The organism is Streptomyces sp. NBC_01476 (assembly GCF_036227265.1).
GTDB lineage: Bacteria > Actinomycetota > Actinomycetes > Streptomycetales > Streptomycetaceae > Actinacidiphila.
This window is the reverse complement of record NZ_CP109446.1, coordinates 5,179,316-6,102,061: the sequence shown is the minus strand read 5'-3', so window position 1 is coordinate 6,102,061 and position 922,746 is coordinate 5,179,316. Positions and strand designations below refer to the sequence as shown.

General features: G+C 71.5%; 798 protein-coding genes, 6 tRNA genes, 13 pseudogenes and 2 riboswitches (2 of these 819 only partly in view). Of the genes and pseudogenes, 324 read left to right on the top strand and 493 right to left on the bottom strand.

Annotated elements, in window-relative coordinates:
* Positions 1-41, bottom strand: the beginning of a protein-coding gene (locus OG552_RS26790; protein WP_329141160.1) for an ATP-binding protein. Its footprint begins 2,089 nt before the window's first position; the window shows 41 of its 2,130 coding nt (coding positions 1-41); its start codon is at positions 39-41; the stop codon falls past the left edge of the window.
* A gap of 322 nt (positions 42-363) precedes the next feature.
* On the opposite strand from OG552_RS26790, the gene gabT reads away from it, so the two are divergent.
* Both gabT and OG552_RS26780 read left to right on the top strand, forming a co-directional pair.
* Positions 364-1,695, top strand: coding sequence for a 4-aminobutyrate--2-oxoglutarate transaminase (gabT, locus tag OG552_RS26785; protein WP_329137157.1), 1,332 nt, complete (start codon positions 364-366; stop codon positions 1,693-1,695).
* A gap of 462 nt (positions 1,696-2,157) precedes the next feature.
* A complete protein-coding gene (locus tag OG552_RS26780; RefSeq protein ID WP_329137155.1) occupies positions 2,158-2,862 on the top strand; it encodes a phosphatase PAP2 family protein in 705 nt (234 codons plus the stop codon).
* Here OG552_RS26780 and OG552_RS26775 read toward each other — a convergent pair.
* From OG552_RS26775 to OG552_RS26740, 8 genes are all read right to left on the bottom strand, one after another.
* On the bottom strand, positions 2,834-4,333 hold the full coding sequence (locus OG552_RS26775) for a CoA-acylating methylmalonate-semialdehyde dehydrogenase (RefSeq protein ID WP_329137153.1): 1,500 nt from the start codon (positions 4,331-4,333) through the stop codon (positions 2,834-2,836). The genes OG552_RS26780 and OG552_RS26775 overlap by 29 nt on opposite strands.
* A 115-nt stretch (positions 4,334-4,448) precedes the next feature.
* Positions 4,449-4,898: a hypothetical protein gene (locus OG552_RS26770; protein WP_329137152.1), complete on the bottom strand. Its 450-nt coding sequence runs from the start codon at positions 4,896-4,898 to the stop codon at positions 4,449-4,451.
* Positions 4,899-5,048: 150 nt separating this feature from the next.
* Complete coding sequence (locus tag OG552_RS26765; RefSeq protein WP_329137150.1) at positions 5,049-6,443, bottom strand: NAD(P)/FAD-dependent oxidoreductase; 1,395 nt, start codon at positions 6,441-6,443, stop codon at positions 5,049-5,051.
* Between the two features lie 42 nt (positions 6,444-6,485).
* Entirely contained in the window at positions 6,486-7,289 is an 804-nt protein-coding gene (locus tag OG552_RS26760) for an ABC transporter permease (RefSeq protein ID WP_329137148.1), read from the bottom strand.
* Positions 7,289-8,233 carry an ABC transporter permease gene (locus OG552_RS26755; RefSeq protein WP_329137145.1) on the bottom strand — a complete coding sequence of 315 codons (945 nt, stop codon included), beginning with the start codon at positions 8,231-8,233 and terminating at the stop codon, positions 7,289-7,291. The genes OG552_RS26760 and OG552_RS26755 overlap by 1 nt, the downstream gene beginning before the upstream one ends.
* The gene (locus tag OG552_RS26750) at positions 8,230-9,459 is read right to left on the bottom strand and encodes an ABC transporter ATP-binding protein (protein ID WP_329137143.1); all 1,230 of its coding nucleotides are present in this window, start codon (positions 9,457-9,459) and stop codon (positions 8,230-8,232) included. The genes OG552_RS26755 and OG552_RS26750 overlap by 4 nt, the downstream gene beginning before the upstream one ends.
* Before the next feature lie 50 nt (positions 9,460-9,509).
* Positions 9,510-10,742: a polyamine ABC transporter substrate-binding protein gene (locus tag OG552_RS26745; protein ID WP_329137141.1), complete on the bottom strand. Its 1,233-nt coding sequence runs from the start codon at positions 10,740-10,742 to the stop codon at positions 9,510-9,512.
* A 91-nt stretch (positions 10,743-10,833) separates the two neighbouring features.
* The gene (locus OG552_RS26740) at positions 10,834-12,354 is read right to left on the bottom strand and encodes a gamma-aminobutyraldehyde dehydrogenase (protein ID WP_329137139.1); all 1,521 of its coding nucleotides are present in this window, start codon (positions 12,352-12,354) and stop codon (positions 10,834-10,836) included.
* A 250-nt stretch (positions 12,355-12,604) separates the two neighbouring features.
* Between OG552_RS26740 and OG552_RS26735 the strand changes: the two genes are divergently transcribed.
* Positions 12,605-13,669 carry an adenosine deaminase gene (locus OG552_RS26735; RefSeq protein WP_329137137.1) on the top strand — a complete coding sequence of 355 codons (1,065 nt, stop codon included), beginning with the start codon at positions 12,605-12,607 and terminating at the stop codon, positions 13,667-13,669.
* Positions 13,666-14,349, top strand: coding sequence for a glycerophosphodiester phosphodiesterase (locus tag OG552_RS26730; RefSeq protein WP_329137135.1), 684 nt, complete (start codon positions 13,666-13,668; stop codon positions 14,347-14,349). Before OG552_RS26735 ends, OG552_RS26730 begins: the two co-directional genes overlap by 4 nt.
* Before the next feature lie 125 nt (positions 14,350-14,474).
* On the opposite strand, the gene OG552_RS26725 is transcribed toward OG552_RS26730, so the two are convergent.
* On the bottom strand, positions 14,475-15,911 hold the full coding sequence (locus OG552_RS26725; protein WP_329137133.1) for a gamma-aminobutyraldehyde dehydrogenase: 1,437 nt from the start codon (positions 15,909-15,911) through the stop codon (positions 14,475-14,477).
* Positions 15,912-16,103: 192 nt separating this feature from the next.
* Here OG552_RS26725 and OG552_RS26720 point away from each other — a divergent pair, with 192 nt between their 5' ends.
* From OG552_RS26720 to OG552_RS26700, 5 genes are all read left to right on the top strand, one after another.
* A complete protein-coding gene (locus tag OG552_RS26720) occupies positions 16,104-16,580 on the top strand; it encodes an Lrp/AsnC family transcriptional regulator (protein WP_329137131.1) in 477 nt (158 codons plus the stop codon).
* A complete protein-coding gene (locus OG552_RS26715) occupies positions 16,565-17,953 on the top strand; it encodes an aspartate aminotransferase family protein (RefSeq protein ID WP_329141158.1) in 1,389 nt (462 codons plus the stop codon). The genes OG552_RS26720 and OG552_RS26715 overlap by 16 nt, the downstream gene beginning before the upstream one ends.
* A 210-nt stretch (positions 17,954-18,163) precedes the next feature.
* Positions 18,164-18,886 carry an ABC transporter ATP-binding protein gene (locus OG552_RS26710; protein ID WP_329137128.1) on the top strand — a complete coding sequence of 241 codons (723 nt, stop codon included), beginning with the start codon at positions 18,164-18,166 and terminating at the stop codon, positions 18,884-18,886.
* Between the two features lie 58 nt (positions 18,887-18,944).
* Complete coding sequence (locus tag OG552_RS26705; protein ID WP_329137127.1) at positions 18,945-20,066, top strand: hypothetical protein; 1,122 nt, start codon at positions 18,945-18,947, stop codon at positions 20,064-20,066.
* Positions 20,067-20,194: 128 nt separating this feature from the next.
* On the top strand, positions 20,195-21,361 hold the full coding sequence (locus OG552_RS26700) for an LOG family protein (RefSeq protein ID WP_329137125.1): 1,167 nt from the start codon (positions 20,195-20,197) through the stop codon (positions 21,359-21,361).
* A 128-nt stretch (positions 21,362-21,489) separates the two neighbouring features.
* Here OG552_RS26700 and OG552_RS26695 read toward each other — a convergent pair whose 3' ends face one another.
* The 10 genes from OG552_RS26695 to rpsB form a co-directional block, all read right to left on the bottom strand.
* Entirely contained in the window at positions 21,490-21,966 is a 477-nt protein-coding gene (locus tag OG552_RS26695; RefSeq protein WP_329137122.1) for a VOC family protein, read from the bottom strand.
* Positions 21,967-22,148: 182 nt separating this feature from the next.
* Positions 22,149-23,165, bottom strand: coding sequence for an ABC transporter ATP-binding protein (locus OG552_RS26690; RefSeq protein ID WP_329141156.1), 1,017 nt, complete (start codon positions 23,163-23,165; stop codon positions 22,149-22,151).
* A 6-nt stretch (positions 23,166-23,171) separates the two neighbouring features.
* A complete protein-coding gene (locus OG552_RS26685; RefSeq protein ID WP_329141155.1) occupies positions 23,172-24,788 on the bottom strand; it encodes an ABC transporter permease in 1,617 nt (538 codons plus the stop codon).
* A 116-nt stretch (positions 24,789-24,904) separates the two neighbouring features.
* The gene (locus OG552_RS26680; RefSeq protein ID WP_329137121.1) at positions 24,905-26,014 is read right to left on the bottom strand and encodes a thiamine ABC transporter substrate-binding protein; all 1,110 of its coding nucleotides are present in this window, start codon (positions 26,012-26,014) and stop codon (positions 24,905-24,907) included.
* A riboswitch (TPP riboswitch) is annotated at positions 26,007-26,118 on the bottom strand. It overlaps the preceding gene by 8 nt.
* Before the next feature lie 83 nt (positions 26,119-26,201).
* Positions 26,202-27,308: a 23S rRNA (adenine(2503)-C(2))-methyltransferase RlmN gene (gene rlmN, locus OG552_RS26675; RefSeq protein WP_329137119.1), complete on the bottom strand. Its 1,107-nt coding sequence runs from the start codon at positions 27,306-27,308 to the stop codon at positions 26,202-26,204.
* Between the two features lie 122 nt (positions 27,309-27,430).
* Entirely contained in the window at positions 27,431-28,423 is a 993-nt protein-coding gene (locus OG552_RS26670) for a phosphatidate cytidylyltransferase (protein WP_329137117.1), read from the bottom strand.
* Positions 28,424-28,519: 96 nt separating this feature from the next.
* Complete coding sequence (gene frr, locus OG552_RS26665; RefSeq protein WP_329141153.1) at positions 28,520-29,077, bottom strand: ribosome recycling factor; 558 nt, start codon at positions 29,075-29,077, stop codon at positions 28,520-28,522.
* A gap of 148 nt (positions 29,078-29,225) precedes the next feature.
* Positions 29,226-30,047 carry a UMP kinase gene (pyrH, locus tag OG552_RS26660; protein ID WP_329137114.1) on the bottom strand — a complete coding sequence of 274 codons (822 nt, stop codon included), beginning with the start codon at positions 30,045-30,047 and terminating at the stop codon, positions 29,226-29,228.
* A 186-nt stretch (positions 30,048-30,233) separates the two neighbouring features.
* The gene (gene tsf / locus OG552_RS26655; RefSeq protein ID WP_329137112.1) at positions 30,234-31,070 is read right to left on the bottom strand and encodes a translation elongation factor Ts; all 837 of its coding nucleotides are present in this window, start codon (positions 31,068-31,070) and stop codon (positions 30,234-30,236) included.
* 146 nt (positions 31,071-31,216) lie between these two features.
* The gene (gene rpsB / locus OG552_RS26650; RefSeq protein ID WP_329137110.1) at positions 31,217-32,173 is read right to left on the bottom strand and encodes a 30S ribosomal protein S2; all 957 of its coding nucleotides are present in this window, start codon (positions 32,171-32,173) and stop codon (positions 31,217-31,219) included.
* A 267-nt stretch (positions 32,174-32,440) separates the two neighbouring features.
* On the opposite strand from rpsB, the gene OG552_RS26645 reads away from it, so the two are divergent.
* Positions 32,441-33,058, top strand: coding sequence for a M23 family metallopeptidase (locus OG552_RS26645; protein WP_329137108.1), 618 nt, complete (start codon positions 32,441-32,443; stop codon positions 33,056-33,058).
* Here OG552_RS26645 and OG552_RS26640 read toward each other — a convergent pair.
* The 18 genes from OG552_RS26640 to proS form a co-directional block, all read right to left on the bottom strand.
* A complete protein-coding gene (locus tag OG552_RS26640) occupies positions 33,000-33,584 on the bottom strand; it encodes a TetR/AcrR family transcriptional regulator (protein WP_329141151.1) in 585 nt (194 codons plus the stop codon). The two genes, OG552_RS26645 and OG552_RS26640, sit on opposite strands and share 59 nt — an antisense overlap.
* Before the next feature lie 53 nt (positions 33,585-33,637).
* A complete protein-coding gene (whiG, locus tag OG552_RS26635) occupies positions 33,638-34,474 on the bottom strand; it encodes an RNA polymerase sigma factor WhiG (RefSeq protein ID WP_329137106.1) in 837 nt (278 codons plus the stop codon).
* Positions 34,475-34,780: 306 nt separating this feature from the next.
* A complete protein-coding gene (locus OG552_RS26630; protein ID WP_329137104.1) occupies positions 34,781-35,920 on the bottom strand; it encodes a DNA-processing protein DprA in 1,140 nt (379 codons plus the stop codon).
* A 146-nt stretch (positions 35,921-36,066) separates the two neighbouring features.
* Entirely contained in the window at positions 36,067-37,728 is a 1,662-nt protein-coding gene (locus OG552_RS26625) for a YifB family Mg chelatase-like AAA ATPase (protein ID WP_329137101.1), read from the bottom strand.
* Positions 37,728-38,090 (bottom strand): YraN family protein, encoded by a 363-nt coding sequence (locus OG552_RS26620; RefSeq protein WP_329137099.1) that lies wholly within the window; start codon positions 38,088-38,090, stop codon positions 37,728-37,730. The genes OG552_RS26625 and OG552_RS26620 overlap by 1 nt, the downstream gene beginning before the upstream one ends.
* A 215-nt stretch (positions 38,091-38,305) precedes the next feature.
* A complete protein-coding gene (locus OG552_RS26615; protein WP_093737653.1) occupies positions 38,306-38,632 on the bottom strand; it encodes a DUF2469 domain-containing protein in 327 nt (108 codons plus the stop codon).
* Positions 38,633-38,670: 38 nt separating this feature from the next.
* Entirely contained in the window at positions 38,671-39,093 is a 423-nt protein-coding gene (locus OG552_RS26610) for an NUDIX hydrolase (protein WP_443071200.1), read from the bottom strand.
* Between the two features lie 80 nt (positions 39,094-39,173).
* Positions 39,174-39,923 carry a signal peptidase I gene (gene lepB, locus OG552_RS26605; protein ID WP_329137094.1) on the bottom strand — a complete coding sequence of 250 codons (750 nt, stop codon included), beginning with the start codon at positions 39,921-39,923 and terminating at the stop codon, positions 39,174-39,176.
* 33 nt (positions 39,924-39,956) lie between these two features.
* On the bottom strand, positions 39,957-40,868 hold the full coding sequence (gene lepB, locus OG552_RS26600) for a signal peptidase I (RefSeq protein ID WP_443071039.1): 912 nt from the start codon (positions 40,866-40,868) through the stop codon (positions 39,957-39,959).
* Complete coding sequence (lepB, locus tag OG552_RS26595; RefSeq protein WP_443071038.1) at positions 40,759-41,982, bottom strand: signal peptidase I; 1,224 nt, start codon at positions 41,980-41,982, stop codon at positions 40,759-40,761. Before lepB (OG552_RS26595) ends, lepB (OG552_RS26600) begins: the two co-directional genes overlap by 110 nt.
* A gap of 31 nt (positions 41,983-42,013) precedes the next feature.
* The gene (gene lepB, locus OG552_RS26590) at positions 42,014-42,712 is read right to left on the bottom strand and encodes a signal peptidase I (protein ID WP_329137087.1); all 699 of its coding nucleotides are present in this window, start codon (positions 42,710-42,712) and stop codon (positions 42,014-42,016) included.
* A gap of 95 nt (positions 42,713-42,807) precedes the next feature.
* Positions 42,808-43,158 carry a 50S ribosomal protein L19 gene (gene rplS, locus OG552_RS26585; RefSeq protein ID WP_329137085.1) on the bottom strand — a complete coding sequence of 117 codons (351 nt, stop codon included), beginning with the start codon at positions 43,156-43,158 and terminating at the stop codon, positions 42,808-42,810.
* Between the two features lie 157 nt (positions 43,159-43,315).
* Entirely contained in the window at positions 43,316-44,137 is an 822-nt protein-coding gene (gene trmD, locus OG552_RS26580) for a tRNA (guanosine(37)-N1)-methyltransferase TrmD (protein ID WP_329137083.1), read from the bottom strand.
* Position 44,138: 1 nt separating this feature from the next.
* Positions 44,139-44,681, bottom strand: coding sequence for a ribosome maturation factor RimM (gene rimM, locus OG552_RS26575; protein WP_329137081.1), 543 nt, complete (start codon positions 44,679-44,681; stop codon positions 44,139-44,141).
* Between the two features lie 94 nt (positions 44,682-44,775).
* Positions 44,776-45,015 carry an RNA-binding protein gene (locus tag OG552_RS26570; RefSeq protein ID WP_329137078.1) on the bottom strand — a complete coding sequence of 80 codons (240 nt, stop codon included), beginning with the start codon at positions 45,013-45,015 and terminating at the stop codon, positions 44,776-44,778.
* Between the two features lie 2 nt (positions 45,016-45,017).
* Positions 45,018-45,467, bottom strand: a complete 450-nt coding sequence (gene rpsP, locus OG552_RS26565; protein ID WP_329137076.1) for a 30S ribosomal protein S16 — start codon at positions 45,465-45,467, stop codon at positions 45,018-45,020.
* Between the two features lie 200 nt (positions 45,468-45,667).
* Entirely contained in the window at positions 45,668-46,258 is a 591-nt protein-coding gene (locus OG552_RS26560) for a hypothetical protein (RefSeq protein WP_329137074.1), read from the bottom strand.
* A 221-nt stretch (positions 46,259-46,479) separates the two neighbouring features.
* Positions 46,480-47,892: a proline--tRNA ligase gene (gene proS / locus OG552_RS26555; protein WP_329137072.1), complete on the bottom strand. Its 1,413-nt coding sequence runs from the start codon at positions 47,890-47,892 to the stop codon at positions 46,480-46,482.
* Positions 47,893-48,090: 198 nt separating this feature from the next.
* Between proS and OG552_RS26550 the strand changes: the two genes are divergently transcribed.
* A complete protein-coding gene (locus tag OG552_RS26550; protein ID WP_329137070.1) occupies positions 48,091-48,903 on the top strand; it encodes a class I SAM-dependent methyltransferase in 813 nt (270 codons plus the stop codon).
* 123 nt (positions 48,904-49,026) lie between these two features.
* Positions 49,027-49,485, top strand: coding sequence for a DUF402 domain-containing protein (locus OG552_RS26545; RefSeq protein ID WP_329141150.1), 459 nt, complete (start codon positions 49,027-49,029; stop codon positions 49,483-49,485).
* Here the strand turns inward: OG552_RS26545 and OG552_RS26540 are convergent.
* The 6 genes from OG552_RS26540 to nsdA all read right to left on the bottom strand — a co-directional run bounded on the left by OG552_RS26540 (position 49,482) and on the right by nsdA (position 57,504).
* Complete coding sequence (locus tag OG552_RS26540; RefSeq protein WP_329137068.1) at positions 49,482-50,003, bottom strand: GNAT family N-acetyltransferase; 522 nt, start codon at positions 50,001-50,003, stop codon at positions 49,482-49,484. The genes OG552_RS26545 and OG552_RS26540 overlap by 4 nt on opposite strands.
* Positions 50,003-51,565, bottom strand: a complete 1,563-nt coding sequence (gene ffh, locus OG552_RS26535; RefSeq protein ID WP_329137066.1) for a signal recognition particle protein — start codon at positions 51,563-51,565, stop codon at positions 50,003-50,005. Before ffh ends, OG552_RS26540 begins: the two co-directional genes overlap by 1 nt.
* Positions 51,566-51,679: 114 nt before the next feature.
* Positions 51,680-54,109: a [protein-PII] uridylyltransferase gene (locus OG552_RS26530; protein WP_329137064.1), complete on the bottom strand. Its 2,430-nt coding sequence runs from the start codon at positions 54,107-54,109 to the stop codon at positions 51,680-51,682.
* A 29-nt stretch (positions 54,110-54,138) separates the two neighbouring features.
* On the bottom strand, positions 54,139-54,477 hold the full coding sequence (locus tag OG552_RS26525) for a P-II family nitrogen regulator (protein ID WP_329137061.1): 339 nt from the start codon (positions 54,475-54,477) through the stop codon (positions 54,139-54,141).
* Entirely contained in the window at positions 54,474-55,808 is a 1,335-nt protein-coding gene (locus tag OG552_RS26520) for an ammonium transporter (RefSeq protein WP_329137059.1), read from the bottom strand. The genes OG552_RS26525 and OG552_RS26520 overlap by 4 nt, the downstream gene beginning before the upstream one ends.
* A 229-nt stretch (positions 55,809-56,037) precedes the next feature.
* On the bottom strand, positions 56,038-57,504 hold the full coding sequence (gene nsdA, locus OG552_RS26515) for a transcriptional repressor NsdA (RefSeq protein WP_329137057.1): 1,467 nt from the start codon (positions 57,502-57,504) through the stop codon (positions 56,038-56,040).
* Positions 57,505-57,830: 326 nt separating this feature from the next.
* On the opposite strand from nsdA, the gene OG552_RS26510 reads away from it, so the two are divergent.
* Entirely contained in the window at positions 57,831-58,553 is a 723-nt protein-coding gene (locus OG552_RS26510) for a bifunctional DNA primase/polymerase (protein ID WP_329137055.1), read from the top strand.
* Positions 58,554-58,636: 83 nt separating this feature from the next.
* On the opposite strand, the gene ftsY is transcribed toward OG552_RS26510, so the two are convergent.
* The 5 genes from ftsY to OG552_RS26485 all read right to left on the bottom strand — a co-directional run bounded on the left by ftsY (position 58,637) and on the right by OG552_RS26485 (position 66,176).
* Positions 58,637-59,842, bottom strand: coding sequence for a signal recognition particle-docking protein FtsY (ftsY, locus tag OG552_RS26505; RefSeq protein WP_329137053.1), 1,206 nt, complete (start codon positions 59,840-59,842; stop codon positions 58,637-58,639).
* Positions 59,843-59,916: 74 nt separating this feature from the next.
* Entirely contained in the window at positions 59,917-61,332 is a 1,416-nt protein-coding gene (locus OG552_RS26500) for a sugar porter family MFS transporter (protein WP_329137052.1), read from the bottom strand.
* A gap of 258 nt (positions 61,333-61,590) precedes the next feature.
* On the bottom strand, positions 61,591-65,166 hold the full coding sequence (gene smc, locus OG552_RS26495) for a chromosome segregation protein SMC (RefSeq protein ID WP_329137050.1): 3,576 nt from the start codon (positions 65,164-65,166) through the stop codon (positions 61,591-61,593).
* 217 nt (positions 65,167-65,383) lie between these two features.
* A complete protein-coding gene (locus OG552_RS26490; RefSeq protein WP_329137048.1) occupies positions 65,384-65,587 on the bottom strand; it encodes a hypothetical protein in 204 nt (67 codons plus the stop codon).
* Between the two features lie 307 nt (positions 65,588-65,894).
* Positions 65,895-66,176 carry an acylphosphatase gene (locus OG552_RS26485; protein WP_329137046.1) on the bottom strand — a complete coding sequence of 94 codons (282 nt, stop codon included), beginning with the start codon at positions 66,174-66,176 and terminating at the stop codon, positions 65,895-65,897.
* A gap of 159 nt (positions 66,177-66,335) precedes the next feature.
* Between OG552_RS26485 and OG552_RS26480 the strand changes: the two genes are divergently transcribed.
* Positions 66,336-67,220, top strand: a complete 885-nt coding sequence (locus OG552_RS26480) for a CAP domain-containing protein (protein WP_329137044.1) — start codon at positions 66,336-66,338, stop codon at positions 67,218-67,220.
* An 82-nt stretch (positions 67,221-67,302) separates the two neighbouring features.
* Here OG552_RS26480 and mutM read toward each other — a convergent pair whose 3' ends face one another.
* The 9 genes from mutM to OG552_RS26435 form a co-directional block, all read right to left on the bottom strand.
* Positions 67,303-68,175, bottom strand: a complete 873-nt coding sequence (gene mutM, locus OG552_RS26475) for a bifunctional DNA-formamidopyrimidine glycosylase/DNA-(apurinic or apyrimidinic site) lyase (protein ID WP_329137043.1) — start codon at positions 68,173-68,175, stop codon at positions 67,303-67,305.
* Between the two features lie 213 nt (positions 68,176-68,388).
* Positions 68,389-69,150, bottom strand: a complete 762-nt coding sequence (rnc, locus tag OG552_RS26470; protein WP_443071037.1) for a ribonuclease III — start codon at positions 69,148-69,150, stop codon at positions 68,389-68,391.
* Positions 69,151-69,157: 7 nt separating this feature from the next.
* Complete coding sequence (gene rpmF / locus OG552_RS26465) at positions 69,158-69,331, bottom strand: 50S ribosomal protein L32 (protein WP_329137039.1); 174 nt, start codon at positions 69,329-69,331, stop codon at positions 69,158-69,160.
* A 2-nt stretch (positions 69,332-69,333) separates the two neighbouring features.
* Positions 69,334-69,978, bottom strand: a complete 645-nt coding sequence (locus OG552_RS26460) for a YceD family protein (protein WP_329137038.1) — start codon at positions 69,976-69,978, stop codon at positions 69,334-69,336.
* Positions 69,979-70,101: 123 nt separating this feature from the next.
* Complete coding sequence (locus tag OG552_RS26455) at positions 70,102-71,283, bottom strand: ATP synthase F0 subunit B (protein WP_329137035.1); 1,182 nt, start codon at positions 71,281-71,283, stop codon at positions 70,102-70,104.
* A gap of 10 nt (positions 71,284-71,293) precedes the next feature.
* On the bottom strand, positions 71,294-71,773 hold the full coding sequence (gene coaD, locus OG552_RS26450; RefSeq protein ID WP_329137034.1) for a pantetheine-phosphate adenylyltransferase: 480 nt from the start codon (positions 71,771-71,773) through the stop codon (positions 71,294-71,296).
* A 38-nt stretch (positions 71,774-71,811) separates the two neighbouring features.
* Positions 71,812-72,393, bottom strand: a complete 582-nt coding sequence (gene rsmD / locus OG552_RS26445; RefSeq protein WP_329137033.1) for a 16S rRNA (guanine(966)-N(2))-methyltransferase RsmD — start codon at positions 72,391-72,393, stop codon at positions 71,812-71,814.
* 39 nt (positions 72,394-72,432) lie between these two features.
* The gene (gene recG / locus OG552_RS26440) at positions 72,433-74,619 is read right to left on the bottom strand and encodes an ATP-dependent DNA helicase RecG (protein WP_329137031.1); all 2,187 of its coding nucleotides are present in this window, start codon (positions 74,617-74,619) and stop codon (positions 72,433-72,435) included.
* Positions 74,620-75,065: 446 nt separating this feature from the next.
* Entirely contained in the window at positions 75,066-76,826 is a 1,761-nt protein-coding gene (locus tag OG552_RS26435) for a DAK2 domain-containing protein (protein ID WP_329137030.1), read from the bottom strand.
* A gap of 309 nt (positions 76,827-77,135) precedes the next feature.
* On the opposite strand from OG552_RS26435, the gene rpmB reads away from it, so the two are divergent.
* On the top strand, positions 77,136-77,321 hold the full coding sequence (gene rpmB, locus OG552_RS26430) for a 50S ribosomal protein L28 (RefSeq protein WP_033173090.1): 186 nt from the start codon (positions 77,136-77,138) through the stop codon (positions 77,319-77,321).
* Positions 77,322-77,456: 135 nt separating this feature from the next.
* On the opposite strand, the gene thiD is transcribed toward rpmB, so the two are convergent.
* Both thiD and OG552_RS26420 read right to left on the bottom strand, forming a co-directional pair.
* Positions 77,457-78,287 carry a bifunctional hydroxymethylpyrimidine kinase/phosphomethylpyrimidine kinase gene (gene thiD / locus OG552_RS26425; protein WP_329137027.1) on the bottom strand — a complete coding sequence of 277 codons (831 nt, stop codon included), beginning with the start codon at positions 78,285-78,287 and terminating at the stop codon, positions 77,457-77,459.
* Complete coding sequence (locus OG552_RS26420; protein WP_329137025.1) at positions 78,284-79,249, bottom strand: thiamine-phosphate kinase; 966 nt, start codon at positions 79,247-79,249, stop codon at positions 78,284-78,286. Before OG552_RS26420 ends, thiD begins: the two co-directional genes overlap by 4 nt.
* A gap of 179 nt (positions 79,250-79,428) precedes the next feature.
* Here OG552_RS26420 and OG552_RS26415 point away from each other — a divergent pair, with 179 nt between their 5' ends.
* Complete coding sequence (locus OG552_RS26415; RefSeq protein ID WP_329137024.1) at positions 79,429-79,662, top strand: Lrp/AsnC ligand binding domain-containing protein; 234 nt, start codon at positions 79,429-79,431, stop codon at positions 79,660-79,662.
* Between the two features lie 44 nt (positions 79,663-79,706).
* Entirely contained in the window at positions 79,707-80,201 is a 495-nt protein-coding gene (locus OG552_RS26410; protein ID WP_329137022.1) for a DUF3515 domain-containing protein, read from the top strand.
* A 24-nt stretch (positions 80,202-80,225) separates the two neighbouring features.
* On the opposite strand, the gene OG552_RS26405 is transcribed toward OG552_RS26410, so the two are convergent.
* From OG552_RS26405 to OG552_RS26395, 3 genes are read right to left on the bottom strand one after another with little or no spacing between them, the layout of a single operon-like run.
* On the bottom strand, positions 80,226-81,362 hold the full coding sequence (locus OG552_RS26405; protein ID WP_329137020.1) for a D-alanine--D-alanine ligase family protein: 1,137 nt from the start codon (positions 81,360-81,362) through the stop codon (positions 80,226-80,228).
* A 12-nt stretch (positions 81,363-81,374) separates the two neighbouring features.
* A complete protein-coding gene (locus tag OG552_RS26400; protein ID WP_329137019.1) occupies positions 81,375-82,376 on the bottom strand; it encodes an NAD(P)H-dependent glycerol-3-phosphate dehydrogenase in 1,002 nt (333 codons plus the stop codon).
* Positions 82,373-83,101 (bottom strand): lysophospholipid acyltransferase family protein, encoded by a 729-nt coding sequence (locus tag OG552_RS26395; protein ID WP_329137017.1) that lies wholly within the window; start codon positions 83,099-83,101, stop codon positions 82,373-82,375. Before OG552_RS26395 ends, OG552_RS26400 begins: the two co-directional genes overlap by 4 nt.
* A gap of 153 nt (positions 83,102-83,254) precedes the next feature.
* Between OG552_RS26395 and cofC the strand changes: the two are divergent.
* A pseudogene (gene cofC / locus OG552_RS26390) lies at positions 83,255-83,884 on the top strand (2-phospho-L-lactate guanylyltransferase); the annotation flags it as partial.
* 361 nt (positions 83,885-84,245) lie between these two features.
* On the opposite strand, the gene OG552_RS26385 reads toward cofC, so the two are convergent.
* From OG552_RS26385 to leuC, 4 genes are all read right to left on the bottom strand, one after another.
* Positions 84,246-84,854: an HU family DNA-binding protein gene (locus tag OG552_RS26385; RefSeq protein ID WP_329137016.1), complete on the bottom strand. Its 609-nt coding sequence runs from the start codon at positions 84,852-84,854 to the stop codon at positions 84,246-84,248.
* Positions 84,855-84,988: 134 nt separating this feature from the next.
* Positions 84,989-85,213 carry a hypothetical protein gene (locus tag OG552_RS26380; RefSeq protein ID WP_329137015.1) on the bottom strand — a complete coding sequence of 75 codons (225 nt, stop codon included), beginning with the start codon at positions 85,211-85,213 and terminating at the stop codon, positions 84,989-84,991.
* A gap of 201 nt (positions 85,214-85,414) precedes the next feature.
* Positions 85,415-86,011 carry a 3-isopropylmalate dehydratase small subunit gene (gene leuD, locus OG552_RS26375; protein ID WP_329137013.1) on the bottom strand — a complete coding sequence of 199 codons (597 nt, stop codon included), beginning with the start codon at positions 86,009-86,011 and terminating at the stop codon, positions 85,415-85,417.
* 7 nt (positions 86,012-86,018) lie between these two features.
* Entirely contained in the window at positions 86,019-87,443 is a 1,425-nt protein-coding gene (gene leuC, locus OG552_RS26370) for a 3-isopropylmalate dehydratase large subunit (protein WP_329137012.1), read from the bottom strand.
* Between the two features lie 144 nt (positions 87,444-87,587).
* Between leuC and ndgR the strand changes: the two genes are divergently transcribed.
* Complete coding sequence (gene ndgR, locus OG552_RS26365) at positions 87,588-88,304, top strand: IclR family transcriptional regulator NdgR (protein WP_327288530.1); 717 nt, start codon at positions 87,588-87,590, stop codon at positions 88,302-88,304.
* Between the two features lie 111 nt (positions 88,305-88,415).
* On the opposite strand, the gene OG552_RS26360 is transcribed toward ndgR, so the two are convergent.
* From OG552_RS26360 to OG552_RS26330, 7 genes are all read right to left on the bottom strand, one after another.
* Positions 88,416-88,488: transfer RNA gene (locus OG552_RS26360), tRNA-Glu, on the bottom strand.
* Between the two features lie 63 nt (positions 88,489-88,551).
* Positions 88,552-88,624, bottom strand: a tRNA-Glu gene (locus tag OG552_RS26355).
* 29 nt (positions 88,625-88,653) lie between these two features.
* Positions 88,654-88,725, bottom strand: a tRNA-Gln gene (locus OG552_RS26350).
* Positions 88,726-88,810: 85 nt separating this feature from the next.
* The gene (locus OG552_RS26345; RefSeq protein WP_329141148.1) at positions 88,811-89,530 is read right to left on the bottom strand and encodes an HAD family hydrolase; all 720 of its coding nucleotides are present in this window, start codon (positions 89,528-89,530) and stop codon (positions 88,811-88,813) included.
* A gap of 87 nt (positions 89,531-89,617) precedes the next feature.
* A complete protein-coding gene (gene gltX, locus OG552_RS26340) occupies positions 89,618-91,111 on the bottom strand; it encodes a glutamate--tRNA ligase (RefSeq protein WP_329137007.1) in 1,494 nt (497 codons plus the stop codon).
* Positions 91,104-91,892, bottom strand: coding sequence for a fumarylacetoacetate hydrolase family protein (locus tag OG552_RS26335; protein ID WP_329137005.1), 789 nt, complete (start codon positions 91,890-91,892; stop codon positions 91,104-91,106). The genes gltX and OG552_RS26335 overlap by 8 nt, the downstream gene beginning before the upstream one ends.
* Positions 91,893-91,988: 96 nt before the next feature.
* The gene (locus OG552_RS26330; protein ID WP_329137004.1) at positions 91,989-92,210 is read right to left on the bottom strand and encodes a hypothetical protein; all 222 of its coding nucleotides are present in this window, start codon (positions 92,208-92,210) and stop codon (positions 91,989-91,991) included.
* Between the two features lie 580 nt (positions 92,211-92,790).
* Here OG552_RS26330 and OG552_RS26325 point away from each other — a divergent pair.
* The 8 genes from OG552_RS26325 to OG552_RS26290 all read left to right on the top strand — a co-directional run bounded on the left by OG552_RS26325 (position 92,791) and on the right by OG552_RS26290 (position 103,825).
* Positions 92,791-96,993 (top strand): nitrate- and nitrite sensing domain-containing protein, encoded by a 4,203-nt coding sequence (locus tag OG552_RS26325; protein WP_329137002.1) that lies wholly within the window; start codon positions 92,791-92,793, stop codon positions 96,991-96,993.
* 9 nt (positions 96,994-97,002) lie between these two features.
* Complete coding sequence (locus OG552_RS26320) at positions 97,003-97,416, top strand: roadblock/LC7 domain-containing protein (RefSeq protein ID WP_093737125.1); 414 nt, start codon at positions 97,003-97,005, stop codon at positions 97,414-97,416.
* Between the two features lie 139 nt (positions 97,417-97,555).
* Positions 97,556-97,963: a DUF742 domain-containing protein gene (locus OG552_RS26315; protein WP_093737126.1), complete on the top strand. Its 408-nt coding sequence runs from the start codon at positions 97,556-97,558 to the stop codon at positions 97,961-97,963.
* Positions 97,944-98,549, top strand: a complete 606-nt coding sequence (locus OG552_RS26310; protein ID WP_329136999.1) for a GTP-binding protein — start codon at positions 97,944-97,946, stop codon at positions 98,547-98,549. Before OG552_RS26315 ends, OG552_RS26310 begins: the two co-directional genes overlap by 20 nt.
* Positions 98,550-99,018: 469 nt before the next feature.
* Entirely contained in the window at positions 99,019-102,210 is a 3,192-nt protein-coding gene (locus OG552_RS26305; RefSeq protein ID WP_329141146.1) for a sensor histidine kinase, read from the top strand.
* Positions 102,211-102,219: 9 nt separating this feature from the next.
* Positions 102,220-102,633: a roadblock/LC7 domain-containing protein gene (locus OG552_RS26300; protein WP_033173109.1), complete on the top strand. Its 414-nt coding sequence runs from the start codon at positions 102,220-102,222 to the stop codon at positions 102,631-102,633.
* A gap of 81 nt (positions 102,634-102,714) precedes the next feature.
* Positions 102,715-103,266 (top strand): DUF742 domain-containing protein, encoded by a 552-nt coding sequence (locus OG552_RS26295; RefSeq protein WP_329136997.1) that lies wholly within the window; start codon positions 102,715-102,717, stop codon positions 103,264-103,266.
* A complete protein-coding gene (locus OG552_RS26290) occupies positions 103,247-103,825 on the top strand; it encodes a GTP-binding protein (protein ID WP_329136995.1) in 579 nt (192 codons plus the stop codon). Before OG552_RS26295 ends, OG552_RS26290 begins: the two co-directional genes overlap by 20 nt.
* A 111-nt stretch (positions 103,826-103,936) precedes the next feature.
* Here OG552_RS26290 and OG552_RS26285 read toward each other — a convergent pair whose 3' ends face one another.
* From OG552_RS26285 to OG552_RS26250, 8 genes are all read right to left on the bottom strand, one after another.
* On the bottom strand, positions 103,937-104,164 hold the full coding sequence (locus OG552_RS26285) for an acyl-CoA carboxylase epsilon subunit (RefSeq protein WP_329136993.1): 228 nt from the start codon (positions 104,162-104,164) through the stop codon (positions 103,937-103,939).
* Between the two features lie 9 nt (positions 104,165-104,173).
* Positions 104,174-105,757: an acyl-CoA carboxylase subunit beta gene (locus tag OG552_RS26280; protein WP_329136991.1), complete on the bottom strand. Its 1,584-nt coding sequence runs from the start codon at positions 105,755-105,757 to the stop codon at positions 104,174-104,176.
* Positions 105,758-105,938: 181 nt separating this feature from the next.
* Complete coding sequence (locus tag OG552_RS26275) at positions 105,939-106,805, bottom strand: HpcH/HpaI aldolase/citrate lyase family protein (protein ID WP_329136989.1); 867 nt, start codon at positions 106,803-106,805, stop codon at positions 105,939-105,941.
* Positions 106,802-107,863: an HpcH/HpaI aldolase/citrate lyase family protein gene (locus OG552_RS26270; RefSeq protein ID WP_329136987.1), complete on the bottom strand. Its 1,062-nt coding sequence runs from the start codon at positions 107,861-107,863 to the stop codon at positions 106,802-106,804. Before OG552_RS26270 ends, OG552_RS26275 begins: the two co-directional genes overlap by 4 nt.
* A 75-nt stretch (positions 107,864-107,938) precedes the next feature.
* Entirely contained in the window at positions 107,939-108,418 is a 480-nt protein-coding gene (locus OG552_RS26265) for a GNAT family N-acetyltransferase (protein WP_329136985.1), read from the bottom strand.
* Positions 108,419-108,495: 77 nt separating this feature from the next.
* Entirely contained in the window at positions 108,496-109,422 is a 927-nt protein-coding gene (locus OG552_RS26260) for a hypothetical protein (RefSeq protein WP_329136983.1), read from the bottom strand.
* 45 nt (positions 109,423-109,467) lie between these two features.
* Positions 109,468-109,986 (bottom strand): hypothetical protein, encoded by a 519-nt coding sequence (locus OG552_RS26255; RefSeq protein ID WP_329141144.1) that lies wholly within the window; start codon positions 109,984-109,986, stop codon positions 109,468-109,470.
* Between the two features lie 210 nt (positions 109,987-110,196).
* Positions 110,197-110,643, bottom strand: coding sequence for an SRPBCC family protein (locus tag OG552_RS26250; RefSeq protein ID WP_329136981.1), 447 nt, complete (start codon positions 110,641-110,643; stop codon positions 110,197-110,199).
* Between the two features lie 310 nt (positions 110,644-110,953).
* Between OG552_RS26250 and OG552_RS26245 the strand changes: the two genes are divergently transcribed.
* Entirely contained in the window at positions 110,954-111,388 is a 435-nt protein-coding gene (locus OG552_RS26245) for an Asp23/Gls24 family envelope stress response protein (RefSeq protein WP_329136980.1), read from the top strand.
* Between the two features lie 115 nt (positions 111,389-111,503).
* Here OG552_RS26245 and OG552_RS26240 read toward each other — a convergent pair whose 3' ends face one another.
* Positions 111,504-112,067 carry an NADPH-dependent FMN reductase gene (locus OG552_RS26240; RefSeq protein ID WP_329136978.1) on the bottom strand — a complete coding sequence of 188 codons (564 nt, stop codon included), beginning with the start codon at positions 112,065-112,067 and terminating at the stop codon, positions 111,504-111,506.
* A 147-nt stretch (positions 112,068-112,214) separates the two neighbouring features.
* Between OG552_RS26240 and OG552_RS26235 the strand changes: the two genes are divergently transcribed.
* The gene (locus OG552_RS26235; RefSeq protein WP_329136976.1) at positions 112,215-112,679 is read left to right on the top strand and encodes a MarR family winged helix-turn-helix transcriptional regulator; all 465 of its coding nucleotides are present in this window, start codon (positions 112,215-112,217) and stop codon (positions 112,677-112,679) included.
* Positions 112,680-112,714: 35 nt separating this feature from the next.
* Positions 112,715-113,788, top strand: a complete 1,074-nt coding sequence (locus tag OG552_RS26230) for an LLM class flavin-dependent oxidoreductase (RefSeq protein WP_329136974.1) — start codon at positions 112,715-112,717, stop codon at positions 113,786-113,788.
* Between the two features lie 138 nt (positions 113,789-113,926).
* Here OG552_RS26230 and cimA read toward each other — a convergent pair whose 3' ends face one another.
* From cimA to OG552_RS26205, 5 genes are all read right to left on the bottom strand, one after another.
* Positions 113,927-115,525: a citramalate synthase gene (gene cimA, locus OG552_RS26225; RefSeq protein WP_329136972.1), complete on the bottom strand. Its 1,599-nt coding sequence runs from the start codon at positions 115,523-115,525 to the stop codon at positions 113,927-113,929.
* A 388-nt stretch (positions 115,526-115,913) separates the two neighbouring features.
* Positions 115,914-117,005, bottom strand: coding sequence for a branched-chain amino acid aminotransferase (locus tag OG552_RS26220; RefSeq protein ID WP_329136970.1), 1,092 nt, complete (start codon positions 117,003-117,005; stop codon positions 115,914-115,916).
* Positions 117,006-117,167: 162 nt separating this feature from the next.
* Complete coding sequence (locus tag OG552_RS26215; protein WP_329136968.1) at positions 117,168-118,211, bottom strand: 3-isopropylmalate dehydrogenase; 1,044 nt, start codon at positions 118,209-118,211, stop codon at positions 117,168-117,170.
* A gap of 641 nt (positions 118,212-118,852) precedes the next feature.
* Positions 118,853-120,484 (bottom strand): L-glutamate gamma-semialdehyde dehydrogenase, encoded by a 1,632-nt coding sequence (gene pruA / locus OG552_RS26210; RefSeq protein WP_329136967.1) that lies wholly within the window; start codon positions 120,482-120,484, stop codon positions 118,853-118,855.
* Positions 120,485-120,618: 134 nt separating this feature from the next.
* The gene (locus OG552_RS26205) at positions 120,619-121,548 is read right to left on the bottom strand and encodes a proline dehydrogenase family protein (protein WP_329136965.1); all 930 of its coding nucleotides are present in this window, start codon (positions 121,546-121,548) and stop codon (positions 120,619-120,621) included.
* Between the two features lie 153 nt (positions 121,549-121,701).
* Between OG552_RS26205 and OG552_RS26200 the strand changes: the two genes are divergently transcribed.
* Together OG552_RS26200 and OG552_RS26195 are read left to right on the top strand one after the other, a co-directional pair.
* Positions 121,702-122,868: a PucR family transcriptional regulator gene (locus tag OG552_RS26200; RefSeq protein WP_329136963.1), complete on the top strand. Its 1,167-nt coding sequence runs from the start codon at positions 121,702-121,704 to the stop codon at positions 122,866-122,868.
* A gap of 75 nt (positions 122,869-122,943) precedes the next feature.
* Positions 122,944-124,836 (top strand): SMI1/KNR4 family protein, encoded by a 1,893-nt coding sequence (locus OG552_RS26195; RefSeq protein WP_329136961.1) that lies wholly within the window; start codon positions 122,944-122,946, stop codon positions 124,834-124,836.
* 73 nt (positions 124,837-124,909) lie between these two features.
* Here the strand turns inward: OG552_RS26195 and serA are convergent, their stop codons facing one another.
* From serA to OG552_RS26165, 6 genes are all read right to left on the bottom strand, one after another.
* Positions 124,910-126,502, bottom strand: a complete 1,593-nt coding sequence (serA, locus tag OG552_RS26190; RefSeq protein ID WP_329136959.1) for a phosphoglycerate dehydrogenase — start codon at positions 126,500-126,502, stop codon at positions 124,910-124,912.
* Positions 126,503-126,787: 285 nt separating this feature from the next.
* Positions 126,788-127,786, bottom strand: a complete 999-nt coding sequence (gene ilvC, locus OG552_RS26185) for a ketol-acid reductoisomerase (RefSeq protein ID WP_329136958.1) — start codon at positions 127,784-127,786, stop codon at positions 126,788-126,790.
* A gap of 167 nt (positions 127,787-127,953) precedes the next feature.
* Positions 127,954-128,481, bottom strand: a complete 528-nt coding sequence (gene ilvN, locus OG552_RS26180; protein ID WP_329136955.1) for an acetolactate synthase small subunit — start codon at positions 128,479-128,481, stop codon at positions 127,954-127,956.
* A 43-nt stretch (positions 128,482-128,524) separates the two neighbouring features.
* Positions 128,525-130,396, bottom strand: coding sequence for an acetolactate synthase large subunit (locus tag OG552_RS26175; RefSeq protein ID WP_329136952.1), 1,872 nt, complete (start codon positions 130,394-130,396; stop codon positions 128,525-128,527).
* Between the two features lie 274 nt (positions 130,397-130,670).
* Positions 130,671-133,613 (bottom strand): sensor domain-containing protein, encoded by a 2,943-nt coding sequence (locus tag OG552_RS26170; RefSeq protein ID WP_443071199.1) that lies wholly within the window; start codon positions 133,611-133,613, stop codon positions 130,671-130,673.
* 268 nt (positions 133,614-133,881) lie between these two features.
* On the bottom strand, positions 133,882-134,805 hold the full coding sequence (locus OG552_RS26165) for a 2-hydroxyacid dehydrogenase (protein WP_329141141.1): 924 nt from the start codon (positions 134,803-134,805) through the stop codon (positions 133,882-133,884).
* A 114-nt stretch (positions 134,806-134,919) separates the two neighbouring features.
* Between OG552_RS26165 and OG552_RS26160 the strand changes: the two genes are divergently transcribed.
* From OG552_RS26160 to OG552_RS26150, 3 genes are all read left to right on the top strand, one after another.
* Positions 134,920-135,912: an aldo/keto reductase gene (locus tag OG552_RS26160; RefSeq protein ID WP_329136950.1), complete on the top strand. Its 993-nt coding sequence runs from the start codon at positions 134,920-134,922 to the stop codon at positions 135,910-135,912.
* A 148-nt stretch (positions 135,913-136,060) separates the two neighbouring features.
* Entirely contained in the window at positions 136,061-137,128 is a 1,068-nt protein-coding gene (locus OG552_RS26155; RefSeq protein WP_329136949.1) for an esterase-like activity of phytase family protein, read from the top strand.
* 235 nt (positions 137,129-137,363) lie between these two features.
* Positions 137,364-138,530 (top strand): PQQ-dependent sugar dehydrogenase, encoded by a 1,167-nt coding sequence (locus tag OG552_RS26150; protein WP_443071198.1) that lies wholly within the window; start codon positions 137,364-137,366, stop codon positions 138,528-138,530.
* Between the two features lie 185 nt (positions 138,531-138,715).
* On the opposite strand, the gene OG552_RS26145 is transcribed toward OG552_RS26150, so the two are convergent.
* From OG552_RS26145 to mnmA, 13 genes are all read right to left on the bottom strand, one after another.
* On the bottom strand, positions 138,716-141,763 hold the full coding sequence (locus tag OG552_RS26145) for a helix-turn-helix transcriptional regulator (RefSeq protein ID WP_329136945.1): 3,048 nt from the start codon (positions 141,761-141,763) through the stop codon (positions 138,716-138,718).
* The gene (locus tag OG552_RS26140) at positions 141,760-141,990 is read right to left on the bottom strand and encodes a hypothetical protein (RefSeq protein ID WP_329136943.1); all 231 of its coding nucleotides are present in this window, start codon (positions 141,988-141,990) and stop codon (positions 141,760-141,762) included. The genes OG552_RS26145 and OG552_RS26140 overlap by 4 nt, the downstream gene beginning before the upstream one ends.
* A gap of 253 nt (positions 141,991-142,243) precedes the next feature.
* On the bottom strand, positions 142,244-143,752 hold the full coding sequence (gene gatB / locus OG552_RS26135; protein WP_329136941.1) for an Asp-tRNA(Asn)/Glu-tRNA(Gln) amidotransferase subunit GatB: 1,509 nt from the start codon (positions 143,750-143,752) through the stop codon (positions 142,244-142,246).
* A gap of 26 nt (positions 143,753-143,778) precedes the next feature.
* A complete protein-coding gene (locus tag OG552_RS26130) occupies positions 143,779-144,045 on the bottom strand; it encodes a hypothetical protein (protein ID WP_329136939.1) in 267 nt (88 codons plus the stop codon).
* On the bottom strand, positions 144,042-145,535 hold the full coding sequence (gene gatA, locus OG552_RS26125; protein ID WP_329136937.1) for an Asp-tRNA(Asn)/Glu-tRNA(Gln) amidotransferase subunit GatA: 1,494 nt from the start codon (positions 145,533-145,535) through the stop codon (positions 144,042-144,044). Before gatA ends, OG552_RS26130 begins: the two co-directional genes overlap by 4 nt.
* A complete protein-coding gene (gene gatC / locus OG552_RS26120) occupies positions 145,532-145,831 on the bottom strand; it encodes an Asp-tRNA(Asn)/Glu-tRNA(Gln) amidotransferase subunit GatC (protein ID WP_329136935.1) in 300 nt (99 codons plus the stop codon). Before gatC ends, gatA begins: the two co-directional genes overlap by 4 nt.
* A gap of 403 nt (positions 145,832-146,234) precedes the next feature.
* Positions 146,235-148,379 carry a putative bifunctional diguanylate cyclase/phosphodiesterase gene (locus tag OG552_RS26115; RefSeq protein WP_329136933.1) on the bottom strand — a complete coding sequence of 715 codons (2,145 nt, stop codon included), beginning with the start codon at positions 148,377-148,379 and terminating at the stop codon, positions 146,235-146,237.
* Between the two features lie 217 nt (positions 148,380-148,596).
* Positions 148,597-150,831, bottom strand: coding sequence for an NAD-dependent DNA ligase LigA (gene ligA / locus OG552_RS26110; RefSeq protein WP_329136931.1), 2,235 nt, complete (start codon positions 150,829-150,831; stop codon positions 148,597-148,599).
* 37 nt (positions 150,832-150,868) lie between these two features.
* Positions 150,869-151,879, bottom strand: coding sequence for a methionine synthase (locus tag OG552_RS26105; RefSeq protein ID WP_329136929.1), 1,011 nt, complete (start codon positions 151,877-151,879; stop codon positions 150,869-150,871).
* A 70-nt stretch (positions 151,880-151,949) separates the two neighbouring features.
* Complete coding sequence (locus tag OG552_RS26100; protein ID WP_329136927.1) at positions 151,950-153,176, bottom strand: hypothetical protein; 1,227 nt, start codon at positions 153,174-153,176, stop codon at positions 151,950-151,952.
* A gap of 195 nt (positions 153,177-153,371) precedes the next feature.
* Positions 153,372-154,061, bottom strand: a complete 690-nt coding sequence (locus OG552_RS26095) for an SDR family oxidoreductase (RefSeq protein ID WP_329136925.1) — start codon at positions 154,059-154,061, stop codon at positions 153,372-153,374.
* Positions 154,058-154,600, bottom strand: coding sequence for a TIGR00730 family Rossman fold protein (locus OG552_RS26090; protein WP_329136923.1), 543 nt, complete (start codon positions 154,598-154,600; stop codon positions 154,058-154,060). Before OG552_RS26090 ends, OG552_RS26095 begins: the two co-directional genes overlap by 4 nt.
* Positions 154,597-155,691 carry a tRNA 2-thiouridine(34) synthase MnmA gene (gene mnmA, locus OG552_RS26085; protein ID WP_329141139.1) on the bottom strand — a complete coding sequence of 365 codons (1,095 nt, stop codon included), beginning with the start codon at positions 155,689-155,691 and terminating at the stop codon, positions 154,597-154,599. The genes OG552_RS26090 and mnmA overlap by 4 nt, the downstream gene beginning before the upstream one ends.
* Before the next feature lie 186 nt (positions 155,692-155,877).
* Between mnmA and OG552_RS26080 the strand changes: the two genes are divergently transcribed.
* The gene (locus tag OG552_RS26080) at positions 155,878-156,738 is read left to right on the top strand and encodes a thioesterase family protein (RefSeq protein WP_329136921.1); all 861 of its coding nucleotides are present in this window, start codon (positions 155,878-155,880) and stop codon (positions 156,736-156,738) included.
* 100 nt (positions 156,739-156,838) lie between these two features.
* The gene (locus OG552_RS26075; protein ID WP_329136918.1) at positions 156,839-158,005 is read left to right on the top strand and encodes a cysteine desulfurase family protein; all 1,167 of its coding nucleotides are present in this window, start codon (positions 156,839-156,841) and stop codon (positions 158,003-158,005) included.
* A 189-nt stretch (positions 158,006-158,194) separates the two neighbouring features.
* Here the strand turns inward: OG552_RS26075 and OG552_RS26070 are convergent, their stop codons facing one another.
* From OG552_RS26070 to OG552_RS26050, 5 genes are all read right to left on the bottom strand, one after another.
* Positions 158,195-159,355 carry an ABC transporter ATP-binding protein gene (locus tag OG552_RS26070; protein ID WP_329141137.1) on the bottom strand — a complete coding sequence of 387 codons (1,161 nt, stop codon included), beginning with the start codon at positions 159,353-159,355 and terminating at the stop codon, positions 158,195-158,197.
* A 29-nt stretch (positions 159,356-159,384) separates the two neighbouring features.
* The gene (locus OG552_RS26065; RefSeq protein ID WP_329136917.1) at positions 159,385-160,455 is read right to left on the bottom strand and encodes an ABC transporter ATP-binding protein; all 1,071 of its coding nucleotides are present in this window, start codon (positions 160,453-160,455) and stop codon (positions 159,385-159,387) included.
* Complete coding sequence (locus tag OG552_RS26060; protein WP_329136915.1) at positions 160,452-161,465, bottom strand: ABC transporter permease; 1,014 nt, start codon at positions 161,463-161,465, stop codon at positions 160,452-160,454. The genes OG552_RS26065 and OG552_RS26060 overlap by 4 nt, the downstream gene beginning before the upstream one ends.
* A 93-nt stretch (positions 161,466-161,558) precedes the next feature.
* Complete coding sequence (locus tag OG552_RS26055) at positions 161,559-163,304, bottom strand: ABC transporter substrate-binding protein (RefSeq protein ID WP_329136913.1); 1,746 nt, start codon at positions 163,302-163,304, stop codon at positions 161,559-161,561.
* 98 nt (positions 163,305-163,402) lie between these two features.
* A complete protein-coding gene (locus tag OG552_RS26050; protein ID WP_329136911.1) occupies positions 163,403-164,401 on the bottom strand; it encodes an ABC transporter permease in 999 nt (332 codons plus the stop codon).
* Between the two features lie 262 nt (positions 164,402-164,663).
* Between OG552_RS26050 and OG552_RS26045 the strand changes: the two genes are divergently transcribed.
* Positions 164,664-166,187 (top strand): DUF885 family protein, encoded by a 1,524-nt coding sequence (locus OG552_RS26045; protein WP_329136909.1) that lies wholly within the window; start codon positions 164,664-164,666, stop codon positions 166,185-166,187.
* 17 nt (positions 166,188-166,204) lie between these two features.
* Here OG552_RS26045 and OG552_RS26040 read toward each other — a convergent pair whose 3' ends face one another.
* Both OG552_RS26040 and OG552_RS26035 read right to left on the bottom strand, forming a co-directional pair.
* Positions 166,205-166,975 carry an enhanced serine sensitivity protein SseB C-terminal domain-containing protein gene (locus OG552_RS26040; RefSeq protein WP_329136908.1) on the bottom strand — a complete coding sequence of 257 codons (771 nt, stop codon included), beginning with the start codon at positions 166,973-166,975 and terminating at the stop codon, positions 166,205-166,207.
* A gap of 322 nt (positions 166,976-167,297) precedes the next feature.
* Positions 167,298-168,050 (bottom strand): enhanced serine sensitivity protein SseB, encoded by a 753-nt coding sequence (locus tag OG552_RS26035; RefSeq protein WP_329136906.1) that lies wholly within the window; start codon positions 168,048-168,050, stop codon positions 167,298-167,300.
* A gap of 123 nt (positions 168,051-168,173) precedes the next feature.
* A riboswitch (glycine riboswitch) is annotated at positions 168,174-168,269 on the top strand.
* Positions 168,270-168,452: 183 nt separating this feature from the next.
* Between OG552_RS26035 and gcvT the strand changes: the two genes are divergently transcribed.
* The 5 genes and pseudogenes from gcvT to OG552_RS26010 all read left to right on the top strand — a co-directional run.
* On the top strand, positions 168,453-169,592 hold the full coding sequence (gcvT, locus tag OG552_RS26030) for a glycine cleavage system aminomethyltransferase GcvT (protein ID WP_329136904.1): 1,140 nt from the start codon (positions 168,453-168,455) through the stop codon (positions 169,590-169,592).
* Positions 169,593-169,725: 133 nt separating this feature from the next.
* A complete protein-coding gene (gcvH, locus tag OG552_RS26025; protein ID WP_329136902.1) occupies positions 169,726-170,106 on the top strand; it encodes a glycine cleavage system protein GcvH in 381 nt (126 codons plus the stop codon).
* Positions 170,107-170,295: 189 nt separating this feature from the next.
* The gene (gene glyA, locus OG552_RS26020) at positions 170,296-171,549 is read left to right on the top strand and encodes a serine hydroxymethyltransferase (protein ID WP_329136900.1); all 1,254 of its coding nucleotides are present in this window, start codon (positions 170,296-170,298) and stop codon (positions 171,547-171,549) included.
* Between the two features lie 145 nt (positions 171,550-171,694).
* On the top strand, positions 171,695-173,080 hold the full coding sequence (locus OG552_RS26015; protein WP_329136898.1) for an L-serine ammonia-lyase: 1,386 nt from the start codon (positions 171,695-171,697) through the stop codon (positions 173,078-173,080).
* Positions 173,081-173,178: 98 nt separating this feature from the next.
* Positions 173,179-173,415 (top strand): annotated as a pseudogene (locus OG552_RS26010) (transposase family protein); the annotation flags it as partial.
* Between the two features lie 80 nt (positions 173,416-173,495).
* Here the strand turns inward: OG552_RS26010 and OG552_RS26005 are convergent.
* The 3 genes from OG552_RS26005 to OG552_RS25995 all read right to left on the bottom strand — a co-directional run bounded on the left by OG552_RS26005 (position 173,496) and on the right by OG552_RS25995 (position 182,086).
* On the bottom strand, positions 173,496-173,714 hold the full coding sequence (locus OG552_RS26005; protein WP_329136896.1) for a VOC family protein: 219 nt from the start codon (positions 173,712-173,714) through the stop codon (positions 173,496-173,498).
* Between the two features lie 554 nt (positions 173,715-174,268).
* On the bottom strand, positions 174,269-174,928 hold the full coding sequence (locus tag OG552_RS26000) for a hypothetical protein (RefSeq protein WP_329136895.1): 660 nt from the start codon (positions 174,926-174,928) through the stop codon (positions 174,269-174,271).
* Positions 174,929-174,937: 9 nt separating this feature from the next.
* Complete coding sequence (locus OG552_RS25995; protein ID WP_329136893.1) at positions 174,938-182,086, bottom strand: RHS repeat-associated core domain-containing protein; 7,149 nt, start codon at positions 182,084-182,086, stop codon at positions 174,938-174,940.
* Positions 182,087-182,609: 523 nt separating this feature from the next.
* Here OG552_RS25995 and OG552_RS25990 point away from each other — a divergent pair.
* Complete coding sequence (locus tag OG552_RS25990) at positions 182,610-186,311, top strand: LamG domain-containing protein (protein WP_329136891.1); 3,702 nt, start codon at positions 182,610-182,612, stop codon at positions 186,309-186,311.
* A gap of 472 nt (positions 186,312-186,783) precedes the next feature.
* Positions 186,784-189,918, top strand: coding sequence for an ATP-binding protein (locus tag OG552_RS25985; protein ID WP_329136889.1), 3,135 nt, complete (start codon positions 186,784-186,786; stop codon positions 189,916-189,918).
* Here the strand turns inward: OG552_RS25985 and OG552_RS25980 are convergent.
* The 4 genes from OG552_RS25980 to OG552_RS25965 form a co-directional block, all read right to left on the bottom strand.
* The gene (locus OG552_RS25980) at positions 189,899-190,687 is read right to left on the bottom strand and encodes an ABC transporter permease (protein WP_329136888.1); all 789 of its coding nucleotides are present in this window, start codon (positions 190,685-190,687) and stop codon (positions 189,899-189,901) included. The genes OG552_RS25985 and OG552_RS25980 overlap by 20 nt on opposite strands.
* Positions 190,684-191,655 (bottom strand): ATP-binding cassette domain-containing protein, encoded by a 972-nt coding sequence (locus tag OG552_RS25975; RefSeq protein ID WP_329136886.1) that lies wholly within the window; start codon positions 191,653-191,655, stop codon positions 190,684-190,686. Before OG552_RS25975 ends, OG552_RS25980 begins: the two co-directional genes overlap by 4 nt.
* A gap of 146 nt (positions 191,656-191,801) precedes the next feature.
* Positions 191,802-193,292: an MFS transporter gene (locus OG552_RS25970; protein WP_329136884.1), complete on the bottom strand. Its 1,491-nt coding sequence runs from the start codon at positions 193,290-193,292 to the stop codon at positions 191,802-191,804.
* 135 nt (positions 193,293-193,427) lie between these two features.
* Positions 193,428-194,333 carry an AraC family transcriptional regulator gene (locus OG552_RS25965; RefSeq protein ID WP_329136882.1) on the bottom strand — a complete coding sequence of 302 codons (906 nt, stop codon included), beginning with the start codon at positions 194,331-194,333 and terminating at the stop codon, positions 193,428-193,430.
* 193 nt (positions 194,334-194,526) lie between these two features.
* Here OG552_RS25965 and OG552_RS25960 point away from each other — a divergent pair, with 193 nt between their 5' ends.
* Together OG552_RS25960 and OG552_RS25955 are read left to right on the top strand one after the other, a co-directional pair.
* Positions 194,527-194,844 carry a putative quinol monooxygenase gene (locus OG552_RS25960; protein ID WP_329136880.1) on the top strand — a complete coding sequence of 106 codons (318 nt, stop codon included), beginning with the start codon at positions 194,527-194,529 and terminating at the stop codon, positions 194,842-194,844.
* Between the two features lie 203 nt (positions 194,845-195,047).
* Complete coding sequence (locus tag OG552_RS25955) at positions 195,048-196,016, top strand: alpha/beta hydrolase (protein WP_329136878.1); 969 nt, start codon at positions 195,048-195,050, stop codon at positions 196,014-196,016.
* Positions 196,017-196,085: 69 nt separating this feature from the next.
* Here the strand turns inward: OG552_RS25955 and OG552_RS25950 are convergent, their stop codons facing one another.
* A complete protein-coding gene (locus OG552_RS25950; protein WP_329141134.1) occupies positions 196,086-196,898 on the bottom strand; it encodes an NPP1 family protein in 813 nt (270 codons plus the stop codon).
* Between the two features lie 318 nt (positions 196,899-197,216).
* Here OG552_RS25950 and OG552_RS25945 point away from each other — a divergent pair, with 318 nt between their 5' ends.
* The 3 genes from OG552_RS25945 (at position 197,217) to OG552_RS25935 (ending at position 199,490) form a co-directional block, all read left to right on the top strand.
* Positions 197,217-197,996, top strand: a complete 780-nt coding sequence (locus OG552_RS25945; RefSeq protein ID WP_329136876.1) for an SDR family NAD(P)-dependent oxidoreductase — start codon at positions 197,217-197,219, stop codon at positions 197,994-197,996.
* A 118-nt stretch (positions 197,997-198,114) separates the two neighbouring features.
* The gene (locus tag OG552_RS25940; RefSeq protein ID WP_329136874.1) at positions 198,115-198,789 is read left to right on the top strand and encodes a type VII secretion system-associated protein; all 675 of its coding nucleotides are present in this window, start codon (positions 198,115-198,117) and stop codon (positions 198,787-198,789) included.
* 173 nt (positions 198,790-198,962) lie between these two features.
* A complete protein-coding gene (locus tag OG552_RS25935) occupies positions 198,963-199,490 on the top strand; it encodes a sigma-70 family RNA polymerase sigma factor (protein ID WP_329136872.1) in 528 nt (175 codons plus the stop codon).
* Between the two features lie 135 nt (positions 199,491-199,625).
* Here OG552_RS25935 and OG552_RS25930 read toward each other — a convergent pair whose 3' ends face one another.
* Positions 199,626-202,493 (bottom strand): AfsR/SARP family transcriptional regulator, encoded by a 2,868-nt coding sequence (locus OG552_RS25930; protein ID WP_329136871.1) that lies wholly within the window; start codon positions 202,491-202,493, stop codon positions 199,626-199,628.
* A gap of 260 nt (positions 202,494-202,753) precedes the next feature.
* Here OG552_RS25930 and OG552_RS25925 point away from each other — a divergent pair, with 260 nt between their 5' ends.
* Genes OG552_RS25925 through OG552_RS25915 form a run of 3 tightly spaced genes read left to right on the top strand, consistent with a single transcriptional unit; the run spans position 202,754 to position 205,298 of the window.
* Positions 202,754-203,908 (top strand): ABC transporter ATP-binding protein, encoded by a 1,155-nt coding sequence (locus tag OG552_RS25925; protein WP_329136869.1) that lies wholly within the window; start codon positions 202,754-202,756, stop codon positions 203,906-203,908.
* A complete protein-coding gene (locus OG552_RS25920; RefSeq protein WP_329136867.1) occupies positions 203,905-204,633 on the top strand; it encodes an ABC transporter permease in 729 nt (242 codons plus the stop codon). Before OG552_RS25925 ends, OG552_RS25920 begins: the two co-directional genes overlap by 4 nt.
* A complete protein-coding gene (locus tag OG552_RS25915) occupies positions 204,630-205,298 on the top strand; it encodes an ABC transporter permease (RefSeq protein WP_329136865.1) in 669 nt (222 codons plus the stop codon). Before OG552_RS25920 ends, OG552_RS25915 begins: the two co-directional genes overlap by 4 nt.
* Positions 205,299-205,370: 72 nt before the next feature.
* Here the strand turns inward: OG552_RS25915 and OG552_RS25910 are convergent, their stop codons facing one another.
* From OG552_RS25910 to OG552_RS25895, 4 genes are read right to left on the bottom strand one after another with little or no spacing between them, the layout of a single operon-like run.
* Positions 205,371-205,967 (bottom strand): GTP-binding protein, encoded by a 597-nt coding sequence (locus OG552_RS25910; protein ID WP_329136863.1) that lies wholly within the window; start codon positions 205,965-205,967, stop codon positions 205,371-205,373.
* Positions 205,957-206,394 (bottom strand): DUF742 domain-containing protein, encoded by a 438-nt coding sequence (locus tag OG552_RS25905; protein ID WP_329136862.1) that lies wholly within the window; start codon positions 206,392-206,394, stop codon positions 205,957-205,959. The genes OG552_RS25910 and OG552_RS25905 overlap by 11 nt, the downstream gene beginning before the upstream one ends.
* A gap of 35 nt (positions 206,395-206,429) precedes the next feature.
* Positions 206,430-206,906, bottom strand: coding sequence for a roadblock/LC7 domain-containing protein (locus tag OG552_RS25900; RefSeq protein WP_329136860.1), 477 nt, complete (start codon positions 206,904-206,906; stop codon positions 206,430-206,432).
* Positions 206,903-209,602, bottom strand: coding sequence for an ATP-binding protein (locus OG552_RS25895; protein WP_329136858.1), 2,700 nt, complete (start codon positions 209,600-209,602; stop codon positions 206,903-206,905). The genes OG552_RS25900 and OG552_RS25895 overlap by 4 nt, the downstream gene beginning before the upstream one ends.
* 377 nt (positions 209,603-209,979) lie before the next feature.
* Between OG552_RS25895 and OG552_RS25890 the strand changes: the two genes are divergently transcribed.
* The 3 genes from OG552_RS25890 to cynS all read left to right on the top strand — a co-directional run bounded on the left by OG552_RS25890 (position 209,980) and on the right by cynS (position 213,072).
* The gene (locus OG552_RS25890; RefSeq protein ID WP_329141132.1) at positions 209,980-210,933 is read left to right on the top strand and encodes an ABC transporter substrate-binding protein; all 954 of its coding nucleotides are present in this window, start codon (positions 209,980-209,982) and stop codon (positions 210,931-210,933) included.
* Positions 210,934-210,960: 27 nt separating this feature from the next.
* Positions 210,961-212,526, top strand: a complete 1,566-nt coding sequence (locus OG552_RS25885; RefSeq protein WP_329136856.1) for an aromatic amino acid ammonia-lyase — start codon at positions 210,961-210,963, stop codon at positions 212,524-212,526.
* 90 nt (positions 212,527-212,616) lie between these two features.
* Positions 212,617-213,072, top strand: coding sequence for a cyanase (gene cynS, locus OG552_RS25880; protein WP_443071035.1), 456 nt, complete (start codon positions 212,617-212,619; stop codon positions 213,070-213,072).
* A gap of 19 nt (positions 213,073-213,091) precedes the next feature.
* On the opposite strand, the gene OG552_RS25875 is transcribed toward cynS, so the two are convergent.
* Both OG552_RS25875 and map read right to left on the bottom strand, forming a co-directional pair.
* On the bottom strand, positions 213,092-213,520 hold the full coding sequence (locus tag OG552_RS25875) for a cupredoxin domain-containing protein (RefSeq protein ID WP_329136854.1): 429 nt from the start codon (positions 213,518-213,520) through the stop codon (positions 213,092-213,094).
* 199 nt (positions 213,521-213,719) lie between these two features.
* Entirely contained in the window at positions 213,720-214,487 is a 768-nt protein-coding gene (gene map / locus OG552_RS25870) for a type I methionyl aminopeptidase (RefSeq protein WP_329136853.1), read from the bottom strand.
* A gap of 84 nt (positions 214,488-214,571) precedes the next feature.
* On the opposite strand from map, the gene OG552_RS25865 reads away from it, so the two are divergent.
* Positions 214,572-214,844: a helix-turn-helix domain-containing protein gene (locus tag OG552_RS25865; RefSeq protein ID WP_329136852.1), complete on the top strand. Its 273-nt coding sequence runs from the start codon at positions 214,572-214,574 to the stop codon at positions 214,842-214,844.
* Positions 214,845-214,966: 122 nt separating this feature from the next.
* Here OG552_RS25865 and OG552_RS25860 read toward each other — a convergent pair whose 3' ends face one another.
* The 3 genes from OG552_RS25860 to OG552_RS25850 all read right to left on the bottom strand — a co-directional run bounded on the left by OG552_RS25860 (position 214,967) and on the right by OG552_RS25850 (position 219,434).
* Positions 214,967-216,838 carry a serine/threonine-protein kinase gene (locus OG552_RS25860; protein WP_329136850.1) on the bottom strand — a complete coding sequence of 624 codons (1,872 nt, stop codon included), beginning with the start codon at positions 216,836-216,838 and terminating at the stop codon, positions 214,967-214,969.
* Positions 216,839-217,141: 303 nt separating this feature from the next.
* Positions 217,142-217,834: a GntR family transcriptional regulator gene (locus OG552_RS25855; RefSeq protein ID WP_329136849.1), complete on the bottom strand. Its 693-nt coding sequence runs from the start codon at positions 217,832-217,834 to the stop codon at positions 217,142-217,144.
* A 175-nt stretch (positions 217,835-218,009) separates the two neighbouring features.
* Positions 218,010-219,434, bottom strand: a complete 1,425-nt coding sequence (locus tag OG552_RS25850; RefSeq protein WP_329136847.1) for an MFS transporter — start codon at positions 219,432-219,434, stop codon at positions 218,010-218,012.
* A 177-nt stretch (positions 219,435-219,611) separates the two neighbouring features.
* Between OG552_RS25850 and OG552_RS25845 the strand changes: the two genes are divergently transcribed.
* The 3 genes from OG552_RS25845 (at position 219,612) to OG552_RS25835 (ending at position 225,319) form a co-directional block, all read left to right on the top strand.
* The gene (locus OG552_RS25845) at positions 219,612-220,283 is read left to right on the top strand and encodes a TetR/AcrR family transcriptional regulator (protein WP_329136846.1); all 672 of its coding nucleotides are present in this window, start codon (positions 219,612-219,614) and stop codon (positions 220,281-220,283) included.
* 426 nt (positions 220,284-220,709) lie between these two features.
* Positions 220,710-223,127 carry an endonuclease/exonuclease/phosphatase family protein gene (locus tag OG552_RS25840; RefSeq protein ID WP_329141130.1) on the top strand — a complete coding sequence of 806 codons (2,418 nt, stop codon included), beginning with the start codon at positions 220,710-220,712 and terminating at the stop codon, positions 223,125-223,127.
* A 752-nt stretch (positions 223,128-223,879) separates the two neighbouring features.
* Positions 223,880-225,319: a discoidin domain-containing protein gene (locus tag OG552_RS25835; RefSeq protein WP_329136845.1), complete on the top strand. Its 1,440-nt coding sequence runs from the start codon at positions 223,880-223,882 to the stop codon at positions 225,317-225,319.
* A gap of 64 nt (positions 225,320-225,383) precedes the next feature.
* Here the strand turns inward: OG552_RS25835 and OG552_RS25830 are convergent, their stop codons facing one another.
* Entirely contained in the window at positions 225,384-225,935 is a 552-nt protein-coding gene (locus OG552_RS25830; RefSeq protein ID WP_329136843.1) for a GNAT family N-acetyltransferase, read from the bottom strand.
* A complete protein-coding gene (locus OG552_RS25825) occupies positions 225,932-228,061 on the bottom strand; it encodes a penicillin acylase family protein (protein ID WP_329136841.1) in 2,130 nt (709 codons plus the stop codon). Before OG552_RS25825 ends, OG552_RS25830 begins: the two co-directional genes overlap by 4 nt.
* 78 nt (positions 228,062-228,139) lie before the next feature.
* Here OG552_RS25825 and OG552_RS25820 point away from each other — a divergent pair, with 78 nt between their 5' ends.
* Positions 228,140-228,865, top strand: a complete 726-nt coding sequence (locus OG552_RS25820) for a siderophore-interacting protein (protein ID WP_329136839.1) — start codon at positions 228,140-228,142, stop codon at positions 228,863-228,865.
* Positions 228,866-228,931: 66 nt separating this feature from the next.
* On the opposite strand, the gene OG552_RS25815 is transcribed toward OG552_RS25820, so the two are convergent.
* Positions 228,932-229,867 carry an NADP-dependent oxidoreductase gene (locus OG552_RS25815; RefSeq protein WP_329136837.1) on the bottom strand — a complete coding sequence of 312 codons (936 nt, stop codon included), beginning with the start codon at positions 229,865-229,867 and terminating at the stop codon, positions 228,932-228,934.
* A 156-nt stretch (positions 229,868-230,023) separates the two neighbouring features.
* Between OG552_RS25815 and OG552_RS25810 the strand changes: the two genes are divergently transcribed.
* On the top strand, positions 230,024-231,361 hold the full coding sequence (locus tag OG552_RS25810; protein ID WP_329136835.1) for a helix-turn-helix transcriptional regulator: 1,338 nt from the start codon (positions 230,024-230,026) through the stop codon (positions 231,359-231,361).
* 107 nt (positions 231,362-231,468) lie between these two features.
* Here OG552_RS25810 and OG552_RS25805 read toward each other — a convergent pair whose 3' ends face one another.
* The 3 genes from OG552_RS25805 to OG552_RS25795 form a co-directional block, all read right to left on the bottom strand.
* Complete coding sequence (locus OG552_RS25805) at positions 231,469-232,014, bottom strand: hypothetical protein (RefSeq protein WP_329136833.1); 546 nt, start codon at positions 232,012-232,014, stop codon at positions 231,469-231,471.
* 256 nt (positions 232,015-232,270) lie between these two features.
* The gene (locus OG552_RS25800; RefSeq protein WP_329136831.1) at positions 232,271-233,116 is read right to left on the bottom strand and encodes an SDR family oxidoreductase; all 846 of its coding nucleotides are present in this window, start codon (positions 233,114-233,116) and stop codon (positions 232,271-232,273) included.
* 44 nt (positions 233,117-233,160) lie between these two features.
* Positions 233,161-234,024, bottom strand: a complete 864-nt coding sequence (locus tag OG552_RS25795; protein WP_329136829.1) for a helix-turn-helix transcriptional regulator — start codon at positions 234,022-234,024, stop codon at positions 233,161-233,163.
* Between the two features lie 59 nt (positions 234,025-234,083).
* On the opposite strand from OG552_RS25795, the gene OG552_RS25790 reads away from it, so the two are divergent.
* Positions 234,084-234,680: a TIGR03086 family metal-binding protein gene (locus OG552_RS25790; RefSeq protein ID WP_329136827.1), complete on the top strand. Its 597-nt coding sequence runs from the start codon at positions 234,084-234,086 to the stop codon at positions 234,678-234,680.
* An 86-nt stretch (positions 234,681-234,766) separates the two neighbouring features.
* Here OG552_RS25790 and OG552_RS25785 read toward each other — a convergent pair whose 3' ends face one another.
* The 5 genes from OG552_RS25785 to OG552_RS25765 all read right to left on the bottom strand — a co-directional run bounded on the left by OG552_RS25785 (position 234,767) and on the right by OG552_RS25765 (position 241,751).
* Complete coding sequence (locus tag OG552_RS25785) at positions 234,767-236,281, bottom strand: FAD-binding oxidoreductase (protein ID WP_329136825.1); 1,515 nt, start codon at positions 236,279-236,281, stop codon at positions 234,767-234,769.
* Positions 236,282-236,415: 134 nt separating this feature from the next.
* Positions 236,416-238,119 carry an NAD(P)/FAD-dependent oxidoreductase gene (locus tag OG552_RS25780; RefSeq protein WP_329136823.1) on the bottom strand — a complete coding sequence of 568 codons (1,704 nt, stop codon included), beginning with the start codon at positions 238,117-238,119 and terminating at the stop codon, positions 236,416-236,418.
* Between the two features lie 18 nt (positions 238,120-238,137).
* Positions 238,138-239,613 carry an FAD-dependent monooxygenase gene (locus OG552_RS25775; protein ID WP_329136821.1) on the bottom strand — a complete coding sequence of 492 codons (1,476 nt, stop codon included), beginning with the start codon at positions 239,611-239,613 and terminating at the stop codon, positions 238,138-238,140.
* A gap of 183 nt (positions 239,614-239,796) precedes the next feature.
* Positions 239,797-240,195 carry a pyridoxamine 5'-phosphate oxidase family protein gene (locus OG552_RS25770; RefSeq protein ID WP_329136819.1) on the bottom strand — a complete coding sequence of 133 codons (399 nt, stop codon included), beginning with the start codon at positions 240,193-240,195 and terminating at the stop codon, positions 239,797-239,799.
* A 59-nt stretch (positions 240,196-240,254) separates the two neighbouring features.
* Entirely contained in the window at positions 240,255-241,751 is a 1,497-nt protein-coding gene (locus OG552_RS25765) for an MFS transporter (RefSeq protein ID WP_329136817.1), read from the bottom strand.
* A 174-nt stretch (positions 241,752-241,925) separates the two neighbouring features.
* On the opposite strand from OG552_RS25765, the gene OG552_RS25760 reads away from it, so the two are divergent.
* Positions 241,926-242,375, top strand: a complete 450-nt coding sequence (locus tag OG552_RS25760; RefSeq protein ID WP_329136815.1) for a winged helix-turn-helix transcriptional regulator — start codon at positions 241,926-241,928, stop codon at positions 242,373-242,375.
* Positions 242,376-242,440: 65 nt separating this feature from the next.
* Here the strand turns inward: OG552_RS25760 and OG552_RS25755 are convergent, their stop codons facing one another.
* The 3 genes from OG552_RS25755 to OG552_RS25745 are packed head-to-tail and all read right to left on the bottom strand — an operon-like array spanning position 242,441 to position 244,801.
* Positions 242,441-243,001 (bottom strand): flavin reductase family protein, encoded by a 561-nt coding sequence (locus OG552_RS25755; protein WP_329136813.1) that lies wholly within the window; start codon positions 242,999-243,001, stop codon positions 242,441-242,443.
* 34 nt (positions 243,002-243,035) lie between these two features.
* Entirely contained in the window at positions 243,036-244,358 is a 1,323-nt protein-coding gene (locus tag OG552_RS25750) for a cation:proton antiporter domain-containing protein (protein WP_329136811.1), read from the bottom strand.
* Positions 244,355-244,801, bottom strand: coding sequence for a nuclear transport factor 2 family protein (locus tag OG552_RS25745; RefSeq protein ID WP_329136808.1), 447 nt, complete (start codon positions 244,799-244,801; stop codon positions 244,355-244,357). Before OG552_RS25745 ends, OG552_RS25750 begins: the two co-directional genes overlap by 4 nt.
* Before the next feature lie 228 nt (positions 244,802-245,029).
* On the opposite strand from OG552_RS25745, the gene OG552_RS25740 reads away from it, so the two are divergent.
* The 15 genes from OG552_RS25740 to OG552_RS25670 all read left to right on the top strand — a co-directional run bounded on the left by OG552_RS25740 (position 245,030) and on the right by OG552_RS25670 (position 260,673).
* Positions 245,030-245,725, top strand: a complete 696-nt coding sequence (locus OG552_RS25740) for an antibiotic biosynthesis monooxygenase (protein WP_329136806.1) — start codon at positions 245,030-245,032, stop codon at positions 245,723-245,725.
* A gap of 174 nt (positions 245,726-245,899) precedes the next feature.
* Positions 245,900-246,565, top strand: a complete 666-nt coding sequence (locus OG552_RS25735) for a response regulator transcription factor (protein ID WP_329136804.1) — start codon at positions 245,900-245,902, stop codon at positions 246,563-246,565.
* Between the two features lie 684 nt (positions 246,566-247,249).
* Positions 247,250-247,963: a response regulator transcription factor gene (locus tag OG552_RS25730; RefSeq protein WP_329141128.1), complete on the top strand. Its 714-nt coding sequence runs from the start codon at positions 247,250-247,252 to the stop codon at positions 247,961-247,963.
* Positions 247,964-248,353: 390 nt separating this feature from the next.
* Positions 248,354-250,114: an acetyl/propionyl/methylcrotonyl-CoA carboxylase subunit alpha gene (locus tag OG552_RS25725; protein ID WP_329136802.1), complete on the top strand. Its 1,761-nt coding sequence runs from the start codon at positions 248,354-248,356 to the stop codon at positions 250,112-250,114.
* 110 nt (positions 250,115-250,224) lie between these two features.
* Positions 250,225-250,554, top strand: coding sequence for a TcmI family type II polyketide cyclase (locus OG552_RS25720; protein WP_329136799.1), 330 nt, complete (start codon positions 250,225-250,227; stop codon positions 250,552-250,554).
* A complete protein-coding gene (locus OG552_RS25715; protein WP_329136797.1) occupies positions 250,551-251,822 on the top strand; it encodes a beta-ketoacyl-[acyl-carrier-protein] synthase family protein in 1,272 nt (423 codons plus the stop codon). Before OG552_RS25720 ends, OG552_RS25715 begins: the two co-directional genes overlap by 4 nt.
* Positions 251,819-253,027 carry a ketosynthase chain-length factor gene (locus OG552_RS25710; protein WP_329136795.1) on the top strand — a complete coding sequence of 403 codons (1,209 nt, stop codon included), beginning with the start codon at positions 251,819-251,821 and terminating at the stop codon, positions 253,025-253,027. Before OG552_RS25715 ends, OG552_RS25710 begins: the two co-directional genes overlap by 4 nt.
* Before the next feature lie 80 nt (positions 253,028-253,107).
* Positions 253,108-253,383 (top strand): acyl carrier protein, encoded by a 276-nt coding sequence (locus OG552_RS25705; RefSeq protein ID WP_329136793.1) that lies wholly within the window; start codon positions 253,108-253,110, stop codon positions 253,381-253,383.
* A 136-nt stretch (positions 253,384-253,519) separates the two neighbouring features.
* Positions 253,520-254,305, top strand: coding sequence for an SDR family NAD(P)-dependent oxidoreductase (locus OG552_RS25700; protein ID WP_329136791.1), 786 nt, complete (start codon positions 253,520-253,522; stop codon positions 254,303-254,305).
* Between the two features lie 97 nt (positions 254,306-254,402).
* A complete protein-coding gene (locus OG552_RS25695; RefSeq protein WP_329136790.1) occupies positions 254,403-255,371 on the top strand; it encodes an aromatase/cyclase in 969 nt (322 codons plus the stop codon).
* A gap of 2 nt (positions 255,372-255,373) precedes the next feature.
* Positions 255,374-256,879, top strand: a complete 1,506-nt coding sequence (locus OG552_RS25690) for an FAD-dependent monooxygenase (RefSeq protein WP_329136788.1) — start codon at positions 255,374-255,376, stop codon at positions 256,877-256,879.
* On the top strand, positions 256,876-258,501 hold the full coding sequence (locus OG552_RS25685) for an FAD-dependent monooxygenase (protein WP_329136786.1): 1,626 nt from the start codon (positions 256,876-256,878) through the stop codon (positions 258,499-258,501). Before OG552_RS25690 ends, OG552_RS25685 begins: the two co-directional genes overlap by 4 nt.
* On the top strand, positions 258,498-260,075 hold the full coding sequence (locus tag OG552_RS25680; protein WP_329136784.1) for an acyl-CoA carboxylase subunit beta: 1,578 nt from the start codon (positions 258,498-258,500) through the stop codon (positions 260,073-260,075). The genes OG552_RS25685 and OG552_RS25680 overlap by 4 nt, the downstream gene beginning before the upstream one ends.
* Before the next feature lie 102 nt (positions 260,076-260,177).
* Positions 260,178-260,408 carry an acyl-CoA carboxylase subunit epsilon gene (locus tag OG552_RS25675; protein ID WP_329136782.1) on the top strand — a complete coding sequence of 77 codons (231 nt, stop codon included), beginning with the start codon at positions 260,178-260,180 and terminating at the stop codon, positions 260,406-260,408.
* Positions 260,409-260,418: 10 nt separating this feature from the next.
* Positions 260,419-260,673, top strand: a complete 255-nt coding sequence (locus OG552_RS25670; RefSeq protein WP_329136780.1) for a hypothetical protein — start codon at positions 260,419-260,421, stop codon at positions 260,671-260,673.
* A 328-nt stretch (positions 260,674-261,001) separates the two neighbouring features.
* On the opposite strand, the gene OG552_RS25665 is transcribed toward OG552_RS25670, so the two are convergent.
* From OG552_RS25665 to OG552_RS25650, 4 genes are all read right to left on the bottom strand, one after another.
* Positions 261,002-261,493: an ATP-binding protein gene (locus OG552_RS25665; protein WP_329136778.1), complete on the bottom strand. Its 492-nt coding sequence runs from the start codon at positions 261,491-261,493 to the stop codon at positions 261,002-261,004.
* A gap of 119 nt (positions 261,494-261,612) precedes the next feature.
* Entirely contained in the window at positions 261,613-262,380 is a 768-nt protein-coding gene (locus OG552_RS25660; RefSeq protein ID WP_329136776.1) for an enoyl-CoA hydratase/isomerase family protein, read from the bottom strand.
* Between the two features lie 103 nt (positions 262,381-262,483).
* Entirely contained in the window at positions 262,484-263,653 is a 1,170-nt protein-coding gene (locus OG552_RS25655; protein ID WP_329141126.1) for a L,D-transpeptidase, read from the bottom strand.
* 198 nt (positions 263,654-263,851) lie between these two features.
* On the bottom strand, positions 263,852-264,811 hold the full coding sequence (locus OG552_RS25650) for a L,D-transpeptidase (RefSeq protein ID WP_329136774.1): 960 nt from the start codon (positions 264,809-264,811) through the stop codon (positions 263,852-263,854).
* A gap of 200 nt (positions 264,812-265,011) precedes the next feature.
* Between OG552_RS25650 and glgX the strand changes: the two genes are divergently transcribed.
* The gene (gene glgX, locus OG552_RS25645; protein WP_329136772.1) at positions 265,012-267,306 is read left to right on the top strand and encodes a glycogen debranching protein GlgX; all 2,295 of its coding nucleotides are present in this window, start codon (positions 265,012-265,014) and stop codon (positions 267,304-267,306) included.
* 96 nt (positions 267,307-267,402) lie between these two features.
* Entirely contained in the window at positions 267,403-268,680 is a 1,278-nt protein-coding gene (locus OG552_RS25640; RefSeq protein ID WP_329136770.1) for an MFS transporter, read from the top strand.
* A gap of 305 nt (positions 268,681-268,985) precedes the next feature.
* Here OG552_RS25640 and OG552_RS25635 read toward each other — a convergent pair whose 3' ends face one another.
* Both OG552_RS25635 and OG552_RS25630 read right to left on the bottom strand, forming a co-directional pair.
* Positions 268,986-270,860: an ABC transporter ATP-binding protein gene (locus OG552_RS25635; RefSeq protein ID WP_329136768.1), complete on the bottom strand. Its 1,875-nt coding sequence runs from the start codon at positions 270,858-270,860 to the stop codon at positions 268,986-268,988.
* On the bottom strand, positions 270,860-272,857 hold the full coding sequence (locus OG552_RS25630) for an ABC transporter ATP-binding protein (protein ID WP_443071033.1): 1,998 nt from the start codon (positions 272,855-272,857) through the stop codon (positions 270,860-270,862). The genes OG552_RS25635 and OG552_RS25630 overlap by 1 nt, the downstream gene beginning before the upstream one ends.
* Before the next feature lie 495 nt (positions 272,858-273,352).
* On the opposite strand from OG552_RS25630, the gene OG552_RS25625 reads away from it, so the two are divergent.
* Positions 273,353-275,731, top strand: a complete 2,379-nt coding sequence (locus tag OG552_RS25625; protein WP_443071197.1) for a M4 family metallopeptidase — start codon at positions 273,353-273,355, stop codon at positions 275,729-275,731.
* 159 nt (positions 275,732-275,890) lie between these two features.
* Positions 275,891-276,097: a cold-shock protein gene (locus tag OG552_RS25620; protein ID WP_311299234.1), complete on the top strand. Its 207-nt coding sequence runs from the start codon at positions 275,891-275,893 to the stop codon at positions 276,095-276,097.
* 95 nt (positions 276,098-276,192) lie between these two features.
* On the opposite strand, the gene glgP is transcribed toward OG552_RS25620, so the two are convergent.
* Complete coding sequence (gene glgP, locus OG552_RS25615; RefSeq protein ID WP_329136763.1) at positions 276,193-278,808, bottom strand: alpha-glucan family phosphorylase; 2,616 nt, start codon at positions 278,806-278,808, stop codon at positions 276,193-276,195.
* Positions 278,809-279,370: 562 nt separating this feature from the next.
* On the opposite strand from glgP, the gene OG552_RS25610 reads away from it, so the two are divergent.
* The 4 genes from OG552_RS25610 (at position 279,371) to glgB (ending at position 287,445) form a co-directional block, all read left to right on the top strand.
* Complete coding sequence (locus tag OG552_RS25610) at positions 279,371-281,356, top strand: alpha-1,4-glucan--maltose-1-phosphate maltosyltransferase (RefSeq protein ID WP_329136761.1); 1,986 nt, start codon at positions 279,371-279,373, stop codon at positions 281,354-281,356.
* Positions 281,353-283,053, top strand: a complete 1,701-nt coding sequence (treS, locus tag OG552_RS25605; RefSeq protein WP_329136758.1) for a maltose alpha-D-glucosyltransferase — start codon at positions 281,353-281,355, stop codon at positions 283,051-283,053. The genes OG552_RS25610 and treS overlap by 4 nt, the downstream gene beginning before the upstream one ends.
* A 240-nt stretch (positions 283,054-283,293) precedes the next feature.
* Positions 283,294-284,820, top strand: a complete 1,527-nt coding sequence (locus OG552_RS25600; protein ID WP_329136756.1) for a maltokinase N-terminal cap-like domain-containing protein — start codon at positions 283,294-283,296, stop codon at positions 284,818-284,820.
* A 60-nt stretch (positions 284,821-284,880) separates the two neighbouring features.
* On the top strand, positions 284,881-287,445 hold the full coding sequence (gene glgB, locus OG552_RS25595; protein WP_329136754.1) for a 1,4-alpha-glucan branching enzyme: 2,565 nt from the start codon (positions 284,881-284,883) through the stop codon (positions 287,443-287,445).
* A gap of 101 nt (positions 287,446-287,546) precedes the next feature.
* On the opposite strand, the gene OG552_RS25590 is transcribed toward glgB, so the two are convergent.
* Together OG552_RS25590 and OG552_RS25585 are read right to left on the bottom strand one after the other, a co-directional pair.
* Positions 287,547-288,572: an ATP-dependent 6-phosphofructokinase gene (locus tag OG552_RS25590; RefSeq protein ID WP_329136753.1), complete on the bottom strand. Its 1,026-nt coding sequence runs from the start codon at positions 288,570-288,572 to the stop codon at positions 287,547-287,549.
* Positions 288,573-288,645: 73 nt separating this feature from the next.
* Positions 288,646-289,644, bottom strand: coding sequence for a 2-hydroxyacid dehydrogenase (locus tag OG552_RS25585; protein WP_329136751.1), 999 nt, complete (start codon positions 289,642-289,644; stop codon positions 288,646-288,648).
* 219 nt (positions 289,645-289,863) lie between these two features.
* Between OG552_RS25585 and pta the strand changes: the two genes are divergently transcribed.
* From pta to pyk, 3 genes are all read left to right on the top strand, one after another.
* Positions 289,864-291,948: a phosphate acetyltransferase gene (gene pta / locus OG552_RS25580; protein ID WP_329136749.1), complete on the top strand. Its 2,085-nt coding sequence runs from the start codon at positions 289,864-289,866 to the stop codon at positions 291,946-291,948.
* A 98-nt stretch (positions 291,949-292,046) separates the two neighbouring features.
* A complete protein-coding gene (locus OG552_RS25575; protein ID WP_329141120.1) occupies positions 292,047-293,210 on the top strand; it encodes an acetate kinase in 1,164 nt (387 codons plus the stop codon).
* 121 nt (positions 293,211-293,331) lie between these two features.
* A complete protein-coding gene (pyk, locus tag OG552_RS25570; RefSeq protein ID WP_329136748.1) occupies positions 293,332-294,750 on the top strand; it encodes a pyruvate kinase in 1,419 nt (472 codons plus the stop codon).
* 106 nt (positions 294,751-294,856) lie between these two features.
* Here pyk and OG552_RS25565 read toward each other — a convergent pair whose 3' ends face one another.
* The 4 genes from OG552_RS25565 to OG552_RS25550 form a co-directional block, all read right to left on the bottom strand.
* Positions 294,857-296,236 carry a hydrogenase expression protein HypF gene (locus tag OG552_RS25565; protein WP_329136746.1) on the bottom strand — a complete coding sequence of 460 codons (1,380 nt, stop codon included), beginning with the start codon at positions 296,234-296,236 and terminating at the stop codon, positions 294,857-294,859.
* Positions 296,226-296,831 (bottom strand): DUF6114 domain-containing protein, encoded by a 606-nt coding sequence (locus OG552_RS25560; RefSeq protein ID WP_329136744.1) that lies wholly within the window; start codon positions 296,829-296,831, stop codon positions 296,226-296,228. Before OG552_RS25560 ends, OG552_RS25565 begins: the two co-directional genes overlap by 11 nt.
* A 99-nt stretch (positions 296,832-296,930) precedes the next feature.
* The gene (locus tag OG552_RS25555; protein WP_329136742.1) at positions 296,931-297,554 is read right to left on the bottom strand and encodes a DUF6230 family protein; all 624 of its coding nucleotides are present in this window, start codon (positions 297,552-297,554) and stop codon (positions 296,931-296,933) included.
* Between the two features lie 668 nt (positions 297,555-298,222).
* Positions 298,223-299,191: a tetratricopeptide repeat protein gene (locus OG552_RS25550; protein ID WP_329136740.1), complete on the bottom strand. Its 969-nt coding sequence runs from the start codon at positions 299,189-299,191 to the stop codon at positions 298,223-298,225.
* 245 nt (positions 299,192-299,436) lie between these two features.
* On the opposite strand from OG552_RS25550, the gene OG552_RS25545 reads away from it, so the two are divergent.
* Positions 299,437-300,072 carry a TetR/AcrR family transcriptional regulator gene (locus OG552_RS25545; protein ID WP_329136738.1) on the top strand — a complete coding sequence of 212 codons (636 nt, stop codon included), beginning with the start codon at positions 299,437-299,439 and terminating at the stop codon, positions 300,070-300,072.
* A 36-nt stretch (positions 300,073-300,108) separates the two neighbouring features.
* Here the strand turns inward: OG552_RS25545 and OG552_RS25540 are convergent, their stop codons facing one another.
* The 9 genes from OG552_RS25540 to OG552_RS25500 all read right to left on the bottom strand — a co-directional run bounded on the left by OG552_RS25540 (position 300,109) and on the right by OG552_RS25500 (position 306,679).
* On the bottom strand, positions 300,109-300,276 hold the full coding sequence (locus OG552_RS25540) for a DUF397 domain-containing protein (RefSeq protein WP_443071032.1): 168 nt from the start codon (positions 300,274-300,276) through the stop codon (positions 300,109-300,111).
* An 85-nt stretch (positions 300,277-300,361) separates the two neighbouring features.
* The gene (locus OG552_RS25535; protein ID WP_329136736.1) at positions 300,362-302,062 is read right to left on the bottom strand and encodes an acyl-CoA mutase large subunit family protein; all 1,701 of its coding nucleotides are present in this window, start codon (positions 302,060-302,062) and stop codon (positions 300,362-300,364) included.
* Positions 302,063-302,156: 94 nt separating this feature from the next.
* A complete protein-coding gene (locus OG552_RS25530; protein WP_329136734.1) occupies positions 302,157-302,498 on the bottom strand; it encodes a DUF3817 domain-containing protein in 342 nt (113 codons plus the stop codon).
* A 188-nt stretch (positions 302,499-302,686) separates the two neighbouring features.
* A complete protein-coding gene (locus OG552_RS25525; RefSeq protein WP_329136732.1) occupies positions 302,687-303,196 on the bottom strand; it encodes a MarR family winged helix-turn-helix transcriptional regulator in 510 nt (169 codons plus the stop codon).
* Between the two features lie 38 nt (positions 303,197-303,234).
* A complete protein-coding gene (locus OG552_RS25520) occupies positions 303,235-303,720 on the bottom strand; it encodes a MarR family winged helix-turn-helix transcriptional regulator (protein WP_329136730.1) in 486 nt (161 codons plus the stop codon).
* A gap of 100 nt (positions 303,721-303,820) precedes the next feature.
* Complete coding sequence (locus OG552_RS25515; RefSeq protein ID WP_329136727.1) at positions 303,821-304,552, bottom strand: AIM24 family protein; 732 nt, start codon at positions 304,550-304,552, stop codon at positions 303,821-303,823.
* Complete coding sequence (locus OG552_RS25510) at positions 304,549-305,199, bottom strand: AIM24 family protein (RefSeq protein WP_329136725.1); 651 nt, start codon at positions 305,197-305,199, stop codon at positions 304,549-304,551. The genes OG552_RS25515 and OG552_RS25510 overlap by 4 nt, the downstream gene beginning before the upstream one ends.
* Positions 305,199-305,837 (bottom strand): AIM24 family protein, encoded by a 639-nt coding sequence (locus OG552_RS25505; RefSeq protein ID WP_329136723.1) that lies wholly within the window; start codon positions 305,835-305,837, stop codon positions 305,199-305,201. Before OG552_RS25505 ends, OG552_RS25510 begins: the two co-directional genes overlap by 1 nt.
* A 20-nt stretch (positions 305,838-305,857) precedes the next feature.
* On the bottom strand, positions 305,858-306,679 hold the full coding sequence (locus OG552_RS25500) for a DUF2127 domain-containing protein (protein ID WP_329136721.1): 822 nt from the start codon (positions 306,677-306,679) through the stop codon (positions 305,858-305,860).
* A gap of 273 nt (positions 306,680-306,952) precedes the next feature.
* Here OG552_RS25500 and OG552_RS25495 point away from each other — a divergent pair, with 273 nt between their 5' ends.
* Both OG552_RS25495 and OG552_RS25490 read left to right on the top strand, forming a co-directional pair.
* Positions 306,953-307,315 carry a DUF3817 domain-containing protein gene (locus OG552_RS25495; protein WP_329136720.1) on the top strand — a complete coding sequence of 121 codons (363 nt, stop codon included), beginning with the start codon at positions 306,953-306,955 and terminating at the stop codon, positions 307,313-307,315.
* Positions 307,312-307,605 (top strand): MTH1187 family thiamine-binding protein, encoded by a 294-nt coding sequence (locus OG552_RS25490; RefSeq protein ID WP_329136718.1) that lies wholly within the window; start codon positions 307,312-307,314, stop codon positions 307,603-307,605. Before OG552_RS25495 ends, OG552_RS25490 begins: the two co-directional genes overlap by 4 nt.
* Before the next feature lie 9 nt (positions 307,606-307,614).
* On the opposite strand, the gene OG552_RS25485 is transcribed toward OG552_RS25490, so the two are convergent.
* On the bottom strand, positions 307,615-308,601 hold the full coding sequence (locus OG552_RS25485; RefSeq protein ID WP_329136717.1) for an ArsR/SmtB family transcription factor: 987 nt from the start codon (positions 308,599-308,601) through the stop codon (positions 307,615-307,617).
* Between the two features lie 70 nt (positions 308,602-308,671).
* Between OG552_RS25485 and OG552_RS25480 the strand changes: the two genes are divergently transcribed.
* Positions 308,672-309,976 (top strand): MFS transporter, encoded by a 1,305-nt coding sequence (locus OG552_RS25480; RefSeq protein WP_329136715.1) that lies wholly within the window; start codon positions 308,672-308,674, stop codon positions 309,974-309,976.
* Between the two features lie 160 nt (positions 309,977-310,136).
* Here the strand turns inward: OG552_RS25480 and meaB are convergent, their stop codons facing one another.
* Both meaB and OG552_RS25470 read right to left on the bottom strand, forming a co-directional pair.
* The gene (gene meaB / locus OG552_RS25475; RefSeq protein ID WP_329141117.1) at positions 310,137-311,084 is read right to left on the bottom strand and encodes a methylmalonyl Co-A mutase-associated GTPase MeaB; all 948 of its coding nucleotides are present in this window, start codon (positions 311,082-311,084) and stop codon (positions 310,137-310,139) included.
* A gap of 124 nt (positions 311,085-311,208) precedes the next feature.
* Positions 311,209-312,429 (bottom strand): acetyl-CoA C-acetyltransferase, encoded by a 1,221-nt coding sequence (locus tag OG552_RS25470; protein WP_329136713.1) that lies wholly within the window; start codon positions 312,427-312,429, stop codon positions 311,209-311,211.
* Between the two features lie 139 nt (positions 312,430-312,568).
* On the opposite strand from OG552_RS25470, the gene mce reads away from it, so the two are divergent.
* The 7 genes from mce (at position 312,569) to OG552_RS25435 (ending at position 321,930) form a co-directional block, all read left to right on the top strand.
* Entirely contained in the window at positions 312,569-313,024 is a 456-nt protein-coding gene (gene mce / locus OG552_RS25465) for a methylmalonyl-CoA epimerase (RefSeq protein ID WP_329136711.1), read from the top strand.
* A 98-nt stretch (positions 313,025-313,122) separates the two neighbouring features.
* Positions 313,123-316,680, top strand: a complete 3,558-nt coding sequence (gene scy / locus OG552_RS25460) for a polarized growth protein Scy (RefSeq protein ID WP_329136709.1) — start codon at positions 313,123-313,125, stop codon at positions 316,678-316,680.
* Positions 316,681-316,782: 102 nt separating this feature from the next.
* Positions 316,783-317,721 (top strand): cellulose-binding protein, encoded by a 939-nt coding sequence (locus tag OG552_RS25455; protein ID WP_329136707.1) that lies wholly within the window; start codon positions 316,783-316,785, stop codon positions 317,719-317,721.
* Positions 317,722-317,831: 110 nt separating this feature from the next.
* Complete coding sequence (locus tag OG552_RS25450) at positions 317,832-318,965, top strand: ABC transporter ATP-binding protein (RefSeq protein ID WP_329136705.1); 1,134 nt, start codon at positions 317,832-317,834, stop codon at positions 318,963-318,965.
* A 1-nt stretch (position 318,966) separates the two neighbouring features.
* On the top strand, positions 318,967-319,740 hold the full coding sequence (locus tag OG552_RS25445; RefSeq protein WP_329136704.1) for an ABC transporter permease: 774 nt from the start codon (positions 318,967-318,969) through the stop codon (positions 319,738-319,740).
* Between the two features lie 130 nt (positions 319,741-319,870).
* The gene (locus OG552_RS25440) at positions 319,871-321,040 is read left to right on the top strand and encodes an ATP-binding cassette domain-containing protein (RefSeq protein ID WP_329136702.1); all 1,170 of its coding nucleotides are present in this window, start codon (positions 319,871-319,873) and stop codon (positions 321,038-321,040) included.
* Positions 321,037-321,930, top strand: a complete 894-nt coding sequence (locus OG552_RS25435) for an ABC transporter permease (RefSeq protein ID WP_329136700.1) — start codon at positions 321,037-321,039, stop codon at positions 321,928-321,930. The genes OG552_RS25440 and OG552_RS25435 overlap by 4 nt, the downstream gene beginning before the upstream one ends.
* Positions 321,931-321,952: 22 nt before the next feature.
* Here the strand turns inward: OG552_RS25435 and OG552_RS25430 are convergent, their stop codons facing one another.
* Positions 321,953-322,528: a dienelactone hydrolase family protein gene (locus tag OG552_RS25430; RefSeq protein WP_329136698.1), complete on the bottom strand. Its 576-nt coding sequence runs from the start codon at positions 322,526-322,528 to the stop codon at positions 321,953-321,955.
* A gap of 119 nt (positions 322,529-322,647) precedes the next feature.
* Positions 322,648-322,968, bottom strand: coding sequence for an ATP/GTP-binding protein (locus OG552_RS25425; protein ID WP_329136696.1), 321 nt, complete (start codon positions 322,966-322,968; stop codon positions 322,648-322,650).
* Between the two features lie 184 nt (positions 322,969-323,152).
* Between OG552_RS25425 and OG552_RS25420 the strand changes: the two genes are divergently transcribed.
* The gene (locus OG552_RS25420) at positions 323,153-324,175 is read left to right on the top strand and encodes an LLM class flavin-dependent oxidoreductase (protein ID WP_329136694.1); all 1,023 of its coding nucleotides are present in this window, start codon (positions 323,153-323,155) and stop codon (positions 324,173-324,175) included.
* Positions 324,176-324,333: 158 nt separating this feature from the next.
* Here the strand turns inward: OG552_RS25420 and OG552_RS25415 are convergent, their stop codons facing one another.
* Positions 324,334-324,726: an SCO5389 family protein gene (locus OG552_RS25415; protein ID WP_329136692.1), complete on the bottom strand. Its 393-nt coding sequence runs from the start codon at positions 324,724-324,726 to the stop codon at positions 324,334-324,336.
* 303 nt (positions 324,727-325,029) lie between these two features.
* Between OG552_RS25415 and nucS the strand changes: the two genes are divergently transcribed.
* Positions 325,030-325,692, top strand: coding sequence for an endonuclease NucS (gene nucS / locus OG552_RS25410; RefSeq protein ID WP_329136690.1), 663 nt, complete (start codon positions 325,030-325,032; stop codon positions 325,690-325,692).
* Positions 325,693-325,734: 42 nt separating this feature from the next.
* Here the strand turns inward: nucS and OG552_RS25405 are convergent, their stop codons facing one another.
* The 4 genes from OG552_RS25405 to OG552_RS25390 all read right to left on the bottom strand — a co-directional run bounded on the left by OG552_RS25405 (position 325,735) and on the right by OG552_RS25390 (position 331,113).
* Positions 325,735-325,938: a hypothetical protein gene (locus OG552_RS25405; RefSeq protein WP_329136688.1), complete on the bottom strand. Its 204-nt coding sequence runs from the start codon at positions 325,936-325,938 to the stop codon at positions 325,735-325,737.
* Between the two features lie 497 nt (positions 325,939-326,435).
* Positions 326,436-328,820 carry an ATP-binding protein gene (locus tag OG552_RS25400; protein ID WP_443071196.1) on the bottom strand — a complete coding sequence of 795 codons (2,385 nt, stop codon included), beginning with the start codon at positions 328,818-328,820 and terminating at the stop codon, positions 326,436-326,438.
* 975 nt (positions 328,821-329,795) lie between these two features.
* Complete coding sequence (locus OG552_RS25395; protein ID WP_329136684.1) at positions 329,796-330,095, bottom strand: STAS domain-containing protein; 300 nt, start codon at positions 330,093-330,095, stop codon at positions 329,796-329,798.
* Between the two features lie 169 nt (positions 330,096-330,264).
* Positions 330,265-331,113, bottom strand: a complete 849-nt coding sequence (locus OG552_RS25390; protein ID WP_329136682.1) for a 3-hydroxyacyl-CoA dehydrogenase family protein — start codon at positions 331,111-331,113, stop codon at positions 330,265-330,267.
* Between the two features lie 149 nt (positions 331,114-331,262).
* On the opposite strand from OG552_RS25390, the gene OG552_RS25385 reads away from it, so the two are divergent.
* Complete coding sequence (locus tag OG552_RS25385; RefSeq protein WP_329136680.1) at positions 331,263-331,835, top strand: cob(I)yrinic acid a,c-diamide adenosyltransferase; 573 nt, start codon at positions 331,263-331,265, stop codon at positions 331,833-331,835.
* A 203-nt stretch (positions 331,836-332,038) separates the two neighbouring features.
* Here OG552_RS25385 and OG552_RS25380 read toward each other — a convergent pair whose 3' ends face one another.
* From OG552_RS25380 to OG552_RS25265, 24 genes are all read right to left on the bottom strand, one after another.
* Positions 332,039-332,485, bottom strand: a complete 447-nt coding sequence (locus OG552_RS25380) for a DUF2550 domain-containing protein (protein WP_329136676.1) — start codon at positions 332,483-332,485, stop codon at positions 332,039-332,041.
* A gap of 193 nt (positions 332,486-332,678) precedes the next feature.
* Complete coding sequence (locus OG552_RS25375) at positions 332,679-333,080, bottom strand: F0F1 ATP synthase subunit epsilon (RefSeq protein ID WP_329136674.1); 402 nt, start codon at positions 333,078-333,080, stop codon at positions 332,679-332,681.
* A 108-nt stretch (positions 333,081-333,188) separates the two neighbouring features.
* Complete coding sequence (gene atpD, locus OG552_RS25370) at positions 333,189-334,652, bottom strand: F0F1 ATP synthase subunit beta (RefSeq protein ID WP_329136672.1); 1,464 nt, start codon at positions 334,650-334,652, stop codon at positions 333,189-333,191.
* A 5-nt stretch (positions 334,653-334,657) separates the two neighbouring features.
* A complete protein-coding gene (locus tag OG552_RS25365) occupies positions 334,658-335,587 on the bottom strand; it encodes a F0F1 ATP synthase subunit gamma (RefSeq protein WP_329136669.1) in 930 nt (309 codons plus the stop codon).
* 2 nt (positions 335,588-335,589) lie between these two features.
* On the bottom strand, positions 335,590-337,161 hold the full coding sequence (gene atpA / locus OG552_RS25360) for a F0F1 ATP synthase subunit alpha (protein WP_329136667.1): 1,572 nt from the start codon (positions 337,159-337,161) through the stop codon (positions 335,590-335,592).
* 115 nt (positions 337,162-337,276) lie between these two features.
* A complete protein-coding gene (locus OG552_RS25355; protein ID WP_329136665.1) occupies positions 337,277-338,092 on the bottom strand; it encodes a F0F1 ATP synthase subunit delta in 816 nt (271 codons plus the stop codon).
* Positions 338,089-338,643 carry a F0F1 ATP synthase subunit B gene (locus tag OG552_RS25350; RefSeq protein WP_329136663.1) on the bottom strand — a complete coding sequence of 185 codons (555 nt, stop codon included), beginning with the start codon at positions 338,641-338,643 and terminating at the stop codon, positions 338,089-338,091. Before OG552_RS25350 ends, OG552_RS25355 begins: the two co-directional genes overlap by 4 nt.
* Before the next feature lie 51 nt (positions 338,644-338,694).
* Entirely contained in the window at positions 338,695-338,946 is a 252-nt protein-coding gene (atpE, locus tag OG552_RS25345; RefSeq protein WP_329136661.1) for an ATP synthase F0 subunit C, read from the bottom strand.
* Between the two features lie 77 nt (positions 338,947-339,023).
* Positions 339,024-339,833, bottom strand: a complete 810-nt coding sequence (atpB, locus tag OG552_RS25340) for a F0F1 ATP synthase subunit A (RefSeq protein WP_329136660.1) — start codon at positions 339,831-339,833, stop codon at positions 339,024-339,026.
* A gap of 252 nt (positions 339,834-340,085) precedes the next feature.
* Positions 340,086-340,499 (bottom strand): hypothetical protein, encoded by a 414-nt coding sequence (locus OG552_RS25335; protein ID WP_329136658.1) that lies wholly within the window; start codon positions 340,497-340,499, stop codon positions 340,086-340,088.
* 400 nt (positions 340,500-340,899) lie between these two features.
* Positions 340,900-342,216: an MraY family glycosyltransferase gene (locus OG552_RS25330; protein WP_329136656.1), complete on the bottom strand. Its 1,317-nt coding sequence runs from the start codon at positions 342,214-342,216 to the stop codon at positions 340,900-340,902.
* A gap of 256 nt (positions 342,217-342,472) precedes the next feature.
* A complete protein-coding gene (locus OG552_RS25325; protein WP_329141115.1) occupies positions 342,473-343,102 on the bottom strand; it encodes an arsenate reductase/protein-tyrosine-phosphatase family protein in 630 nt (209 codons plus the stop codon).
* A 107-nt stretch (positions 343,103-343,209) separates the two neighbouring features.
* Positions 343,210-343,857: an L-threonylcarbamoyladenylate synthase gene (locus tag OG552_RS25320; RefSeq protein WP_329136654.1), complete on the bottom strand. Its 648-nt coding sequence runs from the start codon at positions 343,855-343,857 to the stop codon at positions 343,210-343,212.
* Positions 343,858-343,879: 22 nt separating this feature from the next.
* Positions 343,880-344,725 (bottom strand): peptide chain release factor N(5)-glutamine methyltransferase, encoded by an 846-nt coding sequence (gene prmC, locus OG552_RS25315; protein WP_329136652.1) that lies wholly within the window; start codon positions 344,723-344,725, stop codon positions 343,880-343,882.
* A 14-nt stretch (positions 344,726-344,739) separates the two neighbouring features.
* Entirely contained in the window at positions 344,740-345,822 is a 1,083-nt protein-coding gene (prfA, locus tag OG552_RS25310; protein WP_329141112.1) for a peptide chain release factor 1, read from the bottom strand.
* A 108-nt stretch (positions 345,823-345,930) separates the two neighbouring features.
* Complete coding sequence (gene rpmE / locus OG552_RS25305) at positions 345,931-346,164, bottom strand: 50S ribosomal protein L31 (RefSeq protein ID WP_329136650.1); 234 nt, start codon at positions 346,162-346,164, stop codon at positions 345,931-345,933.
* A gap of 150 nt (positions 346,165-346,314) precedes the next feature.
* On the bottom strand, positions 346,315-347,418 hold the full coding sequence (locus OG552_RS25300) for an LCP family protein (protein WP_329136647.1): 1,104 nt from the start codon (positions 347,416-347,418) through the stop codon (positions 346,315-346,317).
* Between the two features lie 223 nt (positions 347,419-347,641).
* Positions 347,642-349,708, bottom strand: a complete 2,067-nt coding sequence (gene rho, locus OG552_RS25295; RefSeq protein WP_329136645.1) for a transcription termination factor Rho — start codon at positions 349,706-349,708, stop codon at positions 347,642-347,644.
* 392 nt (positions 349,709-350,100) lie between these two features.
* Positions 350,101-351,024 carry a homoserine kinase gene (thrB, locus tag OG552_RS25290; protein WP_329136644.1) on the bottom strand — a complete coding sequence of 308 codons (924 nt, stop codon included), beginning with the start codon at positions 351,022-351,024 and terminating at the stop codon, positions 350,101-350,103.
* A 320-nt stretch (positions 351,025-351,344) separates the two neighbouring features.
* Complete coding sequence (gene thrC, locus OG552_RS25285) at positions 351,345-352,409, bottom strand: threonine synthase (protein WP_329141110.1); 1,065 nt, start codon at positions 352,407-352,409, stop codon at positions 351,345-351,347.
* A 47-nt stretch (positions 352,410-352,456) separates the two neighbouring features.
* Positions 352,457-353,806, bottom strand: a complete 1,350-nt coding sequence (locus OG552_RS25280; RefSeq protein WP_329136641.1) for a homoserine dehydrogenase — start codon at positions 353,804-353,806, stop codon at positions 352,457-352,459.
* 546 nt (positions 353,807-354,352) lie between these two features.
* Positions 354,353-355,747 carry a diaminopimelate decarboxylase gene (gene lysA / locus OG552_RS25275; protein WP_329136639.1) on the bottom strand — a complete coding sequence of 465 codons (1,395 nt, stop codon included), beginning with the start codon at positions 355,745-355,747 and terminating at the stop codon, positions 354,353-354,355.
* Between the two features lie 76 nt (positions 355,748-355,823).
* Entirely contained in the window at positions 355,824-357,137 is a 1,314-nt protein-coding gene (nrtL, locus tag OG552_RS25270; RefSeq protein WP_329136637.1) for an ArgS-related anticodon-binding protein NrtL, read from the bottom strand.
* Between the two features lie 540 nt (positions 357,138-357,677).
* Positions 357,678-358,118 carry a response regulator gene (locus OG552_RS25265; protein WP_329136635.1) on the bottom strand — a complete coding sequence of 147 codons (441 nt, stop codon included), beginning with the start codon at positions 358,116-358,118 and terminating at the stop codon, positions 357,678-357,680.
* Between the two features lie 239 nt (positions 358,119-358,357).
* Here OG552_RS25265 and OG552_RS25260 point away from each other — a divergent pair.
* Positions 358,358-358,429 (top strand) — tRNA-Arg (locus tag OG552_RS25260).
* Between the two features lie 226 nt (positions 358,430-358,655).
* A complete protein-coding gene (locus OG552_RS25255) occupies positions 358,656-359,438 on the top strand; it encodes a hypothetical protein (RefSeq protein ID WP_329136633.1) in 783 nt (260 codons plus the stop codon).
* Between the two features lie 90 nt (positions 359,439-359,528).
* On the opposite strand, the gene OG552_RS25250 is transcribed toward OG552_RS25255, so the two are convergent.
* The 6 genes from OG552_RS25250 to OG552_RS25225 form a co-directional block, all read right to left on the bottom strand.
* The gene (locus OG552_RS25250) at positions 359,529-360,905 is read right to left on the bottom strand and encodes a tyrosine-type recombinase/integrase (RefSeq protein WP_329136631.1); all 1,377 of its coding nucleotides are present in this window, start codon (positions 360,903-360,905) and stop codon (positions 359,529-359,531) included.
* A complete protein-coding gene (locus OG552_RS25245; protein WP_329136629.1) occupies positions 360,902-361,102 on the bottom strand; it encodes a helix-turn-helix transcriptional regulator in 201 nt (66 codons plus the stop codon). Before OG552_RS25245 ends, OG552_RS25250 begins: the two co-directional genes overlap by 4 nt.
* Complete coding sequence (locus OG552_RS25240; RefSeq protein ID WP_329136627.1) at positions 361,092-362,447, bottom strand: replication initiator; 1,356 nt, start codon at positions 362,445-362,447, stop codon at positions 361,092-361,094. Before OG552_RS25240 ends, OG552_RS25245 begins: the two co-directional genes overlap by 11 nt.
* The gene (locus tag OG552_RS25235) at positions 362,444-362,692 is read right to left on the bottom strand and encodes a hypothetical protein (RefSeq protein WP_329136624.1); all 249 of its coding nucleotides are present in this window, start codon (positions 362,690-362,692) and stop codon (positions 362,444-362,446) included. The genes OG552_RS25240 and OG552_RS25235 overlap by 4 nt, the downstream gene beginning before the upstream one ends.
* A 160-nt stretch (positions 362,693-362,852) precedes the next feature.
* Complete coding sequence (locus tag OG552_RS25230) at positions 362,853-363,047, bottom strand: hypothetical protein (RefSeq protein WP_329136622.1); 195 nt, start codon at positions 363,045-363,047, stop codon at positions 362,853-362,855.
* Positions 363,048-363,058: 11 nt separating this feature from the next.
* Positions 363,059-364,138 (bottom strand): FtsK/SpoIIIE domain-containing protein, encoded by a 1,080-nt coding sequence (locus OG552_RS25225; RefSeq protein ID WP_329136620.1) that lies wholly within the window; start codon positions 364,136-364,138, stop codon positions 363,059-363,061.
* On the opposite strand from OG552_RS25225, the gene OG552_RS25220 reads away from it, so the two are divergent.
* From OG552_RS25220 to OG552_RS25210, 3 genes are all read left to right on the top strand, one after another.
* Complete coding sequence (locus OG552_RS25220) at positions 364,122-364,859, top strand: GntR family transcriptional regulator (RefSeq protein ID WP_329136618.1); 738 nt, start codon at positions 364,122-364,124, stop codon at positions 364,857-364,859. The genes OG552_RS25225 and OG552_RS25220 overlap by 17 nt on opposite strands.
* Before the next feature lie 1,022 nt (positions 364,860-365,881).
* The gene (locus OG552_RS25215; RefSeq protein ID WP_329136616.1) at positions 365,882-367,507 is read left to right on the top strand and encodes an ATP-binding protein; all 1,626 of its coding nucleotides are present in this window, start codon (positions 365,882-365,884) and stop codon (positions 367,505-367,507) included.
* Positions 367,508-368,290: 783 nt separating this feature from the next.
* Positions 368,291-368,491: a hypothetical protein gene (locus tag OG552_RS25210; RefSeq protein WP_329136615.1), complete on the top strand. Its 201-nt coding sequence runs from the start codon at positions 368,291-368,293 to the stop codon at positions 368,489-368,491.
* Positions 368,492-368,721: 230 nt separating this feature from the next.
* Here the strand turns inward: OG552_RS25210 and OG552_RS25205 are convergent, their stop codons facing one another.
* Complete coding sequence (locus OG552_RS25205; RefSeq protein WP_329136612.1) at positions 368,722-369,132, bottom strand: hypothetical protein; 411 nt, start codon at positions 369,130-369,132, stop codon at positions 368,722-368,724.
* A gap of 213 nt (positions 369,133-369,345) precedes the next feature.
* The gene (locus OG552_RS25200; protein ID WP_329136610.1) at positions 369,346-369,495 is read right to left on the bottom strand and encodes a hypothetical protein; all 150 of its coding nucleotides are present in this window, start codon (positions 369,493-369,495) and stop codon (positions 369,346-369,348) included.
* A 388-nt stretch (positions 369,496-369,883) separates the two neighbouring features.
* Between OG552_RS25200 and OG552_RS25195 the strand changes: the two genes are divergently transcribed.
* Complete coding sequence (locus OG552_RS25195) at positions 369,884-370,675, top strand: IS5 family transposase (RefSeq protein WP_329133479.1); 792 nt, start codon at positions 369,884-369,886, stop codon at positions 370,673-370,675.
* On the opposite strand, the gene OG552_RS25190 is transcribed toward OG552_RS25195, so the two are convergent.
* Positions 370,632-371,168, bottom strand: coding sequence for a hypothetical protein (locus OG552_RS25190; protein WP_329133477.1), 537 nt, complete (start codon positions 371,166-371,168; stop codon positions 370,632-370,634). The two genes, OG552_RS25195 and OG552_RS25190, sit on opposite strands and share 44 nt — an antisense overlap.
* A gap of 237 nt (positions 371,169-371,405) precedes the next feature.
* On the opposite strand from OG552_RS25190, the gene OG552_RS25185 reads away from it, so the two are divergent.
* On the top strand, positions 371,406-372,809 hold the full coding sequence (locus tag OG552_RS25185) for an IS1380 family transposase (RefSeq protein WP_443071031.1): 1,404 nt from the start codon (positions 371,406-371,408) through the stop codon (positions 372,807-372,809).
* Between the two features lie 220 nt (positions 372,810-373,029).
* Here the strand turns inward: OG552_RS25185 and OG552_RS25180 are convergent, their stop codons facing one another.
* Positions 373,030-373,329 (bottom strand): hypothetical protein, encoded by a 300-nt coding sequence (locus OG552_RS25180; protein WP_329136608.1) that lies wholly within the window; start codon positions 373,327-373,329, stop codon positions 373,030-373,032.
* The gene (locus tag OG552_RS25175; RefSeq protein WP_329141107.1) at positions 373,316-373,828 is read right to left on the bottom strand and encodes a bifunctional DNA primase/polymerase; all 513 of its coding nucleotides are present in this window, start codon (positions 373,826-373,828) and stop codon (positions 373,316-373,318) included. Before OG552_RS25175 ends, OG552_RS25180 begins: the two co-directional genes overlap by 14 nt.
* A 384-nt stretch (positions 373,829-374,212) precedes the next feature.
* Between OG552_RS25175 and OG552_RS25170 the strand changes: the two genes are divergently transcribed.
* The gene (locus OG552_RS25170) at positions 374,213-375,475 is read left to right on the top strand and encodes a hypothetical protein (RefSeq protein ID WP_329136606.1); all 1,263 of its coding nucleotides are present in this window, start codon (positions 374,213-374,215) and stop codon (positions 375,473-375,475) included.
* A 74-nt stretch (positions 375,476-375,549) separates the two neighbouring features.
* Here the strand turns inward: OG552_RS25170 and OG552_RS25165 are convergent, their stop codons facing one another.
* Together OG552_RS25165 and OG552_RS25160 are read right to left on the bottom strand one after the other, a co-directional pair.
* Positions 375,550-376,485: a phosphotransferase family protein gene (locus OG552_RS25165; RefSeq protein ID WP_329136604.1), complete on the bottom strand. Its 936-nt coding sequence runs from the start codon at positions 376,483-376,485 to the stop codon at positions 375,550-375,552.
* A gap of 709 nt (positions 376,486-377,194) precedes the next feature.
* Positions 377,195-377,344 carry a hypothetical protein gene (locus tag OG552_RS25160; RefSeq protein ID WP_329136602.1) on the bottom strand — a complete coding sequence of 50 codons (150 nt, stop codon included), beginning with the start codon at positions 377,342-377,344 and terminating at the stop codon, positions 377,195-377,197.
* Between the two features lie 5 nt (positions 377,345-377,349).
* Between OG552_RS25160 and OG552_RS25155 the strand changes: the two genes are divergently transcribed.
* Positions 377,350-377,919, top strand: coding sequence for a maleylpyruvate isomerase N-terminal domain-containing protein (locus tag OG552_RS25155; protein ID WP_329136600.1), 570 nt, complete (start codon positions 377,350-377,352; stop codon positions 377,917-377,919).
* 111 nt (positions 377,920-378,030) lie between these two features.
* Here OG552_RS25155 and OG552_RS25150 read toward each other — a convergent pair whose 3' ends face one another.
* Positions 378,031-378,252, bottom strand: coding sequence for a DMT family transporter (locus tag OG552_RS25150; RefSeq protein ID WP_329136598.1), 222 nt, complete (start codon positions 378,250-378,252; stop codon positions 378,031-378,033).
* On the opposite strand from OG552_RS25150, the gene OG552_RS25145 reads away from it, so the two are divergent.
* Positions 378,191-378,769, top strand: a complete 579-nt coding sequence (locus OG552_RS25145) for a hypothetical protein (protein WP_329141397.1) — start codon at positions 378,191-378,193, stop codon at positions 378,767-378,769. The two genes, OG552_RS25150 and OG552_RS25145, sit on opposite strands and share 62 nt — an antisense overlap.
* A 9-nt stretch (positions 378,770-378,778) precedes the next feature.
* A complete protein-coding gene (locus tag OG552_RS25140) occupies positions 378,779-378,907 on the top strand; it encodes a hypothetical protein (RefSeq protein WP_329136596.1) in 129 nt (42 codons plus the stop codon).
* Between the two features lie 39 nt (positions 378,908-378,946).
* Here the strand turns inward: OG552_RS25140 and OG552_RS25135 are convergent, their stop codons facing one another.
* The gene (locus tag OG552_RS25135; protein ID WP_060950821.1) at positions 378,947-379,168 is read right to left on the bottom strand and encodes a hypothetical protein; all 222 of its coding nucleotides are present in this window, start codon (positions 379,166-379,168) and stop codon (positions 378,947-378,949) included.
* A 150-nt stretch (positions 379,169-379,318) separates the two neighbouring features.
* Positions 379,319-380,281 (bottom strand): hypothetical protein, encoded by a 963-nt coding sequence (locus OG552_RS25130; RefSeq protein WP_329136590.1) that lies wholly within the window; start codon positions 380,279-380,281, stop codon positions 379,319-379,321.
* Positions 380,282-380,594: 313 nt separating this feature from the next.
* Here OG552_RS25130 and OG552_RS25125 point away from each other — a divergent pair, with 313 nt between their 5' ends.
* A complete protein-coding gene (locus OG552_RS25125) occupies positions 380,595-381,647 on the top strand; it encodes an integrase core domain-containing protein (RefSeq protein WP_329141105.1) in 1,053 nt (350 codons plus the stop codon).
* A 454-nt stretch (positions 381,648-382,101) separates the two neighbouring features.
* Here OG552_RS25125 and OG552_RS25120 read toward each other — a convergent pair whose 3' ends face one another.
* The 5 genes and pseudogenes from OG552_RS25120 to OG552_RS25100 all read right to left on the bottom strand — a co-directional run.
* A complete protein-coding gene (locus OG552_RS25120) occupies positions 382,102-382,404 on the bottom strand; it encodes a hypothetical protein (RefSeq protein WP_329136588.1) in 303 nt (100 codons plus the stop codon).
* 25 nt (positions 382,405-382,429) lie between these two features.
* Positions 382,430-382,804, bottom strand: coding sequence for a hypothetical protein (locus tag OG552_RS25115; protein WP_329136586.1), 375 nt, complete (start codon positions 382,802-382,804; stop codon positions 382,430-382,432).
* Between the two features lie 131 nt (positions 382,805-382,935).
* Positions 382,936-383,634, bottom strand: a pseudogene (locus tag OG552_RS25110) (IS5 family transposase); the annotation flags it as partial.
* 494 nt (positions 383,635-384,128) lie between these two features.
* Entirely contained in the window at positions 384,129-384,365 is a 237-nt protein-coding gene (locus tag OG552_RS25105; RefSeq protein ID WP_329136583.1) for a hypothetical protein, read from the bottom strand.
* Positions 384,366-384,593: 228 nt separating this feature from the next.
* Positions 384,594-385,433, bottom strand: a pseudogene (locus tag OG552_RS25100) (hypothetical protein); the annotation flags it as partial.
* Between the two features lie 13 nt (positions 385,434-385,446).
* On the opposite strand from OG552_RS25100, the pseudogene OG552_RS25095 reads away from it, so the two are divergent.
* Positions 385,447-386,010, top strand: a pseudogene (locus tag OG552_RS25095) (IS5 family transposase); the annotation flags it as partial.
* 13 nt (positions 386,011-386,023) lie between these two features.
* Here OG552_RS25095 and OG552_RS25090 read toward each other — a convergent pair.
* From OG552_RS25090 to OG552_RS25065, 6 genes are all read right to left on the bottom strand, one after another.
* Entirely contained in the window at positions 386,024-386,455 is a 432-nt protein-coding gene (locus OG552_RS25090; protein ID WP_329136579.1) for a hypothetical protein, read from the bottom strand.
* Between the two features lie 92 nt (positions 386,456-386,547).
* Positions 386,548-386,871 carry a hypothetical protein gene (locus tag OG552_RS25085; RefSeq protein WP_329136577.1) on the bottom strand — a complete coding sequence of 108 codons (324 nt, stop codon included), beginning with the start codon at positions 386,869-386,871 and terminating at the stop codon, positions 386,548-386,550.
* 239 nt (positions 386,872-387,110) lie between these two features.
* Positions 387,111-387,434 (bottom strand): hypothetical protein, encoded by a 324-nt coding sequence (locus OG552_RS25080; RefSeq protein ID WP_329136575.1) that lies wholly within the window; start codon positions 387,432-387,434, stop codon positions 387,111-387,113.
* Positions 387,435-387,441: 7 nt separating this feature from the next.
* A protein-coding gene (locus tag OG552_RS25075) for an IS5 family transposase (protein WP_443071195.1) occupies positions 387,442-388,265 on the bottom strand; the annotation gives its coding sequence in 2 pieces (ribosomal slippage) (positions 387,442-387,929 and positions 387,929-388,265; 825 coding nt in all).
* A 43-nt stretch (positions 388,266-388,308) separates the two neighbouring features.
* On the bottom strand, positions 388,309-388,632 hold the full coding sequence (locus tag OG552_RS25070) for a hypothetical protein (RefSeq protein WP_329136573.1): 324 nt from the start codon (positions 388,630-388,632) through the stop codon (positions 388,309-388,311).
* Between the two features lie 652 nt (positions 388,633-389,284).
* Entirely contained in the window at positions 389,285-389,908 is a 624-nt protein-coding gene (locus OG552_RS25065; protein ID WP_329136571.1) for an RHS repeat-associated core domain-containing protein, read from the bottom strand.
* A 105-nt stretch (positions 389,909-390,013) separates the two neighbouring features.
* Here OG552_RS25065 and OG552_RS25060 point away from each other — a divergent pair.
* The 3 genes and pseudogenes from OG552_RS25060 to OG552_RS25050 all read left to right on the top strand — a co-directional run bounded on the left by OG552_RS25060 (position 390,014) and on the right by OG552_RS25050 (position 394,280).
* A pseudogene (locus OG552_RS25060) lies at positions 390,014-391,105 on the top strand (integrase core domain-containing protein).
* 737 nt (positions 391,106-391,842) lie between these two features.
* Positions 391,843-392,635, top strand: a pseudogene (locus tag OG552_RS25055) (transposase family protein).
* A 781-nt stretch (positions 392,636-393,416) separates the two neighbouring features.
* On the top strand, positions 393,417-394,280 hold the full coding sequence (locus tag OG552_RS25050; protein ID WP_443071194.1) for an NAD-dependent protein deacetylase: 864 nt from the start codon (positions 393,417-393,419) through the stop codon (positions 394,278-394,280).
* A 107-nt stretch (positions 394,281-394,387) separates the two neighbouring features.
* Here OG552_RS25050 and OG552_RS25045 read toward each other — a convergent pair whose 3' ends face one another.
* Together OG552_RS25045 and OG552_RS25040 are read right to left on the bottom strand one after the other, a co-directional pair.
* Positions 394,388-396,055, bottom strand: coding sequence for an acyl-CoA carboxylase subunit beta (locus tag OG552_RS25045; RefSeq protein WP_443071030.1), 1,668 nt, complete (start codon positions 396,053-396,055; stop codon positions 394,388-394,390).
* Between the two features lie 25 nt (positions 396,056-396,080).
* Positions 396,081-396,284, bottom strand: a complete 204-nt coding sequence (locus OG552_RS25040) for an acyl-CoA carboxylase subunit epsilon (protein WP_329136567.1) — start codon at positions 396,282-396,284, stop codon at positions 396,081-396,083.
* A 282-nt stretch (positions 396,285-396,566) separates the two neighbouring features.
* Between OG552_RS25040 and OG552_RS25035 the strand changes: the two genes are divergently transcribed.
* The 3 genes from OG552_RS25035 (at position 396,567) to OG552_RS25025 (ending at position 401,491) form a co-directional block, all read left to right on the top strand.
* Positions 396,567-398,774, top strand: coding sequence for an FAD/NAD(P)-binding protein (locus OG552_RS25035; RefSeq protein WP_443071029.1), 2,208 nt, complete (start codon positions 396,567-396,569; stop codon positions 398,772-398,774).
* A gap of 83 nt (positions 398,775-398,857) precedes the next feature.
* Positions 398,858-400,255: a 3-carboxy-cis,cis-muconate cycloisomerase gene (pcaB, locus tag OG552_RS25030; RefSeq protein WP_329141096.1), complete on the top strand. Its 1,398-nt coding sequence runs from the start codon at positions 398,858-398,860 to the stop codon at positions 400,253-400,255.
* 150 nt (positions 400,256-400,405) lie between these two features.
* Positions 400,406-401,491, top strand: coding sequence for a methyltransferase (locus OG552_RS25025; protein ID WP_329136563.1), 1,086 nt, complete (start codon positions 400,406-400,408; stop codon positions 401,489-401,491).
* Positions 401,492-401,621: 130 nt separating this feature from the next.
* Here the strand turns inward: OG552_RS25025 and OG552_RS25020 are convergent, their stop codons facing one another.
* The 8 genes from OG552_RS25020 to OG552_RS24985 form a co-directional block, all read right to left on the bottom strand.
* Positions 401,622-403,148 carry an MDR family MFS transporter gene (locus tag OG552_RS25020; protein ID WP_329136561.1) on the bottom strand — a complete coding sequence of 509 codons (1,527 nt, stop codon included), beginning with the start codon at positions 403,146-403,148 and terminating at the stop codon, positions 401,622-401,624.
* A gap of 129 nt (positions 403,149-403,277) precedes the next feature.
* Complete coding sequence (locus OG552_RS25015) at positions 403,278-404,015, bottom strand: response regulator transcription factor (RefSeq protein ID WP_329136559.1); 738 nt, start codon at positions 404,013-404,015, stop codon at positions 403,278-403,280.
* Between the two features lie 63 nt (positions 404,016-404,078).
* Positions 404,079-404,558 (bottom strand): GNAT family N-acetyltransferase, encoded by a 480-nt coding sequence (locus tag OG552_RS25010; RefSeq protein WP_329136557.1) that lies wholly within the window; start codon positions 404,556-404,558, stop codon positions 404,079-404,081.
* Complete coding sequence (gene purB, locus OG552_RS25005; protein ID WP_329136555.1) at positions 404,542-405,831, bottom strand: adenylosuccinate lyase; 1,290 nt, start codon at positions 405,829-405,831, stop codon at positions 404,542-404,544. Before purB ends, OG552_RS25010 begins: the two co-directional genes overlap by 17 nt.
* Before the next feature lie 76 nt (positions 405,832-405,907).
* Positions 405,908-407,416, bottom strand: coding sequence for a glutamine synthetase family protein (locus tag OG552_RS25000; RefSeq protein WP_329136553.1), 1,509 nt, complete (start codon positions 407,414-407,416; stop codon positions 405,908-405,910).
* Between the two features lie 3 nt (positions 407,417-407,419).
* Positions 407,420-408,814 carry an amidase gene (locus OG552_RS24995; RefSeq protein ID WP_329136551.1) on the bottom strand — a complete coding sequence of 465 codons (1,395 nt, stop codon included), beginning with the start codon at positions 408,812-408,814 and terminating at the stop codon, positions 407,420-407,422.
* Positions 408,811-410,814: a hypothetical protein gene (locus OG552_RS24990; protein ID WP_329136549.1), complete on the bottom strand. Its 2,004-nt coding sequence runs from the start codon at positions 410,812-410,814 to the stop codon at positions 408,811-408,813. The genes OG552_RS24995 and OG552_RS24990 overlap by 4 nt, the downstream gene beginning before the upstream one ends.
* The gene (locus OG552_RS24985; protein ID WP_329136547.1) at positions 410,811-411,137 is read right to left on the bottom strand and encodes a 4Fe-4S dicluster domain-containing protein; all 327 of its coding nucleotides are present in this window, start codon (positions 411,135-411,137) and stop codon (positions 410,811-410,813) included. Before OG552_RS24985 ends, OG552_RS24990 begins: the two co-directional genes overlap by 4 nt.
* Positions 411,138-411,347: 210 nt before the next feature.
* Between OG552_RS24985 and OG552_RS24980 the strand changes: the two genes are divergently transcribed.
* Positions 411,348-411,812: a VOC family protein gene (locus OG552_RS24980; protein ID WP_329136545.1), complete on the top strand. Its 465-nt coding sequence runs from the start codon at positions 411,348-411,350 to the stop codon at positions 411,810-411,812.
* 97 nt (positions 411,813-411,909) lie between these two features.
* On the opposite strand, the gene OG552_RS24975 is transcribed toward OG552_RS24980, so the two are convergent.
* A complete protein-coding gene (locus tag OG552_RS24975) occupies positions 411,910-412,362 on the bottom strand; it encodes a carboxymuconolactone decarboxylase family protein (protein WP_329136543.1) in 453 nt (150 codons plus the stop codon).
* A gap of 233 nt (positions 412,363-412,595) precedes the next feature.
* Here OG552_RS24975 and OG552_RS24970 point away from each other — a divergent pair, with 233 nt between their 5' ends.
* A complete protein-coding gene (locus OG552_RS24970; protein WP_329136541.1) occupies positions 412,596-413,465 on the top strand; it encodes a sigma-70 family RNA polymerase sigma factor in 870 nt (289 codons plus the stop codon).
* 9 nt (positions 413,466-413,474) lie between these two features.
* Here the strand turns inward: OG552_RS24970 and OG552_RS24965 are convergent, their stop codons facing one another.
* From OG552_RS24965 to OG552_RS24915, 11 genes are all read right to left on the bottom strand, one after another.
* A complete protein-coding gene (locus OG552_RS24965) occupies positions 413,475-414,377 on the bottom strand; it encodes an alpha/beta hydrolase (protein WP_329136540.1) in 903 nt (300 codons plus the stop codon).
* Entirely contained in the window at positions 414,377-415,909 is a 1,533-nt protein-coding gene (locus OG552_RS24960; RefSeq protein WP_329136537.1) for an FAD-dependent monooxygenase, read from the bottom strand. The genes OG552_RS24965 and OG552_RS24960 overlap by 1 nt, the downstream gene beginning before the upstream one ends.
* Positions 415,910-416,039: 130 nt before the next feature.
* Positions 416,040-417,611 (bottom strand): FAD-dependent monooxygenase, encoded by a 1,572-nt coding sequence (locus tag OG552_RS24955; protein ID WP_329136535.1) that lies wholly within the window; start codon positions 417,609-417,611, stop codon positions 416,040-416,042.
* A gap of 1 nt (position 417,612) precedes the next feature.
* The gene (locus OG552_RS24950) at positions 417,613-418,557 is read right to left on the bottom strand and encodes an aromatase/cyclase (RefSeq protein WP_329136533.1); all 945 of its coding nucleotides are present in this window, start codon (positions 418,555-418,557) and stop codon (positions 417,613-417,615) included.
* Positions 418,558-418,599: 42 nt separating this feature from the next.
* Complete coding sequence (gene fabG, locus OG552_RS24945) at positions 418,600-419,385, bottom strand: 3-oxoacyl-ACP reductase FabG (protein ID WP_329136531.1); 786 nt, start codon at positions 419,383-419,385, stop codon at positions 418,600-418,602.
* A gap of 14 nt (positions 419,386-419,399) precedes the next feature.
* Positions 419,400-419,669, bottom strand: coding sequence for a phosphopantetheine-binding protein (locus tag OG552_RS24940; protein WP_329136529.1), 270 nt, complete (start codon positions 419,667-419,669; stop codon positions 419,400-419,402).
* Positions 419,670-419,759: 90 nt separating this feature from the next.
* Positions 419,760-420,971 carry a ketosynthase chain-length factor gene (locus tag OG552_RS24935; protein ID WP_329136526.1) on the bottom strand — a complete coding sequence of 404 codons (1,212 nt, stop codon included), beginning with the start codon at positions 420,969-420,971 and terminating at the stop codon, positions 419,760-419,762.
* On the bottom strand, positions 420,968-422,239 hold the full coding sequence (locus OG552_RS24930) for a beta-ketoacyl-[acyl-carrier-protein] synthase family protein (protein ID WP_329136525.1): 1,272 nt from the start codon (positions 422,237-422,239) through the stop codon (positions 420,968-420,970). The genes OG552_RS24935 and OG552_RS24930 overlap by 4 nt, the downstream gene beginning before the upstream one ends.
* Positions 422,236-422,565 (bottom strand): TcmI family type II polyketide cyclase, encoded by a 330-nt coding sequence (locus tag OG552_RS24925; protein ID WP_329136524.1) that lies wholly within the window; start codon positions 422,563-422,565, stop codon positions 422,236-422,238. Before OG552_RS24925 ends, OG552_RS24930 begins: the two co-directional genes overlap by 4 nt.
* A gap of 109 nt (positions 422,566-422,674) precedes the next feature.
* Positions 422,675-423,370 carry an antibiotic biosynthesis monooxygenase family protein gene (locus OG552_RS24920; RefSeq protein ID WP_329136521.1) on the bottom strand — a complete coding sequence of 232 codons (696 nt, stop codon included), beginning with the start codon at positions 423,368-423,370 and terminating at the stop codon, positions 422,675-422,677.
* 51 nt (positions 423,371-423,421) lie between these two features.
* Positions 423,422-424,885, bottom strand: a complete 1,464-nt coding sequence (locus OG552_RS24915) for an FAD-dependent monooxygenase (protein WP_329136520.1) — start codon at positions 424,883-424,885, stop codon at positions 423,422-423,424.
* A 175-nt stretch (positions 424,886-425,060) separates the two neighbouring features.
* On the opposite strand from OG552_RS24915, the gene OG552_RS24910 reads away from it, so the two are divergent.
* Positions 425,061-425,522, top strand: coding sequence for a nuclear transport factor 2 family protein (locus tag OG552_RS24910; RefSeq protein ID WP_329136518.1), 462 nt, complete (start codon positions 425,061-425,063; stop codon positions 425,520-425,522).
* Positions 425,523-425,525: 3 nt separating this feature from the next.
* Here OG552_RS24910 and OG552_RS24905 read toward each other — a convergent pair whose 3' ends face one another.
* From OG552_RS24905 to OG552_RS24860, 10 genes are all read right to left on the bottom strand, one after another.
* Complete coding sequence (locus OG552_RS24905) at positions 425,526-425,942, bottom strand: pyridoxamine 5'-phosphate oxidase family protein (RefSeq protein WP_329136516.1); 417 nt, start codon at positions 425,940-425,942, stop codon at positions 425,526-425,528.
* Between the two features lie 41 nt (positions 425,943-425,983).
* Positions 425,984-427,180: a ParB/RepB/Spo0J family partition protein gene (locus tag OG552_RS24900; RefSeq protein WP_329136513.1), complete on the bottom strand. Its 1,197-nt coding sequence runs from the start codon at positions 427,178-427,180 to the stop codon at positions 425,984-425,986.
* Between the two features lie 52 nt (positions 427,181-427,232).
* A complete protein-coding gene (locus OG552_RS24895) occupies positions 427,233-428,570 on the bottom strand; it encodes a sulfate adenylyltransferase subunit 1 (RefSeq protein ID WP_329136511.1) in 1,338 nt (445 codons plus the stop codon).
* Positions 428,571-428,572: 2 nt separating this feature from the next.
* A complete protein-coding gene (gene cysD / locus OG552_RS24890) occupies positions 428,573-429,508 on the bottom strand; it encodes a sulfate adenylyltransferase subunit CysD (RefSeq protein WP_329136510.1) in 936 nt (311 codons plus the stop codon).
* On the bottom strand, positions 429,505-430,065 hold the full coding sequence (cysC, locus tag OG552_RS24885; RefSeq protein ID WP_329141094.1) for an adenylyl-sulfate kinase: 561 nt from the start codon (positions 430,063-430,065) through the stop codon (positions 429,505-429,507). The genes cysD and cysC overlap by 4 nt, the downstream gene beginning before the upstream one ends.
* Positions 430,066-430,088: 23 nt before the next feature.
* Positions 430,089-431,564, bottom strand: coding sequence for an FAD-dependent monooxygenase (locus OG552_RS24880; protein WP_329136507.1), 1,476 nt, complete (start codon positions 431,562-431,564; stop codon positions 430,089-430,091).
* 2 nt (positions 431,565-431,566) lie between these two features.
* The gene (locus tag OG552_RS24875; protein WP_329136505.1) at positions 431,567-433,114 is read right to left on the bottom strand and encodes an FAD-dependent monooxygenase; all 1,548 of its coding nucleotides are present in this window, start codon (positions 433,112-433,114) and stop codon (positions 431,567-431,569) included.
* Positions 433,115-433,295: 181 nt separating this feature from the next.
* A complete protein-coding gene (locus OG552_RS24870) occupies positions 433,296-434,900 on the bottom strand; it encodes an alpha/beta fold hydrolase (protein ID WP_329136503.1) in 1,605 nt (534 codons plus the stop codon).
* A 411-nt stretch (positions 434,901-435,311) separates the two neighbouring features.
* Positions 435,312-436,022 carry a sulfotransferase family protein gene (locus OG552_RS24865; protein ID WP_329136500.1) on the bottom strand — a complete coding sequence of 237 codons (711 nt, stop codon included), beginning with the start codon at positions 436,020-436,022 and terminating at the stop codon, positions 435,312-435,314.
* Between the two features lie 134 nt (positions 436,023-436,156).
* Positions 436,157-436,603 (bottom strand): carboxymuconolactone decarboxylase family protein, encoded by a 447-nt coding sequence (locus tag OG552_RS24860; protein ID WP_329136498.1) that lies wholly within the window; start codon positions 436,601-436,603, stop codon positions 436,157-436,159.
* A 321-nt stretch (positions 436,604-436,924) separates the two neighbouring features.
* Between OG552_RS24860 and OG552_RS24855 the strand changes: the two genes are divergently transcribed.
* The 5 genes from OG552_RS24855 to OG552_RS24835 all read left to right on the top strand — a co-directional run bounded on the left by OG552_RS24855 (position 436,925) and on the right by OG552_RS24835 (position 441,914).
* Positions 436,925-437,695 (top strand): SDR family oxidoreductase, encoded by a 771-nt coding sequence (locus OG552_RS24855; protein ID WP_329136496.1) that lies wholly within the window; start codon positions 436,925-436,927, stop codon positions 437,693-437,695.
* 186 nt (positions 437,696-437,881) lie between these two features.
* Positions 437,882-438,205 (top strand): non-heme iron oxygenase ferredoxin subunit, encoded by a 324-nt coding sequence (locus OG552_RS24850; protein ID WP_329136494.1) that lies wholly within the window; start codon positions 437,882-437,884, stop codon positions 438,203-438,205.
* 8 nt (positions 438,206-438,213) lie between these two features.
* Positions 438,214-439,005 (top strand): gamma-glutamyl-gamma-aminobutyrate hydrolase family protein, encoded by a 792-nt coding sequence (locus tag OG552_RS24845; protein WP_329136492.1) that lies wholly within the window; start codon positions 438,214-438,216, stop codon positions 439,003-439,005.
* 174 nt (positions 439,006-439,179) lie between these two features.
* A complete protein-coding gene (locus tag OG552_RS24840; RefSeq protein WP_329136490.1) occupies positions 439,180-440,964 on the top strand; it encodes an FAD-dependent monooxygenase in 1,785 nt (594 codons plus the stop codon).
* Positions 440,965-441,038: 74 nt separating this feature from the next.
* Positions 441,039-441,914 (top strand): NmrA/HSCARG family protein, encoded by an 876-nt coding sequence (locus tag OG552_RS24835; RefSeq protein ID WP_329136488.1) that lies wholly within the window; start codon positions 441,039-441,041, stop codon positions 441,912-441,914.
* 283 nt (positions 441,915-442,197) lie between these two features.
* On the opposite strand, the gene OG552_RS24830 is transcribed toward OG552_RS24835, so the two are convergent.
* Entirely contained in the window at positions 442,198-442,974 is a 777-nt protein-coding gene (locus OG552_RS24830; RefSeq protein ID WP_329136486.1) for an alpha/beta fold hydrolase, read from the bottom strand.
* Positions 442,975-443,198: 224 nt separating this feature from the next.
* On the opposite strand from OG552_RS24830, the gene hemG reads away from it, so the two are divergent.
* From hemG to OG552_RS24815, 3 genes are all read left to right on the top strand, one after another.
* Positions 443,199-444,671, top strand: a complete 1,473-nt coding sequence (gene hemG / locus OG552_RS24825) for a protoporphyrinogen oxidase (protein WP_329136484.1) — start codon at positions 443,199-443,201, stop codon at positions 444,669-444,671.
* A gap of 57 nt (positions 444,672-444,728) precedes the next feature.
* Entirely contained in the window at positions 444,729-445,337 is a 609-nt protein-coding gene (locus tag OG552_RS24820) for a mycothiol-dependent nitroreductase Rv2466c family protein (RefSeq protein WP_329136482.1), read from the top strand.
* Between the two features lie 224 nt (positions 445,338-445,561).
* Positions 445,562-446,008, top strand: coding sequence for a YdeI/OmpD-associated family protein (locus OG552_RS24815; protein ID WP_329136480.1), 447 nt, complete (start codon positions 445,562-445,564; stop codon positions 446,006-446,008).
* A gap of 90 nt (positions 446,009-446,098) precedes the next feature.
* On the opposite strand, the gene OG552_RS24810 is transcribed toward OG552_RS24815, so the two are convergent.
* Positions 446,099-446,371 carry a DUF6059 family protein gene (locus OG552_RS24810; protein WP_329136478.1) on the bottom strand — a complete coding sequence of 91 codons (273 nt, stop codon included), beginning with the start codon at positions 446,369-446,371 and terminating at the stop codon, positions 446,099-446,101.
* A gap of 199 nt (positions 446,372-446,570) precedes the next feature.
* Here OG552_RS24810 and OG552_RS24805 point away from each other — a divergent pair, with 199 nt between their 5' ends.
* On the top strand, positions 446,571-446,696 hold the full coding sequence (locus OG552_RS24805) for a hypothetical protein (RefSeq protein WP_329136476.1): 126 nt from the start codon (positions 446,571-446,573) through the stop codon (positions 446,694-446,696).
* 209 nt (positions 446,697-446,905) lie between these two features.
* Here OG552_RS24805 and OG552_RS24800 read toward each other — a convergent pair whose 3' ends face one another.
* Together OG552_RS24800 and OG552_RS24795 are read right to left on the bottom strand one after the other, a co-directional pair.
* Entirely contained in the window at positions 446,906-447,358 is a 453-nt protein-coding gene (locus OG552_RS24800) for a carboxymuconolactone decarboxylase family protein (RefSeq protein ID WP_329136474.1), read from the bottom strand.
* Between the two features lie 203 nt (positions 447,359-447,561).
* A complete protein-coding gene (locus tag OG552_RS24795) occupies positions 447,562-449,733 on the bottom strand; it encodes an MMPL family transporter (protein ID WP_329136472.1) in 2,172 nt (723 codons plus the stop codon).
* Positions 449,734-450,105: 372 nt separating this feature from the next.
* Between OG552_RS24795 and OG552_RS24790 the strand changes: the two are divergent.
* Both OG552_RS24790 and OG552_RS24785 read left to right on the top strand, forming a co-directional pair.
* Positions 450,106-450,453, top strand: a pseudogene (locus OG552_RS24790) (transposase); the annotation flags it as partial.
* Positions 450,454-450,956: 503 nt separating this feature from the next.
* Entirely contained in the window at positions 450,957-451,778 is an 822-nt protein-coding gene (locus OG552_RS24785; protein WP_329136470.1) for an AfsR/SARP family transcriptional regulator, read from the top strand.
* A 245-nt stretch (positions 451,779-452,023) separates the two neighbouring features.
* On the opposite strand, the gene OG552_RS24780 is transcribed toward OG552_RS24785, so the two are convergent.
* Together OG552_RS24780 and OG552_RS24770 are read right to left on the bottom strand one after the other, a co-directional pair.
* Positions 452,024-453,082, bottom strand: coding sequence for a ParB/RepB/Spo0J family partition protein (locus tag OG552_RS24780; protein WP_329136468.1), 1,059 nt, complete (start codon positions 453,080-453,082; stop codon positions 452,024-452,026).
* A 563-nt stretch (positions 453,083-453,645) separates the two neighbouring features.
* Positions 453,646-456,363 (bottom strand): FAD/NAD(P)-binding protein, encoded by a 2,718-nt coding sequence (locus tag OG552_RS24770; protein WP_329136466.1) that lies wholly within the window; start codon positions 456,361-456,363, stop codon positions 453,646-453,648.
* 202 nt (positions 456,364-456,565) lie between these two features.
* Between OG552_RS24770 and OG552_RS24765 the strand changes: the two genes are divergently transcribed.
* Positions 456,566-457,027, top strand: coding sequence for an RrF2 family transcriptional regulator (locus OG552_RS24765; protein ID WP_329136464.1), 462 nt, complete (start codon positions 456,566-456,568; stop codon positions 457,025-457,027).
* A gap of 342 nt (positions 457,028-457,369) precedes the next feature.
* Here OG552_RS24765 and OG552_RS24760 read toward each other — a convergent pair whose 3' ends face one another.
* Positions 457,370-457,969, bottom strand: a complete 600-nt coding sequence (locus tag OG552_RS24760; RefSeq protein ID WP_329136462.1) for a hypothetical protein — start codon at positions 457,967-457,969, stop codon at positions 457,370-457,372.
* Positions 457,970-458,556: 587 nt separating this feature from the next.
* On the opposite strand from OG552_RS24760, the gene OG552_RS24755 reads away from it, so the two are divergent.
* On the top strand, positions 458,557-459,681 hold the full coding sequence (locus OG552_RS24755) for a GlxA family transcriptional regulator (protein ID WP_443071027.1): 1,125 nt from the start codon (positions 458,557-458,559) through the stop codon (positions 459,679-459,681).
* 211 nt (positions 459,682-459,892) lie between these two features.
* On the opposite strand, the gene OG552_RS24750 is transcribed toward OG552_RS24755, so the two are convergent.
* On the bottom strand, positions 459,893-460,255 hold the full coding sequence (locus OG552_RS24750; protein WP_329136461.1) for a hypothetical protein: 363 nt from the start codon (positions 460,253-460,255) through the stop codon (positions 459,893-459,895).
* A 535-nt stretch (positions 460,256-460,790) separates the two neighbouring features.
* On the opposite strand from OG552_RS24750, the gene OG552_RS24745 reads away from it, so the two are divergent.
* Positions 460,791-461,264, top strand: coding sequence for a hypothetical protein (locus tag OG552_RS24745; protein ID WP_329136459.1), 474 nt, complete (start codon positions 460,791-460,793; stop codon positions 461,262-461,264).
* 178 nt (positions 461,265-461,442) lie between these two features.
* Here the strand turns inward: OG552_RS24745 and OG552_RS24740 are convergent, their stop codons facing one another.
* On the bottom strand, positions 461,443-462,486 hold the full coding sequence (locus OG552_RS24740) for a LuxR C-terminal-related transcriptional regulator (protein ID WP_329136456.1): 1,044 nt from the start codon (positions 462,484-462,486) through the stop codon (positions 461,443-461,445).
* Positions 462,487-463,159: 673 nt separating this feature from the next.
* On the opposite strand from OG552_RS24740, the gene OG552_RS24735 reads away from it, so the two are divergent.
* Complete coding sequence (locus OG552_RS24735) at positions 463,160-463,375, top strand: hypothetical protein (RefSeq protein WP_329136454.1); 216 nt, start codon at positions 463,160-463,162, stop codon at positions 463,373-463,375.
* 52 nt (positions 463,376-463,427) lie between these two features.
* On the top strand, positions 463,428-464,120 hold the full coding sequence (locus OG552_RS24730; protein ID WP_329136452.1) for a response regulator transcription factor: 693 nt from the start codon (positions 463,428-463,430) through the stop codon (positions 464,118-464,120).
* Positions 464,121-464,128: 8 nt separating this feature from the next.
* On the opposite strand, the gene OG552_RS24725 is transcribed toward OG552_RS24730, so the two are convergent.
* From OG552_RS24725 to OG552_RS24690, 8 genes are all read right to left on the bottom strand, one after another.
* Positions 464,129-465,655: a SagB family peptide dehydrogenase gene (locus OG552_RS24725; protein WP_329136449.1), complete on the bottom strand. Its 1,527-nt coding sequence runs from the start codon at positions 465,653-465,655 to the stop codon at positions 464,129-464,131.
* A 431-nt stretch (positions 465,656-466,086) separates the two neighbouring features.
* Positions 466,087-468,399, bottom strand: a complete 2,313-nt coding sequence (locus OG552_RS24720) for a TOMM precursor leader peptide-binding protein (RefSeq protein ID WP_329136447.1) — start codon at positions 468,397-468,399, stop codon at positions 466,087-466,089.
* A 187-nt stretch (positions 468,400-468,586) separates the two neighbouring features.
* On the bottom strand, positions 468,587-471,901 hold the full coding sequence (locus OG552_RS24715) for a type 2 lanthipeptide synthetase LanM (protein ID WP_329136445.1): 3,315 nt from the start codon (positions 471,899-471,901) through the stop codon (positions 468,587-468,589).
* 1 nt (position 471,902) lies between these two features.
* Positions 471,903-474,128, bottom strand: coding sequence for an ATP-binding cassette domain-containing protein (locus OG552_RS24710; RefSeq protein WP_329136443.1), 2,226 nt, complete (start codon positions 474,126-474,128; stop codon positions 471,903-471,905).
* Complete coding sequence (locus OG552_RS24705; protein ID WP_329136440.1) at positions 474,125-476,671, bottom strand: ATP-binding cassette domain-containing protein; 2,547 nt, start codon at positions 476,669-476,671, stop codon at positions 474,125-474,127. The genes OG552_RS24710 and OG552_RS24705 overlap by 4 nt, the downstream gene beginning before the upstream one ends.
* Positions 476,668-477,456, bottom strand: a complete 789-nt coding sequence (locus tag OG552_RS24700) for an acetyl-CoA carboxylase biotin carboxyl carrier protein subunit (protein WP_329136438.1) — start codon at positions 477,454-477,456, stop codon at positions 476,668-476,670. Before OG552_RS24700 ends, OG552_RS24705 begins: the two co-directional genes overlap by 4 nt.
* On the bottom strand, positions 477,453-478,712 hold the full coding sequence (locus tag OG552_RS24695; protein WP_329136436.1) for a cytochrome P450: 1,260 nt from the start codon (positions 478,710-478,712) through the stop codon (positions 477,453-477,455). Before OG552_RS24695 ends, OG552_RS24700 begins: the two co-directional genes overlap by 4 nt.
* Positions 478,713-479,117: 405 nt before the next feature.
* Positions 479,118-479,279: a hypothetical protein gene (locus OG552_RS24690; RefSeq protein WP_329136434.1), complete on the bottom strand. Its 162-nt coding sequence runs from the start codon at positions 479,277-479,279 to the stop codon at positions 479,118-479,120.
* Between the two features lie 290 nt (positions 479,280-479,569).
* On the opposite strand from OG552_RS24690, the gene OG552_RS24685 reads away from it, so the two are divergent.
* Positions 479,570-480,541 (top strand): ABC transporter ATP-binding protein, encoded by a 972-nt coding sequence (locus OG552_RS24685; RefSeq protein WP_329136432.1) that lies wholly within the window; start codon positions 479,570-479,572, stop codon positions 480,539-480,541.
* Positions 480,538-481,464 carry an ABC transporter permease gene (locus tag OG552_RS24680; protein ID WP_329136430.1) on the top strand — a complete coding sequence of 309 codons (927 nt, stop codon included), beginning with the start codon at positions 480,538-480,540 and terminating at the stop codon, positions 481,462-481,464. The genes OG552_RS24685 and OG552_RS24680 overlap by 4 nt, the downstream gene beginning before the upstream one ends.
* A 141-nt stretch (positions 481,465-481,605) precedes the next feature.
* Here OG552_RS24680 and OG552_RS24675 read toward each other — a convergent pair whose 3' ends face one another.
* Positions 481,606-482,298 (bottom strand): SDR family NAD(P)-dependent oxidoreductase, encoded by a 693-nt coding sequence (locus OG552_RS24675; protein WP_329141090.1) that lies wholly within the window; start codon positions 482,296-482,298, stop codon positions 481,606-481,608.
* Between the two features lie 2 nt (positions 482,299-482,300).
* Positions 482,301-483,167 carry an oxidoreductase gene (locus OG552_RS24670; protein ID WP_329136428.1) on the bottom strand — a complete coding sequence of 289 codons (867 nt, stop codon included), beginning with the start codon at positions 483,165-483,167 and terminating at the stop codon, positions 482,301-482,303.
* 280 nt (positions 483,168-483,447) lie between these two features.
* On the opposite strand from OG552_RS24670, the gene OG552_RS24665 reads away from it, so the two are divergent.
* The 3 genes and pseudogenes from OG552_RS24665 to OG552_RS24655 all read left to right on the top strand — a co-directional run bounded on the left by OG552_RS24665 (position 483,448) and on the right by OG552_RS24655 (position 485,972).
* Complete coding sequence (locus OG552_RS24665) at positions 483,448-484,404, top strand: helix-turn-helix domain-containing protein (RefSeq protein WP_329136427.1); 957 nt, start codon at positions 483,448-483,450, stop codon at positions 484,402-484,404.
* A gap of 104 nt (positions 484,405-484,508) precedes the next feature.
* Positions 484,509-484,886, top strand: a pseudogene (locus tag OG552_RS24660) (carbohydrate binding domain-containing protein); the annotation flags it as partial.
* Between the two features lie 93 nt (positions 484,887-484,979).
* The gene (locus OG552_RS24655) at positions 484,980-485,972 is read left to right on the top strand and encodes a right-handed parallel beta-helix repeat-containing protein (RefSeq protein ID WP_443071193.1); all 993 of its coding nucleotides are present in this window, start codon (positions 484,980-484,982) and stop codon (positions 485,970-485,972) included.
* Positions 485,973-486,033: 61 nt separating this feature from the next.
* Here the strand turns inward: OG552_RS24655 and OG552_RS24650 are convergent, their stop codons facing one another.
* Entirely contained in the window at positions 486,034-487,326 is a 1,293-nt protein-coding gene (locus tag OG552_RS24650) for a glycoside hydrolase family 16 protein (protein ID WP_329136425.1), read from the bottom strand.
* 222 nt (positions 487,327-487,548) lie between these two features.
* The gene (locus OG552_RS24645) at positions 487,549-488,109 is read right to left on the bottom strand and encodes a class IV adenylate cyclase (RefSeq protein ID WP_329136423.1); all 561 of its coding nucleotides are present in this window, start codon (positions 488,107-488,109) and stop codon (positions 487,549-487,551) included.
* Between the two features lie 271 nt (positions 488,110-488,380).
* Between OG552_RS24645 and OG552_RS24640 the strand changes: the two genes are divergently transcribed.
* From OG552_RS24640 to OG552_RS24620, 5 genes are all read left to right on the top strand, one after another.
* Positions 488,381-488,785 carry a hypothetical protein gene (locus tag OG552_RS24640; RefSeq protein WP_329136421.1) on the top strand — a complete coding sequence of 135 codons (405 nt, stop codon included), beginning with the start codon at positions 488,381-488,383 and terminating at the stop codon, positions 488,783-488,785.
* 72 nt (positions 488,786-488,857) lie between these two features.
* Positions 488,858-490,087 (top strand): DUF4032 domain-containing protein, encoded by a 1,230-nt coding sequence (locus OG552_RS24635; RefSeq protein ID WP_329136419.1) that lies wholly within the window; start codon positions 488,858-488,860, stop codon positions 490,085-490,087.
* A 617-nt stretch (positions 490,088-490,704) separates the two neighbouring features.
* The gene (locus OG552_RS24630) at positions 490,705-491,193 is read left to right on the top strand and encodes a peptidoglycan-binding domain-containing protein (protein ID WP_443071026.1); all 489 of its coding nucleotides are present in this window, start codon (positions 490,705-490,707) and stop codon (positions 491,191-491,193) included.
* 222 nt (positions 491,194-491,415) lie between these two features.
* A complete protein-coding gene (locus OG552_RS24625) occupies positions 491,416-492,276 on the top strand; it encodes a helix-turn-helix domain-containing protein (protein ID WP_329136417.1) in 861 nt (286 codons plus the stop codon).
* The gene (locus tag OG552_RS24620; RefSeq protein ID WP_329136415.1) at positions 492,273-492,518 is read left to right on the top strand and encodes a DUF397 domain-containing protein; all 246 of its coding nucleotides are present in this window, start codon (positions 492,273-492,275) and stop codon (positions 492,516-492,518) included. The genes OG552_RS24625 and OG552_RS24620 overlap by 4 nt, the downstream gene beginning before the upstream one ends.
* Before the next feature lie 82 nt (positions 492,519-492,600).
* Here OG552_RS24620 and OG552_RS24615 read toward each other — a convergent pair whose 3' ends face one another.
* Positions 492,601-496,053, bottom strand: coding sequence for a glycoside hydrolase family 3 C-terminal domain-containing protein (locus OG552_RS24615; RefSeq protein ID WP_329136414.1), 3,453 nt, complete (start codon positions 496,051-496,053; stop codon positions 492,601-492,603).
* A 431-nt stretch (positions 496,054-496,484) separates the two neighbouring features.
* Here OG552_RS24615 and OG552_RS24610 point away from each other — a divergent pair, with 431 nt between their 5' ends.
* A complete protein-coding gene (locus OG552_RS24610; protein ID WP_329136412.1) occupies positions 496,485-498,554 on the top strand; it encodes a hypothetical protein in 2,070 nt (689 codons plus the stop codon).
* A 16-nt stretch (positions 498,555-498,570) separates the two neighbouring features.
* Complete coding sequence (locus OG552_RS24605; protein ID WP_329136410.1) at positions 498,571-499,836, top strand: hypothetical protein; 1,266 nt, start codon at positions 498,571-498,573, stop codon at positions 499,834-499,836.
* A 68-nt stretch (positions 499,837-499,904) separates the two neighbouring features.
* On the opposite strand, the gene OG552_RS24600 is transcribed toward OG552_RS24605, so the two are convergent.
* Positions 499,905-500,372 (bottom strand): MSMEG_6728 family protein, encoded by a 468-nt coding sequence (locus OG552_RS24600; protein ID WP_329136408.1) that lies wholly within the window; start codon positions 500,370-500,372, stop codon positions 499,905-499,907.
* A gap of 156 nt (positions 500,373-500,528) precedes the next feature.
* Between OG552_RS24600 and OG552_RS24595 the strand changes: the two genes are divergently transcribed.
* The 3 genes from OG552_RS24595 to OG552_RS24585 all read left to right on the top strand — a co-directional run bounded on the left by OG552_RS24595 (position 500,529) and on the right by OG552_RS24585 (position 503,444).
* Entirely contained in the window at positions 500,529-501,254 is a 726-nt protein-coding gene (locus tag OG552_RS24595; protein WP_329136406.1) for a type 1 glutamine amidotransferase, read from the top strand.
* A 299-nt stretch (positions 501,255-501,553) separates the two neighbouring features.
* Positions 501,554-502,696, top strand: a complete 1,143-nt coding sequence (locus OG552_RS24590; RefSeq protein WP_329136404.1) for a ricin-type beta-trefoil lectin domain protein — start codon at positions 501,554-501,556, stop codon at positions 502,694-502,696.
* A gap of 391 nt (positions 502,697-503,087) precedes the next feature.
* Positions 503,088-503,444: a winged helix-turn-helix transcriptional regulator gene (locus OG552_RS24585; RefSeq protein WP_329136402.1), complete on the top strand. Its 357-nt coding sequence runs from the start codon at positions 503,088-503,090 to the stop codon at positions 503,442-503,444.
* Between the two features lie 17 nt (positions 503,445-503,461).
* On the opposite strand, the gene OG552_RS24580 is transcribed toward OG552_RS24585, so the two are convergent.
* Together OG552_RS24580 and murJ are read right to left on the bottom strand one after the other, a co-directional pair.
* Entirely contained in the window at positions 503,462-504,415 is a 954-nt protein-coding gene (locus OG552_RS24580; protein ID WP_443071025.1) for an NADP-dependent oxidoreductase, read from the bottom strand.
* Between the two features lie 254 nt (positions 504,416-504,669).
* The gene (gene murJ, locus OG552_RS24575; RefSeq protein WP_443071024.1) at positions 504,670-506,337 is read right to left on the bottom strand and encodes a murein biosynthesis integral membrane protein MurJ; all 1,668 of its coding nucleotides are present in this window, start codon (positions 506,335-506,337) and stop codon (positions 504,670-504,672) included.
* Between the two features lie 251 nt (positions 506,338-506,588).
* Between murJ and OG552_RS24570 the strand changes: the two genes are divergently transcribed.
* Both OG552_RS24570 and OG552_RS24565 read left to right on the top strand, forming a co-directional pair.
* Positions 506,589-508,487, top strand: coding sequence for a M1 family aminopeptidase (locus OG552_RS24570; protein WP_329136398.1), 1,899 nt, complete (start codon positions 506,589-506,591; stop codon positions 508,485-508,487).
* Between the two features lie 323 nt (positions 508,488-508,810).
* Complete coding sequence (locus tag OG552_RS24565) at positions 508,811-511,885, top strand: AAA family ATPase (protein ID WP_329136396.1); 3,075 nt, start codon at positions 508,811-508,813, stop codon at positions 511,883-511,885.
* Between the two features lie 391 nt (positions 511,886-512,276).
* Here the strand turns inward: OG552_RS24565 and OG552_RS24560 are convergent, their stop codons facing one another.
* Both OG552_RS24560 and OG552_RS24555 read right to left on the bottom strand, forming a co-directional pair.
* Positions 512,277-512,753: a hypothetical protein gene (locus OG552_RS24560; RefSeq protein WP_329136394.1), complete on the bottom strand. Its 477-nt coding sequence runs from the start codon at positions 512,751-512,753 to the stop codon at positions 512,277-512,279.
* Between the two features lie 82 nt (positions 512,754-512,835).
* The gene (locus OG552_RS24555) at positions 512,836-513,981 is read right to left on the bottom strand and encodes a Gfo/Idh/MocA family protein (RefSeq protein ID WP_329136391.1); all 1,146 of its coding nucleotides are present in this window, start codon (positions 513,979-513,981) and stop codon (positions 512,836-512,838) included.
* A gap of 319 nt (positions 513,982-514,300) precedes the next feature.
* Here OG552_RS24555 and OG552_RS24550 point away from each other — a divergent pair, with 319 nt between their 5' ends.
* Together OG552_RS24550 and OG552_RS24545 are read left to right on the top strand one after the other, a co-directional pair.
* Positions 514,301-515,305, top strand: a complete 1,005-nt coding sequence (locus OG552_RS24550; RefSeq protein ID WP_329136389.1) for a helix-turn-helix transcriptional regulator — start codon at positions 514,301-514,303, stop codon at positions 515,303-515,305.
* Between the two features lie 132 nt (positions 515,306-515,437).
* Complete coding sequence (locus OG552_RS24545) at positions 515,438-515,710, top strand: hypothetical protein (protein WP_329136387.1); 273 nt, start codon at positions 515,438-515,440, stop codon at positions 515,708-515,710.
* Positions 515,711-516,435: 725 nt separating this feature from the next.
* Here the strand turns inward: OG552_RS24545 and OG552_RS24540 are convergent.
* Both OG552_RS24540 and OG552_RS24535 read right to left on the bottom strand, forming a co-directional pair.
* Positions 516,436-516,927, bottom strand: coding sequence for a glutathione peroxidase (locus OG552_RS24540; RefSeq protein WP_329136385.1), 492 nt, complete (start codon positions 516,925-516,927; stop codon positions 516,436-516,438).
* Between the two features lie 87 nt (positions 516,928-517,014).
* Entirely contained in the window at positions 517,015-517,677 is a 663-nt protein-coding gene (locus OG552_RS24535) for a pentapeptide repeat-containing protein (protein WP_329136382.1), read from the bottom strand.
* A gap of 116 nt (positions 517,678-517,793) precedes the next feature.
* Between OG552_RS24535 and OG552_RS24530 the strand changes: the two genes are divergently transcribed.
* Complete coding sequence (locus OG552_RS24530) at positions 517,794-519,209, top strand: FtsW/RodA/SpoVE family cell cycle protein (protein ID WP_329136380.1); 1,416 nt, start codon at positions 517,794-517,796, stop codon at positions 519,207-519,209.
* 43 nt (positions 519,210-519,252) lie between these two features.
* Positions 519,253-520,734, top strand: a complete 1,482-nt coding sequence (locus OG552_RS24525; protein ID WP_329136378.1) for a penicillin-binding transpeptidase domain-containing protein — start codon at positions 519,253-519,255, stop codon at positions 520,732-520,734.
* Here OG552_RS24525 and OG552_RS24520 read toward each other — a convergent pair.
* Positions 520,704-521,504, bottom strand: a complete 801-nt coding sequence (locus OG552_RS24520; RefSeq protein ID WP_329136376.1) for a polysaccharide deacetylase family protein — start codon at positions 521,502-521,504, stop codon at positions 520,704-520,706. The two genes, OG552_RS24525 and OG552_RS24520, sit on opposite strands and share 31 nt — an antisense overlap.
* 327 nt (positions 521,505-521,831) lie before the next feature.
* Here OG552_RS24520 and OG552_RS24515 point away from each other — a divergent pair, with 327 nt between their 5' ends.
* Positions 521,832-522,725, top strand: a complete 894-nt coding sequence (locus tag OG552_RS24515) for an AurF N-oxygenase family protein (RefSeq protein ID WP_329136374.1) — start codon at positions 521,832-521,834, stop codon at positions 522,723-522,725.
* A gap of 31 nt (positions 522,726-522,756) precedes the next feature.
* Here the strand turns inward: OG552_RS24515 and OG552_RS24510 are convergent, their stop codons facing one another.
* A complete protein-coding gene (locus OG552_RS24510; protein ID WP_329136372.1) occupies positions 522,757-523,482 on the bottom strand; it encodes a TetR/AcrR family transcriptional regulator in 726 nt (241 codons plus the stop codon).
* 86 nt (positions 523,483-523,568) lie between these two features.
* On the opposite strand from OG552_RS24510, the gene OG552_RS24505 reads away from it, so the two are divergent.
* The 3 genes from OG552_RS24505 to OG552_RS24495 all read left to right on the top strand — a co-directional run bounded on the left by OG552_RS24505 (position 523,569) and on the right by OG552_RS24495 (position 527,224).
* A complete protein-coding gene (locus OG552_RS24505) occupies positions 523,569-523,832 on the top strand; it encodes a hypothetical protein (protein ID WP_329136370.1) in 264 nt (87 codons plus the stop codon).
* A 107-nt stretch (positions 523,833-523,939) separates the two neighbouring features.
* Entirely contained in the window at positions 523,940-525,601 is a 1,662-nt protein-coding gene (locus OG552_RS24500; RefSeq protein ID WP_329136368.1) for a chitinase, read from the top strand.
* 243 nt (positions 525,602-525,844) lie between these two features.
* Complete coding sequence (locus tag OG552_RS24495) at positions 525,845-527,224, top strand: C40 family peptidase (protein WP_329136366.1); 1,380 nt, start codon at positions 525,845-525,847, stop codon at positions 527,222-527,224.
* A 22-nt stretch (positions 527,225-527,246) separates the two neighbouring features.
* Here the strand turns inward: OG552_RS24495 and OG552_RS24490 are convergent, their stop codons facing one another.
* From OG552_RS24490 to OG552_RS24470, 5 genes are all read right to left on the bottom strand, one after another.
* Positions 527,247-528,488: a styrene monooxygenase/indole monooxygenase family protein gene (locus OG552_RS24490; protein ID WP_329136364.1), complete on the bottom strand. Its 1,242-nt coding sequence runs from the start codon at positions 528,486-528,488 to the stop codon at positions 527,247-527,249.
* 98 nt (positions 528,489-528,586) lie between these two features.
* Positions 528,587-529,195: a GTP-binding protein gene (locus OG552_RS24485; RefSeq protein ID WP_329136363.1), complete on the bottom strand. Its 609-nt coding sequence runs from the start codon at positions 529,193-529,195 to the stop codon at positions 528,587-528,589.
* Positions 529,176-529,568: a DUF742 domain-containing protein gene (locus tag OG552_RS24480; RefSeq protein ID WP_329136361.1), complete on the bottom strand. Its 393-nt coding sequence runs from the start codon at positions 529,566-529,568 to the stop codon at positions 529,176-529,178. The genes OG552_RS24485 and OG552_RS24480 overlap by 20 nt, the downstream gene beginning before the upstream one ends.
* Positions 529,568-530,044 carry a roadblock/LC7 domain-containing protein gene (locus OG552_RS24475; RefSeq protein WP_329141084.1) on the bottom strand — a complete coding sequence of 159 codons (477 nt, stop codon included), beginning with the start codon at positions 530,042-530,044 and terminating at the stop codon, positions 529,568-529,570. Before OG552_RS24475 ends, OG552_RS24480 begins: the two co-directional genes overlap by 1 nt.
* Positions 530,045-530,166: 122 nt before the next feature.
* Positions 530,167-533,181: a sensor histidine kinase gene (locus OG552_RS24470; RefSeq protein ID WP_329136359.1), complete on the bottom strand. Its 3,015-nt coding sequence runs from the start codon at positions 533,179-533,181 to the stop codon at positions 530,167-530,169.
* Between the two features lie 389 nt (positions 533,182-533,570).
* Here OG552_RS24470 and OG552_RS24465 point away from each other — a divergent pair, with 389 nt between their 5' ends.
* Entirely contained in the window at positions 533,571-534,341 is a 771-nt protein-coding gene (locus tag OG552_RS24465) for a hypothetical protein (RefSeq protein WP_329136357.1), read from the top strand.
* Between the two features lie 218 nt (positions 534,342-534,559).
* Here the strand turns inward: OG552_RS24465 and OG552_RS24460 are convergent, their stop codons facing one another.
* Positions 534,560-535,039: a MarR family winged helix-turn-helix transcriptional regulator gene (locus tag OG552_RS24460; protein ID WP_329136355.1), complete on the bottom strand. Its 480-nt coding sequence runs from the start codon at positions 535,037-535,039 to the stop codon at positions 534,560-534,562.
* A 195-nt stretch (positions 535,040-535,234) separates the two neighbouring features.
* On the opposite strand from OG552_RS24460, the gene OG552_RS24455 reads away from it, so the two are divergent.
* Entirely contained in the window at positions 535,235-536,101 is an 867-nt protein-coding gene (locus tag OG552_RS24455) for a lysozyme (protein ID WP_329136353.1), read from the top strand.
* A 111-nt stretch (positions 536,102-536,212) separates the two neighbouring features.
* On the opposite strand, the gene lon is transcribed toward OG552_RS24455, so the two are convergent.
* The gene (gene lon / locus OG552_RS24450; protein WP_329136351.1) at positions 536,213-538,633 is read right to left on the bottom strand and encodes an endopeptidase La; all 2,421 of its coding nucleotides are present in this window, start codon (positions 538,631-538,633) and stop codon (positions 536,213-536,215) included.
* A gap of 106 nt (positions 538,634-538,739) precedes the next feature.
* Positions 538,740-539,684 (bottom strand): class I SAM-dependent methyltransferase, encoded by a 945-nt coding sequence (locus tag OG552_RS24445; RefSeq protein ID WP_329136350.1) that lies wholly within the window; start codon positions 539,682-539,684, stop codon positions 538,740-538,742.
* A gap of 150 nt (positions 539,685-539,834) precedes the next feature.
* Here OG552_RS24445 and OG552_RS24440 point away from each other — a divergent pair, with 150 nt between their 5' ends.
* The 7 genes from OG552_RS24440 to OG552_RS24410 all read left to right on the top strand — a co-directional run bounded on the left by OG552_RS24440 (position 539,835) and on the right by OG552_RS24410 (position 548,900).
* Positions 539,835-540,530 (top strand): spermidine synthase, encoded by a 696-nt coding sequence (locus OG552_RS24440; RefSeq protein WP_329136348.1) that lies wholly within the window; start codon positions 539,835-539,837, stop codon positions 540,528-540,530.
* Positions 540,531-540,600: 70 nt separating this feature from the next.
* A complete protein-coding gene (locus OG552_RS24435; RefSeq protein ID WP_329136345.1) occupies positions 540,601-541,314 on the top strand; it encodes a response regulator transcription factor in 714 nt (237 codons plus the stop codon).
* Complete coding sequence (locus OG552_RS24430) at positions 541,311-542,399, top strand: HAMP domain-containing sensor histidine kinase (protein WP_329136343.1); 1,089 nt, start codon at positions 541,311-541,313, stop codon at positions 542,397-542,399. The genes OG552_RS24435 and OG552_RS24430 overlap by 4 nt, the downstream gene beginning before the upstream one ends.
* 273 nt (positions 542,400-542,672) lie before the next feature.
* Positions 542,673-546,569 (top strand): multifunctional oxoglutarate decarboxylase/oxoglutarate dehydrogenase thiamine pyrophosphate-binding subunit/dihydrolipoyllysine-residue succinyltransferase subunit, encoded by a 3,897-nt coding sequence (locus tag OG552_RS24425; protein WP_329136342.1) that lies wholly within the window; start codon positions 542,673-542,675, stop codon positions 546,567-546,569.
* Positions 546,570-546,694: 125 nt separating this feature from the next.
* Positions 546,695-546,880: a DUF6104 family protein gene (locus tag OG552_RS24420; protein WP_329136341.1), complete on the top strand. Its 186-nt coding sequence runs from the start codon at positions 546,695-546,697 to the stop codon at positions 546,878-546,880.
* 165 nt (positions 546,881-547,045) lie between these two features.
* Positions 547,046-547,906 carry a DUF4097 family beta strand repeat-containing protein gene (locus OG552_RS24415; RefSeq protein ID WP_329136338.1) on the top strand — a complete coding sequence of 287 codons (861 nt, stop codon included), beginning with the start codon at positions 547,046-547,048 and terminating at the stop codon, positions 547,904-547,906.
* A 1-nt stretch (position 547,907) separates the two neighbouring features.
* Entirely contained in the window at positions 547,908-548,900 is a 993-nt protein-coding gene (locus OG552_RS24410) for a PadR family transcriptional regulator (protein ID WP_329136336.1), read from the top strand.
* A gap of 77 nt (positions 548,901-548,977) precedes the next feature.
* Here OG552_RS24410 and OG552_RS24405 read toward each other — a convergent pair whose 3' ends face one another.
* Positions 548,978-549,940, bottom strand: coding sequence for a zinc-binding dehydrogenase (locus tag OG552_RS24405; protein WP_329136334.1), 963 nt, complete (start codon positions 549,938-549,940; stop codon positions 548,978-548,980).
* Between the two features lie 194 nt (positions 549,941-550,134).
* The gene (locus OG552_RS24400; protein ID WP_329136332.1) at positions 550,135-551,409 is read right to left on the bottom strand and encodes an NAD(P)-dependent malic enzyme; all 1,275 of its coding nucleotides are present in this window, start codon (positions 551,407-551,409) and stop codon (positions 550,135-550,137) included.
* Positions 551,410-551,824: 415 nt separating this feature from the next.
* On the opposite strand from OG552_RS24400, the gene OG552_RS24395 reads away from it, so the two are divergent.
* From OG552_RS24395 to OG552_RS24380, 4 genes are all read left to right on the top strand, one after another.
* Positions 551,825-552,796 (top strand): ABC transporter substrate-binding protein, encoded by a 972-nt coding sequence (locus OG552_RS24395; protein WP_329136330.1) that lies wholly within the window; start codon positions 551,825-551,827, stop codon positions 552,794-552,796.
* A gap of 1 nt (position 552,797) precedes the next feature.
* Positions 552,798-553,772 (top strand): amino acid ABC transporter permease, encoded by a 975-nt coding sequence (locus OG552_RS24390; RefSeq protein WP_329136328.1) that lies wholly within the window; start codon positions 552,798-552,800, stop codon positions 553,770-553,772.
* Positions 553,772-554,554 (top strand): amino acid ABC transporter ATP-binding protein, encoded by a 783-nt coding sequence (locus OG552_RS24385; RefSeq protein ID WP_329136326.1) that lies wholly within the window; start codon positions 553,772-553,774, stop codon positions 554,552-554,554. The genes OG552_RS24390 and OG552_RS24385 overlap by 1 nt, the downstream gene beginning before the upstream one ends.
* Before the next feature lie 65 nt (positions 554,555-554,619).
* Positions 554,620-555,261: a CGNR zinc finger domain-containing protein gene (locus tag OG552_RS24380; protein WP_329136324.1), complete on the top strand. Its 642-nt coding sequence runs from the start codon at positions 554,620-554,622 to the stop codon at positions 555,259-555,261.
* Here OG552_RS24380 and sodX read toward each other — a convergent pair.
* Positions 555,156-555,590, bottom strand: a complete 435-nt coding sequence (gene sodX / locus OG552_RS24375) for a nickel-type superoxide dismutase maturation protease (protein WP_329136322.1) — start codon at positions 555,588-555,590, stop codon at positions 555,156-555,158. The genes OG552_RS24380 and sodX overlap by 106 nt on opposite strands.
* 139 nt (positions 555,591-555,729) lie before the next feature.
* On the opposite strand from sodX, the gene sodN reads away from it, so the two are divergent.
* Both sodN and OG552_RS24365 read left to right on the top strand, forming a co-directional pair.
* Positions 555,730-556,125 (top strand): superoxide dismutase, Ni, encoded by a 396-nt coding sequence (gene sodN / locus OG552_RS24370; RefSeq protein ID WP_329136320.1) that lies wholly within the window; start codon positions 555,730-555,732, stop codon positions 556,123-556,125.
* 265 nt (positions 556,126-556,390) lie between these two features.
* A complete protein-coding gene (locus tag OG552_RS24365) occupies positions 556,391-558,400 on the top strand; it encodes an N-acetylmuramoyl-L-alanine amidase (protein WP_329136318.1) in 2,010 nt (669 codons plus the stop codon).
* Positions 558,401-558,486: 86 nt separating this feature from the next.
* Here the strand turns inward: OG552_RS24365 and OG552_RS24360 are convergent, their stop codons facing one another.
* Positions 558,487-559,413: a MurR/RpiR family transcriptional regulator gene (locus OG552_RS24360; RefSeq protein ID WP_329136316.1), complete on the bottom strand. Its 927-nt coding sequence runs from the start codon at positions 559,411-559,413 to the stop codon at positions 558,487-558,489.
* A gap of 166 nt (positions 559,414-559,579) precedes the next feature.
* On the opposite strand from OG552_RS24360, the gene OG552_RS24355 reads away from it, so the two are divergent.
* The 3 genes from OG552_RS24355 to OG552_RS24345 all read left to right on the top strand — a co-directional run bounded on the left by OG552_RS24355 (position 559,580) and on the right by OG552_RS24345 (position 562,297).
* A complete protein-coding gene (locus OG552_RS24355; protein WP_329136314.1) occupies positions 559,580-560,479 on the top strand; it encodes a 1-aminocyclopropane-1-carboxylate deaminase/D-cysteine desulfhydrase in 900 nt (299 codons plus the stop codon).
* Positions 560,480-560,712: 233 nt separating this feature from the next.
* On the top strand, positions 560,713-561,126 hold the full coding sequence (locus OG552_RS24350) for an anti-sigma regulatory factor (RefSeq protein WP_329136312.1): 414 nt from the start codon (positions 560,713-560,715) through the stop codon (positions 561,124-561,126).
* A 10-nt stretch (positions 561,127-561,136) separates the two neighbouring features.
* The gene (locus OG552_RS24345) at positions 561,137-562,297 is read left to right on the top strand and encodes a SigB/SigF/SigG family RNA polymerase sigma factor (RefSeq protein ID WP_443071021.1); all 1,161 of its coding nucleotides are present in this window, start codon (positions 561,137-561,139) and stop codon (positions 562,295-562,297) included.
* A 258-nt stretch (positions 562,298-562,555) separates the two neighbouring features.
* Here the strand turns inward: OG552_RS24345 and OG552_RS24340 are convergent, their stop codons facing one another.
* Entirely contained in the window at positions 562,556-563,062 is a 507-nt protein-coding gene (locus OG552_RS24340; protein WP_329136310.1) for a hypothetical protein, read from the bottom strand.
* 48 nt (positions 563,063-563,110) lie between these two features.
* Here OG552_RS24340 and OG552_RS24335 point away from each other — a divergent pair, with 48 nt between their 5' ends.
* Together OG552_RS24335 and OG552_RS24330 are read left to right on the top strand one after the other, a co-directional pair.
* Complete coding sequence (locus OG552_RS24335; protein ID WP_329136308.1) at positions 563,111-564,079, top strand: diacylglycerol/lipid kinase family protein; 969 nt, start codon at positions 563,111-563,113, stop codon at positions 564,077-564,079.
* 318 nt (positions 564,080-564,397) lie between these two features.
* The gene (locus tag OG552_RS24330) at positions 564,398-564,655 is read left to right on the top strand and encodes a WhiB family transcriptional regulator (RefSeq protein WP_093742218.1); all 258 of its coding nucleotides are present in this window, start codon (positions 564,398-564,400) and stop codon (positions 564,653-564,655) included.
* 156 nt (positions 564,656-564,811) lie between these two features.
* Here the strand turns inward: OG552_RS24330 and OG552_RS24325 are convergent, their stop codons facing one another.
* Together OG552_RS24325 and OG552_RS24320 are read right to left on the bottom strand one after the other, a co-directional pair.
* A complete protein-coding gene (locus tag OG552_RS24325; protein WP_329141080.1) occupies positions 564,812-566,260 on the bottom strand; it encodes a sensor histidine kinase in 1,449 nt (482 codons plus the stop codon).
* Between the two features lie 593 nt (positions 566,261-566,853).
* The gene (locus OG552_RS24320) at positions 566,854-567,930 is read right to left on the bottom strand and encodes an SIS domain-containing protein (RefSeq protein WP_329136303.1); all 1,077 of its coding nucleotides are present in this window, start codon (positions 567,928-567,930) and stop codon (positions 566,854-566,856) included.
* A gap of 138 nt (positions 567,931-568,068) precedes the next feature.
* On the opposite strand from OG552_RS24320, the gene nagB reads away from it, so the two are divergent.
* A complete protein-coding gene (gene nagB / locus OG552_RS24315) occupies positions 568,069-568,854 on the top strand; it encodes a glucosamine-6-phosphate deaminase (protein WP_329136301.1) in 786 nt (261 codons plus the stop codon).
* A 358-nt stretch (positions 568,855-569,212) separates the two neighbouring features.
* On the opposite strand, the gene OG552_RS24310 is transcribed toward nagB, so the two are convergent.
* From OG552_RS24310 to OG552_RS24295, 4 genes are all read right to left on the bottom strand, one after another.
* On the bottom strand, positions 569,213-570,721 hold the full coding sequence (locus tag OG552_RS24310) for a glycoside hydrolase family 3 protein (RefSeq protein ID WP_329136299.1): 1,509 nt from the start codon (positions 570,719-570,721) through the stop codon (positions 569,213-569,215).
* Positions 570,718-571,599 (bottom strand): carbohydrate ABC transporter permease, encoded by an 882-nt coding sequence (locus tag OG552_RS24305; RefSeq protein ID WP_443071020.1) that lies wholly within the window; start codon positions 571,597-571,599, stop codon positions 570,718-570,720. Before OG552_RS24305 ends, OG552_RS24310 begins: the two co-directional genes overlap by 4 nt.
* The gene (locus OG552_RS24300; protein ID WP_329136297.1) at positions 571,596-572,597 is read right to left on the bottom strand and encodes a carbohydrate ABC transporter permease; all 1,002 of its coding nucleotides are present in this window, start codon (positions 572,595-572,597) and stop codon (positions 571,596-571,598) included. Before OG552_RS24300 ends, OG552_RS24305 begins: the two co-directional genes overlap by 4 nt.
* A gap of 194 nt (positions 572,598-572,791) precedes the next feature.
* The gene (locus OG552_RS24295) at positions 572,792-574,093 is read right to left on the bottom strand and encodes an extracellular solute-binding protein (RefSeq protein WP_329136295.1); all 1,302 of its coding nucleotides are present in this window, start codon (positions 574,091-574,093) and stop codon (positions 572,792-572,794) included.
* 321 nt (positions 574,094-574,414) lie between these two features.
* Between OG552_RS24295 and OG552_RS24290 the strand changes: the two genes are divergently transcribed.
* The 3 genes from OG552_RS24290 to mctP all read left to right on the top strand — a co-directional run bounded on the left by OG552_RS24290 (position 574,415) and on the right by mctP (position 577,223).
* Positions 574,415-575,185, top strand: coding sequence for a GntR family transcriptional regulator (locus OG552_RS24290; RefSeq protein WP_329141076.1), 771 nt, complete (start codon positions 574,415-574,417; stop codon positions 575,183-575,185).
* Positions 575,186-575,322: 137 nt separating this feature from the next.
* Positions 575,323-575,577: a DUF3311 domain-containing protein gene (locus OG552_RS24285; protein ID WP_329136294.1), complete on the top strand. Its 255-nt coding sequence runs from the start codon at positions 575,323-575,325 to the stop codon at positions 575,575-575,577.
* A complete protein-coding gene (gene mctP, locus OG552_RS24280) occupies positions 575,577-577,223 on the top strand; it encodes a monocarboxylate uptake permease MctP (protein WP_329141074.1) in 1,647 nt (548 codons plus the stop codon). The genes OG552_RS24285 and mctP overlap by 1 nt, the downstream gene beginning before the upstream one ends.
* A gap of 35 nt (positions 577,224-577,258) precedes the next feature.
* Here mctP and OG552_RS24275 read toward each other — a convergent pair whose 3' ends face one another.
* A complete protein-coding gene (locus OG552_RS24275) occupies positions 577,259-578,242 on the bottom strand; it encodes a GlxA family transcriptional regulator (RefSeq protein ID WP_329136292.1) in 984 nt (327 codons plus the stop codon).
* A gap of 89 nt (positions 578,243-578,331) precedes the next feature.
* On the opposite strand from OG552_RS24275, the gene OG552_RS24270 reads away from it, so the two are divergent.
* A complete protein-coding gene (locus tag OG552_RS24270) occupies positions 578,332-578,490 on the top strand; it encodes a hypothetical protein (protein WP_329136290.1) in 159 nt (52 codons plus the stop codon).
* 97 nt (positions 578,491-578,587) lie between these two features.
* Here OG552_RS24270 and OG552_RS24265 read toward each other — a convergent pair whose 3' ends face one another.
* Positions 578,588-580,333, bottom strand: a complete 1,746-nt coding sequence (locus OG552_RS24265) for a class I adenylate-forming enzyme family protein (protein ID WP_329136288.1) — start codon at positions 580,331-580,333, stop codon at positions 578,588-578,590.
* A gap of 54 nt (positions 580,334-580,387) precedes the next feature.
* Positions 580,388-581,617 (bottom strand): beta-ketoacyl-ACP synthase II, encoded by a 1,230-nt coding sequence (gene fabF, locus OG552_RS24260; protein WP_329141072.1) that lies wholly within the window; start codon positions 581,615-581,617, stop codon positions 580,388-580,390.
* A gap of 637 nt (positions 581,618-582,254) precedes the next feature.
* On the opposite strand from fabF, the gene OG552_RS24255 reads away from it, so the two are divergent.
* Together OG552_RS24255 and OG552_RS24250 are read left to right on the top strand one after the other, a co-directional pair.
* Positions 582,255-584,645: a ribonucleoside-diphosphate reductase subunit alpha gene (locus tag OG552_RS24255; RefSeq protein ID WP_443071019.1), complete on the top strand. Its 2,391-nt coding sequence runs from the start codon at positions 582,255-582,257 to the stop codon at positions 584,643-584,645.
* A gap of 125 nt (positions 584,646-584,770) precedes the next feature.
* The gene (locus OG552_RS24250; protein WP_443071192.1) at positions 584,771-585,727 is read left to right on the top strand and encodes a ribonucleotide-diphosphate reductase subunit beta; all 957 of its coding nucleotides are present in this window, start codon (positions 584,771-584,773) and stop codon (positions 585,725-585,727) included.
* Between the two features lie 65 nt (positions 585,728-585,792).
* On the opposite strand, the gene def is transcribed toward OG552_RS24250, so the two are convergent.
* The 6 genes from def to OG552_RS24220 form a co-directional block, all read right to left on the bottom strand.
* Positions 585,793-586,413: a peptide deformylase gene (gene def / locus OG552_RS24245; RefSeq protein WP_329136284.1), complete on the bottom strand. Its 621-nt coding sequence runs from the start codon at positions 586,411-586,413 to the stop codon at positions 585,793-585,795.
* A gap of 386 nt (positions 586,414-586,799) precedes the next feature.
* Positions 586,800-587,804, bottom strand: coding sequence for a tetratricopeptide repeat protein (locus tag OG552_RS24240; protein ID WP_329136282.1), 1,005 nt, complete (start codon positions 587,802-587,804; stop codon positions 586,800-586,802).
* A gap of 271 nt (positions 587,805-588,075) precedes the next feature.
* Complete coding sequence (gene rsrA / locus OG552_RS24235; RefSeq protein WP_329136280.1) at positions 588,076-588,405, bottom strand: mycothiol system anti-sigma-R factor; 330 nt, start codon at positions 588,403-588,405, stop codon at positions 588,076-588,078.
* A complete protein-coding gene (locus OG552_RS24230; protein WP_443071191.1) occupies positions 588,402-589,067 on the bottom strand; it encodes a sigma-70 family RNA polymerase sigma factor in 666 nt (221 codons plus the stop codon). The genes rsrA and OG552_RS24230 overlap by 4 nt, the downstream gene beginning before the upstream one ends.
* Before the next feature lie 345 nt (positions 589,068-589,412).
* Positions 589,413-590,126 (bottom strand): alpha/beta hydrolase family protein, encoded by a 714-nt coding sequence (locus OG552_RS24225; protein WP_329136276.1) that lies wholly within the window; start codon positions 590,124-590,126, stop codon positions 589,413-589,415.
* Positions 590,126-590,941 carry an SOS response-associated peptidase gene (locus OG552_RS24220; RefSeq protein WP_329136274.1) on the bottom strand — a complete coding sequence of 272 codons (816 nt, stop codon included), beginning with the start codon at positions 590,939-590,941 and terminating at the stop codon, positions 590,126-590,128. The genes OG552_RS24225 and OG552_RS24220 overlap by 1 nt, the downstream gene beginning before the upstream one ends.
* A gap of 123 nt (positions 590,942-591,064) precedes the next feature.
* Between OG552_RS24220 and OG552_RS24215 the strand changes: the two genes are divergently transcribed.
* The 4 genes from OG552_RS24215 to OG552_RS24200 all read left to right on the top strand — a co-directional run bounded on the left by OG552_RS24215 (position 591,065) and on the right by OG552_RS24200 (position 594,731).
* Positions 591,065-591,778 carry a M50 family metallopeptidase gene (locus OG552_RS24215; protein WP_329136273.1) on the top strand — a complete coding sequence of 238 codons (714 nt, stop codon included), beginning with the start codon at positions 591,065-591,067 and terminating at the stop codon, positions 591,776-591,778.
* Positions 591,779-591,906: 128 nt separating this feature from the next.
* Entirely contained in the window at positions 591,907-593,241 is a 1,335-nt protein-coding gene (aroA, locus tag OG552_RS24210; protein ID WP_329136271.1) for a 3-phosphoshikimate 1-carboxyvinyltransferase, read from the top strand.
* A gap of 9 nt (positions 593,242-593,250) precedes the next feature.
* Positions 593,251-594,252 carry a ribosome small subunit-dependent GTPase A gene (rsgA, locus tag OG552_RS24205; RefSeq protein WP_329136269.1) on the top strand — a complete coding sequence of 334 codons (1,002 nt, stop codon included), beginning with the start codon at positions 593,251-593,253 and terminating at the stop codon, positions 594,250-594,252.
* A gap of 155 nt (positions 594,253-594,407) precedes the next feature.
* Positions 594,408-594,731 carry a DMT family transporter gene (locus OG552_RS24200; RefSeq protein WP_329136267.1) on the top strand — a complete coding sequence of 108 codons (324 nt, stop codon included), beginning with the start codon at positions 594,408-594,410 and terminating at the stop codon, positions 594,729-594,731.
* A 46-nt stretch (positions 594,732-594,777) separates the two neighbouring features.
* On the opposite strand, the gene OG552_RS24195 is transcribed toward OG552_RS24200, so the two are convergent.
* Positions 594,778-595,332: a TetR/AcrR family transcriptional regulator gene (locus OG552_RS24195; protein WP_329136265.1), complete on the bottom strand. Its 555-nt coding sequence runs from the start codon at positions 595,330-595,332 to the stop codon at positions 594,778-594,780.
* A gap of 138 nt (positions 595,333-595,470) precedes the next feature.
* On the opposite strand from OG552_RS24195, the gene hisN reads away from it, so the two are divergent.
* Positions 595,471-596,268: a histidinol-phosphatase gene (gene hisN / locus OG552_RS24190; protein ID WP_329136263.1), complete on the top strand. Its 798-nt coding sequence runs from the start codon at positions 595,471-595,473 to the stop codon at positions 596,266-596,268.
* Positions 596,269-596,430: 162 nt separating this feature from the next.
* Complete coding sequence (locus OG552_RS24185; protein WP_329141068.1) at positions 596,431-596,826, top strand: CBS domain-containing protein; 396 nt, start codon at positions 596,431-596,433, stop codon at positions 596,824-596,826.
* A gap of 88 nt (positions 596,827-596,914) precedes the next feature.
* Here the strand turns inward: OG552_RS24185 and OG552_RS24180 are convergent, their stop codons facing one another.
* Entirely contained in the window at positions 596,915-598,375 is a 1,461-nt protein-coding gene (locus OG552_RS24180; protein ID WP_329136260.1) for a catalase, read from the bottom strand.
* A 134-nt stretch (positions 598,376-598,509) separates the two neighbouring features.
* Between OG552_RS24180 and OG552_RS24175 the strand changes: the two genes are divergently transcribed.
* The gene (locus OG552_RS24175) at positions 598,510-598,920 is read left to right on the top strand and encodes a Fur family transcriptional regulator (protein ID WP_329136258.1); all 411 of its coding nucleotides are present in this window, start codon (positions 598,510-598,512) and stop codon (positions 598,918-598,920) included.
* Here OG552_RS24175 and OG552_RS24170 read toward each other — a convergent pair.
* The 5 genes from OG552_RS24170 to OG552_RS24150 form a co-directional block, all read right to left on the bottom strand.
* Positions 598,886-600,193, bottom strand: coding sequence for a HEAT repeat domain-containing protein (locus OG552_RS24170; RefSeq protein ID WP_329136256.1), 1,308 nt, complete (start codon positions 600,191-600,193; stop codon positions 598,886-598,888). The genes OG552_RS24175 and OG552_RS24170 overlap by 35 nt on opposite strands.
* 207 nt (positions 600,194-600,400) lie before the next feature.
* Positions 600,401-600,477 (bottom strand) — tRNA-Met (locus OG552_RS24165).
* Positions 600,478-600,631: 154 nt separating this feature from the next.
* Positions 600,632-602,314, bottom strand: coding sequence for a tetratricopeptide repeat protein (locus tag OG552_RS24160; RefSeq protein WP_329141065.1), 1,683 nt, complete (start codon positions 602,312-602,314; stop codon positions 600,632-600,634).
* Between the two features lie 462 nt (positions 602,315-602,776).
* Positions 602,777-602,850, bottom strand: a tRNA-Met gene (locus tag OG552_RS24155).
* Positions 602,851-602,961: 111 nt separating this feature from the next.
* Positions 602,962-605,886 (bottom strand): UPF0182 family membrane protein, encoded by a 2,925-nt coding sequence (locus OG552_RS24150; protein WP_329136254.1) that lies wholly within the window; start codon positions 605,884-605,886, stop codon positions 602,962-602,964.
* A 110-nt stretch (positions 605,887-605,996) separates the two neighbouring features.
* Between OG552_RS24150 and OG552_RS24145 the strand changes: the two genes are divergently transcribed.
* A complete protein-coding gene (locus OG552_RS24145; RefSeq protein WP_329136252.1) occupies positions 605,997-606,554 on the top strand; it encodes a PPA1309 family protein in 558 nt (185 codons plus the stop codon).
* Positions 606,555-606,601: 47 nt separating this feature from the next.
* Here OG552_RS24145 and OG552_RS24140 read toward each other — a convergent pair whose 3' ends face one another.
* The 4 genes from OG552_RS24140 to OG552_RS24125 all read right to left on the bottom strand — a co-directional run bounded on the left by OG552_RS24140 (position 606,602) and on the right by OG552_RS24125 (position 609,967).
* Positions 606,602-607,675 (bottom strand): YlbL family protein, encoded by a 1,074-nt coding sequence (locus tag OG552_RS24140; protein WP_329136250.1) that lies wholly within the window; start codon positions 607,673-607,675, stop codon positions 606,602-606,604.
* A 9-nt stretch (positions 607,676-607,684) separates the two neighbouring features.
* Complete coding sequence (locus OG552_RS24135; protein WP_329141395.1) at positions 607,685-608,002, bottom strand: hypothetical protein; 318 nt, start codon at positions 608,000-608,002, stop codon at positions 607,685-607,687.
* A gap of 270 nt (positions 608,003-608,272) precedes the next feature.
* Positions 608,273-608,779: a molybdenum cofactor biosynthesis protein MoaE gene (locus tag OG552_RS24130; RefSeq protein WP_329136248.1), complete on the bottom strand. Its 507-nt coding sequence runs from the start codon at positions 608,777-608,779 to the stop codon at positions 608,273-608,275.
* Between the two features lie 84 nt (positions 608,780-608,863).
* A complete protein-coding gene (locus tag OG552_RS24125; RefSeq protein ID WP_329136246.1) occupies positions 608,864-609,967 on the bottom strand; it encodes an SDR family oxidoreductase in 1,104 nt (367 codons plus the stop codon).
* Positions 609,968-610,098: 131 nt separating this feature from the next.
* On the opposite strand from OG552_RS24125, the gene OG552_RS24120 reads away from it, so the two are divergent.
* Positions 610,099-611,640 (top strand): zinc-dependent metalloprotease, encoded by a 1,542-nt coding sequence (locus OG552_RS24120; protein ID WP_329136244.1) that lies wholly within the window; start codon positions 610,099-610,101, stop codon positions 611,638-611,640.
* Positions 611,637-612,173: an NUDIX hydrolase gene (locus tag OG552_RS24115; protein ID WP_329136242.1), complete on the top strand. Its 537-nt coding sequence runs from the start codon at positions 611,637-611,639 to the stop codon at positions 612,171-612,173. Before OG552_RS24120 ends, OG552_RS24115 begins: the two co-directional genes overlap by 4 nt.
* A 97-nt stretch (positions 612,174-612,270) precedes the next feature.
* Here the strand turns inward: OG552_RS24115 and OG552_RS24110 are convergent, their stop codons facing one another.
* The 4 genes from OG552_RS24110 to OG552_RS24095 form a co-directional block, all read right to left on the bottom strand.
* Complete coding sequence (locus OG552_RS24110; RefSeq protein WP_329136240.1) at positions 612,271-613,029, bottom strand: AIM24 family protein; 759 nt, start codon at positions 613,027-613,029, stop codon at positions 612,271-612,273.
* 16 nt (positions 613,030-613,045) lie between these two features.
* Complete coding sequence (locus tag OG552_RS24105; RefSeq protein WP_329136237.1) at positions 613,046-613,729, bottom strand: AIM24 family protein; 684 nt, start codon at positions 613,727-613,729, stop codon at positions 613,046-613,048.
* Between the two features lie 6 nt (positions 613,730-613,735).
* The gene (locus tag OG552_RS24100) at positions 613,736-615,373 is read right to left on the bottom strand and encodes a TerD family protein (RefSeq protein ID WP_329136235.1); all 1,638 of its coding nucleotides are present in this window, start codon (positions 615,371-615,373) and stop codon (positions 613,736-613,738) included.
* A 136-nt stretch (positions 615,374-615,509) separates the two neighbouring features.
* Positions 615,510-616,106: a M48 metallopeptidase family protein gene (locus OG552_RS24095; RefSeq protein ID WP_329141063.1), complete on the bottom strand. Its 597-nt coding sequence runs from the start codon at positions 616,104-616,106 to the stop codon at positions 615,510-615,512.
* Positions 616,107-616,487: 381 nt separating this feature from the next.
* Between OG552_RS24095 and OG552_RS24090 the strand changes: the two genes are divergently transcribed.
* Both OG552_RS24090 and OG552_RS24085 read left to right on the top strand, forming a co-directional pair.
* The gene (locus OG552_RS24090; protein ID WP_329136233.1) at positions 616,488-617,621 is read left to right on the top strand and encodes a TOMM precursor leader peptide-binding protein; all 1,134 of its coding nucleotides are present in this window, start codon (positions 616,488-616,490) and stop codon (positions 617,619-617,621) included.
* Positions 617,622-617,629: 8 nt separating this feature from the next.
* Positions 617,630-618,979: an ABC1 kinase family protein gene (locus OG552_RS24085; RefSeq protein WP_329136231.1), complete on the top strand. Its 1,350-nt coding sequence runs from the start codon at positions 617,630-617,632 to the stop codon at positions 618,977-618,979.
* Between the two features lie 43 nt (positions 618,980-619,022).
* Here the strand turns inward: OG552_RS24085 and OG552_RS24080 are convergent, their stop codons facing one another.
* The 5 genes from OG552_RS24080 to OG552_RS24060 form a co-directional block, all read right to left on the bottom strand.
* Positions 619,023-619,217, bottom strand: a complete 195-nt coding sequence (locus OG552_RS24080; RefSeq protein ID WP_329136228.1) for a hypothetical protein — start codon at positions 619,215-619,217, stop codon at positions 619,023-619,025.
* 210 nt (positions 619,218-619,427) lie between these two features.
* A complete protein-coding gene (locus OG552_RS24075) occupies positions 619,428-619,772 on the bottom strand; it encodes a hypothetical protein (RefSeq protein WP_329136226.1) in 345 nt (114 codons plus the stop codon).
* The gene (locus OG552_RS24070; RefSeq protein WP_329136224.1) at positions 619,769-620,137 is read right to left on the bottom strand and encodes a WhiB family transcriptional regulator; all 369 of its coding nucleotides are present in this window, start codon (positions 620,135-620,137) and stop codon (positions 619,769-619,771) included. Before OG552_RS24070 ends, OG552_RS24075 begins: the two co-directional genes overlap by 4 nt.
* 176 nt (positions 620,138-620,313) lie before the next feature.
* Entirely contained in the window at positions 620,314-620,688 is a 375-nt protein-coding gene (locus tag OG552_RS24065; protein ID WP_329136222.1) for a hypothetical protein, read from the bottom strand.
* A 137-nt stretch (positions 620,689-620,825) separates the two neighbouring features.
* Complete coding sequence (locus OG552_RS24060; protein WP_443071018.1) at positions 620,826-623,114, bottom strand: ATP-dependent DNA helicase UvrD2; 2,289 nt, start codon at positions 623,112-623,114, stop codon at positions 620,826-620,828.
* Positions 623,115-623,251: 137 nt separating this feature from the next.
* Between OG552_RS24060 and OG552_RS24055 the strand changes: the two genes are divergently transcribed.
* Positions 623,252-623,506, top strand: coding sequence for a mycoredoxin (locus OG552_RS24055; protein WP_329136220.1), 255 nt, complete (start codon positions 623,252-623,254; stop codon positions 623,504-623,506).
* A gap of 48 nt (positions 623,507-623,554) precedes the next feature.
* On the opposite strand, the gene nudC is transcribed toward OG552_RS24055, so the two are convergent.
* From nudC to OG552_RS24025, 6 genes are all read right to left on the bottom strand, one after another.
* Positions 623,555-624,502: an NAD(+) diphosphatase gene (nudC, locus tag OG552_RS24050; protein ID WP_329136218.1), complete on the bottom strand. Its 948-nt coding sequence runs from the start codon at positions 624,500-624,502 to the stop codon at positions 623,555-623,557.
* Between the two features lie 59 nt (positions 624,503-624,561).
* On the bottom strand, positions 624,562-624,690 hold the full coding sequence (locus tag OG552_RS24045) for a hypothetical protein (RefSeq protein ID WP_329136216.1): 129 nt from the start codon (positions 624,688-624,690) through the stop codon (positions 624,562-624,564).
* A gap of 211 nt (positions 624,691-624,901) precedes the next feature.
* Positions 624,902-628,459: a UvrD-helicase domain-containing protein gene (locus OG552_RS24040; RefSeq protein ID WP_329136214.1), complete on the bottom strand. Its 3,558-nt coding sequence runs from the start codon at positions 628,457-628,459 to the stop codon at positions 624,902-624,904.
* Between the two features lie 94 nt (positions 628,460-628,553).
* Complete coding sequence (locus OG552_RS24035; protein WP_329136211.1) at positions 628,554-629,348, bottom strand: hypothetical protein; 795 nt, start codon at positions 629,346-629,348, stop codon at positions 628,554-628,556.
* Between the two features lie 116 nt (positions 629,349-629,464).
* Complete coding sequence (locus tag OG552_RS24030; RefSeq protein WP_329141058.1) at positions 629,465-632,854, bottom strand: ATP-dependent helicase; 3,390 nt, start codon at positions 632,852-632,854, stop codon at positions 629,465-629,467.
* Between the two features lie 208 nt (positions 632,855-633,062).
* Positions 633,063-633,458, bottom strand: a complete 396-nt coding sequence (locus tag OG552_RS24025; RefSeq protein ID WP_443071017.1) for an MGMT family protein — start codon at positions 633,456-633,458, stop codon at positions 633,063-633,065.
* Positions 633,459-633,547: 89 nt separating this feature from the next.
* Here OG552_RS24025 and OG552_RS24020 point away from each other — a divergent pair, with 89 nt between their 5' ends.
* Positions 633,548-636,466 (top strand): lysylphosphatidylglycerol synthase domain-containing protein, encoded by a 2,919-nt coding sequence (locus OG552_RS24020; protein WP_443071016.1) that lies wholly within the window; start codon positions 633,548-633,550, stop codon positions 636,464-636,466.
* A 117-nt stretch (positions 636,467-636,583) separates the two neighbouring features.
* Here OG552_RS24020 and moeZ read toward each other — a convergent pair whose 3' ends face one another.
* The 12 genes from moeZ to OG552_RS23960 all read right to left on the bottom strand — a co-directional run bounded on the left by moeZ (position 636,584) and on the right by OG552_RS23960 (position 651,269).
* The gene (gene moeZ / locus OG552_RS24015) at positions 636,584-637,762 is read right to left on the bottom strand and encodes an adenylyltransferase/sulfurtransferase MoeZ (protein ID WP_329136209.1); all 1,179 of its coding nucleotides are present in this window, start codon (positions 637,760-637,762) and stop codon (positions 636,584-636,586) included.
* A 183-nt stretch (positions 637,763-637,945) separates the two neighbouring features.
* Entirely contained in the window at positions 637,946-638,767 is an 822-nt protein-coding gene (locus OG552_RS24010) for a spherulation-specific family 4 protein (RefSeq protein ID WP_329136207.1), read from the bottom strand.
* Entirely contained in the window at positions 638,755-639,666 is a 912-nt protein-coding gene (locus OG552_RS24005; protein WP_329136205.1) for an NAD-dependent epimerase/dehydratase family protein, read from the bottom strand. Before OG552_RS24005 ends, OG552_RS24010 begins: the two co-directional genes overlap by 13 nt.
* A 103-nt stretch (positions 639,667-639,769) precedes the next feature.
* Positions 639,770-640,657 (bottom strand): hypothetical protein, encoded by an 888-nt coding sequence (locus OG552_RS24000; protein ID WP_329136203.1) that lies wholly within the window; start codon positions 640,655-640,657, stop codon positions 639,770-639,772.
* Between the two features lie 350 nt (positions 640,658-641,007).
* Complete coding sequence (locus OG552_RS23995) at positions 641,008-642,699, bottom strand: DUF3492 domain-containing protein (RefSeq protein ID WP_329136201.1); 1,692 nt, start codon at positions 642,697-642,699, stop codon at positions 641,008-641,010.
* Positions 642,700-642,874: 175 nt separating this feature from the next.
* Positions 642,875-644,593 carry an ABC transporter ATP-binding protein gene (locus tag OG552_RS23990; protein ID WP_329136199.1) on the bottom strand — a complete coding sequence of 573 codons (1,719 nt, stop codon included), beginning with the start codon at positions 644,591-644,593 and terminating at the stop codon, positions 642,875-642,877.
* Positions 644,590-645,579, bottom strand: coding sequence for an ABC transporter permease (locus tag OG552_RS23985; RefSeq protein ID WP_329136197.1), 990 nt, complete (start codon positions 645,577-645,579; stop codon positions 644,590-644,592). The genes OG552_RS23990 and OG552_RS23985 overlap by 4 nt, the downstream gene beginning before the upstream one ends.
* On the bottom strand, positions 645,576-646,592 hold the full coding sequence (locus OG552_RS23980; RefSeq protein WP_329141052.1) for an ABC transporter permease: 1,017 nt from the start codon (positions 646,590-646,592) through the stop codon (positions 645,576-645,578). Before OG552_RS23980 ends, OG552_RS23985 begins: the two co-directional genes overlap by 4 nt.
* 10 nt (positions 646,593-646,602) lie before the next feature.
* Entirely contained in the window at positions 646,603-648,318 is a 1,716-nt protein-coding gene (locus OG552_RS23975; protein ID WP_329136195.1) for an ABC transporter substrate-binding protein, read from the bottom strand.
* 163 nt (positions 648,319-648,481) lie between these two features.
* The gene (locus tag OG552_RS23970; RefSeq protein ID WP_329136193.1) at positions 648,482-648,580 is read right to left on the bottom strand and encodes an Ms4533A family Cys-rich leader peptide; all 99 of its coding nucleotides are present in this window, start codon (positions 648,578-648,580) and stop codon (positions 648,482-648,484) included.
* A 107-nt stretch (positions 648,581-648,687) separates the two neighbouring features.
* On the bottom strand, positions 648,688-649,938 hold the full coding sequence (locus OG552_RS23965; protein WP_329136190.1) for a DUF3152 domain-containing protein: 1,251 nt from the start codon (positions 649,936-649,938) through the stop codon (positions 648,688-648,690).
* Between the two features lie 296 nt (positions 649,939-650,234).
* Positions 650,235-651,269, bottom strand: coding sequence for an alpha/beta fold hydrolase (locus OG552_RS23960; protein WP_329136188.1), 1,035 nt, complete (start codon positions 651,267-651,269; stop codon positions 650,235-650,237).
* Positions 651,270-651,418: 149 nt separating this feature from the next.
* Between OG552_RS23960 and OG552_RS23955 the strand changes: the two genes are divergently transcribed.
* The 4 genes from OG552_RS23955 (at position 651,419) to OG552_RS23940 (ending at position 653,378) form a co-directional block, all read left to right on the top strand.
* Positions 651,419-651,796 (top strand): hypothetical protein, encoded by a 378-nt coding sequence (locus OG552_RS23955; RefSeq protein ID WP_329136186.1) that lies wholly within the window; start codon positions 651,419-651,421, stop codon positions 651,794-651,796.
* Positions 651,797-651,956: 160 nt separating this feature from the next.
* Positions 651,957-652,598: a TetR/AcrR family transcriptional regulator gene (locus OG552_RS23950; RefSeq protein WP_329136184.1), complete on the top strand. Its 642-nt coding sequence runs from the start codon at positions 651,957-651,959 to the stop codon at positions 652,596-652,598.
* A 140-nt stretch (positions 652,599-652,738) separates the two neighbouring features.
* Positions 652,739-652,969, top strand: coding sequence for a DUF3107 domain-containing protein (locus OG552_RS23945; protein ID WP_329136183.1), 231 nt, complete (start codon positions 652,739-652,741; stop codon positions 652,967-652,969).
* Between the two features lie 151 nt (positions 652,970-653,120).
* On the top strand, positions 653,121-653,378 hold the full coding sequence (locus OG552_RS23940; RefSeq protein WP_329136181.1) for a hypothetical protein: 258 nt from the start codon (positions 653,121-653,123) through the stop codon (positions 653,376-653,378).
* Positions 653,379-653,450: 72 nt separating this feature from the next.
* Here the strand turns inward: OG552_RS23940 and OG552_RS23935 are convergent, their stop codons facing one another.
* On the bottom strand, positions 653,451-654,188 hold the full coding sequence (locus tag OG552_RS23935) for a ferritin-like fold-containing protein (RefSeq protein WP_329136179.1): 738 nt from the start codon (positions 654,186-654,188) through the stop codon (positions 653,451-653,453).
* Between the two features lie 611 nt (positions 654,189-654,799).
* On the opposite strand from OG552_RS23935, the gene OG552_RS23930 reads away from it, so the two are divergent.
* From OG552_RS23930 to OG552_RS23920, 3 genes are all read left to right on the top strand, one after another.
* Positions 654,800-656,695: a DEAD/DEAH box helicase gene (locus tag OG552_RS23930; protein ID WP_329136177.1), complete on the top strand. Its 1,896-nt coding sequence runs from the start codon at positions 654,800-654,802 to the stop codon at positions 656,693-656,695.
* A 115-nt stretch (positions 656,696-656,810) separates the two neighbouring features.
* Positions 656,811-657,704 carry an alpha/beta fold hydrolase gene (locus tag OG552_RS23925; RefSeq protein WP_329136175.1) on the top strand — a complete coding sequence of 298 codons (894 nt, stop codon included), beginning with the start codon at positions 656,811-656,813 and terminating at the stop codon, positions 657,702-657,704.
* Positions 657,705-657,794: 90 nt separating this feature from the next.
* On the top strand, positions 657,795-657,935 hold the full coding sequence (locus tag OG552_RS23920) for a hypothetical protein (protein ID WP_329136173.1): 141 nt from the start codon (positions 657,795-657,797) through the stop codon (positions 657,933-657,935).
* 112 nt (positions 657,936-658,047) lie between these two features.
* Here the strand turns inward: OG552_RS23920 and OG552_RS23915 are convergent, their stop codons facing one another.
* From OG552_RS23915 to OG552_RS23900, 4 genes are all read right to left on the bottom strand, one after another.
* A complete protein-coding gene (locus tag OG552_RS23915; RefSeq protein ID WP_329136171.1) occupies positions 658,048-658,656 on the bottom strand; it encodes a MarC family protein in 609 nt (202 codons plus the stop codon).
* 158 nt (positions 658,657-658,814) lie between these two features.
* A complete protein-coding gene (locus OG552_RS23910) occupies positions 658,815-659,675 on the bottom strand; it encodes a PHP domain-containing protein (RefSeq protein ID WP_329136169.1) in 861 nt (286 codons plus the stop codon).
* 215 nt (positions 659,676-659,890) lie between these two features.
* A complete protein-coding gene (locus tag OG552_RS23905; RefSeq protein WP_329136167.1) occupies positions 659,891-660,529 on the bottom strand; it encodes a DUF6758 family protein in 639 nt (212 codons plus the stop codon).
* Positions 660,530-660,657: 128 nt separating this feature from the next.
* Positions 660,658-661,257: a suppressor of fused domain protein gene (locus OG552_RS23900; RefSeq protein ID WP_329136165.1), complete on the bottom strand. Its 600-nt coding sequence runs from the start codon at positions 661,255-661,257 to the stop codon at positions 660,658-660,660.
* Positions 661,258-661,614: 357 nt separating this feature from the next.
* Between OG552_RS23900 and OG552_RS23895 the strand changes: the two genes are divergently transcribed.
* Positions 661,615-662,754, top strand: a complete 1,140-nt coding sequence (locus tag OG552_RS23895) for a magnesium and cobalt transport protein CorA (RefSeq protein WP_329136163.1) — start codon at positions 661,615-661,617, stop codon at positions 662,752-662,754.
* A gap of 2 nt (positions 662,755-662,756) precedes the next feature.
* On the opposite strand, the gene OG552_RS23890 is transcribed toward OG552_RS23895, so the two are convergent.
* On the bottom strand, positions 662,757-663,719 hold the full coding sequence (locus tag OG552_RS23890) for a DMT family transporter (protein ID WP_443071014.1): 963 nt from the start codon (positions 663,717-663,719) through the stop codon (positions 662,757-662,759).
* 133 nt (positions 663,720-663,852) lie between these two features.
* Between OG552_RS23890 and OG552_RS23885 the strand changes: the two genes are divergently transcribed.
* On the top strand, positions 663,853-664,401 hold the full coding sequence (locus tag OG552_RS23885) for a hypothetical protein (protein WP_329136161.1): 549 nt from the start codon (positions 663,853-663,855) through the stop codon (positions 664,399-664,401).
* 35 nt (positions 664,402-664,436) lie between these two features.
* On the opposite strand, the gene OG552_RS23880 is transcribed toward OG552_RS23885, so the two are convergent.
* Positions 664,437-665,204 carry a hypothetical protein gene (locus OG552_RS23880; RefSeq protein ID WP_329136159.1) on the bottom strand — a complete coding sequence of 256 codons (768 nt, stop codon included), beginning with the start codon at positions 665,202-665,204 and terminating at the stop codon, positions 664,437-664,439.
* Positions 665,205-665,476: 272 nt separating this feature from the next.
* Between OG552_RS23880 and OG552_RS23875 the strand changes: the two genes are divergently transcribed.
* From OG552_RS23875 to OG552_RS23865, 3 genes are read left to right on the top strand one after another with little or no spacing between them, the layout of a single operon-like run.
* The gene (locus OG552_RS23875) at positions 665,477-666,892 is read left to right on the top strand and encodes a magnesium transporter MgtE N-terminal domain-containing protein (protein WP_329136157.1); all 1,416 of its coding nucleotides are present in this window, start codon (positions 665,477-665,479) and stop codon (positions 666,890-666,892) included.
* A complete protein-coding gene (locus tag OG552_RS23870) occupies positions 666,882-667,481 on the top strand; it encodes a DUF1003 domain-containing protein (RefSeq protein ID WP_329136155.1) in 600 nt (199 codons plus the stop codon). The genes OG552_RS23875 and OG552_RS23870 overlap by 11 nt, the downstream gene beginning before the upstream one ends.
* Before the next feature lie 33 nt (positions 667,482-667,514).
* Positions 667,515-668,672 (top strand): Mrp/NBP35 family ATP-binding protein, encoded by a 1,158-nt coding sequence (locus OG552_RS23865; protein ID WP_329136153.1) that lies wholly within the window; start codon positions 667,515-667,517, stop codon positions 668,670-668,672.
* Positions 668,673-668,741: 69 nt separating this feature from the next.
* On the opposite strand, the gene OG552_RS23860 is transcribed toward OG552_RS23865, so the two are convergent.
* From OG552_RS23860 to sigE, 4 genes are all read right to left on the bottom strand, one after another.
* Positions 668,742-669,356, bottom strand: a complete 615-nt coding sequence (locus tag OG552_RS23860) for a hypothetical protein (protein ID WP_329136151.1) — start codon at positions 669,354-669,356, stop codon at positions 668,742-668,744.
* A gap of 192 nt (positions 669,357-669,548) precedes the next feature.
* A complete protein-coding gene (locus tag OG552_RS23855; RefSeq protein ID WP_329136149.1) occupies positions 669,549-670,049 on the bottom strand; it encodes a sec-independent translocase in 501 nt (166 codons plus the stop codon).
* 164 nt (positions 670,050-670,213) lie between these two features.
* On the bottom strand, positions 670,214-671,110 hold the full coding sequence (locus OG552_RS23850) for an anti-sigma factor family protein (protein WP_443071013.1): 897 nt from the start codon (positions 671,108-671,110) through the stop codon (positions 670,214-670,216).
* Complete coding sequence (gene sigE, locus OG552_RS23845) at positions 671,107-671,889, bottom strand: RNA polymerase sigma factor SigE (RefSeq protein ID WP_329136147.1); 783 nt, start codon at positions 671,887-671,889, stop codon at positions 671,107-671,109. The genes OG552_RS23850 and sigE overlap by 4 nt, the downstream gene beginning before the upstream one ends.
* An 88-nt stretch (positions 671,890-671,977) precedes the next feature.
* Here sigE and OG552_RS23840 point away from each other — a divergent pair, with 88 nt between their 5' ends.
* Entirely contained in the window at positions 671,978-672,736 is a 759-nt protein-coding gene (locus tag OG552_RS23840; RefSeq protein WP_329136146.1) for an O-methyltransferase, read from the top strand.
* Positions 672,737-672,928: 192 nt separating this feature from the next.
* Here the strand turns inward: OG552_RS23840 and OG552_RS23835 are convergent, their stop codons facing one another.
* Positions 672,929-673,096, bottom strand: coding sequence for a DUF3117 domain-containing protein (locus OG552_RS23835; RefSeq protein ID WP_073493047.1), 168 nt, complete (start codon positions 673,094-673,096; stop codon positions 672,929-672,931).
* Between the two features lie 1,005 nt (positions 673,097-674,101).
* The gene (locus tag OG552_RS23830) at positions 674,102-675,094 is read right to left on the bottom strand and encodes a helix-turn-helix domain-containing protein (protein WP_329136141.1); all 993 of its coding nucleotides are present in this window, start codon (positions 675,092-675,094) and stop codon (positions 674,102-674,104) included.
* 432 nt (positions 675,095-675,526) lie between these two features.
* Between OG552_RS23830 and OG552_RS23825 the strand changes: the two genes are divergently transcribed.
* The gene (locus OG552_RS23825; RefSeq protein ID WP_329136139.1) at positions 675,527-676,309 is read left to right on the top strand and encodes an enoyl-CoA hydratase/isomerase family protein; all 783 of its coding nucleotides are present in this window, start codon (positions 675,527-675,529) and stop codon (positions 676,307-676,309) included.
* A 55-nt stretch (positions 676,310-676,364) separates the two neighbouring features.
* Here OG552_RS23825 and OG552_RS23820 read toward each other — a convergent pair whose 3' ends face one another.
* The gene (locus OG552_RS23820) at positions 676,365-676,967 is read right to left on the bottom strand and encodes a DNA-3-methyladenine glycosylase I (protein ID WP_329136137.1); all 603 of its coding nucleotides are present in this window, start codon (positions 676,965-676,967) and stop codon (positions 676,365-676,367) included.
* Positions 676,960-677,349, bottom strand: a complete 390-nt coding sequence (locus OG552_RS23815; RefSeq protein ID WP_329136135.1) for a DivIVA domain-containing protein — start codon at positions 677,347-677,349, stop codon at positions 676,960-676,962. Before OG552_RS23815 ends, OG552_RS23820 begins: the two co-directional genes overlap by 8 nt.
* A 150-nt stretch (positions 677,350-677,499) precedes the next feature.
* Between OG552_RS23815 and folP the strand changes: the two genes are divergently transcribed.
* Positions 677,500-678,312: a dihydropteroate synthase gene (folP, locus tag OG552_RS23810; RefSeq protein WP_329141046.1), complete on the top strand. Its 813-nt coding sequence runs from the start codon at positions 677,500-677,502 to the stop codon at positions 678,310-678,312.
* A gap of 33 nt (positions 678,313-678,345) precedes the next feature.
* Here folP and OG552_RS23805 read toward each other — a convergent pair whose 3' ends face one another.
* The 3 genes from OG552_RS23805 to dapE form a co-directional block, all read right to left on the bottom strand.
* Positions 678,346-679,173 carry a TIGR00730 family Rossman fold protein gene (locus tag OG552_RS23805; protein WP_329136133.1) on the bottom strand — a complete coding sequence of 276 codons (828 nt, stop codon included), beginning with the start codon at positions 679,171-679,173 and terminating at the stop codon, positions 678,346-678,348.
* A gap of 16 nt (positions 679,174-679,189) precedes the next feature.
* The gene (locus OG552_RS23800; RefSeq protein WP_329136131.1) at positions 679,190-680,266 is read right to left on the bottom strand and encodes an alpha/beta hydrolase; all 1,077 of its coding nucleotides are present in this window, start codon (positions 680,264-680,266) and stop codon (positions 679,190-679,192) included.
* A gap of 174 nt (positions 680,267-680,440) precedes the next feature.
* Positions 680,441-681,508, bottom strand: coding sequence for a succinyl-diaminopimelate desuccinylase (gene dapE / locus OG552_RS23795; protein WP_329136129.1), 1,068 nt, complete (start codon positions 681,506-681,508; stop codon positions 680,441-680,443).
* Between the two features lie 590 nt (positions 681,509-682,098).
* Here dapE and OG552_RS23790 point away from each other — a divergent pair.
* From OG552_RS23790 to OG552_RS23780, 3 genes are all read left to right on the top strand, one after another.
* Positions 682,099-683,046 carry a heavy metal transporter gene (locus tag OG552_RS23790; RefSeq protein ID WP_329136127.1) on the top strand — a complete coding sequence of 316 codons (948 nt, stop codon included), beginning with the start codon at positions 682,099-682,101 and terminating at the stop codon, positions 683,044-683,046.
* Between the two features lie 508 nt (positions 683,047-683,554).
* Positions 683,555-687,652 (top strand): carboxypeptidase regulatory-like domain-containing protein, encoded by a 4,098-nt coding sequence (locus OG552_RS23785; protein WP_329141045.1) that lies wholly within the window; start codon positions 683,555-683,557, stop codon positions 687,650-687,652.
* A gap of 348 nt (positions 687,653-688,000) precedes the next feature.
* The gene (locus OG552_RS23780; RefSeq protein ID WP_329136125.1) at positions 688,001-688,438 is read left to right on the top strand and encodes an ATP-binding protein; all 438 of its coding nucleotides are present in this window, start codon (positions 688,001-688,003) and stop codon (positions 688,436-688,438) included.
* A 207-nt stretch (positions 688,439-688,645) separates the two neighbouring features.
* Here OG552_RS23780 and OG552_RS23775 read toward each other — a convergent pair whose 3' ends face one another.
* The 5 genes from OG552_RS23775 to fdxA form a co-directional block, all read right to left on the bottom strand.
* Positions 688,646-689,203: a uridine kinase family protein gene (locus OG552_RS23775; protein WP_329136123.1), complete on the bottom strand. Its 558-nt coding sequence runs from the start codon at positions 689,201-689,203 to the stop codon at positions 688,646-688,648.
* Between the two features lie 9 nt (positions 689,204-689,212).
* Entirely contained in the window at positions 689,213-689,407 is a 195-nt protein-coding gene (locus tag OG552_RS23770) for a hypothetical protein (RefSeq protein WP_329141394.1), read from the bottom strand.
* A 116-nt stretch (positions 689,408-689,523) separates the two neighbouring features.
* Positions 689,524-689,991, bottom strand: coding sequence for a recombinase family protein (locus OG552_RS36485; RefSeq protein ID WP_443071012.1), 468 nt, complete (start codon positions 689,989-689,991; stop codon positions 689,524-689,526).
* A complete protein-coding gene (gene dapC, locus OG552_RS23760; RefSeq protein WP_329136121.1) occupies positions 689,954-691,051 on the bottom strand; it encodes a succinyldiaminopimelate transaminase in 1,098 nt (365 codons plus the stop codon). Before dapC ends, OG552_RS36485 begins: the two co-directional genes overlap by 38 nt.
* A 123-nt stretch (positions 691,052-691,174) precedes the next feature.
* Positions 691,175-691,495 carry a ferredoxin gene (fdxA, locus tag OG552_RS23755; protein WP_003985062.1) on the bottom strand — a complete coding sequence of 107 codons (321 nt, stop codon included), beginning with the start codon at positions 691,493-691,495 and terminating at the stop codon, positions 691,175-691,177.
* 108 nt (positions 691,496-691,603) lie between these two features.
* On the opposite strand from fdxA, the gene OG552_RS23750 reads away from it, so the two are divergent.
* The 3 genes from OG552_RS23750 (at position 691,604) to OG552_RS23740 (ending at position 696,205) form a co-directional block, all read left to right on the top strand.
* Entirely contained in the window at positions 691,604-692,578 is a 975-nt protein-coding gene (locus OG552_RS23750) for a GNAT family N-acetyltransferase (protein ID WP_443071011.1), read from the top strand.
* Positions 692,575-693,402, top strand: coding sequence for a transglutaminase-like domain-containing protein (locus OG552_RS23745; RefSeq protein WP_329136117.1), 828 nt, complete (start codon positions 692,575-692,577; stop codon positions 693,400-693,402). The genes OG552_RS23750 and OG552_RS23745 overlap by 4 nt, the downstream gene beginning before the upstream one ends.
* Before the next feature lie 565 nt (positions 693,403-693,967).
* Positions 693,968-696,205, top strand: coding sequence for an MMPL family transporter (locus tag OG552_RS23740; RefSeq protein WP_329136116.1), 2,238 nt, complete (start codon positions 693,968-693,970; stop codon positions 696,203-696,205).
* A 93-nt stretch (positions 696,206-696,298) separates the two neighbouring features.
* Here OG552_RS23740 and OG552_RS23735 read toward each other — a convergent pair.
* Positions 696,299-696,628 (bottom strand): annotated as a pseudogene (locus tag OG552_RS23735) (ISAzo13 family transposase); the annotation flags it as partial.
* 476 nt (positions 696,629-697,104) lie between these two features.
* On the opposite strand from OG552_RS23735, the gene OG552_RS23730 reads away from it, so the two are divergent.
* Entirely contained in the window at positions 697,105-697,770 is a 666-nt protein-coding gene (locus OG552_RS23730) for a hypothetical protein (RefSeq protein ID WP_329136114.1), read from the top strand.
* A gap of 83 nt (positions 697,771-697,853) precedes the next feature.
* Here the strand turns inward: OG552_RS23730 and OG552_RS23725 are convergent.
* The 4 genes and pseudogenes from OG552_RS23725 to OG552_RS23710 form a co-directional block, all read right to left on the bottom strand.
* A pseudogene (locus OG552_RS23725) lies at positions 697,854-698,653 on the bottom strand (tyrosine-type recombinase/integrase); the annotation flags it as partial.
* Between the two features lie 9 nt (positions 698,654-698,662).
* Positions 698,663-699,052 (bottom strand): hypothetical protein, encoded by a 390-nt coding sequence (locus tag OG552_RS23720; protein ID WP_329136112.1) that lies wholly within the window; start codon positions 699,050-699,052, stop codon positions 698,663-698,665.
* Positions 699,053-699,168: 116 nt separating this feature from the next.
* The gene (locus OG552_RS23715; RefSeq protein ID WP_329136110.1) at positions 699,169-699,498 is read right to left on the bottom strand and encodes a nuclear transport factor 2 family protein; all 330 of its coding nucleotides are present in this window, start codon (positions 699,496-699,498) and stop codon (positions 699,169-699,171) included.
* Positions 699,499-699,648: 150 nt separating this feature from the next.
* Entirely contained in the window at positions 699,649-700,509 is an 861-nt protein-coding gene (locus OG552_RS23710; RefSeq protein ID WP_329136108.1) for a ribonuclease BN, read from the bottom strand.
* 167 nt (positions 700,510-700,676) lie between these two features.
* Here OG552_RS23710 and OG552_RS23705 point away from each other — a divergent pair, with 167 nt between their 5' ends.
* The gene (locus OG552_RS23705; protein ID WP_329136107.1) at positions 700,677-701,039 is read left to right on the top strand and encodes a hypothetical protein; all 363 of its coding nucleotides are present in this window, start codon (positions 700,677-700,679) and stop codon (positions 701,037-701,039) included.
* A gap of 8 nt (positions 701,040-701,047) precedes the next feature.
* On the opposite strand, the gene OG552_RS23700 is transcribed toward OG552_RS23705, so the two are convergent.
* Together OG552_RS23700 and OG552_RS23695 are read right to left on the bottom strand one after the other, a co-directional pair.
* The gene (locus tag OG552_RS23700; RefSeq protein WP_329136105.1) at positions 701,048-701,428 is read right to left on the bottom strand and encodes a hypothetical protein; all 381 of its coding nucleotides are present in this window, start codon (positions 701,426-701,428) and stop codon (positions 701,048-701,050) included.
* A gap of 73 nt (positions 701,429-701,501) precedes the next feature.
* Positions 701,502-701,759 (bottom strand): hypothetical protein, encoded by a 258-nt coding sequence (locus tag OG552_RS23695; RefSeq protein WP_329136104.1) that lies wholly within the window; start codon positions 701,757-701,759, stop codon positions 701,502-701,504.
* Between the two features lie 154 nt (positions 701,760-701,913).
* Between OG552_RS23695 and OG552_RS23690 the strand changes: the two genes are divergently transcribed.
* Genes OG552_RS23690 through OG552_RS23680 form a run of 3 tightly spaced genes read left to right on the top strand, consistent with a single transcriptional unit; the run spans position 701,914 to position 703,235 of the window.
* On the top strand, positions 701,914-702,867 hold the full coding sequence (locus OG552_RS23690) for a helix-turn-helix domain-containing protein (RefSeq protein ID WP_329136102.1): 954 nt from the start codon (positions 701,914-701,916) through the stop codon (positions 702,865-702,867).
* The gene (locus tag OG552_RS23685) at positions 702,830-702,964 is read left to right on the top strand and encodes a DUF397 domain-containing protein (RefSeq protein WP_329136101.1); all 135 of its coding nucleotides are present in this window, start codon (positions 702,830-702,832) and stop codon (positions 702,962-702,964) included. The genes OG552_RS23690 and OG552_RS23685 overlap by 38 nt, the downstream gene beginning before the upstream one ends.
* A gap of 58 nt (positions 702,965-703,022) precedes the next feature.
* Positions 703,023-703,235, top strand: coding sequence for a DUF397 domain-containing protein (locus OG552_RS23680; RefSeq protein WP_329136099.1), 213 nt, complete (start codon positions 703,023-703,025; stop codon positions 703,233-703,235).
* Between the two features lie 52 nt (positions 703,236-703,287).
* On the opposite strand, the gene OG552_RS23675 is transcribed toward OG552_RS23680, so the two are convergent.
* Entirely contained in the window at positions 703,288-703,962 is a 675-nt protein-coding gene (locus tag OG552_RS23675; protein WP_329136097.1) for a TetR family transcriptional regulator, read from the bottom strand.
* 76 nt (positions 703,963-704,038) lie between these two features.
* Between OG552_RS23675 and OG552_RS23670 the strand changes: the two genes are divergently transcribed.
* The gene (locus OG552_RS23670; RefSeq protein WP_329136095.1) at positions 704,039-704,989 is read left to right on the top strand and encodes a quinone oxidoreductase family protein; all 951 of its coding nucleotides are present in this window, start codon (positions 704,039-704,041) and stop codon (positions 704,987-704,989) included.
* A gap of 68 nt (positions 704,990-705,057) precedes the next feature.
* Here OG552_RS23670 and OG552_RS23665 read toward each other — a convergent pair whose 3' ends face one another.
* The 3 genes from OG552_RS23665 to OG552_RS23655 form a co-directional block, all read right to left on the bottom strand.
* Positions 705,058-705,456 (bottom strand): VOC family protein, encoded by a 399-nt coding sequence (locus OG552_RS23665; RefSeq protein ID WP_329136094.1) that lies wholly within the window; start codon positions 705,454-705,456, stop codon positions 705,058-705,060.
* A gap of 227 nt (positions 705,457-705,683) precedes the next feature.
* The gene (locus tag OG552_RS23660) at positions 705,684-706,388 is read right to left on the bottom strand and encodes a hypothetical protein (RefSeq protein ID WP_329136092.1); all 705 of its coding nucleotides are present in this window, start codon (positions 706,386-706,388) and stop codon (positions 705,684-705,686) included.
* Between the two features lie 99 nt (positions 706,389-706,487).
* Complete coding sequence (locus OG552_RS23655; RefSeq protein WP_329136090.1) at positions 706,488-707,978, bottom strand: MDR family MFS transporter; 1,491 nt, start codon at positions 707,976-707,978, stop codon at positions 706,488-706,490.
* Between the two features lie 73 nt (positions 707,979-708,051).
* Between OG552_RS23655 and OG552_RS23650 the strand changes: the two genes are divergently transcribed.
* The 5 genes and pseudogenes from OG552_RS23650 (at position 708,052) to gap (ending at position 712,685) form a co-directional block, all read left to right on the top strand.
* Complete coding sequence (locus OG552_RS23650) at positions 708,052-708,720, top strand: TetR/AcrR family transcriptional regulator (RefSeq protein WP_329136088.1); 669 nt, start codon at positions 708,052-708,054, stop codon at positions 708,718-708,720.
* Positions 708,721-709,076: 356 nt separating this feature from the next.
* On the top strand, positions 709,077-709,742 hold the full coding sequence (locus OG552_RS23645; RefSeq protein ID WP_329136087.1) for an SUKH-4 family immunity protein: 666 nt from the start codon (positions 709,077-709,079) through the stop codon (positions 709,740-709,742).
* A 280-nt stretch (positions 709,743-710,022) separates the two neighbouring features.
* Positions 710,023-710,285, top strand: a pseudogene (locus OG552_RS23640) (MmyB family transcriptional regulator); the annotation flags it as partial.
* 131 nt (positions 710,286-710,416) lie between these two features.
* On the top strand, positions 710,417-711,364 hold the full coding sequence (locus OG552_RS23635; RefSeq protein WP_329136084.1) for a GlxA family transcriptional regulator: 948 nt from the start codon (positions 710,417-710,419) through the stop codon (positions 711,362-711,364).
* A 322-nt stretch (positions 711,365-711,686) separates the two neighbouring features.
* On the top strand, positions 711,687-712,685 hold the full coding sequence (gene gap, locus OG552_RS23630; protein ID WP_329136082.1) for a type I glyceraldehyde-3-phosphate dehydrogenase: 999 nt from the start codon (positions 711,687-711,689) through the stop codon (positions 712,683-712,685).
* 67 nt (positions 712,686-712,752) lie between these two features.
* Here gap and OG552_RS23625 read toward each other — a convergent pair whose 3' ends face one another.
* The 8 genes from OG552_RS23625 to OG552_RS23590 form a co-directional block, all read right to left on the bottom strand.
* Positions 712,753-713,364: a nucleotidyltransferase domain-containing protein gene (locus OG552_RS23625; RefSeq protein WP_329136081.1), complete on the bottom strand. Its 612-nt coding sequence runs from the start codon at positions 713,362-713,364 to the stop codon at positions 712,753-712,755.
* 114 nt (positions 713,365-713,478) lie between these two features.
* Positions 713,479-714,258 (bottom strand): hypothetical protein, encoded by a 780-nt coding sequence (locus OG552_RS23620; RefSeq protein ID WP_329136079.1) that lies wholly within the window; start codon positions 714,256-714,258, stop codon positions 713,479-713,481.
* 180 nt (positions 714,259-714,438) lie between these two features.
* Positions 714,439-715,551 carry an ABC transporter ATP-binding protein gene (locus OG552_RS23615; protein WP_329136077.1) on the bottom strand — a complete coding sequence of 371 codons (1,113 nt, stop codon included), beginning with the start codon at positions 715,549-715,551 and terminating at the stop codon, positions 714,439-714,441.
* A gap of 21 nt (positions 715,552-715,572) precedes the next feature.
* Positions 715,573-716,634: an ABC transporter ATP-binding protein gene (locus OG552_RS23610; RefSeq protein ID WP_329136075.1), complete on the bottom strand. Its 1,062-nt coding sequence runs from the start codon at positions 716,632-716,634 to the stop codon at positions 715,573-715,575.
* 58 nt (positions 716,635-716,692) lie between these two features.
* Positions 716,693-717,676 carry an ABC transporter permease gene (locus OG552_RS23605; protein WP_329136073.1) on the bottom strand — a complete coding sequence of 328 codons (984 nt, stop codon included), beginning with the start codon at positions 717,674-717,676 and terminating at the stop codon, positions 716,693-716,695.
* A 107-nt stretch (positions 717,677-717,783) separates the two neighbouring features.
* Positions 717,784-719,571, bottom strand: a complete 1,788-nt coding sequence (locus tag OG552_RS23600) for an ABC transporter substrate-binding protein (RefSeq protein WP_329136072.1) — start codon at positions 719,569-719,571, stop codon at positions 717,784-717,786.
* Positions 719,572-719,675: 104 nt separating this feature from the next.
* The gene (locus tag OG552_RS23595) at positions 719,676-720,704 is read right to left on the bottom strand and encodes an ABC transporter permease (protein WP_329136070.1); all 1,029 of its coding nucleotides are present in this window, start codon (positions 720,702-720,704) and stop codon (positions 719,676-719,678) included.
* 512 nt (positions 720,705-721,216) lie between these two features.
* Entirely contained in the window at positions 721,217-723,352 is a 2,136-nt protein-coding gene (locus OG552_RS23590; RefSeq protein WP_329136067.1) for a S9 family peptidase, read from the bottom strand.
* Positions 723,353-723,609: 257 nt separating this feature from the next.
* Between OG552_RS23590 and OG552_RS23585 the strand changes: the two genes are divergently transcribed.
* From OG552_RS23585 to OG552_RS23555, 7 genes are all read left to right on the top strand, one after another.
* Entirely contained in the window at positions 723,610-723,804 is a 195-nt protein-coding gene (locus tag OG552_RS23585) for a hypothetical protein (protein WP_329136065.1), read from the top strand.
* A gap of 31 nt (positions 723,805-723,835) precedes the next feature.
* Entirely contained in the window at positions 723,836-724,717 is an 882-nt protein-coding gene (mshB, locus tag OG552_RS23580; protein WP_329136063.1) for an N-acetyl-1-D-myo-inositol-2-amino-2-deoxy-alpha-D-glucopyranoside deacetylase, read from the top strand.
* Positions 724,717-725,079, top strand: coding sequence for a DUF6113 family protein (locus OG552_RS23575; RefSeq protein ID WP_329136060.1), 363 nt, complete (start codon positions 724,717-724,719; stop codon positions 725,077-725,079). The genes mshB and OG552_RS23575 overlap by 1 nt, the downstream gene beginning before the upstream one ends.
* A gap of 154 nt (positions 725,080-725,233) precedes the next feature.
* Positions 725,234-727,654, top strand: a complete 2,421-nt coding sequence (locus OG552_RS23570) for a hypothetical protein (RefSeq protein ID WP_329136058.1) — start codon at positions 725,234-725,236, stop codon at positions 727,652-727,654.
* Between the two features lie 133 nt (positions 727,655-727,787).
* A complete protein-coding gene (locus OG552_RS23565) occupies positions 727,788-728,753 on the top strand; it encodes an ABC transporter ATP-binding protein (protein WP_329136056.1) in 966 nt (321 codons plus the stop codon).
* Positions 728,750-729,490: an ABC transporter permease gene (locus OG552_RS23560; RefSeq protein ID WP_329136055.1), complete on the top strand. Its 741-nt coding sequence runs from the start codon at positions 728,750-728,752 to the stop codon at positions 729,488-729,490. Before OG552_RS23565 ends, OG552_RS23560 begins: the two co-directional genes overlap by 4 nt.
* 255 nt (positions 729,491-729,745) lie before the next feature.
* Positions 729,746-730,582, top strand: coding sequence for a hypothetical protein (locus OG552_RS23555; RefSeq protein ID WP_329136053.1), 837 nt, complete (start codon positions 729,746-729,748; stop codon positions 730,580-730,582).
* 38 nt (positions 730,583-730,620) lie between these two features.
* Here OG552_RS23555 and OG552_RS23550 read toward each other — a convergent pair whose 3' ends face one another.
* From OG552_RS23550 to OG552_RS23495, 12 genes are all read right to left on the bottom strand, one after another.
* Positions 730,621-731,706, bottom strand: a complete 1,086-nt coding sequence (locus tag OG552_RS23550; RefSeq protein ID WP_329136051.1) for an ABC transporter ATP-binding protein — start codon at positions 731,704-731,706, stop codon at positions 730,621-730,623.
* A complete protein-coding gene (locus OG552_RS23545) occupies positions 731,675-732,715 on the bottom strand; it encodes an ABC transporter ATP-binding protein (protein ID WP_329141043.1) in 1,041 nt (346 codons plus the stop codon). The genes OG552_RS23550 and OG552_RS23545 overlap by 32 nt, the downstream gene beginning before the upstream one ends.
* Before the next feature lie 28 nt (positions 732,716-732,743).
* On the bottom strand, positions 732,744-733,727 hold the full coding sequence (locus OG552_RS23540; protein ID WP_329136050.1) for an ABC transporter permease: 984 nt from the start codon (positions 733,725-733,727) through the stop codon (positions 732,744-732,746).
* The gene (locus OG552_RS23535) at positions 733,720-734,643 is read right to left on the bottom strand and encodes an ABC transporter permease (protein WP_329136048.1); all 924 of its coding nucleotides are present in this window, start codon (positions 734,641-734,643) and stop codon (positions 733,720-733,722) included. Before OG552_RS23535 ends, OG552_RS23540 begins: the two co-directional genes overlap by 8 nt.
* Positions 734,644-734,710: 67 nt before the next feature.
* A complete protein-coding gene (locus OG552_RS23530) occupies positions 734,711-736,360 on the bottom strand; it encodes a peptide ABC transporter substrate-binding protein (protein WP_329136045.1) in 1,650 nt (549 codons plus the stop codon).
* Between the two features lie 174 nt (positions 736,361-736,534).
* The gene (locus OG552_RS23525) at positions 736,535-737,572 is read right to left on the bottom strand and encodes an ABC transporter ATP-binding protein (RefSeq protein WP_329136043.1); all 1,038 of its coding nucleotides are present in this window, start codon (positions 737,570-737,572) and stop codon (positions 736,535-736,537) included.
* On the bottom strand, positions 737,565-738,593 hold the full coding sequence (locus OG552_RS23520) for an ABC transporter ATP-binding protein (RefSeq protein WP_329136041.1): 1,029 nt from the start codon (positions 738,591-738,593) through the stop codon (positions 737,565-737,567). Before OG552_RS23520 ends, OG552_RS23525 begins: the two co-directional genes overlap by 8 nt.
* An 11-nt stretch (positions 738,594-738,604) precedes the next feature.
* Positions 738,605-739,537, bottom strand: a complete 933-nt coding sequence (locus OG552_RS23515) for an ABC transporter permease (protein WP_329136039.1) — start codon at positions 739,535-739,537, stop codon at positions 738,605-738,607.
* The gene (locus OG552_RS23510; RefSeq protein ID WP_329136037.1) at positions 739,530-740,453 is read right to left on the bottom strand and encodes an ABC transporter permease; all 924 of its coding nucleotides are present in this window, start codon (positions 740,451-740,453) and stop codon (positions 739,530-739,532) included. The genes OG552_RS23515 and OG552_RS23510 overlap by 8 nt, the downstream gene beginning before the upstream one ends.
* Positions 740,454-740,590: 137 nt before the next feature.
* Positions 740,591-742,243, bottom strand: coding sequence for a peptide ABC transporter substrate-binding protein (locus OG552_RS23505; protein WP_329136035.1), 1,653 nt, complete (start codon positions 742,241-742,243; stop codon positions 740,591-740,593).
* Positions 742,244-743,072: 829 nt separating this feature from the next.
* Positions 743,073-744,941 (bottom strand): translational GTPase TypA, encoded by a 1,869-nt coding sequence (gene typA, locus OG552_RS23500; RefSeq protein WP_329136033.1) that lies wholly within the window; start codon positions 744,939-744,941, stop codon positions 743,073-743,075.
* Positions 744,942-745,128: 187 nt separating this feature from the next.
* The gene (locus OG552_RS23495) at positions 745,129-746,946 is read right to left on the bottom strand and encodes an ABC transporter family substrate-binding protein (protein ID WP_329136031.1); all 1,818 of its coding nucleotides are present in this window, start codon (positions 746,944-746,946) and stop codon (positions 745,129-745,131) included.
* 246 nt (positions 746,947-747,192) lie between these two features.
* On the opposite strand from OG552_RS23495, the gene OG552_RS23490 reads away from it, so the two are divergent.
* The 6 genes from OG552_RS23490 to OG552_RS23465 all read left to right on the top strand — a co-directional run bounded on the left by OG552_RS23490 (position 747,193) and on the right by OG552_RS23465 (position 754,526).
* Positions 747,193-747,570 (top strand): hypothetical protein, encoded by a 378-nt coding sequence (locus tag OG552_RS23490; RefSeq protein WP_443071010.1) that lies wholly within the window; start codon positions 747,193-747,195, stop codon positions 747,568-747,570.
* 163 nt (positions 747,571-747,733) lie between these two features.
* Entirely contained in the window at positions 747,734-748,582 is an 849-nt protein-coding gene (locus OG552_RS23485; protein WP_329136030.1) for a hypothetical protein, read from the top strand.
* A gap of 1 nt (position 748,583) precedes the next feature.
* Positions 748,584-750,590, top strand: coding sequence for a fumarate reductase/succinate dehydrogenase flavoprotein subunit (locus OG552_RS23480; protein WP_329136028.1), 2,007 nt, complete (start codon positions 748,584-748,586; stop codon positions 750,588-750,590).
* Positions 750,587-751,357 carry a succinate dehydrogenase/fumarate reductase iron-sulfur subunit gene (locus OG552_RS23475; protein ID WP_329136026.1) on the top strand — a complete coding sequence of 257 codons (771 nt, stop codon included), beginning with the start codon at positions 750,587-750,589 and terminating at the stop codon, positions 751,355-751,357. Before OG552_RS23480 ends, OG552_RS23475 begins: the two co-directional genes overlap by 4 nt.
* Before the next feature lie 253 nt (positions 751,358-751,610).
* Complete coding sequence (locus OG552_RS23470; protein ID WP_443071190.1) at positions 751,611-753,686, top strand: TPM domain-containing protein; 2,076 nt, start codon at positions 751,611-751,613, stop codon at positions 753,684-753,686.
* 123 nt (positions 753,687-753,809) lie between these two features.
* Positions 753,810-754,526: a PspA/IM30 family protein gene (locus tag OG552_RS23465; protein ID WP_329136023.1), complete on the top strand. Its 717-nt coding sequence runs from the start codon at positions 753,810-753,812 to the stop codon at positions 754,524-754,526.
* A gap of 126 nt (positions 754,527-754,652) precedes the next feature.
* Here OG552_RS23465 and OG552_RS23460 read toward each other — a convergent pair whose 3' ends face one another.
* The 6 genes from OG552_RS23460 to OG552_RS23435 all read right to left on the bottom strand — a co-directional run bounded on the left by OG552_RS23460 (position 754,653) and on the right by OG552_RS23435 (position 763,212).
* Positions 754,653-757,367 (bottom strand): SpoIIE family protein phosphatase, encoded by a 2,715-nt coding sequence (locus OG552_RS23460; protein ID WP_443071009.1) that lies wholly within the window; start codon positions 757,365-757,367, stop codon positions 754,653-754,655.
* Positions 757,368-757,585: 218 nt separating this feature from the next.
* The gene (locus tag OG552_RS23455; RefSeq protein ID WP_329136021.1) at positions 757,586-760,012 is read right to left on the bottom strand and encodes a SpoIIE family protein phosphatase; all 2,427 of its coding nucleotides are present in this window, start codon (positions 760,010-760,012) and stop codon (positions 757,586-757,588) included.
* 496 nt (positions 760,013-760,508) lie between these two features.
* Positions 760,509-760,883 carry a (deoxy)nucleoside triphosphate pyrophosphohydrolase gene (locus OG552_RS23450; protein ID WP_443071189.1) on the bottom strand — a complete coding sequence of 125 codons (375 nt, stop codon included), beginning with the start codon at positions 760,881-760,883 and terminating at the stop codon, positions 760,509-760,511.
* Positions 760,884-760,888: 5 nt separating this feature from the next.
* Positions 760,889-761,068, bottom strand: coding sequence for an SPOR domain-containing protein (locus OG552_RS23445; RefSeq protein ID WP_329136019.1), 180 nt, complete (start codon positions 761,066-761,068; stop codon positions 760,889-760,891).
* Positions 761,069-761,374: 306 nt separating this feature from the next.
* Entirely contained in the window at positions 761,375-762,127 is a 753-nt protein-coding gene (locus OG552_RS23440; RefSeq protein ID WP_329136017.1) for a GntR family transcriptional regulator, read from the bottom strand.
* Between the two features lie 152 nt (positions 762,128-762,279).
* Positions 762,280-763,212 carry a DUF4190 domain-containing protein gene (locus OG552_RS23435; RefSeq protein ID WP_329136015.1) on the bottom strand — a complete coding sequence of 311 codons (933 nt, stop codon included), beginning with the start codon at positions 763,210-763,212 and terminating at the stop codon, positions 762,280-762,282.
* A gap of 204 nt (positions 763,213-763,416) precedes the next feature.
* Here OG552_RS23435 and OG552_RS23430 point away from each other — a divergent pair, with 204 nt between their 5' ends.
* Complete coding sequence (locus tag OG552_RS23430) at positions 763,417-764,811, top strand: glycoside hydrolase family 18 protein (RefSeq protein WP_329136013.1); 1,395 nt, start codon at positions 763,417-763,419, stop codon at positions 764,809-764,811.
* A 130-nt stretch (positions 764,812-764,941) separates the two neighbouring features.
* Here the strand turns inward: OG552_RS23430 and OG552_RS23425 are convergent, their stop codons facing one another.
* Complete coding sequence (locus OG552_RS23425; RefSeq protein WP_329136011.1) at positions 764,942-765,769, bottom strand: SDR family NAD(P)-dependent oxidoreductase; 828 nt, start codon at positions 765,767-765,769, stop codon at positions 764,942-764,944.
* 81 nt (positions 765,770-765,850) lie between these two features.
* Here OG552_RS23425 and OG552_RS23420 point away from each other — a divergent pair, with 81 nt between their 5' ends.
* Positions 765,851-766,759: a LysR family transcriptional regulator gene (locus OG552_RS23420; protein ID WP_329136009.1), complete on the top strand. Its 909-nt coding sequence runs from the start codon at positions 765,851-765,853 to the stop codon at positions 766,757-766,759.
* A 41-nt stretch (positions 766,760-766,800) separates the two neighbouring features.
* On the opposite strand, the gene OG552_RS23415 is transcribed toward OG552_RS23420, so the two are convergent.
* Positions 766,801-767,502, bottom strand: a complete 702-nt coding sequence (locus OG552_RS23415) for a hypothetical protein (RefSeq protein WP_329136007.1) — start codon at positions 767,500-767,502, stop codon at positions 766,801-766,803.
* A gap of 133 nt (positions 767,503-767,635) precedes the next feature.
* On the bottom strand, positions 767,636-768,403 hold the full coding sequence (locus OG552_RS23410; RefSeq protein WP_329136005.1) for a LysR family substrate-binding domain-containing protein: 768 nt from the start codon (positions 768,401-768,403) through the stop codon (positions 767,636-767,638).
* A gap of 147 nt (positions 768,404-768,550) precedes the next feature.
* On the opposite strand from OG552_RS23410, the gene OG552_RS23405 reads away from it, so the two are divergent.
* From OG552_RS23405 to OG552_RS23385, 5 genes are all read left to right on the top strand, one after another.
* Complete coding sequence (locus OG552_RS23405) at positions 768,551-768,943, top strand: DUF5997 family protein (RefSeq protein WP_329136003.1); 393 nt, start codon at positions 768,551-768,553, stop codon at positions 768,941-768,943.
* 190 nt (positions 768,944-769,133) lie between these two features.
* The gene (locus OG552_RS23400) at positions 769,134-769,715 is read left to right on the top strand and encodes a Uma2 family endonuclease (RefSeq protein ID WP_329136001.1); all 582 of its coding nucleotides are present in this window, start codon (positions 769,134-769,136) and stop codon (positions 769,713-769,715) included.
* 482 nt (positions 769,716-770,197) lie between these two features.
* Complete coding sequence (locus tag OG552_RS23395; RefSeq protein ID WP_329136000.1) at positions 770,198-774,082, top strand: S8 family serine peptidase; 3,885 nt, start codon at positions 770,198-770,200, stop codon at positions 774,080-774,082.
* A gap of 138 nt (positions 774,083-774,220) precedes the next feature.
* On the top strand, positions 774,221-774,574 hold the full coding sequence (locus OG552_RS23390) for a hypothetical protein (protein ID WP_329135999.1): 354 nt from the start codon (positions 774,221-774,223) through the stop codon (positions 774,572-774,574).
* Between the two features lie 2 nt (positions 774,575-774,576).
* The gene (locus OG552_RS23385) at positions 774,577-774,717 is read left to right on the top strand and encodes a hypothetical protein (protein ID WP_329135998.1); all 141 of its coding nucleotides are present in this window, start codon (positions 774,577-774,579) and stop codon (positions 774,715-774,717) included.
* Between the two features lie 21 nt (positions 774,718-774,738).
* Here OG552_RS23385 and OG552_RS23380 read toward each other — a convergent pair whose 3' ends face one another.
* Together OG552_RS23380 and OG552_RS23375 are read right to left on the bottom strand one after the other, a co-directional pair.
* Positions 774,739-775,227 (bottom strand): hypothetical protein, encoded by a 489-nt coding sequence (locus tag OG552_RS23380; RefSeq protein WP_329135996.1) that lies wholly within the window; start codon positions 775,225-775,227, stop codon positions 774,739-774,741.
* Between the two features lie 535 nt (positions 775,228-775,762).
* Positions 775,763-776,158 carry a beta family protein gene (locus tag OG552_RS23375; protein WP_329135994.1) on the bottom strand — a complete coding sequence of 132 codons (396 nt, stop codon included), beginning with the start codon at positions 776,156-776,158 and terminating at the stop codon, positions 775,763-775,765.
* A 257-nt stretch (positions 776,159-776,415) separates the two neighbouring features.
* Between OG552_RS23375 and OG552_RS23370 the strand changes: the two genes are divergently transcribed.
* Positions 776,416-776,667 (top strand): hypothetical protein, encoded by a 252-nt coding sequence (locus tag OG552_RS23370; RefSeq protein WP_329135992.1) that lies wholly within the window; start codon positions 776,416-776,418, stop codon positions 776,665-776,667.
* Entirely contained in the window at positions 776,667-777,059 is a 393-nt protein-coding gene (locus OG552_RS23365) for a DNA-binding protein (protein ID WP_329135990.1), read from the top strand. The genes OG552_RS23370 and OG552_RS23365 overlap by 1 nt, the downstream gene beginning before the upstream one ends.
* A gap of 126 nt (positions 777,060-777,185) precedes the next feature.
* Here the strand turns inward: OG552_RS23365 and ychF are convergent, their stop codons facing one another.
* Positions 777,186-778,274, bottom strand: a complete 1,089-nt coding sequence (ychF, locus tag OG552_RS23360) for a redox-regulated ATPase YchF (protein ID WP_329135987.1) — start codon at positions 778,272-778,274, stop codon at positions 777,186-777,188.
* A 267-nt stretch (positions 778,275-778,541) separates the two neighbouring features.
* Here ychF and OG552_RS23355 point away from each other — a divergent pair, with 267 nt between their 5' ends.
* Positions 778,542-779,087: a DUF6542 domain-containing protein gene (locus OG552_RS23355; protein WP_329135985.1), complete on the top strand. Its 546-nt coding sequence runs from the start codon at positions 778,542-778,544 to the stop codon at positions 779,085-779,087.
* Here the strand turns inward: OG552_RS23355 and ppgK are convergent.
* Positions 779,008-779,745 carry a polyphosphate--glucose phosphotransferase gene (ppgK, locus tag OG552_RS23350; RefSeq protein WP_329135982.1) on the bottom strand — a complete coding sequence of 246 codons (738 nt, stop codon included), beginning with the start codon at positions 779,743-779,745 and terminating at the stop codon, positions 779,008-779,010. The two genes, OG552_RS23355 and ppgK, sit on opposite strands and share 80 nt — an antisense overlap.
* A gap of 96 nt (positions 779,746-779,841) precedes the next feature.
* A complete protein-coding gene (locus OG552_RS23345) occupies positions 779,842-780,837 on the bottom strand; it encodes a 4-hydroxy-3-methylbut-2-enyl diphosphate reductase (protein ID WP_329141034.1) in 996 nt (331 codons plus the stop codon).
* Positions 780,838-780,897: 60 nt separating this feature from the next.
* On the opposite strand from OG552_RS23345, the gene xseA reads away from it, so the two are divergent.
* The 3 genes from xseA (at position 780,898) to OG552_RS23330 (ending at position 783,217) form a co-directional block, all read left to right on the top strand.
* The gene (gene xseA, locus OG552_RS23340; protein WP_329135979.1) at positions 780,898-782,121 is read left to right on the top strand and encodes an exodeoxyribonuclease VII large subunit; all 1,224 of its coding nucleotides are present in this window, start codon (positions 780,898-780,900) and stop codon (positions 782,119-782,121) included.
* Positions 782,122-782,142: 21 nt separating this feature from the next.
* Positions 782,143-782,424, top strand: coding sequence for an exodeoxyribonuclease VII small subunit (locus tag OG552_RS23335; protein WP_329135977.1), 282 nt, complete (start codon positions 782,143-782,145; stop codon positions 782,422-782,424).
* A 199-nt stretch (positions 782,425-782,623) separates the two neighbouring features.
* Positions 782,624-783,217, top strand: a complete 594-nt coding sequence (locus OG552_RS23330) for a malonic semialdehyde reductase (RefSeq protein WP_329135976.1) — start codon at positions 782,624-782,626, stop codon at positions 783,215-783,217.
* A gap of 31 nt (positions 783,218-783,248) precedes the next feature.
* Here OG552_RS23330 and OG552_RS23325 read toward each other — a convergent pair whose 3' ends face one another.
* Entirely contained in the window at positions 783,249-783,788 is a 540-nt protein-coding gene (locus tag OG552_RS23325; protein WP_329135974.1) for a DUF4245 domain-containing protein, read from the bottom strand.
* Positions 783,789-784,004: 216 nt separating this feature from the next.
* Here OG552_RS23325 and glpX point away from each other — a divergent pair, with 216 nt between their 5' ends.
* Positions 784,005-785,036, top strand: a complete 1,032-nt coding sequence (gene glpX / locus OG552_RS23320; protein WP_329135972.1) for a class II fructose-bisphosphatase — start codon at positions 784,005-784,007, stop codon at positions 785,034-785,036.
* Between the two features lie 136 nt (positions 785,037-785,172).
* Here glpX and OG552_RS23315 read toward each other — a convergent pair whose 3' ends face one another.
* Both OG552_RS23315 and OG552_RS23310 read right to left on the bottom strand, forming a co-directional pair.
* Positions 785,173-785,526 carry a WhiB family transcriptional regulator gene (locus OG552_RS23315; RefSeq protein ID WP_443071007.1) on the bottom strand — a complete coding sequence of 118 codons (354 nt, stop codon included), beginning with the start codon at positions 785,524-785,526 and terminating at the stop codon, positions 785,173-785,175.
* 604 nt (positions 785,527-786,130) lie between these two features.
* A complete protein-coding gene (locus OG552_RS23310) occupies positions 786,131-786,925 on the bottom strand; it encodes a DUF1707 SHOCT-like domain-containing protein (RefSeq protein ID WP_443071006.1) in 795 nt (264 codons plus the stop codon).
* A 386-nt stretch (positions 786,926-787,311) separates the two neighbouring features.
* Between OG552_RS23310 and OG552_RS23305 the strand changes: the two genes are divergently transcribed.
* The 11 genes from OG552_RS23305 (at position 787,312) to OG552_RS23255 (ending at position 801,699) form a co-directional block, all read left to right on the top strand.
* Positions 787,312-788,970 carry a fumarate hydratase gene (locus OG552_RS23305; protein WP_329135970.1) on the top strand — a complete coding sequence of 553 codons (1,659 nt, stop codon included), beginning with the start codon at positions 787,312-787,314 and terminating at the stop codon, positions 788,968-788,970.
* A 63-nt stretch (positions 788,971-789,033) separates the two neighbouring features.
* Positions 789,034-790,419, top strand: coding sequence for a class II fumarate hydratase (locus tag OG552_RS23300; protein ID WP_329135968.1), 1,386 nt, complete (start codon positions 789,034-789,036; stop codon positions 790,417-790,419).
* A gap of 23 nt (positions 790,420-790,442) precedes the next feature.
* The gene (fomD, locus tag OG552_RS23295; RefSeq protein WP_329135966.1) at positions 790,443-791,120 is read left to right on the top strand and encodes a cytidylyl-2-hydroxypropylphosphonate hydrolase; all 678 of its coding nucleotides are present in this window, start codon (positions 790,443-790,445) and stop codon (positions 791,118-791,120) included.
* A 357-nt stretch (positions 791,121-791,477) separates the two neighbouring features.
* Positions 791,478-792,137, top strand: coding sequence for a class I SAM-dependent methyltransferase (locus OG552_RS23290; protein ID WP_329141027.1), 660 nt, complete (start codon positions 791,478-791,480; stop codon positions 792,135-792,137).
* Positions 792,138-792,207: 70 nt separating this feature from the next.
* The gene (locus OG552_RS23285) at positions 792,208-794,400 is read left to right on the top strand and encodes an ATP-binding SpoIIE family protein phosphatase (RefSeq protein ID WP_329135964.1); all 2,193 of its coding nucleotides are present in this window, start codon (positions 792,208-792,210) and stop codon (positions 794,398-794,400) included.
* Between the two features lie 730 nt (positions 794,401-795,130).
* Entirely contained in the window at positions 795,131-796,585 is a 1,455-nt protein-coding gene (locus OG552_RS23280) for a catalase (RefSeq protein WP_329135963.1), read from the top strand.
* 172 nt (positions 796,586-796,757) lie between these two features.
* Positions 796,758-797,705 (top strand): SPFH domain-containing protein, encoded by a 948-nt coding sequence (locus OG552_RS23275; protein WP_329135961.1) that lies wholly within the window; start codon positions 796,758-796,760, stop codon positions 797,703-797,705.
* Positions 797,702-797,953: a hypothetical protein gene (locus OG552_RS23270; protein WP_329135959.1), complete on the top strand. Its 252-nt coding sequence runs from the start codon at positions 797,702-797,704 to the stop codon at positions 797,951-797,953. Before OG552_RS23275 ends, OG552_RS23270 begins: the two co-directional genes overlap by 4 nt.
* Before the next feature lie 97 nt (positions 797,954-798,050).
* Positions 798,051-798,575 carry a PadR family transcriptional regulator gene (locus OG552_RS23265; RefSeq protein WP_329135957.1) on the top strand — a complete coding sequence of 175 codons (525 nt, stop codon included), beginning with the start codon at positions 798,051-798,053 and terminating at the stop codon, positions 798,573-798,575.
* Positions 798,572-799,261: an ABC transporter ATP-binding protein gene (locus OG552_RS23260; protein WP_329135956.1), complete on the top strand. Its 690-nt coding sequence runs from the start codon at positions 798,572-798,574 to the stop codon at positions 799,259-799,261. Before OG552_RS23265 ends, OG552_RS23260 begins: the two co-directional genes overlap by 4 nt.
* Positions 799,258-801,699 carry an ABC transporter permease gene (locus tag OG552_RS23255; RefSeq protein WP_329135953.1) on the top strand — a complete coding sequence of 814 codons (2,442 nt, stop codon included), beginning with the start codon at positions 799,258-799,260 and terminating at the stop codon, positions 801,697-801,699. The genes OG552_RS23260 and OG552_RS23255 overlap by 4 nt, the downstream gene beginning before the upstream one ends.
* A 120-nt stretch (positions 801,700-801,819) precedes the next feature.
* On the opposite strand, the gene OG552_RS23250 is transcribed toward OG552_RS23255, so the two are convergent.
* The 4 genes from OG552_RS23250 to OG552_RS23235 all read right to left on the bottom strand — a co-directional run bounded on the left by OG552_RS23250 (position 801,820) and on the right by OG552_RS23235 (position 806,986).
* Positions 801,820-803,415: an AI-2E family transporter gene (locus OG552_RS23250; RefSeq protein WP_329135951.1), complete on the bottom strand. Its 1,596-nt coding sequence runs from the start codon at positions 803,413-803,415 to the stop codon at positions 801,820-801,822.
* A 139-nt stretch (positions 803,416-803,554) separates the two neighbouring features.
* A complete protein-coding gene (locus OG552_RS23245; protein ID WP_329135949.1) occupies positions 803,555-804,229 on the bottom strand; it encodes a transglycosylase SLT domain-containing protein in 675 nt (224 codons plus the stop codon).
* Positions 804,230-804,660: 431 nt separating this feature from the next.
* Entirely contained in the window at positions 804,661-805,980 is a 1,320-nt protein-coding gene (locus OG552_RS23240) for a PhoH family protein (protein ID WP_329135947.1), read from the bottom strand.
* Between the two features lie 244 nt (positions 805,981-806,224).
* Positions 806,225-806,986: an isoprenyl transferase gene (locus OG552_RS23235; RefSeq protein WP_329135945.1), complete on the bottom strand. Its 762-nt coding sequence runs from the start codon at positions 806,984-806,986 to the stop codon at positions 806,225-806,227.
* Between the two features lie 132 nt (positions 806,987-807,118).
* On the opposite strand from OG552_RS23235, the gene mgrA reads away from it, so the two are divergent.
* Positions 807,119-808,162 (top strand): L-glyceraldehyde 3-phosphate reductase, encoded by a 1,044-nt coding sequence (mgrA, locus tag OG552_RS23230; protein WP_329135944.1) that lies wholly within the window; start codon positions 807,119-807,121, stop codon positions 808,160-808,162.
* Positions 808,163-808,406: 244 nt separating this feature from the next.
* Here mgrA and OG552_RS23225 read toward each other — a convergent pair whose 3' ends face one another.
* Entirely contained in the window at positions 808,407-809,120 is a 714-nt protein-coding gene (locus tag OG552_RS23225; RefSeq protein ID WP_329135942.1) for an A24 family peptidase, read from the bottom strand.
* On the opposite strand from OG552_RS23225, the gene OG552_RS23220 reads away from it, so the two are divergent.
* Positions 809,115-809,540 carry a DUF192 domain-containing protein gene (locus tag OG552_RS23220; RefSeq protein WP_443071004.1) on the top strand — a complete coding sequence of 142 codons (426 nt, stop codon included), beginning with the start codon at positions 809,115-809,117 and terminating at the stop codon, positions 809,538-809,540. The genes OG552_RS23225 and OG552_RS23220 overlap by 6 nt on opposite strands.
* Here the strand turns inward: OG552_RS23220 and OG552_RS23215 are convergent.
* Positions 809,512-810,072: a hypothetical protein gene (locus tag OG552_RS23215; protein ID WP_329135938.1), complete on the bottom strand. Its 561-nt coding sequence runs from the start codon at positions 810,070-810,072 to the stop codon at positions 809,512-809,514. The genes OG552_RS23220 and OG552_RS23215 overlap by 29 nt on opposite strands.
* Positions 810,073-810,140: 68 nt before the next feature.
* Here OG552_RS23215 and OG552_RS23210 point away from each other — a divergent pair, with 68 nt between their 5' ends.
* Positions 810,141-810,899, top strand: a complete 759-nt coding sequence (locus OG552_RS23210) for a GNAT family N-acetyltransferase (RefSeq protein WP_329135936.1) — start codon at positions 810,141-810,143, stop codon at positions 810,897-810,899.
* A gap of 152 nt (positions 810,900-811,051) precedes the next feature.
* Here the strand turns inward: OG552_RS23210 and OG552_RS23205 are convergent, their stop codons facing one another.
* From OG552_RS23205 to OG552_RS23155, 11 genes are all read right to left on the bottom strand, one after another.
* Positions 811,052-811,690 carry an OmpA family protein gene (locus tag OG552_RS23205; RefSeq protein ID WP_329135934.1) on the bottom strand — a complete coding sequence of 213 codons (639 nt, stop codon included), beginning with the start codon at positions 811,688-811,690 and terminating at the stop codon, positions 811,052-811,054.
* Positions 811,691-811,730: 40 nt separating this feature from the next.
* The gene (locus OG552_RS23200; protein ID WP_329135932.1) at positions 811,731-812,327 is read right to left on the bottom strand and encodes a hypothetical protein; all 597 of its coding nucleotides are present in this window, start codon (positions 812,325-812,327) and stop codon (positions 811,731-811,733) included.
* A 31-nt stretch (positions 812,328-812,358) separates the two neighbouring features.
* Positions 812,359-812,952, bottom strand: coding sequence for a pilus assembly protein TadG-related protein (locus OG552_RS23195; RefSeq protein WP_329141025.1), 594 nt, complete (start codon positions 812,950-812,952; stop codon positions 812,359-812,361).
* Positions 812,949-813,152: a hypothetical protein gene (locus tag OG552_RS23190; protein WP_329135931.1), complete on the bottom strand. Its 204-nt coding sequence runs from the start codon at positions 813,150-813,152 to the stop codon at positions 812,949-812,951. Before OG552_RS23190 ends, OG552_RS23195 begins: the two co-directional genes overlap by 4 nt.
* Positions 813,153-813,427: 275 nt before the next feature.
* Positions 813,428-814,327 carry a DUF5936 domain-containing protein gene (locus OG552_RS23185; RefSeq protein WP_329135929.1) on the bottom strand — a complete coding sequence of 300 codons (900 nt, stop codon included), beginning with the start codon at positions 814,325-814,327 and terminating at the stop codon, positions 813,428-813,430.
* Positions 814,328-814,337: 10 nt separating this feature from the next.
* A complete protein-coding gene (locus OG552_RS23180) occupies positions 814,338-815,318 on the bottom strand; it encodes a type II secretion system F family protein (protein WP_329135927.1) in 981 nt (326 codons plus the stop codon).
* The gene (locus OG552_RS23175) at positions 815,315-816,649 is read right to left on the bottom strand and encodes a CpaF family protein (protein ID WP_329135925.1); all 1,335 of its coding nucleotides are present in this window, start codon (positions 816,647-816,649) and stop codon (positions 815,315-815,317) included. Before OG552_RS23175 ends, OG552_RS23180 begins: the two co-directional genes overlap by 4 nt.
* Positions 816,646-817,185: a TadE/TadG family type IV pilus assembly protein gene (locus OG552_RS23170; protein ID WP_329135923.1), complete on the bottom strand. Its 540-nt coding sequence runs from the start codon at positions 817,183-817,185 to the stop codon at positions 816,646-816,648. Before OG552_RS23170 ends, OG552_RS23175 begins: the two co-directional genes overlap by 4 nt.
* Before the next feature lie 128 nt (positions 817,186-817,313).
* Complete coding sequence (locus OG552_RS23165; RefSeq protein ID WP_329135921.1) at positions 817,314-818,876, bottom strand: AAA family ATPase; 1,563 nt, start codon at positions 818,874-818,876, stop codon at positions 817,314-817,316.
* Positions 818,877-818,973: 97 nt separating this feature from the next.
* Positions 818,974-819,696, bottom strand: a complete 723-nt coding sequence (gene cpaB / locus OG552_RS23160) for a Flp pilus assembly protein CpaB (protein WP_329135920.1) — start codon at positions 819,694-819,696, stop codon at positions 818,974-818,976.
* 12 nt (positions 819,697-819,708) lie between these two features.
* Positions 819,709-820,572 (bottom strand): hypothetical protein, encoded by an 864-nt coding sequence (locus OG552_RS23155; protein WP_329135918.1) that lies wholly within the window; start codon positions 820,570-820,572, stop codon positions 819,709-819,711.
* A 365-nt stretch (positions 820,573-820,937) separates the two neighbouring features.
* Between OG552_RS23155 and OG552_RS23150 the strand changes: the two genes are divergently transcribed.
* Positions 820,938-822,434, top strand: coding sequence for a chitinase (locus tag OG552_RS23150; RefSeq protein ID WP_443071188.1), 1,497 nt, complete (start codon positions 820,938-820,940; stop codon positions 822,432-822,434).
* A 271-nt stretch (positions 822,435-822,705) separates the two neighbouring features.
* Here the strand turns inward: OG552_RS23150 and OG552_RS23145 are convergent, their stop codons facing one another.
* From OG552_RS23145 to OG552_RS23135, 3 genes are read right to left on the bottom strand one after another with little or no spacing between them, the layout of a single operon-like run.
* Positions 822,706-823,113, bottom strand: coding sequence for a RidA family protein (locus OG552_RS23145; RefSeq protein ID WP_329135916.1), 408 nt, complete (start codon positions 823,111-823,113; stop codon positions 822,706-822,708).
* A complete protein-coding gene (locus tag OG552_RS23140; RefSeq protein WP_329135914.1) occupies positions 823,110-823,976 on the bottom strand; it encodes an IclR family transcriptional regulator in 867 nt (288 codons plus the stop codon). The genes OG552_RS23145 and OG552_RS23140 overlap by 4 nt, the downstream gene beginning before the upstream one ends.
* A complete protein-coding gene (locus OG552_RS23135; RefSeq protein ID WP_443071187.1) occupies positions 823,973-825,001 on the bottom strand; it encodes a sugar kinase in 1,029 nt (342 codons plus the stop codon). The genes OG552_RS23140 and OG552_RS23135 overlap by 4 nt, the downstream gene beginning before the upstream one ends.
* A gap of 108 nt (positions 825,002-825,109) precedes the next feature.
* On the opposite strand from OG552_RS23135, the gene OG552_RS23130 reads away from it, so the two are divergent.
* The 4 genes from OG552_RS23130 (at position 825,110) to OG552_RS23115 (ending at position 830,233) form a co-directional block, all read left to right on the top strand.
* Positions 825,110-826,393 (top strand): alanine racemase, encoded by a 1,284-nt coding sequence (locus OG552_RS23130; protein ID WP_329135910.1) that lies wholly within the window; start codon positions 825,110-825,112, stop codon positions 826,391-826,393.
* Complete coding sequence (locus OG552_RS23125) at positions 826,393-827,190, top strand: methyltransferase domain-containing protein (RefSeq protein ID WP_329135908.1); 798 nt, start codon at positions 826,393-826,395, stop codon at positions 827,188-827,190. The genes OG552_RS23130 and OG552_RS23125 overlap by 1 nt, the downstream gene beginning before the upstream one ends.
* Before the next feature lie 180 nt (positions 827,191-827,370).
* Positions 827,371-828,945 carry an N-acyl-D-amino-acid deacylase family protein gene (locus tag OG552_RS23120; protein ID WP_329135907.1) on the top strand — a complete coding sequence of 525 codons (1,575 nt, stop codon included), beginning with the start codon at positions 827,371-827,373 and terminating at the stop codon, positions 828,943-828,945.
* Between the two features lie 76 nt (positions 828,946-829,021).
* Positions 829,022-830,233 carry a pyridoxal phosphate-dependent aminotransferase gene (locus tag OG552_RS23115; RefSeq protein WP_329135905.1) on the top strand — a complete coding sequence of 404 codons (1,212 nt, stop codon included), beginning with the start codon at positions 829,022-829,024 and terminating at the stop codon, positions 830,231-830,233.
* A gap of 99 nt (positions 830,234-830,332) precedes the next feature.
* On the opposite strand, the gene OG552_RS23110 is transcribed toward OG552_RS23115, so the two are convergent.
* Positions 830,333-832,234: a phosphoenolpyruvate carboxykinase (GTP) gene (locus OG552_RS23110; protein WP_329135904.1), complete on the bottom strand. Its 1,902-nt coding sequence runs from the start codon at positions 832,232-832,234 to the stop codon at positions 830,333-830,335.
* Positions 832,235-832,473: 239 nt separating this feature from the next.
* Here OG552_RS23110 and trhA point away from each other — a divergent pair, with 239 nt between their 5' ends.
* From trhA to OG552_RS23095, 3 genes are all read left to right on the top strand, one after another.
* On the top strand, positions 832,474-833,172 hold the full coding sequence (gene trhA / locus OG552_RS23105) for a PAQR family membrane homeostasis protein TrhA (protein ID WP_329135902.1): 699 nt from the start codon (positions 832,474-832,476) through the stop codon (positions 833,170-833,172).
* 173 nt (positions 833,173-833,345) lie between these two features.
* On the top strand, positions 833,346-834,932 hold the full coding sequence (locus tag OG552_RS23100; protein WP_329135900.1) for an MFS transporter: 1,587 nt from the start codon (positions 833,346-833,348) through the stop codon (positions 834,930-834,932).
* Positions 834,933-835,238: 306 nt separating this feature from the next.
* The gene (locus OG552_RS23095) at positions 835,239-835,874 is read left to right on the top strand and encodes a TetR/AcrR family transcriptional regulator (RefSeq protein ID WP_329135898.1); all 636 of its coding nucleotides are present in this window, start codon (positions 835,239-835,241) and stop codon (positions 835,872-835,874) included.
* A 61-nt stretch (positions 835,875-835,935) separates the two neighbouring features.
* Here the strand turns inward: OG552_RS23095 and OG552_RS23090 are convergent, their stop codons facing one another.
* Positions 835,936-837,990, bottom strand: a complete 2,055-nt coding sequence (locus OG552_RS23090; RefSeq protein ID WP_329135896.1) for a thioredoxin domain-containing protein — start codon at positions 837,988-837,990, stop codon at positions 835,936-835,938.
* A 163-nt stretch (positions 837,991-838,153) separates the two neighbouring features.
* Here OG552_RS23090 and OG552_RS23085 point away from each other — a divergent pair.
* Positions 838,154-838,719: pseudogene (locus OG552_RS23085) on the top strand (Uma2 family endonuclease).
* A gap of 498 nt (positions 838,720-839,217) precedes the next feature.
* Here OG552_RS23085 and OG552_RS23080 read toward each other — a convergent pair.
* The 4 genes from OG552_RS23080 to OG552_RS23065 all read right to left on the bottom strand — a co-directional run bounded on the left by OG552_RS23080 (position 839,218) and on the right by OG552_RS23065 (position 843,841).
* Entirely contained in the window at positions 839,218-840,891 is a 1,674-nt protein-coding gene (locus OG552_RS23080) for a DUF262 domain-containing protein (protein ID WP_329135894.1), read from the bottom strand.
* A gap of 2 nt (positions 840,892-840,893) precedes the next feature.
* On the bottom strand, positions 840,894-841,919 hold the full coding sequence (locus OG552_RS23075; protein WP_329135892.1) for a hypothetical protein: 1,026 nt from the start codon (positions 841,917-841,919) through the stop codon (positions 840,894-840,896).
* On the bottom strand, positions 841,909-843,171 hold the full coding sequence (locus OG552_RS23070; protein WP_329135890.1) for an AAA family ATPase: 1,263 nt from the start codon (positions 843,169-843,171) through the stop codon (positions 841,909-841,911). Before OG552_RS23070 ends, OG552_RS23075 begins: the two co-directional genes overlap by 11 nt.
* Before the next feature lie 517 nt (positions 843,172-843,688).
* Positions 843,689-843,841 carry a DUF255 domain-containing protein gene (locus OG552_RS23065; protein WP_329141021.1) on the bottom strand — a complete coding sequence of 51 codons (153 nt, stop codon included), beginning with the start codon at positions 843,839-843,841 and terminating at the stop codon, positions 843,689-843,691.
* A gap of 65 nt (positions 843,842-843,906) precedes the next feature.
* Between OG552_RS23065 and OG552_RS23060 the strand changes: the two genes are divergently transcribed.
* The 4 genes from OG552_RS23060 to OG552_RS23045 all read left to right on the top strand — a co-directional run bounded on the left by OG552_RS23060 (position 843,907) and on the right by OG552_RS23045 (position 849,821).
* Positions 843,907-844,473, top strand: a complete 567-nt coding sequence (locus OG552_RS23060; RefSeq protein WP_329135888.1) for a Uma2 family endonuclease — start codon at positions 843,907-843,909, stop codon at positions 844,471-844,473.
* 138 nt (positions 844,474-844,611) lie between these two features.
* Entirely contained in the window at positions 844,612-844,962 is a 351-nt protein-coding gene (locus OG552_RS23055; protein WP_329135886.1) for a YciI family protein, read from the top strand.
* 109 nt (positions 844,963-845,071) lie between these two features.
* A complete protein-coding gene (locus tag OG552_RS23050; RefSeq protein ID WP_329141020.1) occupies positions 845,072-846,307 on the top strand; it encodes an RNA polymerase sigma factor in 1,236 nt (411 codons plus the stop codon).
* Between the two features lie 268 nt (positions 846,308-846,575).
* A complete protein-coding gene (locus tag OG552_RS23045) occupies positions 846,576-849,821 on the top strand; it encodes a tetratricopeptide repeat protein (protein ID WP_443071186.1) in 3,246 nt (1,081 codons plus the stop codon).
* Between the two features lie 142 nt (positions 849,822-849,963).
* On the opposite strand, the gene OG552_RS23040 is transcribed toward OG552_RS23045, so the two are convergent.
* The gene (locus OG552_RS23040) at positions 849,964-850,242 is read right to left on the bottom strand and encodes a hypothetical protein (protein WP_443071185.1); all 279 of its coding nucleotides are present in this window, start codon (positions 850,240-850,242) and stop codon (positions 849,964-849,966) included.
* Between the two features lie 12 nt (positions 850,243-850,254).
* Positions 850,255-851,121: a mycothiol conjugate amidase Mca gene (gene mca / locus OG552_RS23035; protein ID WP_329135880.1), complete on the bottom strand. Its 867-nt coding sequence runs from the start codon at positions 851,119-851,121 to the stop codon at positions 850,255-850,257.
* 151 nt (positions 851,122-851,272) lie between these two features.
* On the opposite strand from mca, the gene OG552_RS23030 reads away from it, so the two are divergent.
* Together OG552_RS23030 and greA are read left to right on the top strand one after the other, a co-directional pair.
* Positions 851,273-851,728 (top strand): DUF4307 domain-containing protein, encoded by a 456-nt coding sequence (locus OG552_RS23030; protein WP_329135878.1) that lies wholly within the window; start codon positions 851,273-851,275, stop codon positions 851,726-851,728.
* Between the two features lie 277 nt (positions 851,729-852,005).
* The gene (gene greA / locus OG552_RS23025; RefSeq protein ID WP_329135876.1) at positions 852,006-852,503 is read left to right on the top strand and encodes a transcription elongation factor GreA; all 498 of its coding nucleotides are present in this window, start codon (positions 852,006-852,008) and stop codon (positions 852,501-852,503) included.
* 108 nt (positions 852,504-852,611) lie between these two features.
* On the opposite strand, the gene OG552_RS23020 is transcribed toward greA, so the two are convergent.
* The 3 genes from OG552_RS23020 to ilvA form a co-directional block, all read right to left on the bottom strand.
* Positions 852,612-853,451 (bottom strand): ABC transporter permease, encoded by an 840-nt coding sequence (locus OG552_RS23020; RefSeq protein ID WP_329135874.1) that lies wholly within the window; start codon positions 853,449-853,451, stop codon positions 852,612-852,614.
* Positions 853,448-854,443, bottom strand: a complete 996-nt coding sequence (locus tag OG552_RS23015; protein ID WP_329135872.1) for an ATP-binding cassette domain-containing protein — start codon at positions 854,441-854,443, stop codon at positions 853,448-853,450. Before OG552_RS23015 ends, OG552_RS23020 begins: the two co-directional genes overlap by 4 nt.
* A gap of 310 nt (positions 854,444-854,753) precedes the next feature.
* Positions 854,754-855,974: a threonine ammonia-lyase gene (gene ilvA, locus OG552_RS23010; RefSeq protein ID WP_329135870.1), complete on the bottom strand. Its 1,221-nt coding sequence runs from the start codon at positions 855,972-855,974 to the stop codon at positions 854,754-854,756.
* Between the two features lie 238 nt (positions 855,975-856,212).
* On the opposite strand from ilvA, the gene OG552_RS23005 reads away from it, so the two are divergent.
* From OG552_RS23005 to OG552_RS22995, 3 genes are read left to right on the top strand one after another with little or no spacing between them, the layout of a single operon-like run.
* A complete protein-coding gene (locus tag OG552_RS23005; RefSeq protein ID WP_329135868.1) occupies positions 856,213-856,782 on the top strand; it encodes a MarR family winged helix-turn-helix transcriptional regulator in 570 nt (189 codons plus the stop codon).
* Positions 856,783-856,814: 32 nt separating this feature from the next.
* Positions 856,815-857,426 carry a sigma factor-like helix-turn-helix DNA-binding protein gene (locus tag OG552_RS23000; protein WP_443071003.1) on the top strand — a complete coding sequence of 204 codons (612 nt, stop codon included), beginning with the start codon at positions 856,815-856,817 and terminating at the stop codon, positions 857,424-857,426.
* Positions 857,423-857,692 (top strand): hypothetical protein, encoded by a 270-nt coding sequence (locus OG552_RS22995; protein ID WP_329135866.1) that lies wholly within the window; start codon positions 857,423-857,425, stop codon positions 857,690-857,692. Before OG552_RS23000 ends, OG552_RS22995 begins: the two co-directional genes overlap by 4 nt.
* 131 nt (positions 857,693-857,823) lie before the next feature.
* Here the strand turns inward: OG552_RS22995 and OG552_RS22990 are convergent, their stop codons facing one another.
* The 3 genes from OG552_RS22990 to xylA all read right to left on the bottom strand — a co-directional run bounded on the left by OG552_RS22990 (position 857,824) and on the right by xylA (position 862,952).
* On the bottom strand, positions 857,824-859,002 hold the full coding sequence (locus OG552_RS22990) for a cystathionine gamma-synthase (protein ID WP_329135864.1): 1,179 nt from the start codon (positions 859,000-859,002) through the stop codon (positions 857,824-857,826).
* Positions 859,003-859,412: 410 nt separating this feature from the next.
* Positions 859,413-861,476, bottom strand: coding sequence for a glycosyl hydrolase family 28-related protein (locus tag OG552_RS22985; RefSeq protein ID WP_443071002.1), 2,064 nt, complete (start codon positions 861,474-861,476; stop codon positions 859,413-859,415).
* A gap of 270 nt (positions 861,477-861,746) precedes the next feature.
* Positions 861,747-862,952 (bottom strand): xylose isomerase, encoded by a 1,206-nt coding sequence (xylA, locus tag OG552_RS22980; RefSeq protein ID WP_329135860.1) that lies wholly within the window; start codon positions 862,950-862,952, stop codon positions 861,747-861,749.
* A gap of 124 nt (positions 862,953-863,076) precedes the next feature.
* Between xylA and xylB the strand changes: the two genes are divergently transcribed.
* Entirely contained in the window at positions 863,077-864,486 is a 1,410-nt protein-coding gene (gene xylB, locus OG552_RS22975) for a xylulokinase (RefSeq protein ID WP_329135859.1), read from the top strand.
* 124 nt (positions 864,487-864,610) lie between these two features.
* Positions 864,611-865,747, top strand: coding sequence for an ROK family protein (locus OG552_RS22970; RefSeq protein WP_443071184.1), 1,137 nt, complete (start codon positions 864,611-864,613; stop codon positions 865,745-865,747).
* Between the two features lie 147 nt (positions 865,748-865,894).
* Here OG552_RS22970 and OG552_RS22965 read toward each other — a convergent pair whose 3' ends face one another.
* Positions 865,895-867,271, bottom strand: a complete 1,377-nt coding sequence (locus OG552_RS22965) for a L,D-transpeptidase (protein ID WP_329135857.1) — start codon at positions 867,269-867,271, stop codon at positions 865,895-865,897.
* Between the two features lie 362 nt (positions 867,272-867,633).
* Between OG552_RS22965 and OG552_RS22960 the strand changes: the two genes are divergently transcribed.
* On the top strand, positions 867,634-867,924 hold the full coding sequence (locus OG552_RS22960) for a hypothetical protein (RefSeq protein ID WP_329135855.1): 291 nt from the start codon (positions 867,634-867,636) through the stop codon (positions 867,922-867,924).
* A 106-nt stretch (positions 867,925-868,030) separates the two neighbouring features.
* On the opposite strand, the gene hutH is transcribed toward OG552_RS22960, so the two are convergent.
* From hutH to OG552_RS22925, 7 genes are all read right to left on the bottom strand, one after another.
* Entirely contained in the window at positions 868,031-869,602 is a 1,572-nt protein-coding gene (gene hutH / locus OG552_RS22955; protein WP_329135853.1) for a histidine ammonia-lyase, read from the bottom strand.
* Positions 869,603-869,649: 47 nt separating this feature from the next.
* Positions 869,650-870,813 (bottom strand): GGDEF domain-containing protein, encoded by a 1,164-nt coding sequence (locus OG552_RS22950; protein WP_329135851.1) that lies wholly within the window; start codon positions 870,811-870,813, stop codon positions 869,650-869,652.
* A gap of 701 nt (positions 870,814-871,514) precedes the next feature.
* On the bottom strand, positions 871,515-872,312 hold the full coding sequence (locus OG552_RS22945) for an enoyl-CoA hydratase/isomerase family protein (protein WP_329135849.1): 798 nt from the start codon (positions 872,310-872,312) through the stop codon (positions 871,515-871,517).
* Positions 872,313-872,350: 38 nt separating this feature from the next.
* Positions 872,351-873,301, bottom strand: a complete 951-nt coding sequence (locus OG552_RS22940; RefSeq protein WP_329135848.1) for an SDR family NAD(P)-dependent oxidoreductase — start codon at positions 873,299-873,301, stop codon at positions 872,351-872,353.
* A 109-nt stretch (positions 873,302-873,410) separates the two neighbouring features.
* The gene (locus tag OG552_RS22935; protein ID WP_329135847.1) at positions 873,411-873,998 is read right to left on the bottom strand and encodes a TetR/AcrR family transcriptional regulator; all 588 of its coding nucleotides are present in this window, start codon (positions 873,996-873,998) and stop codon (positions 873,411-873,413) included.
* 90 nt (positions 873,999-874,088) lie between these two features.
* Positions 874,089-875,168, bottom strand: a complete 1,080-nt coding sequence (locus tag OG552_RS22930) for an adenylate/guanylate cyclase domain-containing protein (RefSeq protein WP_329135844.1) — start codon at positions 875,166-875,168, stop codon at positions 874,089-874,091.
* 236 nt (positions 875,169-875,404) lie between these two features.
* Positions 875,405-876,304, bottom strand: a complete 900-nt coding sequence (locus tag OG552_RS22925; RefSeq protein ID WP_329135842.1) for a biotin--[acetyl-CoA-carboxylase] ligase — start codon at positions 876,302-876,304, stop codon at positions 875,405-875,407.
* Between the two features lie 152 nt (positions 876,305-876,456).
* Between OG552_RS22925 and OG552_RS22920 the strand changes: the two genes are divergently transcribed.
* The 4 genes from OG552_RS22920 (at position 876,457) to OG552_RS22905 (ending at position 879,228) form a co-directional block, all read left to right on the top strand.
* A complete protein-coding gene (locus OG552_RS22920; protein WP_329135841.1) occupies positions 876,457-878,046 on the top strand; it encodes an acyl-CoA carboxylase subunit beta in 1,590 nt (529 codons plus the stop codon).
* Between the two features lie 14 nt (positions 878,047-878,060).
* A complete protein-coding gene (locus OG552_RS22915; RefSeq protein WP_329135839.1) occupies positions 878,061-878,267 on the top strand; it encodes an acyl-CoA carboxylase subunit epsilon in 207 nt (68 codons plus the stop codon).
* Positions 878,268-878,352: 85 nt separating this feature from the next.
* Positions 878,353-878,487 (top strand): morphogenic membrane protein MmpB, encoded by a 135-nt coding sequence (gene mmpB / locus OG552_RS22910; RefSeq protein ID WP_329135837.1) that lies wholly within the window; start codon positions 878,353-878,355, stop codon positions 878,485-878,487.
* 144 nt (positions 878,488-878,631) lie between these two features.
* Positions 878,632-879,228: a nucleoside triphosphate pyrophosphatase gene (locus OG552_RS22905; RefSeq protein WP_329135836.1), complete on the top strand. Its 597-nt coding sequence runs from the start codon at positions 878,632-878,634 to the stop codon at positions 879,226-879,228.
* A 121-nt stretch (positions 879,229-879,349) separates the two neighbouring features.
* On the opposite strand, the gene OG552_RS22900 is transcribed toward OG552_RS22905, so the two are convergent.
* Complete coding sequence (locus OG552_RS22900) at positions 879,350-879,802, bottom strand: hypothetical protein (protein ID WP_329135834.1); 453 nt, start codon at positions 879,800-879,802, stop codon at positions 879,350-879,352.
* A 383-nt stretch (positions 879,803-880,185) separates the two neighbouring features.
* On the opposite strand from OG552_RS22900, the gene OG552_RS22895 reads away from it, so the two are divergent.
* A complete protein-coding gene (locus OG552_RS22895) occupies positions 880,186-881,946 on the top strand; it encodes an acetyl/propionyl/methylcrotonyl-CoA carboxylase subunit alpha (protein WP_329135832.1) in 1,761 nt (586 codons plus the stop codon).
* A 323-nt stretch (positions 881,947-882,269) separates the two neighbouring features.
* Positions 882,270-882,830, top strand: coding sequence for a TetR/AcrR family transcriptional regulator (locus OG552_RS22890; protein WP_329135830.1), 561 nt, complete (start codon positions 882,270-882,272; stop codon positions 882,828-882,830).
* Between the two features lie 264 nt (positions 882,831-883,094).
* Here OG552_RS22890 and OG552_RS22885 read toward each other — a convergent pair whose 3' ends face one another.
* The gene (locus OG552_RS22885; protein ID WP_443071183.1) at positions 883,095-883,970 is read right to left on the bottom strand and encodes a DeoR/GlpR family DNA-binding transcription regulator; all 876 of its coding nucleotides are present in this window, start codon (positions 883,968-883,970) and stop codon (positions 883,095-883,097) included.
* Positions 883,971-884,226: 256 nt separating this feature from the next.
* The gene (locus OG552_RS22880; RefSeq protein ID WP_329135826.1) at positions 884,227-885,672 is read right to left on the bottom strand and encodes an NAD(P)H-quinone dehydrogenase; all 1,446 of its coding nucleotides are present in this window, start codon (positions 885,670-885,672) and stop codon (positions 884,227-884,229) included.
* A 109-nt stretch (positions 885,673-885,781) separates the two neighbouring features.
* Between OG552_RS22880 and OG552_RS22875 the strand changes: the two genes are divergently transcribed.
* The 3 genes from OG552_RS22875 to OG552_RS22865 all read left to right on the top strand — a co-directional run bounded on the left by OG552_RS22875 (position 885,782) and on the right by OG552_RS22865 (position 889,075).
* Positions 885,782-886,219 carry a gamma-glutamylcyclotransferase gene (locus OG552_RS22875; protein WP_329135824.1) on the top strand — a complete coding sequence of 146 codons (438 nt, stop codon included), beginning with the start codon at positions 885,782-885,784 and terminating at the stop codon, positions 886,217-886,219.
* A gap of 302 nt (positions 886,220-886,521) precedes the next feature.
* A complete protein-coding gene (locus OG552_RS22870; RefSeq protein ID WP_329135821.1) occupies positions 886,522-887,331 on the top strand; it encodes a purine-nucleoside phosphorylase in 810 nt (269 codons plus the stop codon).
* A gap of 58 nt (positions 887,332-887,389) precedes the next feature.
* Positions 887,390-889,075, top strand: a complete 1,686-nt coding sequence (locus OG552_RS22865; RefSeq protein WP_329135819.1) for a phospho-sugar mutase — start codon at positions 887,390-887,392, stop codon at positions 889,073-889,075.
* A 59-nt stretch (positions 889,076-889,134) separates the two neighbouring features.
* On the opposite strand, the gene OG552_RS22860 is transcribed toward OG552_RS22865, so the two are convergent.
* The 11 genes from OG552_RS22860 to OG552_RS22810 form a co-directional block, all read right to left on the bottom strand.
* Positions 889,135-890,022 (bottom strand): NmrA family NAD(P)-binding protein, encoded by an 888-nt coding sequence (locus OG552_RS22860; RefSeq protein WP_329135818.1) that lies wholly within the window; start codon positions 890,020-890,022, stop codon positions 889,135-889,137.
* 147 nt (positions 890,023-890,169) lie between these two features.
* Entirely contained in the window at positions 890,170-891,024 is an 855-nt protein-coding gene (gene pstB, locus OG552_RS22855; RefSeq protein ID WP_329135816.1) for a phosphate ABC transporter ATP-binding protein PstB, read from the bottom strand.
* Positions 891,025-891,055: 31 nt separating this feature from the next.
* Positions 891,056-891,979, bottom strand: coding sequence for a sortase (locus OG552_RS22850; RefSeq protein WP_329135813.1), 924 nt, complete (start codon positions 891,977-891,979; stop codon positions 891,056-891,058).
* A gap of 102 nt (positions 891,980-892,081) precedes the next feature.
* Positions 892,082-893,614, bottom strand: coding sequence for a hypothetical protein (locus OG552_RS22845; protein ID WP_329135811.1), 1,533 nt, complete (start codon positions 893,612-893,614; stop codon positions 892,082-892,084).
* Between the two features lie 108 nt (positions 893,615-893,722).
* Entirely contained in the window at positions 893,723-894,838 is a 1,116-nt protein-coding gene (locus OG552_RS22840) for a hypothetical protein (protein ID WP_329135809.1), read from the bottom strand.
* 156 nt (positions 894,839-894,994) lie between these two features.
* The gene (locus OG552_RS22835) at positions 894,995-896,098 is read right to left on the bottom strand and encodes a hypothetical protein (RefSeq protein WP_329135807.1); all 1,104 of its coding nucleotides are present in this window, start codon (positions 896,096-896,098) and stop codon (positions 894,995-894,997) included.
* A 178-nt stretch (positions 896,099-896,276) separates the two neighbouring features.
* A complete protein-coding gene (locus OG552_RS22830; protein ID WP_329135805.1) occupies positions 896,277-898,826 on the bottom strand; it encodes a hypothetical protein in 2,550 nt (849 codons plus the stop codon).
* Positions 898,813-900,540 (bottom strand): phosphate ABC transporter substrate-binding protein PstS, encoded by a 1,728-nt coding sequence (locus OG552_RS22825; RefSeq protein ID WP_329135803.1) that lies wholly within the window; start codon positions 900,538-900,540, stop codon positions 898,813-898,815. Before OG552_RS22825 ends, OG552_RS22830 begins: the two co-directional genes overlap by 14 nt.
* Entirely contained in the window at positions 900,537-901,841 is a 1,305-nt protein-coding gene (gene pstA / locus OG552_RS22820; RefSeq protein ID WP_329135802.1) for a phosphate ABC transporter permease PstA, read from the bottom strand. Before pstA ends, OG552_RS22825 begins: the two co-directional genes overlap by 4 nt.
* A 40-nt stretch (positions 901,842-901,881) precedes the next feature.
* The gene (gene pstC, locus OG552_RS22815; RefSeq protein ID WP_329141016.1) at positions 901,882-902,961 is read right to left on the bottom strand and encodes a phosphate ABC transporter permease subunit PstC; all 1,080 of its coding nucleotides are present in this window, start codon (positions 902,959-902,961) and stop codon (positions 901,882-901,884) included.
* A gap of 350 nt (positions 902,962-903,311) precedes the next feature.
* A complete protein-coding gene (locus OG552_RS22810) occupies positions 903,312-903,701 on the bottom strand; it encodes a DUF1508 domain-containing protein (RefSeq protein WP_329135800.1) in 390 nt (129 codons plus the stop codon).
* Positions 903,702-903,968: 267 nt separating this feature from the next.
* On the opposite strand from OG552_RS22810, the gene OG552_RS22805 reads away from it, so the two are divergent.
* Positions 903,969-904,463, top strand: coding sequence for a molybdenum cofactor biosysynthesis protein (locus tag OG552_RS22805; RefSeq protein ID WP_329135798.1), 495 nt, complete (start codon positions 903,969-903,971; stop codon positions 904,461-904,463).
* 60 nt (positions 904,464-904,523) lie between these two features.
* Here OG552_RS22805 and OG552_RS22800 read toward each other — a convergent pair whose 3' ends face one another.
* From OG552_RS22800 to OG552_RS22790, 3 genes are read right to left on the bottom strand one after another with little or no spacing between them, the layout of a single operon-like run.
* On the bottom strand, positions 904,524-905,249 hold the full coding sequence (locus OG552_RS22800) for a WbqC family protein (RefSeq protein ID WP_329135796.1): 726 nt from the start codon (positions 905,247-905,249) through the stop codon (positions 904,524-904,526).
* A gap of 13 nt (positions 905,250-905,262) precedes the next feature.
* Positions 905,263-905,931 carry a YdcF family protein gene (locus tag OG552_RS22795; protein ID WP_329135793.1) on the bottom strand — a complete coding sequence of 223 codons (669 nt, stop codon included), beginning with the start codon at positions 905,929-905,931 and terminating at the stop codon, positions 905,263-905,265.
* 13 nt (positions 905,932-905,944) lie between these two features.
* Positions 905,945-907,042, bottom strand: coding sequence for a hypothetical protein (locus tag OG552_RS22790; protein ID WP_329135791.1), 1,098 nt, complete (start codon positions 907,040-907,042; stop codon positions 905,945-905,947).
* A gap of 444 nt (positions 907,043-907,486) precedes the next feature.
* Between OG552_RS22790 and tgmA the strand changes: the two genes are divergently transcribed.
* From tgmA to tgmC, 3 genes are read left to right on the top strand one after another with little or no spacing between them, the layout of a single operon-like run.
* On the top strand, positions 907,487-907,747 hold the full coding sequence (gene tgmA, locus OG552_RS22785) for a putative ATP-grasp-modified RiPP (protein WP_329135789.1): 261 nt from the start codon (positions 907,487-907,489) through the stop codon (positions 907,745-907,747).
* Between the two features lie 4 nt (positions 907,748-907,751).
* A complete protein-coding gene (gene tgmB / locus OG552_RS22780) occupies positions 907,752-908,711 on the top strand; it encodes an ATP-grasp ribosomal peptide maturase (protein ID WP_329135787.1) in 960 nt (319 codons plus the stop codon).
* Positions 908,708-909,871, top strand: a complete 1,164-nt coding sequence (gene tgmC / locus OG552_RS22775; RefSeq protein WP_329135785.1) for an ATP-grasp peptide maturase system methyltransferase — start codon at positions 908,708-908,710, stop codon at positions 909,869-909,871. Before tgmB ends, tgmC begins: the two co-directional genes overlap by 4 nt.
* Positions 909,872-910,170: 299 nt before the next feature.
* On the opposite strand, the gene OG552_RS22770 is transcribed toward tgmC, so the two are convergent.
* The gene (locus tag OG552_RS22770; protein ID WP_329135783.1) at positions 910,171-910,854 is read right to left on the bottom strand and encodes a PH domain-containing protein; all 684 of its coding nucleotides are present in this window, start codon (positions 910,852-910,854) and stop codon (positions 910,171-910,173) included.
* Positions 910,855-911,004: 150 nt separating this feature from the next.
* Here OG552_RS22770 and deoC point away from each other — a divergent pair, with 150 nt between their 5' ends.
* From deoC to OG552_RS22755, 3 genes are read left to right on the top strand one after another with little or no spacing between them, the layout of a single operon-like run.
* On the top strand, positions 911,005-912,093 hold the full coding sequence (gene deoC, locus OG552_RS22765; RefSeq protein WP_443071182.1) for a deoxyribose-phosphate aldolase: 1,089 nt from the start codon (positions 911,005-911,007) through the stop codon (positions 912,091-912,093).
* Positions 912,094-912,097: 4 nt separating this feature from the next.
* Positions 912,098-913,564, top strand: coding sequence for an aldehyde dehydrogenase family protein (locus tag OG552_RS22760; RefSeq protein ID WP_329135778.1), 1,467 nt, complete (start codon positions 912,098-912,100; stop codon positions 913,562-913,564).
* Positions 913,557-914,438, top strand: a complete 882-nt coding sequence (locus tag OG552_RS22755) for an aldehyde dehydrogenase family protein (protein WP_329135776.1) — start codon at positions 913,557-913,559, stop codon at positions 914,436-914,438. The genes OG552_RS22760 and OG552_RS22755 overlap by 8 nt, the downstream gene beginning before the upstream one ends.
* Before the next feature lie 81 nt (positions 914,439-914,519).
* Here OG552_RS22755 and OG552_RS22750 read toward each other — a convergent pair whose 3' ends face one another.
* The gene (locus OG552_RS22750) at positions 914,520-914,885 is read right to left on the bottom strand and encodes a hypothetical protein (RefSeq protein ID WP_329135774.1); all 366 of its coding nucleotides are present in this window, start codon (positions 914,883-914,885) and stop codon (positions 914,520-914,522) included.
* A gap of 88 nt (positions 914,886-914,973) precedes the next feature.
* Between OG552_RS22750 and OG552_RS22745 the strand changes: the two genes are divergently transcribed.
* A complete protein-coding gene (locus tag OG552_RS22745) occupies positions 914,974-915,651 on the top strand; it encodes a uridine kinase family protein (RefSeq protein WP_329135772.1) in 678 nt (225 codons plus the stop codon).
* A 205-nt stretch (positions 915,652-915,856) separates the two neighbouring features.
* On the opposite strand, the gene OG552_RS22740 is transcribed toward OG552_RS22745, so the two are convergent.
* Positions 915,857-916,699, bottom strand: coding sequence for a SigE family RNA polymerase sigma factor (locus OG552_RS22740; protein ID WP_329135770.1), 843 nt, complete (start codon positions 916,697-916,699; stop codon positions 915,857-915,859).
* A gap of 274 nt (positions 916,700-916,973) precedes the next feature.
* On the opposite strand from OG552_RS22740, the gene OG552_RS22735 reads away from it, so the two are divergent.
* The 4 genes from OG552_RS22735 to OG552_RS22720 all read left to right on the top strand — a co-directional run bounded on the left by OG552_RS22735 (position 916,974) and on the right by OG552_RS22720 (position 920,456).
* Entirely contained in the window at positions 916,974-917,651 is a 678-nt protein-coding gene (locus tag OG552_RS22735; protein ID WP_329135768.1) for a response regulator transcription factor, read from the top strand.
* 20 nt (positions 917,652-917,671) lie between these two features.
* Positions 917,672-919,159, top strand: coding sequence for a HAMP domain-containing sensor histidine kinase (locus OG552_RS22730; RefSeq protein ID WP_329141014.1), 1,488 nt, complete (start codon positions 917,672-917,674; stop codon positions 919,157-919,159).
* The gene (locus tag OG552_RS22725) at positions 919,156-919,773 is read left to right on the top strand and encodes a hypothetical protein (protein WP_329135766.1); all 618 of its coding nucleotides are present in this window, start codon (positions 919,156-919,158) and stop codon (positions 919,771-919,773) included. Before OG552_RS22730 ends, OG552_RS22725 begins: the two co-directional genes overlap by 4 nt.
* Before the next feature lie 194 nt (positions 919,774-919,967).
* Positions 919,968-920,456 carry a VanZ family protein gene (locus OG552_RS22720; RefSeq protein ID WP_329135764.1) on the top strand — a complete coding sequence of 163 codons (489 nt, stop codon included), beginning with the start codon at positions 919,968-919,970 and terminating at the stop codon, positions 920,454-920,456.
* Between the two features lie 305 nt (positions 920,457-920,761).
* Here the strand turns inward: OG552_RS22720 and OG552_RS22715 are convergent, their stop codons facing one another.
* Both OG552_RS22715 and OG552_RS22710 read right to left on the bottom strand, forming a co-directional pair.
* Positions 920,762-921,085: an ATP-binding protein gene (locus OG552_RS22715; RefSeq protein ID WP_329135762.1), complete on the bottom strand. Its 324-nt coding sequence runs from the start codon at positions 921,083-921,085 to the stop codon at positions 920,762-920,764.
* A gap of 92 nt (positions 921,086-921,177) precedes the next feature.
* Positions 921,178-922,344 carry an adenosine deaminase gene (locus OG552_RS22710; RefSeq protein ID WP_329135760.1) on the bottom strand — a complete coding sequence of 389 codons (1,167 nt, stop codon included), beginning with the start codon at positions 922,342-922,344 and terminating at the stop codon, positions 921,178-921,180.
* Positions 922,345-922,444: 100 nt separating this feature from the next.
* Here OG552_RS22710 and OG552_RS22705 point away from each other — a divergent pair, with 100 nt between their 5' ends.
* Positions 922,445-922,746, top strand: partial view of an alpha/beta hydrolase gene (locus OG552_RS22705; RefSeq protein ID WP_329135759.1) — the start only. 499 nt of this gene lie beyond the right edge of the window; the window shows 302 of its 801 coding nt (coding positions 1-302); it begins with the start codon at positions 922,445-922,447; its stop codon lies off the right edge, out of view.

Sequence of the window (922,746 nt, the reverse complement as noted above, 5' to 3'; positions counted from 1 at the left end):
CCGTACGGACCCGCCGAGTGGTGCGTGCCGTCGTAATCCATGGCGTCCATGGCGTGCTGCCCCTCGCCCCTTGGCCCCTCGACCCGTCGTTCGACGATGCGCTCAATGTAGATGCGCTCAATGTAGTGGAGCCGCTACGCAGGTAAAAGGATCTTGGCAGGAGCCGGCGGCGGCGCGCGCACTGTCCGTTCCGGCAAAACCGGACCCGGCAGTGTTACCTATCGGCGTATGCAGGTGTGCCGGGCCCGGCCTAGCCTGCGGGAAGCGGCGCCATCGTACGGAACGCCCCCCGCCGGCCGCCGCGGCCACCATCGAGTCGCCCGCCCACGAGGCCACCACAGACTCCACGAGGAGAGTGCCCCCATGACCGAACTGCCCCAGGAGCGCCGGCTCGTCACCGCCATTCCCGGCCCGAAATCCCAGGAGCTGCTGGCCCGCAAGAACGCCGCCGTCGCCAACGGCGTGGGGGTGACCCTGCCGGTGTTCGTGACCCGGGCCGGCGGCGCGGTGGTGGAGGACGTGGACGGCAACCGGCTGATCGACTTCGGCTCCGGCATCGCCGTCACCTCGGTCGGCAACAGCGCCCCCGCCGTGGTGCGCCGGGCCACCGAGCAGCTCGCCGACTTCACCCACACCTGTTTCATGATCACTCCGTACGAGGGCTATGTGGAGGTCGCCGAGCAGCTGGCCGAGCTGACCCCGGGCGACCACCCGAAGAAGTCGGCGCTCTTCAACTCCGGCGCCGAAGCGGTGGAGAACGCGGTGAAGATCGCCCGTGCGTACACCAAGCGGCCCGCGGTGGTGGTCTTCGACCACGGCTACCACGGCCGGACCAACCTCACAATGGCGCTGACCGCGAAGAACATGCCCTACAAGGAGGGCTTCGGGCCGTTCGCGCCCGAGGTCTACCGGGTGCCGCTGGCCTACGGGTACCGGTGGCTGACCGGTCCCGAGCACGCCGCCGAGGAGGCCGCGGCGCAGGCGGTCGAGATCATCACCAAGCAGATCGGCGCCGAGCACGTGGCGGCGATCGTGATCGAGCCGATCGCCGGCGAGGGCGGCTTCATCGAGCCGGCCAAGGGCTTCCTGCCGCGGATCGCGCAGTTCGCCAAGGAGAACGGGATCGTGTTCGTGGCGGACGAGATCCAGACCGGTTTCTGCCGGACCGGGCAGTGGTTCGCGTGCGAGGACGAGGGCATCGTGCCGGACCTGATCACCACCGCGAAGGGCATCGCGGGCGGGCTGCCGCTGGCGGCGGTGACCGGCCGGGCGGAGATCATGGACGCGGCGCACTCGGGCGGCCTGGGTGGCACGTACGGGGGCAACCCGGTGGCGTGCGCGGCGGCGCTCGGGGCGATCGAGACGATGCGGGAGCTGGACCTGCCGGCGAAGGCGCGGCGGATCGGCGAGGTGATGACGCCGCGGCTGCGGGCGATGCAGGAGAAGTTCCCGGTGATCGGGGAGGTCCGCGGGCGCGGCGCGATGATCGCGGTGGAGCTGGTGGAGCCGGGCACCAAGGAGCCGGACCCGGCGGTGACCTCGGCGGTGGCGAAGGCGTGCCACGCGGCCGGGCTGATCGTCCTCACCTGTGGCACGTACGGGAACGTGTTGCGCTTCCTGCCGCCGCTGGTCATCGGGGAGGATCTGCTCAACGAAGGTCTCGACATCATCGAGGAGGCCCTCGCCGGGGTGTGAGTCCCGGAGAATGGGTCCCGGACTCCGGTGCGTGCCGCGGGGTGCGCGCCGGAGCGCGGGCGGACGGAGCCCGTCCGGTTGCGGGCCGGTGGCCAGCGGGAAGTCACCGGGCGTAAGGATCGCAAGGCGGACGGCAGGGGGGCGGGCGAGGTCGTGAAGAAGGTGTGCGGGCCTGATGGCGGACGGGTGATCGCAGGCCCTGGCGGGACTTCTGTGACGTACGGTTTCCGAGGAACACCCCGCTCGTGGCGGACTCCCCAGAAAGCCACGAGTGACAACGCGCCGGTGAATCCCCATCACCGGCACGGCAGTGCCCTCGCGCACGACACCGTCGGGGCCTCCGGTCCCGGCAATCCTCGCCGATCGGCCGGCCGTTCGTCCCACACCCCCCGGGACGGGCGGCGCGGCGATCGCCCTGGCCGCCCCGGAACTCTCCCCCCTGTTCCGGGGCGGCTTCTTCCGTTGCCGGCGCTGACCGGGCTCTTCGTGCTCGGGGTGCTGCTCTTCGCGGCGCTCACCTGGCAGGTCTCCTCCGGCGGGCCGCTGGTGGACCGCGACGCCGCGGTGCTGCGCTGGTTCGACCGCACGGCGGCCGGCAACTCGTGGTTCACCTCCACCGCGCACTACTTCTGCAAGCTGGGGAACATCCAGGTCGCGGTGCCTGTGCTGCTGATCGTGATCGGGGCGACCGGGTGGGTGGGCCGCCGGCTGGCGCTGCCCCGCTGGTGGCTGCAGCCGGCCGCGGCCGCCCTGGTCATCGCGGTGCTGCCGGTCGTGGTGACGGTGGTGAAGGACGCGGTGCACCGGCCCGCGCCGGGCTCGGTCGTCCCCGACCCCAGCGGCTACGGCTACTTCCCGTCCGGTCACACCGCGACGTCCGCGGTGGCCTACGGGGCCGCCGCGCTGCTGCTGCTCCCCTGGGTACGCGGCCGGGCGGCCCGGGCGGCGCTGCTGGCGGGCACGCCGCTGCTGCTCCTCGCGGTCGGCTTCAGCCTGGTGTGGTGCGACTACCACTGGCCGCTGGACGTGCTGGCGAGCTGGTGCCTGACGCTGAGCCTGCTCACGGTGGTGGTGGCGGCCCGGGCGGCGGTGGACCGCGCGGTCGCGGCCCGGGCCGCCGCCGGGGAGCCGGTGACGGTCAGCTGTTCGTCGGGAAACCCAGGTTGATGCCCCCGTGGGAAGGGTCGAGCCACCGCTGGGTGACGGCCTTGCCGCGGGTGAAGAACTTCACGCCGTCCTCGCCGTAGGCGTGGGTGTCGCCGAAGAGCGAGGACTTCCAGCCGCCGAAGGAGTAGTAGGCGACCGGCACCGGGATCGGCACATTGATGCCGACCATGCCGACCTCGACCTCGTGCTGGAAGCGGTGGGCGGCGCCGCCGTCGTTGGTGAACAGCGCGGTGCCGTTGCCGTAGGGGTTGGCGTTGATCAGCGCCAGGCCCTCGTCGTAGGAGGCCACCCGGACCACGGAGAGCACCGGGCCGAAGATCTCGTCGTCGTAGACCGACATGCCGGGGCGGACGTGGTCGAAGAGGGTGGGACCGAGCCAGAAGCCGGTCGCCTCGCCCTTGACCGGGTGGGTGCGGCCGTCCACGGTGAGGGTGGCGCCGTCGGCGACGCCGGTGTCGAGGTAGGCGGTGACCTTGTCCCGGTGGGCGCCGGTGACCAGCGGGCCCATCTCGGAGCCGGCCGCGCTGCCGGGGCCGACGGTGAGACCGGCGATGCGTTCCGTGATCCGCTCCACCAGCTGGTCGCCGACCGGGTCGACGGCGACCAGGACGGACACCGCCATGCAGCGTTCGCCGGCCGCGCCGTAACCGGCGTTGACGGCGGCGTCGGCGGCCAGGTCCAGGTCCGCGTCGGGCAGCACCAGCATGTGGTTCTTGGCGCCGCCGAGCGCCTGGACGCGCTTGCCGTGCCGGGTGGCGGTCTCGTAGACGTAGGACGCGATCGGGGTGGAGCCGACGAAGGAGACCGCCTTGACGTCGGGGTGCTCCAGCAGCCGGTCGACGGTGGGCTTGTCGCCGTGCACGACGTTGAAGACGCCGTCGGGCAGGCCGGCCTCGCGCCACAGGGCGGCCAGGAAGTTCGCGGCCGACGGGTCCTTTTCCGAGGGCTTCACCACGACCGTGTTGCCGGCCGCGATGGCCAGCGGGAAGAACCACATCGGCACCATGGCGGGGAAGTTGAACGGGGAGATGATCGCGACCGGGCCGAGCGGCTGCCGGATGGAGTAGACGTCGACGCCGGTGGACGCCTGCTCGGTGTAGCCGCCCTTGATCAGCTGCGGGATGCCGCAGGCGTACTCGACGACTTCGAGGCCGCGGGCGATCTCGCCCAGGGCGTCGGAGTGCACCTTGCCGTGCTCGGCGACGATGACCGAGGCGAGTTCTTCCCGCCGGGCGTTGAGCAGTTCACGGAAGGCGAACAGGACCGTGGTGCGTCTGGCGACCGAGGTGTGCCGCCACTGGGCGAAGGCGTCGACCGCGGCGCCGACCGCCAGGTCCACCACCGCGTCGTCGGCGAAGTCCACCTGGCCGGTGACCTTCCCGGTGGCGGGGTCGTACACGTCGCCGTGGCGGTGCGCGCTGCCGTGCCAGGGCCGGCCGGCGATCCAATGGGTGATGTGCGAGGTCGTCACGGGCTGACCTTTCCGTCGTCATGTGTTTCCGAGTGTCGCCACGGGGGACGCCCGGCCACAAGCACCACGCGGTCGGCGGATCACCTGTGCCTGCCCGGTCGTACGTGGTGGCCGGTCAGCCGCCCGCGATCTGGGCGGCCGCTTCGTGCATGGCCAGTTCGAGCACCATCGGATCGGTGAGGTGCCCGGTGCCGTCGGGCGGGACCAGCCACCGTACGCCCCCGGTCGGCCGGCCCGGGTACGGCACCACGATCCAGGTGCCGCGCCCCGCCGCCCGTACCCCCGTGCCCAGCCAGCGGTTCGCGGTCCCCGGCGGTACGAAGAAGCCCATCCGGGAGTCCCCGAAGTCCGCGAGCACCGGCCCCGGCCGGTCCATCAGCCGGGAGAGGATGTCCAGGGTGGGATACCCCAGCTCCCCGCTGAGGATCAGCACGTCCCACTTCCGTCCGGCCGGCAGCAGCGCCACCCCCAGCGGGTTGCGTTCCCACTCGAAGCGGGTCGCCTCCGGGTCGGCCGCCACCGACACCAGCCATGCGATCGCGCTCTTCGGTCCGGCGCCGCCCATGCCGGCCCCTCCTTCTCTCCGTTGCCCCCTGGTGGCGTGTGCCCCCGGAGGAAGAGAGCGAGGTCGGCGCGGATTATGACGCGGTTTTCCCTACTCATCGGTAGTGGTCCGGAGCACGTGGGCAGCCCGGCTCCGGGACGCGCCGGCGGCTCAGCTGTCGAAGCCGAGTCCGGCCCGGTCGAGCGCCCGCAGCCACAGATTCCGCCTCCCGCCGGACTCGTCGGCCCGCGCCATCGACCACTGGGTGATCCCGATCCCGACCGAGGCGAGGGGCTCGGGCGGGAAGGGCAGCGGGCGGCGCCTGACCATCTCCGGCGCGGTCCGCTCGGTGGCCGCCCCGGCGAGCAGGTCGAGCATCACCTCGGCCCCGAAGCGGGTGGCGCCGACGCCCAGCCCGGTGTACCCGGCCGCGTAGGCGACCCGGCCGCCGTGCGCGGTGCCGAAGAACGGCGAGAAGCGGGAGCAGGTGTCGATCACCCCGCCCCAGCTGTGGCTGAACCGCACCCCCTCCAGTTGCGGGAAGCAGGCGAAGAAGTGCCGGGCCAGCCTGAGGTACGTCGCCGGCCGGTGGTCGTAGGCGGAGCTGATCCGCCCGCCGCGCGGATACACCGCGTCGTAACCGCCCCACAGGATGCGGTTGTCGGCGGTGAGCCGGAAGTAGTGGAACCGGTTGGCGGTGTCGGCGAGCCCCTGCCGCCGCTGCCAGCCGATGGCGGCGCGCTGCTCACCGGTGAGCGGCTCGGTCATCAGCGCGTAGTCGTAGACGGGCACGGTGTACGGGCGGATCCGGCGGATCAGGGACGGGAAGACGCCGGTGCCCAGGGCGACCTGGCGGGCGAGCACCCTGCCGTACGGCGTACGGACCGCCGACGCGGCGCCGTGCCGGTCAAGGGCGGTGGCGGGGGTGCGCTCGTAGATGCGCACCCCGAGACCGGCGGCGGCGCGTTTGAGGCCCCAGGCGAGCTTCGCCGGGTGCACCAGGGCGACGCCCCGCTCGTCGTACACCCCGCCGAGGAAGGTCGGTGAGTCGACCTCGGCGCGCACCTCGTCGCGGTCGAGCAGCTTCAGGTCCACGCCCAGCGGGGTCACCGTCCGGTGCAGGTCCCGCAGTTCGTCCCACTGGTGGGGGGCGGTGGCCAGGTCGATCTCGCCGGTCCGTTCGAAGTCGCAGTCCAGGCCGTGCCGCCCGACCGCTTCCTCGATGGCGTCGAGGTTGCGGTCGCCCAGCTCCTGGAGCTGGGCGAACTCCGCGGGCCAGCGGGCCAGCGCGTTGAGCGGGCCGTGGGTGATGCTGGCCGCGCAGAAGCCGCCGTTGCGGCCGGAGGCGGCCCAGCCGATCCGGCCGGCCTCGATGAGGACGACATCACGGCCGGGGTCGCGCTCCTTGGCGAGCAGCGCGGTCCACAGCCCGCTGTACCCGCCGCCGACCACCAGCAGGTCGCAGTGCTCCTCGGCGGTGAGCGCGGGCTCGGCGGCGGGCCTGCCGGGGTCGTCCAGCCAGTACGGGGCCGGCTCGGTGTCGGCGAGGCTGCGGGCTGGATCCATGGTTCTCCCACTCTCGGGGTGTGCTCGGTCGCGGTACGGGGATCAGGCGCGTGCCCTCCTGCGTCCGCGGCCGCCGATGAGCTGTCCGGCCAGCACCAGCAGCACGGCGATCACGAACATCGCGGTCCCGATCACATTGACCTGGACCGGGGTGCCGCGCTGCGCCGACCCCCAGACGAACATCGGGAACGTCACCGAGTTGCCGGCGTTGAAGCTGGTGATGATGTAGTCGTCGAAGGAGAGCGCGAAGGAGAGCAGCGCGCCGGCCGCGATACCGGGGGCAGCCAGCGGCAGGGTGATCCGCAGGAAGGTCTGCACCGGGGTGGCGTAGAGGTCCTGCGCGGCCTGTTCGAGCCGCGGGTCCATGCTCATCACCCGGGCCTTGACCGCGGTGACCACGAAACTCAGGCAGAACATGATGTGCGCGATGAGGATGGTCCAGAAGCCGAACCGGATCCGCATGTTGAGGAAGAGGGTGCCCAGCGAGGCGCCCATCACCACCTCGGGCATCGCCATCGGCAGGAAGATCAGCATGTTCGTGGCGGCCCGGCCGCTGAACCGGTAGCGGGCCAGCGCGAAGGCCGTCAGCGTGCCCAGGACGGTCGCGCCGACCGTGGCGAGGACGGCGATCTTCAGGCTGAGGGTGAGCGACCCGCACATGCCGGCGACGCTGCAGGGGTGCTGCCAGGCGTCGGTGGAGAACTCGTTCCAGGTGTAGTTGAAGCGGCTCTTCGGCTTGTTGAAGGAGAAGACCAGCACCACCACGTTGGGCAGGATGAGGTAGGCCAGGGTGATCACACCGGCGATCACCACCAGGTGCTTGCGCAGCCACCGGATCGGGCTCATCAGACCAGTTCCTCCGTCCCGGCCCTGCGGACGTAGACGGTGACGATCCCGAGGATGACCGCCATCAGGATGAAGGACAGGGCGGCGGCCGTCGGGTAGTCGAGGACCCGCAGGAACTGCGACTCGATGACGTTGCCGATCATCTGCTGGTTGGTGGAGCCCAGCAGTTCGGCGTTGATGTAGTCGCCGGACGCCGGGATGAAGGTGAGCAGGGTGCCGGCCACCACCCCGGGCATGGACAGCGGGAAGGTCACCTTGCGGAAAGTGGTGAACGGGGTGGCGTACAGGTCGCCGGACGCCTCGTGCAGCCTGCCGTCGACCCGTTCGAGCGAGCTGTACAGCGGCAGGATCATGAACGGCAGGAAGTTGTACGTGAGGCCGCAGACCACGGCCAGCGGGGTGGCCAGCACCCGGTCGCCCTGGGTGACGCCGATCGACGACGTCAGGTCCAGCAGGTGGATGTCGTTGAGGAAGCTCACCACCGGGCTCTGGTCGGCGAGGATCGTCTCCCAGGCGAGGGTGCGGATCAGGAAGCTGGTGAAGAACGGCGCGATCACCAGGATCAGCGCCAGGTTGCGCCAGCGCCCGGCCCGGAAGGCGATGGTGTACGCCAGCGGGTAGCCGATCAGCAGACAGAGCACGGTGGCGATGCCGGCGTAGACCAGCGACCGCAGGAAGTGCGGCCAGTAGGCGTCGAGCGCGTGCCAGTAGGTCGCGAAGTGCCAGGTGACCTTGAAGCCGTCCTCCAGTGTGCCGGTCTGCACGGAGGTCGACGCCTGGTAGACCATCGGGGCGACGAAGAAGACCAGCAGCCAGGCAACCCCGGCAAGCAGCAGCAGATACGGGACCAGGCGGCGGCGCCGGACGGCCTTCTTCAGCGCGGCCGGCAGCGGGGCGGGCGCGGGCGGCGGCGGATCGGTGACAGGCGCGGTGGCGGCGCTCATACCACGGCCTCCGCGGCTTGCCCGGCCTCGGCCTCGGTCTCCAGCCCCGCGTCGATGTCCTGGTCGGCGTCGAGCCCGAAGGTGTGCTCGGGGTTCCAGTGCAGGACGACGGGGGCGCCGGGTACGAGCCGGCCGTCGCGCTCCACGTTCGGTACGAAGACCTCCAGTTCCGGGCAGACCGGGGAGTCGACGACGTACTGGGTGGAGACCCCGATGAAGCTGGAGTCGACGATCCGGCCGTGCACCCGGTTGCGTCCCTGGGGTATCGCGGCCTCGTCGTCGCGGTGGGCGAGGGTGATCTTCTCCGGGCGGACGCCGGCCAGCACCCGGCCGCCGACCGCGGCCTTGGGGCGGCAGCGGGCGGTGGGCAGGGTCAGCCGCTGCCCGGCCGACACCAGGTGGAGTTCGCCGTCGCCGATCCCGGTCACCTCGGTCTCGATCAGGTTGGAGGTGCCGAGGAAGTTGGCCACGAAGGTGGAGGCCGGGTTCTCGTAGAGGTCGGCGGGGGCGCCGAGTTGCTCGACCCGCCCGGCGTTCATCACCGCGACCGTGTCGGCCATCGTCATCGCCTCCTCCTGGTCGTGGGTGACATGGATGAAGGTGATGCCGACCTCGGTCTGGATCCGCTTGAGCTCCAGCTGCATCTGCCGGCGCAGTTTCAGGTCGAGGGCGCCGAGCGGTTCGTCCAGGAGCAGCACCTGCGGCTGGTTGATCAGCGCGCGGGCGACCGCGACGCGCTGCTGCTGGCCGCCGGAGAGCTGGCTGGGCTTGCGGCGGGCCAGCGGGCCGAGCTGCACCAGCTCCAGCATCTCGCCGACCTGCTTCTTCACCGACTTGATGCCGCGCCGGCGCAGGCCGAAGGCGACGTTCTCGTAGACGTCCAGGTGCGGGAAGAGCGCGTAGTTCTGGAAGACCGTGTTGACCGGGCGCTTGTACGGAGGCAGGGCGGTGACGTCCCGTCCGCCGAGCCGCACCGAGCCGGACGAGGGGGTCTCCAGTCCGGCGATCATCCGCAAGGTGGTGGTCTTGCCGCAGCCGGACGCGCCGAGCAGGGCGAAGAAGGAGCCGGCCGGTACGGCCAGGTCGAGCGGGTGGACGGCGGTGAAGGAGCCGTACTCCTTGCTGATGCCGGTGAGGCGGACGGCGTCCTGCGAGGTGTCGTCCGCGCCGCCCGCGGCGCCGCGGTCCTCGGTGGCGTCCGCCGGACTCGTGCTGGGGATCGTCATGGGGTGTCCTCTGGGGTGCGAAGAGCGGCCGGAGCCGGGGAGGGGCCGGGTCAGGCGCCGATGAGCTTGGAGAACGCCGCCTCGTACCGGGTGTCCTCGGCGTCGCTGAGGGAGCGGAACGAGTGCGTCTTGGCGTCCATGGCCGCGTCCGGGAGGATCAGCGGGTTGGCGGCCAGCGAGGGGTCGATCTTCGTCAGGTACGGCTTCACCCCGGCCACCGGGCACACGTAGTTGATGTACGCGGCGAGCTGCGCGGCGACGGGCGGCTCGTAGTAGTAGTCGATGAGCCGTTCGGCGTTGGTCTTGTGCCGGGCCCGGTCCGGGATCAGCAGGTTGTCGGTGGAGGACATGAACCCGGAGTCGGGGAAGACGTACTCGATGTTCGGGTCGTCGAGCCGCAGCTGCACCAGGTCGCCGGCCCAGGCGACGCAGGCGGCGATGTCGCCCTTGCTGAGGCCGTCGGTGTAGTCGTTGCCGGTGAACTTGCGGATCTGCTGGCTGTCGACGGCCTTCTGGATCCGGGCGATGGCCGCGTCGTAGGTGTCGTCGGTGACCTTCTCCGGCTTCTCGCCCATGTCGAGCAGCGTCATCCCGACGCTGTCGCGCATCTCCGAGAGCATGGCGACCTTGCCCTTGAGGGAGGTGTCCTCCAGCAGCTGCGAGATCGAGGTGACCTTCCGGCCGCCGGTGGCCTTCTTGTTGTACGCGATACAGGTGGCGATGCCCTGCCAGGGGTAGGAGTAGGCGCGGCCGGGGTCCCAGTCGGGGCTGCGGAAGCGCTGTTCCAGGTTGGCGTAGGCGTTCGGCAGGTGGGAGGCGTCGAGTTTCTGCACCCAGCCGAGCCGGATCATCCGGCCGGCCAGCCAGTCGGTGAGCACCATCAGGTCGCGACCGGTGTCCTGGCCGGCCGACAGCTGCGGCTTGATCTTGCCGAAGAACTCGATGTTGTCGTTGATGTCCTCGGTGTACTTGACCTGGATGCCGGTGCGTTTGGTGAACGCCTCCAGGGTGGGGCGGTGCTTGCCGTCGTCCGAGACGTCGATGTACTCGGTCCAGTTGGAGAAGTTGACGACCTTCTCCTGTGCCGAGTGGTCGGTCGAGGCGGTGGTGCTGCCCTGCCGGCCGGCGGCCGGTATGCCGCAGGCGGTCAGCCCGGCGGTGACGACCGCGCCGAACGCCCCGGCGCGCAGCAGCGACCTGCGGGTCAGCGCGGCGCGCCCGGTGGTGAGGCTGCGCAGGGTCGCCGCGCGCTGCGGCGGGGAGAGGGACTCGAACTGCTCCATGGGTGGTGCCCTTCCGGGGGACCGGCCGGGGGGACGGCAGGTTGGGACGGGGGGTCGGGGCCGAAGGTGTGCGGGTCCTTGCGGGGCGGTGCTACGGGCGGCCGGCGCCGAAGACGGTGCGGTGCCAGGGCTTCCGCGCGACCGCGGTCGTGTCGTACATGACGTGCTTGACCTGGGTGTACTCCTCGAAGGAGTACGAGGACATGTCCTTGCCGTAGCCGGAGGCCTTGACCCCGCCGTGCGGCATCTCACTGATGATCGGGATGTGGTCGTTGATCCAGACGCAGCCCGCCCGCAGCTCCCGGGTGGCGCGGCCGGCGCGGTAGACGTCGCGGGTCCAGGCGGACGCGGCCAGTCCGTACGGTGTGTCGTTCGCCAGGGCCAGCCCCTCGTCGTCGGTGTCGAAGGGCAGCGCCACCAGCACCGGTCCGAAGATCTCGCTCTGCACCGCTTCGCTGTGCTGTGCGGCTCCGGTGATCAGGGTGGGGAGGTAGTACGCGCCGGCCGCGAGCTTGTCGCCGGGCGCCGCGCCGCCGGTGACGACGGTGGCGTATCCGCGGGCCCGGTCCACGACGGCGGCGACCTTGTCGCGGTGGGCGGCGGAGATCAGCGGGCCGAGGTCGGTCGCCGGGTCGAAGACGTCGCCGGGCACCACGGTCGTCATCAGGTCGGCCACCGCGGTCACGAAGGCGTCGTACAGCGGGCGCTGGACGTAGGCGCGGGTCGCGGCGGTGCAGTCCTGGCCGCTGTTGATCAGCGCGGCGGCGACCGCTCCGTGGGCGGCGGCCTCCACGTCCGCGTCGTCGAAGACCACGAACGGCGCCTTGCCGCCCAGTTCAAGGTGGAGCCGCTTGGTGGTGCCGGCCGCGAGCGAGGCGATCCGGCGGCCGACGGCGGTGGAGCCGGTGAAGGAGGTCATCGCCACGTCGGGGTGGGCCACCAGGTGCTCGCCCGCCACCGTGCCGGTGCCGGTGACGATGTTGACCACGCCCGCGGGCAGTCCGGCGTCGGTGGCGGCCTCGGCGAGCAGCAGGGTGGTCAGCGGCGTGAGTTCGGCGGGCTTGAGGACGATGGTGTTGCCCGCGGCGACGGCCGGCAGGATCTTCCACGCGGCCATCTGCAGCGGGTAGTTCCAGGGGGCGACGGAGCCGATCACGCCGAGCGGTTCGCGCCGTACGTACGAGGTGTGGTCCGGGCTGTACTCACCGGCCGCCCTGCCCTCCAGGTGCCGGGCGGCGCCGGCGAAGAACGCGGTGTTGTCCACGGTGCCGGGCACGTCGAAGCCGCTGCTCAGCCGGATCGGTTTGCCGCACTGCAGCGATTCGGTGCCGGCCAGGTCATCGGCGCGCTCGGCCAGCAGGCCCGCCAGCCGGTGCAGGGCGTCGGACCGCTCGGCCGGGGTGGCGCCCGCCCAGCCGGGCAGCGCGGCCTTCGCCGCGGCCACCGCGGCGTCCACGTCCGCCGGCCCGGCCGTCGCGTACTCCCACACCGCCCGTCCGGTCGCGGGGTCGACGACGCGGAAGGTCTCCCCGCCGGTCCCGTCCCGCAGCCCGCCCGCGATGTACTGGGCGGCGCCGCCGAACCGCTCCGCGGCTCCGGTCACCTGGTCCATCACGCCTCTCCTCGCCTCCGCGCCCCGTCCGTTACGGCGTGGCAAAAGCCTGGATTGGTCGCCGATCCTGGCAGAGGAATGAACCTTCAACAAGTGATTCCGTTGTTGCCTTTTGGTTACGCGACGAATTCTGTGCCCGGCCTGTCCCGCGGCCCTCGCCCGTACCGCCGCTGCGCGGTGCCCGCGGGCCCGTCCGGGGGGCCACCTAGGATGAGGGGTCACGACCAGCCCCCGTGGAAGGAAACCCCGCATGACCGACAGCGCGACCGGCCAGGTACCCGGCACCGGACTCGGCGGGGGCGGGCTCGACGCCTTCATCGCCGGACTGCCGAAGGCCGAGCTGCATGTCCACCACGTGGGGTCCGCCTCCCCGCGGATCGTCGCCGAGCTGGCCGCACGGCACCCCGACGCAGGTGTGCCGGCCGATCCGGAGGCGCTCGCGGAGTACTTCAGCTTCCGTGATTTCGCGCACTTCATCCAGGTCTATCTCTCGGTGGTGGACGTGATCCGGGACGCCGAGGACGTCCGGCTGCTCACCTTCGAGGTGGCCCGGGACATGGCCCGGCAGAACATCCGGTACGCCGAGCTGACCGTGACGCCGTTCTCCTCGACCCGGCGCGGCATCCCGGGCGAGGCGTTCATGGAGGCGATCGAGGACGCCCGCAAGTCGGCGGAGTCGGAGCTGGGCGTACAGCTGCGCTGGTGCTTCGACATCCCCGGCGAGGCCGGTCTGGAGTCGGCCGAGGAGACCGCCCGGCTGGCGCTGGACCTGCGCCCCGACGGCCTGGTCTCCTTCGGCCTCGGCGGCCCGGAGATCGGGGTGCCCCGGCCGCAGTTCAAGCCGTACTTCGACCGGGCCAGGGCGGCCGGCCTGCACAGCGTGCCGCACGCCGGCGAGACCACCGGGCCGCAGACCATATGGGACGCGCTCAACGACCTCGGCGCCGAGCGGATCGGCCACGGCACCAGCTCCGTCCAGGACCCGCGGCTGCTGGCGCACCTGGCCGAGCAGCGCATCCCGCTGGAGGTCTGCCCGACCTCCAACATCGCTACCCGCGCGGTCGCCTCGCTGGAGGAGCACCCGATCCGGCAGATGGCCGAGGCGGGCGTGCTGGTCACCGTCAACAGCGACGACCCGCCCATGTTCGGCACCGACCTCAACACCGAGTACGCGGTCGCCGCCCGGCTGCTGGGACTCGACCCCGCGGGCGTCGCGGCGCTGGCCAAAAACGCCGTCGAGGTGTCCTTCCTGGACCCGGCCGGCAAGCGCGCGCTGACCGGCGAGATCGACGCCTACACGGCGGCCTGGGGGTGACGGCGCAGGCGGTGGCGCACCGCGGCGACCCGTACCACTTCCGGGAGAACACCCTGCCGTCGGTGCGCTCCGCGCTGTCCAAGGGCGCGGACGTGGTGGAGGTCGACGTCAGGCTGACCAGGGACGGCGTGCCGGTGCTGCTGCACGACCCGACACTGGAACGGCTCTGGGGCCACCCCACCGAGGTGGGCGCGCTCACCGCGGCGGAGGTCGCGCAGCTCACCGGCGGCGGTGTGCCCACCCTGGCCGCCGCGCTGGAGGAGCTGCGGGCGCACACCACGGGCCGCCTGCTGCTGGACCTCACGGAGCCGGAGCAGGTGGGGACGGTGCTGGCGGCGGTACGGGACGCGGGCGCCGCGGACCGGGTCTACTACTGCGGTGAGCTCACCGCGATGTTCGAGGTGCGGGCACACCAGCCGGCCGCGGAGGTCGCCATGACCTGGAAGACCACCGCCCGCCCGCCGGCCGGCCTGCTCGCGGAGCTGGCGCCGCGCTGGCTCAACTACCGCTTCCCGCTGGCCGACCGGGCGACGGTCGCGTGGACCCACGACCACGGTTTCCTGGCGGCGGCCTGGACCGCGGACTGGGGGCGCTCGATGTCCCGCCTGCTGGCAGCCGGCGTCGACGCGATCACCACCAACCGGCTGGACGCGCTGCGGCGGCTCCTGCCCCGCGACTGACGGACGCGGGGGCCGGACGAAGCGCCCGGCCCCGCACGCGTACCGGCACGGGGCCGGCACCGGCGCCGGCACCCGAACCCGCACCGGCACCCGCACCCGCACCCGCACCCGCCGGAGAAGAACCCTTACGCGTCCAGCGACGTCATCACGTGCTTGATCCGCGTGTAGTCCTCGAAGCCGTACCCGGACAGGTCCTTGCCGTAGCCGGACTTCTTGAAGCCGCCGTGCGGCATCTCCGCGACCAGCGGGATGTGCGTGTTGATCCACACGCAGCCGAAGTCGAGGCGCTTGGCCATCCGCATCGCCCGGCCGTGGTCCTTCGTCCAGACCGAGGAGGCCAGCGCGTACTCGACGCCGTTCGCCCACTCCACCGCCTGCTCCTCGTCACGGAACGACTGGACGGTGATGACCGGGCCGAAGACCTCGCGCTGGACGATCTCGTCGTCCTGCCGGAGCCCGGAGACAACGGTCGGCGCGAAGAAGTAGCCGCGCTCCCCCACCCGGTGCCCGCCGGTCTCGACCTTGGCGTGTCCGGGCAGCCGCTCGATGAAGCCGGTGACCTGCGCCAGCTGACGGGCGTTGTTCAGCGGCCCGTAGAGCACGTCCTCGTCGTCCGGAAGCCCGGTCCTGGTCTCGCCGGCCGCCTTGGCCAGCGCCGCGGTGAACTCGTCGTGGACCGACTCCTGCACCAGCACCCGGGTGGCCGCCGTACAGTCCTGGCCGGCGTTGAAGAACCCGGCCACCACGATGTCCTCGACCGCCTTGGGGATGTCGACGTCCTCGAAGACGACGACCGGCGCCTTGCCGCCGAGCTCCAGATGGACCCGCTTGACGTCCTTGGCCGCGGACCCGGCGACCTCGATGCCGGCCCGCACCGAGCCGGTGATGGACGCCATCGCCGGCACCGGGTGCTCGACCATCGCCCGGCCGGTGTCGCGGTCGCCGCAGACCACGTTGAAGACGCCCTTGGGCAGCACAGAGCCGAGGATCTCGGCGAGCAGCACGGTGGACGCGGGCGTGGTGTCGGACGGCTTGAGCACCACCGTGTTGCCGGCCGCCAGCGCGGGCGCGAACTTCCAGACCGCCATCATCATCGGGTAGTTCCAGGGAGCGACCTGTGCGCAGACCCCGACCGGCTCGCGGCGCACGAAGGACGTCAGCCCGTCCATGTACTCCCCGGCGGAGCGCCCCTCCAGCATCCGGGCGGCGCCGGCGAAGAACCGGATCTGGTCGACCATCGGCGGGATCTCCTCGCTCGCGGTCAGCCCGAGCGGTTTGCCGGTGTTCTCGCTCTCCACGGCGATCAGCTCGCCGGCCCGCGCCTCGACCGCGTCGGCGATCTTCAGCAGCGCCTTCTGCCGCTCCGAGGGCGTGCTGTCCCGCCAGGCGGGGAACGCCGCGGCAGCGGCGGCCATGGCCGCGTCGACGTCGTCCGCCCCGGACAGCGGCGCCGTGGCGTACGCCTCCCCGGTCACCGGGTTGACCACCTCGGTGGTGCGCCCGTCGGCGGCGTCGCGGAATTCTCCGTCGATGTAGTTGCGCAGAGTACGGAGTTCGGTCACGGCGCTAGCTCCCTGCCTGGTGGTGTCCAATGTCCAACTGCTGAGACAATGCCCAGCTTAGCCGGAGGACTGCCGTATTCGGCACACCCGCCAGACCGGGACAACTGATTCGGTTCTCTGCGTCACCGCCAGCAACGAATTTCATCGTGCGGGCCTTGCGTGACCGACGAACTCTCCTGCACAGTGGTGCGCGTGGCCACACGTGACAGAAACGGCGCCCCGTCGTCGATAGACGCGGTGTCGAAGGCGATCATCGAACAGCTCCAGGAGGACGGCCGCCGCCCGTACGCGGCGATCGGCAAGGCGGTGGGCCTGTCGGAGGCGGCGGTACGGCAGCGGGTGCAGAAGCTGCTGGACCAGGGTGTCATGCAGATCGTCGCGGTCACCGACCCGCTCACCCTGGGGTTCCAGCGGCAGGCGATGGTGGGCGTCAATGTCGAGGGCGACATCGACCCGGTCGCCGAGTCGCTGGCCGCCCTGGACGAGGTGGAGTACGTGGTGATCACCGCGGGCTCCTTCGACCTCCTGGTGGAGATCGTCTGCGAGGACGACGACCACCTGCTGGAGATGATCAACAAGCGGATCCGCGCGCTGCCCGGCGTGCGGTCCACCGAGAGCTTCGTCTACCTCAAGCTCCGGAAGCAGACCTACACCTGGGGAACCAGATAGCCATGAACGCGGATCAGTCTCAGCTGTCGAAGACCGCGTACGACCACCTGTGGATGCACTTCACCCGCATGTCGTCGTACGAGAACGCCCCCGTGCCCACCATCGTGCGCGGCGAGGGCACGTACATCTACGACGACCACGGCAAGCGGTACATCGACGGCCTCTCCGGGCTCTTCGTGGTCAACGCCGGGCACGGCCGCCGTGAGCTGGCCGAGGCGGCCGCCAAGCAGGCGCAGGAGCTGGCCTTCTTCCCGATCTGGAGCTACGCCCACCCCAAGGCCGTCGAACTGGCCGAGCGGCTGGCGCACTACGCGCCCGGCGACCTGAACAAGGTCTTCTTCACCACCGGGGGCGGCGAGGCCGTCGAGACGGCGTGGAAGCTGGCGAAGCAGTATCACAAGCTGACCGGCAACCACACGAAGTACAAGGTGATCTCCCGGGCCGTCGCCTACCACGGCACCCCGGCAGGTGCCTTGTCCATCACCGGGCTGCCCGCCCTCAAGGCGCCGTTCGAGCCGCTGGTGCCCGGCGCGCACAAGGTGCCCAACACCAACATCTACCGGGCGCCCATCCACGGCGACGATCCGGAGGCGTTCGGCCGCTGGGCCGCCGACCAGATCGAGCAGGAGATCATCTTCGAGGGGCCGGACACGGTCGCCGCGGTCTTCCTGGAGCCGGTGCAGAACGCCGGCGGCTGCTTCCCGCCGCCGCCCGGCTACTTCCAGCGGGTCCGCGAGATCTGCGACCGGTACAACGTGCTGCTCGTCTCCGACGAGGTGATCTGCGCCTTCGGGCGGCTCGGCACCATGTTCGCCTGCGACAAGTTCGACTTCGTCCCGGACATGATCACCTGCGCCAAGGCCATGACCTCCGGCTACTCCCCGATCGGCGCCTGCGTCGTCTCCGACCGGCTGGCCGAGCCGTTCTACCGCGGCGGCACCACCTTCCTGCACGGCTACACCTTCGGCGGCCACCCGGTGTCGGCCGCGGTGGCCCTGGCCAACCTCGACATCTTCGAGCGCGAGCGCCTCAACCAGCACGTGCTGGACCAGGAGGGCGCCTTCTTCGACACCCTGAAGAAGCTGCACGACCTGCCGATCGTCGGCGACGTCCGCGGCAACGGCTTCTTCTACGGCATCGAACTGGTGAAGGACAAGGCGACGAAGGAGACCTTCACCGACGAGGAGACCGAGCGGGTGCTGTACGGCTTCCTCTCCAAGGCGCTCTTCGACAACGGCCTGTACTGCCGGGCCGACGACCGCGGCGACCCGGTGGTGCAGCTGGCGCCGCCGCTCATCTCCGACCAGGCGCTCTTCAACGACATCGAGGGCATCCTGCGGGAGGTCCTCACCCAGGCGTGGACCAAGCTCTGACCGCCGCCCCGCAGGCCCGCCCGCGCGTCCGTACGGGGTAACCGGCCGCCGCGCCCGCCCGCGCCTGCGCGCGTCACTCCCGGCATCGTGCCTACGGTGCCGGGAGTGACTGCCTTTCCCCCGGCTCGTTTGACGCAGTGCGTTGGACTGACGCAGTGCGTTCGGCGCCCGTGTCGAACGCGCCGAGGGAACGACCCGCGGAGGAACGCCATGGTGGCCCCGCCCGACAACGATGTGCTCTGGGCCCGCGCCCTGCGCCACTCCCACCAGGGCTCGCCTGCCCTGCTCGGAATCTCGGTCAACGTCCGGGCCGGCGAGATCCTGGGGGTGGTGGGGCCGCGCGGCGCCGGCAAGTCCACTCTGCTGCACTGCCTGTCCGGGCAGCTGGTGCCGGACGAGGGCGAGGTGTGGTTCAACAGCGCCCCCGTGCACACCCTGCCGGAGGCCGCCCGCGAGGCGCTGCGCCGGGACCGGTTCGGCTGGATCGGCGCGGGCGCGCAGCTGCTGCCCGAGCTGACCGCCTGGGAAAATGCCGCGCTGCCGCTGCTGATGCGCGGTGACAGCCACCGGGTGGCGAAGGCGGCGGCCCAGGAGTGGCTGGAGCGGCTCGACATCGGTGAGGCCGCCCGCCGCCGGCCGGCCGACCTGATCCAGTCCCAGCGGCAGCGCGTCGCGGTCGCCCGGGCCCTGGTCACCGGCCCCGACGTGGTCTTCGCCGACGAGCCGACTGCCACGCTGCACCGCGCCGACCGCGCGCATGTGCTGCGTACGCTGACCAGCGCGGCCCGCTCGCACGGCATCACCGTGGTGCTCGCCACCAGTGACCCGGAGATCGCCCGGCACGCCGACCGCGCCATCACCCTGGTGGACGGCAGGCCCGACACCGCGATGCCCTCCCAGGACCGCGACCTCGCCGCTCCGGCCTCGGTATGAGCGGCGGCACGGCGGCGACCGGACGTCCGCGCACCGCGCAGGAGGCGGTGGTGGGCGGGTGCTGAGTCTGCGGGTACTTCGCGGCAGCCGTCCCGCGGCGCTGGGCCGGTGGGCGGGGGTGGCCGCCGCGGCGGCCGGCACCGGCCTGCTGCTGCTCTCCTCGCTCGGCTGGGCGCTGGCACACCCCCAGCACGGCGCCTCCGACGCGGTGGTGCGGCTCGGGTGGTGCGTGGTCCCGGTGGTGGTGACGGTGCAGCTCGCCGTGGCGGTCGGGCGCTCACAGCCCGCCGGTTGGCCGCAGGCGGGGCTGGCCGCGGCCGGGCTCGGCCGGACCGGCCGGGTGCTGCTGGCGGCGGCGACCACCGCGCTGGTCTGCGCGCTGGGCAGCGTGGTCGCGCTGCTGGTCTTCCTGCAGTTGCGCGGCGACGTGACCGGCGTGCCCTTCGACGGCGTCGGGCCCGGCCTGCTCGCGGCGGGCAGGACCCTGCCGCTGGCCGGTGCGGTCACGCTGCTCGCACTGGTCCCGGCGGCCGCGGCGGGCGCCACCGCGCTGCGGCTGCGGCCGGAGAAGGCACCGGCGCACGACGCGCCCCGGGGCCTGCCCTGGGGGGTCGCGCTCACCGCGGTGGGCCTGGCCGTCGAGGTGACCGCCACCCAGGGGGACGGGCTGCCGCTGCCCAGCGGCCTCGGCTCCATCCCGCCGGGGGCGGTGGCGGGCTGGGTCGTCGCCACGGCCGGCTTGATGCTGGCAGGCCCCGGCCTGGTCTACGGCTGCGGCCGGCTCCTGGCCTGCTTCCGCCCCGGTGCGCTGCGGCTGCTCGCCGGGCGCGCCCTGCAGCACGAGTCCCGCGCCATCGGCCGCCCGCTCGGCCTGCTCTCCGCCACCGCGGCGGCCTCGCTCGCCGCCTACGCCTTCCAGAACGACGGCGACCACCCGCTCGGTCCGGTCACCGTCTTCGCGGCCGTCCTCATCACGCTGTGCGTCCTCGCCACCTCGGCGCTGGCCCTGTGGCAGACGAAGAACTCCCGCCCCGAGGCCGCCGGCGCGCTGCGCGACATCGCCGCCTCGCCTTCCCTGCTGCGCGGTGCGGTGGCCCTGCGCAGCGCCGTGCTGCTCGCCGCCCTGGTCCCCACCAGCATCCTCGTCGCGGCCCTCTCCTCCGTCCCGGCCACGCGCTGACGCGTCAGGAAGGCCGGGCGGCGGCCTGCCCGGGGAACCGCCGGGCGGGGGCCGTCCCACGGCGCGGTCCGGCGACGCGCACCCACCTCCGCCCCCGCCGCCGCCCTCAGGGCCGCTAAGGTGCAGGCGTGCCCGCCGAGATGCCTTCCGCAGAGCTGCCGCCCCGCCGCACGGAAACCGGGGCCGTGCCTCCCCCGCGCGAACCCGGAGGGGAGATCGAGACGCTGGAGGAGTTCGACGACGTCGCCCTCACCGGGTCGTTCGCCGGATACCGGGTGCAGGCCCTGGACCTCACCGACCGCACCTTCGCCCTGCTGGTCGCCGACACCTCGCAAGCGGTGTTCCTGGGATGCCCGATGGAGCCGCAGGCCCTCGCGCACGTCCGGGCGAACGGCGCGCTCGTCTTCCCGCCCGTGCCCGACCTGCCCTTCGACCCGTACCGGGGCACGCTCTACGCGCCCGGTGAGCTGTACGACGGGCTGGAGGACGGCGGCTACGACAACACACCTGACGCCAGGACGTACGCCTGGTTCCGGGGCTCTTCCACCAGCGCCGACATACTCGCCTCGATGCTGCGGTCGGTCCACGACGACGCGGTCGGCGACGCGCTCGACGAAGAACTCCTCGGCAAGCGCGTGATCGGCGTCATGGGCGGCCATGCCATGGCCCGCGGCACCGAGGCGTACGCCGGAGCGGCCCGGCTGGGCCGCGCGCTGGCCCGGGAGGGCCTGACCGTGGCGACCGGCGGCGGCCCGGGCGCGATGGAGGCCGCCAACTTCGGCGCGTACGCGGCACCGTACGACGACCTGATGCTCGGCAAGGCGCTGGACGTGCTCGCCGGGGCCCCCTCCTTCCGCCCGTCGGTCGGCGACTGGGCGGGCGCCGCCTTCGCGGTGCTTGACCGGTGGCCGGACGGCGGCCCCTCGTACGGCCTGCCGACCTGGTTCTACGGGCACGAGCCGCCGAACCCCTTCGCCGCGCGCATCGCGAAGTTCTTCGCCAACGCGACCCGGGAGGACGGTCTGCTCTCCCGCGCCGGCGCCGGCGTCGTCTTCCTGCCGGGCGCGGCAGGCACCGTGCAGGAGGTCTTCGACGCGGCGACCCCGAACTACTACAGGTCGCGCGGCGAACCGTCCCCGATGGTGCTGGTCGACCGCGCCCACTGGACCACCAACCTGCCGGTGTGGCCCTTGCTGCGGGCGCTCGCCGAAGGACGGCCGATGGCCCGCCGGATCGCGCTGGTTGACAGCGTCACCGAGGTGCCGGCCGCACTGGCCCGCCTCGGCGTCGTCTGACCGGCCGGTCCCGGCGGCGTCGCGGCCGGGGGCTCCGCACGGCGTCAGCGCCCCGCGGTCCGGCGGCTGCCCGCGAGGTGCTGACCGGGGTCCCCGGAACCCCCGAACGCTCCGGGGACCCCGGGATCTCATGCCGCCCCGTAGGCGTCCTCCAGCCCCTTGATCTCCAGCTTCCTCATCCCGAGCATCGCGGCCACCACCCGCTGCCCCTTGACCGGATCGGGGTCGCCGACCAGCTCGGCGAGCCGCGTCGGCACGATCTGCCAGGAGACCCCGAAGCGGTCCTTGAGCCATCCGCAGGGGCCCTCCTCGCCGCCTTCGGCGGTGAGCTTCTCCCAGAGCCGGTCGACCTCTTCCTGGCTCCCGCAGTCGACGCTGAGCGACATCGCCTCGTTGAAGGTGAACTCGGGCCCGCCGTTGAGCGCGAGGAAGCGCTGGCCGGCCAGTTCGAACTCGACGATCATCACGGAGCCGGGGGTGCCGGGTCCCGCCTCCCCGTACCGCTGCACGCTCACGATCCGGGAGTCCTCGAAGAGCGAGGTGTACAGGGCCGCGGCTTCCTCGGCCCGGTCGTCGTACCAGAGGAATGTGGTGATCTTCTGCATGGTGCTCTCTCCCTGCGGGCGTGATCCGTGCCTTCGGGAGACAGGACGGCCGGGAGCCGCGGAACTCATCGGCCGGCCGACGGCCAATTTCCGGTACGGGAAAGGGGGCGCTTCCGGTACTGGCCAGGGGCGCCTCCGGATACGGGTCAGGGCCGCTTCCAGATGCGGGTACCAGCCGGGTGTCAGCCCAGCACCACGACGTCCTCGGCGGCGAAGGAGACACCGACCCGCGCCCCCTCGTCCGGTGCCTCGCGCAGCCCGCACTCGGCCTCCAGGGCCGGTCCCCGCTCGGGTCGCAGCAGCACGGCGACATGGCCGCCGCGGAAGGTACGGGCGACCACCTCGCAGGTCAGACCGGTCCCGGGCGCGCCGAGCAGCACCCCGGTGGGCCGTACCAGCAGCTTCACCGGGCCTTGCGCGGTGCCGTCCGGCACCGGGAGTTTGCCCCACTCGGTGACCGCGACCGTCCCCTGGACCGTGGCGTCGGTGATGTTCTCGAAGCCGAGGAAGCGCGCGACGAACTCGGAGCCGGGCCGCAGCCACACCTCACGCGGCGTACCGGACCGGACGATGTGCCCGTCCCGCATCACCACCACCCGGTCGGCGAGCGCGAACGCCTCCCCCTGGTCGTGCGTGACGGCCAGCACGGTGGTGCCCAGCCGGCCGAAGAGCTGCCGCAGTTCGACCACCAGCCGCTCACGCAGCGAGCGGTCGAGCTGGCCGAGCGGTTCGTCGAGCATCAGCAGCCGCGGTTCGGGGGCGAGCGCCCGGGCCAGCGCGACGCGTTGCTGCTCGCCGCCGGACAGGGTGGTGACGGCGCGGTGGGCGGCGCCGGGCAGGCCGACCAGGTCAAGGAGTTCGCCCACCAGGCGCTCGCGCGGCGCACGGCCGACCTTGTGCATGCGCGGCCCGAAGGCGACGTTGCCGCCGACGTCGCGCTGCGGGAAGAGCTGGTGGTCCTGGAACATCAAACCCACCCCGCGCCGGTGCGCGGGCACCGCCTTCTGGTCGGCGCCGTCGAGCAGCACCCGCCCGCCGTCCAGTGGCTGCAGCCCGGCGACCGCCCGCAGCAGGGTGGACTTGCCGCTGCCGCTGGGCCCGAGCACGCAGACGATCTCGTGCGCGTCGACCTCCAGGTCCACCGCGTCGAGCGCGGCGCGCGCCCCGAACCGTACGGTGGCGGCCTCCAGTCGCAGCAGCGCCATCTAGAACTCCCCGGAAGAGTCGGTGGTGGTCCTGAGGTTCTCCAGGATCAGCAGCGAGGCGGCGCACACCAGCATCAAGATGGTGCTCAGCGCCAGCGCCTGGCCGTAGGTGGTGGCGCCGGCCCGGCCGAGCAGGCGGGCGACGGCGACCGGGAGGGTCGGACTGTCGGGGCGCGCGATGAAGACGGTGGCGCCGAACTCACCGAGCGACACCGCGAAGGCGAAGCCGGCCGCGATGCCCAGCGCCCGCCCGACGAAGGGCAGTTCGACCTCCCGCCAGACCCGCGGCGGCGAGGCCCCCAGCACCGCCGCGGCCTCCCGCAGCCGGTCGTCCACCGCCCGCAGCACCGGCAGCATCACCCGTACCACGAACGGCACCCCGACCAGCGCCTGCGCCAGCGGCACCAGCAGCCAGGAGTCCCGCAGGTCCAGCGGCGGCTTGTCGAGGGTGATCAGGAAACCGAAGCCGACGGTGACCGCCGAGGTGCCCAGCGGCAGCATCAGCAGCGCGTCGAACCCGCGCAGGACGCGGCCCGCCTTCCGTACCAGTGCGGTCGCCGCCAGCCCGCCGATCAGCAGCGCGATGACGGTGGCGACGGCCGCGTACCGCAGCGAGTTCCAGACCGTCTGCAGCGGGGCGACGAGGAAGGTGCCGCCGCTGGCGTCGGCCGAGGTGAGGGCGCGGTAGTAGCCGAAGCCGTAGCCGCCGGGGACGTCCAGCGAGCGGGCGACCAGGACGCCGAGCGGCAGCAGGATCAGCAGCGCGATGACCGCCAGCACGCCGGCCAGCAGCCCGCGTTCGCCGCCGCGCGGCCGGTGCGCCGTGGTGCCCGCGTCCACCAGCCGCAGCGTCGCCTCCCGGCGCCGTACCGTCCAGGCGTGCACGCCCAGGATCGCGGCCACCGCGACGAGTTGGAGCAGGGTGAGCACCGCGGCGGTCGGCAGGTCGAGGAGTTCGGCGGTCTGCCGGTAGATCTCGACCTCCAGGGTGGAGTACGTCGGCCCGCCGAGGATCTGGATCACACCGAAGGAGGTGAAGGTGAACAGGAAGACCATCAGGGCGGCGGCGGCCACCGACGGCCCGAGGGCGGGCAGGGTCACCCGCCGCCAGGCCGTGAACCGCCCGGCGCCGAGCATCCGCGCGGCTTCCTCCTGCCGCGGGTCGAGCTGTGCCCACAGGCCGCCGACGGTGCGGACCACCACCGCGTAGTTGAAGAAGACATGGGCGATGAGGATCGCCCAGACGCTGGTGTCGAGCCGGAAGCCGAGCAGCTGGTCGGTGAAGCCGTTCCGTCCGACCAGGGCCAGGAAGGCGGTGCCCGCCACCACCGTCGGCAGCACGAACGGCACCGTGACGACCGCCCGCAGCAGCCGTTTGCCGGGGAAGTCGAGCCGGGCGAAGACATACGCGCCGGGCAGTGCGACGACCAGCGTCAGCGCGGTGGAGGCGGCGGCCTGCCAGCAGGTGAACCAGAGCACGTGCCGGATCGTGCCGTCACCGAGCACGTCCCCGATCCGGCCGAGCTGCCAGCTGCCGCCCTGGTGCAGGCCCCGGCCGACGATGGAGACGACCGGGTAGGCGAAGAAGACCGCGAAGAAGGCCAGCGGCAGCGCCATCAGGGCGAGCCGGACAGCGGTGGCGCGGCGCGGGCGGCGGACCCGGCGCCGCGGTGGCTGCGCCGGTGCCGGGGTCCGTGGGTCCGGGGCGCCGTGGGCCTGGCGGGCCGGTGTGGTCAGAGGACGATGGAGTTCCATGCCTTCACCCAGTTGTCCCGCTCGGCGGCGATCTTCTCCGGCGCCAGCGTGGTCGGGTGGTCGATCTTCGCGCCGTACTTGGTGAACACCGCGGGCTCGGTGGCGCCCTTGCGCACCGGGTCGACGTACATCTGCAGCGGCATGTCCTCCTGGAACGTCTTGCTGATCATGAAGTCGATCAGCGCCTTGCCGCCGGCCACGTTCTTCGCGCCGTGCAGCAGCCCGGCGAACTCGATCTGCCGGAAGCAGGTCCCGGTGGACACCCCGGTCGGCGACTGCGCGGGCTCGGGGCTGACGCCGACCACTTCGGCGGGCGGGCTGGAGGCGTAGGAGACGACCAGCGGCCGGTCGCCCTTGGCCTTCTTGCCGGCCGCCGAGCCGGAGAAGCGTTCGTTGTACGCCTGCTCCCAGCTGTCGACGACCTCGACGCCGTTCTTCTTCAGCTGCTTCCAGTACGCCTGCCACCCCGCCGAGGCTCCGCTGTCGCCGTAGGTCGCGACGCTGCCGAGCAGGAAGGCGAGGCCGGGCGAGGAGGTGCTGACGTTCTCGGTGACCAGCAGGTTCTTGTACGCGGGCTTCACCAGGTCGGCGAAGGTCTGCGGCGGCTGGAGCTTGTGCGCGGTGAAGTAGGCGCGGTCGTAGTTGACGCAGACGTCCCCGGAGTCGATGGGGGTGACGCGGTGCCGGCCGGCGTCGAGTTGCACGTCGGGGGGGATCTGGCCGAGGTCCTTGGCGGTGTACGGGTCGAAGAGGCCGTTGGACAGGGCCCGGGAGAGCAGGGTGTTGTCGACGCCGAAGAAGACGTCGCCGCGCGGGTGGTCCTTGGTGAGGATCGCCTGGTTGACGGCGGCGCCGGCGTCGCCGCCGCGGAGGACCTTGACCGTGTAGCCGGTCTCCTTGGTGAACTCCGCGAGCACGGACTTCGACGCGGCGAAGGAGTCGTGGCTGACCAGGGTGACGGTCTTGGACGTGCTGCCCGCGGCGCCGCTGCTCCTGCCGCCCGAGTCGCTGCCGCACGCGGCCAGCAGGGTGGCTCCCGCGGTGGCCAGGACGAGCGCGCCGATGGCACGCCGACGGATGCTCTTCATGGTGCTGACTCCCTACGCCGGTATGACCCGGATCAGGTCCGAGGGTCTGCGGTCTCGGAGGCCGCACTCTCAGCGCCGTCGCAGGCGCTCCCCTGTCGGAATGTTCATTTGTCTGTCATGGCGACTTGCCTGTGCACGATAGCAGCCGGGCGGAACACGCAGGTCAGCGGCGACCCGCGGGGGTGCTTCAGCGTTCGGCCGCGGCGAGCTGCCCGCAGGCTCCGTCGATTTCCTGACCCCGGGTGTCCCGTACGGTCACGGGCACCCCGTGTGCCTCAAGGGCGGCGACGAAGGCGCGCTCGTCCTCGGGCCGGGAGGCGGTCCACTTTGAGCCGGGCGTGGGGTTGAGCGGGATCAGATTGACGTGCACCCGGTGGTTCTTCAGCAGCCTGCCCAGCCGGTCGGCCCGCCACGCCTGGTCGTTGATGTCGCGGATCAGGGCGTACTCGATGGAGATCCGGCGGCCGGACACCTCGGAGTAGTGCCAGGCGGCGTCCAGTACCTCGCGGACCTTCCAGCGGGTGTTGACCGGGACGAGGGTGTCGCGCAGTTCGTCGTCGGGGGCGTGCAGGGAGACCGCGAGGCGGCACTTGAAGCCCTCGTCGGCGAACCGGCGCATGGCCGGGACCAGTCCCACCGTGGAGACCGTGATGCCGCGCTGGGACAGCCCGAGCCCGTCGGGTTCGGGGTCGGTGAGGCGGCGGATCGCGCCCACCACCCGGTTGTAGTTGGCCAGCGGCTCGCCCATGCCCATGAAGACGATGTTCGACAGCCGGGCCGGGCCTCCGGGCACCTCGCCGTCGCGGAGCGCCTTCATGCCGGCGACGATCTGGTGGACGATCTCGGCGGTCGACAGGTTCCGGTCGAGGCCGGCCTGGCCGGTGGCGCAGAACGGGCAGTTCATGCCGCAGCCGGCCTGGGACGAGACGCACATCGTGACGCGGTCCGGGTAGCGCATCAGGACCGACTCGACGAGCGTGCCGTCGAAGAGCCGCCAGAGCGTCTTGCGGGTGTCCCCGTCGTCGCAGGAGGCGTGCCGGACCACGCTCATCAGCTCGGGCAGCAGATCCCCGGCCAGCTTGGCCCGCGACGCCGCCGGAATGTCCGTCCACGCGGCCGGATCGTCCGCGTACCTGGCGAAGTAGTGCTGGGACAGCTGCTTCGCCCGGAACGGCTTCTCCCCGAGCGCGGCCACCGCCTCCTTCCGCTCCGCGGGCGAAAGGTCAGCAAGGTGCCGCGGCGGCTTCTTGGCTCCGCGCGGCACGGCAAAGGTCAGTTCTCCGGGCACAGGCATGATGCCTCCCAGTGTCTCAGACCCGCACCCCTCCCCCGCCCGGCAGCCCGCGTGACGGTCGTCTCCGGGGGGCCGGCGGGCCGGGGGGCACCCTGGTCCGGGGGTCAGCCCTGGCTCAGGGGTCAGCCCTGGCCGACGAAGAGGACGAGGAGGAGCCAGACCACGGGGGCGGTGGGGAGGAGGGAGTCGAGGCGGTCCATGATGCCGCCGTGGCCCGGCAGAAGCGTGCCCATGTCCTTGATGCCGAGGTCCCGCTTGATCATGGACTCGCCCAGGTCACCGAGGGTCGCGCTGGTGGCGGCCGCGAGGCCGAGGAGGATGCCCTGCCACCAGTGACCGTCGTCGACGAGGTACTGCATGAGCAGCGCGCCCGCGATCATCGCGAAGGACATCGCGCCGGCCAGTCCCTCACGGGTCTTGCCGGGGCTGATCCGGGGGGCGAGCCGGTGGCTGCCGAAACGCCAGCCGACGGCGTAGGCACCGGTGTCGGAGATCACCGTCAGCAGCAGGAAGGTCAGCACCCGGCGGGGGCCGTCGTCGGCGGCCAGCATCATCACCACGAAGGTGGCGAGAAAAGGAACGTAGAAGGCGGTGAAGACGCCCGCGGTGACGTCCCGCAGGTAGTCCTCAGGAGGCTGGGCCATCCGCCAGACCAGGACGGCCAGCGCGGTGAGCGCCATCGCCACCCACGCCCCGTCCGCCCCCCGGACGTATCCGGCGACGACCATGGCCGCGCCGCCCACCGCGATCGGGATCAGCGGCGCGTGGATGCCCTTGCGTTCGGCGAGCCGGGACGTCAGCTCCCACACGCCGACCACGACCGCGGCCACCACCACCCCGACGAAGACCGCCTTGACGACGAAGAGCGCGGCGAGGACCACCACTCCGAGGCCGAGGCCGACTCCTATCGCCTGGCCCAGGTTCCGGCCCGCGGACTTCTTCGCGGGCGCCGGCGCGGGCTCGGGTGCAGGCTGCGGCGGCTCGCCGGACGGCGGGGGTGACGGCATGAGGGGAGTCTTCCTCCTGGCCCCGGTCCCCGTCGCGGAACCCGCCGGGTACGGGGTTCCCACCGCGTGGCCGGCGCGTGGCGAAGCGCCCCAGGAAGAGTCGTTCACGGAGCTTCGCCTCGCGTCGTCGTTGTCGGTCGTGGGCCAGAGGGATGGATGCACGTACGGACGTACGTACCGGGATACGGATACGGCCGGCGGTCGTCAGACCTCCAGCAGCTCCGACTCCTTGTGCTTGAGCAGCTCGTCCACCTGCGCGACGTACTTCGCGGTGGTGTCGTCCAGCTCCTTCTCCGCGCGACGCACCTCGTCCTCGCCGCTCTCGCCGTCCTTGACGAGCTTGTCGAGGGTCTCCTTGGCCTTGCGGCGGACGCTGCGGATGGAGATCTTGGCGTCCTCGGCCTTGGTCTTGGCGACCTTGATGTAGTCCCGGCGGCGCTCCTCGGTGAGCTGCGGGAAGACCACCCGGATGATACGGCCGTCGTTGCTCGGGTTGACCCCGAGGTCGGAGTTGCGGATCGCCTCTTCGATGTTGCGCAGGCTGCTGCTGTCGAAGGGGGTGATCACCGCCATCCGCGGCTCGGGCACCGCGAAGGAGGCGAGCTGGTTGATCGGGGTGATGGTGCCGTAGTACTCGGCCACGATCTTGTTGAACATCGCCGGGTGCGCACGGCCCGTCCGGATCGCCGCGAAGTCGTCCTTGGCGACGACGACGGCCTTCTCCATCTTCTCCTCGGCTTCGAGGAGGGTCTCTTCAATCACCATGTGCTCCTGGTATTCAGAAGGCGGAGCCTTGTGGTCGGGGCCCCTGCGCGCGTCTTTCCTGCACGGTGTCCGACCGGCAGCGTGTTGTCCATCCCCGTTCCGGGCAAGCCGGCGGCGGGTACGGTGTCGGGCGTCCGGGCCGCCATCACGCCCGGGTGCCTTGGCCGTTGACCAGCGTGCCGATCTTCTCACCCTTGACGGCCCGTGCGATGTTGCCCTCGGCGAGCAGCTCGAAGACCAGGATCGGCAGTTTGTTGTCCTGGCAGAGGGTGATCGCGGTGAGGTCGGCGACCCGCAGGTCACGGGCGATGACCTCGCCGTACTCCAGCGCGTCGAACTTGACCGCGTCCGGATTGAGCTTGGGGTCGGAGTCGTAGACCCCGTCCACCCCGTTCTTGCCCATCAGCATGGCCGACGCCTCGATCTCCAGGGCCCGCTGGGCGGCGGTGGTGTCGGTGGAGAAGTACGGCATGCCCATACCGGCGCCGAAGATGACCACGCGGCCCTTTTCCAGGTGCCGGACGGCGCGCAGCGGGATGTACGGCTCGGCGACCTGGCCCATCGTGATCGCGGTCTGCACGCGGGTCTCGATGCCTTCCTTCTCCAGGAAGTCCTGGAGGGCGAGGCAGTTCATCACGGTGCCGAGCATGCCCATGTAGTCGGAGCGGGCCCGGTCCATGCCGCGCTGCTGGAGTTCGGCGCCGCGGAAGAAGTTGCCGCCGCCGACGACGAGCGCGATCTCGTAGCCCTCCCGGACGACCGCGGCGATCTCCCGGGCGATGGCGTGCACGACGTCGGGGTCGACGCCGAGGCCCCCTCCTCCGGCGAATGCCTCGCCGGACAGCTTCAGCAGGTAGCGGCGGTGCGGAGCACCGCTGGAGGTGCCGGTACGGCGACCGGCGGCCGTGTCATGGGGCTTGTCTGCTCGGGACTGGTCGGCTGAGGGCTTGTCGGCGCCATCGTCCATGGGGGTCTCCTCGTGCACGTACAAAGGAGGCCATTGCCGCGGGTCCGCGTGGGTTCCCTGGACGGCAATGGCCTCCTCGTCACATCTGCGGCCGGCCGGCGGGCGGCCGACCGCGTACGACCCTAGCGGGGCCGTCGGACATTCGTCGGCCAGACGCCTCGGCGGACCGGGCGTCTGCCGCGGTGTTCAGACGCCGACGCGGAACCGGGCGAAGCGCTTCAGCGTGACGCCGGCCTCGTCGAGCACCTTCTGGACGGTCTTCTTCGGGTCCTTGGCGAAGGACTGCTCAAGGACGACGTTCTCCTTGAAGAAGCCGTTGACGCGGCCCTCGATGATCCGCGGCAGGGCAGCCTCGGGCTTGCCCTCCTCGCGGGCGGTGGCCTCGGCGACCCGGCGCTCCGCCTCGATCAGCTCCGGGGAGATGTCGTCGCGGGTCAGGTAGGTCGGGGCGAACGCCGCGATGTGCTGGGCGACGTCCTTGGCGGTCTGCGCGTCCGCCTTGTCCAGCTCGACCAGCACGCCGACCTGCGGGGGCAGGTCCGGGCTGGTGCGGTGGAGGTAGGAGGCGACGTAGCCGTCGGTGAACAGCGCGAAGCGGTCCAGCACGATCTTCTCGCCGAGGGTGGCGTTGGCCTCGTCGACGAAGGCCTGGACGGTCTGGCCGTCCTTGATCTCCGAGGAGAGCAGCGCCTCGATGCCGGCCGGCTTGGTGGCGGCGGCGTGCTGCGCGATGGCGTCGGCGACGGCGATGAACTTGTCGCCCTTGGCGACGAAGTCGGTCTCGCACTTCAGCTCGACCAGGACGCCCTCGGAGTTGTCCGCGGCGATCAGGGAGACGACAGCGCCGTTGGAGGCCGATCGGCCCTCGCGCTTGGTGACGCCCTTCTGGCCCTTGACGCGGAGGATCTCGACGGCCTTGTCCAGGTCGCCTTCGGCCTCGCTGAGGGCGTTCTTGCAGTCCATCATGCCCGCGGCGGTGAGCTCGCGGAGCTTCTTGACGTCGGCGGCGGTGAAGTTCGCCATGGGTTTTGGTCTCTTCCCGAATGGTCGGTGGATCTACGGGTCAACGGCGGGGGCGTGGGCCCCCGCCGTCGTCACGCGTGCTTCTCGTCGTGCTCTGGTGCGGCAGCAGGCTGCGGTGGCCGGCTGCCGGACGAGTGCCGGAAGGCTCAGGCCTGCTCGGCGTCGCCTTCGGTGGCCGGGGCTGCCTCGGCGGCCGGAGCGTCGGCCGCGGGGGCCTCGGCAGCGGCGGGCGCCTCGGTGGCAGAGGCCTCGGTGGCCGGAGCCTCGGCAGCGGGCGCCTCGGTGGCGGCCGGAGCGTCGGCCGCGGGGGTCTCGCCCTCGTCCGCCTTCTTCTCGCCCTCCAGGAGGTCCCGCTCCCACTCGGCGAGCGGCTCGGCGGCGCCTTCGACCTTCTTGTCGTTCAGCGCGGCGCCGGAGCGGGAGATGAGGCCCTCGGCGACGGCGTCGGCGATCACGCGGGTGAGCAGCGTGACGGAGCGGATCGCGTCGTCGTTGCCCGGGATCTTGTAGTCGACCTCGTCGGGGTCGCAGTTGGTGTCGAGGATCGCGACGACCGGGATGCGGAGCTTGCGCGCCTCACCGACGGCGATGTGCTCCTTCTTGGTGTCCACGATCCAGACGGCGCTCGGCACCTTCTGCATCTCGCGGATGCCGCCGAGGGTCTTCTCCAGCTTGTCCTTCTCGCGGGAGAGGACCAGGAGTTCCTTCTTGGTGAGGCCGGAGGCGGCCACGTCCGCGAAGTCGATCTCCTCGAGCTCCTTGAGGCGCTGCAGGCGCTTGTAGACGGTCGAGAAGTTGGTGAGCATGCCGCCCAGCCAGCGCTGGTTGACGTACGGCATGCCGACGCGGGACGCCTGCTCGGCGATGGCCTCCTGCGCCTGCTTCTTCGTACCGACGAACATGATGGAGCCGCCGTGCGCGACGGTCTCCTTGACGAACTCGTAGGCGCGGTCGATGTACGACAGCGACTGGAGCAGGTCGATGATGTAGATGCCGTTGCGCTCGGTGAAGATGAAGCGCTTCATCTTCGGGTTCCAGCGACGGGTCTGGTGCCCGAAGTGGACGCCGCTCTCCAGCAGCTCCCGCATCGTGACGACGGCCATGGCCGTACTCCTTGAGGTACTCGGTTATCGCGGCCACCGGACGGCGGTCGCGCCTGACGCCCCGGCGCGCCGTGCCACGAGGGACCGAGGGGCGCGGCCACCGCCCCGTGAACGGGGGTTGGTGGCGGGGCGTGCGAAGTCGATCCGGTGACCCGGATCGCCATAAGAAGTGTACGGGACCGGTGGAGCACCAGGCGACACCCGAGTTATCCACAGGCCGGCGACCAAGATCATCGCGGGCGGGGGCGGTTGGGTCATCGTGAACGCATGACCTTCACCACGACGATGTTGCTGACGCTGCTGACCGCCGCTCTGCTCACGACCGCCCCGGCGCTCGGCGGCGCGCTCCCGGCTCCCGCGCCCGCCCGGGGATGTACGGCGGAGCGCTGCTGGCCGGTGCCCGGGCCCGGCGTACGGGGGCGGCCGGTGATCCTGCGCGCCTTCGAGCCGCCGCCGACACCCTGGGCGGCAGGGCACCGGGGGGTGGACTTATGGGCCGCCCCGGGCACCCCGGTCCGGGCTGCGGCGGCCGGCGAGGTGATCTTCACCGGCGAGGTCGGCGGGATCCCGGTGGTGGTGATCGGGCTGCCGGGCGGTCTGCGCACCACCTATGAACCCGTTCGGGCCACCGTCCCCCGGGGCACCCGGGTGACCGCCGGACAACAGGTGGGCCTGCTGGCCTCCGGGCTGCCGCACTGCCCGGGCCCCTGCCTGCACTGGGGCCTGCTGCGGGGGGAGGTCTATCTGGACCCGCTCACCCTGCTTCCCCCCGCGCTGCGCCGCTCCGGACCCTCCCGGCTGCTGCCGCCGCCGGAGTACGGACCGCTCACTCGCCGGCCGGCTCCTGGCGGGAGACCCGGGAGACTCCGTGCAGGGCCATGGTGACGGCGGCCTCGATGATCCGGTCGGAGTGCTCCGCGGCGCCGAGTTCGATCCGGCGGACGGCGGCGTCCACGGCACCCTGGACCAGCATCGCGACCAGCCGTGGCTCGTCGTGGCCGAGGGCACCCAGGGCCTGGACGACCATGGTGATCAGTCCGCCGTGGGCGGCGCGGATCTTCTCCCGGGCGCCGGCGTCGAGTTCGCCGGCCGAGATGGCCACGACGGCGCGGTGCCTGCGGTCGCCGACCAGGATGAGCTGGGCGCGTACATACGCCTCGATCTTGGCCTCGGGGGTGGTGGCTTCCGCCATCGCCGCCTCGACCTCGGCGGCCCAGACCGGGAAGTCGACCGCGCACAGTTCCTCGACGACGGCGCCGCGGGAGCGGAAGTACTCATAGACCGAGGAGCGCGCCAGGCCGGTGCGCTCGGCGAGGGCGGGGAAGGTCAGGGCATCCGTGCCGCCCTCGGAGAGCAGCGTGCGAGCGGCGTCCAGCAGGGCGCGGCGCTGCATCGTCCGGTGTTCGGCCACCGAGGCCGCTCGAATCCTGGGCATTGCTCCACTGTAGACAGTCCCCCCGGACCTCAGCGCCCCACATCGGCCAGCTTTGCCCGCAGTTGCAATACCGACTTGGTGTGGATCTGGCTGACCCGGCTCTCGGTCACCCCGAGGACCTGGCCGATCTCGGCCAGGGTGAGGCCCTCGTAGTAGTAGAGGGTGACGACGGTTTTCTCCCTCTCCGGCAGGGTGTTCACCGCCCGGGCGAGCAGCCGGCGCAGTTCGCGGTCCTCGGCGACCTCGACGGGGTTGTCGGCGCCGGTGTCCTCCAGGGTGTCCACCAGGCTGAGCCGGTCGCCGCCCTCGCCGCCGACGTGCAGCAGTTCTTCCAGCGCGACCACGTTGGCCAGCGAGAGCGCGCTGAAAACCCCGTGCAGTTCCTCCAGCGCGACCCCCATCTCGCCGGCGACCTCCTGCTCGCTGGGGGTGCGGCGCAGCTTCGCCTCCAAGGTGGCGTAGGCGCGCTCGACGGCCCGGGCCTTCTGCCGTACCGAGCGGGGGATCCAGTCCAGCGCCCGCAGTTCGTCGATCATGGCGCCGCGGATGCGGGTGATGGCGTAGGTCTCGAACTTGATGGCCCGCTCGGGGTCGAACTTCTCGATGGCGTCGATCAGTCCGAAGACCCCGGAGGAGACGAAGTCGGCCTGTTCGACATTGGCCGGCAGCCCCACGCTGACCCGTCCTGCCACGTACTTCACCAGTGGCGAGTAGTGCAGGATCAGCTGTTCCCGCAGCCGGGCGTCCCCCGTGGACTTGTAGGTCCGCCACAGCGCGTCGAGCGAGGTGGGGGCGGCGGGCCTGGTGGCCGTGGGGGCGGCGGTCGTTGCCGTCGTCCGATGCGACCCGGGGGTGTACTGGGGCATACGTCGTTGTGAGCCGTTCTGCCGTGGCGTTGTTGTCGGGGTAGTCGGAAAATCGAGCCTCCGCGAGCGTAGCGTGACCATAGTGTCGCTCATTGCTACGGCATCCGTATGGGACATGCGCAGATACGTTCCTCTCCGGCTGCGGGGGTGCCGGACCGGAGAGGGGCGAACCAGCGCGGGGGCAGAGGCTGCGGGAGTGCGCAAACCTTCGCGCCATCATCCGGGGCCGCCGGACCGCTCACCGCCGTTCCTGAGGTTTCCGCAGGTCAACGTTGTCCACTGTCACCTGATGGGGTGTCTGTGGCGTCAACCTCCCCGGCGTGGCGGCCCTGCGCCATCGGTACGGACCAGCGCCCAGCGGCCGTCGGTGCAGCAGACGAAACCAAGGGCCTGCAATTCGTAGAGGCGACCGAGGGCGTACCCCCGCGTGGCGCCGGCCGCGTCTGCGATCTCCTCGACACCGGCGTCCCCGCGGCCGGGCAGCGCCTCCAGCACCCGGGCGGCAGCGGCGCCCAGACGGTCACGCGGCAGCAGCGGACCGCGCCGGGCCGGGGCGAGGTCGGCGCCGATCTCCCCGACCAGTTCCACGACTTCGGCCGCGTCGGTGACCACCAGCGCGTCCCCGCGGAGCAGTTCGTGCACGCCCTCCGAGAGGCCGCTGGTGCACGGCCCGGGAACCCCCATGGTGACCTGGCCGAGCGCGGCGGCCCTGCGGGCGGTGATCAGTGAGCCGCTGCGATACCGCGCCTCCACCACCACGGTGCCCCGGGTGAGGGCGGCGATCACCCGGTTCCGCAGCACGAAACGGCTCCGGGTCGGGTGGTCGCCCGGCGGCAACTCACCGATCAGCAGCCCGTGTTCGGCGATCTCCCCGATCAGCCGGGCATTCCCCGGCGGATAGGGCACGTCGACCCCGCTGGCCACCACCCCGATGGTCGCGCCGCCCGCCTTGAGGGCCCCGGCGTGCACCACGGCGTCGATCCCGTAGGCGGCGCCCGACACCACCGCCCAGCCCGCGGAGGCAAGGCCCGCGCCGAGCCGGGCGGCCATATGGGCGCCGTAGTCCGTACAGGCCCTGGCCCCCACCACCGCGACCGACCGCAGCGCCCACAGCCGCAGCGAGGGCCCGCCGCGCACCCACAGCCCGAAGGGCCGCTGCACGCCGAGGTCGTCCAGTTGCCCGGGCCAGTCGCCGTCCCCCGGGCAGAGGAAACGGGCGCCCGCGCGGCCGGCCGCCGCCAGATCGGCCAGCGGGTCCGCCCTGGCCGCCTTGAGGGCGTAGCTCTCGGTGCGCTCAGGCCCGGCCCGTGGCAGCCGCACCCCGTCCCGCGCGGCCCGTAACGCCCCGCCCGCCCCGTGGTCCAGCAGCGCTTGGCCCATCACCTCGTCCCCCGGTTCGGCGACCCGGGTCAGCGCCACCCGCGCCACCCGCTCCTCCCACGGCACCGCGTACGCCAGATCCCCCGGCTCTCCTCGCTCTCCCTGCCCTCCTCGCTCTCCCTGCCCTCCTCGCGCGGTGCCGCGCGGTTCATAGAGCCGCCGGAGCTCCGCCGCCACCGCTTCGGACACCCCGGGCGGCCGGCCGCGCCCCATCACGGGCTCCCCGCCAGCACCGCGCCCCGGTTGAAGCCGGTGCGGAGCTGCAGCGCCTTGAGGACGTCACCGGCGTCCGGGCGGGGGTGGGCGGCCAGGTCGGCGAGTGTCCAGGCGACCCGGAGCACGCGGTCCAGACCGCGGGCGGTGAGCAGGCCGCGCTCCATGTCCCGCTCGGCCGCGTGCAGGGCGCCTGGCGCCACATGCCACCGGGTGCGCAGCTCATGCCCGGGCACCTCGCTGTTGGTCCGCCAGCGGGTCCCGGTGTACCGGGCCTCGGCGCGGGCCCTGGCCTCCCGCACCCGCGCGGCCACCACCGCGGAGGACTCCCCCGTGCCGTGCCCGATCAGATCGCTGCGGCTGACCGCCTCGACCTCCACCCGCAGATCCAGCCGGTCGAGCAGCGGCCCGGAGAGCCGGGACTGATAGCGGCGGACCGCGCTCGGCGAGCAGTCGCAGCCCCCGCCGAGCATCGAGTACCGGCCGCAGGGGCACGGATTCGCCGCGAGCACCAGCATGAACCGGGCCGGCAGCCGCATCACCCCCGCTGCCCGGGCCACCACCACATGCCCGGCCTCCAGCGGCTGCCGCAGCGCGTCCAGCGCCTGCCCGCTGAACTCCGGTGCCTCATCGAGAAAGAGCACTCCACGATGTGCCAGGGAGACCGCTCCCGGCCTCGGCAGTCCGCTTCCGCCGCCGACGAGCGACGGCATCGTGGCCGAGTGGTGCGGCGCGCAGTACGGGGCGGAGTCCACCAGCGGGCGGCCCGGGGGCAGGATCCCGGCCACCGAGTGGACGGCGGTGACCTCCAGCGACTCCTGGCGGGTGAGCGGCGGCAGGATGCCGGGCAGCCGCTCGGCGAGCATCGTCTTGCCGGCACCCGGTGGCCCCTTGAGGTAGAGGTGGTGACCGCCCGCCGCCGCGACCTCCAACGCCAGCCGGGCCACCTGCTGGCCTGCCACCGCGGCGAGGTCGGGCCGGTCGGGGCCGTACCCGGCTCCGGCAGCCGCCTGGCCACCGGCACCGACACCCCCGAAGGTGGCGGAGAGCCCCGTCCCGACTCCGCCGCCCGGCACGGTCAGCCCGGCCAGCATCGGGTCGGGCCGCCCGTCCGCGTCGGCGCCGTCCTCGTCCTCCTCCGGCACCGTCTCGTCATTGAGCACCGCGACCAGCTGGCGCAGGCTGCGGACGCCGAGCACCGCGACGCCGGGCACCAGGGACGCCTCGGCGGTGGTCCGCTCGGGCACCACCACATGCCGGTATCCGGCATCGGCGGCGGCGAGCACCGCGGGCAGCACCCCGCGCACCGGGCGGACCCGCCCGTCCAGGCCCAGCTCGCCGATCATCATCAGATCGGCGATGGACTTCGGCGCGATCCGGTCGTTGGCGGCGAGCACCGCGCAGGCGACAGCGAGATCGAAACCCGAACCGCCTTTGGGCACCGAGGCGGGGCTGAGTCCGACGGTGAGCTTCTTCTGCGGCCAGGTCTCCCCGCTGTTGACGATCGCGGCGCGCACCCGGTCGCGGCTCTCGGTGAGGCTCTTGTCGGGCAGGCCGACCAGCGCGAAGGCGGCGACTCCTGGTTCGAGGTCGGCCTGGACCTCGACCACCACCCCCTCGACGCCGAGCAGCGCGACCGAGCACGTACGGGCGAAGCCCATCACGCCACCCCCCGCACATGCTCGATGCGGGCCGCCCCGCGGACCGGCAGGACCACGCCGACCACGTCGATCCGCACGCCGCCCGGCGGTGCGCCGCCGTGCTCGGCGGTCCACCGTTCGGCCAGCGAGCGGAGCCGGGCCAGTTTCCGGGGGGTGAGGGCGGCCATGGGGTGTTCGAAGGCGCCCTCGCGCCGGGTCTTGACCTCGCAGACGACCAGCGCGTCCCCTTCGGACGCCAGGATGTCGATCTCACCGCGCCGCCCGCACCGCCAGTTCCGGTCGAGCACGGTCAGCCCGGCGTCCTTCAATGTGCGGGCCGCCACGTCCTCGCCGTACCGCCCCAGCGCACCTCGTGCGTTCATGCGTACCACCTCCGTCACTCACTGTGACAGAGATGGCCCCACCCGAGATGATCTTGAAGCCGAACCTGGGGATAACTCGGGGACCACCGCTGGACGACTCCGGGGCCCGCCGCCCCCCGCCGCTCAGCCGTCGAACCCGCCGCCGCTCAGCCGTCGAACCCGCCGCCGCTCAGCCGTCGAACCCGGCCTCGCCCAGCTGCTGCCCCCGGCCCCGCTCAGCCGTTGAACCCCGCCTCGTCCTGCGGCAGATCCAGATCCGCCTTGTTCAGCTCCTCGATGTTCACGTCCTTGAATGTGAGCACCCGCACCTGCTTCACGAAGCGAGCCGGCCGGTACATGTCCCACACCCACGCGTCAGCCATCGAGACCTCGAAGAAGACCTCACCCTGGACCGAGTGCACCTGCATCTCGTAGTCATTGGTGAGGTAGAACCGCCGCTCGGTCTCGATCACATACTTGAACAGGCCGACGACATCCCGGTACTCCCGGTAGAGCTTCAGCTCCATCTCGGTTTCGTATTTTTCGAGGTCCTCGGCGCTCATGGCAGTTCCCCTTCAGCCGTTCGTGCCCCCATTGTGCGTCAGTCTCGCTCCGTCCCCAGGGGGATCGGGGACAGCGGGGGGCCTTCGTCGAGCAGCGTACGCAGCAGCTCGGCGAGTCTGATCGGATACACCGTCTCACGAGTGCGCAGAAGTTCCTCGCACGTCCACCACCGCAACCCCGTCACGCTGCGGCGTTCGAGATCGGTATGCCCGCTGGTGTCCACCTCCAGGGTCTCGGTCCGGCCCAGGAAGTACCACTCGTCCTGCTCCCAGTGGCGGCCGTCGAAGCGGAAGGAGGCCTGGCGCCGCCAGAGCGGAGGGCCCAGCCGGACGGCCGCGATGCCGGTCTCCTCGGCGACCTCCCGCAGCGCCGCCTCCTCCAGGCTCTCCGCGCCCTCCACCCCGCCGCCCGGGGTGAACCACCAGGTCGCCGCGGGGTCCGCCGGGTCGAAGCCGTTCATCAGCAGCACCCGGTCCGCCGGATCGAGCAGCAGCACCCTGGCCACCCGCCGGCGCCCCTCGACGGAGTCCACCGGCGAGCTCACCGCCGTCGCGCCAGCTTCGCCAGCGGCTCGTACGCCGCCCCGCCCAGTATCAGCACGGCGCCCACGATCACCGCGTACACCAGCCACTCCAGCGGCCCCGGCGACGACTGCCCGTCACCGCCCGGCAGCCCGTCGAAGGCCGAGGTCCGCGGCAGCATCCCCATCCGGCCGGCCGGCCAGGCGGTGGCCGCGACCCGCGCCTTGACGTCGTCCGCCGGGACGGCACCCTGCTGCGCGTCCTCCAGGTGCACCCGGGAGTCCTGCGAGACGTTCCGGTTGTCACCCAGCAGGAAGATCTTCCCCTGGGGCACCGTCGACCTGAACGCCTCCAGCGAGGCTGGCCCACGCGCGGCCAGGTAGTCCTCCGTCACCGGCTTGCCGTTGACCAGCAGCCTGCCCTGCTTGTCACAGCAGGAGACCACGTCGCCGCCGACCCCGACCACCCGCTTGACCTCGGGCATGTCGCCCCAGAGCTTGTCCTGGAAGACCACCACGTCGCCGCGGCGCACCTGGTCCCCCGAGATGTGCTGGGCGAGCACCTTGTCACCCGGGCTCACCGTGGGCTTCATCGAGTCGGTCGGCACGGTGTACGGCCGGTAGACCACCGCCGCCCAGGCGAAACCGCCGAGGAACAGCACACAGCCGAGGGCGATCACCAGCCCGGAGAGGGTGCGGCCGCGCCGGCCGGTGCCGGCGCCGCCGTCCCTGCGTATCGCACCGCTGACGGTGCTCGTGGAGCTGCTCATGGACCGGCACCCTACCGGGCGGTACGCCCGGGGTCAGCCCTCACGGCGGCTCTCCCGTGCCAACAGCCGCCGCCGGCGCAGCAGCACCAGGGGCACCGCGCCCGCCAGACCGGCGGCCGTGGGGGCCGCGACGCCCATCGCGCTGATCCCGGGCTGCGAGAAGGTCGACGGGATGGAGAGCGCGTCCCAGCGGTTGACCGGCCAGGCCACCACGATCGCGCGGCCCACCACCTTGTTGTCGGAGACGGTGCCGCCACCCGGGGTGTTCATGTGGAAGCGGGAGTCCAGCGAGTCCTGGCGGTTGTCGCCCATCACCCAGATCCGGCCCTGCGGCACGGTGACCTTGAACGGGTACTCCGGGGTGCACGGGGTGCTGCCGGGGTGGACGTACGGCTCGACGAGCGCCTTGCCGTTGACCTTCACCGGGCCGGTGCCCGAGCACTCGACGGTGTCGCCGCCGACCCCGATGACCCGCTTGATCAGGTCCTTCTCATCGGCCGACGGCATCAGGCCGACAAAGCTCAGGCCCGTCTGCAGCCCCCTGACCAGCGGGTTGCTGCTGGCCGGCGGGTTCTCCGGCAGCCAGCCGCCCGGGTCGTGGAAGACCACGACCTCACCGCGGCTCGGGTCGGAGCCGAACCACGGGGTGAGCTTGTCCACCAGCACCCGGTCGCCCGGCTGGAGGGTGTTCTGCATCGAGTCCGAGGGGATGGAGAACGCCTGGACCAGGAAGGTCTTGATGATGAGCGCCAGCACCAGGGCGATGACGACCAGCAGTGGGAGTTCCTTCCAGAAGGAACGCTGCTTGCCGCCCTGCCCCGGGGACGGCGAGCCGTCACCCGTGCCACCGGCCGGGTCGCCGGGGCCGCCAGGACCGCCCAGGTCCACCACGTCGGACGGATCCTGCGAGGACCCGGACGCGTGACCGGACGCATGACCGGACATGGGGTCCGACGCCTGTTCGGACGACGCCTGGCCCGGTGCCGCGTCGGACGGCGGCATGGACGGCGGCGGCACCGGGGACGGCGGAGGAGCCTGGGGCACCGGGGGTACCTCGGCATCTCCCTTTTCGGGCTCGCCGGGTCCTGACCGTGCGCCGACCACGAGGTCCCCCACGTCCACTCCTCACTCCAGACTTCCGTCTGCCCCACTTCAGGCGCAGACCCACCACTCCCATAACGAGCGGGAGTTCCGCAGGAGTCGGTAGCTGGTTCGTCCTTTGACCATTGTTGGCGGAGCCCACCCTAGTGGGCACAGCTGTGCTCGCCGTGCTCGCCACCGGGGGGTCGGGCACCGAGGAGAAGGTCCCCGGATCCTTCAGCCGCGCCCAGTGACCGACCGGCCAGGCGATCACAAAAGCCCTGCCGACCACCAGTTTCTCCGGAATCGTGCCACCACCGGGCTGGTCGGTGTGGTACCGCGAGTCGGCCGAGTCCGACCGGTGGTCGCCCATCACCCACAGTCTGCCCTGCGGTACGTGCACCGTGAAATTCATCATTGAGGGTGGATTGCCGGGATACAGATACGGCTCGTCCAGAGGCTTGCCGTTCACCAGCAGGTGGCCGCCCTTGTCGCAGCACTGCACGGTGTCGCCGCCGACCCCGATGACCCGCTTGATCAGATCCTGCTCCCCGGAGGCCGGCAGCAGCCCGATGAAGGTGAGGAACTCCTTCACCTGCTTGACCACCACCGGGTCCGGCTTCGGCTTGGGCTCCCCGCTGAGCCAGTGGCCGGGGTCCTGGAAGACCACCACGTCACCGCGCTGCGGCTTGGCGCCGAACCACGGGGTGAGCTTGTCGACCAGCACCCGGTCGCCGATCTGGATGGTCTGCTCCATCGACCCGGAGGGGATCACGAACGCCTGGAGCAGGAAGGTCTTGAGCACCAGTGCGATCAGCAGTGCCACCATGACCAGCAGCGGCACTTCCTTGATCAGCGAACGGCGGCGCTTGCGCCGGACCTTGCGGGCCAGTTTGCGCCGTTCGATCCGGGTGCTGCCGGTCAGCAGCGGCGGCGCGCCGGGCACACTCGCACCGGGCAGCGGGGCGCCCGTCGCCACGCGTTCGTGTCCGGAGCGCGGCTTCCCGCGGTTACCCATGCCGGCCGGCCGGGGAGGCGGGCACCGCGGCGAATGTGGCCGGCCGGTTCAGCTTCGTCCAGTGGCCCACCGGCCAGCCGATCCACTCCGCCCGGCCGATCACCCGGCCCACCGGCACCGTGCCGCCGCCCGGGTCGCCGAGGTGGTCACGGGAGTCGCTGGAGTCGTCCCGGTGGTCGCCCATCACCCACAGCCTTCCCTCCGGCACCTCGATGTCGAACGGTACCCGGGAGGGTGCGTCCCCGGGCAGCAGATACCCCTCGTCCAGCGCCCTGCCGTTGACGGTGATACGCCCCCGTACGTCGCAGCAGGTCACCCGGTCGCCGCCGACTCCGATCACCCGCTTCACATAATCCGTGCCACCGGTCTGCCGGAACGATCCTTCCCCGTCGAACACGATCACATCCCCCCGTCGGGGGGTGTCGCCGAAACGGTAGGCCAGCTTGTTCACCAGCACCCGGTCGCCCACCCGCAGGGTCCCCTCCATCGACGTGCTCGGCACCTGGAAGGGCTCCACCACGTAGTGGCTGACGAGCAGCAGTGCGGCGATGCAGCCGGCCGCGAGGAGCACCGTACGCCGCCACTGCGCCCACCAGTGGGCGAACGCAACGGAACGCGACCGCTCCCCTGGGTCCGCCTCGTCGGCGGCGGGGGAACGGTCGCGTTCCGGAACGACTGCTTCGTTGTTCATCGAGGCCAGAGCTTATCCGGCCGGTCCGGGGAAACGGACGGGCCCGGTCGGCGGCCGGTCCGCGGGACGGACCGGCCGGGACAGCCGGCGGACGATCAGTTGTCGCGCTTCTCCTTGATCTTCGCGGCCTTGCCGCGCAGCTCACGGAGGTAGTACAGCTTGGCGCGGCGGACGTCACCGCGGGTCACGACCTCGATCTTCTCCACGATCGGGGTGTGCACCGGGAAGGTGCGCTCCACGCCGACCGAGAAGCTGACCTTGCGGACCGTGAAGGTCTCGCTGACGCCCGCGCCCTGGCGGCGGATGACAACGCCCTTGAACTGCTGCACACGGGAGCGGTTGCCCTCGATGACGCGGACGTGGACGTTGATCGTGTCGCCGGGGCGGAACGCCGGGACGTCGTCGCGCAGCGAGGCGCTGTTGAGGCCTTCGATCAGGTTGGTCATGCTGTTTCTGCTTCCTCGCCGATGCCACAGGTCATCGGCGGAACGCCGGCCCGCCGGCAGGCGGATCGGCACTGTCCGAGTGTGTGAGGTGGCTGCCGGTCCCCGGCGGCGTCGTTCCCCCTGTGGCAGGGGCGCGCGCCGGATGGGCAACAGCCGCTCATTCTTCCACGGCGTCGGGGTTCGGCCCAAATCGGCCGTCGGGACCGGGCTGCCAGCCGAGGATGCTGAGCATCTCCCGGTCCTTCTTGTCGAAGGCGGCGGGGTCGGCCGCCGCGATCAGATCGGGCCGGTTGGCGACGGTGCGGCGGAACGCCTCGTCGCGCCGCCAGCGGGCGATCTTCCCGTGGTGGCCGCTGAGCAGCACCTCAGGGATGCCCCGGCCGCGCCAGGCGGGCGGCTTGGTGTAGACCGGGCCCTCCAGCAGGTTCGCCATGCTGCCGGGTGCGAAGGAGTCGTCCGCGTGCGACTGGGCGTTGCCGAGGACGCCGGGCAGCAGCCGGGCGACCGCTTCGGTGATCACCAGCACCGCTGCCTCGCCGCCGGCCAGGACGTAGTCGCCGATGGAGACCTCGTAGACCGGCAGCCGGGTGGCGTACTCGGCGGTGAGCCGGGAGTCGATGCCCTCATAGCGGGCCGGTGTGAAGATCAGCCAGGGGCGGGCGGAGAGTTCGGCGGCCAGTTGCTGGGTGAACGGCCGTCCGCTGGGGGTCGGGACGACCAGCGCCGGCCGGGCGGCGCCGGCCTCGTAGCCGTCGGCGAGGGTCTGGTCGAGCGCCTCGCCCCAGGGTCCGGTCATCATCACCATGCCGGGGCCGCCGCCGTACGGGGTGTCGTCCACGGTGTTGTGCCGGTCGTGCGCCCAGCCGCGCAGGTCGTGCACGCGGACATCGAGGCGGCCGGCGGCCCGCGCCTTGCCGACCAGCGAGACGTTCAGCGGTTCCAGGTACTCGGGGAAGATCGTGACGACGTCGATGCGCATCTCAGGCGTCACCGCTCCCCTCGCCCGGGCCGCCAATTTCGTCCAGCAGCCCGGCCGGCGGGTCGATCACCGCCCGCTGCTCCTCCAGGTCGATCTCCGGCACGATCTCCGCGACGAACGGGATCAGCACCTCGCCGCCGTCCGGCCGTGCCACCACCAGCAGGTCCTGGTACGGCAGATGGGAGATCTCGGAGATCCTGCCGACCTCGCGGCCGTCGACCGTGACGACGTCCAGGTCGATCAGCTGGTGGTCGTAGAACTCCTCGGGGTCCTCCGGCGTCTGGGCCGGGTCGACCTCGGCGATGAGGAGGGTGTTCCGCAGTGCCTCGGCGCCGTTGCGGTCGGTGACGCCCTCGAAGCGGAGCATCAGTTTGCTGCTGTGCACCCGCCCGGTGGCGATGGTCAGCGGCCCCACCGCGGCCGGGTCGGTGGCCAGTACGGCGCCGGGTGCCAGCCGCAGTTCCGGCTCGTCGGTGCGCACCTCGACACTGACCTCACCCTTGATGCCGTGGGCGCGGCCGATCCTGCCGACTACCAGCTGCACGTTCCGTTCAACTCCTGCCTGGTCCTGCCTGAACAAAACCGACCGGGCCGGAGGCTTCCGCCTCCGGCCCGGTACGGGTGCAAACGATCCGCTGTCAGCGCACCTGGTCGACATCGACCAGGTCGACGCGGACTCCGCGTCCACCCAGCGCGCCCACGACAGTGCGCAGCGCGCGGGCGGTACGGCCGTTGCGGCCGATCACCTTGCCGAGGTCCTCGGGGTGCACCCGGACCTCCAGCACGCTGCCGCGCCGCTGCGTGCGCATGTCGACCTGCACATCGTCGGGGTTGTCGACGATGCCTTTCACGAGGTGCTCAAGAGCCTCCTCGAGCATCCTCAGGCCTCGGTGGACTCGGCCGGGGCAGTGGCCTCGACGTCATCGGCCTTCTTGTCGGCCTTGTCGGACTTCTTCGCCTTGGGGGTGATCGCCTCACCCTTCGGCTCGTCCGCGGTGTCCTTGGCGGCGGCCTCGAACAGGACCCGCTTGTCGGCCTTCGGCTCGGCGACGAGCAGCGGCGCGGGGGCCGGCTCGCCCTTGTACTTCTGCCAGTCGCCGGTCAGCTTGAGGATGGCGAGCACCGGCTCGGTCGGCTGGGCGCCGACGGAGAGCCAGTACTGCGCGCGGTCCGAGTCGACCTCGATGCGCGACGGGTTCTGCACCGGGTGGTACAGGCCGATCTCCTCGATGGCCCGGCCGTCACGGCGGGTACGGGAGTCGGCGACGACGATGCGGTAGTGAGGCGAACGGATCTTGCCCAGACGCTTCAGCTTGATCTTGACTGCCACGGGAGTGGGTTCTCCTGGAATTGACGTGTTTGGGCACAGCGGACAGCCACGTGGGGTTGTGGGAGTCTTTTGCGCCCGATGGACGCGTCAGCCGAAGGAGAGAGGGTTCCTGCACGGCTGTCGAGTACTCAGCTGAACATTCTGCCACACTCGGCCGAAGCCGACGAACCAGGCCGCTCCCCCCGGCCCGGGTCACGCGCTCAGCCGACCCCGACGACCTCCGGAATCCGGAACGGCTGGCCGCACGCCCCGCACATGATCGGCGCCTGGGCCAGAACCGACGGCACCACGCGGACGTTCCGCCCGCAGTCGCAGACGGCCTTGACCCGTACGCCGCCGCCCGAGGAGCCGTGCCGGGCGGCAGGTCCGCGGAAGGAGCGTGCGGTGTCCTCGGTGGTGGCGACGGTGTGCGCCTTGAGGGCGCGCTGGAGCCGCTCGATGGTGGTCCGGTAGCGCTTACGGGTGTCCGGGCGCATCACCACGAGCGAGAAGCCGCTGCTGGGATGGGGCTCCTCGGCATGGTCGAGGCCCAGCTCGTCGGCGATCGCGAGGAATCGTCGGTTGTGGTAGCGGCCGGCGCGCGAGGTGTCACGGATGCCGCGGGAAGCGGCGATACCGTGCACGGCCTCGTGCAGCAGCCTTTCGAAGGAGAGCTCGTTACCGCAGGCGGACGAGGACTCGCCGATGAGGGACTCGGGCGCGGCCAGATCGGGCAGCTCGGGGTGGTGCCGTTGAATGTCGGCCCACGCGACTGCCAGCTCGGCGGCCAGAACAGGTGGTGTCGTGCTCACGACGTGACAACGAGCCGGGTGCCGCCGGTGTTCCGATTTGGGGCTAGGGCAATTAATTTGCACTGATCGGTCAGTTCCGGAGGATGCGCCTTGATGGGCATGACGCAGGGCGGGTGCGGAGGAGCCCGGCCAACACCGGGAAACCTGTGCACCCGCCCCAAGAGCGGACGTTCGACGTAATCCGCACACCGCTGTCCGATCAGCGGACGCGCCGGTGGGGCTCAGTAAGCCCTTGCCACGATCGCGATCGTGCCGGGGGCGTCGTCGGTGAGCGGCACGGAGCCGTCCTCGGCGACCAGGCAGCGCACCGAAACGCCCTGCTCGGCGAGTTTCGCCTCGCCTTCGGGTCCCAGGTCGGCCCACGGGATACGGGCCCAGCCGGTGGCCGCCGCCTCGGCCGCCTCGCCGATGGTGGCGACGTCCACGGTTCGGGACGTACGGCGCTCGCGGGACTCCCGCAGCAGCGTCGCCTGGTCCTCCTGGAGCACCGTGGGCAGCAGCGAGACCAGGCTGTCGATGGCGACCGGCGTCTTGCCGCCGGGGATCCGGCGGGCCAGCATCGCGGTGCCCGCCTCCAGGTCGCGCGGGCCGATCTCGACCCTGACCGGTACGCCCTTGAGCTCCCAGTCCACCGCGCGGCGGCCGAACGGGGTGTCGGTGCGGTCGTCCACCACGACCTTGATGCCGGCCGCCGCCAGCTGCTCGCCCAGTTCGCGCACCTTGGCGAGGACCGCGTCGTCCTCCTTGATCGCCAGCACCACGACCTGGACGTGCGCCAACTGCGGCGGCACCCGCAGCCCGTTGTCGTCGCCGTGCATCATCACCAGGGCGCCGATCATCCGGGTGGTGCTGCCCCAGGACGTCTGCCAGACGTACTCCTGGGCGCCGTCCTTCGACAGGTACTGGGTGTGGAACGCCTTGGCGAAGTTCTGGCCCAGTTCGTGGCTGGTGCCCAGCTGCAGCGCCTTGCCGTCACCCATCATCCCCTCCAGCGTAAGGGTGTTGATGGCGCCGGCGAACCGCTCCTTGGGCGTCTTGCGGCCCAGCACCACGTCCATCGCCAGGACGTTCTCCATGAAGTCGGCGTAGACGTCGCGCTGGATCCGGGCGGCGTAGTCGCGCGCGTCCTCGTACGTGGCGTGCGCGGTGTGCCCCTCCTGCCAGAGGAACTCGGTGGTGCGCAGGAAGAGCCGCGGCCGCAGCTCCCAGCGGACCACGTTCGCCCACTGGTTGATCAGCAACGGCAGGTCCCGGTAGCTCTGCACCCACTTGGAGAAATACTCGTTGATGATCGTCTCGGAGGTGGGCCGGACGACGATCGGCTCCTCCAGCTCCTTGCCACCGGCGTGCGTGACCACCGCGAGCTCCGGCGCGAACCCCTCGACGTGCTCCGCCTCGCGGGTGAGGTACGACTGCGGGATGAAGAGCGGGAAGTACGCGTTCTGCGCGCCGGCCGACTTGATCCGCGCGTCCATGTCCTGCTGCATCCGCTCCCACAGGCCATAGCCGTAAGGCCGGATGACCATGGTGCCGCGCACCGGTCCGTTGTCGGCCAACTCGGCCTTGTTGATCAGGTCCTGGTACCAGCGCGGGAAATCGTCCGCCTGGGGCGTGAGAACGGGAGCCTTTGCCATGGAGGCGATGGTACGGCCCCCCGCGCGCGGAGCGTGAATCGGTGGCCGGGCGGAGACTGTGCGCCAAAATTAGCAAGAACGGTACTTCTGGGGCCTGGACGGGGGCTGGATTCCGCAGTTGTCTGGCTCTCGGGGGACGTGTGCGGCACGCAGGGACCACGGGGGGGAAGGCGCACCACGCTGCTGATTGGGGCTTCGATGGCACCTACGCTCTATCGCGGTACCAGGCCCGGTGCGGAGGGCAGGGCGAGAGACTGGGCGGAGATCCAGGAACGGATGCTCGTTCCGCTCTACGAGACGGTGTACGACCGGCTGGAGGTCGGCCCGTACACGCGTTTGCTGGGACTGGACTGCGGCACCGGTCTGGCCCTGCTGCTGGCGGCCCGCCGAGGGGCGGACGTCACCGGCTGCGACACCGACGAGACCCGGCTGGCGGTGGCCCGGGAGCGGCTGCTGCCCGATCCCGCGCGGTGCTCCCGTGAACCCGTCCCCCGACTGCTGCCCGGCACCCCGCGCGACCACGCGCTCGGCGGCGGCTTCACCGTGATCACCGCTCTCGACCCCGCGGCCCCGGCCGCCGGACTGGAACCCGCCCTGTCCGCCGCGGCGGCCGGCGCCGCGCCCGGCACCACCGTCGTGCTGGCCGGCTGGGGACCGCCCGAACGCTGCGCCACCTCACGGGTGTTGCGGATGGCCGCCCGGCTGGCCGAACCCCGCGGACCCCGCCTGCACGACATCCGCCTCAGCGGCCGTGACGACCTTGAGGACCTGGCCCGGTCCGCGGGTCTGCGGCCGGACGGCTCCGGCCGTGTCTCGTGCCCCTTCGGCTACTCCGACCTGAAGAGCGCCGTCCGCGGTCTGGTCTCCACCGGCGTCTTCGACGCCGCCATCGACGCCACCGACCGCCAGCAGGTGGACAAGGAGATCGCCGAGGCCCTCCACCCCTACCGCCGTCCGGGCGGCACCATCCGGATGGAAAACGTCTTCCGCTACCTCATAGCCCGGGTCTGACCGGACCCGCGCGGCCCACCGGACCCGCGCGGCCCGCCGGAATCCGGTGGCGGGAGCCCACCGCCTCCGCGAGGGTGGCGCCATGCCCACCGTGTTCTCCCCGGTACCTCGACATCCGTCCGGCTGCTGAAAGCCGGCCGCCAGAAGGTCCGCTACGCCGCCGCCGTACTCCACGACGACGGCGTACGGATCGGCGTCACCGCCCCCTGGGCGCTGCCGCGGGTACGGGACTTCGGCTTCGTCCGCTTCGAACCCGGCGACGTCTTCACCGAGCACTACTGGCGCGACCGCTGGTACGCGGTCAAGGAGGTCCGGGGCCCGGGCGGCCGGCTCAAGGGCTGGTACTGCGACATCACCCGGCCCGCGGTGGTCACCGACGACGGCGTGTGCGTGGAGGACCTGGACCTCGACCTGTGGCGGTCCGCGGACGGCGGCACCGTGCTGCGGCTGGACGAGGACGAGTTCGCGCGCAGCGGCCTCGCGGTCCGCGACCCCGAGGCGGCCGGCCGGGCGCTGGGCGCGCTGGAGGAACTGGAAGCGCTTGCCCGCGGCGGCGGGTTCAGCGCTCTGCTGGCCGGCTAGGCGGACAGGCCCGGCCACTCCTCGGCGGTCAGCGCGAAGCGCTCATGGTCCCGCCAGGCGTCGTTGATGAAGAGCATCCGCGGTGAGAAGCCTTCGTGCCGGAACCCCAGGCGCTTCGCCATCGCCAGCGAACGGGTGTTGTCCGGCTGGACGTTGATCTCCAGCCGGTGCAGGCCCAGGCCGTCCGGGTAGCTGGTGAAGCAGCGGTCCACGACCAGCCGCATGCCCTCGCTCATCCGCCCGGTGCCGTTGTACGGCAGGTAACTGTCGTAGCCCAGCGAGGCGTTGCGGAAGCGGGCGCGGACGATGTTGGCGACATTGCACTTGCCGACGATGCCGCCGTCCTCGTCGTTCACGATGAGGAAGGTGCGCAACTCCAGTCCCTGCCGGCGCATCAGCTCGTGGAACCCGTCCGGATCGACCGGGTTCCACGGGCTGAGGTGCGCCACCGACCGCAGGACCGCTTCGCGCAGCGCCGCGGCGTCGTCCGGGTGGGGCGGCCGGATCGAGACCCGCATCAGCCCATGAACTTCTTGAAGTCCTCGGGCAGTTCGAAGTCCTTGCCGCCGGTGCCGCCCGGCAGGCCGAACGGGTTGCTGCCCTGCTGCGGCTCCTCGGCCTGCTGCTCGCGGCGGGCCGCGGCCGCCGCTGCCTCGGCCTTGCGCTTCATCGGGTTGCCCGACTGGCGCTTGCCCTTGGCCTGCTTCTGCTGCTTCTTCTGCCGGCCGGGACCGCCGCCCATCCCGGGGACGCCCGGCATGCCCGGCATGCCGCCGCCCTGTGCCATCCGGGACATCATCTTGCGGGCGTCGAAGAACCGCTCCACCAGGCCCTTGACCGCGCTGACCTCGACCCCGGAGCCGCGGGCGATCCGGGCCCGGCGCGAGCCGTTGATGATGTGCGGGTCGGCCCGCTCGCCGGGGGTCATCGACTTGATGATCGCCGCGGTGCGGTCGACGTCCTTCTCGTCCAGGTTGTTGATCTGGTCCTTGATCTGGCCCATGCCCGGCAGCATCCCGAGCAGCTTGGAGATCGAGCCCATCTTGCGGACCTGCTCCATCTGCTCCAGGAAGTCGTCGAGCGTGAACTCCTTGGGGCCCTTCGCCAGCTTGGCCGCCATCTTCTCGGCCTCGGCCTGGCTGAAGGTCTGCTCGGCCCGCTCGATCAGCGACAGCACGTCGCCCATGCCGAGGATGCGCGACGCCATCCGGTCCGGGTGGAAGGCGTCGAAGTCGTCGAGCTTCTCGCCGTTGGAGGCGAACATGATCTGCTTGCCGGTGACGTGCGCGATGGAGAGCGCGGCGCCGCCGCGGGCGTCGCCGTCCAGCTTGGACAGGACCACCCCGTCGAAGCCGACGCCGTCCCGGAACGCCTCGGCGGTGTTCACCGCGTCCTGGCCGATCATCGCGTCGACCACGAAGAGGATCTCGTCCGGCCGGACCGCGTCACGGATGTCCGCGGCCTGCTGCATCATCTCCTGGTCGACACCCAGGCGGCCCGCGGTGTCCACCACCACGACGTCGTACTGGCGGCTCTTGGCGAACTCGATGGAGTCGCGGGCGACCTTCACCGGGTCGCCGACGCCGTTGCCCGGCTCGGGTGCGAAGACCGCGACGCCGGCCCGCTCGGCGACCACCGAGAGCTGGTTGACCGCGTTGGGCCGCTGGAGGTCGCAGGCGACCAGCAGCGGGGTGTGGCCCTGCTTGTGCAGCCACTGTCCGAGCTTGCCGGCCAGCGTGGTCTTACCGGCGCCCTGGAGGCCGGCCAGCATGATCACGGTCGGCGGCTGCTTGGCGAAGCGCAGCCGGCGGGTCTCGCCGCCGAGGATGGTGACGAGTTCCTCGTTGACGATCTTGATCAGCTGCTGCGCGGGGTTCAGCGCCCGGGACACCTCGGCGCCCAGCGCGCGCTGCTTGACGTTGGCGATGAAGGCCCGGACCACCGGCAGGGCGACGTCCGCTTCCAGCAGGGCGATCCGGATGTCCCGGGACGTGGCGTCGATGTCCGCCTCGGACAAGCGCCCCTTGCCCCGGAGGGTCTTGAAAGTATTGGCGAGGCGATCGGAGAGGGTATCGAACACGGTGGTTGCAGATCCTCGTCGTCAGGGGTGGGCACAGTCGCCTTCCAGGGTATCCGCCCCGGCGGCCGAGCAGCCCACGCCTGCCGGAACCGGCGGAAACCAGGCCCCCGCGGCCTACCGCAGCGCCTCCTCCACCTGCCGGGCCACCTCCGTCGCCCGGGCCTGCGGCAGCGGGCTGCCGTCCTTGCCGACGACGTAGAAGGCGTCGACCGCGTTGGCGCCCAGCGTGGAGATGCGGGCCGAGCGGATGGTGACCGCGGCGGCGGTCAGGGCCAGGCCGATCCGGTGCAGCAGCCCGGGGGCGTCGTGGGCGCGTACCTCCAGCACGGTGGCGGTCTGCGAGGTGCTGCCGGGGGCCACCGAGACCCGGGGCGGCGGCGGGGTGATGCCGCGGCGGCGCGGGTAGGCGGCCTCGCGTTCGGCCAGCCGGGACTCGATGTCCAAGGTGCCCTCGAAGGCGCGGGCCAGGTCGGTACGGAGCCGTGCCACCTCGGGCAGCGCGCCGTACTCCGCGGAGACCCGCCAGCTCAGCAGCGCCACATGTCCCTCACCGATGGGGTCGAAGGCCCGCAGGTCGGCGGCGCGGACGGTGAGCCGGTGCATCGCAAGGACGCCGGCCGCCTCGGCGATCAGGCCGGGCCGGTCCGGCGCGGCCAGCAGCAGCTCCACACCGAGCGCCTGCTCGCGGGCCTCGCCCTCGCCCTCGGGCTCGGTGTGGGCGTGCAGCGCCAGCACCGGGCCGCCGGTGCGGGCGGCCTCGATGGCCAGGCGCTCCTCCTCGGCGGTGGGCTGGCTGTCGCCGCTGTCCGGCAGCGCGCCGGTGTCGAGCGCTCCGGCCACCCGCTCCACCAGGTCGGCCAGGAGCGAGGCCCGCCAGGTGCTCCAGGCGGCCGGCCCGGTGGCGAGCGCGTCGGCCTCGGTGAGCGCGGCCAGCAGCTCCAGGGTGGAGGTGTCGCGTACGGTCTCGGCGACCATGCGAACGGTCTCGGGGTCGTCCAGGTCACGCCGGGTGGCGGTCTCGATGAGCAGCAGGTGGTGGCGGACCAGCAGCGCGAGGGTGTCGACGTCGGCGCTGTTGAAGCCGATCCGCACCGCGACGTCGCGGGCGATGGTCTCGCCGGCCTCGCTGTGGTCGCCGGGCCAGCCCTTGCCCATGTCGTGCAGGAGCGCGGCGGTCAGCAGCAGGTCGGGGCGGCCGACCCGGCGGGTGAGCCCGGCGGCCTGCACGGCGGTCTCGACCAGGTGCCGGTCGACGGTGAAACGGTGGACGGCGTTGCGCTGCGGGCGGCAGCGGACCCGTTCCCAGTCCGGGATCAGCCGGGTGATCAGGCCCTCGGCCTCCAGCGCCTCCCACACCAGGACGGTGGACTCGCCGGCGCCGAGCAGGGTGAGCAGCTGCTCGCGGGCCTCCGCGGGCCACGGCACGGGCAGCGGCCGGGCGGTCGCGGCCAGCCGGCGTACCGCGTGGATGGACAGCGGCAGCCCGGCCTGGGCGGCCGCGGCGGCGGCCCGCAGCACCAGGACGGGGTCACGCTCGGGCTTGGCGGGCAGCGCGAGGACCGCCTCGCCCTCCAGCTCCACGACGCCGTCGGCGAGCGGGACGCGCTCGGGAGTGGCCTCGGGCAGGTTGCGGCTGCGGCCGAGCAGGCCGCGGCGGCGCGGGCGGGCTTCGCGGGAGCGCAGCACCCGGCCCACCTCGCGCCAGGTGACGTCGGAGGCGTAGGCGATCCGGCGGCCGGCTTCGTAGACCTCGCGCAGCAGTGTGTCGGCGTCGAGCAGGCCGAGGGAGTCGGCGACCTGGTCCTGCTCCTGGAGGGAGAGGCGGTCGGTGGCCCGGCCGGTGACCAGGTGGAGGGCGTCGCGGGCGTCCAGCAGCCGGGTACGGGCCTCCTCAAGGCCCTCACGGGGGGCGTCGGCGAGCCAGGACGCGGCGACCGCCCGCAGGGCGGTGGCGTCCCGCAGACCGCCGCGGGCCTCCTTGAGGTCGGGTTCCAGCAGGTAGGAGAGCTCACCTTGGCGCTCCGCGCGCTCCAGGCACATCTCGTGCAGGGCGGGGAGCCGTTTGGGGGCCTGGTTGCGCCACTCGGTGAGCACGGCGCTGCGCAGCGTGGAGGTGAGCGCCGGGTCGCCGGCGATGTGCCGGGCGTCGAGCAGGCCCAGTTGCACCTTGAGGTCCTCGGCGGCGGCCTTGCGGGCTTCCGCGGGGGTGCGGACGGAGTGGTCCAGGGCGACGCCGAGGTCCCAGACCGGGTACCAGATGCGGTCGGCCAGCGCGCCGACCGACTTCTGGGAGTCGTGCAGCAGCACCAGGTCGAGGTCGCTGCGGGGGGACAGCTCGCCGCGGCCGTAGCCGCCGACCGCCATCAGGGCGTAGCCGGTGGTGCCGGTGGCCGCGGCGGCTTCGGTGGCGAGCGAGGCGAGCCACTGGTCGGTGAGGCCGGCCAGGGCGGCGCGGCGCGGCGGCCCGGACTGCGTCTCCTCGGTGAGGAGACGCAGCCGGGCCGCCGCGTAACTGCCGTCCTGCGCTTCGACGCTTTCGGTCACTCGTTCTCCAGCGCTGGAATGTTCAACGGTCAGAGCGCGTCGGGCCCGCGCTCGCCGGTGCGGACCCGGACGGCCGTGTCGACCGGGATGCTCCACACCTTGCCGTCACCGATCTTGCCGGTTCGGGCGGCCTTGACGATGACCTCGATCAGCTGATCCGCGTCGGCGTCCTCGGTGAGGACCTCGATCCGGATCTTCGGCACCAGGTCGACGGTGTACTCGGCGCCACGGTAGACCTCGGTGTGGCCGCGCTGCCTGCCGTAGCCGCTGGACTCGGTGACGGTCAGACCGTGCACCCCGAACGCCTGCAGGGCTTCCTTGATCTCGTCGAGCCGGTGCGGCTTGACGACGGCGGTGATGAGTTTCACGCGTCCACCTTCTTGGTCCCGACAGCCTCGATCAGGTCACCCGGCACCGCCGAGCTCGCGGCGCTGCCGACCCCGGAGAAGTCGTAGGCGGTCTCGGCGTGCTCGCTCTGGTCGATGCCGTTGACCTCGACCTCTTCGGTGACCCGGAAGCCGATCGTCAGGTCGATCGCCTTGGCCAGGATGGCGGAGACGACCAGCGAGTAGCCCAGGACCGAGAAGACACCGATCGCCTGCTTGCCCAGCTGGTCCCAGCCCCCGCCGTAGAAGACGCCCTTGACGTCCTGCCCGACACCACCGGTGGCCAGGAAGCCGATCAGCAGCGAGCCGACGATACCGCCGACCATGTGGACACCGACCACGTCGAGCGAGTCGTCGTAGCCGAACTTGTACTTCAGGCCGACCGCCGCGGCGCAGGCGACGCCGGCGAGGACGCCGACACCGATGGCACCCAGCGGGCTGACCGAGGCACAGGACGGGGTGATGGCGACCAGGCCGGCCACCGCGCCGGACGCGGCGCCCAGGGTGGTGAAGGAGCCGTGCCGCAGCCGCTCGTAGAGCAGCCAGCCGATCATGGCCGCGGCGGTGGCGATCTGGGTGTTGATGAACGCGGTCGCGGCCACACCGTCGGAGGTGACCTCGGAGCCCGCGTTGAAGCCGAACCAGCCGAACCACAGCAGGCCGGCACCGAGCATCACCCACGGCATGCCGTGCGGACGCATCGGGTCACGCTTGAAGCCCTTGCGCTTGCCGATCACCAGGATCACACCGAGGGCCGCGGCACCGGCGTTGATGTGCACCGCGGTACCACCGGCGAAGTCGATGACGCCCTTCTGGCCGAGCCAGCCACCGCCCCAGACCCAGTGGGCGACCGGGAAGTACACCGCGGTGACCCACAGGGCGATAAAGATCGACCAGGAGACGAACTTGACCCGGTCGGCGAGCGCCCCGCTGATCAGCGCGGGGGTGATGACGGCGAACATGAGCTGGAACGCGGCGAACGCGAACACCGGGGTCCCGGTGGCACCCCACAGGGCGTCCGGCGCGATGTCCCGCAGGCCGAGCCAGCTGGTGCCACCGAGGAATCCGCCGTTGTCACCGTCGAACGCGAAGCTGAAACCGTATGCGGTCCACAGCAGGGTCACGATCCCCAGGCTGATAAAACTCATCATCAGCATGTTCAAGGTGCTCTTGACCCGGACCATGCCGCCGTAGAAGAACGCCAGGCCCGGCGTCATCAGCATGACGAGCGCGGAGCTCAGCAGCAGAAAGGCGGTATTTCCGGTGTCAAGTTTGGGCGCATCCGCGGCAAGTGTGATGATGGCTGGTGCCATCGGCGTCTCCTCGTCATCCGAACGGCCCGTGCGGGCGGTGCAAAGTGGGCCGGTTTTCGCCATGAGGTTGGCTCAGCCGGGTTTCCTACGATGCCGCACGGTGTTTCACCGTCGTGACGAAGAAGTCGCGTGTGTTACGCCAAGATGAACCGTCCCGCACTGTGGTGGAAGGATGTATACGGGTTACGGGTGGGGCTGGGCGGGCGTTCCGATCAGTGTCACGTCATGGTCACGCCGACTCGGCGACTTCCGGAAGTTCCTCCGAAAGGCGGTCGGCCAGCCGGGTCACGGCGGCCACTCCGGCGAAGTCCCGTACCGCCGTGCGGGTGGTCTTCCGGATACGGGTATTGACCCGCTCGGAGCGGACCCGCTTGGCCACGGTGATCGCCCGGTCGGTGAATTCGGCGGCCGCCTCCGGCTCCTGCATCAGCAGATGGACGGTGCCCATCCCGACCAGGTTGAGGGCGTACGCGCGCTGGTGGACCGGGTCGTCGCGGAAGCCCTCGACGGCCATCGCCATCTCGGGGTGCGCGAGGGTGGCGTAGGTGGGGCTGCGGCCGGCCACATAGGCGAGATCGCGGTAGGAGTGGGCATTCTCCGCGTGCAGCTCGGCCTCGTTGAAGAAGCTGATCCAGGCGGGGTTCTCGTCCGCGCGGCCGTCGGCGAAGGTGTCCTCGGCCAGCCGGACCGCGCGGTGGCACTTGTTGACCTGGCCCATGTTGGCGTACGCGCGGGCCTCCAGCGCGTGCAGCATCGACTGGGTCGTGGCGCTGGCGGTCTCGCGGCTGCCGTACTGGGCGAGGTGGATGAGCTCCAGGGCGTCGTCGGGGCGCTCCAGATGGATCATCTGGCGGCTCATCGAGGAGAGGATGAACGCGCCCAGCGGCCGGTCGCCGGCTTCCCGGGCCGCGTGCAGCGCGAGCACCAGGTACTTCTGGGCGGTGGGCTGCAGACCGACGTCGTAACTCATCCAGCCGGCCAGCGCGGCGAGGTCGGCGGTGATCCGGTAGAGCCGGCGGGAGACCGCTTCGGGGTGCGGCTCCTGGAGCAGGTCGGTGACTTCGTGCAGCTGGCCGACCACCGCTTTGCGGCGCAGGCCGCCACCGCACTGGTTGTCCCACTCGCGGAACATCACCGCGGTGGATTCGAGGAGTTGCAGCTCCTGCTCGGAGAGCCGGGAGGGCCGGCCGCCGCTGTCCCGGGCGGCGGAGACCACCGCGGTGGGGGCGCCGGACGGGGAGTTGGGCACCAGCCAGCGCTGCATCGGCTCCAGCAGCGCGGGTCCCGCGGAGAGCGCGAGCGAGGTGCCGAGGAAGCCGCGCCGGCCGAGCATCAGGTCGCTGCGGGAGAACTCGTTGATCAGCTGGACGGTCTGCGGTCCCGCCCACGGCAGGTCGACGTCACCGCCGGCCTGCGGCTGGTGCGCCGAGCGCAGGCCGAGGTCCTCGATCGGGACGACGCAGCCGAAGCGCTCGGAGAACAGCTCGGAGAGGATGCGGGGAATCGGCTCCCGCGGCTGCTCGCCGTCGAGCCAGCGCCGCACTCTGGAGGTGTCGGTGCTGACGTGGTGGGCACCCAGCTGCCGTGCCCGGCGGTTGACCTGCCGCGCCAACTCTCCTTTGGACCAGCCACTGCGCACGAACCACGAGTTCAGTTGCGCATTGGGCTCTTTCTCCACTGTGGCGCCCACGGCCAAGCCCCCATCCCGCTTCTGTCAAACCCTTGGATACCAGGGTCTGTTGAGCCCTGTCGCGCAATCCGCAGGATCAGCTGCGGCCGATCGTGCGGAGCGCGGATGCCTCCGGCATAACCGGGCGAGCACACGAATCACCGCTGGGGACCCATCGACTGAACGTAGTCCTACCATCACCCGTCCGGCGACCGCTGTCCCGGAAACGCCACCATTCGCCACCCCTTCGAATGAACTCGACCGCTGTCTCTCACGATTCACTTGACACATGCCGATCAGATGAGGTCAGGCGAGTGCGTAACCATCGGCGGCGGCGATCCGTTGGAGGTGTCATGGTGTTCACGATCGGCAGCATGCGGGAGATGCGACAGCAGCGGACCGGCGTGCGGAACGCCGCCCGGGTGGCGGCGCTCGCCGGCGTACGCAACAGCGCGCGGCGCAGGACACGCGCCGGCGTGTGCCTCAATGTCGCGGAGTACACCGGCCTCTGCGGCTGGGCGGTGGTCCCCGGCGCGCGGGTGGCCCGCGGCGGCTCGGACTGCTCGTGCGGGAATTCCGGGTGCGCGGAGCCAGGGGCGCATCCACTGGCCTTCGCCGGTGAGATCCCGGCCGGCACCGCGATGGAGGCGGCCACCGAGGCGTGGGCCCGGGTGCCGGGTGCGGCGGTGCTCCTCCCGGTGGGCGGCTCCTTCGACATCATCGACGTGGCCGAGGCCACGGGCCGCCGGGCGCTGGTCCGGCTGGAGCGGATGGGGCTGCGGCTCGGCCCGGTGCTGCTCACCCCGGCCGGCCGCGCGCAGTTCTTCGTGGCACCGGGCGCCGCCGCCGAACTCCCCCATCTGCTCTACCGGATGGGCTGGGACGACGCGCAGCTCGACCTGCGCTGCCTGGGCCCCGGTGACCACGTCACCGCGCCGCCCTCCGACCTGGGCGGTCTCGGCCCGGTCCACTGGCTCCGCGAGCCCCGCCTCGACGCGATGCAGCAGCCGCCCGAGGCCCGCCTGCTCCTCGGCACCCTGGCGTACGTCAGCCACCGGGACCAGGCGTACGCCTGAGGACGCGCGAGGGGCGCCCCCGTACGGGCGGGCGCCCCTGCCACCTGCGCGGAACCGGCTCGCTGCGCCGGGCTCCGTCCGGCCTACTCCCCGATGAGGGCGTCCACGAACGCCTCGGCCTCGAACGGGGCCAGGTCGTCCGCGCCCTCACCCAGACCGACCAGCTTCACCGGAACGCCCAGCTCACGCTGGACCGCCACCACGATGCCGCCCTTGGCCGTACCGTCCAGCTTGGTCAGGACGATGCCGGTGATGTCCACCACTTCCGCGAAGACACGGGCCTGGACCAGGCCGTTCTGGCCGGTGGTCGCGTCGAGGACGAGCAGCACCTCGTCCACCGGGCTCTGCTTCTCCACCACCCGCTTGACCTTGCCCAGCTCGTCCATCAGACCGGTCTTGGTGTGCAGCCGGCCCGCGGTGTCGATGAGCACGGTGTCGGCGCCGGCCGCGATGCCCTCCTTGACCGCGTCGAAGGCGATGGACGCCGGGTCGCCGCCCTCCGGCCCGCGCACGGTGCGCGCGCCGACCCGTTCGCCCCAGGTCTGGAGCTGGTCGGCGGCGGCGGCGCGGAAGGTGTCGGCGGCGCCGAGGACGACGCTGCGTCCTTCGGCGACCAGCACCCGGGCGAGCTTGCCGGTGGTGGTGGTCTTCCCCGTCCCGTTGACGCCGACCACCAGCACGACCGCGGGGGTCTCCTCGTGGCCCTCGGTGTGCAGGGTGCGGTCGAAGGTCGGGTCGACCAGCGTGATCAGTTCCTCGCGGAGCAGCGCGCGCAGTTCCTGCGGGGTCCTGGTGCCCAGCACCCTGACCCGGGTGCGGAGCCGTTCGACCAGTTCCTGGGTGGGGGTGACGCCGACGTCGGCGGTGATGAGGGTGTCCTCGATCTCCTCCCATGTGTCGTCGTCGAGCCGTTCCCGGGAGAGCAGCGTGAGCAGGCCCTTGCCCAGCGAGTTCTGCGAGCGCGACAGCCGGGAGCGCAGCCGGATCAGCCGGCCGGCGCCGGGCTCCGGCACCTCGATGGCGACGGGTTCCGCGGCGGCTGCCGCCTCCTCCGCCTCGGGGGCGGCGGTCGCCCCCGGCAGGGGCACTTCTTCGATGGTCCGGCGGGTTTCTTCCCGCGGGGGCTCCGCCTCGTCCCCGATCTGCGGTTCGGCGGGAGGCGTGGTGATCTTCGGGGAACTGGGGGGCGTGGGCGGCAGCTGCTTCTTGCGGCGGCTGCCGATCACCAGCCCGCCGGCCCCGAGGACCACGACCACGGCGATGACGACGACAAGGATCACAATTTCCATAACCACCCCAGTATCAATGAAAGCCGCTGGGCATCATCGCATCCTCGTTTTCGCCACCCGCCCGTCGCCGGGCGTCAGCCCATTTCCTCCAGCGTCTTGCCCTTGGTCTCCTGGACGAACTTCAGCACGAAGGGGATGGAGAGCAGCGCGAAGCAGGTGTAGATGACGTAGGTGGCCGAGAGGTTCCAGTCCGCCAGGCTCGGGAAACTCGCGGTGATCGCCCAGTTGGCGATCCACTGGGCCGAGGCGGCCACGCCCAGCGCCGCGGCGCGGATCTTGTTCGGGAACATCTCACCGAGGAAGACCCAGACCACCACGCCCCAGGACAGGGCGAAGAAGAGGACGAAGACGTGGGCCGCGATCAGCGCCACCGTGCCCTGCGCGTTCGGCAGCGTGGCCCCGTTCTTGGCGGAGAACGCCCACGCCTCCAGGGCCAGCGCGACCGCCATGCCGGACGAGCCGATGAGCGCCAGCGGGCGCCGTCCGATGCGGTCCACGAAGATGATCGCGATCACTGTGCCGATGATGTTCACGATCGAGGTGGTGAAGGAGTAGAAGAACGAACTGCTCGGGTCGATGCCGACCGACTGCCACAGCGTGGAGGAGTAGTAGAAGGCCACGTTGATGCCGACGAGCTGCTGGAACGCGGACAGGCCGATGCCGATCCAGACGATCGGCAGGAAGCCGAACCGGCCGCCGAGCAGGTCCCGGAAGCTGGACTTGTGCTCCCGCTTCATCGCCGTCTCGATCTCGGCGAGCCGCGCGTCCAGGCCGATGGACTTGTCCTCGACGTCGGCGAGCACGCCCCGGGCCTCCTGCTTGCGGCCGACGGCGATCAGGAAGCGCGGCGACTCGGGGATGGCGAAGGAGAGCAGCCCGTAGATCACCGCGGGGATGACCATCACGCCGAGCATCACCTGCCATGCCTCCAGGCCGATGATCTTGCCGCGCTGGTCGCCGTTCGCGCCCTGCAGGATGGCGTAGTTCACCAGCTGGGAGACGGCGATGCCGAGCACGATCGCGGCCTGCTGGAAGGAGGCGAGCCGGCCGCGGTAGGCGGGCGGGGAGACCTCGGCGATGTAGGCGGGGCCGATGACGGAGGCCATGCCGATCGCGAAACCGCCGATGATCCGCCAGAAGGCCAGCTCCCACAGGGCGAAGGGCAGCGCCGAGCCGACCGCGCTGATGGTGAACATCACAGCGGCGATCTGCATGCACCGGATACGGCCGATGCGGTCGGCGATCCGGCCGGCCACCGCGGCGCCGATCGCGCAGCCGATCAGGGCGATGGCGATGACCTGGGCCAGTTCACCCGAACCGATGTGGTACTTGTCACGGATCGCCTCGACCGCGCCGTTGATGACGGAACTGTCGTAGCCGAAGAGGAAGCCGCCCATCGCTGCGGCGGCCGTGATGAAGATGACATGGCCGAGATGTTCCGGAGCCGGGGTGTGGTCCGTCGTATCGGGCGGTGTCGCGGTGCGGGTCAAGGGGTCTCCTCGGGCTCGGCGGTGAGCCCTCACATGAGGGTCTGGATCTACAAGTGCCGGCCGACCTCGTATCGGCCACCACCGGAACGTCTGGGCATCTTCGGCAGGAGTATGCCTAAGAGTTTCGAAGCCACGGCGGCCCTGGGGAGACCTGAGGAGCCCACACGGAGGGGGCAAAGCCGGAAAATCGTACGCCAGAGCATAGCCCGAACGGGCCAGTGCGTTCACCTTGCGAAGACAGGGGTGTCCCGCCACCCGTCAGACGGCGGCCTTCTTGCCGTCCCGCAGCCGCTGGCTGATCACTTTCGACACCCCGTCACCTTGCATCGATACGCCGTACAGGGCGTCGGCGACTTCCATCGTGCGCTTCTGGTGGGTGATGACGATCAACTGCGAACTCTCCTGGAGCTCCTCCATGATCCGGATCAGTCTCTGCAGGTTGGTGTCGTCCAGCGCCGCCTCGACCTCGTCCATCACATAGAACGGGCTCGGCCGGGCCTTGAAGATCGACACCAGCATCGCCACCGCGGTCAGCGAACGCTCACCGCCCGACAGCAGCGACAGCCGCTTGACCTTCTTCCCGGGCGGCCTGGCCTCAACCTCGACACCCGTGGTGAGCATGTTCTCCGGGTCGGTGAGGAAGAGCCGGCCCTCGCCGCCGGGGAAGAGCCGGGAGAAGACGCCCTCGAACTCGCGGGCGGTGTCGTGGAAGGCCGCGCTGAAGACCTGTTCCACCCGCTCGTCCACGTCCTTGATCACCTGCAGCAGGTCGGCGCGCGTCCTGCGCAGGTCCTCCAGCTGCTCGGTGAGGAACTTGTGCCGCTCCTCCAGCGCCGCGAACTCCTCAAGTGCCAGCGGGTTGACCTTGCCGAGCTGCGCGTACGCCTTCTCCGCGGCCTTCAGCCGCTTCTCCTGCTCGGCGCGGACGTACGGGACGGGCTGGTTGCGCGGGTGCTCCGAGTCCTCGGGCAGGATCTCGCCCTCGGCGGCCGGTGACGGCGGCACCGGCAGCCCGGGGCCGTACTCGGCGACCAGCCCGGCGGGCTCCATGCCGTGCTCCTCCAGCGCCCTGGCCTCCAACTGCTCGATCCGCAGCCGCTTCTCGGCGCCCAGCACCTCGCCCTTGTGCACATCGCCGGTGAGCTTGTCGAGTTCGCCCTTCAGCTCCCGGCCGCGGCGCCGCTCCTGACCGAGGGCCGCTTCCCGCTCGGTGCGGGCGTGTTCGGCCGCTGCCCGCTCGGCCTCGGCCCGCCCGAGCGAGACCTGCACACAGTCCAGCAGCCCGCGGGCGCCCGCCACCACCGCCGCGGCCACCGACGCCTCGTAGGCCAGCCGGGCCCTGCGCTGCTCGGCCCTGGCGCGGGTCTCGCGTTCGGCGCGGGCCGCCCGGTCCAGTCCGTCGGCGCGGCCGGCCAGGCCCTTGACCCGCTCCTCGTGGGTACGGACCTGGAGTCTGGCCTCCATCTCGGTCTGCCGCGCGTTGGCGCCGTCGGCGGCAAGCCGGTCACGGACGTAGGTGTCCGGTTCCTCGTCGCCGGGTTCCTCCTGGGCCTCGCTGAGCCGGTAGGAGAGCTCCTCCACCTCCTCGCGGGCCGCGGCCAGTGCCTCCTCGGACCGTACGACGGCCGCCGCCGCCCGGTCGGCCTCGCCCGCCGCGGCGCGGGCCTGGCCGCCGAACCGGCCGAGCTGCTGGGCCACCGAGGACTTCTCCTTCTCCGCGGCCCGGCGCCGCTGCGCCAGTTCCTCCACCGCCCTGGCCGCGCCGGCCCGCCGCTCCTTGGCCGTCTGCTGCCGCTCGGCCAGTTCGGCGCAGAGCTCCTCCAGCCGGGCCAGCTCGGCGGTGGCCTCGTCCACCTGGGCCTGCACCTCCAGCACGCTGGGCGCCTTCGCCGAACCGCCCTGCGCCAGGTGCGCGGCCAGCACGTCGCCCTCCGCGGTCACCGCGGTCAGGGCCGGGTGCCGTATCACCAGGGCCTCGGCCTCGGCGAGCGTCCCGACGACCACCACACCTGCCAGCAGCCGGCGTACCGCGGGCTCCAACTCGCCCTCCGCGGTGACGAGTCCGGTGGCGAGCCGGGCGCCGGGCGGAAGGTCGGGGCCGGGCCCGGCGTCCTGAGGCGGTTCCGGGGCGCCGGCGAGCAGCAGCGCGGCGCGGCCCGCGTCCTCCTTACGGAGCAGCCGCAGCGCCTCGGCGGCGGCCGAAGGGCTGGGAACGACGACCGCGTCGGCGGCGGCGCCCAGCGCCGCGGCGACCGCGATCTCGTAGCCGGGGGTGACATGCAGCAGCGTCGCCGCGGAGCCGAGCACTCCCGGCTTGCCGAGCAGCGCTCCGGTGCCGTCCTTGCGGCGCAGCGCCGGGGCGAGCGCGTCCCGGCGGGCGGTGACGCCGGCGCGCTGCCGTTCCGCGGCGGTGGCGGCCTCCCGGGCGGCGCTGAAGTCCTCCTCGGCGGCGGCCTGCTCGGCGCGGGCGGTCTCGTAGCGGGCTTCCAGTTCGGAGTCGTCGGCGTCGAGCCCTTCGACCTGGGCGCGCAACTCCTCGTACTCCGTCTGGGCGGATTCGGCGCGCTCCCTGGCCTCGTCGCGGGCCGCGGCGAGCCGGCCGATCTCGGCCTCGGCGGCGACCGCCTTGGAGCGGGCCGCGTTGACCTGGCCGTTCAGCCGGGCCAGGCCCTCGCGGCGGTCGGCGATGGCGCGGGCGGCGGCCTTGAGCCGGGTCTCCTCCTCCGTCAGACGGCGTTCCAGCTCCGCCCGGTGGCCGATGGTGTCGTCCAGCGCGCGCTGGGCGGCGTCCAGCGCCTCGCTCAGCTCGGCCTCCTGCTCGCGGATCCGCGCGGCCTCGCGTTCCATGTCCTCCGGGTCGCGGCCCCTGCGCTCCTCGGCGGGCTGGCCGGTGGCGTGCCGGTGGCGCTGCTCGGCCAGGCCGATGGTGCCGCGGACCCGTTCGGAGAACTGGGAGAGGGCGTACCAGGTGGCCTGGGCGTCGTTGACCCGCGGGGTGAGCGCCCGTACCTGCTCTTCCAGGTGGGCCTCGCGGCGCAGGGCTTCGGTGAGTTCGGCCTCGACGGTGTCGCGGCGCTCCTTGAGCGCGGCCTCGTCGGCGACCTCGGCGCTCAGCGCCTCCCGCAGCGTCACCAGGTCGTCGGCGAGCAGCCGGAGCCGGGCGTCGCGCAGGTCGGCCTGGATGACGGCGGCCCGGCGGGCGACCTGGGCCTGCCGGCCGAGCGGCTTGAGCTGGCGGCGCAGTTCCGCGGTCAGATCGGTCACCCGGGCGAGGTTGGCCTGCATCGCGTCCAGCTTCCGCAGCGCCTTCTCCTTGCGCTTGCGGTGCTTGAGGACGCCGGCCGCCTCCTCGATGAAGGCGCGGCGGCCCATCGGGTCGGCGTGCAGCACCGAGTCGAGCTGGCCCTGGCCGACGATGACGTGCATCTCCCGGCCGATGCCGGAGTCGGAGAGCAGTTCCTGGATGTCCAGCAGCCGGCAGGTGTCACCGTTGATCTGGTACTCGCTGCCACCGTTGCGGAACATGATCCGGGTGATGGTGACCTCGGTGTACTCGATCGGCAGCACGCCGTCGGAGTTGTCGATGGTCAAGGAGACCTCGGCCCGGCCCAGCGGAGGCCGGCCGGTGGTCCCGGCGAAGATGACGTCCTCCATCTTGCCGCCGCGCAGCGACTTGGCACCCTGCTCGCCCATGACCCAGGAGAGCGCGTCGACCACGTTGGACTTGCCGGACCCGTTGGGGCCGACGACGCAGGTGATTCCGGGTTCGAAGCGCAGGGTCGTCGCCGAGGCGAATGACTTGAAACCGCGCAACGTGAGGCTTTTGAGATGCACGCCGGTCGACTCTACTAGGGCTGCTCGGTTTCACCCATGAATGTGCAGGGCACACCAGACGTAGAGCTTGACGGTTCGGGGTACGGGAGGCGTTGCAGCGGCCAGCATCCGGGTGGGAGAAGACGAAGGGACGCCGAAGCGTCCCTTGTATTGACTGCGGGCCGAGCTTGCCGCAGTCTTCACGCGGTGTCCGGGACACCCGTCCGGTGAGACCGGATCAGGCGGGTACGGGCTCCGCGCGAACTACGTCGAGGCTGCTGAGCAGCGACTCTTCACGCGAGGCGACAGCCAGGGCGTCGTTCTCCGCCTGCATCCGGACGAGCTCGGATTCCAGGTCCTGAACACGCTGCTGCAGCCTTCGCATCTCGGCGAGGAGTCGCGGGTCGGGACCGCCGACGTAACCGAGAAGCGCCTTTGCCATGATGGATGGTCCTCCACGCTGAGTGACCGACCGAAGCGGTTTGGGTCGTGGGTGAGGGTTGCTTTCACTCCCGCGCACGGTGTGTGACTACGCCGTGACCGCCGCTTATCACGCATTGGGGCCACTATGCGCGGGGCTTCCAGAGTCTCACCAATTAGTGGGACGGTCAACACGATCACAGCCCAGCCGTCGGGTCCGCCTCAGAAAACACGGCGCTGACTGCGCCGCGGGCTGCCCGTCGGGCTTCGAGATCATCCTCGATGCGGGCAGCCTGACACGGCATCCGTCATATGGCAACAGGTTGTGCTCACCGGATCTGAAAACTGTGGTAGCCGCCGCGCGGCTCCCCCCAGATTTCGGTCACTCCGTCGACGCGCCCGGGCGTGTCGCCGTCGCGAAGCCAGTCGAGCAGCTGTTGGCACTGGTCGCGGGGGCCTTCGGCGACGACCTGGACCCTGCCGTCGTCCAGATTGCTCACGTAGCCGGCGGTGCCGCCGATCTCCAGCGCGGTCGCGCGGGTCCACCAGCGGAACCCGACGCCCTGCACCCGGCCGCGTACCCACGCGGTGAGCCGGACATTTTCGTTCATGTACGCACGCTATCCCTCCCGTTGCGGCCGGAGCGCGCCGGAAAGCACCGTCGGCGGGCGTCATTCGCTACAGTCGCCCACCGATGGAACTTCACTCGTTCGGGTTACGGACGAGGGGCGGGTCCCGACCGGCAGGCGGAGCAGTGAGGAGCGCGGAAGATGGGGCGACACGGCGGTCATGCGCAGCCGGCAGCACCTCAGCCCGGCCCCCGTAGCCACCGTGGCCGCCGTAAGCACCACCCGGTACGCACCGGGCTGCTGGCGACCTCGGCGGTGATGGCGGTGGGCGCGGTCGCGGCGTCCTCCGGGCTGCTGTCCGGAGTGGCCGGCCGGCTGCCGGACCTGAACGGCCCGGTCGGCGGTACCCAGGCGGACGGCCCGGGGCCCGCGATGCCCGGCAGCGACATACCCTCGCCGCTGGGCGGTGAGACCGCGACGCCGACCGGCAGCGGCACCGGCACCGGCACCGCCACCCCGTCGGCGGGCACGCCCAGCGGCACCACGGCCACCCCGAAGGCCAGCGCCACCCCGACCCGCACCACCGCGCCGCCGACCACCCGGCCGGCTCCCACCCCGACCCGTACCACCGCGGCGCCGACGACTCCGGTCGTGACCTCCGCCCCGCCGCGCGCCACCCCGGTGCAGACCCCGGCCACCACCGACGCGGTCAGCGCGGCCCGCGCCCAGATCCTCTCGCTGGTCAACGAGCAGCGCGCGACCGCCGGCTGCAAGCCGCTGACCGCCAGCTCCCCGCTCGACACGCTGGCCCAGAACTTCAGCGACGAGATGGCCGCCCGCGGCTTCTTCGACCACACCGACCCCGACGGCAAGGACCCTTGGGACCGCGCCAAGGCTCTCGGCATCACCAACCTCGGCGGCGAGAACATAGCCCGCGGCCAGGCCGACGCACAGGCCGTCATGGACGCCTGGATGAACAGCCCCGGCCACCGCGCGAACATCCTCAACTGCGACTACACCACCCTCGGCATAGGCATCCACTTCGGCACGGGCGGCCCCTGGTGGACCCAGGACTTCGGCTTCTGACCCGCCACGGGGCGGCGGGTCGGCCCAGAGTGCCGGCCGGGCGCGGAAGGCGCTGATTCATGCGCGGGCCGCGAGGTGCGGGTCAGGGGTGCGGGGCGGGGCGTGGGGGTTTTTGGCAGTGGGGGCAGAAGTAGCTGGAGCGGTTCATCCAGGGGCGGCGGCGGATGGGGGTGCCGCAGCGGTGGCAGGGGAGGTCCTCGCGGCCGTAGACGTCGAGGGAGCGGTCGAAGTAGCCGGACTCGCCGTTCACATTGACGTAGAGGCTGTCGAAGCTGGTGCCGCCTGCGGCCAGCGCGTCGCCCATCACCTCACGGATGTGGGTGAGGAGTTCCGCGGTGCGCGGGCGGGTCATGGTCGCGGTCGGCCGCTCGTAGTGCAGCTTCGTGCGCCACAGCGACTCGTCGGCGTAGATGTTGCCGACCCCGCTGATCAGGGACTGGTCCAGCAGCGCCCGCTTGATGGTGGTGCGCTTGCGGCGCAGCGCCGCGTGGAAGGCGTCGTCGTCGAACGCCGGGTCGATCGGGTCGCGGGCGATGTGCGAGAGCGGCTGCGGCAGCTGCTCCGGGTCGCCGGGCACCGTGTCGTGCAGACTGAGCCCGCCGAAGGTCCGCTGGTCCACAAAGCGGAGGTCGGTGCCCTCGCTGTCGTCGAAGGTGATACGGACCCGCAGATGGGTTTCCGCGACCGCGTCCACCGGGCGGATCAGGAACTGGCCGCTCATCCCGAGGTGGGCGACCATCGCGGTGCCCTCCTCCAACGGCACCCACAGGTACTTGCCCCTGCGGTGGGCCTCGCCCAGCACCGAGCCTCGCAGGGACTTGGCGAAGTCGTCAGGGCCGGCCGCGTGACGGCGCACCGCGCGCGGGTGCAGCACGCTCACCTCGGCGACGGTACGGCCGCTCGCCCAGGTCGCCAGGCCGCGCCGTACGACTTCCACTTCCGGCAGTTCCGGCACGGGTCTCCTCTGTCACGGACGTGGGGCGCCTGCCAGGGGCGCTGGGGCTCCCCGGACTGAGCCCGGGAGGAGAACCGCGCGGCCGGCTGGCAACCGGCCCGTCGCCGGCCACGACAGCGACAGCTTTTTCCGGCCGGCGACGGGGTGCGTGCCCTGTCGCCGGCCGGTCGCTCGGTCCCGCGCGCTCCCAGCAGCGGAGCGCGGCGCACCCCGCTAGGGGGTGGCGGGGGTCTTGCGGATGCTGCGCCAGGCGGCCTCGGCCGCCTGCTGCTCCGCTTCCTTCTTGCTGCGGCCGGTGCCGGTGCCGTACTCGACACCACCGACGCGGGCGGCAGCCGTGAAGGTCTTCTCGTGGTCCGGGCCGGATTCGGTGACACCGTATTCGGGGACGCCGAGCCCTTCGGACGCGGTGAGTTCCTGCAGCGAGGTCTTCCAGTCCAGGCCCGCGCCCAGGTTGGAGGACTCCTCGATCAGGGGGTCGAAGAGACGGTGCACGAGGGCGGAAGCCGCGTCGAGGCCCTGGTCCAGATAGACCGCCCCGATCACCGCCTCCAGGGTGTCCGCGAGGATCGACGCCTTGTCCCGGCCGCCGGTTCCCTCTTCGCCCCGGCCGAGCCGGATGAACGCGCCCAGGTCGAGCCCGCGGCTGACCCCTGCCAGGGCCCGCGAGTTGACCACCGCGGCCCGCAGCTTGGCCAGTTGGCCCTCGGGCAGGTCGGGGTGGGTGCGATAGAGGGTGTCGGTGACCACCAGGCCGAGCACGGAGTCCCCGAGGAACTCCAGCCGCTCGTTGGTGGGCAGCCCGCCGTTCTCGTACGCGTACGAGCGGTGGGTCAGCGCACGTACCAGAAGGGCGGGTTCGAGGTGATACCCGAGCCGCCCTTCCAGAATCGTGTGGGACGAGGCTTTGTCCGCGGCCTTGTGCGACGTCGTTGCGTGTGACGTGGAAGACGTTGAGGACACTGTGCCTGTCACCTGCCGATCAGACCTCGAGGACCTGACGACCGTTGTACGTGCCGCAGTTCGAGCACGCGATGTGCTGGAGCTTCGGCTCGTGGCAGCGCTCGCACGCCACCAGGCTCACGGGCGCAGCCTTCCACTGCGAACGGCGGTGGCGCGTGTTGCTGCGCGACATCTTCCGCTTCGGAACAGCCACGGCTATTTCTCCTGGTTCTCGTCGGCACCGTCGCCGGTGCCGTTCAGCTGGGTGGGATCGGTCAGACCCGGGTGCAGATCCTTCAAGGCCGCCCAACGGATGTCGGTGACCTCGTGGTGGTGGTCCGGGTCGTCGGCGAGCCGGGCTCCGCACTCGGAGCACAGGCCCGGGCAGTCGTCCCGGCACACCGGCTGCAGCGGCAGTGCGAGCACCACCGCGTCGCGCAGCACGGGTTCGAGGTCGAAAAGATCGTCCTCGAGTTCAAGCGCGTCCTCGTCCTCGGCGTCGTCACCGGCTTCGTCCCTGCGGGCGGTCCTGGTGTCGGCGTCGGGGTAGGAGAACATCTCCTGGAACTCCGCGTCGAGCTCGCGCTCGACCGGCTCCAGACACCTTACGCACTCCCCTGTGACCGGTGCATGGGCGGTGCCGGTGACCAGCACACCCTCCATGACCGACTCCAGGCGGAGCGCCAGCTCGACGGTGGCGCCCTCCGGCACCCCGATGACATCGACGAGGCCGAGGTCCTTGGGGGCCGGCACCGAGCGGGAGACCTTCTTCATCGCACCAGGACGACGACCCAGCTCGTGTGTGTCGAACACAAGAGGGTTGCGGTGGTCGAGGCGGGTGTTCAGGGCTTCCTCTTTCATCGGTACGGCCTGTCCGGCGCCTTCTGGGCGGCGGGCAGGCCAAAGCGCCGGCGATTCACACGGCTGGAAGTGACAGGATACTGGACGCGCCGCCCCGGCCCAAAACGGAGCCGGGGGCGGTGGTCACAGGCCCTGTTCCAGTTCCCGCAGCCGGTTGAGATCGATCATGCCGGTGTCGAAGAAGCTGGTCTCGTCGAGCGCCGCGGGCTGGGGGGCGTACCCCTCCTGCTGCTGGTACTGCGGCTGCGGCGGGTACTGCTGCTGGCCGTAGCCCTGCTGCTCGTAGCCGTAACCGGGCGCGGACGGGTCCTGCGGGTAGGGCTGCTGCCCGCCGTACGGATCGGCGTAGCCGGCCTGCGCCACGTACTCCTGCTGCTGCGGGTAGCCCTGGTCCGCCGGGTACTCCTGCTGCTCGTAGCCGTAACCGGGCGCCGAGGGGTCCTGCGGGTAGGGCTGCTGCTGCGCGTAGGTGTCGACCTGCTGGGCCGGGACGACGGGGACCTGGCCGGTGGAGCCCGGGTCGTAGCCGTACTGGGTGAGGTCGGCCTGCTCGGGGCGCTGCGGGGCGGCGAGACCGGCCATGAACTCGGCGTCGGTCTGCCGGGGGGGCGCCGTCGGGTCGGCGATGCCGTCGGCGGCGTCCTGGGCGGCCATCTGCGCGGCCAGGTCGTCGATCGGGTTGTGGCCGGTCAGCTTGAGCCGGCCGCGGCCGACCGCCTCCAGGGTCTTGCTGAGCACCGCCTCGAAGGCACCGAGCTTGGTGTCCACGTACTCGTCCGCCCGGCGGCGCAGGGTCTCCGGGTCGGTGCTGCGCTCGGGGGCGTCCGGGTCGTCCTCCGCGTAGCCGTCCTCGGCGTACGGGTCGCGGCCCAGCAGCTTCTCCCGGCCGCGGTCGACCGAGCCGATGGTCTTGGTGAGGACCACCTCGAAGTTGGCGAGCTTGCTGTCCACGTAGTCGTCGGCCTCGGCGCGGATCTCGTCCGCCTCGCGGCGGGCCTCGGCGAGGATACGGTCGGCCTCGTCCTGGGACTGGCGGGCGATCTGGGTGTCGGAGACCAGCGAGCCGCGTTCCGCGTGTGCCGACTGGATGATCCGCTGGGCTTCGGCGCGCGCCTCCTCGACCATCTGTTCGCGGCCGCCGAGCAGCTCCTGCGCCTGGGAGAGGGAGGAGGGCAGCGCCGCGGAGACCTCGTCGAGCATGGCCAGCAGCTCGGCCCGGTTCACCACGCAGGAGGCCGACATCGGCATGGACCGGGCGCTGGAGACGGCTGCCGCGATCTCATCGAGCTTCTTCTGGACGTCCACGACGGAGACTCTACTGCTGCCGGAGCTTCTCGGTGAGCGCGTCGAGCACCGGTCCCGGCACCAAGTGCGAGATGTCACCGCCCCATTGGGCGACTTCCTTCACCAGGCTCGACGACAGGAAGCTGTAGGCGGGGTTGGTGGGGACGAAGAGGGTCTCGACACCGGAGAGGCCGATGTTCATCTGGGCCATCTGCAGCTCGTAGTCGAAGTCACTGACCGCCCGCAGGCCCTTGACGATGGCCGGGATGTCGCGCTGTTTGCAGAAGTCGACCAGCAGGCCGTGGAACGACTCGACCTCGACGTTGCCCAGCTCACCGGTGACCTCCTCGATGAGGGCGATGCGTTCCTCGACGGCGAAGAGACCGTGCTTGGCCTTGTTGATCATCACGGCGACGTGCACGACGTCGTAGAGCCGGGAGGCGCGGGCGATGATGTCGAGGTGGCCGTTGGTGATGGGGTCGAAGGACCCCGGACAGACTGCGCGGCGCAAGAGTGGCTCCTCGCTCTCCGTACGAGAATCGGGCGGGCTCATGACCCGGCGGTAACTTCGGCGGCGCGACCGTACCAAAGAGTCGCCTCGCCGTAACGCCGGGAGCGCAGGCCCGCGAAGCCGGCGGGCCAGCGGAACTCCCCGCCCCGGGTCCTGCGTTCCACGGTGACCAGGGCTTCCGCCGCCAGCCAGTCATTTGTCACGAGTGTGAGCAGGATCTCCCGCAGGTCGTCGTCGGGGACGTCGTAGGGCGGGTCGAGGAAGAGCACGTCGTAGGGCCGCTCGGGCGCGGGTCCCGCGATCACCTTCTCGGCCCGGCCGGCGCGCACATCGGCGCCGGGCAGCCGCAGGGCCGCCACGTTCTCCCGTACGGTCCTGGCCGCCCGGGCGTCGGCCTCCACCAGTGTCACGTGCTCGGCGCCGCGGGAGAGCGCCTCCAGGCCGACCGCGCCCGAGCCGGCGAAGAGGTCGAGCACCCGCGAACCCTCCAGGGTGCCGCGCAGCGACAGCCAGGCGGAGAAGAGACCTTCCTTGGCCCGGTCCGAGGTCGGCCGGGTCCCGGTGCCCGGCGGCACGGCCAGGCGCCGCCCTCCGGCGGCGCCGGCGATCACGCGGGTCATGAGCTGCTCACGGGCCCGACAGTACCCCTCACCCGGCGCTCACCCCTTGTCCAGGTACTCCTCGCGGTCCGCGTCCAGCAGGCTCTCCAGCGCGCTGCGCAGATCGGGGTGCGCGGCCAGCTCCGGGTCGGCGGCGACCACCGCGGTGGCCTCGTCACGGGCGGCGGCGATCACCTCCTCGTCGTCGATGACGGTCAGCACCCGCAGCGACGAGCGGCTGCCGGACTGCGCCTGGCCCAGCACGTCGCCCTCCCGGCGCTGTTCGAGGTCGATCCGGGAGAGCTCGAAGCCGTCCAGGGTGGCGGCGACCGCGTCCAGCCGGGCGCGGGCCGCACTCGCCTCAGGGGCCTCGGAGACCAGCAGGCACAGGCCAGGCGCGCTGCCGCGGCCGACCCGGCCGCGCAGCTGGTGCAGCTGGGAGACGCCGAACCGGTCGGCGTCCATGATCACCATCACGGTGGCGTTGGGTACGTTCACCCCGACCTCGATCACGGTGGTGGCGACCAGGACGTCGACCTCGCCCGCGGCGAAGCGGCGCATCACGTCGTCCTTGGCATCCGGCGCCATCCGCCCGTGCAGCACCTCGACCCGCAGCCCGGCGAGCGGGCCGGCCGTCAGCTGCTCTGCGGTGTCCAGCACGGCGAGCGGCGGGCGGCGCTCCCCGTCGTCCGGCTTCTTGCGGCCGTCCTCCTCGTCGCCGATCCGCGGGCACACCACATACGCCTGGTGCCCGCCCTCGACCTCCTCGCGTACCCGCTCCCAGGCCCTGGCCAGGAAGTGCGGCTTCTCGGCGGCCGGTACGACATGGGTGGCGATCGGCGAGCGCCCGGCGGGCAGTTGGTCCAGCACGGAGGTCTCCAGATCACCGAAGACGGTCATCGCGACCGTCCGCGGGATCGGGGTGGCGGTCATCACCAGCAGATGCGGCGGCTGGGCGGCCTTGGCCCGCAGCGCGTCCCGCTGCTCCACGCCGAAGCGGTGCTGCTCGTCCACCACCACCAGGCCCAGGTCGAGGAACTTCACCTTGTCCTCGATCAGCGCGTGCGTGCCGATCACGATCCCGGCCTCGCCGGTCACCAGGTCGAGCAGCGCCTGCCGCCGGGCCGCGGTGCCCATCGAGCCGGTCAGCAGCACCACCTTCGTGCCCAGCTCGGAGCCGCCGAGCATGCCGGCCTGGGCCAGCTCGCCCATCATCTCGGTGATGGACCGGTGGTGCTGCTGCGCCAGCACCTCGGTGGGCGCGAGCATCGCCGCCTGGCCGCCGGTGTCCACCACGCCGAGCATCGCCCGCAGCGCGACCAGGGTCTTGCCGGAGCCGACCTCGCCCTGGAGCAGCCGGTGCATCGGGTGGTCGGTCGCCAGGTCGGCGAAGATCTCCGCGGTGACCGTCTTCTGTCCGTCGGTGAGCGTGAACGGCAGTTTCGCGTCGAAGGCGGTCAGCAGCCCGTCCGGCTGCGGGGTCCTCGGCACCGCGGGCAGCGCGGACTCGTCGGCCCTTCTGCGGGCCAGCGCGACCTGCAGGACGAAGGCCTCGTCCCACTTCAGCCGCTTTCTGGCCGCCTCGATGTCGGCCCTGGTACGCGGCCGGTGGATCTTCTCCAGCGCCTCGGGGAGCGGGGCGAGGTGCCGGGCCGCCCGCAGCTCGTCCGGCAGCGGCTCGCCGACTCCGGCCCAGCCGGCCGCACCCAGTGAGTTCAGGGCGATGTCCACGGCCTGGGCGATCCGCCACGAGGTGATCTGCTTGACCGCGGGGTAGAGCGGGATCAGCCGGTTGGCGAAGGCGTCCACCGCCTCCTCGCCCTCGTCGGCGTCCAGCAACTGGTAGTCGGGGTGCGCGAGTTGGCGGGTCCGGTTGAAGACGGAGACTTTTCCGGAGAACATTCCGCGGCGGCCGGGGATCAGCCGGTGGGCGTGCGCGTGCGCGGCCTTGCTGAAGAACACGAGGGTGAGCGAGCCGCTGCCATCGGTCACCACGACCTCAAGGCGTACGCCCTTGCCGCCGCCGTACGTCCGCTTGTCCGCTTTCGCGATCTGGGCGACCACGGTGACGTACTCGTCGACCGGGAGGTCGGCGAGCCGCGTCAGCTCCCCGCGTTCGGCGTACCGCCGCGGGTAGTGGTGCAGCAGGTCTCCGACGGTGCGCAGGCCGAGGTGCTCGTCCAGCACTTTCGCGGTGCGGTCGCCGACGAGGTTGCGGAGCTTTTCGTCCAAAGGGTTGCCGCTCATCGTCTCCATCCTGACGCACGGCACGGACATCCTGCGGCGCGCCACGTTCTCGCTCCGCGCCTCACCGGGTCCCGACCCGTCAGTGGCCAAGCGTCCGCCGGTGGGGGTTCCTCGCGCAGTTCCTCCCCCAGACTTCGTCCGGGGGTGCCCCCAGCGCCCCTTTAGGTCCTGCCCCGTTCTGCCGGTGACTTGGGCGCGGTCGCGTCGTGGCTTGTCGCGCAGTTCCCCGCGCCCCTGGGGTGCCCGGCTTCCTCCGCATGACGCCCCGGGTTACGCCGGTAGCCGGCGAGCCGAAGGGCGCGCCGGTGTCGAAAGGGAGAACGCGCGCAGGGAGCGAGGAACGAGCGAGCGAGCACGATCGACTGTCGACACCGGATTTAAGCGCCCGGAGGCGAGAAGGCGGCAAAAAGGCAGCGCCCGGAGGCGAGAAGGCGGCAAAAAAAGGGTCACTCGACGCCGATGAGGAGGAGGCCGTTTTCCTGGCCGCCGGCGTAGGTGATCGTGTCGACGGCGAGGTGGGTGGCGTGGACGTGGGATTCGATGCGGGGGGTGAGGTCGGAGGGGGCGGTGGCGCCGGGGATGAGGGTGACGAGTTCGCCGCCGGCCGCGAGCATGCGGTCGAGGAGGGCGACCGCCGTGGTCGCCGGGTCCTTGCCGATGAGGGCGACGTCACCGTCGATGAGGCCGAGGACGTCGCCGGCCTGGCAGATGCCCGCCATGGTCCAGGAGCGGTGCTCGGCGACCGCGAGTTCGGCGTAGCGGGTCGCGCCGGCCGCCGCCGTCATCGCGACCACGTCCTCGTCGAAGCGGCGGTCCGGGTCGTGGACGGCGAGGGCGGCGAGCCCCTGGACCGCGGAGCGGGTGGGGATGAGGGCGACCCGCACCCCGTCGGCGCGGGCCTGTTCGGCCGCCGCGCCCGCCGCGTGCCGCAGCTCGGTGTCGTTGGGCAGCAGGATCACCTCGCGGGCGTGGGCGCGGCGGATGGCCGCGGCGATCTCCCCGCCGGCCGGCTGCTCGCCCGGCCGTACGGCGACGACGGTCGCCCCCGCCTGGGCGCACAGGCCCGCCAGGCCGTCACCGTGCACGACCGCGACCACCGCCCGGTGGGCGCGTTCGCCGGCCAGGCGGCGGGTCTGCTCGCCGAAGTGGGTGACCCTGATGCGGTACGGGCGCCCGGCGTCGATACCCGCCTCGACCGCGGCCCCGACGTCGTCCACATGGACGTGCACGTTCCACAGGCCGTCGCCGCCGACGACGACGAGCGAGTCACCGAGGGCGTCGAGCCGCTCCCGCAGCGTACGGACGGCCGCGTCGTCGGCGCCCTCCAGCAGGAAGATCACCTCGAAGGCGGGCCCGCCTTCGCTCCCGCGCCCGTCCTCCGGGCAGGCGGGCCCGTCCTCGTCGGCAGCCGCGCCGTCCGGCCCGGCAGGAACATCCACCGGCCCGGCCGATCCGTCCGCCCGCCTCGCCGAGGCCGAGGCCGAGGCCGGGCCGTCCACCGGCCCGGCCGGCGCGTGGACGTGCCAGAACGACGTACCCATACCCGCCTGCGGGCTGTGCGGCGCCTCGCCGGTGGCCGCCTCGCACAGGGCGCCGAGGACCGCGACCAGGCCGAGACCGCCCGCGTCCACCACGCCGGCCTGCCGCAGGACGCCGAGCTGCCCCGGGGTGCCGGCAAGCGCGGCGAGCGCTCCGGCGTGGGCGGCCCGGACCACTTCGCCGAGACCGCCCTCCGTATCGCGGGCGGCGTGGGCGGCGCCGGTGGCGACGCTGAGCATGGTGCCCTCGACCGGGCGGGCCACCGCCTCGTATCCGGAGGCGGCGGCGGCGAGCAGGGCCTGGCGCAGCGCGGTGGCGGACAGCGTGCCGTCCTCGGACAGGACCAGCGCGTCGTTCATGCCGCGGAGCAACTGGGCCAGGATCGTGCCGGAGTTGCCGCGGGCGCCGATGAGGGCGCCGTGGGCCATCGCCCGGAACGCCTCGGGGAGGGTGGGCGGCGAGCCGGCCGCCGTGGTGTCGCGGCCGGCGAAGACCGCCTCGACCGCCTGGGCCGCGGACTCGGCGGTCAGACAGAGATTGGTGCCGGTGTCCCCGTCCGCCACCGGATAGACGTTGATCGCGTCGATCTCCTCGCGGGCCCGCCCCAGCGCCTTGACCGAGAGCCGGCACCAGGCGCGCACGGCGGAAGCGTCGAGCGAGGGCGGCAACAGGTCCTCCTGGAACACCGGAACGTGCGGGCTGCTGCTGGTGAGCGTATCCGCCGTGCATCGATGCGCGACCGACGACGACCCATCCGTGGCCGGTGAGCTGCCGGTGTGCTGCCGCCGGCCGCCCGGTGCGGGCCACCGGCCACCCCGTGCGGGCCACCGCCCGCGGCGGGCGGGCGGACCGGTCGGGACGGTGCCGTGACCGTGGTAGTTTCGTTGTACGGGAGCGGTCGTTGTATGCTGCTCCGGTTGCCCGGGGCTCTCTCGGGCTTTTCATCGTAAATGCATCTGAAGTCTTTGGAGTGTCCCGTGGCTGCCAACTGCGACGTCTGCGGCAAGGGGCCGGGCTTCGGCAACAGCATCTCCCACTCGCACCGCCGTACCCCGCGTCGTTGGAACCCCAACATCCAGCGCGTGCGTGCGGTCGTCGGGAAGACGCCGAAGCGGCTCAACGTCTGCACCTCGTGCATCAAGGCCGGCAAGGTCTCGCGCTGAGCGAGATGCCGAACTCTCCGCGTCAGCGGAGGTGATCCGGTCTTGCGCTGAAGCGTGCGGCGCGCATGACGCGCTCGTCGTGGCAGCGCGGCCTTGCGGCTACGAGAAGCCGGTCCACCCTGGTGGACCGGCTTTTCAGGTTTTCTCCCGCTGCCGCCAGCCGTGGTCCACCGGGCCGATGCCCGCGCCCAGCGCGAAGCCGCCCGCGATGGCCCCGGTCACATATTCCTTGGCGAGCCCCACCGCGGCCGGCACCGGATGTCCGAGGGCGAGGTAGGACGCGGTCGCGGCGGCCAGGGTGCAGCCGGTGCCGTGGGTGTGCCGGTTGTCGTGCCGCGCGGCCCGGAACCAGTGCTCCTCGGTGCCGTCCGAGAGCAGGTCGGACGCCTGCGCCGAGCCCGGCAGATGGCCGCCTTTGACGAGCGCCCAGCGCGGTCCGTATGCCAGGATGCGCCGCGCCGCCGTCCGCATCCCCTCCTCGTCGGTGACCACCAGCCCGGTGAGCTGCGTCACTTCGTCCAGGTTGGGTGTGACGACGGTCGCCGCCGGGAGCAGCCGGGTCCGTACGACGTCCAGCGCCTCCGCCGCGAGCAGCGGGTCGCCGTGCTTGGAGACGCCGACCGGGTCGACCACCACCGGTACCGCCCGGTCGAGTTCGGCCAGCAGTCCGGCGACGGTGGCGGCGAGGGCGGCGGAGGAGAGCATGCCGGTCTTGACCGCCTGCACCCCGATGTCGTCGGCCACCGCGCGGAACTGGGCGCGTACCGCTTCCCCGGGCAGTTCCCAGGCGCCGTGCACGCCGAGCGAGTTCTGGGCGGTGACGGCGGTGACCACGCTCATGCCGTGGACGCCGAGCGCGAGCATCGTCTTGAGGTCGGCCTGGATGCCGGCGCCGCCGCCGGAGTCGGATCCGGCGACGGTGAGCACGCGGGCAGGCGACGGGGCGCTGCCGGGGGAACCGGTCACGACTCGTCGCCGAAGTGGTCCCAGCCGCCGGCCTTGTCCCAGGGCGCGCCGTCGACGGTGACCTGCGGGATGCGGCCGGCCGGCGGTCTGGTCTCGCCGATGACCCGCCAGCGGGCAGGGAGTTTCACCTCGCGGGGGAAGGCGGCGACGATGGCGTGGTCCTCGCCGCCGGTGAGCACCCAGTGCAGCGGGTCGACGCCGACCGCCTGGCCGATGTCGGACATCTGGGCCGGGACGTCGATGTCGGCGGAACGCAGGTCGATGTCGACGCCGCTGGCGGCGGCGATGTGGCCGAGGTCGGCGACCAGGCCGTCACTGACGTCGGTCATCGCGGTGGCGCCGAGTTCGGCCGCCGCCGGACCCGCGTGGTACGGCGGTTCGGGCCTGCGGTGGGCTTCGACGAAGGCGCGCGGGGAGCGGAAGCCGCGGGAGAGGACGGCGAGGCCGGCCGCGGACCAGCCGAGCCAGCCGGTCACGGCGATGAGGTTGCCCGGGCGGGCTCCCGAACGGGTGACGGGGGCCCGGTTGCGAAGATCACCCAGAGCGGTGATGGCGACGGTGATGGTCTCGCCGCGTACGACGTCGCCGCCGACCACCGCTGCGCCGGCCACCTGGCACTCGTCGCGGATGCCGTCCATCAGCTCGACCGGCCAGGTGGCGGGGAGTTCGGCGGGGACGACGAGGCCGAGCAGGACCGCGGTGGGCACCGCGCCCATGGCGGCGATGTCGGCGAGGTTCTGCGCCGCGGCCTTGCGGCCCACGTCGTAGGCGGTGGACCAGTCACGCCGGAAGTGGCGGCCTTCGAGGAGTACGTCGGTGGTCGCCACCACCCTGCGGTCGGGGGCGGTGATCACAGCCGCGTCGTCGCCGGGGCCGAGTTGTACCGCGGGGGTCGAGGTGAGGCGGGCGGTCAGCTCCCTGATCAGCCCGAACTCCCCGAGTTCGCCCACAGTCCCCTTCATCACTTCGTCCCCTTCACTGTCGGCGTCAGGTCCGGCGCGTGCCGGTTCCGCCGCGTTTCCGTCGAGTTTCCCGTCAATACGGGGGTCAGGTACCGCGCGGGTCTCCCCGCTGTGCGCGACGACGCGATAACGTGGCGTCCCCCTTCCCACATGATCCTCGAAGCCGCCCTGGAGGTTCCGTGGTACAGGCGTACATCCTGATCCAGACCGAGGTCGGCAAGGCCTCGGCAGTAGCGGAGGTGATTTCCAAGATCGACGGAGTCATCCAGGCCGAAGACGTCACAGGTCCTTATGACGTCATCGTCCGGGCCCAGGCCGGCACGGTCGACGAGCTCGGCCGCATGGTGGTCGCCAGAGTCCAGCAGGTGGACGGCATCACCCGCACACTGACCTGTCCTGTCGTACATATATAGCCCCCACCGGGCCCCCTCGCGGGGGCTCTTTATATGCTCAGCCGGTGAGTTCGCACCGCCGGGCCCTACTGATCGCCGTGTCCGCCGCCGCATGCCTGTCAGCGGCGGCGGTCTACGTCCTGGGTTTCTCCGGTGTCACTTCCGGTACGGACGAGAAGGTCGCCGTGCCGGTTCCTGACCCGCGGACCGCCGGTTACTGCGCCGCGCTGCACGCCCGGCTCCCGGCGAAGGTGAACGGCCTCCCCCAGCATGATCTCAAGCCGGTGTCCGGTCTGACCGCGGGGTGGGGCGATCCCCCGATCGTGCTGCGCTGCGGGGTGCCGCGGCCGGCCGCCGACGCGTCCGCGTCGACCGACGGGGTGGAGGTGGACGGGGTCGGCTGGTCGATCGAGCCGCAGCCGGGGGGATCCTTCCGGCTGACCACGACGCTGCGCAAGGCGTACGTCGAGGTGACACTGCCGAAGAAGTACGCCGGCGATCTCGATCCGCTGACCGATCTCGCCGGCGCCGTGAAGAAGACGATCCCGGAGGGGATCTGAGCCGCCTCCGGGACCGTACGGGCCTCAACGCAGGCCGGTGGCCCGGCTCAGCGCGGCCTGGATGAGCCGGTCGATGAGTTCGGGGTAGCTGACGCCGCTCTCCTGCCACATCCGCGGGTACATCGAGATGGGGGTGAAGCCGGGCATCGTGTTGATCTCGTTGATCACGAACCGGCCGTTGTCCAGCAGGAAGAAGTCGGCGCGGACCAGGCCCTCGCAGGAGGCGGCCTCGAACGCGGCCACCGCGAGCCGCTGGACCTCGGCGGTCTGCTCGGCGGTGAGCGGGGCGGGCACGATGCCTTCCGCGGAGTCGATGTACTTGGCGTCGAAGTCGTAGAAGCCCTCGGTGTTCGCCGAGGGGATCTCGGCGGGCAGCGACGCGCGCGGTCCGTCCTCGAACTCCAGCACACCGCACTCGATCTCGCGACCGGTGAGCAGCGCCTCGACGATGAGCTTGGGGTCGTGCCTGCGGGCCTCGGCGATCGCTGCGTCGAGTTCGTCGGTGTTCTCGACCTTGCTGATGCCGAAGGAGGAGCCGGCCCGGGCGGGCTTGATGAACAGCGGCCAGCCGTGGGCGCCGGCGAAGTCGGTGATCTTGCGGCGGACGGCTTCCGGGCCACGGTCCCATTCGCGCGGCCTGATCACCGTGTACGGGCCGACCGCCAGACCGAAGGAGGTGAAGATCCGCTTCATGTACTCCTTGTCCATGCCCACGGCGGAGGCCAGGACGCCGGACCCGACGTAGGGCACCCCGGAGAGTTCCAGCAGGCCCTGGAGGGTGCCGTCCTCGCCGTAGGGGCCGTGCAGCATCGGGAAGACGACGTCGACCTCGCCGAGCACCTTGGGTACGGCGCCGGCTTCGGTGTAGACGACTTCGCGGCTGGCCGGGTCCACCGGCAGCATCACGGCGCCCTCGTGGTCGGTGACCTGTTCGACGGTGGGCATCCGGCGTTCGGCGATGGCCATCCGCTCGGGCTCGTCTGCGGTGAGTGCCCAGCGGCCTTCGCTGGTGATGCCGATGGGCAGGACGTCGTACTTGTCGCGGTCGATGGCGCGCAGCACGCTGGCGGCGGTCACCACCGAAACTCCGTGCTCGGAGCTGCGCCCGCCGAAGACGACGGCCACCCGCGGTTTGCGGTCGAACTTCTGCACGTTGCTCATATCGCCGTGACCTTACCGCTCCGGCTTCGCGGAGCGTGACATCAACTCTTTGAGGGCGGTGAGTGGCGATTTCCCGTTGTGCACGACGTCGACGACGGTCTCGGTGATCGGCATGTCCACCCCGTGCCGGCGGGCCAGATCGGCCACCGATTCGCAGGACTTGACGCCTTCGGCGGTCTGGCTGGTGGCGGCGATGGTCTGGCTGAGACTCATGCCGCGGCCCAGGTTCTGGCCGAAGGTGTTGTTGCGGGAGAGCGGCGAGGAGCAGGTGGCCACCAGGTCGCCCATGCCGGCCAGACCGGCGAAGGTGTACGGGTCGGCACCCATCGCCAGGCCCAGCCGGGTGGTCTCGGCCAGGCCGCGGGTGATCAGCGTCGCCTTGGTGTTGTCGCCCATGCCCATGCCGTCGGCGATGCCGACGGCGAGTGCGATCACGTTCTTCACCGCGCCGCCGAGTTCGCAGCCGACCACGTCGGTGTTGGTGTACGGGCGGAAGTACGCGGTGTGGCAGGCGGTCTGGAACCGGCGGGCCACCGACTCGTCCTGGCAGGCGACGACGGCCGCGGCGGGCTGCCGGGCGGCGATCTCCGGGGCGAGGTTGGGCCCTGACAGGACCGCGATCCGCTCGGGGCCGGCCTTGGTGACGTCCTCGATGACCTCGCTCATCCGCTTGGCGGTGCCGAGTTCGACGCCTTTCATCAGGCTGACCAGCACCGCGTCGGGGTGCAGCAGCGGCGCCCAGGCGGCGAGGCTGCTGCGCAGCGACTGGGAGGGGACGGCGAGGATCACGAACTCGGCGTCCGCGGCGGCCTCGGCCGGGTCCGCGGTGGCGGTGACCGCGGCCGGGAGTTCCAGGTCGGGGTAGCACTCGGGGTTGGTGCGGGTGGCGTTGACGGCGTCCACGAGCTCGGGCCTGCGGCCCCACAAGGAGACCTGGCAGCCGGCGTCGGCGAGCACCATGGCGAACGCGGTGCCCCAGGCGCCGCTGCCGTAGACCGCGCAGCGGGCCGTCATTCGCTCTCCCGTTCCTTCCTGGCCGCCGTGCGCGGGTCGTAGAGGCCGGGGGGCGCGGGCACTCCGCGGACCTCGGCGAGGAGTTGCTTCACGTCACCCATGATGTGCGCGGTGACCTCGCGCAGCACCTCGGCGGTGGGCTCCTTGCCGTACCAGTCGGTGAGGTCGACGGGCGGGCCGACCAGCACGCGGTGGGTCTTGCGCGGCAGCCAGCTGGGCTTCTTCGCGTACGGCGGCAGGAATTCGTTGCCGCCCCACTGGGCGACCGGGATGACGGGGGCCTTGGTGAGCAGCGCGACGCGGGCGATACCGGTCTTGCCCGCCATCGGCCACTGGTCGGGGTCCCGGGTGAGGGTGCCCTCGGGGTAGAAGGCCACGCATTCGCCCTTGTTGACCGCCTCGACGGCGGCCCGGTAGGCGGCGGCCGCGTCGGTGGTGGCCCGGACCACCGGGATCTGGCCGGTGCCGCGCATCACGGCGCCGACGAAGAACGGCTTGAAGAGGGCGGCCTTGGCGAGGAAGCGTGGGACGCGCCCGGTGTTGTACTGGAAATGCGCATACAGCAGCGGGTCGAGGTAGGAGTTGTGGTTCACCGCCGTGAGGAATCCGCCCTCGGCCGGAATGTTCTCCATTCCGCGCCAATCCCGCTTGAACAGCACAATGAGCGGCGGCTTCGCGATGACGGCCGCCAGGCGGTACCAGAAACCGATTCTGCGGCGGGACACCCGGACTCCTCTTCGTTCGCTGGGCGCCGCGCAGGCGTCGCGGCTAGGGAGGAGGGTACGCCCCCCGGTGTTCGGCGCTCAGGGGCACCGGTGAACCCCGAGCGGCTGATCAGGGGCGCGCCCGTCCACAATGGGGAGGTGGATGTGACGGGCGTGGCGTGGTCGCTGGTGGTGCCGTTGAAGCCGCTGGCGGTGGCCAAGAGCAGGCTGGCCGCGGCTGTCGGGGCGGACCGGCCGGCGCTGGCGCTGGCGTTCGCGCTGGACACGGTGGCCGCGGCGCTGGCGTGCCCGCAGGTGGCGGATGTCACGGTGGTGACCGACGACGAGGTGGCGGGGGCGGAACTGGCCGGGCTCGGGGCGTTCGTGGTGCCCGACGAACCGGCCGCCGGGCTGAACGCCGCGCTGCGGTACGGCGCCGGCCGGGTCCGGGAGCGCAGGGGCGCGGTCGCGGTCGCGGCGCTGAACGGCGATCTCCCGGCCTTGCGGCCCGCCGAGCTCTCCTTGGTGCTCCGGGAGGCCGTACGGGCCCAGGAGCGCGCTTTTCTCGCCGATGCGGCCGGTGTGGGGACAACGTTGCTCACCGCACTGCCCTCAGTGATGCTCTCCCCCGCGTTCGGCGGCCCCTCCCGCGCCCGCCACCTCGCCTCGGGAGCCCGGGAGATCACGCTGTCCGAAGTTCCTTCGGTGCGCCGGGACGTGGACACCGGCGAGGATCTGCGGATCGCGCTGGCCCTGGGGGTGGGCCCGCGGACGGCTTCTTTCGCCGCTTTCGCCGCCCTCTCGCCGCCGTGCGCCTGGACCCGCCCTAGGCTGGGCGGCATGCAGGCAACCGCGTTCACCTTCGATCCCGAGACCCGCGCCGGCAGTGTGCTGCTGGACGACGGGACGCCGCTGGAGTTCGACGCCGCCGCGTTTGACGCGGGGCGGCTGCGGCTGCTGCGGGCCGGGCAGCGGGTGCGGATCCGTACCGAGGGCGCGGGCGGGGAGCGCCGGGTGGTCTTCGTGACGCTGCAGACGTTCGCCGACCCGGGCGCCGCCGGGGAGTAACGGCCCCGGGTCCGCCCGGGGAACGTGGCGCGGGCCGGGCTCCCTGTGCGGGAGACCCAGCCCGTCGCGGTGCTGCGGCCGGTCGTACGGCCCGTTATCACCTCGCGGCGGCGGCGCGCTTCGCGGTGGTCTTGCGGGCCGAGGCTCGCTTGCCCGGGGCCTTCTTGGCGGCGGTCTTCTTGGCCGCCGGGGCCTTCTTGGCGGCCGTCTTCTTCGCGCTGGTCTTCTTCGCGGTCGTCTTCTTGGCCGTGGTCTTCTTCGCCGCCGAGGTGGTCTTCTTGGCGGTGGTCTTCTTCGCCGCGGCCCGGGCGGTGGTGGCCTTCTTGGCCGCCGCCTTCTTCGTGGTGGTGCGGGCCGTGGTGGACGGGCCGCCGCTCAGGCTGCCCTTGGGGGCCTTCTTGACCGACACCTCGCCGCCGCGCGGAAGCTTCTTCGTCCCGCTGACCAGGTCCTTGAAGCCCTGACCCGCGCGGAACCGCGGCACAGAGGTCTTCTTCACCCGGACCCGCTCCCCGGTCTGGGGGTTACGGGCGTAGCGGGCCGGACGGTCGACCTTCTCGAACGACCCGAAGCCGGTGACGGAGACCCGATCGCCGCCCACCACCGAGCGGACGATCGCGTCGAGAACCGCGTCAACCGCTTCCGCGGCGGCCTGCCGGCCACCCACCTTGTCGGCAATCGCTTCTACGAGCTGCGCCTTGTTCACGTCTTCCCCTATCGGAAACTTGCCCGGCGAATGAGTACGGGCTGATTTCGCACGCTAGGCGGATATATACCGCAAATCAAATACGAAACGGGCGAATCACCCTTGTGCCGCAACGAACTCGGTACTTCCGGTGATCAGCGATCGGGGATTCCGAGGTCGTCCAACTCAGCCGTTAACACGTCCAGACGCCGTGCCGCGTCGTCGAGATCATGCTTGGCCACCGCGGTCACCGCGAGCAGCCGACGACTCAACTCCCGCCTTGTCCCAGCAGGGACTTCGGGATTCGCGACGCGGGTGTGCGCCTGCTTCAAACGCGCCGCCAGAACCCCGTAGAGCTCGAGTTGGCTGTCGCGTTCCATGCGTCGATTGTGCCATCTGCGGCGAGTTGTCGGGAGCGACAGGGCCAACCGGGTGTTCCGGGGCTGTTTCACCGGACCCATGGCGGGCTGCCGAACGGCGTCCCGGGACACGCGGAAGCGCCCCTCGCGGACGGGCGAGGGGCGCTTCGGTCGTTCGGGAGGTCGGGCCGGGAAGGTCAGGCCGGGGTCAGGCCGGGAAGATCAGGCGGAGACGACCGTGCTCGGCTTGAACGACGGCCGGCTCGCCTCGAAGGTGGCGATGTCGGCCTCGTTGGCCAGCGTCAGGCTGATGTCGTCGAGCCCTTCGAGCAGCCGCCACCGGGCGTTGTCGTCGAGTTCGAACGGTGCGGTGACGCCGTCGGCGCGCACCTCGCGGCTGACCAGGTCGACGGTGATCTCCGCGGTCGGGTCGGCTTCGGTGAGCTTCCACAGCTGTTCGACGGTCTCCTGCGGGAGCACCACCGTGAGCAGGCCGTTCTTCAGCGAGTTACCGCGGAAGATGTCGGCGAAGCGGGGCGAGATCACGGTCTTGAAGCCGTAGTTCTGCAGCGCCCAGACCGCGTGTTCGCGCGAGGAGCCGGTGCCGAAGTCGGGGCCGGCCACCAGCACGGTGGCGCCGCTGCGCTCGGGCGCGTTGAGGATGAAGTTCTCGTCCTTGCGCCAGGCTTCGAAGAGCCCGTCCTCGAACCCGTTGCGGGTGACCTTCTTCAGCCAGTGCGCGGGGATGATCTGGTCGGTGTCGACATTGCTGCGGCGCAGCGGTACGGCCCGGCCGGTGTGGGTGGTGAAGGCTTCCATGGTGTGCTCAGACCTCCGCGAGGGCAGGGGCGTCGGACAGGTCCGCGGGCGAGGCGAGGTGGCCGAGCACCGCGGTGGCGGCGGCCACCTGCGGGGAGACCAGGTGCGTACGGCCGCCCTTGCCCTGCCGTCCTTCGAAGTTGCGGTTGGAGGTGGACGCGGAACGCTCGCCCGGGGCCAGTTGGTCGGGGTTCATACCCAGACACATCGAGCAACCCGCGTGCCGCCATTCGGCGCCGGCCGCGGTGAACACCTTGTCCAGGCCCTCCTCGACGGCCTGCAGCGCGACCCGGACGGAACCGGGGACGACCAGCATCCGTACGCCGTCGGCGACCTGGCGGCCCTGGACGACGGACGCGGCGGCCCGCAGGTCCTCGATCCGGCCGTTGGTGCAGGAACCGACGAAGACGGTGTCCACCGTGACCTCGCGCAGCGGCTGGCCGGCGGCCAGGCCCATGTACTCCAGCGCCTTCTCGGCGGCGAAGCGGTCGCTCGGGTCGGCGAAGGACGCCGGGTCCGGCACGGCCGCGCTCAGCGGCGCGCCCTGGCCGGGGTTGGTGCCCCAGGTGACGAAGGGGGTGAGGGTGCTCGCGTCGATCCGCACCTCGTGGTCGAAGACCGCGTCCGGGTCCGTCTTGAGCGTCTTCCAGTAGGTGAGGGCCGCGTCCCAGTCCGCGCCCTTCGGGGCGTGCACGCGCCCTTCCAGGTAGTCGAACGTGGTCTGGTCGGGGGCGATCATGCCGGCCCGCGCGCCCGCCTCGATCGACATGTTGCAGATGGTCATCCGGGCTTCCATCGACAGCTTCTCGATGGCCGAACCGCGGTACTCGATGACGTACCCCTGGCCGCCGCCGGTGCCGATCTGGGTGATCACCGCGAGGATCAGGTCCTTCGCGGTGACGCCGTCGGGCAGTTCGCCGTCGACGGTGACCGCCATCGTCCTGAACGGGGCCAGCGGCAGCGTCTGGGTGGCCAGCACGTGCTCGACCTGCGAGGTGCCGATGCCGAACGCCAGCGCGCCGAAGGCGCCGTGGGTCGAGGTGTGCGAGTCGCCGCAGACCACGGTGGTGCCGGGCTGGGTCAGACCCAGCTGCGGGCCGACCACGTGCACCACACCCTGCTCGATGTCACCGAGCGGGTGCAGCCGTACCCCGAACTCGGCGCAGTTCTTGCGCAGCGTCTCCAGCTGGGTGCGCGAGACCGGGTCGGCGATCGGCTTGTCGATGTCGAGGGTCGGGGTGTTGTGATCCTCGGTGGCGATGGTGAGGTCGGTACGGCGCACCTGCCGGCCGTTCATCCGCAGCCCGTCGAACGCCTGGGGGCTGGTCACCTCGTGGATCAGGTGAAGATCGATGAAAAGCAGATCAGGCTCGCCCTCGGCGCGGCGGACGACGTGGTCGTCCCAGACTTTTTCCGCGAGTGTCCTACCCATCGCTGTCCCTCCGGCCCGGTACATCCTCGTCCGGACCAACTCGGTGTGTGTGCCGCTGGTGTGTACTGCGCTGTACGCCCAGCCTGACGCTTTCCCGGGAAAAATGAACTTGCGTTTCATAGTGTGAGACGCGAATATCGTTGCATGGACAACTCTAGCGGCGTCGGCGTTCTCGACAAGGCGGCTCTGGTGCTCAGCGCGCTGGAGTCCGGTCCGGCCACCCTGGCCGGTCTCGTGGGCGCCACGGGCCTGGCCCGCCCCACCGCGCACCGGCTGGCGGTCGCGCTGGAACACCACCGGATGGTGGCCCGCGACATGCAGGGCCGCTTCATCCTGGGCCCGCGGCTGTCCGAACTCGCCGCCGCCGCGGGTGAGGACCGGCTGCTCGCCACCGCCGGGCCCGTCCTCACGCACCTGCGGGACGTCACCGGCGAGAGCGCCCAGCTCTACCGCCGCCAGGGCGACATGCGGATCTGCGTGGCCGCGGCGGAACGGCTGTCCGGACTGCGGGACACCGTGCCGGTCGGCTCCACGCTGCCGATGAAGGCCGGCTCGGCCGCGCAGGTGCTGATGGCCTGGGAGGAGCCGGAGCGGCTGCACCGCGGTCTGCAGGGGGCCCGCTTCACCGCGACCGCGCTGTCCGGGGTGCGGCGCCGCGGCTGGTCGCAGTCCATCGGCGAGCGGGAGCCGGGCGTCGCCTCGGTCTCCGCGCCGGTCCGCGGCCCCTCGAACCGGGTGGTCGCCGCGGTGTCGGTCTCCGGCCCGATCGAGCGGCTGACCCGCCACCCGGGCCGGATGCACGCGCAGGCGGTCGTGGACGCGGCCGGCCGGCTCAGCGAAGCGCTGCGCCGCAGCGGCTGACGCCTCCTCCCGGCTCCTCCCCGGGCCGGCGCGGCCCCGCCGCTTCGGGGTGGAGCGGGCGCCCGGGAACGCCGGAAGCCCGCCGCTGTCGCGACGGGCTTCTGATGTACGTACCCCCGACCGGATTCGAACCGGCGCTACTGCCTTGAGAGGGCAGCGTGCTAGGCCACTACACAACGGGGGCCCTGGCGATCCTCGCGTCATCCCGGCCGGGTGCGACCCGAAGGGGAGGGAAAGAAAGGATCTGTACCCCCGACCGGATTCGAACCGGCGCTACTGCCTTGAGAGGGCAGCGTGCTAGGCCACTACACAACGGGGGCTCGCACTTCGCTGAACTGAGCTGGATGCGCTGGGGTACCAGGACTCGAACCTAGAACAACTGAACCAGAATCAGCCGTGTTGCCAATTACACCATACCCCACCAAAACGCAACCCCTTGGGGTCTTGTTCGGCTTACGCCTCTCGGTCCGGGCTTCTCAGCCCTCTCCGGCGGCGCAGGAAGAACATTACCCGATGCGGGACACCGCTCCAAAACGAGTATCGCCGCAGAGCACGTGAGGCAGTTCGGCGAGCCCGGTGATCCTTGTCAGGTCAGGACGGCCGCCGCGCCCGTGCCGGTCCAGCCAGATGCCGAGCAGTCCCGCCTCGGTCGCGCCGCGGGCGTCGATGTCCGGTTCGTTGCCCACGTAGGCGACCTCGTGCGGCTCCAGGGCGAGTGCCCGGCAGGCCGCGTGGAAGGCGTCCGCGGCCGGTTTGGCCAGGCCCAGGTCCGCCGCGCACACCAGCGCCTCGAACCGGTCGCGTACGCCGAGCGTGCGCAACTTGCGCTCCTGGACGGCCGCGACGGAGTTGGACAGCACCGCGTGCCGGTAGTCGGCGGCCAGCAGGTCCAGTGCGGGCACGGTGTCGGGGAAGAGCGCCCAGGCGGACTCGTAGTGCGTCAGGTGCCGCTCGAAGTAGGCGTCGACCTCGTCGTCGGTCAGCGGCAGTCCGGTGAAGTCCCGCACCCGGCCGCGGCGCTGGCTCTGGAAGTCGCACTCCCCCGCGGCGAACCGCGCCCAGTGCACCTCGGTCAGTTCCGCCCAGCGCAGGAGGGCCTGCTCGACGGTCGTACAGCCGTCGGGCAGGCCCTCCTGGCCGAGATGGAGCCGCATACCGGTCCGGTCGGCCGTCGCGTAGTCGAAAATGGTGTCGTCGATGTCCCACAGGACCGCGCGGATCGCCATCGCCATACCGGCAATGTAACCGCGCGGCCCGCGCCCCGGGGCCGGATGCGCGCGGAGCAGGCCGGGGCAGGGCGGATCAGACCGGATTCAGGACCCCAGCGCGGCCAGCGCCGCGTCGATCCGCTCCAGGGTGCGGTCCCGGCCGAGGATCTGGAGGGACTCGAAGAGCGGCAGCCCGACCGTACGGCCGGTGACCGCCACCCGGACCGGGGCCTGGGCCTTGCCCAGCTTCAGCCCGTGGACCTCGCCGGCCGCCAGCACGGCCTCCTTGAGCGCCTCGGCGGACGACCAGTCGGCCGCGGCCAGCCGCTCCCGGGCGGTCCGCAGCAGGTCCGCGGAGCCCTCCTTCATCGCCTTGGCCCAGGACGCCTCGTCCGCCACCGGCCGGTCCAGGAAGAGGAAGTCGACATTGGCGGTGATGTCGGCGAGAACGGTGACCCGGGTCTGGGCGTAGGGCGCGATGGCCTGCCAGGCGGCCTCGTCGAACGCCTCGGGGGCCCAGGGGGCGTACGGGGCGCGCAGCCACGGCAGGCAGGCCGCCGCGAACGCCTCGGGGGTCAGCCGGCGGATGTGGTCGCCGTTGATCGCCTCGGCCTTCTTCAGGTCGAAGCGGGCCGGGTTGGCGTTGACGTCCGCAATCTCGAACCGGGAGACCATCTCGGCCATGGTGAAGACGTCCTGGTCGGCGGCGTAGGACCAGCCGAGCAGCGAGAGGTAGTTGAGCAGGCCCTCGGGGAGGAAGCCGCGCTCCCGGTAGAGGTTGAGGGACGCCTCGGGGTCGCGCTTGGAGAGCTTCTTGTTGCCCTCGCCCATGACGTAGGGCAGGTGGCCGAACTCGGGTACGTCCTTGGCCACGCCCAGCTCGATCAGCGCCTGGTAGAGGGCGATCTGACGCGGGGTGGAGGAGAGCAGGTCCTCGCCGCGCAGCACGTGGGTGATCTCCATGAGCGCGTCGTCCACCGGGTTGACCAGGGTGTAGAGCGGGGCGCCGTTGGCCCGGACGATGCCGAAGTCCGGCACGTTCTCCGGGGTGAAGGTCAGCTCGCCGCGGACCAGGTCGGTGAAGGTGACCGGCTGGTCGGGCATCCGGAAGCGGACGATCGCCGGGCGGCCCTCGGCCAGGTAGCCGGCGACCTGCTCGGCGGTGAGGGTGCGGCAGTGGCCGTCGTAGCCGGACGGGCGGCCGGCCGCGCGGGCCGCGGCCCGGCGGGTCTCCAGCTCCTCGGGGGTGCAGTAGCAGTCGTACGCGTGCCCGGTCTCCTTCAGGCGGCGGGCCACATCGGCGTAGATCTCCATCCGCTGCGACTGCCGGTAGGGCGCGTGCGGGCCGCCCACCTCGGGGCCCTCGTCCCAGTCGAGGCCGAGCCAGCGCAGCGAGTCCAGCAGCTGCTGGTACGACTCCTCGGAGTCGCGGGCCGCGTCGGTGTCCTCGATGCGGAAGACCAGGGTGCCGCCGTGGTGCCGGGCGAAGGCCCAGTTGAAGAGGGCGGTACGGATCAGGCCCACATGCGGGTTGCCGGTCGGCGAGGGGCAGAAGCGGACGCGGACGGACGCGTCGGGACGGGGGGTCGGGCTAGCCACGCGAGATCACCTTGTTGGTGAGAGTGCCGATGCCTTCGATGGTGACGGCGACCTCGTCGCCGGGGAGCAGCGGGCCGACGCCCGCCGGGGTGCCGGTGAGCAGCACGTCGCCGGGGAGCAGCGTCATGGCCTCGGTGATGTTGACGATCAGGTCCTCGATGGAGTTGATCATCTGCGCGGTGCGGCCGGCCTGCCGGAGTTCGCCGTTGACGGTCGCGGTGATCGCCAGGTCGGCGGGGTCGAGGTCGGTCTCGATCCAGGGGCCGAGCGGGCAGGAGGAGTCGAAGCCCTTGGCCCGGGCCCACTGCTTCTCGGTCTGCTGGGTGTCGCGGGCGGTGACGTCGTTGGCGCAGGTGTAGCCGAGGATGACGTCCTTGACCCGTTCCCGGGGCACCTCGCGGCACAACCGGCTGATGACGACGGCGAGTTCGGCCTCGTGGTGGACCTCGTTGGAGAACGAGGGGTACACGATCGGGTCGCCGGGGCCGACCACCGAGGTCGACGGCTTGAAGAACGCCCAGGGTGTGGTGGGCACTTCGTTGCCCAATTCCTTGGCGTGGTCGGCGTAGTTCCGGCCGATCGCGACGACCTTGTTGGGCAGGACCGGGGACAGCAGCCGGACCTTGTCGGCCGGCACTTTCGTCCCGGACAGCTCGAAGTCCCCGAAGGGGATGCCCTTCATGATGTCGATGACGAGACCTTCGAGACCCGGGCCTGTCGAGTCGCCCTCGACCGCGCCGAAGGCGACGTTGCCGTCGATGGAGAACCTGGCGATGCGCATGCCGTCAGCCTAGCCGTCGCCCGCGGCGCGCCGGCGCCGCCGGGCCAGGCCGCCCACCCGCGGCATAAGGCCAGGTCAATCCGGGTCGGCGGGGCGTCAGGGGGCGATCGGCGCCTTGGGAAGCTCGTTGAGTACCGTACGACGGGGGTTCGCGGTGCGCTGCGGCAGCGGCCGGCCGACGGTTCCGGTCTCCGCGGCGGTCCCGGCCTCCTCGGTCCCGGTGTCCCGGGCGGCGACCAGGTCGGTCGCGTCGGTGAGGTGCGCGAGGGTCGTGCGTCGCGGGTTGGCGATCTGACGGAACATCAGCGTGGTCTTCATCAGCCGTGGGGACCTCAGGTTCGGGGCGCCCACCAGGGGCGCGATGCGGTTGACACTTTGCCGTTTTTGTAAACCATCAGGCTAGTGGCGCCCATTCCCCGAACCTCCGGGGGCCAACATCTGACGCGTTGTGATTTTCCTCACGAAGCGCTTCACACAGCTCGCATATCCGACATTTCCGCACCACGCCCTAAACGGGCATAGGCCGCACACAGGGTCGTAAGACCCAGCGCCCCACCCACGGGGGTGACCGGTGCCCCCTGCAGGCAGTTGCCCGCAAGACCCGGTTTGACCGCTTTCAACGATTCGGCGCTCGACGCTGCGTGCTTGTCTCAATGCGCCGAGTGACACATTCGAACAGGTCGGCTACGGGCCTTGTTGGGAGATCCGGCACTGTGCTGGAATTCCCCGGACCGCCGCATCTCATCGAACCGGCGCGCAGGGGGCGCGCACGAGTACCGAGCGGTGGTGATGGGCACATCTGCCTCCTCGTGACCCGGGGCGGCCTGAGCCCCCATGACTCGACACCGTCCTGTCCGCTTCATTGCGGGGGACGCCTGGTCCAGAGGTTGCGACGCTAGTGCAGGGACGTTTCAAGAGGGACAACGGCGCTGCGGGCGACCCGGAGCAACAGCCCGGCGGCACCGGCAGCGGTTCGGCGCAAGCGGCTGCCGACTCCGGAGCCGCCACGCCCGGGACCACTGCGGCCACCGGCCGGTCGACCACGCCCAGCGGCATCGAGGCGGGCCGGATCACCGGGCTGGACACGAAGCCCGGTCCGCGCATAGCCATGCGCAACTGGCGCATCAGCACCCGGCTCGTCTCCCTGCTCGCGCTGCCCGTGGTGACCGCCTCGGCGCTCGGTGGTCTGCGCATCAACAGCTCGCTGGACAACATCAGCCAGCTCGAGCACATGAAGACGCTGACCGACATCACCGAGCACGCGACCGACCTGGCCGCCTCCCTGCAGGAGGAGCGCGACAGCTCGGCGGGACCGCTGGCATCGCACCAGAAGGACAGCGACGCGGTCGCCGCCTCACGCGCCGCGACCGCCCGCGAGCTGAAGCAGTACCAGGCGGCCACCGACAACATCTCGGCCGACGACCCGGTCTTCAGCGGCGTCCGCACCACCCTGCTGTCGATCGGCAGCCAGCTCGCCACGCTGAACGACATCCGCAGCCGCGCGTACACCGACCAGGTCGGCATCTCGCAGACGGTCACGCAGTACGACAGCCTGATCCAGTCGCTGCTGTCGCTCTCGCAGGACATGGCGCAGGCGACCAGCAACCACGAGATGATCCAGGCCACCCGCGCGCTGGCCGCCTTCTCGTCGGCCAAGGAGTACGAGTCGATCCAGCGGGCGGTGATCAGCGCCGCCTTCGCCACCACCGGCTCGCTCAACACGAACGACTACCAGACAGTGCACTCGGCGAACGCCGAGGAGGACGCCGCGCTGACCCGCTTCCAGAACATCTACGGGTCGGCGTCGCAGCAGCTGCTGGAACCGACGAAGACCAACGACGTCATCAGCGCGCACGACACCGAAGAGGGCCGGATCGCCGCCTCGCAGGGCGGCATCACCAAGTTCCACAGCTCCTACCTCGACTGGGACGACGACGCCAGGACCAAGATCCAGGCGATGAACCAGATCGAGCGCTCCCTGCTGAACGACATGCAGCAGAAGGCGCTGAAGCTGCAGAGCGAGGCCAAGCAGGAAGCGCTGATCTCCGGCGCGATCATCCTGCTGGTGCTCGGTGTGGCCGTGGTCGGCGCCTTCATCGTCGCCCGGTCCATGATCCGCTCGCTGCGCCGGCTGCAGCAGACCGCTCAGGACGTCGCCCAGAAGCGGCTGCCCGAGCTGGTCCGCCAGCTCTCCGAGACCGACCCGCAGGACGTCGACACCTCGGTCGAGTCGATCGGCATCAACAGCCGTGACGAGATCGGCCAGGTGGCCCGCGCCTTCGACGAGGTCCACAGTGAGGCGGTACGGCTCGCGGCCGAGCAGGCGCTGCTGCGAGGGAACGTCAACGCGATGTTCACCAACCTCTCGCGCCGCAGCCAGGGCCTCATCCAGCGCCAGCTGTCGCTGATCTCCGAACTGGAGTCCCGCGAGGCCGACCCGGACCAGCTCTCCTCGCTCTTCAAGCTGGACCACCTCGCGACCCGTATGCGCCGCAACGGTGAGAACCTGCTGGTCCTCGCCGGTGAGGAGCCGGGCCGCCGGTGGACCCGCCCGGTCCCGCTGGTCGACGTGCTCCGCGCCGCCGCGTCCGAGGTGGAGCAGTACGAACGGATCGAACTGACGGCGGTCCCGTCCGCCGAGGTCACCGGCCGTATCGTCAACGACCTCGTCCACCTGCTCGCCGAGCTGCTGGAGAACGCCACCTCGTTCTCCTCGCCGCAGACGAAGGTACGGGTCACCGGTCACTCGCTGCCCGACGGCCGGGTGCTGATCGAGATCCACGACACCGGTATCGGCCTGTCCCCCGAGGACCTGGCCGACATCAACGAACGCCTCGCCAGCCCGCCCACGGTGGACGTCTCGGTCTCCCGCCGGATGGGTCTGTTCGTGGTCGGCCGGCTGTCCCTGCGGCACGGCATCCGGATCCAGCTCCGCCCCTCCGACTCCGGCGGTACGACCGCGCTGGTCATGCTGCCCGTCGACGTCACGCAGGGCGGCGCCAACCCGAAGAACGCCGGTGCCGCGCCGCGCCCGGCGGCCGCTCCCCCGGCGCAGGGCGGTGCCACCTCCGGCATCGCCGGCGCCTTCGGCAACGCGCCGCGGGTCGGCAACGCCCCGCAGCGCGGCCAGGTCGGCGGCGGGCAGCAGCGCCCGGCGATCGGCGCGGGGGCGGGCGGCGGGCGGCCCGGAGCGGGCGGCCCCGGCCAGCAGCAGGGTCAGCAGGGCGGCGCGCCGCGCTGGGCGGCCCAGGACGGCACGCAGGGCGGTTTCCCCGACGACCGCGGGATGGACACCCCGCGCGGCCACGAGGACGTGGAGGGTCCGGGCTTCGACGCTTTCGACACTCCCGCCCCCGCCGGGACAGGACCGCGGGCCGACTTCCAGCAGGGCGGACAGCCCGGTGGCCGCCCCAACCAGGGCCAGCCGAACCAGGGTCAGCAGGGGCAGCCGGGACAGGGCCGTCCGGTGGGCGGCTTCCCGCCCCCGCAGCCGCAGAACACCGGCCCCGGCGGCTTCCGTTCGGACGTCTTCGGCGGCCGTCCCGGCCCGGCCGCGCGGCACAGCGGCGGACCCGGCGGAAACGACACTCCTCCCGCTTTCAGCGGCGCGACCTCCGGCCAGTTCCCGATGCCGCCGCGGTCCGACGCCCCGGACGAGACGGCGCAGTTCCCGCAGATCCGCGAGGACGACTTCGCGCCCACCGGCTACAACAGCGGCAACGGCGGCCAGTACCAGCCGCCGCAGCAGCCCGGCCAGAACCAGGGCGGCGGCAACCAGGGCCAGAGCCAGACCGGGCAGTTCCCGCTCCCGGGCGGCGGCCTCCCGCACCGCGGCGGCCAGGGCCAAGGACAGGGTCCGGGCCAGGGTCCGGGCCAAGGGCAGCGCCAGGGCCAGCAGGGACCCGCCTACGGCGGCGGCGCCCCGCAGGACCCGTACAGCACCGGCCAGTTCCCGATGCAGGGCCAGGGCGGTCCTGGCACCACTCCCCCGGCCTTCGGCGGGGGAACCCCCGGCCAGTACCCGATGGCCCCGCAGCAGGGCGGCCCGGGCGACACCACGCAGTTCCCGCCGGTGCGCGAGAACGACTACGCCCCGACCGGCCAGGACGACCGCAACAGCCAGACCGGTCAGTTCCCCGCCCAGCAGCAGCCCGGCCCGTTCCAGGGGGCGGACGGCCCTGGCGGCCTCCCGCAGCGCGGCCCGCGCGGTCCGCAGGGCAGCCAGGGCTGGACGCCCGGCGCCCAGCAGGACCCGTTCGACACCGGCACCCACCAGCAGCTGCCGGGCCGCGGCGGCCAGGGCGAGATGCCCCCGGCGTACGGCGGCGGGGCCCCCAACCAGTACCCGCAGCAGCAGCCGGGCGACGGGCAGGGCTACCCGAACCAGCAGCGGCCGGCGCAGAACCGCCCCGAGCCGCAGGCCCCGCCGGCCGAGCCGATGGCGCTGCCGCCGGCTCCGACCCGCGGCGACGAGCCGACGCCGATCTTCTCGGCGATCGAGTCGGACTGGTTCCGCACCGGTCAGGCCGAGCGGATGCAGCAGATCCACGTGGAGCAGGCGGCGCAGACCGCGCAGACGGGCCAGAACCCGCGGGCCCAGCAGCCCGCGCCGGCGCCGCGCCCGGTGGGCCGCACCGCGCCGCCGCAGCGGCCGCGGTCCGAACCGCAGCGGCCCGGCGGCGGTTTCCCGCCCGGGGCACCGATGGGCGCGCCGCGCCACAGCGGCGCTCCGCAGCCGGCTCAGGCCGCTCAGACCTCCCAGCAGGGTCCGGCGGCACCGATGGCCCAGCCGTTGCCGCGGGAGACGCCGAACTGGCGGAGCTCGCCGAATGACGCGCTGCGGCAGCGAGCCGAACAGATCCGGGAGCCGTCAGCCGGTGGGGTCACCCCCTCCGGTCTGCCGCGCCGGGTGCCGCGAGCCAACTTGGTCGCGGGCGGGGCGGCGCCTCAGCAGGCGCCGCAGGGTGGTCCGCAGGTTTCGCGGGCCCCCGACGATGTACGCGGACGTCTGACCAACCTCCGCAGGGGTATCCAGCAAGGCCGCCAGGCCGGCGGTCAGCCCGACGGCCGTGGTTTCGGTACGAACTCCCAGGAGCGCTAGTTGAGTGCGATGAGCCAGGCGGCACAGAATCTGAACTGGTTGATCACCAACTTCGTGGACAACACCCCCGGGGTGTCCCACACGGTGGTGGTCTCCGCCGACGGCCTGCTGCTGGCGATGTCCGACGGATTCCCCCGGGATCGCGCCGATCAACTGGCGGCCGTGGCCTCCGGTCTGACATCGCTGACAGCGGGCGCGTCCCGGATTTTCGAGGGCGGCAGTGTCAATCAGACCGTGGTCGAGATGGAGCGTGGATTCCTTTTCCTGATGTCGGTCTCCGACGGTTCCTCACTGGCCGTACTGGCGCACCCCGAGTGCGACATCGGCCTCGTCGGTTACGAAATGGCGCTGCTCGTCGACCGGGCGGGTGCGGTACTGACCCCGGATCTCCGTGCAGAGCTCCAGGGCAGTCTCATGCACTGAGCGTCCACCGGTTCGAAAGACGGCACCAAAGACGTGATCGACATCGTGCAGACCTGATCAGAACTGAAAAGACGCAGCAAGCCGCACGTTCCCGTAATTCCGCACCAGCCGTAGCACTGCCCGGACACGGAGGACCCTCATGACCCCGCCACCCGCCTCGCCGGGCCCGTACGGCGCGTCCCACCACGCGCCGTACGGGGTGGAAGGCGATCAGCCCCTGGTGCGGCCGTACGCCATGACCGGTGGCCGTACCCGGCCGCGTTACCAGCTGGCCATCGAGGCGTTGGTCAGCACCACCGCGGATCCGTCGCAGTACTCCGGACTGCTCCCGGAGCACCAGCGGATCTGCCATCTGACGCGTGAGATCAAGTCGGTGGCCGAGATCTCCGCACTACTCGCCATCCCGCTCGGCGTGGCCCGGATCCTCGTGGCCGACCTCGCCGAGGCCGGTATGGTCGCCATTCACCAGCCGGGCAGCGGCGAAGCGGGCGGCCAGCCAGATGTGACACTGCTTGAGAGGGTGCTCAGTGGACTTCGGAAGCTCTAGGCCACAGGCGCAGCCGGCGTACGGCGCGCCGCCGGCGAGGTCCACGACCTCCGCGAAGATTGTGGTGGCAGGCGGCTTCGGCGTGGGCAAGACCACGTTCGTGGGCGCGGTGTCGGAGATCAACCCGCTGCGTACCGAGGCCGTGATGACCTCGGCCTCGGCCGGCATCGACGACCTCAGCCACGTCCAGGACAAGACCACCACCACGGTGGCGATGGACTTCGGCCGTATCACGCTGGACGACGACCTGATCCTGTACCTGTTCGGTACGCCCGGGCAGGACCGGTTCTGGTTCATGTGGGACGACCTGGTGCGCGGTGCCATCGGTGCGGTGGTGCTGGTGGACACCCGCCGGCTGGCGGACTGTTTCCCGGCGGTGGACTACTTCGAGAACAGCGGTCTGCCGTTCGTGATCGCCCTCAACGGATTCGACGGACATCAGCCGTACCGTCCGGAAGAAGTCCGCGAGGCCTTGCAGATCGGCCCCGAGGCCCCCATCATCACCACCGACGCCCGTCACCGGGGCGAGGCGAAAAGCGCTTTGATCACTCTGGTCGAGCACGCGCTGCTGGCCCGTCTCAAGTAACCCATGCCACTGGCAAACTTGCCAGTTCACGAGCTACGGGGACCCGTTGTGTCATTGACACAACGGGTCCTTGTGTTCATAACATTTCGAGAGAGTTTCGGGGGCCTGTGACCACTGCTCGCGCTCATCTGATGCCGCAGCGCGTACGCCCAGCACAGGTTTTGCTGGATTTTCTGGCTTTTGCCCGTTTTATATCCACGGTTCGGATGCCGTTTCCCCCCTTCCAGACGTTTGGTCAGCGTGCCCATGACGTGCTGGAATTCGCAGAACCCGAGCGTAGGAACGGCCGGAGTCGCGCCGTCGCCGAGAGGTTGTTGGTCCAGTGAGGAACACGAGGCGAGCAGAAGCGGGCACCCCACAGGGCCCGCGGGGGAACTTCACGCCGCCCCAGCGCACGGTGGGAAGCACGTTCGTCGATCCGGCCGCGGTGGAGACGCCCGCACTGCCGGACTCGGGCAGCCGGTTCAGCATGCGCAACTGGCGGGTGGCCACCCGGCTGAACGCCATCCTCCTGATCCCGGTGCTGGTCGCCCTCGTCTTCGGCGGCTTCCGGGTCAAGAGCTCGGTCGACACCTGGCAGCAGGCCGACGACGCGGTCCGCACCGCCAACCTGATCAGGGCGGCCTCCGAGTACAGCAACGCCCTGGAGCTGGAACGCGACAACACCGCGGTCCCGCTGCTGGCCGGCCGGCGCAGCGACCCCAAGGTGTCCGCGGCCTATGCCGCCACCGACGCCGCCGCCCGCGCCTTCGACACCGCCGCGGAACACGCCCCGGCGACCGCCGAACTCAAGCGCCGGCTGGCGAACTTCCGCTCCGTCGAACCGCAGCTCGCCAGCCTCCGCAAGGCCGCGTACACCCGTCAGCTGCCCGGGGTGCAGACCGAGGAGTTCTACGTCCGGGTCCAGCACCCGCTGATGGAACTGGACAACGAACTCGGCTTCGGGACGGGCAACGCCGCCGCCTACGGCCGTACCCTCTACGCCATCTCGCTGGCCAAGTCGGCCCAGTCGCTGACCCGCTCGATCGGCACCCACATCCTGGTGCAGCAGCCGGTCCCGCCGGCCGAGCTGGCGCTGCAGAAGACGTCGCTGGGTTCGTACCAGTACCTGGAGGGCATCGCCCTGGAGGAGTTCCAGGGCGGCGGCTCCCCGCAGGACCAGGCCCGGCTGCAGGCGGCGCAGAAGGCCGCGGAGGAGAAGGGCCAGGCGGAGATCCTGGCGGCCCAGCACCAGGCGGAGCAGTCGCACACCGCCTTCGTGGTGCCGCCGGACCTGACCACGATGGTCACCGACATCGCCTCGCCCGGCCGCTCCGCCCGTGATCTCAACCGCCTGGGCATCACCCCCGAGTCGTACATGCGGGCCGCCGGCCTGTCCTACGACGCCTACCGTTCGGTCGAGACCGCGCTCACCGACCAGGCGTCCTCCGACGCCTCGAACGTCGCCTCCGACGCCCGCAAGGACGCGATCCTCAACTCGGCGATCGTGGTGGTGGCGCTGATCATCGCGTTCATCGTGGCCGGTCTGATGGCCCGGGCGATGAGCCGCAGCATGCGCCGGCTGCGCGGTGCGGCCTTCGAGATCGCCGAGACCCGGCTGCCCGGCCTGGTCGACCAGCTCTCGCGGACCGACCCGGGCCGGGTGAACACCCAGGTGGCGCCGATCCCGATCAACAGCCAGGACGAGATCGGCGAGGTCGCCCGGGCCTTCGACCAGGTGCACCGCGAGGCGGTCCGGCTGGCCGCCGAACAGGCGCTGCTCCGCGGCAACGTCAACGCGATCTTCACCAACCTCTCCCAGCGCAACCAGGGCCTCATCCAGCGCCAGCTCACCCTGATCACCGAGCTGGAGAACAACGAGGCGGACCCGGACCAGCTGGAGAACCTCTTCCGGATGGACCACCTCGCCACCCGTATGCGGCGCAACGGGGAGAACCTGCTGGTGCTCGCCGGCGAGGAGGCGGGCCGGCAGTGGAACCAGCCGGTGCCGCTGGTGGACGTGCTGCGCGCGGCGGCCTCCGAGGTGGAGGCGTACGACCGCATCGAACTGGTCGGCATCCCCGAGACCGACATCCACGGAAGCGCGGTCACCGACCTGGTGCACCTGCTCGCCGAGCTGCTGGAGAACGCCACCAGCTTCTCCTCGCCGCAGACCAAGGTCCGGGTCACCGCGACCCGGCTGCCGGACGGCCGGGTGATGATCGAGATCCACGACCGCGGCATCGGCCTGACCGCCGAGGACTTCGCCGACATCAACCACAAGCTGGCCGAGCCGCCCACCGTGGACGTCGAAGTCGCCAAGCGGATGGGCCTGTTCGTGGTCGGACGGCTGGCCGACCGGCACGGCATCCGGGTGCAGCTGCGGCCGTCGGGCGAGCAGGCGGGCACCACGTCGCTGGTGATGCTGCCGGAGCCGATCACCCACGGCGGTGGCGGCGAGGAGTTCGCCGACGAGCCGGACACCGACTTCACCGTCTCCCGGATCGTGCCGGAGCACGACGCCGCCGAGGCCTCCCCGTTCCGCCCCGCGGTGGTGTCGGCGGAGCCCGGTCAGCGCACCGCGGCCGAGCTCGGCTTCGACGACTCCCGCTACGAGCGCCAGCCAGGGCAGCCCGGTCAGCTCGACCCGGTGGGCCGCTCGCTGCTCCGCGAGGAGCGCCGGGCCCAGCTGGAGGCCGCCGCCGCCGACCGGCAGGACGAGGCGGACCTGCCGCAGCAGCGCCAGGACGAGACCGGGGCGTACGACGAGCGGCAGCCCGGATATGACGGCGGCTACGGCTACGAAGCGGCCGGCGACGGTTATCCGCCCACCGCGGACGGCTACCCATCCGATCAGAACTACGACCCGGATTACCAGCAGCAAGGACAGCAGCAGGGACAGCAGCAGGCCGGGCAGGGATACGGCCAGGGCTTCCAGCCGCCGTACGAACCGGCCCCGCAGAACGGGTTCTTCGGCGCGGCCGGGCAGTCGTACCAGGGCGCTTACGACGGCGGTTACGACCAGTCCTACCAGGGCGGCGACGGCCAGCCGGCCCAGCAGTCCTACGACCCGGCCTACGGACAGGCCGGCCAGAACGGTTACGACCCCGCCTACCAGGCCACGGGTGACGCGGCGGAGTTCCCCGGTTACCCCTCGGCTCAAGGTGACTGGACCGGAGCTGAACCCGAGGTGGCGGAATCCGTTCCGCCGCTCCCGCAACAGGCACCGGAGAGCGTAGTCTCACCCTCGCTGACGGACTCCGGCCTGCCGCGCCGCGACCGTCGGCAGCATCCCCCTCAGGAACCGAAGGAACCTCAGGAGTCTCCGGAGCCGGCTGCTCAGGAGAGTCCCGGGGAACAGAATCCTCCGCAGCCGGACGAGTCCGACTGGCGGTCGACCAACGACGAGCATTGGCAGCGGGCCGAGTCGGTCCGTGAGCCGAAGGCAGGCGGAGTCACCCCTTCCGGCCTGCCGCGGCGGGTACCCAAGGCCAACCTGGTCCCGGGTGCCGCGACGCAGACCCCGCAGGGTGGCCCACAGGTCTCCCGCGCACCGGAGGATGTACGCGGCAGGTTGAGTAATCTGCGGCGTGGCGTCCAGCAAGGGCGCACTGCTGGAACTGACACGAACGGACAGGCCACCGACAGCCGATTCGGCGGCCCCCAGAACCAGGAGCGCTAGTTGAGTCCGATGAGCCAGGCGGCACAGAATCTGAACTGGTTGATCACCAACTTCGTGGACAACACCCCCGGGGTGTCCCACACCGTGGTGGTCTCCGCCGACGGCCTGCTGCTCGCGATGTCCGACGGATTCCCCCGCGACCGCGCCGACCAGCTCGCCGCCGTCGCCTCCGGTTTGACCTCGCTCACCGCCGGTGCCTCCCGCATTTTCGAGGGCGGCAGCGTCAACCAGACCGTGGTCGAGATGGAGCGCGGCTTCCTCTTCATCATGTCCGTCTCCGACGGCTCGTCGCTGGCCGTACTGGCGCACCCCGAGTGCGACATCGGCCTCGTCGGCTACGAGATGGCCCTGCTCGTCGACCGGGCGGGCACCGTACTCACTCCGGACCTCCGGGCCGAACTGCAGGGCAGCCTGCTCAACTAACGCAAGCCCGGCATGCTGCTGGTCCGGACCCCGTCCAGGGGCCCGGACACCGGTCGGCAGGCCGTATCAGGAGGAGGACTCGTGAGCACGTCCCCCGGCGGAGATCCGTACGGCAGCCAGCAGCAGCCGCCTCTGAACCCGTATCAGTTCCCCTCGGCTCCCACTCCGGAGCCCGAGCCGCAGTACCGCCGGCCGCGTATCCAGCCGTACGCGCCGCCGCAGGCCCCGCCGCCCCAGGCCCCTCCGGGCCGGCGGGGCGGTGGGGCGAGCGGCGGCAGCCGCCGGCCCGCGCCTTCCGGTCTGGTGCGCCCGTACACGATGACCGGCGGCCGGACCAGGCCGCGCTACCAGCTGGCCATCGAGGCCCTGGTGAGTACCACCGCGGATCCCGAGCGGCTGCGGGGGCAGCTGCCGGAACACCAGCGGATCTGCCTGCTGTGCCGGGAGGTGAAGTCGGTCGCGGAGATCTCCGCGCTGCTCACCATCCCGCTCGGCGTGGTGCGGATCCTCGTGGCCGACCTGGCCGAGGCCGGTCTGGTCGCGATCCACCAGCCCGGTGGTGATGCGGCGGCCGGCGGCCAGCCTGACGTGACATTGCTTGAAAGGGTGCTCAGTGGACTTCGGAAGCTCTAGCGGTCCAACCCGCGCGACCACCTCCGCGAAAATCGTGGTGGCGGGCGGATTCGGCGTGGGCAAGACCACGCTTGTCGGTGCCGTGTCGGAGATCAATCCGCTGCGTACCGAGGCTGTGATGACCTCCGCTTCGGCCGGGATCGACGATCTCACGCACGCGCCGGACAAGACCACCACCACGGTGGCCATGGACTTCGGGCGGATCACGCTCGACGAGGACCTGATCCTCTATCTCTTCGGTACGCCCGGCCAGGACCGGTTCTGGTTCATGTGGGACGACCTGGTGCGCGGTGCCATCGGCGCGATCGTGCTGGTCGACACCCGCCGGCTGGCCGACTGCTTCCCCGCGGTGGACTACTTCGAGAACAGCGGCCTGCCGTTCGTGATCGCCCTCAACGGCTTCGACGGACACCAGCCCTACGGCCCCGAAGAAGTCCGCGAGGCGCTGCAGATCGGCCCCGAGGCCCCCATCATCACCACCGACGCCCGGCACCGCGGCGAGGCGAAGAGCGCGCTGATCACCCTGGTGGAGCACGCCCTGATGGCCCGGCTGCGCTGAGGCCGGACGGCAACGCGTACGGCCCCCACCGCCGAGGCGGTGGGGGCCGTTGTCGTGGCGGGCACTTGGCGGGCCGTCAGCCGGCCGTTCGCGCGCTGCTGCCGGGAGCGGTCAGCCCTGCCAGCTGTGCGGGGCGCGGAAGCCAGGGGTGCGCTCCAGACGGCGCCAGGCGGCCGTGGAGCGGGCCGGGCGGGCCGGGGCGGCACCGACCTCACCGGCGGCCGCGCGGGCCAGCAGGATGGCGGTCAGGGCGGCCAGCTCCTCGGGGTCGGCGTGGCCCTTCTCGACGCGCACGAGGGAATCGGTGGGAGTACTCACAGGGGTCTCCGTGGTCTGCATGACGGTGTGTTACTGGGGAGGGTTGCCGTGCTTGCGCGACGGCAGGTCGGCGTGCTTGGTGCGGAGCATGGTCAGCGAGCTGATCAGCACCTCGCGCGTCTCGGCGGGGTCGATGACGTCGTCGACCAGGCCGCGCTCGGCCGCGTAGTACGGGTGCATCAGCTCGGCCTTGTACTCCTTGACCATCCGCGCACGCATCGCGTCGGGGTCGTCGGCCTCGGCGATCTGCCGCCGGAAGATGACGTTGGCGGCACCTTCGGCGCCCATCACGGCGATCTCGTTCGTCGGCCAGGCGTAGGTCAGGTCGGCGCCGATGGACTGGGAGTCCATGACGATGTACGCGCCGCCGTACGCCTTGCGCAGGATCAGCGAGATCCGCGGCACGGTGGCGTTGCAGTAGGCGTAGAGCAGCTTGGCGCCGTGCCGGATGATCCCGCCGTGCTCCTGGGCGACACCGGGCAGGAAGCCGGGGACGTCCAGCAGGGTGATGATCGGGATGTTGAAGGCGTCGCACATCTGCACGAAGCGGGCGGCCTTCTCGGACGCCTCGATGTCCAGCACGCCGGCCAGCGACGCGGGCTGGTTGGCGACGATGCCGACCACCTGGCCGTCCAGCCGGGACAGGGCGCAGATGATGTTGGTGGCCCAGCGCTCGTGGACCTCCAGGTACTCGCCCTCGTCGACGATCTCCTCGATCACCTTGTGCATGTCGTAGGAGCGGTTGCCGTCGGCGGGCACCAGGTCCAGCAGGACGTCGCCGCGGCGGTCCGCGGGGTCGGCGGACTCGACGGCCGGCGGGTTCTCCCGGTTGTTCTGCGGGAGGAGCGAGAGCAGGTAGCGGACCTCTTCCAGGCAGGTCTGCTCATCGTCGTAGGCGAAGTGCGAGACGCCCGAGACGGCGGAGTGCACGTCGGCGCCGCCGAGGCCGTTCTGGCTGATCTGCTCGCCGGTGACCGCCTGGACCACGTCCGGGCCGGTGATGAACATCTGCGAGGTCTCACGGACCATGAAGACGAAGTCGGTGAGCGCCGGGGAGTAGGCCGCGCCGCCCGCGCACGGGCCGAGCATCACGCTGATCTGCGGGATGACGCCCGAGGCGCGGGTGTTGCGCTGGAAGATGCCGCCGTAGCCGGCCAGCGCCGAGACACCCTCCTGGATGCGGGCGCCGGCGCCGTCGTTCAGCGAGATCAGCGGGGCACCCGCCGAGATCGCCATGTCCATGATCTTGTGGATCTTCGTGGCGTGGGCCTCGCCCAGCGCGCCGCCGAAGATCCGGAAGTCGTGGGCGTAGAGGAAGACCGTACGGCCGTGCACGGTGCCCCAGCCGGTGATCACACCGTCGGTGTAGGGGCGCTTGGCCTCCAGACCGAAACCCGTCGCCCGGTGCCGCCGCAGCGGCTCGACCTCACGGAAGGACCCCTCGTCCAGCAGCAGGTCGATCCGCTCCCGTGCGGTCAGCTTGCCCTTGGCCTTCTGGGCCTCGGTCGCCTTCTCGCTCGGACCGCGCCGGACCTCCTCGCGGATCGCGTGGAGCTCGGCGACGCGCCCGCGGCTGTCGTTCGCCGCGACGGGCACCTCTTGCGATGTGGTCATGTACCGACAGTACGAGCGCGGGACCCGGTTACGGGCCATCGACTTCGTACAGTGTCCGCCGGTACTTCATGGTGGAACCCGACAGAAGGCGCTGCGGGCGAGGTCCCGCCGGTGGATCGGCGGGAGCCCGCCGTGCTCCGTTCCGCACCGGCCCGATCGGCCGCCCGGGTGATTCCCGCGGTCAGCGGTCCCGGACCGCCTCGACCACCGCCAGCACCCGGCGGGCCTCGTCCACATGGAGGTTCTCGATCATCCTGCCGTCCACCGTGACCACTCCGCGCCCCTGTGACGTGGCCTCTTCGAACGCGGCGATGATACGGCGGGACCTGTCCACTTCGGCGTCGGTCGGCGTGAAGATCCGGTTACACGGCTCCAGTTGCTTCGGATGGATCAGCGTCTTGCCGTCGAAGCCGAGCTGCCGGCTCTGCAGCGTCTCGGCCTCGAAGCCGGCCAGGTCCTGAACGTCGTTGTAGACACCGTCCAAGACGGTCTTGCCGGTGACCCGGGCCGCGAGCAGCACCAGCGACAGCGCGGTGAGCAGCGGGGCCCGGCCCGGGACGTGCTCGGCCCGCAGTTCCTTGACGAGGTCGTTGGTGCCGAGCACCAGTACGGTGAGCCGTTCGGAGGCGGCGGCGATGGCCCGCGCCTCGAAGACCGCCTCGGGTGTCTCGATCATCGCCCAGACGGCGGTGCGGTCCGGGGCGCCGCCGGCCTCCAGCGCCGCCACGATCCGCCGTACGGTGTCGGCCGAGTCGACCTTGGGCACCACCACCGCGTCAGGGCCCGCCTCGGCGGCGGCCTTGAGGTCCTCGGTGTGCCAGGGGGTGCCGGGGGCGTTGACCCGGATGGTGACCTCCCGGGGGCCGTACTCGCCGCTCGCCGCGGCCGCCGCGACCCGCTTGCGGGCGCCGGCCTTGGCGTCCGGCGCCACCGAGTCCTCCAGGTCGAGGATGAGCGCGTCGGTGGGCAGGGTCCTGGCCTTCTCCAGGGCGCGCTCGTTGGCGCCCGGCATGTAGAGGACGGAGCGGCGCGGGCGCGGTTCGGTCATCGCTGGGCCTCCTTGAGCGCCGCGGCGTACGCCTCGGCGAGTTCCGGGTCGCGGGCGGCGAGCGCGTCCGCGAGTTCCGCCACCACCTGGCACTGCTTGTACGTGGCGTCGTCCTGCATCTTGCCGTCGATCATCACCGCGCCGGTCCCGTCGCCCATGGCGTCGATCACCCGGCGTGCCCAGGCCACGTCCTGCGGGGCGGGCGAGAACACCCTCCGGGCGATGCCGATCTGCACCGGGTGCAGCGACCAGGCGCCGACGCAGCCGAGCAGGAAGGCGTTGCGGAACTGGTCCTCGCAGGCGGTGACGTCCTGGATGTCCCCGAAGGGGCCGTAGTACGGGAGGATGCCGTGCGCCGCACACGCGTCGACCATCCTCGCGATCGTGTAGTGCCACAGGTCCTGCTGGTAGGTGGCCCGGGGCCGGTCGCCGTCGGGGTCCGCACGGACCAGGTAGCCGGGGTGGCCGCCGCCGACCCGGGTGGTCTTCATCCGCCGGCTGGCGGCGAGGTCGGCGGGGCCGAGCGAGATGCCCTGCATCCGGGGGCTGGCGCCGGCGATCTCCTCGACGGCTGCCACACCGGTCGCGGTCTCCAGGATGGCGTGCACGAGGATCGGCCGGGTCACGCCGGCCTTCGCCTCCAGCTGGGCCAGCAGCCGGTCCACGTAGTGGATGTCCTGGGCGCCCTCGACCTTGGGGACCATGATCACGTCGAGCTTGTCGCCGATCTCGGTGACCAGGGTCAGCAGGTCGTCCAGCGCCCACGGGGAGTCGAGGCTGTTGACGCGCGTCCACAGCTGGGTGGCGCCGAAGTCCGTGGCGCGGGCGATCCGTACCAGGCCCGACCTCGCCGCCTCCTTGCGGTCGGCCGGGACGGCGTCCTCCAGGTTGCCCAGCGCCACGTCCACCTGGGGGACGAGGGCGGGGATCTTGGCGGCCATCTTCTCGTTGCCGGGGTCGAAGAAGTGGATCATCCGCGAGGGCCGGAACGGCACTTCGCGCACGGGGGCGGGTGCCCCCACTGCCAGGGGACGGAAGAAGTCCTTGGCCGAGCGCATGCGTATCTCCCGGGGTCGGTCGAGGGTGGGGAGGTGACGTACCCGCCACACCTTATGACCGGCCGGTACGGGCGGTTACCCGTCAGTACGTGTGCCGTTGGTCACCGGTTCCCACCGCATCGTCATATCCGGTTCCCGCTCCATGTTCCGGGAGCCGTCGTTCGTGTCGGCCACGGTGAAGCCGTGGTGGGCGTAGAAAGCGCGGGCCCCGGTGTTCTTCTGGAAGACGAAGAGCGACAGGCCGGCCGGGCAGTGCGCCTGCGCCTGACGCAGCAGCAGGGTGCCGATGCCCTGGCGGCGCACGCCGGGCAGCAGGTAGAGCGCGTCCAGCACGCCGTCCGCGACGGCCGCGTACCCGACCACGGCGCCGTCCGTCTCGGCCACCCAGACGGCCGCCCCGGGCAGCACGATGTCCCGTACCCACGCCACGACTTGCTCGTCGGTACGGCGGCGCGGCGGGAGGTACGGCATCGTCGCCTCGCGGGAGGTGACATGGACGTGCGCGATGGCGGCGGCGTCTTCCGCGGCGGCCGGGCGGATGAGGGCTCGGGTCACCGGGGCACCCTACGGGGGCGCCCGTGACGGCTTCGAACGGTTTTCCGCGGCGCCGGGCGGGAGCTTCGGGCCGGTCCCTACAGCGCGGGCAGATCGAGCCGCCCGGTGCCCTGGCGGCGGTCGCGGAGCACGGTCGGTTCACCGGTGAGGGCGCCGTCCAGGTCGGTGGTGACCAGGAGGGCGTGATCGCCGTACGAGCCGGGCGTGTCGCCGGCGTCGCGGAAGACCACATAGCCCTTGACCCGGTCGAGCCGGCCGGGCAGCAGCGGTGTGGCACCGAGGAGGACGACCGGCTCCGCGCCGGGGAGCTCGGCCGCCAGCCAGCGTGCCGCGCTCGCCATCGCCGCGGCCTCGTAGGTCTGCTGGAGGTGGAAGGGGCGGACCACGCCGAGCGCCGGGGTGCCGTCGGGGCGGTACGAGAGCCGGTGGTAGGGGCGGCGGCCGGAGAGGGCGGCGAGCCGGCGGCGGCCGGTCGCCCACAGCAGGGTGGGCAGGCCGGCCGGCTCGGGCGGGAGGGCGCGGGCCACCTCGGGAGGGGCGATCAGCACGCTGGAGACTCCGGTGGACGTCGTGCAGGACCGCAGGCCGGTCAGTATCTCGTCGAGGGTGGCGGCGGTGAGGTCCGCGGTCACCCAGGGCGTGTCCAGCGTCTCGCTCATCCCGAGCACCGGGTAACCGGCCGCGGCGAAGGCGGAGTTGACGGTCCGCCAGCGCTCCGCCGCGGCCTGCCCCGTGGCGACCGCCGCCCGGACCGCGGCCTCGTCCGGTTCTCTGCCGCCGCCGGCGGTCCGCAGCCGTACCACCGCGTCCGGGTCGCCGGTGACGGCGAAGACGATCTCGCTGCCGGTGGTCTGCGGAAAGAGTGTGCGCGCCGCCACCACCCGCAGGCCGCCGGGAAACACCCGCTCCGCGGCGACCGCGGCGGCCTTGCGGTCCCGCCGGGTCGTCGTCAGCCGCAGCACTCCCGCCGCGGCCCCCACCACCGTCCAGGCGAAGTTCCCCATGGGCCAGGACTGTAACCGCACGGCGGTGGGGGCTCCAGGAAACGGTCAGCAGCCGCCGCAGGTGTAGAAGAGGACGTCCCAGTGGTTGCCCTCGTCGGCGTAGATGTTGCTGGAGGCGGCCTGCCACTGCGGGTAGCCGTCGCCGCGCAGGCCGATGTATGTGAACGTGTTGTGGACGTAGTTGGTGAGGCAGGTGTTCTTGCCGAAGTCCAGTTTGTAGCCGTTGTAGTGCGAGTACGTCCCGCTGGCGTGGCCGACCTCGGTGCCGCCGGTGATGTTCAGGGCGCAGCCGCTGGCCTGCTTGAGGGTGACCGCGCCCTGGGCGGTGGTCAGGTTGAGCTGGTCGAACGACGTACAGGTGGAGTTGGCGCGGTTGGAACAGCCGCCGGACGACGACCAGGTGATGCCGGCCGCGCTGAACATGCTGGTCGCCTGGGCGTGGGTCAGCTTGCTGACCGCGTACGCGTCGTGGCTGGACGCGAGGCCGGCGCCGGGGGTGAAGAGCACCAGGAGGATCAGCGCGAAACCGCTGATCAGGGCGCGCATACGGGGGTGCGGTCGCATCGTCTTCATACGGTTTCCTCCTGCGGTCGATGGGGTGCAGGTGGCGCAGGAGGCAAGTGTGCGGGAGTTCTACGCGCGTCCGCCAGAGGGCGGGCAGTGAACTTCCTGTGCGGTGCGGGCAGTCGCACGCGCGGGCGCGGTGCGGCCGGCGGGGACGAGGTCCCCGCGCGGTCCGCGCCGCGCCCGGTCAGGCGGTGGGTGGCGCCGGGGTCAGGACTCCTCGACCGCCTTCTTGATCCGCTCGCCGAAGGCCGGCGCGTCCTTGCGGGCCGCGCTCAGCGCGAGGCCGACGAGGAGCTTGCCGATGCCGTGCCCTTCGAGGGTGTTGTGGATCCGCACTTTGGTGCCGCCGTCGGCGGTGGGTTCCAGGTCGTACCCGCCCTCGGTCGCCGTCACCGAGTTCTTCGACGTTTCGGTCCAGCGCACTTTGGTGGGCGCTTCGAACTCGGTGATACGGAACTCCCGTTTGCTGGTCATTCCGGCGTCCTTGACCGTACTGCGGAAGATCGTGCCGACCGCGGTAGGGCCCTCCGGAACCTTCTCGATCTCCTGCACCCGGGGGCTGAACTTCGGGTCGTTCGTGCCGTCCCCGAGAAATGCGAATACTTCCTCGATGGGCCGGGCAATCTCGGTGGTCGCTTCGAACTGTCCGCTCATGACCGATCACTCCTTGGTATTGCGCAGGCAGGTCACGCAGACACGTGCCCGGTCCGCGCAGATGCAGTCATTGTCGCGGTCCGCTCCCCCGCTCACCACCGGAATCCGGCAACCCGCGGCCGCACGGCCCGCCCCGGTGCCGATCCGGTGCCCAGTGGCGGCACCGCACGACTGGCGCCACAGTGAAAGGAGGGGCCGGTTTCGCTGCAAAGCGTACGTAGGGGCTATTTCACCCTCCCGAGCGAATCCTTCCGGTGAACCGCGGCGGTGGAACCCTCCCGAGCGAACCATCACAGCCAAAGGAGTCTCCATGGCAACCACCGAGAACCCGACCTCCACCATCTCGAACCGGAAGAAGGAATTGCCCGGTAAAACCTCCATTGCCGATTCTGTGGTGGCCACGATCGCCGGAATTGCCGCGCGTGAGGTCGACGGGGTCTACGCGATGGGCGCGGGTGCTTCCCGGGCAGTGGGCGCCATGCGGGACCGGGTCGCACGCTCGGTGGACCCCACCCGTGGTGTGAAGGTGGAGGTCGGCGAGAAGCAGGCCGCCCTGGACCTCGACATCGTGGTGCTCTACGGCACCGCCATCGGCGACGCCGCGGCCGAGATCCGCTACGAGGTGGCGACCGCCGTCGAGCGGATGACCGGACTGGAGGTCGTCGAGATCAACATCAACGCGCGGGACGTCCATGTCCCCGGCGACGACAGTGACGACGAAGAGGACGAGGCCCGGGTCCACTGACCCGCCGGGCGGGACGGCGGGCACCGGGTGGCGCCTGCCCCCCGGCTCCGGCCCGGTCACCGCCGGCCCGGCGGCATCGCCGGAGCCCGGGGCGGGCGGAGCCGGCGGGTGGCTGTCAGGCGGCGGCGCGCAGCGGCGCGAGCGCCGTGCTCCAGGCCACCACCTGGTCGAGGGTGACGGTGAGGGCGTCGTGCTGGAAGTCCGTCGGCTTGAAGACGCTGAAGTTCTCGAAGTCGGTGAAGAGCGACAGGGCGACCTGGGCCCGGACGTCGGCCATCTGCAGTTCGCCGGCGATCAGCCGCAGGTGCTCGACCGCGCGGGTGCCGCCGGCCGAGCCGTAGCTGACGAAGCCGACCGCCTTGTTGTTCCACTCGCCGTAGAGGAAGTCGATGGCGTTCTTCAGGGCGCCCGAGGTGGAGTGGTTGTACTCCGGGGTGACCATGACGTAGCCGTCGAAGGAAGCGATCTTGGCGGCCCACTCCTGGGTGTGCGGCTGGCTGTACTGGCCCATCGACGGCGGGATCGCCTCGTCGAGGTGCGGCAGCTTGTAGTCGAGCAGGTCGACGAGTTCGTACTCGGCGTCGGTGCGCCGCTGCGCGATCTCGGTGACCCAGCGGGCGACGGCCTCCCCGTTCCGTCCGGGGCGGGTGCTGCCGAGGATGATTCCGATCCTGGTCATGAGAATCCTTGATCCTTTTGCGTTGAGACCGCGCGGACCTGCTCGTTCGCCGGTCCGCGCGGCATCCGGCCGGCGGACCGGCGGACTTCCTTGCTTCGTCAAGCATTCACGGTAGACCTTGCTTCGTCAAGCAACTACAGTGGTGACATGTCCACCGCAGCGGAGCGCACCACGTCACCCCAGCCCATGAACCCGGACGAGGAAGCGTTTCTGCGTGCCCTCGGCCGGGTGATGACTCTCCTGCCACGGGCGATCGACGCGGACATGATGCGGGACCGGCAGATGCCGCTCTCCGAATACACCGCGCTGATGAACCTCTCGGAGGCGCCGGGCCGGCAGATGCGGATGAACGAGCTGGCCACCGCGTGCATGCTCTCGCTGAGCGGGATGACCCGGGTGGTCACCCGGCTGGAGAGCCGGGGGCTGGCCGAGCGGGTCAAGTGCGACGAGGACGCCCGCGGGCTCAACGCCGTACTGACCGACGCGGGCCTGGCCCGGCTCCGCGAGGCGTGGCCGGCCCATCTGGCCAGTGTCCGCCGTCACGTGATGGACCACCTCGAAGGTGCCGACCTCGCCGCCTTCACCGCGGTCCTCAACCGCTTCCCGCTCTGACGCCCCGGCGGCAGCGCCCCTTCAAGGAGTACGCCATGACCACCCCAGCGCCGGCCACCCGCCCGAACGGCGACGCCGGCATCACCATCGGCCTCGACACCTTCGGCGATGTGACCAACGCCGCCGACGGCAGCACGTTCAGCCATGCCCAGACCATCCGCGGGCTGGTCGAGGAGGGGGTGCTCGCGGACGGCGTCGGCCTGGACTACTTCGGTATCGGCGAGCACCACACCGACGCGATGCCGCTGTCGGCCGCCGATGTCGTCCTGTCCGCGATCGCCGCGCGCACCGGCCGCATCCACCTCGGCTCCGCGGTGACGGTGATCAGCTCCGACGACCCGGTCCGGGTCTTCCAGCGCTACGCCACGCTCGACGCGGTGTCCGGCGGCCGGGCGGAGGTGATCCTCGGCCGCGGCTCGAGCACCGAGTCCTTCCCGCTCTTCGGCTACGACCTGGGCGACTACGAGCGGCTCTTCGAGGAGAAGCTGGATCTCTTCGCCGAACTGCTCAAGGAGAAGCCGGTCGTCTGGTCAGGTGACACCCGTCCGCCGCTGAACGGTCTGACGGTGTACCCGCACACCGAGTCCGGCCCGATCCCGACCTGGGTCGGCGTCGGCGGCAGCCCGCAGTCGGTGGTGCGCACCGCCCGGTACGGGTTCTCCCTGATGCTCGCGATCATCGGCGGGGAGACCGCGCGGTTCGCGCCCTTCGCCGGCCTCTTCGCGCAGGCGCTGGAGAAGTTCGGGCAGCCGGCCCGGCCGGTCGGGGTGCACGCGCCCGGCCATGTCGCGGCGACCGACGAGCAGGCGGTCGAGGAGTTCCTGCCGGCCTTCGAGGCGGTCTTCCGCCGGGTCTCCCGCGAGCGCGGCTTCCACCCGCCGACCCGGGAGAGCCTGGCCCGCGACATCGGCCCCGGCGGCGCGCTGCACATCGGCTCCCCCGAGACGGTCGCCCGGAAGATCACCGGCACCCTCAAGAACCTCGGCGCGACCCGCTTCGACCTGAAGTACGGCATGAACGGCATGCCGCACTCCGCCCTGATGACCAGTATCGAGCTCTACGGAACGAAGGTCGCACCCCTGGTCCGGGACATGATGAGCGACTCCTGAGCCACCCGGAAGACCCGGAAGCAGCGCCGGAAGCCGGCTTCACAACCGCCGGAAGCCGCCCGCTGCCCGCCCGCACCGCGCCCGGCCCGCCACGACAGGGTCACGCCGGGCCGGTGCGGGCGGGCAGCGTACCGGCGGCTACTCCTGCGGTTCGAGGCCGGCCTTCATCAGGCCGTAGGCGTAGGCGTCGTCGAGGGCCTGCCAGGACGCGGCGATGACGTTGTCGGCGACGCCGACGGTGGACCACTCGACCGCGCCGTCGGTGGTCGTGATCAGCACCCGGGTGGTGGAGTCGGTGCCCGAACGGCCTTCGAGGATACGGACCTTGTAGTCGACCAGGGCGAAGTGCGCGAGCTGCGGGTAGATCTGCTCCAGGGCGGCGAGCAGCGCCCGGTCCAGCGCGTTGACCGGGCCGTTGCCCTCCGCGGTGGCGACGATGCGCTCGCCCTTCGCCCAGAGCTTCACGGTCGCCTCGTTGGCGTGCGTGCCGTCGGGGCGGTCCTCGGTGATCGCGCGCCATGACTCGGTACGGAAGAAGCGGCGCTGGCGGCCGTCCACCTCGGCTCGCAGCAGCAGCGCGAAGGAGGCGTCGGCGGCCTCGTACGTGTAGCCCCTGAGCTCGCGCTCCTTGACCCGGTCGACCACCCGGCCGACCAGTTCGCGGTCGCCGCCGAGGTCGATGCCCAGTTCCTTGCCCTTGAGCTCGATGGAGGCGCGGCCCGCCATGTCGGAGACCAGCATCCGCATGGTGTTGCCGACGAGTTCGGGGTCGATGTGCTGGTAGAGGTCGGGGTCCACCTTGATCGCGGAGGCGTGCAGCCCGGCCTTGTGCGCGAAGGCCGAGACGCCGACGTACGGCTGGTGCGTGTGGGACGGGAGGTTGACCACCTCGGCGATGGCGTGCGAGATCCGGGTCATCTCGCCGAGCGCGCCCTCGGGCAGGACCCGGCGCCCGTGCTTGAGTTCCAGCGCGGCGACCACCGGGAAGAGGTTGGAGTTGCCGACCCGCTCGCCGTAGCCGTTGGCGGTGCACTGCACATGGGTGGCGCCGGCGTCCACCGCGGCCAGCGTGTTGGCGACCGCGCAGCCGGTGTCGTCCTGGGCGTGGATGCCGAGCCGGGCGCCGGTGTCGGCGAGGACCAGGCCGGTGACGGCCTGCACCTGGGCGGGGAGCATGCCGCCGTTGGTGTCGCACAGGACGACCACGGAGGCGCCTGCCTCGTGCGCGGTCCGCACCACCAAGGTCGCGTACTCGGCGTTGGCCCGGTAGCCGTCGAAGAAGTGCTCGCAGTCCACGAAGACCCGGCGGCCCTCGGCCACCAGGTGGGCGACGGTGTCACGGACCATCGCGAGGTTCTCGTCGAGGGTCGTGCGCAGGGCGAGTTCGACATGGCGGTCGTGCGACTTGGCGACCAGCGTGATCACCGGGGCGCCCGAGTCGAGCAGCGCCTTGACCTGCGGGTCGTCGGCGGCCTTGGAGTTGGGGCGGCGGGTGGCGCCGAACGCGACGAGGGTGGCGTGCTGGAGTTCCAGCTCCTTGGCGGCGCGGGCGAAGAACTCGGTGTCGCGGGGGTTCGCGCCGGGCCAGCCGCCCTCGATGAATCCCACTCCGAAGTCGTCCAGGTGCCGGGCGATCGTCAGCTTGTCGGCGACGGTGAGGTTGATCCCCTCACGCTGGGCGCCGTCGCGCAGCGTCGTGTCGAAGACATGGAAGCTGTCGTCCAGTTCGGCGGTCATGGCGTTGTTGGCTCCTTCGGGTGAGTGGGTTGCCTCCGGGCGGGCGGGCCGTACCGGAGGTTCCGACTCCACTTGCCCCCATCATCCCGCGTGCCTCGCGCCTCCGGCGGTGTGGGCCGGGAAACGAAAAAACCCCTCGCGGATGCGAGAGGTCTGCACGCGGGTCTGGGACTCGGTGACGCTCCACTGGGATCAGTGGCAGGGTCACTGCGGACCGGCGTGCGGGCGCCGAATAATCATGGCGAACGAGTGCACGCCAGCAGTCTTGCACATCTTCCGGGCATCGGGCACGGCGGTCTCACCATCCGGGCCGACGCCCCCACCGGCGGCCCCCCGGACGAGGCCCGGGGGAGGTGTTCGCCCCTCCCCCCGCGCCCTCTTCGGGCACCTACACGCCCAGCGGGTGCATCCAGCCGTGCGGGTCGGCGGCATGTCCGGTCTGGATGTCGAGCAGCGCGGCGCGCAACCGCATCGTCACCTCGCCGGACCCTCCGTCCCCCACCGACCAGTCCGCCCGGGTGGACTTGACCGAGCCGACCGGGGTGATCACCGCGGCCGTGCCGCAGGCGAAGACCTCCGTGATGGACCCGTCCTCGTTCCCCCGCTTCCAGTCGTCGACGCTGATCCGGCCTTCGGCCACCTCGTACCCGAGGTCGGCGGCGATGGTCAGCAGCGAGTCGCGGGTGATGCCCGGCAGCAGCGAACCGGTGAGCTCGGGGGTGACGATCCTGTCGCCGTAGACGAAGTACAGGTTCATGCCGCCCATCTCCTCGATCCAGCGGCGCTCGATCGCGTCGAGCCAGACGACCTGGTCGCAGCCGTGCTCGATCGCCTGGGCCTGGGCGACGAGGGAGGCCGCGTAGTTGCCGCCGGTCTTGGCCGCGCCGGTGCCGCCGGGGGCCGCCCGGACGTACTCCTCGGAGAGCCAGACCGAGACCGGCTTCACACCGCCGGAGAAGTAGGCGCCGGCCGGGGAGGCGATGACCAGGAAGAGATATTCGTTCGACGGGCGGACACCGAGTCCGATCTCGGTGGCGATCATGAAGGGCCGCAGGTAGAGAGAGGCCTCACCCTCGCTGGGCACCCACGCCCGGTCCTGGGCGACCAGCACCTCGCACGCCTCGATGAACGTCTCCACCGGCAGCTCCGGCATGGCCAGCCGGCGCGAGGACGCCTGGAAGCGCAGCGCGTTCGCCTCGGGGCGGAAGGTGGCCACCGTGCCGTCCGGCTGCTGGTACGCCTTGAGGCCCTCGAAGATCGTCTGGGCGTAGTGCAGCGTCATGTTCGCCGGGTCGAGGGAGAGCGGTGCGTACGGCACCAGCTGGGCGTCGTGCCAGCCGCGGCCCTCGGTCCACTTGATGGTGACCATGTGGTCGGTGAAGTGACGGCCGAAGCCGGGGCTCGCCAGGATCGCTTCCCGCTCGGCGTCGGCGAGCGGGTGCGCGGAGGGCTTGAGCTCGATCGTGGGCTTCGTCGTCATGTCTGTGTCCTTCACCGTGTCTGCTGCCGTCCCGATGCTAGGACGTCCGAGCTTCCCGCCGGAATGCGGCCCCGCCCTCGATTGTCGCAGGGCGGGGCCGTGGGCATGTCTGTGCAAGGGCCGGCCTGTGGACAACTCCCGGCCGGTTCCGAACGCGCTCGGTCAGCTCGAAACGCGTGCGGCCAGCGCGTCGCCGATCTCCACCGTGGAGCGGGCCGGCTTGCCCCCGCGCTCGGCCAGGTCGGTCCGGACGGCCGCGTCGATCCGGGCCGCCTCCGCGTCGTAGCCGAGATGCCCCAGGAGCAGGGCCACCGAGAGCACGGTCGCGGTCGGGTCGGCCTTGGACTGGCCGGCGATGTCCGGGGCAGAGCCGTGCACCGGCTCGAACATCGACGGGAAGGCGCGGCTGGGGTTGATGTTGCCGCTGGCGGCGACCCCGATGCCGCCGGAGACGGCCGCGGCGAGGTCGGTGATGATGTCGCCGAAGAGGTTGTCGGTGACGATCACGTCGAAGCGTTCCGGCTGGGTGACCAGGAAGATCGTCGCCGCGTCCACGTGCAGGTAGTCGGTGCTGACGTCCGGGAAGTCCTTGCCGACGGCCTGGAAGATCCGCGTCCACAGGCGGCCGGCGTGCACCAGCACGTTGTTCTTGTGCACCAGGGTCAGCTTCTTGCGGGGACGGGCCTGGGCGCGCGCGTACGCGTCCCTGACCACCCGCTCGATGCCGTACGCGGTGTTGAGGCTGACCTCGGTGGCCACTTCGTGCTCGGTGCCGGTCCTGATCGTGCCGCCGTTGCCGGTGTACGGACCCTCGGTGCCTTCGCGGACGACCACGAAGTCGATCTCCGGGCTGCCGGCCAGCGGGGTGCTCACGCCCGGGAAGAGCTTGCTGGGACGGAGGTTCACATGGTGGTCGAAGGCGAACCGCAGCTTCAGCAGGAAGCCGCGCTCCAGGACACCCGACGGCACGGACGGATCACCGATGGCGCCGAGCAGGATGGCGTCGTGCGCCTTCAGCTGTTCCAGGTCGTCGTCGGTGAGGGTCTGTCCGGTGGCGTGGTACCGCTTCGCGCCGAAGTCGTATTCCCTGGTCTCCAGCTTGACGTCCTGCGGGAGGACCGCGGCGAGGACCTTCAGGCCCTCCGTCACGACTTCCTGGCCGATTCCGTCACCGGGGATCACTGCGAGGCTGATGCTGCGAGACATGCCCGGCACCCTACTCCGCGTCCCAGCCCGTGACACACGCTGTCCGCATGTCGGTACAACCGTCTCAGTGCCGTCCGCGTACCGTCACGCGCCGCCCCGCCGCCGTCGCAGCACGGCGCCGGCGGGCCCCTGCGGGGCCCGTCTGGCGCCTGTTGGGGCAACCGTTCAGGCGGCCGCCCGGGCGGCTGTCCGGCGGCCGGGTCTCAGTGGTCCCGCTGGGGCTCGTGACCGGTCTGGCCGCCGTTGTCACGGCGGTCCATGGAGCGCTGAAGGGCGCGCAGCGCGTTCTGGCGGGCGTTCTCGTCCATGGTGATCAACTCCCGTTACAGATCGGAGAGATGGCGATTCATGCGCCGTGGAACGGGGCGGAGAGCCGGGGCCCGCGGGGGTGACCCGCCTGACTGGGCACGATGCTCGTATCCGCCGCTCATCCGATGGGACGAGACGTTCGGCTCTTACAAAAGTAGGTCACCGCCGCCGTGCTGTCTCCACAATTACTCGGACTTCCTACTATCTGAGACGCGGCAGCCGCCAGGCCCGCACGCCCGGCCCCCCGAGGCCGTCTCCGGACCACCCGCCGGCGGCCGGCGGAGCGCGCGGTTCTTCCCCCGGACCCCGGCCGGGGGAAGAACCGCGCGAGGTCAGCCCTGGTGGGGGTAGCGGTAGTCCGTCGGCGGCACCAGCGATTCCTTGATGGCACGGGTCGACGTCCAGCGCATCAGGTTCTGCGCGGCGCCCGCCTTGTCGTTGGTGCCGGAGGCCCGCGCGCCGCCGAAGGGCTGCTGGCCGACCACCGCGCCGGTGGACTTGTCGTTGATGTAGAAGTTGCCAGCCGCGTACCGCAGCGCCGCCATCACCTGGGCCGCGCCCGCCCGGTCCTGGGAGATGACCGAGCCGGTCAGGGCGTACGGCGAGACCGACTCCATCTGGGTGAGCATCGCGTCGAAGTCCGCGTCCTCGTAGACGTGGATGCCGAGGATCGGGCCGAAGTACTCCTCGCGGAAGATCTCGTTGGCCGGGTCGGTGGAGACCAGCACGGTCGGCCGGACGAACCAGCCGACCGAGTCGTCGTAGGTGCCGCCGGCCAGGACCTCGACCGTGGGGTCGGCCTTGGCGCGGTCGATCGCCGCCTTGCTCTTGGCGAAGGCGCGCTCGTCGATGACCGCGCCGAGGAAGTTGCTGAGGTCGGTGACGTCGCCCATGGTGATGCCGTCCACCTCGGCGGCGAACTCCTCCTTGAAGCCGTTCTCCCAGATCGAGCGCGGGATGTAGGCGCGGGAGGAGGCCGAGCACTTCTGGCCCTGGTACTCGAAGGAGCCGCGGGTCAGCGCGGTCTTGAGCACCGCCGGGTCGGCCGACGGGTGGGCGACCACGAAGTCCTTGCCGCCGGTCTCACCGACGATCCGCGGGTAGGAGCGGTAGCGCTCGATGTTCTCGCCGACCGTGCGCCACAGGTACTGGAAGGTCCTGGTGGAGCCGGTGAAGTGGATGCCGGCCAGGTCCGGGTGGGCGAGCGCGACCTCGGAGACCGCGATGCCGTCGCCGGTCACCAGGTTGATCACACCGTCGGGCAGCCCGGCCTCGCGCAGCAGCTTCATCAGCAGCACCGCGGAGTGGGTCTGGGTCGGGGACGGCTTCCACACCACCACGTTGCCCATCAGCGCCGGGGCGGTGGGCAGGTTGCCCGCGATGGCGGTGAAGTTGAAGGGCGTGATCGCGTAGACGAAGCCTTCCAGCGGGCGGTGGTCGAGCCGGTTCCACACGCCGGGAGAGTTGGTGACCGGCTGCTCGGCGAGGATCTGCCGGGCGTAGTGCACGTTGAAGCGCCAGAAGTCGACCAGCTCACAGGGGCTGTCGATCTCGGCCTGCTGGACCGTCTTGGACTGCCCGAGCATGGTGGAGGCGGCGAGCGTCTCGCGCCAGGGGCCCGCGAGCAGTTCGGCGGCGCGCAGGATGATCGCGGCGCGGTCGTCGAAGGCCATCGCCCGCCACGCGGGGGCGGCGGCGAGCGCCGCGTCGACCGCGTCCTGCGCGTCCTGGGTAGTGGCGTTGCCGTAGGTGCCGAGCCTGGCGCCGTGGTTGTGCGGCTGCACGACGTCGAAGCGGTCGCCGCCGCCCATGCGCTGCTCGCCGCCGATGAACATCGGGAGGTCGACCGGATTCCCGGCCAGCTCCTTGAGCTTCGCTTCGAGGCGGGCCCGCTCCGGGCTGCCCGGCGCGTACGAGTGCACCGGCTCGTTGACCGGCGCGGGGACCTGGGTCACGGCGTCCATGAAGCGTTTCTCCTTGTGGTCCGAGGGGGTCTGCGGCCTTGGCCGCTGCTTGGCCGGGGGTGTCGGTGACGACGGGGCCGGAGGTGCGGGGGCGGTGTGGGGGCGGTGCGGGGCTGGGGCGGGGCTGGGGCGTGCTAGCGCGCCGGCGCGAACGAGCGGAGGAAGAAGGCGAGGTTGGCCGGGCGCTCCGCCAGCCGCCGCATGAAGTAGCCGTACCAGTCCGCACCGTAGGGCACATAGATCCGCATACGCTCCCCTTCGTCCGCCAGGCGCCGCTGCTCCGCGGTCCTGATGCCGTAGAGCATCTGGAACTCGTAGGTCCCCGCCGCCCGGTGGTTGCGGGCCGCCAGTTCCTGCGCGATGGCGATGAGCCGGGGGTCGTGCGAGCCGACCATCGGGTAGCCGTCGCCCGCGAAGAGCGTGCGCAGGGACCGTACGTAGGAGCGGTCCACGTCCTTCTTGTCCTGGAAGGCGACCGAGGCGGGCTCCCGGTAGGCACCCTTGACCAGTCGCACCCGGGAGCCCTCGGTGGCCAGCGCACGGGCGTCGTCCTCGGTGCGGAAGAGGTACGACTGGAGGACCGCGCCGGTCCGCGGGTGCGCGCGGCGCAGTTCGCGCAGGACGGCCAGCGTCGAGTCGACGGTGGTGTGGTCCTCCATGTCGAGGGTGACGGTGGTGCCGATCTCCGTGGCCAGGTCGGCGACCTGGCGGACGGACTCCAGCGCGATGTCGTGGCCGCCGTCCGGGAGCGTCTGGCCGAAGGCGGAGAGCTTGACCGAGACCTCGGCGCGGTCGCCGAGCTTCTCGTCGCGCAGCGTCTCCAGCAGCCGCAGGTAGGCGTCGCGGGTGGCGTGCGCGGTGGCCCGGTCGGTGACGTCCTCGCCGAGGTGGTCCAAGGTGACGTCGAGGCCGGAGTCGGTGAGCGCGCGCACGGCGGTCAGCGCGGGGTCGAGGGCGTCGCCGGCCACGAAGCGGTTGACGACGGGGCGGGTGACGGGCGCCGCGGCGACGACGCGGCGCATACGGTCGCTGCGGGCGGCGGCGAGCAACACGGGACCGAGCACGGGGTCCTCCAGCAGGTCCAGCGGGACGGGGCGGCTGAGAAGCTTCGGCGAATCTCCGGCGAACTCGGTCCGCCACCGTGAATCTAGGTATCGGCTACCCCGCGGACCACCGACATGTGTCACGCATCCGGGTGCGGTCCCTCATACAGTTGTATGAGAGGTGTGAGGGAGCGTGGAGCTGTGCGGACGGACTACGGCGGCTTGCAGGAGCTGGTCGACGAGGTGTCGGCGCTGCTCGGCGCGCCCGCGACGCTGGAGGACCGTGACTTCCGGCTGATCGCGTTCGGCGCGCACGACAGCGAGGACGACGCGGCGATGGACCCGGTCCGTACCCGTTCCATCCTCACCCGGCGCTCGACCGCCGAGGTCCGCGACTGGTTCGAGAGCTTCGGCATCACCCGCGCCACCGGGCCGGTCCGGATCCCCGCGGCTCCTTCGGCGGGCGTCTTCCGCGGCCGGCTCTGCCTCCCGGTGCGGCACGGCGGCATCGTCTACGGCTATGTCTGGCTGCTCGACGAGGCCGAGCACTCCCCCGCCCAGCTGGCCGCCGCCATGGCGGTGGCCTCCCGTATCGGCGACCGGCTGGCCGCGTCCGCCGCCACCGGGGCGGAGGCCGGCGGTGCGCTGCGCTCACTGCTCACGGCGGGCACCGGCGCGGCCCGCGACGAGGCGCAGGAGGCGCTGCGCTCGGCGCTGGGCCCGGACGCGGACGAGCCGCACGCCCTGGTGTGCGTCCGGCTGCCGGCCGCCGCCGGTGACGACGAGCTGCCCAGCCCGCGGTCCATCGCGTCGGCCGCCGCCCTCACCCGCCTCCCGGAGCACGCCGCCGCCCTCCTGGTACGGCTCCGGTCGCCGCAGCTGCTTGCCCCCGCCCGGACCGCGGCGGACCGGCTGCTGGCCGCGACCGGCGGCCGGGTGGCGGGAGTCAGCGACGGCCGCACCGCCCTGCGGGAACTCGGCGGCGCCTGGCGGGAGGCCGCGGACGCCGCCCGGGCGGCCGCCGCCGAGCCCGCGCTGGGCCCGGTCGCCCAGTGGACCGAGCTGGGCGCCTACCGCCTGCTCACCGCGCTGCCCAGCGGCGCCGCCCCCGACCCCGTGGTGGCCCCGCTGCTTGCCCCCGCCCACCGCGAACTCGCCCACACCGCCGAGGTCTTCCTCGACCACGCGGGCCAGGCCGGCCGCACCGCCGCCGCCCTGGCCGTCCACCGCCAGACCCTCTACTACCGCCTCTCCCGGATCGAGCAGCTCACCGGTCTCGACCTCGCCAGCGGCACCTCCCGCCTGCTGCTGCACATGGCCCTCAAGGCCGCCCGCCTGTGAAGCGGGGCCGGCCGCGGGGCGGCTGACGCTCCGTCGGCCGGCGGCGATGTCGGTGGTGGGTGCGACGATCTGCGTATGACGGATGAGGACCTCACCTGGCGGGCGTTCCTGACCAGGTGGAGCGAGGAGTGGGCGGATTCCTGGCGACCCGGCGACCGGGGACCGGAAGCCGCGGCGGCCCGGTGGCTGGGATTCGGTCCTGCGGACGAGGCGCGGATCGTTGCCGCCGAGGAGCGGCTCGGCCACCGGCTGCCGCCGTCCTACCGGGAGTTCCTCGCGGTGAGCGACGGGTGGCGGCACGCGGGCCGCTTCGTGGACCTGCTGGCCGGCACCGAAGGGGCGCGCTGGTATCAGGACACGGCGGGGCTCGGCGAGACCTACCGGGAGGACGTGGACGAGGACTCGCCGCGCGAAGCGGTCCTGCTGGCCGGGATGTGGGGCCGCGCGCTGCAGCTCGACCTGGAGTCCGATCTGACCTACGTGCTGATGGACCCGGGGGACATCGGCCCGGACGGCGAGTGGGCGGTGTACTGCTACTTCGGCTGGAGCGGTGAATACCCGCAGAAGTACGCGTCCTTCCGGGACTTCATGGCGTCCAGGTACCGCGACTTCCACCGCGCCCGGGCCGGCGACCACGCGAAGCGGCCGTTCGCCAACGCCACCACCCGCGCCCTGGACGCACGTGTCGAGCAGGCCAGGCGCGACGCCCTGAGCGGCCGGTACGAGGAGGCCGCAGAGGCGCTGGCAGAGGCGGAGTCGTACGGCAGACCGCGCGCGCGAGAGCTGCGCGACCAGATCCGCCGGCTGCTCGGCGAGACCTACCTGGTGACCTTCGGCGCGCACGCGAGCGACCCGGTGTACGCCCCCGAGGTGCTGGCCGTGCTGGCGCTCGGTCATGTGACGTACCGGCGGGACGACGCGAGCTGGCAGTTCGTGGTGCGGTCCGCCTCCGAGGAGGTGCGGGCGCTGGGGAAGGAGACGCTGCGGCGGGTACGGAAGGGCGGCTACGGCTACACCGCGCCCGGCCCCTTCGGCGAAGCGGTGGAGACCGCCAGGGAGCAACTGCGCTGGGGCGGGACGGAAGAGGCCTGGCACACCCTGCTGACGGCGATGCCGCAGTGGCGGCCGGCCGGTCCCGACCAGCTCGCCCCGCTCGGCCTGCTCGCGGACCCGCTGCTCGGGACGCTCTTCACCCCCGAGCACGGCGCGGAACTGCTGGCCACTCCCAGGGGCGAGGCGGCCGGCCCGGCCCCGTCGCCCGCGTCCGCCCCGCCGGACGGCCTTGCCTGGCTGACCCGGCCGCAGCGGGGCCAGGGCCCTGCCGGGTACCGCTTCGTCCTGGTGGAAGGGGCCGGGCCGGCCGAACTGCCCGCGCTGATCGGCGCCGACGGCGCCGCCACCGTGCTGCACGAGCCGATGACGGCGTGGGAAGCACGGAGCAGGCTGCTGAAGATCGGGGAGAGTTCGTCGTACGACGATCGGGCGGTGGTCGGTGTCGGCCGGGCCGGCGACGGCTGGAGCTTCGCCTTCGACGGGCAGCCCGGCCCCTTCAGCGAGCGGCGGTTCACCTCGCCGGCCGCGGCCGCCTCGGTCCCGGGCCGTGCGGTGGTGGTGTGGAGTACACCGCCCCACTCGGCGGGCCGCCCCGCCCTCTTCCGCCTCTCCGTCGCGGAACGCGGCGAGGAGCGGTACGCCTTCACCGTCAAGGAAGCGGAGCACGGCCCGCTGATCCAGCGGACCGGCCAGATACCCGCGGCGCTCGACCCGGATGCCTTCACCACCGACGGCATCTTCGTCGAGTCCTGGGCCCTGGCCGCGCTCGCCGCGGAGTTCGGCGTCTCACTGCCCTGCTTCGCGCTGACCCGGGGGCGCCTGCACACCTTCATCACCCGGTCCTGGATCCGCCCGCCGGGCCCCGGCGAGGGCTACGTGGTGATGCGCGTCGGCATGGCGCAGCCGCCGGGCTGACCCCGGCCGGAACGCCGGGCGCCGCCTCCCCGGGGGAGAGGCGGCGCCCGGAAGCGCCCCGGGATCGTATACGTCAGTCGGTCAGATTGACCGCGCGGGCGGACGTCGCGCCGATCTCCGAGGCGATGTCGGTGAGCACGCCCGCGGGGATCGTGGAGTCGACGGTGAGGGCGACCAGCGCGTCGCCGCCGGCGGTCGACCGGGCCACCTGCATCCCGGCGATGTTGACGCCGACCTCGCCGAGGATGCGGCCGAGGGTGCCGACGACGCCGGGGCGGTCGGTGTAGCTGAGGAACGCCATGTGGTCGGCGAGCACCAGGTCCACGTCGTAGTCACCGATCGCGACGATCTTCTGCACGTTCTTGGGACCGGCCAGGGTGCCGGAGACCGAGACCTCGGTGCCGTCGGCCAGGGTGCCGCGGACGGTGACCACATTGCGGTGGTTGGGGGACTCGCTGCTGGTGGTCAGCCGCACCTCGACCCCGCGCTCCTGGGCGAACAGCGGCGCGTTGACATAGGACACCGTCTCGGCCACCACGTCCTCGAAGACGCCCTTGAGCGCGCTGAGTTCGAGGATCTTGACGTCGTGCTGGGTGATCTCGCCGGAGACCTCGACATCGAGCCGGGCGGCGACCTCGCCGGCCAGCGCGGTGAAGATCCGGCCCAGCTTCTCGGCCAGCGGCAGGCCCGGCTTGACATCCTCGGCGATGACGCCGCCCTGGACGTTCACCGCGTCCGGCACCAGTTCACCGGCGAGCGCCAGCCGTACCGAGCGGGCGACCGCGATCCCGGCCTTCTCCTGTGCCTCGTCGGTAGAGGCACCCAGGTGCGGGGTGGCCACCACGTTGTCGAACTGGAAGAGCGGGGAGTCGGTGCACGGCTCCTTGGCGTAGACGTCCAGGCCCGCGCCCGCCACCCGGCCCTCCTTGAGCGCGGAGGCCAGCGCCTCCTCGTCCACGATGCCGCCGCGCGCCGCGTTGACGATCCGCACCGACGGCTTGACCTTGTGCAGCGCCTCGTCGCCGATCAGGCCGAGCGTCTCGGGGGTCTTGGGCAGGTGCACGGTGATGAAGTCCGACGACTCCAGCAGCTCGTCCAGCGTCAGCAGCTTCACGCCCATCTGGGCGGCGCGGGCGGGCTGGACGTACGGGTCGTAGGCGACGACCTTCATGCCGAAGGCGGCCATCCGCTGGGCGACCAGGACGCCGATCCGGCCGAGGCCGACCACGCCGAGGGTCTTCTCGCTCAGCTCAACCCCGGTGTACTTGTTCCGTTTCCACTCGCCGGCCTTGAGCGCCGCGTTGGCGGGCGCGATGTTGCGGGCGGTGGCGATCAGCAGGCCGCAGGCCAGCTCGGCGGCGGTGACGATGTTCGAGGTGGGGGCGTTGACGACCATCACGCCGGCCTTGGTGGCGGCGGAGACGTCCACGTTGTCCAGGCCGACACCGGCCCGGGCGACGACACGGAGCTTGCGGGCGGCGGTGACCGCCTCGGCGTCCACCTTGGTGGCGCTGCGGATCAAGATGGCGTCGACGTCGGCGATGGCGGACAGCAGTTCGGCTCGGTCCGCGCCGTTGCAGTGCCGGATCTCGAAGTCCGGCCCGAGCGCGTCCACCGTGGCGGGCGACAGCTCTTCTGCGATGAGTACGACAGGCTTCTGGCTCACGTGGTCCTCACTTGTCCTTCGTGGGCGGCCGGGTCCCGTTCGACCGCTCCAGGGAGGCGGGAATGGCATGCCGCGTGGAAGACGCACGACGCTGTGAGCCTGACGCGCTGGTTAAGGCAGTGTATCGGCGGGCCTCTTCGGCGCCTTCGCCGAAATGGAAGGATCACCCGGAGGGGTTGCCGCTTCGTACAAACCCGCCGGCTCACAGCAGTCGGCGGCCCGCACGAAGCGGCGTCCGTGGGAGGGGCCCGCGCGGGACCCGTCCCGATACCTCACCCGGAAGGGTTACGCCTCTTCGTCCACCCAGCTCATCAGCTTGCGGAGCTTCTTGCCGGTGGTCTCCAGCAGGTGGTTCTCGTCGGCCTTCTTGTACTCGTTGTAACGCGGCAGGCCGGCGTTGTACTCGGCGATCCAGTTGTTGGCGAAGGTGCCGTCCTGGATCTCGCCGAGGATCTTCTTCATCTCGGCCTTGGTGTTGTCGTTGATGATGCGGGGGCCGGAGATGTAGTCGCCCCACTCGGCGGTCTCGGAGACCGACCAGCGCATCTTCTCCAGGCCGCCCTCGTACATCAGGTCCACGATGAGCTTCAGCTCGTGCAGGCACTCGAAGTACGCGATCTCCGGCTGGTAGCCGGCCTCGACCAGCGTCTCGAAGCCGGCCTTGACCAGCGCCGAGGTGCCGCCGCAGAGCACCGCCTGCTCACCGAAGAGGTCGGTCTCGGTCTCCTCGGTGAAGGTGGTCTTGATGACGCCGGCCCGGGTGCCGCCGATGCCCTTGGCGTACGACAGGGTCAGTTCGAAGGCCTTGCCGGTGGCGTCCTGCTCGACCGCCGCGATGCAGGGCACGCCGCGGCCTTCCTCGTACTGGCGGCGGACCAGGTGGCCGGGGCCCTTGGGGGCCACCATGCACACGTCGACGCCGGCCGGCGGCTTGATGAAGCCGTAGCGGATGTTCAGGCCGTGGCCGAAGAAGAGGGCGTCGCCGTCCTTGAGGTTGTCCTTGATGGACTCCTCGTAGACGCGGGCCTGGATCGGGTCCGGCACCAGGATCATGATGACGTCGGCCTCGGCGGCGGCCTCGGCGACCGTCACCACGCGCAGGCCCTGCTCCTCGGCCTGCGCCTTGGACTTGGAGCCCTCGTGCAGACCGACGCGCACGTCGACGCCGGAGTCGCGCAGCGACAGCGCGTGGGCGTGGCCCTGGCTGCCGTAGCCGATGACCGCGACCTTGCGGCCCTGGATGATGGACAGGTCTGCGTCGTCGTCGTAGAACAGCTCGGCCACTTCGGGTCTCTCCTTGGATCGGGTTGTACGACCCACCCTAGGACGGGCGGGCGAAGGAAGGTTCTGCGGTCTCGCGATACGGATCGGCGGTGCCGGCCACTGGGCGGTCGCCGGTCGGTCGCCGGCCGCCCCGACAGGTACGCCTCGACCGGTCGGCCTGGGCGGAGTTAGGCGGAGCGGTCGAGGGCGCGCAGCGAGCGGTCGGTGATGGAGCGGGCGCCGCGGCCGATCGCGATGGTGCCGGACTGCACCAGCTCCTTGATGCCGAACGGCTCCAGCATCTTGAGCATGGCCTCCAGCTTGTCCGCGCCGCCGGTGGCCTCGATGGTGACCGCCTCAGGGGAGACGTCCACCGTCTTGGCGCGGAAGAGCTGGACGATCTCCACGATCTGCGAGCGGGTCTCGTTGTCGGCCCGCACCTTCACCAGAACGAGTTCACGCGCGACGGCCGCGGAGGCGTCGAGTTCGACGATCTTCAGCACGTTGACGAGCTTGTTGAGCTGCTTGGTGACCTGTTCCAGCGGGAGTTCGTCGATGACCGCGACCACGATGGTGATGCGGGAGATCTCCGGGTGCTCCGTGGTGCCGACCGCGAGCGAGTCGATGTTGAAGCCGCGCCGGGAGAACAGGGCGGTGATCCTCGCCAGGACACCGGGCTTGTTCTCCACCAGGACGGAGAGGGTGTGCTTGGACATGTCGCGTCGTTCCTTGTCTCTGCCGGTCTGTCCCGGTCGCGGATCAGTCATCGAAGCCGTCGCTGAAGTCCGGGCGGACGTCGCGGGCCGCCATGATCTCGTCGTTGGAGGTGCCGGCCGCGACCATCGGCCACACCATCGCGTCCTCGTGGACGATGAAGTCGACCACCACCGGGCGGTCGTTGATGGAGTTGGCCTTGGCGATGACCGCGTCCAGTTCGTCCGGGGACTCGCAGCGCAGACCGACGCAGCCCATCGCCTCGGAGAGCTTCACGAAGTCCGGCACCCGGGTGCCGCGGTTCTGGATGGAGCCGACGCCCTGGGTGGAGCCGGGGACGCTCTCGGCGCCGGAGTGCAGCACGGTGTTGGAGAACCGCTCCCCGTAGAAGAGGTGCTGCCACTGGCGGACCATGCCCAGCGCGCCGTTGTTGATGATGCCGACCTTGATCGGGATGTTGTTCAGCGCGCAGGTGACCAGTTCCTGGTTGGTCATCTGGAAGCAGCCGTCGCCGTCGATCGCCCAGACGGTGGCGTCCGGCATGCCGGCCTTGGCGCCCATCGCGGCCGGCACCGCGTAGCCCATGGTGCCGGCGCCGCCGGAGTTGAACCAGGTGCCGGGCTTCTCGTACTTGATGAACTGCGCCGCCCACATCTGGTGCTGGCCGACACCGGCCGCGAACAGGGTGTTCTCCGGGGCGAGCTGCCCGATCCGCTCGATCACCTGCTGCGGGGAGAGGCTGCCGTCGGCGGGCAGGTCGTAGCCGAGCGGGTAGGTGTTCCGCCAGAAGTTCAGGTGCTCCCACCAGCCGGTGTAGTCGCCCTTGCGGCCGGCCTCGTGGTCGGCCTGGACGGCGACGATCAGATCGGCCAGCACCTCGCGGGCGTCGCCGACGATCGGCACGTCCGCGGTGCGGTTCTTGGAGATCTCGGCCGGGTCGATGTCGGCGTGCACGATCTTGGCGTTCGGCGCGAAGGTGTCGAGCCGGCCGGTGACCCGGTCGTCGAAGCGGGCGCCGAGCGCGATGATCAGGTCGGCCTTCTGCAGCGCGGTGACCGCGGAGACGTCACCGTGCATGCCGGGCATACCGACGTGCTGCGGGTGGCTGTCGGGGAAGGCGCCCAGCGCCATCAAGGTGGTGGTGACGGGGGCGCCGGTCAGCTCGGCGAGGATCCGCAGCTCCGCGGTGGCGCGCGCCTTGAGCACGCCGCCGCCGACGTAGAGCACCGGGCGGCGGGCCTCGTTGAGCAGCCGGGCGGCCTCGCGGATCTGCTTGGCGTGCGGCTTGGTCACCGGGCGGTAGCCGGGCAGGTCCTGCTGCGGCGGCCAGGAGAAGGTGGTCTCGTTCTGCAGCGCGTCCTTGGCGATGTCGACGAGCACCGGGCCGGGGCGGCCGGTGGCGGCGATGTGGAACGCCTCGGCGATGGTGCGCGGGATCTCGGCCGCGTCGGTGATCAGGAAGTTGTGCTTGGTGATCGGCATGGTGATGCCGCAGATGTCCGCCTCCTGGAAGGCGTCGGTCCCGATCGACTTGGAGGCGACCTGGCCGGTGATGGCGACGATCGGCACCGAGTCCATGTGGGCGTCGGCGATCGGCGTCACCAGGTTGGTGGCGCCGGGTCCCGAGGTGGCCATGCAGACCCCCACCCGGCCGGTGGCCTGGGCGTAGCCGGTGGCGGCGTGGCCCGCGCCCTGCTCGTGCCGGACGAGCACGTGCCGGACCTTCACCGAGTCCATGAGCGGGTCGTACGCGGGCAGGATCGCGCCGCCGGGGATACCGAATACGGTGTCCGCGCCGACGGCCTCAAGCGAGCGGATGAGGGACTGCGCGCCCGTCATGCGCTCGGCGGGGGCGGCGGGCGCCGCGCTGCGGGTCCGCGGTTGCGGATGGTGGGACCCGTTGGCCTGCTCGGTCATCTGCGTTCTCTTCTCTCGAAGATAAGGGTGCTGAGAGGGTGCCGCAGTAGTGCCTCAGCGATGCCGGAGAGCCGCTGGAGGGGTGCTGCGAGGTGGTGCCAGGGGTGGTGCCGGGTGGTGCGGGGCAACAAAAAACCCCTCGTGCCGTGAGGCAAGCGAGGGGAGCGCGTCGGTGCGGGCGAGGCGGTGAGGGCCTCGGTCAGCCGACGCGCTTTCCAAGTACGAGAATTCGGGTGCGCATGGCTTTGACCTTCCTCCGGTCCCCTGTCGGGTGTCAAGCCGGTGGGACAGGCGTCTCAGCATTTGAACGTCTGCCGGGCAGTGGCAGGGGCCGGGCGGTGACCTGCTCCCGCGGCGTTTCCGCTGGTACGGGGTAGTGGCCCCGGCCCAGTGAACCACGCAGCCGGTGCTCGTCCAGCGGCCCGGAGAACGCCATGCCGAGGCCGTGCAGACAGCCCAGCTCGCGCAGCGTCTGCACCTGCTCGGGCCGGTCCAGGCCGTCGGCGACGGTACGGATGCCGAGGTCGGTGGCGATCCGGAGCAGTCCGCCGGTGATCGTGCGCAGCCGGCCCGACTCGACGACGCCCTCGGTGAAGGAGCGGTCCAGCTTCACCACGTCGACCGGCAGGGTGCGCAGTGCGCCCAGCGCGCCGTGGCCGTCGCCGAAGCCGCCGAGCGCGATCCGCACCCCGAGTCTGCGCAGCGCCCCCAGGCGCCGCTCCAGCTCGTCGGGAGCGAGGTGCGGGTCGGCGCCCGGCAGCTCAAGGATCAGCCCGCCGGGGGGCAGGTCATGGCGGCGCAGCAGTGCCTCGACGTCGCTCTCCGGCACCCGGCGCGCGGACAGCCGTACCGTGACGGGGATCCGGTGGCCCGCGCCGTACCGGATCGCGGCCTGCCGTACCGCCTGCTCCAGTACCCACCGCCCCGCCTCTAAGCTCCGGTCCGGGTCCTCGGCGGCGCGCGGGAACTCCGCCGGGGTGAAGGCGATGCCTTGCGAGGACCGCCAGCGGGCCTGCGCCTCGACGCCGCTGATCCGGCCGCCGGAGAGCTCGACCACCGGCTGGTGCAGCAGGGTGAACTCCCCGTCGTCGAGCGCGCGGCGCACCCGCCCGGCCAGTTCGGTCCTGCGTACGGCGTCGGCCTGCATTTGCGGTGCGAAGAGCTCCACCTGGCCCTTGCCGCCCTGCTTGGCGCGGTACATCGCCAGGTCGGCGTTGCGCATCACCTCGGTGGGGGTGGCGCCTGGCTCGGCGAAGGCGATGCCGATGCTGGCGCCGACGCTGACCTCACCGCCGTCCACCCGGTACGGGGCGGACAGGACGCTGCGCAGCCGGTCGGCGATCTCCCGGACGTGGCTCTCGCGCACACCGGGGTCGCTGCCGTCCTGGCCGGTGATGAGGGCCGCGAACTCGTCGCCGCCGAGCCGGGCCGCGGTGTCGCCGGCCCGCAGCGCGTCCTGGAGCCGGCGGGCCGCCTGCACCAGCAGGTCGTCGCCGGCCTGGTGGCCCGAGGTGTCGTTGACCGCCTTGAAGCCGTCGAGGTCCACATAGAGCACCGCGGCCCGGCCGTCCGAGGCGCGGCGGCCGGCCAGCGCGCGGCCGACGCGTTCGGTGAACAGCGCCCTGTTGGGCAGGTCGGTGAGCGGGTCGTGCGAGGCGTTGTGCTGCAACTGGGCCTGCAGACGCACCCGTTCGGTGACGTCCCGGCTGTTGAAGATCAGGCCGCCCTGGTAGCGGTTGACGGTGGACTCGACATGCAGCCAGTCCTCGATGCCGCCCCGGGGACCCTTGGCGCCCTTGCTGTCCCTGGTGCGGTCGGTGCCGCTGGCGCCGTCGGTGCCGTCGGCGGCGTCGTCGGCGCCGGCCCGCTTGCGCTCCTTGCCGCGCCCGCGCCCCGACCGGATCCGGCACTCGATCCGGGTGACGGGTTCCTCGCTCGGCGGGGCGGCCAGGAAGCGGCGCACCTCGTGCAGCACCCGGCCGAGGTCGTCGGGGTGGATGTGGGCGGCGAGTTCGGTGCCGATCATCTGCTCCGGGTCGTTGCCGTAGACGCCCTGCGCGGCGGGGCTGACGTACCGCAGCACTCCGCTCGGCGCGGCGATCATGATGACGTCGCTGGAACCCTGCACCAGGGAGCGGAAGTGGTTCTCCTTCTGGGCGAGTTCCTGGGTGAGGCTGATGTTGTCGAGCAGCATGATGCCCTGCCTGACCATCAGCGCCAGCACCACCGTGGCGCCGGTGATCAGCACGACGCGGTCGCACCTCTGACCCTTGATGATGTTGTAGAGGATGGCCAGGGTGCAGACGGCGGCGGCCAGATAGGGGGTGAGGGCGGTGAGCGAGCCGACCGACTTGCGGGTGGCGCCGCCCGGCCTGCGCGGGGGGTGGACATGGGTGCCGGCCCACGGTGCGAACGCCATCAGCATCGCGCCGGCGAACCAGCCGGCGTCGAGGATCTGGCCGGAGCGGTAGTGGGCGCGCAGCAGCGGTGAGGTGAAGAGCGCGTCGCACAGGACGGTCAGCGCGAGGGCGGCCAGCGCGGTGTTGACGGCCGCGCGGTTGACCGCCGAGCGGCGGAAGTGCAGCGCCAGCACCATGCTGACCAGCACGATGTCCAGCAGCGGATAGGCAAGCGAGACCGCGATCCTGGCGGTGCTCGGTCCGTCCGAGCGGGTGGCCTGGGCCAGCGCCAGGATCCAGGACAAGGTGAGCAGCGATCCGCCGATCAGCCAGGTGTCGAGCCCCAGACAGACCCAGCCGGCCTTGGTCACCGGGCGCTTGGCGAGCACCAGCAGCCCGATGATGGCGGGCGGGGCGAACAGCAGGAAGCAGACGTCGGCGGCGGAGGTCTGCGGCACGGGCTCGCGCAGCACCACTTCGTACCACCCCCAGATGCCGTTGCCGAGGGCGAGCATCGCGGAGGAGAAGCCGAAGAGCAGCCAGGCCGGGCGGTGCGGTCCGGCCACCCGGCGGGCGTAGAGCAGCGCCGAGACGGTGGCGGCGACGGAGGCGGCGGAGAGCCCGAAGTCCCCCATGATCAGGGCGAGTTCGGCGGAGCCCCAGCCGAGGGAGGCACCCGTGGTGTACCCGGCGCAGAGCAGCCCCACCAGCAGCTGCGGCAGCAGGCCGGTCCGGCCGCCGTGCGCCGCGGCCACGGCGAGCGCGGCTCCGGCAGCGCCGCCGGTGCCGCCGCGGGCAGCGCTGCCGGCGGCGGTCACGGCGCGCCCCGGCGCTGTCGGCACGGCCGGTCCGGCCGCGGGATGATCAGGTGTGCGCGGTACATCGCCCGTCGCCCCCCTTGTTTGCTCGTCGTTCACGCGCCGCGATCGCGTCCTCACGGCCGCCGCGTGCCCCCGGAAACGGACGATACACCAGATTCGTCACTCAGCGATAGGTCTCCTCTACTGAGCGTAATCACAAGGGTGTTGGCGGACACGGCGTGCAGTCACCCGGGGCCGTTCGGCACTTCCCCGGGCCACCGGTCCGTCAGCTCGTCGCCACCACGTTCGCCAGCGGTTCACCGGCCGCGAACCGGGACAACTGGTCACGGATCAGCCGGTGTGCCCGCGGTCGGAACGCCGAGGTGCTGCCGCCGACGTGCGGGCTGATCAGGACGCCGGGCGCGTGCCACAACGGGTGCCCCGGCGGCAGCGGTTCGGGGTCGGTGACATCGAGTGCCGCGAGCAGCCGGCCGGACTCGGCCTCGGCGAGCAGCGCCTTGGTGTCCACCACCGGGCCGCGGGCCATGTTCACCAGCAGCGCGCCGTCCTTCATGGCGGCGAGGAAGGGCGCGCCCACCAGCCCGCGGGTCTGCTCGGTGAGCGGGGTGGTGAGCACCACCACGTCGGCGGCCGGCAGCAGGCCGGGCAGCTCGTCCATGGCGTGCACCGGACCGCGCGGCCCGGACCGCGCGGTGCGCGCGACACGGACCACGTCGCACTCGAAGGCGGTCAGACGGTCCTCGACGGCCGCGCCGATCGAGCCGTAGCCGACGATCAGCACCGTGCGGTCGGCCAGCGCGGGGTAGAAACCGGCGTACCACTTCTCGTTGTCCTGGCCGTGCACGAAGCGGGGGATGCCGCGCAGCGACGCGAGGATCAAGGTGAGGGCGAGTTCGGCGGTGCTGGCCTCGTGCACCCCGCGGGCGTTGCACAGGCTCACGCCGGGCGGCAGTTGGCCGAGGTGCGGCGCGATGTGGTCGACACCGGCGCTCAGCGTCTGGATCACCCGGACGTTGCGCATCCGCGGCAGCGGGAGCGCGCCGGCCGCCGGGCCCTTCATGTAGGGGACGACATAGAAGACGGCGTCCTCGGGGTCGGCGGGGAACTCCTCGTCGGTGCCGTCCCAGTGGACGTAGCGGTACGCGTCCGGCAGCCCGTCGACTTCCGCGGGCGGGACGGACAGCCACACCTGGGGGCGCGGGTCGCTGCTCTGGTCGGTGCTCCGGTTGTTCTGGCCCTGGGTTGAATCGGTCATGGTCAGGAGGCTATGGCACAGTGGGGCGGCGCAAGGGAGGTCACACGGGTGGAGCGCAGGACGGTCGGGGCGACGGCACTCCACGTGGGCGCCGTCGGTCTGGGGTGCATGCCGATGAGCTGGGCGTACAGCAGCTCGCGGCAGGACGGCGAGGAGTCGCTGCGGGCGGTGCGCACCGCGCTCGACGCGGGCACCACACTGCTGGACACCGCCGACATGTACGGCCCGTTCACCAACGAGCTGTTGCTGGGGCGGGTGTTGAAGGAGCGGCGGGCCGACGCGTTCGTCGCCACCAAGTGCGGGCTGCTGGTCGGCGAGCAGCACATCGTGGCCAACGGCAGCCCCGGGTACGTGCGCAGGGCCTGCGACGCCTCGCTGCGGCGGCTGCAGACCGACACGATCGACCTCTTCCAGCTGCACCGGGTCGACCCCGAGGTGCCGGTGGAGGAGACCTGGGGCGCGATGGCGGAACTGGTCGCGGCCGGCAAGGTCCGGGCGCTCGGCCTGTGCGCGGTCGGCGCGCGGGGCGACCGCCGCACCGGGGCCGCGCTGCACGACGAGACGATCCGCCATCTCCGGCGTATCCAGCAGGTGTTCCCGGTCGCCTCGGTCCAGGCGGAGCTCTCGGTGTGGGCCCCGGAGGCGCTGGACGAGCTGCTGCCGTGGTGCACCGCCCACGGCGTCGGCTTCCTGGCGGCGATGCCGCTGGGCAACGGTTTCCTCACCGGGACGCTCACCCCGGGCGGCGGTTTCGAACCGGACGACCTGCGCGCCCGGCATCCGCGCTTCACCGCGGAGATGATGGCCGCGAACCAGCCGATCGTGGCCGGGCTGCGGCGGGTGGCGCAGCGGTACGGTGCGACCGCCGCGCAGGTGGCGCTGGCGTGGACGCTGGCGCAGGCGCCGGGGGTGGTGCCGATACCCGGGGCGAAGTCGGCGCGGTGGACGGTGGAGAACGCGGGGGCGGCCGGGCTGACGCTGAGCGCGGCGGATCTGGCGGAGATCGCGGAGTTGCCCGCGGCGCGGGGTTCATGGGAGTAGACCGGGTCCGTCTTTTGTCCCATCCTCCAAGCCGCATAGGGCAATTCAACAAAAAGTCTTTACGAGCCTGTAACGCGCATCGCGACGCGCGTAGACCAGAGTGTCGCCAACTCCCGCTGTCCGCACCGGAATTCGAAAGGACCCATCCGTGCGTCAACGTCTTCTCCCGCTGGCCGCCTCGCTGGTGGCGGCAGTGGCATCACTCGCTGTCACCGTGCCGTCCGCCCAGGCCCACACCGCGAGACACCCCGGCGGCCACCACCCTGCCCCGAACGCCTGCTCCCCCTCGGTGACGATCGACAGCTTCACCGACAAGCTCGACAAGACCACGCTGGACGGCGTGCCGGTCGCCGAGCTGTCCGGCCTGACCTACGACACCAACGGCCATCTGCTCGCGGTGGACGACGGCTCGTACCTGTTCACCCTCGACGCCCACAGCTTCAAGCCGCTTGCCGTCCAGCCGCTGGCCAACAAGGACGGTTCGCCGCTGGACTCCGAGGCGGTGGCGGTGGACCGCGACGGCACCCGGCTGGTGACCGACGAGACCCAGCCGTCGATCGTCCGGTTCAGCCGCTCCGGGAAGCCCCTGGAGACCCTGCCGGTGCCGGACTCCCTCAAGGTGGCACCCGCCGGCCGGGCGACGCACAACCTGACCTTCGAGGGAATGGCCCTGCTGCCCGGCGACCGCACCCTGGTCGCCTCCATGGAGGGCGCGCTCACCGGCGACAGCCCCGACATCCGCCGCTTCCAGACCTGGGAGCGGGTCGGCAACTCCGACCGCTTCCGGCTCGGCCCGCAGTACGCCTTCCGGACCGACCCCGGCCTCGACATCCCCGACATCACCTCCACCGGTGACGGCCGGCTGCTCGTCCTGGAGCGGACCTACACCCCCAACGTCGGCAACACCGTCCACCTGCACGTGGCCGACCTGCGGCACGCGACCGACGTCAGCCGCATCCAGAACCTGACCGACGACCGGCGCGGGGTGCGGTTCGCCGGCGGATCGCTGCTCGCCGACATCGGCGCGTGCCCGTCACTGGGCGCCACCACCAAGCAGGTCCAGCCGAACCCGCTGCTGGACAACATCGAGGGCGTCACCGTGACCGGGCACACCCGGGACGGGCGCCTTGGGGTGCTGCTGGTCAGCGACGACAACGAGAACCCGGTGCAGACCACCCGGCTGTACTCGCTGACCGCGAAGCTGCCCCGCCCGTAAGGCCGGTGCCGCAGCCGGACGCGTGCGGACCCCGCCCCGGCGGTCCGCGCGCGCCCCGGGCGACCCCCGGGACGGCCCCGCGACCCGCACCGGGCGATCGGCTTCGCGTGGCCCGGGCCCCCGGATCCCCGGGACGGACCGGAACGCCGCGCGGGGTCGGGTCCATGTGTGGTGTGCTGGGTAGGTGACCACCGTGAAGGGAACCGCTCACCGTAACCGCCGTGCCGCACTCGGCGTGGCCGCCGCCGGGACCTCGGCGGTGCTGCTGCTGGCCGGGTGCTCGTCGAGCGGGCCGCTGCTGCCGACCGCACCGCCGTCGTCATCAGCGGCCGGCTCGACCGGGGCGAGCGCGCCCGCGACGTCCCAGCCGGCGCCGAGTGCCAGCCCTTCGCCGGCACCCGCGAAGGGTACGGCGAAGGTCACCGGGACGGTGGCGACCGGGCTCAGTTCTCCCTGGGGCCTGGTCCAACTCCCGGACGGGTCACTGCTGGTGGGCTCCCGCGACAGCGGGCGGATCTCCCGGGTCGACGTGGACAAGCACACCGTCACGCAGATCGGCACCGTGCCCGGGGTGGCCCACACGCAGGGCGGCGAGAACGGGCTGCTGGGGCTGGCGATCTCCCCTTCCTTCGGCTCCGACCACCTGCTCTACGCGTACTTCAGCACCGAATCCGACAACCGGATCGTGCGGATGCTCTACGACCCCTCGCGGCCCCGGGGCGAGCAGCTCGGGGCGCCCGACACGATCCTGCGGGGCATTCCGACCGGGACGCTGCACAACGGCGGGCGGATCGCCTTCGGGCCGGACGGCATGCTCTACGCCGGTACGGGCGAGACCGGGCAGCGCGGGCTCGCCCAGGACATGAAGACCCCGGCCGGGAAGATCCTGCGGATGACGCCGGACGGGCAGCCGCCGAAGGACAATCCGACGCCGGGCTCACTCGTCTACTCCCCCGGGCACCGCAACGTCCAGGGGCTCGCCTGGGACGCCCAGGGCAACCTGTGGGCCTCGGAGTTCGGCCAGGACACCTGGGACGAGCTGAACCTGATCAAGCCGGGCGGCAACTACGGCTGGCCCACGGTCGAGGGCATCGCCCACCACGCGGGGTTCATCGACCCGGTGGAGCAGTGGCACACCGACGAGGCGTCCCCCAGCGGGATCGCCTACGCGGCGGGCTGCGTCTGGATGGCGGGCCTGCGCGGTGAACGGCTCTGGCGCATCCCGCTCGACGGCACGAAGCCCTCGGCGGCGCCGCAGTCCTTCTTCAACGGCACCTACGGCCGGCTGCGCTCGGTGATCGCCATCGACGACCACACCCTGTTGCTGACCACCAGCAACACGGACAACCGCGGCACCCCCAAACCCGCCGACGACCGCATCCTCCGCGTCTCCGTCACCTGATCCCCGACGGAACCGCCCCACAAAGGGGCGCGAGGAACCCACCACCGCCCGACACCCGACCACCCACGGAACCGCCCCCCCAAGGGGCGCTGGGGGCACCCCCGGACGAAGTCCGGGGGAGGAACCGCGCGACCAGCCACGACGGCGCCGCACCGTGCCCCGCGACCGGCCCACCCCCCTCCCGCTCAGCCCGCCGCAGCGAACAGCTGGAGCCGGTGGGAGAGCGCAGCGGCCTCCCCCCGGGTCGAGACGGAAAGCTTCGCGAGGATGTTGGAGACGTGAACGCTCGCGGTCTTGGGCGAGATGAAGAGCTCCTCCGCGATCTGACGGTTGGTGCGGCCGTCGGCGACCAGGCGGAGCACCTCGCGCTCGCGGGCGGTGAGCCCGAGCGGATTCGCGGGCGCCTGGGTCAGGGCGAGCCGCGCCCGCTGGGCCAGCCGGGTGACGCGGTCGGCCAGTGGCGCGGCCCCCGCCGCGGACGCCGTGCCGTGCGCCGCCGCCAGCAGTCCTGCCGCGTCAGCACGCCGGTCCGCCCCGCAGCCGAGCAGCGCCTCCGCGTACCGGTACCGCACCTCGGCCAGCCGCACCGGCCGCTCCTGCTGGACGAAGGCCGCCTCCGCCGCCGCCCACAAGGACACCTCGACGCGCCCCTCCGCCCGCGCCAGTTCCGCCGCAAGCAGCAGCGCGTACGCGGCGCACAGCGACGTGGGCCGGGGCAGTTCCTCCGCCGCGCCGCGGATCCGCCGCAGCACCTCCGGCGCGGCCGGTCCCGGGCTGTCCGCCTCGGCCGCCGCGCCGGCCACCAGCAGCGGCCAGCCGAACCGGGTCGTCCCGGCCGGGAAGCCCACGTCGACCGCGGCCAGCAGCTCCCTCCTGGCGTCCTGGAAACGCCCCTGGGCAACCGCCAGTTCCAGCGCCAGCGCCCGCATCGGGATCAGATGCTGCGGCTGCGTGTCGTACCGCAGCAGCTCCGCCGCCGCCGCGTGGCCGCGCACCGCCCCTTCCGTGTCGCCGACCGCCAGCCCCACGAACGCGGTGTACATCTCGATCCCGGCCCGCAGGAACGGCCGCTCGGCCGAACACCGTGCCTCGCTCAGCGCGACCGCGGCCTCCGGGAAGCGGCCGAGCGCGTAGAGCGACTCCGCTTCGTTGGTGAGCAGCCAGGAGCGGGTGGTGTGCACCATCCCCTCGCCGATCAGCGTCCGCGCCTCCCGGCTGAGCCGCAGCGCCTCCGCCGACCGGCCCGCGCCCTCCAGCACCGACGAGAGGTTGCCGTAGGTGCGGGCGACGAGTCCGGGCGACGGTTCGCCGGCGAGCAGCCGCCGTACCTCCTCGACCTCGGCCAGGCCGCCTTCGATGTCGCCGCCGTCCGCCTGCAGCAGCCCGAGGGTGACCCGGGCGTGCAGTTCGGTGTCGCGGGCGCCGGCCAGGCGGGCGAGTTCGACCGCGCGGCCGGCCGCCGCGACGCCGTCGCTGCCGGACTTGTGCACCGCGATCCAGCCCGCGATCATCGCCATCACCTCGGCGTGCGCGGCTGACGGGGGCAGCCCGCGGACCAGCTCCCGGGCCCTGGACAGTTCCTCCCAGCCGTCGCCGCGGCCCAGGTCCTCGGTGAGCCGGGACCGCTGGGACCAGAACCAGGCGGCCCGCAGCGGATCGACGGTCCCCTGCCGCTCCATCTGCCGCAGGGCCCGCTTGGCCATCGCGTAGGCCCGTTCGGGCTCCGCGCCGAGCCGGGCGGCGACGGTGATCTCGGCCAGCAGGTCGAGGAAGCTCAGCGGGGTGGCGGCGTCGCACGTCTCGCACGAGGGATACGCCTCGGCGTAGTCCAGCGGCCGCAGGGCCGCCCGTACCTCCCCGGGTGCTTCGTCCCACAGCTCCAACGCCCGCTCCAGCAGCCGGAACTGCTCGGCGTAGGCATGCCGGTGCCGGGCCTCGACGGAGGCGCGCAGCACCGCGGGCAGCGCCTTGGCGGGGTCGTGCGCGGCGTACCAGTAGGTGGCCAGCCGGGTGGCGCGTTCGTCGGCGCGGACCAGCGACGGGTCCGCCTCGATCGCCTCGGCGTACCGCCGGTTGATCCGGCTGCGCTCCCCCGGCAGCAGGTCGTCGCCGACCGCCTCGCGGACCAGCGAGTGCCGGAAGCGGTAGCCGTCGCCGCTGTTGTCGGGCAGCAGGATGTTCGCTCCCACCGCGCCGCGCAGCGCGTCGATCAGCTGGTCCTCGCCGAGCCCGCAGATCGCTGCGAGCAGCCGGTACTCGACGGTGTTGCCGCCTTCGGCGACGAACTTCGCGACCCGCTGGGCGTCGTCGGAGAGCGCCTCGACCCGGACCAGCAGCAGGTCCCGCAGCGATGCGCTGATCCCGGCGGTGGCGCAGCCGCCGCGGATGCCGCACGCCAGCTCCTCGACGAAGAACGGGTTCCCGTCGGAGCGGGCGAAGACCTTGTCCACCACGGCATCCTCGGGCTCGACCGCGAGGATCGCGGCGAGCTGGCGGCGCACCTCGTCGTGGCTGAACCGGGACAGCTCGATGCGCTCCACGGTCCGCAGCCGGTCGGTCTCGGCGAGGAACGGCCGCAGCGGGTGGCGGCGGTGGATGTCGTCGGCGCGGTACGTGGCCGCGACGACCAGCCGGGCGCGCTGGAGCGAACGGAAGAGATACGCGAGCAGTTCGCGGGTGGAGCGGTCCGCCCAGTGCAGGTCCTCCACCACGACCACCAGGGTGCGGTCGGCGGCCAGCCGCTCCAGCAGCCGGGCGGTGAGTTCGAAGAGCCGGACCCGGCCGTCCTCGTCGTGCGGGTCCCGGGCGGCGCGCCCGGCGGTGCCGGGGACACCCAGCTCCGGCAGCAGCCGGGCGAGGTCGGCCTCCTGGCCGGCCGCGGCGGCCGTCAGCTCCGCGCCGAGCGCGCCGTACAGGGCGCGCAGCGCGGTGGAGACCGGCGCGAACGGCAGTCCGTCCGCGCCGATCTCCACGCACGCCCCGACCACGGCGACCGCGCCGCCCGCCCGGGCGGCGGCCAGGAACTCCTCGGTGAGGCGGGTCTTGCCGACGCCCGCCTCACCGCCGATCAGCACCATCTGCGGCCGGCCCCCGTGGGCTGCGGACAGTGCGGAGGCAAGCCTGGTCAGCTCGGCGTCACGGCCGATGAACACGGGGCTGAGGGACTGCGTCTGCACACCGTCGAGCATGTCACGCGGGTCCGGCGCCACGACAGCGATTACTCCGGTGGTCATGCGGCGCCGCGCGGGTGCGGCGCCCGGCGCAGCCGGCCGAGGGGGCGGCGGTGCGAGCCCGGGGAAGGCGCCCCCTCGGCGTCGGTGCGTACCGCCGAGCGGGCCTGGGCCCGGCGGGCGCGGCGCCGGGCGGTACGGGCCGCCTTGGCGTCGCGGGCCAGCCGCCACTCCGCGGCGCGCCGCTGGAGCTCGCTCTGGCGGGCCTGCTGCAGTTCGTAGGCGAACATCCTGTCTTCTCCTTGGATCCGGCTGCTGTTTTCTGTACTCAGCCTGGTCTCCAAGGGGGGTCCCCCACATCGGGCACCTTCCCGAACTTCCGCGGGCCCCGGGTACTCAGGCGCCCGCCTCATCCGCCGGGCGAGTGCCTTAGACGGCGGTGGAACGGCATAGGGCGGTACCCCGTCGGTACGGGATACCGCCCTGGTGGCAGTCTTGCGCCGGTGCGGATGAGCGCCGGATCAGCCCTGCGTCAGCCCTGCGTCAGCCCTGCACGCCCAGCTTCTCCAGCACCAGCTCGCGTACGCGCTTGGCGTCCGCCTGGCCGCGGGTCAGCTTCATGACCGCGCCGATCAGCGCGCCCACCGCGCCCATGTTGCCGCCGCGGATCTTCTCGGCGACGGCCGCGTTGGCCTCGATCGCCTGGTCCACCGCGGCGCCGAGCGCCCCGTCGTCGGAGACGACCTTCAGACCGCGCTTGTCGACCACCTCGTCCGGCTCGCCCTCGCCGGCCAGTACGCCCTCGATGACCTGGCGGGCCAGCTTGTCGTTGAGGTCACCGGCCGCGACCAGTGCCGAGACCCGGGCCACCTGCGCCGGGGTGATCGGCACCTCGGCCAGTTCGGTGCCGGACTCGTTGGCGTGCCGGGCCAGCTCGCCCATCCACCACTTACGGGCCGAGGCGTCGTCGGCGCCGGCGTCGATGGTGGCCAGGATCAGGTCGAGGGCGCCGGCGTTGAGCACCGACTGCATCTCGTGGTCGGCGATGCCCCAGCTCTCCTGGAGGCGCTTGCGGCGCAGCCGCGGCAGCTCGGGCAGGCCGTCGCGGAGCTTCTCGACGACCTCGCGGGGCGGTGCGACCGGCACCAGGTCGGGCTCGGGGAAGTACCGGTAGTCCTCGGCCTCCTCCTTGATCCGGCCGGACGTGGTGGAGCCGTCCTCCTCGTGGAAGTGCCGGGTCTCCTGGACGATGGTGCCGCCGGAGGAGAGCACCGCGGCGTGCCGCTGGATCTCGTACCGGGCGGCCCGCTCGACGCTGCGCAGCGAGTTGACGTTCTTGGTCTCGCTGCGGGTGCCGAACTTCTCCCGCCCGTGCGGGCGCAGCGACAAGTTGACGTCGCAGCGCATCTGGCCCATCTCCATCCGGGCCTCGGAGACGCCCAGCGCCTTGATCAGCTCGCGCAGCTCGGCGACGTACGCCTTGGCGACCTCGGGCGCCCGCTCACCGGCGCCCTCGATCGGCTTGGTGACGATCTCGATCAGCGGGATACCGGCCCGGTTGTAGTCCAGCAGCGAGTGCGAGGCGCCGTGGATCCGGCCGGTCGCACCGCCGATGTGGGTGGACTTGCCGGTGTCCTCCTCCATGTGGGCGCGCTCGATCTCCACCCGGAAGACCTCGCCGTCCTCCAGTTGGACGTCCAGATAGCCGTTGAAGGCGATCGGCTCGTCGTACTGCGAGGTCTGGAAGTTCTTCGGCATGTCCGGGTAGAAGTAGTTCTTCCGGGCGAAGCGGCACCACTCGGCGATCTCGCAGTTCAGCGCGAGGCCGATCTTGATCGCGGACTCCACGCCGATCTCGTTGACCACCGGCAGCGCGCCGGGCAGGCCCAGGCAGGTCGGGCAGGTCTGCGAGTTGGGCGGGGCGCCCAGTTCGGTGGAACAGCCGCAGAACATCTTGGTTCTGGTGCCGAGTTCGACATGGACCTCAAGGCCCATCACCGGGTCGTACGACGCCAGTGCGTCCTCGTAGGACAGCAGATCCGTGACGGTCACAGTCCTCTTACCTCTCGATCCTCAGGTCAGTCCGTCAGGATGTCGTCGTCGTTCATCCGGCGCAGTTCGCGGACGAGCAGGACGACCCCGGTGGCGATGGCGGCGGCGCTGACGACGGCGTCCACCAGCTTGAGCGTGTCGCTCTCGCCGCGTGCGGCCCTGGCCCGCTTGATGTTGGTGACGGCGCTGATCAGCGAGGTGCCGATGGCCAGGTAGGTGCCGGGCTTGCTCTTCTTGAAGCCCTTGGCCTTGGCGACGGTGCTCTTCTTCTCGGCGCTCTGCTTGGTGCTCACAGCTGGGGTGCCTCCTCGAGTAGCGGGTGGCCCCACTTCGAGACGAAGGCGGCCTCGACGGCGGCGCCCACCCGGTACAGCCGGTCGTCCTTGAGTGCGGGCGCGATGATCTGCAGGCCCACCGGGAGACCATCCTCCGGGGCGAGGCCGCACGGCAGGGACATGGCCGCGTTGCCTGCCAGGTTGACCGGGATGGTGCACAGGTCGGCGAGGTACATCGCCAGCGGGTCGTCGGCGCGCTCGCCGATCGGGAAGGCGGTGGTGGGGGTGGTCGGCGAGACGATCACGTCGACCTGCTCGAACGCCTTCTCGAAGTCCCGGGTGATCAGGGTGCGGACCTTCTGCGCCGAGCCGTAGTAGGCGTCGTAGTAGCCGGAGCTCAGCGCGTACGTGCCGAGGATGATCCGGCGCTTGACCTCGGGCCCGAAGCCGGCCTCGCGGGTCAGCGCGGTGACCTCCTCGGCGGAGTGGGAGCCGTCGTCGCCGACCCGCAGGCCGTAGCGCATCGCGTCGAAGCGGGCCAGGTTGCTGGAGCACTCCGAGGGGGCGATCAGGTAGTACGCGGCGAGCGCGTAGGTGAACGACGGGCAGGAGAGCTCGACGATCTCGGCGCCCAGCTCGCGGAGCAGTTCGACCGACTCGTTGAACCGCTGGACGACACCGGACTGGTAGCCCTCGCCGCCGAATTCCTTGATCACGCCGACCCGCAGGCCCTTGACGTCGCCGCTGCGGGCGGCCTCGACCACCGGCGGGACGGGGAGGTCGACGGAGGTGGAGTCCAGCGGGTCGTGCCCGGCGATCACCTCGTGGAGCAGGGCCGCGTCCAGCACGGTACGGGCGCAGGGGCCGCCCTGGTCGAGCGAGGAGGAGAAGGCGACCATGCCGTAACGGGAGACCCCGCCGTAGGTCGGCTTGACGCCGACGGTGGCGGTGACGGCGGCGGGCTGCCGGATGGAGCCGCCGGTGTCGGTGCCGATGGCCAGCGGCGCCTGGTACGAGGCCAGGGCCGCGGCGCTGCCGCCGCCGGAGCCGCCGGGGATCCGGGTGAGGTCCCAGGGGTTGCCGGTGGGGCCGTAGGCGCTGTTCTCGGTGGAGGAGCCCATCGCGAACTCGTCCATGTTGGTCTTGCCGATGATCACCACGCCGGCGGCCTTGAGCTTCTTGGTGACCGTGGCGTCGTACGGCGGGATCCAGCCTTCGAGCATCTTGGAGCCGACGGTGGTGGGGACGCCCTCGGTGGTGAAGATGTCCTTCAGCGCCAGCGGGACGCCGGCCAGCGGGCCGAGCGGTTCGCCGGCGGCTCGCTTGGCGTCCACGGCGCGGGCCTGGGCCAGCGCGCCCTCGCGGTCCACGTGCAGGAAGGCGTGCACCTTCTCGTCCACGGCTTCGATCCGGGCGAGGTGGGCCTCGGTGACCTCGACGGCGGTGAGCTCGCCGGCGGCGATCTTCGCGGCGGTCTCGGCGGCGGTCAGCCTGATGATGTCGGTCACGACTCCTCCCCGAGGATCTGCGGGACCTTGAAACGCTGCTGTTCCTGCGCGGGGGCGCCCGACAGGGCCTGCTCCGGGGTGAGGGACGGCCGTACGGTGTCCGGTCGCATCACATTGGTCAGCGGCAGCGGGTGCGAGGTCGGCGGCACGTCCTGCCCGGCCACCTCCGATACCCGGGCGACCGCCCCGATGATGTCGTCGAGCTGCTGTGCGAAGTGGTCCAACTCTTCGCCGGACAGCTCCAGCCGGGCGAGCCGCCCGAGGTGGGCGACTTCCTCGCGCGTGATGCCAGGCATGCGTTTGCGATCCTCTGCGGGGTTGGGTGTCGTCAGTGCGACTCAATCCTACGTTCCCACCCCCAACCCCCCGCACCCGCTTTCCCCCGCCGCGCCGCCGCTGGCGGTGACCGGCGGACCGCGACCCCGCTGGCCGCCGGTTCGGCACCGCCGGCAAGGCACGATCCGCGTCCCGCCGCGGCGGCGGAGCAAGGGGGCGCCCTCTCGCCCCCAGCAGCCCCCGGGGTGAAGAGCGCCGACGCCCGGAACCGTTTTTCCGCCGCGGCGGCGGGACGGCCGACGGCGCGGGAACCGGCGGTGTCCGGCGGACCGCAACCCGCTGGCCGCCGGTTCGGCACCGCCGGCAAGGCACGATCCGCGTCCCGCCGCGGCGGCGGGGCAAGGGGGCGGGCCCGCCGGGGGGCTAGGTGGGGCGGGCGGAGGGGCGGGCGTCGGCTATGGGGGCGTGTTCGGGTTCGGGCTCGGGCGGGGGGAGGAGGGCGGGGCGCTGCCAGCCGCGGGTGCCGCGGGCACGGAGCCACGCCGTGGCCTCGTCCGGCGGCATCGCCGCGGCGACCAGCCACCCCTGCACCGCATCGCACCGCAGCTCCCGCAGCCGCTCCCACGTCTCGTCGTCCTCGACGCCCTCCGCGACGACGAGGAGCCCCAGCGAGTGCGCCAGGTCGATCGTGCAGCGGACGATCTCCGCGTCCTCCGGGTCGATGACCAGCCGGGCCACGAACGACCGGTCGATCTTCAGCTCGCTCACCGGCAGCCGCCGCAGATGCACCAGCGAGGAGTACCCGGTCCCGAAGTCGTCGAGCGACATCTTCACGCCGTGCCCGGTCAACCCGTTGAGCGTGTCCGCGGCCTGCTGCGGATCCTCCAGGAGAACCGTTTCGGTGATTTCCAACTGCAGTGATCCCGGCGGCACTTGATGCCGCGCCAGCCGCGCGGCGACCGCCCCGGCGAACCCCGGACTGTGCACGTCGCGCGGCGACACATTCACCGCGACCGGCACATCGAGCCCCATCGCCCGCCACTTGGCGATCTGCGCCAGCGCCGTCTCCAGCACGTACTCCGTGAGCTGCGGCATCAGCCCGGACGTCTCGGCCATGCCGATGAACTCCTCCGGGTTCACCCGCCCCCGCTCCGGATGCACCCACCGCACCAGCGCCTCCAGCCCGGCCACCTGCCCGTCGAAGCGGACCTTCGGCTGGTAGTGGAGTTCGACCTGCCCGGAGTCCAGCGCCCTGCGCAGATCCCCCAGCAGCCCGAGCCGGTCGGGCGTGTTGGCGTCCCGCTTCGCCTCGTACACCTCGGCGCCGCTGCGGTCCCGCTTCGCCTGGTACATCGCCACGTCCGCCCGCCGCAGCAGCCCTTCCGCGTCGACCGCGTGGTCGGGGAAGACCGCGACCCCGGCGCTGGCCTCCAGCTCCAGGGTCAGTCCGTCCAGGCTGAGCGGTGACCCGAGGGCCGCCACCAGTGCCCTGGCCACCCGCTGCGCCCGGGTCGGAGAGTCGCAACTGGGCAGCAGCACCGCGAACTCGTCCCCGCCGAGCCGGGCCGCCTCCGCGCCCCGCGGCAGCGCGAGGCGCAGCCGGTCGGCGATCTGCAGCAGCAGGCGGTCACCGGCCAGATGCCCGAGCGTGTCGTTGACCGAGCGGAACTTGTCCAGGTCGATCAGCACCAGGGCGACCCGCTCGCCTTTCTCCTGCGCGGTGTCGAGGGCGCTCCACGCCCGCTCCAGCAGCCACTGGCGGTTGGGCAGGCCGGTCAGCGGGTCGCGCAACTGCTCCTCGGCGCGGGCATGCGCGATCCACATCGTGGAGTCCAGCGCGATCAGCGGCACCGCGAAGAGCGGGAGCAGCAGCGGCCGGTCGCAGCCGACCACCAGGATCAGCGGTGCGATGCCGAGCAGCGCGCCGCCCACCATGCCCTGCCGCAGCAGCGCGGTCCTGGCCACGGTCGGCAGTCCGCCGCCGCGCGGGGCGAAGGTCCACCACAGCAGCGCCCGGGTGCCGGCCAGGTACGCCAGCGCGGCGACGACGATGATGCCGGTGGCGGACGGGGTCCACTCGTCGGGCCGCCACGGGTTCTCCACCGAGGGGTGGGCACCGAAGAGGTCGAGGACGACCGCGCCGGCCCCGATGCCGAGGATGTCGATGGCGGCGTGCAGCGCGGCCTGCCGCCACCGGTGCCGGCGGGCGGCGCCGACCAGCAGCACCACCGCGAGGCTGACCAGCACGGCGGGCACCCAGCCGTAGAGCAGCAGTACCGCCAGCGTGAGGGCGGCGCCGGAGCCGGTGCCGCCCCACCACCGGTCGCGGCCCATGGCCACCAGATGGCCGACGATGATCCCGGTGAGTACGGCGAAGGCCCAGCCGATGGTGCCGCCGGGGAAGAGCGCACTGCCGTGGTGCAGCATCCGGATCACACAGACCGTCAGCGCGCCTGCGGCCACTGCCGGTACGGCCATGCGGAGGAAGGGCCGGGGGACCGCGGGGAGTACGGGCACGGGTGGGCTGCCGGCCAGCGGCACCCCTCCGGCGCTCTCCGTCGCTTCCATGCCCGTCCCTCTCCCAGCCTGGTGACGCAGGTGACCCGCCACGCCGGAGCCCTCGGCCCCGGCCTCCCGGCCGGCTGCAAGGTTGGTTCCCGGCGGGCGCGCTCCTCAACAGTAGGCCGGAAGACGCCCCCTCGGGCACCGATCCGCTGCCATTGCCCGAATGGGAGCAGGGCAATCACCGTATTCTGATATGGGCCGATCGGGTGACATGTTCGGGTTATTCCGCTGGATTCGCCTCTTCTTCTGCTGCGGATTCCACCGGATTCACCGCGCGCTCCCGCGCGGCGTCTGCGCCCTGCCCGAGCAGCACCTCGAAGCCTTCCTCGTCCAGGACCGGCACCTTCAGCTGTACTGCCTTGTCGTACTTTGAGCCGGGGTTGTCCCCGACCACCACGAAGTCCGTTTTCTTGGAAACCGCGCTGGTGACTTTCGCGCCTCTGCTGCCCAGGGCCTCTTTTGCGCCATCCCGGGTATGCCCGGTCAGCGTTCCGGTGACCACCACCGTCACCCCTTCGAGTGGCCTCGGCCCTTCGTCCGAACCCTCCTCGGTGAACGTCACCCCGGCGGCCCGCCACTTCTCGATGATCTCCAGATGCCAGTCCTCGGTGAACCACTGCTTCACCGACGCGGCGATGGTCGCCCCGACACCGTCGACGGCGGCGAGTTCCGCCTCCTCGGCGTTCCTGATCCGGTCCAGGTCGCGGAATTCGCGGGCCAGCGCCTCGGCCGCGACCGGGCCGACATGGCGGATCGACAGACCGGTGATGATCCGGGCCAGCGGGCGGTCCTTGGCGGCCTGGATGTTCTCCAGCATGGCCAGCGCGTTCTTCTTCGCCTCGCCCTTCTGGTTGGCGAAGAAGGTGACGGTCTTCGGCTCGCCGGTCTCCGGGTCGCGTTTGGGCAGGCCGGTGTCCTGGTCCAGGACGTAGGAGCGGATCGGCAGCAGTTCCTCGATCTTCAGGCCGAAGAGGTCGCCCTCGTTCTCCAGCGGGGGCTTCTGCGGCTCCAGCGGCTGGGTGAGCGCGGTGGCCGCCACATATCCGAACGCCTCGATGTCCAGGCAGCGGCGGCCGGCGAGGTAGTAGAGCCGCTCGCGCAACTGGGCGGGGCAGGTGCGGGCGTTGGGGCACCGCAGGTCGATGTCCCCCTCTTTCATGGGCTGCAGCGGGGTGTGGCACTCGGGGCACTCGGCGGGCATCACGAACTCCCGCTCGCTGCCGTCCCGCAGGTCCGCCACCGGGCCGAGGATCTCCGGGATCACGTCACCGGCCTTGCGCAGCACCACGGTGTCGCCGATGAGGACGCCCTTCTTCTTGACGACCTCCTGGTTGTGCAGGGTGGCGAACTCGACCTCGGAGCCGGCCACCGTCACCGGCTCCACCACCGCGTACGGGGTGACGCGGCCGGTGCGGCCGACGCCGACCCGGATCTCCACCAGCTTGGTGTTGACCTCCTCGGGCGCGTACTTCCAGGCGATGGCCCAGCGCGGTGCCCGGGAGGTGGAGCCGAGCCGGCCCTGCAGCGGGATCTCGTCGACCTTGACCACCACGCCGTCGATCTCGTGCTCGACGTCGTGCCGGTGCTCGCCGTAGTAGGTGATGAACTCCCGCACCTCGTCGAGCGAGCCGACCACCTTGTTGTGGCGGGCGGTGGGCAGGCCCCATGCGTGCAGCAGTTCATAGGCGTGCGACTGGCAGTCGATGGTGAAGCCCTGGCGGGCGCCGATGCCGTGCACCACCATCCGCAGCGGGCGGCCCGCGGTGATCCGGGGGTCCTTCTGCCGCAGTGAACCGGCCGCCGCGTTCCGCGGGTTGGCGAAGGGCTTGTCGCCGCCCTCGACCAGCCGGGCGTTCAGCTCCTCGAACTTCTCGCCGGGGAAGTAGACCTCGCCGCGGATCTCCACCAGTTCGGGCACCTTGTCGCCGGCCAGCCGGTCGGGGATGCCGGTGATGGTCCGCACGTTGGGGGTGATGTCCTCGCCGGTGCGGCCGTCGCCGCGGGTGGCGGCGCGGGTCAGCCGGCCGTTCTCGTAGGTGAGGTTGACGGCGAGGCCGTCGACCTTCAGCTCGCACAGGAAGTGGTACGGGCTGCGGTCGTTGTCCGGCGGGCCCAGCTCGGCGGCCACCCGGTCGGCCCAGGTGGAGAGTTCCTCGTCGGTGAAGGCGTTGTCCAGCGACAGCAGGCGCTCGCGGTGCTGGACGGAGGTGAACTCGGTTTCGTACGCCCCGGCGATCTTCTGGGTGGGCGAGTCGGGGGTGCGCAGGCCCGGGTGCTCCTCCTCCAGCGCTTCCAGCTGCCGCAGGAGCCTGTCGAAGTCGGCGTCGCTGACGACCGGTGCGTCATTGACGTAGTAACGGAAGCGGTGCTCCTCGATCTGCTCGGCCAGCCGGGCGTGCCGCTCCCGGGCCTCGGCGGGGATCTCCGCGGGCTGTGCGTCCTCCAGGGCTGCCACGATTCCGTCCTTCCTCGGTCAGGCGTCGCTCAGGGCGTCACTCAGGGTTGTCGACGAGCGAGCGTGCCGCCTTCGCGCAGTGCACCAGGGCGGCACGGGCATAGGCCGGCGAGGCCCCCGCCAGACCGCAGGCCGGGGTGACGGCCACGGAGGACCCCAACGCCCCCGGTGCCAGTCCCAGCCTGCGCCACAGCGCCCGAACACCACTGACGCTACCGGCAGGGTCCGACAATTCTGAGTCCAGGCCCGGCACGACACCGGCGAAGAGGGCGGTGCCGCCCTCCGCGGCCTCACCGAAGGCGTCCCAGTCACGTTCGGTGAGCAAGGAGAAGTCGAAGGAGAGGCCCGCCGCGCCGGCCCGGCGCAGCAGGGTGAAGGGGACGTCGGCGGCGCAGGAGTGCACGATCACCGGGACGCCGGCGGCCTCGATCAGCTCCCGCAGCCCCGACTCGACCACGGTCCTGTCGACCGACCGGTAGGTCCGGTAGCCGCTGGCGGTCCTGACCCGGCCGGTCAGCACATCGGTCAGCAGCGGTTCGTCGAGCTGCAGGACCAGCCGTCCGGCGGGCACCCGCCGGGCCAGGTCGGCCAGGTGCAGCCCGATGCCCTCGGCGAGTGATCCGCGCAGGTCGCGGTAGGCGCCGGGGTCGCGCAGCGCGGCCTCGCCGTTCCGCGTCTCGACGCTCGCGGCCAGCGTCCACGGCCCGACCGCCTGCACCTTCAGCGGTCCTTCGTACCCTTGGGTGAACTCCTCCAGCGCGTCCAGGTCCTCCCCCAGCCACGCCCTGGCCCGCTTGGTGTCCCGCCCGGGCCGGTCGCCGAAGCGCCAGCCGCTCGGCTCCACCCGCGCGTACAGCTCGACCAGCATCCCGAGCGTCCGCCCGATCATGTCCGCGCCGGGCCCGCGCGCGGGCAGCTCCGGCAGGAACGGGAAGTCGCCGGTGGCCTCCACCGCGACCCGCGCCGCCTCCCGCGCGTCGGTTCCGGGCAGGGAGCCGACCCCGGTCGCGGCGCCTTCGGGCAGCTTGAACTCAGCTTCGTTGCTCACCCGGGAAGAGTACGAGACGCTCCGCCGCCCTTCTGCCGGGTGCGGGCCGCCGGCCGCCCGGCGTCGGCTCTCAGGGCGGGCCGTTCCAGATCAGGGAGAGGTGGACGCCGTAGACCGCCGAGGCGACGGCGGCGGCGGACAGGGTGTACGCGATGGTGCGGATGTGGGTGCGGGCCAGCGCCCGGGCCACCGGGACGAGCAGCGGGAAACCAGGGAGCAGGAAGCGGGCGCGGGCGATGTAGGCGCCCTTGCCGAAGGTGAGGACGGCCAGCAGCGCCATGCTGAAGACCAGCAGCGGCAGCGGCTGGCGCTGCGCGAGGCAGAGCGCGCCCAGCGCGAAGGAGGCGACGACCACGAGGGTCACCACGACATACGCCACGGGTACCTCGCCGCCCCGCTGGCCGAGGAAGACCCAGCGGATCCGGCGCAGCAGATAGCCGCCTTTGCTGAGGCGGTTCCCCCACGCCTCCTGCACCGCGAAGTACCCGTCCGCGCGGTGCAGCCGCAGCCCCACCCAGGCGACGAACGCCGGCCAGCCGGTGGGGGCGAGCAGAGCGCCGAGCGCGGGCCGCCACACCGGCTGCCACCACGGCCGGCCCGCGGTGCGCTCGCGCAGGCCGCGCAGGGCGGCGAGGCCGGCGGTGAGCGAGATCGCGGCGGCGACGGCGACGCCGGTGGGGCGGGTCAGCCCGGCGAGCGCCGCGAAGAGGCCGGCCCGTACCCAGTGCCGGCCGAGCGCCAGGTGGAGCGCGGCGGCGCACAGCGCGGTGAAGAGCGACTCGGTGTAGGCCATGCTCTCCACCACCGCGTGCGGCAGGCAGCCCCAGAGCACGGCGAGCACGGTGCCGGTCCGCCGGCCGTGGAGCCGGTTGCCGACGAGGAAGATCAGCCAGGCGGCGGCGAAGGAGGCGTCCAGCGAGACCAGCCAGGAGGACCTGGCGATGCCGAGCGGGAGTACGGCGTCGGCGGCGCGGCACAGCCACGGGTAGAGCGGGAAGAAGGCGAGGTTGCTCCAGGCGTGCCAGGTGTGCGGGGTGCCGGTGACCGCGCGGTCGTAGCCGTGCTCGGCGACCATCTGGTACCAGCGGGCGTCCCAGGATCCGTAGAGCACCGTGCCGGGGGACTCGCCGCGCCGCCCGGCCAGGTAGGTCAGGAGTCCGATGCCGAGGAGGCGGGCCGCCGCGTAGCCGAGCAGGGCGGGTCCGGCGAGCCGCAGCGCGGCCTCACCGCGGCTGCGGAGGCCGGGCCGCGCCCCGCCGACGCCCCGCCGGGCGGCCTCTGCGGTGGCTGACGCCATGGTCGGTCCGCTCCCTCGGATCGCGGTGGTGGCGCGGCCGACGCTACGCGGGAAAAGCGGACGAACTTCTCATATGCCAAAGTCTCGGCAGCGGATCCACCCGCCCGGACGACGGAGACCGGACGACCGGACGACCGGACCCGGGCGCCGGCGAACCCGCCGCGCCCGCCCGCCCGGCCGTGGGCGGGCGCCGGATCAGTGGCCGGGGCGGACCGTGAGGTCGGTGAGTTCCGCGTCGCGGGGAAGGTCGAGAGCGGTGAGGACGGCGGTCGCCACCGACGCGGGGTCGATCCAGCGGGACGCGTCATAGGCCGCGCCCTCCTGCCGGTGGACCTTCTGCTGCATGGGGGTTGCGGTGCGGCCCGGGTAGACCGTGGTGACCCGGACGCCGTTGGCGTGCTCCTCGCCGCGCAGCGAGTCCGCCAGGGCCTTCAGGCCGTGCTTGCTGGCGGCGTACGCCGACCACTCGGGGGACGCGGACAGGCCCGCGCCGGAGTTGACCATGACGACGTGGCCGCGGGAGAGCCGGAGCTGGGGCAGCAGCAGGCGGGTCAGCTCGGCCGGTCCGATCAGATTCACCGCGAGCGTCTCCTGCCAGATCTTCGGCGTGAGATCACCGACCGGCCCGAGTTCGACGACGCCGGCCACGTGCAGCAGCGAGTCCAGCCGGTCCGGCGGCGACTGGTGGCCCAGCGCCCAGGACAGCCGGGCCGGCTCCGCGAGATCGCCGACCAGCGTCTTCGCGCCGGGGAAGCGCCCGGCCAGCTCCCTGGCGCGGCCGGCGTCCCGCGCCAGCAGCCACAGCTCGTCGCCGCGCTCCAGCAAGCGGCCTGCGACCGCCGCGCCGATACCCGAACCCGCGCCGGTGACGAGGTGCACGCTCACCGCTGCTCCTGGACGTAGTTCGTCAGATAGGTCAGGGCCGCCTGGCCGTCCTCGGCGAAGTACACCATCTCGGAGAGCGGCAGCGGCAGGAAGCCCTCGGCCTCCATCCGGCGGAACTGCTGCTTGAGCCCGTCGTAGAAACCGGCGGTGTTGAGCAGGACGACGGGCTTCGCGTGCAGCCCGTGCTTGCGCAGCTCCAGGATCTCGGTGGCCTCGTCGAGCGTGCCGGTGCCGCCGACCATGATCACGATCGCGTCGGAGCGGAGCAGCAGTTCGGCCTTGCGGTGCGCGAGGTCCCGCGCGATCACCATCTCGTCGGCGTTCGGCCGGGCCACGTGGTGCAGGAACTCCACCGAGATCCCGACCAGCCGGCCGCCGGCCTCCTGGGCACCGTCCGCGACGACCTTCATCAGCCCGGAGTCGGAGCCGCCCCACACCAGGGTGTGGCCGCCGGCACCGATCAGCTTGCCGAACTCCCTGGCCGGCACGGTGTACTGCTCACTGAGTTCGGCGGCCGACAGGAAGACACAGATGTTCATACCGCCACCGGCGCCCGGCGCTGCGTGGTGGCGATCGTCGCCGAACCGACGACGCGCGTGCCGTCGTAGAGCACCACCGCCTGGCCGGGGGCGATGCCGCGGACCGGCGCGGCGAAGTCGACACGCAGTTCGCCGTCGCGCAGTTCGGCGGTGACCGGTACGTCCTCGCCGTGGGCGCGCAGCTGGGCGGTGTACGCGGCCGGGCCCTGCGGCGGGGTGCCGCACCAGCGCGGGCGGATCGCGGTGAGGGCCGTCACGTCCAGCGCCTCGGCCGGGCCCACGGTTACCGTGTTCCGCACCGGGGAGATGTCCAGGACGTAGCGGGGCTTGCCGTCGTCCGCGGGCACACCGAGCCGCAGGCCCTTGCGCTGGCCGATGGTGAAGCCGTACGCGCCGTTGTGCGTGCCGACCCGGGCGCCGTCCTGGTCGAGGATCTCGCCCTCGTCGGTGCCGAGGTGCCTGGCCAGGAAGCCCTGGGTGTCGCCGTCGGCGATGAAGCAGATGTCGTGGCTGTCCGGCTTCTTCGCCACCGCCAGGCCGCGCCGCTCGGCCTCGGCCCGGATCTCGTCCTTGGTGGTGAGGGTGTCGCCGAGCGGGAACATGGCGTGCGCGAGCTGCCGCTCGTCCAGGACGCCGAGCACATAGGACTGGTCCTTGGCGGCGTCGCTGGCCCGGTGGAGTTCGCGGGTGCCGTCGGCGGCGGTGACGACGGTGGCGTAGTGGCCGGTGCACACCGCGTCGAAGCCGAGCGCCAGCGCCTTGTCGAGCAGGGCGGCGAACTTGATCTTCTCGTTGCACCGCAGGCAGGGGTTGGGGGTGCGGCCGGCCGCGTACTCGGCGACGAAGTCGTCCACCACGTCGGCGCGGAACCGCTCGGCGAGGTCCCATACGTAGAAGGGGATGCCGATCACATCGGCGGCCCGCTGGGCGTCGCGCGAGTCCTCCACCGTGCAGCAGCCGCGTGCGCCCGTGCGGAAGCTCTGCGGGTTGGCCGACAGCGCGAGGTGCACGCCGGTGACCTCGTGCCCCGCCTCGGCGGCCCGCGCGGCGGCCACGGCGGAGTCGACTCCACCGCTCATCGCCGCCAGCACCCGCAGCCGCTTTGTCTGCCCCTCATGCCCGTCAACCCGAATCTCGCTCACCCGACCAGGGTAACGGCCCCGCCTCCCGGCCCCGCCCCAATAAAAGGGCGGGCGGTCCGGAAGACTAAGCGTTCGCTCAGTGTTGTCGCGAAGAGCCTGGACAACCGACACCTACCGATGGGTAACATCAGACTCATGGCAACTGCAGCGGCCCGCGTGGCCATCGGGGACAGCGAGTTCGACCGGGACACGGCGGTCGTGCCGAGGGCCGGCGAACCGGGGACGTACGACACCGGACTGTCGGCGGGCTGGACGATCATCTCCGCGGTGAACGGCGGCTATCTGCTGGCCGTCATCGGGCGCGCGCTGCGGGACGCCCTGCCGCACCCTGACCCGCTGACCATCACCGCGCACTACCTCACCGCCTCGCAGCCGGGCCCTGCCGTCATCAGGACGCAGACCGTACGGGCCGGGCGGACGCTGTCCACCGGGCAGGCGTCCCTCTTCCAGACCGGCGAGGACGGCCGCGAGGTGGAGCGGATCCGGGTGCTCGCGGCCTACGGGGACCTCGACGCGCTCCCGGACGACGTCCGCACCTCCGCCGCGCCGCCGCAGATGCCGGGCTACGAGCAGTGCGTCAGCTCCAAGGACGCCCCCGACGGCGGCCCGGTGACCGGCTCCACCGCGATCCTGGACCGTCTCGACCTGCGGCTCGACCCGGCGACCGCCGGCTGGGCGCTCGGCGCACCCTCGGGCGCGGGGCGGATGCGCGGCTGGCTGGGGCTGGCCGACGGGCGCGACCACGACCCGCTCTCGCTGCTGCTCGCGGTGGACGCGCTGCCGCCCACCGCCTTCGACCTCGGCCTCAAGGGCTGGACCCCGACCCTGGAGCTCACCGTGCACCTGCGCGCCCGTCCGGCGCCCGGCCCGCTCCAGGTGGCGCTCAGCACCGGCAACCTGGCCGGCGGCCTGCTGGAAGAAGACGGCGAGCTCTGGGACAGCGCGGGGCGGCTGGTCGCCCAGTCCCGGCAACTGGCCAGGGCCCCGCGCGGCTGACACCTCCGGCCGGCCCTCACCATCTCCCACCGGCTCCCACCGGCCCGGCCGCCCCCGTGTGCGCGGCCGGGCACCGCCGCCGCCGTAGAATCGGTGCACCATGGCCTACCTCGACCACGCCGCCACCACGCCCATGCTCCCGGAGGCGGTCCAGGCGATGACCGCGCACCTCACGGTGACCGGGAACGCCTCCGCGCTGCACGCCGCCGGGCGGCGGGCCCGGCGTACCGTCGAGGAGTCCCGGGAGACGCTGGCCGCCGCGCTCGGCGCCCGGCCGAGCGAGATCGTCTTCACCGGCGGCGGCACCGAGTCGGACAACCTCGCGGTGAAGGGCCTGTACTGGGCCCGGCGTGCGGCCGACCCGCGGCGGACCCGGATCCTGGCCAGCCCGGTCGAGCACCACGCGGTGCTGGACGCGGTGTACTGGCTCGCCGACCACGAGCACGCGACCGTCGAGTGGCTGCCGGTCGACTCCTTCGGCCGGGTGCGGCCGGAGACGCTGCGCGCGGCCGTCGAGCGGGCTCCCGACGATGTCGCCCTGGTCACCGCGATGTGGGCCAACAACGAAGTCGGCACCATCCTCCCGGTCCGCGAACTCGCCGAGGTCGCACGGGAGTTCGGGGTGCCGATCCACTCCGACGCGGTGCAGGCGTTCGGCCAGACCGAGGTGGACTTCGCGGCCAGCGGCCTGGACGCGCTGACGGTGACCGGCCACAAGATCGGCGGGCCGTACGGAGTGGGCGCGCTGGTGCTGCGGCGTGAGGACACCCCCGTCCCGCTGCTGCACGGCGGCAATCAGGAGCGCAGCCGCTCCGGCACCCTGGACGTGCCCGCCATCGCCTCCTTCGCCACCGCGGCGGCCCTCGCGGCGGAGCGGCAGCCCCGCTTCGCCCGTGAAGTGGGCGCGCTGCGGGACGAGTTGGTACGGGGGGTGCGGGCTGCGGTGCCGGACGCGCTCCTCAACGGCGACCCGTCGCCCGAGGGCCGGCTGGCCGCCAACGCGCACTTCACCTTCCCCGGCTGCGAGGGCGACGCGCTGCTGCTCCTCCTCGACGCCCAGGGCATCGCCTGCTCCACCGGATCGGCCTGCACCGCCGGGGTGGCCCAGCCGAGCCACGTGCTGCTGGCGATGGGCGAACCGCCCACCCACGCCCGCGCGACGGTGCGCTTCTCGCTCGGCCACACCACGACGGCCGACGAGATCACCGAAGTCGTACGGGCGATCGGCCCGGCAGTCGAGCGCGCCCGGGCAGCCGGCCAGACCTGAGACAGCGCCCCTGAGCGGGGCGAGGAACCGGGCGAACCACCGCGGACCCGCCGGGAGGACCGGACACACCCCGGCGGGCGGCCTCGCGTGGTCCCGGCGCGGCTCGGCGAACGGCGGAGGGGCGGGCCCGCGGGCCCGCCCCCCTGAAAACAGCCTTCCGGCGCCCCCGCGCGGCCCCCGGAAGGGCCGTCAGACGGTCGCCGTCTGCTCCGCCGGCTTCAGACCGGCCGCGTTCTCCGGGTGGTGGCAGGCCACCTGGTGACCCGGGGCCAGCGCCACCAGCGGCGGCTCCTGCACCGCGCAGACCTCGGTCGCCTTCCAGCAGCGGGTGCGGAAGCGGCAGCCGCTCGGCGGGTCGACCGGTGACGGCACGTCGCCGGTCAGCAGGATCCGGCCGCCGGACGCGCCCTCGCCGCCCTCCAGCTGGGCCTTGCGCCGCTTCGGGTCCGGCACTGGCACCGCCGAGAGCAGCGCGGTGGTGTACGGGTGGAAGGGCGTGCTGTAGAGCTGCTCGCGGTCGGCGAGTTCCACGATCTTGCCGAGGTACATCACCGCGATGCGGTCCGAGACATGGCGGATGACCGACAGGTCGTGGGCGATGATCACATAGGTCAGGCCCAGCTCCTCCTGCAGGTCGTCCAGCAGGTTGACCACCTGGGCCTGGATGGAGACGTCCAGCGCGGAGACCGGCTCGTCGGCGACCACCAGCTTGGGCCGCAGCGCCAGCGCCCGGGCGATGCCGATCCGCTGCCGCTGCCCGCCGGAGAACTCGTGCGGGTAGCGGTTGTAGTGCTCGGGGTTGAGCCCGACCAGCTCCAGCAGGTCCTGCACGTCCTTCTTGCGGCCCTGCTCCGAGACGACCTTCTGCAGCCGGAACGGGGCGCCCACGATGGTGCCGATGGTGTGCCGGGGGTTCAGCGACGAGTACGGGTCCTGGAAGATCATCTGGATGTCGCGCCGCATCGGCCGCATCTCGCCCATCGTCAGGTGGGTGATGTCACGTCCGTCGAACTCGACGCGTCCGCCCGTGGGTTCGAGCAGCCGGGTGATCAGCCGGCCCATGGTGGACTTGCCGCAGCCCGACTCACCGACCACGCCGAGGGTTTCGCCGGCTCTGACCTCGAAGTCCAGCCCGTCCACGGCCTGTACGGCGCCGGCCTTCCGGCGCAGCAGGCCCTTGGTGATCGGGAAGTGCTTGACCAGCCCCTCAACCTTCAGCAGCGCCTCCCCCGACGGCTGCCGGGGCACCGAGTGGTGCGGCTCGGGCGTGCTCGCGGGCGCGTCCTCGCCGAGGGCGGCGCCGGCCGGCGCGGGGCGCTCCGCCACGGGTCCGCCCGCGCCCTTCTCCATGGCTTCGTCCACGCCTTCGTCCTGGCCTTTCACAGCTTCGGCTCTATCTCTTCGGTCCAGATCCTGGCCCGCTCGTCGTCGGCCAGGTGGCAGGCGACGACATGCCCTTCGCCCACGTCCCGCAGCTCGGGCACGACCGTCTCGGACGATCCGCCGTTCAGCCCGGCGTACGGGCAGCGCGGGTGGAAGGCGCAGCCGCTCGGCACGTTGATCAGACTGGGCGGGGTGCCCTTGATCGGGTTGAGCCGGTCGATGCGGTCCCGGTCCATCCGCGGCATGGAGCCCAGCAGGCCCCAGGTGTACGGGTGCTGCGGCTCGGTGAACACCTTCTCCGCGGTGCCGCGTTCGGCGGCCCGGCCGGCGTACATCACCAGCAGGTCGTCGGCGACCTCGGCCACCACGCCCAGGTCGTGGGTGATCATGATGACCGCGGAGCCGAACTCCTTCTGCAGATCGCGGATCAGGTCCAGGATCTGCGCCTGCACGGTGACGTCGAGCGCGGTGGTCGGCTCGTCGGCGATCAGCAGCTCGGGGTTGTTGATCAGCGCCATCGCGATCATCGCGCGCTGCCGCATACCGCCGGAGAACTGGTGCGGGTAGTCCGCGAACCGCTTGCGCGGCTCGGGGATGCCGACCCGGTCCAGCATCTCGACGGCCCGCTCACGGGCCTGCGCCCGCGAGACCTTGTTGTGCACCCGGTACGCCTCCACGATCTGCGCCCCCACCGTGTAGTACGGGTGCATCGCGGAGAGCGGGTCCTGGAAGATCATCGCCATCTTCTGGCCGCGCAGCTGCCGTACCCGGTCCGGGTCGGCGGCGATCAGCTCCTCGCCGTCCAGCCACACCTCGCCGGAGATCCGGGCCTTGGCCGTACGGTGCAGGCCCATCAGGCCGAGCGAGGTGACCGACTTGCCGGAGCCGGACTCGCCGACGATGCCGAGGGTACGGCCGCGCGCCAGCTCGAAGCTCAGGCCGTCGACCGACTTGACCACGCCGTCGTCGGTGTCGAAGTGGATCCGCAGATCGCGGACCGACAGAAAGGATTCCTCAAGGCGGGCCGGTTCGCCGGCGGGCTTGAGCAGCTTGTCGGCGGGGCTCACGAGTACCTCACGCGGGGGTCGAGGGCGGCGTAGGCGAGGTCCACCAGCAGATTGCAGACCACGACGAAGAAGGCGACCACCAAGGTCACGGCCATCACGATCGGGAGGTCGTTGCTCTGCACGCCCTGGATCGCGTAGGCGCCCATGCCCGGCAGGGAGAAGACCTGCTCGGTGATGACCGCGCCGCCGAGCAGCAGACCGAAGTCCAGGCCGAAGATGGTGACGATCGGGGTGAGCGCCGAGCGCAGCCCGTGCTTGACGACGACGGTCCGCTCGCGGAGGCCCTTCGCCCGCGCGGTGCGGATGTAGTCCTCGCTCATGGTCTCCAGCATCCCCGCTCTGGTGAGCCGGGCGTAGAGCGCCGAGTAGAGGAAGGCCAGCGAGCACCACGGCACCAGCAGGTTCCACGCCCAGTCCGCCGGGTTCTGGGTGAAGGGCACGTAGGTCATGCCGTTGCTCCACAGCGGCCACTGCACGGTGAAGATGCTCAGCGCGAGGATGCCGGTGAAGAAGATCGGCAGCGAGACGCCCATCAGCGCGATGCCCATGGAGACCCGGTCGAGCAGGCTGCCCCGCTTGAGCGCGGAGGCCACGCCGATGGCGACACCGGTGATCACCCAGATCACCGCGGCACCGATGGCCAGCGAGAAGGTCACCGGGATACGGGACTTCAGCTGCGGCCAGACCTCGATGTGGCTCTTGAACGAGTAGCCGAAGCACGGTGCGTTGCAGTGCACCGGATCGGGGCCGTAGTGGTAGTCGGCCCCGGCCACCAGCGCCTTGATGAAGTGCCAGTACTGCTCGTAGAGCGGGAGGTCGAAGCCGAGGTTCTTCTTGATCGCCGCCACTGCCGCGGGGTTGGCGTCCTTGCCCACGTACTGGGTGGCGAGCTGGGTCGTGGTCTGGCCGCCCAGCCGGGGCACCAGGAAGAAGATCGCGAAGGTGATCGCGCTGACCACCACGAGCAGCAGTATCGCGGCGAACACACGTCGGATGAGGTAAGCGGTCACGGCCGTCCGGCGGGCGTCCGCCGGTCCGGGATTGCCGGACCGGCGGACGCCGGAGCCTTCACCTGCCTTTCGGTGCGTACTTGGGCCTTGCGGCTACTTCGAGGAGCCCAACAGCAGGTAGTCGTACATGCCCAGGTACGCCTGGGTGACCGTCACATTGGTGGCGGACGCCGGGCGGTAGAGCAGGTTCTTGCGGTAGATCAGCGGCACCACGGAGGCGTTCGCCATGACCATCTTGTCGATGTCGCCCCAGGCCTTGGTGCGCGCGGCGGCATCGGTGTTGGCGATCGCGGCGGCCAGCGCGTTGTTGATGGCCGGGTCGTTCAGCTCCATCAGGTTGTTGCCGCCGGACGGCTTGATGGCGCTGCCGTCGATGATCTGGTCGAGGAAGCCGTAGCCGGTCGGCCAGTCGGCGCCCCACGCCATCATCATCATGCCGATGTCGTGCGAGTGGACGTAGTCCGGGACACCGGCGTAGTTGGAGAAGTACTTGTCGGCCGGGAACGTCTGGATCTTGACGTTGATGCCGACCTTCTTCAGCGCGGCCTGGATGGCGGTCGCGCCGTCCACCTCGGTCTGCCGGTCGGTACGGGCGGTCAGCGTGGTGGTGAAGCCGTTCGGCTGCCCGCAGGCGACCAGCGCCGCCTTCGCCTTGGCCACGTCACCCTTGTTGCCGGGCGTCGCGTACTGGTCGAACTTGGTGTAGCCGTTGACCGACGGCGGCAGCAGCGTGGTGGCCACGTCGCCCTTGACCGCGCCGCCCTCGGCGTTGACCACCGACTCCTTGTCGACCGCGTACTGCACGGCCTTGCGGCAGTTGACGTTGTCGAACGGCTTCACGTTCAGGTTCAGCGCCATGTACGAGGTGGCGCCGGCGATCGCGTCGTCGGTGCTGGCGAGCCGCTTGGGGTTGCCGAGGATCTTCGACTGGGTCTCGGCGGCAACGCCGGTACCGGCCATGTCGACGGTCAGGTTGTCGGCCAGCAGGTCGTTGTCGATGGTCCGCTGGTTGACGTTGAACCGGAGCACGTACTTGTCCGGCAGCGCGGTGCGGATCGGGTCGGTCGCCTTGTCCCACTGCGGGTTGCGGACCAGCGTCGCGCCCTTGCCCTCGGAGTACGAGGCGAACTTGTACGGGCCGGTCGACTGGATGTGCTGGACGTAGGTGGCGCCGGTGTCCTTGGACTGCTCGACCGGTGCGGTCTGCGAGAACGTCGCCAGGTAGTCGAAGTCCGCGAACGGCTTGGCCAGGTGGAAGACGATCGTCTGGTTGTCAGGGGTCTCTATGGAGGCCAGCCCGGTGGGCGACTTGTCCTTGTAGGGGCCCTGGTACTTGTCGCCGCCCTCCAGGTACGCCTTGAAGTACGTGGGGCCGTTGGCCATCACGTCGGGCGCGAAGTTGCTGCGCTCGATCGCGTACTTGACGTCCTTGGAGGTCACCGGGGTGCCGTCCTCGAACTTCACACCGGTCCGCAGGTGGTACGTCCAGGTCTTCGCGTCGGCGCTGGCGGTGCCGAGCCCGGTGGCCAGGTCGGGGACCACGGTCAGACCGTCCTTGCCGGCGGCCGGCTTGAAGGTCAGCAGCGAACGCGCGTAGAGGCGGGAGAAGTTCTGCACCCAGCCGTAGTACGTGTTGCCCGGGTCGAGCGAGTCGGGGCCGCTGGAGTGGTCCAGCGTCACCGTGCCGCCCTTCTTGTCGGACGCGTTGACGATCGACGTGAGCGCCTGGTCCTTCTTGCCGGCGCTCGATTTGCTCCCGCCCGAGCCGCCACAGGCCGACACGCCGAGCGCCATCGCCATGGCGAGCGCCAGCGCGGAGGTCACCTTTCTGGTGTTCATACCGGGTTACGCCCCTCATTTCCTTTTAGTCACCGGGTCGGCTGTGGTCGCCGTACGGCACGCTGAGTGCCACGCCGGGGTCGATGGATCGCTGCGGATCACTTGCTGCGCGGGTCGAGGGCGTCACGCAGCCCGTCGCCGAGCAGGTTGAAGGCCAGCACCGTGATGAAGATCGCCAGGCCGGGCACGAACATGTACTGCGGGTCGGACTGGTAGACGTCCACCGCGCTGGTCAGCATGCCTCCCCAGGAGGCCTGCGGTGGCGCGATGCCGACGCCGAGGAAGCTGAGCGCCGCCTCGAAGAGGATGTTGGTCGGGATCAGGAGCGTCGAGTAGACGAGGATCGGCGCGACGAGGTTCGGCAGCAGCTCCCGGAAGAGGATGAACGGGCCGCGGGCGCCCATGCCGCGCGCCGCCTCCACGAACTCGCGTTCCCGCAGCGACAGCGTCTGGCCGCGGACGATCCGGCCCATGTAGGGCCAGTTGAAGAAGCCGATGACGAAGATCAGCACGCAGATCCGCAGCGGCAGCCCGTTGAGGCCGAACGCCCCGTCCTGCAGCGAGGCGGAGATGGAGATCGCGAAGAGCAGCAGCGGGAACGCCAGGAAGACGTCCATCAGCCGGCTGATCAGGCTGTCCACCCAGCCGCCGTAGTAGCCGGCGATGACGCCCAGCACGGTGCCGATCACATTGGACAAGATGGTGGCGCCGGTGGCGACCAGCATCGAGATCCAGGAGCCCTCGATGATCCGGGCCAGGATGTCGCGGCCGAACTTCGGGTCGACGCCGAGCGGATGCGCCCAGCTCATACCGCCCCAGCCGCCCTTGGGCGCGAGCAGTTCGGGGTCGACCAGATTCTGGTGGAAAGCGTTGGGGTCGAGATCGAAGACCATCTCGATCGGCTTGGCGAGCACCGCCAGCAGCACCAGCAGGATGACCACCACACCGCCGGCGATCGCGACCTTGTCGCGTTTCAGCCGCATCCAGGCGATCTGGCCCAGGGAACGGCCTTCGATCGCCTTTGCTCCGACACCCTCCAGAACAGCCTCAGGTTGCGCCTGATTCTGCCCTTGGGTGGTCTCTATCGGTGCGGTCATGGTGAGACTGACCCCTCTCGCCGGCGGGTTACCGGCGCGCGCCCGCCGCGGTAGCGGCTTCTTACACGAACCGCGCTGCCGGAACCTCTGTCTGCCGTTGTTGGACAGATGACTGACCGAGCCACGTCACAGCGCCTTCTTGCCGCTGGATTCTGGTTGCGTTCCGCGATCACCCGCCAGCCCTGACCGGGAACGGATGCGCAACTGTGATGTGGTGATTCTTCGACCGTTACCCCCGCGTAGTCCGGGGTACGGTCGTCTGGTGAACGAGCGGCTGCGCGCGGTGTACGCCCTGATGATGCCTCAGGCCCGGGAAATGGCGGGCCTGCACGAGTACGACGGCAGGGTGCAGGATCTGTCGCCGGACGGTGTGCGGCACGCGGTGGCGGAAGTGGTCCGGGCCCGCCGCGCCGCCGGCCGGCTGGACGACGATCACGACGAGGCGCATCTGCGGGTGTTCGAGAAGTCGCTGCGGACCCAATACGGTGATCTTGAACTCCACCGCCGCGACCCGTACCCGCATCTGTCCAACCTTGAGCTGGCCTGTTACGACCGGCAGTACGCGCCCCGCAAGGAGCGGGCCAAGGCCCGCCGCAAGCATCTGGCCCGCTGGCCGGAGGCGATCGACGCGTCACTGGCCGCCCTCGACCGGGTGAACGCGCCGGTTGCCGCCGCCCTGCTGGGCTCGGCCCGCGGGCTGGCCGCCGACCTCGATCCGGACCAGGGCCCGGCCGAGGCCGCGGCGCTCGGCGCGCACGCCCGGCTGGTCGGCCGGCTGGAGTACGCCGCCGAGCACGGCGACCCCGACCCGCGGCTGGGCGAGAAGGCGCTGGCCTCACTGATGGGCACCCAGGAGGGCCTGCGGGTCGACCTGGAGGCGCTGGCGGCCGACGCGGCCCGGGAACGCGACCGGCTGACCGACCTGCTCACCGACGCCTGTGGGGCGCTCGACCCGACCCGTACGGTCGACGAACTGATCCCCGGCCTCCTCGCCGACCACCCGGATGCCGACGGGGTGATCGCCGAGGCGGCCCGGCTCACCGACGAGGTGATCGCCTTCACCAAGGAGCACGGGCTCGCGCCGTACGCCGACGGGGAGTGTCTGGTCGGCCCCGCACCGCCGTCGCGCCGCTGGTCGATGGCGATGATGACGTGGGCGGCGCCGGGTGAGTCGGAGTCACCGTCCTGGTACCACGTGACACCGCCGGAGCCGGAGTGGCCGGCCGAGGAGCGCGAGGAGTGGCTGACGGTGTTCAGCCGCACCAGCCTGCCGTCGATCACCGTGCACGAGGTCTCCCCCGGGCACTTCGCGCACGGCAGGGCGCTGCGCCGGGCCCGCGGGCCGGTCCGCCGCACCCTGCACAGCCTCTCCTTCTCCGAGGGCTGGGCGCACTACGTCGAGGAGGTCTGCCTGGAGGAGGGCTTCCGGGCGCACGACCCGCGGTTCGCGATCGGTGTGGCGCTCGAAGCGCTGGTCCGGGTCACCCGGCTGACCTGTGCGATCGGGCTGCACACCGGCACGATGAACCTCGAAGAGGCCACCCGGCTCTTCATGCGCGACGCCCATCTGGCCCGCGCCAGCGCCGCCTCCGAGGCCCGTCGCGGCACCTTCGACGCCGGCTACGGCCGCTACACCTGGGGCAAGCTCGAAATCATGCGGCTGCGCGAAGAGGCCAAGCGCACCTGGGGAGCGGACTTCTCCCTCCCGCGCTTCCACAAGTCCCTGCTGGCGCTGGGGAGTCCGCCGCTGGGGCTGCTGGAGGGGATCTTCAGCCGGGAGAAGTGACCGCCGCGCCCCGCGGTTCAGCGGCGGGACGGACCCCAGGCGGCACCGGCGCTGTACGCCTCACGGTCGAAGAACGGCTGGTCGTTGGCGCGCATCCACATGCCGACCGGGTCGTACGCGTCGGCCATCGCCACGGTGGAGACCGCGAGTCCTTCGGGGACCCCGGTGACCGCCTGCTGCATCATCAGCCGGACCGCTTCGACGGCCTGGGCGGAGGAGTCGTAGACCTCGACGCCGATGGCCAGGTACGGCTCGCCGAGGGCCGGCTGGACCCAGGCCCGGCGCAGCGAGCGGACCGCCGGGGTGCGGTGGGCGGCCTGAGTGAGAAGCGCGTAGAACTGCGGGATCTGCAGCGAGGGTTCGCCGATCTGGAGCGGGCCGGCCGGCAGCAGGTCGAGGCCGACCGCGATCCGTCTCAGGTCAGGCCAGGGGATGCCGACACCGCCGCCGGGGGCGTGCGGATTGAGCCAGAGCCCGCACCGGTCGGGGTAGAGGGTCAGGGCGATGTCCCGCCCGGAGACCACCTCGTGCTCGCGGGTCCAGCCGCTGGCGGCCAGTTCCCGGGGCGAGGTGCAGCAGGGGGCGTAGCCGTGGCCGTTGATCTCCATGCTGCCGTACTGGGCGTCGGCAGAACCGGGCACACCGTGCCAGAGCAGCATCCACACCTCGCCGGCGGCGAGCGATCCGAGCAGGTTCTCGTAAGCGTCGAACCGGCCCGGGCCCACCTGGAGCAGCATCTGCTCCATATGGCCGGCCGCCGCCGCGCCGCCTTGCGCGCCCGCGATCACGTGGGACCGCCCCTTTCCCTGCTCCGGTGTGCTGCTCTTGCGACTCTTGCGAGGGGTCCGGCTGGTGTGACCGCCCGATCCTCCCGGCGCACGGTGATACGCCGACGAGCCCATCAAATCAGGTCGAGTGTTCCCGGTGGAACGGTGACCGACTCAAGCCGGAGTGCGTAATTACGGCGTATACGCGGCGTATACGTGTTCGGCCGGCGACGGGGTGCTACCGCCGGGACGGGCGGGGCGCGGGCCGGGTCCCCAGTAGGCGGCCCGTCGGCGGCCTGCCAGCGGCCCCGTCGGCCGCCCCGTCGGCTTCCGGCCCGGCCGCTCAGTCGCGGGCGAAGAACGGCGGGAGCCGCTCCAGCATCCAGTCGCTCACCGGGTCCTGGGCCACGTCGAGCAGGATCAGGTGCGCCTGCCAGGGCAGCGGCACCGCGCCGAGCGCCCGGCCGATCGCGTCCATCGCGAGCGCCCGGTCCTCCTCCTGCCAGCGGTCCAGCTCCACGCCGACGAAGAGCTCGGGCGGCGCTTCCTCCACCGAGGCGAGCGCCCGGCGGGCGGTGAGCACCACCGGGGTGACCGCGAACTCGGCGGCGGCCGCGGCCAGGAAGTCCACCGGCTCGTCGGCCGGCTCCGGCTCCCAGAGCCGCACCCGGGCGCCCGACCGCGGCTCTCCGTACCCGCCGGGCTCCGCCCGGCACAGGTCGGCCACCGCGGCCGGCGGCAGCGGCACTCCGACGGCGCCGCCCGGGTTCACCGCGATGCCGACCAGCGGCGGCAGCCCGCGGGCGAACTCGTGCACCGGCGCGATGGTGCAGGACATACCGTCCGCGGCCTGCCGGAACTGCTGCTCGGAGCTGAAGACCGGCACATAGGGCGCGCCTTCCAGCTCCATGGTGGGCAGGTCGAAGCCGGGCAGCCGCGGGTGACCGCCGTTCGGCAGCGGCACCCACACCCGGGAGCGGCTGAGCACCTCCAGCAGCCGGGGGGTGGCCGCGGGGTTGCCGAGGCTCGCGGTGAGCACTTCTTCCAGCTCGTTGGCCGGCCATATGTACGGTGTGTACGGTGCCGGAATCTCCATGTCCACCCTTGTCCGCCCATGTGCCACTGACCTGCTGCCGGGAAACCCTAGCGGCTGCCGGGCCCCCGGGCATGCCGCCTGCGGGCATGCAATGATGTGCGGACAACTTGCATACCGGCCGTTCGAGGCCGCGCGGGAGAGTTCCGCCCCGGCCGGGGCGGGCGCCGAAGGAGCAAGCCCTCCCTTGAATCTCTCAGGCACAGATACCGCGCGGGCGAGGCAGATCTGAAAAGCGGACCGGCTCTTTGTACGTTTGACGCGTACCGGACCGGTCCCACCCAAGGTGCAAACCGCTGGCCCCGCCGGGTCACGGTGAACCTCTCAGGTTCCGATGACAGATGGGGAGGCCAGGTTCACCGCTTGGCCACGCCACCCGTCGATCCGTCTGGGAGCCCTTTTCCGATGAGCGAACCCCTGAGCGAGCCCCTGAGCGCGCCGCGCCACACCGCGCTGGACGCGCTGCACCGCGCGCTGGGCGCCACCATGACCGACTTCGCCGGCTGGGACATGCCGCTGCGGTACGCCAGTGAGCGCGAGGAGCACCAGGCGGTACGGACCCGCGCCGGCCTCTTCGACCTCTCGCACATGGGCGAGATCACCGTGACCGGCCCGCAGGCGGGCCAGGCGCTGGACTACGCCCTGGTCGGCCACCTCTCGGCCCTCGCCGTCGGCCGGGCCCGTTACACCATGATCTGCGCGCCCGACGGCGGCATCCTGGACGACCTGATCGTCTACCGGCTGGCCGACGAGGAGTACATGATCGTCGCCAACGCCTCCAACGCCCGGACCGTGCTGGACGCGGTGACCGAGCGGGCGGCCGGCTTCGAGGCGCGGGTCCGCGACGACCGGGACGCGTACGCGCTGCTCGCGGTCCAGGGTCCGCAGGCGCCCGGCATCCTCAAGGCGGTCACCGACGCCGACCTGGACGGCCTGAAGTACTACGCCGGGCTGCCCGGCACGGTGGCCGGCGTGGAGGCGCTGATCGCCCGCACCGGCTACACCGGCGAGGACGGCTTCGAGCTGTTCGTGGCGCCGGCCGACGCCGAGCGGCTGTGGCAGGCGCTGACCGAGGCGGGCCGGGCGGCCGGCCTCGTACCGTGCGGGCTGTCCTGCCGGGACACGCTGCGGCTTGAGGCGGGCATGCCGCTCTACGGGCACGAGCTGACCACGGCGCTGACGCCCTTCGACGCGGGCCTCGGCCGGGTGGTCAAGTTCGACAAGCCCGGGGACTTCGTCGGCCGGCAGGCGCTGGCCGCCGCGGCCGAGCGGGCCGCCGCCGAGCCGCCGCGCACGCTGGTCGGGCTGGTCGCCGAGGGCCGCCGGGTGCCGCGGGCCGGCTATCCGGTGACGGACGGCGCCGGCGCGGTCATCGGCGAGGTCACCTCCGGGGCTCCGTCACCGACCCTCGGGGTGCCGATCGCGATGGCGTACGTGGACGCGTCGCACGCGGCGCCCGGGTCTGCCGGGGTCGCGGTCGACATCCGCGGCGCCCAGGAGCCGCACCAGGTCGTCGCGCTGCCCTTCTACAAGCGCGAGCGCTGAGTTCCGTTCCCTGCCGCGGCCTCCGCGCCACGGCCATCCGTTCCCTCCCGCGGCCTCCGCGCCGCGGCCACCCGTTTCCGCACCGCCGCGTGCCCCCGCGCGAGCACTCCGACCCATCCGGGAGAATTCCGTCATGAGCATCAATCCTGAAGCACTGCGCTACAGCAAGGAGCACGAGTGGCTCTCCGCCCCCGCCGACGGGGCCGCCACCGTGGGAATCACCTCGCACGCCGCCGACGCGCTCGGTGACGTCGTCTTCGTCCAGCTTCCCGAGGTCGGCACGACCGTCACCGCGGGCGAGAGCTGCGGCGAGCTGGAGTCGACCAAGTCCGTCAGCGACCTGTACTCACCGGTGTCCGGTGAGGTGACCGAGATCAACCAGGACGTGGTGGACGACCCGTCGCTGGTCAACTCGGCGCCTTTCGAGGGCGGCTGGCTCTTCAAGGTGAAGGTGTCGCAGGAGGGCGCGGAGCTGCTGTCCGCAGCCGAGTACGACGCGTTCATCGCTGCCTGAGCGGCGGTTCCGGCCTCGGGTTCCCCGGCTCCGGGTTCTCCGGCCTCTGGTTTTCCGGCTCCGGGTTCTCCGGCCTCGGCTTCCCCAGCTCCGGCTCCGGCTCCGGCTTCCGGCCCGCGCCCGCGTCCCCCCGCGTCCGCGCGCCCTCGTGTCTCCGCGCCTTTCGTGCCTCCCGACCAGGAAGTTTTCATGTCCCTGCTGACCCAGTCCCTGCATGAGTTCGACCCGGACGTCGCCGCCGCGATCGACGCCGAGCTGCACCGCCAGCAGTCCACCCTGGAGATGATCGCCTCGGAGAACTTCGCTCCGGTGGCGGTGCTCGAAGCCCAGGGCTCGGTGCTCACCAACAAGTACGCCGAGGGCTACCCCGGCCGCCGCTACTACGGCGGCTGCGAGTTCGTCGATGTGGTCGAGCAGCTGGCCATCGACCGGGTCAAGGCGCTCTTCGGTGCCGAGGCCGCGAACGTCCAGCCGCACTCGGGCGCCCAGGCCAACGCGGCGGCGATGTTCGCGCTGCTCAAGCCGGGCGACACCATCCTGGGCCTTGACCTGGCGCACGGCGGCCACCTGACCCACGGTATGAAGATCAACTTCTCCGGCAAGCTCTACCAGGTCGCCGCGTACCACGTGGACGAGAAGACCGGCCTGGTCGACATGGCGGAGGTCGAGCGGCTGGCCAAGGAGCACCGGCCGCAGATGATCATCGCCGGCTGGTCGGCGTACCCGCGGCAGTTGGACTTCGCGGAGTTCCGGCGGATCGCCGACGAGGTCGGCGCGTATCTGCTGGTCGACATGGCGCACTTCGCCGGACTGGTCGCGGCCGGGCTGCACCCCTCGCCCGTGCCGTACGCGGATGTGGTCACCACCACGACCCACAAGACCCTCGGCGGCCCCCGCGGCGGTGTCATCCTCTCCACCGCCGAGCACGCCAAGAAGATCAACTCAGCGGTCTTCCCCGGCCAGCAGGGCGGCCCGCTGGAGCACGTCATCGCGGCGAAGGCGGTGGCCTTCAAGGCGGCGGCCACCGAGGAGTTCAGGGACCGCCAGACCCGTACGCTGGAAGGCGCCAAGCTGCTCGCCGAGCGGCTGGGCCGCCCCGACGTCACCGAAGCGGGCGTCTCGGTGCTCTCCGGCGGCACCGACGTCCACCTGGTGCTGGTCGACCTGCGCGACTCCGCACTGGACGGCCGCCAGGCGGAGGACCGGCTCCACGAGGTCGGTATCACCGTCAACCGCAACGCCGTCCCGAACGACCCGCGTCCGCCGATGGTCACCTCGGGCCTGCGCATCGGCACGCCGGCGCTCGCCACGCGGGGGTTCGGCGCGGCCGATTTCCGCGAGGTGGCGGACATCATCGCCGAGACGCTGAAGCCGTCGTACGACCCGGCGCCCCTGCGGGAGCGGGTCTCCGCACTGGCCCGGAAGTACCCCCTCTACGCGTGATCCCCCGCCCTCGTGGAGGCCGGCATCTGCAAGGGGCGCGAGGGGCGCCCCCCTGCAGATGGCCTCCTCCGCGAGGGCACCCAGGAAAGACGGGTGCGGCCGCTCACGAGGCAGACTGGACCCGAGACGTCAGGAGCCGCACGCCATGGCCATTTCCGTATTCGACCTCTTCTCGATCGGCATCGGCCCGTCCAGTTCCCACACGGTGGGCCCGATGCGGGCGGCCGGGATCTTCGCGCACCGCCTGAAGAACGAGGGGCTGCTCACCCACACCGCGGCCCTGCGGGCGGAACTCTTCGGCTCCCTGGGCGCGACCGGCCACGGCCATGGCACCCCGAAGGCCGTCCTGCTCGGTCTGGCCGGCCACTCCCCCCGTACCGTCGATGTCGAGACCGCCGACGACGAGGTCGCCGCGGTCGGCGCCACCAAGCGGCTGAACGTGCTGGGCGCCCACGAGATCGCCTTCGACCCGGACACCGACCTCGTCCTGCACCGGCGGCGCTCGCTGCCGTACCACGCCAACGGCATGACCCTCTTCGCCTACGACGACGCGGGCGCGGTGCTGCTGGAGAAGACGTACTACTCGGTGGGCGGCGGCTTCGTGGTGGACGAGGACGCGGTGGGCCAGGACCGGATCAAGCTGGACGACACCGTGCTGCGGCACCCGTTCCGCACCGGCGACGAACTGCTGCGGCTCTCCCGCGAGACCGGGCTGTCGATCTCCGCGCTGATGCTGGAGAACGAGAAGGCGTGGCGCGGCGAGGCGGAGATACGGGCCGGGCTGCTGGAGATCTGGCACGCCATGCGGGAGTGCGTGCAGCGCGGGATGACCCGGGAGGGCATCCTGCCCGGCGGCCTGAAGGTACGCCGCCGGGCCGCGCAGTCGGCCAGGCAACTGCGCGCGGAGGGCGACCCGGCGGTGCACGCCATGGAGTGGGTGACGCTCTACGCGATGGCGGTGAACGAGGAGAACGCGGCCGGCGGGCGGGTCGTCACCGCCCCCACCAACGGCGCCGCCGGCATCATCCCGGCCGTGCTCCGCTACTACCTGGACTTCGTGGCCGACCCACGGATGCCGCAGGCCGACCAGGACGACGCGGTGGTCCGCTATCTGCTGGCGGCCGGCGCCATCGGCATGCTCTTCAAGGAGAACGCCTCCATCTCCGGCGCCGAGGTCGGCTGCCAGGGCGAGGTCGGCTCCGCCTGCTCGATGGCCGCGGGCGGCCTGGCGGAAATCCTCGGCGGCACGCCGGAACAGGTCGAGAACGCGGCCGAGATCGGCATGGAGCACAACCTCGGCCTCACCTGCGACCCGGTCGGCGGCCTGGTCCAGATCCCCTGCATCGAGCGCAACGGCATGGCCTCCGTCAAGGCCGTCACCGCGGCCCGCATGGCCATGCGCGGCGACGGCCGCCACCATGTCTCCCTGGACAAGGTCATCAAGACCATGAAGGAGACCGGCGCCGACATGAAGGTCAAATACAAGGAAACCGCCCGCGGCGGCCTCGCGGTGAACGTCATCGAGTGCTGACCCGGTAGGCCCTGACCTGGGACTTCCCGTCTTTCAGCTCTGTCGGAGCCTTCCGTGCCTGCCCGGCGGAATGTCCGTCGAATGTCTGGGCCGCGGTCATCGCGGCCGCCGGCTATCGGGGCACCGGCTTCCTCGTTCCGCACCGCCGCGAACGCGGCCGGACCGAACTGCCGGCTCGGAACGAGGAGCACGACACCTCTCATCGCAACGTCCGGGCCCGCGTCGAGCACGCCTTCGCGCGGATGAAGTAATGGAAGATCCTCCGAGACTGCCGCGTCAAAGGCGACGGCGTTCACACCGCCACGCTCCACAGCGCCCAGCTGCACAACCTCGCCCACGTGAGCTGGCTCCCGCCCCGTACGAGACTTGAGAGGCCCAAGGAAGGTGATTCCCCACCTCGCCGCTCGGAGGACGTTCAACCGATACAGAACTCGTTGCTCTCGATGTCCAGCATCGGGATGAACAACTCGTTTTCCTCATCGGCGTACAGCGTTTGTGCATGGGCCGCACCGAGCGCGACCAGTCGTGCGCACCCCGCTTCGAGCGCGGCAAGGCGCTCATCTCCCACAAGCCCGGTGCTGACCCGGACGTCGAGATGGACCCGAATTCTTGACGATCTTCCCTTCCGGGACACGCTGGAAATACAGGCGCGGGCCCACGCCTGAGGGATCACTGCAGGCGAACTATGATCGCCGCTTTTCCGAAGGCAGTGTCAATCTGCCCACTTGATGCTCCCGTCAGATCGAGAACGGTGAAATTCATTCCAGTCTTGAGATACAGATGAGACCGGATGGAACCCAGCATTTGCCGCATGTTACCTCGCGCCCACCCCGTCGGACCGCCAACCGCATCATAGGAGTCAACATAGTCGGGTGCATTAGTGTCAACGTACCCGTGGAGGTCTCCACTGGTAAATTACGGATCTGCCCGCAACCGGTCTGCCGTAGCCGGCTCATCTCCCTTGAGGGCAGAAGTCGGGCATATGCCTCCACCGGTGTTATGCACCAGGATCGGCGTGGTCCCGGCGAGTACACAGCACGCGTGGATATCGGCGACGGTCAGGTTGTACATAAGCACTGCCTGGCTAAGGCAGAGGTGCTCTCCTCTGGAAATGATTCGAGAGGAGAGCACCTACAGTTGCCAAATCGCCAGTCCACAGGATCCGAGGTCCTTATGTGAAATCATGGATCAGTCGTCAACCAGGAAGTCAAGGCCGGACAGCAAGTAATCGCCGAACGAAAAAACGGCGGCGAGCTTTTGGTACCTCGCCCAAGATGAACGGTCCACCGGTAGGAAATTGGAGAGATAAATCCTGAGCAAAAGTCTAAACGCCAACTCTGGAGAAGCCGACCGCGCGCAAGATTCGAGCGATTGGCGCAGCCTTTTCACGTCCGACTGTTGAGCTTCACTGCGTCCGCCATCAGGAAATGCGAAAGATGCGGCAGCAATCACCTCACACACACTAGATGCAACACTCGAGGTGCTCCACAGAGGATCGACATCAACCGGCACACCCCCATAGGACTGCTGCCACTGGCGACAGGCGGTGCTCACACGCCAAAGGAAGTGGCGCCCTTTCTCCGGCGCATTGAATCGGTAATTCCCGCCAGTTGCCATCGTCCATAGCAGTTCGATCTGACTATCGCCCAGCGGCGAATCGATCAGCACGACTACGTCGTGCTCAAGTGCAGCCGCCTCCTGCTGTAGCGACTTACTCGCGACCAATTCCTGCCCAACTGAAAGGTAGGCAAAGGCGACCCCCTCTACCGACCCCAGATGAGCCCAGTCTTGATGGAAGAGTGCGGCTAGTCCCGTTAGCCCGAAGTCGAAGCTAGTAAACCTCTCCATGACTTACTCTCACTTAGGATAGAGGGTCGAGATATAGAACCCGCCAGGATATCCCTTAGCTCGCGTCAATTGGATGAAATAACCGTTCCCTGCCGCAGAGCTGGATCCATCCGAACGGAAGGTAGTGCCCAGTGAATTATTCGCCCCAAACCTTCCAGAGAAGGTAAGCTGCTGATTGGGTCCACGCAACCAGTTCTGAATTCGACTTGCATTATTTGCAGTAGCATAATCAGCGACCTGCTGAGCAGTTTGCCGATCCACAAATACGCTATTCATACCGCCCGGCTTGCGCGCCGCCAGGGAAATCGCCTCTTGGTCCGAAATTCCAACATGCTCGTCGAGTGTGTGCGCCACTCCAGGAAAGTCGTTACCTGCTCCCGTGAGACAGGAAGAATTGTGAACCAGTACCGGGGTCTCACCGACGAGTACATAGTACGTGTGCAGGCGGTCAACGGTGAGGTCATAGGTGGTGATGGGCCGGGTGTAGCTGCGCACCGCAGCGATGAGCAGCGCAGGCCCGTTCGGCTGGCGGAGGTGTTCGCCCGCGCGGAGTTGGGAGGCGTCTACCCAGCGGGCGCGGGTGATGTCCCAGTAGGGGTGGTTCTGAGTCGAGGTGATCTTGCGGTTTCCCGAGGCCGTGTGGACCGTGAGGTCGGTGAAATCCCGGTCCGATGTGGTCGTAATGACGTTGGTGACGTTTTCCGATTGGGTCACACCAGTGAGGGGGTCGGTGGCCTCAATACGGTCGCCCTTTTTCACTGTGGCGATGGGCTTGTGTTTTCCATCGGCCATGAGGACTTGGGTGTCGGCCGCGAAACTGTGTGTCGCGCAGAGACCGGCCTCTTCCGCTCCGAAGTCCGCAAGTTCTTCGTTGGACAGCTTCGATGCCCCGCCTCCGACCACCCCACCTCTTCCCATCAGCATCTCAACACTCGCGTCTGCCATTATGGCTTGCTCTACATCTTTCGCACCGGCTTGATGCAGATCGGCGAGGATGAGAAACTCAAGGTTTTCAAGATGGCGTATCCACGCGAGAACCACCGACAGCGAAATAGGCGTGTCGTAGGCAGTTGGATCTTCGCAATCATAGTCGAAGCCATTGCAGTCTTTGAGAATTTGCTGATAGAAAAGCTGCCGGAATTTGGAGAAATTCCTCATGTTATTGCGGATGACGACATTGGGGTAGATCTCGGTGTACCCGGTTTTTGTCGTCGGATCGGACTGCCTCATGTCCTGGCACGTGCGATCACATTTGTTAGCGTTGGGGTCACATTGGTCGGTGTCGCCGCAGTGGTAGTTGTCAGCGCTGCCGCCGCCGGCCGGCGAGGCGTCGCTGCTGCAGTCGGAATCCCCGTTCTGGCCGCACTCGGATCGCAGCCCTGTCGGGTCGCTGTTGCTGACGGGGCTGTTGCCGGCGTAGGCGTAGCCGTTCCACTGCTGGGGCTGGGACGCGTCCAAAAGAGGGTCAGGGTTGAGGAAGCGGCCTGTGGTGGGCTGGTATTCGCGGGCTCCGAGGTTGGTGAGTCCGGTCGCAGGGTCCTGCGTGCCGCCGACGAAACCGTGGTCGCCGGCCCATGAGGTGGGCTGGGTACCGCGGGGGTTACCGAACGGATCCGCGGGACGGCGGCTTTCGGCGAGGGTGATGGAGTCCAGGGCGAGGGTCGCGGTGCCGTGAAGGTCGGCGATCTGCCAAGTGAGATTCGTTCCCTCGCGTACAGCGGTGATGCCGTTGGGCAGGGTGTAGGTGCGGGTGTCAGTGAGAGCGCCGCCGGTACCGGTGTCGAGGACGAGTTCGTCTCCGCCGAAGGTGAGAGTGGTTTTGCCGGGGTCGCGGCGCAGAAGTTGGTTCCCGTTTGCGTCGTAGAGGTAGCTGGTTTTCCCGGCGGTGCCGGCGGTGGTGACGTCGGCAAGTTCGTCTTCGGGACTCCAGTCGAGGGTTGTGGTGCCTGCGGTGGCGGTGAGTGCGGTGGTGTTGCCGAGGGCGTCGTATTGGTAGGCGGTGGCGCCCGGGTTGTTAGGGCCGGTGCTGGTGGTGGAGAGCAGCGCGTGCGGGCCGCCGGTGCCGCCACCGGTGTTGGGCGCGGTGGTAGGCGTGTTGGGCTGGCCGGGCTGTCCGAAGACCTGCGTGGTGACGATGTCCTTGGTGGTGTCGCCGCCGGTGTCGTGCTGGGTCAGGCCGGTGCGGTTTCCCAGAGAGTCATAGGAGTATGAGGTCCAGTACGCCGCGGGCCCGCCGACAGTGGTGTGCCCTGGTGCGGCGCCGCTGGTCGGGGTGGTGTTCTTGCAGCCGCCAATATTCGGTACTTCGGGCTGGGGTTCGGTAGTCGTGCTTCCGGTATCGGTCCAAGCCGCGGTGAGCCGGCCGAGGTAGTCGTTGGTGAAACACTGCAGGTCGGTCTGGGAGGGGGTGTTGTCGGCGATGTTCTGGACTGCGGTGATCTGCCCTGCGGGGTTGCGGAGGTAGGTGGTCTGCTGAACCTGGCCGGTGGAGGAGGCCTGCTTGTCCAGGTAACTGGACAACAGCGACCCGGTGGCCAGGTCATAGTTGTCCGTGGCGACGATCTCGGTGCCCCATGGATTGACGGTGGTGCGGATGGGGCGGCCGAAAGCATCGTAGTTGGTGGCCAGGTCGTACGTAGTGGAGCTCCCGAAGGTGAGCAACGGACCGTTGACGTCGTACGTGTAGTTGACCGTCTCGGCCGGCAGGTCGCCGCGAGCGTCGGTGTGCGATGCCTTGAGTGCCCCGGTGATCGGGTCGTAGATCTCCTGGGTCGTGAAGGGGCCGGCGAGTTTGCCTTCCGACGAGGGCAGGGTGAGCTTTGTGCCGGTGGACCGGTAGCCGATGTCGTAGCCGGTACTCTCGGTGCTGTACGCCTTAGCAGTGTCGCCGTCGACATACCGCGTGGACTTGACGGGCTGTCCCTTGGCACCAGGCAGGGTGTCGTAGGTCCAGGCGGCTTGCAGGACCGGGGTCGTTGACGGATCCGTGGTGCTGTGCTCGGCGGTCTTGCGGCCGAGCAGGTCATAGTCGTAAGACAGGGTGACCTTGCGAGCGTCCGTTGTCGTGGCGAGTCGGCCGTCGGAGTCGTAAGTCTGGGTGGTGGTTCCGGTGTCCGGATCAGTGACGCTTGTCTGGCGGCCTCGCAGGTCGTAGGAGTAAGTCCAGGTGTCCTGGTTGCTGGCGTCGGTGCGTGTGTCCGGGTTGCCGGACGGGGTGTAGGTGTACGTGGTGACGTCGGCGTCGCTCGCGCGGCCGGTCGGTGATGGTGTCCGGTATTGCCAGAGCTGACTGGCGCGTCCTGCGGCGTCGGTGATGACGGTGGTGGCGGTGCCTCCGGTCGGCGGGGTGGTGTCGGTCTCGTCCACGCCCGGGTACGCCGTGGTGGTTCGCCACTGCTCGATGGCGTAGGAGGAAAAGACCGTGGCCGTGGCGCGGTCCTGTCCGTCGTACACCGTGGATGTTTCGTTCGGGACTTGGTCGTCGTCTGCCGAGAACAATCCCGAGCCGGGAGCGGCACTGTCGTCATACCAGGGGCCGCGGGTCTTGACGGCACGGCCGTGGGAGTCATAGACGGTGTCGGTGAGGATCCGACCGTGATAAGCGGAAATACCGGGTGTGGTCTGTGTTTGGCGGGGTCGTCCGACACCGTCGAAATATTGGACGGAAAGGCTGTACCGTGAGCCGTCGTTCATCAGGGCTGCTGAGGTGACCGATGAGGGCCCGGCAGAACCGTTGACGGCATAGGTGTAGGTCTGGTTCGGGTTCTGCGTGGTGGTACGGCCCGGCGCCCACACCTCCACAAGGCGGCCCAGCGCGTCGTAAGACTCGGTGGTGACGTTACCGTTGATGTCGGTGGCTGTCAGCGGCAGGCCTCGAGCCACATCCAGGGTGGTAGTGGAGGTCCAGCCGGTGGCGCTGCCCGGAGCAGGGCTGGTGACCGTGATGGTAGCCGGTAGTTCTCCGGCGCTGGCTGACGTGTAAACGGTCGATGTGGTCGCGCCCTTGGTGTGCTGCGCGTCGGTGGCGTTGGGGTCGGTGAGCGAAGTGACCCGGCCGTAGCTGTCGTAGGTGGTGCTCGCGGTAGTGGCGTACACCGGCTGACCGGATCCGTCGTAGCTGTCGAGAACCTGGACGGAGCTGACTTCACCGAGAGCGCCGGCGGATCCGAAGGCCAGCCCGTCGTAGATGGTGCGGTTGTCTGCGACGGTGTTCGCCTTTGTGCCCGTCGCGGAGCACGCTCCTGAACCTGTCAGGGTCTTGACCTCATCCGGCAGTCCCGTCATCAGGGGGTTGCTGCTGGCGGCATACAAGGTGAGGGTGCACTGTTCCGGCTGGTCGTCGGCAACCTCATCCACGCTGATCGTGCGGTTCGCGTGACCGGAGTCGGTTCGTGTGGTCGTTACCGCTGTGCGCCACGTGCCGTTGGCTTTGAGACCCTTGGTGGTGACGACGGAGACGGTTGAGTCGTACCGGGCGACGAGATCCGGCAGCCCTGTCCCTCGCACGTGGGTGGCTGTCGCGGCGGACGGGGCGGTCGGGTTGCTGACCTTGTAGGCAGTCACTCTCCCGCCCGCCCGGTCGTAATTGTCTGTCTCCAGTACCTGTCCAGAGAGCCAATCGGCATCGGTGACGTGCTCGCCGAGGCTGTCGGCGACCGTGACGCTTCGGGTTCCGCCGGCTGTCTTGTCCCCGTCCATGCCCTGCAGGTACGTGGTGAGGGTCTGCGTTATCGGGCCATCCTTGCCGGAGCCCGTAGTTGCGGTGACGGATGCGTAGCCGCGGAACTGGCCCCAGGTGCGGGTCTTGGGGTCGGTCAATTCACTGTCGTCGTAGTGCCAGGCAGCCGCGCCGTAAGCGTAGTGGGTAGCGACCGATGTAGAGCCGGAGACCGGGTCGTTCTCGGTGACGGAGTCGACCTGGTAACGGTTGAACCAGTCCGAGGCCGGGTTGGCGCCATATGCCGTTCCCGGTGGGTACCACATAACGTTGTAGCAAGCCATCGTGTCGGTGTCCGCGGAGGCGGGCATGACGTGGTTGATCCGGGAGCAGGCCGGCAATTTGTAGTCGACCTGGATCTGCTCGCCGGACTCGGTGGTGATGGTCTGGATGCGCGGCCGGTTGAAGATGGTCGGTGCGGGGACGAGATTGGTGCCGTCGACACGGTTGGGCATTTCCGTCGGTGTGAAGGTCACCGGAGGCAGCGGAACCGTAGGGGCACCGTCGTCGCCGGTGCGTTCGATGGAGTCCAGCCACATGGTCGGCTTGTTGCCGTCGGACGGATCCGGGTAGCTCTGGTTGAGGGTGTAGGTGTCGACATTCTTGAGCGCACCGGCGGACTGCACCTGCGTGGTGATGGACTTCAGGCGGATGTTGGACCAGAAACTCGGACCATAGTTGTTGCACGTGCCGGTTGCAGCGCAGTTCTGGTCGTACGGCACGTCTGGCCAGTGCGCGGCATTCGTGGTTCCCAGAACGGCTTTGTCGCAGCTGAAACCGCCCGTGGTCGAGCAGCGGCCCTCAGCCGCTGGGGTGAAGACGACCTTCGCCGCCGGCTTGAGGGTTCCCTTGGCCGTCACCTGGTCGGACAGTCGCTGCCCGTAGGCAATCGAGGAAAGGGCCCCGCCGCGGGTGTAGGAGGTCAGCGTTCCGACGCCGGAGTTCTGGCCGGCGCCACGCTTGTAGTAATTCGACTCGGCGCTGTAGGTGTAGGTGGTCAAGTTACCGTGCGGGTCGACCGCGTAGTCCAGGTTGAAACGCCACCCCATCTGGCACCAGGACGTGTTGCCCTTGGCGGAGTCGTAACAGGGGTCGGTGCTGTTGGGCGAGTACACCGGCTCTGACCAGGCCGAGTTGGTGGCGGCGTCGGTCTTGTCTCCGCCGGGCAGGTGGTTGAGGCCGAAGTAATAGACCGTGCCGGAGGTCGTGCTGACCTTGATGTACTCGCCACTGGAGGTTCCGTTGGACGCGCCGGTGAGGAACTCCACCTTGGAGCCGTTGTCGTCCTGCAGTCGCCATGTCCCGGTGGTGTCGTCGCGGACGAGTTCGCTGGAATGCCCGCCGAGGGAGAGCGTGGCGTTGTACCCGCCCCAGCACATATCGTTCGAGTGCGCGAGTCCCGCCACCAGGTCACATGATTTGTAGGAGCGCTCGACGTAACCCGGGCTGTAGTCCCATCCGTCGCCGATCCAGGATGCCTGGGCATTGGTCGACGAGGTCCGTCCGTCCACGGACGACGAGTCGTAGGACAGCGCGACGGTCGGGGCGTCGCTCGCGATGGCGGGCGGTACCTGGATCGGGTAGCTGTAGGTGAAACCGCCGTTGCTGGATCCAGCAGTCCAGTTGGAGCTCGGAGTCAGGCTGGTGGCCGCGTAGGTGCCGCCGCCGCCGCCAGAGCTGGTCTGCGGAGCCAAAAGGAGGGCCGGGGTCTCGATAACGGCCGCGCTGCCGGACTGGGCGCCAGCCGTTCTCTCGGTGGGAACCGTAACGTCGGCTACGAGGCGGTGCGTTGCCGGGTCGTATCGCGAGGGGACCGGGGTCTGCTTTTGACAGGCGGCATTCTGCGGAGTGCTCAGGGCGCACTGCGGGAGTTCGACAAGGTGGGAACGCGCGGCGGCATCACCGCCGAAGGCCGCATCGAGCTGGCTGACGTCGACACCGATTTCGACCTCGCCGGCGGGCCCGACAGTGCTGCGGGAGACAGCGACCACCGGCGCGTGAAAGCCGGCCTTGGCGGCCGTGGCTGTCGCGACCACGTTGACGCTGATAGGCGTGCCCGCGGCCGACGGCGTGATGGTCGCCGTCCCGCCAGCCGCGGTGGTTGTCCTGGCGGGTTTGGCGGACGGGCGGATCCAGACCGGCAGGAGGCCCGCACGGGACGGCAGCGGCCGGCTGCCCGTCGAGGCGGCCGGAACGGCAACTCTTGCGGCGCCGCTCGCCGAGGACGCGGCAGCCGGCCCTGCCCATGCTTTGGGTACCGGATAGTGCGGCTCAAGGTGCGACGGAGCGGGCATGTTCGTGCCCTTGACCGAGGCCGTCCGCGGCAGCGGCGTATCCGAGGGCGACCAGATTTTGTGCGGATCAGCCGGTTTGGCTGCCTCAATTGCCTGGGCCGACACCGGAGCCAGCAGCGTGGCCATGGTGGCGAGCACCGTGAACACGCCCAGCCATCCCGAACGGCCACGACGTGCGCTTGGACGCACTCGTCCCCAACCCCCCACGGGTTCCCCCTCGCATGCAAAGGGCCGCCAGGTTGACTCCCAGCGACCACAGACGGGCTGAATGTAGCGAACGGATCGAACATTTGATCAATTCTCGGTCCGATCTTTACAACACCTTTATCTTTGCCACTCCTGCCAAATGGGACAGTCCACCGAGTAAGGGCATGTATCGGAGTTACGCGCTTGACGGGCGTCTGGCACATGCACTTACTGTGCGACTTCCACGGGTGTTTGTTCGAACACTCGCACAAGGGGAGGGGACCCGATGGGGGGCATCGGCATGTCCGCACGCGCTGTTCGCCGAAGGCATCCGGGACGCAAGACCACCGGAGCGCTTATCGCGCTCGTACTGTCCGGCGCCGCACTGATCAATGTGGCGGGCCCGGCACACGCCGATGGCCCCGGCCCGGGAGACGGACACATCACCGGGCTACCGGCCGATGCGGGTCCTGAGGACCAGGCGATGGCCCAGGCCCAGGCGTCCGGGCAGCCCGTCGTCGTCGACGCGCTCACCACGCCATACGCGCAGACGACCGCCAATCCGGACGGCACCTTGACGCAGAACAGCACAGTCGAGCCGAGCCGCGTGGAACTCGACGGCTCCTGGGTTCCGATCAATGCCGACCTGCAAACGAACTCCAGCGGAACCCTGTCGGCCAAGGCACCCCTCAACGCCCTGACGCTGTCCGGCGGAGGAACCACACCGCTGGCGACGCTCTCCAGTCCCAGCGGCAAGTCCCTTTCGATCACCATGCCGTTCGCGCTGCCGGCGCCGACCCTGGACGGCGACACCGCCCTCTACGCCAACGTCCTGCCGGACGTCGACCTCGACGTCACGGCAACGGAGTTGGGCGGCATACGGGAGGTCCTCGTGGTGAAGACCGCCGCCGCGGCGGCCGACCCCGGCCTCACCACACTGCACCTGGCCACCACCGGCGCCGGGCTGACCATGCAGACCGACGCCCAGGGCGGCCTCCAGGCCGTGGACGCTACCGGCGCCCCCGAATTCGTGGCCCCCGCACCGACCATGTGGGACTCCAGCACCAACGGAACAGCCGCCCCGGCCACTGCCAAGGTCACCAGCGTCATCACCCCGCAAGAGACTGACGGGGCCGACAGCAGCACCACCGAGGGACCCGGCACCGGCGCCCGGACCGCCACCATCCCGGTCACAACCAGCGGCGACAGCGTGAGTCTCACCCCTGTCACCGATGTGCTGCACGGAGCTGACACCCACTATCCGGTGTTCATCGATCCCTCTTACATCCCATGGGAAACCGGAGACCCGAGCTGGACGTGGAGTCAGTCCGCCCACCCCAGCTCTGACAACTTCGACTTGTACGGCTCCTCGCACTCAGCACAGCCCGGACTGGGCCTGTGCGGCACCTACCCCGATGGCGGAAGTTGCGTCCCGTCCGACAAGGAACGCACCTACTACCAGTTCAACCTCGGCAATCTCCACGCCACCGAGGACACCATCGGTTCGGCGACACTCCGGGTGACCCAGACCTACTCCGCCGACTGGAGCTGCACCAACACCTACGCCGTGCACGCGTATTACTCCAACAACGCCATCGGTAGCGGTACCAACTGGGACAACCAGCCGGGCGGCAGTTCGGTGGGCGCCGCAGACAATGTCGGGGGGACCGGCTCCACCGGATGCAGCGGCAACGTCGACTTCTCCTACAACACCATCTCCGCTGTGCGCGACATCCTCGACAACACCGATCCGAAGACCCTCACCTTTGCCCTCTATGGCGACGAGTCGAACGAGAACGGCTTCAAACGCCTCTCCAACAAGGCCCTTCTCACCATCACGTACGACTCCCTCCCCAACCTGCCGACCAACTTCACCGCCACGCCAACCCCGCAATGGGCGTCAGCCCACACCACCCAGCCCTGTGAATCCACCGCCAACTCAACCACCAGTGCGTTCGTCGGAAACCCGGGCTCGCAGGGTCTGACACTCCAGGCGAAGGTCTCCAGCCCCACCAACCCGCCACAGCCAGTGCGCGGCTCGTTCGACATGTGGGACGCGGCCGGCACCGTGGACACCGGCTACACCGCCTCTGGCAACTCGGTCTCGTTCACCGTCCCGCTGAGCAAGCTCGCCGACGGGGACTCCTACGGCTGGGACGTGGCAGCCGACGACGGGATCCTCACCTCCGCCGCCGCCCCTAGTACACACTGCCACTTCCGCCTGGACCTGACCCCACCCAACGTCAGTATGCCCACCGAACCGACCCAGATCGCCTCCAGTGCTCTCGCCAGTACCTTCCCTCCAGCCGGCAACGGCCAGACCACCGGGCTACATACCGGGCAGGGAGGATACGTACCCTTCACCGCGACCGACCCCGCACCGCACGGCCCCAGTTCCGGACTGGCATGTCTGCACTGGAGCTTCGACCCCACCCTGGCCGACGCCGGCTGGCAGTGCGGATCCAACTTGCCGACATCGGCCGGGCTGGTAGCGTTCCCCGCCCATTGGGGAACCAACATCCTCTACGTCCAGGCGGAGGACAACGCCGGAAACTTCTCCGGCATCGCCTCCTACGCCTTCTACGTCCCGTGGAATCCGCACGGCCCCCAACCGGCCTTCGGTGACACCACCGGCGACGGCTCGCCCGACATTGTCACCCCCGGCAGTGACGGCAACCTCTACGCCCATTCCGTTCCTGGCAACACGGCTGCCATCAGCCCCGCTGTATCCCTCGCAGCGAAAGCCCCCGATTCACCGGCCGGTGACACCTGGAAGAACTACCAGATCACCCACCGCGGCAGCATGCGCCTGGACTCGCACGTCGACGACCTGATCGTCCACAAGAGCGGCGCCTCCCAGCTGTACTTCTACAACAACCCCGGCAACACCGGAGCCGACGGCCGTTTCGACGTGTCAGCAGTCCTCTCCAAGCCCGCGTGCAGCAACTGCACCGGCTACGCCACCGACTGGTCCACAACCCTCCAGATCTCGGCACTCGGCGACGCCTCCACGACGCAGCTCAAGATCGACGGCAACTTCGACTCCTACACCGGCCTCCTCACCACCGAAACCAACAGTGCAGGCGACGCCGGCCTCTGGTTCTACCCGACCATCTCCCCCGGAACCTTCGGCGAGCCCGTGTGCCTGTCCACCACTGGCTGGAAGAACGAGGACCTCGTCTCCCCCGGTGACACCTCCGGCAGCGGAAAACCCGGCCTGTGGGCCCGTGACCGCACCACCGGCGCAATCACCGCTTACACCTTCACCACAGGCACCCTGACACCACTGGACCCCTTCGGTGACCCCTTGCCGTACACCGTGCCGACCGTGACTGCCATCGCCTCCGCCACGACAATCGGCAGTCTCCCCCCGGCCGGCGACCCGACAATCGGCTCCGACGGTGACCTCACTGGGGACGGCATCTCCGACCTGTGGTCCATCTCCAGCACAGGCTCCCTGACAGTCCGTCCCGGCACGACGGGAAACGGAACATCCACCAGCGCCGTGACCGGTTTCGACCCCCTCTTCACCATCGGTAATGCGGCCAGCAGCTCCGACCAGTGGTCCCTGAAGAACACTCTGACCGACACCGACGCCCAGAACCCGGCCACCGCGTTCGGCGGCACCGGCTGGGGCCCAGACCACACCGGCGAGGCACCCGGCGCCGCAACCTTCAACGGCACCACCGGCTACCTCAAAACCGCCCACCCAGCCCTGGACACCACGAAGAGCTACACCGTCTCGGCTTGGGTCAAGCTCAACACCCTCACCTCAACCCAGACCGCCATCAGCCAGGGCACCGTCAACCATCAGGCCTTCTATCTCGGCTACCACGCCGGCCTCTCGTCCTGGTACTTCATGACCATCACCAGCGACGCAGTGACCACCAACTTCTCAACCGCCAGCGGCGGCACTCCCACCACTGGCACCTGGACCCACCTCGCCGGCGTTTACGACGCCGACTCCAACGTCATGTCGCTCTACATCAACGGCACCCTCACCAGCAACGCCGCCCTCAACACCACCCCCGTTTACAACTCGTCGGCGCCCCTGAACATCGGCGCCACCCTCACCCTCGGCAGCAGCACCCCTTCCAACCAGGTCAACGGCTCTATCGCCGACGTCCGCACCTACCCCGCAGCCCTCACCGCCGATGAAGTCACAAGCCTCTACACCGCCTCATAACCACACGGCCCCGGCCCCTGCTCCCGCAAACAGCGGGGGCCGGGGGCCATCCCAAAACCAAAAAGGCCGCGAAAAACAGCTGTGCACAGGGATTTTTCAGCACCTCCGAAGAAGAGTCCCGAGCCGGGTCCTTTGATGAGACGGGCCCGGAGCCGGGCCGCTGAGGTATCGCTCGCTTCTGCCATGCGTGATCAGGTCCCCACCGAGCCCGCTACCGACCGCTCCCCCACCCCCACGGCAACGGTGCCCCCCTGCCCGTGCGGATTCGCCGCCGCAGGTGGGGCGTTGCTTCCGGTTGCCGGCCCCGGGCGAGGGGGCGGCAGGGGGCGCTGGGCGCATCGGTGCGGTGGTGGGGCGCGGAGGCAGGCAAGAGCACAGGCGGGAGCGCGGAGGCAGGCAAGAGCACAGGCGGGAGCGCGGAGGCAGGCAAGGGCACGGGTAGGGGGTGGTGGGGCTTGGTTAAGGTGCACGGGTGACCACCGATCTGACGCTGCTGCCGCGTGTCGCCTATCGCGGGCAGGAGGTCACCGCACCCCGGCTCCGCGGTCTGCTCGCGCTGCTCGCCGGTGAGTTGCGGACCGGCTGCGGCACCGAGCGGCTGGTGGCGGGGCTGTGGCGGGAGGAGTTGCCGGAGCGGCCGGGAAAGGCGCTGCAGGTGCTCGTGTCCAGGGCGCGGGCGCAGTTGGGCGCCGATGTCCTGGTCAGCACGCCGAACGGATACCGGCTCGCCCTCGCCGAGGACCAGGTCGACAGTTCCGCCCTGCTGCTGCACGCCGCCGCGAGCGCGGACCGGGCCAGGGCCGGGGACCACGCCGGGTCGCTGGCCGCGGCCGAGGCCGGGCTCACGCTGTGGGAGGGCGCCCCCGACGGGGCCGGCGACACCGACGACCCGGTGACCGCGCTGCGCACCGAGCGCGCCCCCGTCCGCGGCACGCTCGTCCGCGCGCGGGCGCTGGCGCTCGCCCGGCTGGGACGGCACGCGGAGGCGGCCGGGCCGCTGGCGGTGGCCGCCGCGGAGCATCCGCGCGACGAGGAGGTGCTCGCCGAACTGCTGCGCGGCGAGGCGGCGACGGCGGGCCCGTCCGCCGCGCTCATCCGGTACGAGGCATACCGCCGTCGCCTGCGCGACGAACTCGGCACCGGTCCGGGCGCCGGGCTCAGGGCCGTACAGCAGGAGTTGCTCCGCGGCGAGTCGCCGGTGGTGCGCCACGGTGTGCCGCACGAGCCGAACCCGCTGCTCGGCAGGGACGAGGACATCGCGGCGGTGGAGCGGCTGCTGCGCGCCTCCCGCGCCGTCACCGTCACCGGCCCCGGCGGCCTCGGCAAGACCCGGCTCGCACACGCCGTCAGCCGCCGGGCCGGGCAGCGCGTGGTGTATTTCGTGCCGCTCGCCGGCGTCACGCGGGACGAGGACGTGGCCACCGAGGTGGCCTCCGCGCTCGGCGCCGGCGAGCGGCGGCCCGGCGCCGTGAGCGGCCACGCCCAGGCCGAACAGGTCTCCGGCATCCTCGGCGTGCTCGGCGCCGGGCCCGCGCTGCTGGTCCTGGACAACTGCGAGCAGGTCGTGCGGGGCGCCGCCGGCCTGGTACGGGCCCTGGTGTCGTCCTCGCGGGAGCTGCGGGTGCTGGCCACCAGCCGGGCCCCTCTCGGCCTGACGTCGGAGGCGGTGTACGCACTGCCGGAGCTGGGCCTCGACACCTCCGTCGAGCTGTTCTGCCAGCGGGCCAGGGCCGCCCGGCCCGGCGTGCTGCTGCCGCCGGACGCGGTGGCCGGGCTGTGCCGCCACCTCGACGGGCTGCCGCTCGCCGTGGAGCTGGCGGCGGCGCGGGTACGGGTGCTCTCGGTGCCGGAGATCGCCCGCCGGCTCGGCGACCGGTTCGCGCTGCTGCGCGGCGGGGCGCGGGACGCGCCGGAGCGGCACCGCACGCTGCACGCGGTCGTCGAGTGGAGCTGGAACCTGCTCGCCCGGGACGCCAGGGCCGCGCTGCGTACGCTGTCGGTCTTCCCCGGCGGCTTCTCCGGTGCGGCGGCGGAGCAGGTGCTCGGCGAGGACGCGCTGTTCCTGCTGGAGCAACTGGCAGGGCAGTCGCTGCTGACCGTCACCGACACCGAGGCCGGCGTGCGGTTCCGGATGCTGGAGACGGTACGGGAGTTCAGCGCCGCCCGGCGCGCGGAGGCCGGCGAGGAGGACGAGGCCGTCAGCCGGTTCCTCGCCTGGGCACGGGACTTCGGCGCCGCACACCACGACTTCCTCTTCGGCCCGGAACCGCGGGCGGCCTGGGAGCAGGTCAGACCCGAGCAGGACAACCTCGTGCTAGCCCTGCGGCACGCCCTGGCCCGTACGGACGGCCCGGCCATCGCCGCGCTCACCGCCGTCCTCGGCGCCCTGTGGTCCACCGACTCCAACTTCCCCCGCCTCGCCGCCCTCGCCGCGGACACCGGGCCCGCGCTGTCGCACTACTACCCGGGACCCGACTGCGTCGAAGTCGCCCGCGCCGCCGCGGTGGTGTGCACGGCGGGCCTGCTCATGGGCCACGGCCCGCGCGCCGTACGCCAGCTCGTCACCCTCCGCCGGCTGCCGCCGGCCCCGGCGGACACCCTGCTGCGCGCCGGCGCGGTGGTGCTGAGCGCGGTCCCCGAGATGGTGCCGCCCGGCTACGGCGTGCTGCGGGAACTCTGCGGCAGCGGGCAGCCGCTGGTCGCCGGCATCGCCGAGAGCATCGCCACCTACGTCTGGGAGTACGAGCACGACATCGACCGCGCGCTCGCCTCGGCCCGCCGGACGATCACCGAACTGGCCCCGGCCGGCAGTCCGTCCCTGCAGCTCGTGGGGCATTCCCGGCTGAGCGAGCTGTACTTGCGGCTGGGGCGGGGCGAGGAGGCGTACCAGCACCTCAAGGCGGTGCTCACGGTGCTGCCGCGGCTCAACGACGGGCGGGACTACGTCTTCATCCGCTCCTCCCTGGTCCTCGCCTGCCTGCAGCGCGGCGACCCCGACGAGGCGGAGTTCTGGCTGCGGCAGGCGGAGAACGACACCAGCGCCCGGCAGGACCCCTTCTACCGTCCCGACCTCGGCGGGCGCGCCGAGATCGCGCTCAGCCGCGGCCTGACGGAGGCCGGGCTCGGCCTGTGGCGCGGCGCCGTGGAGCGGATGCTCGCGGCCGGTCCGGCCGGCAACGGCGAGGTTCCGCTCGACCCGTGGGCGCTGCACATCCAGGCGGTGGCGGTGACGGCCCACGCGTACGCCGGCCGTGCCGAGCTGGAGCTGGTCGCGGGGCCGGCCGGCCGGCTGCGGCAGGCGCTGCACGCCCTGCTCTCCGGTCCGTCCCACTCGCCCGCGCAGCTCCCCGTGATCGGGACGGTGCTGCACGCCCTCGGCATGGCGGGGCTCGCCTGCGGTGACACCCGCGCCGTACGGATGATCGCGCTGGCCGAACGGCTGCGGGTGCTGCGGGAGTTCCAGCCGACGATGTCGGCGGCCCGCGCCCGGCAGGCGGCGCAGGACGCCGGGCGGGCGGCGTACGCCGACGCGGTGTCGGAGTACGCCGCCCTGGAACGCGACGAGTTGCGGGCGGCGGCCCGCGCGCTCATCGCGGACCGCGGTTGAACAACGCCGTCGACCAGCGGTGGCCGAGCGCGGCCAGGACGACGCACCAGGCGATCGCCAGCCACCAGTTGTCGCCGATCGCGGTGCCGAGCAGCAGGCCGCGCAGGGTCTCGATGGCGGGCGTGAACGGCTGGTACTCGGCGACCGGCCGGAACCAGCCCGGCATCGCGTCGGCCGGGACGAAGGCGCTGGAGATGAGCGGGAGGAGGATCAGCGGCATCGCGCTGTTGCTCGCCGCCTCGGCGTTCGCACTGGCCATGCCCATCCCGACCGCGATCCAGGTGAGCGCCAGGGCGAAGAGCGTGAGCAGCCCGAACGCCGCCAGCCACTCCACAGCCGTGGCGCCGGTGGACCTGAAGCCGATGGCCACGGCGACGGCGCCGACCAGGACCACGCCGGCGAGCGACTGCAGCACGCTGCCGACGACGTGCCCGATGATCACCGAGCCGCGGTGGATCGCCATCGTACGGAAGCGGGCGATGACGCCCTCGGTCATGTCGGTGGCGACGGAGACCGCGGCCCCGACCACGGTGCCGCCGATGGTCATCATCACGATGCCCGGGACGATGTAGGCGATGTACGCGGAGCGGTCCGCGCCGCCGCCGATGCCCGCGCTCATCACGTCGCCGAAGACGTAGACGAAGAGCAGCAGCAGCATGATCGGTGTGAGCAGCAGGTTCAAGGTGAGGGACGGGTAGCGCCGCGCGTGCAGCAGGTTGCGGCGCAGCATGGTGTTCGAGTCGCGTACGGCGAGGGACAGGGCGCTCATCGGACTGCCTCCTTGGGCTGGTCGGGCAGGTTGGTGCCGCCGGTCAGGGCGAAGAACACGTCGTCGAGGTCGGGGGTGTGCACGGTCAGCTCGTCCGCCGCGATGCCGGCCGAGTCCAGCCGGTCCAGGACGGAGCGCAGTTCGCGCTGGCTGCCGTCGCTGGGGATCCGCAGCGACAGGGTCTCGTCGTCCCCGGTGGCGTCGCGCAGGGCGACGGCGGCGGACCGATAGGCGGCCGGGTCGGCGAAGCGCAGCCGCACGTGGCCGCCCGGGACGAGCCGCTTCAGTTCGGCGGCACTCCCCTCGGCGGCGATCCTGCCGTCGCTCAGCACCGCGATACGGTCGGCGAGTTCGTCGGCCTCCTCCAGGTACTGGGTGGTGAGGAAGACGGTGACGCCGCCGGAGACCAGCGCGCGGATGATCCCCCACATGGTGTGGCGGCTGCGCGGGTCGAGGCCGGTGGTGGGCTCGTCGAGGAAGATGATCCGCGGGCTGCCGACCAGGGTCATGGCGATGTCGAGGCGGCGCTTCATGCCGCCGGAGTAGGTGGCGGCGGGCTTCTTCGCGGCCTCCGCCAGGTCGAAGCGCTCCAGCAGTTCGGCGGCGGTGCGGCGGCCCTCGCGGCGCGGGAGGTGGTGCAGGTCCGCCATGAGGAGCATGTTCTCCTCGCCGGTGATCAGGCCGTCGACGGCGGAGAACTGCCCGGTGACGCCGATCGCGGCCCGTACCGCCTGCGGGTCGGTGGCCAGGTCGTGGCCGCCGACCCGCGACTCGCCGGCGTCGGCGGTGATGAGGGTGGAGAGGATCTTGACCGCGGTGGTCTTGCCGGCCCCGTTCGGGCCGAGCAGCGAGAAGACCGTCCCGGCCGGCACCGACAGGTCGATGCCGTCGAGGACGGTCATGTCCCCGTATGCCTTCCGCAGCCCCTTGGCCGCGATGGCGAGTGCGTGCGATGCCGTTGTCGTCATGGCACGCAGAGTGCGGCAGACCGCATTCACCGCGGTTTCAGCACGGTTTCAGCGCGCTGGAACCGGCCGGGCGTGCGTCCGTCGGGGGGTCAGTCAGGGGGGCCGCCAGGGGTGGGCCCGTCGGGCGTGGGTCAGTCGGGAGTAGGTCAGTCGGGGGTGGCGCGGAAGCGGGCGGCCAGGGCCGGGGAGCGGTAGCCCGTCGAGGTGCCGGCCAGCCAGCCTTTGAGGTTGGGGGCCTCCAGGGGGCCGCCGCCTGCCAGGTAGAGGCCGACGAGGAAGACAGCGGCCACCACGGTGATCACCAGCGTGATCAGCACGCTGAGATGGAAACCGTGCACCAGCGTGTGCCGGGTGATCGCGAAGTGCAGAAGGACCGGTCCCACCAGGAACGCGGCCTCCGACCGCACCAGCTCCACCAGGGCGAACGTCGGGCCCAGTTGCAGGGCGGAGACCGAGAAACCGGCGAGGAACAGCCCCGGGGTCACACCTGCGCCCGCGCCGTACCCGAGGAAGAGGGCGGCGACCGCGGTGACCGGGGAGGCGTTGGACGGGGTGACGGCCAGCATCACGGCGGCGCCCACCGCGACGCTCACCAGGCCGGAGAGTGCCATGACCGGCGTCCACCGGGTCCGCATCACCCGCCGGAACAGCAGGGCGGCGATCACCACCCCGAGGATCTGGGGGGCGAGGAGCGATCCGACCCGCAGGGGGGAGTAGCCCGCGACGTCCAGCAGATAGACCTGTGCCAGTTCCAGCAGCGTGGTGAAGGTGGCCCCGACCACCATCGCGTTGAGGGTGCCGGTCACCGGCAGCGTGTTGCTGATGACGCGCACCGGCATCAGCGGGGAGGCCTTCCGGAACTGCCCCACCACCAGGGCGACGCCGATCAGCAGACCGACGACGACCGGGACGATGAACTCGGGGTCGCTGAACGAGCCGCGCGACAGCCAGGAGACACCGAAGAACGGCAGTGCGGTCGCGCCGAAGGCGAGCGGGATGGCCAGCCAGTCGAAGCCCGCGCGGCGGGCCGGCGGCTCGTTGCCCTCGAAGGTCAGGGCGCCGACGGTGAGACCGATCGCCGCGAGCACGGTGATCGAGGTGTAGAGCAGCCGCCAGCCCCCATTGCTGCCGACCAGTCCGCCGATCAGCGGTCCTGCGGTCACCATGCCGAAGAGTCCGAGGCTGATGACGGTGGCGGTGGTCGGCAGCCGTTCGACGCCGTGCGTCGTGACCAGGGGCGGCAGCGCGCAGACCAGGAGCATGCCGGTGAAGAAACCCTGGAGGATCACACCGGTCGCGAACTGGCCGATGCCGGTGGCGCTGAGCGCCAGCACGGAGCTCACCACGAAGCCCGCCTCGCACAGGAGGTAGACGTGGCGCCGGGCCAGCCGCAGGGTGAGGTCCGCCGCGACCACGGCGCCGAACGCGTACCCGGCGTTGGACATGCCGCCGGTCAGCTGCAGCTCGAACCGGGTGGCGCCCAGGTCGTGCATGAGCAGCGGCTGCATCAGGGTGGTGGCAGTGGTGAGCACCAGGTAGGGGCTCAGTGCGAGCAGTGCGAGCGTGACTGCCGCGGGGTAGTTCCCGGCGAGCGGGACCCCGCTGAAGAGCTGCCGCACGGAGCTGCTGGACCGCATGGGCACCTTTTGAGTCGGGGACGGCCAGGGGAGCCCAGCGTACGTTCCACGCATTTCCTGCCAGAACCGACACGCCGTCACCGAGGCGGCGACACATGGTGCCGGGGCTCCGGAAGTCCGGGACGTCCGGCCGGGTCAGGGGAGGACGCCGGCTGCGACCGGGGTGGTGCGCCGCAGGCGGATCGCGTCCTGGCTCGGCTGTGCGCCGAACTGGCGGCGGTACTCGCGGCTGAACTGCGAGGCGCTGTCGTAGCCGACCCGGTGACCGACCCCGGTGACGTCCTTGGGGTTCGTGGCCAGCAGCAGCCGGGCCTCCTGGAGCCGGATCTGCTTCTGGAACTGGATCGGGCTCATCGCCGTCACCGCCTGGAAGTTGCGGTAGAAGGCGGAGACGCTCATCCCGGCCAGCTGCGCGACGTCCTCCACCTTGAACGGCTGCGCGTAGTGCTCACGGATCCACCGCACCGCCCGCGCGATATGGCTGAGGCTGCTGTCGGCCAGGCCCAACTGGCGTACGACGCCGCCCTGTTCGCCGGTCATCAGCCGCCACAGGATCTCCCGTTTGACGAGCGGGGCGAGCACCGTGCGGTCGCGGGGCCGGTCGAGCAGACGCAGCAGCCTGATCACCGCGTCGAGCAGTTCGTCGGAGGCGTCACTGACCGCGATGCCCGACACCGCGCCCTGGCCGTCGCGGGGGACGTCCTGCGGTCCCGCCTGGAGCAGCAGCTCGGCGACCATGGCGGGTTCCAGCGTGAGCCCGAACCCCATGGCCGGGTGCTCCGGGTCGGCCTCGGTGAACTGACCGGTGACCGGCAGGTCCATCGAGGCCACGAGGTATTGCCCGGCGCGGTACTCGAAGACGCGGTCGCCCAGCGCGAGGCGTTTGGCGCCCTGGGCGATGACCGCGAGCACCGCGCCGGACATCGCCGGGGCCGGCGGGTCCGCCCGGTCCACCTTCGAGATGAGGACGCCGTCGATGGCGGTGGTCCAGTCGGCCCGCGCGTGCCGGGCCAGCAAGGTACGGAACTCGTCGAGGTGCATGCCTCCATTGCAGCACCCGACCGGGCCGCTGCTCCAGGGGGCGAGAGGATTGTGCAAGCAGCGGCGAGCATCGTTCTACCGTTTCCGCAGGTCACGACGGTTCAATGGAATCACTGGAATCCAGGGGGCAGGCAAACGGCCCCCGATCCAGAAGCGGACATCCACAGCCCGTCGGCAGAAGAGGACAACGATCATGAACGCCACCTACGGATTCAACGCCACCCTGACCGCCCGGCCCGGCGCGGGCGACGAACTGGTCGAGCTGCTGCTGACCGGTCTCGACGAGGGCAGCCCCGGCGCGAGCGAGTACTGCGTCGTCTACCTGGTCAGCCGGTCCGCGTCCGACCCCGACATCGTCCATGTCACCGAGGGCTGGACCAGCGAGGAGGACCACCACCGGATCTTCGCCGGCGAGGCCGCGCAGGCCATCGTGGCGCGGATCGGGGGCATGCTCGCCAAGGAGTCCGAGTACACCGACTACGTGCCGGTCCGCGGCAAGGCCGCCTTCTGAGGGATCCGTGCACCGGTCCTTCCGCGCTCCGGCCCGGCGGCCCGCCGCCGGTGTGTCCGGAAAGCCCCCCGAACCACCCGTATCCCCCGCACCTCCTGCGGGCCCGCTCGACCGGCGGCAGCGCCGGTCGACCGGCCCGCTCCCCGCCCGACCAGCCGGCACCACCCGACCCAGCCATCACCATCCGACGAAAGACGGCCGCCATGACTCTCGCCCGCCCCGACCTCGACCCCGAACTGCGAGCGCTGCTCGCCGACATGCCGCTCATGAGCGAACTCAACGCCGACCTGCTCGCGCAGCTGCGCCTGCTGCCGTCGGCCCCGGCCGACCCCCTCCTGGAAGGCCGCGCCGTCGACCGGCGCGAGGTCACCGTCTCCGGCGCGGACGGGGCGGAGATCCCGCTGTCCGTCTTCAGCCCCGCCGGGGCCGACCGCCCCACCGGGGCCCCGTGCGTCTACTGGATGCACGGCGGCGGGATGGTGATGGGCGACCGATTCGCCCAGCTCGACATCCCGCTGGAGTGGCTCGACCGGTTCGGCGCCGTCGTGGTCACCGTGGACTACCGGCTGGCGCCGGAGGCCACCGGCACGACCCTGGTCGAGGACTGCTACCAGGGGCTGCTCTGGGTCGCCGAGCACGCCGGCGAACTGGGCATCGACCCGGCCCGTATCGTCGTCGCGGGCGCCAGCGCCGGCGGTGGGCTCACCGCAGGACTCGCCCTGATGGCCCGCGACCGCGGGGCCCCGGCGATCGCCGCGCAGGTGCTGATCTACCCCATGCTCGACCACCGCAACGTGACGACCTCCAGCCGGCAGTACTCCGGCACGCCCGGCGTGTGGACCGGCGAGATGAACGAGTTCGGCTGGCGGTCCGTGCTCGGCGACACCGAGGACGGGCAGGTGTCCGGTTATGTCTCCCCCGCGGTCGCCGACGACCTCTCGGGTCTGCCGGACACCTATATCGACGCCGGCTCGGCCGAGGTCTTCCGTGACGAGGACGTCGCCTACGCCACCCGCATCTGGGCGGCCGGCGGCCAGGCGGAACTGCACGTCTGGGCAGGCGGCTTCCACGGATTCGACGCGCTCTACCCGCAGACCCGCGTCTCGGCCGCGGCCCGCCGCGCCCGCACCGACTGGCTCGCGCGCGTCCTCACCCCGGCCCCTGCCGCCTAGGCGCCGGTGGCCGCGCCGGTCCGGAATGCCCCCTCGGGCGGTGCGTGAGGGGGCATTCCGGGCGGGCGGTCACGCGTTGGGGTCGAACGGGATTCCGGACGGCATGGAGTGGGCGAGGGCGTACTCGAAGTCGCCGTCACCGATTTTGATGGTGGCTTCACCGAAATCGGCGTTCAGGAGTTTGTCGCGGAATCCGGCCGGGTATCCGTTCCAGCCGACCAGGCGCGGATAGAACCAGCCACCGGTGGCGTTCTCCGGCGGTTCGTCGTTGTTGTTGGCGAAACGGAAGTCGTGGGTGGAGACGCCATCCTTGTGGTAGACGATCTTCGGGTGGGTGCCGTCGAACCGTACGGCGGAACTCGCGGCCACCTGGTAGCCGGAGTGCTGCGACACCGAGACGTACTGCACCTGGTTGTTGTTGATCCAGACCACGACGTGCTCCCAGTCGTGGGTGTGCCCGATGGCCGCGGGGCCGAGCGTGGCCTGGTCCTTCTCGAAGTAACTCGCGTACACCACCGCGCACCAGTCGTTGTTGCACTTCTCGCGGGAGTACGTGTTGGCGTTGGCCAGTTGGGCGTAGTCGTGGCAGTGGCCGTTGACGTCGCCACCCAGCTTGAGGCCGGGGTTGATGGTGCCGTCGGCGCCTATCGCGGCGGTGGCGTAGCAGCCGTCGGTGTCGTAGTCGTAGGCCGGCGAGAAGGTCTGTTCGAGTCCGTCGGCGTTCTGCGGCAGCAGTTGCAGGACGTTGGCATGGGCGTTCGCCGGGAGCGCCAGGACCAGCGCCGCGGCGCCCAGCGCGCTCGCCAGGGCGGACCGGCGGACCCTTCTCGGCCGCGCCGGACGGACTGCCGCTTTTCCGGATTTCTTCGTCGATGACCGCATGCTGCGCACGCCAGCTCCTCAGCAATCAGTGGGGGGATTTCCGCGCCGTGGGAGGACAGCGCATTCATCACAACGACATCCCCGCTATTTTGCAAGACCCCGTCAGGAGGGAGAAGTGAGGGCAACTGAACACCGGCGCACCATTGTCTGAACACAAAAACCGCACCGCCCGTCAATAGGGGGCCGACAAGGGAGTCCATAGCGGACCAAAAGCACGGGCAGGGGGGCGCCGCGCGTCACCGCCGGCCCGCTTTGCGATGGTGGGGGTGTGCGCCCGGGCCGTTCCGGGGCCGTGGGAGAACGTCGGAAGGACATCGCGTGGACCTCCAGCTGACCGGCAAGCGGGCCGTCGTGACGGGCGGCAGCCAGGGCATAGGGTTCGCGGTCGGTCGGGTGCTGGCCGCGGAGGGCGCCGATGTGGCCCTCGTCGCGCGCGGCGCGGACCGGCTGGCCGAGGCGGCCGGGCGGATCGCCGCGGAGAGCGGCCGGCGGGTGATCGCGGTGCCTGCGGACACCGGTGACGACGCGTCGGTGGCCGCCATGGCGCAGGAGGTGCTGCGGGAGTTCGGCGGGGCCGACATCCTCGTCAACTCCGCGGCGACCGCGAGCAGCGGCAGCTTCCCCGAGGACGCGCTGGAGGCCGAGATCAACGTCAAGGTCCGCGGATATCTGCGGACCGCGCGGGCCTTCGCGCCGGCCATGACCGCCCAGGGCTGGGGCCGTGTCGTCAACATCAGCGGGAGTGCCGCCCGGCAGACCGGTTCGCTGGTGGGCTCGGTGCGCAATGTCGCGGTGGCCGCGCTGACCAAGAACCTCGCCGACGAGCTGGGCCCCCAGGGCGTCAACGTGGTGGTGGTGCACCCCGGCATGACCCGTACCGAGCGGACCCCGCGGACGCTGGCGACCATGGCCGGCGCCCGGGGCGTCACCGTGCCGGAGCTGGAGGAGGCCATCGCCGCGGGAGTGTCCATCGGCCGCATCGTGACCGCCGAGGAGGTCGCCGACGTCGTCGCCTTCCTGGCCAGCCCCAGGAGCGTGGCGCTCAACGGCGACCCGGTGATCGCCAGCGGCGGCGCCCGCGGGCCCATTCACTACTGACGGCGCCGAAGGCCGCGGGCCGCCCGGAAAAGAGTTCGGAATTCAACTGAACGTTCCGGGAGGCCGCTTCCGTGTAGGGGGAGAACACCGGCGACCCGCGACCTGACGGAAGAACGACATGACCGAAGACGCCCACGCGGCCGAGCAGCACAGCGGTCGCTTCGAACCGCCGCTCACCGGGAGCACCCCCGTACGGGGCCGGCAGCCGGCCGGGAGCTGGCTGTACTCGATCGACCCCGGGTACGACCCGGACGGCGCGGTGCCGCCGCACGCCGTGATCGGTGCCTGGCCGGTGGACGCGCACGGCGGCGCGGGCGAGTTCGTGACGAACCCGGACTACCGGCCCTCGCCGCTGAGCCTGCTCTTCTCGGACCCGGCCGCCGGGCCGGACCACGCGCCGGGGCTGCCGACCGACCCGGTGGACGCCGCGATGCGCGCCGCCGCGAGCGGACAGGGCTCGCAGGCCACAGTGCTGGCCGCGCTGGCCGGTGCCACGGTGTACCTGCCGGCGGACGCCACCGGTGAACCGACCACGTACCAGGACGAGGACGGCCCGTACGTCACGGTGCTGACCGACCCCCGGCAGGCCCCGCCGACCGCTTCCCGGCTGCTGCCGCTCGACAGCGCCGGACTACTGGCCCTGCTGCCGCGGGAGACCGCCCTGTGGATCAATCCGGAGAGCGACGTGTCGATGGGGCTGTCGACCGTGCAGCTCCGGGAGACCCTGGCGAACGGCGCCGCGGATCCGCTGCCCTGCGTCCCTCCCACGGGGCAGTCCTCCGTCGGGCGCTGAACCCGCGGCGCAGCCGGCAGGGCCCCGGCCCGGCGCGGTTCACCGTCCGGTACGGTGACGCCCTGCGCCCCTGCCGCCGGGCCCGGACGGCACAGAAACGGCACTGATTCGGCACTGCGCCCTGCCTACGGTCTTCCCTCAGAGACGGAACACCCCGCTGAGGAATCAGGACCATGAAGACACGTGTGGCGGCCTCCCATCCTCCCGCACCGCGCCCCGAACTCCTGCACTCGCTGGTGACGGAGCACCGCAAGGCGCTGACGGCCTACGCGGCCCGGCTGCTCGGCGACCACCACATCGCCGAGGACATCGCCCAGGAGGCCCTGATCCGGGCCTGGCCGCACACCGACCGGCTGTACAGCACGGAGGGGTCGATACGGGGCTGGCTGCTCAGGGTGACCCACAATCTGGTCGTGGACCGGCTGCGCAGTCCCGCGGTGCGGTACGAGACGATCGACGCCGGGGCCCACGACCTGACCCAGCGGGACCACACGGACGCGGTGCTCGCCTCGGTCGAGTCGGCCCGGCTGCTGCGGCTGCTCTCCCGTGAACACCGCGAGGTGCTGGTGCACACCTATCTGTGCGGGCGCACCGTGCAGGAGACCGCCGGCCTGCTCGGGGTGCCGGCCGGGACCGTCAAGTCCCGCCAGCACTATGCCCTGTTGAAGCTGCGGTCCGACGTCCGGGCGACCGCGGCCTGAACGAATTCCGCCCGGGTGTGAACCTTCCCGGGCCGCGTTCCGTGTAGGCCCCGTGAGTCACTGTCCCTCCGCGGTCGCGCCGGCCGGCGAGACGGCGGAGCGCTGAAGCCCATGGCCGGCATCCCGGTCCGCCGGTCAGCGCGCGGTGACGTCCTCGGCCAGGCGCCGCAGCCGCTCCCGTACGCCTGCCGCGTCCGGGTGGTCCAGGCTCTCGTACAGCTCCAGGGCCTGCCGCCAGACCTCCTCGGCCTGCCGTGGCGCGGACCGGGCGTGGTGGCTGTCCCCGGCGTGCACCAGGGTGTCCGCCTCCAGGCTGCGGTCCCCGATCCGGCGGTAGAGGTCGATCGCGTGCCCGTAGCCGGTGAGCGCCTCCTCGTAGCGGTGCAGGTGGTGCTGGGCGTAGCCGAGGCTGTCCCAGGCGGCGGCCTCGCCGCTGAGGTCGGCGATCTCCTGGTGCTTGGCGACCGCCTTCTCGCAGTGGAGGAGCGTCGCTTCGTAGTCGCCCATCAGCAGATGGGTCCAGCCGATCTCGTTGAGGACCGCCGCCTGCCCGCTGGCGTAACCGGTCGGCACGTAGCACTCCGCCGCCAGCCGGTAATGGTCGAGCGCGCGCTCGTGGTCCTTCATGACATTGGCCAGGAAGGCGCAGTAGCGGTGGGTGCGGCCCTGTCCGATCGGGTCGTCCAGGATGCCGAAGAGCTCCAGGGCCTGGGTGAGGTGGCGCTGCGCTTCGTCGTGCGCGCCGAGCCGGCACGCGGCGAAGCCCAGCGCGCGCAGCGCGTTCGCCTGGCCGGGCAGGTCGCCGGTACGGCGGGCGGCCTCCAGGGCGGTGGTCTGGATGTGGTGCTGCTCCTGCCAGCGCCCGTGCCGGTCGAGGAAGAGTTCCAGGGTCGCGGCGAGTTTCCAGCAGGAGCCGTCGCCGGCCGCCGAGTGCCGCGCGGCCTGCTCGACCATCGCCAGCAGCACCTGCCGCTCGCGCTGGAACCAGTCGGCCGCCTCGATCTGCCCGTCGAACGCCTGCGGGTAGACGCCGTCGGGCAGTTCCGGCAGGGGCACCCGCTCCCGGTACGGGGCGATCAGCGCGTCGGCGGTGTGCGCGCTGTGCAGATAGTGCTCGACCATCCGCCGGCGGGTGGCGGCCCTGGTCTCCTCGTCGTCCTGGCCCTCGCACTGCTCGGCCGCGTAGGCCCGCAGCAGTTCGTGGCAGCTGAAGCGGCCGGGACCGTACTCGGTGAGCAGATGGTGCTCGACGAGTTCGGCGAGCAGGCGGCGTGCCTCGCGCAGCGGCACTCCGGCGACGCTGGCGGCGGCCGGCGCCGCTATGTCGGGGGCGTCGTGCAGGCTGAGCAGCCGGAAGAGCCGCGCGGCGGCCGGGCTGAGGGCCTGGAAGGACCAGGAGAAGATGCTGCGGGCGTCGGTACGGGTGTCGTGGGTGGCGAAGGCGTCCAGGCCGCCCTGGCTCTCGCGGAGTTCCGCGGCGATGGCGGCGAGCGAGAAGGTCGGGTGGAGTACGGCCCTGGCGCCCGCGATGGCGAGCGCCAGCGGGAGACGTCCGCAGAGGTCCACGATGGCCTCGGCGGCGGCGGGTTCTGCCGCCACCCGGTCCGCGCCGAGCCTGCGGACCAGCAGTTCCACGCCTTCGGCGCGGGTGAGCAGGCCCAGCGGGATGAAGCGGGCGTTGTCGGCGACGACGAGCCCGTCGAGCCGGTGCCTGCTGGTGATGATGGCGAGGCAGCCGGCCGCCGCCGGGAGCAGCGGGCGCACCTGCTCGGAGTCGCGGGCGTTGTCCAGCAGGATCAGGAACCGCCGGCCGGCGAAGAGGCTGCGGTAGAGCGCGGCCAGTGCGTCCGGGCGCTCGGGCACCTGGCTGGGCCGCACGCCGAGGGCGTCGATCACGTCGCGCATGGCGTCGGGCGAGCTGAGCGGTGGCAGCCCGGGGTGGAAGCCGCGCAGGTTGATGTACAGCTGGCCGTCGGGGAAACGGTCCGCGATCGTCCGCGCCCAGTGCACCGCCAGCGTGGTCTTGCCCACGCCCGCCATCCCGCTGATCGCCCCGATCACCACCGGGGCATGGGCGCCCTGGTCGTCGGGCGCCAGCAGCGCCTGGGAGTGGGCGAGTTCGTCCGCGCGGCCGACGAAGGAGGAGATGTCGGCCGGGAGCTGGGCCGGCCGGACGGTGAGTTTCCCGGTCTCCGGCGGCCCGGGAGCCGCCGCCGGGGCGGGCGGGGCCGCGCCCTGGCGGAGCACCTGCTGGTGGGCGGCGCGCAGTTCGGGGCTCGGGTCGACCCCGAGTTCCTCGGACAGATCGGCCCGGACGGTGTCGTAGAGCCGCAGCGCCTCGGCCTGCCGGCCGGTGGCGCCGAGCCCGGTGACGATCCTCGCCTGCAGTCCCTCGTCCAGCCGGTGCCGGCCCGCCGCTGCCCGGCGCAGGGCGTCCAGGACGTCCTCGGCGAGCGCGGAGACCTCCCAGGGGGTGGCGTCGGCGGCTTCCCTGACGGTGGCGGCGTACTCGTTCTCCACGGCCACGAACACCGGATGGTCGCGCAGGTGCGGTATGCCGCCGACGGTGACCGGCCCCCGCCACAGGCGCAGCGCCTCGACGAGCAGCGCGGCTCCCCGCGCCGCCTCGCCCGCGGCGATGGCGCGCCGCCCCTCGCCGCGCAGTTCGCGGAACCGCGCGAGGTCGAGGGAGCCGGAATCAGCCACCAGCCGGTAGCCGCTGCCGGTACGCAGTACGTGGCTGCCCTCGGCTCTGGGCGGCAGGCCCGGTTCCAGCAGCCGGCGCAGCCCGCCGATGTGGCGGTGCACCACGTTGACCGCGCTGTCCGGCGGGTCGTCGTCCCACAGCAGGTCGACTGCCTCGTGCACGGTGACCGGCCCCGGGGCGCGTACTGCCAGCAGGGCGAGCAGGGCCTGCTGCTTCGGGGGGCCGAGCGCCAGTTCCCGGTGGTCGCGCCAGACCCGGACCGGGCCGAGAACCGTGTACCGCAGTGCCGTCAGCATCGCTCGAAGATCCCTGCCGCTGTCCTTCTCGTTGCCTCGTCCGGACCAGCGGCGGCGAGCCGCCTGTGAACGAATCACCCTTTTTCAGGGATCGAACGATACACCGGTGACCCCGGCGCGGGGCGGCGTTCCGCGCAGAAGACCCGCCACCACCGATGACAGACCGCAACTCGGGCGGTCTAAACTTCCTCCGCAATGGCTTGTGCGAAGGTGTCCGAAACAAGCCCACTCATGCCCAATCCCGAAGGGTATTCGGCACTTTGATAAGCATGGAGTCAGTTACCAAGCGGTACCCGGACGGCACGACGGCGGTCGACCACCTGTCGCTGGAGATACCGGACGGCGCGATCACCGTCCTCGTCGGACCCTCCGGCTGTGGGAAGACCACGACTCTTCGCATGATCAACCGGATGGTCGAGCTGAGCGAGGGCCGGATCCTCCTGGACGGGGCGGACATCCGCGACCAGCCGGTCAACACGCTGCGCCGGTCGATGGGTTACGTCATCCAGAACGCCGGCCTCTTCCAGCACCGCACCATCGTCGACAACATCGCCACCGTCCCGCGCATGCTCGGCTGGGACCGCTCCCGGGCCCGCAAGCGGGCGATGGACCTGATGGAGCGGGTCGGTCTCGACTCCTCCCTCGCCTCCCGTTATCCGTACCAGCTCTCCGGCGGGCAGCAGCAGCGCGTCGGGGTGGCCAGGGCGCTGGCCGCGGACCCGCCGGTGCTGCTGATGGACGAGCCGTTCTCCGCGGTCGACCCCATCGTCCGCAAGGTCCTCCAGGCGGAACTCCTCCGGATTCAGGAGGAATTGGGCAAGACGATCGTTTTCGTCACCCATGACATCGACGAGGCCATCCGGATCGGCGACATGATCGCGGTCATGCGGACCGGCGGCGAACTGGTCCAGTTCGCGCCCCCGGACGAGCTGCTCTCCGCGCCGGCCGACGCCTTCATCGAGGACTTCCTCGGCACCGACCGGGGCATCCGCCGGCTGTCGTTCTTCACCTCGGCCGGCCTGGAGCTCACCACCTCGCCGATCGTCGCGGTCGACTCCACCGCCCAGCAGGTCGCCGAGCGGACCAGCCCGGAGCTGCGGTACCTGCTGGTCACCGACACCGACGGCAGGCCGCTGGGCTGGGCCGAGGCGAAGGCGCTCAAGGCCGGCGGCGGGAGCGTCCCGCGCGGCGAACTCCTCTCCCACGGGCGGCCCTTCGAGTTCGGCCGGGAGTCGCTGCGGGACGCGCTGGACTCCGCGGTGCTCTCCCCCACCGGCTGGGCGGTCGGCGTGGACGGCGAGGGCCGGGTGGTCGGTGTCACCTCGCAGGAGTCGATCGCGGGCGCCATCCGTACCGCGCACGCCGAGCGCGGCACCGAAGCCACCGGACGGCGCGACCCGCGGGCCGTGCGATGAGTGCCTACTTCGACATTCCGAGCGACCTCCAGCACTCCTACGCCGGCCTGATCGGGCTGCACCTGAAGGAGGCGCTGGTGCCGGTCCTCGGCGGCCTGGTGGTCGCGCTCCCGCTCGGGCAGCTGTGTGTCCGCTTCAAGTGGCTCTACTCGCCGGTGCTGTGGGTGACCACGGTCCTGTACGCGATCCCGTCGCTGGCCTTCTTCGTCGTGCTCATCGACTACACCGGCGCCACCGAGACCACCGTGATGATCCCGCTCGCCGTCTACAGCCTGGTGCTGCTGATCCCGGCGATCGTGGACGGTGTCCGCTCGGTGCCGGAGGAGACGCTGGCCGCGGCGACCGCGATGGGGTTCGGGCCGGCCAGGAAGTACTTCCTGGTCCAGTTGCCGGTGGCGCTGCCCGCGATCATGGCCGGGGTGCGGCTCGCGGTGGTCTCCAGCATCAGCCTGGTCAGCATCGGCGCCCTGATCGGCAACCAGGGGGCACTGGGCAATCTGCTCACCGACGGGCTCTTCTACCACCGCACCCCGCTCATCGTGACCTCGGTGGTCACCACGGCACTGCTGGCCATCGCCGTCGACGGCCTGCTGGTGCTGGTCCAGTTCCTGCTCACCCCGTGGGTGCCGCGCGGCGCCCGGCCCGGCCGCGGCGGTGTCCGGTTCCGGTCCGCCGCCAGGGAACCCGAGCCCGCCGCGGTCGCCCTGGAGGACGCCGTCCGATGAACGTCCTGCACTTCATCAACGCCTTCTACTCCGACAGTGCCAACTGGCACGGTGCCGACTCCGTCCCGCACCGGCTGCTGCAGCACGTCGAGTACAGCCTCGCGGCCCTCGGCATCGCGGCCGCCATCGGCCTGCCGATCGGGCTGCTCACCGGCCACACCGGGCGCGGCGGCTACGCGCTGGCCGCCTTCTCCACCGGCGCCCGCGCACTGCCCAGCTTCGGCCTGCTGGTGCTCATCACCGTCTGGTCCGGCCGGATCGGCATGACGCCGGCCATGATCTCGCTGGTCGCCCTCGCCATCGCGCCGATCCTGGTGACGACGTACGAGGCGGTCAGGAACGTCGACCCCGCGCCGGTGGACGCCGCCCGCGGGATGGGCATGAGCCCGGCGCGTGTCCTGTTCCAGGTGGAGATCCCGGTGGCGCTGCCGCTGATCCTCAGCGGGCTGCGGTCCGCGGCCGTCCAGGTCGTCTCCACCGCCACCATCGCGGCGTACGTCAGCCTCGGCGGCCTCGGGCGCTACATCATCGACGGGCTGGCCCAGCACACGTACACGAAGGTGGTCGGCGGCGCGAGCCTGGTGGTGGCGGTGGCGCTGGCCACGATCGCCCTCTTCTGGGTGGCGGGCCGGCTCATCGTCTCGCCGGGCGTGCGCCGCGGCTGACCGCACCTCGCCGCGTACGGGCACATCGGGGGATGTGCCCGTACGCGGCCGGTGCGGCCCCGCGGCGCCCGGTCAGCCCTCGACCCGGCTCAGCGCGAGTTCCAGGACGACCAGCAGCGCGTCGCGGACCGAGCCGCGCTCACGGGCGTCGAAGGCGATCACCGGCACCTGGTCGGCGACGTCGAGCGCCCAGCGGACCTCGTCCAGTTCGTGCTGGATCCGGCCGTCGAAGGCGTTGACCGCGACCGCGAACGGGATCTCCTTGTGCTCGAAGTAGTCGACCGCGGCGTGGCAGTCGTCCAGCCGCCGGGTGTCGACGATCACCAGTCCGCCGATCGCCCCTTCCACCAGGTCGTCCCACATGAAGCCGAAGCGTTCCTGGCCCGGGGTGCCGAACAGGTAGAGCTTCAGGGCCTCGTCGATGGTGATGCAGCCGAAGTCCATGGCGACCGTGGTGGTCGTCTTGTCGGGGGTGTGGGTGAGGTCGTCCACCCCCGCCGCGACCTCGGTGATGTCGGCCTCGGTGGTGAGCGGCACGATCTCGGAGATCGACCGGACGGTGGTGGTCTTGCCGACGCCGAACCCGCCCGCGATGACCATCTTGACCGGCATCGGCGGCCGGGTGGCGGTCTGCTGGGCAACTCCGCCCGCCAGCGGTTCAGGTGTCACGGAGTGTCCCTCGGGAGTCGGGGATGGCACGGAGACCATCGATAACCCTTCGCAGTACTGACGGGTCCTGGGCCGCGTCGGTGTTGGGTACGTACACCGACAACTGGCCACTGGACTGGAGGTCCTCGGCGAGGACCCGGACCACGTTCAAATGGAGCCGCAGCCGGGCGGCGGCCTCCGCGAGCGACTGCGGCTGCCGGCACAGGGCGACGATGTCGTGCTGCTCGAAAGCGAGCCGGCCGAGCGCCTCGATGCCCGCGGCCGTGGTCACGACCTGGGTCTCGACCGGCATCGGCGGCCCCGACCTGGCACCCGTCACCCGGCCCGCGGTGACCAGGAACGGCCGGATCGCCGGGGCGCGTCCCGCCGTACCGGGCGGTGGCTCCGGGAAGGCGTCCTCGCCGACTGGTCTGTCACCCGTCGTCATGGGTGTCCTTCCTGGCTCCACCGGTCCCGGACGGGTCACCTGGTCGGCGCGGAACCGACACTGTTCTTGAGTTCGAGCACGAGCTGCGGGCTGAGCGCCGAGCCGGCCCGGTTGGCGAAGACGGTCATCTCGTAGGCGATGTTGCCGAGCTTCGCCTCCTTGGAGGTCACCACGCCGAGCACGGCGCCGCTGCCGATCGCGGAGACCAGGACGTGGCCCTGCTCCAGATCGATGATGACCTTGTTGAGGCCGCCCAGGCCGTAGTTGCCGGACGCGCCGGCCGCCAGGCTGGTCATGCCGGAGACGATGGCCGCAAGCCGTTCCGAGTCCGCCGGGTCGCGCAGTTGCGAGACGGCGATCAGCAGCCCGTCCGAGGAGACGGCGATCGCGTCGACCACCCCCGCGGTATCGGTGGCGAATCGATTCAGCAGCCAGGTGAAGTCGGCTGCCGCGGCGCGCAGATCACCGGGCGCGGCCTGCCCGGCCGGGGTTTCACCTGTCGGCGTTGTCACTGTTCCGCTCCTTCCGGGGACCCTGGTCCGTTGATCGTTCTACCAGCAGCCGCGGCGTCACGGTTCGCCCGCTCCACCGCCGCTTCGAATTCGTCGAGTTCCGAGCGGACCTCTTCGGCGTCCACGGCGCGCGGCGCCAGCAGTGCCGCACGCCGCTCGGCGTCGGTGACCGTCGTCCGCAGCGTGGCGCCGCGCACCCGGCGGCGCAGCGGGCGCACCGTACCGTCGTCGTCGCCCCGCGGCCCGTCCGGCGCGGCGCCGCGGACGGCGAGGGGTTCCGGCGCGGCGCCACGGGCCGCGGAGGGGGGTTCGGGTGCGCGCTCGTGGCCGCGTGCCTCGGCGCGCTCGTACGGGCGCTCGTCGGCGTGCTCAGTGCCTGAGGAAGGGCCTGAGGAAGGGCCTGAGGAAGAGCCCGAGGAGGGGCCAGAGACGGGCGTCTGGGCGCCGGGGACGCGCCGTGGCAGCCCGCCGGTGTCCGGCCGCCGCTCGGCCGCGGGCCAGGGGGCGCCCGCGGCGGGCGCGCCGGCCGGGGGCTCCGGCCGGGCCGCTGCGGGCTCGGCCCAGCGGGGCACGGCAGGCTCGGTCCGGGGCCGGGAGGCGGCGGCCGGCAGCGCGGTACGCGGTTCTGGCAGGGGGACCTTGGCTCCGGCTGCGGTCCGGCCGTGGCCGTCGGACCGGGAGCTGTTCTCCATGGCGCGCTCCCGTTCGTCCGGCGCCGTGAACGGACTCATCAGCAGCATCAGCGCTGCGGGGATCGTCACCCGGCTGGTGACACCGCCACCAGGGGTCCGGGAGAGCGTGACCCTGATGCCCCAGCGGCGGGCCACGCTGCCGACGACGAACAGACCGAGCACCTTGGTGGGCGCCAGGTCGAGCCGCTCACGGCGGATCAGCCGGGCGTTCTCCTCGGCGAGGCGCTCCGCGCTCATGCCCAGGCCGTGGTCGGAGATCTCGATCAGCGCGCCGTCGGAGCTGTTGCGCACCGACACCTCGACCGGGCTGTGGGCCGGTGAGAAGGCGACCGCGTTCTCCAGCAGTTCGGCGAGCATCAGCGTCAGGTCGGCGATGATGTCGGGCGCGACGGTGACGCTGGTCTCGGCGAAGAGCGCGACCCGCTGGTAGCCCTCGATCTGGCCCAGGGCGGCGCGGACGACGTTGGTGAGCTCGGTGGGGCTGGCGTCGAGACCGGCCTCGCGGATGCCGGCCAGCAGCATCAGGCTGTCCGCGTTGCGCTGCAGGCGGACCGCGAGGTGGTCGATCCGGTAGAGCCGGTCGAGCAGTTCGGTGTCGGTCTCGCCGCGTTCCAGGGCGTCGATCAAAGTCAGCTGACGGGCCGTCAGGTTGCTCACCCGGCGGCCGACGTTGCCGAACATCTCGGCGACGTTGCGGCGGCTGAGCACCTGGCGCTCCAGCAGGGCCGCGGCGGTGCTCTGGACCCGGTTGAACGCCTCGGCCAGGTCGCCGAGTTCGTCCCGGGCGGTGACCGGCACCTCGCGCAGCCGCAGCGGGCCGGCGTAGGCGGCGTCGTCGTCGGCGACCCGGGCGAGCTCTTCCCCGGCCACCTCGGCGACCTGCGTCGCGGCTCCGGTGAGCGCCTGCACCGGGCGGACCACCGAACGGCGGATCGCGACCGAGAAGGTGAGCCACAGCACGAAGCCGGCCAGCGCGCCGAACAGCAGCCAGGCGGCACGCCACCACGCGTCGTCCGACGCCCGGTCGGCGCGGCTCGCGACCTGGCTGATCAGCGAGTTGGTGATCCGCAGCCGGGACTCCGCCTGCTGCTGGTAGGTCGGGTACTCCCGCAGCGCCGCGTTGAAGGCGGTACGCACCTCGGTCGGCGACTTGGCGACCAGCGCGCTGGGGTCGACCTGGAGTCCGGCGTACTGCAGCGCGACCTGGTTCCAGGAGGGGTTCTGCTCGATCCCGCCGAGCTGGGTGAGCTGCGCCTCACTGGCGAACCGGCCGAACCTGCTGACCTGGTAGGTGTACTGCTGCGTGTAGCCGACCGCGCCGACGAACTCGATGAGGGCGTTGGTGTCACCGGTCTGCGCGGAGAAGACGCTGGTCTCCAGCGAGCTGTGCGCGGCGTCGGCGCGCAGCAGCGAGTCCAGCAGGCTGCCGGTGACGCCGGCCGGGTTCGACTTCTGGTCCAGGCCGAGGCCGTCGATCAGCTCGTCCACGATCGCGGTGTACGCGGGGTCGATGTTGTCCGCCGGCAGGTAGCTCTGCTCGATGGTGGAGCGCAGGCTGCCCAGGCCGTTGATCTCCTTGAGCACCTGGGCCTCGGCGGCCGGCAGGTGCGAGCCGAAGGTCGAACGGACCGTGTCCGTCTGGGCGTCGACGGCCTTCATCGCCTTGAGGTAGGCGTCCAGCGACGGGCGCCTGCCGCTCTGGGCCGACTCGTAGCGCACCGACAGCAGGATCGCCTGCTGGTGCTCGGTCTCGACCCGGTCGATCAGTTCGGCGACCGTGCGGCTGTTGCGGACCAGCCGGGCCGCGGCGGCCGCGTCCCTGGCCTGTCCGGTCAGACCGGTGATCACATAGGCCAGCAGCAGCAGGACCACCACGAGTGGCACACCGACCAGCACATTGAGCTTGCGGCGGAACGGCCACCTGTCGGCGAAAGCCCGCAGGCCGCCCGCGCCGTCCGGCTCGGGAACCGGCCGTGCCGGAGCGACCACCTCGTCCACGGACACCAAGCCTCCTGCGTGACGTCGCCGACAACCGGAAAGGGTTGAGGCGCGCATTGACTGCTTCTGCCTGTTACCGACCCGAAACGACCGGTTCGGCACGGCAGTTGTCTGGGCCCCGTGACCAACGTCCGGGAGACTACCTCGTCTTCGCCGCCTGCACCTGACCGGATCATCAAGTCTCTGTTACGGACCGGCGTCCGGTTGTGATCCACCGTGGCCGATTCACGCCGTAGCCGGTCCGTAACACTGATCGTAACCAGACCGCTCTTGACGGAGATCGAACCGGCTGGATTGGATCGCTGGGTAACTCGCGTATGAGCACACACGTTCCCTTGACGTAACCTCCGACCCCGGAAGCGGAAACCGTGACTTCTCCCGTGATGAGCGCCTGGTCCAGCCCGAGACGCCTGCGTTTGGCCGGGGTGGCTGTAGCAGCCGTCGCGACCGCGGCATCGCTGACGAGCTGTTCCTCGTCCTCCTCCGACAGCCCCAAGGACCCGCTGGCCGGGTCCAAGGCGAGCGGCGACACCGTGGTCGTCGGCTCCAACAACTTCGCCGAGAGCATCCTGCTCGGGGACCTCTACGGGGAGGTGCTCAAGTCCAAGGGGATCAAGGTCACGTACAAGCCGAACATCGGCAGCCGCGAGACCACCTACGGGCTGCTCAAGAACGGCACCCTGACCGTGCTGCCGGAGTTCAACGGCGCACTGCTCGCCTACCTCGACCCCAAGGCCGCGCCGACCTCGGAGACCGCCACCAACGCCGCGGTCACCGCGAAGCTCGACCCGAAGCTGGGCCTGCTCAACTCGGCCCCGGCGCAGGACAAGGACTCCATCACGGTCAACGCGGCCACCGCGAAGAAGTACCACCTGACCTCGGACTCCACCATCGCCGACCTCGCCCCGGCCGGCCCGGAGATCACCATCGGTGCCTCTCCGGAGTTCCAGACCCGCCAGCAGGGTCTGGTCGGCCTGAAGTCGGTCTACGGTCTGACGCCCAAGGCTTTCAAGGCACTTGACGCCGGCGGCCCGCTGACCGAGGCGGCGCTGAAGAACGGCAATGTGCAGGCGGGCGACATCTTCACCACGGACCCCACCATCACCAAGGAGAAGTTCGTGGTCCTGCAGGACCCGAAGAACCTCTTCGGGTTCGAGAACGTGATCCCGCTGGTCTACAAGTCCGGGCTGTCGCAGGCCGGAGTGGACGCGCTCAACGCGCTGTCCGCGAAGCTCGACACGGCCGCGCTGCTGGACATGGACGCCCAGGTGCAGAGCGAGAGCAAGGACCCGCTGGTGGTCGCGAAGGCCTGGCTCTCCTCGGTCGGCCTGGTCTGAGCCTCGGCATCCGGCCGGCGCGGCACGATGGGAACAGCACCGGAGATCCCGCGGCACCCCGCGAAGGCACCCTCGGCTGAGGGGGCCTTCGTGGTGCTGGACGGCGCCGGCCTGGACGCCGGCGCCGTCGCCCGGCTCGCCGACGGGCTGGCCGAACCCACCGTGCCGCCGGCCGCGGTGGCCAGGGCCGAGCGCTCCTGGCACACCGCACAGCGGCTCGCGGCGGCGGGCCGGATGTACGGGCGGGACACCGGCGTCGGCGCCAACCGGATGGTGTTCCTCAGCGACGCGGACCGGGCGGGCCAGGATCTGCGGCTGCTGCGCAGCCACGCGGGCGGCGTCGGCGCCCTGCTCCCGGCCCGCCAGGTCCGCGCGATGCTCGCGGTGCGCGCCAACCAGGTGCTGGCGGGCGGCTCGGGGCTGCAGCCCGCGATGGCGCAGGCGCTCGTCGAGGCGCTGCGGCTGCGCGTCCATCCGGCGGTCACCGAGTACGGCGCGGTCGGCACCGGTGATCTCACCGCCCTTGCGCAGACCGGGCTCACCGTCATCGGGGAGCAGCCGTGGCTCTCCGACGACGCGCCGCGGCCTGCCGGCTCCCCGCGGGGCGGCGCCGCGGACGCGCCCGCGGCCTTCGCGGTGCCCGCGCCCGTCGTGCCCTCGCACGGCGACGCGCTGGCGCTGATGAGCAGCAACGCCCTCACCCTCGGGCAGGCCGCGCTCGCCTGCCACGACCTGGACGTCCTGCTGCGCGCCTCGCACGCGGTGGCGGCCCTGTCGCTGACCGCTGTCGGCGGTTCCCTGCAGGCGTACGCGGCGCCCGTGCACGCGGCCCGGCCGTACCCCGGGGTGGTCCGCGCGGCGGCCGAGGTGCGCCGGCTGCTCGGCGCCCCGGAACGGCCGGCGGCGGCCGGCCGGCGCATCCAGGACCCGTTCGGCTTCCGCGCCTTCCCGCAGGCACACGGCCCGGCGCTCGACGCGGCAGGCGCGCTGGGCCGGATCCTGGCCATCGAGGTCAACTCCGCCTCGGAGAACCCGCTGATCAGCGACGAGGGGCCGGACGGCGGGCCGGCCGCCTATCACCACGGCGGTTTCTTCGCGGCGCCGCTGGGGCTGGCGGTGGACCACCTCTGCCTCGCCGTCCTGCAGACCGCCCAGTTGTCGGTGGCCCGGCTCTCCGGCTTCGGCGACCCGGACATCACCGGGCTGCGGCCGTATCTGGCCCAGGGCCCGGCGGGCAGCTCCGGGATGATGATCCTGGAGTACAGCGCCAATTCGGCGCTCGCCGAGGTCCGGGCGGGCGCGATGCCGGCCTCCGCGGGCCACGCCGTCATGTCCAGGGGACTTGAGGAAGCGGCCAGTTTCGCCTCCCAGGCGGTCCGCCAGGCGCTCCGGGTGGTCGACGCCTACCGTGCCGTGCTGGCCTGCGAACTCGTCGCGGCGGTGCACGCGTTGCGGCAGCGGCCGGAGCGGCCGCCGGCCGGTCCGCTCTTCGCCGTACTCGACGCGGATCTCCCGCACTTCGCCGAGGACCGTCCGCTGACGGCCGACGTCGCCGCGGCGGCGGACCTGCTGCCGGGGCTGGCCGCGCTCTGACCGCGCTCCGGCCCGGCCCTGGGCGGTGGCGCGCCGTTGTCCGGGGAGCTGCCGCGCTCCTAGGGTGTGCCGCGGGACCCGTCGAGCAGAATGGAGTCGCACGTGCTGAGCAAGCAGCAGGCAGCCGAGGCCGTCCGCCAGGCGAAAGTGACCACCGGCGTCACCTGGGCGCAGCTCGCCGAAGCGGTCGGTCGGCCGCTCGCCTGGACCACGGCCGCGCTCCTCGGGCAGCACCCGATGAGCAAGGACGAGGCCGCCAGTGCCGCGTCGCTCCTCGAACTCGGCGACGACGCCGCGCTGGCGTTCCAGCTCCAGCCCACCCGGGGTGCGCTGGAGGCCGCGGTGCCGGTCGACCCGACGATCTACCGGCTCTACGAGGTGATCCAGGTCTACGGGCCCACCATCAAGGAGCTCATCCACGAGAGCTGCGGCGACGGCATCATGAGCGCGATCAACTTCCGGCTGGACGTGCGGCGGGTGCCCGACCCGGCCGGTGACCGGGTCGTCATCACCCTCGACGGGAAGTACCTGCCCTACCAGTGGTGAGCGGCGCCCCCGGTCAGGGTCAGGCGACGGTGAGCGTGCCCTTCATGAAGGTGTGGATGGAGCAGATGTAGGGGTAACTCCCCGCCTTTCCCGGCGCGGTGAAGGTCGCGGTCTTCCCGGCCGCGATGTCGCCTGTGTCGAACGCCTTGGCGCCGGTGGCGGTCACCGTGTGGGTGGTGGAGTCCTGGTTCATCACCGTGACCTCGGTGCCGGGGCGCACGCTCAGCGTGGCCGGGCGGAAGGCGAAGTTCTTGATCACGATGGTGGCCGCGCCAGCGCCGGACGCGGAGGCCGAGGCCGACGCGGAGCCGGTGGTGGCGGGGGCCGAGGTGGTGCTCGATCCGCCTCCGCCGCCGGAGTCGGAGCAGCCGGTCACGGCGAGCAGCGCGCCGGCGAGCACGGCGCCCGCGAGGCGCCGGCGCGGCAGGAGGGTGCGGGTGTCGATCACGCGGACCTCACAGGTGTGGGGGCGGCCCGTTCACATCGGCGGGCACTCTCCGACACGTTGACCGGCCCGCCCCGCGCCCGGACCCCCGCCGCCCGCGACACAACCCGCACTTTCACCCACCGGGCCCATTACGCGCCTTCGCCGGGGGCGGGAACCGGCGGGCGGGCGGCGTCACGAGTGACCGCGAGGCCGCCGGCGGCTATACCGCCGTCAGGATCCGGGGGCCCGCCTCGGTGATGGCGATGGTGTGCTCGATGTGGGCGGCGCGGCTGCCGTCGGAGGTGCGCAGGGTCCAGCCGTCGGGGTCGGTGACGTACGTGTTGCGCCCGCCGGACATCAGCATCGGCTCGATGGCGAGCGCCAGGCCCGGACGGAGCGGGAAACCGCGGGCCGGGCGGCCGAAGTTGGGGACGTGCGGGTCCTCGTGCATCCGGCGGCCGATGCCGTGGCCGCCGAAGTCGGTCGGCATACCGCAGCGGACCTCGGCGGCCACCGTGCTGATCGCGTGCGAGATGTCGCCGATGCGGTGCCCCACGGTGGCCGCCGCGATGCCGGCGTCCAGCGCGCGCTGGGTGGCCTTGATGAGGCGTACGTCCTCCGGACGCGGGGTGCCGACGGTGAAGCTGATGGCCGCGTCACCGGTCCAGCCGTCGAGTTCGGCGCCGCAGTCGATGCTGACCAGGTCACCGTCGCGCAGCCGGTAGCCGTCCGGGATGCCGTGCACCAGCGCGTCGTTGACGGAGGCGCAGATCACCGCGGGGAAGGGGGTGGGCGCGAAGGACGGCCGGTAGCCGAGGAACGGCGAGCCGGCGCCTGCCTCCTTCAGCACCGTACGTGCCGCCTCGTCCAGGTCCAGCAGCGCTACGCCGACCGCCGCCGCCTCCCGGGCGGCGGCCAGCGCGCGGGCCACCACCCGGCCCGCTTCCCGCATGGCATCCAGCGCCGCCTCGGACTTGATCTCGACCATGACAGTGCCTCTCGTCAGGACTCCAATTCTTATACCGGTATTTGTATCACGTGCCACCGGGTGCGGCGGGTCTAGGATGGGGCCATGGTGAGAACCCCCTTGACGCCCGAGGAGTGGCGCCGCGGCGAGCGGCTCGGCGCGCTGCTGCGCGCTGCCCGCGGGGACCGCAGCATGGTGGACGTGGCCGCCGCGGCCGGGCTGTCCGCGGAGACCCTGCGCAAGATCGAGACCGGACGGGCCCCGACCCCCGCGTTCTTCACGGTGGTCGCACTGGCCGGGGCCCTCGGGCTCTCGATGGACGAGCTGGCCGCCGCCTGTGCGGTGGAACCCGAGTTCAGCGCGCCGCTCTCCGCCTGACCCGACGCCCGGCCAGGAGGTACGACCGGACGGAAGGTACGACCGGGCGCCCGACCCGGCGCCCGGCCGGAAGGTGCGGCCGGACGCTTGGCCGCTTCCTCAGGTTCCCCGGGCGCGACCGCTCAGCGGGTGTACTCCGCCAGCAGCCGGCGCGCCTCCACCGACTGTTCGTGGCCCGCGCCGAGCGCCCGTGCCGCGTCCGGGACCAGGTCCCGCAGCAGGCCGATCGCGCGCACGTGGTGGCCGGACTTCTCGGTGTTCCAGGCGAGCATCCGCCGTGCTTCCAGGGTGTGTTCGTGGCGCTCGCCGAGCGCCTCGTTGAGGTCGGGCACCAGCTTGCTGAGCAGCCGTACCGCCCGGGCGTGCCGGCCGAGTTCTCCTATGTTCCAGACGAGGAAGCGCCGTGCCTCCAGGACGTCCTGGTGCCGGCGGCCCAGCAACCGGGTGGCGTCCGGGATGAGTTCGAGCAGCAGCCGGACCGCTTCCGCGGGACGGCCGGCGGCGCCGAAGTGCCAGGCGAGCAGGCGCTGCGCGGTGAAGGTGGTGCGGTGGAAGTGGCCGCAGGCGAACTGCAGATCGGGGATCAGTTCCTGCCAGAGGCTTATGGCCAGCGCGTGGTCCCCGGCCGCGCCCACATGCCGGGCGAGGGCGCGGCGTGCGGTGAGGGTCTGTTCGTCGTGCGGGCCGCGCAGTTCGGTGAGGTCCGCGGCGGCGGCCCACCATAATCGGACGACCTCGGCCGGGGGCCGCCCGGCCCCGGCGATGTCGCCGCCGCCGTAATGCCGCAGGAGCGCCGCGTACCCCGGGTCGTCGGCGGCCGAGGGAGGCGGGGGGCACGGATGCGGTCGCCGGGTGGTGACGCCGGCCAGTGCCGCACCGTGCAGGCCGGTGGCGATGGCGCCGAGCCGGCGGTAGACGGAAGCCGCGTCGGCGGGGCGGGCGTCGGGGTCCTTGGCCAGCAAGTCCAGGATGAGCGTGTCGAGTTCGACCGACAGGGAGTCGTTGCGGCTGCGCGGGGCGGGCGGTGCGTCGTGCACATGGGCGACGGCGACGGCCAGCGGGGAGCCCTCCTCGGCGAACGGCGGGGTGCCGGTGACCATCTCGTAGAGGAGGCAGCCCAGCGCGTAGAGGTCGGTACGGTGGTCCACGGGTTTGCACAGGCACTGCTCGGGGGCCATGTACGCGGGGGTGCCGCTCAGCGTGTCCAGGCCGCCGAGCGCCGCGTACGCGCCGTGCTCGCCGACGACGCCGTGCTCGCCGTACTCGCCGTCATCGCCGCGGACGTCATCACCCGGCCCGCCGTCACCCTGCCAGTCGTCACCCTGCCAGTCGTCGCGGTACTCGACGAACTCCCCGCCGGCCACGGGGAGCCGGCCCGGCCCGCCCGCGCCGTCCGTGGCCGGGTCCCCGGCGGGCGCGCCGGCCGGGGGCACGGACCCGGCCGCGCCGGCGACCGCCGCCGTCCCCGACTCCCTTTTCCCCAGGGTCCGTTCATCACCGTGTTCGCCGATGAAGCGGGCGATGCCGAAGTCCACCAGTTTCACCAGGCCGTCTCCGGTGATCAGCACATTGTCCGGCTTGAGATCGCGGTGGACGACGCCGACTCCCGGCGCGTGCGCGGCACCGAGCGCCAATGCGATCTGCCGGGCCCAGTCCAGCGCGACCGAGAGTTGCGGCATTCCGTCGGCCAGCACCCCGGTCAGCGGGCGCCCGTCGACCAATTCCATGACGATATACGCGGCGGTCTCACCGTCATATGCCGCCTGCCCGAAATCGTGCACGGTGACGATATGCGGGTGGGACAATCGCCCGGCCGCGGTGGCCTCCCGCCCCATCCGCTCGACGAGGACCGGATCGGTGTGGTCCAGCACGACCTTGACCGCCACCGACCGGTTCAGCTTGAGGTCATTGCCCTGCCACACCGCGCCCATGGAGCCTTTGCCGAGCAGCCGCACCATCTGGTAGCGGTTGTCGAGAATCACGCCGGGCTTCATCGGCGTCCTTTCCTCCCGGCCGAACCTGCGATTCCGCACGAGGTTTCGGTGTGCGCGCATACGGGGGCGGCCGCAGGAGTCGGCGATACGTTCGCGCCCGTTGACGAAACGATAAGGCCATCCCCCGCCTTTCGTGGATCGGACGGAAGAAGACAGCACTCTACGACCGGTAACGGCTGTACGCGTTCGCGGATTCGTTCCGTTACGGCGCACGGAAGGAGTTGGTGTTCGAAGATTTTCCGAACGGACGCAACTCACTTCCCGGCCGCCCCGGCCGACGCCGTGCTGGGTTCGCGATCCGCGTCAGGCGTCCTTCCGGGGGTGCCCGGAAGGCGGGGGGCGCTCGGTCAGCGCGGTGGCGGTGGCGGTGAGGTGGGCCACGAGCGCGCCGGCGGCTGCCTCGCCCTGCCGGCTCAGCGCCAGTTGCTCAAGCCGGCGGTGCTCGGCCAGGTAGTCGCGGGCCGGGGCGCTCACCGCCGACCACCGGCGGGACAACTCGCCGGCGGTCCACAGCCGTTCGAAGGTGTCCAGCAGCACCTCGTTGCCGCACTCGTCGAGCAGTGCACGGTGGAACCCGTGATGAGCGGCGGCCCACGCGTCCGAGAAGTGGACATCGCCGTCGTGCTCGTACAGCGGTGTGCCCGCGAGCCGGTGGTGGGCGGCGCGCACCCGCGTCTCCCCCTCCAGGTCGCCGCGGCCGACCGCCATGCGCAGCATCGTGGGTTCGACCGCCGCCCGCGCCTCGGCGATCACCTGCCACCGCGCGTCGCCCGCCTCGGGAACCACGAACCCCCGGTTCGGCAGCCGTTCGGCCAGCCCCTCCCCGACCAGCCGCAGCAGGCACTCGCGGACCACCGCGAGGCTGACGCCCAGCTCACCGGCCAGTTCCTGCGGCTTCAGCGCCTGGCCCGGGCGGAACTCGCCGTGCAGGACCGCCGCCCGCAGCGACGCGTACGCCCGGACCGACGGCGCTTCCTCGTTGTCGCGCTCTCTCATGAAGCCGACACTCGCCCGGGCCACCCTCACCGGCACCGCGGAAACCCCGGCGGGTTGGGGGTCACTCGCCAGCAGGGGCGACCGGTCGGCGCTCGGACGGGACGGGATCGGACGGACCGGTTCGGACGGGACGGGACCAGCGCGGACCGGCGCCGACCGGCGCCGACCGGGCGCGTCAGGCCGCCGCCGCGGCCTCGGCGATCTGGTCGGGCGCGGGGGACAGCCGCGGCGCGGCCAGCGTGATGGCGATGTTGACCACGGCGAAGGCCGCGGCCACCAGCAGCCCGCGGTGGAACCCCTGCACCAGCGCGTCCGTCTGCCCCGTACCGGAGGCGACCGCGTCGTTGACCCGGGAGGTGGACAGGGTGCTCACCACCGCGAGGCCGAGCGCGCCACCGACCTGGTTGAAGGCGGTCACCACGCCGGAGGCCGAACCGGCCTCGTGGTGCTGGACATCGACCACGGCGGCGATCTGCGCGGGCACGCCGACCCCGATGATGCCGGCGCCGAAGAGGATGAGTCCGGGCAGCAGCCGGCCGGCGTACCCGTCGTGCGCGCCGGCCTGGGCGAGCAGCACCAGCCCGGCGAGGCTGAGCAGCGCGCCGCCCAGTTGCACCGGCTTGGTGCCGAACCGGCCGACCAGCGGCGTGCAGAGCACGGCGGCGGCGATCGCCGCGCCGCCCATCGGCAGGAACTCGACGCCGGCCCGCAGCGCGGAGCCGCCCCGCACCTGCTGCAGGAAGATCGCGGTCAGGAAGAACATCGACAGGAAGGCCGCGCCGTTGAGCGCCAGCGCGCCACTCGCGGTGCTCAGCGCGCGGGACCGCAGCAGCCCCAGCGGCACCAGCGGGGCCTTGGCCCGCGCCTCCACCAGGACGAAGCCGGTCAGCAGCAGCACACCGCCGGCCAGGAAGCCGATCACCTCGGGCGACGACCAGCCGACGGGTTCGGCGCGCACCACGCCGTAGACCAGGGCCAGCAGGCCACCGGTCCCGAGGACCGCCCCGAGCAGGTCGAAGGAGCGGTTGCCCCGGTGCGGCGCGATGTGCCGGACGAAGACGGGGGTGACAAGGACCAGCGCGACCACGATCGGCACATTGACGATGAACACCCAGCGCCAGCTGAACGAGTCGACCAGCAGGCCGCCGGCCACCACACCGAGGGTGCCGCCGAGGCCGGCCAGGCCGCCCCAGACGCCCATCGCGATGTTGCGCCGCCTGCCGTGCTCGAAGGTGACGGTGAGGATGGACAGCGCGGCCGGCGACAGCAGCGCGCCGCCGAGGCCCTGGACCGCGCGGGCCGCGATCAGCAGGCCGGGTGAGCCGGCCAGGCCGCCGGCCAGCGAGGTGACGCCGAACAGGGCGAGGCCGGCGATGAAGACCCGGCGTGACCCCAGCAGGTCGGCGGCGCGTCCGCCGAGCAGCAGGAACCCGCCGAAGAGCAGGGTGTAGGCGCTGATCACCCACTGCAGGCCGTCGGTGCTGAAGCCGAGGTCGCTCTGGATGTCGGGCAGTGCGACGTTCACGATCGTGACGTCGAGCACCACGATGAACTGGGCGAGGGCCAGCACGGTGAGGGTGGCCCAGGGACTGCGTCGCATGACGTTTCTCCACGTAGGTATACGACGTATGCTTACGGCGCCACCATACAGCAGTTGTTTACGACGTATACCTTGACCCCGGGCGGCCCCCAGCCGATGTGTACGCTGTACACACCGCCAGGGCCCAGCGGCCGGGCGGTGGAGCGGGAACGACGGATCGAGCGGAAGGCGGACACCATGGCTGCCCAGCGGCGCCTGAACCGGGACGAGCTGATCGCCACCGCACTGGCGGTGGCCGACGCCGAGGGCCTGGAGGCGCTGACCGTCCGGCGGGTGGCCCAGCAGCACGACGTGACGCCGATGGCGCTCTACCGGCACTTCCAGGACAAGGACGGGCTGCTCGACGCGGTCGCCGAGCGGCTGCTCGCCGACGTGTCCGTCCCCGCCCCCGACGGCCGGCCGTGGGACGAGCAGCTGAACGACGTGCTCATCGCGATACTCGCCGGACTGCGCCCGCACCCCAACGCCACCATCCTGCTCTTCACCCGCATTCTGAACTCCGAGCCCGGCCTCGACCTCACCGAACGGGTGCTGGCGCTGCTCGCCGACGCGGGGATGTCCACCGAGCAGGGCGCCGAGATGGCCTGCCAGACTCTGGCCTCACTGGTCACCCTGGTCATCTCCGAGCCGGGCAGGACCGGGACCGCCGCCGGCCCGGAGCAGCACGAGGACGAGGTACGGGCCAGGCGGGCCGCCCTGCTCGCGCTCTCGCCCCGCCGCCACCCGCATGTGGTGGCCGCGGCCGACGCGCTGGCGGAGTGCGCGAGCGAAGAGGCGTACTACCGGCGGGGCGTGGAGCTGATCATCACCGGGATGCGCGGGATCCGTCCGGAGCCGGCCGCCGTCTGACCGCGACCCGGCCCTGCCCGGCACGACGGACCAGGACCAGGCAGCGCCCGACGGCACGCGACGGCACCCGACCGCGCCCGACAGCGCCCGCCCGTTCCCGCGGACGAGTCGGACAGTGAACACCGAAAGGCGTCGAGGTCAGGCAAACTGTCGCGATCAGCACCCAGATTTAACCTGAGAACTCCTTCTGCGGCACGATCTACGCGCGTATCTTTTGCCGGGATCGCGCGTTCCCTCACGGGCTGACGCGCCGTCACCGCGGTGGACCGGGGCGCCGTTCGCACCTTCGCGTGCGTACCCGACCCCGTCGCGCACCGCCGTAACGTCATGTCGTCCGCACGAAGGAGAACTTCTCCGGTGTCGCACCCCTCCGAGGCCACGCCTCGCCCCGCGAGACCCGGCCAGGCCCGGTTCCGCAAGCGCGTCCTGCCGATCGGCATAGCCGGCGCCGTCGTTCTGGCCGCGGCCGGCCTGAGCGTGAACGCCGCGATGGCGTCGCCGTCCGCCGACGCCCTGATCGCCGAGGTGTACGGCGGCGGCGGCAACTCCGGCGCCACGTACACCAATGACTTCGTCGAGCTCGGCAACGCCGGTGGCACACCGGTGGATCTGAGCGGCTACAGCGTCCAGTACCTGCCCGGCGCGCCCACCGCGTCCTCCAAGTGGCAGGCCACCGCGCTGACCGGCTCGCTGGGCGCGGGCGGCCGTTACCTGGTGCAGGAGTCGGCCGGAACCGGCGGCACCACCGCGCTGCCGGCGCCGGACGCGACCGGCGCCATCAACATGTCCGGCACCACCGGCACGGTCGCCCTTGTCACCGGCAGCGACCCGCTGACCTGCCTCAACGCCGCGGACTGCCTGGCCGATTCACGGGTCAAGGACCTGGTCGGCTTCGGCACCGCGCTGGTGCACGAGGGCAGCGGCGACGCCGCCGGGGCGAGCAACACCGCCTCGGTGGCCCGTAACGCCTCGCTCGCCGACACCGACGACAACGCGGCGGACTTCACCGCGGGCGACCCGACCCCGCAGAACTCCGGCGGCGACGGCGGCACCCCGACCGGGCCGCCCACCACGCCGCCGACGACGCCCCCGACCTCACCGCCCACGGCGACCGAGGCGAAGATCCACGACATCCAGGGCGACACCCGGACCTCTCCGCTGAACGGCAAGGCGATCAGCGGCGCGACCGGCATCGTCACCGGCGTACGGGCGTACGGCTCCTCGCAGGGCTACTGGGTGCAGGACCCGCATCCGGACGCCAACCCCCGTACCAGCGAGGGCATCTTCGTCTTCACCGGCTCCACCACCCCGCCGGTGAAGGCCGGCGACAGCGTGTCGGTGGCCGGCACCGTTCAGGAGTACTACCCGGGCGGCGCCGACACCGGGGTGCAGTCGACCACCGAGCTGACCAAGGCGACCGCCACGGTGGTCTCCAGCGGCAACAAGCTGCCCGCGCCGGTCGTCATCAACGACCGCGACGTGCCGGACGCGTTCGTACCGAGCGCCGGCGGCGGCACCATCCAGGACCTGCCGCTGCGGCCGGACGAGTACGCGCTGGACTTCTACGCCTCGCTGGAGGGCATGAACGTCCAGATCGGCGACAGCCGGGTGGTCGGCGCGACCGACCAGTACGGCGAGCTGTGGGTGACAGTCAAGCCGAAGCAGAATCCGACCAAGCGCGGCGGGACCCTCTACACCGGTTACGACGAGCCCAACTCGGGCCGCCTGATGGTGCAGTCGCTCATCCCGACCGCCACCGAGGCGTTCCCGGTGGCGAACGTCGGCGACACGCTGCGCGGCACCACCGCGGGACCGCTGGACTACAACCAGTTCGCCGGTACGTACTCGATCGCGGCCCGCACCATCGGCACGGTCAAGAGCGGCGGCATCAAGCCCGAGGTCACCGAGAAGCCCTCCTCGGGTCAGGCCACCATCGCCACGTACAACGTGGAGAACCTCGCGCCGGGCAACCCGCAGTCGAAGTTCGACGCGCTCGCCCAGGGCCTGGTGAAGAACCTGCGCTCGCCCGACATCGTGGCGCTGGAGGAGATCCAGGACAACAACGGCGCCACCGACGACGGCACGGTGGCCGCGGACCAGACGCTGCAGAAGCTCACCGACGCGATCGCGGCGGCGGGCGGCCCGCGGTACTCGTGGCGCGAGATCGACCCGGTGAACGACAAGGACGGCGGTGAGCCGGGCGGCAACATCCGGCAGGCGTTCCTCTTCAACCCCAGGACGGTCGGGTTCGTCGACCGCCCGGGCGGGGACTCCACCACGGCGGTCGGCGTCACCGGCACCGGGAGCAAGACCGCGCTGACCGCCTCCCCCGGCCGGATCGCGCCGAACGACCCGGCGTGGAACTCCAGCCGCAAGCCGCTGGCCGGTGAGTTCACCTACCGCGGTGAGAAGCTCTTCGTGATCGCCAACCACTTCGACAGCAAGGGTGGCGACCAGGCGATCGACAGCCGCTTCCAGCCGCCGGTGCGCAGCTCCGAGGTGCAGCGCAACCGTCAGGCGATCCTGGAGCACGACTTCGTGCAGCAGATCGAGCAGGCCGACCCGCACGCGAATGTGGTGGTGCTCGGCGACCTCAACGACTACCAGTTCTCGCCGGCGGTGCTCAGCCTCACCGGCAACGGCAAGGTCCTCACCGACCTGGTCAACACCCTCCCGGCGAAGGAGCGTTACTCCTACGTCTTCGAGGGCAACTCGCAGGTCCTTGACCACATCCTGGTCAGCCCGAACCTGAAGCACGTGGACTACGACGTGGTCCACATCAACTCCGAGTTCGCCAACCAGACCAGCGACCACGACCCGCAGATCATCCGCGTGAAGCCGTAACCCCCAACCAGCCGGCACCCCACGGGGCGGACCTCCTACCGGAGGCCCGCCCCACCTTTTGCCCCGTGCCCGGACACTGCCCCCGCCCGCCCCCGTGCCGGTCCCGGTAGCGCGGGGGCTCGCCGCCGCACCCGCGCACCTCCGGCACCGCCCTCGGGGCTCGCAGCCCCCGCGCACCCGCGGACGCGGGCGTCGCCGCGCCCGACTCGCGCCCGCAGCACGGGCCGCGCCACGCCGCTGCCGCGCCGGTCCCGGCGGCCGGGGGGATTCCGGTCCGCCCCCGGAGGGAAGCGCTTTCGCGGGTGAGGGGTGGGGCTGACGTGGGAGTTGTGGCTGATGTCTTGACGTGGGTTGGTGCGGGCACTAGACAACTCCCTGACCGAGAGAGCGCTCTCAGCCGTTTCCCCCCACCCTGCACACGGTCCCCCACCCGGTCAGGAGAACGTCATGAACGCCATGCCAGGCCGTCTTTCCCGGCCGGCCCCGGCGCGCGCCGCCGGGCCGGTCCGCGCTCGGTCCGCCGCCGTGCCGCACTCCGCGGCCGGCGTCGCGCACACGGCCGCCACCGCGCACCGCCTCCACGCGCCCTGAGCCGCCGGAAACGGTTACGCGTCCAACCGGCCCGCCCCACCCGCCCGTTCACCGGCTCCGCGTACGCGGCCACCGACCGCGGGCGGCCGGCCCGGACAACCCGTACGGCCCCGAGGCGGCCGCACCCCCCACAACAGGCTCTTCGGACAGGAGACCCACGCATGTCCACCGGACCCGCACCAGATCTGGAACCGGCCGCGCACGACCCCGGCAGCGGCGCCCCGCGCCCGCACCGCCGCCGCAACCGGCTGCGGCTCACGCTCGCCGCCTTCACCGTCGGCGCGCTGAGCCTGGCCGGCTTCACCGCCGCGTCCGGCACCGGTGGCGCGGCCACCCCGGCCGCCGCCGCGGCCCCCAACGCGGTACCGGCCCCGCCGGCCGGCTTCACCACCACCTGGAGCGACGACTTCAACGGCGCCGCCAACACCGGCGTGGACGGCGGCAACTGGAAGTACGACACCGGCCCGGGCAGCAGCTTCGGCACCGGTGAGATCGAGACGATGACCAACAGCACCGCCAACGTCTACCAGGACGGCAACGGCCACCTGGTGCTCAAGGCGCTGCACTCCGGCACCGACCCCCGGTCCGGCTGGACCTCGGGCCGCATCGAGACCCAGGCGGCCACCTACGGCGCACCGGCCGGCGGCGTGGTCATGATGCAGTCCTCGATCCAGCAGCCGAACCTGACCACCGCCAACGGCGCCGGCTACTGGCCGGCGTTCTGGATGCTCGGCTCGACGCTGCGGTCCGGCGTGGGCTGGCCCGGCTCCGGCGAGGTCGACATCCTGGAGGACATCAACTCCCGCAGCTCGGTCTTCGGCACGCTGCACTGCGGTGTCGGCCAGGGCGGCCCCTGCAACGAGACCACCGGCATCGGCTCGGGCGAGCGTGCCTGCGCCGGCTGCCAGACCGGCTACCACACCTACGCCGTGCAGATCGACCGCTCGACCTCGCCCGAGCAGATCCGCTGGTACCTCGACGGCGCCAACTACTTCACCGTCAACTCCACCCAGGTGGACGCGACGACTTGGGCGAACGCGGTCGACCACCCGTTCTTCATCATCTACGACCTGGCCATGGGCGGCGGCTTCCCCGACGCCTTCGGCGGCGGCCCCAACGCGGCCACCGTCAGCGGCGGGCAGATGAACATCGACTACGTGGCCGTCTACAACAAGGGCCCGGGCAGCGGCAGTACGACCACTCCCCCGCCCGCCGGCAGCAACCTCGCCCAGGGCAGGCCGACCACCGCGTCCTCGACCGAGAACGCCGGCACCCCGGCCTCCGCCGCCACCGACGGCAACACCACCACCCGCTGGTCCAGCGCCTTCAGCGACCCGCAGTGGCTCCGGGTCGACCTCGGCGGAACGCACACGATCAGCCAGGTGAAGCTCAACTGGGAGGCGGCGTACGCCAAGGCGTTCCAGATCCAGACGTCGAACGACGGGACCAACTGGACCACTGTCTACTCCACCACCACCGGAACGGGCGGCAACCAGACGCTCAACGTCTCCGGTTCCGGCCGCTACGTCCGGGTGAACGGCACCCAGCGGGCCACGCAGTACGGCTACTCGCTCTACGAGTTCCAGGTGTTCGGCAGCTGACAGCCGGGCGGTGACGGGGCGGGCGGTGGCCGCAGGGCCGGCGCCCGCCCCGCCGCGATCACCGTCAGGCACGCTCCAGGAAGGCGAACTGGGCGCGCTTGTCCGGGAGTTGGACCACCGGGCCGAGGGTGAAGCCGGTCCGCACCATCCGCCGCACGGCCCGGTCGTTGCGGGCGTCGGGCTCCACGACGATCCGGCGGCAGTCCGGGTCGGACAGTACGAAGCGCAGCAGCACACCGAGCAGGGCGGAGGTGTAGCCGGCCCGGCGGGGCACCTGGGGGTCGGGCGGTCCGAGCAGCAGGTGCACTCCGACGTCGCCGGGCCGCACCGGGTAGAAGTCACCGATCGGATCCGCCTGCGGCTGGTAGGTCTGGAAGAGCGCCACCGGCCGGCCGTCCAGCGACACCAGATAGGCGTGGTGGGTGTCGAGCGAGTCGAGGTAGGCGTAGATCTCGTGCACCCGGGCCCGGTCCGCGTCCCGCATGCCCCAGAAGGCCGCGCGCTCCTCGGTGACCCAGCGGTGCAGCAGGCCGGTGTCCCGTTCCGGCCGCACCGGGGCGAGTGTGACGGTTCCGAATGGCTCGACGCGCTCCTCGTACACGGTGGTGGTGCTCATGGTGTGGGGTGCTCCTCGGTGAGTGTCAGCAGGTCGAAGTCGGTGACCACGGGGACGAGTTCGCCGCTCAGCCAGTGGGGCAGCTGATCGTCGCGGTGCGGTGTGCCGGGGACGCCGTCGGCCCCGAAGGGCACGATCCAGCGGCTCTCGGCGCGGTCGGCCAGGTCCCAGACGAAACGGGCGGCGGACCCGCGTGCGCTCGTGTGGGTGACGCCGGGGACGCTGGAGGTCGACAGCACACAGTCGTGGTCGCCGCCGAGGCCGGGCGCCGGGAGAACGGCGCCGGGCAGTGCGGACCAGGCGGCGAGCCGGTGCAGGTCCTTCCAGGCGGGTCGCCCGGGTCGGGCCGCCACCTCCTCCAGGGCCGCGCGGACGATCGCGGCCCGGTCGGCGGCCGGCAGCGGCCCGCGGGTCAGCACGCTCTCCAGCGCGAACCCGATCCGCGGCAGCGGCGCGAGCCACGGCTGGAAGACCCCGGGGTACGGCGGCGGTCCGGTGAGCGGGGCGAAGGCCGGGTGGGCGGCGAGGCCGCGCACCACGGCCGTCCGCAGCTCGGCGTACGCGGCGGCGTCCGTACTGTCCGCGTCCATCCGGCGCTCCCAGCCCAGGAGTTGCCCGCGCAGCCGGGCCGCGCCCGGGCTGAGGGCGGCGGGCGTGAGGGCGGCCAGTTCGGCCAGCAGCGCCTCGGCGCCGGGCAGATACGTATCCGCGTGGATGGCGGTCATCTCCTTGGCGGTCCAGCCGCGGGAGGCGGCGAGCAGTCCGGCGATCCGGCGGGCGCGGTGCGGGGCGGCGAACTCCACGCCCAGCGGGGCCGCGAGGCCGCGTTCGTTCGCCATCACGGCGAAGCCGCCGTGGACCGGGGCCTCGGGCAGGGGCGCGTCCGTGGGTCCCCACGCGTGGCGCGGCTCCCACGCGGGCACCACCCGCAGCCCGTTGCCCGCGTCCCGCAGCGGCACCCGCCCGGCCACCCGGTGCAGCACTCCGCCCCGTGTGTCGGCGGCGAGCACGACGTTCACCGGCTCCGCCCAGGCGTCCAGTGCCCGCCCCACGTCCGCCACGGTCCGCGCCGCCAGCAGCGCGGGCAGCGCGGCGAACCCCAGGTCCCCGGTGACCCGCACCTCCCACCGCAGACTGACCGCATCCCAGCCGGCCGGCGCACCGTTTCCGCCCGCCGGGAAGCGCGCCCCGTCCGCCGGGAAGGGCACCGCGTCCGCCGGGGACGCGCCCGCGATCACCGGCCCCCTGGCGGTTTCGAGGACGGGTACGCGCAGCGGGGCCGCACCGGCGATCTCCACCGTCTGCGTACCGGCGGCGACCCGTTCCCAGCCGTCCGGGCCGAGGGCCTGGAGCGAGCCGGCCCGGTCGCGGAGCCGTTCCGCGTAGAGGTCCTGGTTGTCCGCCATCGCATTGGTGATCGCCCAGGCGACGTGGCCGGTGTGCCCGAAGTGGGCGATGCCGGGGACGCCGGGGACCGCCAGGCCGACCACGTCGTACTCCGGGCAGGCGAGGTGGATCTGCTGGTAGACGCCCGGCGCTTCGATGAGGCGGTGCGGGTCGCCGGCGATCAGCGGCGCCCCCGAGGCCGTCCGCTCGCCGGTCAGCAGCCAGCCGTTGCTGCCCGCGGTGCCCGTGCCGTCGGTGGCGAAGTACGCGACGGCCGCCTCGCCGAGCCGCCGTCCGACCATGTCCCGCCAGAACTTCGCCGGGAAGCCGGAGAAGAGGATGTGTGTGGAGATCCAGACGGCCAGCGGCGTCCACGGCCGCCAGCGGCCCGGCGCGAGCCCGGTCGCCGCGAACTCCGGTGCGCGCCGCACCCCTTCGCCGAGCCCGGCGTTGACCCCGGCCGCATAGGCGCCCACCCACCGCGCGGTCCGCGCGTCGAGCCGGGCGTGGCAGCGCCGGGCGGTGTCCTCGATCATCGCCTGCCGTGCGAAGACGTCCCAGCCGACGGCCTGCGGTCCGAGGAAGGCGGCCGTCGTGCCGGCCGCCCGGTGCCGCTCGGTCTCGATCTGCCAGGCCCGGTCGTGCGCCGCGTTGCGGCCCTGCGCATGGGCGAGCGCGAGGGCGCTCCCGGCCCGGAGGTGGGGTATCCCCCAGTCGTCCCGGTAGACCTCGCTGCGCACTCCGGCTCCCTCTGTCGTTTAGGTTAGGCTAACCTAACTCAACGCCAGACGCCGGAGACCGCAGCGAGGGAGACGACCATGGGGCACGGCTGGGAAGGCGTGGTGCTCAAACTCATCGGCGCCAGGAACTTCACGTTCACGGTGACCGCCACGCAGCAGGTCACCCCGCGCTTCCACCGCCTGCGGCTGACCGACGGCGGACTGCTCGCCGCCCTCGGCACCCACCCGACCATGTGGGTACGCCTCTGGTTCGAGCACCAGGGCAGGCCGCACCAGCGGGCGTACACCATCACCGACCCGGACCCCGGACAGGGCACCATCGGGCTGGAGTTCGCCCTGCACGACGGTCCGGCCGCCGACTGGGCGCGCGCCGCGGAGCCCGGCGACACGATCACCGCCACCGTCTACGGCACCGGCTTCACCGCCCCGGCCCCGCCGCCGTCACGGCTGATCCTCATCGGCGACCCGGCCTCCCTGCCCGCCGTCAACTCCCTGCTGGACGCGCTGCCCGATGTCCCGGCCACCATCTGGTTCGAGACCCCCGACCCGGCTGACGAGGCCCTCGAACTGCGTGCCGACCCGGTCCGGCACGAGGTGCGCCGGGTCCCGCGCCGGGACGCCGGCGGGCACCTGGTGGCGGAGGTGCGGAACGCACTGCCCGGCCTGATCGGCGACCCGGTGTCGGCGTACGTCTGGATCGCCTGCGACACCGCCACCACAAGGAAGCTCACCCGCTTCGTCCGGTCCGGACTCGGCGTCCCCAAGGAGCGGGTGAAGGCGATGGGCTACTGGCAGGCGACCTGACCCTCCGCCGGCCGTTCGCGGGGCGGCGGCACGGCCCGCCCCGGACGGCCGGCGGCGAAGGACGGCTCAGACGGTGAGCACGATCTTCCCGGTCAGGTGCCCCGACTCGCTGGCCCGGTGGGCCTCGGCGGCCTGCGCCAGCGGGAAGGTCCGGTGGATCGAGACCTTCAGCTTCCCCGCCGCGAGCAGCGCCAGCGCCTCCTCGACGGCCGGTGTGCCGCGGTCCTCCGCCGGGCCGCCGCCGGAGAACCGCACGCCATGCGGACCGGACACCATCGGGTTGGCGATCTCCACCACCCGGTCCGTACCCCCGGTCAGCTCGACGGACGCGGTCACCGCCTCCTCCTGGCCGGCCAGGTCGATCGCCGCGTCCACCCCGTCAGGTGCCAGCGCCCGCACCCGCTCGACGAGCCCGTCGCCGTAGCTGACCGGGGTCGCGCCCAGTGCCCGCAGGTGCTCGTGGTTGCGCTCGCTCGCGGTGCCGATCACCTTCACCCCCCGGGCCACCGCGATCTGGACGGCGACGGTGCCGACGCCGCCGGCCGCGCCGTGGATGAGCAGCGTCTCGCCGGGCCGCACCCCGACCGCTTCCAGCGCGCGGTAGGAGGTCTCGGCGGCCACCGGGATCGCCGCGGCCTCCTCGAAGCTGAGGGTGTCCGGCTTGAGGGTGACCCGCTCGGCGGCGGCGAGCGCCAGCTCGGCGTACGCGCCGGTGGCCGTCCAGCCGAACACCTCGTCGCCCACGACCAGGCCGCCGACACCCTCCCCCACGGCCTCGACCACGCCCGACGCCTCGGTGCCGGGCACATGCGGCAGTTCGACCGGGAAGGCGTCCTTCATGTACCCGGCCCTGATCTTGTGGTCGAGCGCGTTGAGACCGGCCGCGCGCACCGCGATCCGCACCTGGCCGGGCCCCGGGTCCGGCACCTCGGTCTCCTGCGTCACCAGCACGTCGGCGGGGCCGTACTCAGCGAAGGCGATGGACTTCACGGACTTGGTCATGGCTACTCACGATCCTCGAAGAAGAAACGAACTCGGCTCACTCGTTGCTCGTCCAGCATGTCCGGGCGGACCCGGTCACCCGGCCCGTCCTTCGGCCGGTTCGGCCCGGCCGATCGGACAGTCCGCTCCTCCCATGCTCGCCGTACCGTGGAGCGCATGCCCATCGATCCGCTGCCGAACGGCTGGCACCGCCCGCAGGACGCCCTCGCTCTGGCGATGGGAGTCCTCTCCGCGCCGCTCTGCGACACCATGACCGCGTTGTCGGCCGCGCTGGCCGGGCTGGTGCCGCATCTGGCGCTGGCCCGGCTGAGCGGGGTGTGCGCTTTCACCCCGGTGCAGTTCGCCGGGGACACCGCGGTCACCGGCGGAATCACCGGCACCGAGCTGGGCCGGCTGTCCGTACGGGTCGAGGCGGGCGAGCCGTGGCAGGGCGAGGCCGAGCTGGGCGGTGCGCGCCGCCCGGTGCTCGCGGTGGCGTCGGCGCCCGATCCGCTGACGGCGCCCGGGGCGCTGCTGGTGGTGGTCCGCACCTCGGACGAACCGCTGCCGGAGCCGGTGCCGGAGCTGGTGCGGCGGCTGTGGGACCTGGTGACGGTGCACACCGGGCGGCGTACCGCGGAGGCGGAGCCGGCCCAGGCGGCCACCTCGCGGGCCGCGGCGAGCGCCCGTGCCCGGGCCATCGCGGAGCTGACCGACGCGCATACGACGGCGCTGTCCGCGGTCCTCGGCACGCTGCGGGCCGCGTCGCTCGACGACGCCACGGCCCGGCGCGGCGCGGTGGATCTCGCGGTGTCCGCGCTGGTACGGCTGCGGGCCGGTGCGGAACTGGACCGCGAGATGAGCGAGGAGCCGGCCGACGCGGCCTTCGGCCGGCTCACCGAGGAGCTGCGCCCGCTGCTGCGGTACGGCCCGGTCGCGCTCGACCTGCGCGGGCCGGCCTCGCGCCGCGATCTGCCCGCCGACGTCGCGCACACCACGCGGGCCGCGGTGCGCGGCGCGGTGCTGGCGATGCTCGAACAGGGCGAGGGGCTGCGCCGGCTGCATGTCAGCTGGCAGGTGGAGCAGGACACCCTGCGGGTGGTGGTACGCGACGACGGGCCGGGGCTGCTGACGCGTGACGCGCTGGCACCGCACCGGATCACCGACCGGCTGACGGCGCTGGACGGGCGGCTGGTGCTGGACGCGCTGCCGGGCTGGGGTACGACCATCACGGTGACGCTCCCGCTGGAGCCGCCGCAGCCGGCGGCGGTGACGGACCAGGAGCCGCTGCGGTCGCTGCACCCGCGGGAGCGCGAGGTGCTGGAGCAGCTGGCGCTGGGGCGCCGCAACCGGGACATCGCCCGGGCGCTGCACATCAGCGAGTCCACGGTGAAGTTCCATGTGGCGAACATCCTGGGCAAGCTGGGCGCGGGCTCCCGCGGAGAGGCCGCGGCCCTGGCCCACCGCGCCGGCCTCCCCCCGACCCGCCCGGTACACGCGATCGGCACCGCCTGACCGGGGCGGAACCGGGGCCCGGCCCAGGGCGCGGGCCCGTCGGCACGGCGTACGTCCAGGGTCGGCCCCGCGCCTGACCGGGGCGGAACCGGGGCCCGGCCCGGGCGTCATGCCGCTGCGGTCACGGCCTCGGGGCGCAGCCCGTGCGGGCGGCGAAGTGCCGGGCCGGCCTGGTCCGTTCCGACCGCCGTGGGCTCCTTGACGGTGCGAACCGCCGGGGTCTTCTTGTCGGCCGCGAAGACCACCAGCCGCAGCAGCAGGAAGCGGCCGACGCCGGCGAGGCCGGAAGCCGTCAGATAGACGCCCTGCCGGACCCAGACCCCGCCGCCGGGGGCCAGTACGTCGAAGGCGAGCAGCGCGCCGGTGGTGAAGAGGTACGACATCAGGACGGTGAGCCCGCTCGCCCAGTGGTCGCTCCAACTGGCCCCGCCCCGGCGGAAGGTGAACCGGCCGTGCAGCTCGGTGGCGAGCACCGTGGTGGCCACCGTGACCACCGCGTTGGCCGCGATCACCGGCACCCGGTCACCGGCCAGCAGCAGCGCGCCGCTGCCCAGCAGGGTCACCCCGCCGCCGAAGACCACGAAGCGGACGAAGGCGAGGACCGCTGCCGTGGATCCACTGCGTGATCCGGTGGGTGCGGTCAGGACGGCCATCGTCAACTCCTCGGTCCGGGGCGGCCGTCGACGGCCTTGGCGTGCGTGACCGACTCTTCCGCACCACGCCGGACTCTCCTATCCGGTGCATCCCCCATGACGGGTGGGGGTACCCCCACCCCTGCCCTCGGGGAAGGCATGGGGGTCACCCCGTGAACCGTGGTCGCCGGCCACCACCTTCAGCGCCGGAACCCGGCCCGTCATTCCTCCTCACCGGCGCCGGCCGCCGGCCCGGGGCGGCCGGCCCCGGCGGCGGTCAGGCGAAGGCCGCTGCGTTCTGCCGGGCCCAGTCCGCGAAGGTACGGCCGCGGCGCCCGAGGATCTTCTCCACGTCGGGGCTGACCTGCTGCTCGACCGGCAGCGGCGTGCCCAGGATGTCCAAGGTGCCTTCCACCACGGACGGGGGCATGAACCGGGCCATGTGCTCCGCGGCCTGTTCGCGGGTCAGTTCCACGAACCGCACCTCGGCGTCCAGGGCGGTGCCCAGGGCCGCCGCCTGCTCGCGCGGGGTGATCGCCTCCGGTCCCGTCAGGTCGTAGACCTGCCCGGCGTGGCCGGGCTCGCGCAGCACGACGGCCGCCACGTCGGCGATGTCCGCGGGGTGCAGCACCGGCAGCGCGACATCCGCGAAGGGCCAGGCGACCACCCGGTCCTTGCGGACGCTGTCGGCCCACGCGTAGGCGTTGGAGGCGAAGCCGCCGGCCCGCAGGATCGTCCAGTCCAGGCCGGATTCCCGCACCGCCCGCTCGAAGACCTGGAGCGCCTCGTGCGAGCCGGAGTCCGGACGGGTGCCGGTGATCTGGGAGGAGAGCAGGACGACCCGGCGTACCCCGCCGGCCCTGGCCGCTTCGAGGATCTGCGCGGGGTCGCCCGCTCCGCCGAGCAGTTCCCCGGCCAGCAGCAGGAAGAGGGCGTCGCCGCCGTCGAAGGCGGCGCCGAGCGACGGCGGATCGGCGAGGTCGGCCACCACGTACTGCACACCTGACGGGGAGTCGGCGACGGAGGGACGCCGTGACACCGCGCGCACCTCCTCCCCCGCCTCGGCGAGCGCGGCGACCAGCGGGCGCCCGACATTTCCGGTGGCGCCGGTGACGATGATCATCATGAACTCCTTGTTTCTCGGGAAAATCGAATGTCGATCGAACGTCAGCCGATGGCGGCGAGATGAGCGGTGAGGAGGTCCATCCCGGCACCGTCCACGGGGAAGTCCGCCTTGCCGTCAGGGGCCGGCTCGCCGGCCGGGAGACCGGAGCCGATCAGGCGCCGCAGCCCGGCCAGTTCGCCGCACTCCTCCCGGACCTTCACCGCCGCCGCCGCCATCAGCTCCTCGATCGGTGCGGCCAGGGAACGCCATGCCATCGTGAGGTCGAAATCGGCCGGACGCCGTACCGGCTCGCCGTTGAACTGCACGGAGGTCACCCGGCTCACACGGAAGGCCCGCAGGCCGCGGTCGGTCTGGGCGACCAGATACCAGGCGCCGGCCTTGGAGACCAGGCCCAGCGGGTCGACGGTGCCCTTGGTGCTCGGCCTGCCGGGGGCCGCGTAGCCGAGGCACACCTGTAACTCGTCCACGATCGCCCGCACCAGCGCGTCGCGGTGGCCGTCGGAATCGCTGAGCGGATCGCGCGTCCAGTCCAGGTCGTCGATGAAGACGGCCCCGGAGGCGGCCTCGGCGTCCCGCCGCAGCGGCGCGGGCACCGCCTGCATCAGCTTGCGCAGCGCCGAGCGCAGGTCGGGCGTGGCCGCGGCGACCGGCCCGGCCGCCAGGAAGAGCGCCCGGGTCTCCTGCGCGGTCAGCCCGGTCAGATCGGTTCTGGCTCCGCCGACCAGGGACCAGCCGCCGTTGCGTCCCCGTTGCGAGTACACCGGTACGCCGGCCAGCGCCAGCGACTCCAGGTCGCGGCGGGCGGTGCGCTCCGACACCTCCAGTTCCCTGGCCAGCTCCGCGGCGGTGACATGGCCGCGGGCCTGGAGGACGAAGATGGCGGCGACAAGGCGGTCGGCCCTCATGATCAGCCTTTCGTGGAAAGCGGACAGAAGGTGGCCTGTTTGCCCCGGAGACTGGGCCTATGAGCGAAAATCCCAACGAATCCGCCGCCGGTTCTCCGGTGACCGGCCTGTTCTCCGCCGTCGACCTCGCCGTCTCCACCCTGGCCGCCGTCGCACCTGACCAGTACGACAACGCGACCCCCTGCCCCGACTACTCGGTGCGGGACCTGTGCAACCACGTGGTCTCGGTGGTGCGCCGGGTGGGCGTGCTCGGCGCCGGCGGCGAGTTCTTCAGCGTCCCGCACTTCGCGGAGGACACGGCGGACGGCGAGTGGTCCGCCGCCGCGCAGATCGCGGCCAAGGACCTGAAGGCCGCCTGGTCGGACCCGGGCGTGCTGGGCCGGCAGGTCGCCCTGCCCTGGGGTCCGGTGCCCGGCGCCGCCGCGGCCGTCATCTACACCAACGAGCTGGTGCTGCACACCTGGGACATCGCCAAGGGGACGTCCCAGCGGCCCGAGTTCGACCCGGCGATGCTCGCGGCGCCGCTGGCGAACATGAAGCGTGCGGTGCCGGCCGAGAACCGCGGCGGCCCGGTGCCGTTCGGCCCCGTCGTCGAGGTCCCGGACGACGCGCCGGCCATCGACCGGCTCGTCGGCTGGTACGGCCGCCGGCCCTGACCACCCGTCGGGCGGGAGCGGCAGGCCGCGGCCGGCCTCCCGCTCCCGTTCGCGCGCCGGGTGGCGGCGCATGGCGTGGTCACCCATCAGGTGGCGGTTCCGACGGACTGGGCGAACCGGAAGAAGCGGTACGGGTCACGGGCGCGCTTGACGGCCGCCAGCCGGGCGTAGTTCTCGGCGTAGTAGGACTGCTTCCAGTCCACCAGTTCGGGGTCCATCCAGTTCTGGTAGCTCTCACCGTTGGAGAGCGGGTCGACGGTGGCGAAGCCGTTGTCGGCCCAGCTCCTGGCCGACGCCACGTTCTCCGGCGTCACGGCCGCGGGGTCGTTGACGAAGACCCGGTAGTTGACCGCGAAGAGCGTGTCGCGGTGCACGTAGGCGGTGTCGGTGCGGGCCGGGTCGTTGGCCGCGCCGCCGAACATGTGCAGATCGAGGTAGCGGGCTTGGCCGGTGTGGCGTCCGGCGTCGAACGCGCCCATCACGTCGGCCCAGTCGGCCGCGGAGAAGGGCGCCGCGCCGAAGCGGCTGCGCTCCAGCGCGTAGGCGGGACGGGGCAGGACACCGGTGGCGGTCTTCTCCGAGCGCCGGCACTGGTCCTGGGTGAGCGCGCCGCACCCGAAGATCAGCATCTCCAGCGCCTGGTAGGTCAGTGCGGCGTCCTGGCGGGCGATGGCCGCGCCGGTCAGCGCGAGCAGCCGGGACGCCTCGGCGGTGAGTTCGTCCTGGGTCCCCCGGGAGGCGAGCAGGACGTTGACGGCCGGGACCGTACCGGGGGCGGCGTCGGCCTGAACCACGTAGGCGCCGCCGCCGATGGTGCGCGGGGCGTCCACCAGCCACTGGGCGACGCCGTGCAGGACGTCGGGCGAACGGTCGTAGGGGAAGATCAGATTGGTCATCAGCATCTGGTCGCCGGCGTGCGGGGTCACCCGGTAGCGCGTGACGATGCCGAAGTTGCCCCCGCCGCCGCCGCGTATCGCCCAGAAGAGGTCGGCGTTGGTGGTGGCGGACGCGGTGACGGTCCGGCCGTCGGCCAGCACCATCTCCGCCGAGGTGATCGCGTCGCAGGCCATGCCGGTGGACCGGGTCAGCAGGCCGAAACCGCCGCCCTGCAGGAAGCCGCCCGCCGCGACCGTCGGGCAGCCGCCCTCGCTCACCACGAGGTGGTGCGGCGCCAGCGCGCTGAGGATGTCGACGTTCATCGCCCCCGGTCCCAGGTCCACGGTGCCGTCGCCGACGGTGACCGCGTTCAGCCGGGAGACGTCGATGACCAGGCCCTGTCCGGTCGAGTAGCCGCCGTAGTTGTGGCCGCCGCTGCGGACCGCCACCGGGAGCGCGTTGTCCTGGGCGAAGCGGACCGCGAGCGAGACGTCGGCGGTGCTGGTGCAGTACGCGATGGCACGCGGGTCGACCGTGTCGTAGTTGCCGAGTTCGAGCTGCTTGGCGGTGGCATAGGACGGGTCGGACGGCAGGACTATCCGTCCTCCGAAGAAGCGGGCCAGCTGCTGCCACGGGCTCTTGGTCTGCGCGGCGGCGGCGACCGGGAATGCGGCCAGTGCGGCGGCCGCGGTGCCTGCTCCGAGGATGGTTCTGCGACTGATCACGTATGCCCCAGGGGTCGTATCGATCGGGTGGAACCGGCGCCGGACGCTCCGTCTGCCCGGTACGGGGGTTACGGGGGCGGCGCGTCCGGCGCCGGGGGTGGGTGGTGGGGGCGGCGGTGGGCTGCCCCCACCGGTCATGACACCTTTTTGCCGCGCACGCCCTGCTTGACGACGCCGGCCACCATGGCCCGGCCGAGGTCGCGCATCTCCGGCGGGGCCTGCGTGTTGCACCACCAGAGAAACTTGATCATGGTGGGGGTGGTCGCCCGGAAGAAGCGGATGTCCTCGGAGTCCTTCCAGCCGAAGGGCGTGTTCACGGACTCGCAGTTCCGGATCGCCTCGAAGACGAGGTCGGCGGCCTTGTCGCCGTCGATCTCGCCGGCCTCGAAGCGCTCGCAGGTCTCGTGGGTGACGTCGAGGAGGTGCTTGAAGGCGTGGCTGTCGGGCCACCACAGGCCCGGGTAGGGGGAGTTCTCCATCTTCCGGAAGACCTCGTCGTCCCTGCCGCTGATCACGTAGTCCTGGCGGGCCTGGATCAGGCGCATGGTGGCGGGGGTGGTGAAGCACGCCCAGACCCGGAACACCGCGTTCCAGAGGCGGAAGTGGGAGAACGCTATGTACGAGCTGTTGACGATCTTGTCGTTGTAGTCGAGCAGCCCCTGTTCGAGCCGCTCGACGTACGCGAACCGCTCCACCGAGAAGTCGTCGTCGCGCAGCGCCTCCAGCACGCGCCAGCACAGGGCGTCGACCACCTCGAAGGTGTTGGACAGCCCGCGGGAGTACAGCGGGTCGACGAAGCCGGCGGCGTGCGACATCAGGCACCAGCGCTCGCCGACCGTCTGCTTCGAGGAGTACTGGATACGGTCCGTGGAGACCCACTCGCGCACCCGGTTGGCACCCTCGAACTGCCGCTTCACGGCGGGGTACTTGTCGAGGTAGTGCTGGAACTCCTGCTCGGGGGTCAGGTCCTTGGGCCGGGGGTAGACCCGCTCGTCGAAGGTCAGGCCCACGCTGCACAGCGGGTTCCGGGAGTCCTGGTAGTTGTCGAACGGGATGATCCAGAACCAGCCGCGCTCGATGATGTGGTGCAACGTCCCGCCGTGGAAGGGGGATTCGGCGGGCGGGCGCAGCTCCGGCGGGTAGTTGCAGACGTCGTCGTACGGCTTGATGCCGACGTAGTGCGTGAACAGCGAGCGGGCGTGGTGCTTGAGCCGGCTGGGCTGCTCCCGCAGGTCGAACTTCTGGGCCAGCGGCGACCGGAAACCGGAGGCGTCGATCAGATAGCGGGCGCGGAAGCGCTCGCCGTTCTGGCCGGTGACGGTCACCCCGTCGTCGTCGAAGTCGATGTCCGTGGCGCGCCAGTCCTGGCGCACCACGGCGCCGTACTTGGCGGCGACCGCCAGGTAGTACGCGTCGGTGTCCTGCCGGTGCATGTGCGATGCCTCGGTGAGCATCTTCGGGATGACGAACATCGTGGCCTCGCGCGGATCCGGCTCGCGGTCCTCGTGGTGCGAGACGAAGCCGAAGCTCTGCTTGCGGCCGTGGTGGGCGCCGATGTTGGCGGTGATCGCCTTCACGTCCAGCATGTGCTTGAGCTCGGGCACCTCGTAGCGGACCGCGAGGATGTGCAGCCACTCCACGAGCTGCGGGTTCTGCGACTCCCCGACGGAGAACCGGGGATGGTGACCGGCGTCGATGAGCGCCACCTTCGCGCCCTGCTTGGCCAGGATGGCCGCGGTGACGGAACCCGCCAGGCCGGACCCCAGGATCGCCACGTCGCACGTGGTCCAGTCCTCGGCCGGAGGGACCTGCTTGTCTGCGTCTGCTGTGGTGGTCAAGACCGCACTCCTCTTCTGCTAGTTCTCGTCGCGGGGGGCGCCGAACCAGTGGGTCAGTGCGTCGGCCAGGCCGTCGGGCGATCCGTCGGGGCCGGCCCAGGCCACATATCCGTCCGGGCGTACGAGCAGGCTCGCGGCCGGGGCGGCGGGGTCGTGGCGGGTCGCGGTGACGGTGTCCACCCGGTCGCCCCAGGCGGCGGCGGTCTTCCGCAGCTCCGCGTTGTCGTGCAGGTCGAGGACGAGCGGACGACCGGGGGAGAGCAGTTCGTACGTGGTGGTCTTGGTGTCGCTGACGATCAGCTCCTGTTCGGGGAGCCGGCGCCCGAGCAGGGGGTGCCCGGCGGCGGCCGTCCCGTAGACGATGTCGAGGCCGGTGACCGCGCCGACGAGGTACTTCTGCACCTCGCCGAGCTTCATCAGGTCACCGAAGACGTCACGCTGGGCCTGCATCTCGGGGCCGCCCAGATACAGGGAGCGCTGCACGAGGGTGTTGGCGACGATGCCGGCGCCGACCGGGTGGCGTTCGGCCTGGTAGCTGTCGAGCAGGCCCTCGGGGGCGTATCCCTTGACCTCGGCGGCGAGCTTCCAGCCGAGGTTGACGACGTCGCCGACGCCCGCGCTGATGCCCTGGGCGCCGATCGGGAGGTGGATGTGCGCCGCGTCGCCCGCCAGGAAGACCCGGCCCTTGCGGTAGGAACCGGCCTGCCGGCTGGCGTCGGTGAAGAAGCTGGTCCACAGCGGCGTGGCCGCGTGGATGTCCTCCCCGGTGACCCGTTCGAAGGCGTCCGCGACCTCCGTGAAGGACGGTGCCTCCTGGGTGCCGCGGACTCCGGCGCCCCGCTCGAAGACCACCACGCGAGTGGCTTCCGGGCCGAGCGGCAGCACCACGACCATGCCGGCCGGGCCGACCTGGCCGGTCGGGCGGATGGGCACCCGCACCCCGGTGAAGTCGGCCATCTTCATCTCCAGGGTGGCGTCGCTGCCCTCGAAGGAGATGCCGGACAGCTTGCGGACGGCGCTGCGGGCTCCGTCACAGCCCACGAGGAAGCGGGCCCGCAGCCGGGTGACCCCGCCGGGCGTGGTGACCTCGACGGTGACGCCTTCGTCATCGGCGTCGAGGCCGGTCACCTCGTGGCTGCGGCGCAGTTCGGCGCCGAGCCCGACGGCCCACTCGGTGAGGATCTCCTCGGTCCTGGACTGCGGGACACCGCGGACGCCGAAGTTGCCGCCCGGAATGATTCGGTAATCGAGCGGTATTCCGCCGAAATGACCTAGGGGAATGGTGTCGAGCCGGCCGAATTTCGCCAGCAGGCCACGCTGTGCGAACTCCTCGAGGGTGCGGGCGGAAAAGCCGAGCGCGCGGGACTGGCGCATGGGTTCGGCCAGACGGTCGAGCGTGATGACGGAGATTCCCGCCAGTCGGAGTTCACCTGCCAGCATGAGTCCCGAGGGGCCCGCTCCCGCGATTACCACATCGGTGTCAAAGGTGTCCATCGTCCCTCTTTCGGCTGGGGTTTTCTCCAGTATTCCGATGTGGTGCGCGGAGATGAACGGCCGCCGTTACAGAACTCTGACAAATTCGTCAGAGACCGCGCAGCCACTACAGAGGAATTCCGTCCCGGGCCGCCGGGGACCGGCCGGTGCCGGCCGGCCCCCGACAGCGATCTTCGGCGCCCGTCAGTACAGACCGAGCACGCGGTCGACCGCGATCTCGATGACCACGAGTCCGAGCGGTTCCGGTGGCCGTGACCAGTACCGCTTGGTGTACCGGCGCACCCCCTCCCGCACCCGGACCGGGTCGTCCGAGACCGCCGCGCCGCCTTCCAGCGTCAGCCAGCGGCCGCCGTCGACCTGGCAGAGCGAGACCCTGCCGCCCGGCCGGGCCAGTACGTTCTGGGCCTTCCGCCGGGTGCCCACCGTCATGACGCGGGCGAGCCTGGCCTCGGGATCCCAGGTGAACCGGACCGGCGCGGCGTGCGGGGAGCCGTCGGGCCTGATGGTGATGAACGTGCACAGATGGTTCTCGGCGAGGAACGCCTCCGCCGATGGCGACAAGGTCGCCGAGCGCCGCTGCATGGGCCGCCCCTCCCGGATCAGCTCGGATCAGCTCGGACCAGATCGGACCAGATCGGGTGTCAGCCGTGCAGCTGCGAGGGATCGGGGGCGTCCGAGCTCTTGGTGAAGGGCAGCAGCACGAGCGCGACCACGAACGCGGCGGCGACCAGGACCACCCCGGTGAGGAAGGCGTCGTGGAAGACGGTGGTGCGCGCCTGGTGGACCAGTTCGGGCACGCCGTGCGCCTTCGAGGTCAGCTTGTCGAGGTCACGGAAGGCGTAGGTGGCGGCGACGGCCAGGCCGAGCGCGCCGCCGACCTCCTGGCTGGTGTTGATCAGCCCGGCGGCCAGGCCCGACTCGTTCTCCTTGGTGCCGGTGAACGCCACCACCTGCAGCGGTACGAACGACAGGCCCAGTCCCAGGCCGGTGATGAGGAAGGCGGGCAGGATGTCGGTCGGGTACGAGGAGTGCACCGGGGTCCGGTGCAGCAGCAGCATGCCGCCGAGGGTGAACAGCAGCCCGACCAGCAGCACCGGCTTGGCGGCGATCTTGGTGACGAGCTGCGAGGCCACGCCGGCGCCGACGGCCACGATGACCGCCAGCGGTACGTAGGCAAGACCGGTCTTCAGCGGGGAGTAGTCCAGCACCTGCTGCATGAAGAGGCTGGCGAAGAAGAAGAGCGTGACGACATTGCCGAGCAGCAGCAGGGCCACCATGTTGGCGGCGCGCAGCGAAGCGCGGCGGAAGATGCCCAGCGGGATCAGCGGGGCCTTGGCCCGGCGTTCGATCAGGAGGAACGCCAGGATCAGCAGGCCCGCCAGCACGAACCCGACGGTGATGCGGCCGGTGGGCACATCGGAGTCGTCGACGGTCTGGCCGAGGGTGAAGATGAGCAGGACCAGGCCGGCGGTCAGCGCGATGGCTCCGGCGATGTCGAACGAGGAGTTCCGGTCGGCGGCCTTGCTCTCGCCCACGACCATCGGCGCCACGAAGGCACCGATCAGGCCGATGGGCACATTGATGAAGAAGATCCAGCGCCAGCCGGGGCCGTCGGTGAGCAGACCGCCCAGGGTCACGCCGGCCACGGCCGCCAGCCCGCTGAGCGCGCCCCACACACCCAGGGCCTTGTTGCGTTCCGCGCCCTCGGCGAAGTTGCTGGTGAGCAGGCTCAGCGCCGAGGTGGCGATGAACGCGGCGCCCAGGCCCTGCGCACCGCGCGCCACGATCAGCATGACGGCTTCCTGGGAGAGGCCGGCCACCAGCGAGGAGAGTGCGAAGAGCACCAGGCCGGTCTGGAGCATCCGGCGGCGGCCGTAGGTGTCGGCGAGTCGGCCGCACAGCAGCAGGAAACCGCCGAGCAGCATGCCGTAGGTCGTCACGACGTACGGCAACTGGGTCGCGGAGATATCCAGTTTCTGTTCGATCGTCGGCAGCGCGACGTTCACGATGGAGACATCGAGGAACGTCATGAAACCGGCGACGCTCAGAAAAGCGAGGATCAGGCCCGGACGGCGGGCCGGCCCTGCCGCGGCAGGGGAGGAGGTGGCCGTGCTCTGCACGGATTCCGGAATGGACATGACGGCTCCTGCCATCGAGTACGGAACCACGTGGCGCGGCTCCGCGAAGGGGACGAAAAGGGAACGCGGAATTCCGGCGCAAGCGGTGGATCGGTGTTCGGTGTACGCCTTGAGGAAGCTAGCATCCTGAGTAAATTAGGTACCTAGAGGAAAGTGACTCCCCCGGAGGAACCCATGCCCGACACGACCGAGCTCCCGACCGGCCGTTCCCGGCCGGCCGGTTCGACCGCCCCGACGGCGAAGCCCGCGGTGACCCCGCAGCAGGCGTGCCCGATCGGACCGGTGACGGACATCGTCTTCAGCCGGTGGACCACCCCGATTCTCTGGGCGCTGCACACCTTCGGACGGCAGCGCTTCGTCGAGCTCGAGCGCCGGATCGGCACCATCACACCGAAGGTGCTGACCCAGCGGCTGCGGCAGATGGAGCGGGACGGCCTGGTGGTGCGCACCTACTACCCGGAGGTGCCGCCGCGGGTGGAGTACGAGATCAGCGAGCTCGGGGGCAGCCTGGCGCCGCTGTTCGCGGTGCTCGCCAACTGGTCGCAGGCCAACTTGAGCCGGGTCGAGGAGGCCCGCAGGTCGTACGACGCCATCGGGACCTCGGCCCCCGGGCGCCGCTCCTGAGGGAGCGACAGCGCACGGCGGCCGTCCCCGCCGGGACGGCCGCCGCCGGCGCGGCTCGGACGGGCTCAGCCCAGGTCCTCGCCGGCCAGTTCCTGCTGGACCAGTTCCTCCAGGACGTGCATGGAACCGCGGAAGAAGACCAGCGGCTCCTCGTCCCGCCGGTGGGCGCCCACCTCCAGCACCTCGCCGACGACGATGCTGTGGTCCCCGCCGCCGTATTCGTCGACGAGCCGGCAGACGAGGAAGCCGAGCGCCTCCTGGAGGATGGGCAGCCCCTCGGCGGTGCGCTCGTGCGGGGCGTCCTCCAGCCGGGCGGTCTCCCGCCCGGCGAAGGCCCAGGCCAGCTCCTGTTGACGGTGCGTCAGGAAGTTGACGACGAATCCGCCGCTCCGGCGGAGCACCGGGGCCAGGCGGGAGTCACGGTGCAGGCAGAAGAGCACCAGCGGGGGTTCCAGGGAGACCGAGGTGAAGGAGTTCACCGTCGTCCCGGCCGAGTCGCCGGGCGCTCCGGTGGTGATGACGGTGACACCGGTGGCGAAGGCGCCGCAGGCTTCGCGCAGCGCCGTGCTGTCGACCGGCAGACGGGGGACGACACGCTTCTGGGTGAAGTGCTGAATGGCTGTCACGACAGACCTTCTGTGAGGAGGATCTACGGTCGGGTCACGGACCGGCGAGGTCCGCCGTGGCCTTCTCCGGGGTGACGGCGACGAGTTCTTCCCGCCGGGAGAGCAGCGGGGCCGCCATCGCGGTCGTGACGAGCGCCATGATCACCATCATGGTGAACATGCGTCCGTCCAGGACGCCGAGGGTCACGGCCGCGTTCAGGATGATCAGTTCGGTCAGGCCCCTGGTGTTCATCAGCAGTCCGAGGTCCTTGGACTCCCGCCAGCCCATCCCCGACAGCCGCACCGGGACGATCGCGCCGACCAGTTTTCCGGCGCAGGCGACCACCACGATCAGGCAGAGCGCGAGTACGTCCCGGCCGGTCAGCGAACCGATGTCGACCCCGAGGCCGGTGACCACGAAGAAGACCGGCAGCAGGACGAGGCTGACGTCGTCGAGGGGCTTGCGGAGGTTCTGTGCCAGCAACTGGGCCGGCTCGCGCGGGGTGACGAATCCGAAGAGGAAGGCGCCGAAGATCGCGTGGATGCCGATCCACGACGTCAGCCACGCGGAGGTGAAGGCACCGGCGCTCAGCACCACCAGCAGCGCGGGCCAGCGCCCGGCCCCGGCCCAGCGCCACACCAGCCGGGACAGCAGGGGCCGTACGACGAAGAGCATGGCGCCGGTGTACACCAGGCCCCATACGGCGATCCGGCCCAGCTTGGCGTAGTCGCCGCCGGCGCTGACCATGGCGGAGACGTACGCCAGCAGGCACCAGGCGAGCACGTCGTCAACGGCCGCGCTGGCCAGGGCCAGTGAGCCGACCCGGGTGCCCAGCAGCCGGTTGTCGGACAGGATGCGGGCCAGCACCGGAAACGCGGTGACCGACATCGCCGTGCCCAGGAAGACCGCGAAGGGGGCGAAGCCGATGTGATGGCCGGCCACCTCGGCGTGCTCCGGGTAGAGCCAGCCGGCGAGGGCGAAGCCGAGGCCGAAGGCCACCGCGATCGAGGAGAGCGAGGTGACCGCCGCGAGCCGGGCGTGCGGCCGGACGATCCGCTTCTCGAACTCCCAGCCCACGAGGAACATGAAGAGCACCAGGCCGACCTGGGAGACGGCGTTCAGCAGCGGCTGGACGTCCTTGGGGAAGACGGTCCCGGAGGGGTTCCCGGGCAGCGCCCCCAGCAGGCTGGGGCCGAGCGCGATGCCGGCGAGTATCTCGCCGATGACGGCCGGCTGCCGCAGCCGCTTCATCAGCCGGCCGAGCAGCACACCGACCACCAGCACGACGGCGATGTCGACCAGCATGACCGCGGTGAGCATGTCGGGTGCGGTGGCGGCGAGTCCGGTCACGGGGGGCATGGACGCGGGGGAGCTCATGAAGCGGTCTCCTGGGTACTCGGTGGGGAGCCCGTCATCCACACCACGTGGAAGGCGAGCGACGCCAGGCGCCACTGGTCGTCGGGGAGCCGGCGTGCCTCCCCGGTGACGAAGGTGCCGGTGACGAAGAGCGGGGTCTGCGGCGGTCCGTGGTGGACATGCGTGGAGATGAGGTTGGCCCGCAGCCTGACCAGGTCGTCGCCGAGCGGGTCGACCACCGCGGGACCGGCCAGGTGCTGGGTGCTCCGGAAGGCGGACAGGGAGTCACGGTGATAGGCGGCAAGGCCCTCGATACCGGAGTGCCGGCTCATCGGGAATGCGACAACCGCGTCCTCGGTGAACAGCGTCGATGCCCAGGCGTCGTCCAGTTTCTCGTCGTCGAGGCCGATGAGATACCGATGGAGCAGATGGGCCGGCCCGGTGGCCGGTCGGAAGGAATGCATTACCTGAGCATGGCGCCGCGCACGAAGGCCGCCCAAGGCCGTTTGTCACAGATCTGACGAAGCTGCGGAAGACTTGACGACGGCCCGGAAGAGTTGACGAACACGGCGTCAATTCTGAACCGGATGCACTTTTCCGTACGGCGGTCTTCTTGTGATCCTGAGGTCTGGCACCCCGGCAAAGCAATCCACCAGTAATACACCTGATCCTCGAATGGAAGAGAAGAGAGCATGCCGAAGATCGCAGCCGATGGTGAGTACTTGACGGTGCTCAACCTGTTCTCGACCGATGCCCCGGAAAAGCAGGAGAGCCTGCTCAGCGCCATGCGTGAGATCGTCGACTCCGCCGCCTACCCGGGCTGGATCTCCAGCACGGTGCACAGCGGTGTGGACCAGCCCGGCACCGCCAACTTCATCCAGTGGCGCAGCAGCGAGGACCTCGAAGCCCGTTACGCCGGTGAGGAGTTCAAGCACCGTACGCTTCCGCTCTTCGGTGAGATCACCACCGCGATCCGGCTGCTGCAGAACGAGGTCGTCCACACCCTGCGCAGCCCCGCGCTGGGTGGTGTCACCGAGATCTCCCCGACCCGGGACGACTACACGGTCATCGAGGTCCTGAAGGTGGCGGAGAAGGAGCAGGCCGACCTGGTCGACGCGCTCGGCCCGTCCCAGGAGTGGCTGGTGGAGGTGCCCGGCTTCCGCTCCCAGACCGTCCTGCGCGGTCTGCGCGCCCGCGGCGTCGACGGCGCGTTCGTGGTCACCTACGCGCAGTGGGACAGCAAGGAGGCGTACGACGCCTTCCGCGCGGTGCCGGAGGCCGACAGGTCCGCGGCCCGGCAGAAGAGCGAGTCGCGGGTGGCGACGCTGGCCACCGAGCGGGACAGCAACACCTACCGGGTGGTGCACACCCGCTCGGCCGAGGCGTGAGCGCGGCCGGTCCTGCCGTGAACCGGCGCGGTTGACGATGCACTGACGGTGGGCACGGCCGGCACCGGCGCCGGCCGGGTCCACCGTCTGTCCGTGGTGCCCCCGCCGCCTGCCCGGCCCACCGCGGCCGGGGCCGTGGGAGCCGGAGGAGAGTTCCCGGAGCGAACTGTGGAGATGCACGTCCTCGTAGTCGATTCCGATGAGGCCGCAGCCACGCTGCTGGCCGAACGCCTGGTCCGGCACGGCTACCGTGTCAGCCGGGCCACCACCGGCCGCGAGGCGCTGACCGCCTGTGGCGAGGCCGACATCGTCCTGCTCGACCTGGCACTGAGCGACCTCGACGGTCTGGAGGTGTGCGGCCGTATCCGCAACTGGAGCAGCACTCCGGTGATCACCTTCACCTCGGGCGAGACCGAACTCGACCGGGTGCTCAGCCTGCAGGCAGGCGCCGACGACTGCCTGATCAAGCCCTACAGCCACCGCGAGCTGGTGGCCAGGATGCATGCCGTGATGCGGCGGATGACCCGGCCGGCCGACAGTTCCGTGCTCACCCGCGGCTCGCTGCGCATCGACCCGCAGGGCCGGCAGGTGCGGGTGGGCGACCGGACCGTTCCGGTGACCCGCAAGGAGTTCGACCTGCTCTACCTGCTCGCCTCGGTGCCGCAGACCGTGGTGTCGCGGCGCGATCTGATGACCAAGATCTGGGCGGACGAGTGGGCGGCCTCCAGCCGTACCGTCGACACCCATGTCAGTTCGCTGCGCAACAAGCTGGGCAGCCGGGACTGGATCGTGACGATCCGCGGGATCGGTTACCGCCTCGGGGACGCGCTGGAGCGGTGACGGCCGGGCAGTGACCAGGAAACGCCCGGGGCGGGCGGCCCTACCGGGGCCGCCCGCCCCGGGCGTTCGCGCGCCCGTCAGCAGGTGTCCCGCGGAATTAACCCAGGGTTCCCGGGGGTTTGACAAATGCCCTATATCTTGATTGTCGGATTTCGCCGCCGGCCGCCGCCCACCGGCAGGCGACGCGGCACGCATCCGAATATTGCCGCCCGATTAACAAAATGCAACAATCCTCCCTCCGGCGCCATTAAACCAAATGGAATGTAAAGATGGCGTTGGAAGTGTCTTACGGCCTCGGGCAAAGTTACAAGATCAATCGGGAATCGTGGCCAGTTACAATCCGAGAACCGGACTCCCGCGGCCGGATCCGATCACTTTCGCGGCCGGCCCGCGGCGCTCAGGCCGGCCACCAAGTCCCGGCCCCGCAGCCACCGGAACCACCATGTGCCCGCACGTCAGAGGCCGTTGAGCAGACGATTCGAACCCCGGCAACCGAGCTCGGCCCGGCCCCCGCCAGGACCGGCGCCGCCGCTTATCCGTCCGGAAAACCGGCACGTTCGTCCCCCCAAATAGGCCATTGCAAGACGCTTGGAAAAACGTTGACAGAGCAAGCCGAAGGTTTGTATGGTCGCGACGTTGACTTCGCACGGGTCTACCAACTGGGGGAAATTGATGACGCCGGGCATGACGGGAATCTCTTCGTTTTCCGGGCCACCTCCGTTTCCACAGACGTCCGCGCCCACCTGGCGGGTCCTGATCGTCGGGCAGGACACGAGCGAACGGGAGACGCTCGCCGAATGCCTTCGCCGGCGCGGGCACGAAGTCGAAGGTGTGAGCACCGGGGCCGCCGCACTCCAGGCATGCGAAACCGCCGACATCATCCTGCTCGATCTTGAATTACCGGACATCGACGGACTGGAAGTCTGCCGTGACATCCGCGCGCTGTCGGATGTACCGATGATCGCCGTCACCGCGCTGGGCAGTGAACTGGACCGCGTCCTGGGACTCCAGGCGGGCGTGGACGACTATGTCGTCAAGCCGTACGGCTCCCGCGAACTGGTGGCGCGCATGGACGCGGTCATGCGCCGCATACGGATCAGATCGCAGCCGGCCAGAATCGTCTCGCACGGGCCGCTCCAGATAGACGCAGGCGCCCGTGAGGTCCGGCTGCACGGCGAGGAGGTGGAGGTGACGCGCAAGGAGTTCGACCTGCTCTACCTGCTCGCCTCGCACCCCAGCGCGGTCATTCCGCGCAAGCGGATCATGCAGCAGATCTGGGGCGATTCATGGTCCCGGCGTACCGTCGACACCCATGTCAGCAGCCTCCGGGGCAAACTCGGCGGGAGCGACTGGATCATCACGGTACGTGGTGTCGGATTCCGATTCGGCGGTGCCTGAACACGTATCGGCGACGCCCAGGAAAATCCTGCACCGCTTCTTCCGCTCAGCCGGCGGGTTCCGTACCACGGGACCCGCCTTTTTTCTTTCCATGCCCCTTCCAGGCTGTTTCCGGAACGCGGTTTCCGGTTCTTCCGCCGACACTCCCGCCGGCCTCCGTGACCTGAGCGTCTGACATTCATCTGACACAGACATGGCCTGCAGCCGACAAATCGGCAATCCTCCTGCACATCCCGACCGAAGACTGAATCGGAATACCTTGAACGGCGCTGCCTCCCCGGACAACGATGGATTCACGTTCCGTCGCGCATTTCGCCGCGGACTTGTCCTGTGTTTCCGGTCGGCCGATCCCCGGTGCCCCCGGGACGCGGCTGAGAGTGGGGAGTCATCGTGCGTAAGGTGCTCATCGCCAACCGCGGTGAAATCGCAGTCCGTGTTGCCCGTGCCTGCCGGGACGCGGGGATCGCCAGCGTGGCCGTCTACGCCGATCCCGACCGGGACGCGGTGCATGTCCGTGTCGCGGACGAGGCGTACGCGCTGGGCGGTGACACCCCTGCCACCAGCTACCTCGATGCCGGCAAGGTCCTGACCGCCGCCGCGGAGTCCGGCGCGGACGCGGTCCACCCCGGATACGGCTTCCTCTCCGAGAACGCCGAGTTCGCCCAGGCGGTCCTGGACGCGGGCCTGACCTGGATCGGCCCCCCACCGCAGGCCATCCGCGACCTCGGCGACAAGGTGGCGGCCCGTCACATCGCCCAGCGCGCCGGCGCACCCCTGGTCGCCGGCACCCCCGACCCCGTCACCGGCGCCGACGAAGTCGTCGCCTTCGCCAGGGAACACGGCCTCCCCATCGCCATCAAAGCCGCCTTCGGCGGCGGCGGACGCGGACTCAAAGTCGCCAGGACCCTGGAAGAGGTCCCCGAACTCTACGACTCCGCGGTCCGGGAGGCGGTGGCCGCGTTCGGCCGCGGCGAATGCTTCGTCGAGCGCTACCTCGACCGCCCCCGCCACGTCGAGACCCAGTGCCTGGCCGACACCCACGGCAACGTCGTCGTGGTCTCCACCCGCGACTGCTCCCTGCAGCGCCGCCACCAGAAACTCGTCGAAGAAGCCCCCGCACCCTGGCTCTCCGACGACCAGAACGCCCAGCTGTACGCGGCGTCGAAGGCGATCCTCCGCGAGGCCGGCTACGTCGGCGCGGGCACGTGTGAGTTCCTCGTCGGGCAGGACGGGACGATCTCGTTCCTGGAGGTCAACACCCGCCTCCAGGTCGAACACCCCGTCACCGAAGAAGTCTCGGGTATCGACCTGGTGCGGGAGATGTTCCGCATCGCCGACGGCGAAGCCCTCGGCTACGACGACCCGCCACTGCGCGGCCACTCCCTGGAGTTCCGGATCAACGGTGAGGACCCCGGACGGAACTTCCTGCCCGCACCCGGCACCGTCACCCTCTTCCAGCCCCCCACCGGGCCGGGGGTGCGCCTGGACGCCGGGGTGGAATCCGGGTCGGTGATCGGGCCGGCCTGGGACTCCCTGCTGGCCAAACTCATCATCACCGGTGCGACCCGCGAGCAGGCCTTGCAGCGCGCCGCACGGGCCCTGGGTGAGTTCACCGTCGAGGGGATGGCCACCGCGATCCCCTTCCACCGCGCCGTGGTCACCGACCCGGCCTTCAACCCCCAGGACGGGGGGCCGTTCACCATCCACACCCGGTGGATCGAGACGGAGTTCGCCAACACCGTTCCCGCCTTCGCCGGACCGGCCCAGGACCAGAGCGACAACCCCGGCCGCGACACCGTCGTCGTGGAAATCGGCGGGAAACGTCTCGAAGTCTCTCTGCCGGCCTCGCTGGGGATGACCTTGGCGCGGACCGCGGCGGCCGGCGGCGCCAAGCCGAAACGGCGGGCGACCGCGAAGGCCGCCAGAGCCGTCTCCGGCGACGCCCTCGCCTCTCCCATGCAGGGCACCATCGTCAAGGTCGCCGTCCAGGACAACCAGCAGGTCACCGAAGGTGACCTCATCGTCGTCCTCGAAGCGATGAAGATGGAACAGCCGCTCAACGCCCACCGCTCCGGCACGGTCATCGGCCTCACCGCGGACGTCGGCACCTCCGTCACCTCCGGCGCCGTCATCTGCGAGATCAAGGGCTGACCGACGCTGCTCGGCCCCCCGCTCCTCCCCGCGCGCCGGGCAGGTCCCGGCATGCGCGCGCCCGCACGGTCCGGCCGGAATCCGGTCATCCCCCCTTAAGGAGTCTCACCATGCACAGCACGCTGATCGTGGCCAGGATGGACCCCGGATCGGCCGCGGAAGTCGCAGGGCTTTTCGGGGAGTTCGACGACTCCGAGATGCCCCACCTGATGGGGACGCGCCGCCGCCAGCTCTTCCACTACCGCGGCCTCTACTTCCACCTGCAGGACTTCGAGGCGGACAACGGCGGCCGGCTCATCGAGCAGGCCAAGGGCGACGAGCGCTTCATCCGGATCAGCGACGACCTCAAGCCGTTCATCGAGGCTTACGACCCGGCGACCTGGCGGTCCCCCGCGGATGCCATGGCGACCCGCTTCTACACCTGGGAGGCCGGCGCATGACCGGCCGCCGAGTGGTGATCACCGGGATCGAGGTGCTGGCACCCGGCGGCGTCGGACGCGGCGCTTTCTGGGACCTGATCAGCAACGGGCGCACCGCGACCCGGGGCATCACCTTCTTCGACCCGGCCCAGTTCCGGTCCCGGGTCGCCGCCGAGATCGACTTCGACCCGGAGGAACACGGCCTGTCCCCGCAGGAGATCCGGCGGATGGACCGGGCCGCGCAGTTCGCGGTGGTCGCCGCACGGGGTGCGGTGGCGGACGCCGGCATCGACCTGGGCACGCTCGACCCGTACCGCGTGGGTGTCACGATCGGCAGCGCGGTGGGCGCCACGATGGGCCTGGACGAGGAGTACCGGGTGGTCAGCGACGGCGGCCGGCTGCACCTGGTGAACCACGAGTACGCCGTCCCGCACCTCTACAACTACCTGGTGCCCAGTTCGTTCGCCGCCGAAGTGGCGTGGGCGGTCGGCGCCGAGGGCCCGAGCACCGTGGTCTCCACCGGCTGCACCTCGGGGATCGACTCGATCGGGTACGCGGTCGACCTGATCCGCGAGGGCTCCGCCGATGTGATGGTCGCCGGCTCCTCCGACGCGCCGATCTCCCCCATCACCCTGGCCTGCTTCGACGCCATCAAGGCGACCACGCCGCGCCACGAGGAGCCCGAGCACGCCTCCCGGCCGTTCGACGGCACCCGCAACGGATTCGTGCTCGGCGAGGGCGCCGCCGTCTTCGTCCTGGAGGAGCTGACGGCCGCCAGGGCCCGCGGTGCGCATGTGTACGCCGAGGTGGCCGGCTATGCCACCCGCAGCAACGCGTACCACATGACCGGGCTGCGCCCCGACGGGAACGAGATGGCCGAGGCGATCCGGGTGGCGCTGGGTGAGGCGCGGCTGAACGTCGAGGCCGTCGACTACATCAACGCGCACGGCTCCGGCACCAAGCAGAACGACCGGCACGAGACCTCGGCGTTCAAGAAGAGCCTGGGCGACCACGCGTACCGCACCCCGGTCAGCTCCATCAAGTCGATGGTGGGCCACTCCCTGGGCGCCATCGGGTCCATCGAGATCGCCGCCTCGGCGCTCGCCATGGAGAACAACGTGGTGCCGCCGACCGCGAATCTGCACACACCGGACCCGGAGTGCGACCTGGACTACGTGCCGCTCACCGCGCGCGAGCACCGGACCGACGCGGTGCTCTCGGTGGGCAGCGGATTCGGCGGATTCCAGAGCGCCGTGGTGCTGGCGCGTCCCGACAGGAGGGTGGCATGACGAGGTCGGTGGTGGTGACCGGACTCGGCGTGGTCGCGCCGAACGGGCTGGGGACGGAGGACTTCTGGGCCGCGACCCGCAGCGGTAAGAGCGGCATCAGCCGGATCACCCGCTTCGACCCGGCGGAGTACCCGGCCCGCCTCGCCGGTGAGATACCGGGGTTCGCGGCCGAGGAGTACCTGCCGAGCCGGCTGCTCCCGCAGACCGACCGGATGACCCGGCTGGCGCTGGTCGCCACCGAGTGGGCGCTGGCGGACGCCGAGGTCAGGCCCGGTGATCTGCCGGACTTCGACATGGGCGTGGTCACCGCCAGTTCGTCCGGCGGCTTCGAGTTCGGCCAGGGTGAACTGCAGGCGCTGTGGAGCAAGGGCAGCCAGTACGTCAGCGCCTATCAGTCCTTCGCCTGGTTCTACGCGGTCAACAGCGGCCAGATCTCGATCCGCAACGGGATGAAGGGCCCCAGCAGCGTGGTCGTCAGCGACCAGGCCGGCGGGCTGGACGCGATCGCGCAGGGCCGCCGGCAGATCCGCCGCGGCACCGACCTGATCGTCTCGGGCGGGGTGGACGCCTCCATCTGCCCCTGGGGCTGGGTGGCTCAGCTGGCCGGCGGCCGACTGAGCACCAGCGACGAACCGAACCACGCGTATCTGCCCTTCGACAGCGCTGCCCGCGGCCATGTCCCCGGGGAGGGCGGCGCCATCGTGATCCTGGAGGACGCCGCGGCCGCCCGTGCCCGCGGTGCCCGCGTCTACGGCGAGGTGGCCGGCTACGGGTCGACCTTCGACCCGCGGCCGGGCAGCGGGCGGGAGCCGGCGCTGCGCAAGGCCATCGAGATCGCGCTGGACGACGCGGGGGTGCGGCCCGCCGAGGTGGACGTGGTGTTCGCCGACGCCGCCGCCGTACCGGAGCGGGACAGCGTCGAGGCGAAGGCGATCTGTGATGTGTTCGGCCGCCGCGGCGTGCCCGTGACGGCGCCCAAGACCATGACCGGGCGGCTCTACTCCGGCGCCGCCCCGCTCGACGTCGCCGCCGCCCTGCTCAGCATGGCCGGCGGTGTCATCCCGCCCACCGTCAATGTGCGGCCCGCCGACGCGTACGGCCTTGACCTGGTCACCGACCGGCGCCCGGCCGAGGTGCGTACCGCTCTGGTACTGGCCTGCGGCGAGGGCGGCTTCAACTCGGCGGTCCTGCTCACAACGGCCTGACCGCGACAGACGGCGATCCCCGCAGAAACCACCCGGAGCAGGAACCACCCGGAGCAGAAACCACCAGGAAAGGAAAGACCGTGACAACGAAAGAGTTCACCATCGACGACCTGAGGCGCATCCTCCTGGGCGCCGCCGGCGCCGACGAGGCAGTGGACCTGGCCGGCGACATCCTCGACCAGACCTTCGACCAGCTCGGCTACGAGTCGCTGGCGCTGCTGGAGACCACCAGCTGGATCGAGCGCGAGTACGGGATCGCGCTGGACGACGACCTGTTCAACGACAACGCGACGCCGCGCACCTTGATCGAGGCCGTCAACGCCTCCCTGTCGGTGACGGCGGAGAACGCGGCCTGACCCGCCCGGCGACGGCCGGCGCAGCGCTCCGGTTGTCCGCCCCCCTGCCGGCTGCGGCGGTCCGGTGTGCTGCCCAGTCACCCGGACCGCCGCGGCTGCCCCGTACCACGCGAAGTCACGAGACACAGGAGACGACATGTCCCAGCAGGACCAGCGGGTCGCCCTGATCAGCGGCGCCACCAGCGGCATCGGCCTGGCCTCGGCCCGGCAGCTCGCCGGGCAGGGGTTCCGGGTGTTCATCGGCGCCCGCAGCCCCGAAGGCGTCACCGCCACCGTCAAGGAGCTGCAGGCCGAGGGGTTCGACGTGGACGGCACCACCGTCGACGTACGGTCCGGGCCGTCCGTGCGGGCCTTCGTCCAGGCGGGGGTGGACCGCTTCGGCCGGGTGGACGTCCTGGTCAACAACGCCGGGCGCAGCGGCGGCGGGGTGACCGCCGATATCGCCGACGAGCTGTGGGAGGACGTCATCGAAACCAACCTCAACAGCGTCTTCCGGATGACCCGGGAGGTGCTCAACACCGGCGGCCTGCGGAACAGGAGCTGGGGCCGCATCATCAACATCGCCTCCACCGCGGGCAAGCAGGGCGTCGTCCTCGGCGCCCCGTACTCGGCCTCCAAGCACGGTGTCGTCGGCTTCACCAAGGCGCTCGGCAACGAGCTGGCGCCCACCGGTATCACGGTGAACGCGGTCTGCCCCGGCTATGTCGAGACGCCGATGGCCCAGCGGGTCCGCCAGGGGTACGCGGCGGCCTACGACACCGACGAGGACGCGATCCTGCAGAAGTTCCAGGCGAAGATCCCGCTCGGCCGCTACTCCACGCCCGAGGAGGTGGCCGGCATGGTCGGCTATCTGGCCACCGACGCGGCCGGCTCCGTCACCTCGCAGGCCATCAACGTCTGCGGCGGCCTCGGCAACTTCTGACGCCCTCACCCGCGCCTGCGCCGTATCCCTTCCGCGCCCCGCGCCCCGCGCCCAGCCCCCAGCCCCCAGCCCGCCAGCCCACAGCAAGGAGTTGGACATGCCGACACCATCCACGCCCGCCACGCAGCACCAGGTGGAGCACGAGATCACGGTCTCGGCCCCGGCCGACGCCGTCTACCGGATGATCGCCGAGGTACGGAACTGGCCGCGGATCTTCCCGCCGACCATCTACGTCGACTACGTGCGCAAGACCGAGTACGACGAGCAGATCCGGATCTGGGCCACCGCCAACGGGGAGGCCAAGAGCTGGACTTCGCGCCGCATGCTGCAGCCGGAGCAGCGCCGTGTCAACTTCCAGCAACTGGTGTCGTCCCCGCCGGTCGCCTCGATGGGCGGCGCCTGGATCATCGAGGAGGTGGCACCGGGCGAGTCCCGGGTGCGGCTGCTGCACGAGTACCGGTCGGTCGACGACGACCCCGAGGGCCTCAGCTGGATCGACCAGGCCGTGGACCGCAACTCGCGCTCGGAACTGGCCGCGCTGAAGGAGAACATCGAGGCCGCGCACCTCGCGTCGGAGCTCACCTTCTCCTTCGAGGACACCGTGCGGATCGACGGCCGCGCCGAGGACGTCTTCGACTTCATCAACGAAGCGGGGCTGTGGTCCGAGCGGCTGCCGCACGTGGCGAAGGTGCGCTTCGAGGAGGACGAGAAGGGGCTGCAGACCCTGGAGATGGACACCGTCGCCAAGGACGGCTCGACCCACACGACCAAGTCCTACCGGGTGACGTTCCCGTACCACGGCATCGCCTACAAGCAGATCACCCTGCCGGCCCTGCTGACCCTGCACACCGGCTACTGGACGTTCGCCGAGTCCGACGGCGGAGTGGCGGCCACCTCCCAGCACACCGTCGTGCTCAACAGCGAGAACATCTCTCGTGTCCTCGGCCCGGACGCGACCGTGGCGGACGCCAGGGAGTACGTGCGCACCGCGCTGTCCACCAACAGCCGCGCCACCCTCGGCCACGCCAAGGCGTACGCCGAGGCGCTCGCCCGGAAGACGGGCTGAGCATGGCAGCCGGGGAGGCCGGCCGGGCCGGGCCGGTGGAGGAGACCCAGGTCGTGGTGGTCGGCGCGGGACCGGTCGGCCTGCTGCTCGCCGGTGAACTGCGCCTGCACGGCGCGTCGGTGGTGGTCCTGGAGCGGCGGGAGTCGCCGACCACCGCGTCGCGGGCCACGACGCTGCACGCCCGCACCATGGAGATCTTCGACAGCCGGGGCCTGCTCGCCGACCTCGGGACGCCGGCCAACGATCCCAGGGGTCACTTCGGCGGCGTCCCGATGGACCTCACGCTGCCCACCCGCTACCCGGGCCAGTGGAAGGTGCCCCAGCTCAGGACCGAGGAGCTGCTGCAGAAGTGGGCCGTGTCGCTGGGCGCGGACGTGCGCCGCGGCTGGGAGGTCCGCGCGGTCGCCGACCGGGGCGGGCAGGTGGATGTCACCGCGGAAGCCCCTGGCGGTCCGCGGCGGCTGCGGGCGGCGTACGTGGTCGGCTGCGACGGCGAGCAGAGCACGGTACGCGGGCTGATCGGGGCGGCCTTCCCCGGCCTGCCCGCGCGCCGTGAGCTGCTGCGCGCCGACGTGGCCGGCATCCAGGTGCCGGACCGCCGCTTCCAGCGGCTGCCGAACGGGCTGGCCATCGCGTCCAGGGGACCAAGCGGGGTCACCCGGGTGATGGTCCACGAGTTCGGCCGGCCGGCAGGAGCGCGCACCGGCGCACCGGAGTTCGCCGAGGTCGTCGAGGTGTGGCGGCGGGTGACCGGCGAGGACATCGGCGGTGGCGAGCCGCTGTGGCTCAACGCCTTCGACGACGCGAACCGGCAGCTCGAACGCTACGTGCACGGCCGGGTGCTCTTCGCCGGTGACGCCGCGCACGTGCAGATGCCCAGCGGCGGCCAGGCCCTCAACCTCGGCCTGCACGACGCCTTCAACCTGGGCTGGAAGCTGGCCTCCGCGGTCCGTGGCCCGCGGTCGGCGCCCGAGCTGCTGGAGACCTATCACGAGGAGCGGCACGCCGTGGGTGCCCGGGTGCTGGCCAACATCCGCGCCCAGGGTCTGCTGTTGCTCGGCGGCCCGGAGGTCGAGCCGGTCCGCGCCCTGCTCGGCGAGCTGATCGCGGCCGGACCCGCGCGCGGCCATCTGGCCGGCATGGTCACCGGCCTCGATGTCCGTTACCCGGCCGGCCCGGGGGACCATCCACTGCTCGGGGCCCGGCTGCCGCATCTGGAGCTGGCGACCGCCGGCGGCACCGTCACCACCACCGAACTGCTGCGCCATGGCGGGGGCCTGCTGCTGGACCTCTCCGCGCCGCCGGACACCCAGCTGCGGTGGCTGGGAGCCCTGTGGGCGGACCGGGTCACGACCGTCCCGGTCCGCCCGGAACCGGCCGGACCGCTGGGCACCGGCGGCGCCCTTCTCGTACGCCCGGACGGCCATGTCGCCTGGGCCGGCACCGACCGCGACGGCGCGACCGCCGCCCTGCGGCGCTGGTTCGGGCCCCCGGAGCCGGGGCTGTGACGACGCCGGCACCGGACCGGCGCGGAAACCACTGGCAGAACAACCGAGGAAGGAGAAAACCCGTGAACGCAATGGACATACCGGAGGGGGCCGACGCGATCGGCACCGGCACGACCGACGCCGACGTGATCATCGTCGGCGCCGGTCCTACCGGCCTCATGCTCGCCGGCGAACTCCGGCTGGGCGGCGCCCGGGTCACCGTGCTGGAGCGCCTGGCCGAGCCGACCGGGCAGTCCCGCGGTCTGGGCTTCACCGCCCGCACCATGGAGATCTTCGACCAGCGCGGCCTGCTCCCGGAGTTCGGGAACCCGGAGAAGAGCCCGCTGGGCCACTTCGGCGGGGTGCGCTTCGACTACACGGTCCTGCCCGACGCCCACTTCGGCGCCCGCGGCGTCCCGCAGTCGCAGACCGAGGCCACCTTGGAGCGGTGGGCGACCGGCCTCGGCGCGCGGCTGCACCGCGGCTGGGAGCTGGTGGACCTCGTCAACGGCGCGTCCGGCGTGGCGGTCACCGCGCTCACCCCGGAAGGCGCGCGACGGCTGACCGCCTCGTACCTGGTGGGCTGTGACGGCGGTCAGAGCGTCGTGCGGAAGGCGGCGGGCTTCGACTTCCCCGGCACCGCGGCGACCCGCGGGATGTATCTCGCCGACGTGGTGGGTGGTGGAATACGGCCGCGGCCGCTCGGCGAGCGGGTACCGGCCGGGATGGTGATGGCCGCCCCGCTGCGCGAAGGCGTGGACCGGATCATCGTCTGCCCGCAGGGCGCGCCCGCGGTGGAGCGGACGCGGACGGTGTCGTTCGCGGAGGTCGCCGCGGCGTGGGAGGGCATCACCGGGGAGTCCATCGCGGACCGGTCGGCCGAGTGGGTCAGCTCCTTCTCGGACGCTGCCCGGCAGGCCACCGAGTACCGCCGCGGCCGGGTGCTGCTGGCCGGTGACGCGGCGCACATCCATCTGCCGGCCGGCGGGCAGGGTCTGAGCACCGGTGTGCAGGACGCGGTCAACCTCGGCTGGAAGCTGGCCGCGGTGGTCCAGGGCTGGGCCCCGGAGGAGTTGCTGGAGACCTATCACAGCGAGCGGCACCCGGTGGGGGCCAGGCTGCTGATGAACACCCGGGCCCAGAACCTGGTCTTCCTCGGCGGCCCCGAGTCCGACCCGCTGCGCGAGCTGTTCGCCGGACTGATCGGGGTCGAGGACGTCAGGCGGTATCTGGCCGGTGTCGTCAGCGGCCTGGACATCCGGTACGACGTCGGCGGTGACGGCGGCCCGCTGCTCGGCCGCCGGATACCGCCCAGGACGCTGGTCTCGCCCACCGGGGAGACCAGCACCAGCCGGCTGCTCCACTCCGCCCAGGGGGTGCTGCTCGACCTGACCGGCGACCCGGAGGTGCAGGCGGTCGCGGCCGGCTGGAAGGACCGTGTGGTGCTGAGCACCGCGACGCCGCGGGACCAGGAAGCCTTCGGCGGCGCTCGCGCCCTGCTGGTGCGCCCCGACGGTCATGTCGTGTGGGCACCCGGGTCGGCGGCGGGCGCCGGGGGTCTGACGGCGGCGCTGAGCCGGTGGTTCGGCTCCCCGGTGGCGGGGTGGGAGCCCCGCCCGGGCGCCGGGGCGGTGGCGGTATGACGGTCACCGGAACGGCCGGAGCCGGCCCCGCCCGGAGCCCGTTGGCGGAACTGAGCGCGATCAAGGAGCAGGCCCGGCAGGGGCCCGGCCCCGACGCCACCGAGCGCCAGCACCACAAGGGCAAGCTCACCGCCCACGAGCGGATCGAACTGCTGCTGGACAAGGGCAGTTTCACCGAGGTCGAGCCACTGCGGCGGCACCGCGCGACCGGCTTCGGGCTGGAGCAGAGGAAGCCCTACTCGGACGGTGTCGTCACCGGCTGGGGCACCGTCGAGGGCCGGACGGTCTTCGTCTACGCGCATGACTTCCGCATCTTCGGCGGCGCGCTGGGCGAGGCCCACGCCGAGAAGATCCACAAGATCATGGACATGGCCATCTCGGCGGGCGCGCCGCTGGTCTCCCTCAACGACGGGGCCGGCGCCCGCATCCAGGAAGGCGTCTCGGCGCTGGCCGGTTACGGCGGCATCTTCCGGCGCAACACCCTTGCCTCGGGGGTCATCCCGCAGATCTCGGTGATGCTCGGCCCGTGCGCGGGCGGTGCGGCCTACTCGCCCGCGCTGACCGACTTCGTCTTCGCCGTACGGGACATCTCACAGATGTTCATCACCGGCCCCGACGTGGTCAAGGCGGTCACCGGCGAGGAGATCAGCCAGAACGGCCTGGGCGGCGCGGATGTGCACGCCGGGGTCTCCGGGGTGGTCCACTTCGCCTACGACGAGGAGGAGACCTGCCTGGCCGAGGTGCGTTTCCTGCTGTCGATGCTCCCGCAGAACAACCGCGAACTGCCGCCGCACAGTGCGAGCGACGACCCGGCCGACCGCCCGGGTGACGCGCTGCTCGATCTGGTGCCGGCCGACGCCAACCGCTCGTACGACGTCCGCCGGGTGATCGAGGAGATCGTCGACGACGGCGAGTCGATGGAGGTGCACGCGGCCTGGGCGCCCAACCTCGTCTGCGCGCTGGCCCGGCTCGACGGACATGTGGTCGGCATCGTCGCCAACCAGCCTGCCGCCATGGCCGGGGTGCTGGACATCAAGGCGAGCGAGAAGGGCGCCCGGTTCGTCCAGTTCTGCGACTCGTTCAACATCCCGCTGATCACCCTCGTGGACGTGCCGGGCTTCCTGCCCGGGGTGGACCAGGAGCACGAGGGCATCATCCGGCGCGGCGCGAAGCTGCTCTACGCGTACTGCAACGCGACCGTCCCGCGGGTGTCCGTGGTGCTGCGCAAGGCGTACGGCGGCGCGTACATCGTGATGGACTCCCGCTCGATCGGGGCGGACGTGGCGCTGGCCTGGCCGACGAACGAGATCGCGGTGATGGGTGCGGAGGGCGCCGCCAATGTGGTCTTCCGCCGGGAGATCGCCGCGGCCGAGGACCCCGAGGAGATGCGCCGGCAGAAGATCGACGAGTACCGCAGGGAGCTCGTCCATCCCTACTTCGCCGCCGAGCGCGGCCTGGTGGACGACGTGATCGACCCGCGCGAGACCCGCCGGGTGCTGTGCAGGACCGTCGGCATGCTCTTCACCAAGTCCACCGCGCTGCCCAGCCGCAAGCACGGCAACCCCCCGCAGTGACGCGGGAGCCGGGCCTGCGGCGGCGAGGGCCGCGGCCCGACCGGACCGGAAATCGGAACGGAAATCGGAACGGAATACACCACGACCGGATGAGGGGCACCGATGGACGAACAGACCAGGGACGTCGCGGACCTGTTGCGGGTGCACCGCGGCGCGGCGAGCGTCGAGGAACTGGCCGCGCTGATCGCCGTACTGCGCTCACGGACCGGCGCCCTGGACGCCGAGCCGCATCTGTCCGCACACGGCTCCCTCCCGCTCGCGGGCTGGCGCCGCCCGGAGCGGCACTCCGCGTATGCCGACCCCCGCGGGTGGCACCGCGGGCACGGGGTGTGAGGTGCCTGAGGTGACCGGGGTTCCGAGGCCGCGCACCCGGTGGTGGGCGCGGCCGGCGCCGCCGCAGCGCAACTACCGGGTCCGGCGCGACTGGGCCCGGTGGCTGGGCCGGCAGGCGGTGGAGTGCGTCCGCTACTCATGGAGCGCGTGCATCGAACTGGGCCGCGCGCAGTGCGGCGGCGTCCTGGAGGAGGAACCGGCTCCCGGCCACCCCGAGCGGATGCCGCAGCGGACCGAACCGCCGCTGGACGCGAGCCCGCGCTAGTGAACAGCGGCCGAACGTCTCTCCGGCCACCGTTTGCAAGGTGGTGGCGCACATCACCCTTGCTTTGTGGAGAGATTAGTCCGCTTTGTCGTTATTCTTCCGGAAAGAGAATTTGCCCGCGTCACGGCGCCGTGCCAGAGTCGGTGTCAACGGCCACCGCGACCCGGGCTCGGCCGTTCCACAGACGCCGCGGCACACCCCCTGCTTCGCGGCGGTTCCGAAGAGGCCCTTCCGCAGTCACCCCCCGGACGCGAAGGGCCTCTTCGCTGCGTCCGTCCGCCCGCGCCCGCGCTCCGCGCCGCTCAGCGCTCAGTGGTCAGCGGTCAGGTCAGCGGTCAGCGACCCGCAGTTCGAACCAGGTGGTCTTGCCGCGTGCCTGCAGATCGACGCCCCAGCGGTCGGCCAGCTTGTCCACCAGGAACAGGCCGCGCCCGCTGGTGTCCATCGCGCGCACCGGCATCAGGCACGGTAACGCCCGTGAGGGGTCCCGCACTTCGACCCGCACCCAGCCGCGCCGCCGCCGTATCCGCAGCCCGAAGGTCTGCGCGCCGGTGTGCCGTACCGCATTGCCCACCAGCTCCGAGACCAGCAGTTCCACGGTGTCGCAGAGGTGCGGCAGACCCCACAGCCGTACCACCGACAGCGACAGCCGGCGGGCGGTGGCCGCCGATTCGGGACGGGACGTGAGGTGGACCTCGGCGACCGATGGGTCACCGGGGTCCTCAACTGCTTTGGCGGCGGCGTCATCGGCGAGGGCGGGCGATCCGCCCGCCCCCCCGGCCGCCTGCTGCGGCTGTTCCGCTCCACCCCGTCCCGGCATGCCTTCATGATGGCCGCCATGGCCGGATCGCGTGGCGCAACCGGGGGAATTGATGCGGCGGAATCGGCCCCCGCGTCCGATCCATCCCGATGATCACCGCACGCTCGGTCAGCGCGCGATCACTGGAAGCGCGCTTTGCCCGGTCCGTCCTCGACGAAGCTGCGCATGCCGGTCTCCCGGTCGGCGGTCGCGAACAGGCCCGCGAAGAGGGTCCGTTCGATCGTCAGGCCGGTGTCGAGGTCGGTCTCCAGGCCCGCGTCCACCGCTTCCTTGGCCGCCCGCAGCGCGTACGCGGGGCCGCGGGCCAGCCGCTCGGCCCAGGCGCGTGCCTGCGGGTAGACCTCCTCGGCCGGCACCACCCGGTCGGCCAGGCCGATGGCCAGCGCCTCGGCGGCGGTCACCATCCGCCCGGTGAAGATCAGGTCCTTGGCCCGCGCCGGGCCGACCAGCCGGGCCAGCCGCTGGGTGCCGCCGGCGCCGGGGATCAGGCCGAGCAGGATCTCCGGCTGGCCGAACGTGGCGTTCTCCGCGGCGATCCGGATGTCCGCGCAGAGCGTCAGCTCACAACCGCCGCCGAGCGCGTAGCCGTTGACCGCGGCCACCACCGGCTTGGGGATACGGGCCACCGCGGTGAAGGCGTCCTGCAGCCCGCGGGCGCGGTCCACCATGTCCTGGTACGACATGGCCTGCATCTCCTTGATGTCCGCGCCGGCCGCGAACACCTTCTCGCCGCCCCACACCACCACGGCCCGCACGTCGGACCGCCGGCCGGCCTCCTCGGCGACCTCCCTGAGCCGGTCCTGGGTGGCGATGTCCAGCGCGTTCATCGGCGGCCGGTCCAGCCGGACGGTGCCGACGGCGTTGTCGACTTCGAGCGTCACAGTCATGCCCGGAGCGTACGCGGACGGCCCGCCCCCGGACGAGCGGGGGCGGGCCGGTCGGGTCGCTCAGCGGGCGGCTCCGGTCAGGAAGTCACCTCGGGAGCCGGCTTCAGGAGTTCCACTCGGACCACGAGAGGTTCCAGCCGTTGAGGCCGTTGTACCACTGGACCGTCCGGTCCTTGGAGTTGGTCACCTGGACCACGTCGCCGAGCAGCGAGTGGTTGTAGAACCACGCGGCGGGCGTGTCCGGATTGCCCGCGCCCTGGACGTCCTTCAGGCCGACGCAGCCGTGGCTGGTGTTGCTGTTGCCGAACACCGAAGGCGCCGCCCAGTAGTTGCCGTGGATGAAGGTGCCCGAGTTGGTCAGCCGCATCGCGTGCGGCACGTCCGGGATGTCGTACTCCCCGCCGAAGCCGACGGTGTCACCGTTCATCCGGGTCTTGATGTACTTCTCGGAGATCACCATCTTGCCGTTGTACGTGGTGTGGTCCGGCGCGCCCGAGGAGATCGGGATGGTCTTGATCGCCTTGTTGTCCTTGAAGACGGTCATCGAGTGCTTCGCCGCGTCCACGATGCTCACCTGGCGGCGGCCGATGGTGAAGTGAACGTCCTTGTGCTGCTTGCCGTACACACCCGGGGCGCCCTCGACGCCGTTCAGGTTGAGCGAGAGGGTGACCTTGGTGCCGGCTGCCCAGTAGTCCTGCGGGCGGATGAAGATGTCCTGGTTGCCGTTCCACTTCGCGGCGACCGGTACCGCCGGCGAGGCGGTGACCTTCAGACCGTCCTCGACCGCCTTCTTGTTGGTGATCGGCCGGTTGAAGTGGAGGTAGACCTCCATGCCGACACCGACGGTGGAGCCGTCCTCCGGGGTGAAGAACCCGACGAAGGTGTCCTTGGGGACCACCGTGCTGAAGGTCGAGTGCTTGTCGGACTCCCGTCCCGCCGCGTCCTTGGCCACCGCGTCCACCGTGTACTCGGTGGAGGTGGACAAGTGGTCGCTCGGCACCCACCCGAGGCCGTCGGCGGATATCTCACCGGCCACGGTCGCGCCCTTGTCGTCCTTGACGGTCACCTCGGTCAGTTTGCCGCCGGACGCGGAGACCTTCAGCGTCCCGGTGGTCGCCACGTTGCTCGCGCCGTCCTTCGGAAGGATCGACACCACGGCCGTCGACACCTTCGCAGCCGCGGTGGTGGTCGTGCCACCGGCCGGCTTGCCGTCGTCGCTGCCGCTGCCTGCTTTGTCGCCGCCGTCGGGACCGCACGCGGTCGCCAGCAGCATCACCGCGCCGAGCGCCAGTGCCGCCAGGCCCCTCCTGGTACCCGGCGTCCCACCTATCGCCTTCACTTTCTCCACTCCCCTAGCGCGCGCCAAACACCCGAACTCCCCCTGCAAGCGCAAGACAACCACACGGACAACACCCTCCGGCTCCCGGAAATGTCACCGTTCCGTCCCAGTTGCCGCCGGGCCATCTCCAGGTCAGCGCAGTGCCGAGCCCGCCGCCCACTGCGCCCAGCTCAGATTCCAGCCGCTCATTCCGTTGTCGGGCGACACCGTGCGGTCGGCGGAGTTGAGCACCCGGATCGGGTCGCCGACGAGGGAGTTGTCGTAGAACCAGCCGGCCGGCGTCTCCTCGTCGCCCGGCTTCGCGCCCTGCGTGTCCCGCAGTCCGATACAGCCGTGGCTGACGTTCTGCGTGCCGAAGACGGTGTCCGGGGACCAGTAGTTGCCGTGCACGAAGGTGCCGGAGGTGGTGAGCCGCATCGCGTGCGGCACGTCCGGGATGTCGTACTCGCCGCCGAAGCCGACCGTGCGGCCGTTCATCCGGGTCTTGAGGTACTTCTCGGCGATCACCATGATCCCGTTGTACGTGGTGTGTTCGGGGCTGCCCGCGGTGATCGGGAGGGTACGCAACGGGCGCCCGTCGCGTTCCACGGTCATCAGATGGGTGGCGGCGTCCGCGGTGCTGCGCTGGTCGCGGCCGATGGTGAAGCTGACGTCCTTGGACTGGGTGCCGTAGGTGTGGGGCGCCCCCTGGACACCGCGCAGCCGCAGGTGGAGGGTGACCCGGGTGCCGGGCCGCCAGAAGTCCGCGGGGCGCAGGTCGAGCCGCCGGCTGCCGAACCAGTGGCCGGCCACCGCCACCGCGGGCGACGAGGTGACCGTGATGTGCCGTTCGACGGCGGCCCGGTCGGTGATGGCGTGGTTGAAGTTCAGCGAGACGATCATGCCGGTCCCGACGGTGGAGCCCTTCTCCGGCGAGAAGAAGCCGATGAAGGACTCCCTGGGGGTGGTCGGGCCGGCGGTCGCCATGCCGTCCTTGCTGTCGTGGCCGCCCGCCCCGAAGCCGCATCCGGCGAGCAGCGCCACCGCGGTCACCGCCCCCGCCGCGGCCCGCAGCACCCCGCTCCATGCCCGTCGTCCCACAACCGCCGTCACCCTTACCACTCCTGTCGTCACGCACCGTCAACGATGCGGCGCCCCCGGGGAAACGCGCAGCTCCAACCGGTTCACAAGCGGACACTCATGTGACACTCGACCTTCATATGGGAAAGATGCTTGAAGGGACACGGTCGATCGTGGGGCACGGGACGCCTGCGCGAGCGCACGGCCGTGTCTGAGCCGTGGGAGGAAAACACGTGTCCGAGACACGCGAGCTCAGCCCGGCCGGACCGGTCGAGGGTGTCGCCGGGGCGACCGGCACCGCCCCCAGGCCCGCGCCGGTGGCGCCTCCGCGGCCCCGTACCGGCGACGACGGCCGGCCCGGCCGCGGCGCCGGTCCCGCCACCGCGACGGTCTGGCCGGGCACTCCGCAGCCGCTCGGCGCCCGGTTCCGCACCGGCCCCGACGGCCGGCCCGGCACCAATTTCGCGCTGTGGGCGCGGGGCGCGGAGTCCGTCGAGGTGTGCCTCTTCGACGACGAGGGCACCGAGACCAGGGCGCCGCTGACGGAGCTGACGCACGAGGTGTGGCACGGCTTCGTGCCGGACGTCATGCCGGGACAGCGCTACGGCTACCGGGTGGGCGGCCGCTGGGACCCGTGGACCGGCGCGCGCTGGAATCCGGCGAAGCTGCTGCTCGACCCGTACGCGCGGGCGGTGGACGGTGAGTTCTCGCTCACACCGGAGACGTACGGCCACGTCCGTGACTGGCCGGAGCGTGACGCCGCCGACACCGTGCGCGACAACCGCGACTCCGCGCCGTACGTCCCCAAGGGCGTCGTGGTGGAGGACGACGACGACTGGGAGGACGACCGGCGGCCCAAGACGCCGTGGTCGGACTCGGTGATCTACGAGGTGCACGTCCGCGGCTTCACCAAGACCCACCCCGGGGTGCCGCCCGAGCTGCGCGGTACGTACGCCGGCCTCGGGCACCCGGCCGCGGTCGCGCATCTGACCCGGCTCGGGGTGACCGCGGTCGAACTGCTGCCGGTGCACCAGTTCGCGCACGAGGACCACCTGGAGCGGCGCGGCCTGCGCAACTACTGGGGCTACAACTCGGTCGGCTACTTCGCGCCGCACGCCGCCTACAGCGCCAGCGGCAGCCGTGGCGGGCAGGTCGGCGAGTTCAAGCGGATGGTGCGGTCGCTGCACGCGGCCGGCATCGAGGTGATCCTCGACGTGGTCTACAACCACACCGCGGAGGGCGGCCAGGGCGGTCCCACCCTGTCGCTGCGCGGCATAGACAACCGCGGGTACTACCGGCTCGGCCAGGACCCGCGGGGATACTCCGACTACACCGGCTGCGGCAACACCCTCAACGTGGTCCAGCCGCATGTGCTGCGGCTGATCACCGACTCGCTGCGGTACTGGGTGACCGAGATGGGCGTGGACGGCTTCCGCTTCGACCTGGCGGCGGCGCTGGCCCGCTCGATGCACGACGTCGACATGCTCTCGCCGTTCCTCGCGGTGATCGCCCAGGATCCGGTGCTGCGCCGGGTCAAGCTGATCGCCGAGCCGTGGGACGTCGGCTCCGGCGGCTACCAGGTGGGCGCCTTCCCCCCGCTGTGGACCGAGTGGAACGACCGGTTCCGGGACACCGTGCGGGACTTCTGGCGGGGCGCGACCGGCGACGTCCGCGACCTCGGCTACCGGCTCTCCGGCTCCAGCGACCTGTACGACTGGGGCGGCCGGCGGCCGTACGCGTCGGTGAACTTCATCACAGCGCACGACGGGTTCACGCTGCGCGACCTGGTCTCGTACAACGACAAGCACAACGAGGCCAACGGCGAGGACGGCCAGGACGGCACCGGTGACAACCGGTCCTGGAACTGCGGCGCGGAGGGCCCGTCGGACGATCCGCAGGTGACCGCGCTGCGCGCCCGGCAGATCCGCAACCTGCTGGCCACCCTGCTGCTGTCCACCGGTGTGCCGATGCTGGTGGCCGGCGACGAGATGGGCCGCACCCAGGGCGGCAACAACAACGCCTACTGCCAGGACAACCCGACCAGCTGGGTGGACTGGTCACTGCTGGAGGACCCCCAGTGGCGGGCGGTGCGGGACACCGCCGCCCGGCTGATCGCGCTGCGCCACCGGCATCCCGTGCTGCGGCGCGGCGGCTTCTTCTCCGGCCTTGCCATCACCCCGGAGGGGCTGCGGGACGTCGGCTGGTTCCAGCCGGACGGCCGGGAGATGTCCGAGCAGGACTGGTACGCGCCCTCCTCGACGCTGGGCATGTTCCTGTCCGGGCAGGACATCCCGCAGCGCGACGCCCGCGGGGAGCGCCTGGTGGACGACAGCTTCCTGCTGCTGGTGCACGGGCATCACGAGCCGGTGGACTTCAGCCTGCCCGGCGCGCCGTGGGCCGCCTCGTACGAACTGCTGCTGGACACCGCGGCGGACCAGGACCCGCCGGCCGCAGGGACGGTGGCCGCGGGGGCGCCGGTCCGGCTGGAGGCGCGGTCGGTACGCCTGTACCGGGCGATCCGCCTGTGACGGCTGCGCCGCAGCTCACGCGTGTGATCGAGGGCTTTCGCCGAGCGGCGGGCAACCGGCTGGACGCCACGGAGAGGTCCAGTCCATTCTGGTGCCGTGACCTCTTCAGCACCGCGTTCCGACCGTCAGGCCGACTCCGCCGCCGAGGTCACCCCGGGGCAGTTGGTACCGCTCGGCGACCGCTTGTGGTCCGGCAACTTCCGCTGCTACTTCACCGCCCGCACGGTCGCGATGCTCGGCGACACCATGCTGCCGGTGGCCCTGTCCGCGGGCCTGCTCTCCTACGGCTACTCGGCCGGTGACATCGGCCTGGTGATGGCCGCCACCACCGCCTGCTTCGCCGGACTCGTCGTCTTCGGCGGGGTGTTCGCGGACCGCTTCAACGTCCGCGCCCAGATGATCGGCGCCGACCTGGTCCGGGTCTGCTCGCAGTCGACCGCCGCCTTCCTCTTCCTCACCCACCGGGTGCACCTGTGGGAGATGGTGGTGATCGCGGTGGTCAACGGCACCGCGGCGGCGACCTTCCAGCCCGGCGTGGCCAGCACGATCGTCCGGGTGGCGCGCGATGTGCAGGGGGCCAACGCGGTGACCAGGACCGCGGAGTCGGTGGCGAGCCTGGCCGGGCCGGCGCTCGCCGGCGCACTGGTCGGATTCGCCTCGCCCGGCGTGGTGTTCGCCGTCCACGCGTCCACGTATCTGACCAGCGCGGTGTGCCTGATCCTGCTGCGGCTCGCTCCGCTGCCGGCCAGGATCGGCGCGGCCACCGCGTCCTACCGGGCCGATCTGGCGGAGGGCTGGCGGGAGTTCAGGTCCCGTACCTGGATGTGGTCGGTGATCGTGGTGTGGATGGCGTTCATGGTCTTCGTGATCGGCCCGTACACCCCGCTGGCGGCCGGCCGGCTGATCCCCGAGCACGGCGCCGGCGCGTACGGCCTGGTCAACTCGGCGCTGGGCGGCGGCACCGCGGTGGGCGCGCTGATCGCGATGCGGCTGCGGGCCGCCCATCCGCTGCGGGCCGGGTCGATCGCCCTGTTCGCCACCGCGCTGATGCCGGCCTCGGTCGGCATCGACCTGCCGGTCGGCGCGATCTGCGGCTGTGTCTTCGTGGCCGGCATGGGCACCGCCTACTGGGGCGTCAACTGGTCCACCAGCGTGCAGACTCAGGTGCCGAACGACATCCTGAACCGTATTCACGCCTATGAGGTGGCGGGGTCGATCGCGATGGTCCCGGTGGGCCAGGCACTGGCCGGCCCGGCGTCCACCGCCTTCGGCACCGGCCATGTGCTCCAGGCGGGCGGCGTGGTCGCGGTCCTGGTGGCGGTCGCACTGCTGGCCATCCCAGCGGTACGCAACCTGCACCGCGCCACATCCTGACCCGGCGGCCGCCGCCGGCTCACTTCCCGGCACGGGGCTCCCCGGCCCGCTGTTCCGCCGGGGCCGGCTCTCCTATCGCCGTGCCGCGGAGGTCTTCACCGCCGCAACCCGGCCGCTCGACCCCCGGGGCCGTGGCTGGACGCTGCACCAACTGGCGGCGGCGGAGCGGCGGTAGACGGCGGCGGTGCCGTTGCCGTTCGCCCCGCGGGCCGGCCGGGAGGCGGCACGCGGCTGTCGCGCACCGGCCCCCGGAACCCCGCGGCCCCGGCCGGTGCCGCCCACCGCGCCGCGGACGCGCCCCGGGGTCAGACCAGGCTGTCCCGCCATGCCTGGTGGAGCCCCGCGAAGTGCCCCTCGGCGGAGATCAGCCGGCCGGGGGTGCCGTCCTCCACGATCCGGCCGTCGCGCATCACCAGCACCCGGTCGGCGATCTCCACCGTGGACAGACGGTGCGCGATGATCACCGCGGTGCGCCCGGTGAGCACGGTCCGCATGGCGTGCTGGACGGCCCGCTCGCCGGGGACGTCGAGCGAGGAGGTGGCCTCGTCGAGGATCAGCACCGCCGGGTCGGCCAGCAGCGCCCGCGCGAACGCGACGAGCTGGCGCTGGCCGGCCGAGATGCGCCCACCGCGCTTGCGCACGTCGGTGTCGTAACCGTCCGGCAGCGCCGCGATGAAGTCGTGCGCCCCGATGGCCCGGGCGGCGGCCTCCACCTCCTCCCGGGCGGCGTCGGGCCGGCCGATGGTGATGTTGTCGGCGATCGTGCCGGAGAAGAGGAACGCCTCCTGGGTGACCATGACCACGCCCCGGCGCAGATCGGTACGGGACAGGTCGCGCAGCGGGACGCCGTCGAGGCACACCTCGCCGTCGGTGGGGTCGTAGAAGCGGGCCAGCAGCTTGGCGAGCGTCGACTTCCCTGCGCCGGTCGCGCCGACCACCGCCACCGTCTGCCCGGCGGGCAGCCGCAAGGAGAAGGTGGGCAGCACCTCACCGCCGGTGCGGTAGGCGAACCGGACCTGGTCGAAGACCACTTCGCGGCCGGGCCGCCCGTCGGCCCGCTCGGGCAGCGGCACCGGCTGCTCCGGGTCGGGCACGGTGGGCTCCTGCGCCAGCAGGCCGGCGATCTTCTCCAGCGAGGCAGCGGCGGACTGGTAGGAGTTGAGGAACATGCCGAGCCGGTCGATCGGGTCGTACAGCCGGCGCAGGTAGAGCACGAACGCGGCGAGCACGCCGAGCGCCATGCCGCCGCCGGCCACCCGGTAGGCACCCCACAGCACGATGCCGGCGATGGTGATGTTGGCGATCAGCCGGGAGACGACGACATAGCGTGCCATCTCCAGGATCGCGTCGCCGTTGGCCCGCTCGTGCCGGTGGTTCAGCTCAAGGAAGGCCGCGTCGTTGGGCTGCTCCCGGCGGAATGCCTTGACCGGCCGGATGCCGTTCATCGTCTCGGTGAACTTCACGATGACCGCCGCGATGGCCGTGGACCGCTTCCGGTACGCCACCATCGAGCGCTTCTGGAAGCCGCGGATGGCGACGTACAGCGGCCCGTACGAGATGAGGGTGGCCAGCCCCAGCTTCCAGTCCAGGACCAGGAGCAGCACGGTGATGTAGGCCGCGGAGAGGATGACGCCGATCAGCTCTTCGAGCCCGTCGGTGAGCAGTTCGCGGATGGTCTCCACATCGGAGGTGGCGCGGGCGATCAGCCGGCCGGAGGTGTAGCGCTCGTGGAAGTCGAGGCTGAGCGACTGGGCGTGCCGGAAGATCCGGCCCCGCAGATCGATCAGCACGTCCTGGCTGACCACTGCCTCGATCCGGATGAACCAGCGCTGCAGCACGCCGGAGAGCAGTCCGCAGCCGAGGTAGCCGGCCGCGACCGCGATCAGCGCGCCGTGCCGGCCGTCGCGGACCTGCGGGATGGCGTGGTCGATGGCGTACGCGACGAGCAGCGGGCCGGCCTGGACCGCGGCCTGCTGGACGAGCAGCAGCACACCGGCGAGCCAGAGCCGCCTGCTCTGGCCGCTGAGCAGCGACCGGAGCAGGCGGCGCTGGGCGTTCTTGGGGGCGGGCAGGACGTCCTTGTCGAACGGGTCGACACGGGTGGGCTGTTCGGGTGCCGGGCCGGCCGGCTCCGCCGGTTCTTCCGGCCCGGCGGCGGTCGGTGCTGCCACGGAGGTCATCAGGCGTCGCTCCTCTCCAGCGCGGGGGCGGACTCGTCAGCGGACGCGTCAGCCGACTCGTCAGCGGTCTCGTCGCCGGTCCGAGCGGCGGTCTCGTCGCCCGTCCGGGCGGTGGTCTCGTCGCCCGTCCGAGCGGCGGTCTCGTCGCCGGTCTCGTCGCCGGTCCGGTCGCCGGCGGCCGGTCCGGACGGGGGCCCGTCGGGCGACGCGTCGTCGCCCGACATCAGGTGGCGGTACTCGGCGCTGTCCCGCAGCAGTTCCGCATGGGTGCCGACCGCCGTGATCCGGCCGCCGGTGAGCAGCGCCACCCGGTCGGCGAGCAGGACTGTCGACGGGCGGTGGGCGACGACCAGTGCGGTGGTCGTCCGCAGCACGTCCCGCAGCCCCGCCTCGACCAGCGCCTCGGTGTGCACGTCGAGCGCGGAGAGCGGATCGTCCAGCACGAGGAACCGCGGCCGGCCGACGACCGCGCGGGCCAGCGCGAGCCGCTGCCGCTGGCCGCCGGACAGGCTGAGGCCCTGCTCGCCGACCTGGGTGTCCAGGCCCTCCGGCAGCCGCTGCACGAAGTCGCACTGGGCGACGGCCAGCGCCCGCAGCACCTGCTCCTCGCTCGCCCCGTCCGGTCCCGCGCCCATCTCGACGTTCTCCCGGACGGTGGCCGAGAAGAGCGTCGGCTCCTCGAAGGCGACGGCGACCAGTTCGCGCAGCCGGGCCACCGGGAGTTCGGCGATGTCGGCGCCGTCCAGGGTGATCCGGCCGCCGGTCGCCTGGTGCAGGCGGGGCAGCAGCGCGGTGAGGGTGGTCTTGCCGCTGCCGGTGGCGCCGACCAGTGCCATCGTCTCGCCGGGCCGGATGTGCAGGTCGACCCCGGTGAGCAGGTCGGGGCTGCCCTCAGGGGCATCGGGGTAGCGGAAGCGGACGCCGGTCAGCCGCACGCCGTCCGCCTCGGGCTCCGCCTCGCGGCCCGAGATGTCGGCCTCGGGGGCGTCCATCACATCGAAGTAGCGGTCGGCGGCGGTGGCCGCCTCGTTGCTCATCGCGAGCAGGAAGCCGATGGACTCCACCGGCCAGCGCAGCGCCAGCGCCGTCGACAAGAAGGCCACCAGGGTGCCGGCCGAGAGCTTGCCGTCGGAGACCTGGAGGACGCCGAGCAGCAGCGCGGCCCCGATCGCCAGCTCCGGCAGCGTCATGATGACCGCCCAGAGGTCGGAGAGCAGCCGGGCCTTGCGCATCTCGGTCTGCCACAGCTCCCGGGTCTTGCCGCGGAAGGCCAGCGCCTGGCTGCGGTGCCGGCCGAACGCCTTGACGATCCGGATGCCGAGCACCGACTCCTCGACGAGGGTGGCCAGGTCGCCGGCCTGGTCCTGGGCGCGGCGGGCGGCCAGCGCGTACCGCGTCTCGAAGTACGAGCAGAGGATCACCAGCGGGACCAGGGGCGCGAGCAGCACCAGGCCGAGCAGCCACGACTGCGCGAAGAGGATGGCGAAGCCGATCACGATGGTGGCGCCGTTGACCACCAGGAAGACCAGCGGGAAGGCCAGGAACATCCGCAGGCTCTGCAGGTCCATGGTGGCCCGGGACAGGAGCTGCCCCGACGCCCACTTGTCGTGGAACTCCACCGGAAGGCGCTGCAGATGCCGGTAGAGGTCGCCGCGCATGCCGGCCTCGACACCGGCCAGCGGACGGGCGACCATCCACCGGCGCACCCCGAAGAGCCCCGCCTCCAGCAGCCCGAGCAGCAGCACCAGCGCGCCGCCGAGCCAGACCCCGCCGGTGTCGTGGTCGCTGATCGGGCCGTCCACCATCCACTTGAGCACCAGCGGGATCAGCAGCGCCATGCACGAGGCGGCCACCGCGACCACCGCCGACGCGCCGAGCAGGAACCGGACCGGTCTCACATACGGCCACAGCCGCAGCAGTGAGCGCACGGTCGAGTGCGCGGGTGGCGGGGCGGGTGGCGGGGCGGGTGGGGCGGCTGAGGGTTCCGTGGCAGGCATCACCTCACGACCCTAGGGCCCACCACCGACAGCCCTCATCTGGTTTTCACTGCTGGCGATCTCCCCGCGGCGTGAAGTTGACGCCGGTCGCGGCGCTTTACCCGCCACCGTCGAAGTCCGGCCATCTGTCTCACGGGCTGAGTTGACGCGGCTCCGCACACCACTCACCCGGCGAGGCCGATATGCCATCGCACACCCCTTTTGGGGGCCGGAAAATTTTGCCCGCCCGCAACACGGCTCTCACATCTGCCCGTTATACGGACCTCACGTCCCGTACTCCGAACGATTTCCAGCCATTTCCGGGTCATGCCAATGACATGGACAGGTAAAGGGTGCCACTCTGTGCTCCGCTCCACAGCAACACGCTCCACAGCAATCACACAGCTCTACCCGGGTAGACCCCACCATCCCCATCTGCCCGGACTGTCCCGGCCGCCACCCGCGGCCGCCGCAGAAGGAGTTCACACAGTGCGCAGATCCCCCCGCACGGCTGCCATGGCAGGCGCCCTGATCGCCGGCGCCGCGATGGTCGCCGTGAGTCTGCCCGCCGGTACGGCTTCCGCCAACACCGGCACCAGCAGCTCCCCGGCCGCGTCCGGCCACGTCGCACCCCGGGCCGGCGCGCTGCCGGCCGCCCTGTCCCCCACCCAGCAGTCGGCGCTCACCAAGGCGGCCCAGTCCCAGGCCGCCGCGACCGCCCAGAACCTGCACCTCGGCGCGCAGGAAGCGCTCGTCGCCAAGTCCGTGATCAAGGACCAGGACGGCAGCGTCCACACCCGCTACGAGCGCACGTACGCCGGCCTGCCGGTGCTCGGCGGCGACTTGGTCGTGCACCAGAACGCGGCCGGCGCCACCACCGGCGTCGACAAGGCGACCAACGCCACCATCGCGGTCGCCTCCACCACCGCGGCCAGGAGCGCCGACTCCGCGAAGTCCTTCGCGCTCAGCGCCGCCAAGGCGGACGGCGCGGCCTCCCCGGCCGCCGACGGCGCGCCCCGCAAGGTGATCTGGGCCGCGAACGGCATACCGGCGCTGGCCTGGGAGTCGGTGATCGGCGGTTTCCAGGACGACGGCACGCCGAACCAGCTGCACGTGATCACCGACGCGAACACCGGCGCGAAGCTCTACGCGTACCAGGGCATCGAGAACAGCGTCGGCAACAGCGAGTACAGCGGCCAGGTGAGCATCACCACCACGCACTCCGGCTCGACGTACAACCTGACCGACGGCACCCGCGGCGGCCACAAGACGTACAACCTGAACCACAGCACCTCCGGCACCGGCACGCTCTTCACCGACGCCGACGACGTGTGGGGCGACGGCAACGGGGCCACCGCGCAGACCGCCGGGGTGGACGCCGCCTACGGCGCCCAGGAGACCTGGGACTTCTACAAGAACACCTTCGGCCGCAACGGCATCGCCGACGACGGCCAGGCGGCGTACTCCAGGACCCACTACGGCAACAACTACGTGAACGCCTTCTGGGACGACTCCTGCTTCTGCATGACGTACGGCGACGGCTCCGGGAACACCCACCCGCTGACCGCGCTGGACGTGGCCGGGCACGAGATGAGCCACGGCGTCACCGCGAACTCGGCCGGCCTGAACTACTCCGGTGAGTCGGGCGGCCTCAACGAGGCCACCTCCGACATCTTCGGCACCGGCGTGGAGTTCTACTCCAACACCGCCGCCGACCCGGGTGACTACCTGATCGGCGAGAAGATCGACATCAACGGCGACGGTACGCCGCTGCGGTACATGGACAAGCCGAGCAAGGACGGCGGCTCGAAGGACTACTGGTCCTCCAGCCTGGGCGGCCTGGACGTGCACTACTCCTCCGGCCCGGCCAACCACTTCTTCTACCTGCTCTCCGAGGGCAGCGGCGCCAAGGTGATCGGCGGGGTCAGCTACAACAGCCCGACCTCCGACGGCCTGTCGGTGCCCGGCATCGGCCGGGACAACGCCCTCAAGCTCTGGTACAAGTCGCTCACCGAGCGCTTCACCTCCACCACCAACTACGCGGCGGCCCGCACCCAGTCCCTCCAGGCCGCGGCCGACCTGTGGGGCGCCGGCAGCGCCACGTACAACACGGTGGCCAACACCTGGGCGGCGATCAACGTCGGCAGCCGGGTCTCCACGCCGAGCGGGGTGACCGTCACCAAGCCGGCCAACCAGTCGACGCAGGTGAACACCGCGGCCAGCCTGCAGATCCAGGCCAGCAGCACCAACAGCGGCGCCCTGACCTACAGTGCGACGGGTCTGCCGGCCGGGCTGTCGATCAACGCCTCCACCGGCCTGATCTCCGGCACCCCGACCGCCACCGGCACCTCCAGCGTCACCGTCACGGTCAAGGACTCCACCAACGCCACCGGGTCGGCCTCCTTCACCTGGACCGTCACCAGCTCGGGCGGCGGCGGAGGCTGCACCGCCGGCCAGCTCCTCACCAACCCCGGCTTCGAATCAGGCGCCACCGGCTGGACCCAGTCCACCGGCGTCATCGACAACAGCACCGGTGCCCCCGCCCACGCCGGCTCCTACAAGGCCTGGCTCGACGGCTACGGCACCACCCACACCGACACCCTCTCGCAGTCGGTGACCATCCCCGCCACCTGCACCAGCGCCACCTTCACCTACTACCTGTACATCAGCTCCCAGGAGACCAGCAGCACCGCCTACGACAAGCTCACCGTCCAGGCCGGCTCCACCACCATCGCCAGCTACTCCAACGCCAACAAGGGCACCGGCTACGTCCAGCGCAGCGTCAGCCTCACCCCCTACATCGGCCAGAGCGTCACCCTGAAGTTCACCGGCACCGAGGACAGCTCTCTCGCCACGAGCTTCCTCATCGACGACACGGCGGTCAGCGTCAGCTGATCACCTGATCGGCGGAAGACCCGGAGCGGCGCCCCCACCGCCGGTCCGGGTCTTCCGTTTTTTACCTTTTTCCTACGGTGTGGGGTGAAGATTCCCGGCATTGCCGATCCGTACAGTGCGGGTCTGGACACACCTGCCCCACCAGTAGGAGAGATGGATATGGCAACCGGAACCGTGAAGTGGTTCAACTCGGAAAAGGGCTTCGGCTTCATCGAGCAGGACGGCGGCGGCTCCGACGTCTTCGCGCACTACTCCAACATCCTGTCGCAGGGTTACCGCGAGCTGCTCGAAGGCCAGAAGGTCGAGTTCGATGTCACTCAGGGCCAGAAGGGCCCGCAGGCGGAGAACATCCGCCAGATGAGCTGAACCGCAGCACACAGGGAAGGCCCGCACCGGTCAGGTGCGGGCCTTCCGCGTGGCCGCGGGTCCGGCGGAGCCGCGGCCTGTACAGGAAGCGGCCGTCAGCGCAGCAGGCCGGCGGTCATCCCCTCCGCCTCGGCCGGCGCCGCCACCAATCCCAGCTCGGCCGAGGTGGCCAGCAGCGGATGGGCCGGCAGCACCCGCACGGTGTACCCGAAGGCCCCGGTGCGGTCGAGGGTCAGCTGGCCTTCGTAACTCTGCCGCCCGGCGGAATCCGGGCGGGCGGTCGGCTTGAGCGGGATCACCGTCGGCGAGGTCAGCCGGTCGGCGGCGTCCACCCGCCCGGCCAGCAGCTGGACCTCGACGTCCGCCGGGTCGAGGCCGCCGAGCGACACCTGGGCCCGCAGGGTGAGGGTGGAGCCCAGCTCCGGGGTGGTGCCCTCCTCGACCGCGCCGGTCTCCACATGGTCGACCGAGACCTGCGGCCACTGCCGGCGCACCCGCTGCTTCCAGCCGGCCAGCTCGGCCGCCGCCGGACCCTGTATGGCGCGGTGCGACCGGGCCGCGGGCGCGTACAGCTCGTTGACGTAGTCCCGGACCATCCGTCCTGCCAGCACCTTCGGGCCGAGCGTGGACAGGGTGTGCCGGACCATCTCGATCCAGCGCTTGGGCGCCGCCTGCGGGCCGTGGTCGTAGAACCGCGGGGCGACCTGGTTCTCCAGCAGCTCGTAGAGGGCTGCGGCCTCCAGCTGGTCGCGGCGGTCCTCGTCGCTGAGGCCGTCGGCGGTGGGGATCGCCCAGCCGTTGTCGCCGTCGAACCACTCGTCCCACCAGCCGTCGAGCACCGACAGGTTGAGGCAGCCGTTGAGCGCCGCCTTCATCCCCGAGGTGCCGCACGCCTCCAGCGGGCGCAGCGGGTTGTTGAGCCAGACGTCGCAGCCGGGGTAGAGCAGCCGCGCCATCCGCATGTCGTAGTCGGGCAGGAAGACGATGCGGTGCCGCACCCGGGGGTCGTCGGTGAACCGGACCAGCTCCTGGACCAGCCGCTTGCCGCCGTCGTCGGCGGGGTGCGCCTTGCCGGCCACCACGATCTGGATCGGCCGCTCGGGGTGGAGCAGCAGACCCGTCAGCCGCTCCTGGTCGCGCAGCATCAAGGTGAGCCGCTTGTAGGACGGGACCCGGCGGGCGAAGCCGATGGTGAGCACGTCCGGGTCAAGGACGGAGTCGGTCCAGCCGAGTTCCGCGTCGCCCGCGCCACGCTGCCGCCAGGAGGCCCGCAGCCGGCGCCGTACATCGTCCACCAACTGCTCGCGCAGTTCGCGGCGCAGCTCCCAGATCGCCTGGTCGGGCAGGCCCGCGATGGCCTCCCACCGGTCGGAGCCGCCGATGATCATGGCGTCCTCGGCGGCTTGTGCGCCGGCGTGCTGGGCGGCGAGCCGCTGTACCTCCGGCGCCACCCAGGTGGGCGCGTGCACCCCGTTGGTGATCGAGGTGATCGGCACGTCCTCGGGGTCGAAGCCCGGCCAGAGGCCGGCGAACATCTCCCGGCTGACCGCCCCGTGCAGGGTGGAGACGCCGTTGGCCCGCTGGGCGAGCCGCAGGCCCATCACGGCCATGTTGAAGAGGTTGGGGTCCCCGCCGGGGTACGTCTCGCGGCCGAGTTCCAGGATCCGGCCGATGTCGACGCCGGGCAGTTCGCCGCCGTCGCCGAGGTAGCGGCCGACCAGCTCGCGGTCGAAGCGGTCGATGCCGGCCGGGACCGGGGTGTGGGTGGTGAACAGGGTGCCGGCCCGGACCGCTTCCAGGGCGGTGTCGAAGTCGAGCCCTTCGAGGGAGAGCTCCCTTATGCGCTCCAGGCCGAGGAAGCCGGCGTGGCCCTCGTTGGTGTGGAAGACCTCGGGTGCGAGGTGGCCGGTGATCCGGCAGTACGCCCGCACCGCGCGGACGCCGCCGATGCCCAGCAGCATCTCCTGGAGCAGCCGGTGTTCGCTGCCGCCGCCGTAGAGCCGGTCGGTGACATCGCGTTCGGCGGGCTGGTTGCTCTCCACGTCGGAGTCGAGGAGCAGCAGCGGGACCCGCCCGACCTGGGCCTTCCAGATCCGGGCGTGCAGGGCGCGGCCGCCGGTGAGGGTCAAGGTGACCTCGGCCGGGGTGCCGTCGGCCTCCCGCAGCGGGGTGACGGGCAGCGAGTTGGGATCGAGGACGGGGTACTGCTCCTGCTGCCAGCCCTCCCGGGAGAGGGTCTGGCGGAAGTAGCCGTGCCGGTAGAGCAGGCCGACACCGATCAGCGGTACGCCGAGGTCGCTTGCGGCCTTGAGGTGGTCTCCGGCGAGGATGCCCAGCCCGCCGCTGTACTGCGGCAGGGCCGAGGTGACGCCGAATTCGGGTGAGAAGTAGGCGATGGCGGCGGGCAGGTCACTCTGTTCCTGGTACCAGCGGGGGTTGGTGGTGTAGTCGGCGAGATCCTCGGCCGCGGCGGCCAGCCGGCGCAGGAAGCGCCGGTCGCCGGCGAGCGTGGTCAGCCGTTCCTTGGAGACCGCGCCGAGCAGCCGTACCGGATCGCCCTGGGCGGCCCGCCAGCCTTCCGGATCGACGCCTCGGAACAGCTCCCTGGTCTCCTGATGCCATGACCAGCGTAGGTTCTGGGCCAGCTCCCCCAGCGGGCGCAGAGGTTCCGGCAGGACAGTGCGCACGGTGAATCGACGGATAGCCTTCACACCTCCGACCGTAGCTCCGACGGCGGGGAGCCCGGGAGCGATCTCCACGATCAGCTGGTTCAAACGCTCGAACGGCGGCTCACGGAGGCGTCCCACGGCGGATGGAGGCACCGGCGACGTGCTACCGAAACGCGGGGTCGTGGTGCGTTCACCCGGCGAGTGCGGGGCAGGCTGCCCAGTGGCCCGGATGCACCGATCCGGTGACCCCGCTCACACATCCACATGAGTGAACGCGCAGACTTGCGGTCGCGCGGGCAGGCCAGTCAGGCAGGCCCGTTGCGCCAAGAACAGTTAAAAAGAGCGTGGGGGCGCCGTCCCCCTCCCGTTCCTGGAACTGTACGACCATCGATCAAGTAGTACCCGTCAGCACCCGTACGGCCGACGTCCGCCGTACGTCCCGCCGAGCAGGCAACCGAGTGACACCGAGCGGCACCGAGCGGCACCGAGCGGCACCGAGCGGCATGGTGTCCAGAACATCATCAGTTGTCCATATGACCAAAAATGACCCAAATAGCCTGAATGATCCAATGACCCGAATATCACGAGTTGTACAGGTGAGGCAATGATCGGTCGTATTCCCGTTGTCGATGTCCGCCCGGTCGTGGACTGCGGCCGCCGCCCGGCGAAGGCGGTGGCCGGCGAGACGTTCGAGGTGACGGCCACCGTGTTCCGGGAGGGGCACGACGCGGTTGCGGCCAATGTGGTGCTGCGCGACCCGGCGGGCCGGCCGGGTCCCTTCACCCCGATGCACCCGCTGGAGCCGGGCACCGACCGGTGGGGGGCGCGGGTCACGCCCACCGCCGAGGGCCGCTGGACGTACACCGTGGAGGGCTGGTCCGACCCGGTGGGGACCTGGCGGCACACCGCCGGCATCAAGATCCCGGCGGGCATTGACACCGATCTGGTGCTGGCCGAGGGCGCCCAGCTGCACGAGCGGGCCGCGGCCGGCGTGCCCAAGGGCGACGAGCGGCAGACCGTGCTGGCCGCGGTGGACGCGCTGCGGGACAGCGGCCGGCCGGCCTCGGCCCGGCACGCGGCGGCGATCACCCCCGACGTGGTGGCGGTGCTCGACCGCTACCCCTTGCGGGAACTGGTCAGCGCCTCACGTCCACTGCCGTTGCAGGTGGAGCGGGAGCGCGCGCTCTTCGGGTCCTGGTACGAGTTCTTCCCGCGCTCGGAGGGCGCGGTGGTCGAGCCCGGCCGCGCCCCCCGCTCGGGTACCTTCCGCACCGCCGCCGAGCGGCTGCCGGCGGTGGCCGCGATGGGGTTCGATGTGGTGTACTTGCCACCTATTCATCCCATCGGCAGAGCGTTCCGCAAGGGACCGAACAACAGCCTCTCGGCGGGCCCCGACGACGTCGGCTCGCCCTGGGCGATCGGCTCCGCGGAGGGTGGCCACGACGCCGTCCACCCGGATCTGGGCACGATCGCCGACTTCGACCACTTCGTGGCCCGCGCCCGCGAGCTGCGCCTGGAGATCGCCCTGGACTTCGCCCTCCAGTGCTCGCCGGACCACCCCTGGGTCGGCAAGCACCCGGAGTGGTTCGCCCACCGGGCGGACGGCACCATCGCGTATGCCGAGAACCCGCCGAAGAAGTACCAGGACATCTACCCGATCGCCTTCGACGAGGACTTCGCCGGCCTGGTCCGGGAGACCCTGCGGGTGCTGCGGCACTGGATGGCGCACGGCGTACGGATCTTCCGGGTCGACAATCCGCACACCAAGCCGGTGGTGTTCTGGGAGAAGGTGATCGCCGACATCAACAGGACCGATCCCGATGTGATCTTCCTGGCCGAGGCGTTCACCCGTCCCGCGATGATGAGCATGCTCGGACAGATCGGCTTCCAGCAGTCGTACACCTACTTCACCTGGCGCAACGACAAAACGGAACTGACCGATTACATGCTGGAGTTGGCGCACGGGACGGCAGGCTGGATGCGGCCGAACTTCTTTGTGAACACTCCTGACATCCTCCATGCCTATCTGCAGAACGGCGGCCGTCCCGCGTTCGAGACGCGGGCCGTGCTCGCCGCCACCCTCTCCCCCAGCTGGGGGGTGTACGCGGGGTTCGAGCTGTGCGAGGCGACCCCCGCGAAACCGGGCAGCGAGGAGTACCTCGACTCGGAGAAGTACCAGCTGCGGCCGCGTGACTGGGCCGCGGCGGAAGCGGAGGGACGCTCGCTCGCTCCGCTGCTCACCACGCTCAACCGGCTCCGCCGCCGTCACCCGGCGCTGCGGCAGCTGCGGGACATCACGTTCCACCACGTGGACAACGACGCGCTGCTGGCCTACTCCAAGCGGCGGGACGACGACGTCGTACTGGTGGTCGTCAACCTGGACCCGTTCCACACCCAGGAGGCGACCGTGTCGTTGAACATGCCAGAACTCGGCCTCTCCTGGCACGAGTCGTTCCCGGTGCGCGACGAGCTCACCGGCGAGACCTACCACTGGGGCAGGAACAACTATGTGCGCCTTGAGCCGGGCCGCGCGCCCGCGCACGTGCTGTCACTGCGACCGTCTCCATCGATCGGAGGGTCACTCAGTTGATCGTCAACGAACCCGTTCCTGACACGTTCGAGGACACACCGGCAAAGGACCGAGATCCCGAATGGTTCAAACGGGCGGTGTTCTACGAAGTCCTCGTCCGTTCCTTTCAGGACAGCAACGGCGACGGAGTCGGCGACCTGAAGGGAATCACCGCCAAACTCGACTATCTGCAATGGCTGGGCGTCGACTGCCTGTGGCTGCCGCCGTTCTTCGCATCCCCCCTGCGGGACGGCGGCTACGACGTCTCCGACTACACGGCGGTGCTGCCGGAATTCGGCGACCTGGCCGACTTCGTCGAATTCGTGGACGCCGCGCACCAGCGCGGCATGCGCGTGATCATCGACTTCGTCATGAACCACACCAGTGACCAGCACGAGTGGTTCCAGCAGTCCCGCTCCGACCCCACCGGGCCGTACGGCGACTACTACACCTGGGCCGACGACGACAAGCAATTCCCGGACGCCCGGATCATCTTCGTGGACACCGAGACGTCCAACTGGACCTTCGACCCGGTCCGCAAGCAGTACTACTGGCACCGCTTCTTCTCCCACCAGCCGGATCTCAACTACGAGAACCCGCAGGTGCAGGAGGAGATCCTGGCCGCGCTGCGATTCTGGCTCGACCTCGGGATCGACGGCTTCCGGCTGGACGCGGTGCCGTATCTCTACCAGCAGGAGGGCACCAACTGCGAGAACCTGCCGCGTACCCACAACTTCCTCAAGCGGGTACGGGCGGAGATCGACGCGCACTACCCGGACACCGTGCTGCTGGCCGAGGCCAATCAGTGGCCCGAGGACGTCGTCGACTACTTCGGCGACTTCCGCAAGGGCGGGGACGAATGCCACATGGCGTTCCACTTCCCGGTGATGCCGCGCATCTTCATGGCGGTACGGCGCGAATCGCGCTATCCGGTCTCCGAAGTCCTGGCCAAGACCCCGGCGATCCCGGAGGGCTGCCAGTGGGGGATCTTCCTGCGGAACCACGACGAGCTGACCCTCGAAATGGTCACCGACGAAGAGCGCGACTACATGTACGCCGAGTACGCCAAGGATCCGCGGATGCGGGCCAACATCGGGATCCGCCGCCGGCTGGCCCCGCTGCTGGACAACGACCGCAACCAGATCGAACTCTTCACCGCGCTGCTGCTCTCCCTGCCGGGCTCGCCGATCCTCTACTACGGCGACGAGATCGGCATGGGCGACAACATCTGGCTCGGCGACCGGGACGGCGTACGCACCCCCATGCAGTGGACGCCCGACCGGAACGCCGGGTTCTCCTCCAGCGACCCCGGCCGGCTCTTCCTGCCGACGATCATGGACCCGGTCTACGGGTACCAGGTCACCAATGTCGAGGCGCAGATGAGCTCGCCCAGCTCGCTGCTGCACTGGACCCGGCGGATGATCGAGATCCGCAAGCAGAACCGGGCGTTCGGGCTCGGCTCGTACACCGAGCTGCCGTCCAGCAACCCGGCCGTGCTGGCCTTCCTGCGGGAGGACGGTGACGACCTGGTGCTGTGCGTGAACAACTTCTCCCGGTTCGCCCAACCCACCGAACTGGACCTGCGTCAATTCGCGGGCCGCCATCCGGTGGAGCTGATCGGCGGGGTCCGCTTCCCCGCGATCGGCCAGCTGCCGTACCTGCTGACCCTGGCGGGACACGGTTTCTACTGGTTCCGGCTGCGCCGCGACCAGGTCTGAGGGAGGGGGGCCGGGGCGCCCGGCCCCCCGCGTGCCCGAGGTGCGGGCGCGACCGACCTTTGGCAGTATCCAGAGGGATCCAGAAGTACTCCTCCAGCAGCCCGTACGGCGGTTTCCTGTCACCCGCCCGGGGCAGGCTCCCCCGTGTCGCCGGACAGCCCGCACCCGCCATCCGGGAGGCTGGCGCCCCCGCCGCTCACACAAAGCGCTGGGTGCGCGACTCCCCGGGGAAAGGACGTCATGTCGGACACCTCCTGGACCCGTGTATCCCCTGCTGCGTCAGCAGCTTCCGCCCCGGCCGCGGTGGACCGCGATCTGGAGTCGGGGCTGCTGGACTCCCTCGATCCGCTGCTGCGCCGCTGGCTGCCGCGGCAGCGCTGGTTCGCCGGCAAGGGCCTGCCCATCGGCCGCCTCCGGCTGGCCGCGGCCACCGAGCTGGTGCCGCCCGGCGGGCGGCTCGGCCCGCTGGGACTGCTGCACGTGCTGGTCGACGTGGAGCAGCCGGACCGGCCCGCGGACTGCTATCAACTCCTGCTCGGCGCCCACCCACTGCTGCCCTCGTCGCTGGTCCGTACCTCGCTGGGCACCGCGGTCGGCGGCCCCTACGACGGGCTGACGCTCTACGACGCCCCGCACGACCCCCGGCTGGCCGCGCTGCTCCTCGAACGGCTGCGGCTGCCCGGCCGGATCGGCCGGCTGCGCTTCACCACCGAGCCGAGCGCGCAGTTCCCGCCGGGGCTGACCCCGCGGGTCTCCACCGCCGAGCAGTCGAACACCTCCGTGGTCTACGGCGACGCCTACATCCTCAAGCTCTTCCGCCGGGTCTCCCCCGGCACCAACCCCGACCTGGAGCTGTCGCTGGCGCTGGCCAGGGCGGGCTCGCGGCGGGTGGCGGAGCCGGTCGCCTGGTTCGAGGCGCTGGACTCCGACGAGGACCAGGAGGACGCCCCGGGCACCGGTGACCGCGGCGACGCCAGTGAAGACGCCAGTGAAAAGGGGGCCGCCGGTGACGCCGGTACGCAGCCCACGGCGGGCGAGCCGGTGACGCTCGGGGTGCTGCAGCGCTTCCTGCCGGGCTCGGCCGACGGATGGACGCTGGCCACCGCCTCGGTCGCCGAGGACGGCGACTTCCGCGACGAGGCGGCCGCGCTCGGGCGGGCCACCGCGGAGGTGCACGCCTCGCTGGCCGCGGCGCTGGACGTCCAGCGGCTGGACGGCGCGGCGCTGGAACGTATGGCCGCCGCGATGACACGGCGGCTGGAGGAGACGGCGGCCGAGGTGCCCGCGGTACGACCGTACGCCGCCGCGCTGCGGTCGGCCTTCGACGACCTGGCCAAGCTGGGCGCCGCCGCCGGGACCGACGAGGTGGTGGCCCAGCGCATCCACGGCGACCTGCACCTGGGGCAGGCGCTCCGCGGGCCGGACGGCGAGTGGGTGCTGATCGACTTCGAGGGCGAGCCGGCCCGGCCGCTCGCCGAACGCCGCCGTCCGGCGCCGCCGGTCCAGGACGTGGCCGGCATGCTCCGGTCCTTCGACTACGCCGCGTACCACAGCGGCAACGGCCCGTGGGCGGCCCGCCACCGGGACGCCTTCTGCACCGGGTACGCCGAGGTGGCCGGCCTCGATCCACGCGAACAGCCTGTGTTGATACGGGCCTTCGAGACGGACAAGGCGGTCTACGAAGCCCGGTACGAGGCCAGGCACCGCCCCGCCTGGCTGCCCATTCCGCTCTCCGCCCTCGCCCGCCTGGCCACTTCGGCGGTATGAAGAGGTTGACCGCGGCCCGCACCCGCCAGACTTGCCGATCCGTCCGAGGAGATTCAGCCAGTGACCGCGCGCACCCCCGACTCACCGCAGGACCGTTCCTTCACCCCGCCGACGGCCGGTACGGCGGGCCCGTCCGCCGCGGCGGCGGCTCCCGGGTCGCTCCCGGAGGCCACCGCGCGCGGCTACGACGCCGGCACTCCGCACCCGGGTGCCTCGGGCACGGCGCCGAAGGACGCGGGCGGCGCGGTGAACGGCGGTTCCCCGGCGGAGCCGGCCCCCGCCGCGGCTTCCCCGGCCACCCCGGCTTCCCCGGCCCCCTCTGCTTCCGCCTCCGTGGCGCCCGGCAGGGAGCCCGCCGATGAGCCCGGGCCTGAGTCCGCCGGGCAGCCCGCCGAGCCGGCCGCCGCACCCGTCGAGGGACCCGCCGGTGAGCCCGGTCGGCCGAGCAGCCTGGACGAGGGCGACCGCTGGCGGCTGCTGAACGGCGCCCACCACGACCCGCACGGCCTGCTCGGCGGGCACAAGGAGCCGGGCGGCGTGCGGTTCCGGGCGCTGCGACCGTACGCCCGGGGGGTCGCGGTGCTGGCCGACGGCCTGCGGGCGGAGCTGGAGCCGGAGGGCGACGGCCTCTTCTCCGCGCTGCTGCCGCTCACCGAGGTCCCGGCGCGGTACCGGCTCGCGGTCACCTACGACGACGGCGAGCACATCGTCGAGGACCCGTACCGCTTCCTGCCCACGCTCGGCGAGCTGGACCTGCACCTGATCCGGGAGGGCCGGCACGAGCAGCTGTGGCAGGTGCTCGGCTCGGAGCCGATGACGCACGGCGGGGTGGCGGGCACCCGCTTCACGGTCTGGGCGCCGAACGCCCGCGGGGTCCGGGTGGCCGGCGACTTCAACTTCTGGGACGGCACCGGCTTCCCGCTGCGCTCGCTGGGCTCCTCCGGCGTGTGGGAGCTGTTCGTGCCCGGAGTTGCCGAGGGCACCGCCTACAAGTACGAGATCACCCGGCCCGACGGCTCACGCGGGATGAAGGCCGACCCGATGGCCCGCGCCACCGAGCAGCCGCCCGCGACCGCGTCGATCGTCACCTCCTCGTCGTACGCCTGGCAGGACGACGCGTGGATGGCGCGTCGCGCCGACACCCCCGTGCACCGGGCGCCGTTCTCGGTCTACGAGGTGCACCTGCCGTCCTGGCGGCCGGGCCTCAGCTACCGGGAACTGGCCACGCAGCTGCCCGAGTACGTCTCCGAACTCGGCTTCACCCACGTGGAGTTGATGCCGGTCGCCGAGCACCCGTTCGGCGGTTCGTGGGGCTATCAGGTGACGTCGTACTACGCGCCGACCTCGCGGCTCGGCACACCGGACGACTTCCGTTACCTGGTGGACGCACTGCACAGGGCCGGCATCGGCGTGATCATGGACTGGGTGCCCGCCCACTTCCCCAAGGACGAGTGGGCGCTTGCCCGGTTCGACGGTGCGCCGCTCTACGAACCGGCCGACCCGCGCCGCGCGGAACACCCCGACTGGGGCACGCTGATCTTCGACTACGGCCGTACCGAGGTGCGCAACTTCCTGGTCGCCAACGCGATTTACTGGTGCCAGGAGTTCCACATCGACGGCCTGCGGGTGGACGCCGTCGCCTCGATGCTCTACCTGGACTACTCGCGCGAGGGCGGCGCATGGCTGCCCAACGAGCACGGCGGCCGGGAGAATCTGGACGCGGTGGCGTTCCTGCAGGAGATGAACGCGACGGTGTACCGGCGCTGCCCCGGCGTGATCACCATCGCCGAGGAGTCCACCGCGTGGGACGGCGTCACCCGGGCCACCCACCACGTGGGCCCGACCGGTTTCGGGGGCCTCGGCTTCGGTCTGAAGTGGAACATGGGCTGGATGCACGACTCGCTCGACTACATGGCGCACGAGCCGGTGCACCGCAAGTTCCACCACAACGAGATGACGTTCTCGATGGTGTACGCGTACAGCGAGAACTACGTGCTGCCGATCTCGCACGACGAGGTGGTGCACGGCAAGGGCTCACTGGTCAGCAAGATGCCGGGCGACTGGTGGCAGCAGCGGGCGAACGTGCGGGCGTACCTGGCCTTCATGTGGGCCCACCCGGGCAAGCAACTCCTCTTCATGGGCCAGGAGTTCGCGCAGGGCGCGGAGTGGTCGCACGACACCGGGCCGGACTGGTGGCTGCTGGACGACACGTACTCCGCGGCCGGCGACCACCGCGGGGTGCGTGACCTGGTGCGCGACCTCAACGCGGTCTACGGGCGGACGCCGGCGCTGTGGCAGCGCGACACCGACCCGGCGGGCTTCGAGTGGGTCGACGGCGGGGCGGCGGAGGACAACACCTTCTCCTTCCTGCGCCATGACGCGGCGGGCGAGCCGCTGCTGTGCATCAGCAACTTCTCCCCGGTGGTCCGCGAGGGCTACCGCGTGGGCACCCCCGAGGGCGTCTGGCAGCAGGTCCTCAACACCGACCAGACCCGCTACGGCGGCAGCGGCGTCGACCCCGACGGCCCCCTCAAGAGCGAACCCCACCCCTGGAACGGCCGCCCCCACAGCATCGCCGTCACCCTCCCCCCCTTGTCCACCCTCTGGCTCCGCCAAACCCCCTGACCCCCCCACCCCCCACCCGCGGCCGTACGACCACCGCCGGGTCGTACGGCGGGGGCCCCGAAGTGCCGCGGGCCGCTTTCGATCGACCCCGGCGCGACCGGTCAGAAGACCGATTCCGCCTCGTCGATGCGGTCGTCCGGGACGGTTTTGAGGTGGGTGATCGCGTCGGCGAGGGGGACGGTGGTGATGCGGGTGCCGTGGAGGGCGGTCATGTGGCCGAAGGCGCCCCGGTGGGCGGCTTCGACGGCGTGCCAGCCGAAGCGGTTGGCGAGGATCCGGTCGTAGGCGGTCGGGACGCCGCCGCGCTGGACGTGGCCGAGGATGACCGGGCGGGCCTCCTTGCCGAGGCGGGCCTCCAGCTCGCGGGCGAGGGTGGTACCGATGCCGGTGAAGCGCTCGTGGCCGTACTTGTCGATCTCGCCCACGCCGTACTCCATGGTGTCCTTGGCGGGGTGGGCGCCCTCGGCGACACAGATGACGGCGAACTTCTTGCCGCGGGCGAAGCGCCGTTCGACCATCGCCACCAGATCGGCCGGGTCGAAGGGCCGCTCCGGGACGCAGATGCCGTGCGCGCCGGAGGCCATCCCCGCCTCCAGGGCGATCCAGCCGGCGTGCCGGCCCATCACCTCGACCACCATCACCCGCTGGTGCGACTCCGCGGTGGTCATCAGCCGGTCGATCGCCTCGGTGGCGACCGTGACCGCGGTGTCGAAGCCGAAGGTCCGGTCGGTGCCGTTGATGTCGTTGTCGATCGTCTTCGGCACCCCGACCACCGGCATCCCGGCGTCGGCGAGCATCCGGGCCGCGGTCAGCGTGCCCTCACCGCCGATCGGGATGAGCACGTCGAGGCCGTACTCGGCGCACAGCTGGTCGGAGTGGTCGGCGGCCTCCCGCAGCCGCGCCCGTTCCAGCCGGGACGAGCCGAGTATGGTCCCGCCCCGGGCCAGGATGCCGCTGACCGAATTGAGGTCCAGGGGACGGACGCGGCCCTCCAGCAGGCCGACGAAGCCGTCCTCGAAACCGATGACCTCGTCGCCGTGGCCGGTCAGCGCCCGGTGGACGACGGACCGGATGACAGCGTTCAGGCCGGGGCAGTCGCCGCCCGCGGTGAGGACTCCGATGCGCATGAGGTGGTGTCTCCAAGGAGGTGCGGGTGGGACGGCTCGTCGCCGCTCACGGTGGGCGCGATCTTCACTTCTCTCACGGTGACTTCGGCACCAGCGTGCACTCGGTGATCCGCCCGGCGAGATAGTCGTCCACATTGCGGACGGTCGTCTCGACGATCTGCTGCACCGCGTCCACCGTGAAGTACGCCAGGTGGGAGGTGACCAGCACCCGGTCGTAGGCCATCAGCCGCCCGAGGGTCTCGTCGGTCATCACCTCCAGCGCCTTGTCGTAGAAGAAGACGCCCGCCTCCTCCTCGTACACATCGATCCCGACCCCGCCGAGCCGCCGCTCCCCGAGGGCGTCGAGCAGCGCCGCCGCGTCGATCAGGGCACCGCGGCCGGTGTTGACCAGCAGCACGTCGTCCTTCATCGCGCTCAGCCGCCGGGCCCCGATCAGATGGTGCGTGGACGGCATCAACGGCACATGCAGGCTGATCAGGTCGGCCTCCCGGCACAGCCGGTCGAGCTCCACGTACTCCATGCCGAGTTCCTCGCAGGCCGGGTTGGGGGTGATGTCCCAGCCCAGCAGACGCATGCCGAAGCCCCGGCCGATCGCGGCGAAAGCGGTGCCGATCCGGCCGGTGCCGATCACCCCGACGGTACGCCCGTGCAGATCCCGGCCGAGCAGCCCGTCCAGCCGGAGGTCGAAGTCGCGGTTGCGCCGGGCGGCTGTGACGATCCGCCGGTTGAGCGCGGTGGCCAGCGCCCAGGCGAACTCGGCGACCGCGTACGGCGAGTAGCCGGCGACCCGGGCGACGGTGAGACCGAGCCGTTCCGCGTGGTCGAGGTCGATGTTGTTGTAACCGGTGGACCGCTGGGTGATCAGCCGGGTGCCGCCGCGCACCAGCGCCTCAAGCACCGGCGCGTCCAGCGCGCCGTGCACCGAGGTGGACACCGCTTCGTAGCCCGCCGCGAGGGTCACCGTGTCGGCGGTCAGCACCGTCTCCAGGCAGCGGACGGTGTGCCGCGGCGGTGCCGCCGCCTCCAGCAGGGGGCGCTCGTCGCGCTGTACTCCGGTCGCCAGGATCTCCATCGCACCGGCCTCCTCTCGGCCATGCCGCCCCGCCCTCTCCTGTTCACCCTACGTGCACCGCGCAGCGATGCCAGGGCGTTCGTATCGGGGTAATCCCGACGGGGTACACACCTTGCGTGAGCGATGTGCGACCTCACCGGGCGACGCGCGGGCGGGCACGTTAGCGTCGTGCATACATACGTCCACAGGTCGGCGGCGGCAGCAGATCGGAGCACAGGGGTGACGCGCAGCGTCTATGTCACGGGGATCGGTCGCGGCGACGGCCGCCAGGTGGTCGAGCTGGGGGTGATGGAGCTGCTGACCCGGCAGGTGGACCGGGTCGGGGTCTACCGCCCGCTGGTGCACGACACCCCGGACCGCATCTTCGAACTCCTGCGCGGCCGCTACCGGCTCACCCAGGAAGAGGACACCGTCTTCGGCATGGGCTATCCGGAGGCCGCCGCGCTCCAGGCGGAGCAGGGCCAGGAGGCGCTGACCGCCCGCCTGGTCGAGGGCTATCTGCGGGTCGCCGAGTCGTACGACACGGTGCTGATCCTCGGCTCCGACTTCTCCGACACCAATCTGCCCGCCGAGCTGGGGGTGAACGCCCGGCTGGCCAACGAGTGCGGTGCCTCGGTGCTGGCGGTGATAGGCGGCCGGGACCAGAGCGCCGAGTCGGTGGCCGCCGAGGTCCGCAACGCGCACCACGCGTACACCAACCTGGGCTGCGACGTGATCGCGATGATCGCCAACCGGGTGGACCCCGGCCAGGTCGAGGGGGCCACCGGGCTGCTGCGGCACACCCTGGACGTGCCGGTGTACGTCCTGCCCGACGAGCCGGCGCTGGCCGCGCCGACGGTGGCGCAGATCGTCGAGCACCTGGGCGCGGAGGTGCTGCTCGGGGACGACGCGGGCCTGTCCCGGGACGCCATGGGCTTCGTCTTCGGCGGCGCGATGCTGCCGGCCTTCCTGCCCGCGCTGACCCCGGGCTGTGTGGTGGTGACGCCCGGTGACCGGGCCGATCTGATCATCGGCTCGCTGGCCGCGCACGCCGCGGGCGCGCCGCCGATCGCCGGGGTGCTGCTGACCCTGGACGAGAAGCCCGGCCCGGACATCCTGGCGCTGGCCAACCGGCTGGCCCCCGGCACCCCGGTGCTCGCGGTGGCCGCCGGCTCCTTCCCGACCGCGGCCGGCCTGTTCACGCTGGACGGCAAGCTCGGCGCCGGCACCCCGCGCAAGGCGGAGACCGCGCTCGGTCTCTTCGAGACCCACGTGGACACCGCCGAGCTGACCGAGCGCCTCTCGGTGGCCCGCTCCGAGCGGGTCACGCCGATGATGTTCGAACACGCGCTGCTGGAACGGGCCCGCGCGGACAAGCGGCGGATCGTGCTGCCGGAGGGCGCCGAGGAGCGGATCCTGCGGGCCGCCGAGGTGCTGCTGCGCCGTGGGGTGTGCGAGCTGACGCTGCTCGGCGAGGAGGACGCGGTCCGCAAGAAGGCCGGCGACCTCGGCATCGTGCTCGACGACCCGGCGGTGACGGTGGTCGATCCGCAGACCTCACCGCTGCGGGATCGTTTCGCCGAGCTCTACGCCAAGCTCCGCGCCCACAAGGGCGTCTCCTACGAGCTCGCCTACGACGTGGTCGCGGACGTCTCCTACTTCGGCACCCTGATGGTGCAGGAGGGCCTGGCCGACGGCATGGTCTCCGGCGCGGTGCACTCCACCGCGGCCACCATCCGCCCGGCCTTCGAGATCATCAAGACCCGGCCGGACGCCGCGATCGTCTCCTCGGTCTTCTTCATGTGCCTGGCCGACAAGGTGCTGGTCTACGGCGACTGCGCGGTCAACCCCGACCCGGACGCCGAACAGCTCGCGGACATCGCGGCCCAGGCGGCCGCCACCGCGGCCCGCTTCGGCGTGCAGCCCCGGATCGCCATGCTGTCGTACTCCACCGGCACCTCCGGCAGCGGCGCGGACGTCGACAAGGTCCGCACCGCCACCGAACTGCTCCGCGCCCGGCGGCCCGACCTGCTGGTGGAGGGACCGATCCAGTACGACGCGGCGGTCTCCCCCACCGTGGCGGCCGCCAAGCTCCCGGGGTCCTCGGTGGCCGGGCAGGCGACGGTGCTGATCTTCCCTGACCTCAACACCGGCAACAACACCTACAAGGCGGTCCAGCGCTCCGCGGGCGCGGTCGCGGTCGGCCCGGTCCTCCAGGGCCTGCGCAAGCCGGTCAACGACCTCTCCCGGGGCGCGCTGGTGCAGGACATCGTGAACACGGTCGCGATCACCGCGATCCAGGCCCAGCAGGGGGAGACGCAGTGAGCGACACGCACCGGACCGCAGCACCGCAGCCGGCGGCGGCACCCGCGGCCCCGCCCGGTGGCCGGGAAGGCGGGACCGCCGCGGGCGCCACCCGGGTCCTGGTCCTCAACTCCGGGTCCTCCTCGGTGAAGTACCAGCTGCTGGAGATGACCGACCACAGCCGGCTCGCCTCCGGCCTGGTGGAGCGGATCGGCGAGGAGGGCGGCGTCGCGGACCACGCGGCGGCGCTCCGGCAGGTCTCCGCCGAGCTGCGCGGCCAGGGCCTCGGCCTGGACTCGCCCGAGCTGGCCGCGGTCGGGCACCGGGTGGTGCACGGCGGCACCCGCTTCACCGCGCCGACGCTGATCACCGACGACGTACTCGCCGGGATCGAGCAGCTGGTGCCGCTGGCCCCCCTGCACAATCCGGCCAACATCACCGGCATCAAGGTGGCCCGCGAGCTGCGCCCCGACCTGCCGCAGGTCGCGGTCTTCGACACCGCCTTCCACGCCACCATCCCGGAGTCCGCCCACCGGTACGCCATCGACACCGCGATCGCCGACCGGTTCGCGGTGCGCCGCTACGGCTTCCACGGCACCTCGCACGCGTACGTCTCGCGGGCCGCCGCGAAGCTGCTGGGCAAGGAGCCCGCCGAGGTCAACCAGATCGTGCTGCACCTGGGCAACGGCGCCTCGGCGGCGGCGGTCAGGGGCGGCGTCTGCGTGGACACCTCAATGGGCCTGACCCCGCTGGAGGGGCTGGTGATGGGCACCAGGTCAGGGGACCTCGACCCGGCGGTGGTCTTCCACCTGCAGCGGGTGGGCGGCATGAGCACCGACGAGATCGACACCCTGCTCAACAAGAAGTCGGGACTGCTGGGCCTGGCCGGCGCCAATGACATGCGGGAGATCGGCCGCCGGATGGCGGACGGGGACGAGCGGGCGCAGCTCGCCTTCGATGTGTACGTGCACCGGCTGCGCCGCTACATCGGGGCGTTCACCGCGGTGCTGGGACGGGTCGACGCGATCGTCTTCACCGCCGGCGTCGGCGAGAACTCGGCGGCGGTACGGGCCGCGGCGCTGGCCGGCCTCGAAGGGTTCGGCGTCGTCCTTGACCCGGTGCGCAATGCCGTACGGGCCTCGGCCGGACGGCTGATCTCGGCCGAAAACAGCCGGGTGGCGGTCGCTGTGGTGCCCACTGACGAAGAGCTTGAGATCGCCCGCGATACTTACGCCTTGGCGCAGGGTAGGGCTGACGCCCGAGGTCCCGGCGCGGCCGGCTGAGCACGACACCGGCCGTGCGGGGAACGAGCAGGAAGACCGTCAGGACGCGGCGGCCGACCGTCCCCCGACCACGTAGCCCCAGGAATATTCCGGAGCGGAACAAACCGATAGGATAGCGCCCATGCGCCGAGCCAAGATCGTCTGTACCCTGGGTCCCGCCGTCGACTCGTACGACCAGCTGAAGACGCTGGTCGAAGCGGGCATGAACGTGGCCCGCCTCAATTTCAGCCACGGCAGCCACGCCGAGCACCAGGACCGTTACCAGCGGGTGCGCAAGGTGGCCGAGGAAACGGGCAAGGCGGTCGGCATCCTCGCCGACCTGCAGGGCCCCAAGATCCGTCTCGGCAAGTTCGCCGACGGACCGGTGGAGCTGGTCGCGGGCGACGAGTTCACCATCACCACCGAAGAGGTCGCCGGCGACCGGACCCTGTGCGGCACCACGTACAAGGGCCTGCCCGGCGATGTCTCGCAGGGCGACCCGATCCTCATCAACGACGGCAATGTGGCGCTGCGCGTCATCGAGGTCGAAGGTGCCCGGGTCCGCACGCTGGTGGTCGAGGGCGGTGTGATCTCCGACCACAAGGGCATCAACCTGCCCGGCGCCTCGGTGAACGTGCCGGCGCTCTCCGACAAGGACATCGACGACCTGCGGTTCGCGCTGCACATGGGCGTCGACATGGTGGCCCTCTCCTTCGTCCGGGACGCCAAGGACGTCCGGGACGTGCACCGCGTGATGGACGAGGAGGGCATCCGCCTCCCGGTCATCGCCAAGGTGGAGAAGCCGCAGGCGGTGCAGAACATGGAGGACGTCGTCATGGCGTTCGACGCCGTGATGGTGGCCCGCGGCGACCTCGCCGTGGAGTACCCGCTGGAGCAGGTGCCGATCGTCCAGAAGCGCCTGGTCGAGATGTGCCGGCGCAACGCCAAGCCGGTGATCGTGGCGACCCAGATGATGGAGTCGATGATCACCAACTCCCGTCCGACCCGCGCCGAGGCCTCCGACGTCGCCAACGCGATCCTGGACGGCGCGGACGCGGTGATGCTGTCGGCGGAGTCCTCGGTCGGCAAGTACCCGATCGAGACGGTCAAGACGATGTCGCGCATCGTGGAGGCCGCCGAGGAGGAGCTGCTCTGCCGCGGCCTGCAGCCTCTGGCGCCGGGCAAGAAGCCCCGCACCCAGGGCGGCGCGGTGGCCCGTGCCGCCGCCGAGCTGGGCGACTTCCTGGACGCCAAGTCACTGGTCGCCTTCACCAAGTCCGGTGACACCGCCCGCCGGCTGGCCCGCTACCGCGTCCCGGAGCCGGTCCTCGCCTTCACCACCGACCCCGCCACCCGTAACCAGCTCGCGCTGACCTGGGGTGTCGAGGCGTTCGTCGTCGAGCACGTCAACACCACCGACGCGATGGTGGAGCTGGTCGACCGGGAGATGCTCAAGCTCTCCGAGTACGCCAAGGGTGACACCGTCATCATCACGGCCGGCTCCCCGCCCGGCGAGCCCGGCACCACCAACCTCGTCCGCGTCCACCACCTCGGCGGCTGACGCCCCGGGCGCCCACCGCACCCGCAACGCCGCGCGGCCCGTACCCCTTGACCGGGGGCGGGCCGCGTGGCGTTGGTGCGTTGGTACGGGGTTCCCGGGAGACGGCTTACGAGGCGGGCTGGTTGGGACGGACCTGCATGCCCGGGATGGTGAGGTCACCGCCGAACTGGCCGGCCTGAATGACCGTCACATCGGTGAAGAAGAGCTCCGGCAGGGTCAGCGGCGGCGGGGCCTTCGGGGTGAAGGTGATCGGGACGAGCCCGAGCAGATTGCCGCTGAGCGACTCGGTGTAGAGCGTCACCGTGCCGTTGCGGAACGTCGAGGTGGAGCCGGCCCGCGCGATCACGTGCGTTGTCGTGCCGCGCGGTCCCTGGACGATCTGGTGCAGGTCACGGATGTCGATGCCGGAGGCGGTGAACTTCAGGACGTCCTTGACCGTGCCGCTCCAGGTACGGACCTTGACGATGCCGTCGTAGTTCAGTCCGTGCAGGGTCAGGACGCTGGCCTTGAGGGTCCACGGGTCGTCCGGCAGCAGCGGGATGCCGCCCTCGGTCTCCGCGTCGGCGAGCGCCTTCGCGTCGTACGTGGGGCAGGGGTACGCCTGCTTGCCGTCGGCGCTGCCCGGTGTCGCCGTGCCCTTGGTGTCCTTGGTGCCCTTGGTGTCCTTGGGGTCGGCGCTCGCGGACGGCGACGGCGTGCCGGTGGCCTTGTCGGTGAGGCCCTTGACGGCCTTTCCAGCGCCGTCCGTCAGGTCCTTGACCGTCGTGCCCACCGGGTCCGTCGCGGCCTTCGTGGGGGCGCTGGAGGGCTTCGACGGGGCCTTCGTGGCGTCCGGGTCGGGTGTGGCGGCGGGCGGCTTCGGCGCCTGGGTGGTGGGAGTCGGCGTCGGAGCCGGCTTGTTCACACCGAGCAGGCCGCCCAGCAGGTTGCCCAGTCCCAGCGGGTCGAGCGGGTTGGTGGACGGCGTGGGCGTGGCCGACGGCGTCGGCGTCTTGCTCGGCTCCGTCTTCGGCTCGCTCTTCTGTTCGCTCTTCGGTTCGCTCTTCGCCGCGTCGGCGGACTTCTGGTCCGACGCGGAGGGGCTGACCGTCGGGTCGGGCGTATCGGCCTTCGCCTTGCCGCTGTCGCCGTCCGCGTGCTGGGAAGAGCTCGCGGAAGGACCGTCACCCGCGGTGGACTTGCCGGGATCCTCGGCGCCGCCCTTGCCCGCGTCCTTGCTGTCGGCCGTGGTGGGCGAGTCCGACTGAGTGACGCAGGGGCCGGGCTTGAACGAGGGGTCGGACTGGTCGTCGGCCTGAGCGAGGTGGGGCGTCAGCCCCATGCCCATCAGCACCGCGGTGGGCATGGCCGCCAGGGCGACCGCCTTCCCGGCGGGAACGTGCAGTTTGGTCAGCAGTGACTTGCGGGGGGCGGCATGGCGCGGCCCGGAGCTCGTCCTGGCACGGGGCACGCTCTCCCCGGCCGGCTGAGTCTCGTCACCCAGCACGGTGCCTCCCGTTCTCCTCAGTGGTCTCTTCCTCGGGGCGCGCACCCGCGTGGACCGGCTCGGGGTCGGCGTAGGGGCTCTGCGCGGGCACGGTCGGCAGGCCGGTGCCGCCGGCGCCCGCGTAGTAGTCGTCCTTCGAACCCGCCGGGCCCGGCGGCTGGTCCGGCAGTTCCGCCTTCTCACCCGGGTCGTCGGTGGCCGGGACACCGGGCGCCCAAGCGACCGCCAGCGCGCCGCCGAGCAGCGCGAACAGGAAGCCGACCAGGAAGCCGCCGAAGTTGGAGATGACCAGCGAGACCAGCGAGAGCAGGATGCTGGCGACACCGGCGAAGACCCGGACCGCGGACTGGAACCACATGGTCAGCCCGAGCACGAAGAGCAGCACACCGATGATCAGCGATCCGCTGCCGGCCGTGGTCGCCATCCGGATGGTCAACTGCCCGAGCGTGAGGTTCGCGTACGGGAAGTACGCGATCGGCACCCCGGCCACGATGGTCAGCAGCCCCGCCCAGAAAGGGCGTTGCCACCGCCAGTGGCGGAATGCCACACGTCCGTAGCGCAGCCGCGCACTCAGTCCTGTCGACTCGGCGCTCATAGAAAACAGCTCCCTGGGACGGGCGTTTGCGGAGATTCCTCTGTCGGCCTCGGGCGAGCCACGTCCGGCGCGGTTCACCCGAGGCCGCTCAGGCGATGCCTAGTAGCACTCCACCGAAGAGCCGGAGCCCTTGTGGATGCGCAGGCTGAGGCCGGCGAGCTTGAAGGTGCCCGCGCTGGTGGCCCATGCCGTCTGCTTGACCCCGGTCAGGTCGGCCGAGTCGGCTTCCTGGGCGAAGGACTCGGGGTCGGCGGCGTCCTTGCTCTTGACGCCAGGACCCTTGGTCGAGTGGCCGGCCGCGACACCGATGTTGATGTTGTTGAACGTCGCGTCGGCGTCGAGCTGGTCGAGGTCGATGTAGAGGTTGTGGGCCTCGACCTTCTTGCTGCCGTTGCCGGCGGTCAGCACCAGCGTCACATCGCCGATCGGCGTCGGCACGACGACCGACTGGCACAGGCCGGTGATGGTGGCGTCGGTGAACGCCGACACCGCGACCGGCACCGCGCCGTGACCGCTGGGCGCGTCTATCGCGCCGTACTGCTCGAAACCCTCACCGTGCAGGGACTTGGCGGTCACCTTGAACTGCTGCCCGGACACGGCGAACGACGCGGCGAGCGCACCCTGGGCCAGCGCCACGCCTATCGCGGCGGTGGCCGCGACACTCGGCACCATGACGACGGCGAACCGCCGCCATCTGGTACCCCCACGAACGAGCGACTCCATACTTCCTCCTTCTCGGACGTACATCTCCGGCCGGGTTCGTTCGGTCCGGGCCTGGGATGGGAGAAGTGCTACGTCCTCGGAAAGGAGAGCGCCGGTGATCGGGGAGCCGTCCTCCCGGCGGGAGTTGTCCTCCGTGCGGGAGCTACGGACGGCGGCGTCCGAATCTGCGGCGATCACCCCCGAGCGACAACCACTGGCCACGCTCTCGCGCAACCTGCGGGACAGGCTCCATCCGGTGCGGTTCCATCCGTAGGACGGAGACCCCCCTGTCCCGGGGCGGCGGCGGTCACCGCACACCCCACTCGGCGGGGACCCGCGACCGCGGCGCCGACTGGCGGCCGGGCTGTGGCAACGGACCGAGCTTGGCCGATCGTGGTCCATTCCCGGCCGCGGCACAAGGGGGTTCGTTACCAGCGAGTAACGGATGAGCGGCGCAGGCATGACCGCCACGCGGAGTGATATCACGCAGAGTGAGGAGGGTGGTGGCGTGAAAATCCGACATACGCCACGATCGACCAACAAAGTAGGGCTGTACTTTTACCCGAAGTAACAGGGCCCACCGATGGTCACGGTTTGATAAAGTGCGGCCGCCGTGTCGCTAAATCTCCGAGTGGCCACACCCGTCGGACGGACCTCCGCCGGCAACCGGAGGAGGCCCGTCCGGAAGGTCAGAAGAGCACTCTGGCCAGGGCCGTACGTGCCGTGACCACGCGCGGATCGTCCGGGCCGATCACCTCGAAGAGCTCAAGCAGCCGCAGCCGGACGGTTTCCCGGTCCTCGCCGGCGGTCCGCCGGACGGCGTCCACCAGACGTCCGAACGCGTCTTCGACATGACCGCCGACCAACTCCAGGTCGGCCGCGGCCAGCTGGGCCGCTACGTCACCCGGTGCGTTCGCCGCGGCCTCGCGGACCGCCTTCGGGTCGGCGCCCTGCACCCTGCGCAGCAACTCCGCCTGCGCCAGGCCGAGTTTCGCCTCCACATTGGCGGGCTCGTCGGACAGCACGTTCTTGTACGCCTGGATGGCGCCGCCCAGGTCGCCCGCGTCGAGTGCCTCATGGGCGGCGGACAGGGCCAGTTCCTGCGGGGTGGCCGGGCGCGGCGGCGGCGCGGCCTGCGCCTGGGCGGCCTCCCCCGGGTCGACCTCGGGGCCGATGATGCCGAAGCGCTCCTCGGCCACCGAGATCAGCTGGTCGAGCACTTCGGTGATCTGGTCCTCGGGCGCCGCTCCCTGGAAGAGCGGCATGGCCTGACCGGCCAGCACCGCGAAGACCGCGGGCACCCCCTGGACACCGAACTGCTGGAAGAGCGTCTGGTTGGCGTAGACCTCGGCGGTGGCGAGGACGAAGCGCCCCCGGTACTCCCCGGTGAGGCGTTCCAGCACCGCGTTGAGCTGCTTGCTCTGCTCGGCCTGGTCGGCCCAGAAGCTGATGACGACCGGGACCTCGGCGGAGCGCTGCAGTACATCGCTCTCGAAGGTCGCCTCGGTCACCTCGATGACGAGCGGCGAGGCGGCGGGGGCGGTGCCGGCGTCCTGCCGCTGCGCCCTGGCCTGTTCGGCCTTCGCCTTGGCCTCACTGGCCGCCTTCAGGGCGGCGAGGTCGACCACGCCGCTCATGGACATGTTCCGTGGCTGCATGAGGTCAATCCTCCCCCCTCGTGGAGCAAAGCGTGCACAGACCCCGCATCCCCGCCGGTTTGCGGGTCACGTGGCACTGCTGCGGCGCCGGGACGTACGGCGGCGCGGATCCCCATCCGCACCCGTGGCTGTCGCTGGTTTCGCTACGAGTCGTAGCGTAACTGTCCGGCCGGAGAGCCCGCACGGCCGCCCGATGTGATCCCGGTCACTCGTCACGTAACCTACCGGCCGGTATGGTCCGGCGTATGTGTCCGCTCTCCCCGGCCTCCCACAACCGCCGCACCGGCCGCCCCCGGAGCGCCGACGCCGACCGCGCGATCCTGGCGGCGACCCGGGAGGCGCTGGCCGAACTGGGCTGGAGCGGGCTGACGCTGGGCGACGTGGCGGCCCGGGCCGGCGTCGCCAAGACCACCCTCTACCGGCGCTGGGCGGGGAAGAACGAGCTGGTGGTGGACGCGGTGGCGGCGCTCTTCGAGGAGCAGCTGGAACTGCCGGACCTGGGCAGCCTGCAGGCCGACATCCAGGGTGTGGTGCTCCGCTTCGCCGCCCTGCTGGACCGTCCGGAGACCAAGACCGCGCTGATGGCGTGCATCGCCGAGGCCACCCACGACGACGCGCTGCGGCTGCGGATCCGGGACGCGATCGTGGACCGGCAGAAGCATCTGGTGCTGACCGGCCGGGTCCGTGCCCAGCAGCGAGGGGAACTGCCGCCGGACGACGGCCCGGCCGACCCGGCCCGCGACGACCTCATCTTCGACGTCGTCGCGGGCTCCGTCGTCCACCGGGTGATGGTCAGCTCACAGCCGGTGGACGACGCGTGGGCGCTGCGGCTCGCCCGGCTGCTCGTGGTCGGGCTCGCCGGGGTGCACAACGGGCCGTGAGTGGGCGTCCGTCCGGGCCGCAGCGCCTGCCGGCCGTCAGGCCTCGGCCTCCACGCCCGCCACGAAGTGGTCGAACTCCCCTGCCCTGACGCCCTTCACGAACGCCTCCCACTTGGCAGGGGTGGTCACGGCCACCACCTCCGGCTGCTCTGTCTCGCGGATGTAGACCATCCCGTCGTCACCGACGGTCGCTTCGAGGGACACGAGGCTCCTTCCTCGCAGGGCCGGTTGGGTCCGTACGAGGTTACGAGGCAACCGCCGGTAGCGGATCGTGCTTCGCGGGCGATGATCAGAAGCGGGCCGGCTCGGTGTACGAGCCCCACTCCTCCCGCAGCACCCCGCAGATCTCACCGAGCGTCGCCTCGGCGCGTACCGCGTCCAGCATCGGCGGGATCATGCTGCCGTCGCCCCGCGCCGCGGCCAGTATCGCGGCGAGCGCCGCGCGTACCGCCGGCTCGTCCCGGGCCGCCCGGCGGGCGCCGAGCGCCTGCACCTGCTCGCGCTCGACTTCGTGGCTCACCCGCAGGATCTCCAGATCGCCGGTGACCGAGCCGGTGTTGCGGTTCACCCCGACCACGCCCTTCTCGCCCTTCTCCAGCGCCCGCTGGTACCGGAAGGCGGACTCGGCGATCTCACCGGTGAAGTAGCCGTCCTCGATGCCGCGCAGGATGCCCGAGGTGACCGGGCCGATCGGGTGCCTGCCGCTGGGCACCGCCTTGGCGCCCAGCTCCCTGATTCGCTCGAAGATCTTCTCGGCGTCCTGCTCGATCCGGTCGGTGAGTGCCTCCACGTACCAGGAGCCGCCCAGCGGGTCGGCGACATTGGCGACGCCGGTCTCCTCCATCAGCACCTGCTGGGTGCGCAGCGCGATCTCCGCGGCCTGCTCGCTGGGCAGCGCCAGGGTCTCGTCGAGCGCGTTGGTGTGCAGCGAGTTGGTGCCGCCGAGCACCGCGGACAGCGCCTCCACCGCGGTACGCACCACGTTGTTGTACGGCTGCTGGGCGGTGAGCGAGACCCCGGCGGTCTGGGTGTGGAAGCGCAGCCACTGCGCCTTGTCGGTCCTGGCGCCGTACTCGTCGCGCAGCCAGCGCGCCCAGATCCGGCGGGCCGCGCGGAACTTCGCGATCTCCTCGAAGAAGTCCAGGTGGGCGTCGAAGAAGAAGGAGAGCCCGGGGGCGAAGCTGTCCACGTCCATGCCGCGGGACAGGCCCAGCTCCACATAGCCGAAGCCGTCGGCGAGGGTGTACGCCAGCTCCTGTGCGGCCGTCGCCCCCGCCTCGCGGATGTGGTAGCCGGAGACCGAGAGCGGTTTGTAGGCCGGGATCGCGGTGGCGCAGTGCTCCATCAGGTCCCCGATCAGCCGCAGGTGCGGGTCGGGGGCGAAGAGCCACTCCTTCTGGGCGATGTACTCCTTGAAGATGTCGGTCTGCAGGGTGCCGTTGAGCACCGCCGGGTCCACGCCCTGGCGCTCGGCGGCGACCAGGTACATGCAGAAGACCGGGACCGCGGGGCCGGAGATCGTCATGGAGGTGGTGACGTCGCCCAGCGGGATGCCCCGGAAGAGCACCTCCATGTCGGCGGCGGAGTCGATGGCGACCCCGCAGTGGCCGACCTCGCCGAGCGAGCGGGGGTCGTCGGAGTCGCGGCCCATCAGCGTCGGCATGTCGAAGGCGACCGAGAGGCCGCCGCCGCCGGCCGCGAGGATCATCTTGTAGCGCTCATTGGTCTGCTCGGCGTTCCCGAACCCGGCGAACTGCCGGATGGTCCAGGTACGGCCCCGGTAGCCGGTGGCGTACAGCCCGCGGGTGAAAGGGAACTCCCCCGGCCAGCCGATCCGCTCGAACCCGGGCACGTCGGCGCCGGGCGGTGGACCGTACACCGGCTCCACCGGGTCGCCCGAGAGGGTGGTGAAGTCGGCTTCGCGCTTGCGCGCGGAGTCATAGCGTGCCTGCCAGCGCTGGCGGCCTGTCTCGATGCCGTGGGCGTCCATGCTTCCAAATTTACTAGGACGTCCAAGTAAATGTCGATGAGGCGCGGCTCACCACCGCGGCGAGCCGTACCCGAAGGGGGGAGAACGTACGGAATCAGACCTTGACGGCTTCGGTGGTCTCCGGGTGGACCACCTGGGGGGCCAGCTCGCGTGTGACGCGGCGCTCGACGAAGAACGCGGCGGTCGGGACCGTACCGGCCAGCAGCACCCAGACCATCCGGTTGATCGGCCACTTCGCCTTGTTGCACAGGTCGAAGGCGAAGACCAGGTACACCACGTAGAGCCAGCCATGGGCGAAGCCGACGATGCCGGTGACCTTGTCCGCGCCGTCGATGTTCAGGACGTACTCGGCGATGACGGAGAGGGTGAGCGCGATCAGCAGCACGCCCGTCACATAGGCCATCACCCGGTAGCGGGTCAGCACGCTGGATTTCATGGAAACGAGCCTAACCGGTCGGAACACCGCGGCTGAGGCGGGGAGCGGTTACCGCCCGGCCCCAGGTCAGGCCGCTCCGGTCGGTTCCGGGCCGGAGTGGCCGGCCGGTCCGGCCAGTCGGTCCGCGGGTCGGTCCCGCCGGTCCGCGGGTCGGTCCCGCCGGTCAGGCCGCTCCGGCCGTCCGCGGGTCAGTCCTCGTCGAAGTCGCCGGCCGCTATCCGCAGCGGGCGCAGCAGCGCGAAGATCTCGCCGCACTCCTCCTGGTCGTAGACGCCCAGGCCGAAGTCCATCGCCATCAGCTCCCGCGTGGCGGCCTCCACGATCTCCCGGCCCTTGTCGGTGATGGAGGCCAGCGTGCCGCGGCCGTCGTTGGGGTTGGGGCGCTTGTCGACCAGACCGGAGGCGACCAGCCGGTCCACCGTGTTGGTCACCGAGGTGGGGTGGACCATCAGGCGCTCGCCGATCTTGGACATCGGCAGCTCGCCGGCCTTGGAGAAGGTGAGCAGCACCAGGGCCTCGTACCGGGCGAAGGTCAGCCCGTACGGTCTGACCACCGCGTCCACCTGCCCGAGCAGGATCTGCTGGGCGCGCATGACCGAGGTGATGGCGGCCATCGACGGCACGCCGCCCCAGTGCCGCGTCCACAGTTCGTCGGCGCGGGCGATCGGGTCGAAGGGAAGACTCAACGGCTTCGGCACGCGCCAGAGCCTACCCGCCGGTCACCGTACCGGGACGGTCAGCGGGACCGCCCCGCCCGCAGGTGCGCGGCCACCGGTTCGAGCGCGCGGTGGTACGCGGCCAGGTCCTCGGGGGAGATCAGGTCGATGAAGTGGGCGCGGACCGAGGCGACATGCCGGGGCGCGACCTCGCGCATGACGTCCCAGCCCTGCTCGGTGAGGACCGCGTACAGACCGCGGCGGTCGGACTCGCAGTTCTCCCGGCGGACCAGGCCGACCGCTTCCATCCGCGTGATCTGGTGGGAGAGCCGGCTCTTGGACTGCAGGGTGGATTTGGCCAGGTCGCTCATCCGCAGCCGCCGGTCCTCGGCCTCGGAGAGGTTGACCAGGATCTCGTAGTCGTTGTTGGTCAGCCCGAAGGGCTGCAGGTCGCGCTCCATCTGGTACATGAGCAGCCGGCTGACATCGAGGTGGAGGCGCCAGGCCCGCTGCTCGTCCGCGTTGAGCCAGTCGGTGGTGGCGTCGTCCTTGGTCTCGGTCTCCATGAACCGATTCTACCGTCGGTTGAATCACGAAGGACCGCCAGGGTAGCCAACCGATCACGGGCGGTGCGCTGTTGGCCCCGGAAATACCGGACGACGCTGGTCAGCCGCCTGCTCCCGGCACTCCGGGCCCTGCCGTCAGCGGCACCCCACCGGTCGCCAGCTCCCCCATCAGCACCTCGGTGGACTGCATCAGCACCTGTCCCGCGCCGGTGAACTCGAACTGGTGCTCCTCGCCGGAGGCGCCGCCGAGACCGGTGAGCTGCCGGATGCCGCCGAGCACCCCCCGCAGATAGGCGTGGTCGAAGTGGTGGCAGGGCGAGGGGCAGTCCGCCCAGCCGACCACGGCCTGCGGGTCCACCCGGATCGGCGGCTCCACGAAGTGCACGGCGCCGTTGGAGGCGGCCACGAACTTGCCGGTGCCGATCAGGGTGAGGAAGCCGGGGATGATCGACTGCTTGAGGGCGAGCCCGGGCTGGTAGGCGAGCAGGTTGCCGGAGCGGATGGTGAGGTTGCCGTCGTCCAGGTCGTAGGAGTTGATGTCGTACGACCGGTCGGCGAGCAGCATCTTGCCGCGGCCCTGGGCGACGACCCAGTCGGCGGCGTGCATCGGGGAGTGGAAGTTGGCGGCGATCAGGCTGTCGAGCGGGCCGTGGCCGATGCCGTGGAAGTCGATCTGCCCGTAGTAGGCGATCATCTTCCCCTTCTGCAGGAACCACTGGCCGTTCAACTCGACGCTGAACGCGTACGGGTTGACGTTGTCGTCGGAGGGCAGCGAGTACGGGTCGTGGACCACCGGCCCTGCACCGCCGGGCGGCTTGAGCGCGTCGCTCACAGTTTCTCCTCCGACGCCTGGACGTAGACCGTTCCCTGGCCGGACAGTTCCAGCTGGAAGCCCTCGCCGGAGCCGCGGCCGACCATCTCGCGCCAGCCGAGCGCCGTGGTCAGCTTGTTGCGTACCTCGCCGCGGTGGGCGACGTACGCCTGCGGGTCGACGTGCACCGGGCGGCCGGGGGTGATCGGCAGCTCGATGACGCCGCCGTGGGCCATCACCGCGACCGAGCCCTTGCCCTGCAGCGTGGTGGTGAACAGGCCCTGTCCGGTGACCTGTCCGCGTATCACGCCCATCACACCACCCTGCGAACCCATGAACATCGTGCCCTGCCGCAGCGAGCCGTCGAACGCCAGCAGCCGGTCCGCCTCGACATAGAGCGTCTCGCCGTTGAGGTCGACGGTGTGGATGTGGTGGCCGCCGTGCCCGAACATCACCGTGCCGTTGCCCTCCACGGTCATCAACGGCGTCGCCTCGTTGGCCAGCCGGCGCCCGATCATCGCCATGGCGCCGCCCTGCCCGCCGGTGATGCTGGGCGTGAAGGAAACCGCGCCGCGGTACGCGAGCATCGCGCCGCGCTGGCTGAACAGCCGCTGCCCGGGGGTGACGGGCGCCTCCACCATCTTGGCGTTGATCCTGCTGAACGGCACTACAACTGCCCCCCGATCGTGTTGCGTTCGCTGGGCTGGACGTAGACGAGCCCTTCGCCCTCGAAGCGGATCTGGAAGCTCTCGCCGGAGCCCTCGCCCATCAGCGTGCGCCAGCCGATCTGGGTCTGGAGCTGCTGGCGCAACTGGCCGACGTGGGCGACGTACGCCCCGGGGTCCACGATCAGCGGGTACGCGGCGGAGACCCGCAGCACGATCGCCGGGCCGTCGGACATGATCGCGGCCTGGCCGGTGCCCTCGACGGTGGTGGTGAACAGGCCGTTGCCCTGGGAGGCGCCGCGCATACCGGTGAAGGTGGTGCCGGTGCGCAGCGACGGCTCGGTGGCCAGCAGGTTGCTCGCCTCGACGTACAGCTTCTCGCCGCCGAGACGGACCAGGTTGATCTCGGTGGCCCGGTCGGCGAAGTAGCAGGTGCCGTGGCCCTTGACCTCCATCACCGCCATCGCCTCGCCGGAGATGCGACGGGTGACCAGGCCCCGCAGGCCCTCGCCGCCGCCGGTCATCTTCTTGAACGTCATCTCGCCGTCGTAGGCGACCATCGCGCCGTTCTTCGCCTTGACGGCGTCGCCGTTGAGGTCGACGGCGAGCACCCGCGATCCTTGCAGCCGGAAAATCGCCATGTCTCAGACCGTATCCGGGATCAGGCGGGGTCGGCGGTGGATGAGCGCTGCCGGACCGGCAGCGGTTCCTTCTGTGTTCCGCCCGCCTCGCCCGCGGCCACCTCGACCTCCAGCAGCGAGGCGCCGCGGCACTGCGCCTCGAAGGCGGCGTGCCCGCCGCGCAGGCCGAAGAGCCGCTTGCCGATGAGGATGTAGAGCACCGCGAGGATGTTGAGCGCCAGCGTGCCGATCTTGAACCAGCTGAGCTTCTCGGTGAGTTCGTAGACCTCGACCGGCAGGAAGGCGGCCGTCGCCACCACCGCGAGGTACTCCGCCCAGCGCTTGGCGAACCACAGGCCGACGCCCTCGACGAACTCGATCAGCCCGTAGAGCAGCAGCAGGCCGGCCGCCGCGTGCAGGGTGGACTTCTTGTAGTCGAAGACCTTCTGGATGCTGTCGATGACCGGGGAGTGGTCCAGGTCGTAGTGGAAGTGGTCGGCCACCGGGCGGAAGGCGGTGAGGTCGCTCTCGAAGAGCTGGTGGACCGCGTCCTGGGAGTTGCTGAACTTCCACACCGCCCACGCGGCGAGCACCACCAGCACACCGCGCAGCACCCGCTCGACGGCGAGGAACCGCAGGATGAACAGGTCACGCAGCGCCCGGCCGCGGGGCACCAGCGGCGCCAGCTCGGCGGGGCCGCTGCCGTGCGGCTCGCCGAGGACGAAGTCGCCGCAGCGCAGGCAGCGCCAGACCGTGCCCACCGCGGTGCTCGCGTGCAGCCTGTTGCGCAGGCCGGCCTCGTCGGGCGCGTAGGTGATGTGGCCCTTGCGGGAGCAATGGCGGCGGTCCCAGTCGATGCTCATGGTGTCCGGTCCCCCGTTGTCGGCGTTCCATCGGTGTTCTCTGGCGTTCTCTGGCGTTCTCGGGTGTGCTCAGGTGGTGCTCCCGGGCGTTCCCCGGCGGCGGTACGGCCGCCGCCGCGCGCTTCTGCGAAGAGGGACGTTATCGCCCGCCGCGCGGTTGCCGACCCCAGGGACAGCTCATCGATACGGTCCGGTGATAATGGACGAAACCTTGTGATCACGTTCACAAGACCGCTCACCCGTTCCGTACCGCTCGTCGACCGTGAGGTTCCCGTGGAACTGAAGACCGCCGCCGCTCTGCGCCGGCTGCGTTTGATCTCCGCCCCGGAGGCGGTGTCGTTCCTTCTGCTGCTGATCTGCTCGGTGCTCAAGCGCACCACCGACTTCAACGCCGTGCCCGTGATGGGGATGGTGCACGGTGTGCTCTTCATCCTCTACGTGGTCTTCTGGGCGCTGGCCTGGGCCCGGGTCCGCTGGCCGCTGGGCCGGGCGGCGCTGTACGCGGTGCTCTCGGTACTGCCGACCGGCGGGTTCTTCGCCGAGCGGATGCTGGCCCGCGAGTGCGAGGCCGCGGTGGCCAGGGCCCGTACCGCCGCCGGCGAGGTGCCGGCGTCAGAAGCGGTGGGTGCGGCATGATCGTCGCCTTCTCCGTCAGTCCGCTCGGCGTCGGTGAGGACGTCGGAGAGTATGTGGCCGACGCGGTGCGGGTGGTCCGGGAGTCCGGGCTGCCGAACCGCACCGACGCGATGTTCACCTCGATCGAGGGCGAGTGGGACGAGGTGATGGACGTGGTCAAGCGGGCGGTCGCCGCCGTCGAGGCCCGCTCCCCGCGGGTCTCGCTGGTCCTCAAGGCCGACATCCGGCCCGGTGTCACCGACGGGCTCACCTCGAAGGTGGAGACCGTGGAGCGCTACCTGGCCCCGTAACGCCGGTGCTCACGGCAGCCCGCCGCCGGCCAGCGCGACCCCCAGCGGCGTCCGCTCGTACAGCACCTGGTGGCCGTAGCGGCGCGACGCGAGCAGCCCGGCGTCCCGCAGCACCACCAGGTGCGCGGAGACCGAGGACATCGCGAGAGCGTGCCGGTGGGCGAGGGCGGTCGTGGTGCTGGGCGCGTCGAGAGCGGTGAGGATGGCCGCCCGGTTGGCGCCCAGCAGCCGGATCAGCGCGGTCGAGGCGGCCGGGCCGGTCTCCGCCCACAGCCCGCCGATGCCGCGGGCCGGATAGACCACCGTCGGCTGCCACGGCGGGTCGAAGGCGCTGCCCGCCTCCGGCCAGAAGAAGACACTGGGCACCAGGACGAGCCCCTGCCCGCCGGCCTCCGGCAGCCGCGGCACATGGCCGGTGGTGGTCAGCGCCCCGTCGGACCAGCTCAGTTTGGGATGCAGCCCGGTGAAGAGCCGCTGCATGCCGCCGTCCGCCAGCCGCCGCGCGTGATAGGCCACATCGGCCTCCAGGACGGCCCGCAGCCGTGGCCAGTGCGGCAGCAGCAGCGCCGCCCACACCTGTTCGTAGAGGGCGGCCAACTGCCGTACGGCGTCGGCCGGATCGGCCAGCATCGCCCGGCCGCGGCGCATCCGGTCGGCGCCTGGGGTCTGCGCGAGCGCGGCGGCCATCTGGCGGCGGGCGATGTCGGGCGCGGTGGCCCGGACCGTGTCGAGTTCGTCCTCCAGCGTGGCCAGCGGGGCGTCCGGCAGCGGGTGCAGGAAATCCGGACCGTGGCCGTTCTCCGGCGAGAGCAGCCGCAGCGGGGTCAGATCCAGGCCGGCCGCGGCGCCGCGGACCTGCCGCAGCCAGGGCAGGTGGTAGCCGTGGCGGTCGGGGCGGGAGAGCGTACGGATCGCGGCCTGTGTCTCGCGGAGCGGCGAGATGGCGAATCTGCAGCGCAGCAGGTCCTCTGCCGCAAATCGCATGCGAAACGACATCACGACCCCCAAGATTCGGTTCTGGCCGAAAGACTACGACGGGTGGGGCCAATGCCACCAGTGTGATGTCATGACAACGGACAGCGAGCACTCTTCTCGCGGTGGCAACCACCCTTCGCCGGCCGGATCAGCCCCCGCTCCCACCACCCCTGGGAGCAGCGAGGACAGCCGCAGCAAGTACGGTGCGGTGTTCGCGGTCCGCGAGTTCCGGCCGATTTTCGCCGCCCATGTGCTGTCCGTGCTGGGCAGTGTGTTCGCCGAGGTCTCGCTCGCCGTCCTGGTCTTCCGCCAGACCGGTTCCGCGGTGCTCACCGCGCTGATCTTCGCCCTGGGTTTTCTGCCGTACGCGCTCAGCGGGGTGCTGCTCTCCGGCATCGCCGACCGGCTGCCCACCCGTCAGGTGCTGGTCTCCTGCGACCTGGTGTGCGCGGCCTGCGTCCTGGTGATGGCGGTGCCCTCGACCCCGCTGGCGCTGCTCTTCGTGCTGCGTACCGTGGTCTCGATGGTGACGCCGCTCTTCACCGGCGCGCGGGCCGCCAGCCTGGCCGACATCCTGCACGGCGACCTGTTCATCCTGGGCCGCTCGCTGGTGCGGATCGTCTCGCAGAGTTCGCAGATCATCGGGTACGGCATCGGCGGTCTGGTCCTGGTGTGGCTGGCGCCGCGCACCGCGCTGTGCATCACCGTGGGCACCTTCCTGTGTTCCGCCCTGCTGCTGCGGCTCGGCACCCGGGCGCTCGCGGCGCGGGTCTCCGGCACCGGGGCGATGATGCGCGACTCGATCGCCTCGGCCGGACGGCTGCTGAGCAGCCCGCGGATCCGGGCGCTGCTGCTGATGTGGTGGCTGCCGCCGATGTTCTGCGTGGTGGCCGAGGGCGTCGCGGCGCCCTTCGCGGACGCGGCCGGCGCCGGCACGGCGGGCTTCGGCGTCCTGCTCGCCGCGATGCCCGCCGGGACCGTCATCGGGGAGATCGCGGCCGGCACCCTGCTCGACCCGTTGGCGCGTGAGCGGGTCGCGATTCCGCTGGCGGCCATCTCCATGGTGCCGTTCGTCTGCTTCGTGGTGCACCCGACGCTGCCGTTCGCCATCGCCCTGCTGCTCTGTACCGGCCTGTGCATGGCCTACTCGCTGGGCATCGACAAGTGGTTCGTGCTCGACGTCCCCGAGGACATGCGCGGCCGGGCCATGTCGCTGCTCGCCGCGGGCATGATGACCCTTCAGGGCCTGGGCATGACGGTCGGCGGCGCGGTCGCCGAGTGGGTCCCGCCCTACGCGGTCATCGCCGGCGCGGGCGCGGTGGGCACCGTCTCCGTCCTGCCGGTCCTCAAGTCCGTCCGGCACACCCGCCGTATCCAGGCGGCCACCGCCGCCTGACGCCCCACCCCGCCCGCTCCCCACGCGTGACCGGGAAGAGCGCCGGCAGCGCCGGGCCGGGGAGCCGGCGGCGATCCTCGACGCGGCCGACGACGCCGCCCGGCAGCCGGCCCACGGGACCGGAACGGGCCCCGGCCCGCGGTCCGGGGCGCCGGTGGCTCTACTGGCCGGTGAGGCCCGCGACGAGTTCGTCGGCGGCCGCGTACGGGTCGAGGGTGCCCGCGGCGACTCGGGCGGCGAGCGCCGGCAGCTGGGCGTCGCCGTGCAGGGTGCCGATACGGGCACGCAGCGCGGTGACGGCGATCGTCTCGACCTCGCGGGCGGCGCGGGTGCGCCGGCGCTCGGTGAGCGCGCCGCCGGCCTCCAGCCAGGCCCGGTGCTTGTCCAGCGCCTCGATGACCTCGTCGATGCCCTCGCCGCGCGCGGCGACCGTCTTGACGATGGGCGGGCGCCAGTCGCCCGGCTCGCGGGACTCGCCGAGGCCCAGCATGTGGTTGAGCTCGCGGGCGGTGGCGTCGGCGCCGTCGCGGTCGGCCTTGTTGACGACGTAGACGTCACCGATCTCCAGGATGCCGGCCTTGGCGGCCTGGATGCCGTCGCCCATGCCGGGGGCCAGCAGCACCACCGAGGTGTCCGCCTGTGCGGCGATCTCCACCTCGGACTGCCCGACACCGACCGTCTCGACCAGGATGACGTCGCAGCCGGCCGCGTCGAGCACCCGGATGGCCTGCGGGGCGGCCCAGGCCAGGCCGCCGAGGTGGCCGCGGGTGGCCATGGAGCGGATGTAGACGCCGGGGTCGGAGGCGTGCTCGGACATCCGCACCCGGTCGCCGAGCAGCGCCCCGCCGGAGAACGGCGAGGAGGGGTCGACGGCGAGCACGCCGACCCGCTTGCCCGCCTTGCGGTACGCGCTGACCAGCGCCGAGGTCGAGGTGGACTTGCCGACGCCGGGCGACCCGGTCAGCCCCACCACGTAGGCGCCGCCGGTGAGCGGTGCCAGCGCCGCCATCACCTCGCGCAGTTGCGGGGAGGCCCCCTCCACCAGGGAGATCAGCCGGGCGACGGCCCTGGGCCGGCCCTCCCGCGCCTGCTCGACCAGCGTGGCCACATCACTGTGCGACGCGGTGCGCCTCCCGGCACCCGGCGGCGGTGTCGGCGGCCGGCCGTGCTCGCCGGCTCGTTCCTCGCTCACTGTGCGCGTTCTCCCTCTCGACACCGGCGCGCCCTTCGGCTCACGCGCCGGCCGCTGCCGTCTTCCCGGCCACCCGGATGATCAGTGCGTCGCCCTGGCCGCCGCCGCCGCACAGCGCCGCCGCCCCGACCCCGCCGCCGCGCCGCCGCAGTTCGAGCGCCAGGTGCAGGACCAGGCGTGCTCCGGACATCCCGATCGGGTGGCCCAGCGCGATGGCGCCGCCGTTCACGTTCACCTTTTCAGGTGTCACACCCAAGTCCTTCATCGACTGGACCGCAACCGCGGCGAACGCCTCGTTGATCTCGATCAGATCGAGGTCACCGACGGTCAGACCGGCCTTCGTGAGCGCGTGGTTGATGGCGTTGGACGGCTGGGACTGGAGCGAGTTGTCGGGCCCCGCCACATTGCCGTGCGCGCCGATCTCGGCGAGCCAGCTCAGGCCCAGCTCCTCCGCCCTGGCCCGGCTCATCACCACCACCGCGGCGGCGCCGTCGGAGATCTGCGAGGAGGTGCCGGCCGTGATGGTGCCGTCCTTGGAGAACGCCGGACGGAGCCTGCCGAGGGATTCGGCGGTGGTCTCCGGGCGGATGCCCTCGTCCTGGCTGAAGACCACCGGCTCGCCCTTGCGCTGCGGGACCTCCACCGGCACGATCTCGGCGTCGAAGAGCCCGTTCTTCTGCGCCGCGGCGGCCCGCTGGTGGGACAGGGCCCCGAAGGCGTCCTGCGGGGCGCGCTCGATGCCGAGCCGGGCGTTGTGGTGTTCGGTGGACTCGCCCATCGCGATGTTCTCGAAGGCGTCGGTGAGGCCGTCGTACGCCATCGCGTCGAGCATCTCGATCGCGCCGTACTTGTGGCCCTCACGGGACTTGGGCAGCAGGTGCGGGGCGTTGGTCATCGACTCCTGGCCGCCGGCCACCACGATGTCGAACTCGCCGGCCCTGATCAGCTGGTCGGCGAGCGCGATGGCGTCCAGGCCCGACAGGCAGACCTTGTTGACGGTCAGCGCGGGGACGCTCATCGGGATGCCGGCCTTGACGGCGGCCTGGCGGGCCGGGATCTGTCCCGCGCCGGCCTGCAGCACCTGTCCCATGATCACGTACTGCACCTGGTCCCCGGTCACGCCGGACCGCTCCAGCGCCGCCTTGATCGCGAAGCCGCCGAGCTCCGCCCCGGAGAAGCCGCGCAGGCTGCCCAGCAGCCGGCCCATCGGAGTCCTGGCGCCTGCGACGATCACGGACGTACGTGCTGCCTGGCTGCTCATGCTGTGGCCCCTTCGGCAGAAGAGAGATGTTAACGAGGGTTATCTCCAATGTACTGACCGGTAGCGCCGGGGTCACCGGGCGCAACGTGTGATGGCGCGCACGTTGCGTAACCACACGGTCATACGGTGCACTGTGGGGATGCTGACTCGCATCGACCACATCGGCATCGCGTGCTTCGACCTCGACGCGACCGTCGCGTTCTACCGGGCCACCTACGGCTTCGAGGTCTTCCACAGCGAGGTCAATGAGGAGCAGGGGGTGCGCGAGGCCATGCTGAAGATCAACGAGACCCCGGACGGCGGCGCTTCCTACCTGCAGCTGCTGGAGCCCACCAGGGACGACTCCGCGGTCGGCAAGTGGCTGGCGAAGAACGGCGAGGGCGTGCACCACATCGCCTTCGGTACCGGGGACGTCGACACCGACTCCGAGGCCATCAGGGACAAGGGCGTACGGGTGCTGTACGACGAGCCGCGCCGCGGTTCGATGGACTCCCGGATCACCTTCCTGCACCCCAAGGACTGCCACGGGGTGCTGACCGAGATCGTCACCGCGGCAAAGGATCTCAAGGAGCGGCAGAGCACCCTGCACCCCTGACCCAACCCCCGTGCTGCCCGGTAGAGTGACCGGCGGAAGTACCGAGAATCTCACCCGGTTGGCGGGTGAGGACGCCAGGAGACCGATGGGACCGCGGAGTGCGGGGCAACGACAGCTACCGGGCTGACGACCAACTCTCTCTGCTCGACGCCGAACTGGAACGCCTTCGGACCGAGCGGGGCAAGGCCGTCGACCACGCCGACGACCTCGGATACCAGGTCGAGGTGCTGCGCGCCAAACTGCACGAGGCGCGGCGCAATCTGGCCGCGCGTCCTGCGTACGACAACATCGGCCATCAGGCCGACCAGTTGCTCCGCAATGCCCAGATCCAGGCCGACCAGCTGCGCGCCGACGCCGAGCGCGAGCTGCGCGAGGCCCGCGCGCAGACCCAGCGGCTGCTGCAGGAGCAGGCCGAGCACCAGGCCCGCTTCGAGGCCGAGTGGCACGCCGAGGCGATCGCCCGCCGCCGCCAGCTGGACGAGGAGCTCGCCGAGCGGCGGGCCACCGTCGAGACCCATGTCAACGAGAACGTGGCCTGGGCCGAGCAGCTGCGGGCCCGCAGCGAGTCGCAGGCCCGCCGGCTGCTGGACGAGACCCGCGCCGAGACCGAGGCCACGCTGGCCGCCGCCCGCACCGAGGCGGCCCGGGTCGCCGAGCAGACCAGCCAGCGGCTGACCGCGGACGCCGAGACCGCCCGCGCCGAGGCCGAGCAGCTGCTGCGCCGGGCGCGCACCGACGCCGAACGGCTGCTGACCGCCGCCTCCGCGCAGGCCCAGGAGGCCACCAGCGAGGCCGAGCAGCTGCGTACCACCACCCGCGGCGAGTCCGACGAGGCCAGGGCCAGGGCGATCGAGCTGTCCCGGCTGGCCGAGGAGCGGCTGCGGGAGGCCGACGAGGCGCTGCGCACCGCCCGTGCCGAGGCCGAGCGGCTGCGCGACGAGGCGACGGCCGGCGCCGCCAAGCGGCTGGCCGCCACCGAGTCGGAGAACGAGCAGCGCACCAGGACCGCCCGCGCCGAGATCGCCCGGATGGTCAACGAGGCCACCCGCGAGGTCGAGGCCGCCAAGGCGGAGGCCGAGCAGACCGTCGCCGACGCCCGCGCGGACGCCGAGCGGATCCGGGTGGAGGCCACCGAGGCGGCCCGCGCGGCGGCCTCCGAGGACGCCGCCGCCCAGCTGGCACAGGCCGCCCGCTCCGCCGAGGAGATCCTGACCAAGGCGTCCGAGGACGCCCGCTCCACCACGAAGGCCGCCGCAGAGGAGGCCGAGCGGATCCGCCGGGAGGCCGACGCCGAGGGCCAGCGGCTGCGCGCCGAGGCCGAGGCGTCCGCCCAGGAGCTGCGCGGCGCCGCCCAGGACGACACCGAGGAGTACCGGGCCAGGACAGTAGAGCTGCAGGAGGAGGCCCGCCGGCTGCGCGGCGAGGCCGAGCAGCTGCGGGCCGACGCGGTCGCCGAGGGCGAACGGATCCGCGGCGAGGCCCGCCGCGAGGCGGTGCAGCAGATCGAGGAGGCGGCCAGCAAGGCCGAGGAGCTGCTGGCCAGGGCGAAGGCCGACGGCGAGGAGGTGCGGCAGAGCGCCGCCACCGAGGCGGACCGGATGCGTACCGAGTCCGTGGAGCGGGCCTCCGCGCTGAACGCCAAGGCGGAAGAGGCGCTGCGGGCCGCCCGCGCGGAGGCCGAGGAGCTGCGGGCCGAGGCCGAACGGCAGGCCGGCGCACTGCGGGACGACGCAGAACGGGCCGCCCAGGAGCAGCGCGCCGAGGCCGACACCCTGGTGGCCCGGATGCGCGCCGAGGCCGAGACCGACCTGGTGCGCCTCCGCGAGGAGGCCGAGTCCCGGGTCACCGCCGCAGAGCAGAGCCTGCGGGACGCCAACGCCGAGGCGGACCGGATCCGCGGCGAGGCCGAGCAGGAGGCCGAGCGACTCCGGACCGAGACCGCCGAGCGGGTCAGGACCCTGCAGGAGCAGGCCGAGACCGAGGCGGTACGGCTGCGGGACGAGGCGGCCGCGGACGCGGCACAGAGCCGCGCCGAGGGCGAGAGCATCGCCGTACGGCTGCAGGCGGAGGCCACCGCCGACGCCGAGCGGCTGCGGACCGAGGCGCAGGAGACCGCGGACCGGGTACGTGCCGAGGCCGCCACCGCCGCCGAGCGGATCGGCCTGGAGGCAGCCGAGGCGCTGGCCGCGGCCCAGGAGGAGGCGGCCCGCCGCCGCCGCGAGGCCGAGGAGCTGCTGGGCGCGGCCCGTACCGACGCCGAGCAGGAGCGCGACCGGGCCGGGCGGGAGAGCGAGGAGCTGCTCGCCGCCGCCCGCCGCCGGGTCGAGGAGGCCGCCGCCGAGGCGGACCGGCTGGTCGCCGAGGCCGAGCAGCGGTCCGCCGAAATGGTGGCCGCCGCCGAGCAGACCGCCCAGCAGGTCCGGGACTCGGTCGCGCATCTGCACCAGGAGGCCGAGGAGGAGATCGCCGGGCTGCGCTCGGCGGCCGAACACGCGGCGCAGCAGCTGCGGTCGGACGCCCAGGGCGAGGCGGACCGGCTGCACGCCGACGCCAACTCCGAGCGCGAGCGGGCCTCCGAGGACGCGGCGCGGATCCGCCGGGAGAGCCAGGAGGAGGCCGAAGCGGCCCGTTCGCTGGCGGACCGTCAGGTCAACGAGGCGATCGAGGAGTCCGACCGGCTGCGCGCGGAGGCCCGCGAGGACGCCAACCGGATGCGTACCGACGCCGCCGGGCAGGCCGACCAACTGGTCAGCAAGGCGCGCGAGGAGGCCGAACGCCTCGGTATCCTGGCCAGGGACACCCTGGAGAACGCCGAACGGGACGCCGAGAACACCCGGAACGAGTCGCAGCGGATTCTGGACGAGGCCCGCGAGGCGGCCAACAAGCGCCGCAGCGAGGCCGCCGAGCAGGCGGACGAGCTGATCGGCAAGGCGCAGGCGGAGGCCCGGCAGACCGCGGCCGAGGCCGAGGAGCGGGCCGACGCGATGGTCGGCGCCGCCCGCGACGAGGCCGAACGGATCGTCAGCGAGGCCACCATCGAAGGCAACAGTCTGGTGGAGCGGTCCCGGACCGACGCCGATACGATGCTGCGCGAAGCCCGCCAGGACCAGACCGCCATCAGGGAGCGGACCGAAGAACTGCGCTCCCGTACCGAATCCGAGGTCGAGGCCCTGCACGAGCGGGCCCGTAGGGAGGCCGCGGAGGCGATGAAGTCCGTCGGCGAGCGGGTGGACAAACTGGTGGCCGCGGCCACCGAGCAGCTCGCCGAGGCGGAGGCGAAGGCCGCCGAGATCAAGTCCACGGCCACGGCGGAGGCGAGCAAGGTCCGGATCGCCGCCGTGAAGAAGGTCGAGGGCCTGCTCAAGGAGGCCGACCAGAAGAAGGCCGAAGCCGAGCGGGAGGCGGAGCGCGTCAAGGCGGAAGCGCGTGCCGAGGCCGAACGCACGGTGGGCGAAGGCAGAAGAGAACTGGAGATCCTGGTGCGCCGCAGAGAAGACATCAATGCGGAGATCTCCCGTGTCCAGGACGTGCTGGAGGCGTTGGAGTCGTTCGAGGCACCGGGCAGCGCAGGTTCCAAGAGCACCGTAGCCGCAGGTGCCGGCGCCGGAACCACCCGAACGAGCGGCAAGCGTATCGACGATGCTCCACTCGATTGAGCGGACCTTTTTCATACCTGATGCGCAATGGCTCGGTGACACGCCGCCTGGGCCCCTAGGATTCCCTCTATCACCTCACCGGTCTGAATCGACAGGAACCCCATGAGCGACACTTCCTCCCCCTTTGGCTTCGAGCTCGTGCGGCGCGGATATGACCGCGGACAGGTGGACGACCGCATCACGAAGCTCGTCGCCGACCGTGACAGCGCACTGACGCGCATCACCGCGCTGGAGAAGCGCATCGAGGAGCTGCACCTCGAAACCCAGAACGCCCAGGCTCAGGTGAACGACTCGGAGCCGTCGTACGCGGGCCTCGGCGCGCGTGTGGAGAAGATCCTCCGTCTTGCCGAGGAGGAGGCGAAGGATCTGCGCGAGGAGGCCCGCCGCGCGGCTGAACAACACCGCGAACTGGCCGAGTCGGCCGCTTCGCAGGTGCGCAACGACGCGGAGAGCTTCGCCGCCGACCGCAAGGCCAAGGCCGAGGACGAGGGCGCGCGGATCGTCGACAAGGCGAAGGGCGACGCCACCCAGCTGCGGGCCGACGCGCAGAAGGACGCGCAGGCGAAGCGGGAAGAGGCCGACGCGCTCTTCGAGGAGACCCGCGCCAAGGCCGCCCAGGCCGCCGCGGACTTCGAGACCAACCTGGCCAAGCGCCGCGAGCAGTCCGAGCGTGACCTGGCGTCCCGTCAGGCCAAGGCCGAGAAGCGCCTGGCGGAGATCGAGCACCGCGCCGAGCAGCTCCGCCTGGAGGCCGAGAAGCTCCGTACCGACGCCGAGCGCCGGGCCCGCCAGACGGTGGAGACCGCGCAGCGCCAGTCCGAGGACATCGTGGCCGACGCGAACGCCAAGGCCGACCGGATCCGCAGCGAATCCGAGCGCGAGCTGGCGGCGCTCACCAACCGCCGCGACAGCATCAACGCGCAGCTGACCAACGTCCGCGAGATGCTGGCCACGCTCACCGGTGCGGCGGTGGCCGCGGCCACCTCCCCGGCCGACGACGAGCCGATCTCCCGGGGTGTGCCGGCGCAGCAGTCGCGCTGACCCCCGAAGGCCGTCCGGTGGGGGCCCGCACCCGGGTCCCCACCGAGGTTTTCCACAACCCCCGCCCGAAGTCGGGCGGGGGTTTTCCCTGACTTGCTAGCCTCGGGCGCATGATTGAGTTGCAGGGGCTCACCAAGCGGTACGGGGACAAGACCGCAGTCGACCATCTGACCTTCACCGTGCGCCCCGGCGTGGTGACGGGCTTCCTGGGGCCCAATGGCTCGGGCAAGTCCACCACGATGCGGATGCTGCTCGGCCTTGACCGCCCCACCAGCGGGGATGTCCGGATCGACGGCAAGCGCTACGCACAGCTCAGTGAGCCGTTGAAGTACATCGGGGCGCTGCTGGACGCCAAGTCGATCCATGGCGGCCGCACCGCGTACCACCATCTGCTCTGCCTCGCCCAGTCCAACCGCATTCCGCGGTACCGGGTGGACGAGGTGCTGGAGACGGTCGGTCTGACCGCGGTGGCGAAGAAGCGGTCCAAGGGGTTCTCGCTGGGCATGGGCCAGCGGCTCGGCATCGCCGGCGCGCTGCTCGGCGACCCGGAGATCGTGATGTTCGACGAGCCGGTGAACGGCCTGGATCCCGAGGGCATCCACTGGATCCGCAATCTGATGAAGGGGCTGGCCGCCCAGGGCCGCACCGTCTTCGTCTCCAGCCATCTGATGAGCGAAATGGCGCTCACCGCCGACCACTTGATCGTGATCGGCCGCGGCCGGCTGATGGCCGACACCTCGATGGCCGACTTCATCGCGCAGAACTCGCGCTCCTATGTGCGGATCCGCACCCCGCAGGTGGAGCGGTTCAAGGACGTGATGCATCAGGCGGGTCATGCCGTGGTGGAGACCGGCGACGGCTCGCTGGAGATCCAGGACGGCGACCCCGCCAAGATCGGCGAACTGGCCGCCCAGCACCAGCTGGTGCTGCACGAACTCAGCCCGCAGCGGGCTTCGTTGGAGGAAGCGTTCATGCAGCTGACCGCGGAGTCGGTGGAGTATCACGCCGGCGGGGGGATGGGGTCGGGGCCCTCCGGGGTGGGCGCGCTGCCGCCCGCGCAGCTCGCGCCGCCTCCGCAGGCGGGCGACCCGGCACAGCCGGTGCAGGCGGGCCGGCCGGCGCAACCCGGTCAGTCCGTACAGCCGGGGCAGACGGGTCAGCCCGGGCAGCCGGGTCAGCCGCCCGAGAGCCAGCCGCAGTGGGGCGCCGGCTGGCGCAACCCCGGCTCCGGAAAGGGGCGTTGACATGGCAGCCACCTCAGCCGTCCTCCAGTCGGAGTGGACGAAGATCCGGACCGTACGGTCCACCGTGTGGACGCTGGCCCTGGCCTTCCTCGTCACCGTGGCCCTCGGCGCGGTGATCTGCCTGGTCTTCAACAACACCTTCGACAGCCTGTCCCGTTCCGACCGGCTCACCTTCGACCCCACCAACACCGCCTTCTTCGGGATGTCGCTGGGGCAACTGGCGCTGATCGTCTTCGGCGTGCTGGTGATCTCCAGCGAGTACAGCACCGGGATGATCCGCACCTCGCTGGCCGCGGTCCCGCAGCGCGGCGAGTTCTACTTCTCCAAGGTGACCGTGGCCGGCCTGCTGGCCCTGGTGGTCGGCGAGGTGACCAGCTTCATCACCTTCTTCCTCGGCCAGGCCCTGCTCGGCTCGCACAAGGCGCAGATCGGCGACCCCGGGGTGCTGCGCGCGGTGTTCGGCGCCGGCCTGTACATGACGCTGATCGTGCTCTTCTGCGTGGGCGCGGCGACGATGCTGCGCAGCCCGATGCTGGGCCTGGGCGTCCTGATGCCGTTCTTCTTCCTGGTCTCGCCGATCCTGACCGCGGTGCCCAAGGTGAAGAACGTGGCCCGGTACTTCCCCGACCAGGCCGGCCAGAAGATCATGCAGGTCGTCCCCTCCTCCGACGACCACACCTCGTACGGTCCCTGGGGCGGCATCCTGATCATGGCGGTCTGGGTGGCGGTCGCCCTCCTCGGCGGATACGCGGTGCTCAAGCGGCGCGACGCCTGACCCCTCCTCACCGTCCCGCTGCGGAAGTCCGGCGGGCGGGGAGAAGTGGACCCACGAGGGAACCGCGCCCCGCCCGCTACGCTTCCTCCTCCACGGGGCGTGTGCCCCCGTGGCACACGAGGGGCGGAGCATGATCCAGGCAGTCGGCCTGACCAAGCAGTACGGCGCGAAAACCGCTGTGTTCGACCTGTCGTTCACGGTGCGGCCCGGCACCGTGACCGGCTTTCTCGGCCCGAACGGCTCCGGGAAGTCGACCACGATGCGGATGATCCTGGGGCTGGACGCACCCACCGCCGGGCAGGTGACCATCGGCGGACTGCCGTACCGGAGGCTGCCCAACGCACCGCGCCGGGTGGGCGCCCTGCTGGACGCCAAGGCGGTGCACGGCGGGCGCAGCGCGCGGCAGCACCTGCTCAGCCTGGCGCAGCTGTCCGGCATCCCGGCCCGCCGGGTGGACGAAGTGCTCGCTGTGGTGGGCCTGCAGGGCGTGGCGGCCCACCGCTCCAAGGGCTTCTCCCTCGGCATGGGCCAGCGGCTCGGCATCGCGGGCGCTCTGCTCGGCGACCCCGAAGTGCTGCTCTTCGACGAGCCGGTGAACGGTCTGGACCCGGAGGGCATCCACTGGATCCGCCATCTGATGAAGCGGCTGGCGGCCGAGGGCCGCACCGTCTTCGTCTCCAGCCATCTGATGAGCGAGATGGCGCTCACCGCCGACCACCTGATCGTCATCGGCCGCGGCCAGTTGCTCGCGGACATGAGCGTCAAGGACTTCATCGCCCGGCACTCCACGGGTTACGCCCTGGTGCGCACGCCGGAGGAGGGCGAGCAGCGCGAGAAGCTGACCACGGCGCTGACCGAGGCCGGCGGCACCGTACAGCTGGAGCAGGACGGGGCGCTGCGGGTCGGTGTCCTCGCACTGCCGAAGATCAGCGATGTCGCCCACGAGGCCGGCGTGCGCCTGTGGGAGCTCTCCCCGCACCAGGCGTCGCTGGAGGAGGCGTACATGCGGCTCACCGGTGGCGCGGTGGACTACCGCTCGGCGCAGGATCCCCGGCAGGGCCTCCAGCCCGCGCCGCACGGGCCGGCCGGGCCCGGCTGGGGGCAGCAGCCCACCGGTGAGGGTCAGCCGCCCGTCGGCTGGGATCAGCAGCCGGCGGGCTGGGGTCAGGCACCGGCCGGCTGGGGTCAGCAGTCCGGCCCGCAGCACCAGCCGCCGTACGCCCCGCCGCCGCAGGGGTTCGGCCCTCCCCCGGTCCCCCAGCAGGCCGCCGCCCCTTCCACCCCCCAGGACGTCCGATGACCACCGCCGCCCCGCAGCCGACGCACCCGTTTCCGCCCGTACCGCAGTTCGCCTCGCAGATCCCGGTCGAGCAGACCCGGCTGTCGCACGCGCTGCGTTCGGAGTGGACCAAGATCCGGTCGGTGCGCTCCACCATGTGGACGCTCGGCGTGATGCTGCTGCTGGTGATCGGCATCAATCTGCTGGTCGTCTGGCCGGTCGCTGACAGCCACGATCCGTCGGTCCCGGTGCTCGCCCCCGGCCTCTTCGGGCTGATGCTCGGGCAGTTGGCGGTGATCACCCTCGGCGCGCTGGTGATCACCTCGGAGTTCGGCACCGGCATGATCCGGACCACGCTCACCTCGTGCCCGCAGCGCTCCCGGGTGCTGGCGGCCAAGGCGATCGTCTTCTTCGGCGTCTCCTTCGTCACCACGACCGTCGCCTGCGCCGTCACCGCGCTGATCAACTACGCCGTGCTGAGCGGCCGGTCGGTCACGCCCGACGAGACGGACTACGCGGGGACGGGGGTCGTCGTCAGAGGCGGCCTCACCTCAGCGGGCGGGTCCCAGTGGCTCGGCGCGACCGTCGGCGTCGGCCTCTATGTGGCACTGCTCGGCCTGCTCGCCCTCGCCGTCGGCACCCTGCTGCGCCACTCGGCCGGCGCGATCACCACCATGCTCGGGGTGGTCCTGCTTCCGCTGCTGGTCGCGCTCTTCCTCCCCGGCAGCCTGCAGTCGACCCGCGACAACATGATCAAGTTCTCCGCCCCCAACTCGCTCGCCTCGCTCTACCGCATCCCGATGATCGGCAGCGACAGCCAGAACGGCCTGCTCCAGCTGGTGGTGCTGGCCTGTGTCACGGCCGCCGCGCTGACCGCCGCGTTCGTGACGCTGAACGCGCGGGACGTCTGAGCCCGGGCGGCGGGCGCCGGGGCTACCGGCCGCCGAGGAAGCCGAGCACCCTGCCGGTCAGCAGCGCGGTGGCATCCGCGTCATAGGACGGCAGGGAGCTGTCGGCGAAGAGGTGCTGGTCGCCGGGGTAGAGGAAGAGCTCCGCGTCGGCGGCCTCGGCCACCAGCGCGCGGGCCGCGTCGAGGTCGCCCTCGCCGGCGAAGACCGGGTCGGCGTCCTTCCCGTGCACCTGGACCGGGACGCCGGCCGGCCAGGCGGCGCCGAACTCCGCCACCGGTACGCAGGACTCGAAGAGGAGCGCGCCGCGGGCGCCGGCCCGGGTCTGCGCCAGCTTCTGGGCCGGGAGCACGCCCAGCGAGAAGCCCGCGTACACCAGCTCGGCGGGCAGCCCCTCGGCCGCCTGGACACCGCGCTCCAGCACCGCGCCGAAGCCGGTCTTCTCGGCGTGGGCCAGCCCCTCGGTGAGCGTGCCGAAGGTGGCGCCGTCGTACAGGTCGGGCGTGTGCACGGTGTGGCCAGCCCGGCGCAGCGTGTCGGCGAAGGCCACGACCCCCGGGGTGAGCCCCTGTGCGTGGTGAAAGAGAAGTACCTCGGTCATCCCCGCAGCCTACGACGTACGCGCCCGCCGCGGGGCTCCAGCGCGGGACGCCGCCCGGGGGGCACGCGGGGAGCGCGGGGCACGCGGGGCACGCGGGCCCGGTCCGTGCCGGGGGCGCGTCAGTACCGGGGGGCGTTACGGGACCGCTGCACCTTGCTGGTGCGGCGGTCCTTCGCGTTCCAGCAGGCGCGGTGCCAGTGGCGGCGGTCGTCGACGCCGGCGTACTCGCGCCAGGCGACGACATGCGCGATGCCGGGCGGGATCTCCTGGTCGCACCCCGGGCACCGGTAGTGCTTCGCCGACGCGCTGCCCGCGATGGGCCGCACGATCCACTCCTCGCCCCGCCACTCCTCGGTGGCGCCGTAGCCGAGACCTGATTCGCGCTCCCGGTCGCCGTCGGGACGCCCGGCACCCCCCGGGTGGTTTCGACGCGGCGACATGGGAGCACCTCGCGCTCTTCTGGGCGGCAGATTTCCCTTCCAGCGTAAGGGGCGCCGCCCCGCGGGCTGAACAGGACGACTCCGGGACATGTGCGGTAGGACTTCCGAAAATCATGAAAACGACCCGAAAGAGGCGTGCCCTTGGCACGTGCCAGGCGTTAGAGGGAACAGGAGGGAGTCTGCGATGCGACTAGGGACATTCGTGCTCGCGGCCCAGTTCCCGGGCCAAGGCCCGGCTGAGGCGCTGCATCGGTCGATACGGACGGCCGAGGCGGCGGAGTGCTCCGGCCTCGACGCGGTCTGGCTGGCCGAGCACCACTTCGTGCCGTACGGGGTCTGCCCGTCGGCGATCACCCTCGCGGGTGTACTGCTGGGGCACACCTCCCGGATCGGTGTCGGCACCGCCGTGAGCGTGCTGCCGACCACCCACCCGGTGGCCCTCGGCGAGCAGGCCGCCCTGCTCCACCTGGTCTCCGGCGGCCGCTTCACCCTCGGTGTCGGCCGCGGCGGCCCCTGGGTGGATCTGGAGGTCTTCGGGGCCGGCCTGGCCGCTTTCGAGAGCGGCTTCCCGGAGTCACTGGACCTGCTGCTGCGCTGGCTGCGCGACCCGGTGGTCGGCGCGGACGGCCCGCGCTACACCTTCCCGCCGGTCCCCGTGGTGCCGCGCCCGGACGAACTCGACGGCTGCGGGCCCCCGTTGGTGGTCGCCTGCACCTCTCCCACCACCGTCAGGCTGGCCGCGGAACGCGGACTGCCGATGCTGCTCGGCATGCACTGCGGCGACGAGGAGAAGGCCGGCATGGTCGCTCTCTGGCGGGAGACCGCGCTGGCGGCCGGGCACTCCCCCGACACCGTCGCCGCCGCGGACCATGTGTCGGCCGGTGTGGTGCAGGTCGCGGACACCCGGACCGATGCCACCGAGGTGCTGCTCAAGGCGATGCCCGGCTGGCTCCAGCAGGGACTGTCCGCCCACCGCACCCAGGACGGCCGGCCCCGTACGATGCGCGATCCGCTCGGCTACGCGGAACTCCTGTGTTCCCTGCACCCGGTGGGGCCGCCCAGATTCTGTGCGGACCGTCTCGCGGCGACCTCGGAGGCCACCGGGATCACCCGGTTCGCGCTGCTCGCCGAAGGATCCGGCGACGTCGACGCCACGCTGGAGAACGTGTTCCGGCTGGGCGGGGACGTGCTCCCGGAACTGGCCTGATCCGGTGCTGATTCGTGCGGACGTCCGGTTTCGGGAGCACGCCTGGTTGCGCGGACCGCCGTTGATCGTTTACGGGACTGGTCGTTCACGGGGCAGGTACGGATCCGATGTGCGGGTCCATTACCGCTCCCGCGCCCCCCTTGCCTCTGGGACCGGCCTCAGCAGTCCCGCAACTCCGGTGACTGGTTGAGCAGTTGGGCCCGGACCGAGGTGAACTTGGCGTATCGCCCGTCCACCGCCGAGTCCAGCGGGAAGACCGCGACACGATGGCAGTTCTGGAAGGCCAGCCGCACCCCGAAGTGGCGCTGCAGGGCGCCACGTATCGCATCGCTCGCCAGTGCGCGGAGCAGCTGACCTCGCTCCTTCTCACTGGGCGGCGGCACTTGGTTGTCGGCGAACTCGCCTCCGTCAACCTTGAGTTGGGCCACCAGTGAGCTGATCATCTCCCACGCGTACGGGAGGGATGTCCGGACGCAGTCGACGAACTCGCGCTCATCGACCTCGCCTCGCTCGGCCTGCTCAAGAAGGGCCGGTGAGACGTCGAGCGACATGGGTACTCCTCTCGTGACCCCCTCCGGGGACGGGGTCTGGGCGTACCCCCAGGCCCAGCGGACCATGGAGGAATGGATACCGGGAGCCGGTTGCCGCCAGCAGCCGCACCCGTGCCCCCCGGCCTTCAACCGTAGGCGCCCGCGGCGCGCCCGCACCAGGCCATAGCGCCCACAACCAGCCATTTTTCGGCTCTTCCGCGGGGTTGGCCGAGTCCCGTGGGTCCGCTCCCACCGGTCGCTCCGCAGTGCCGGGGACCGGGCCGAATCGCGTACGGCGGCCGGGGTCGAGTAGCGTTGCCGACCATGCGTCTCGTGATCGCCCGCTGCTCCGTCGACTACGCGGGCCGGCTCTCCGCCCACCTTCCCTCCGCCACCCGGCTGCTGCTGATCAAGGCCGACGGAAGCCTGTCGGTGCACGCCGACGACCGGGCCTACAAGCCGCTCAACTGGATGTCCCCGCCCTGCACGCTCAAGGAGACCGAGGACAACCTCTGGACGGTCACCAACAAGGCCGGCGAGCAGCTGATCATCACCATCGAGGAGATCCTGCACGACTCCTCGCACGAACTCGGCGTCGACCCGGGGCTGATCAAGGACGGCGTGGAGGCGCACCTCCAGGAGCTGCTCGCCGACCGGATCGAGGTCCTCGGCGAGGGCTGGACCCTCATCCGCCGTGAGTACCCCACCGCGATCGGCCCGGTCGACATCCTCTGCCGGGACGCCGCAGGCGGCACGGTCGCGGTCGAACTCAAGCGCCGCGGCGACATCGACGGTGTCGAGCAGCTCACCCGCTACCTCGAACTCCTCAACCGTGACCCCCATCTCGCCCCGGTCAAGGGCATCTTCGCCGCCCAGGAGATCAAGCCGCAGGCCCGCGTCCTCGCCACCGACCGGGGCATCAGCTGCGTCACCCTCGACTACGACGGCCTGCGCGGCATCTCCGACGACAAGCTCCGCCTCTTCTGAGTCCACGGGCCCGGCCACCCGGCCGGGCAACCGGCCGACGTATCAGGGCCGTTGGCGCGGATCCCGGTTCCGCACCCGCCAGGCCAGTACCAGCAGCCAGAGGCCGACCAGCGCGACCACCGCGCCCAGGACGGCGTACTGCCCGTGCCCGGACATGGACGAGCCGCCCATGGCGCCACTGCCCTGCGCGATCCACACCGCCCCGAGCACCACGAGGACCACCCCGCCGATAGCGCGGATCACCATAGCCGTCCCGTCCTCCGTGCGATCACGTCTGCCGCGGCGACCCCGCGCCCACGCTCAGCCTGGCCCGTCCGGGCCCGCCGGGAGCGGCTGAAAACCTTACGAGACGGGAACGTCGGGGGACGCGGACCTCGGGCGTCCGCCACCGCCGGACCCGCGCGGACGCCGAACGGTCCCCGCAGCGACCGGCGTTGGGCGCGGACCCGGGGGACGCCGGGACCGGGACGGTGGCGCGGAAGGGGCCGGCTGTCCCCGGAGGGCGGCATCACGTGCCCGGCGGGTACCGATGCGCGCCGCGGCGCGGGCCCGGCACGGCACCCACGCCGTACAGTCAACCCCGGACTCGGCCGCAACGGTCCTCGTCCCACGTCCACGACGGGGCCGAGCCGCCCGGCCCCCGGGGCTTCTCAGCCGCCGGTGTCGCCGCCGGCAGCCAGGATCACGTGTGCCTCCGTACGGACAGCTCGGCCCATGCTCTAGCCGACCGGCTGCCCACGTGCTCAGGTAGGACTCACGGTCGCCGTGTCCGTAGGCGAAGGGCTGTCCGTGTCCGTGTCCGTCGGAGTCGGGGACGAAGAAGGCGAAGCGGAAGTCGACGACGGCTTCGTGGTTGGCGGCTTCGTGGTGTGCGAGGGCCGCCCCGGCGACGAGGAGTGCGGGGCCCCCGGAGCCGTGCTGGTCGTACCCCCCGGCGGCGTCGTCAACGAAGAGCCCGGCGTCCCCGTCGTACCGTTCGGGGTCGACGGCGTCACCGTCGTGGACGCCGAGGTCGAAGGCGACGTGCTCGACGCGGCCGGCGGAGCCACCGACGCTCCGTCGTCGGAGGAGGGGGCCGTGTCCGACGGAAGATCCTGCTCGACCGTCTCGATCGGCTTGACCTGGTCGGGGCTGTGGTCGCCGCCCGAGGTCGCTCCCATGGTGACGATCGTGCCGAGGACCGCCGCCAGGACGACGCCCGTGCCGGCCGCGACGAGGTTGCGGCGGGAGCGGAGGACGGCGAGACCGCGGGCGTGCTGCGCGGTGCCGGCCGGCAGCGCCGCCGTCTTGTCGATGACGACCTGGCTCGTGCCCTCGGGCAGGGCGAACGCCAAGGCGCCCGGCGGGAGTTCGAGCGGGGAGGAGGAGCCCGCGCGGTCGTTGACGAGCGCCAGCGTGCGGCGCCCGACGACCGTGCCCTGGCGGTCGGCGAGGGCGCCGCGCAGGGCGATGGACGCCTCAAGTTCCGCGCGGGCCCGGTCCATCCGGTCCGTGCAGAGCGCGAGGACGCCCAACTCGTGGTGGAAGTACGCCTCTTCCGCGACCTCACCGGACAGCCGCGCGGCCTCCTGGCCGATCCGCAGCGCCCGCTCCCACGCACCCCAGTTGAGGGCGGCGGCGAAGACGGGGGCGACAGTCCGGGCGAGCAGGACCGCCGCACTGGCGTGGCCGCCGTCGCGGCAGGCGGTCATCGCGGCCACGATCGCCTCGGACTCGGCGGAGGCGCGCTCCGGGGTGACCGAGGGGTGGCCGGTCCACCAGGCGTAGTGGAGGGCGGCGGTGTGCGCCTGGACGTCGTTGAGTTCGCCGTCGGCGGCGAATGCCGGGCCGAGCTGCTGCACCACGCCGGCCGAGAGCCGGAAGTGGGAGGCGACCGGCACCGCGAGGCCGACGGAGATCAACTCGCCCAGCGCCGCGTCCCCGTGGGTGTCACCGACCAGTGCGGGCAGGTGCGCGGGGTGCGGGCACTCACCGTCGAGCGCCACCGCGAAGGCCAGTGCCTCGCGGGCCGCCTCGCTGAGCCGGGAGGCCAGCAGACCCGCGGGGGCGGCGCTCTCCGCGAGCGACGGGAGCGGCACCTCGGTGGCCGGCAGCCGCAAGGGCAGCGGCGGCGGGGGCGGCGGCGTGCCGGCCATCGGGGGCGCCGTGGGAGCGGCGCCGGCGGGCAGCGGATCGTCGAACCCGGTGAGGTCGGGTATCGGGGGCCCGGCCGGCTCGGGCGGCGGCGAGCCGTTGAGCCACACCGAGTCGTCGAGGTCGGGGTCGAGCGGCTGCCGCATCGCGTCGCGCTGCCGCAGCAGCGCGCCCGCCTGGACGAACCGCAGCGGCAGGCCCTCGGACTCGAACCACAGGTCCGCGGCCCAGGCCGTCTCGTCCTCCTCCAGCCGCCGCCCGGTGACGAGTTGCAGCAGGTCGACGCAGGCGGTCCTGGTCAGCCCGGAGAGCAGCACCTCGACCACCATCGAATCGGCGGCGGGGGCCGGCACATCCGGGGTGGCGGACATCAGGAAGGCGCATTCGGGGGCGGCTTCGAGCACTTCCTCCAGCGCGGCCCCGCCGATCTCCAGGTCGTCGAGCACCACGACGGCGCCCACCTCCGCGAGCAGCGTGGTGAGTTCGGCGTGGCCGGGGCGGTAGCCCTCGCCGGCGTAGACGATCGTGTAGAGGTCGTGCAGCAGGTCGGCCGCGGTGCGGTGGTAGCCGGAGAGCCAGATCACGCCGTCGGGCGCGAGGTCGGCGCAGGCGTTGGCGACGGACTCCAGCAGCGAGGTACGGCCGGCGCCCGACGGTCCTGTGACGCGGATGGAACGGCCGCGGGCCAGCAGCCGGATCAGCCGCTCGCGCTCCTCTTCCCTTTCCAGCAGGGGGACTTCGGGAGCGGGCGGGCCGGGCGGCGGGCTGGGCCGGGCGGCGTTGATCCGGGCGGCGCGCTCCTCCTTGGTCCGGCGGACCGGGGTGCGCCGCTCCTCCGGCGGGCAGGGCACGACCTCGGTGCCGTCGACCGGGTTCACGGTGAGCAGGTAGTCGGCGGTGACCACTCGCGGTATTCGGGCGTTGCCGCCGCTCGGCGTGCCCAGTTCGGGGGCGAGCGGGTCGCGGACCGGGCGGGTCACCTTCGGCAGCGGCATCGTGCCGTCGAAGAGCGAGGTGCCCTCCTGCAGCGGCACCGGCCGGCTCGCGGGCCGGATGGCGAGTTCGCTGCCCGGCGCCGCGGGGAGCACCGGCGGGACCTGGTCGGCCGGCGCCGGGCCGGTGGGCCGCTTGGCGCCGGCCGCGAAGGCGTCGAAGCTCTCGGCGGCCTCGAAGCGGTTGACGGCGGGACGCTGCTCCAGCGGGTCACGCCGTTCCAGGGGCTCTCTGCGCTCCAGCGGCTCGCGCCGGGCAAGGGGCTCCCGCCGGGCCGGCAGGCTGCCGGGCGCCTCGGAGCCGCCAACTGCCGGACCGCGCTCGGCGGGGGCGCCGAAGGCTTCGTTCACCAGGGCGTCGGCGCTGCTCTGCCCGCCCGGGGGGTCGAAGGGACCGAAAGGATCGGAGGGGCCGAAGGAGCTGTCCAGGGCTCCGTCCGAGCCTCCCGCAGGGGACCCGTCAGCGGCGGCGCCGCCCGTCTCCCCGCCCCCGAAGAGATCCAGTTCCCCGGTGCCGCTCAGCGCCGGCTCGTCCACGAATCCGTGCTCCCCTTCGAAGCTCCTGCGTTCCACCCCGAAGGCGTTGAACGCGTCAGACCCTTCGGCCCCTTCGGCCCCTTCAGAACGGTCAGCTCCGTCGCGGGCGGGGGTCCCGGCCGCCCGCTGCGTGTCCTCGGGCAGCCCCGTACCACCCGGCCGGACCGTACCGCCGGGCCGCTCCACCGGACGCTCGTCCGGCCGACCGCCCTGCTGCTCGCCGGTCTGCTGATCCATGCTCTACGACCCCCGGGTGCGTGCCATACGGGGGCATCCTCGGGCGGCTCGGCTGCGCGCTCGCGACAGCGTCGGGCGCCGGCCCGATTCCCCTTCTACGGCGTACGGGGTGCACGCCTCCTGGCCATTGATGCGCAAACTCTAAAGGTTCGCACCCTATCCATGAAGGGCCGGGGGGATGCCGTCCCGGTTACGTGCCGAACGTCACCTTTCGGCTTCGATCGCCAGGATCCGGTGCAGCCGGGTGGCCACCAGCAGCCGCTGCATCTGGGGCGGCACCCCGCGGAGCACGAGCCTGCGGTTGGCCCGGCCGGCCCGGCGGTGGGCGCCCATGATCACCCCGAGGCCGGTGGCGTCCCACGAGTCGAGTTCGGTCAGATCGAGCACCAGGTCGCCGCGGCCGGAGTCGACCGCGGTGTGCAGTGCGGTACGGGCGTCCGCGGCGCTGACCACGTCGAGGCGCCCCCCGACGATCAGCTCGGCGTGGTCGCCCCTGATGTGCATAGTCACTCCCCGAAGCGCTGGCTTGGCCTGCCGGCCGATCCATATGTCTTCACACAACTGACGGTCTGTCGTACAGAGAAGTTGCCGTCTGTGAGCGATCCGCTACCGAATTCACTCCTGCGGGTGACTTCGGCTGGTGCGGCCGGTGCGGCGGGCGCGCGCCGCCCGGTCAGTAGGTGTAGAAGCCCTGTCCGCTCTTGCGTCCGAGGTCACCCGCGTCCACCATCCGGCGCATGATCTCCGGTGGGGCGAACTTCTCGTCCTGCGACTCGGTGTAGATGTTGCCGGTGGCGTGCAGCAGGATGTCCACGCCGGTCAGGTCGGTGGTGGCGAGCGGGCCCATGGCGTGGCCGAAGCCGAGCCGGCAGGCCGCGTCGATGTCCTCCGCCGAGGCGACGCCGGACTCGTAGAGCTTGACCGCCTCCACCACCAGGGCGGAGATCAGCCGGGTGGTGACGAAGCCGGCCACATCGCGGTTGACGACGATGCAGGTCTTCCCGACGGCCTCGGCGAACTCCCGTGCGCGGGCCAGGGTTTCGTCGCTGGTCTTGTAGCCGCGGACCAGTTCGCAGAGCTGCATCAGCGGCACCGGCGAGAAGAAGTGGGTGCCGACCACCCGCTCGGGGTGCTCGGTGGCGGCGGCGATCTTGGTGATCGGGATGGCCGAGGTGTTGGAGGCGAGCACGGTCTCCGCGCCGACGATGCGGTCAAGGGCGCGGAAGATCTCCTGCTTGACCTCGATCTTCTCGAAGACCGCCTCCACCACGAGGTCGGCGCCGGCCGCCGCGTCCAGGTCGGTGGTGGTGGTGATCCGCGCCAGCGCCGCCTCGGCGTCCTCAGGGGTCATCTTCCCCTTGGCGGTGAACTTCTCGTACGACGCCCGGATGCCGTCCTTGCCGCGGGCCAGCGCCTCGTCGGTGACGTCCCGCAGGACCACCTCGTAACCGGCCTGGGCCGATACCTGGGCGATGCCGGCGCCCATCAGTCCGGCTCCGATGACGGCAAGCTTCCGCGCCACGGTCCACACACCTCTCCGTTGGGGTATTGCCGGACCTTAACGTCCGTTCAGCGCCGGACGCGACAGGTTGTCGGGTGCGTCACCATGTGTCGTTGGTCGCACAGTTGGGGTCCGCCCGGTCGCGGCCGGCAGGGCCTACGCTCGGCCGTATGGTCAACCTCACCCGTATCTACACCCGCACCGGCGACGACGGCACCACCGCGCTGGGCGACATGAGCCGCACGGCGAAGACCGACACGCGCATCGGCGCCTACGCCGACGCCAACGAGGCGAACGCGGTGCTCGGCGTCGCGCTCGCCCTCGGCGGCCTCCCGGACGACGTCCGCGCCGTACTCGTCCGGGTGCAGAACGACCTCTTCGACGTGGGCGCCGACCTGGCCACTCCGGTCGTCCCCGACCCCAAGTACCCGCCGCTGCGCGTCGAGCAGTCCTACGTCGACCGCCTGGAGGCCGACTGCGACCACTACCTCGAAGGCCTGACCAAGCTGCGCTCGTTCATCCTTCCGGGGGGCACCCCCGGCGCGGCGCTGCTCCACCAGGCGTGCACCGTCGTCCGCCGCGCGGAGCGCTCCACCTGGGCGGCGCTGGCCGAACACGGCGACACCATGAACCCGCTGACGGCCACTTACCTCAACCGTCTGTCGGATCTGCTCTTCATCCTGGCCCGCACCGCGAACACCTCGCGCGGTGACGTGCTGTGGGTTCCGGGCGAGAACCGCTGAGCGAGCCGGCAGGAAAGCCAGGTGGTCCAGACCTCTTGACCACTGGTCCAGACCTTTCTACGATCTCTGTAGACGCCCTTGGGCGTGCGCATGACAGCTCAAGCAGCAGAGAAGCGCCCCGCGGTTCAGGCTCCATCCCCCCACACGGCCGGGGGTCGACTACGCCGCCCGTCGGCTCCCGGTCCCCGCTCGGAACCGCCGCCTCACGCCACATTCACCCGCTGGCCGGGCGGGGCCGCCTCCAGCCAGGCGAGAAACCCGGTCAGCGCGTCGTCGCTCATCGCCAGCTCCAGTGACATCCCCCGGTGGCGACAGGAGAGCACCACGGCGTCCGAGAGCAGCGCCAGCTCCTCGGAGCCCTGCGGATCCCGGCGGCCCAGCACCTCGATCGCCGGACGGTCGAGCACCCGGCGCGGGCGGGGCGAGTACGAGAAGACCCGGAACCACTCGACCCGGTCACCGCTGTAGCGGGCCACTCCGTAGACCCAGCCCTTGCCGCCGCCCTCCGCGTCCTCGGCCGGGGCGAGCCGCAGGCTGCAGTCGAAGGTGCCGCCCGGCCGCTGGATCAGCCGCCGGCGCAGGCCGAAGACGAAGAGTCCCAGCAGCGCCGCCGCGAGAATCCCGAAGCCCACCTGGAAAGCGAGGATCACGTCCTTCGACCTCCTCGCCTAGGAATGGTTGCCGCCCTTGCTGTGCCGGAGCCGCGGACCGCCCGTTGGGGCAGTCCGCGGCGCCGTTGTCCTGCGGTGACAGCCGGTGTACGAATTCACCGTCCGCCGGTCCTGCTGGGTGGTGCGCGGTACTGAGAGCTACTGAGTCATACGTACACGGTGCGGCCTGTGTTCAGCGCGAACCCGCCGCAGCCGCGGCCAGCCGGACCTCCGCACGGCGCTGGGCGGCCGCGTCGGCTTCCGACCTGGACCGCTCCAGTGCCCGCTCGGCCCTGGCCACGTCGATCTCGTCGGCCAGCTCGGCGACCTCAGCGAGAATCGACAGCTGGTTGTCGGAGAACGAGATGAACCCGCCCTGCACGGCAGCCACCACCGGGCCGCTCTCATCGGTGGTCCTGATGGTCACCGGACCGGATTCGAGCACCCCCAGCAACGGCTCGTGGCTGGGCATGATGCCGATGTCACCCGACGTGGTTCGGGCGATGACCATGGTGGCCTCGCCGGACCAGACGCTGCGGTCCGCGGCCACCAGCTCGACGTGAAGATCGGCCAAGACGGCTCCTCGGGTCGGCATCCACCGCCTGCGGCGGATGCGTAAGACAAAGAATAAGGGGTGCGCGAGGGGGGCGGTCACCTGGGCTGTGCCGGACCGCCCCCCTCGTGCTCGCTACGGCTCCCCGCGTCAGTTGACGCCGAGCTTCGCCGCGTTGGCCTTGAGGTCCTCCAGGCCACCGCACATGAAGAACGCCTGCTCGGGGAAGTGGTCGTACTCGCCGTCGGCGATCGCGTTGAACGCCGTGATCGACTCGTCGAGCGACACGTCAGAACCGTCCACGCCGGTGAACTGCTTGGCGGCGTGGGTGTTCTGCGACAGGAAGCGCTCGATCCGGCGGGCCCGGAAGACGGTGAGCTTGTCCTCTTCACCGAGCTCGTCGATGCCGAGGATCGAGATGATGTCCTGGAGGTCCTTGTACTTCTGGAGGATCCCCTTGACCCGGGTGGCGCAGTCGTAGTGGTCCTGCCGGATGTAGCGCGGGTCCAGGATGCGTGAGGTGGAGTCGAGCGGGTCCACCGCGGGGTAGATGCCCTTCTCCGAGATCGGCCGGGAGAGCACCGTCGTCGCGTCGAGGTGCGCGAAGGTGGTCGCCGGGGCCGGGTCGGTGAGGTCGTCCGCGGGGACGTAGATCGCCTGCATCGAGGTGATGGAGTGGCCGCGGGTGGAGGTGATCCGCTCCTGCAGCTGGCCCATCTCGTCGGCCAGGGTCGGCTGGTAACCCACCGCGGACGGCATCCGGCCGAGCAGCGTGGAGACCTCGGAGCCGGCCTGGGTGAACCGGAAGATGTTGTCGATGAAGAACAGCACGTCCTGGTTCTGCACATCGCGGAAGTACTCCGCCATGGTCAGACCGGCCAGCGCGACCCGCAGCCGGGTGCCCGGCGGCTCGTCCATCTGGCCGAAGACGAGCGCGGTCTGCGGCAGCACGCCGGACTCCGCCATCTCCGCGATCAGGTCGTTGCCCTCACGGGTGCGCTCACCGACCCCGGCGAAGACGGAGACGCCCTCGTGCAGCTTGGCGACACGCATGATCATTTCCTGGATGAGCACCGTCTTGCCGACGCCCGCACCACCGAAGAGGCCGATCTTGCCGCCCTTGACGTACGGGGTGAGCAGGTCGACGACCTTCAGGCCGGTCTCGAACATCTCGGTCTTCGACTCGAGCTGGTCGAAGTCCGGGGCCTTGCGGTGGATCGGCCAGCGCTCGGTGACCTCGGACTCCGCCTCCGGCTCGTTGAGGATCTTGCCGAGGGTGTTGAAGACGCGGCCCTTGGTGACGTCACCGACCGGCACCGTGATGCCTTCGCCGGTGTCGGTCACCGGGGCCTGGCGGACCAGGCCGTCGGTGGGCTGCATCGAGATGGCGCGGACCAGGCCGTCGCCGAGGTGCTGGGCGACTTCCAGGGTCAGCGTCCGCACGCCCTGGCCCTCGCCGGAGAGCTCGGACTGGTCGGCGATGTCGACGTGCAGCGCGTTGTAGATCTCCGGCATCGCGTCGACGGGGAACTCCACGTCGACGACCGGGCCGATGACCCGGGCGACGCGGCCGGTGGCCGTACCGGTCGGGGCCGTTTCAACAGTGGTGGTCATAGTGGTCAGTCACTCCCCGCGCTAGCGTCGGCGAGGGCGCTCGCGCCACCGACGATCTCGCTGATTTCCTGGGTGATATCGGCCTGTCGGGCCGCATTGGACAGCCGCGTCAGCGACTTGATGAGGTCTTCCGCGTTGTCGGTCGCCGACTTCATCGCCCGGCGCCGGGCCGCGTGCTCGGAAGCGGCGGCCTGCAGCAGCGCGTTGTAGATACGGCTCTCGACGTACCGCGGCAGCAGCGCGTCCAGCACGCCCTCGGCCGACGGTTCGAACTCGTACAGCGGCAGGATGCCGGACTTGCCGGTCTGCTCCGCCAGCGCCGCCGCCCGCTCGTCCTCGTCCAGCGACAGCGGCAGCAGCCGCCGGGCGACCGGCACCTGCGTCATCATCGAGACGAACTCGGTGAAGACGATGTGCAGTTCGTCCACGCCGCCCTCGGCGGTCTCCAGCTCGACCGCCTCGATGAGCGGCGCCGCGACCTCCTTGGCGTCGCCGTACTTCGGGCTGTCGCTGAAGCCGGTCCAGGAGCCCTTGACCTCGCGCTCGCGGAAGCTGTAGTACGCCACCGCCTTGCGGCCGACGAGGTAGGAGTCGACCTCCTTGCCCTCCGAGCGCAGCTGCTCGGCGAGCTTCTCGGCGGCCTTGATCGCGTTGGAGGAGTACCCGCCGGCCAGACCGCGGTCGCTCGTGACGAGCAGGACCGCGGCCCGGGTCGGGTGCTCCGCCTCGGTGGTCAGGGCGTGCTTGGTGTTGGAGCCGGTCGCCACCGCCGTCACCGCGCGGGTCAGCTCGTCCGCGTACGGCGAGGAGGCCGCCACCTGGCGCTGCGCCTTGACGATGCGCGAGGCGGCGATCATCTCCATCGCCTTGGTGATCTTCTTGGTGGCGGTGACGGACTTGATCCGGCGCTTGTAGACGCGAATCTGTGCGCCCATGATCAGCCCTCGACCAGCAGCGCGCCGGAGGACGTCTCGAACTGCTTCTTGAACGCGGCCACCGCGTCGGTGAGCACCTCGACGGTCTCGTCCGGCAGCTTGCCGGTCTCGACGATCGCGGTGAGCAGCGACTTGTGCTCGCGGTGCAGGTAGTCCAGCAGCTCACGCTCGAAGCGGCGTACGTCCTCGACCGGTACGTCGTCCAGCTTGCCGGTGGTGCCGGCCCAGATGGAGACGACCTGGTCCTCGATCGCGTACGGCGCGTACTGGCCCTGCTTGAGCAGCTCGACCATCCGCTGGCCACGCTCCAGCTGCGCCTTGGAGGCCGCGTCCAGGTCGGAACCGAAGGCGGCGAACGCCTCCAGCTCACGGAACTGGGCGAGGTCCACGCGGAGCCGGCCGGAGACGCCCTTCATGGCCTTGATCTGCGCCGAGCCACCGACCCGGGAGACCGAGATACCGACGTTCAGCGCGGGGCGCTGACCGGCGTTGAAGAGGTCCGACTCCAGGAAGCACTGGCCGTCGGTGATGGAGATGACGTTGGTCGGGATGAACGCCGACACGTCGTTCGCCTTGGTCTCCACGATCGGCAGACCGGTCATGGAACCGGCGCCCAGGTCGTCGGAGAGCTTGGCGCAGCGCTCCAGCAGGCGGGAGTGCAGGTAGAAGACGTCACCGGGGTACGCCTCGCGGCCCGGCGGGCGGCGCAGCAGCAGCGACACGGCGCGGTAGGCGTCGGCCTGCTTGCTCAGGTCGTCGAAGACGATCAGGACGTGCTTGCCCTGGTACATCCAGTGCTGGCCGATGGCCGAGCCGGTGTACGGCGCCAGGTACTTGAAGCCGGCCGGGTCGGACGCCGGGGCGGCGACGATGGTGGTGTACTCCAGCGCGCCGGCCTCCTCCAGCGCGGCGCGCACGCCGGCGATGGTGGAGCCCTTCTGGCCGATGGCGACGTAGATGCAGCGGACCTGCTTCTTCGGGTCGCCGGAGCGCCAGTTGTCACGCTGGTTGATGATCGTGTCGATCGCCAGCGCGGACTTGCCGGTCTGCCGGTCACCGATGATCAGCTGGCGCTGGCCGCGGCCGATCGGGGTCATCGCGTCGACGGCCTTGAGGCCGGTCTGCATCGGCTCGTGCACCGACTTGCGCTGCATGACCGTGGGGGCCTGCAGCTCAAGGGCGCGGCGGCCGTCGGTCTCGATCTCGCCGAGGCCGTCGATCGGGCTCCCCAGCGGGTCGACGACCCGGCCCAGGTAGCCCTCGCCGACGGCGACCGAGAGCACCTCGCCGGTGCGGTGCACCGGCTGGCCCTCCTCGATGCCGTTGAACTCGCCGAGGACGATCGCACCGATCTCGCGCTCCTCGAGGTTGAGGGCGAGACCGAGGGTGCCGTCCTCGAAGCGCAGCAGTTCGTTCGCCATGGCCGAGGGAAGTCCCTCGACGCGTGCGATGCCGTCTCCGGCAACGCTGACCGTGCCGACCTCCTCGCGCGAGGCGGCGTCCGGCTGGTACGACTGGACAAACGTCTCCAGCGCGTCCCGGATCTCCTCCGGCCGGATCGTGAGCTCCGCCATCTGGGTTCCCTGCTCTCCTTGTTGGGCCCGAAGTTTCTGGGGGGTCTGGGGGGTTCCCCCAGAGGACATGTCGGCCCAACTCGGGCCGCTTTCCTGCTTGTTGAGTTGGTGGCTGTCAGCCGGCCATCCGCCGTGACGCCTCTTCGAGGCGGTCGGCGATGGCGCCGTTGATGACCTCGTCGCCGATGCGTACCCGCACCCCGCCGAGGACCGCGGGGTCCACGTCCAGGTTCAGGTGCACCTGTCGTCCGTAGATCCTGGCCAGCGCGTCGGCCAGTCGCTGCTTCTGCTGATCACTCAGCGGAGTCGCCGAGGTCACTTCCGCGACCACCCGGCTGCGGCGGGCCGCGGCGAGCTTGGACAGGGATTCGATCCCGCTCTCCAGGCTACGTCCTCGCGGCGCGGTGACCAGTCTCGTCACCAGCCGTTCGGTGACCGGATTGGCGCGGCCGCCGAGCAGCGAGTGCAGCAGTCCGGCCTTGGCCTCGCCGTTGGCCACCTGGTTCGCCAGCGCGGAGCGCAGTTCGCTGCTGCCGGAGAGGATCCGGCCGAAGCGGAAGAGCTCGTCCTCCACGTCGTCCAGCGCGCCGCGGCGCTGGGCGACGATCAGGTCGGCGGTGTTCGCCAGTTCCTCGATCGCGTCCACCAGATCGCGCGGCTGCGACCAGCGGGACCTGACCATGCCGGACAGCAGGTCCAGGGTCGCGCCGCCGACCTGGCCGGTGAAGAGCTGCCGGACCAGCGCCGCCTTGGCCTCGCCGGACTTCGCCGGGTCGCTGAGCGCCCGGCGCAGGGTGCCCTCGCCGTGCAGCAGCGCGGTGACCGCGGCCAGCTCCTCGGCGAGACCGGCCGCGTCGACCGACGTGCTGTCGGTCAGCGCGTCCAGCTGCTCACGCGCTGCGCTCAGCGCCTCGCGGCTCGCTCCGTTCACCGGGCCGCCTCGGCCGAGGGCGCCGTCGCGTCGAGCCCGTCGAGGAAGCGGTCGATGGTGCGGCTCTGCCGGGCGGTGTCCTCCAGGGACTCACCCACGAGCTTGCCGGCCAGTTCGGTGGCGAGCTTGCCGACGTCCTGCCGCAGCGCGGCGGCCGCGGCCTTGCGGTCGGCCTCGATCTGCGCATGGCCGGCGGCGACGATCTCCTCGCGCTGACGCTGGCCCTCGGCCCGCATCTCGGCGATGAGTGCCGCACCCTGCTCCTGCGCCTCCTGGCGCAGCCGCGCGGCCTCGTGCCGGGCCTCGGCGAGCTGGCTGCGGTACTGCTCAAGGGTCTGCTGCGCCTCGGCCTGGCTGGCCTCCGCCTTCTCCATGCCGCCTTCGATGGCCTCCCGGCGCTCTTCCAGAACCCTGTTGATGTTCGGGAGGAGCTTCTTGGCGAGGAAGAAGAAGACGATGGCGAAGGCGAGCAGGCCGATGATGAGCTCGGGGATCGGCGGGACGAGCGGGTTCTCCGCGTCGTCTGCCGCCAGCTGTACCAAGGAGATCACATCAGTGCCTTCCGTCTATGTGTGCCGGTCGGTTCCGGTCGCCAGCCGCGATCAGGAGGTCGGGTAGACGAACGGCATGACCAGACCGATCAGCGCGAGCGCCTCACAGAAGGCGAAGCCGAGGATCTGGTTGGCGCGGATCAGGCCGGCCGCTTCGGGCTGGCGGGCGAGGGCCTGGGTGCCGTTGCCGAAGATGATGCCGATGCCGACGCCGGGGCCGATGGCGGCCAGGCCGTAGCCGATCGAGCCGAGGTTGCCCTTGATTTCGACGGCGGCGAGCGTCGCGTGCGCGAGAGCGGACATGCCGGGTTCTTCCTTCTCTTTCACGGACCGGTGGGGGTTGGCCACCGGACATCTGTCGGGGTCGTGGAGGGGGGAGCTCAGTGGTTCTCGGCGAGCGCGCCCTGGATGTAGCTGGAGGCCAGGAGCACGAACACGTACGCCTGAACGGCCTGGATGAACAGCTCGAAGGCGGTCATCACGATGGTCATGATGAAGGACACACCCGCGTACGCGATGCCGATGCCGTTGAGCAGGTACCAGCTCGCGATGGTGAAGAGCAGCAGCAGGGTGTGGCCCGCGAACATGTTGGCGAAGAGCCGGACGGCGTGCGTGAACGGCCGTACCAGCACGTTCGAGAAGAACTCGATCGGCACCGAGAGGAACAGCACCCAGCCGAGCGACTTGTCGTAGCCGGTGATGTTCTTCCAGCCGCCCACGAAGCCGTGCTTCTTGAACGTCAGGTACATCCACGTGATGTAGACGATCCCGGCGAGTGCGGCCGGGAAGGAGATGATCGCGGTCACCGGGAACTGCGCGACCGGGATGATCGACCAGAGGTTCAGCAGCCAGACCATGAAGAACAGCGAGACCATCAGCGGGACGTACTTCTCGCCGACCTTCTTGCCCAGCGTCTCGTAGACGATCCCGCGGCGGACGAAGTCGTAGCCCGCCTCACCGACCATCTGCAGCTTGCCGGGGACGACCTTCGCCTTGTTGAAGGCGGCCCAGAAGAAGCCGACGATCACGACGGTGCTGAGCAGCGCCAGCAGCATCGGCTTGGTGAAGTCGAAGCTGCCGATCGAGAAGATCGGGTCGAAGACGAACGAGTGCAGGCCGGGGGCCGGGAAGCCGCACCCGTCGAAGATGTGGCAGTTCGTCTCGAAGGCGAGAACCTGGTCAGCACTCACCGAGAGCTCCTTCAGCGTGGCGCATGGGTACGGCAACCTCGATGTGTCGGCGCGGCGCTGAGCCGCGGAACGGCACTGGACTGGTGGTACGGATGTGGGGGCGGCGGGTCGGCGCTGAACCGAGCGGCGAGGTGTACCTGGTCGCCGCTCGCGGCAGCTCGGCCGCAGTTGAGTCGGGACGATAGCAAATGAGCGGAGCGCTCTTTACACCGGCCCTACCCCCACCGTCAGGGAGGAAGCGCCTGACGGGAGTCACGACGGGGTCCCCGCCGACTTGGGCTCGACGTAGAGGATCTTCGTCTTCATGTACGTCCTGGCCTGCGCGGCGATCCAGATGAGCGCGGCGGCCAGCAGCGAGAAGGCGAAGGCCCGGGTGTTGAAGAGTGAGGTGTGCCTGAACACGGCGAGCACGATCGCGAGCAGCAGGATCTGCACCGTGTAGAGCACCAGGCCCATCATCTGGAACAGCGACGGGTACGACTTCGCGGTGCGTTGCAGCACCACCATCCCGATCGCCATGAAGGCGATCACGACCAACGTGCCGGCGGCGGCGCCGATCGCTCCCTTGCCGCCGGCCACCGCACCGCTGATCACGGTGGCGATGGCACCGGCCGCGGCAGTGGGGACGGTGCAGTTAAGGAGGGTTCGGACGTCGTTGGACTGCATGGGGGCAGCTCCTCCGGCGGGAGTTGGGGATTTCGGGTGTCGTCGGAGACGAGCGTAGTCGGGGCCGAGGACGTGCCTCGTGCCGGAAGACCGTCGCACTATGGTCTTTCGGCTGTTCCGTGGGTTTCGTGAACGGTATCACAAAGTATTTGATCCGGTCTTTACCATGGAGATGTGCTGCCCGTCACACGCACGAGTTACGGCCCGAGCCCGCAATGCCGTGCCCTTTTACAGCAGTTGCCCGGAATGAGCGAATTGCCGGAATTTCCATCGAGGGTCTTTGCCCGAATTGTGCGACCCGTCGATCGCCGGCTTCTCAGCGGCTGCTCTGCGGCTTCTCACCGGCTTCTCGTCACGCCCGGACACGGTCGGTGCCCGGGTCGGTGCACACCGAAATTGATCAGTGCCTGCTGTCCACCGGACGCCGCCGGTCGGGCAGCCGGGAGCGGTCGCCGATCGCGGTCGACCCGTTGAGGGCCGGCCGTTCACCGGGCTCGGCCTCCCGCATCTCCTGCTCGGCCGCGGCCGCGGCGGCGGCCAGCCGGCGCTTGCGCCGCCGGTAGCGCGGCGGGACCACCGACTCCGCCCACTGCGGGGTCTGCGGCCGGAACCGCGGCAGCAGCAGGACCACCAGACCGACCGCGCTCAGCGCGACGATCACCAGCACGATCCACAGGCTGGAGGAGTTCACCGAGAACGCCACCGCGGAGAAGGCGAACAGCGCCGACCAGAAGTACATGATCAGCACCGCCCGGCTGTGCGAGTGCCCGATCTCCAGCAGCCGGTGGTGCAGGTGGCCGCGGTCCGCGGCGAACGGCGACTGGCCCTTCCAGGTCCTGCGGACCACCGCGAGCACCAGGTCGATCGCCGGAATGGCGATCATGGTCAGCGGCAGCAGCAGCGGCATGTAGACCGGCACCATGAAGTGCACGGTCTGCCGGGTCGACCCGGTGAAGTCGGTGATCGCGTCCGGGTCCACCTGCCCGGTGATGGAGATCGCACCCGAGGCGAGCACCAGGCCGATCAGCATCGAGCCCGAGTCGCCCATGAAGATCCGCGCCGGATGGATGTTGTGCGGGAGGAAGCCCAGGCACATCCCGATCAGGATCGCGCTGAAGAGCGTCGCGGGCGCGGCCGCCTCGACGCCGTAGCCGTACCACATGCGGTACGCGTACATGAAGAACGCGATGGCGGCGATGCAGACCACACCGGCCGCCAGGCCGTCCAGGCCGTCCACGAAGTTCACCGCGTTGATGGTGATCACGACCAGCGCCACGGTGAGCAGGGTGGACTGCACCGGGGTGAGGGCGACCGTGCCGATACCGGGCAGCGGCAGCCACAGGATGGCCAGGCCCTGCCAGACCATCACACCGGCCGCGATCATCTGCACGCCGAGCTTGATCAGCGCGTCCACGCCCCACTTGTCGTCCAGGACGCCCAGCAGCCAGATCAGCGCGGCACCGGAGAGCAGCGCCCGCGGCTCGTTGGAGAGGGTGAACACATCCCCGATATTGCTCAGATGAGCGGCGACCAGCAGCCCGGCGCACAGGCCGCCGAACATCGCGATGCCGCCGAGCCGCGGAGTGGGTTCGCGGTGCACATCACGTGCCCGGATCTCCGGCATGGCGCCCGCGGCGATGGCGAACTTCCGCACCGGGCCGGTCAGCAGGTACGTGACGGCGGCGGAGACGCACAGGGTCAGCAGATATTCGCGCACGGGCAGCCTCCGACGTAATCGGGGGCGCAACCGGGTTGCGCACGCGTCCGGGGGGTCCTCACAGCGTCACACCCTAGTGGTGGCCGGGCCGGGACGGCCAACACCTGTTGAGACTCACAGGGAACCGGAACGGTTGCACCGGCCCGGCGCGGGGTACAGACGGTGGCCGCGATTCTCCGGCGCTCCTCCCCCGATGAGCCCGGAGGCGGGCCGGGGCCGGCCCGGGAGCGGCCCGGGAAGGCCCCTGGACGGCCGCTCAGACGGCCGCGGGCGCCGGGATGCCGGTCAGTGCCGTCACCATCGGATCGAGCGCGGTGTGGATCTCCTCACCGATGCTGCGGAAGTACGAGACCGGGGCGCCGTACGGATCGTGCACCTCGTCGGCGTCCGGGCTGGGCGCCAGCAGCCAGCCGCGCAGCGCCGCGGCCGCCCGGACCAGCGCGCGGGCCCGCTCGGTGACCGTGCCGTCGGGCAGCGTGGCCTGGTCTATCGCCCGCACCAGCCGGGTGAACTCCTTGAGCGTGAAGGTGCGAAGGCCCGCCGCGTGGCCCATCGAGATCACCTGGGCGCGGTGGTCGCGGGTCGCGGTGAGCACCAGGTCGGCGTCGATCACATGGTCGTCGAGGAGCTCCCGGCCGGTGAAGCCGGCCGGGTCGGCGCCGAACTCGGTGAGCACCGCGGCGGCGTGCGCCTCCATCGGCGCCCCCTCGTGGCCCCAGGTGCCGGCCGACTCGACCAGGATGCCCGTGGCGGCGTCGCCGAGCCGCCGGGACAGCCCGTGCCGCATCAGCCGCTCGGCGATCGGCGAGCGGCACACATTGCCGGTGCAGACGTGGAGCACCCGGAAGACATCACCGCCCTGCCCGGCGCTGACGTACCCGGGCACGTACCCGGTGACCTGCCCGGGCACGTACCCGGTGACCTGCCCGGGCACGAGCCCGGGAAGCTGCTGCCCGGGAACGGTGAAACCCCGTATGCCACGCCCCTCGGGCGTCAACTGCGCTCCTGCAAGTCGGGTACGACCTTGCGCAGCTCCTCTGCGCTGATCGCCCCGGCCCGCAGCAGCACCGGCACCTTGCCGGTCACGTCCACGATGGAGGAAGGCACCGCGGCGGGGGTGGGGCCGCCGTCCAGGTAGACCGCCACCGAGTCGCCGAGCATGCCCTGGGCGGCGTCGCAGTCCTGCGGGGAGGGTTCGCCGGTCAGGTTGGCGCTGGAGACGGCCATCGGGCCGGTCTCCATGAGCAGTTCGATGGCGACCGGGTGCAGCGGCATCCGGATCGCGACGGTGCCGCGGGTGTCGCCGAGGTCCCAGCGCAGCGACGGCTGGTGCTTGGTGACCAGGGTCAGCGCGCCCGGCCAGAAGGCGTCCACCAGCTCCCACGCCTGCTCGGAGAAGTCGGTGACGATGCCGTGCAGCGTGTTCGGGGAGCCGACCAGCACCGGTGAGGGCATGTTGCGGCCGCGGCCCTTGGCCTCCAGCAGGTCGCCGACCGCCTCGGAGTCGAAGGCGTCCGCGCCGATCCCGTAGACGGTGTCGGTGGGCAGCACGACCAGATCGCCGCGCTTGACCGCCGAGGTGGCCTCCCGCAGACCCGTGACCCGCTCGGTCGCGTCGGAGCAGTCGTATCGCCGTGCCATTAGCTGACCTCCAAAGACATGGTTACGGCCGCGCCTTCCGAGCCGTCGTGAACCGCGGGCGGTTGTTGAGATCGGGGTGGTCGGCCGCGTCCGCCCAGCCCGCGTCCTCCTTGAAGATCCAGGGGACTTGACCGCCCTGGGAGTCGGCGTGCTCGATGACGACGACGCCACCGGGCCGCAGCAGCCGCTGGGCGGTGCGTTCGATGCCGCGAATGGTGTCGAGCCCGTCCTCGCCGGAGAACAGGGCGAGTTCGGGGTCGTGGTCGCGGGCTTCTGGCGCCACGTACTCCCACTCGGTGAGCGGGATGTAGGGCGGGTTCGAAATGACCAGGTCCACTTGGCCGTTGAGGTCGGGGAAGGCGTCCAGCGCGTTCCCCTGGCGCAGGTCGACCTTGCTGCCCGCGACGTTCTTCCGGGCCCATTCCAGGGCCTGTTCCGACAGCTCCACGGCGTGCACCCGGGAGCGCGGCACCTCCTGGGCCAGGGCGAGCGCGATGGCGCCCGAGCCAGTGCACAGATCGACGATGAGCGGCTCGGCGACATCCATCGCCCGGACCGCGTCTATGGCCCAGCCGACCACCGACTCGGTCTCCGGCCGGGGCACGAACACCCCCGGGCCGACGTGGAGTTCGAGGTAGCGGAAGAAGGCGCGGCCGGTGATGTGCTGCAGCGGTTCGCGGGCCTCGCGGCGCGCGACGGCCTCCCAGTAGCGCGCGTCGAACTCGGAGTCGGCCACGCTGTGCAGCTCACCGCGCTTGACGCCGTGGACGTACGCGGCCAGCTCCTCGGCGTCGAAGCGCGGCGACGGCACGCCCGCGTCGGCGAGTCGCTGGGCGGCCTGCGCCACCTCGGCGAGCAGCAGGTTCACTGTCGCTTCCCCCCTCAGCTGCTGCCGTCGCCGGCCGCGGCCAGCTTGGCGGCCGAGTCGGCGTCCACACAGGCCTGGATCATCGCGTCGAGGTCCCCGTCGAGTACCTGGTCCAAGTTGTACGCCTTGAAGCCCACCCGGTGGTCCGAGATGCGGTTCTCCGGGAAGTTGTAGGTGCGGATCCGCTCCGAGCGGTCCACCGTACGGACCTGGCTGCGGCGGGCGTCGGACGCCTCCCGCTCGGCCTCCTCCTGGGCGGCGGCCAGCAGCCGGGAGCGCAGGATGCGCATCGCCGACTCCTTGTTCTGCAGCTGGCTCTTCTCGTTCTGGCAGGAGACGACCAGGCCGGACGGCAGGTGGGTGATGCGGACCGCGGAGTCGGTGGTGTTGACCGACTGACCGCCGGGCCCGGAGGACCGGTAGACGTCGATCCGCAGGTCGTTGGGGCCGATCTCGACCTCGACGTCCTCCGCCTCCGGGGTGACCAGCACGCCGGCCGCGGAGGTGTGGATACGGCCCTGGGACTCGGTCGCGGGCACCCGCTGCACCCGGTGCACGCCGCCCTCGTACTTCAGCCGCGCCCAGACGCCCTGGCCCGGCTCGTGGCTCGCCCTGGCCTTCACCGCGACCTGGACGTCCTTGTAGCCGCCGAGGTCGGAGGCGTTGGCGTCGAGGATCTCGGTCTTCCAGCCGACCCGCTCGGCGTACCGCAGATACATCCGCAGCAGGTCGCCGGCGAAGAGCGCGGACTCCTCGCCGCCCTCACCCGCCTTGACCTCCAGGATGACGTCCTTGTCGTCGTTGGGGTCGCGGGGGACCAGCAGCAGCCGCAGCCGCTCGGTCAGCTCCTCGCGCTCCTTCTCCAGCTCCTTCACCTCGGCGGCGAAGTCCGGGTCGTCCTGGCCGAGTTCGCGGGCGGTGTCGATGTCGTCGCCGAGCTGCCGCCAGGAGCGGTAGCTGGACACGATCGGCGTGAGTTCCGCGTAACGCTTGTTGAGCTTGCGGGCGTTGGCCTGGTCCGCGTGGACCGAGGGGTCGGCAAGCTGCTTTTCGAGGTCGGCGTGTTCGCCGATGAGTTCCTCGACGGCCTCGAACATCATGGAGTCCCTGCTAGGAAGGGGGGCGAGAGAAGTAGGGGTGCGGACGACAAAGCGCCGGTCCGGTCACCCTGGGGCGGGCGACCGCAGACCGGCGCTTTCGGGTCGCTACTTCTTGGCGGACCCGGCGGCCGCCTTGCCCTTGCCGAAGCGGGCCTCGAAGCGGGCCACCCGGCCACCGGTGTCGAGGATCTTCTGCTTGCCCGTGTAGAACGGGTGGCACTCGGAGCACACATCGGCGCGGATCTGGCCGCTGGGCTCGGTGCTGCGGGTGGTGAACGAGGCGCCACAGGTACAGGTGACCTGGGTCTCGTAGTACTCGGGGTGGATGCCGCTCTTCAAAGGATGCTCCTAGGTTCGGGAGGGCGCCGGGTCGCATCCGCGGGTTGCGGGTACGTGAACCGGGGCCAGCGGTCCAGTCTGCCAGGACAGGCCGCATCTCCCCAAACCGGGGGGCACCGGGATTCATTCCCCGGCGCCCCGCCGGCCGTCCTAGTCCCCGCCGACCACCGTGCCGGCGTTGACGTCGTCGGCCGCGGAACCCTTGGTGGCGGCGGGCGGGATGGGCTTGTCGGCCTTGAGCGCGGCCCACACCATGTCCGCCTGCTTCCCGATCGGCTCGACCCGGTTGGGGTCGCTGGGCGCGAACCGTACCGGCAGCGTCACCATGTGCACATCGCCGGATTTCAGGTGCTGCACGCTCTGCGCCAGGCCCATCAGCTTGCTGACCGAGCCGAGGCCGGTGTCGGTGGTGACCGCCTTGGTGGCGGTGTCGGCGACCGAGAAGAGCTTGGTGGGGCTGGTCAGCAGGCCGAGGCCGCTGATCCGGTTCATCAGCGCCTTCATGAATGCCTGCTGGAGCTGGATACGGCCCAGGTCGCTGCCGTCCGCGACGCCGTGCCGGGTGCGGACCAGGCCGAGCGCCTGCTCGCCGCTGAGCGTGTGGGTGCCGGCCGCCAGCCGCAGGTGGCTCTTCGGGTCGTTGATCGCCTGGGTGGTGGTCAGCGGGACGCCGTCCAGCGCGTTGATCATGTTCTTGAAGCCGGTGAAGTCGACCTCGATGTAGTGGTCCATCCGCAGCCCGGTGAGCCGCTCCACCGTCTTGACCGCGCAGACCGGGCCGCCGACCGCGTAGGCGGTGTTGAACATCACCGACCGGGCGGCCGGCTCGGCCCTGCCGTCGGAGTTCTCGCAGGACGGGCGGGTGACCAGGGTGTCGCGCGGGATGCTGACCACGCTGGCGGTCTTGCGGCCCTTGTTGAGGTGCACGATCATCGCGGTGTCCGAGCGGGCGGTGCCGCTGTTGTGGCCGTACACGGAGTTGGCGCCGGAGCGCGAGTCGGAGCCGAGCACCAGGATGTCCGTCGAGCCGTTGGCGAGCCGCGCCGGCCGGTCGCGGCCCAGCGCCGAGTCGATGTCGACGCTGTGGATGTTGCCGTTCAGCCGGTAGTAGAGATAGCCGGCGCCGCCGCCCGCGACCAGCACCAGTCCCGCGACGGACCAGGCCACCACGTGCAGGACCCTGCGGCGGCGCCTGCGCCCCGCCGAGGCCCCCAGGGGGCTGGACCCGCCCGGCACCTGCTGATCGTCCGCCATGGCGGCACCTCTGCTCTCTGTCAGCTCTCCTGCCTGGTTCTGCTACCCCCCGAGAATGGGTTCATTGTCCGATTTGTCAGATGTTTCATGGTCCCCCCGGGCTGCGGCTTCCACCATCCGGGGGACGCACGAAGGCGCCCGCTGCTCCCTCACCAGGGGACAAGCGGGCGCCTTCGGGGTACTGCGGGCCGCCGCGTATCGCTACGCTCGGTGACCGGCCGGATCAGTCGTTGTTCTGGCCCGGCGTGGTCTTGGCGATCTGCATCAGGAACTCAGCGTTCGACTTGGTCTGCTTCATCTTGTCCAGCAGCAGCTCGATCGCCTGCTGCGAGTCGAGCGCGTGCAGCACCCGGCGCAGCTTCCAGACGATCGCCAGCTCGTCGCGGTCCAGCAGGATCTCTTCCTTGCGGGTGCCGGACGGGTCGACGTCCACCGCAGGGAAGATCCGCTTGTCGGCGAGCTTCCGGTCGAGCTTGAGCTCCATGTTGCCGGTGCCCTTGAACTCCTCGAAGATCACCTCGTCCATCCGCGAGCCGGTCTCGACCAGCGCGGTGGCCAGGATGGTCAGCGAGCCGCCGTCCTCGATGTTGCGCGCCGCGCCGAAGAACCGCTTCGGCGGGTACAGCGCGGTCGAGTCGACACCACCGGACAGGATCCGGCCGGAGGCCGGCGCCGCCAGGTTGTAGGCACGGCCCAGACGGGTGATGGAGTCGAGCAGCACCACCACGTCGTGGCCCAGCTCCACCAGCCGCTTGGCCCGCTCGATGGCGAGTTCCGCGACGGTGGTGTGGTCCTCGGCGGGCCGGTCGAAGGTCGAGGAGATGACCTCGCCCTTCACCGAGCGCTGCATGTCGGTGACCTCTTCCGGACGCTCGTCCACCAGGACGACCATCAGGTGGCACTCGGGGTTGTTCGTGGTGATCGCGTTGGCGACCGCCTGCATGATCATGGTCTTACCGGTCTTCGGCGGGGCCACGATCAGACCGCGCTGGCCCTTGCCGATCGGCGACACCAGGTCGATGATCCGGGTGGTCAGCACGCCGGGGTCGGTCTCCAGCCGGAGCCGGTCCTGCGGGTACAGCGGGGTGAGCTTGTTGAACTCGGGCCGGCCGCGCCCGGAGTCGGCACCCATGCCGTTCGCCGAGTCCAGCCGCACCAGCGCGTTGAACTTCTCGCGCCGCTCGCCGTCCTTGGGCTGCCGTACGGCGCCGGTGACGTGGTCGCCCTTGCGCAGCCCGTTCTTGCGGACCTGCGCCAGCGAGACGTACACGTCGTTGGGACCCGGCAGGTAGCCCGAGGTCCTGATGAACGCGTAATTGTCGAGGATGTCGAGGATGCCGGCCACCGGGATCAGCACATCGTCGTCGGCGACCTGCGGCTCGCCGCCACCGCCGAACTCGTCGCGGCGGTTGCCGCGTCCCCGGCGGTCGCGGTAACGGCCCCGGCGCCGGCCGCGGCCGTCACCGAACTCGTCGTCGTCCTGCGGGCCGCCGCCCTGCTGCTGGCTCTGGCCGCCCTGCTGCCCCTGGCCGCCGCCCTGCTGCTGGCCCCCGCCGCCCTGCTGGCCGCGGTCACGGTCGCCGCGGTTCTGGCGGTTGCCGCCGTCGCCGCCGTCCTCGCCGCGGTTGCGCTGCCGGTCCCGCTGCCGCTCGCGGCGGTCACCGCGCTGGCCACGCTGCCGGTCCTGGCGGTCGTCGCCGGACCCGCCGCCCTGCTGCCTGTTGTCGCCGCCCTTGGCGTCGCGGCCCTCGGCCGTGTCGACCGCGGCCTCCGCGGCCCGGTCACCGCCGCGGTCCGTGCCGCGCTCGGCCGTACGGTCGGCGCGCTCGGTCCTGGCCGCGGTCGCGACGGGCGCGGCGGCCGCGGTCGACACGGCCGTCTCACCGGCCGGCTGACCGGGAATCTCGATCTGCTTCGGCTCCGCCGGCGCGTTGTCCACGGCGGGCTGGGCGTCGGCCTGCTCAAGGCGCGCCCGCGAGGTGGCGCGGCGCTTCGGCTTCTCGGCCACGGCGTTGTCGGCAGCCGCCTGCGGGGCGCCGGCGCCGCCGCCCGCCTGCCGTTCCTTGATGGTCTCGATCAGCTGGCTCTTGCGCATCCGCGCGGTGCCCTTGATCCCAAGGCCCGAGGCGAGCTGCTGCAGTTCGGCCAGGACCATGGCGTCAAGACCGGTACCTGACCGGCGCCGCCGTGAGGCGCCGGCGGTGGCAGCACCGTTAGCAGGCGCGGCGGCATCGGACGCGGCGACAGTGTTGTCTGCGCGCACGCCCATCAGATCGGTGGTGTCGCTCACGAAGGGTCCTTCCCTGGAGCGGACGTCGGCCTGTCTGGCTCGGCGACCGGTCGTGCTGTCCGGATCTGGCGGGCGTTTCCGCTGTTCAGAGCCGGGGCGGTGGTCTGCCTGATGCGGCAGAAATACAAGAACGTGCTTCGGTACGAAGAGAGCTGCGAAGGAGACTTCGTACCGACATCCGGAGCGTGCTCGACACTGCGCGGGCGGGGTGTCCGAATTCCCCGGTCAGGCTGCCTGTGCGGTGTGGGAGGCTCCCGGAAGAAGTGTCGTCCCATGGCGTTTTCCAGGACGGCGACACAGCGCATCGCGCCCATCGGGCGGCGAATGCTGGCTTGAGGTTAACACTACCGGATCCAACAGATATTCCCCCTCTCTACGGCCGGCAATCGTGTTCACTGCCCCCCTGCGAGCGGCAGCACACTGGCCCCGGCGGCGTCGAGCGCCAGGCGGTTGGCCGCCCAGCCCTCGCCCGCGAACCGGGCGACCTTGTCGGCGGCTTCCTCGTCGGTCAGCGCCAGTACGGTCGGTCCCGCGCCCGACACGACAGCGGGGACGCCTTCCGCGCGCAGCCGGTTGACCAGCGCCAGGCTCTCGGGCATGGCGGGCGCCCGGTACTCCTGGTGCAGCCGGTCCTCGGTGGCGGGCAGCAGCAGCTCGGGACGCCTGGTGAGCGCCTCCACCAGGAGTGCGGCCCGGCCCGCGTTGGCCGCGGCGTCCACATGGGGGACGGTACGCGGCAGCAGCCCGCGGGCGGTCTCGGTGAGCAGTGGTGTGGCGGGTACGAAGACCACCGGAACCAACGACGCCGCGGGGTCCATCCGGACCGCACGGGCGGCGCCGCCGTCGGTCCAGGCGAGGGTGAATCCGCCGAGCAGACACGCCGCGACGTTGTCCGGGTGGCCCTCGATCTCGGTGGCCAGTTCCAGCAGCGCGGTGTCGTCGAGCACGGCGGGCCCGCCTATGGTCACCGCGCGGGCGGCGATGATGCCCGCGCAGATCGCGGCGGAGGAGGAGCCCAGGCCCCGGCCGTGCGGAATGCGATTGGCGCACACCACTTCCAGGCCGCGGGGCTGACCGCCGAGCAGGTCGAACGCGGTCCGCAGCGACCGTACGACCAGGTGTTTCTCGTCCCGCGGCAGGGTCTCGGCGCCTTCGCCGGCGATGTCGACGTGCAGGCCGGCGTCGGCGACGCGCACCACCACGTCGTCGTACAGCCCCAACGCCAGGCCGAAGGCGTCGAACCCGGGGCCCAGATTGGCGCTGGTCGCGGGGACGCGCACTCGTACGGCGGCTGCGCGGAACGCGGGACCGGCCATCGTTCGACGAATCTCCTTGTGCGGTACGCCCTCCGGGCACGGCTCCATTGCCGGGCGGCTGGGCGGGGGTGGCGATGCGCGGGGCATCCGCCGGAATCCGGGCACGCTGCGGTGCCGCTGAGGCCAGCCTATCGAAGGAAGGTTCTTCCGCGACATAGGGCGCACGCACAGCGCAGGATGCGTGTCGCTCCGCGGCTGTGCGCCCCGCCTCCGGCGGCGCCCGCTTCCCGGCCCGGTGCCCCGGGCCGCCGGGGGGCTGATGTTTCAGCCCGCCCGGCGACCGGGGCGAGGGGCAGATGGGTGGGTGCGTGCGCGGGAAATCAGGCGAGGCCGAGGTGGTCGGCGGCGGCGTCGGCGTCGACCGGGACGGTGACCGGCCGCGGGGCCCCCGCCACCGCCCAGTCCGGGTCCTTGAGCCCGTTGCCGGTGACCGTGCAGACGATGCGCTGCCCCGGGTCCACCATGCCCTCGTCCGCCGCCTTCAGCAGTCCCGCGACGGAGGCCGCCGACGCGGGCTCCACGAAGACCCCTTCCTTCGCGGCCAGCAGCCGGTAGGCGGCCAGGATCTGACGGTCCGTCACCGCTTCGATCAGCCCGCCGGACTCGTCCCGCGCGGCGACCGCGTACTGCCAGGACGCCGGGTTGCCGATCCGGATCGCGGTGGCGATCGTCTGCGGCTGCCGGACCGGGGCACCGTTGACGATCGGCGCCGAGCCGGCCGCCTGGAAGCCCCACATCCGCGGCGTGCGGGTGGACATCCCGTCGGCCGCGTACTCGCGGTAGCCCTTCCAGTACGCCGTGATGTTACCCGCGTTGCCCACCGGGAGCAGGTGCAGGTCGGGGGCGTCCCCGAGCGCGTCGACGATCTCGAAGGCGGCTGTCTTCTGCCCCTCGATGCGGACCGGGTTCACCGAATTGACCAGCGCCACCGGGTACTTCTCGCTCAGCGCGCGCGCCAGCTCCAGGCAGTCGTCGAAGTTGCCGTCGACCTGGAGGATGCGGCTGCCGTGGACGAGCGCCTGCCCCATCTTGCCGAGCGCGATCTTCCCCTGTGGCACCAGCACCGCGCACACCATGCCGGCCCGTACCGCGTACGCCGCCGCCGACGCCGAGGTGTTGCCGGTGGACGCGCAGATGACGGCCTGGGCGCCGTCCTCCTTGGCCTTGGAGATGGCCATGGTCATTCCGCGGTCCTTGAAGGACCCGGTCGGGTTGGCCCCCTCGACCTTCAGATAGACGTCACAGCCGGTCCGCTCGGAGAGCAGCTGGGCCGGGACCAGCGGGGTGCCACCCTCCAGCAGCGTCACCACGGGCGTCTGCGAGGAGACCGGCAGCCGGTCGCGGTACTCCTCGATGATGCCGCGCCACTGGTGGGTGCCGGACATTCGGGGCTGGTCGATGGTTCCGTTGTTGCTTGCGCTCATAGCGGGTCCTACTCCCCTTCCACACGCATGATGCTGGCCACACCGCGTACGGTGTCGAGTTTCCGCAGGCTGGACACCGTCGCCGAGAGCGCGGCGTCCGGCGCCCGGTGGGTGACGACGACGAGTGACGCCTCGCCGCCCTCCCGCCGTACGCCGCCGGCCTGCTCGGAGGCGGCTTCGTCGCCGCTGCCCTGGTTCCTGCTCTGCTGCCGCACCGTGTCGATCGACACATCGTGCTCGGCGAACACCGTCGCGACCTGCGCCAGGACGCCCGGTTTGTCCGCCACATCGAGGCTGATGTGGTAACGGGTGACCACATCCCCCATGGGGCTGACCGGCAGTTGCGTGTACGCGGACTCACCGGCACCGGTGGTCGCCGCCAGCTTGTTGCGGCAAGCGGCCACCAGGTCGCCGAGAACGGCGGAGGCGGTGGGTGCACCGCCGGCGCCGGGACCGTAGAACATCAGCCGCCCGGCCGCCTCCGCCTCGACGAAGACGGCGTTGTACGCCTCACGGACCGAGGCGAGCGGGTGGCTGAGCGGGATCATCGCGGGGTGCACCCGGGCGGTGACCGAGCGGCCGTCGGCGGCGCGCTCGCAGATCGCGAGCAGCTTCACCGTGCAGCCCATCTGCCGCGCCGAGGCGATGTCGGCGGCGGTGACCTCGGTGATGCCCTCGCGGTGCACGTCCTCGATGGTGACCCGGGTGTGGAAGGCGATCCCGGCCAGGATCGCGGCCTTCGCGGCGGCGTCGAAGCCCTCCACGTCGGCGGTCGGGTCGGCCTCGGCGTATCCCAGCGCGGTGGCCTCGTCCAGCGCCTCGCTGTAGCCGGCGCCGGTGGACTCCATCTTGTCGAGGATGAAGTTGGTGGTGCCGTTGACGATACCGAGCACCCGGTTGACCTTGTCGCCGGCCAGCGATTCGCGCAGCGGCCTGATCAGCGGGATCGCTCCCGCGACGGCGGCCTCGTAGTAGAGGTCCACGCCGTGCTCGACGGCCTTGGCGTGCAGTCCTGCCCCGTCGGCGGCGAGCAGCGCCTTGTTGGCCGAGACCACCGAGGCGCCGTGCTCGAAGGCGGTGGTGATCAGCGTACGGACCGGCTCGATGCCGCCGATCACCTCGACGACGACATCGAGGTCGCCCCGTTTGACCAGCGCGGTGGCGTCGGTGGTGAGCAGTTCGGCGGGGACGCCCTCGCGCACCCGGTTGGGCCGGCGGACCGCGATCCCGGCGAGCTCGATGGGCGCGCCGATCCGGGCGGCGAGGTCGTCGGCCTGCGTCGTCATGATGCGCGTGACCTCGGAGCCGACCACACCGCAGCCCAGGAGCGCCACCTTCAGCGGACGCGTACGCATCATCCGACCTCGTCTCTCGTACAGGCTTCTCGTGCAGGCACCGTGTGCGGCTCGTTCGGGGCGTCCAGCGGGGCCTGTCCCGAACCAGTCTCACGCACCGGACGGGAGAAGCCACGCGCTGTCCGGATTGCGAGACCGCCGGGCGGACGGTGAATTTTCGCGCCGACCGGACGATCTTGCGTGTTTTCGCCCTGCGCCGGGGCCCGGGGCGACAGATCCTCCGCCGCCCCGGGCGGGGGCGGTCCCGCCGGCCGGGGCGGGCGGATGTTGACGCCGGGGGTGGGGGGCGGTCCCGCTGGGGCCGGGGCCCAAGGCCCGAGGGCGCCCCGGGCCGCGGCGCCGGTTCCGCCAGTACGGGCTGGGGGCCGAGGGCCGAGGCAAGCCGGTGCTCGCCAGGGGGGCCGGCACAGTTCGGGCCCAGGCCGGAACGAGGCCGGGCCGGAGGCCGGGGGCCGGGGTGGCCGCCAGGGCCGCGCCGGCCCACCCGCCGGGGTGGCCGCAGGGGGCGCGGCGGCTCCGGCTCCGTGACCGGTCGGCACCCCGCAGGGGTCAGCCGACGTCGAGCCGCAGCAGGTCCTCCTCCGTCTCGCGGCGCACGATCACCCGGGCCGTACCGTCGGCGACCGCGACCACCGGCGGGCGCAGCGCGTGGTTGTAGTTGCTGGCCATCGCCCGGCAGTACGCCCCGGTGGCCGGCACCGCGAGGAGGTCGCCCGGCGCCAGGTCGGCCGGCAGGAACGCGTCCTTCACCACGATGTCGCCGCTCTCGCAGTGCTTGCCGACCACCCGGCTGAGCATCGGCTCCGCGTCGCTCTTCCGCGAGACCAGCGCCACGCTGTACTCGGCGTCGTAGAGCGCGGTCCTGATGTTGTCGGACATGCCGCCGTCCACGCTGACGTAGGTCCGCAGCCCCTCCAGCGGCTTGACGGTGCCGACCTCGTAGAGGGTGAACGCGGTCGGCCCGACGATCGCCCGCCCCGGCTCGACCGACAGCCGCGGCGGGGTCAGCCGGGCCGCCTCGCACTCCCGGGCCACGATCTCGCCGAGCGCCTTGGCGATCTCGTGCGGCTCACGCGGGTCGTCGTCCGGCGTGTACGCGATGCCGAGGCCGCCGCCGAGGTCGATCTCCGGCAGCTCCACGCCGTGCTCGTCCCGTACCGCGGCGAGCAGCGACACCACCCGGCGGGCAGCCACCTCGAAGCCGGCCATGTCGAAGATCTGCGAGCCGATGTGGCTGTGGACGCCGACGAGTTCGAGGGAGTCCCGCAGATTCAGCACCCGGCGCACCGCCTCCGCGGCCTGGCCGTCGGCGAGCGCGAGACCGAACTTCTGGTCCTCGTGCGCGGTCGCGATGAACTCGTGGGTGTGCGCCTCGACGCCGACGGTGACCCGGATCTGCACCCGCTGCCGCTTGCCCTGCTTCTTGGCCTCCGCGGCGACCCGGGCGATCTCCTGGAAGGAGTCGAGCACGATGCGGCCGACGTCCGCCGACACGGCCCGCTCGATCTCCGCGTAACTCTTGTTGTTGCCGTGCAGCGCGATGCGGTCGGCGGGCATGCCGGCGTCGAGCGCGACAGCGAGTTCCGTGCCGGAGCAGACGTCGAGGTTCAGCCCCTCCTCGTACAGCCACTTCACGACGGCCCGGGAGAGGAACGCCTTGCCCGCGTAGAAGACGTCGGCCTCGTGCCCGAAGGCGGCCCGCCAGGCGCGGCAGCGGGCGCGGAAGTCGGCTTCGTCGAGGAAGAAGGCGGGGGTGCCGTACTCGGCGGCGAGGTCGCGGACATCGAGCCCGGCGACTTCGGCGGCACCGTCGTCGTTACGGGTGACGGTGCGGGACCAGACGCGGGGGTCGAGGAGGTTGAGGTCGGCCGGCGGGGCGGCGTAGTGCCCTTCGGGCAGGACGTCGGCGTGGCGGGGACCTGCGGGGTGTGCGGAGCGGCTCACGGGCTGGGCGCTTTCTTTCGTTCGGGGGCGGGGCACGGGTCGGGGTGGTCGGGCATAAGCGGGTGGTCATGCCGGCTCACATGTGGTCGGGCGCGCTGATGCCGAGCAGTCGCAGGCCGCCGGCGAGCACGACACCCGTCGCGTCGGCGAGACGGATCCGGGCGGCGTGGGCGGCCGAGGGTTTCTCGTCGCCTTTCGGCAGCGGCGGGCACTCGTCATGGAAGCGGAAGAAGGCGTCGGCGAGGCGTTCCAGGTGGCGGGCGAGCCGGTCCGGCCCGCGGCGGCGGGCGGCCGTCTCGATCACGCGGGGGTAGTCCGCGATCAGCCCGAGCAGCTCGGTCTCGGCGGGGTGGGGGTGGTAGGGCGGGGCGTCAGCGGTCGGGGCGTCGGGGCCTTCCGGCTCCTCGATGCGTACGCCCAGGTCACGGGCGTTCCCCACCAGGGCGTGGGCGCGGGCGCGGGCGTACCGGATCCGGAAGAGCGGGTTGCTCTCGCGCTGGTCCAGGAGGTCCGGGGTGAGGCGGGGGACGTCTTCGACGGGGGGCCGGAGGAGGGCCCACCGGGTGGCGTCGGGGCCGAGGGGGGTGGTGAGGGGGGTGGGGGGGCCGGCGGGGGGGTGCGGGGGCCCGGGGGGCGGGGCGAGGACGTTGCCGCCGGGGTCTTGGGAAGCGGGGGCGGGGGCCTGGCCGCCGAGGGACTCCGCCCGGGTCGCCGCCGACGAGACCTGGCCGCCGAGCGACTCCGTCCAGGACCCGGCGGACGAGACCTGGCCGCCGAGGGACTCCGTATGGGACCCCGCGACCGGCTCCCGGACGTGGACGAGCTCCGGGGGTGGGCCGCCGGGGCCGGGTCCCCGGCCGTCGACGAATTCCGCGCCCGGCGCAGAGACCGGCTCCTGGACGTGGAGGATTTCCGGGGCTTCCCCGGGGCCGGCCGGCCGGGCGCCGGCAACCGCGAAGAGCCGGTTGACGACGTCCGCGACGACCGGGCCACGGAGGGCCAACGGGTCGGGAGCGGCCACCGTGACCGCGACCTCGGCGAGCCCCTCCCCGTACCCGTACCGCGATCGCTGCTCCCGGACCTGGCGTACGACGTCGCCGTAGGCCCGGGCGCTGAGCGTGATGTTGAGGAAGCCGGGCCCGGCGATCTCCACCTGGGCGATGCCCGGCTCCTTCTGGAGGCGGCGGGCCAGGATCTCCGCGACCGCGTGCGGCGGCTGCCCGGCCGCCCGGGCGATCTGGAGGGCCACGTTGGTGGCGTAATCCCCGCAACCGGGCCGGGGCGGTCGCTGGACGACCACCTTCTCGGGCACCACCACGCGCAGCTCCTCAGCCGCGACAGCACGGCGGACCGTACTGAGCACGGCGCGGGACAGCTCGGCGGGAGTCACGAACCAAAGCGTAGGCGAGGGCGGGGGCAGGTTGGCGAGGGGGTTTTCTTCCACCGGGGCCGCCTGACGGCCGCGCCCGCGGCACGGGAGGTGGGCCCAGGCGGGCCCGGCGCCGAGGATGAGGCGAAGGCCACGCCCGAGGCCCGGGTCACGTAGGGGCGCGGCGGGCCCGGCGTCGGGACTGAACTGAGGCGCCGCCCCACCGGTTGCCAGGCACACGGAACGCGTCGCCGGGCTCAGCGCGGAGCCACGTCCCACGTAAAGCCGAGGCGAGGGGCAACGCCCGAGCCCCGGGGCGAGGCGCACCCGGCACCGAGGAGGACGCGCCGTCCCACCGAGTGCCGCCCGCGGGTAGAGCCGCAAGGCCCAACGCGGACCCACCTCCCACGCGCAGCGGGACGTCCACGCCCGCACCGAGGAAGACGCGCCGCCCCACCGAGTGCCACGGCCGGTGAAGCCCCCGGACCAGGCGCGAGGCCACGCCTCACGCGACGCGGAAGTGAAGTGTGCGCACCCGGATCCCGGCACCCGGCTGCCGGGTCACGAACCGCCGGGGGTGGCGGCGGTCTGCCCGCGGGGCTGCTCCGGGGGCGGCTGGGGCGGGAGGGACGCACGCCGGGCCAACCGCCGTACCGTCTCGACGAGGTGCCCCGGCTCGAACGGTTTGCCCACGTACGCATCGACCCCGCCGGGCCCGCCGGCACCCTCCGGCAGGGACCCGGCGCTGACCATCACGATGCCGACCCCGCGGGTACGCGGATCCGCCCGCAACCGGGCCGCCGTACGTACCCCGTCCAGCCGGGGCATGACCACATCCAGCGTGACCACATCGGGCTGGACACTGTGAACGATCTCCAGGCACTCGGCACCATCAGCCGCGGTCACGACCTCGAAGCCCTCCAGCTCAAGGTTGACCCTGATCAGCTGCCGGATCACCTTGTTGTCATCAACAACAAGTACCCGGCCGGACGCGCCCGCCACACCAGAAAGCCTAGGCGCGCCCCTCGCGATGCGTCCGCGTTTTGCCCATTTCTTCCCCGCCACGGGTGAAACCCCCGCCCCCACCTGCCACTTCACGCAACCCACCCGCCCCGGAACCCGCCCTCACCAGGCCCACCACCCCCTCCCCCAGGCCCCCGCCACCCCCAAAAACCCCGTACACGCCCACCCCCCGCAAGCTGGTAGTGTTCTTCCCGTCGCCCCCACCAGGGGCAACACCAGCCCCCGTAGCTCAGGGGATAGAGCAACGGCCTCCGGAGCCGTGTGCGCAGGTTCGAATCCTGCCGGGGGCACCCTGCATTGGGTGCCAAAAGACCCCGCCATCAGCCACAACGCTGAGTGCGGGGTCTTTCTACGTGCGCGGCCGGATGCGACCGAAGGCAGCGGTTTGCCAGTGATCACGTTGTAATAGCGTGTTGATCTTGGGGCACCTCAGGACAGGTCGGAGCCCTGTTATCCGGCTCGTTCCTCGCGCAAAACCGGCTGCGTCACGTGGGCCGTGCTCCGTACCGTTGTGACATGGACAAGGGACAACGCCTTGACGTGGCCGCAGAGGTTGCCCGCGGGTGCATCAGCAGGACTCTCGATGTACGCGTGGACTCCAATGACACAGGCGGCAAGCAGGGTGCGCACGACCTCATCCTTACGCATGGGGGACGAACAATCGCTGTTGAAGTCAAGCTTGTCGTGGATCCGAGCCACCGGGCGGCCGGGACCAAGTCAAGCCAGCTCGGATACACCCGCCATAAAGGCCTCAGCTACTCATGGATCGTTCAACTCGATCCGGACGTCATATGGAGACCGACACTTGCGCGCCTTCCTGATCTGCTGCCCGAGCTTGAGGAGCGAGGCTATCGCCCCGAATCCGCCCACTTCATGTGGCATCAGGACATAGAAACATACCTGAAACTCCATAGTCTCGGCGTAGATGGCATCTCCTGTATTCCTCCGACAGAGATGCACCCTCCTGGCTACTACGTGCTGCAAGCTTCGTGGGGCGGCGTCGTTCCGGAGGTTGATGGTGCCGTTTCCGCAGCGTGCGACTTGATCGCAAGCCCTAGGATGACGAAGCTTCGCAAGCAACTTTCCGATGCGAAGACGGACGAGCGGCACGCTTTCCTCATCTACGGATGGGAATACTTGGAAGCAGTACCGTTCAGCCAGGAGGGACCACTCCCCACGGTTGAACCGGCCCTTCCACTGGGAATCGATGGAGTCTGGCTGTCCTCAACCGCAACTAGCAGCCCGGCAATTGCTTGGCTACCAGACCGAGGATGGATCAGAGCTGCGCCTATGGATTAGGCAGCAGGCGGCGTCACATCACAGATACAGAAGGACGGCCCATGATTCTGGACCGTCCTACTGCTCCATCTGCGGCGGTTCCGTCACGTTCTAACGTGTGCCGTCGAGCCCTTGCATGATCCGGTCGTTCATCTCGGCTTCCTGGCCGTCGATGCACTTGGCGTAGATCTTGAGCAGCACGTCCACGGAGTGGCCGGCGCGGGCGGCAACCTCCGGTGCGGGGACGCCGGAGTTGAGCCACTGGGAGACGCCCGCGTGTCGCAGGTCGTAGGGCCGGGCTGCCATGACCGAGGTGACCTGTCCGGGGAGGAGAGCCAGCTCGCGCGCCTGCTTCCATACGCGGGAGTACGACGAGGCCGCCACCACGTTGCCGTATTCGCTCTGGAAGAGCCGTCCGTCATCGGCGGTACCGAACTCCTCCAGATGCTCGCGGAGCAGGACCACCAGCGGAGGTGGAATCGGCACGATGCGTACCTCTCCCTCCGCCCGCTGCTTGAGGCCCCGCCGATCATGAAGCTCGCCGCAGTCGGTCCACGCCTTGCCCGCCGTCGGTCGAGTCTCGGCAAGCTCCAATCGACCCCAACCCTTCTCCGGCAGGATGCAGTCCGATCGCCGCAGTCCCAGCGCTTCGCCCGGCCGCACTGCCGCGTAGTACAGGCAGCCGAAGAACGCCCGCAGCCGCCGACCGCTCGCCCGGTCGTACCGTCCGACATAGGTGAGCGCGACCAACAGCTCCCGCGCCTGCGCAGGGTTGACCACAACGCGCCGGTCAACCTCCTGAACCGCCCGCTTGCCCCGCTTACGACGCACCCTGTCCAGCGGATTGGACGGCAGAGCCTCCAACTCCACCGCGTACGCGAGCGCGTTGTAGACCACCGCACGGCGACGCCGGTACGTCTGTGTGGCCGCTGCCTTGCCGTCCAGCTTCCGCCCAAGCGCGTCGATCAGCTCATGCACCCGCGCAACATCCAGGAGTTCCGCGACCGGCAGCGATGCCTTCTCGATCCACTTCACCGCCGCCACGATCTCCTCCGGCCGCTCCCGCACTCGCCGCGGCAGAGGCAGAACATACGAGCGCAGTGCCCGCCGCAACAGCTCCGGAGAGGGCCGGCCACGCCCCGACTTGGCGAGAACCGGCACGACTCCGGCCAGGGCGTCGGTCATGCTGTCGCGGTGCTTGGCCGACGTCTCCGCCCAGCGGTGATCGAGGTACTGCACCGCCAGGTCAAGGAACGTCAGCGCGGCTTTGCCGCCGCGCAGCGAGTCGGGCAGTCCGGACACCGTGTCGAAGGGCTGGCCCTTTTCGACCGCCCGAAGAAGCTTGGCCCGGAAACGGTCAGCAAGCGCGTTGGTCTTGTGCGACTCGCCGAACGTCGCGCCGTCCACCACCCACCGGACCAGGTACGTCGGCTTCTTCGTGGTCCTGTTGACGCTGATCTTCCAGACGGAGACTTTGTACGACTTCACGCCGCTCCCTCCGCCCGCTTGTCCAGCCAGGCGTTCAGCGCGGCCCGCCGGACCCGCAGCTCCCCGTTCGGCAGGCGGATGCAGTCCGGAGCGAGGCCCAGCTCCCGCCATCGGTAGAAGGTCCGCCGGGAGATGCCGCCCAGCTCGTCCAGGACTTCCCGCACGGTGAGCAGTCCGGTCACGCGTTCACGCGCCATGCCGCTCACCGCTCTCCCGCACCGAAGCCGCGACGAGCGCCGCCGCCGGGGAGTAACCCCGCCCGGCGTACCGCCATTGCCCGGCCGTGACGACCAGCCGCTCCCCCAGGCCGAGAGCCGCCCGCTGTTCCTCCGCCCGGTGCTCGGCACGCGCCTCCCGCAACTCCGTGAGCGTGGTGGAATAGCGGCGCGACTTGGTCGAGAAGTGCCCGCCGTAGCCGAGCATGTGCGCCCAGCGGCGAAGCCCCAGCGGTTCGAACTCCGGCAGCCCGCCGAGCCACCAGCACGTGCCGATCATCCGCAACGTGTGCCGCCGAACCGGCAGGACCACCAGCTCCCGGGCATGCCGGATACGTCCGTCGACCGCCCCGGCCGCTTCCGCACCTTTCGTGGCGTACTTGGCGATGTAGCCGGCCACCGCGGCCGAAGTCAGATCCCCGGTGCCGAACTCCGCGACCGGCCGTACGTCCACCTGCGTACCGAACCGCAGCACCCGCCGGCCGACGACCGACGCGCCCGGAGCAGCCAACCGGACCAGGCCAACCGACTCCCGCACGGTGTCGGTGAGAAGTTCGGTCGTCGCCCACCGGGGCGGAGCCGACTCCGGACCCTCCGGACCGTCCAGTCGGATCACCGCATGGAAGTGGACCAGTCCGCGCCGCTGGTACTCGGCGACCTTGGCGTACGACAGCCGAACCGAGCCCGCCAACTCCGTACGGGACAGCCCGATCCTCCGGGCCAACTCCCGCCGCAGCTCCAGCGCGAAACGGTGCCAGAGACGACCCGCGTACGCCTGCCAGAGCACGGCCCCCGCGTAGTCGTAGCACCGCGGGCACAGCGGTTCCCCGAGCCGACGGTCGTCCGCAGGGTGCCGTTCACCGCAGCCGACCGGCACCCCGTGCGGGCACCGCTCCCCTACACGGCGCGGCTGACAGACCCGTACCCGACCGTCCCGCTCCCGCCGACCGTGCACCGGTCCGAACCCCGGAGCGGTCAGCGTGGCGAAGACCCGAGGGTGGCCGATGACGCCCGTCGGGGTCGACTTGCCGCCGACGAGTCCCGCCCGGATGAGTTGATACGTGTCGGCCCGGTACGTTCGCGCGCACGTCGGGCAGACGCTCGCCCGACGGTTCCCGCAGGCGACCAGCAGTCGGCCGCCGTAGCCCAACGAGCCGTGGGCCCAGAGGACTTCACCGCTCACCGAGTCGACCAGGGCAGAGGCCCCGACCAGGTGAACGGGGTTGGTGCAGCCGTTCAGGCCGAGGATGTTGCGGCGCCAAGCGGCGAAGTCCGGCTCCGTCGCCTTGGCGAGTAGCGCGGCCACGTTCTTCGAAGTCGGATTCATCGCCGACCACCGCCGAACGCCTGCCACATGACAGCCGAGATGGCCTCGACGCGGCACTTGGCGCTGAACCTCAGGGTGGGATCGGTCAGCCAGACCGCAGCGGCGTGTGCCGGGCACAGCCGGCGCTCGAAGCCGTCCAGGCCGACGAGGACGACTTGTTCCCGGCCGGCGCAGGTGGGACGTTCCGCTTCGCGTAACTCGCAATCAGGCAGGCGCGATTTGCGCGGTCGGTTAGGGGTGGACACAGTGGAAGTGCTCCTTTCACTGCTCATGTGGCGGATGGAGTGGGCTCCCGGCGGGGTCGGGTTTGGCGACTTCGCGCCCCGCCGGAGCCCTTTGCGCGTACATGCGCGAGGGCGGATCCGGGCATGGCTGTCCCCTTCGTGGTGCGGGGAGAGAGGTTGGTCAGAAGCTCAGTTGGCCGAGAAAGGCACTCAGGCCGGTGAGCACGGCGCGGACGAGCGGTGCTGCTCCGGTGGCCGCGAGCAGGAACCCGAAGGTTCCGCTGAGCACGACGTCCGGCAACCGCAAGTAGCGGATGTGCACGAGGAACCAGATCAGGAGGCCGAGCAGTACGACGGCCGAGACGGACACCAGCACGGCTCCCCCCCTCAAGCGTTGTCGTCGCGATCGAGTCGTTCGATGACGACTGTCGCGGCTGCGGCGTACTTGCCCGTCGCGAACGCGCCCGCGGCATCGCGTAGTTGGGGAAGGTCCGGGGTCAAGTGGGCATATTCCGAGGCGGTCAATTCGGCGTCGGTCTCCGAGACCAGGTGCGAGCGGGCGCGTTCCCAGCCGTCACCGGATGCGAGAACGGCAGTGCCCGCCTGGTCGGGTCGTATCGCCTGTGCGGCTTTGAGGGCGTCGGGGTTGAGATCCCCGAGGGCCATCTCCGCCGTTCCGGGGTCGGCGACGCGATGGCAGACCCGGCCCCCGAGTTGGGCCCGCAGCGCGGTGACTCCCGGGCCGAGGTCCGAGCCGACGCGTTGGCCCGCGACGACCAGGAACACCCCGAGAGCGGAGCCGAGTTGGGCCAGCCGGATGAGGGCGGTGCCGGCCGCGTGTGCTTCGTCCTTCTCGCCTCGGTTGGCGATGAGGAACAGTTCCGCCAACTCGTCGACGATCACGACGACGGGGACGGGCCGTTCGTCGTCCGGCAGGCCCCAGACGTTCCGGACTCGGGCCGTACGGCAGACCGCCATCCGGTCGGTCGTGAGGTCAACGAGCGCCGCCAGCAGGCGAACTGCTTGCGTGCGATTGGTGGCAAGGGCGGAGAGCCGGGGCTCGTAGAGGGAGAGTTCCATACCGCCCTTGCAGTCGATCCCGACCAGGGCGACCGGTTGCGGCGCGAGACCCGCGACGAGAGCATTGATCAGCGTGGACTTACCGGATCGCGTGGCGCCCACGATGAGCCAGTGCGGTATCTGCCGGAGGTCCACCACCCACGGGGCGCCCGTCTCCAGCACGCCCACGGCGACGTTCAGCAGACGGCCGCTCCCCCGCTGCGCCGGTATACGGGGCGCGGCCAGCGGGTCCGCGGCCGAGGCAGCGACCCGTACGTAACCCGGCCGCCAGGGCGTCACCCGTACCGCGTGCACTTGCCACGTCTCGGCCATCGCAGGCGCGGCCTTCGCGAAGTCCTGCGGCACTTGGCCGGGCAGCAGCCGTACGACGATGCCAGCCGAGAACACGCAGCCCAAGTACCGGCAGATCGCCGACTACCTGAGGCGCGGCATCCTGGACGGCACGTTCCCGGCCGGCCAGCCGCTCCCCTCAGAGGAAGCGCTGGCCAAGCAGTTCGGCGTAACGCGCCCCACGGTTCGTCAGGGGTTGACGGAGCTGCGAGCGTCCGGCCTGGTCGAGGCCATCATGGGCCGGGGCACGTTCGCCCGCTCGCCCCATAGCCGCCCAAGCGTGACGCGCCCCCGCGGAGTCCGGCGTAGCAAAGACGGCAACTACGTCGAGGCCGACGGCATCAAGTGGACCGAGGCAGAGGAACCGATCGCCGTCCGCACCGACGCCCCGCTCTCCCTCGCCGACCTTCTCCGCGTCCCGCCCGGCGAACCGCTCTACACCTACGACGCCTTGCAGACCGCCGAACCGGGCCTCCGCCAACTCCACCGCACCTACGTGCCGTTCTCCATCCTCACCGGCACCAAGTACGAAGAAGAAGCACCCCCGCCAGCCCCGCAGCTCTACACGGCCCTGGCCGACCTAGGCCACGAACTCCACTTCACGGAGTACCTACGCCCCCGCATGCCCCTCCCCGACCACGCCCAGGCGCTCCGCCTCCCCGACGGCGTACCCATCCTGACCATCCTCCGTGTCACCCTCAACGAGCACGACAAGCCCCTCGCCCTCGAAGAGTTCCAACTCCCCGGAGACGACCTCGAACTCGCCTACCCCCTCTGACACACGGGCCTCTTGGCTCAAACTTTCTCTACGTCTTCAAGACACCCGGCTCCGCTACCGCTCCGCCGGCCGCGCGTCCGGCGCCCGGCCGCGCCGTCGCTCCTGTCTCCGCCCCGCTCGGCACGGCCCGCGCCGCGCGCGCCCACGAGGGGGAGGCCGGCGGCATGAGGCGAGACCGTACAGTCGAGGTCAAGACGATGCCTCCGGCGGGGGCGCTCCGGCTCCGAGATGGACCAGGCCCGGCCGGCGCCCGCAGGTTCGTCGTGGGTGGGTGCCGGGTGCTCCCATCCCGACTGCCATCGACCCGGGACAAGCCGAGCAGTCGCGGCCCAGGGCGTCAAGGTCGTTCGTACAGTGGCGCGCTCCACCTTGACGCCCTGAACCACGCCCGCTCCACAGGAGTGCGGGCCGACGGCAGACGGGATGGGGGAGTTGATGGGCCACCTGCGGCATGACCGGGGAGGTGCCCTGCACATAGGGCAGAATCTGAGCCATGACTGAGGACGCGGCAACTCCGAGAAGGCACACGCTGCAGGCCATCGAGATGATGACAGCTTGGGCTGAGGGTGGCCAAGGGACGGCGTTCTTGCAAGAGCGAATCAGAGAGCACCTCTTGACAGTCCCTGAAGGGCCAGGAGCTTTGAGCAGTGTTGAGACAGGTTTGACCGAAATGCTCATTGGCGTGACGAACCTCGCGGGCCTGCTCTTGCTGGCACTTCAAGCCAAGACAGGAGCGAGGCCCGAGGAGACTCTGCATGAACTTTCGTTGCGTCTGCAGCGGCCCCGCCCAAGCTCTGAGTCCGGTTCAGGACCAGGTCAGTAGGTGGTAGATGACCGCGCTGGGGGAGTCAGGGCCCCGCTCGCTGCCGGGTCAAGAGTGAACGGATCGGCCGGGGCGAGCCGAAGGCTCAACGATTATCAGCCATAGCTGAGGTGTCCGGGTCGCGCTGCAGCCCATGTAGGTGGCGGCGTATTCCGCCCTTTCAGGCCCAAGTGTCGCGTTGGGCGCCTATGATCTGCGCATGGAGAGACGGACCATCCCGGCGGCAGACGCGCTAGCCCTCGTTGAACGTGAAGAGTCTCATTTTTGGGACCACAAGAGCGTGCGGAGTAAGGGTGCCGTAGTACAGAAGATCGCGGCGGGGCTGGCAAACTCCGATGGCGGTGAGTTCATAGTCGGGATCGAGGATCGAGGCTCGCAGGTTGCGGGGCTGGATCGGTGGCAAGGATATCAGGCAATCGAGGACGCGAACCTGGTCCTGGAGGCCTTAGCTCGAGACTTGAATCCTCCCGCTCCTTATTCTATTGAATATCTCAGCGTCCAAGGGCGCGAGAATCAGGGTATAGCCTGCTTGGTGACTATCCGAAAAAGCGAAAGCGTGCACTACACGGCCGATCAGAAAGTGTACGTGCGCCGAGGCGCAGCCACCATGGCTATCAGTGGGCAGGCCGTGACGGACCTTACGCTGGCGAAGGGGGCGCGTAGCTACGAGGACCAACTCCTTGCTGACTACTATAAGGAGGACTTGGTCGAAGAAGAAGAGCTTGCATTCTTCCTTCGATCCTTCAGCCCGGCAACGTCGCCCGACGATTTCGTGCGCAAGCAAAGGCTGATCGATCGCTCAAGTGGAGCGGTTCGAGTGTCAGCCGGAATCCTATACGCGGAGGCTCCGCCGGCCGTAGTTCCAAAGCGTTGTGCGGTAAAGGTCGCACGTTACAACACGAAAGAGAAGGAGCCGCGGCGCGAGCACTTGGGCGGTACGCCGCTTACGATCGAAGGTCCTGCCCGCGCGGTAATCAACCAGACCATTGCTGAAGTTACAGCTCTTATCGAATCGGTGTCAGTGTTGATGCCGAGTGGTGAGATGGCTCCTGTCCAGTACCCGCCCGAGGTCCTGAAAGAGACTATCGTAAACGCCGTTATTCATCGTGACTACAACGTGTCCGATGATATTCTCGTGTACGTTTTCGATAATCGGGTCGAGGTTCGCAGTCCAGGAACCCTGCCGGGGAATATGACGCTCGATAATCTGCTTTCTGAGCGCTTCTCTCGCAATCCAACAATCGTTCGCTTGCTCAATAAATACCCAGATCCCCCCAATAAGGATATTGGCGAAGGGCTGCGTACGGTTGTGGCGAAGATGGCCGAAGCTCGACTGCAGGCTCCGGAATTCGCGCTTGAAGGTAACTACTTCGTGGTCAACCTCGGCCACACGCCTTTGGCTCGACCGCATGAGATCGTCATGGAATTCCTTGATTCGCACGACGAGATTACCAATTCCATAGGGAGAAGCCTCACTGGGATCTCATCCGAGAATAGCATGAAGGATGTGTTCTACGCCCTTCGCAATGTGGGCAAGATTGAAATGGTCCCAGGGAAACGGGGAAACAGGTCTGCGTGGCGAAAAGTCCTAGCGGCGGACTCTGAGAGCGGAAATGCTCCGCCCGAGGTGGCGGAGCGGTCTTCAGCACCCGCCGAGGCGTCCTTGGAGTCAGAACTTCTGTCTCCGGGTGATTTGCGGTCCCGCCAGCACGTCAAGCGCTTCAGAAGCAAGAGGTTGCGGACCACGGCGGCGAGGAATCAACCCTGCCATTGCGGAAGTGGGGCGAAGTTCAAGCGCTGCCACGGGCAAGCTGGGCGTGCGTAATCGAAGTCACGTGCCGTGGGACCACTTTGGGACCACACGGTATGCCTGCAGCTGAACAACCCCAGCTCATGCGAGCGACTGAACGTGCCCCCGAACGACTCTGACCTGCGAAAAGCCCTGAACCGATGAGCTGGGGGTCAAGTGGGCTTGATTTCGCTCCACCGCTCTCCGCACGCGGCTACTCACGCTCGAACGTATGAGGAGAGGACTCACCGACCAGGATCTTGTGTGCGTGGAGTGCCGGGACCCAGGCCGGCCAGCGTGCGGACGGGGGACCTTTCCACTGGACATCCTGCTGTGTGACTGGTGTTGGAATGGGTCAGCCAAAGAGCTGGCGGAGATCGACGAAGCCACCGACCCGCCAACGCCCGAGCAGGACCCATATGACGTCGAGTGGATCGATCCCAAGGGCTGCCCCAAGTGCGACATGGAGGTACGCACGATGCGCACCGACTACGACCCGTGGGTGAAGCTGTCCACGGCGCCAGCGCGGGCAAAGGAAGTGCCTCGGCGCTACCGGTGGCGCATCGCGACGAAGACCGCCCGGCAGTCGACCTAATCCCGTCGCCATTATCGCGGTGCGTGTGAGCGGGCTCGAACCCCTGCCAGACGACATGGTGATCCCCGCACGCACCGTCGAGTGCCAGCACCCGACAGCCCGAGCCAAGGTCGAGGAAGCCTGGCGGGCGGACCGCGCCGGCAGACGTGGTCGCCGCTCTCCGTCGAGGAGTACGGGGACGACGAGGCCTGATACGTCAGCCATCGCGTGGCTACGCTGGCGCCATGGACCCCAGCCAGGAACCCACCGGCCGCCTGTCGGACGAAGAGTTCCGTCAGTTCCTCAGCATGCTCCGGCGCTACCTGCACCACGACTTGGACCAGTGGGAACTCCTCGTGACCCAAAGCGAGTATGGCCCGCTCTACGCAGTCTTCGCGAACAAGCTCCCGGAGGGCTGGCCCGAGGACATGTTCAGACCGTTCTAGTCCGCCGGACAGCCCGTGCCCCGCGTGCCCGTCTGAGGGACAAACGAGGTGGAAACGGGGAAAGCCTCCAAGACGCTGTACGGGGCCGTACGAGGTAACCACGGGGCCGCCGCGCTCGTCTTCCGAAGTAGGCACATCCTCCACAAGGAGGCGGCGAAGCAGACAGCATGGTCCGCCCCCGAGTCCCGACCTTTACAGTGCTCGCGACGTCATACAGGAATTCCCACTGGTCAGCGCGGCTTCGCCCCCGCTTCTGACCGGCGTCCTTCTAGCGTCTGGTGCACAACCTGGTCGTATCCCATGCGGCTGAGGACGCTGGCCCCGAGATTGGGGTCTTGAAGGCCGATCAAGCGTCGCCTGTAGGGCGCCATGTCGGGACCTCGATAGTCGAGGCTGAGCGAGCCCTTCAAGATCGCGTCAGTGATGGACACGACCACTTGCAGGAAGTGGTCATAATTCGCGGCCGTGGACTCAATCCCGGGGCCGACGTAAAGCCATCCAGCAAGCAGGGGCTCCAGGTATGCCTCCATGTCGTGCAGGTCAGTTGGCGTGTACGTAGAGACGAAGCGCGCGAAATCGTCGCGGCTCAACTCGATGTGGCCATCTACGGCAACAGCGGCTTTGGGGTGAAGCATGGTCACGGTGGCCTCTCGTTGATCAGTGGAATCTGTCGCGCGTTGATCTCTCGGCGGCTCAACTCGTGCGCGCTTCCGGCCGAGGTGGCCTTCTCTGCGCGGCCTGCCCCTTACCGTCCGCCGCCCGGTCCGGGCTGCGGCGCTGGGGCGCCGGTCCCGGCCCGGCGGCAGAACCGAGCACCGCGGATGCCGGCGGAAAACCGGTCAAGGTGAACCTCATCAGGCAGCCGGGGAGTCCGGCTCCTCGTCCACCGGCTGCTTCCCCGCCATCTCCATCGCCAGCCCCGCCGTGAGGAGCCGCGCAAGGATCTCCGCTGCCTCCGGCCGGACCGCGCCGAGGTGAACGATGCCGTCTCCGAACACGTTCACATCCGGCCGGAGGCACGGGAAATCGGCGTCCAGGCCGAGAATGAACAGTCCCTCCGCCAACGCCTCAGCGCCCCGCCTGGCATGCGCCCAGCCCCGGACGTACGGGACGCCAGGGCTTAGTCGCTGTTGTCGTTCCGGTCTTGAGGGATGTGCGTCGAACGGGAGTCCCGATTGGGTGGTCTCGGAGGCTTGGGCGCATAGAGGTGGGGCCTCCTGAACAGCTCGTTGGTGTCGAATCACCGAGCAACACCAGGAGGCCCCGGTGCCGCAGTGTTCCGTCTCGACGGCAGCACAGTCCAGTTGGGTCGCCCGGGAGTGTGACTGTCTGGCGCACCGGTTCGGAAACGCCGCCGACAACGGGACGCGGCAGCGGTGTTATCCGTCGGACATGACGGACGCGGAGTGGGCTGCTGTCCGGCCGCTGCTGCCGGTACCGGGCTGGATGCGGGGCCGGGGCGGGCAGCCGGAGGCTTATTGCCACCGGGCGATACTGGACGCGGTCCGCTATCTGGTCGACAACGGAATCAAGTGGCGGGCGATGCCGGCTGATTTCCCGCCGTGGGACCGTGTGTATGCGTTCTTCCGCCGCTGGCGCGACCGCGCCCTGGTCAAGGAGTTCCACGACCGGCTCCGCGCGCAGGTCCGCACCCGTGCGGGCCGGGACACCGAGCCGACAGCCGGGGTGATCGACTCGCAGTCCGTCAAGGCCGACGCCATGGTCGGATCGGACAGCCGCGGCTTCGACGGCGGCAAGCTCATCAACGGCCGGAAAAGGCACCTGGTGGTCGACACGCTCGGCCTGCTCCTGGGCGTGATGGTCACCGCCGCGGATGTCGGTGACCGCACCGCCGCTCGGGTCCTGCTCCAGCGGGTGGCCGAAGCGCACCACCGTCTGGCCCTGGTCTGGGCTGATGGCGGCTACACCGGCAGCCTCGTCAAGCACTGCCTGGCCGCACTCGCTCTCGTCCTGAAGATCGTCAAACGCAGCGACGACCGCAAGGGATTCGTGGTGCTGCCCAAACGGTGGATCGTCGAGCGCACCAACGCCTGGCTGATGCGCACCCGCCGCCTGGCCCGTGACTACGAACGCCGCACCACCAGCGCCGAGGCGATGGTCTACTGGTCGATGACCCTGCTCATGACGCGCCGCCTGGCCCGGCCACACCCGCAGCGAGCGTGAACCGGCCCGAACCGGGCTCGGTCAGCCAGCCACGTGCGACCAGGCGTTTCGCCTTCGACCGCAACCCCTCCACCCGCGCCGGCACCATGTCCATCCCGAACACCGCGGCCATCTCCTGGCAGGTCAGCGGCCCTTGATGGAGCCGGGACCGGTCCGCGAGGAGCTGCACGATGCGCTGATAGTCCACCGACAGCACCGACCAGCCACAGCCCTCACGCCACACCGGCACCTGCGATCTCGGCTTCACCGCATCCGACCGCACGGACGGCACGTGCTCGCCCAGCAGATCCGGGGTGGTCTTCGTGGCGATGGTGCCCGCGCTGTCCGGTGCCAGCACCGTATCGACGCGCCTGCGGGCGATCGTCCACTCCTGCCATTCCAGCTCGGCCGCGGCCAGCTGGGCCTGGATCCGGTCGGCCTCCTCCCGCAGCCCGTCAACACGACGGCGAGCAGCGAGCTCGTGCTCTTCCAGCAGTCCGACAACCGACGGCATCCCGGCCTCCCCAGCGAGTGACAACCCGACAGACCACCACTCCCACGAAATCACCGGCCCTACGCCTGACCAGCGAAAACGCCGCCCTCAAGTTCGGAACGACAACAGCGACTTAGCCTTCGCGTTTCGTTTGCGGTTGCGTCCGGATCTTGAGCGGGAACGCGAAAGTGCCTTCTGAGCTGGGATGATGAGGCTTGTCTAGGGCTTCTGTCACCACAGCAGGAAGGCACTTTCTGCGTGCACACTACCGGGTCACGTCCCAAGCTGGTCGTGTCGGCCGACGGTCACGGGGTGGTCAGCCACGCGGGTTCCCGGCTTTTGGCCGACCTCGCTGATGCCACCGGCCTGACAGCGGCCTTCACCGACACACTGCGCCGGCTTCGTCCGCGTGGCACCGGGCACGATCCGGGCAGGATCGCGGTCGATGTGGCGGTGATGCTCGCCGACGGCGGCGAGGCCATCAGCGACCTGGCCCTACTGCGTGACCAGGCCCCCGTGTTCGGCCCGGTCGCCTCCACCGCGACTGCCTGGCGTCTGCTGGCCGGCCTTGATCCGGCCGCACTCGCCGGACTGCGCCGGTCCAGGGCCGCGGCCCGGGACCTCGCCTGGCTGCAGGCCGCCGAGACCCGAGAAGGCATACCGTCGGCCCGTGCCGGCGGCCGGGACCTGCCCGGCCTGGTCCTGGACATCGACGCCACCCTGGTGACCTGCCACTCCGACAAGGAGGAGGCGGCGCCCACCTACAAACGCGGGTTCGGCTACCACCCTCTGCTGTGCTTCCTGGACAACACCGGCGAGGCCCTGGCCGGCGTGCTGCGGCCGGGCAACGCGGGCGCGAACACCGCAACCGACCACATCACCGTCCTGGATGGGGCACTGGCCCAGATCCCCGACGCCCACCGCCACGGCACCCCGATCCTGGTCCGCACCGACAGCGCCGGCGGCGCGAAAACCTTCCTCGCCCACCTGCGTTCCCTGCGGGACCGGGGCATCCGCACGTCGTTCTCCGTCGGATACGCAGTCACCGAACCGGTCCGCCGGGCGGTCCGTGCCCTGCCCGACCGGTTCTGGCATCCGGCTCTGGAGCAGGACGGCACCTTGCGGGCCGGCGCCGAGGTCGCCGAGCTGACCGGCATGCTCGACCTGGCCGGACACCCCGACGGCACCCGGATCATCGTCCGACGCGAACGCCCCCACCCGGGCGCGCAGTTGTCGCTGTCCGACCTCGACGAGGGCATGCGCCACCAGGCGTTCATCACCGACACTCCCGTCGGTGAAGGCTCGCTGCAGTTCCTGGAGGTCCGCCACCGCGGGCATGCCCGCGTCGAGGACCGCATCCGATGCGGCAAGACCACCGGCTTCGGCCGCTTCCCCTCCCGCCACTTCGCCATCAACCAAGCGTGGCTGGAGCTGGCACTGACCGCCATCGACCTGCTCGCATGGACCCAGACCCTCCTGCTGGACGGCGAACTGGCCACCGCCGAGCCGAAGAAACTCCGCTACCGCCTGCTGCACGCAGCCGCCCGCCTCACCCGTGGCGGGCGACGCCTCCACCTGCGGATCGCCGCCACCTGGCCCTGGCGCCACGAGCTGACCACAGCATTCACCCGTCTCGCGGCCCTACCCAGACCAGCCACCTGAGCCAACGACCAGTCGCTGTCCGCCCACGACCCGAGGAGCCCTGGAGCACCCGACCCGAGCGTCGGGCCAAAGCCATACCCACCCCACACAAACCGCGACGACCACCGAAAAGAGACGTCAGCCCAGCTCAGCCAAGCCCAACCGAAACAGCGAGGCTAGGGACTCGGCTCGCCTCGCGCACACGCCCCGTGGATCGGTCATGGCCGCGCTCCTCTTCACTTCAGTCGGTTGGGCCGTTGTTTGTTCCGCCCGCGCCGAGGTCCGCCTGAGCGGACGCCAGGGCCAGGCGCAGGAGTTCGGCGAGCCGTTCGGCGGTCTCCGGTGAGATGCGGCCGAGCTGGATGAAGCCCTGACCGAAGGCGTTGATGTCGGCCCGCAGGAAGGGGAAGTCACGCGCCATGCCGGCCGACACCAGCACGTCGCGCAAGGACACGGCGGCGTCCCTCGCGGCGTACCACTCGTGACCGTCAATCGGCGACCAACTCGCCTCGTCGTGGCCGGCACGCTCATCGCTGGGCATCGGCCGTCTCCAATCCGTATTGACGAGCCCGCGCAATGAGTTGGGACGCGGCGGCGAACATCACCGCCAGCGCGACCGTTTGCAGCGGGGAACCGTATTGCGGCCGGATGGGAGCGTTCACCCACTCGAACCGATCGCCCGTCAACGCCATGGGTCCGGGCACAACGACGAACGAACCCGCGTCGAGAACCGTGTACGGCGGCGGGGTGTCCGTCTCGCGGCTCAAGGACTTCACGAAACGCTCCCGCGACCCCGCCGGAAGGAAGAAGCCCATGCGTTCGGCAGCCCGGTCGACCATCACCGGGCCGACCGGCATGCCCCGGCGGCGGAGTTGGTCGAACGTCTCCATGCCTGCGGTCTGGTCGACGGCGAGCACGTCGAAGAGCTGGCCGGCCGCGAGCAGTCGAGGCTGCCGGGGGTCATCCATCCACGCCATACGGCACTGCGCCGGATCATCCGACGCGAGGCTCAACCACTCGATGCCCCGCCTGGTCATCATCTGCACGCCGTACCACCCCAGAGAGCCCGGCCGCGGACTGTCCGCCACCACGACCAGACTCGAACCACGGCCCCCGCCAGGGGAGATGACGAGAGGTGACGGGGGATGACGTGCCCCACCAGGCCGCGTCATCCCCCGTCCGGTGCACACGTGCTTCCGGCATCGTCCCAGCGGCCCCATAGCCGAACATGAGCACGTAGAGTCGTTGGACGACCACAAACAGCGCGAGCCGCACGAGGAGGCGCGGTGGTGAGCACGGTCCAGGAGAGCGGCACACGCGTCAGCGCGGCTCGCAGGCAACGCGGTTGGGGACAGTTACGTCTCGTCAACGAGATGCGGCGAGCGGCCCAGCACCGAGGACAATCCCTGCCCACCGACGCCAGCGTGAAACGGCGCATTGCGAGCTGGGAGAACAGCCACAGCCAACCCGACGACTTCTACGGTCCCCTGCTGTGCGAAGCACTCGGACTGACCGCGGTCGAGCTGGGGTTGAGCTACGCGGGCTCAGGCCAGAACGCCCAACTGCTGGAGACCCGTTACCCGCCGAGCCCCGACGCGGCCATTGCCACGGTCGACCAGTTGTGGCGGGCCGATCTCCATGGCTACGAGCCGCTGCTTCTCTCCGAACCGTCCGAACCCGCATGGAGCGACGCCTCGTTACGATGGCTCGTCGCCCCGGAGCCCGTACCCTCGGCCGGTCCGGGCAGGTCCGGAAGCCGGGTCGGTCTTGCCGATGTGGCCATGGTGAAATCCACGAGCGATACGTTCGCCATGCTGGACGACCGCTTCGGCGGTGAACACGCCCGGCAGTCGGTCATCCAGTACCTCAGCCGGGACGTCGCCCCGCTCCTCAGCGGCCAGTACACCGAAGCTGTCGGCCGCGCCCTCTTCTCCACCGTGGCCGAAACAACGCTCCTGGCCGCGTGGATGTCGTACGACGCCTGCCATCACGGCCTCGCGCAGCGGTACTTCCTCCAAGCGCTCCGCTTCGCGCAGGACGGCAACGACCGCCGGCTCGCGGGCAGCATCCTCTCCGCGATGAGCCACCAGGCCACGTTCCTCGGCCACTACACGCAGGCCGCGACGCTCGCGCGGGCCGCGCGGATGGGCATCTCCGGGGTGGCCACGCCGACGCTCATGGCCCAGTTCCACGCGATGGAGGCCCGAGCCCTGGCCCGTACCGGCGACAAGCGCGCCTGCGAACTCGCTCTGGCAGAGGCCGCCCGCTTCCTGAACCGCCGCAACTCTGGTGACGAGCCGGAGTGGATCACCTACTTTGACGAGGCCGAACTTGCCGCCGAAGCCGCGCACTGCTTCCGCGACGTGAGCAACGCCCGCCAAGCCGTCGAACACGCCGAGCACGCGATGAGCGGCAGCCACGTACGGTCGGACTTCTTCGTGACGATGGTGCTGGCCGACGCGCACTTACGGGCCGGCGACGTTGACGAGGCGTGCCGGGTCACGCTGGACGCGCTGGATCTGGGCGAGCAACTACGCTCCGCGCGATGTGTGCGGTACCTGGCGGACTTCCGCCGGGGGCTCGCGGCACATGCGGGTAGTCCCGTCGTGCGCGAGCTGGGCGAGCAGGCCGCAGGGCTCCGTCTGTGGGAGGCGTCGGAGGGCGAACTCGCGAAGAATCCGAGGTGAGCTCGCCAACGTCCATACCTCACGAAGCAAGCAGATCGACATTCCACGCCGCGGGGAGACCGACGCGCGTCAGCTCAAAATGGTTGCCAGTCGGCGCGATTGCCGCCAGTACGGATCGCCTCCACACGGCGGGCGAACTCCGCGGCGGCCCTCGGCTCCGTCGCCGCCTTGCCGCCCATCCAGAGCGTCATCATCAGCTCGCGGATGTCGGCGAGGACCGGATAGCCGGGCCAGTTCATCAGGTCAAAGCCGTAGTGGTGGACGAAGGATTCGTACTGTTCACGGGTGTGCCAGCCGTAGCGGTCGTAGTAGATGGCGGTGAGAATCAGGTCCCACTCACGCGGGGCGAGGGCAAAGCCGTCCAGGTCGATGAGGACCGCCCGCCCCGAGCGGTCGCGCAGCACATTGCCGACGTTCGCGTCGCCGTGGATCATCCCGAACGGGAGTACGAAGTCCAGTCGGTTGTACTCCTTCTCCAGCTTGTCGGTGCGCTCGGTCAGGAAGGCCACATCCTGCTCCGCTGCTCCATTGAGGCGGCGAAGCGACGCTCTCAGCTTGGTGAACGGCTCAAAGTACGGCAGCCCCAGCGACTCCGGTTCCTCCAGCCAATGCAACCGCCTGAGCAGATCCGCCAGTTCGGGCAGCGTCGCGTACTCCTCGGCGTCCTGGACGCTCTCCCAGAACGTGACCGCGCGCCCGCCCACGACAAGCGGCTGCGTCACCGCAGGCAACACCCGGTTCGCCGGGAACCGCTCCTCCCCCAGCCAGCGCGCCACCCGTACCGCCCGCTCCATCGCCTCCAGAGCCCCCGGGTCGGCCGTGATCCGCACGATCACCGGACGACCGGCTAACGCGTACACCGCGTTGGAACCCAGCCTCAGCAACCGCGCGTCCCCGGGGTCCAGACCGGCCGCCGCACACGCCTCCCGAAGCACAGCGAGGGTTGTCTCCGCCGTGAACTCCGCAGCCCCGCCACCTGCCATGCCATCACCCGAGATGCCACTCACCATGCAACCGACCATACGGGCCGCCTGCCCAGCCCGGCAGACCGTTCACGTCGTAGGGACGTAATGATCAGGCCATGCCGCAGGGCCGGCAGCCACTCCCGCCCAGTTCAGCACACCACGAACAGCAACGGCCTACCCAGCCTCCGGAGCCGTGTGCGCAGGTTCGAATCCTGCCGGGGGCACTCCGGAATTATGGCTCTGACCAGCACGAACGCCGGTCAGAGCCGTTCTTGTACCTGCCAAAACGCACACGGTCTTCTGACCGTTGCTCTTTTCGGGCCGAGAAGGGCACCAGTGATCGGCATCTGACCGCAACTCTCCGTCTTTACGCTGCTCATCGGCCATGGATGACGCAGTGGGCGGGCGGCGCGGCCCGCGTTTGGGGCCGCTCGTGCAACCTCCGCGCTCCCTTGCGACTTCCTTGCGGAAACCGCCCGTGACCTGCTCGGATGACGCAAGAGCCCTCGGAAATGCAAGCCGCCCCGTGGGTCGTTGCTCTTACCGTTGTTGGACCGGGTCCATGTCCTGCGTTCGACCGCACCTGGCAGGTGGCGTAGCTGAGGGAGGATCGGTGAGCGGGCATCAGCGCTCCCCGTCGCTCCTGTTTCAGGCCCGGCTCGTCGAACCGGTATACGGCAACGGTCTGAGGCGCGCCCCCGAATCAGCCGCACGTGCACCGGCCGTGCCTGAGATCCGGACAGCAGGGTCCGACTCAGGCCCTCGTCCGGACACGACCGGACCGGGACGCGCCGTCCATGGTCGGCTCCTTGCCGGGGGCGGCGAGCCGGGTGGGGACGACCGCCGCTGTCCGGGTCTTCTGCCCTACGCCCTGGTTGGCCTGGGCCGCACCTGGGATATCCATCGCTTGTGGTCCCCTCGCGTGTTGATGACGCCCTCCCGGAGCTGGCCCCGTTCGTGCACGCCGTGCAGGGTCGGCGGCCCTACGACGGCACGTGGTGCGAGGCGTGGACGGTGCGGGATGTCCTGGCCCACCAGACGGGCAACGCGGAGGAGCTGGCACGGGTCCTGCAGGCGTTCCTCGACGGCTCGCCGGTGGAGACCCGGGACTTCACACGCGATACCCCGTTCCGGCGGATATCCGACGCTGACCTGTGGGCGGCGTTCCTGGACCGCTGCGAGCGCCTCGCCGAGGTGGCCGCGGCTGCCGCGCTGTTCTTGCACCGCTGGGACCTCACCGGCGACTCCCGCACAGCCGTGCAGGCGCTGAACGAGCCGTGGATGACCGAGCACGGCGTGGTGTCCGTCGGCCGGCCGCTGCTGTCCAAGGGCCACGCCGCCGGCCACGACCTGGGACCCGACGGACGGATCGAGGGCCGCCTGCGCGCACCCGGCACGGACGACATCGGTGACCGCCGACGCCGACGGCGGCAGCATCCGCCTGGCCCCGCCCGAAGGCCCCGCCACCATCGAGAGTGACCCGGCTGCCCGGCTCCTGCTGCTGTCGGGTCGGCGCCCCGCCCACCCCACCCGCTGGCACAGCAGCGACGGACCGGACACCCTGCGCCAGGTACGAGCCCTCCTGGGCGGCTACTGACCGTCCGCGCGGCCTGTGCGGGAGCCCGGATCCCGGGTACGACTGAGCGTCGTGGCGTAGGCAGTGACCAGGATGAGAACGCAGCCCGCCCACTGCGTGGGCGTCGGACGTTCGCCCAGCACCGCGGCCCCGAGGGCCAGCGCACCGACAGGCGTGAGCAGGAGCAGGATCGCGCCGGTGTGGCTCGGCAGACGGGGCGACCCAGTGCGGTACACGCTGCTGGCGACGCTGTGCCACGTGCGGCGGACGGAGATCGCCGATTCGCTGATAAACCTGTTCATCCAGCTCGTGCAGAAGATCAACACGCGAGCGGAGAAGAAGGTCGAGGGCGAGTTCGTCAAGGAGTTGAAGAAGGTCCGCGGCAAGGAGGGGATGATGCTGCGGGTCGCGGAGGCGGGGCTGGCCGAGCCGGCTGGCACGGTCCGCAAGGTCATCTTCCCGGTGGTCGGCAAGAAGACCTTGAAGGCGCTGGCGGCGGAGGCCGTGGCGAACGATGCCCGGTACAAGGCGCGCATCCGCACGGTGCTGCGGTCGTCGTACTCCAACCACTGGCGGCGGATGCTCTCGCCGCTGCTGTCGGTGCTGGAGCTGAAGTGCAACAACACCGCCTACCGGCCGGTGATGGACGCGATCGACCTGCTCAAGCGGTACCTGGACCAGCCGATCAAGGACGGGGGGTGCTTCGACGAGGCCGAGCGCGTCCCGCTGGACGGGGTGGTGCCCGAGCAGTAGCGGGCGGCGGTGGTGGACAACAAGGGCCGGGTGGAGCGCATCCCGTACGAGCTGTGCGTGCTGGTCAACCTGCGGGACGCGCTGCGGCGCCGGGAGATCTGGGTGGCCGGCGCGAGCCGGTGGCGCAACACGGAGTGACTTTCGGCGCCTTCCAGGGCTACAGCAGTAGGGGCGGAGTCAGAGATACTGCCTCAGCCAGTCGGGCATGCTCGGCTCATCAAGTCCCCAGGACTCCACGATCGATTCGTCCTTGTCCCAGACGTTCTCATCGCCATCGAAGAACTTCTGCCGGTGGCACTTGTACTTGACGACGGTGTCGCCTTCGAGCCGGTACTCGTGCCAGTAGTAGTTCTGCTTCCCGTAGCCGTTCCACTCCCGGGTCGTGTAGATCGTCGTCATGAAGGCGGACTGTAGCCGGGGCGCTGAGGCGGCTTGCTCAGCGGCTGAAGTCGGCCGTGGCCTCTTTGGGCGGAGCTGTGAAGTACGGGACTGTCTCGATCTCCGAACCGCACTCCTCGCAGACCCGGGTCTCGACCGTCTCGGCATCGTTCAACGTGCCGGCCGGAAGTCATGGCGTGGTGCCCGGTCAAGGCGTGATCTAGACCGTGCACCCCGGCACAGGCCTGCTTCAGTTGGTCTTCGCCCGGCTGGGGAAAACTGCTTGAGCGGCCAGTTCACCGCCCCCGGCCGATCCGACGTGCAGTGTTGGTAGAAGCCTCCGTTGAAACCCTCCCGGGCAGCCTGTGTGTAGGAGTCCGGTGCCCGAAGCGCGTTCCACGCCTTGGCCGCCCACACACGAGCCCGTTCCCCCTCGTCCAGTTCGAGCGCCTTGCTCCTGCCTGCAGTGACCAGGACCCCCTCGAAGTCGTCCAACCGCTCCCACAACTCCTCGAACGAGTCCGGCACTCCCCGGTGCTGCTCGACGACGACGGTGTCGTAGTAGCAGCCTGCATCGCGGAGCCGACGCCGCAAGATGTCCGCCTCAGCTCGCGCTCGCTCCACGTCGTCCAAGGCACGCAGGGCCTCTTCCATGTCCCCGTCCGCCCGTTTCATTGCGGCGTGAAGCTGCTCTTCCAGCGAGGCCACGGTCAGTGTCGACAGCTCGGCGGTCCGTGCCGCCTCCTTCAGCTCCTCGTCCGCTTGGGCGAGTAGGGCCTTGAGGTCTTCGACGTCCTTGCGCATCACCGCCAGCTCGTCGGACGGCCGTACCGTTGCCAGCGCGGCCCGCCGCTCCTGGCGGTGGCGCCGACTCGCGTCGTCGGGGAACGCGAGGGTACGCAACGCGTCAGGCAGCGGGGCCTCGGTGGAGATCCGCTGGACGGTTCGGGCGAGGCCGCGCCAGGCGTGATCCTGGGAATCGCTCATCCGGGCCACGGTCAGGAAGCGGTGACGGGAGGCATCCTTCGGCCATGCCGGATCCACCTCGGTCAGGAACGTCCGCACCGCGCCCGGGGCGACGCGGTGGTACTCGCCGATCGCCGCACGGAACGCATCGACGGCTTCTGTGTCCACGAGGAGGTACAAGGCAGCAGCGCCGGCACAGTCGCGCATTGCCTTCGCCACCCGCTCCGACCACAGCGGCGCCAGACCGTCGATGGGCTTCAGGTCCTGGACGAGGTCGCGAACCAGGCCCGGTCGTACGGGGGCCAGTGGCGTTGTCCTTGCCGATTACCTCATCCATGCTGGTCAAAGCCGATGTGCGCGATCAGCGGGCTGCCGCGTACAAAGGACGACCCGGGGCTCTGGCAGAGTGTCGATGACCTCGGCATGATGACCGTTTGTGCTGTGGAAACCCGCTTAGCTGGGCGTGACGAACGCCTTCGCGATGCTGCGCCTGCTGCCCATGACCGACCGGGACAAGGACACAGAGATCCTGGCGCTACGCCACCAGATCGCCGTGCTGGAGCGGCAGCGGAACGGCCAACGAGTCAGGTTCACACCAGGCGATCGAGCGTTCCTGGCAGCGCTCCTGCACCGCATCCCGAAGGACGTACTTCGGCGCATGCAGTTGCTGGTGCGCCCGGACACGGTCCTGCGCTGGCACCGTGACCTGGTCGCCCGCCGGCACGCCGCCCGATCCCGACCCCACCGCGGAGGCCGACCACGCACCGTCCACTCCATCCGAGCCCTGGTCCTGCGCCTGGCCCACGAGAACCCCAGCTGGGGCTACCGGCGCCTACACGGCGAACTGCTCGTACTCGGAGTGAAAATAGCCGCCTCCACGGTCTGGGAAATCCTGAAGGACGCCGGCATCCCACCAGCCCCCGAACGCGCGTCGAGCACCTGGGCGGACTTCCTACGCTCCCAAAGCGACGCCCTCCTGGCCTGCGACTTCTTCGAAACCGCCACCCTGTCAGGAGCCCGACTCTACGTATTCGCGGTGATCGAACACGCAAGCCGCCGCATCCGGATCCTCGGTGCCACACCCCATCCCACCGCGCCCTGGGTCACACAGACAGCGAAGAACCTCGTGATGGACCTCGAAGACGCGCGCAGCCAAAAACGGTTCCTGATCCGGGACAGGGACGGCAAATTCCCCGCTCTGTTCGACGCCATTCTTGCCGACGCCGGGATCGAGGTGGTCCTCAGCGGCGTGCGCGTACCGCGCATGAACGCGATCATGGAACGCTGGGTGGAGACCTGCCGACGAGAACTGCTGGACCGCACACTCGTCTGGAACCACCAGCACCTCCTCCATGTCCTCAAGGAGTTCGAGACCTTTTACAACGAACATCGGCCACATCAGGGCATCGCCAACGCCCGCCCACTGCACCCCCTGCCCGCGCCAATCACCGATCCAGAGCAGATCGCCCGCCTCGACATACGAAAACGCGACCGACTCGGCGGCATCCTCCACGAGTACCAACATGCGGCATGACCAGCGCGGATGAGGTTTTCGGCAAGGACAGCTCCAGGTGCCCCGACTTCCTGCGGTATTCAGGTCCACGGAGCACCTGCTCGCCCTCCCGCGTCCGGCGGGAAAGACGAGGATCAGCCGCGTCCCCAAGTTCACCCCGGCAGACGCCCCCCGTGGGAGTCATAGAAGTCCCAACCGCCAGCATTCAGCGGGGCGGCGGAGAAGGAATGCGGGACCTTTTGCATCCTCGGCACGGCCCCGCGCCCAAATTCCCAAGTCCCTCCCAACTAGACGCCACTGACCTTCACCGAAACCCGAACTTCCGCACGCCACCAAGAACGCGATACCCAAAACCATCAGAGCCAGCTTTACACCCGGCGCCGTACGCCCCCTTCGCCCTCACGCCGTACACCTGCGCAGAAGGAATCGCCCGCCAGCATGGCGTGTCGAAGCCGCTCGCAAAGCGTCGGCCGCATCACGTGATATCGATATCACGCTTCAGGAACGGGTCGTAGTACAGGACCGCCCAGGACTCACCCAGTTCGGACTTCAGGCGGTCGGCAAGCAGTCGGCCCCGGTCGATGAACATCCGCTCCGCGTCGGCCGAAGCGAAACCCGAAGACGCGGGATCCTCCCTGTTCAACGTCGCATCGTATTGATCCGACCATTCATTGATCGCCTCGGCCAACTCTCCATCCGTCAAAAAGGTCTCAGGTGCGACGTTTTCATACCCCTGGGCCGAGGCGACCCAGAGCCCGTAACAGTCGTAGTCCGCCAACAGCCGAACAACAAAAGCCACTAGTTCACCCTCCAGATCCTACGGGATTTGCGCCGACGACGAAGCCGTTGTTACCGACGGTGACGGCTACTCGCTGCGGCGACCCATTGTACTCGAGCTCATAGATCGGGCGCCCAGTTCCCTTTCCCTGATATCCGACGACCTTACCCTTGGTCACGGCATTGATGATGAATCCGGGAAGATCTGCGGAACCAATCCCGCGCTGCTCGAACTCGGCGCCATGACGTTCGATGATATGAGTAAGGCCAGCCCTGCTGTTCCCTTTCTCAAGGAAGACCACACGGCCGTCCGCGGCCCTTCCGGTCGCCACGAGATCTTCTTCGCTGAATTTGACGCCGGATTCGATCAGGTCGGCGATGTCTTCAGGCTTGACGGCCACGTCGACCTCCCCGACCTCAGCGGTGACCGACGCCTCGAGTTCTTCGATCTCGGCGATGCCTTTTACGGGCCCTGCCCCACCATCGCTTGACAGAATGGCCCGGGTCGTAGTGCCGGGCGCCGAGGAGGTCGAGTCCGCTGCCCCCGTCCGCAGGCTGGTTGAGGAAGCCGCGCGTGTCGTACGGGGGTCTCGGCCGGGTTGCGCTCGACGACTTCGACATCGATGCCCACCTGATGACCGTGGTCCACGACGGTCTTCTTGAACCCCTGGTCCACCAGGGCCTTCGTCACGGTGCCCCCACTGCCTGCTGCGACCTTGTCGAGCAGAGCGGTGCCGAAGGCGTTGTCGTGGACGGAGGCCGCCAGCACGACCACGGCGATCACCAGGCCAAGCACGTCCACGGCGAGTCCCCGCTTGCGGCCGGGCACCTTCTTCGCCGCGTCACGTCCCGTCGTCTCAGCCGGGACCCCGGCCGCCGCGTGCAGGCTCTGGGTGTCGAGCACCGCCAGGCTGGGGTCGGCTAATCGGCCCCTCTTCTCGCGGACCTGCCAGCGCAGCAGGTCGTGAATGACCTGGTCGGTGCCATCATTGCGCCACGTGCAGAAGTAGTACTTCACCGCGCCGGCGGGCGGCAGGTCGTGCGGGAGGTAGTCCCACTGGCAGCCGGTCCTGGACTGGTAGAGCTGGGCATTGACGATCTCCCGCATCTCGTAGCGGCCCTCGTGGCCGCTGACCGAGGGATGCTGGACCTTCCACGAGGTGATCACCGGCTCGATCAGCGCCCAGCGTTCGTCGGATAAGTCGCTCTTGTAGGGCTTGCGGTCACTCACGCAGTCACCTCAGTACGGCGCCAGCCCCGCGACCTGCCGAAGGCGGCAAGGCCACACGTTCAGGCGACCACAGAACGGATTTAATCTCTCATACCGCCAACATGTCCTCGCCGACTGCCTCACCCGGACCCGATTCACCCTCGCCTCACCGTGACGACATCACGCATTCAACGTCAGTGACCGCCCGGCATCACCGCAGCTCACAACGCGCAATTGTATTTTCGAGCGGCACAGGGTCTCTGCTCATGGCGACCGGGGGTGTACGCCGCGGCGGCGGGATCCCCTCCGTAACGGTCCTCGATCCGGGGAGGCGGCGAAATCCTTGCGGCTCCGCCAGGTCACGCTGTCCAGCCACTGGTCATTGGCGAGCCGGACCAGGCGGGTATCGAGGAAACCAGTTCGGCATTATGTCCGTAGATATTCGATAAAATGCCGGTCCGGGATTCGGATTCGCCCCGGACCTCAGGGTCTCGGCGGCACACCGGGCAAGCCCGTCAGTCCCCCAACCAGATCTCGATGGTGAGAATGCTGGGGAGGGTCCCGCCCAGATCGACTTCACGGAGGGTCACCGCGCGGCCGAGGCGAAAGCGGTCCACATCGCCAATCCCGACGAACTCGTTGTCCTCACCGTTTTCGTCCACCACCGTCACGTAGGTCGTCCCGTTGGGGACCGTCTCTACTTCCGTGATCACGCCCGAGAAGGTAATTACCTGGAGCTTTCCTGAACGCACCTCCTCCATGGTATCACCCGCTCTGACGCCAGGAAATCCTGCCAGGCCGTCCGGCAGTACGGCCCGCTCCCCCCACATCGCACGCCCGAACTCCGTAGCCTCAATTAGCCCCCCGGAGACACAGTAGATCAAATGCACCACACACCACCGCTCTGTTCGATCCCGTATTTCCGCGACTGGTGGCCCAGCTCTTGTAACCGGGGACCGCCGCTTCTCTCCACATTGTACTTACTCGTCCTCAAGGGCCTCGGACAATCCGAAGGCCAGGCCTTGGGCCTCCTCTTGAGCTGTCAACACCTGTTCTTGCAGTACCCCCAGGTCCCGCTCTTCGTTGTCCCACGGGCCCGGATCGAATTTCGCCCCGGAGAAAGCCCGCTGATTTATGTTGTAGTCGGCCTGACAGTTCTCACAGATGGGCATAAGCTTATCCTTGAATGGCCGGTAAGCGTTGACGAACTGCAGGTCTTTCGTTTTTACCTCATCATTTTTTGCCTGCTCGGCACAGTCGTCTTCGGCGTACCAGCCCACACGTGTGTCTTCCGCCCGCTTTATTCCGATGTAGACTTTTCCATTCTTCTTATTCCACGCCGTAGTCAGGACGGAGATCTTCTTAAGGCTGGTCTTGCTCAGCTCTTCGGAATCCACCATGTCCTGCAGGGCTGTACGGAAGGCATCTCTGACCTTTTCCGCGTTCTTCAGGTAGAGCTGCTGCTGCGCTTTTGCGGCTTTCAGTTCGTCCTTTGCCAGACCGGTCCGTCCGAACTCGGCATCAACCTGCGCCTTCAGTACGTGATTCGATTCGCTGTCGTAGGCTTCATCCGCCGCCCGCGCCGCAACCGTGGCACGAGCTATGGCTTCGTCGATGGTGATCCTGTTTACATTTTGTTGGAGCTGTGCGCCATTGGCGCCCTCCGCCCCGGTGTCCGGGTCGTAGAGCATGCGCCCAGTGGGGTCGGAGTATGTGGCGGGGTTGTCGCCGGCGTAGGTGTAGCCGCCCATCCGGCCGGGGTCGCCGGCTTCGAAGATCGGGCCGGGTGACAGGAAGCGGCCCTGGCTCGCGTCGTACTGCCGGGCGCCGAGTGCCCATCAGCATGCGGCCGGGGCACGAAGGCAAGGCGACCTGCAGAAGGAACCGCCTGGCGGTGTCTTCGCTGAGCCCGGAGACCACGGGCTGGGACGCTCGCGCGGCGGGTTCTCCACCAGACTGCACCTGGCCGTCGAGCAGGGCCAAAAGCCCATGTCGTTCGTGATCACGGGCGGGCAGCGAGGGGACTCGCCGCAGTTCGAACCGGTACTGGAGAAAGTCCGCGTGCCACGCATCGGACCGGGTCGGCCACGTATCCGTCCCCATCGTGTGCGTGCCGACAAGGCGTATGCCTCCCGCGGTAACCGTGCCTACCTGCGCCGCCGCGGGATCCGCTGCACGATCCCGGACAAGGCCGACCAGGCCCGCAACCGCCAGAAGCTCGGCTCCAGCGGCGGCCGACCACCACATTTCGACCCGGCTGACTACCATAAGCGTCACGCGGTCGAGTGCGGGATCAATCGCCTCAAGAGGCACCGTGCCGTCGCCACGCGATACGACGAACTGGCAGTTCGTTACGAGGCGACCGTTCTGATCGCTGCCATCAACGAGTGGCTGTGACCGGTGCCTGTCGCTAGAGCTCGTAGTCCTGGGCCAGCTCCTCCCAGCGAATGCTGCGCAGCACAGGGTCGGCGTCCTCGCCCGACGGGACATCCAAGCCGGTCTGGAACCAGATCACGGTGAGGGCGGAACGGTGCAGCACCGGGTCGAGTTCAGGGGCGACCGCCGTCGAGCGGAAGGCGCCGATGCAGGCCACGGAAGGCAGCACCTCGACGGGGCCGAAAGCGCCGGCAGTCCCGTCCGGGTACTCCCGGGAGGGCGGAACCAGATGGACCGGCGTGGAGGGAAACGCCCGTTCAGCCTGCCGCTGGAGGCTCCTGACCTTCATCTCGTTGACGGGCTTGCACGGGTAGCCCTCCAGCATCCCTCCATAGGCCGAAGACATTCGCAGCTCGGTGAGCTCGATCGAACGTCCGGACAAGAGGGCTATGTGACTCAGCGACATGCCGACACCTTAGGCGCAAGATCCACTTTCGATACACGGCCTTGAAGGGGCCTTCCCTGGTCACCACGGGGCCGCCGCACTCGTCTTCCAAACTAGTGCTCCAACGTCCCCTCGTGGTCGCGCGACTGCCGCCCCTGATCGCAGGCGCAGTAGGGGAGATCCGTGCCGATCTTGGCCGTGTGGAGGTCTTGCACCGCGTTCATCGGAATGCGGGCAACGGTGACGCACACCTCTTCCGGATCGGCCGGCGCGGTCCCCGTGACCGCTAGGTGAGCCTGGTCGGCGAGGGAAACCCTGGCCAGAACATCGAAGACGTAGGACCCGTCAACTTCCTCGTAACCATCGGCCCAGATGTGAGCGAGCCCGCCATTGACCATGCGTAGGTGCCAGAGCGAAGGAACGTCTTGAAGGTGCACGACAAGCAGGCTAGACCCGGAGGGCAACTTGGCTGGTGGGCTTGTCCGCCGCGGCGTCGGTTACCCGCCGCTCCACAGGCAGCAGCCCCGTACAGCAGCGAAGTACCGCAACCCCAGCAACCCTCCCCGGCGGCAATCGTCTCTCCGAGCCCTCGTAGCGGCTGGTATAACCACTGTTGACCGTTCCCGCTAGAGCTACGGAACAGACTGCGGCCGTTGCCGACCTCTGGGAGGTCATCTCATTTGGTGGCTACGTGCGGGGAATCCGCGACAAGTTGAGCCATCTCGCGCAGGCGGTGCCAGTAGTCAGGGTTGTCCGCTTCGCTGAGCGCAGGTACGACCCGGTTTAGGCGGGCGATGCAGCGAAGCAGAACGTTTCGATCTCGCGCTTCGAGCTCGCCGTCGTTCTTGATCCAGACGAAAACACAGCCTGCAGTGTCCGAGTCCAGCATCACCAAATCGAAACCAGCCCGGTCCGCGCCAGCCAATCTGGGAGGAAAGGGAAATTCCATGAACTCTTCGTACAGGCGTGCTACGGCCTCAAACACAGTCTCTTCGCTCACGCGGCCATCATGGCGCAGCTTCCACAGCGCCTGGAGTCGTCTTGAGTCTGCGGTAGCAGATGAGGGTGCAGGCGATGCTGGCGAAGGCGAGGAAGTGTTCGGATTTGCGTTCGTGTCGGCGGTGCAGGCGGCGGCAGCCGGCGAGCCAGGCCATCGTGCGTTCGACGGTCCAGCGGTGACGGCCGAGTCGTTGGGAGGACTCGACGCCTTTGCGGGCGATGCGGTGGGTGATGCCGCGTAAGGCGAGCCATCTGCGCAAGTGGTTGTAGTCGTAGCCCTTGTCCGCGTGAAGTTTGGCGGGACGCCGGCGACGCGGGCCGCGACGGGAGCGGATCGGTGGAATGCCGCAGACCAACGGGATGAGGGCCTGGCTGTCGTGGAGGTTGGCGCCCGAGATCCCGACGGATATGGGCAGGCCGGACCGCTCGGTGATCAAGTGGATCTTCGAGCCGTACTTGCCCCGATCGACAGGATTCGGACCTGTTAGCTCCCCCTTTTCATGGCCCTCATGTTCACCGAGTCGATCGCGCAGCGGCTCCAGTCCAGCCCACCAAGCGCGCCGAGTCCGTCCAGGACCGGCGGTGGAATTTCGCCCACACCCGGTCCTTGCTCAAACTCGGTGAACCGGCGGTGAGCCGTGGGTCCCGAAGGCCCGAAGGAAGGCGGCAACTGGCGCCAGGTACAGCCGGAGGTAGCGACGAACACGATGGCCGCCAGCACCTCACGGTCTCCGTACCGACGCCGGCCGTCACCCTGCGGCCGCGACGGCGCAGGCGGCACCACCCGCTGGAACAAGTCCCACAGCTCATCAGGCACCAAGCGCTCAACGATCCCCACGACCACAGACCACCGAACCAGCCAAATGAGACGACTTCTAAGAAACTTCTCCTACACGCAACAAATCGAGCCCGCCATATATCCCGATGGGAGATTCGTCACCAATTTCATCGAAATAGATAAGAGTTGGATAATTCTTAAAATCTTGCTCGGTAAAATAACCATCATCGTCTACGAAATTCGTCTGGACGATAACCTTCGCGCTCCCCCCATCGGAAGCAAGATAATACACTCCGCCTTTATAGGAACTGGCACGCTTGCGGAACTCTACCTGCAACGCGGAAGCCAGATTCTGGACGACTGCCAACAAAGACTTTTCGACCGATCCGTATAGAATATACTTCATCACAATCTTTCTCAAAATTTAATTCTTGGAGTCACATTCGCCGGGGCGGCCTCACGGGCAGACGAAGGCCGCCACCTACACGGTACAAGTCAAGAGATCGGTATGCTAGGACCTTTCTCCAGAACTGAGCTCTCAGAATTGAAAAGCATGAATTTTACATCTCCGCCGGCTATAGCCCCCAGCATTTCAGTGACTCCCTTCAGCTTTAGCTTCCGGATTTTCTCTGCAGTCAACTCCCCGAACCGAACTCCGCCGGATCACATCTGAACGCGTATACGTCCGGCCTTCTCCATCAACTTGGGGCTTACCAGAGCAATGTCGTAATCGCTGTGCGGGCCGAAGGGCATGCCATCCTTGTATGCAAATCCCGTTGCTCCACTCCCCCTGTATGAAGGCAGTGGCGTCATCGTAGCCCGCATCCGACAATCCCTATTTCAACCTTTTGGCGAAAAAAGCATAATCGCGGACATTCGAAAATCCCTTGGGTATTTCGCCAGGCTCGACGTGCGGCAGTTCCCCGATAGGGCCCCCTGGTCCAACGGGAACTATCGCAAGGTCAGGAAGATTATTTGGATCTTCGCAAGGATATCCTGGATCACAGACGGGGCCGCCGTCGAACATATCACCCAGAAATCCTCTCCAGCCTCCGGGCTGAGGACCGTACAACTCACTGGCCGTTCCGGGTCGCGGGCCACTTGGCGTGGAGACCATGCCTCGCCGATGGGCTGGACGGTCGGCGACCAACACGTTTTGCCGTCGTTGCACTTGCCGTTGCCCTTGCCGTCTCCGCCGTTGGCCGATGGAGCGGCGCCGCCGTTTCTGTCGAGGTTCGCGTGATAGGTGGAGTCAGGGGTGGGACTCCCGCCGCTGCAGTTGTCGAGAGCGCCGGTGGCGCATTCTTCGACCTGCTGACCGTTGGGGTCGGCGTGGGTGGGGGGTTGTCGGCGGCGTAGGTGTAGCCGCCCATCTGGTTGGGGTCGCCGGCTTCGAAGATCGGGTCGGGTGAGAGGAAGCGGCCTTGAGTGGGGTTGTACTGGCGAGCGCCGAGGAGGTCGAGGCCGCTGGTGGTGTCAGCGGGCTGGTTGAGGAAGCCTCGGGTGTCGGTCGGGGAGATCCAGTTGGTGGGGGTGGTGCCGCGGGGGTTGCCGTACGGGTCGTAGGAGCGGCGGGTGACGGCGTCGTTGGCGGCATTGATCAGGAGGGTGCCGGTGGTCTGGGTCGTGGCGAGCTGGTAGGAGAGGTTGCCTGCCTGGTCGCGGATGATCTGGGTTGTCCCTGCCGATAACCTCATCCACCCTGGTCAGGTCCGGTATGCCGTGATCTCCGTGCTGTCGGATGTCGAGGCTGGCGCAGTGCTCTGGCGCGGCTGACGATCACCTCGGCATGATGATCACTCGTGTTGTTGAAACGCGACTACCTGAGCGTGACGAACGCGTTCGCCATGTTGCGCCTGTTGCCGATGGGCGACCGGACAAGGACGTGGAGATCCTGGCGCTACGCCATCAGATCGCAGTACCGGAACGGCAGCTGAACGGCCGGCGAGTCGGCTTCACGGCGGCGATCGGGCGTTCCTGGCAGCACTGCTGCACCTTCTCCCGAAGGACACGCTGCGCCGTGTCCGGTTGCTGGTGCGGCCGGACACGATCCTGCGCTGGCACCGTGACCTGGTCGCCGGCCGGCACGCCGCCCGATCCCGGCCCAACCGCGGATGCCGGCCCCGCACCGTCCGCTTCCGGGCCCTGGTACTACGCCTGGTCGGGGAAAATCCCAGTTGGGGATACCGGCGCGTGCACGGCGAACTGCTGGTGCTCGAAGTGAAGGTGGCAGCGTCCACGGTCTGGGAGATTCTCCAGGACGCCGGCATCCCGCCGGCCCCTGAACGGGGGTCGAGCACGTGGGCGGACTTCCTGCGCTCCCAAGCGGATGCACTGCCGGCGTGTGACTTCTTCGAGACCGTCACCCTGTCCGGGGCCCGGTTGTACGTGTTCGCGGTGATCGAGTACGCCAACCGGCGGATCCGGATCCTGGGCGCCACCGCGCACCCCACCGCAACCTGGGTGACCCAGGCGGCGAAGAACCTCGTCATGGACCTCGAAGACGCCGGCTGCCGCGCGCGGTTCATCATCCGCGACCCCGACGGGAAGTTCCCCGCACTGTTCGACACCATTCTCGACCACGCGGGGATCGAGGTGGTGCTCAGCGGCGCACGGATGCCACGGATGAACTCGATCATGGAAAGGTGGGTCCAGACCTGCCGCCGCGAGCTGCTGGACCGGAGCTTGATCTGGAACCAACGGCACCTCTCCACGCACTGCGGGAGTTCGAGCAGTTCTACAACGAGCACCGCCCGCACCAGGGCATCGCCAACGCCCGCCCAATGCACCCGCTGCCCGCGCCGATCACCGATTCAGGGCAGATCGCCCGCCTCGACATACGAAAACGCAACCGACTCGGCGGCGTCCTCCACGAGTACCAACATGCCGCATGACCTGCACGGACGAGGTTTTCGGCAAGGGCAACGTCCAGGTAGGGGCCGCCCGCTCGCTGGCAGCAACTCGCGGGCTCCTGGAAGCGGCCACCGCTCTTGAACAACCGTCCGTCATCGGCGATACCGAACTCCTCCAGAGGCTCACGGAGCAGGACCACCAGCAGAAGCGGACTCGGCAGCCTTTCTCAACGGGCGCCATACCCCGTTGAACAGCCGGGGTCGGCATAGTCGGATCAACCAAATACAAGCAATGCGATAAAAGCGACAAAGGCCGCGAGAGCTGATATTCGGATCAACTTGGGAGCGACGGGGATTCCGATCTTTTGAGCGCGTTCTGCGATCAAATCGGCAATGAATACTCCTGAGGAAACCCCGAGGAAGTATATGCTGACTTTTCCCATTTCCAGTCCTGTGTGATACTTGCGCCGCCGAAGGATCCGGCTTCATTTCCTTCGCATCGGCGGCGCACTCCTGCATTATCGGAGCCACTACACGCTGCTACCAGCGAATAATTCTCCCCCAACCCGTATAGAATATCGATAGGTCGTTTCCAGCCAGCGTGCACCGTCTTGCGCCGGCGACTGAGGTTTTCTCAGCGAAATGATCTTCGCGAAGCGTTGTGAACCGCTCGCCCCTGGACGGATCGGGCGGACCCATCCTGGTTGTAGGCAGACGTAAAGCCCCTGGTAGGACAGGTCTCACCACAAGATCTCGTCCGAACTACCAGAGGCTTCACGTTGGTCACCCATGTTGCCACGCTCGATGTCCCACGCCACGTCGTGGACCACCTTTCACGACCGCTGGCCGCCCACCGCCGACGATGGCACACTCCGCGGGGCTCACGGGTCCTGGGCCCGTTCCGCCAGGCCGCGCTGGTCCTGCGCTGGTTCCGCGAGCAGGCGTGCGTGCACTGCCTGTCCCGCGACGCCGGCATCTTCCAGGCCACCGGCTACCGCTACCTCCACGAAGGCATCGACGTCCTCGCCGACCGGGCCCCCGAGTTGCACGACGTCCTCAACCGCTGCCGACGGGAAGGAATGACACACGTCATCCTCGACGGCACCCTCATCGGATCCGACCGCCTGGCCGGCGTCCGCGAGAACGGCAACGACCTCTGGTTCAGCCAGAAGCAACGTGCAGTTCCTGTCCTCCCCGGACGGCACCCCGCTGTGGGTCTCCGACGTCGAGCCCGGCTCCACCCCGGACATCACCGCCGCCCGCATCCACGCCCTGCCTGCCCTCTACAAGGCCGCCGCCAACGGCCTACCGACACTCGCGGACAAGGGCTACATCGGCGCCGGCATCGGCATCCACGTCCCGGTCCGCCGCCCCGAGGGCAAGTCCGAAAAAGGCCTCCACGCCGACACCCGCACCACGAACACCCTGATCAGAGACCTGCGCGCTCTCGGCGAACGCGCTGCCGCCGAACTCAAGGAACGCTGGCGCACGCTCAAGCACGTCTCCCTCAGCCCCAGCCGGATCGGCGATATCGCCCGCGCCGCACTCGTCCTCAACGGAATCTGGAAATGATCTTCGCTGAGAAAACTTCACTGCCCCAGCAATTGCCATCGAGGTCGAACTGGTTGGTGGGGTCTGCGCCTGCGTAGTCGTAGGCGTTGGCGCTGCCGCCAGGGACGGGTCGAGGCTGAGGAAGCGTTCGGCCGGCAGACCTGGCCCCTGGGCCCGGCCCAGCGCCTGGCCTCCTGGACCACCGAAACCAACAACTCCCCGGTACCCGGACCCAGACCCCCGGCAAAACCAGCCGCGGACGCGCCGGGGGCGGTGGACCACTCGCGGATCTGCTGTACCTGCCCGGCGATGTTGCCGAACGACGTGGCTGTTGCGGTGGTGGCGGTGGCGTAGACGTATTCCAGGACCCGGCGGCCCTTGGTGGACGGGCTGGTCTGGCAGGCCGACGCCGCCACCGCGCTGGTGGGGGCGATGGCGTACTCCGGACGGCTCCCCCGCAGTAGCCGCGGGGACGGGCACGACGGTGGTAGTGGGGTTGAAAGCTGACTACAACGCGAAAGCCGCGTACAGACGTCACCCGCCGGAGGCGCCCCCGACCCCGCCGCATCGAACCCCTCACTGCCGGAGAGGCCAGGCCCGGACCCTCGGGCAGGAGTCCATAGGCCAGGGTGGGCGGCGTGGGTGGTGGAGGTGGGGAAAGGGGCGGGGGGCGTACGCTGCTGGGGTGGACATCGGTACCGTGACCGGTCCGGCCGGCCAAGCCCCGCACACTCCCGTTGCTCCCGGTGAGGGGGCCGGGGAGTCCGGGGTGAACAGGCTCGGCGGACGGAATGCGCCCCCGATCGGCGGGGCGGCGGGCAGCGCCGCGGACGGGCTGGGAGAGGGCGCCGAGGCGCTGGTCCGGTTCCTCGCCGGGCGGCGCTCCGTGGTCGTCCTCAGCGGCGCGGGCCTCTCCACAGAATCGGGCATTCCGGACTACCGCGGCGTCACCGGCCGCCGGCGGCCCTCCGTACCGATGACCTTCCAGGAGTTCACCGCGGACGAGGCGAGCCGCCGCCGGTACTGGGCTCGCAGCCATCTGGGCTGGCAGGCCATCGCCCAGGCCCGCCCCAACGCCGGCCACCTGGCCGTGACCCGTCTGGTGCGCTCGGGCCTCGTCTCAGGGGTGATCACCCAGAACGTCGACGGCCTGCACACCGCCGCCGGCACCTCCGAGACGATCGACCTGCACGGCAGGCTCGACCGCGTCGTGTGCCTCGACTGCGGCGACCGCAGCCCCCGTACGCGCCTGGACGAACGCCTGGCCCGCGCCAACCCCGGCTTCCGCGACATCGAAGCCGACACCAAGGCGGACGGTGACGCCGAACTCCCCGCCGCCCGCACCGCGGAGTTCCGCATCGTCGCCTGCGAGGTCTGCCGCGTCGGAACGCTCAAGCCGGACGTGGTCTTCTTCGGGGAGAACGTGCCCGCAGAGCGCGTTCAGCGGTGCTACGGCCTGGTGGACGCGTCCTCCGCCCTGCTGGTCCTGGGCTCCTCCCTCACCGTGATGTCCGGGCTCCGCTTCGTCCGGCGCGCCGCCCGCCAGGGCACTTCGGTGGCGATCGTCAACCAGGGCAACACCCGAGGGGACGCCCTCGCCGCACTACGGCTCGACCTGCCGCTCGGACCCACTCTCACCGCCCTCGCCGACCACCTCGGCGCCTGACGCCTGACGGACGGCCGTCCGCGAGGCACCGAGGCGCCGCAGAACCTCACCGGCCGGCCCCGTGGTCACCGGCCCGGACGCGGGCGGTGACTCAGTTCCGGCCCCCGTCACTGGGGAGGGTTGCCGTGTTTGCGCAGTGGCAGATCCGCGTGCTTGGAAACCAGCATCCTCAGCGAGGCGATGAGCACCCGCCGGGTGTCGGCCGGGTCGATCACGTCGTCCACCAGGCCGAGTTCGGCGGCATGGTACGGATGCATCAGCCGGGCGCGGTACTCCTTCACCAGATGCTCGCGCTCTGCCTCGGGGTCCGCCGCCTCCGCGAGCCGGCGCCTGAAGATCACGTTCGCGGCGCCTTCCGCGCCCATCACCGCGATCTCGTTGGACGGCCAGGCGAAGGTGAGGTCGGCCCCGATCGACTGGCTGTCCATCACGATGTAGGCGCCACCGTATGCCTTCCTCATGACCAGCGAGACACGCGGGACGGTCGCGTTGCAGTAGGCGTAGAGGAGCTTGGCGCCGTGGCGTATCACGCCTCCGTGCTCCTGGTCGGTGCCGGGCAGGAACCCGGGCACGTCCAGCAGGGTGACGATGGGGACGTTGAACGCGTCGCAGGTCTGCACGAAGCGGGCGGCCTTCTGGCTGGCGCTGATGTCCAGCACCCCGGCGAGCGTCTGCGGCTGGCTGGCCACGATGCCTACCACCGCGCCGTCCAGCCGGGCCAGGGCGCAGACCACGTTGCGCGCCCAGTGCTCGTGGACCTCGACGTACTCCCCGTCGTCGACGATCTCCTCGATCACCCGGCACACGTCGTAGGGCTGGTTGCCGTTCACGGGCACCAGGTCGAGCAGGGCTTCGCAGCGCCGGTCGGCCGGGTCCCGAGCGGTCACCGCCGGCGGCATCTCCCGGTTGTTGCGCGGCAGCAGTGACAGCAGATGGCGGACGTCGGCGAGACAGCTCTCCTCGTCGTCGTGGACGAAGTGCGCCACCCCGCTGACCCGGGCGTGCACATCGGCGCCGCCGAGCCCGTCGTGCGTGATCTCCTCGCCGGTCACTGCCTTTACCACGTCGGGGCCGGTGATGAACATCTGTGAGACGTCGCGGACCATGAAAACGAAGTCGGTCAGCGACGGGCTGTACGCGGCGCCTCCCGCGCACGGGCCCAGCATGACGGAGATCTGCGGGATGACGCCGGACGCCCGGCTGTTCCGCTGGAAGATCCCGCCGTAACCCGCCAGTGCCGAGACCCCCTCCTGGATGCGCGCGCCCGCGCCGTCGTTGAGCGAGACCAGCGGGGCACCGACGGCGATCGCCTTGTCCATCACCTTGTGGATCTTGGCCGCGTGCGCCTCCCCCAGCGCCCCGCCGAAGATCCGGAAGTCATGTGCGTAGACGAAGACGGTGCGGTCCTCCACCGTGCCCCAGCCGGTGACGACACCGTCGGTGTAGGGCCTGCGGTCCTCCAGGCCGAAGCCGCTCGCCCGGTGCCGGCGGAGCTGCTCCATCTCGTGGAAGGAATCCTCGTCCAGCAGCAGCGCTATCCGCTCGCGCGCGGTGAGTTTCCCCTTCGCGTGCTGCGCCTCGGTCGCCCGGGCGCCGGGTCCGTCCACGGCCCGCTGCCGTACCTCGCGCAAGGCGGCCACGGGCCCGCCGGATCCGTCCGGGTCCGGACGCGGGCGGTCCCGCGCATCGGGGCGCGCGCTTTCGTCCGGGGCCGGCGTCGGCGAGGGTCCGTCTCCGCCGGCGTGCGAGGGGGAGACATCATCGGTCAGGGTCATGGCCCGTCCCTTCTCGGTGCGGCCACTACTGCCAGCTGCGCGGCGACCGGTACGCCGCCACGCGGTCCCACCGGTGCCACGGCGCGGCGACCGGCACCGCCACGTCCTCGTCCCCCGGCACCCGCGGCCGGCCGAGCACCGACATCAACACCACCGTCAGCACGGCCAGTTCCACTTCGTCCGCCGATCCGCGCTCCACCCTCACGGCCTCGCCCGCCGACTGCTCCATAGGACACCTCCCGGCTTTCCCGCCACCATGCGGGCCGCCCCTGCAGGGCGGTTGGTGTCCCGCTCGACATCGGGCAGTGCCGTCCTTCGTCCGCGGCGGGCCGCCGTGGGCCTCCAACGGGACGCGAGCGCAGGTCGAGCGTTTCTCCCGAGCGGGTGAGGAGTGTGGAGCGCGCCGCACGGCCATTGCTTGCAGGCCGGTGTGCCCCCTCCGCGACAAGGAGAACGCGACCATGCCAACGGGCCTTTTGAGGCGTGACCCACTGCCGGGCGGAGCGTCTTGGTGAGCGGCCGGCGCACCGAGGTGTGCCTCGTCGGGGCCGGACCACGCGGGCTCTCCGTGCTTGAGCGACTGTGCGCGCAGGAGCGGAAGTCCCCGCTGTGGGACCACGTGACGGTGCACGTCGTCGACCCGGAGCCGCCCGGCGCGGGCCGCGTGTGGCGGCCGTCACAGTCGCCGCACCTGCTGATGAACACCGTGGCCTCGCAGGTCACGGTGTACACCGACGAGAGCGTGGGGATCCGCGGCCCGCTGGAGGAGGGGCCGAGCCTTTACGAGTGGGCCAGATCGCTCGGCCGGGGCGCCCTTCCGCCGGGGCCGGCTACGCCGACCGGGGCGCGGGTACTGGCCGAGGCCCGTGCGCTGGACCCGGACACCTATCCCACCCGCTCGCTGTACGGCCACTATCTGACCTGGGCCTTTCACCAGATCGTGGCAAACGCCCCGGCACACGTGGTGATCCGCCCGCACCCGGTGCGTGCGATGGCCCTGGAGGAGGAGCCGCCCGGGCCGGACGTGACGCCTGTGCCGGACGTGGTGCCCGCGCCGGACCTGCCGCCGGTGCCGAATGTGCCGGCCGGGCACGGGCCACAGAGCGTGCTGCTGGAGGACGGAACCCGGCTGACGGGGCTGTCCGCGGTGGTGCTCGCGCAGGGGCACCTGCCGACCCGCCCGGACGAACACGAGCGGACGCTCGCGGCCTTCGCCGCCCGCCACGGTCTCATCCACATCGCCCCGGCCAACCCCGCGGACGTGGACCTGTCGTGTGTGCCGCCGGGTGAGCCCGTACTCCTGCGCGGGCTGGGTCTCAACTTCTTCGACTACATGTCGCTGTTCACCCATGCCAGGGGCGGCAGGTTCGAGCCCGTGGACGGCCGGCTCGTCTACCGGCCGTCGGGCCGGGAGCCGAAGATGTACGCCGGTTCCCGGCGCGGTGTCCCGTACCACTCCCGCGGTGAGAACGAGAAGGGCGCCCACGGCCGCCACACCCCGCGGCTGCTGACCGCCGAACACGTCGCAGCGCTGCGCGCGCCAGGCGCGGAGCCGTTGCGCTTCGGCACCGATCTGTGGCCGCTGATCTCCAAGGAGGTGCGGAGCGTCTACTACGAGGCCCTGCTGACCGCGCGCGGTGACGACCCGGCCGGCGTGGCACGGTTCTCGTCGTGCTTCCTGCGTGCCGCCGCGGGGCAGGCGGAGGACGCCGCGCTCGACGCCGCGGGGATCGGGCCGGAGGAGCGCTGGGACTGGGGCGTGATCACCCGCCCGTACGGCTCCCGGGTCTTCCGCGACCTGGCGGAGTTCCGCGGCTGGCTGCGCGAGCACCTGATCCGGGATGTTCGGGAGGCGCACCGGGGCAACGTGCACGGGCCGCTCAAGGCCGCTCTGGACGTGCTGCGGGACCTGCGCAACGAGATCCGGCTCGCCGTTGACCACGGCGGGCTCGACGGAGCCTCGCACCGCGACGAACTGGACCAGTGGTACACGCCTCTCAACGCCTATCTGTCCATCGGCCCGCCCGCCCGCCGGGTGGAGGAGATGATCGCGCTGCTGGACGCCGGGGTGCTCGACCTGACCGGCCCCGGCATGCGTGTCACCCCCGACCCCGGGGACGGTGTGCGGGGCGCCGGCTTCGTCGCCACGTCGACCGAGATCCCCGGCGTCCGGATCCGGGCCACCGCCCTGATCGAGGCCCGGCTGTGCGAAACCGATCTCCGCCGCACCGCCGACCCGCTGCTGCGGCGGCTGCTGGACACCGGGCTGTGCCGCCCGTACCGCATCCCCGGGGCGGACGGCGACTACGAGACCGGGGGGCTCGCCGTGTCGGCCCGGCCGTACCACCTGCTGCGCGCCGACGGCACGGCGCACCCGCGGCGCTTCGCCTACGGGGTGCCGACCGAGTCGGTGCACTGGGTCACGGCCGCCGGGATACGGCCCGGGGTCGGGTCCGTCACGCTGGAGGACTCCGACGCCATCGCGGGCACGGTGCTGGCGCTGCCCGCCCCGCCGGGGCCCGCGCCGGATCGGGTGCGCCCGGCAGACGGTCCTGCGGCGGCGGACACCGTGAAAGGCACTCCGGGCGGCGCTTCTGGCAGCGCGGCCGCTCCGGCTCCTCCGACCGCTCCCGCCGCCCCGATCGCTCCGGCTGCTCCCGGGACTCCCGGGACTCCCGGGACTCCGATCGCCACCCGCATGAGAGAGGTGCACCAGTGAGGACACCACGCAGCGAGTTCGCAGATGCCCCCAGGGACGCCTCCGCGGGGCCGGAAGAGGGGCCGGAAGAGGTAGCGGAGGAGGTGCCCGCGGCGCAGCCGGACTCCGGGCTGCTGTCCCCGGTGCGCGTGGGCACCGCCGTGGAGGCCGCGGTCGGTGACACCGCCTGGCTGCAGGCGCTGCTGGACGCGGAGGCCGCGCTGGTCAGGGCGCAGGTCCGGTGCGGCACTGTGCCGGCCGCGGCGGCCGAGGCGATCACCGCCGCCGCCCGGGCCGAGCTCTTCGACGTGCGTGAACTGGCCCTGGCTGCCCGCAGTACGGCCAATCCCGTGGTCGGTCTGGTGGCCGCGCTGACCCGGGCAGTCGCCAAGGAGGCGCCCGAGGCTGCCGAGTACGTGCACCGCGGGTCCACCAGCCAGGACATCTTCGACACCGGCGCCATGCTGGTGGCGTCGCGGGCACTGCGCCCGGTGCTGGCCGACCTGCGTGCCACAGCCGGTTCCCTGGCACGGCTTGCGGCCACGCACCGGGACACGGCCATGGCCGGCCGGACGCTCACCCTTCACGCCGTGCCCACCACCTTCGGGCTGAAGGCGGCCGGCTGGCGGCAGCTCGTACTGGACGCGATCGCCCGCCTGGAGCGGGTGGCCGAGCACGGGCTCCCGGTGTCCCTGGGCGGTGCGGCCGGCACGCTGGCCGGCTATCTCCAGTACGCCGCCGGCGCGCCCTCGGGCACCGGGGACGACGCCCCCGACGACGCGCTCGACACCCTGGTCGACGCCTTCGCCGCGGAGACGGGCCTGGCGCGGCCGGTACTGCCCTGGCACGCGCTGCGCACGCCGATCACCGACCTCGGCGCAGCCCTCGCCCACACCGCGGGGGCCCTGGGCAAGATGGCGGCGGATGTCCAGGTCATGTCGCGTACCGAGATCGGCGAGGTCGCCGAGCCCGGCGGGACCGGGCGGGGCGCGTCATCGGCGATGCCGCACAAGCGCAACCCGGTTCTGGCGACGCTCATCCGCTCGGCCGCGGTGCAGGTTCCGGCCCTCAGCTCCGTCCTGACGCACTGCATGGCAGCTGAGGACGAGCGCTCCGCCGGGCAGTGGCACGCCGAGTGGCAGCCGCTGCGCGAGTGCCTCCGGATCACCGGCGGGGCCGCGCATGCGGCCGCCGAGCTGGCCGCGGGACTGACCGTGCACCCGGGGCGGATGCGCGACAACCTCGATGCGACCGCGGGACAGATCGTCTCCGAGCGCGTCTCGGCGTATCTGGCGCCCCGGCTCGGCAAGGTCCCGGCAAAGGAACTGCTCACCGCTGCCGCACAACAGGCACGGCTGACCGGCCGTCCTCTCGGTGCGGTCCTGGCCGGTCTGCCCGAACTGGTCGGAGTTCTGGGCCGGGAGGAACTGGCGGAACTGCTCGATCCGGAGCGGTACACCGGTGTCGCCGGGCCCTTGGTCGACCGGGCTCTGCGGGAGTGAGGTGTCGCCGGCCGGGGTCCACGAAGACCTCACCGGCCTCGGTCGCCCCGCGAGTTCCGGAGTTCCGCGCTCTGTCAGGACCCGGTCCGGCGCCGCTCCGCCGGACTGTGCACGTTCCCGCATTCCATCGCTCCCCAACCGGAGGATTCCATGCCGCCACTGCCGCCCGCCCGTGTCGTCCGCGCCATAGAAGGGGTGCGTTCGGCTCTGCAGGGCCTGACGCGCAAACTCGCACCCCCGCCGTTCGCGCTCCTCGAACTGGTCCAGGGAGCCATGGTCAGCCAGGCCCTCTACGTGGCCGCCGAGCTGCGGGTCGCGGAAACCCTCACCGACGGCCCGCTGCGGCCGGAACAGATCGCGCGGCGGACCGGATCCGACCCCGACACGCTCCACCGGCTGCTGCGGCTGCTGGCGTCCTACGACGTCTTCACCGAGCTGAAGGACGGCCGGTTCAAGCTGACCCCGATGGCACGGGCGCTGATCGAGGGCGCGCCGATGTCCATGCACGGGATCGCGCTGCTGATGGGCCACCCCATCCACTGGGAGGACTGGGGCCGCCTGGCCGACGCGGTGCGCACCGGGGAGCCGAGTCTGCCCAAGCTGCGCGGGATGAGCGCGTTCGAGTTCCTTGAGGCCAACCCCGAGTACGGTGCCGTCTTCATGGGCGGCATGGGCGCGATGTCGGCCACCGAGACCGAACCGCTGCTCGCCGCCTATGACTTCGGGCGGTTCGGCACCGTGGTCGACTTCTGCGGCGGCCGGGGGGATCTGCTGGCCGGCGTGCTGAGGAAAGTTCCCTCGGCGCGCGGCGTCCTCTCCGATCCGCGCGTGGGGATCAACGGCGCGGCCGCCTACCTCCAGGAGCAGGGTGTCTCCGAGCGCTGCTCGATCGCTGACGGCGGCCTGTTCGACCCGGTGCCGCCCGGCGGGGACGCGTACATCCTGAAGCACATCGTGCACGACTGGCCCGAGCCGCAGGTCCTGGAGATCCTCGGGAACGTGCGGGAGGCGATGAATCCGGGCGGCCGGCTGCTCCTGATGGAGATGGTCGTCCCCGACAAGCTCAACAGCCCGCACGCGGGCAAGCTGACCGACCTGTGGCTGATGCTGCTGGTCGGCGGCAAGGAGCGGACGCGCGCCCAGTACGCCGGGCTGCTGGCCCAGGCCGGGTTCGAGCTGGAGCGCGTCGTGCAGACGCCGGCGGCGATCTCTGTCGTCGAGGCGGTCCGGCGCTGACCGCACCGGACGCGCACCGGCCCAGCAGCCTGAAGGCCGCGGGGCCGGTGCGCGTCCGCGCCGCGGGTGCCGTACCCGCCGGCCGCGCGGTGCGTGCCACGCGGACTGTCCGCGTGGCCCCTTGCCGTTGTCAGGATTGCCGCCCTCGTGTGGCCCGCAGGGCCACCTGCCGGACGAGGAGCGACGTCACGAAGGCGAGCCCCGCGGCCACCGAACCCAGCAGGAAAGCGTCCCGAATGCCCTCGGTGACCGCCGCCTCGTACACCGCACGCACCCCCGGAGCCAGCCGGTCCAGGCCCCTCGCGTCCAGCCTGGTCTGGCGCAGGCTCACGGCGCCGCCGGTCCGCTCGGCCATCACCTCACGCACCCGGTCGTTGAACCGGGTGCCCATGAGGGCGACACCGACCGAGTTGCCCAGTGTGCGGAAGAGGGTGATCGCCGCCGCGGCGACCCCCACCTCCTGGAGGTCGACGCTGTTCTGCGCGACGGTCACCACGTTCTGCCCCAGCGAACCCATGCCGGCGCCGAGCAGCGCCATGGACAGCTCGACGGTGAGCCGCGAGGTCGCCGTGTCCACCCGTGCGAGCATCAGGGCGCCCAGCAGCATGGCGGCGGCGCCGCCGATCTGGAGGACCCGGTAGTTGCCGGTGTTCGCGAGGAACCGCCCGGAGAACTGGGAGACAACGACAAGCGAGCCGAGCATCGGCAGCAGCAACAGGCCGGAGCCGGCCGCCGAGGCGCCGTTCACCGCCTGCTGGTACAGCGGCAGATAGAAGACCGCGCCGAACATCACGAAGCCGTTGGTGAAACTCAGCACGGACATCAGTGTGAAGTTGCGGCTGCGGAAGAGCCACGGCGGCAGCACCGGCTCAGTGGCCCGGGACTGGGCGAGGACAAAACCGGCCAGCGCCGTGACGGAGACGGCCGCGAGCACCAGGATCGCTCCGGAGTGCCAGGCATAGTGCACTCCGCCCCAGGTGAGCACCAGGACGAGGGAGGTGATGCAGACGACCAGCAGGAGCGCGCCCACGTAGTCGATGTGGGCCTCTCTGCGCCGGCTCGGCACCCGCACCAGACGGGCGACCAGGGCCAGGGCGAGTGCGCCGAGCGGCAGGTTGATCCAGAACGCCCAGCGCCAGCCGAGACCATCGGTGATGGTGCCGCCGACCAGCGGGCCGACGATCATGGAGAACACCATGACGCTGCTGATCATGCCCTGGTACTTGCCGCGTTCCCGGGGTGGTATCAGCTCGCCGATCACCGCCATCACGCAGACCGCGACCCCGCCGCCGCCGAGCCCCTGGACCGCGCGGGCGGCGATCAACTGCCCCATCGTCTCGGCCAGTCCGCTCAGGGCCGACCCGGTCAGGAAGACCGACATGGCCACGATGAGCCACCGCTTGCGCCCGTACATGTCGCCGAGCCGGCCCCAGACGGGAGTGGAAGCCGCGGCGGCGAGTGTGTAGGAGGTGACTGCCCAGGACAGGTGCTCGACTCCCCCCAGGTCACCGGCGATGGTCGGCATCGACGTCGCGACGATCGTGGTGCCCAGCGAGGAGGGCAGCATCGCGAGCAGCAGCGGAATCAGCGTGAGTCGCACACCGCGCCGCCGGCCTTCGCGCGATGTCTCCTCGGCCTCACCGGTCATCACGCCCATGGGCACCGCCTCCTGTCCGAAATGCCGTGCCCGACAAGCGATGTGGCGCGACGGCCGTCAAGCCCGGCGATCCGGTCCGTTCCCGCGCCGGAACACGACCGGATCGCGGGGCCGTTCAGCCGGTGCCGTTCAGCCGGTGCCGAGTTTGAAGCCGACCCCGCGGACGGTGACGACCCAGCCGCTGCCGCCGAGTTTGCCGCGCAGGCTGCTGACGTGCGTGTCGATGGTGCGGCGCGACCAGGAGTCGCCCCACACCTGTTGCAGGAGCTGCTTGCGCGGGATCACCGCGTCCGGCTGGGCCGCCAGCAGGTACAGCAGGTCGAACTCCTTGCGGGTGAGCGCTATCCGTTCGTCGTCCACGCTGACCTCACGCGAGTCGACATCGATGTGCAGGCGTCCGCGGCGGATGTCCCTCGCCGCCGCGGGCTGCCGGCGGGTGCGCCGCAGCACCGCCTCCATCCGGGCCATCAGCTCGATCAGCCCGTAGGGCTTGGTGACGTAGTCATCGGCGCCCGCGTGCAGTCCGAGCACGCAGTCGAGTTCGGAGCGGCGGGCGGTGACGATGATGATCGGGACCTGGCTGACCGCCCGCAGGGCGCGGCACACCTCCAGGCCGTCGAGGTCGGGCAGGTCGAGATCGAGCAGTACCATCTCGACGTCCTCGTACGCCTGAAGGGCGGCGCTGCCGCGTCCGACGCCGACCGGGTCGTGCCCGTGCCGCCGGAGCTGGGCTGTCAGCGATCCGGCGCGGTCCGCGTCTGCGTCCACCACCAGGATGCGCTGCCCGGCTGATGCGACGGCCTCGGGCACGGCGGGGGGGACGGGGACGCGGGGTTCCAGCAGTGCCTGTGACGGAATCTGAGTCATGCCTTCCCCAGGGAGTGTGCTCTGCTCGCCGCGGTGGTGGCCGGCCCGTTCCCGGCACCGGACCTAGGGATGAGTGACCGCGTCCTCCTCCGCGGCGGTGCGCGAGGCGGTCAGCGGCTGCCCGGGGTTGAGGACCCACGCCGAGTCGTGCCGGGTGAAACCGATGCGCGGGTAGTAGCCGCTCGCGGCGGGCGCCGAGAGCAGGACAATTTTGGCGTCCGGGGCCTGCCGCCGGGTCGCCTCCAGCAGGGCGAGGCCCACCCCGCTTCGCTGGTGGCCGTGCACGACGGCGAGGTCCGACAGGTAGGTGACGTAGGAGAAGTCGGAGAGGCTGCGGGCGATACCGATGAGCGCGCCGTCCGCGTCCCGGGCCACGACGACGAGGTTCGCCTCCCGCACCATGGTGGCCATCCGCTCGCGGTCGCCGGCCGGCCGGCGCTCGCCCAGACCCGAGGAGCGGTAGACCTCCAGCACCTCGTCCAGGCCGAGGTCCCGCCCGTCGACCCGTTCGGTCTTCCAGTCGCGTTCAGTCTTCCCGCTCATCGAGCTTCTCCAATCGCCGGCGTACGACATCGTGGTGTGCCAGGAAGCGCTCGGGCCGCAGTTCCTCCCGCAGCGCGATGCCCTCCTCGGCCAGGGTGTCCGCGAACGGCTTCCCCGTGGTGGCCGTGCGGTTCGCGGCAGCCTGGGCCGAGCGGTATGCCCGCTCCCGCTCGGCTCCCCCGCCCAGCAGGTCGAAGAGAACGGCGGAGCTGTGGACGAGCCCGCCGGTACGGTCGATGGCCGCCCGCATCCGGTCGGGGTGCACCCGCAGCCCGGCCACCAGTTCCGCTGCCTTCACCGCTTGGAAGTGGCCGACCGAGAGGCTGTCGGGCAGGATGACGCGCTCGACGGACTGGTGGGCCAGGTCCCGCTCGTGCCAGAGAGCGACGTTCTCCAGCGCGGCGGTCGCGTAGCCACGCAGCAGCCGCGCCAGTCCGCACAGCCGCTCGCTGGTCGTCGGGTTGCGCTTGTGCGGCATGGCGCTGGACCCCTGGTAGGCCGAGGCCCGCCCTTCCTCCACCTCGGCCACCTCGGTGCGCTGCAACAGCCGCAGCTCCAGGGCGATCTGCTCGACACAGGCCCCCATGGCCGCCACCGCCTGCAGAAGCTGGGCGTGCCGGTCGCGGGCGACGACCTGGCTGGGGGCGGGTTCGACGCCCAGGCCAAGCGCCTGGCACACATGGTCCTCGACGAACGGGTCGATGAGCGCGTAGGTCCCCACCGAGCCGGAGATCGTGCCGACCGCGACGGCATCCCGGGCCGCTGCCAGCCGCCGCAGCGAGCGGTCGACGGCGAAGGCGTGGCCGGCGAGCTTGTGGCCGAAGGTGGTGGGCTCGGCGTGCACCCCGTGGGTGCGCCCGACCATCAGGGTCTCCCAGTGTTCCAGCGCCCTGTCCACGAGCACCCGGCGCAGCCGCCGCCCGGCCGCCGTCAGCAGGTCGGTGGCCCGGGCCAGGGTGTGGCCGAGCGCGGTGTCCACCAGGTCGTAGCTGGTCATGCCGAGATGCACCCAGCGTGCCGAGGAGTCCGGCATGTCCTCGCAGTACGCGGCGAGGAACGAGAGCACTTCGTGGTCGCGCTCCTTCTCGAACTCGGCGACCCGGTCGGGGAGCGGCACCCGCGCCCGGCGGATGTCCCGGAGCGCGTCCTCCGGCACACGTCCGAGGCTCACCTGCGCCTCGGTCGCGAGGATCTCGACGCGCGCCCAGGTGGCGTAGCGTGCCTGGTCGGAGAAGAGATCCGACATCTCGGGCAAGGTGTAACGGGGGATCATGGAACGACCTCGTCTCCGGTTGTCCGTGGGTCTCGAACGGTCGGTGGGTCTCGAACAGTCCGTGGGTCTCGAACAGTCAGTACACCTCGAAGTACTCGCGCTGCTCCCAGTCCGTGCTCCGGTCGCCGTCGGACCCGGTCATGGCGCACCAGTTCTCGAACCGCCGCAGCTCGCTCTCCTTGAGCTTGACCAGGCATGCCTTCAGGGGGGCGCCGAGCAGTCGGTCCGCGCGGCCGGCGCGGAAGGCGTCGAGCGACTCGGCGAGGGACTGCGGCACGAACTCCGGCGCCGGACCGGCGGCCCGTGGGCTCCGGCCGGTGTCCGCCGCCCCGCCGAGTCCCTCCAGGCCCGCGAAGAGCTGCCCGGCGACGGCGAGGTAGGGGTTGGCGCACGGTTCCGCGCTGCGGTTCTCGATGTGCGCGCCGGTGCCGCCACCGACCATGCGGAGCATGGCGCTGCGGTCCTCCGTGCTCCAGTCGACCCGGGTGGGCGCCAGGGTGTGGCGGGGGCCGAGCCGCCGGTAGCCGTTGACCGTGGGCACCGACAGCAGGAACAGTTCCCGGTTCCAGGCCAGCAGCCCGTCGGCGTACGCCTTGGTCTCCGCGGACAGGCCGCCGGCCGGCCCCTCGGCCGAGAAGAGGTTGCGCCCGGTCGCCGTCTCCCGGACGGACTGGTGCAGGTGCCAGCCACTGGGGTCGAAGGAGTCCAGGAACGGCAGCGACATGAAGGAGGCGTGGTGGCCGCGCTGTGCGCACCACCGCTTGGTGACGGTGCGGAACAGCAGCATCGCGTCGGCGGCGTCGAGCGCGGACATGGGGCTGAACGTGCACTCGACCTGACCGGGGCCGGACTCGTGCTCCATCGAGCGCAGCGGCAGCCCGAGTTCGAGCAGGTGCAGCGCCAGCGGGTCGGTGATCGGGGCGACGGAGTCATAGCGGGCATCCAGATTGAACTGGTAGCCCGCGTTGACGGCCGCCGCCCGGGGCGCGTTGCCCTGGAGGCCGAAGCCGTTGCCCGCGTTGCCCGGGGCGGCGTCGAGCAGGCGGGTGAGGTACCACTCGACCTCCAGCCCGATCACGGGCGCGTAGCCGCGGCCGGCGTACTCGGCTTCGAGCCGGCGCAGCACGGCCCGCGAGGACAGCGGGTGCGCTGTGCCGTCGCGCAGGTACTCGTCACCCATCACCCAGGCGGTGCGCGGCTGGGTGCCGGGCAGGACCTGGAAGGTGAGCGGATCGGGCACCAGGATGAAGTTGCCCGCGCCGGCGATCTCCTCCACGCCTATGCCGGGCTCGCCGAGGAAGTCGACCGCGATGGCGTGGCCGGTGTCGAACACGAAGGGCCCGGGGCTGAAGTTCATGCCGTTGCGCAGCACCGAGCGGAACGCGTCCGCGGTGAGCGTCTTGGAGCGGGCCAGCCCGTGCGGGTCAGGGAAGACGAGTCGTACGAGGTCGGTCTCTCCGAGACCGGCCTCGATCCGCTCGGCGACGGCGGACTGCTCATCGCTCCACAGTCCGTGCTCGGAGACGAACGAGGGACTTCCGACGCTGTCCTCGGCGGCGACGGGGCGCCATGACCGGGTGTACACGGCTCACAGGGTCCTTTCCGTGGTGGCGACCAGCTCGTGCGGTGCGCGGGGCGGGGGCAGCTGCCCCAGTTCCGCTTCCAGGCGGTGGGCCGCCGTCAGGACCAGCTCGTCGGCCCCGACGGCGCCGACAAGTTGCACTCCGACCGGCAGCCCGGAGGAGGTCAGCCCGGCCGGCAGGGTGACCGCAGGCTGACCGGTCAGGTTGAAGGGGTAGGTGGCGGGCGACCACGCCAGCCAGAGCAGGTCCCGGGGATCGGCCGCCCAGTCCGGCCCGATGGCCCGCACGTCGAACGGCTCGACGGGAACGGTGGCCATGGCCAGCAGCCCGTACCGGGCCATGACCGAGCGCAGCCTCGCCCGCGCTTCCTGGCGCACCTCCTCGGCGCGCATCACCGCGGTACCGGTGAGCAGGCGCCCGTAACGGACGACCTCCAGCCGGCCCGGGTCGCACAGCTCCTCGTCCTCCGGCGCTGTCCCGGCCGCCTCGGAAGCGGCCAGGATGTCGACCAGGGCCGGGTACAGGTTCGCGCACCGCACCTCCACCGGCTCGACGCGGTGGCCCAGGGCGGCCAGGGCGGACTTCGCCCGCTCCGTGACCCGGCGGACCTCCTCGCTGGTGCCTTCCCACTCGACCCAGCCGATGCGCCGGGAGCCGGTCTCGGGGGCCGCTTCGATCGAACCGAGCCCGGAGTCGGGGTCGGCCGGGTGGGGGCCGCGGACAGCGGCGGCCAGGGCGGCGGCCTCGGCCACGCCGCGGGCCAGCGTGCCCTGGTGGGCCAGCCGGTCCGCGCAACCGGGGACGTACGGGATGAGTCCGTACGACGGCTTGTAACCGACCACGCCGCAGAAGGCCGCAGGGATCCGCACCGAGCCGGCCCCGTCGGTGCCCAGGGCGCCGTCGCCGAGTCCCGTCGCCACCGCCGCGGCGGCCCCGCCGCTGGAGCCTCCGGCGGTGCGCGCGGGGTCATAGGGGTTGCTGGTGGGCGGTGCGACGCGGCTCACCGTGGAGGCGCTCCAGCCGTACTCGGAAGTGGCGGTCTTGCCGACGACCACGGCGCCGGCCCTCCGCAGCCGGGCGACGGCCGGGGCGTCCGCGCGCTCCCGCCGGTTCTCCAGCAGCGAGCCGCGGGCGGTCGGCAGGTCGCGGGTCTGCAGCAGATCCTTCACCGAGACCGTGACGCCCAGCAGCGGGGCCCCGTGCCAGGCGTGTCTTCCTCGCTCACGGATGCGCCGGTCGGCCTCCTCGGCCGCCCGCAGCGCCTCGTCGCCCGCGACCGCGACGAACGCGCCCCGGCTGTCGGCCTGGATGGCGGTCAACATGGACTGGACGTGCTCGACGACGCTGGTCTCGCCCTGGCGCAGACGTTCCCTGAGGGCGCCGAAGCCCTGGGCCGTCATCGGACGGTACCCGCGGGACCGGACAGGACCGCGTCGCCGCTGTCCGCGTCATCGGCCGTGTCCGCCGGGTCCGGGCCGGCTGTGGCGCCCGCGTCGTCACCGGCGATCTTCCGCCAGTGCCATTCGGCGTCGAACGCCGTGACCTCCAACGGCACCCCATCCGCGGCGAGTCGGGCGGCCAGGCCGGTCATCCGGGCAAGGAACGCGGACACCCGGTGGGCCACCAGCAGATCCTGTTCGTCGAACGGGGTGCCCGCGCAGCGCAGCAGCCGCAGGTCCACGAAGCCGTTGAAGACGCGCCCCGCCACCTCGACGGCTTGCGGCGAACGGATGGAGAACCGGACCTTGTTGGTGACGTGGCCGTGGTGGTGCTGGTCGGAGAAGAACGCGATGTCGGGGATGGTGGGCGGCACGAAGTGGTCCCGGGCCGTCACGGCCGGGTCCCGGGGCAGATTGCCGGGCACGAAGTGCCAGGAGTTGTACTGCATGCGGGACGACATCGCCCAGGCCGCGTCGGCGAGCGTCGCGGCCGAGCCGCCGAAGTGGGCGCGTGCCTCCGGCCTTGGCACCACACAGCAGAAGTAGCGGGTGATGTCCCAGTCGCAGATCTCCGCCCAGCGCTCCGCCCTCATCCGGTCGATGAGTTCCGGCAGCGAGCGCATCCCGCGGCTCATGGCGAAGTCGGCGCGGAACACCTCGGCGCAGGCCGCCACGGTCTCGTACACCAGCGACTCCAGGCCGGTGGCGTACTCCCCGTGCGGCTCGGCCAGCCACTGCGGCCGCGCCGCGGCGCCGGGGCCCAGTTCGGCCAGGGTGGCACCTGCCAACGGCAGGCGCCCGGCCAGCCGCGCCGCGATCTCCGCGTCCCGGGCCCGTACCTCGTCGGTCTCGGCGGCCACGCGTTCGATCTTGTGCATCAGGGCGCCGTGGATCTCGCGGTAGAGCTGGGCCGCTCCGGCCACCTGCCGGCGGCGTGCGCCCAGCGCCTCGGCGAGTTCCTTCACGTCCGCCATGCGGTGCGACCCGGCAGGGGCGATCGCCTCGCCGCCGGGGACGGCGTTGTAGGCCCGCCGCACGCGCTCCAGCATGACGGCGACATGGTCCATGCTGAGCTGGGTGCCGTTGGCCTCCTCGACCCGGCCGAAGCCGGCCGACCGGATGAGCAGGGTCAGGGCGATCAGCATCTGCACGTCGCTGTCCGACCACAGGTCCAGCGGCAGCCCCAGGAGGCCACTGAGCACGCAGTCGGGGTGTCCCGGCCACAGGGTCTTGCCCGTGATGGTGTTCTGGTCGCGGAAGTTCGTGTACTGCCGGTCCTCCTGGTAGAGCACGAACGGGGCGGTGCGCAGGGCTGCCTCTTTCACCTGCTCGACCAGCTCGTCGCGGCCCTTCCCGCCCTGCTGTTCCAGCCATTGGCGGCAGTCGGCGAGAGACCGGGCGGTCCGGGCAGCGGCCCGGCCCATCTGGTCGTGGTAGGCGCGGGCGGCCCGCCGCGACCACGGCACCCGCAGCACCCCGCCGACCAGTTCTGTCCGGTCGAGCGGCCCCTGCGAGGGGGCACGCAGGACGATCCGGCCGGTGGTGGCCAGCCCCAGCTCACCGAGGAAGACGGGCTCGCCGTCATGGGCCGGATCGGCGGCCGGATCCTCGGACGAGGACACCGTCCCGGCGCCCTCCGTGGGGGCCGTCGCCCGCCAGGTCACCCCCCACAGAGCCATGAACGCGGCCTCGTCCGACGTGCTCAGCGCCCGCAGTTGGACGTCCGGGGGCACGTGCCCGTCCAGGCCGAGCAGGATGTCCACGGCCTCCCGCAGGTCCCCGGCCGCCCGCGCCCGCTCCCAGACGCGGCCGAGCAGTCCGGGGAAACCCGCACCGGGGTCGCGCCGGCGGTCCGGTCCCTGGGTGGTTCCCGCGGGTGTTCCCAGCCTGGTGGGGCGGCGGCTGATCCGCTTCCTGGCGTTGACCGCGCGACGGTTCTCACGCTCCGCCGACCCGGTCACGGGGTCCCCGCGGGGAACTCGACGAGGTTCCACAGGCTGTCGTCGGACGGGCTCCAGTCCTCGTCGACGTAGATGCAGTCAACCGGGCACTCCAGCACGCAGGCGGGGCAGCCCGAGCACAGCTCGGGGATGATCACGACGTCCAGGCCGCGGTCGACGATTGCGCCGAACTCCTCGGGACAGCCGCGCAGGCAACTGTCGCAGGTGATGCACTCGGTGGTCTCGATACGGCGCGGTGGCTTCCGCCAGTTGCTGCTGCGGGTCCGCGCGGCGATCCGCTCGGCACGGGCGGACCGGTCCGCCGGCGGTGCGTTCTCTCTCACGGGCGCTCACCCTCCGGGTCACTTCTTCACGTCCGTCACTGATGTCCACACATGCTTGCGGTGCCCTCTGGACCACCCGCTGAGCTTCGGTGGTGGCGGACTCGACCGGCATGTTCAACCGCCCGCGGACCCGGTTGAACAGCCCGGACGGACGGCTACCGTCCTCCCTGGCGACAAGCGGTGACCCGACCACGAACAGGAGCACCCACGATGCCTCCCACACCGGCGCCCAAGCTGATGATGTTCCTGGCGTTCAGGAGCGACGCCGAGGAAGCCCTGGAGTTCTACACCTCGCTGTTCGAGAACTCGGAGGTGCACCGGGTCGTCCGGGCACGCGCCGGGGAAACGGGGTGGGAGGAGGGAACCCTGCAGCACGCGCTCTTCACACTCGACGGGCAGACGTTCATGTGCACGAACATGCCGCCGCCCGGAGCCAAGGGATACGAGCTGGCGGCGTGGGACGCGTACGCCTTCTCACCGGCGACGGCGATCTACGTGCAGTGCGGGACGGCGGAGGAGTTCGACCGGTTCTACGCGTCCCTGTCCGAGAAGGGCGAGGTCATCATGCCGGCGGACAGCTACGAGTTCAGTGCCAGGTTCGCGTGGGTGACCGACCGGTTCGGGGTCTCCTGGCGCATCAACCTCGCCCCGTCCCGCCGCGCGCGCAGGGACTGACCGCGGGCCGGGCCGGCCCGCGGGGGCCGGTCCACCGGCTCCACGGGTCGGGCCCGGTCCACCGCCCGGTGGGCCGGGCCCGGCCCGTGGAGGTCTGTCAGCCCCAGTCGCCGGCCACCTGCTGGGTGGTGACGTTCAGGCGGTTGAAGAAGTTGGTCAGCGCGACCATCAGCACCAGCGCGGCCAGGCCCTTCTCGTCGAAGTGGGCGGCGGCCACGTCCCAGACCTCGTCCGGCACCTGGTCGCTGCGGTCGGACAGCCTGGTGGCGTGCTCGGCCAGCGCCAGCGCGGCGCGCTCGGCATCGGTGAAGTACGGCGTCTCGCGCCAGGCGGCGACCGCGAACAGCCGTTCCTCGCTCTCGCCGCCCTTGCGGGCGCCGCGGGAGCCGGAGTCCACGCACGAGCTGCAACCGTTGATCTGGCTTGCGCGCAGGTGAACCAGGTCGAGGGTCGTCTTCGGGACGCCGCCGGCGTAGATGGCCTTGTACATGTCCTGAATGGGCTGCGTGGCGTTGAGGATCATCGCCGGGTTGGTGAGGCGCGCTTCCATATGCATCCCTTTCCACGGGAATCCAGGACGCACGCTGGTCGGCATGCGTCACTTCTACGACGACCGGCAGCGGGCGAGTGTGACAGCGGCGGCCCGGGCGCCGACGCGAAGGCCGATCAGCGCGGACCCGTCACACGCGGACGGTCGCGTTCGTCACAGCTGTGGGGGCTCGTGGGGCGAAGATGTACCAGGCGGCCAAGCATCGGCGAACAGCGAAGGGAACCACGGTGTCCATGGACGAGAACGACCTGCTCGCACGGGCCTTCGAGGAGAAGCGCCCACGGCTGCACGCCGTGGCTCACCGCATGCTGGGCTCCACCGACGAGGCCGAGGACGCGGTGCAGGAGGCGTGGATCCGGCTGCACCGCAGCGATACAGAGTCGGTGGAGAACCTCGACGGCTGGCTCACCACCGTCGTCGGCCGCGTCTGCCTGGACCTGCTGCGTGCCCGCAGCCGCCGCGAGGAGTTCTTCGAGGAGCATACCGAAGCGTCGGCGCCCGTCCCCACCGAAGAGAACGCGGACCCCGAGCAGGAGGCCATGCTGGCCGACTCGGTCGGCCTGGCGCTCTCGGTGGTCCTCGACACCCTCGAACCGGACGAGCGGCTCGCCTTCGTGCTGCACGACATGTTCGCCGTGCCGTTCGCCGACATCGCCCAGGTCATCGGCCGCAGCCCGGGTGCCACCCGCCAGCTGGCCAGCCGCGCCCGGCGGCGCGTCCACGGCACCTCTCCGATGCCCGACCTGCGCCGGCAGCACGAGATCGTGGATGCCTTCCTCACCGCCGCGCGCAACGGCGAGTTCGACCGTCTGCTGACCCTGCTCGCCCCCGACGTCACCATGCACGCCGACGACACCGCCGTCCGCATCGGCGCCGCTCCGATGACCCATGGCGCCCGCGGCGTGGCGGGCATCTTCTCCGGCGGCGCCGAGGCCGCCCGCGTCGCGCTCATCGACACCTCCGTGGGAGCGGTGTGGCAGGCGAGGAAGAAGGTGATCGTGGCCTTCGACTTCACGATCCGTGACGGCATCATCACCGCCATCGATCTGGTGGGCGACCCCGACCGGCTGCGGGAACTCGACATCGTGGTGCTGGGCAACTGAGGCCGGCCGTCACCGCGCCGGGCCGCCGGGTGCGAGGGCGTTCTGGACCAGGCACTCCTCCAGGAAGCCGAGGGCCCGCAGGTGGTAGGCACGGGCCGCCCAGCCGAGGCTGAGGTTGTGGCCCGCGTCCGGCTGGCGGTCGAGCAGCACCCGCGGGGACATGGCGAAACAGGCCGCGAGTTCTGCCAGGTCCGCGTCCCGGTGGCGCCAGAGCGCCTCGTGTTCCGCGAAGGTGAACCGCACCGGTACCCGCACCCGTGGCGCCAGCCGTGCGAAGGACTCGGGCCAGTGGGTGAGTTCGGCCGCCTCCCGGGCGGGCACGGGGGCGACCATGTCCGCGCCGGCCCGGAAGGTGCCCTGCGGGTACAGCCGCAGCGGCCCCCAGTGCTGTCGCCGGCCACCGGGGCCTGCCAACGGCGAGCTGTCCCCGTCAGCCGCGTACCGCCGGCCGCAGCCTGAGACGTCCACGCCGAGCAGATGGTCGCCCTGCTCGGCGCGCGCGGCCCAGCACAGGGCCGGCTTGCCGCCGAAGGAGTGGCCCAGCAGGAAGACACCGGCACCCGCGGGGTGACGGCGGGCATAGCCGGCCACGGCGGCACGCAGCACCGTGGTCTGCTCCTCCACCCCCATCCCCTCGGGCAGCGCCTCGGCCGACCGGCCGTAGCCGGGCCGGTCCACGGCGAGCACCGCGAAGCCGAGACGTGCCCCGAGCCGCAGCAGTGACAGGCCGGGCCACGCCCGCGCGTCGAAGTACCTCGCGGTCATGCCACCCCCGTGCACCGCCACGACCAGGGCCCTGGGGGCGGCGCCGCCGGGCGGCTCGCTCAGCAGCGCGGACAGGGCGACCCCGGCGCCCTCCAGCAGGACATCGCGGACCTCCTCGGCGGGCGGCGCCCCGACGGCCGCTTCCACTACGCGGCTCGCCCGTCGCCGAACCACCGGCCGAGGGCGTCGGTGAGCCCGCCGGGCGAGCCCTCGCCGGTCCACGCCACGTGGCCGTCCGGGCGGACGAGCACCGCCGCCAGGCCGGCCAGCGGATCGGTGGTGCCTTCGACCGGCTCGGCGGCGGCCGTCACCACGTCGACGCGGTCGCACCAGGGGCCGGCGGTGGCGCGCAGCGCGGCGCTGTCGGCCAGGTCGAACAGGACACCCCGTCCGGGGTGCAGGGGGCGGAAGGTGTCGCTCTCGTCGCCGGCCCCGCTGATCGGCCGCTTGGGGAGCCGGCGCCCGAGCAGGGGGTGCGCTCCGGTGTCCGCCTGCGCCCCGGTGCCGCCGAGGTCGTAGCGGATGTCGAGATGGCTGACGATGCCCGCGAGATGCCGCTTGACCACGTCGTGCCCGATGAGTTCGGCGAACAGCGCGCGCAGCGAATCCGACTGCTCGCCGCCGAGGAACACGATCCCCTGCGCGTGTGTGTTCATCATCAGCCGCTGCCCGACCGCGTGCCGCTCGTCGTGGTACGTGTCGAGCAGGCCCGCCGGGGCGGTGCCGCGCACCGTTGCGGCGAGCTTCCAGCCCAGGTTGACCGCGTCCTGCACGCCGGTGCTCAACCCCTGGCCGCCGGCCGGGAGGTGGACGTGCGCGGCGTCCCCCGCCAGCAGCACCCGGCCGCGCCGGTACTCCCCGACCAGGCGGCTGGCGTCGCTGAAGGAGCTGACCCACTCGGCGCCGCCGCCGCTGATGTCCTCGCCGGTGATGCGCTGCCAGGCCGCCGCGACCTCGGCGAAGGTGATGTCGTCGTTCCGCTCGCGGGCCGGGGTCCCGTGCGGGCAGACGATGATCCGGTCGACGCCCTCCTTCAGCGGGGCGGCCATCACCATGCCGTGCGGGAGGCGTTCGCCCAGGAACCGGGGCTTGAGCCCGCAACCCAGAACATCGGCCAGGTACATGGCGCGGGTGGCGGGCAGTCCGGGGAAGTCGAAGCCGGCCGCCTTGCGGACGCGGCTCTGTCCCCCGTCGCAGCCCACGAGGTAGGAGGAGCGCAACCGCCGGGTGCCCTCGGGTGTCTCCACGACGGCCTCGACGGAGTCGCCGTCGAGGAAGCCCTCCGACAGCTCCACCACCTCCCAGCCGCGCCGGATGTCCGCGCCGAGCTTGCCGGCCCACTCCTCCAGCACGGCCTCGGTCTCGTTCTGCGGTATGCCGCGGGCTCCGAAGTGGGCGTCCTCCAGGACGGTGTAGTCGAACTGCAGCCCGCCGAAATGGCCCACCGGGCTGGTCTCCAGGCTCTCGCCCTGCCCGAATCCCGGCAGGAGCCCGCGCTGGTCGAACACCTCCATGGCGCGGGCGGTGAAGCCGAGTCCCCGCGACTGGCCGGTCGGCCGGGCCAGCTTCTCGATCACGGTGACGCGGGCGCCACCCAGGAGCAGTTCGCCCGCGAGCATCAGCCCCGTCGGTCCGGCGCCGACCACGACGACATCGGTGTCCACTACGGACTGTGCCATGGCTGTCCTCCCTCGTCTCACTCTGGTCTGAATGGTTCGTTCGCGTCACAGGGTCGACACCCGGCCGGCCGTCGGCCGGTGGGGAGGGCGGGCGCCCCGGTCTGCGGGGCGCGCGTGAGCAGCGTGCGGGTCAGCGGGGTGCGCCGAACCAGCGTCCGAGTACGGCCGTAAGCCCCTCGCCGGCGCGATCCGCTCCGGATCCGGTGTCGGCGGCTGCCCCGGTGCCCGGGTCCGCTCCGGCCGCCCACACGACATGGCCGTCCGGTCGCACCGCCACTGCCGCCACCCCGTCCAGTTCGCCCGCGTCGGCGCCCGGCTCCGGACGCGCCGCGACCAGGTCGACGCGATCGGCCCACCGTCCGCCCGCGGCCGGCGGCCGTCCGTCCAGGCCGAGCAGCAGCCCGCGCCCGGACCTGAGGAGTTCGAAGGTGGTGCGGGGGCAGCCGCCGACCAGCAGCCGGGCGTACGGCAGCCGCGCGCCGACCAGCGGATGGCCGCTGCCGCAGGTGCTGTAGCGGATGTCGAGACCACTGATCATTCCGGCGAGCCGGGCACGCACCGGCTCGCCGGCGATGAGTTCGGCCAGGACCGAGCGCAGGGGCTCCACCTCGGGGCCGCCGAGCAGCAGCGCCACCTGGGCCCGGATGTTCGCGAGCACGGCGGCGCCCACGGCACGGCGCTCCTCGTGGTAGGTGTCGAGCAGCCCCTCGGGGGCGTGCCCCTGGACCTCGGCCGCGAGCTTCCAGCCCAGGTTGAAGGCGTCCTGCAGGCCGAGGTTGAGCGCCTGGCCGCCGGTGGGCATCTGCCGGTGCGCGGCGTCGCCGGCGTACAGCACCCGGCCGTGCCGGTACTGCGCCAGCAGCCGGTTGGCGTCGTCGAAGTGGTTCACCCACAGCGGCTTCCCGCCGTCGATGTCCTCGCCGGTGACCCGCTGCCAGGCGGCGGCGACCTCCTCGTACCGCACCGGGCCGGTGCGCTCCCGCGCGGCGCTGCCGAACTCGTGCACCATCACCCGGGTCACCCCGTCCGCCCGGCGGGCCGCGATGGCAAGGCCGCGTGGCAGCCGCTGGAAACGCCGGTCGGGGATGTCGATGCCGTCGACGTCGGCGCGCAGCAGCTCCCGGACGGCCGGCCGGCCGGGAAAGTCCGCCCCGGTCAGCCGGCGCACTGTGGAGTCCTGGCCGTCGCAGGCGACGAGGTGGCTGCCGCGCAGCCGGACCGGGCGCCCGTCACGGCCGACGGCCTCCACCTCGACGGCTTCCGGGTGCTGGCTCAGGTCGAGGAGCCGCAGCCGGTGGCCGCAGCGGATGTCCGCGCCCAGCGACAGCGCCCACTCCTCAAGCACTGACTCGGTCTTGGTCTGCGGCACCTTCCACTGGCCTGGATAGGCCCCGGGCAGCGTGAGGTTCAGCGGTACGCCGCCGAAGTGGCCGCGCGGCTCGTTCGGCGGGGTGCCGAGGTCCGGCAGCAGACCGCGGCTGTCGAGGATCTCCATGGTGCGGGCGTGCAGCGTGGAGGCACGCGACTCGGCGGTGGGCCGGTGGCGCTGCTCGACCACGGACACCTGGACGCCGCGCAGGCACAGCTCGGCCGCGAGCATGAGTCCCACAGGCCCGGCACCGACGATGATGACCTGGGTCTCCATCACGCCGGCGGGGCCGGTTCCGGGTCGCTGGGCGGGGCCCGTGTGCTGGGCTGCCATGTCAGCTCTTCCGCTCCGCGTAGTCCTTGGCGTGGCCCAGCGTGGCGCGGCTGTTGGTGCTCAGCGCCCCATGCACATAGGCCCGGGCGTCCGCGACGGTGGCTTGCTCACCCAGGACCGCGGCGATGTTGTCGGTGTTGAGGGAGACCGTGTGCTGCGAGCCGGCCTCGGTGGTGCCCCGGCCGGTCTCGGTGAACGTCCACACGCCGGTGTGCAGGGTCATCAGGGCAGGCAGCGTGACCTGCTTGTACGCGATCTTGTCCGGCTCGAAGGCGACCCGGTAGGACTTGGTGGTGTGCACCGAGCCGTCCTTGGCGCGGGTGTCCATCTCCAGGGTCTGCAGCCCCGGCGACGGCTCGGTGAAGCGCACGGTGGCCACGTGCGGCAGCCGTTCGGGCCACCGGCCGGCCTCGTTGACGAAGTCGAAGACGTCCTTGGCGGCGCCGTTGACCTCCACGGTGTCGGTGAACGAGAAGACCAGGTCCTGCGACTCGGCGGCGTGGACGCGCTCGACGTTCTCCTTCAGGGCGGCCAGCTCCGCGGTGCTGTTGGTGTCCACGGCCCGGTCGATCCACTGGAGGTCCCGCGGGTCGTCGCCGACGGCCCGGTAGTCGTGCAGCAGCCGGACCCGCGACGTCTCCTCGCCGAGGGACTCGACGATCCAGGTGCCGCCCATCGCGGCGACCGGCGGGGTGCTGACCTCCTGCCGGAAGGCGATGCGCAGAGCTTGATGGTCCAGCGTGCGGCGTGACGTCCAGTTCTTGGCCTCGCCGTTCGCCGTGGCCCAGATGCGGATGCGCTCCTGGTGGGCGCCGGTGTCCTCCTGCTCGACATGGATGGTGGGCGGGAAGATCTGCGGCCAGTGGCTCACGTCCGCCAGCAGCCGGTAGATGGTGGTGGCGGGCGCGGCGATGGTGATCGCGTGCTCGACCTGACGCGTCGTCATGGGCAGTGCTCCTTCTCCGGTCCTCGTCCGGTCTCCGGACGGTCAGAAGTTGCCGAGTCCGCCGCAGACGTTCAGCGCCTGCGAGGTGATGGAGGCAGCCGTGTCGGAGGCCAAGTAGCCGATCAGGCCGGCTACTTCCTCAGGGGTGCTGTAGCGGCCGAGCGGGATCTTGGCCTGGAACTTCTCCAGGATCGCGTCCTCGCTGGTCCCGTAGGCGTCGGCGTATCCCTGCCGCACCCGCTGCGCCATCGGCGTTTCCACGTACCCGGGGCAGACGGCGTTCACGGTGATGCCGGTGGGCGCCAGCTCGTTGCCGAGCGCCTTGGTGAAGCCGACGACGCCATGCTTGGAGGCGGAGTACGGGGCGCCGAGCACCACCCCCTGCTTGCCGGCGGTGGAGGCGACGTTGATGATGCGGCCGTGCGAGCGCTGCCGCATGCCGCCCGTGGTCAGTACCTCGCGGGTCATCCGGAAGACGCTGTTGAGATTGGTGTCGATGACGTCGTTCCACAGGTCGTCGGTGATGTCCGCGGTGACCCCGCCGCCGGACCGGCCGGCGTTGTTCACCAGGACATCGACCCGGCCGTACGCGTCGACCGCGGCCTGGACGAAGGACGTGACCGAGGCACCGTCGCGGACGTCGAGAGCCTGTCCGCCGGCCTCGAAGCCTCCGACCCGCAGGGACTTGACGGTCGTGTCGACGTCGGAGCCGGTGCGCGCGCCGAGGAACACCCGGTGGCCCTGAGCGGCCAGCAGCCGGGCGGTCGCCAGGCCGATTCCGCTGGTGGCACCCGAGACAAGCGCGACACGGGAAGGGGACTGTGCCATGGCGTGATGTCCTCTCAGGCAGCGCGGCCGGCGGCCAGCCGCTCGTTGACGGTGCCGATCAGGTCGCGGGGGGTCAGGGTGTCGGTCAGGGCCTCGTCGTCGAGGGTGATGCCGTACTCGCGCTCGATGCAGCCGCCCGTCTCCAGCAGCGCGAGCGACTCGTAGCCGAGTTCCTGGAAGGTGGTGTCGAGGATGTCCTCGTCGAGGTCGAGGCCCTCTTCGGCGCCGGCGGCCTTGAGGAGGATCTGCCTGAGGTCGTCGAAGGTGAATCGGCTGTCCGTCATGTCGGTCTGTCTCCTTCGTTTCGGGATACGGCAGGCGAGGCGGCGCGGTGTGCGGTCACCGGCGCGGGCTGCTCCGGGTCCGCGGGGCCTTCACGCGGCGGCGCGCACGACCATGGCGGAGTTGAACCCGCCGTGGCCGCGGGCCACCACCAGGGCGGTGCGCAGCTTCGCCGTGCGCGGCTGGTGCAGTACGAGGTCCAGGTCGTACTCGGGACACGGGTCGACGTGAACGGTGGGCGGGATGACGCCCGCCCGCATGGCCAGCAGCGCGCAGGCGACGTCCAGCGGTGCCGCGCCGGAGTACAGACGGCCCGTCATCGTCTTGGGTACGGTGACCGGGACCCCGCCGGATCCGAAGACCTCGCTGATGGCCTCGGCCTCGACCCGGTCCAGTTCGGGCACGCCCGCGCCGTCGGCGAATACCACGTCGATGTCGTCGGGAGCGGCGCCCGCGTCGTCCAGCGCGATACGGATCGCGGTGCGCAGGGTGGACCCGCGTCCGCTGCCGGGCGGCGGGTCGAAGGTCGTGCCGTGTCCGGCGATCTCGCCGTGTACCCGGGCGCCGCGGGCACGGGCCGCGGCAGCGGACTCAAGGATCAGGATCGCCCCGCCCTCGCCGGGCACGTATCCGCGTGCGTCGCGGTCGAACGGCGTATAGGCCCGGGTCGGTTCGTCGCTGGTGGTCATCCGCCCGCCGGCGAGCTGGGCCACCCAGCCCCAGGGACACAGCGAAGCATCGACGGCGCCGCTCACGACCAGCGGGGTGCCCTTGCGTACCAGCCGCCTGGCCTGCGCCAGCGCGTCCAGGCCACCGGCCTGGTCGCTCACCACCACCCCGCTGGGTCCCTTCATCCCGTGCCGGATGGAGATCTGGCCGCTGTTGACCGCGTAGAACCAGGCGAAGGACTGGTAGGCGGAGACGAACTGGCTGCCCTGGGCCCACAGCTTGCGCAGCTCGCCCTGGCCGAACTCGAAACCGCCCGCGTGGCTGGCGGTGACGACCCCCATGTCCAGGGGGTCGAACGACGCCGGGTCCACGCCCGCGTCCGCGAGCGCCCAGTCCGCCGCCGCCAGCGACAGCCGGGTGACGCGGTCCGTCTGCGGCAGCAGCCTGCTGGGCAGGTGCTCCGCGGCCTCGAAGCCGGGTATCTCCCCGGCGAGCTGGGCCGGGTAGCTGGACGGGTCGAAGCGCGTGATGCGGCCGATGCCACTCTTTCCGCCGCGGGTGGCCGCCCAGTAGTCGGCGGCGCCCAGGCCGTTGGGAGCGGCGATGCCCATGCCGGTGACGACGACGGAGGTCATGGGGTGCTCCTTCGCGCAGTGGTGAGCACCATGGCGCTCTGGAATCCGCCGAATCCGCTGCCCACCGTCAGTACCGAGCCGACCGGCTGCTCACGTGCCGTCAGCGGCACGTAGTCCAGGTCGCACTCCGGGTCCGGGGTGTGCAGGTTGGCGGTGGGCGGCACGACGTCGTGCTGCATCGCCAGGGCGCACGCGGCGATCTCGATGGAGCCGATGGCTCCCAGCGAGTGCCCCACCATCGATTTGATCGAGCTGACGGGCGTGCGGTACGCGTGCTCGCCGAGGCTCTTCTTGAATGCGGCGGTCTCGTGCCGGTCGTTCTGCTTGGTGCCGGACCCGTGGGCGTTGATGTAGTCGAGGTCCTCGGGATTGGTCCGGGCCTCGGCCAGGGCGACCCTGATCGCCTCGGCCATCTCCGCGCCGTCCCGCCGCAGTCCGGTCATGTGGTAGGCGTTGGATCGCGTGGCGTAGCCGGCGATCTCGGCGTAGATGTGCGCGCCCCGCCGCATGGCGCTCTCCAACTCCTCCAGGACGAAGAAGGCGGAACCCTCGCCGAGCACGAAGCCGTTGCGCGTGCCGTCGAAGGGGCGCGAGGCCTGCTCCGGAGCGTCATGCCGCGGTGTGGTCGCCTTGATCGCGTCGAAGCACGCCATCGTGATCGGTGAGATCGGGGCGTCCGCCGCTCCGGCGACCATGACGTCGACGGTTCCCTCGCGCACCAGCTCCACGCCGTAGCCGACGGCGTCGATGCCGGAGGTGCACCCGGTGGAGACGACCGTCGAGGGCCCCTCGGCGCCCACCGCCCACGCCACTTCGGCGGCGAAGGAGCTCGGCGCCAGGTAGTCGTACAGATGCGGGACGGCGTAGCGGTGGTCCACCAGGTCGAGCCGGCCGCCGTCGCTCACCACGCGGTACTCCTCGTCGAGCCCCATGGTGGCGCCCACGGCGCTGCCGACGACCACGCCGATCCGGTGAGGCTCAAGCGCGGCCAGTTCGACTCCGCTGTGCTCGACCGCGCCGCGCGCGGTGACCACCGCGAACTGCGCGGCGCGGTCCATACGCCGCACCTCCTGCGGGCTGAGCCCGTAGTCCAGCCCGCAGAAGTCGGCCTCGGCCGCCACCCGGGAACGAAAGGGCGACGGATCGAAGAAGGTGACGCCGCGGGTGGCGGTGCGTCCCTCGCTGATGAGCTGCCAGAAGCCCTCCCGGCCGAGGCCGCCGGGGGCGAGGACCTCCAGTCCTGTGATGACGACCCGACGCCCCGTCATGCGCCGCTCTCCCAGTGGTAGAAGCGTGTGGCCATTGCGTCGGCCGGGGACCGCCAGGTCGAGGGGTCGTACGCAGCGATGAAGGGCTTCAGGTCCGCACTGATCCCGACGAAGCGCGGGTCGTCCTTGGCCTCCTCGATCCGCGAGCCTCCGTCGTCGGACGCGAAGTCCTGGAGGTGGAAGTAGAGTCCGCGGTAGGCGAAGAGCTGCCTGCGCCTGGTCCCCATCCGGTGGGGCATGTCCGTGGCGTCGAACTCGCCGAACAGCCGCGCGACATCGCGGCTGGACTCGATGGCCATCCGGGCCACGATCAGCGTGCTGTGCATACCTCACTCCTTGCGGTGGACAGACACGGGGCTGTACGGGGGGTCCCCGCGCGGGGCCGGGGACGGTCCGCCGGGACCGGCCCGGGGCGGGCCGGTCCCGGCGGTGGTGCTACTCGCCGGCCGCGCGCGTGTGCACCACGCGGTAGCCGTTCCAGTCGCTCTCCGTCTTCAGCGCGTCGATCCGCGCCTCGGACTTCAGCCGCGCCTCCGGCTTCTCCGGCTCCGGCTGGGTGCGGTGGGCGTCGTACTCGTCCTTGCCGGCCCACTGCGAGTAGACGACAGCGAAGGGGCCGTCGAGGAAGCGCGCGCGCAGTCCCTTGAACACGCTGTGCGACCGGTAGCCGGGCACATCGACGAGCCAGTTGCGGCCCTCACCCAGCTCCGCGACCAGCTCGTCCTGGTCGCCCTCGGCGACCTTGAAGATCTCGATCACGGTGTAGTCGTCGCGCTTCGGCGCGATCTCGGTCGTGTTGCCCTGCGACGGGTGCCGGTGGGTGTGGACGATCCGGCTCTGCAGCAGCCGGATAGAGGTGGTGATCTCCTGGAAGACCGGCAGCGTGCGGTGCCTGAACTCCTCGCCCGCGTACCGCTTCTCCAGGTCCTCGCCGCTGCGCCACTGGATGAAGTTGGCGGTGCCGGGGCTCTCCTGCCCGGCGTGCACGGTGGAGGAGATCCAGCCCTCGTAGGCCGCGGAGTCGACGATCTTTCCCATCTCCTGGAGCAGCGTGTCCTGCTTCTCCGGAGTGTCGGTGGTGAACAGGTTGAGAACGGTCAGGTAGTCGTCGGCAGGGGAGATTCGGGGCATGGTGTGGTCACTTCCTGGGAGGAGTGGATGCGGACTGCGCGGCCGGCGGCCTCATGCGGCGGGGCCGAACCAGTGCTCCAGTGCTTCGGACAGGGTGCTTCCGCCCTGATCGGGCGTGATCCAGGCGACGTAGCCGTCGGGCCGCAGCAGGATCGCGTCGACCACGGGCAGCTTCTCGCCGCGCTCGACCCGTACGGTGTCGACGCGGTCGGACCACGGCTTGGCGGTGTCCGGCAGCGCGCCGTCGCCGCCGAGGTCGAGCAGGAGGCCCCGGCCGCCGCGCAGCAGTTCGTGCACGGTCGTCCGCCGCCCCTCGCCGGTCAGCTCGCCGTCCTCCAGACGCCGGCCGAGCAGCGGGTGCCCGCCCGGTCCCACGTCGTGCCGGATGTCGAGACCGGTGACCATGCCGACGAGGTGCCGCCGCACCGACTCGTACCGCGTGAGTTCGGTGAAGACGTCGGTGAGCGGCGTGATCTCCTCACCGCCGAGGTACAGGGTGCGCTGGGCCAGGGTGTTGGTCAGGATGCGGGCACCGACCGGGTGCCGCTCCGTGTGGTAGGTGTCGAGCAGTCCCTCGGGGGCCTGCCCTTTCAGAACGAGTGCCAGCTTCCAGCCGAGGTTCACCGCGTCCTGGACACCCGCGCTCATACCCTGGGCGCCGATCGGCAGATGGACGTGCGCGGCGTCGCCCGCCACGAACACCCGGCCGCGCCGGTACTCGGCGGCCTGCCGGCTGACGTCGGTGGTCGAGCTGACCCACGACGGCGTGGCCGCGCTGATGTCCTCGCCCGACAGCTTCTGGAAGGTGTCGGTGATCTCGTCGAAGGTGATCGGCTCCGCGCTCTCGCGCAGCGGCTCGTCACGGTCGTAGTAGATGATGCGGCAGCGGTCGGGGCCGAGCGGCAGCACCATGATCATGCCCCCGGGAACCCGCTCCCCGGAGAACCGGGGCCGCAGCTGGACGCCGGACACGTCGGCGAAGCGCAGTTCGACCGTCGGCTCGGTGCCGGGGAAGCCGATCCCGGCGGCCCCGCGCACAACGCTGCGGGCTCCGTCACAGCCGATGACGTACCGGGCGCGCAGTTCGCCGCCGTCGACGCCGGACACGCTCACCGTGACCCCGTCGTCGTCCTGAGCCAGGCCGGTGACCTCGACGGACCGCCGTGTCCGCGCACCATTGTCGGCCGCCCAGCCGGCCAGCATTGCCTCGGTCCGCGACTGCGGTATGCCGCGTGCGCCGTAGGAACCGCCGCTGAGCACCCGGTAGTCGAGGGGAACCCCACCGAAGTGCCCGACCGGGATGACGTCCACCGCACCGAGCCGGGACAGCAGCCCGCGCTGCCCGAATTCCTCGATGGTGCGCGCCGAGAATCCGAGCGCGCGCGACTGCCGCATCGGTTCGGCGAGCCGATCGAGAACGACCACCGAAACTTTGTGCAGGCCGAGTTCACCGGCGAGCATGAGCCCAGTGGGACCGGCGCCTACGATGATCACGTCCGCGTCATAATTGTCCATCGTCGCCCATCCGCCCTCTTCTGGTTGATGTCCCACGAGTATGGACAGCGCCGGATCGGGCGGTAAAGAGAATTCAGGACAGGTTTTCTGCAGGGCGGTACAGAATTTCGCCGTTAAATGTCAGATCTATGCAGGCGGTCTTGGGCGGGCGGCCCGCAAGGGACCATCCTCAGGTATGACCTCGACTCGCGTAGAGAAATTCGCACCGGAAACGGCCGACGCCGCCACGGTGGGCGGTCTGCTGAACCGGTATCTGCTGGCGCTCGACAGCGGGGTACTGGACGACGCCTGGGCGTACGGCCTTTTCGCTTCCGACGCCGTCGTTTCCTTTCCCATGAGCACCTACGAGGGAATCACCGGGCTCGCTGAATGGCACCGCCACTCCCTGGCGAAATTCGCACGCACCCAGCACCTGAATTCACCGGCGGTCGTCGAGTGTTCGGGCGACGAGGCGACGCTCCGCGCCAACCTCGTCTCCACACACGTCCACCACCCCGGCGACGAGCGCGCCGCGCTGTTCGTCACCGGCACATCGGTGACCGGCCGGGCACGCCGCACCCCGGCCGGCTGGCGCCTCACCCGTCTGTCGTTCGAACTGATCTGGTCGCAGGGAAGCCCTGTCGCGTCCGGCAGTTGAGACTCAGCAGTTGAGGCTCAGCATCCGGTCGACCGCGATCTCGACGACCACCCGCCCCGGCGGGTCGGGAGGGGCCGACCAGTAGCGCTCCGCGTAGCGGCGTACCCCTTCCGCGACTCGCTCCGGAGCGTCGAGGACCTGGGCGGTCCCCTCCAGGGTGACCCACCGGAAGCCGTCCACCTGGCAGAGCCCGACGCGGGCCCCGGGCGCGGCGAGCACATTCCTGACCTTGCGCGTCGTGCGCACGGTCAGGACGCGGACGAGCCGCGACCGGGGGTCCCAGGTGAACCGCACGGGTGCCAGATGGGGAGATCCGTCGGGTCTCAGCGTGGTCAGCACGGCCGTGTGCGGCCCCGCGAGGAACGCGTCGACCGCGGACGGGACCGCCGCCGTGCCGCTGTGCTGCGGGGGGAGCGTCATCGTGTGGGATTCCCTTTCGGTCACCGGCGCCGGTTCCGCCCTCACACCGCTTCCTGCCGGCTCCTGAGCCGCTCGGCGAACAGGCTCCACTCCTTGCTGATGCTTTCGGCTATCGGCGCGATGACACTGAGCCAGTGGGCGGGTACGGCGTTGATGAGCTCCTGCCACCCGTCCGGATCGGACGCGTGGAGCGCCATCCACTGGAGGAACTCCTTGCCGCCCTCGGTATAGCGGACGCAGGGGTCGTTGGCCACCTTGGCCGACACCGCCGCCCAGGCGAGCGGTACGTCAGGATGGCTCCGGCCCCGCGCCTGGGTGCCCTCGGTGTCGGATACGGCGTGGATGTCCCGCGCGGTGCGGTCCGACGCCTCCCGGGCCCCGGCGCCGTCCGTGCCCTCCGGGAGGCCGGACGGCCACCCGCCGGACACCCGGCTCCCATTCCGCTCCGGGCCGGCCCCGCTCCGCAGCCGGGTCCTGACGTCGTGGACCGTACCGACGGACACGTCGGTCTCCCGGGCGACCTCCCGCAGCGTGGCGTCCGGATGGGCCTGAAGGTACGCGGCGGCGCGCCGCCTGCCCTCCCCGGACGCCACTGAGCGCAGCCGTCCGTCCCGGCCGAGACGCTTGCCGCCAGGGGGTGCCTCGCCGGCGGTACGGTCGCGCAGGCCCGCGATCGTCTTCCCGCTCAGTCCGGTGATAAGACCGATGGCTCGGTCGGACCAGTCGGGGTGCGCGGTCAGGACGTGTTCGGCCCCGGCCAGGCGGTCCGCTCTCGACAAGGGGAGCCCGTGCGCGGTGTTCGCCCGCATGGCCAGTACCAGTGCTTCGGCGTCCGTGCACTCCACGAAGCGCGCTGTGATGCTGCGGTCGCCACGGAGCTTCGCGGCCTCCAGCCGGTGCAGGCCGTCGATGACGCCCCAGCCGTTCTTCCGCACCAGAATGGGCGGGAGTTGTGCATGGCCCGATACTTCGACGAGCAGTTGGACATGTACGGCGTTCACTCCGCCCTGGCGCAGGCACAGTTCGGGCGACAGTGCCTGCACCGGCAGTTGGTGCGCCGGGAGGCTCTCGACGGTCCGCAGATCGAAGCCGCCCGGGTCGGCGTCCCGCGGACCAGCTGTGTTCAGACCCAGAACGTTCCCGCGACGTCTGTCGACGACCGCCGATCCGCCGTCGTCTCTCCCCGCCGGCGCGAAGCCGTCCGCGATCACCGTAGCCCGCCCGCCGTTGTCAGCCATCCGGAGTGGCTCCTCTCTGTCGCCGTCCCCGACGAGCGTGTCAGCGGCGTCTCTAGCCGCGGTCGAGAGCCGGTTGACGGACTCCCACCCCCGTCTGGCCGGTCATGCACGCGGTGAGAGTGGCGCCGTCCTGGGGGTCGAGCAGGATGAACGAGCCGGTGCGCCGTGACTCGCCGTAGGAGTCGAGCGGCAGGGGTTCGGCGGTGCGGATGCTGACCTGGCCGATGTCATTGGCGGCCAGCCGGCCGGGGGCGGGGTGCGGGGAGAGGTCGTCGAGGGTGAGCCGGGAGGGGATGTCCCTGACGACCGCCTTGACGGTGCGGGTGCAGTGCTTGAGGAGTACTCGCTGGCCGACGGTGAGTGGCTGGTCGGCGACGTGGCAGACGGTCGCCGTCACATCCTGGATGGTGGCAGGCGCCTGGGCGGTCGGTGCGATGAGGTCGCCGCGGGAGATGTCGAGGTCGTCGGCGAGCAGCAGCGTCACCGACTGCGGCGCCCACGCGGTGTCCACCGGCTCACCGAGCAGGTCGATCCCGCGGATCCGTGAGGTGCGCCCGGAGGGCAGCACGGTGATCTCGTCGCCGACACGGAAGGCGCCGGAGGCGATCTGGCCGGCGTAGCCGCGGTAGTCGGGGTCCTCGGCGGTCTGCGGCCGGATCACGTACTGCACCGGCAGCCGGGCCGGGCCGGACGCCAGGTCGTGGGTGACGATGACGGTCTCCAGGTGCTCCAGCACGGTCGGGCCGCCGTACCAGTCCATACGGGCGGAGGGCTCGACGACGTTGTCCCCGGCCAGCGCGGAGATCGGGATCGCCGTCACGTCCGGCACGCCGAGCGACGCCGCGTAGGCGGTGAACTCCTCGGCGATCGCGGCGAAGACCGGCTCGGCGAAGCCGACGAGGTCCATCTTGTTGACGGCCAGGACCACGTGCGGGACGCGCAGCAGGGCGGCGATCGCGGCGTGCCGGCGGGTCTGCTCGACCATGCCGTTGCGGGCGTCGACCAGGACCACCGTCAGTTCGGCGGTGGAGGCCCCGGTGACCATGTTGCGGGTGTACTGCACATGGCCCGGGGTGTCGGCCAGGATGAAGCGGCGGCGGGCGGTGGCGAAGTAGCGGTAGGCGACGTCGATGGTGATGCCCTGCTCCCGCTCGGCGCGCAGGCCGTCGGTGAGCAGCGCCAGGTCAGGGCCCTCGGTGCCGCGGCCCGCGGAGGCGCGCTCCACGGCCTCCAGCTGGTCGGTCAGCACCGACTTGGAGTCGTGCAGCAGCCGCCCGACCAGGGTGGACTTGCCGTCGTCGACGGAACCGGCGGTGGCGAACCGCAGCAGGGTGGCCGCGTGCGCCCGTTGCGGCGGCAGCGGCTCGGCGGGGTCGGCGGTACTGGTCATGGCTAGAAGTACCCCTCACGCTTGCGGTCCTCCATGGCGGCCTCGGAGAGCTTGTCGTCGGCGCGGGTGGCACCGCGCTCGGTGAGCCGGGAGGCGGCGATCTCGGCGATCACCTTGTCGGTGGTGTCGGCCTCGGAGTCGACGGCACCGGTGCAGGACATGTCCCCGACCGTTCGGTAGCGCACCCGCCGCTTCTGAATCGTCTCGTCCTCTCCCGGACCGCCCCAGTCCCCCGCCGTCAGCCACATGCCGTTGCGCTGGAAGACCTCTCGCTCGTGCGAGAAGTAGATGTCCGGCAGTTCGACGGACTCCCGCTTGATGTACTGCCACACGTCCAGCTCGGTCCAGTTGGAGAGCGGGAAGACCCGCACATGCTCACCGGGCGCGTGCCGGCCGTTGTAGAGGTTCCACAGCTCGGGGCGCTGCCGGCGCGGGTTCCACTGCGAGAACTCGTCCCGCAGCGAGAAGACCCGCTCCTTGGCCCGGGCCTTCTCCTCGTCACGCCGGCCGCCGCCGAACACCGCGTCGAACCGCTCCCGCTGGATCGCCTCGGTCAGCGGCACCGTCTGCAGCGGGTTGCGGGTGCCGTCCGGGCGCTCCTTGAGCGTCCCCCGGTCGATGTAGTCCTGTACGAAGGCCACGTGCAGCCGCAAGGAGTGCCGGGCCACCGCCCGGTCGCGGTAGTCGAGGACCTCGGGGAAGTTGTGCCCGGTGTCCACGTGCAGCAGCGAGAACGGCACCGCGGCGGGCGCGAACGCCTTCAGCGCCAGGTGCAGCATGACGATCGAGTCCTTGCCGCCGGAGAAGAGGATCACCGGCCGCTCGAACTCACCCGCCACCTCGCGGAAGATGTGCACCGCCTCGGACTCCAGCGCGTCCAGGTGGGTCAGCGCGTACGGGCTGTCGGTGGCGCCGGCTGTCGCGACGGTCGTCGTCATGTGGTCAGACCCTTCTCGGCGAGCAGCCCGTGTACGGCCGCCGCGGACTCCTCGACGGTGTGCCCTTGCGTCTCGATCCGCAGGTCCGGCCGGTCCGGAGCCTCGTACGGGTCGTCCACCCCGGTCAGGCCGCTCAGTTCACCGGCCGCCTGCCTGGCGTACAGCCCCTTGACGTCCCGGTCCGAGCAGACGTCCACCGGGGTGGCCACGTGGATCTCCAGGTAGCCGGTGCCCTGTGCCTGGTGGCGCTTGCGCACCGCCACGCGGCTGTCGGCGTAGGGCGCGATCACCGGGACCAGCACCAGCACCCCGTGCGAGGCCAGCAGTTCGGCGACGAAACCGATCCGCTGGACGTTCGTGTGCCGGTCCTCGCGGCTGAAGCCGAGGCCCGCGGAGAGGAACTCGCGGATCTCATCGCCGTCGAGCACCTCGACCCGCCGGCCCTCGATGCGCAGCCGGCCGGCCAGCGCACGGGCGATGGTGGTCTTTCCGGCGCTCGGCAGACCCGTGAACCAGACGGTGGCTCCGAGAGTCACGTGTGCCTCCTGGGGGTTGATGGTCGCCGTGCTCTCGACGGGTTCTAGCCGAGCCGGGCGGTGGTGCGGGCGTTGCCGAACCACTGCCCGAGCACCTCGGCCAGGCCACGCTCACTGCCCGGCGACGTCCAGGCCACATAGCCGTCAGGCCGCACCAGCACCGCCTCCAGCGCAGGCTCCGCCGGCTCGGCCCAGACACCGCTCACCACGTCGACCCGGTCCGCCCAGCCCTCCGCAACCCGCCCGGCCACCGACCCGCCCGTCACCACCAGCACACCACGCGCCGCACCCAGCAACTCCCCGATCCGCACCCGGCCACCACCCGCCCGCACCACCTCCCACCCAGGCGGCATACGCAACCCCAGCAACGGATGCTCCCCCGCACCCACGTCATAACGAATACCCAGCCCGCTCAGGACCCCGGCCAGATGCCCCGCCGCGTCCTTGTGCGCCACCAACTCACCCAGCACCTCACGGACCGGCTGCATCTCCTCGCCGGTGAGGCGCAGTTCGATCGCGGCACGGGCGTTGCGCGCCAATTGCGCCCCGATGGGGTGGCGTTCGGCGTGATACGTGTCGAGCAGCCCATCGGGCGCCCAGCCACCGACCGCCGCCGCCAGCTTCCAGCCAAGGTTCACCGCGTCCTGCACCCCCACGCTCAGCCCCTGGGCCATGGCCGGCGGCTGGACGTGGGTGGCGTCACCCGCCAGGAACACCCGGCCGCGCCGGTACTCGGCGGCCACCCTGGAGGCGTCGGTGAAGCAGCTCATCCAGCGGCATTCCCCGTGGTGGATGGACTCGCCGGTCAGCCGCTGCCACGCGTCGGCGAGGTCGGTGTAGGCCAGTGAGTCCCGGTCCTTCGGCGGCGTACCCCGCTCGTACACGACGACCCTGGTGACGCCACTCTCCAGGTCCATCGCCATGATCATGCTGCCGTCCGGCAGGTTTTCGCCGATGCGCCGGCGCCGGGTCTCGATCCCGGTCACGTCGGCGGTGAAGAAGCCGCGCGTGGGCTCCGGGCCCGGGAAGTCGACGCCCACCAGCCTGCGCACGGTGCTCCGGCCCCCGTCGCAGCCGACCAGGTACGAGGCGGTGTCCTCGCCGGGACCGTCCGGACCCTCGAAGCCCACAACGACGCCCTCCGGCGTCTCCCGCACGCCGGTCACCTCGTAGCCGCGCCGCACCGGCACGCCGAGTCCGGTCACCCAGTCCTCCAGCATCCGCTCGGTGCGGAACTGGGAGATCCCTCTGGCGCCGCGGTGGTCCTCCGTCAGCATGCTGAGGTCGATCGGAACACCGCCGAAGTGGGCGTCGGCGGGCTCGGTTTCGCCGAGCCTGCCGAGCAGCCCCCGCTGGTCGAAGCACTCGACCGCGCGCCGGGTGAGACTGGCACCGCGCGACTCCCGGGGCCGGGCGGGCAGCTTCTCGTAGATGACGACATCGACGCCGCCGAGGCGCAGTTCACCGGCCGTCATCAGTCCGACGGGACCGGCGCCGACGACGATCACCTCCCTTGCCATGCTCACACTCCTGTCCGGTCGGTGCCGACGACGGCCGGGGCGGCGACCGCGGCGGCCGGGGGGGCGGTGCGGGCTGCGAGGGCGGTGGTGCGGGTGTTGCCGAACCACTGCCCGAGCACCTCGGCCAGGCCACGCTCACTGCCCGGCGACGTCCAGGCCACATAGCCGTCAGGCCGCACCAGCACCGCCTCCAGCGCAGGCTCCGCCGGCTCGGCCCAGACACCGCTCACCACGTCGACCCGGTCCGCCCAGCCCTCCGCAACCCGCCCGGCCACCGACCCGCCCGTCACCACCAGCACACCACGCGCCGCACCCAGCAACTCCCCGATCCGCACCCGGCCACCACCCGCCCGCACCACCTCCCACCCAGGCGGCATACGCAACCCCAGCAACGGATGCTCCCCCGCACCCACGTCATAGCGAACACCCAGCCCGCTCACGATCCCGGCCAGATGCCCCGCCGCGTCCTTGTGCGCCACCAACTCACCCAGCACCTCACGGATGGGGTCCATGGCGTCGTCGCCCAGATACAGCATCGAGGCCGCCTGTGAGTTGCGTACGAGCTCCCGGCCTATGGGGTGGCGTTCGGCGTGATACGTGTCGAGCAGCCCGTCGGGCGCCCAGCCACCGACCGCCGCCGCCAGCTTCCAGCCAAGGTTCACCGCGTCCTGGAGGCCCGCGCTGAGCCCCCACGCGGCCAGTGGCGGTATCGCGTGCGCGGCGTCGCCGGCCAGCAGCACCCGGCCGCGCCGGTACTGGTCGGCCAGCCCGGCCTCGTTGCCACAGGCCCACAGCCACAGCGGCCGCGCATGGTGGACGGACTCGCCGGTCAGCCGCTGCCACGCGTCGGCGACCTGGGTGAACGTCAGGGAGTCCGGGTCCGGGTCGGGCGGCAGAGTCCTGTCGTGGATCACGATGCGGTAGCGGCCGTCCCCGAGCGGGGTGCACACCACCATGTTGCCGCCGGGAAGCCGCTCGCCGATGGGCCGCGGCCGCAGGGTGACATCGGTGACCTCGGCGGTGTACATGCCCCGGACGGACTCCCGGCCGGTCACGGGGATGCCGGCCGCCGCGCGGACGGCGCTGCGCGGGCCGTCGCAGCCCACCGCGTACCCGGCGGTCGTCTCCCCGGGGCCGTCCGGACCCTCGAAGGCCACGACGACGCCGTCCGGCGTCTCCCGCACGCCGGTCACCTCGTAGCCGCGCCGCACCAGAACTCCGCGTTCGGTCAACCAGTTCTCCAGCATTTCCTCGGTCCTGGCCTGAGAGAGTCCCAGTACCCCGCTGTGGTTCTCGTCCAGCATGCCGAGGTCGAAGCGGACACCGCCGAAGTGCCCCATCGGGCCCCATCGGAATTCGCCCAGCCGGTCAAGCATTCCGCGCTGTTGCAAAGATTCGGCCGCCCGCCTGTTGAAGCCGAGCGCACGGGATTCACCGGATCGGGCGGAAAGTTTTTCGTAGACGATGACATCCACTCCGCCGAGGTGAAGTTCACCGGCCAGCAAGAGGCCGACCGGCCCGGCACCGACAATTATCACGCCAGTTTCCATAAGTGCCCTCCAACGGGAGCGGCTGGGAATTCGTCGGGCTCAAAGTACACAGCGTCCTGCTCGGTTGCAATAACGCGATCAATTCCTGGGAACGGTCGGCCGGCGAGCATTGCAGAAGGCGTTCAACCGCGGATTCTCCGCGGTTGAACGCCCCTGTGCGCGGTTTTCGGGAGAGACCGGATCAGCGCGTGGCGGACGGCGCCGCGCCGGACGCCGGGACTCCGGCCAGCACAGTGGACACGTTCGACGCGGGCGGAACCGGTGCCGGGTTGGCCGTGCAGGAGGCGTCGACGCCCTGGACGGACGCCGGGCGGCTGCCGTCCTCGAAGAAGGCGCTGACGTAACCGTTCATGCAGGTGTTAGCGTTGCGCGACATGGACGTCTCGTGCTCGAACCCGTCACGCTCCACCACCAGCCGGGAGTCGGGGAACTGACGGTGCATGCGCAGCGCACCCGAGAGCGGGGAGTCGCCGACACTGTCGCCCTGGAGCAGCAGTACGTCGACGTTCTTGTTGCCGATCTTCTGCGGCGTGCCGGCCCGCACCGGCCAGAAGGCACAGGGCGCGTTGTACCAGGCGTCGTACCAGGTCATGAACCGGTTGCCGGCGCGGTACTGGGCCGAGTAGTCGTCCTGCCAGCGCTTCCAGCCGCGCGGCCAGGGCGTGTCGACGCACTGGACCGCGTTGTACATGGCCTGCTTGTTCTGGGTCGGAGTGCCAGGGACGCCGAAGCCGGCCCGCAGCCCGGCCGGGTCCGCGCGCAGGACCCAGTCGGCCAGTGCCTTGGCGTTGGCTGTCCACGAGGAGCGGCGGTAGAGGCTGACGAGGAAGATGTCGGTGTACTCGGACGGGCCGATCTCCCCATCGATCGGCGTCCGGCGCACCTTGTCCATGCCCTTGTAGTAGTTGGCCTCGACCGCGGCCTGTGTGGTGCCCAGGTGGTAGGTGGCGTCGTTCGCGGCGATCCAGGAGAAGTAGATCCTGGCGCCGTTCTCGAAGGTGGCGTTCTGCTCCAGGTCGGTGTCGTACCAGGTGCCGTCCGGCTCCACGACGGTGTCCAGTACCATGCGCCGCACCCGCGTGGGGAACATGGAGGCGTAGACCGAGCCCAGGTAGGTGCCGTAGTCGTAGCCGAAGTAGCTGATCTGCCGCTCGCCGAGCGCCCGCCGGATCGCGTCCATGTCCCGGGCGGAGTCCTTGGTGCTGAGGAAGGGGAGCACGTCCCCGTAGGTTCTGCCGCAACTCTCGGCGAAATCCTGAGCCCGGCTGACCCAGGCGCGCTCCTGCGCGGCCGTACGCGGCACGTAGTCCGGCCGGGCCTGCCCCGGCCAGAGGTAGGACGGGTCGCAGGTGACCATCGGCTCGCTGGCCCCGGTGCCCCGCGGGTCGAAGCCGATCCAGTCGTACTGGGCCCCGACCGTCGTCGGCAACCCGGAGGTGCCGGTGGCGAACCGGGTGGGCAGGTCCCGTCCGAACTGACCTGGCCACTGGCCGCGGTTGAGGAGGACGACGCCCTGGTACCGGTCGGCGGGTGCGGTGTGCCCGGCCCGGGTCAGCGCCAGGGATATCTTCCGGCCGTTCGGCCGGCTGTAGTCCAGCGGCACCTGCAGGGAGCCGCACTGCAGCCCCTTGAGCAGGGTTCCGACGAGCGGGTCGCTGTCCGGGCAGGGCGACCAACTGATGGCTGCCACCTCCGGTGTGGCCGCTGCCCGCACCGGTGCGGCCACGGCCACGCCGGCCAGAGCGGCTGCCGCCGCGACCGCCGCGACGAGTCTTCTTCTCTTCACGGATTCCCCCATCGTGTATCGCGACCGGCCGGCGCACCCGGTGAACGGGCAGGTCGGACGGCCCGTTTCATGGGCATGTCGACAAGCCCGGTGCACGGGCCTGGCGAAGGATCTGCGGAAGAGTACCGAGAGGGTGGTGGGCCGAAGAACAACCGTGGTTGAGCACGGCGGTGGTTGAACACAGGGAGAGGGGTCCCGCATCGGGCTCGTGCGGGCGTTCCGGCCGCACAGCGGGAAAACGATCACTGGCTCATCGCATGCCGGCGGGAACCGGCCGGGAAGCGGGGACACGAAAAGGCCGACAAGGCCGGGAGGCGGGATGGTCCCGCGCTCCCGGCCCGGCCGGCACCGTACATCCGAACGGCTCTTCCGGGCACCGCCCGCCGGTCGGCTCCGGCGTCGTCGGCTGCCTCAGCCCTGCTCCCGCACCGGGGCCCGGGGCACCGGCCCGCCGACGCCCTCGGGGGCGATCGGGCCGCCGGCGCCGCCCATGCGCTGCATCCTCTCGCGCATCGACGCGGTGGTGTTGACGTGGGGGAAGCCTTCCGCCGGCACCTCGACCCCGAGGAAGCCGCACAGCGGCTCCCAGCCCTGCTTCACGTCATAGACGAGCAGCTTGTCCGCGGCGACCGAGTCGATGATCTGCTGGTTGCGCCGGTGGTACACCTCGATCGCGTAGTCCTTGTCGGAGAACCGCCCGTCGAAGAGCCCGTCCCATGTCATGACCGTCGTCATGCGGAGGACCCGGGCCTGCCGGGAGCCCTCCTCCGGAGGGTTGTCCTTGTTCTTCAGGACGAACTGGTACAGCGTGTTGTAGGTGCTCTCGTACCAGCCCTCGGCGTCGCGCACCGTGAGCACCAGCTTGGCCTCGGGGAACGCCTCCATGATCGGGCGGTGGTAGAAGGAGGGCGGGCCGTCCACGGCGGAGGTGTAGCCGTCGAACACCGCGTCCCAGTCAGGGCTCTTGCCGTCGCAGACGATGCTTTCCCACTGCTGGAGACGCTTCTCGTCGCCGACGATGTCGAACATGTGGTAGCAGGGTCCGAGGCCGAGTCGTTCCAGCGCCACTTGCAACGACGTCGTCCCGGTCCGGCCTAAGCCGGCGTTGATGAGCTTCAGCATCGCGAGGTCTTCCCTCCATCGGTACGGTCGGCCGGCAGCATGCTTTCCCGCGGCACCGGGGGCGTCAACCGCCCCTCGGATGACGCCTGTTGGGCGCGCTCCGCGGTGTCTGCCAGGGGTGGTGCAGGCCGGGGTCAGCGCCAGTCGGCGGGCACCTGCCGGGTGGACACATTGACCCGGTTCCAGAGGTTGACCAGGCCGATGTGGAGGACCAGCGCGGCGAGTTCCTCGTCCTTGAAGTGCCCCACCGCCTGCTCCCAGACCTCGTCGGGCACCGGGTCCTCCTGGCCGCTGATCTCGGTGGTGCTCTCGGCCAGCGCCAGTGCGGCACGCTCAGCGCCGGAAAAGCAGGACGCCGTGCGCCAGCCGGCCACCAGGGGCAGGCGTTCGTCTGCCTCCACGGCCTTTCCGAGATCGGCCGGGAGCGTGTAGAGGCGGCCGTTGATCTGGCTCACCCGCAGCCGGACCAGATCGAGCGTCCGCTGTGGCACACCGGTCCCGCCGATGACCTTGGACAGGTCGAGCAGCGGCTGGAGGGCATCCGGCACGACCAGCGAGGGGTTGTTCATCCGGGGTGGCATCGGGTCATCTCCTGGGAGTCGGGGCCGTCCCCCGCCGCCCGGGTGCCGCCCTGCCGGACACCCGGCGGAGCAGCGGGGGCGAGGGGGACGCGGCGGCGAGTGCCGGGCACCAGGCTGCCGCCGGTTGCGTCCGTCCGGCAAGTGAGCGCCGAACGGGGCGCCGGGCGGGTGCGTGACGGACGCCTCCGCGTGCGGTGGCCGCCGGCCACCCGCCTGCTCGACCGCGGAGTGGACGCGGTTGAACGTGCCGGGCGTCGACAACGGCGGCGGCGGTGCCCACAGTCTGGGGAGCTCCTCCTCCGAGAGAAAGGAACTGCGGACGTGCCGGTCGAGAAGATCGAACAGGTCGACAAGGAACAGGTCGACAAGGCCGCGAGGGTCGTGCTCGTGACGGGCGCCAACAAGGGGATCGGATACGAGACAGCACGGCAACTGGGCGAGCGGGGCGCCGTCGTCCTCGTCGGCGCCCGGGACGAGGTGCGGGGCAAGCAGGCGGCCGACTCGCTGACGGAACTCGGTGTCACGGCGCTGCCGGTGCGCATCGACGTGACGGACGCGACCTCCGTGGCCGAGGCGGCGGCCGGCATCGAAAGGCGTCACGGCCGCCTGGACGTCCTGGTGAACAACGCGGGCATCGCCGGCGGCTTCACCGGCGCCCCCAGCCGGGCGACGGCCGACGACCTGCGCGAGGTGTACGAGACCAACGTCTTCGGCGTGGTCACGGTGACCAACGCCATGCTGCCGCTGCTGCTCCGCTCACCGGCCGGCCGCATCGTCAACATGTCCAGCCACATCGGGTCACTGACCCTGCACGCCGATCCGCACTCCCCGGTCGCGGCGGTCAACATGATCGCCTATCAGTCCTCGAAGACCGCGCTCAACGCCCTCACACTGGCGTACGCGAAGGAGCTGCGCGAGACACCGGTCAAGGTGAACGCGGCCCATCCGGGCGTGGTGGCCACGGACATCAACCACCACCGCGGGCAGCGGACGCCGGCGCAGGGTGCGGCGATCGCCGTCCACCTGGCCCTGCTGGACGCCGGCGGTCCGTCGGGTGCCTCCCTGTCCGAGGACGGCCCGGTCCCGTGGTGAGGACCCGTCGCGGGAAGCCGCGCACGTGACGCCGGTGCGCCCCGCCGGCCGCTCCGACGAGCCTCGTCCTGTCCTCGGCTCGTTCTCGAGAGCCGGCGAGCAGGGTGACGGGCGGCCGGTTCCCCGCCCTCGGCGCGGCGGGAAACGAGTGGCCGCCGGATTCGACGAAGGAGGAGATCCGGACCGATGAGCTTCGTCAAGGTCTGCCCGGAAGAGAAGGTTCCGGCCGATGGCGCGATCGCGGTGGAGGTCGACGGCACCCCGGTCGCGCTGGCCCGCAGCGGCGGTACGGTCTACGCGGTCAGCGATCTCTGCTCGCACGCGGAGGTGTCCCTCGCCGAGGGCGAGGTCTACGACGGGACGATCGAGTGCTGGCTGCACGGGTCCTGCTTCGACCTGCAGACCGGCGCCCCCACCAACCCGCCCGCGACGCGGCCGATCACCACCTACCGGGTGATGGTCGAGGAGGGCTACGTCTACGTCTCGCCGGATGCCGGGAGCCAGGCATGAGGACGGCCATGAGCTCACCCTCACCCGCCCCGCAGGCCGCGCCGCGAGCCGCCCGGCGCCCGGTTGTCGGGATATCCGCACGGACGGCACCGGTCATTCTCCAGGGCACCGGGATGACGGTCAGCCTGGCGCTCCAGTCGCATGTGGACTTCCTCGCCGCCGCGGGCTGCGTCCCCGTGGTGCTGCCGCCTGGGCACCGCGCCGAGGATCTTGTCGGTGCGCTCGACGGTCTGCTGGTTCCGGGCGGCCCGGACGTCGACCCGGCGCTGTACGGCCAGGACGCGCATCCCGCGACCCGCGTCGTCGGCCAGGACCTGGACCGCGCCGAGCTGACGCTGATCGGTGCGGCGCTCGACGCGGGCCTGCCGCTGCTCGCCGTCTGCCGCGGGATGCAGCTCCTGAACGTCCGGTTCGGCGGCACCCTGCACCAGCATCTGCCGGAGATCACCGGCGACGACGCCCACCGCCCGCGCACGGAGGATTTCACCTTCGGCCGGCACGTCCTCAAGCTCCGGGCCGGCAGCCACGTCGCCCGGATCCTCGGCGACGACGCCGCCGAGTCGTTCTGCCACCACCATCAGGCGGTCGACCGGATCGGGACGGGCCTCAGCGCCACCGCATGGGCTCCGGACGGGGTCGTCGAGGCGGTCGAGGCGGTCGGTCACCCCTTCGCGGTGGGGGTGCAGTGGGAAGCCGGCCAGACCGCGGACGACCGCTTCCACCGGGCGCTCGCGGCGGCGGCCGGACGCATGTCCCAGCGCACCGCCGCCGGTGCCCCGGAGGGGTCCACCCGTCCTTGACCGGGGCTACAGAGATCGTCGTCACGCTACGAGAGCGGCGCGTCGGTAGAGCGCCGCTGACAACCACCACGGTCCGCGTCAGCGCCAGGACGCGGCCGGCCGGCCGACGACCGGCGGCCCGGCCCATGCGGCAGCCCCGTGATCGTGAGGCTGCCATCTCCAGGAAGGACCACAATGGCAGCAGTCGAGGTTCCGGTTCTGATCGTGGGCGGCGGTGGGTGCGGCCTGGCCGCCTCCAACTTCCTGTCCGACCACGGTGTGGGTCATCTGCTGGTGGAACGGCACGCGGAGACCTCACACGTGCCGAAAGCGCACTACCTCAACCAGCGCACCATGGAGATCTTCCGCCAGCACGGGCTGGACGGGCCGATGATCGAGCAGGGGGCACCCCTGGAGCTGTTCGGCGGCCTGCGCTGGCTGACCTCGCTCGCCGGCGAGGGGGAGATGGACGCGCGGCTGATCCACGAGATGGACGCCTTCGGCGGCGGCGAGCTGCGCGAGCGGTACGCGGCGGCCGGCCCCGTCCTGCCCGTCAAACTGCCGCAGGTCAGGCTGGAGCCGATCCTGCGCCGCACCGCCGAGGAGCGCAATCCCGGACGCGTCCTGTTCGGCCACGAGATGACCGGCTTCCAGGACAAGGGCGACCACGTCGCCGCCGAGATCCGTGACGTCACGACCGGGGAGACGACCACCGTCACGGCCCAGTACCTCATCGGGGCTGACGGCGGCCGCACGGTAGGCAGCGCGCTCGGCATCGAGATGCAGGGCCTGCACGGCCTCCTCGACGTCACCACCGCCTACTTCGCCGCCGATCTGTCGCCGTGGTGGCGGGAGGGCACGCTCCTCACCCACTTCCTGAACGCCTATGACCCGGACCTGTGCAGCAACCTCATCGAGATGGGGCCGAGTTGGGGCAAGGCCTGTGAGGAGTGGGTCCTGCACTTCCCGCCGATGGAGGGGGGCCGCCTCGACGAGGAGTCGGTCGTCGCCAGGATCCGTGAACTCCTCCGCGTGCCCGACCTGGAGCTGACCCTGCACCACGTGACGAACTGGACCGTGGAGGCGCTGGTCGCCGAGCACTACCGGCAAGGTCGCGTGCTGCTGGCCGGCGACTCCGCCCACCGCCAGCCGCCGACCGTCGGCCTTGGCCTCAATTCCGGTATCCAGGACGCCCACAACCTCGCCTGGAAGCTGGCCGCGGTGATCTCCGGCCGAGCCGGCGACAGCCTGCTCGACACCTACGAGGCCGAACGGCGCCCCGTGTGCCGGCACAACGTCGACTGGGCGGTCTCCGCTGCCTCCCACCACCAGACGGTGCTCGAGACCGTCGGCCTCGGCCCGCACGCCCCCGCGCAGCGCCGGGAACGGATGTTCTCCACGTTCTTCGGGCAGTCCCCGATCGGCGAGGTGGTGCGAGCGCGGACCGCGGAGATCCTCGACACCCACCGGGCCGGGGGCCAGGCCCACGACCTGGAGATCGGCTTCGCCTACGAGCAGGGCGCGGTCGTCCCCGACGGCAGCGCCCCGCCGCCGCGCACGCCCATGCGGGACGTGTACCACCCCACGACCCGGCCGGGGCACCGGCTGCCGCACGCCTGGTTGGAGCACGAGGGACGACGTCTGTCGACACACGACCTGGCCGGCCTCACGAGCGGCTTCGTCCTGTTCACCGGCGCGGAGGGGACGGCGTGGTGCGAGGCGGCCGCGCAGGTCGCGGAGAAGTTCTCGACACCGGTCACCGCGGTCCGGATCGGGACCGGCGCGGAGTACGCCGACGTCGACGGAGGGTGGGCCACCGTCAGAGAGACCGCCGGGGACGGCGCGATCCTGGTACGCCCCGACAACCACGTGGCCTGGCGTGCCACGACCGCGGGGGACAACCCGGCGGCGGCACTGGCCGACGCGCTCTCCCGCGTCCTCGCCGGCACCGGCGGAGACCGGGCCGCCGGCTCCCGTTAGTCCGTACGACGTTTTCCGGGTGCCTGGCACCCACATCGACCAGGCGGTTGAGGCAGCCGAGACGGAGGCAGACGGTGACAGTGGACGGGACGGTCCTGGTACTGGGCGGAACCGGCAAGCAGGGCGGCGCGGTGGCCCGCGAACTGCTGCGCCGCGGGCGGACGGTGCACGCGCTGGTGCGTGCACCGAACTCCCCCGCAGCCAGGGCGCTCGCGGACGTGGGCGCGGTACTGGTGCCCGGCGACTTCGACGACGAGGCGTCGCTGCGCGCTGCGATGACAGGGGTCCACGGCGTGTTCAGCGTCCAGACCTTCCGCACGCGGGGCGGGGCGGACGCCGAGGAACGGCAGGGCAAGGCGGTGGCTGACGCCGCCGCCGGGGCGGGCGTGGCCCATCTGGTCTACAGCTCGGTAGGAGGCGCCGACCGCTCCAGCGGCATCCCGCACTTCGCGAGCAAGTGGCACATCGAGCAGCACATCCAGAAGCTCGGTCTGCCGGCGACCGTGCTGCGGCCGACCATGTTCTACGACGTGCTGCGCGACATCGGCCCGCGACCTGCGGACGGCGGGCTCGTGCTGGGTCTGTGGCTGCGCCCCGAGGTTCCGGTGCAGATCATCGCGACCAGCGACATCGGCGCCTTCGCAGCGGACGCCTTCGACAATCCGGCCGCATGGCTGGGCCGGCAGGTCGAGATCGCCGGCGACGAGCTGACGGGGCCGCAGATGGCGACGGCGTTCGAGCGCGTGTCCGGCATACCGACCCGGTACGAGCAGCAGTCCTTCGAGCCGCTCCGCGCGGCGCGCGGAGATCTCGCCGTCATGTTCGACTGGCTGGACCGTGAGGGCTACCGCGCGGACCTGCCCGCGCTGCGGCGCATCAGGCCGGACCTGGTCAGCTTGGAACTCTGGCTGCGGGCGAACTGGACCGCGCCGGTGGGCTCCGCCGGCTGACCGGAGCGGCAGACCGGCCGGAGGGCCGGCGCGGAAGGCGCGTTCGAGGGGCCATCGCGCCACAATGATCAACTGGCTGTGGCCAGGGGCTTGGCGAGACGCTCGGCCGGGGTTTCCCGGTCGAGCGTCTCGCGTGGGCGGCCGTTGAGCCCGGCGGGCTCTTCACCTGCGCCGCGCCGAACGGCACATGCCGCTCGGCATACGGTGCTCGGTGCTCGGTCCGTGCGGACGGGGTCGTGGACCCCGGTCCGCGTGCCGTGCGAGGGTACGGGGCCGCAGCCGGTCAGGTCGTGGCGAATCCGGCGAGAACCCGGCCGAGGATGTCGGTCTGCACCCGGTGCCAGGAGCCGGGCAGCCCCATGCCCCACCCGTTCGGCAGGGCGCGCGCGGTCGCGCGGGCCGCGTCGCGCAGCCAGTCGCTGGTGCCGTCGCTGTGAACGACCAGCGCCGGGACCCGGAGGCGGGCCAGCCGCTCGGCGGGCACCTCGAAGTCGCCGAGGATGGTGGTGTCGTAGACGAGGGTATGGGCGTTCGCCTCATTCGTCGCCCACAGCGGGCCTCGCCGCCAGTCCGCGACGGCCTCGGGGGTCAGTCCGAGCAGCTCGGAGAGCCAGTACTCGGCGGTCTCCCCGCGCCTGCCGTCCGCCAGCAACTTGCGCAGGACGTCCATGCAGTCGCCCGGGGGCTTCGGATGACCGCCGGTGCGGAAGTACGGTTCGTGCAGTGCCAGCCTGGTGATCGGCAGGCCGGCCATGGCCGCTTCGAGGGCCAGATTCGCGCCGGTGGACCCGGCGAACACGACCGCCTGGCCGCCGGCCTCGTCGATCAGCGCGGCGAGGTCCTCGATCTCCCGCTCGACGGCGTACGCGGGACTGTCGCCGCTTTCTCCCCGCCCCCGGCGGTCGTAGACGTAGGTGGTGCAGTGCGGCGCCAGTTCGGGAACCAGTGAGTCGAAGATCGTGTGGTCGCGGAACGCGCCGTTCATCAGAACGATCGGCGGGCCGTCACCCGCCGTCCGGTAGGCGATCGTCGTGCCGTCCCGCGATACGACCTTCCGCATGACGCTCTCCTCGCGCTGGGTGGATGGTGGCTCGTACAGCCAATGTCCGGCACACCGGTGGACGGCCGGTCGAGCGTGAATCGCACGCGGCACGCCCGGCGGGCGCCGCCGCAGAGGTGACGGCACACGGGGTCGCTCCGCGCCGAATCCACCCGGGCTCGACCAGGACTGCCGGCCCCACTTCTCACACTGGGGCCACACCAATCCATGAGGGAGCCGGCGCAATGGCGGACGACAGAATGTCTCAGACCCGCGAAGTCCCGCATGTGGTCGTTGTCGGGGGCGGCGTCGCGGGACTGGCGGCAGCGTTCTTCCTGCGGAACGAACCGGTACGGGTGACGGTCCTGGAGGGATCGTCCCGGATCGGCGGACAGCTCGCCGTCTCCGAACTGGCGGGCACCGTCATCGACGAGGGCGCGGAGTCGACGTACGCCCGGCGTCCCAAGACCGCCCGGTTGCTCAAGGAGGCCGGGCTGGACGACCGGGTCGTCTCGGCGGGTACGAAGGCGATGGGGATCCGGACAGGGGACGAGATACGTCCGCTCCCGGATCGTCAGTTCATGGGCGTGCCCTGCGACATGGACGAGCTGGCCAAGTCCGGCATCCTGTCCGATGCCGCGGTGGGGCGGGCGCGCGAGGACGCCGTACTGCCCATGTCCGAGCTGAACGGCGACGTCTCGGTCGCGGAGTTCGTCGGGGGACGGCTGGGCCGCGAGGTCGTGGACCGGCTCGTCGACCCGTTCCTGGCCGACGCGTACTTCGGCCGCGCCGACGAGCTGTCGTTGGCGGCCACGCTGTCCCCGCTGGTCGCCGCCTCCCGCAGGCACGCCTCGCTGGCGCAGGCGGCGGGAGCGCTGATCCCGCCGCTGCCCGCCACCGGAGAGCGGCCTCCGACGGGGATCTCCACCCTGGTCGGCGGGCTCGGCAGGATGCCCCAGGTGCTCGCCGACGCCCTGCTGGCCGAATCGCCGGGCTCCGTGGTGCGAACGGAGGCCACGGTGCGCGAGCTCGCGCGCGGTGAGCGCGGCTGGCGGCTGACCGTGGGCTCCACCGCCGGCACGGAGTACGTCGACGCGGACGCCGTCGTCGTCGCCGTGCCGGCCGGGGCGGCCGGCCGGCTGCTCGCCGGGGCGCCCGGGACCGCCGGCGCCGTCGCTGCACTCGCCGAGATCCCGCACGCCGGTTCGGTGATCATCACCCTCGCCTACCCCCGGGACGCGCTCGCCGCGATCCGCGCCCTGGGACACAGCGGCTACCGGGTGCCCGCGGTGGACGGGCGGCCGGTCAAGGTCGTCACCTTCTCCACCGTCAAGTGGCCGCACATGGCGGGCGAGGCGGAGATCGTGCGGTGTCAGGCCGGGGGAAGCGGCGACGGCGACGTGCTGGGGCGCGACGACGCCGACCTCGTCGCGCTCGCGGCGGCCGAGGTCGCCGAGGCCGCCGGGGTGGCAGGCAACCCGATGGCGGCGCGGGTCAGGCGCTGGGCGGACGCGGTGCCCCAGTACACGGTCGGGCATCTGGACCGGGTGGCGCGGATCCGCGCGTCGGTGGCGGGCCAGCCCTCGCTCGCGGTCTGCGGCGCCGTGTACGACGGCGTCGGGATCGGACAGTGCGTGGTCAGCGCGCTCAAGGCCGTCGACCAGGTGCTGGGCTCGCTGCGTGAGGCGGGCCCGGCCACTTCGCGGGCCCAGGGCTGAGGGCATGTTCCCCCACCGCATCCCCGTTCTCCCCGATTTCTCCCTTGGAGGCCCGACGTGGCGCAAGGCACCCCCACCCCTGTCGACTTCTGGTTCGATCCGCAGTGCCCCTGGGCGTGGATCGCGTCGCGCTGGATGCATGAGGTTGCGCTCCAGCGGCCCGTGGAGGTGCGCTGGCGCGTGATGAGCCTCGCCGTCCTCAACGAGGGACGCGACCTGCCGCCGCGCTGGCGGGAGGCGAGCGGCTTCGGCCCGGTGCGGGTGTGCGTCGCCGCCGAGCAGAAGTACGGCCCCGAGGTGCTCGGCCGGCTCTACACCGAATTGGGCACCCGGTTCCACCACGAGAAGGCGCCTAGGGACCGGGCCACCACGGTGGCGGCCCTTCGGGCGGCGGGCCTGGACGGCGATCTGGCCGACGCGATGGACTCCACGGCCTACGACACGGCCCTGCGGGAATCGCACCGGGACGGCATGGACCGGGTCGGCTACGACGTCGGCACCCCGGTGATCTCCGTGGCCGGGAACGCGTTCTTCGGGCCGGTGGTGACGCCAGTGCCGCGCGGCGACGCGGCGGCGAGACTGTGGGACGGCGTTCTGCTGGTCACCGCGACGGACGGGTTCTTCGAGCTGAAGCGCACCCGGGACCGCAAGCCGGCCTTTGACTGACGGGCCCCTCCACGGCATCTGACGCCGTGTACACGCCGTGCCTCGTCCGCCGTTGCGGACGAGGCACGCGTCGTTGTCATAATGCTCGCACATGGCCAAGGGGTCTCCCCTCCGGCAGCAGGACCGCGACACTGGTGACGACAGCGACGGGTCCGCACGCACCGACCCGCCTGCCCGCACCGCGATCCAGCCTCGGACGGACCACACGCCGACAGGAGCAGATGATGAAGTTTCGGAGCCACGTCGAGCCCCCGGAGCCCATGCGGGGCCTGGAGGTTCCGCCCGAGGTCGTGAAGGAGCTCGACGCAGGCGCGCGGCCGGCGGTGACCATCACGATCAACGGGCATTCGTGGAAGAGCCGGCTGGCGATCATGCGTGGCCGCCATCTGATCGGTTTCAGCAAAGCCAACAGAGCCGCCGCGGGCGTCGACACCGGCGAGGAGGTCGAGGTGGAACTCGAACTCGACACCGAGCCCCGCACCGTGGTCGAACCCGAGGACTTCGCCGACGCCCTGAAGGCCGACCCGGTCGCCCGTGCGGCGTACGACAGCCTGACCCAGAGCCGCAAACGCGAGCACATCCGGGCCATCGAGGGCGCGAAGAAGCCCGAGACCCGGTCCCGCCGCATCGCGAAGGCCCTGGCGACCCTGCGGGAGCGGGACCTGTCCTGAGCCCCCGGACCGCCGCCGTGTGTCCGGGAACGGCCCTGAGGCGGCAGCGGGAGCGGTGCTTACGGTCCCGGGCGTCGTGGTGGGTCCCTCTCAGCGCTTCGGTCGCCGCTGCGCCCGCTGTCGTTGCTCCTGCCGCCGTTCCCGCCGCCACTGCCGGAGCAGCGCCCGCTCCAGGGGGGTGAGGGCGGTGTCGGGGCGCAGGCGCTCGGGGTGGGCCGGTGGCGGACCGTCCGGTGTGGGCGGTTGGTCGTCGAACGGTGACCATCCGGGTATCCACACCCCCATCACGTACATGGATCCATAGGTGCCCAGAGACCGGCATGCCTCGCCGAGGAGGCGTTTGAGGAGGGCGACGGCGGCCATGGACGGGTTCCCTTCGCGTCGTGCCTCACCGTTGCGTGGCGTGTGACGCTACTGTCCGTGCCGCGGTTGGAGCCGGGCTGGAAGCCCGCTCAAGCAAGTGCGGCTCCGCCCGGCCTCAAGAGGGGGCTGCCAGTGTTGCCGGGTGGGGCGCGGGCTCCGCTGTCGGTGCGAAGGCGCGTGGCCGTGAGGGGAGAGACCCATGGACGATGCTGAGGGTAAGTGGCAAGGGGCCGACTCCGGGTGGCCGACGCCGCTGCTCAAGCTGGCGGGGGTGGACGACGAGGACGAGCCGGCGGAGCCCAACATCGTCCGCGGGATCGACTGACCGCTCTCGTGGTGCCGTCGGCCGACAGAGGTGCGACGGACCACCCGGCCTGCGACTCGGAACCCCGGCCGTTTCGGGGCAGCACCTGGCGCCTTCCGGCGCGTCGGCCTCTCACCGCCCCGCGCGCCCGCCGGGGGTCCTGGGAGACGAACACCTCTGCCCCGGTCCCCCGCCGGGCGGCGGACCGGGGCAGAGTCCAAAGGCGCAGGTCAGCCCCAGTCGCCGGCCATCTGCTTGGTGGTGACGTTGAGCCGGTTGAAGAAGTTGGTCAGCGCGACCATCAGCACCAGCGCGGCCAGGCCCTTCTCGTCGAAGTGGGCGGCGGCCGCGTCCCAGACCTCGTCCGGCACCGGTTCACTCCGGTCGGACAGCCGGGTCGCGGACTCGGCCAGCGCCAGCGCCGCCCGCTCGGCGTCGGTGAACAAGGTGGTCTCCCGCCAGGCGGCCACGGCGAACAGCCGCTCCTCGGTCTCGCCACTCTTGCGGGCGCCGCGGGAGCCGGAGTCCACGCACGAGCTGCAACCGTTGATCTGGCTTGCGCGCAGGTGGACGAGGTCGAGCGTCGTCTTCGGGACACCGCCGGCGTAGATCGCCTTGTACATGTCCTGGATGGACTGGGTGGCGTTGAGGATCATCGCCGGGTTCTTCAGGCGCGCTTCCATGGTCTTTCCTTTCGTGGGGAACATGACGCCGCCGCTGGGCGGGCGTCACTTCTATGACGTCCGGCGGTCGGCGGATGTGACAGGGGTGGCGGTGCGGACCACCGGTCCCGAGGCGCCGCCGCCGGCCACCGGCGTCGTCCGCTCCACAGCGGGGCGCCGCGCCGCGGGGGTCGGCGCGACGCCCCTTCCCCCCGCGCGGTCGGTCAGGCTCCGACGTCCGCGCGGGCGGTCTCCAGAGGCCGCTCACCCTCGGGCGGCGCCTCGGTTTCGGGGTGGCCCGGGAGCCAGATGCGTGGGCCGATCGACAGGGAAAGAGCGGGCACCAGCAGGCTGCGGACCAGGAAGGTGTCCAGCAGAATACCGACCGCGATGAGCAGGCCCTCCTGGAGCGAGGACACGGTCGGGATCGTGGCCAGGACGCAGAAGGTGGCCGCCAGCACGATCCCCGCGGAGGTGACGACGCCGCCGGTGACGGCAAGACCGGTGAGCACGCCGTCGCGGTGCCCGCGGTGCCGGACCTCCTCGCGCACCCGGGCCATGAGGAAGATCGTGTAGTCCACACCGAGGGCGACCAGGAACAGGAAGCCGATCAGCAGCAGGCTGCGGTCCATGTGCGGGTAGCCGATGGCGTGGAAGATCAGCGAGGCCGCGCCGACGGCGGAGGCGTAGGAGAGCATGACCGACAGCAGCAGCACGACCGCGGCGACCACCGACTGCAGTACCAGGGTCAGCATGACCAGGACGACCAGCAGGACCAGCGGGATGAGCAGCAGTTCCTCGTCCCTGGTCGCGTCGGCGGTGTCCAGGGCGATGGCGCTCTGGCCGCCGACGACCGCGTCCGATGTCTCGCCCGGTCCCTTGTCGAGGGCGGTGCGTACGCGGTGGACGGTGTCCCTGGCGGCCTCGGTGTCCGGGGCGGCCTGGAACACGGCGGTGATGTGGGTCCAGCCGCCGGCGGACCGCTCGACCGCTGCCGACTGCACGCCGGGCACCGACCGGACGATCCGCAGCGCGCCGTCGCTGCCCGCTGTGGGCACGTAGACATCGGCGGGCTCCGAGGCGCCCGCGGGGAAGTGCTGGGCAAGGATCTTCTGGCCCTCGACGGAGCCGACGGACTTGGTGAACTGCTGGGCCTGGGTCTGGCCGGTCTCCACCGTGGTCACACCGGCCGCCAGGGCGGCCAGCACGACGATGCAGCAGGCCCAGACCACCCGCGGCCGGCGTGCGACGGCGCCGGCCACCTTCGCCCACACGCCGTGCTCCTGCTCCGCGCCGGCCCGGTATCCGGGGGTGTGGCGCGGGACGAACGGCCAGAACGTCCACCGGCCGAGGATGACCAGAAGTGCCGGCAGCAGCGACGTCATGGCCAGGAACACCACCGCGACACCGATGGCCACTACCGGGCCGAGCCCCTGAGTGGAGGTCATGCGGCCGAAGACCAGGCAGAGCGAGGCGAGGATGACGGTGGCGGCGGAGGCCGACAGCGCCGGGACGGAGCGGCCCACGGCGATCCGCATCGCCTCGTGCCGGTCCTCGTGCCGGTGCAGTTCCTCGCGGTAACGGGCGATCAGCAGCAGCGCGTAGTCGGTTCCGACGCCCACGCACAGGATCATCAGGATGTACGTGCTCAGGCCGTTGACAAGAAGACCGGCGTGCGCGGCCAGGACGTACACCACGCCGCTGGCCACCTGGCTGGCCAGGAAGACCGTCAGCAGCGGCACCAGCCACAGCACGGGGCTGCGGTAGGTGAGCAGCAGCAGGACTGCGACCACGGCGAGGGCCGCACCCAGCAGGGCTCCGTCCATCCCGCTGTAGACATCGGCGAAGTCGCGGATGCTGCCTGCCTCGCCGGAGACCTTGGTCTCCAGCCCGGCCGGCGCACCGTTCTCCACGATCTTCTCGGACCGGTCCACGGCATGGGTGAGCACGTTGTTGTCGCTGGGGCTGGTTCGCAGCGGAAGGCTGAGGAAGGCGGCCTTGCCGTCGGTGGAGACCTCCGGCGCGGACGCCGGGCCGACAGCGACGGGCTGGAGGGCACTGCGGTCAGCTGAGATCTTCGCCCGGTCGGCGGTGGTGAGGCCGCCGCTGCGGGTGTAGACGATCACGGCGCCACTGGTGTGCCGGTCCGCGAAGTGCTTCTCGGCGAGCTTGACCGCCTGAGTCGACTGAGCGCTGGAGGGCAGCCAGGTTTCCTGGTCGTTGTTCTGGACGTGGCCGATCTTGGAACCGAGCGATCCACCGGCCGCGATCAGCACCAGCCACATCACCAGGACCACCCACTTCGAGCGGCGCCCGCTGACCAGCCGGGCGTAGCCGGCGGTGAATCCTGCTTCGCCCCCCGTTCCGCCACTCGGAGTGACCGGACGTTCCTTCATTGTAGTCATTCCTGCTCACAAGGGGTCGGGGAGCCCGTTCTCCACGGCTCCGGTCGGCATTCTGGGAGCGAACGCGTCGGAGGACGGCAGCGCGAGAGTCCCCCGCCGTGCACCGTCCGCAGCACCGCCGTCGAAGGACCGGCGGTGCTGCTCGTCACTGCTATGACGGCTGACGGTGCGGACATGTGACAGGCAACGGTCAGGCGCCACGACGGGCGAAGGCACAACCGACCGGAACGGGCACGAAGCAGCGGTGGCCACAGGCGGACCAGGAGGGTCGGCTGCCTGCGTGGACGCCGTCCCGGACACCAGCCCGCGGGTCAGCGTGTCCCATCGGCGGCCATGCATCTCATTTGGTCTGCTGGGTAGCCTGTGGCAGTGGGGATTGTGGAACGACTGGTGCCGGACGAGCTGTGGGAACTGTTCGAGCGGGTGGTTCCGGCCGCCCCGAAGCGGCCGCAGGGCGGGGGCCGACGGCGTTACGGGGACCGGGAGGTGCTGGCGGCGATCATCTTCGTGGCCACCTCGGGCTGCACATGGAAGCAGTTGCCGCCGTCGTTCGGGCCTTCGGGGCCCACTGCTCACCGCCGCTTCAGCGAGTGGTCACAGGCCCGCGTATGGGCGAGGCTGCACCGCCTGATCGCCGACGAACCCGGCTTGCGCGGCGAGCCGGGCTGGACGCGGTGGGCGATCGAGTCGGTGAACCTGCGGGCGATGAAAAGCGCGCAGTGACGAGCCCGTCCCGTCGCGGACCGCTTCGTCGCAGGCCCGACAGGGCTGACCGGCCCCGCAGCCGCGTGGATGACATGCCCAAATGAGATGACCTCCCATAGGCGCGGCGGCTTCGACAGCCGCAGTCGACAACCCGTCCCTTCCGCCCCATCCTTCTTAACTTCACCACCCGACTCAAGAGCTACTTGAACTGCCCGTGACAGGCGGTCGCCGACAGCTGACGTCGCGTCAGAGACGCACTTGCCGCCCTGGCAGTCGGTCGAGAGAATCCCGCAGGTCGCCCCGTCGCGGTTCGACAACGGCTCATGCGCCGTTGGAGAACCGTCTGAGGAGCGGCGGACAACCTGTGGAGTCCAGCCACGCCAGTGGTTAAGTACTCGACGGCTCGTTTCGCAGCGAGAGGCTGTGAGGTTTGCACGTGCGACATGCGCTACGGATCGGATTCGGTGCCGGCTTGTCCTGGTGCAGCCGGCGGACTCGAGGAGGAATCTATGAGGGTGAAGGTCCTCGGCCCGTTGCAGGTCGATGTCAATGGGATGACTGTCGTACCCACCGCGAGCAAGCCCCGCCAGATCCTGGCGCTGCTGGCGCTCCACCCGGGGCGGGTCATCCCGATTACGACGCTCATGGAAGAGCTCTGGGGGGGAGATCTGCCGGCCAGCGCGCTGACAACACTCCAGACGTACATCCTCCAGCTGCGCCGACGGCTCGACCGGGCGATGGGCCCGGACGATCCGGGCAACGCCAAGGACGTCCTGGTCACCCGCTACGGCGGCTACCTGCTCCAGGTCCGGCCGGAAAACGTTGACGTCCATGAGTACGAGCGCCTCGTGGCCACCGGCCAGCGCGCCTTCGATGTCGGGGACGACGTCACCGCCGCCGATCTGCTGCGGCGCGCACTCGCCCTGTGGGACGGCAGCGCACTGGTCGACGTCCGGATCGGCCCCGTCCTGGAGATCGAGGCCGCCCGGCTGGAGGAGAGCAGGCTGGTGGCCGTGGAGCGGCGCATCGACGCCGAGCTCCGTCTGGGCCGCCACCGGGAGTTCATCGCCGAGCTCACCGATCTGATCGCGCGTCACCCCCAGCACGAGGGTGTGCACGCCCAGGCGATGGTCGCGCTGTACCGCTCGGGTCGGCAGGCGACCGCTCTCGATGTCTACCAGCGCCTGCGGGCGCGCCTCGTGGAGGACCTGGGCGTCGAACCCTCACCGCAGTTGCAGCGGCTCCACCACGCGATCCTCACCGTGGACCCCCAGCTCGACGTGGCCGCCGGACCCCGGCCCTCCTCCACCTTCGGCTGGTACGCGAACTGACCCGCGTCGCAGGACGTCCCCGGGCCTGACGGCCGGGCCTCAGCACGCCGCCCGGGGCCTACCGCCGGCAACAGCGAATCCCTTCACTCGGTGGTCCCGCGCACGGCCGCGGGCACCCGGTGACCGAACGCCGGACCCGGAACGCGCACAAGGGTCCGGCGTTCGTGTCGACTGAGGAATTTCCTCAGTCGACACGAACGCCGGACCCTTTCCGCTGCTGTGGAGAACGGACCTGGCGGGACGGCTCAGCGCGAGGTCGGAGAGACGTCGTCGCAGGCGAGTTCCATCCGCATGGCGATACAGTTCCACTGCGCCGCACATGTCCGCGCCAGGGTGGCGATCTTCCGCGCCTGATGGGCGGGAGCTTGCAACACCAGCCCCATGTCTGTCCTGCGCACGATGTGCGTCTCAAGCCATCGGATCATTTCCCGGCCGTCATTGCTGTACTTCAACGCCGGATCGCGCTTCAGTGACGCCAATTGCATGTCCGGATCGGTGCATGAGCCCAGGGCGTCGACGGCGGGAAGAATTCCGTGCCCGGACGCCTGGACGTCTTCCGCGAAACCGTCGTCGCCGACGAACTGCGGTGCGAAACGCGCCCGGGCCACAGGAAGTAACGCCACCCCGAGATTTGCCCGCGCAGGGGAGTCCGTCCGACCGGGCAACTGGTCGGACGGTGCGCCTTCCACCTGGTCAGAAGGAAGTCCGGCGCCCGGACGGCGGCTCTTGTCGGAGTGCAGTGGCCGCGACCGGCCGTCCCGCCCGACCCGCACCGGTGCCTGGGCGATGCGCCCGGCGGCTCTCCGGCGCAGGGCTCCGACGGTCTTGCCGGACAACCCCGTTCTGGCGCCGATGGCCCGGTCCGACCACTCCGGAAATCCTTCGAGGATCTTCATGGCCGACTTCTTGCGGTCCGACAGGGTCAGCGGTAACCCGTGCCGCATGTTCAACTCCACAGCCAGCAGAAACGCTTCCCGTTCCGATCCGTCGAAGTAACGGACCTCCACTTCCCGCTGATCGTTCAGTCGCGCCACGTGCAGCCGGTGCATGCCGTCGACGACCTTCATGGTCGGACGATGCACGATGATGGGAGGAAGCTTTCCGTCGGTCGCCACCAGGGAGCGCACGTGGCCTCGATCGATGCCTTCCAGCCGCGGCGAGTCCGCGTCGCGGAGCATTGCGATGGGAATTCGGAAGATCGATTCGGACAGCCCCTCGTGCCGATCAAGGCCGGCAGGTCGAGAGGTCCGATCTTCAGGGGGTTCGGACTCGGCGGAGGCATCCCCCGACGCACTGATCACCACACTGTGTCCTTTCCCGACGTAACCTGAACATCACTCACAGCAAATACCCAAGGGCTTGAGTCCTGAACCGGGCAGTATGCGGTTCTCTTCGGTCACTGCCGTGTCGCACCGGGGCCCGCTGAGCCCGCGCCGATCGGGCCCATCCCTCATCCGGTGGCGGCCCGAGCCGGGAACCCGCCGAGAATGGCCTTGGCCCCGCGCTTTCACGAAGTGGCACGTGCAGCAGGTGATCGGGACCTCGGAAGGCACCTGTGACCAGCGCGAATGAGGATTGTTGAGGCCCTTGTTCGCGCTCCTGTCCGCAAGGCGCTTTCCCAGCGAAGAGGCGTAGGGGGTGGCATCCGCATATGCCCCCGGAGAGCGGCGGTCGCGGGGCGCTCTGGCAAACCGCGCGGTGCACGATCCTGTCAGGACCGTGCCGGAGCCGGTCGATCAGCCGAACGGGGTTCGTGACGGCGCCTTCCGCGACCCCGCGGGCAATACGGTGCGCTGCGCGCGGCACCGGAGCCGCTGATCCCGCCCCGCTGTCGTCGGTGCGCGGGACGGGAGCGGCTCAGAACGGTTCACGCAGCAGACAACGTGGCCAGCCGGCGATTGTCCTGCGGTGAGGAACGGCGGGCCAGGCGCTCTTCCAGGCGCAGCCGCGCGGCGGTGTGCTGTCCCGCCGACACCAGCGCGTACAGCATCGTCTCCTCCACCACCTCACGCTGTGCGGCGCTGCCGCCGACGCTGCGCAGCGTCGGCAGGATGCGCTCCAGGCGCCGGGCTGCCTCCGCCCAGCGCTCCTCGACGACGCACACCAGCGCCTCGCACAAGGGTGCGACGACTTCCCGCTGTGCGGTGTCGGCGCCCAGCGCATGGACGTGCAGCCTGCTCAAACCCGCCAGGTCGTCGGCGGCTGCCAGCGCGATGGCGGCGTGCAGCGCGGTGAAGGCGGTGGCCGGGCGCTCCAGGATCTCGGCGCTGACGGCGCCGAGCACGTCGTCTATCGGCACCTGGCCCGCCCAGCTGTCGGTCACCCGCGCACGCCACAACAGGGAACCGGAGTCCACCAGCGCCCGGACACCGCGCACCTTGGCCGGGGCGAGCTGCACCGCCCAGCGGCGGCGGACGGCGCCGGTGTCCTCCAGCGCGAGTTCGTGCAGGGCCGCGTGCCAGGAGAAGTGGGCGCGGTGCGTGCTGCCGCGACCGCGGGAGCCCAGCCAGTCGTCCAGCCGTATCCGGCCCGCCTCATGGTCGCCGCACTCGTAGTGGACGTGGGCCAGAGCGTGCATGGCGTGGCCCGACGCGGGCTCGTCGGTGAGCGCCTGCTCGGCCAAGGCGCCGGCCTCGTCGTAACGACCCTGCTCCTGGCGCATGAAGGCGAACAGCGAGGTGTGGAACCAGTGCCCGGCGTGTGCCGCAGCCGTCTGCTCGACCATGTGCAGAGCGGTGGTCTCTTCGAGGTCGTGCATGCCGGAGAAGGCGATGGTCGGGACGGCGACGGCAAGCGCGAGTGCGTCGCCGGGGTAGGTGCCGAGGTGCCGCACCAGGGCGGCGTCGCCTTCGGCGGCGGTACCCCGCACCCGGCGGGAGACGACGTCCACGAAGGACCGCTCGTGGTCGTCGGCGCGATCACGGGCCGAGCGCTCGGCGGCGGCCAGCGCGCGAGGGACATCCACCTCGGCGCCGGTCTCGTGGCCCATCAGGGCGAGCGCGGCGTGGCCGAGCGCGAAACCTGGGTCGAGCGTGGTGGCGCGGACGAACGCGTCCTCCGCGCCGGAGCAGACCTTCAGCAGCCGGGAGATTCCGGAGCGGTAGGCCGCCGCGGACTCGGCGCCGGTGGACAGCGTGAACCCCATGCCGTCGGTCGGCCGCCGGACGCGACGCGCGGGACGCGCGCCCGCGTGCGGAGAGGTCAGAGCGGAGAACACCGCTTCGGCCACGGCTGCGGCCTGCGAGCGGAGCTCCGGGATCGCGGTGGTCTCCCACAACTCACCCCGGCGCGGCGCCCCGAGCGTCCACACCGGCCGGTCCGCGCGGCCGTGCGCATCACACAGTCTCCCGTTGTCGGTGGCGACGCCCATCCGCATCGGATCAGGCACGGCCGTGCCGTCGGCGAACATGCCCTGCCACAGGACGTCGGAGAGGCGACCCGGCCCCGTGCAGTCCACCACCCACCCCACCGTCAGCTCCCGCTGCGAACGGCCGTCGGCAAGGGTGACGGCCAGTCCGCCGGGGCGGCTCTCGGCAGCGGCCACCGAGCCCTGGTAGGTACGCAGCCGACGGGCCCGAGCCATCCGTGCCACGCACTCCGCGGTGGCCGGCGGCATCCGATGTCTGTGAACGTTCCACAGTGAGCTGTCGTGCGCCACGAACTCGGCCCGCTCCTCCACCGTGAGCGACGACCACAGGCCGGCCGTGACCGGGCGCAGCCCGTCGACGGCCGGCCGCCAGTCGCCGTGCGCGCGGACGGTACGGCCGATGTACGCGTACACGGCCGCACGCACCTCGGCCAACGGCATGCCTTTCAGGCTGTCGCCGCACAGAGCCGGGCTCAGCGGCGCGGGCGGCAGCGGCGCCACCGCGTGTGCCTGCGGCAGCAGGCCGTTGCGGGACACCGTGTGCACGGTACGCCCGGGGCGGTCGAGCGACATGGCCAGATCCATGGCGGTTAGGCCGGTACCGACCAGCAGAACGTCGTCGGCGCGTTCCTCGGCCAGTGCGGCGTTCAGGGCCTCCGGTGCCCAGGGGTCGGCGATGAACCGCTCGTCCGTGGCGAGGGCTTCGGGCACCCAGGCGGCCTCGGGCGCGGCCGGACCGGTGGCCAGCACCACGCAGTCGGCATCCAGGGTGGCGCCGTCGGAAAGTTCGAGCCGGGCGCAGGCGCCCGTCACATCGCATCTCTCAACCCGCGAGCGCAGGCGGCGTACGATGACGCTGCCGCGCGCCGCGATGACGGCCCGTCCGAAGGTATCGGCCAGGTAGGCCCCGTAGCGGTAGCGCGTCGCGAAGTCGTCCGCACTGACGTCGGGCTCGCCGTGGCGGCACAGCCAGCGGACGAAGTGCCCAGGATCGTCGGGGTAACAACTCATCTTCCCGGCCGGCACGTTGAGTCGGTGGCGCGGGTCGCGGGTCGCGTACGCGGCGCCGCGGCCGGCCTCGGGAGCCGGGTCGATGAGCACGAGTTCGAAGCGGGACCGGCGGCGCGTGGCCGCCTCGCATAACTGGATCGCGACCATGGTGCCTGCCGCGCCGGCTCCCACGACTGCCACGGTCCGGGAGAGTTGTCCTGACGTCATACGCTGCCTCCTGCTGCGGTGCGAGGACGACGGGGGCGGGCCGATGACCCGCGATTTCACTATTTCAGTGAACTACCTGCACTGGGCAAGCCCGTTGAGGTAAATCCCGTCGTACTCCACCGGGACTCAAGTCAAGTCCGAGGCGTCGGCCGCGCTCACGCTGCCCGGCGCCGCCACGGCGCTGGTATGAGAGAGTTGTCCTGTGCGGATCACAGCCAAGACGGACTACGCGGTGCGGGCGATGGCCGAACTCGCCGCCTCCGATGTCCCGCTCACCGCGGACAAGTTGGCCGCCCGCCAGGACATCCCGGTCCGCTTTCTCTTCGGTATTCTGCGCGAACTGCGCGTGAACCGGCTCGTCCACAGCATTCGCGGCCCGGAGGGTGGTTACGCTCTGACCGCGCCCGCCGCTGAGATCTCCCTCGCCGATGTCATCCGGGCGGTCGACGGCCCCCTCGCCAACGTCCGTGACCTCAGCCTCACCGGTCTGAGCTACCCCGGTCCCGCGGCGCCTCTCCCCGACGTCTGGCGTGCGGTCCGCACCAGCCTGCGCGAGGTCCTCGAAGTCACCAAGCTCTCCGACCTGGCCTCCGGCGACCTTCCCGAAGTCGTCCGGGAGCGCGCCAGCGTCTATCTCGCCGAAACCCACGACCAGCGCTCTTAGTGTCGCGTGAACGCGTTCATGGACGGCGTGCGGGTGGGGGCCCCAGCCGGTGATCCGGGGGACACGGCCGGGCGGCGGGACAGCAGCTGGGCGACAAGCGCGGGCACGCAGCACCCGCCGGCCTGTTCGGCGGCCAGGAAGGCGGGGGCGCGACCGTAGGACTTCATGCCGACCAGGTACACCCGCCCACGCGGAACGCCCGGCTGGAGGTCCGGCCCCAGCCGGGCGTCCGGCGAAGCTGCCGATTGCAGCCGCTCGGCCGGCAGCGTTTGCCATGGCCCCTCGCATGCGTGACCGGGAGGAGCGTTGTGGCACCGGTGGGGCCGCTAGGCGGCCGTCGCGTCAGATCGTCGGTGTGTCATCGACGACCTCCTGGTGCGGTTCGACGATGAACTTCCAGCCGTCGCTGGGCTCCAGGAACCGCACACGGGTCGGGTAGATGTCCAAGGCGCGACGGTCACGGTTCTGGCCGCTCGCGCTCTTCCGGCCCCTGGCCGGCTCCTCGAACAGGTCGACCTTGACCTCCGGCACCGCGACGACTTCCTCGCTCCAGCGCTGCACGATCCCCGCGCCGAACGCGTCCCGTGCGGCGGAGTAGAGCGCCTCCAGGGATTCCCTGTTCCCGCCGGGAACGAAGAGGGCGAGGTTCAGGAGGACGCCGGCGCTCTGGAGGACATTTATCTCTTCTCCCGCCTTGTCGGCGATCCAGATTCCGGACTCTTCGGCGCTGTCCGGGAGAAGATGGGTTTCGTCACCGAATATCGTCCTTGCGGTGAAGGACCCTCCCTCGAAGTTCTTGCCCGGCTTCGTGAGGTTGGCCGGGGCGTAGCAGTCGAGAGGAAGACCTTCTGTCACCGCGGCGACGAAGATGCCGTCCTGGGGGCCCAACTCTGCAACTTCTTCGGCCGTAAGACGTCGAGCCGTAACCTTCTCGGTATTCACGCCATTCCCCTTCTTTCGGCGTCCTGCGAATTACCACGACCCTATCACGGAAACGCCTGGTCAGTTCCCCCTCCCCATGCGTCGCGGTTGCGCCGAAGTCCGGCTGAACTCCTCGAATGCGCGCGGTCGCGCTGCGCGGGAAATAGGGTGCCAATGGGCTCGGGCCGGTCATCAGTCGGGCCGCCGGGCGCGCGCCTTTGTACGTGCGCGACCGGATACGCCGGGACAGCCGCTTTCCGGCGCTCACATAATGACGACGGACCGGCCTTGGCGTCGAACGGCGCATTTCCCGTGTTCCCGAGGTCGGGGATTCAGCGGTGTAAGCGACTCCGTACCCACATCCGGATTTCCGCGCAAAGCGCCGACCTGCTTTCCGCCACCGATGTGCGGGCCTCGCTCAAGGATCGCCGGCGCCGAGACGGCCGCGGGTACGGAAGGGCCGGCCCCGAGGCTCCGCCCGCACGCGCGGACGGCCCGGCCGGTCGGTTGGTTTTACGAACCGACTACGCTTGGTGTCGATCGCACCCCCATGGCAGGTCCGGAGGCACCCGATGCGGCACGAACGGGCCGGAGGCGGCTCACTCCTCGTGACGATCTTCGTCTTTCCCGGGGTCCGGCTGCTGGATGTGACCGGCCCGATCGAGGTGTTCACCTCGGCCAACGAGTTCGGTGGCCGCTACCGGCTGAGGCTGGTGTCGGCCGACGGCAAGGAGGTGACGACCTCCGCCGGCACCCGCCTCGGCGTCGACGCGGCTGTCGACGACGCGTACGGGACCGGTACGTCCGGGACCGGCGCGTACGAGACCAGCGCGTACTCGACCGGCACGTACGAGACCGGCACGCACGAGACCAGCGACGTCCTGGTGATCCCCGGCGGGCCCGGCTGGGAGCGGATGATCAAGGACGACGCGCTGCTGGACGTCGTCCGCGCGCTCGATGCCCGCTCCCGGTGTACGGCTTCCGTCTGTACCGGTGCCTTCCTGCTGGCCGCCGCCGGGCTGCTCGACGGCCGGCGTGCCGCCACCCACTGGCGGCACTCCCGTCAGCTCGCCCTGCGGTTTCCCGCCGTTGAGGTCGAGCCCGACGCGATCTTCGTCCAGGACGGCAAGGTGATGACGTCGGCCGGGGTCAGCGCGGGCATCGACCTCTCGCTGGCTCCCGTGGAGGAGCACCGGGGGGCCGAAGTGGCCCGCGCGGTGGCCAAGGACCTGGTGGTCTTCATGCAACGGCCCGGCGGACAGTCGCAGTTCAGCGTACGTACCCGTGCTCCGCACGCCCGCCAGGAGACCCTTCGCCGGGTGCTGGACGCCGTCGCGGAGGACCCCGGCGCCGACCACGGCCTGTCCGCCATGGCGCGCCGGGCCGGTATCAGCTCCCGCCAGGTGACCCGGCTGTTCAGCGACGAGGTGGGGACGACGCCGGCCCGGTACGTGGAGCGGATCCGGCTGGAAGCGGCGCGGGCGATGCTGGAGACCGGCGACGACCCTCTGTCCGCGGTCGCCCGCCGCACCGGGTTCGGCTCCACGGAGTCGCTGCGCAGGGCGTTCGTACGGCATCTCAAGGTGACCCCGAGCGCGTTCCGGGCACGGTTCCACACCACGGGGGTGCGGGACGCGGGCGCACCTGCGGTGCTGGCTGAGTCTGGACCCGGGTCAGGGGCGACGCCCGCCGGCCCGGCGGAGCTGACAGCCGGCGGCGCCTTGCGGGGGTAGGGCCACGCCCGCGTCCCCCTCGGCGCGTGTGTGACCGGCACCGGCGCCCTCGCCGCCCGTACCGGCTCGGACCTGTTCGTCTGGGTCGCCGTCTGGTTCCACGTGCTGCTCGTCGCTGCCTGGGCGGTGGTCGCCTGACGTTCACTGCGGCACGCGGCCGCGCACGCGGGGGACGCGGCGAGCCGGGCGTGAACCGTCGCGGCGGTTGAGCTCATTCGTCCTGGACGTCGTAGAACTCGTCGTCGTCGCCTTGGACACGGGCCTGGAGTCCGGCGGCTATGGCGCGCATCTTCCGCAGCAGGGTGTCGTCCGGGTTCTTCACCACGATCTGTCCGTCCCGCCAGTCCAGCCAGGCGCCGTGGGTGTCCAGGGCGGGGTGCGTGACCATTTGTGCCAGCCACGGGTTCCGGTACTCCAGCACGGCGTCCTGGCCGCGTGGGGTGGCCCGGGCGACCTGGACCATCTCCAGATCGGGGTCGGCCGCGACCACGGCCTCCCACTCCTGCGGGGTGATCCGCGCGCCCTCTTCCGCCCACCATGACGCGCGCCGGGTGATGTATACGTCGTAGCCCATGTCCGCCACGGTAGGGCGCGGGTCTGACATCGCCGGTTGCCCGACGGAGTGTTGGGCCACCGCTGCCCCCACCGCAGGACGCATCCGTGGTCCCCCGTGACCGCCCCCTTCGTCGCATGCACCCGGGAGACTGAATGCGGCGCCATCCGTTCATCGGCCTGGGCGCGGGAAAGCGGAAGAGAGAATTCCAGCGGAATGAACAGGGTGGGATTCCGCTGCGAATCCTTCCCATCGCACGGGCCGTAACGCGACTGGTGGCCGAAAAGTCTCCCTGGCCGAGGCATGGCGCCCTGCCGTGATTCCTTTGGATCCGGCCTTGTCGTGGGTGGCCAGGCTCCCGGGAAGGGGTCGCAGCAAGCTTGAGGTGGGGGCTTGATCCCGCCCGTGTGACCTGTCGTCGCGAAGGGTACGGCGGACATAGACAGCAAGATTCTCAAAAATTGATATTCGCGGCATCGAAAAGCCAATCCTTGCGCCACCTGGCCAATTGCCATAGAGTCCCGCTGCGGCTCGGGAAAACCCGGAAGGAAGATTGATGAAGCGCAAGGCAATCTCAGCATTCATCTCCGTCGCGGCTCTCACCGCGGCAGGTGTCGCCGCCGCGCCGGTCGCAAGTGCGGCGAGTCCGGCCGCCGCTCCCCATGCGGCGAACGGCGCATATGGATGTGCGGGCACCGCGATAAACGGCGGTGCCCCTTGGCTCGTCAAGAATTCGGCAGGCGTCACGATAAGCGACGTGTACGTCTACTGGAACGCGTCGACCCAGAAAAACTGCGCGGTCAACGTCCGCACAGCCGCCGGCGGATCCGGCAGCTTCGCCGGCTACCTGGGTATCACCATCATCGACCCCGGAAACACCGCGAACGTCGACAGCGATTATGGCGATTACGCGTCCTATGCGGGACCGGTGAGCATTGTCTCTCCGGGCTGCGTTTCCATTACGGCGGAGACCCAACCGCCCAGCGGAGCGGCGGTGATCCGCAACATCAACAACATAGCCTGCGGCTAGATCCACGATCAGCGCCCTGACGCACCAGCCCTGGACGGCAGCCCGCGCTTTCCGGATCGCGGCCGGACAATCCGCGCGGTTTCAGTGGGCGGGGTGAGGGGGGCGCAGTCATACGGAGGACCGTTCCCGGTCGCCGGAGGCCGGCGGTGCCGCCGCGCCAGGGATCAGGCGGGTGTCGTCAGACGCCCGCCTGGTCCGCGTGCCAGGGGAGGGAGGGCGTTGGGGGTGGGTCGTCGTCGAGCCAGCCCAGGGCTGACACTTTGATGCCTGCCTGGAAGCGGCTGCGTGAGTCCATCCGGGCCATCAGCGTGGACATCATCCGGCGCACCGTACGCAGTGAGACACCGAGCCGCTGGGCGGCCCGTTCGTCGGTGAGTCCGTCGGCCAGCAGCCGCAGCAACTGCCGTTCCTGGTCGGTGAGTCCGTGGGTGTCGCGGCTGCTCGCCTCGCCGAGTGGTTTGGCCCGCTCCCACAACTGCTCGAAGAGGGCACAGAGCGCGGCGACGACGCCGGGGCTGCGCAGGAGGACCGCGCCCTTGGAGGGGTCGTCGGGGTCGAGCGGTACGACCGCGATGGAGCCGTCCGCGATGATCATCCGCAGGGGCAGCGCCGGCACCGTACGGACCGTGCCGCCGAGTTCGTTGAGCCACTGGGCGTACTGCACGGTGGCCGGGTCGTTGCGGACGCTGTCCAGGTAGACGGTACGCATCCGCACACCGCGTTCGAGGCTCTGCTGGTCCAGTTGGCGGCTGGCTTCCATCACCGCGGCCGGCTGCGGGCCGCCCGGGGCGAAGGAGAGTACTTCCACGACGGCCTCGGCGGCGAGCTGTTCCAGGCGGTCGCGGACGTCGTAGAGGCTGGAGATCATCTCCACCCCGGACGCCGGTGACTGCTGCCGTACCAGGGCGTATTCGGCGATCAGACCGGCCATCGCCCCGCGGTTGCGCTCCAGTTCCGACTGGCGGCGGGCCGCCTCGGCCTCCTGGCGGGCCAGCAGCGCCGCCAGGCCCACCTCGGGGTTGACCGCGCGCCAGCGCCCGGCGGCGCCCGGCGGGCGGACCAGCGCCAGATCGGCCAGGCGTTCCAGGGCGACAAGGATGTCAGCCTCCGGGCGGGCCAGGCGTTCGGCGATCTGCGGGGGGCCGTCCTCGGCGTGGATGAGCAGCATCCGGTAGACGGACTCCGACAGTGTGTCCAGGCCGAACGGCCGTGTCTCTGTCATCGCGGCCCCGTCCCGGCTCCGTGCCCGCGGGACCCGCCGGGTCTGCCCGAGCGGCCTGTACTGCCCGAGCCGCTCGCGCTGTCCGGTCCGCCTGATCCGGTCCGCCCACCGGGCCCACCGGGTCCGCCGGGCCCACCGGCTCGTCCCGGTCCACCGGCTCGACGGGACCGGCCGGGTTCAGCGGGTCCGCCGGACCCACCACGTTCACGACATCCACGAGGTGCGGTCATCAGAAGCTGCCCCCAAACCGTAAACCGTTCCGACAGGCCGAGCGGTCGCGGCCACCCGGGCTGCGCTGCGGGGATGACATGCGCGCCGATCTTAGCGCCCGCAGCGGGATATTCGAAAAGAAATCGACGGAGATGTGGTTCTTTTGTGCACAACCCGACACTTTCGGCAGCCCAGTTCGCTCGCGCCCGTCCCTTAACATCTCTCGACTCGCGCCCCCGGAACCCCACTTGACCTCGGGTGTCACCGTTCGGACTGGCACCAGGGTGCCAGGGCACGGTGGTGCCACCTCCGAGTGCTGACACCTGTCACTCCGCCCCGCCATGCTCAATGTGTCGGCAGGAGACACCGGGAAGTTCCGGATCCGGCCGAAGTCGCCGGGGGCACACCCGTCATGGGCGTTCTGCTCCAGTACCCAAGCGTTCCGAGAGGATTGGGCATCGCCATGCAGAAAATCGCCGGATTTGTCATCGTTGCCGCTCTTTCGCTCAGCACCGCCGGCGGGGTCGCCCTCACGGTGGCCGACGCCGCCGCGCCGGCCACCCACAGCCGGAGCGCACAGGTACAGGCGGACGGCAGCGGCACGGGCGGCACTCCGACGCCGAAGCCCACTCCGACCCCGACCGACCCCAACAACCCCGACACCTGGGGCTGGGGCTGAGCGACAGCGTCCAACGGACCGCTGTCATGGACGAGTTGCTGGAGGAATCACGATGACCACCGCTACGGCCGTCGCCACCGCGGTCCCGCCGGACGATGTCCCGGCCGGTCACCGACCGGACGTCGCGGCCCCCACCGAGGTGATCACCGTCCTGCTCGCCGACGGGCACCGCCTCTTCCGTTCCGCGCTGGCCGCCCTGCTGGACCGCGAGGCCGACCTCAGCGTCGTCGCCGAAGCGGCATGGGGGGACGACGTACTGCGCGACGCGCAGGTGGTACGCCCCAGCGTCGCACTGCTCGACCTGGACCTGCCGGGCACGCCGGCACTGGACGTGGCGTCACAGCTCCACGACCATGTCCCGCTGACCCGGGTGCTGTTGCTCACCGCGTACGCCCGGCCGGCCGACGTCAAACGGGCGCTCGCCGACGGTGTCGACGGCGTGCTGCTCAAGGACCTGGCCCCTGACCGCCTGCTCGGCGCGGTCCGCACCCTGGCCGCAGGAGGCCAGGTGTACGAACCGTCGCTGGTCGTGGACGCGGTACGCGCCCGGCCCGGCGGGCCGACCCCCCGGGAGCTGGCGGTACTCCGCCTGGTCGCCGACGGGTGCAGCATCGCCGAAGTGGCCAGGGAACTCTCCTTGTCCCAGGGCACGGTACGCAATCACGTGTCGTCCGTGATCGGCCGGACGGGCGCGCGCAACCGCTGCGACGCGATCCGGATCGCCCGGGAGAACAGCTGGCTGTGACCTCCGGGTCACTCCATGGTCCCCCTGGATTCCGCCACCACATCCGCGAAGTCCCGTCCCACCAGGGCCGGTCCGGCCGGGCGGCTGCCGATCAGGAACTCACCGACCGACGACTCCGCCGTCCAGTCGAGCCCCAGCGCCCGCGCCGCCGCGTCGGTGTCACCCGAACCCAGACCGCACGGGCCCAGCCCCATCGCCGTCGCCACCAGATAGAGCGTCTGGTAGAGCACGCCCACATGCTTGAGGGTCAGCGCGTAGGCGATCTGGCTGTACTTCCAGGAGAGCCTCCCGAACCGGGAGGTCACCGTGATCAGCACCTGCGGTTCGACCGTACGGTTGGTCGCCCGCCAGGCCGCCGTCAGCAGTTCGCGGAACGCCGCCTCGTCAGCCGCGCCACTCCAGTGGCGCGGCTGAAGGCGGTGTGCCGCCGCGTCGTAGCGGTAGACGCCCGGCTCCAGCCCCTCGCACTGGGCGACCGAGAGGTAGACCTCCAGTTCGCCGGTGGAGCCGCCGGCCGGGTAGGGGCGGTCGACGACGTCGTACGCGGTCGGGGAATCGGGGTCGCCGGGGATCACCCGGCGTACCCGGGCGGCGCGGTAGAGGAGTTCGCCGAGCTGGCCGACGGTGACCGGGTCGTCGCCGTAGCCGCGTACCGAGCGGCGGCCCTCCAGCACCTCGGTGAACGTCGGGTCGTGCGCGACCACTTCGGCCCAGTCCGGCACCGGCAGGTCGATGCCGGGGCCGTCCTCGCGCGGTCCCGCCCCGGGTACGGCGGGCAGTTGGGGGTGGTCGGCGTGCGCGAAGATGCCGCCGCTGAGGTAGTCGTGCCGGCCGGCCCGGCTGCGGGAGTGGAAGAGCAGGTCGTGGAAGTCCCAGAGCGCCGGGTCCGCGCCCTCGTCCCCGGTCGGCTCCAGGAACCCGGTGCCGGAGAGCAGCCCGGCCAGCGCCTCGCCCTCCGCGACCGGCAGACCGACGACGGCCGCGGCCTCGGCGACGGTACGCGGGGAGGTCAGGGCCGCGACGAAGGCGCCGGCGAGCGGCTGGTGCAGCGTCACCCGGTACGAGGCGAGCGGTGATTCGACCACGCAGGCCCCGGACTCGCCGTCGGGCAGGCGGCGCAGGTACGCGAACCGGGAGAGCACGGCGGTGGTCTGCGCGGGCAGCGCGGCCGGGGCCGGCGCCGGAAGCGTCGCGGAACGCGCGATGGGGACGGCGGTGGCCAGCGGTTCGCCGTCCGGCGAGGCGAGGCCCGAGGCGACCAGGAACGGGAAGCGTTCCAGCAGCCGGAGCAGCCGGTTGCCGTCCGGGTCGGCGGCGAGCGCCTCGGCGTCGGCGTCCTGCTCGGCGAGCTGCCGGAGCCGGGCCACGGCGCCGGCGCCCAGGCTGTGCACCCGCTGGCGGCCCCAGGGGTGGGTGAGGTCGACGTCGTCACCGTCCGGCTCGACGATGACGTCCGGCCGGAGCCGGAGCAGCCGGCGCGGCGGGTCCGCCGCCCCGGTGAACGAGGTGGGAGGGAGGTCGTGGATCACGGACATGGCGCACCTCTCAAGGGTCGCGTGAAGCGGGGTGACCTGCGGTCGGCTCGGCGGGCGCCGGGCGGCCCGTTCCGCCCTGGCGCCCGGCGGCACCGGCCCGCAGCCGGCGGTTGACGGCCGGCAGTCGGTACGGGGCCGGCGGTCGCCGGGCGGAACGGGATGCGGTACGAAGTCGGCGGGCAGAACGGGCAGTCGGTACGGGGTCGGCGGGCGGAACGGGCAGTCGGTACGGGGCCGGCGGGCGGGCGGAACGGGCAGTCGGTACGGGGCCGGCGGGCGGGCGGAACGGGATTCCGTACGGGGTCGGTGGCGGATGGGGGACGAGTGGAGCGCGGTTGCCGGACGCGCCCTGGTCTCCGTGAGGTCGGCCCCGGGTCAACACCCGTGAGCGGGGGCGGGGTTGGACCTGACGGAGGCGGTGGGCGGTCGGGTCAGATGAAGATGGGGATGGGGTTGAGCTCGGTCTCCGGGGTGGGCGTGTCGAGCCAGCCGAGGCGGAGGGGGACGTCGTAGAGACGGCCGGGGGCGAAGCGGGCCCAGAAGTGGCGCATGCCGGGGACGATCACCTTGGCCACGGGGAGGCCGACATCCGGGCGGGTGTGGTCGAGCACCAGCATCTCCATGCCCTGCTCCTCCACGAGGCGCTGGGCCAGCGCGAGGTCCGCGCCGAGGTCGTCGCCGGCCAGGGTGGGCCAGCGGCCGGGCCCCGTGACGGGAGCGGCCGGATCGGGCAGCAGGTAGGGCTGGTTGGCGACGGTCGCCGTGGTCCACCACGCCTTCTGCTCGTGGTCGGCGCCCGCGTAGGTGACCGTGCCGTCGGGGCCGTGCCCGGCGACCGGCGCGAGGAACTGGTTCATCTCGGTCAGCGCCCGGGTGAGCGCGATGTGCGGGTCCAGGTGCGCGCCGAAGGCGATCAGTACGTCCTCGGCCGGCTTGTCGGTGCGCCGCGAGAACGCCCCGACCACCGGGACCCCGAGGTCCGAGGTGAGGTCCAGCGCCCAGATCTCGCGGTGGAGGCCCGCGTACACCTCCCGCATCCGGTCGATGTACGGGTCCCCGAAGGCGTCCAGGTCCACCGCCGGGCGGTTGACGCGGTTGTACCACCACAGGGCGACCGCGTCGCGCTCCACCAGTTCCAGGAACCCCTGCAGGGCCGCGTCCTCGAACGAGGTGCCGGCCGCCGAGCCGTTGGAGTCGCCCATCGCGAAGAACGGCGAGCGGTGCCGGTAGCCGTAGTAGAGGTTCATGGTGGGCAGCCACCGGGTCCGCTGCTGGGTGAGCGACCAGGCCGGCGACCACTCGATCGGCACGTCCTCGCGGAAGCGCTCCGGCACGGTGTTGAACATCGAGCGGCGCGCGTTCCACCGCTCCCGCTCCTCGTACTGGCGGTCGCTGAAGAGCAGCGAGGTCGCGGGGTGCACGGCCGCGTCGCCCAAGTCCTGGTAACTGGCGGTACGCCGGGCCTCGTCGCCCTGGTGGACACCTGAGTAGCGTTCCATCGCCTCGCCCATCGCGCTGGCCCTGGCCTGCACGTCGGTACGGCCCTTGCCGCAGCTCACCGAACGCAGCCCGGTGCGCAACTGCCGCAGGTCGCCGACCTGTCGGGCGAGATTCTGGCCGGCCACGTACACCCGCAGGCCGTCCGGGGTGTTCTGCGCCGGGACGAGGGTGGTGACCACGCCGGTGACGGGGCTGAGTTGGGGACGGTAGGTCTCCAGCATCTCCTCGGGGGTGGTCGAGCGGTGGCCGCCGTCGCCGGTGAAGACCTTGGGCCGGGGCTCGAAGCGGACCGGCCGGAGCTGGCGGCGGGCCATCAGGGTGTCGTCGCCGCACGCGGGGCACTGCGGCCTGCGGACCAGCTGGTGCCGTTCGGCTTCCAGGGTCACCGTGTCCAGGGTGAAGACGGCGGCGGCCGGAGGGCGGGCGCCGGCCAGCCACTTGGCGGCCTCGACGGCGGTGAGCTGTACGCCGGTGGCCACGGTGGGGGCGAGGCCCGCGACGGCGGTGGAGAGCGGTTCGGGGTGGCCGAGCCGGTGCTGGAGGTAACTGAGCGACTGCCGGTTGGCGGACAGCCGATGGGCCAGGCACTCCCAGCAGCCGGTGGCCTCCTCGGGGGTGGCCGCGGCCGGGTCGGGGACGAAGACCGGGCCGGTCCAGAGCAGGGAGCCGACCGGGCGGGCGATCAGCCAGGGGATGCCGTCGGCGAGTGCGGTGCGGTTGCGGGCGGCGAGTCCGGGGTGCAGGTAGTCGTCGACCAGGGCGATCACCAAGTCGGGCTTGGCGGTGGGGGGTTCGGCGGGGTCGGGGACGACTGTCACCTCTCCGGCGCCGGCCTCCCGCAGTGCGGCGGCGACGGGGGCCGCGTCGACGTGGCCGTAGGTCTCGATCCGTACGGTGGCCGCGGAGAGCGCGGTGAGGGCGGTGTCGCCGTCCAGCCCGGCCATTTCGAAGAAGGCGGCGGCGGCGCGGTCGGCGGTGGGGTCGGTCGGGGTGACCCAGCCGCCGCTGACCAGTTGCTCCAGGGCGCCGCCGACCCGGTCGCCGGGGACGGTCCCGGCCAGTTCCGCGCCGATCTGCTCCGCGGTGCGGGTGCCGTCGAGCAGCGGGGCGAGGAGCTGCGCGAGCCGGCCGGAGACGGTGCAGACGCCGCGTTCCGAGACCAGGTAGACGGCTTCGCCGTCGACGACGAAGGAAGTGAAGTGGCGCTTGAAACCGACGGTGGGGGTGAGGGGGGTCTCAGTCATGGCGGTTCCTCCTCCCGTGGGGACGGGTTGGGGTGAGTGGGGAGCCCTGCGGGGCCTTGCGGGGCGCTGCGGGGTGGGTGCGGTTGTGTTCGGGCGTCCGGCCGGTGGGGGCTGGTCGCGCAGTTCCCCGCGCCCCTGACGGGGCACGTACTGCGCGGGGTCCACCTCCCAAAGGCAACGGGCGGGGTCAGCGGAGGGTGGGGAGGGGGGTGGTGGAGGGGTCGAGGAGGCGGAGGAGGAGGAGGCCGATGGCGGGGGCGCCGTCGAGGACGCCGAGGTTGATGCGGTCGCTCGCCGCGCGGTCCCCGTACCAGGAGCCGGTCACGGCGCGGCGCCGCAGGAGTTCGCCGACGAGCGCGGTGGCGGCCTCGCGGCCGTCGTAGAAGGGGCCGGGCAGGAGCGCCCTGGCGTCCTCGGGGAGCGAGTGGACCAGGCCGAGTTCCGCCGCGGTGAGCGCCTCACCGGCGGTCGCCACCAGTTCACGGGTGCCGAGCGTGGCCACCTGCTCCTCCCCCACCGGCGCTGCCAGCAGGCCGAGTTGGACGGAGTCCAGCGCGTCGGTGCCCAGCGACACGGCGACGTCCAGGCAGGAGAGACGCCCGCTGCGGGTGATGGCGAAGCGGTGCGCGCGTACCCGCTCGCGTACCGCCTCGGGCCGCGCCAGCAGCTCCGGCGCCTCGCCCAGGGTTCTGGCGAGCGCGGCGGCCAGGCTGTCGGGCCCCGCGGGCACCAGGTCGAGGAAGCGGGTGGCGCCGGTGCAGTGGCGGTGCGAGGGGGACCCCGCGAGCTGGTCGTGAGCGGCGGCCGCGAGTTCCCTGATGCCGTCGTCGGTGGCCGCGTCCGGCTCGGGCAGCGCCTGCCGCAGCCGCAGCAGGTTGAGGAGCAGTCCCGCGGTGCCCAGCGGGACGTCCTGGTAGGGGGCGGGGGCGGGCCGGACCGCCCGGCCGCCCGCGGCGGTGCGGGCCAGCGCCAGCGCGCCGGGCACCAGGGCGCGGGCCTGCGCCAGGAAGCCGGGCTCGTCCAGGAGTTGGGCGCCGCGGGCGAGGGCGTGGATGAGCGCGCCCGGGCCCGCCAGCCCGCCGGGGACGGGGGCGCCCAGCGCGAGCCTGCCGTCGGTGGCGAAGGCGAAGGCGTGGGGTGCGCCGGGGTCGACCAGCGCGCCGGCCGCGGTGAGCGTCTCGTGGGCGGCCCGCCGGAAGCGCGGTTCGCCGGTGGCGGTCCAGAGCTCGGCGAGGAAGAGGGCCACGCCGACACCGCTGGTGAGCAGGTCCACCCCGCCCAGCACCTCGACCTGGCGCAGTCCGGTGAGCGGGTACCAGCTCTGGCCGATCCAGCCGCTGCCGGACGCGGTGACATGCCGGTCGGCGAGGATCCGGTCGCCGAGCCGTACCGCCTCCGCCAGGAGTTCGCCGCGGCCGGGCAGTGCGAAGCCGGCCGCGTCGAAGGGAGGGGTCGCGCGCTGTTCGGAGCCGCCGAGGGCCGCGTCGAGGCAGCCGGTGAGCACCGCGGTGTGCCAGTCCAGGTCGTAGCCGTCCAGTTCGGCGACCCGGCCCATCAGCCGCCGCCAGCCGGTGCTCTGGAAGTGGCCGGGAATCTCCCGCCCGTTGACGGTGAAGACCGACGACGAGGTGGTCAGCGAACGGAAGAAGGGGATGTCCAGCTCGCGGAAGGAGTCGAGTTCGGAGAGGACCACCTCCAGCAGGTCGTCCCGTGCCGGGTCCCCGGCACGGGCGGCGACCGCGCCGCGCAGCGCCCCGGCGATCACGGTCTCCCGGGTGGCGCCGTCGGTGAGGGCCAGCGGACTGCTGGAGGCGTTGAGGATCTTGTAGCCGTCCCAGGTGTGCCGCCAGATGTACCGCACCCAGACTCCGCGGAAGCCGGCCAACGGGCCGTCCTCGTCGGCGAGTTCATCCCGCATCGCGTACAGCGCGCGCTGCATCGCCCGGTAGCCGTCGACGACTTCGTCGGTGTACTGCCACGGGTCGGCGGTCTCCCCCTGGTGCACCGGCCGGTACGGGGGCAGCGGCAAGGTGGGCGCGTCGGGGTCGCCGTCCCAGCCGCCGGCCCGGGTGAGGCAGCCGATGTCCAGGGCCGGCTGGTCCTTGGCGGCCACCCACGGCTGGGCGGCCATGGCGGTCCGCACCACGGTGGTCTCCAGCAGGTCCAGCAGTCCGCCCTGGCCGGCCGGGAGCGCGGGGGGTGTCCTGACCCTCGGGTACAGCAGGCACTCCAGGTCGGTGATCACCGGGTGTTCACCGCTCGCCAGCAGGTTGTCCGCCCACAGGTCGCGGCCTTCGAGCAGCTGCATCAGCCGGATGGTCATGCCGAGCCTGCGGTAGAAGCGGGCGAAGCCGGCGCGGTCGGCGCTCGGGTCGGCGGGGACCAGCTCCTCCCAGCCGTACTCGCTGCCGCAGTCGGCGGCCAGCGCGCCGCCCAGGCCCTCGTCGCCGTGGTCGCTGCGGGGCAGCACGGTACGGATGTGCAGGTCGAGCAGTCCGGAGTCGGGGTGCGCGGCGGCGTAGCGGTTGAGGTGGCCGACGAGGTCCATGTACGCGGTGCCGTGCCGCATGTCCTTGGGTTTGTAGACCACCGCCCGGCCGGTGGCGAAGTGCAGCAGCGCGACGGAGTGGCCGCCGGCGTGCCGGTCACCGGCGTCGCCGCGGACCGAGGTGAGCGCTCCGGGGTCCTCGCCGTCCCAGAGCCGTTCGGACAGCATCGCGCGGTCGGCGGCGAGCCGGGCGAACATCTCCAGGGTGACGCGCTGCCAGTTCCGGCAGACCACGCCGACCAGGTAGGCGAGTCCCGGCAGCCGCTCCAGCCGGGCCAGCCAGCCCTGCGCGGAGGCGTCGAGGCCGCTGTGGCCGTTCCAGTCGTCGGCGCCGATCAGGCCGGTGGCGGCCTGGAGTTCGTGGCAGAAGGAGAGCCGGCACGCCTCGGCGAGCCGGGCGACGAGGGTGCCGGCGATCTGCTCCAGGGCGGCCGGGTCGACGGGGACGCCGAGGACCCGGCCGTACGGGGCCGGCAGCAGGGCGTCCGCGGCGCGGCGGAAGGAGGCGGTGAGTGCTCCCGCGGCGGCGGTGGACGCGTCGGGTCCTGCGGGCTGGGCGCGCAGGAAGGCGGTGAGCGACTGGGCCCAGTCGGGCAGCCGCTCCGGGTCGCGCAGGGTGACCTTGCGCAGTCCGGTGCCGAGCGGGCGGTCGGTGGCGGCCAGGTGGTCGAGCAGGACGCCGGCGCTGTGCGGGTCGCCGGCCGCGCGCTGCAGCCAGGTGCGCAGCACGGAGTTGTCGGCGGCCCGGTCCTCGGGGGGCTCGGCGGTGAAGAGGGAGCCGTCGGTGTGCGGGCCGGCGGCGGCCCGGTCGGGGAAGGCCGCGGCCGCGGCGACGACCGCGCGCAGCCGCTCGTCACCTCGGTGCAGGTCCGGCAGCAGTTGTCCTCCCGGGTGGGAGGAACCGGGGGAGGCGGCGCCCGCGGCGGGCATCCATGCCTCGATGTCGAGCGTCATCTCACAGCTCCTGAGGTCGGACGAGACGGGTGAACAGCGGGTCGGAGTCGAGCAGGGAGTCGTAGCTGCCCTCGGCCGTGACCCGGCCGCGGTCCAGTACGTAGATACGGTCGGCGCGGCGGATGGTGCTCAGCCGGTGGGCGATGACGACGCGGGTACGGTCCAGCGCGGCGATGCCTTCGGCGACGTGGCGCTGGGTGGCGTTGTCGAGGGCGGAGGTCGCCTCGTCGAGCAGGAGGACGGCGGGGTGGCGGACCAGGGCGCGGGCGAGCAGCATCCGCTGCACCTGGCCGCCGGAGAAGCCCTGGGCGTCCTCGCCGACGCGGGTGCCCAGGCCCAGCGGCAGCCGCCGCAAGTCCTCGGCGATGCCGGCGAGTTCGGCGGCGGCCCAGACGTCCGCCTCGCTGACGTCGGGGTCGGTGCCTGCCAGGTTCTCCAGCAGACTGCCGCGCAGCAGCTTGCCGTTCTGCAGCACGGTGCCCAACTGGCGGCGTACCAGCCGGACATCGAGACCGGCGAGGTCCTGGCCGTCGTAGCGGACACTGCCGGCGTCCGGGTGCTCGAAGCCGAGCAGCACCCGGACGAGCGTGGACTTGCCGGCGCCGGAGGGTCCGACGACGGCGATCATCTCGCCGGGGGCGGCGTGCAGTGACACCGCGTCCAGGGCGTTGGCGGAGGCGCCGGGGTAGCGGAACGAGACTGCTTCCAGGCGGACTTCGCCGCGCAGCCGGCCCGGGTCCGCCTGGCCTGCGGTGGCGGAACCGGCCGCTTCCGCGGGCTCGGCGAGGATCGGCCGCAGCCGGTCGAGCACGGGGGCGATGCCGTAGGCGGTGGCGGCGGCGTGGGTGACCTGGCCGAGGGCCAGGGCGACTTGGCCGGCCGCGATGCCGGCGGCCATCAGATTCCCGGTGCCGGTCCCGGTGCCCTCCACCATGACGCCGGCCAGCAGCAGGGCGAGCAGCAGCGGTTGGAGGGCGGTGGTGAGCGCGGTGGAGGCGGCGTCGGCGCGCATGGCGGCGGCGTCGGCCCGTTTCTGGGCGGCGAAGGGGGTGGCCCAGCGGGCGAACGCCTGGATCTCGCGGCCGGCGGTCTGGAGCTTGTCGATGCCGAGCATCAGACCGTAGAGGGTGCCGTGGAGGCGGCCGTGCAGGGCGTACACCCGCGACTCGTGCCGTTGCCTGCGGCGGCCGAGCGCGGCGAGCAGGGCGGTGGCCGCCAGCGCGGCGGCGAGCAGCATCCCGCCGAGGGTGAGGTCGACCGCGAGGAGCACCACCAGGCCGGAGAGCGAGAAGAACGCGCCGAGCACCGCGCCCACCAGCACCTCGGAGAGCGCCTGGCGGGCCTCGGCGATGGCGTTGGCGCGGTGCACGAGGTCGCCGGTGCTGAAGTCCCGGAAGAAGCGGGCGTCGTGGTCCAGCAGCCGGTCCCAGACAGCGGGTTCCAGGGCGGCCTGGATCCGGCCGGTCAGCCGTACGGCGGCGATGTTGCGGACCAGCAGCAGCAGGCCGGCGGAGAGCGCGACGGAGGTGAGCAGCACCACGAGCCAGCGCACCGGGTGGTGGCCGGCCTCCACGAGGCGGGGCATCAGCAGCCCGGTGCTCAGCGGGACGGCCAGCCCGAGTACGGCCGACACCAGGCCGGCCGCGGCGAGCAGCACGAGGTCCCTGCGGGCGCCGGGTGCGGACAGCGCGAACCGCAGCAGTGCGGCGGGCGTCGGGGTCCCGGCGGGCAGCGGCCGGTAGAGCAGGTACGCGCGGCGGGTGAGCGCGGGGTACGGGCGCCGCCGTGCGCGGCGGCCCTCGGGGGGGACGGCGACGGGCTGTCCGCCGTCGGCGGTGAACCCGATCATCGGCCCGGTGGTCCCGGCGAAGTCGCCGTGCCCCTGGCCGGATCCGTCGTCGGGCAGGGTGATCTGCCGCCAGCGGATGCCCTGGTGGCGCAGCAGCGCGATGAGCGGGTCCCGCGCGGTCAGGACCGTGGACGGCACCTCGTCGGGGGCGGTGCGGCCGAGCGCGGGCGCGAGGTCGCGGTAGGCGGCGAGCGCGGCGTCGGCACGGTCGGTTCCCGGCCCTGCGGTCACCGCGCCCGCTCCGGCCGCCGTACGTCCGGGCCGTCCGCCCGGGTGCAGTGCGGCCAGCGAGCCCTGGAGCGCGGCCCGGTTGGCGGCGGCGGTCCCGGCGAGGCGCTCCGCTCCCCCGGCCGCGGTCACCTCCTGCGTGATCGTCATGACGCGCTCTCCGTCTCGTCGTCTCCGTCACCCGCACCGCGAATGGCGTCCCCGCCGGCACCGACCCGCGCCGCGGCGGCAGTTGGTGCGCCGGCGGTCTCCCGCCCAGCGGGCACCCCCGCGCCCCCGGTGGCATCGGCCGTCCCGGCCGCGGCATCAGCGGCCACGGTCGGCGCTTCAGCTTGGGCGGTGGAGGGCGCCGCGGGTGGGATGGCGCCCGCGCGGGGCCGGGTTGCGCTGTCCCCGCCGGGGGGTGCGGTGGGGATGTTCGTGCCTGCGGGGGTGTCGGGCTCGTTGAGGAGGTCGCGGTAGGGGCCGTCGGTGAGGGCCAGGAGGGCCGGGGGGCCCTCCTGGACGACGCGGCCGGCGGCGAGGACCACGACGCGGTCGGCGGCGCGGACCGTACTGAGGCGGTGGGCGAGGACGAGGCAGCTGCTGCCGCGGGCACGGAGGTGGCGGTTGATGAGGTCCTCCGTGCGGGTGTCGAGCGCGGAGGTCGCCTCGTCGAGGACGAGGAGCGCCGGGTCAAGGGCGAGCGCCCTGGCCAGTTCGAGGCGCTGGCGTTCGCCGCCGGAGAGGTTGCGCGCGCCTTCGTCGACCACCCCGCCGTCCAGCCCGCCGCGCCCCCGCACCAGGTCCGCCGCTTCCGCGTCGGCCAGCGCCCGGTGCACGGCGGCCTCGTCGGCGGCCGGGTTCCAGAGTGTGAGGTTCTCCCGGAAGGTCCCTTCGAAGAGCCGCAACTGCTGCTCCACGTAAGCGATCTGGGAGGTGACGACGGCCCGGGGCACCGTCTCGCGGGGGCGCCCGTCGAGCAGCACCTCGCCCGACCACGGCCGCAGCACGCCCGCCGCCAGCCGGGCCAGCGTGGACTTGCCGCTGCCGCTGCCGCCGACCACGGCGACCCACTCGCCGGGACGTACGGTCAGCGAGATGCCGGCGAGCGCCGGCGGCCGGTTGGGGTCGTAGCCGAAGGAGACGTCGCGCAGTTCGAGCCCGCCGCGCAGCGCCGTGGCGTCGGCGGGGGCCGCGAGGACCGGGGTGAGGTACGGGTCGGGCTCGGCGGACTCGACGTCCTCCAGCAGCGCGGTCTGCGCCCGGGCCACCGTCAGCTCCGAGCCGATCCCGACGAGTTGGGCGACCGGCAGCAGGAAGCCATTGAGCAGCAGCAGGAACGCCAGCAGCGTGCCGAGCGGCAGCGAACCGCTGATCAGCAGCGACGTACCGGCCACCACGACGGCCGCACTCGCCGCGGTGTTCAGCGCGGTGGGCAGGGTCAGCGGGGTCACCACGGCCGCGGCCATGGTCTGGGCGGTGTCCATCGCGCGGGCCTGCCAGCCGGACCAGGAGCGGAAGAAGGACTCCTCCGCGCCTTCCGCCTTGATGGTCTCCATCGCGGAGACCCCGGCGAAGGCCACCCCGTCCCGCTTGTACTGCTCGGAGTGGAGCCGGTGCAGCATCCCGCCCCGGCGTTTGGCGGCCAGCCGCAGGGCGAGGACGTCCAGGACGGCGACCACGGCCGGCACCACCGACAGTTTCGGGGAGAGCCAGACCAGCGCGGCCAGGTTCACCGCCGCCCCCGCCGCCGCGGCGGCGGCCCCGGCGGCGCGGTAGGAGAGCAGCGCGGCGAGCCCGTCGTTCATCTGCACCCGGGTGACGAGCCCGCCGAGCTGGCGGCGGTGGAAGAAGGAGCCGGGCAGCCGCAGCATCCGCCACAGGAACGCGGCGGACGACCGCGCGGACATCGACTCCAGCACCTTGTTGACCAGCGTCTGCTGCACCCAGGTGCCCAGCAGGACGGCGCCGGCCGCTCCGGCGGTGGCCAGCACCAGCGGCAGCGCCCAGTCGCTCGCGCCGGCTTCGGTGACATTGGTGAGATAGGCGCGCAGCAGGAAGGATGCGGCCACCGCGGGCAGCGTCAGCAGCATCGCGGTGAGCACGGCCATCAGGAGGGTCGGGAAGTACGGCCGCACCCGCGCGGCGAGCCCGCGCAGGAAGGGGAAGCGGGCGCCGCCCCGTTCGAAGTCCGGGCCGGGTTCGAAGCCCACCGCGATGCCGGCGAAGGACTCCCAGAAGGTCTCGGGGGTGGTGCTGTAGGAGCCGAGGGAGGGGTCGTTGACGTGGATCCGGCCGCGCCGCACCCCTTCGTAGACCGCGAAGTGCGGGCCGGAGAGCAGCACCATGGACGGCACCTGCACGGCGTCGAGGCCGAGCAGCGGCCCGTCGCCGCGTACCACCCGGCGGCCCTTGGCGGCCAGCCCGTACCGCCCGGCGGCGCGGGCGACCGCGGCGGCGCTGACGCCGTCCCGGGAGACACCGCAGGCGCGGGACGCCTCGTGCAGGGTGGTGCGCCGGCCGAAGGCGCCGAGGACGACCGCGAGGCAGGCCGCGCCGCAGTCCTGCTCCTCCATCTGCGGCACGATCGGGGTGCGCAGGTAGCGGCGGGGGCGCTTGGTACGGCGGCCGGCAGGGCGTTCGGGCGGTGCGGCCGTCCCGGCGGGGGGCGGCGCGGCGGCGGTGGTACGGGGCCGGGTGTCGAGGCTCATCTGCCCGCTCCCGTCGAGCCGAAGAGCACCTGGTAGGGGTGGCGGGCGCCGAGGTCGACCGAGGCGTCCACGGCGGTGGGCGCCGCCGCCGCGTCCAGCGCGCTGTCCGGGGCGTCCGGTTCCGCGTACACCGTCCATACCGGGGTGGCGCCCGAGGGCACCCCCGGTACGGGGACGGGCAGGGTGCCGCCGAGGGTGTCGGCGCGTGCGGGGTACGCGTCCACGCCGGTGATCCGGAGCCGGGCCGTGCCCTCCTGGAGCGGGATCACGACCTGCTGCCCGAGCCGCAGCCGGGCCAGCTGGCCGGCCGAGCTGACGAAGAGCCGGACGGTGGTGGGGGCGTCGGCGGGGTCGAGGGCGACCACGCCGGTGCCGGGGACGAGCGTGCCGCCGGGGGCGGTCAGCACGGCGGTGACGGTGCCGGCGGCGGGCGCGACGAGTTCGGTGCTGCCGCCCGGGCCGCCGGACAGGACGGCGAGCGCCTGTCCCTGGCTCACCCGGGTGCCCGGGGTCACCAGGACGCTCACCACCGAGCCGGGCGCCGACGCCCTGGCCACTTCCGGCGCGGTGCCATGGGCGACGACGCCGTGCAGGGTGAGGGTGTGCGGGAGCGAACCCGCGATGCCCCAGGCCGTGCCGGCGCCGACCGCGAGCAGCAGCGCCGCCGCCCCGAGCCAGAGCCGGCCGCCGATGAGCCGCACCGGCCGGTCCAGGCCGGGTTCGACGGCTCCCGCCGGCAGTTCCCTGGCGCTGGTGTCCGGTCCGGTTTCCACGGTGATCGTCATCGGACGTTCGCCCCCGCCCCGGCGGCGGCCAGTCGGCGTTCGGTCAACGGCGGGCTGAGCACAGGGAGTTCCCGCAGTCCGCCGAAGACGAACTGCTCGCTCCAGGGGGCGGTCTCCTCGGTGAGCGGGGTGCTGATCGCGCGCTCGGCGCTCGCGGCGGCGAGGGTGCGCAGCACCGTGCCGCCGGCCATCAGGGACAGCGGTGCGCCGAGGCAGTGGTGCGGCCCGTGGCCGAATGCCAGGTGGCGGCGTTCGGCGCGGGCCGGGTCGAAGCGGTCCGGGTCGGGGAAGCGGCGCGGATCGCGGTTGGCGGCGGCGTACAGAAGCAGGGTCACGGTGCCGGCCGGCAGGACGGTGCCGCCGACGGTGACGTCGGTGGTCAGGGCGCGGGCGCTGGCCCGCACCGGGCTGCCGAGCCGCTGGCACTCGTCGAAGACGGCTTCGGCCGACTCGGGCTGTTCGCGGACCAGTTGGAGCAGGCCGGGGGTGCGCAGCAGGTGCCAGACGGCGACCGCGAGTCCGGAAGTGAGGGTCTCCAGGCCGTTGGCGAAGAGCATCACCACGAAGGCGAGCAAGTCGTCGGAGTCGAGCTTGCCGGCCGCGCGGGCGGCGGTGAGCCGGCTGATCAGGTCCTCGCCGGGATGGGCGGTGCGCTGGGCGCACAGCTCCTCGACATACTCCCGGAACGCCTCGAACTCCGCGTCCAGCGCGGCGGTTTCGGCTTCGCCGGCGTGCGGGTCGAGCAGCGAGCGGGCGACCAGGCCGGCCCAGCCGGTGACCCGGTGCCGGTCCTGCTCGGGAACGTCGAGGATGGCGCAGGAGACGGCGACCGGCAGCGGGACGGCGAAGTCGGCGACCAGGTCGAAGCTGCCGGAGGCCAGCAGCGGGGTGAGCAACTGCTGTGTGGTGTCGGTGATCTGGCCCTTGATGGCCGCCAGGCGGCGCGCGCTGAAGGCGGCGGTGGCCAGTCGCTTGAGCCGGGAGTGGTCGCTGCCGTCCCGCAGCGGCAGCATCCGTGCGACGACGTCGGCGAGCGCGGAGGAGCCGGCGCGGGCCAGCCCGACGGCGGAGGGGTCGACCACGGTGCCGGGGTGCATGAGCACGGTGACGATCTCGTCGTATCCGGAGACGACGCGGACCCGGCCCAGGTCGAGCACCGGGGCCTCGGCGAGCAGTCGTCGGTAGAGCCCGGGCGGGTCGTGGCGCGCGGCCGGGCTCTGAATGAACCGCGCGAGCTCGTGCCGGAGGCTGTCCATTCCCGGCGCTCCTTGTCCTGGAAGGAAGAGGGGTTCTGGTCGGTGAAGAAGGAAGGGGGCGCTTCGAAGTGGGGGGCTCTCCGGGCGGGAGAGGGTGCTCCGAAGGACGCGGGCGTACGCGAACGGTGGGGAACGACCGCCGTGGGGATACGACGGCGGTGGGGATACGACGGCGGCCGGCCAGTGGCCGGCCGGTCTCGTCACACTCGTCAAAGGGGAGCGGGTCGGGGCACCTGGTGCCGGTGCGGTGCCGGGGTGCCGCGGCGGGGGGCGGTGGTTCGCCCCCCGGCCGCGGCACTGGTCCCTCACGTCGCGCCGGGTCGCCGACGCGCGATCATGCACCAGTTGTGCGCCCTGTTCCGGTGGTGCGTTGCGCTGATCCGCTCAGCGCGGTCCGCCGTCAGCTCAGTTGGAGAGCGAGCTGAAGGAGGAGACCGGGCAGGCGGCCGAGGCGAGCGAGCTGACGCTGAGACCGCCGGAGACCGAGTCCAGCTCCTCGACCTCGATGTCGAACTGCTCGGTGCCTTCGGCCGCGGGGGTCTCGACGATGTTCTCGTTGTCCGCCATGACAGCTTCCCTTCGTTGTCCGGAGCGTTTCTTCCGGGGCTTTTCCCCGGCCGTTCCGGCGATGAGATAAATATGCACCGAAGACCCGCTCGAGCGTCAGTGGGATTCGTCATTCGATTCAGGTGAGGAATGTCATCAGGGCCGCCAATGACATTTTTCACCCCTGCGACCGGGATTCTTCGGCGTTCTTCACTTCGGACAACGTAGCAGCTCAGAAGCACTGCACAAGACAGAGAGAGGCGCCATCACGGCCTTGCCACCGGGCGGGTAATTCCTGCACTCTGTTCTGTATGAGAGACACTCCCTCCACCCGGCAAGAAGACCGGAATATCAGTCCCGCCGTGGACGTGCGGGAACTCCACCAGTCATACGGTGCATACGAGGCCGTGCGCGGTGTCTCCTTCACCGTCGCGCGCGGCGAACTCTTCGCACTGCTCGGCACCAACGGCGCCGGCAAGACCACCACCCTGGAGGTGGTGGAGGGCTACCGCGCCCCCACCTCGGGCTCGGTCCGGGTGCTCGGCCTGGATCCGTACGCCGACGGCCCCGCGGTCCGCCGCAGGATCGGCGTGATGCTCCAGGAGGGCGGCTTCTTCAACGAGTTGACGGTCCGCGAGACGGTCGACGCATGGCGCGGCTTCATCAGCGGCGCCCGGCCGGCCGGCGAGGTGCTGGAGCAGGTGGACCTGGCCGGCCGTGCCGGTGTCCGGGTCGGCCAGCTCTCCGGCGGCGAGCGGCGCCGGCTCGATCTGGCGCTGGCCGTCCTCAACGGCCCCGAACTGCTCTTCCTCGACGAACCCACCACCGGTATGGACCCCGAGGCCCGGCGCAACACCTGGCGGCTGGTCAAGGAGCTGCGGGCCGGCGGCACCACCGTCGTCCTGACCACGCACTACCTCGAAGAGGCGCAGCACCTCGCCGACCGCGTCGCCATCATGGCGCGGGGGCGGATCGCCGCCACCGGCACGGTCGCCGAGGTGCTCTCCGGGCGCGGCAGCCGGATCACCTTCCGGATCCCGGACGGGCTGCGCGCCGGCGACCTGCCGGTCCTGCGGGTTCCCGGCGGGGGCACGCCCGTGATGGAGGGTGCGGCCGGCCGGGAGACGGCGGCCTACGCGGTGGAGCGCACCGGGCCGGCGCTGGCCGCACTGCACCGCTGGGCCGCGGAGCGCGGCGTCGAACTCGACGGCATCGAGGTGCGGTCCGCCTCCCTCGAAGACGTCTTCCTCGAACTGGCACAGGAGAAGGCAGGCACCCGATGAGCGAGTCCACGACCCGTACCGCAGGCGCGGCGGCGCGCCCCGCGGGGCTTCCCGGGCGCCCTGCGGCGCCCCGCCCGTACGACGGCCGGCACGTGACCCCGGCCGCCGCCGGCCTCGGCTGGGGCCGCTACCTCAGGGGCCAGTTCCAGCTCTCCTGGCGGGTGTTCTGGCGCAACCGCCGCTCCACCTTCATCGGTTTCCTGCTGCCGGTGGTGCTCAACCTGGTGGTGGCGGCGCCGCTGCGGGACCGGGAGATCGGCGGGGTGAACGCCGCCGGCTACACCACGGTGGGCTTCATCGGCCTCGCGATGGTCACCTCCTTCGTCAATCTGCTCAACGCGGTCGTGGCCAGGCGCGACGAACTGGTGCTCAAGCGGCTGCGCGGTACGGAGGTGCCGCAGTCGGCCATCTTCGCCGGTCAACTCGCGGTGAGCGCGGTGGTGCTGCTGATCCAGAGCGTGATCCTGGGCGCGGTGTCGGTCATCTGGTTCCATGCGCCGCTGCCGGCGGATCCGGCGCTGTTCCTGCTGGCGCTCGCGCTCGGCTATCTGGTCTTCGGTGCCTTCGCCTTCGCGCTGGCCGGTTTCACGCCGAGCGCGGAGACGTCACCGCTGGTCGCCACCCCAGTGCTGCTGCTGTGCATGTTCGGCGCGGGTGTCTTCACGCCGCTGCAGTCGCTGCCCGCCGTACTCCGGGCGCCCGCCCGCGACCTGCCGCTGGCGCCGGTGATCCAGTCGCTGCGCACCGCGTGGTTCGGCCGGGACTTCGGCCGGGAGACCTGGGACGGCGCGGCCCTGCGCCACCTCGGCCTGGTCGACGGCTGGCAGTCGGCCGCGCCCGGCCTCCTCATCACCCTCGCCTGGCTGGCCGCCGCCGTGATGGTCACCCGGCGTTTCTTCCGCTGGGAGCCGCGCCGCGGCTGACGGCTGCCGGTCACCCGGCCGCGTACGGTCAGCGCGGCCACGTACGGTCGGCCCGGTCAGCCCCGTCGGCTCTGCCAGCCAGGTCGGCCCGGTCAGCGCAGACGGCGCGGTCGGCGCGGCCCGCGCCGGCCGTACAGCCGGTCACCAGGGCAGCGGGCCCGAGCGGTCGGAGAAGGTGCCGGTCGGACCGCCGGCGGCGGTGGCCATCCGGACGATGGCGTCGGTGCCCTCTTCGAGGCTCTGCGGGCCGGAGTTGGCGTTGAGGTCGGTGGCGGTGAAGCCCGGGTCCACCGCGTTCACCCGGATGTCCGGCAGCCCCTTGGCGTACTGCACGGTGAGCATGCCCACCGCCGCCTTCGAGGAGGCGTAGAGGGGGACGGCGTGCGCGCCCTCCGAGCGGGCGGGGTCGTTGACGACGCCGAAGGAGCCGAGTCCGCTGCTGACATTGACGATCGCGGGCGAGTCGGCGGCCCGCAGCAGCGGCAGGAACGCGTGCGTCACGCGGACCACTCCGAAGACGTTGACCGCGTAGACCGCCTCGGCCTGCCCGGCGGTGAGTTCTTCGGGCCCCACCACGCCTTCGAAGACACCCGCGTTGTTGATCAGGACGTCCAGCCGGCCTTCCCCGCGGGTGAGTTCGGCGGCAGCCGCGGCGACGGACGCGTCATCGGTGACATCCAACTGGACGAAGCCGGAGCCCAGTTCTTCCGCTGCCGCCCGCCCCCGCCCGGCGTCACGCGCACCGATGTGGACGGTGTGACCGAGGGCGAGGAGGCGCCTGGCGGTCTCGCGGCCGAGCCCCTTGTTCCCGCCGGTGATGAGGATGACGCCCATGATCACTTTCCGATCGTGTCGAGTTCGGCGACCGCATCGGCGGGGAGCGTCAGTTCGGCCGCCGCGATGTTCTCGCGGAGGTGGCCGACCGACGAGGTGCCGGGGATGAGTACGGTCGTGGCCGACCGCTGGAGCAGCCAGGCCAGCGCCACCTGCTGCGCGGAGGCGCCGAGGCCGGCGGCGACCTCGGTGAGGGTCTCGGACTGCAGCGGTGTGAAACCGCCGAGCGGGAAGAAGGAGGCGAAGGCGATGTTCTCGGCCGCGCACCGGTCGACCAGGGCGTCGTCCTGGCGGTTGGCGAGGTTGTAGAGATTCTGCACGGTGACGACCGGCGCGATCGCCTGTGCCTCGGTGAGCTGGGCGGACGAGACGCCGCTGAGGCCGAGGTGGCGGATCAGCCCTTCGCGTCGGAGTTCGGCCAGCGCGCCGAACTCCTCGGCGAGGGAGTCCTCGCTGGTGCCGTCGTGCGTGCCGGCCCGCAGGTTGACCACGTCGAGGGCATCGAGGCCGAGGTGCTGGAGGTTCTCCCGGACCTGTGCCTTGAGGTCCTCCGGCGCCAGCGACGGGTTCCAGCCGCCGTCCGCGCCGCGGCGCGCGCCCACCTTGGTGACGATGTGCAGGCCGGCCGGATAGGGGTGCAGGGCCTCCTTGATCAGTTCGTTGACCACGGCGGGGCCGTAGAAGTCGGCGGTGTCGATGTGGGTGATGCCCGCCTCGACCGCCGCGCGGAGCACCGCGAGGGCCTGGTCCCGGTCCTTCGGCGGCCCGAAGACGTTGGGGCCGGCCAGCTGCATGGCGCCGTAGCCCATGCGGCTGATGGTGAGGTCGGGGGCGAGAGTGAGGGTCCCGCCGAGGACGCTGTCGGTCATGTCGTGAAGCCTTTCCTGGTCGGTGAGGGCGTGCGGCCGCTTTCCCTGGCGCTTTTCCCGTGCCGCGCCTTTCCCGCGCCGCGCTTTTCCGCGCCGCGCCTTTCCCGCGTCCCGCGGAGGGGATTTCCTGGGGCCCCGGGAGGAGCGCTTTTTCCGGTCGTCAGGGACAACCTGCCACGACTCCACTGTGCGGAATGCGAGGGCACGGCGGGAGTGTCCTGCTGTTCCTGGGTGTCGCAGGGACAGTCACCCGGGCGCGGGCGGAACTACCGTGGAGACCATGGACGGCACGAACGCGCTCGGCGAGTTCCTGCGGGCCCGGCGGGAACTCGTCAGGCCCGAGGACGTCGGTATCCGCAGCGCCGGCCTGCGCCGGGTGCCTGGCCTGCGCCGCGAGGAGGTCGCGATACTGGCCGGCATCAGCCCCGACTACTACCTGCGGCTGGAGCAGGGCCGGGACCGCAACCCCTCGGTCCAGGTCCTGGACGCGCTCGCCGCGGTGCTCCGGCTGGACGCCGACACGAGCGCGTATCTGATCGAACTGGCCCGCGAGCGCTCCTCGCGCCGGCCGGGCCCCGCACCCCGGAAGCGGACGGCGGCGCGCGCGGAACGGGTGCCGGTGAGTATTCGGCAGCTCATGGACGGATGGCCGGCGAATCCCGCGTATGTGCAGAACAAATTCTCCGACGTACTCGCGGTCAACGCATTGGCGGCGGCGCTGTCACCGAACTACGCCCCCGGGGTGAATCTGCTGCGGGCCGCATTTCTCGATCCGGCGGACCGGGAATTGCGCCGCGACTGGGAGGAGGCGACACAGGAGGGCGTGGCGTCCCTGCGCGCGCATGTCGGGCCCGATGTCGACGACCCCCGGCTGGTGGAACTCGTCGGTGAGCTGTCGGTCCGCAGCGACCGCTTCCGGCAGCTGTGGAGCCGCCATGACGTACGGCCGAAGACCGGCCGGGTGAGCCGGCTGACGCACCCGCAGGTCGGCGACATCGACCTGCTGTCCGACAAGCTCGCCATCGGCGGCACGGACGGCCTCCTGCTGGTCGTCTTCCACGCCGAGCCCGGCAGCCGGAACGCGGAGCTGCTGGCGATCCTGGGGAGCCTCAACGCGCAGGGCGCCGAGGGGAGCCCGGGAACCAGTGCGGCCACCGCGACCACTCCGGCCACCCCGGCCACTCCGGCCACTCCGGTTGGGGAAGACGCCGAGCGGCGGGCCGCCGACGAGCAGTGACAAGGCCCCGCGGGCGGCTGCTGCCTCTTGACGGCGAACTCATTGGTCCAGTCCAATCGGGAGGCAGCTCCGCGCCCCCCACTCCCCCCGCGAGGACGCCCGTCATGCGCAGAACCGTCACCGCCCCGCTCGCCCTGGCCGCCGCGGTCCTCGGCGCCGCCGCGCTGGTCGGCCACCAGCAGGCCGCAGCGGCCACCCCCGACCTGCTCGTCAACGGCACCTTCGAAGCCGGGAACCTCACCGGCTGGACCTGCTCACCGCTCGCCTCGGTCGTCAACTCCCCCGTGCACAGCGGGAGCCGGGCGCTGCAGGGAGCCGCGTCGGCCGGCGACTTCGCCCAGTGCGCGCAGACCGTGTCCGTACAGCCCGGCACGAGCTACACGCTCAGCGCGTACGTACGAGGCGCGTATGTCTACCTCGGTGCGACCGGCACCGGGGTCAGCGCCTCCACCTGGACCCCGAGCGCGGCGGCGTACAGCCCGCTGAGCACGACCTTCACCACCGGCGCCGGGACCACCTCGGTGACCGTCTTCACCCACGGCTGGTACGGCCAGGGCACGTACGACGCGGACGACATCAGCCTCACCGGTCCTGGCGGGGGCTCCACCACGCCCCCTCCGAGCACGCCCCCTCCCACCACGCCTCCCCCGACGACACCGCCGCCCACCACCCCTCCCCCCACCGGTGCCGTCGTCGCGGTGAGCACCAGCGCCCAGCTCAAGGACGCCCTCGCCGCGGCGGTCCCCGGCCAGACCATCCAGCTCGCGGACGGCACGTACACCGGGAACTACAAGACCACCGTCTCCGGCACCGCGCAGAACCGGATCACCCTCACCGGTTCCGCCGACGCCGTGCTCACCACCTCCACCGGCGGCGGCTACGGGCTCTACCTCAACGGCGCCTCGTACTGGACGGTCCACGGCATCACCGTCACCCACGCCCAGAAGGGCATCATGCTCGACACCGCCGACCATGTGGTCCTGGACTCGGTCACCGTCCACGACACCACCATGGAGGGCATCCACTTCCGCAACTCCAGCCGGTACGGCGTGCTGCGGAACTCCACGGTGCACGACACCGGCACCGCGCACGACGGCAAGGGCGAGGGCGTCTACGTCGGCACCGCCAACACCCTCACCGACCAGAGCGACGACGTGCAGATCCTGGACAACACCATCGGCCCGAACATCGGCGGCGAGAACATCGACCTGAAGGAGGGCACGACCGGCGGCCTGGTCTCCGGCAACACCTTCGACGGCAACGGGGAGACGAACGTCAACTTCGACGACTCCTGGATCGATGTGAAGGGCAATGCCTACACGATCGAGGACAACCACGGTGTCCACACCCTCAAGGACGGCTACCAGACGCACACCCAGGTGGCCGGCTGGGGCTGCGGCACGGTCTTCCGCCACAACACCTCGGACCTGACCGGCGCCGGCGTCACGCCGTCGTACGCCTTCGACGTCACCAACTACTCGGCGACCTGCCCGGTGACCATCACCTCCGACAACACCGTCACCGCCGGCACCGCACTGGTCAACCCGGGTGTCCCCGTGACGGGTTGACGTCCGCCGCGGCCCCCGGCGGAACGGTCCGGCCGGGGGCGGCGGCAGTGCGGCAGCGGGTTCACGGCGCCGAGTCGGCCTGCTGCGGGGGCGGGGTGGCGTAGACCCGCACGTAGTCGACCGTGAAGGCGTTGGGGAAGACCGTGGTGGCGTCCGGCGGGCCACCGCGGGTGGCGGGCGCCCAAGTCCCGCTGTTGAGGATGATGTACATCGGGGTGCTGGAGATCAGGTCCGCGGTGGTGCCGTCGATCTCGTGCACCATCTGGCCGTCGATGGAGTAACGGATGGTAGCGGGCGACGTGGTGGACCACCACATCGCGTAGTCGTGAAAGCCGGTGGTGGGCGCGCTGGAATAGTCCCAGGTGCTCTGCCACTTGCTGCCGGCGTTCTGGCCGGTGGCGAAGGGCTGCCCGATCTGCAGGGCCTCCATGCTGCCGAACCACTCGGCGATGTCCATCTCCGGCGGCCAGTTGCCGTTCTGCGCGGCGAGCCAGAAGGCCGGCCACAGGCCCTTGCCCGCCGGGAACTGCCCGCACATCTCGAAGTAGCCGCCGGTACGGGAGAACTTGTCCTTCGTGTGGACCATGCCCTCGGTGTACGGGATGGTGCCGATGGCCGGCACGTCCGGCGCGGTGACCGGCACGTCGTCCGTGGTCAGGTTCAACGTGCCGTGCCGGACCGTGGAGTTGGCCGCTTTGACGTAACTGCCGTACTGGGTGTTGTGGTAATGGGTGCTGCCCTTGTAGCCGCCGAAGGGCAGGGTGCCGACGTTCCACTTGGCGGTGTCGATCGCGCCGGAGTCGAACTCGTCGTCGAAGGCGAGGGTCCGGCTCGCGTCCACCGGGCTGTCGCGGCAACTGCTCGGCACGCCGACGGAGAGCGCGACGGTGCGGGAGACGGTCCCGCGCGAGGTGCTGACGGTGGCGGTGTTCTCAACCCGGGGCGCGGTGGCGGAGGTTGTGTGGCTCAGCAGATGCAGCCAGTAGCCGGCGCCGGGGGCGAGGTCGGTGTGCGGGCAGGAGATCCGCTGGGCGCCGACCGCGCCCTGGAGGGTGCAGCCGCCGATGCCGGTCTGCTTGTCGAGGCCCCAGCTGAGATTGCCGCCGGCCGGCAGGCGGTCGGCCAGGGCCACCTGACGGAGCTTCCCGCGGCCGGAGTTGGCGACCGAGACGGTCAGGCCGATGTCCTGGTACTGCGTGACCTTGGTGCTGCCCGGCGTCAGGGTGAGGCGGACCCCTTCGGGGTCCGGGTGCCCCGGCTCACCGGCCGCACCGGTGGCGCCGGTGCCGAGTCCGATCAGCGCGGCGCACACCGTGCCGGTGGTGATGAGGAGTGCCTTGCGGTGCTTTCTCACGCTCCCTCGCTTCCCGGCCCGCACGCCGGACCGGCGGCGCGGGCCGTATCGCCACGCATCAACGGTCAGGAACGACCAAGCGGTCTGTTGATATGTGTTCGGATACGTCGGTTGGCGTCCGGAAGTGTGGCACCGTGCCCCCAGCAGCACAACACTTCTGCCCGAACCGGCCCCTGCGGGGGCGGTCTCTCCGTTGCCGGACAACGGCCCGGGGGCAGGGTCTCAGCGTGTCCGGCTGGTGGCCACTGCGTCGGTGTAGGTGTCCGTCGTCAGATCCTCGGCGTCGATGCCCAACTCGCCGAGGACGGCTCGTACATCCGCGAGGGCGTCCTGCAACTGGTCTTCCTCGACGATCGTCTCCAGCTCGATGAAGTCCCCGTCGATCTCCGGGACCCGCACGAGGGTGGCGAGCATCTGCCGGCCCCGGGCCTCGAAGTCGTAGTTGCGGCATCGCTTCTCGAACTGGATGAACGGCACGTACCCAAGCCCCCTGAGCGTGGCGTGCACGGCCGCCGGGTCCTCGACGCGGGTCTCGTGCTCCGGCTTCGACCCGGATGCCTCATCGACCCGGGCGCCCTTGTACGTGAGCAGGGAGCGGGTGTCGTCCGCGCCGTGGATGGTACGCACCCGGAGTTCGCGGTCGCTGCCCGAGAGCGCCTGGTCGGCGGTGTCGTAGTACGCGTCCTGGTACACCTCGGGCCGGCCGGCGGCCCGCTCTTCGAGCAAGGCGTGAACGCGCTCCGGGTCTCGCACCCGGGCCTTCAACTCCGCCTCAATGGTCAACTGACTCTCCATCAGATCGTGCGCTCGCCCTCAGCGATCAGCGCGTCGAACATGCGGCGGAAGCCGCGTACAGCGGGCCGTGCGGGGTCGACATCACCTTGTACACGGCGGACTCGTGCCCTTCCCAGCCCGCATCAAAAGCGCTGACCCACGCGGTCAGTAGGAGCACGCGCGCCTGCGGGCACTGCGGTCGGGTCAGGGAGCGGCGCAGCAGCGCGTCGTTGAGTCCGATCCGGCCGAGCCCGCGCACAGCCAATGGGAGGCTTCCGCCATGCCCGCACGCGAGCGACGGCTTCCCCGTCACCTGGCCTGGCCGCTGACCGCCACCGACGTCCGCGCGTGCCTCGGCCCGCTCATGGCCCAGGTCACAGAGCTGCGGTTCCTCGCCGGGCCGGGCGCCGGCACCCTCGTGCTCCGCGCCGAATGGATCGCGCCCGATCCCTTCAACCACGGCCGCGGCACCCACCCGGAGACGGTCGGCTTCCGGATCGACGTCCTCCCCGTCGAGGCCGCCGGGCGCGCTGCCGCGCGTGCCGTGCTCCAGGCACGCGCTCTGCCCCAGTTGCACGCGTGGGTCACGGAGGCGCTCGCCGCCGACGAGACCTGGCGGACGGCCCGGCACCACCACTGCTGGCGGCTCGACGGCGGCCGGCTCACCCACCGGGACGAGCCGTGAGCCGGCGCGCATGGCAGCATCGGGGGGCCGGGGCGGGGGCGGTCTTCGCCGGCCGGAGAGATGGGGTGTGGGATGGCGTTGCAGATCAGGGCCTTTGACGCGGAGCATCCGGCGGCGCTGCTCGACCTGGACTGGGGGCTGCCGCTCGACCAGTGGCCGGACGACGCGCTGGTGGCGCTGCCCCGCGGCATCTCACGGCACGTGGTGCGGTTCGCGCAGGCCGGTGACGAGGTGGTGGCGGTCAAGGAGGTCAGCGAGTGGGCGGCGGTACGCGAGTACGGGCTGCTGCGTGACCTCGACCGGCTCGGGATACCCGCGGTGGACCCGATCGCGGTGGTGACCGGCCGGGTCGGCGCGGACGGCGAGGAACTGGAACCCGCGCTGATCACCCGGCATCTCAACGGCTCGCTGCCCTACCGCTCGATGTTCGAGACCACGATGCGGCCCGGCACGGTGAACCGCCTGCTGGACGCGCTGGCCGTGCTGCTGGTCCGGCTGCACCTGGTCGGCTTCGCCTGGGGCGACTGCTCGCTCTCCAACACCCTCTTCCGCCGCGACGCGGGCGCGTACGCCGCCTACCTGGTGGACGCCGAGACCGGGCAGATCCAGCCCAGCCTCAGCCAGGGGCAGCGCGAATACGACATCGAACTGGCCCAGGTCAACATCGCAGGCGAGCTGATGGACCTCGAAGCCGGCGGCTCCCTCCACCCGTCGGTGGACCCGATCACCTTCGGCGAGGCGATCGTCACCCGCTACACCGACCTGTGGCACGAGCTGACCCGCGAGTCGGTCTACCCGGTGAGCAAGCGGCACTACATCGACCGGCGGATACGGCGCCTCAACGACCTCGGCTTCGACGTCGCCGAGATGCAGATCCAGCGCTCCCCGGCCGGCGACACGGTGACCTTCCTGCCCAAGGTGGTGGACGCGGGCCACCACCAGCGCCAGTTGCTCCGCCTGACCGGTCTGGACACCGAGGAGAACCAGGCCCGCAGCCTGCTCAACGACCTGGAGAGCTGGATGGCGAGCCAGGACGACTACGCCCCCGGCGACCCGCTCGGCGCCCGCCCCGAAGTCCTCGCCCACCGCTGGGTCCGCGAGGTCTTCCGCCCGGCGGTCCGCATGGTCCCCCTGGAGCTGCGCGGCCAGATGGACGCGGCGCAGATTTACCACGAACTCCTCGAACACCGCTGGTACTTGTCCGAACGCGCCCAGCACGACGTGGGCCTGGAGGCGACCGTGGCGAGCTACATCGCCGACGTGCTCCCGCACGAAGCGGCCCCACCCGTCGTCGTCGAGTGACCTCGACGGGCTCCGCGGCCCGCCGACCCCGTAAGCCGGCGGGCCGGTACGCCCGGCAGGCCCCGCAACGCCCGGCAGGCCCCGTTCACCCCATAGGCTCCACAGGCGAATTTCGGCCAACGAGTGCCCGTATCCGTATCCGAGCGCCGTCACGCCCCCGTGACCGAGCCCATCGCCAGGCCGGCGCCTCGCACCGCACCGGCGGAACGCACCCGGGCCGGCCGCCGCACCACCCTCCGGCACGACCGCTTCCCCAGCGGCCAACCGGAGCGGGCGAGTCCCACCGCGATGCGGTACGTCAAGGCCGTTCCCCGCCTTCGGGCCGGGCCGCGGAAAGAGCAAAAGGGAATCAGAAAAAGGCCGCTTCCACGGTGGCGCGCCGGCGAAACGGAGAACCCTTTCGGGTGGCCGGTACGGAAGGCAACCCATGTGTCCTGCCTTGACAACTCCATTCGCTCTCCAGAGAGTTGTGGCGACTCGAGGGTCGTGGGGCGACGACCGTCGTGCAAAGGGAGGCACAAAAACACATCGTGTCGCTCCGCTGTCCGCGGGATCGACCGAGAGACGGAATTCATGCGGCCGACGGCGAATACGCCACCGGTTTCGCATTCCGTCTCATGACCTCACCGGGGGAAAACATGCAAAGGAAAATCCTGTCCAGGTCGCTCGTCAGCGTCGTCGCCGTCGTCGGCGTAGCCGCAGGCAGTCTGGCGGGCGCGAGCGCCGGTTTCGCGGCATCCGGCCCGGCCACGCAGCAGGTGACGACCGCCGGCACCGTCGTACCGTTCGCAACCGTCAACCTCGGCCTGAGCACCGCGCAGGCCAAGGGGGTCCAGCGCTGGCTGGCGGCGGAATGGGGATACACCGACGGCATCGACGGGCAGTTGGGCACCAATAGCTGGAAAGCCTTCCAGCGCATGCTGAAGGCCTACCACGGCTACACCGGCGCGATCGACGGAGTCGTCGGAAGCGGCACGGTATCCGCGTTGCAGCGCTTCCTGCGGGACAACGGCTGGGGCTACACCGGCGCGATCGACGGAGTCGCCGGTTCGGGAACTCAGGCGGCGTTCAAGACATTCGCCAACTGGTGTGTGAGCACCTACTAGAGCCCGTCCCGAGCCGCGAACACGCGGCTGTGCGGGGGCTGATGCGGTGCCCCACACCGAAGAAGGGCCGCCCGAGCGGCCCTTCTTCGGTGTACGTCCAGGAACCCGGCCGCGTACGGAGCGTCAGCGTACATGGGCGGAGGGTGGACAGTACGAGCCGTCAGTCGGGAGCATGGGCAGGTTGGGAGCGGGCGGAGCAAGTGCGCGGGAGGTGGCCGGAAGATGGCCGAAGGCGGCGGGATCGCGGAGGCAACCGGAGCGAACGGCTCGGGGGGTGAGCCGGAAAGCTCCGACAGCATGCGTACGTTCGGAGCCTTCGTCCAGGCCTTACGCGAGCACGCGGGCCTGAGCCGGCAGGAGTTGGGCAACCACGTCGGCTTCTCCAAGCACACGGTCGCCTCGATCGAACTCGGCCGCCGCATGCCGGACGTCGACTTCGTCGAACGCGCGGAATCGGTCCTCGGCGAAACCGGCGCCCTCCGCAAGGCGTTCCGGCACCTCACCCGCAAGCAGGGTTTGGCGGCCTGGTTCCGCCGCTGGGCCAGCATGGAGGGCACGGCGATCAGCCTCTGCACCTACGAGTGCCGACTGGTTCCGGGCCTTCTGCAGACGGAGGCGTACGCGCGGACCCTCTTCGAGCACCGATTGCCCCTGCTGAGCGACGAAGAGGTCGACGCGCAACTGGCGGCTCGCTTCGAGCGGCAACGACTTCTGGCGGACCGCCCGCACACCGCATTCAGCTTCATCCTGGAAGAGCACCTGTTCCGTCGGCTCGCGGGCGGGGCCGAAGGCGCGCGAGAACTCATCAACTACGTCCTTGGGGCCGCGCAGCGACGGAACGTGGAGGTCCAGATCCTGCCGCTGTCCAGCGGCCTCCACGCTGGCATGGACGGACCCATGAGGCTGCTGGAGACGACGGAGAACCATTGGTTCGCCTACTCCGAGGGCCAGGAGACCGGCCAGTTGATCGCCGATCCCAAGGCGGTCAGCGTGCTTCAGCGTCGGTATGCAAAACTGCGCTCGCAGGCCCTCACCCCCGAGGACTCCCGGGGCCTGCTGCAGCGACTGCGAGGAGAGCTATGAGCGTCCCCGAACCGGCCTGGTTCAAGAGCAGCTACAGCAGCGGTCAGGGCGACAACTGCATCGAGGTCGCACTTGCCTGGCGCAAGTCCAGCTTCAGCGGAAGCTCGGGCGATGACTGCGTCGAGGTCGCCACGTGCGCGGACACCGTCCACGTGCGGGACTCCAAGGACAAGGGAGGCCCCCAACTCGCCTTCACCCCCACGGAGTGGGCCTCCTTCCTCGCCTACGCGCGCCAGTTCTGAACCGTCGGCGCCCGCTGCCGCCCCCGTACAACGGGGGCGGCAGCGGGCGTCGTTCAGTCGGTCACCGGGCCGGAGGCCACCGTCACCCCACGGAGATCGCGAAGACGTGGATCCCGCTGTCGTCCGGCAGGGTCACCGTCGCCACCGTCTTGGCCGGGTCGAGCGCGCCCCCGGTCGTGTAGAGGCTGACCGCGTGGTTGCCGAGGGTGTCTCCCGGCGGGCGGTTCCAGTTGGCCGTGGTGACCGCCAACTGGCTGTTGCCACTTGCCGCGTTGCTGTACCAGTCCGGGAAGTCCACCGCGACGGCCGCGGTACTGCCGTCGGTGTACGTGACGGTGACGGTGCCCGAGTGGGCCGAACTGATGCCGGTGCCGAGCAGGCCGAGGCGTGCGCCCTGACCCTGCACGCGGATCACCTGGCCGGCCGCCGCGATGTTGTCCGGGTCGCCGGGCCGGGTGTCCGGCCAGGTGTACGGCAGGCCGTTCGCGGTGACCGTGGCGCCGGGGGTGTAGCCGACGGCGGCGAGCTGGGTGGCCGACAGGCTGTAGCCGCCCGGGTCCAGCTTGCCGGTGGCCGGGTCGCTGTCGGCGCTGATGCCGGCGTTGTTGAAGGCCGCCGCCGGGTTGGCGTACGGCACGGTGGTGGCGGCGTCGGCGCTGCGGGTCTGGCGGCCGTTCAGGGTGAACGTCGCCTTGCCCGTCAGCGTGGCGGGGCCGGCGACCGCGCCGGCCGGGGCCGTGACCGTCCAGGACGTACTCACCGAGCCGTGCGCCCGTACGCTGCGGAAAGAAGTCACCGCGTGGGGGGCGGGCTTGGCGGTCCAGCCGGTCGGCAGGGCGAGCGCGAGCTTGAGGTCGCGGACGGTGGAGTCACCGGTGTTGGTGAAGGTCTGCTTCACCGTCTGGGTGCTGCCCGCGTTGGTCTGCGCGGCGGCGGTCAGACCGACGTACTGCGTGCCGATCGTCCTGCGGACCGTCACCGAGCCGGTGAGCGGGGTGTCGGCGGACGACTGGCCGACGTAGACCGGGTAACGGCCGTCGAGCACCGTCCAGTCGTGCGCACTGCTGTCCCACACCCGCAGGTCGTCGGGGCCGAGGGTGAGCCGGACCGTCTTGGTCTGGCCGGGCTTGAGCTGCACCTTGGCGAAGGTCTTCAGCGCCTTCGGGGGCTCGCCTGAGCCCTTGGGGTAGCCGATGTACGCCTGCACCACGTCGGAGCCGGTGCGCCGGCCGGTGTTGGTGACGTCCACCGACAGCTGGACCGGTGCGGTGCCGCGGCTGGTGGCCTCCACGCTGCCGCCGCTGATCCGCAGGTGGGACTGGCGGAAGGTGGTGTACGACAGGCCGTAGCCGAACGGGAAGAGCGGCGTCTGGTTCTCCGCGTCGTACCAGCGGTAGCCGACGTCCAGGCCCTCGCTGTAGTCGTAGACGCCGTTGACCGCGGGGTAGCGGCCGGGGGCCGCGGCGGTCGCGGTCTGGGTGTCGGTCTTCGGGAAGCTGACCGGGAGCCGGCCGCCGGGTTCTGCGTCACCGGTGAGCAGCGCGGCGAGCGCGTTGCCGTCCTCCTGGCCCGGGTACCACATGTCCAGCACGGCGGGGACGTCGGAGAGCCACGGCATCAGCACCGGGGCACCGGCCCGCAGCACCACGATGGTGCGCGGGTTGGCCGCGGCGACCGCCTGGATCAGCTCGTTCTCGTTGCCGGGCAGTGCGAGGGTGGTGCGGTCCGAGCCCTCGCTTGAGGTGTCGCCGACCACGACGACCGCGGCGTCCGCCGCGGCGGCGGCGTCGGCGGCGGCCTGGATGGTCGGGTCGGGCAGGCCGGGAGCCGACCAGCCGGCGGTGACGGAGGCGTTCTGGGCGCTGTCGTAGTACTCGACCCGCAGGCTGTGCGGCTCGCCCGCGGTCAGCTGCACCGGGGTGCTCTTGACCGTCGAGGAGGCGTGGTCGCTCCAGTTGTCGGCGATCAGCTTGCCGTCGAGGTAGATCCGGCTGCCGTCGTCGCTCGTCGCGGAGAAGGTGTACGCGGCGGTGGCGGGCGCGGTCAGCGTGCCGGTCCAGCGGACCGAGAAGTTGTCGACCGGGATGACGGGGTCCGGGGAGCCGAGCACCCAGTCGAAGTCGATGTTGGGGTCGTCGCGGGTCAGCGCGGGCGTCCCGGTGAGCGTCTTGTTGGCGAAGTACTCGCCCTTCAGCCCGGTCAGCGCGGAAGCCGGGATCGCCGGGAAGCCGCTGCCCTGGCCGGCTTTGACCGAGGTGACGTCCACACCGCTGCCGAGCCGGGCCTTCAGCCCGGTCAGCGGGTCGACCTTCTTGTACGGGGTGACCGCGGAGCTGCCGCCGCCGCCGGTGATCGCGGTGTCGGCGTTGGGGCCGATGACCGCGAGCGACTTCAGCTTCCTGGTGTCGAGCGGCAGCGTCGACCTGCTGTTCTTCAGCAGCACGCTGCCGTCCTCCGCGGCCTTGCGGGCGAACGCGCTGTCCTTGTCGTAGTCGACGCTCGGCGCGGGCTTGGGGTCGAAGAGGCCGGTACGGAACTCCAGCCGCAGGATCCGGCGGGCCGCGTCGTCCAGCACGGACTGCGGCACCTGGCCGGCCGCCACGGCGGCGGGCAGCTGCTGGAAGTACGTCGTCCCGCTGAACTCCTGGTCCAGGCCGGCCAGCGCCGAGGCGACGGTGCTGTGGTTGGCGGGGTAGTCGGTGTCGATGACCCCGTCGTACTTCCAGGTGTCGATCAGCACGTCCCGCAGGATCTGCGCGTTCTCACAGGCGTAGGTCCCGTTGACCTTGTTGTACGCGCACATCAGGGACCAGACCTTGCCGTCCTTGACCGCCTTCTCGAAGGCCGGCAGGTAGATCTCGTGCAGTGTCCGCTCGCCGATGTTCGAGCTGGTGGTCATCCGGCCGTTTTCCTGGTTGTTGCCGGCGAAGTGCTTGACCTGCGCGGCGACGCCCTGGGCCTGGATGCCCTGGATCTCGGAGGAGGCGACGTCCCCGGCCAGCTCCGGGTCCTCGCCGAGCGTCTCGAAGTCGCGGCCGCCCAGCGGGGTGCGCACGATGTTGACCATCGGGCCGTAAATGGCCTGGTAGCCGCGGGACTTGGCCTCCGAGCCCATCACCGTGCCGTACTGCTTGGCCAGGCCGGTGTCGAAGGACGCCGCCAGCGACACCGGCGAGGGCAGCGCGGTCTCCGGCTGGCCGTCGCGGACGCCGCCGGGGCCGTCGGTGAACTGCATGCCGGGGATGCCGAGCCGGTCCACGCCGGGGATGTAGCCGGTGGCGTGCGACCCCGCGGGGACGCCCACCGCCGTCATCAGCGTGGCCTTCTCGGTGTTGGTCATCTGCCCCAGCAGCAGGTCGATCCGCTTCTCCAGGGGGAGGCGGGAGTTGAGCCAGGGGCGGGAGACTGCGGAATCGTTTCCGGTGCTGCTCGCGGAGCTGCTCCGGTCGGCGGCGCCGGCGGCTGCCGGTATCGCCAGGGGTACGGCCAGGGCTGCGGCGGCTGCTGCCGCGACCGCCAGGCGGGCCATGCGCATACGTTCTCCAAAGGGGGACATTCGTGCGTGCGGGCTGAACGTTTCAGGAGGTGAACGCAAACGACTGGAAGTCTGCGCGCGCCCCAACGGAGCGTCAAGAACATGAACGCAAAACCCCTTTGTGAACGTTGGGGGGCTGCTGTGGCCGGTGTGTGGCCGGTGTCCCGTTACAGGTGGGAGCGGGTCTCGTTACGGGCGTGCGCGGATCCCGTCACGGTCCTGTCCCGGGCCGGGCCGCCTTCGGGGACGAACCTGTGCCGATGTCGGACCCGGGGGCTATGGTCTGGATGGCGGCACATGTACGGGGGAGCACGGGGGAGGTGGCGGCCGTGGACGGGTCGGGGCGGCGGTCGATGCGGCAGTCGGGACGGTGGCCGGGACGGCGGTCGATGCGGTGGCCGGCGGCGCGGTCGGCTGTGCGCGGATGGCCGGTGGCGGCGGTGCTGGCGGTGGCCGGACTGCTCTTCGGACTGCTCGGGGCCGGGCCGGCGGCGGCGCAGGACTCCGACAGCGCACCGCAGTCGGAGCGGCTGGCGGCGGCGCTGCGCGTGAATCCGGTGTACATCACCGACCAGCTGCCCCGCCGGGTGCCACGGTCCACCGCCCCGGAGTTCGCGGCCCAGGCCAGGCGGATGCCGGTACCGACGTACGTCCTGCTGCTGCCCGACCAGAATCTCGGCTCCGACACCCTGCTCGGCACCGTGCACGACCGGCTGGGCCGGGACGGGCTCTATGTGCTGATCGGCACGCTCGGCGTGGCCGACGCCCGGGCCTTCGGGGTGACCGCCCCGGCGGAGGACGCGACAGCCATCGCGCTGTACGCGCTGCCGTACGACGCCGGACCGCTGCGGTCCTTCCAGGAGTTCACCGACGCGATCGTCTCGGGGCCGCGGAAGGCGGCGGCCCGGGCGGAGCAGCTGCGGAAGAAGTACGGCGGCTCGGACCGGGAGGTGCACGCCTTCTATCCGGACCCCGTCGACCGGGAGAACCAGGGGTTCGTCACCGGGATGGCGCTGCTGGGCGTGCCGCTGTCGGTGCTGCTGCTCGGCTGGTTCGTACGGCGGCGGCTGACGGCGGGACCGCTGCCGGACCGGCCGGTCCAGCTCACCAAGTCCGCCGGGGGCAAGGCGCCGACCGGCAAGCCGCCGGCGGGCAGGAAATCCGGCTCCGCGAAGGGCACGTCCGCCGCGGCCGGCAAGGGACTTGCGGGCGGAGCGCCGTCCGGCGCGGCACCCGGACGCCGGTTCGGGCGCGGCCTCTTGCGGCGGCCCGAGCTGGGCGCGGCCGTACTGCTGGCGGTGCTCATCGGCGTCGGGGCGCCCCAGCTCTTCGACCAGACCCGGGACAGTGCGGCCGCCCCGCCGACGAAGGCCGATCTGACCGCCCGGGTGGACCGGGTCGCGGCCGGCCTCCGCCAGGCGCCGGTCTACACCGACCCGGAGAGCCCGAATCCGCTCGACGCGGCCGGCCTGGCCGGACTTGAGCGCCGTATCGCCGCGTTCACGCCCGGACCGGTGCGGATCGCGGTCGTGCCGCAGCTCTCCGACGACGAATCGGGCGGCGACTCCGAGGTGTTCGTCACCGCGCTGCACCAGCGGCTCGGCAAGGACGGGGTGTATGTCATCGCCGACCCGATGACCGGCATCATCGACGCCTTCGACTACGGCCTGCGGCTGAAGGACGGGTTCAGCTACAGCCTGCCGACCGCCATCAGCTACGACGACCCGTCCGACACCGCCGCCGACCACCGGCTCGGCGAACGGCTCGACCAGTTGATGACGTACTTCGACGGCGTTCCGAAGGCCGACACCCCGGCCCAGGGGCCGGACCGGCCCGCGCCGCCGGTGGACGACAACCGCCTCCCGGGGCTCTACCACGGGGACTTCTGGCCGGGGCTGCTGGTGGGCGCGCTGGGCGCCGGTCTGCTGCTCGGCCTGACCGCCCTGTGCTGGGTGACGGGGGCGGTGGTGCGCCGCCGGCGCCACGCTCCCGTACGGACCCCGGTCCGCCCGTCCGCCGCGTATCTGCAGCGGACCGCCCGGCAGGAGGTCGAGGCGCTCTCCGGCGCCTTCTCCCAGCCGTCCGCCGACCCGGCCGCGCCCAGCCGCACCCGCGTCTGGAACTGCCTCGACGCCGCCGTCCTGCTCAGCAGCCCGCAGGACGCCTCCCCCGCCGACCTGACCGCCGCGCTGGTCCTGGCCCGGGCAGGCCGGGCGGCCCTGGCCGGCGGGGACTACCGGTTCGTCTGCGAGATCAATCCGCTGCACGGGCCGGCCGCGACCTCGCCGCCGCCCCCGCGTTCCGGCCGCCGGCCGGGGGGAAGCGGCTCCGGCCGCCGCCACCTGTGTGCCGCGTGCCGGGTCACTCCGCACCCGTTGACCCTGCCCGCGCCGGACGGCAGCCGGATCCCGTACGAACAGGCCGGCGGCCCGCTCCCGGCGATAACCGCCGGAATCGACCGGCTGATCGAACGCACGAGGGAGTACGCCAGTGTCCAGTGAGCGCAGGAGGGGCGCGGTGGCGCGGCCCGCCCGACCGGTCGCCGTGGCCGTACTGCTGCTCGGGGTGGTGGCCGGGCTGCTGCTCGGCGCGGGCCCCGCGGGGGCGGACACCACCGGGCCCGGGCAGAAGATCGCGGACGCCCTCACCTCGTCGTCGGTGTACGTGGACGCGGCCTATGCCGGGGCGGTACCGCCCGCGCGGCAGAAGGAGTTGGCGGCGCGGATCGCCGCGACCGGGCTGCCGGTGAAGGTCGCGCTGGTGCCGCTGGTCAAGGGGGACGCCTTCGACGGCGACTCCTCGGTGCTGGCCGGGGTCATCCACGACCGGCTGGCGCAGCGGGACTTGATCCTCATCACCATGGACGGGTCGAACGACTCGCTCGACGGTTTCGAGTGGCCGGGCGACGCCCACCAGGCGCAGTACGCGGTGTGGGCGGTCGGGTTCCTCGACGAGACGAAGAACGCGGGGCTCGCCGACCGGGTCGCCAAGGCCGTCGACCTGATCGCGGCGGGCGACGGCAAGCAGGTGTACGACCGGGCGACCGCGGACCTGGGCGGGTCCGCGCCCACCGCGGGCCCGGCCAAGGCATCGGCGTCCGGCGGGAGTTCGGCGCTGCCGCTGGTGGTCGGCATCGTGGCGGCGGTGATCGTACTGGCCGCGGGCGGACTGCTGCTGGTGCGGCGCCGGCGCGGCCGGCCGCGCTTCACCTTCCCCGCGGCGGTGTTCGCGGCGGGGCAGGCCGCCGACGAGGCGGGGCTGCGGCGGCGGGCCCAGGCCGAGGTGATCGCCCTCGGCGAGGCGGTCGAGGCGGCGGACGCCACGCCCGGACTGTCCCGTGCGCTCGACGCGTACACGGCGGCCGGCAAGGTGCTGGACGGCGCCCGCGGCATACCCGACCTCGCGGGGGTCCTGGTGCTGGTCGCCCAGGGCCGCGACGCGCTGGACGGCCACCCCGAGGCGCTGCCGCTGTGCTTCTTCGACCCGCTGCACGGCCGTGCCGTCCGCCGCGCCACGTGGCGGGCGCTGGGCTCCCGGGACTCCCTGGACGTCGCGGTCTGCCGCGACTGTGCCCAGGCCCTGCGCGCCCGCCGCGCCCCCGAGGTCCTCACCGACCGCACCTCCGACGGCCGCCGGATCCCCTACTTCGAGCGTCCCGCCGACCGGAGCGTCTGGGCTGCCACGGGTTACGGTTCCCTGACCCCCTACGACCCCACCGACCCCGACCAGCCCGACGGCCTCGCCGCCCGTATCCTCCGCGGCGACTTCACCCGCACCCGCTGACCGCCGCCGGTTGACCGCCGCCCGCTTCACGTCGCCCGCTTCACGTCGCCCGCTTCACGTCGCCCGCTTCACGTCGCCGCCCGCCCGGACCGTGGCCAGACGTAGGGCAGCCCGGCCGGCACCCCGGGAAACAGCCGGCGATAGTGCTCCGGTGCCTTGGTGACCAGCGCCGACCGGTGACTGCGGTGAAAGGCCGGATCACCGAGCCACCCCGGCAGCTCGCCCGCCTCGGCGAGCTCCGCCTGCTCGCGGATTGGGGCGTGCGGCCGGAGGGCGGCGAAGTCCGCGCGGAGCGTGCCGGCGACGGTGTCCCGGCGGCCCTCGCGGGTCCACTCGCGGCACATCTCCAGGCCGTAGCGGACCAGCGCCTCCTCGTAGCCCGTCCACATCGCCACCACGGGGTGGTGGCGCCAGCCGCCGGGGACGGTCAGGCCGCGCAGCACCTGCAGCGCCTCGACGCGCTGCTTGCCGAGCCGGCGGGCATCGAGCACGGCGGCCGACGCGGCGAAGTCCGGGTAAGGGAGAAAGGTCTGCACGGTGACATGTCTGACCCGTGGGGCACCGTCCGTACCGGACCGGGCCTCCGCCCGGGGGCCGGTGACCGGTGACCGGTAGAGGCCACCGCCGGCCCGGGGCGCGGCTCGTCCACCCCCGGGGCCGGTGCTCCCGCGGGGCCGGGGAGACTGGCACGTATGAGCGAGAGCAAGGCGACGGCACTGGTCATTCAGCACGGGCCGGGCGGGGGACCCGGGAAGTGGGAGGGGTGGCTGGGAGAGGCCGGGCTCGGGCTGGAGGTCGTACGGGGGTATGACGGCGAGGCGGTGCCGGCGCAGTTGCGGCACGACGCGCTGATCGTGCTGGGCGGGGGTTATCTGCCGGACGACGACGAGCGGGCGCCCTGGCTGGCGCCGACCCGGGCGCTGGTGGGGCATGCGCTGGAGCGGGGCACACCGGTGTTCGGGATCTGCCTGGGCGGCCAGATGCTCGCGCAGGTCGCGGGCGGCGAGGTGCGCGGGGCGTACGGCGCACCGGAGTTCGGCAGTACGCGGCTGCGGCTGCGGGCGGAGGCGGCACGCGACCCGCTCTTCCACGGGCTGCCGGCCGGCCCCACCGCGGTGGAGAACCATGTCGACCGGATCGTCCGGCTGCCGTCCGGGGCGCACTGGCTGGCGGAGAGCGCGGCCTGCCCGTATCAGGCGTTCCGGGTCGGCGAGAGCGCGTGGGGCGTGCAGTTCCACCCGGAGGCGAGCGCGGCGAAGATCCTGCGCTGGGACGCCGGCCGGCTCGGCCGCCACGGGGTCGACCGCACCGCGCTGCACGAGCGGGCGGTCCGCGACGAGCCCGCGGCGGACCCGGTCTGGCGGCAGGTGGCCCACCGTTTCGCCGGGCGGGTGCGGGAGGCGCGGGCGGCGGCCTGACGGCGGGGGCGGGCCCGACCTGCCCCGTCGCGGGCGCGGGGCGCGGGGCGCGGGGCGCGGGGCGCGGGGCGCGGGGCGCGGGGCGCGGGGCGCGGGGCGCGGGGCGCGGGGCGCGGGGCGCGGGGCGCGGGGCGCGGGGCGCGGGCAGGCTACAGATTCCTCCGGGGCGGGCCGGTGACCTGCGCCGCCAACTCCCCACCTGGTCCAGGCTATTGACAGTTAATTGTCAGTAAGGTTACCTATCGAACCGGTTGCCCAACCACCCCCCACCTTCGCTCGAAGATCGGAAGAGGTGACCCATGATCCGTACCCCCCTGACCCCGGTCAGCCGCAAACGCTTCCGCCTGGGCCTGGCCGCCCTCGGCGTCGCCGCGGCGACGTTCGCCGCGGCCGTCAGTGTCGGCGCGAGCGTCTCGGACGCGGCCGGCACCAAGCCCGCGGCCGCCGCGGCGGGCCCGACCGCCTCCCAGTTGCTGGCCAAGGCCGCGAACTGTACGCCCGCCTCCAACGGCAAGTACGCCACCGACGACGGTGAAGCCGCGACCGTGCAGATCTGCAAGAACGGTTCCGCGTACACCTGGACGTCCGACATGGACATCGACTGCGACGGTGTCACCACCTCGCACTGCAGCCCGTCGACCGACCCCTGGTACTACAACGACACGTCGTTCCACACCTCCACCGGGCAGCCCTTCACCTCCGACGTCACGCACTACTACGTGATCCCGCTGCCCAGCAGCCGCTTCAGCTACCAGTCGGCCGGCATATCGCCCGGCAGCGTCGCCGCCGTGGTCTACAACGGCAACGTCGTCTACGCGACCTTCGCCGACGAGGGCCCGGACAACATCATCGGCGAGGGCTCGTACGCGCTGGCCACCGCGCTCGGCATCGACCCGAACCCGGCGACCGGCGGCACGGAGGGACCGGTCACCTTCATCGTCTTCCCGGGCAAGGTGCCCAGCCCGATCGAGAGCAACACGGCGATCGACTCGGTGGGTTCGGCCGCGGCCACCACGTGGGTGGGCGGCGGCAGCACCACTCCGCCGCCGACCGGTGGCGGCACCGGGCCGATCCAGTCGGGTTACGCCGGCAAGTGCGTGGACATCGCGGGAGCGAGCAGCGCGAACGGCGCGGCGGTGCAGCTCTACGACTGCAACGGCACCAACGCGCAGAGCTGGACGGTCGGCAGTGACGGCACGCTGAAGTCGCTCGGCAAGTGCATGGACGTCACGGCGGCCGGCACCGCCAACGGCACGAAGGTCGACCTCTACGACTGCAACGGCACGGGTTCGCAGAAGTGGCAGAAGTCGGGCAGCACGCTGGTCAACCCCCAGTCCGGCAAGTGCCTGGACGCCACCGGGCCCAGTTCGGCGAACGGCACGCGGCTCCAGATCTGGACGTGCGCCGGCGCCACCAACCAGCAGTGGACCCTCCCCTCCTGACCGCTCCCTCCACCAACACGTCGGCGCCCGCCGGGAGTTCTTCCCCCGCCGGGCGCCGACCCTTTCCCCCTGCGGGGGCGCCCTCAAGGGGCGCGGGGAACTGCGCGAACAACCCACCACCGGCCGGTGGACCGGAAACCCACCGCAACGGGCTCGGCGGACCGGCCTGGCGCGGCACCGTCGTGGCTGGTCGCACCGACCCTTTCCCCTGCGTCGGGCAGGGCCGCGTCCGCGGCGGAGGCGAAGCGGGTGACCACCGTGCTCGCCACCAGGTTCGTCAGAGGCCGGCGCCTGGACGGCCGGCGACGGCCACCTCCACACCGACCTGCCCAACGGGAGTAGTATGTTATTGCAACCTGGTTCCCGAAAGTCACCGCTGGAGGAGGTTCATGTGGCCGTCCTGGAGCATCCTGCCACCGACCCGACCGTGTTCGACGTCTACTCGGAGACCTGCCCCTCGCGCGCTTTGCTGAATCTCGTCACCAGCCGATGGGCGGTCCTGATCCTCGGCGTACTGGAGCAGGAGCCGGTCCGCTTCGGCGAACTGCGCCGCCGGCTCGGCACAATCAGCCAGAAGGTGCTGGCCGAAAAGCTGCGCGGCCTGGAGACGGAAGGCCTGATCACCCGGACAGTCATCGACCGTCCGCTGGCCGTCGAGTACGCCCTCACCGACATCGGCCGCACGGCGACTGTTCCCCTGGCCAAGCTCCGTGAATGGGCCGAAGCTCACTGCGACGCCAGGAGGTGACGCGCCGGGCCCTCCGATCACCACGTCTTGAGCACGATCTTGCCCTGGGTGTGGCCTTCTTCGATCGCCCTGTGCGCTTCGGCGGCATCTTCGAGGGGGAACACCTTGGACACCGTTACCGACAGCTTGCCGTCGCCGGCCAGCTCAGCGATCCGGGCCAGCTGTGCGGCGTCCGTGTGGACCGGGTGGTAAACCGCGCGCACACCGGCCGCGTCGGCGGCCGCCTGGGTCGCCGGGTCGACCCCGGTCAACTCGATCACGATGCCGCCGGGCTTGGCGACCTCGATCGAACGTAGGCCGACCTCCCCGCAGACGTTGTCGAAGACCACGTCAACGGGATTCGCGCGCAACAGCTCGACGAAGTCGCCGGTCCGGTAGTCGATGACCTCGTTCGCACCCAGTTTGGTCAGCCACTCGTGCTTGCCCGCGCTCGCGGTGGCGATCACGTGGGCACCGAGCCTGCGGGCGAGCTGCACGGCCAAGTGCCCCACACCACCGCCCGCGCCGTGGACCAGTACCCGCTGCCCCGGCTCCACCTGAGCGATGTCCACCAAGTTCTGCCACGCGGTGAGCGCGGCGAGCGGAAGGGCCGCGGCTTCCTCGTCGGACAATGTCGGCGGCGTGATCACGAGGTCGATCGCGGGCACGACCGCATACTGCGCGTAGGCGGCCGCCTGGTCCGGGAACCGGCTCATCCCGAAGACGCGCCGGCCGACGGCCGGAGCCGAGACGTCGGGGCCCACGGCTTCGACGGTGCCGGCGAGATCCCAGCCCACGGTGACAGGAAACTCCCCCAACTGGCCGTACCCTCCTCGCCGCGCGTGGGTGTCAACCGGGTTCACCCCTGCCGCGGAGACCCGGACCAGCACCTCGTCCGGCCCGAGCACCTTCGGGTCGGGGCGGTCCGTCTCGACCAGCCGCAGGACTTCGGGTCCGCCGAAAGCGACCTGTTCAATCTTCTTGGGCACCATGCACTCCTTGTCCGTCGACTCGAATCCGGCAAGCGATTCACCTCAATCATCGATCTCATGAAACTTTTTGCAACCAGGTACTTTTTTGTAACTACCTCATCGCTGCTTGCCGGAAGGTGACGTTCGCCAAGCGGGTGTCGAGCCTGACCGTGCGCTACCAGCGGCGCACAAAACGGGCTCGGCGGACCGGCCCCGTACGGCGCCGTCGTGGCTGGTCGTGCCGGGCCCCGCGTCCCTGCGGGGCGGGGATCGGGTCAGCGCAGGGACGGGAGGGCGCGGAGTTCGGCGATCTTGAAGGCACGGGCGAGGAGCACGAAGAGCAGGGCCATCGTGAGGCCGCCGAGCGCCAGCGAAACGGCCGGGGTCCAGGCGGCCATCGTCAGATCGTGGGTGCAGGCGCGGGCGACGAGCCAGCCGACCGCCCCCGCGGAGGTCGCCGCCGCGACGAGCCTGCCGTAAGTGCGGCAGATCCGCCGGCCGTCGAGCAGCCCCTCGGTGCGCTGCCGCAGCCGCAGTGCGGTCAGCAGCATGCCCACCCCGTAGGACACGGCGTACGCGGCGGCCATGCCGGTGACCGCCCAGCGCGGCGGCAGAAACACGTGGCAGCCGGTGGCCAGCGCGATGTTGACCGCCCCGATGCACACCGCCAGCCGGAAGGGCGTGCGGGTGTCCTCGAAGGCGTAGAAGCCGCGCAGCAGCAAGTACTGGGCGGAGAAGGGGATCAGGCCCAGCCCGAACGCCTGCAGCATGCGCCCCAGCGGCGCGGTGCCCCCGGCATCGGACGCCCCGTGGGCGAAGAGCAACTGCGCGATCTGCGGGCCGAAGGCGAGGAAGAAGAACGCGGCCGGCACGATGACGACCCCGCTGACCCGCAGCGCGCGGGACAGGTCGGCGCGCAGGTCGTCGACCCGGTGCTCGGCCACCGCCCGGCTCATACGGGGCAGCAGGGCCGTGACCAGGGAGACGGTGACGATCGACTGCGGCAGGGTCCATATCTGCTGGGCGTAGCTGTAGGCGGTGAATCCGACGCCGCCGTCGGGCAGGGCCGCGTCCGCGGCGGAGGCGAAGCGGGTGACCACCGTGCTCGCCACCAGGTTCGTCAGGACGAACAGCAGGGTCCACCGGGCCGCGCTCACGCTCTTGCGCAGGCCGGTGCCACGCCAGTCGAAGCGGGGCCGCAGCCGGAAGCCGGCCTCGTGGGCGTAGGGGATCAGGGCCAGCGCCTGGACGGCCAGCGCGACGGTGGTGCCGATGCCGAGCAGCCTGACCTGGGCCGAGGTGATGTCCGTGACCTGGTCGGGGACGGTCATCAGGCCCAGGTAGAGGCCGAACATGGCGGTCAGCACGATGTTGTTGAGGACCGGGGTCCACATCATCGCTCCGAACCGGTTCCGGGCGTTGAGGACTTGGCCGAAGATGCTGAACACGCCGTAGAGGAAGATCTGCGGGAGCAGGAAGCGGGCGAAGACCACGGTCAGCTCGAAGGCGTTGTGCGTGTCGGGTGTGTCCCGCTGGTAGAGGCTGATGATCTCGGGCGCGGCCCATACGGCCAGGGCGGTGCCGGCGCCGAGTACGCACAGGACCAGGGTGACCAGCCGCTGTTCGAAGGCCGCGCCGCCGTCGGGGTGCGAGGTGCGGGCCCGGACGAGCTGGGGGACCAGTACGGAGTTCAGGGCGCCGCCGATGAGCAGGAAGTACAGGCTGGTGGGGACGGTGTTGGCCTGGTTGTAGGTGGTGGCCAGCAGTCCGGTGCCCAGCGCGGCGGCCTGCAGCACCTGCCGGATCAGCCCGGTGGCCCGCGAGACCACGGTGCCGGCGGCCATCAGCGCGGACGACCGCATCAGGCCGGTGTCACCGGCGGCTTTCCTGCGGGCGCCATGCCGCCCCCGCCCCGTACGAGCCTGCGGCGTTCCGTCGATCATGCCCCCAATCTACGACGCCCTCCGCGCCGGCCGACCCCGCACCTGGGTGCCCCAAGGGGCGCGAGGAACTGCGCGAGGAACCCACCACCGGGCGGGGGGTCGGCGGACGGCCGGGAGGGGCTCGGCCCCGCGCAGCGGACGGGTAGGGGAATCCCTAGAGGTCGGCGGTGAGGGTTAACGCCGCCCGCAGGGCCCCGCACACTCCTGTCGCGTCTGGTCAATCGCTCCCTCCCCCCACCCCAGAGGATCCGATGCGCAACAGACTTCTCACCCTCATCGCCGGGGCCGGCACGGCCGGCCTCGTGGTGACGGCCGCCGTCACCGGAGTCGCCCAGGCCCGGCCGGCACAGGCACAGGCACCGGCCGCCTGCACCCCCGCCCAGGTCATCACCAACGGCGGCTTCGAGAGCGGCACTTCCCCGTGGACCGCGTCCAGCGGGGTGATCACCTCGGGAGGCGGCCAGGCCGCGCACGGCGGCACCAGGTTCGCCTGGCTGGACGGTTACGGCTCGACGCACACCGACACCCTCGCGCAGCCCGTCGCCGTCCCGGCCGGCTGCGGTGCGGCCACTCTCACCGTATGGCTGCACATCGACACCGACGAGACGACCACCTCGACGGCGTACGACAAGCTCACCGCGAAGCTCGGCGCCACCACGCTCGCCACCTACTCCAACCTCGACGCGGGCGCCGGCTACGTCCAACGGACCTACGACGTCTCCGCGTTCATCGGCCAGAACGCGAGCCTGTCCTTCAGCGCCACCGAGGACTCCGGCCAGCAGACCAGCTTCGTGATCGACGACGTCGCGCTGAACGTCTCCGGCGGCAGCGGCCCGACCGACCCGCCGACCACTCCGCCCACCACTCCCCCGACGAGCCCGCCGCCGGCCGACAGCACCCGTACGCCCGCCTCACCCGCGTACACCGTCAGCCTGACCAGCGACGCGGCCGGCTCCACCTGGACCGGGCACGAGAGCGTGACCTTCAGCAACGCCTCGGCGTCCCCGCTGAGCGAGGTCTACCTGCGGCTGTGGGACAACTACCACGGCAGCTGCCCGACCACGCCGATCACCGTCACCAATGTCACCGGCGGCACGGCGGGCGCGCTCACCGTCAACTGCACCGCCCTGCACATCACTTTGCCGACCGCCCTCGGCCAGGGGCAGAGCGGCACCATCGGCTTCGACCTGAAGATCGTCGCGCCCAGCGGCGCGGACCGGTTCGGCCACGACGGCGCGTTCTCCTTCCTCGGCAACGCGCTGCCGCTGCTGGCGATACGGGACGCGGCGGGCTGGCACCTGGACCCGTACACCAACAACGGTGAGTCCTTCTACTCGCTGGCCGCCGACTTCGATGTGACCCTCGACCACCCGACGAGCCTGCTGGTGCCCGCGACCGGCACGTCGGTGGACACCCCGGGCAGCTCCGGCCGTACGGTCACCAAGGCCACCGCCCGCAAGGTGCGTGACTTCGCCTGGGGCGCGGGCGCGTTCAGCAAGGTCTCGGGTACGTCACCGGGCGGCGTGAAGGTGAACGTCTACGCGGTCAGCGGCATCAGCGCGGCCAACTCGCAGGCGATGCTGACCACTTCGGAGAACGCGATCGACGCGCACGCGCAGCGCTTCGGGGCGTACCCGTACACCGAGGTGGACGCGGTGCTCGACAACAACTTCTGGTTCGGCGGCATGGAGTACCCGGGCTTCGTGCTCGACCTGGTGGACAACACCGCGCTCACCCATGAGCTGGGCCACCAGTGGTGGTACGGGATCGTGGGCGACGACGAGTACAACAGCCCGTGGCTGGACGAGGCGTTCACCGACTACTCGACGGATCTGGCGCTGGGCAAGACCGGTTCCGGGTGCTGGAACAACGTGTCATGGGCGTCGTCGAGCGAGAAGATCACCAACTCGATGGCGTACTGGGACGCGCACTCCTCCCGGTACTCGACGGTCATCTACGGGTACGGCAAGTGCGCGCTGCACGAGCTGCGGCGGCTGATCGGCGACAGCGCGATGACGACGCTGCTGCGGAGTTACGCGACCGCACACTGGTACGGGGTCTCCACCACCGCGGAGTTCAAGGCGGCGGCGCAGGCGGCCACGAGTACGGATCTGACGTCCTTCTGGAGCACGCACCGGATCGACGGCTGATCACGGGCCGGCCGGCGGTGCACGCCGGCCGGCCGCGCGGCCGGACCGGGACGGACCCCCACCCCGCCCCGCGCCGGCCGCGTGTCGCGTCCCGCCCGGAGCCGGTCCCATGGCTCCGGGCGGGACGCCGTCTGCCGCGGGGCTTCCGGGTGGTACGGCACGGTCTCGGCGGCCCTGCCCGTCGGTGCCCTCCGCGGCGGTGACCTGCTCAACCTGGCCTTCTTGACGCGCTCTTGACCGAATCGCCGCCGCTTCCGACACTGGGGGCACTTGGTTGGCAGGTTCACGATCAATTCGGTCATGGGGTCCAGAAGAAGGGGTCCATGCGAGGCAGCCCGTATCCACAGGCCCGCGACGCGTTGCTCGCCACCGCGGGGGAAGCGCTTGCTGCCGGGACCGGTGTGCTGCTCACCGGTGAGCCGGGCATCGGCAGGTCCACGCTCTTCGCCCGCCTCGCGGCGGAACAGGCCGCCGCCGGCCGCCGGTTGCTCTCCTGCCATCCGGCACGGGACGAGCAACGCCTCCCCTACCTGGGCCTGATCGACCTCTTCGCCGCCATCGACGACGCGTTCCTCACCGGCCCCGCGCACCTCACCCCCGCCGAACTGACCGCCCTCCACACGGCCTTGCACCGCGCCCCCACCCCGTACCACACCCCGGAGCGACCGCCGACCGGCCCCAGGCCCGACGCCCTCCCTCCGGCGCCCGGCAACGCCGCCACCTCGCGCCACGACCCCGAGCCCGTGGCGACCGGCCCCAGGCCCGAAGCAGTCCCCCGCCCCGACGCCGGCCCTCCGGCGCCCGGCAACGCCGGAGGCACAGCCACCGCCCCGCACCACGACCCCGAGCCCCCGGTGCCGACCGGGGTCAGGGCGGTAGCCGGGTCGGTCGGGGGCCGCGCGGCCGAGGTCGCTTCCGGGTGGGGGGCGACGCGTGACCCGGGGGCGGCGGATGGGCGGGGTGAACTCGTGCTGCATCTGGGCGTGTTGAAGACGCTGACCGCGCTGTGCGCCGAGGGGCCCCTGATGGTCGCGGTGGATGACGCCCACTGGCTGGACCCGCCCACCGCCCGCGCGCTGGCCTTCGCGGTACGGCGGATGCGGGGCCTCCCGCTCACCGTACTGGCCACCGCCCGCACGCCGGAGGGCGAACTGCCCCTGGCCGGGCGGGCGGTGCGGGTCGTCGTGCCGCCGATGAGCGAGCGCGAGATCACCGCGCTGGTCGCGGCGGCCGAACCCGGGCCCAGGCAACGCGCGTCGACCGTCCGGATCGCGCAGTGCGCCGCAGGCAACCCCGCCATCGCGCTCGAACTCGCCCGCGCCACCGCCACCGCGGACCCCGGGGATCCGTTACCGCTGCCGCCGTCCGTACGCACGCTGCTGCTCGACCGGCAGGAACCGCTCTCCGACCGGGCCCGCCACACCCTGCTCACCGCCGCTGCCGCCGACCGCCCGAGCACGCGGCTGCTGCGGCGGGCCGGCTGCGACCAGGCCGCCGCCGACCTGGCGGAAGCCGCGGCCGCCGGCATCGTGGAGACGCCGCAGCGCGGCCTCGTACGGTTCACCCACCCGCTGATGCCACGCGCGCTGTACGACGCCGCCGGCCCCGAAGCGCGCGGCCGGGTGCACGCCGCGCTCGCCGAGGCCGCCGAGGATCCGGTCGAACGCGCGCACCACCTGGCCTCGTTGACCCCCGGCTGGGACGAGCGGACCGCGGCCGTGCTCGCCGAGGCGGCGGCCCTGGCCCGGCGGCGCGGTGACCCCGCGGTCGCCGCGCGGCTCGGCGGGTTCGCCGCCGACCGCACGCCGCCGGACGACCCGGCCGCGGACGCCGAGCGCCGGCTGACCGCCGCGGAGGACGCGGTCGCGGCCGGTGATTACCCGCTGGCCCGGCGGATCGCCCACGACGTGCTGGCCGGCTCGGAGCGGCCGGCCGAACGGGTACGGGCCTGGATGGTGATCGTCGACACCTGCGGGCAGGCGCTCGCCGAGGTCGCCGACGTCTTCCCGCAGGCGCTCCAGGACGCGCGCGACGACCCGGAGTTGCTGGCCAGGCTCCATCTGCGGCTCGGCTGGCGGGCCCGGCTGGTCGAGGGGTCGGCGCCGAACGCGCATACGCACGCGGCGCGTTCGGCCGTACTGGCCAGGAGGGCCGGCGACCGGCGCACCGAACTGCTCGCGCTCACCCAGCAGTCGTCGCTGGAGTTCTACCTGGGGGACCCCGCGGCCGAGCGGACGCTCGCGCTCGCGCTGACCGCGCCGCACGACCCGCAGGTGCTCTTCGACCACAACGGCCCGGTGTACCTCAAGCACCGCAGTCATCTGCTGAACGACCGGCTCGACGACGCCAGGACCGAACTGCGGGCGCTCATCTACACCGTGCGGCACCGGGGTTCGGCCGAGAGCCTGTGCCAGTGCCTGTCCGGGCTCGCCCAGGTGGAGATCCTGCGGGGGCGGTGCGAGCGGGCGCTCGACCTGGCGCACCAGAGCCTGCGGGTGACCGAGCAGGCGGGGCTGAGCGAGGGCCCTTCCTGGTACGCGGTCGCGCTCGCGGAGGCGGCCGGGGGCAGTCCGGACCGGGCGCTGGCGGCGGCGGAACGGGCGCGGCGGCACAGCGAGGACGACGACGACCGGCTCTTCCTGCCGCGCGCGCTGCACGCCGAGGGCCACATCCGGCTGCTGCGCGGGGAGACCGCGGCGGCGGTGGACGCGTTGCAGCGGACCCGGCTGCTGGAACTCGGGCAGGGCCAGGGCGACCCGGCGATCCGCCGCTGGCAGGCGGACCTCGCGGAGGCGCTGGTCGCGGCGGGCTGCGCGGACGAGGCGGCGGCGCTGCTGACCGAGACCAGGGCGCAGGCGGTACGGCTCGGGCGGCGCGGGATTCTGGCGGTGCTCGACCGGTCGGCGGCGCTGGTGGCGGAGGCGCGGGGTGACCGGGAGGGGGCGGTGGCGGGGCTGGAGCGGGCGGCGGCCGAGGCGGCGGCGCTGCCGTACCGGCTGGAGGAGGGGCGGACCCGGCTGACGCTCGGGCGGGTGCGGGCGCGGTGCGGTGACGAGCGCGGGGCGCGGGCGGCTCTCGCGGAGGCGGCGCGGGTCTTCACGCGGGCCGGGGCGCGGCCGTGGCTGGCGCTGGCCACGGCGGAGTTGGACCGGGTGGAGGTGCGGCCGGCGGTTCCGGCCGCGCCGGGGCTGACGGCTCTGACCAGTACGGAGCGGCGCGTGGCGCTTCTGGTGGCCCAGGGGGCGACGAACCGGGAGACCGCGACGATGCTCACGGTGAGCGTCAAAACGGTGGAGGCCGCGCTGACGCGCGCTTACCGCAAACTCGGCGTCCGCTCCCGGACGACCCTCTCCCGAGCCCTCTTCCAAAACGGCAACCCCACCCTGGACGTCCCCTGACCCCACCGGCGCCGGCAACCCCCGAGTGCCCAAGGGGCGCGAGGAACTGCGCGAGCAACCCACCACCGGGCCGGTGAACCGGCAAACGACCGCAACGGGCTCGGCGGACGGGCCTGGCGCGGCACCGTCGTGGTTGCTCGCGCAGTTCCTCCCCCAGACTTCGTCCGGGGGTACCCCCAGCGCCCCTACGGGGCACGAACCCGCCAACGTCGAACGCACGGCACCCAACAAGGGGCGCGAGGAACTGCGCGAGCAACCCACCACCGGCCGGTGGATCGGCGAACCACCGCAACGGGCTGGGCGGAGGGGAGAATGACCGCACCCACCTGCCGGGGCCGGCCGGGGGGCCGGGGAGGGCGAGGTGGGTGGGCTGGTGCGCCCCTGCGAGGGCTCAGTGGCCGAAGAGGTGCCGCGCATGGCGCCGTTGCGGCCCAGGTTCGGACGACGCAACCGTACCGGTGTGCTCCATGTCGCGATTGTTCGCGACATCCTCCTCACGGGTGGTCTGGTAATCCGCGTAATCCGCGTTCGCCGGATACGCCGGCTCCGTCGCGGCCGGCGCCTTCTCCAGCCGGGCGGCCAGTTCATCCCGCTCCCGCGCCGTCTCCCGCGCGTCCCTGCGGGCCGCGGCGAGCTTGCGGGCCTTGCGGCGGCGCAGTGACATACCGCCCATCGACATCAGGACACCGAGGCCGAAGATCAGCGCCAGTGCCAGACCCGCACAGAAGATCTCCAGCGAGTTCATGGTCGCGACCTGGTGCCCGAGCACCGTCACGTTGTAGTCAGGCCCGCCGTTCAGGTTGTCAGCCAGGGCGAACCCGGTGAACGCGGCCGTACAAGCCACCAGCAGCAATCCCAGGATCAGCATTGCGGTCACCTCCGATAAGTGCGCTGCTCAGCTTCGGCTACCCCCGGTACGGGCCCGCATGCAGCGCACCGTCAGGCCGTGTTCATGCCAGTCTCAGCGCGGCCTCCCGCATCACCCGGGCGTCCTCCCTGACCTCCAGCAGCCCGGGCAGGCCGGGCGGCCCGGCCGGCCCCGGCCCCGGCTCCCCGCTCAGACTCGCCGCCCACGCGAGCAACTGCTGCCGGAAACCGGTCCGTCCGGGCTCCGCGGTGTACGTGCGCCGCTCGGACTGCGCGCCGCGCGCGTCCCAGGTCTCGACGGTCAAGGTGGCCGACTCGTCCCGGGCGTAGGGCGACGGCAGGCCGAGCGTGGCCACCGACGTCTCGGCGGTGAACTCCAGCGTCTCCCGGTAGCGCCGGTGTTCCGGCACCCGCAGATGCGTGGCGTCGATCAGCAGCATCCGGTCCGGGCGCCAGCGCACGCCGATCCCGGCGCCGTCCGCCCACTGGTCGGCGTGGAGCAGCCGCCCGTCCAGCCGCAACCCGCTGCCGGCCAGCACCGCGTGCACGATGTTCACCTGGTGGATCAGCGAGCCGCCGAGCCCGCGCGCGTACGCCTCGCGCTGGACGGAGCCGGCCGCCGCGCCCAGCGCCCGCCGCAGTGCCCGCTCGGCGGCCGGCGGCTGCGGGCCGAAGGGTTGCGGCGGGTACGGCAGCAGGTGCGCGACCTGGTGCGGCGCGTTGGGGTCGTGGATGTCGATCTCGAACCGCCGGGCCCGCGGCAGTTCGGCGCGGCAGTGGTCGATGAACCGCGCCACCACCGGGTCGTGCCGTTTCATGTAGCCGGCCGCCACGGGCACCCCGGCGCGTTCCTCCGCCGCGAGCAACTGGTCGATCTCCGCGAGGTCCAGGCTCACCGGCTTCTCGCAGAGCACCGGCAGGCCCGCCTCCAGGCAGGCCCCCACCACCTCGCGGTGCGTCCACCACGGGGTGCAGACCAGCGCGGCCCGGGCCCCGGCCCGTACCGCCTCCTCCGGCGAACCGCAGACCGCCGCGTCGGGGAAGCCGCCCGCACGGACCGCCGCCAGGTGCACCGGGTCGTTCTCCACCACTGCCACCAGCCGCAGCACGTGCCGCAGATCACGCAGCTCGCGCAGATGTGCCGCGTGCGCGACCTTGCCGGCGCCGATCAGGACGACGGGCACCGGCCCGCCGGTGGGGGGCGTGACCGCCCCGGACAGCAGATCCATCCGCCCGCCTCTCGTTCCGCGCCCGCCGCCCGGGCCTGCCGCCCTGGCCTGCCGTCCGGACCATGCAGCTCAGACCTATCATCCGCACCGGACCGGGGGCGCCTGCCCCGGCGCGCGGCAGCCGAATTCCGGGTTTTCCGCGCCGGCGCGGAATCAGCCGATCATCGGCCGGGAAGGAAGGGACGCGGTCCGGTGGGACCGATGCCTCAGTTCATCCAGTGGCACTCGGCGGATCAGTTGCTAGAGTCGCTCCGGGTGCCGCACCTTGCCACGCACTGGGCCCGCGTAGCGGGGCATGCGGTGACGAAAGGGGGAAGCCATGGCCATTTCACCTCGGACCAACGGGGTGGACGGGGACGTCGGGCTTGCCCTTTACCGGGCACTGCGCACCAACGGCTCGTCCGTTCCGGCCAAGGCCACGGCCGCTGTCGGGCTGACCGAGGCGGAGGCCGCGGCCGGCTGGGCGGAGCTGCGGGAGCTGGGACTCATACGCACCGGCCGGGTGCCGGAGGAAGTGGATCCGATCGAGCCCGACACCGCGCTGATGGGCCTGCTGGCCAAGCAGCGGGACGCGCTGCAGGCCCAGCGCGAGGAGCTCTCGGCCATGCTGCGGGCCGCCGAGTCGCTGATGGAGCGGTACCGGCCCACCGTGCAGCGGGAGTCACCGGAGATCGAGGTCGAGCTGGTGCGCGGCGACAACCGCAAACGGCAGACACTCGCCGAATTCAACGCCTCCATCGCGGCCGCCACCGGTTCCATGCATCCGGGACCACTGCCGAATTCAGAAGTGCTCTCCCATTCCATCCGGGCGGATGAGGAACTCATTCAGCGGGGAATCCGGGTAAGGGCGATCTATCCGCAGAGCGTGGATTCCGCGCCGCGCCAGCGGAAATATCTCGCACAGCTTTCGGCGACCGGCGTGGAAGTACGGCTGGCCGCCCAGGTTCCTTTCGATCTGCTCATCGCGGATTCCCACACCGCGTTTCTCACAGCGAATCCGGAGAACCCGTCCGAGGCGGCGATCGTGGTCCGCGGCGCCGCGCTGATCCGGTCGTACATCGCCCTCTACGAGGACTGTTGGCTGCGGTCGGTGCCCTACTCGGCACAGGCCACGAGCACCTTCGACCCGGACGGCGAGCTCACCGAACAGCACCGGACGACGATGCGACTACTCGCCAACGGGCTGACAGATGAGCGAATCGCGCGCAAGCTAGGGGTGTCATTGCGCACGGTGAGTCGCCTGGTGTCCGAGGTCATGAGATATCTTCAGGCGGACAGTCGTTTTCAAGCGGGGGTGCTGGCCGCAACCCATGGGCTGATCTGAGCTGCGCATTTACGCCATTGCGTACATACGCACAAGCGGAACCTGGTCCTCATCGCAGGCGCCTTGCCATTCTTAACGTGAGTACGACCATCACCTTTGAGGCACCCCCGGCCTCCGAACCGAAGGACCACGATGTCGCGTTCCCGGCGCAAGATTGAGATCGCTGCCGTCGCAGCCCTGGTCCTCGCTCTGTCCTCGACCGGTGGCGTGATCGCCGCCGTCGCGGTGGACGAACCGGCCGCGGCGGCCGCGCCCACCGCCCCCGATCCTGACAACTGGATCCCGGCCGGCACCGACGACGGCAACTGGATCCCGGCCGGCGAGCAGGCCTCGCCGGCGAACTGGATCCCGAACGTCGCGGCAGGCGGTCCGAACGTGATACAGGCGGACAACTGGATTCCGTAACGGAACCCGTACTCCTCTCCGCCCTGCCCGCCCTTTCGCTGTACGGCCCGTGATGGTTCGCGGGCCGTACAGCGATTCTTGCGTTGTGGGGGAATCAGGGCGCAGATCCGAGGGGGGGGACGGATCTGCGGTGGGGGGTCGGTGGCGCCGGAAGGGTGGGGGGCGTCGGCGGTCGCGTGCGGGTGATGCGTCAGACGCTGAGCGGGAGCGGGTGTGCGGCCGGCCGGCCGAGGGGCCGGCGGAGAAAAGCCGCGAGGGCCCGCACCGTCCGTAGGGGGAGACGGACGGTGCGGCCCTCGACAATCGGATCGGCCCAGGAGGTGAGTGTGCCTCGTACGGCGGCGCGCGCCTCGACAGCCGGCCCGTTCAGGGGGATGCCGGGCCGGGCAGTGCCGGTCACTCGGTCGCCGGAGTTCGGCGCCGCTACGAGTGCCACCTCCAACTCGCCGTATACCCGGGGAAGCAAGGCGAGTTGCCGATCCAGCCGCTCCTGGCGAGGAACACACAGGGCAGGGTCCGTGTCAGCACACAAGTGCCTGCTACGGAACTCGTTCTCCTGCACTGCCGCTGTCCCTTCCTCGCTTTGGGGCGGTAAGTAGAGCTTTCCAGCAGGGGGGTGATCCGGACAATGGTCACCGACCGGCCTGATTCCGCCATGGCGCGATCGCGCATCTATGCGCCGTCCCGAGGGGGCGGAACCGCAGGTCACAGGGGTCTCGCGGGGTCTATCGCGGCAGCTGTGCCTCGATCGCCCCGGTGACCTCGGAAGCCTCGGGGACGGTCTTGGTGCGGAACCGCCCGACGACCTTGCCGTCGGCGCTGACCAGGAACTTCTCGAAGTTCCAGGCGATGTCGCCGGCCGTGCCCTCGGCGTCCGCCGCCTGGGTCAGCTCGGCGTAGAGCGGGTGCCGCCCCTCGCCGTTGACCTCGGTCTTCTCCAGCAGCGGGAAGGTCACTCCGTAGGTGGTGGAGCAGAAGGTCTGGATCTCCTCCGCGGTGCCGGGCTCCTGGCCCGCGAACTGGTTGCAGGGCACGCCGAGCACGGTGAAGCCGCGGTCGGCGTAGCGCTGCTGGAGCCGCTCCAGGCCCGCGTACTGCGGGGTGCTGCCGCACTTGGAGGCGACGTTGACCACCAGCACGGCGCTGCCGCGGTGCTCGGCGAGGCTGGTGGGTGTGCCGTCGATGGTCCGCAGCGGGATGTCGTAAAGGGTGCTCATAAGGGTCTCTCCTGCTCCGTGCGTAAGAGTGCTCTGAGGGAGGTACGGAGCCGGGCCCGCGGCTGTTCAACCGCGGCCCGGCCGGTCTCAGCGGTCCTTGACCGTGATCCCGAGGGTCTGGGCGAGCGCCGGGGCGAGGTCGAGCAGTTGCGCTGAGCCGATGGTCGCGCCGCGCAACGCGTCGTAACCGTCGGCGAGGTCGATGCCGGCCGCACCGCGCAGATCGACCTTCGTCAAGGTGGCGCGGCCGAGGCGGACCCGCTCCAGCCGGCTGCCGGGGAAGGTGACGCCGGTCAGGCGGGCCTGGCCGAAGTCGACTTCGCGCAGGACGCAGTCCTCGAAGACCACCTCGTGCAGCGCCGCGTCCCGCAGGTTCACCGAGTCGATTTTGCAGTGCCGGAAGACGACCCGGCGCAGGACCGAGCCGAATGCCTCGATGCCGGCCAGCGAACAGCCGGTGAGCCGCGAGTCCAGCCAGTTGGTCTCGGCCAGTGAGCAGCCGGTGAAGCGGCTGCCGGACGCCCACAGGTCGTTGAAGCGGGCCCGGCGGAAGTCGGTGCCGGTGAAGGTGCTGTCGGTGATCGCCGCCTCCAGGAAGCGGGCCCCGCGTGCCGAGCCGTCCTCGACGACGCGCCGGTCGAAGTGGGCGGTGTCGTAATCCCCTTCGATCTCCAGCGGCCCGTCGTGGCGGCGCAGCAGATCGGCGTAGGGCAGGTCGGCGAGTTCATCGGCTTCCTCGGCGGCGGTCACACCCCCAACCCTACGACCGGGCTCCGACAGCCGGCGGGGGGAACGTCCGCCGTCCCGAAAGCCGACGTATCCGGCTTGCCGGACAAAATGCCCGGCGATTGCTACCGTGACCGCCCATGAGCGCTCCGTCGGCGACCGCGCCCACCGCTCCGCCCCCACCGGCCCCGCGGCCCCCCGCCCGCCGCGGGGTCGAACTGTGCCTGATCGTCGGCGCGGTGGCGGTCGCGCTGTACGGCTACGCCGAAGTGGGCCTGGCCGACGGCGGCCGGCTGCCGCCGGACGCGGCCGGTTACGGCGGCGGCCTGGCCGCGCTGGCGCTCCTGGCCCACCTGGCGGTACGCGCCAGGGCCCGGTACGCCGACCCGCTGCTGCTGCCGATCGCGGTGCTGCTCAACGGCATCGGCCTGGTGCTGATCCACCGCCTCGACCTGGCGCCGTCACTCGGCCCGGAGGCGGCGGACTCGCAGCTGGTCTGGTCGGCGGTGGGGGTCGGGCTCTTCATCACCGTGGTGCTGGCGCTCCGCGACCACCGGGTGCTCTCCCGGTACACCTATGTCAGCGGGACCGCGGCGCTGGCCCTGATGGTGGCGCCGATCTTCTTCCCGGCGGTCAACGGCGCCAAGATCTGGATCCGGTGCGCCGGATTCTCCATCCAGCCCGGCGAGTTCGCCAAGGTGCTGCTCGCGGTCTTCTTCGCCGGCTACCTCTCGGCGAACCGGGCGGCCCTGGCGTACACCGGCCGGCAGATCATCCGGATCCGGCGGCTGGACCGGCTGGGCTGGGTGCGCCGACTGCAGCTGCCCACCGCGCGGGTGCTCGGACCTGTCCTGGTGATCTGGCTGATGAGCGTGGGCGTGCTGGTGCTGGAACGGGACCTGGGCACCTCGCTGCTCTTCTTCGGCCTCTTCGTGGTGATGCTGTACGTGGCCACCGGCCGCACCGGCTGGATCGCGGTGGGGCTGCTGCTGGCCGCCGCCGGGGCGTTCGCCGCGGGCTCGCTGGAGCCGCATGTGCACAGCAGGGTGCAGGACTGGCTCCATCCGTTCGCCACCATCGACGCGGGACTCGGGCCGAGCCAGCTCGCCCAGTCGCTCTTCGCCTTCGCCGGCGGCGGCCTGCTCGGCGCGGGGCTCGGCCAGGGCCACTCGTATCTGATCGGTTTCGCGGCGAAGTCCGACTTCGTGCTGGCCACCGCGGGCGAGGAACTGGGGCTCGTCGGGCTCTGCGCCCTCTTCCTGCTCTACGGGCTCCTGGTGGCCCGCGGCTTCCGGGCCGCGCTGGCGCTGCGCGACCCGTTCGGGCGGCTGCTGACGGTGGGCCTGGCGTCGCTGCTGGCGCTCCAGGTCTTCGTGATCGCGGGCGGTGTGATGGATCTGATCCCGCTGACCGGGATGGCGATGCCGTTCCTGGCGCAGGGCGGCTCCTCGGTGGTCACCAACTGGATCATCGTGGCGCTGCTGATCAGGGCCAGCGACCGGGCCCGCCGCCCCGAGCCGGAACCGGTCCCCGGAGTGCTGGAGGTGGCCGCGTGAGCCGCGGGACCGCGGCACCGTCCGCACGGCAGGGGGCCGCCGGGTGAACCGCTGCATCCGGTTCGCCGCCGCCTTCTGCGTGCTGCTGCTGGCCGCCCTGCTGGTGAACGCGGCCCGCGTGCAGCTGGTCGACGCCCACGCGTACGGCTCGGACCCGGCCAACCGGCGCATCCCGATCGCCCGTTACCAGCAGCCGCGCGGCGACATCCTGGCCGGCGGCCACCGGGTGACCGGATCGCGGGACGCCGGCGGCCAGTTCCGGTACCGGCGCACGTACGCCGACGGGCCGCTCTACGCACCGGTGACCGGCTTCGCCTCGCAGACGTACGGCTCGACGCTGCTGGAGGGCACCGAGGACCCGCTGCTGGCCGGGACGGACCCCCGGCTCGACTCCGTCCCGCTGTGGAACGAGATCACCCGCAGGCAGCAGCGCGGCGGCGATGTGTACACCACCATCGACCCGGCCGCCCAGCGGGCCGCCTTCGCGGGCCTGGCCGGGCGCAAGGGCGCGGTCGCCGCGGTGGACCCGACCACCGGCCGGATCCTGGCCCTGGTCTCCTCACCGTCGTACGACCCGGCCGAGCTGGCCGGCACCGGCCCGGCCGCGATCGGCGCCTGGAGCAGACTCACCGCCGACAAGGACCAGCCGATGCTGGACCGGGCGATCCGGCAGACCTACCCGCCGGGGTCCACCTTCAAGGTGGTGACGGCCGCCGCGGCCCTGGAGAGCGGCCTGGTGAAGGACGTGCGGGCGCGTACCGCCTCCCCCGACCCGTACCGGCTCCCCGGCACCCGCGTCTCCCTCACCAACGAGGGCCCGGGCTGCGTGGACGCCAGCGTGTACGACGCCTTCCGGGTCTCCTGCAACACCGTCTTCGCCAAGCTCGGCGCGGACACCGGCGCGCGGGCGATGGCCGGCCAGGCCGAGCGGTTCGGCTTCAACGACACCCGGCTGCGGCTGCCGACCGGCGTCGCCAAGAGCAACTTCGACACGGCCATGGGCCCGGACCAGGTGGCGCTCTCCTCCATCGGACAGTTCGACACCACCGCGACACCGCTGCAGATGGCGATGGTCGCCGCCGCGGTCGGCAACGGCGGCAGGCTGATGCGGCCGTACCTGGTGGACAAGGTGACCAACCACAGCGGGCTCACCGTCGGCAGTACACAGCCCCAGGTGCTGCACCAGGCGGTGAGCGGGCGGACCGCGGACCAGTTGCAGCAGCTGATGGAGGCGGTGGTCACCTCGGGCACCGGCACCAACGCGGCGATCCCCGGCGCGGTGGTCGGCGGCAAGACCGGCACAGCGCAGCACGGGCTCGCCAATGTGGGCACGCCGTACGCCTGGTTCATCAGCTACGCCAAGCCGCGCGGCTCCGCGGTCGCGACGGTGGCGGTGGCGGTGGTGGTGGAGGACGCGGAGGCGGTACGCGCGGACATCTCGGGCGGCGGGAACGCGGCGCCGGTGGCCCGGGCGGTGATGCGGGCGGTGCTCGGTCAGTCCACCTTCGGGAAGCTGAAGCCGTAGCCCTGCCCCTTGAGCCAGGTCAGCGCCTTGTCGAGGGCCTGGACGGTCTGCCCGCGGTTCCCGCCGCCGTCGTGGAAGAGGATCGTCGGGCCGTTGTGGATCTCGTCCTTCATGGTGGTGAGGATCGCGTTCACCCCGGGCCGGCCGAAGTCCTTGGTGTCGATGTTCCAGCCGAGCGGGCGCATGCCGTGCTGGGCGGCCAGTGCGCGGCTCGGCGGGGTGAAGGCGCCGCCGGGGGCCCGGTAGTAGTAGACACGGGCACCGCCGGAGGCTTCCTGGATCATGTCGAGCGCGTCCAGGATCTCCGCGGACTGGTACGCCATCGGTTTCTTGTCCATCCCCGTGTCGTGGTGGACGGTGTGGTCGCACAGCCGGTGGCCTCTGGCGACGACCTCCTTGACCAGCGCGGGATGCGCCTTGGCCTGCGGGCCGATCATGCAGAAGGTGGCGTGCACATGGTGCTCGTCGAGCACGTGGAGGACTTGCGGGGTCCATACCGGATCGGGCCCGTCGTCGATGGTGATGTTGACGTTGCGGCCCGGGGTCTCCGGCTGGTGCTGGATCGAGTCGGGCACCGCCGCGGTGGGCGGCGGGGCGGGTATGCGGTGGCGCGGCGGGGCGTGCTGGGGGGCTCCGCCGGTGGTGGCGGGCAGTCCCCTGACGCCCTTCCCGTCGCCGGCGGCGGACCGGTGGTCCGCGCCCGGCACGAGCAGCGCCGAGGCGACCGCCGCGATCACCACCACCAGCACGGCCAGGGTGATCGCCGCCACTTGCGGCGCCGCCCTGAACCGTGCCAGGGAGATCTGGGGAAGCCGCCGTCCCGCCATCGTGTGCCCGCCCGCCTGTTGTGCCGATCCGTCTCGTATACGCGGGTCCGTCACGCGTCCGGACTCGCGCACGAATAGATGCGGGTGACGGAGGCTCGGTTCCCCTTCCGGCGGCCGGGCGGTGCGCCGTTACGAGACCCGTACGTTACGGAGGCGGGGCGGGCGTGCGGGGTCAAGTCGTCGTGTGCGGGGTCTTGACGGGCTTGTTGACACGCAGTCTCATAAGACTCCTACCGCTGGTAACCCTCGCGCACCGGGAGCCGTTTCGCCATGGACGCCGCACTGATCGACCGGGAGAGGACCGCGCAGCGGCTGCTCGCCGCCTCCGCCAGGCACTCCTTCGACCCGGACACCGAACTCGACTGGGACGCGCCCTTCGAGGAGGGCAGGTGGTTCTGGCCGCCGGAGCTCGTCTCGCTCTACGACACCCCACTGTGGCGGCGGATGTCCGAGGAGCAGCGGATGCTGCTGAGCCGGCACGAGGCGGCCTCGCTCTGCTCGGTCGGGGTCTGGTTCGAGACGATCCTGATGCAGCTGCTGCTCCGGCACACCTACGACCTGGAGCCGACCAGCGCTCATGTCCGGTACGCGCTCACCGAGATCGCCGACGAGTGCCGGCACTCCAAGATGTTCGCCCGCGCGGTCACCACGATGGGGACGCCGACGTACCGGCCGAGCCGGCTCGACCACCAGCTCGGCCGGGTGATCAAGACGGTCTCCACCACCCCGGGCGCCTTCACCGGCACGCTGCTCGCCGAGGAGATCCTGGACTGGATGCAGCGGCTGACCTTCCCCGACGAGCGGGTCCAGCCGCTGATCCGGGGCATCACGCGGATCCATGTGGTGGAAGAGGCCCGGCACATCCGCTACGCCCGCGAGGAGTTGCGCCGGCAGATGACCACCGCGCCGCGCTGGGAGATCGAGTTCACCCGCCTCGCCTCGGCCCAGGCGGCCCGTGTCATCGCCCGCTCCCTGGTGGGCCCGCGCGTCTACGCCTCGGTGGGCCTCGACCCCGCCCACGCCGCGCACCTGGCGCGCACCAGCCCGCACCGCCGCGACATCATGCGCCGCTCGGCCCGGCACCTGATGGACTTCCTCGACGAGATCGGCCTGCTCCAGGGTCCCAGCCGGCGCCTGTGGCGCTCCTCTGGCCTGCTGGCGTGAGCCCCCGGCCCCCGCCAGCCCCCGGCCCCCGCTACTGCAGCAGGTGCCCGAACGCCGGGGCCAGCGGCGCGAGGCGCGCGGCGAGCACCCCGGCGGGGCTTTCCGGCGCCTCCAGCGCCAGCGCCCGGACCGCGGCGCCTGCCGTTTCCGGGTCGGTCGCCGCGGTGATCACCAGCAGCCCCGTGAAGTGGTCGACCAGCCACTCGCGCAGCTCCGCCGGCGGGACCTGTTTCCCCGCGTCCAGCCACGCCAGCGACACCACCTCGACACAGGCGATCCACGACCGCACCATCATCGCCAGCCGCGGCCCGGGACCGGTCACGCCCAGGTGGTGCAGCACCTGCTCGGCGGCCCGCCGCCGTACGTCCTCGACGATCGCCCCGGTCCGCCCGGTCTCCGCGCCGCCGCCACCGCGCAGCAGGGCGCCGTACGCCGCGTCGTGCTCGTCGACGTACCCGAGGTAGCGGTCGAGCGCGTCCGCCAGCCGCCGGGTGGGCGGCCCCTGCGTGGGGACCACGAACCGCCCGATGAGGTCCTGCGCGGCGCCCAGCACGGCGGCCTCGTACAGCTGCTGCCTGCCGCCGGGGAAGTACCGGTAGACCAGCGGGCGGGAGACGCCGGCCGCGGCGGCCACGTCGTCCACCGAGACCTCCTCGGGCCTGCGGTGGCCGAACAGGTCGACGGCCGCGGCCAGCAGCTGGGCCCGGCGCTGCTCCACGCTCATCCGCCGGTAGGCCGGCGCCGGGCTGCTGGTCATGCGCGAAGCCTAGCTCCCGGTCACCCGGTGGGGGCCGAAGCGCGGTACCGGCCCCGGTGGCGGGAGCGCCATGTCATTCTGAGCCAGTGAGACACGAGCAGACCGAATTCGTCGGGGGGCCGCTCGACGGGCGGACGCTGGACGTACTGGTGGGGATGACCGGGCAGCCGCCGCGGGTCTACACCGTGCCGGTGCCGGACGCCGACGGCGGCCCGCGGCGGGAGTACGTCTACCACCGGGAGCCGAGCCCGGGGCCGCGCGAGGAGCGCAGGACCCGCTGGGTCTTTGTCTACGATCCGGCGGGCAGGCGGCCGGACCGGCTCAAGTGGCCCTGGTCGAAGGGCGCGTGACGCGGCGGGAAACGGCTGCCGAATGGGTCCGGACCATTGACACGATTGGTCTGGACCTGTTTGCTGCGCGGTGACATGCGCCCTCCTCACAGAAGGAGCATCCCCCCATGCTCACCTCTGCATCGCGCCCCGGATCCGCACGGCGGAAGAGATCCCTCGTCGCCGCCACCGCCGCCCTCGCCGGGGCCGTCGCGGTCGGCGGCCTCGTCGCCCTGGCGCCCAGCGCCAGCGCGGGCGAGTTCCTGACCAACGGCGGCTTCGAGACCGGCAGCCTGTCCGGCTGGACCTGCGACGCGGGCAGCGCCGCCGTCACCGGCCAGGCGCACACCGGCACCTGGGCGCTGAAGGGCACGCCCACCGCGAGCGCCACCGGCCAGTGCAAGCAGACCGTCGCGGTCGCTCCCAGCACCACCTACACCCTCACCGCCCAGGTGAAGGGCAGTTACGTCTACATCGGCGTGGACGGCGGCACCAGCACCTGGACCCCCGACTCGGGCACCGGCTACCAGCAGCTCAGCGTCTCCTTCACCACCACCGCGAGCCAGACCAGCGCGGCGGTCTACGTGCACGGCTGGTACGGGCAGCCGGCGTACTACGCCGACGACCTCTCGCTCCAGGGTCCGGGCAGCGGCACCACCACGCCCCCGACGACGCCACCGACGACGCCGCCCACCACCCCGCCGACAACACCCCCGACCACTCCCCCCACCACGCCACCGACGACACCCCCCACGCAGCCGCCGTCGGGCGGGCTGCCCACCCACGCGCTGGTCGGCTACCTGCACGAGACCTTCGCCAACGGCTCGGGCTATGTGAAGCTCGCCGACGTCCCCGACAGCTGGGACATCATCGACCTGGCCTTCGGCGAGACCTCCTCCCCCACCTCCGGCAGCATCCACTTCACCCGCTGCTCGGTGAGTGAGTGCCCGCCCGTCGAGTCGGACGCCGACTTCAAGGCCGCGATCAAGGCCAAGCAGGCGAAGGGCAAGAAGGTGCTGCTGTCGATCGGCGGCGCCAACGGCGAGGTGCAGCTGACCACCACCGCGGCCCGTGACGCCTTCGTCTCCTCGGTGAGTTCGATCATCGACCAGTGGGGCCTGGACGGCATCGACATCGACTTCGAGGGCCACTCGCTCTCCCTCAACACCGGCGACACCGACTTCAAGAACCCGACCACCCCGGTCGTGGTCAATCTGATCTCCGCGCTGAAGTCGCTCAAGGCCCGCTACGGCAGCGGTTTCGTGCTGACCATGGCGCCGGAGACCTTCTTCGTGCAGATGGGGTACCAGTTCTACGGCTCGGGGCCGTTCGGCGGACAGGACCCGCGCTGCGGGGCGTACCTGCCGGTGATCTACGCACTGCGCAACGACCTCACGCTGCTGCACGTCCAGGACTACAACTCCGGGCCGATCATGGGCCTGGACAACCAGTACCACTCCATGGGCGGCGCGGACTTCCACATCGCCATGACGGACATGCTGCTCACCGGCTTCCCGGTGGCGGGCAACACCGCCAACATGTTCCCGGCGCTGGCCCCCTCCCAGGTCGGCATCGGCCTGCCGGCCTCGGTCAACGCCGGCAACGGCTACACCGCACCGGCGCAGGTGGACCAGGCGCTCGACTGCCTGACCAAGAAGACCAACTGCGGCGGCTACAGCACCCACGGCACCTGGCCCGCCCTGCGCGGTCTGATGACGTGGTCGGTGAACTGGGACAAGTTCAGCAACTGGGAGTTCCAGAACAACTTCGACGGCTACTTCGGCAGCTGACCGGAAAAACTCCCCGCGAACGCGTGCGGCCCGGTCCCCGAGGGCGGTGACCGGGCCGTACGCTTTTGTCCGCCGCGGTGCCGGGAAACCGGCGACGGGGTGAACGTCCGGCGTCGGCTCTCCGCCGGAGGGACCAACCTCCGCGGAATCGCCCGGCGCCCTCTGTCGAAAATATGACTGACCGTGACAGGATGCGGACCGCAGGCGTGTTACCGGCAGGTTACGTGAGATGAGGGGATATCTGTGGCCCGACGGACCAGAGGGTGGCTCCGCTCCGCCGTGGTGTGCGGTGCCCTGCTCGCCGCGGCGGCGCTCTCCTTGCCGGCCGCGGAACAGGCGTCCGCCCGCCCGTACGATCCGGCGCCCCCGCCCCCCGTGCCGCCGGCCGAGATGCTCACCCAGCTGCAGACGTACTACCGGCAGACCGAGGCGGCCACCGAGTCGTACAACCAGGCCAAGCAGACCGCCGACAAGCAGCGGGCCAAGGCCCAGGAGATCGACCGGCAGCTCGCCGACCAGCGGGTGGCGGTCGCCGGGGCCAAGGACGAGCTGGGGCTGATGGCCCGGCAGATGTACCGCAGCGGCGGGGTCTCCCCGTATCTGTCGCTGCTGACCGGGCAGACCCCGCAGGACTTCTTCGGGCAGCGCCGTGTCGTGCAGCGGGCCGCCGAGCACCAGCAGGACGTCCTCGACGAGCTGACCAGCGGCGAGGCCCGGCTGTCCGCGCTCAACACGCAGGCGCAGAAGGCACTGGACGCCGCGCAGCACGCGCAGACCGTACTGGCGGGCAAGAAGACCCAGGTCGAGACGCACCTCAAAGAGGTCGAGGCGATGCTCGCCGGGCTGACCGGGGTACAGATCGGCGAGCTGCAGACACTGGAGCAGCAGGGTGTCGACCAGGCTCAGCAGGACCTGCTGGACTCCAAGGCGCTCGGCGCCGACCCGGCCCTGCGGGCACCCTCGCAGCCCGGCGACCGGGCGATCGCCTACGCCTACCAGCAACTGGGCAAGCCGTATGTGTGGGGCGCCCAGGGCCCGGACTCCTTCGACTGCTCCGGCCTCACCTCGCAGGCGTGGGCGCACGCCGGGGTGACCATTCCGCGCACCAGCGAGGAGCAGTGGGCGCGGCTGCCGCACGTGCCGCTGGCGCTGCTCAGGCCCGGTGACCTGGTGGTCTACTTCTCCGGTGCCAGCCATGTGGCCCTCTACATCGGCAACGGCCTGGTCATCCAGGCGCCGCGGCCCGGCGCGGTGGTGAAGGTCTCGCCGATCGCCGCCAACCCCATCCTCGGCGCGGTCCGGCCGGACCTCGGCAAGCAGCCGCTGAAGGACTACAAGGCGAGGCCGGTGCCGAAGCAGGCGGAGGAGCCGCTGCCGATCGCGGTGACACCGCCGAAGACGGCGAAGCAGCCCAAGGCCACGAAGCCGGCCGCGCCGGCCGACCCGTCCGCGCCGTCGGCGCCCGGGAAGACCCCGGCCCCGCGGGCGGGTGCCCCGAAGCCGGTGATGACCCCGGACCCGACGCAGCGGCCGGACCCCGCGCCGGGCACGCCGACAGCCTCGCCGACACCGACACCGACCCCGACCCCGGACGCGACCCCGAGCGGCTCCCCCGCTCCCTAGGCCCGCTTCTCGGGCCCGCTCCTCAGGACACCGTCTGGGAGACCTCGGCGAGATACGCCGTCGCCTTCTCCGGCTCGAAGAACCACTGCTCGAAGTCGGCCGGGTCGTCAAAGCCGTTGGCGAACCGGTCGGCGACCGGCTGGAGCGCGCCGCCCGCACCGATCAGCCCCAGCACGTGCTCCGGCGGGGGCGACAGCATCGCGTTGGTCCACTTGGTGACGGGCGCGGCCACCGACCAGTAGTGGTCGAAGGTGGTCCGCATCCACTCCCGGTCGAACGGCCGCTCGCCGTTGGCCACGATGTCGGCGAGGTACGAAGCGGCGCAGCGGGCCGCGTTGTTGGAGCCCTGGCCGGTGATCGGGTCATTGGCCACCACCACGTCGGCGACGCCCAGCACCAGTCCGCCGGACGGCAGTTCACCGACCGGCCGCCGCACCGTCGGCGCGTACCGGCCGGAGAGCGTGCCGCCCGCGTCGGTGAGCTCCACCCCGGTGGCCCGGTCGTACTCCCACGGTGTGAACCGCCGCATCAGCTCCAGCGTGAGCCGCAGGTGCTCCTCGGGGTCCTTGACGCCCTGGAAGACATCGAGCGGGCCGCCGGGTATGCCCTCCCAGAAGAGGATGTCGGCGGGACCGGAGGTGGTCAGGGTCGGCATCACGAACAACTCGCCGACCCCTGGCACCAGATTGCACCGCACGGCGAGGAAGTCCGGGTGCTCAGGGCGCGGTCCGAGCCCGTGCACATAAGCCACCGCGAGCGCCCGCTGCGGGGCGTCGTACGGCGAACGGGAGGCGTCCCGGCCGAACATGGAGACCAGTTCGCCCTTGCCGGCCGCGACCAGCACCAGGTCGTAGGCGCGGGCGAAGTAGTCCAGGTCGGAGACCGCGACGCCGTGGATGACGACCTTGCCCCCGCGTTCGGCGAAGGTCTCCAGCCAGCCGGCCATCTTCACCCGCTGGTCGACGGACTGGGCGTAGCCCTTGAGCCGGCCCACCCAGTCGATCGGCCGGGACGCGTCCGGCGCGGAGACCGAGACACCCAGGCCCTCGATGCGCGGGGCCTGGTCCTCCCAGAAGTTGAGACCGAGGTCACGCTCGTGCTGGAGCGCGGAGGTGAACATGCACTGGGTCGACATGACACGGCCGCCGCGTATCTCGTCGGCGGTGCGGTTGGACATGACGGTGACGTCATAACCCTGGGACTGCAGGCCCAGGGCGAGTTGGAGCCCGGCCTGACCGGCTCCGACGATGAGAATCTTGCGCACAGCGGCTCGCTATCTGGCAGTGGGGACATCGGGATGCGCGGACGGAAAAGTCGTCATCGCGGTGGGTGACACAACGTTACCGGGGCCAACTGATGCGCCTACAGCGGCTGTTCGTCCATCGCGTGGGCGACCAGCGCGAGCAGGGCCTCGACCACGGAGAACCGTTTCCGGGCGTCGATGATCAGCACCGGGATGTGCCGCGGCACGGCCAGCGCCTCGCGGACGTCGTCGGAGGTGTACTCCGGTGTGCCCTCGAACTGGTTGACCGCGACGGTGTACGGCAGTCCGGTGCCCTCGAAGTAGTCCAGCGCCGGGAAGCAGTCGGCGAGCCGGCGGGTGTCGGCGAGCACCACCGCGCCGATCGCGCCGCGCACCAGGTCGTCCCACATGAACCAGAACCGCTGCTGTCCCGGCGTGCCGAAGACGTAGAGCACCAGGTCCTGTTCGAGGGTGATGCGGCCGAAGTCCATGGCCACCGTGGTGGTGGTCTTGTCCGGGGTCGCGGCCAGGTCGTCCAGCGCCTCGCTGGCCTGCGTCATCACGGCTTCGGTGGTCAGCGGGGTGATCTCGGAGACAGCGCCGACGAAGGTGGTCTTGCCCACGCCGAAGCCACCGGCCACGACGATCTTCGTGGAGACGGGGGCGCGACCGCGTTCGGTCTGCCAGTCCTGCAGGCCCTCCTGCTGGTCAAAGCCTGCGAAGTCCACTGAGCACCCTTTCGAGCAGTGCGCGGTCGGGGCGGCCGGGCCCGTGCCCGGTGCCGTACACGCGTATTCTTCCCTGGTCCGCCAGATCGCTGATCAGGACCCGTACGACGCCGAGCGGCATCCGCAGCAGGGCGGAGATCTCGGCCACCGACCGCATCCTGCGGCACAGTTCGACGATCGCCCGGAACTCCGGCATGACCCGCTCGGTCCAGTCGCCCCTTGTGAGGGCGGGCTGTTCCTCCGCAGCGTCGATGGTAGCCACGAAGGTCTCGACCAGCAGCACGTGCCCGAACTGCGTACGGCCGCCGGTGAGAGCGTACGGCCGGACCCTGGAGGTGCGGCGGTCGGCTCCGCGGTGGGGCAGGGCAGCCATCAGCCGGCGCTCCCCAGGGCCTGGCGCAACTCGGTGCGCAGGGCGGGGGTCAGCACATGGCCGACCCGGCCGACGAAGAGTGCCATGTGGTAACCGATCACCGTGATGTCGCAGTCGGCGGTGGCGTGCACCCCCAGCAGGGAGCCGTCACTGATGGAGGTGACCAGGAGCATGCCGTCCTCCATGGCGACGGTGGTCTGCCGTACCGGGCCGCCGTCCATCAGCCGGGCGGCGCCCGCGGTGAGGCTGGCCAGGCCGGAGACGACCGCGGCCAGGTCCATCCGGCCGTTGTCGGCGGCCCGGGCCGGGCCGCCCCTGCCCTGTTCCGGGACGGTGCGGGTGATCGGGGCGTCCTCGGTGTGCGAGGTGAGCAGCAGCAGGCCGTCGGAGGAGACCACGGCCACCGAGTGGACGCCGGGCACCTCCTCCACGAAGTTCTGCAGCAGCCACTGGATGTTGCGGGCTTCGTGGCTCAACTGGCCGGTGCCGCCTGTGCTTCTGGCCGCGCCGGTGGCCGCGCCCGCTGCCGCGCCGGTCGGGGCGGCATCGGTGGTGTTGCTGGTGTCGCTGGTATCGCTGCTGTACGTGCGGACCGCGTTCAACGGGTCGCCTCCTCGGCGGTTTCTGCTGGGCCTGCGTCTGCTTCCCCTGCGTCCCCCTGAGTGCTGCTCTGTGCCCGCGGCGCCTGCGCGTGCCCCGTGTCCCCTGGGGCCGCGGCGGCGTCCGGCGTCCCCACGCCGGTTCGCGGTCCGTCCGGTACGGCGGTCGCGCGCGACTGCGCCGGAACGGCCGGTGCGTCGTCGGTGCGGGCCGCATGGCGGGGCGGGCCCTGCCGTGGCGGTGCGGGCGGCTCGGCGGCAGCGCCGGACAGCCCGGACATCGGGCCGGTGCCGGAGCTGTGCTCCTGTTCCGCGTCGCGCCGGCCGGCGTGCAGTCCCCGCTGCAGGCCGCCCAGCTTGCGCCGGAGTTCGGCGGCGTCCACCGGGCCGCCGCGTGGCCGCCGCTCCTCGTGGACCAGCGTGTCGCCGAGCCCCGTGGTCCTCGGCACCCGCTGCGGCAGGCCCATGGCGGTGACCCCGTCCGCTCCGGGCGCGGCCTCGTCCTCCCCGGCCCGGTCGTGCCGCACCGCATGCGCGGGCGGCACGGCCTCGGCGGGCGGCACGGCCCGCGCGGCCGGTACCCCTCCGGCGTACGGTACGGCCCGGACCGGCGGGACACCGCCGGCCGCCGGCGCCGGCGCGGGCACCCGCGTCGGCAACGGCTGCACGGCGGGCCCCTGCTGGGCGGCCGGCTCTTCCGCGGCCGACCCCTGAGCGGGCGGCTCCTGCCCGTGCGGCGCTGCCGGCGCGCCGGACTCAGGCCCCCGCACCGCCTCCGGACCACGGACGACGGAGGGCACCACCGGCTCAGGCCCCTGGACCGCATGCGCTGGCTCCGGAGTACGGCCCGCATGCGGCGCCATCGGCTCCGTACCCGGCGGCAGCAGCCCCGGAGACGGCGCCGCAGTCGGCACCCTTGCGTCCCGGTCCTGAACCGCATCCAGCGCCGCAGCCGGCGCCGCTGCGTCCTGCCCCTGGGCCGCGTGCGGCGCCGCCGGGTCCGGACCGCGCTCCGGGTCCGCTGCCGCCGGAGCCGGGTCCCGGGCGGGCTCGGGCGGGAGGCCGGACGCCGCCGGGACCGGTGCCGCCGGGGTTCGGCGGGAGGGGCCGGTGAGGCGGGCGCCGGCCAGCGCCGCCTCGATCGGGGTGCCCGGCGCCTCGTGCGGGTCGATCGCCGGGAGCAGCAGCTGCGGCAGCACCACGACGGCGGTGGTGCCGCCGCCCGCGTGCGGGCGCAACTGGGTGCGCACGCCGTGCCGGTGGGCAAGGCGGGCCACCACGTACAGGCCCATGCCGGCCGCCGCGCCCGGCGGCGCCGGATCGGGGTCGGCGAGCAACTCGTTGAGGTCGTCGAGGCGTTCGTCGGGCACCCCGATGCCGGAGTCCTCGACCGAGAGCATCACCTCGCCGGTTTCCATCAGCCAGCCGGACAGCCGTACCGGCGCGTTCGGCGCGGAGAACCCGGCCGCGTTGTCGAGGAGTTCGGCGATCAGGTGGCTGACGTCGTCCGCCGCGCGGCCGGCCACCCGGGCGTCGGGCATCGACTCGATGCGTACCCGTTCGTACCGCTCGATCTCGGAGATCGCGGCCCGCGCCACGTCGATCAGCGCGACCGGCCGGGCGGTGGCGCCGTGGCTGTGCTCGGTACCGGAGAGCACCAGCAGATTCTCGCTGTTGCGCCGCATCCGGGTGGCGAGGTGGTCCAGCTTGAAGAGGTGGTCGAGCCGCTCCGGCTCCTGCTCGCGGTCCTCCAGCTCCTCGATCAGGGCGAGTTGGCGCTCCACCAGGCCGAGCGTGCGCAGCCCGAGGTTGACGTAGGTGACCTGGGCGGCGTTGCGGGCGCCGGCCTCGGCGAGCTTGCCGGCCAGCTCCTCGCGGCTGCGCAGCAGGTCGTCCCTGATCCGCAGCAGTCCCTCGCGCTCGGCGATGAGGTTGTTGTGCGCGCCGGACAGGGAGTTGCGCTCGGCGGTGAGCTCGTGGACCCGGTTGCGCAGCGCCTGCGCCTCGTGGGTGAGCGCGTTGACCCGGCGGGCGACCGCGGCGAACTCGTCGCCGCCGATCACCTTCGCGCCCTGGCCGCTCTCGGCGTCGGCGCGCGACCACTGGTGCAGGGCGGCCAGCGGCCGGGTCACGCTGCGGAAGACGGTGACCAGCACACCGACGAGCAGGATCAGGCACAACGCGGCCAGCGCGATGCGCAGTTCGAGGACGGTGACCTGGTGGTCGCGGTGGTGGGCGGCCTGCCGGGCGTCATCGGTGGCTGCTGACGCCTCCACGCTGCGCATCAGGGCCAACCGGGCGGTGAGTGACGCGTCGGTGGCGGAGGCGCCCCGCACATCGCGGTCGGCGCGGGTGAGTTCGGGTCCGTCGAGGAGTTCGGCGAGGTCCCGGTCAGCCTGGCTGACGTCGGCCCCGGTCACCGTCTGGTCGTAGCGGCTGCGCAGCCCGGCGGGCGCGGCGGCCCGGAAGTCGGCGAGCGCGGCCTGTTCCTGGAGGTGCGCGGCCTGTGCGGCGGCGACCGGGCCGCGCTGACCGCCGCCGGCCGCGAGCGCGGCGACCAGCAGCCCGCGCTGCCGGGCGGCGGCGTCCACCGCCCGGCCGAGCGGCGCGGTGACCGGGCCGGAGAGCCGCCCGAGCGCGTCGATCAGCGGCTGGTAGGCGGCGACGACGGCCTGCGGGCCGCCTTTGCCCGCGTCGGCGGTGCCGCGCACGGCCGGCAGCCCGGCCAGCGCGGTGCGGACCGCGGCGGGGGCGTCGCGCAGGACGTCCTTCGCCTGGCGGTCGGTGCGGGTCCTGTCGGTGGCCAACTGGCCCTTGGGCAGGGAATCCGCGGTGCCGAGGGCGGCGTGGTCCCGCTCGTCGGCCAGGTCGTGCGCCAGCACGGCGGTACGCGCGGCCAGCCGGGCGGTGTCCGCCCGGTCCTGGGCGGCGGAGAGATCGTGCCCGGCGAGGGCCACCCCGGGGGTGGCGGCAGCAAGGAGCGCGGCGCCACTGACGAGCAGGGCGGCGAGCATGCGCCGCCTGACCCGCCCCTCGCGTCGCGGGTGACGTCCTTCACGCAATGTCGGTGCTCGCAATCACGTATCGCCCGGGCCCGGGGTTCCCCCGGGAATATGCAGAAGTCCTTCCGACCCTTGCAGCCCTGCCGGGGAGGGGGCCAGACGTCCCCCCCTCGGACACCCGAACGAGTGAATCGCACAGGTGAGTTGACGGACAAGTCCGGCACCGGGCGGGCAAGCCGGCCCCGGCAACCTGCGTCTGGCGCCGGGGGCCGGGCTTTGGCAGGATGCGCGCGCGCAGCCTTGTTGATCTTGTGGTCCGGACCAAGTGTGCAGCTCGGCGGTGCCTTACCGCGAGTTCCCCGCCTCCCGCGGTTTCCCCGGGGTCCGGCAGACTGGGGCGCATGCGGATCGAGACGGCGAGCGAGGCCGGCAGGCCCGAGGTGCCCAACGAGGACTTCGTGGCGGTGGCGCTGCCCGCCGCCGGACGGGGCGGCGCGGTGGTCCTGCTGGACGGCGTGACGCCCCCGCCGGACAACGGGGCGTGCGTCCACTCGGTCCCGTGGTTCACCGCCCGGCTGGGCGGGGCGCTGCTCGAACTCGCCGTCTCCCGGCCGGAGACGGCCCTGACCGGATGCCTGTCGGCGGCCATCTCCCGTACCGCCGAGGCCCATCGGGACACTTGTGATCTTTCTCACCCGCTCACTCCGCAGGCGACCGTGGTGCTGGCCAGGTGGGACGGGACGGAGCTGGAGCACCTGGTGCTCTCGGACTCGGCGCTGCTGCTGGAGGCGCCGGACGGCACCGTGACGCCGGTGCTTGACGACCGGATCGACCGGCTGCGGGCGGCGGGCGTCCGGGTGGGACCGCTGCGGAATCTGGAGGGCGGTTTCTTCACCGCGGCCGCCAACCCCGCGGTGGCGGCCCGCGCGGTGACCGGCCGGACCCCGGCGGCGCGGGTGCGGGCGCTGGCCGCGCTCACCGACGGCGCGGCCCGCGGGGTGGAGGTCTTCGGGTCCGACGACTGGTCGTCCGCCTTCGCCCTGCTCCGCAAGGCGGGTCCGCAGGCGCTGATCAGCCGGGTACGGGCGCAGGAGAACGCCGATCCGGCCGGCACGGCGGTGCCGCGCGGGAAGCCGTACGACGACGCGACGGCGGTGCTGGTGGAGTTCTGACGGGGTGCGGGCGGGCCTGCGCCGTTCTCAGGGCCGGTTCGAGGGCCGGTTCGAGGGCCGGTTCGAGGGCCGGTTCGAGGGCCGGTTCGAGGGCCGGTTCGAGGGCCGGTTCGAGGGCCGGTTCGAGGGCCGGTTCGAGGGCCGGTTCGAGGGCCGGTCTCAAGCGCCGAGGCGGGCCACGGTGTCGGGGGCTGCCGCCGGCGCCGCTCAGGAATCCGTCAGGTGCCGTTCTCGCCGAACTGAAGCTCGTTCAGGCCGTGCAGCAGCCGGGAGAGTTCGGCGATCTCGGACTGGTCCCAGGCGGCGAGCTGCCGCAGGTACCGTTCGCGGCGGGCGGTGCGGACCCGGGAGAAGCGGGCGCGGCCCTCGTCGGTGAGGCGGACGAGCCACGCACGGCCGTCCGCGGGGTCCGGTTCCCTGGCGACCAGGCCGAGTTCCTCCAGCCCGCGCAGCTGCCGGCTCATCGTGGCCTTGCCCACCCCGAAGTACGAGGCAAGGTCGGTGGCCCGCTCCGGCTCCACCTCCTCCAGCCGTACCAGCAGCCCGTACGCGGCCGGTTCCAGCTCCGGGTGGACCGCCCGTGCCAGTTCCCCGGAGGCGGCCCGCGCCCGCCGGAAGAGCACGGACAACTCGCGCTCCAGCGCCTGCGTGGCGCCGTCCCGCTCGCCGCCCGGCGGCTCGCCGTTCGCTCCGGTCACAGACTCCCCGCTTTCAACACCTGAAACTTTTCTTCACCCACGGTGGTTTCCGCAGCACGTCAAGTATTTCGCAGGAGTAGACCAACGGCGGTTCCGGACCCCCCTTCCACGCGCGTAGCGCCGCCCGTACCGTCACTTCTGTCATGGCCCAATCAAGGCCATGCCGAGTCCCCCCTTGCCATTCTGGAGGCACGTATGTCCCACGGAGATCTCTCCGTCGTGCACGGCACCGGCTCGGCCCGGACCAGGCTCACCCTGCTGGCCGGTCTCTTCGTCACCCTGCTCGCCCTGGTCCTCACCGCTCCCGGTACGGCCCACGCGGCCGGCAGCGGCCACATGACCCACCCCGACCTGGACTGGATGGGCTCCACCATCCGCGCCCACGAGGGCTCGGGCCCGTCGGCCGGCGGCGGCTCCGCCGCCGTCCCGCTCGCCACCCAGACGCCCGGCATGGACGTCTCCAACTACCAGGGCAGCGTCAACTGGGCCACCGCCTGGGCCAACGGCGCCAAGTTCGTCTACATCAAGGCCACCGAAGGAACCTCGTACACCAGCCCGTCCTTCGCCCAGCAGTACAACGGCTCCTACAACGTCGGCATGGTGCGCGGCTCCTACCACTTCGCCCTGCCCGACGTGTCGGCCGGCGCCACCCAGGCCGACTACTTCATCGCGCACGGCGGCGGCTGGTCCGCGGACGGCAGGACACTGCCCGGCGCGCTGGACATCGAGTACAACCCGTACGGCGCCACCTGTTACGGGCTGAGCGCGAGCGGCATGGTCAGCTGGATCGCCTCGTTCAGCAACGAGTACCACGCCCGTACCGGCCGCTACCCGACCATCTACAGCTCCACCAGCTGGTGGACCCAGTGCACCGGCAACAGCAGCGCCTTCGCCGCCACCAACGCGCTGTGGATCGCCCGCTACAACACCACGGTCGGCACGCTGCCGGCCGGCTGGGGCTTCCAGACCATCTGGCAGTTCGCCGACTCCGGCACCTTCCCCGGTGACCAGGACCGGTTCAACGGGGCGCTGGACCGCGTGCAGGCGTACGCGGCCGGCTGATCCGTTCCCCCGGACCGCGCAAGAGCCGGCCCCCCGCACCGCGCGCAAGAGCCGGCCCCCCGCCCGGATATCGGGCGGGGGGCCGGCTCCTGTCCTGCCTGTGCTCGCGCCTTACGCGGCCACCGGCACCTGCCCGGCACCGGACTCGGCCGGCTCAAGCGCCAGCTTCAGCACCTGGCGTACGTCGCTGACCGGGTGCACCTCCAGCGCCTCCAGGATCTCGGCCGGGACGTCGTCCAGGTCGGCCTCGTTGCGCTTCGGGATGATCACCGTGGTGATCCCGGCCCGGTGCGCGGCCAGCAGCTTCTGCTTGACCCCGCCGATCGGCAGCACCCTGCCGGTCAGCGACACCTCACCGGTCATCGCCACATCGGTGCGCACCCGCTGCCCGGAGAGCAGCGACGCCAGCGCCGACGTCATGGTCACACCCGCGCTCGGACCGTCCTTCGGTACGGCGCCCGCCGGGACGTGCAGGTGCACGCCGCGTTCCTTCAGGTCGCCGACCGGCAGCTCCAGCTCGGCGCCGTGCGACCGCAGGAAGGAGAGCGCGATCTGCGCGGACTCCTTCATGACGTCGCCCAGCTGGCCGGTGAGCTGCAGGCCGGAACCGCCGGTCTCCGGGTCGGCCAGCGACGCCTCGATGTAGAGCACGTCGCCGCCCGCTCCGGTGACCGCCAGGCCGGTGGCCACCCCGGGCACCGCGGTCCGCCGCTCCTCCGGGTCCTGAGCGGACTCCGGTACGTGGTGCGGCCGGCCGATCAGCTCCCGCAGATTCTCCGCGCCGACGGTGAACGGCAGCTCCTGCTGCCCGAGTTCGTGCCGCGCGGCGATCTTGCGCAGGATCCGGGCGATGGTCCGCTCCAGGGTCCGCACGCCCGCCTCACGGGTGTACTCGGTGGTCAGCTTGCGCAGCGCGTCCTCCGCCAGGGTCACCTCGTCGCCGGCCAGGCCGGCCCGCTCCAGCTGGCGCGGGAGCAGGTGGTCGCGGCCGATGACGACCTTCTCGTCCTCGGTGTAGCCGTCCAGCCGGACCAGCTCCATCCGGTCGAGCAGCGGCTCGGGGATGGCCTCCAGCACGTTGGCGGTGGCGAGGAAGACCACGTCGGAGAGGTCCAGCTCGACCTCCAGGTAGTGATCGCGGAAGGTGTGGTTCTGCGCCGGGTCCAGGACCTCGAGCAGTGCCGCCGCCGGGTCGCCCCGGTAGTCGGAGCCGACCTTGTCGATCTCGTCGAGCAGCACGACCGGGTTCATCGAACCGGCCTCCTTGATCGCCCGCACGATCCGGCCGGGCAGCGCGCCGACGTACGTCCTGCGGTGACCGCGGATCTCCGCCTCGTCGCGGACGCCGCCGAGCGACACCCGGACGAACGTGCGGCCCATGGCGCGGGCCACCGATTCGCCGAGTGAGGTCTTGCCGACTCCGGGCGGGCCGACCAGGGCCAGCACCGCGCCGCCGCGGCGGCCTCCCACCACACCGAGGCCGCGGTCGGCCCGGCGCTTGCGGACGGCCAGGTACTCGGTGATGCGCTCCTTGACGTCGTCCAGGCCCGCGTGGTCCGCGTCCAGCACGGCCCGGGCGCCGGCGACGTCGTAGGTGTCCTCGGTGGTGGTGTTCCACGGCAGTTCGAGGACGGTGTCCAGCCAGGTGCGGATCCAGCTGCCCTCGGGGGAGGCGTCGGAGGAGCGTTCCAGCTTCTCGACCTCCTTCAGGGCGGCCTCGCGGACCTTCTCCGGCAGGTCGGCGGCCTCGACGCGGGCGCGGTAGTCGTCGCTCTCGTTCTCCGGGTCGCCGTTCAGCTCGGCGAGCTCCTTGCGGACGGCTTCGAGCTGCTGGCGGAGCAGGAACTCACGCTGCTGCTTCTCCATGCCCTCCTGGACGTCCTTGCGGATCGTCTCGGCGACGTCCTGCTCGGCGAGGTGGTCGCGCAGCCACTGGGTGGCGAGCTTGAGCCGGGCCACCGGGTCGATGGTCTCCAGCAGTTCGATGCGCTGTTCGGTGGTGAGGTACGGGGAGTAGCCGGAGTTGTCGGCGAGCTGGCCGATGTCGTCGATCTGCTGTACCCGGTCGACGACCTGCCAGGCTCCGCGCTTGCGCAGCCAGCTGGTGGCCAGCGCCTTGTACTCCTTCATCAGCTCCGCGACGGTGCCCGGCGCCTCGGCGGGCGCGGGCTCGTCGACGGTGGTGCCTTCCACCCACAGGGCGGCACCGGGGCCGGTGGTGCCGGCACCGATCCGGATCCGGCCACGGCCGCGGATGACCGCGCCGGGGTCGCCGTCCGAGAGCCGGCCGACCTGCTCAACGGTGCCGAGGGTGCCGACCGCGGTGTACTTTCCGTCCACCCGCGGTACCAGCAGCACCTGTGGCTTTCCCGAGCCGGACCCGCTGTGCGCCGCCTGGGCGGCCTCCACCGCGGCCCGCACCTCCGCGTCCGTCAGGTCGAGCGGCACCACCATGCCCGGCAGTACCACCTCGTCGTCCAGCGGGAGGACGGGCAGGGTGAGAGGGTTCGGGGTCCGAGGCTCAAATGCCATGATCGCTCCCTTTGCAAGCAAGTTGAGTACACCAGACTCAATGCGGGAGGCTCCGCCGGTGTTCCCCGCCCGCTGTTCGCTCAGAGCGATCACGCATCACAGCAGGTCAGGCCCGAGCTCGCAGGAACGCCGAGGTCGATACGCGACCCAGCATCTCGAACCGGGTCTCCCCGGCCAGGTGCTTGTCCGCGCCTTCCTGGACGCCCTTCCAGGCGCCGTCCCCGTAGTCGTCGAGCACGACGATCCCGCGCGGCGCGATGATCTTCTCGGCCCACTCCAGGTCCTTGCGCACGCCCTCCGCGGAGTGGTCGCCGTCCACGATGATCACGCCGTACTCGCGGTCCGAGACCGCTTCCTGGACGACCTCGTCATCGGAGAAGCCCTGCTGGACACGGGCCTGCTCGCCGGCCGTGCCGCCGAGCGCGAGGTTCGCCCGCACCACGTCGAGCCGGACCGGGGTGCCGGTCGACTCGCTGCCGAAGTTCGTGCCCGGCTGCAGCTGGCTGCCCGCCAGCGGATCCACGATGGTCAAGCGCGGTTCAATACCGGCGCGGTGCAGCATCCGCAGGAATGCCGCGGAGAAGAGGCCGAAGAGCGTTCCGATCTCCAGCACATCGCCGTTCGGCGGGTCGAGCAGCGGAACAGTGGCGAGCTTCCCGCAGACATTTGAGGTACTTCCGGCCAGCCGGCCAAGGCCGAGGGCCTCCAGAGCGATCACGTTCCGGAATGCGACCATCGCATTGCGGCGGGCGAATTTCACGTCCTGTCCGCTGACCGCCGCGATCTGCTTGACCAGCACTTCGTACTGCTGCTTGGTCGGCGTCCGGTTGCCCGAGCCGGCCCGCTCGAAGAGCAAATCGGAAGCGAACTGCTTGCCGCGCAGCTCGGTCAGTTCCTTCCGGAGGCCGTCCAGTTCCCCGCGCATGGCCTCGCGGGCTTCGCGCTCGCTCCGCGTGGCTTTGTCGATGTCCTTGCGGACCCGCTGGTCGACCAGATCGGCGGCCGGGCGCAGCAGCCGGCGCGCGACGGGATTCTTGAAAAGGGATGACATGCGCGGAACCTATGCACGCCGGCGCTTTCTGTCCATGGGCCGACGCTCAAGAAACCAAGAAGTTGCGGTGTCGGCGCTATTAATTTCCGGTGCCTGCCGTCCGATGGGGGCCCTTTGTCTCCGTCCGGCCCTCTCCACCACAATGAGGCCATGCCGATCAACCCCGAAACGTTCGACGCCCCTGTCGTCCTGGACCGCCGTGACGGACCCTACGGAGAAGTCGTGCTCCGCCGGCACGGCGGGCAATTCGAGATCATCGCCAATGGCTGCTTCCTGATGGACACCTCCGACGGCCGCTCGGAACGGCTGCTGGTGGACACCGCACTGGCGGCGCTGGCCGGCGCGGACCCGGCCGACGGCGACTGGCGCGTACTGATCGGCGGCCTCGGCGTCGGCTTCTCCCTCGCCAGGGCAGCCGCTGACGCCCGCTGGGGCGCGATCACGGTGGTGGAGCGCGAGCCGGCGGTCGTCGACTGGCACCGCACCGGCCCGCTGACCCCTTTCTCCGCGGACGCGCTGGCCGACCCCCGGGTGCGCATCCTGGAAACGGACCTGGTGGCGTACGTGACCGGCGCCGCGGAGACGTACGACGCCCTCTGCCTGGACATCGACAACGGCCCGGACTGGACGGTCACCGACGGCAACGGCGGCCTCTACGGCCCCGCGGGACTCGCCGCCTGCCGGGACCGGCTCAACCCCGGCGGTGTGCTCGCCGTCTGGTCCGCCCAGCCCTCCCCCGCCTTCGAGGAAGCGCTGCGCACGGCGGGCTTCACAGCGGTCCGCACCGAGGAGATCCCGGTCGCCCGCGGGGTCCCCGACGTGGTGCACGTTGCCGTCAAGGCGTGAAGGCGTCATAGTCAGGGCGCTCACCGGCCCCGTACGCTCTCGATATTCAGGACGACTTGTGGGGCGGAACGTGGACAGCACGCAGACTTCGGGCGCGCAGCGCCGGGTACTGGTCGTCGAGGACGACCAGACGATAACGCAGGCGATCGCGGCCCGGCTGCAGGCGGAGGGATTCTCGGTACGGACCGCCGGGGACGGCCCGTCGGCGGTCGATTCGGCACACTCCTGGCAGCCCGACCTGCTGGTTCTCGACGTGATGCTGCCCGGCTACGACGGGCTTGAGGTGTGCCGCCGGGTGCAGGCCGACCGGCCGGTCCCGGTGCTGATGCTCACCGCCAGGGACGACGAGACCGACATGCTGGTCGGCCTCGGGGTCGGCGCGGACGACTACATGACCAAGCCGTTCTCGATGCGGGAGCTGGCCGCCCGGGTGCACGTACTGCTGCGCCGGGTGGAGCGGGCCGCGACCGCCGCGCACAGCCCGCGCGGCGCCAGCATCCAGCTGGGCGACCTGGAGATCGACCACGCCCAGCGCCGGGTGCGGGTGAGCGGCTCCGACATCCATCTGACGCCCACCGAGTTCGAGCTGCTGGTCTGCCTGGCGCAGCAGCCGCGGGCGGTGCTCTCCCGGGAGCAGCTGCTCGCCGAGGTGTGGGACTGGGCGGACGCCTCCGGTACCCGCACCGTCGACAGCCACGTCAAGGCACTGCGCCGGAAGATCGGCGCCGAGCGGATCCGCACGGTGCACGGCGTGGGGTACGCGCTGGAGACGCCGGCACCATGAGACGCCGCGGCGGCTGGCGGCGGGAGGTCTGGGCGGCGCTGCGCCCCTGGGACCCCTTCCGCTCGATCAAGGCGGCGCTGCAGCTGCTGGTGATCGTCTCGGTGCTGATCACCACCCTGCTGGTGATCGTGGCCATCCACTCGGCCACCGAGCTGCGCGTGATCACCATCTTCTCGATCATCGCCTCGCTGCTGATCACCCAGATCGTGGCCAACGGCCTGACCGCGCCGCTGCGCGAGATGAGCGCGGTGGCCCGGGCGATGGCCGGCGGTGACTACAGCCGCCGGGTGACCCGGGTGCGCCGGGACGAGGTCGGCGAACTGGCGAAGAACTTCAACCGGATGGCCGCCGACCTGGCCGCCGCCGACCGCCACCGCAAGGAGCTGGTGGCGAATGTCTCGCACGAGCTGCGCACCCCGATCGCGGCGCTGCGCGCGGTGCTGGAGAACGTCGTGGACGGGGTGTCGGCCGCCGACCCCGAGACGATGCGGCTGGCCCTGCAGCAGACAGAACGGCTCGGCAAGCTGGTCAGCCAGCTGCTCGACCTCTCCCGGCTGGACAGCGGCGCGGCCCGCCTCGACGCCAAACGCTTCGAGGTGTGGCCGTATCTGTCGGCCGTGCTGAAGACCGCCAGCCTGGGGATGGAGAGCACCAAGCACACCGGCTCCAGGTCCCGGCCGCGCGCCGACGTCCACCTGCACCTGGATGTGTCACCTCCCGAACTGGTCGCCTATGCCGACGGCGAGCGGCTGCACCAGGTGGTGGCCAACCTGGTGGACAACGCGGTCAAGCACAGCCCGCCGGGCGGCCGGGTGACGGTACGGGCCCGCGGCGGCGCCACGCCCGGCAGCCTCGACCTGGACGTCCGCGACGAGGGCCCCGGCATTCCGGAGGCGGACCGCGTCCGGGTCTTCGACCGCTTCCACCGCGGCTCCCACCCGGGCGGCGACGGCGGTACGGGACTGGGCCTGGCGATCGCCCGGTGGGCGGTGGATCTGCACGGCGGACGGATCGAGGTGGCCGAATCCCCGCGCGGCTGCCGGATCCACGTCACCCTCCCGGGTGGACCTTCGGTGCAACATTGACGCTGGTGAGGCACCATGGGGGAGACGCCGCCTGGTCGGCGCGCGGCCGATGGTGCCCGCGCAACCCGCCCGCTCGACTTCGGCCGCTCCGCACAGCGGATCGCCGAACCCTCAAGAGGGACCACTTTCCCGCCAGGAATGGCGCCGAAACCACGTTCCGGGTGTGACATGCGCGACGACTGGACCCCGAGCCTGCGAGCAGGGGCCTTGAAGGCGTAGCCTTTATTTCCGCTGTCCACCATCTTTGTGAAGCGGAAGAGGGCGGTTGCCGCCGTGTCGCCACAGTCCCCCAATAGCTCCAGTGTCTCGACCGACCACCAAGCGCAGGGCGATGCCCCTGCAGCGGGTTTCGGCCCGAACGAGTGGTTGGTCGATGAGATCTACCAGCAGTACCTCCAGGACCCGAACTCGGTAGACCGAGCCTGGTGGGACTTCTTCGCCGACTACAAGCCGGACGGCTCCGCCGCGCCGGCCGCCCCCGCAGGCCAGGGCGGCGCCTCGGGCGCTGCCGCGCGGGCCGTCGCCGGATCCCCGGCGGTCCCCGCCGTGGCCACCGACGCCGCCCAGTCCCGGCCCGGCACGACCGTGCCGGCGCCGAAGGCCGCCGCTCCCGCCGCCGCGGCTCCCGCGCCCGCCGCACCCCCGGCCGCACCCGCGCCGGCCGCACCCGCCGCGCCTCCGGCTGCCGCCCAGCCCGCCGCCGCACCGGCCGCGCCCGCCGCTCCCGCGGCGAAGGCCCCGGCGCCCGCGCCGGCTCCGGCCGCCCCGAAGGCGTCCTCGAACGGTGCGGCGCCCGAAGGGCACCCCACCGAGTACGTGACGCTGCGCGGCCCGGCCGCCGCGGTCGTGAAGAACATGAACGCCTCGCTGGAACTGCCCACCGCCACCTCGGTGCGGGCCATCCCGGTGAAGCTGCTCTTCGACAACCGCATCGTCATCAACAACCACCTCAAGCGCGCCCGCGGCGGCAAGGTCTCCTTCACGCACCTCATCGGGTACGCGATGGTGCAGGCGCTCAAGGCGATGCCGTCGATGAACCACTCCTTCTCGCTGAAGGACGGCAAGCCGACCCTCGTCAAGCCGGAGCACGTCAACCTCGGTCTGGCCATCGACCTGGTGAAGCCGAACGGCGACCGCCAGCTCGTCGTCGCGGCCATCAAGAAGGCCGAGACGCTGAACTTCTTCGAGTTCTGGCAGGCCTACGAGGACATCGTCCGCCGCGCCCGCAACGGCAAGCTGACGATGGACGACTTCACCGGCGTCACCGCGTCGCTGACCAACCCCGGCGGCCTGGGCACCGTGCACTCGGTCCCGCGCCTGATGCCCGGTCAGTCGATGATCCTCGGTGTCGGCTCGATGGACTACCCGGCCGAGTTCCAGGGCACCTCGCAGGACACCCTGAACAAGCTGGGCATCTCCAAGGTCATGACGCTGACCAGCACCTACGACCACCGGGTGATCCAGGGCGCCGCCTCCGGCGAGTTCCTGCGGATCATGAACCAGCTGCTGCTCGGCGAGAACGACTTCTTCGACGACGTCTTCGCGGCGCTGCGGATCCCGTACGAGCCGGTCCGCTGGCGCACCGACATCGACACCGCGCACGAGGACGACGTCACCAAGGCCGCCCGGGTCTTCGAGCTGATCCACTCCTACCGGGTCCGCGGCCATGTGATGGCCGACACCGACCCGCTGGAGTACCGCCAGCGCAAGCACCCGGACCTGGACGTGCTGGAGCACGGGCTCACCCTGTGGGACCTGGAGCGTGAGTTCGCGGTCGGCGGCTTCGCGGGGAAGTCGCTGATGAAGCTCCGGGACATCCTCGGGGTGCTGCGCGACTCGTACTGCCGGACCGTCGGCGTCGAGTTCATGCACATCCAGGACCCCAAGCAGCGCAAGTGGATCCAGGACCGCATCGAGCGCCCGCACGCCAAGCCGGAGCGCGAGGAGCAGCTGCGCATCCTGCGCCGGCTGAACGCGGCCGAGGCGTTCGAGACCTTCCTGCAGACCAAGTACGTCGGCCAGAAGCGGTTCTCGCTGGAGGGCGGCGAGTCCGTCATCCCGCTGCTCGACGCGGTCCTGGACGCCGCCGCCGAGTCGCGCCTGGACGAGGCCGTGATCGGCATGGCCCACCGCGGCCGGCTGAACGTGCTGGCGAACATCGTCGGCAAGTCGTACGCCACGATCTTCCGCGAGTTCGAGGGCAACCTCGACCCGAAGTCGATGCACGGCTCCGGCGACGTGAAGTACCACCTGGGCGCGGAGGGCACCTTCACCGGCCTGGACGGCGAGCAGATCAAGGTGTCGCTGGCGGCGAACCCGTCGCACCTGGAGACCGTCGACCCGGTCATCGAGGGCATCGCGCGCGCCAAGCAGGACATCATCAACAAGGCGGGCACCGACTTCACCGTGCTGCCGATCGCGCTGCACGGCGACGCGGCCTTCGCCGGCCAGGGTGTCGTCGCCGAGACGCTGAACATGTCGCAGCTGCGCGGCTACCGCACCGGCGGCACCGTGCACGTGGTGATCAACAACCAGGTCGGCTACACCGCGGCGCCCGAGGCGTCCCGCTCGTCGATGTACGCCACCGACGTGGCCCGGATGATCGAGGCGCCGATCATCCACGTCAACGGCGACGACCCGGAGGCCGTGGTCCGGGTGGGCCGGCTGGCCTTCGAGTTCCGGCAGGCGTTCAACAAGGACGTCGTGATCGACGTGATCTGCTACCGCCGCCGCGGCCACAACGAGGGCGACAACCCGCAGTTCACCAACCCGCTGATGTACAACCTGATCGACAAGAAGCGCTCGGTGCGCAAGCTCTACACCGAGTCGCTGATCGGCCGGGGCGACATCACCCTGGAGGAGGCGGAGCAGGCGCTCCAGGACTTCCAGGGCCAGCTGGAGAAGGTCTTCGCGGAGGTCCGCGAGGTCACCTCGCAGCCGTCCGAGCCGCAGCCGTCCGCCGTCCAGGCCGAGTTCCCGGTCGCGGTCGACACCAGCGTCTCGCAGGAGGTCGTCAAGCGGATCGCCGAGTCCCAGGTCAACATCCCGGACGGCATCACGGTCCACCCGCGGCTGATGCCGCAGCTCCAGCGCCGCGCCACCTCGGTGGACGACGGCACCATCGACTGGGGCATGGGCGAGACGCTGGCGATCGGCTCGCTGCTGATGGAGGGCACCCCGGTCCGGCTGGCCGGCCAGGACACCCGCCGCGGCACCTTCGGCCAGCGGCACGCGGTCCTCGTCGACCAGCACACCGGTGACGAGTACACCCCGCTGCAGTACCTGACCGAGGACCAGGCCCGTTACAACGTCTACGACTCGCTGCTCAGCGAGTACGCGGCGATGGGCTTCGAGTACGGCTACTCGCTGGCCCGGCCGGACGCGCTGGTGATGTGGGAGGCGCAGTTCGGCGACTTCGTCAACGGCGCCCAGTCGGTGGTGGACGAGTACATCTCGGCGGCCGAGCAGAAGTGGGGCCAGACCTCCGGCGTCACCCTGCTGCTGCCGCACGGTTACGAGGGCCAGGGCCCGGACCACTCCTCGGCCCGGATCGAGCGGTTCCTGCAGCTGTGCGCGCAGAACAACATGACGGTGGCCTACCCGACCACCCCGGCCAACTACTTCCACCTGCTGCGCTGGCAGGTGCACAACCCGCACCACAAGCCGCTGATCGTCTTCACCCCGAAGTCGATGCTCCGGCTGAAGGCGGCGGCGTCGAAGGCCGAGGACTTCACCAAGGGCCAGTTCCAGCCGATCATCAGTGACCACTCGGTGGAGCCGGAGGCGGTCCGCAAGGTCGTCTTCTGCTCCGGCAAGGTCTACTACGACCTGATCGCCGAGCGGGACAAGCGCGGTGCCACCGACATCGCCTTCCTGCGCATCGAGCGGCTCTACCCGCTGCCGGCACTGGAGCTGCAGGCGGCGCTGGCCCCCTACACCAAGGCGCAGAAGTTCGTCTGGGCCCAGGAGGAGCCGGCCAACCAGGGTGCCTGGCCGTTCATCGCGCTCAACCTGATCGACCACCTGGACCTGGTCCTGGGTGCGGCTCCGGACAACGCGGACCGGCTCCGCCGCGTCTCGCGCCCGTCCTCGTCCTCGCCCGCGGTCGGTTCCGCGAAGCGGCACGCGCAGCAGCAGGAGGAACTGGTCAACGAGGTCTTCGAGATCTGACCTCCGGCCCGCCCCGTCCTTCCCGGGGGCCCGTACCTTCCCGGTACGGGCCCCCGGGCGTACCCCCCTCTCCCCCACACCCCCGCCCCCATCTGTCGCCCTCTTTTTCCTTCCGGAGCACACGCATGTACTTCACCGACCGCGGCATCGAGGAACTGGCCGACCGGCGCGGCGAGGAGGAGGTCAGCTTCGACTGGCTGGCCGACCGGCTGCGCGAATTCGTCGACCTCAACCCGGAGTTCGAGATCCCGGTGGAGCGGCTGGCCACCTGGCTGGCGCGGCTCGACGACGAAGACGACGAGGACGCGTAGGCGCGTGGGCGCGTGGGCGCCGCGGAAGAGCAGGTGCCGCGGACCCGTAAGGGGGCCGGCGGGCGGGACCGGTGCGGAACCGCTTGACTTCCGCCTCACGCGATATATCGTGTCTTCCGAGAGACGCGATATGTTGCGTTACTGGCCTACCCGAGGAGGGGCACGATGAGCGGCACGTCGGACCGGACCGTCACCGAACCCGAGAAGTTCGTCTTCACCGAGCGGGTGGACACCCTGAACGTGCGGATCGTCAACGGTGCCGTCAATGTGGTCGGCACCGACGGCGGGCCCGCCCGGCTGGAGGTCACCGAACTCGAAGGGCCTCCGCTGAAGGTGGAGTTGCGCGGCACGACGCTGACCGTGACGTACGAGGATCTGCCGTGGAAGGGCTTCCTCAAGTGGTGGGACCGCAAGGGCTGGCGGCGGCACGCGGTGATCTCGCTGGCCGTGCCGCAGAGCACCGCGGTCGAGGTCGGCGTAGTCGGCGCGGGCGCGGTGATCTCCGGGATCTCCGGGTCGACCAGCGTCCAGGGCGTCGGCGGCGACACCACGCTGGTCGGCCTCACCGGCCCGGTACGGGCCAATACGGTGGCCGGCAGCGTCGAGGCGCAGTCGGTCTCCGGTGATCTGCGGGTGAACACGGTCTCCGGCGACCTCACCGTGGTCGAGGGCAGCGGCTCCCAGGTGAGGGCGGACTCGGTGAGCGGCAACATGGTGCTCGACCTGGACCCCTCGGCCGGAGCCCAGGTGCGGCTCACCACGGTCTCCGGTGAGATCGCGATCCGCATCCCCGAGCCGGGCGACGCCGAGGTGGAGGCGAACACGACCAGCGGTCATGTCTCCTGCGCCTTCGACGAGTTGCGTGTCACCGGCCAGTGGGGGGCCAAGAGAATCACCGGCCGGATCGGCGGTGGGGGCGCCCGGCTGCGGGCCACCACCGTCTCCGGCGCCATAGCACTGCTCCGGCGGCCACCGCTGGACGATCTGACCGACGGGGACCCGACTTCGCTGCGGAAGGACATCTGACATGGCCCCCGTTTTCGCCCATGGCAGGCTCCGGCTCTACCTGCTCAAGCTGCTGGACGAGTCCCCCCGCCACGGCTACGAGGTGATCCGCCTGCTGGAGGAGCGCTTCCAGGGCCTTTACGCGCCCTCGGCCGGCACCGTCTACCCGCGGCTCGCCAAGCTGGAGAAGGAGGGCCTGGTCACCCACTCCACCGAGGGCGGCCGGAAGGTCTACGCGCTCACCGACGCCGGGCGGGCCGAACTGGCCGACCGCGCCGACGAGATCGCCGGTCTGGAGGCGGAGATCCGCGAGTCGGTCTCCACCCTGGCGGCCGAGATCCGCGAGGACGTCAGGGGCGCGGCCGGCGATCTGCGCCGCGAGGTGCGGGCGGCGGCCCAGCAGGCCCGTACCGCGCCACAGGACGGTGATGCCCGGTACGACAAGCAGGAGTGGAAGGAACAAGCCCGGCGGGCAAAGGAGGAGAGCCGCCGCGCCAAGGAGGAGGCGCACGACGCCCGGCAGCAGGCGAAGGCGGCCCGGGACGCGATGGACAGCGCCCGCGACGAGGTGCAGCGCATCGCCCGGCAGGTCCAGGAGCAGGTGCAGACCTACGCCAAGGGTGGCGACTGGCAGACCGGCCTGCGCGAGGGGCTGGCCGAACTCACCCGCGAGCTGGGGCAGTTCGGCCAGCCGGGCGGCTTCGGAAAGGGCGCGGGAGCCGGTGCGGGCGCGGGCGCGGGTGCGAGTACGGGCGCGGGCACGGGCGCCGGCCGGATGGACGCTCCCACCACGCCGTGGAACTGGTCACCGCCCGCCCCGTACCCGGTGAAGGAGGACGACACCCCGCCCTCCGAGGACCCGCTGCGCGATCTCGAACGGCTGCTGGACCGCTTCCGCGACGACATCCGCGACGCGGCCCGCGACCGCGGTGTGGACGACGGCCGGCTGCGCGAGGTGCGCCGCCACCTGTCCGCGGCGGCGGCCCGCATCGCGGCGGCCCTGGGCGGGCACTAGCACCGGCGCCGCGACCCCCGCCGCGACCCCCGCCGCGACCCCCGCCCCACCGGCGCCGCGGGGACGGACCTGAGGAGTCAGAGCGTCAGGACGACCTTGCCGAACACCTCGCCCGCCGCGAGCTGTTCGAAGCCCTCGCGGGCGCGGTCCATCGGCAGCACGGAGTCGATCACCGGCCGTACGCCGGTGGCCGCGCAGAAGGAGAGCAGGTCCTCCAGCTCCTCCTTGGTGCCCATGGTGGAGCCGACGACCTTCAGCTCCAGGAAGAAGATCCGGTTCAGCTCGGTGGAGGGCGGGTTGGGCCCGCTGGTGGCGCCCGAGATCACCAGGGTGCCGCCGGGGCGCAGCGACTTGATGGAGTGCGACCAGGTGGCCGCGCCGACCGTCTCGATCACCGCGTCGACCCGCTGCGGCAGCCGCGCGCCGGGCTCGAAGACGCCGTGCGCGCCGAGCCGTGCCGCCCGTTCCCGCTTGGCCGCGTCCCGGCTGGTCGCGTAGACCCGCAGGCCGGCCGCCTTCGCCAGTACGATCGCCGCGGTCGCGACACCGCCGCCCGCGCCCTGCACCAGCACCGCGTCCCCTGGCCGTACCCCGGCGTTGGTGAAGAGCATCCGGTACGCGGTCAACCACGCCGTCGGCAGGCAGGCCGCCTCCTCGAAGGAGAGCTCCTTCGGCTTCGGCAGCAGGTTCCAGGTGGGTACGGTCACCTGTTCGGCGAGGGTGCCCTGGTAGCGCTCGGTGAGGATGGACCGCCGCTCGTACGGCCCCACCCCATGACCGGACTGGCCGATCACGGAGTGGAGCACGACCTCGTTGCCGTCCTCGTCCACACCTGCCGCGTCGCAGCCGAGGATCATCGGCAGGCTCTTCTCGCTCAGGCCCACCCCCCGCAGTGACCACAGGTCGTGGTGGTTGAGCGAGGCGGCCCGCACCGTGACCCGGCTCCACCCGTCCCGCTCCCGCGGCCCGGGCCGCTCTCCCGACTCCAGCCCGTTGAGCGGCTGCTCGGCATCGATGCGCGCGGCGTACACAGCAAACATGTCCCGACCCTACGATCCCTACCGGCCGGTAGGGAACAGCGCGCGTCTGTGACACCTCACGCACGGGCCGCCGCGCCTTCGTCGTCCGCGCACCCCTCGGGCGGAGGCACGCAGACGACCCAGGCGACGACCCAGACGACGACCCAGATGACGACGCAGATGACGACGCGGACGACGAAGGCGCGGCGCGCCGGTCAGCGCCGGGCGACGCCCTCCGCGCGGGCGGCCGCCGCGACGGCCGCGGTGACGGCGGGCGCGACGCGCGGGTCGAAGGGCGAGGGGATCACGCAGTCCGCGGCGAGTTCCCCGGCGACGACCGCCGCCAGCGCCTCGGCCGCCGCGAGCTTCATGCCCTCGGTGATCGCGGACGCCCGCACCTGGAGGGCACCGGCGAAGATGCCGGGGAAGGCGAGCACGTTGTTGATCTGGTTGGGGAAGTCGCTGCGCCCGGTGGCCACCACCGCCGCGTACTTCCGCGCGACCTCGGGGTGGATCTCCGGCGTCGGGTTCGCCATCGCGAAGATGTACGCCCCCTTCGCCATCGTGGCGACGGCGGACTCCGCCACCGTGCCGCCGGAGACGCCGATGAAGACGTCCGCCCCGGACAGCGCCTCCTCCAGCGAGCCGGTGAGCCCCGCCTTGTTCGTATACGAAACCAGGTCCCGCTTCACCGGGTTGAGGTCGTCCCGGCCGCCGTGCACCACGCCCTTGCGGTCGGTGACCGCGACATCGCCGATGCCCGCCTCGACCAGGATCTTGGCGATGGCGACGCCGGCCGCGCCGGCCCCCGAGATGACCGCGCGCAGTTCGCCGAGTGTCCGGCCGGTGAGCGTGCAGGCGTTGCGCAGCGCGGCAAGGGTGACCACCGCCGTGCCGTGCTGGTCGTCGTGGAAGACCGGGATGTCCAGCCGCTCCTTGAGCCGCTTCTCGATCTCGAAGCAGCGGGGGGCGGAGATGTCCTCCAGATTGACGCCGCCGAAGGAGGGGGCGAGCCGGACCACGGTCTCGACGATCTCGTCCACCCCGGTGCAGGCCAGCGCGATCGGCACCGCGTCGACGCCGCCGAACTGCTTGAAGAGGATCGCCTTGCCCTCCATCACGGGCAGCGACGCCTCGGGGCCGATGTCGCCGAGCCCCAGCACGGCGGTGCCGTCGGTGACGACCGCGACCACGTTCGACTTCCAGGTGTAGTCGTTCACCAGTTCCGGCTGGTCCGCGATGGCCGTGCAGACCTCCGCGACGCCGGGCGTGTAGGCGAGCGACAGGTCGTCCGCGTCGCGCACCGGCACGGTGGAGGCGATCTCCAGCTTGCCGCCGCGGTGCAGGGCGAACACCGGCTCGACCGGCAGTCTGCCCGCTCCGGCGTCCGCGTCCCTGTCGGTGCCCGCGCCCGCGCCCGCGCCCGAATCGGTGTCGGTGTCGGTGTCGGTGTCCACGACGGTGAGCGGATTGACGATCTCCGTTGCCACTTTTGACCCCATTTGTCGAAGTTTGAGGGAAAGGCTCCGCCCGAACGAGCAGGCAGAGGTGGGCTCGGCGTCCGTACCGCCAGAAGGGAGTGAGGTGGCGACAATCGGACACCCGGCGCGCCGCACGCACGCCATGGCCCCGGATAAGGGGTGAAGGAACCGTTCTATCGGAAAACTGTTTCCGCTGACGAGTACCCATGTGATCGGCATGGCCCCACCGCGGTCCGGCCTTGGTGTACCGGCCCGGTGAGCGCCCGGGGATCGCCCGTTATCCGATTTTGACACAACGGGCACCCTGCCTGGGGCTGTCCGGATGGCAAGATGCACAGATCACACAGGGTTCCGGTACTCGATGGCGTGTGCCTTTACACAGCCCTGCAGGTGTAATCCCCCCGTCTCGCAGGAGGACACAGCGATGACCGCACGTACCACCAGGCGCCCGGCCGCCCTGTCACGTCTCACCGCGGTCGCCGCCATCGCGGTCGCCGGCGCCCTGGTCATCACCGGGTGCGGCGACCAGACCAAGAAGGACGACTCGTCCGGCGCCCCCTCGTCCGGCGCGCCGGGCGCGACGTCGGCCGCCGCCAAGGCCCCGCTCTTCGCCAAGCTGCCGAAGAAGTACCAGGACTCCGGTGTCATCCAGGTCGGCACCGACGCGTCGTACGCTCCGATGGAGCAGACCGAAGAGGGCAAGATCGTCGGTATCGACCCGGACATCGCGGACGCGCTGTCGAAGCAGCTGGGCGTGAAGTTCCAGTTCACCAACGGCAAGTTCGACGGCCTGATCACCTCCCTGTCCTCCGGCCGCGCCGACATCGTGATGTCCGCGATGAGCGACACCAAGGCCCGCCAGCAGGGCCTGGACGACAGCGGCAAGAAGACCGGCAAGGGCGTCGACTTCGTCGACTACTACACCTCCGGTTCGTCGCTCCTGGTGAAGAAGGGCAACCCCAAGAACATCAAGACGCTCGCCGACCTGTGCGGCCAGAGCGTGGCGGTCCAGCGCGGCACGATCTACGAGGACGCCTTCAACGCGCAGAAGAAGGCGTGCGGTTCCAAGGGCCTGAAGGTCCAGACGTACGACACCGACTCCGAGGCGCAGACCCGGGTCAGGGCCGGCGGCGCGGTCGCCGACCTCAACGACACGCCGGTGGCCGCGTACATCGCGCAGAAGTCCGGTGGCGGCAACGACTTCGAGGTGGCCGGCTCGCCTGCCGACGCCGGACCCTTCGGCATCGCGCTGGACAAGAGCAACACCCAGCTGCGGGACGCCCTGAAGGAGGCGGTGGACGCCATCATCGCCGACGGCACCTACACCAAGGTGCTGGAGAAGTGGAACGCCACCAGCGGCGCCATCGCGCAGGCCGCGATCAACGGCGGCTCCTGACGTGACCGACGGCAACTTCGTGAAGGGGCCCGGCGAAGCGCTGCCGGCCGGGCCCTCGCTCGACGAGAAGCCGGCGCCCGCCCCGACCACCCCGTACGAGGCGATCCGGGCCGTCCCGGTGCGCCACTACGGCCGCTGGGTGGCGGCCGTGGTGGTCGTCGCGCTGCTGGCCTGGCTGGTCTACGCCTTCTCGCAGGGCGATGTCATCTGGTCCACCGTCGGCGACAAGCTCTTCGACTCCTATGTGCTCAAGGGCGTCTGGCGGACCCTGCTGATCTCGGTCACCTCGATGGCGCTCGGCCTGGTGCTCGGCGTGCTCTTCGCGGTGATGCGGCTGTCGAAGAACCCGGTCACCGGCGGTGTCGCCTGGCTGTACATCTGGTTCTTCCGCGGCACGCCGGTCTACGTCCAGCTGCTGATGTGGTACAGCCTGTCGCTGATCTTCCCGGTGATCAATCTGGGGCCGATCTACAAGAACACCACGGTCGCCGTGATGACCCCGTTCGTGGTCGCGCTGCTGGGGCTCGGCCTCAACGAGGGCGCCTACATGGCGGAGATCGTCCGGGCCGGCATCCAGTCGGTGGACGAGGGCCAGACCGAGGCGGCGCACGCGCTGGGCATGACCGGGGCCAGGACCATGCGCAGGATCGTGCTGCCGCAGGCCATGCGGGTGATCATCCCGCCGACCGGCAACGAGTTCATCAACATGCTGAAGACCTCGTCCCTGGTCTCGGTGGCCGCGTACACCGAACTGCTCAGGGCGACCTCGGACATCGGCACCGACTCCACCGCGGTGATGGAGATGTACTTCGTCGCCTCCATCTGGTACCTCGCGCTGACCAGCGTGTTCAGCATCGGCCAGTTCTACCTGGAGCGCCGGTACGCCCGCGGGTCGCTGCGTTCGCTGCCGAAGACGCCGTGGCAGAAGGTCCGCTCCAACCTGTCCACCCTGCGCCGACCGAAGGTGGCCGCGTGATGAGCACTCCGAAGAGCGGCGCCCAGCCGATGGTGAAGGCGGAGGGCGTGCACAAGTCCTTCGGGGCCGCGCACGTCCTCAAGGGCATCGACCTGGAGGTGGCACCGCGGGAGGTGTTCTGCCTGATCGGGCCCTCCGGGTCCGGGAAGTCGACCTTCCTGCGCTGTGTGAACCACCTGGAGCAGATCAACGCCGGCCGGCTCTGGGTCGACGGCGAGCTGATCGGCTACCGGCAGCAGGGCGACCGGCTGCACGAGCTGCGCGACCGCGAGGTGGCCGCCAAGCGGCGGGACATCGGGATGGTCTTCCAGCGCTTCAACCTCTTCCCGCACATGACCGCGATCGAGAACGTCATGGAGGGCCCGGTCCAGGTCAAGCGGGAGTCCAGGGCGGTGGCCCGGGACCGGGCGACCGCGCTGCTCGACCGGGTGGGCCTGGCCGACAAGGCCGCCACCTACCCGGCCCAGCTCTCCGGCGGCCAGCAGCAGCGGGTGGCCATCGCCCGGGCGCTGGCGATGGAGCCGAAGCTGATGCTCTTCGACGAGCCGACCTCCGCGCTCGACCCCGAGCTGGTCGGCGACGTCCTCGACGTGATGCGCGGCCTCGCCGAGGACGGCATGACGATGATCGTGGTCACCCATGAGATGGGCTTCGCCCGGGAGGTCGGCGACGCGCTGGTCTTCATGGACGACGGCGCGGTGGTGGAGACCGGCCACCCGCGGGATGTGCTGACCAATCCGCAGCACGACCGGACGAAGTCGTTCCTGTCGAAGGTGCTGTGAAAGTAATAGCCTGGCTGCAGGTTCGGCCATTACCCGGACCGGATCGCACCCCGTAAGGATCCCACGTGGAACTGGCTTATTACGCCGACTACGCCGTGCGCCTCGTCAACAGCGAGGAGCCGTTGCGCGGCACCGACGCGCTCACCTCGGCCGACGCGGTGCGCGAGCTGGCCGGCGCCGGCACCCAGGCCGGCAGCCGGGTGGCGGACGCCGACGTGCCCCGGCTGCGGGGAGTGCGCACCCGGCTGCGCGGGGTCTTCGAGGCGGCCGACGAGGGCGACGAGGTCCGGGCCGTCGACCTGCTCAACCAGCTGATGCTGGAGTACCCGGTCAGCCCGCAGATCTCCGGCCACGACCACCTCCACGAGGACACCGGCCGCCCGCTGTGGCACATGCACCTCGCCGAGCAGGCGCCGACCGCGGGCGCGGTCTTCGCCGCCAGCGCCTGCATGGGGCTGGCGGTGCAGCTCACCTCGCTCGGGGTCGACCGGCTCGGCATCTGCGAGGCGACACCGTGCCGGAACGCCTACGTCGACACATCGACAAACCGTTCGCGCCGTTACTGTTCCGACCGGTGTGCCACCCGCGCCAATGTGGCGGCTTACCGGGCCCGCAAGCGCTTGGAGAACGAGCGGTCGGCGCGCAGCGGCCTGACGCAGGACGCCGCCCAGGCCGCCCAGGAGCCCGCCCCGGCCACCGAGCGCTGAACCTCCCGGGGTGGCCGGAACCGCGCTCTGGCCCGGGCCAGCACCATGTCGTCCGGCACCGTGCCGAACTCCCGGCTGTCGTTCTCCACGAACGCGTTGTCCCCCATCACCCACCAGCCGCCCTCGCGCCGCTCCACCGCGCGTTTGACGATCAGCAGGTCCTGTTGCAGCGGGTGCCGCAGCACCACCACATCCCCCTCACGTACCTGTTCGGCGCCACTGCTGATCTTCTGGATCAGCAGCCAGTCGCCGTTCAGCAACGTGGGCGCCATCGACGGACCAGTGACCTCGACCAGCTGCCATGACAGCCTGGCCCCCTGCTCCCGCATCCTCCGCCTCCTGGTTCGTTTCTCCACCGCCCCCAGGGTGACACCAGACTTTTGGCCTAAGCCACCTGGGGCACCCGAGAAAACGAGTCCTCCAGGGAGTAATGTCCCACCTGAAAGACGATCACGAGGAAGGACAGCCATGTTCACTCGCCTGTTCGCGCCCAAGGTCAAGGTCAGCGCCCACTGCGACCTGCCCTGCGGCGTCTACGACCCTGCCCAGGCCCGCATCGAGGCCGAGTCCGTCAAGGCGGTCCAGGAGAAGTACCAGGCCAACGAGGACGCGGACTTCCGCACCCGTGCGGTGCTCATCAAGGAGCAGCGCGCGGAGCTGGCCAAGCACCACGTCTCGGTGCTGTGGAGCGACTACTTCAAGCCCCCGCACTTCGAGAAGTACCCGCAGCTGCACCAGCTGGTGAACGACACCCTGAAGGCCCTCAGCGCCGCCAAGGCCTCCAACGACCCGGCGACCGGCCAGAAGGCCCTCGACCTGATCGCCCAGATCGACAAGATCTTCTGGGAGACCAAGCAGGCCTGACCCCTCCGGGGCACCCCTGTCGCACGCACACGCCCGGCCCGTCCCCGACGGCGCCGGGCGTTCGCGTGTCCGCCCTCGCCCGCCTCCCGCCGCAAAACCTTGCCGCGAGGGTCCACGCCGGCGCGAATTTCCACTGTCCGCGCCCCTCGATGGCAAAAAGTTCCAGGATTTACCTCCCAGAGGTTGCTCACTGCCATCCACTCTCGCAAAGCTGCCGCACAGCACTTCTCCCCATGCACGCACGCACGCACCGCGAGGAGCCTGGATGCACCACCCGCTCAGACACACCTCCCGCCGCAGAACGCTGACGCTGGCGGCGGCCCTCTCCCTGCTGGCCGGACTCTCCGTCACCGCGGTCTCCGGCACGGCGGGCGCCGCCGCCCCGCAGACCACCCGGCAGGCCGAATTCACCGCGGCCGCCCAGGAGTTCGGCGTCCCGCTGCCGGTGCTCGAAGCGGTTTCGTACAACGAGTCCCGGTGGGAGGCGCACGCCGGGCAGGAGAACGCCGAGGCCGGCTACGGCCCGATGAACCTCACCGACCTCACCACCAAAGAGCTGGACGCGGACGGCCTCAGCACCCAGTCGCCGCGCTACGCCGACCTGTTGAAGGCCCCGGCGGAGCACACCGCGGCAACCGCCGCCGCGCTGCTCGGCACTGACACCGCGTCCGTCGAGGCGGACGAGACGCAGAACATCCGCGGCGGCGCCGCCCTGCTGGCGTCCTACGCCGAGGGCTACAGCCACGGCAGGCTGCCGAAGACCATCGACGGCTGGTACGCCGCCGCCGCCCGCTACAGCCAGGGCACCGAGGACAAGATCGCCCAGGTCTTCGCCGACCAGGTCTGGGACACCCTGCGCACCGGCGCGTCCGCCACCACCACCGACGGCCAGCAGATCACCCTGCCGCCGGTCGGGCACCTGCACCCGAACCGGAACGACGTGCGCAAGCTCGGGCTGAAGGACGTCACCCCGCCCGCGGGCACCCAGCCGGCCGAGTGCCCCAAGTCCCTCGGCTGCGACGTCATCCCCGCCGCCTACACCCTGCTGGACCCGGCGAACCTCGCGGACTACGGCAGCCACGACATCGCCGACCGCCCGCACGACCTGCCGATCCGCTACATCACGCTGCACGACACCGAGGAGACCTACGACGGCACCCTCGACCTGTTCCGCGACCCGACCTACGCGGCGGGCGCGCACTACGTGGTCCGCTCCTCCGACGGCCATGTCACCCAGCTGACCCCGACCAAGGACATCGCCTGGGACAGCGCCAACCGGTCCTTCTACCAGCACTCCATCGGCATCGAGCAGGAGGGCTACGCGACCCACAGCTCCACCTGGTTCAGCGAGCCGCTCTACCGCTCGACCGCCGCGCTGGTGAAGTACCTGGCCAAGAAGTACGACATCCCGCTGGACCGGGCGCACATCCTCGGCCACGACAACATCCCGGGCAGCAGTGAGAGCGGCATCGCCACCCAGCACTGGGACCCAGGACCCGGCTGGGACTGGGAGCACTTCTTCGACCTGCTGGGCGCACCGGTCCACGCCACCGCCAAGAAGGGCAGCGACATCGTCGCGATCAAGCCCGGCTTCGCGCGGAACAAGCAGACCACGACCTACTGCGACGGCCTGCCCGGCTACAAGCAGTTCCCCGGCCCGTACCGCGGTTTCGAGTGCCCGGCGACCTCCGCGGACGCCCCGTCGAGCTTCGTACCGCTCTACAGCGCGCCGAGCACCAGCGCGCCATTGCTCGCGGACCCGTATCTGCACCCCACCGGCGCCGGCACCACCGCGATGGACGACTGGGGCGACAAGGCGCCGTCAGGTGAGCAGTACGTGGTCGCCGAGCGGCAGCCCGGCTGGACCGCGATCTGGTACGGCGGCAAGGAGGCGTGGCTGCAGGACTCCGCGCAGCACCCGGTGACGGTGCCGGTCAAGGCGTCCCGGATCGTGCCCAAGGCGGGCAGGACCTCGATCCCCGTCTACACCACGGCCTACCCGGAGGCGTCGGTCTACCCGGCGGACTTCGTGGCCTTCGAGGGCGGCGTCGCACCACGCCCGCAGCGGGCCGCCGCCAAGTACTCCATCGCGGCCGGCCAGTCCTACGTGGAGTCGGGCCCGGCGATGAACACGGACTCGTACTTCGCGATCTACTACGACGGCTCGGCGCCCTACGACCGGCACGACTTCGTGGGCCAGACCAAGGTGTACGAGATCGTCTACAACCACCGCGTCGCCTTCGTGAACGCCGACGACGTGGACGTCATCCCGTAACCCCGCAGGTGGCCGGGTCCCGCGAGGGGCCCGGCCACCCCACCCGGTCACCCCGCCCCGTCACCCCCTCCCGTCAGCCCGCGCGGTCAGCCCACCCGGTCGCTCTCCAGCGCCTCGTGCGTCACCCGCAACGCCCGGCTCGACACGTCGAACGTCCGCTGCGCCACACAGACGAACAGGCAGTCGACGACGACCAGCTGACTGATCCGGCTGGCCATCGCCCCCGGCCGGAACGTCGTCTCCCGGCCCGCCGACACCAGCACGAAGTCGGCGAGCCGGGCCGCCGTGGAGAGCGGATGGTTGGTGATCACCACCGTCGTCGCCCCCTGCGCGGACGCGCGCCGGAGCGGTTCGAGCACGTCACGGCTCTCCCCCGAGTGGGACACCGCGAGGAACACATCGCCCTCGCCCAGCAGCACCGCACTGGTCAGCGCGGACTGCGAGTCGCCGTGCGCGTGGCACGGGCGGCCGATACGGGCCAGCTTCTGCTGGAGATCCTGCGCGACCAGACCGGATGCGCCGACCCCCGCGATGTGCAGCTCCCCGCCGCCGCAGACCGCCTTCACCGCGCCGGTCAGCTGCTCGGGGTCCAGCTGGGTCGCGGTCTCCCGGACCGCCTGCGACTCGGTGTGCACCAGCTTGGCGATCACCTCGGCGGCGGAGTCCTCCGGGGTGATGCCCGAGGTCAGGGTGGAGCGCGGCGCCTGCCGGGCGGCCGAGGCGGCGAGCGCGAGCCGCAGCTCCGGATATCCGGCGAAGCCCAGCGCACGGGCCGTCCTGACGATCGACGACTCGCTCGTACCGGCCAGCGCGCTCAGCTCCGAGATGGTGCTCCGCGCCACCTGGGCCGGGTCCTCGACGATCAGCGAGGCGATCCGCGCGGCGGCCGGGGTCAGCGACGGCAGCAGCCCGCGCACGGTCGCGGTGAGCGCGTCTCCCGTGTCGCCCGCGCCACTGCCCCCAGTGGCGTTCCCTGATCCGGACCCCACGGGCTCCGGGACGTTTTCGTGCACGGAAGAAGAATGCACCGTGAATCCGCCCCGTGGGACCCGGTGCGCCAGATTCCCCGCCGGGACTCCGCTCCGCCGTGCCGGGCGCCCACTGTCACCCGCCCGGGTGACATTCGCGGTGCGGACCTCGCCCGGGGAGGCCCGCGGGCGGCCGGGCGAGAATGGCCGGATGACCGCAGATCCCGGCCCGCACCCGCTCCCCGCCGATTTCACCCTGCCGTCACCGGTGGTGGAGGTGGTGGACAAGCGTCTGGAGCGGCACGGGGTGCGGCTGTCGCTCAAGCGGGACGACCTGATCCACCCCGTGGTCACCGGCAACAAGTACCGCAAGCTGCGGCCGAATCTCGCGGCCGCCGCGGCGGCCGGCCACCGCACGCTGCTGACCTTCGGCGGTGCCTGGTCCAACCACCTGCGGGCGACCGCGGCGGCCGGACGGCTCTTCGGCTTCAGGACCGTCGGGGTGGTGCGGGGCGACGAACTGGCGGACCGGCCGCTGAACGCCTCGCTGGCACGGGCCGCGGCCGATGGGATGCGGCTGGAGTTCATGGACAGGACCACGTACCGGCGCAAGGCGGAGCCGGAGGTACTGGCCGGGCTGCTGGCGCGGCACGGGCCCGCCCACGTCCTGCCGGAGGGCGGCTCCAACGCGGCGGCGGTGCGCGGCTGCACGGACCTGGGCCGGGAGATCGGCGGAGCCGCCGACGTGGTGGCGGTGGCCTGCGGGACCGGCGGCACGCTGGCCGGGCTGGCGGCGGGCCTGCCGGCCTCCGCCGAGGCGATCGGCTTCGCGGTGCTGCGCGGCGACTTCCTCACCGGCGAGGTGGCCCGGCTGCAGACCGCGGCCTTCGGCGGCACGCGGGGCCGCTGGCGGGTGGAGTCCCGCTTCCACCACGGCGGTTACGCCCGCGGCACCCCGGCGCTGGACGCCTTCGCCGCCGATTTCGCCGCCCGGCACGGCCTGGCCCCTGACCGTACCTATGTCGCCAAGATGCTCTACGGTGTCTTCGCGCTCGCCGCGGAGGGCGCCTTCGCCCCCGGCACCCGGATCACCGCCGTGGTCACAGGGTGAGCCGCTTTACCCGGCGCGGACCGAACACCCGTAACCTGGGGGCGTGATCCGCAACCGGGCGAATTCGCATACGAATTGAGACCTGGGACCACTACCCACGGTACGTGCTCGTACGCTTACCATGGGTGACATGACCGGTGCGCCGGTGCTCCGTCCGGGCGACATCGCCGTACGGATCGCGATAGCGTCACTGCGAACCAGAGCAATCACTGTGCGCCACCTTGGAGGTGAGGGTGTCCCAGAACGCAGGCGAGCCCGGGTCGAAGGACTTCGTCGAGGTCCGGCTGCCCGCTGCGGGGGCCTATCTGTCGGTACTGCGGACGGCCACGGCCGGTCTCGCGGCCCGGCTGGACTTCACCCTCGACGAGATCGAAGATCTGCGGATCGCGGTGGACGAGGCGTGCGCGATCCTGCTGCAGCAAGCCGTTCCCGGTTCCGTGCTGAGCTGTGTGTTCCGGCTGGTGGGCGACTCGCTGTGGGTCACCGTCGCGGCGCCGACCACCGACGGCCGGGCCCCGGAGCGCGACACCTTCGCCTGGACGGTGCTCTCCGCGCTGGCCGGCGAGGTGGACTCGACGGTCGCCGAGGACCGGACGGTCAGCATCAGCCTGCACAAGAAGCGCGGCGCCGTACCAGGACTGTCGTGAGGCCGCTGTCGTGACGCCAGCAGAGACCCCCGGCCCGCCCGCGGAGCACGAGGTGCCCGCGGTACGCGGACGAGCCGGCGTACCCGCCCAGCAGCCGGACCCGACCGGGCCGGCACCCACCGGGCGGCGGAACGCGGCCAGGCCACATCCCGAACCGGGCGACGCGGCCCGGCCCGGAGGACAGGCCCGCGGGAGGGCCCGGACGGAAGCGATGGACGCGGCGGAGCAGGCAGAGCAGGCGGACCCGATGGATCAGCACGAGCACCCGGCGCCACCGCAGGGCGAGGAGGGCCGGCAGGCCCCGCAGCGCCCGGCCGGCGCCCCGGCGGCGAACGAGGCCGCACCGTCCCAGGAGGCGGCGTCCCAGGAGGCCGAGGAGGCCGCGGAACTCCTGGAGACCGTCGACCAGCACGACCCGCACGACCGTTCGGGCGCCCGGGCGCTCTTCGTGGAGCTGAACAAGCTGCCCGACGGGTCGCCGGAGCGGGCCGAGCTGCGCAATCAGCTGGTGCGGATGCACCTGCCGCTGGTCGAGCACCTGGCCCGGCGGTTCCGCAACCGCGGCGAGCCGCTGGACGACCTGACCCAGGTCGCCACCATCGGCCTGATCAAGTCGGTCGACCGCTTCGACGTGGACCGCGGGGTGGAGTTCTCCACGTACGCGACCCCCACGGTGGTCGGCGAGATCAAACGTCACTTCAGGGACAAGGGCTGGGCGGTACGGGTGCCGCGCCGGCTCCAGGAGCTGCGGCTGGCGCTCACCACGGCCACCGGCGAGCTCTCCCAGCGGCACGGGCGGGCGCCGACCGTGCACGAGCTGGCGGAGCACCTGAAGATCTCCGAGGAGGAGGTCCTGGAGGGGCTGGAGTCGGCCAACGCGTACAGCACGCTGTCGCTGGACGTCCCGGACACCGACGACGAGTCCCCCGCGGTGGCGGACACGCTCGGCTCGGAGGACGAGGCGCTGGAGGGTGTGGAGTACCGGGAGTCCTTGAAGCCGCTGCTTGAGCAGTTGCCGCCGCGGGAGAAGACGATTCTGCTGTTGCGGTTCTTCGGGAACATGACGCAGTCGCAGATCGCGCAGGAGGTCGGCATCTCCCAGATGCACGTTTCCCGTCTCCTCGCCCGCACCCTCGCCCAGCTCCGCGACAAACTCCTCATCGAGGAGTAGCCCTCCGGCCCGGCAGACCCCGCCCCAACGGCGCCGGCCCCCGTACGACGGGGGTTCGTGCCCCGAAGGGGCGCTGGGGGTCCCCCCGGACGAAGTCTGGGGGCGGAACTGCGCGACCGGCCGTCGCGGCGCGGCACCGGGCCCGCAGGCCCAGCCCGTTACGGTCGTCTCCGGACCACCCGCCGGTGGCGGGCTGAGCGCGCAGTTCCCCGCCCCCCTGGGGGGCACCGCCCGGCGGCGGGGAGGGGAACTTCGGGGTCAGGCGGTGCGGCGGTTGATTCCGAGCGCATCCGTGGTCGCCGGGTGGACGAGAAGGAAAAGCCCGCCCAGAGCGAGCGCAGCGACCCCCACCCCGGCCGGCACCACCCACGCCTCGCTCTTGATCATCGTCCACGCGACCGGCAGCGCCAGCAGCTGCATGATCAGAGCCGGCCCCCGGCTCCAGCGCCGGGCCCGGCGCAACCCGTACGCCGCCCCGAGCGGCAACGCCGCCATCACCAGCACCAGCAACCCGGCCAGCACCGCGTTCGCCCCGCCGGTGAAGAACATCGTGACGCCCCACACGGCCACCGCGAGCCCCTCAAGCCCGGCCACACCCGCGGCCAGCAGCAGCCGCAGCGGAGGCGGCCCGGCGGGGCCCACCGCCTGCTCAGGCGCCCGCTCGGGCGCCCGCCCGGCGGCGGTACGGGTCTTCCCCGGCCGCGCCGGGCCGCCGCGGGCGGCAGGCGCGGTGGACGGCGGACGGCGTTCGGGGCTCTGGCTCACAGCGCTCAGCGTAGCCCGCCGCGAAAAAGCGTAGGTACGCTGTTGACCATGCGCGCTCTCCTCGTGGTCAATCCCGCCGCCACCACCACCAGCGCGCGGGTCCGCGACGTGATCGGCACCGCGCTGGCCAGCGATCTCAAGCTGGAGGTGGCCACCACCGAGTACCGCGGCCATGCCCGCGACCTGGCCCGGCGGGCGGCCGAGGGCGGTGAGATCGAGCTGGTGGTCTCGCTCGGCGGCGACGGCACCGTCAATGAGATCGTCAACGGGCTGCTGCACCACGGCCCCGACCCGGCCGCGCTGCCGAAGCTCGCCGTGGTCCCCGGCGGCTCCACCAATGTCTTCGCCCGCGCCCTCGGCCTGCCCAACGACGCCGTGGAGGCCACCGGCGCCCTGCTGGACGCGCTGCGGGCGGGCTCGTCGAGGACGGTGGGCCTGGGACTGGTGAGCGGCACCCCGGGGACCGAGGACGAGGGCGTGCCGGCCCGCTGGTTCACCTTCTGCGCGGGCCTCGGCTTCGACGCCGGGGTGATCGGGCGGGTGGAGCAGCAAAGGGAGTTGGGCAAGCGCTCGACGCCGGCGCTCTACTTCCGCCAGGTGGCCCGGCAGTTCCTCGCCGACCCGCACCGCCGGCACGGCACCATCTCGGTCCAGCGCCCCGACGGCGAGCCGGTGTCCGAACTGACGACGGCGATAGTCTGCAACACCTCGCCGTGGACGTACATCGGCAACCGGCCGGTGTACGCCTCCCCCGAAGCCTCTTTCGACACCGCGCTCGACCTGCTGGGTATCACCAAGATGTCCACCGTGTCCGGTGCCCGTTACGCGACGCAGTTGCTCCGTTCCACGCCGGAGCGGGGACCCCATGGAAAGTACGCCGTGCGGCTGCACGATCTCACCGACTTCACCTTGCAATCGCAGGCGCCACTGCCCTTCCAGGTCGATGGTGACCACCTGGGACTGCGAATGAGCGCGACCTTCACAGGCGTACGCCGTGCACTGCGTGTGATTGTGTAAGCGTAAGAGCCCAAAGTCCTTTTACTCGAACGTTTAGGCTGCCCTGCACCCCATGGAAGTACGGCTGTGACCGATGCGACACCGAGGAATCCAAAAAAACTTTCCTGAAGGGGTTGTATCTCCAGCCGAGGTTTGCGAGTCTCTAGATGGCGATCGGGACGGCCGACCAACGGCCCCCTTGAGAGCCCGGATCTCCAAACTCACTCCAGCGGGACACACCAGCACGTGCTGGGTGGCGTCCCGTTCGCTGTCGGGGGATTCGTGAAAGCGTTCACATTCACAAGCAACGTGCTTGTCACACAAGGAGTTGGAGCAGCCATGGACTGGCGTCACCGCGCCGTTTGCCGCGAGGAAGACCCCGAGCTCTTCTTCCCCATCGGCAACACCGGTCCTGCGCTGCTGCAGATCGAGGAAGCCAAGGCCGTCTGCCGCCGCTGCCCCGTCATGGACCAGTGTCTTCAGTGGGCGCTGGAAAGCGGCCAGGACGCCGGTGTCTGGGGTGGCCTCAGCGAGGACGAGCGCCGCGCAATGAAGCGCCGCGCCGCTCGCAACCGGGCCCGCAACGCCACAGCCTGATCAACAGTCTTCCCCCCGAGCCGCAGCGCGCAGCACCTGCCACATACGCGCAGCACGCAGCATCGGAAAGGGCCCGCACCGATCGGTGCGGGCCCTTTCCGCGTGTACGGACGCCGGATGTACGGGGGGGCTCCGCTGGGCCAGCCGGGTGAACTCTCAGGTTTCGAGCGGCAGTTCGAGGACGACGCGAGTGCCGCCTGCCGGGGCCGGCAGCATGTCGAAGGTGCCGCCCAACTCGCCGACCACCAGGGTGCGCACGATCTGGAGGCCGAGGTTGCCGGCCTGCTGGGCGTCGAAGCCGGGCGGCAGGCCCCGCCCGTCGTCCTGGACCCCGACGGTGATCTGGTCGCGGCCCCGCAGCACCGAGACCTCCACGCTGCCCGACTCGCCCGGGCCGAAGCCGTGTTCCAGCGCGTTCTGCAGCAGTTCGGTGAGCACCATGGAGAGCGGGGTGGCGGTCTCCGCGTCGAGGATGCCGAACTTGCCGGTGCGCCGTACCGCCACCCGCCCCGGTGAGATCTCCGCCACCATCGCCAGCACCCGGTCCGCGATCTCGTCGAACTCCACGCGCTCGTCCAGGGTTTGGGAGAGCGTCTCGTGCACGATGGCGATCGACCCGACCCGCCGTACCGCCTCGTCCAGCGCCTCCCTGGCCGCCTCGGAGTCCATCCGGCGGGCCTGCAGCCGCAGCAGCGCCGCCACCGTCTGGAGGTTGTTCTTCACCCGGTGGTGGATCTCCCGGATGGTGGCGTCCTTGGTGATCAATTCCCGCTCGCGCCGCCGCAGTTCGGTGACGTCCCGCAGCAGCACCAGCGAACCGATGTGGGTGCCCTTGGGTTTCAGCGGGATGGACCGCAGCTGGATCACCCCGTCGCCGCCCTCGACCTCGAACTCCCGGGGCGCCCAGCCGCTGGCCAGCTTGACCATCGCCTCGTCCACCGGGCCGCGGGCCGGGGCGAGTTCCGCGGTGGCCTGGCCGAGGTGGTGGCCGACCAGGTCGGCGGCCAGGCCCAGCCGGTGGTAGGCGGAGAGCGCGTTGGGGCTGGCGTACTGGACCAGGCCCTCGGCGTCCAGCCGGATCAGCCCGTCGCCTGCCCGCGGCGAGGCGTCCATGTCCACCTGCTCGGAAGGGAACGGGAAGGAGCCGGCCGCGATCATCTGGGCCAGGTCGGACGCGCTCTGCAGATACGTGAGTTCGAGCCGGCTGGGGGTGCGGACGGTGAGCAGGTTGGTGTTGCGGTTGATCACCGCGAGCACCCGTCCCTCGCGCCGGACCGGAATGGACTCGACCCGGACCGGCACCTCCTCGCGCCACTCCGGGTCGCCCTCCCGGACGATCCGGCCCTCGTCCAGCGCGGCGTCCAGCAGCGGGCGGCGGCCACGGGGAACCAGATGGCCCACCATGTCGTCCTGGTAGGAGGTCGGGCCGGTGTTCGGCCGCATCTGGGCGACCGAGACATACCGGGAGCCGTCGCGGGTGGGCACCCACAGCACCAGGTCGGCGAAGGACAGGTCGGAGAGCAGCTGCCACTCCGAGACGAGCAGGTGCAGCCATTCGAGATCGGAGTCGTCGAGGGCCGTGTGCTCGCGTACGAGGTCGTTCATGGAGGGCACGTCTGCGAGCGTACCGTTCACCTCGCGTCTGCGTTTGGCCGCCGGTCCGGGCGGGAATTCACCGGGCGAATCGGGGACGGGCCCATGGACAAGCCGAATGGTCTAGTCCACAATGACTGAGCGAAGACCTCCGCACTCCCCGCACAGGAGGGCGGATCGAGGCCAAGGCGTTCTCTGCCCTGACTACGCCGGCGGCCTCTTCCGGTCGGCCCACACGGGCCGGTGGGGCACCGCACACCCCACCGACCACGGCGCCGACGGCAGCTCCGGGCTGCGGTGCTGGAGAGGTTGAGGGTCCTCTCCCGGCACCGCGGCCCGAAGTGCTTTCGGGCCCCAAAGGGGCGCTGGGGGTCCCCCCGGACGAAGTCCGGGGGCGGAACCGCGCGAGCAACCGGCCACCGGCAGACGCTTGGCCACTGCGGTGCGTGCCCCGAAGGGGCGCGAGGAACTGCGCGAGCAACCCACCACCGACGGACGTCTGGCCGCCGACGGGTCGTGCCCCAAAGGGGCGCGAGGAACTGCGCGACAAGCCACGACGCGACCGCACGCGAGTCACCGGCAGGACGGGGCAGGCACCCCCCCGGTCACCTCGACTTCGCCACCTTGACCAGCGCCCGCGGCGCATCCGGATCCTGCCCCCGGGCCATCGAAACCTCATACGCCAGCTTCTGCAGCGGCAAAATCTCCAGCACCGGCTGCAACGCCTCCGGCACCCCCGCCGTCGGCAGCGCGAACCCGTGCGCGACCGTCGCCACCTTCGCGCGGGGCCCGATCACCACCAGGTCCGCCCCCCTCCCCCGCAACCGGTCGAGCACCGGCCGCAGCGCGTGCCCGCCCGCCCCGTCCGTGACGATCGCGATCACCGGCGAGATGTTGTCCACCATGGCCAGCGGCCCGTGCAGCAGCTCCGCCCCGGAGTACGCCAGCGCCGGGATGTAACTCGTCTCCATCAGCTTCAGCGCCGCTTCCTTCGCGGTCGGCAGCCCGTAGCCGCGGGAGGTCGTCACCATCCGCTCGGCGAAGCGGTACCGCCCGGCCAGGTGCTGCACCTCGTCGTCGCGGGCGAGCACCTGCTCGGCCAGCTCCGGCAGCACGTGCGCCGCCGAGGTGTCCTCGTCGTGCAGCCCCCGTACGAAGAGGTAGAGCGCCAGCAGCTCCGCGGTGTACGTCTTGGTGGCGGGCAGCGCCCGCTCCGGGCCCGCCAGCAGGTCCAGGTGGAACTCCGCGGCCTCGGCGACCGGCGAGTCCGGGTTGTTCGTCACCGCGAGGGTGATCGCGCCGGCCTCGACGGCGGCCTGGGTGGAGGCGGCCAGGTCGGGTGAGCCGCCGGACTGGCTGACCGTGATCACCAGCACATCGGCGAGGTGCGGCTCGGCGCCGTACGCGGTGGTGGTGGACATGGAGGTGAGGCCGGCCGGGAGGCCGAGTTCCACCTCCACGAGGTACTTCGCGTACAGCGCCGCGTGGTCCGAGGTGCCGCGGGCGCTGAGCAGGACGAAACGGGGCCGGCGGGCGGCGATCCTGCGGGCGGTCTCGCGGATCGCGGCGGCCCCCTCGCCGAGCAGCCGGCCCAGCACCTCGGGCTGCTCGGCGATCTCGGCGCGCATGATCCGGCCGGGTCCGTGCCGCGGGGCTGGGGGCGGCGTCGTGGAAGGCACCATCCGCACCGCCTCCTCCGCAGTCCGCAGTCGACCCCACCAGTCGACCACAGGACGTGATCCAGCGCACTACCGGCGCGGGGAGGCTCTGCTAGATTGGTCTATACCACACCTATCCTCTTCCAGAACGGCAGGCCCAGCGTGGAAGTTGTCATCGTCCCGGACGCCGCGGCAGGCGGCGAACTGATCGCGGAGGCCATGGCCGCGACGCTGCGCCGCAAGCCCGACGCCCTGCTGGGTGTGGCCACCGGGTCCACTCCGCTGCCCGTCTACACCGCGCTGGCCGCCAAGGTGCGCGCCGGCGCGGTGGACGCCTCCCGGGCGCGGGTCTGCCAGCTGGACGAGTACGTGGGCCTGCCGGCCGGGCACCCGGAGTCGTACCGCTCGGTGGTCCTGCGCGAGGTGGTCGAGCCGCTCGGGCTCTCCGCGGACTCCTTCATGGGGCCGGACGGCTCGGCCGAGGACGTCCTGGCGGCCTGCGCGGCGTACGACGCGGCGCTGACGGCGGCGGGCGGGGTCGACCTCCAGCTGCTCGGGATCGGTACGGACGGGCACATCGGCTTCAACGAGCCGTGTTCGTCGCTGGCGTCCCGTACGCGGATCAAGACGCTCACCGAGCAGACGCGGGTCGACAACGCGCGGTTCTTCGGCGGTGACATCGAGCAGGTGCCGCACCACGTGATCACGCAGGGCATCGGCACGATACTGGAGGCCCGGCACCTGGTGCTTCTCGCCACCGGCGAGGGCAAGGCGGAGGCGGTGGCCCAGACCGTGGAAGGTCCCGTCGCGGCGGTCGTTCCGGCCTCAGCGCTCCAGCTTCACCCGCACGCGACGGTCGTCGTGGACGAGGCGGCGGCCTCCGAGCTCAAGCTTGCGCCCTACTTCCGCGCGACCTACGCGGCCAAGCCCGCCTGGCAGTCCCTCTGACCCAGGCGGTGCGCTTCCGTCTGCGACGGTGCCGAGCGGCAACCGGCACCCCGGCGTCGAACGGTGCCCTACCAGGGGCGCGGGGTCCCCCCCGCGACCCGCGCCATCCCGCCGGGCGGTGCCCCCCAGGGGCGCGGGGAACTGCGCGACCAGCCGTCGCGGCGCGGCACCGGGCCCGCAGGCCCAGCCCGTTGCGGTCGTCTCCGGACCACCCGCCGGTGACTGGCTGAGCGCGCAGTTCCGCCCCCAGACTTCGTCCGGGGGGACCCCAGCGCCCCTTCGGGGCACGAACCCCCGTCGCCCGAGTGCCGCGCCGTCGTAGGGCGCCGCAGGGCGTGAGGGTGGGGTGCGTCGAGGCTCAGCGAGCCGAGACGATCGCTTCGGCCGCCGCCTCCCCGCAGACGCGGGCCGCTCCGTGGGTGGCGATGTGGAGCGCCCCGACCGGGGGAGCCTGGGGGACGCCCATTTCGACCACGATCGTGTCGGGCCGGGCGGCCAGAATCGTGGCGAGGGCGTCCGCCATCCACCCGTGGCGGTGGACGTCGCGGACGACCGCCACGATCCGGCGGTCGCCGGCCGCCGCGAGGACGCCGTCCGTGCCGCCGGCCCGGTAGGTCGCCGTCTCGGTCCCCGGCAGCAGCCGGTTCAGCTCGGCCGCGACCCCCCACGGGGTGACGTCACCGACCGCGATGTTCGCCACCGGGGTGAACGCCGCCACGAAGGGCGGCCCCTCCAGCGGGGTGAAAGCCGCGGTACGGGTCAGCCGCAGCGCGCGGCGGGCCGCTTCGAGGCCGACATCGGCGCCCGGCGCGATCGCACCGGCCGCGCCCGCCTGCTCGACCGCCCACGCCGCGAGCCGCCGTACCCGGTCCGCGGCGTCGGCGAGCCGCCCGGCGGGCAGCGAGCCGTCACGTACCGCGGCCACGATCGCGTCGCGCAGGGTGATGACGGTCTGCTCGTCGGAGAGGCCGCCGCCCACGCAGATCGCGTCCGCGCCGGCCGCCAGCGCCATGACGGTGCCGCGGGCGATGCCGTACGTGCCCGAGATCGCCTGCATCTCGATGCCGTCGGTGATGATGAGCCCGTCGTAGCCGAAGCCGCCCTCGGACTCCGGGGCCCGCAGCAGGCCGGTGAGTATGGCCGGGCTGAGGGTCGCCGGGAGTTCGGGGTCGAGCGCGGGCACCAGGATGTGGGCGCTCATCACCACCTTGCTGCCCGCCGCGAGCGCCGCCCGGAACGGCACGAACTCGCGGGACCGCAGCGTGTCCAGGTCGACGTCGATCCGGGGCAGCGCGTGGTGCGAGTCGATCGCGGTGTCGCCGTGGCCGGGGAAGTGCTTGACGCTGGCGGCGACACCGGCCGACTGGAGCCCTTCCACGTAGGCCGCGGTGTTGCGGGCGACCAGGTCGGGGTCGGCGCCGAAGGACCGTACGCCGATCACCGGGTTGCCCGGGTCGGAGTTGACGTCGGCGGACGGCGCCCAGTTGAGGTTGACCCCGCACGCGGCGAGCCGGCGGCCGAGTTCGGCGGCCACCGCCCGGGTGAGCTTGATGTCGTCCACCGCGCCCAGCGCGAGGTTGCCGGGGAAGGAGGAGCCGCCGCGCGCTTCGAGCCGGGTGACGTCGCCGCCCTCCTCGTCCGCGGTGACCAGGACATCGGGCCGTACCGCACGCAACTGCGCGGTGAGCGCGGTCACCTGCTCGGGCGTCTCGATGTTCCGGGAGAACAGGGCGACCGAGCCGAGCCCTTCGGCGAGCTGCCGCAGCACCCACTCGGGCGCGGTGGTGCCCACGAAGCCCGGCTGGAGGACGGCGAGCGCGTCCCGGGTCAGAACATCCGCGGGGGTATCGACGGAAATGACGGTCATCCCTTCACCGCCCCGGCCGTCAGACCGGAGGCCACCTTGCGCTGGACGAACAGGAAGAAGATCACGACGGGCAGTGCGATGAGGATCGAGCCCGCCATCAGGGCTCCGTAATCCGTACCACGGGTCGTGTTGAAGTTCAGCAGCCAGATGCTGAGCGTGTACTTGTCGTTGTCCTGGAGCAGGACGTAGGCGAAGAGGTATTCGTTCCAGGCGGTCATCAGGGCGTAGATGGACGCCGCGACCAGGCCGGGAGCGAGCAGCGGCAGCACCACCCGGCGGAAGGCCGTCATCTGGCTGCAGCCGTCGACCATCGCCGACTCCTCCAGCTCCCTGGGGATGTTGACGATGAAGCCGCGCAGCATCCAGACCGCGAAGGGCAGCGTGGTCGCCGAGTAGACGGCGATGACGCCCCAGTACTCGTTGAGGCCGCCGGCCTTGTTGAGCTGGATGTAGATCGGGATCAGCATCGAGGTGGCCGGGATCAGCTGGACCACCAGCAGGGTGATCATCAGCCCGCGGCGGCCCCAGAACCGGAACCGGCCGATGGCGTAGGCGGCCAGCAGGCCGATGCCGATGGCGATGACCACCGAGCAGACCGAGATGATCACGCTGCTCTTGACGTTGTCCCAGAAGTTGGGCATGTTCATCGCCCGCTTGAACTGGGCGAGCGTCACCGAACTCGGGTACAGCTTCTGGTGGTAGCTGAGGATCTCCTGGCTCGGCCGGAGCGCGGTGATGATCATCCAGTAGACCGGGAAGGCCATCACCGCCGCGACGAGTACGCCGAGGATGTTCCAGCCGGTGCGGCGCTTCTTCCGCGAGGGTTTGACGGTCCGGAGCGCGGTGGGCGCGGGGCCGGTCTTGGCGGCGATGCTCACTCGACCTCTCCGATCTTCAGCAGCTGGCGCAGGTAGTAGACGGCGACGCCGGAGAGCAGCAGCACCGTGATGATGGAGATGGCCGCTCCGCGGCTGAAGGAGTTGACGGTGAACGCCTGGGTGTACGCGTACAGGCCGAGCGTCTGGTAGTCCTGCTCGGGGGTGCCGTTGCGCATCAGCAGGATCTGGCCGAGGACACCGACGTCCCAGATCACCGAGAGCGTGCTGGTCATCACGAACACCGGCTTGATCACCGGGAAGGTGACGTATCGGAAGATGCCGAAGCCCTTGGCGCCGTCGATCCTGGCCGCCTCCTCCAGTTCCTTGGGGATCTGGGTGAGGGCCGCGTGCAGGCTGATGGCGATGAAGGGTATGGCGCCCCAGATCACCAGGAGGGCGATGATGCCCATGCCGGTGGTCGGGTTGAGGAACCAGTTGTGGCCGGTGTAGTCGACTCCTGGCAGCCGGGTGAGCAACTGGTCGACCAGGCCGTAGTTGGAGTCGAACATGAACTTGAAGACCGAGGAGGCGACGAGCAGCGGCATCGCCCACACCGCGATCATCACGACGCTCATGGTGATCCGCACCCAGGTGGACACCTGCGTCATCAGCAGCGCGATCAGCAGGCCGGCGCCCATGGTGCCGACGACACAGACGACCACGAAGACCAGCGTACGGAGCACCACCCCCCAGAACTCGCCGTCGCCGAGTACCGAGGTGTACTGGTCGAAGCCGACCCACGGCGGTGCGACGCCCAGCCAGAGGTTGTTGCGGCGCTCGTCCTGGAAGGAGAGCACCAGGGTGTCGACCAGCGGGTAGCCGAGCACCGCGACCATGACCAGCAGCGCGGGGGCGATCAGCAGATACGGCAGCGGTCTGCGCCGCCGGTTCCGCAGCCCGGTGCGTCCGGCGCCTTTCAGGGCGGGCCGGTGCGAAGCCGGCGGCGGGTTCAACGGGTGGCCCCCCACCACCTGTTCATGCGTGTCGGCGGCACTCATGCGCTGACCTTTCTTCGGTGTCCATGCCGGTGTCGGTGCCGGTCTCCGCCGGCCGATACCGGGGTCTGCCGGCGTCTGCCGGGGTTCACGCCTGAGCCATCACCGGTCCCCCGGGCGGGAGTTGCCGCCCGGGGCGGGACCAGGGGCGGGCGGCCCGCCGCAGCGGACCGCCCCTCCCGATGGCTGACGCCGGATCAGGCAGCGTTGTTGATCAGCGAGTTGATCTTGCTGTCGGCTTCCTTGGTGGCGTCCGCGACGGACTTGCCCTTCAGGACGTCGAGCAGCAGCGTCTTGAGGATGCCCTGCTTCTCGATGGCGGCCCAGCCGGGCGCGATCGGGGTGAACCAGGCGTCGCCCACCGCGTTGGCGGCCGGTGCGGTGGCCGGGTCGGTCTTCATCGGGGCCAGCTGCTTGGTGTTGTTCGGCAGCGTGGCCTTGGAGACCAGGATGGCCTCGTTCTTCTCGCTGGTGTAGTCGGCGATGAACTCCTTGGCCAGATCCTGCACCTTGGACTTGCTGATCACCGCGAGGTCGGAGCCGCCGATGAAGGAGGGCAGCGGCTTGCCGTTCGGGCCGGGCATGGTGGCCGTCTTGATGTCGTCCTTGAGCTTGGCGTTGCCGGCCGGCGGGGTCACCACGGCCCCGGCCTCCCAGCCGTTGCCGTAAATCAGGCCGGCCTTCTGCTGCGCCATCACGGCGTCCTGGTCGGCCTCGTCCTTGGTCTTGTCACCCTTGTTGTACTTCTTGACCAGGTCGATGTAGTGCTGGATGCCCTGCTGCGCCTGCGGGGTCTCCAGGCTGGCGGTCCACTTGTTGCCGTCGGTGGTGGCGATCGCGCCGCCGTACGCCTTCACGTACGACATGGCCGCGTACCAGTACTGGCCGGGCAGGTAGAGCGACGAGTACGTCTTGTCGCTGCCCTTCTTGGCCTGGATCTGGTCCAGCGCGGTGGACAGCGCGTCCTCGGTGGCCGGGAAGGTGTCCGAGCCGGTGGCGGCCTTGAAGTCGGCGGCGTTGTAGACCGCGACACGGGCGCCGGCGTAGTACGGCACGCAGAAGAGCTTGCCCTGGTAGGTGCAGGTGTCCTCCAGACCCTTGATCCAGGTGTCGGAGTTCGGGAACTGCGTCTTGTCCACCTGGGCGAGGGCGCCGTTGAGGATGTACGTCATGGTCTCGGTGTTGCCCAGCTCGACCACGTCAGGAGCGCTGGAGCCGGACAGGGCGGCGTCCAGCTTCGTGACCTTGTCGCTCCACTGCTGGTATTGGATCTTCAGGTTCACCTTGGGGTACTTGGCCTTGAACTGGGCGGTGGTGTCCTTGACCAGTTCGGGCCACGTGCTCTGGGACTCCGCCATCAGCCAGACCGTCACCGTGCCGGTGCGGTCGGCCGGATTGGCCGCGGCCGCCTTGTCGTCCTTCTTGTCGTCCGACCCGCAGGCCGCCACAGCAGCGAACATGGTCGCGACGCCGATCGCCGCGATGAGCTTGCGCTTCACGCCACCCTCCTCAAGGATGATGCCCGAAACTCCCCCCACCGCCCGAATTGCCGGCCGCCGTGAGACACGTACGGCCGCGTCCTGCTCGTGGGTCTGGGATGTGGTCTTTAATGGTTTAGACCAGTACCCGGAGCTTGGCCTAGACCTTTAGGGGTGTCAAGGGTGTATAAGAACACCCGTCGGGTCTGTTATCGGACCGACACCTGAGGGGGATCAGCCACCCACCGCCTCTTTCGGCCGGGACCAGCCGTGCCACCATGTGAGCCGCTATTAACGGAGGAGCCGGTGACGGCAGCACGACAGCAGTCGGGAGTACACGTCATGGAGAGCGACGCGGGGACGGCCACGGAGGCCACGGGGAACGGCACCGCGGGCCGTACCGCGCGCGTGCCGAAGTACTACCGGCTGAAGCGGCACTTGCTGGACATCACCCAGACCATGCCGCCCGGCACCCCGGTCCCGCCCGAGCGCACCCTGGCCACCGAGTTCGACACCTCCCGCACCACCGTCCGGCAGGCGCTCCAGGAACTGGTGGTCGAAGGACGGCTGGAGCGCATCCAGGGCAAGGGCACCTTCGTGGCCAAGCCCAAGGTCTCCCAGGCGCTCCAACTGACCTCCTACACCGAGGACATGCGGGCCCAGGGACTGGAACCCACCTCCCAGCTGCTGGACATCGGCTACATCACCGCCGACGACCGGCTCGCGGAACTGCTCGACATGAAGGCCGGCGGGCGAGTGCTGCGGATCGAGCGGCTGCGTCTTGCCAACAGCGAGCCGATGGCGATCGAGACCACCCATCTGTCCGCCAAGCGCTTCCCGGCGCTGCGCCGCAGCCTGGCCAAGTACACCTCGCTCTACACCGCGCTCGCCGAGGTCTACGACGTACGGCTCGCGGAGGCCGAGGAGACCATCGAGACCTCGCTGGCCACCCCGCGCGAGGCCGGCCTGCTCGGCACCGATGTGGGCCTGCCGATGCTGATGCTCTCGCGGCACTCGGTGGACACCACGGGCGAACCGGTCGAGTGGGTACGGTCGGTGTACCGCGGCGACCGCTACAAGTTCGTGGCGCGGCTGTCCCGCCCGATCGACTGATCCCCAACACCGCCCGAACCAGGCGATCTTCGCTTTCTCCCGGGTGAGATCCGTGCACACCTGGTGACGTGCGCCGCTCCCCTCCCCTAGATTCCCGGCAGTCACACTCGTTGCGCTAGGGGACGGGAGCCGTACGCATGCCCGAAGAGAAATCCGTAACCCGACCACCGATCGTCACCGCCTCGCGGATCGTCGCCGGGCTCTGCCTGGTCGTACCGCTGGTCGCCCTGCTGTGGGTCGACTCCTACTCCCGGGTGACGCCGCGGTTCATCGGAATCCCGTTCTTCTACTGGTACCAGATGCTCTGGGTACCGCTGGCCGCCGCGCTGACCTACACCGCCTATCTGCTGGTACGGCGCGAGGAGCGCCTCCGCAAGGGTGGTGAGGCGTGATGAAGGACGGCGTCAACGGCGTCGCACTCGGCGTCTGCATCTTCTTCTTCGTCGCGGTCACCGTGCTGGGCTTCCTCGCCGCCCGCTGGCGACGCGCGGAGAACGCCCTGCACCTGGACGAATGGGGCCTGGGCGGCCGGAGCTTCGGCACCTGGATCACCTGGTTCCTGCTCGGCGGCGACCTCTACACCGCGTACACCTTCGTCGCGGTCCCGGCCGCGATCTACGGGGCGGGCGCGTCCGGCTTCTTCGCGGTGCCGTACACGATCATCGTCTACCCGCTGGTCTTCCTCTTCCTGCCGCGGCTCTGGTCGGTGTCGCACAAGCACGGGTACGTGACCTCGTCGGACTTCATCCGCGGGCGGTTCGGCTCCAAGAGCCTGTCGGTCGCGATGGCGCTCACCGGGATCATCGCCACCATGCCGTACATCGCGCTGCAACTCGTCGGCATCCAGGCGGTGCTCGACGTGATGGGGGTGGGCGGCGGCGACTCCACCAACTGGTTCGTCAAGGACCTGCCGCTGCTGATCGCCTTCGGCGTGCTGGCCGCGTACACCTACTCCTCCGGGCTGCGGGCGCCGGCCCTGATCGCCTTCGTCAAGGACGCGCTGATCTACATCGTCATCGCGGTGGCGATCATCTACATCCCGTACAAGCTCGGCGGGTTCGACGCCATCTTCGACAAGGCGGACGCGGCCTACAAGGTGACCAACCCGGCCACCGGCAAGCCGCGCGGCTCACTGGTGACCGGCCCGCAGGCCCAATGGGCTTATGCCACGCTCGCGTTGGGCTCGGCGATGGCACTCTTCCTGTATCCGCACTCGGTCACCGCGGTGCTCTCCAGCCGCAGCCGCAACACCATCCGGCGCAACACCACGATCCTGCCGCTCTACTCGCTGATGCTCGGCCTGCTGGCGATGCTGGGCTTCATGGCCATCGCGGACGGCGTCGGCAAGGGCGTCAAGGGCTACAACGCCCAACTGGCCATCCCGCAGCTCTTCGAGAACATGTTCCCGTCCTGGTTCACCGGGGTGGCGTTCGCCGCCATCGCCATCGGCGCGCTGGTGCCGGCCGCGATCATGTCCATCGCCGCGGCGAACCTCTTCACCCGCAACATCTACAAGGACCTCATCAAACCCGACGCCACCCCGGCGCAGGAGACGAAGGTGTCCAAGGTGGTGTCGCTGGTGGTGAAGGTCGGCGCGCTGGTCTTCGTGCTCTCCATGGACAAGACGGTCGCGATCAACTTCCAGCTGCTGGGCGGCATCTGGATCCTGCAGACGGTGCCGGCCGTGGTCGGCGGCCTGTTCACGCGCTGGTTCCACCGCTGGGGCCTGCTGGCCGGCTGGGCGGCGGGCATGGCGTACGGCACCTGGAAGGCGTACCAGCAGTCCAGCCCGACCCAGTCGCACTTCGGCGGCAGCTCGGCGGACATCCCGGGCATCGGCGAACTGGGCTACATCGGCCTGACCGCCTTCGTCCTCAACATCGGGCTCGCGGTGGTGCTCACCCTCGTGCTGCGGGCGGTCAAGGCACCCGACGGCGTGGACGAGACCGCGCGGGCCGACTACACCGTCGAGCCTGCCGAGGTCGAGGAGCCGGGCGAGCCCGGCATCGCGGGCGTCCCGGAACCGGCCGGCGCGTAGGCCGGGCACCGGCGGTGGCGGGGGCGGTGGCGGATTCAGCGTCCGCCGCCGGCCCCGCCCCCGCCGTCCGGCGCCCGGAAGGTACGGCGGTACGCCTGCGGGGTGGTGCCGGTCCAGCCGGCGAAGTGGTGCCGCATGGTGGCCGCGTTGCCGAAGCCGGCCCGTACCGCGATGGTGTCCACCGTGTGGTCGGTGCCCTCCAGCAACTCCCGTGCCAGCAGCACCCGCTGGCCCAGCAGCCAGCGGTACGGCGTGGTGCCGGTCTCCTGCTGGAAGCGGCGGGCGAAGGTGCGCGGTGACATGTGCGCGCGGGCGGCCAGCTCCTCCACCGTCAGCTCGCGGTCCAGGTGCCGCTCCATCCAGGAGAGCACCCCGGTCACCGTGTCGCTGGTGGCCCTCGGCAGCGGCCGGTCCACGTACTGCGCCTGGCCGCCCTCACGGTGCGGCGGCACCACCATCCGCCGGGCGATGCCGTTGGCGACCGCGGTGCCCTGCTCGCGGCGCACCAGGTGCAGGCAGGCGTCGATCCCGGAGGCCGTACCGGCCGAGGTGATCACCCCGGTGTCCTCCACGTAGAGCACGTCCGGCTCCACCCGGGCCAGCGGGTAGCGCCGGGAGAGCAGTTCGGTGTGCCGCCAGTGCGCCGCGCAGCGCCGCCCGTCCAGCAGTCCTGCCGCGCCCAGCATGAAGACCCCGGAGCAGACGCTGAGCACCCAGGAGCCGCGCTCCACCGCCCGGTTGAGCGCCTTGAGCACGTCCGGCGGGAACTCCCGGCCGGCGTAGGAGTCGCCGGCCGGCACCGCGACGAGGTCGGCCTCGTCCAGCCGGTCCAGGTCGTACCGCGCGCTGACGCTGAACCCGGCGTGCGTCTCCAGCACCGGGCCCTCGGCGGAGACCACCGCGAAGTCGTAGACCGGCAGGCCCTCGTCGCTCCGGTCGAGTCCGAACACTTCGCAGACCACGCCGAGCTCGAACGGGTGGACGCCTTCCAGCAGCACCGCGGCGACGTTCTTCAGCATGCTTCCGAGGATGCCACTTGGCAGGATATTGCGGTAGTACGACAGTCCTGCCACTGTTCTCCGGTAAGCGGCAACCGCACGCTTGAGGCATGACAATCCTCCTGGACATCGCCACACTCGCCCTGCTCCTGCTCGTCCTCACCTTCGTCCCGGCGCTCGGTCTGCGCCACGACGCGAAGATCGACCGCCAGATCCGCGAGGCCCAGGCAGCGAGATCCGCCGCGGAACGGCATGGCGCGGACCGCTGACCGGGCCCGGGCCCCCGGGCCCAACCGGGGGCCCAGGCCGGGGCCCGTGACCCGGGACCCAGGCCGGGCCCGTGACCCGGGGGCCCGTGACCCGGCCTCAGACCCGCTGCAGCGTCCCGTCGGTGAGGTCCCGCGCGGCCTGTTCGCGCAGCACGTAGTGGAGCTTCTTGCCGGTGGACGTGGTCGGCAGCGCGTCCACGAAGCGGTACGCCCGCGGGCGCTTGTACGGCGCGAGCATCGGGTGGGCACGGCAGTGCTTCTCGCAGTCCGCCGCGGTCAGTTCCGGGTCCCGGCGCACCACATACGCGGTGACCAGCTGCCCCCAGCGGGGGTCCGGTGCTCCGACCACCGCCGCGTCGGCGATCCCCGGGTGCTCGTTGAGCACCTCCTCGACCTGCACCGGGTGAATGTTCTCGCCGCCCGAGATGATCATGTCGTCACGGCGGCCGACGATGGTGACGTACTCGTCCTCGTCCCAGGTCGCCAGGTCCCCGATGTACAGCCAGCCGTCGCGGTAGTTCTCGGCCTGCTCCTCGGGCCGGGCGGTGTAGGCGTAACCGGCCTTCAGCGAGCGGACGATCACCTCGCCGACCTCCGCGCCGTCCTTGGCCGCGAAGTCGTCCGGGGCGGCCCGGCGGCCGTCGTGGATCCTGACCACCGCCACGTCGTCGTCGGTACAGGCCCGCCCGGCGCTGCCCGCGTGGCCCGGCAGGTCGCTCGGGCGCAGGAAGGTGTTCCAGAACGCCTCCGTGGTGCCGTACCCGTTGAAGATCCGCGGGGTGAGCACCTCCTGGTAGCGCAGACAGGCGTGCCGCTCCAAGGGCGCGCCCATGGTCACGATGCCGCGCAGCGTCGACAGGTCGCGCGGGCGCGCCTGCTGGGCGTCGGCCAGCCGCTCCAGATTGGTCGGCGCGCCGATCAGGAAGGTCAGGCCGCGCTCCTGCACCAGGTCGAGCACGGTGTCCGGGTCGAAGTGCCGCAGCGGCACCGCTTCGGCGCCCACGTAGAAGACCGGGTTGGGACCGCCGGAGTACAGGCCGCCGCGGTGGAACCACGGCGTCATGTTCAGCGTGCGGTCCTCGGGCGTCAGCGGGAAGTGCATGATCACGTCGTGCGCGGAGAGCACCTCGGTGGCGTTGTTGAGCGGTACGCCCTTGGGCAGGCCGGTGGTGCCCGAGGTGTACAGGCGGGTGGTCTCGCCGTACAGCCCGGCGGCCGGCTGCGGCAGTTCCCCGGTGCCGCTGCCCGCCCCCCGGCTCAGCAGTGCGGCGAACGGCAGGGAGCCGGGCAGCGGGCGGGCGCCCTCGGGGGCGTCGACGTGCACCAGCACCGCGGGCCGGTGCGCGGCGATCCGCAGCGCCTGCCCGGCGCTCTCCGCCAGGGCGGTGTCGTAGACGTACGCGGTGGGCCGGCCGGTGTCCAGCGTGTGGGCCGTCTCGCCCGGTGCCAGCCGGAAGTTGGCCGGCGAGCCGACGGCGCCGAGCCGCTGGGTCGCCAGGTAGAGCAGCGCGAACTCGGGGCCGTTGAAGAGCTGGTACACCACCACGTCGCCGGGCCGTACGCCGGCCGCGGCCAGCCCGGCCGCCAGCTTCTCGACATCGGCGCCCAGCTCCGCGTACGTCCAGCTGCGGCCGCTCACCGGGTCGCTCATCGCCGTCCGCCGGGCGTACCGGTGGGTGTTGCGGCGGACGCCCGCCCAGTAGGTGAACTGCTTCTCGAAGACGTCCCGGAACGCGGCCGGGTCGTAGGACGTCCCCGCGGGTCCGGTGGGGACGCCGGACGCGTCGGACCCGTTGGACCCGTCGGAAGGGGCGGGGGAAAAATTCTCGTGCGGAGCGGTCATGGAGCGGAGGTCCTTTCACACCTGGTCACACCTGTGCGGGTCCGCGGGCGGTGGTCACACCCGGCGCAGGATCGCCACACAGTTCTGGCCGCCGAAACCGAAGGCGTTCACGGCGGCGGTCCGCACGTTCGCCTTACGGGCCCGGTGGGGTACGTAGTCGAGGTCGCACTCGTCGCCCGGCGTGTCCAGGTTGACGGTGGGCGGTACGACGCCGTCCCGGATGGCGAGCGCGCAGACCATCGCCGACAGCGCCCCGGCCGCCCCGATCAGGTGGCCGGTCATCGACTTGGGCGAGCTGACGAGCAGCCGGTCGGCGTGCGGGCCGTAGGTCTCCCGGACGGCGCGGGTCTCGATGAGGTCGTTGATCCGGGTCGAAGTGCCGTGCGCGCACACGTAGTCCACCTCGGTGGCCGGTGTGTCCGCGGCCCGCAGCGCCTTGCGCATGGCGGCCACCGCGTACGTACCGCTCGGATCGGGGGCACTGACATGGAAGGCGTCACTGGTCAGCGCGCCGCCGGCGACCTCGGCGTACGGGCGGGCGCCGCGGGCCTTGGCGTGCTCGGCCGACTCCAGGACGCAGACGACGGCGCCCTCGCCGAAGACGAAGCCGTCCCGGTCGGCGTCGAAGGGGCGGCTGGCCAGCTCCGGTTCGTCGTTGCGCTGCGACAGCGCGCCCATGGTGCTCAGCCCGGTGAACATCACCCGGGTGATGGCCGAGTCGGTGCCCCCGGCGATCACCACGTCCGCCTCGCCGGACAGGATCAGCCGGCGCGCCTCCAGCAGCGCGTGGATGCCGCTCGCGCAGGCCAGCGCGCTCGCGGTGACCGGGCCGTGCACCCCGAGGTCGATGGCCACCTCGCAGGCCGGCATGTTCGGAATGACCGAGGGCACGAAGTACGGGCTCACCTTGCGCGGGTCGGCGTGCATGGTGTCCACCGCGGCCTCGATCTCGCCCATCCCCACCACGGCGGTGTTGACGACCACCCCGACCCGCTCGGCGTCCACCCCGCCGGCGTCCTCGCCCACCACGAGGGCGGCGTCGGCGGCGGCCTCCCGCGCGGCGGCGACGGCGAGCTGGGTGAAGCGGGCCATCCGCCGCAGCCTCTTGCGGTCGAAGTGCGCGGCCGGGTCGAAGCCGCGGACCTCACCGGCGATCCGGGTGGGCAGCCCGGCGGCGTCGAAGCGGGTGATCGGGCCGATCCCGGACCGGCCGTCGAGCAGGGCCCGCCAGGTGCTCTCCCGGTCGTTGCCGACCGGGGTGATCGCGCCGAAACCCGTCACCACCACATGTCCGCTCTCCGGCATGGTGATCCTTTCCCTCCAGGCTTGATCGGTCAGGCGTCGCGCCCCGTCCCGCCCTGCCTGCCCGGCACCGACACGGCCTCCCGTCCGGTCCCGCACGTCACGCCGGTGTCCGGCGGGGCGGGTTCCGTCACTGACGAGCTGCCGTGGTGCGCGGTCATACATCCGTTATATCAGTGCGTGTACATGCATATGACGGCCGCCGGGGGCGCCCCCCGGTGACCGCCGAGCGACCGCCCATCGGCCACGGCCGACCGGAACGACCGCCGCCCAGCACTCAGGCCCGTCCGGCAATGAAGGACGCGCGACACAACATGTAGGGCTACCAACTTCGGTCGGCACTAGATGTATGCTCAACTCCGCTGCCCGCAGGGGAAGCCGGTGCGAATCCGGCGCTGCCCCGCAACGGTGAGCGGCCGCGTCCTGACGCGCCCGCACAGCCCGATCGCCTGCCGGCAACGCGCCCGCCCGCGCCCCGCCGCGCGCGAGCGCATCTGTGTCCGGGCCTCGCGGATTGGGCCTGCGGACGCGGTCCGGCATGCCCGTACGACGGCCCGGCCCTGCCCGCTTCTCCTCCCCCGCGCGGCCGCCGCGTACCAGGGAGAGAGCACCCACCACCGTGACCATCGCGCCGTCAGCCCCCGCGCCCACCGCCGCAGCGGTCCCAGCACCGCACGACGCCGCCGGAGACGAACTCCTGCGCCATCTCATCGCGCTGACCGCGGACCTCCCCGACACCGACCCCGGCCGGGTGGCCGCCGCCGCACTGCGCGGGCGCAACGCGGGCTCCGACAGCGCCGGACTCCGCACGCTGGCCACCGAGGCCGCGGCCGGCCTGATCTCCGAGGACCCGGCGTACTCGCGGCTCGCCGCCCGCCTGCTCACCCGCACCATCGCCGACGAGGCGGCCGGCCAGGGCGCCGGCTCGTTCACCGCCTCGATCGGGGTCGGCCACCGCGAGGGCCTGATCGCCGAGCGCGCCGCCGCCTTCGCCACCCGGTACGCCACCGAGCTGAACGGCCTGGCCGACCAGGCCCTCGCCGACGGCGCCGACGACCGCTTCGGCTACTTCGGGCTGCGCACCCTCTACAGCCGCTACCTGCTGCGGCACCCCATCACCCGGCAGGTCATCGAGACCCCGCAGTTCTTCATGCTGCGGGTGGCGGCCGGCCTCGCCGAGGGGGACACCCCGCAGGCGCTCACCGAAGTCGCCGCCCTCTACCGGCTGATGAGCGCCCTGGACTACCTGCCCAGCTCCCCCACCCTCTTCAACTCCGGCACCCGGCACCCGCAGATGTCCTCCTGCTACCTGCTGGACTCCCCGCTGGACGAGCTGGACTCGATCTACGACCGGTACCACCAGGTGGCCCGCCTCTCCAAGCACGCCGGCGGCATCGGCCTGCCGTTCTCCCGGATCCGCGCCCGCGGTTCGCTGATCCGCGGCACCAACGGGCACTCCAACGGCATCGTGCCGTTCCTCAAGACGCTCGACGCCTCCGTCGCCGCGGTCAACCAGGGCGGCCGGCGCAAAGGCGCCGCCGCCGTCTACCTGGAGACCTGGCACGCGGACATCGAGGAGTTCCTGGAACTGCGGGACAACACCGGCGAGGACGCCCGCCGCACCCACAACCTCAACCTGGCGCACTGGGTGCCGGACGAGTTCATGCGCCGGGTCGAGGCGGACGCCGACTGGTCGCTCTTCTCCCCGGCCGACACGCCCGGACTGGTCGACCTGTGGGGCGATAGCTTCGACGCCGCCTACCGCGCGGCCGAAGCCGCCGGCCTGGCCCAGCGCACCCTGCCCGCACGGGAGTTGTACGGCCGGATGATGCGTACCCTCGCGCAGACCGGCCAGGGCTGGATGACCTTCAAGGACGCCGCCAACCGCACCGCCAACCAGACCGCGCTGCCCGGCCACACCGTCCACTCCTCCAACCTCTGCACCGAGATCCTCGAAGTCACCGACGACGGCGAGACCGCGGTCTGCAACCTCGGCTCGGTCAACCTCGGCGCCTTCGTCACCCCGGGCGCCCCGGCCGCCGACCTCGACTGGACCCGGCTGGACGAGACCGTCCGCACCGCCATCACCTTCCTCGACCGGGTGGTGGACATCAACTTCTACCCGACCGAGCAGGCCGGCCGCTCCAACGCCAAGTGGCGCCCGGTGGGCCTGGGCGTAATGGGCCTGCAGGACGTCTTCTTCAAGCTGCGGCTGCCCTTCGACTCGCCCGAGGCGAAGGCGCTGTCCACGAAGATCGCCGAGCGGGTCATGCTCGCCGCCTACGAAGCCTCCTGCGACCTCGCCGAGCGGGCCGGCGCGCTGCCCGCCTGGGAGAAGACCAGGACCGCGCGGGGAATCCTGCACCCGGACCACTTCGGCGTGGACTTCCACTGGCCCGAGCGCTGGGCCGCGCTGCGCGAACGCGTCGCGGCCACCGGGATGCGCAACGCCCTGCTGCTGGCCATCGCCCCGACCGCGACCATCGCCTCCATCGCGGGCGCGTACGAGTGCATCGAGCCGCAGGTCTCCAACCTCTTCAAGCGCGAGACGCTCTCCGGCGAGTTCCTCCAGGTCAACTCCTACCTGGTGGCCGACCTCAAGCGGCTCGGCGTCTGGGACGCCCAGTCCCGGGAGGCGCTGCGCGACGCCAACGGCTCGGTCCAGGGCTTCAGCTGGATCCCGGCGGAGGTACGCGGGCTGTACCGCACCGCCTGGGAGATCCCGCAGCGCGGCCTGATCGACATGGCGGCGGCCCGCACCCCGTTCCTGGACCAGAGCCAGTCGCTGAACCTGTTCCTGGAGACGCCGACCATCGGCAAGCTCAGCTCGATGTACGCCTACGCCTGGAAGCAGGGCCTGAAGACCACGTACTACCTGCGGTCCCGGCCGGCCACCCGGATCGCCCGCGCCGCCCAGGCCCAGCCCACTGCCGTCATCCCGGCGCCGGCCGACCCCGAGGCGGTCGCCTGCTCCCTGGAGAACCCCGAGTCCTGCGAGGCATGCCAGTAATGACCACCACCCCCGTCTCTCCCACCGCGTCCGCCGCGTCCGCCGCCGGCGCCGAGCCCGCTGGGCCCGCCGGGCCCGTCACGAAGAACCTGCTCGACCCGGGCTTCGAGCTGACGCTGCGTCCGATGCGCTACCCGGACTTCTACGACCGCTACCGCGACGCGATCAAGAACACCTGGTCGGTGGAGGAGGTCGACCTCCACTCCGACGTCACCGACCTTGCCGGACTCACCGCCGCCGAGCAGCACTTGATCGGCCGGCTGGTCGCCTTCTTCGCCACCGGCGACTCGATCGTGGCCAACAACCTGGTGCTCACCCTCTACAAGCACATCAACTCCCCCGAGGCGCGGCTGTACCTGTCCCGGCAGCTCTTCGAGGAGGCCGTGCACGTCCAGTTCTATCTGACCCTGCTGGACACCTATCTGCCCGACCCGGAGGACCGCACGGCGGCCTTCGCCGCGGTGGAGAACATCCCGTCCATCCGGGAGAAGGCACAGTTCTGCTTCCGCTGGATGGACTCCGTCGAGACCATCGACCGGCTCGCGTCCCGCGCCGACCGCCGCCGTTTCCTGCTCAACCTGATCTGCTTCGCGGCCTGCATCGAGGGCCTGTTCTTCTACGGGGCCTTCGCGTACGTCTACTGGTTCCGCTCCCGCGGACTGCTGCACGGCCTGGCGACCGGCACCAACTGGGTCTTCCGCGACGAGACGATGCACATGAGCTTCGCCTTCGAGGTGGTCGACACCGTACGCAAAGAGGAACCCGGCCTCTTCGACGCGGAGTTGGAGCAGCAGGTCACCGACATGCTGCGCGAAGCCGTCGAGGCGGAGCTGCAGTTCGGCCGGGACCTGTGCGGCGACGGGCTGCCGGGGATGAACACCGAGTCGATGCGCGAGTATCTGGAGTGCGTGGCCGACCAGCGGCTGGTCCGGCTGGGCTTCGCGCCGGTGTACGGCTCCCAGAACCCCTTCTCCTTCATGGAGTTGCAGGGTGTCCAGGAGCTGACGAACTTCTTCGAGCGGCGGCCGTCGGCCTACCAGGTCGCCGTCGAGGGCACGGTGGCCCTGGACGAGGACTTCTGAGTGCCGCTGAGCCGCCGCCCGCTCTGACGTGACGTCCGTCCCGGACGGCTGCCGCGCCGCGCGTGTCAGTCGTTCGGGACGGTCGCGAACTTCGGGGTGGCCTCGGCCATCTGCCGCATGACGTCCTTGCGTTCGCGCTTGGAGAGCCGGTCGATGTAGAGCTGCCCGTACAGGTGCTCGGTCTCGTGCTGCAGGCAGCGCGCGAAGTAGCCGCGGCCGTGCACCCGGACCGGGTTGCCGGCGGGGTCCTGGCCGCGTACCACCGCGTAGTCGGGGCGGGCGAGTTCCATATAGGCGCCGGGCACCGACAGGCAGCCCTCGGCGGAATCGTCCAAGTGCCGCTGATCGGCGGGGAGTTCTTCCAGTACGGGGTTGCAGATCGCGCCGACGTGCCGCTGGTTCTCGTCGTCGGGGCAGTCGTAGACGAAGACCTTGAGGTCGACCCCGATCTGGTTGGCGGCCAGGCCGACGCCCTCGGCCGCCCGCTGCGAGGCGAACATGTCGTCGATCAGCGCGGCCAGCTCGTCGTCGAAGACGGTCACGTCCTTGCACTCGCGGTGCAGCACGGGATTGCCCACGACGGTGATCGGCCGGGCCGTCCCGCGCTCGCGGTGCGCCTGCTCGCGCGCCTCGGCGTCCGTGACGTCGTCGAGGAACTCCTGGCCTTGCTCGGTTTGCTGCGACATCTCCGCCTGTACGCCTTCCGGGAACGTGAACGACCGTCTCCAAGCGTACGGGTCCCCTGCGGGGGGCTGAACCGGAATCCACGGTGCCCCCGTCCGGCCGGTGGCTCGGTGCCGCTACGTCGTGGCTTGTCGCGCAGTTCCTCGCGCCCCCTCGGGGCACCCACCCCGGTGCCCAGACGTCCGCCGGTGGCCGGTTGCTCGCGCAGTTCCTCGCGCCCCTGGGGTGCTCGGCTTCCTCCGCATGACGCCCCCGGAGGCGAGAAGGCGGCAAAAAAAGGGGAAAGGGCGGCACCCACACGGACAACGGCACCGTGGACCACGGCACCCTCACTTCCGACCCGCACCCCCATAGGGCCCCCCGCCCCGTCCTCCGCCCGGAAAAACTTTCAGCAGACTTCTTCGAGGTCGCGCCAGTCGCGGGTGTTGGGGCTGTCGGCGACCCAGCTGTCCAGGAGGCCCTCCACCAGGGTCGCCGGCGCAGCGATCCCGCACTCGCGCTCCGCCGTCCACGGCACGTCCTCGCTGCCGGGACTCACATGGCTGAGGTGCCCCGGGTGGCCGGGCTCACCGTGATCGTGGGGGTCGCGGGTGGTGGCCGAGCCGTCGTCCGTGGGCATGCGGCTCTCCGAACAGGTGCGGCACAGGAGCCGTACCGAGGACGACCAGTCCTCCGCCGCGTATCCCGCCTCCGCGGCCAGCCGCTCCAGCGCGTTGCGGTCCGCCTCCGTGGCGGCCTCCAGCAGCACCAGCCAGGTCGGCACCGGCGACGGTGCCCACAGCTCGATCTCGTCGAAGACCGGGTAGACCGAGCCGCTGGTCCCGCCCTCGGTGGCCCGCTCGCCGTGCGGGACGCCGTCGTGCAGGACGACCTCGCCCCAGCGGCGGCCGGACGACGGCAGCGGGATGGAGAGCACCTCGATACGGGCCGGGTCGAGCCTGCGGCCCCACACCACCTCGGCCTCACCCTCCGGCGAGAGCCGTACCGTGGCGCTGCCCAGCGGCAGGCCGACCGACTCCTCGCCGGTGCGCTCGGCGGTCCCCGCGGGCATCCGCAGCCCGTACGCCTGCCAGGAGCGGCGGGCCAGCGGCCAGTCCTGCAGGGCGGTCGCGGCGATGCCCAGATTCCACCAGTCGGGCGCGCCGACCGGGCGGTCGAGCAGTGCGACGGCACGCAGACCCGCGATCCGGGCCTGCGTCCAGTCGTGCCGGAACTTGTGCAGCAGCGCCAGGTTGTACCAGGACTCCGAGAGCCACGGTTCCAGGTCCGCGGCCCGGGTCAGCAGCGCGCCCGCGTCCTCGTAGCGGCCGTCGTCGATCAGCGTGAACGCCCGGTCGGTGGCCTGCCGCCAGGTGGGCGACGGCCGGTGCCGCACTCTTCCGAAGATCTTCAACGTCGTATCCCGCCTGCCCGCTCAGCCGATCACTGCCAGGACGTCGCCTTCCCGCACCACGCTCTCGCCCCCCGCACGGCCCTTCGTACCAGCCCGTACGACACCAACCTTGCACACTTTGGCCGTTGTCCCCACCGGACCTCCTTGCCAACCCCACGGGCATCCAACCATGCGCAGGTGGGGGGCTGTGCGGGCGCCCGCCCGGGCAGGAGGGAGGGCGCCGCCGCTCACCCGGAAGGGTGAGATGGGGGTGGGCGTCTGGGTGCGGTGGTCAGCCGGCCGAGGGTGCCTCGGCCCCGGTACGGGTGCTGTCCGCGGCGAAGGTGTCGGCCTCGGGGATCACCTCACCGGACCGGATCAGCTCGATCCGCATCATCACCTTCGACCGCAGGTCGGTCGGCACGTCGTCCGAGCCGCAGCACCGCTTGACCAGCTTCTTCACGGCCGCCTCCAGCCCGTACTTCTCCAGGCAGGGGTGGCACTCCTCGAAGTGCTCCTTGAACTTGGCGCAGGAGTCCTCGGACATCTCGTCGTCGAGGTACTCGTAGAGGTGGTCGAGCACCTCGGAGCAGTCCGTCTCATGTGCGTTGCCGCAACTCATGAATCCGCGCCCTTCTGATCTCCCGCGCCCGCGGGGACGAGCCCGCGGTCCCGGGCGTAGTCCTCCAGCAGCTCGCGCAACTGGCGACGCCCGCGGTGCAGCCTGGACATCACCGTGCCGATGGGTGTTCCCATGATGTCCGCGATCTCCTTGTAGGCAAAGCCCTCGACGTCCGCGAGGTACACCGCGATGCGGAACTCCTCGGGGATCGCCTGGAGTGCCGACTTCACATCGGAGTCGGGCAGGTGGTCGAGCGCCTGCGACTCCGCCGAGCGCAGACCGGTCGACATGTGCGACTCGGCCCGGGCCAGCTGCCAGTCCTCGATGTCCTCCGAACCGCTGCGCAGCGGTTCGCGCTGCTTCTTGCGGTAGGAGTTGATGAAGCTGTTCGTCAGGATGCGGTAGAGCCAGGCCTTCAGGTTCGTGCCCTCGCGGAACTGGTGGAAGGACGCGTACGCCTTCGCGTACGTCTCCTGCACCAGGTCCTCGGCGTCGGCCGGATTGCGGGTCATCCGCAGCGCGGCCGAGTACATCTGGTCGAGGAAGCCCAGGGCGTCCCGCTCGAAGCGCTCGCTGCGCGCGGACTCGCTCTCCTGCGCCGACTGACCGGACGCACCCGCGGTTTCCGCCGTGCTGTCGTCGGTGCCGGTGACCGGACCCACCTCCTCAGAAACTCCAGCGCGTCCCAAAGTGGACACGCTCGTCTGGGAGGATATTGCACCGGGGATGGGCATGCCCGATGCGCCCTTGCCGTCGTCCTTCTTGCCGGACCACTCGGCCCAGTTCAAGTACGGCGCGGCAACGTCCGCCTGCGCGTTGCCCTGCGCGCTCGGCCGGCATGCGGCTGAAACCATGCGGCTGCCTCTCCTCACACCCTGTGCACTACGTCCTGTCGACATCCACAACGCAAGGGGTGCGGTGCTCATTCCCGGCCACCGTCCGCCGTTCGGGGGCTTTGCGGCCGGGGTCCGCAGCCCACGGCGGGGCGCGCCGGCGGGCGCCGCGCCTCAGCCGGCGGCGTACCCCAGCCCGGCCAGCCACGCGGTGACCGCGGTGGTCAGCGCGGTGAGTGCGGCCTCCTGGGTGACCGGGGCCCGCTTGGGCACGGCGAAACCGTGGTCGGCGTGCGGGATCTCGTACGGCGCGCGCCCGGCCGGGAACCGCGCGGGCTTCCCCATGGTGTCGTTGCCGCCCTGGACGACCAGGAGCGGACCGGTGAAGCGGGCCAGCTCGTCGGCGCGGCTCTTCTCCGGCCTGCCCGGCGGGTGCAGCGGGAAGGCCAGCGCGAGAACGGCCGCGGCGCCCAGCGGACCGGCGGTCCGGCAGGCCACCCGCGCGCCGGCGCTGCGCCCCCCGGCCACCACCGGCAGCCCGGGCTCGGTGAGGGCGGGCCACAGTGCGCTCCAGCAGGCGTCGAGGGTCTTGGGCGCGGGGGCCAGCTTCTTGCCCGCGACCCGCCAGGGCTGTTCCACCAGCGCCACCGTCACCCCGTGCGCGGGCAGCGCGGCGGCCAGCGCCACCAGGTCGCGGGCCTCGATGCCGCCGCCCGCGCCGTGCCCGAGCGCCAGCACGCTGCGGGCCCGGCCGGCCGCGGAGGCCGCCGCGTACCAGGTGATACGGGCCGGCCCTGCCGGGGTGGGGACGCTCACCGCGGCCGGGTGTCCCGGGCGTTCCGGCTGGTCGGGCCGTTCGGGCTGGTCGGGCTGTTCCGATGCGTGCATCAGAACAGTGTCTCCTCCTCGGGTGCCGCCAGCTCCGTCAGCAGCTCTGGGCCGTTGTTCTGCACGCTGCTGACCGCGGTGCCGACCGGGTAGGCCCGCAGCAGCCCGCCGGGCGGCGGCGCGAGGAGGTCGTGGAGGGTGTCCGGGTCGGTGGTGGCCGGATCGAGCCAGGCCGCCCACCGGTCCGGGGGGAGCATCAGCGGCATCCGCGGGTGGATATCGGCCAGCGACCGCGGCCCGTGGCCGTCGTACCCGGCCAGGTCGGTGGTCTCGGCGGCGGTGGTGACCACGGTGCAGGTGGTCCACCAGGCCCGCGGGTGGTCGTCCGGCAGTGTCGCGTCACGCCAGAACTCGTACAGCCCGGCCATCGCGAAGACCGAGCCGTCGGCCGGGGTGACGAAGTACGGCTGCTTGCGCGACCGCTTCTTCTTCCCCTGCTCCTCCAGCTGCCGCTCCTGGGAGCCGGTCAGCCACTCGTAGTAGCCGTCGGCGGGTATCAGGCAGCGCCGGGCGGTCAGCGCCCGGCGGAAGGAGGGCTTCTCGTGCGCGGTCTCGGCCCGCGCGTTGATCAGCCGCGCCCCGCCGTCGGGGGTCTTCGCCCAGGAGGGGACGAGTCCCCAGCGCAGCACCCGCAGCTGCCGTACCGGTTCCGGGGAACCGGAGTCCCGCACCGGACGGTCCAGTACGGCGTAGACGTCTTTCGTCGGAGCGACGTTCCAGTCGGGCGCGATGGTCTCGGTGGGCTCCCACTTCTTCACCTCGAAGAGGCCCACAAGATCTTCGGGTTTCCTGCTCGCCGCATATCGACCGCACATGACTGCAACACTGCCACGACCACGGCCCCGGACGGCAAGTCCCTGGGCCTCACCCACCCCCCGCTCCACCCGCCCCGGACCGTCCGGGCCATCCCGCACAGGAAGCAGAGGAACGATCCCCGTATGAACGTCGCGAGCATCACCGAGATGTGGCACCGGCTGACCGGCACCCAGCCCGACCCCTCGCGCTGGCTGATCGGGGCCACCGCGCTGTTCGCCCTCGCCGCGGTGCTGACCCGGAGCGTGTGGCACATCGTCCGCAACGCGGTGACCATCGCGCACGAGGGCGGCCACGGACTGGTCGCGCTGCTCTCCGGCCGCCGGCTGGACGGTATACGTCTGCATTCGGACACCTCGGGCCTGACCGTCTCGCGCGGCAAGCCGCACGGCCCCGGCATGGTGCTGACCGCCGCGGCCGGCTACACCGCCCCGCCGCTGCTGGGCCTGGCCGGGGCCGCGCTGCTGGCGGCAGGACACATCACCGCGCTGCTCTGGGGCGCGACCCTCCTGCTGCTGGTCATGCTGGTGATGATCCGCAACGCGTACGGCGCGCTGACCGTGGTGATCACCGCGGCGCTGTTCCTGCTGGTCTCGTGGCTGACCAAGGCGCAGGTGCAGGCGGCGTTCGCGTATCTGGTGGTGTGGTTCCTGCTGGCCGGCGGGGTCCGGCCGGTCGCCGAGCTGCAGCGCACCAGGCGGCGGGACCGCAGCGGCTCCTCGGACGCCGACCAGCTGGCCCGGCTCACCCACACCCCGGCGGCGCTGTGGATGCTGCTGTTTTACGCCGTCGCTTTCTTCTCCCTGATCGGCGGCGCGCGCTGGCTGCTGCTCCAGTAAGGCTCTGGCCTGCGCTTCCCTGCTCGCGGGTCAGGAGTGGCAGGGTGCGTCGCACATCCTGTTTCCAGCAGGTTTCGGCCGATTCGCCGACTTATCTCCCTGTACCGCAGCCACTACGCTTGGGCCTCATGACCGACCGCACCGTGCAGACCGACCTCTGGCCGGCCCCGACCGCGCCCGGTGCCGTGGACGCGAATGTCACGGTGCCCGGGTCCAAGTCGGTGACCAATCGCGCCCTGGTGCTGGCCGCCCATTCCAGTGAGCCCGGATGGGTGCGCCGGCCGCTGCGCAGCCGTGACACCGCGCTGATGGCGAACGCCCTGCGTGCCATGGGCGTACAGATCGACGAGACGGTGAATCCGTCCGGCGGCGAGGCCTGGCGGATCATCCCGGCCGGGCTGCACGGCCCGGCCACCATCGACGTCGGCAACGCCGGCACCGTGATGCGCTTCCTGCCGCCGGTGGCGGCGCTCGCCGACGGACCGGTCCGCTTCGAGGGCGACGCCCGGGCGTACGAGCGCCCGCTGCACGGCGTGATCGACGCGCTGCGCGAGCTGGGCGCGAGGATCGACGACGAGGGCCGCGGGTCGCTGCCGCTCACCGTGCACGGCGCCGGTTCACTGGCCGGCGGCGCGGTGGAGGTGGACGCGTCCTCCTCCTCGCAGTTCATCAGCGCGCTGCTGCTCTCCGGGCCGCGCTTCAACAAGGGCCTGGAGCTGCGCCACACCGGCCGCAGCCTGCCCTCGCTGCCGCACATCCTGATGACCGTGGACATGCTGCGGAAGGCCGGCGCCAAGGTCGACACCCCGCAGGACGGCGGCCCCCGCGACATGTGGCGGGTCGCGCCGAGCGCGCTGCTCGGCCGCGATCTGACCGTGGAGCCCGACCTGTCCAACGCGGCGCCCTTCCTCGCCGCCGCCCTGGTCACCGGCGGCCGGGTCACCATCCCTGGCTGGCCGCGGCGCACCACCCAGCCCGGCGACGCGCTGCGCGGACTTTTCACCCGGATGGGCGGCAGCTGCGAGCTGACCGACCACGGCCTGACGCTCAAGGGCTCCGGCAGAGTGCACGGCATCACCGCCGATCTGCACGAGGTCGGCGAGCTGACGCCGGTGATCGCCGCGGCCGCGGCGGTGGCCGACGGGGAGTCGCATCTCACCGGGATCGCGCATCTGCGGCTGCACGAGACGGACCGGCTGGCCGCGCTGGCCAAGGAGATCAACGGGCTCGGCGGCGACGTCACCGAGACCGAGGACGGCCTGCGGGTCCAGCCGGCGCCGCTGCACGGCGGGGTCTTCCACACCTACGAGGACCACCGCCTCGCCACCGCCGGCGCCGTGCTCGGCCTGGTGGTCCCGGGCGTCGAGGTGGAGAACGTGGCGACGACGGCGAAGACGCTGCCGGACTTCCCCGAGCTGTGGAGGGCCATGCTCGACGGGCCCGCGACCGGAACGCGGGGCTGACGGCAAGCGATGCGCCGCTACGGCAAGAACCCCGACGAGGACGACGTACGTGTCCGCCCCAACGCGAAGGGCAACCGGCCCCGGACCAGCATCCGCCCCAAGCACGAGGACGCCACCGAGGGCATGGTGCTCACCGTGGACCGCGGCCGGCTGACGGTGCTGGTCGACGACCGCCAGGTGGTCGCGATGAAGGCCCGCGAGCTGGGCCGCAAGTCCGCGGTGGTCGGCGACCGGGTGGCGGTGGTCGGCGACCTGTCCGGCGCCAAGGACACCCTGGCCCGGGTGGTGCGGGTCGAGGAGCGCACCTCGGTGCTGCGCCGTACCGCCGACGACACCGATCCGTACGAGCGGGTGATCGTCGCCAACGCCGACCAGCTGGCCATCGTCACCGCGCTGGCCCAGCCCGAGCCCCGGCCCCGGATGATCGACCGGGCACTGGTCGCCGCCTTCGACGCCGGGCTCGAACCGCTCCTGGTGCTCACCAAGTCCGACCTGGCCTCTCCGGACGAACTGCTGGAGACCTACGGCGCACTGGACCTGTCGTACGTGGTCACCAACCGGGACGACTTCCTGACCGGCGGGGTCGACCAGATCCGCGAGCGGCTCAAGGGGCATGTCACCGCCTTCGTCGGGCACAGCGGCGTCGGCAAGACCACGCTGGTCAACGCGCTGGTGGACCGGCAGCGCAGCACCGGCCACGTCAACGCGGTGACCGGGCGCGGCCGGCACACCACCACCTCGGCGCTGGCGCTTCCCCTGCCGGGGGACTCCGGCTGGGTGATCGACACCCCGGGCGTACGGTCCTTCGGGCTGCACCACATCGACCCCTCCCGGGTCATCCAGGCGTTCCCCGATCTCGTGCCGGGCACCGAGGAGTGCCCGCGCGGCTGCACCCACGACGAACCCGAGTGCGCGCTCGACGCCTGGGTGGCCGCGGGGCATGCCGAACCGGCCCGGCTGGACTCGCTGCGGCGGCTGCTGGCCACCAGGGAACGCCGCGAGGGCGACTGACGGGCAGACAGCGGAGCCTCGGGGTACGGGAGTGACTGCTCCCTCCCGTATCCTCATCGTTTGCGGGCATGCTGTGTGATGATCAGCAGCGCCCTGTGCGGGAATACGTGCACTGTGCACGGGCGACAGAACGAGCGGGAACGGAGGCACCCCCGATGGCCTGGCTACTGGTGGTGGTCGCGGGCATCTTCGAGACGGGGTTCGCGGTGTGCCTCAAGCTCTCGCACGGCTTCAGCCGGCTCTGGCCGACCATTGCCTTCTGCCTCTTCGCCCTCGGCTCCTTCGGGCTCCTCACGCTCTCCCTGAAGAAGCTCGACGTCGGCCCGGCGTACGCGGTCTGGACCGGCATCGGCGCGGCGGGCACGGCGATCTACGGCATGGCCTTCCTGGGCGACATGGTCTCGGCGCTGAAGCTGGTCTCCATCTCCTTCGTGATCGTCGGCGTCATCGGCCTGCAGATCTCCGGCTCCTCGCACTGACCCGGCCCGCCGACCGGGTCCGCCGGCCTGGCCCGCCGGCCGGGCGTCATCTCGCCGGCCACACCAGCAAGCTCCGCACCAACTGGCCGACCCGCAGGCATGCCGCCTCGTCGGACGGCGCCGGGGCGATCACGTAGGAGACGGTGAGGCGGATGGCGGCCTCGCAGGCCCAGGCGATGTCCTCGCGGCGCAGCCGGGGGAATGCCTGGGCGAGGGCGGCGACGGTGCGGGTGTGGAGGGCGGACACCAGGTCGGGCAGCGGCGGGCGCAAGTCCCGGTGACCGGTGAGGGCCGCCCGGACCAGCGGGCTGCGGCGGGCGGTGCGCAGGGTCCAGCCCGCGGCGGCGGCGAAGCACTCCCCCGGGTCGCCGCCGTCGCGCCCGGCCAGCGTCAACGCCCGCTCGACACCTGCCAGATACGTATCGGTCTCGCGCCGGATCAGCGCCCGCGCCAGCCCTTCCTTGCTGCGGAACTCGTTGTAGAGGGTCTGCCGGGAGACCCCGGCCGCGGCCGCCACGTCGACCATGCGGACCGCTGTCCACGGCCGTTCCCCGAGCACGGTGAAGGCCGCGTCCAGTAGTGTCTCCCTGGCAGTAGGCATCATTGCCTCCAAACCACCGCAATCTGCCCCGCGGACGGGCGGCCGTCCCGAAAGAATTGACGCGGCGTCCGGTGCTGTCAAGGCTTCGCGCGGGGCACACCGGAGCGGGGTACCCGCCGGATCGCTAGGGTTCGCCATATGCCCGATTACAACGACGATCTGCGCCTTGCCCACGTCCTTGCCGACGCCGCCGACGCCGCGACCATGGCCCGCTTCAAGGCACTTGACCTGAAGGTCGAGACCAAGCCGGACCTGACGCCGGTCAGCGAAGCGGACAAGGCGGCCGAGGAGCTGATCCGCAACCACCTGGCCAGGGCACGTCCACGCGACGCGGTGCTGGGCGAGGAGTACGGCGCCGACGGCGGCGGCCCGCGCCGCTGGATCGTCGACCCGATCGACGGCACCAAGAACTACGTCCGCGGGGTGCCGGTCTGGGCCACCCTGATCGCGCTCGCGGACCGCGGCGAGGACGGCGACGAGGTGGTGGTCGGCCTGGTCTCCGCCCCCGCGCTGAGCCGCCGCTGGTGGGCGGCGAAGGGCTCCGGCGCCTTCACCGGGCGCAGCCTGACCTCGGCGACCCGGCTGCACGTCTCCAGCGTCGGCCGGATCGAGGACGCCTCCTTCGCCTACTCCTCGCTGGGCGGCTGGGAGGAGCTGGGCCGCATGGAGAACTTCCTCGACCTGACCCGTGACTGCTGGCGGACCCGCGGCTACGGGGACTTCTGGCCGTACATGATGGTCGCCGAGGGCTCCGTGGACATCTGCGCCGAGCCCGAGCTGAGCCTGTGGGACATGGCCGCCAACGACGTGATCGTCCGGGAGGCCGGCGGCACTTTCACCTCGCTCGACGGGGTGCGGGGTCCGTTCGGCGGCAACGCGGCGGCGTCCAACGGGCTGCTGCACGAAGAGCTGTTGGGGTATCTGGGCGGGGAGTGACCCGCCGCCGCGGGGCGCGTTCGCCAATTCCTCGCGGAACCAGTACCTCCGCACGCCCCCTTGCCGGGTCCCGCGGAGCATGTGAACATGAGAATACCCCCGCTTGTGAACTTGTGAATGAGTTCACACAACGGCTTCCCCCGCCAGGAGGTGCCTGTTCCCATGCTGGTCCGCGACGCGATGAGCACGGTGGTTCTCACCATCGGCCCCGCCCATACCCTCCGCCAGGCCGCCCAGCTGATGTCCGCCCGCCGGGTCGGCGCGGCGATCGTCTTCGACCCCGAGACCTTCGGTCTCGGGATACTGACCGAGCGCGACATCCTCAACGCGATCGGCGCGGGTCTCGATCCCGACCAGGAACCCGTCCACGCCCACACCACGACCGACGTCGTCTTCGCCGCTCCGCAGTGGACCCTCGACGACGCCGCGGCGGCCATGCTGCGCGGCAACTTCCGCCACCTCATCGTGCTGGAGAGCGGCCTCGAACCCATGGGCGTCGTCTCCGTCCGCGACATCGTCCGCTGCTGGTCGCCCACCAAGGCGGCGGTCCCGGCCTGAGAGCCGGCCGGACCCGCCCGCGCGCATGGCGATGGGGCCGGAGCCCAGTGGCGTCCGGCCCCATCGGCCTCACGGTCAAGCGGTCGGATCAGCCGCGGAGGGCCTGGACCGCGGTGTCGAGCCGCTTGCCGTAGTCAGCGTCCGCCTGGCGGAAGTTGTTGATCGCGCGCTCGATGATGTCGTCACGCGACACCTTGGCGATCATGCCCGCGAGGTTGTCGATCAGGCGGGTCTTCTCGTCCTCGGACATCAGCCGGTAGAGGTTGCCGGCCTGCACGAAGTCGTTGTCCTCGGCGTGCGAGGGCGCCGCGCTGTATTGCGTGGCACCGCTCACCTGGGCCGCCTCCCACAGCGGACGGCCGGTCTCGAACGGGCCGCCGAAGCTGTTCGGCTCGTAGTTCTTGGCGCCGGCGTGCCGCCCGTCGTACAGGAAGCCGTCCCGGCTGTGGGTGCGCGCCTCGGCGGCGTGCGGCCGGTTCACCGGCAGGTGGTCGGCGTTGACGCCGACCCGGTAGCGGTGCGCGTCGCCGTAGGCGAAGAGCCGGCCCTGGAGCATCTTGTCCGGGGACGGGCCGATGCCGGGCACGAAGTGCGCCGGGCTGAAGATCGACTGCTCGACCTCGGCGAAGACGTTCTCCGGGTTGCGGTTGAGCTCCAGCTTGCCGATCTCGATCGGCGGGTAGTCCGCGTGCGGCCACACCTTGGTCAGGTCGAACGGGTTGAAGCGGTACGTCGCCGCGTCGGCCGCCGGCATCACCTGGATCTGCACCGTCCAGCTCGGGAACTCCCCGCGCTCGATGGCCTCGCGCAGGTCGCGCTGGTGGCTGTCGGTGTCCTCGCCGGCGAGCTTGACGGCCTCGTCCTGGGTGAGGGTCTTGATCCCCTGGTCGGTCTTGAAGTGGTACTTGACCCAGAAGACCTCGCCGGCCTCGTTGCTCCACTGGTACGTGTGGGAGCCGTAGCCGTTCATGTGGCGGTAGCTGGCCGGGATGCCGCGGTCACCGAAGAGCCAGGTCACCTGGTGCGTCGACTCCGGGCTCAGACCCCAGAAGTCCCAGATGTTCTCCGCCTCCTGCGAGCCGGTGTACGGGTCGCGCTTCTGGGTGTGGATGAAGTCCGGGAACTTGAGGGCGTCCTTGATGAAGAACACCGGGGTGTTGTTCCCGACGAGGTCGTAGTTGCCGTCCTCGGTGTAGAACTTCAGCGCGAAGCCGCGCGGGTCGCGCACCGCGTCCGCCGAGCCGAGGTTGCCCGCGACGGTGGAGAACCGCAGGAAGGTCTCGGTCTGCTTGCCGACCTCGGAGAGGAACTTCGCCCGGGTCCACTGCGAGACGTCGCGGGTGAGGGTGAAGGTGCCGTACGCACCGGCGCCGCGGGCGTGCACGACGCGCTCCGGGATGCGCTCCCGGTTGAAGTGCGCGAGCTTCTCCAGCAGGTGCTGGCTCTGGACCAGAACGGGACCGCCGAGGCCGGCCGTCTCGCTGTTCTGGTTGTCCGCAACGGGTGCACCGGACTCCGTGGTCAGCGGACCCGTCTCCTGAACAGTCACGTATGTCTCCCTGGATTCGACCTGTCCCTCGGCTGTCGCCAGACTCGATCCTACGATAGACACTGTCCAAGTCAAGAAGAGCACCAGTCAAAGACTCACTCAGAATCCGTATGCCCACTGTTAGGCTGGTACACATGAGCGACCTGTTGGAACGACTGCGCACCCGCGGCTGGCGGCTGACCGCCCAGCGCCGTGTCGTGGCCGAGGTCCTCGACGGCGACCATGTCCACCTGACCGCCGACGAGGTACACGCTCGCGCCAGTCAAAGGCTGCCCGAGATCTCCCGGGCCACCGTCTACAACACGCTGGGCGAAATGGTCAGTATCGGCGAGATCATCGAGGTCGCCACCGACGGCCGCGCCAAGCGGTACGACCCGAACGCCCACCACCCGCACCAGCACCTGGTCTGCTCCAGCTGCGGCACGATCCGCGATGTTCACCCGCACGGGGACCCGCTGGCCGCGCTGCCGAGCGGTGAGCGCTTCGGCTTCACCGTCTCCGAGGTCGAGGTCACCTACCGCGGCTTGTGCCCGGACTGCTCGTAACCGCCGCCGCGCCGGGGACGCGCTCGTGCAGCGCCGCGGCCTGCCGGCTGATCCGCTCGGCGAGCGCGCGGACCACCGGTTCGGTACGGGTCCGGCCGATCCAGAGCGTCTCGGCCGGCACGTCGTCGGGCACCCGGGTCAGTGCCTCGAACACCTCCCGCGCCACTCCCTGATCAGGGTCGGTGGCCAACGGACCCAGCAGGCCCACGAGTTCGTCCGGCTTGGCGAGCCTGCCCACCGCGCGTACGGCGGCCCGGCGGACGATCGCGTGCGGGTCGGTGAGCAGCCTGGCCAGCTGGGGCGCGTCGGCCGCGTCCCCGCACTCCCCCAGGCCCGCGGCGAGTCCGGCGAGTAACCGGGCGGGCGCGGGGGGACGGCCGGCCCGGCGCAACTGCCTGCGGTAGACCTCGGCCGGCGGTTCACCGCGCTGGTAGAGCTGCCAGCGGGCCTGCGCCCGCACCATCCTGGCCCGGTCGGCGAGCAGCGCGACCAGACGGGTGGCGGGGACGTCGGCGGGCAGCGCGGCCACCGCGAGTTCGCGCACCCCGGCGCCACGGGCCCGCAGCAGCCGGCCCGCCTGGCCGGGGTCGATCTCCAGCAGGCGCTGGGCGCAGAGCCGCCGGCACACCTGGTCATGGTCGTGGAGCGCCGCCCGCAGCAGGTCGCCTTTGACGTACTCCCCCAGGTCCAGGGCGAGTTCGACGCCGAAGCGGCGGGCGGTGGGGTCGGTGTCGACGGCGAGCGCGCGGACCGCGCGGCGGTGCTGGGGCTCGGCGAGTACGGCCCGGTAGGCGGCGAGCATCCCGCCGGAGCGGCTGCGGTCCGCCAGCCGGAGCAGGATCCGTACCGCGGGGCCGACGTCGTCCGGAGCGGTGCGCTGCAGCAGGGCGGCGGCGGCCCATTCGCGCACGGCGGGGACCCAGTCGGCGGTACGCAGCGCGAGCGCCGCCGCGGTGGTCGGTCCGCCGGAGCCGGCCAGCGCCTCGACCGCGGCCTGGCGGACCCGCCCGTCGGGGTCGAGGGAGGCGAGCAGCAGCCGTGGGCCACCGCGGTCGAGGGGGCCCGAGGTGGTCGGCCCCGGGCGGGCGTGCCGGTCGAGAAGGAGCAACAGGGCGGCAGGGGCGCGGTGCAGGGCGTCGAGCGCGGCGGACCTGTCCTGCGGTGTGCCGTTCTCCGCGACCCGGCGGAGCGCTCCGAGCAGGTGCTGGACGTCCTCGCGCCGCCCGCTGCCGGCCGCCCGGGCGCACCAGGCGTCCCAGCGGCCCGTGTCCATGGCCACCGTGGTGGACCGCCCCCGCCGTCTGCGCAGCAATCCCGCCTCCACGCCTCGCCGTTCGTACCGCACCAGGATCGCGCGGCGGCGGACGCGGACCAAGCCGGTCCGGCCGGACTTTGCCCGAATAAGACGAACGGAGCGAACGGCTCGCGCGACGACGACGCAGGGCCCGGAGGTCGAAACCTCCGGGCCCTGCGTCTTCTGTGGTAGCGGGGACAGGATTTGAACCTGCGACCTCTGGGTTATGAGCCCAGCGAGCTACCGAGCTGCTCCACCCCGCGTCGTTGTTCCTCAACCCTATCCCACCCCGGTTGCCCCACCAAATCCTTTCCCCACCGCCCCCGGTGGGGCGGGCGGAAGAGCGGGTCGACGCGGCGGACCGGGAGTGCGCCCGCCGGCGCGGGCCCCGCGGACCTCCCCGTTGCCCCCGGGGGGTCAGGCGGTGAGTTCGTGGGCCACGGCGTCGGTGAGGCGGGCGGCGCGTTCGGCCACTTCGGCGGGGCCGTAGGTGATGGCGCGGGCGCACCAGGACTGGGCTTCGGCGAGGGAGCCGTGGCGGGCCGAGAGCAGGGCCATGCGCAGCGCGGCGCGGCCGTGCCCCGCGTTGGCCGCGCGGGTCCACCACATGGCCGCCTCCGGCTCGCTGCCCTCGCGGGCCAGCAGCAGTCCGAGGTTGAACGCCCCGTTGCGGGAGCCGGCTTCGGCGGCCAGCCGGTACCAGCCCGCCGCGGCCACCACATCACCGCGCTTGGCCTCGCACATGCCGAGCCGTACCTGCGCCCGGCGGTGACCCTGCCGGGCCGCCCGCTCGTACCACTCCTCCGCCTCGACCGAGCCGGACCCGGCCACCTCGGCGCCGTCCTCGCGGTCCCTGCGGTCGAGCAGCGCGCCGAGCCGGAACGCGGCCTCCGGGCTGCCGCCCCCCGCCGCGCACCGCAAGTGCCGCTCGGCGCCGTGGTGGTCGCCCTCCTGCTGCAGCGCTATGGCCACCTGGAGCGCGGCCTCCGCGTGCCCGGACGCCGCCGCCCGCTCGTACCAGCGCCGCGCCGACACCTCGTCACCGCGGCCCGCGTGCAGGATGCCGAGGTTGAAGGCCGCGTCGATGCTGCCCGCCTCGGCCGCCTTGGAGAGCCACGGCTCCGCCCCGGCCGCGTCGCCGCGCTGCAGCAGCAGGACGGCCAGCGCGTTGGCCGCCTCGCGGTGCCCCGCGTACGCCGCCTTGCGGTACCACTGCTCGGCCTGGGTGCCGCGGCTCTGGCCGGCGCAGAGCAGCCCGAGGTTGTACGCGCCGTTGACGTCCCCGGCCTCCATGGCCGTGCGGTACCACCGCTCGGCGGTCTGCGTCTCGCCCTCCTGGGCGTGCAGCGCGCCGAGCGCGTTCGCCGCGTTGCCGTCGCCGGCCTGGGCGGCGCGCCGCCACCAGGTGGCGGCCTGGTCGATGTCACCGGCGTCGCGCAGCAGGAACGCCAGCGCGCAGGCGGCCCGTGCCTCGCCGTCCCTGGCCGCGGTGAGATACCAGTGCCCGGCCTCCTTGAGCTCGCCGCGCTCCTCCAGCAGCGTGCCGAGCCGGAGCGCGGCCCGGCGGTGGCGGCGGGCCGCGGCCTGCCGGTACCACTGCTCGGCCTCGCGGTCCTGCCCGCGCTCCGCGCAGATCCGGGCCAGCCGGTACGCCGCCTCGCGGTGGCCGTGCTCGGCCGCGGCACGGAACCACCGCTCGGCCCCGACGTCCCGCCGGTGGTCCAGGAGATCGGCCAGCGCGTACGCCCCGAGCGTGTGGCCGGACTCGGCGGCCTGCCGCAGCCAGTACTCGGCGCCGGGCTCGTCCCCGCGCTCGCGGTAGTGCCGGCCGAGCGCGTGCGCCGCCGAGGCGGAGCCGGCCACCGCCGCGATCCGCCACCAGCCGGCCGCTTCCTCGGCGTGACCCTGCTGGAACAGGAGCAGCCCGAGGTTGTTGGCGGCGGCGCGGTCGCCGTGCTGGACGGCGCCGCGCAGGAACGGCTCCGCGCCGTCCAGGTCACCGCGGCGCAGCAGCAGCGTGCCCAGGGCGCTCATCGCCCCGGGGTCGCCCTGCTCGGCCGCCCTGCGGTGCCGTGCCTCGATCTCGGCTTCCTCGCGCATCGCGAGGGTGTCCTCGTCGGGCAGTTCGGTCAGCAGCGCCGCCACGGCGAGCGGCCCCCCGGCCGCACCCGCCGCCGCGCCGGCGGTGCCGGCCACGGCGATCCCGTTCTCCTCGGTGCGCGGTGCGGGCAGCAGCGCCGCAACCGTCGCCTTCGCTTTCGCGACCTCGTCCGCAGGTGTGTTCACGGTGGTCCCCGAAGTGCCCGCGGGCACGGGCGAATCGCCCGTCGACCCACGCTGACCATGGCTCTGACGAGTATTCAGCAGCCTCGCACTCTCCCCCATAAGCCCCATCGTCGCACCACCCGCTACCGGCGTACACCTGGTATACCGCAACCCGCTCGGTCACTTCAGCGTTTTGTCGACTTCCCGACAAGGCGTCACATCAAACGTCTGACGTGCGATGTCCCCCATACAAGTGAAGAGGCTCGAAGTCTATTGACTTCGAGCCTCTTCTAGCAGTAGCGGGGACAGGATTTGAACCTGCGACCTCTGGGTTATGAGCCCAGCGAGCTACCGAGCTGCTCCACCCCGCGCCGTTGTGTCCTTACCGTACCACGGCGCGGATCTTGCCCGGTCCGCCGGCTGACCTGGCCGGCCAGGGGTCGGCCAGGTCAGCCGGGGGTCAGCCAGGGGGCAGCCGGGGGTCAGCCCGCCCCCTTCGCCGCCCGCTCCGCGTCCTGGGCGTCCTTCAGCGCCGCCGCCAGCCGCTTCTGCGCCTCGCCGTACTTGTCCCAGTCACCGGCCTTCAGTGCCGCCTGCCCGTCGTCGTACGCCTGCTGCGCCCGGGTGAGGGCGTCCTGGACCGCGCTGTCGTCCCCGCCCGGCGGCGGTGGCTTCGTCGCCGTGCTCCCGCTGTCCGCCGGCGGGGTGGCGGCGGCACCCGAGACGGTCGCCAGCGCCTTGTCCAGCGTCGAGTCCAGCGCCGTTTTTCCACCGAAACTGACGAACACGTCCTTCATCAACGGGTAGTCGGTGTCCGCGTGCGAGCCGCGGACGTACACCGGTTCGACGTACAGCAGTCCACCCTCCAGTGGGAAGGTCAGCAGGTTGCCGTACTCGACCGTGGAGTCCTTGCCGCGCAGCTGGGTGATCTCCCGGGCGAAGTTCGAGTTGAACTCGCTCTGCACCAGCTGCGGACCGTCGACCGGTGGATCGGTCGGCATCTCCAGTACCCGCATCGTGCCGTAGTCAGGACTGGTGGCGTCGGAGTCCACCGCGACGAACGCGGACAGGGTGCCGCGGCCGTTGGGCGTGAACGTCGAGGTCAGCGAGTACGCCTTGTCCTTCTGGTCGGGCATCTTCAGGCTCAGGTAGTACGGCGGCACCGCCTTGCCGGACTTCGACGCCGGGTCGTTGGGGACCTGCCACACCTGGCTGGCGCTGTAGAACTGGCCTGCCGTCGTGACGTGGTACTTCGTGAGCAGCTGCCGCTGCACCTTGAAGAGGTCCTGCGGGTAGCGCAGGTGGGGCAGCAGGTCCTGCGGGATCGACGCCTTGGGCCGCACGGTGCCGGGGAACGCCTTCATCCAGGTCTTGAGCACCGGGTCCTGGGTGTCCCACTGGTAGAGCGTCACCGTGCCGTCGTAGGCGTCCACCGTCGCCTTGACGGAGTTGCGGATGTAGTTGACCTTGTTCTGCCGGGTGACGACCGAGCGCTGGTCGTCGGTGAGCGCGTCCGCGGTGGTGTCACCGAGGGTGGTCCGGGAGGCGTACGGATAGCCGTTGGTGGTGGTGTACGCGTCCACGATCCACACCACGTGCTTGCCGACGACCGCCGGGTACGGATCACCGTCGATGGTCAGCCAGGGCGCGACCGCCGCCACCCGGTCCTTGGGGGTGCGGTTGTACAGGATCTTCGAGGTGCGGTCGATCGCCCCGGAGTAGAGGATCTGGGGCTCGCCGAAGGTCACCGCGTAGGCGGCCCGGGTGAACGGACTCGCCAGGCTGACGCCGTCCTTGCCGTGGTACGGGGTGCTCTGCTCACCGGACTTGTCGGCGAAGTCCAGTTCCTTGGTGGGGCCGCCGACGATCGAGTACTGCGTGGCCCGCTCGCCGAAGTAGATCCGTTGCTGGTAGTCGCCGAGGCTGCCGGTGGTCGGCAGGTCCTGCTCGGTGTAGACGGGCCCTCCGGCGGGGGTCTTCTCGCCGGGCCCGCCGCCGGTGACCTCGTCGCCTTTGGCCGCGACTATGCCGAAGCCGTGGGTGTACTTGAAGTGGTCGTTGATCCAGTTCTTCTCCGGGACCGCGTGCGGATTCAGCTCCCGCACCCCGACCACGGTGTCCTGCTCAGCACCGCCGGTGCCGTTGGTGCCGTACCTGTCGACGTCGAGCGTGGAGGGGAAGGAGTAGTAGTTGCTCGACTGCTGCGACTGCTGGAAGGTCGGCGCGACGACGTCGGGGTCGAGCAGGCGGATCGAGGCGGATGTCGCGGTGTCGGTGAGCAGCTCCGACCCGGACGGCCCGGACGTCCCTCCGGTGGCGTGGTAGTCCGACACCTTGGCGTCGGCGATGCCGTACGCGGCCCGGGTCGCGTCGATGTTCTTCTGGATGTACGGCGCTTCCTTGCCGGCCTCGTTCGGCTGCACCTGGAACTTCTGCACGATCGCCGGGTACAGGCCGCCGATCAGGATCGCCGAGAGCACCATCAGGCCGAGACCGATCATCGGCAGCGACCAGGTGCGGCGCCACAAGGTGGCGAAGAAGAGCAGCGCGCAGATCACCGCGATGCAGAAGAGGATCGTTTTGGCAGGCAGGTACGCGTTCGCGTCGACGTAGCGCAGTCCGGTCCAGTTGTCGGTGGTCTTCAGGTCGCCGGACTTCACCGCGAGTCCGTAGCGGTCGAGCCAGTAGGCGACCGCCTTGAGCGAGACGAACAGGCCGAGCAGCACCGACAGATGCCCGGTGGCCGCCGCGGTGGCCCGGCCGCCGGGCGAGGTGATCCGCAGGCCCCCGTAGAGGTAGTGCACCAGCGCCGCGGCGGCCAGCGAGAGCACCACGGCGGCGAAGCCGAAGCTCAGCAGGAAGCGGTACCACGGCAGGTCGAAGGCGTAGAAGGAGACGTCCTTGTGGAACTGCGGGTCCTTGGTGTGGAAGGAGGTGGCGTTGGTGGTGAGCAGCCACAGCCGCCAGTGGCCGGAGGCCGATCCGCCGGCGATGAGCCCGACCACCGCGCAGATCCCCACCAGTGCCCAGGTCCTGTACGGCGCGACGCCCGACCGGTAGCGGTCGAGGTTCTGCTGCTCCGCCGACATCGCGCTCAGCGGCGGCCGCAGCCGGTACGCCAGGTAGATGTTGGCGCCCACCGCGCCGGCCATCAGCAGGCCGAAGACGCAGAAGAGCCCGATCCTCGTCCAGAGCGTGGTGGTGAAGACCGAGGAGTAGTGCACCGACCGGTACCAGAGCATGTCCGTCCAGAAGCCCGCGAAGATCACGAACGCGATCATCAGCACGGCGAGCACACCGATGGTGATGAGCAGCGTCCGGGTGCCGCGGGAGGGCCGGGTCATGGCGGCCCGCCGGCCCGGCGCCCCTCCGCCGCGGTCGGGCGTCTGGAATACCAAGGTGCCCACCTCGAAATGTCGGTCGTGCGGGGCATCCCGGGTCGGACGCCCACACGTGCAACTTACCTACGCTTTGGCCGGTTCCCGATTCCGGCCGGGAAGCAGGCAGGATAGTGACCATGCCCAACAACGCCGCCGATGGCGCCCCCCTTGCCGCGAACCCGCTGACCCGGGCCGTACTGGAGATCGACGAGTACGCCTCGGGGCTCGGCTGGGACCAGCCCGCCCGGCTCTTCGCTCTCGTCGACACCGGCCAACTGCGTACCCAGGAGCCCGCGCTGGCCGAGCAGTTGGGGATCGCCGACGACGCCGCGGCCGGGCTGACCCCGGTCGAGCAGGACGAACTGCCGCCCGGGCAGCCGCTGGACGAGTTCCTGGCCACCATCGCGTGGCCCGAGGTGATCGCCGGCTGCGCGCTGACCGTGGAGCGGCTGATGCTCCCGCCGTCGGCCGAGGCGTCGCTGCCCGAAGGGCTGGACGACGAGGCGCTGGGCGCCTGGGTGGCGGAGCACCCGGAGCGGCAGGAGGTGCGGATGACGGTCGCGGTGCTGCGGGACGGCGCCCGCGAGTCGGCGCTGCGGCTGCGGAGCAAGGACTCGGCGACGGACGTCCTGACCGGCGGGGCACTCGTACCGGGGCTCGCCGAGGCGCTGGCGGCGACCTTCGAGGAGGGCTGAGCGGGGCCGTTGCGGCCGCCCGGGGTCCTCGGGGCGCCGGGCGCCGCTCAGCTCTTGCAGCTGGGCAGGTCCTTGTTGTCGCCGGCCTTGATGTCCTTCAGGGCCGCCATCGCGTCGTCCAGCGTCCTGACCTTGACCAGGGTGAGGCCGCCGGGGACGTCCTTGGCGGCTTCCTCGCAGTTGTCGGCCGGGGTGAGGAAGTACTTCGCGCCCTTGTCGCGTGCCCCGATCGTCTTGAGGCTGATGCCGCCGATCGGTCCGACGTTGCCCTTGTCGTCTATGGTGCCCGTGCCGGCCACGAAATTGCCGCCGGTGAGGTTGCCCGGGGTGAGCTTGTCCACGATGCCGAGGGCGAACATCATGCCCGCGCTGGGACCGCCGACGTCGGCGAGCTTGATGTCGATGGTGAACGGGAAGAGGTGCTCGATGCCGGCCTCGATGCCGACCACCGCGCGGCTGGGCCCGGTGTCGGTGGACTTCCGCGTGGTGATCGTCACGTTCTGGGTCTTCGCCGCCTTGTTCTTCACATCGGCCGCGCGGATCACGGTGAAGGTCACCGGCTCGCCGGGCTTGTGCTTGGTGACGAAGGTGGCCACCTGGTCCTCGGCGGTGACCGCGGAGCCGTCGACCGCCTTGATGACGTCGCCGGCGTGCAGCACGCCCTCGGCGGCGCCGCCCTTGACCACGGCGGCCACGATCACCCGGGACGGCACCTTGATCTTCAGCTCCTCCAGGGCGGCGACCTTGGCGCTGTCCTGGGACTGGCTGAACTCCTCGGCGTTCTCCTGATCGGCCTGCTCGGCGGTCTGCCCCGACGGGTAGAGGGTGTCGTGCTCGACCACCTTGTCGTCGTGCCGCAGCCAGCCGAGCACCCCCTCGACCAGGTTCATGTGGTAGTCGGCACCGGTGACGCGGACGGTGGTCATGTTGAGGTGGCCGGTGGCCGGGTACGTGGCGTGGCCCTTGATCGAGATCACGGTGTCGCCGCCGTAGTTGCCAAGGGTGTTCACGGTCGGCCCGGGGGACATCTCGGAGTACGGCGTCGGTGCGAGCAGTGCCACGCACAAGAGCACTATGAGGATCAGGGTGGAGGCGATCAGCGTCGCGGTGCGGCGTGGCATGGGACGACCCTACGGGACCGGACCGGCGACCGGCCCCCGGGGGGATTCCTCGTCGTCCCTGCGCCGGGCGGGCCGCTCCGGGCGCTGCTCCGCCTCCCGGTCCGGCTGCCGGCCGGCTGCCGGGCCGGCGATCTGTTCCACCTGTTCGATCCGTTCGGCGGCCGGCCCCCCGCCCGCGGCAGGGGGCTCCATGGCGGCGCGGAAGCGCTCGTAGCCCGCGAGGGAATCACCGTCGCCGGTGACACGGCGCCTGGCTGCCCAGTGTCCCCAGATGGCGGCGAGGACCGCGGCGGCCAGCGGGATGAGCAACCAGACGAGTGCTCCCACAGAGATACTCCCGACCCCGTATGCACCACATCAGAGCAAGCGGACGAACCAGACCTATGGGCAGATTAACCACCCGGTGGGTCCACGTTCTGCCGAGGCGCAGGGATACGCAACCGGAAGTCCCACTAACGGACGGTGACCGACCTGCGGAAAGGCGCGTCACCGGGAGATGCCGGCCGGGCGGGGACCGCCCCCGTACGGGACGGCTCAGGGGGCCCTACGGCGGCCAGGTGCCCAGGCTCGATCAGGCTTCCGGGTGCCCGGAGCGGATCAGGCGCCCACCCACTCCTCGGCGCCGTCCGTGAACGTCTGGTGCTTCCAGATCGGCACCTCACTCTTGAGGTCGTCGATCAGCCGGCGGCTCGCCGCGAACGCCTCGCCCCGGTGCGGGCAGGACACCGCCACGACCACCGCGATGTCGCCCACCCGCAGGTCGCCGACCCGGTGCACGGCGGCCAGCGCGCGTACCGGGAAGTCCGCGGCGACCTTCTCTGCGACCCGGCGCAGCTCCGCCTCCGCGGTGGGGTGGGCGGAGTAGGCCAGAGCGGTGACGGCCGCGTCCTGGCGCCCGTCGTGGTCGCGTACCGTCCCTACGAAGAGCGTGGTGCCGCCTGCCGCGTCGTCGCCGACCGCGGCGAAGACCTCGTCCACCGACAGCGGGGTGTCCCGGATCGCCAGCAGCCGGATCGGGTCGTCCTGGCCGCCGTGTCCATCGCCTCCGCCGTGTCCGCCGTGTCCGCCGGTGCCGTGGTCGCCGGTCTCGTGCGTCGCTGCCATGCCGCCCATGCTGCCTCATCGGCTCGCGATACGGAAAGGCCCTTCCGCCCGTCGCGCGGCCGGTGCGTGCCCGCCGCGTGCCCCCTACAGACCCCGGCGTTTGCGGGCCCTGCGGACCGCCGCCGCGGCGCCGACGATCGCCACCGTGGCACCGGCCGCGCCCAGGGCCGTGGCGTCCTTGCGGCCGAGCCGGCGGCCGGCCACCGAATTGCGGCCCTCGACCTCGGCGAGCAGTTCTGCCAGCACTTCCTCGTTGGTCCAGTGGGGCCGCCAGCCCGCTTCGTGCAGCCTGCTGCCGCTCACCACCCAGGGGTGCATGGTGTAGGCGAGATCGCCGGGCGGCGACGGCGTCAGGCCGAGGCGGTGCAGGCGGGACGCGGCGCCGAAGGCGATGGCGGCCGGGAGTTCCATCCGCCGGATCCCGGTCAGCTCCTCCACCTCCTCCTGCTCCAGCCACCCGTCGCAGCCCACCGCCATCTCGCCCTCGACCTTCTCCAGCGCCGCGTACTCCAGCGCCGAGACCAGGTCGTCGACATGGCAGAACTGCCAGCAGGGCCGGCTGCCGGCCACCACCAGCAGCCGCGGCGACTCGAAGTAACGGGTCAGCGCGGTGTCGGTGCCGCCGACCAGGACCGCAGGCCGCAGCGTCGTCACATGGAGACCGGGGTGCGCACGGGGCGCGCGGCGGCCGAGCCGTTCGATCTCCAGCAGGTCGTCGACGAAGCCGGCCTCCGAGGTGGCCCGCAGCGGGGCGTCCTCGGCGAGCGGCACATCATTGTCCGCCTGGGCGCCGTAGACCATCGCCGAGGTGCAGAGCACCACCCGGTGCACGCCCGCCGCGGCGGCCGCGGTCAGTACCGTCTGGGTGCCGCGGACGTTGAAGGCGCTGCGTGCCTTGGGGTCGGATTCCAGGTCGAGGTCGAGCGCGAGGTGGACCACGACGTTCACGCCGCGCAGCTTGTCGGCGATGGCCGGGTCGCGGACGTCGAGCACCCGCCAGCTCGCCCCGGGCACGTCACCGCGCCGCTCGTCGATCGCCACGACCTTTCTGACCTGGTCGGACGCGACGAGCCGCTGGGCCAGCGCGAGGCCGACGCCGGAGGCCGCACCGGTGATCGCGACCACCGGTCCTGCGGCCGCCCGGCCCGTGCTGCGCTCTGGGCGAACGTGTCCTTCTGGGGAACTCACCGGGTGTCTCCCACGGTTGTCTCAGATACGTATCCAGCCATCCTGACGGACAGGTGTCTAGGCTGGAGGTACAGCCCATCACACAGTGCCCACCACACACTGCCCATCACGACACAGAGCCGAGGAATCCCGTGAGTGACATCCCATTCGGATTCGGCGTCCCTCCCGAGGAGCCCGAGGACGGGGACGAGGGCAAGGCGCGCAAGGGTGACGGCGGCCAGGGTGCCCCGGGTCCCTTCGGCTTCGGCGACTCCCCCTTCGGCGGCCCCGGCGGCGGGGACAATCCCTTCGCGTCCATGTTCGGCTCCCTGAATCCCAACGATCTCGGTGCCGCCTTCCAGCAGCTCGGCCAGATGCTCTCGTACGAGGGCGGGCCGGTGAACTGGGACATGGCCAAGGACATCGCCCGGCAGACCGTCGCCCAGGGCACCCCGGACGGGGTCAAGGACAGCAGCGTGGGCCGCGCGGACCGGTCGTGGGTCGAGGAGGCGGTGCGGCTGGCCGACCTGTGGCTGGACGGGGCGACCTCCTTGCCGTCGGGCGCCAACACCGCGGTGGCCTGGAGCCGCGCGGAGTGGGTCGAGGCCACCTTGCCGGTGTGGAAGGAACTGGTCGACCCGGTCGCGGAGCGGGTGGCCGGCGCCATGGGTGACGTCCTGCCGGAGGAGATGCAGGCCATGACCGGCCCGCTGCTCGGCATGATGCGCTCCATGGGCGGCGCGATGTTCGGCTCCCAGATCGGCCAGGCGCTCGGCACCCTGGCCGGCGAAGTGGTCGGCTCCACCGATGTGGGGCTGCCGCTCGGCCCGGCAGGCAAGGCCGCGCTGCTGCCGGCGAACGTGGCGGCCTTCGGCTCGGGACTCGGCATCCCGCAGGAGGAGGTGCGGCTGTATCTGGCGCTGCGGGAAGCCGCCCACCAGCGGCTCTTCGCGCATGTGCCGTGGCTGCGGGCACATCTGTTCGGCGCCGTCGAGGGGTACGCGCGGGGGATCAAGGTGGACACCGCGCGCCTTGAGGAGGCGGTGGGCCAGCTCGACCCGTCGCAGCCCGAGGCGTTGCAGGAGGCGCTGCAGCAGGGCATGTTCCAGCCCGAGGACACCCCGGCGCAGAAGGCCGCGCTGGCCCGGCTGGAGACGGCACTCGCGCTGGTCGAGGGCTGGGTCGACGCGGTGGTGCACGAGGCCGCCGCGCCGCACCTGCCGTCGGCGGGCGCGCTGCGCGAGACGCTGCGCCGCCGCCGGGCAACCGGAGGTCCGGCCGAGCAGACCTTCGCCACCCTGATCGGCCTGGAGCTGCGCCCGCGCCGGCTGCGGGACGCCTCCCGGCTGTGGGCGTCGCTCACCGACGCACGCGGCCTCGAAGGGCGTGACGGGCTCTGGGCGCACCCGGACATGCTGCCGACCGCCTCCGACCTGGACGACCCGGACGGCTTCGTGCACCGCGAGTCCTTCGACTTCTCCGAGCTCGACAAGATGCTGGGCGAGGCGGCGGGCGGCACGGCGGGGGACGCGGCGGAGGACACCGCGGGCGACACCACCGGGGACGCGGAGCGCGGGCGCAAGGGCGGTGCCGCGGCTCCCGAGGACACCTCCGACGGCCCGTCCGACGGCGCCCCCGGCACTCCCTCCGACTCTCCCGACTCCCCCGACCAGGACGGCGACGCCGGCAAGTGAGCGACCTGTACGCGGACGCGGTGCGCGTCCTGGAAGGCTGGCATGCGCCCGACGAGGGCCAGGAGAAGCTGCGCCGCGAGTATCTGGCCCACCTGGCCGCCCACCCCGACGGCCTGTGGAAACCGTGCAAGGACGGCCACATCACCGGCAGCGTCCTGGTGGTGGACCCGGCACGGGAGCGCGTACTGCTGACACTTCACGCCAAGCTGCGGATGTGGCTGCAGATGGGCGGGCACTGCGAGACCGGGGACACCGCGCTCTCCGGCGCCGCCCTGCGCGAGGGCGCCGAGGAGTCCGGCATCACCGGCCTGGAACTGCTGGTGCCGGAACCCGTACAGCTCGACCGGCATCTGACGCCGTGCGCCTGGCACCTGGACGTGCAGTACGCGGCGGTGGCGCCGCAGGGCGCGGTGGAGTCGATCAGCGACGAGTCGCTCGACCTGCGCTGGTTCTCCTACCAGGAGGTCGGCGAGGTCGCGGACGGTTCGGTACGGGGGCTGCTGGAGCGCACCCGGGCGCTGCTGCACGCCTGAGCGCTTGAGGACGCGGGCGGCGCCGCGAAGGCGGCGCGCGCCGAAAACGCCCCGGCGCGGCTTCGCCGGGGCGCTGTGGCCGGCCGTCCGCCGAGAGTCAGCGGTTGGACCAGATGTTGCCCGGGTTCTGGCCGTGGGAGCCCTGCGGACCCATGCCGTACTGCGCGCGCAGGCCGCCCAGCGACACGTTCTGCGGCGGCATCAGCTCGCTGGGCTGCACCAGGACGTAACCCTGGCCGACGAAGTTCAGCTCCCAGCCCTCACCGGTGTTGCCGCGGCGGCGGAAGACGGAGGAGGAGCTGGTCTGCGCCTGCATCTGGACCCGCAGGCTGCTCGACCAGGCGACGACCGCGTCCGCGTCACAGGAGACGTACTTGTCCGGGGTCACCGGCAGCATCAGCGGCTTGCCGGAGGTCATCAGCGCGACCTTGCCGCCGCCGGAGATGTTGAGGTTGTACTGACCGGTGCCGGAGAGGCCGAACTGGCTGTCCACCGCGATGACGTCCCAGTGCAGCCCGGAGTCGAGCGCGAGGACGTAGGCGCTGTCCACGGTCAGTCCGTCGTGGTCGACGTCCAGGATGTGGATCTGCTGGGCGAGGTTGGCGAGGTAGACGGTGCCCTGCCCGGAGCAGCGCATCAGGTCCAGGCCCTCACCGGTGGCCCGGCGGGCGCGGCGCAGATGCTGCGGCTGGTACTCGCCGTCGAACTCGATCATGCCCTGGTAGGCGACCATCGAGCCCTTGCGGGCCAGGCAGTCGGTGTTGCCGTCGATACGGACCCGGAGCAGATACGAGTTCTGCAGGCTGTAGTGGTCCTCGTTCTGGACCTCGGTGTAGGCGAAAAGCGGGCTCTGCATGATGTGTCGCTCCCCCTCAGCCCCGGAACCGGAGCCGGTCAGTGCTGTCCTCGCTGGGCTGGACGACCACGAAGCCCTGTCCCGAGAAGGCGATCTGGAATGCCTCGCCGCTGCCGCGCCCGATCAGCGACCCGGCCTTGATGCTCCGCTTGGCCTTCATCTTCAGCCCCGACGACCAGGCGACCAGGGCGTCGGGGTCGACATAGGTCTCGTCGGCGCCGGAGCCGCAGTCGACCACGATCGGGGTGCCGCGGGAGGTGATGGCGACCCAGCCGGCGCCGCTCACCCCGACGTTGAACAGCCCCTGTCCGGCGAACTTCGCCAGGCCCTTGACCCGCTCGACGCCCCAGGTCAGATGGGCGTCGAAGGCGAGGAGATTGGTGCCGTTGACCGACACCGACTCGTTGTTGAGGTTGAGGCAGACCACATCCGCGCCGTAGTCGGCGAGGTAGAGCAGACCGTCGCCGCTGCACTTCATCAGCGGGGTGCTCTCACCGGTGAGCCAGGAGGACGCCATCTGCCGTACCGCGGGCGGGTTCGGCTCGTACTGCACGAAGCCCTCGTAGGCGACCATCGAGCCGCTGCGGGCGAAGAGGTCGTGGCCGGTCTGCATGGCCACCTTGAGCATGGAGGAGCCGTGGTTCTCCATCCGGGCGGCGACGGGCGTCGGTGCGTAGCCCGCGATCATCTGCTGGTCCATGGCGGGTCACACCTCGTAGGGCTGGACGACGATGAAGTTGCCGGGGGCGCCGCGGAACTGCAGGTTCACGGTCTCGCCGCTGTGCCCGGGGTACGCGGTCCGGCGCAGCCGCACCTGGCTGGAGACGATCACCTGCGCGGCCGACGACCAGGCCACGATGGCGTTGCTGTCGGCGTAGGTGGTGGGGGTGACCGGGAGCACCACGGGGGTGCCGTGGGTCTTGACGATGACCGTGCCGGTGCCCTGGAACTGCATGGTGAACAGGGCGCCGCCGGGGATGCCGTGGCCCTCGATCCGGCGCACCTCGTGCTGGAGGCTCTCGTCGAAGGCGAGCACATTCTCGGCGGAGACGCAGATGGCGTCGCCCTGCAGCTCCAGGGGGTGCAGATAGGCGGCGTTGTCGGCGAAGAAGACCTGGCCGGGGCCGGTGCAGCGCATCAGCTGCATCTCCTGGCCGGTCATGTTGCCGACGACGCGGCCCTTGAAACCGGCGCCCTTGTAGCTGAAGTCGACCTTGCCCTGGTAGAGGATCATCGCGCCCTGGCGGGCGAGGACCGGCTGACCGCCGGCCTGGCTGAGGTCGGCGCGCATCATCTTCGGGTTCTGCTGGGTCCACCGCTGGCCGGTGGGCAGTTCCTTGTACTTCTGCATGGCCACGGCCAGGCCGGCGCCCTGGGTGGGCAGGGCGGCCGGCTGCGCGTGACCGGGTGCGGGGGCACCCCCCGGCGGCTGGCCGAAGCCCTGCTGCGGCTGGAACGGGTTGCTCATGGCCGGTGGCGGTCCGGGGGGCCCGGGCGGTCCCGGCTGGCCAGGGAACGGCGGCGGAGCCTGGCCGGCGCCTGGGGGCGCGGCAGGCGGCGGGACCTGGCCGAACGGCGGGGCGCCCATCGGGGCGACCATCGTCGGGGCGTGGTGGATGTTGGGGCCCGCGCCACCGCCGAACGCGGGAGCCGGGGCCGGCGGCGGCGTCGGGGCGCCGAAGGAGGGGGCGGGCTGCGGGGCGGCCGGGCCGCCGGGCGGGGGTGCGAAACCGGGCGCCGGCTGCGGGGCCGCGGGGCCGCCGGGCGGGGGCGCGAAGCCGGGGGCGCCCTGCTGCTGCGGGGCCGCGGGCTCCTCCTCCGCGACCTCGCCGCCGAAGTTCTGCAGCAGCGCGGCGAGTCCGCCGTCGAAGCCCTGGCCGACGGCGGCGAACCGCCACACGTCCTTGAGGTAGATGTCGGCCAGCATCACCGCGCGCTCGGTGGTGAACTCGGCGCCGCTGAAGGCGTACCGGGCGACCTCCTGGCCGCCCGCGACGATCCGCAGGTAGCCGGGCCCGATCTGCGACATCTGGCCGGCGCCGTCGATGGTCGCGGTGAAGGAGAGCTTCTGCACCGCCGCCGGAATGCGGTCGAGGGTGACCCGGAAGGACTCGGTGTCACCGGACTGCGGCCCGAGCAGCTGAATGGACTCCTCGGGCGACTTCGGCTGGTTGAAGAAGATGAAGTACCGGTCGTCGGAGAGCTTTTCCTGGGCGTCGAGCCCGAAGCAGCTGATGTCGAAGCCGAGGCCGGGGCCGGTGATCTGCACACCGACATAAAGATCCGTGCCTGCTGTGAGATCGCTGATCTTGGCCTTGTGGCCACGCTGGAATTCCCTGGCCATGGTGCGACCGTCCCCCATCCCCTCAACGCCGTGCTGCGTGTGCTGTATCGCTGGTCCCAGCCGCCGCGGCTGCCGTGCTGCGGCTGTGCGTTGCGCCAGGCTAACCGCTCGGACCGGCAGCGGCTATCGCCTCCGGCTATTCGCCGCGCCCCTTGTCCGCGTTCCGCTGCGGGTTGGACGTACGGGACGGAAGGGACGGCCGGAAGCCCTCCGGATGCGCCGGCCGCACCGGGTCCTGGTCCGTGGTGGGCAGCCGGTCGACGGCGTCGACACCCTCCAGATAGCCGCGGGCCCGCTCGGTGCGCGGATAGCTCTCCAGCAGCTTCCAGAACCGGGGGCCGTGTCCGGGCACGAGCAGGTGCGCCAGTTCGTGCAGGAGGACGTAGTCGATGACGTACTCAGGCATGCCGCGCAGCCGGTGCGAGAGGCGGATACTGCCCTCCGCGGGGGTGCAGGAGCCCCAGCGGGAGTTCTGGTTGGTGACCCAGCGGACGGTGTCCGGCACGGCCCGGCCGTTCAGATGCTGCTCGGACAGCCGCTCGGCCCGGGCGGCCAGCTCGTCGTCGCCGGGCATCCGGCGGCTCTCCTGAGCGGCCAGTTTCTCCAGCATCACCGCCACCCAGCGCTTCTCCTCGGCCGCGGACATCCGGGCCGGGATCAGGACGACGGTGCGGTCACCGTCGCGGTACGCGGAGACCGTGCGGCTGCGACGGGCGCTGCGGCGCACCTCCACCGCTCCGGCCCCGCTCGTCCGGAGGCCGCGGGTGGACTGGCTGGCGAGGTCGAGGTCGAGGTCGGAGGCTGGATCGGCGGACACGCTTCGACGTTACCTGTTGCCCCGGCGGGAAGTCCCGTCTCCCGGCCGGTCGATCCGGGAATCCCCTCGGTTCGTACGCATATTGAACGACTATTCCTCACAGCCTGTGGATAACTTCTCAGCCGAGCGTGCGCGGGACGGCATTCTGAACTCAGCCGCTCACGGAGCGTGAGTGGCGATTGTGCGGGCTGTGGCTTCCGCCGGTGTCCGTCGCGATCGGCGGCGGGCCTCGGTCGGCCAGGGGATTTCACTGCCCGGCATTTCACCGGAACGGAACGGAGGACGGTCATGCGTCCCATGCTGAAAAGCGCACTGCGGCGTTGCTGGCGCGACCGGGAAAGCGTCCAGTTCGGAATGGACCCGGCCCACGCGGTGGTGCTCGAACCGGTCGACGGGGCCGCGGCCGGCTTCCTGGACCTGCTCGACGGCACCCGCAGCGCCCCCACCCTCACCCGCGACGCCCGCGCCCTCGGGCTCGGCCCGGACCGGGTGCGGCGGCTGCTGGGACTGCTCGCGGAGGGCGGGGTGCTGGACGACGCGGCCAGCCACGCCGGCCTCGCCGCGGCCATACGGCACCGCACCCCGGCGCTCGACCGGCTCCGCCCGGACCTCGCCGCCCTCTCCGTCGTCCACCCCGGCCCCGGCGGCGCGGCCGCCCGGATACGGCACCGCAGGGCCTCCCGGGTGCGCGTGCACGGCGCGGGACGGGTCGGGTCCGCGCTCGCCGCCGTCCTGTCGGCGGCCGGCGTGGGCACTGTCGACCTGCTCGACACCGGGCGCGTCGAGCCCTGGGACACCACCCCCTGCGGCATCCCGGCCGACCACATCGGCGACCGCCGGGACGCCGCGGGCCGGGGCACGGTGCGGCGCGCGGCCCCGGAGCCCAGGGCGTCCGGGACCATCGGACCCGCCCGGGCCGGCGGAGCAGCCGGACCGGCCGGATCAGCCGGACCCATCGGGGCGAGCGTCACCGTCCTGGCGCCGCGGGACGGCATCAACGCCTATGCCCCCGAGGTGGCCGAGGCCCGGCACCTGGTGGCGGCGGGGGTGCCGCACCTCTATGCCGGGGTGCTGGAGGGGACGGGAGTGGTCGGCCCGCTGGTGCTGCCGGGCCGCACCGGGTGCGGGGAGTGCCTGGGGCTGCGGCTGGCGGCGCAGGACCCGGCGTGGCCGCGGATGCTGGCGCAGCTCAGATCCGGGCGGCAGCCGGGGGTGCCGGCCTGCGACATCGCCCTGGCCACCACGGTCGCCGGGCTCGCGGCCGGCCATGTCCTGGCGCAGCTGGACGGGCGGGTCCCGCCGAGCGCCGGGGCACGGGTGGAGCTCTCCCTCGGCCGGCTCTCGTCCCGGCTGCGGGCGCTTCCGCCGGACGTGCGCTGCGGGTGCGGAGCCGCGGAGGGGCACAATGGCCATGTGACCGATGGGAAATGAGGGGGCGCATGTCTGATCTTCCGCGCAAGGCGGTGACCCGCACCGCGAAGCTGGCGGCGCTCCCCCTGGGGTTCGCCGGGCGGGCCACTCTGGGGCTCGGCAAACGCCTGGGCGGGAGGCCCGCGGACGAGGTCGCCACCGAGTTGCAGGAGCGCACCGCGGATCAGCTCTTCAAGGTGCTGGGAGAGCTGAAGGGCGGGGCCATGAAGTTCGGGCAGGCCCTGTCGGTCTTCGAGGCCGCCCTCCCGGAGGATGTGGCGAGTCCGTACCGGGCGGCGCTCACCAAGTTGCAGGAGGCGGCGCCGCCGCTGCCGGCCCGCTCGGTGCACCGGGTGCTGGCGGAGCGGCTGGGCAAGGACTGGCGTTCGCTCTTCACCGAGTTCGAGGACGCCCCGGCCGCCGCCGCCTCGATCGGGCAGGTGCACCGGGCGGTGTGGAAGGACGGCCGCCAGGTGGCGGTGAAGGTCCAGTACCCGGGGGCCGGGGAAGCGCTGCTGTCGGATCTGGCGCAGCTGGGCCGGGTGGCGCGTCTCTTCGGCCCGCTGATCCCGGGCATGGATGTGAAGCCGCTGCTGGCGGAGTTGCGCCGGCGGGTGGCGGAGGAGCTGGACTACGCCCTGGAGGCGGAGTCCCAGCACGTCCACGCCGAGGAGTTCACCGGGGACCCCGACATCGAGGTGCCGGACGTGGTGCACCAGGCCGATCAGGTGCTGGTCACCGAGTGGATGGACGGGATCCCGCTCTCCGAGGTGATCTCCGGCGGCAGCCAGGAGATGCGGGACCGGGCCGGGCAGTTGCTGGCATACTTCCTCTTCGCGGGGCCCGCCCGCACCGGGCTGCTGCACGCGGATCCGCACCCGGGCAACTTCCGGCTGCTGACCGACGACGGCCCGGCGTCGGGGTGGCGGCTGGGGGTGCTGGACTTCGGCACGGTGGACCGGCTGCCGGAGGGCCTGCCGCTGCCGATCGGCACGGCGCTGCGGCTGGCGCTGGCGGGGGACGCCGAGGAGGTGTACGCGATGCTCCGCGAGGAGGGCTTCGTCAAGCCGACGATCAATCTGGACGCCGACGCGGTGCTGGACTATCTGCAGCCGATCATCGAACCGGCCGGCCGGGCCGACTTCACCTTCGAGCGGGCCTGGATGCGGGCGCAGGCGGCACGGATCGCCGATCCGCGGTCGCCGGCACACCAGTTGGGCAAGCAGTTGAACCTGCCGCCGTCGTATCTGCTGATCCACCGCGTGACGCTGAGCACCATCGGGGTGCTCTGTCAGCTGGGCGCGACGGTGCGGCTGCGGGAGGAACTGCTCGAATGGCTGCCCGGTTTCGCGGCGGGGGACGCCGAGGAGTCGGCCTGAGCGGCCGGCGGCGGGGCGGTCGTTACCACCAGCGGGGTGATCGCTACCACCAGGCGGAGTCGAGCCGTCCTTCGATGCTGCGCAGGTGTCTGCGGGCGCAGTCGTCGCAGAAGTAGACGCGGATGCCGTTCTCGACGGAGCAGGTCCAGGTCAGCGGCAGGCCGTCGGCGGATTCGCCGCAGCGGGCGCAGGTCGTGGTGGTCTGCGTGGTCGTGGTCTGAGAGGTCTGCTGATCCACTGGGCGACGATACCTCCGGCGACGCGCGGTTCGCCGCCACAACGCAGCGCGGGGCCGGTCGGTTTCGACCGGCCCCGCGCGATAGTACGAGGTCAGCGGCGCGGTAGACCCTCCGGAGGTGACCGGGGCCGGCTTACTGCGTCCTGATGACCGTGGCCACGGATCGCGCCGCGCCACGGCCCTTGCCGGATCGCTCCGGATGCCTGCGGATTACTGCATGACCGCCATGGCCAGTGCGCGGCGGGCGCGCAGCGAGGCGCGTTCGGCGCGCCGCTGGAGCCGGCGGGCGTTGCGCAGGTGGATGGACCTGCGTTCGTGTTCGGCCTCTTGCAAGCGCTGTTGCATGTGGGCCCTCGCCAGAGCTTCTGGCATGAGTTGCATTTCGAGGTTCCTGTTCTGGTGCGGTGCGAGGGTGTCGATCGAGCGGGCGGAGGGTTCGCCGAGGCTGGGGGTCATGGGGGCCTGATTCTTCGGGGTCTTCGGGTGACGGTTCTTCGGATCGTGTGTCAGCGGCCGGTCGATGGTGCCGGGCGCCCTGGTCTTCCTCGCGTTCATGCCGCGACAGCGTTCTTGCGCGGGCGGCCACGCGGCCGCTTGCGGGGCACGACAACGCCCTGGATGAACAGCTCGCCGCCCCAGACACCCCAGGGCTCGCGGCGGTCCTTGGCGCCGGCGAGACAGGCCTCGCGGACCGGACAGGTCTGGCAGAGGGACTTGGCGTACTCGACATCGGCCGGGGACTCCGCGAAGAAGACCTCGGGGTCGTAGGTCCGGCAGGGGACGGGCACTCCGAGACGCTCGATCTCGTCGTCGAGCTCGGTGAGGGGCAGCAAGGTGGGCTCCGTGGAAGGCGCGGGAGGGTGGTCGAGGTTGCCCGGGTCGGGCTTGGGTCCGGACGTTTCGTGCTCGGTGGTCTGCACGGTTGGCTCGTTCCTCGTCTGTCGGTCCGGCTGGTGGCCGGTTGTCGGTCTGGCTGTACTGACTTCGCTGATGGCGCCGCCTGTCGGGTGCGACAGGCATGCGGTCGGGGAAAACAGAAGGGCCGCGGATCCCGGTCTGGGATTCCGCGGCCCTGAGGTGCCGACCTGATGCGCTATCAGGCTGGATCACTCCAGGGTTCGAGCCCGCGGAAGGCCCACTTGCCGTGCTGCTGCGTCTTCTTCTGCTGTCCGTTGAACGCGTATTCCTTGAACGCCCGTCCGTTGAGCGCCGCACCATTGGCGGCGTTCGCACCCTTGGCGCCACCAGCGCCGGCGCCGTTGGTGGGAGCCGCAGAGGCATAGGCCTGCGCCTGTGCCACTGCCGCCGCTACCGCGGGCGCCTGGGTCGGTCGCTCGCTCCGCTCACGCACCGGCATGACCGGCAGGAGCAGGGAGACGGCGGACAGACCGGTGGCGGGCATCGAAATGCCGAGCGGGCAGGTGGCGACGACCGAACGATCGGTCATTTTGGTGGTGGTCAGGCTGATCATTGGGCTCGCCTCCTCTCGGCGTCTCGTAAGGGCGGTGGACCGGACTTGCCTAGTACATCACGTCCGGGTGGGCTCTCGGAAGGGCCGTTCCCGTTCGTGCTCAGGAAGGCTATGGGGACTTCCGCGGGATGCGCAAACTATTTTTCGGCTTCTTCTTCAGAAGATTCTCCGGGCTGCTCGGCGGGATCCGCCGAGGGGTCACCGGGGTCACCGGGGTCATCGGCGGCGGCTTCGGACGGGTCGCCGGCCGGGGCACCGGCCGGACCGAGGGCGGGGTCGTCAGGGTCCCCGCCCGCCACCAGGGCCAGTACGTCCGCGCCGAACTTGTCGAGTTTGCGGGCGCCGACACCGGCGATCGAGGTGAGTTCCGCTTCTCCCGACGGGCGGACCTCGGCGATGGCCAGCAGCGTCTTGTCGGTGAAGACGCAGTAGGCGGGCTGGCCGAGCGCCTTGGCCTGCTCCACCCGCCAGGCCCGCAGCCGCTCGTAGAGACCTTCGTCGAGGTCGGAGGGGCAGTCCTCGCAGCGCATCAGTTTGATCTCGCCGGCGTCGGACAGCGTGCGGCCGCAGACCCGGCAGAGCACGGGGCCGCGCCGTTTGCGGCCGCCGCCCTGGCCGCGCTCCACGCCTCCGGTTCCACCGGAGCCACGGGCTCCGCGGGGAGCGGAGCCGGGCCGCAGACCGTCCAGGAAACGGGACGGCCGGCGCCCGCCGCGACCGCCGGGGGAGCGGGACAGCGCCCATGACAGCGCGAGGTGGAAACGGGCCCGGGTGACGCCGACGTAGAGCAGCCGGCGCTCCTCCTCGACCTGTTCGTCGGTCTTGGCGTAGGTGATCGGGAGCGTGCCCTCGGTGAGGCCGACGAGGAAGACGGCGTCCCATTCGAGACCCTTGGCGGCGTGCAGGGAGGCGAGGGTGACGCCTTCGACGGTGGGGGCGTGCTGGGCGTTGGCGCGTTCGTCGAGCTCGCCGACGAAGTCGCCGAGGGTGGCGTCGGGCCGGGCGGCGGCGAAGTCCTCGGAGAGGCGGACGAGTGCGGCCAGTGACTCCCAGCGGTCGCGCACCGCGCCGGAGCCGGCCGGCGGTTCCGAGGCCCAGCCACGGGAGCTGAGCACGTCCCGCACCTGCTGGGGGATGGTGGGGGCGGTCTCGCCCGGATCGCTGGAGGCGCGGGCGGCGCCGCGCAGCAGCATGCCCGCCTCCCGCACCTCGGGCCGCTCGAAGAACCGCTCGGCGCCGCGCAGTTGGTAGGGCACGCCGGCGTCGGCGAGCGCCTGCTCGTACACCTCGGACTGGGCGTTGATCCGGTAGAGGACGGCGATCTCGCTGGGCCGGACCCCGGAGTCGATGAGCTGCCGGATGCGACGGGCGGCGCCTTCGGCCTCGGCGGGCTCGTCGGCGTATTCGGTGTAGGTGGGCTCGGGGCCGGCCTCGCGCTGCGAGATCAGTTCGAGCCGGTGGGCGGCGGCCTGGCCGCGGGCCTGCCCGAGCAGGCCGTTGGCCAGGCCGACGACCTGGGGGGTGGAGCGGTAGTCGCGGACGAGCTTCACCACGGTGGCGTCGGGGTGGCGGCTGCGGAAGCCGAGCAGGAAGTCGGGGGTGGCGCCGGTGAAGGAGTAGATGGTCTGGGAGGCGTCGCCGACGACGCACAGGTCGTCCCGGCCGCCCAGCCACAGGTCGAGCAGGCGCTGCTGGAGCGGGCTCACGTCCTGGTACTCGTCCACGACGAAGTGCTGGTACTGCGAGCGCACGGTGTCGGCGACGTCCGGCCGGTCCTGCAGCACACCGACGGTCAGCAGTAGCACGTCCTCGAAGTCGATCACCCCGCGGTCGCGCTTGAGCTGCTCGTAAGTGGTGTAGATGCGGGCGATCTCGGCGGGGTCGCGGGGCACGTCCCGGCCGGTCTTGGCGGCGGCGGCCGGATACTCCTCGGGCACGGTCTGGGTGACCTTGCACCACTCGATCTCGCCGGTGACGTCCCGCAGCTCGTTGCGGTCCAGCCGGATCCGGCAGCGCGCGCCGGCCTCGGCGACCAGCTGGACCTTCCGCTCCACCAGGCGGGGCAGTTCGCCGCCGACCGCCCGCGGCCAGAAGTACTGGAGCTGGCGCAGCGCGGCGGAGTGGAAGGTGCGGGCCTGCACCCCGCCGGCGCCCAGCTGGCGCAGCCGCCCGCGCATCTCCCCCGCCGCCCGCGCGGTGAAGGTCACCGCGAGCACCGTCGTGGGCTGCAGTATCCCCGCGCGGACCCCGTACGCGATCCGGTGCGTGATGGCCCGGGTCTTGCCGGTGCCGGCTCCGGCCAGCACGCACACCGGGCCGTGCAGGGCCGTGGCGACGGCGCGCTGCTCGGGGTCCAGGCCGTCGAGCACCGCGTCCGCGGAGTCGGGCATCGCGGGAAAGAGCGAGTCGTGGGTTGTCGCAGTCACCCCGCCACTCTGCCAGGTCTCGCCGACAGGCCGGAGAAGTTGTCCACAGCCCTCTTACGGGTGACGCCCACCGGAATGCCGCGGGGGGCGCGCGCGTTCACGCAGTGGCAGATCCCCGGAACGAGGAGCGAACACCGATGTCGGGCAACGTGACCATGTACAGCACCACCTGGTGCGGCTACTGCCGTCGGCTGAAGAGCCAGATGGAGCGCGAGGGCATCGCGTACACCGAGGTCAACATCGAGCAGGACCCGGCGTCCGCGAAGTTCGTGGAGGAGGCCAACGGCGGCAATCAGACGGTGCCGACGCTGCTGATCTCCGGGGACAGCGGCAAGTCCACCACGCTCACCAACCCCTCCGTGGCCCAGGTGAAGCAGGCCCTGGCCGCCTGAGGCCCCCCGCCGGCCCGCCCGCCCCGCGCGGGCGGGCATCGCAGCCGTTCAGCGGCCGGTGGCGCCCTGGCGGGGCAGGGGCTTGCCGTACCAGAGTTCGATCAGCCGGGCCGCGATGGAGATGCCGAACGGGGGCAGCACCTCGCCGGACTCGAAGGCGGCACGGAGGTCCTCGCGGGAGAACCAGCGGGCCTCGTGGATCTCCTCGCCGTCCACCGTGATCACCGAGCTGGTGGCCTGGGCCATGAAGCCGAGCATCAGGCTCGACGGGAAGGGCCAGGGCTGGCTGGCGACGTACTCCACGTCGCCGACCACCACGCCGGCCTCCTCCAGGACCTCGCGCCGCACCGCCGCCTCCAGGGACTCGCCGGGCTCGACGAAGCCGGCCAGCGTGGAGAAGCGGCCTTCCGGCCAGTGCACCTGGCGGCCCAGCAGGGCGCGGTCCTCGTCATCGGTGACCAGCATGATCACCGCGGGGTCGGTGCGCGGGTAGTGCTCGGCGCCGCAAGCGGGGCAGCGGCGGATGTGGCCGGCGGCGGCGATGACGGTGCGCTCGCCGCAGCGGGAGCAGAAGCGGTGCAGGCGCTGCCAGTTCTCCAGGGCGACGGCGTGCACCATCAGCCCGGCCTGGAGCGGCGAGAGCAGCCCGCCGACCTCACGCAGGCCCGCCGGGCGGGCCTCGTCGTCCATCCGGCCGGGCAGCGCGTCCTTCTGCAGGGCGAAGTAGCGCACCCCGTCGGCGGGGTCGATGCCGAGGAAGTAGCGGTGCATCTCGGACTCGGGGGCGTCGAACGCCGGGGTCATCACGAGTTCGGTGCCGCCGTCGTCGGTGTCCTGGACCAGCACCTGGCCGCCGGAGACCACGAACACCCGGGTGCTGGGGTGGCTCCAGGCAGCGGCCAGCCACGCCTCGTCCTGGCGGTGGTGCGCGGCGCGGTCCACCACCGCGTGGGTGAGGGCCACCGGTTGGGCTGTGGTGTCGAAACGTCCTGTCAAGGCTTGCTTCCTGCTCCCCGTCGAGGTCACGGAAATCGGCTGGCGCACTGGAATCGGGCTCATCGACTCGCCGGGTGGTGCCCGGTGTCGGTGCCCGGTCCCGGACGGTGCGGCTCCGCGGTGCGGCGGGGGCGGCGGTACGTGCGGACTGCGGGGTCCGGGACGTCGTTGTCCGGGGTCGAGCTCATGTCTACGAGCGTAACCGCAGCCACCGGGCCTGCGGACCGGTATCCGGGCCCGTCCGCTGTGGTGGCCGTCACGGGGCGGGGGGCGGTGTTGCGGAACCGGTGCGGGCGGGCGGCGCCCGTTCAACCGGCGTACTCCCGGGGTGCACCGTCCGCCGGTAGGTCCGTCACACCGCCGGCGCCGCCCCGCCGCCCCGCCACGCCCCTCCGCGCATCACTGCGGGGCACCGTCGAGGAGGCGTTCCAGCGCCGCGCGGTCGGGGAGGTGCCGCGGGCGGACCACCTCGCCGCTGCGGACGTGCAGGAAGGCGGCCCTGACCCGGTGCAGCGGTACGCGCTCGCGCTCCGACCAGGCCACCCGGTAGATGGCGAGCTGGAGGGGGTCCGCGGCATCGGGGCGGTGCCCGGTCTTCCAGTCGAGGAGTTCGTAGCCGTCGCCGTCGCGGTAGACGGCGTCGATACGGCCGCGGATGAGGCGGCCGGCCAGCGTGATGTGGAACGGCTCCTCGACGCGGTAGGGCGGGCGGTCGGCGTACGGGGTGCGCAGGAAGGCGTCCTTGAGGTCGGCGAGGTCCTGCTCGTCGGCGATGGCGTCGCCGGGGTCACCGGGGCTGCCGGGGTCGATGCCGGGCAGGTCCTCGGGGGCGAAGAGCGGGCGGACCTCGAAGCGGGACTCGACCCAGGCGTGGAAGCGGGTGCCGCGGCGGGCGGCGGGCCCGGGCGGGCTCGGCAGTGGCCGGGCCAGCTCGCGGGCCAGCCCGTCCGGGTCGGCGGCCAGCCGCATCAGCTGGGTGGCGGTCAGCGACGCGGGCAGCGGTACGTCCCGGACGGTGGCGCGCGCCCGCCGCAGCTCTCCGGCGAGAGCGTCCAGGTCCCGGTCCCAGGACGCGACCAGCCGCGCCTCCTCGGGCACGAGCCGATCGCCCCCGGCGCCGTCCTCCGGTACGGGTCCGGCCGGCCCCTCCGCACGCGGCCCCGGCACGTCCCCCGCCCGCGGCGGGTCCAGCCGGCCCGGGGTGTCCTCGCCGCCCGTACCGTCAGCATCACCGAGGCCGGGGCCGCCGCGATCGCCGGCGCCGTCCGCCCCCTCCGGACCGTCCAGCCGGTCCGGGGCACCCTGGTCATCCAGGTGCCCCGGCCGGTCCGGCTGATCCGGGTGATCCGGGTGATCCGGGTGATCCAGGTGACCCGGGTGACCCGGCCGGTCCGGGTGATCCAGGTGCCCCGGCTGACCCAGGTGGTCCGGGTGGTCCAGCCGGTCCAGGTGCGCCAGCACCGCCGTCGCCGCCCGCCGCCGCCGGACCAGCGCCTCCGGGTCGAGCGGCAGCGGCCAGGCCGGCTCGACGGCGGTGTCCAGCGCCGGGTTGGTCGCCTCGGGCCCGGGTTCGTCCGCCCAGTGCTCGATCTCGCCGTCGCCCGCCTCGCAGTGCTCGCGCAGCGCCTCCAGGAAGGCCGACGGCCCGAACCGCGACTTCTGGGTCGGCCCCCACCAGTGCCCCGAGCCGAGCAGCAGCGACCGCGGCCGGGTGAAGGTGACGTATCCCAGCCGGAGTTCCTCGATCCGCTGGTGCTCCTTCATCGCGTCCCGGAAGCCGTCCATCCCGGCCCGGGTCCACTCGGGGACGTCGGGGAGGGTGGCCGCGTCGCCGCGCAGGCCGTGCGGCAGCACCTTGGCGTTGGCCGGCCACAGTTCCCGGCCGCGCTCGCTGGGGAAGCCCCTGGCGATCAGGCCGGGGACGGCCACCACGTCCCACTCCAGGCCCTTGGCCTTGTGCGCGGTGAGCACCTTGACCGTGTTCTCACCGCCGGGCAGCGAACTGTCCAGGCCCCGCTCGTACTGGACCGCGGTGTGCAGGAAGCCGAGGAACGCCAGCAACGTCGCCTCCCCGTCGAGGGCGGCGAAACCGGCGGCCACGTCGAGGAAGTTGTGCAGCGTCTCGCGGCGCCGGGCGGCCAGCGCGTGCGGGGACGCGGACAGCTCGACGTCCAGGCCGGTGACGGTGAGCACCCGGTGCAGGACGTCCATCAGCGGGTCGGCGAGGGTGCGGCGCAGTTCCCTTATCTCGGCCGCCAGCCGGGCGAACCGGACCCGCGCCTCGGCCGAGAACGGCAGTTCGTCGCCGTCACCGCCCAGCAGCGGCGCCGCGTCCAGGAACGTCTCCAGCGCGTCGGCCAGCGAGATCACCTCGGCCGGGTCGGTGCCTTCGACGGCCGCCGCCAGCGGGTCCGTGCCGTCGCCGGGGCCGCGGCCCGCGTACCGGACGAGCTGCCGGGCACGGCGGCCGAGCAGCGCCAGGTCGCGCGGGCCGATCCGCCAGCGAGGGCCGGTGAGCAGCCGGACCAGCGATGCGTTGGCGGTCGGGTCGTGCAGCACCTCGCAGGTGGCCACGAGGTCGGCGACCTCCGGCAGATGGAGCAGCCCGGACAGGCCCACCACCTCCACGGGTACGTCCCTGGCGACCAGTGCCGCGTGGATCTCCGGGAACCGGCCCGCGGTACGGCACAGCACGGCGATCTCACCGGGGGCGGTGCCGGTGGCGACGAGGTGGGCGATGGAGTCGGCGAGCCAGGCGGTCTCCTCCTCCTGGGTGGGCAGCAGGGCGCACCGCACCAGCCCGTCGCGTTCGGCGCCCGGCGCGGGGGTGAGCGCCTCGACGCCTTCGTGCCGGGCCCGCAGTTCGGTGGCCAGGGTGTTGGCCAGCTCCAGCAGCCGGCCGCCCGAGCGGCGGTTCTGCCGCAGCGCGTACCGGTCGGCGGGGCGGCCGTCGGCGTACGGGAAGTGCCGCGGGAAGTCGTCGAGGTTGGCGACCGAGGCACCGCGCCAGCCGTAGATCGCCTGGCAGGGGTCGCCGACGGCGGTGACCGGATGGCCGCTGCCGCCGCCGAAGAGCCCGGCGAGGAGCAGTCGCTGGGCGACCGAGGTGTCCTGGTACTCGTCCAGCAGCACCACGCGGTACTGGTCGCGCAGGATCGCGCCCACCTCGGGGCGTTCCTGCGCCAGAGCCGCGGACAGGGCGATCTGGTCACCGAAGTCCAGCAGTTCCCGGCTCTGCTTCTCCTGCCGGTAGGCGGCTGCCAGTTCGGCGAGGTCCCGGCGGGCGGCCACCGCCTGCTGGACGTCCCGGACCCAGGCGAAACCGCGCTTTCCCGGGTCGAAGGCGGCCAGCTCGGCGGCGAGCCGGGTGTCGTACGCCCGCAGCCGCTCGGCGGGCACCAGGTGCTCGGCCAGCTCGCCGGAGAGCGCCAGCAGGTCGGCGACGAGCGTGGGCAGGCCCTTGGTCAGCGCGGGGTAGGGGCCGGGCGCCGCCCGCAGCACCTTCGCCGCCAGCTGGTAGCGGGTGGCGTCGGCGAGCAGCCGCGCGGTGGGCTCCAGGCCGATCCGCATGCCGTGGTCCTTGAGCAGCTGGCCGGCGAAGGCGTGATAGGTCGAGATCTGCGGGTCGCCGGGCGCGGTGGTGTCCTCGCCGGGGTGCTGCGGCAGGGGTTCCGGGTCGGTGACGCCGGCCTGGGCCAGCGCCTTGCGGACCCGCTCGGAGAGTTCGCCCGCCGCCTTGTTGGTGAAGGTCAGCCCGAGTACCTGGTCGGGGGCGACCTGGCCGGTGCCGGCCAGCCACACCACCCGGGCGGCCATCACCGTGGTCTTCCCCGAACCGGCCCCGGCCACGATCACACCCGGCGCGGGAGGCGCGGTGATGCACGCCAATTGCTCCGGGGTGAACGGGATGCCCAGCAGCTCTTTCAGCTGCTCGGGTCGGGTGATGCGGGTTGCCACCCTGGTGAGGCTATCCGGCCCTGCCGACACGGGGCGCCGGGGCGGGCCGTGCCGCCGCCCGTGCTCCGGGTCCGTGGTCACACCGGCCGGTGTCTCACACGGAGAAGCCCGGGTCGCCGCCGAAGGCGGATATGTCCACCGTCAGGCCGGCCGGCGGCGCCGTGATGCGGGTGGCCCTGCCGAAGCCGCTGAAGGTCGCGGTGTTGGAGTCGTCGTCCGGTGTGAAGGCCCTGAGCAGGTACGGGGTGCCGTTGACCGCCACGTACATCTCGGTGTCGCCGTCGTCGGCGTGCTGGGTCAGCGACTGGACCTGCTCCCCTGCGTAGGTGAGGACGCGGCCCTTGGTGACGGTGCCCTCGGAGCCGGCGTCCGCCATGCTGCCCAGCAGGGTCTTCAGGTCGCAGAACTGCTTGAAGCCGGCCTGCGCGCCCGCGTCCCTGGGCAGCTTCAGCCACTTCCCGGCCGCGAACGCGCTGAGTGCGTCGCCGTCGGCGCCGCCCTTGTCCTGCCAGTACGTCTCGTCGGCCTTCATGTAGTACTGCTCGCCGGTGCCGATCAGCTGGAACCGGTCGCCGTCGTCCTCGACGGTCGCGGCGCACTTGCCGGTGTCGGTGACGGCGGCCTTCATGTGGATCGGTTCGTCGTCGTCACCGGTGGTGTGCAGGTCGACGGTCATCGTCGGCGTGCTCTCCATCGCGTCGACCGCGTCCTTCAGCACGCCCTTGCCCGAGATGCCGGGAAACGCCCCCGGCGTCCTGGTGGTCGACACCGCACGCACCACCGGCGCCGCCGCCGACTGCGTGTTCTTGTCGCCGCCGCAGCCCGCCAGCAGGGCGCCGCCGGTGCTGACGACGGCCACTGCCGCGATGAGTTGTCCGAAGGCCCGCACGGCCCGCCCCCCTTGATGTCCGGCCGCGCTCCCCAGCGCGTCCCTCCCCGCTTGCCCTGTCAATGTAGCGCCAGGAGCCGACAGGCCACCTTCGGTTATCCACAGGGCAGAACGGGTCACTCCACGACGTGCCGGCCCTCCGTCCTGGCCGAGCAGGAGGCGCGGAACGCGCAGTGCGTGCAGTGCTGTCCGGCGGCCGGCGTGAAGCGTTCGTCCAGCACCCGCCCGGCGGCCCTGGCCAGCAGGTCCTCGGCCCACTCCCCCTCAAGTGGCGCCTGCCGCTGTACGGCGGGCAGTTCGTCCCCGCCGTCCCGCCTGGCCGCGCCCAGCCGCAGCTGGACCAGCTCCGCGCCGCCGTCGGCGGGACGCTCGCCGCCGAACAGCGAGTCCACGGCGCCCTCGCGCACGGCGAGCTGGTAGACGGCCAGTTGGGGGTGGTGGGCGACCTCGGCGGCGGTCGGTTTGGACCGCCCGGTCTTGAAGTCGACGACGTACGCCTGCCCCTGGGCGTCGCTCTCCACCCGGTCCATGCTGCCGCGGATACGGACCTGGACGTCGCCGGCGCCGAGGGTGACGTCGAAGCCGTGCTCGGAGCCGACCGGCTTGCGGCCGCGTTCCATGATGTGCCAGCGCAGAAAGCGTTCCAGGGCGGCGCGGGCGTTCTCCTTCTCCTGCCGGGACTTCCAGGGGGCGTCGAAGGCGAGCGCGTCCCAGACGGAGTCCAGCCGGGTCATCAGCACGTCCAGGTCGGCCGGGGTACGGCCGGAGGCGACCTCGTCGGCGAGGACGTGCACGACGTTGCCGAAGCCCTGGGCGGTGGTGGACGGGGGCTCCGCCTTGACCTCTCGGCCCAGGAACCACTGCAGCGCGCAGGTGTTGGCCAGTTGGTCCAGGGCGCTGCCGGACAGCGCCACCGGCTGCTCCCGGTCGCGCAGCGGCACCTGCGAGCGGGTCGGCTCGTACAGGCCCCACCAGCGGTCCGGGTGAGCGGCCGGGACCAGCGGGTGGCCGTCGTCGGTGAGCGCGGCCAGCCGGGCGAGCCGCTGCGCGGCGGCCTCCCGCAGCGCCGGGGATGCCTCCGGGTCGACGGTGGTGGCCCGCAGCTCCGCCACCAGGGCGGCGACGGCCAGCGGGCGGCGCGGGCGGTGGGTGACGTCCTGCGGCGGTACGCCGAGTTCGGCCAGGAAGCGGGACGGCTGGTCGCCGTCGTCGGCGGCCGACTTCACCGCGGTGACCAGCAGGCGTTCGCGGGCGCGGCTGGTGGCGACGTAGAAGAGCCGGCGCTCCTCGGTGAGCAGCGCGCCCTGGCTGAGCTGCGGCGCGAGACCGTCCCGGCCGATCCGGTCCGCCTCCAGCAGGGAGCCGCGCCGCCGCAGGTCCGGCCAGACGCCTTCCTGGACGCCGGCCACCACGACCAGCCGCCACTCCTGGCCCTTGGCGCGGTGCGCCGTGGTCAGGCGGACCGCGCCTTGGCGTACGGCGGCGGCGGTACGGGTGTCGGCGGCGATGTCGAAGGCGGAGAGTTCGTCGATGAGGTTGAGGGCGCCGCGGCCCCCGGTGCGTTCCTCGGCGCGGGCCGAGGTCTCGAAGAGCGCGCACACCGCGTCCAGGTCCCGGTCGGCGTTGCGGCCGGCCGGACCGCCGCGCAGGGCCGCCCGCTCCAGCCGCGCGCTCCACGGCGAGCCGGCCCACAGGCCCCACAGGGCCTCCTCCGCGGTGCCGCCGCGCTCCAGGGTGCGGTGGGCGTCCTTCAGCAGCCGGCCGAGCCGCAGGGCGCCCCGGGCGTAGGTCCTGTCGTACGTGGCGAGCCGCTCGGGTTCCGCGACGGCTTCGGCGATCAGCACGTCGGAGGGGCGCGGTACGGGGTGCCCGGCGGTCCGCTCCTCCTCCCGCAGGGCGCGGCCCAGGCGCCTGAGGTCCGCCGAGTCCATCCCCCCGAGCGGCGAGGCGAGCAGCGCCAGCGCGTCCTCGACGGTCAGGCGCAGCCCGCGGGCCTCTCCGCAGCCCCCGGGGAGCCCGCGCCCGGCGGCCGTGCTCCCGGCGCTCCCGGCGCTCCCGGCGCTCCCGGCGCCCCCCGGGGCCGCGGCGAAGGCGTGCGGGGCGTCCTCGGCGGCCTCCTGCCCGGACGGTGCGGGCACTACGGGCGGCGCGGGGGGCGCGGGCACTACGGGCACTGCGGCCGGCGCGGGCGGCAGCGCCGCTTCCGCCGCCACCCGCAGGGCCAGCAGGAGGGGGGCCACCGCGGGTTCGGCGTGGAGGGGGGCGTCGGAGGCTTCGAGGTCCACGGGGACGCCGGCCGCGGTGAGGGCGCGGCGCAGGGCCGGGAGCGGGGTGCCGCTGCGCACCAGGACGGCCATGTCGTCCCACGCGAAGCCCTCTTCGAGGTGGGCACGGCGCAGCACATCGGCGATGGAGTCGGTCTCCGCGCCCGGCGACGGATACGTGCGGACCGCGACCGTGCCCCGGTTCCGTACCGGCACCGGGGCACGGTGGGCGCGGGCCGCGCCGGCGGGGAGGCGGGGCAGCGGCATCCGGTCGGTGAGGCGGCGGGCGGCGTCCAGCACGGGGGCGGCGACGCGGTAGGAGGTGGTCAGGACGCGGACCGGGGCGGGGCTCCCGTCGCGCCGGGGGAACTGCGCGGGGAAGTCGAGGATGCCGTTGACGTCGGCCCCCCGGAACGCGTAGATCGACTGGTCCGGGTCCCCGAAGGCGACCAGGGTCCTGCCGCCGCCGGCCAGCGCCTTGAGGAGGCCGACCTGGGCGGGGTCGGTGTCCTGGTACTCGTCGACGTAGACCGCGTCGTAGCGGGCCGTCAGCTCCGCGTGCACCTCCGGCCGCCGGACCAGCCGGACCGCGCGGTGGACGAGCTCGGTGTAGTCGATGACGCCCTGCAGATCGGTGACGTCGAGGTATTCGGCCAGGAAGTCGGCCGCCGCCCGCCAGTCGGGGCGGCCCAGGCGGTGCGCGAAGTCGCGCAGCGTGGCCGGCGCGAGGCCGAGTTCCCGGCTGCGGGCGAGCACCGCCCGCACCTCGTCGGCGAATCCGCGGGTGGTGAGTGCCGCGCGCAGGTCGTCCGGCCAGCGCACATGGGCCCGGCCGGCCGCGGCCAGGGCGGGCTGGCCGGCCAGCAGCTCGCGGACCAGCAGGTCCTGCTCGGGCCCGGAGAGCAGCCGCAGCGGCTCGGCGTAGCGGTCGGCGGGCTGGTGGGCGCGGAGCAGGCCGTAGCAGAAGGCGTGGAAGGTGGCGGCCTGCGGACCCTGGGTGCCCAGCCGGGCCGCGGTGGCCTCCCGCAGGGCCAGCGCGGCCTTTCGGTGGAAGGTCAGAACAAGAATGCGATCGGGCGGGGTGCCGGCCCTGACCCGCGCGCTGACCGCCTCCACCAGGGCCGTGGTCTTGCCGGTTCCCGGTCCGGCCAGGACGAGCAGCGGCCCGTCCCGGTGCTCAACCACCGAGCGCTGTGCCGCGTCCAGCACAGGGGGCGCGGCGGGCGCCACCGGCGCGCGCACCAGCCGGTAGCCTCCGACGCCCGGGCCTGTCGCGTACGGCGTGCCCGGCAGCCCGGGGACCGCGCCCGCGACCGCGGCGGAGGATGGAGCGGAGAGGTTCACGTGATCAGCCGGTTTCGTGGTGGTCGGGCAATGTACTCCGGACGGTCGGTCGTGCGCATGATCGGCCCCCGGATGGCGGAAGCTGGATGACATGACCTTCCGGCCGTCACCCGTCTCCGCCGTCGCCGCTCGCCGCGCCGGCGGGACCGGCCGTGTCCTGCGCCCCGCCGTCCCAGCGGGCCCGGCGCATGTTCACCCGCGGTACGTGGCCCTCGCCGGCCGGTCCCGCCTCCCGCAGCGGCGTTCCCTCGGCGCGGTAGGCGTCCAGGGCGCGCAGCTCGTGCCCGGGCAGCAGCACCCCGTCGGACCGTACGACCCGCCACCAGGGGACCCCGCTGCCGTACAGCGCCAGCACCCGGCCGACCTGCCGGGGGCCGCCCTCGCCGAGCCACTCGGCCACATCGCCGTAGGTCATGACCTTGCCGGGCGGGATCAGGTCCACCGTGTCGAGCACCCGTTCGGCGAAAGGGGAGGGCGCTGCGGGGTCGTACTCGTCGCTCATCCCGCCCATCCTGCCCCAGACCGCCGACACCGGGGGGTTCCGGTGCCAACCGCACATCCGTCGTGCCACCATCGTCCGGGCGGTGACTGGTGATACGAGATCAAGAAGAGACCACGGGTGACCAGCAGGGCGCGGAGGAGGCCGGAGAGGCCACCCGCGTCCATGCGCCGCTGCCCGCGTCCGGGGCGACCCGCGCCCCCGCCTCCGTCGAGGCCGGGCCGGTCCTGGAGGAGTCCGGCGTCATCAAGAGCCCCAGCGCCCTGAAGCCGCCGGGCAAGGCCGCGGACCGGCCACCGGGCCCGCGCCGGACCCCCGGCAAGGACCCCGGCCCCGGCTCGGAGTCCGACCCCGACCCGGACCCGGACTCTGAGGAGTGCGACGACGCGGCCCACGACGCCGGTGCTACCCGGGTCGCGGTGTCCGGTGACGAACCCCTGCTCGCGGCCCGTGTCCACCGCCCCGCCGACCTCGTCCGTTTCATCTTCGGCCTGCTCGGTATCGCCGTGGTGCTGGCCGTGGCCGGCTTCGCGCACGCCACCACCACCGGCCTGGAGACCGACATCTCCAAGGGCGCCGACCACGCGCCCGACGCGCTGGCCTCCTTCGCCGGTCTGACCGCGAGCATCGCCGTCCTGATCGTGCCGGTCGCCTTCGCGGTCGAGCGGCTGGTCAAACGGGACGGCCTGCGGATCGCCGACGGCGTGCTGGCGGCCGTGCTCGCCCACGGCACCGCGCTCGCCACCGACCTGTGGGTGAGCAACGCGGCACCGCACGCGATCCGGGAGGCGCTCTCCCACAACGCCCCCTCCGGCATCGGCATGACCGACCCGGTGCACGGCTATCTGGCGCCGGTGATCGCGTATGTCACCGCGGTCGGGATGGCCCGGCGCCCGCGCTGGCGGGTGGCCTTCTGGGTGGTGCTGCTGCTGGACGCCTTCGCGGTGCTGGTCGGCGGCTACACCACCCCGTTCTCGATCGCGCTGACCGTACTGATCGGCTGGACGGTCGCCTACGGCACGGTCTACGCGATCGGCTCGCCGAATGTCCGCCCCACCGGCCAGAACCTGCTGGCGGGCCTGCGCCGGGTCGGTTTCGCGCCGCTGACCGCCCGCCGGGTGCTGGAGCGCAGCCCGGAGAACGCCGACTCCGACCGCGGCCGTGCCTATCTCGTCACCCTGGAGGACGGGCCGCCGCTCGACGTGACCGTGGTGGACCGTGAGCAGCAGGCGCACGGCTTCTTCTACCGCTCCTGGCGCCGGCTCTCGCTGGTCGGCGGCATCACCCAGCGCCGGAGCCTGCTGTCGCTGCGGCAGGCGCTGGAGCAGGAGGCGCTGCTCGCGTACGCGGCCATCGCGGCCGGTGCCAACGCGCCCAAGCTGATCGCCACCTCCGAGCTGGGCCCGGACGCGGTGATGCTGGTCTACGAGCACATCGGCGGCAGCCGGTTCGACACGCTCGGCGACGAGGAGATCACCGACGAGCTGCTGCGCGAGGCGTGGACCCAGGTGAAACACCTGCAGTCGCGGCGGATCGCGCACCGCAGGCTGGTCGGCGAGTCGCTGCTGGTGGACCGGAACGGCCGGGTGTTCCTGACCGATCTGCGCGGCGGTGAGATCGCGGCCGGCGACATCGTGCTGCGGATGGACATCGCCCAGCTGCTGACCACGCTGGCGCTGCGGGTCGGCCCGGAGCGCGCGGTCGCCTCCGCGCTGTCCGTGCTCGGCCCCGACGCGGTCGCCGCGTCGCTGCCGCTGCTCCAGCCGATCGCGCTCAGCCGCGACACCCGGCACCAGCTGAAAGTGCTGGCCAGGGCGCGGGCCCAGCGTGAACGGGACGCGGTGCTCGCCGCGTCCGCGGCCGGCCGCGAGGCGCGCGAGCACAAGCACGCCGTGGAGCACGGCGAGGCGGAGGACCCGAGCCTGGTCAAGGCGAAGTCCAAGGCCGAGCGGAAGGCCGAGGACAAGGCGGAGAAGCGGGCCATCGAGGACGCGCTGGAGGAGGTGCGCGAGGAGGATCTGCTGGTACGGATCCGGCAGCAGGTGCTGCTGATCCGGCCGCAGGCCCCGGTCGAGCCCGTCCGGCTGGAGCGCATCAAGCCGCGCACGCTGGTCACCGTCATCGCCGGCGCCTTCGCCGCGTACTTCCTGCTCTCCCAGCTCAGTTCGGTGCCGATCGGTGACGCGATCGTCAACGCGGACTGGCGCTGGGCGGTGATCGCGGTCCTCGGTTCGGCCGCCAGTTACGTCGCCGCGGCCTGCGCGCTGGCCGGTTTCGTACCCGAACGGCTGTCGCTGCTGCGGACCGTCCAGGCGCAGGTCGCCGGGTCCTTCGTGAAGCTGGTGGCACCGGCCGCGGTCGGTGGCGTGGCGCTCAACACGCGCTACCTGCAGAAGGCGGGGGTACGGCCCGGGCTCGCGGTCGCCAGCGTCGGCGCGTCCCAGCTGGTCGGGCTGGGCTCGCACGTGATGCTGCTGATGACCTTCGGTTTCATCACCGGCACCGAGAAGACGCCGTCGCTGTCGCCGTCCCGTACGGTCATGGCGGGGCTGCTCACCGCCGGCGTGCTGGTGCTCGTGGTGGCCACCGTGCCGGTGCTGCGGAAGTTCGTCTCCACCCGGGTGCGGGCGCTCTTCGCGGGTGTCGTACCGCGCATGCTGGATGTGCTCCAGCGCCCCGCCAAGCTGCTCACCGGCATCGGCGGCACCCTGATGCTGACGGTCTGCTTCGTGATCTGTCTGGACGGCTGTGTACGGGCGTTCGGCGGGCACCTCAGCTACGCCGCCATCGCGGTGGTCTTCCTCGCGGGCAACGCGCTCGGCTCGGCGGCGCCCACCCCGGGCGGCGTCGGCGCGGTCGAACTCGCCCTCACCGGTGGCCTCATCGCGGCCGGCCTGCCGAAGGAGGTCGCCACCCCCGCGGTGCTCTTCTTCCGCCTGCTGACCTTCTGGCTCCCGGTCCTCCCCGGCTGGCTCTCCTTCACCCACCTGACCCGCAAGGGCGCCCTGTAGCTCCCCGGCGGGCGGCGGAGGTGCGTACCCGCGCCTGAAGAGGCCGGCGGGCACGCGTAAGGGGCGGCACCCCATGGGGGCCGCCCCTTACGCGTCGCTTCGGGACCGCTGCTCCGGCTAGTAGACCGGCTTCTCGGGCTCGATCGTGTTGACCCAGCCGATGACGCCGCCGCCGACGTGGACCGCGTCGGCGAAGCCCGCGGCCTTCAGGACCGCCAGGACCTCGGCGCTGCGGACGCCCGTCTTGCAGTGAAGGACGATCCGCTTGTCCTGGGGCAGGTGCTCCAGGGCCGAGCCGAGCAGGAACTGGTCCTTCGGGATGAGCTTGGCGCCCGGGATGGAGACGATCTCGTACTCGTTCGGCTCGCGGACGTCGATGATCTCGATGTTCTCGCCGTCGTCGATCCACTCCTTGAGCTGCTTGGGAGTGATCGTGGAGCCGAGCGCGGCCTCCTGGGCCTCTTCGGAGACGACGCCGCAGAAGGCCTCGTAGTCGATGAGCTCGGTGACCGTCGGGTTCTCGCCGCAGACCGCGCAGTTGGGGTCCTTGCGGACCTTGACCTGGCGGTAGGTCATCTCCAGGGCGTCGTAGATCATCAGGCGGCCGAGCAGCGGCTCGCCGATGCCGGCCAGCAGCTTGATGGCCTCGTTGACCTGGATGGAGCCGATGGAGGCGCAGAGCACGCCGAGGACGCCGCCCTCGGCGCAGGAGGGGACCATGCCGGGGGGCGGGGGCTCCGGGTAGAGGCAGCGGTAGCAGGGGCCGTGCTCGGACCAGAAGACCGACGCCTGACCGTCGAAGCGGTAGATCGAGCCCCAGACGTAGGGCTTGTTCAGCAGCACGCACGCGTCGTTGACCAGGTAGCGGGTCGCGAAGTTGTCGGTGCCGTCGATGATCAGGTCGTAGTCGGCGAAGATCTCCATCACGTTGTCCGACTCGAGCCGGACCTCGTGCAGGACGACGTTCACATACGGGTTGATGCCCTTGACGGTTTCCCGGGCGGACTCGGCCTTGGGCCGGCCGATGTCGGCCTGGCTGTGGATGATCTGGCGCTGCAGGTTCGACTCGTCGACCTCGTCGAACTCGACGATGCCGAGCGTGCCGACGCCCGCCGCGGCCAGGTACATCAGGGCCGGCGAACCGAGGCCGCCGGCCCCGACGACCAGCACCTTGGCGTTCTTCAGCCGCTTCTGCCCGTCCATGCCCACATCGGGGATGATCAGGTGACGCGAATACCTGCGGACCTCGTCAACGGTGAGCTCGGCGGCCGGCTCGACCAGGGGTGGCAGCGACACAGAGACCTCAGCAATACGGTTGGGTCGGTCATCAGACTGTGGATGCGCGCACCGGCCGGAACCGCTGCCCGCACGCGCGAACCCTTCAACACTGCCACGCCGGTCTTCATTCCAAGACCCCAGGTCCGAGGACCGAGACACTTTCGGGTCACATGCCGGTCGCCGGACCGGCCGCCGGGCCCGCTAACCCTGCCGGCGCACCTTCCGGACCGCTTCGTGCCAGTATCCGGGCAGTCCGGCCCACGGGTCGGCGCCCTCCCGGTCGGTGCGGTCGGTGAAGCACACCGTGCCCGCCCCCTGCCAGCGGGCGACCCGCAGCGCGGTGTCCAGGTGCGCCTCGGGTACGCCGTGCACGAGGTGGGCGAAGCGGGTGGGCGGGTAGGAGGCGGTCCACTGCGGGGCCTCCGACCAGCGGTAACGGGTCCACGGGCCGTTGAAGGTGACCAGCTGGTCGGCGAACTCGGCGTATCCCGGGTACGGGTGGACGCCGGGGGCCAGCACCACCAGCGGCGGCACACCGGGGCGGCGGTCCGCGTCGAGCAGCGCCCGCAGGGTGGTCACCACCCGCCGGCACTCGGCGGCGCCGCCGCGCAGGGTCGGCGCCCGGTCCAGGTAGAAGCCGTCCACCCGGTACCAGTCGAGGTAGTGCGAGGCGTCCGAGACCAGCTCGCCGAAGGGCCGGATGCCGTGCGCGGTGTCCAGCAGTCCGAGGACCGGGACGCCGTTCTCACGGACCCGGGTGAGGGCTTCGGCGTGGAGCGGGTCGGGGCGGCTGCCGGGCCCGCGGGCCACGTCGAAGGCCACCCAGTCCAACGGCGCCCCCGGCCGGGCCAGTTCGGCCCACTCGGCGGGCGCGACCAGCGGGTGCGCGAAGGCGGGCACGCCGAAGCCGGTACGGTCGCGGGTCCCGGCGGTGCCGGTGACCGTACGGCCCCGGGGCACGCCGTCGCCGCCCGCGCCGAGGGCGCGGAACGCGGTGTCCCAGGGCGGGATCAGACGCGGCATGCCGCCTCCATCCACACATCGGCCAGGGACTCCTCCAGGCCGATCCGCGGCCGCCAGCCGAGCCGGTCGCGGGCGGTACGGACGTCCGCCTGCTGCCAGGACCCGCAGCCGTCGGGGTACGGCGGCTGGGCCGGCCCGTGGGACGGGTCGTCCAGTTCGTGGAGCATCCCGTCGTAGCCGGCCACGTGCGCGAGGGCGGCGGCCATGTCCCGCAGGCGTACGGCCCGGCCGCTGCCGATGTTCACCACGCCCTGGGCGGCGGAGAGCGAGGCGGCGTGCACGGCCCGGGCGACATCCCGCGCGTCGATGAAGTCACGCTGGACGCCGAGGCCGCCGAGTTTCAGCTCCGGGTCGCCGTTCTGCATGGTCCGGCGGAGCGCTTCGGCGATCCGGCCCATCGGGGAGCCGGTCGGGGTACCGGGGCCGACCGGGCTGAAGACCCGCAGCACCACGGCGTCCAGGCCGGAGCCGAGGACGAGTTCGGTGGCGGCGAGCTTGCTGACGCCGTACGGGCCGCCGGGCCGCGGCGCCGCGTCCTCGCCGGTGGAGGAGCCGGCCGGCGAGGGGCCGTACTCCGAGGCGCAGCCCACCTGGACCAGCCGGGCGGCGACCGAGCTGCGGCGCATCGCCTCGCAGACGGTGGCGACCGCGACGGTGTTCTGCCGGGTCAGGTCCCGGGCGTTGCCGCGGGTGGCACCGGCGCAGTTGATCAGCACTCCTGGGTGGACGGCGTCCAGGTAACGGGCGAGGACGCCGGGCGCCCCGCTGGACAGGTCGAACCGCACGTCCGACTCGTCGCTGCGCCCGAGCGCGGTGAGCTGCACCGCCGGGTCGGCCAGCAGCCGCTCGGCGACGTGCCGCCCCAGGAATCCGTCGGCCCCCAGCAACAGGACTCTCATCGCGCGCCTCCCGGGGTGGGACACGGGCGCGGAGCGGCGGGCAGGGCTCGGGGATCGGGTCGGTGGGTGGTCACGAAGTCTCCTGGTTCGGGGGGTACGGAAGTCATGGGCGCACCGGGCCGCGGTGGGCCGAGGCGCGGGGCAGTACGCGGAACGCCTGGACGGCGAGCGCGAGGGCGGCGGCGCCGCAGATCACCGCTTCGGCGGTGGCGCCTGCCAGGTGCGGGTGGAGCGGGACGGCGGCGAGGGTCAGCGCCTCGGCCGCGCAGGCGGCGCCGAGGCCGGCCGCGGCGGGTCCGGGGTGGCCGTGGCGGGCCAGCAGCCGGGCGGTGAAGAGCAGCAGCCCGAGGGCGGCCGGGCCCGCGACGGGCGCCGGGCCGCCGATCGCGGCGGCGGCGGTGAGCAGCAGGAACAGGGCGAGGCCGTACGCGGCGAGGACGGCGGCGAGCCGGGGCCGTACCGCGTCGGCGAACTCGGCGAGGCCGTGGCTGGGGGCGAGTTGGGCGCGGGCCCTGACCGCGAACCAGTGCGTGCAGCACAGGGCGGGGGCGAGGCTGAGGGCGAGGGCCGCGAAGGTGGCGGCGCCGCCTTCGGGGGCGCGGAGCGCGTACGCGAGCAGCAGGGCGACCGCCACGGTGCCGGGGAGGCGGGCGGTACGGCGCAGGATCAGGAGGCAGGTGACGGCGCCGAGCACCGCGCCGGGCACCGCGAGGTGGAGGACGGCGCCCAGCACGCAGAGCAGGCCGGGCAGCAGGCTCACGGCGGCGGTGGCGGGGGTCAGCCAGGGTGATTCCGGGTGCGGGTGCGCGGCGGTGGTGCGGGCGGCCGTCACGGTCGGCGGCACCCGGGCGTAGACCTCTTCGGCGAGCCCGAACACGTCACGGTGCCGCAGCCGCCGGGCATCCGCGTCGGTGACCCCCCGCGCCTCAAGCCCCGCCGTGAGCTCCCATACGTCCACGGCCCCGCCGATCAGATCCCGGTGCCGGTGCATCACGCTCCGCACCGGATCCGCAGGCCCCCTCCGCCGCCCTCCACCCGCGCCCGAAGCCCCCGCACCGGCTCCCGCCGGACCGACCGGAACGGCGGCACCCCGCGCCCCGGTGGCACCCGCCTCCGGCCCCGTCACGTCCCACGCCCCCGAAGCACCCGTCCCCCGCCCGGCCCTCGCGTCCGAACCGGCCTCCTGCGCCCCGCCGGCGGCCGGCTCCGGCGCCGTGTCGCCCCGCGGGCCCGCACCCGCCACGGGGGCCGGGGTTCCGGTGGAGGGGGCGTCAGCCGGGGGAAGCCCGTGGGAAATCGATTCGGCGGCGGGGGGCGTCGCGGTGCCGGGGGTGTCGGGGCTCATCGGTGGGGTCCTCCGGAGGCGGCGGCCGCGGTCGCCGGGATACGCGGGGTCGGGGCGAGGCGGGCCGGGGAGAGCGACTCGGCCGGCGTGGTGAAGGGCCGGGGATCGCCCGCCGCGTCCCAGAGGGATTCACGGCGGACCGGGTGGTGGGCGACCACCGCGAGGTAGCTCTCGCGGAAGGCGTCCACGCATCCGGACGCGGTGAAGAGCGCCAGCGCCCGCTCACGGGCCGCCGCGCCGAGCCTGGCCGCACGCTCGGGCCCGCGCAGCAGCTCAAGGGCCGCCTCGGCGAGCGCCTTGGGGTTGCGCGGCGGCACCACGAGCCCCGTGCCGCCGATCACCTCGCGCACCGCGCCCACATCCGTGGAGACCGTCGGCCGCCCGCAGAACATCGCTTCGACCAGGCTGAGCGGAAAGCCCTCCGCACTGCTCGACAGCACCACGACGTCGCCCGCCGCGTAGGCGTCCGCGAGTTCCGGCGCGCCGGGCGAACCGATCTCCTCGAAGCTGACCGGGCTCTCCCCGGCCGCGTGCGGACCGGCCGCCTCGTCGGGGAAGAGCTGGGCGGCCAGGCCCTGGCAGTGGAAGAGGTACCCGGCGGCGCGTTCGTCCGCGGCACGCAGGTGGAAGATCCGCAGCCGGGCCTGCGGTTCTTCCCGCCGTATCGCGTGGAAGGCGTGCAGGAGCGCGATCAGGTCCTTCGCCGCGTCGGGGCGCCCGACCCAGGCGAGGGTGGGGTCGGCGTGCGCGGCCGGCGCGGTCGCCTCGGCCTCCGCCGCCTCGCCGGCCCGGGCGAAGCGGGTCGCGTCGATGCCGGGGTACACCGTCCGCATCCGCCCGCGCGGCGCCCCGCACCGCTCCTGCCATCGCCGTACATGTGTGGAGCCGGGGGTGACCAGGACCGCCTGGCAGTAGGTCTCGGCGGCCAGCAGCCGGTGGTAGTCGCCGAGCAGCGCCCGTACCGCGGGGGCGAGTCCGGCGGCCCGGTGGGCGAGGAGCGCCTCCCGGACCCGCACGGTGTACTCGGTGACGATCAGCGGCGTCCCGCAGAACCGTTTGGCCAGCAGCCCGGGCAGCGCCGCGGGGCCGCCGGAAACGGCGTGGCAGACATCGGCCGCGCCGAGCTCCCCCGGCCCGTACCAGGGCACCGAGAGCGGTCGCAGCTGCTGTTCGAGCAGTGCCGCGACGGTGAGGAGTCCGGTGACCGCGATGTCGCCGAGCAGCGGCCGTACGCCCGGTGCCCGGCAGGCGCTCTCCAGGGCGGCGAGCGCGTCCTCCCCGCGTAACAGGCCGGCGAGGCCGCCGTGCCGGGCGGCCACCTCGGCGAGGCCGTACAGGCCCGCGGCGAAGCGTTCCGCGCGCTCCTCACCGCTCAGCGCCGTGCCACCGGCCAGGGCCGCCGCGAAGTCCGCGTAGTGCCACGGGAAGGCGGCACGGGCGGCCCGGCGGGCGGCCCGTGGCGGCCGGCGGGCCGGCGCCTCCGGCTCCCCCCACAGCCGCTGCGTCCACACCCCCCGTACCTGCGGCGGGGGTTCGACGCGCCCCGCAGCCTCGGTCCGGGACGACCGGCTCAGCGCGTAGAGGTCGAACTCGTGGTGCCCGAGCCCGCGGACGAGCCGGTCGCACCACGCGCCTCCTTCACCTCGCGCATACGGGTAACCACCCTCGGTGAGCAACGCGATCCGCACGTGTCCGCCTCCTCTCGCCGTACCGGGTCCGTCCTGTCACTGCCGCGGCCGGGCGTGTCGGCCCGGCGCGAAGACGTTATGCCGGTACGGAGGGGGTGCGACGGACGGTTGTCCGTCGCACCACCAAAAGGGGTGAAGAGGCGTAACTTCTCCCAAGGCCACGCGTTGTAGTGACCTAAGGTGCGGTTTCCATCACCTTCCGCAGTGACGAGCGCTCGACCCGGCGGGCCGCCGACTCCGCCGGGTCGAGCACGGGTACGGCCGCCAGGAGCCCCCGCGTGTACGGGTCCTGGGGCGCGTCGTAGACCTCGTCGACGGTGCCGCTCTCCACGATCCGGCCGCCGCGCATCACCGCGACCCGGTCGCTCACCTGCCGTACGACGGCGAGGTCGTGGGCGATGAACACCAGCGACAGGCCCAGGTCCCGCTGCAGTTCGGCGAGCAGCCGGACCACTTGCGCCTGCGTCGTGACGTCCAGCGCGGAGACCGGCTCGTCGCAGACGATCAGCTTCGGCTCCGGTGCCAGTGCCCGGGCGATACCGACGCGCTGGCGCTGGCCGCCGCTGAACTCGTGCGGGTAGCGGTGGTACCACTCAGGGTCAAGGCCGACCCGCTCCAGCAGGTCCTTCACCCGGTTCACCACGTCACGGTCGGAGAGTTCCCCGGCGGCCCGCAGCGGGTCCGCGATCGACTCGCCGATGCTGCGCCGCGGGTTGAGCGAGGAGACCGGGTCCTGGAAGACCATCTGCAGTTCCCGCCGCAGCGGCCGCAGCGCCTTCTCCCCGAGGGTCCCGATCTCCCGCCCGCGGTAGGTGATCGTGCCGGCGGTCGGGTCCAGCAGCCGTACGAGCATCCGGCCGAGCGTCGTCTTCCCGCTGCCGCTCTCGCCGACCACCCCGAGCGTCTCGCCGGCCCGGACGGTGAGCGACACCCCGTCCACGGCGGCGAGCTGGTTCCGGCCCCGGCCGAACTCCCGCCGCAGCCCGGTGGCTTGGAGCAGGATGTCGCCGTCCCGCGCCGCCGGGGCCTGCTCGGGCTCGGCCGGCTGCCCGTCCGGCGCCGGCGGGCTCAGCCGCGGCACCGCGGTCAGCAGCGCCCTGGTGTACGCCTCGCGGGGCGCCCCGAGGACGTCCGCGACCGTGCCGCGCTCCACGGCGGCGCCGTCCCGCATCACCAGCAGGTCGTCCACGCTCCCGGCCACCACCCCGAGGTCGTGGGTGACGAGCAGCAGCCCCATGCCGGTCTCGGCCCGCAGGTCGTGCAGCAGGTCGAGGATCTGCGCCTGGACGGTGACGTCGAGCGCGGTCGTGGGTTCGTCCGCGATCAGCAGGCGCGGCTCGCAGGCGAGCGCCATGGCGATCAGGGCCCGCTGCCGCATGCCGCCGCTGAACTCGTGCGGGCGGGAACGGGAGCGGCGGGCCGCGTCGGGGATGCCGACGCGGTCGAGGACCGCGACCGCCCGGGCCCTGGCCGCCGAGCGGGAGACCCGGTGGTGGACCCGGTAGACCTCGGAGATCTGGTCGCCGATCGCGTAGTACGGGTCGAGCGAGGAGAGCGGATCCTGGAAGATCATCGCCGCCACCCCGCCGCGCAGGCGCCGCAGTTCGGCGTCAGAGGCGGTCGTCACGTCCGTGCCGTCCACCCGTACCGTCCCGGTGACCCGCGCGCCGGTGCCGCGGTGCAGCCCGAGCAGCGCGTAGGCGGTGGCGCTCTTGCCGGAGCCGGACTCGCCGACCAGGCCGAGGGCGCCGCCCGCGGGCAGGTCGAAGCTCAGGCCGTCCACGGCCCGTACCGGGGCGCCGCCGGTGGGGAACTCGATCCGCAGGTCCGCCACCTGGACCAGGTCGCCGCCGACCGGGTCCTTCGGGGCCACGGCGTCGGAGGTCGTCGTCATGCCAGCACCACCCTTCGGTCAGCGACCGCGTAGAGCACGTCGGCCACCGCGTTGGCGACGACCACCGCGAGCCCCATCACCAGCACGATGCCGACCACCACCGGCAGGTCCTTCAGCTGCACGGACTGGACGAGCTGCTGGCCGAGTCCGGGGATGCCGAAGAGCGTCTCGGTGAGCAGCGCGCCGCCGAACATCGTGCCGAGGTCCAGCGCGGACAGCGCGATCACCGGGGTGAGGGCGCCACGCAGGGCGTGCCGGCGGACGATGGCCGTCTCGCCGACGCCGTAGGCCCGGAAGGTCCGTATGTGGTCCTCGGCGAGCGTCTCCAGCATCGAACTGCGGGTCAGCCGAGCGTATTTGGCCGCTTCGACCAGGGCCAGTGCGAGCCACGGCAGCAGCAGGTTCCACGCCCACTGCTGGGGGTCGTCGGTGAGCGGTACGTAGGTCGGGAAGGGCAGCCACTGCAGCCAGGAGCAGAAGACGAGCAGCAGCAGGATGCCGGTGATGAAGACCGGGACCGCCGTGCCGACCAGGGTGAAGCCGGTGAGCAGGCGTTCCACCACGGTGCCGCGGCGCAGTGCGGAGAGCAGGCCGGTGCCGATGCCGAGGAGCAGCCACAGCACCATCGCCCCGAGCGCGAGCGACGCGGTCGCGGGCACCTTCTGGGCGACGATGTGGGTGACGAGTTCACCGGAGCGGTAGGACTGCCCCAGGCAGGGTGCCGGGCAGTGCAGTACGGAGGTGCCGGTGCTGTAGTCGTGGCCGGCCACGATGCCCTGCAGGAAGTGCCAGAACTGCGCGTACACCGGGTCGTCCAGGCCCATCTGGCCGCGGATCTGGTCGACCTGGGCGGTGGAGCACTTGGGTCCGCAGGCCAGCCGGGCCGCGTCGCCGGGGGCGAGGTAGAACACCGCGTAGAGCACCGCGGCGAGCACCAGCAGCACCACGACGGCCTGGAAGGTCCGCCGGGCGAGGAAGCGGGTCACGGGGTCTCCCCCTCGGCGGCGCCTGCCGCGTCCTGCTTGCGTCCCCGGCCGGTGCCGACCCGCAGCCGGCTGGCCGCCCGCGGGTCGAGGGCGGTGCGGATACCGTCCGCGAAGACGGTGAAGGCCAGCACGGTGATGAAGAGCAGCCCGGCCGGCAGCAGCACGTACGCCGAGTCGGCCTGGTACCAGGTGTTGGCGCTGGAGAGCATCTGTCCCCACGACGGGGTGGGCGGGGTGACGCCGATGCCGAGGAAGGACAGGCCCGCCTCGGAGACGATGTTGCTCGGCAGCGAGATCGCCGAGTACGTCAGCACCGGCGCCACCAGGGCGGGCAGGAGTTCGCGCCGGGCGGTGCGCCACGGGCTCGATCCGGCCAGCCGGGAGGCGGCGACGAAGTCGAGGGACTTCAAGGTGAGCACCTGGGCGCGGACGATCTTGGCGATGCCGCCCCAGCCGAGCAGCCCGAGCACCAGCATCAGCAGCAGGGGCCGCGGGAAGCCGCTGGGCATGATCGCGAGCAGCGCGATGGCGAAGACCAGCGACGGCAGGGTGACGAAGATGTCGGTGATCCGGCTGACCAGGCCGTCCAGGAAGCGGTTGCCGAGCCCGGCGAGCAGCCCGAAGAGCATGCCGAGCCCGACCTGCAGCGCGGTGGCGCCGATCGCGACGACCAGCGAGATCCGGGCGCCGTAGACGAGCCGGGCGAACAGGTCGCGGCCGGTGCCGGGTTCGACGCCGAGCCAGTGGTCGGCGCTGATCCCGCCGAAGGTGCCGAGCGGGACGCCGCCGGAGGCGGAGTCGACCAGATCGGCGTGGTACGTGGTGGTGTCCTGACCCTCGATGCCGGCCAGCAGCGGAGCGGCCACCGCGATCAGGACGAAGAGAGCGATGACGGCGCCCCCGGCGAGGGCCGCGCGCTGGGCGCGCAGCCGTCGCCAGGTCTGCCGGGCCCCCGAGGCGGGGGCCGACGCCAGTGCGCCGGCCTCCGCCTCGACGGCCGTGATGACGTCGATGGTCACGGGGTCACTTCACCGCGACCTGTGCGACGTCCAGCACGCCGGTCCAGTCGCTGATGACCACGTTCTTGATGTTCTTGCCGTACAGCCGCTTGTAGACGGGGTGGTAGAGCGGCACGGTGAGCGCCTGCTCGCCGATCTTCTTGTCCAGCGCGCCCCAGCGCTTCGCCGCCGCCTGCAGATCGGTGATCTTGTTGATGGCGTCGATCTCGCTGTTGACCGACGGGTCGTTCAGCTGGGCGTTGTTGAAGTTGTCGCCGTCCTTGACGATCTGCCGGCCGTCGAAGATCGGGCCGAGGAACGGGCCGCCGGACGGCCAGTCGGCGCCCCAGCCGGCCAGGAAGAAGCCGGGCTCGGTCGTCACGTTGTGGATCTTGTCGCTGAAGGCGTTGTGCTCCTGGCTGTCGAGCTTCACGGTGATGCCCGCGAGCTTGAGCGCCTCCTGGATGGCGGTGGCGGTCTCGGGGCCCTGCTCGTCGCCCTTGGTGGTGTCGTGGGTGAGGGAGACGGTCAGGCCGTTCGGGTAGCCGGCCTGCGCCAGCAGTTCCTTGGCCTTGGCCGGGTCACCGGTCGCGCCGGCCGGGAAGGGGTCGTACGGCGTGTAGCCGAAGGACGGCTGCGGGGGCAGGAAGGTGGTGGCGACGTCGTTGAGCGAGGAGCCGCCCTGCGCGTTGATCACGGTGGTGCGGTTGACGGCGTAGGCGATGGCCTCGCGCACCTTGATGTTGTCGAACGGCTTCACCTTCGGGTTGAAGGCGATGTAGTCGGTGTAGCCGAAGTGGCCGGTGCCGACCCGCGAGGCGAGCGCCTTGTCGCCGGAGACCTTGGCGAGTTCGGCCGGGCCGAGGTTGGTGTCGGTGGTGACCGCGTCCGCGTCCTTGCCGACACCGGCCGACAGCCGCTGGTTGATGACGGCCTGGTCGAGCCCGGACTGCACGTCGATGGTGTCGGGGTACGCCTTGCGCTGGGCGTCGGTGGCCGCCGACCAGTTGGGGTTGCGCTCCAGGACGATGTGCTCGCCGTTGTTCTCGTTCTTGACCACGCGGTACGGGCCGGAGGAGACCGGGTGCTCGGCGTACTTGGTGCCGGTGTCCTTGGCCTTGGGCACCGGCGCGAAGGAGGTCTGGGTGGCCAGCAGCGGGAACTCGCCCTCGGGCTTGTTCAGGTGGAAGACGATGGTCTTGGCGTCGGGCGTCTCGATCGCGGACAGGCCCTTGGGGTCCTTGTACGGGCCCTGGTAGCCGGCCGCGCCGACCAGCCAGTCGCGCAGGTAGGGGGCTCCGCCGGAGAGCTCGGGGGCGAAGGACCGCTCGATGTCGTACTTGATGTCGGCGGTGGTGATGGGCGTGCCGTCCTCGTACTTCAGGCCGTCCTTGAGGTGGTACGTCCACACGGTCGCGTCCTGGCTGGGCTCACCGGTGTTGGTGGCGAGGTCGGGGACGACCTTCGAGCCGGCCGCGCCGTCGGCGCGGTTGCGGGTGGTGAGGGTGCGGTAGACCAGGCCGGGGATGTTGCCGCCGCCGGAGGTGTAGAGGCGCGCGGGGTCGAAGTCCTCCTGCGCCTGGTTGTTGAGGACGTAGAGGGTGCCGCCCTGCTGCGGCTTGCCGTCGCTCGCCTTGGCGCCGCCGCTGTCCTTGGGGCCGCAGGCGACGGCCCCTCCGGCGAGGGCCAGTCCGACGGCTATCACGCCTATGCGGCGGGATGTAAAGGGCAGTGGACGCATGATGGGCCTTTCATGGTGGCGCACGGGTGTTCTCGGATGCCGACGGCTGTGCCGTCGCGGGGAGGCGCGGGGCCGCGCGGGCGGCGACCTGCCAGGGCAGCCGCCAGCGGAGGCGGAAGCCTCTACGCGGCGGAGCGGGGGTGCCCCTCAGGGGGCGATGCCGTCAGCGACAGTGCACGTCGGCGACGCAGTGCGCGGCCACGCCGATCAGCGCCAGCTCGATGCTGGCGTGCAGGGTGGGACGTACGTGGCGGTGCGGCATGGGGCAAGCGTGCAGCGAAGCAGGCCCGGATGTCAAAGTGACATCAATAAGATCCCCAAGGCTCCCTTATGCACCGGAGGTCGGTGTCCGTGCCGGGCCGTGAGGTCCTACGGGAAGGGCCAGGCGTTCGGCTTGCAGGTGGGTCCGCCGTCGAGGGAGAGGTACTTCGTCTGCTGCATCATCACCGGGGCGGGCGCGCCCGCCTTGGGACAGCCGACATGACCGTGCCCGAGCCGGTGCCCGACCTCGTGGTTGATCAGCATCTGCCGGTACTCGTGCATCCGCTGCGGACCGAAGGTGTCCGCGCCCTGCGCCCACCGGTAGGCGTTGATCATGGTGCGCGGGGTCGACGCCGCGTCACATGACACGTTGTCAACCGTGGTGTCAAGACCGGACTTCTCGCACCACTTGGCGGTGGTCCCGGGACTGGCCAGGGTGACGACGATGTCGGCCGGGCCGCTTGACACCCGCTCGAAGGTCATCGTGCCGCCGTGTCCCCAACTGCGGCGATCATTCAGCGTCTTGAAGACGGTCTGGGCGAAGAGACCGGCGTCCAGCGGGAGCCCCTTCTCCACGTCCACCCGGAACCGCAGCACCTTTCCCCGGCCCGGCGCGGCCTGGTGCCCTGGCACGGTGGTGAAGGCGCCGGAGAGCGCGAGCTTCGGGTCGAGCGGGTACTGCCGGTCCATGAGCTGGTCGTAGCTCGCGGGCGCGAGGGTCGGGGTCACGGAGGGGGCGGCGGCGGTGGACGGCGCGGACGGCGCGGAAGCCGTCTCGTCGGCGGCGGAGCGGGGGGTGGCGTCGGGAGCGGGCTTGTCGGTGTGGTCCTTCTCACCCCCGAGCAGCTGCCCGCCGACCACCACGGCCAGCACCGTGACGACCGCGGCGGCCGCGATCGCGGTCAGGGTACGGCCCTTCCCGCCGCTCTTGTCCGCCTTGCCGGCGGACGGTTCCGGCTGCACCAGGAGACCGGGCTCGGCCGGCTCGCGGGGCGCCGCCGGGCGGGGACGCGGCGGCAGGGGCGCGTCGAAGGCGTCCACGTACTCCTGCCGGGGGTGCGGGAGCCTGCCGCCGGACGGCTGCGGCTGGGGCCGGCGCGGCGGGACCGAGGCGCCCGTCTCGAAGCGGGTCCACTCCACGGGTTCGGAGTCCAGCGGCCAGTCCTCGGCGACAGCGCCGCCCCGGGAGCCCGGGCCGGGGCCGGGGGCGCTCCAGCCGCCGCCCGCGCCCCAGGCCGCGTGTTCGCGGTGCTCGGGGTGGGCCTGCGGTGGCACGTTCAGCTCCTGCGGCCGGATCACCGCGAAGCCGCCGGTGTCCTCGGGCGAGTCGGCCCGCCGCCGGCGGCCGGTGCCGGGCACGCCCAGGCCGCCGGCCGAGCGCGGCGGAATCGGCGGCCGGAACAGGCCCCCGCCACCGGCACCGCCACCTCCCCCGGCACCGCCACTGCCGGCACCGCCGCCGAAGCTGCCGGCCGGACCGCCGCCGGGGCCTCCACCCAGACCGCCGCCCGTGCCCGGACCCGCGCCGGAGCCCGCGCGGCCCCCGCCCAGCGGGCCCAGTGGCCCCAGCGGGCCCATGCCGCCGCCTGCGCCCGGTATCGAGCTCTCCGGCCCGTCCTGCCCATCCGTCGCGCTGTGCTTGCCCACGCCCTCGATCAGCTCCCGGTAGCGTCGCTCGTCGGACCCGTCGTCGCACTCGTGGTACGTCCGTCGCCCGCGGGAATCGTACGGTCCGCGACCTCGAAAACAAGATCACGGAACGCCCTCGCCACCAGCTCCGGGTGCTCCATCATCGCCACATGACCGCTGTCGGGGATAGTGAGCAGCCGAGCGTCCCGGAATGTCCGTGCCGCCCGGCGGGCCATCTTCACCGAGACGAGCTTGTCCCGCCCGCCGTAGACCAGCAGCGTCGGCGCCAGCACCCGCTCGGCCTGCCGCCACAGCGCGTGCTGGCCGCCGAGGGTGTAGGCGTTCACGATGCCGCGGGTCGAGCGGACCATCACGTCCCAGAAGTACGGCAGATCCAGCCGCCGCTGATACTCCCGCGCGGCCTCCTCGCGGGTCGGCCCCGGCACCAGCGACGGGTCGCCGTAGCAGAGCGCCAGCAGCGCGGCGGTCCGCTGCTCGCTCGTCCAGTCGCGGGTCAGCCGCAGATAGAGCGCGGGCATCCCCGGCACCGAGGCCAGCACGGTCGGCAGGGCGGTGCGCTGCGGCGGCACCTCGGGCAGCGCCGGTGAGATCAGGGTCAGGGTGCGCACCAGGTCGGGCCGGGCGGCGGCCACCTTCACCGTGACCGCGCCGCCCATCGAGTTGCCGAACAGGTGCACCGGGCCGCGCCGTTCGGCGTCCAGCAGCCGGATCACCGCCCGGGCGTGCCCGGCCACCGAGTAGTCGCTGTTGTCCGGCGGCGGCGAGTGGCCGAAGCCGGGCAGGTCGAGCGCCTCGCCCGCCACCCGGTCGGCCAGCCGCTCCATCAGCACCGACCAGTTCTGCGACGAGCCGCCGAGCCCGTGCACGAAGAGCGCCGGTTCGAGTCCCTTGGTCCCCTCGGGGGCGTCGTGCGACCGCACCATCAGGCTGAGCCCGGGAAGCGCCACCACACGCGACGATTCCCCGGACGCGAGCACCGGTCCCGCCGGGGGTACGGCCGCGGGGGCGACGGCCGCTTGAGGAGAGTCGGTCGTGGGCATGGCCCAATGTTACGAGACCATCACGCGGACGATTGTGTGTTCGCGGCCACAAGCGGTGAGAAGCCCAGTAGCGCATCCCGGTGTTCCCGTCACAAGGCGGGCGGCCCGGTAACGGACGAAGATGGATAAGGCACCGAAAGGAGGCGCCCATGTCCAGGGACATCCAGGACGTCGGCAGCATCGACGGTATCGGTGGCGCCGCGGGCGGCGACGGCATACGTGACGTGAGCACCGGCGGCGCGGCCGTACCGGACGACCCGGAACCCGGCGGGACGGAAGCGGTTCCGGACCCCGCCGACGCCGCTGAGAGTGCCGAAGACGCCGAAGGTGCCGCCGCCGGTGACGACGGGGAACTCGACATCGAGGCCCCCGAGGCCGATGTGGCCGAGCAGCGTGCCGAAGTCCTCCAGGAGCAGGACGAACCCATCACCGAGGACATCACCGACCCCGCCACCGAGGCCGACCCCGCGGACGCCGCGGACCAGCGCAGAGTGGTCCGGCAGGACGAGGACGAGTACCGGGCGTAGCGCGGCAGGCGCCGGACCGGGGCGGAACGACCGGCGGACCGTGGCCACACGGTCCCAGGAAGTGAGAATGTCCCACCGCGCGGCCCACAGCGTCGTTACCGAAAAGTACGATGGGCCCTCGCGGTGTCCATTCATTCCTTCACCAGATTTGGGAGGCGGCGTGACAGCCATCGAGCAAACCCAGGCACGGCCGCGCGGCACCCGTCTGCCCCGCCGGGCCCGGCGCGAACAGCTGTTGGGCGCGGCCCAGGAAGTCTTCGTCGCGCAGGGTTACCACGCTGCGGCGATGGACGACATCGCTGAGCGCGCCGGAGTCAGCAAGCCGGTGCTCTACCAGCACTTCCCCGGGAAGCTGGAGCTCTATCTCGCGCTTCTCGACCAGCACTGCGAGTCGCTGCTGCACTCGGTGCGGACCGCACTGGCCTCCACCACCGACAACAAGAAGCGCGTCGAAGCGACCATGGACGCGTACTTCGCCTACGTCGAGGACGAGGGCGGCGCCTTCCGGCTGGTCTTCGAATCGGACCTGACGAATGAGCCCGCCGTGCGCGAGCGGGTCGACAAGGTCTCCCTGCAATGCGCCGAGGCCATCAGCGAGGTCATCGCCGAGGACACCGGGCTCGCCCCTGAGCAGTCCATGCTGCTGGCGGTCGGCCTCGGCGGCGTCTCCCAGGTCGTGGCCCGCTACTGGCTGGCCAGCAGCAGCGATGTGCCGCGCGACACCGCGGTGCAGCTGCTCACCTCGCTGGCCTGGCGCGGTATCGCCGGTTTCCCGCTGCACGGCACGGACGGCCACCACTGACACCACTGACACCGCCGGCGCCGTGTTCGCTCACGGCGTGTGCGGTGCACGGATTCCGGTCGCTTCCGCCGGGCTACGCTGTGCTGCGTACGGCGCGATCGACCGCGCACACCGCCAGACCATTCGGAGGTACCAAAGCCGTGGAGGTCAAGATCGGCGTGCAGCACGCGCCGCGCGAGATCAACATCGAGAGCGTGCAGTCCGCCGACGAGGTCGAGAAGGCCGTCGCCGACGCGCTTTCCGGCACGTCGAAGCTGCTGACGCTGACGGACGAGCATGGCCGCAAGGTCCTGATCCCCGCCGACCGGCTCGCGTACGTGGAGATCGGCGAGCCGGCCACCCGCCGGGTCGGGTTCGGCGCCTCGCTCTGACGCGCGAGGCAGCACCCCGCAAGGGGAACAAAGGGAATACGTGAGGGGCGGCAACCGGTTGTGACCGGTTGCCGCCCCTCCGTTTCGCGTCGCGTCGCCCGGGGGTAGGAAGTCTGTGCACGCCGGTCCGTACCAAAGGGAGGGGATCAGGATGTTGTGGGAGGCCGTCGCCTACGCCGTCATCGGGCTTGCCACCGCGCTGGTGGCCACATATCTGCTGCCGGCCCGTTTTCCCCGCACGCCCCTGGTCCTGACCACAGGACCGGCCGCCGCGCTGGCGGGCGGCCTCGTCGCCCACACCATCTTCGGCGGCGGCCGGCTGGAGATGACCGCCCCGGGCGCCCTGGTGGTCTCGATCGCGCTGCTGAGCCTGCTGGCCCGCCCCGGCCGCCCGTCACCGCTGGCCTGACGGACGGCTCCGCCGCCCCTCACCCGGGCGGCACGGCCCGGGGTCAGGCGGAACGGGGTCAGGCGGCCCGGTTCACGCGGCCAGGCCGAGGGCGGCCATGCGCTTGGTGTGCGCCTCGGTGATGCGGGAGAACATCCGGCCGACCTCGGCCAGGTCGAAGCCGTCGGCGACCCCGCCGACCAGCATCGTGGACAGGGCGTCCCGGTCGGCCACCACCCGCTGTGCCTGGGAGAGCGCCTCGCCCATCAGCCGCCGGGCCCACAGCGCGAGCCGGCCGCCGACCCGCGGCTCGGCCTCGATCGCGGCCCGCACCTTGCCGATCGCGAAGCCGGCGTGCCCGGTGTCGTCCAGTACGGCGAGCACCAGGGTGCGGGTGTCGGAGTCCAGCCGGGCGGCGACCTCACGGTAGAAGTCGGAGGCGATCGAGTCGCCGACGTACGCCTTGACCAGCCCTTCGAGCCAGTCCGACGGTGCGGTCTGGCGGTGGAACTCGTCCAGCGCCGCGCCGAAGGGCTCCATCGCCCGGTTCGCGGTCTCGCCGATCTCACCCAGCCGGTCGCGCAGCCGCTCGAAGTGATGGAACTCGGCCGCCGCCATCGCCGCGAGTTCCGCCTTGTCCTCCAGGGTGGGCGCCAGTTTGGCGTCCTCCGCGAGCCGCTCGAACGCGGCCAGCTCGCCGTACGCCAGCGCCCCCAGCAGATCGACGACGGCGGCCCGGTACCGCGGGTCGGCCGCGGCGGAGTCCCAGTCCTGGGCGGCGATGCCGGTCGGGGCGGGGGCGGACGTGGTGGTCTCGTCAGGCGTCTCCATGCTGGGCACAATAGCCAAGTCCTGGCCCGCCGGAAGACCCGCGGTACGGGCGTCGGACGCCGGTTCCCGGCGGGTCGCGGAGCACCGCTGATCCCGATGACGTCCCTAACGAAACATTTGATCGGGTGCAGCTACGTGTTTCCGGGGTAGAGTGGTATTGCACCCGTCGGTAGTCGGCCATACTTCCGATCATCCGACGGGCGACGTGTGCAACACCTGGATGCCCGGTCGGTGGCCCGATCGGCTCCGAACCGACCGCCCTCCTGCCATCGGGAGGGGCCCGCTCGCGGCATGAGCGAGGGCAGCGGTCCCGCGCTTCGCAGCCTCTTTCCGGCTGTAAGAACCTCTGCGCGGTCAGCTACCGGCGCGGTCGAAATCTTGGCGAACGTGACGGATGCGGCGAACGGCGGACATCGGCCGCTGTCGGCGCTTCCGGCGGTTTCGGCAATTTCGACGCTTCGGCTGCTCGACCCCCCTTGCCGCCCAGTGCCGCGTCTCACAGAAGAGGCAACATCCTGACCACCACGACTTTCCGCAGCCTCGGAATTCTTCCCGAGACCGCCGAGGCCCTTGAGGCCGTCGGCATCATCACCCCCTTCCCGATCCAGGAGATGACGCTCCCGGTCGCCCTCGCCGGCAATGACGTCATCGGCCAGGCGAAGACCGGCACCGGCAAGACGCTCGGCTTCGGCCTCCCGCTGCTGGAGCGGGTCACCGTCGCCGCCGATGTGGACGCCGGCCGGGCGAGCGCCGACAAGCTCACCGACAGCCCGCAGGCGCTCGTCGTCGTACCCACCCGTGAGCTGTGCCAGCAGGTCACCAACGACCTGCTGACCGCCGGCAAGGTGCGTAACGTCCGGGTCGCCGCGATCTACGGCGGTCGGGCCTACGAGCCGCAGGTCGAGCAGCTGAAGAAGGGCGTCGACGTGGTCGTCGGCACCCCGGGCCGCCTGCTGGACCTGGCCGGCCAGAAGAAGCTCAACCTCACGCACGTCCGCGCGCTGGTGCTGGACGAGGCCGACGAGATGCTCGACCTGGGCTTCCTGCCCGACGTCGAGAAGATCATGGCCATGCTCCCGGCGAAGCGGCAGACCATGCTCTTCTCGGCGACCATGCCCGGCGCGGTGATCAACCTGGCCCGCCGTTACATGTCGCAGCCGACCCACATCAGCGCCTCGTCCCCCGACGACGTGGGCGCCACGGTGGCCAACACCACCCAGCACATCTTCCGCGCGCACTCGCTGGACAAGCCCGAGCTGGTCTCGCGCATCCTGCAGGCCGACGGCCGCGGTCTTGCGATGATCTTCTGCCGCACCAAGCGCACCGCGGCCGATGTCGCCGAGCAGCTGGAGAAGCGCGGCTTCGCCTCCGGCGCGGTCCACGGCGACCTCGGCCAGGGTGCCCGCGAGCAGGCGCTGCGCGCCTTCCGCAACGGCAAGGTCGACGTCCTGGTCTGCACCGACGTCGCCGCCCGCGGTATCGACGTCGAAGGCGTCACGCACGTGATCAACTACCAGACGCCCGAGGACGAGAAGACCTACCTGCACCGCATCGGCCGCACCGGCCGGGCCGGCGCGTACGGTACGGCGATCACCCTGGTCGACTGGGACGACATCCCGCGCTGGCAGCTGATCAACAAGGCGCTCGACCTGCCGTTCAACGACCCGGAGGAGACGTACTCCACCTCCCCGCACCTGTATGAGCTGCTGGGCATCCCGGCGGGCACCAAGGGCGTGCTGCCGCGCGCCGAGCGGACCCGGGCCGGCCTGGACGCCGAAGAGGTCGAGGACCTGGGCGAGACCGGCGGCCGGGGCGCCCCGCGCGGTGGCCGCCGCCCGGCCGGCAAGAGCGCACCCGCGCCCGCCGAGGAGCGTCCGGCCCGCACCCGTACGCCCCGCCAGCGCCGCAGGACCCGCTCCGGCGAGGTCGCCGCGGCCGGCGCGGACACCGCCACCTCCGCCGTCGAGACGGCCGTCGCGGCCTCTGCACCGGACGCCGCCGTGACGGAGGGCCCGGCCGCCCGCACCGCGCCCCGCCGCCGTCGCCGCACCCGCTCGGGCGCGCCCGCCGCGGCCGTGGCGGCGACCGTGGAGACGGCCGCCGAAGCACCGGCCGAGCCCGTGGTGACCGCCGTAGTGACGGAGGAGGCCCCCAGGACGCCCCGCCGCCGCACCCGCAAGGCCGCCGAGCCGGTCGCCGTGACCGCCGCCCCCGCAGCGGTCACGCCGGGCGAGCCCGCGGTGACCTCCGTGGTGACCGAGGAGGCCCCCAAGGCCCCGCGCCGCAGGACCCGCAAGGCGGTCGCCGAGGTGCCCGCCCCGGCCGCCGCGCCCGAGGCGGAGGAGACTCCGAAGGCCCCGCGCCGCAGGACCCGCAAGGCCGCCGAGTCCGTCGAGGTCCCGGCCCCGGCGTCGGCGCCCGAAGCGGCGGAGGCCCCCAAGGCCCCGCGCCGCAGGATCCGTAAGGCCGTCGCCGCCGAGGCCGTCGCCGAGGCGGACGCGAGCTGAACCCCGCAGGACCGAACGCCCCTGGCCCGGCGGCCGGGGGCGTTCGGCATCCGGCCTTGCGCGCGGCGAACCAAGAGGCAACCTCTCGGACATATGCGGCGCGTAATCTCACTGCATGAGCCGACCCTCTGCCCTCAGCCTCCCGGAGAACGTGTCCGCCCGTCGGCTGGAGACGTCCCGCGGATCCTTCGCGGTACTGGACGCCGTTCCCCCGGCGCCCGCCCTCGGCACCGCGCTGCTGGTGCCCGGCTTCACCGGCAGCAAAGAGGACTTCCTCGATCTGCTGACCCCGCTCACCGAGGCCGGCTACCGCGTCGTGGCGGTGGACGGCCGCGGTCAGCACGACTCGGGCGGCCCGCGCGACGAGGCCGCGTACGCCCAGGCCGAGCTGGCCGCCGATGTGATCGCCCAGAGCGCCGCCCTCGGCACCCCGCTGCATCTGCTGGGGCACTCGATGGGCGGCCTGGTCGCCCGCGCCGCGGTGCTGGCCGCGGGAACCGCCCCCTGGGCCTCGCTGACCCTGATGAGTTCGGGGCCGGCCGAGATCAGCCCGGAGCAGCAGCTCCGTACCCAGCTGCTGGTGGACTACCTGCCGACCATGGACATGGAGACGGCCTGGCGGACCATGCGGGCGATGGACGCGGAGAACGCACCGGCCGACGCCGAGGAGACACCGGGCTGGCTGGAGGAGTTCCTGCACCGGCGCTGGGTGACCACCGTTCCCGAGCAACTGATCGCCACCGCGAAGCAACTGATGACCGAGCCCGACCGAGTGGCTGAATTGAGCGCCCTGGGCCTGCCCAAGCTCGTACTCTCCGGCGAGGTGGACTACGCCTGGCCGGTGCCGTGGCTGGACGCCATGGCCGAGCGGCTGGACGCCGAGCGCGTGGTGATCAAGGGCGCCGAGCACTCCCCCAACGCGGAGCGCCCGGCGGAGACCGCGGCGGCGCTGGTGGCGTTCTGGGGCCGCGCCAAGGGCGGCGCCCGCTCCCTTACCGGTGAGCAGTGAAGGTCAGCAAGGGTTTCTTTAGCGTAGGGAATGTTTCGAAGGGGGAGTTGGTTGACCACACATGTAACGAGCGACGAAGGGAGAAGCCCCATGCGCTTCGAGATCATGCGACTCGACGACCTCAATGGCAACGCGGTGGAAAGCACCGTCGTAGACGCCTCCGCCGTGAACAAGATCGTGCAGCAGGCCGCTGCCATCGGCCAGCGGATCTACATCCGCCCCGCGGACTGAATCCACCCGGCCCACGCAACGGCGCCCCGTACCAATGGAGTACGGGGCGCTTTCGCATGTCCGGGGCCGTCCCCGCCGTGAAGAGCCCGGTCCGTCCGGCGAGGGACCCGGTTCATCCCCCGCCGTGGATGAAGCCGAAGATGCCGTTGGCCACCGACTGCACCGCGATCGCCGACAGCAGCATTCCGGACAGCCTGGTCACCAGCACCACACCGCCTTCCTTGATCACCCGGATGATCGCCAGCGAGTAGCGCATCACCAGCCAGAGCACCACGTGCATGGCGACGATCGCCACCCACACCGACGCCTGCTCCTCGAAGCTGTCCGCCTTCTGCACCGCCAGGATCACCGTGACGATCGCCCCGGGCCCGGCCAGCAGCGGCATCCCGAGCGGCACCAGCGCGACGTTCACGTCCTTGGTCTGGGTCGGCTCGTCCGCCTTGCCGGTGAGCAGGTCGAGCGCGATGAGCAGGAGCAGCAGTCCGCCGGCCACCCGCAGGGCGGGCACCGACACATGCAGGTAGTCCAGGATCTGCTGCCCGCAGATACCGAAGACCGTGATGACCCCGAACGCCACCCCGGCGGCCTGCCACGCCATCCGCCGCTGGACCTTCGTGGCCCGTCCCGACGTCAGGGCGAGGAAGATCGGCGTGATCCCGGGCGGGTCCATGATGACGAACAGGGTGAAGAAGACGGACCCGAACAGGGTGAGGTCGAACATCGGTGACACTTCCGTAGGAGCCGGCGAAGAACGCGGAGGACGCACAGAGCACGCGCGGGGCGCACAGGACCCGAGGACGCACAGGACCCGGGGCACACAGAGAACGCGGGGGACACAGGGGAACGCAGCGGCCCCGGCCCCGGAAAGGCCGGCGGCAGCTAGACCGCGGTGATCGGCACCGCGCCGGTGGCCCGCCGGGCGATCTCCCGGTAGACCTCCGGGTCCGTCGTGCACTCCCCGAGGGCGACCGTCTTCCGGCTGCCGTGGTAATCACTGGACCCGGTGGCCAGCAGCCCCAGCTCCCCGGCCAGCCCGCGCAGCCGCGCCCGCGTCGCCGCGTCGTGATCCGTGTGGTCGACCTCGATACCGTCCAGGCCCGCGGCGGCCAGCTCCGCGATCACCGCGTCCGGCACCGTCTCCCCGCGCTTGTGCGCGCCGGGGTGCGCGAAGACGGTCACCCCGCCCGCGCCTTTGACCAGCCGCACCGCGTCAAAGGGGTCAAGTTCGTGCTTGCCGACGTACGCGCGCCCGTCGTTGGCCAGCCACTCCTCAGTGAAAGCGGCCGAGACGCTGTCCACCACACCCAGTTCGGCCATCGCCGTGGCGATGTGCGGCCGCCCCACCGACCCGTCGCCCGCGATCGCGGCCACCCGTTCCCACGTCACCGGCACGCCGAGCTCCTGGAGCCTGGCGACCATGGCCCGCGCCCGCGGCACCCGGTCGTCGCGTACGAGTTCCCGTTCCCGGTCCAGCTCCGGCTCGGCGGGGTCGAAGAGGTACGCCAGCATGTGCATGCTGATGCCCCGCACCCGGCAGGAGAGTTCCGCCCCGGTCACCAGCGTCAGGCCGGAGCGCAGTTCGCCGAGGGCCGCGCGGGCCTCGCCGTAGCCGCCGACGGTGTCGTGGTCGGTGATCGCCACCACGTCGAGGCCGGCCGCGGCGGCGTTCCGTACCAGCTCGGCCGGGGTGTCCGTACCGTCGGAGGCTGTGGAGTGGGTGTGCAGGTCGATGCGCGGCACGGCACGGTCCTCCAGGGGCAGCCAGCGGTCAAGGGGGCGAACGTAAGGATAGCGTCCGTAAAGAGCCTACGATTCCCAGGCGTCGGACGGCGAAACCCCCGGCAACCCAGGCCAATACGGCCCCCGTACCGACGACTGAACCGCTACCCGCGACCGCACCGCCCAGCCGGGCGGCCCGGGCCGGGCCACCCGAGCCGGGCGGCCCGGAGCCGGCGCTATCCCAGCAGCCGCGTCGACAGCGCCCCGCAGGGCAGCAGATCCACCTCGGCCCCGGCGTCCCGCAGATCGGTGAGGACCAGCTCGTCGTACATCAGCAGCCCCGTCTCCTCGGGCCACACGATCGCCCAGAGCCACAGCCCGCGCGCCTCGCCGGCGAAGACCGCGCGGTCGGCGGGGGTGTGGTTGACGTGCCAGAGCGGGGTGGGACGGCCGGCCGCCAGCACTTTGGCGTGGGCCGGCTTGTCGACGCACATGTCGGGACCGGGGTCCGGGCCGGGGATGCCGGCGTAGCGGGCGCCGAGTCCGACGCCCAGCTCCTCCGCGATCAGCATCAGTTCGCCGGCGCCGCCGAACGGGCCGGGGCCGGAGCAGGTCACCGCGGTCGCCCGGCCGCCGCTGCGGTCGTCACCGGCCGCGGCCACCCCGGAGAAGAGCCAGCCGACCGGCAGCGGCCAGGGCATCCACACCGGCACCTGGGAACGGTTGACCACCACGCCGAGCGCCTCGACGCTGGGCGGTACGACGGGCTGCAGCGGGTGAACGCTCCCGTGCGCCGCGCACTGCCAGGAGTCGGCGAAGAGGCCGGGCGCCCGCACCCTGCCACCGCACTTCGGGCAACTGGGTTCACCCCTCATAGCGCTCCACGGTCCTCCCGGACCGTGCCCGCGTCAAGGACGATCACCCGTCCGGGCCCGGCCCGCGGGCCCGTCCCCGGCGCGGGCGAGGTCCGCGCCGGGGACTGACCCGGCGCCATGGCGCCGGGTCAGTCGTCCAGCCGGGCCGGCGCCCGGTCCGGATCACGCAGGTCCGTGCCCTGGGCGAGCCACCTCTCCTGGAGTGCGGCGGCCCCGTGCACCCGCTTCCAGGCGGCCTCGTTGGGCGTCATCGGCAGCAGCGGCAGAAAGCGCACCGGCGCCATCGGCTCGGGCAGCACGAGGTCGTCGACCAGGCCGCCGTTCTCGGCGACCAGCACCGCGGAGAAGGGGGCGCCGGGCCAGAGCGGCTCACCGAGGTCGAGGGAGTTGCCCGGCGCGACCACCACCCCCTCGACTTGCGGCGACGCGGCCAGGACGGCGAGCGGACGGAGAATTTTGTCGGTGTCCGGACCACTTCCCAGGCGCCCGGCGCGGACGGTGAGCAGCAGCTCCGCACGCGGCCCGCGGACCGGATCGGCCACCGTCGCCAGCGGGTCGTTCATCGGCTGGTCCGACATGCCGAGGGTGATGTATCGCCGCAGGTCACCGTCGCGGAAGCGGAGCACCTCAAGGGGCTGCGCGCCGAGGAAGGTGACCGCCGCGCGGGCGTCAGGCGGGCCGAAAACCGTGCTCAGCCGGGCCTCGACCAGCGGCGTGACATCTGACATACGGTGAGCATAGAGCGCGTATCGAAGGCGCAAAGCGCGGCGTCGGGCCCTTGCGGGCTTGCTAAAGTGGGGCGTTCGCGCGTACGTCATCCCCCAGCGGGGATTGGCCGGAGGAGGTGGGACTGACATGGATCCCAGTCGACCGTGCAGTACCGGCAGCTCTTCCATGTGTTGCCCCGCGCGCTGAGCCCTCGCGTTCCATACCCGGCACTCCGGAGCCGAAACGCGTAGTCGTCGGCTTGCCCGCGGAGCTTTCTCCGCGCTGGAAGAGCGCCCTGAACTGCCTGTGATCAACCCGTCCTGATCAGCATTTCAGTGCGGCGCCATGCCGTAGGCCAGTCCGTGAAGGAGCTTGCCATGTCGATGATCCGCGATCTGCGCGCAGTCGTGCGTCCCACCCTGCGCAAGAACGGCGAGTCCTACGATTACGGCCCGGCCCAGGACACCTCCGCGGTCACCAGCAGCGCGGTGGTGGACTGCGCGGTGTACCGCGACGGTGTGCGGTGCAGCGACAACATCGGGCTGCGCGAGGCGCTGCGCACGGTGCGGGCCGGCCGCAGCGCGGAGAGCTGCGACGGCAGCGACGGCTTCGTCTGGATCGGGCTGCACGAGCCGACCGAGCAGGAGTTCGCCGGCATCGCCCAGGAGTTCGGGCTGCACCCGCTGGCCGTCGAGGACGCGGTCCACGCCCACCAGCGGCCGAAGCTGGAGCGGTACGACAACTCGCTCTTCACCGTCTTCAAGACGATCCGCTACGTCGAGCACGCCGAACTCACCTCCACCAGCGAGGTGGTGGAGACCGGCGAGGTGATGGTCTTCACCGGCCAGTACTTCGTGATCACCGTCCGGCACGGCGGCCACGGGTCGCTGCGCTCGCTGCGGCACCAGCTGGAGGACGACCCGGAGCTGCTCGCCAAGGGCCCCTCCGCGGTGCTGCACGCCATCGCCGACCGGGTGGTCGACGACTACCTGGCCGTCACCGAGGCGGTGCAGGACGACATCGACGAGGTCGAGATCGATGTCTTCTCCGCGGGGAACGGCAAGGGGCTGCGCGGGGGCGACGCGGGCCGGATCTACCAGCTCAAGCGGGAGGTGCTGGAGTTCAAGCGGGCGGTGTCGCCGCTGCTGCGGCCGATGCAGATGCTCGGCGAGCGGCCGATGCGGCTGATCGACCCGGAGATCCAGAAGTACTTCCGTGACGTCGCCGACCATGTGGCCCGGGTGCACGAGCAGGTCACCGGCTTCGACGACCTGCTGAACTCGATCCTGCAGGCCAATCTGGCCCAGGCGACCGTGGTGCAGAACGAGGACATGCGCAAGATCACCGCGTGGGCGGCGATCCTGGCGGTGCCGACGATGATCACCGGTGTGTACGGGATGAACTTCGACACGATGCCGGAGCTGCGCTGGAAGTTCGGCTACCCGGCCGTCCTCATCGGGATCGTGGCGATCTGCTACGCCATCCACCGCGGCTTCCGCCGCAACGGCTGGCTGTAGCGCTACGCCGCCGGGGCGGTCTTCCGGCGGTCGGCGAGGATCACCAGGGCCAGGCCCGCGAGGATCACGCCGAGCGCCGGATACGCGGCGGCCGGCGGGGTCTGGCCCAGCCACAGGGCGGCGATGAGCGCGGCGCCCGGGGTCTCCAGCAGGATCGCGGTCGAGGTGGTGGCCGGGCCGAGGCCGCGCACCACCCGGTTGAGCAGCGAGTGCCCGAGCAGCTGGGCGACCACCGTGAGAGCGGCGATCTTCAGCCAGGTTCTCCCGTCGTAGCCGCCGAGTGCCGACCCGGACACCAGGCAGGCACCGAGCAGCGCCACGGCGGTGGTGCCGTAACAGACGACGGTGTACGCGGTGGTGCTCGCGGTGCGCCGTACCTCCGCGCCGAGCAGGACGTAGCCGGCCGCCGCCATGCCCGCGCCCAGCGCCAGCGCGTCGCCGGCCAGTGCGCGGGTGTCGGTGGACAGGTCGAGGCCGGTGAGGATCAGTACGCCGGTCACCGCCAGGACCGTGCCGGCCCAGACCAGGCCCGGCGGGCGGTGGCCGCGGGCGCGCAGGATGAGCGTGGTCCAGATCGGGGTGGTGGTGCACAGCGCGGTGGAGGTGGCCACCGAGGTCATGGTGAGGCTGGGCAGCCACATCCCGAAGTGCAGCGCGAGGACGACGCCGGCCGCGAGCGAGAGCCCCAGCGCCCGGCCGCCCATGTGCCGCAGTTCGCCGCGGTGCCGCCAGAGCGCGACCGGGCTGAGCACGCCGACGGCCATGGCGTTGCGCCAGAAGGCGATGGCCAGTGCGGGCGCGGCGGTGGAGGCGATCAGCGGGGCGGACATCGAGACGCCCGCGATGGCGACGGCCAGGAGCGAGAAGTCCAGCCGCCGCGCCGCCAGGACGCCTCCGGTCGCGCCGGGCCCCGCCGGCGCGGTGCCCGGGTCCGCGGGGGCGGCGGTGCTCTGCGGGGCGGTCACGGGGCTCCTCGGGGGCGTTGCGGGCCGCCGGCGACGGCCGGCACCCAGGGTAAGGCCCGTGACGGCCCCGAGCACCTGTCGTTCCGCTCCCCGGACGGAGGGTGCGGCCGGGGCAGCCTTTAGGGTGTGGCGCATGACGACCGCTCCCGACGCCGCCGACGCCAAAGGCGCCGCCTCTGCCGCCGAACCGGCCGAACTGACCGCGCTGGTCGAGGAGGCCACCAAGAAGTCCGGCCTGGTCTGGGTGAACGGCCAGGCGGTCTGGCACGCCTGGGTGGACGGGGCGCTCTGCCTGGTCGGCGGGCCCGGGGAGCAGCCGGTGCCCGGCCTCACCGACGGCGGCGCGGCCACTGTCACGGTCCGCAGCAAGGACAAGGGCGGGCGGCTGGTCACCTGGCAGGCACGGGTCGCCCTGCTGGCGCCCGGCTCCGACCCGTGGCAGGCGGCTGCCGCCGAGCTGAAGCCGAAGCGGCTCAACTCCCCCGACGGCGAGGAGATCGTCCCCCGCTGGGCCCGCGAGTGCGCGCTCTTCCGTCTCACCCCGGACGGCGCCCCCTCCGAGTACCCCGGCACGATGCCCACCGCCTCGGGCGCGACCGTCCCGGCCCCCACCGCGGCCACCACCCGCCACCCCGCCCCGGCCGGCCTGCCCCGCCTCCTCCTCAAACGCCGAAGGCGCTGAGCCCGGCGGGAGGCCGGCCCGGCCGGCGGCGCGCGCTACTTCCTGGCCGCCGGCTTGGTGGGGGCCGGGGTCGCGCCGACCGACCTGCCGTAGTCGACCACCGCGTCCTTGCCCGGTGCGGCCAGCGTGAAGTCCTGGCCCCAGTCGGAGAGCGTCAGGGTGCCCGCGTTCCCGGCCCGCTGGTAGCGGAGCGGATACGGCCTGCCCTGGAGCGAGATGTCCAGGGAGCCGCCCTTGGAGCCGTTGAGGGCGATGGTCTTGGTGTCGGCGACCTTGCGGTGGTCGCCCACCTTGACCGTGCCGTCGAGCACGAAGAGGTCGGCGAGCAGCACCTTCTTGTCGGTGAAGCCGCTGAACTGCCGGTAGGCCGGGTCGCTGGAGGGCACCTTGACGTACTTGCCGTTGAGCTTCGCGGCCGCCGCCCGGCTGTCCTTGTCGTCGCCGCCGTCGCCGTAGAAGTCCGCGCCGGCCTTGAGGTAGAGGGCGTCGTCCACCCGGAGCAGCTGGAAGGTGCCGTCCTTGGTGGTGACCTCGCCGACGCCGCCGTTGGGACGCAGCCGCATGTCGAGCCGGAAGCTCTGCCCGTTGCTGACCACGGTGCCGGCCAGCCGGACCGTGGGGGCGGTGTCGGCGGCGGACTTGGCCTGCTGCTCTATGGTCGGCGCCGGGAGTTTGCCGACGCCGTTGGTCCCCGCGTCGGGGTCGCCGCCGAAGCCGAGGCAGCCGGTGAGGAGCCCACCCAGGAGCAGGGTGCCCGCGCCGATCGTTCCGCGGGCGGCAGTGGTCCGTCGGCCGGAATACACGGGTTCTCGTCCTCCTGCGGGCAGCGCTGCGGGCGGTGCAGGAAGCTACCGCAGCAGTCGCCGCAGCGTACCCCCGGGGGTGCCCGGCGGGTGCCATCCTGCACCCGTCCGGGCACCCCTCCGGGCACCGCACCCAGCCCGCGCACAGCCCGCACCCGGCACCCCGTCCGGCACCCCGCCGGGCACCCCCTTCCGGCACCCCGCCCGCCGGGCGGCCAAGATCCGCCCGGAGTAGCCTGGCCGCGGAGTACGAACGGACGAGGAGGCCCCGTATGGCCGCAGGCTCCCCCCGGGTCTTCGTCTCGCACCTGTCCGGCATCGCCGTCTTCGACCCCACCGGCGACCAGGTGGGCCGGGTCCGCGACGTCGTGGTCATGCTGAGGGTCGGCGGCCGGCCGCCGCGTGTCCTCGGCCTGGTCGTCGAGGTGATCAGCCGGCGGCGGATCTTCCTGCCGATGACCCGGGTCACCGGCGTCGAGTCCGGCCAGGTGATCACCACCGGCGTGCTCAACATGCGGCGCTTCGAGCAGCGGCCGACCGAGACGCTGGTGCTGGGCGAGCTGCTGGACCGCCGGGTACGGCTGGTCGAGCCGGAGACCACCGAGACGACCGCCGCGACCGAGGCGTCCGAGCAGGGCACCGAGGACGGGGCCCGCGCGGGCGAGGAGGTCACCGTCCTGGATGTGTCGATGGCGCAGCTGCCCGCCCGCCGGGAGTGGGAGATCGACAAGGTCTTCGTCCGCCGCGGCAAGTCCGGGGCGCTGCGCCGCAAGGGGGAGACGCTGACCGTCGACTGGTCGTCGGTGACCGGTTTCCGGCTGGCCGAGGACAGCCAGGGCGCGGAGAACCTGGTGGCGACCTTCGAGCAGCTGCGCCCGGCCGACCTGGCCAACGTGCTGCACCACCTCTCCCCCAAGCGCCGCGGCGAGGTCGCCATCGCGCTGGACGACGACCGGCTGGCGGACGTGCTCGAAGAGCTGCCGGACGACGACCAGGTGGAGATCCTCACCAAGCTCAAGGACGAGCGCGCCGCCGACGTGCTGGAGGCGATGGACCCGGACGACGCCGCCGACCTGCTGGCCGAGCTCTCCGACGACGAGCAGGAGCGGCTGCTCAGGCTGATGCAGCCGCAGGAGGCCGCGGGCGTACGGCGGCTGCTGTCGTACGAGGAGCGGACCGCGGGCGGCCTGATGACGACCGAGCCGATCGTGCTGCGCCCCAACGCCACCGTCGCCGACGCGCTGGCCCGCATCCGCAACCCGGACCTGTCGCCGGCGCTCGCCGCGCAGGTGTACGTGTGCCGGCCGCCGGACGAGACGCCGACCGGCAAGTACCTGGGCCTGGTGCACTTCCAGCGGCTGCTGCGCGACCCGCCGTTCACCCTGCTGGGGTCGATCGTGGACACCGACCTGCACCCGCTCGACCCGGAGACCCCGCTGCCGTCGGTGACCAGCTTCCTGGCCACGTACAACATGATCTCGGCGCCGGTGGTGGACGAGAGCGGGTCCCTGCTGGGCGCGGTGACGGTGGACGACGTGCTGGACCACCTGCTGCCGGAGGACTGGCGGGAGACGGATCTGCACGGCGCCGTGGACCGCGGGGCGGAGGACGGCAGCGACGATCCGGACGACGCCGAGCGGGCGCCGTACGAGCCGGCGCAGGAGGCGGGCACCGGCAATGGCCGCTGACGAGCGGGTCCGCGACCCGCAGCGCCGCCGGCAGCCGCGCTCCCGGGTCCGCCTGGACCAGCCGCGCGACACCACCCGGCGCAGCCTGCTGCCGGCCTACGACCCGGAGGCGTTCGGCAAGTTCTCCGAGCGGATCGCCCGCTTCCTTGGCACCGGACGGTTCATCGTCTGGATGACCGCGGTCATCATCGTCTGGGTGCTGTGGAACGTCTTCGCGCCCGAGCCCATGCGGTTCGACCAGTACCCCTTCATCTTCCTGACCCTGATGCTGTCCCTGCAGGCGTCGTACGCGGCGCCGCTGATCCTGCTGGCGCAGAACCGGCAGGACGATCGCGACCGGGTCAACCTGGAACAGGACCGCGCGCAGAACGAGCGCTCCATCGCCGACACCGAGTACCTGACCCGGGAAGTGGCCGCGCTGCGGGTGAACCTCGGCGAGGTCGCCACCCGTGACTGGATCCGCTCCGAGCTCCAGGACCTGCTCAAGGAGTTCGAGGAGCGGCAGTCCGGCGGTCCCGCCCACCGCACCAGGCACCCGTACGGCCCGCGGCCGGGGCGCGGTGACGAAACCGACGGGCGGGGTCGCTGAACAGCCCCCCGCCGTCGCCGTACCATCGTCGGTATGGCTACCACCACGTACAGCTCCACGCCGACCGACGAGGCCGTCCGCGCCGCGCTCGCGACCGTGAACGACCCGGAGATCCACAAACCGATCACCGATCTCGGCATGGTGAAGTCCGTGGACATCGGCGCCGACGGCACGGTGGCGGTGACCGTGTATCTGACCGTCTCCGGCTGCCCGATGCGCGACACCATCACCAGCCTGGTGACCACGGCCGTCGGCCAGGTGCCCGGGGTCTCCTCGGTGGACGTCACGCTGGATGTGATGAGTGACGAGCAGCGCCGCGAGCTGGCGTCGTCGCTGCGCGGCGGGCAGGCCGAGCGGGAGATCCCGTTCGCCCAGCCGGGTTCGCTGACCCGGGTGTACGCGGTGGCGTCCGGCAAGGGCGGCGTCGGCAAGTCCTCGGTGACGGTGAACCTGGCCGCGGCGATGGCCGCCGACGGCCTGAAGGTCGGCGTGGTCGACGCGGACATCTACGGTCACAGCGTGCCCCGCATGCTCGGCGTGGAAGGGCGACCCACGCAGGTCGAGAACATGATCATGCCGCCCGCCGCCAACGGGGTGAAGGTGATCTCGATCGGCATGTTCACCCCGGGCAACGCGCCGGTGGTCTGGCGCGGCCCGATGCTCCACCGGGCGCTCCAGCAGTTCCTCGCCGACGTCTACTGGGGTGACCTGGACGTCCTGCTGCTGGACCTGCCGCCCGGCACCGGTGACATCGCCATCTCGGTCGCCCAGCTGGTGCCGAACGCGGAGATCCTGGTGGTGACCACCCCGCAGCAGGCCGCCGCCGAGGTCGCCGAGCGGGCCGGCTCCATCGCGGTCCAGACCCACCAGAAGATCGTCGGCGTGGTGGAGAACATGGCGGGCATGCCGTGCCCGCACTGCGACGAGATCGTCGAGGTCTTCGGTACCGGCGGCGGCGACCGCGTCGCCGAGGGGCTCTCCCGCACCACGGGTACGACCGTCCCGGTGCTCGGCCGCATCCCGATCGACATCCGGCTGCGCGAGGGCGGCGACGACGGCCGTCCGGTGGCCCTGTCCCACCCCGAGTCCGCGGCGGGAGCGGCCCTGCGGACCATCGCCGGCAAGCTGGGCGGCCGTGCCCGCGGCCTGGCGGGGATGTCGCTGGGGATCACCCCGCGCAACAAGTTCTAGGCCCGCACAGCGAGAACCGCCGGGGCCGGCTCCTGGTCAGGAGCCGGCCCCGGCGGTTCTGTACGCGGTTCAGCCTTCGTAGGTCGTCAGGTCGCGCACCACGGACAGCCCGAGCCCGTAGGCGCTCATGCCCCGCCCGTACGCCCCGAGGTGGACCCCCCGGGCGGCGCCGGCCATCACCCAGCCGTACTCGGACTCGCGGTAGTGGAACGGCGTCGGCTCCCCGTCCACGGGCAGCGTGAGGGTGGACCATCCGGGTCCCGTCAGCTCGTCCGCCATCTCCCAGGCCGCCGCCGTCTGCTGGTCGAGCCAGTCGTCGCGCAGCGCCCGCTCCATGTAGGTGGGCCAGGTGCAGGACAGCAGGCCCGAGCCGGCCAGCCAGGCCGCGGACGCGACGGATGTCTCCTCCAGGACGCCGGTGCCGTCGGCGCTGCGCCGTCCCGGGCGCTGTGCCACCGTCACGACCACGGCGAACCTCTGTCCCTCGGGGTCGCTCGCCTCCGCCTTGAGGGACGGCTCGTCGCCGTGCCCTGTCGAGCCGTGTTCCACCGTGCCGTCCGCGCTGACACCGACGGTTCCGAGCCAGCGGTGTCCGGTGAACGCCTGATCCAGCCCGTACCACGGAAAGTCGGCCATCAAGTAGCCGTCGACCGCCCCCTGTGCCGTGCCGGTCTTCGTCTCCATATGGGTAGCGCCTCCTCCAGTGCCCTTATGGGCGACGCCATCTTGCCCGACCCTGGGTGGGTTCGGGGCACGAAACGGCGGGGGGGTGACGGCTGACACACGGACAACGGTCAACCAATCGGGTGAAATCAGTCGTACTGACTGTTCAGCTGGACAGCTGAGGTTTGCCGCCCGTCAGCGCTGAGCAGATTGTCAGGTCGCGTCGGAGTCGAACGGCGGCGGCTCGTCCTGGCCGAGCTTCTCGGTCTTGCGCAGCCGGTCCGGGGTGGCGGTCTCGGTCGCGGTGGCCGCGGCGGCCCCGCCCGACGCCCTGGTGCCCGGCTCCACGCCGTTCACCACGTCGGTGACCTCGGTCAAGTCCTTGCGCAGGTCGGTGACTTCGGACATCTCCTTGCGGAGGTCAAAGCTGTTGCGCAGATCCTTGAGCTCCTTGAGGCCGTACTCGTCCTCTTCGCCCTCCAGCAGGTTCTTCCGGATGAAGGTCTTGGGGTTCAGGTCCTCGAACTCGAAGTCCTTGAACTCCGGGCCCAGCTCCCGGCGGATGTCCTCCTTGGCGCTGTCGGAGAACTCCCGCACCTTCCGGATGAACTGCATCACGTCCTGGATGACCTTCGGCAGCTTGTCCGGACCGAAGACGAGTACGGCAAGGACTACGAGCGCGACCAGCTCAAGCGGGCCTATGTCGAAGAACACCGTGCAGCTCCTTGGGACGTCCACGACCGGCTGGGCAGGGGCCGGCGCACTTTACGGTACCCGCCGCCGCGGTCGGTACGGGAGTGGCCCGGCCAACACTACGTCGCCAGGGGGTGAAGGTGGACCCCCGAACGGGTGCTGGTCCGGCCACTCCCGTCCGCCGGTCAGCGCAGGACGACGGTGGAGCGGGCCGGCTGGGCCACCGCCGGGGTCACCAGCGGCACCGGTCCCGGCTCCGGCAGCGACACCGAGGTGGCCGTGTTCACCGTACGGGCGGCGGGGGCGCGGGTGATCCGCTCCTCGGCGCCGAGCACCCCGCGCGGGGTCACCCCGCGGGTGTCGGAGACCGAGTTGGCGCTCAGCGGACTGACCGCCGGGCCGTCGTCGGGCCGGGCGCCGCCGTCGACCGCCGCCTCCATCGGGAGCGCGCCGCCGATGGCGATGGCCGCCATCGAGAAGGCGCCGGCCGCCGCGAAAGCGAACCTGCGGCCCCGGGACGTACTGGAGACGGGGTGGGCGCTCCCGGCGGCGGCTGCCGCCGGTTCATGGATACGGAAGCCGCGCGACCGGGAGCCGGCCGGGGCCAGCAGGTCACGGGCCGGACCCAGGTACGAGAACCGGCCGGAACCGAGCGGGCCGGAGCCCAGCAGGCCGCCGTCGAAGGGCCCTGCGGGCTCCTCACCGAGCTGCGGTGCCGGTACGGCGGTGGCGTCGTCGGCCTGGGGGCCGTCGGCGGTCACCGGGCCGCCGGGGCCGCCCGGGTCCCATGGACCGCCGCGGCCGTGGCCGTCACCGGCGCCCATGCCGGGCAGACCCTGCAGCCGCGCGAGCAGACCGGCCGATATGGCCGGCAGCTCGGAGGCCGCGATCACACTCTTCAGCCGCCGCTGCTCGGCAGCTGCGGCCTTGCACTGCGGACATGTCGCGAGATGGGCGAGCACGCGGTCCCTGCTGTCGTCGGTCAGCTCTCCGTCGACGAACGCCGCGAGGCGGTCGCCCAGGTGCTGCTCGGCGGGCGCGGGACGTTGGGGACGATGCTCGCCTGAACCGCTACTGCTCACGCTCTCCCGCCCTCCAGGCCAGGTTTGGGTGCGGTGGCAGCAAGCGCGGGGGCCGGACGTACACCAGGTGCCCGGTGTTCCAGAGCTTTACGCAGGTGGGAGCGACCGCGGTGGATCCTGCTCCGAACCGTGCCGAGCTTCACACCGAGGGTCGCGGCGATCTCCTCGTACGACAGTCCCTCGATGTCACAGAGCACCACCGCGGCACGGAACTCCGGGGCGAGGGTGTCCAGCGCCTGCTGGACGTCCGCGTCGAAGTGCGTGTCGTTGAAGTGCTGTGCGGGGGACGGCTCGCGGCTGGGCAGTCGCTCAGCCGCGTCGTCGCCGAGTGCGTCGAAGCGGATCCGCTGCCGGCGCCGCACCATGTCCAGGAAGAGGTTCGTGGTGATGCGGTGCAGCCAGCCCTCGAAGGTGCCGGGTGTGTAGGTGGACAGGGAGCGGAAGACCCGCACGAAGACCTCTTGGGTGAGGTCCTCCGCGTCGTGCTGGTTGCCGGTCAGCCGATAGGCCAGCCGGTACACCCGGGCACTGTGCGTACTGACGATCTCCTCCCAGGAAGGAGGCGTCCACGACTGAGCGTCCCCGTCGGTGGCGAAGGTCGCGGTGGTCACGGAGTTCGCGTCGGCGGAGTTTTTTTCGCGTGAACGATCATCAGCGGTGTTGGTCACGGATTTCGGCTGTCCGGCGGACCTGCGAAAGTGCGGAAGCACTCTCCGGTCACCGGCCGCAGCCGCACCTCCCCTGTCGGCTCTGGTGGTGTCCAGTAGAGCCCCTACCATAGCCACCTCGCCCGTTAGCTCCGGATAAATGCGCTGCTGTCAAGGCGTATGAGCTCCGACAAGCCTTCGCGGCCCATACGCCTCATTTATGTTCCGCCTGCCTAACGCACGGTCCCATCTGCTGGTTCCCGGCCCCAGCGGATACAGTCGCCGACGGGCCTCGCGGCCAGGGAGACGCAAGGCTGAGCACAGTGGTGACAGGGAGAGGGCCATTACCGGCAACCGGCAGGCGAGCTGGGCGTTCGCGGACGCGTTCGTCGCCGAGGACGACGCCCTGATACGTGCCCGCGGCCATGCGCATGTGGCGGGGCTGCGGCCGGTCTCACCTGGGACGGGGGCGACGCTGCGGCTGCTGGCGGCGGCAGCGGACGCGAAGTCGGTGGTGGAGATCGGCACCGGGACCGGGGTCTCCGGCATTCACCTGATGCGCGGGATGCGGGCCGACGGCGTGCTCACCACCGTCGACACCGAGCCGGACCGGCAGCAGCTGGCCCGGGAGTCGTACCGTGAGGCCGGCTTCGCGGCGAACCGGTCCCGTTTCATCTGCGGCCCCGCGCTGGACGTCCTGCCGCGGCTCACCGACGGCGGCTACGACCTGATCTTCTGCGACGCCGACCGGCTGGAGTACCTGGACTATCTCGACGCGTCGATGCGGCTGCTGCGGCCGGGCGGGCTGGTCTGCTTCGAGGGTGCGTTCGGCCGGGGCAAGGCGCTGGACGCCGCGCACCAGGACCCCGAGTCCCAGTGCCTCCGCGAGCTGCTCCGCGAGGTCCGCGACAGCCCGGCCCTCGCGCCGGTCCTCCTCCCCACCGACGACGGACTTCTCTGCGCGGTCCGCAACAAGTAGCCGCGCCGTGGCCGGGCGGACAAAAACCCGCGGGCAAGCCGCGGGCAACCTGCGGACAAGCCGCTGACAAGCCGGTGACAAGCCTGGGACAAGCGGCCGGCATCCGGCGCGCACCCGGTGACAAAAAGAGGCGCGGCCACTCCGGCACGGTGGGTGCTGGGGTGGCCGCGACGAATTTCGGGACCGCTGGTCTCAGACGATGGCCTTCTTCAACGCATCGCCCAGGGCGTCCGCCTCGTCCGGGGTCAGCTCGACAACAAGCCGCCCGCCGCCCTCAAGCGGAACGCGCATGATGATGCTCCGCCCCTCCTTGGTCACCTCGAGCGGGCCGTCACCCGTCCGCGGCTTCATGGCCGCCATGCTCGTTCCCCTTCCTGAAACCAGCTCGGACTCGAACACATTGGTTCTCGGCCATTATCCCGCATCGCGCGACCCGATGACCAACTTCATCCGAAGCAATGTTCTGACCTGCACTGATAGCGACCAAATCGGCCGTGACCTGCTAGGACAGGTCGAGAGGCGGTCAGCGGCAACCAGAGCAACCCACTCCGATTCGGCCCGGATTCGCCCCAGGCAGCCGACGGCAGTCAGGGGGAGTCACGAGCGCGATTCTTCTGATCTTACCTGGTCAGCGGCATCGGGTGGCGCCTGCCTCGGATCGGGGCCCGGTCCGGGAAATCCACCGGCCGGGAAATCCGTGCGGGACGGCGGCTCGCGGCGGGGTCCCGGGTGCGGTCCCGAGGGCGGTCCCAGGTGCGGCGGCCGGGCGGGGATGCCGGGTGCTGCGGCCGGCGCGCGGGTGACCGCCGTCGCCGGTGGTCACCCGCGCCTCGCGGCGGTGGAATCCCGTCATCACGCCCACGAAGCGTCCCCCGGCGCTCGTGGCCGTCACGGCGGGACCGCCCGGCGCGGCGCCGTCCGCCCCCCGCACGGCGCCGCACCCCCCCGTTGGCACCCGTGGCCTCCGCGGGGACCGCGGGGGATCACGAGCACGCTGGTGCGCCGCCGTGCGGCGGCGGTGCGGTACCTCCCCGGTCCGATGAGGCGGGCGGGGGCTCGGGGACCCGGCCCGAGTGGGCCGGACCGGAGGAGGCACGACCAAGGATGACCCCGCGCCGGGGGCCTGTCGTTATCCCTCGGTCGCCGGCCGCGTTGGCAATGCGTGAACCACCGCAGGTCGGACCGGGTCCGGCAGCCCCGCGGGACCATCCGGCACGCCGCCGGCCCCGCCGGAATTCCCGCAGGCCCCCGCATACGGAAATACCCGGCACGCCCAAGAATTCCGTGGCACCCGCAATGAGCCACCCCCGGCACCCCGGAATTCCCCGCCCGGCACAAAAGAAATGCCGGCCCACAACGCCGGGGTTACCGCCGTTCGCCGTCCGGGGCGGTGGGCTGGTGGGAGCGGCGGCGGTGTTCTGTCGGGGGGATGCCGTAGGCGGTGCGGAAGGCGCGGGCGAAGTCGGCGGCGCGGGGGAAGCCCCAGCGGGTGGCGATGACGTGGACCGCGGTGCCGGCCAGCCCCGGGTCGGCGAGGTCGCGGTGGGCGCCTTCGAGGCGGTGCCTGCGGATGTACGCGGCCACCGACTCGTCCTCCGCCTGGAAGAGCCGGTGCAGATAACTGCGGGAGATGTGGTGCACGGTGGCGATCCGGGTGGGCGTCAGCTCGGTGTCGTGCAGATGGCGCCGGATGTAGGACTGCACCCGCAGCGTCAGCGCCCGCGTCCGGGTCTCCGGCGCGAGCGCCGACTCGATCTCCAGGTTCTGGGCCAGCATCGCCGCCACCAGGTCGACCAGCACCGTGCCCAGCCGGGGTCCGTCGACCGGCTGGTAGGGCCGGGTGTCCGCCGCGATCTGGGTGAGGAACTGCGTGAGCAGCGTGCCGACGCCCTCCCGGCCGGAGACGTGCCGGCCGATCACCTGGTCCATCCGGGCCTGGGGCAGCGGCAGCAGCGCCTTGGGTATCTCGATGCCCACCGACGAGATGGGGCCGCGGCCGGTCCAGATCTCGTACGGCCGCGAGGAGTCGTTGGTGTGGAAGTCGAACGCCCCGTAGGTGTTCTCCCGCCGGCCCCAGGTCACCCCTGCCTTCCCGCTCAGGAGCAGCGAGAGGTGGTAGACCTCCGGATCGGACTGCCGGATCAGCCGCGGGGTCCTGATGAACACCAACTGCTGGAAGGTGGCGGGCCACATGGACACCGCGCCGAGTTCGATCAGCCGCTGGTGCGCCCGGAAGTCCGCGGCGGCCTCACTCTCCAGCCGCAGGGGCGCGTGCGTACGGTTCATCAGGTCGCGCCAGGCGTCGAACCGGTCGGCGGCCGGTATGTCCTCGCTGCGGAACACGGTCTCGGTCAGCATCCCTCGTCACCAGCTCCCCTCGGCATGCGTCACCGTAGGCTCCCACCCCGCTCCGCGGGCCGGCCACAGCCCCCACACGCGCCGGCGACCGTGCCATGACCGGAGCAGTGACCGTGCCGGCGACCGGTGGCGGGGGAAACCGCTGACCGGCCCCCGGAAAGACATCGCCGGCCGCGCCCGCGAAAAGCGGTGATCGCCGCGGTCACCGCATTTCCCGGTGCCGCGCCCTCCGAATGCCCCCCTGAATGCACCCCGAATACCCCCGCATTCCGCTCACTTCCCGCTCGCTTTCCGCTCACCGGGAAATCGCCCGCCCGGTGACCCGTACGGCGCCCGCGCCGCGTCCGTCCCGTTTGACGTTCGTCACATGTCCGTCCGCCGCCGGGTCCGGCATCCTGGCCGGGACACTTGCCGCGACGAAGGGGTTCTGGCATGGCCGACAGCGTGCTGTACGAGGTGGGTGACGGGCTGGCGACCGTCACGCTGAACCGACCCGAGGCGATGAACGCGCTCGACACGCGGACCAAGGACGCCCTGCGGGACGTGCTCCGTGAGGCGGCGGCCGACGAGGCGGTCCGGGCGGTGCTGCTGACCGCCGCCGGGCGGGCGTTCTGCGTCGGGCAGGACCTCAAGGAGCACGTCGGGATCCTGGCGGCCGGCGGCGGCCTGACGACTGTCGCCGAGCACTACAACCCGATCACCACCGCCATCGCCACCATGCCGAAGCCGGTGGTCGCCGGGATCAACGGGGTGGCGGCGGGCGCCGGCGCGGGCTTCGCCTTCGCCGCGGACTACCGGGTGGCCGCGGACACCGCCTCGTTCAACACCGCCTTCGCCGGGGTCGCGCTCGGCGCCGACTCGGGCCTGTCCTGGACGCTCCCCCGGCTCGTCGGCCACGGCCGGGCCGCCGACCTGCTGCTCTTCCCGCGCTCGGTGAAGGCCGACGAGGCGCTGGCCATCGGCCTGGTGCACCGGGTGGTGCCGGCCGCGGACCTGCCCGCCGAGGCGCTGGCGGTGGCCCGCGCCCTCGCCGCCGGCCCGACCGTGGCGTACGCGGCCCTGAAGGAGGCGCTCGCCTACGGCGCCGGCCACTCGCTGGTGGAGTCCCTCGCCAAGGAGGACGAGCTCCAGACCCGGGCGGGCGCCACCGAGGACCACCGCACGGCGGTCTCGGCGTTCGTCGCCAAGCAGGTCCCGCGGTTCGAAGGCCGCTGACCGCCCGGGACCCGTCCCGGGACCCGCCCGGGACCCCGCCCCCGGCCCGCCCTGCCTAGACCGGCCCCACCCGCGCGCTGCACCCCGCCAGGTGGTCGTTGACCAGGCCGCACGCCTGCATCAGCGCGTAGGCCGTGGTGGGCCCGACGAACTTGAAGCCGCGCTTCTTGAGGTCCTTCGCCAGCGCCACGGACTCCGTGGTGGTGGCGGGGACCTGGGCGGTGGAGACCGGCGCGGGCCGCAGGGCGGGGTCCGGGGCGTAGGACCAGATCAGGGCGTCCAGGCCGCCTTCGTGGCCCTCCCGGACGGTACGGGCGGCGGCCGCGTTGGTGATCGCCGCGTCGATCTTCGCCCGGTTCCGGATGATGCCGGCGTCGTTCAGCAGCCGGGTCCTGTCCTCGTCGGTGAAGGCCGCCACCGTGTCGATCTTGAAGCCGCCGAAAGCCGCCCGGAAGCTCTCCCGGCGCCGCAGGATGGTGATCCAGGACAGCCCCGACTGGAACGCCTCCAGGCAGATCCGCTCGAAGAGGGCGTCGTCGCCGTGCACCGGCCGCCCCCACTCCTGGTCGTGGTACGCGATGTAGTCGGGCGCGGACAGCCCCCACGGACAGCGGGCCAGTCCGTCCTCACCGACCACCACTCCGCCCGGGTCACTCACCGGCGTCGTCGTCCGTGTGCGGGTACAGCGGCGCGTTCGCGGGCGGCGCGGGGTCCTCCTTGAGCAGAGTCGCCCCGTGCGGCTGCCCGATCGCCTGGACGCCCGCCAGGGACGTCTCCAGCTCGGCGATCCGCGCGTCGCGCTCGGCGAGTTCCGCGCCGAGCCGGTCGAGCACCTCGTCCACGTCGAGCATCCGGTAGCCGCGCACCGCCACCGGCAGCCGTACCGCGTCGATGTCCGACCGCAGCAGCGGCCGGTCCGGGGGCAGCCGGTCCTCCAGCCGGTCGGGGTCGGAGTCCTTCAGCGCGCCGCCGTCGCCGAGCACGGCCATGGCCACGGCGGCGACCACCACGACGAGCGCGATGAGCATGAACCAGAACAAGTCGATCTCCCGGGACTCGGGCCGGGCAGGCCCGGGGCCTGCCGTACATGTCAGGCACGATCGTGCCACGATCGCATGAGTCTGAGATGAGGAGCGGCAGTGGCACTTCGGCTGGGAACCCGGGAATTCGGCGAGCGGGAGCCGGTGATCATGGCGATCGTGAACCGTACACCCGATTCCTTCTACGACCAGGGGGCCACCTTCACCGATGAACCGGCGCTGGAGCGTGTCGCCCAGGTGGTCGAGGAGGGCGCCGCGATCGTGGACATCGGCGGCGTCAAGGCGGGTCCGGGCGACGAGGTGTCGGCGGCCGAGGAGATCCGCCGTACGGTCTCCTTCGTCGCCGAGGTGCGCCGCCGCCACCCGGACGTGGTGATCAGCGTCGACACCTGGCGGCACGAGGTCGGCGAGGCGGTCTGCGAGGCGGGCGCGGACCTGCTCAACGACGTGTGGGGCGGGATCGACCCGAAGCTCGCGGAGATCGCCGCCCGCTACGGCGCCGGGCTGGTGTGCACCCACGCGGGCGGGGCACAGCCGCGGACCCGGCCGCACCGGGCCGGCTACGAGGACGTGATGGCCGACATCCTGCGGGTGACCTGCGAACTGGCCGACCGGGCGGTGGCGCTCGGCGTACGGCGGGACGCGGTGCTGATCGACCCCGGGCACGACTTCAACAAGAACACCCGGCACTCGCTGGAGGCGACCCGGCGGCTGCCGGAGATGACCGCCACCGGGTGGCCGGTGCTGGTGTCACTCTCCAACAAGGACTTCGTCGGCGAGACGCTCGACAGGCCGGTGAAAGAGCGGCTGATCGGGACGCTCGCCACGACCGCGGTCTCGGCGTGGCTCGGCGCCCAGGTGTACCGGGTGCACGAGGTGGCCGAGACGCGGCAGGTGCTGGAGATGGTGGCGGCGATCGCCGGGCACCGCGAACCGCGGGTGGCGCGCCGCGGCCTCGCCTGAGGCCGGGGCAGGCGCCGGGGCCGGCGCCCTGCCCTAGGCGCTCTCCTTTGTGACCAGGGCCACTGCCTGGTCGACGTCGTCGGTGACGTGGAAGAGCTCCAGGTCCGCCGGGGACGCCTTGCCCTCGGCGATCAGGGTGGTGCGGATCCAGGAGACGAGCCCGCCCCAGTACTCCGTGCCGAAGAGCACGATCGGGAAGCGGGTGACCTTCTTGGTCTGCACGAGGGTGAGCGCCTCGAAGAGTTCGTCGAGGGTGCCGAAGCCGCCGGGCAGGACGACGAAGCCGCGCGCGTACTTCACGAACATCGTCTTGCGCACGAAGAAGTAGCGGAAGTTGACGCCGATGTCGACGTACTGGTTGAGGCCCTGCTCGAAGGGCAGCTCGATGCCGAGGCCGACCGAGACGCCGCCCGCTTCGAGCGCGCCCTTGTTGGCCGCCTCCATCGCCCCGGGTCCACCGCCGGTGATGACGGCGAAGCCCGCCTGGGCGAGGGCGCGTCCGATGCGTACGCCTGCCGCGTACTCGCGGGAGTCGACCCGGGTGCGGGCGGAGCCGAAGACGCTCACCGCGGCGCCGAGTTCGGCCAGGGTGCCGAATCCCTCGACGAACTCGGACTGGATGCGCATGACCCGCCAGGGGTCGCCGTGCACCCATTCGGTGGGGCCGTGGCTGTCGAGCAGCCGCTGGTCGGTGGTGCCGGTCTGGACCTGCCCGCGGCGGCGGACCACCGGGCCCGTCTGCCGTTCGGGCCAGCCCTTGCCGTCGGGGGTCCGTTCCGCCGCCGCGTAGGCCGCCGCGGCCTCCTCCTGGGCCTCGTCGAGACCCTCGCCGGTGTCGCCGGTGTCAGATGCTTCAGTCATACCGGAAGCGTACGCATCACGGCGCCGCGGACGGCGCCAAGGGGACCGCGCGGGGCGCCTCGATACGGCCGCTGAGCCAGGTGAAGGCGTCGGGGAACATCCGGCCCCAGGTCTTCCAGTTGTGACCGCCGCGGGTCATCCGCAGGACGGTGACGGTGGCCGGCGGCCGGACCGCGGCGCTGATCCGGTCGGCGAATCCCGGCGGGCTCTCCGGGTCCTGCAGGCTCGACTCGACCAGCAACTGGACCCTGGGGCGGGTGTTGCGGGCCAGCCACAGCGGGGAGCGGACGCCGTCGGCGGGGTTGTCAGGGGCGAGGGCCGCGGCGGCGGTGAAGGTGCCGGGGTGTTCCAGGGCGAGCCGGGCGGCGCAGTAGCCGCCGGTGGAGATGCCCATCACGGCCCAGCCGCGCGGGGCGGGCAGGGTACGGAAGTTGGTGGTGACGGTCCGCACCACGTCGTCGGTGAGCCAGGTGGCGACCCTGCTCTTGCCGGGTACGTCGGCGCAGCCGGTGTTCACCCGGTCGGGGGTGATCGTCGGCAGCACCAGGATCGCCGGCTCGGCGCGGCCCTGGGTGATCTGGTCCTGCATGATCTGCCCGAGCCGCATGCCGCGCAGGAAGCTGTGCGGGGTGCCGGGTATGCCGTGCAGCACCTCGATGACCGGGAAGCGGGTGTGGGCGTACTCCTTCTTGGCGTACTGCGGCGGCAGCCAGACGATCACGTCACCCTTCGTACCGGAGTGCCAGCCGTGCACGGTGGCCTTGCGGAAGCCCTGGGTGTACGCGGTGAAGGTGACCCGGTAGTCGGGGACCGCGGGGGGCGGCGGGGCCTGGGCGGAGACGGTCCTGCCGCCGCCCGCGTTGGCCTGGCCGAGCAGGTCGGCCCAGGAGGCGTAGAAGCCGTTCTGGTCGTTCACGGTGACCATCACCACGAGTATCGCGGTGAGCTGGCAGAGCACGATCATGCCGACGCGGGCGGCGGTGCGGATCGCGCGGGGGCCGCGGACCTTGGACCAGAGCAGGACGGCGGCGGCGACCGCGGCGACCGCCACGGCGCAGAGCAGGAGTGCGAACGTGCCGCTGGTCAGCCCCACTGTGTGCCCTCTTCCCCCCGGCCGTCCCTGACCGGACGTGCCCGATCACACCATGCCGGGATTGAGGACCCTTACGCACCCCTGTTCGGTTGCTTCGGTTGCCGCGGGTTTTGCTCTGGTTTACGAGGTCGGCTCGGCGCGGCCGGCTTTACGCGGTCGGCTTACGCGGTTGGCTTACCCGGTCAGCCACTGGCGGAGCTTCTGCTCGGCCGCCACGATGGCGGCGACCGGGACGTTCTCCTCGCGGGTGTGGGCGAGGGTGGGGTCGCCGGGGCCGTAGTTCACCGCGGGGATACCGAGGGCGGAGAAGCGGGCGACGTCGGTCCAGGACTCCTTGGCGGCAGGCGGGACGCCGATCGCCTCGACGAAGGCCGCGGCGGCGGGGTGCGACAGACCCGGGAGGGCGCCGGGGGCGCTGTCGGTCGGTACGACGTGGAAGCCGGCGAAGATGTCGCGGACCCGGTCCAGCGCTTCGGCTTCGCTCTGGTCGGGCGAGAAGCGGTAGTTGACGGTGACGGCGCAGCTGTCCGGGATGACGTTGCCGGCGTGGCCGCCTTCGATCATGACCGCGTTGAGGCCCTCGGGGTAGACCAGGCCGTCGATCTCGACCTTGCGGGGCTGGTAGCCGGCGAGGACGGCGAGGATCGGGGCGGCCTTGTGGATGGCGTTCTCGCCGAGCCAGCTGCGGGCGGAGTGGGCGCGGCGGCCGGTGGTCTCGACGCGGACGCGGAGGGTGCCCTGGCAGCCGCCGTCGACCCGGCCGCCGGTCGGCTCCATCAGGACGGCGAAGTCGGCGGCGAGCCAGTCGGGGTGGTGGTCGACGAGGCGGGCGAGGCCGTTGAACTCGGCGGCGATCTCTTCGGCGTCGTAGAAGACGTAGGTGAGGTCGCGGTTGGGGGCGGTGAGGGTGGCGGCGAGCTTCAGCTGGACGGCGAGGCCGGCCTTCATGTCGGAGGTGCCGCAGCCCCAGAGCAGGCCGTTGTCGTCGAGCCGTGAGGGCAGGTTGCCGGCGATCGGCACGGTGTCGAGGTGGCCGGCGAGCACGACGCGCTCGGCGCGGCCGAAATCGGTCCGCGCGACGACGGCGTCCCCGTCCCGGTCCACCCGCACGTGCGGGACGCCCCGCAGCGCGTCCTCCACCAGATCGGCCAGCCGCTTCTCCTCCCGGCTCACCGATTCCACGTCCACCAGCCGCGCCGTCAACGCGACGACATCCCCGTCAATCCCCAGCCCATCACCCATCCCCCGACCCTACCGGCCCCCCGCGGCCCCCAAACCGCCGCCGCGGCGGGACGCGGAACGAACCGACCCGGCGGCCCCAAGCCCAGCGCAACCCACTCGCCCCCCAGAAGACCGCCGCCGGCAACGAGCCCAAGCACCAGCGGGCCCCGGGGGCGGCCCCGCGGCCCCCAAACCGCCGCCGCGGCGAGACGCGGAACGAACCGACCCGGCGGTGCCGAGCGCAGCGCAACCCACCCGCCCCCCAGAAGACCGCCGCCAGCAGCGAGCCCAAGCACCAGCGGGCCCCGGGGGCGGCCCCGCCCCCCAAACCGCCGCCACGGCGAGACGCGGGACAGACCGACCCGGCGGTCCCGAGCCCAGCGCAACCCACCCGCCCCCCAGAAGACCGCCGCCAGCAGCGAGCCCAAGCACCAGCGGGCCCCGGGGGCGGCCCCGCGGCCCCCAAACCGCCGCCGCGGCGGGACGCGGAACGAACCGACCCGGCGGTGCCGAGCGCAGCGCAACCCAGCCGCGGCCGGTGACACGCCGTCAGGCGACGGCACCGTGTCGGGTGGTCCGCCGGAGGCGACCCGTTTCGGTACGCTCGTCGCATGCCGAGTGGGAAGGGTGCGAAGTCGCGCGGCCGTGGGCTGAAGTTCGTCGCCGCGGGGGTCGTGCTGCTCGGCGTCGGCGGGTACGTCGTGTACCACCTGAACTACGAGAACGGCCCGCCCGGCGCCGGCTGCACCGTCACCGCGTCCGGCGACGAGCTGACCCTCTCCGTGACCGAAGCCGCCAACGCCGCCACCATCGCCGCGGTCGCCACCGCCCGCGCCCTGCCCGAGCGGGCCCTGACCATAGCCCTGGCCACCTCCCTCCAGGAGTCGCACCTGGAGAACCTGGACCACGGCGACCGCGACTCGCTGGGCCTGTTCCAGCAGCGGCCCTCCCAGGGCTGGGGCACCGAAGCGCAGATCCTCGACCCGGTCTTCTCCGCCAACTCCTTCTTCGACAGCCTGGTGAAGATCAAGGGCTACACCCGCCTGCCGCTGACCGTCGCCGCCCAGAAGGTCCAGAAAAGCGGATACCCGCAGGCCTACGCCAAGCACGAGGCCGACGCCACCCTGCTCTCCACCGCCCTGGCAGGCCACGACAACGGCGCCCTGACCTGCACCACCGGCGCCGACACCCCGTCCAGCGCGGGCGGCCGCCCGGGCAGTACGGAAAGCGTCTCCGCCCGGCTGACCCGCGAGTTCGGCACCCAGGTGAAGCCGCGCACGGACGGCACCCTGCCGCGTACCGTCGCCGTGCCGTCCACCCCGGCCGGGGGCGCCGCCGAGGGCGACGGCACCCGGCGCGGCTGGGAGCTGGCGCAGTGGGCGGTCGCGCACGCGCACGATCTGCGGGTCGAGCAGGTCTCCTTCGGCGGTATGCGCTGGCAGGCCGCCCAGTCCGCCCGTGGCTGGCAGAAGCAGCCGGCCGGCTCCGGCGGCGGCAAGGGCGACTCCGCCCCGGCGGCCCGCCAGGACGGCCTGGTCCGGATCACCGTCGCCGGCTGACCGACCCCCGACCGCCAACCCGCACGTCCCGGCCACCGACCCCCGCGTCCCGGCTGACCACCCCCCCACGCCCCGGCCGCCAGGCCCCAAAGGCACCTTGTGCCCCCCTTTCCCCCCGCCCCCCTCCTGGCGGCTTGCCGCCGTGTCGGGTTCACGCCCAGGACGCCCCAGCGATCATCAACCGCCCCACAAGCCTCCACCAACCCGCCCCATTGGCAACACAATTCACCGGAAAACCCACCAGTTCCCGCCCAGAACCGACTCCTCCGGCACGCCGACGCCACACAGAGCGACCGAAACAACACGAACCGCTTACGTTGACATGCACTCCACAGATATCGCTAATTGGGCCCCGGTGAATGCACGCGCACTCACCGTCGCCCGAGAACCGCGTACGGGTCGACCCCTGCCATTACGCATGGAGTCACACTTGCGCACGTCAGCGATATCCAGACCCACTCCACGGCGGACGATCTCCGCTCTCCTGGCGGTCCTCAGTGCCACCGCACTGGCCGCCCTGGGTGTCCAGTCACCGGCTCAGGCCGCGGCACCCGCCAACTCCACCGCCCCGGCCGCCAGTTCCGCAGCCGCCAACAAATCCGCACAGCCCTCCTTCCAGGCGTCGTGCGCCCCGGCCAAGCAGGGCTCCTTCACCTGCTTCTCGCTGCGGCGTACCGACGTCAAGGCGGTCAAGGGCGTCACCCCCGCCGCGGTCACCCCCAACGGGTTCGGCCCGGCGGACCTGCAGAGCGCGTACACCCTGCCCGCGGACGGCGGCGCCGGCCAGACGGTGGCCATCGTCGACGCCTACGACGACCCCACCGCGGAGGCCGACCTGGCGGTCTACCGGGAGCAGTTCGGGCTCCCGGCGTGCACCACCGCCAACGGCTGCTTCACCAAGGTCGACCAGCGCGGCGGCACCGACTACCCGGCGCCCGACCCGGGTTGGGCCGGCGAGATCTCGCTCGACCTGGACATGGTGTCGGCGGTCGCCCCCTACGCCCACATCCTGCTGGTCGAGGCCGACGACCCGAGCTTCGAGAACCTCGGCGGATCGGTCACCGAGGCGGTCGCGCTCGGCGCCAAGTACGTCTCCAACTCCTATGGCACGAACTACAACTCGTCGCCCGGCAGCGGTGAGGACCCGTCGGAGACCACCGCCTTCGACGCGTACTACAACCACCCGGGTGTGGCCGTGGTGGCCTCGTCCGGTGACTCGGGCTACGGCGTCGCCTACCCGGCCGCGTCGCAGTACGTGACCTCGGTCGGCGGCACCTCGCTCGCCCACTCCTCCGGTTCGACGCGCGGCTGGGCCGAGTCCGCCTGGGACGGCGCGGGTTCCGGCTGCTCGGTCTACGAGCCCAAGCCCGCCTTCCAGACCGACACCGGCTGCGCCAACCGCGCGGTCTCCGACGTCTCCGCGGTCGCCGACCCCGCCACCGGCGTGGCGGTCTACCAGACGTACGGCAACGGCGGCTGGACGGTGTACGGCGGGACCTCGGTGGCCTCGCCGATCATCGCCGGCGTGTACGCGGACGCCGGTTCCCCGGCGGCGGGTTCATACCCCAACGCCTACCCGTACGCGACGAGTTCGGCGCTCAACGACGTGACCTCGGGCACCAACGGCTCCTGCTCGCCGTCCTACCTGTGCACCGGCACGACGGGCTACGACGGGCCGACCGGCCTCGGCACCCCGAACGGTCTCGCGGCCTTCCGCAGCGGCCCGCACGGTGAGCTCTCCGGCACCGTGACCGACACCTCCACCGGCGACCCGATCTCCGGGGCCACCGTCTCGGCGGGCGGCAACGTGGCGCACACCAGCGCCGCGGGCACGTACACCCTCTCGGTGCCGGCCGGTACCTACGACATCACCGTCGAAGCCTTCGGCTACGAGAGCAAGACCGACGCCGGGGTGGCCGTCGAGGACGGCGACACCCTCACCGAGGACTTCGGGCTCGCCCCGGTGGCCAGCCAGACCGTCTCCGGCAAGGTCACCGACGGCTCCGGACACGGCTGGCCGCTCTACGCCAAGATCACCGTGGACGGTGCCCCCGGCTCGGTGTGGACCGACCCGGTCACCGGTGGCTACGACCTGTCGCTGCCCGAGGGCCACACCTACACCCTGCACGTCGCCGCGACCAACACCGGCTACCAGGCGGCCACCAAGACCGTCACCGTCGGCGACAGCGCGAAGTCGCTCAACATCGCTGTCGCAGCAGACGCCTGGGCCGCCGGCACCCCCGGCTACCAGCTCAGCGAGACCGGCAGCACCGAGCCGTTCGACGCCACCGACGCCCCGCCGGCCGGCTGGAGCGTGACCAACGCCGACGGTTCCACCGGCGGCTGGGAGTTCGACGACCCGGGCAACCGGACCAACCACACCGGTGGCAGCGGCGCGTTCGCCGTCGCGGACAGCGACCACTTCGGTGGCGGCAACCACCAGGACAGTGAACTCACCAGTCCGGTCTACGACTTCACCGGCAAGACCAGCCCCGAGCTGAGCTTCGCCACCGACTACAAGTCGTACAACGGCCAGACCGCCGAGGTGCAGGCGACCTCGGACGGCGGCGCCACCTGGACCACGGTCTGGAACAGCAGCCAGGACGTCACCGGCCCGCAGAAGATCTCGGTGCCGCTGACCGACTACGCGGACAAGTCCGCGGTGCAGCTGCGCTTCCACTTCGCCAGCTCCTTCGGCTGGTGGTGGGAGGTCGACAACGTCTTCGTCGGCAACCGCGCCCTGACGCCGATCCCGGGCGCCGAGGTGGTCGGTACCGTCACGGACGCCAACACCGCTGCGGGAGCGACCGGCGCGACGGTCACCAACTCCGACAAGCCGGCCGAGACCGCCACCACCATCGCCACCCCCGAGGACCCGAACCTCGGCGACGGCTTCTACTCCCTCTTCGCCTCCACCCTCGGCAGCCACTCCTTCACCGCCGCCAAGGGCCACTACACCAGCCTGTCGAAGGCGGTGAAGGTCAGCGCGGACAGCGCCGTGCAGGCCAACTTCAAGCTGAAGGCCGGGCAGTTGACGGTCACTCCGGCGTCCATCAGCGCCACGGTCGCGTGGGGCAAGCAGACCACCAAGACGCTGAAGGTGAAGAACACCGGTGGCGCGCCCGCCACGCTGAAGCTGGGCGAGCAGTCCGGCGGCTTCCAGATCCAGTCCGTGGGTGCCCCGCTCAAGACGGTCAAGGGGAACTTCTCCCCGCTGTCGAGCAAGGCCGCCGCGGCCAAGGCCGGCACCGTCGTCAAGCCGGCCGCGGGGCCGTCCGACGACGCCTGGCAGAGCGCGCCCGACTTCCCGCAGAGCATCATGGACAACGCGGTGGGGTCGTACGACGGCAAGATCTACTCGGCCTACGGGTTCACCGGTTCTGACGACAGCAAGGACCTGTACGTGCTCGACCCGGTGGCCGGCAGCTGGTCCAAGCTGGCCAGCGCGGCGGACACCCGCGAGGCTCCGGCCCACGGCTTCATCGACGGCAAGTTCTATGTCTCCGGTGGCTGGGGCGCGTCCGGTGCACCGGACGCGAAGACGGAGATCTACGACCCGTCGAGCGACAGCTGGACCACCGGTGCGTCGGCGCCCGCGCCGTACGCCGGCTCCGGCACCACGGTGCTCGACGGCAAGCTGTACATGATCGGCGGCTGCACCTCGGCCTGTGGCACCACGGACGCCAGCGCGTACGACCCCGCGTCGAACAGCTGGTCCGCGATCGCCGACTACCCGGAGCCCATCTCCTGGGAGTCCTGCGGCGCCATCGGCGACGAGATCTACTGCGCCGGCGGTCTGAACGGCAACACCGAGGTCACCAGCGCCTACGCCTACGACCCGGCGGCCGACAGCTGGTCGCCGATCGCCGACCTGCCGGCCACGCAGTGGGCCTCGGCCTACACCGCGGCCAACGGTCAGCTGCTCATCTCCAGCGGGGTGAGCGCCAACGCGCTGACCAACAAGGGGTACTCCTTCGACCCGGCGTCCGGCACCTGGAGCACGCTGCCGAACGCCAACATCCCGACCTACCGCAGCGGCGCCACCGTGGGCCTCTACAAGGTCGGCGGCGGCGACGCGCCCGGCAGCCCCATCCCCGCGGTGGAGCTGCTGCCCGGTTACGACCAGGGCGGGTCGGCGGACGTGACGTGGCTCTCCGAGAGCACGCAGCAGCTGACGCTGGACGCCGGCGCCAGTGCGAACGTCACCGTCACGCTGGACTCGACGGTTCCCGAGGTCACCCAGCCGGGTGACTTCACCGCCAAGATCGCGCTGGGCAGCGACACGCCGTACAGCCTGACCGCGGTCCCGGTCACCCTCCACGTCGATCCGCCCAAGACGTGGGGCAAGATCACCGGCACCGTGCTGGGTGCCACCGCCTCGGGCGGCACCGCGCCGCTCGCCGGGGCGACCGTGCAGATCGACAGCTGGACGTCGGCGTACTCGCTGACCACCAGTGCGGACGGCACGTACGCGCTCTGGCTCGACACCCGGAACAACCCGCTCACCGTGATCGTCGCGAAGGACGGTTACCAGCCGACGGTGGCCACGGTGAAGATCACGAAGGGGGCGACGGTCACCAGTAACTTCACCCTGAAGAAGAAGTAGCTCTTCCGGGTGGAGAAAGCGTGACGCGGGTCGGTCCGGTTCCTTCGGGCCGGCCCGCGTCGCGGCTTTCCGGGTGCCGCACCCGTGTGCGGAGGGGTCCTCCGCAGGGGTGGTCCGTGGCGGTGGGCGGGGAGGGGGGCGCGCGGCCCGGGCGGCGGGCGATTGTGCTGCGTGGCGGGCGAATTGACGTTTTTTCATGGTCATACGAGATGTCTGCTTAGGACCGTTCCGCCGGATTCCTATAATGCGACGCATTGCGGACTCTTTACCTTTGGCGCCCGAAACCTTCCGAGCCGCCACGCGGTAGTCACCACGTCCGCGAAGTCCGTTGAAGGAGTATCACGCAAAATGTCCCTCCCCTTCCCGCGCCGGATCGCCCAGGCCGCCCTGCTGCTCGGCGCTGCCGCCGCTCCTCTGATCGGGGCCGGCGCCGCGCACGCCGCCGCCCTGCCCACGCCGGACCTGGGCGGGCTGAGCAACCTGGACGGCGCCGACCTCGGCACCAGCGTGGCCGGCGCGTCGCACCAGGCCAGTGTGATGGCGGCCGACGCCGGCACCCAGGCGATGAAGACGTCCCTGCCGGCCACCGACCGGGTCGTCGGCACCACCGCGAAGACGGCGCTGCCCGTCGCCCAGCAGACCGCGGGCCACGCCAGTGACTCCGCCGGCCGGGTCCTCGGCGCGACCACGGAGTCCGCGGGCGGCTCGCTCCCCGCCGCCGCCCTCCCCAACACCGGCACCCTCCCCCTCGACGCCCTCCCCCTGACCGCCCTCCCCCTCTCCTGACCCCACCCCTCCCCCAGTGGGCGGCGCCTCCCCGGCTGCCGCCCACTCCCCTTTTCCCCACCCCTCCCCCTCGGCCCCCGGACAGACGTGCCCCAAAGGGGCGCGAGGAACTGCGCGAGCAACCACGACAGCCCCGCACCAAGTCACCGCCGGAGGCAAACGCACCGCCCGGTCAGGCGAGCCGCCCCACCGCCGCCCCCGCCTCCCTCAGCCCGGCACGGTTGCCTTGAGAAGGCGCTGGACGAGGTCGGGAGTGGGTTTCATGCCGTCGAGGACGAGGTCTGCCGAGTGGGCGCCTGGTGCGACGTGGAGTTCGTGTGCGTCCCGGCCGCGGAGGAGGTAGCCGGCGAGGCTGCGACGGGCTGCCTCACTGTCCTGATCCAGTTTGCGCAGGGCTTTTCGTACGATCCGGACATCGGCGGGGGTGTCAACGAAGGCGGTCCAGCGGGCCCGGTCGCGGACCGTGGGCAGGGCCAGGGCGAACGTGCCCTCGACGACGACAAAGGTGGCGTCGCGGGGGGCGTCGCCGATCGCCGCGTCGATACGGTCGAGGTCCATGGCCCCGGGGTCGCTGTAGTCGACCGTCCGGCCGGGTCCGCCGATGACCGGCACGGAAGGAGCCCGGTCCGGGTCGTGGTGGTAGTAGTCGTCCAGATGGACCACGTACGCGCCCGGCCGGGCTTCGGCAAGGGCGACGGCGAGGGTGGACTTCCCGGAACCGGCGCCGCCGGCCAGCGCCGGCATCGGTGGTGCGGCTGCAGTCATGCGGGGAGCTTACGGCGAGGCGCGCAGGCCCGTTCGGTGCTGGGCAAGCCGGGCCACGGTGGTGAGGATGGTGCCGGGGACGGGGCCGACGGCGGTCGCTGGCAGGCCGTCCGCGAGCGACACGGTGGGGACGGGTTCGAGGACGTGGTGACCGTCGGCTCGCAGGGCCGTGACGGCCCGGACAGTGGCTGGGCTCTCCCACATGCCCCGGTTCATGCTGGGAGCGAGAAAGACCCCTGGGCCGTGGGCGAGGACAAGCGCCGTCAGCAAAGTGCCGGCCAGGCCCGCGCCCTGGCCAAGGCCGGGGACGCCCCGGGCTGCTACCGCGCCCTCAATCGCGCGGCCGACCAACTCGACCGGGGACGCCACGACGACGAGCCGGCACTCCGCCGGCGCATCGAAGACGTCGAATACCAGCCGCCCGCCGGGCGTGGTGGTGTCGGCCGCTCGTGCAGCGAGGTAAACCCGATCTCCTGCTTGCGCAATTCGCCGACCATCGTGATCAGGTCCTGAAGAGAGCGGCCGTACCGGTCGAGAACGGGCACCACCAGGGTGTCGCCAGCGGCGAGGAAGGCGGACCCCCCAGGTGCGTGCCCCAAAGGGGCGCGAGGAACTGCGCGAGCAACCACGACCGCGCCGCACCAAGTCACCGCCAGCACAAGGCAGGACCCCAAAGGGGCGCGAGGAACTGCGCGAGCAGCCACGACGGCGCCGCACGCGACCACCGCCGGAGGCAAGCGCACCGCCCGCTCAGGCGAGCCGCGCCACCGCCGCCGCCACCCGCTCATCCGTCGCGGTCAGCGCAACCCGCACGAACGCCGCCCCCGCATCCCCGTAGAAGGAGCCCGGCGCCACCAGGATGCCCCGCTTCGCCAGATCCCCCACCGTCTCCCAGCAGTCCTCCCCGCGCGTCGCCCAGAGATACAGACTCGCCTCGCTGTGCTCGATACGGAACCCCGCCGCTTCGAGCGCCCCGCGCAACTCCCCGCGCCGCCGCCCGTACCTCCGCTTCTGCTCCACCGCGTGCGCCGTGTCGTCCAGCGCCGCGATCATCGCCGCCTGGACCGGCTGCGGCACGATCATGCCGACGTGCTTGCGCACCGCGAGCAGCTCGCTCACCACCGCCGGGTCACCGGCGAGGAAGGCGCCGCGGTAGCCCGCGAAGTTGGACCGCTTGGAGAGCGAGTGGACGGCGATCAGCCCGTCGTGGGTCGCACCGCAGACGTCCGGGTGCAGCACCGAGACCGGTTCCGTACCCTCCCAGCCCAGCTCGATGTAGCACTCGTCGGAGACCACGAGGATGCCGTGCTCCCGCGCCCACGCCACGATCCGCCGCAGTTCGGCCGCGCCGAGCACCCGGCCGGTGGGGTTCGACGGGCTGTTCAGCCAGAGCACCTTCACCCGGGCCGGGTCCAGCTCCGCCACCGGGTCGTCATAGGTCACCGGCTCCGCACGGGCGACCAGCGCGCCGATCTCGTACGTCGGGTAGGCCAGCGCCGGGTAGCCGACCTGGTCGCCCTCGCGCAGGTCGAGAAGGAGCGGCAGCCAGCCGACGAGTTCCTTGGAGCCGATCAGCGGCAGTACGGCCGCCGGGTCCGCGCCCGCCACCCTGTGCCGGTCGCGCAGATAACGGACGACGGCCTGCCGCAGCGCCGCCGTGCCGTAGGTCAGCGGGTAGCCGGGGCTGTCGGCGGCGGCGGCCAGCGCCTGCCGGATGACGTCGGGCACCGGGTCGACCGGCGTGCCGACCGACAGGTCGACGATGCCGTCGGGGTGCGCGGACGCCGCTGCCTTGTACGGCTCCAGGCGGTCCCACGGGAACACCGGGAGGCGGGCGGAGATGCTCAACGGTTCACTCTCGCTCGTGCCTGTACGTGCCTGATCACCGGCCGGGCGCCGGCTGGGGGAAACACCACGGCCCCGTACGGCACTCGCCGTACGGGGCCCGGCGGTGGAACTCCCCGCGCGGCCTCAGCCGTTCTGCGGGGGAAGTGCGGCGATGAAGGGGTGGTCGCGCTCGATCAGGCCGAGCTTGGAGGCGCCACCGGGCGAACCGAGCTCGTCGAAGAACTCGACGTTCGCCTTGTAGTAGTCCTTCCACTCCTCCGGGGTGTCGTCCTCGTAGAAGATGGCCTCGACCGGGCAGACCGGCTCGCATGCTCCACAGTCGACGCATTCGTCCGGGTGGATGTACAAGGACCGGGAGCCCTCGTAAATGCAGTCAACCGGGCACTCTTCGATGCACGCCTTGTCCTTGACGTCGACACAAGGCTGCGCGATGACGTAGGTCACGCTGTCGTTCCTCCTCGATAGGGCTCATCTCGCGCGGGAGCGCGGCGTCGTCGATGCCCGCACCTAGTATCTCCGTTCCGGGGCACGATCCGAACAGGAGGGGCATGCATGCCAGGGGATTTCTCGTCCGGAGCACGGCTCGAAATCCGGGTCACCCCCGCTGACGTGGGAAAACGCGTCTCGGTCCGGCAACTGGCGGAGCTTGCCGACGGGCATCCCACGTTCACCGACACGGTGGGCGTTCTCGCATCGTGGGACGCGGGAGTGGTGTGCGTCACGCGACGGACCGGGGAGACGGTAAGGATTCCGGAAAAACTGCTGGTGGCGGGCAAGGTCGTGCCCGCGGCCCCGGTAAGGCGTGGGATTGCCGTGCCTGCTGTGACGGCTGAGGAGCTGGCCGCCATCGCCTCCCGTTCCTGGCCTGCCACCGAGACGTCCCCGCTCGGCGGCTGGACGCTGCGGGCGGCCGGCGGCTTCACCCGGCGGGCCAACTCGGTCCTGGTCGGCGGCGCGCCGGACCGCCCGGTGGACGAGGCGCTGGCGTACGTACGGCGGTGGTACGGCGAACGCGGTCTGACCCCGTACCTTCAGGTGCCGGACACCTCCCCCTTCGTGCCGGCGCTGGACGAGCGGGGGTGGATACGGGAGGCGGACACCCTGATGCGCACCGCGCCGCTGGCGCCGCTCACCTCGCTGCCCGGCGGTGACGACGTGACCCTCTCGCGTACCCCCGACGCGGCCTGGACGGCCGCCTACCACCGGACCGGGGAACTTGCCGGCGCGGCGCTGAAGGTGCTGTCGGGCGGGCCCTCGGTGTGGTTCGCGAGCGCCCCCGGCGTGATCGGGCGCGTCGCGGTGGACGGCGCATGGGCGCTGTTCGGGGCGGTGGAGGTGGCGCCGGAGATGCGGCGGCGCGGGCTGGCCCGGTCGGTGATGGGCGCGCTGGCCCGGCGGGCGTACGCGGAGGGCGCCGTCGCCGCGCACCTTCAGGTGGAGGCGGACAACGTGGCTGCCCGGGCGCTCTACGACCGGCTCGGCTTCCTCGACCACAGCGGCTACCACTACCGCCGACCAGCGGCATGACGACGCCCTCGGTGCGCGACCGTTTCGCGGCGGCGGCCCGCGAGGAGCGGCCCGACCTCGCGGAGTTGTGCCTGCTCATCGGGGCCGAGGCGGATCCCGCGCTGGACGGACCGGCCTGCGACCTCGCCCAGATCGAGCTGGACCGGCTGGCCGGGCTGCTCCCGTACGGGCTGAGCACCCCGCTGGACTGGGCGAACGCGCTGCACCGGGTGCTGGGGGCGGGCCACGGTTTCCGGGGGGTGGCGGCCGACTACCAGAAGCTCTCCTCGTCCCTGCTCCAGGAGGTGCTGCGGCGCCGGCGCGGGCTGCCGATCCTGCTGTCGGTGGTGTGGATCGAGGTGGCGCGGCGGGCCGGCGCGCCGGTCTACGGGGTCGCGCTCCCCGGGCATTTCGTGGTCGGCTTCGGCGATCCGGCGGGGTCGTACGTGCTGGTCGATCCGTTCGAGGGCGGGCAGGTGCTCTCCGAGGCGGACACCGAGCTGATGGTGGCGACGGTGACCGGCGGTCCGCTGGAGGCGGCGATGCTCGCCCCGGCCGATCCGCTGGACATCGTGCAGCGCATCCTCAACAACATCCGGGCGTGGGCGGCGCCGCGCCCCGAGCACCGGCCGGTCCAGCTGTGGACGTTCGACCTGACGCTGCTGCTGCCGCGGCACCCGGCGAAGCTGCGGCTCCAGCGGGCCCAGCTCCTGGTCAAGATGGGCGACTTCCTGGGCGGTGCGGCGGAGATGGAGGAGTACGCCGACGTGATCGGCGCGTTCGACCCCGAGTCCGCGGCCGGAATCCGCGCGGCAGCCCGCGGCGCCCGCGCCATGCTCAACTAAACCCTCGCCCCAGCCGCCCCGCCGCTGCCGGGGGCCCGGGCGGTGGTCGCCCGGGCGGCGACCCGCGCCCGCCCCGACGCCCCGCCCATTCCAGGCCCGCGCCCGGCCCAGCACCGCACCCAGCCCGGCACCCCGCCCACTCCGGTCCCGCGCCGGCCCGGCACCGCACCCAGCCCGGCACCCCGTGCCCGGCCCGGCACCGCACCCAGCCCGGCACCGCACCCAGCCCGGCACCCCGTGCCCGGCCCGGCACCCCGCCCACTCCGGGCCCGCGCCGGCCCGGCACCGCGTGCCCGGCCCGCGATCACGCCCGGCGGGCGAGCGCCTGCCGGGGCAGCCCGGCGTGACAGCCGCGCCCAGGCAGCCGCGGCCAGGCAGCCGCGCCCGGGCAGCCGCGCCCGGGCGCCGCGGCCGGGCCCACCCTGGGGTGGAGACAGGGCCCGGGATTTCCACCCGGAAGTCAGAGCACGGGTTGATGGTGAATCCGGCTCCGTCCGGAATCGTGGTGGTCGGACACGGGACCCGCACCGGCGGTCCCGCCGCAGACCGCCCGGAGGAACGCCCCATGGTTCGCTTGGCCCGCTGGTGCTTCGTACACCGCAGGAGAGTGGTCACCGGCTGGCTGGTGGCCCTGGTCGTCGTACTCGGGCTGAGCCACACGATCAGCAGCGACTTCAACTCCAACTTCAACCTGCCCGGCACCGACTCGCAGGCCGCCGTCTCGCTGCTGGCCAAGAACTTCCCGGCCGCCTCCGGCGAAGGCGACCAGGTCGTCTTCGAGACCGCGCACGGCGCCACCGTCCGGTCCGCCGCGGTGGAGCACAAGGTCACCGCCGCCCTGACCCGGGTCGCCGAGGTCCCTGGCGTGGAGTCCGTCGGCAGCCCGTACGCGAAGGCGGGCGCCGCGCAGATCAGCCGCGGCGGCACCGTGGCCTTCGCCACGGTCACCTGGTCGAAGCCCGCCGCCCACGTCACCGACACCGACGCGAAGCACCTGATAGCCGCCGCCCGCTCGGCCGACGGCGCGGACGTCCACGTCTCGCTCGCCGGCTCGTCCATCTCCAATTCCGAGGGATCGGGCCCGGGCCTGTCCATCGGCGTCGGGGTCGTCGCCGCCCTGGTCATCCTGCTGATCGTCTTCGGCGGCGCGCTCTTCTCCTCGCTGATGCCGCTGCTGACCGCCGTCCTCGCGCTGCTGATCGGCACCTCGCTGATCAGCCTGCTCACCCGGACCATGGACGTGGCCAGTGTCTCCACCGACCTGGCCGTGCTCATCGGCCTGGGCGTCGGGGTCGACTACGGGCTCTTCATCATCGGCCGCCACCGCGGCGCGGTGAAGGCCGGCCTCTCCTACGAGGACGCGGCGGCCCAGGCCGTCAACACCTCGGGCCGTACGGTCCTGTTCGCCGGCCTCACGGTGTGCATCGCGCTGCTCGGCCAGTTCGCGCTGGGTGTCACCTTCCTCTATGGGCTCTCCCTGTCGTCCGCCATAGCGGTGGCCCTGACCATGGCCACCTCGCTCACCTTCCTGCCCGCCATGCTCGGCTTCCTGGGCCCCAAGGTGCTCTCCCGCCGGGAGCGCGCCGCGCTCGCGGCCCACGGCCCCCACCCCACCGAGGCCACCCGCTTCTGGCTGCGGTGGGCGACCGGCGTCGAGGCGCGCAGGGCGTTCGTCACGGTGGCCTCGCTGGCCGTGGTGGCCGTCATCGCCCTGCCGCTCTTCGGGCTGCGGCTCGGCTCCTCCGACGCGAGCACCGACCCGGCCGGCCACACCACCCACCAGGCCGATGTCGCGCTGGCCCGGGGCTTCGGCCCGGGGTTCAACGGGCCGCTGGAGGTGGTCGGCCAGGTCTCCTCCCCCGCCGATGTCACCGCCTTCGACCACTTCCTGAAGGCGGCGGCCGGCACGCCGGGCGTCGCCTCGGTGACGCCCGGGGTGACCTCGCCGAACGGCACGGTGGTGCTCTCCACCCTCTACCCGGCCACCAGCCCGCAGTCCGAGCAGACCGTCACCCTCGTCAACGACCTGCGGAACACCGTGGCCCCCCGCAGTGAGCAGGGCACCCGCCTCGACGTGCACATCGGGGGCGTGACCGCCACCGACATCGACTTCTCCCGGGTGCTGTCGGACAAACTGCCGCTCTTCGTCGCGGTGGTGGTCGTCCTGTCGTTCCTGCTGCTGATGGCCGTCTTCCGCAGCCTGCTCATACCGCTGGTCGCCTCGGTGATGAACCTGCTCTCCATCGGCGCCGCCCTCGGCACGCTGAACGCCGTCTTCAACTGGGGCTGGGGCCACGCGCTGCTCGGCCTGACCGGGACCGCGCCGATCGACGCCTTCATCCCGGTGCTGATGTTCTCCGTGCTCTTCGGGCTCTCCACGGATTACGAGGTCTATCTGGTCTCCCGGATCCAGGAGGAGTGGCACCACAGGCGCCACGGGCAGCCGGGCGCCACGGAGCGGGCCGGCGCGATCCGCGACAACCACCGTGCGATCACGTTCGGCCAGGCCAAGAGCGGTCAGATCATCGTGGCCGCGGCGGTCATCATGGTGCTGGTCTTCGGCTCCTTCCTGCTCAGCGGCGAGCGGATCCTCCAGGAGTTCGGCTTTGGCCTCGGTTTCGCCGTCTTCGTGGACGCGCTGCTGATCCGCAGCGTGCTGGTCCCGGCGATCATGCACCTGCTCGGCCCGGCGAACTGGTCCCTGCCGCGCACGCTGGACCGCGTCCTGCCGAACCTCTCCATCGAGGCCGCGGACGAGCCGGCCGCCACGGCCGCCCCCGCCGACCGGGTCCCGGTGCCCTAGGGGCTTTTCGAGGTTCGGATCATGTGGCTGAGGAGATGAGCAACAGCCACATGATCCGAACCTCGAACAGCCCCTGGTCGACTTGGTCGTTCACCGCAGCGGCGACATCGGATCACCGCGCACGCCCGGCTCAACCAGGGCCAACAGCGTCGGTCGCAGCCCGGGATCGACCTGTTCGGCTCTCTTCCGCTCCCCGCCGGGCCGGCGGACCCTTCCGAGAGGCCCGGCTCCCTCCTCCAGATCGTCCACACCCTTGCGGACCGTTGCCTCGCTTGTCCCGGCTGCCGCGGCAACTGCACGGATCCCACCGTGGCCAAGCATCCTGTCCTCGGTCCACATCAGCAGACGCCGCTGCCGCTCATCCAGATGCAGGAACAACACCTCAAACCGCAGGGGGAGTTGACCCCTTGCCTCCCGCGACAGGCTCGTGCCAGATCAGCCGTTGATTGGACACACCTGCTTGCGGGCGGCACGCCGATCTTGGTCCATAACTGCAATGGTGGAACTGCTCCGAATGGAGCTGCCTGCTCCTGCAACGGGTCGACGAACCCCTCTAATGCGGACCTCGTGCAAGCGATCGCCACTCACGCTCAAGCCCGACTGGGCGGCAGTGGGGCAGTCTCGGGTACTGCTAAGCATGCTTATGCCGACACTCTCCTCACTCGCTACCAGGGCATCTATGGAAATCGTGGTCTGATTACCGAGCAAAGCTACTTGAGAGGAGTGCCCGTTCCGAGAGGCACGGCGGGGAGCGCCCGACCAGATGTGTTCGATCCGGCCGCAGGTATCGTGTACGGCTACAAGTTCGTCAAGAACCCCGGTCAAGGGATCGGAAAGTGGCAGGCGGACAAGAATGTCCTAAACGTCCCAGGCGTGAATCTGACAGTGGAGGTGAACCCGTGAGCAAGGTGGATGCAGCGACTGTCAAGCGGGTTACTAAGGACTGGGCGGCTCTGTACCCAGGTTTCGATGTCTGGCGGCCTTTGAGACTGCTCAGGCGTATTGGACCTGTGCTTCAAGGGGTCACGCTCGACCGATCTAGCTCGGGCGATGCGTACTTCCCGACCGCACACATCCATGCTCTCACTCGAGAGTTTCCAGTCATCTCCCTGACTCTTGGCCAGCGTCTCGTCACGAGCTCAGGGGTGCAGGAGTCCGTTAATTTCTCTCGCCACGTGGAAGACTACTCTGACGCTGCTAGGCGACTGGCCGAGCAGGCGCGGTTGAGTCTGGATTTGCCGCCGACGTTTGAGGACGTCGTCCGAGAGTTGCGTTCCTTCGCGGTCTCCCGGCAAGCCCAAGGTGGCCCGCCTGCGGTGAATGAAGTTGAGGACAGCGTCCTCATCCCTGCGGCAAGTGGCTCAATTGATATCGCCAGGGAGAGTATCCAACTCGCGCAGGAGCTCCTGGCGAAGTGGCCTAAGTCGCGACTTCCGATTAATTGGACCTCGGGAGATGAATGGCTTGAGGGGCTATCGGCAAAGGCTGAGAATGTTGATTCGCTCCATGAGATTGTCGACGGCCAGATCTCCTTTCACAAACTTGCAAAAGTGCGGCAGGAATAGCCCTTGGTGATGGAAAGGAGGCCCCGTCGGAATGACTTTCCGACGGGGCCTCTGGGGTTTGACGGCAGTAGTTGACGGCAACGTCAGCGGACGGAGGCTGCACAAAACGGCGGGTCGTCGCCGTCGGCAGGCTCGGGAGAGGCCTGATCGAGGGTGCCGAGGGCGTGGCCGAGGAGGTCGATGGCCTGGCGCTGGAGGCGGAGGCGGACGTGTGCGTACACCGTCGCGGTCACCCCGATGTGAGCGTGGCCCAGCAGTTCCTTGAGGACCACAAGTTCCACGCCCTGCTCCAGGAGCAGCGTTGCCGTCGAGTGGCGGAAGTCGTGAAACCGGATCGGCCAGAGGCACGCCTCACGGAGCAGTGCGTGGAAGTGCCGGGTGAGGGTGGCGGGCTCGATCGGGTCCCCACCCGGCCGCGTGAAGACGTGACCACTGGCCTGCCAGTTCGGACTGGCCTGCTCCTTCTTTTTCGCTTGCCGGGCGAGGTGTGCGCGGAGAGAGAGGTGACACAAGACGCCGGCAGGTCAATGCGCCGCTCGGAGCTGATGGTCTTGGTCGGCAGTGTGGCCAGTCCTCGGCTGTTGGCGCGCTGGAGGGTGCGGCGGGTGTTGGCGGTGCCACTGGTGAGGCCGGGGAGTTCGCCTTTGCGGAGGCCGGTGTGCAGAGCGAGTTCGAACAGCGGCTCCAATCGGTGACCGTTGGCGGCGGCCAGGAACTCGCGGGCTTCCTCGGCGGTGAGGGGTTCGACGCGGCGGGGCCGGCGGGGTGCCGGTGCGGACGTTGCGGGCGACGTTGCGCGGGATCTCTTCCTCGCGGACAGAGTGCTCCAGAGCGGACTGAGCACGGAGTGGATGCAGGTGAGCGTCAGCGGAGAGAGCAGCTTGTGACCCGGCTAGCCGCGGGTCTGGCGGACCGCCGCCACGGAGGCGAACAGCGCCCAGCCGTCGATCTCCTCCGTCGTCTCCCCGGCGATCCGCGAGCCGCGGGCCCGTGCCTCGTCCAGCAGGGCGCGTACGGTGCCGGGTTCGTGGAGGTTGAGCGCGGGGCCATGGGTGACGCCGACACAGCCGGACGGGGTGAGGCCGTCCGGCACCAGGTGGCCGGGGCCGCCCGCGAAGACGATACGGAGCCGGCCCAGGGAGCCGGGCCGGCGCAGGACGAGGACTTCGCGGCAGTCCTCGTACCCCCGCGGGCCGTCGGCGCGGTGCTCATGCCCGACCGCCCAGAGGAATGTCTCGTCGCCGACGACCAGTTGCCGCGGTGTTCTGCTGCTGCGGGTCATCCATCGAGCCTAGGCCCGGTTCCCGGCCAGGGTGGGGTCCCATTCCGGCCAGGTACCGGAGGTTCGGCGCCAGTTGGCCACCGATTCACCGGGCGCCCCGCCCGGCCGGCGCCGTGTCAGCCGGTGATCCGCATCAGCGTCACCCGGTCCCCCGCCACCGTGAACGCGAAGTCCGACGGCCCGTTGAAGCCGTTCCCGCCCACCTGCGCGCTCACCGTCGTCGTGGGGCCCTCGGTCCGTACGCCGGTCACCTCCAGCACGACCTGCTTCCCGATGAACTCCCCGTCGCTCCACCGCCGGATGGCGTCGTGCCCGCGGAAGACGCGGCCCCAGTCGTCCACCGCGCCGTCGTCGGCGAAGGCGTGCAGGAAGTCCTCGATGTTGCCGGCGTTCGCCGCCTCCAGGGCGGCGGCGATCGGTACGGGGAGCGTGACGGGGTTGCTCATGGTCGGCCACCAATACATAGCGGGCAGGGGACTTTCGCCGTTATACCGTCCGGCGCGGAGCCCGGCCCGGCGACACGGCGGACCCGTCACCCCGGCCCGGCGACACGGCGGACCCGTCACCCCGGCCCGCCGCCGGGCTCCACCGGACCGCTACCCGCCGCCCCGCACGCTCGGCTCCGTCCCCTCCGCCAGGCCCTCCTTGCGCGGGCCCGGCAGCTCGATCCCGTGCCGCAGCGCCCGCACCTCGATCACCTGCCGGCCGAGCAGCGCCGCCCCGAAGACCACGAACCCCACCCCGATCAGCCAGGTCACCACCATCAGGACGGTGCCCACCGGCCCGTAGGTGACCGCCTGGGAGATGATCAGCGGCGAGAAGATGCGCGACGAGAAGAGCCTCAGGCCGCCCAGCCCGACCATGGTGAAGACCGCGCCCGGCAGCGACGTGCGGAAGTCGATGTCCCCGGTGAGCAGGAACCGCTGCCCCCAGGCGAAGAAGAGGACGCCGAAGACGAAGGTGAGGCCGATCCGGACGGCACTGCTCGGCAGCCCGCTGCCCAGCACCGTCGCGCTCTGCGCCTCACAGAAGAGATAGCCGGTCAGCGCCGCCAACCACACCGCGCGCCGCCACTCGCTGTGCCAGGGGCTCGGCGGGAAGTCCCAGATCTTGCGGTAGCCGGTCTCCACGCTCGCCGCGAAGGAGAGCCCGAAGAACGCCAGCGACGCCAGGCTCCACGCGCCGGTGGTGCTCAGCACCTTGCGCGGCGCGGCGAAGAGGCTGCGTACGGCCGTGGCGGGCTTCGGGCCGAGCCCCATCCCGTCCACGATCCACTGCGCGAACCCGGTGCCGTGCTGCCACGGCGTCGCCGCCGCGAGCACCACCAGCAGCGGCATGAGCGTGACGAAGCCGAGCGCGGCGAAGCCCATCGAGCGGTGCATCAGCTCGATCTCGGCGCCCTGCTTCCACATCCGCCCGACCGCGGACCGCGCCCAGGCACCCCGCAGATCCGCCATGGCGTCATCCTCCAGCACCCGTCACCGCAGTGGATACCCGCCGAAGGGTCCCGCACGCAACCCGGCACATCACGGATCAGGTCATCCGCCGGACAGGTCAGGCGGCGCCACCACCCGTTTGACGGCACCTCAGCAATCCGCCGCCCCCGGGCACATACGCTCCTGACATGAAAGACAGTGACTTCGTCCGGCGGATCATCGGCATCCTCACCGAGGCCAAGCAGATGCAGGCCCTGCTGGAGGAGGACCCGGACCGCGAGGACATCTCCGGCGACAACGTCCGTACGCTGCTCAACGAGACGATGCCGACCATCGAACTGCCCGCCGACGCGACACCCGCCGAGCTCGGCGAGGCGCTGAGTCTCCAGCTCAGCCCGGTCATCGAACGCCTCACCGGCGCCTTTTCGCTGATCTTCCTCCAGCTCGCCGACATCCACGACGCGGGCCGCACGGACGTCACCTCCACCGAGGTCCTGCAGGACCTGGCGCTACGGGCCGACGCGCTCTGGCCCGGCGACGAGGACGACTGACCGGCGGGTCAGCACCGCGGCGCGCCCGGCCAGGGGTCGGTGAGCTCGAAGGTGTGGGCACCGGGGTGGCCCGCGAACTCGCAGCACGGCTCATGGGTCGCCTCTTCCTCGACCGGACAGTCCGGGAGTACGGCGACCGACGCCGGCTCCCCGCCGGGCGCCCAGGTGGTCCAGACCGACCCGGTGTCGGGGCCGGGCAGATCGAGGACGAACCCGTGGTGGTCGCCCGCGAGGTGCGCCTGCAGGGTGCAGCGCGCCACCCGCTCGACGTCACTGGGTACGGACCCGGCAGGCGCGAAGATCAGTGCGGCGGGGATCAGTTGGGCGGGCACGGCGCGGGTCTCGCCGCAGGCGAGCCTGAGGGCCGGGGCGGGGACGAAGTCGGTCATCGGTCTGGGCTTCCTGGTTGTGCGACGGATGTACGAGGCGGGCCATGGGCTCACGCGCGGCTCTTCGTACGAGCTACTGGCGCGGATAGGGCTCGGAAGAGGAGAGCCCGGCCAGGGTCCTGGCGTTCACCGCCGCGAGCCGCAGGCTTAACTCCTCCCGGTTGGAAACCCCTCGCACGCTGGGCAAAGGGGCCTCCCAGACCCGGCCGTTGGTCAGTGCACGGAGCCGTACGAGCTCGCCTTCGACCGACAGCACGAGCCCGATCCGCTGAAGTTGGGTGTCCCGGGCGACCCGGCCCACCTGCGGCGCAAAAGGGGGTTGTGCGTTCACCGCGTGCGCTCCCGTTCTCCGTGCTCTGCGTAAGCGAATATCGACCAACCGCTTACAAGAATCGTCCCGCACCCCTACCCTGAACAGGGCAAACACCGTGCTGCTGGACACCGTCACCGGAGTTCCAGCAGTCATCTGTCACAGGGGAGTTGGCGTGCTGAAACGCAAACCGGAAGCAGGAGATCTGGCCACTTCCGCCGACACGTTCGGCGAACTCTTAAAGGACCTGCGCGACACCGCGGGCATGTCGCAGGCCAAGCTGGCGGCTCAGATTCCGTGCGACCGCTCGCAGATCGCTCGCATCGAAGCGGGCACGCGGGTCCCGCAGAAGAACCTGGTCGAGACGTGCGACGAACTGCTGGAGACCGGTGGGTTGTTGATCCGGCTCTGGCGCCGGATCAACTGGTACCCGGTGGTGGAGCACCCCGACTGGTTCAAACGACGCGCGGCGATGGATGCGGAGGCGGTCGCCGTACGGGAGTACGGGACACAGGTGATCCCCGGGTTGTTGCAGACCGAGGAGTACATCAGGACTCTGTTCTCCCTCGCCGCTTCCGACGAGGACGGGAACCTCAACGAGCGGGTGAAGGCACGGCTGAGCCGACAGCATCGCTACCTGAACGATCCCGAGGGGCCACTGCTAGTGGTCGTGCTGGACGAGAGTTGCATCCGCAGGGTGGTTGGCGGTCCGGCTGTCATGCGGGATCAGTGTGAGCGCCTGCTGACTGCGGGAAAGCAACCCAACATCCGCATCCAGGTTGTCCCGTTCACGGAGTCGGCTCTCACGCCGGCAACAAGGCCGATGTCGCTGATCACCCTGCCTGATGGGGAGGACTGGGTGTACTCGGAATCGCTGGATCGCGGTCACTTCACCGACGATCCGAAAGTCCTCGCCCGACACTCGCGGACCTATGATGTGCTCAGGGCGGACGCTCTGTCAGCCAGCAACTCCGCAGCCCTGATCAGTGAGGCAATGGAAGGGTACGGCCACCATGAACACCCACGACCTGAGCGCCGCAAAATGGGTCAAAAGCAGCTACAGCGACAGCAACGGCGGAAACTGCGTAGAGGTGGCCCCCGGCTTCACGGACATCGTCCCCGTTCGTGACTCCAAGAACCCCGAGGGCCCCGCGCTGGTCTTTCCGGCGGACGCGTGGAGCGCCTTCCTCACCGGCGTCCGGAACGGCGAATTCCCGTCCCTCTGAGCGCACTTGGCGTGATGGCCCCGTGACTCCCGGCGAGTCGCGGGGCCACACTCGTCTCATGGCCCCCGACCTGACTCACGCCCACTGGCTCAAGTCCTCCTACAGCGATAACAACGGCGGCAACTGCGTCGAGATCGCCCCCGGCTTCCCCGGCCTCGTCCCGGTCCGCGACTCCAAGGACCCCGCCGGCCCCGCCCTCCTCTTCCCCACCCCCGCCTGGCACTCCTTCCTCACCGCCCTCCGTACCGAGACCCTCACGGCCTGCGGATAGGACAGGAAGAAAGCCCACGGTCCGGCCTCCGGATCCGGAGGCCGGCGCGGGATCACCCCTGGCCGTCGTCGAGCGCGGGGGCACCGGTGTAGGTGGTGGCCTGTGCTGCCGCGGTGAGCGTGTCCCGCAGCCGGGAGCGCAGGCCGGGGAGGGTTTTCGGTCCGGGCTGCTTCGCCCACCGCTCCATGGCGGAGTGAAACGCGGCGACGAGGAGATCCTGGGCCAGCCGTGGGCGCAGGTCTTCCGGATCGGTCAGGTCGAGCCGCGTGCAGACAGTCCGCCAGGTTTCGTTGCTGACGCGGTCGCAGAAGCTGAGGCTGTGTGCGGTGATCGAGGGCGAGGTCTCGGCGAGTCGCCGGGCGGCGACAGCTCGTTCCGCCCAGCGTGGCGTTGCCACCTTTTCGAGCGCGGTGAGCAGAGCCTCCTGCAGGGTCCCGAAGACGGGGTTGCCGGTGGGTGTGACGGATTCGACCTCGCGCTGGTACGTCAGCCACAGCTCGTTGCTCGGGGCAAGGACGACGTCCTCCTTGCTTGCGAAGTAGCGGAAGAACGTCCGCTTGGAAACCTCGACCTCGGCGCAGACCTCGTCCAGCGTCGTCTCGGCGAAGCCGCGCTCCTGGAAGAGCCGCAGGGCGGCGTCGACGAGAGCGTCCTGGGTCCGCTGCTTTTTCCGTTCCCGCAGCGAGGCAGGAGGTTGGGCGGCCGGCTTCGCGGGGGCTGTGGACATATCGCCACTCTATCAGAAAATCTGCCTCTGATAGGCTTGTGCCACTCAGTGACAGATTTTGCAAAGGGGCATGGCTATGAAGGCTGTCATCGTGCCGTCGTTCGGGGACTCCCGCGTGCTGCGGGTCGTCGACCGGGCCGAGCCCCGGCCCGGGCCGGGCCAGGTTCTGATCCGGGTGGAGGCCGCGGGGGTCGGCTATGTCGACGTCATGGCCCGTAAGGGTGACTACCAGCCGCTCTCCGAGCCCGGCTTCATCCCCGGCGTGGAGGCGGCAGGCACCGTCGCCGCTGTCGGTGAGGGAGTCGATGAACACTGGGTCGGTCGGCGGGTCTTCGCGCTGACGAAGACGGGTGCCTACGCGGAATCGGTCGTCGCCGACACCCGCGATGTCGTGCGCCTGCCGGAGGGCGTCAGCGCCGCGGACGCGGTCGCGCTCGGCGTGAACGCGCTGGTCGCGAGCTTGGGCCTGGAGAGGGCGAGGGTCAGAAAAGGCGAACGGGTGCTGGTCAGAGGCGCCGGCGGAGGTATCGGAGTGATGGCCGCGCAACTGGCCGCCTTGTCCGGGGGCGACGTGACGGCGATCACCTCGTCACCCGAGCGTGGCGATCGTCTCCGGGGGCTCGGCGTCGCGCATGTCCAGGACCGTACGACAGGCCAGGACGGCAGCGCGGACACCTACGACGTCATCGTCGACCCGGTCGCCGGGGCGGATCTCGGCCGCCACATCGAGATGCTGCGGCCCAACGGCCGCTACCTGCTCCTCGGGGCTGCCGGAGGTGTCCCGACGCCGGACGCCTTCGCCGCCCTCATGACCATCTACCACCACTCGCCGACCCTCTTCGCCTTCAGCCTCAACTCCTTCGACGCTGACACGGTCGGCGCGGCAGCGGCCGAACTCTTCGGCCAGGCCGCCCGAGGCGACCTCCAGGCGGTCATCGACGAACAGATCCCCCTCGCCGAAGCGCACCGCGCCCACGAGCGCCTCGAATCAACCCCCGTCTTCGGCAAACTCACCCTGCACCCGTAACGCACCGCCCCGTTCGCCCCGAGCCGTTCGCCCTGAGCCGCCGGCGGGTCGGAGGGCGGGGTCGGTTTTCAGGAAGCGTCAGCAGGCCGTGCCGTTGAGGCCTGGCATTTGAATTCGAGGTTGTTTCCGGCGGGGTCGCGGATGAACACCGCGTAGTAGTCCGGCGCGTACTCCGGCCACAGCCGGGGCTCGTGGAGGATCTCGCCGCCGCGTGCGGTGGCGAACTCGTGGACACGTCGGACGGTCGCCTCGTCCTCGACCCTGAGCGCAAGGTGGGTCTGGCGACCACCGGGGTCGGTCGCCAGGGAGAAGAACAGCTGCGTTGGCTGCCCGGACAGGGCGTACCCGATCAGGGTCGGCGTGTCGAAGGTCCGCGCACCCCCGGCCAGGCCGACGACCTGGTCGTACCAGTCGCCGACGGCGTTCAGGTCGTCGACTTGCAGGACGACGTGGTCGAGCAGGGTCATGGGCTCTCTCCAGTCCTTCTGTGGCCCCCGCTCCACGGCCGCCGGCCTCCCGTAGTGCCGGGACGACCTCGCCGGCGAACCTCTGGAGGGTCGGGAGGTGGCCGGCGGTGGCTTGGGCCATGGTGCCGGGTCTGGTGAGTCTGACACGCATTGCGTGGCTCCGGTGGGATGGAACCGATCGGACCGATGGTTCGTGTTCTGTCGGGCGGCGCCGCGCCCACCACGCTCTAGAGGCCGGTCTTTCCTGTTGCCCAATAAGGCCTGGTGGTGATCGCGTGTCTGCCGACGACGTCCGCGCCGATGAGCATCTGCCGCTGGCGTTGGATGGACTGGGCGTGTCCGAGGAGGAGCGCGCCGTCGATGGCGGCCAGGTCTCCGCGACGGATCGTCTCTTCGAGCCAGCTGTGGGTGGTGGCCCCGGGCTCACCCGGGAGAGCGGGGAGGAAGACGTAGCGGGGCCATCGACGGCGCAGCTGGGCGACCGATGCCGGCGGGGCCTCGATCACCACGGTCGGCGGGTGCGGGTTGGCGGTGGCACAGGCGTCGAGCGTGCCGAGTGCGGAGCCGTCTCCGATGAACAGCTGACGAGTGCCGGTCAGCTTCAGGGGCACGTGGCGTCCCGCGAGAAGCGTGGTCTCCGCGCCTGGGTGCAGGTCCCGCAGCCATCGCGTACCGGGTGCGTCGCCGTGGAGGACGGCGAGGACGGTGATGCGCTCGGGGCCGTCGACTTCGCGGACGGTGTAGCGGCGTCCTTCGGTGCGGGTGGTGCGGACTTGTACTTCGTGGCCGGGTCGCCAACCTCCGGGGGGCGGGTCGGCGCGGAATTCGAGGTGGAGGAAGTCGGGTCCGATCCGCTCGGTGGCGAGCAGGCGCGCTCGGCGGCCCATGAGGGTCTCGGCGAGCTTGCCGACCAGCGCGGGTGCTTTGGGCACGAGGGTTCTCCTTGCGGCGGCTCGGGCGGTCCGCTGCCGGGCGGGCCGGGGCGTGCGGGCTGGGGCGCGCGGGCTGGGGCGCGCGGGCGAGTGGCGGTGTCATTCGGCGGCGGGGCCGAGCTTCTCCGCGTCGAGCAGGGTGACTTCGGCGTCCTCCGCGTCTTCCGGATCCTCCGCGCGTATCTCGTGGCGCTTCTTGGGAATGAGGAAGGCGAGGGCGAGCGGGATGACGCTCAGGCCGAACGTCCACCAGAACGTGCCGGCGAACCCGGAAAGCGCTTGGCCGGGGGTGTGGGCGGTGTTCAGGTGGTTCTGCAGGATCACGGCGATGACGGCGACGCCGAAGGGTGCTCCCACGCGCTGGACGACGCTGAAGGCCGCGCTGCCAGTTGGGGCCTCGTCGTGGCTGAGGCTGCCGAAGGCGAGGGTCATGACCGGGAACATGGCGGCGCCGAATCCGATGCCCTGCAGGAGCTGGCCGGCCAGCAGCAGGACCTCGCCTCCGTGGAGGTCCGCGAAGGCGAAGGGCAGGGTGCCGACCATGGTCAGCGCGACGCCGCCGGCGACGACGACGCGTCCGTCGAGCCTGGCGGCGACGGGGCGGGCGAGAAGGAAGAAGATCGTCGTGCCGACACCCTGGGGTATCAGCAAAAGGCCGGTGGCCAGCACGCTTTCGCCGCGTAGCTGCTGGTAGAACAGCGGCAGCAGCAGGGTCAGGGCGTAGGTGGAGAACCCGGCCATGAAGGTGATGACGCTGCTGAGACCGAAGCTGCGTCGCGCGAACAGGCGCACGTCGATGAGTGGCTTGCCCCGCGAGGCCAGCGCATGCCGGATGAACGCGGCGATGAGCACGGCACCGATCAGCAGGGGCAGCCAAGCGGACACGGCGGCGAAGCCGTTGCTGCCGGTGGCCTCGGAGATGCCGTAGGCCAATGCGATGACGCCGGGGGTCAGCAGCACGAAGCCGAGTACGTCCAGCCGGTCGCCGGGCCGGCCGGGGATCGTGGGAAGGAACCGGACGAGGGCGAGGGCCGCGACGCAGACCGGGACGTTGATGAGAAACATCCAGTGCCAGGACCAGTACTGGAGGATGAGTCCGCCGAGCACCGAACCCAGGACCGGGGCCAGCTGAGCCGGGAGCGCGATCGCGACCATGGCCTTGCCGATCCGCTCGGGGCCGGCGGCGCGGGTGAGGATCGAGAAGGACAGCGGGATCACCATGCCCCCTCCGATGCCCTGCAGCGCACGGAAGGCGATCAGCATCGGCAGCGAGGTCGCCAGGCCGCACAGGACCGAGCCGAAGAGGAAGACCGCGACGGAGAAGGCCCAGACGTTGCGTGCCCCGAATCGCTCCGAGGCCCATCCGCTGACAGGGATCACCGCCACGTAGAGCAGCAGGTAGGCGGTGGCCACCCACTGGGTCCTGGCGACCGAGGCGTCGAAGGTGGTGTGCAGGTGGTCGATCGCGATGTTCACGATCGTGGTGTCCAGCAGGGTCGTGAAGATCCCGAGGACCAGGACCACGCCGATGAGGTTCAGCCGCCGCTGCGGCACGCGGGCGTCCGCAGGGGCCTGTTGGGTCGTCGTCATGGATTCAGACTAAACCGTCTAGTTCAAATCGCCAAGACTGAACGGTTCAGTCTGGCGCGTGTAGGGTGGCGGGATGAATGAGCCCAAGCCGGTTCACCTTCTGAGCGAGGGATCCGCCGCGAAGCGCCGGGCCGTCATTGAGGCGGCGCGCGACCTGTTCGTCAGCCACGGCGTGGACCGGGTGAGCATGGACGCGGTCGCCGCCAAGGCCCAGGTCTCCAAGGCCACCGTCTACAGCTACTTCGGCGACAAGCAGCGGCTGTTCCGCGCGATCATCGCCGATGCGACGGAGTCGCTGGACGCCTTCGCCCGCAAGGTGATCGGCGCGCATCTCGGCGATGACGCCGGCATCGCCACCACGGCTCACCTGGAGGAGGCGCTGACGTCGACCGCCATCGACTTCGGCGTCGGGCTTGTCGGTTCCGTCGAATACGCCGCCGTCTGGGCACTGGTCGCGCAGCGACGCTGGCAAGACCCGACCGCGGACGACGACGTGGAGACCGCGACGGTCGAGAACGCCATCGCCGAACGCATCGAGCACTTCACCGAGCTCGGGCTCCTCGACGCGGAGGACCCGCGGCGCGCGACGGACCATTTCTTTGCCCTCACGGTGCTCCTGGCCTTCAACGAGCAGCCGAACCCGCTCGCCGTGGACCAGGAACGACTCCGGACCACGATGATCGACGGCGCCCGTGCCTTCGTCCGCGCCTACGGCGCCACCCACTCCGTGAACCGGGCCTGAGACCTTCCCGAAGCGGCACCACCACCAGCCCACCCCTCACCGCGTCCGGACCCGAGGCGCTCAACCCGATACGGGCCGCACGGCCTGAAGTCCGCGAGCGCGTCCGGACCCCGGAGCATTCCTGTCCCTGGGAACAGCACCGCCCCACCGGAGCCGTGGAACCCGGCGCCCACCCGACGTGAGAGCCGGGCCACCCGCCTGACCATCACCAGCCCGAACAACCGAAACGGCCCGCCGGAGAAACCGACGGACCGTCACGAAAGATCGAGGCCAATCCACAGCACTGAGCCGAGAAAGGCGCTGTGCCGTTAAACTGGGCGCGCGGGATGACATGCGTCAAACCCCTGGGAGACGAAGTGAATGAAGAAGCAGGCAGGATTTCGGCGATTTTCCGCGCCCCGATTGAATCTCTGATCAATGAAGATGATCGAACGTCAGCAAAATCATGGGTCTACGACTGGGAAATTCCTGCGAGCAGCCAACGAGCCCTTGTTGAATGGGGTCTTCCCACCAGCTTCAACCTCTCCCTGGACATCCCACGACATGCAAAGACGATCGATACGCCTCAGGATGCGGCGGATTTTGGAATTAATGCCGGAAAGTTGTACATTCTGGGAAGCTGGTCGCCCAGTGGGGCTTTGTCGAACGAAAAAATAGCGGGCGTGGAGGTCGGGGGAGGCAGTGTGCTGTCCGTGGACTTCGACCCCCTCCTCTCCCGGTCGTACCCGGACTGGTTCTGGAAAGAATACCCGCATCATGAGATTCGAAATACGCGGTTCCTCGCTTCATCGGTTGAGAAGCTCTGCGAACTTGCTTGGCGCTGGTATTCGATATGGAATGTGCTGGACTCGGTGAAACTCCCATCAAGACCAACCGAGAACGAGGTCAATGTGTACTTCGAAAAGAGAGAGATGATTCATCTGGCCGTCAGGAAGGAGATTCTGGCCATCGATCCGTCTGCAATTGGGAAAATTGAAGGAAGGTATCCGTGGGCCGACCTGATCAGAGAAATCGTGGAGTAGGCAGTCAGTCCGAGCGGTAGGTATCTGTCGCTATCAAGCGGCATGGTCCTGTCGCAACGGCGATAAAAGGGCCACCGTTGCTTATTGCGGGTGTCTCAAGTGATCGTGGTGCAAGGCCGTCCCGGCCCACGCATACCCTGGCCCACCAGCGGTCGACTCCGGTGCGGCGGACACTCCGGCCGCAGAGCTTGCACCGGCCGTCAGCCGACCGCGGCCGTACCGGCTCAGGCGCGGGCGGCGCGGATGACGGTGCCGGTCACGAAGGACGAGAGGCCGCGAAGTTGCCGGACTCCCGGCCGCGGGCGCGGAGTTCGCCCGGGTGTGGGCCTCCCACCACGTGTGCGCCGAGCCGACTCTCCGCAGGGCGCTCCGGCACCGGTTGGTTGGCCCGGTCACCGTAACTGCGACTGCCTCGACACCAGGGACCGGGACCAGCAGGTGGTGATCCGTACCGCCGGCCCCGGCTCCTCGGGTCCCTCGTCCGAGGAGGCGCTGCGGCTGCGCTCGGTCATCGGCATCCGGCGCGTGGACGTGCCCCGCTGAAACCGGTGGCAGGATGCTTGCGGTAGGTGTCATCGAGGTCACGGGGGCGCGCGGGTGTCCCCGCTCGGTGACGGGTCGGCGTCCGGTGCCCCGTGTGGTGGCGGGCGCGCGGGAGAGTTGGAGGAGGCCCGATGGGTCGCGGGAACCACCATGTCGCCGTCCTCGTACTCGAAGGCGCGAAGCCGCTCGACGTCGGCATCCCGGCGCAGGTGTTCGCCGCCCGGCCGAGCATGCCGTACGAGGTACGGGTGTGCGGCGCCGCGCCCGGGCTGGTGACCGGCGGCGACGGCCTGTCGTACCACGTGGCCGACGGTCTGGAGGCCCTGGCGCACGCCGACACCGTCTTCATCCCCGGCTACCGGGAGCCGGCGACCACCGAGCCACCACCCGCGGTCGTGGCCGCGCTGACGGCCGCGCACGAGCGGGGGACCCGCCTGGCGGCCATCTCGACGGGGGCGTTCGCATTGGCGGCGACCGGCCTGCTCGACGGCAAGCGCGCGACGACCCACTGGCACTACACGAAGTCCCTGGCGAAACGGCATCCGCTGGTGCGGGTGGACGAGAACGTGCTCTTCGTGGACGAGGGTGACGTGCTCACCTCGGCCGGGGCGGCGTCCGGCATCGACCTGTGCCTGCACCTGGTACGGCGTGACCACGGTGTCGGGCTCTCCAACCACGTGGCCCGGCGGCTGGTGGCGGCGCCGTACCGCAGCGGCGGGCAGGCGCAGTACGTCCCAAGGAGCGTGCCGGAACCGCTCGGCGACCTCTTCGCGGGCACCCGGGAGTGGGCGCTGGCGCACCTGGCAGAACCGCTGACTCTCGAAGCGCTCGCCCGCAACGCGCGGGTGTCGGCGCGTACGTTCTCGCGGCGGTTCGCGGAGGACACCGGCTACACGCCGATGCAGTGGGTACTCCGGGCCCGGGTGGACCTGGCGCGCGAACTGCTGGAGCGCACGGACCTCGGCGTGGAGCAGATCGCCGTCCGGGTCGGCCTCGGCACGGGCGCGAACCTGCGGCTCCACTTCCACCGCATCCTCGGCACCTCCCCCACGGAATACCGCCACACCTTCAGCGCCTGACCCCCGCCGGCCCGGCCCGGCTCGGCTCAGGGGGAGGTGGAGGCCCGAGCCGGGCAGCCGGGTCCGGGCAGCGGGCGGTACGGGGCGGGGTCCGGGCAGCGGGCGGTACGGAGCCGGGTCCGGGCAGCAAGCCGGCACGGGTACGGGTCCGGGCAGCAAGCCGGCACGGGTACGGGCTGGTTCGGCGAGGCCGCAGGCCATTGGCGAGATCCTTGCGGACCATGGCCAGAGGTCTGGCGTGATCCTTGCGCATGCTGTCGTTCAGGCCATGGCCGGTCCGCCGCGCGGTTGCCGACGATGGAGGCGGACGAAAGGAATCGCCATGACCCGCATCGCCATCAACGGATTCGGCCGCATCGGACGCAACACCCTCCGCGCCCTGCTGCAGCGCGACAGCGACCTCGAAGTGGTCGCCGTCAACGACCTCACCGCCCCCGAGACCCTCGCGCACCTGCTGAAGTTCGACAGCTCGGTCGGCCGCCTCGGCCGCTCCGTCGAGGTCGACGGCACCGACCTCGTGGTCGACGGCCACCGCATCAAGGTGCTCGCCGAACGCGAGCCCGCCCACCTCCCGTGGGCCGAACTCGGCGTCGACATCGTGCTCGAATCCACCGGCCGCTTCACCTCCGCGGAAGCCGCCCGCGCCCACCTCAAGGCCGGTGCCAAGCGCGTACTGGTGAGCGCCCCCTCCGCGGGCGCCGACGTCACGCTCGCCTACGGCGTGAACACCGACGCCTACGACCCCGCCGAGCACGTGATCGTCTCCAACGCCTCCTGCACCACGAACGCGCTGGCACCGCTGGCGTCCGTACTGGACGACCTGGCCGGCATCGAGCACGGCTTCATGACCACGGTGCACGCCTACACCCAGGAGCAGAACCTCCAGGACGGCCCCCACCGCGACCTGCGCCGTGCCCGCGCCGCCGGGGTGAACATCGTGCCCACCACCACCGGCGCCGCCAAGGCCATCGGCCTGGTGCTGCCGAACCTCGACGGCAAGCTGTCGGGCGACTCGATCCGCGTACCGGTCCCGGTCGGTTCCCTGGTGGAGCTGAACACCACGGTCTCCCGCGAGGTCACCCTCGACGAGGTGCTCGCCGCCTACCGGACCGCCGCCGACGGCCCCCTCAAGGGCATCCTCGACTACGCCGACGAGCCCCTGGTCTCCAGCGACATCACCGGTCAGCCGGCGTCCTCGATCTTCGACGCCGCCCTCACCCGCGTCCACGGCAAGCACGTCAAGGTGGTGGCCTGGTACGACAACGAGTGGGGCTTCTCCAACCGCGTCATCGACACCCTCGAACTGCTCGCCCGCGCCTGAACCACCGGCCGCCGCCCCTCCGCGCCCCCGCGCCTCCCCCTGGCCTCTCCGCCGCCCCGCCCCCCGTTCACGCCCGGAGCGGCGCGGTCCAGGGGTGGGGGCCGTACGTCCGCGTCAGCGCGTCGGCCAGCCACCGGCGCTGCGCGGGGGTGAGGAACGGAAGCACCGTCGCGAAGTCGTGCTCGTCCTTGGGGCGCGGGTGGGCCGCCTTGTAGAAGAGCTGCAACTCCGGTGCCAGGTAAGGGATGCCGCCCGGCGAGACCGCGCCGACCTGCGCGATCGGGCGGCGGAGCGCCGCACTGCGCCGGGAGACCCACTCCTCGCCCTCGGCCTCGTCGAACATCACCTGGATCCGCCAGGGTTCGTCCCACCCGGGCCGGCACCACACGTCGTGGACGCCGAACGGCAGGATCTCCCCGGCGTGCCACGGCCGCAGCCTGCCCGGCGGGTCGGCCGCCCACCACTCCCAGTCCCGCAGCACGTCCTGGACGGCGAGCTGGTCCCGCCGCAGCAGCACCACGTCGATGTCGTCGTGCGCGCGGAAGGTGTGACCGACGGCCAGCTCGATGGCGTAGCCGCCACCGATCCACCACGGCACCCGGAGCGGCGCGAAGAGGGCGGCCACCTCGGCCAGGGGCGCGGGCTCCCAGGGGCCCAGAGGGGTCTCGGTAGGCGTCACGGAGCCATCATGGCGGACGCGGCGGCACCCGGCCCACTCCCAACGGCCCTGCGCCACCGCCCGGTTGGTTAAGAGATCATGAACTGCTCGGCCACCGGCAGCGCGGGCGCCCCGTCACGGGGTGGTGGAAAGCGTGCGCATGACGTGGCGGACCGTCCGGGTCACCGTCGCGGTGAGGCCCGAGATGTCCGGCTGGGGGCCGATCTCCGTGGTCCCCTCGTTCGTGCCGGGCGCGTCACCGACCTCGCCCCAGACCGTCGCCGCCCTGACGTTGAGCGAGATGACCGCCCCGCCGTGCAGCACGGTGAGCGCCTGCCGGGTCGTACCCGACGTGCCGACCGCACGGTCACCGATCCCCGTCACCGGCACCCGCTTCTCGTGCGGGTCGGTCACGAAGATCACGTCGTCGGACGGCAGGAACGCGTCCGCCGGCACCAGCAGCCGGCTGATGTCGGCGAACTCGGCCCGGGGATCGGTCTTCTTGTGCAGATCGACGGTCACCCGGACGTCGTACACCGTCTTCCAGCCGTCGCCCTTGGGCATCGACGCCGTCACGTCGCAGCTGAAGTGGTCGAGCGCCGCGCCCTTGTCCACCACCGGCGTGTCCCCCGGGATGTACCCCGTGCTGATGGCGTCGGTGAGCGGCTGCAGGTTCTGCGCGGCGCACAGACCGTCGGATATGTGGTATCCGTGCAGGTCAGGCGCGGCGGTGTGACCGTACCCGGTGCCCTGGAGCACCGCGCCCCACACCGCGGAGGCGACGACGACCCCGCCGAGCGCCCACCACCACGGCCGCCGCCGCCCGCCGCCGGGAACGCTCCCGGCGGTGTCACTGACGAGGTCAACCGGCCGCTCGGGACCTGATGCTCCGGACAGCTCCGGCTCGGTGATCACGCCGCCGCCCCCTCAAGCCCCTCTGAAAACACGAACACACCACCACACGAACACACGAACACACGAACGGGCACACTCTACGGACGTACCGCCCGGCGCGTGAAGCGGCCCGGACCCGGGGTGGTTCTGGGGTGTCCCGGGTACGGGCCGTTTCCGAGCGGAGGGTGGACTGAGCCCGGGTCAAAGGGTCTTGTCAGTCTCCTCCTCGATCGCGACGAGTGCCGGGTCGAGGACGATGTCCTCGTCCCGCGCCGCGATCGTCGGCTCCTCCGGGAAGTGGCAGGCGGTCAGGTGACCGTCCGCGTTCCCGCTGATCTGCACGAGCGGCGGCTCCTCCGTCGCGCACTTGTCCTGCGCCTTCCAGCAGCGGGTGCGGAAGCGGCAGCCGGACGGCGGGTTGATCGGCGACGGGACGTCACCGGCCAGCCGGATCCGCTCCCTGCCGTCGTCGTCCGGGTCGGCCTCGGGGGCCGCGGAGAGCAGCGCGTGGGTGTACGGGTGGCGGGGGCCGTTGTAGATCGAGTCCCGGTCGCCGATCTCCACGATCTTGCCCAGGTACATGACCGCGATGCGCTGCGAGAAGTGCCGGACGATCGCCAGGTCGTGGGCGATGAAGAGGAACGCGATCCCGAGTTCCTTCTGCACGTTCTGCAGCAGGTTGACGACCTGCGCCTGGATGGACACGTCGAGCGCGGAGACCGGCTCGTCGGCCACGATCAGCTTCGGGTCCAGGGCCAGTGCCCGGGCCACGCCGATGCGCTGCCGCTGGCCGCCGGAGAACTCGTGCGGGAAGCGGTTGTAGTGCTCGGGGTTGAGGCCGACGATCTCCAGCAGCTCCCGGACCCGCCGCTCCCGGCCGCCGGCCGGGTTGACGTTGTTGATCTCCATCGGCGCGGAGATGATGCTGCCGACCGTCTGCCGCGGGTTCAGCGACGCGTACGGGTCCTGGAAGATCATCTGGATCTCGGACCTGATCGGCGCCAGTTCGCGGCGGCTGAGGTGGCTGATGTCCTGCCCGGCGTAGCTGACCTTGCCGGCGGTGGGCTCCAGCAGCCGGGTCACCAGCCGCCCGGTGGTGGACTTCCCGCAGCCGGACTCGCCGACCATGCCCAGCGACTCACCGGCGCCGATGGTGAAGTCGACGCCGTCGACGGCCCGTACGTCGCCGACCCGGCGCCGGAAGAGCGCGCCGCCGGTGATCGGGAAGTACTTCTCCAGCCCGCTGACCTCCAGCAGGGTCTCGCCGGAGGCGGGACGCGGTGCCGGGACCTTGTCCAGGGTCTGTTCACTCATTGCTATTCCCTCGACTCGTGGTCAGCGCAGCCGCGGCTGGATCTGCTCTGTGAAAATGGTCTGCTTCTGCTCCGGCGTGAGGTGGCACGCCGAGCCCCGCCCGGCCGGCAGCAGCGGCCGCTCGGTGGTGCAGCGGTCACCGGGCACCTCGCCGGTGAACGCGCACCGGGTGTGGAAGGGGCATCCGGACGGCGGGTTGAGCAGACTGGGCGGCGACCCGGGGATCGGCATCAGCGGGACGTCGACCGAGGCGGTCAGCCGGGGTATGGACCCCAGCAGGCCCCAGGCGTAGGGGTGCTCGGGCGTCTTGAGGATGTCGCGGACGGTGCCGCGTTCCACGGCGCGGCCCGCGTACATCACCACCACATCGTCGGCGGTGTTGGCGATCACCCCGAGGTCGTGGGTGATCAGGATGATCGAGGTGCCGCTCTCCTGCTGGAGGTCCTTGAGCAGGTCCAGGATCTGGGCCTGCACGGTGACGTCCAGCGCGGTGGTCGGCTCGTCGGCGATCACCAGGGCCGGGTCGCAGACCAGGGCCATGGCGATCATCGCGCGCTGGCGCATACCGCCGGAGAACTGGTGCGGGTAGTCGTCCACCCGGGTCTTGGGCTGCGGGATGCCGACCCGGGCCAGCATCTCGATCGCCCGTGCGCGGGCTTCCTTCTTGGAGGCGCCCATGTGCTTCATGTAGGGCTCGGCGATCTGCCGGCCGACGGTGTAGTACGGCGACAGGGCGGTCAGCGAGTCCTGGAAGACCATGGACATCTTCTTGCCGCGCAGCTTCTCCAGCGTCCGCTCGGACGCGCCGGTGAGCTCCTGGCCGTCCAGGACGATCTCACCGGAGATGGTGGTGTTGCGCGGGTTGTGCAGGCCGAGGATGGCCAGGTTCGTCACGGACTTCCCGGAGCCGGATTCGCCCACGATGCCGAGGGTCTTGCCCTGGTCAAGGTCGAAGGAGAGCCCGTCGACGGCCTTCACGGTGCCGTCCTCGGTGGCGAACTGGACGTACAGATCGCGCACAGAGAGGAAGTGCTCGGATCCCTGAGGCGTCGGTTCGGCCTCGGGCTTCGTCAAAGTGGTCACGGGCGGGTTCTCCTACGGGATGGTGCGCTGGTCGCGGCGGGGGGAGGTGACGCCGCCGTCAGGCGAGCCGGATCCGCGGGTCGATAAGGGCGTACGCGGAGTCGACGACGATGTTGAAGATCACGATGGCGCTGGCGCTGAAGAGCATGACCGCCATTTCCAGTGGCAGGTCCGCGGTGTAGACCGCGTTGACGGCGAGCGTGCCGAGCCCGTGCAGGCCGAAGGTGGCCTCGGTGATGATCGCGCCGCCGAAGACGGACCCGAGGTCGATACCGAAGATCGTGATGATCGACGCGGCGGCGCCGCGCAGCGCGTATCTGTAGAAGACGTACTTCGAGCCCATGCCCTTGGCGCGGGCGGTGCGGATGTGGTCCTCACCGAGCTGCTCGACCATCAGGGAGCGGGTCTGCCGGCTGTAGTTGGACCAGAAGATCACCGACATGACCAGGCAGGGCAGGACCAGACCGGAGAACGAGCCGGTGGGGTCGGAGGACCACGTCGGGTCGTGTCCGTGGTTGAGCCAGCCGAGATTGTCGGCGAAGAGGGCGATGGCCAGCGGGCCGATGAAGTAGATCTGCACCGAGTTGCCGACCAGCGAGATGGAGCTGGCGACGCGGTCGAAGGTCTTGCCCTGCTGCCAGGCCGAGAGCATGCCCAGGCCGACGCCGATGATCAGGAACGCGGCGGAGCCGCCGATGGCCAGCGACAGCGTGGTCGGGTAGCGGTCGGCGATGGTCGGCCAGATCGGCTGGTCGTTGGCGAAGGAGAAGCCGAAGCACGGTGCGGGGCAGTTCTGCCCGTCGGGCATGTGGCGGCCGGCGAAGATGCCGCTCATGTAGTTCCAGTACTGCTGGTAGATCGGTTGGTCCAGCCCCATGCGGTGGTGGATCGCGGCGACCAGGTCCTTGTTGGAGCAGTTCTTGCCACAGGCGAGCAGCGCCGGGTCCGAGGGCAGCACGAAGAACAAGAGATACGTGACCAGGCTGATGAGCACAAGAATGACGATCGCGCCAAGTACGCGTCGTGAGAGGAAACGGAGCATCGAGGGGCTCTTCCGTGGGGGCGGCGGGCGGCGGCCGCGCGGTCCGATCCGCGGGCGGCCGGCCCCGGCTGAGGATTCTCAGCCGGGGCCGGCCGCCCGTCGCGGGGCTACTGCTTGACGAACACGGTGTTGGCGTTGATCGTGCCGACCACCGAGTTGTAGGTGACGCCGCCCAGGCCGGAGCCGTAGATGTTGAAGTACTTGTCGAAGAGGAACGGCACCTGCGCCGTGTCCTTCTGCAGCGAGTACTCCGACAGCGTCCGCCAGTCGTTGGACTGCTTGGTGATGTCCGTCTCGGCCTTGATGCGGTCGATCTCGGAGTTGATGTGCGGGTCGTTCAGGAACGAGTAGTTGTTCGTTCCGTCGGCGAGGTTACGGCCGTCCATGGTCGGCGGGACCACGGTCGAGGCGTTCGGCCAGTCCGCGCCCCAGCCGGTGCGGTAGATGTCGTACTGGTTGTTCACCTTGCCGACGACCGTGTAGTACGAGGTCGGGTCGATGGCCTTGCGGACGACCTGGAAGCCGGCCTTCTCCAGCGCGTTGGCGATGGTGAGCGACGCGTTCTGCCACTTCGGGGTGTTCGCGTACGGGTAGACCAGCTTCGGGTGCGGCTGGCCGGCCGCGGCGAGCAGCGCCTTGGCCTTGTCGATGTCACCGGTCGGCTTGGCGAGCTTGCCGAACGGGTCGAACGCCTTCCAGCCGGCGATGGTCGGGCTGAGCAGCGTGGTGCCGAGGTCACCCTGGGCCGCGCCGCCGAGCGCCTGCTGCACCTGGGACATCGGGAACGCGTAGGCGATGGCCTGGCGGACCCGGACGTCGGTGATGCGCTTGGTGTTGATGTCGAGGGTCTCGACGTACGGCTGGTACTGGTTGACCGTCCGCGACTTGTACTGCGGGTCGCTGACCAGCGAGCTCATCTGCGACGGGTCGGCCAGACCGGACAGGTCGATCGCGTTCTTGTCGGTGCCGGCGCCCGCCATGATGCGCTGCGTCAGACCCGGCTGCTGGATACCCAGGTTGAAGTTCCACGAGTCCGGGTACGCGTTGCGGATCGGGTCCGTCTTCGGGTCCCAGTACTGGTTGCGCTCGAAGACCAGCGACTTGCCGGACTTGTACGAGGCGATCTTGTACGGGCCGGAGGAGACCGGGTGGTTGTTGTACGCGGCCTTGTCGTCCTTGGACTTCTCGACCGGCGCGGTCACCGGCATGGCCATGGCGTACGGGGCGTCCGTGTGGACGTCCTTGAAGTGGAAGACGATGGTCTTCGCGTCCGGCGTCGCCAGGATGCTGTCCGGGATCTCCTGGCCGGAGTACGGGCCCTTGTACAGCTTGCGGTAGTCGGGGCCGTACAGCCAGGACTGGATGTACTGCGGGCCCTGGGTCTCGAAGTCGGCGTAGAGCCGCTCGATGCTGTACTTGATGTCCTTCGACGTGATGGCGGTGCCGTCGTCGTACTTCAGCCCGTCCTTCAGGGTGTACGTCCAGGTCTTGCCGCCGTCCGACATCTTGCCGGTGTCGGTGGCGAGGTCGCCGACCAGGATCGTCTTCCCGCTGGAGGGGTCGATCTTGTACCCGGTGAGGGTACGGGAGTACAGGGTGGAGACCGACAGCTGGTCGCTGACGTACTGCTGGGCCGGGTCCAGGTAGTCGAAACCTGCCTGGTCCAGGTCCTGCACGGTGCCGCCCTTGACCGCGCCCGGGACCGCGGGAGCGGGACCGGTCGAGTCGGCCGCGGTGCCCAGACCGTAGTTCGGCACCGGCGCCTTCGTGGGAGCGGCACTCCCACCCTTGGACCCCGTGTCGCCGCCACCGCCGCCGCTGCTGCACGCCGCGGTGAGCGACAGCGCGCCGGCCGCCACGATGGCCGCGGCCAAGCGTGCTCTGCTGTTTCTCATGAATTCCTGCCTGTCAGTGACTTAACTGCCATCGATGCCGAGGTCCGCGCCCGCAGTGCTGGGGCCGGTTCCGACGACCTGGACAACTTGATCGGACTAGCGCACTAGCGGAGGGTCTTGGGGTCGAGAGCGTCCCGGACCGAGTCCCCGAGCAGGTTGAAGGCGACCACGAAGATCACCATCGCGATGCCGGGGAAGAACATGAAGGTGATGTCGCTCTTGTAGAACGTGGCGCCGGTCTGGAACATCAGGCCCCAGTCCGGAGTGGGCGGCAGGATACCGACGCCCAGGAAGGACAGGCCCGCCTCCGCGGTGACGAACACCGGCAACATCAGGGTGGACTGCACAAGGATGGTGCTGGAGATGTTGGGCAGCAGCTCCTTGCGGATGATCCGCCAGGAGGACGCCCCGCTGATCCGGGCGGCCTCGACGAACTCCCGCTCGCGCAGGCTCAGGACCTGAGCGCGCACGAGCCGGCCGATACTCATCCAGCCGAGCAGGAACTGCACACCGATCAGCACGACCGGGCGTACCCACCAGGGCTCCTGGTCACCGACGCCCACGAAGAGCGAGATGGCGACCGGGGAGAAGGCGATGAAGAACAGCTGGCTGGGGAAGGACAGCATGAAGTCGGAGAACCGGCCCATGAAGTAGTCGGTCTTCCCGCTCAGATACCCCTGGGTCAGGCCGAAGAGCACACCGGTGCCCACCGAGATGACCGTCACGGCGAGCGCGATCAGCAGCGAGGTGCGGATGCCGTAGATCAGGAGCGCGAAGACATCGCGGCCCAGCTGGGGTTCGACACCGAACCAGTGGTCGCCGCTGATGCCGCCGTTGGCACCGATCGGCAGACCGTAGCTGTTCAGCAGACCGTCGTCCTGACCGTACAGGTCGTACGCGTTCTTGCCGTACAGCTTGGTGATCAGGGGTGCCGCGATGGCTATCAGCACGAAGAGTGCGACAACCACCGCGCAGACTATGCCCGTCTTGTCCCGCTTGAAGCGTATCCAGGCGAGTTGCCGGGGCGTGCGCCCGGCAAGATCCGGGCCCTTTCCATCCGGGGCTCCAGGGGTGCCTTCGGGCTCGAGGGTGAGGTCGCCGGTTTCCGCGGCGGCCTGGCTTGGACTCGTCATTGGTTTACATCCCCCGGGACCGAGAGCGTGCGATGCGGCGCGTGTAGTGCGACGCGGGTTGACCGGACTTTCGCAATGGAATCAACTTCCAGTCAAGGGGGGAAGGTGGGAAGAAAGCTTGTTGTTTGGCATCTTGAGCGAAGATTTTGCAGATCGTCCTCCATACGTGCTTGACAGCGTTACAAAACATCGGGCAATTCGGATATGTCGGTACGAACCGCGTTAACATGCAGGCAACTTAACTGTCGCAGCTCCGATATACGGACGTAGCAGTCTGAACAACGTACGGCCGTGCGGGTGCCGTAGGCCGGCCGGGGCGCGTCACGCTGTCCCGGCCGGCCGCCCCCGCACATGCCTCGACCCTATTTCCCGGTCCATGACCGGAGTTACGAAGGGTGGCGACGGGTATTTCCCGGCGCGGAAGGGGCCGGGGGGCCGAAGGGGACTGATGGTGTTAGTGAGTCCTGGCGGGATATTGCCGCTCACTTGCCGCCCGGTCAGGGCGGCGTCGCTCAACTCAAGGAACGCTTGAGGAAGTCCACCTGGAGCAGCAGCAGATTCTCGGCCACCTGCTCCTGCGGTGTCATGTGTGTCACACCGGACAGCGGCAGCATCTGGTGCGGCCGGCCGGCCGCCAGCAGCGCGGACGAGAGCCGCAGGCTGTGCGCCACCACCACGTTGTCATCGGCGAGGCCGTGCACGACCATCATCGGCCGGGCCGGCTCGGCCAGGTCCCGGATGCCGCCGTCCTCGGTGACCACCGAGTTGTGCGCGTACACCTCCGGCCGCTCGTCCGGGTGGCCGAGGTAACGCTCCATGTAGTGGGTGTCGTACATCCGCAGATCGGTCACCGGCGCACCGACCACGGCCGCGTGGAAGACGTCCGGACGGCGGAGCACCGCGAGCGCGGCGAGATACCCGCCGTACGACCAGCCGCGGATACCCACCCGGCCGAGGTCCAGCGGGTACGCGCCGGCCAGCGCGTGCAGCGCGTCGATCTGGTCCGCCACCGACACCCCGGCGAAGTCACCGGCGATCGACTTCTCCCAGGCCGGCGAGCGGCCCGGGGTGCCGCGGCCGTCCGCCACGATCACCGCGAACCCCTGGTCGGCGAACCACTGCGACTCCGCGAACGCGTTGTGCGCCGCGTACACCCGCTGGCCGTGCGGGCCGCCGTACGGGTCGAGCAGCACCGGCAGCGGGCCGTCGCCCTCCGCGTAACCGGCCGGCAGCAGCACCGCGGCCGGGATCCGGCGCTCGCCGGCCTCCAGCAGCCGCGGGCGGGCGGTCACCGAGGGCACCTGCGTCAAGGTGGCCACCTCGGCGACCTGGACGCCGCCGCGGAGCACCACCGTGCGCGGGCCGGGACGGTCGAGCGCGGTCGAGGTGAGCACCGTCAGCTCACCGGAGCGCACCGCGGTGTGGACGCCGGGCGACCCACTCACCCGGACCACGCCCTCCTCGCTCACCCGGTAGACATGCACTTCGCCGGTCTCGGGCGCCGCCGCCCGCTCACCAGCCGACGCGGACACCAGGACGTCCTGGCGGCCGACGTCGAGCACCGCCCGCAGGTGCAGCTCCCCGCCGGTCAGCGTCCGCTCCCCCACCTTCAGGACGCGGGCCGCCCCGCCGTCCGTGGGCTCGTCCGTAATCCGGACGAGCTCGCCTGCCGTGTTCCGGCCCGGGGAACCAGGAAAAAGATCAAGCCAAATTCGATCTTCCTCGGTCGCCACCGGCACGGTGCCGCCGGTCGCCGTGTCCACCGCGAGACAGCACTGCTCGCGCTGGTCCCTGGCCTGCACCAGCAGCAGCGGCGGACCGGCCGCCGACCAGTGCACGTCCGCGAGATACGGATACCGCTCGCGGTCCCAGAGCACTTCGCGGCGGGCGCCGTCGAGCCCGAACAGGGCAAGCGACACCTCCGCGTTCGGCGTGCCGGCCGCCGGATAGGCCACCTGCACCGGGGTCCGCTCCGGGTGCGCGGGCTCGGAGATCCACCACCGCCGCACCGGGGACTCGTCCACCCGGGCGGCCAGCAGCGCCGTACTGTCCGGCGCCCACCAGAAGCCGCGGCTGCGGTCCATCTCCTCGGCCGCGACGAACTCCGCCAGCCCCCACGTCACTTCGTCGCCGTCCGGCTCGGCGATCGCCCGGTCACCGGAACCGCCCGTCTCCACCACCCGCAGCGCGCCGCCCGACGTGTAAGCCACCCAGCGCCCGTCCGGTGACGGCCGGGGGTCCACCACAGGGCCCGGCACGATCAGTTCGCGCGGGCCGGCCGCGCCCGGCCGCAGCCCGGCGACGAACAGCCGCCCGGAGAGCGGGAAGGCGGCCGTCTCCATGGCGGCGTCCACCGCGTAACCCACCACGCCGGCGGACTTCTCCCGGCTGCGCTCGCGCCGGGCCCGCTCGGCCGCCGACAGCCGCTCCGCGCCGCCCTCCAGCAGCTCCGCCGGGTCCGCGACGGCCCGTTCGCCGCCGCCGGGCACCAGATCGAGCACCCACAGCAGCTGGGTCCGCTCGGTCCCGGACCTGGCCCGCAGGAACGCCACCCGCTCCCCGTCCCCGGAGACGGCGAAGGAGCGCGGCGCCCCGAGGCTGAACCGCTGGGTCCTGGCGCTCTGCCGGGGGAATGAGAGCTGGGTCATGGTCAGGACCCTAGAGGGTGGCTCCGACAATCGCCCCCGGATTTGCGGCGCGACCCGCCGCGCACCACCTGACCAGCGCCGGAGTACGCGCCCCGGGGTGCCGTCCCGGCGGCCGGTGGCTGGATATCGTCATGCGCCCCCGTGTGCTTCCGTGCTCCGACATATGCGGTGGCACGGAAAGTTATGATCCGTAGCCGTGGGTGGGTAATAAGCGAGTGGCAACTGACATGACCCTGCGTACCTGGAGGTGAGCCGCTGTGGCACTCTCGATTTCGGCGGTGCTGCTGCTGCTGATCGTCGTGATCCTGCTGATCCGACGTTCCGGGCTCAAGGCCGGGCACGCCATCGCCTGCGTGCTGTTGGGCTTCTATCTGGCGGCCTCGTCGATCGCCCCGACCATCAGCGACTTCACCAACAACGTCGCCACCATGATCAGCGGCATCAAGTTCTGAGCGCGCCCGGCGGCAGCCGTAGGCTTCACCCATGACCGATCTACCCGCCAGGCGGCTGCTGCTCGTCCACGCCCATCCGGACGACGAGACGATCAACAACGGCGTCACGATGGCCAAGTACGCCGCCGAGGGGGCGCTCGTCACCCTCGTCACCTGCACCCTCGGCGAGGAGGGCGAGGTGATCCCGCCGGAGCTGGCCCATCTGGCAGCCGACCGGGACAACACCCTCGGCGACTACCGGATCGGTGAACTCGCGGACGCCATGACGGAGTTGGGCGTCAAGGACCATCGCTTCCTGGGCGGCGCGGGGCGCTACCGCGACTCCGGGATGATGGGCGTCGAGCAGAACGACGACCCCGGCTGCTTCTGGCAGGCGGACCTGGACGAGGCGGCCGGCCACCTCGCCGAGGTCATCCTCGACGTCCGGCCGCAGGCCCTGGTCACCTATGACGACAACGGCGGCTACGGCCACCCCGACCACATCCAGGCCCACCGGGTCGCCTTGCGCGGCTACGAACTCGCCGCCGACCAGGGCCACCGGATCGCCCGGGTCTACGAGATCTGCACCCCCCGCTCGGTGCTCGAAGCCGGCTTCCGGCGGCTCGCCGAGGCCGGCAAGGACTTCCCCTTCGGCGGCGTGGCGACCGTCGACGACGTACCGGGCGTGGTCGACGACGACCAGGTGACGGTCGCGATCGACGGCACCCGGTACGAGGACCGCAAGACCGCGGCGATGCGCGCGCACGCCAGCCAGATCGCGGTGGACGGCCCGTTCTTCGCGCTCTCCAACGACCTCGGGCAGCCGTACTTCGCCTCCGAGTACTACCGGCAGGTGCGCGGCGAGGCGCTGCCCGCGCCGGAAGGCCGCTGGGCCGACGACCTCTTCGAGCCGCCGGCCGGCGGCGCCGCGTGATGGCCGCCCGGCGGCTGCGGATCGCCGCGTATGTCGTGCTCGGTGTCTTCGGCGCCCTGGTCGCCGCGGCCGGTGCGCTGATCCAGGACGGCTGGTTCCCCGGCGGGCTGCTGCTGGGCCTCGCCGGGTGCGCGGCGCTCTTCTACGGCGGGGTGACGCTCACCAGGACCCGGGTCGGGGCCGTGGTGCCCGCCGCGGTGTGGCTGGTGTGCGTTCTGGTGCTCAGTACGTCCCGGCCGGAAGGTGACTTCCTGTTCGCGGCCGGCGTCGGACCGTACATCTACCTGCTCGGGGGCGCGATGCTGGCGGTGATCTGCGCCACGGTGCCCCAACTGCCCCCATCAGGCCCGAATACCGCCTGACTTGGCAAGCAGGGGCCGGGTCATGGTTGGGTGAAGCCGAGCGTTCCCGCCGGACCAGGGATGCCGCTGCGCGCAGATCGGTATGGTGGTGCGCGCCGGCGAGCCGCCCGCGGAGAGCCGATACGGGTGGCGTAGCTAACCGGGAGAGCCTGCTTTGAGCCGTGAAAACGACAGTTCGTCCGCCGGTCCCCAGGGGCGCGGCGGTGCCGCCTACCCGTCGGGCACCCCGCCGTACGGCAGCCGGCCGTTCCCCTCGCTGCACCCGCAGGAGCGGACCCGCCCGGGGGCCCCGGGCCCCGGCGCTCCCGAGCCCGAGGAGTCGGCCGAAACCGGAGCCGCTTCCGAGCAGCCGGCCGAGCCCAGAACCGAGACGACGCTGACCACCAGGATCCGGATCAACATCCCCGGGTCGCGGCCGATCCCGCCGGTCGTGGTGCGGACCCCGGTGGACGAGAACGCGGTGGCGGCTGCCGCCGCCGAGGAGCGCGAAGCGGTGGCGGCTGCTGCCGCCGCCGCGGCCGGGCCCGCGGACGCCGAGCCGGAGCCGGAGAAGAAGGAGAAGACCTCCGACTGGTTCGCCCCGCGCAAGCCGGTGGGCACCTCCCCCGGCGACCAGGACACCCCCGCCGGCACCGACGGCCCGGACGTCCCGGGCTTCGGCGGCACGGACGGCACCGCCTTCCCGGCCCCCGGCCGCACGGACGACACCGGTTTCCCCGGCACGGACGGCACCGGATTCCCCGGCGCAGGACGGCCGGGCGGCGCAGGCCGTCCCGGCGGCGGCCCGGGCCTGGGCGGCTTCCCGGGCGCGGGCGGCACGGACGGCACGGGATTCCCCGGTGGAAACCGGGGTGGCTTCCCGGGCACGGACGGCGTCGGCTCCCCCGGTGCGGACCGGGGCGGGTTCCCCGGCGGCGGGGCCGGTGTTCCGTACGGCGCGGGTTCCGGGGCGGACGCCTTCGGCACGCCCCGGGTCCCCGACCCCGACCCGTACGGGGAGCGCCGCAGCGCCGGCACCCCCTTCCCGGACTACGACACCGGCTCCACCCCCGTACCGCCGCGCGGCGACGACCCCGGCGCGCGGGGCACGCACGACACCCCGCCCGGCGGCTTCGCGCCCTTCCCCGGCACCGAGGACTTCCCGCCCGGCGTGCCCCGGCCGACCACCGCCGGCTTCCCGGGCGACCCGGAGCCGTTCGTCGGCCGGGAGCCGGCCGGACGGCCGTACGACGCCGCCACCGGGGCCTTCCCGCTGCCGGACACCGCGTCCCAGGCCGGCCCCGGCGACCCCGCGAACCGGCAGAACCGCCGGGGCCCGGGGAACGCCACCGACGAGCCCTTCCCCGGCTACCAGCCGCCCGCAGGGCCCACCACGGGTCCGGCCACCGGGTCCATGCCGGTGCCCCCGGCCCGCTCCGAAGCCTTCCGGCCGCCGGTACCGCCCACCGCAGGCGGCATCCCGCCCGGGAACCGCACCGCAGCCGACACCCTGGTCGGCGGCATCCCCCCGGTGCCGTCGCACGAGTCCCCCGCCCCGCGCCCGGCCTTCACCGGCCCCCGGCCGCCGGCCCCGAAGCCCGCGGACGAGACCCCGGCGCCGGCGCCCGCCGCCGCCGCGCGGCCGCAGAAGAAGGGCCGTTCCAAGGTCGCCCTGCTCGGGGTCGCGGTCGGCGCGGTCGTCGTGCTCGCCTACGGCGCCGGGCTGCTGATGAACCACGGTGACGTCCCCAAGGGCACCACCGTGCTCGGTGTCGACATCGGCAACGAGAGCACCGACGAGGCCGGCAAGTCCCTCGACCAGGCGCTCGGCGACCGGACGACCGCCCCGCTGACCCTCACCATCGACGGCAAGAACCAGTCCCTCAAGCCGTCGGTGGCGGGCCTGTCCTTCGACACGGACGCCACCGTCCGCAAGGTCGCGCACGCCGACTACAACCCGGTCTCCGTCATAGGCACCCTCTTCGGCAGCACCCGCACCGCCGACCCGGTGATCCTGGTCGACGAGGACAAGCTGAAGGCCGCCCTGAAGGGCATCGCGGGCAAGAACAGCACCGCGACCGATGGCATGATCCGCTTCGAGCCCAACAAGGTGGTCGCGGTCCCGGGCCACGCCGGCAGTTCCTTCGACGTGGACGACGCCGCCGGCCAGGTCGCCGCCGCCTACCGCACCCGCGCCGAGACCGGCCGGGACACCGCGATCGACCTCGCGGTCACCACCGTCCAGCCCAAGGTGACCCAGGCCGAACTGGACGCGGCGAAGAACGGATTCGCCAAGCACGCGATGTCCCACGTGACCACGGTCCAGGCGGGCGCGGCCCACTCCATCAACATCGGCCCGACCGTCTCGCTGCCCAAGATCCTCACCATGGTCCCGGACGACACCGGCAAGCTCCAGCCGCACATCGACCTGAAGGCGCTCAAGACCCTCTACGGCAACACCTTCGACGGTGTCCTGGTCAAGCGCTCCGACGGCAGCAAGACCGCCATCACCCCGCAGGACGTCGCCGCCGCCCTGCTCCCGGCCCTCGACAAGACCTCCGACCAGGCGGTCACCATCCCGGGCGTGGTCCAGTAGCCCCCGCTCCCCCCGCTCTCCGCCGTGTTCCCCCGCCCGCCCGCGCCGCAGGACAGCCGCAGGACATCTGTCATGCCGAAGACACGACCCCCGGCCCTGACTGCGCGCCCGGGCGGTGGGGGAAGCTGATGCCATGACCGCAACCGCAGCCGTGAACACCACGAAAGGCGGAGGAGCCCTGGGGCAGGGCGAGCCCGTCGTCAGCTTCTCCGATGTGAACAAGAGCTTCGGCGCCGTACGGGCGGTGGCCGAGCTGAGCCTGAGCCTGTATCCCGGCGAGACGGTGGCACTGCTCGGGCCGAACGGCGCCGGGAAGTCCACCGCGCTCGACCTGCTGCTCGGGCTGAAGAACGCCGACAGCGGCGCGGTGCGGGTGTTCGGGTCCACCCCGGCCCAGGCGATCGCCGCCGGACGGGTCGGCGCGATGCTGCAGAGCGGCGGCCTGATGGAAGAGGTCACCGTCAAGGAGATCGTCACACTCGCCTGCGACCTGCACCCGAAGCGGTATCCGGTGGACCGGGTGCTGGCCGCCGCCGAGATCACCGACATCGCAGACCGCAAGGTCAACAAGCTCTCCGGCGGCCAGGAGCAGCGGGTGCGGTTCGCCCTCGCCACGGCGGGCGCCAACGACCTGATCGTGCTCGACGAGCCGACCACCGGGATGGACGTCAGCGCCCGGCAGGCGTTCTGGGCCACCATGCGCACCCAGGTCGAGCAGGGCAGGACCGTACTCTTCGCCACCCACTACCTGGAGGAGGCGGACGCCATCGCGGACCGTGTCCTCGTCCTGCACCACGGCCGGCTGATCGCCGACGGCACCGCCGCCGAGATCAAGGCGCGGGCCGGCGCCCGCCGGATCACCTTCGACCTCGAAGGACCCATCGACGAGGACGCGTTGCGCGCACTGCCGCACCTGGTCGGCCTCGACCTCACCGGCTCCACCGTGCGGATCCGCTCCGACGACGCGGACGCGACGATGCACGCGGTCTACGGGCTCGGCCTCTACCCGCGGAATCTGGAGGTCTCCGGGCTCGGCCTGGAGCAGGCGTTCCTCGCCATCACCGACGCGGCGACCGCCGAGGAGGCGGAGATCCGATGAACACGCTGATCCGGCTGGAGATCGTCCGCACCCTGCGGAACCGCAAGTTCATGTTCTTCTCGCTGCTGTACCCGGCGTTCCTCTTCGTGGTCATCACCGCGGGCGCGGACAAGAACACCAGGCTCGACGGCTCGGACGTCACGTTCGTCTCGTACTACATGGTCGGGATGGCCGCGTTCGGTGCGCTGACCGCCGTGCTGATGGGCAACGCGGAACGCATCGCCCGCGAGCGGGAGAAGGGCTGGGTGCGGCAGCTGCGGCTGACCGCACTGCCCGGCCGCGGCTACGTCGTGGCGAAGATCGCCTCGGCGGCCACCGTGAGCCTGCCGTCCATCGTGGTCGTACTGGTGCTGGGCGCGGCCGTGAAGGGCGTACGGCTCGACGCGTGGCAGTGGGTGGGGATCGCCTTCGCCACCTGGGCGGGCAGCCTGGTCTTCGCCGCGCTGGGCGTGGCGATCGGTTACGTGGCCACCGCGGACGTGGCCCGGCCGATCTCGATGCTCTTCTACTTCGGCCTCGCCCTGCTGGGCGGCCTGTGGATCCCGATCACCACGTACCCGCAGTGGCTGCAGGATCTGGCGGGTTATCTGCCGGGCCGGCCGTATGTGGCGCTCGGCCAGTCGATCGAGTTCGGCGACGCGCCGCACGCCAAGGACGTGACCGTCCTCGTCGTCTACCTGCTGCTCTTCGCGGGGGCGGCGGCCTGGCTCTACCGCAAGGACACGAGGAGGGGGTGACGCGGGGGTGAGCGGACCGCCCGCCCAGCCCCTGTCGGCCGGTTCCCGGACCGCCCGCCGGTGGAACCTGAGCGCGCAGTTCCTCCCCCAGACTTCGTCCGGGGGTGCCCCCAGCGCCCTTGGGGTGCCCCGAAGGGGCGCGAGGAACTGCGCGACAAGCCGTGGACCGGCGGAAGGTCCGGGGACTGGCGGCGGGGGCAGGAGGGGCGGGCCCGCGTGCAGGCAACCGCACTGGACAGCGATAAGGTCCGACACGTGGCTGAGACTCCCGAGCGCATGATCGAGAACGCCGTGCGGAACGTGGCGGCCCGCGCCACCCTGCCGTTCCAGGCGGCCCGCGCGGACCGCAGTTTCGGGACCGCCTTCTGGTACAACGACCTCGTCGAATCCGCCGGCGACCGCGAGGTGGTCCGGCAGTACCTCGTCACCGCCGACCGCCGTACCCGGTACGAGATCGGCCAGTTCACGCTGCGGGACGGCCTCGCGGAGCCGGAACTGCCCGCCGACGAGCTGGTGATGCCCGCCTTCGTCAAGAAGTGGACCCGGCTCGGCACCTCGGGCGTCGCGGTGATGCCCACCACCGATCTGCACATCCACGCCGAGCGCGGCAACTGGCGCTGGACCACCGACGAGATCACCTCGGGCCTGGCCGCCCAGCCGGACGACATCGCGCTGCTCGGCCCGGCCCCGCTGCCCGCGTATCTGCTGGGTCACGAGGTCGTGCAGGAGCCGGGCTCGAAGGCCGTGGACCGCCCGCAGCTCCTGGTCCAGGGCGCCGTGACCCGCGACACCCCGGACGACCCGGCCCGGTGGACCGGCCGGGTCCCGCTCGGCTTCGAGGGCGCCCCCGTCTTCGCCGCGCTGCCGATGCCGGACGGCGAACAGGTCAAACTGGTCTGCCTCGGCCTGGTCCTGCCCACTGCCCCGGCGGAACTCGCGAACCCGGCGGACCCGGCACCCACCGACGGTGCCGCGGACTCGCCGGAGGCCGCAGCCCCCGAGGGCGGCACCGTGATCACCTTCGACCGCCTGCGCGGCGCCATCCACGCCGTCACCCCGTCCCGCAAACGCCACTGGTGGCAGCGCGGCTGACTCAGCGCCCGCCGGTCACCGGGCCGTCAGCGGGCCGGTCACTCCTCCGGCTCGACGATCTGCTTCTCCTCCGCGAAGTGGCACGCCGACGGATGCGCGGCGGGCCCGCCCTCCTTCTTGAACCACTCCGGGACCGCCAGCAGCGGCTCCTCCACCGCGCACCGCTCCTGCGCCTTCCAGCAGCGGGTGCGGAAGTGGCAGCCGGACGGCGGGTTGGCCGGTGAGGGCACGTCCCCGGTGAGGATGATGCGTTCCCGCTGCTCACGGGCGTCCGGGTTCGGCACCGGCACCGCGGAGAGCAGCGCCTGGGTGTACGGGTGGGTCGGGTGCTCGTAGATCGCCTCGTCCGGCCCGATCTCCACGATCTTGCCGAGGTACATCACGCCGACCCGGTCGGAGATGTGCCGGACGATCGACAGGTCGTGCGCGATGAACATGTAGGAGAGGTCGAACTCGTCCTGCAATCGCTCCATCAGGTTGATGACCTGCGCCTGCACCGAGACGTCCAGCGCCGAGACCGGCTCGTCGGCGACGATCACCTCGGGCCGCAGCGCCAGCCCGCGGGCGATGCCGATGCGCTGCCGCTGACCGCCGGAGAACTGGTGCGGATACCGGTTGATGTACTCGGGGTTGAGCCCGACCACGTCCAGCAGCTCCTCCACCCGGCGCCGCCGGTCGCCCTTGGGCGCCACCTCCGGATGGATCTCGTACGGCTCCCCGATGATGTCGCCCACCGTCATCCGCGGGTTGAGCGAGGTGTACGGGTCCTGGAAGACCATCTGGATGTTGCGGCGGACCGCCTTGAGCGCCTTGCCGCTGAGCTTGGTGATGTCCTGGCCCTTGTAGATGACCTCACCGGCCGTCGCTGTCTCCAGGTTCATCAGCAGCCGCGCCACCGTGGACTTGCCGCAGCCCGACTCACCGACGATGCCCAGCGTCTCGCCCGCGTACAGGTCGAAGGAGACCCCGTCGACCGCCTTCACCGCGCCGATCTGCCGCTTGAACAGGATGCCCCGGGTCAGCGGGAAGTGCTTGACCAGGCCGCGGACCTGGAGGATCGGCTCCCGGCCGGCAGGCTTGGTGGGGGCGGGTTCAGGTGCCGTCGGCCGCGGGGCTGTCGTCATCGAGGGTCTCCTTCCAGAAGTGGCAGGCGCTCGCCCGGGTCTCGCTCACCCGGTACAGCGGCGGGATGTCCGTGCGGCACACGGCCCGCGCGATCGGGCACCGCGGGTGGAAGGCGCAGCCGGGCGGGATGTGCAGCAGGTTGGGCGGCAGACCCTGGATCGCGTACAGCTCACTGCCCTTCTGGTCCAGCCGCGGGATCGACCGCAGCAGGCCCTTGGTGTACGGGTGGGCCGGGGCCCGGTAGATGTCGTGCACCGGCGAACTCTCCACGATCCGGCCCGCGTACATCACCGCGATCTTGTCGGCGACGTCGGCCACCACCCCCAGGTCGTGGGTGATCAGGATCAGGCCCATGTTGAACTCGTGCTGCAGCTCCGCGAGCAGGTCCATCACCTGGGCCTGCACCGTCACATCGAGCGCGGTGGTCGGCTCGTCGGCGATGATCAGCTCGGGTTCCAGCGCGATCGCCATCGCGATCATCACCCGCTGCCGCATACCGCCGGAGAACTGGTGCGGGTACTGCTTGACCCGCTCCTCGGCGGCCGGGATGCGCACCCGCTCCATCAGTTCGACCGCCTTGGCCCTGGCGTCCTTGCGGGACATGCCCCGGTGCACCCGGAACATCTCGCCCAGCTGGTCGCCGACCGACAGCACCGGGTTGAGCGAGGAGAGCGCGTCCTGGAAGACCATCGCCATCCGGGCACCGCGGATCCTGCGGCGCGGCTCGTTGCCGAGCTTCAGCAGGTCCTGCCCCTGGAAGACCACCTCGCCGCCGGTGATGAAGCCGGGCGGGGAGTCGAGGATGCCCATGATCGCCTGGGCGGTGACCGACTTGCCGGAGCCGGACTCGCCGAGCACCGCCAGCGTCTCACCGGCGTCCACCGCGTAGTTGACGCCGTTGACGGCCTTGGCCACGCCCTCCCGGGTGCGGAATTCGACGTGCAGGTCCCGTACGTCGAGCAGCGGGCCGCCCTTGGACGCGGCGGGCTCCGCGGGGTCCGGGCTCATCTCCAGGCTCGTGGCCATCGCGGGCTCCTCAGCGCAGCTTGGGGTCGAGGGCGTCGCGTACCGCGTCGCCGAGCATGATGAACGCCAGCACGGTGACGCTCAGCGCGCCCGCCGGCCACAGCAGCATGTGCGGGGCGTTGCGGATCTGGCTGGAGGCGTCGGAGATGTCGATCCCCCAGGAGACGGTGGGCGGTTTGAGGCCGACGCCCAGGTAGGAGAGCGTGGCTTCCAGGGCGATGTAGGTGCCGAGCGCGATGGTGCCGACGACGATCACCGGGGCGACCGCGTTCGGGGTGATGTGCCGCAGCAGCATCCGGGAGTTGCCGGCGCCGAGCGCCCGCGCGGCCTGCACGTAGTCGTTGTTCCGGGCGGTGATCACCGAGCCGCGGGCGATCCGGGCGATCTGCGGCCAGCCGAGCAGGATCATGAAGCCGACCACCGGCCAGACCGTGCTGTTGGTGACCACGGAGAGGAAGACCAGGCCGCCGAGGATGACCGGGATGCCGAAGAAGACGTCGCTGATCCGGGAGAGGATCGCGTCCCACCAGCCGCCGAAGAAGCCGGCCAGGCCGCCGAGCACACTGCCGAGCAGCACCACGCCCGCGGTGGCGCAGACGCCGACCTCGACCGAGGCACGGGCGCCGTACACCACCCGGGTGTAGACGTCCCGGCCCTGCAGGTCGAAGCCGAAGGGGTGGCCGGGCTCCGAGCCCGCCTGGGACTTGGAGAGGTCGGCCTGGAGCGGGTCGCCGCTGGCGATCAGGCCGGGCCAGATCGAGATGACCACCAGGAAGAGGATGATCAGCGCGGAGATGATGAAGACCGGGTTGCGCCGCAGGTCCCGCCAGGCGTCGGACCACAGGCTGCGCGGCTTGCCCGTCGGCTCCCCGGCGCCGTGCCCCGGCTTCTTCTCCAGCGTCCCGGCCTCGTCGGCGGCCAGGTCCATGCCGCTGCCGAAGCCGCCGGGGGCGACGGACTGGTCGTGCTCGAACGGGTTGCTCGGTTCAGGCATACCGGATCCTCGGGTCCAGGACCGCGTAGAGCAGGTCGACGAGCAGGTTCGCCACCAGGAAGACCAGCACCAGGATGGTCACGAAGCCGACCACGGTCGGTGCGTTGTTCCGCAGGATGCCCTGGTAGAGCTGGTAGCCGACACCGTGGATGTTGAAGATCCGCTCGGTGACGATGGCCCCGCCCATGAGGGCGCCGATGTCGGTGCCGATGAAGGTCACCACCGGGATCAGTGAGTTGCGCAGCAGGTGACGGACGATCACCTGGCGGCGTGGCAGGCCCTTGGCGACGGCGGTGCGGACGTAGTCGGCCCGGGTGTTCTCGGCGATGGAGGTACGCGTCAGCCGGGTGACGTAGGCGAGCGAGACCAGGGCGAGGACCAGGCCGGGCAGGATCAGCTCGTTGAAGGGGGCGCTGGGCGAGACCGACGAGGCGACCCATTTGAGCTGGACGCCGAAGAGGTACTGGAGCACGTAGCCGGTGACGAAGGTCGGCACCGAGATGACGACCAGGGTGAGCAGCAGCACCCCGGTGTCGACCGGCTTGCCGCGCTTCATCCCGGTGATCACGCCGAGGATGATGCCGATGATGATCTCGAAGAGGATCGCCACGATGGTCAGCCGGATGGTGACCGGGAACGCGCTGCCCATCAGCGAGGTGACGGACTGGCCGCTGAACGCCTCACCGAAGTTCCCGGTGAAGATGTTCTTCATGTAGTGGATGTACTGGGCCGGCAGCGAGTGGTCGAGGTAGAGATCGTGCCTGATCTGGGCGGCGGTGGCCGGGTCGGGCGCGTGGTCACCGAAGAGTGCGGCCACCGGGTCGCCGAGCGCGTAGACCATCACGAAGATCAGGAAGGTGCTGCCGATGAAGACCGGGATCATCTGGAGCAGCCGCCGGATCACATAGCGTCCCATGGAGCCTCCTCGGGGAAAGCCGCCGGAGGCCGCACCGGGCAGTGCCCGGTGCGGCCTCCGGCCGGTCTCACTTGACCTTGATCTCGTTGTAGACCGGGACGCTGAACGGGTTGAGGAGGACGTTGCTGAGGTTCGAGGAGTAGCCGGCGCTGCCGTTCTGGTACCACAGCGGGATGGCCGGCATGTCGGTGACCAGCTGCCGTTCGGCGTCCTGGAACTTGCCGACGGCGTTGGAGGAGTTGGTCTCGGCGTTGGCCTCGTTCACCAGCTTGTCGAAGTTGGCGTTGCTGTAGTGCGAGTCGTTCGACGAGGCGTTGGTGAAGTACAGCGGCTGCAGGAAGTCCTGGATCAGCGGGTAGTCCATCTGCCAGCCGGACCGGAACGGGTTGTTCAACTGCTTGTTGGTGATCTTGTTCCGGAAGTCGGCGAAGGTGCCGGTGGGGGCGCCGACGCACGCCTTGTTGTTGCCCAGCGCGTTGTTGATGCTGTTGCAGACCGCGTCCACCCACTCCTTGTGGGAGCCGGTGTCGGCGTTGTAGCCGATGGTGATGCTGCCGCCCGGCAGCCCGCCGCCCTGCTGGATCATCTGCTTGGCCTTGGCCGGGTTGTACGTGCACTCGTCACCGCACAGCCCCTCCTTGAAGCCGCCCGCGGTGCCGAGCACCGGGGAGGTCCAGTCGGAGGCCGGGGTGCGGGTCTGCTGGAAGATCTGGTCGGTGATCTGCTTGCGGTTGATCGCCATCGACAGGCCCTGCCGGACCTTCGCGGAGTTCGCCGACGACCAGCGCGCGTTGTACAGCGGGAAGGCGATGGTCTGGATGATGCCGGCCGGCTCGTTGATGTAGCGGCTGCCGAGGTCGCTCTTGACGTTCGTCAGCTGCGCGGCCGGGATGTCGTCGACCAGGTCGATGTTGCCGGCCTGCAGGTCGGTGTACGCGGTGTTGTTGTCGGTGTACACCCGCAGGTCCACGCCGTTGTTCTGGGCCGGGTCGGGTCCCTTGTAGCCGTCCCACTTGCGCAGGCTCATCAGCGAGCCCTTGGTGTAGGAGGAGATGGTGTACGGGCCGTTGCCGATCGGCTTGCGCAGCCAGGCGGCGTGGTTGTCGAAGAACGCTTTCGGCAGCGGGTAGAAGGCCGAGTAGCCCAGGGTGTCCGGCCACAGCGAGAACTTCTGGTTGAGCCGGACCTTGAACTCCAGGTCGGAGACCTTCTGCAGCCCGGAGAGCGTGGTGGCGGTCGACTTGGCGCCGGGGTTGTCCGGGTGGACCTGCTCGTAACCGTCGATGTAGTTGAAGAAGGAGGCGTTGAGCTGCGCGTTCTTCAGCAGCGCGTCGTAGTTCCAGGCGTTGATGAAGGAGTCGGCGTTGACCGGCTCGCCGTTGCTGAAGGTCCAGCCCGACTTGAGCTTGATGTCGAAGTTCTGCGAGTCGGTGCTGGTGATCGAGTCCGCGATCATGTTCTCGGCCTTGGCCGTCTTCGGGTCGTACTTCTTCAGACCCCGGAAGATCATGTCGAGGACCTTGCCGCCCTGGACCTCATTGGTGTTCGCCGGCTCCAGCGGGTTCTGCGGGTCGCCCCAGGAGGCGCGGACGATGCCGCCGCTGCTGCTGCCGCTGCCACCACCGCCGCCGTTGTCACTGCCGCCGCCGCAGGCAGCGGCCGTCAGGGCGACGGCCATCACACCGACGGCCCACTTCACGCGCGTGGCTCCGCGCATCGCGTGCCTCCTCATGGGTCACAAATGACACTTCGCACCCCATGACACAGCAATACGGGCGAAGCCGCACTCAGGGGCCCACGCAGCGTCAGGAGTTCACCCGTGCGGGGGAGTACGCGAAGGCGCCCCGGCCGTGGCGAACGGCTCGGGGCGCCCAGCAGGGGTGACGGCGGATCAGGCCGCGTCCACCGCGCCCACCACATCCTTCTCGGTGGCGAAGTGGCACGCCGACTCGTGCGCGGCCGGGGTGTCCTGCCCGGCGAAGACCGCGGGGACCGCCAGCAGCGGCGTCTCCTGCGCACACCGCTCCTGCGCCTTCCAGCAGCGGGTGCGGAAACGGCAGCCCGACGGCGGATTGGCAGGCGAGGGCACGTCCCCGGAGAGGATGATCCGCTCGCGGTGCTCCCGCGCCTCGGGGTCCGGCACCGGCACCGCGGAGAGCAGCGCCTGGGTGTACGGGTGGGTCGGGTGCTCGTAGATCTCCTCGTCGGAGCCGATCTCCGCCATCCGCCCCAGGTACATCACACCGACCCGGTCGGAGATGTGCCGGACGATCGACAGGTCGTGCGCGATGAAGATGTACGACAGGCCGAACTCGTCCTGCAGCTTCTCCATCAGGTTGATGACCTGCGCCTGCACCGAGACGTCCAGCGCGGAGACCGGCTCGTCGCAGATGATGATCTCCGGGTTGAGCGCCAGGCCGCGGGCGATGCCGATGCGCTGCCGCTGGCCGCCGGAGAACTGGTGCGGGTACCGGTTGATGTACTCGGGGTTGAGCCCGACCACGTCCAGCAGCTCCTGCACCCGCTGCCTGCGGTCGCCCTTGGGCGCCACCTCCGGGTGGATGTCGAACGGCTCCCCGATGATGTCGCCGACCGTCATCCGCGGGTTGAGGGAGGTGTAGGGGTCCTGGAAGACCATCTGGATGTTGCGGCGGACCGCCTTGAGCGCCTTGCCGCTGAGCTTGGTGATGTCCTGGCCCTTGTAGAACACCTCGCCCGAGGTGGCCTGCTCCAGGTTCATCAGCAGCTTGGCGACGGTCGACTTGCCGCAGCCGGACTCGCCGACGATGCCCAGCGTCTCGCCCCGGTAGAGGTCGAAGGAGATGCCGTCGACCGCCTTCACGGCGCCGATCTGCTTCTTGAACAGGATGCCCTGGCTCAGCGGGAAGTGCTTGACCAGGTTGCGTACCTGAAGGATGGGCTCATTCACCGAGGGTCTCCTTCCAGAAGTGGCAGGCGCTGCCGCGCTCGGGTCCCACGGTGTGCAGGACGGGCACCTCGGTACGGCAGATGTCCTGCGCCATCGGGCAGCGCGGGTTGAAGGCGCAGCCCGAGGGGACGTGCAGCAGGTTGGGCGGCAGGCCCTTGATCGCGTAGAGCTCCTGGCCCTTCTGGTCCAGCCGCGGGATCGACTGGAGCAGACCCTTGGTGTACGGGTGCGCGGGCTTGCTGTAGATCTGGTGCACGGGGGCGTTCTCCACGATCCGGCCCGCGTACATCACCGCGATCTTGTCGGCGACGTCCGCGACCACGCCCAGGTCGTGGGTGATCAGGATCAGGCCCATGTTGTACTCGCGCTGGAGTTCGGCGAGCAGGTCCATCACCTGGGCCTGCACCGTCACATCGAGCGCGGTGGTCGGCTCGTCGGCGATGATCAGCTCCGGCTCCAGGGCGAGCGCCATCGCGATCATGATGCGCTGGCGCATACCGCCGGAGAACTGGTGCGGGTAGTCGCCGACCCGCTCGTGCGCGGCCGGGATCCGTACCCGGTCCATCAGCTCGATCGCCTTGGCCTTGGCGGCCTTGCGGGACAGGCCCTGGTGGACCCGGAACATCTCGCCGAGCTGGTAGCCGACCGAGAGCACCGGGTTCAGCGAGGAGAGCGCGTCCTGGAAGATCATGGCGATCTTCCGGCCGCGGATCTTCCGCCGCTGCTCGGGGGACATCTTCAGCATGTCCTGGCCGTGGAAGAGGATCTCGCCCTGCGGGATCTTCCCCGGCGGCATGTCGAGGATGCCCATGATCGCCTGGGCGGTGACCGACTTGCCGGAGCCGGACTCGCCGAGCACCGCCAGCGTCTCACCGGCGCCGACGGAGTAGTTCACACCGTTGACGGCGCGGGCCACCCCGTCCCGGGTGTGGAACTCGACATGCAGGTCCCGTACCTCCAGCAGCGGAGCGGTGCGGGTGGCGGGCGCCTGGGCGCCCGCGGTCTCATCGATGACCGTCAACGGAACGCCTCCTAGCGCAGCTTGGGGTCGAGGGCGTCGCGTACCGCGTCGCCGAGCATGATGAACGCCAGCACGGTGATGCTCAGCGCCCCGGCGGGGAAGAGCAGCATGTGCGGGGCGTTGCGGATCTGGTCGGAGGCGGCGGAGATGTCGATGCCCCAGGAGACGGCCGGCGGCTTGAGACCGACGCCGAGGAACGACAAGGTCGCCTCCAGCGAGATGTACGTGCCCAGCGCGATGGTCGCCACCACGATGATCGGGGCGAGCGCGTTGGGTGCGATGTGCCGCAGCAGCATCCGGGAGTGGCCGGCGCCCAGTGCCCGGGCGGCCTGCACATAGTCCTGCTGCTTGGCGGTGATCACCGCGCCGCGGGCGATCCGGGCGATCTGCGGCCAGCCGAGCAGCACCATGAAGGTGGAGACGGTGGTCACCGTGCCGCCCTTGACGACGGAGAGGAAGACCACGCCGCCGAGCAGGATCGGGATGCCGAAGAAGATGTCGCTGATCCGGGAGAGGATCGCGTCCCACCAGCCGCCGAAGTAGCCGGCCAGGCCGCCGAGGACCGAGCCGAGGACGGCGACGCCCACGGTGGAGAAGATGCCGACCGACACCGACGCGCGGGCACCGAAGACGGTCCGGGTGTAGACGTCGCAGCCCTGCTGGTCGAAGCCGAAGGGGTGGCCGCCGGTGGGGCCGTTCTGCGAGTTCGCCAGGTTGCAGGAGAGCGGGTCGCCACTGGCGATCAGGCCCGGCCAGACCGAGATGACGATCAGGAAGAGGATCAGCAGGCCGGAGACGTAGAACATCGGCTTGCGGCTCAGGTCGTGCCAGGCGTCGTTCCACAGGCTGCGGGGCCGGTCGCGCTGCTCGCCGGGGACGGGCAGGCCGTCCGCGGTGGTGGGGGTGCCGTCCTCCAGGACCGCGGTGTTGGTGGTCTCAGGCATACCGGATCCTCGGGTCCAGGACCGCGTAGAGCAGGTCGACGAGCAGGTTGGCGGCGAGGAAGACGATCACCAGGATCGTCACGAAGCCGACCACGGTCGGCGGGTTGTTGCGCAGGATGCCCTGGTAGAGCTGGTAGCCGACACCGTGCACATTGAAGATCCGCTCGGTGACGACGGCGCCGGCCATCAGGCCGCCGATGTCGGTGCCGAGGAAGGTCACCACGGGTATCAGCGAGTTGCGCAGCAGGTGCACGGTGACCACCCGGCGCTTGGGCAGGCCCTTGGCGATGGCGGTACGGACGTAGTCGGCGCGGGAGTTCTCGGCGACCGAGGTACGGGTCAGCCGGGCCACGTAGGCGAGCGACACCCCGGCGAGCACCACGCCGGGCATGATCAGGTCGCCGATCGGGGCGCCCTCGGCCACCGACGGGTTGGCTATGTGCCACTTCACGCCGACGAAGTACTGCAGCAGGTAGCCGGTGACGAAGGTCGGGATGGAGACCACCAGCAAGGTGAACGCCAGCACGCCGGTGTCGGCGATCCGGCCGCGGCGCAGGCCGGCCAGCAGACCGAGCGCCACCCCGACGACCGCCTCGATGGCGAACGCGACCAGGGTCAGCCGGAAGGTCACCGGGAAGGCGATGCCCATCAGTTCGGTCACCGGCTGGCCGGTGGCCGCCTTGCCGAAGTTCCCGGTGAAGATCTGCCGCATGTAGTGGATGTACTGGGCCGGCAGCGAGTGGTCCAGATACATCTGGTGCCGGAGCTGGGCGGCCGTGGCGGGATCGGGCGCCTTGTCGCCGAACATGGCGGCCACCGGGTCGCCGAGCGCGTAGACCATGACGAAGATCAAAAAAGTGGTGCCGATGAAGACCGGCACCATCTGGAGCAGTCGTCGTACGACGTAGCGCCCCATCTGCCCTCCAGGGATCGGGCAGACGCCGGCCGGGATGTGTGACCCCGGCCGGCATCCGCACCGCGAGCGGTTGCTGTCAGTTCCCCCCTGTGCGCGCCCGCCCTCCGGTGGGAGGGCGGGCACTCAGCCGACTCGGGTCAGTTGTTGACCGTGATGTCGGTGAAGACGGGGTAGCTGAAGGCGTTCTCCGTCACGTTGGAGACCCGCGAGGACCAGGCGGCGCCGCCGTTCTGGTACCACAGCGGGATGACCGGCATGTCGTTGAAGAGCAGCTTCTCGGCCTGCTGGTACAGCGCGGTCGCCTTGGCGGTGTCCGGCTCCGCGTTCGCCTGCTTGATCAGCGCGTCGAACTTCGGGTTGCTGTACTTCGAGTCGTTCGAGCTGCCGTCGGTCGCGTAGAGCGGCGTCAGGAAGTCGTCGATCAGCGGGTAGTCCATCTGCCAGCCCGAACGGAACGGGTTGGTCATCTCACCCTTGGTGATCTGGTTGCGGAAGTCCGCGAAGGTGCCGGTGGGGGCGCCGACGCAGGCCTTGTTGTCGCCCAGCACGTTGTTGATGCTGTTGCAGACCGCGTCCACCCACTGCTTGTGCGAGCCGGAGTCGGCGTTGTAGCCGATGGTCATGTGACCGCCGGGGATGCCGCCGCCCTGCTGGATCAGCTGCTTGGCCTTGGCCGGGTCGTACGTGACCGACTCGCCGGCGATGGAGTCGCTGTAACCGCCGGCCGCGCCCAGCACCGGGGAGGTGAGGTCCTTGGCCGGGGTGCGGGTGCCCTGGAAGATCTTCTCGGTGATCGTCTTGCGGTCGATCGCCATCGACAGGCCCAGGCGGACCTTCTCCATGCCCGGCTTGTTCCACGCCTTCTGGTTCAGCGGGAAGGAGATGGTCTGCACGATGCCGGCCGGCTGGTTGAGGTAGCGGCCGTCCATGTCCGACTTCACGTGGCTGAGCTGCTCGGCCGGGATGTCGTCGAGCACGTCCAGGTTGCCGGCCTGCAGGTCGGCGTACGCGGTGTTGCTGTCGGTGTAGACCTTCAGCAGCACGCCCTTGTTCTTGGGCTTGCTCGGACCGGTGTAGTACGGGTTCGGGACCAGCTTCATGCTGGTGCCCTTGGTGTACGAGGCCACCATGTAGGGGCCGTCACCGACCGGCTTGTCGAGGTAGCCGGCGTGGTTGGTGAAGAACGACTTCGGCAGCGGCGCGAACGCCTTGTAGCCGAGCCGGTCCGGCCAGGTGGAGAACTTCTGCTTCAGCTTGACCGTGAAGGTCTCGTTGTCGACGACCTTCAGACCGGACATGGTCTTGGCGGTCGGCTTCGACTTCTCGTCGGCCGGGTGGACGGCGTCGTAGCCGTCGATGTCGGCGAAGAAGTACGCGTTCAGCTGGGCGTTGGTGAGCAGCGCGCCGTAGTTCCAGGCGTCCACGAAGGAGCTGGCGGTGACCGGCGTGCCGTCGGAGAACTTCAGGCCCGGCTTCAGCTTGATGGTGAAGTTCTGCTGGTCCGGCGTGGTGATCGACTGGGCCGCCTCAAGGTTGGCCTTGCCGGTCTTCGGGTCGTACTCCTTGAGGTCCATGAAGATCATGTCCAGGACCTTGCCGCCCTGCACCTCGTTGGTGTTCGCCGGCTCCAGCGGGTTCTGGGGTTCGCCCCACCAGGCGCGGACAATGCCGTCGTTCCCGCCGCCGGCCGAGGACTTGCCGTCACTCGATTCGCCGGAACCGCAGGCGGTTGCTGCCAGGGCGACCACTGCCGCCCCTATGACCCACTTGGCGCTCTTGGCACCACGCATGGGTTGCCTCCTCAGGAGTCACTGTCGATACGTGAAAGGAAGGCCGTGGCACGCTGACACCCCTGACAGCGAAGGCGGCCTTCCATGCTCGTGAGTCGGCGCCCTTTGACAGCGCGTGACCCATTGACCCGAGCTCAACTCCGTCCACTATCGGACACTTTTGGGCTTGGTCCGAACGGCTCAGGTCTCACTTCGGTCACAGCGGGTGTGCGGGGCGGTGTCGGAATCCGGACATTCCGGAACGTACGTAGACAGGTTCAAAAGGGGTGATGTGACATACCCAACACCGCATACCCTTCCCCCTTGTCCGATATCCGGACGCCCTACCGGGCGGCACGGGGACGGGTGGTCGCCCTCGCGGGCAGCGGCGCCCTACCGGGCGGGTGCCCTCACGGGCGAGCGGTACCTCGTTTTTCAGGGCGCGGGGCTGCACCTTCATGTGCGGCTGCCGCCGCGGGGGCGCGACCGCGCAGGACGGTGCCCTACCAGGGGCGCGGGGAACTGCGCGACCAGCCCACGACCGGCTGAACGTCGTCACCGGCCCAAAGGGGCAGTCGCTGTCGTTTCCGGACCACCGGCCGGTGGCCGGTTGCTCGCGCAGTTCCTCCCCCAGACTTCGTCCGGGGGTACCCCCAGCGCCCCTTGTAGATGCCGTCCGCCCGCAAGGGCACCCGGCGGAGCCGGCTGGGTGCCGCGGAGCGGGAGGGCGCCCCGGGGCGGGGTGGGGCGGGCAGGGCGCCGCCGGGCGCCGAGGCACCCTGCCGCCCGGGTGGGGCGGGCAGGGCGCCGCCGGGCGCGGGGGTGCCGTTGGGCTGGTGGACGCGGAGCGTTACGCGTGCTTGGCGCGGGAAGCCGCGCGCCCCCGCTCCTTCTGGTCAAGAACAACCTTGCGGATGCGCACCGTCTCCGGCGTCACCTCAATGCACTCGTCATCGCGGCAGAACTCCAGCGACTGCTCCAGCGAAAGCTTCCGCGGCGGCACGATCGACTCCGTCACATCCGCGTTGGACGAGCGCATGTTCGTGAGCTTCTTCTCCTTGGTGATGTTGACGTCCATGTCGTCGGACCGGGAGTTCTCCCCGACGATCATGCCCTCGTACACCTCGGTGGTCGGCTCGACGAAGAGCACCCCGCGCTCCTGCAGGTTGGTCATCGCGAACGGCGTCACCACACCGGACCGGTCGGCGACCAGCGACCCGTTGTTACGGGTGCGCAGCTCGCCGAACCACGGCTCGTGCCCCTCGAAGATCGAGTGCGCGATCCCCGTACCGCGGGTCTGGGTCAAGAACTCCGTCCGGAACCCGATCAGCCCGCGGGACGGCACGATCCACTCCATCCGGATCCAGCCGGACCCGTGGTTGGTCATCGTCTCCATACGGCCCTTGCGGGTCGCCATCAGCTGGGTGATCGCACCCAGGTGCTCCTCGGGCGAGTCGATGGTCAGCCGCTCGATCGGCTCGTGCAGCTTGCCGTCGATCTCCCGGGTGACCACCTCGGGCTTGCCGACGGTGAGCTCGAAGCCCTCCCGGCGCATCGTCTCCACCAAGATGGCCAGCGCCAGCTCACCGCGGCCCTGGACCTCCCAGGTGTCGGGGCGCTCGGTCGGCAGCACCCGCAGCGAGACGTTACCGACCAGCTCGCGCTCCAGGCGGTCCTTGACCAGCCGGGCGGTGACCTTGTGGCCCTTGCCGCCCTTGCCGACCAGCGGCGAGGTGTTGGTGCCGATGGTCATCGAGATGGCCGGCTCGTCCACCGTGATCAGCGGCAGCGCGATCGGGTTCTCCGGGTCGGCCAGCGTCTCGCCGATCATGATGTCCGGGATACCGGCCACCGCGCAGATGTCGCCGGGCCCTGCGGTCTCGGCGGGCTTGCGGGTCAGCGCCTCGGTCATCATCAGCTCGGTGATGCGGACGTTGGAGATGGTGCCGTCGCGCTTGATCCAGGCGACGGTCTGCCCCTTCTTCAGGTGGCCTTCCTCGACCCGCAGCAGCGCGATCCGGCCGAGGAAGTTGTCCGCGTCCAGGTTGGTGACGTGCGCCTGGAGCGGGGCCTGCTCGTTGTACGTCGGGGCCGGGACGGTGGACAGGATGGTGGAGAAGAACGGCTCCAGGCTGTCGCTGTCGGCCGGCACGGTGCCGTCGGCGGGCTTGGTGAGCGAGGCCACACCGTCGCGGGCACAGGCGTAGACGATCGGGAACTCGATCTGGTCCTCGTCCGCGTCCAGGTCGAGGAAGAGGTCGTACGTCTCGTTGACGACCTCGTCGATCCGGGAGTCGGGGCGGTCGGTCTTGTTGATGCACAAGATCACCGGCAGCCGGGCGGTCAGCGCCTTGCGCAGCACGAAGCGGGTCTGCGGCAGCGGACCCTCGGAGGCGTCCACCAGCAGGACCACCGCGTCCACCATGGACAGGCCCCGCTCGACCTCACCGCCGAAGTCGGCGTGGCCGGGGGTGTCGATGATGTTGATGGTGACCGGGTCGCCGCCGTCCTTCGGGTGGTACTTGACGGCGGTGTTCTTCGCGAGAATGGTGATGCCCTTCTCGCGCTCCAGGTCGTTGGAGTCCATCATCCGGTCGTCCAGATGCTGGTGCGCGGCGAACGCGCCGGCCTGCTTCAGCATGGCGTCGACCAGGGTCGTCTTGCCGTGGTCGACGTGGGCGACGATGGCGACGTTACGAATGTCGTGGCGCGTGGACATGCTGGGGCGCTTCTCCCGGAATCGTGGATGACGTCGCGCCCCTCATTCGACGCGCTCGCCTGCCGGGCAAGGTCAAGCCACGGCCTACACCCATGGTACGGGGCTCCGCCACCGCCTCACGCAGCGCGGGCCGCCGGGCGGCTGCCCGGCGGCCCGTGCCGTCGCTGGGGTCAGGAGGTCCGCACGGTCACTTGCGGAAGCCGAGGTCCTCGTAGGAGGGGGTCTGGAAGCCGAAGGCGCCCGCGTTGGCGACGGACGTGCGCAGGCCCACGACCTGGGGACGCTGGTAGAGGGGGATGGAGCCGGCCGCGGCCCAGATGCGGGCGTCCGCCTCCGCGGTGAGGTCACGGGCGGCGCCGGCGTCGAGTTCGCTGCCGGCCCGGTTAAGCAGCTGGTCGATCTGGTCGGTGCCGACCCGGGAGTAGTTCTGCGCCACCGTGAGCGATCCGTCCGGCGCCGGCACCGGCTTGGCGAAGATCGGGGTGTCGTCGGTGGCCGGGTACGCGCTGCCCGGCCACGACCAGAGCGCCAGGTCGAAGTCCCCGGACGCGATGTGGTCCTGGAAGTAGCTCGCGTCGCTCACCTTGCTGATCTCGGTGCGGATCCCGATCCCGGAGAGCATCCGGGCGATCCGGCCGCCGACGTCGTCCAGCGTCGGCGAGTCCGACGGCAGCACGAACCGCAGTGTCAGCTGCTTGCCCGCCTTGGCCAGCACCCGGCTCGGCTCGACCACGGTGAGCGATCCGGACGCCGCCGTCCGCCCGGGTCCTGCCGCCTTCTCGCCGGTCTTGGCCGCCGACCGCTTCCAGCCCGCGTCGGAGAGCAGTGCCTGTGCCTGCTGGACGTCGGCCTTGCCGAGCGCCGAGCTGTGGTCGGCGTAACCGTCCTGGGAGGGCAGCACCAGATGGTTGCCGAGCGGCACCGCCGGCAGCCCGAGCGGCTTGAGCACCGCGGTGGCGATCTGCTTGCGGTTGATCGCGCGGGCCACCGCGTGCCGTACCCGCTCGTCGGTCAGCGGCCCGCTGCTGCCGTTGATCGCCAGCTGCGCGTACGCCGCGTCGGGCGCCTTGCGCACCGCGATGCCCTTGGTCCTGACGACCGTGTTCAGCGCGCTCGGGTCGATCTCGGCGAGGTCCAGCTTGCCGGCCGCGAGCTGGGCCGGGCGGTCGCTGCGCGGCACCGCGGTCAGCACGATCCGGTCGAGCTTGGCCGGCTGCCCCCACCAGGAGGGGTTGCGCACCAGCGTGACCGTCTTCGCGCCGGTGTCCACCGCCTGCAGCCGGAACGGCCCGGCGGCCACCGGCAGCGAGGTGCGGGCACCGTCGTTGAAGGCGTCCGCGCTGCCGGTGACGGCGGTCGGGTAGAGCGGGCTGAAGAGCGACTTCCAGTCCGCGTACGGAGTGGCGAAGGTGACCTTCACCTCGTGCGCGTCCGAGCCCTGCCGGACCCCTGAGATCCGGTCGTAGCCGGCGTTGCGCGAGGTCCAGTAGGCCGAGTTCTTCCCGCCGAGCGCCTTCCACTGGGCGACGAAGTCGGCCACGCCGATCGCCTTGCCGTCGCTCCACTTCGCTTTCGGGTTGAGGTGGTAGGTGACGACCTGGCGCGGTTCCTGCGCGCTGATCTCGGCCTTGCTGACGAAGTCGGCGTCCGGCTTCGGGTTGCCGTGCCCGTCGAGCTTGAACATCACCGGCAAGGTGGCGCCGGCCACCGTCGCGGTGTCGGCGTCCGCGTCGGCCTGGTAGGCGTTGAGGGTGCGCGGCATCGCGTCCACCGCCCAGCGCAGGGTGCCGCCGTCGCGGACCCCCGCCCTGGACACGGTCGCGACGTCGGTCCCCGCGGTACCGGCCGCCTTGGTGCCCCCGGAGGAGCACGCGGTCAAGGTCAGCGTGGCCCCGGCGGTGAGCGCGACGGCGATCCGTACCGTACGGCGCCGGTGCGCCGTGGCGGGGAAGGCCGGTCGCGCGCCACCGGTCAGGGGGCTGCTGCTCATGGGGCTGCGGTTCATGGGTGTGACACCTCCGCGGCCCCGGCGGCGGCCCGTACGGCCTTCGTACGCCATGCGCCGGGGACATGATTCAGCTGCTCTTATCTGCCGCTTTTCGGGCAATTTCCGGTAAATGGCACCTCGCCACCCGGTTCCCGCGCGGCCGACCCGCCGACCGGGCCGTTCCACACCACTCGTCCGGCCCAGAACGCCGCCGCCTTACCACCGACGGCGGGAATCCATGCAGCCGTCTTCACAAGACATGGTGTGACGCGCGACACTCGCAGGCGCGGCAGCGACACCACCGCACAACCACGCGTCACCCATCGCACGGCGGCAGACGGTGAGGGCACTGACATGTCCCTGCACGACGATCTGACTTCTGTTCAGCGCCGGCTCGACGATCTGATGCGCTGTGTCGCCCGGCTGGACGAGCAGGCGGGCAACAGCCTGGACATGCGCCGGGTCCGCGCGGACGCCGGTCACCTGCGGGAGAGCCTGACGCTGCTGCGGGAATCGGTCCCGGGCAGTGCGGCCGGCCGCACGGTGGACATGGTGCCGGTCCCGGACGCCCCCTATGACCGCGGGCTGTGGGCGGACGCCGAGGAGGAGGGGCTGGGCTCGCCCCACCGGCACGCGCCCTGACCACGGCCGCCGGGAAGGTACCCCTCGCGCCCCGCCGCCGGGACCCCGCCGGGACCGTGTCCCCGCACCCCCGCACCCCCGCACCCCCGCATCCCCAGACTCCCGCGGCCCCCGTACACCGCCGTAGCCGTGTCACCCCTCCCCCGCTCCTTCGGAGTCCCCTTTGGCCACCGGAACCACGCCCGCCACCCAGCCGCCGCCCCCGCCCGCCCCGAAGGACGCCCGCGGTGTCCACACACCCGGCCGCGCCGCGATCGCCGCCGCACATCTGCGGACCGACCGCTGGTGGCTGCCGCCCCTGGTCACCGCGCTCGGTCTGGCCGCCTTCGTCGCCTACTCGACCTGGCGGGCCTTCGCCAACTCCCACTACTACGCGGCCCCTTACGTCTCGCCGTTCTACTCGCCGTGCCTGGCGGCCAACTGCACGGACATGAACGGCGGAGCCGACTGGCACCTGTTCGGCGACTGGTGGGGCCTGTCCCCCGCCCTGCTGGTACTGATCTTCCCGCTCGGCTTCCGGCTGACCTGCTACTACTACCGCAAGGCGTACTACCGCGGGTTCTGGGCGTCACCGCCGGCCTGCGCGGTCGCCGAGCCGCACGCGAAGTACACCGGCGAGACCCGGCTGCCGCTGATCCTGCAGAACGTCCACCGGTACTTCTTCTACCTGGCGCTGCCGGTCGCCGGCATCCTCACCTACGACACCGTGCTCGCCTTCCGCGACGCCGACGGCGCCTGGGGCCACGCGGGCCTGGGCACCCTGGTCCTGGTGCTGAACATCGCGCTGATCTGGGCGTACACCCTGTCCTGCCACTCCTGCCGGCACATCGTCGGCGGCAAGCTCCGGCACTTCTCCGCCCACCCGGTGCGCTACCGGCTCTGGGGCTGGGTCGGCGTGCTCAACTCCCGCCACATGCTGCTCGCCTGGTCCTCGCTGATCAGCGTCGCCGTCGCGGACTTCTATGTGTACCTGGTGGCCGGCGGCGTCTTCGACGATCCGAGGTTCTTCTGAGATGACGAATGTGGAACGGCACGCGTACGACGTGGTCGTGGTCGGCGCGGGCGGTGCCGGGCTGCGGGCGGCGATCGAGGCCCGGGAGCGCGGCATGCGCACCGCGGTGATCTGCAAGTCGCTCTTCGGCAAGGCCCACACGGTGATGGCCGAGGGCGGCATCGCGGCCAGCATGGGCAACGTCAACGCCGGGGACAACTGGCAGGTGCACTTCCGCGACACCCTGCGCGGCGGCAAGTTCCTCAACCAGTGGCGGATGGCCGAACTCCACGCCAAGGAGGCGCCGGACCGGGTCTGGGAACTGGAGACCTGGGGCGCCCTGTTCGACCGCACCCCCGACGGGAAGATCTCGCAGCGCAACTTCGGCGGCCATGAGTACCCGCGGCTCGCGCACGTCGGCGACCGCACCGGTCTGGAACTGATCCGCACCCTCCAGCAGAAGATCGTCTCCCTGCAGCAGGAGGACTTCGCCGAGACCGGCGACTACGAGGCCCGGCTGAAGGTCTTCCAGGAGTGCACGGTCACCCGCGTGCTCAAGGAAGGCCCCCGCGTCGCGGGCGTCTTCGGCTACGTACGCGAGTCCGGCCGGCTCTTCGTGATCGACGCGCCCGCGGTGGTGCTGGCCACCGGCGGCATCGGCAAGTCCTTCAAGGTGACCTCCAACTCCTGGGAGTACACCGGCGACGGGCACGCGCTGGCGCTGCTGGCCGGGGCGCCGCTGATCAACATGGAGTTCATCCAGTTCCACCCCACCGGGATGGTCTGGCCGCCGTCGGTGAAGGGCATCCTGGTCACCGAGTCGGTCCGCGGCGACGGCGGGGTGCTGCGCAACAGCGAGGGCGAGCGGTTCATGTTCGGCTACATCCCGGACGTCTTCAAGGAGAAGTACGCCCAGGACGAGGCCGAGGCCGACGGCTGGTACGGCGATCCCGACCACAACCGCCGCCCGCCCGAACTGCTGCCCCGCGACGAGGTGGCCCGCGCGATCAACTCCGAGGTCAAGGAGGGCCGCGGCACCCCGCACGGCGGGGTCTTCCTGGACGTCTCCAGCCGGCTGCCCGCCGAGGAGATCAGACGGCGGCTGCCGTCGATGCACCACCAGTTCAAGGAGCTGGCCGACGTCGACATCACCACGGAACCCATGGAGGTCGGCCCGACCTGCCACTACATGATGGGCGGGGTCGATGTGGACCCCGACACCGCGGCGGCCACCGCGGTGCCCGGCCTCTTCGCGGCCGGCGAGGTCGCCGGCGGCATGCACGGCTCCAACCGGCTCGGCGGCAACTCGCTCTCGGACCTGCTGGTCTTCGGCCGGCGCGCCGGGCTCTTCGCGGCGGAGTACGCGGCCGGCCTCGGCGCCGCGGACGCCCGGCCGGTGGCACCGCAGGAGCAGATCGACGCGGCGGCCACCGAGGCGCTGCGGCCGTTCGGAGCCGGCGACACCACCGACACCACCGACGCGGCGGACCCCGCCGGCAGCACCGGCGCCGGCGGCAGCACCGTCAGCCCGGCCGAGAACCCGTACACCCTGCACCAGGAGCTGCAGCAGGTGATGAACGACCTGGTCGGCATCATCCGGCGCGGCCCGGAGATGGAGCAGGCGCTGGAGCGGCTGGCGGCGCTGCGGCAGCGGGCCCGGCGGGCCGGGGTGGAGGGCCACCGGCAGTTCAACCCGGGCTGGCACCTGGCGATCGACCTGCGGAACATGCTGCTGGTCAGCGAGTGCGTGGCACGGGCCGCGCTGGAACGCACCGAGAGCCGCGGCGGCCACACCCGCGACGACCATCCGGACATGGACCGGGTGTGGCGCAAGGTGAACCTGGTCTGCGAGCTGGCCGCACCCGCCCCGCCGGACCCGGGGTCGCTGCCCGGCGCCCTGGTCGGCGTCGAGGACGCTTCGATCGGCCTGCGCCGGCGCCCGATGCCCCCGATACGGCCCGATCTGCTCGCCCTCTTCGAACGGGACGAGCTGCTCAAATACCTGACGGACGAGGAGCTCGACCGGTGACTGGGTACACGGCGCGGTTCAAGGTGTGGCGGGGCGACGCGGACGGCGGTGAGCTGCGCGACTACGACGTCGAGGTGAACGACGGCGAGGTGGTGCTGGACATCGTGCACCGGATCCAGGCCACCCAGGCGGCGGATCTGGCGGTGCGCTGGAACTGCAAGGCCGGCAAGTGCGGGTCGTGCAGCGCGGAGGTCAACGGCCGGCCGCGGCTGATGTGCATGACCCGGATGTCGGTGTTCGAGCCGGCGGAGCCGGTGACCGTCACCCCGCTGCGGACCTTCCCGGTGATCCGGGACCTGGTCACCGACGTGTCCTTCAACTACACCAAGGCCCGGGAGATCCCCGCCTTCGTACCGCCGGAGGGGCTGGCGGCGGGCGAGTACCGCATGCGGCAGGTGGACGTCGAGCGGTCGCAGGAGTTCCGCAAGTGCATCGAGTGCTTCCTGTGCCAGGACACCTGCCATGTCGTCCGTGACCACGAGGAGAACAAGACCTCCTTCGCCGGCCCGCGCTTCCTGATGCGTATCGCCGAACTCGACATGCACCCGCTCGACGCCGCCGCCGGCACCGGCCTCACCCGTTCCGCGTCCGCACAGGAGGACCACGGCCTCGGCTACTGCAACATCACCAAGTGCTGCACCGAGGTCTGCCCGGAACACATCAAGATCACCGACAACGCGCTGATCCCCCTCAAGGAGCGCGCGGTCGACCGCAAGTACGACCCGCTGGTCTGGCTCGGCAGCAAGATCCGCCGCCGCCCCGCGTAGGAGCCCGCCCGGCGTACCGCCCCGCTCAGGGACCCCAGCGGGGCGCTGCGGGTACCCCCGGACGAAGTCCGGTGGAGGAACCGCGCGGGCGACCGGCCACCGGCCGGAGGCTCCCCGGTCGCGCCGGCCGCCCCACCCGCTTAGCCTCCGAGAGGAGAACCCCCCACGAGGTGCGGCGGAGCGAAAGGGCGGCGAGGTGCGCAAGAGACGTCGGGTGGTCCCAGCGCTGCTCGCGGCCCTCAGCGCCGTGGGCATGTTCCTCACCGTGCCGATCGGCGAGGCCCGCGCGGACGACCCGGTCCGCCTGAACCGCAGCGGCCAGATCACCGACAAGGTCGGCGCGCTCGGCAACCGCTCCCCCGCCGTGGAATCCGCCCTCGACCGGCTCTACACCGCCCACCGCGTCCAGCTCTTCGTCGCCTACGTGGGCGGTTTCTCCGGCCGCAGCCCGCAGGACTGGGCGAACGCCACCGCTATGAAGAACGGCCTCGGCCGGCAGGACCTGCTGCTCGCGGTCGCCACCCACGACCGGCAGTACGCGGTCTCCGCCGACCAGGACTCCGGCCTCACCCAGGCCCAGCTCGACGAGGTGAGCGACGCGGTGATCGAGCCGGCGCTGCGGTCGAATGACTGGGCGGGCGCCGCGGCCGGCGCGGCCGGCGGTTATGACGCGGTGCTCTCCGGCCGCCCGGTCAGCCCGCCGGCGATCACCCCGGGCGTGGCCGACCCCGGTGGCAGTAGCACCGCGGCGAGCAACGGCGGCGGTGACCTGTGGGTCCCGGTGGTCGTGGTCGCCGCCCTGGTGGCCGCGGGCGGCTTCCTGCTGCGCCGCCGCCGTGCCAAGCAGCTGCCGGACCGCCCGGCGCCCGGCGGCGCCCCCGGCTGGGTCGGCCCCCGGCCCAAGGCCAAGCAGCCCACCCCGCTCACCCCGCTGCCCGAGCTGGACAGCCAGGCCCGGCAGCTGCTGGTCGCCACCGACGACGCGGTCCGCACCAGCCAGGAGGACGTGGGCTTCGCCGCCGCCCAGTTCGGCGACGACGCCGCCAAACCCTTCGGGGAGGCGGTCGAGTACGCGCAGAGCGAGCTCACCGCGGCCTTCCGGATCCGGCAGAAGCTCGACGACGCCTTCCCGGAGGACGACGAGACCCGCCGCCAGATGCTCGACGAGATCCTCTCCCGCTGCACCCAGGCCAACCGCCGGCTCGACGCCGAGTCCGAGGCGTTCGACCGGCTGCGCGCGATGGAGGCGAACGCCCCCCAGGTGCTGGCGCGGGCCGAGGCCACCGCCACCGCCCTGCCCGGCCGGATCGCCGCCGCCGAGGCCGCGCTCGGCCCGCTCGCCGAGCGGTACGCCGACTCCGCCCTCGACCCGGTCACCGGCTATCCCGCCGAGGCCCGCGACCGCCTGGCCTTCGCCCGTACCAGCCTGGACCAGGCGCAGTCGGCCATCGGCACCGACCACAGCCGCGCCGCCGTCTACGTCCGTGCCGCCGAGAGCGCCCTCGACCAGGCCGCCACCCTCGCCGACTCCGTCACCCGCCGTGAGCGGGAACTCCACGCGGCCGACGCCAGGTTGCGCGAGGCGCTGGCCGAGACGGACGCGGACCTGGCCGAGGCCAGGGGCCTGCTGAAGGGCGCCACCCGGGAGGAGGGCCCGGCAGCCGCCCCCGCCGACGGCACCGCCTACGCCGACCTGCGGGGCCGGATCGGCCGCGCCGACGCCGTACTCGCCGACGTCCGCATGGAGCTGGCGGCCGGGCGGTACGACCCGATCGCGGCACTGCGGCGGGTCGAAGAGGCGGACTCCGGGCTCGACCGGTCGCTCGCCGGGGCCCGGGAGCGGGCGGACGGGCAGGAGCGGGCCCAGGCGCTGCTGGCGCAGGCCCTGCTGGCCGCCGGCAGCGAGGTGGCCGCCGCCCGGGATGTGATCACCACCCACCGGGGGGCGATCGGCAGCCAGGCCCGCACCCGGCTCACCGAGGCCGAACGGCGGTTGCAGCTGGCCGGGGCGACCGCGCCGGGCGACGCCCCTGCGGCGCTGGAGCACGCCCGGGAGGCGGACCGGCTGGCCCGCGAGGCGCAGGCCGCCGCCCAGCAGGACCTCAGCGGTTACGGGGAGTTCGGCGTGGGCAGGCGCGGGGGCGGCGGCATGGGCGGCGGCATGGGCGGCGCGGTCCTCGGCGGCATCCTGCTCGGCGGCATCCTCGGCGGCGGAGGCGGTGGCCGGGGGTACGGCGGCGGTTACGGCAGTGGTTACGGCGGCCCGGGCCCCGGCAGTTTCGGCGGCGGACGCACCCGTGGCCGGATGGGCGGCGGCGGGCGCTTCTGACCCACGGCGACCAGCCCGACCGGCCGAGACCGGCCCTGACCGGCCCTGACCGGCCCTGACCAGCCCTGACCAGCCCTGACCAGCCCTGACCAGCACGGCACTTCAAGCGCACAGGGAGCACGTATGACCAAGCAGACCATCCTCGGCCGGGTCGCCCAGCTCGCCAGGGCGAACCTCAACGCGCTCCTCGACCAGGCAGAGGACCCGCAGAAGATGATCGACCAGCTGATCCGCGACTACACCGACAACATCGCCGAGGCCGAGGAGGCGGTCGCGGGCACCATCGGCAGCCTCCGGCTGATGGAGCAGGACCATGCCGAGGACGTGGCCGCCGCCGCCGAGTGGGGCGGCAAGGCGCGGGCCGCCAGCCGCAAGGCGGACGAGCTGCGGACCGCGGGCAGCGCCGCCGAGGCCGACCGCTTCGACAACCTCGCCAGGATCGCGCTGGGCCGCCAGCTCCAGTCCGAGCAGGAGGCCGCCACCGCGGCGCCTGCCATCGCCGCGCAGAACGAGGTCGTCGGCAAGCTCAGGAGCGGCCTGGACCAGATGAAGGAGAAGCTGAACCAGCTCCAGGGCCGACGGGACGAGCTGGTGGCCCGGTCGCGTTCCGCGCACGCGCAGAACCAGCTGCTGGACGCGATCAAGAGCGTCGACGTCCTCGACCCCACCAGTGAACTGGGCCGGTTCGAGGACAAGGTGCGGCGCGAGGAGGCCAGGGCGGCGGGCAGGCAGGAGCTGGCCGCGTCCTCGCTCGACGCCCAGTTCGAGTCGCTCGACGCGCTCTCCGACACCGCCGAGATCGACGCCCGGCTGGCCCGGCTGAAGACCGGAGCGGCGTAGCGCCGCGGCGCCGGCCCGCTCCCGGGGCGTAGAAAAAGGGCCTCACCCGCAAGGCCCCGCGCCGCATCTGTGTCCTCGGCGTGCTCGTCGTGCTCGTCGTCCCCGGCGTCCGTGCGGCTCCGCCGCTCAGTACATGCTCAGCAGGTCGTCCACCGACGGCCCGGCCGGCTCGGCCCCCGACGCCCCGCCGCGCAGCGCCAGTTCGAACCACACCGTCTTCCCGCGGTGCGTCCGCCGGCTCCCCCAGCTCTGGCTGAGCATCGCCACCAGCTGCAGGCCGCGCCCGCCCTCGTCGGTCTCCCGGGCCCGGCGCCGCCGCGGCTGCAGCAGCGCACCGTCCCACACCTCGCACACCAGCGTCCGGTCCAGCAGCAGCCGCAGCCGGATGTCCCCGTAGCCGTGCCGCAGCGCATTGGTGACCAGCTCGCTGACCAGCAGCTCCGTGGTGTCCACCAGATCGTCCAGGCCCCAGTCGAGCAGCTGGTCGTGGGCGAGTTCGCGGGCCCTGGCCACCGAGGTGGGCTGCGGCTCCAGCGTCCAGTCGCCGACCTTGTCCGCCGGCAGCCCGTCGATCCTGGCCATCAGCAGGGCGATGTCGTCCTCACCGTGCGCGGTGTCCAAGGTGGCCAGGACGTGGTCGCAGATGTCCTCCAGCGGTCTGGCGGGCCCGGCCAGCGAATCACGGAAGGCGTCGAGCCCCTCGTCCAGCGGGTGGCTGCGGGACTCCACCAGACCGTCGGTGTAGAGGGCGAGCAGCGCTCCGTCGGTCAGTTCGACCTCGGTCTCCTCGAACGGCTCGCCGCCGACGCCCAGCGGTACGCCCCGGGGGACTTCGAGCAGCAGCGGTGTCTCCCCGGGCTCGACCACCACCGGCGGCAGGTGGCCCGCGTTGGCGATGGTGCAGCGGCGGGTCACCGAGTCGTAGACGACGTAGATGCAGGTGGCCAGGTAGACCTCGGCGAGGTCGGCGTCGCCGCGCTCCTTGGCCCGGCGGGTGCCTCCGTGGGCCGGGGCGCCGAGTCCGGCGACCACCTCGTCCAACGCGCCCAGCACCTCGGCGGGTTCGAGGTCGAGCATGGCCAGCGTGCGGACCGCGGTGCGCAGTTCGCCCATCGCGACGGCGGCCCGCAGCCCGCGGCCCATCACGTCGCCGACCACCAACGCGGTGCGGTGGCCCGGCAGTTCGATCACGTCGAACCAGTCGCCGCCGACTTCCGTCTCCATGCTGCCGGGCAGGTAACGGCAGGCGATGTCCAGGCCGACCGCCTCCGGGTCGTCCGGCGGGAGGAGGCTGCGCTGGAGGATCAGCGCGCGTTCGTGCTCGCGGCGGTAGAGGCGGGCGTTGTCGATGAATATGGCGGCGCGGGCGGCGAGTTCCTCGGCGAGCATCCGGTCCCGGCCGGTGAACGGCTCGCTGCCCTTGGCCCGGGAGAACTGCACCAGGCCGAGCACGGTGTCCCGGGCCACCATCGGCACCACGAGCGTCGACTGCACCAACGGGCTGCCGTGCTCCCCGACCTGGCCGTCGCTGTCGAGCACCTGCGCCTGGGCGGTGCGCAGCGCGCGGGCGCTGGCCGAACCGAACCGGTAGCGGTGCACCGCGCCGACCGAGACCGGGCCGTCGGCGGGGATCACGTCGTCGTCACCGGCCATCGCCACCGGCGCGTCGGAGACCGCGCTGGCGAAGGCCACCCGGCGCAGCTCGCCGCTGCCGTCGGTGGTGCCGGTGCCGGTCAGGTCCTCCTCGCCGGAGAGCAGCGCCTGGTAGAGGTCGACCGAGGCCAGGTCGCAGAAGTGCGGCACCGCCACGTCCAGCAGTTCGCGGGCGGTGGTCTCCAGGTCGAGCGAGGTGCCGATCCGCGAGCCCGCCTCGTTCAGCAGCGCCAGATTGCGCCGGGCGTGCGCGGCCTCGCGTTCGGCGCGCTGCCGTCCGGTGACGTCCATGGCGAGTCCGGCGACGCCGATCGGCCGCCCGGAGCCGCTGTGCAGCCGGTAGAGCGACATCGACCAGCGGCGGCGGGTCGGGTCGCCGGGCACGGTGCCGACCAGCGGCATGTCCAGCACCGCCTCACCGGTCTCCAGCACCTGCCGCAGCGCGGCGGTCAGCCGGTCGGCCTCCACCCGGGAGAGGAAGTCGTGCGGGCCGCGGCCGCGGTGCTCCTCGGCGGCCCGGCCGAAGACGGTGGCGAAGCGTTCGTTGACCCGGATCAGCCGCAGCCGGGTGTCGAAGAGCACGAAGCCCATCGGGGACTGCCCGAAGATGGCCTGCGAGGCGGCCAGGTCGGTCTCGATCTGCCGCAGCGTCGCCACGTCCACCGCGATGCACAGCGCCCCCTCGTTGGCGGGCATGACGTAGACCTCGGCCAGGCCCTCACCGCCGGAGGCGTCCTTGTACGGCACCAGGCCGTTCCACTCCCGGCCGTCCAGGATCTGCGCGAGCCGCTCGTGTCCGCGCCGCTGGACGTCCGGCGGCGCGAAGGCGGCGATGGGGTCCTGGCCCAGTGCCTCGGCCGAGCTGACGCCGAAGAACTCCTCGGCGCGGTGGCTCCACTGGTCGATCCGGCCGTACCGGTCCAGCGCGAAAGAGGCGACACGTATGTAGTCGTAGAGCGAACCGGGCGGGCTTGACTGCCAGACGCCGTTCCGGGTGCCGCCGGCCTCATCGAGCCCGTCAGCGCCGTCAGCGCCGTCCGCGCTGCCCGGGCCGTCAGCACTGTCCAGGCCGTCCGCGCCGCCGATACCCGCTGCGCTGTCGACGCCGTCGACGCGACCACCGTCGCCGGCACCGCCGGCACCGCTGTCGTCACCGGGCGGAACCGCCCCTGCTGGCCTGTCGCTCACTCGCCCGACCCCTCCAGCTCAGCACACATGGACCGGTTGGAGCTGAGTATTCAGCATGAGGACCGTCCAGCACACGGTCTTGTCGATCACAGCATCATCTCGGCTCCTGGGGTACGGGGGACGTCCCCGGAACACCACGGCCACCCCTTTCGCTCCCGCCTCTTCGGCATACCCGGCACAGTCCCTCCGAACCATGGCGCAGGCCCGCACCGGGCCGCTCACGGCAGCGCCAGTTCGAACCAGACCGTCTTGCCCAGTGGCCCGTGCCGCGTCCCCCACCGCCGTGACGCTCCGGCCACCAGTTGCAGACCCCGGCCGCCCTCGTCGTCATCGGCCGCCACCCGCTCGCGCGGCGGATCCGGCAGCGGGTCCGAGACCTCCACGAGCAGTGAGGTGCCCCGTACCATCCGGACTCCGATCGGGCCGTGCGCGTACCGGAGCGAATTGGTGACCAGTTCGCTGACCAGCAGCACTGTGACATCCGACAGCGGGGCCAGGCCCCACTCCACCAGAGTGTCACGGACGCGGCGGCGCGCCAGTCGTACCGCACCTGCCTCGGCGGGGAAGGTCCAGGCCGCGGTGGAGCCGGCCGGCAGCCCGCCGAGCCTGGCCATCAGCAGGGCCACGTCGTCCGGCTCCCGGCCCGGATCCATGCTGTCCAGCACCTCGTCGCAGGCCTCCTCCAGCGAGTCCAGGCGCCGGCAGAGGGAGTCGCGCAGCCGGTCGAGGCCGGTGCTGAGATCCTGGCCGCGGGCCTCCACCAGGCCGTCGGTGTAGAGCACCAGAACCGCGCCGTCGGGTACGTCCAGTTCGGTGGTCTCGAAGCGCTCGCCGCCGACGCCCAGCGGCACCCCGGTGGGCAGGTCGAGCAGCCGGGCCTCGCAGCGGTCGGGGTCGCCCTGCTCGACCAGCACCGGCGGCAGGTGGCCCGCCTGGGCGATGGCGCAGCGGCGGGTGGAGGGGTCGTAGACCGCGTAGACGGCGGTGGCCATCCACCCCTCGACCTGGCTCTGGGCGAGGTCGTCGCCGAGGTCGTTGACCCGGCGCAGCAGTTCGTCCGGCGGCATGTCCAGGCCGGCCAGGGTCCGTACCGCGGTCCGCAGCCGGCCCATGGTGGCGGCGGCGCCCAGGCCGTGGCCCATCACGTCCCCGACCACGAAGGCGATCCGGCCGCCGGCCAGCGGGATCACGTCGAACCAGTCGCCGCCCACCTCGGCGCCGCTGCCGGCCGGCACGTAACGGAAGGCGATGGCCACGCCGGGCGGCTCCGGCACCAGCTGGGGCAGCAGGCTGCGCTGCAGCATCAGCGCGCCCTCGCGCTCGCGTACGTAGAGGCGGGCGTTGTCCAGCGCGGTGCCGGCCCGGTCGGCGATCTCCATCGCCAGCGCCAGGTCGTCGTGGTCGAACGCCTCCCTGCCGCGGCCCCGGCTGACCACCAGCAGCCCCAGCACCACACCGCGGGCGCGCAGCGGCAGCACCAGTATCGAGGTGATGCCCAGCTCCACGGCGGCGAGCGCGCGGGGGTCGTCGGGGTAGGTCGTCGCGCCCAGGATCTCCTCGGCGGACGAGATCAGCCGCGGCTCGCCGGTGGTGAGCACGGTGCCGAAGACCGACTTCGGGGTGAAGGTGACGGTGCTGCCGACCCGCAGCATCCGGCTCACCTCCGGCCCCCAGTGCACCGCGGCAACCCCGAGCTGGCGCATCGGGCGGCTCTCGCTGTACGGCATGGTGGGCAGCTCGCCGCCCTCGTCGATCCCGGCGTGCAGGATCACCCCGGAGTAGTCGGCGAAGGTGGGGACGACGGCCGAGGCGAGCGCTTCGACCGCCCGGCGCACGTCCAGCTCGCCGGCGATCCGTGAGCCCAGCTCGTCCAGAAGGGTCAGCCGGTGCCGGGCGCGTTCGGCCTTGGTGGCGTCCCTGACCCGTTCGGTCACGTCCATCACGGTGGCGCTGATGCCCAGCACCCGCCCCGACCGGTCGACCAGCCGGTGGTACGACAGCGACCGGAAGCCCTTGCCGCCGGGGGCGACCGCGACCAGGTCGATCACCGGGCGCCCGGTGACCAGGACGTTGCGCTGCAGCTCGGTCAGTTCCTCGGCGAAGGTGGGGCCGAGCACGTCCCGCACGGTGCGGCCCAGGTGGTCGGCGGCCGGAATGCCGTTCATCGAGGCGAGGGCCTCGTTGATGCGTACGTAGCGCAGTTCCCGGTCGAAGATGGCCACGCCCAGCGGGGAGGCGTCGAAGAGCGAGTCCAGGGCGGCGAGGTCGTGCTCCAGGGTGCGCAGCCTGCTGGTCTCCACGATCGAGGCGAGCACGAAGGGGCGGCCGTCGCCGTCCACCAGCAGGCTGGCCCGGGTCTCGACGTGCACGGTGTGCCCGTCGCGGTGCCGCAGCGCCAGGATCCCGTCCCACCGGCCGGTCCTGAGCAGTTCCCCGAGGATGCTCTCGGCCTCCGCCTCGCGCTCTCCGCCGAGCAGTCCGGTGACCCGGCGCCCGACGATGTGCTCCCCGGCCCACCCCAGGACGTCCTCCGCGAGGGGGCTCCAGAGCAGGACGCGTCCGCTGGTGTCGAGCATCACCACCGCGACGCGCAGATTGTCCAGCAGCGCCCCGGTGCGCGCCTCCCCCTCGCCTTCCGCACCCATCCGAGCCACCCCCACACCGGGTCCGCGCGCCACCAGAGGTTTTTCCCTCTTACCCGATATTGCCCGGTTGGCCCCTGTTCCGCCCACGGGGCGGCCCCGTAACGGCACGGGGGCGCCCGGCGCCGGAAGCCCGGCGGATCGCGCTCCGCGGGGGTGGCGGTCAGAGCCCGCCCGCACCCCGCGGGACAGCGGTCAGATCCAGCCCGCGGACCCGGGCAGTGGGGGTCAGAGCCGCCCGCGGACCCGGGCGGAGGCGGTCGCGGACCGGAGCGGCGGCGGTCGGAGGCGGTCGCGGACCGGAGCGGCGGCGGTCAAGGCCCACCCGCGGACCCGGGCGGTGGCGGTCGGAGGCGGTCGCGGACCGGAGCGGCGGCGGTCAGAGCTGCCCGCGGGCCCAGGCGGAGGCGGTCGCGGACCGGAGCGGCGGCGGTCAGGGCCCGCCCGCGGACCACGGCGGTGGGGGTCGGAGGCGGTCGCACCCCGCAGGGGGCCGCGGTCAGAGGCGGTCGCGGACCCAGGCGACGGCGTCGCGGTCCGCTTCGAGCCAGTCGAGCTCCGCCGACTCCGCCGCGGAAACCCAGCGGAGCAGGTCGTGGTCCTGCAGTGCGCGGGGCGTACCCCCGGCGACGATCGCCGCGGTCCAGACCCGCAGCACCCGCCCGGCGGGCAGCCCCCACTCCCCCGGCACCCGCTCCAGGGGCAGCACGGAGACCCCCAGCTCCTCGCGCAGCTCCCGTACGAGGGCGCCCCGCTCGCTCTCCCCCTCCTCGACCTTCCCGCCGGGCAGCTCCCACCGCCCGGCCAGCTCCGCCGGAGCCGTCCGGCGTGCGGCCAGCAGCCGCCCCTCGTGCAGCAGTGCGCCGCCCACCACCAGCCTCACGCCGGCGCCGCCCGCTGGCCGGCGATCCGCTCGATCAGGTAGACCCGCCCCGCGCCGGCCCGGCTGCCGAGCGCGTCGGCGACCCGCTCCGCCTCCGCCCGCGTCGCGTACCGCCCCACCCGGTACCGATTGGCGCCACCGTCGTGCCGTATCAGTACCCACATCAACTCGGCCATCACGACGTAGCCCCCTCCAGCACGCTCAGGTGCGTCATGTACGCATCGGCGCACAGCGGGGTTTCCGGGTCAGGGGAAACGGCGATGCGCATATGCCCGACCCTACGCCCGAGCTTCACCGCCCGGGTACGGATTACCACGAAGAGGTACTGATCCGGCCAGCTGTTCGACTGAATATATGACGATGCGTCAGATGTGGCGGCTCACCCCACACCGGGGCAAGTCGCCACCACCGAACAGACCAGGCGCACAGACCACCACCGAACAGACCACCACCGAACAGACCGGTACCGCACAAGACCGGCGTCAGCGCACCGGCAAGTGGTACACCGCCCGGTACCGCTCCGCCGGGATCACCACGTCCGCCGTCTCCACCGGGCGCCCGGAGGCGTAATACGTGCGCCGGATCTCGATGACGATGTGCCCCGGCACGCCCCCGAGCGCCGCCGTCTCCTCGGCGAGCCCCGGGCGCGCGGCGACCTCCTCGGCCATGTGGTCCACCAGGATGTCGATCGCCGCCATCCGCGGCACCACCCCCTGTCCGCCGACAGGCCCCTCCTCGGGCAGCAGCACCGGCGTACGGGCGGTGAGCGCCAGCGGCTCCCACGAGGTGGAGAGCATGGCCGGCTCACCGGCGGCCCGCAGCAGGTACTGCGTGCGCATCACCCGGTCGCCTGGCGCGATGCCCAGCCGCTCCGCCACCTCCACCGAGGCGACGTCCTGCACGCTGCGCGACTCCCAGGTGCCCTCGCTGGCCTCGTCGGCCTGCTCCTGCCGGAAGACGGTGGGGACGCCGGACGGCCGGTAGCCGCTGCGGACGATCCGGCGCTGCCGGGGCCGCTCGCGGACATACGTGCCGGAGCCGGAACGCCCCTCCACGAACCCCTCGGCCATCAGCACCTTGCGTGCTTCCAGCGCCACCGTGTCGGAGACGCCGTACTCGGTGCGGATGCGGGCCTGTGACGGCAGCCGGGCGTGCGGCGGCAGCGTTCCGTCGAGGATCTTCCGCCGCAGGTCCTCCGCAACACGAAGGTAGGCGGGCTGCTCACCGAAGGCCACGTGCCCCTCCCAGGGGTTGACTGTGCGCGACAGCTTGGCAACCGTCGGTACTCGTCCGCAAGCTACCCCCTGAACATCACGCTGAGCGGCGGGAGGCGGCCGTACCCGATCCGGGTACGGCCGCCTCCGCGCCTCGCGGACCGTCCGTCCGCTCAGACCCCGATGCCGGAGCCGTCGCCGTTCGCCGCGTCCTTCACCGTGCCGGTGACCTTGCCCGACCGGCTGCCGAAGAAGCAGGTCACATCGCGGTCGCCCCGCCGCCACCCGTCCTCGGGCGGCATGTAGTAGTAGATGTCCATCCCGGCCGGCAAGGTGGCGTCACCGAGGTAGTCGTCGGCGTAACGCGCACAACTGTCGGAAGCGGTGCGGGAGATGGCGTCCACCCCCGGGTAGCCGCCGTCGTCGCCCGGGTCGAGCGGGAAGACCCGGTACGCCTCCGCGTCGTGCTTCTGGTCGCACGGCACCACATCGACCGTGGTGGAGCGGGTGCCCTCGTCGCCGTAGTCGGAGAGCGAGCTGTGCACGGTGTTGAAGCACTGCCCGGCGTTGATGTCCGCGACATGGGTATTGCCCTCGTCCAGGGCGCCGATCACGCCGAGCACGACCACCAGCGCGGTCACCAGGGTGCCGACGCTGCCGATCACGATGCCCGAGATGGCCAGCCCCTTGCCCCGGTCACCACGGCGGTTGACCTGCCGCAGGCCGAAGATGCCGAGGATCAGGCCGACCAGCGGGATGCAGAGCAGCGCCGTCACCAGCGAGGCGATGGCCAGCCCGTTGGTCGGCCGCGGGGCGTACCAGCCCTGGGGCTGCGGCGGATAGCCGTACCCGGCGGGAGCACCGTACGGCCCGCCGGGGTACGGCGGCGGCCCGCCGGGGGCGGTCTGGCCGTACGGCTGCTGCGGCGGCACCTGCTGTCCGTACGGGCCCTGCGGCTGTCCGTACTGCGGCAGACCCCCGTACGGCCCGTTCGTCTCGTAGGACGGGGGCGGCGGAGGCGGCGGGGGCGGGCCGTCCGGCTTGGCGCCGTAGGGCGGCGTGCCGTCGGGGGACGGCGGGGGCGGAGGCGGCGGCGGTATGTCCACCAGGGGAGTTTACGGTCTGCCGCAGGCGCGGGAACCCCGGCCGGACGTGTCCGGAACCGCACCCGTCCCGCCCACCGTGCGCGCGACGCGACGGGGTGCTCTTCCGCAACTCCCGGTCACTGCGGTACCAATTGCCCTACGTACTCCGCCCCGGTTTCCCCGTTCCGCTTGACCGCTATTGGTCCAGACCAATACTTTCGCGCCATGCGTCGAAGAATCCTCGGCCGTATGGCCGCGACGGCCGCCACGCTCTCCCTGGTCGCCGTCCTTCCCGCCCTCACCGGCGGCAGCTCCGCGCAAGCCCACGACGGCCGGGGGCACTCCGCGCCCGCGCCCGCCAACCCGGCCTACAAGAACGTCGGTTACTTCACCCAGTGGGGCATCTACGCCCGCAACTACCAGGTGAAGAACGTCGAGACCTCCGGCACCGCGGCCAAACTCACCCACCTCAACTACGCGTTCGCCAACATCGGCGCCGACGGCAAGTGCTTCGAGGCCAATGTCGCGGGCGAGGGTGACGCCTGGGCCGACTACCAGCACCCGGTGGACGCCGCCACCTCGGTGGACGGCACCGCCGACACCGCCGAGCAGCCGCTGGCAGGCAACTTCAACCAGCTGCGTGAACTCAAGGCGAAGAACCCCAAGTTGAAGGTGCTGATCTCGATCGGCGGCTGGGGCTGGTCCACCAACTTCTCCAACGCGGCGCTGACACCCGCCTCCCGCACCGCACTTGTCGCCTCCTGCCTGGACATCTTCATCAAGGGCAACCTGCCGCTGCTCGACGGCAAGGGCGGCCCCGGCTCGGCGGCCGGCCTCTTCGACGGCGTCGACATCGACTGGGAGTGGCCCGCCTCCTCCGGTGACGTGGACACCGTCTACCGGCCCCAGGACAAGAAGAACTTCACCGCGCTGGCGGCCGAGTTCCGCAAGCAGCTGGACGCGTACGGCCGCAGCAAGCACAAGCACTACGACCTCAGCGCGTTCCTGCCCGCCGCCCCGGCGAAGATCGACGCGGGCTTCGAGGTCAAGAAGATCTTCAAGTACCTCGACTTCGGCACCGTCCAGGGCTACGACTTCCACGGCCCGTACGAGGCCACCACCAACCAGCAGTCCGCGCTGAAGGCACCCCGCGACACCCCGGTGCCCAACGACTTCAGCGACACCCAGGCGGTCGGCGACTGGCTGCACCGCGGCGCCCCGGCCCGCCGGCTCGTCCTCGGCATACCGTTCTACGGCCAGGGCTGGACCGGCGTCCCCGACGGCGGCACGGCCGGCCTCTTCCAGCCCTCCACCGGCCCGGCGCCGGCCACCTGGCAGGCCGGCAACGAGGACTACCACGCGCTGAAAGCCCTTGCCCAGTCCGGCACTTACGCCGTGCACCGGGACACCAAGGACGGCTTCGCCTGGCTCTACGACGGCACCAACTTCTGGACCTACGACGACCCGCAGGTGGTCACCCAGAAGACGGCGTACATCAAGAAGCAGCACCTCGGCGGTGCGATGGCGTGGTCGCTGGACGGTGACACCTCCGACGGTGAGCTGATGACCGCGATCGACACCGGGCTCAACCCGCCGCCCCCGCACCACGGCCACCACTGACTCTGCCAAGTCGCCTGGCGGTTCGCGCGGTTCACGCGGTTCACCGACGGTGCCCGGCTCCCCCGGAAGGACGGGAGAGCCGGGCACCGTCACGCCAGCGGCGGGTCCTGACACCGGACGCGCGACCCGTCTAGGCGTCGAAACCGGTGTTCCTCGCCCGTGCCTCCCAGGGGGTGATCTGGGCCCGGACCTGGTCCAGGTGGTCCAGCACCGCGGTCACCCCGTCGTCGCCCAGCGGCAGGTGCAGCGGGGTGTCGTCGGCGTCCAGCGCGGCCAGGACGAGCGCCGCGGCCTTCGCCGGGTCACCGGGCTGGGCGCCGTCACCCGCGGCGACCATCGTGCGCGTGCCGCCCACCGTCGCCTCGTAGTCCGGGAGTTCGGCACTGACACTGCCGTTGCCCATCAGCGAGGTCCGGAACGCGCCGGGCTCCACGATCAGCGTCTTGATGCCGAGCGGGCCGACCTCGTCGGCCAGCGCCTCCGTCATGCCCTCCAGCGCGAACTTCGTCCCGCTGTACGCGCTGAAGCCGGCGAAGGACATCTGCCCGCCCATGCTGCTGAGCTGGACGATCGCACCCGAGCGGCGGGCGCGCATCCCCGGCAGCACCGCCCGTACCAGCGCTGCGGGGCCGAAGACATGGACGTCGAAGAGGTCGCGCAGCTCCGCGTCCGTGGTCTCCTCGAAGGCGCCGACATGGGTGCGGCCGGCGTTGTTGACCAGGACGTCGATCCGCCCGTGCCGCCCGAGCACCCCGGCGACGGCGGCCTCGATCGCCGGCAGGTCGGCGACGTCCAGCCGCAGCGCCTCCACCTGGTCCGGGTGGGCGGCGACCAGCCCGTCCAGTACCCCCGGCCGCCGCGCCGCCGCCACCACGACATCGCCCGCCGCCACCGCGGCCTCGGTGATCGCCCGGCCGAAACCGCCGTTCGCCCCGGTGACCAGCCATACCCTGCCCACTGCCGTCCCCCCTGTCGCTCGTCTTACCGCCCACCCTCCCGGACCGTGCCCTTGCCGGTCCAAGATCCGTCGTGATAGCCGATGGTCATGGACGTTCACGGGCGGGACCTGCGGTACTTCGTCGCGGTGGCCGAAGAACTGCACTTCACCCGCGCCGCCGAGCGCCTCTACGTCTCGCAGCCCGCACTGAGCAAGCAGGTCAGGGCGCTGGAACGGCAGCTCGGCACCGCGTTGTTCGTGCGCGACCGGCAGGGTGTCGCCCTCACCCCGGCCGGTGCGGCCCTGCTCCCGTACGCCCGGCAGCTCCTGGCGACCTGGGACGAGGCGTGGACGGTGGTGGAGGGCGCGAAGGCGGACCAGCGCCGCACCCTGGTGGTCGGGATGAGCACAAGCCCGGGCCGCGGCGCCCTGCTCCCGGCGATCAGGTCCCGCTTCTCCGCGGCTCACCCGGACGCCACCATCCGTGTGCGGCAGGTGAGTTGGGACGACCCCACGGCCGGGCTCGCCGACGGCGCCAGCGATGTGGCCTTCGTCTGGCTGCCGCTGCCCGACCAGCGGCGCTACGACCATGTCCTGGTCGCCGCGGAACCCCGCCTGGTGGCTCTTCCCGCCGCCCATCCGCTGGCCGCGCGCGACACGATCGCGTTCGCGGACCTCCTGGACGAACCGTTCCTCGCCCTGCCCGCCGCCGCCGGCCCGCTGCGCGACCACTGGCTCGCCACCGACGCCCGCGCCGGCCGCCCGGCCCGGATCGGCGCGGAGGTCGCGAGCACGGAGGAGACGTACGAGGCCCTGGTGGCAGGGCTCGGCGTGGTCCTGCTCGCGGCCGGCAACGCGCCCCTGGTCAGCCTCGGCGGCGTCACCACCCGCCCGGTCTCCGGCCTCTCCCCCGCCCGCTTCGCCCTCACCTGGCCCCGCGCCTCGACCAGCACGCTGGTCCCCGCATACGTCCGCGCCTGCCGCGAGGTCCTCCGACACCGCGACGCGTGACCGCGGCGGGGGGCCTATGCGGGGGCCCGTAACCGCCGGGCCTACGCCGGGAGGTAGACCGTGACCCACTCCGCTTCCCGCGGCGCGTAGCCGTACCGGTCCGCCAGGCCGTGCACGATCGCCCGTACGTGGCCGGCCCCGTAGACCACCGCCACCCGGAGCGGCTCCCCGCCGCGCTCGGTGTGGATCTCACCGAGCGCGTCGAGCAGCAGCTGGTCACGCCGGTCGGAGAGCGCGTGGCCGACCGGATCGTCGTCCATCTCCTCGGCCCGCGCGGTGAGCGGAAAGTCGTCCACGGCGGTGTCCGCGTCGAGGAAGGCCCGCGGCCCGCGCAGCGCGAACACCAGGCCGTACACCGGGGCAGCGATCAGCACCAGCACGTACAACCAGCGCGGCAGCGCCCGCAGGTCCGCGATCGCCTGCTCGGCCGTCACATCCGGATTGATCACCGGCACTCCCTCGGGAAGCAGCACCTCGTCGGTCTGCTCCACCAGCCCGTTCCGCCGCCACCGCGGCGCGAACCGATAGGCGAGCGTGATCACGCCGACCCCGAGCGACTTCCCCCTGATCCCTTCCAGAACGATCAGATCGCACTCCCGCAGCCTGATCCGCACCTGCGCGTAGAACGTCGGCGACGCCACGTGGATCATCGGGAACACCACGAACTCCAGCGGCGTCCCCCGCCGCCGCAACGTGATCACCGCGGACCGCACCGCGAACCCGGTCACCTCGATCACCTGCATGCTTCCCCCCGCCCCCGTTGTCCCCCACCCGGAACCACGCCCCACCCCCTCCCCCCGGTTCCCGCACGGGCGGGGTGAGGGCGGGGCTCGGGGGGAACTCCGGTACGCGAGGGGCTGGTTGCGGGGCCGGGGGCTATCTGCCGCGGGGTTTGCCGCGTTTGGGGGTGCGGGGGGAGCCGTTGCGCGGGGGCTTGCCCGTGGATGTGCGGGGCGACGTGCCGCGGGCGGGCTTGCGGGCGGCGGTGCCCGCGTCCTGCCGCTTGGACTTCTTCTCCTGCGGGGGCGTCGGGGGGCGGCCCCGGGTGCTGTTGACGGTGCGGCCGCGCACGATGCCGATGAACTGCTCGACCAGCTCCGTGGTCCCGTCCTCCCGCCAGGACAGCGCGACGCCCGACGCGGGGGCGTCGGTGACCGGCCGGTACGTGAGGTCCCGGCGGTGGTGCAGCCGGGCGAGCGACTGCGGGACCACGAGCAGCCCGACGCCCGCGGCCACCAGGGCGATGGCGTCGGCCGTGGTGGCGGGGCGTTCGAGCGCCGGGCGCCCCGGCGGGTTCTCCCAGCCGAGGGTGTCGTCCAGGGGGTGCAGGACGACCTCGTCGGCGAGGTCCGCCGCGGACACCTCTTCGGCCGCGGTCACCAGGTGGTCCTTCGGGACCACGACCACGGTCGTCTCGGTGTAGAGCGGGATCGCGCTGAGGTCCGTCCGGTCGATCGGCAGCCGTACGAGTCCGGCGTCGGCGCCGCGGTCACGCAGGACGCCGGCCGCTTCGGCGGCGGGTACGGCGACCAGGTCCAGCGGGACGTCGGGCAGCCGCTCGTGCCAGATCCGCACCCACTTGGCGGGTGTCACCCCCGGCACGTAGGCGAGCCTGAAGGAAGGGGGTGTCTCCGAGCCTGTCACCCGGCCAGATTACCGGGCGGGGCCGAAGCGGGGGCACACGCTCGGGCGTGGCCGGACCGCGGGCGCCGCCTCGGACGTGGCCGGGGCGGGAGCGCTCGCGCCCTGCCGTGGTCGGAGCGCGCGCACCCGCTCGCTACCCTTGACCCCATGACGTCGCACAAGACCACCCAGACCATGAAACCCGCCACCGCGGCGAAGAAGCTGGGCGTCTACCTGGAGGCCACCCCCGAGGAGTTCCAGGAGGGTGTCGTCTCCCGCGACGAGCTGAACGCGCTCCAGGCCGACCCGCCCCAGTGGCTCCAGGACCTCCGCCACAACGGCCCGCACCCCCGCCCGGTCGTCGCCGCCCGGCTGGGCGTCTCCATCGCGGGCCTGGCCCGCGGCGGCATCACCGACCCCCTCACCACCGAGGAGATCGAGGCGCTGAAGGCCGCGGAGCCGGAGTGGCTCCGGCGCGAACGCGCCACCCAGGCCGAGGTCCGCAAAGAAGCCCAGCGGATCAAGGCGAAGCAGGCCGAGAAGTCCACCAACCCCCACTGACCCCTCCCCCGGCCTCCATCGGAAGGGCCCAGCACCGTAGCCCGCCCCGCCCCCGCCACCCGGGAGCCCCCCTCCCCGGCAATCGGTCCGGCCCGCGCACACCCCGGAGGGCGACCTCAAAGGCCCGGCGTCTCTCCCGGGCCCGCACTGCATCCCCCTGGAGACGGACTCACCTCGCTAGGGTTGTTCCATGACCGCACTGCCCGACTGGATGCGCCCGCCGCGCGCGGAAGGCTGGTTCGCGGAGGATCTGGACCGCCTCCCCGAGGCACCCCGCCACACCGAGCTGATCGACGGAGCACTCGTCTTCATGATGTCGCCGCAGAGGTGGTGGCACGGCCACCTCATCACCCTGCTCACCGTCGCCCTCATGGAGCAGGCACCTGACGACGTCAGAATCGGCCGCGAGATGACCATCAAGCTCGATCAGCGCAACCGACCCGAGCCGGATCTGCTCGTGACAACAGCGGACTTCGACGGCGACCGCACCTGGTTCGCACCTGATGAAGTGCGACTTGTCATCGAGGTTGTCTCCCCCGAGTCCGCCCACCGGGACCGGACGGTCAAGCTCCGCAAATACGCGGAGGCAGGCATCCCGCACTACTGGTGCGTCGAGGACGAGAACGGGACCCCGGTCGTGCATGTCTACGAACTCGACAAGCCGACCCGTGCGTACGCGCCGGCCGGCATTTTCCGGGGTTCACTGAAGCGGCCGGTGCCTTTCGGGATCAGCCTCGACCTGGAGAAGCTGACTCCCCCGCGGTCCGGCTGAGCCGGACCCGACGAGCACCGCACCTGCGCAGAGTCGGCCGCACCCTCCTCACACCTCACGGCGCGAGCCCGCGTGCCCTCCGGGTCCACAGCCAATGACCCGGTACGGGACCTCAAACACGCGAACGTCAAAGGGGACGGGCTCACCTGAGCCCACTCCCCGCGCCGCGACGGCTGCCCGGATCCGCGACAAACGCAGACAGGCCATCACGCGGATCGAACCCACCCCGCCCGGCAACTCCCCGGGCTGATCGGCCCATTCGGTCACACCCTGCGACGACACGCGCGGCAAAATCATGCCCCAGGGTCACCTGACGACGCACCGCTCCGATCCACGCCCCCACCCACCGGCCGAAACTTTTTCGCCGGCCCGGCAGGAAGCCCGGCCGGAAAAGCGGCACGGTTACAGGCAGTTCAAGATCTTGGCATGTTCCATCCATACGTTGGCGATCACCATCGCACCCCGCCAACTCTGGAGACAACGTGAAGCTGCCGTTCGCCCGAAGATCGGCCGTGGTGACCGGCGTCGCCTTCGTGGCCACGCTGATCGCCCCCGTGGAGGCCCACAGCGCAGCCCCGCAACCGCCGGCGCCGGCGGCGGCGCAGACCGCGGTGGACGGCCCGCACAGCGCACCCGTCACCGTGCCACCCGTCACCGTGACGCTGATCACCGGCGACAAGGTGACGGTGACCCCGGGCCCCGACGGATCGGTCCTCTCGGTGGACGCCATCAAGCGCGCGCCGGGCGCCACCGGTTCGGTACGTACCGCCGTCGAGGGCGGGGACACCTATGTGCTTCCCGACGAGGCCACGTCCTTCATCGCGACCGGCCGGCTCGACAAGCAGCTCTTCGACGTCACCCAGCTGGTGGCCCAGGGCTACGACGACGCGCACAGCAGCGAACTCCCCCTGATCGTCACCCGCACGAAGGACTCCGCCGCCCTCAGGTCCGACGCCGCCAAGGGCCCGGCCGCCCAGCCGCCCGGCGTGGACCTGCCGGGAACCGAGACCACGCTGAACCTCCCGTCCGTCCGCGGCGCGGCGGTCCGTACCCACCGGTCGAAGTCCGCCGCCTTCTGGTCCGCCCTCACCGGCACCCGGCGGAGCGACTCCCCGCCGCCGGCGACCCGGAGCGGTGAAACCCCGGAGGCCGCGCCGTCCTTCACCGACGACGTCGACAAGGTGTGGCTCGACAGCAAGGCGCAGGCCGACCTCGCCGACAGCACCGCCCAGATCGGCGCTCCCGCGGCCTGGGCCGCCGGCGGCACGGGGAAGGGGGTCCGGGTCGCGGTCCTGGACACCGGCGTGGACCCCACCCACCCGGACCTGGTGAACCGTATCGTCGCCTCCAAGAACTTCGTCCGCGGCGAGGACGTCATCGACCGGGCCGGCCACGGCACCCACACCGCCTCCACCGTCGCCGGTACCGGCGCCGCCTCCGACGGCAAGGAGCGCGGTGTCGCCCCCGACGCCGACCTGCTGGTCGGCAAGGTCCTCGGTGACAACGGATCAGGACCGATATCGGGGATCATCGAGGGCATGGAGTGGGCGGCGCGGACCGAACACGCCAAGGTGATCAACATGAGTCTCGGCACCCCGGCCTGGCGCACCCAGGACGACCCGCTGAGCCAGGCGGTGAACCAGTTGAGCGCCGAGACGGGCACGCTCTTCGTCATCGCCGCCGGCAACACGGGCAACAGCCCCTACAGCGTGACCTCGCCGGGAACCGCGGACGCCGCGCTCACCGTCGGGGCGGTGGACTCCTCCGACCACCTCGCCGACTTCTCCGCCGCCGGACCCCGGATGGACGACGACGGCCTCAAGCCGGATCTGACCGCTCCCGGCGTGGACGTGCTGGCGGCCCGCTCGCAGTACATGGACGGAGGTGAGGGCTACTACCGCTCGGACAGCGGCACTTCCATGGCGGCGCCCCACGTCGCCGGAGCAGCGGTCCTGCTGGCCCAGAAGCACCCGGAGTGGACCGGGCAGCAGATCAAGGACGCTCTGATGAGCACCACCGTGCCGACCCCGGAGTACAGCCCCTACCAGGCCGGCACCGGCCGGCTGAACGTGGGCGCCGCCTACCAGCAGGACCGGATCGTCGCGACCGGCTCGGTGGACGCGGGGCTCGTCCGCTGGTCGACCAGCCCGCGGCGTAAGCAGATCACCCGGCAGATCACGTACACCAACACCACGGACGAGGCCATCACGCTGGACCTCTCGGCCGACCACGGCGACGCGCCGGCAGGGGTGTTCACGCCGGCCGCCGGCCGCGTCACCGTACCGGCCCACGGGTCCTCGGCGGTCGGCGTCACGGTGGACCCGAACGGGCTGGCCGCGGGCCAGTACGCCGCCCAGGTCACCGCGCGCTACGCGACCGGTGAGGTGCACACGGCCGTAGGGGTCTCCGTCGAATCCGAGAAGTACGACCTCACCATCCACCTGAAGGACAAAGCCGGCCGGCCCATGAGCGGCGACGTCGAGATCACCGGCGCCGACGGAAAGACCACCGACAAGTGGGTGCAGGACGGCACGCTCACCAGCCGCTGGGCCCCCGGCTCCTACACGGCCGTCTCCACGGTGGACGTACAGGGTCTGCACGGCCCCCACTCCCTCGGATTCGCGCTGCTGACCGTTCCCGAGTTCGATCTGACGGGCGACCGGACCATCGAGCTCGACGCCTCCGGACTGCGCCAGGTGAAGGTGGCGACACCCAAGCCGACCACCGTCGTCAACAGCCGGATCGACGTGTACCGCTCCTTCACCTCCAGCGTGCCCACGCCCGCCGACCAGCAGGCGCTGCACGAGAACTTCTGGCCCTCCGCCACCTACGACAGCCTGTGGGCCCTGCCCACCAAGGCCAAGGTGAAGAAGGGCAGCTTCGTCTTCACCACCCGTATACGTGCCAAGCAGACGCCGCTGAAGATCACCTACGGCGGGCACAGCCTTGATGACGCCCTGGTGGTGCAGCCCGGCACCCCGCTGCTGCCGGACGGCACCACGCGCCTGGACGCCGTCTTCGCCGGTGCCGGCACGCAGGCCGACTACACCGGCCTGTCCGCCCGCGGCAAGGCCGTGGTCGTACGGGCCGGCGCCACCGCGGTCCCGACCGATCAGGCAGCCGCGGCGCACGCCGCCGGCGCGGCGATGCTCCTGGTGGTCACCGACGGCGACGGCCGGGGAAGCGACTGGTACGGCGGCCCCGACGGCGCGACCACCGGGCCGATCCCGGTCGCCTCGGTCACCATGGACGAGGGAGAGGCGCTGATCAAGAAGATCGGTGCCGCGGGAAGGAGCCGCGTACAGCTGGCGGTCGAGGCCCACCCCGCGCCCACGTACCTGTACGACCTGGTCGATTACCACCAGGGAGGGGTGCCGAAGGACCCCTCGGCCGCGACCGGTCCCCGCAGTCTGGCCCGGATCGACCTCGACTTCGCCCCGCCGGACGGTGAGCAGACCATCGAGAGCCGGGAGGACAGTCCCGCGTACGAATACGGGCCCGCCGCCAATCCGCACGCCGTGTACGGGATGGTGCGGGTCGCACGGTTCCCGCAGGACCTGGCCGCCCCGGGGCCGCGTACCGACTGGGTCTCCGCAGGACCCGGCGTCAAGTGGCAGCAGTACGCGAGCATCGACAGCTGGTCGTCCAACACCGACGTACGGACCTACCAGCCGGGGAGCGTCCAGAAGGACCGCTGGTTCGGCCCCATCACCCGGCCGCGGCTGACCAGCGCCGAGATTCCGTTCCGCGGCGACTCCGGCATGAGCCTGTTCGTCACGGGCCCGGCCGGCGACGGAGGATCCGCGCACAACGGCTATGACGGGCTGGTGACCGGGACGTACTCGCTCTACCAGGGGGACACGTTGCTGGCGCAGCGCAGAAGCCAGGACGCGCCGACCCTGGACGTGTGGGACCTGGATCCGCGGCGGCTGCCGTACCGGCTGGCCGTCGACACCAGCAGCGACCCCGGGTTCGGCCCCTACTCCACCGCCACCCACACCGAGTGGAACTTCACCTCAGGCGCCCCCGGGAACGGGGACGCGGAGGCGGTCCCGCTGGTCCAGCTGGACTACGGAACCGACCTGGACCCCGCGGGCCGGGCGAAACGCACCGCGGACTTCTCCGTCACCCCCGAGGTCCTCGGCAGCGACTCGCCGCGGGACGCGGTCTCCTCGGTCAGGCTGGAGGTCTCCTACGACGACGGAGCCACCTGGCAGCGGCAGCCCCTGACGGAGAAGCGGGGCACCTGGAAGACCTCCCTGCACGCCCCGCACCGGGCCGGTTACGTCTCCCTGCGGGTCACCGCGAAGCAGCGCGACGGCGGCGGCATCACCCAGTCCATCACCCGCGCCTTCGGCCTGAAGTAGCCCCCCGGAGGGGCCGGCGCCCACCCGCCGGCCCCTCCACGGCCTGCCCCGCCTCTGAAGAGTGAGGTCCATAGATGGGGTTCCGGCTCACCTTCCGTGGAGGGCTCACTGAGTGTGATGTCAGTGGCGTGTGGTGAGATGACCGCCCCGGCGTACGTCAGGGCTGTCACCGTCTACTACAGGGAATCCGGCGAGCTCGCCTGCGTACTCGTCGACGCACTGTGCGGACCACTGGTATCGATGAACGGGAAGCAACTGGTTGGGCGGGTGCCCTCCGAGCTGACGGATGAGTTCCACGCCTATCAGGAAGGGCGCGGCATGAGCCCCACGATCTCTGTCGAAGGCGATGCGGCGTCGGATGAGTTCGGAATCATGGTGCGTGCGCAACGAGCCGGCGACATCCTCCTGTCACGAGCGGTCTTCGCGCGATGCGACGGCTGGGCTCACACCGTGCATGACTGCATCCCCAGGGACGAGTGGACCGTCCGCTGACAGTGCCGCGACTTCAAGCGGCGCACCGGCAGTGCGAGGCCGGCGGCGACGGCATCGAGGTCGCGTTCGAGGTGCTGGGCGAAGTACCGGCGGCCCGCAGGTCGGTAGAGGAGGTGGCCGCTTCGATCCAGGCCGGTAACTGAGCGCCCCCAGGTCGGCCGCGGTCAGGGAACAAACGGCTCCACCACCAGCACGACCCGATCGCTCTCGACCTCGAACCCGAGTACGGGACGGCTGCCCTCACCGCCCTCGGCATCCATCAGCACCGGCTTGCCCAATCGCCGTCCGATGGCCGTGAGGAACCCGCAGATCACGTCGAGTCGCTCCTGCCCTTGGAGTTCTCGCAGGTCGACATCAAAGTCGATCTCGTCCGACGAAGAGAAGCGGAAGATCACCAGCACGTCGGCGGCCGGCCAGACCCTCAACAGCGGACACTCGGCGTCGGCCTGCCGGGACAGCACCGCTTCCGCCCGAGGCACCGGAAGTACCGACTCTCCTTCGGAGTACTGGTGCTTCCATCCGCTCACGTCAACAAGGTCGAGGACAGCCTGCCAATCCTCGACCGAGGCCCCAGGAACGAGCACGTCCGGCAGCGCGCCCATCAGATCAGGGTCGAAGAACCCTTTGACGTCATCCCACAGCAGGTCAGCCATTCCCCCATCCTGCCCGGCGCCCTTCCCCATGCGTACCGGGTTTCCCGTGCTCCTCCCGAGAGTCAGCAGAAAGTCGGCGCGGGGCCAGGAAACAGGCTGCTCCAGCCGGAGAAAACAGGAGGGGCCAGACCCGAAGCTCCGGCCCCTGGCCTGGGGTTTGCTACCCGCTCAGCACCTCAGCCGATCGCGGCGCCAGCCCGTCAGACGTTGAAGCGGAACGTATCCGGGCCGGACCTGACCTGCGGCGGGGCGCCGATCATGGCTCTGACCAGGCAATGCACTGTTGGCTTGCGTTGGCTTCCGACGGGGGTTTACGGGTGTCCTGCGGACCGTTTGCGGACTGGCGTTGAAGCCTCAGCCATCGTCCACACCCACTTCATGGGCCACGCACCTTGCGGCCTGCAGCAGGCGCAAGCATGCGAGCAACGTCGAAACGGCACCGGTGTCGGCGTAGCGCCCCTGGCGGCGACGGCACGCTGGCTCCGCCGTTCCACCGAGCCCGGCGGGGCTCGGCGCGGAAAGGTATACGGTCGGGTCAGCGCATCTGAAGGCACCGGACCACGTACGTCACGTGCTGAATGTTGCCCGCCCGCAGCCAGTCGATGACCTGACCCGTGCCTTCACTGGACGCGAGCGGTCCGCCGGCACAGTCGCGCAGCCACGTCTCTCCGGCTCTGGCGGCCGCTCCCCGGAACTCGGGCGGGTCGCGGATTCGGCTCGCCGCCGCCCGGATGCCCGACGCGCGGTCAGGGCCCCGGTTCAGCACCTTGCACAGCACGAACCAGTTGTCGGTGGTGTATCGGAAGACGCCCCAGGGCGGGCCTCCTCCGCCCGGCATCTGGACCAGGGCAGTAACAGGTTGCACACCGTAGTCGCCATACGTGAGCCGTGACAGGTAGTCGTTCGGCCGCTTGCCCGCAACTCCTGCCACATGTGCCAGTCGGCGCGGACCGCGAGTCCTGACGACGGCAGGCCACTCACGCCCCTGACCAGGGTTGTGCGGCTTGCGTCAAGATGATCGTCCAGATCGGCGGCGGTGCACGGGCCGGCCCGTGCCCCACCTCGGGGCCGGAGCAATTCCGACCTCGCTGTCCAATGACAGTACGAAGGGAGCACGAGGGTTTGGAGGGCGGAGAGGAGGACGCCGAGGCACGCATACAACTTGCTACCAGTGGTAGGATTGGCGGCATGGGTAGTAGTAAAAAGTATTCGATCAGTCTCCCCGAGGATCTCGCCGAGGCCGCACGTACCCACGTCGGGCCTGGCGGCTTCTCCGCCTATGTCGCGGAAGCCCTCGAACAGCGGGTCGCCATGGACAAGCTCCGGGAGATCGTCGCCGATTTCGAGACCGACAACGACGAGCTCACCCGTGAGGAGGTCGAGGCTGCCCGCGCGCTGCTGCGCCATGATCCCCGGCAGGCCGGCGGGGCCGCTGCCTGATGCCCGGCACCCTCCTGCTCGACAGTGAAGGCCTCTCCAAGCTGTACCGGAAGGACCGCACTGCAGTGGCCCTGGTCCAGGCGGCATCGGAAGAGGGAGTCCGCGTGGCCACCAGTGCCATGACCACCCTTGAGGCCGACTACGACCGCATTCACCCCGCCCGTATCACCTGGGTCCTCTCCCGGGTCGACGTTCACGACGTCACCAAAGAGATCGCCGATCGGGCGGCCGTCCTTCTTCGCACCCATCACCTCCACGGCCACAAGTACGCCATCGATGCCGCTCTCGCCGCCATCGCCCGCCACGCGCCTCAGCCGGTCACACTCCTCACTTCCGACACCGAGGATTTGACGCTCCTGTGCGGCCCATCCGTGGAGGTAGTCAAGGTCTGAGCCGGCGGTGTCGCTGCCATGTCGACAGACCCGCCGCTGCCCCGCGTCACGGGTCGAGGAACCCATGCGGCCGACAGCCGCGGTCCGGCGGCCAACAAGCTGCCGGGCGCGGCCCCTGACGGGTCATCAGACGTTGAAGCGGAACTCCACCACGTCGCCGTCCTGCATGACGTAGTCCTTGCCCTCCATGCGGGCCTTGCCCTTGGCGCGGGCCTCGGTGACGGAGCCGGTGGCGACCAGGTCGTCGAAGGAGATGACCTCCGCCTTGATGAAGCCGCGCTGGAAGTCCGTGTGGATGACGCCCGCCGCCTCGGGGGCGGTCGCGCCGCGCTTGATGGTCCAGGCGCGGGATTCCTTGGGGCCGGCGGTGAGGTACGTCTGGAGGCCGAGGGTCTCGAAGCCAACCCGGGCGAGCGTGGCCAGGCCCGGCTCCTCCTGGCCGACGGACTGCAGGAGTTCCAGCGCCTCGGCGTCGTCGAGTTCGGCGAGGTCGGACTCGAGCTTGGCGTTGAGGAAGATCGCCTCGGCCGGGGCGACCAGCGCCCGCTGCTCGTTCTTGAAGTCCTCGTCGGTCAGCTCGTCCTCGTCGACGTTGAAGACGTAGAGGAACGGCTTGGTGGTCAGCAGGTGCAGCTCGTGCAGGAGGGTGCCCTGCTCGGTGCCCTTGGCGATGCCGTGCGAGAAGAGGGTGTCGCCGGCCGCGAGGATGGCCTGCGCCTCCTGCGCGGCGCGCAGGATCACCGCCTTGTCCTTCTGCATCCGCGACTCCTTGGTGAGCCGCGGGATCGCCTTCTCGACGGACTGCAGGTCCGCCAGGATCAGCTCGGTGTTGATGGTCTCGATGTCGTCCTTCGGCGAGACCTTGCCGTCGACGTGGACCACGTTCTCGTCCTTGAAGGCCCGGATGACCTGGCAGATCGCGTCGGACTCACGGATGTTCGCCAGGAACTTGTTGCCGAGGCCCTCACCCTCGGACGCGCCCCGGACGATGCCGGCGATGTCCACGAAGTCCACGGTCGCGGGGAGCACCCGGGCGGAGCCGAAGATCTCCGCGAGCTTGTCGAGCCGGGGGTCCGGGACGCCGACCACGCCGACGTTGGGCTCGATCGTGGCGAACGGGTAGTTGGCCGCCAGGACGTCGTTCTTGGTCAGGGCGTTGAAGAGGGTCGACTTGCCGACATTCGGCAGGCCGACGATTCCGATGCTGAGCGACACGTGGCGACTTCCCGTAGCGAGCGATGAGGGTGCGAGACGCGGTCCAGTTTACGGGCGCCCCGCGCTGCCCCCGCCCCTCGGTGGACGACCGCGCGAACCGACCGGGCGAAAGGACGGCGGGACCCACAGCCCGACCGGCCCGCGCGAACGGCCCGCCCGAACCGACCGCACCGCCCAACCCCGCCCCCCACCCCCCCAGAGGACCAGCCGGGCGAACCCGCGTGTCCCGCGGTGCGGTCACCCATCCGCCCCACTTACTGTGAGTAGGTGGATCAACACACTGCGCGCACGCCACCGCCTCCCGCCCCCAGCGAGGAAGCCGCCACCGGGGTCTACCGCCCGCCACGGCCGGCCCGCCCGGTCGCCGGGCTGGTCCGCCGGGTGCGTGCCGCGCGCCCCCGCCCCCGCCTCACCGGCCTGGGCGCCGGCCTGCTCACCACCGTCATCACCGTGCTGGGCGGGGCCGTCGACGCACTGCTCTTCGACGGCCCCGGGCTCCTCTTCGGCCTGGTCTTCGTGGCGGTCAGCGTGGCCGGCGCGGTGTACGTACGCCCGTACGACCTGGTGGCCGCGCCGGTCGCCGCGCCGATCGCGTTCGCCGTCGCGGTGGTGCTCACCTCGGACAGCGGCAGCGGCGGCCTGGCCGGGCACCTGCTCGGTGTCTTCACCGGGCTGGCGACGCTGACCGGCTGGCTCTACACCGGCACCGTGCTGGCCGCCGCGATCGTCGCGGTCAGAGCTTTGCGGCGGCCATCGCGGCGCCGACGATCCCAGCGTTGTTCTGCAGCTCCGCGGGGACGATCTCCGCGCTGATCCCGGTGATGTACTGCATGAACTTCTCCGGCTTCCGGCTGATCCCGCCGCCGAGCACGAAGAGGTCGGGCGAGAAGAGCATCTCCACATGGGCGAGGTACTTCCGCAGCCGGTGACCCCAGTGCTCCCAGCTCAGGTCCTCGTCCTCGCGCGCCTTGGCCGAGGCGCGCTTCTCCGCGTCGTGCCCGTGCAGCTCCAGATGGCCCAGCTCGGTGTTGGGTACGAGACGGCCGTCGACGAAGAGCGCGCTGCCGATCCCGGTGCCGAGGGTGAGCAGGATAACGGTGCCGCCCCGGCCGCGCCCGGCGCCGAAGGTGATCTCGGCGACGCCGGCCGCGTCCGCGTCGTTGAGCAGCACCACGGGCATGCCGAGCTTCTCGCTGATCTGCGTGCGGGCGTCGAGCCCGACCCAGCCCTTGTCGACATTGGCCGCGGTACGGGTCACACCGTCCACCACGACGCCGGGGAAGGTCACACCGAGCGGTCCCGAGTAGCCGAAGTGCGTGACGACCTCGTGCACGCCCTCGATCACCGAGTCCGGGGTGGCCGGGTGCGGCGTCAGTACCTTGTAGCGCTCCTCGGACAGCTCGCCCTTGTCGAGATCGACCGGCGCGCCCTTGATGCCCGTACCGCCGATGTCCACACCGAACACGTTCATGGCCTCCACGTTGAAGGGCGGTGAGACCGCCCACCTGTCGGTCGGGCGGCCCACCGCCGGGTCACCTACAGGAAAGCTCACCCGGCGTCGGAACGCTCACCCTTTGGCAGATGCCCGCTCGGCGGCCTCGGCACGCAGGTCACGGCGGAGTTCCTTCGGCAGCGAGAACTGGATGGACTCCTCGGCGGACCGGTGGATCTCCACGTCGGCGAAGCCGCGCGCGGCCAGCCACTCCAGCACGCCGTCGACCAGCACCTCCGGGACGGACGCGCCCGAGGTGACGCCGACCGTGCGGACGCCCTCCAGCCAGGCGTCCTCGCACTCCGCGGCGAAGTCCACCAGATAGGAGGCGCCGGCGCCGGCCTGCAGGGCGACCTCGACCAGCCGGATGGAGTTGGAGGAGTTGCGGGAGCCGACCACGATCACCAGGTCGGCCTCGGCGGCGATCTGCTTCACCGCGACCTGGCGGTTCTGCGTGGCGTAGCAGATGTCGTCGCTGGGCGGCGAGAGCAGGTTCGGGAAGCGGTTCTTGAGCGCGTCGACCGTCTCCATGGTCTCGTCGACCGAGAGCGTGGTCTGGGAGAGCCAGACGACCTTGGACTCGTCGCGCACCTTGACCTTGGCGGCGTCCTCGGGGCCGTCGACCAGGTGCATCCGCTCCGGGGCCTCGCCCATGGTGCCGACGACCTCCTCGTGGCCCTCGTGGCCGATGAGCAGGATGTCGTAGTCGTCGTTGCTGTAGCGGACGGCTTCCTTGTGGACCTTGGTGACCAGCGGGCAGGTCGCGTCGATGGAGGCGAGGCTGCGTTCGGCTGCTTCCTCGTGGACGACCGGGGCGACGCCGTGCGCGGAGAAGATCACGATCGCGTTCTCCGGCACCTCCTCCGTCTCGTCGACGAAGACGGCGCCCTTCTTCTCCAGGGTCTGCACCACGTATTTGTTGTGCACGATCTGCTTGCGCACATAGACCGGGGCGCCGTACTGCTCCAGCGCCTTCTCGACGGTGATCACGGCACGGTCCACGCCCGCGCAGTACCCGCGGGGGGCGGCGAGCAGGACACGACGGCTGGCTTCGGTGGTCATGCGGTCCATCGTACGGGGCGGGCCGGGCGGCGAGGCAGGCATGTCGGCGGGGCGCATTAGGGTGCGGGTATGGCTCTGAACACCTCGGCGGACGCGCCGATTCCGGTCGGTGAGGTGTCGCGGCTGATCGGCGGGTGGATCGACCGGCTCGGCGCGGTGTGGGTGGAGGGGCAGATCACCGAGCTGTCCCGCCGCCCGGGCGCCGGGGTGGTGTTCCTGACGCTGCGCGACCCCTCGCAGAACGTCTCGATCGGGGTCACCTGCTTCCGCGCGGTCTTCGAGCAGGTCGCGGAGGTGGTCGGGGAGGGCGCGCGGGTCGTCGTGCACGCGAAGCCCGAGTGGTACGGGCCGCGGGGGCAGTTGTCACTGCGGGCAGTGGAGATCCGGCCGGTCGGGATGGGCGAACTGCTGGCCCGGCTGGAGCAGTTGAAGAAGGCGCTGGCGGCCGAGGGGCTCTTCGCGGCGGACCGCAAGCGTCCGCTGCCGTTCCTGCCGCAGCTGATCGGCCTGGTCACCGGCCGCGCGTCGGCCGCCGAGCGGGACGTGCGGGAGAACGCGCGGCTGCGCTGGCCCGCGGTGCGGTTCGAGGTCCGCAATGTGCCGGTGCAGGGCGCGACCGCGGTGCCGAGGGTGATCGACGCGGTACGGGAGCTGGACGCGCATCCGGACGTCGATGTGATCGTCGTGGCGCGGGGCGGCGGCAGCGTCGAGGACCTGCTGCCGTTCTCCGACGAGCGGCTGATCCGTACCGTCGCGGAGTGCCGTACGCCGCTGGTCTCGGCGATCGGCCACGAGCCGGACACGCCGCTGCTCGACCTGGTGGCGGACCTGCGGGCGTCCACCCCGACGGACGCGGCGAAACGGGTCGTGCCGGATGTGCGGGAGGAGCTGGCCCGGGTCCAGCTGGTACGGGACCGGGCGCTGCGGGTGATCCGCGGGCTGCTGGACCGGGAGGAGCGGGGCCTGGCGGCGGCGCTCAGCCGGCCGGCGATGGCGGCGCCGTACCGCATGACCGACGAGCGCGAGGCGGAGGTCGCGGACCGGCTGGACCGCGCCCGGCGCAGTCTGCGGCATGCGCTGGACCGCGCGGACGCCGACCTCTCGCACACGCTGGCCCGGGTGGTCTCCCTCTCCCCCGCGGCGACGCTGCGGCGCGGTTACGCCGTCCTCCAGCGCGCGGACGGCTCGGTCGTCCGTGCCCCGGCGGACGTGAGCGCGGGCGAGGAACTGCGGGCCCGGGTGGCGGACGGCACGTTCACCGTGCGGGCCACGGACCGGCCGGCGCCGTCATAGGCACGCCCTAGGCTGGCCTCCATGGCAGCAGACCAGAACCCCAGGGCGACTCTTGGTTACGAGCAGGCCCGTGACGAGCTGATCGACGTCGTCCGGCGCCTGGAGGCGGGCGGCGCCACCCTGGAGGAGTCCCTGGCCCTCTGGGAGCGCGGGGAGGAGCTCGCCAAGCTCTGCCGCCACTGGCTCGAAGGCGCCCGCGCCCGCCTGGACGCCGCGCTGGCCGCGGAGGAAGAGCAGGAGCTCGCGGCGGGAGCGGCCGAACAGGCGGCAGTGGACGCCGAGGAATCCAACCGCACCAGCTGAACGAGCTCCGGGGGACGCACCGAGGCGCCTGCCCGCGACCTGGACCGGACCAGGGGGAGCCCCGGGGCAATAGATGTAGGACACACGTGTGCAGCGCATCACAGTTGAGAGCGGAATGATTGAACTCTCACCTAGGTTGGAGACCGGTGGAAGCCGGGCGCAGCCCCCGCGCCCCCCACCGATCCCCCGAGGTACCCCCATGACTCTCGCGCTCGACGCCGCCGCCCAGGACCTGCTCTTCCGGGAGGCCCGCACCGCCAACACGTTCACCCCGGAGCCGGTCACCGACGAACAGCTCCAGGCCATCTACGACCTGGTGAAGTACGCCCCCACCGCGTTCAACCAGCAGCCGCTGCGGGTCGTCCTGGTGCGCTCCGCCGAGGCCCGCGAGCGTCTGCTGCCGCACATGGCCGAGGGCAACCGGCCGAAGACCGCCACCGCCCCGGCCGTGGCGATCCTCGCCGCCGACAACGAGTTCCACGAGGAGCTGCCCACCCAGTTCCCGGCGTTCCCGCAGGCCAAGGACGTCCTCTTCGCCGAGCGCCCGGTACGCGAGAAGTCCGCCGCGCTCAACGCGGCCCTGCAGGCCGGTTACTTCATCATCGGCGTGCGCGCGGCCGGCCTCGCCGCCGGCCCGATGACCGGCTTCGACGCCGCCGGCATCAACAAGGAGTTCTTCCCGGACGGCGCGCACACCGTGCTGGCCGTGGTGAACATCGGCAAGCCGGGCGAGAACGCGTGGTACCCGCGCAGCCCCCGCCTGTCCTACGACGAGGTCGTCACCACCCTCTGACCGGCGCCCCCACCCGCCGGCGCCCCGCCCGCTACCGGCCGCCGCGCTCCTGGAGTGCGGCGGCCATCTGCGTGAGCTGGGAGTCCGGAGCGGTGCCGAGTACCACCGTGGTCACGTGCTGCTCCTTGCGGACCAGCGCGGTGTAGCGGCCCCCGGTGTAGCGCTGCCAGCTCTGACCGCCGGCCCGGACCGTACGGGAGCCGTCCGGGTGGGAGCCGATCGTGACCGAGGTGATGAACGCGTCGGCCGGACCGTTGCTCTGCTCGACCGCGACGTACTGCTCCTGGGGGTCGACGAACCCGATGTGCCAGGTCGTGCCCTTCGGGTCGGCGGCGCTGTATGTGACAGAGGTGGAGCGCCAGTCCGCGCTCAGGCCCTCGGGTCCTGCCACCGGGTACGGGGCGGTGCGCCGCGCCTGGCCCAGCTCGACCGAGAAGGGGACCACCTTCACCGGGTCCGCCTTGGAGTCGTGCGGGATGAAGAGGTAGATCACGAAGACGACGAACCCGAGCACGATCATCGACAGCGCCAGATCCACGATCGTCTTGTTGCCACGTTTGTCTGCTGCCACGCCCCTATGGTCCCCCATGCCCTCGGGCGCCCCGACCGCCGGGTCGGCTCCTGGGAGCGCCGTTCCGGGGCCGCGTCCCCAGGCCGCCGGCCGGGCTCTTCGGACCCCGACACACTGATCCGCTCAAGTGACATGCACCCTGCTCATATTGGCGGGTAACAGATAGGGTCACAGCACCCTCATATCCGGCCGTCCTCGTACAGAAAGGTGCGCGCGATGACCGAACAGCACTTGCCCCCGCAACTCGAAGTGAGCCCGGAAGCGCCCGACCGCAACCTCGCCCTGGAGCTGGTCCGGGTCACCGAGGCGGCCGCGATGGCCGCCGGGCGGTGGGTCGGCCGCGGCGACAAGAACGGTGCGGACGGCGCCGCCGTCAAGGCGATGCGCACCCTGGTGCACACCGTCTCGATGAACGGCATCGTGGTGATCGGCGAAGGCGAGAAGGACGAAGCGCCGATGCTCTTCAACGGGGAGCGGGTCGGCGACGGCACCGGCCCCGAGTGCGACGTGGCCGTGGACCCGGTGGACGGCACGACCCTGACCGCCAAGGGCATGCCGAACGCGGTGGCGGTGCTCGCGGTGGCCGAACGCGGCTCGATGTTCGACCCGTCGGCGGTCTTCTATATGGACAAGCTGGTGGCCGGGCCGGAAGCGGCCGAGTTCGTGGACATCATGGCGCCGCCCGCGGTGAACATCCGCCGGGTGGCGAAGGCGAAGGGCAGTTCGCCGGAGGACGTCACGGTCGTGGTGCTCGACCGGCCGCGGCACGACGGCATCGTGAAGGAGATCCGCGAGGCCGGCGCCCGGATCAAGTTCATCCAGGACGGTGACGTGGCCGGCGCGATCATGGCGGTACGGGAAGGGACCGGCGTCGACCTGCTGCTCGGCATCGGCGGTACGCCCGAGGGCATCATCACCGCGTGCGCCATCGCCTGCCTGGGCGGCACCATCCAGGGCCGGCTCTGGCCCAAGGACGAGGCGGAGAAGCGGCGGGCGCTGGACGCCGGGCACGACCTGGACCGGGTGCTGCACACGTCGGACCTGGTCAGCGGCGAGAACGTCTTCTTCGTCGCGACCGGCATCACCGACGGGGAGCTGCTGCGCGGAGTGCGGTACCGCGCCGAGACCGCGACGACCTCGTCCCTGGTGATGCGCTCCAAGTCCGGCACGATCCGGCAGATCGACTCGGTGCACCGGCTGTCGAAGCTGCGGGCCTACAGCGCGATCAACTTCGACCGGGCGCACTGAGGCGGAGCCGGGGGCTCCTTTCGTACGGTGCCGTACGTCATTCGTACGCCTGTCGTACGCCGGGCTGTGTGCGTACGCGCCGCGTCCCCCGCTCGGCCACCACGGAGGTGGTGGGCGGGTGGGGGATGCGGTGCGGTCAGCCGGCGGCCGCTATCGAGGCGGCGGGGCGCTGGAGTTCGACCTCGCGGCGGCGCCTGCGGGCGAGCACGACGCGGCGCTCGGCGGCGGTCATCCCGCCCCAGACGCCGTACGGTTCGGGCTGCAGCAGGGCGTGTTCACGGCATTCGAGCATCACCGGGCAGCGGGCGCACACCCTCTTGGCGGCTTCCTCGCGCGAAAGGCGGGCGGCCGTCGGCTCCTTGGAGGGAGCGAAGAAGAGGCCGGCCTCGTCGCTGCGGCAGGTCGCGTCGGAGTGCCAGGGGCCGCCGATGTCCCGCGGATGGCCGGGTGGCTGAGCGGGGTCCGTGACGGGCTCGATCGGTTGAAGCACGGGTAACTCCTGACGACGGCTCGGCGTTTGCCACGCTGGCGTCGCCGACCGGTCGGTGGGCGGGGGAAGCCGGGGCTACCGGGCGACGGCGTGCTCCATCCCCTACCCGCTGTACGCGACTTCATGCGCACCGTGTTCGGGTGGGCGGGTTTTCGCGGACCCCCTCCGACCTGCGGGTGGCGTGATCACGCGGCACGGTTGGCGTACTCACGCACCACTCCCGCCCCACCCGTCCACACGGCGCCCCCCACTTGGCGGGCCCGCCCGCCCTGCCCCTTGCGGCACGTTACCGGACCGACGGCAAGTGGCCGGTTGCTCGCGCAGTTCCGCCCCCAGACTTCGTCCGGGGGGACCCCCAGCGCCCCTTCGGGGCACGCCGGCTTGCGCCCCGTCAGGGGCGCGAGGAACTGCGCGATCAGCCACCGCGGCGCCGCGCCCGGCCCGCGAGCCCAGCCCGCTACGGTCTCCCCCGGCCCACCGGCTGGTGATGGGCGCTCGCGCGGGCCGGTGTGCCCGAAGGGGCGCTGGGGGCGGAACTGCGCGACAAGCCACCGCCGGGGCGCGCCCGGCCCGCAGAGCCAGCCCGTTGCGGTCTCTCGCTGGGTCAGGACTGGAGCGGCTTCTTCGTCCAGTCGCGGACCTTCTTGCCGCGTTTGGCCTTCGCCTCGACCCCGCCCCAGAAGGCGACGCCGTCGACCCGTACGACGGGCGCCCCGGGGTCGGGTGCCTCGAACGCCTTGATGTCGGAGCCGCCCATGATGCCGACCACGCCGCCACCGCGGAGCGTCACGTTCTCCGGGACCTTGACGCTGATCCCGCCCATGATCGCCGTGCAGTGGATGACCAGCTCCGGTGACGTGAACGTCGCTTCGGTGAGGTCGATCTCGACCCCGCCCATGATGGCGACCGCGGTGATCCGGTTGCCGACGCGCCAGCGTCCCTTGCGTTCGGCGCCGCCGAGGATGCCCACGAGGTTGGGGTTCTCGCCGCCCCGGCCGGGGTCGTACGCGCGGGGCGCGGCCTGCGCGGTGGCGGTCGCGGCGGACGCCGTGGCGGTGCCGGCCGCGGGCAGATCCCTTACCAGCGGCTCCAGTTGACCCATCGTCTTGGCCGCGTAGAGGCGGTCGAGCCGCTCGGAGTGCTCGGCGGCGTCCAGCCGGCCCTCGGCGAGGGCGTCCCGCAGGATGTCGGCGATACGGTCGCGGTCGGCGTCGGACGCGCGCAGTCCCCCTTCGGGGAGCGGCTGGTCGACGGGGGGCTTCTTCTCGACCACGGGGGGAGGCGGAGCGGTCTGGGTCGACCGAACCGGCTCGACCGGCTCCGCCGGCTGGACCTTCTCGACGGTCACCGGCGCGGGCGGCGGCTCTTGCGGGCGCTTGTCGAGCTGGGATTCATCCACGCGTCCACCGTACGCTGACGCGATAGATCGCGACTACCCTGAACTCCCCCCTAGGGGTACGCCACCGAGCCGGCGGGCCGGCAACAGACCGCAACGGGCTCGGCCAGCGGACCGGGCGCGCCATCATCGTGGCCGGCCGCGCAGTTCCGCCCCCAGACTTCGTCCGGGACCCCACCCCGCGCGCCCCTTCGGGGCACGTCCTCCGCACAGGCCCGCGCCACCGCCCCGCCAGGGGCGCGAGGAACTGCGCGAGCAACCCACCACCGGCCGGTGGTCCGGCGACAGGGCGCGAGGGGCAGGGCGGGCGGCCCCCCGGTTAGCCGCAACGCACCGTCTAGGGTGGTAGCCGCTTCCGCGTTGTCGCCGCCGAGTGAGGAATGCCCGCTATGCCTGAGTTCGCCTACACGGATCTGCTTCCCCTCGGCGAGGACCCCACCCCGTACCGCCTGCTCACCGCCGACGGCGTGAGCACCTTCGAGGCGGACGGGCGGACCTTCCTCAAGGTCGAACCGGAAGCACTGCGGCTGCTGGCCGCCGAGGCCATGCACGACATCTCGCACTATCTGCGCCCCACCCACCTCGCCCAGCTGCGCCGCATCCTGGACGACCCCCAGGCCAGCCCCAACGACCGCTTCGTCGCGCTCGACCTGCTGAAGAACGCCAACATCGCCGCCGCCGGCGTCCTGCCGATGTGCCAGGACACCGGCACCGCCATCGTGATGGGCAAGCGCGGCCAGCAGGTCCTCACCTCCGGCGGCGACGAGGAAGCCCTCTCCCGCGGCATCTTCGACGCGTACACCAAGCTCAACCTGCGGTACTCGCAGATGGCCCCGCTGACCATGTGGGACGAGAAGAACACCGGCTCCAACCTGCCCGCCCAGATCGAGCTGTACGCGACCGACGGCGGCGCGTACAAGTTCCTCTTCATGGCCAAGGGCGGCGGCAGCGCCAACAAGTCCTTCCTCTACCAGGAGACGAAGGCGGTCCTCAACGAGGCGTCGATGATGCGCTTCCTCGAAGAGAAGATCCGCTCGCTCGGCACCGCCGCCTGCCCCCCGTACCACCTGGCGATCGTGGTCGGCGGCACCAGCGCGGAGTTCGCACTGAAGACCGCGAAGTACGCCTCCGCGCACTACCTCGACGAACTGCCCGCCGAGGGCTCCCCTGCCGGGCACGGCTTCCGGGACAAGGAGCTGGAACAGCAGGTCTTCGAGCTGACCCAGCGGATCGGCATCGGCGCCCAGTTCGGCGGCAAGTACTTCTGCCACGACGTGCGGGTGGTACGGCTCCCCCGGCACGGCGCGTCCTGCCCGGTGGCCATCGCGGTCTCCTGCTCGGCCGACCGGCAGGCGCTCGCCAAGATCACCGCCGAGGGCGTCTTCCTGGAGCAGCTGGAGACCGACCCGGCCCGCTTCCTCCCGGAGACCACCGAGGAGCACCTGGACGACGACGTGGTCCGGGTCGATCTCAACCGCCCGATGGACGAGATCCGCGCCGAGCTCACCAAGTACCCGGTCAAGACCCGGCTCTCGCTCTCCGGCCCGCTGGTCGTCGCCCGTGACATCGCGCACGCCAAGATCAAGGAGCGGCTCGACGCGGGCGAGGCGATGCCCCAGTACCTCCGGGACCACGCGGTCTACTACGCCGGCCCGGCCAAGACCCCCGAGGGCTACGCCTCCGGCTCCTTCGGGCCGACGACCGCGGGCCGGATGGACGCCTATGTCGAGCAGTTCCAGGCGGCCGGCGGCTCGATGGTGATGCTGGCCAAGGGCAACCGCTCCAAGCAGGTCACCGACGCGTGCGCCGCGCACGGCGGCTTCTACCTCGGCTCGATCGGCGGCCCCGCGGCCCGGCTCGCCCAGGACTGCATCAAGAAGGTCGACGTCCTGGAGTACGCCGAGCTCGGCATGGAGGCGGTCTGGAAGATCGAGGTCGAGGACTTCCCGGCCTTCGTCGTCGTGGACGACAAGGGCAACGACTTCTTCAGCCCGCAGGCACTCTCTCAGCCGACCTTCACCAGCATCCCGGTGCGCCAGGGGGCGTAACCGCGCGTCCGCGCCCCGGCACGGGCGGGAACAAACCGTCCGAGCCGGGGCACTGTAAGAGGTATGGACGACTACCGGATCGAGCACGACTCGATGGGCGAGGTACGCGTACCCCGCGAGGCGAAGTGGCGGGCGCAGACGCAGCGGGCGGTGGAGAACTTCCCGATCTCCGGGCAGCGGATCGAGCGCGCGCACATTCAGGCGCTGGCGCAGATCAAGGCCGCCGCCGCCAAGGTGAACGCCGGGCTCGGCGTGCTGGACAAGGAGATCGCGGACGCGATCGAGCAGGCGGCGGCCGAGGTGGCCGACGGGAAGTGGGACGCGGACTTCCCGATCGACGTCTTCCAGACCGGCTCCGGCACCTCCTCGAACATGAATACGAACGAGGTCATCGCCACCCTGGCCACCGAGCGGCTCGGCCGGGACGTCCACCCCAATGACCACGTCAACGCGTCGCAGTCGTCCAACGACGTCTTCCCCTCCTCGATCCACATCGCCGCCACCGCCGCCGTGACCCGCGACCTGATTCCGGCCCTGTCCCGGCTCGCCGAGGCGCTGGAGGCGAAGTCCGCGGAGTTCGGCACGGTGGTCAAGGCCGGGCGCACCCATCTGATGGACGCCACACCGGTGACGCTGGGCCAGGAGTTCGGCGGGTACGCCGCCCAGGTGCGGTACGGGATCGAGCGGCTGACGGCGGCGCTGCCGCGGCTGGCCGAACTGCCGCTGGGCGGCACCGCGGTGGGCACCGGGATCAACACGCCGGCCGGTTTCGGCGCCGCGGTGATCGCGGAGGTGGCCGAGCGGACCGGACTGCCGCTGACCGAGGCGCGCAACCACTTCGAGGCGCAGGGCGCCCGGGACGCGATCGTGGAGACCTCCGGGCAGCTGCGGACCATCGCGGTGGGCCTGACGAAGATCGCCAACGATCTGCGCTGGATGTCGTCGGGCCCGCGCACCGGCCTCGCCGAGATCAGCCTGCCCGACCTCCAGCCGGGGTCGAGCATCATGCCGGGCAAGGTCAACCCGGTGATCCCCGAGGCGGTGCTGATGGTGGCCGCCCAGGTCACCGGCAACGACGCGGCAATCGCCACCGCGGGCGCGGCAGGCAACTTCGAGCTGAACGTGATGCTGCCGGTGATCGCCCGCAACATCCTGGAGTCGGTGCGGCTGCTGGCGAACGTCACCCGGTTGCTCGCCGACCGTACGGTGGACGGCATCACCGCGAATGTCGAGCGGGCCAGGGAGTACGCCGAGTCCTCGCCGTCGGTGGTCACCCCGCTCAACCGCTACATCGGGTACGAGGCGGCGGCGAAGGTGGCCAAGACCTCGCTGGCCGAGCGGAAGACCATCCGGCAGGTGGTGATCGAGAGCGGTTATGTCGAGGCGGGGAAGCTGACCGAAACGCAACTCGACGAAGCGCTCGACGTGCTGCGTATGACCCATCCGTAACACCTGGTCCGTAAGCTCTGTTCATGACAGCCGACGTCGACACCACATTCAGGAACGGACCGCAGCGGCACTTCTGGGCCCCCGGCGATCAAGTGCTCTGGCGCTATCGCGGCAACGGCACCGACGAGGTCCACATCTGCCGGCCGGTCACTGTGGTGCGTGACGACGAGGAGCTGCTCGCGGTGTGGCTGGCGCCCGGCACCCGGTGCGTGAAGCCGCTGCTGGCGGACGGCACGCCGGTGTACCGGGAGCCGCTGGCCACCCGGTACACCAAGCCGCGGGTCGCGGCCGAGGACAAGTGGTGGGGCGCGGGTGTGCTGAAGCTGGCCCGGCCCGGCGAGCCGTGGTCGGTGTGGCTCTTCTGGGACGAGGGCTGGCGGTTCCGCAGCTGGTACGTGAATCTGGAGGAGCCGCTGCGCCGCTGGTCGGGCGGGGTGGACTCGGAGGACCACTTCCTGGACATCTCGGTGCACCCGAACCGCAGCTGGCAGTGGCGGGACGAGGACGAGTTCGCGCAGGCGCAGGCCGACGGGCTGATGCCGGCCGCGACGGCGGCCGGCGTCCGGCGGGCGGGACGGCAGGCGGTCGGGGTGATCCGGGCCTGGGGGCCGCCGTTCGGCGACCACTGGCAGGACTGGCGGCCCGACCCGGCCTGGCCGGTGCCGGCGCTCCCCGCGGACTGGGACCGCCCCGCCGACTGATACCGGTACGGTGCCGGTATGGTGCCGGTACGTACCAGTACGTACCGGGCCGGCACCGCTTCGATGCCAGTACGGGCCGATCGGTACCGCCCGGCCCCTTGTTGCTTCCTTACCCCGCGACCGTAGGATCGTGTGGTCCGGAAGACTGCACAAACGCCAACCGCGGCCTAGAGTTTGACGCCACGTCACGGGCGGGTGATCCGCGACAGCGAGCATGACCCCGCAAAGCAACCGCCGGCGGCATGTGCCCGGGCACCGGCGCACTGCCGCCGCACCACACACCAGCAGCCAGATCGCGGACCGTCAGGGAGGCCCTGAGCAGTGGGAACCGGCAACGACGAGCAGCCCCCCGCCGGGCTGCCCGAAGACGACGGCCCCGGCCGGGAGCGTACCGGCCAGGCCGAGGCGTTCGACGCGATCGGCGACCGCTACGACGAGGCGTTCCCGCACAAGGAGGGCCAGCTCGCGGCCGGCGAGTGGCTCGCCTCCTCGCTCCCGGCCGGCTCCCGGGTGCTGGACCTCGGCTGCGGTACGGGGGTGCCGACCGCGCGGCAGCTCACCGACGCGGGACTGCGGGTGACCGGCGTGGACCTGTCGGCGGGGATGCTGGAGCGGGCCCGGGCCAATGTGCCGGCCGCGGAGTTCATCCGTGCCGACATCGCCGGGCTCGGCGACGGCGGGCCGCTGACCGCGGGCTCCTTCGCCGGCGCGACCGCGTTCTTCGCCCTGCTGATGCTGCCCAGGGCCGAGATCCCCGGCACGCTGCGGTCCGTGCACGCTCTGCTGGCGCCCGGCGGTCTGCTGGCGCTGTCGATGGTGGAGGCGGATGTGGACAACGTGCCGATTCCTTTCCTCGGCAACATCATCCGGGTGTCCGGTTACCTCCGTGACGACCTGCGGCGGGTCGTGACGGACGCGGGCTTCGAGGTGGTCAAGGAGGATTCCTACGCGTACGCGCCGGCGAGCGTCGAGGTGCCGCCCGAGGAGCAGGTCTTCCTCTACTGCCGACGCGCCTGACGACCTGACCGGGCCCGAGCCCCGCCGCACGCCGGCCCGCGGCGGCGCACCGACGGATGGAACGACTCGCGTGACCACCGACCCGCCCCGCCCGACCGCGGCGGACCCCCTGCCCGGGGGCGCCGCCGATCCGTACGGCGTCCTGCCCGGCGCCGGACCGTTCCCGCCCACCGGCGGCCCGGCGCTCCCCCACCCGCTGGACGCCACCGGTCCCGTGGACCTGTGGCGCGCCCAGCACCAGGAGCGGCACGAGGCGCACGAGCACGCGGACCGGAACGCCGGCGGGAAGAACGCCAGGGAGGACTCCCCGGCCGGGGGCGGTCCGCACCCCGGGAGCGACCCCGAGCGCACGGCGGCGGGCGGCGACCCCGTACCGTACAGCCGACCGCAGACCGAACTGCCGCATCCGCCGATCCCGGCGCACGGCAGCGGGTGGGCACCGGGCACGACAGACGGGAGTGAGGCGTTGGGCGCGTATCTGAGCACGCCACCACGAGGAATCCCGCTGGACGCGGCCGGGCACCCCGGCGAGGAGGACTCGGTGGGCATGCGCATCCCGATGCCCGTACAGACCGGTCCCGAGGCGGACCGGCTGCGGTACGTCGGCGCCGCGACCCGGCGGATCGCGCGCGGGCTCGACCTGGACGAGATCCTGCTCGGCCTGTGCCGCTCGGCGGTGCCCGCCTTCGCCGACTCGATCATGGTCTATCTGCGTGACCCGCTGCCGGTCGGCGACGAGCGCCCGTCGGGCCCGCTGCGGCTGCGGCTGCGGCGCGCGGACGGCGGCCTTGACGGTCCCTCCGACGACAGCGCCCCGGTCGGTGCCCTGCCCGTCCTGCCGGCCCTGGAGCCCGCCTACGGCTCCGAGCCGATCAGCGTGCTGCTCGACGGTCCGCTGGCCGAAGTGCTGCGCGGGGTACGGCCGGTGTTCGCCGACTCGCTGCGGGCCGCGGACGCGCTGGCGGAGCTGCTCGGCCACCCGGAGAGCCCGCTGCCGACCGGCCGCCGCGCGCTGGTGGCCCCGCTGCGCGGCCGGCGCCGGGTGATCGGCGCGGCCGTGCTGCTGCGCCGCCCCGACCGGCTGCCCTTCGAGGCGGACGACCTGCTGGTGGCCGCCCAGCTCGCCACCCACACCGCGCTCGGTGTGGACAAGGCGGTGCTCTACGGGCGTGAGGCGTACATCGCCGACGCCCTGCAGCGCGAGATGCTGCCGGACTCGCTGCCGCAGCCCACCGGCGTCCAGCTCGCCAGCCGCTATCTGCCGGCCGCCGAGTCGGCCCGGGTCGGCGGCGACTGGTACGACGCGATTCCGCTGCCCGGCAGCCGGGTGGCGCTGGTGGTCGGCGATGTGATGGGCCATTCGATGACCTCCGCGGCGATCATGGGGCAGCTGCGGACCACGGTGCAGACCCTCGCCGGGCTCGACCTGGCACCGCAGGAAGTCCTGTACCACCTGGACGAGCAGGCCCAGCGGCTCGGCCAGGACCGGATGGCGACCTGCGTCTACGCCGTCTACGACCCGATCGCCCACCGCCTGGTGGTGGCCAACGCGGGCCACCCACCGCCGATCCTGCTCCACGCGGACGGCCTCGCCGAGGTGCTCCGGGTCCCGCCGGGGGCGCCGATCGGCGTCGGCGGGGTGCCGTTCGAAGCCGTCGAGCTGCCGGCGCCGGCCGGGGCGACCCTGCTGCTCTACACCGACGGCCTGGTGGAGTCCCGCAGCCGCGACGTGTGGGGCGGCATCGAGCTGCTCCGCGAGCGGTTGCGTGACGCGGCGACCGTGGTGTCGCCGCCGCCTCTTGAGCCGCTGTGCGACGAGGTGCTGGAGATCCTCGGGCCGGGCGACCGTGACGACGACATCGCGCTGCTCGCGGCCCGCTTCGACGGGATCTCGCCGAGCGATGTCGCGTACTGGTTCCTGGAGCCCCAGGCGCAGACGGCGGGCCGCGCCCGCCGACTGGTCCGGCAGGCGCTGCGCCGCTGGGACCTGGACGACCAGCTCGACGCGGCGGAACTGCTGGTGAGCGAGATCGTCACGAACGCGGTGCGGTACGCCGAACGGCCGATCACCCTGCGGCTGCTGCGGACCGATGTCCTGCGGTGCGAGGTGGGCGACGACGCGCCCCTTCTGCCGCGCATGCGGCACGCGGCCCCCGAGGAGGAGGGCGGCCGCGGGCTCTATCTCGTGAACCGGATGGCCCAGCGCTGGGGCGCCACCCGCCTGGGCGCCGGCAAAGTCGTCTGGTTCGAGCTCCCGCTTTAAGGGGGGTACCAGCACGCCTCGGGGTGCCCCCTCCTGCCGGTCTCGCGGTGCCGCTGCGTCGTGGCTTGTCGCGCAGTTCCTCGCGCCCCTTCGGGGCCCGCACCCCGGTGCCCAAACGTCCGCCGGTGGCCGGTTGCTCGCGCAGTTCCTCGCGCCCCTCGGTAGTTGCTGTACCACGTCGTGGCACCCATACGCCGGGGGTTACGCCGGTAGCCAGCGAGCCGAAGGGCGCGCCGGTGTCGAAAGGGAGAACGCGCGCAGGGAGCGAGGAACGAGCGAGCGAGCACGGTCGACTGTCGACACCGGATTTAAGCGCCCGGAGGCGAGAGGGCGGCAAAAAAAGGGGAAAGGGCGGTGCCCACACGGACAACGGCACCGTGGACCAGGGCACCCTTACTCCCGACCCGCACCCCGCTACGGCACCGTGACTTCCGGCCCGTACCCCCGTGCGGCACCCACACTCCCAGCCCGCACCCCGCTACGGCACCCGCACCCCCGGCCCGCACCCTCTTCCGGCACCCGCACTCCCAGCTCGCACCCCCCCACGGCACCGTCACTTCCAACCCGCACCCCCCCCACGGCACCCACTCCCCACCCCTCTCACGTAAAGTCACCCCCTGGTCGCTCGGCGTGCTGGGTGGCACGTTTGGTGCGAGGGTGGGTAGCAGCCCACGCGAGCGACGCGATCCACGGTGTCCGCAGACCGGCACCGGACGGGAGGACATCCCCGATGACCACCGACTTCCAGTTCACGACGAACAACGCCGGCATCCCGGTGGAGAGCGACGAACACTCGCTCACCGTCGGCCGGGACGGCCCGATCCTGCTTCAGGACCACTACCTGATCGAGAAGATGGCCCAGTTCAACCGGGAACGGGTCCCCGAACGGGTGGTGCACGCCAAGGGCAGCGGGGCGTACGGCCGGTTCGAGGTGACCAACGACGTCAGCCAGTTCACCAAGGCCGACCTCTTCCAGCCGGGCCGCAGCACGCAGATGCTGGCCCGGTTCTCCACGGTCGCCGGCGAGCAGGGCAGCCCCGACACCTGGCGCGACCCGCGCGGCTTCGCGCTGAAGTTCTACACCGAGCACGGCAACTACGACCTGGTCGGCAACAACACCCCGGTGTTCTTCGTCCGGGACACGATCAAGTTCCAGGACTTCATCCGCAGTCAGAAGCGCCGCCCCGACAACGGGTTGCGCGACAACGACATGCAGTGGGACTTCTGGACGCTCTCCCCGGAGTCCGCGCACCAGGTCACCTGGCTGATGGGCGACCGCGGCATCCCGAAGTCGTACCGGCACATGAACGGCTACGGCTCCCACACGTACATGTGGATCAACGGCGCCGGCCAGAAGTTCTGGATCAAGTACCACTTCAAGACCGACCAGGGCATCGACTTCCTCACCCAGGAGGACGCCGACACGATGGCCGGGCAGAACGCCGACTACCACCGGCAGGACCTGTGGGAGGCAATCGACCGGGGCGAGCACCCCTCGTGGACGCTGCGGGTGCAGGTGATGCCGTTCGACGACGCGCCGGACTACCGCTTCAACCCGTTCGACCTGACGAAGGTGTGGCCGCACAGCGACTACCCGCTGATCGAGGTCGGGCGGATGACGCTGGACACCAACCCGGAGGACTACTTCGTCCACATCGAGCAGGCCGCGTTCGAGCCGTCGAACATGGTGCCCGGGATCGCGCCGTCGCCGGACAAGATGCTGCTCGGCCGGCTCTTCTCGTACCCCGACACGCACCGGTACCGGATCGGCCCGAACTACGCCCAGCTGCCGCCGAACCGCCCGCACGTGCCGGTGCACTCCTACGCCAAGGACGGGCCCATGCGGTTCGAGCCGAACCGGGTGGGGGCGCCGTACGCGCCGAACTCGTACGGCGGCCCGCACGCGTCACCGGAGGCGTACGGGGACATCGCCGGCTGGCAGGCCGCGGGTGAGATGGTGCGGGAGGCATACAGCGCGCACCGCGAGGACGACGACTTCGGGCAGGCGGGCACGATGGTCCGCGAGGTGCTGGACGACGCGGCCCGCGACCGCCTCGTCTCCAACATCGCCGGCCACCTCAGCGACGGCGTCTCCGCGCCGGTCTTCCAGCGCGCGCTGGCGTACTGGCGCAGCGTCGACCAGACCCTCGGCGACCGCATCGCCGCGGCGGCCAAACCCGCCTGACCCAGGCGGCCCCCGCAGAGCGCAGCCCCGGAACACGTGATCACATCCCGTGCTCCGGGGCTGCATCCGTCCCGCTCGCCGCTTCCCACGGCCTCTTCCGCCGGAGGCGTGGACGTATTATTGTGATAGCACTTGGATAAGTTCACAGCATCACAAGAAACGGGGTACCCCCATGACCGAGCGACCGCACGGCACGCCCGCGCCCGATGTGCCGGAGATGCCCGCCCCGCGGGTGCAGGAGCGGCGGGCGGCGGGGATGCCCGGGCTGCCGTTCCTGCTGCTCGCGCTGCTCGTCGTGGCCGGCGGCATCGCGCTGATCGCGGTGGGCGCGGCCGAGGCGAAGGACGGTTCCAAGGGGCTGGGGTCCACCCTCATCGTGGTGGGCTCCCTCGTCGTGGTCGCCGCCCTGATCACCCTCTTCGGCCTCACCCAGGTCGCCCCGGGCGAGGCCCGGGTCTGCCAGCTCTTCGGCCGCTATCAGGGCACCATCCGGCAGGACGGCCTGCGCTGGGTGAACCCCTTCACCAGCCGCCGCAAGATCTCCACCCGGCTGCGCAACCACGAGACCGCCGTGCTCAAGGTGAACGACGCCTACGGCAACCCGATCGAGCTCGCCGCCGTCGTGGTCTGGCAGGTCAGGGACACCGCGCAGGCCGTCTTCGAGGTCGACAACTTCACCCAGTTCGTGTCCATCCAGACCGACACCGCGGTCCGCCACATCGCGACCCGCTACCCGTACGACGCCCACGACGGCGTCGCCCTCTCGCTGCGCGGCAACGCCGAGCAGATCACCGAGCAACTCTCCACCGAGATCACCGCCCGCGTCGAGTCGGCCGGCGTCACCATCATCGAGTCCCGCTTCACCCATCTCGCCTACGCTCCCGAGATCGCCTCGGCGATGCTCCAGCGGCAGCAGGCCGGCGCGATCGTGGCGGCCCGGCAGACCATCGTGGACGGCGCCGTCGGCATGGTGGAGTCCGCGCTGGCCCGGATCGCCGAGCAGGACATCGTCGAACTCGACGAGGAGCGGAAGGCGTCGATGGTGAGCAATCTGCTGGTCGTGCTCTGCGGCGACCGCGCCGCCCAGCCGGTGCTGAACACGGGCACGCTCTACCAGTGACCGACGAACAATCCCGCGCCCGGGCCCGCAAGCAGGTGCTGCTGCGGCTCGACCCCGCCGTCCACGACGCGCTCGCCGCGTGGGCGGCGGGGGAGCTGCGCAGCACCAACGCCCAGATCGAGTACCTGCTGCGGCGGGCGCTGGCCGACGCCGGCCGGCTCCCGGCCACCGCCCGCCCGATCCCCCGCCGTGGCCGCCCCCCGAAGTCCGGGGAGGCGCCGGACGGGCCGACGGTCACACCCGAGTAACCGCCTCCACCGCGCTGACCTGCGAGAACAAGAAATCCAGTACGTTATTCACCATGGGTATACATGCGATGTATACCCATGGTGTACTGTGCTCCGCATGTCAATCGGCCACACCCTGCTCGGACTTCTGGAGTCCGGGCCGCGCCACGGTTACGACCTCAAGCGCGCCTTCGATGAACGCTTCGGACACGACCGCCCCCTCGCCTACGGGCAGGTCTACTCGACGATGGCCAGGCTGCTGAAGAACGGCCTGGTCGAAGTCGACGGCATAGAGCCGGGCGGCGGACCCGAGCGCAAGCGGTACGCGATCACTGACGCCGGCATCACCGACGTCGGGCAGTGGCTCAGCCAGCCGGAGAAACCCGAGCCCTACCTGCAGACGACCCTCTACACCAAGGTCGTCCTCGCCCTGCTGACCGGCCGCCCGGCGGCCGATCTGCTGGACACCCAGCGCGCCGAACACCTGCGGCTGATGCGGGAACTGACCCGCCGCAAGTCGGCCGGCGACCTCGCGGACCAGCTGATCTGCGACCACGCACTCTTCCATCTGGAGGCGGATCTGCGGTGGCTGGAGCTCACCGCGGCCCGGCTCGACCAGCTCGCCGCGGAGGTGGCCCCGTGACCGGCCCGACCGAACCCCTGCTCGTCGCGACCGACCTGCGCAAGACGTACGGTCCGACCCCCGCCCTCGACGGCGCCGACCTGACCATCAGGGCCGGAGAGGTGGTGGCCGTGATGGGCCCCTCCGGCTCCGGCAAGTCGACGCTGCTGCACTGCCTGGCCGGCATCGTACGGGCCGACTCCGGCGAGGTGCTCTACCGCGGCCGTGACCTGATGACGATGTCCGACGGCGAACGCAGCGCGCTGCGCCGCTCGGACTTCGGCTTCGTCTTCCAGTTCGGCCAGCTGGTGCCCGAGCTGACCTGCCTGGAGAACGTGGCGATGCCGATGCGGCTCGGCGGCGTCAAGCGGCGGACCGCCGAGGAGAAGGCGCTCACCTGGCTGGAGCGCCTGGAGGTCTCCGACATCGCCGGCAAGCGGCCCGGCGAGGTCTCCGGCGGCCAGGGCCAGCGGGTCGCGGTGGCCCGCGCACTGGTCTCCTCCCCCCGGGTGGTCTTCGCCGACGAACCGACCGGCGCCCTCGACTCGCTCAACGGCGAACGGGTGATGCGGCTGCTGACCGAGGCCGCGCACGACACCGGCGCCGCCGTCGTCCTGGTCACCCACGAACCGCGGGTGGCCGCCTACTCCGACCGGGAGATCGTCGTGCGGGACGGGAAGTCGCGCGACATGGAGCGGGTGTCATGACCAGCTCGCCAGGACCGCTCGTCGGCTTCGACGCGATCCGCCCCCGCGGGCCGCGCGGCCAGGAGCCGGAGCAGCCCGCGACCGTCCGCACCTGGATACGCGATCTCGCGCTCGGCGTCCGCTTCGCCGCGGGCGGCGGCCGCGAGGGCTGGACCCGCACGGTGCTGACCGCCGTCGGCGTCGGGCTCGGCGTGGCGCTGCTGCTGCTCGCCGCCGCCATCCCGTCGATGATGAACACCCGCGACCAGAAACGGGTGGCCCGGGACATCTCGACGGCCGCCTCCATCACCAAGCCGAGCGACCGTTCGCTGCTGGTCGCCAACGCCCGTACGACGTACCACGACAAGGACATCACCGGCGTCCTGGTGCACCCCGAGGGCAGCAGGCCGCCGGTACCGCCGGGTCTGCGCCACCTGCCCGCGACCGGGCACATGGTGGTCTCCCCCGCGCTGAAGAAGCTGCTGGCCGGCGCGCCGCTGCTGCGGGAACGGCTGCCCGGGACCATCGACGGCACCATCGGACAGGCCGGTCTGATGGGCCCGGCGGAGCTGTACTACTACGCCGGCAGCGACCAGCTGCGGCCGTACGACGCCAGTTACACCCAGGGCAACGCGGGCCGGGTGGTGAGCTTCGGCTACAAGAGCAACTCCGAGGCGCTGGGTCCGGTCTTCGACCTGCTGCTGATCATCATCCTGGTGGTGCTGCTGCTGCCGGTCGCGGTGTTCATCGGCACGGCGGTACGGTTCGGCGGCGAACGCCGGGACCGCAGGCTCGCGGCGCTGCGGCTGGTGGGCGCCGACACCCGGATGACCCGCCGGATCGCCGCCGGGGAGGCGCTCTTCGGGGCGGTCTTCGGTCTGGTGCTCGGCGCGGTGTTCTTCCTCCTGGGCCGGCAGTTCGGGTCGACCGTCACCATCAGGGACATCTCGGCGTTCCCCTCCGACATGACGCCCAGCACCGGGCTGGCGGTGGTGATCGCGCTGGCGGTTCCGGTGGCGGCCATCGTGGTGACCATGCTGAGCCTGCGCGGCACCGCGATCGAACCGCTGGGCGTGGTCCGGCAGTCCGCCGGCCGCCGGCGCCGGCTGTGGTGGCGGCTGCTGATCCCGGCGGTCGGCCTGCTGCTGCTCGCCCCGCTCTTCGGCGCGGTCAAGGGCGACGCGCACATCAACGAGTACCAGGTGGCGGTGGGCACCATCCTGCTGCTGATCGGGGTCACCGCGGTACTGCCCTGGGTGGTGGAGGCCGTCGTCGGCAAGCTGCACGGCGGCCCGGTCGCCTGGCAGCTGGCCACCCGCCGTCTCCAGCTGAACAGCAGCGCGTCCGCCCGGATGGTCAGCGGGGTCACCATCGCGGTGGCCGGCGCGATCGCCCTGCAGATGCTCTTCACCGGGGTCAGCGGGGACTTCCGCAGCGACACCGGCGCCGACGCGACCAGGGCGCAGGCCCAGGTCAGCGTGCCGGCCACCGGCGGCAGCCGGACCCAGGAGTACATCGACAAGATCGCCGCCACCAAGGGCGTCAAACAGGTCTTCGGCTACTACGACGCGCGCGCCACCCAGCCCGGCGCGAGCACCTCGGCCGGCACCGACTGGGCCTATCTGCCGCTGGAGGTGGGCGACTGCCCGACGCTGGAACAGATGGCGCGGATCACCTCCTGCCGGCCCGGCAGCAGTTTCATCGTGCTGCCCGGGCCCGAGACCGGCGACGACGGCGACATGGCGAAGTACGCCAGGCCGGGCGCCAGGATCGACCTCAATGTGCCGGACGGCGAGAAGTACACCGGCAAGCCCGACCTGTGGACGATCCCGAAGTCGGCCAGGACGGTGCCCGCCCGGGTCGACCCGGCCGGCAACACCGGCTACGGGATCTACGTCACCCCGCAGCTGGTGGACACCGCGAAGCTGGCGTCGCCCAGCTCGCAGATCATGGTGAGCCTCGACCCGAAGCAGCCGGACGCGATGGAGTATCTGCGCAACACCGGGGTGACGTTCGGGCTCGGCACCTATGTGATGACCATCAGGGACACCACGGAGAAGTCCGGCTTCACCCAGCTGCGGCGCGGCCTGTTCGCCGGGGCCGTGCTCACCATGGCGCTGATCGGGGCGAGCCTGCTGGTGACGATGCTGGAGCAGTTGCGGGACCGGAAGAAGCTGCTGGCGGTGCTGGTGGCCTTCGGCACCAAGCGCACCGCGCTGGCCTGGTCGGTGCTGTGGCAGTCCGCCATCCCGATGGTGCTCGGCCTGCTGCTCGCCTGCGCCGGCGGCATCGGCCTCGGCTGGGCGCTGCTGGCGATGGTGGGCCGCTCCTTCCACGCCGACTGGAACAGCGTCCTGTCGATGTCCGGTGTCGGCGCCGCGGTGGTGCTGGCCGTGACCCTGCTGAGCATGCCGCCACTGTGGCGCCTGATGCGGCCGGACGGTCTGCGTACGGAGTGACGCCCGCGAGAGGAAGGGGCGGCCGGGAACACTCCCCCCGGCCGCCCCTTCCGCCGTCGCCGCGACCGCCTGGCGGAGCGCGGTGGTGACGGCGGGTCAGGGCACGGTGGTGACGGCCGGTCAGGCCTCGACCTCGACGGCCTCAGCGCCCGGTTCCGCACCCGGCCCGGCTGCCGCTTCCGCGCCAGGCTCAGCGCCCGGTTCCGCACCCGCTTCCTCGGCCGGCGGGACCTTCGCGCCGGCCGCCGGGCCGTCCGCCGGGGCGGTGGGGCCGGCCGCTGCGCCGGACTCGCTCTCCGCCGCCAGGGCCGCCGCGCGGGCATGTGCGCGCAGATAGCTCACGACCGTGTTGCCGACCGCGACCAGCGGTACGGCGGTCACCGCGCCGCCGATGCCGGCGACCAGCGAGCCGGCCGCCACCGAGAGGACCACCGCGAGCGGGTGGACCCGCACTGCCCGGCCGAGGATGAACGGCTGCAGGATGTGGCCCTCGATCTGCTGGACCGCGAGCACCACCACCAGCACCATCAGCGCGGTGAACGGCCCCTCGGTGACGAGCGCGACGACCACCGCGATGGCGCCGGAGGCCACCGCGCCGACCAGCGGCACGAAGGAGGCCAGGAAGATCACCACGGCCAGCGGTACCGCCATCGGCACACCGAGGAAGAAGATCCCGACACCGATGAAGATCGCGTCGATCAGCGCGACGAGCACCGTGCCGCGTACGTACAAGGTGAGGGTGTGCCAGGCGCGCGGTCCTGCGCCGGCCAGGCCGTCCCTGGCCTGCTCGGGGAAGAGCCGCAGCACCCACTGCCAGATGTTGGGGCCGTCGAAGAGCAGGAACAGCGTGCTGAACATCGCCAGCAGCATGCCGGTCAGCAGCTCGACGATGACGGTGACGCCCTGCAGCCCGGCGTCGGTGAGCGCCTGGGTGTTGTGCCTGATCGCCTCGCTGAGGTTCTTGGCGACCTGGTTGATCTGGTCGTCGGTGACATGGAAGGGGCTATTCAGCAGCCACTTCTTGCCCTCGGCGACACCGTCCTGAAGGCTGCCGGAGAGATTGTCGATGTTGTCCATGACCTGCCAGACAACGAACCAGCCGACCAGGCCCATCACGATGAAGCCGCCGATGAAGACGGTCGCGGTGGCCAGTCCGCGGGGCACGCCCATCCGCTTGAGCCGGGCCACGAACGGCTGCAGCAGCGCGGTGATCAGCAGCGCCGCGGCGAAGGCCAGGACGACCAGGCGGACCGCGCCGATGATGCGCATCAGCACCCAGACGGTGCCTGCCAGGATCAGCAGCCGCCAGCCGACCTCGGCGGCGACCCGCATACTCCACGGCACCACGGCGACCGGGTCGGTGGCCGGACGGGGGGCACGCCGGGCCACTGCGGCCACGGGCGGCACGGCGGGTTCGTCCGCTACGGCCGCGGCGGGCCGGGACGTGCCGGCTGCCTTGGCAGCGGTCCTGGGGGCGGTTGCGGCGGGGGTCGCGGGGGCGCCGGCGGTGTTCCCGGCCGCCTCCGCGGGGGCAGGCGCCGGTTCGGCGGGGGCGGGTACAGGTATGGCTGCGCCGCCGGCCGCGGGTTCGGCGGCCGAGTCGTCACCGGGCGCCGCGTCACGCGCGGACACCGCGACGTGCCGCTCCTCGATCCGGCCGGCCAGATGGGCCAGCCCGGAGGCGAGCGCGGAACTCCAGTGGCGCTTTTCCGGCATCCTGCTCTCCCCCTAGACCCCTTCGGCCGTCAACGGTACGTCAGGCCGACTGTGACGCTGCTGTGGGAGACGACGTTACCCGGGACCGGGGTTGCCCCCGGTCCCGGGTAAGGGAGTCGTAAGCCGTACGGAGCCCGGCCTAGTAGGAGTGGTGGCCCTGCCAGTACTCCCAGGCGCCGCAGGGGCTGCCGTAACGGCTGTTCATGTAGTTCAGGCCCCACTTTATCTGCGTGGCCGGATTGGTCCGCCAGTCCGAGGCGACCGATGCCATCTTCGAACCCGGGTTGGACTGCACCAGGCCGTAGGCACCGGAGGACGGGTTGGTCGCGGTGTAGTTCCAACCGCTCTCGCGGGAAACGATGTTGGAGAAGCAGGCGTACTGGCTGCTGCCGACGATCTCCCTCGCCATCGCCTGGACCTGCGCCACCGAGTAGGAGGCCTGGATCGCGAAGGACGCGCTGGCGTCACCCTGGTTGGCGGCTTCTTCCGCCTTCTTCTTCGCTTCCGCGTCCGCGGCCTTCTTCTTCGCCGCGGCGTCCTTGGCCGCCTGCACGCGGGCCGCCTGCTCGGCCGACTGCCTCGCTGTCGCGTCAGCGGCGTCGGACTGAGCCTGGATCTGCTCGGTCAACGATGCCTGCTGTACCTGCTGTCCAGCGGGGATGTCCGCGAGGAGGGTGGTCGTACCGGCCGCTTCCACGGGCTCGGTGCTGGTGCCCTGCTGGTCGGCGCCCGACGCGACGCCCACGACGGCGCCCACAGTGGTGACGGCGGTGGCGGATGCCACCGCGAGCCCCCGGACCGAGATCCGGCTCACACGGTTTCCTTCCGGAATCGCCCGTTCGGTGACCGCACGGACGCAATCGTGCCCCTGGCGCTGCCCCCCCTGTCCGGTCCGCCGTACGGGCCGGGCGGTCACGGGGGTACTGGCCCGGTGCGAAATCCCTTGCGGGGTCCGCGTGGTGCTCGGGCGGCTCATGGCGGTCGTTGTGGATTTGTGTGGTGTCGCTGATCCCACGCCCCGAGGGGTGTAGGAGTGCCATAAGCGGGGCCTGACAGCCTCACACCCTGCCGTACGCGGACGCCGCGCGGCAATTTCCGGTTGAGTGGCAAACTTCACACGCTGCGAACGGCGGTAATTCCCCCCGCCGAAGCCCTGAAAACGCTAAGCTGCTGCGCCCTCCGGGGAGGACGCAGCAGCCGCAACTCACGTTATTCATGGCCAAATCAGGCCATCCTGCCGAACGGTCACGCCCCGCCGTCCTCCAGCATCTCGGTGACGAGCGCCGCGATGGCGGACCGCTCGGAACGGTTCAGCGTCACATGGGCGAAGAGCGGATGACCCTTGAGTTTCTCCACCACCGCGACCACGCCGTCGTACCGCCCGACCCGGAGGTTGTCCCGCTGGGCCACGTCGTGGGTGAGCACCACGCGTGAACCGGCACCGATCCGGGAGAGCACGGTCAGCAGCACATTGCGCTCCAGCGACTGCGCCTCGTCCACGATCACGAAGGCGTCGTGCAGCGAGCGGCCCCTGATGTGGGTGAGCGGCAGCACTTCGAGCATGCCGCGGGCCACGACCTCCTCGATGACCTCCTTGGTGGTGACCGCCGACAGCGTGTCGAACACCGCCTGCGCCCACGGGCTCATCTTCTCCGACTCGCTGCCCGGCAGGTAGCCCAGCTCCTGGCCGCCCACCGCGTACAGCGGCCGGAAGACCATCACCTTGCGGTGCTGACGGCGTTCCAGGACCGCCTCCAGGCCCGCGCACAGGGCAAGCGCCGACTTTCCGGTGCCGGCCCGGCCACCCATGGAGACGATGCCGACGTCCGGGTCCAGCAGCAGATCCAGCGCGACACGCTGCTCCGCGCTGCGGCCGTGGATGCCGAACGCCTCCCGGTCGCCGCGGACCAGCCGGACCCGGCCGTCGGGCGTGACCCGCCCCAGCGCCTTCCCCCGCTCGGACTGCAGCACCAGGCCGGTGTGCACCGGAAACTCCGCCGCTTCGGGCAGATCGATGGTCTCCTGGGCGAAGAGTGCGTCCACTTCCTCCGCGGAGACCAGCAGTTCCTCCATTCCGGTCCAGCCCGAGGTGATGGCGAGCTCGGCGCGGTACTCCTCGGCCAGCAGGCCGACCGAGGACGCCTTCACCCGCAGCGGCAGGTCCTTGGAGACGACGGTGACGTCGTACCCCTCGGCCTGCAGATTGCGGGCGACGGCCAGAATGCGCGAGTCGTTGTCACCGAGCCGGAATCCCGCGGGCAGCACCCCGGGGTCCGAGTGGTTGAGCTCGACACGGAGCGTGCCGCCGAGGTCACCGATGGGAATCGGTGCGTCGAGCCGGCCGTACCGGATCCGGAACTCGTCCAGCATGCGCAGGGCCTGCCGGGCGAAGTAGCCCAGTTCCGGGTGGTGGCGCTTGGCCTCCAACTCCGTCACCACGACGATCGGGAGCACGACCTCGTGCTCGTCGAAGCGGGTGAGGGCGCCTGGATCGGCCAGCAGCACGCTGGTGTCGAGTACGTACGTGCGCCGGTCGTGATCACGGCGATTCTTGCTGGTCACCACGTGTGGACGAACCCCCTCGGGAGAGGTGAGTCTTGCGGTCCGGCAGCCATGGTCCGGATGCCGGTCTGCCAGTGATATGCCCTGGAAAGCCGACGGCCATGCGGATGCACAGTGCAGTCATCGACAGGTCATCGACCGGTCACTGGCCGCTCATCCGCGGGCCGGCGGACTTCGCAGCAACCGTAACTCCGCAGGCAGGCCGATACCTAGCCCTTTTTGTCCACTCCGGACCGGTCCCGACCGGTCACGCTCCGTAGCGCCGGTGCCGGGCCGCGTAGTCCCGCAGCGCCCGCAGGAAGTCGACCTTGCGGAAGGCGGGCCAGAAGACCTCGCAGAAGTAGTACTCGGAGTGCGCGCTCTGCCAGAGCATGAAGCCGGACAGCCGCTGCTCGCCCGAGGTGCGGATCACCAGGTCCGGATCGGGCTGGCCTCGCGTGTAGAGGTGCTCCGCGATGTGCTCGACGTCCAGGATCTCGGCCAGGTTCTCGATCGTGGTGCCGCGCCCGGCGTGCTCGTGCAGCAGCGACCGTACGGCGTCGGCGATCTCCTGCCGGCCGCCGTAACCGACCGCGACGTTCACCAGGATCCCGGTCGCCCCGTGGGTGGCCTGCTCGGCCTCCTTGAGCACCTGCTGGGTGTGCCCGGGCAGCAGGTCCATGGTGCCGACGTGGTGCACCCGCCAGTTCCCGTTGGCGGCCAGCTCGGTGACGGCGTCCTCGATGATGCCGAGCAGCGGGACGAGCTCACCGGCCGGGCGGTCCAGGTTGTCGGTCGACAGCAGCCACAAGGTGACCACCTCGACGCCGGTCTCCTCGCACCAGCCGAGCATCTCGGCGATCTTGTCGGCGCCGGCCCGGTGGCCCTCTTCTGTGGTGCCGCCGGCCGCTTTGGCCCAGCGCCGGTTGCCGTCGAGGATCACACCGATGTGCTTGGGGGCCTGCGAAACGTCGAGGTGGTGTTCCACTCGGCGGGAGTACAGCCTGTACACCAGATCGCGCAGATTCATCGCGTACCAGCCCCTCCTGCGCTCGGACGCCCGGCCGCCACACTACTGCGCGAAGTGCCCTGCGGACGAACCAGGTCGGCCGCCGGGGCGCCGGACAGTAAGCGGTTCAACCACTCGTGATAAGCAGTGTCCGTGGATATCCGAAACCTCTACCGCGCCTCCGACGAGCGCTACGACTCGATGGAGTACCGCAGGACCGGCCGCAGCGGGCTCAAGCTCCCGGCCGTGTCGCTCGGCCTGTGGCACAACTTCGGCGACGACCGCACGCTCGGCTCGCAGCGGGCCATTCTGCGGCGCGCCTTCGACCTCGGTGTCACGCACTTCGACCTGGCCAACAACTACGGCCCGCCGTACGGCGCCGCCGAGGCCAACTTCGGCACCCTGTTCGCCCAGGACTTCCGTCCCTACCGCGACGAGCTGGTCATCTCGACCAAGGCCGGGTACGACATGTGGCCCGGGCCGTACGGCGAGTGGGGCTCGCGCAAGTACCTGCTCGCCTCGCTCGACCAGTCGCTCGCCCGGATGGGCCTGGACTACGTCGACATCTTCTACTCCCACCGCTTCGACCCGGAGACCCCGCTCGAAGAGACAATGGGCGCGCTGGCGACCGCCGTCCAGCAGGGCAAGGCGCTCTACGTCGGCATCTCGTCCTACGGCCCGGACCGGACCCGCGAGGCCGCCCGCATCCTGCGCGAGCTGGGGGTGCCGGCGCTGATCCACCAGCCGTCGTACTCGATGATCAACCGCTGGATCGAGACCGAGGGTCTGCTGGACGTGCTGGCGGAGGAGGGCATGGGCTGCATCGGCTTCGTGCCGCTCGCCCAGGGCCTGCTGACGGACCGCTACCTCGGCGGTATCCCGGAGGGCTCCCGGGCCGCCCAGGGCAAGTCGCTCAACCCGGCGCTGGTCAACGACGAGACGGTGTCGCGGCTGCGGGCGCTGAACGAGATCGCGGCCGGACGCGGCCAGTCGCTGGCGCAGCTCGCCCTCAGCTGGGTGCTGCGCGACCCCCGGGTCACCTCGGCGCTCATCGGCGCGTCGTCGGTGGGCCAGCTGGAGGCGAACGTCGCGGCGGTCGGCGCGGCACCGCTCACCGCGGAGGAACTGGCGGCGATCGACACGCATGCGGTGGAGCCGGAGGGTGTGAACCTCTGGTCCGTCAGCAGCGAGGCGTAGCTTCCCCGCGGGCCCGCCCGGGGGATGCCCCCTGAGCCCCTCTCCGGACCTCCCCCCGGCAGCGGGCTTGTCGCGCAGTTCCTCCCCCAGACTTCGTCCGGGGGGGACCCCCAGCGCCTCTGGCGGGGGACGGGCCCCGAAGGGGCGCGGGGAACTGCGCGCTCAGGGGGATTCGGCGGAAGGTCCGGAGACGGGCTCCGGGGGCACCCCGGGCGGGCACGGCGGGGGCAGCACGGGGACCCGGTTACACGAGCAGCGCGAGAAACGTTCCGAGCAGCATGAACGGCCCGAACGGAATCGGGGTCTTACGGTCCGCACGACGCGCAGCGATGAGCGCCAGTCCGGTCAGCGCCCCCAGCGCAAACCCCCCGAACGTCCCCGCGAAGACGGCCGGCCACCCGTACCACCCAAGAACCAACCCCAGCGTCGGCGCGAGCTTGACGTCGCCGAAGCCCATACCCGCCGGGTTGATGAAGAAGAGCAGGAAGTACAGCGCCCCCAGCGCCGCCCCCGCGATCAGCGCCCGCAGCCACGACCCCTGATGGTGCGGCAGCAGCGCCGCCACCCCGAGCAGCCCCGCCGTGGCGCCCAGCGCCGGCAGCGTCAGGACGTCCGGCAGCCGGAAGACCAGGAGGTCGACCCGGCCCAGCAGCACCCCCACCGGCACCAGCAGCAGCCACACCACGGCCTCGGGGTGCGCCCCGGCCCGCCAGGCCACCACCGCGCAGGCCACCGCACAGCCGGCCGCGGCCGAAGCGCCGAGCCCGTACCGCGCGGCCGGGCACCCCGGCACCCCGCAAGCCGCCGGGCCGAGCCAGCCCCGTACCGGGTGCCCCGACGGGCAGGCCGCGGCCCACGGCTCGTCCGCCGCCACGGCCAGCCGGTACGCCGCCCTCGGCAGCAGCAGTCCGGCGGCTATTCCCCAGACGGCGGCGGCCACGATCAGATAGACATGCACCGGCCGACCGTACACGCCGGGCTTGGGGGCTCTTGGGTGAGGCGATTGACGAGGCGCTGGCGCGACGGCGAGGGCGTACTGCGGGCGCCTGCCGCCGACGTACCGCTGCGGGTCGCGGCTTCGTACCGGGCCAGGACCCGCGGGCTGCTCGGGGTGGACGGGATCGAGGGCGCGCTGCTGCTGACCCCGGCGTCCAGCGTGCACACCGTACGGATGCGGTTCGCGATCGACGTCGCCTATCTGGACCGGCGGCTGCGGGTGGTCGCGGTACGCACCATGCCGCCCGGCCGGGTCGGCCGTCCGCGGTTCCGGGCCCGGCACGTGCTGGAGGCGGAGGCGGGCGCGTTCGCCCGGTGGGGCGTGGCGAAGGGCGCGGTGCTGACCGCCGTCCTCACGGGAGCCGCCGGCTCCGCGGGCTGAAGTAGACGCTGTTGACGATCTCGGGCAGCAGGGTCGGGTCGTGGTCGGCGCCGGTCACCACCCAGGCGTGGATCAGCAGCGGGCGGCCGTCGCGGTCCTGGACCTGCACGTCGACGTAGGCGGCGGGGCGGCCGTCGGGCGCGGGGCGGGCGTAGTTGAAGACCCGGGCGCGGTGGCCGTCGAGCACGAGGGTGTCCTTGCGGGCGTCGGCGGGTTCGGCGGGTTCGGCGGGCTCAGCGGGTCGGGCTCGTTCGGCGGGTTCGGCCGGCTCGGCGGCCGTCCCCGCCGGGGAGCGGGCGGAGTTCCCGGCCGGCCGCACGGTGAGGGCCCCGTCCGTACGGCCGTGCGCGTCCTTCAGTACGGCCCCGGTGCCGGTCTCGCGCCAGCTCTTGGGGTGCGCGACGGCCACGTCACCGGTCCTGAGGTACCGCCAGCCGTCCGGTGAGCCCGGCCCGACCGAGCACCCCCCGGCGGTCACCGCCAGCACCGCCACCGGCACCCCGTTTCGTACCGTTTTGTTCCACATCCGCATGCGGGCAATCTACGATGCGCCGCCCTCCGGTGTGCTGATAGGCATGCGGAATGCGCACCACCTGCGAAATGGACCCCAGCACCTCCCCGCTCCCCACCGACGACCCGCTGCTGCGCTGGGCGGCAGGGCAGCCCGGCGGCCCGTCCCGCGTCTTCGTGGCCGGCTCGGCCGTGGCGGTCGCGGCGCCCGGCCTTTCCGTCCTCGACCGGCTCGCGGTGACCGGCCCGCCGGCCGCGGTCGCCGCGCTGCTCCGGGAGGTGCTGCCCGAGGTCGGGCCGAGCTACCGGCCGCTGGGGGACCGGGAGTTGATCGACGCGGTGGGGGCCGAGCTGGGCGGGGTGCTGGAGCCTGTGGGGGACTTCGGGTGGATGGACCGGGGGGCGGCGGGGGTTCCGGCCGGCGTTCCGGCGGGGCTCCCCGCGCCCCGCGGCTTCGGGTGGCTGCCGCCCGGCGCCTGGCCCGAGGTCGACGCGCTGCTCGACGAGGCGTTTCCGGCTTCCTACGCCCGCCCCGGGCGCAGCGGGGCCGGTGAGCGGTGGGCCGGTGTCCGGCTCCCCGACGGGCGGCTGGGCGCGGTCGCCGCGCTCAGCTGGTGCTCGGCCACGGTCGGCCTGATCTCCGGCGTGGCCACCGCCCCCGCCGCCCGGGGCCGCGGGCTGGCCCGTACGGTCTGCGGCCCGGTCCTCGCGGAGGCGCTCGCCCGCTACGGCACCGCGGGGCTGTTCGTGGAAGACACGAATCCGGCCGCGCGGCGGCTCTACGGTTCGCTCGGGCTGCGCTACCGGCCGCTGCGGGCGGCCGCGGTGGCCGGGCGAGCCGCGGGGTGAGTGCGGGTGTGGCGCGGCCATGGCGCGATCGTGCGGGTGGGGGCCGGGCCCGGACCGGGAAAGAAAAAACGGGCCGGCTCGCAGGGGGGGAGAGCGAACCGGCCCGAGGGGGGGAGTTACACCGTACCGCGTCCGACCCACTGCTCAGGCCGTTACGCGGCAGGCGGGGTGAAAGTGATCTCGACCCTCCGGTTCTGCTGGCGCCCGCTTTCGGTGGAATTGTCAGCGATCGGGTAATCCTCGCCGTAGCCCCGCACCTGGAAGGTGTGGGATGCGTCACCGAGATTGTCGAGTTCCGTTGCCAGGACTTTGTAAACCGAGTCCGCGCGCGCCTTGGAGAGCACGTCGCCGTGCTCGCTGCTGCCCAGATTGTCGGTGAACCCGAAGACACGGATGGGTGACGAGACGTGTCGCGCGTTGATGTCGTTGGCGATGGCCTGGATCCGGCCGGTGGCGGCCGGCGCGAGCTTCGAGCTGTCCTTCCCGAAGAGCACCTCGGCCTGGAGGGCGTAGGTCACCGTCGAGTTCGACGTCTCCTGCCGCTGCTGCGGCTGGCTCGCGGCCACCGCGCTCTCGTCCGTCACCGACACGATGTCCAGCACCTTCGACGGCGCGAGCGTCGCCCCCTCGGGCAGCTTCAGCCCCGGCGAGGCGGGGTCGATCGCCACCGGCGCCGCCGGCGTGTCCTCCCCGGCGCTCGGCGGCGGGTTCGTGTCCGCCACCGCGACCGACCCGTTCACCGTCCCCGCGGCCAGCACCACGACCACCACCGCGCCCAGCGTCACCGCCACGGCCCCCGGCCTCCTCGAAGCGCCACGTTTCACGTCGGGCTCACCCCTCCGAGATGGTGATTTTGGCGGGGGGCATGGTCGGCAGCTCGAACTGCACCTGCGTGGTGGCCGCCGGAGGGGCGGGGAACTGGGCGAAGATCGGGCGGGATTCCTTGGGCTTGATGCCGATCAGGCCGGTCGTGCACAGGCACTTCCCGTCGGTGTCACGCAGGACGTAGTAACGCTTCTTTCCCGCCTCGTCGATCAGGACGGCGCCGGCCACCGATGGCCCGGACGGCACCAGCGCCGTCTCCTGTCCCCGCCAGGCCACCGCGTCGAAAATCGACGTGCCGTTATTGGTGAGCGTCCCCTGAACGGTCACATATCCGTCCTGGTCACGGACCGCCGAATTGAGCGTGACCACGACGTCGTCCGCGCCCTTGATCTGCGCGAGGATCTGGGTCGGTTCGGCTGAGGGTGTCTGGTCTCCCCCGGTCGTACCGTTGCCGGCCGACGTGGTCGCGCCGGTGGTCGGAGGCGTCGCGCCGCCGGCTTTGTCATCGCCCCCACCGCCACCGCCACAGCCGGCGAGCAGGACTGAGAGAGTGACAATCGCCGCCGCCGCGCCGGCCGTTCTGCGCCCGTGGCCCTTGCTCATTACGTGGGAACTCCTCACTGGTCAGCCGACGTCAGTCGCTCAGATGGACGGTGTAGAAGTCCGACAGGTTCAGAGTGAACCCCGACTGGGTCGGGTCGATGTCCAGCGGTCCGTTGTCGCAAGTGAAGTCCACAACAGGCTTGTTGGTCTCGTCCAGCACGCAGCGCGGTTCGATCACCGCGGTGGCGTGCGCCGTGGCGTGGATACCCTCGGTGCCCTTGACCACGGACCGGCCCACGGTCCCCAGCGAAGCGACTCCCACGTGCCAGCCCGGCGGGCCCGATACGGGGACGCAGGTGGTCACCCGGGCGCTGTTGTCCGCGGCATAGGTCGCCGCGGCGTCGGGGCAGCCCGCGCCGAGGCCCGCGGCCACATTGTCCAGTAGTCGCCGCAAAGCGTCGGCATCACCGGACAACAGCGCGGCCAGGAAGGCGTCATGCACCGCGTCACGCTGCTCACGGGCCGCCGCGATCGCCGCCGCGTCGGCCGCGGTCTGCGCGCCGTTGCGGACCACGGCCGCCTGACCGACCGCGAAGTAGGCGAAGGCCAGGAAGAACAGGGCGGCCATGGCGACGATGTAGATGCCGACGGTCTGGCCCCTGTCTCCGCGTGGCGCGCGGCTCAGGCGCCGGCGATCGCGCTGATCTTGTTGAGGATCGCGGTGAGGATCGCATCGCCGATGCTGGTCGTGCTGAGCACTCCGATGATCACCGCGATCACCACCGCCAGGCCGAGGTATTCCATCGCTCCCTGGCCGCGGTCGTGTCCGTGCTCGACCACCCGATTGCGGATCCGGACGAAGTGCCGGACTAGCCACCTGTTCATGATTGTTCGCCCCATCCTTTGTCACCTGGCTATTGCGTTCGGCGCCCGCGTACGGCCTGTCGGGGAAGGGGGACACGGCGCACCGCCTCTCGCTGGTCGTGGTGCGGATTCGCAGTAACTGGTTGCAGGTGCAAATATGGTTGCGAATGCAAAGGTACACCCGAGTCCCGGGCATCCGCACCCGGTTGAGCTGTGAGAGACCGAATTCCTGCGGGTTCCGCCGATATAGCGACACCCGCCAGCATGACTCCCAACTACCCTCCGTGGCACCGTAATCACCCATTTCCGAAGAGGTCCCCGAAGTGGGTCTGGGAGCCGATGATCGTGCCGGAGATCAAAAGGATCATGGTGGCCGGAACCAGCAGCAGGGTGATGACGCCGGTCGCGCGCGGGACCATCCGGGCTGCGCGGCGGCGGGCGTTCTGCGCTTCGGTACGGCGCATGTCCTGGGCGATCTGCAGCAGCGTGCGGGCGATGGGAGCGCCGAGCTCCTCACCTTGCTGGAGTGCGGAGACGAACTGGGCCACCTGCTCGCTGCGGTTGCGCTCGCGCAGCTGGTCGAAGGCGTCGCGGCGGCTGACGCCGACGTCCATCTGCCGAAGGGCGATGCGGATCTCATCCGACCAAGGGCCCCTGTAGACCGAGTTGACGCGTTCCAGCGCCTGCCGGAAGCCGAGGCCGGCGCTGACCACGACCGCGAGGACGTCCAGGAAATCGGGAAGCGTCCGCTCGATGTCGTCGCGGCGGCGCCGGACCGCCACCCAGATGGTGATGTCGGCGAACCACCAGCCGTAGGCAAGGACGAGCAACGCCAGCAGCCAACTCCCGCGGGAAAGAAGCACAAGACCGCCGAGCCCGCCGACGAATCCGTAGACGGCGCGGCGGGCCGCGTACCGCTCGACCGTCAGTCCGTACGGGTGGCCGGCGTGATCGAGTCGGTCCCGGATCCGGGCTATCCGGGCCGGTCCCATCATCCGCAGGACCATGGGAGCCCAGCGGATGCCGATCCGGTCAATGGCATTGCCTGTGCGGGTGGTTCGGGTCCGGCCGATCTCCAGGGCCAGCGCCAGGTCGTCAGGGAGCTTGACGTCCGCTCGCAGCAGTCCGATCGCGTAGACGACGCCGACCGCGCAGACGGCGAACGCCAGCGCGAGTCCAAGGCCGATCAGGGTCATCGTCGTCACCTCACACGTCGGTCCGGGACATCCGGCGGATGAGCATGAAGCCGACCACGTAGAGGCTCAGCGAGATCAGTACACAGATCCGGCCGAGATTCGAGCCGGTCAGAGCGCCGAGCGAGCCGGGCATCACGCGGTCAAGCAGTAACAGCGAGCCGATGCCCATCACCGGGATCGCGTACGCCGTAACCGTCACCTGCGACATCTGCGTCCGCACCTCGCGGCGGGTCTCCTTGCGTTCCTCCAGGGTCACCGTGAGGTTGCGGAGGGACTCCACGACGGAGCCGCCGGCGCGGCTGGAGAGGACGAGGGTGGAGACCAGGACGATCAACTCGCGGCTCGGGAGGCGCTGTTGGAGTTCGCCGAGGGCGTCCTCGACGGAGTGGCCGAGGGCCATCGCGTCGGCGACCTGCTTCAGCTCCTCGCCTGCCGGGGCGTCCAGTTCGTCGGCGGCCATGGAGACCGCGGTGCGCAGGGCCAGGCCGGCCTGGGTGGCGTTGGCCAGGACGCGGGCGAGGTCGGGGAGTTGGGCGATGAGGCGTTCGGTGCGCACGCGGCGGCGCCAGGAGAGGAAGGAGTACGCGGCCCAGGCCGCGATCAGCGCGGCGATCGGGCCGAAGAACGGCGCCAGGATCAGCGCCGCCAGCAGCCAGGCCGCCGCCACCACTCCCGCGAAGGCCGCGGTGAACTGCCCCGGCGTCAAGTCCGTCCCGGTCGCGGCGAGCCGCCCTTCGAGCCGCTTGCCCCACGCGTATCCCCGCACCCGCCGGTCGAGCCCGGAGAAGGCGGGGCGGTGCGGGCCGCGGCCGGGGTCGCCGGCCAGCCGCTCCACGAGGGCCGCGCGGTCCGCCCGCCCGCCGCGCCACGCGTGCAGACCCCACACGCCGAGGACCAGCGCGACGGTGGTGAGCAGGATGACCAGCAGGGGGTAGGGGCCGGTGGCCCAGGCGGGTCCCGATCCCAGCGCGGTCGTGGCGGGCCGCGTCATTTCGCCTCCCGGCTGTCGAGTTCCAGTTCGCTCGCCCCGATCCCGAAGGCCGCCGGTACGTGTTCGCCGGCCAGGTAGAGGCGCTCGCCGATCTCCCGTGGCACCGGCCGGTGTTCGTACCAGCCGCGGACGATACGGTCCACGCCCAGCGGTTCGGCGCGGAAGCGGGTGGCGGAGGCGAGGACGAAGGAGTCCCGGCCGCGCGAGGACAGGACCGCGATCTCGGCGATCCGCCGGGTGCCGTCGACGTGCCGGTGGAGCTGGACCAGGACGTCCACCGCCGAGTTGATCTGGTCGCGGAGCGCCTCGAACGGGATCTTCACCTCGCTCATCGACGCCAGCGTCTGCAGCCGGAGCACCGCGTCCTCTGCGGAGTTGGCGTGCACGGTGGCCAGCGAGCCGTCGTGGCCGGTGGACATCGCCTGGAGCATGTCCAGGGTCTCGCCGCCGCGGACCTCGCCGACGATGATCCGGTCGGGCCGCATCCGCAGGCTGTTGCGCACCAGGTCGCGGATGGTGACGCGGCCTTCGCCCTCGACGTTCGGCGGGCGCGACTCCAGCCGGATCACGTGCTCCTGCTGGAGCTGGAGTTCGGCCGCGTCCTCGACGGTGATGATCCGCTCGCCGTCCGGGATCAGCCCGGACAGGGCGTTGAGCAGCGTGGTCTTCCCCGAACCGGTGCCGCCGCTGACGATGATGTTGCACTTGGCGCGGACGAAGGCGGAGAGCAGGAGCAGCATGTGCTCGTCCAGCGTGCCGAGCGCGATGAGTTCCTGCAGGGTGTACGCGCGCGGGAAGCGGCGGATGGTGAGAGTGGGGCCGGTCAGGGAGAGCGGCGGGATGATGACGTTGACGCGTTCGCCCGAAGGGAGGCGGGCGTCGACCATCGGATTGGACTCGTCCACCCGGCGGTTGACGGTGGAGACAATGCGTTCGATGGTCTGCAGGAGCTGTTCGGCGGAGGAGAAACGGGCCGCGACCTGCTCGACGCGGCCACCGCGTTCGACGTAGATCTTGTCCGGGCCGTTGACCATGATCTCGGTGACGGACGGGTCTTCCAGGAGGGGTTCGAGGATGCCGAGGCCCAGCGCCTCGTCCACCACCCGGCGGATCAGCGCGGCCCGCTCGGTGGTCGAGAGCACCGGGCCTTCCCGGCTGACGATGTGCCCGAGGACGCGTTCGAGCCGGGCGCGGCGCTCGGCGGCGGCCAGCGCGGACATCTCCGCGAGGTCGATCTCCTGGAGCAGTTTGGCCCGGTAGACCGCGATCAGGTGGCTTTCCTGGGTCTGCGGGGTGGCCTCTTCCACGGCGAGGCGGGCGCGAAGGCTCACGGCGTCGTGTCCTCCCTCGGCATCGTCGCGGACCGGCTGACCGGGTCGAGGAAGCTCAGCCCGGGCAGCACGGAGGGAATCCGTACGGTCGCGGTCGCCGTCACGGTCAGGTTGTCGCTGCGCGGAAAGGTGATGCTCGGGTTCACCCATCCGCTGACGGCGTTCGCGCCGGCCTGCGCGGCGTCCGCGTGCGGGTCAGGTTCGGCCGCGGTACGGGCCGCGGCACGGGCCGCCGTCCCGGCCTGCTCCCCGCAGTACGCGGCGATCCCGAGCTGGATCCCGGCGAGCGCGATGAGCAGCAGGAAGGGCAGCATCCCCAGGTACTCAAGCGACGCGACGCCCCTCTCCCGCCAGGTCGCCCGCGCGGCCCGCACCCACTGCCGCGAGGCGCGGCGGGCCGCCGCGCGGACGCCCGGGACGCCCGGGGCGGCCGGGGCGGCCGGCCGGGAGGGCGCCGGCGTGCCCGACCGGGGTACACGGACGGCGGAGGCGACGGGGGCGGCGGGGGCAGCTGCCCGGGCCGCTCCCGGGATCACTGCCGGAGCACCTCCCGGGATCGCTGCCGGGGCCGCTCCCGAAATCACCCCCGGGGCCGCTCCCGGGATCACTGCCCGGGATCCTCCCGGGGCCGCTCCCGAAATCACCCCCGGGATCCCTGCCGGGGTCACCGGGGAGGCTCCTCGTCGACCGTGCCGGCGTGGCCGTCGACGTCGACCGGGAAGGAGATCGCGCCCGGGAAGAGGACCGGGACCCGGAGCGAAAGGGAGACCGAGACCTGGCCGTCGGAGCGGGAGACGTTCAGGTCCCGGATGTCCCACGCGCTGGGGACGTCGCTCCTGGCCGCCGCCGGGACGTCGCCACCCACCGCCGCCGCGCGGGCGGCCTTGTCCGCCGCGTTCCCCGCGAGGGTGAAGGTGTAGCCGGCCAGGACCGCCTGCCAGACCAGGATCAGGGTGACCAGGATGACCGGGGTCATCCCGAGGGTCTCCAGGGTCACTTGGCCGCGGTCGCCGCGGCGCGGCTTCCTGCCGCGTGCGGCCGGCAGCGCCGGCGCGCCCGCGACCAGGCCCAACTCCCCTGCCAGCGCCCAGATTCCGGCCTTGACGGTGGACCGGTTGTCCAGGTCCTGGAGCCGCCCCGCGTCGATGACGGCCTGCAACTCGCGGAATCCGGCCGGGATCACGGAGGCCGCGATCTTCGTACCGGTGATGCGTCCGATCAGCGACGGCTGGATCTCGCTCGACCGGGTGTGCCGGTTGACGACGGTCGTCGTGTCCTGCGGCTTACGGATCTGCAGCCGGTCCCACATCCGCACCATCCGCTTGGCCGCGCGGACCGCGATGACGTCGGGGGTGGTGACCAGGACGGCGGCGTCGGCGGTCTCCACGGCGACCGCGTTCGCGCTGGTCACCTGGGTGCCGCAGTCGACCACGACGACTTCGTACCGTTGCCGCAGGGCGGCGAGCACCAGCCGGGCCGAGCGGTCGGTGACCTCCTCGCCGCGTTCGCCGTCGGCCGGGGCCAGCAGCAGCGCGGGGCCCGACTCGTGGACGTACATCGCGTCGTGCAGGACGCGGGAGGAGACGTCGGCGATGTCCGCGAGGTCGGCGACCGAGCGGCGGAACTGGACATCGAGGAAGGAGGCGATGTCACCGCCCTGGAGGTCGAGGTCGACCAGGGCGGTGGAGCGGCCCGACGCGTGGGCGGCCAGGGCGAGTTGGACGGCGATCACGGTGGTGCCGACGCCGCCCTTCGCGCCGGCCACGGCGACCAGGGCACCGCCGGCCACCGCGGGCAGGGACGCCCGGTTGGGGCTGAGGTGCCGCCGCACGCCGGCCGCCCACCCGGCGGCTGCCTCCACCCGGGCGCCCAACTCGTCGTAGGACAAGGGGAGTCCGATGACCCCGCGGGCTCCGACGTTCATCGCGGAGGCCAGCATCGTCGGGCTGGGGTCGGCGGTGAGCAGCACCACGCCGACCGCGGGGAAGCGCAGGGCCACGTCCCGGATCAGGTCGAGGGCGGGCATCGGGCCGATCGCGTCGTGCAGAACGACGACTTCGGGCAGTTCGTCGAGCCCGGTCTCGGCGGCGCGCGCGAGGGTGTCCAGCAGCGCGGTGGAGTCGCCGACGGCCGGGCCGGGTTCGGCGCCGGGCAGTTGCCCGAGCAGTCCGAGCAGCGCCCTGGCGGCGTCAGGGTCTCCGGTGGCGGCGAGGATGCGTACGGCCATCAGTGCGTCCTCCCCGTCATGAAGCGGGCGCCGGAGCGGCGGCCCGGCCGGAGCCCGGCGCGGCGGGCGGCGCGGCGGCCGGCCCGGAAGTCACCCTTCACTGCGCACTTCCCGTCCCCGGGTCCCCACCCAGCGTGTACGAACGATCCCCCGGCATGGGCGGCGCGGTGTCGCCGGGCGCGACCAGCGCCAGCCGTACGTGCACCGCGAACGACTCGGAGTAGGCGATGCGTTGGGCGTCCCTCACATCGAGTGCGAAGGTGATCGGCACCCCCTGGTCCGACACCCGCTGTGCGTCCTCGCTCTTGTCGAACGCCCTGATCTCGCCGACGTCGAGCACCTGTGCGTCGGCCACCATCAGCTTGGAGACGTCCGGGTCGGTGTCCCGCTTGCCCTTGAAGGTGGCGAAGATGTTGACCAGGTCCCCCGGGTCGATCTTCCCTGCCACGCCCGTCTCCGCGTCGATCATGATGGCGATCTCCATCTGGCCGGACTTGAGCTGGGGCCGCACCGCGACCATGTCGGACTGGAGGAGGGTGCCCTTCTTCAGCGCGACCGCGGCGATCTTCCCCTGCAGTTCGCCGAGGTCGCGGACCGCGGTGTCCGGCAGCCACCGCTTCGGCACGGATATCCGGTGCACCTTGGCGGCGGTGAGTGCGGTGTACGCCGGTACGTCCGCGGTCAGTTCGTACGCGGTGACCTTGGATCCGACCTGCGAGCGCGCGTTGGAGACGACGGCAAGGACCCCCGCGAAGGCGGCCACCGCGCACAGCACGGAGATCACCAGGAGGACGACACCACGGCGCTGACGTGAGTTCATGTGCGGGCGGGCCTATCGCTTGTGGGGTTCGAGTTGGGGGCGGCGCGGGGTCTCGACCGCCCGCCCCTGACCGGTGCCTGCGGGAGCGGCGGCGGCGTGCTTCGCCGGGGTCGCCCGCTCGCCGAGCCTGGTGGAGCAGAACAGGCACTGGTCACCGATCACTTCGAGCCCGCACCAGGTGCAGGTGTCGCGCCGTACCGAGGTGACCAGTTGGTAGAGCATGCCGACGTCGGCGATGTACGCGGTGAACTCGACCAGCTTCGACGTCCCCCACCACGCGGCCGAGTCGGGCGGCAGCGGCACTTCGCGCAGGTGCTGGGAGCGCCAGGCGCCGGCCAGCGGTCCGGTGATCCAGCCGGGGTCCAGGGCGTTGCCGGCCAGCGCGAGCTGGGTCTGGTAGCCCGGCCCCGGCGGCAGGTGCTCGGTGTCCGCCTCGGCGAGATACGGCTCGGGGTGGGCGATGACCGCGAAGTGCCGGCCGGGCACCAGGGACCTGACGTGGCTGCCGACGCCGACCGGGACGCGGTCGAGCTTGGCCACCGAGCCCAGCAGCGCGCCGGAGTACAGGTAGTACGACAGCAGCCGGGCGGCGCCCGCGAGGACGCCGGGGCCGAGGTCGGTTCCGGCCAGCTGCCGCAGCTGCTCACCGAGCAGGCTGACCGCGAGCGGCGGCAGGGTGAGCGGCACGATGGCTATCCGGTCGGCCTCCAGCGCGGACCGTACGGTGTGCATCCTGCGGCGGGCCGGGTCCGCCGGGTCGGCAGGGGCCAGCGCCACCAGATGGCCGTACGCGTCGAGGGCCGCGGAGGTACGCATCACCTGCTCCTCCAGCGGAAGCGCGAGGTCGTCCGTGGTGACCGTGATGACGCTCGGCATACGGAACCTCCCCTTCTCCGCACGGCGTTGGCCGGCCACCGTCCGGCGGGTCACCCGGAGATCATCCGGCGAGCCCACCCCTACCTGGCAATTCGCGGTCGTCAGCTTATCGATGTGTAGCGGGTTGGGTGCGGAAAGTTGCGGATCGGGATCGGTGAACGACAGGTGACCGCCAGAGGTCTTGACAACCGTATTGGTCTGGACCAACTTTCTCCCTCATAGGTGTCACCTGTGTTCTCCGTCACCCGCACTCCCACCACCCCCCAACTCCTTGCCCCCAGGAGGCAGTCGTGGAACGTGCATCGCACGCGAATGCGAATCATGCGAGCCATGCCAAGCGCAGAACCACCGTCCTGCAGCGCACCATCGCCGGAATCAGCGCCGCCGCGGTGATCGGCGCCGGCGCCGCCCTGGTCAACATGGGCACCGCCAGCGCCGCGACCACCAACCTCATCGCCAACCCCGGTTTCGAGAGCGGCCTTTCGAACTGGAGCTGCACGGCCGGCAGCGGCGCCACCGTCAGCAGCCCGGTGCACTCCGGGAGCACCGCGCTCAAGGCGACCCCGTCCAACAGCGACACCGGCCAGTGCACGCAGACGGTCAGCGTCCAGCCCAACTCGCAGTACACGCTGAGCGCGTGGGTGCAGGGTTCGTACGTCTACATAGGTGCCACCGGCACCGGCGGCACCGACCCGTCCACCTGGACCCCGGGCACCTCCGGCTTCCAGCAGCTGAGCGTCAACTTCACCACCGGCGCGAGCACCCGCTCGGTGACGGTCTACACACACGGCTGGTACGGCCAGCCCGTCTACTACGCGGACGACGTCACGCTGACCGGTCCTGGCGGCAGTACGACCACACCGCCCACCACCCCGCCGACGACGCCCCCGACCACGCCCCCGACCACACCGCCCACCACACCGCCCACCACGCCGCCGACGACTCCTCCGACGACGCCCCCGACCTCTCCGCCGGCCGGCAACCTGCCCAAGCACGTGGTCACCGGTTACTGGCAGAACTTCAACAACGGCGCGACGGTGCAGACCATCGCCCAGGTGCAGAACCAGTACGACATCATCGCGGTGGCGTTCGCGGACGCGACCACCACACCCGGCGCGGTCTCCTTCACCCTCGACCCGTCGCTCGGCTACAGCGTGGCGCAGTTCAAGGCGGACATCGCGGCGAAGCAGGCGGCCGGCAAGAAGGTGATCATCTCGGTCGGCGGCCAGAACGGCACCATCTCGATCCGGGACTCCGCCTCGGCGACCAACTTCGCCAACAGCGTCTACTCGCTGATGCAGACGTACGGCTTCAACGGGGTCGACATCGACCTGGAGAACGGCATCGACTCCACGTACATGCCGCAGGCGCTCCGGGCGCTCAGCGCCAAGGCCGGTTCCTCGCTGATCATCACGATGGCGCCGCAGACGATCGACATGCTCTCGGCGGGCAGTGACTACCTGGCCACCGCGCTGAAGATCAAGGACATCCTGACGATCGTCAACACGCAGTACTACAACAGCGGTTCGATGAACGGCTGTGACGGCGGGGTCTACAGCCAGGGCACGGTGGACTTCATCACCACGCTGGCGTGCACCGCGATCCAGGCGGGTCTCTCGCCGGCGCAGATCGGCATCGGCACGCCGGCGTCCACCAGCGCGGCGGGCTCCGGCTACGTCAGCCCGACCGTGGTCAACAACGCGCTGGACTGCCTGGCGAAGGGCACGGGGTGCGGCACGTTCAAGCCGAGCACCACGTGGCCGACGATCCGCGGGGCGATGACCTGGTCCACGAACTGGGACGCGTCGGCGGGCAACACGTGGTCCAACTCCGTGGGGGCGCACGTTCACGGGATGCCGTAGCTATTGACCGGGCCCGCACGCCCTCCCCCCACCGGCGGTTCCCGGACCACCTGCCGGTGGGGGTCTTCCCTCCGGGCCCGCACGCCCTGCCCCGCACGGCCGGTTTCCGGACCTCCGGTCCGTCGTGGTTGCTCGCGCAGTTCCTCGCGCCCCTTCGGGGCACGTCGTCCGTGGACGGTGCCTTACAGGGGCGCGGGGAACTGCGCGGGCACTGGCCACCGGCGGGGGGTCCGGGCTGGGCGGGTGGGGCCGGTGACCGCCGGAGGACGGGTCAGCCGAGGACGGCCAGCGCGTCGATCTCGACCAGGAGCCCCGCCGGCAACCCCACGTACACCGTGGTCCGCGCGGCCGGCGCCTCCAGCAGATTCGCGAAGTACCCGTTGTAGATCTCGTTGAACTCCGCGAAGTGCCCCGTGTCGGTGAGGTAGACGCGGATCATCACCACGTCCTCCCAGCTCGCCCCGCCCGTCTGCAGCACCGCCTGCACATTCGCCAGGGTCTGGAGCGTCTGCTCCCGCAGGCCAGGACCGGCCGGCACCGGCGCCTGGCCCGCGACCGCCGGCAGGAAGCCGACCTGGCCGGCCACCTGGAGGATGTTCCCCTTCCGCACACCGTGCGAGAACCGCGCCGGCGGAATCGTGTGCGTGGGCGGGACGATCGCGATCTTGGGCTCACTCATACAGAAGGTTCCTCGCGCTCAGGGCCGGCCACGTCCGACGTGGACCCGACCGCATCGACAACTCCAACGGCACCGACAGCTCCGCCGGCTCCAACTGCTCCGGCGGTCACCGAAGACACCGGCGCCGCACCGGAAAGCTCCGCACTGATCGCCTCCGCCACCCGCCGCACCTGCGGCGCGAGCCGCAGCAACTCCTCGGCGGAGACGACCACGTTGGGCGCGGAGACGGACATCGCCGCGCAGACCCGGCCGTCCGGCCCCCGCAGGGGCGCGCCCACACAGTTGATGGACTCCTCGTGCCCGCCGAGGTCGGTCGCCCACCCCTGCTCGCGCACCCGGGCCAGCTCCGCCAGGAAGGCGGCGGCGTCCGGGGTGGAACGGGCGGTGTAGCGCGGGTACTCCAGGCTCTCCGCGACCGCCCTGCGCTCCGGCTCCGGCAGGTCGGCGAGGAGCAGTTTGGCGACGGCGGCGACCGTGATGGCGACCGGGCGGCCGATCCGGGAGTACATCCGGACCGGGTAACGGCTGTCCACCTTGTCGATGTAGACCACCTCGCCCTGTTCGTAGACCGCCAAGTGCACGGTGTGGCCGGTGCGTTCGTTGAGTGCGGCCAGGTGCAGGTGGGCGATGCCGCGGATGTCGAGGGTCTCGATGGCCTGCTGGGCGAGCGCGAAGAGCCGTGCGCCGAGGCGGTAGCGCTGGTCCTGCTGCCGGTAGACCAGGCCGTGTTCGTGCAGGGTGCGCAGCAGTCGCAGCGCGGTGGACTTGTGCACGTCCAGCCGGGTCGCGACCTGTTCGAGGCTCGCCGGGCCCTCGGCGAGCAGCGGCAGGATGGTCAGCGCGCGGTCGACGGTCTGGCTCACCGTGCCGCCTCCGTCCAGCCCGCCGCGAGCCGCAGCCGCCCCCACTCCGTGTCGTCCGAACCGGCCAGCCGGCGGACGAGTTCGCGCGGCGGCGGTACGGCGTGGTCCGCCGGTACGGTCAGGGCCGCGGCCGCCAGCAGGTGGCCGTGCCGCAACCGGTCGCGCAGCGGGAGTTCCCGCAGGGTCGCGGAGAGGAAGCCGGCCGCGAAGGCGTCGCCCGCGCCCACGTGGGAGACGACGTCCACCACCGGCGCGGGGACGTGCAGCCGTGCGGTGCCGGTGTACGCGGTGGCCCCGGCCGCGCCCTGTTTGACCACCAGGACGGCGGGTTCGGGCAGTTCGGCCCTGATCGCGTCGGCGTCCGGCAGTCCCCAGGCCGCCTCCGCCTCGTCCTCGCCGACGAACACCAGGTCGCAGCCGCGGGCGAGTTCGGCCAGCCGCCACGGGTCGGCGCCGTGCCACAGGGCGGGCCGGTGGTTGACATCGTAGGAGACCAGCGGGCGGCCCGGCTCGGGGTGGGTGAGACGGCGCATCAGCGCGAGGCAGGTCGGCGAGAGCGCGGCGGTGATGCCGGTGAGGTGCAGCACCCGCCCGGACCAGGCGTCGCGCCGCCGGACCAGCGCGGGTGACAGGGCGGAGGCGGCCGAGCCCTTGCGGTAGTAGACGACCTCGGCCTTTCCGTGCTGTGCGGCGACGGTGGTGGCGCGCTCGCCCGCGGTACGGAAGTAGATGCCGGTGGGCCGGTGCGGGTCGCGCTGTACGGCGCTGACGTCCACGCCGGCCGCGGCGATCGTGCTGACCAGGTGGTCGCCGAAGCCGTCGGCGCCGACCCGGCTGATCCACCGCGCGCGGTGGCCCGAACGGGCAAGGGTACAGGCGACGTTGGACTCCGCGCCGCCTATCGCCCGGTGGAAGTCGGGTACGTCCGCGAGCGGGCCGGGCCGGCCGGGGACGAAGGTGACCATGGACTCACCGAGGCACACGACGTCGTAGTCGGCGGTCACCTGAGCCCTCACTTCCTCCAGGGCCGGGCGTTGACCCGGCGCAGGCGTGGATGTTAGACAGCTCGGAGCAGGATACGCAATGAGCGTTGCACATGCTGCAACGATCCACCGCCGGCGGAAGGCTTGGGCATGGACCTCGACGAGCGGGTGGCCGCGCTGGACCAGGAGCGGGTCGGCCACCGCTACAAGGCGGTACCGCCGGACGCCGAGGGCCTGACCTTCGCCGAGCTCGCCGCCCAGCGCCGCAACCTCTTCGACGGCGGGTTCACCACCCCCGTCCTGGTCCTCTCCGCCGAGGCCCTGGACCACAACCTCGGCCTGCTGGAGCGCTACACCGCCGAACACGGCCTGGCCTTCGCCCCGCACGGCAAGACCTCGATGGCCCCGCAGCTCTTCGCCCGCCAACTCGCCCAGGGCGCCTGGGGGATCACCGTGGCCGTCCCGCACCAGGTGCGGGTGGCGAGGGCGTTCGGGATACGCCGGATCTTCGTCGCCAACGAGGTGGTGGACGCGGCCGGCCTCGCCTGGATCGGCCGGCAGCTCGACGCCGACCCGGAGTTCGGCTTCCTCTGCTACGTCGACTCGGTCCGCGGGGTCGAGCTGATGGACGCGGCCCTGCGGTCGGCGGGCGTACGGCGGCCGGTCGACGTCGTCGTGGAACTCGGCGCGGGCGAGGGGGCGAGGACCGGGGTGCGTACCGAGGCGCAGGCCGCGGCCGTCGCCGCGGCGGTGGCCGGGGTGACGTCGCTGCGGCTGGTGGGCGTGGCCGGTTACGAGGGCGAGGTGCCGGACGCGGACCCCGAGCGGGTACGGACCTTCCTGCGGCGGCTGGTGGCGCTCGCGGCGGACCTCGACGCGGCCGGGCGGTTCGCCGGCGCGGACGAGATCGTGATCAGTGCGGGTGGCTCCGCCTGGTTCGACGCGGTGGCCGACGTCTTCGCGGAGATCCCCGGACTCTCCCGCCCCGCGCTGAAGTTGCTCCGCTCCGGCGCGTATGTCACGCACGACGACGACCACTACTCCCGGGTCACGCCCTTCAACAGGGTCCCGGCCGAGGGGAGTCTCCATCCGGCGCTGCGCCTGTGGGCCCAGGTCGTCTCCCGCCCCACCCCCACCCAGGCGTTCCTCAACGCGGGCAAGCGGGACGCCCCTTACGACCTCGGTCTGCCCCGGCCGACCGTCGTCCGCTCGGCCCGCACCGGCGGGCTGCGCCCGGCGCCTGACGGGCTGACCGTCGCACGGCTCTCCGACCAGCACGCGTGGTTGAGCGTCCCGGCGGACGACCCCCTCGACGTCGGGGACTGGGTCGAGCTGGGCCTTTCCCACCCCTGCACCACCTTCGACAAGTGGGCGCTCATCCCCGTCACCACGGCCGACGGCACGGCGACGGACTACGTCCACACGTTCTTCTGATGGGCGGCGACCGGCTCGCCCACGGCTTCACCGCGGTGGACGGGCAGCCGCGGCCGGCCGCGTGGGTGGAGGTGCTGGACCGGCTGGCCGCCGAACCGTTCTACGCGGCCGGCAAGGAACGCCTGCTCGAACTCCTCCAGGCGCGCCCCGGCGGGCTCTTCCTTGAGGTCGGGGCGGGCACGGGTGACGCGGTACGGGCGCTGCGCGAGCGGTACGGGGCGGAGGCCCTCGCGGTCGACAGCTCCCTGACGATGGCCGCGGAGGCCCGGGCCCGGGGGGTGCGGCGGGTCGCCGCCGCCGACGGGCACCGCCTGCCGTTCCGCGCGGGGCGCTTCGACGGGGTGTGGGCCGACCGGGTCCTCCAGCACGTCGCGGAGCCCGCGCGGGTGCTGGACGAGATGCTGCGGGTGGTCCGTCCCGGCGGCCGGATCGTGCTCGCCGACCCGGACTACGACACGCAGGTCCTCGACATCGAGGACCAGGACCTGGCCCGCCGCGTCCTCCGCTTCCGCGCGGACACCCTCCTCCGCAACGGCAGCCTGGCCCACCGGCACGCCGGCCTGTTGGCCGAGCGCGGGCTGACCGGTGTCACGGTCGAGGCCAGGACCCTGGTCGTCCGCGATCCCGCGGCGGCGGACAACGTGATGGGCCTGCGCACGTGGGCGCACGCCGCGGCGACCCATGGCGTCCTCACCCCCTCCGAAGCGGACCGCTTCACCACCGACTTCGACACCGCCGTCCGCACCGGCCGCTTCACCTACGCGGTCACCTTCTTCCTCACCGCGGCCTCCACATGACCCCCCGGCCCACGGCACCCCAAGGACGCGTCCGGCAACGGCGCGGCAGGGCCCCAAAGGGGCGCGAGGAACTGCGCGAGCAACCCACCACCACCCGCACACGGCAACGGCGAGGCAGGGGCAGGACGCACACCGCCAGGGTCCGCGCGAGGAACTACGGAACGAAGGGAGTGGCCGGCCATGGAGACGGTGATCCGCGGCGCACGCGTGGTCGACGGGTCCGGAGGACCCTCGTACGTCGCCGACGTAGGACTCCACGGTGGCCGGATCGCCGAGATCCGGCCACCCGGCACCCGCCTCGGCGCCACCCGCGTCATCGACGCCGACGGCCTCGCACTGGCCCCCGGCTTCATCGACATGCACGCGCACAGCGACCTCGCCCTGCTGCGCGACCCCGCGCACGAGGCGAAGGCGGCGCAGGGGGTCACCCTGGAAGTGCTCGGGCAGGACGGACTGTCCTACGCACCGGTCGACGACGGCACCCTCAAGGAGTTGCGGACGCAGCTCGCGGGGTGGAACGGCGACGGCCACGACGTGGACATCGACTGGCGCGGCGTCGGCGGCTACCTGGACCGGCTGGACCGCGGGATCGCGGTCAACGCGGCCTACCTCGTACCGCAGGGCAGCGTACGGGCACTGGTCATGGGGTGGGAGGACCGGCCGGCCACCGCGGAGGAACTGCGGCGGATGCGGGAGCTGGTCGCGCAGGGCCTGCGCGAAGGCGCCGTCGGGATGTCCTCGGGGCTCACCTACACCCCCGGGATGTACGCCTCGGACGCCGAACTCACCGAACTGTGCCGGGTGGTGGCCGCGTACGGCGGCTACTACTGCCCGCACCACCGGTCGTACGGCGCGGGCGCGCTGGAGGCGTACGCCGAGATGCTGACGCTCGCCGAAGACGCGGGCTGCGCCCTGCACTTGGCGCACGCCACGATGAACTTCGGGGTCAACCAGGGCCGCGCGCCCGAGCTGTTGACGCTGCTCGACCGGGCGATGGCCGGCGGCGCGGACGTCACCCTGGACACGTACCCGTACACCCCGGGCTGTACGACGCTCGTCGCGCTGCTGCCGAGCTGGGCGGCGGCGGGCGGGCCCGAGGCGACGCTGGCGCGGCTGCGGGACGACGCGACCGCCGAGAAGATCCGGTACGACCTGGAGGTCACCGGCTCGGACGGCAGCCACGGCGTGCCGATGGACTGGTCCACCATCGAGATCTCCGGTGTGGGCGACCCGGCCCTCGAACCGCACACCGGCTCCCGGGTCGACGGCTGGCCCACCGCCCGCCGCCTGCTGCTCGCCGACCGGCTGGGGACCACGATCCTGCAGCACGTCGGCGACGAGCGGAACGTCGTCACGATCATGCGGCACCGCGTCCACACCGGCGGCTCCGACGGCATCCTGCACGGCACCAAGCCGCACCCGCGGGCGTACGGCACCTTCCCGCACTATCTGGGCCACTACGTAAGGGAGTTGGGCGTCCTCAGCCTGGAGGAGTGCGTCGCCCACCTCACCGGCCGCCCGGCCGCCCGGCTGCGTCTGCCCGACCGCGGTCTGGTCCGCGAGGGCCACCGCGCCGACCTGGTCCTCTTCGACCCCCGGACGGTCGCCGCGGGCGCCACCTACGACCGGCCGCGGACGCTGCCCACCGGCATCCCGTACGTCCTGATCGACGGCCGCTTCGTCATCGACGGCGGCATCCGCACCGACGTCCTGGCCGGCCGCTCGGTCCGCCGCACGGGCACGGCGCCCCGGTAGCCCCCGCGCCCCACGGGGGTGGACCGTGGTGAAAAACACCGCGCGGTGCGCGTTACGCCGCCGTAAAGTGACCCGCATGCAGGTGATCCAGTCCACGAAGCTCGCGAATGTCTGTTACGAGATCCGGGGTCCGGTTCTTGAGGAGGCGATGCGGCTGGAGGCGGCCGGGCACCGCATCCTCAAGCTGAACACCGGCAACCCGGCCGGATTCGGTTTCGAGTGCCCCCCGGAGATCCTTGAGGACATGCTGCGCACCCTCGGTGACGCGCATGGGTACGGGGACGCCAAGGGGCTGCTCTCGGCGCGCCGCGCGGTGGTGCAGCACTACCAGACCAAGGGCGTCCCGCTCGACGTCGAGGACATCTACCTCGGCAACGGTGTCTCCGAGCTGATCCAGATGTCGATGCAGGCGATGCTCGACGACGGCGACGAGGTGCTGGTCCCCGCGCCCGACTACCCGCTGTGGACCGCCTCGGTCTCGCTGGCCGGCGGCACCGCGGTGCACTACCGCTGCGACGAGTCCTCCGACTGGATGCCGGACCTCGCCGACATCGAGCGGAAGGTGACGGACCGCACCAAGGCGCTGGTCATCATCAACCCGAACAACCCCACCGGCGCCGTCTACGACGACGAGATGCTGCGCGGGCTGGCCGACATCGCCCGCCGCCACCGGCTGGTCCTGTGCTCGGACGAGATCTACGACAAGATCCTCTACGACGACGTCACGCACACCCCGACCTCGGCGATCGCGCCCGACCTGCTGACCTTGACCTTCAACGGTCTGTCCAAGGCGTACCGGGTGGCCGGCTACCGCAGCGGCTGGCTGGCGGTCTGCGGCCCGAAGAAGGGCGCGGCCAGCTATATAGAGGGTCTGACGATCCTGGCCAATATGCGGCTGTGCGCCAACATGCCGGCCCAGCACGCCATCGCCACCGCGCTCGGCGGCCACCAGTCGATCACCTCGCTGGTGCTGCCCGGCGGGCGGCTGCTGGCGCAGCGCGACGCGACGTACGAGGCGCTGACCTCGATCCCCGGGGTCACCTGTGTGAAGCCCAAGGGCGCGCTGTACGCCTTCCCGCGGCTCGACCCGCAGGTCTACAAGATCAAGGACGACCGGCAGATGGTCCTGGACCTGCTGCGGGCGGAGAAGATCATGATCGTGCACGGTACGGGTTTCAACTGGACCGAGCCGGACCATTTCCGCATCGTCACGCTGCCGCGCGCGGACGACCTCACCGAGGCGGTGGGGCGTATCGGCCGCTTCCTGGACGGCTACAGCCAGCCGTAACGCTCGCGCTGTGCGTGAAGCTGTACGTCAACGGGTCACTCCGCAGGGCGCTGGGGCACCCCCGGACACTCCGCCCGGGGGTGCCACAGCGCCGCTGTGCTACTGGCCGAGGCGCGCGACCAGCGCCTCGTACTCCGCCCACAGCTCCGGCGGGGTGTGCTCGCCGAAGAGTTCCAGGTGGGACGGGATCAGTGAGGCCTCGTCGCGCCAGACCACCGGGTCCACCGTGAGGAGCAGGTCGAGGTCGGCCTGGGAGATGTCGAGCCCGTCCGTGTCGAGGGCGCCCTCCGCGGGGAGGATGCCGATCGGCGTCGTGACGCCGTCCGCCTGGCCGGAGAGGCGCTCCACGATCCACTTCAGCACGCGGCTGTTCTCGCCGAAGCCGGGCCAGACGAACCGGCCGTCCGCGTCCTTGCGGAACCAGTTCACGTAGTAGATCTTCGGCAGCTTCCCGGCGTCGTGGGTCTTGCCCATCTCGATCCAGTGGCCGAAGTAGTCGCCCATGTTGTAGCCGCAGAACGGCAGCATGGCGAACGGGTCGCGGCGCAGCTCACCGACCTTGCCCTCGGCGGCGGCCGTCTTCTCGCTGGCGATGTTCGCACCGAGGAAGACCCCGTGCTGCCAGTCGAACGCCTCGGTGACCAGCGGGACCGCCGACGCGCGCCGCCCGCCGAAGAGGATCGCCGAGATCGGCACCCCGCGCGGGTCCTCCCACTCGGGGGCGATGATCGGGCACTGGGCGGCCGGCACGGTGAAGCGGGCGTTGGGGTGCGCGGCCGGAGTGGTGCCGCCCGGGGTCCAGTCGTTGCCCTTCCAGTCGGTGAGGTGGGCCGGCGGCTCCTCGGTCATGCCCTCCCACCACACGTCGCCGTCGTCGGTGAGGGCGACGTTGGTGAAGACGGAGTTGCCGTACATGGTCTTCATGGCGTTGGCGTTGGTGTGCTCGCCGGTGCCGGGAGCGACACCGAAGAAGCCGGCCTCGGGGTTGATCGCGTAGAGCCGGCCGTCCTCGCCGAACCGCATCCAGGCGATGTCGTCGCCGATGGTCTCCACCGACCAGCCGGAGATGGTGGGCTCCAGCATCGCCAGGTTGGTCTTGCCGCAGGCCGACGGGAAGGCGGCGGCGACGTACTTGCTCTCCCCCCGCGGCGGCGTCAGCTTGAGGATCAGCATGTGCTCGGCCAGCCAGCCCTCGTCGCGGGCCATCACCGAGGCGATCCGCAGAGCGTAGCACTTCTTGCCGAGCAGGGCGTTGCCGCCGTAGCCGGAGCCGTAGGACCAGATCTCCCGGTCCTCGGGGAAGTGCGAGATGTACTTGGTGGCGTTGCACGGCCACGGCACGTCGGCCTCGCCGTCGGCGAGCGGCGCCCCGAGGGTGTGCACGGCCTTGACGAAGGCGCCGTCGGTGCCGAGCTCGTCCAGCACCGGGCGGCCCATCCGGGTCATCGTGCGCATCGACACGGCGACGTACGCGGAGTCGGTGATCTCCACGCCCATCGCGGACAGCGGCGAGCCGAGCGGACCCATGCAGAACGGGACGACGTACATCGTCCGGCCGCGCATCGATCCCCTGAACAGCCCACCTTCACCCTTCTGGCCGGTGAAGACGGCACGCATTTCGGCGGGCGCCTTCCAGTGGTTCGTCGGGCCGGCGTCGGCCTCGCGCTCGGAGCAGATGAAGGTCCGGTCCTCGACGCGCGCCACGTCCGAGGGGTCGGACGCCGCGTAGTACGAGTTCGGCCGCAGGGTCGGGTCGAGCTTGGTGAAGGTGCCCTTGGCGACGAGTTCCTCGGCGAGGCGGTGGTACTCCTCCTCCGAGCCGTCGCACCACACGACCGCGTCGGGCTGGGTGAGCTCGGCGATCTCGCCCACCCAGTCGATGAGTTGACGATGCCGAGTGGGAGGGGTGGGAAGGGTGGGAAGGGTGGAGGGTTCGCTGGGTTCGCTGGGGGTGAGGGTGGATTCGCTGAGGCTGGAGGGTGCTGCAAAGCCGCGCGCCACGATCGCTCCGTCCCGCCGGGTCCGCACAGACCGGCGTCACACATTGAGGGTTGGGTTCGGCCCCTTGGGGGCTGCGACCCGGACGCTTGCGAGGGTGCTCATCCGGTGCCGACCGCACTCATATGAGTGTGAGCCCCGGCAAATGCATCTGTCCAGAGCACCCGGAGTGAGGGCCGACACTCCGAATCTGAATTTCCTACTAACAGGTAACTTACGTGACCGTAGGTAAGATTGACGCCATGAGCGCCGTAGAAGACACTGGCGAGGTGTCCCCCGCCGTCGACGAGGTCGACCTCCCGAAGCTCGTAAAACCCAAGCTCAGGGGCTGGTTGCATGCCGGAATGTTCCCGGCTGCGCTCATTGCCGGCGTCGTTCTGACGGCGTCCGCCCACAGCGCCAGGGGGCGGGTCGCATGCGCCGTCTTCACTCTCACCGCGTGCGCGCTCTTCGGAGTCAGCGCCCTGTACCACCGCGGAAACTGGGGCGCGCGGGCGTCAGGAATTTTGCGACGACTTGACCATGCGAACATCTTCTTGATCATCGCGGGCACCTATACGCCGCTCACCATCCTGCTGCTGCCGGACGGCACCTCGGAGCTGCTGCTCTGGCTGGTCTGGGGCGGCGCGCTGGCCGGTATCGCCTTCCGGGTCTTCTGGGTGGGCGCACCGCGCTGGCTCTACACCCCCTGCTACATCGCGCTCGGCTGGGTGGCGGTCTTCTTCCTGCCCGACTTCCTGCGGACCGGCGGGGTCGCCGTGATGGTCTGCGTGATCGTCGGCGGCCTGCTGTACAGCGCAGGAGCGGCCATCTACGGCTTCAAGCGGCCGAATCCGTCGCCGCGGTGGTTCGGCTTCCACGAGGTCTTCCACTCCTTCACGCTGGCCGCGTTCGTCGTCCACTTCATCGGGATCTCGCTGGTCGCGTACCAGCACGCCTAGCCGGCGGCCGGCCGAGCCGCGCCAGGAACCCGCACCCGGGAAGGGTGCGGGTTCTTTCGTGTGCGCGGGGCCCGGCAGGGGGCGGAACCGGGGCCGGGCTTCCCAGCACGACTCGCGGGAGTTACTCTTTTTTGAGAGTTACTACCAATTGGCATCGACTCCCGGAGTTTTCCATGGCCGCACCCGCCGAAAGCCCGCCCCAGCTGGACCCGTCCCCGTTGGACCCGCGGCGCTGGCTCGCGCTCGGCGCGCTCGTCGCGAGCATGCTCGTCCTCAGCTTCGACACCACGATCCTCAACGTGGCGCTGCCGACCATGGCCGCGCAGATCGGCGCCGACACCGGCGACATGCAGTGGGTCGTCGACTCCTACACGGTGGTGTTCGCCGCGGTGATGCTGCCCGCGGGGCTGATCGGTGACCGGTTCGGCCGCCGCCGGATGCTCATCGCCGGCCTGGCGGTGTTCCTGGCCGGCTCGCTGCTCGGCGTCTTCGCGGGCAGCCCGGCGCCGGTGATCGCGGCTCGCACCGTGATGGGGACCGGCGCCGCGTTCGTGATGCCGCTGGCGCTCTCCGTCCTGCCGTCGATGTTCGGACCGGACGAACGGACCAAGGCGGTCGCGGCGGTCACCACCGCCGCGGCGCTGGGCATGCCGCTCGGGCCGATCGTCGGCGGAACGCTGCTGGAGCACTTCTGGTGGGGCTCGGTCTTCCTGGTCAACATTCCGCTGGTCGCGATCGGCATCGTCGCCTGCGTCCTCCTGCTGCCCGAGACCCGCGATCCGGCGGCGCCCCGGGTGGACCTGATCAGTACGGTGTGCGCCGCGGCCGGGCTGGGCGCGCTGGTCTTCGGCATCATCGAGGCGCCGGAGCGCGGCTGGGGGGACCCGGTGGTGCTGCTCTCGCTCTTCGGGGCGGTCGCGCTGGTCACCGGGCTCGTCCTGCGGGAGCGGGGGGTGGAGCGGCCGATGCTCGACCTGACGCTGCTGGGGCGCCGGGGCTTCCTGTGGAACGCGGTGGCCGCGACGCTGGTCACCTTCATCCTCACCGGACTGCTCTTCGTCCTGCCGTCGTACCTGCAGACGGTGCTGGGCAACGACGCCTTCGGCACGGGGGTGCGGCTGCTGCCGATGATGGGCGGGCTGCTGGTGGCCGCGCGGGGCGGGGCGCCGCTGGTCAAGCGGTACGGGCCGCGGCCGGTGATCGTCGCCGGGCTCGTGGTGCTGGCCGGGTCGGCGTTCCTCGGCAGCACGACCGGGACCGGGGACGGGTACGGGTCGGTGGCGGTCTGGCTCAGCCTCAGCGGGGTCGGCTTCGGGCTGGCGATCGTGCCGGCGATGGAGGCGGCACTCGGGCAGTTGCCGGTGGACCGGGCGGGCAGCGGGTCGGGCCTGCTGCAGACGCTCCGGCAGACCGGTTCGGCGGTGGGGGTCGCCATCCTGGGCAGCGTGCTGGCCGCGGGGTACACCGGCCGCCTCTCCACCGACGCGCTGCCGCCGGCCGCGGCCCATGCGGCCCGCTCCTCCGTCATCGCGGCGCACGCGCTGGCCGACCCGGCGCTCTCCACGTCCGCGGACGCGGCGTACATCCACGGGATGGACCTCACGCTCCTGGTCTGCGGGGGCGCTGCGCTGGCGGCAGCGGTCCTCGTCGGCCTCTTCCTCCCCAACCCCCACGGGGTCGCTCCCGCGGGGGTGGGCACCGACACCGCCGACCCCAGCCCCTTGCGGCCGTCCCCGGACCACCCCCCGGTCACCGGCTAGCCGCGCAGTTCCGCCCCCAGACTTCGTCCGGGGGTGCCCCCCGCGCCCCTCAGGGGCGCGGGGAACTGCGCGAGCAACCCCAACGGCGCCGCACCAACCCACCCCCCGGAAGGAGCAGCCCCGCCAGGGGCGCGAGGAACTGCGCGAACAACCCACCACCGGCGGACGCGTGACGACCAACGGGTCCGCCCCCCCGCAGGGGGACGCGAGGAACCGCGCGACAACCCACGACGGCGCCGCACCACGTTCACCGGCGGAGCCACTCCGTTCTGGTGAGGAGCCCCCCGTATGCGGGAGAATGGCCACATGCCCGCCCGCGTCGCTGAAACCCCCGCAACCGGCCCCAAGCTCCCCACCGGCCTGCGGGAAAGAAAAAAGGTGCAGACCCGGATCGCGATCCGGGCCGCCGCCTACCGCCTCTTCGCGGAGCAGGGCTACGACGCGACCCCGGTCGACCAGATCGCCGCCGCCGCCGACGTCTCCCCCAGCACTGTCTTCCGGTACTTCCCGACCAAGGAGGACATCGTCCTGACGGACGAGTACGACGACGAGATGGCCACCCTCCTGCGGGCCCGCCCGCTGGACGAACAGCCGCTCGCCGCCGTGCGGAACATGATGCACGAAGCCCTCGGCAGGGTCCTCGACGACCAGGCCGGCCGCGCCGAGCTGATCCAGCGGGAGAAGCTGATCCGGGACGTGCCCGCGATCAGGGCCCGGTCCCACGAGAGCATGTCGGCCACCGGCAGGCTGCTCGCCGACGTGATCGCCGAACGCACCGGTCGCCCCACCGACGACCTGGGCGTACGCGTCTTCATCGCCGCCGTCTTCGGCGTACTGCACGAGACGACGATGTACTGGGTCGAGCACGGCCGCGAGGAGGAGGATCTGCTGCCGCTGCTCGACGAGGCCCTCGGGATGGTCGGCAACGGCCTCGACTTCTGAGAGCGTCTGGGAGCGCCGGCCGCCGCCGCCCGCCGGACGCCCGCGGCCGGCCCGCGCCGGCTCACGGCAGGTGCGGCCCGAGCCACTCCGCCGACCGCAGTTGCGACCGCAGCGCCCGCGGGTCCGAGGTCGGCGCGTCGCAGACGAACCGGCGGCAGACGTAGGCCGCGGCCCGCCCGGCCCGGGTCGGCCGGTCCAGCAGCAGCGGGAACTCGGCGGAGCCCTCCTCACCGACGGCGACCACTATCCCGGGGGCCGCGCCGAGCAGCGCCGTGCGGTGGAGTTCCGCGGTGAGCGGGTCCGCGGTCGGGCCGACCACGGCCACCTCGCGCGGCCCGTCCAGCGCGGCCTCGGCGACCGCCAGCCCCCAGCCGATGAAGCGCGGCGCCCGCGAGGCGAGCGCGCCCACCACACCGAGGGCCCGTTCGGCCGCCTCGCGGTGGGGGTCGGAACCGGTGTGGGCGGCGTACGCGAGCAGTGCGCCGGCCGCCGCCGTCCACCCGGACGGCGTCGCGTTGTCGGTCGGATCCTGCGGGCGGCGGATCAGCGCCTCCGCGTCGTCCGCGGTGTCGTAGAGCGTGCCGTCGGGGGCGGTGAAGTGGTGCAGTACGGAGTCGAGCAGCAGCCCCGCGAGGTCCAGCCAGACGCCTTCACCGGTGACCGAGGCGAGCGCGAGGAAGCCGTCGGCGACGTCGCCGTAGTCCTCAAGGACTCCCGCGTTGACGCCCGCGACGCCGTCCCGCGAGGTGCGGAAGAGCCGGCCGCGGCTGTCCATGTGCACCCGGACCAGCAGGTCGGCGGCGTCCACCGCGGCCTGTACGAGGTCGGGCCGGTCGAAGTACGCGCCGGTCTCGGCGAGCGCGGCGATGGCCAGGCCGTTCCAGGCGGCCACCACCTTGTCGTCCCGGCCGGGGCGGGGGCGGCGGGCGCGGGCGGCCAGCAGCCGCTCCCGTACCCGGGCCACCCGGTCGGCGTCCACCACGCCCGCGCCCTGCGGAAGTTGGAGGACGGAGGCGCCCTTCTCGAAGGTGCCCTCCCGGGTGACGCCGAAGTACGCGGCGGCGAACTCCCCGTCCGCCGCGCCGAGTTCAGCGGTCAGCTGGTCCGGGGTCCAGACGTAGTACGCGCCTTCGGCGTGGCCGCCGCTGCCGTCGTCGCTGTCGGCGTCCAGCGCGGAGGCGAACCCGCCCTCTGTGGTGCCCAGTTCGGCGAGCAGGAAGTCCGCAGTCTCCAGGGCGACCCGGCGGGCCAGGTCGGAGCCGGTGGAGCGCCACAGGTGGGCGTAGACCCGGGTGAGCAGCGCGTTGTCGTAGAGCATCTTCTCGAAGTGCGGGACGGTCCAGGTGGCGTCGACGCTGTACCGGGCGAAGCCGCCCGCGAGTTGGTCGTAGATGCCGCCGCGGGCCATCGCCTCGCAGGTCTCCCTGGCCATCTGCAGCGCGCCGTCCGCGCCGGTGCGGGCGTGGTGCCGCAGCAGGAACTCCAGCACCATGGACGGCGGGAACTTCGGCGCGCCGCCGAACCCGCCGTGCTCGGCGTCGTACCCCCGGGTCAGTCCGGTGAGCGCGGCGGCCAGTTCGTCCTCGCCGGCCGGCGCGGTCGCGGTCCCGTACGCGCCGCCGCGCTCGGCCAGTTCCGCGGTGATCCGGGCGGCGACCTCGCCGACCTCGTCCCGCCGGTCCCGCCAGGCCGCGACGACGCCCTGCAGCACCTCCATGAACCCGGGCAGCCCGTGCCGGCCGCGCGGCGGGAAGTACGTACCGAAGTAGAACGGCTCCCCGTCCGGCGTCAGGAACACCGTCATCGGCCAGCCGCCCTGGCCGGTCGCGGCCTGCACCGCCTCCATGTACACCGCGTCCACGTCCGGCCGCTCCTCGCGGTCCACCTTCACCGCGACGAAGTGCTCGTTCAGGTACGCGGCGGTCGTCTCGTCCTCGAACGATTCGCTCGCCATCACATGGCACCAGTGACAACTGCTGTACCCCACGCTCAGCAGCACCGGCACCCCGCGCTTGCGCGCCTCCCCGAACGCCTCCTCCCCCCACGGCCACCAGTCCACGGGGTTGTGCGCATGCTGGAGCAAATAGGGCGAAGTAGCGTCACCAAGTCGGTTCACGCCGCCACTTTCTCACGTACCGCCCCCCGGTTCCTTCACCCCTGCCCCACCAGCCAATGAATCACCGCCCGCCCGCTCGGCGGAGATCTCCTGGCGATTCGCCGGCCGGTACGCTGAGGTCGGCGCCGCCGTGCGCTCCGTGACAGGACTCCGGGAGGTTCGTATGAGCGCCGAGATGGTCGCGCCCGCCTGGATGCACGAACGGATCACCGCAGAGCAGTACGACTCGTGGTCGGAAGAGCAGTGCGCCGGCATCGAGGTAGTGGACGGGATGGTCGTGGTGAGCCCCAGCGCCTCCATTCGGCACAACAGGCTCGCCCGCATCCTGGCCAACGGCCTGGACGCCGCCGCGGGTCCGGGGTGGAACGCCGACACCGACTTCGACGTCCGGCCGCAGGACGTCCCCCTCACCAACCGGCGCCCCGATGTCGTCGTCTACCGCGCGGACCGGATCGACCTCCACCCGATGCGTCCTGAGCACGTACTGCTGGTGGCAGAGGTCGTGTCCCCCGGGTCAGAGACCACCGACCGGGTGGTGAAGACCGACCAGTACGCCCGGGCCGGGATCCCCTTCTACTGGCGGGTCGAACAGGCCGCCACCGTGTCCCGATCGTCTATACGTACGTCCTCGACCCCGCCACCAAGACTTACAGTGACGGCGAGATGTTCACCGGCACGGTGAAGGCCACAGCACCTTTCTCCATCACGGTCGATCTCGGGCTCTTGTAAGGTACCGAGAAGCCGCCCCGCTATCGACGCTTGACCATCCGCACCCGCTTCACGGTGTTTCGCGGACTCTTCAGGAAATTCTCCGGCTACGAACCAGATGCACCACGTGCGGATGCGACTCCAGCTCGCACACGATCGTTCAGCCGCGCCCGGTCAAGAACTACTCAAGGGCACGTGGGCGGACGGCCGCGCCAACAGGGCAGCCGTCCAAAAAAGCGAGCCAAGTCCTGGTATCCAGTTTCGGTTCATCAACACTAATGGGCTGACTTCACCGTCGGCGGCGATACAGGAGGGAACGGAAAGGTAGGCCGACTCTCACGAGTCGAGCGGAGAAGCTCGTGTGATGATCCTGGCTGTGCGGGACAATGGAGAGGCATCCCGCGCAGCCATGTCGGTTGGAGCAGGGCTCAGGTATGTGGTCACCTCCATGCTCGCCGCTCCAGGGCAGGAAAGCCGCGTTGCGCCTTCGAGGCTACACAAGCCTGGACTCGCAGCCCCTCACTCGGTGTCGATGTCGGTCTCGCCGACCTCCTTGTCGGCCGACTTGATACCCAGGCTCTCGATGAACTGCCGCTCCCGCGCCGCCAGTTCGTGCTGCCGGGCGAGAATGAACTCGGTGAAGTCGTCGGCCTTGAGATGCTCGATGGACGCAAGGCTGACTCCGTGCGAGTCCAGGATGTCGGTCCGCCCGTCCTCCGCGAGCCTGACGAGCGCCTGCCGGATCGACACACCCGGCGGCGTCGTCATGACGATCCGGTTGGCGGGACTGGAAGCCCCGGGGACCCCGCTTTGGGTGATGACGTGTCGATAGGTCTCGCTGTGCGTCGTCGCCAGCTGTTCCAGCACGTTGGCGGTGCCGCCGTCGAAGTTCTTCCGGTCCGGGAACGTCTGTAGGTCCCAGAGGAGGTAGGCGCGCACGCGCGCGCTGCGCAAGTCGAAGCGTTCGGGGAAGGAACGGGCCCGCTCAGCGGCGTAGCTGAGCCCACCCTTGCCCTGGGCGAAGGCCTTCATCTCCGTGATGAACTTCCGGACCTGGGTGGTGGTGGACCCGGCGAAGGTGCCCGCCAGGGACGTGGTCCAGAACCAGTGCCGGAGCTTGACCCGCTGCTCCGTTTCGACCTTGTCGGAGAAGTGGAAGAAGACGGCGAGCAGCATGATCTGGATGTTGTAGGGAACCAGGCGAGCCAGCGGGACCCGGACCTCCTTCCGCAGGAACTCGACCACCTGCTGGAGGATCAGGTCGGTGTCCTCGACCGCGGTCGTGAGCTGACCCTGGACCTTGCGGGCCATCGTCTCCCAGGAGGTGTCCCCATATACATCCTCCTCGCCGGACAGCGCGAGGACGGTCTGAAAGATCGTCATGATCGGGATTTCTCCGAAGCCCGAAGCGGCGATCCGCCCCTTGATCTCCTCCATCTTGTCGCTGAGCGTCTCCGAGCCGATGGTCCCGTAGGTCAGTGCGGAGACCATCTGGTCGGGACGCATCTTCTGGCCGCTGCTGTTGATCCTGGAGAAGACTTCGATGGCCTGCTGGAGAGTGCCGCCCTCCATACGCACCACGGAGACCTTGTAGTTCTTCACCCGCGTCGCGATGCGCTCGCTCTCCTTGGTAAGGCGGTCGGCCTCCTCGCGGGAGTGGGAGACGCTGGACAGCGTCCGTGCGTATTCGAGAAAGTCCAGGGTCCCCAGTACGGACCGCATAGGCAGGAAGTGGCTGGGCACCGGCTCGCCGCTCTTCTGGTGTCGGTAGCGCACGCCGTCGTGTTCCGACCGGACGAGCGGCCGGTAGACCCACCACATCCAGTCCTCCTGGCGCGCGGACCGCGGGGCGTCGGCCGAGCGGTGGAGGACGCCGAAGAGCGTCGAGAGCCGCTGGTGGCCGTCCAGGACGTAGGCGATCTTCGCCCCTTCCGGTGCCGGCGGGATCCTGCGCCCACCGATGGTGTCGAGGCTTTCGAGCGGCATGGTGGTCTCCCAGATGAGCAGGCTGCCCATCGGGTAGCCGCGCTCCATGCTGTCGAAGAGCTGGAGCATCTGCTCGGGGCGCCACAGGAACGGGCGCTGGAACTTCGGCACCCGCAGCTCGCCCTGCGCGATCCGCTCCAGGACCTGCTCCAGGAAGTGGACCTCCGGTACCACGGAGATATCCTTGACCACCTCGATGTCTCCCATGCTCAGATCACGCCCCGAATCGTTTCGAACATCGATCGCAATTCCTGTTTCGCTCCGGGGCCCAGGCCGTCTAGGTCCCGCTCCGATATGCCGCCGCGCATCACCTCTTGCAGGAACAGACCCGGCAAGTCCGTTCCGAATCCCTCCTGGAGGGTGATGAGATCCTGCTCCGCCACTTCGTCGTACAGATCACCGTGGCGCGGCGGGATGACGTAGGTGGTCCCCGCCTTCTTGGAGTGGCGCCCCTTCTGGTCGGCGCCCTTCTGCGGCTTCCCCTTGAATCCGTGCTTCATGTCGAAGTGGGCTCGCTGCTCGGGCGAGAAGGTCTTGAGGGACTCCAGGCGCTTGGCCATAGAGGACATTCCGACGGTCTTCTTCGGCTGCCGGGCCAGGACCCGATTGGGAATGTAATTCTCCATCTCCCGGAAGCTGAGGACGTGCGCACTCACGCCTTCGCGGGCCGCGGCTTCGGCCTTCTCGTGATTGCCGGTCCGGTCCGTGGGGTGGAAGCTGTCGCTGTCGATGACGAGGGCCACACGCTTGGTACGGGAGAACTGCGCGGCCTGGTCGACCGCGTGCGCGGTCGCCCCGTCCTTGCCACCTCCGTTGTACACACCGAGGCGACTCCCCGCCTTAGCGTCGATGACATCCTCGCAGCCGAGCAGGCGCGCGAGCGCCTCGATCATTTGCCAATCATAGATCGCGTTCTCCACGACCAGCACGGCCGGCCGCTCCAGGTCACGGATGTCCTCCGTGAGCGTCTCGCCGGCCACCCTGACCACGCCCGCGGTCCCCTCGTGCGGCGCCCAGGCCTGCGCCATGCTCGCCTTCTGCGCGAGCAGCAGGTAGCTCTGCGCCAGGACCGGGAGGTGACGCTCCAGGAACGAATGGACGGCGTCCACATCACGCGGGGAGATCTCCCACTCGTGCCGCGCCTCCCTGAAGAACGCGATCAGCTTCAATATGAGCTCTGCGTTCTCGTCGCCCTGACGGCCCTTCAGCAGGTCGACGGGAATCTCAACGCGCATCGTCGATCCGATTCGCCTGCGCGTCCGCGAGGGCGCGCGCCTCCTCGAAGTCCTCCGCGAAGACCCCCCGCGGCCAGTAGTCGAGGTTGCCGAGGGCGTCCACCTCGATCTTCCGCAGGGTGGCGGCCCCCTCGGCCTGCTCAACGAAGTAGATCTTCACGTCCTCCGGCGCCAGCTTCCGCTCCGCGACCCGCCGGCGCAGCCTGAGGAGGAAGTTCTCGCTGTGCGTCTCCACCAGGAAGCGCACCTGCGACTCCTGCACGGCGTCGACGTAGAGATCGGCGATCGCGGCGTGCGCCGAAGGGTGGAGATGGAGTTCGGGCTCCTCCACGATCTCGATCACCGGCCCGGCGGGCGGTTCCACGCGGTCCGCGGCCCGCTGGATCACTATCGGCAGGAACTGGACCACACCGGTGCCGACGTCATCGATGTGGACGACGAGATCGGGATCGCGCAGGGAACGCAACTTGGGGATGTACATCCCGGAGCCGACGTCGGTGACTTCGAGGCGCCACCAGGGCAGGATGCTTTCCAGCAGGGTGTTCACCTCACGGCCGATCAGACCACGCCCGTACACCTCGTCCGCGGCGAGCATGCCGAGCGCCCTCTCGCCCCGATAGCCGACGCTGCCCAGGGTTCTGGCCGGAGACCGGAAGAAGCGCTCCGGGCTCTTCCTGAACGGACCCAGATACCGGATCTCGTCGAGGCCTTCCCGAATGAGCCCAGTGACGCCGCTGACACCGCCAACGGAGTCCGGCCAGTCGGCCGGATCGGGCAGCAGCCCGCGAAATCCGACTTTGGCCTCTTGGCCGTCGACAAGATACGCGCGCTTCCCCGAGGAGTAGGCGTCGACGCCGGGCATCCAGGAGAGGTCCGCGACCTCCGTCCCGCAGGAGATCTGTACCGAGGAGACCAGCTGAATTCCCTGGTTGGCGATGTTCTGGACCTCGGCGGTGGCGCTGACGGTCTCGCCGTCCTCGCGCCCGATCGACGCTCCCAGGCGAATGTGCCCATGGGGTGACGAGCCGTGGATCAGATCGGCGAACGAAGGAGTGAAGCCTTGGATCAGGTCCAGATCCAGAGGGTAAGGGGAGTCGCCGCGGATACCGAGGGAAAGGAGCGGGAGTGCTCGCACGACCGCACTCTTGCCAGAATTGTTCCGGCCCAGCACCACGGTGATCTTTCCAAGCTCCACCTCCTGTCTCTCCCTGAAGCAGCGATAGTTCTCAAGCGAGAACCGTTCCAAGGACACCTGGGCTCCCGTTCGGTCAAACCATGTCTGGCGAGGCCCTGCCGACCTCAGCGAGCACCGCTCCAGCGGCGCGCCAGCTTAGCCGCGGCTATACTCTCAGACGGTGGAACTTCGGCACCCGGGTTTCGCTCTTCCATCTGCGGAGATGTCCGACATCCACCCCAGAGCTCCCGCTATCTGGCGAGGCGTCAGCGTCCACAATCCTCCCGCTGGGCGGCAGAGGTGCTCCGCGCGGCTGTGGGCCTGAGCGCCAGGAAGGGCAGCTGGCCGATCAGCTTTCCCCAGGCCGCGGCCTGGCCCGACCTTTGAGCCTCCTGGAAAGGGCACGGTCGACGTCACCTACGGCCAGCAACAGCTCCGCCCCTTTGATGCGGCTGGTGTCGGACGGCTTGCCACATCCGTCAACTCGCGGTCCGCTTGGGCTCAGTATTGCCACCTCCAGGTAGCCAACGCCTCCTGAATGTGTCGCCCGCGCCTCAGACAGACACGAGGGCCGCGGACTACTGGGTTCGCGAGTTCACTGGCACCAGTGACAACTGCTGTACCCCACGCTCAGCAGCACCGGCACCCCGCGCTTGCGCGCCTCCCCGAACGCCTCCTCCCCCCCACGGCCACCAGTCCACGGGTTGTGCGCATGCGCCCGCCCGCTCGGCGGAGATCTCCTGGCGATTCGCCGGCCGGTACGCTGAGGTCGGCGCCGCCGTGCGCTCCGTGACAGGACTCCGGGAGGTTCGTATGAGCGCCGAGATGGTCGCGCCCGCCTGGATGCACGAACGGATCACCGCAGAGCAGTACGACTCGTGGTCGGAAGAGCAGTGCGCCGGCATCGAGGTAGTGGACGGGATGGTCGTGGTGAGCCCCAGCGCCTCCATTCGGCACAACAGGCTCGCCCGCATCCTGGCCAACGGCCTGGACGCCGCCGCGGGTCCGGGGTGGAACGCCGACACCGACTTCGACGTCCGGCTGCAGGACGTCCCCCTCACCAACCGGCGCCCCGATGTCGTCGTCTACCGCGCGGACCGGATCGACCTCCACCCGATGCGTCCTGAGCACGTACTGCTGGTGGCAGAGGTCGTGTCCCCCGGGTCGGAGACCACCGACCGGGTGGTGAAGACCGACCAGTACGCCCGGGCCGGGATCCCCTTCTACTGGCGGGTCGAACAGATCGCCGTGGCGACGTGTGCCGTTTACACGTATGTGCTCGATCCGGCGAGCGGTCACTACCGGGACGCGGACGTGTTCACCGGTGTGATCAAGGCCGCCGCGCCCTTCCCGGTGGAGATCGACCTCACCTCGATCTGAGGGATACCGGGGGTGGCACCTCCGGTCGCCGGCTCTTCTCAGAAGATCTCGGGGTCGGTGTCGATTTCGCGGGGGGTCGTTCGACGCGTAGGCGGGAGGGGGAAGAAGCCCGCTCCGCTGAGAGACGAGGATGGCGCGATGCGTTACATGATGCTGCTGAAGGTGGACCCCGAGGTGACCGCGGGGCCGAGTGAAGAGCTGATGACGGAGATGGGGAAGCTGCTGGAGGAGATGACGCGGGCCGGGGTGCTGCTGGACACCGCGGGGCTGCGGCCGGTGGAGGAGGGGACCGTGCTGCGGCTGAAGGACGGGAAGCAGACGGTGGTGGACGGGCCGTACGCGGAGGCCAAGGAGGTCGTCGGCGGGTACTTCGTCCTGCAGGCGAAGTCGCAGGAGGAGGCGGCGGAGTGGGCCTCGCGGTTCCTGGCGATCCACGGTGACGCGTGGGAGCTGACCGCGGAGGTCCGGCGGATCGAGGAGCCCGCGTAAGGGGGGCAGGGGCGGGGGCTCGTCTGGCGGGGGCGCCCGGGGCCTGGTGAGATGGGTGCTCGTGACAGCAGACGACGCGCCCCCGCCCGCGGCCGCCGACCGCGCGTCGGTGGGCCGCACGGTCGACGCCGTGTGGCGGATCGAGTCCCCGCGGCTGATCGCCGGGCTGACCCGGATCGTCCACGACATAGGCGTCGCCGAGGAGTTGGCGCAGGACGCGCTGGTCGCCGCGCTGGAGCAGTGGCCGCGGGAGGGGGTGCCGCGCAACCCCGGGGCGTGGCTGATGACCACCGCCAGGCGGCGCGCGGTCGACCGGATCCGCCGTAACGAGACCTTCGCGCGCAAGCTGCGGCTGCTCGGGCACGAGCTGGCCGAGGCGCAGGAGGGACCGGCAGGCCCGGAGGAGATCGAGGACGACCTGCTGCGGCTGGTGTTCGTCGCGTGCCACCCCGTACTCCCCCGCGAGGGCCGCGTCGCCCTGACCCTGCGGCTCCTCGGCGGACTGACCACGGACGAGATCGCCCGGGCCTTCCTGGTCGCCGAACCGACGGTGGCCCAGCGGATCGTCCGGGCGAAGCGGACGCTGGCGCGGGAGCGGGTGCCGTTCGAGGTGCCGTCGGGGGACGCGCTCGGCGAACGGCTCGCGTCCGTGCTGGAGGTGGTGTACCTGATCTTCAACGAGGGGTACGCGGCGACCGCCGGTGACGACTGGATGCGGCCGGGGCTCTGCGAGGACGCGCTGCGGCTGGCCCGGGTACTGGCCGGGCTGCTGCCGCGCGAGCCGGAGGTGCACGGCCTGGCGGCGCTGCTGGAGATCCAGGCGTCGCGGGCGGCGGCCCGCCAGGCGCCCGTGCCGGTGCCGCTGCCGGAACAGGACCGCGGGCGGTGGGACATGCTGCTGATCCGCCGTGGGTTCGCCGCGCTGGCCCGGGCGGACGCGGCGGCGCGGGTGCGGGGGGCCGGGCCGGGTCCGTACGCCTTGCAGGCGGCGATCGCGGCGTGCCACGCCCGTGCGGTGTCGGCGGAGGAGACGGACTGGGCGGCGGTCGCGGCGCTTTACGGGGCGCTCGCGGTGCGGGCTCCCTCGCCGGTGGTCGAGCTCAACCGGGCGGTGGCCGTCGGGATGGCCCGGGGGCCCGCGGCCGGGCTCGCCCTGGTCGACGCGCTGGCGGCGACGGGGACGCTCGACGGCTACCACTTGCTTCCGGCGGTGCGGGGGGATCTGCTGGCGCGGGTGGGGAGGGGGGAGGAGGCTCGCGCCGAGTTCCGGCGAGCGGCGGGGCTGACGCGGAACGGGGCGGAGCGGGTTTTTCTTTTGGGCCGAGCGGGTACCTGCGGTGCGTGACCTGCGGTGCGTGACGGAGGGCCTTCTGCGGGCCGGTGGGGGTTGCTCGCGCAGTTCCTCGCGCCCCTACGGGGCAACCACGCCCGGTGGGCACACACCCGCCGGTGGGGGCTGAGCGCGCAGTTCCCCGCGCCCCTGCGGGGCAACCATGTCCGGTGGGGACACTTCCGGCGGTGGGGGCTTGATGGGGGGTCGGGGCGGGCACCAAACCCACCCATGGGTTGTGGCGGAGGGACGGGGAGGGCGTGTGACGGAGGGTCGGGGCGGATTGCGGGCCGCGGACCGCGGTGAGGTGGAGCGGCTGCTGGAACGGGTGGTGGCCCAGCTGGCCGGGCAGGACGCACAAGCGCAGGCGCTGCTCAAGCGGGGCCGGGAGCATCTGGAGGAGATCGCCGGCACGGCGGCCGAGGAGTACGCCGCCTACCGCGCCGCACTGGCCGCGCGGCCCCCCGCCCGCCGGGGTCAGGCACCCGGCGTGGCCGCCGGGGTCGCCGCCGTCGTGGCCTTCGGCGTGGACCTGGGGTTCGGCCTGGCGGCAGGCCCCGCCCTGGTGGCCGGCGTGGCGGTCGGCGCCGCCGGGGTCGCGACCCTCGCGGCCGGCCGCGACCGGCACGGCGGCGGCGTCGGCGCCCCCGGCGGGCCCGAGCAGTCCCGGCTGCTGTGGCTCGCCGCGGTCGAACGGCGCGGCATCCGCCCGTTCCTCGACGAGGAACGGGCCGAGACCGCCCCCGTGAGGAAGCCCGCGCAGCCCCGTATCCCACCGCCCCGCCGCCCGGGCGGCGGCGACCGCAGCGCCGCGGCCCGCACCCGCGCCCTGCTCGACCAGTCCTTCGCCCATCTCCCGGCTGCCGAGGGCCCGTTCACTGGCCGGCGCCGGCACATGGCGCGGATCACCCAGTGGGTGCACCAGGCCAGGGCGTCAACGGAGGTGCGGGCCACGGTCGTTGTGCTGCACGGCCCGCCCGGCAGCGGCCGCAGCACCCTCGCGGTGCGCGCCGCACAGCAGTTGCGCGACCAGTTCAGGGGCGCGTGCGTGGTGGACCTGCGCGGCGCCGGCGACGGCCGGGCCCCGCTGCCGGTCCGCGACGCGCTGCTGCACCTGCTGAACCGGCTGGGCGCCCCGCGCGACCAACTCCTCTTCCGGGAGCGGCAGAATCACGAGCAGCACCTGCGCCGCCTCACCGAGCAGTACCGCCAGCACCTCACCGGCGTACCCGTGGTGATCGTGCTCGACGACGCGACGGACGCCGGGCAGATCCGGGATCTGGTGCCGGAGCGCTCCGAGTCGCTGGTGCTGGTCACCGCCCGCGAGCCGTTCGACCTGCACCTGCCGGGCGCCGCCGTGCACTTCCTGGAGGTGGGCGCGCTGGAAACCGGCGAGATACGGGAGTTGCTGGCCGAGACCGCGGCCGGCCGCACCCGGAAGGGCGACGGGCCCGCCGACACCCCGCGTCCCACCGACGCCGACGCGGACCGGCTCCGTACCCTGTGCACCGGCCTCCCGCTGCCGCTGCGGATCGCCGGGACCGCCCTGGCCGAGCACGGCGGCGCCGCCCGGCTCGCCGCCGACATCGAGATGTTCGGCCCGCAGGACCCGCTGGACCGGATTCTCGCGCTGCGCTACCACGACCTGGCCGAGCCCAACCGCCGGCTGCTGCGCCGCCTCGCGCTGGCCGGCCGGGCCAGCTTCGGCGCCGCGGCAGCCGCCGCACTGCTCGCCACCGACGAGCGCGAGGCCGCCCGCCGGCTCGCCGAACTCACCGCCGCCGGCCTGCTGGCACACGTCCGCGGCCACCGCTACCGCCCGCACGACCTGGTACGGGCCTTCGCCGGCGCGCGGCTGCTGGACGAGGAGGACCCGGTGGAGCGGGCCGCCGCCCACGAACGGCTGATCCGCTCCTACGCGGATCTCGCCAACACCGTGATACGGCTGGTGGAGGGGAAGACCTCGACCCGCGCCGGGCGGTTCGGGTCGCACGGATTCGCCTCGCTGGAGTCGGCGCTGCGCTGGCTGGACGAGGAGTCCAGCTTCATCACCGCCGCGCTGCGCGAGACCGAGGGCGTCGACAAGACGGCCGTACAGGCGCTGCTCGGCGCGCTGTGCGACTACTGCCTGCTGCGCGGCGACCTCTACCGGCTGGGCGAGATCAGCGAGTTGGCGCACGCGCAGCAGGCCGGCGCGGGCGGCCGCAAGGGCCCGGACGAGGACCGCTCGGTGCTGGTGCGCTCGGTGCAGTGGCGTACCGGCATCGCGGCCCGGCAGCTCGGCGAGCTCGACAAGGCGCGCTCCACGCTGAGTTCGGTGGTGGACCTGTACTTCGAGGCCCAGCACCCGGTGGGCGCGGCCCGCGCGCTGGACAGCCTCGGCATCACGCTGCACCACCAGGGCAATCTGCGGGAGGCGGAGCAGAAGCTGCGGGAAGCGCTGGAGATCCAGCGGGCGCCGGAGCTGGACGAGGACCGGGCCTGGACGCTGCACGCGCTCGGCGCGGTGCTGCGGGACATGGGCCGGCTCGGTGAGGCGCTGGAGCTGCTGCACGAGTCGCTGGCGCTGCACCGGGAGAACGAGAGCGTGCAGGGCGAGGCGTGGGCGCACCTCCAGCTGGGCCAGGTGTATCTGCTGCTGGGCCGGCTGGACGACGGGGAGGCGGAGCTGCGGGCGGCCGGGCAGGCGTACGCGCTGGCCCGTGACGGCCGCGGCACCGCGTGGACCGCGACCCAGCTGGCGCGGACCCTGCTGCTGCGCGGGCAGGCCCGGGACGCGGCCCGCGACCTGGACGAGGCGCTGCAGCGGCACCGGGCGAGCGAGGACGCCCGCGGTGAGGCGTGGACGCTGTACTACCTCGGGCAGGCGTTGGAGGAGAGCGGTGACACCGACGCGGCGCTGCGCACGCTGGAGCGGTCGCGGAGCATGTTCTCCCGGATGCGGGACGTCTTCGGGCTGGCCTGCGCCCGGCACCACTCGGCGCGGGTCACCCGCGACCAGCGGGCGGCCCGTACCGGCAATCTGCGCAACAGCGGGTTCGCCCGGCAGCTGCTGCAGGACGCGCGGCAGGACTTCCGCCGGATCGGGGTGGAGCACGGCGAGGCGTGGTCCTGTGTGGAGCTGGCGGTCATCGACGCGGGCAACGGGCGGCTGCTGGAGGCGCTGACCCTGCTGGAGGAGGCGGCCGGGCTCTTCACCCGGCTGGGCGACCGGCGGGGCGCGGACTGGGCGGCCTTCCTGCGGGCCACGATCCTGCCGCTGCTCACCGAGGAGGGCACCGGGCAGGCCCGGCAGGAGCTGACCGCGCTGCTCGGCGCCGCCGACCCGGCGCGGGATCCGGAGCGGGATCCGGAGCGGGATCCGGAGCGGGATCCGGAGCTGGAGGAGTACGCGGAGGCGTACGCGCTGCTGCTGGAGCGGGGTTCGGTCACACCGGGCGGCACCTGGGACGCGTGGCAGCTCGGCATGACACCGCGCCGCTCCTCACGGGAACTGCTCACCGCCCCGGCGCCGCGCGACGGGCACTGAAGGCACGGCGGCCGGGCCGCCGGACAGCGGGCCCGGTGCGGCACCCGGCAGCGCTCCCGTCAGCAGGCCCCGCGGGGTACCCGTCAGCGGGCCCGGCGGGTCGCCTCACAACGGGCCCCGCGGGGCACCCGGGACGTCCCGGTCAGGCCTCCGGGGCCTTCGGTTCGGTGCCGGCCGGCACCGGAGCCGCGGCGACCCGGCGGGTTTGGTCGTCCGCGGCCGGGACCGCGCCGTCCGGCTGCTCCTCGAAGTCGATCTTCTTCATCTGCTTGCCCATGTTCTTCATGAGCGCCCACAGTCCGAGGGCGATAACAGCGAAGATCACGAATCCGAGGAGCCCCGGCGTCACCTTGTTGTCGTCCAGCTCGGCGGCGAGCGGCGCGAGCTGGTGGAGGGCGTGGGTCTGGTTCACGCCCACCATTGTCACCCAGGCCTACCTGAGGCCCGCAAAGAGGTCGTCCTCGGGGAGCGAGACATCGACGCGGGAGGTGGCGAGTTCGTAGTCCTCGGTGGGCCAGACCTCGCGCTGGATCTCCATCGGGACCTTGAACCAGCCGCCGTCGGGGTCGATCTGGGTGGCGTGCGCGAGCAGCGCCTTGTCCCGGATCTCGAAGAAGTCGGCGCACGGCACGTGCGTGGTGAGATTGCGCTCCGGCCGGGCGAACTCCTCCCAGCGCTTGAGCCACTCCTCGTACGGGGACTCCAGGCCGCGGGCCAGCAGTGCCTCATGGAGGGCGACGGTCCTGGGCCGGTTGAAGCCCTGGTTGTAGTAGAGCTTCGACGGGGTCCAGGGCTCACCGGCCTCCGGATAGCGGTCCGGGTCGCCGGCGGCTTCGAAGGCCACCACCGAGATCTTGTGGGTCATGATGTGGTCGGGGTGCGGATAGCCGCCGTTCTCGTCGTAGGTGGTGATCACCTGCGGCTTGAACTCGCGGATCAGCTTCACCAGCGTGCCGGCCGCGACCTCGATCTCCTGCAGGGCGAAGCAGCCCTCGGGCAGTGGCGGCAGCGGGTCGCCCTCGGGGAGCCCCGAGTCCACATAGCCGAGCCAGGCCTGCTTGACGCCGAGGATCTGCCGGGCCTCGTCCATCTCGCGGGCCCGCACCTCGTGGATGTGCTCCTCGATGTAGGGGTCGCCCTGAAGCTTGGGGTTGAGTACGGAGCCGCGCTCGCCCCCGGTGCAGGTCGCCACCAGGACGTCCACCCCCTCGGACACGTACTTGGCCATGGTGGCCGCGCCCTTGCTCGACTCGTCGTCGGGGTGGGCGTGCACGGCCATCAATCGCAGCTGTTCAGTCAACGCTGTGTCCTCGTCGTATTCGTGGTCCTGGTGGGCCGCATCAGGTCTCCGGTCCTGCCTCGGCCCCCTCACACCGGTCGGGAAGGCGCCTTCTATAGTGACCGAGCGAGGGGACGAATAATTCCGTGGTCCCCGAACGGGAGGAACGATCATGACGGCCGTGCAGTCAGGCCCGCCGGACTCCCCGTCGCCCTCCCTGCCCGAGGGCCGCTACGGCCGCCAGGACCGGCTCCACAGCCCGGGCGCGGACGCCCGCGCGGACCGCAGACTGAAGGCCGCAGCCATCGTAGTGGGCGCGGTGGCGGCCGTGCTCCTCGGCTGGTACGGCTACAGCTATGTGACCGCCAGCGGCGTCAGCGCGCAGGTCGTCGCCTTCAAGGTGGTCAGCGACCAGGCGGTCGAGATCCACCTGGAAGTGCACAAGGGCGCGGGCGACACGGCGGTGTGCACACTCCGGTCGGAGGACGCGGACCACAACGAGGTCGGCCGCAAGGACGTCCGGCTCAGCCAGCACGCCAAGCAGGTGGACACGGTGGTGACGGTGAAGACCACCGCGCTCGGCGCGACCGGCGAGCTGGTGAGCTGCGAGACCGCGTCCGGGAGCTGATCCAGGGACCTGACCCAGGGACCTGACCCAAGAGCCTGACTCAAGGACCCAATCAAGGACCTGACTCAAGGACCCGACTCAAGGACCCGATCAAGGGGCGCCGGGAAGCCGGGGAAACGTCCGTGAGCGCGCCGGTTGCTCCCGTCCACGGCCGGTAATTGTTAGGCTCGTGGTTTCGTCCCTGCGGCCGGTGGCAATGCAATTGTTCACCGGGGATGTGCCCGTACCGGCTCGCGGGGGAAGCACACGGCATGAACAGTACCGACGAGGAGCACCTGTGACCCAGACCAGCGACAACGTCACCTGGCTGACCCAGGCGGCGTATGACCAGCTCAAGGCCGAGCTGGAGAATCTGTCTGGTCCGGCACGCGCCGAGATCGTCGCCAAGATCGAGGAAGCCCGCCAGGAAGGCGATCTCAAGGAGAACGCGGGTTACCACGCGGCGCGCGAGGACCAGGGCAAGCTGGAGCTGCGGATTCGCCAGCTGAACCAGATCCTGGAGACCGCCAAGGTGGGCGAGGCGCCGGCCGACGACGGCGTGGTGGCGCCGGGCATGATCGTCACCATCGCGTTCGACGGGGACCCCGACGACACGGTGACCTTCCTGCTGGGCTCGCGCGAGGGTGTCGCCGACGACCTGGAGACGTACTCGCCGCAGTCGCCGCTCGGCACCGGGGTGACCGGCAAGCGGACCGGTGACGACGCGACGTACGAACTGCCGAACGGCAAGACGGCGTCGGTGAAGATCCTCGACGTGAAGCCGTACCGGGGCTAGCGGCCGCCGGGCACGCTCCGGCGGACCGGGCAACCGGGTGGACGAACGGGCCCCGGCCGCCGGAGGTGACTCCGGGAGCCGGGGCTCGCCCGCTCAGGCGGCGGTGACCTACGCCGTCGCCGACCGGTACTTGCGGACCGCCAGCGTCCGGAAGACCGCGATGATCACCACCGACCAGGCCAGCGACGCCCACACCGGGTGCTCCATCGGCCAGGCACTGGACTGCACCGCGCCCGGGTTGCCGAAGAGCACCCGGCACGCCTGGACGGTCGCGCTGAACGGATTCCACTCGGCGACGTGCCGCAGCCACGGGGTCATCCCGGACGGGTCCACGAAGGCGTTGGAGACGAAGGTGACCGGGAAGAGCCAGATCAGGCCGCCCGAGGTGGCCGCCTCGGGGGTGCGCACCGTCAGGCCGATCAGCGCGCCGATCCAGGAGAAGGCGTAGCCGAGCAGGAGCAGCAGCAGGAAGGCGCCGAGCATCTTCGGCACGCCGTGGTGGATCCGCCAGCCGACCAGGACGCCGACCACGGCCAGCACGATCACGGTCAGCAGGGTCTGCACCAGGTCCGCGAGGGTGCGGCCGGTGAGCACCGCGCCGCGCGACATCGGCAGCGAGCGGAACCGGTCGATCAGGCCCTTGTGCATGTCGTCGGCGATGCCCGCGCCGGCGCCCGCGGTGGCGAAGGTGACGGTCTGGGCGAAGATGCCGGCCATCAGGAACTCGCGGTAGTCCGCGGCGCTGAAGGAGCCGCCGACCCGGACCGAGCCGCCGAAGACATAGCTGAAGAGCACCACGAACATGATCGGCTGGAAGAGCCCGAAGATCACCACTTCGGGGATCCGCATCATCCGCAGCAGATTCCGCTTGGCGACCACCAGCGAGTCGTGGGCCGACCCGAGGAGGCCGCCGCGGGCGGTGGGCGCGAGGGTGGTCACGGCGGTCACTTCACAGCCTCCTGTACGGCCGGCTCGGCGCTCTCGTCGGCGTTTTCGCGCACCTCGGCGGCGTGGCCGGTCAGTGAGATGAACACATCGTCGAGGGTGGGGCGGCGCAGACCGATGTCGTCGATCTCGATGCCGTCCGCGTCCAGGTCGCGGATCACCTCGGCGAGCAGCTTGGCGCCGCCGGTGACCGGGACGGTGATCTTCCGGGTGTGCTGCTCGATCTTGGTGCCGCCCTTGCCGTGCCGGGCCAGCAGCCGGGAGGCGTCCTCGATCCGGTCCCGCTGGTGCACCACGACCTCGACCCGCTCGCCGCCGGTCTGCGCCTTGAGCTGGTCGGAGGTGCCGCGGGCGATGACCTTGCCGTGGTCGATGACGCAGATGTCGTGCGCGAGGTGGTCGGCCTCCTCCAGGTACTGGGTGGTGAGCAGCAACGTCGTGCCGCCCGCGACCAGTTCCTGGATGACCTCCCACAACTGCTGCCGGTTGCGCGGGTCGAGCCCGGTGGTGGGCTCGTCCATGAACATCACCGGCGGGCTGACCACGAGCGCGGCCGCCAGGTCGAGCCGGCGGCGCATCCCGCCGGAGTACGTCTTGGCGGTGCGGTCGGCGGCGTCGGCCAGGTTGAACCGCTCCAGCAGCTCATTGGCCCTGGCCTTGGCCGCCTTGCCGTTCAGCTGGTAGAGCTGAGCGACCATCTGGAGGTTCTCCCGGCCGGTCAGATATTCGTCCACCGCCGCGAACTGGCCGGACAGGCCGATGTGGCGGCGTACCTCGTTGGGGTGTTTCAGTACGTCGATGCCGGCGACGACGGCTGTGCCGCTGTCGGGCTGCAGCAAGGTGGTCAGGACCCGGACGGCGGTGGTCTTGCCCGCTCCGTTCGGGCCGAGCAGGCCGAGAACGGTGCCCTCCGGTACGTCGAGATCCACTCCCCCCAGTGCCCTGACATCGCCGAAGGTCTTCACGAGACCTTCGGCGTAGATGGCGCCCGCCATGTCTTCGCTCCCGTTCCGTTGCTGTGGTGCGCTGTCGTGGGTCTGACCGCCCGCACGCCCGAAACTCATCGGCCGCCCGGGACCTCGTACGACGGGACAATGCCAGACGCGATATATCGCGTCAAGCGATGACCCCCTATCGCGACCCGCGGCACGGAGCCGCACCCCGAAGGGGCGCTGGGGGCACCCCCGGACGAAGTCTGGGGGAGGAACTGCGCGACAAGCCACGACGGCGCCGCACCCGGCAACGGCGAGAGGCACTACGGCGCCGCCCCGCACCCGCACCCGCACCGCGCCCCGCACGCCCCGCTCAACGAATAACGACGTACCCCGCCCCCTCCAGCGCCCCCCTGACGGAGTCACAGTGCTCTGGCCCCTTCGTCTCCAGATGCAACTCCACCTCCGCCTCGGTGAGCCCCAGCCGCGGATCCGTCCGCACATGGCTGACGTCCAGCACATTCGCGTCCACCAGCGTCAGCACCCCCAGCAGCGTCGCCAGCGCCCCCGGCCGGTCGGTCAGCCGCAGCCGCAGCGACAGATAGCGCCCGGCCGCCGACATCCCGTGCCGCAGCGTCCGCTGCAGCAGCAGCGGGTCCACGTTCCCCCCGGAGAGCACCGCCACCACCGGCCCCTCGAAGGACTCCGGCGCGGCCAGCAGCGCCGCCACCGGCGATGCCCCGGCCGGCTCCACCACCAGCTTGGCCCGCTCCAGGCACAGCAGCAGCGCCGACGACAGCTGGTCCTCCGACACCGTCACGATCTCGTCCACCAGGTCCCGGATGACCGCGAACGGGATGTCGCCAGGCCGCCCGACCATGATCCCGTCGGCCATCGTGGCCACCGAGTCCAGCGCCACCGGCCGCCCGGCCGCCAGCGAGGGCGGGTACGCCGCCGCACCGGCCGCCTGCACCCCGACGATCCGCACCTCCGGCCGCAGCGCCTTGACCGCGACCGCGATCCCGGCGGCGAGCCCGCCGCCGCCGATGCCCACCACGATCGTGCGCACCTCGGGACACTGTTCCAGGATCTCCAGGCCCACCGTGCCCTGCCCGGCGATGATGTCCGGGTGGTCGAAGGGGTGGATGAAGACCGCGCCGGTCTGCTCGGCGTAGTCGATCGCCGCCCGCAGCGTCTCGTCCACCACCGCGCCGTGGTGCCGCACCTCCGCGCCGTACTCCCGGGTCGCGGCGACCTTCGGCAGTGGCGCGCCGACCGGCATGAAGACCGTCGAGCGGACCCCGAGCAGCGAGGCGGCGAGCGCCACACCCTGGGCGTGGTTGCCGGCGCTGGCCGCCACCACACCGGCCGCGCGCTCCTCGGGGCTCAGACCGGCGATCCGCACGTACGCGCCGCGGATCTTGAACGAGCCGGTCCGCTGCAGATTCTCGCATTTGAGGTGCACAGGTGCCCCGACCAGCGACGACAGATGGCGGGAGCCTTCCATGCCGGTCATCCGGGCGACCCCGGAGAGCATTTTGTGCGCACCGCGCACATCGTCGAGGGTGATCGTGGGCGACGGCCTGGATTCCATGGCCCCAGTCTCGCAGTTCCGCCACAGGACCGGTTCCACGGCGCTCACCAGCGCGTACGTCTCCGCCCTTGTCCCGTACCGGCCGACGCACCCTTGACAAGGGGGCCGCGAGGCGCCCTGCGGCGGGCCGCGGTTTCGCCGGGAACGGCCCCGGGGCCTGCCGGTCCGCGTACTCTTCTGCCAACTTCCCGCCGCCCGCCCCCCTTAACAGGACCGACAGAACGCGAGCTTCCAGGTCATGTCCAACCCTCCGGAGACCTCGGCCGAACTCCTCGAGCGGCTCCAGCACCAGGTTGCCCTCTTCGCCCGCCGCGCCGAACAGACCCGCCTCGGCGGCGTCGGCAGGGCGCGCAACTCGATGGACCGTGCCGCCTATCTCCTGCTCAACCGGCTCGACCGGGAGGGCCCGATGGGTGTCAAGGCACTCGCCGAGGCCATGGGAATCGACTCCTCCACGGTGACCCGCCAGGTCGCGCCGCTGGTCGACACCGGTCTGGTCAAACGCACCTCGCACCCCGAGGACGGACGTGCGGTCGTCCTCGCCCTGTCGCCGCGCGGCCGGGGCCGCCTGGAGGAGGTACGCGACTCCCGGCGCCGGCTGATGGCCGAGGTCACCACCGGCTGGACCCCGGCGGAACGGGAGATCTTCACCGAGCTGCTGGTCCGCTTCAACTCCGCGCTCTCGGACTGGCACGCGGGGGCGGGCCAGCGCGACGACGCGGCGCCCGCGGAGCCCCCGGCCGGGACGGATGGGGCCCCCGGCGCCGCCGGGAACAGCGGGTCGCAGGGGGATGCGCAAAAGGCTTGACCCGGCCCGCCCGGTTGCCGTCCCATGGCCGCGTGGGGAAGCGCCGGGCAACAGCGGAACTCCGACGGGACGCCGAATTCACGGCGTTCACCGCGGGCGCGGGCGGACGCCTGCTGCACACCGCCGTGCTGCTGACCGGTGACCGCGCGGCGGCCGACAAGCTCCTCACCGCGACCCTGGCCCGGGTCTACGCCGACTGGTTCCGGATGCGCGCGGAGGACCCGTACGAGCAGGCCCGCTGCGAACTGGTCCGCCGGTTCGCCCACCGGCCCTGGTGGCGGCGTCCGCGCGGCGGCGTCCTCGACCGGCTCAGCGGCCAGGAGCGGCTCATCGTGACGATGCGGTTCTTCGAGGGCGTCGCCGAGGAGCAGACCGCGGCGCAGCTGGGTCTGCCGCCGGAACGGGTGCGGGTGATCGGTGCGCGGGCGACGGCCACGCTGCGCAGCCGGCGGCTCGATCCCGCCGGGCCCGCCGGGGCCCGGCGCGCCGGACCGGCCGCGGCCGGTCCCGCGCTGCAGGCGGCGCCCCGGTCGGTGGCCGAGGCCCGCGCCCAGGGTGCCGCGGCGCTCCACCAGGACGCCCCCCGCGAGGTCTACGGCGAGCCGTCGGAAGAGCCGCGGCCCGTCCAGGGGGTGGCGCCGTGAGCCCGGTTCCCAACCGCCGTGACGACGAGGTCAGGCGCCTGCTGGACACCCCGCACCCGGCGGTGCCGGTGGACCTCGGCACCCGCGCGCAGCAGCGCGGGCGTCTCATCGTCCGCCGCCGCCGGGTCCTGCACCTGGTGCTCTGGGTGCTGCTGGCCGCCGCGTCGGTCGCCGGGATCGTGCTGGCCGTCATGCTCTGGCCGCACGACCCGGCAACCCCCGACGTGCCGTCGAACGGCACCTGGTGGTCCCCGATGGGACGCTGAGTGCGGATGGGCCGTTTCTGACCGTCCGACCTACAGCGCCGTCCGCCCGCGGCGCGGGACCCGCGGCGTCAGGCGGGTGCGAGCGTGCGTGCCGGACACCGCGGGGCAGGCGGGATGTTGTCGTACCCGGCCTAGTCCAGGGCCTGCTTGAGGTCGGCCAGCAGGTCGTCGACCTGCTCGATGCCGACCGACAGGCGGATCAGGTCCGCGGGCACCTCCAGGTCGGAGCCCGCGACCGAGGCGTGCGTCATCCGGCCCGGGTGCTCGATCAGCGACTCGACACCGCCCAGCGACTCACCGAGGGTGAACAGCCGCGCCCGGTCGCACACCGCGACCGCCGCCTGCTCACCGCCCTCGACCCGGAAGGACACCATGCCGCCGAACGCCTTCATCTGCTTGGCGGCGACCTCGTGCCCGGGGTGCTCGGGCAGCCCGGGGTAGTACACCTGGGTGACCTTCGGGTGGGCGGCCAGCATCCCGGCGATCCGCTCGGCGTTGGCGCAGTGCCGGTCCATCCGGACCGCGAGCGTCTTCAGGCCGCGCGAGACCAGCCAGGCGTCGAAGGGCCCGGCGATCGCGCCCATCGCGTTCTGGTGGTAGGCGAGTTCGTCGCCGAGCGCGCTGTCCGCGGTGATCAGCGCGCCGCCGACCACGTCGGAGTGCCCGCCCATGTACTTCGTGGTGGAGTGCACCACCACGTCAGCGCCGAGCGCCAGCGGCTGCTGGAGGTAGGGGCTGGCGAAGGTGTTGTCCACCACCAGGCGCACCCCGGCCTGCTGCGCCACCGACGCCAGCGCGGTGATGTCGGAGATGCCCAGCAGCGGGTTCGACGGGGTCTCCACCCAGATCAGCCGGGTCTCGGGCAGCACCGCGTCCCGTACCGCCCGCGGGTCGGAGGTGTCGGCGACCGACCAGCTCACACCCCAGCGCTCCACCACCTTCGCGAAGAGCCGGAAGGTGCCGCCGTAGGCGTCGTTCGGGATCACCACGTGGTCGCCCGGCGACAGCACGGTCCGCAGCAGGCAGTCCTCGGCGGCGAGGCCGGAGGCGAAGGCGAGGCCGCGGCTGCCGCCCTCCAGCGCGGCGAGGTTGCGCTCCAGGGCGGACCTGGTGGGGTTGGCGGACCGGCTGTACTCGTAGCCGCCGCGCAGGCCGCCGACGCCGTCCTGCTTGTACGTGGACACCTGGTAGATCGGCGTCACCACCGCCCCGGTGCCCGCGTCGGCGGGCTGGCCGGCGTGGATCGCGAGGGTTTCGAAGTGCTCGCTGTGGTGCCCGGGGTCGTGCTGACCGCTGTGCTGATGGCTCATGGGCCCGAGGGTAGCCGCCGGAAACCACGGAATGCGCCGGCACACGGCGTGACCAGCGCCGGCCCTGCTGCCGCCGGCCGGCGAGTTCTGCGGCGGTTCCCGGCATCTGCCGGCCGATCCGGTCGGGGAGCCGAACCGGTCCGGAAGGCCGAACCGGCCAAGCTGCGGGCCGAGTTGCCGGCCGACGACCCCTCCCCGTACGACTCCCGTCCACCGATGGCCGCGCGGATCCGGCTGGTCACGGCACGGCCGGACGCCGGGCTGCGGAACGCCCCGGCGGCGCCGCGGGCAGGCCGGCCGTCCGGGCGGGGAGGCTCGGGCGGCCGGCGGGAGGTCAGGTCAGAGGTCAGGTCAGGTCAGAACAGGACGGGCCGGAAAAGGACAGGCCGGAAAAGGACAGGCCGGGCTGATCACCACGGGGAAGGAGCCGGCGGCGGGGTCACCGCCGGGCGGTCGTCACAGGTGATCGTGTTGGGCAGCTCCCACGGCGCGAGCCAGTCCCCGGTGGTGCCGCCGCCGTCGTTGCCGCCGAGGTCGGTGACGGCGAACTCCGAGCCGGCCGGGGTGAAGTTGAACGAGCCGCAGTTGTTGATGCCGACCGCACCGACGTTGCGCGCGTCCACGTTCTGGAAGCTGGCGCCGCCGGCCACCCGGGCGCTGAGCACCGACGTACCGGTGCCGTCGACCTTGATGTCCTTGAAGTGGACGTTGGTGATGGAGTACAGGTCCTTCACCGGGAAGTCGGAGACGAGCATGATCGCGTTGTAGGTGCTGTCGAGGAAACTGTCCCCGGTCACCTCGATGTCCGCGTCGATGTTCTTCTCCAGTGCGTACAGCCAGATCGCGCCGAGGCCGATGTTCCAGTTGAGTTCGTACGTCCCGGCCCTGACCGTGGTGTTGCCGGTGATCCACAGGTGCCCGGTGAACGCCTCGGCGCCGAACCGGGAGCCGGCCTGGATGGCGCTGCCCTCGCGGATCGGGTCGGCGATCAGGTTGGCCGACACGGTGTTGTCGGTGCCGCCGTAGATCGCGATGCCGTTGGCGAGTACCGGCGTCTGCACGGTGTTGTGGTCGATGGTGTTGCCGGTGTCCTCGGTCTTCTCCGACCACAGGGCGATGGCGTCGTCACCTGTGTTGCGGATGAAGTTGTCCGCGATCACCGAACGGGTCACACCGGTGTGGAAGTTGATGCCGTCGGCGGTCTGGTCGACGATCTCGTTCCCGGTGATCCGCAGGTTCTTCATCGGGCCGTCGAACCACATGCCGGCCTTGGTGTGCTGGATGTAGAGGCCCTCGATGGTGGAGTCGCTCAGCGCGCCGCCGATGCCGTTGACCTGGTCGGTGTCGATGCGGTCGCGTACGTCGCCCTGGATCGCGAAGCCGGACAGGTGGACGTTGGAACTGCCGCCCGCCGAGGCGTCCTTGCCGTAGAAGCCGACGCCGGTGTGCACCGAGCCGTCGGGGGCCGGGGTGCTGAGCGCGACTTCGTGGCCCTTGATGGTGGTGTACCAGTTGCCGGCGCCCTCGATGGTCACGTTGTCCACGATGATGTGCCGGTTGACCTGGTATGTGCCCGGCGGGATGTAGACCTTCAGGTGGGTGGCCCGGGCGAAGGCGATGGCCTTGTCGATGGCGCCGGCCGAGTCGCGGCGGCCGGTCGGGTCGGCCCCGAAGAGCAGCACGTTGGCGGCGAGCAGGTCGATCTTCGGCGGGGCCACCTGCTGCGAGTCGAGCAGGTCGATCGTGGTGGGGGCGGCGCCGGCCGGCGCGGTCAGCCGGACGGTGTCACCCGCCTTGTACGTACGGCCGAGCGCGAGGCGCTGCTCGTCGTAGAAGTGGTTGGGGCGGAACGGTGTGGTGACCGTCGGCTCCGGGGTGGTCTGGTTGGGCACGCAGGCGCACTCGGTGATCCAGTCCCCGGGGTGCAGCAGGCCGGCGCCCGGGTCGTTGGAGAACGGGTACTGGTTGTAGAGCCAGGCGTACTGCGAAGTCAGCGTCAGGGTCTTCTTGGCGCCGCCGTTGACGGTGACGTCGAGCGGTGAGGTGATGCCGCCGCCGTTCGCCGCGTCCGGGACGCTGTAGCGGACGCTGATCGCGTTGGCGGTGCTGGGCAGCGTGAACTCGACGTACTGGCCCGGCTGGAGGGTGACGGCGCTGCGGCCGGACGCCTCGGCGGGCAGGGTGTACGCGGCGCGGCCCGGGCCGATGACGGTGCCGGTGGTCCTGGCGTGCTCGGCTTCCTGCTCGGCGAAGCCGACGCCTGCTCCGGCGCCCGCGACGAGCGACGGGGCGAGGGCGGCGCGGGTGGCGGCGGGCTGTGCGGTCGCGCCCTTGGGCGCGGTGGCGGCGGCCGTGCCGCTCGCCAGCATGCTGAGGCCCGCTGCGGCCGCGGTGAGCGAGGCGACCGCCATGGCGGCTCTTCGCCGGGGGCCACCGGAGTGTCTCGTCGCAGCACCTGTGATGCTCCGTGACATCGAAAGCTCGTTTCTCTCGGGTCTGACGCCATCAGGGTGAGGTGACATTAGGGCCCGGAGTCCGGCTCCACAAGGCCACTGCGAAATGATTTCGCAACTTTGGTTGCGAACTACGCCAGTACGTCAACTTCTTGCGTTACCACGACAAGTCGTTTCACCACCCCTCCCCCACCCGCCCCACGCCCACCCGCTCACGCTCCGTCCCGCCCGCCGGGCCCCGGACGCGACCGAGGGCGGCCCCGGAAGGGGCCGCCCTCGGTCAGGGGTGGGTCAGCGGGCGCGCAGGAGGTGGTCCATGGCGAGCTGGTCGAGGCGTTCGAAGGCCATGCCCTTGGCGCCGGCCGCCTCCACGTCGAAGTCCTCGTACGCGCTGCGGTCCGCCAGCAGGTCGGCGAGGGTCTCGCCGGCCGCCACGGTGGGCAGCGAGAGCTGGTCCAGGCGGGACGCGCGCAGCGCCTCCTGGACCTCCGGGTCGGCGCGGAAGGCGGCGGCCCGCTCCTTGAGGATCAGGTAGTTGCGCATGCAGCCGGCCGCCGACGCCCAGACGCCGTCGTAGTCCTCGGTCCGCGGCGGCTTGAAGTCGAAGTGCCGCATGCCTTCGTAGCCCGCCGTCTCCAGCAGGTCCACCAGCCAGAACGCGGCCCGCAGGTCACCGGCGCCGAAGCGCAGGTCCTGGTCGTACTTGATGCCGGTCTGGCCGTTGAGGTCGAGGTGGAAGAGCTTGCCGTGCCACAGCGCCTGCGCGATGCCGTGCGGGAAGTTGAGCCCGGCCATCTGCTCGTGGCCGACCTCGGGGTTGACGCCGACGATGTCGGGCCGCTCCAGGGAGTTGATGAACGCCAGCGCGTGGCCGACGGTCGGCAGCAGGATGTCGCCGCGCGGCTCGTTCGGCTTGGGCTCGATCGCGAACCGGAGGTCGTAGCCCTGCTCGGTGACGTACTCGCCGAGCAGGTCGAACGCCTCCTTCATCCGGTCGAGCGCGACCCGTACGTCCTTGGCCCCGCCGGACTCCGCGCCCTCCCGGCCGCCCCAGGCGACGTAGATCTTGGCGCCGAGCTCGACCGCGAGGTCGATGTTGCGGATGGTCTTGCGCAGCGCGAAGCGCCGCACCTCACGGTCGTTGGCGGTGAAGCCGCCGTCCTTGAAGACCGGGTGGGTGAAGAGGTTGGTGGTGGCCATCGGGACGACCAGGCCGGTGCTGTCCAGCGCCTGCCGGAAGCGCTTGATGTGGCTGTCGCGCTCCGCGTCGGAGGAGCCGAAGGGGATCAGGTCGTCGTCGTGGAAGGTCACCCCGTAGGCACCCAGTTCGGCGAGGCGGTTGACGCTCTCCACCGGGTCGAGCGCGGCGCGGGTCGCGTCACCGAACGGGTCGCGGCCCTGCCAGCCGACCGTCCACAGACCGAAGGTGAATTTGTGCTCGGGGGCCGGGGCGTACGGGTCCCCGGAACCGGTGGGCGTGGGCGTGGCGGAAGTCATGGTGGTCGGCTCCTATTCGTCAGACTGTTGAACAAATTAGTATGCGAGACCGATGATGGGAAGTGGGGGCACCCGGAGAAGGGCGCTTCAGGCCGCGGGAAGAGCACGAAGGGACCGGGATCACATGACGTCGCAGGGGCAGGTCGTCCTCGGGGTGGACAGTTCGACCCAGTCCACGAAGGTGCTGGCGGTCGAGGTGGAGACCGGCGAGGTGCTGGCCCGCGGCCAGGCCCCGCACACGGTCACCGGCGGCGCCGGCCGGGAGAGCGACCCGGAGGAGTGGTGGCAGGCGCTGCTCGACGCCTTCGGGCAGCTCGGGGAGTACGCCGGCCGCGCCGACGCGGTCTCGGTCGGCGGACAGCAGCACGGGCTGGTCGTCCTCGACGCGGCCGGCCGGCCGCTGCGCCCCGCCCTGCTCTGGAACGACGTACGGTCCGCGCCGCAGGCCGACGCGCTGGTGGAGCGGTACGGCGCCGGGCGGTGGGCACAGCGCTTCGGATCGGTGCCCGGGGCGAGCTTCACGGTCACCAAGTGGGAGTGGCTGCGCGCGCACGAGCCGGAGGCGGCGGCCGGCGCCTGGGGCGTACGGCTGCCGCACGACTTCCTCACCGAACGCCTCAGCGGGGTGGCGGTCACCGATCGCGGCGATGCCTCGGGCACCGGGTGGTGGGCCTCGGAGACCGAGGAGTACGACGAGGCGCTGCTGGCGGAGATCGGCCTCGACCCGAAGCGGCTGCCGACCGTCCTGGGCCCGGGCGAAGGCGCCGGGACGGTACGCGAACGGCTCCCGCTGCGGGCGGGCGCGCTGGTGGCGGCCGGCACCGGGGACAACGCGGCGGCGGCGCTCGGGCTCGGGCTGACGCCCGGCCGGGCGGTGCTGAGCCTGGGGACATCGGGCACCGTCTACGCGGTGTCGCGGCAGCGGCCGACCGACCCGACCGGGACGGTGGCCGGGTTCGCCGCGGCCGGCGGCGGCTGGCTGCCGCTGGCCTGCACGCTCAACTGCACGCTGGCGGTGGACAAGGTCGCGCAGCTGCTGGGGCGCGGGCGCGAGGAGGTGGAAGCCGGCGGGTCGGTGGCCTTCCTGCCGTTCCTCGACGGCGAACGGACCCCGAACCTGCCGTACGCGTCCGGGCTGCTGACCGGCCTGCGGCACGAGACCACGGCGGGGCAGGTGCTCCAGGGGGCGTACGACGGAGCGGTCTGGGCGCTGCTGCGGGCGCTGGACGAGGTACTCGCGGTGGACGGCGGGGCGCCGTCCGGCGAACCCCTGCTGCTGATCGGCGGCGGCGCCCGGGGGGTCGCGTGGCGGGAGACGGTACGGCGGCTGTCCGGGCGGGCGGTGCAGGTGCCGGTGGCCGGTGAGCTGGTCGCCCTCGGCGCGGCGGTCCAGGCGGCGTCCCTCCTGACCGGCGAGGCCCCCACCGACATCGCCCACCGCTGGTCCACCGCCAAGGGCACCCTCTACGACCCCGTCCCCCGCGACGACGACACCCTCGCCCGGCTGTCGGCCGCCCTGCCCCTGGCGGGCTGACGGGGCTGCCCCCAGGGGCCCGCACATACTGAGGGCGGAAGGGACGGAGGAGCCGGTGGAACGAGGAACAGGCGCACGCAGCGGGGCCCAGGCGGGTCTGCGGCGCCGCAACATGGCGCTGGTCATGAACGCCCTGGCCGCCGGCGAGAAAGTGACCCGCGCGGCGGTGGCCGCGGAGGTCGGCCTGACCCGCGCCACCGTCTCCACCCTCGTGGACGAACTCCTCGCCGCCGGCCTCGTGGAGGAGCAGGGCGCGCAGCGCCCCGGCACCGTGGGGCGCCCCGGCACCGCGCTGGCCCTGTCCGCGCGGGGCCCGGCGGGCATCGGCGCCGAGATCGGGGTGGACCACCTCGCCGCCTGCGTCGTGGACCTGCACGGCATCATCCGCTGCCGCGCCGCGTCGCCGGCCGCCAACCGCGACCGCCCGGCCCCCGCCGTCCTCGCCGACCTCGCGGTGCTCACCGCCCGGGTCACCGAGGAGGCCGAGGAGGCCGGCCTCCACCCCGTCGGCACCACCGTCGCCGTCCCCGGCCTGGTCGGCAAGGACCGCCGCACGGTCCTGCGCGCCCCCAACCTCGGCTGGGAGGACGTCCCGGTCGCCGCCCTCGGTGAGCGGACCGTCGTGGAGAACGAGGCGAACCTCGGCGCCCTCGCCGAACTCTGGCTCGGCGGCCACGAGAAGCTCGCCGACTTCGTCCATGTCTCGGCCGAGATCGGCATCGGCGCCGCCCTCGTGGTGGAGGGCCGGCTCTTCCGCGGCGCCCGCGGCTTCGCCGGCGAACTCGGCCATGTCCCGGTCCGGCCGGACGGTCCCCTGTGCTCGTGCGGCGCGAACGGATGCCTGGAGACCTACGCGGGCGAGGAGGCGCTGCTGCGGGCGGCCGGTATCCCCGGCCAGGGACCGGCCGCGCTCCGCGGGGCCGCCCGGCGGGGGGACCCCGCCGCGGTGCGCGCCCTCGCCGAGGCCGGCGCCGCGCTGGGCATCGCGCTGAGCGGTGCGGTGAATCTCCTGGACCCGCAGGCCGTGGTGGTGGGCGGCCCGCTCGCCGACCTCACCCCCTGGCTGCTGCCGGGCGTGCGCCGCGAACTCGCCGCCCGCGTCACCGACCGCCAGTGGCGCCCGGAGGACCTGGTCACCTCACGCCTCGGCCGCGACGGCGTCCTGCGCGGCGCCGCCTACAGCGCGGTCCGCACCGTGCTGGACGACCCGGTCACCTGGATCAACAGCTTCCCGCGCCCCCACCGGCAACCGGCCCGCTGAGCGCGCGCCGGGCGGGAGCGGGCCCGACGGGCCCCGCCCGGCAAGAGCGGGCCCACCGAGAACCGGCCCGTCAGGGAGCCACCCGGCGGCAGCGAGTACGGCCGAGGCGGCTCCGGACAGGCCCGCCCGGCGAGGGCACCGCCGGGGTCAGATCGCGGACCCCGCGAGCCACTGGGACCAGCTCATGTTCCAGCCGTTGAGGCCGTTGGACGGCTGGATGGTCTTGTCCGGCGAGTTCTTCACCACGACCACGTCACCGACCAGCGAGTGGTTGTAGAACCACGCGGCCGGGGTGTTCGGGTCCTTGCCGCCCTTGGCGTCCTCAAGACCCACGCAGCCGTGGCTGGTGTTGGCGTTGCCGAAGATGGACGGGTCGCCCCAGTAGTTGCCGTGGATGAACGTGCCGGAGCTGCTCAGCCGCATGGCGTGCGGGACGTCGGGGATGTCGTACTCGCCCTTGCCGTCGTCGTCGGTGAAACCGACCGTCGCCCCGTTCATCCGGGTGGTCTGGTCCTTCTCCGAGATCACCATCTGGCCGTTGTACGTGGTGTGTCCGGGGGCGCCGGCCGAGACCGGGATGGTCTTGATCACCTTGCCGTCACGGCTGACCGTCATCTCGTCGGTGCTGGTGTCGACCGTCGAGATCTGCGAGCGGCCGACGGTGAAGCCGACGGTCTTGTCCTGGACGCCGTAGATGCCGGCCGCGCCCTTCACCCCGTCGAGCTTCAGGGTCAGCGAGACATGCGAGCCGGCCACCCAGTAGTGCTGCGGGCGCAGGTCGAGCCGGGTGGCGCTGAACCAGTGGCCGACGACCTTCTGGCCGCTGCTGGAGTTCACCGTGACGCCCTTCTGCACGGCGGCCCGGTCGCTCTTCGCGATGGCCTTGTCGAAGTTGACCGAGACCGGCATGCCGACGCCGACGGTGGAGCCGTCCTCGGGCGTGAAGTAGCCGATGAAGCTGTCGGCCGCGGAGAGCGTGGCGAAGGTCGAATTCGCCGCGGCCACCCGGCCCTTGGCGTCCTTGGCGACAGCGGATATCACGTACTGGGTGCCGCGCGCGAGCTTCCCGTCCGGCGTCCAGCGGGTGCCGTCGGCGGATATGGTGCCGGCCACCCGGTCCCCGGTGGGCTTCGCCTTCATGGTGACGGAGGTGAGGGTGCCGCCGGTGACGCTGACCTTGGTGCCCTTGTTGATGCTGGCGCCGGTGCTGCCGGCGTGCGGCGCGATGGTGATCTTCGCGTCCGAGGCGTTCTCCGCGGCGTTGGCGTCCTGGCGGGCCTGCGTGTTGGCCGTCGTGCCGGTGGCGCTGGGCGTGCCGGCCGGCGACGGAGTCTGCGGGGCGGTCGCCGAGGAACTGGCGGAACCGCTAGCGGCGGCCTTGCCCGCGTCACTGCCCCCGCTGTGGCCGCCGCAGGCGGCCACGCCTATGGCGCCGCCGACAACGACCGCTACGGCCGCGAGCGTGCGGCGGCGGGTGAAACGCGACCGGGGGGTGGGGGTCTTTCCGGCGTCGGACGGCGTCACGCAGGTCTCCAATGGCTTCGGGGGCTCGCGGGGATGTGCGCGGGGATGTGCGCGGGGATGTGCGCGGGGATGTGCGCGGGGCTGCGTCGACCCGTGGGGGCGGTCGGATGGCGAGCTCGGTCCTCTTCTTCCTCAGTTCCCTCATTCATCAAAACAGGAACACCGGACGAAGTGGTCCTTTCTGCCGGGAAATGTGGCCTTTCACACGCACCCGTGGATGTAACGCACGTCACCGGGCATACGACCTGTGTAATTTATTCCACACCGACCGTGAGCGCCCGGGACTTGACTTCACACGGGCCGTGCCGAGTCACTACCATCAGCCCTCACGGTCAAGTCACCGCTCTCGCTTGGGGGATACGTTGACCTCGCCCCGCCCTTACGTCGCCGCGGCCGCCGCTTCCGTGCTCGCCGCGCTGTACTTCGTTCCGTCCGCCAGCGCCAGCACGACCGACAACGCGCCGGCCGCCCCCGCCCACACCACCACGAGCCAGGTGACCACCGTCGACAACTCCGCCGACCAGCTCGGCGGTCTGGCCGACACCGGCAGCGTCGACACCAAGCCGTATGTCATCGGGGGCGCCGCGTTCCTGGTGGCGGGGGCGGGGCTGGTCTTCAACGCGGGCCGCCGCTCCCGCGCCTCCGCGGTCTGAACGGACCGGACAGAACCGGTCCGGCCGGGCCGGCCGCCGCGAGTCCGTGCCGGGAGGTGCCGATCGGGGCCGGTCTGGGCTGATCCGGGCCCGCCCGGGGGCCCCGCTACGCCAGCGGGCCGGTGACCGACTCGGCCGCGCGGACCAGCGACCCGTCCCGGACGAACGCGTAGGCCGCCTCCAGGTCGGGCGAGAGAAAACGGTCGGGGCCAGGACCCGGCACCCCGGCCGCGCGGACCGCCGCCAGAACCGCCTGCGAGGCGGGCGCCGGCCGCAGGCCGCCCGACGCGGCCCTGATCTCCAGCGCGCGGGTGGCCGCGTACAGCTCCACCGCGATGATCCGGGCCAGGTTGTCCACCGCGGTACGCAGCTTGCGCGCCGCCGACCACCCCATCGAGACGTGGTCCTCCTGCATCGCGGAGGACGGGATCGAGTCGACGGAAGCCGGTACGGCCAGCCGCTTCATCTCGCTGACCAGAGCGGCCTGCGTGTACTGCGCGATCATCAGACCGGAGTCGAGACCGGGGTCGTCGGCGAGGAACGGCGGCAGGCCGTGCGAGCGGTTCTTGTCCAGCAGCCGGTCGGTACGGCGCTCCGCGATGGAGCCGAGGTCCGCGGCGGCGATGGCGAGGAAGTCCAGTACGTAACCGACCGGCGCGCCATGGAAGTTGCCGTTCGACTCGACCCGCTCGTCCCCGGCGCCCTCGGCCCCGACCAGGACCACCGGGTTGTCAATGGCTGCGGCGAGTTCGCGGTCGGCGACCAGCAGGGCGTGCGCGAGGGTGTCCCGGCCGGCGCCGGCCACCTGCGGGGCACAGCGGATCGAGTACGCGTCCTGCACCCGCGGCGCCGCGTCCTGGTGGTGCCCGGTCAGGCCGGAACCGGCGAGCATCCGGCGCATGTTCCCGGCGCTGGCCGCCTGGCCGGGGTGCGGGCGGATGGCGTGGAGTTCGGGCGCGAGCACCTTGGCGGTGCCGAGCAGCGCCTCCAGCGTGAGCGCCGCGGTGATGTCGGCGGCGGTGAAGAGCCGGGCCAGGTCGGCGCAGGCCATCACCAGCATGCCGAGCATGCCGTCGGTGCCGTTGATGAGGGCCAGGCCCTCCTTCTCGCGCAGCACGACGGGGGTGATGCCGGCCTCGGCGAGCAGTCCGGCGGCCGGGCGGACCGTACCGTCGGCGCCCACCGCCTCGCCCTCCCCCATCAGCACCTGGGCGCAGTGCGCGAGCGGCGCGAGGTCGCCGGAGCAGCCGAGCGAGCCGTACTCGTGGACGACGGGCGTGATGCCGGCGTTCAGCAGCGCGGCCATGGTCTCGGCGACGACCGGGCGGACCCCGGTACGGCCCGAGGCGAGCGTCTTCAGCCGCAGGAACATCAGCGCCCGTACGACCTCCCGCTCGACATGCGGGCCCATGCCGGCCGCGTGCGACCGTACGAGGCTGCGCTGGAGCTGTGCCCGCAGGTCGGGGCTGATGTGCCGGACGGCCAGCGCGCCGAATCCGGTGCTCACCCCGTAGACCGGCTCCGGCTTCGCGGCCAGGGCGTCGATCACAGCGCGGGCCCGGCCGATCCCCGCCAGCGCGTCCGGGCTCAGCACGACCTCGGCATTTCCCCTGGCCACGGCGACGACATCCTCGGCCGTCGTCCCCTCAGCCCCCACCACCACGCTCTGCATATCCATATTCACGCACCCTAAGCACTGAATCCCAACCTGTCACGCGGCACCTGTCAGGGCTGCCGGCCGCGCAGGCTGCGGCGCTCCGGGGTGGGGGTCTCGCCGGCCGGCGGGGAGTCGGCGAGCCGGACCACCGGGTCGTCGGGGGCCTCGCGGCCCGCGACCACAGGGTGCCGGGCGCGCAGCGCCTTGGCGCGGTACTGGGCGGCGTCGGCCAGCCGGAAGAGGCGGCGGGCGGAACGGACCGGGCCGATCGCGTCACCGGTGGACGCGACCCCGACCGCGACGCCCTCGCCGACCTCCAGCTCCGCGGCCCGCCGGCACACCTCGTCGGCCGCGCGTTCCACCTCGGCGACGTCCTGGCCGACGGCCACGATGCAGAACTCGTCGCCGCCGAGACGGGCCGCGAGGCTGCCGGGGAGCATCGCGGAGCAGAGCGAGAGCAGCGAGCCGAACCGTTCCAGCAGACGGTCCCCGACGGCGTGGCCGAGCAGGTCGTTGACCCGCTTCAGCCCGTTCAGGTCGCACACCACCAGGCTGACCACCACGCCCTCCGCCCGGTGCCGCTCCAGCGCGTGCTCCAGCCTCACGTCGACGGCCCGCCGGTTGCCGAGGCCGGTCAGCGGGTCGGTGAAGGCCAGCCGTTTCACCTCGGCCAGGCGCTCGGTCTGGGCGATGCCGGCGGCGAGCAGGGCGGCCAGCACACTGGCGAAGTCGGCGTCGTCCCGGCCGAAGGCGGCTTCGCCCACCTGCCGGGCCACGTACAACTCGCCCCACGCCCGGCCGTGCACGACGATCGGAGCGACCACGCAGCTGCCCCGGCCGCGGCGGCGCAGGGCGGCGGTACGGCCCCAGCTGTCCCCGCCGGGCGGGGACCCGGTGCCGTCCACGGCCTCCACCCAGGCGTGCGGTTCGCCGCCGGCGGCCCAGGCGCCGTGGAGGAATTCGGCGATCTCCGGGAAGTCGTGCACGGAGTACGACTCGTCGGCGGGTTCCGGCTCCTCGCCGGGGGCGAGCACCCCGTCGTTGACCAGCACCCGCAGCCGGCCGGCTTCCCGCTCCCACGCGGAGATCGCGGCGAAGGACCCGCCCATCGCCAGCCGCGCCCGCCGCGCCCCGGCCCGCACGGCACCGCGCGGCGTCTGCGCGGTCGCCAGCGCTTGAGCCAGCTCGACGACCGCCCGAAGCCGCACGTCAGCCGCCGTCCCGTCACCCATCCCCCCAGGCTAAGGAGCTTTCCCCCCCACCGACCGCTGGCCCGCGAGCGAACGAGGGTTTTTTTCGGGGGGAGGGGGTGGGGCGCCGTGGGGGGTGGGGGGTCGGAGGGGGTGCGGGGCGGAGGGGGGTGCGGGAAGGGGGTGCGGGAAGGGGGTGCGGGAAGGGGGTGCGGGAAGGGGGTGCGGGGCGGAGGCGGACGTGCCCTGGTCCACGGTGCCGTTGTCCGTGTGGGCACCGCCCTTTCCCCTTTTTTTGCCGCCCTCTCGCCTCCGGGCGCTTAAATCCGATGTCGACGGTCGATCGTGCTCGCTCGCTCGTTCCTCGCTCCCTGCGCGCGTTCTCCCTTTCGACACCGGCGCGCCCTTCGGCTCGCTGGCTACCGGCGTAACCCCCGGCGTCATGCGGGCGCAGCCGAGCCCCGTCAGGGGCGCGAGGAACTGCGCGAGCAACCCACCACCCGCGGACGCCTGACCACCGACGGGTCGGGCCCCAAGGGGCGCTGGGGGCACCCCCGGACGAAGTCTGGGGGAGGAACTGCGCGAGCAACCCACCACCGGCGGACGCTTGACCACCGACGGATCGGGCCACGAAGGGGCGCTGGGGGCACCCCCGGACGAAGTCTGGGGGAGGAACTGCGCGACCAGCCACGACGTAGCGGCACTGTGGCACCCGCAGGAGGGGACCGCCCGGAGGGGGAAGGTCACGCCGGCCAGATGGGGCGGCGGGACTCCGTGAACGCGGCCACCCCCTCCGCACGGTCAGAAGAGAACGCCACGGTCCTCCACCCCGCATCCTCCACCTCAAGCCCCGCCCGGAGGTCCACCCCCTGCCCCAGCCGAAGCGCCCGCTTCGCCGCCCGGAGCCCCACCGGCGAGTGCCCCGCGATCGTCTCCGCCAGCGCGAGCGCCGCCGTCCTGGCGTCCTCCCCCGGCGCCGCGAGCCGGTCGACCAGCCCCAGCGCCACCGCCTCCCCCACCGGCACCCGCCGCGCCGTGAAGATCAGCTCCGCCGCCCGCGCCGCCCCCACCCGCCGCGGCAGCAACTGCGTACCGCCGCCGCCCGGGATGACACCGACCGACACCTCCGGCAGCCCCACCACCGTCGTGGGGTCGCCCACGATCAGATCGCAGGAGAGCGCCAGCTCGAACCCCCCGCCGAGCGCGTACCCGTGGACCGCCGCCACCGCCGGCATCGGCAGCTCCAGCACCCCGGTGTAGCCGGCCCGGGACAGCGGCCGCTGCCGCCCCAGCTCCTCGTCACTCAGCGCGTTGCGCTCCTTGAGGTCCGCGCCCACACAGAACGCCTTCTCGTTGGACGAGGTCAGCACGACCACGCTCACCGCACGGTCCGCCGCCAGCGCCCCGCAGGCCGCCGCGATACTCGCGGACATCGCCGTGGAGACCGCGTTCATGGCCGCCGGCCGGTCGAGCACCAGCTCGGCCACGCGCTCGCCGTGCCGCCGTACCACCACGAACTCCCCGTACCGCTCCTCGTCCATCACGCCGTCCTTCCGGGTTAACGCACGTAAACCTCCCCTCATCCTGCCAGCCGGACCGTCAGTTCCCAGAGCCGGTCGGCGTCGTTCTGGTCGAGCGCGTACGCGGCGACCCCGCTCCTGCCGTCCCCCTGCCCGGTGACGACCGCCGCCTCGTTGGCGTCCTCGAAGTACCGCCCGGTCACCCCCTGGACCTCCGGCGATCCGGCCAGCAGCACCGTGGTCGCCGCGCCCTGCTGCGGGGTCTTCCAGCCCGGCGGCACCGCCGGCCGGCGCCCCTGCTCGTCCAGCGCGCCGACGAACCGCAACTGCCCTTCGTCCAGGTGGCGCTGGAGGTTGGTCATGATGCCGCCGGGGTGCAGCGCGTTGGCGGTGATGCCGTCGGCGGCCCACCGCTTGGCGAGCGCCACGGTGAACAGGATCGTGGCCGTCTTCGACTGGCCGTACGCCGACCAGCCATCGTAGGGCCGCCGGGTGAAGTGGATGTCGTCGAAGACGACCGGGGACATCTGGTGCGCCGACGAGCTGACGACGACGATCCGCGCACCGCCGGCCGCCGCGAGCGCGTCGTGCAGGGCGAAGGTGAGGGCGGCGTGGCCCAGATGGTTCACCGCGAACTGCGTCTCCCAGCCTTCCGCCGTCCGGGTCAGCTCGGGCAGCGCCATGATCCCGGCGTTGTTCACGAGGATGTGCAGCGGCCCGGTCCAGTGCGCGGCGAAGGCGTCGACGCTCGCCCGGTCCGCCAGGTCGAGCCGGGCGACGCGTACGTCACGGCCGCCGGCCCGGATGTCCGCGGCGGCGCGCTCGCCGGCCTCGGTGTCGCGTACCGCCAGGGTCACCTCGGCGCCGGCCGCGGCCAGCGTACGGGCGGCCTCCAGGCCGATCCCGGACGCGCCGCCGGTGACGACGGCCCGTCTGCCGGTGAGGGCGACGCCGGTCAGCACCTCGTCCGCGGTGGACCGGGCGGTGAAGGATGTGGTGACAGGGGACATGGCTGTCCTTCCGGAAAAGGGGTGTGCGGAAGCGGCGCCCGGCGCGGTGGGTCACCGCGGCGCGGCCGGTGGTGGTGAGGGGGTGGGGTGCGGCGACGGGCCGCCGGGGTCAGCCCGGTGTCCGGCAGATCAGCCGGACCGCCCGCCTGGCCCGTTCCCGGAACTCGTCCCGGTCCGCGGAGGTCGCCTTCCAGGTCAGCGCCGCGGAGAAGAGCACGTCCATCACGTCCTCGGCGCCGAGTCCGCCGCCGAGCACGCCGGGCGGCGCGATCTCCGCGATCCGCGCGGCGATCGTCGCCCGGGCCAGTTCCTGGTGGTCGTGGAACATCGAGCCGAGCTGCGGCCCGCTGTTCTCCAGCAGTTCGGCCAGGTCCCTGGCCACCTGGCTGCCGATGTACTGGCCCACCAGCGCGTCCAGCGCGGACACCACCCGGTCCTCGAAGCTCAGCGACTCGTCGGCGAAGCACTTCTCCATGGCCCGCTGGCCGCGTTCCATGACGCCCTGCATCGTGGCGCGGTAGAGCTGCTCCTTGTTCGGGAAGAGCAGGTAGAGCCCCGGCCGCGAGATGCCGGCCGCTTTGGCGACCGCCTCCATCGAGGTCTTCTGGAATCCGTACCTGCTGAACACCCCGAGGGCGGCGGCGAGCACCGCCGCGCGTTTGGGGTCGTCGTCGATGTCCGGTGCCGCACCACTCATGTCTGACACATTAGACAGTCTGACGAACTTTGTCTAACGCGTCAGACGGGCGGTTGCACCGGACACCGCCCGGGCACGGGAAAGGGACCGTCAGCGCTCGCGCCGCGTCAGCAGCCAGGGCTCCACCACACCGAGCCCGCGGACCGGGCGGCGCCACATCGGCTGCAGCGCGAACCGGTACTTCTCCGCGGAGCCGGCGTCGACGTCCGCCTCCGAGATGGGCGCGTCGCCCGCCTCGGCCAGCGCCTCGGCGAAGTCGCCGTCCACCAGGACGGCGTCGCGCGGCGCTATGGAGGTCAGCCGGGAGGCGAGGTTCACCGTGGTGCCGAAGACATCGCCCATCCGGGTGGTGACGGTGCCGAAGGCCATGCCGACCCGGAGCGCCGGCATCGACTCGTCGCCGGTCATCGTCTCGATCAGCCGCATCCCGATCTCCGCGGCCGTCCCAGGGTCGTCGGCGACGAAGAGCACCTCGTCACCGAGGGTCTTGATCAGCCGGCCCCCGTACGCGGCCACCTGATCGGCCGCCGTGGTCTCGAACGCCTCGACCAGCTCGCCGAGCTCCTCCTCCTCCAGACGGCGGGTGAGCCGGGTGAAGCCCACCAGATCGGCGAAGCCGACCGCGAGCCGCCGGTCGACGGCTTCCTCGTCGTCGGACTGGACGACCCGGCTGGTGGCCGCCGCGACCTGGCGCCGCCAGACGTAGATCAGGAACTCCTCCAGCTCCGGCAGCAGCAGCTCGACCAGCGGGTACGCCACCTCGGCGCGGGTCATCCCGGGCTCCGGCGGCTCGGTGAGGCCCTCCAGGAAGGAGTCGGTCTGCCAGTCGGCGAGCCGGGCGGTGGTCTGGCCGGTGGAGCGGGCCACCTGGATCGCCATCGACTCGCTGAGCAGACCCGCCTCGACCAGACCGGCCAGCCGGCGCAGCGCGAGGACGTCCGCCTCGGTGAGCGCCTTGGCCTGCCCGATGTCGGCGAAGCCCATCGCCCGCCAGAAGCGGGACGCCAGGTCCATCGACACGCCGGCCGCCCGGGCCGCCTGGAAGGGCGTGTAGCGGCGGGGCGCGCCGAGGATCAGCTGTTCGAGCCGCAGTGCCAGCGGGTGCTCACCGGTGTCCGGGTACTCCCCGCCGTCCGGTTCGCCGCCCTCCCCCGGGTCGACGAAACCCATCGAGGGCAGCGAATCGCCGGGAACGCCACGTGCCGCACCCGGGTGGCTGCCCGGATCCGGTGCGGACGGCCGGTCCGGCAAAGCGCCGTCGTTCTCCACGCGCTACCGCCCGGCCCCAGAAGAACCAGAAGAATCCCTGCGCACTGCCCTTCCGATCATCGAGACGACGCAGCTCCTCAAAGATACGGCAGGTGTGCCTCAGCTCACTCTCACCCGGTCCACTCCCACCGGACCGGTCAGCCCTCACCCGCGTCCGGGCGCAGGTGGACGACGTCGCCGGCGCCCACCGCCTGCTCGCCGTCGGGTCCGGCGATCACCAGCCGGCCGTCCCCGTCCACGGCCACCGCCGTGCCGGAGAGCTCCTTGCCGCCGGGCAGCTCGGCCCGCACCTGGCGGCCCAGGGTGGCGCACCCGGCGCCGTACGTCTGCTGGAGGCGGGAGGCGGCCGGGTCGCCGTCGGCCGCGCGCCACAGGCCGTACCAGTCGGCGATCGACCGCAGCACGGCCCGCAGCAGGGGATCGCGGTCGGTGCCCTTGGCGCCGGCCAGGGCCAGCGAGGCCGCGGTGGGGACCGGCAGTTCACCGGCCCGCAGCGACACATTGATGCCGACCCCGACCACCACCGCGGTGCCGACCCGCTCGGCGAGGATGCCGCCCGCCTTGCGCTCCTCGCCCTCGACGGTGAGCAGCAGGTCGTTGGGCCACTTGAGTGCCGTGTCGACACCGGCCGCCCGGGAGAGCGCGGTGGCGGTCGCGACGCCGGCCAGCAGCGGCAGCCAGCCCCAGCGGTTGACCGGCACCGGCCCCTGGTCCAGCGGCGGAGCGGCCGGCTCGTCCGCGGGGACGGTACGGGGTTCACCCGGACGGAGCAGTACGGAGAAGAAGAGACCGGACCGGGCCGGCGCGCTCCACCTGCGGTCCAGCCGGCCACGTCCGGCGGTCTGTTCCTCGGCCACCAGTACGGCGCCCTCGGCGGCGCCCTGCCCGGCCCGCGCGGTGAGGTCGCTGTTGGTGGAGCCGGTCGCCTCCACCACGTCCAGTCCGGTCCACAGACCGCCCGGAACGACCACCGCCCGGCGCAGTGCGGCGGCGTTCAGAGGCGGGCGGTCGAGATCGGACCAGCGGCTGCGCGTCATGACCTCACCCTACGAGCAGGCCACGGTGTGGCGAACGACGCAGTGCCCGTATCGAAGCGTCGCCACTACGCTACTCAGCAGCGTTACCCGCCGGTCATAAGACCGCGGGGGGCATCACCGTTGGATCCGCCGAGAGCAGGAGAGCCGCCTCCATGGCCGAGCCGGAGTACGACATCCACACGACCGCGGGGAAGCTCGCCGATCTGCGCCACCGCATCCAGGAAGCGACGCACGCCGGCTCCGGCCGCGCGGTCGACAAGCAGCATGAAAAGGGCAAGCTGACCGCCCGTGAGCGGATCGAACTCCTCCTGGACGAAGGATCGTTCACCGAACTGGACGAGCTCGCCCGGCACCGCTCGACCAACTTCGGCCTGGCCGCCAACCGCCCCTACGGCGACGGTGTCGTCACCGGTTACGGCACCGTCGAAGGCCGCCCCGTCGCGGTCTTCTCCCAGGACTTCACCGTCTTCGGCGGCGCGCTCGGCGAGGTCTACGGCGAGAAGATCGTCAAGGTGATGGACTTCGCCCTGAAAACCGGCTGCCCCGTCATCGGCATCAACGACTCCGGCGGCGCGCGCATCCAGGAAGGCGTCACCTCGCTCGGCATGTACGGCGAGATCTTCCGCCGCAACACCCACGCCTCCGGCGTCATCCCGCAGATCAGCCTCATCATGGGCCCCTGCGCCGGCGGCGCCGTCTACTCCCCCGCGATCACCGACTTCGTGATCATGGTCGACCAGACCTCCCACATGTTCATCACCGGACCCGACGTCATCAAGACCGTCACCGGCGAAGACGTCGGCATGGAGGAACTCGGCGGCGCCCGCACCCACAACACCACCTCCGGCAACGCCCACCACCTCTCCGGCGACGAGAAGGACGCCTTCGAGTACGTCAAGGCCCTGCTCTCCTACCTGCCGGGCAACAACCTCGAAGAGCCCCCCGCCTTCACCACCGAAGCCGACCTCGCGGTCACCGACGAGGACCTCGAACTCGACACCCTCGTCCCGGACTCCGCGAACCAGCCCTACGACATGCACAAGGTCCTCGAACACGTCCTCGACGACGGCGAGTTCCTGGAGACCCAGAGCCTGTTCGCACCCAACATCATCACCGGCTTCGGACGCGTCGAGGGCCGCCCGGTCGGCATCGTCGCCAACCAGCCCCTGCAGTTCGCCGGCACCCTCGACATCAACGCCTCGGAGAAGGCGGCACGCTTCGTCCGCACCTGCGACAGCTTCAACGTGCCCGTCATCACCTTCGTCGACGTCCCCGGCTTCCTGCCCGGCACCAGCCAGGAATGGGACGGCATCATCCGCCGCGGCGCCAAACTCATCTACGCCTACGCCGAAGCCACCGTCCCGCTGATCACCGTCATCACCCGCAAGGCCTACGGCGGTGCCTACGACGTCATGGGCTCCAAACACCTCGGCGCCGACCTCAACCTCGCCTGGCCCACCGCCCAGATCGCCGTCATGGGCGCCCAGGGCGCCGTCAACATCCTCTACCGCCGCACCATCGCCGAAGCCGCCACCCCCGAAGAGGCCGAGGAACTGCGCCAGCGGTTCATCACCGAATACGAGGACACCCTCCTCAACCCCTACGTCGCCGCCGAACGCGGCTACGTCGACGCGGTGATCGAGCCCTCCAAAACCCGCGGACAACTCGTCAAAGCCCTGCGGACCCTGCGCAACAAGCGGGAAAGCCTGCCGCCCAAGAAGCACGGCAACATCCCGCTGTAGGAGAGGAGCCACCCATGGTGATCAAAGTGGAGCGCGGCAGACCCACCCCCGAAGAACTGGCCGCCGTCGTGGCCCTGGTCCAGGCGCGTATCGCCGCGGTGGAGCCCGACGAGGCCGCCCCCCGCACCACCGCCGCCTGGTCCGACCCCGCCCGCGCCCTCACCCGCCGCACTCCCCGGCCCGGCCCCGGCGCCTGGCGCACCTCCGCGTGGCCCACGTAAACCACTGGTACGGGTGAGGTGCGGGTTCCGCTTCTGAGTACGCGTACTCAGGCGCGGGCCCCCGCCCGGGCGCACGCTTGAACCCATGCTCTGGTCCGACGATCAACCCCCCGGTCCCCCGGACGACATCCGCCGCGCCCAGACGAAGCTCCGCCGGGCGATGCTCGTCATCGCCCTGGCCGCGGTCCTCGTCATGGCCATCGCCACGTGGCGCGCGTAGCGCGGTGACCGGTCCGCGCCTTCCGCGCCTTCCGCTCCCGCCGGCCGGGAGGTGCCAGGGCCCGTGTGCGCGGGCCGGCGGGGGGCCGGGCGGGACCGGGCAGGGGCCGGGCGGAGGAGGCCGCGGGGTCCCTACGATAGGGCGGTGACCACGCTGATCCTCGCCTCCGCCTCCCCCGCCCGCCTGGCCCTGCTCAAGCAGGCCGGCTTCGACCCGCAGGTCGTCGTGAGCGGGGTGGACGAGGAGGCCATCACCGCTCCCACCCCCGGCGACCTGGCCCGCGTCCTGGCGGAGGCGAAGGCGAAGGCCGTGGCCGGCAGCGGACAACTCGTCGGCGGCGAACTGGTGGTCGGCTGCGACTCCGTCCTGGAGTTGGACGGCCTGGCCTTCGGCAAGCCCAAGGACGCCGCCGAGGCGACCGCCCGCTGGCAGGCGATGCGCGGCCGCGACGGGATCCTCCGGACGGGCCACTGCGTGATCAACACCGCCACCGGCCGCCAGGTCTCCGCGACCGCCTCCACCACCGTACGGTTCGGCACGCCGGACGACGCGGAGATCGCCGCCTACGTGGCGAGCGGCGAACCGCTCCATGTGGCGGGCGCGTTCACCCTCGACGGCCGCTCGGCCCCCTTCGTCGACGGCGTGGACGGCGACCCCGGCAACGTCATCGGCCTCTCCCTGCCGCTGCTGCGCCGCCTGCTCGCCGAGTTGGACGTCCGCGTCACCGACCTGTGGGCGTGACCGTGCGGGGCGTCCCGCGGGGCGCGGACGGCTCGGGCAGGGCGGCAGGTTCGGACGGTGGGGGCGGCTCAGCCGGCTCGGAGGGTGCGGGCGGTTTGGAGGGTGCGGGCGGTTCCGACGGTCACGCGGTCGCCGGTGGCGAGATCTCGCCGGGGCCCGGCGCGGCCTCCACCGGCTCCCGCTGGTCCTCCGGCGCGTACAGCAGCAGCGTGGCGACGAGCAGCCCGAGGATGACCATCAGGACCACGAACGCCCACCAGCCGACCAGGCCGACCACGGCCGCGCCCACCACTCCGTGCACCACCGCGCAGGCGATGAGCACGATCCGCGCCAACCGCCCGGTCATCCGGTCGCGCCAGGCGATCCGGGCCACCAGCAGCGCGCAGCCGAGCAGGAAGAGCCCGAACACCCCGCCGCCCACCCACGATCCGACCGCCATCGCGTTCGTGTCGAGCCCGGCGAGGGACATCTTCTGGTGCTGGACGGCAAGGCCGAGCACCCAGTTGACGAAGCCGATCGTGAGAGCTTCGAGGACCAGCGCCACGACCGTGCCGATGGCTATCCCTCTGCGCATGCGCTCCCCCTCCGGTCCCCGCCGCGGGGTCCGTTACCCCCGGTACTTCGCGTCATGCAGGCTACTCACGGGTAAAGCCCGGGACAAGAGGCGCGGCGCCACCACTCGTTCGGCGGGTCGCGGCGGCAAACTTTCCCCGGTCTATTGGTGGGGTTTCCACAAAAGAACGCCGAACGAGGGACCCGATCCGAACCGAGATCCGCCCCACACCGGGCAGTGCGGGACATCGGCCCCGGCCGGGTCGTACCGTGGACTGAGCAGGCTTTCACCGGTATTTCAGGCCCATGGGTCACCCTTCGTGTGGGCAAGCTCACGTGCGGGGGCTCCTCGGCATCGAGTGTGGCCAGTACCTAAACTCGGCTTGTTTCAAGAAGGGAGTCATCGTGCGTAAGGTGCTCATCGCCAACCGCGGTGAAATCGCAGTCCGTGTTGCCCGTGCCTGCCGGGACGCGGGGATCGCCAGCGTGGCCGTCTACGCCGATCCCGACCGGGACGCGGTGCATGTCCGTGTCGCGGACGAGGCGTACGCGCTGGGCGGTGACACCCCTGCCACCAGCTACCTCGATGCCGGCAAGGTCCTGACCGCCGCCGCGGAGTCCGGCGCGGACGCGGTCCACCCCGGATACGGCTTCCTCTCCGAGAACGCCGAGTTCGCCCAGGCGGTCCTGGACGCGGGCCTGACCTGGATCGGCCCCCCGCCGCAGGCCATCCGCGACCTCGGCGACAAGGTGGCGGCCCGTCACATCGCCCAGCGCGCCGGCGCACCCCTGGTCGCCGGCACCCCCGACCCCGTCACCGGCGCCGACGAAGTCGTCGCCTTCGCCAGGGAACACGGCCTCCCCATCGCCATCAAAGCCGCCTTCGGCGGCGGCGGACGCGGACTCAAAGTCGCCAGGACCCTGGAAGAAGTCCCCGAGCTCTACGATTCCGCGGTGCGGGAGGCGGTGGCCGCGTTCGGCCGCGGCGAGTGCTTCGTCGAGCGTTACCTCGACCGCCCCCGCCACGTCGAGACCCAGTGCCTGGCCGACACCCACGGCAACGTCGTCGTGGTCTCCACCCGCGACTGCTCCCTGCAGCGCCGCCACCAGAAACTCGTCGAAGAAGCCCCCGCACCCTGGCTCTCCGACGACCAGAACGCCCAGCTGTACGCGGCGTCGAAGGCGATCCTCCGCGAGGCCGGCTACGTCGGCGCGGGCACGTGTGAGTTCCTCGTCGGGCAGGACGGCACGATCTCGTTCCTGGAGGTCAACACCCGCCTCCAGGTCGAACACCCGGTGACGGAGGAGGTCTCGGGTATCGACCTGGTGCGGGAGATGTTCCGCATCGCCGACGGCGAGGCCCTCGGCTACGACGACCCGCCGCTGCGCGGCCACTCCCTGGAGTTCCGGATCAACGGTGAGGACCCGGGGCGGAATTTCCTGCCCGCACCCGGCACCGTGACCCTCTTCCAGCCGCCCACCGGGCCGGGGGTGCGGCTGGACGCCGGGGTGGAGTCAGGGTCGGTGATCGGGCCGGCGTGGGACTCCCTGCTGGCCAAGCTCATCATCACCGGTGCGACCCGCGAGCAGGCCTTGCAGCGTGCGGCGCGGGCGCTGGGTGAGTTCACCGTGGAGGGGATGGCCACCGCGATTCCCTTCCACCGCGCCGTGGTCACCGACCCGGCGTTCAATCCCCGGGACGGGGGGCCGTTCACGATTCATACCCGGTGGATCGAGACGGAGTTCGTGAACACGATCGCGCCGTTCGCGGGGCCCGCGGTGGATGAGGACGAGGTCCCGGGTCGGGAGACGGTGGTGGTCGAGGTCGGCGGGAAGCGCCTCGAAGTCTCTCTGCCGGCCTCGCTGGGGATGACCCTGGCGCGGACCGCGGCGGCCGGCGGTGCGAAGCCGAAACGGCGGGCGGCGTCGAAGGCCACGAAGGCGGCGTCGGGTGACGCGCTGGCCTCCCCGATGCAGGGCACCATCGTGAAGGTCGCGGTCGAGGAGAACCAGCAGGTCACCGAGGGCGACCTCATCGTCGTCCTCGAAGCGATGAAGATGGAACAGCCGATCAACGCGCACCGCTCCGGCACGGTGATCGGGCTCACCGCGGACGTCGGCACGTCCGTCACCTCCGGCGCGGTCATCTGCGAAATCAAGGACTGACCCCCGACCGCCCGCCCACCCCCCACCGGCCGGGGGTGCCCCCAGCGCCCCTGACGGGGCACGACCTGCCCCACGGGGCACCATCCCCGGCCCCCGCCCGGTGGCCGGTTGCTCGCGCAGTTCCTCGCGCCCCTGACGGGGCACGAACTCCCGTACCGCAGGGGACGACGTGCCCCGAAGGGGCGCGAGGAAGCGAAAGCAAGCCTCCAGCGGAGAGCGGTAAGCGGAGGTTGCCTCCGTTAACTATACGGAGGTCGCCTCCGGATTTACCATCTCTTCGGGGGCGAAGAACGGTACGGGCCCAGAGCGGGAGGCATCACGGCATGCGGGCTGACGCGCAGCGCAACTACGACCGGCTGCTCGACGAGGCCAGGCAGGCGTTCCTGCTGCACGGCACGGACGTGGCCCTGGAGGACGTGGCACGGCACGCCGAGGTCGGCGTCGGCACGCTCTACCGGCATTTCCCCGACCGCTACGCGCTGATGAACGCGGTCTTCGAGCAGGAAGTGAAGGCCCTGTCCCAGCGGGGGCGCGAGCTGCTGGCCGAGGCCGATCCGGTCGACGCGCTGCTGCAGTGGCTCCGGGCGGTGGCCGTGCACTCGGCGTCCTACCGCGGGCTGGCCGCCGCGATCACGGAGGCCAGTGACGACAGGATGCCCGCCTGCCGTACGAAGATGCCGGCCGCCGGCACCGCGCTGCTGCACCGGGCCCAGGAGTCCGGCGGGGTCAGGAGCGACATCGGGATCGGCGACCTGCTGAAGCTCACCTACGCGATCGTGGTCAGCGCGGAGCGCAACGCGGACGACCCCGACCTCTTCGACCGCCTCATGTCCCTCATGACCGACGGCCTCCGCACCCGCACCCCCTCCCTCACCGCCCAGTAGCCGTCGGCCAGGGGGCGCCTTCTCTCAGTGCGTCGCAACGAACGTGCCCCGTCAGGGGCGCGAGGAACTGCGCGAGCAACTAGCGGCTGCCCGCAGCCGGCAACGCAGCCCTACGGGCAGAACGTGCCCCGTCAGGGGCGCTGGGGGCACCCCCGGACGGAGTCTGGGGGAGGAACTGCGCGAGCAACCGTCCACCGGCCCGCACCCGGCAACGGCGCCCCGCGGGCACCCCGCACCCCGCAACGGCGCCCCGCTCCGCTGGAACTACCTCCGGCGGACATCCGCGAGCCGGGGCGTCCCCCCCGGCTCCGCAGTGCGCAACGACTGGGGCCGCCGGGGCCCCGGCAGCGGGGCCTCGCGCCGCGGCCGCCCCGCCACCGCCGCGTCAGCGACCGGCACCGGCGCCACCACGATCTGCACCCCGCGATCGGCGAGCGCCTGCAACTCCGTACCGGCGCGTTCGTCGTCGGCCGGCGGTTCATCGGTGACCAGATGCGTGATCACATCGGTCGGCACCGTCTGGAACATCGTGTCGGACCCGAGCTTCGTGTGGTCCGCGAGGACCACCACCTCCGCCGCCGCCTGCACCAGCGCGCGGTCCACACTCGCCGCGAGCATGTTGGACGTGGACAGGCCGCGTTCCGCGGTGAGCCCCGCGCCGGACAGGAACGCCCGTGAGACCCGCAGCCCTTGCAGGGACTGCTCCGCGCCGCTGCCGACCAGGCCGTAGTTGGACCCGCGCAGGGTGCCGCCGGTCATCACCACTTCCACCCGGTTGGCGTGCGCGAGTGCCTGCGCGACCAGCAGCGAGTTGGTCACCACGGTCAGCCCCGGCACCCGGGCCAGCCGTCTGGCCAGCTCCTGGGTGGTGGTGCCGGCGCCGACCACGATGGCCTCGCCCTCTTCGACCAGACCGGCGGCGAGATCGGCGATGGCCGTCTTCTCCGCGGTCGCTAGATGGGATTTCTGCGGGAAGCCGGACTCGCGGGTGAAGCCACCCGGCAGCACCGCACCGCCGTGCCGGCGGTCCAGCAGTCCTTCGGCCTCCAGAGCGCGTACGTCGCGGCGCACGGTCACTTCGGAGGTCTGGACGACCCGGGCGAGCTCACGGAGACTGACGGCTCCGTTCGCCCGCACCATTTCCAGGATCAATTGGCGACGTTCTGCAGCGAACACGAAACCGACAGTAACCCCAACGACCGTCTGCTTTCAGCGTTTTGCGCCGGATGACGGAAGTCGTGCGTGAAAGAGACCGGGAAGTGCTATGCACCGACCGTGCGTTCGCACCCGGAAAAGGTTTGGACCGCGCGAGAAGTACGCAGCGTAATGCCCGGGGGTCCGAACAGGCCGCGGACCGGCCCGGAAAACCAAGGGCCCCGCGGCAGCCAACCCGGCGTCAGTCCTGATCCGCCGTTTTCCGGTTGTGCAACTGCCGTGCCACCTCGGCGATCGAGCCGGACAGCGACGGGTACACCGTGAAGGCGTTCGCGATCTGTTCCACCGTCAGGTTGTTGTCGACCGCGATCGAGATCGGGTGGATCAGCTCGCTCGCCTTGGGCGCGACCACCACACCGCCGACCACGATCCCGGTGCCGGGACGGCAGAAGAGCTTCACGAAGCCGTCCCTGATGCCCTGCATCTTGGCCCGCGGGTTGCGCAGCAGCGGCAGCTTGACGACATTCGCCTCGATGCGCTTGTTGTCCACGTCGGCCTGGGTGTAGCCGACGGTGGCGATCTCCGGGTCGGTGAAGACGTTGGAGGAGACCGTCTTGAGGTTGAGCGGGCCGACCGCGTCACCGAGGAAGTGGTACATCGCGATCCGCCCCTGCATCGCGGCGACCGAGGCGAGCGCGAAGACGCCGGTGACGTCACCTGCCGCGTACACGCCGAGCGCGCTGGTGCGGGAGACCCGGTCGGTCTTGATGTGGCCGGAGGCGGTGAGCTTGACGCCGGCCTCCTCCAGACCCATCCCGGTGGTGTTGGGAATGGCGCCGACCGCCATCAGGCAGTGCGTGCCGCTGATCACCCGGCCGTCGGCGAGCGCGACCTCGACCCGGTCGCCGAGCCGCTTGACGGACTGGGCGCGGGAGCGGGCCATCACGTTCATACCGCGGCGGCGGAAGACGTCCTCCAGGACGGCGGCGGCGTCCGGGTCCTCACCGGGCAGCACCCGGTCCCGCGAGGAGACCAGCGTCACGGTGGAGCCGAGCGCCTGGTACGCGCCGGCGAACTCGGCGCCGGTGACCCCGGAGCCCACCACGATCAGCTCTTCGGGCAGCTCGTCGAGATCGTAGACCTGGGTCCAGTTGAGGATCCGCTCGCCGTCCGGCAGCGCGTCCTCCAGCTCGCGGGGGCGGGCACCGGTGGCGACGAGTACGGCGTCGGCGGTCAGCCGCTCCTCGGTGCCGTCGGCGGAGCGCACCACCACGGACCTGGTGCCGTCGGCGGTCTGCGGGCCGTCCAGCCGGCCACGGCCGCGCAGCACCCGGACGCCGGCCCGGGTCACGGAGGCGGTGATGTCGTTGGACTGGGCGAGCGCGAGGCGCTTGACCCGGCGGTTGACCTTGCCGAGGTCGACGCCGACCACCCGGGAGGCGCGTTCCAGCGGCGGGGTGTCGTCGGCGACGATGCCCAGCTCCTCGTAGGAGGAGTCGAAGGTGGTCATCACCTCGGCGGTGGCGATGAGCGTCTTGGACGGAACGCAGTCGGTGAGCACCGACGCGCCGCCGAGGCCGTCGCAGTCCACGACGGTCACCTCAGCGCCGAGCTGCGCCGCAACGAGCGCTGCCTCATAGCCGCCGGGTCCGCCACCGATGATCACGATCCGAGTCACGTACCCCATTGTCCCGCACGCGCCAAGCTTCTCCTGCCAGGGGTCGGTGTGACTCGTCCGGGCGGCACCGGCTCGCGTCCTTACGCCGGGCCGATCGCGCTCCCGTACCCTCGTGTCCATGTCGCTCTACGCCGCCTACGGAAGCAACCTCGACGCGCGGCTGATGACCCGCCGCGCCCCTCACTCCCCCCTGCGCGGCACCGGGTGGCTCGACGGCTGGCGGCTCACCTTCGGCGGTGAGCAGATGGGGTGGGAGGGGGCGCTGGCCACGGTGGTGGAGGACCCCGGCAGCCAGGTCTTCGTCACGCTGTACGACATCGCGCCGGTGGACGAGGAGTCGATGGACAACTGGGAGGGGGTGCCGCTGGCCATGTACCGGCGGCTCACCGTCCGGGTCGACACGCTGGAGGGGGAGGTGGCGGCGTGGCTCTATGTCCTCAACGACTACGAGGGTGGGTTGCCGTCGGCGCGCTACCTGGGGGAACTGGCTGACGCGGCGGAATCGGCGGGGGCGCCGTACGACTATGTGATGGAGCTGCGCAAGCGGCCGTGCTAGGCGCGGGGCCGCACCGGGCCCGCCCGCCCAGCCCCTGGGCGCCGGTTCCCGGACCTTCCGCCGGTGGTGGGTTCCTCGCGCAGTTCCTCCCCCAGACTCCGTCCGGGGGTGCCCCCAGCGCCCCTGACGGGGCACACCCGGATGGCCGAACGCACCCCGAAGGGGCGCGAGGAACTGCGCGAGCAACCCCTCACCCGGCCGCACCCGGCAACGGGCCCCGCAGGGCAAGGGGAGGGCCGAAAAGAACCGCAGACCGGGGGACCGTCTACGCGCGTAGGCCGTGACAGGTTACCCTCGTGCGCGTGAACGCTTCCGTGAACCCCGACCCGTACGCCGCGGCCGACGCCGCTGCCGAACGCCTGCGCGAGCTGACCGGCGCCGAAACACACGACGTGGCCCTCGTCATGGGCTCGGGCTGGGTGCCCGCCGCCGACGGTCTCGGCGAGCCCGACCACGAGTTCCCGGTGACCGACCTCCCGGGGTTCCCGGCCCCCGCCGTCGCGGGCCACGCCGGCCAGGTGCGGTCCGTGAAGATCGGCGGGGTCCGCGCCCTGGTCTTCCTCGGCCGCACCCACCTCTACGAGGGCCGGGGCGTCGCCACCGTCGTGCACGGGGTACGCACCGCGATCGCCGCGGGCTGCAAGACCGTCGTCCTCACCAACGGCTGCGGCGGCCTGCGCCCCGGCTTCCGCCCGGGTCAGCCCGTCCTGATCAGCGACCACATCAACATGACCGCGACCTCGCCCATCGTCGGCGCGAACTTCGTGGACCTCACCGACCTCTACTCCCCGCGGCTGCGCGCGCTGTGCCGCGAGGTGGACCCCTCCCTCGAAGAGGGCGTCTACGTCCAGCTCCCCGGCCCGCACTACGAGACACCCGCCGAGATCGGCATGGTCCGGGCGATAGGCGGGGACCTCGTGGGCATGTCCACCGCACTGGAGGCCATCGCCGCCCGCGAGGCCGGCGCGGAGGTGCTGGGCCTGTCCCTCGTGACGAATCTGGCCGCCGGGATGACCGGTGAGCCGCTCAATCACGAAGAGGTCCTGGAGGCCGGCCGGGAGTCGGCGACCCGGATGGGCGCGCTGCTGGGCGAGGTGCTGGGGCGGCTCTGACCGCCAGGCGCCCGTTCGCGTCCGACGTCAGGTAAAGCACGGAGAGCTGGAGGAAGCGATGGCCGACGTACTCGCCCAGGTGCAGGCGTGGATCGCCGAGGACCCGGACCCGGAGACCCGCGGCGAACTGGAGACACTGCTGCGGGCGGCGGACGCGGGCGACACCGGCGCCACCGCGGAACTGGCCGAACGGTTCGCCGGGACGCTGGAGTTCGGCACCGCCGGCCTGCGCGGGGCGCTCGGCGGCGGCCCGATGCGGATGAACCGGGCCGTGGTGATCCGGGCCGCCGCCGGTCTGGCGGGGTACCTGCGGGCCCGGCAGGGCGAGTTGGTGGTCATCGGCTACGACGCCCGGCACAAGTCGTACGACTTCGCCCGGGACACCGCGGCCGTCATGGCCGGCGCCGGGCTGCGGGCCGCGCTGCTGCCGCGTCCGCTGCCGACTCCCGTACTCGCCTATGCCGTACGGCACTTGGGCGCCGACGCCGGTGTGATGGTGACCGCAAGCCACAACCCGCCGCAGGACAACGGCTACAAGGTCTACCTCGGGGACGGCTCGCAGATCGTGCCGCCCGCCGACGCGGAGATCGCCGCCGGGATCGCGGCCGTCGGCCCGCTGGCGGGGGTGCCGCTGGCCGAGGAGGGCTGGGACGTGCTCGGCGAGGACGTCCTGGCGGCGTATCTGACCCGGGCGGTCTCCGTCGTCGGGGCGGACAGCCCGCGGGAGGTGAACGTCGTCTACACCCCGATGCACGGTGTCGGCCTGGAGACGCTGACCGCGGCCTTCGCCCGGGCCGGCTTCCCCGCGCCGGTGCAGGTGGCCGAACAGGCCGCCCCCGACCCGGACTTCCCGACCGTCGCCTTCCCCAACCCGGAGGAGCCCGGGGCGATGGACCTGGCGTTCGCCACCGCGCGGGGCGCGGGTCCTGACATCGTGATCGCCAACGACCCGGACGCGGACCGCTGCGCCGCCGCCGTACCCGACCCGTCGGCCGCCGCGGGCTGGCGGATGCTGCGCGGCGACGAACTGGGCTCGCTGCTCGCCCTGCACCTCGTCCGTAACCGCGCCGTCGTGCCCGGGCGGGATGTCTTCGCGGCGAGCATCGTCTCCTCCTCGCTGCTGTCGAAGATCGCCGCCCGGGCGGGCCTGGCGTACCAGGACACGCTCACCGGCTTCAAGTGGATCGCCCGGGTGCCGGGCCTGCGCTACGGATACGAGGAAGCCCTCGGCTACTGCGTCGATCCGGACGGCGTCCGCGACAAGGACGGCATCACCGCGGCCCTGCTGATCGCCGAACTCGCCGCCGGGCTCAAGGCCGAGGGCCGGACCCCGGCCGACCTGCTGGACGACCTCGCGCTCAGCCACGGCCTGCACGCCACCGACCAGTTGGCGGCCCGGGTGGCCGATCTGTCGCTGATCGCCGACGCGATGGCCCGGCTGCGCGAGCACCCGCCGGCCGCGCTGGCCGGCCTCAAGATCGCCACCGCCGAGGACCTCTCGGCCGGTACCGCGGACCTTCCGCCGACCGACGGCCTGCGCTACCGCCTCCAAGGTGACGACGCACGCGGTATCGGCTCCGCCCGCGTCGTCGTCCGTCCCAGCGGCACCGAGCCCAAGATCAAGTGCTATCTCGAAGTCGTGGTCCCGGTCGCGGACGCCGCGGGGCTCCCGGCCGCGCGCGCCACGGCCGCGGACACGCTGGCCGCGGTCAAGGCCGACCTCGCCGCGGCCGCCGGCATCTGACCGCCGGCATCTGACCGCCGGGGAAGGGGGCCCCGGGCGTCGCAGCGGGCCGGCCGTCATCAGGCCAGGACGGCCGGCTTGAGGACTTCCTCGCACCACTGGCGGAAGCCGGTCGGGGTGGTGGCCCGCGCGGTGCGCGGCACGGCCGTGTCGATGCCCTCGTTCTTCGCCGCCATCATGTCGGCCATGCCCTGCGCCATCGCCTCGGACATCCCGTGTCCGGTCAGCGTGGCCTTGAACGCCTCGGTGGAGATCTGCTGGAAGCGCACGGGCTTGCCCAGGACCTCGGACATGATCCGGGCCATGTCGTTGGCGGACAGGTCCTCGGGGCCGAGGACGGGGACGCTCTCCTGTCCGGTCCAGGAGTCGTCGAGCAGCAGCTCGGCGGCGACGGCGGCGATGTCGCGGGTGGCGCAGGCCGGAAGCCTGAGGTCGCCGTCGAGCGGCGAGAAGAACGTGCCGGTGTTCCTGATCGGGTCCACCTGGTTGAGCAGGTTGTCCATGAACGAGGGCATCGTCAGCGCCCGGTAGTTCACGCCGGTGTCCGCGATCAGGTCGTCCATCGCCAGCGACGCCGTCACCAGCCCGGCGTTCCTGGCCGCGCCGCGGCCCAGGGCCGAGATCCCGACCACCCGCTGGACGCCCTGGCTCTTGAAGGCGTCGCAGGCCGGCCGGGTGAAGTCCAGATAGGCGCTCTCGACGCTGTCGGCGCGCGGGTCCGGTGGCGTCACCCACAGCACGCTGTCCGCGCCCGCGAACGCCTCGTCGACGACGCCGGGGTCACCGTGCGAGCCGGTCACGACCTCGACGCGTTCGCGTACGCGGGGGGAGAGCCGGGCGGGGTCGCGCACGATCACCCGGACCGGCTGCCCGCGGTCGCGGACGCCGAGGACGCGATCCAGGACCTGGCCGCCGATCAGGCCGGTGGGGGTGGTGATGACCATCATGGGACGGGTACCTCCGGGGAAACGGCGGCGGAAGGTGCCCGCCGCCTTCTCCGGTAACTCTGCGTCCCCGCGGCGGCACAGTCCAATACCTCTTCGTGAGCATTGATGCCCATGAGACATGAATGACCTGAGTGGCGGGCATCCCCCTCAGCCGAACCGGCCGTTGACGTAGTCCGACGTGCGCTGGTCCTGGGGGCGGTTGAACATCTCCTCGGTCGGGCCGTGCTCCACGATGACGCCGGGGGTGCCCTGTTCGGCGAGGAAGAACGCACAGGCGTCCGAAACGCGGGCCGCCTGCTGCATGTTGTGGGTGACGATGACGATGGTCACCTCCTGCGACAGCTCGCTGATGGTCTGCTCGATCCGCCGGGTCGACGTCGGGTCGAGCGCCGAGCACGGCTCGTCCATCAGCAGCACCCGCGGCCGTACCGCCAACGACCGTGCGATGCACAGGCGTTGCTGCTGGCCGCCGGAGAGCGCGCCGCCCGGCTGCCGCAGCCGGTCCTGGACCTCGCGCCACAGACCGGCCTTGGTCAGGCACTCCTCGACCAGGTCGTCCCGGCTGCCGCGGTCCGCCTTGACCCCGTTCATCCTCAGCCCGGCCAGCACGTTGTCGTAAATGCTCATCGCCGGGAAGGGGTTGGGCTTCTGGAAGACCATGCCGATCTCGCGGCGCGCGTGGGTGATGCGGCGCCCGCGGTCGTAGATGTCCTCGCCGTCGAGGAGCACCTGCCCGGCGAGCGAGGCGGCGGAGATGAGTTCGTGCATCCGGTTGAGGATGCGCAGGAAGGTGGACTTGCCGCAGCCGGACGGGCCGATGAGGGCGGTGACGGCTTGCGCGGGCATGGTCAGCGAGACGCGGTCCAGGACCTTGTGATCACCGAACCAGGCGGAGATCTCCTGGGCCTCCAGGGTGGCGGAGCGCGACGGCGCCGCGCCCGGCGGTTCGGCCGGGACGGCCGGGACGGCCGGCAGGACGACGGTCTCGTCGGTGGCAGACATCGGCTGGTGTTTCCCCTCGGGTGGTGGCGGTTCAGAGCAGGTTGGGCAGCAGCCCGGTGGCCGCCCCGGAGAGCGCGACGACGATCGCGGTGAGCACCGGCAGCCCGCAGATCCAGGTCTGCCAGCGGCCCCAGCGGCGGAAGGTCCAGGTGAGCACGGCGGTCGCGGCGAGCAGTGCCTGCAGCCAGAGCATCACCGGCAGCCACGCCGACGCGTCGCCGGCCAGCGGCTGTTCGGCCGCGTCGATGCCGCCGCCGGCCGCGGGAGCCGGTTGTGCGGGCCCGACCAGTCCGGCGTCCACCCGCAGCACGCCGCTCGGCGTGTAAAGGCTGCCGGTCGCGGTCATCAGCAGCAGCCGGCCCTGCCCGCCTGTGGGCAGGGCCGGCACCGGGTCGCCGGCCCTGCGGACGCCGGTGACCCGGTACTTCTGCTGCCCCTGGCCGGTGGTGACGGTGATCTCGTCGCCGGCGCGCAGTTCGTGAAGGTGCTGGAACGGGCCGCCGTATCCCCACTGGCGGCCCATGATCACGCTGACGCCGGGCTGGCCTGGCAGCGGGGTGTCCCTGCGGTGTCCGGGCCCCGCGGTGAGCACCCCGGACGAGGTGCCCTGGAAGACCACTTCGCGCAGGCCGATGGACGGGATGTGCAGCACCGCCACCGGGGCACCGGCCGGCACCGCCCTGCCGTTGTCGTCCAGGCGGCCCACCGGGGCGGTGCCCAGGGCGAGTTCGGCGCGCAGCCGGTCGTAGCCGTGCCGCTGGGTGCGGGCGTGCTCCACCTGGCCGAGCAGGGTGAGGTTGACGGCGAAGCCGAGCAGCAGCGCCGCCAGTACGGTCAGGGCCGCGCCCGGGACGACGAACCGCGGATCGCCGCCGCGGCGGGGCGGCTTCGCCGGCTCGGGCGGCGGCTGCCAGGGGTCCCCCGCGGCCTCGCGGGGCGGTGAGAGTACGGCCACGGGTGGGCTCCTCAGCGCGAATCGGTTGCAGGGGTACGAGGTGGGGTCGCCGGGGGCGGGCGGTGTGCTCGGGCCGCCCCGCCCCCGGCAGCCCGCGCGGGGTCAGTCGCGCGGGGTGGGACCGAAGCTGAGCAGCTTGCCGTCGCGGCGCACCCGGTGGACGGCGTAGCCGCCGACCCCGGCGAGCAGCAGGGCGAGCCCGCTCAGCGGGAGGATGCCGCCGGCGCCGGTGGCCGCGAGCGGGCCGGTGCCGCCGCCGGAGGTGCCGCCCGCGGTGGAGCCGCCGGACGAGAGCTCTCCGGAGCCGCCGGACGAACCGGTACCGCCGGAGCCGCCGCCGGTGTCCGTACCACCCGAGTCGGCGCCGCCGGTGTCCGTACCGCCGGTGTCGGTGCCCCCGCTGTCCGTACCGCCCGCGTCACTTCCCCCGGTGTCCGTACCGCCCGTGTCGGTACCGCCGGTGTCCGTGCCCCCGGTGGTGCTCTCGTCCGCGCCGACCGTGAACGCGAAGCTCTCGCTGATCGCGCTGGTGCGGCCCTTGAAGGTCAGCGCGTGGCTGCCGTCGGTCACCGAACCCGGCACCGTGTAGGCGAAGGTGCCGACCGTGCCCTGCGAGTCGGCGGTGGCGGTGTCCGGGGTGGCCGCCGCGCCGTCCAGGGTGACGTCGACCGGCTCGCTGTCGGTCCCGGACGCGGCGGGCAGGAAGCCGGCCACGGTGAGCGTGATCCGCTGACCGGCCGTCAGGACGGGCTTGTCCTGCAGGTCGTTGCCCGTGTCGTCGAGCGCGGTGATCAGCGGTTCGTCCACGAAGGCGTAGTTCGCGGTGCCGGTCCCCTGGGCGAACGCGGTGGCGTCGTCGGCGGTGAACACCGCTGTGTACGTCCGTACGATCGGTACGGCCTGGGCGAGCACATGGATGGCCGCCGTACCGTTCACCACCGGGACGATCTCGTGCCGTGGCTCCGGTGAGGTGTTGCTCAGCACGGGGGTGCTGCCGTCGACGAAGAACTCCACCTTGCCGGTCGCGGCGGCCGGGCTGACCTTGGCGGTGAGGGTGAACTCCTGGCTCACCTGTCCGTGGCCGGCCGGGTCGGCGGTGACGTCCACGGTGGTCGCCGTCGGGGGCGTGACCTCCTTCACCGCCCAGGTGCTGCCCGTGACGGTGATGAAGGTCTGGAAGGTGGGGCGGTCGGGGTAGGTCTCCGGGTCCGCGGAGTGGCAGACCACGACCAGCGGGTAGGTGCCGTCCTGGGCCACGCCCGGCCCGCCGTCGAAGGCCTGCTCGATCGAGTTGACCTGGGTGAAGTCGTCGGAGACGGCGGGTACTTGGGCGGTGAAGGGCCCGGTGCTGTAGGGCGCGCCGTCCATCAGGTCCCAGACGACGTCACCGACTCCCCCGTCGTCGAAGACGAGCCCCGCCTCGATGCTGTCCTGGTAGTGCTCGGGGCACGCCTGGGAGACGGTGATCGAGCTGAACGGCTGGTCGTCGGCGATGTTTCCGCCGGCGGGTGAGAGGGTCACGGTGCCCGGGAGGGTGTCGGCGTGCACCGGTCCCGCGCTGCTGAGAGCCACCGCGCCCAGACCCAGGATCAGTGCCGGCACACTCAGCAGCGCGGCGTGCAGTCTTCGTTTCATTTCTCCTCGTCCCCTCGGGGATGTGGCGGGGGTGTCACGGCGGCAGCCGGGCACCTGGAGGGCGCCCGGCCGGACGTGCTTTCTGTGCGGGTCAGCCGCGTGCCGGGGTCACTTCGTGGTGAAGCCGAAGGACACCTGGACGAAGCTGCTGAGACCCGTGAGGGTCAGCTGGTGGGCGCCGCCGGCGATGAGCCGCGGCACGGTCAGGTCGTAGCCGGTGACCGATCCCTGGGCGTCGGTCGTCACCGGGGCGAAGAGCGCGAGGGCGTTGCTGACGAAGGGCAGGACCTTCTCGCCGGGTCCCGGCAGGAAGCCCTGTGCGGAGACCGTGATGTGCTGGCCGGGCACCAACTGCGGTTTGGCGCCAAGGGTGTTGCCGGCGGCGTCGGTGACCTGGACGGCGGGCGCGTTGGTGTACGCGTAGCGGAAGACGGTCACGTCCTGCGCGTCGGCGATCGGGTCGGCCGGCAGGAAGGTGGCGACATAGGTGCGTACGGTGGCCGCGACCTCGACCGGCGCCTGCACGGTGGCCTTGCCGTCGGTCACCGGGACCGGGTCCCCGATCGGGTTGGTGCCGTCGGTGGTGAACTGGACGCTGCCGGCCACGCGCGGGCTGACCTTGGCGGTCAGCGTGACGGCCTGGCCGAACCGGGCGTGGTTCGCGGGGGCGGCGGTGAGCGTCAGGTCGGTGACGGCCGGCGCCGGGAGGTTCTTGACCTGGAAGGTGTCACCGGTGACCCGGATGAAACCGGTGGACGTCGGACGCTCCGGGTGGTCGGCCTGGTCGGCGTTGCCGCAGACGACGTGGACCGGGTAGACGCCGTCGGCGACGGGCGCGCCGGCGATGTCGAAGGCGTCGGCGATCGAGTTCACGAAGGTGGTGCCGTCCGAGACCGCGGGGATCCGCGCGGTGACGGACCTGCCGCTGAACGGGGCTCCCGCGGTGACGCCGAACGCCACGCTGGTCTCCCGTCCGTCGGGGAGGACCACGAAGACGCTGAGGTTGTCCTGGTAGCCGGCCGGGCATGCCGTGTCGACCGAGACCTGGCTGAACGGCGAGCCGTCGGTGATGCTGCTGCTGCGGGCGGTGAGCGTGACCTTGGGCCCGGCCTGCTGGTGGGTCGCGGTCTGCGCGCTCGCGGTGCCGGTCGCGGTGACGACGGCCCCTGTGCCCAGGAACAATGCCAGCGCGCCGACCAGCACGCCGTGCAGTCTTCGGTTCATCTCAGTGCTCTCCAAGGGGAGTTGATAGTGCGCGGTGGGTGTACGGCGGGGGGTGCGGCCGGGCACCCGAGGTGGGTGCCCGGCCCGGCGGGCTGGTCGCTCCGCCGTGGTGGTGCGGTGCGGGGCCTCAGACCGCGAGAGCCCGCGGGAGACCGGTCAGGAGTTGCCCTTGATGGTGATGACGCCGCAGTTGGCGACCTGGGCGAAGCCGAACTTCTCGATGATCGTGCCGCTCGCCGGGGTGCAGAGCTTGGCGACGCGGCTCTGGTTCGACTCGCCCGGCTGGACGGCGACGAAGGTGTTGCGGATGTCGGTCTCGGTCAGCCGGCTGGTCCGGAAGACGTTGTAGACCTCGCGGGTGACCGGGAAGGCGGTGTTCAGCGTGCTGGTGGCGGTCTCCGGCTGGGTGCCGTTGACCGTCTGCAGGACCGCGGTGCCGCGGCGGTCCTGCACACCGGTGGTCGCGTGGTTGGTCTGCGCGATGTAGGACGCGATGGAGAACGGCATGAGGTCGCCCGCCCGCTGGAGCGCGGTGCCGTTGTGCTCCTGGACGGAGGTGCCGTCCGCGGCCACGTCGCTCACGCACGGCGCCAGGCTGCTGTCGCTCAGGCCCAGCGTGGCCTCCCAGAACTTCCGGGTGCCGGAACCGACCTGCGGCAGCAGCGGGTGGATCTCGACGCCGCCTACCGCCGGGAAGGTGCCCGCGGGGGTGCTGCCGTCGGTGTTCTTGCACTTGTAGAGGTTCGTCACCTCGGCCAGCGAGAGGGTGCCGCCGTTGAGCGCGCTGCTGCTGCGCACCGCGTAGGTCACCGCGTCCAGCGCGTACGGGATGAAGGTCAGGTTGGTGCCCACGGTCGACGGGCCGTTCGAGGAGCGCGCGAAGTCCACGTCCAGGGCGGCGGTGTCGCCGATCAGGGTGGAGATGCCGGCGCCCGATCCGTCCGGACGCGCGATCGCGGCGTGGCCGGACCGGGTGACGATGGTGTCGTGCAGCGGGTGGGCGGGATCGCCCGGGACGTAGCCGGGGTTGGTGGCGTTGTAGGACGCCACCAGCAGGTTGCTCGGGGTGTGGTTCGGGTCCGTGATCGTCTCGGCCAGGCCGTTCATCACGTCCTGCGTGGTGTCAGAACCCACGCCGACCAGCTGACGGAAGGTGTTCGGGGACGTCGGGTCGGCCTGCGCCGGGGAGATCATCAGGCCGACACTGAGCGCCGCGATACCGCCGGCAACCGCCGCCCGCTTGGCGATTTTCACGTTCACTTGCTTTCCTCCGTGGTGAGGCGGATGGAATTCCAGGTGTGACGTGCCGAGGGAATTCTGGAATTCCGGAATTCCCTCCTTCTGTTTCCGTCCGATGTTCCGGACAGTGAATATCCTGCCGACGGCCGCAAGACGGGGCAACCAAAATCATCTCTCCCGAAAAGTGAACAAGGGGCATTCACCGATCGCCTCGAATTTCCTTCCAGGGGGCGCGTAGGGACCCGCGGGGGAACAGGGAACCGCCCGCCGCGCGCAGGGTGCCGGCGCGCATCAGCAAGGGGCCGACCAGGGAGCCGGCGATGCCCGTGACGAGGACGATCAGCAGGACCCAGCGGACCGCGCCCAGGAACAGGCCCGGGGTGGTGCCGCCGCCGGCCGCGACGGTGCGCGCCTGCGGTGCCGCGGCCGGGCCGCCGCCGGCCGCCGCCGCGGCAGCGGCGGTACGGGAGGCGGCGGGCGTGGGCGTGCCGGCGGGGCCGGCGCCCGGCGGGGCGCCGCCGGACGTGCCGCCTGCGGTGGCGGAGCCGGGGCCGCCCGCCAGGTCACCGGCCGGGCCCCCGCCGGAGCCGCCGGCCGTGCCCGGCCCGTCAGGGCCGGTGGTGGGCGGCGCACCCGCGATCAGCTGGGCGGCGGTGGCCAGCGCCTGGTCCCGCAGGCCGGCCGGCAGCGGCGCGTAGCCGGGCGGGAGCAGGCCGAGCCCGATACCGGGCCGCTGGCCGGGGCCGGCCGCGTACCGGATCATCGTCGCGTAGTCGGTCCGGGAGGCGGCGTCCAGGCCGGTGGAGGCCGCCGCGTACGTGACGCTGGTCAGCGGGTACGCGCCGGGTGTCGTCAGGCCCGGGTCCGCGTCCAGCACGCCCGCGACCTTGCCCGGCTTCATCGCGGCCACCGCCTTCGTCAGGCTGTCGGCGGTGGGTGCGACGAACTGGCCGGCGGGGTTGAGGAGTTCGGCGGTGCCCAGCCGGTAGCGGGCGGCGGTGGCGGAGTCGGTCACGCCGAGCATGAAGCGGTTGCCCGGCAACTGCGCGGCGGAGACCGCTTTCGGCGGCACCGCCAGCGGGTCCACCGTCGAGGTGCCCGTGTTGTTCGCCCGGCGGACCCGGACCGCGTCGTCCTGCAGGTCCTGGCCGGGCGGATTCAGCCCGACCGCGGTGATCAGGATGTCCGGGTACTGCGCGATCGGCGTCCAGGTCGTCGGGTCGGGCTTGGGGTACTCCGCCAGCGCGCCGCTGCTCGGCTTCAGCGCCAGGAAATTGGCGTTGATCCTCATGCCCCACGGGTCCGCCGCGCCGCTGAGGAAACTCCGCGCGTCGGGGTCGGAGCGCAGCCACCGCCACAGCTGGGCCGCGGTGTCGGACGGGCTCTGCGGGACGCCGAGGCCAGGGCCGCAGCCCTGCGGATCGGCCGCGAAATCCGGGTTGAGTTTCTGGAACTCCGGATCCTTGAGGAGATCGTACGCATTCTCCTTCGGCAGTTTTCCGCGGACCGTCTGGGTGTTCGGCCCCGGCAGATCGCACTGATAGGACTGCGTGAGCATTTTCGCCACCAGCCGCGCGTTCAGCCGGATCCGCGGAATTTGCGCGGAGGAGCCGGACACCTCGGCGTTGTAGCCGATGACAAGCCCGGAGACCGCCACCGGGGCGTGCAGCACCGGCGGTCCGCCGGGCGGCTGCTCGACCGGTGACTCGATGAGGGCGAGCCCGGCGGAGCCCTCGGCCGGGTGCACGATCTGGTCCCGGGTGAAGTCCTCGGACTGCTTGACGTACCCGAAGGTGATCTTGTCGTCGGTGCAGAGCGTGGGCTGCCAGGACGTCATGGCCTCGCTTGCCATCTCCGAGCCCATCGTCTGCCGCTCGGCCTGGCCGATCGGGCAGTAGGAGCCGATCGGCAGGAAGTCCAGCCGGAAGACGATCCGCTGCGCCCAGTTGCTCGCGGCCAGCGGCGAGGTGGCGAGCTGCCGGGCGGTCGTGGCCGGCGCCCCGTCCGGGTCGTGGGTGCCCCGGGGCACCACGACCAGCCAGCACGGCTCGGGCTGTTCGGCGGCGTCGGCGACCGCCCCGCAGCCGAGGCTGTCGGACTCGGCCGCCGACTCCAGCTGGAAGACCGCCTCGCCGGTGCCCTGGCTGCCGGTGCTGCTGAACGGCTGCTCGTTGGTGGTCAGAGGCGCGATGTACGTCGCCAGCTCCTGGGACGATCGCGCGGTGTCGCCGTTCACCGTGGTGAAGGGGACATAGCCGCGGGTCGGCCCGTCGGCGGGGTACTGCGTCTCCCGGGCGTCGTAGAAGTCGGTGGGGTCCCCGGCGGCGAAGCCGGCCTGCCGGGTGGCGGCCTGGGTCAGCCCGCCGGAGGCCGAACTGCCGCCGTAGACGCAGTGCTCGCGGTCGGGGCCGTTCGGGGAGTCGCCCCAGCACTGCATGATCTGGACGTAGTTGCCGGCGAACTGGGTGCCGTTGCCGTTGAAGGTCGGTGCGGCGCCTTTCCACGACACCAGCACGCCCTGCCCGCGCAGGTTCTTCGTCTGCTCGACCGTCACCCGCAGCCCGGAGAAGTCGTCGTACGGCCCCTTCGTACCGGACGTGGTGACCGACGACCCGCTGTCGGCGTGCGCGGTGCCGCCGGCCGGGGCCGGGAGCAGCACCAGGCCGACCGCGGCGAGCACCGCCGCCGCGGTCCCGCCGAGCCGGACCAGGACCCCGCGGCCGCCGCGGGATGCGTTACGCGCGCCCATCACGTTTCCCCGTCCTGCCCAGCCTGCGGGCGATGGTGGGCGGGGCCACGACGACCGCGAGCAGCAGCAGCGCCGACAGCCCCATCAGCCAGGTCCGCAGGCCCCAGAAGGGGTCGTCGCCGACCGGGACACTGGAGGCGACGATGTCCTGGCCGCCCGTACCGGTGCCGCCCGCGTCGCCCACCGGCAGGCCGGTGTCGGGGTCGACGCCGCCTGCCGTGCCGCCGGCCGCCGCGGTGCCGGGGGTGCCGCCACCGGTCGTGCTGCCCGCGGTGGCGCTGCCGGAGGTGCCGGAGCCGCTGCCGCCCGGGGAGCCCGTCGTACCCGGAGTGCCGCCGGAGGTGGCCGCGTTGGGGGCGCCGCCGGTCGTGGTGCCGGCCGCGGTGCCGCCGGCCGTGCCGTTCGCGGCGGGCTTCACCGGTGTGGGCTGCTTCACCGCGCCGCCGGTACCGGCCGTGCACTGCGTCGGCCCCTGCCTGTCGCAGGCCGGCGGCCGGGGCGCGTTCTTGGCCAGGGTGTTCGTACCGTCGCTGGAGAAGGTCGGGTTGTGGCAGCCCTGGATGTTGATGTTCTGGACCGCCACCCCCGGCACCCGTCTCAGCTGTTCGAAGCCGGCCTGCACCAGATTGATCGGCAGGGGCGAGAACCCCAGTGGCTGGGCCTGGCGTTGGCCCTCGCACAGGAAGTAGTAGCCGAAAGCGCCGAGCGTCTTCCCCTTCGCGGGAGTGACCGGTGCTTCCGTCGTGGTCGGCAGGATCATGTAGCTGTAGCTGGACAGCGGATACACCCGCGGGTCCCGGTAGGTGTAGACCTTGTCGAGGATCTGCGTCAGGTACTGCGTGGAGTTCTTGTTCTGGTTGATCTCCGCCTGGGTCAGCGCCACCGCCACATTGGCCGCGGTCGGTTCGGTGTAGTAACCGTCCGCGTTCAGCACCTTGGCGACCGGGAAACCGGTGGTGACCGCGTAGGAGTACTCGACGTAGGTGATGGCGCCCTCGGCGTAGTCCTGCCGGGTGTAGCCGGAGACCCCGAGCGACCCGGACTGCGCGATGAAGCCGGAGCCGGGGATCACCGGGTAGTACGAGGTCAGCCCGCACGGGGTGGGCTTGCCCAGCCGCTCGCAGTAGTCGTTCCACAAGGCGCCCTGCTGCTTGGACATCCAGAGCGTGAACTGGGCGGTGGTGCCGGAGCCGTCGGAGCGGACCACCGGGATGATCTTCCGGTCGGGCAGCGTCAGCCCGGGGTTGTCGGCCGCGATCTGCCGGTCGTTCCAGCGGGTGATTTTGCCGGTGAAGATCTTGGCCAGCGTGCTCCCGCCCAGCCGCAGGTTGGTGACCCGCCGGTTGCCGATCTTCAGGTTGTACATGAAGGAGGTGCCGCCGGCCACGATCGGCATATAGGCGTAGCCGCGCTGCGGCGGCGCCTCGCGCACCCCGAACTCCGTCATGCCGTAAGGGATTTCGGAGACCGCGAAGTCCACCGTGCCATGGGCGAACTGCTGCCGGCCGTCGGAGGATCCGGTGCCCGCGTAGTCGATGGTCATCCCGTACTGGGTGACATTGCGCCGCCACTGGTCGATGGCGTTCTGGCTCCAGGTAGAGCCGGCGCCGCTGATCCGGGTGTAGGTGTCCGCGTGGGCGGGCCCCTGGCCGAGGACCAGCAGCGAGGTCAGCAGCACGGCGAGGGCTGCCGCCGCTGCTCGAATCCTTCTCACGATCCGTCAACTCCCTGTTCGGGTACGTGCGTCGAGGTGGCGGGCGCGGCATGCGTCACGCCGGCGGGCCGGGCGTGCGGCGAGCCGGCGAGCCTGGCGTGCCGCAGGGCGTAGCGGCGCTGGTCCCGGCGGGAGGCGACCACCCTGCGGTGGGTCCCGCGGCGGGTCAGCTCACCCGGACCGCGGCCGCCGATCAGCCGGGCGATCACGAAGAGCACAAGCACCAGCACCAGCAGCACCGCCGCCGCCCCGAAACCGCGGGCGATCATGGTGGGCTGGGGGGACTTGATGAACTCGAAGGTGGCCAGCGGCAGCGAGACCATCGGGTTGTGCGCGGGGCTGTAGTTGGTGACGGCGGTGTACCCGGCGGTGAGCAGCACTGGCGAGGTCTCCCCCACCCCGCGGGCGGTGCCGAGGATCACCGCGGTGGTCAGCCCGGACCTGGCGGTCGGCAGCACCACGTGCCACACCGTCCGCCAGCGCGACGACCCCAGCGCGTACGACGCCTCCCGCAGCGTGCCGGGCACCAGCCGGATCACCACGTCGGAGGCGCGGATGATGATCGGCAGCATCATCACCGAGATGGCGAGCGACGCGGCGAAGCCGGACTTCTCCAGACCCAGCGCCAGGATCGCGGTGGCGTAGATGAACAGGCCCGCCACGATCGACGGCAGCGCGGTCATCGCCTCGACCACGGTCCGTACGAAGCGGGCGTAGCGGCCCGGCACCTCGTTGAGGAACACCGCGCAGAGCAGGCCCGCGGGCACGGTGAGCACCAGCGCGATGGAGATCTGGATCAGCGTGCCGAGCGCCGCGTGGCGGATGCCGCCGACGGTCAGCGGGTCCAGCGGGCCGGCCTTCTTCATGTCCTGGGTGAAGAAGTTGAGATGCGGCAGCGCCCTGCGGCCCGACCACATGGTGTAGACGATCACGAAGGCCAGCGCGACCAGCAGCAGCACCGCCAGGCTGTGCACGACCACCGACGCGATCTTGTCCCGTACCGCGGGGCCGTCCTCGTCGAAGGAGACCAGCAGCGCGTAGAGCGCCAGGAAGAGCGCGTAGGCGACGGCGAAGAAGCCGAGGCCGCCGCTGAAGGGCGCGATCCGGGCGAAGAAGAGCCAGGTCAGCGCGAGCGACGCGGCCCCCGCCCCGCATACCGCGAACAGGTCGGTGCGGCGCAGCGCGGTGGTGGAGCGGCGCCGTTCTGGGGCGCGCTCGCCGGCGGTCCGCGGCAGCGTGGTGGCGGGCCGCGGTGGAGGCCCGTCGTCGGGCGGGTGTACGGCGATGGCGTCCGTGGTCATGCGCAGGTGGCTCCTTGGCTGGGCGGTACGGCGGCGGGGCTCACTCGGCGGTGGCGCCGGAACGGCTGCGGGCGACGATCGAGGAGGCGGCGAAGTTGACCACCAGCGTCATCAGGAAGAGCGCGAGGCCGGCCGCCATCAGGGCGGACATGCCGAACTTGGTGGCCTCGCCGTAGCGCAGTGCGATCAGCGAGGAGACCGAACTGGTGCCGCTCTGCAGGATGTGCGGCTGGATGGCGAACACCGGCGAGATGACCAGGTAGACGCCGATGGTCTCGCCGAGTGCCCGGCCCAGGCCGAGCATGGTGCCGCCGATCATGCCGCCCTTGCCGTACGGCAGGACGACCGAGCGGATCATGCCCCAGCGGGTGGCGCCGAGCGCGTAGGCGCCCTCCCGCTCGCCGACCGGGGCCTGGGAGAAGACCTCGCGGATGATCGAGGCGATGATCGGCGTGACCATCATCGCGACCACGATGCCGGCCACGAAGGTGGAGGCGGTGTAGACGGTGGCGCTGGCCAGCGGGTCGTGCGGGTCGGCGCCGTCCACCCTGAAGAGCGGGAACCAGCCGGCGTAGGTGGACAGCCAGCGGGCCAGGCCGATCACCTTGCCCTGCAGGAAGAACAGCCCCCACAGGCCGTAGACCACCGACGGCACCGCGGCCATCAGGTCCACCCCGCTGATCAGCGTGCGGCGCAGGCGGGGCGGCGCGTACTCGGAGATGTAGAGCGCGGTGCCGATCGCCAGCGGTACGGAGATCACCACGGCGACCCCGGCGATCAGTACGGTGCCGGTGATGACCGCGGCGATGCCGAAGTGCCCGGCGTCCGGCTCCCAGGCGGCGGTGGTGAGGAAACCCAGGCCCGCGCTGCGCAGCGCCTGCCAGGCCCGGTACAGCAGAAAGCCGCCGACCAGCAGCATCACCGCGAGCACCAGCCCGCCGCCCCCGCGGGCGACCCCCCGGAAGACCCGGTCCGGCAGCCCGGAGTCGCCGTACAGCCGCCGCGGGCGGTCAGGTGCGGGACCGGTGCCCGGCGCGGATCCGGTGCCCGGCGCGGGGCCGGCGGCGGGTGGCGGGTCGGCGCCCTTGTCCGGTCCGGCGGCCCGTGCCCGTGTTCGCATCGTCACACGACGAACGCTCACGGTGCGCCATGGCCGCGCCCGCACACACATGTGAACGACAGCACCCGTAGGGGCAACTTCCGTTCACCCCCGCTTCCCCGACCCCCACGCGCCGCGCACATCCCGGCTACGCGGCGGGTGCCGTAGGACGGAGGTGAACTCCGTCCTACGGCACCCCATGCGCGGCGACGTGACGCGGATCGAGCGGAACCCGCGCGGCAGCGGGACGCGCGCCGGTCAGCCCGGCGGGACCCGAACCGCAGCGGCGGACCCAGGCGGGTCGGTCGGCGGCCGGACCGGGCTCGTAGGTCCCACCGGAACCGATCCGCGGCGGTGGCCGGACCCGGGGGTCAGTCCGTGTCGCCCCACGGAAGGGCGTCGGCTTCCCGGAAGCCGAGGAGCAGGACGCGGAACCTCTCGTATGCCGCCTGGCACGTCGAATGGCGTTCGTACGCTCGCGCGGACACCGCCTGGACCTGCCCGTCGGCGTCCCGTAACCGCCAGATCCAGCCGTTGGACTCGGCGGCGTGCTGGACGCCGCCGGCCAGCCGTTCCGACTCCTCGCAGAGCGCCTCGAACGCGGCCCGGCAGGACTTGTCGTCCGGATACGTCTCCGCGCCGAGGGCGATCACCCGCCCGTTGTTGGCGGTCAGCCGCCACGCGAACCAGCCGTTCTCCTCAATGTCGATCTGGCACCGGCTCCCGACCGCCCCGGAGCCCTCATCCGCCGCTCGGCCCATACCGCATCCCCGCCCCTGGTGACACCGTTGTCGCGGCGTTCGTCCCCCATGGCCGCACGCGCCGCAGATCGTGCAGCACGAGGCAATGTAGGGCGCAAACAAGTGGTAAAGCGGTGCCTCACAGCGGGCCCATGGGATCCTTCACCGCGAAGTTGCCCCTCGTTCACGGCCGGTCACAGGTCGTTATGGGAGTGCCGCCGGCCAGGGGCCAGGTTGCCCGCGGGCCGGGCCGCGCGGGCCGTGCGGCGGCGCCCTATCGTGGGACGCGTGCCAACCGTCGACATCGTGCAGCTCCTGGTCTCACCGCTGCACCGCTACGAGGGCCGCCCGGCCGACGGCCCGGTCCCGGTGGACGGCGACGAACTGGTGGCCCGGATCGAGATCCGGCGGGAGCTGGGCATCGTCGGGGACCGTTACTTCGCCAGGCCCGCGCACCGCAACGCCGCGATCACCCTGATGGCCGCGGAGAACCTGCCGGTGGACATCGACCCGGCCGCCGACCTTCGCCAGACCCGCCGCAACGTACTGCTGCGGGGGGTCGACATCGACGCGTACATCGGCTCGACCGTCTCACTGGACAGCGGCGAGGGCCCCGTCCTCCTCGCCCTGCGCCGCGCGGCCCGCCCGTGCGCCTGGATGGACACGACCATCGGCCCGGGCGCCCAACGCGCCCTCCGCGGCAAAGGCGGCGTCCGCTGCACCCCCCACTCCGACGGCACCCTCACCCTGGGCCCAGCCGTCTTCACGGTCCTCCCGCACTGACCGGCGCGGCTGCCCGACCGGCGCTCTTCACAATCCGGCCCGACCGCCTCATCCGCACCCCTAGCGGTCCTCACCGAACCGGCCCGGCGCCCCGGAGGCGCCAAGCAAAACGGCCATATCGACCGCAGCGATTTCCGAAAAAGCATGTACGGACGACATCTGATGATTTCCTCCCCACAAGCCACCTGCCGGGACGAAAAATGCTTGCACCCTGACACCAACGGCCTCGAAGGGACGGTGATCGAGGTAGCGCAGACCGCCGGGGCCACAGAGATACGTAGTCGCTCCCGTGACCGCTGCGAGGTCGGCGAGCCGCTGCGATCGCTCGCGGCGGGCCGGGAGCCGACTGCTGCGAATGATCTCGCCCCGCCAGCCGAGCAGTTCGAGGAGAACCCGAGTGGAGTTCTCCGCCACAACACCGGTCCGGTCGGAGCCGGCGAAACCCTCGAGTACGCGGTCCAGAACGGTGCTGATCTGCTGCCAATGGCGGCTGCGGCGGTAGCAGTGGCGGATCGCCCGGTCGGTCTGGTCGCGGCTGCGTCGCGGGTCGGCCAGCCGGGCGTCGCGGATCAACGTGGCCCGACCGTCCGGGAGATGGGTGGCCAGGCTCAGCCAGTGCGCCAGGTCGGGTCGGCCGGGTGGGGCGATGCGGGCGCGGTGCTGGTAGTCGCGGCGGGCGAACTGGACGTCGTCAAGGACAATCCAGTAGTCCGCCGCGAAGAGCTTCGCCAGCGTGCTGAGCCGGGGCAGGAAGTTGGGCTGGTGGATCGCGCAGACCCTTCCCAACCGCGGGAGTAGGTCAGCTGAGGAGGCGGCTGGTGAAGCCGTCGCGGACAAGGACCTGGTAGGCGTCATGCACATCCTCCGGGATTTCCTGCTCGACGGCGAAGCCGAGCTTCGGATACTCGATCACCCGCTGCAGGTCCCCCACCAGCATCTCGGCGACCCTGCGTTCGTCGCCCATGCCCTTGAGGTAGTCGTTGAAGTCGATCGGCTGGGAAGCGCACACGATCTCGACTTCGGGCCAGACCTTGCGGGCCGTGGCAGAGGCGCGACGTTCCATGTAGGGCATCGCGATCAGCATCAGCGTGGTCGGCCGGATGCCGGCCTGGGCCATGACCTCGCGGGAGAGGGTGATGTTCTGGCCGGTGTTGGTGGCATTCGGCTCGACGAGGATCGCCTCGGCCGGGACGCCGAGTTCAACGGCGTACTCGCGGAAGTGGATCGCCTCGCCGCGCGGGAAGCGCTCCGGGGCGGTGGGGTTCGGGCCGCCAGAGAAAACAAGGGTCGGGAAGAGGCCGGCGCGGAACAGCTCGGCGCTGTAGGCGGGCACGCCAAGGTCATGGCTGCCCAGGGCGATGGCCGCGTCGCAGGGACGGAGCTGGTGGTGCATCTGGTGGTAGTCCCAGATCAGCTGGGCCTGCTCGCGCTGCTGGTCGGTCAGGCCGGGCTGGTCGTCGTGCCTCACGCGCTCTCCCTGGTCACCGTCGCCGGGGGCTGGGCCGTCCCCGGAATGAGGTCCTGATGCCCTCGATGGCGCGGAGCTGGTGGCTGAGGCCGAACTGGGCCGCCACCCCTGCCGTGTGGTCGAGGACACGCAGACCATCATCTACGGTCGCCTGGTCGGAGAGCAGAATGTGCCCGTGCGCGGTGTCGAGGCGCACGCGCTGCATCGGGGTGTCGGTGGTGCCGGTCGTGCGGGCGGTGTCGATGAACTGCAGGGCACGGGTGAGGTCACCGGAGCCGCGGTAGGCCAGGGCCAGCTTCTGCTGGGCGACAGACCAGTCGTCGGGCTCGGCGAGGTCCTCGAAGTCGCGGCTCGCGGCGAGCATGACGCGGGTCGCGTAGTCCTGGTTGCCGTCCTTGCTGAGCGCGGTCCCGACCCACAACTGGGCACGGGCGCGGTCGCGGCGCGAGAGTCGCTCGTCGACAGCGAGGGCTTCATAGCGGTGAGCGGCAGCGTCCAGCTTGCCGGACATCTCGGCAACGACGGCCTGCGAAAGCTCGATCTGTGCGATCCGGCGGGGGATGTCGAGCTGGGTGAAGATCTGGCGGCCCTTGGCGTACGCGCTCTGTGCGGACATGGGTCCGAGGAGCACGCCCTGGTCGCGGTACAGGTCGGCCTCCAGGACGGCGGTGCGGCCGAGCAGGTACAGCCCGCGGTCGTCGAGTTCGCCGACCGGCCGGCGGGCGCTCCAGCGAGTGAGCAGGCTCTGGGCAAAGCCGAAGTTCTGCCGGTTGAGCGCCACGGCGGAGCGCTCCAGATCCTCGCTCCAGGTCTCGTACTCCCACAGGCGCGGACCTGCCGCCGTGACCCGCAGCGCTTGGCCCGTGGTCTGGCCGGCCTCGGAAAGCAGCACGTCGAAACGTATGTGGACGGCCGGGTCAGCCCGGGCGAGCGCGGTGTCGAGGATGGCCTGGTTGTCCGGGTAGGGCTCGGTCGCTGCTCGATACTTCTCCCACTTGGCGACTGTGCGCGGTGCGACGCCCAGGTGCTCGGCGAAACCCCGCACGCTCATCCGCAAGGCGGCTCGCAGAGCAGCAGCTTGAAGCCCAGTCCAACGGTGCACCGTGGCCACGTCGTTGCCTCCCTTCGCACACAGGTAAGCACTGCGGACGCACGCGGTGCGGCGGAAGTGCACCGGAAGTGCAACAGGCGGTCATTCCCGCACCGGCCGGTCAGCGGCAGGCTCAAGACGTCCGCTTCCGGGCATCCTGACTCTTACGGTGAAGGACGGTCTGCCCCATGGCACTGCTCACCGAGCATCGCCTGATCAACGGCCCCGTCGTCTACGGGTTCCTGCACCTGGCCAAGGCACCCGCCGGACGCGCCACGCCACCACCACCTCACCGACCTTTGACGTGCGTGTCGCCATCGACCAGGACGGGCTGGCCCTCGCGGTCCACGACCGCCAGCCGCATCAACCGGTCGCGCTCTCCGAGCCCCACGCCGACGACAGCGGTGGGTGAGGTCTGGGCCCATCCGCATCACTTCACCTTCCACCCCGCTTCGAGGAGACCCAGTGACCACCATCGTCGAGCAGCCCACCACCAGCCGCCCGTGGGGTGCCGGCCGCCTCGCGCCCTACCCGACCGCCATGCGGCGCCCGCACGCCACGGTCAGCATCGACCCTGACACGCAGCTCGGCGTGTTCCGGGACAGTGCCGGCCTGGTGGTCGAGATGGGCGCGCACGGCACCAGCAAGGGCACCGAGACCTCGACCACCACGAACTCGGACTCCAAGAACGACCAGGGCCACGACCAGGACTCCGAGCAGGACTGACGCCATGACCCAGGAGAAGCCGGTCCTGGTGGCAACCGAGGCGGACGACCTGACCGCCGACATGGTGATCACCGAGCTCAACCGGCGGAGCGTGCCGGTGGTCAGGTTCAACCCCGCGGACATCGGCGCCGGCCTGACGGTCTCGGCTCGGTTCGGCACCTGCCCGGCCCCGGTGGTCGGGCAGGTGCGTACCCCGTCGAGGACCGCCGACCTGACCCGCGTCCGAGCGGTGTACTGGCGCCGCCCCGAATGGCCCGCCTTCTCCCACCTGGAGCCGGACAACGCCCGGTTCGCGGCTGCGCAGGTCCGCTACGGACTCGGAGGCAGCCTCTACGCCCTGGACGGCCCGCTCTGGGTCAATCACCCGCTGCGCATCGCCGCCGCCGACTACAAACCCGCGCAACTCGCCCTCGCACAACGGCTCGGCCTTGCCGTGCCGCCCACTCTGGTGACCAACGACCCGGACGAGGCACGAGAGTTCATCAGCGCCCACGATGAAGTGCTCTACAAGACCCTGCGGTGGACCCCGTACGTACGCAGCGGGGTCCCGGTGACCGGGTGGACGGAGCCAGTCACGGCCGCCGAGATCGACGACAGCGTGCGTGTGGCGCCGCACCTGTTCCAGGCCCGTGTGGACAAGGCTGCCGACCTCCGGGTTCTGGTGGTCGGTCGGCACACGTTCGCCATACGCATCGAATCCGACCTGCTGGACTGGCGCAAGGACTACAGCGCCCTCACCTACGCCGTGGACCACCTGCCCGACCGGGTGAACTCGGCGCTGCTCGCCTACCTGGAGCGCCTGGGACTGGTATCGGGGAGCTTCGACCTCGTCGTGGACCGGACGGGGGACTACTGGTGGCTGGAGCTGAACCCGAACGGCCAGTGGGCATGGCTGGAGACGGAAACCGGCCTCCCGATGTCCGCCGCCTTCGCCGACTTGCTCACACAAGGAGATGGCTCATGAACGACTCCGCCCCCGAGCGCCGCCGCCTCGCCGCACGGTTGGCGCAGAACGGCGTTCTCACGTCCCCGTGGCTGTGCTCGGCCGTCGAGGCCGTACCGCGCGAGCTGTTTCTTCACCCCGGTGTGTTCCTCGACGAAGGCAGCACCTGGCGCCCCGTCACCGCGGCCGACACCGACCCGGCCGAGTGGCTGAAGACCGCGTACAGATACGACACCCTCACCACCCAGCTCGACGGACACCTCACCGCCGACCAGGCCAGTGACCCTGTGCAGGGCGTGCCCACGTCTTCTTCCACCGCCCCCGCCACAGTGGTCGGCATGATCGAGAGCCTCGGCCTGCAGGCCGGACATCGCGTGCTGGAGATCGGCACGGGCACCGGCTACTCCGCGGCTCTGATGTGCCACTGCCTCGGTGCGGACAACGTGACCACGGTCGAAGTCGACCCGGACGTGGCGCAGCGGGCGGACGCCGCGCTGGAAAGGGCGGGGTTCTGGACGTGGACCGTCACCGGGGACGGCCTCCTCGGCTGTCCCCGAAACGCGCCGTACGACCGCGTGATCGCCACCTGTGCCGTCCGCCGCATCCCCCACACCTGGGTCCGGCAGACCAAGCCTGGCGGCATCATCCTGAGCACCCTGGGCTCCTGGCCGTACGGAACCGGCCTGGCCAAGGTCACCGTCGACGACAACGGCAACGCCGAGGGGCGGATCATCGGCCGGTCCTCGTTCATGCAGGCGCGTGCCCAAGCCGTGGTGCCGGTGGCCGGTGACCTTTCCGCTCGGACGGCCTACACGGACAGCGAGAGGGGGACGAGGGTACCTCCCACGATGCTGGACGACTGGATGCCCGCCTTCCTCGCCCAGCTCGCCGTCCCCAGGGCACAGCTCGTCCGTGCGGCGCGGAGCGACGGGACCAAGCTTCTGTACCTCTTCGACCCGGAGCGCGAGTCCTTCGCCCAGTTCACCGCCGACGGCGACAGTTGGACGGTGCGGCAGGGCGGCCCCGTCGCCCTGTGGGACGACATCGAGGAGGCCCTCGTCGCCTGGCAGCACGCGGGCAGCCCCGACGTCGACACCGTGCAACTCCGCGTCACCCCCGGCTCCCACACGTACTGGATCGACGGCAACCCGTCACTGTGCTGGGAGCACCGCCTCGCCTGAACTCCGACGAGACGGCTGACCGCCACAACGGCTGAACGACGCCCTCCAGGAGAGCCGTGCGCACGCGCGCATGGCCGCCGCCCACGCCACCGCGATCCGTCCGTGCCCCGGTCGTGCAGAGCCCGCGTACCAGGGGTCCCGGTCAAGGGCCTGATGAGCGGGCCCCTGCCACGCGTCCACCGCCCGCGGCGAGGGCACCGGAAGCGCCGGGCCAGCGGCGCCGGGCGGGCACGCGCCGGTCGGCGTGCCGCGATCACGGGCCGGGGCGGCCCGGGGCTTCGCGGGGTCCCTCCGAGGGGTCAGGTTGTCAGGAGGACGATCAGCAGGACCGCGCCCGCCACCGCCGGGGCGATCACCTCGTAGCACCAGCGGATCACCGGCTCGGGGCGCGGCTCGCCCTCGGCCACCTCGTGCTGGTCGGAGAGCTCGTTCAGCTCGGCCACCGCCCGGTCGGACCAGGCCCGTACTTCCTCGCCGCCGGTGGCCGGCTGGGTCGGGCGGGCGGTGCGGCGCCGGCCCGGGACGCCGAACGGCTCCTCGCCGGAGCGGGCCCGTTCGGTCTGCTTGATCGCCCGCTTCCGGGCCCGTACCGATACCGGGATCGACCAGAGCTGGAACTTGCGCCCCCCCGCGAAGAGCTCGGTGGAGTACGAGGAGCGGATCCGGTCCACCGCGGCCCACGGCATCGTGATCGTACGGAACGGGTTCCGGATCCGGATCCGCTCGGCGCCGGCGAAGACCGCGGGCCGCACCGTGAAGGCGGCGACCAGCGGGATCGCCATCAGCAGCGCGGCCAGCGCCAGCCACGGCGTCTGCCCGTTCCCCCTGATCACCGCGTCCCCGCCCAGCCACAGCGCGAGCACGATCAGCACCGCACCGGAGATGAACCCGGCCGTCGACCGGTAGACGCGGTCCGCGTACTGCGGGCGCCCGGACGGGTCCGTGGTCTGCCGGCCGGTACGTTCCTGGTGGGAGCTCCTCATGTCTTCGATTCTGCCTGACCCCACCGGCCCCCTTCGCCCCGACCCGATTGCGGTCCGGTTCCGTTTTGCGGACACCGCACCCCGGCCCCGGTGCGGTACGGGCCGGGGGTGGTGGTCCCCTACGCGCGTAGATATGGTGGTGTGGTGACCATGTCTTCTGCGTCCCCGGTGTCCTCGGCGCCGTCGCCGGTGTCCACGGCGCCGTCCCCGTCCTCCCCGGCCCCCACCTCCGCCCCCGCCCCGGCCCCCTCCGTCGTCCCCGCGTACGCCGCCGACGCCCCGGGCCGGCTGGCCGGCTTCGCCGACGCCACCGCGTCCGCGAACGCGCTGCGCCGCTTCCTGCACGGACTGCCCGGGGTCGACGCCGTCGGGCTCGAAGCCCGCGCGGCCGGCCTCGGCACCCGGTCGGTCAAGACCACCGCGAAGGCGTACGCCATCGACCTCGCCATCTCGATGATCGACCTGACCACCCTGGAAGGCGCCGACACCGCGGGCAAGGTCCGCGCGCTGTGCGCGAAGGGCATGCACCCGGATCCCACCGACCCCGGCACCCCCCGGGTCGCCGCGATCTGCGTCTACTCCGACATGGTGGCCGTGGCCAAGGAGGCACTGGCCGGCAGCGGCATCCAGGTCGCCTCGGTCGCCACCGCCTTCCCGTCCGGCCGCGCGGCCCACAGCGTCAAGCTCGCGGACACCGCCGAGGCGGTCGCGGCCGGCGCCGACGAGATCGACATGGTCATCGACCGCGGTGCCTTCCTCTCCGGCCGCTACATGGACGTCTTCGAGGAGATCCAGGCGGTCAAGGAGGCGTGTGCCCGGCCCGACGGGTCCCGCGCCCACCTCAAGGTGATCTTCGAGAACGGCGAACTGGCCACGTACGACAACATCCGCCGCTGCTCCTGGCTGGCGATGCTGGCCGGCGCCGACTTCATCAAGACCTCCACTGGGAAGGTGGCGGTCAACGCCACCGTGCCCAGCACCCTGCTGATGCTGGAGGCGGTCCGCGACTTCCGGGACGCGACCGGCGTCCAGGTCGGGGTGAAGCCGGCCGGCGGCATCCGCACCTCGAAGGACGCCATCAAGTACCTGGTGGTGGTGAACGAGACCGCGGGCGACGACTGGCTCTCCCCCGACTGGTTCCGCTTCGGCGCCTCCAGCCTGCTCAACGATCTGCTGATGCAGCGTCAGAAGCTCAGCACCGGCCGGTACTCCGGTCCCGATTACGTCACGGTGGACTGAAAACATGGCAGAGAACAGCGCTTTCGCCTACGCCCCCGCCCCGGAGTCCCGCGCGATCCTCGACCTCGCACCCTCCTACGGGCTCTTCATCGACGGCGAGTTCACCGAGGCCGCCGACGGCACCGTCTTCAAGTCGGTCTCGCCGTCCAGCGAAGAGGTGCTCGCCGAGGTCGCCAGGGCCGGCGAGGCGGACGTGGACCGCGCGGTGCGGGCCGCCCGCAAGGCGTTCACCTCGTGGTCGGCGCTGCCCGGCGCGGAGCGCGGCAAGTACCTCTTCCGGATCGCCCGCATCCTGCAGGAGCGGGCCCGCGAGCTGGCCGTGCTGGAGTCGCTGGACAACGGCAAGCCGATCCGTGAGACCCGGGACGTCGATCTGCCGCTGGTGGCCGCGCACTTCTTCTACTACGCGGGCTGGGCGGACAAGCTGGCGTACGCCGTCCCCGGGTGGAGCCCGAAGGACGGCGGCGGGGCCGGCCCGCGCCCGCTGGGTGTGGCCGGCCAGGTCATCCCGTGGAACTTCCCGCTGCTGATGCTCTCCTGGAAGATCGCGCCCGCGCTCGCCGCCGGCAACACGGTGGTGCTCAAGCCGGCCGAGACGACCCCACTGTCCGCGCTCTTCTTCGCCGACGTCTGCCGCCAGGCGGGCCTGCCCCGCGGGGTGGTCAACATCCTGACCGGGTACGGGGACGCGGGCGCCGCGCTCGTCGCCCACCCCGATGTGGACAAGGTGGCCTTCACCGGCTCCACCGAGGTCGGCCGGGCCATCGCCCGTACGGTCGCGGGCACCGGCAAGAAGGTGACGCTGGAGCTGGGCGGCAAGGCGGCGAACATCGTCTTCGACGACGCCCCGATCGACCAGGCGGTCGAGGGCATCGTGAACGGCATCTTCTTCAACCAGGGCCATGTCTGCTGCGCGGGCTCGCGGTTGCTGGTCCAGGAGTCCGTCCAGGACGAGCTGCTGGAGGCGCTGAAGCGGCGGATGGCGCGGCTGCGGGTCGGCGACCCGCTGGACAAGAACACCGACATCGGCGCGATCAACTCCGCCGAGCAGCTGGCCCGGATCACCGCGCTGGCCGAGGCGGGCGAGGCCGAGGGCGCGCAGCGGTGGGCGCCGCCGTGCGAACTCCCTTCGGCCGGCTACTGGTTCGCGCCCACGCTCTTCACCGGCGTGACCCAGGCGCACCGGATCGCCCGCGAGGAGATCTTCGGCCCGGTGCTGTCGGTGCTGACCTTCCGCACCCCGGCGGAGGCGGTGGAGAAGGCGAACAACACCCCGTACGGCCTCTCCGCGGGCATCTGGACGGAGAAGGGCTCGCGCATCCTGTCGATGGCGAACAAGCTCCGGGCCGGGGTGGTGTGGGCCAACACGTTCAACAAGTTCGACCCGACCTCGCCGTTCGGCGGTTACAAGGAGTCCGGCTACGGCCGGGAGGGCGGCCGGCACGGCCTGGAGGGCTACCTCGATGTCTGACAAGAGCGAGTTCACGCGGCTCGGCGTGTTCAAGACCTACAAGCTGTACGTCGGGGGGAAGTTCCCGCGTTCCGAGAGCGGTCGGGTGTACGAGGTGACGGACTCCAAGAGCGGTGCCTGGCTGGCCAACGCCCCGCTGTCGTCCCGCAAGGACGCACGGGACGCGGTGGTGGCCGCGCGCAAGGCGGTGCCGGGGTGGTCGGGTGCGACCGCGTACAACCGGGGGCAGGTGCTCTACCGGGTCGCGGAGATGCTGGAGGGGCGGCGCGACCAGTTCACGCAGGAGGTGGTGGCCGCCGAGGGGCTGTCGAAGTCCAAGGCGGCGGCCGTGGTGGACTCAGGCGTCGACCGCTGGGTCTGGTACGCGGGCTGGACCGACAAGATCGCCCAGGTGGTGGGCGGTGCGAACCCGGTGGCCGGACCCTTCTTCAACCTCTCCACCCCCGAGCCGACCGGCGTCGTCGCGGTCCTCGCCCCGCAGGACTCCTCGTTCCTCGGGCTGGTCTCGGTCCTCGCCCCGGTGATCGCCACCGGCAACACCGCGGTGCTGATCGCCGCCGAGCGTGCCCCGCTCCCCGCCCTCTGTCTCGGCGAGGTGCTGGCCACCTCCGACGTCCCGGCCGGTGTCGTCAACATCCTCTCCGGCCGCACCGCGGAACTCGCCGCGCCCCTCGCCTCCCACAGGGACGTCAACGCCCTGGATCTCACCGGCGCTCCGGGTGAGCTGGCGGTGGACCTGGAAAGGGCCGCCGCCGACAACCTCAAGCGCGTCCGCCGCCCCCACCCGGGCGAATCCTGGACCGCCGACCCGGGCACGTCCCGCCTCACGGCCTGGCTCGAAACGAAAACCGTCTGGCACCCCATCGGCGTCTGACCGCCCGCGGCCCGGCCGGCTGCCCCGGTGGCGCGGCCGTCGCAGCGCGCCCGCCCGCGAGGTGCGGGCGGGCCCGCGGGCTCAGTGGGGCAGAAGGCCTGTGGCCGGGCCCAGCAGCGGGAGGGTGCCGAGGGAGCCGCCCTGGCTGAGGGGGGAGGTGACGGCGGCGGTGGAGACCGGCTTGAAGTCGGCGACCTGGGAGCCCACGGCGTTGTTGAGGGGGTCGACCGTGGTGTTCGCGAGCGGGTCGAGGCGCAGGTCGCGGACCGGGGCGATGCCGTAGCCGAGGCTGCCGGTGACGTACTGGGTCGGGAGGGCCTGGGTCGGGAGCGCGTCGGTGACCGCCTGGCTGGGGAGCGCGGTGTCCGCGGCGGCCACGCCGGCGGAGCCGGCCGCCGCGGCGGCAGCGGTGAAGGTCAGGACGAGTGCGGTACGAAGTGCAGACATACTGCACAGAGTAACGCAATGAACGCGAAGGGTAGTTGACCGCACCGCGGGTCGCCCTGGGGCCGGGCGTGCGGGACAATACTGCTCCGTGAGTTCATTCGCCCCCGTTGCCGCGCATGAGGGGACCCCCCTCCCGCTTCGCTCGCGTGTGGTCCTGCTGGCCGGTCCTTCCGGCTCCGGCAAGTCCTCGCTCGCCGCCCGGTGCGGCCTGCCGGTCCTGGTGCTCGACGACTTCTACAAGAACGGCGACGACCCCACGCTGCCGGCCCTCCCCGGCTCGTCGGCCGTGGACTGGGACGCCCCGGGCTCCTGGCACGCGGACGCCGCCGTCGCGGCGGTCACCGAGCTGTGCACGCGGGGCGCCGCCGACACCCCGGTGTACGACATCGCCGCCAGCTCCGTCGCCGGGCACACCCGCCTCGACCTCGACGGCGCCCCCGTCTTCGTCGCGGAAGGCGTCTTCGCCGCCGAGATCGCCGCGCGCTGCGGTGAACTGGGCCTGCTCGCCGACGCGCTGTGCCTGCGCGGCCGGCCCGCCGCCACCGCCCGCCGCCGCTTCCTGCGGGATCTGCGCGAGGGCCGTAAATCCGTACGGTTCCTGATCCGCCGCGGGTGGCACCTGATGCGGGCAGAACGCGGCATCGTCGCCCGCCAGGTGGCCCTCGGCTGCCACCCCTGCGGCCGGGACGAGGCGCTGGCCCGTATCACCGCGGCCGCCGCCCCGGCCCCGGCCGAACCGGCCGCCGCCCTCACCGTGGACGCCTGACCGGGCCCGCGTCGCGCCGTAAGTCCCCCGCACCGCGCGGCCCGTAGCAGCCCGTAACAGCGCGGCGCGGCAAAGCGCCGGCGCGGGTGCGCGCCGGCGCGAAAAGACGGGGCCGGACGGTTTCCCCCTCTCCGTCCGGCCCCGCTCCCCCCTCTTCCCCCGTGTTCCCCCGTGCGCCCCCCAGCCGGAAAGTCTGTGTGCGGTCTCAGGCGACCAGCTCGCCGAACGCCGACTCCTCGTCGCGCCCGAAGCTCAGCGCCTCGTCGTCCCGCATCCGCCGCAGCGACCGCCAGATGCTGCTCTTGACGGTGCCGACGCTGATCCCCAGGATGTCGGCGATCTCCGGGTCGGTGCGGCCCTCGTAGTACCGCAGGACCAGCATCGTCCGCTGCTGCTCGGGCAGCCGGGCCAGCGCCTGCCAGAGCACCGCGCGCAGCTCCGTGCCGCCCATCTCGTCGGTGTCCCCCACCGTCTCGGGCAGCTCCTCGGTCGGGTACTCGCTGAGCTTGCGCCGCCGCCACGCGCTGATGTGCAGATTGGTCATCGTCCGGCGGAGGTAACCGCCGACCGCGGCCTTGTCGCTGATCCGGTCCCAGGCCCGGTAGGTGGAGAAGAGCGCACTCTGCAGCAGGTCCTCGGCCGCGTAACGGTCACCGGTCAGGTGGTACGCGGTCGCGTAGAGCGACGCCCGGCGCTCCTGGACGTAGGCGGTGAAGGCCGCCTCCGCCTCGGCCCGCCTGGCCTCGGCCGCCGCGGCGTCCTCGGCGGACGGCGCCGGCCCCGTTCCGGCGTCCCCCGCCACCGTGGCACCCGGACCGTCCGGGGAGGCCGCGTCCCCCGTGGCCCCCGTGTCCCGGGCGTCCCCCGCGTCCACCGGCGTGATGTACGCCGGCCGCTGCCGCGGCACCGTGTGCGGCGCCGTGCTGCGTCCGGTGCCGCGAACGTACCCCCGTCCGCTCGCGGCACCGGACAGCTCGGCGGGCCTGCCGACCGGGCAGATGTGCACGGAATGAACTGCGGTACCTGTGCTGCTGAGCAGTGCGTTCATTGTCGCGCCCCCGTCGATGGAACCGTCAGCCTGTCCTCTGCGTCGCAACCGTTGTGCGGCTGCCGTCGCTTCGATGGGCACTAGATTGCCGGGCCAGTTTCATGGGGCTGTCCGCCGAGTGTCACAGGCCCGTCACAGAGCCCGGCACGGAGCGCGCCGGTCCGCTCGGCAGCGGGTGGCAATCCGCTGCGCACCGGGTCGGAAGGGGGGGCCGGAGAAGGCCGGGCGGCACCACAGGGTCCATCCGCCTCCGGGGTAGGCAACAATGTCCGGCGTGCCTTTCCTGTTGCTGATCGAGGATGACGACGCCATCCGCACCGGTCTCGAACTCGGCCTGTCGCGTCAGGGCCACCGTGTGGTGTCCGCCGCCACGGGCGAGGACGGCCTGCGGCTGCTGAAGGAGCAGCGTCCTGACCTGATCGTGCTGGATGTGATGCTGCCGGGGATCGACGGTTTCGAGGTGTGCCGGCGCATCCGGCGCACCGACCAGCTGCCGATCATCCTGCTCACCGCCCGCAGCGACGACATCGACGTGGTGGTGGGCCTGGAGTCGGGCGCCGACGACTACGTCATCAAGCCGGTGCAGCCCCGGGTGCTGGACGCCCGGATCCGCGCCGTGCTGCGCCGCGGTGAACGCGACAGCACCGACTCCTCCGCCTTCGGCTCCATCGTCATCGACCGCAATGCGATGACCGTGACGAAGGACGGCGAGGACCTGCAACTGACGCCCACCGAGCTGCGGTTGCTGCTGGAGCTCAGCCGGCGGCCCGGACAGGCGCTGTCCCGGCAGCAGTTGCTGCGGCTGGTCTGGGAGCACGACTACCTGGGCGACTCGCGGCTGGTGGACGCCTGCGTGCAGCGGCTGCGCGCCAAGATCGAGGACGTGCCGTCGTCGCCGACCTTGATCCGTACCGTCCGCGGTGTGGGCTACCGGCTGGACACCCCTCAGTGACGCATGGCCGAGCGGGCCGGATGGCCGGCCTGTTGCGCTGGACGGGAAGCCTGCGGCTGCGGCTGGTCGCGGTGTTCGCCCTGGTGGCGCTGACCGCCGCGGTGGCGGTCTCCGGGATCGCGTACTGGCTCAACCGTGACGCCGTGCTCACCCGCGCCCAGAACAGCGTGCTCAACGACTTCCAGGACTCGCTGCAGCGCAACGCCGCCTCGCTGCCGATCGACCCGACCTGCCAGTCGCTGAACGACGCGGCGGGCCGGATAGGCGGCCCGGACACGTATCAGGTGGTGCTGATCGACACCACGCCCGACAACGGGCCGTGCGCGGCGCCCTCGGACCGGGAGCTGTTCTCCACCGACGACGTACCGCAGTCGTTGCAGCGGGCGGTCAACACGCTGCACAAGGACGGTGCCTACCACCTGCTCTGGGAGCGGATCTCGCTGCAGGGCCACCCGTATCTGGTGGCCGGTGCCCGGATCAACGGCCAGGGCCCGACCGGCTACATGCTCAAGTCGCTGGACGCGGAACGCAAGGACCTCAACTCCCTTGCCTGGTCGCTGGGGATCGCCACCCTGCTGGCGCTGATCGGCGCGGCGCTGCTGGCGCAGGCGGCCGGCTCGGCGGTGCTGCGGCCGGTGCGGCGGCTCGGCGAGGCCGCCCAGCGGCTCGGCGAAGGGCACCTGGACACCCGGCTGAAGGTGACCGGCACCGATGAACTCGCTGACATGTCACGGACGTTCAACAGCGCCGCGGAGGCACTGGAGTCCCGGGTCGAGGAGTTGAGCGCCCGCGAGGCGGCCAGCCGCCGCTTCGTCGCCGACATGTCGCACGAGCTGCGCACCCCGCTGACCGCGATCACCGCGGTCACCGACGTACTGGAGGACGAGGCGGAGGCGCTGGACCCGATGATCGCGCCCGCGGTACGGCTGGTGGTCAGCGAGACCCGGCGGCTGAACGAGCTGGTGGAGACCTTGATGGAGGTCACCAGGTTCGACGCGGGCACCGCCAAGCTGCGGGTGGACGAGGTGGACGTGGCGGACATGATCATGGCCTGCATGGACGCCCGCGCGTGGCTGGACTCGGTGGAACTCGACGCGCCGCGCGGGGTGCTGGCCACGCTCGACCCGCGCCGGCTCGATGTGATCATGGCCAATCTGATCGGCAACGCGCTCAAGCACGGCGGCTCCCCGGTCCGGGTGTCGCTGCGCGAGGAGGCGGGGCAGATCGTCATCGCGGTCTCCGACCACGGTCCCGGTATCCCGGAGGACGTGCTGCCGCACGTCTTCGACCGCTTCTACAAGGCGGACGCCTCCCGGGCCCGCTCCGAGGGCAGCGGCCTGGGCCTGTCGATCGCGATGGAGAACGCGCACATCCACGGCGGCGACATCACCGCCGCCAACCGCCCCGAGGGCGGTGCCGTCTTCACCCTGCGGCTGCCCGTACGGCCGGCCAGCACCGACGATCCGGCGGACGATCCGGCGACCGGCCCGGCGGGGGAGGCGCGATGAGCGGCACCGGACGTACGGCGGTGCGTACGGCGGCGGGCTCGCTGGCCGTCGTGGCGGTGGCGCTGCTGGCCGGCTGCGGGATCCGCAGCACCACGGTGCCGGTGGACGCCGGCCCGGCCCCGTCCCGGATGTTCTGCGCGGCGCCCCGCCTTCCCGCGACGCCGCCTGCGGAGACCGTGATCCGCGAGGTGTACCTGGTGTGCACCGGGATGCAGGTCGCCTCGGTGCAGCGGGACGTGACCCTGCGGGACAACGCCCGGCTCACCGCGTGGTCACTGGCCCGGGAGCTGATCACCCAGCTGCAGATCAGCCCGCGGGCCGACGAGACCAAGGCGGGCTTCAGAACGACGGTGCCGGGCAACAACCTCTTCCTGCTGGAACCGCAGGACGGCGATCCCAAGGGCGCGCTGCGGCTGAGCGAGCCGCTCGACGAGCTGCCGTCCTTCGCGCTGGCGCAGATCGTCTGCACGCTGACCGCCGACGCGCTGGTCGCGCCCGAGCACGCGGTGGTGCTGGGCGGCCCGGACGGGGACGAACTGCGGCGCTACACCTGCACCTCGGACCTGCGCACCCGGCCGGAAGCGGCGGACAGCGCGGGCACGGTCGTGCACTGAGCGGCGGGCCGGCCGGGGGTGGTGACGGAGCACCGGCGGGAGCTTCGGGAGAGCCGCGGGAGCCGGCGGGAGCCGCGGGAGAGGTACATCACACCACCGGGTGACCTGCGGCGTTCCGGAAGGATCGGCTCCGCTCGTGCGGGAACCGTGGGGCGGGCGGTGGCGTCCTTGACAGCGTGCGGCACGATGGCTCCATGATCAAGGTGCGCGCGGCCGGCCTGCTGCTGACCGCGGCGTACCTTGCGTTCGTCGGCTGGATGCTGCTGCGCCCGCACTACGTGACCTGGGTGCCCGCCCCCAACCTCCGCCCGCTGGGCACGATCCGGGCCGACCTGGGGATGGGGGCCGCGGAGGCCGCCCAGCGGATCGGCGCCGGCCTGGCGCTGCTGGCCCCGCTCGGCGTGCTGCTGCCGCTGGCCGGCGGCCGGGCCCGCACCTCGGGCTTCGCGTCCTTCGCCCGTACCGTCTTCGCCGCGCTGATGGTCTCCCTGGCGCTGGAGTTCACCCAGACCCTGGTGCCCGGCCAGCTCTTCGACGTGGACGCGCTGCTGCTCAACACCCTCGGGGTGGCGGTGGTCCACCTGCTGGTGGTGCCGCGGGTACGGCGCCGGCTGCGGGACCGGGCGGCGGCCGAGGCGAGCCCGCCACCGCGCGAACGGGAGACCGCCGACCTCGTGCCGTGAGGCGGCGGCCGGAGTCCGACCGCAGCCCACCGCGCACCGAACGCACCCCGCAAGCAGCCGGCGGAAGCCGTCGCATGCCGCCGCACGCCTTCCGGCGCCGCCGCAGTCCGGCCGCAGCCCACCGCGCACCGAACGCACCCGCAAGCAGCCGGCGGAAGCCCCCGCATGCCGCCACATGCCGCCGGACGCCCCCCGGCGCCGCCGCAGTCCAACCGCAACGGGCCGCGCCCCCTCCGCCTCGAAGGAGGGGGCGCGGCCCGTCGTTCAAGGGGGCGCGCACCGCGCGGGGGCTGCCCGCCGCGGCGTCAGCGGCCCAGGATGCCGCTGCCCGCCGGAAGCCCGCCGAGCAGACCGCCGACCGGGGCGATCGAGTTGCCGGAGAGGTGGTTGCCGGAGGGCAGCAGGCTCGTGGGGTTGCCCGGGAGCGCGGCAGAGCCGTTGGCGAGCGCGTGCTGGGCGCCCGCGGCGGAGCCGGCGGCCCCGGGGATCAGCTGGGTGGCCTGGCCGACCGGCAGCGAGCCGAGGGAGCCCCCGGTGAGATCGGCAGCGGACGCGGAGCCGGCGGCGGCGGCCACAGCGGCCAGGCTCAGCGCGGCGGTGGTCAGGGTCTTCTTGGTTCGGGTCTGCATGACTTCGGAACGTAGTCAGCCGGTAACTCCCGCCGCAACCGGCGTGGCGTGGCCCCGACAGGCGCCGGGGCCACCCACCGAGCCGCCGCCGGTCAGCCGGCCTCGGCGACGGAACCGCTGGCCACGGGCGTTGCGGGGGCGCCGGGCGCGAAGAGCCACTCGGCCTTCAGCTCGGCGTAGCCCGGCTTGATGACCTCATTGATCATCGCAAGACGTTCGTCAAAAGGGATGAACGCGGATTTCATCGCGTTGACGGTGAACCACTGCATGTCGTCGAGCGTGTAGCCGAACGCTTCGACCAGGTGCTCGAACTCGGCGCTCATGCTGGTGCCGGACATCAGCCGGTTGTCGGTGTTGACGGTGACCCGGAAGTGCAGCCGGCGCAGCAGCCCGATCGGGTGCTCGGCGTACGAAGCGGCGGCGCCAGTCTGCAGATTGGAGGTCGGCGCCATCTCCAGCGGCACCCGCTTGTCGCGGACGTACGACGCCAGCCGGCCGAGGGTCACCTGGCCCTCGGGGCCCTGCTCGATGTCGTCGATGATCCGCACCCCGTGGCCGAGCCGGTCGGCGCCGCACCACTGGAGCGCCTGCCAGATCGACGGCAGGCCGAACGCCTCGCCGGCGTGGATGGTGAAGTGGTTGTTCTCCCGCTTGAGGTACTCGAAGGCGTCCAGGTGCCGGGTGGGCGGGAAGCCCGCCTCGGCACCCGCGATGTCGAAGCCGACCACACCCGAGTCCCGGTAGGAGTTGGCGAGTTCGGCGATCTCCAGGGAGCGGGCGGCGTGCCGCATCGCGGTGAGCAGCGCGCCGACCCGGATCCGGTTGCCCCCATCGCGGGCCCGGCGTTCGCCCAGCCGGAACCCCTCGTTGACCGCCTCGACCACTTCCTGGAGGGTCAGGCCGCCTTCGAGGTGCTGCTCGGGCGCGTAACGGACCTCGGCGTAGACCACGCCGTCGGCGGCGAGGTCCTCGGCACACTCGGCGGCGACCCGGATCAGTGCGTCGCGGGTCTGCATCACCGCGCAGGTGTGCGCGAACGTCTCCAGATAGCGCTCCAGGGAGCCGGAGTCGGCCGCTTCCCTGAACCAGGTGCCGAGCTTGTCCGGATCGGTCTCGGGCAGTGCGTCGTAGCCGGTCGCGCGGGCGATGTCCACGATGGTGCCGGGGCGCAGGCCGCCGTCGAGGTGGTCGTGGAGCAGCACTTTGGGCGCGCGGCGGATCTGTTCCTGGGTCGGAAGGCCCGGTTTGGCGTCTCGCATGACTGAACTGTAGTCCCTACGCGCGTAGATATCCCGCGGAAAGGAAGTATTTTCCGCCTGGCCATACAGCGCACACCCCCTCGTCTGCGATCGTTGCGCCATGGCTTCGCAAGCATTACCGGCGCGTGGCGCGCGGCTGGGGCGCGCGGTGACGCCCGGCCGGGTGCACGTACCGCTGGTACCCGGCCAACGGCAGCGGGAGGACGACGACGGCGCGACGGTGCGCGCCGTCGTCCTCGCGCTGCCCGGTGGCGATCCGCTCAGCACCCGGCGCCGCTCCCCCGTCGCCGCCGCCATGATCTGGCCGCTCGCCCGGCACCTGGTCAGGGCCGGCGCCGCCGGGGGGGTGGCCGCGCATGTCGTGCACTACCGCTTCCGGGGCTGGAACGGCGGCCACGCGCA

What these genes read in the sequence shown, in the direction of transcription:
- gabT (WP_329137157.1), top strand. Translation starts at nt 364, where the DNA reads ATGACCGAACTGCCCCAGGAGCGCCGGCTCGTCACCGCCATTCCCGGC.
- OG552_RS26770 (WP_329137152.1), bottom strand. Translation starts at nt 4,898, where the DNA reads ATGGGCGGCGCCGGACCGAAGAGCGCGATCGCATGGCTGGTGTCGGTG.
- OG552_RS26765 (WP_329137150.1), bottom strand. Translation starts at nt 6,443, where the DNA reads ATGGATCCAGCCCGCAGCCTCGCCGACACCGAGCCGGCCCCGTACTGG.
- OG552_RS26760 (WP_329137148.1), bottom strand. Translation starts at nt 7,289, where the DNA reads ATGAGCCCGATCCGGTGGCTGCGCAAGCACCTGGTGGTGATCGCCGGT.
- OG552_RS26755 (WP_329137145.1), bottom strand. Translation starts at nt 8,233, where the DNA reads ATGAGCGCCGCCACCGCGCCTGTCACCGATCCGCCGCCGCCCGCGCCC.
- OG552_RS26750 (WP_329137143.1), bottom strand. Translation starts at nt 9,459, where the DNA reads ATGACGATCCCCAGCACGAGTCCGGCGGACGCCACCGAGGACCGCGGC.
- OG552_RS26745 (WP_329137141.1), bottom strand. Translation starts at nt 10,742, where the DNA reads ATGGAGCAGTTCGAGTCCCTCTCCCCGCCGCAGCGCGCGGCGACCCTG.
- OG552_RS26740 (WP_329137139.1), bottom strand. Translation starts at nt 12,354, where the DNA reads ATGGACCAGGTGACCGGAGCCGCGGAGCGGTTCGGCGGCGCCGCCCAG.
- OG552_RS26735 (WP_329137137.1), top strand. Translation starts at nt 12,605, where the DNA reads ATGACCGACAGCGCGACCGGCCAGGTACCCGGCACCGGACTCGGCGGG.
- OG552_RS26710 (WP_329137128.1), top strand. Translation starts at nt 18,164, where the DNA reads ATGGTGGCCCCGCCCGACAACGATGTGCTCTGGGCCCGCGCCCTGCGC.
- OG552_RS26695 (WP_329137122.1), bottom strand. Translation starts at nt 21,966, where the DNA reads ATGCAGAAGATCACCACATTCCTCTGGTACGACGACCGGGCCGAGGAA.
- OG552_RS26685 (WP_329141155.1), bottom strand. Translation starts at nt 24,788, where the DNA reads ATGGCGCTGCCGCTGGCCTTCTTCGCGGTCTTCTTCGCCTACCCGGTC.
- OG552_RS26680 (WP_329137121.1), bottom strand. Translation starts at nt 26,014, where the DNA reads ATGAAGAGCATCCGTCGGCGTGCCATCGGCGCGCTCGTCCTGGCCACC.
- rlmN (WP_329137119.1), bottom strand. Translation starts at nt 27,308, where the DNA reads ATGCCTGTGCCCGGAGAACTGACCTTTGCCGTGCCGCGCGGAGCCAAG.
- pyrH (WP_329137114.1), bottom strand. Translation starts at nt 30,047, where the DNA reads ATGGACGATGGCGCCGACAAGCCCTCAGCCGACCAGTCCCGAGCAGAC.
- tsf (WP_329137112.1), bottom strand. Translation starts at nt 31,070, where the DNA reads ATGGCGAACTTCACCGCCGCCGACGTCAAGAAGCTCCGCGAGCTCACC.
- rpsB (WP_329137110.1), bottom strand. Translation starts at nt 32,173, where the DNA reads ATGGCCGTCGTCACGATGCGGGAGCTGCTGGAGAGCGGCGTCCACTTC.
- OG552_RS26645 (WP_329137108.1), top strand. Translation starts at nt 32,441, where the DNA reads ATGACCTTCACCACGACGATGTTGCTGACGCTGCTGACCGCCGCTCTG.
- whiG (WP_329137106.1), bottom strand. Translation starts at nt 34,474, where the DNA reads ATGCCCCAGTACACCCCCGGGTCGCATCGGACGACGGCAACGACCGCC.
- OG552_RS26625 (WP_329137101.1), bottom strand. Translation starts at nt 37,728, where the DNA reads ATGGGCTTCGCCCGTACGTGCTCGGTCGCGCTGCTCGGCGTCGAGGGG.
- OG552_RS26620 (WP_329137099.1), bottom strand. Translation starts at nt 38,090, where the DNA reads ATGAACGCACGAGGTGCGCTGGGGCGGTACGGCGAGGACGTGGCGGCC.
- OG552_RS26615 (WP_093737653.1), bottom strand. Translation starts at nt 38,632, where the DNA reads ATGAGCGCCGAGGACCTCGAAAAATACGAAACCGAGATGGAGCTGAAG.
- OG552_RS26610 (WP_443071200.1), bottom strand. Translation starts at nt 39,093, where the DNA reads ATGAACGGCTTCGACCCGGCGGACCCCGCGGCGACCTGGTGGTTCACC.
- lepB (WP_329137094.1), bottom strand. Translation starts at nt 39,923, where the DNA reads ATGAGCAGCTCCACGAGCACCGTCAGCGGTGCGATACGCAGGGACGGC.
- lepB (WP_443071039.1), bottom strand. Translation starts at nt 40,868, where the DNA reads ATGTCCGGTCATGCGTCCGGTCACGCGTCCGGGTCCTCGCAGGATCCG.
- lepB (WP_329137087.1), bottom strand. Translation starts at nt 42,712, where the DNA reads ATGAACAACGAAGCAGTCGTTCCGGAACGCGACCGTTCCCCCGCCGCC.
- rplS (WP_329137085.1), bottom strand. Translation starts at nt 43,158, where the DNA reads ATGACCAACCTGATCGAAGGCCTCAACAGCGCCTCGCTGCGCGACGAC.
- trmD (WP_329137083.1), bottom strand. Translation starts at nt 44,137, where the DNA reads ATGCGCATCGACGTCGTCACGATCTTCCCCGAGTACCTGGAACCGCTG.
- OG552_RS26570 (WP_329137078.1), bottom strand. Translation starts at nt 45,015, where the DNA reads ATGCTCGAGGAGGCTCTTGAGCACCTCGTGAAAGGCATCGTCGACAAC.
- proS (WP_329137072.1), bottom strand. Translation starts at nt 47,892, where the DNA reads ATGGCAAAGGCTCCCGTTCTCACGCCCCAGGCGGACGATTTCCCGCGC.
- OG552_RS26550 (WP_329137070.1), top strand. Translation starts at nt 48,091, where the DNA reads ATGGCACCTACGCTCTATCGCGGTACCAGGCCCGGTGCGGAGGGCAGG.
- OG552_RS26540 (WP_329137068.1), bottom strand. Translation starts at nt 50,003, where the DNA reads ATGCGGGTCTCGATCCGGCCGCCCCACCCGGACGACGCCGCGGCGCTG.
- OG552_RS26520 (WP_329137059.1), bottom strand. Translation starts at nt 55,808, where the DNA reads ATGGCACCAGCCATCATCACACTTGCCGCGGATGCGCCCAAACTTGAC.
- OG552_RS26510 (WP_329137055.1), top strand. Translation starts at nt 57,831, where the DNA reads ATGGTGTTCACGATCGGCAGCATGCGGGAGATGCGACAGCAGCGGACC.
- ftsY (WP_329137053.1), bottom strand. Translation starts at nt 59,842, where the DNA reads ATGGAAATTGTGATCCTTGTCGTCGTCATCGCCGTGGTCGTGGTCCTC.
- OG552_RS26490 (WP_329137048.1), bottom strand. Translation starts at nt 65,587, where the DNA reads ATGGCAAAGGCGCTTCTCGGTTACGTCGGCGGTCCCGACCCGCGACTC.
- OG552_RS26485 (WP_329137046.1), bottom strand. Translation starts at nt 66,176, where the DNA reads ATGAACGAAAATGTCCGGCTCACCGCGTGGGTACGCGGCCGGGTGCAG.
- OG552_RS26480 (WP_329137044.1), top strand. Translation starts at nt 66,336, where the DNA reads ATGGGGCGACACGGCGGTCATGCGCAGCCGGCAGCACCTCAGCCCGGC.
- OG552_RS26460 (WP_329137038.1), bottom strand. Translation starts at nt 69,978, where the DNA reads ATGAAAGAGGAAGCCCTGAACACCCGCCTCGACCACCGCAACCCTCTT.
- rsmD (WP_329137033.1), bottom strand. Translation starts at nt 72,393, where the DNA reads ATGACCCGCGTGATCGCCGGCGCCGCCGGAGGGCGGCGCCTGGCCGTG.
- recG (WP_329137031.1), bottom strand. Translation starts at nt 74,619, where the DNA reads ATGAGCGGCAACCCTTTGGACGAAAAGCTCCGCAACCTCGTCGGCGAC.
- OG552_RS26420 (WP_329137025.1), bottom strand. Translation starts at nt 79,249, where the DNA reads ATGAAGGGGACTGTGGGCGAACTCGGGGAGTTCGGGCTGATCAGGGAG.
- OG552_RS26405 (WP_329137020.1), bottom strand. Translation starts at nt 81,362, where the DNA reads ATGAGCAACGTGCAGAAGTTCGACCGCAAACCGCGGGTGGCCGTCGTC.
- OG552_RS26400 (WP_329137019.1), bottom strand. Translation starts at nt 82,376, where the DNA reads ATGACGGCCCGCTGCGCGGTCTACGGCAGCGGCGCCTGGGGCACCGCG.
- OG552_RS26380 (WP_329137015.1), bottom strand. Translation starts at nt 85,213, where the DNA reads ATGGAACGCGACAGCCAACTCGAGCTCTACGGGGTTCTGGCGGCGCGT.
- leuD (WP_329137013.1), bottom strand. Translation starts at nt 86,011, where the DNA reads ATGGAAGCCTTCACCACCCACACCGGCCGGGCCGTACCGCTGCGCCGC.
- leuC (WP_329137012.1), bottom strand. Translation starts at nt 87,443, where the DNA reads ATGGGTAGGACACTCGCGGAAAAAGTCTGGGACGACCACGTCGTCCGC.
- ndgR (WP_327288530.1), top strand. Translation starts at nt 87,588, where the DNA reads ATGGACAACTCTAGCGGCGTCGGCGTTCTCGACAAGGCGGCTCTGGTG.
- OG552_RS26345 (WP_329141148.1), bottom strand. Translation starts at nt 89,530, where the DNA reads ATGGCGATCCGCGCGGTCCTGTGGGACATCGACGACACCATTTTCGAC.
- OG552_RS26335 (WP_329137005.1), bottom strand. Translation starts at nt 91,892, where the DNA reads ATGCGCATCGCCAGGTTCTCCATCGACGGCAACGTCGCCTTCGGCGCG.
- OG552_RS26330 (WP_329137004.1), bottom strand. Translation starts at nt 92,210, where the DNA reads ATGAAGACCACGCTGATGTTCCGTCAGATCGCCAACCCGCGACGCACG.
- OG552_RS26320 (WP_093737125.1), top strand. Translation starts at nt 97,003, where the DNA reads ATGAGCCAGGCGGCACAGAATCTGAACTGGTTGATCACCAACTTCGTG.
- OG552_RS26315 (WP_093737126.1), top strand. Translation starts at nt 97,556, where the DNA reads ATGACCCCGCCACCCGCCTCGCCGGGCCCGTACGGCGCGTCCCACCAC.
- OG552_RS26305 (WP_329141146.1), top strand. Translation starts at nt 99,019, where the DNA reads ATGCGCAACTGGCGGGTGGCCACCCGGCTGAACGCCATCCTCCTGATC.
- OG552_RS26300 (WP_033173109.1), top strand. Translation starts at nt 102,220, where the DNA reads ATGAGCCAGGCGGCACAGAATCTGAACTGGTTGATCACCAACTTCGTG.
- OG552_RS26285 (WP_329136993.1), bottom strand. Translation starts at nt 104,164, where the DNA reads ATGCAGACCACGGAGACCCCTGTGAGTACTCCCACCGATTCCCTCGTG.
- OG552_RS26280 (WP_329136991.1), bottom strand. Translation starts at nt 105,757, where the DNA reads ATGACCACATCGCAAGAGGTGCCCGTCGCGGCGAACGACAGCCGCGGG.
- OG552_RS26275 (WP_329136989.1), bottom strand. Translation starts at nt 106,805, where the DNA reads ATGACCGAACCGCGCCCGCGCCGCTCCGTCCTCTACATGCCGGGCGCC.
- OG552_RS26270 (WP_329136987.1), bottom strand. Translation starts at nt 107,863, where the DNA reads ATGCGCTCGGCCAAGGACTTCTTCCGTCCCCTGGCAGTGGGGGCACCC.
- OG552_RS26260 (WP_329136983.1), bottom strand. Translation starts at nt 109,422, where the DNA reads ATGGGGAACTTCGCCTGGACGGTGGTGGGGGCCGCGGCGGGAGTGCTG.
- OG552_RS26255 (WP_329141144.1), bottom strand. Translation starts at nt 109,986, where the DNA reads ATGCGACCGCACCCCCGTATGCGCGCCCTGATCAGCGGTTTCGCGCTG.
- OG552_RS26250 (WP_329136981.1), bottom strand. Translation starts at nt 110,643, where the DNA reads ATGAGCGGACAGTTCGAAGCGACCACCGAGATTGCCCGGCCCATCGAG.
- OG552_RS26245 (WP_329136980.1), top strand. Translation starts at nt 110,954, where the DNA reads ATGGCAACCACCGAGAACCCGACCTCCACCATCTCGAACCGGAAGAAG.
- OG552_RS26240 (WP_329136978.1), bottom strand. Translation starts at nt 112,067, where the DNA reads ATGACCAGGATCGGAATCATCCTCGGCAGCACCCGCCCCGGACGGAAC.
- OG552_RS26235 (WP_329136976.1), top strand. Translation starts at nt 112,215, where the DNA reads ATGTCCACCGCAGCGGAGCGCACCACGTCACCCCAGCCCATGAACCCG.
- OG552_RS26230 (WP_329136974.1), top strand. Translation starts at nt 112,715, where the DNA reads ATGACCACCCCAGCGCCGGCCACCCGCCCGAACGGCGACGCCGGCATC.
- cimA (WP_329136972.1), bottom strand. Translation starts at nt 115,525, where the DNA reads ATGACCGCCGAACTGGACGACAGCTTCCATGTCTTCGACACGACGCTG.
- OG552_RS26220 (WP_329136970.1), bottom strand. Translation starts at nt 117,005, where the DNA reads ATGACGACGAAGCCCACGATCGAGCTCAAGCCCTCCGCGCACCCGCTC.
- OG552_RS26215 (WP_329136968.1), bottom strand. Translation starts at nt 118,211, where the DNA reads ATGTCTCGCAGCATCAGCCTCGCAGTGATCCCCGGTGACGGAATCGGC.
- pruA (WP_329136967.1), bottom strand. Translation starts at nt 120,484, where the DNA reads ATGGACGCCGTGACCCAGGTCCCCGCGCCGGTCAACGAGCCGGTGCAC.
- OG552_RS26200 (WP_329136963.1), top strand. Translation starts at nt 121,702, where the DNA reads ATGAGAGGTGTGAGGGAGCGTGGAGCTGTGCGGACGGACTACGGCGGC.
- OG552_RS26195 (WP_329136961.1), top strand. Translation starts at nt 122,944, where the DNA reads ATGACGGATGAGGACCTCACCTGGCGGGCGTTCCTGACCAGGTGGAGC.
- ilvN (WP_329136955.1), bottom strand. Translation starts at nt 128,481, where the DNA reads ATGTCCAAGCACACCCTCTCCGTCCTGGTGGAGAACAAGCCCGGTGTC.
- OG552_RS26175 (WP_329136952.1), bottom strand. Translation starts at nt 130,396, where the DNA reads ATGACCGAGCAGGCCAACGGGTCCCACCATCCGCAACCGCGGACCCGC.
- OG552_RS26145 (WP_329136945.1), bottom strand. Translation starts at nt 141,763, where the DNA reads ATGACCACCGGAGTAATCGCTGTCGTGGCGCCGGACCCGCGTGACATG.
- OG552_RS26140 (WP_329136943.1), bottom strand. Translation starts at nt 141,990, where the DNA reads ATGTTCGCCTACGAACTGCAGCAGGCCCGCCAGAGCGAGCTCCAGCGG.
- gatC (WP_329136935.1), bottom strand. Translation starts at nt 145,831, where the DNA reads ATGCCTGGCATCACGCGCGAGGAAGTCGCCCACCTCGGGCGGCTCGCC.
- OG552_RS26115 (WP_329136933.1), bottom strand. Translation starts at nt 148,379, where the DNA reads ATGGAAGCGACGGAGAGCGCCGGAGGGGTGCCGCTGGCCGGCAGCCCA.
- OG552_RS26100 (WP_329136927.1), bottom strand. Translation starts at nt 153,176, where the DNA reads ATGGCGTCAGCCACCGCAGAGGCCGCCCGGCGGGGCGTCGGCGGGGCG.
- OG552_RS26090 (WP_329136923.1), bottom strand. Translation starts at nt 154,600, where the DNA reads ATGAACATCTGTGTCTTCCTGTCGGCCGCCGAACTCAGTGAGCAGTAC.
- OG552_RS26080 (WP_329136921.1), top strand. Translation starts at nt 155,878, where the DNA reads ATGGCAACTGCAGCGGCCCGCGTGGCCATCGGGGACAGCGAGTTCGAC.
- OG552_RS26075 (WP_329136918.1), top strand. Translation starts at nt 156,839, where the DNA reads ATGGCCTACCTCGACCACGCCGCCACCACGCCCATGCTCCCGGAGGCG.
- OG552_RS26070 (WP_329141137.1), bottom strand. Translation starts at nt 159,355, where the DNA reads ATGGAGAAGGGCGCGGGCGGACCCGTGGCGGAGCGCCCCGCGCCGGCC.
- OG552_RS26055 (WP_329136913.1), bottom strand. Translation starts at nt 163,304, where the DNA reads ATGAACACCAGAAAGGTGACCTCCGCGCTGGCGCTCGCCATGGCGATG.
- OG552_RS26050 (WP_329136911.1), bottom strand. Translation starts at nt 164,401, where the DNA reads ATGACCGCACCGATAGAGACCACCCAAGGGCAGAATCAGGCGCAACCT.
- OG552_RS26035 (WP_329136906.1), bottom strand. Translation starts at nt 168,050, where the DNA reads ATGGAGATTCCGGCACCGTACACACCGTACATATGGCCGGCCAACGAG.
- gcvT (WP_329136904.1), top strand. Translation starts at nt 168,453, where the DNA reads ATGAGCGAACCCCTGAGCGAGCCCCTGAGCGCGCCGCGCCACACCGCG.
- gcvH (WP_329136902.1), top strand. Translation starts at nt 169,726, where the DNA reads ATGAGCATCAATCCTGAAGCACTGCGCTACAGCAAGGAGCACGAGTGG.
- glyA (WP_329136900.1), top strand. Translation starts at nt 170,296, where the DNA reads ATGTCCCTGCTGACCCAGTCCCTGCATGAGTTCGACCCGGACGTCGCC.
- OG552_RS26015 (WP_329136898.1), top strand. Translation starts at nt 171,695, where the DNA reads ATGGCCATTTCCGTATTCGACCTCTTCTCGATCGGCATCGGCCCGTCC.
- OG552_RS26000 (WP_329136895.1), bottom strand. Translation starts at nt 174,928, where the DNA reads ATGGAGAGGTTTACTAGCTTCGACTTCGGGCTAACGGGACTAGCCGCA.
- OG552_RS25990 (WP_329136891.1), top strand. Translation starts at nt 182,610, where the DNA reads ATGGCCCAGGCCCAGGCGTCCGGGCAGCCCGTCGTCGTCGACGCGCTC.
- OG552_RS25980 (WP_329136888.1), bottom strand. Translation starts at nt 190,687, where the DNA reads ATGAGCGCCCTGTCCCTCGCCGTACGCGACTCGAACACCATGCTGCGC.
- OG552_RS25975 (WP_329136886.1), bottom strand. Translation starts at nt 191,655, where the DNA reads ATGACGACAACGGCATCGCACGCACTCGCCATCGCGGCCAAGGGGCTG.
- OG552_RS25970 (WP_329136884.1), bottom strand. Translation starts at nt 193,292, where the DNA reads ATGCGGTCCAGCAGCTCCGTGCGGCAGCTCTTCAGCGGGGTCCCGCTC.
- OG552_RS25965 (WP_329136882.1), bottom strand. Translation starts at nt 194,333, where the DNA reads ATGCACCTCGACGAGTTCCGTACCTTGCTGGCCCGGCACGCGCGGGCC.
- OG552_RS25960 (WP_329136880.1), top strand. Translation starts at nt 194,527, where the DNA reads ATGAACGCCACCTACGGATTCAACGCCACCCTGACCGCCCGGCCCGGC.
- OG552_RS25955 (WP_329136878.1), top strand. Translation starts at nt 195,048, where the DNA reads ATGACTCTCGCCCGCCCCGACCTCGACCCCGAACTGCGAGCGCTGCTC.
- OG552_RS25950 (WP_329141134.1), bottom strand. Translation starts at nt 196,898, where the DNA reads ATGCGGTCATCGACGAAGAAATCCGGAAAAGCGGCAGTCCGTCCGGCG.
- OG552_RS25940 (WP_329136874.1), top strand. Translation starts at nt 198,115, where the DNA reads ATGACCGAAGACGCCCACGCGGCCGAGCAGCACAGCGGTCGCTTCGAA.
- OG552_RS25935 (WP_329136872.1), top strand. Translation starts at nt 198,963, where the DNA reads ATGAAGACACGTGTGGCGGCCTCCCATCCTCCCGCACCGCGCCCCGAA.
- OG552_RS25930 (WP_329136871.1), bottom strand. Translation starts at nt 202,493, where the DNA reads ATGCTGACGGCACTGCGGTACACGGTTCTCGGCCCGGTCCGGGTCTGG.
- OG552_RS25920 (WP_329136867.1), top strand. Translation starts at nt 203,905, where the DNA reads ATGAGTGCCTACTTCGACATTCCGAGCGACCTCCAGCACTCCTACGCC.
- OG552_RS25915 (WP_329136865.1), top strand. Translation starts at nt 204,630, where the DNA reads ATGAACGTCCTGCACTTCATCAACGCCTTCTACTCCGACAGTGCCAAC.
- OG552_RS25905 (WP_329136862.1), bottom strand. Translation starts at nt 206,394, where the DNA reads ATGACGACGGGTGACAGACCAGTCGGCGAGGACGCCTTCCCGGAGCCA.
- OG552_RS25890 (WP_329141132.1), top strand. Translation starts at nt 209,980, where the DNA reads ATGAGCGCCTGGTCCAGCCCGAGACGCCTGCGTTTGGCCGGGGTGGCT.
- OG552_RS25885 (WP_329136856.1), top strand. Translation starts at nt 210,961, where the DNA reads ATGGGAACAGCACCGGAGATCCCGCGGCACCCCGCGAAGGCACCCTCG.
- cynS (WP_443071035.1), top strand. Translation starts at nt 212,617, where the DNA reads ATGGAGTCGCACGTGCTGAGCAAGCAGCAGGCAGCCGAGGCCGTCCGC.
- map (WP_329136853.1), bottom strand. Translation starts at nt 214,487, where the DNA reads ATGGTCGAGATCAAGTCCGAGGCGGCGCTGGATGCCATGCGGGAAGCG.
- OG552_RS25865 (WP_329136852.1), top strand. Translation starts at nt 214,572, where the DNA reads ATGGTGAGAACCCCCTTGACGCCCGAGGAGTGGCGCCGCGGCGAGCGG.
- OG552_RS25860 (WP_329136850.1), bottom strand. Translation starts at nt 216,838, where the DNA reads ATGAAGCCCGGCGTGATTCTCGACAACCGCTACCAGATGGTGCGGCTG.
- OG552_RS25855 (WP_329136849.1), bottom strand. Translation starts at nt 217,834, where the DNA reads ATGAGAGAGCGCGACAACGAGGAAGCGCCGTCGGTCCGGGCGTACGCG.
- OG552_RS25850 (WP_329136847.1), bottom strand. Translation starts at nt 219,434, where the DNA reads ATGCGACGCAGTCCCTGGGCCACCCTCACCGTGCTGGCCCTCGCCCAG.
- OG552_RS25845 (WP_329136846.1), top strand. Translation starts at nt 219,612, where the DNA reads ATGGCTGCCCAGCGGCGCCTGAACCGGGACGAGCTGATCGCCACCGCA.
- OG552_RS25835 (WP_329136845.1), top strand. Translation starts at nt 223,880, where the DNA reads ATGTCCACCGGACCCGCACCAGATCTGGAACCGGCCGCGCACGACCCC.
- OG552_RS25830 (WP_329136843.1), bottom strand. Translation starts at nt 225,935, where the DNA reads ATGAGCACCACCACCGTGTACGAGGAGCGCGTCGAGCCATTCGGAACC.
- OG552_RS25820 (WP_329136839.1), top strand. Translation starts at nt 228,140, where the DNA reads ATGGGGCACGGCTGGGAAGGCGTGGTGCTCAAACTCATCGGCGCCAGG.
- OG552_RS25815 (WP_329136837.1), bottom strand. Translation starts at nt 229,867, where the DNA reads ATGACCAAGTCCGTGAAGTCCATCGCCTTCGCTGAGTACGGCCCCGCC.
- OG552_RS25810 (WP_329136835.1), top strand. Translation starts at nt 230,024, where the DNA reads ATGCCCATCGATCCGCTGCCGAACGGCTGGCACCGCCCGCAGGACGCC.
- OG552_RS25805 (WP_329136833.1), bottom strand. Translation starts at nt 232,014, where the DNA reads ATGGCCGTCCTGACCGCACCCACCGGATCACGCAGTGGATCCACGGCA.
- OG552_RS25800 (WP_329136831.1), bottom strand. Translation starts at nt 233,116, where the DNA reads ATGATCATCGTCACCGGCGCCACCGGAAATGTCGGGCGCCCGCTGGTC.
- OG552_RS25795 (WP_329136829.1), bottom strand. Translation starts at nt 234,024, where the DNA reads ATGAGGGCCGACCGCCTTGTCGCCGCCATCTTCGTCCTCCAGGCCCGC.
- OG552_RS25790 (WP_329136827.1), top strand. Translation starts at nt 234,084, where the DNA reads ATGAGCGAAAATCCCAACGAATCCGCCGCCGGTTCTCCGGTGACCGGC.
- OG552_RS25775 (WP_329136821.1), bottom strand. Translation starts at nt 239,613, where the DNA reads ATGGACACCTTTGACACCGATGTGGTAATCGCGGGAGCGGGCCCCTCG.
- OG552_RS25770 (WP_329136819.1), bottom strand. Translation starts at nt 240,195, where the DNA reads ATGCAGCGGCGCTCGGCGACCTTGTCGCCATCGGCGGAGGCGTTCCTC.
- OG552_RS25765 (WP_329136817.1), bottom strand. Translation starts at nt 241,751, where the DNA reads ATGTCCATTCCGGAATCCGTGCAGAGCACGGCCACCTCCTCCCCTGCC.
- OG552_RS25760 (WP_329136815.1), top strand. Translation starts at nt 241,926, where the DNA reads ATGCCCGACACGACCGAGCTCCCGACCGGCCGTTCCCGGCCGGCCGGT.
- OG552_RS25750 (WP_329136811.1), bottom strand. Translation starts at nt 244,358, where the DNA reads ATGAGCTCCCCCGCGTCCATGCCCCCCGTGACCGGACTCGCCGCCACC.
- OG552_RS25745 (WP_329136808.1), bottom strand. Translation starts at nt 244,801, where the DNA reads ATGCATTCCTTCCGACCGGCCACCGGGCCGGCCCATCTGCTCCATCGG.
- OG552_RS25740 (WP_329136806.1), top strand. Translation starts at nt 245,030, where the DNA reads ATGCCGAAGATCGCAGCCGATGGTGAGTACTTGACGGTGCTCAACCTG.
- OG552_RS25735 (WP_329136804.1), top strand. Translation starts at nt 245,900, where the DNA reads ATGCACGTCCTCGTAGTCGATTCCGATGAGGCCGCAGCCACGCTGCTG.
- OG552_RS25730 (WP_329141128.1), top strand. Translation starts at nt 247,250, where the DNA reads ATGACGGGAATCTCTTCGTTTTCCGGGCCACCTCCGTTTCCACAGACG.
- OG552_RS25720 (WP_329136799.1), top strand. Translation starts at nt 250,225, where the DNA reads ATGCACAGCACGCTGATCGTGGCCAGGATGGACCCCGGATCGGCCGCG.
- OG552_RS25715 (WP_329136797.1), top strand. Translation starts at nt 250,551, where the DNA reads ATGACCGGCCGCCGAGTGGTGATCACCGGGATCGAGGTGCTGGCACCC.
- OG552_RS25710 (WP_329136795.1), top strand. Translation starts at nt 251,819, where the DNA reads ATGACGAGGTCGGTGGTGGTGACCGGACTCGGCGTGGTCGCGCCGAAC.
- OG552_RS25700 (WP_329136791.1), top strand. Translation starts at nt 253,520, where the DNA reads ATGTCCCAGCAGGACCAGCGGGTCGCCCTGATCAGCGGCGCCACCAGC.
- OG552_RS25695 (WP_329136790.1), top strand. Translation starts at nt 254,403, where the DNA reads ATGCCGACACCATCCACGCCCGCCACGCAGCACCAGGTGGAGCACGAG.
- OG552_RS25690 (WP_329136788.1), top strand. Translation starts at nt 255,374, where the DNA reads ATGGCAGCCGGGGAGGCCGGCCGGGCCGGGCCGGTGGAGGAGACCCAG.
- OG552_RS25680 (WP_329136784.1), top strand. Translation starts at nt 258,498, where the DNA reads ATGACGGTCACCGGAACGGCCGGAGCCGGCCCCGCCCGGAGCCCGTTG.
- OG552_RS25675 (WP_329136782.1), top strand. Translation starts at nt 260,178, where the DNA reads ATGGACGAACAGACCAGGGACGTCGCGGACCTGTTGCGGGTGCACCGC.
- OG552_RS25665 (WP_329136778.1), bottom strand. Translation starts at nt 261,493, where the DNA reads ATGCCGGGACGGGGTGGAGCGGAACAGCCGCAGCAGGCGGCCGGGGGG.
- OG552_RS25660 (WP_329136776.1), bottom strand. Translation starts at nt 262,380, where the DNA reads ATGACTGTGACGCTCGAAGTCGACAACGCCGTCGGCACCGTCCGGCTG.
- OG552_RS25655 (WP_329141126.1), bottom strand. Translation starts at nt 263,653, where the DNA reads ATGCTGCTGGCGACCGCGTGCGGTCCCGACGGCGGCGACAAAGCAGGC.
- OG552_RS25635 (WP_329136768.1), bottom strand. Translation starts at nt 270,860, where the DNA reads ATGACCTCCGTGGCAGCACCGACCGCCGCCGGGCCGGAAGAACCGGCG.
- OG552_RS25630 (WP_443071033.1), bottom strand. Translation starts at nt 272,857, where the DNA reads ATGCCTGCCACGGAACCCTCAGCCGCCCCACCCGCCCCGCCACCCGCC.
- OG552_RS25625 (WP_443071197.1), top strand. Translation starts at nt 273,353, where the DNA reads ATGGCAGGCGCCCTGATCGCCGGCGCCGCGATGGTCGCCGTGAGTCTG.
- OG552_RS25620 (WP_311299234.1), top strand. Translation starts at nt 275,891, where the DNA reads ATGGCAACCGGAACCGTGAAGTGGTTCAACTCGGAAAAGGGCTTCGGC.
- OG552_RS25610 (WP_329136761.1), top strand. Translation starts at nt 279,371, where the DNA reads ATGATCGGTCGTATTCCCGTTGTCGATGTCCGCCCGGTCGTGGACTGC.
- OG552_RS25600 (WP_329136756.1), top strand. Translation starts at nt 283,294, where the DNA reads ATGTCGGACACCTCCTGGACCCGTGTATCCCCTGCTGCGTCAGCAGCT.
- OG552_RS25590 (WP_329136753.1), bottom strand. Translation starts at nt 288,572, where the DNA reads ATGCGCATCGGAGTCCTCACCGCGGGCGGCGACTGCCCCGGCCTGAAC.
- OG552_RS25585 (WP_329136751.1), bottom strand. Translation starts at nt 289,644, where the DNA reads ATGGAGATCCTGGCGACCGGAGTACAGCGCGACGAGCGCCCCCTGCTG.
- pyk (WP_329136748.1), top strand. Translation starts at nt 293,332, where the DNA reads ATGCGCCGAGCCAAGATCGTCTGTACCCTGGGTCCCGCCGTCGACTCG.
- OG552_RS25560 (WP_329136744.1), bottom strand. Translation starts at nt 296,831, where the DNA reads ATGAGCGCCGAGTCGACAGGACTGAGTGCGCGGCTGCGCTACGGACGT.
- OG552_RS25555 (WP_329136742.1), bottom strand. Translation starts at nt 297,554, where the DNA reads ATGGAGTCGCTCGTTCGTGGGGGTACCAGATGGCGGCGGTTCGCCGTC.
- OG552_RS25550 (WP_329136740.1), bottom strand. Translation starts at nt 299,191, where the DNA reads ATGCAGCCACGGAACATGTCCATGAGCGGCGTGGTCGACCTCGCCGCC.
- OG552_RS25545 (WP_329136738.1), top strand. Translation starts at nt 299,437, where the DNA reads ATGTGTCCGCTCTCCCCGGCCTCCCACAACCGCCGCACCGGCCGCCCC.
- OG552_RS25535 (WP_329136736.1), bottom strand. Translation starts at nt 302,062, where the DNA reads ATGGACGCCCACGGCATCGAGACAGGCCGCCAGCGCTGGCAGGCACGC.
- OG552_RS25530 (WP_329136734.1), bottom strand. Translation starts at nt 302,498, where the DNA reads ATGAAATCCAGCGTGCTGACCCGCTACCGGGTGATGGCCTATGTGACG.
- OG552_RS25520 (WP_329136730.1), bottom strand. Translation starts at nt 303,720, where the DNA reads ATGGAGACCGAGACCAAGGACGACGCCACCACCGACTGGCTCAACGCG.
- OG552_RS25505 (WP_329136723.1), bottom strand. Translation starts at nt 305,837, where the DNA reads ATGGCGATTTTCCGGCTGCAAGGATCGCGGGTGCTCGCCGTCGACCTC.
- OG552_RS25500 (WP_329136721.1), bottom strand. Translation starts at nt 306,679, where the DNA reads ATGAGCATCGACTGGGACCGCCGCCATTGCTCCCGCAAGGGCCACATC.
- OG552_RS25490 (WP_329136718.1), top strand. Translation starts at nt 307,312, where the DNA reads ATGATCGTCGCCTTCTCCGTCAGTCCGCTCGGCGTCGGTGAGGACGTC.
- OG552_RS25485 (WP_329136717.1), bottom strand. Translation starts at nt 308,601, where the DNA reads ATGTCGTTTCGCATGCGATTTGCGGCAGAGGACCTGCTGCGCTGCAGA.
- OG552_RS25480 (WP_329136715.1), top strand. Translation starts at nt 308,672, where the DNA reads ATGACAACGGACAGCGAGCACTCTTCTCGCGGTGGCAACCACCCTTCG.
- OG552_RS25470 (WP_329136713.1), bottom strand. Translation starts at nt 312,429, where the DNA reads ATGAGCAGCCAGGCAGCACGTACGTCCGTGATCGTCGCAGGCGCCAGG.
- mce (WP_329136711.1), top strand. Translation starts at nt 312,569, where the DNA reads ATGCTGACTCGCATCGACCACATCGGCATCGCGTGCTTCGACCTCGAC.
- OG552_RS25455 (WP_329136707.1), top strand. Translation starts at nt 316,783, where the DNA reads ATGAGCGACACTTCCTCCCCCTTTGGCTTCGAGCTCGTGCGGCGCGGA.
- OG552_RS25450 (WP_329136705.1), top strand. Translation starts at nt 317,832, where the DNA reads ATGATTGAGTTGCAGGGGCTCACCAAGCGGTACGGGGACAAGACCGCA.
- OG552_RS25445 (WP_329136704.1), top strand. Translation starts at nt 318,967, where the DNA reads ATGGCAGCCACCTCAGCCGTCCTCCAGTCGGAGTGGACGAAGATCCGG.
- OG552_RS25440 (WP_329136702.1), top strand. Translation starts at nt 319,871, where the DNA reads ATGATCCAGGCAGTCGGCCTGACCAAGCAGTACGGCGCGAAAACCGCT.
- OG552_RS25435 (WP_329136700.1), top strand. Translation starts at nt 321,037, where the DNA reads ATGACCACCGCCGCCCCGCAGCCGACGCACCCGTTTCCGCCCGTACCG.
- OG552_RS25430 (WP_329136698.1), bottom strand. Translation starts at nt 322,528, where the DNA reads ATGACCGAGGTACTTCTCTTTCACCACGCACAGGGGCTCACCCCGGGG.
- OG552_RS25425 (WP_329136696.1), bottom strand. Translation starts at nt 322,968, where the DNA reads ATGTCGCCGCGTCGAAACCACCCGGGGGGTGCCGGGCGTCCCGACGGC.
- OG552_RS25420 (WP_329136694.1), top strand. Translation starts at nt 323,153, where the DNA reads ATGCGACTAGGGACATTCGTGCTCGCGGCCCAGTTCCCGGGCCAAGGC.
- OG552_RS25415 (WP_329136692.1), bottom strand. Translation starts at nt 324,726, where the DNA reads ATGTCGCTCGACGTCTCACCGGCCCTTCTTGAGCAGGCCGAGCGAGGC.
- nucS (WP_329136690.1), top strand. Translation starts at nt 325,030, where the DNA reads ATGCGTCTCGTGATCGCCCGCTGCTCCGTCGACTACGCGGGCCGGCTC.
- OG552_RS25405 (WP_329136688.1), bottom strand. Translation starts at nt 325,938, where the DNA reads ATGGTGATCCGCGCTATCGGCGGGGTGGTCCTCGTGGTGCTCGGGGCG.
- OG552_RS25400 (WP_443071196.1), bottom strand. Translation starts at nt 328,820, where the DNA reads ATGCCGCTGCCGAAGGTGACCCGCCCGGTCCGCGACCCGCTCGCCCCC.
- OG552_RS25395 (WP_329136684.1), bottom strand. Translation starts at nt 330,095, where the DNA reads ATGCACATCAGGGGCGACCACGCCGAGCTGATCGTCGGGGGGCGCCTC.
- OG552_RS25385 (WP_329136680.1), top strand. Translation starts at nt 331,263, where the DNA reads ATGGTCAACCTCACCCGTATCTACACCCGCACCGGCGACGACGGCACC.
- OG552_RS25375 (WP_329136674.1), bottom strand. Translation starts at nt 333,080, where the DNA reads ATGCCGACCCGAGGAGCCGTCTTGGCCGATCTTCACGTCGAGCTGGTG.
- atpD (WP_329136672.1), bottom strand. Translation starts at nt 334,652, where the DNA reads ATGACCACCACTGTTGAAACGGCCCCGACCGGTACGGCCACCGGCCGC.
- OG552_RS25365 (WP_329136669.1), bottom strand. Translation starts at nt 335,587, where the DNA reads ATGGGCGCACAGATTCGCGTCTACAAGCGCCGGATCAAGTCCGTCACC.
- atpA (WP_329136667.1), bottom strand. Translation starts at nt 337,161, where the DNA reads ATGGCGGAGCTCACGATCCGGCCGGAGGAGATCCGGGACGCGCTGGAG.
- atpE (WP_329136661.1), bottom strand. Translation starts at nt 338,946, where the DNA reads ATGTCCGCTCTCGCGCACGCGACGCTCGCCGCCGTCGAAATCAAGGGC.
- OG552_RS25335 (WP_329136658.1), bottom strand. Translation starts at nt 340,499, where the DNA reads ATGCAGTCCAACGACGTCCGAACCCTCCTTAACTGCACCGTCCCCACT.
- OG552_RS25320 (WP_329136654.1), bottom strand. Translation starts at nt 343,857, where the DNA reads ATGGCACGGCGATACGACTGCTCCGACGCGACCGAGCGGGTCACGGGT.
- prfA (WP_329141112.1), bottom strand. Translation starts at nt 345,822, where the DNA reads ATGTTCGAGGCCGTCGAGGAACTCATCGGCGAACACGCCGACCTCGAA.
- OG552_RS25300 (WP_329136647.1), bottom strand. Translation starts at nt 347,418, where the DNA reads ATGGCGGACGATCAGCAGGTGCCGGGCGGGTCCAGCCCCCTGGGGGCC.
- thrB (WP_329136644.1), bottom strand. Translation starts at nt 351,024, where the DNA reads ATGGCCGGTCCCGCGTTCCGCGCAGCCGCCGTACGAGTGCGCGTCCCC.
- thrC (WP_329141110.1), bottom strand. Translation starts at nt 352,409, where the DNA reads ATGTCCGGCACCCACCAGTGGCGCGGCATCATCGAGGAGTACCGCGAC.
- OG552_RS25280 (WP_329136641.1), bottom strand. Translation starts at nt 353,806, where the DNA reads ATGATGCGTACGCGTCCGCTGAAGGTGGCGCTCCTGGGCTGCGGTGTG.
- OG552_RS25255 (WP_329136633.1), top strand. Translation starts at nt 358,656, where the DNA reads ATGGACAAGGGACAACGCCTTGACGTGGCCGCAGAGGTTGCCCGCGGG.
- OG552_RS25245 (WP_329136629.1), bottom strand. Translation starts at nt 361,102, where the DNA reads ATGGCGCGTGAACGCGTGACCGGACTGCTCACCGTGCGGGAAGTCCTG.
- OG552_RS25240 (WP_329136627.1), bottom strand. Translation starts at nt 362,447, where the DNA reads ATGAATCCGACTTCGAAGAACGTGGCCGCGCTACTCGCCAAGGCGACG.
- OG552_RS25220 (WP_329136618.1), top strand. Translation starts at nt 364,122, where the DNA reads ATGCCAGCCGAGAACACGCAGCCCAAGTACCGGCAGATCGCCGACTAC.
- OG552_RS25215 (WP_329136616.1), top strand. Translation starts at nt 365,882, where the DNA reads ATGGAGAGACGGACCATCCCGGCGGCAGACGCGCTAGCCCTCGTTGAA.
- OG552_RS25210 (WP_329136615.1), top strand. Translation starts at nt 368,291, where the DNA reads ATGGACCCCAGCCAGGAACCCACCGGCCGCCTGTCGGACGAAGAGTTC.
- OG552_RS25195 (WP_329133479.1), top strand. Translation starts at nt 369,884, where the DNA reads ATGACGGACGCGGAGTGGGCTGCTGTCCGGCCGCTGCTGCCGGTACCG.
- OG552_RS25190 (WP_329133477.1), bottom strand. Translation starts at nt 371,168, where the DNA reads ATGCCGTCGGTTGTCGGACTGCTGGAAGAGCACGAGCTCGCTGCTCGC.
- OG552_RS25180 (WP_329136608.1), bottom strand. Translation starts at nt 373,329, where the DNA reads ATGCCCAGCGATGAGCGTGCCGGCCACGACGAGGCGAGTTGGTCGCCG.
- OG552_RS25175 (WP_329141107.1), bottom strand. Translation starts at nt 373,828, where the DNA reads ATGATGACCAGGCGGGGCATCGAGTGGTTGAGCCTCGCGTCGGATGAT.
- OG552_RS25165 (WP_329136604.1), bottom strand. Translation starts at nt 376,485, where the DNA reads ATGGTGAGTGGCATCTCGGGTGATGGCATGGCAGGTGGCGGGGCTGCG.
- OG552_RS25160 (WP_329136602.1), bottom strand. Translation starts at nt 377,344, where the DNA reads ATGGATATCCCAGGTGCGGCCCAGGCCAACCAGGGCGTAGGGCAGAAG.
- OG552_RS25135 (WP_060950821.1), bottom strand. Translation starts at nt 379,168, where the DNA reads ATGACGACGATCTACACGACCCGGGAGTGGAACGGCTACGGGAAGCAG.
- OG552_RS25125 (WP_329141105.1), top strand. Translation starts at nt 380,595, where the DNA reads ATGCTGCGCCTGCTGCCCATGACCGACCGGGACAAGGACACAGAGATC.
- OG552_RS25090 (WP_329136579.1), bottom strand. Translation starts at nt 386,455, where the DNA reads ATGTCGCTGAGTCACATAGCCCTCTTGTCCGGACGTTCGATCGAGCTC.
- OG552_RS25065 (WP_329136571.1), bottom strand. Translation starts at nt 389,908, where the DNA reads ATGAGGTTATCGGCAGGGACAACCCAGATCATCCGCGACCAGGCAGGC.
- OG552_RS25045 (WP_443071030.1), bottom strand. Translation starts at nt 396,055, where the DNA reads ATGACCCTGACCGATGATGTCTCCCCCTCGCACGCCGGCGGAGACGGA.
- OG552_RS25040 (WP_329136567.1), bottom strand. Translation starts at nt 396,284, where the DNA reads ATGGAGCAGTCGGCGGGCGAGGCCGTGAGGGTGGAGCGCGGATCGGCG.
- OG552_RS25025 (WP_329136563.1), top strand. Translation starts at nt 400,406, where the DNA reads ATGCCGCCACTGCCGCCCGCCCGTGTCGTCCGCGCCATAGAAGGGGTG.
- OG552_RS25020 (WP_329136561.1), bottom strand. Translation starts at nt 403,148, where the DNA reads ATGGGCGTGATGACCGGTGAGGCCGAGGAGACATCGCGCGAAGGCCGG.
- OG552_RS25015 (WP_329136559.1), bottom strand. Translation starts at nt 404,015, where the DNA reads ATGACTCAGATTCCGTCACAGGCACTGCTGGAACCCCGCGTCCCCGTC.
- OG552_RS25010 (WP_329136557.1), bottom strand. Translation starts at nt 404,558, where the DNA reads ATGAGCGGGAAGACTGAACGCGACTGGAAGACCGAACGGGTCGACGGG.
- purB (WP_329136555.1), bottom strand. Translation starts at nt 405,831, where the DNA reads ATGATCCCCCGTTACACCTTGCCCGAGATGTCGGATCTCTTCTCCGAC.
- OG552_RS24995 (WP_329136551.1), bottom strand. Translation starts at nt 408,814, where the DNA reads ATGACGGCCCAGGGCTTCGGCGCCCTCAGGGAACGTCTGCGCCAGGGC.
- OG552_RS24980 (WP_329136545.1), top strand. Translation starts at nt 411,348, where the DNA reads ATGCCTCCCACACCGGCGCCCAAGCTGATGATGTTCCTGGCGTTCAGG.
- OG552_RS24975 (WP_329136543.1), bottom strand. Translation starts at nt 412,362, where the DNA reads ATGGAAGCGCGCCTCACCAACCCGGCGATGATCCTCAACGCCACGCAG.
- OG552_RS24970 (WP_329136541.1), top strand. Translation starts at nt 412,596, where the DNA reads ATGGACGAGAACGACCTGCTCGCACGGGCCTTCGAGGAGAAGCGCCCA.
- OG552_RS24960 (WP_329136537.1), bottom strand. Translation starts at nt 415,909, where the DNA reads ATGGCACAGTCCGTAGTGGACACCGATGTCGTCGTGGTCGGCGCCGGA.
- OG552_RS24955 (WP_329136535.1), bottom strand. Translation starts at nt 417,611, where the DNA reads ATGGCAGCCCAGCACACGGGCCCCGCCCAGCGACCCGGAACCGGCCCC.
- OG552_RS24950 (WP_329136533.1), bottom strand. Translation starts at nt 418,557, where the DNA reads ATGACGACGCGTCAGGTCGAGCACGCGATCACCATCGCCGCGCCCGCC.
- fabG (WP_329136531.1), bottom strand. Translation starts at nt 419,385, where the DNA reads ATGGCACAGTCCCCTTCCCGTGTCGCGCTTGTCTCGGGTGCCACCAGC.
- OG552_RS24940 (WP_329136529.1), bottom strand. Translation starts at nt 419,669, where the DNA reads ATGACGGACAGCCGATTCACCTTCGACGACCTCAGGCAGATCCTCCTC.
- OG552_RS24935 (WP_329136526.1), bottom strand. Translation starts at nt 420,971, where the DNA reads ATGACCTCCGTCGTCGTCACCGGCATGGGCATCGCCGCTCCCAACGGC.
- OG552_RS24930 (WP_329136525.1), bottom strand. Translation starts at nt 422,239, where the DNA reads ATGACGGGGCGTCGGGTCGTCATCACAGGACTGGAGGTCCTCGCCCCC.
- OG552_RS24925 (WP_329136524.1), bottom strand. Translation starts at nt 422,565, where the DNA reads ATGCACAGCACGCTGATCGTGGCCCGGATGGCCATCGAGTCCAGCCGC.
- OG552_RS24920 (WP_329136521.1), bottom strand. Translation starts at nt 423,370, where the DNA reads ATGCCCCGAATCTCCCCTGCCGACGACTACCTGACCGTTCTCAACCTG.
- OG552_RS24915 (WP_329136520.1), bottom strand. Translation starts at nt 424,885, where the DNA reads ATGGACAATTATGACGCGGACGTGATCATCGTAGGCGCCGGTCCCACT.
- OG552_RS24910 (WP_329136518.1), top strand. Translation starts at nt 425,061, where the DNA reads ATGACCTCGACTCGCGTAGAGAAATTCGCACCGGAAACGGCCGACGCC.
- OG552_RS24905 (WP_329136516.1), bottom strand. Translation starts at nt 425,942, where the DNA reads ATGACGCTCCCCCCGCAGCACAGCGGCACGGCGGCGGTCCCGTCCGCG.
- OG552_RS24900 (WP_329136513.1), bottom strand. Translation starts at nt 427,180, where the DNA reads ATGGCTGACAACGGCGGGCGGGCTACGGTGATCGCGGACGGCTTCGCG.
- OG552_RS24895 (WP_329136511.1), bottom strand. Translation starts at nt 428,570, where the DNA reads ATGACCAGTACCGCCGACCCCGCCGAGCCGCTGCCGCCGCAACGGGCG.
- cysD (WP_329136510.1), bottom strand. Translation starts at nt 429,508, where the DNA reads ATGACGACGACCGTCGCGACAGCCGGCGCCACCGACAGCCCGTACGCG.
- OG552_RS24880 (WP_329136507.1), bottom strand. Translation starts at nt 431,564, where the DNA reads ATGGCAAGGGAGGTGATCGTCGTCGGCGCCGGTCCCGTCGGACTGATG.
- OG552_RS24875 (WP_329136505.1), bottom strand. Translation starts at nt 433,114, where the DNA reads ATGGAAACTGGCGTGATAATTGTCGGTGCCGGGCCGGTCGGCCTCTTG.
- OG552_RS24865 (WP_329136500.1), bottom strand. Translation starts at nt 436,022, where the DNA reads ATGCTGAAGCTCATCAACGCCGGCTTAGGCCGGACCGGGACGACGTCG.
- OG552_RS24860 (WP_329136498.1), bottom strand. Translation starts at nt 436,603, where the DNA reads ATGCCACCCCGGATGAACAACCCCTCGCTGGTCGTGCCGGATGCCCTC.
- OG552_RS24850 (WP_329136494.1), top strand. Translation starts at nt 437,882, where the DNA reads ATGAGCTTCGTCAAGGTCTGCCCGGAAGAGAAGGTTCCGGCCGATGGC.
- OG552_RS24845 (WP_329136492.1), top strand. Translation starts at nt 438,214, where the DNA reads ATGAGCTCACCCTCACCCGCCCCGCAGGCCGCGCCGCGAGCCGCCCGG.
- OG552_RS24840 (WP_329136490.1), top strand. Translation starts at nt 439,180, where the DNA reads ATGGCAGCAGTCGAGGTTCCGGTTCTGATCGTGGGCGGCGGTGGGTGC.
- OG552_RS24830 (WP_329136486.1), bottom strand. Translation starts at nt 442,974, where the DNA reads ATGCGGAAGGTCGTATCGCGGGACGGCACGACGATCGCCTACCGGACG.
- hemG (WP_329136484.1), top strand. Translation starts at nt 443,199, where the DNA reads ATGGCGGACGACAGAATGTCTCAGACCCGCGAAGTCCCGCATGTGGTC.
- OG552_RS24815 (WP_329136480.1), top strand. Translation starts at nt 445,562, where the DNA reads ATGAAGTTTCGGAGCCACGTCGAGCCCCCGGAGCCCATGCGGGGCCTG.
- OG552_RS24810 (WP_329136478.1), bottom strand. Translation starts at nt 446,371, where the DNA reads ATGGCCGCCGTCGCCCTCCTCAAACGCCTCCTCGGCGAGGCATGCCGG.
- OG552_RS24805 (WP_329136476.1), top strand. Translation starts at nt 446,571, where the DNA reads ATGGACGATGCTGAGGGTAAGTGGCAAGGGGCCGACTCCGGGTGGCCG.
- OG552_RS24800 (WP_329136474.1), bottom strand. Translation starts at nt 447,358, where the DNA reads ATGGAAGCGCGCCTGAAGAACCCGGCGATGATCCTCAACGCCACCCAG.
- OG552_RS24795 (WP_329136472.1), bottom strand. Translation starts at nt 449,733, where the DNA reads ATGAAGGAACGTCCGGTCACTCCGAGTGGCGGAACGGGGGGCGAAGCA.
- OG552_RS24785 (WP_329136470.1), top strand. Translation starts at nt 450,957, where the DNA reads ATGAGGGTGAAGGTCCTCGGCCCGTTGCAGGTCGATGTCAATGGGATG.
- OG552_RS24770 (WP_329136466.1), bottom strand. Translation starts at nt 456,363, where the DNA reads ATGACGTCAGGACAACTCTCCCGGACCGTGGCAGTCGTGGGAGCCGGC.
- OG552_RS24750 (WP_329136461.1), bottom strand. Translation starts at nt 460,255, where the DNA reads ATGGGCTACGACGTATACATCACCCGGCGCGCGTCATGGTGGGCGGAA.
- OG552_RS24745 (WP_329136459.1), top strand. Translation starts at nt 460,791, where the DNA reads ATGAAGCGCAAGGCAATCTCAGCATTCATCTCCGTCGCGGCTCTCACC.
- OG552_RS24740 (WP_329136456.1), bottom strand. Translation starts at nt 462,486, where the DNA reads ATGACAGAGACACGGCCGTTCGGCCTGGACACACTGTCGGAGTCCGTC.
- OG552_RS24735 (WP_329136454.1), top strand. Translation starts at nt 463,160, where the DNA reads ATGCAGAAAATCGCCGGATTTGTCATCGTTGCCGCTCTTTCGCTCAGC.
- OG552_RS24730 (WP_329136452.1), top strand. Translation starts at nt 463,428, where the DNA reads ATGACCACCGCTACGGCCGTCGCCACCGCGGTCCCGCCGGACGATGTC.
- OG552_RS24725 (WP_329136449.1), bottom strand. Translation starts at nt 465,655, where the DNA reads ATGTCCGTGATCCACGACCTCCCTCCCACCTCGTTCACCGGGGCGGCG.
- OG552_RS24720 (WP_329136447.1), bottom strand. Translation starts at nt 468,399, where the DNA reads ATGACTGAGACCCCCCTCACCCCCACCGTCGGTTTCAAGCGCCACTTC.
- OG552_RS24715 (WP_329136445.1), bottom strand. Translation starts at nt 471,901, where the DNA reads ATGACGCTCGACATCGAGGCATGGATGCCCGCCGCGGGCGCCGCCTCC.
- OG552_RS24710 (WP_329136443.1), bottom strand. Translation starts at nt 474,128, where the DNA reads ATGACGATCACGCAGGAGGTGACCGCGGCCGGGGGAGCGGAGCGCCTC.
- OG552_RS24705 (WP_329136440.1), bottom strand. Translation starts at nt 476,671, where the DNA reads ATGAGCCTCGACACCCGGCCCCGTACCACCGCCGCCGCGCCGCCCCCC.
- OG552_RS24700 (WP_329136438.1), bottom strand. Translation starts at nt 477,456, where the DNA reads ATGACGATCACCGTGGAAACCGGACCGGACACCAGCGCCAGGGAACTG.
- OG552_RS24695 (WP_329136436.1), bottom strand. Translation starts at nt 478,712, where the DNA reads ATGGACAGCCTCCGGCACGAGCTCGCGCGGTTCATTCAGAGCCCGGCC.
- OG552_RS24690 (WP_329136434.1), bottom strand. Translation starts at nt 479,279, where the DNA reads ATGGCGGACAACGAGAACATCGTCGAGACCCCCGCGGCCGAAGGCACC.
- OG552_RS24685 (WP_329136432.1), top strand. Translation starts at nt 479,570, where the DNA reads ATGAGAGACACTCCCTCCACCCGGCAAGAAGACCGGAATATCAGTCCC.
- OG552_RS24680 (WP_329136430.1), top strand. Translation starts at nt 480,538, where the DNA reads ATGAGCGAGTCCACGACCCGTACCGCAGGCGCGGCGGCGCGCCCCGCG.
- OG552_RS24675 (WP_329141090.1), bottom strand. Translation starts at nt 482,298, where the DNA reads ATGGGCGTCATCCTCATCACCGGCGGGAACAAGGGGCTCGGCCGCGAG.
- OG552_RS24670 (WP_329136428.1), bottom strand. Translation starts at nt 483,167, where the DNA reads ATGACCGACAGCGTCCTCGGCGGGACCCTCACTCTCGCCCCCGACCTC.
- OG552_RS24665 (WP_329136427.1), top strand. Translation starts at nt 483,448, where the DNA reads ATGGACGGCACGAACGCGCTCGGCGAGTTCCTGCGGGCCCGGCGGGAA.
- OG552_RS24640 (WP_329136421.1), top strand. Translation starts at nt 488,381, where the DNA reads ATGCCCGCACGCGAGCGACGGCTTCCCCGTCACCTGGCCTGGCCGCTG.
- OG552_RS24635 (WP_329136419.1), top strand. Translation starts at nt 488,858, where the DNA reads ATGGCGTTGCAGATCAGGGCCTTTGACGCGGAGCATCCGGCGGCGCTG.
- OG552_RS24630 (WP_443071026.1), top strand. Translation starts at nt 490,705, where the DNA reads ATGACCTCACCGGGGGAAAACATGCAAAGGAAAATCCTGTCCAGGTCG.
- OG552_RS24625 (WP_329136417.1), top strand. Translation starts at nt 491,416, where the DNA reads ATGGCCGAAGGCGGCGGGATCGCGGAGGCAACCGGAGCGAACGGCTCG.
- OG552_RS24620 (WP_329136415.1), top strand. Translation starts at nt 492,273, where the DNA reads ATGAGCGTCCCCGAACCGGCCTGGTTCAAGAGCAGCTACAGCAGCGGT.
- OG552_RS24615 (WP_329136414.1), bottom strand. Translation starts at nt 496,053, where the DNA reads ATGCGCATGGCCCGCCTGGCGGTCGCGGCAGCAGCCGCCGCAGCCCTG.
- OG552_RS24595 (WP_329136406.1), top strand. Translation starts at nt 500,529, where the DNA reads ATGAGCGAGAGCAAGGCGACGGCACTGGTCATTCAGCACGGGCCGGGC.
- OG552_RS24590 (WP_329136404.1), top strand. Translation starts at nt 501,554, where the DNA reads ATGATCCGTACCCCCCTGACCCCGGTCAGCCGCAAACGCTTCCGCCTG.
- OG552_RS24580 (WP_443071025.1), bottom strand. Translation starts at nt 504,415, where the DNA reads ATGGTGCCCAAGAAGATTGAACAGGTCGCTTTCGGCGGACCCGAAGTC.
- murJ (WP_443071024.1), bottom strand. Translation starts at nt 506,337, where the DNA reads ATGATCGACGGAACGCCGCAGGCTCGTACGGGGCGGGGGCGGCATGGC.
- OG552_RS24570 (WP_329136398.1), top strand. Translation starts at nt 506,589, where the DNA reads ATGCGCAACAGACTTCTCACCCTCATCGCCGGGGCCGGCACGGCCGGC.
- OG552_RS24565 (WP_329136396.1), top strand. Translation starts at nt 508,811, where the DNA reads ATGCGAGGCAGCCCGTATCCACAGGCCCGCGACGCGTTGCTCGCCACC.
- OG552_RS24560 (WP_329136394.1), bottom strand. Translation starts at nt 512,753, where the DNA reads ATGCTGATCCTGGGATTGCTGCTGGTGGCTTGTACGGCCGCGTTCACC.
- OG552_RS24555 (WP_329136391.1), bottom strand. Translation starts at nt 513,981, where the DNA reads ATGGATCTGCTGTCCGGGGCGGTCACGCCCCCCACCGGCGGGCCGGTG.
- OG552_RS24550 (WP_329136389.1), top strand. Translation starts at nt 514,301, where the DNA reads ATGGCCATTTCACCTCGGACCAACGGGGTGGACGGGGACGTCGGGCTT.
- OG552_RS24545 (WP_329136387.1), top strand. Translation starts at nt 515,438, where the DNA reads ATGTCGCGTTCCCGGCGCAAGATTGAGATCGCTGCCGTCGCAGCCCTG.
- OG552_RS24540 (WP_329136385.1), bottom strand. Translation starts at nt 516,927, where the DNA reads ATGAGCACCCTTTACGACATCCCGCTGCGGACCATCGACGGCACACCC.
- OG552_RS24530 (WP_329136380.1), top strand. Translation starts at nt 517,794, where the DNA reads ATGAGCGCTCCGTCGGCGACCGCGCCCACCGCTCCGCCCCCACCGGCC.
- OG552_RS24515 (WP_329136374.1), top strand. Translation starts at nt 521,832, where the DNA reads ATGGACGCCGCACTGATCGACCGGGAGAGGACCGCGCAGCGGCTGCTC.
- OG552_RS24510 (WP_329136372.1), bottom strand. Translation starts at nt 523,482, where the DNA reads ATGACCAGCAGCCCGGCGCCGGCCTACCGGCGGATGAGCGTGGAGCAG.
- OG552_RS24500 (WP_329136368.1), top strand. Translation starts at nt 523,940, where the DNA reads ATGCTCACCTCTGCATCGCGCCCCGGATCCGCACGGCGGAAGAGATCC.
- OG552_RS24480 (WP_329136361.1), bottom strand. Translation starts at nt 529,568, where the DNA reads ATGGCTGCCCTGCCCCACCGCGGAGCCGACCGCCGCACCTCCAGGGTC.
- OG552_RS24470 (WP_329136359.1), bottom strand. Translation starts at nt 533,181, where the DNA reads ATGCTCGCCGCCCTGCTCGTCAGTGGCGCCGCGCTCCTTGCTGCCGCC.
- OG552_RS24465 (WP_329136357.1), top strand. Translation starts at nt 533,571, where the DNA reads ATGCGGATCGAGACGGCGAGCGAGGCCGGCAGGCCCGAGGTGCCCAAC.
- OG552_RS24455 (WP_329136353.1), top strand. Translation starts at nt 535,235, where the DNA reads ATGTCCCACGGAGATCTCTCCGTCGTGCACGGCACCGGCTCGGCCCGG.
- lon (WP_329136351.1), bottom strand. Translation starts at nt 538,633, where the DNA reads ATGGCATTTGAGCCTCGGACCCCGAACCCTCTCACCCTGCCCGTCCTC.
- OG552_RS24445 (WP_329136350.1), bottom strand. Translation starts at nt 539,684, where the DNA reads ATGTCATCCCTTTTCAAGAATCCCGTCGCGCGCCGGCTGCTGCGCCCG.
- OG552_RS24440 (WP_329136348.1), top strand. Translation starts at nt 539,835, where the DNA reads ATGCCGATCAACCCCGAAACGTTCGACGCCCCTGTCGTCCTGGACCGC.
- OG552_RS24430 (WP_329136343.1), top strand. Translation starts at nt 541,311, where the DNA reads ATGAGACGCCGCGGCGGCTGGCGGCGGGAGGTCTGGGCGGCGCTGCGC.
- OG552_RS24420 (WP_329136341.1), top strand. Translation starts at nt 546,695, where the DNA reads ATGTACTTCACCGACCGCGGCATCGAGGAACTGGCCGACCGGCGCGGC.
- OG552_RS24415 (WP_329136338.1), top strand. Translation starts at nt 547,046, where the DNA reads ATGAGCGGCACGTCGGACCGGACCGTCACCGAACCCGAGAAGTTCGTC.
- OG552_RS24410 (WP_329136336.1), top strand. Translation starts at nt 547,908, where the DNA reads ATGGCCCCCGTTTTCGCCCATGGCAGGCTCCGGCTCTACCTGCTCAAG.
- OG552_RS24405 (WP_329136334.1), bottom strand. Translation starts at nt 549,940, where the DNA reads ATGTTTGCTGTGTACGCCGCGCGCATCGATGCCGAGCAGCCGCTCAAC.
- OG552_RS24395 (WP_329136330.1), top strand. Translation starts at nt 551,825, where the DNA reads ATGACCGCACGTACCACCAGGCGCCCGGCCGCCCTGTCACGTCTCACC.
- OG552_RS24385 (WP_329136326.1), top strand. Translation starts at nt 553,772, where the DNA reads ATGAGCACTCCGAAGAGCGGCGCCCAGCCGATGGTGAAGGCGGAGGGC.
- sodX (WP_329136322.1), bottom strand. Translation starts at nt 555,590, where the DNA reads ATGCGGGAGCAGGGGGCCAGGCTGTCATGGCAGCTGGTCGAGGTCACT.
- sodN (WP_329136320.1), top strand. Translation starts at nt 555,730, where the DNA reads ATGTTCACTCGCCTGTTCGCGCCCAAGGTCAAGGTCAGCGCCCACTGC.
- OG552_RS24365 (WP_329136318.1), top strand. Translation starts at nt 556,391, where the DNA reads ATGCACCACCCGCTCAGACACACCTCCCGCCGCAGAACGCTGACGCTG.
- OG552_RS24355 (WP_329136314.1), top strand. Translation starts at nt 559,580, where the DNA reads ATGACCGCAGATCCCGGCCCGCACCCGCTCCCCGCCGATTTCACCCTG.
- OG552_RS24335 (WP_329136308.1), top strand. Translation starts at nt 563,111, where the DNA reads ATGCGCGCTCTCCTCGTGGTCAATCCCGCCGCCACCACCACCAGCGCG.
- OG552_RS24330 (WP_093742218.1), top strand. Translation starts at nt 564,398, where the DNA reads ATGGACTGGCGTCACCGCGCCGTTTGCCGCGAGGAAGACCCCGAGCTC.
- OG552_RS24325 (WP_329141080.1), bottom strand. Translation starts at nt 566,260, where the DNA reads ATGAACGACCTCGTACGCGAGCACACGGCCCTCGACGACTCCGATCTC.
- OG552_RS24320 (WP_329136303.1), bottom strand. Translation starts at nt 567,930, where the DNA reads ATGGTGCCTTCCACGACGCCGCCCCCAGCCCCGCGGCACGGACCCGGC.
- OG552_RS24310 (WP_329136299.1), bottom strand. Translation starts at nt 570,721, where the DNA reads ATGACCGTCATTTCCGTCGATACCCCCGCGGATGTTCTGACCCGGGAC.
- OG552_RS24300 (WP_329136297.1), bottom strand. Translation starts at nt 572,597, where the DNA reads ATGAGTGCCGCCGACACGCATGAACAGGTGGTGGGGGGCCACCCGTTG.
- OG552_RS24290 (WP_329141076.1), top strand. Translation starts at nt 574,415, where the DNA reads ATGGAGAGCGACGCGGGGACGGCCACGGAGGCCACGGGGAACGGCACC.
- OG552_RS24285 (WP_329136294.1), top strand. Translation starts at nt 575,323, where the DNA reads ATGCCCGAAGAGAAATCCGTAACCCGACCACCGATCGTCACCGCCTCG.
- mctP (WP_329141074.1), top strand. Translation starts at nt 575,577, where the DNA reads ATGAAGGACGGCGTCAACGGCGTCGCACTCGGCGTCTGCATCTTCTTC.
- OG552_RS24275 (WP_329136292.1), bottom strand. Translation starts at nt 578,242, where the DNA reads ATGCTGAAGAACGTCGCCGCGGTGCTGCTGGAAGGCGTCCACCCGTTC.
- OG552_RS24270 (WP_329136290.1), top strand. Translation starts at nt 578,332, where the DNA reads ATGACAATCCTCCTGGACATCGCCACACTCGCCCTGCTCCTGCTCGTC.
- OG552_RS24265 (WP_329136288.1), bottom strand. Translation starts at nt 580,333, where the DNA reads ATGACCGCTCCGCACGAGAATTTTTCCCCCGCCCCTTCCGACGGGTCC.
- OG552_RS24250 (WP_443071192.1), top strand. Translation starts at nt 584,771, where the DNA reads ATGCGCTACCCGGACTTCTACGACCGCTACCGCGACGCGATCAAGAAC.
- def (WP_329136284.1), bottom strand. Translation starts at nt 586,413, where the DNA reads ATGTCGCAGCAAACCGAGCAAGGCCAGGAGTTCCTCGACGACGTCACG.
- rsrA (WP_329136280.1), bottom strand. Translation starts at nt 588,405, where the DNA reads ATGAGTTGCGGCAACGCACATGAGACGGACTGCTCCGAGGTGCTCGAC.
- OG552_RS24225 (WP_329136276.1), bottom strand. Translation starts at nt 590,126, where the DNA reads ATGCACGCATCGGAACAGCCCGACCAGCCCGAACGGCCCGACCAGCCG.
- OG552_RS24220 (WP_329136274.1), bottom strand. Translation starts at nt 590,941, where the DNA reads ATGTGCGGTCGATATGCGGCGAGCAGGAAACCCGAAGATCTTGTGGGC.
- OG552_RS24215 (WP_329136273.1), top strand. Translation starts at nt 591,065, where the DNA reads ATGAACGTCGCGAGCATCACCGAGATGTGGCACCGGCTGACCGGCACC.
- aroA (WP_329136271.1), top strand. Translation starts at nt 591,907, where the DNA reads ATGACCGACCGCACCGTGCAGACCGACCTCTGGCCGGCCCCGACCGCG.
- rsgA (WP_329136269.1), top strand. Translation starts at nt 593,251, where the DNA reads ATGCGCCGCTACGGCAAGAACCCCGACGAGGACGACGTACGTGTCCGC.
- OG552_RS24200 (WP_329136267.1), top strand. Translation starts at nt 594,408, where the DNA reads ATGGCCTGGCTACTGGTGGTGGTCGCGGGCATCTTCGAGACGGGGTTC.
- OG552_RS24195 (WP_329136265.1), bottom strand. Translation starts at nt 595,332, where the DNA reads ATGCCTACTGCCAGGGAGACACTACTGGACGCGGCCTTCACCGTGCTC.
- hisN (WP_329136263.1), top strand. Translation starts at nt 595,471, where the DNA reads ATGCCCGATTACAACGACGATCTGCGCCTTGCCCACGTCCTTGCCGAC.
- OG552_RS24185 (WP_329141068.1), top strand. Translation starts at nt 596,431, where the DNA reads ATGCTGGTCCGCGACGCGATGAGCACGGTGGTTCTCACCATCGGCCCC.
- OG552_RS24175 (WP_329136258.1), top strand. Translation starts at nt 598,510, where the DNA reads ATGAGCGACCTGTTGGAACGACTGCGCACCCGCGGCTGGCGGCTGACC.
- OG552_RS24170 (WP_329136256.1), bottom strand. Translation starts at nt 600,193, where the DNA reads ATGGACACGGGCCGCTGGGACGCCTGGTGCGCCCGGGCGGCCGGCAGC.
- OG552_RS24160 (WP_329141065.1), bottom strand. Translation starts at nt 602,314, where the DNA reads ATGCGCGAGGAAGCCGAGATCGAGGCACGGCACCGCAGGGCGGCCGAG.
- OG552_RS24145 (WP_329136252.1), top strand. Translation starts at nt 605,997, where the DNA reads ATGCCCAACAACGCCGCCGATGGCGCCCCCCTTGCCGCGAACCCGCTG.
- OG552_RS24140 (WP_329136250.1), bottom strand. Translation starts at nt 607,675, where the DNA reads ATGCCACGCCGCACCGCGACGCTGATCGCCTCCACCCTGATCCTCATA.
- OG552_RS24130 (WP_329136248.1), bottom strand. Translation starts at nt 608,779, where the DNA reads ATGGCAGCGACGCACGAGACCGGCGACCACGGCACCGGCGGACACGGC.
- OG552_RS24110 (WP_329136240.1), bottom strand. Translation starts at nt 613,029, where the DNA reads ATGCAGAGCCCGCTTTTCGCCTACACCGAGGTCCAGAACGAGGACCAC.
- OG552_RS24105 (WP_329136237.1), bottom strand. Translation starts at nt 613,729, where the DNA reads ATGGACCAGCAGATGATCGCGGGCTACGCACCGACGCCCGTCGCCGCC.
- OG552_RS24100 (WP_329136235.1), bottom strand. Translation starts at nt 615,373, where the DNA reads ATGGCCAGGGAATTCCAGCGTGGCCACAAGGCCAAGATCAGCGATCTC.
- OG552_RS24090 (WP_329136233.1), top strand. Translation starts at nt 616,488, where the DNA reads ATGCTGAAAAGCGCACTGCGGCGTTGCTGGCGCGACCGGGAAAGCGTC.
- OG552_RS24085 (WP_329136231.1), top strand. Translation starts at nt 617,630, where the DNA reads ATGTCTGATCTTCCGCGCAAGGCGGTGACCCGCACCGCGAAGCTGGCG.
- OG552_RS24075 (WP_329136226.1), bottom strand. Translation starts at nt 619,772, where the DNA reads ATGAACGCGAGGAAGACCAGGGCGCCCGGCACCATCGACCGGCCGCTG.
- OG552_RS24065 (WP_329136222.1), bottom strand. Translation starts at nt 620,688, where the DNA reads ATGATCAGCCTGACCACCACCAAAATGACCGATCGTTCGGTCGTCGCC.
- OG552_RS24055 (WP_329136220.1), top strand. Translation starts at nt 623,252, where the DNA reads ATGTCGGGCAACGTGACCATGTACAGCACCACCTGGTGCGGCTACTGC.
- OG552_RS24045 (WP_329136216.1), bottom strand. Translation starts at nt 624,690, where the DNA reads ATGAGCTCGACCCCGGACAACGACGTCCCGGACCCCGCAGTCCGCACG.
- OG552_RS24025 (WP_443071017.1), bottom strand. Translation starts at nt 633,458, where the DNA reads ATGAGCGACGAGTACGACCCCGCAGCGCCCTCCCCTTTCGCCGAACGG.
- OG552_RS24010 (WP_329136207.1), bottom strand. Translation starts at nt 638,767, where the DNA reads ATGCCGCGTCTGATCCCGCCCTGGGACACCGCGTTCCGCGCCCTCGGC.
- OG552_RS24005 (WP_329136205.1), bottom strand. Translation starts at nt 639,666, where the DNA reads ATGAGAGTCCTGTTGCTGGGGGCCGACGGATTCCTGGGGCGGCACGTC.
- OG552_RS24000 (WP_329136203.1), bottom strand. Translation starts at nt 640,657, where the DNA reads ATGCACCGGCACCGGGATCTGATCGGCGGGGCCGTGGACGTATGGGAG.
- OG552_RS23990 (WP_329136199.1), bottom strand. Translation starts at nt 644,593, where the DNA reads ATGACGACGACCTCCGACGCCGTGGCCCCGAAGGACCCGGTCGGCGGC.
- OG552_RS23975 (WP_329136195.1), bottom strand. Translation starts at nt 648,318, where the DNA reads ATGCGTCCACTGCCCTTTACATCCCGCCGCATAGGCGTGATAGCCGTC.
- OG552_RS23970 (WP_329136193.1), bottom strand. Translation starts at nt 648,580, where the DNA reads ATGCCGCACCGCCACGTACGTCCCACCCTGCACGCCAGCATCGAGCTG.
- OG552_RS23960 (WP_329136188.1), bottom strand. Translation starts at nt 651,269, where the DNA reads ATGCCCACGACCGACTCTCCTCAAGCGGCCGTCGCCCCCGCGGCCGTA.
- OG552_RS23955 (WP_329136186.1), top strand. Translation starts at nt 651,419, where the DNA reads ATGTCCAGGGACATCCAGGACGTCGGCAGCATCGACGGTATCGGTGGC.
- OG552_RS23940 (WP_329136181.1), top strand. Translation starts at nt 653,121, where the DNA reads ATGTTGTGGGAGGCCGTCGCCTACGCCGTCATCGGGCTTGCCACCGCG.
- OG552_RS23935 (WP_329136179.1), bottom strand. Translation starts at nt 654,188, where the DNA reads ATGGAGACGCCTGACGAGACCACCACGTCCGCCCCCGCCCCGACCGGC.
- OG552_RS23930 (WP_329136177.1), top strand. Translation starts at nt 654,800, where the DNA reads ATGACGCTCCCGGTCGCCCTCGCCGGCAATGACGTCATCGGCCAGGCG.
- OG552_RS23925 (WP_329136175.1), top strand. Translation starts at nt 656,811, where the DNA reads ATGAGCCGACCCTCTGCCCTCAGCCTCCCGGAGAACGTGTCCGCCCGT.
- OG552_RS23920 (WP_329136173.1), top strand. Translation starts at nt 657,795, where the DNA reads ATGCGCTTCGAGATCATGCGACTCGACGACCTCAATGGCAACGCGGTG.
- OG552_RS23915 (WP_329136171.1), bottom strand. Translation starts at nt 658,656, where the DNA reads ATGTTCGACCTCACCCTGTTCGGGTCCGTCTTCTTCACCCTGTTCGTC.
- OG552_RS23905 (WP_329136167.1), bottom strand. Translation starts at nt 660,529, where the DNA reads ATGAGGGGTGAACCCAGTTGCCCGAAGTGCGGTGGCAGGGTGCGGGCG.
- OG552_RS23900 (WP_329136165.1), bottom strand. Translation starts at nt 661,257, where the DNA reads ATGTCAGATGTCACGCCGCTGGTCGAGGCCCGGCTGAGCACGGTTTTC.
- OG552_RS23895 (WP_329136163.1), top strand. Translation starts at nt 661,615, where the DNA reads ATGTCGATGATCCGCGATCTGCGCGCAGTCGTGCGTCCCACCCTGCGC.
- OG552_RS23885 (WP_329136161.1), top strand. Translation starts at nt 663,853, where the DNA reads ATGACGACCGCTCCCGACGCCGCCGACGCCAAAGGCGCCGCCTCTGCC.
- OG552_RS23875 (WP_329136157.1), top strand. Translation starts at nt 665,477, where the DNA reads ATGGCCGCAGGCTCCCCCCGGGTCTTCGTCTCGCACCTGTCCGGCATC.
- OG552_RS23870 (WP_329136155.1), top strand. Translation starts at nt 666,882, where the DNA reads ATGGCCGCTGACGAGCGGGTCCGCGACCCGCAGCGCCGCCGGCAGCCG.
- OG552_RS23865 (WP_329136153.1), top strand. Translation starts at nt 667,515, where the DNA reads ATGGCTACCACCACGTACAGCTCCACGCCGACCGACGAGGCCGTCCGC.
- OG552_RS23860 (WP_329136151.1), bottom strand. Translation starts at nt 669,356, where the DNA reads ATGGAGACGAAGACCGGCACGGCACAGGGGGCGGTCGACGGCTACTTG.
- sigE (WP_329136147.1), bottom strand. Translation starts at nt 671,889, where the DNA reads ATGGTAGGGGCTCTACTGGACACCACCAGAGCCGACAGGGGAGGTGCG.
- OG552_RS23840 (WP_329136146.1), top strand. Translation starts at nt 671,978, where the DNA reads ATGTTCCGCCTGCCTAACGCACGGTCCCATCTGCTGGTTCCCGGCCCC.
- OG552_RS23835 (WP_073493047.1), bottom strand. Translation starts at nt 673,096, where the DNA reads ATGGCGGCCATGAAGCCGCGGACGGGTGACGGCCCGCTCGAGGTGACC.
- OG552_RS23830 (WP_329136141.1), bottom strand. Translation starts at nt 675,094, where the DNA reads ATGCTGACCGAGACCGTGTTCCGCAGCGAGGACATACCGGCCGCCGAC.
- OG552_RS23825 (WP_329136139.1), top strand. Translation starts at nt 675,527, where the DNA reads ATGGCCGACAGCGTGCTGTACGAGGTGGGTGACGGGCTGGCGACCGTC.
- folP (WP_329141046.1), top strand. Translation starts at nt 677,500, where the DNA reads ATGGCGATCGTGAACCGTACACCCGATTCCTTCTACGACCAGGGGGCC.
- OG552_RS23805 (WP_329136133.1), bottom strand. Translation starts at nt 679,173, where the DNA reads ATGACTGAAGCATCTGACACCGGCGACACCGGCGAGGGTCTCGACGAG.
- dapE (WP_329136129.1), bottom strand. Translation starts at nt 681,508, where the DNA reads ATGGGTGATGGGCTGGGGATTGACGGGGATGTCGTCGCGTTGACGGCG.
- OG552_RS23790 (WP_329136127.1), top strand. Translation starts at nt 682,099, where the DNA reads ATGCCGAGTGGGAAGGGTGCGAAGTCGCGCGGCCGTGGGCTGAAGTTC.
- OG552_RS23780 (WP_329136125.1), top strand. Translation starts at nt 688,001, where the DNA reads ATGTCCCTCCCCTTCCCGCGCCGGATCGCCCAGGCCGCCCTGCTGCTC.
- OG552_RS23775 (WP_329136123.1), bottom strand. Translation starts at nt 689,203, where the DNA reads ATGACTGCAGCCGCACCACCGATGCCGGCGCTGGCCGGCGGCGCCGGT.
- OG552_RS23770 (WP_329141394.1), bottom strand. Translation starts at nt 689,407, where the DNA reads ATGTGGGAGAGCCCAGCCACTGTCCGGGCCGTCACGGCCCTGCGAGCC.
- OG552_RS36485 (WP_443071012.1), bottom strand. Translation starts at nt 689,991, where the DNA reads ATGAGCGGGTGGCGGCGGCGGTGGCGCGGCTCGCCTGAGCGGGCGGTG.
- OG552_RS23750 (WP_443071011.1), top strand. Translation starts at nt 691,604, where the DNA reads ATGCCAGGGGATTTCTCGTCCGGAGCACGGCTCGAAATCCGGGTCACC.
- OG552_RS23745 (WP_329136117.1), top strand. Translation starts at nt 692,575, where the DNA reads ATGACGACGCCCTCGGTGCGCGACCGTTTCGCGGCGGCGGCCCGCGAG.
- OG552_RS23740 (WP_329136116.1), top strand. Translation starts at nt 693,968, where the DNA reads ATGGTTCGCTTGGCCCGCTGGTGCTTCGTACACCGCAGGAGAGTGGTC.
- OG552_RS23720 (WP_329136112.1), bottom strand. Translation starts at nt 699,052, where the DNA reads ATGACCCGCAGCAGCAGAACACCGCGGCAACTGGTCGTCGGCGACGAG.
- OG552_RS23715 (WP_329136110.1), bottom strand. Translation starts at nt 699,498, where the DNA reads ATGAGCAACCCCGTCACGCTCCCCGTACCGATCGCCGCCGCCCTGGAG.
- OG552_RS23710 (WP_329136108.1), bottom strand. Translation starts at nt 700,509, where the DNA reads ATGGCGGATCTGCGGGGTGCCTGGGCGCGGTCCGCGGTCGGGCGGATG.
- OG552_RS23705 (WP_329136107.1), top strand. Translation starts at nt 700,677, where the DNA reads ATGAAAGACAGTGACTTCGTCCGGCGGATCATCGGCATCCTCACCGAG.
- OG552_RS23700 (WP_329136105.1), bottom strand. Translation starts at nt 701,428, where the DNA reads ATGACCGACTTCGTCCCCGCCCCGGCCCTCAGGCTCGCCTGCGGCGAG.
- OG552_RS23680 (WP_329136099.1), top strand. Translation starts at nt 703,023, where the DNA reads ATGGCCCCCGACCTGACTCACGCCCACTGGCTCAAGTCCTCCTACAGC.
- OG552_RS23675 (WP_329136097.1), bottom strand. Translation starts at nt 703,962, where the DNA reads ATGTCCACAGCCCCCGCGAAGCCGGCCGCCCAACCTCCTGCCTCGCTG.
- OG552_RS23670 (WP_329136095.1), top strand. Translation starts at nt 704,039, where the DNA reads ATGAAGGCTGTCATCGTGCCGTCGTTCGGGGACTCCCGCGTGCTGCGG.
- OG552_RS23665 (WP_329136094.1), bottom strand. Translation starts at nt 705,456, where the DNA reads ATGACCCTGCTCGACCACGTCGTCCTGCAAGTCGACGACCTGAACGCC.
- OG552_RS23655 (WP_329136090.1), bottom strand. Translation starts at nt 707,978, where the DNA reads ATGACGACGACCCAACAGGCCCCTGCGGACGCCCGCGTGCCGCAGCGG.
- OG552_RS23650 (WP_329136088.1), top strand. Translation starts at nt 708,052, where the DNA reads ATGAATGAGCCCAAGCCGGTTCACCTTCTGAGCGAGGGATCCGCCGCG.
- OG552_RS23635 (WP_329136084.1), top strand. Translation starts at nt 710,417, where the DNA reads ATGGGTCGCGGGAACCACCATGTCGCCGTCCTCGTACTCGAAGGCGCG.
- gap (WP_329136082.1), top strand. Translation starts at nt 711,687, where the DNA reads ATGACCCGCATCGCCATCAACGGATTCGGCCGCATCGGACGCAACACC.
- OG552_RS23615 (WP_329136077.1), bottom strand. Translation starts at nt 715,551, where the DNA reads ATGAGTGAACAGACCCTGGACAAGGTCCCGGCACCGCGTCCCGCCTCC.
- OG552_RS23605 (WP_329136073.1), bottom strand. Translation starts at nt 717,676, where the DNA reads ATGCTCCGTTTCCTCTCACGACGCGTACTTGGCGCGATCGTCATTCTT.
- OG552_RS23600 (WP_329136072.1), bottom strand. Translation starts at nt 719,571, where the DNA reads ATGAGAAACAGCAGAGCACGCTTGGCCGCGGCCATCGTGGCGGCCGGC.
- OG552_RS23595 (WP_329136070.1), bottom strand. Translation starts at nt 720,704, where the DNA reads ATGACGAGTCCAAGCCAGGCCGCCGCGGAAACCGGCGACCTCACCCTC.
- OG552_RS23590 (WP_329136067.1), bottom strand. Translation starts at nt 723,352, where the DNA reads ATGACCCAGCTCTCATTCCCCCGGCAGAGCGCCAGGACCCAGCGGTTC.
- mshB (WP_329136063.1), top strand. Translation starts at nt 723,836, where the DNA reads ATGACCGATCTACCCGCCAGGCGGCTGCTGCTCGTCCACGCCCATCCG.
- OG552_RS23575 (WP_329136060.1), top strand. Translation starts at nt 724,717, where the DNA reads ATGGCCGCCCGGCGGCTGCGGATCGCCGCGTATGTCGTGCTCGGTGTC.
- OG552_RS23565 (WP_329136056.1), top strand. Translation starts at nt 727,788, where the DNA reads ATGACCGCAACCGCAGCCGTGAACACCACGAAAGGCGGAGGAGCCCTG.
- OG552_RS23560 (WP_329136055.1), top strand. Translation starts at nt 728,750, where the DNA reads ATGAACACGCTGATCCGGCTGGAGATCGTCCGCACCCTGCGGAACCGC.
- OG552_RS23550 (WP_329136051.1), bottom strand. Translation starts at nt 731,706, where the DNA reads ATGACGACAGCCCCGCGGCCGACGGCACCTGAACCCGCCCCCACCAAG.
- OG552_RS23545 (WP_329141043.1), bottom strand. Translation starts at nt 732,715, where the DNA reads ATGAGCCCGGACCCCGCGGAGCCCGCCGCGTCCAAGGGCGGCCCGCTG.
- OG552_RS23540 (WP_329136050.1), bottom strand. Translation starts at nt 733,727, where the DNA reads ATGCCTGAACCGAGCAACCCGTTCGAGCACGACCAGTCCGTCGCCCCC.
- OG552_RS23535 (WP_329136048.1), bottom strand. Translation starts at nt 734,643, where the DNA reads ATGGGACGCTATGTGATCCGGCGGCTGCTCCAGATGATCCCGGTCTTC.
- OG552_RS23530 (WP_329136045.1), bottom strand. Translation starts at nt 736,360, where the DNA reads ATGCGCGGAGCCACGCGCGTGAAGTGGGCCGTCGGTGTGATGGCCGTC.
- OG552_RS23515 (WP_329136039.1), bottom strand. Translation starts at nt 739,537, where the DNA reads ATGCCTGAGACCACCAACACCGCGGTCCTGGAGGACGGCACCCCCACC.
- OG552_RS23510 (WP_329136037.1), bottom strand. Translation starts at nt 740,453, where the DNA reads ATGGGGCGCTACGTCGTACGACGACTGCTCCAGATGGTGCCGGTCTTC.
- OG552_RS23505 (WP_329136035.1), bottom strand. Translation starts at nt 742,243, where the DNA reads ATGCGTGGTGCCAAGAGCGCCAAGTGGGTCATAGGGGCGGCAGTGGTC.
- typA (WP_329136033.1), bottom strand. Translation starts at nt 744,941, where the DNA reads ATGTCCACGCGCCACGACATTCGTAACGTCGCCATCGTCGCCCACGTC.
- OG552_RS23495 (WP_329136031.1), bottom strand. Translation starts at nt 746,946, where the DNA reads ATGAACCGCAGCCCCATGAGCAGCAGCCCCCTGACCGGTGGCGCGCGA.
- OG552_RS23480 (WP_329136028.1), top strand. Translation starts at nt 748,584, where the DNA reads ATGACGAATGTGGAACGGCACGCGTACGACGTGGTCGTGGTCGGCGCG.
- OG552_RS23470 (WP_443071190.1), top strand. Translation starts at nt 751,611, where the DNA reads ATGTTCCTCACCGTGCCGATCGGCGAGGCCCGCGCGGACGACCCGGTC.
- OG552_RS23465 (WP_329136023.1), top strand. Translation starts at nt 753,810, where the DNA reads ATGACCAAGCAGACCATCCTCGGCCGGGTCGCCCAGCTCGCCAGGGCG.
- OG552_RS23455 (WP_329136021.1), bottom strand. Translation starts at nt 760,012, where the DNA reads ATGGGTGCGGAAGGCGAGGGGGAGGCGCGCACCGGGGCGCTGCTGGAC.
- OG552_RS23445 (WP_329136019.1), bottom strand. Translation starts at nt 761,068, where the DNA reads ATGGCCGAGTTGATGTGGGTACTGATACGGCACGACGGTGGCGCCAAT.
- OG552_RS23430 (WP_329136013.1), top strand. Translation starts at nt 763,417, where the DNA reads ATGCGTCGAAGAATCCTCGGCCGTATGGCCGCGACGGCCGCCACGCTC.
- OG552_RS23420 (WP_329136009.1), top strand. Translation starts at nt 765,851, where the DNA reads ATGGTCATGGACGTTCACGGGCGGGACCTGCGGTACTTCGTCGCGGTG.
- OG552_RS23415 (WP_329136007.1), bottom strand. Translation starts at nt 767,502, where the DNA reads ATGCAGGTGATCGAGGTGACCGGGTTCGCGGTGCGGTCCGCGGTGATC.
- OG552_RS23405 (WP_329136003.1), top strand. Translation starts at nt 768,551, where the DNA reads ATGACGTCGCACAAGACCACCCAGACCATGAAACCCGCCACCGCGGCG.
- OG552_RS23400 (WP_329136001.1), top strand. Translation starts at nt 769,134, where the DNA reads ATGACCGCACTGCCCGACTGGATGCGCCCGCCGCGCGCGGAAGGCTGG.
- OG552_RS23390 (WP_329135999.1), top strand. Translation starts at nt 774,221, where the DNA reads ATGACCGCCCCGGCGTACGTCAGGGCTGTCACCGTCTACTACAGGGAA.
- OG552_RS23380 (WP_329135996.1), bottom strand. Translation starts at nt 775,227, where the DNA reads ATGGCTGACCTGCTGTGGGATGACGTCAAAGGGTTCTTCGACCCTGAT.
- OG552_RS23370 (WP_329135992.1), top strand. Translation starts at nt 776,416, where the DNA reads ATGGGTAGTAGTAAAAAGTATTCGATCAGTCTCCCCGAGGATCTCGCC.
- OG552_RS23365 (WP_329135990.1), top strand. Translation starts at nt 776,667, where the DNA reads ATGCCCGGCACCCTCCTGCTCGACAGTGAAGGCCTCTCCAAGCTGTAC.
- ppgK (WP_329135982.1), bottom strand. Translation starts at nt 779,745, where the DNA reads ATGAACGTGTTCGGTGTGGACATCGGCGGTACGGGCATCAAGGGCGCG.
- OG552_RS23345 (WP_329141034.1), bottom strand. Translation starts at nt 780,837, where the DNA reads ATGGACCGCATGACCACCGAAGCCAGCCGTCGTGTCCTGCTCGCCGCC.
- xseA (WP_329135979.1), top strand. Translation starts at nt 780,898, where the DNA reads ATGGCTCTGAACACCTCGGCGGACGCGCCGATTCCGGTCGGTGAGGTG.
- OG552_RS23335 (WP_329135977.1), top strand. Translation starts at nt 782,143, where the DNA reads ATGGCAGCAGACCAGAACCCCAGGGCGACTCTTGGTTACGAGCAGGCC.
- OG552_RS23330 (WP_329135976.1), top strand. Translation starts at nt 782,624, where the DNA reads ATGACTCTCGCGCTCGACGCCGCCGCCCAGGACCTGCTCTTCCGGGAG.
- glpX (WP_329135972.1), top strand. Translation starts at nt 784,005, where the DNA reads ATGACCGAACAGCACTTGCCCCCGCAACTCGAAGTGAGCCCGGAAGCG.
- OG552_RS23305 (WP_329135970.1), top strand. Translation starts at nt 787,312, where the DNA reads ATGCCTGAGTTCGCCTACACGGATCTGCTTCCCCTCGGCGAGGACCCC.
- OG552_RS23300 (WP_329135968.1), top strand. Translation starts at nt 789,034, where the DNA reads ATGGACGACTACCGGATCGAGCACGACTCGATGGGCGAGGTACGCGTA.
- fomD (WP_329135966.1), top strand. Translation starts at nt 790,443, where the DNA reads ATGACAGCCGACGTCGACACCACATTCAGGAACGGACCGCAGCGGCAC.
- OG552_RS23280 (WP_329135963.1), top strand. Translation starts at nt 795,131, where the DNA reads ATGACCACCGACTTCCAGTTCACGACGAACAACGCCGGCATCCCGGTG.
- OG552_RS23275 (WP_329135961.1), top strand. Translation starts at nt 796,758, where the DNA reads ATGACCGAGCGACCGCACGGCACGCCCGCGCCCGATGTGCCGGAGATG.
- OG552_RS23265 (WP_329135957.1), top strand. Translation starts at nt 798,051, where the DNA reads ATGTCAATCGGCCACACCCTGCTCGGACTTCTGGAGTCCGGGCCGCGC.
- OG552_RS23255 (WP_329135953.1), top strand. Translation starts at nt 799,258, where the DNA reads ATGACCAGCTCGCCAGGACCGCTCGTCGGCTTCGACGCGATCCGCCCC.
- OG552_RS23250 (WP_329135951.1), bottom strand. Translation starts at nt 803,415, where the DNA reads ATGCCGGAAAAGCGCCACTGGAGTTCCGCGCTCGCCTCCGGGCTGGCC.
- OG552_RS23235 (WP_329135945.1), bottom strand. Translation starts at nt 806,986, where the DNA reads ATGAATCTGCGCGATCTGGTGTACAGGCTGTACTCCCGCCGAGTGGAA.
- OG552_RS23220 (WP_443071004.1), top strand. Translation starts at nt 809,115, where the DNA reads ATGCACCGGCCGACCGTACACGCCGGGCTTGGGGGCTCTTGGGTGAGG.
- OG552_RS23215 (WP_329135938.1), bottom strand. Translation starts at nt 810,072, where the DNA reads ATGCGGATGTGGAACAAAACGGTACGAAACGGGGTGCCGGTGGCGGTG.
- OG552_RS23210 (WP_329135936.1), top strand. Translation starts at nt 810,141, where the DNA reads ATGGACCCCAGCACCTCCCCGCTCCCCACCGACGACCCGCTGCTGCGC.
- OG552_RS23200 (WP_329135932.1), bottom strand. Translation starts at nt 812,327, where the DNA reads ATGAGCAAGGGCCACGGGCGCAGAACGGCCGGCGCGGCGGCGGCGATT.
- OG552_RS23190 (WP_329135931.1), bottom strand. Translation starts at nt 813,152, where the DNA reads ATGAACAGGTGGCTAGTCCGGCACTTCGTCCGGATCCGCAATCGGGTG.
- OG552_RS23185 (WP_329135929.1), bottom strand. Translation starts at nt 814,327, where the DNA reads ATGACCCTGATCGGCCTTGGACTCGCGCTGGCGTTCGCCGTCTGCGCG.
- OG552_RS23180 (WP_329135927.1), bottom strand. Translation starts at nt 815,318, where the DNA reads ATGACGCGGCCCGCCACGACCGCGCTGGGATCGGGACCCGCCTGGGCC.
- OG552_RS23165 (WP_329135921.1), bottom strand. Translation starts at nt 818,876, where the DNA reads ATGGCCGTACGCATCCTCGCCGCCACCGGAGACCCTGACGCCGCCAGG.
- cpaB (WP_329135920.1), bottom strand. Translation starts at nt 819,696, where the DNA reads ATGAACTCACGTCAGCGCCGTGGTGTCGTCCTCCTGGTGATCTCCGTG.
- OG552_RS23155 (WP_329135918.1), bottom strand. Translation starts at nt 820,572, where the DNA reads ATGCCGAGCGTCATCACGGTCACCACGGACGACCTCGCGCTTCCGCTG.
- OG552_RS23145 (WP_329135916.1), bottom strand. Translation starts at nt 823,113, where the DNA reads ATGAGTGAGCCCAAGATCGCGATCGTCCCGCCCACGCACACGATTCCG.
- OG552_RS23130 (WP_329135910.1), top strand. Translation starts at nt 825,110, where the DNA reads ATGGACCTCGACGAGCGGGTGGCCGCGCTGGACCAGGAGCGGGTCGGC.
- OG552_RS23125 (WP_329135908.1), top strand. Translation starts at nt 826,393, where the DNA reads ATGGGCGGCGACCGGCTCGCCCACGGCTTCACCGCGGTGGACGGGCAG.
- OG552_RS23120 (WP_329135907.1), top strand. Translation starts at nt 827,371, where the DNA reads ATGGAGACGGTGATCCGCGGCGCACGCGTGGTCGACGGGTCCGGAGGA.
- OG552_RS23115 (WP_329135905.1), top strand. Translation starts at nt 829,022, where the DNA reads ATGCAGGTGATCCAGTCCACGAAGCTCGCGAATGTCTGTTACGAGATC.
- trhA (WP_329135902.1), top strand. Translation starts at nt 832,474, where the DNA reads ATGAGCGCCGTAGAAGACACTGGCGAGGTGTCCCCCGCCGTCGACGAG.
- OG552_RS23100 (WP_329135900.1), top strand. Translation starts at nt 833,346, where the DNA reads ATGGCCGCACCCGCCGAAAGCCCGCCCCAGCTGGACCCGTCCCCGTTG.
- OG552_RS23095 (WP_329135898.1), top strand. Translation starts at nt 835,239, where the DNA reads ATGCCCGCCCGCGTCGCTGAAACCCCCGCAACCGGCCCCAAGCTCCCC.
- OG552_RS23080 (WP_329135894.1), bottom strand. Translation starts at nt 840,891, where the DNA reads ATGGGAGACATCGAGGTGGTCAAGGATATCTCCGTGGTACCGGAGGTC.
- OG552_RS23075 (WP_329135892.1), bottom strand. Translation starts at nt 841,919, where the DNA reads ATGCGCGTTGAGATTCCCGTCGACCTGCTGAAGGGCCGTCAGGGCGAC.
- OG552_RS23060 (WP_329135888.1), top strand. Translation starts at nt 843,907, where the DNA reads ATGAGCGCCGAGATGGTCGCGCCCGCCTGGATGCACGAACGGATCACC.
- OG552_RS23055 (WP_329135886.1), top strand. Translation starts at nt 844,612, where the DNA reads ATGCGTTACATGATGCTGCTGAAGGTGGACCCCGAGGTGACCGCGGGG.
- OG552_RS23040 (WP_443071185.1), bottom strand. Translation starts at nt 850,242, where the DNA reads ATGGTGGGCGTGAACCAGACCCACGCCCTCCACCAGCTCGCGCCGCTC.
- OG552_RS23030 (WP_329135878.1), top strand. Translation starts at nt 851,273, where the DNA reads ATGACGGCCGTGCAGTCAGGCCCGCCGGACTCCCCGTCGCCCTCCCTG.
- OG552_RS23015 (WP_329135872.1), bottom strand. Translation starts at nt 854,443, where the DNA reads ATGGCGGGCGCCATCTACGCCGAAGGTCTCGTGAAGACCTTCGGCGAT.
- ilvA (WP_329135870.1), bottom strand. Translation starts at nt 855,974, where the DNA reads ATGGAATCCAGGCCGTCGCCCACGATCACCCTCGACGATGTGCGCGGT.
- OG552_RS23005 (WP_329135868.1), top strand. Translation starts at nt 856,213, where the DNA reads ATGTCCAACCCTCCGGAGACCTCGGCCGAACTCCTCGAGCGGCTCCAG.
- OG552_RS22990 (WP_329135864.1), bottom strand. Translation starts at nt 859,002, where the DNA reads ATGAGCCATCAGCACAGCGGTCAGCACGACCCCGGGCACCACAGCGAG.
- OG552_RS22985 (WP_443071002.1), bottom strand. Translation starts at nt 861,476, where the DNA reads ATGTCACGGAGCATCACAGGTGCTGCGACGAGACACTCCGGTGGCCCC.
- xylA (WP_329135860.1), bottom strand. Translation starts at nt 862,952, where the DNA reads ATGACTTCCGCCACGCCCACGCCCACCGGTTCCGGGGACCCGTACGCC.
- xylB (WP_329135859.1), top strand. Translation starts at nt 863,077, where the DNA reads ATGACGTCGCAGGGGCAGGTCGTCCTCGGGGTGGACAGTTCGACCCAG.
- OG552_RS22970 (WP_443071184.1), top strand. Translation starts at nt 864,611, where the DNA reads ATGAACGCCCTGGCCGCCGGCGAGAAAGTGACCCGCGCGGCGGTGGCC.
- hutH (WP_329135853.1), bottom strand. Translation starts at nt 869,602, where the DNA reads ATGGATATGCAGAGCGTGGTGGTGGGGGCTGAGGGGACGACGGCCGAG.
- OG552_RS22950 (WP_329135851.1), bottom strand. Translation starts at nt 870,813, where the DNA reads ATGGGTGACGGGACGGCGGCTGACGTGCGGCTTCGGGCGGTCGTCGAG.
- OG552_RS22945 (WP_329135849.1), bottom strand. Translation starts at nt 872,312, where the DNA reads ATGGACGAGGAGCGGTACGGGGAGTTCGTGGTGGTACGGCGGCACGGC.
- OG552_RS22940 (WP_329135848.1), bottom strand. Translation starts at nt 873,301, where the DNA reads ATGTCCCCTGTCACCACATCCTTCACCGCCCGGTCCACCGCGGACGAG.
- OG552_RS22935 (WP_329135847.1), bottom strand. Translation starts at nt 873,998, where the DNA reads ATGAGTGGTGCGGCACCGGACATCGACGACGACCCCAAACGCGCGGCG.
- OG552_RS22930 (WP_329135844.1), bottom strand. Translation starts at nt 875,168, where the DNA reads ATGGGTTTCGTCGACCCGGGGGAGGGCGGCGAACCGGACGGCGGGGAG.
- OG552_RS22925 (WP_329135842.1), bottom strand. Translation starts at nt 876,304, where the DNA reads ATGACGCGCAGCCGCTGGTCCGATCTCGACCGCCCGCCTCTGAACGCC.
- OG552_RS22920 (WP_329135841.1), top strand. Translation starts at nt 876,457, where the DNA reads ATGGCCGAGCCGGAGTACGACATCCACACGACCGCGGGGAAGCTCGCC.
- OG552_RS22915 (WP_329135839.1), top strand. Translation starts at nt 878,061, where the DNA reads ATGGTGATCAAAGTGGAGCGCGGCAGACCCACCCCCGAAGAACTGGCC.
- mmpB (WP_329135837.1), top strand. Translation starts at nt 878,353, where the DNA reads ATGCTCTGGTCCGACGATCAACCCCCCGGTCCCCCGGACGACATCCGC.
- OG552_RS22900 (WP_329135834.1), bottom strand. Translation starts at nt 879,802, where the DNA reads ATGCGCAGAGGGATAGCCATCGGCACGGTCGTGGCGCTGGTCCTCGAA.
- OG552_RS22890 (WP_329135830.1), top strand. Translation starts at nt 882,270, where the DNA reads ATGCGGGCTGACGCGCAGCGCAACTACGACCGGCTGCTCGACGAGGCC.
- OG552_RS22885 (WP_443071183.1), bottom strand. Translation starts at nt 883,970, where the DNA reads ATGGTGCGGGCGAACGGAGCCGTCAGTCTCCGTGAGCTCGCCCGGGTC.
- OG552_RS22880 (WP_329135826.1), bottom strand. Translation starts at nt 885,672, where the DNA reads ATGGGGTACGTGACTCGGATCGTGATCATCGGTGGCGGACCCGGCGGC.
- OG552_RS22875 (WP_329135824.1), top strand. Translation starts at nt 885,782, where the DNA reads ATGTCGCTCTACGCCGCCTACGGAAGCAACCTCGACGCGCGGCTGATG.
- OG552_RS22865 (WP_329135819.1), top strand. Translation starts at nt 887,390, where the DNA reads ATGGCCGACGTACTCGCCCAGGTGCAGGCGTGGATCGCCGAGGACCCG.
- OG552_RS22860 (WP_329135818.1), bottom strand. Translation starts at nt 890,022, where the DNA reads ATGATGGTCATCACCACCCCCACCGGCCTGATCGGCGGCCAGGTCCTG.
- pstB (WP_329135816.1), bottom strand. Translation starts at nt 891,024, where the DNA reads ATGTCTGCCACCGACGAGACCGTCGTCCTGCCGGCCGTCCCGGCCGTC.
- OG552_RS22845 (WP_329135811.1), bottom strand. Translation starts at nt 893,614, where the DNA reads ATGAAACGAAGACTGCACGCCGCGCTGCTGAGTGTGCCGGCACTGATC.
- OG552_RS22840 (WP_329135809.1), bottom strand. Translation starts at nt 894,838, where the DNA reads ATGAACCGAAGACTGCACGGCGTGCTGGTCGGCGCGCTGGCATTGTTC.
- OG552_RS22830 (WP_329135805.1), bottom strand. Translation starts at nt 898,826, where the DNA reads ATGGGCGCGCGTAACGCATCCCGCGGCGGCCGCGGGGTCCTGGTCCGG.
- pstA (WP_329135802.1), bottom strand. Translation starts at nt 901,841, where the DNA reads ATGACCACGGACGCCATCGCCGTACACCCGCCCGACGACGGGCCTCCA.
- pstC (WP_329141016.1), bottom strand. Translation starts at nt 902,961, where the DNA reads ATGCGAACACGGGCACGGGCCGCCGGACCGGACAAGGGCGCCGACCCG.
- OG552_RS22810 (WP_329135800.1), bottom strand. Translation starts at nt 903,701, where the DNA reads ATGGGCCGAGCGGCGGATGAGGGCTCCGGGGCGGTCGGGAGCCGGTGC.
- tgmB (WP_329135787.1), top strand. Translation starts at nt 907,752, where the DNA reads ATGACCCAGGAGAAGCCGGTCCTGGTGGCAACCGAGGCGGACGACCTG.
- tgmC (WP_329135785.1), top strand. Translation starts at nt 908,708, where the DNA reads ATGAACGACTCCGCCCCCGAGCGCCGCCGCCTCGCCGCACGGTTGGCG.
- OG552_RS22770 (WP_329135783.1), bottom strand. Translation starts at nt 910,854, where the DNA reads ATGAGGAGCTCCCACCAGGAACGTACCGGCCGGCAGACCACGGACCCG.
- deoC (WP_443071182.1), top strand. Translation starts at nt 911,005, where the DNA reads ATGTCTTCTGCGTCCCCGGTGTCCTCGGCGCCGTCGCCGGTGTCCACG.
- OG552_RS22760 (WP_329135778.1), top strand. Translation starts at nt 912,098, where the DNA reads ATGGCAGAGAACAGCGCTTTCGCCTACGCCCCCGCCCCGGAGTCCCGC.
- OG552_RS22755 (WP_329135776.1), top strand. Translation starts at nt 913,557, where the DNA reads ATGTCTGACAAGAGCGAGTTCACGCGGCTCGGCGTGTTCAAGACCTAC.
- OG552_RS22750 (WP_329135774.1), bottom strand. Translation starts at nt 914,885, where the DNA reads ATGTCTGCACTTCGTACCGCACTCGTCCTGACCTTCACCGCTGCCGCC.
- OG552_RS22740 (WP_329135770.1), bottom strand. Translation starts at nt 916,699, where the DNA reads ATGAACGCACTGCTCAGCAGCACAGGTACCGCAGTTCATTCCGTGCAC.
- OG552_RS22730 (WP_329141014.1), top strand. Translation starts at nt 917,672, where the DNA reads ATGGCCGGCCTGTTGCGCTGGACGGGAAGCCTGCGGCTGCGGCTGGTC.
- OG552_RS22725 (WP_329135766.1), top strand. Translation starts at nt 919,156, where the DNA reads ATGAGCGGCACCGGACGTACGGCGGTGCGTACGGCGGCGGGCTCGCTG.
- OG552_RS22720 (WP_329135764.1), top strand. Translation starts at nt 919,968, where the DNA reads ATGATCAAGGTGCGCGCGGCCGGCCTGCTGCTGACCGCGGCGTACCTT.
- OG552_RS22715 (WP_329135762.1), bottom strand. Translation starts at nt 921,085, where the DNA reads ATGCAGACCCGAACCAAGAAGACCCTGACCACCGCCGCGCTGAGCCTG.
- OG552_RS22710 (WP_329135760.1), bottom strand. Translation starts at nt 922,344, where the DNA reads ATGCGAGACGCCAAACCGGGCCTTCCGACCCAGGAACAGATCCGCCGC.